This is a genomic window from Bacillus sp. 5mfcol3.1 (genome assembly GCF_900114335.1).
GTDB classification, from domain to species: domain Bacteria; phylum Bacillota; class Bacilli; order Bacillales; family Bacillaceae_G; genus Bacillus_A; species Bacillus_A thuringiensis_S.
In genome coordinates this window covers 114,527-1,037,272 of record NZ_FOST01000001.1, presented here as the reverse complement: position 1 = coordinate 1,037,272, position 922,746 = coordinate 114,527, and the positions used below count along the sequence as shown (strand labels likewise).

Genomic DNA, 922,746 nt, shown 5'->3' with positions numbered 1-922,746 from the left:
TACCTTTTACTTACTTTTTCAATCTTTCCTTCGTGCTGTTCACTTTTCCCTAAATACTTTAATGTTTCTAAACCTTTTAACGTATCTACAAAATGGTTCGAAAGTACACGATATATCTCGTACTGACTATCTGCCATTTTTTGCGCTGCTAATCCGAGAAGAATCATAAATATGATCACGATAGGAATCGTTACAACTAAAATGATTCCAGACTCAATATCTAGCGTAAAAACGTATAGTGCAATTAGACCTGGAACGATGCTACTTCTAATCATTTTAGGAATCGTTAATTCAATATATGTTTTAAATTTCTCAATCCCTTCAATTGATAAGGTAACCAGATGACCAGTTCCAACAGTTTGAACATACCTTGGACCTAATGTGAAATATGCCTCTATTAGTTGTTTTCTTAGTAACGACCCTGTTTTTTCAGCAAAACGTTCCACTAATATTTGTGATGTTCGAACTACTATGTGACGCGCTGCAAACGCGATACCAAAATAAACAATTTCACTTAATATTGTTTGTACTGTCTCTCCATGAAATAAAAACGTAATAGCTCGTGCTAAAAAGATTGTTTGCGCAATAATACTAAAAGCTTCTAAAATACTAATAATCGTTAACGCTACATATAAAATACGGCTACCGGGATAAGACGGAAGTCCTCTTTTTCTTTTCATTAGTACTCCAAATCGTTGTCTGACTTAACAGGTTGTCTAAATACATAATAACTCCATATTTGACTTCCGATAACGAAAGGCAAAATAGCAATCGCAAAGTAAGTCATAAGTTTTAATGCATAAGCTCCTGATGCTGCGTTGTAAATTGTCAAATCATTCATTGCTCCTAAAGAGCTAATCATAACACGTGGGAACATACCGATAAATACACTCGCACTTAGTAAAATGATTGTTAAACTCGTCATAAAGAAAGCCCAACCATCTCTTCTTCTTTTATTTAATAAAGTGGACACTAATAGTGCTACAAAAGCTCCGATTGGCACCATAATCCATTCTGTTCCATGAGCAGTGAAAATGTCGGTTTTCCATAACCCCACACCAGCAAAAACAAGAAGTGTAATTAATGAAAATGGTGCAATTTTTATTGCAGCAATTCGTGCACGTTCTCTCAATTTACCAGTTGTACGTATCGTAAGAAATTGTAATCCGTGAACAATACATAGCAGGAGAAACATTACTCCTCCAAGTAACGCAAATGGATGAAGTAATTGCAAGAATCCACCTACAACATTTTTACTCTCATCAATAGGTACACCTACCATAAAGTTTGCAATCGCAACTCCCCAAAGGATAGGAGGTAACATACTTCCAATAAACATCCCCCAATCCCATGCACTCTTCCATTTATGATTATCTATTTTCGCGCGAAATTTAAAAGAAACACCTCTTAAAATTAAAGCAAGAAGCATAAATACAAATGGAATATAAAAACCACTAAATAAAGTTGCATACCAGTGCGGAAATGCTGCAAACATCGCTCCGCCAGCACAAACAAGCCATACTTCATTCGCGTGCCAGAACGGTCCTATTGTATTTAAGTAAACTCGTTTTTCAAAATCATTCTTTCCTAAAAACCTCGAAACCATTCCTACCCCAAAGTCGAAACCTTCCAGTACAAAGAATCCAACAAATAAGATTGCAATAACTAAAAACCATAACTCATTAAGAGATAACATACTCTTCCTCCTTATCAAATGGATCATGGCTTTGATAATCCTTTTTCGTTTTCTTATTCTTGTGGCCCTTAATGGTACGAACAAATAAGTACACACAAATTCCACCCATAATTAAATACATTGATGTGAATGAAATAAGTGAGAATAATACTTCACCGAATGTTACATTTGGTGATACAGCATCTTCTGTTTTCATTACACCAAATACAACCCAAGGTTGACGACCCATTTCAGTCATAATCCACCCTACTGTATTACCGATGAATGGAAGAGAAATTGCATACACCATTAATTTTAAATACCACGTTTTTTCCGCTAAACGATCTTTTCTTGATAAGAACCATCCGTAAGCTCCTAGAAGAAGCATGAATGTTCCACTCATTACCATCGCTCTAAAACTCCAAAACATTGTATGCACTGGAGGAATATAATCTCCAGGTCCATATTTTTCCTCATATTGTTTTTGAATTTGATTCATCCCTTCAACTTGACCGCTAAACTTATCATACGATAATAGACTTAGCATATAAGGGATTTGAATTTCAAACGAATTTTCTTTCTTCTCTGTATCAATTTTCGAAAATACTGTAAATGGTGCTGGATCCTCACTTGTATTCCATAGCGCTTCGGCTGCCGCCATCTTCATTGGATGTGTCTTAATTAATTGTTGCGCTTGTGCATGACCGAAGAATAATACAAGCGCCGTTGTAATTGTTCCAACAATGATAGAAATTCGGAAAGATTTTTTAAATACTACAGTTTCTTGTCCTTTTGTAATTTTCCATGCACTTACACCAGCAATAAAGAATGCACCTGTTGCAATTGCCGCTGTAATTGTATGCGGGAATTGTACCCATAGTTGTGGATTTTGAATAATGGCTAAGAAATCATTCATTTGCGCACGACCATCAGCTGCCATTTCATACCCGACAGGTGACTGCATAAATGCACTTGCAGTTAAAATCCAGAATGCTGATAACATCGTTCCAATTGAAAGGAGCCAAATACACATTAAGTGAATTCGCTTCGGTAATTTATCCTCACCGAATACCCATAAACCCAGGAATGTAGACTCAATGAAAAATGCCAGTAATCCTTCAATCGCAAGTGATGGACCAAATACATCACCTACAAAACGTGAATACGTTGACCAGTTCATACCAAACTGGAATTCTTGTAAAATACCTGTTACTACACCTACTGCAAAGTTAATAAGGAATAATTGCGTCCAAAACTTTGCCATCTTCTTATATACTTCTTGCCCTTTTACCACATACAACGTTTGCATGATCGCAATAATAAAAGCTAAACCAATTGACAGCGGAACAAAAAAGTAATGGAAAATCGTTGTTGATGCGAACTGTATTCGTGCCAATTCGAGCGTTTCCATACTAAAATCACTTCCTTCATAGTTTTTATAATAAAAGTTAATTGAGCAATCTTATCAAACTCAATTATTAAGAAATACGAAAAGACAAAAACATTTTGTATGTATTGTCGAAAAATATGAAGTTTCAGTTTTTCAAACTATTGTAATGCTATTTTTTACCTTTTCACTATTTCTGTAGTGTTTTATTCGTTAATCGAATTGTATAATATACCTGCATAGTAAATTCAGGTTATTTTTGACGTATTATTGACATCATTTTGTCTGAAATATGTCTTTTGTCATTTTTTTGAATCAGATTTTTCTCATTAGAAAAATGTGTTTTTTCAATATACTTCTTACTTTTATATCTATAAAACAATCGTTTTTCTCTTCATATACTTGACTTTCACCCGAAAAAATGTCCTCGAAACTACCCTCGATAAATGCTTGTTTTTTGTCAAGAGAAAAATGTATTTTCAAAATTCAAACTCGAAATAATGTTATTCAAAAATAGAAAATAACTTCCCTCTTCCTCGACTAAAAGTTCATTTTTTTGTCATTTTTCCAAAATAAATAAAAAAAACTGAAAGTCGATTAGACTCTCAGTTTTTTATTTATTTTGCTGTATGTTTTCTAACGGCTGGTAAAATTTCAGTAGCAATTAATTCAATATTTTTCTCAATTTTATCAAATGGTACACCGCCAAAATCAATTTGTGCCATAAAGCGTTGTTGGCCAAATAATTCATATTGGTAAAGCATTTTCTCAATGATTTGTTGTGGGCTACCAACCATTAAAGCATCACGGTAATCTATTGCATTTGTAAATTGCTGTTTCGGATACCCACCACCGCGCAGTGTAAGCATACCAGCATTAATGTGAGGGTAATATTCACTAAGTGCATCTTGTGAATTTTTTGCCGTATAAAATAAACTCGTTGTCGCAACTGGTAAACTAGCTGGATCAAATCCACTTTGCTGAGCAGCCTCGCGGTAAGCATCTACTGACACTTTAAAGTTAATTGCTGGACCACCAAGTGTTGTTATCATCATTGGCACACCTGCACGTCCTGCTTTAATTGCACTAGCTGGCGGTCCACCAACCGCACGCCAAATTGGTAGGTTATTATTTTTAGCTCTAGGGATAACTGAAGCATGCTCAAGTGGTGCTCTGAACTGCCCATTCCATGTTACATGTTCCTCTTTATTAATTTTTAATAAAAGATCCATCTTCTCTTCAAATAACTCTTCATAATCATTCACATCATAACCAAGTAAACTATATCCTCCAATACGAGATCCACGACCAGCTACGATTTCAGCACGACCATTAGAAATCAAGTCAATGGTAGCGAAATCCTCATATACACGAACTGGGTCAGATGTACTTAATATCGTTGCGGAACTTGCAATTTTTATATTTTTCGTAGCTTGCGCGACCGCACCTAAAATAACTGTATGAGCTTGCGTTGTAAAATGCGTTTGATGACTTTCGCCTACAGCAAACACATCAAGCCCTGCCTCATCTGCTAACTTAGCTGTTTCAATTAGTTCGTGAATTCTTTTTTCTGGCGTAATTTTCTCCCCATTATGTGGATTTAAAACATGATCGCCAATTGAATATAACCCAAACTCAATTCCTTTTCTTGTATCTATACGGTATTTTTCCATAGTTACTCTCCCCTTTAATAATGTAGTATTAGTTTTTCTTCTAAAAACGTTGGTAAGTCAAGTATATCTCCGTATTACCTACCTCATCACTTGATTAGTCAATTGATAAGGTAAAAAAAATTACTCTTGCGGTAATTCTTTTTTTTCGCTATGCTTATGAACTTTCGTCATCAGCTCGTATAATATTTTCTGCTCTTCTTCATTTAATACATCATCAAAAAACGAAGATTGAAATGCAAGTTGCTCTGGCAATGCTCTCTCTAAAGCAGCTTCTCCTTGCTCTGTAAGACTAATTGTTTTCGTTTTCCAATCTTGTTTTCGTACAATATATCCTTCTTTTTCAAGACGAGTTAACATTCGAGAAATGCCACCTTGTGTAACAGTTACCTTTTCAGCTAACTCCATTTGTGTGAGTGGTTGATACGTACGTATTTGCAAAAGCACATCAAATTGAGCTGTCGTTAAATCAAAACGTTTTAAAAACTCATTTGACATTTGATTACTTTGGTTCGTAAATCGTATTAAACGTAACCATATTAATGATCCTATCGTATTATCACGCATGTTTTATCACTTCCTAGCGTTCATCTTACTATCACTTTACTACGCAAGTGATAAAAAAGCAAGATAAAATGTAATAAATATAGCGATAGAGTATTGCATAAATAATGATAAGTAAGAATTCATATAAACATGAATTCTTACTTATCATTATTCTTAACTTTTCATTTCATTCATTACTATATTTAAAGCTGCCATAGCTTTTGGCCAACCAACGTAAAAAGCCATATGTGTTATTAATGCAACCAATTCATTCTCCATAACCCCATTTTGTTTAGCTAGCTTCAGATGAAATTGTAATTGTTCTGTATTACCGAGACTGATTAGTGCTGACACAGTACACAAACTTCTTTCTCTTAATGTTAAAGTGGCATCCCGCCACACTTCCTCAAATAATATCTTTTCACTATAATGAGCAAATGCAGGTGACATTTCTCTCATTTTCTTTTTAATATGTACTTCAATAAGTTCATTTTTCATTTTTTTCTCCCTTTATTTTCACCATTTGTGCTATCCCTTGACCAAATGACCAGTTTTCAGCAGCTGTCTCATTTAGTGTAATAAAAATATCCGAAGTTTTAACGTCGGAATGTTCCGTAATTTTTAGGGAAACCGATTGATACAAATCTTTTTTCTGTTGCACCGTTCTTCCCGGTCCACATGTAATAGAAACATAAATCATATTCTCTGTTCTCTTTTCTCCTCTTTCCAACAAATAATATGGATTATATAAAAATTTGTTTTGTTGGTAAGGTAAGAACATTTGAAAATAATCATTTTCAGGGATGTTAAAATGTTCAATTAATGAAAGATGGATACATTCACCCATTTTTTCCAACTCTTCTTCATTTAATATGTTTTCAGAATAATAAATCTTCACAAAAGGCATAGACTTTCATTCCTTTTCTTATTTTTAATATACAACAAAATTTCATCGTGAAATGTGTAAAATCTCATATACTGTAACACCCTTATTCACTACAATATCAGGCTTCTCTTCATAAAACTCAAACCTACTATATCCCCATTTATCCGGATTATAAACGATTACATTCCCTAAACACTTTTCGTTGTTTTGTACATCTTCATTCATAGTGCTTAATTGAGTCCCAATCAGTGTTTTACTTTGAGAAATACTTCCTGCATATTCAACAACATATCTACTTTTCTTAAATCCATCACTTAGATTAACCACTAATGGAACACCTATATGTATTTGTTGCCATCCAAAAGATTGTAAAATGTTATCGTAATACCCTTCAAAGATAAATTTATTCATCCCTTCATGACCATTCCAAATATATAAAGGTGCATAGCAGTTATAAAAATTCCCGTCTTTCTCCGTTTCCGTAATTAAATAAGCTTTAAAATTTAGTTCTTGGAAACCATCAGTTTTATAGCCATTATCCTTTACCCTTTTCTTAATAATTTCCATGTCATAATCCTTTGGAAGAATGACCTTATATTGCATTCCAATCATGTTTATCACTCGCTTTCAATCTTATATACATTATGATAACTCGATAAGTAGCTAACGTAAAATAGGTATAAATTATGTTTGGTATCATTTATAATGATAGTGCATAAGGGGCTGAGATATATGGAAATAAATGATCTTATTATATTCAAAACTGTAGCCAGTGAGGGTTCTATTAGTAAAGCTGCTAAAGAGTTAGGTTATGTTCAACCGAACGTAACTGAAAGAATCAAAAAATTAGAACAAGAATTAGAAACACCCTTACTACATAGAGATAACAAAGGCGTTTCCTTATTACCTTCTGGTGACATTTTATTAGATTACACGAATCAAATATTAACTCTATTAGAAGAAGCGAAAGATAAAATTAAAACAAGTGGGTCTTCTTATATAATCGCGACGTCACAATCGATTTTGACTAATTATTTAAGTAAGCGTATTAAAGAAAATTTCATAAATTATCAAATATATGTAGAAAATAGTAGTCATTTGCCAAAATTACTGCAGCAACAAAAAGTTGATATGGTCATCACTTATGAGGATGATTCTGGTACAGGTTTTAAAAAAGTATTTACTACTTCAATTTCTATAGGCTTACTAAAAGATCAAGAAAAATGTATCATTGACTATTCAAAGGAACTCTTCTTCGTTAGTAATGACAAAAAGTGCCCTTTTAGAAATAAGACGATACAATTTCTAAAAGAAAATAATTTATCTCAGCGTCAACTTCAACAATTAGATTCTTATTCGCTTATGGAAGAGTTTATTCAGGACGGAAAAGGGATAGCCTTTTTGCCGATTAAAAATGATAAATTGGTACCAATTGAAGATTTTCCAGTTGAGAAATTAGCTGTTCATTTCTTTACAAATCAAAACTCTTTCAAACAAATCCCTGATGAACTATTTGGTTAATAAAAAATCCCTCCTTTATGAATCTAAAAGAGGGATTTTCATATTCTATACAATTGATTTTTCACACATTTTGCTCCACTTCTGCACTTTTCTCCTTCTTATTCCGTTTCATATTCTTCAGTCCCTTAACCGTGCCAACTAATCCTTTCGGGAAAACTAGCAATACGATAATGTACAATAAACCAAGAATAATCGTCCATCGTTCAAAGATTGGATACTCTGTAGCTAGTTCTGATAAATAATATTTTAGAGATTCAATAATTCCAGCTCCTGCAATTGCTCCAATTAACGTTCCAACCCCACCAATCATCGTCATCAATAATGCATTTAATGTCATTTCAATTGAAAATACAGTCGTATTAACAAAACGCAATGTGATAACAAATAAACCACCGCTAATCGCAGCTACTACTCCTGCAACAATGCTAGCAATAATTTTATAATGAAGCACTTTATATCCTAGTGCTTCAACACGTTGCTCATTTTGGGAAATTGCCTTTAATACTTTTCCAATAGAAGATTTGGTGAAAAGACGTAACAGAACAAAAATGATAAGTAAACATATAAGTGTTACATAATAAAACGTAAAACGATCACGGAATACGTCTGGTACACCAAATGTAAAACCATCTCCTCCGTGAGTAAGCCCACGCCATTTTTCAGCAAGTACAAAAAATAACTGTGAAATAGCAAGTGTTAACATTGCATAAAAATGACTTTTCAATCGTAAAGAAAGCAAACCAATTATATAACTAACGATTGCTGAAACGATAATTGCAGCTACTATTCCAATTAAAAAGTTCGTTATTGATACGCCTTGTCGATCAAATAAAAGCGCTACCCCATATGCTCCTATCCCAAAGAACATACAATGACCGAACGATACAATTCCTGTATACCCAAGCAATACATCAAAACTCATTGCAAAAATAGCAAAGATGAAGATTTGAGTGAACAAAATTAACAGGCTCCGTGAATCATTTACGAACGGAAATACACTTAAACAAATGAGCATACATACTCCGAAGTATACTTTAATTCGTTCCGATGTGTTGTTCACCATTTCACCCCTTTTCACCAACAAGTCCAGTTGGCTTCACTATTAAGAAAAATAGTAACATTAACATATTAATTGCAAGTGATAAATCTGGTATAAAATACGCTGTAAAAGCACCAGCTAATCCGACAATTAAAGAAGCAATAGCTGAACCTTGAACACTTCCTAATCCACCGATAATTACTACTATAAAAGCTAAAATTGCATACTGCATGCCCATCTCGGCGAAAATAACGCCCGAATACGGCGCTAATAAGAATCCTCCCAAAGCTGCCATCCCTGCCCCTAATAAAAAGACGAAAGAAAATATCGCTTTTACATTAATACCAAGCGCTTGAACCATTTCTTTATCCATTACACCTGCACGGATCATAAGACCTATCTTCGTCTTTTGGAGTAATAGTAGTAGTGCAATGTAAATAATTATCCCAATCAAAATAACAAATAGACGATATTTAATTAATATAATACCTCCGAATGTAAAACTTCCTTGTAACCATAACGGTAATTTTGCACTAATAGGGTTTGGCCCCCAAAATATTTTAATACACTCACTAAGAACGAGCATTCCTCCAAGCGTAACGAGCAGCTGTCGAACATGATTTCCATATACCGGCCTAATAAGAAACCTTTCTAAAATAAATCCTAGGAACATTCCCATGGCTACTGCTCCAACTAAAGCTAATATATAACTTCCTGTCATATTAAATAACCAAACACCTGTAAATGCTCCCCATGCAAATAAACCACCGTGTGCAAAGTTTAAAACGCTCATTAAACCAAAAATAAGTGAAAGACCTGATGCTAACAAAAAAATGAGCATCCCTGTTGAAATCCCATTTACAAATAAATTGATTAACACATCCATCCTTTTCACCTCGGATTCATGTTAAGAGATTCCTAAATATTTATGACACATTTCCTTATCCTTTTTTAATTCATTCATAAAACCGTTATGAACAATTCGTCCGTTATCCATAATGTAAAAATAATCGCCAATTTGACTAGCCATCATAAAATTTTGCTCAACAAGTAAAACTGTTGTTTTCTCTTTCATCTTCAAAATAGCTACCATTAATTTCTCCACCATTATCGGGGATAGCCCTTTGCTCGGTTCATCAATAAGTAATAATCCATCACTATTAATAAACGCTCTTGAAATAGCCAACATTTGCTTTTGCCCTCCGCTCAAGAGCCCACTTTTCTTATTCCAAAACTGCTTTAAATCCGGAAATAGTTCCAGCATCCACTCTATTTTCCCTTCTACTTCCTCACCTTTTCCCCTAGCAAGAGCGAAAGTTTCTTCTACTGTCAAATCATGAAAAATACCTTGATTTTCTGGTACATACCCTATTCCTTTCCTTGAAATTAAATGTGTAGGTAATCCACTCACTTTTGCACTATCATAATAAATTTCACCATCTGCAATGCGGTGAAACCCCATCACTGAACGTAATGTCGTTGTTTTCCCTGCCCCATTTCTACCAAACAGTACAGTAATCGTCCCTTTCTCAACAGCAAGAGATACTCCTTGCAAAATATGAAACTGATCTAAATACGTTTCTATATTATTCACTTGTAATAGTGCCACTATATAATCCCCCTAAATAAGCACTTTGTACACGCTCATCTTTCATAATTTCTTCTGGCAATCCTTCAGCCAATAACTCTCCATGAAATAAAACGATAAGATGATCTGACAAACCTAGTATCATATCCATTTTGTGTTCGATAAGTACAATTGTGCTCTCTGGATGTTTCTTAATATTTTCAATCACTTGTAATATAGCAGGGACTTCCTCAACCGAAATACCTGCCGTCGGCTCATCAAGTAATAACACATCCGTTTTTAAAGCTAATAACATCGCAAGTTCTAGCTTCCTTTTCTCTCCATGTGCCAAATCTTTCGCTAATACGTTCTCTTTTTCATGAAGTAATACTGTTTTTAAGAAACGTCTCGCCTCTCCAACTTGTTGCTTTAATTTTGCTGAACTCGGGAAAAAACTATAGTAATCTTGTACGAATGATTGAACACTTAAACGGACATTTTCAAGTACCGTTAATTCTGGGAATATGTTTGTAAGCTGAAAAGAGCGACCGATTCCTAAGCGTGTTCGATCTGAAATCGATAGTTTTGTAATATCTTGCCCTTTAAAATACACTTCACCTGTTGTGGGTGAAATCTGTCCACTTAGTAAATTAAATAACGTTGTCTTACCCGCACCATTTGGCCCAATAATAGAAATGAGTTTTCCTTTTTGGACAGTTAAATTTACATCTTTAATAACTTGATGTTCACCAAAAGATACGCTAAGATTTTTCGTCTCTAGCAAATGTGTCACGAAATCCCTCCCTTTAAAGCCGTGAGTATGAAAGAAATATGTATAAAGAGGGTCCCCCCTCTTTATACAAAAACAACAGAAAATTCAGTCTATTTATTTTGAACTGGTGGTTCTGTTTCTTTCATCGTTAATTCTCGCTCTAACACTGGCACCGGATAATCAATACCGTCTTGCTTTTTCAATGTGATAGAATACAGTGTCTGCATCGCTTGGTGGTCCTTCTCTCTAAACTTCATCTTTCCTTTCGGTGTATCAAATTCCATTCCTTCCATTTTCTTAATCAAGGTATCTACATCTGTATCACCTTTTGTTTTCTTTAAGGCTTCTACAATAGAAATTGCTGCTGACATTCCTCCTGCTGTAAACAAATCTGGCACTGCACCATTAAAACGTTTTTTATGCTCTTCAACTAGCCAATCATTCACTTTATTTTTTGGAAGTGTGTGATAATATACAGAAAAACCTTGCATACCTACTAATGCATCCATTGTTTTTAATGCTGGTATATCTGGCGCACCTGTAGAAATTTTAATACCTTGCGCTTCCACATTCATATCTTTCAACTGTTTCCAAGGTGAATTTGCCCCTGCCCAAACGATAAATAAATAATCTGGTTTTGAACTAATGATATTTTGAATATTCGCTGTAAAATCTGTTGAATTTGTATCCGCGTATTGCTCATTCACAATGTTCGCACCTAATTTTTTCGCACCCGCTTTAAATGCAGCAATCCCTTCACGACCAAAAGCGTTATCTGGGGCAAATGTCGCAATCTTTACATCTTTTTTCGCAATTGCTGCTGCTCCTGCAATCGCATCTTGTGAGGAACTTCTTCCAGTTCTAAAAATATATTTATTCCAGTTCTTCCCGGTAATACTATCCGCAACTGCCGGTTCTACAACCATAATCTTTTCATATTCTTCAGCCAGTGGTAAAACCGCTAACGTATCACTTGAACTAGACGATCCAACTAAAAAATCAACTTTCTCTTCTTCTAATAACTTCGTAGCTTTTTTAACTGCTACATCCGCTTTCGTTTCTGTATCTTCTACAACAAACTTAATCTTTTTCCCATCTACTTTCCCAGTTCCACCAGTTGCATAATCTAACCCTAATTCAAATCCGTTCACTGTTTGTTTTCCATACGATTCTAGCGGTCCTGTTAAAGAAGCAAGGACTCCTACCTTAATCGTTTTTTCATCCTCTGTACTTGTTTTCTTTCCTGAACAAGCTGCCGTTATTAATAACGAACCTAAAACACAACCAGTAAACATTGTCTTTAGCCACTTACGTTTTTTCATCGACATTGTGATCCTCCCCATACTTTACTTTCTGATAGAATCAAACACGCCAAAATCCCCTGTCCGTAATCATGACTAACTAATTCGATAGATAATGGAAAACTCTTGTAGTACCCTCTACATTCGGCACAAATATATAATCACCTTCCTATGTAATGGAAACGGACATACAATCAATATATATTCTGCAATCCAATTGAAAATACTGTTTCATTTCAGCAATGACCATACAAAAAGACTAACTTATTTTTAAGTTAGTCTTTTCCCCTTAATTAGAGTTAAGTTCTACTTTCTCTAACCCTTCAGCCAATTGTTTCTTATCTAGTCCTTCTCCTATTACTACTAAGTTTGTCGGGAAACCGAAGTCTTGTTCTAATAAAGTTGGTACTCCGAACGAATATTGGAATAGGTGAGGGTATTTATCTCCACGGAATTTCACAAAACCTTTCACTCGATAAATACTATCTGGTAAATTCGAAAGCCATTCATATAATTTGTCTTGATCAATCGGTTTCGTAAATTGATATGTCATCGTTTGTATATGTAAATGCTGTTTGACATGTAGTGTCTCATGTTCCTCATCATTTGGAAATTCTGCTTCTTCTATATCTTTTAAAGATATATTACAATACTTTGTCTCATACATTTTCGCATGATCATTTATTGCCTTTACTTCTTCAAATACTGTGTTCTTATCTTCATCTGTTAGTAAATCTGCTTTATTAACAAGAATGTGACTACCAAATTTAAGTTGCTCATGCAATAGCTGTTGTACATTTGCACTTAATATACTTCGGTTTAACCACCTTACTGCATCTAAAACGACTACAATTGATTTCACTTCCAGAAAAGGAGCTAAAATTGGCGAGACACACGCGTCTAACACTTCAATTGGATGCGCAACACCTGTCGTTTCTATATAAATTACATCTGGTCTTTCTTGTTGGTATAACGAATGTAATTGTATTTCAAGCTCTTCTTTTAACGTACAACAAATACATCCTTTAAGAAGTTCTCTTAAAACATTCTCTTTTCCAATAATATCTGTATCTACCGAGTATTCACCAATTTCATTCATTAATACTGCAACTTTTCTATTCTTCTTTTTCTCTGCTAACAATAAATTTTGTAATAATGTTGATTTACCACTACCTAAAAAACCACCTAATATATGAATCTCCACTTTATTCATTCAACCGACCATCCATTTCTTTACTTCAAATGTATTCAAAGCGTAATAATTACGATTTATATTTATCATTTTATTAAAAGAATGACCATTTGTAAATATAAGAGATTCACTGTTCATTTACTTCATATGCAACTCTAACTCCAGACTCAATTGCCCCTTGCATCCACCCATGTGTTAATGTCGTATGCTCTCCTGCAAAGTGTACTTTTCCAGATGGTGGTGTAATATACGGAAATAACTCGAGCTCTTGGCCTGGTTCGAAAGCTGTAAATGCACCGCAAGAATACGGATTTTTACTCCAGCTAAAAGATGTTCCAGTGACAAACTCACTATAGACGATGTCACCGTATATTTCCGCTAAATTTTTTAATGCGTAACGAATACGATCTCTTTGCGGGAGACTATCCCATGTTAACGCCTCATCTGCCCACGTATAACTTGCTATAACGATAGCTGGTCCTGGAGTATGAATGCCATAACTCGGATAGTATGTAAACCGTATCGGTAAATCAGTAATAGATTTACCTCCACACTGTCCCGCTTTCTCCCAAAATCTACTTTTAAACTCTATTGCAATTTTAGTTGCAGCAATATAATTTAATTCACGAATTGCTCTTTTTTTAAAATAAGAGAATAAATAGTATGGCTGAACTTCTACAAATCTTAACGCTGAAAATGGAATTGTAATAATAGCAAAATCACTTGTTATTGTAAATTGCTCTAACGTTTGTTCATGATTTCCTTGTAACATTACTTTATTATCTTCTTGTATAATTTTATCAACCTTATACTGCATTAAAATATGTTCCCTTAATTGTGGTAAGAATGCATTCGATAACTTATCCATTCCACCAGTTATTTCATAATATTTCGTTGTTGAAGTAAAGAAAATCATTTCACGTAATACTTCAATTAAGGACATTCCCATATAAGCTTCCATATCAAGAAGTACCCCAATCATATCTATTGCACCATCTGAATAATACTCCATTAAAAATGAACCAAGCGAATACGTTTTATACTTTTTTTCAACGATAAGCCAGTTTTTATCAGGATCCTTCTTAATATAATTTAGTATTGGTTCTAATACTTCGATCATTAGCTCTTCTGCCGTTTTTCCTTTTTCTTTATCCAAAACCGGATATTCAAGTACACTTGGATCATTTTCAAACACATTCAATCTCGTTTGAATGTTATTCGTATAAATGATATCTGCAAAAGTTTTATTTATAAAAAGGTTTAAAGGTAGTTTAAATTTATGAATATACGCTAAGGTTAACTTATGGGTGTCAGGGATTCTCATCGGTCCCGCATTAAAATATAAACCCACACTAAATGGTTCCCGAATCGTATACACTCTGCCACCTATTCTGTTATTTGCTTCTATAATCGTTACTTCGTGCCCAGCCTCTTTTAATAAAGAACCTGCAACTAATCCAGAAATCCCTGCACCTGCAATCGTAATCCGTTTTGGGTTATTCTTTTTAACAAGCCCTGCATGAATAATATGAAGCATTTCTTCCATTGTTAATGGGTTCCCCATACCATTTCCCCTTTTACAAAGGATTTTACTGAATTATATTCGGTTCACTGAATTCCTATGTTTTGTTCGCAGATTTGCACGGATACATTTTCAAATACTTGAATATCTTTTATAAAATGTAATAAACTAGATATGACTCTATAGAAGTAAGACGTATTATCTTACATAACAAAACCAATGAAATTGCGAGGAATTTTGAAATGAAAAAAGGTATTAACCGTGTTGTATTAGTAGGAACAGGAGCAGTTGGATGTAGTTATGCTTACTGCATGATTAACCAAGCCGTAGCTGAAGAATTTGTTTTAGTCGATGTAAATGAAGCAAAAGCTGAAGGGGAAGCAATGGATTTAAGTCATGCTGTTCCATTCGCCCCAGCTCCAACTAGAGTATGGAAAGGCAGCTACGAAGATTGTAAAGATGCTGACCTTGTAGTTATTACAGCTGGATTACCACAAAAGCCAGGCGAAACACGTTTAGATTTAGTTGAGAAAAACGCCAAAATCTTTAAACAAATCGTTCGCAGTATTATGGATAGCGGATTTGATGGCATCTTCTTAATCGCAACAAACCCTGTAGATATTTTAACTTATGTAACTTGGAAAGAATCTGGTTTACCGAAAGAACGTGTAATCGGTTCTGGTACAACGCTTGATTCTGCTCGTTTCCGCTATATGTTAGGTGAGTACTTCGATATTGGTCCACACAACATTCACGCTTATATTATCGGAGAACACGGCGATACTGAACTTCCAGTTTGGAGCCATGTTTCCGTTGGTATCCAAAAACTACAAACACTGCTTGAAAAAGACAACACGTATAATCAAGAAGATTTAGACAAAATTTTCATAAACGTCCGTGATGCAGCTTACCATATTATTGAGCGTAAAGGCGCAACTTATTATGGTATCGGTATGTCACTTCTACGTGTTACAAAAGCAATTTTAAACGACGAAAATAGTGTATTAACTGTATCAGCTTACTTAGAAGGTCAATACGGTCAAAAAGATGTTTATATCGGGGTACCTGCTGTTTTAAATCGCGGCGGTGTTCGTGAAATTTTAGAGGTTGAATTAAGTGAAGATGAAGAATTAAAATTCGACCACTCTGTTCAAGTATTGAAAGAAACAATGGCTCCGGTTCTTTAATTAAGATAAAAAGCAATCCAATTTATTTTGGATTGCTTTTTATTTTCATTATCTCCTATGACTTTTTAGTGATTTTCTATCATTTCTTATTTTTTAGTCGCATCCTCATTATTTATATCAAGTACATCTAATAAAAAGATAAAGATTGGTATCCCGATAATAAGCCCCCATATTCCGAGGAAATGCTCTGAGAAGATAAGAATCATAAATGTGTAGAATATTGGTAAATTTGTTTTTGCAGACATAAACTTCGGATTTAAAAAATAACTTTCAAGAGCATGGATTACTGTTATGAATACGAGTATGTATACTACGTACATAACTCCGCCTACGTTGTAAGCAATGATACAAAGTGGAAACAAAGAAATAATCACACCTGCAACAGGAATCAACCCTAGTAAGAAAATCATAACAGCTAATACAAGTAGCTGTGGAAATCCTAAAACGATTAATGCAATGACAGTAAGAATACAATTTACAACGGCAATTAAAAACTGAGCCTCAATTACTTTGCCGAACGATCTTGCAAATCTTTCACCAAAATATGCAATTTCCTCATAAAAGATTTTTAACTTACTATCTTTAAACTTAGATGTAAATGTAATAATACGCTCTTTTTCTAATAAGAAAAATAAGCTTAAAATTAGAGATAATAATATTTGTAAACTTACCTTCCCTATATTTGCTATCGATTGATAGATGACATCCACACCTTGTTCTATATATTTTGATACTTCCATCCCATTAATTGTCGAAAGTGCATATTTAACGATTTCATTATCAGGTGGATTTTGAAAAAATAGTTTAAACTGATAAATTAATTGTGAAATTTGTATCGTCAGCACAGGTAAATATTTATATAACGTTGTGCCTATAAAGGAAACTAATATTATATATAAACATGCAATAACAATTTTCCGGTTTACTTTGAATTTTCTTGAAATAAAACGTTGAAATCGATCCATTAAAAACGTCAGTATAAACGTAATTAATATTAAATTAATCATACTTTTTAATGCGTATAATACAAGCGCTACTATTATTAAAACGAGAAACCGTTGAAACCCTCTACTTCGAAAAAAACTCTTTACTTCATTCATTAAGAATTAACCTCCCCCTTCAATGGATGGAAATTGAATATATTACATTTTATGAACTCCTATAGACAATCTTTCTTACTAATTGAGAAGAATCCTTTTTTTCTTTTCATATTGTTAGATTCCAGTTATTTTTCATATAATCTTTTATAAACTAGGTAATTTTCTATTTTTAGACTGCTGTTCATACGCATATCCAATATTGAAAAGCTCTTTTTCACCAAACTGTTTCCCTACAAACACTACACCGATTGGTTCTCCATTTTTATCATATCCAGCAGGAACCGCTAATTCCGGATAACCAGCTACAGCTGATAGAAGAACTTCATCGTTATTAATCATAACTAGAGCATCCAAACCTTTTTCTACTAAATACCTATCTAGCTCTTTTCTTGCATTTTCTTGACTCGTTTGCACTACGTTTTCAAACTCTTCTTTCGTTATAACAGATTTTTCAGACCCTTCAATTAATGTTTGTCCGTATTTTATTCGTCTTTTACTATCCTTTTTATTAAACGCTATAATCTCTTCTAACGATTTTACCGGTACATTCTTTTGCCGTGAAAGATAGTCGTTTACATTATGCTTGAACTCATATTCTAAAGTTTGCAAATTATCTACACCCCCATTGTTTAACTGAATATAATCAGTCAATATTGCACCTGCATCTTGAAGGTCTTTTTTTATTTTTTCTGCTACTGTTTTTCTATTTTCATCTTGTTGGTCTACAGAAAAAAGAAGCCCTATCTTTTTCCCTTTTAATCCATCTATTGATAAATCCTTTGTATAATTAATTCTTTCTTTATCTTTCATTTTTTCTGTCATAACATCTTTTTCGTCATAACCTATCATTGCATTAAATAACGTTGCTGCATCTTTTACTGTTCTTGCCATAGGTCCTGCTGTATCAAGAGTTTCAGCTAATGGAATAATTCCTGTTCTACTTACCATACCTAAAGATGGACGTAACCCAACTACTGATTGCTGCGCCGCTGGTGCAACAATTGATCCCGTCGTTTCTGTTCCAATTGCAAGCGGCGCAAAATCTGCCGCAACTACTGTAGCAGATCCTGAACTTGATCCTGAAGTATCGAATGTAATCGGACCGTACGGGTTTAAATTTTGTCCTTTCTTCCCGCTATACCCGCTTGGCATTGTAAAAGATAAATAGTTCGCCCACTCAGACATATTCGCTTTTCCTAAAACAAATGCTCCTTCTTCTTTCAACTGCTTCACAATTGTTGCGTCTTGATCTGCAATCCAATCTTTTAATACATAAGTTCCTGCACTAGTCGGCATCACTTTTTCCGTCTGTACATTATCTTTTACAACGACAGGAATACCATATAAATTCGAATTTTTGTTTCTACCCCGCTCTTGATCTAACTTTCTTGCTTCTTCCATCGCATTAGGATTTATCTCTGTAACAGAATTTAATGTTATTCCATTTTGATCATGTTCTTGTATTCTAAAGAGATAAATGCTCGTTAATTCTTCATATGACAACTTTCCGTCATCAATCATTTTTTGCAGCTCATCTACAGTCGCATTTACGACTTCTTTTTCTTTTATCTTTACATTTTCTATATTGATTCCTTTAAGCTGATTATGTATCGGTTGTAGCACTCTTTCTTTATCATATACAATACGCTCAGGTTCCTTTGGAAAATAATTTTTATACACGTAATATCCGCCGACACACGCTAATAAGACAATGCCTCCAGTGATAGACAGCGTTACCTTTACCCATTTCTTCATGTTGCTTCCTCCACTCTATAAGATGCTTAGCTATACAAAAAAGAGAGTTACCTTTTACTTAACTCTCTCCAATCAAAATGCTAAATGAAAAAATGAAAGATTTCAATCTAATTACTTCTTTTTTTGCATTTGCTTTGCTAACATTTCTTTCACTTGATTATACGTTAATCCTGAATTTTTATTTAAACGCTTTACTTCCTCAACATCAGTACCTACCACTGTATATTTTTTCTCATCATTCATTTTTCTAATTCCCTTCTCACCGTATTATTTCTTATATTTCTTCCCTAAATGCGCATAAATTAACACCACTACAAAAAGGAAGCTGTTTTTAAGCACAGCTTCCTTCTCGTTACATATTGTATTTCTTAATAAAATTTCACTACATCTTCAGTAGGCAAGAACGTTCTTTCTGCTGGTTGTTCGTTTGGTTCACCAAATGGCATTTGACCTACTAAGCTCCACTCTGCTGGAATGTTCCAAGTTTCTTTCACTTCAGCATCTACGATTGGGTTGTAATGTTGTAATGATGCACCAATTCCTTCAGCCGATAATAGCATCCACACAGTATGTTGTAACATCGCATTTCCTTGATGAGACCAGAATGGGAACTGATCTTTGTATAATGGGGCATTTTCTTGCATTTTTTCTACAGTTGCTTGATCTTCAAAAAATAGAACTGTTCCTACACCTGCATGGAAGCCTTTTAGTCTTTCTACAGTCGCTTCAAAGTTTTCTGCTGGTACGCGTGCTCTTAGTGTTTCTTTAACGATATCCCAAAACTTTTCATGCTCTCCATCCATTAATACAACCATACGACCACTTTGCATATTGAAAGATGTTGGTGCGTGTAAAGCTGTTTTTAACACTTCTTCAATTCTTTCTTTCGTAATTGCATCGTTTTTTGCTACTTTACGAATTGAACGGCGGTTCACGATTGCTTCTTTTAAGTTTGTTGTAGTTGCTGACATTTTAATTCCTCCAAAAGTTTGTTTTATAATTTATTTTGTTATTTCATAACAAGCGAATTAGCAATATCCATCGGTATTACATTGCATACCTTCAAATGAATTTGTTTTATCCTTTTCAATTTCTTTATCAATGACCCTTTCTAGTGTTTCTTTACTAGCAAGCCCTTGAATGACTTCATCTCCAATCATGACAGTTGGAACAGCCATAATATTCGCTTCATCATATGCGTGTTGAATTGCTTCTTGATGCTTTTCTTTATATTTACGAGTTACTAAAGCATCTTTAAATTCCGCCTCAGGAAGTCCTACTTCTACCGCTAATTTTGTTAACACATCAATATCTTCAATGTTTTGCTCTTCTTGGAAAAATGCTGTGAATACGCGGTGATGATACTCATTACCTAGTCCACGTTCTTTCGCAAATTGACATCCTTCGAAAGCTAAATGTGTATATGGATGTGGTGAAACACGTGGCAAGCGCATATCGATTCCTAACTTCTTCGCTGTCGGAAGAATGAAAGCATCCCATGAACCTAATTTTTCTGGTTCATTCCATGGATCTATTTTTGAATATGGACTTGGACGTAATTCAAATGGCATCCATTCAATCTCTACATCTTTCTCTTTCGCTACCTCATCTAATGGACCTTTTGCTAAAAAACAAAACGGACATATAAAATCTGAGTATACTTTCATTTTTACAGTCATAACTTTTACACCTTACCTTTATTGTTGTAATCAAATTAGTTACATTAATGACAAAAAAATATAAATAGGATTTAAGCATTCATTTTTTCTTGCAAAGTTTCAAACAACTGCCCCATTGTAATATTTCTCAAAACTTCTTCCATCGCGGATTGTGCTTGAATTAAAATAATTTCTAACACCGCTTGAATATTCGCCCCAATTGGACAATCTGGATTCGGTTGCTCGTGAATATGAAATAGCTTGTCTTCTTCGACTACGTTCACTGCATGATACACATCTAACAATGTGATTTCATATAAATCCTTTAGTAATCCCGCGCCACCCGGTCCACGATTTACGTAAACAAAGCCAGCTTGTTTCAAGTACGACATGATTTTACGAATGACTACTGGATTTGTATTGACACTCTCAGCCATATAGTCTGAAGTACAAAGTGAAGATGGATTGTTTTTCAAAATAGATAAAATATGAACAGCTATGGAAAAGCGGCTACTAATTTTCATCGTAATCACCACCTCGATGTAATCATTATAGTTACAACTAAAAAATAAGTCAATCCTTTTCATAGATTTTTTATAAGTAAATTAAAAAGTGTCCCATTATGATATATGAGACACCTCTTTTTATTCTGCAAATAGCGCTTGAAATTCTTCAATAAATAGCTGCACAGCGATTGAAGAATCCTTTAATGAAGGAACAGCTAAAGCAATTTCTCTCCATACTTGTGGTTCCAATTCTCTCGTTTGCACATTTTTTGGTAAATTCGTTAAAGATAATTCAGCTAATATTGCAATGCCCAATCCTTCTTGAATCATATTTAAAGCTGTAGTAACTGTCGAAATTACATATTCAGCCCGAAGTGGTACGTTTGCTTGTTTAAACATATCAATAATGGGTGGTTCGTATCCGCCCTTACATAATATGATCGGTTCATTCTCTAAATCACAAATTGTAAGAGCGTCCTTCTTACAGAGAGGATGATCCTCTCTTAAGATAGCAACCATTTTCCCCTTCGTTAATGGAACAATCTCCATATCTTTATTAGGCAAAATAACAATTCCTATATCAATAACCCTCGATACTAACCAATCTTCAACTTCTTTAATCGTTCCTTCACAAAGAACGACTTCTAAGTTCGGATACTTCTCCTTAAAAAGGTTTATCATTTTGGGTAAGAAATGTGCAGAAGCGCTCGGAAAACTCCCAATTCGAATCGTCCCAACTTCGTGCCCTTTCTCCATCGCAACTTCTTGTTCAATCTTCTCTACACCGTTCAAAATCTCTCTAATATGTACAAGAATTCTGTTTCCTACATCCGTAACAATTAATCCTTTTCGTTTATCACGTATAAGAATCGTAACTCCTATCTCTGACTCAATACTTGAAATCGCATGACTAACAGCTGGCTGCGTCATATTTAACACCCGAGCTGCCTTCGTAAAACTACCTAACTCAACGGTTTTTATTAATACTTGCAGTTGTGTAATGGTCATAACTAATCACTTATACTCCCCATAAAAAAGATTCATTTTATTTATTACAGTCGATATCATATCATAGTGAAATGAATAACAACAAGGAGGTCTTACCGTGACACAGCTTTCTCGAACTAAGACGGCCATAATCCTTACCTTTCTCGTTTTCATGTGGGGAATCAATTGGCCTTTATCTAAGTTTGCCCTGCATTATACACCACCCGTTTTATTTGCAGGCGTTCGAACTTTAATTGGAGGATTCATTTTACTCCTTTTCGCATTACCGAAATACAAAGAGTTACACTTAAAAGAAACTTGGCATTTATACGTTATTTCTTCTTTACTTAACATCATTATATTTTACGGATTACAAACTGTCGGCCTTCAATATATGCCAGCTGGGTTATTTTCCGCCATTGTATTTCTACAACCTGTTTTACTCGGCATTTTCTCATGGATTTGGCTTGAAGAATCTATGTACGGCTTAAAAATTTTTGGGCTTGTTCTTGGATTTATTGGCGTGGGTGTCATTAGCTCTAGTAGTTTAACTGGACATATCTCTATTATCGGAATCCTTCTCGCGATAGGATGCGCTATTGGCTGGGCACTTGGAACAGTATTTATTAAGAAGACTGGGCACCGCGTTAATTCCATTTGGATGGTAACACTTCAGCTTATTATTGGTGGCCTTTGCTTAATTGGATTTGGTTCAGAGTTTGAAAGCTGGTCTAGTATCGCTTGGAGTATGCCATTTGTTAGCGTACTTCTCTTTATTTCATTCTTTGTTATTGCAATGGGGTGGCTTGCATACTTCACACTTGTTGGAGCTGGTGAAGCAAGTAAAGTTGGGGCTTATACCTTCCTCATTCCACTAATAGCTATTATTGTAAGTTCAATTTTCTTACATGAGGCTATTACCATTAGCTTATTCATCGGACTATTATTTATTGTTGTGAGTATTTGTTTTGTAAATATGAAACCGAAAACACTTGCTGTAAGGCAGCAAGTTGAAATGAAATAAACGTAAGAAAGAGCCTACTGTTTGTAGGCTCTTTCTTACGTCTTACTTTTTACGACGTACTACAAGAACACACGCACTTACCGACGATACTATCGCCAAAATAGATAAGACAATTGCTATCAATTGCATATTACTAGTACCTTCATTCTTTTCTACACTAGACACTTCACCATGTTCTCCTGTTAATGACGTACCTTTTGCAATTGTAGTAAGTGAATGCGGTTTTTCAGCTTTTTCATCACCTGTCCATTCAACAATTTCTCCGTCTTTATATTGTTGATATGCGTCCCAAGCTATTTTTTGCTCTTTATCCGGATTTTTAGCGACGAAAGTAAATCGCTGGAACTGGCCGGTTAAAATCCCTTCTCCTGTCGCTTCCCATACTACAGTTTTAACTTTTCCGGCTGTATCTTTTTGCTCCTCAACTTTCCATCCTGGGACTGGTTCATACTGTTGGAACTCTACTCCAGACGGTATTTTCAGTGTAACTTTCGTCGTTGCTTCATTTTTTTCAACTGGTACTTTTATCGTATAAGTCTCCCAAGAACCAATATCAGAAGTTGCTGGTTTTACAGTGACGTGCGCACTAACAGGTAACGAAAAAATTCCCATTGCAATAATTGTTGCGATCATTGTTGTTCCTAATTTTTTTATACGTTTCATTTTCTATTAGCTCCTTTTCATACATAGCTTCTTTTTATCTGCCACCGACAATAAATTTAAAATCTGTATCGAAACTATCAAGAGATTTTGTTAATCCATGAACATGTATATTCCAGTTTCCTGTCATGTTAATATACATACCTTCTGCTTCATATTCTCCCGGTGAAACTACTGAAACTTTAAATGAACCGTTTCCCATGTTCATATCTAATGATTGAGTCGTCAATATCATTTGTTCCATATCAGTAATAGGCTGTCCCTTTTCATCCTTTAGTGTAATATGGAATTTATTTTGACCTACCTTATTCGGACTTACATTTAGCGTAAGTTCATATCCATTATCTAATTGCTTACTCTCTGTAAATGGTCCAGTAGGAGGCATCGGTGGTGTTTGTACGTTTGTCATAAAAGCTACGATTACGAAAATGATAATTCCAATGACAAACTCTACTTTCACCGTAGCCCCTAATCCTTGCTGTGCTCGCATTCTCCCTTTCACATAATGAATAATTCCCAATATCCCCATGAAAATGAATAAAAGTATCTTTGTTAATAAAGCCAATCCATACTTCGTATCAAATAACGAGTGGATTGTTGGAATAAAAAATGTACTGTTAAAAAGGCCTGTTATTAAAATCACGATGACAGCACCTGTTGCCCACGGTGAAAAACGCTTAATCATATCCCAATACATATGCCACTTGTTATCCTCATTACGTAAAAGAAGAATAATAGATGATAAACCACCAGCCCATAATGAAGCTGCGAATAAATGTAGAAAATCCATAACGACAGCAATGTCTTTAAACTTTAAACCGTATGCGTGACTATTAAAGGCCTTCATAACAAGTAACCCTATAAACAATAGTATTGGAATACTCCATACTTTAAACGACGAAAACTTCTCATGCTTCACCGCAAAATACGTAACAATTATAAGCGTACTAATGAGAACCATTTGAGTAATCCATACATAACCAAAAACAGAAAGCTGTAATGTTTCTTTTAATAGTAAAGGGTTGAATGCTTCTAGCCACGAAACATCGGCATTTATTTTCGCTTGCAATGGTAGGTTGAATAACAAGCTAATAAATATCCCAAATAAGGAGATCCATATTATGTTCTTACTCCTTGATCGAACCGAGGTTGCATTCCCTTTATACATAATAAGATTAAAGAAGAGAACTCCTAAAAATAGCGAGAAACTTGTATATAAAATTCCACGTTCCATAATCATATCGATTTGCGGGACATACCCCATCTCTTCCACTTGTACATCGTCTGTTCCCGCTTCCGCTAATCCAATACGGAATGGAATAACCCCTTGAATTGGATGCCCATCAGCTGAAATAGCTTTCCACTGAATAGAGTAGAGACCATTTTTGAGATTTTCTTTTAATCCGGCTTCTAATAGTTTTTTATTTTTTTTATCAATATGAGCATCTTTTAAATCGACTCTTTTACCTGATGTATCTCTCACATACAATGTATTAAAACGTGAAACTTGTATGTCCTCATCGAATTCAATTTTCACAACAGATGGTGCTCTCTTCAACGTTTCATTTTCCGTAGGGTTTGATTTCACAACATACGCATGAGCATATGCACTTTTCGGTATCAATATGATAAGCACACACGCAAGTAATAACCATGTCCCTAATCTTCTCATTACTTTCACACTCATTTCACTTCTTTCTTCCTCATCGCTCTATTTTCATTACTTTAACTTCCGAAGTTTGATTCTCCGGCGAAATATTAACCTGATTAAATATAAACTTCTAGAAAGTATAACTCTTTATTTCTCTTCCACCTTTAAACTTCCAATATGATAGTAACTATCACGATAGATACAACTTACATTTTTAAAGTCGATTGTTATTATATCATAAAATATATTTATGTAAGTTATCAAAGAAGAAAAGTTATCGTGAATCATTTGTGAAGAAAATGTGAAATACATAAATAAAAAGGTATTACGTTATTACGTAACACCTTTTTAAAAATATCCCTCTTCTATTTCTCTTCCGGATAATCACAATACTCGATAATCGTTCCTTCAGTATCCGCTGGGTTAAGATAAATTAATCTTCTGCCGTGTTTATTAATTCGAAGTGTATGCTCTAACGTTCGAATGCCTTGCTCCTTTAACTCTTCTAAAGCTACATCTAAATCATCTACTCGATATGCAACATGATGTACACCTTTACCTTTTTGTTTGATGAATCTGGCAATTGGCGACGTCGTATTATTCGTCGGTGCAAGTAATTCAATTCTATCTCCATCCACTTCAAGAATGGCTACTTCGCTTTCCACACCAGGAGCTTCACTTACGTAACGATCTATTAAAGTTCCTAGTAACACATTTTCATAAAAACGTATCGTACTATCTATATCTCGAACTGCGATGCCGATATGATCAATTGTTTTTTTCATTTTATTTCCCCTACTACTTTATTTTTTCTATCCTTATCAATAGTAACAAAAAAAGTTATAGAAACAAGTTCTATAACTTTTTTATTTAACCTATTTTCTTATCCGCTCTAGTTGCTGGTTGAACTTGGTTTTTCACTTTTAAAATGCTAATGCCATATCCGATAAATCCACCGATAATCGCTGGGAAGATCCAGCCTAATCCTACTTCCTGCATCGGAAGGAATTTAGTGAACACTTGGCTTACTACTTCAATGTTAACTCCAGCTGCACTTAATCCATCAAATAAGCTGATGATAAATGTTACGATTAAGCTTACTTGATAAACTTCAGCTCTTCCTTTAAATAATGAATGGAAGAATGTTAAGAAAATCAATACGATTGCTAGTGGATAAATTGCTGTTAATACTGGAACAGAAACTGCGATCAATTGTGTTAATCCTACGTTTGCAACAATTGCACTAAATACACATAGCGTAATTGCAATTGCTTTGTAAGGAACATTTGGGAATAACTTATGGAAGAATGAAGAACATGCTGATACAAGTCCCACACTAGTTGTTAAACAAGCTACTGTAATCATTAATCCTAATAATACTCCGCCATATGATCCGAAATAGTAGTTAGAAACTTTCGCTAATACTTCTCCGCCGTTCTCTAAATGTCCAAGCTTTGCAACACTTGAAGCACCCATATAAGAAAGTGCTGTATAGATAATTGCTAAAATAGATGCTGCAATAATTGTCGCTTTTGCACAAACGACCATAATTTGTGTTTTCGTTTTCGCACCTTTTTCTTTAATAGCATTGATAATGATAATCCCGAATACAAATGATGCTAGCGTATCCATCGTTAAGTATCCTTCTTGGAATCCTTTAAAGAATGCATGTGATGTATAAGCTTCCACTGGTGCTTGCATATCTCCAATCGGATGTATAAAAGCAACGATTACTAAAATACCGATGAAAGTCAACTTAATTGGCGTTAAGATTTTTCCAACAATATCGACAATTTTCGCGGGATTTAGCGAAAAAAAACAAGTGATACTAAAGAATATAATTGTGAAAAGAATTAAAGGTGTAGAACCTACTCCTTCTGGCATAAACGGCTTAAGACCAATTTCATAAGAAACATTTCCTGTTCTTGGTATTGCAAATAACGGACCAATCGCTAAGTATAAAACTGTTGTAAACACAATCCCAAACACTGGGTGAGCACGACTAGCTAACGACTGCAAATCATCTTTACCTGAAAAACCAAATGCTAGTACACCTAGTAATGGTAATCCAACACCAGTTACTAAAAATCCAGCGTTAGCAATCCATACATTCTCTCCAGCTGATTGACCAAGCATCGCTGGAAAAATTAAATTTCCCGCTCCAAAAAATAGTGCAAATAACATTAATCCAATAACTACTATGAACGAAAACGGTACTTTATTCGCCATAATATAACCCCCATTCAAGTTTCCTTATCTCATTTTCCAATTTTAACTAATTGAATTTTCTGAATATTTAACTTAAGTATCAACTATTCTTGAATTCATTATAGTTTGCTATATAATATTTTGCAATACTATTTTCGAACTTTTCTTTTATTTTATAAATATACATTTTTTAACATGAAAAATAGACTAAAAAACCAACACGGTCATCCATGTTGGTTTTTCCATTTACTATCATAAATTAAAATTTCGCTGCTACTTTTTTAACGTTTTCTAGACCTTCTTCAACAATTTGTTGTGAACGATCTGGATATTGATTGTGCCCTTCAATTACAACTGTCTCTGGATTTGTAATTCCCCAGAATCCAAGTACAGTTGTTACGTAATTAACTGCCATTTCCATAGGAGCCATTTGCTCTGAAGAGTAATCTGAACCACGAGCACCTAACACAACTACTTTTTTACCACCAACTAAACCTTCTGGGCCATTTGCTGTATATTTAAACGTTTTTCCAGCTTGAGATAAGTATGAAATATATGTGATTAATGGTGCTGGTACTGTAAAGTTCCATAATGGGAATGCAAATACAACCTTATCAGCTTCTAAAAACTGATTTAAATATTGATCTACTATAGCAACTGCCTTCTCTTCTTCAGCTGTTAACTCCATGCCTTGGCTACGTTTATATCCACCTGAAATCGCGATATTTCCGTAATAAGGAAGATCTAATGCAAATAAATCTAATTCCGTAATTTCTGTATTTGGATTTGCTTCTTTATAAGTACTTACAAATGTTTCATACATTTTTGAACTAACTGCTTGCTCCGCTGGACGATCGTTTGCTTTTACAAATAATACTTTTGACATTTTTTTATTCCCCTCTACATTCGTATTTTCTTCTTTTTTACCAAATAATGAGCTAAATAGTCCCATTTTCTTCACCTAATCTTTCTTTTCATATTCATTATTCATCATCATAAAAATTCTTATTCTAAGAAAAAGTTCCAATAGATACCTTAAGTTAAGCCGCCGAAACTTTTTGTTATTTAATTACCTTATGTAAGTGATTGTAATATAGTCGCTTACTTTAGTCAAGTAACTTTTAATAAAAAATAAAATCTCAATTTAAAAATATTAACTAAAATACAATTGAACACCAAATACATCTTTATTACTTGTATAATAAACTTAGAGAGGAAAATTCATATATAGAAAGGATTTATTCATGAGCACTATAGAAAAGATTCAAACTTTTATTATTCTTTTTGCTGTTACATGCGGCATCGTACTCGGACAATTTAATATGATACATACGTATTCAGACAAATTTATTGTCCCCTTCTTATTTTTCATGCTATATGGATTATTCCTCAGCATCCCATTAAAAGAAATAAAAAAAGGATTTCGCAATTTAAAATTTGCTGGAACAAGTCTTACTATTAACTTCTTATGGACACCTTTACTCGCTTGGGGGTTAGGGGCACTATTTCTTTCCGATCATCCAGCACTTTGGGTTGGATTTATAATGTTAATGGTTACTCCATGTACAGATTGGTACTTAATCTTTACTGAAATAGCGAAAGGTAATGTAGCACTTTCTACTGCAATTTTACCTGTAAATTTAATTTTGCAAGATCTACTCCTTCCCATTTATTTATTTTTATTTGCTGGTGTCATGAAAACTGTAGCGGTTTCTGTTTTAGTAGAAAGTATTGTTATCGTAATCGTCTTACCATTTATACTTGCACACGCTACAAAATTCATTATGAATAAAATAAAAAAAGCTGAAACTCTCGAGAATAAACTCATTCCGTTTTTTAGCTCTGCTCAAATTGTATTTTTAAGTTTAGCAATAGTAGCGATGTTTGCATCACAAGGTAAATATTTACTACAAAATATGAATGTTGTTTTATTATTACTCGTCCCTGTTCTATTGTTCTTCATCATTAATTTTTTACTAGGACAATTTATCGGGCGCATGATGCATTTATCTTACAAAGATACAGTAAGTCTAAGCTTAACAACGTTAGCAAGAAACTCACCTGTTGCACTCGCTATCGCTGTGACCGCTTTTCCAGATGAGCCTCTTATCGCACTTGCACTCGTTATTGGACCATTGATTGAGTTACCAGTACTAGCTTGTGTGTCACAAGTTTTGTTGCTTATTAAGAAAAAACGGCAATACGCATAATAAAAAACGTCCCATTTTGGGACGTTTTTTATTATGGAAAGATTACATACAACACTTATTTCTTATTTATCATTACAAATGAAATTACCAAAACTACAAACATAATAATACCAATTATAATAAAGTGAAACTTTAATCATTGGGAGTTTTGTTCATCCCCCAATGATTATTAGCCCTCACCACTCCCGCATTAACAGATCCTTTCTAATTAAAAATGATAGGAAACGTAAATATAACGAAAGCTGCCCAAAGTCCGTATATTGGCAAATACTTCGTAACGGCATCTTGGATAGCTTTTGGTCCTGATTTGTTTTGCAAGAAACGCATATAGGAAAACATAATCCAAATGAGATTTGCCCAAATCAGTACATTTACTCCTAAAACAGCAAGTCTATTAGGCGTAATCCCGTAAGAAGAAAGTCTGAATACTATGGCTGACAATGCGACAGTGTCAATAATAAGTGCCAGAACAATTAAGGAAAAATTTATATAATCTGAAATGTTCTTTTTCTCGTCCGAGTCACTCTCAACGATAGAAAATATAGTAACAGCCAATACACCAAGCAGTATTCCGTTGAATGCCATTAGGAAATTACGATCCAAGAACGGGTTTTTCCCGACCAAAATTATCGTTATAAGATAAATAAACAATGTGACCAGGACAAGCGGACTAAAGATTTTAGATATGTATGGTGTAATATTTTTAGCAAGCTTAAGATTCATTGATACTAAGTATGCAGCCACAATAGCGAGAGCCGCTGCTCCAAATAAAACAACATTACTAAAATAGAATTCTCCTATATCTAAGTCAACAAAGCTAAACAAACGCATGGTGAATATTGCTAGTATCATTCCGCTCACTGCCATGCTCCCGTAGAGAAGACAATATTCTAAATTAAATTTTATATAGGCTAATCTTGTACTGCCTTTTGAATATTCATTTCCTGTAAACGCAAGCCCTACTAAGACCCATAAAAATATAGGAAGATGTAAATAAGCAAGAATGGTACTGTCTTTATAATTTAATGGCAACGTATTAAGATACATCCCGGAAATAAGGAACAACGCTGCAAGGGAATAAATAATACTTTTTTTGGGAGTATTATTGTAAACAAAATAAGCAGCAATAAAGGGAATTACACCAAAAGCCAAGTTAATTGGAGCAATTGCTTCCTGCTCAACAAAGTGGAAAATGATCCTGGTGCTTATGCCGGCCAGAATAGCTAAAAGGCCCATGAATAAGAAACCTTTTTGAAACAAAGATGTTTTTTCTTTATTTACTTTCTCCTTGAAATGCAACCTTTCATACCAAGCACCTAGAACCTGGGAATCAGGGTTTTGGTCCCATGCTTGTGAGAATGCTTTTTTAAAAGCTTTCGGATCTTTTCTATACATCTTCTCCAACTCATGGGGGTTATCCATATTTTTAACAATCAAATTGTTAATGTTCATAGTTATACCTCCTCTAATTTTAAAAATAAGGTTGTTACCTTTTAACAAAAGCACCTCACTCATTTATTATGATTTTGATTTTAATACAAAATTTATCGTTTTACAATAAAAAATTATTATTTAAAGGATTTTTTTTATCGTTAAATTTTAAATAAAAGAAAAACAAAAGAGCATGACAGTTTTATGTCATGCTCTTTTAACAAATTAATTCTCAAATACAAAATTAATCTTATTATCTTTCCACTCTAATTTCGCATCAAACGTTTTCTCGCCCTTTTTAAAACCTTTAATTAAATCAGTCTTTTCACCTTTTAAGAGCTTTGTCATATTCTTTTGCGAAATTGTTTTACTTAATATCTTCTTTGAAATGGTGAAATCACATTGCGTTGTATTATAGTTAGAACAACCGTAAAACGTTGACTTATCAATTACATCGCCATCACATTTTTTACAGCTACCAACCTTTTTACCCGTTGTAAATTTCGATCCTTTTCGTTCAATCGATTCAACATGTAGTCCAGTGAAATCCCACTTCTCAGACATTTCCACTGCATCTTCAATAATTTTAGCTGATAGCTTTTTCGTTTGTTCCATAAAAGTTGCTGGTGATGCTGTACCTTCACCAATTTCCGCAAGACGTTGTTCCCATTTCGCAGTCATTTCCGGTGAAGCTAGTATTTTGTCACCAATTGCGGTAATTAATACTTTTCCTTTATCAGTCGCATACACTTGGTTTTTCTTTACATCTATATATTTACGGTCTTTCAACATCGTAATAATACCCGCGCGGGTCGCTTCCGTACCTAAACCTTCTGTTTTCTTCAATACCTTCTCTAGCTCTTCATTCTCTAAATACTTACCGGCTGTTTTCATTAACGTAATAAGTTGTCCTTCTGTATAACGCTTCGGTGGCTGTGTTTTTCCTTCTTTCACTTTCACCTTTACAACTTTTCCTTCTTCACCTTCAGCTACAATTGGAAGAATGGTTTCGTCATCTTTATCGTCTTGGAAAATAACTTTACGCCAACCTTCTTGAATTTGCTGTTTTCCTTTTGAAATGAATTCAGCACGTTCATCTACAAGCGTTACAATCGTTGTATAGTCAAAGATTGCAACTTCATAATGAGCTGCAATAAGCCTTCTTACGATCATATCGTATATTTTCTTTTCATCACCTGATAGTCTGCTTGGGTTTGTAACTTGCTCTGTCGGAATAATTGCGTAGTGTTCTTGAAATCAAGAGTATTTTTATAAAACTCCTTAAATATAAGGCTTTAAATCTTAAAATACATGTCTTAGAAGATAATTTTAAACTATCTTGTTATTTGTACAAGCATTGACCGTAGTACCATCCGTTTTTAAAATAAATAAAACTCCGTTAATTATTTACGTAGACCTAATATGTCAATAGTTAACTTTGACAAAGGTTTGTTCAACAAATCTTTGTCATTTCCCATAATACCAAATAAAAAAAGATTAAATTCTTCTTCTGAAAGCTTTGTTTCTAATAATTGTTCAGTCATCTTTTTATAAGCAGAAGAATATGCTTTTCTTTTATATAAGAGTTCTTGTACAAAATCTTTATGCGATTGGTATACTTCTTCTAGCCTAAACATCTCTATATGCCCTTGAATCTCATCATTATTTGCATAAGCATCATCTACCTCCAAGACTAAATCAAAATCACTAGTATCCCCAATTAGAGAATTGATATTATATGTAGCGGTTGGTTTAACTTTAAAAGTAACACGACCTTCAAACCCCTTTTCATATAGATATACAATTTTAAGTTTTCTAGCTCTTTTAAATCTACTATTACATATAGAACAAGCTGGAATAAAGTTAAATAATGTTAATGAATAAAGCTGAAACGCTACTTTCGGATAAAAATGATCAAGATCACTCGTAGAACGAAGATTTTTATCATTTTTATTATAGGTAGTAATATATTGCCTATTACAATATGGACAAACCCTAATTTCTGATGAGCATAAAATTTCATGCCTTACATTCTCTTTCATAAAACTATAATCTATTAATTTTTTAATTGATTTATTAAATCGCTCCAATTTGCATGTAATATGAGTAATGAACTTTTCATATTCTATCCAAGTTCTTTTATAATCTCTATACTCAGGATTAATTATATCTGACTCAATCCATGGATTTTTTAAGTGTAGAACATACTCTTCTCTTACTTGTGGCAGCCCGCTTCTTAGAATTCCATTTTTCTTTTGATGCCACCTTAAAAATTCAGCATCATAGAACGTTAATGCAGCCGTTTTAAAATAATAATCTAATTTAGGATATGCTTGTTTTGCCCTTTGAGAAAAAGGATCAATTAAAATTGTTTTTACAAACTCTTTATCTAACTCACCGTTAGTATCCTCAAATAAAGTTACAACGGGCTCATTAGTAAAAGGATTAATATCATTTGTCGCTTTTAAAATTGTGTACTTTTCTTCAATTATTGGCATCATTTCCTGAACGTATTTTTCTGAAAGATCTATATTTTTTTGCGGATTAACCTTTATCATTTTTTTCTCTCCTTAAGGCGAGATAACTCTTCTTCTAATTCTCTGATACGTGCACTTTTTTCATCTTCCGACATGATTTCTCTTATCCTTTGCTTAAGAATAGCATCTAATTTGTTTTGAATGAATTTATCATCAATTATATTTATGAATGACTGTATCTTTTTAATGGTCTGCTCATTATATTTAGATAATTTATTTATTTTTCGCAAAATTTTATTAATCTCTTTTGTTGCAAATTCACCTATTGAAGAATCTAAAAAAAAGTCATTTTTTATAATATCATATAAATTACTCCCAAAACCAAAATTCGCTTTTTCGGTAATACGAGAGTATACCCCATCGTTTTCAAGGAGTTTAATACATGTAATATTATTTCCCGGAATATCTGATACAATGAATGGAGAATGTGTACTAATAATAACTTGATATTTGATGACCTTCTCCTTTTTCACCCCATTTAGAAATTTTGTCAAATAATAGATATATTTCCTCGCCCACTCAGGATGAAAAGAACCCTCTGGTTCATCAAGACATAAAATTACATTTTTAACATTTTGATTAAGAGATAATGCTAATGCTTGATATAAAGAAGAAAAATGATTAACAAATATCATTTCACCTTTACTCATATTTGAATAATGAACATCAATTACCATTTGCAAATCATTCTTTTTCTCTTCGTCTCTTGGAAAATACGAATCATAAACGGTTAATACTCGTTCTACTTCTTTATCTAAAGAACCATCAACAGGTATTTTTATTGTGTTATATGAAATAAAATATTCATCTTTAATAAATTGTATACATTTTATAAAGTCTATTAATGCTTGTGCATAATATGTTTTTTCACCATCAAGATACTTTTTCGAAAGTGCCTCACATATTTGATGTAATACCAAAGATAAATATTTTAATAGATGTTCAAATGACTTTTCTTCTGGCAATCCATTAAACTCTATAGAAGTTATTAATTCTTTTACATCATTAACTTCTTTCTGATCTACAACATCTTTATTAATTCCATTAATCCAAGCATTCATAATATAACTTTCTAATAAAGTAATGATGAAGTTTTCTTTCTTAGTAAAAGGAACATACTCTTCTTTAATACCTAATAACTGAAAAACATTGTTAGATAACTTTTCGGTTATTGAGGTTTCTCCTTGATAAAGTAATCTTATTTGATCCAAACTTTTTCTAGGTATATCCACGTTCTTATAAAAGCTTTCTTTATCTATTATGCAAAAAACGTTTTGAGCAGTAAATTTCTCCTTTTCTAACATTTCATATTCCTTACTTAAAAAATGATATACATTACTAGTATTAGCTGTTGGAATTCTAGTTCTTTGAAACCCAACATAATTATCAGAGATATACTCCCGTTCTTTATTTTTCATCCAAGATAATTGCTTCAAATCATCGCCATACATAAACACCACAGTTTTATCCAGAGTTTTACCGTAGCTCTTTGTAACTTCTATCATTTCTCCCTGAATATATCTATCAAATTTTAATTCTCTCTTAGCAAAATCATATTTACAAATAAAAGAATATTCATGTGATGTAGTCATTCTTCTTTGAAATAATAAATTAGGCTCTCCTCCTTCTACAACAAATATATCCTTTTCAACATGATAAATAGCAAACCATTCAGAAAATTTATTTTCAAGAAAACCTTTCATCCCTTCACCGTACTTATTAAACAAATGCCTTCGATTCATTTTTGTTTCAGCAATTAAATCTAGGGCTGTTGATTTTCCAGCTCCATTTTTCCCCACAATTAAATCAATGCTATTAATTCTATTCCCCCATAATTTAAAATTCTTAGCCTCTTTTTTTTCTATATGTATATTACGAGTATCCAAATCATACCTTACTATAAAATCATCTGTAAAATTAAAATCAACATTATGAAAGCCTCGGTTTATGTCTTTTATGTACAAGTAAATAAGTTTTGTGTTCATCCAATTCATTTCCCTTCTTTTACCTAACTATAAGCAGCTGTATCCTTTCGCGATGATTTTTAATAGAAATTTACTTTAAGACTTCATTTATCCCTTTCTATATTACAATATCTACACTTGATTGAAAATTCTATTTCCCTTCAATATAAACTAGATACACTTAATTATATCGATAGCAAAGAAAATTTATTAGAGGAACAATGCCCACTTTTAATATTCCCCCTTATGGAACAGGAACCTTTGCTGCTACAAATTCAATTACAAGTATGAAAGAGAATTTTAAAGCATTATTAAGAGATCCCGTACTACAGATAATCAAAATGTAACAACCAGAAAAAAGACATTCCAAAGCTAAATACAATTATAGAATATCTTGCTATATAAACCTATTTAACGTTTCATATCAATAAATAATAATTCATCCATAAAAAACTAGATTTTTCTCTATAAATAACAGCAAAAAAAAACACTTTAAGCTCAAGTTTCTAGTTTGAGTTTAAAGTGTTTACTATCACAAATATATATTTTTTTAATATCTAATTCTTTAGTCTTATTCTATAGGAACGACAGACAACAATTATGAAAGAAGTAGTATAAAGAAACAATTAGTTATTTATCAAACTCCATCTTCCAACTAAAATATTCATTATCTGCATTCTTCTCATACCTTAAATTAGCATCGAACTTATTCCCTTTTTTACTAGTTAAACCTTTTACAGGCGCAATACCATTCTTCAATAATGCCTTTACCATAGTCTTAGTAGGCTTCTTTTTCATGGTCGCTAAAAATTTATCATTTTTCCAAATAACAAACTTGCACCCATTCTTCCAATCTGAACACCCAAAACCTTTTTGTCCTTCCACAATGGCGTTAGAACAAATTGGACACTTCCCTAAAACCTCTATCTCTTTCGGTTCTCTCGTAACATGGTGTAAGATAACATCTTGGTCATTTTTAATCATTTCTACTGATTTTCTTGTAAAATCATAGATAAAGTTTAAAAAGACACTTCGACTCACTTTCTTTTTTTCCATGTCCGACAAAGCTTTTTCTAATTTACCCGTAAACTCCAAGTCAAACAACTCTTTCACTGGAAATGTTTCTACAATTTTCCGACCTAACTCACTACACAATAAACTTTTATCTTTTGAAAAAATATAACCTATATCCTTCAGTTTCTTAATAGTTTCCGCCCTAGTAGCTGGAGTCCCTATACTAAAACCACTTAACACAGCTTCTTCTTCATCATAGTTTTTTCCACAAGTCTCCATTACACGTAATAAGGTTTTCTCAGTATGATGCTTTGGCGGCTTTGTGACATGGGAAGTAACATCTGCATTTGTAATTTCCAGATTCTCTTTAAATTCCACAAATGGTAACATCTTGTCTTTAGATTCAATTTTCTCTACTTTACGCCAGCCTTCAACAATTTGAACACGACCTTTTGCAATAAACATACCTTTTATTGAGGAATCGCTAATTTTAATTTGAATACGTGTTTCTTCATGCTCTGCTACAGGCATAAATTGCATGATAAAACGATTCCTAACTGCTGTATATACAATTTGCTCGTCACTAGTTAATGATTTAGGAAGCACATACGTAGGCATAATAGCACTATGACTTTCAACTTTTGCATTATTGAATACTCGTTTTGTTTTAACAAAAGAGATTTCATCTTCGTATGGTAATCCTTTTTTTACTGCTTCTAAAACTTTGGCTGCTCGTCCAACTAAGCTTTCCTCTAAAGCTGTACTTCCTGTACGGGGATAAGTAATATATTTTTTCTCGTATAAAGACTGGGCTACTTTTAATACTTTATCTGATGTCCATCCTTTATACTTACTTGTAACATATCCTTGTAAATTAGATAAATTAAATAGAAAAGGAGGATATTCTCTTTTCCGTTCAACCTGTTTATCTATAACTTCTCCTGAAGAACGTTGCAATATATTATATATTTCATCTAAGGTAGCCTTATTTTTAAACTTCTCCTCTTGCTCCTCCATATAAGTTGCTTCAAATTCTTCTTCCCTTTGTGTTTTAAATGTAGCGACTAATTTGTAATAGTTCTCTGGTACAAACGTTTCGATTTCTTTATCTCGATCATAAATGATTTTCAAGGTAGGCAATAAAACGCGTCCAATATTTAACGCTTGCCCTTTTCCTTTTTGATACTTAAGTGTCGCAACAGAAGTTAAATTTATTCCAATCGCCCAATCTGCCCATTGTCTACTTACGCCTGCATCTTGCAATGGACGTAAATCCGAATTTGGTCTAATTTGTTTCAACCCTGCGTTTACCTCATCTGGTGTCCACTCATTTAATAATAGACGATACACTTGTTTAGGTGCTTTTATATTATAAATAACACTATCACCAATTACTTGCCCTTCACGATCATAATCACATGCTGAAATAATAGCTTCAACATCTTCTCTAAAAAGTAAAGAACGGATTATATTTAGCTGTTTTTTCGCACCACTATCAGCCTTATCTCTATCTTTCGGACTGCTTTTTACTTTATATTGAAACTTCTCTGGAATAAAAGGAAAGTTATCCATTTGCCATTTAGCCATTTTTTCATCATAGTCTTTTGCATCATATAATTGAAGCAAATGACCAAATGCCCAAGTGACAATATAATTATCTCCCTCGTAATACCCATCATTTCTTTTTCTAATCTTTAATGCATCAGCAATGTTCTTAGCGACGGAAGGTTTCTCTGCTATAATTACTGCCTTCAAAATGAATCCCTCCTAAATAATATAAGTAATTAAATTTAAAAGATTGGCATTGCTTCTACAGCATCTGTCAATTCATCAAAAGAATTTTTTAAATATCTGGTTGTAGTGGAAATATGACTATGCCCTGCTAAACGACGAACTTTCTCTATATCGTTATTGGTTGCCTTTAACATCCATTTACAAAAAGTATGCCTAAACATATGTGGTGTTAATTTTTTACCCGATGTACTGTAATTTTCAATCATAGCCTGAATTCCACGAATTGAAAATTTTTCAGATCGTTGACTATAAAAAACATATGGTGATTGGTCAACTATCTCTTTGTCCTTTGCTATCTTATTTCTGAATTGAAGCCAGTCTAATACTTCATTATAAAGAAAGTTTGACATTGGTATGGTTCTTACCTTAGTCCCCTTTCCAATTACCCTAATCTTTTTTAAATCTAAATCTATATCTGTAATCTTTAAACTTGATAACTCTTCCACACGTAATCCTGCATAAGTGAGAATATAAATAATAGCTCTATCTCTCCGATACTTTTCTTCAGGATTTACTCCTCTAGTCTTTACAGGATACTTCCTCATTCGCTCCAATAAGGCTTCAAACTCTTTCTCTGTCAGCCACATGATCTTTTCATATTCTTCATCTGCTACTTTTAAATCTTTAATATCTGTCATAGGATTTACTTTAATATACTGTTCTCTTTCAGCCCAACTAAAATAACTCCTGAGAGTATTTAAACGACGATTTATCGTACTTACGGACAATGCTTTACCTTCTCGAGGATTTAACATATCTCTTATCCATTTTTTAATATCATTACTTATTACATAACTATCTGGATTTAATCTCATTTCTTGAAAGAAAATTTGCAAATCGTTGATATAGGATAGTAATGTATTCTGAGATTTTCCTTTATCAATTAAATACTTACGATATTTATGTAGCATCTTCCCACCTTCTTATATTATATGCTGAGTTATAAGTAAACAAATTCATAAAAAATAAGCACTTTCCTATACATTATACGACGAGTTTAAATGCAATATCAATAGAAGCACAACGCATAATGTATATTACATGACGAGTCTAATTGATATTCTTCTGTTACAAAATAATTATTTGCTCTTTCTTCATAGTTATCTAATATCTTATATCCAACAGAACATCACTGTTACGAGTATGCCTCTAGGAGAAATCCATTCAAAACTTCTAAGCTCCCTAATTTTCAATAAACTCATTTGCATTCTTTTTTATCTCAATATCCCTTATTAATCAAGTCTTTATAATCTCTAAGAATGATTTTTACATTATTTATTCGTAAAATCTTGCAACATCACTATTTCTCTATCACTTTTCTCATAATTTTTATTACTTTTTTAATAATATTAAATTCTTTTCAATTCCCCATTTGTCAACTAATTTGATTACATTTAAATATTAATCTGATTTATCAAATTAATATTCCCCTGAGGTATTTCAAAAATATACATTAAACAATTCTTCAATCGCTGTACAATCTCTTATCTGTTTACTAAATTCATCCTTTGTATAAGCATAATATCTTAACCCTTTCTTTTCATAGATTCTATTATTAATAAAATCTAAATTCTTCTTTGTTCTTTCTGATTTATAACCATCATAATAATGAATAATTAAAAAAATTATGTTTTCTTTTTTATCTAGTAGCTCATTTAAAAGAACATATTGTCCCACCAATAATTTTGCATAATTACCAGAATCAATCTCTATTAAAATAGTTTTGTCCCCATAGTTTATGGAAGCATCCACTGAAATATTAACATTACTATTTTTAAAAGTTTTTCCTTTACTCAGTGAACCCTCTCCAAATTTTTCTTCAAAAACATCTTTGAAGTCCTTCTCATTTTTACACGCTACCATTAGATATCTTCCTTTCATTTCTTAAAATATATTTTCAAATCCAAACACCTCTTAATTATTAGACTCACTGCAAAAATCATTATCTATTTGATAAGACAATGATTAAAATTACAAGCATAATTTTAAAAATACACATTTAACTTTTCAATCAAATTTCCAATTTAAATATCTAATCTTCAAAAACATCTATTAACAAATTTTTAAAGTTTATTTTCTCTTTTACAAAGCTAATACATATAACTAACATACTTCAAAACACATATATTAAATAATCAAAATGGCTCCATTTTATATAAAATAATGAAAAAGAGCAACCTTTAAACAGCTGCTCAAAATCAATAAAGACATTAATATGTCAACACTATTTCAATATAAAATTCCATATCAAGATTCAAGTCTTTCATACTCAGAACATGAGATATTCACTCCATATTTATCATATGAAATAAATGAAATTTCAGAGATTCTTTCTAAATCAATACCAATTTTTGCACTAACAAGTTTAGAAAAATCAGGATTATGCGTACTAATAAATACTTGTTTCTGTTCATGTATTATAATCTGCGTTAGCACATCTACAAATGAATAAATATTTACATCATCTAAGTTTTGAAATGGATCATCAATGCCTATAAGTTTTAATTTAGACCACTCTTCAGAGATATTAACAGATAAAAATATACATAATGCTAGTATCGTAGATTGTGCAGAGCTGAATGTTAAACTAGCATTGATCTCTCTCTTCATTTCTTCTTTAGAAGGTGTAAAATAATTATCTCCTTGCGTAGATGCTTGTAAAGCTCCTACTTCGTCTAATAAAATAAACAAGCCATTCTCATGTGTTTTTAAATGAACATGTTTATATATTGCATGTGGTGATATTTGTCTGAAAAATCTATCAATATTAGTGCTATGCTTTAATAAATATTCCCCTAATAAATTGCTTTGCATATTTTGTTGAATATTACTAAGTTGCTCAATTCTTCGAATCATTATGCTATATTTTTGAAGAAGTTCTTCTTTCTTAAGTACATTTTGTGAAATACTACTTTGCTCACTCACTAAATTCACATAATTATCTCTTTCAATAAAAGAATTTAAATTCTCTAACAAGTCGTTAATTTCTTTATTATATTCATTCATTGAAAAAATCAAATGATTTATTTTCTTTAACTCTTCATTTAATTCTGCATTCATTTCGAAGTCAGGAATAAATTTCTTAATCTCAGAAATTTCTGTTTGTATTTCACTATACTTATTTTGGAAATCGACTAATTCTTTTAGTTTAAATTGAATTTCCTGTTCTAGAAAATCTTTATTAATAGCAGCAGCACTTATGTAATTTTCTAATAAAGTAATTTTATTTTTAAGACGTATTGGTTCACCCTGTAAGTATACACTGTGTTTTCCTGAATTTAACATCAAATCTTTCAAATTTTTAGTGCACACCTTAATAGTTTCTTCGTAACTTTCTACTAACTGATCTATTTTATATTTTTGCTGTATAAGTTGGTAAACTTCTTGATTCGTTTTAATAAAATCTTCAACAATATTTTTTAGAGAATCAAGTTCTTTTTTATTTTTTAATAGCAATTGGCGGTCCTTTATTACTAATAGCAGTTCTTCTTTCTCTTGATAAAATTTAACTTTTTCCTCAGCATTCTTTTGAATTAATTTATTATTTTCCCCAAAAGATTTATTTAACTCTCGATACTTACTTTGTAACTCACCATAAGATGCCTCATGTTTAACTTTTTCTAAATTAATCTCATCTAACTCTATTAATGCTTTAGCACGTTGCTCTTCTATCGATGTTATTAATTCCTTATGTGAATCAAAAGGATTACCACATACTACACAACTTGTTTTAGATTCATTATCTATTAAACTTTTTTGTATTCTTAAAATTATACTTTCCAGTTCATCTTTAGTTGTTGAATTCACCTTTTGATATACACTTTTTAATTTAGCATCTATATCACTTAATTGTTTCTTTAAATGCTCTAATTCTAAATTATACTGCTTTTCTTTCACGTTTAATTCTCTTTCAGTATTATCTAATTGTTCAATGTACAATGTTTTCTCATGCACTTTAAAACATTTTAAAATATCTTGCAATTGTTCCTGCTTAAGTAAATATACTTTATGAAACTGATCAATTGTGGAATATTCTTGTTGGATTCTTTTTATACGTGCATCTTTATAAAAGTTTTCTTCATATATAGATATGTCCTCAATATTTTTTACAGCCTTATTTATATCATCGGTCCACTCTGTGTATAGCTTTTTTTTATCTTGAATAATTTTCAATTTATATACTTTATCGTTGCCTACCTTAATACCATTAATACGCTTCTTCTTTTTTGATTTCAAAGATTCAATTTCTTGTTTCTTTCCATCTTCTATTCTATTGAATTGTAAAAATCTCTTTATGTCATGCTCTTTTAATTTAAAAATACGTTTTTTTATATACTCATTATTTTTAATACTATCACTAAGTTGTTGCTTTAATCCCAATAAAGTTCCTCGAACTTTACGATCTAAAACATCAATTTCTACAATTGAATAATTTGGATTATAAAGTTCTTTATACTTATTAAAAAGCACATTAATATTTGTCTGTAATTTTTCTTCCGTTATCAAACCCAAATTTTTATAGCTATTGCTCTTTTCATTAATTTCTGTGTTCACAATTTCTAATCTATGCTCTAATACTTTTTTGTCCCTTTTCTCAGATTCTATTTTATGTTGTACTAAACTCCTTGTAGTATCTAGATATTTTTTGAAATTCTCCCCATATTTTTTTAAACCTAGTATTTTCTCTAATTTCTTAAAACGTTCATTTGGTTTATCACTTCTTACAAAATCATTTAAAGTGTCTTGTGAAAGGATTTGTGTAAATGAAAATAAAGTATTTAGATCAACATTTACTTCTGAACCATCTTCAGTCTCTTCCTCTTCTAAAGACAATTTAGTTAACAATTTCGCAATTTCTCCGTTCCCAGCTTGTACACCAAATTCAAGTCCATTTATAAATACTTTTTCCGATTTGTTATGGCATACTCTTCTTTCTATGGAGGTTATATTTTCCTCATCTTGCAATTCAATCTTTACCCTTGTATTATAAATACCACTATTATATTCTTGTATATTAACAATATAATTGAATTTATTCTTTTCATTACTCCCTAAATATCGAGTCAATTTTCCAGTCGTACACCAACTGATAGCATCAAATAACGTGCTTTTTCCATTTCCATTAGGACCACTTATTAATACTAATTGCTTCTCAGAAAAATCAAATCTATGTTTACCCCTAAAAATCCTAAAATTTTCAATCATGATGCTTTTAATTTTCATCTTCTTCACCTAAATTCATTATCTTAGAAATTTTCTCCTCTACATCTTCACCGTCATCTAATTCATCTAAATAATAATCTATTAGTTCAAGTATATTCCCATTGATTTCATCACCAAATTCAATTTCTTCCATACTTCTTTCTTTCTCTTGATTTTTAAACATATTAAGAATTCTTTGTGAAAATTCCTTTTTATAATTAAATGCAACATCATTAAGTTTTTTAGCAGATATAAAAGGTATTTTCTCTAAATCATCTTTTGAGTGAATAACATATTTCCTACAAACTTTATTATTCTTTTCTGCTTTATTCACCTCATTTATAATCCACTCATCAGTCGATATGGTAAAATTTAGTATTAAAAGGAAGTATAAGTTATTTTTATATTTAGAAGAAATATTATTATATAGTGTTGCTATTTTAGATTGATCTTCTAGTAACCAATTAGCAAAAGAAATATCTGATTTATACTCCTTTAAAACTAACATTCTATCTGAGTTCTCCCAGATTTCCATTCCATTATTATAAAAATCAATATTATATTTATCATCATTTACTATTTCAAACTTTGTCTCAGATCGTAATATTTGATATATTTCTTCTCTCTTCATATTATTCACCTTTACTATTTTTTTATATAGCTCCCCCATAAATTTAATAACCTAGCTTCTTTAAAAGATTTTGGTTTACTTTTCTTGTTTGTATTAAAGAAACGTTCAATTCTTTTAGGATCTAAAAACAGTACATTCTGAGGAGGATCTATTATATTAATGGCTTCCGTATCTGTTTCTATAATGTTTGTTGATGCCATTAATTCCATTAATTCTTCATCAATCTCTTCCTCATTACTGTTTATAACGATACAAAAATACTCATCCTTTATTTTAGAACTAATTTCACATTCACTTATTGCAATGATAACTTTATTTTTTACATCTGTAGTATTTTCTTTATCTCGAGCGTTGTAGATAGAGAATAACATTTTATATCCTCCATTGTGTTTCCCTTCATTAAAAAAGAACCTTGCATCCTTATGTGCTAAATATTTATCATTATAAAAAACTAAACATTTTATAATTTGGTCTAAGGAATTCTTTAAAAACATCTTGTCTTCATTTCTTTCCAAAGTATGTACACTATGCCAATTTTGCATATAAAAGAGCTTATGTAAAAAATTAGATAAAAATCTATGATCTAATTGCCATTGTTTATCAATTTGCTCCTTTAACCACAATGTCGTCTCTACAAGCTCATTTTGCAATCTATCATTCCATTGTTCTTTATAATTCAACTGTAATTCTTCTAGAATATTTATAAAATCTTCCATGACAGAATCATCTTTCAATTGAATATGCATTAGTTCCTTTGCCTCTTGCTCCCATTCAGATAACCATTCTTCTACCTCCTTTTTAGCAAAAACTAAATTCATCCTATCCATTCCAACATTATCTTTATGAGTGCGATTAACAATCTTTGACAACAGTCGTTCAAAAATATGTGAAGCAATTGAGAGTTTTAACTTTTCATGTTTTGTTTTTAACATAGCCTGAATTATGCATAATATATCTTTTTCTAACGAATCAAAACTACCTAATTTGTTAATATAAAGCCGTTCTAGACACCATTCAACACTTTCAGGAAGTAGTTCTTCAATGTTCCTTTTATATTCTATTTGAGTTTCTTTCGATTTTATAACTACATCTTTTTTCAATTTTCCATACAAAGTATCTTCTTTTAAATCTATTTTTAATCCTTCTCCGAATTTACAATTATCAGAATAACAAACTAGTCCTGGTAAGCTTTGAGCATTTGAATTAGTCCCAAGCTCAAACTGAATTTCAAATGAATCACGAGAAAATCCCCCCCCAAGAATCGCTTCTAAACTTTCACTATAGTTCGCTAAATTTAAAAATAATTTATCTAACCAACTGTTAAAATTTGAATTAAGTACGTCATTTATTTCTTCATCAGCTTTACCCGTTTTTTTACTTCTAGAATATAGATCATTAGGCTGTAAATGTTTCTTTGAATCCTCTCGTACAGTTTTGACCTGAATAAATCTAATACCATGTTTACTATGGAACAATGTAACATCATCAAAAAATTCGTAAATTACATGATCCCACCACGTCTGACTATGCGGATTAATCATGTCAAGTATATAATACATAGCTACATAATATTGATAAACAAATCCTCTAATTGCTGTTAATCCGCCTAAATCTCTAAATTTCCCTTCGACCAACATTTTTACAACTTCTTCTTTTTTCTCTTTATCAATACTTATTTTTGCTTCCTTGCAATAGGAATCTAATTTTTCTTCATAACATCCTGTATCCAGTTCTATAACCTTATTCATTATTTTTCTCCCTTTAATATATAATAATGTAAAAAAATATCTCCATAACAAATTTTTTCACATTACATCGCACTAGATTTTCAAAAGTGAATTAACTTCTTTATTCAATTAAACCGTAAACCATTTGAACATCATCTAATACTTTTAATTTATAGGACTTTAAATAATAGGCTGGGTATATTGTTCCATTTATAGATTTTGATTCGAAATACTCTATTAATTCTTTTGCTAAATTCCAATTATCTTGAAGTGTTGATTTTAAACATAAGACTACTTTTTCATCCTTAACTTCTCTTGTTGTATTATTCTCATCTAAAACCACATTATCTGCATAAACAAATAATAATTTCGATTTTAATTCATCTGAAAGCTTAAAATTCAAATTAATAGTCTCATGAATCTTTTCATAAGAAAACGTGTATGGAAACACTACTTTATATGTAGGGTACTTAATGTTTAAGTAATAATCATTACTTTCATTTTTTTCTTCTATATAAATAAAGGCAGGAAAACGATTTTTCACTTTATTAATAGGAAGATAGTTACCTTCTTTAAAAAACTCATAGCATTCTTTCGCTCTTATTTCTAAAGTTTGTAAATTATGAATTGTTAGCATATTATTAAAATCTGCAGAAGTAACTATATCAGGAATTGAATTTCGTATAACCGCTGATTTAGAAGCATTTGTTTTCTTAGCTATCCCATCCAATATTTTTAATTCCTCCTCACTTATACGTAGTTTCATAGTTTTTTCTTTTTTCATATCCATCCCCCCAAAAACGCACCTACAATAATATTTTGTGGACACACTTCCCACTAACCATATAATACCTAATATAGTTTTTTATAGCAACGAAAACCTCTCTTTAGTTTTTATTATAAACCTATGACTAACTTACTTCTTAACACCACAAATGTATTATTTTAATAGCAATATAATGGGTAGTAACATCCTCTGGCTGGGCACTTATACAGCGAATTTACACTTAAGTATTTTCATAAAAATAAAATGTTGTTAATACCCGCCATTCATGAACAGCTTCCATTTTTCAAACTGCATCTATGCACGATCTTTTTTCCAGTCGCTTCATAACATTTAGGGCAACCATTTCCTTTTAATCTGATTTTAACCTTAGCACCCCATTCATGGCCACATTTACCTAACCACCATACCCTTTTATTAGAACTATGAGAGATTTTATTTGGCGTTAATTTATTATTTTTAGTAGGATGCCATTCTTTTGCTAACTTGGGACTCATATAAGCCAAAGACTTCTCTTTTTCAGAGATTCTAGCTCCTTTATCATTTCATTATATAAGAGCCACATTCCTATTCCCCCTAATATGCACTCTCTGCTCACTAATTATTTTATATAATACAACCTTCGTAGATTATAATCTGGAGGAGAAAGAAGCAAACTTTTAAAAAATATGGTTTTAGAGTTTAAGAAGTGTAGTTTATTTTAAATCGAACAAGAATTTAGAATAGTTATAAAAAAAGATTGTCTAGAAAGTGTAATGAGCAAAGAAGAACTAGATAGAACACATTTATTAGTCTATTAGAAAGGGGGAAAAGGAGACCAACTATAGTTACTCTATTCTCAATTTCTAAAGCACTCTAATTCCAACCTCATATTATAATAATCGATATATATTATTAACTAACAAACAAAAAATATATATTAATATTTAACTTTACAGATTTCAATAAGAATCACAAAGCCCTCCTGCATAGCGCAGGGGGCTTGTTTTAAATATATAAATAATTTGTTACTAAAAACCACGAATTAAAACAATCCCAGTTGCTAAAAACGCAATATGGATAACAATAAGAAAACCAAACACACCATTAAAGAGCCTTACGATATTTTTTCGAGCTGGAATAGATTCACACACAGCTTTAAAAATATTTGCTAATTGTTGAACTAAATCTGTTTTTCCCTTAGTGCCAATTGCGTCTCCTTTATCTATAGAATTCGCAAGTTCTCTTATATCATTAGCCAGGTTTTTTAAATCCTCTAGCTCTTCGTCTAACGATAATGTTCTTAATGTATCAGCAAGTTCTTTCAATCTATCTGATGTGTTCTCTATCGCAATCACTGAACTATCGGCTAATTGGTGAATGGTGTTTAAAATATCAGTAATCTGTTTTTCAACTTCATCAATCATTTTGTCAATCTCAATTGCAGCTTCTTCAAATTCTCTTGCTTGATTGGCTAATGCTGCTGCTTGTTTCTTAAGTTTCTTAACCTGATTGGGTAGTCTTTTTTTATTATCTGCTAATTCCAATATTTTACTGGCGGTAACTTTTAGTTTGTCACCAGCTTCTTGTAACTTGTCTCGAATGTCAAAATTAAATGTAGCTCCTCTTACAGTATCAATCAGCTCGTCGGCTCGATCACGAACATCTTTGAAACCCTTTACTAGATTTTGTCCATTAAACAGCTCAATATCAGAAGGCGGTAAAGCGGTATCAAGCCATTCTCCAGCATCAACATCAATAATATTAACGTCCGAGGATGGGACCCGAATAACCGGAAGACTACCACGTAAATCTTTATAGAATAAAGACCCAGCAGGTATACCAACCTTTATATCCCAAGGAGGGAGCTTTATACTACCAATTTTTCCTTTCTCTATCTTTAGATTTCCCCCTAAGCCCCCCAAGACAGTTAAGAACGTATCACATGTAGATCGAACACCAAAAGCGAAAGGAACTAAAGGCCCCGCTATAATTCCTGTTAACACAAGTAAAGCACTTACTGGCTCTTGCATTTTAATCACGGATTCCGCAACGGCTGGCAGAGATTCACTTCCAATATGATGGATAGCAACACGAGCCTCTTCAATGGTTGCTACCAAACCTTCGTCATATTCTGGATTTTTACCACGAAAAACTATCTTACCTGCATACTGGTTTATTTCATCCTTATCTAATAATTTTTCTAAATTCTCTCGAAAAATGATTTCCGTTTCATACGGCCTTTCTAGCATTGAATTTAACTTAACAATAACCTCATTGGGGACATTATCGTCTTGTTCTAAGAGAACTAAGGCCTCAACGGTTAACCAAAATAAAGGTTGGTCTAAATCTCTACTTAATTCCCTTAAGGTTTTACTAGTATTTGGAATTGTTTTTTTAGTGATATAATCGATAAATTTAGTTACTGTAACAATTGAATTTTTTAAGGTAGAGGATGCTTTAGTGACAAAATCTTTAATTTCTTGTGGGAGCTTACTGAGGGTTTTTAAAACCCCATCTAGTGTTTCCACCACTTTCTGTAATGCAGATGGAATATCTTGTTCAAGATGTTCTGCTAGATCGTTAATATGGTCAGCGCCGTTTCGTGAAGCTCTTGCTCCTTCACTCAACTTAGGAATAATAGCCTTACCTTCTTTAATTACATTCTTGAATTTCTCTACCTGAGTATCCCAAAATTTAATCGCGTCCTTCCTCAATATAACCAAAATAGCAATTGAAATTACAGAATAGACGATTAAAAGAGCTCCTATTATTTTTAACATATATTCACTACTCCTTTTTCTAGCAATTCATTACGTGCTCTATTCCGATATTGATTAAAATCACGGCCTAATAGGGCTTTTAGTGAGAAATTTCAAATAATGGTTTGATGTTTGAATCTGCAGCAATATGCTCTGGAAAAATAAACCCACCTGAATCACGCAAAAATTCTATTCCTAATTGCTTAAAACATTCGGCAACGAATTCTGAACATATATACTCATAATCATCTTGATGCCTTCCAATACCTAGCCCTATACGTGACGCAATTTTAGCTATCTCATCTTTGTCATAATTTCTATTAAGCAAATCCACCACTTTTTCAAACATTCTCTTTATTTGCACTTTATCAAAGTTAGGATTATCAATGACTTGATGTCGGCCTACGTATATTTCTCCCTTATACTTTTCCCCACTGTTTTCATAATTGTAAAGGTAATGAGAGAGAGGTACAGCACGAACACCGTCGTCTTCTACACTTTCTAATATAAATACATATTCATTCCAATAAAATAACAAGGCCACATGACTAAATATAGAGTCCGAAACTTTTTTAATGAGTTCACTAAATAAATATTGACCATTACACAAAAGAATATCTCCAGTCTTTATTTCTCCTTTCGCTTTATCATAAGAAATTTTTTTTATCCCGTTAAATTTATTGCAACCCATATATACCACCTCCTATAACTACTAATATCTACTACAGAAAAAGATAGTATACTCGTTAAATCAAAAAAAAGGATTATCAAATTTAAAATAAGTATTCCAATGAGCTAGTAAGATTCAATGCAAATTTCTTGCACCATTTGATAAAAATTTGAAACCTCATATAAGTGGTTTAAGAGATGACTATGTTTAATGAATTAGTTTTAAAGAGAGGATAAAGAATTAGATAAGGCTGAGGAAAAAATAAAAGCAAAAAATTATTAGAGGGTTTTACGTAATCATTAAAATATTAAATGTACAATTTCAGCAAATGAATGCTTAAGTTGAAGTTATATTGAAAAAAACTTTACTTCTAATCTACAGGAATGTTTTTTCATAATATTCTTATCCCAACCATAATAGGAAAGAGAAAGCATTTATTTTCTGCTTTTCTCTTTCTCTATGTTAAATTTAACCTTCAAGAGCATCTTTTAAGAGATAGTAATTTCCTAGAATATACTTAACTTGTTGTTCAACGTTAGAATAAACTACTCCAGCAAAACAAATACCATCTATATTTTCATCTTTAAGTCTCATTTTTAAGCTAGAAGGGAAAGGATATTGTTTACTAAAACATATGAGTTCTTCACTCAAAACTATAAATTTTTATAAAACTCACTATACTTTACCGCTAAGGATTCCTTTAATTCTTTATTTTCTTTCTCTAAGCGCTCAATCTTAAATTTTAAAGATTCAATTATTACGTCTTTAGATTTTTCTGAAGTGTTAGGTTTATGATTTGCTACCTTTTTTAAAGTTACTTGTTCATTTCTAAGCATATCAATTTTCTTTCTAATACTTTCGTTATTATATAAGAATGATTTAGAAACTTCTCCCTCTTGTGAAACAGTATTATAATTAATTACCCTTTTATTCTTTAACATACTTTTTATAATTGAGAAAACCCTCTTCTCTGTATCTAAAGATTTTTTTTAGCTAATTCAACTATTTTAGATGTGTTAGGACTTTTATTCGACACTCTTCCCTCTCTCCTCTCCTACATACTCACGCCGTTCTTTTTTCATACCACTTATGCTCCCCCCCATTACTAATCTCATTCAAAATTTTTTTGTAATTCTGTATTTTTTTATTTGCAAATTCTAAGGACCTTAAGTGGTTGTTTCTTTCATAAATTCGAATATCATTTTCTAAGGCAGTAATTTGAGATTTATAATAATCAATGAATGAACTATCGACATGAAAACTCCTACAATTATTTGCTATGCATGGTGGCTCAATTACTTTCTCAGCATAATCGCATTTCATTTTAGTACTTTTAATACACATACCATGATCCATTCGAATTGAATCATAATTATGTCTAATCCACTCTAATTCTAAATCATTTTCAATAGCTTGTTCATCTATATCTACCTTAACTAATACACCCTCAATATCAAATTTAACCCCACCTTTACTTTTAGCTTTAAAATAAGCTTCTTTTAAGGTTTGATCATGAATTTTAGCATATGCTAAAGTCATCTCAGGAGAAGCATGAGCCATTAACTTTTGAACATGAACAATATTCATTCCATTGTTAATAAGAGTTACACCGTATCTATGCCTGAATGCATGATTTTTAAATCGATAAATCTCCCCATTAACATCTCTAATATTTGCTTTTTCTGCAAACTCATTTAAAACTCTTGAAAGATTTGAAGTAGTCTGTGGTTTACCTTTTCGCGGTCCACGATAAGACACAAATAAAAGGCTTTCCGGATTGTTCCCCGTTGTTGAATTCTGTTTACATATTTCTTGTTGGGACATAATGACTTTAGCTAATTGTTCTGATATAGGGACTTTATGATCTTTATAATTTATTTTCCTTTGATCTCCAATTAGCCAATAGTCGCCTTTATTGTCTTTTTCTAAACAATTTATTTTTAAACCTAGTACATCTGAACCTCTAAATCCTGAACCCTCCATAACTAAAATGATTGGTACGTATCTATCTCCAATTAAATGGATATTTTCAACAACTTGATCCCAAATATAATCTGGAATATACTTAGGACTGTTAAAGCTCTGACTTTTTGTTCGGCGTGGATTATCACTTGGGAGGAAGAGAGATTCTACATGTTGAAATGGTGCTTCATCCCACTCCATAATTTTCAAATCCCCAAGGAATTTTCTCACTATGGTAATATTACTACTTATATACGTATTTGTAGCTTTGATCTTTTTACGAGTTTTAATATCTAGTATCATTTTATTATTTATAACATCTAAATAAGCAACTATATGGCTACGCTTAATATCCTTTATTAATAATTCTGGGTAATTTTCATGTAAAAAGTTTAAGAATATAGAAAGTTCATGTAGATATCTAATTCCAATAGAAAAAGTTAAGTTTTTCAATTCTACTACTCTTGTATATATATATCTTTTTAACAATCCCTTATACTTTTGATTTATTTTAGTAAACTTCATTCTTTTTGTAGATGTATTAGTGTAATTAATCTCTACAGGCAATTTACTCCCATCCCAAATATCTTTTTCATACTCAGGTGTTTGATCAAACGCATCATAAATATAATTATAAAAAGTACTCATTAAAGACACTGCTGGGGTAACAGCAGTGGTATGATTTCTCGTTATTGACTTAACTTTGATTCCATTTTCAACTAAATAGTTCGTATATTTAAGCATTAATTCCTTTTTTGAAATTTCTAAGATAGTTTTGATATTCAGATATTTTTCATCTAAAAACTTTAACATTCTTTTTAAATGATGAGCTTTACCTTCAAATACTGTTATGACAGAATACAAACTATCCTGCAAATTTTTCCCAAAATAATACTTTATTTCATCCTTTATATTGCTATTCTTGCAAGAAGAAAAATCTATTCTATTCCGATAAGGGTTAATTCTTCTAGATGATTCTTTAGCTACTTCCATTTTGTCCCCGTACCAAATGTCAGATTTATAGCAAGGATGTTGTATAAAAAACTCCGTAACAACACTTTCTTGGTTATTCAGATTTTTTAAGTTCATTTTCTGTTCCTTTCTCTATTTATCGCTACTTTATTATATTCTTCTCTAACTGATTTCTCTGAAGGGTGAATATACATATTCATAGTAGTTTGAACATCTTTATGACCTAACAAGGTTTTTATTATAGATATTTCTAAACCAGTCTCGTGTAATTCTGTAGCTAACGTATGTCGAAACATATGAGGAGTAATACTAAATCCTAACTTAGTTGATAAGCTTTTAAAAAATGCCATTATAGTTTCATATTCACAAACTTCTCCTCTTGAAGGACCCATTAATTTTAAAAATAGATAATCATTATCAAAATTATTTTTTTCATGTACTTCATATATATAATCTTGTAATAAGTTTACTGTTTCAGACGATATATAAACTAATCTATTTTCTCCTGAAGGAGTTTTGGATTTGGAAATCAATATCTTTTTATCTGAAATATCAATGTCCTCAAGTTTTATTTCTAAAGCCTCTGAGATTCTTATACCAGTTTCATACAAGATGCTTACCAATAGCTTATTTCTTATATTTAATCTAGTTTGAAATATCTTTTTTAGTTGCCCTTCATTTAGCCTTTTATAAGGCTTTTTTGTCTCCCTAAGTTTTAAGGCACTCAATTTGTATTTAACATTCGATTTTGTATGCTCTAAAAATGACTTATAAGAATAATTTTTTTTAGCCGATTCGGAATAGAAGTCCAACTCAGTATCAATAATTCTTGGATAAAACCTTGCTAGATAATTATAGAAACCAAATACTGCCATTAGATTGTAATTTATTGTCTTAGGCTCCCTTTGTTTTAAAGTAATATTAGATTTCCCTTGGAGCCACCCTATATATTTGACTAGATCATTCATGAGGACCCTCCTAAAGTCTATTTGATTTAATTCAATAAAATCCCAATATAACTTTAATCTATAAGCGTACGATTTAATAGTATTTATTGATCTATTCATAGTTCCTAGAAACTTTAGATATTTGTTTACATATAAAAAAGGAATCCCTTCATTAGAAGTTAAGATATAAATCACTTTTTCTTGTACAATCTTTACTTTAATTACTTTAGACATACTCCACCTCTTATCATTAAAAACTTTAAATATCCTATACAGATATTTAGTATTCTATGTAAAAAAAATAAGCATCTAGTTTCTTAAGATACTTTAATTACATAGCTATATTATACTCTAGATAAATCTGTTACTTTCTTTTCATTCACATAACGCTTATTGTTCATAATGGATTCAATTGGTGCCGGTAATAAGCCTTTATATTCATCAAATTGACTTAACTTCTGTAAAATATCAGGGAACGTCGCTGCTTCTCCTTGTGTAACATAGTTAGAATCTGAACGTGGATAAGAAACAATCCCTTTTTGATAGAGTGCTTGCGTTATATCAAGCGTCTTTTTCGGTGAAAACTTAAAGGCTTTATTTGCCGTTGCTTGCAGTGATGATAAGTTGAATAAAAGCGGCGGCTGAAACTCTTTACGCTCCGTTTTCATTTCCTTCACAACAGCCGGTTTCCCTTGGCAAAATGCCGCAATTTTATTCGCCATATCAGGGTCTTTTAAGCGGGATTCATTATCCTTTTCCCATTTTCCGTCATATTTCTTTCCTTCTATATTAAAGGTTGCAAACACTTCCCAGAAAGGCTCTGACTTAAAGTTTTCAATTTCTTTCTCACGCTTTACAATCAATGCTAACGTTGGTGTTTGGACACGACCAGCAGAAAATACATCATTCATTCCTTTTTTCTTTAGCAAAATACTAAAGACACGTGATGCATTCATACCAACAACCCAGTCAGCGCAAGATCTTGTGTATGCTTCGTAATACGTATTAATTGTATCTGATTCGTCAAGTAAATTTTTAAACCCTTGATAAATAGCTTGCTTCGTTAAAGACGAAATCCATAGACGCTTCATCGGCTTTTGCACGTTACAAAGATTAATAATATTTCGTACGATTAGTTCCCCTTCACGCCCAGCATCGCCTGCGTGAATAATTTCTGTTACCTGTGGATTATGTAACAGCTGTTTCACAACGTTAAATTGCTTATACTTTGACTTTGTTACTTCAAATTGAAAACGCTCTGGAATCATCGGTAATGTATTAAGTGACCATTTTTTCCACTCTGCGTGATAATGCTCTGGATTACATAACTGCGTTAAATGACCAATTGCCCATGTACAGTACGCTCCATTTGGAAATAACTCATTTGCTTCTACTTCTAAATATCCATCTTTCCGGCGATATTTAAACTGTGAAACAAGAGCCAACCCTTGATCTGGTTTCTCGGCAATAATTAATTTCATTTTATAACTCCCTATCTGTATTCCAGTGTTACTTTCATTGTCTATATGTTTAGAAGCGATGATAAAACAACAATCTTATTTATCATTCGCGGTTTGTCTCGCAAATGTGAGACCTATAATATTATACGCTTATTCTTTATGGCTTCACAATAGAAACTCATAATATAACAATTTCTTTCACATGCTTACAATTAAAAAAGACGCCCTAAAAAATCAAGCGTTCCTTTGCTTACATCTATGAAATTGTGCAGATAATATGCAGATATAAATTATCATAAGTACACATATGATGAAATGAACGATAGGACAAGGAGGTATCATAATGTTTGCTTATACGTTAACTACCTTAACACTTTGCTGTACCTCAATTCTTATTGCATCCAATATTTCTAAACGTAAGGGTACCCTAATGGAGTATATGGTATTTATTATGTCTTTTAGTATGAGTATCGGTTTAAGTATTGGTTTTTATTTAGGCATTCTCTTTAAGGGGGAATTACTATATTCTACTTTACTTGCTATTTTAATTAGTGGTTTTATCGGTTTTTTAGTGGGTCTACGTTTTCACCTATATACTGCTTTAGAAGGACTGTTCTCTGGATTAATGGCAAGTATGATGGGAGCAATGATTACAGAAATGTTAAACGCTCAACAAGCTCATAGTATATTGTTCATTAGCCTTTTACTTACTATAACGATTACTATGTCCTGTGTGATTCAATTGTTATCGGAGAACTTTTCTACTTTTATCCAACAGCGTTTTTTGTTATTACTTTCAATTAGTGTAGTAATTATAGTTGCCGTATTCGCGACATTCCCACATCATACTCCTGCACCTTCACCTGGGCATAATCAACATATAAATTAGTACTTGCAACAAAAATGAATAAGCAGCTATCCATAGGATAACTGCTTCCTATTATTCTGGCTTATTAGGAATGTTTTGGTTTGGAACATAGTCAGATTTATAATCTGTATAGTTCACTTCCGTTACCATCCCTGCTGAAGCATGATGTAGGTCGTGACAGTGGAACATCCACTCACCGGGATTGTCTGCTACAAAGGCTACTTCATATTCTTCTCCTGGTTTTAAGTTCAATGTATCTTTTACAATTGGAGAACCTTCTATCGGTTTTCCATCTTTACTCAACACCTGGAAGAAGTGACCATGTAAATGCATTGGGTGATCATCCATTTTAGAACGATTTACCAATTTCACTTTTACTAAATCACCCTTTTTTACTTGAATTGGGTCAATATCCGGAAATACCTTTCCGTTAATTGTATATACCATTTCATTTTCATTCATTTGCGTATTTAAGTCCATATTATATGTGGCAGTATACTCTTGATTTAACGTGAAACTACCTAATTTTTTAGCACCATATTTCGTCATATCTAATTTCGCTAATTTTCCCTTTTCATCTGCTTTATCTTTCATCTCTTTGCTGCCATCATACTCAATAACAGCTTTCATTCCTTTTGCACCTTTATTTTTTGAATGGTCCTCAACATACCACTTCCCAGGATTATTAGCAGTAAATTCAATATCATAACGTTCACCCGGTGCGATTGAAATTACTTTATCCTTTATAACTTTTGGATTGTTTATTGGTTGACCATCTGTCGCAATTACTTTTATATCATGACCGTGAACATGTATATCATGTGATAGATAACCAGCATTAACAAGTCGAAGACGAACTTTATCTCCCTTATTCACTTTCAATGGCACTACTAAATCACCGCTTTTTCCATTGATTGTGAATAAATCATACATACTCATATCATGACCTTCCATCTTCATATTTCCATGGTCCATTCCTGTCATATTGCCAGAGTCTTTTTGATCACTGCCCATGTCCATACCGGAATGATCCATGCCGTTCTTATCGTCATTCTTTTTCGTATTTTCATCACCTTTAGATTTATTACCTATTTGCCCTTTTGTCATTTCTTTTAACTGCTTTTTAATTTCTTCTTTATCTGTAACCCATTCATCCAACATTAATGTGTAATCTTTATCATATTTTTCCTTTGTATCTTCTACAATGAGCGCTCCATACAAACCTCTATCTAATTGATTTACAGAATCTTGATGCGAGTGATACCAGTACGTTCCTGGTACGTTCGCTTCAAATTCGTAAGTGAAACTTTTTCCTGGTTCAACTGCATCTTGTGTCACGCCTGGAATTCCATCCATGTTATTTGGGACAGGATATCCATGCCAATGAATGGATACTGGTACAGATAATTCATTTTTTAATGTCACTTTCACCTTTTCACCTTTTTTCACCCGAATTTCTGGACCAGGAGATGAGCCATTAAATGTCCAGACTGGAACAATAACACCGTTACTTAATTTTTGCTTTTCTTCTTTCGCTATTAAAGTAACTTCTGGTCCTTTTTCAACCTTCAATGGTGTTGTAGCTGTTTCAGTCTGTAGTGTTTTTTTATCATTCATATTTTTATGATCATTTGTTGTATTTGTCGTCACAGAACAGGCAGCAATTAAAAATATTACAGAGACTGTAATGGCTGCTAATACAAATCGCTTCATGGAAAATCCCTCCTTTTTCTTTTTCAAAATCATTATAGAAGTTGATTTTCAAGAAAATAAGGAGATGTAATTAGATCTTACGTAAGCTAATTGGAAGATTACTAAAAGCGGAGACATTACAAGAGGCGAATATTTTAGAAATACAAAATGCTTTCCTTGTAGCGACTATATTAGCCGTTCTCGTATTTGTTTTGACGTTATTTCTTAAGAAACAATAACACTGCTATTATTAAATAAGAAAAATGTAGCTAAAATGCTCTTCACAAAAGAACTTAGATTTTTGTATAATAAGAACTAATGTTCTTTACAGACAATGGACTCAAATTACACAAATATATCAAATAGAAGAGGATTGATATACGATGAAAATTGATAGACCAAAAATTTCACCAGAGTTATCTTCAAAGAATTTTCAAGATATTTTTTATGAAGAAGATCCAACATTAGAAGTGTGTGAAATTATAGACTCCACTTTCGAAAATGAATCTGTAGATAGAGTGCGATTGTATGATGCAGTGATAAAGAATTGTAAATTCACTAATACAGACTTTAGCAATATTGATATTACAGATGTTTGTTTTGAAAACTGCGATTTATCAAATGTTAATTTAAGCAATTCTTCTGTTCATAGAGTCGAATTTAAAAACAGTAAATTAATCGGGGTTAATTTTGCAGAATCTAGCTTAGGAAATGTTAAATTTGAGAATTCAATTTTGAATTTAGCAGCATTTGGGAATTCTAAACTAGAAAAAATTATATTTAATGAAACTTCATTAAATAATGCAGATTTTTTTGACTGTAAACTTAAAAAAGTTGAATTCCAATTATGTAGTCTTGATGAAGCTAATTTTGATCAGACATCACTGAAGGGGATAGATATTAGTTCTTCTACCTTTGATACACTTACAGTTTCAGTGAACGATTTAAGAGGATGTAAAGTATCAACATATCAAGCTGTTCAGTTTGCTACTTTATTAGGATTAATAATTAAAGATTAGTATTTCGAAGAAAAGAACCCTATCCCGAATCATGGATTTTTTAATTGTCCACGATTCGAGATAAAGTTCAAATAAATTAGTGATGACTCTTTTATTATTTAACTACAGCTTGGTTTCCTTTTACATGTTCATTATTTACACTCATAAATTCTTCAATTTCTTCAACTTCTCTAATGATATCTTTTGACAAGTTTTCATACCCGTCTTTCGTTACAAGAATGTCATCTTCAATACGAATTCCAATTGATTCTTCTTCAATATAAAGACCAGGTTCAATTGTTATAACCATACCTTCTTCTAACATTCTATCTTTATATGTTCCTACATCATGTGTATCTAAACCAAGGAAATGGCTGACACCATGATAATAGTATTTTGATAACTCTTCATCTTCTTGAATTAAACCAATTGCTTTACACTCTTCTGCCAGTACCTTTTTTGTATGCTCATTTAATGCAGCGAACTTTAATCCCGGCTTAATAATCTCTGTTGTTTCTTTTAATGCTTTTAATACAATATTATAAATTTGTTTTTGACGACTAGAGAATATTCCATTTGCCGGGAATGTATAACTAATATCAGCGTTATAGTAGTCTTTTTGAGCACCTAAATCTAGCAATACTAAATCACCATTTTGAATTTGTGCATCATTATCTTCATAATGAAGAACTGTAGCATTTTTACCACTTGCCAAAATTGTATTGAACGCATGATGCTTAATGCCAGATGATTTCAGTGTAAAATCAAATTGAGCTTCTAATTCATACTCCATCATGTCTACTTTTGCATGCTTAAGTACGTTGTAAATACCGTCTTTCGTTATAGCAATCGCTTCTTTAATAATTTCAATTTCTTCCTCAGTTTTAAAAACTCGTAATTCACAAATGTTCGGATATACATTACCAATTGTTACGTGTGGATATTTTTCTCTTACATGTTTAGCAAATGCTAATGTTTTTGTCTCCGTACCATTCCACTCGCGACGTTCTATATCTAAATATAGATGCTTCGCATTTTCTGTAAAGAGTATATTTGATACTGCTTTTTCAAAGCTATCTAAATATAAAACTTTCTTTATACCTGAAATTCCCTCTGCTTCTTCGCTAGAAACTGTCTTCCCAACCCATTTTTCCATTACTGGATCTGATTTTTCAATGAAAAGTGTCTCTTCTACACTATTCCCAAACTTTTTCAGCATAAAAATAACATTTGGTTCATCGATTCCCGTTAAGTAGTAAAAATTACGATTCGGTACAAATTTATAATGTGCATCAGCTGACATATGCGGTGCTTGTCCCGCAAATAAAATCGTAACGGATTCATCAGGTAATGTTTTCGTTAGTCTTTCTCTATTTTGAGCAAAAAATGTTGATTTCATAATAATCCCCCTAGTATTCTATGTATGCTTGTGAAACTAATCATCAATACAATTCATTCTATTATTGTTATAATTTTTCGTCAATTAATTATACTCATAGCAAAAGGAGAATTTTCATTACTAGGGCCCCTTCCACGCTAAATTATGCATATCACTCCACAATTTCTTGATATTTATTCCATATACTTAAAATCTCATGTATAGGAAAGGGGTCTACAAATTTGAAACATTATGTAGCAACAGGTTTAGCAATTACTTCTTTATTAATAATTTCTGGATGTTCTAGCAACTTCGAAACAGCACCAGTGAAGAACGAAACGGCGCAATCTCAACCAAAAAATACAGAAACAGCAAATACGAGTCCGCAAGACTTCTATAAAGAAATTACATCTGGAAAAATCGAGCACATTCACGGAATTGGTTATGCAGGAAATATGTCTGGGATTTCTATCGCCACTCATAGCGGGATAAAAGTTTATCAAAATGGAAAATGGTTTAAAACTAAGACTGAGCTACATGATTATATGGGATTTCAGGCAACGAAGAACGGATTCTTTGCCAGTGGTCACCCTGAACCAGGTGCAAATTTAAAAAATCCTTTAGGATTATTGAAAAGTTCTGATGGCGGTAATACCCTTGAAAAGCTAGCGTTTTATGGAGAATCCGATTTTCATAACCTTGCTGTCGGATATAATACGGAAGCAATTTATTTATACAACGAACGCCCTAATTCTAAATTACAACAAGGTTTTTATTTCAGTACGAACAACGGACAAGAATGGAAAAATAGTAAGTTAAAAGGTCTTTCAAGTACGATTCATTCCTTTTCAGTACATCCGAATCAATCTAGTGTAGTCGCGGTAAGTGCTAAAGACGGTGTTTACTTATCTACAGATTACGGAAATACATTTGAACTATTCGCTAAATCACTTGAATCGACCGCAATTACATTAAGTAATGAAGATGTTATTTACGCCCCTATTAATAAGCAAATCGTAACGAAGAAATCAATTGCTACAAATGAAGAAACAAACATACAAATTCCACCTTTAGATTCTAAAGATGCAATTATGTATATTTCACAAAACCCTCAAAATTCAGCCGAAATCGTATTTGCTACAATGAAATCAAATGTATTCCTCTCTACAGATGAGGGTAATACGTGGAAGCAGATTGCTAATGAAGGAACATTCCAATTTAAGTAGAAGGGTGAATATAACGTGTTTTCAACAATAAGTGAATGGAGCTATCAACTCATGTCTCCTTTAATGGATGCCGCGAATGCTACGAAATCTGTACCTCTTTTATTTTCGTTTTTATTAGGCATAGTAGGTACCCTTGCTCCTTGCCAATTAACAGGAAACATTAGTGCTATTACACTTTATAGCAACCAATCTTTACAAAAGGGACATGTATGGAAACATATACTTTTATTCATTTTAGGAAAAATAATGGCTTTTACGACGCTTGGACTATTAGTATGGTTTTTAGGAAAAGAGATTCAGCAAATATTGACTTTGTATTTTCCATGGTTACGAAAAATGATGGGACCCCTATTAATTTTAATGGGGCTACTGTTGTCAGGTATTATAAAAAGAAGATATTTCTTCTCGATTAAATTTATACGAAATCAAAATGAAGTTGGTTCATTTTTACTCGGATTCTTCTTTTCCTTAGCTTTTTGTCCGACTATGTTCGTTCTATTTTTTGGAACGTTAATCCCTTTATCTTTATCATTTAATTACGGGTACTTGTTTCCAACGTTCTTTTCGATAGGAACTGCGCTTCCTATCGTCGTATTAATGTCCTTCATCTCCTATCTGGGATTAAACGGGGCATTACTAAAGAAGAGTAGGAAAATAGGAAATAGCATTCAGCGTATAGCTGGTTTTCTCCTTATTTTAATCGGATTTTATGATACTGCTCTTTATTGGTAATACATACAAAAGATAAGCTCTAGTGAAATGAGCTTATCTTTTGTAATATTATATTCATTTTTTTCTTTTGCTGTAGTTGAGCTAATAAATTCTTAACAAACGCGAGAAACAGCGGGTCATTCTCTTTTTTAGGTGACCATTGCATAATAAGTTGTCGTGGAATTGTAATTTCTATCGGCTGTACAATGAAGTCATGAATAATTTGCTTATGTAGTCCTGATAACGGAACGATTGTTATACCATTAACTTGTATAGTAAGTGCTAATGCTGAACTAATTGATTCTGACTCCATCACTTTATTAACTGTTATTTCATTTTTCATCAAATACGGTTCGAGCACTTCTTTGCAACCAGAAAGTGGCATAATAAAAGGATCATTTTTTATATCATTAATAGTAAGGTTAGGCAGAACTTTTTTTGAAGAAACCATAACATACGGATCTTCACCAATGACATCATAATGAAATCCTTGTATTAAATTTTCTTTTATAGAAATAGAAAAATCTGCACTACCTGATGATAGCCAATCTAACACTTCTTGATAGCTTCCTTCTCGAACTGCAAGTACATATTGACTATGATCAATATTCCCTAGTTGAATACACTCCGCCAAACAATATACAGTAACGGAAGGATACGTAGCTAGTACAATTTTATACAAGCTTTTATTCTTCAACTGGAAAGCTGTTTCCTCAAGTTTTTCATACTCCATTAGAAGTCGATTCACACCAACTAAAAATTCTTTGCCATTTTCAGTTAGAATCGTTCCTTGTCTAGAGCGATCAAATAACGTTATAGCATATCGTTTCTCTAATTTGTTAATAATATGGGTTATTGCTGGCTGTGTCATATGTAATTCCTTTGCTGCCAGACTAATACTATTTAAACGAGCCACATATGTAAAGACTTTAAAATCAAAAACATTCATTCTGTTCTCCTTATATAAAATATATTTATATCATCTATAAATAACCTTCATTATATTTATGAAACCACTTCATTTACACTGAGTATACATCATCAATATTACAAATAGATGAAACTTATATACCCTAGAGGAGTGTTGATTAAATGAGTACTTACATTTTAGTACATGGAGCATGGCAAGGTGAATGGGCATGGGAATTAGTAAAACCTCAACTAGAGGCTTTAGGTCACACTGTTATTACACTAGACTTACCTGGAAGTGGGAAAGATACAACTCCTTCACAAAATATAACGTTAGATTCCTATGTTGATGCAGTAACAGCTAATATAAATCAACAAAATGAAAAGGTTATTCTTGTTGGACATAGTATGGGTGGAATCGTTATTACTCAAACTGCTGAACTTATACCAAATAAAATCGATAAATTAGTATATCTTTGTGCTTTCTTACCACGAAATGGAGAAAGTCTTGGTAGTAAATTAGACGGAGAAGATGGCCCGCAATTCACTATAAATGAAAATGACTTGACTGCTGAACTTATACCTAATCTAATTGAACAAACATTTTTAAATGCTACAGAAGACGGTTCTATTAAAGAAGCATCTTTTAATCAAATGCGTCCTCAACCATTAGGACCCTTCCAACAAGAGCTGAAAATATCTGAAGAAAACTTTGGAGCCATAGATCGCATTTATATTGAAACGACTCTAGATAGAGCGATTCCAATTGATTTTCAGCGCCGAATGAATACAGAAACACCTTGCAAGAAAATTATTACTTTAGAAGCTGATCATTCTCCATTTTTCTCTAAAGCATCGGAACTTGTTCATTACTTAAATGAATTAAACTAAATTTTTCATAAAATAAATAGACACTCACAGGTGTCTATTTATTTTACTAATTAAAAGCTATCTTTACTCTATCTACATTGCCATGCCCTTTTGCTTCATCTCCCACTTTTTATACAGTAGTACTGCACCAAATAAAAATACTCCCGCAACAAATGAAGCTACTGGTAACATCTTTATCATTCCATCTGGAAATACGAGCGGCAATAATGGAAATGCATACACTGCTGGAATACGTACACCAGCAATTTTTAATAAAATAAGCATTAATATCATATTTAATAAAGTGACTACAATCCATGAATCAATCGCAAAGTACAATATTGTTCCAACAGTTGCAGATGTAGTTAATACTACTATTTGTTTAAAAGCCATTTTTTCATTGTACATCGGCTTTTGAAGTGATTCATATACAACAACTAATATTGGTGGAATAACTGCTAATTGTTCATAACCAGTTATCCAACATAAACTAATCCATACGAAATTTAGTATGAGAAATACAGTCATATATTTATACTGTATTTGCACTTTTCGCTTAATACCGTTATTCAATTTAAATATAAGAACACCAACCATTAAAATAAATGTTAAAGCGAATACCGCGATAACAAATGACCATTCCGTCGCATTTGTTACTAATGGTAATAAACCTGTCGCAATAGATGGTGCTAAATTGGATTGAATTACACGTAAAAAAAGCATCATGAATACAAGCGTTAAACTTACTTTCCCTAAATAAGCAATATCCATTTGATTCACCATAAAACCAATCACAGCTGTTATTGAAGGTGCAATGAAGATTTTTTCTGGTTGACTTAACCATCCTGGCTCACGATACGCCCATAAAGCAATTGCCATCGCTGCTATTTCCGGCAGAATAACTTCCGGATCATTTAATAACACACCCGCTGTTACCATGGCTAAAATAAATAAAATAGCAATCGTATATGAGATGATTGTTTCTTTCTTTGAAATTACTGCATTCATTATTACATACTCCTTTGTGCTCATTTCTTTCATAATGTAAAACAACTAATTTTATACCCTACTACGGTATTGTATATTAACATCTTTTCTATTTCAAGTATCATTAAGTTATTCACATCCTTTTTCACTCCATGCTCTTACAAAAAAGAAATTTTTATAGACGTTGACACTTAATGAAAGATAGGTTAAAATAACTATACATTAGTAAGTAACTAATGTAATTAATTCTAACTAGAGGTGAAAACAAATGCAAAACATTTTATTCCGTATTAATGAATTATCAAAAAAAGAAAGAACATCTGGATTAACAGTTGATGAAAAACAAGAACAACAAATGTTACGTCAAAACTATACAGAAACATTTCGTGGAAGCCTAGATTCCATTTTATTAAATACAAAAATTGTTGATTCGAATGGTCTTAACGTTACACCAGTTGCATTACAAGATGCTCAAATACGTTTAAAATTAAGCAAATGAGTTCCGCGCTAAAGAATTTCAATAAAACATAAACAGAGCTGGATTTCCTATATAGAAATTCCAGCTCTGTTTATTGTCTTTTCTAATTTAGTAAACGAGCGATACATCGCAATTCTCCACGACACAATCATCGCAAATGCTAGTAAGAAAAACATGCCGCTTAACTCTGCCAAATCAATTGATTGGCTTAAATATGACTTTAATGCCACGCGTACAGCTAATAAGCCTACTAAAATGAATATGAATGCTTTTGACGGTTTCATAAATATATGTTCGCCTTTTATTTCGAACTTAGTTGTTTTAATAAGAAAAATAGAGAAAATAATCCCTATACTAATTGCCTCGACTATTTCTAACGATGTTAATCGAAAATCTGGTAAAAAGTACATCATCGCGCCTGTACTCATAAAAATTGGTGGTAATATAATTTTCTTTTTCGTTACCGGCTTTTTCGCTGCTTTAAAACGTAGAAACATTACCCCAACAGCCATACAAACCGCTATGACACTTGATAAAAGTGCTATCATACTTTCCACTCCTATCTATTTAAATGACTTTTTTAGCAAAATCATAAACCAATAAGTAACTACATGCCGCATTATAGAATTTCTTCATTATATTCCTCCTGCTGTAAACTTTCCATATTCGCTGCAATCATTTTACGCAAAGTTTATGAACGGAATATGAACAAAAAAGCCATTCTGCAATTAATAATTGCAAAATGGCTTTTTAACTTATTTTAAATCGTCAATTGTGAAAGCACCTGGAAGTAATTGCTCAACAGTCACTTCTTTTTCATCACCTTTTACATTCGTTAGTAATACAGGCATTTTCGGATCACAGAATTCAGCAATTACTTGTCTACACGCACCACATGGTGAAATCGGTCCATCAGTTTCTCCTGTAATAACTAAGTAACTAAAATCGCGCTCCCCTTCTGATACCGCTTTAAATATTGCTGTTCTTTCTGCACAGTTACATAAACCATAAGAAGCATTTTCTATATTACAACCAGTATAGATTTTCCCTTCTTTCGTAACTAACGCTGCGCCAACAGGAAATTTAGAATACGGAATATACGCTTTCGATAACATCTTGTTTGCTTCTTCAATATATTTTTTCTTATCCATATTATTTCCCCCTCAAAGTAAATGAAATGATCATTAGTCAGTAATAACTGTATGAACTAATTTAGGAGCCACTGCTGTTTCAGCGATAGAGATGTTCTCATAAATTTTTGCTTTTACATCTTCTACATTTTCACGATTTGCGTAGATTGTTACGAACGGCTCGCCTTCTTTTACTGCATCGCCAACTTTTTTACGTAACATTAATCCTACTGCTAAATCGATTTCATCTTCCTTCGTTGCACGACCTGCACCAAGTAACATAGCTGCAATACCAATCTCATCTGCAACAATGTTAGAAATAACACCTGAAGTTTTTGCAGGTACATCAATTACATACTTCGCTTGTGGCATTTTTTCTGGATTGTCTACAATTGAGCTATCTCCGCCTTGATTGCTTAAGAACTCTTTAAATTTCGCAGTTGCTTTTCCGTTTTTCATCACTTCAATTAGCATTTCACGAGCTTCTTCTAACGTATTTGCTTTTTTCGCAAGTACGACCATTTGACTTCCTAATACAAGTACTAATTCTGTTAAATCTTCTGGACCTTCACCTTTTAACGTATCAATCGCTTCTTTCACTTCTAGAGCATTACCAATCGCAAATCCAAGAGGTTGTGACATATCTGAAATAACTGCCATTGTTTGACGTCCTACGTTATTTCCGATACGTACCATTGCATGTGCTAATTCTTTTGCATCTTCTTCTGTTTTCATAAATGCACCAGCACCTGTTTTTACATCAAGTACGATTGCGTCAGCACCAGCTGCAATTTTTTTACTCATAATTGAACTTGCGATTAAAGGAATTGAGTTAACAGTTCCTGTTACGTCACGTAATGCATAAATCTTTTTATCTGCAGGCGTTAAGTTTCCTGTTTGTCCAATAACAGCTACTTTGTCACGGTTTACAATATCGATGAACTGCTCTTTCGTAATTTCAACGTGGAATCCTTCTACCGCCTCTAATTTATCAATTGTTCCGCCAGTATGTCCTAAACCACGACCAGACATTTTTGCTACTGGTACGTCTAAAGCAGCAACTAATGGTCCTAATACTAAAGTTGTTGTATCACCAACACCGCCAGTTGAATGTTTGTCTACTTTAATTCCTTCAATTGCCGATAAGTCGATCGTTTCTCCAGACTCAACCATCGCCATCGTTAAATCTGCACGTTCGCGATCTGTCATATCTTTAAAGAAGATTGCCATTGCAAGTGCACTCACTTGATAATCAGGAATACTTCCGTCTGTATATCCATTAATAAAGAATTTGATTTCTTCAGTCGTTAATTCTTTGCCGTCACGTTTTTTTGCGATAATATCTACCATTCTCATTACAATCACCATTCCTTTTTATATTATATGAATCTATTAAAATAATAAGCCAACGATTGTTGCTGATAAGAAACTTACTAACGTTGCACCGAATAGTAATTTCAAACCAAATCTTGCGACTACATTCCCTTGCTTTTCATTTAAGCTCTTAACTGCCCCTGCAATAATTCCAATTGAAGAGAAGTTTGCAAATGAAACTAAGAATACAGATATAATCGCTGTCGTTCTATCTGAGAAATTAAAGTTTCCTTGTGCTAAATCTGTCATAGCGACAAATTCATTTGATACTAATTTTGTTGCCATAATATTTCCGGCATTAACTGCTTCATGCCAAGGTACACCCATAATAAATGCAAATGGTGCAAATGCATAACCAAGAATTTCTTGGAATGAGATACCAATTACACCTTTAAATACTGCATTAATGAATGCGATAAGAGCAACGAAACCGACTAACATAGCTGCTACTGTGATCGCAACTTTAAATCCGTCTATAATGTATTCACCTAATACTTCAAAGAAAGTCTTTTTCTCTTCTTCTTGCACTTCTAACATATCTTCTTCTTCAGTAACTTCATACGGGTTAATGATAGAAGCGATAATAAAACCACCGAATAAGTTAAGAACTAAAGCGGTTACAACATATTGCGGTTTTAATAACACCATATATGATCCAACGATAGACATTGAAACGGTAGACATTGCAGATGCACATAATGTATACATTCGTTTCTCTGGCAATAATCCTAGTTGTTTCTTAACTGAAATAAACACTTCAGATTGTCCTAAAATCGCAGAAGCAACAGCATTATATGATTCTAGTTTCCCCATTCCATTTACTTTACTTAATGCTAGACCGATAGATTTCACAATAATAGGTAATACTTTAATGTGTTGCAATATACCTATTAGTGCTGAGATAAATACGATTGGCATTAATACACTTAAAAAGAACGAAAACTCTTTTTGATTTACTAATCCACCAAATACAAAATTCACACCGTCAGCAGCATATTTTAATAACTCTCCAAAACCATCTGCTATTCCGCTAATTAATATATTCCCTACACTTGTATTTAATAATAAAAACCCCAAAATGAATTGTAAAATAACCATCGTTATGATTGGGCGATATTTGACTTTCTTTCTATTATTACTAGCAAGCCAAGCGATACCTAAAATCAATACGAGGCCAAAAATACCAATTAAGTATTTCATAAGCCTTCCCCTCCCATTCGTATCCGCTTACATCTTTTTCAATTGTTAAAGCAATAGATACACTTTACTTTGTGTATCTATTGCTCTTCACTTCATTAATGATTAGTAGTTATCTGTAGCACCTTTTGCATCATTTAATACGATTGCAACACTAGCACTTGCTCCAACGCGAGAAGCTCCAGCAGCTACCATTTTGTCTGCATCTTCACGTGTACGAACGCCACCAGATGCTTTTACACCAACGTTTGGTCCTACTGTTTTACGCATTAATGCGATGTCTTCAGCAGTTGCTCCGCCAGTTGAGAATCCAGTTGAAGTTTTTACGAAGTCAGCACCAGCTTTTACTGATAATTCACAAGCGCGTACTTTCTCTTCATCTGTTAATAGGCAAGTTTCAATGATTACTTTTACAAGAGCTTTTCCTTTTGCTGCTTGTACTACTTCATAAATGTCTTTTTCAACGAACTCGTTATCGCCGTCTTTTAAAGCGCCTACGTTGATTACCATATCAACTTCAGTTGCACCTTTTGCGATCGCATCTTTTGTTTCAAATGCTTTTGTTTCAGTCGTGCTTGCTCCTAATGGGAAACCGATTACAGTACAAACATCTACATCATGTCCAGCTAATTCTTCAGCAGCTAGCTTCACCCATGTAGGATTAATACAAACAGAAGCGAATTTATATTCCTTTGCTTCTTCGATTACTTTCATAACATCTTCTTTAGTAGTATTAGCTTTTAAAATTGTATGGTCAATTAACTTTGCAATGTTCATTATCTTCACTCCTCATATCTTTTAACAACTTCATTCTAACTCTTAGTTGAACAAATGTAAATACACTTTTGAAATTTTGTTCATTCTTTTTTAAAAGGCATTTTCTTGTAGTAAATAAAGCGCATTCTAACAAAGAACACTTCATATATAATCAAATTTTCTATGTTAACAATGGTAGTATGTATCTCCATATCCATAATTATTTTTAAAAAGGCAATTTGTGTTCAAAAAAGACTCCTATCATTCATACATAACAAAATAAAAGGAGTTCTCAAAATTAACATTTTGAGAACTCCTTTTATTTCTAACCTTTTTGATAATGTAACAGTTCTTTTGCTGTATGCTGATCGATAATTAATACATTTGCATACCCGCCACGTAACGCACCATCAATTGCTTTTATTTTTCTATTACCACCTGCAACTAAAATAGAGCGTTTCTTTAATTTCAGTTCCTCTAACTCAATTCCAATTGTACGCTGATTAATCTCTTCGCTACTAATATTTCCGTCTCCATCAAAGAAACGTGAACAAATGTCACCGACTGATTGTTTTTTGAGTAAACTTGTTTCATCCTTATCGAAATAACCTAATCGGAATAACAGCGCTTCGTCTCGCACTGTTCCTACAGTGAAAACTGCAATATTCGCTTGTTTCCCCATTTCGATAATGTGATGAATATGTCGATCCTGCTCTACTAATTCTTTTGTCACTGCATTATCAAATATAACTGGAAGAGGTAGATTTCTTGGCGTCGTTTGAAAAGCATCTGCAAATAAAGCTATCGTCTCATTCGCATATGTATTTACACTCGAATGACTAATGCCACCTTTTAGCTGGACAACCTCTACCCCTTTTACATGTTGCGGTACGATTTTTCTAGCAATTTCATACATCGTCATTCCCCAGCTTACACCAACAATATCACCGTTTTTAACCGTCTTTTCCATATACTCAGCAGCATATTTACTTATATACTCTGTAATCGTTGCATATTCCGGTACTGGAGAAAACACAACATGTGCCTCTAACAAGTTGTACTTTTCTTTCAGTAAATTCCCAACGTTATCTAAATCCGCAAATGGATCGGCGATGCTAATTTGAACAAACCCTTTTTCTTTCGCGTACTTTAACAATCTAGAAATCGTCGGTCTTGAAATATTTAATTTGTTAGCAATTTCTTGCTGACTATAATCTGATTGATAATATAATCTTGCAACTTCAACGCTTAATTGTTGTTTATCTTTTTCCATAGTAACTCATTACAAATCCCTTCCTGTATTTCCCTTTCGTTACAAGCATTATACAGCTTTATGCAAAAAAATTCGACTACCGAATTTTATCTAACTGAACTTTTATTCCACTTATTATATACAATGAAACCGTTCAATAAGAAACATAAACCATCGTCTAAAAACTATTCAAACACCCCTCATAAACAGAAGATACTGTTTATGAGGGGTGTTTATTCAATTTAAGTCTATAAAAGTTAAATGAAAGCAATGCAAGTTCTCACTTATTTAGAATAGGAGAAAAGATGATGTTTTATTTGTTCAATAAAATAATGATGGTGTATATTATCGTTAGATACTCGACTTGCCATAATAGCCCCCTCCATTGAAGATGCAAGAAAGGAAGCGAGTGATATAATGTCTACATCTTCTTTAAATTCTTGTTTCTCTATTCCTTCTTTTATGAGAGAAGCCATTAACATTACTGTATCATCATAACCTTTTGCTGCTGCTTTTTGTAATTCTGGAAATACTCCAGTACTTTCAATGGCACTATTAAGTAATGGACAGCCTCCAGCAATAGGAGGATTATTAGCTGCATCTTGATATACAAGGAAAATTGCAAGGATTTTATCAATTGCTGTCTTTTTATTTTCCATTGCTTTATGAAAATGACTCCACATAATCTCACCACTTTTGTCGTAGGCAGCAAGGACAATTTCTTCTTTACTTTTGAATCTACGATAAATAGATCCTTTAGGTAGTTCAGTAGCTGTCATTATATCCTGGATGGATGTGCGAGTTATCCCATTAGTATTAAATAAATATAAAGATGTTTCAATAATTTTTTCTTTAACCTTATCAACTTTAGTCATGCTTTGTAATCCTCCTAATGAAAACGATCCTAATATTCTAGGTAATGTTTACCCTCTATTTTCTTAATTTTTTTGTAAGTATAAATAAGTTTGGAACAGAAATATCTTATCAATTCCTATCTTATGGAAACCTCAAACAATACAGTTTGAAAAGAAGTTAATCAAATTGTATTACCTATATAACTTAAGTGAATTTTCTGTCAAAATAACATGACCAATTGTTTAATTCAGTCATATTATACAACTAATTTTATCTAAAATCGTAGAGTTGTAAAAATATATAGTTAATTTTAACGTATAGACATATGATTATTATATATAATTTTTATTAATATGTTTAGCTAAATTGTTTGAACTACCCCCACTTTCACTTCATTCTATAAAAGATTAACCATTAATGATTACTGGAATTAAATTGTAACAAAGCAACTGAAATATAAATATATTTGCTTTTTTCCATTTTGATTTTGTTAATACTTTATAAAAAGGGTTTAAAAAACTAGAAACTTGTAGTATCATTAGATTTCGATTCAGACCGAACCGTCCGGTTTAGAATCTTATATAAATATATTTAGAAGGAGAGCGTTATGCAGAAAGAAAAATCAAAAATTATAGGTAATTTAATTATGGGGGCAATACAGTGAACTTTATAAAAATGAATAAAAAAGAAATCATTATGCTAATAATCTTTACACTGTTTGTACCATTTCAAATTGGCTTGTACATACTATTTGGCATATCACTTTTAGCTAATGTCAATTTAGTTGAATCAGAATTTGTTCTTAGTGCCATCGGTTTTACTGTACCTGCTATTGTAGGAATCATTTGCTTTAGGAAAGAAATTATTGAAAGTTTTACTTATTTTAAAGAGAAGACAATTTTGAAAATAGTAAGTATTCCTATGGTAGTTTTATTTACGTTAATTGTGGAACAGTGTGTTATGTATTTTCTAGCAACTGGTCAACCAGAGAACCAAGAGCAGCTCCTTGAAACTGGTGCAGAGGTACCTCTTGTATTTACATTGCTTGTATTTGGTATTCTGGGTCCAATACTTGAAGAAATTGTGTTTCGCCACATATTAATAAATCGTTTTTCTTACCATATTGGTACTGCTATTGCATCTATCATTTCGATTATGATTTTTACACTTCTTCATACGAACCAACTTTCGGATATTGCTATTTATTTACCTGGATCGTTGATACTTACTGCGGCTTATCTTATTTCTAAAAGATCCATTGCATATGTTATAGCGATACACATGTTAAACAATTGCCTTGGTTTCATTCTGTAAGAAACTAGACTTGTTTCTAGTGCCAAAAATACTTTTTCTATGGCATAAGAAAGCTAATCAAAAATTATAATATATTAGGAGAGTGTCAGTCATGATTGTAACAACAACTTCTGGAATTCAAGGTAAAGAGATTATTGAGTATATTGATATTGTAAATGGTGAAGCTATTATGGGTGCAAATATTGTCCGCGATGTATTCGCTTCCGTTCGTGATGTTGTCGGTGGCCGTGTTGGTGCTTATGAAAGTAAGCTAAAAGACGCTCGTGATATTGCAATGGGCGAAATGAAAGAACTTGCAAAAGAAAAAGGTGCGAACGCTATCGTTGGTATTGACGTAGATTACGAAGTTGTTCGTGATGGAATGTTAATGGTTGCTGTCAGTGGTACAGCTGTACGTATATAAGTAAATAAAAAAACGGTTCCCCTTCGAATTTATACTTTGAGGGGGAATCCTGGTTCTGTTGCAGATTTTAAAGAATAAAGAGATGTTGATAAATCATTGTACGTCGAAAAACACAGTTTGAGTGTAAACTGTGTTTTTTTATATAGAGGCCCCATCACTATCAAGCTAAAAATCTTGTGTTAACTTGTGCAAAAAGTCCATTTTTTCGATTTGGGGTAATTTTGAATCCTTAAGTTTATGGGCATGTGGCGTTACCCTAATACTGTACAACTTTTTTATAAACGGTTGTAAGGTTCTACGTTTTTGACCATTCTGTACAACGATAACTTTGGTTTATTGATTTCACCTGTAATCTGGTAGCCTATCCTCTGATACAATTTAATTGCAAGTTGGTTCTCTTTCTTTACTGTCAGAGAGCATTTGGAAAAGCCTTGCAGCGAAGCTTGTTCCTCGGCAAACTCAAGTAGTCTGGTACCTATCCCTAGCCCTCGACTTTCGGGCAGTAAGGCAATTGTTCCGATGTGAAACTCGTCATCTTCTCCCTCCTTCAAGGTAAACATGGAATAAAGCATTTTGATATTCAGAATGTTATAAACAACAAACCCCAGCTTTCGGAACGAAAGCAGTTGTTTAAAAGTGGGCCAGGCAAGACGATTTAAGACGGGTATGGGATAGCAAGTAATCATCCCTAAAGTTTTCCCGTCCATTTGAGCTTCATAGGCGTATTGATGACTAAAACGGTTGTTCCCCTGCCGCCATAACCTACAAAATATCCCTTCGACTGTGTTCTTCTCCTCAGATCCTGCAAGCGGAAACGCCATGTATTCCAATGCCATTACATTTAGCTGGGCGCCGACCATGGACTGATGAACAGCCTTTACAATAGAGATTTGATTCATTTTCTATTGCTCCTTTTCACTTTCTATATTATTGATATTAATTATCATAGATTTAAATCAGTTCACTCTCCTCTCAACTCATCCTTAGCTTTGAAACCATAATAAAATGTATTTAAAACAAGCTCTGCGGCAGATTTTTTAGCCACATTTCCTTCATGTACCTGTTCCCAGGTATGGAAAAGCAGAGCATAAAGCGTATTTAAAATCCATTCGCTACTAACCGTTTGCTGAAAGTAACCTCTTTGTTGTAACAGTTCAATAACGCGTCGTAAGGGTTCCCTCAGCTTCTCTTCTGCTTCACCTAATTCTTTGTTGTTAAATACAGATGCATCATGACCTAGAAAATAGATTTTGTCACCTAAAGGGATTAACGCTTCAATGAGTTCCGGGATATAGTTTTCACTTCTTTCCTCATCCAGTGGAATCTGGTTTACAGTATCACTTACCAGTTGGATAGCCCGATGGCCCAAGAACAGCATCAATTTCTCCCTGCTTTCGACGTAGCGATGGAGTGTAGCAATTCCAATTCCCGCATATTCCGCAATTTCATTCATCGAAGCAGTAGGATTTTCAACAAGCAATATAGTAGCCGAATCAAGAATTGCATTAAATCTCGCTTCCTTCAACGCTGACAAGTCTTTCTTCATCGTCAATCTCTCCTTTTTCTGTATAAAGTCATCATTTTTGATAGATAAATATATCATTTGATATTATAATAAACAATTTAAAATAAAGTGTCCAGCTGCTGAATGTAGCTTTTCAAAAAGAATTATATTACTGAAACTGATAGTACTTTGAATGTTTCATTTTTAGCATTTCATTATTTAGATAACGATGAAGAAATTAAATTCTTTAATGTAATAAATACAAAAGCCAAAGGAAATGGTACGAATCGCTTTCTTAGTAGAGAAAATGATTACCTTATCTGGATTTTTCATGGCGAATTAATAATTACAGTAATTTTTCTACTTTTATTAAATCCGTTTGCACTTCATTTAATTACTGAATATTTTATAATGAAGTTACTTTCTGCATAAAGTTATCGGTTTTCCTTAAAATTCACTTCCGGGTATTTGGTCATCAGCCTTTTAAGGGTGGAGCCGTCATCCTTCTGTTTTACATACTGGTCAAAAAATGCCAGACTGAATTCGTTGATAATACGATGAACTTCCTTTGGATTTTCACCTGGGCTCTGCAACACAGGGGAGAACAAATGTAAATCAGTGAAGCTTGTATGATCCGTATGAGGAATGAGCATTGACATACCACCACCAGCTAACCCACGTCCGTATCGCTCCCTCACTTCATAGGGATCTGCTTCATCAGGCTCTTCTGCACTCATGAGCAGAAACGGTTTTCCAATTCCACTTTCAGGAAAAATTTCTCCATACAATGTACCATCCATATTGATAGCTGCTTTGACACGAGAATCTTTTGCAAGTATTTGTGTTGCGGTAGCTCCACCGTAAGAGTGGCCAAACATTCCAATTCGCGATGTATCCAGTCTTCCTGTAAAGAAGCCGGTCTCATCATTTTGGTTAAGTTTTTCTATCTGATTAAGGACAAAGCTGACATCTTCCTCCCATAATTTTATGTGACTATCCCCTTCATCAGTTAAATTGATGGGCTGTACGTAAGCAGTTCGACCATCTGGAAAGACGGTAGCTGCAGCATCAAAGGTATGATCGATACTTAGAACAATGTACCCTTGACTAGCCAACTCCTCAACTTGAAACGTGTTTTGATTACGAAAACCATTAAAACCATGAGAGAAAAGTAATATGGGATAGTGATTCTCTGAGTCTGAGAGTTGTAAATCCATAAACGAATGAGACTTTACCAATTCCATGTGGCTGAATGCAAATGCAGGAATGGACAATGTTTTTTCCAATCCCTTGGAGAGCTCATTTATGTTACGAATATAAGGTTCTGGATCCCCCTTGCTTTTTTCAGCTGCAGGATACCAAATTTGCACCATCAGTTCGCGCCGATCGGTTGGATTTTTCGAATATGGTTCATTTCTCTGATGATCAATCCAATGATATACCTTCGTACCGACCCTATGTGGGCCAGTTGGTTCTTCAAATGAAAATACTGGCATAAGTAAGGGTAGCGCAACTGCTACAGACAAATAGATACATAGCAACGAAGCCTTAACTATGAATATACCCCAACTTCTAAAGCCCTTTTTCCGCACCGTTAATAAATAGCATAAAATTAAGATAACTGGGGATACATATGCCGGAATCATCTGCCATCTAAAACCTTCTGCCAATAGCTGAACTGTAACCATTACAACGGCAACCAAAGTAGCTAATTTAGACCACTTTTTCGTTTCTCTTCCTACTAACAGTATCCAACTTAATAGACTAAAATTCAAAACTATCAAAACAACTTCCCAGAAATTCATTGGCATATCTCCTTTGCATGCATTTTACTTCTAATTAAAGAGGTAGTTTTCAGTTTGAGCAAAAGCAGATGAAACACCTATATAGTTGCACCGATTATGCTAATCGTTTCATCCACTCTACTCCTTTATTCAAATTAAAAACTTAAAATGCCCAGCTACCTTTACGGAAAATTGGTTCTACAGTTCCATCTGATAGAATACCGTCGATGTCCATCTCTCTGCTACCAATCATAAAGTCCTCATGTGTTACTGAAATATTTGCACCTAACGTTTCAAGCTGATCGTTTTCTAAATCTCTTCCACCCTCTAAGCAAGTTGGATAAGCTTTACCAATCGCTAAATGATTCGATGCATTTTCATCAAACAATGTATTAAAATATAAAATTCCCGATGCTGAAATTGGTGATTCATGTGGTACAAGTGCTACTTCACCTAAATAGCAAGAGCCTTCATCCACATTAATAAGCTCTTGTAATAAATCATGTCCTACCTGTGCTTCAGCTTTAACAATTTTTCCTTCTTCAAATGTCAGTTTAAAGCCATCGATAATATTCCCTTGATAAACTAATGGTTTTGTATTGCTTACATAGCCATTTACACCTTGTTTCATCGGTAACGTATAAACCTCTTCTGTCGGCATATTAGCCATAAAGATAGTATCATCAGGAGTTTTACCACCTCCAGTAACCCATTTATGCTGTGGTGCTAATGCAATTGTTAAATCAGTACCTGGCGCTGTATAGTGAAGCTTCATATATTTTTTATCGTTCAGTAGGACCGCACGAGATTCTAAATTTGTTACATGTTCACGCCATTTTTCAATAGCACTGCCGTCACCAATACGAACAGCTTTAAAAATAGCCTCCCATAATGCTGGTACTTGATCCTCAGTTGCTAAACCTGGGAACACCTTCGATGCCCACTTTGGTGAAGGAACTGCTACCATCGACCAAGCTATTGAATCCTTCATTACGGCGTTGCGATTGTTTCTCAGAGCAGCTCCTGCTACCTTTTGATAGGTAGCTAGACGATCAGATGAAATACCTGTAAATTTATCAGGATCTGTAGCATCTATCATTAATAGTGCTCCTTTACGTTCGATCAGCTCATCATTCATTTTGACTATCCACTCTGGGAAGCGATTAAATTCTTCATCTGAGGCATAATCAAAGTAAGCACGTTCCATTTCTTCATCCGAAAAATTAACATGAACACGCCCTGCCCCAGCCTTATAAGCCTCTTTGACAACTATACGGGCGAAATCCAATGTATCTACTGATGTATTGACTAATAAGTATTGCCCTGGTTGAATATTGACACCGATTTTCACCGTAAGTTCTGCATATGCTTGTAATTTTTCTTCAAAAGTCATATTATTTACCTCGCTTTTATCAAATTGGTTTTGAATTCCCCTCACTAACCTGCTTTCATACCATACTTTCTGAACAGGTTTTCTCAGAATTTCTCTTTCCTATTTTTTACATTTTTCATCAAGACATGATAACAACTAATGGATTTTTTCTACTACTCATATATTTACTTTCTAAACTTTGATTCAAATAATATTGGTTTTTTTTCAAAAAATCTAATCGAAGGTATCAAACACTACAACAAATTATAGAGTTCTTTATTGTGAAAGCTCACTCATTTCTTCCCAATCTTTTCAATGTTGCTGCACCTAAAGGCTTTCCATCAATGTGGCGTTTAACATTCTCAATCACTCCTTTCTCTTTATAAAGTTATTTTTGATAGATAAACATATCATTCGATATAAGATTAAATCATTTCAAACGAATTATCAAGTCGTAAAATTTAATTTTTAAAAAATTGGGTAAAAAAAACTATATGAACATGGATTCTATCAAAGGGAGCGATAACGAAAAGATTTTTACGCACACATGGATACGAAATTACTGCTCAAAAATACCCCCTACATTTATCTGCAAGAGGGCTATCTTTTTATTCATTTTGCCAATAAACAAACATGTTTCCACTTTACCAATCTTTTTTCATGTTTATATTATCCTATCTAGATGAAGATATCTCCTAGAGGTAACACCACATGCCCATCAAGTTAAGAGTTTAATTGTTGCCACAAAACGAGAAAACTGAACCGGATTTTTATGAGTAATTATGAAGAGATAGAATTTTAGTTTTGGGGATATTTCAAAAGTTTAGCTTGATGGGTATGTGAATCTCCTCTCTATAACAAATATTTTTTAGTAAATGTTAAAAATTTTGCGAGAGTGTAAATTTTTAACATTTTAATTTTTCTCAATTGTATAACTTTATTTTTGAATTATACTTAATTCGTAATCCCAAAATTAGGAAAGGAGCTTTGAGATAGGACATTTATCTTAAATGTTTACTTGGAGGAGTGATTAAAAAAATCAATGAAGGTAATGTGTTTCTAAATTAATCAGGAAGAGAACTTGAAATGTTACTATGCTTTTTTTACTCATCTAAAAATATCATCAAAATTTTTTAATAAGTGCAAATTTAAAAAATCCACTTTCGGCATTAATGAAAAAGCTGATATTTCGTATATAAGTAATTAATGAATTTGAACGAAAGGACTGATCTATATGGACAGCAGAAAGAATTGTAGATTACAAAAAACTATAAAGGTGTTTGCAACATCCGCTATTTTAGCAACCACGTTATTTGCACCTATTATGTCAAACAATTTAGATGTGCATGCAGAAACTGCACAAACTGCAACTCAATTTGAACAAAGAGAGTTTGACCTTCCAGGTACAGGAAGTTTTTGGGATGAAGCAAAAAGAGAAAAAAGAAGTGAGCAAAAAAATTATATGCCAACAGGCATATATGTGAAACCTAATGAACAGGTTACAATTACAGTATCAGGAACGCAAAAGATTAGAGCCATTATTGGGACACATCAATATGATAAAGAATGGGGAAAAGAAATTGATCTTTCTCCAGGCTCTAATACTATCTCTTCACCAAACGGCGGCGTATTAGGGTTAGATAATTTTCAAAGCACAGGAACAGTTAAGGTGCAAGTAACGCAAGGCGGTAGTCCTATTCCTTTCTTTGTATTAGGGAAACACACAAAAGCTGACTGGATTGCCATGATGAACAACTATCCAAATGCACATGCAGTACAATTGAAATCAGAACGAGCCGTACTAACTGTAACTCGTGATAGTGCCAATAAATATATTGTAAATCAAGATCCTGTGCCCCTATTAAATAAATATGATGATATGATTCGAGCGCAAGACAAGTTAGCAGGGCTATCTGAAACGGATCCTAATCCTTTACATCGTTCAACTCGTCGTATTTGGGCCTTTGTAGAAAATCCTAACGCACAAAGTTGGGGCATGTATGCAAGTTGGGATGGAGCCGTCTTTACGACTGCTGGTGAAGCTATCAAAAGTACTTTAAATGTAAATGAGTTTGGATGGGGACAAATGCATGAAGCGGGACATGCACGACAACAATATCCATGGACGTGGAATGATTTAAGAGGTATGGGTGAAGTAACGAATAATCTATATTCATTAGCTGCATTCAAAAAAATATACCCAAATATACCAACACGTTTAGATACAGAGGGAGATTATAATAGAGCTTTTGCGTATTTAAACCAAACAAATAAAGAATATAAAAATATTGACGACCTGTTTGTAAAACTTGTTATGCTTTGGCAACTTCATTTGGCATATGGGGATGATTTTTATCCAAATCTCCACAAATTATATCGTGAGATACCTGAAGATCAACTTCCCAAAACAGACGAGGATAAAATACAGGCATTTATTTACAATACATCGAAAATAGCAAAACAAAATGTACTGCCATTCTTTGATAAATGGGGATTGAAAGCAACACAAGAAACGAGACAAAAAGTAGAAGCTTTAAACACCCCAACATTAATTGCACCTATATGGGAAGCGACGGATGCTAAACCTGTTAAACCACTTGCTGTATTGTCAAAAAAAATAATGAAGGCAAGTGCAAATAGTGAGGAATCAACGGGCTCAGCTAGTAAGGCGATAGATGGAAAAACAGATACATTTTGGCATAGTACTTGGACACCAAATCAATATCCTTACAATTTGACACTAGAACTTGGTGATACACGTACCATTTCACAATTGGCATATCTTCCAAGGCAAGATTGGTCAGAAAATGGCCGTATTTTAACTTACAATATTTATACGAGTGTAGATGGCATTACGTATGACAAAATATCATCAGGAACATGGGAAAATAATAGTGATAAGAAAACGGCAACATTTACCCCAGTTACTGCAAAGTATGTAAAAGTGGAAGTAACGAAAGGACAGAATGGATTTGCTTCAGCAGCTGAAGTAGATATTTTAGGGTATTAATTATTTTCACTTGTAAATGAGTATATGATCACAGGGTGGATTTTGAAATATTTTGAGGATCTGCCCTGTGATATTTTTTGCGTATTTCATGTTCTGTTTTCACTTTATAATTTCTGATAGGAAATTAAGTGAATAAGTTTCAGTTAATACTAATAAAGTAAAAGTCTATAATGATTCTTCAAAAATTTCTTCCTCAAAAAATCTTTTTTGTTTCAACATTTTTCTGACTACTTAGTTTTTCAAACACTGCTTCTGCTTCTTGACCATAATCTCTAAATGTACCTCCAGCAACAGAATCAATTTCTAAATATTTTTCCTTTGAAATCAGATTAGGAGTTAAGGAACCCTTATTCTCATCTCCTACTAAAGACATGTACATAAATATAAGTAGAAATATAACTAATAATCCTAATGTTATTTTCCCTATTTATTGTCTCCTGTTCTAAAAAAACAGTTTCTGTCTATCATACCAACAATAGGGAATGTCCTTTTAGAATTTATAAAAAATATAAAAATACATGACAAACTTATATATAATTGCAAGTTCAACTCTCACAAAAAACAGGATAAAAAAATAAACAGCAGAACTAGTCCACTGTTTACTTTGCCACACCTTCATGTAATTTTTCTGTATAATCCTTTACATCTTTCCAGCTATCTTTCGCTGTATGTAAATCTTCTTTTATAAACGTAAACTCTTCTGGAGAAATTCCTTTTACGTTTTGTAGTAAATTATTATATTTTGCACCTACTGTATACCATTGATTTGATATGTTTTGTAGTGCTGTAATTGCTGCATCAATTGTTTCTGTCATGTTTGTTGTTTTATTTTTTACATCAGTCAAAATTAAGACTTCTGCTTGCGCTCCTGAAATTCTATCTTTTAAATTAGCGATTTCTCTTTCTGCATTTGCGATATCTTTTTTCGCAACCGCAATCATTGGCCCGCCAGCAAGACATGTTATTAGCGCTACGCAAAGTACGCCACCAGCAATGACCATATCATTACTCTTTTTAATTGAATCGTTATATGTATTTATTTGTTGCTCTAAAGCTGGAATACCAGCATTCGTACTTGCCAATATCGCTGTTAACTGATTTGTATCCTCTTTGAAACTATTTGTATCTTTCGCCATTCTATCGCGAAAAGCTTTCAAATTCCCTAATAATCCATCTACCTCATTTTGATTCTTTACAATATCCGCATACAACTTTTCTAAATCCGCTTTTAATTTTCCGCTATCCTTTTGATCAATCGCTATTAACATGTCATTATAATACGATTGAAAAGTATTATTGTAATTTATAATATTTTGATCCGTTTTCATAATTTGAGGCTTCATATTATTTAACCAATATGCTGCATTAACTTTTGCATCTCTTTGATGCTGAATCATATTCCCTTTAAATTCACTATTAATCGAACTTATTTTACTTAAATCCGTCTCTTGTTGATTTTGAATTAATTTTGCATATGAATCCATTGCAAATATACTTGATGTCGTTTGTGCCATTACATCTTGGAATCCAGCTGGTCCAAGAGAATAGTTTTTCACATTTTCTTGTAGCACCTTTACATTTTGTTCTGCTGCAAAAGGATGTAAAGGAAATGCGTTACTTGTTGCCACCCCAGCAATCATTACCGCTAAAAGACATTTTTTATAAAAACTTTTCTGCATATTTTTCACCTATTCTCCTTATAAGGATATCAAAAGCTCCTGCTCACAACTGAACAGGAGCTTCAAATCATTCATCAACACTTAACGCTCTAACGATTCGTATTCAATTATGCTTTTTTCGTATCTACTACTTTAATATCTTCAGCATAAATCTTTTCTGCATAGTCTTTAATGTTTTTCCAGCTATCTTTCGCAATGTTTAAATCTTCTTTAATGAAAACTAGGTCGTTTGGACTAATAGAATCTACATTTTGAAGTAAAGAATTGTATTTTGATCCCATTGTGTACCATTGGTTTGAAATATTTTGTAACGCTGTAATTGCAGTATCAATTGTATTTGTTAAATACTCTGTTTGTGTTTTAATGTTCGTTAATCCTGCTACTTCTAATTGCGCAGTTGTAACTTGTCCTGTTATCTTTTGAATTTCTGCTTGTGCATTATCAAGCTCTTTCTTCGCTAATACGATTCCAGCTGTACCACCGCCTACAGCTGCTGCACCACCTGCAATTAATGCTACTCCTAGCGGTGTTCCTGCGCCCGTAGCAATAACTACTGCACCACCGATAATTGCAATTGGTCCTAGAGCTGTCGCAACAGATGAACCGATAATAATTGCATTATATTTACTAATTGCTTCATTGTACGTTGTAATTTGATTTTGCAGAAGCGGAATCCCTGCATCTTGACTAGCTAATATAGATGTAATTTGATTTGCATCACCCTTGAAGTTTTGCGTATCCGAAGTCATTTTATTTCGGAATTTCTTCAAGTCTTCTACTAACTGATCCACTTGTGCTTTATTTTCATTAATACTACTTGATAATCTAGTTAAGCCTTTCGTAAGAGTCGCTTTATCCTTTGCATCAACTGCAGCAACTAAAGTATCATAATAGTTTTGGAATTTCGTATTGTAGTTAATGATATTTTGATTTGTTGAAATAAGCTGTGGTTTTAATACATCTAACCATTGCTTCGCATTTCCTCTAGCTGTATCTTGGTGCTGAATTACTTTCCCTTTTAAAGCCGCATCAACAGACGATACATTTCCAAAGTTAACATTACCTTGTTTAATAATTGTTAAAGCGTACAGATCCATTACTAAAGCATTTGAACCTGTTCTTTCCATTGCATCTTTCAAGCCTTCTGGTCCTAATGAGTATTCTTCATAGTCATTATAAGCTTTTGCTACCGCATGAACTGGAGCTTGTTTCACTGTACTTTCAGCTGCATACGTATGAGCCGGCATAATATTTCCTGCTGCAAATACTGCCATAAGTGCTGATAGAGCCATTACTTTATAAGGTTTTTTTGTCATTTTTCTTCTCTCCCTATATCGCTAATTATTTTTCTGTTTAATGTACTTCAACGTTTGTAACGTAATCTTCAAATTGATTTGTTTGCTTATTCATTTCATCACTTACTTTTTTAATTTGATTGAAATGTTTTTGAAGTAAACTACTGTCTGTATACGTGCCTTCTTCAACATTTGTTTGAATTTGAATCATATTATTATTTAAAACTTTCCAATCCGTTAATAACGTTTCTAAAGTTGTAATTTGACGATCAATTAATTCTGTAAAGCTATTTACTTGATCTTCAACGAATGTAATTTGAGTCGCCTCTGCTTCAGTTTGTGATAACTTTTGAATAAGTGGTAATAACTCTTTTTGCTTTTGTTGAATGCGAAGAGCTGCTTCTCTCGTTTGACTATCTGCAGCATTTACAATTTCATTACTTAAAGTACCGATAGAAACAAAATCGATTGTTTTCGTTTGTGCAGTTTGATTTGTGATTGTAAATACTTGTTTACCGATATTAATAGAACCTTTAATGATTTCTTGAGGTCTATTCAAAATAGTAGTTAGTTCAGCTTGAATTTCCCCTTGAATTCTTTTAATATCTTCTCTTAATTTCACAATATCTCCACTTGATCCTTGCAGTGTTTTTATTGCTTCATCGGCTTTAATTGATAAGTTGTTACTATCTTTGTCTAATACTGTTTTAAATCTATTTAACTCTAATAAATCTTGCTCCATACTCTCTTGGATGCTTTGTACTTGCAATTGTAATTTTCCATATGCACTCATAAAATCTGCTTTTGCTTGCTGATCTTCATTTACGTTTCCTGCTAGTTCATAGAGCTTACTATAATAGCTATTAAATCTAGTGCTGTATCTCATCATTTCTTGATTTAAGTCAATTAGCTTCGGATTATATTCATCAATCCATTCTCTTACATTCGCCTTTGCAAACTTTTGATGATTCGTTAAGCTACTCATCGCATTTACCTTAATGTCTGGCTGTTGCAAGATAATTAATCCGTATGCTTGAATAAGCGGTGATTGTGATCCTAACATTCTAATTGAATTGGATAATGTATTTGGAGCAATTACATTTTGCGCATATACTGTTTTCACTTCTGTTTGCCCCTCCTTAGCGTAAGCGCTTACAGGAATGAAGCAACTCGTAGATACTGCTGTAACCAATAACCCTGTAATTAAAGTCTTTTTCACTTTAACTCCTCCTATGTATTAGCAACTATTACTATCGCATTTTATTATTCTATTTTCTTGCCCATAATTTGAGATGATTAAAATAGAGAACGTTCTCACCGTGATCCATGTATGAACCACCTCTCTCGTATTGCTACAGTACTTACTTATCGTCACAAAACATTTTATTATTTTTCATATGTGTTTAGTATGAATAACATTGTATAAGTTTTCTATTTCATCGAAATTCTCACATTCACATAGTGAATATATTACTTAAAAATATTATTCATTTTAAACTAAACAACATGCGTAAATATGAAATTTCGTTTTGTTTTCATATATGTTTTGTACTGTAAGGTCATTTAAACACAGCTGTTTATATAACGTAAAGAAGTATTTTCATTCCCTTTATTTTCAAGCTTTCATGTCCTTATTTCAAAATATAATCCGATTCACTTTATCGATTGAAATATCTATATATCACAACAGAAAACACTACTTGCAAATAACCGATAAAATTATATTAATATAATTTTTAAATCCATATGCAATTATGCATAGCATATACACAAAAAGGATAGCTTCATTTTCACGAAGCTATCCTTCAAAAATCTTCTTATTTTTTCAAATGATATGGAACTGTCGTAATAACAACATTTCTTTTATAAAGTAAATACGCACGTATGAGTAAACTGGATTGATTATGAAGAATGTTATGCCAACCTTTTTTCGGAATGAACTGTGGTATAACGACCGTAACGCGGTAATTCGATTCACTTGCCTTATATTGCACTGTATCAATGAACTTCGTTAGCGGCTGAATAATACTTCTATAATGAGAATGTAATGTAACAAGCCTTACTTCAGGTTGCCACACCTTCCATTTCTCTTCAAATTTCTTTTCCTCTTCTCTGTCAAAAGCAACATATACAGCGATAACTTGATCTGCCGAAAGAGATTTCGCATAGTTCAATGAATTTTCTACTACATGCGTCATACCTGCTACAGGAACGACAATTACATTCCCCTCAATTGGAATAAGAGGTTCACAAGTTTTTAAACTTAATTGATCACCCACTGCATCATAATGCTTCTTAATTCGATGAAACAAGAAGATAATAGCAGGTAAGAAAATAAGAATCGACCAAACTTGTGCAAATTTAGTTAAAAAGAACATGCTCATTACGATAAAACTAATAACTGCACCAATTAAATTAACCGTTAATTTTAAAACCCATCCTTCAGGTTTTTCGCGAAGCCACTTTAATACCATCCCTGTTTGAGAAAGTGTAAATGGAATAAATACCCCTACTGCATATAACGGAATTAAATGTTCTGTTTGTCCTTGGAAAGCTACAATTAAAATAATCGAAGCAACTCCAAGTATTATAATACCGTTTGAGTAACCTAGACGGTCTCCTCTAATCGTAAACATTCTCGGTATAAATTTATCTTTTGCGAGGTTAACCGCTAATAAAGGAAATGCAGAATAGCCTGTATTAGCTGCGAGAATTAATATTAAAGCTGTTGTACCTTGTATGAAATAGTACATGAAATTACGTCCAAATGTTTGTTCAGCAATTTGAGAAACAACTGTTACTTCTTTACTCGGCGTCACTCCGTAATAATAAGCTAAAAATACAATTCCTGAAAATAACACAGCAAGTAATGCACCCATTGCAAGCAATGTTTTTGCAGCATTGTTTGGCGCAGGATCTTTAAAGTTCGGAATTGCGTTTGAAATTGCTTCAACACCTGTTAAAGCAGAACTACCTGATGCAAATGCTCTTAACAGTAAAAACAAACTAATACCCGCAACCGGCGTTCCGATCGGCGTGTGTAAAGTTGGTGAAACGTGACCAGTCAAAATATTATATATGCCTACACCAATTAATATAAATAGGGCTAAAACAAATAAATAAACAGGATATGCTAAAACAGAAGCTGATTCCGTTACTCCTCTTAAATTTAAGATGGTAATAAATATAACAAATATAATCGCAATGATTACATTATGTGCATGTAAACTAGGAAAAGCAGATGTTAGCGCATCTGTACCTGCAGATACACTTACCGCAACAGTTAAAATATAGTCGACTAATAAAGATCCTCCAGCAATTAAGCCTGGATTCATCCCTAAATTTTCTTTTGATACAACATACGCTCCCCCGCCATGCGGATAAGCAAAAATAATTTGACGATAAGATAAAATAAGGGCTGTCAATAATACTAATACCCCAACAGCGATCGGAATGGAATACCAATAAGCGATCGCTCCCACACCTGCTAAAGCAATTAAAATTTGTTCTGGACCGTAAGCAACTGATGACAATGCGTCAGAAGATAAAATAGCTAAAGCTTTCGTTTTATTAAGCTTTTGTTCTCCAAGCTCTGTTGATTTTAACGGTCTTCCAATTAAAAATCTTTTAATAGATGAAACCAATGCTGTCCACTCTCCAATAATTTTGTACGAACTTTTCTGCTTGTTACAGCCAGTAAACTATTTCTTCAGAAAACAAAAAATGTCTACAAGCCATAGCGAAATAGACTTGTAGACATTATTTTTTTTGTCGCACAAGCTCCACCTTCCTTCTCAATATAACGCTTACGAGGTTAGCTGTCGGATTCGGGCCTATGAGTAGCCCTACCTTTTTCAAGGATTCACCCCATCGGATTATGTACTAATCCGTAAAAACGGGTCCCCCGTACCATGCGGTTTCAGCGATTTAGAAAATTGAAACTGTGGATTATAATACTCCTTTATTTTCAAAAAGTAAACAAAAATTTTTAATAAGAAAAAAATTAAAATGATTGCGCATAATCCGCTGAGAAATATACATAATGAATATTAAAAATCCGCAAAGGAGACCCATATGTCTAAAGAAAAGAAGCCTATTTTTTCCGATTCATATTTAGATGCAGTAGCAAATGAAATTAATCAGTTATATGGTAAACGTGAACAGGAAATAAATTTGACAGATAGAACGAAAAGAAATAAATAATTTGTCATACAAAAAAATAAAAAAGATAGCAATACACTTATATATTGCTATCTTTTTTATTTTTTCATACATCTAATTCTATTACAGATTTGTTAAAGGTCATCTCTTCATACACCTTTAAATTTTGATATATAGATTCTAATAATGGTGCCGCTATAGAAAATTTCTCTGCTACATCCAGTAAATATCCTTGCAAGTGCTTCCCTTCAATAAACGAACCCTTTTCCATATCACGTTGCATTGATGACTTCATATCATACGAAATTTTATCAATCGTTTTCATATGTTCCTGGGCAATATTAGCCTTTACTGGAGCTCCTAATACTCTCATGATTTGTACAGATTCCTCAAACACATTACGGATAAAATCACGGCCGCCTTCACTTTCACGGATTGGTCCAATTGGTGCACGCATTAACGTTGTCACACCTGACATTACAGTAATAAATAAATATTTATGCCACATATCTTGCGTAATATTTTCACTTAAAACAAAACTAGATTTCGTACCTGAAAATGCTTTAGAAATATGCTTTACTCTCTCTGAATTTTGAGACTTAATTTCTCCAAACACAAGTCTGTTGGCAGCGCTAGTTTGTACAATTTCTCCTTGATTGTTTAACGTCGTCTCGATAAAGCATAAACCGCCAATTACTTTTTCTTCGCCGAATTCTTTTTGTAATAGCGATAAATGAGCGATACCATTTAACAATGGAATGATTACAGTATTTTCGCCAACAAACGGCTTCAAATCTTGAATTGCCTCGTTTAAGTGATACGCTTTTGTTGAAAATAAAATGACATCAAATGGAGAAGTTCGCTCTTCTTTCGTTATTAATTTCGGTCGGAAGGAAAAATCCCCGTTAACACTTCGGATTACAAGTCCTCTTTCCTCTAATTGTTTTTTCCGTTTACTACGAACAAGAAACGTGACATCTTCTCCCTTCTCGACTAATCTGCCACCAAAAAATCCTCCGACTCCACCAGCGCCTAATACTAAAATCCGCATACAGCATCCCCCTTTTCAAAATACAATTTTATAACTTTTAGTATACATAACATTATACATGTTCCCTGCTAAATAAGCTGAATTTTCACTCTCAATTGAGTATAAAAGAGTGGTTATTTTCAAATAAATTTGGGCATGTTGTTTCTATAGCATATATGGAAAGGACACAATGTAGATGGAGGCAATACAATCAATTGAGGAAAAAGGTGTAGCAACAGCTATATTCCAATTTATATTCCCGTTTTCGTTTAAAGCTGGATATGAACAAAATATGTTCCCTTTCTTACAAAAAAACGATTTTCGTCCTTTTCGGCTCGATCATCTCGATGATGAAAATACATATTATGGGGAGTTTAAAGTTTCACATCAAAATATGGAAGCATACTATCTTTCATTTACAAATAAAATTCTCTTTCCTCATTCAGAGCATCAAAAGGGCTTGCAACGTTATTCAAAGGACCTTAACTTAACTGGACATTTAACAACAAACCTTATTTCAATTCCATTCAAGATACACTCTATTGATGTAACACTTTGTCCTTATGAACTTGGCTTCTTAACAATTCGAACAGAAGTAAACACTGCTCCAAACATGACTTTATCTGAAGCAATCGAATTCGCTGCTCGCTTCCGTGTACTTGAAACTAAAAATGATACAAATGAGACTATTTGTATTGAATGTAACGGAAAGAAGTATTCCCAAGTTGAAAAATTCATTTTTGGTTATTTATTTCATGGTGTAACTGATTTCTTTGAAAAGAAGAGATTAAGAAGTTCATACTTTCAAACCTTCCCTTTCTTTGAAGACCAAAGAATGTACGTTCAAACTTTATTGTCACTAAAAGAAGGTATGGAACTTAATGAAGTAGATGTTTATCGTACTTCTAGTCTTTCCGGATTAACAAGTGATGGTAAGCCCTATGTGAGTGCAAATAACCTTCCTTACATTCATGACTATTTAAAAAAACACGCTTACCAGAGATGGGCTCCAAATCGTTATTTCATAATGGAAGAACATATTTTTACATGTGTAACAAATGATGGAGAACGCGAAATCTCTAAACTTGCTAGTCAAATGTTCGGAGAATTTTATTACGCTTTATTATTAAACCTATTTCATAAAATTGTTTTATTAAAAATGGCAAACGCCTATGCTGAGCTAAACATTGAACAAGATACTAATGAAATAGAGAAATTAATTTATTCGATCAATTCGTTCACTGCTAATTATTTTTCTTTAGAATTAGTATCCCAATCACAAAGTGAAGATATTTTCTTTCGCTTAAGAAAACTTTTTAATATTGAGGTTCTATACTCGAATGCGAAACAAAATCTTGATAGTTTGTTTAAATATCAAGAAAATGTCGCCTCTAAAAAAGATAGCCTTTTATTATTAATTTTAACGCTCTACTCTGTAGTGGGCCAAATGTTAGGGTTTACTATGATCGACCTTTTAAGAAACACCGATTCAAACAAAATATCGTCACCTCTTGAATTTTTCGCTCTATTAATTGCGATTAGCGGCATTGTCATTTCACTTATTTTAGGAGCCCAAAGTTTATACCAATGGGGTCTACAGCATAAACAAAGAAAAGCTTGGGTAAAACAAACGGTACTGTCTGCTGTAAAAGAAAAAGAGGATAAAAACTAAAGAAGGTTATTTTCAAATTCTTGGTGTGCTACAGTAAGTGAAATTTTTATCAGCGATTTTTTAAATATATCGACTTACCGACAAAAAACGACAAATGACAGGACTGGATAATAAAAAAAGGGTACTCCAAAATAAAACTTGGAGTACCTTTTTATTATACGAATTCAGCTTACTTCCCTGCTTCGATTTTCTCTAATGCAGCAGCTACTTGTTCTTCAGTTAATTCATGTTGTATTACATAGCGGTTACGTGGACTTACACGACATTCATGAGAACATGCACGTAAATATTTCGCTTCGTTTTCTTCAGAACATAAAATTTTCTTATTACATTCTGGATTTGAACAGTTTACATAGCGCTCACATGGTTCACCTGTAAAGTGATCTTTACCAACGATAACATGTTCTTTTTGGTTTACTGGAACAGCGATACGTTCATCAAACACGTAACATTGCCCATCCCAAAGCTCACCTTGTACTTCTGGATCTTTTCCGTACGTTACAATTCCGCCGTGAAGCTGACTTACATCTTCATAACCTTCACGAACTAACCAACCAGAGAATTTCTCACAACGAATTCCACCTGTACAGTATGTTAAAATCTTTTTACCTTCAAGTGTTTCTTTGTTTTCTCTAATCCAATCTGGTAATTCACGGAATGATTCGATATCAGGTTTAATCGCGCCTTTGAAGTGTCCTAAATCAAACTCATAATCATTTCGTGCATCAATGATAACTGTATCTTCTTGTTTCATTGCCTCATAAAAATCTTTTGGCTCTAAATACTTCCCAGTTATTTCGTGTGGGTTAATGTCATCTTCTAGACGAAGTGTAACTAATTCTGGACGAGGACGTACGTGCATTTTCTTGAATGCATGCCCTTCTTCTTCATCTATTTTAAATACGATACCATCAAAACGTGGATCATTATTCATTGCTTCCATGTATTTCTCTGTTTGCTCTACAGTTCCAGAACAAGTTCCGTTAATACCTTCTTTTGCTACAAGAATTCTTCCTTTTAATTCAAGTGAATTACAAAATGCTAAATGCTCTGCAGCAAATTCTTCTGGGTTTTCAATTGTTGTGTACATGTAATATAGTAATACTCTGTATGGTTTTGTAGTTGCCAATGTATTTCTACCACCTATCTAATTTTTAAAATCATGTATAAGTTAACGTTCATATCAAAACATATATAATAAGAAAATGAATCCCATTTTCTTTTCTTTATACTATTTTCTATCAGTTAACAAAAATAAAAAACAAGATTACACATCATAACACTATGGTTATGTTGTAATCCCAATATATTATATATCATACAATTGCAATTCCATCAATTAATATGCTGTATTATCAGCTTTATGTTCACATAAATTTCAAAAACAGCCCTTTAATTCACTATGTTTCCCCATGTCATCACACCATAAACTCCCAATTCATTTTACATTATCACACCATCCATTGCATAAAGGCATATAATTTGCATTAAGGAAACTTTCGTGTTCAAATGAAATTATCACATAACATATTTAAATGTATTGAAATAATGAGTAAGAATAAATACAATAATTTCATCAAGTTAACATTTTAAAGGGGAAAACTACTATGAATAAAGATATAACAAAAGATAAACATCTCCCTTCTGAAAGTACAACTGTACAATCAGCTCACTTAGCTTTAAGTGGAGAAACAAAAGGCTGGAAAAGACTGTTACCATTTTTAGGACCCGCTTTTATCGCGTCCGTTGCTTATATTGATCCTGGCAACTTTGCTACAAATATCGCAGCTGGTTCACAATATGGATATTTACTATTATGGGTTATACTCGCTTCTAACTTAATGGCTGTATTAATCCAAACTTTATCGGCTAAATTAGGAATTGCTACAGGAAACAATTTACCCGAAATAGCTCGTGAAAACTTTCCAAAGCCTGTGTCTATCGGCTTATGGATACAAGGTGAACTAGTTATTATGGCTACAGATTTAGCGGAATTTATTGGAGCTGCTTTGGGGCTTTACTTACTATTTGGAATCCCGATGCTACCTGCCGCTTTAATTACAGCAGCCGGATCATTTATTATCCTTGAATTTCAACGTAGAGGATTTCGTCCACTAGAAGCTATTATTACAGGAATGATTTTCATTGTAGTAATTGCTTTTGGGATTCAAGTTTTTTATGCAAAACCAGAATTAAGTCCCCTTCTTTCAGGACTATTTATTCCAAAATTCCAAGGTGTAGACAGTATATTACTTGCAGCAGGGATTTTAGGTGCGACAGTTATGCCGCATGCAATATACTTGCATTCTGCATTAATACAACGCCGTGTGGTCGGAACAACTGACGAACAAAAGAAAAAGATTTTTCGTTTCGAATTTATCGATATTATTATTGCAATGGTTATCGCTGGAGCAATTAATGCGAGTATGTTAATTGTTGCAGCTGCACTATTTTTTAAAAATGGTATGCACGTTGAAGATTTAGATGTTGCTTACACTCAATTTACCAACTTAGTAGGTCCTATATCAGCTGCTTTGTTTGGAATTGGTCTGTTATCAGCCGGTTTATCAAGCTCTTCTGTCGGTACAATGTCAGGCGATATTATTATGCAAGGATTCATTCGCATGCATATTCCGTTATATTTACGCCGATTTATTACAATGATTCCACCACTAGTTATTATCGCTTTAGGTGTAAATCCAACTTACGCTCTAGTTATGAGTCAAGTTGTCTTATCATTCGGTATTGCATTTGCACTTGTACCACTTATTATGTTTACAAGTAATAAAAAGATTATGGGTGCACTCGTTAACCACCGTATAACAACATTTATCGCATGGATAATTGCTGCTCTCGTTATCGTTTTAAATATCTTCTTACTGTATCAAACATTTGTAGGGTAATGAAAAAAGGGTATTCCAATTTTTATTTGGAATACCCTTTTTCAATTCATTATTTGTATTAATCCTATAAACTCTTTTTAAGATAAATTATATAATCTATTTCCAGACAATAATTCCCTTACGCCTTGAATAATCTTTATTTTCAGATTAAATTATATAATAACAAATACATTCTATTTTCATGTGAAAAGGAGCGAAAATATGTTTCCTTTATTAAAAACTGAAAGACTCATTTTAAGAGAACTTACCGAAGAAGATGCACCGCGTATACTACAATGCTTTTCTAATACTAATGTACTGCGCTATTATGGCCAAAAACCGTTACAAGATGTTGATCAAGTGAAACAAATCATTCATAACTTTAAGTTGAGTTACAATGCAAGAAGCGGTATAAAATGGGGGATCGAATTAAAAGACAAGAAAGAACTTATCGGTACCATTGGTTTTCACGATTGGTCTTCTGAGCATAAACGAGCCAATATAAGTTATGCCTTTTTGCCTGAACACTGGGGAAAAGGATATGCGACTGAAGCTGTTTCTGAGGTTATATCATACGGTTTCCATACGATTCATTTAAAGCGGATTGGAGCAATTGTATTTCTTGAAAATGAAGCTTCCAATAAAGTACTATTAAAATTAGGCTTTGAAAAAGAAGGTGTTCTAAAAAATTATATGTATCAAGATGATATCCCATATGATACGAATTTTTACGCTTTATTAAAATCGATTTAATAGAATTCATGTGTAAAAAACTTGTTTTAGTACACTAGATATAGGTAGTGAATTTTTAATGAAGGATGCTAAGTACTATACATTATAAAACATTAAAAAAGGGCTATGAGTAAACTTTTACTCATGCCCCTTTTTATGTTCTTTTTCTGTTTTCGCAATGCTTTTGGAATATGTACGCAAAAGGCTCACTTTCCATTTAATCCCCCGTCATCGCATATGCTCTAGAACGAAATTCCCCACAAACATACCGAAACTCAAAAATACCACACTTCCTCTTATCCTTATCTGGATTACGAAGGTTTTGAAACACAGGGGAGTTTCGATAAATTTCAGCTAGCGATGTTGTTCTAATGTTCCCGGTTTTAATTACCAATACCTTATTTGGATATGTTTCTCAGTATAAAATTAAGAAATTAGGAATTTTTCATTACTCTAAAAACACGCTCTTTAACTGAAGATTATTAAATTAAGTTTTTTAAAATTATATTTTTAAAGGTTTTCAACATCATTGCCTCTTTTCTAAAACCATAAAGAAAGTACTATCTGGTAGCGCAACCGCATTCCCAGACTCATCTGTAAACTCGATTTTCTCGCTAAGATGGTTTGTATATCCATCCTGCAAATAGTTCATAGCTTGAACGATGTTTACTTTATCTCCAAAGATACTCTTTACAAAATCCTTATAATCGTTTGGCGTAAAGATTCCAAACTGCTCCTGCACTTCATGAACGAAGGAGTCCTCGCCCCAAGTATATGTATATAAGAACTCCATTGCATCGTTAACAGGCATTTTGACTGTATTTTCTGCAATTACTTCATACTGGATTGTACGCCCCTTAAATTCATGGGCATACTGCTCTAAGAACTTCATTCCATCTGCATCTTTAAAACGAATCAACCGCATTAACTTTTTATCTTCGGTCATGATGCCATCACGAATGATAATACGACCTCCTCGCTTTAACACCTTATAGGCACTCTGCAGCCCCTTTTTAATAACTTCATGATTGAATTTCTTACCTTCATACTCGATATAAGAGAACAGCTCATGAAGGATAGAAGAATATACAATCGTATCAACCGATTCTTGTTCAAACGAGCTGCTTAAGTTGATTGCATCTCCTTTAATGACGTCCCAAGAACGCCCTTCGTTCTGCTTCTTCTTTTTCAACGTATCAATCACGTTTTCAGAAATATCGATACCGTAGATTCGTTTATTCTCGGTCTCTTCTTCAATCATGTCTAGCATGACACCACCACCAGCTCCGACATCTACAATCGTATCTCCCTTTATATAATCAAGAATAATTCGTTTATCATCAGCCGAGCTATTCATATGCTCCAAATACACTTCTTCGTTATGGAATCTATCATATGCATCCTTTCGTAACCCGAAGAAATCAAACAGCAGCACATTTGCCCGAGCATGCATCATATCTATCTTTTCTGCCTCTACACAGAAGGTAATTAACGCCTCACCTACAGCAGAAAACTGAAACGACACATACGCAGTCTTCATATCTTCATCGACTTTAACCTTAAAAGAAACATGCGTTGTATTCGGTTTCTCGTTCTCACGGTACTCCCGTAGATACTTCTCAATAACCCGCTTACGATACACGTTGTCCTTTTTTTCGCCTTTAAAATCATAATGCAGCTGTTGCATCAATTTCTCGAAATGTATATGCTGAACTTTTCTAGTGCCTATCTCATTCTTTAACATAACAAAAACTGTCCAAATATCCTCAAAGCTAAGAGCATGCATAGACGGTTCTACATACCATAAATCCTTATCAAATAAGAATGTTTGAACGTCACTCTTCTCGCTCCCCATAATTATATCTTTTTCAAATGCTGACTCCTTATGTTTTGGCGTGAGTCTATGTATGCGAGAAGTAAATGGTTCCATATAACCATCAAACAAACCATCAATTGTAATCTTCACATCGTTCTTCACTTCACTCCACAAAGCTTTTGATACGCCCTCAATAATGCATTGGTTAAGATAGTATAGAATCTCCTTTAACCTAACGTCTCCGTATTCTTCTTTATATGTGTTAATTAAATCAATATGGGAGTCCAAACGAGCCTCTCCGCGGATATACTGCCCGATTAATCCATGTGTTCTAATTAAATCTCGAATAAACAAATATTCAATAGCGTTTAAGTTTGTCTCTACACGTTCAATAAACTGAATGTCACTAAAGATATCAGCAGAACCCTCATTATGTACCAATAGATTAATCCCTTTTTTCTTCCATTGCTCCCGCTGTTTTAAAGATCCTACCTTTGCAAGTTCACTATACGTTAGTACCTTTTCAATAATATGATACGCTTCTTCAGCTAAAGGCAATCCATCTAGCACTTGCAGCGTACGGTGTACATAGTACAACACTGCATCTGTTTTTAATGCACCAAGTGCTTGTACATTCTCATAGTTTTGATGTATCTCCTCTGCCTCAATTAGATGTTTTAACCACGTAGGGATTGCAACAGAAATCCCTTCAATGTATGTATTTAGAACTTCAATGCTTTTCAACTTATTTCCCTCCATATATAATCAATATCTGTAGTAAAGTCTGGGACACCTTCTCCAAAAAGAGCATCACCTTATGTCCCTCCCCCTAAATACTACTACTTGCTTTTTACCATCTACATCTCTTTCGAATAAAAATGCATCAAACCCAGTCTTTTTATCATGTAAAAGAGAGATATCAATTTCGTTACTAACATGCCAAGGTTGTAACATATTCTTTTGTTCATCTCTTATTTTAACTTCATTTGTTTTAACAGAATCAACTGAAAATGGAAAAGGCAAGCGGGTGCACTCCACTTGCCATTTTTTCATAGCTTAGTATGTATTTGAATTTCTTTTGCTTTCTCTTTTTCACCCTTCACGCGTACAATTAAATCATATGATCCGGATTTTGGAGCTTCAAAAGAAAGCAAACCTTCTTTTTGAGAAGTGATTTCTTCTTCATAAATAACCTTATCATCTTTTGTAACTTGTAATAAAATTGTACCTTCTTCAACAGCTGCTTCATAAGGGATTTCCACATTTCCTTTTTCAGCTTTAAGCGTTTGTACATCGTAATACCCTTGCAGAGAACCAATTTTCAAAGTCGTTTCGCCATTTTTTTGAACCTTTGTAACTTGTGTTGCTGTATTGCACGCACTTAACAATACAACAAGAGTGAGAATCATAAATAAACGTAATGATTTCATAGAAATTCCCCTTTTTTTATGTATATGAGAATTAAAATCCATTCTTTAACTATTTCAAAAACACCAACACCTAAAAAGAATCACTGCTTTTCTTCAATTTCTTTTTTAAATAATTTTTGAAACTCTAATTCTGTTTCATTAATAAAACCAAGATGTAACACACTAGAAATATCTTCATGATTCAAGAAGAAATTGTACTCTGAAGAAATATTACCATGAGGGAAATAACAACATACATAATCCCATGTTGTTTTTGTTTCAGAATCCATTTGTCTTCTTCCATAAACCATTAATGGATGTTCCCAATCTTTAAACATTACAACAGAACCTATTGGAAGTAATTCTAACTCTAAATTTTGTCCCATCTTATTTCCCACCTCTTAAAATAGCTTTTTTTACAATAAAATACATAATAGAGAATAGTAAACAAGCTCCAATTGTACCGAAAGTTGCAATTGAAATTTTCCCTGCTAATGATTCATTTGGATCTAATGCATTAGGTAAAACTGTCCCAAAAATTGCAATGCAAGCTAATATAACCATAAAATATTTTAAAATTTTCACTTTCTTATTCATACTAATTTTCCCCTTTATTCTTTAATAGCAAATTCTCCACCAAATCCCCATAAACCTACACCAGGACCAAATGGTACATGGAATTTCACTCCACTTTTTCCAGCTTCTAAAGATCCCCCGACTGTCCCAAGTGACGCCGATCCTCCAATTTGTAATTTTTTATCAGAAAATGGAAGTGGGATTTTTATAGCACTCTCATATTTTACCAGAGTAGCTTCAGCTCCTATATGTAAATTCCCATTTTCTACATGAGCACCTAACTCTGCAGTAGCAAGTGCTACTTTAGCTTCAGCTCCCACATTAGATCCTTTAATATTCTCTAGTTCTATTCCAGCTTGAGCTACCGTAAAACCAGCCATTGGTCCAAAAGTTTGTTCCCTCTTGTTTTTATCTTTCACATCAAATTTATCATAAGTACGAGAACTTACAAATGGCTCAGCTTCAACTGTAAGCCCCTTAATAAATAGACCACCAGTTCCCTTTTCATCTACAAGTGATTTTTCATATTTTTCACCATTAATTACATAACCAATTCCTTTTACAACTACTCCAGCTCCCGCTTCAACTGCTGACTTTGAATTCATCAAAAGTGAATGATTTTTAGAGTTTTTAGACGAGTATTCCATATCAGCTTTTTCAAATTTCTCTGCTATACGAAGTAATTCATCTTCTATTTGCTTTATAATATTAAGAAAAGATTCATGTGCTTTATTCATTCTAGGTAGATCATTATAAAAACTTAAACTGGAAGCACCAACCCATCTCATTTGAAGCTTTAATAATTCCCCTTGAATTTTAAAATGACGATCTGATTCTATATTACTAGCATATTTAAAATTCTTTGCAATTCTTCTCAATTCTTCCGGTCTAACTTGTATATTCCCCATGGATATCCCCCTATCCCAATAACGCATTCAAAAAATTTCATCACACAAATTTTTAATCCTAATCATTAAAAACCCTACTTTTTCTTACTTTAATTGTTTCTAAAATGTAGAAAAGAATCCCTAAACCAAATATCTTTTCAGCATTAGAAATATTATTACCTAATTTAATAATAGGTACATTTAATCCGAATCTTTCGCTCCATTCCAAAGGCATATATCCTCTTTTACAGTTTATTAATATCCGGTTATCCATTGTCCGAAAAGAAGTTTCGAAAAAATCAAATTCAACTTCTACTTCACAAATTTTCATCTCTTTTTCATTCATTAAAGAACCACGTACCATTCCAAATCCTTGTATCATATTTTCTTTAAACATCCCTACACAATTATAATTTGAGTCATAAATAGCCCAATCATAGTTTTCAACTTCACTATGAAAATATGCAAGAATTTCCCCATCCTTTGCTTCCAATCCAACAACTTGCTTGTTTTTTAAAAAAGGTAATTTTGAAGAAATTATATCAGTTGGAACTATAGTTGTTCCTACTATATAGGCGCCATCGGGAGTATATAAACCGTAATGTTTATTATTTTGAGGTAATTCTAGTAAAACATAAGTATCAATATCCCAAAACTTCAAATCATTTTTAGCTATATTCTCTTTTAATAAATTCCCTTTTCTTAATTGCCAAAATCCAATTCCCCCAAAAACAAACGAAGCTATAACCATAAATATTATTTCTCCCCAATTAACATCACTCCAACTATTATACAGACAATATAATCCAAAGAGAAAAATCCCTGTCCCAATTAAACACTTAAACCGTCCCCTTTTTTTATAATACTCAAATAATTCCACACAAACACCTCTATCAAATCATCTTAATACCCCAAATTACCTTTTAAGTATACCAAGGACAAAATATATAATCTAATATTTTTTTTATATAATTAAAAACAAACATAGTTACAGAAAAAGAATGTTTGTATGCTGATCTGTACTACATTTCCTTATTCCTTGTATGCTATATTTCTATTCTTCTTTTTACTTAAACAAACTGCTCAATCTTATTTGTTGCAACTTCTTATGAATGTGTACCTACAATTTTGCATTTATCTTCTTTATATGCAGGGAACACCACCAAAGGATTTCCCTGCCCCCTGTAAAAAAAACCTTACTTTTAAAAAGTAAGGTTTTTTGTATTTATTCATTAGCAATATAAGCATTCTTATAAGTATAAATACCACCAAATTGATGCTTTTCAATTCCTTTTACATAATCCTTTTGTACATATGCTGAGCCAATATGATAAAGCGGCGCCACCGCAGCATCTTCTAATAATACCTGCTCGGCTTCTCGCAACGCTTCCCATCGTTTTTCCGTATCTAGTACAAAATCCGTTTTCGCTTTCTTTATTAATTCATCGTAACGAACATTAGAATAATTCATTTTATTATTCGGATTCCCTGTCGTAAATAACTCTAAATAACTAATTGGGTCTTTATAGTCAGGTCCCCAATTTGCCATAGTTATATCGTAATCACCTATTTGTTCTAACTGTAATTTTTGCTTAAATGGCTGTTGTTTAATTTGTATCGTTAACCCTTGCAAATTCTTCTCTAAATCACCTTTTATATATTCTGCCATACGTATTGCGTTATCTTGTTCGAACGTTAAGAACTCTAGGTTTACTTGTTCTACCCCAAGCTCTTTTTTCGCTTCTTCCCAAAGTTTTTTCGCATTTTGCAAATCATATGAGGAAATATCTCCATTTTCTTTTCTAAAATCTTTACCAGTCACTTCATTTACATGACCAACTGGTACAAGTCCACTTGCAGGTTTTGCTCCGTTATTAATAAAGTGAGCAACGAAATCATCTTTATTTAACGCTAATGAAATAGATTGACGCACCTTTTTATTTGCTAACGCGTTATTTTTTTCATTAAAACGAAGCATAGCAATTCCAGGATCACTCGACATATGTAATTCCTTATTCCCTTTATACTTGTCTACAACTTGCGAATTAATAGGTACTCGATCTAAATCTCCGGCTTCATATAAATTTACAGCTGTCATTGTATCCTTTACGATATGAAAGTTTATTTCGTCTAATTTCACTTTCTTTCGATCCCAATATGTAGCATTCTTCTTTAATTGAAACTCTTGTTCATGCTTCCATTTTTCTAATACAAATGGACCGTTATATATGAGATTACTAGGTTCCAATGCATAATTGTTTCCTTGTTCTTTCAAAAATGATTCATGCTGTGGTAAGTATATAGGTAGTGCTAACAACTGTAAAAAATACGGAATTGACTGTTCGAGTTCAACTTCTAACGTATAATTATTTATCGCTTTAACCCCAAGTGCATCAAGAGGCATTGTTCCCTTATTGATCTCTTTCGCATTTTTTACATAAAAGAGCATGGACGCATATTGAGAGGCTGTTTCAGGGTTAATTGCACGTTTCCAAGCAAATATAAAATCATTTGCTGTTACATTATCCCCATTTGACCATTTTGCATCTTTACGCAAGTCAAATGTATATTTCTTACCATCTTCACTTCTTTTAAACGATTTTGCTATGGCTGGAGTAGGCTGATCTTGATCGTTTAATACATATAACCCTTCAAATATATTCTGCATAATGTGTGCTGATGTACCATCTGTTGTTTTCACAGTGTCCAGAGAAGGAATTTCTTCTGATACTGTTACATTTAACACTTGTTTTTTAACCTCTATGTCACTTTTATCCGCTTTATTATTACAAGCTGTTAATAATAAAGATGTAACAAGTGCCATTACCATTAAATGGCTCTTTTTTCGCTTCATGAGTTGTTCTCCTTAAATATAAAATATTATAAAGCGTAATATATTATAGCAGAAATACTAACAGAAAGATGCGACATTCTTTTGAATATTTATTCGTTCAAGAAAAAAACTATCCTTTTAAAAGGATATGGATTACCTTGGAATCTTTTCGATTTTTAACGAAAAAAACATATAAACTAATAGGAGCTTAACTTTTCCTCAATAAAATCGAATTTAATTGTCGCTTCAATACATACTTTCTATTTTATAGCATCTAAATACCACAATACCAAATTAACATTTACGGATATTTTACGAAACTTTCGGAAATTAAGACGAATATTCTGGACTTATCGTTCCGGAATATTTATACTAAGTTACATGAATGGAGGTGTTATAAATTGGGTAGAAGTATTAGTTTTAACAAAGAACACGCTTTAAATAAAGCTATGCATTTATTCTGGGAAAAAGGTTATGATGCTACATATATATCAGATCTTATTGAAACGATGGGTATAAGTCGATCTACTCTCTACGATAGCTTTGGAGATAAGGATGCACTATTTAAACTAGTTTTGGAACATTATAAAAATTATGGCTCTCAAAAGAGAAATTTACTTTTTAGTGGTATAAACACAAAAGCATCACTTAAATCCTTTTTTTATCAACATATTGAAAAATGTTATTCAGGTGAAATTCCAAAAGGTTGTATGATAACTAATTCTTCACTGCTTATTGGACAAATTGACCCTGCCATAGAAGAAATACTCATAAATGATTTTAATGAACTTGAAAAAGTATTTAAGCAAGTTATCGAAGAAGGAAAAAAGAAAGGAGAAATTTCACAAGAGGTTGATACTGAATTAGTTGCATATTCTTTATTAAGTTTAAATCATAGTTTGAATGTAATGTCTAAATATAAAAAAGAGAAAAATTCAGCCTATCATCTAGTAGATAAGACTATTGCAGACCTATAGTCTTTCTTTTTTAATGATTTCGGAATGAACGTTCCAAAAAGAAAGGAATGATAAAATTGACTAAAAAGACAAATTTTCTAATATTTATTTTAGCAATTAGTTGTGGTTCACTTGCTGCAAATATTTATTATGCACAACCAATTGTACAATTCATTGCAAAAGATCTGAACATTTCTTCTGATTTATCTGGATTGCTCACTACTTTGACACAAATTGGGTATGGATTGGGGTTATTTTTTATCGTACCGATGGCTGATTTATTGAAAAGTAAGAAAATAATAGGAATTCTTATCGGGTTAACTATTTTTTCATTAATTGGTACGCTAATTTCGACAAACGGAATTATTTTTTTACTATTAACAACTATAATTGGCATTGGGGCCTGTGCAGCTCAAATGTTAGTTCCACTAACAATGAGAATCGTGCCAATTGAAGAGGCAGGTAAATATGTGGGTAAAGTGATGAGTGGTTTATTGATTGGGATTATGATTGCTCGCCCATTATCTATCGGAATAACAGAGTGGTTTAGCTGGAGAATGGTATTTCTTTTTTCATTAATAACCCTAGTTACCGTATTACTGTTAATTCTAAAATTTTTACCCAACTATGAAGTTATCTCAACTAGTAACATGACATATCCAAATTTAATAACTTCTATGGTAAAGCTACTAATAAATACTTCTCCTTTACAACAAAGAGCTTTTTATCACGCATGTTTATTTGCTGCATTTAGCCTTTATTGGACAGCTATTCCAATTTTATTAAGATCAGAGCCATTACATTTTTCAAATAATGAAATTGCATTATTTGGCTTTGTTGCAATTGCTGGAGCTTTATTAACTCCTACTATTGGTAAAATAGCAGATAAAGGTTATATTTTTACAATGACTAATGTATCATTGGCACTCGTACTATTATCGATCGTACTATTATTCTTTGTTCAAGATCATTCACTATTTAGCATAATTTTAATTCTTATCTCAGGTATCTGCATTGATATTGGTGTAGCAGGAAATTTATTATTAGGTCAAAAAATTATCTTTGGTTTGAATCCCGAGATAAGAAACAGACTTAATGGATTATATATGACTATTTTCTTTTTGGGAGGAGCCTTTGGTTCATGGATTGGAAGTTATACTTACTATAAATTTAATAGTGAAGTAACTTTACTCATTGGAGCTGCTTTACCTTTAATCGCCTTAATAGTTCATTTAATACACAATAATACAATAAGTTTATTAAAAACCAAAAATAAATACATGTCCTAACTATCAATGTACTCTAAAACTAGCGTCAACATCTAATTTTTTGGGTAGTGTTAGCATTATCACTTCTGTTGCAAAGTTTTAAAAAATATAGTGAGGTTTACAAATTAGAAATAGGCTGTGGAGAAGATTCTCTCCACAGCCTAAAAAAGTTATCTTTGTAAACCTCGTTTATAACGACTTGCTTCAAATATAATACGCTCTTCATCTAACGTTTTACATTCACCATTCCAAACGACACGTTTTCCGTTAATAATTACATCGCTTATATCTTTACCACTCGCAGCATATACAAGGTGTGATAACACTTCATCTGCTGGTTGTAGATGCGGCTTGTTAGACGGGTCAATCGTAATAAAATCAGCACACTTACCAGCTTCTAGTGACCCTGTTTGTTTCATCCCGATTACTTCCGCAGCTCCTTTTGTCGCAAGAGAAAGAGCTGTTTCAACTGGTAATGCTGTTGCATCTTGGTGAATACCTTTTTGTAATAAAGTCGCTATGCGCATTTCTTCAAACATGTCTAAATTATTGTTAGATGCAACACTATCTGTTGCAATTCCTACTTTTATTCCTGCTTCTAGCATCGCTTTTACATTCGCTATACCAGAACCTAGTTTTAAATTACTATTCGGATTATGAGCTACTCGAACATCATGTTCTGCTAAAAATGCACGCTCATCATCATTTAATACTACACCGTGTGCAATAACTGTTGGGCGTTTAAACAATCCGCAGCTCGCTGCATATTCTACTGGACGTTTTCCGTACTGTGCTTCAATATCACGTACTTCACGCTCTGTTTCAGAAAGGTGGATATGAACCATTGTTTGATTCTCTACTGCAATACGAGCACACTCTTCTAACAATTCTGTACTACATGTATATGGACTATGTGGTGCAACCATCGTAGTTAACATGCCACTTTCTTTATAATAACGCTTCACATATTTCTCAGCTTCTTCAATCGCTTTCTTTTCATCGTCTTTCGTTCCGAAGCTAAATAAAGTCCTTGAAACAGCAGCTCGCATCCCGCTCCTTGATACCGTTTCCATAATTGCGTCTTGATCTACTCCAATTGGATTAAACATGTCAGAGAATGATGTTGTACCACTTTTCACCATCTCAAGTAATCCTAATTCCGTACTAGCGACCGCAAGCTCTGGAGTAAATTGACTTTCCAGTGGCCAAATTCTCGTCTCAAGCCATGGCTGTAATAACATATCATCTCCAATACCTCTTAGGAGACTCATTACAACGTGTGTATGTGTATTTACAAGCCCTGGTAAAACCCACTTTCCTTTCATGTCAATTACTTCATCTACTTCAAAATCATTTGCAAATTCTCCGCTCTTTACATCTATAATTTGATCATTTTCTACAATGATATATCCATTTTCTATCACTTCGTTTTGTTCATTCATCGTTACAATTGTAGCGTTTACATAAGTTGTTTTCAAAAGTATTTCCCCTTTCAACTCTATGAAGTTCCCTTTAATGAAGTTACCACCATTATAGTAACTTATTAAAGATTAAGAGTCAAAAGATAATTTTAATTCTTTCGTTATTTTTCCCTTCAAAATGCTATATTGTTTTTCATTTGTATCTGCAAATGCTTCTTCCCGATTTGACTTTTCATCCATATAATTCAATTTCCCATTGAATTGAGTCTCTGTAAAATCAAATCTCTGCCCATCTATAAAGTTATAAAAGTGCCATACCTCTCTTACTTTTGTCTTTTTAATTTCTCCTCCGTATATGTCTTGAACGACAAGAGCTGTAACACCACATTGTCCCTTTGCTGGGTTTTCAATTGTCCACTTTGAACTCGTTTCAATCGACCACGATTTTATTAGTGCTTCATATATTCTTTTTTCCTTTACATCATCCATTCTAATCTTCCCCTACTATTAATAGTTTTACACATCATATTTCAAAAGAGGCAGTACACGACCCTTAAAGACAGTTGATGGTGTCTCTCCTATTAACTGTGCTCCCATTTTCAAGTAATATCCTTTTGCATTCGGATCACTATCAATTGTAAAACTTTTTAATCCTAGTTCATTGGCTTTTTCTATTACATACTCCCAAAGTATTTTCCCGTAACCTTTTCCTTTGTAATGAGGATGAATGTACAAGAAATCGAGAGCTTTATCATTACGTAAAAATGAGAAAAAACCAATCTTCGCATTATCGTTTTCTAAAACATATACAAAATTATTTTTTATGTACTCCTCCGTAATTGTTAAATCTTCCTTACAAGCAAGTATGAATTCTTCACTATAATTCCACGTTGCTTTTGAATGTAGTGCGAGTTCACTTAATTCATTTGCTTCACTTAATAATGCTTCTCTTATCTTCATGATTCTTTTTCCTCACTTTCAATATGTACACTACTAAATTGATTCGGAAAGCACTTCAAAAAAACCTTTAATTTCCATAAATTAGAAATTAATTTTATAAATCTTTATTATAATCAGTACGATTTTCAACAATTTTTTTAAAGAAAAAGAACACCATCCCTAAAAGTTGGCGTTCTCTTTTTCTAAAATTTAATCTTCAAGCTCACTCATTCGTTTTACTATTTCGTACGATACAAACCTATACAGTTTCTACTACCGCTTCAAGCATTGTTCCATTTTTAGCATAGTTCGTATGCCAAGAAAAAGCTTTTTCTAAAATATGAGGAGTTTGTCCACCTCTTATTTTTGCTTCTTCGTAATAAGCTCGTAGCTGTTCACGATACATTGGATGTGCGCAATTCTCAATAATAAGTTCCACTCTTTCTCTTGGCGCAAGTCCCCTTAAGTCGGCATATCCCTGTTCAGTGACGATAACATCTACATCATGTTCAGTATGGTCTACATGAGAAACGAAAGGAACGATACTTGAAATGTTACCACCTTTCGCAATCGATTTAGTAACAAAGATAGCTAGGCGGGCATTTCTTGCAAAATCGCCAGACCCACCAATACCATTCATCATTTTTGTACCTAAAACGTGAGTAGAGTTAACATTTCCGTATATATCTAATTCTAATGCAGTATTAATTGAGATTAATCCAAGGCGACGAATAATTTCAGGATGATTGGAAATCTCTTGTGGACGCATCATTAATTTGTCACGATATTTTTCAAAGTTAGAAAATACTTGTTGCATTTTCTCTTCAGAAAGCGTGATAGAACAACAAGAAGCAAAATTGACTTTTCCAGCATCCATAAGATCAAAAACTGCATCTTGTAAAACCTCGGAATATACTTCTAAATCTTCAAATTCTGAATCTAATATTCCATGCAATACGGCGTTAGCCACTGAACCAATTCCTGATTGTAACGGCGCTAAACGATTTGTTAATCGGCCTACTTTGACTTCTTCTCGAAGGAATTCTATTAAATGCTGTGCCATAATAACAGTTTCTTCATCCGGAGGAACAATTGTCGATGGCGAATCCAATTGATTCGTAAACACAATTCCCTTTACTTTTTCAGGATCAATTGGAATACCGATTGTTCCAATTCGGTCATCTGTTTTCACAAGCGGAATTGGAAGCCTCTCCCCTTGTTTACCTGGTTCATATAGATCATGTAGCCCCTCTAATTGTGCGGATTGAGCCATATTCATTTCAATAATAATAGACTTAGCATTTAAGGAAAACGCTAAGGAATTTCCAATTGAAGTGGTTGGAATAATCATTCCGTCCTCTGTAATCGCAACCGCTTCCACAATGGCGAAATCTATATCCAGAACGTCAGCACGGAGTAACTCTGCTGTATGAGACAAGTGTTGATCCACAAATAAAAAGTCTCCGTTATTAATTCCTTTTCGCATAGTCGCGTCAGCTTGGAAAGGTAATCTTTTCCCTAAAATTCCTGCCTCAGCAAATAATTTGTCTACATCCGATCCTAAAGAAGCCCCAGTATAAACATTTACTTTAAAAGATTCATCATTCTTAACTCGGTTTACAAGCGCAAATGGGACTGCTTTTACATCACCTGCACGTGTAAACCCACTTAAGCCTAAAGTCATTCCACTTTGAATCCAGGAAGCTGCTTCTTCAGGTGTAACTACCCGATCTTTTAGACGTTGATCTCTGATTCTATCTAAATTGTTCTCCATATGTAATCCCTCTCTCATTGAATATTCATAATTATTTTACACATTAACACTATCAAAATAGGGATTTTAGTATGCAATGCCGAAAATTCAGACAGAACAGCAAATCTAGGTTCTAAAGCAGAAAAATTTAGAATCCTAGAAGTTTACGGAAATAACTAGCGTATGATTGACTAACTGGTACTCTCTCACCATTATCCATTGAAAGTACAAAAGTAGAATGGGTATCAGGATAAATCGCTTTAATATGATTAACATTTACAATAAACGAACGGTGACATCTAATAAATGAATCTTTCGGAAGCAAGTATTCGAATTCTTGCAGAGAGTATTTATGTGTTCCTGATAACTCTTCTGAATTCACATACGTCTTTTTATCTTTAGCCTCTAAATACATAACCTTTGAAAAAGGAACCGGAATCCAGCCGTCTGTTGTTTTTAAAGTAACAACTGACTTTCCATCCGTTAAAGCTGGATAAATTGCCGTTACGCACCCTTCAAGCTTTCCATTGTTTGAAAATGGTACAGCCATTCCATGATAAGGAATACCAAAAACATCCCGATTAATAAACTCAGAGGTTTTTTGATTCATCACCATCGCTTTATGAGCAATCGTTCCTTCTTTTATAGGATCCCCGACACTAATCTTTAAATCAATTCGTTTACTTGGCCGATAGTAAATATATTCTTTCGTATTCGAAACAGCAATTGAAATTTCATCTGAAAATAATTCCCCAACAACATCTAGTAATAAACCTAACGTTCTATCTTCCATTCTATTAACACCTCATTCACTATTATACTACTATTATGAACAGGCATCTGTTGCTTTATAAAAAGTTTGATTTTAAGTTACTTTTAAAATTAGTTTTATTCACTATTACTTCGTTACTACAAAAAACCTCACTTCAGAAAAGTGAGGTTTCCTCTCATACAATATTTCTTTATTTTTTGAACGACTATAGAATAAGATTTATTTTTTATTAAGTAAAGTGAATTTAAGAATTTATTGCCCCTATTTCTGTATAATAAATAATCCCAAACTACAAACAGTTTGGGATTATCTTTCTCATTTATTATGCGCATCTAACCACGAAATTAAATCTTTAAATACTTCATCCTTATTTACTTCATGAAACATTTCATGTCTACCATTTTCATATAAACGTAGTGTCACGTCTTTCACACCACATTTTTTATAGTTTTCATATACTTCTTTTACACCTTTCCCCATATCGCCAACAGGATCACGATCACCAGAGAATATATGTATTGGAAGATTCTTTGGCGTCTTCTTGTATTCTTCTAGTTTATTTACTTCTAATACTCCAGAAAATAATTCTCGGTAAAAACTCGTCGTACAAATGAAACCACATAACGGATCCGCAATATATTTATCAACTTGATTATTATCTGAAGATAACCAATCAAATTTTGTACGATTTGGCTTAAAGTTCGAATTGAAGTTTCCGAAAGATAAAAAGTTTAACATTGGACTTTTCGTTTTTGCCCCGCGCAATTTCATTTCGATTGTTGCTACTTTATGACCAATAGCTCCTAAAAGCCCTGGATTTCCACCTGTTCCTGAAATTAGAAATCCATCATATAGTTCACCCCTAAGTTGTACAGCACGTCTTGATAAAAAAGAACCCATACTATGTCCAAGTAAAAACAAAGGACTTGACTGTTCTTCTTTTATCCTTTCTGAAACAAAGATAACATCCGATACAACTTGATTCCACCCTATATTTGGTTCAAAATGACCATAATCTTCTTCTTTTTTTACTGTTTTCCCATGTCCTTTATGATCATGCGCATAAACACCATAACCTGCTTCCAATAAAGCATCTACAAATTCTGTATACACCCCTGCATGCTCTGTCATGCCATGTGCAATCTGAATAATTCCTCTCGGATCTCCTTCTGGTAACCATTTACGCAAATAAATTTCCGATCCATCCAATGCCGTAACGAAACTTTCCTGTACATTCATTTCGTCAGCCCCCAAATTTATTATGTATACCTTTAAGAAAAATGAATATCCATTCACTTTTCTTATTTTATATTATATGTAATTGCTTTCATTATGACAAATGATGTATTTTTCAGACTTGCTTTCAAACTAATCTCTTGACGAACCAAAAATAAAATTATATAGTTACTTACATAAAGTAATTATATAATTTTTAGGAGGTTTCTACTATTATGATGCCATCACTATTTTTAGCACATGGTTCGCCTATGCTCGCTATTCAAGATACAGACTATACACGATTTTTAAAAACACTTGGAGAAACATATAAACCGAAAGCAATTGTTATTTTCACTGCTCACTGGGAAACTGAAGTATTAACGATTTCCTCATCAGATAACGAATATGAAACAATTTATGATTTTGGAGGTTTCCCCCCTGAGTTATACGAAATCAAATATCGTGCGAAAGGCTCTTCTAGCATTGCATCTATGTTAGAAACAAAATTTAGAAACAAAGGTATTTCAGTCCATCATAATATGACCAGAGGTTTAGATCATGGTTCATGGACACTCCTGCACCGCATGTATCCAGAAGCAAATATTCCTGTCGTGCAAATATCAGTAAATCCATTCCTTTCTGCAAAAGAACAATTTGAAATTGGAGAAGCACTTAAAGGACTCGGACAAGAAGATATTTTAGTAATCGGTAGTGGCGTTACCGTTCATAATTTACGAGCACTGAAATGGAATCAAACTACACCTGAAAAATGGGCAATTGAATTTGATGATTGGATTATTAAACATATGCAGAATAACGATAAAGATGCATTGTTTAATTGGGAGAATAATGCTCCTCATGCACAATTAGCCGTACCAAGAGCAGAGCATTTTGTTCCTTTGTTTATTGCAATGGGAAGTGGCGAGAATAGCGGTGAAGTCATTCACCGTAGTTATGAGCTTGGTACATTAAGTTATCTCTGTCTTCGATTTTAAAGAAAAAGGATGAAGCACATGTTGCTTCATCCTTTTTCTTTTTCATTCACTTAGTTAACTAACTTCCAAACGTTGTTTCTCTGATACTTCTTCGTTCTTATTATGAAAATAAACCCAAATACACGCAATAAATAATAGTGATGATGTAGAGAGGAAAACATATTGGAAGCCTGCATGCGCTGCAATTTGTCCCCCGAGCACTGGCCCAATCATATTTCCTAAAAACTGAAACGACTGATTATATCCAAATATTCGTCCCGTAACATGGGTTGGTGTATGTTGTTTTAGTAGAGTTTGTACGGAAGGCAATAATCCTGCTTGTGCGATACCTAATAAAAATCGAAGAATTAATAGTTGCCAAGCTGAGGTTACAAATGCTTGCGGGATAAAAATAATTCCTGCTGCAAATAACGCTACAACTAACGTTTTTTGAGGACCGATATGATCTGATAATCTTCCTAGTCTTGGTGCTGCCAAAATAACTGCTAATCCTGTCGCTGACATAACTGCACCCGCAATTGTTTCAATATGTGCAGTATGAGGACCTACTAAATTTTTCACGTACAATGTAACAATTGGTTGAACTGACATATTAGCAAGTTGAATAATAAATGTTGTTACAAATAAACTAATAATTAAATGCTTCGCTGGGACCATCGTCCATACTTTTTTCGGCTGTGTTTTTTTTGCTTGAGCAGAGTGATTTTCTTCATGCAGAAAGAAAAAAACGATGAGAAAGGAAAGGAATAAAAAAGCTCCTGTAACAAGAAAGACATGACGCATTCCAATTAACTCAGACAAATAACCTCCAAGTAACGGGCCAAGTAACGAACCGCTCACACCACCAGTTGAAATTGTGGAAATCGCCCAACCTGAATGTTCTTTCGGAGTTTCTGCTGCAATAAATGTCATCGCTGTTGAAAGGAAACCAGATACTGCTCCCATTAAAAATCTTAGTGCGACTAGTTGATACACATCCGTTACAAATCCCATAAGCGTCATAATAATCGCCATACCAAGGCTAGCACGAATAAGCATCAATTTCCGTCCATGTATATCACCAAGCTTCCCCCATATTGGTGATACAATCGCACCCATTAAAAATGTTACACCAAATGCAAGTCCCGACCACTGTGCAATGCTTGAAGTGCCAGTTACTCCTAATTCCTCAATATAAAAAGATAAGAAAGGAATTACTAAACTCATACCGGCTGCAGTGGTAAAACAACCTAGCCAACAAATCATTAAATTCCGTTTCCAGCTGGCCATTTTCACACCTTCTTTCTTTAGATACCCATTCTACACCCTTTCTTGTAAAAAGTTTAGTAATTTGCTTTATATGTAAGATTTACTACAAAACCCGCTATTTTCTAGTGAAAATCACTACAATCCCACATTTTTTTCATAATAAAACCAACTCCCACTAAATGAAGTTGGTTAATAATCCATTAAACCGTAACCATAAATAATTGAAACAATTACACCCACTACCAATATACCTGGAAGTAAATTTGCCACCTTGATTTTAATAATACTAAGCAAGTTCAATCCAATAGCAGATATCATAATGCCGCCCGTAGCCGTCATCTCCACTATAAATTGGTTCATTAATTCTTTCGGGACAAAACTATTAATTTGTGTTGCAAAAACTGCAATACCACCTTCATATAAAACAACTGGAATCGCCGAAAATACTACGCCAATTCCTAGAGTTGTCGTTAATATAATAGAAATAAATCCATCGATAATCGCCTTTGTAAATAAAATATCATGATTTCCGCGAATCCCACTGTCAAGTGCACCAAGTATCCCCATCGCGCCAATTGCAAAAATTAAAGTAGCTGTTACAAAACCTTCTGATATGCTACCTTTCCCTTTCGATCCAACTTTATTTTCTAGCCAATCCCCTAAATGTTTTAACTTTTCTTCTAATTGTAACCATTCTCCAATTACCGTACCAATCACTAAACTCAGTATGACAACAAGAAAGTTTTCACTTTTTAATGCCATTTGAAGCCCAAGCACAGTAACCGCTAAACCGATTGCGTGCATTATCGTCCCTTTCATACTTTCTGGAATCCTACTAAATAATTTACCAAGTAAAGTACCAAATATAATACAAATCCCATTTACAACTGCTCCTAATATAACCATTTCTCATTCTTCACCCTTCGAATTCTTTATTTCTATATTTTGGTTTATACATTGATTTACAGGTTATCTATATGTTAACTTAATATTGAGAATATTAACAAATGTTTTCCACTACATAACCCGCTATTTTTTGTAACTTTAATTACCTTTAATAGATTCAGTGTTAATTTAATTGCGGGATAATATTAAAAGGGAAGGTATATATGAAAACTTTACTAAAACGATTTTTGTTAATAGCCTTTTTCATTACACCGATTGTTTTATTAATCAATTACTCTTTTATTTCAAAAGCAAAAGACAAACCCGATTTGCAAAACAAATCTAGTAAAACCGCTTCAAAAAGCGAAAAGAAAATAGAAGACCAAGAAATCACACTCACCTTCTCTGGTGATACAATGTTCGATTGGCAATTACGTCCTATAATCGAAAAGAATGGGGCTGATTACCCATTCCAACATGTAAAAGAAGAAATAAAAAAAGCTGATATTTCTTTTGTAAATTTAGAGTCGGCATTTACAACGAAAGAAAAGAAAGCACCTGGGCAACTGTTTTGGATTAAAAGTGATCCATCTACACTACAAGCTATTAAAAACACTGGATATGACATCGTAAATATTGGGAATAACCACACACTTGATTATGGGCAAGATGGATTATTAGATACGATTTCTCACGTAGAAAAATTAAAGTTCCCTTACATTGGAGCCGGAAAAAATGCGAAAGATGCATATACAGCACGAGAAATGACCGTAAAAGGGAAAAAGTTTAAATTTCTTTCCTTCGTTCGATTTATGCCTGATTCTAATTGGGTAGCTGGTGAGAATAAACCTGGCGTTGCGAATGGCTATGATTTAAATCTTGTAACAAAAACAATTAAAGAACAAAAACAAGATGCAGACTATTTAATCGTCTATATGCATTGGGGCGTTGAAAAATCAAATCGTCCGGTAGAATACCAAAAGCAATATGTACCTAAAATGGTTGAAGCAGGAGCTAACGCAATTGTCGGAAGCCATCCACATTGGTTACAAGGGTTTGAGTATTATAATAAAGTTCCTATCGCTTACTCATTAGGTAACTTTTTATTCCCGAGTTATGTGAATGGGAAAAGCGCTGAAACTGGCGTATTAACTTTAACTTTTAAAGGAAAGGATGTCCAAATGTCATTCAATCCTTATATCATTCGCAACAACCAAGTTTCCCCTGTAAATGAGGGAGAAAAGAAAAAAGCTCTTCAATATTTACAAACAATTTCAACTGATGTAGAAATTGATGATACAGGGAAAATAAAAAACAAACGAAACTAGACAGCTCAAGATCTATTTCTCTGTAATATACTTTACAGAATAGGTGATAAACATGCTGAAAGACTTATTAGAAAATGTAAGTTTGTTAGAGAACGTTTATGAAATGTCTATAGCAGTTCTACTTTTATGTTCCTTTTATTCTGTGAGACTATTTAAAAAAATAAAGCGAGAGAGAAATCTTACTCCTTTTGAATTTACAATGTATGTAATCATTCGTATTGCGATACTCTTTTGGTTAGCTAGCTTTATTCTTCTTGAATTTAATGAGTACCTAGTTTAACTATAAAAAAGATAGAACAAGCACTATATTCCCTCGCTTGTATCTATCTTTTTTATTTACATTCTAACTCTCTCCTTCTATTAAATAAGCAAATCAAACAAAACAGGGTTTTTATTAAGTTCCATAAATTGAATATTATTTTCTTTAAAGCGAGTAATTAATTGCTCATAATCTTCTTTATGTTTTAATTCTACGCCGACTAATGCTGGACCATTTTCTTTATTATGTTTCTTAATATACTCAAAGCGCGTAATGTCATCTTCTGGTCCTAATCCTTTATCAAGAAATTCTCTTAGCGCACCTGAACGCTGCGGAAATTCAATGATAAAGTAATGTTTCAGTCCTTCATAAATGAGCGAACGCTCTTTCATTTCTTGCATTCTATCAATATCATTATTTCCACCACTTAGCGTACATACAACTGTTTTACCTTTTATTTCATCTCTATATAAATCAAGCGCTGCAATAGAGAGTGCACCAGCCGGTTCAGCTACAATCGCATTTTTCTTATACAGTTCTAAAATCGTCGTACAAACTTTCCCCTCTGGTACTAAAATAATATCGTCAATTACATCTTTACAAGTTTCAAATGTTAACTTTCCTACTTTTTTAACAGCTGCCCCATCAACAAAGCTATCTATTTTCTCCAATGCTACATTTTCATTTTGAAGAAAAGCCTCTTTCATAGATGCAGCTCCCATTGGCTCTACACCAATAACCTTTGTAGTAGGACTAACACCTTTTACATATGTACCAACTCCTGATGCTAATCCACCACCACCGATTGCTGTAAAGATATAATCAACCGGTTTCTCCATATCATGCATAATTTCAACTGCCACTGTCCCTTGACCAGCAACTACATACGGATCATCAAACGGATGAACAAATGTCATTCTATTTTCTTCACAATAACACTGTGCTTCTTGGAAAGAGCTATCGAATGTATCACCAACTAATACAATCTCTGCGAAATCACCACCGAAAAATTGTACTTGTGATACTTTTTGTTTCGGTGTTGTTGTGGGCATAAATATTTTTGACGGAATATTCAATAAATTACACGTATAAGCAACTCCTTGCGCATGATTACCAGCACTTGCACAAACAACACCGTTTTGTAACTTTTCTTTCGGTAAACTTTGAATTAAATTGTACGCACCACGAATTTTGAAAGAGCGAATTAATTGTAAGTCTTCTCGTTTTACATAAACGTCACAATCATATTTCTCAGATAAAACTGTATCACGTTGTAACGGTGTTTTAATAACGATATCTTTCAGGCAATTATGCGCCATTAAGATATCTTCAATTTTCACTCTCTCCTTTACCTTTTGCACCATTATATATCATCCTTATCTCTTTTAAATTGGCTCAATCAAAATGTGGGATTTTCAGAACAGCCCCTGTATTCGCCGATGTTACCATTTGTGCATAACGTCCAAGCCAGCCAGTTTTTACTTTCGGTTCTGGTCGTTTCCATTCTTTTTTACGCTTTTCTAATTTTTCATCACTCACTCTTACTTCTAGTAAGCGTTCTTCAACATCAATACATACAATATCCCCTTGTTCAAGAAGTGCAATCGTTCCACCAGCTGCTGCTTCTGGTGAAATATGTCCTACTGAAATTCCACGTGAAGCTCCAGAGAAACGTCCATCCGTTAATAATGCAACCTCAGCACCTAATCCCATTCCAGCAATTGCTGATGTTGGGGCTAACATTTCTGGCATACCAGGGCCACCTCTTGGTCCTTCATAACGAATGACAACTACATCTCCTTTTTTCACTTTCCCAAGCATAATGCCAGCAAGTGCCTCATCTTGTGAATTAAAAATAACGCAAGGCCCTTCAAAACGCTTTACTTCTGTTGCACCGCTTTTAATAACCGCTCCATCTTTAGCAAGATTTCCTTTTAATATACGTAAGCCCCCCTCTTCACTATGAGGGTTTTCGAGAGAGTGAATAACCTCCTTATCTTTAATCTCTGCCTCAGCAATATTTTCTCTTAATGTTTGCCCAGTAGCAGTGATTCGATCAAGATGAAGTACTCCTTCTTTCCGGCTCATCTCTTTCAAAATTGCACTAATCCCGCCCGCACGATCAATATCTTCCATATGCCAATTTGAGGCTGGACTTACTTTACATAAATGAGGTACACGTCTTGAAACTGCATCAATACGGTTCATATCATAATCTAGTCCTGCCTCTTGTGCGAGTGCTAGCGTATGTAATACTGTATTCGTTGATCCGCCCATCGCCATATCAAGTGCAAAAGCATCGTCAATTGCTTCTTCTGTTACAATATCACGCGGCTTAATATCTCTTTCAATTAAAATTTTCAATTTCTCTGCTGCTTGTTTAATTAACTCTTCGCGTCTTGGATCAATTGCTAAAATACTCCCGTTACCAGGAAGAGCTAAACCTAACACTTCACATAAACAATTCATAGAGTTCGCGGTAAACATACCCGAACAAGAGCCACAAGATGGACAGCCATGATCTTCAATATCTTTTAATTCTTCTTCTGAAATTTTCCCAGATTGATAAGCTCCTACTCCTTCAAAAACGGAACTCAGATCAACAACTTCCCCTTTAGATGTTTTTCCTGCTGCCATCGGGCCGCCTGAAACAAACACAGTCGGAATATTAATACGTAGTGCAGCCATCATCATACCTGGTGTAATTTTGTCACAGTTTGGGATACAAATCATGCCGTCAAACCAGTGTGCATTTACAACCGTTTCTACTGAATCTGCAATAATTTCACGACTTGGAAGAGAATAACGCATACCGATATGTCCCATCGCAATACCATCGTCAACTCCAATTGTATTGAATTCGAATGGTACCATACCTGCCGCGCGAACTGCCTCTTTTACAAGTTTCCCAAACTCGTTCAAGTGTTTATGCCCTGGAATAATTTCAATAAAAGAATTACAAATCGCTATGAAAGGTTTATCAAAATCTTCATCTTTCAAACCAGTTGCTTTTAATAAACTACGGTGCGGTGCTTTATCAAAACCTTTTTTAATCATGTCACTTCTCATCTTGTCAAATCCCCTCTTACATATTTTTCATTTATACTCTCTTACTCTATTTCTTTACTAATTCTTTCGGTGCATGAATCCAGCTCATCATTTCACGAAGCTCTGCTCCCACTTTTTCTAATTGATGATTTTGTTCTGCTTTTTTCATTGCGTTATACGTCGGACGCCCTGCTTGATTTTCTAAAATCCATTTCTTCGCAAATTCACCTTGCTGAATTTCTGTCAGAACACGCTTCATTTCCTTCTTCGTTTCATCTGTAACAATTCTCGATCCTGTTACATAATCTCCAAACTCTGCCGTATCTGAAATAGAATGGCGCATAGTCGTTAATCCACCTTCGTACATTAAGTCAACAATTAGCTTTAATTCATGCAAACATTCAAAGTATGCAATTTCAGGACGATATCCACCTTCCGTTAACGTTTCGAACCCGGCCTTCACAAGTGCAGTTACCCCGCCGCAAAGTACAGCTTGCTCACCGAATAAATCCGTTTCGGTTTCTTCTTGGAATGTCGTTTCAATTACCCCCGCACGTGTACACCCTACACCTTTTGCATACGCCAGTGCTACATGTAGCGCTGTTCCCGTCGCATCTTGATGCACTGCGACTAATGCTGGAACACCATTTCCTTCTTGAAATACACGGCGAACGAGATGACCTGGACTTTTTGGCGCGACCATCGCTACATCTACGTAACTTGGCGGATTAATTTGTCCGAAGTGAATGTTAAATCCATGTGAGAAAAGTAACATTTGTCCTTCACGAAGATTCTCTTCTACCTCTGCTTTATACACATGAGCTTGCTGTTCATCTGGCAATAACATTTGTACAACTTGTGCGGTTCGAACCGCTTCTGAAACAGACATTACTTCAAATCCATCCGCTTTCGCTACTTCATACGACTTACCAGGACGAACACCAACTACAACCTCTACACCAGAATCACGTAAATTTTGTGCTTGCGCATGACCTTGTGATCCATAACCAACTACTGCAACAGTTTTTCCTTGTAATAACTCTACATTTGCATCTTTTTCATAATATGTTTTCATATTCCATACACTCCTTATAATTTATTTACTTGCAGAACATCAATTAATTTTTTCAACTGACTAACAAGTAATGTCGCTTCATTTTCAGTACAAACTGCTGTGAGTTTCATTTCAGAAACACCACTAGTATCTCTTTCTTTTAAATGTAAAGAAGAAATATAATAACCACGCCGAGCAAAAATCCCACTTATACGTAATAAGACGCTTGGCTCGTTATGAATAACGAGTGAAAAAGTATGACTCATTCTTCCCACCTCTTCATAATCATTTCGTTATTCCCTTTGTTTGGCGGAACCATCGGAAATACGTTTTCACCTTCTTCTACACAAAAATCAACTACGACAGGACCTTCGTGAGCAAATGCTTCTAACATCACTTGTTTTGCCTCGGTTGAATTTGTTGCTCTTAATCCCTTTACTCCATAAGCTTCTGCTACTTTCACAAAATCTGGTGATCCAATTTTTGATTCTGATAAACGATTTTCATAAAACATTTCTTGCCATTGCCTTACCATCCCTAAAAATTTGTTATTTATGATAAATACTTTTACAGGGATGTTATTTTCAGCAATTGTTTGTAGTTCTTGAATGTTCATTTGAAAAGAAGCGTCACCTGCAATACAAATGACAAGTTCTTCTTTTTTAGCTAGCTGAGCACCAATTGCTGCTGGAAAACCAAACCCCATTGTTCCTAATCCTCCAGAGGTAAGGAACGTCCGAGGTTTTCTTGCTTTATAGAAGTGAGCAGCCCACATTTGATGCTGACCTACTTCTGTTGTGACAATCGCTTCACCATTCGTTAATTCACTTACTAAGTTGATCACATGCTGTGGTTTTAACTCAGATTCTTTTTGCTTATAAGAAAGTGGATATTCTTCTTTCCATGTCTTTACTTTCTGAAGCCATTCGTCTGTTTGTGTATAAATAGACATATGTAACAGCATGTGTAACGCTTTTTTTACATCACCAACAATCGGATGTTCTACAGTTACATTTTTATGAAACTCAGAAGAATCAATATCAATATGTACTTTTTTCGAGTTTGGAGAAAAAAGTTCTAATTTTCCTGTTACACGATCATCGAAGCGAACACCTAATGCAAGTAGTAAATCACATTCTGTTACCGCCATATTAGCAGCGTATGTCCCATGCATACCAAGCATCCCTAGAAACAATGGATCATCCGGTGGATATGCACCAAGTCCCATTAAAGTTGAAACGACTGGAATACGGTTCTCCCTTGCGAATTCGAAGAGTTCATCGGATCCACCTGAATGAATGACACCTCCTCCAATATAAAGAAGTGGACGCTTAGATTTTGAAATTGCTTTAGCCACCTCTCTAAGTTTCATGCTGTCTGGTACAAGTTCTGGTTTGTACCCCGGAATATCAACTTCTTCATTAAAGAAACTGGTGACTTTTGCATTTTGAACATCTTTTGGAATATCAATTAATACTGGTCCCGGGCGCCCGCTTTTGGCGATATAAAAAGCTTCTTGCACAATTCGTGATACATGATTCACATCACGAACCTGGTAATTATGCTTCGTAACAGGTACTGTAATTCCGACAACATCCGCTTCTTGAAATCCATCTTTACCAATTAAAGGCGTTGCAACTTGCCCGGTAATGACAACTAAAGGAATCGAATCCATATAAGCGTCTGCTAAACCCGTAACTAAATTTGTCGCCCCTGGGCCAGAGGTAGCAAAGACTACCCCAACCTTTCCAGAAGCTCTCGCATATCCTTCAGCCGCATGAATGGCAGCTTGCTCATGACGAGTTAAAACATGTTTCAAACCACTTTCGTATAACGCATCGTATACTGGTAAAATCGCTCCGCCTGGATAGCCGAAAACGGTCGTTACACCCAATTTCTTCAAACATTGAATCACGTGCCCAGCGCCTGTCATTTCTTCATACTGTAACTTCTCATACGCTGTATACTGCTGCTTCATTTCCATTAACTCCTCTCCTTATTTATGCTAAGCTTTCCGTCAGCCCGGGAACACGTACTCCTCTTTCTCTCGTTAATTTTTTAAATTCTTCGGTCAATTGTTTCGTTACACTTCCTGGTTTCCCATCTCCAATTTCTCTGGAATCAACTTTTACAACTGGAATTAACTCCGCTGCTGTTCCTGTTAAAAATACTTCATCCGCTACATATACATCATGGCGAGTGAATGGTCTTTCCTCACACGGAATATTCAGTCGTTCACATAGCTCGATAACACTATTTCTCGTAATACCTTCTAATGCTCCTAAATAGGATGGCGGGGTTAGCACTTTTCCATCTTTCACAACGAAAACATTATCGCCAGAACCTTCACAAACATATCCTTGTTGATTTAACATAAGAGCCTCTAACACTCCTGCTTGTGCTGCTTCAATTTTTACAAGTACGTTATTTAAATAATTCATTGACTTAATACGTGGATCTAACGCATCTGGCGTATTACGTCTTGATGCAACAGATACAACGCTTAGCCCATTATTATAAAATTCTTGTGGGAATAACTTTAATTGTTCTGCAATGATAATTACGCTCGGCTTCACACAACTTCTCGGATCGAGCCCTAAGTCACCTTTTCCTCTTGAGACAATTAAGCGAATGTAAGCATCAGCGTATTCATTTTTTTGGAGTGTATGTAAAACTGCTTCTTCCATTTCTTCTACCGTCATTGGAATTGTTAGTAAAATAGATTTCGCTGATTCATATAATCGTTTCACATGTTCTTTTAAACAAAATACATTTCCTCCGTAACTACGAATCCCTTCAAATACACCGTCTCCGTATAAAAAACCATGATCATACACTGAAACAACTGCCTTTTCTTTTTCTACAAATTCCCCATTCATGTAAATATACTGGTTTCCCATCTCACATCGCTCCTCTTTTTTCTCTATTTTTTGCAATCTATTTCTACATCGATTGCTGAGATGAGTATTTTTAACAGAATATTCAGTATATAAACCTTAAAAATATACTCGTCTCAACAATCGATTACTTACATACTTGTAGCAATCCATTGCTGAGACGAGGGAATCGTGGTACCACTCAGCTTCCTTATACTTCTCACGAAATATAAGCTCTGCAAGTCCAATTAGACTTTTGTTTTTCTATCGGGAACAACCCCGCTACTTTTTACTAGTTTTCAAAAGTAGTGCTCCAAGGTGATTTTCAATGAGTGAATTGTTACCACCCTCACAGCCTCGGGGCAGCTCTCTGAAACAATCTTTATCATTTACTCTCCTCTTCTACGCATTCTCTTCTTCTATTTTTAAAAATAAAAACTCTCGCCTCAGCAATCAACTACTACAATTTAGTAGCTTTGATTGCTGAGGCGAGAGTTTCGCGTTACCACTCAGCTTCCTTATACTTCTCACGAAATATAAGCTTTGTAGGTCCAATCAGACCTCCGTCCTTTTACCGGAGACGATGCCGCCGCCCTCTACTCAGTTTCCCTTTCGCAAGCGATGCTCCGAGGTGATCTTCAATGATTCGATTGTTACTACCCTCACAGCCTTGGAGTAGCTCTCTGAAACGATCATAATCATCTACTTTCCTCTTCTTTGCATATACAACATATAAAGTTAGAAAATTCTTAATTAACTTTTATTTGTTACACGTATTATAGGACGTTGTTCTTTTCCTTGTCAACATGTTTTTTCAAAAAAATCAAAATTAATTCTATTTATTTTTTCTCAAATCAAAATTGGAATGCATTACTTACATACACTCATATATTACTTAAGTATGTTTGCATTACTACATAAAGAAAAACTTATAAAGTTTATGAGGAGATGAGGAAACTATGTTAAAAGGGAAAGTAGCGTTAGTTACAGGAGCAAGCCGAGGAATTGGACGAGCAATCGCTAAAAGTTTAGCAAATGACGGTGCATTGGTTGCTGTTCATTACGGTAATCGAAAAGATGACGCTGAAGAAACTGTTCATGAAATTCAATCAAATGGTGGCCAAGCTTTTTCTATCGGCGCAAATTTAGAATCCTTACACGGTGTAGAAAACCTTTATAAAGCTTTAGATACTGAATTACAAAAGCGCACTGGTGAAATACAATTTGATATTTTAATAAACAATGCTGGCATTGGTCCTGGTGCTTTTATTGAAGAAACGACTGAACAATTTTTTGATAGAATGGTTTCAGTAAATGCAAAAGCTCCATTCTTTATCATTCAACTAGCACTACCACGTTTACGTGACAATAGCCGAATTATTAATATTTCATCCGCTGCCACCCGCATTTCTTTACCTGATTTTGTTGCATATAGTATGACGAAAGGCGCTATTAATACAATGACTTTTACGCTAGCAAAACAGCTTGGAGCACGAGGAATAACGGTGAATGCAATACTTCCAGGATTTATCAAAACAGATATGAATGCAGAACTCTTGAGCGACCCAATGATGAAGCAGTACGCTACTACTATTTCCGCTTTCAATCGCTTAGGTGAAGTAGAAGACATTGCCGATACTGCTGCATTCCTTGCTTCTCCAGACAGCCGCTGGGTTACTGGACAATTAATTGATGTGAGCGGAGGATCTTGTTTATAAAAAACATATATTTTCAAATCTTTTTTATTGCGCAATAAAACAATTTATATAATACTATATAAAACATATACATTTAGGAGGATTACAGCAATGTCCGAAAAAACATACGAACTCGCAACCTTCGCAGGCGGTTGCTTTTGGTGCATGGTAAAACCATTTGATGAACTTCCTGGTATTCATAAAGTACTTTCTGGCTATGCAGGAGGTCATGTAGAAAACCCAACATATGAACAAGTAAAAGCTGGAACATCTGGACATTTAGAAGTTGTTCAAATTACATTCGATCCTTCTATTTTTCCTTATCAGAAATTACTAGACTTATATTGGCCACAAATCGACCCAACTGATGATGGCGGACAATTTTTTGACCGTGGTCCATCTTATCGTACCGCTATTTTTTATCATAACGAAACACAAAAAGGGCTTGCTGAAAAATCAAAACAAGCTCTTGCAGAAAGCGGTATGTTTAAAGATCCAATCGTGACTGAAATTCGTCCTGCTGCACCTTTTTACGAAGCAGAGGAATACCACCAACATTTCTATAAAAAGAATCCAGAGAAATATGCTACTGAGCAAAAGGAATCTGGTCGTGAAGACTTTATAAAAGAAAATTGGCAAAAAAAATAATAAAAACGCATCGTGCTTTTTGAGTACGATGCGTTTTTATTTTTGATAAAAGTACCATACAATTAATAGAACAATTGCTGTTAGTGACCAAAGTACTATCTCGTTTTTCACTCTATTCTTTTTCTTAGTCATTTCATTCCCTCCTAATAACTATTAAACATATTCAATTTTTTCTTTGTTTAATTGTCCATCTTATATACGTGAATACATCCTTACAAATTCTAATAGCAAGACCACCAATAATTCCGATTGCAATGGAAATTACTAGCATCTGTCCAAAACTAAAAGAATTTGTGTACATTATGTAGAGAACGATACATATAAGTAAAACATCCGGTAAAGAAAGTAAAAACCTTTTAAGCATTCCTTTATCTCCTCTATACTTTTTAATTTATATCTTCTACTGTAATTTTGAAATAAAATTTGTTCAAAAATTCCATTTACACCCTCATTTTATGAAAAATAATAAGAATCCCTTTTCAAAAGAGATTCTTATTCAGCAGATTTAAGTTTAATTATTTTCTACATATCCTATTCCATAATTACTCCTAAAATAGAATAATATTACTAATGATTTATTGTAAATTGACTATTTGCCAGGCAACCGAATGTCGCGCCAGCTGCCTACATCGCATTGGCCAAATTCATTATTACCTACCGCGACTACCGTGCCATCCTATTTAAGGCCAACAGTATGACAACGCCCCGCCGCTATCATATCTTTGGGCTATCGCTTCACTTTTTCTTTCGATAAAAGGTAATCCATGTTTTACCTCCTTGCATATAAGCAACTGTATCATAATAGATATTTTTATCAAATTTCATTATAAATCTACATTTACAAAGAAAGCTTATTTTACTTCTTCAAAAAATAAAAACCTCCAGTTTAAATACTAGAGGTTTTCTCGTTATTTCTTCAAGCGGTCAATAAAATCGTTCAATTTATCTAGCGATTTCATATTCTGATTGCAAGCTACACCATCTTTGCAAATGTAGTTTCCCTTTTTAACGAAAGTTCCTGGTACATCGCCTTTAATTTCAACTAAAAACATTCCTACTTCTTCATGCCCATGACATAATGAACAAATGCTTTTTTTATTTAAACTTTGGAACGTTCCTTGCAGACCAACAAATTTATTTTTATCATTTTTCGCTATAATAAATTTCCTGCTTGATCCCTTATCAATCCAACTTAAATAAGATATTTCTTTCATATCCATTTCTTCCATATCAGGAAGTTTTAACTTTTTCGCCTTAGGAAATAACTTTTTTAATGTTTGTGCTGTAACTTCTTGAAACGGAATTACATACGGATTTATTTTCATTAAAAATGACTCTGCATCTTCTCTATTTTGAACTGTTAATACCGTATCAATTAACTCTTTCTGTTCATCCGTTAAATTCTCAAATACATGTATTATCTTTTCAATCGCAAGCGATTTTAACGCTTGAATTACACCTCTATCATTTGCCGTTGCATGCCCGTTTGCTAAAATATAAGCTTGTGATTTTATAAAATTATATTGATCACTTCTAATAAACGCTTCCATCTTTATCACTCCATACAAATTGTTGATCTAGTTTTATTGTATACAATGATTACGTTTTTTGATATGTAAAAGATAACTTAGAAACAAACATTACATATATGACTTATTCTCTACCGCTGCATTTCCTGACAAAAGAAGCCATCATCTGTTTTCCATTCCGCATATAATACGTCTTCAAATTTAGTAATTCCTTTTTGCTTTATTTGTTTATAAAGCCATCCTTCATCAAATCCCGCTTCCCTCAAATTATCCTTAACTACTTTTCCATCACTAATTAATGAAATTGGTAAGTATACAGGCTTATGTTTTAAACTTAAATCATTTATAGTAGGAGATTCGTATTTACTTTTTTTCAGAACGCTTATGTTTCCGTTCGGTTCCAATATCATATATTCAACTTCTCGGATTGAAAATATATCTTTTTGTTGCCTAAGCATTTGTTGTAATTGGTTTATATCCAAATGATTTACGCTTAATTGTTCACGATCAATCTTTCCGTTACGAATAATAATTGAAGGATACCCTTCAAAAAACCTTCTTGTTCCTCTTACTTTTTGTGTTATCACTTCTATAGTATAAATTAAAATTACCCAAACAAATACTGAATATAAAATAGACCATACTTTAATTTTAGGATCATATATTGAATTTCCAACGAGCTCACCTAGGACGATTGCAGAAATAAAATCAAATGGCGTTAGCTGAGATATTTGTGTTTTCCCTAATATTTTTGTAGCAATTAATAGAACAAAAAAACCAACTAAAAGCTCTATCGTTATTTGTCCAATATGATTCATACATGTTCACCTTTCTACTTTTCAAGTGCTCTGTATACCATTTAATAAAAAAACGGCACATTTTTTCTATTATCATGCCCGTTCACACCTCATATATCCAATACACATAAAACAAAAAGAGTCTGATTCAAAGTAATATATGAATCAGACTCTTTTCCTCTTATTTAGAATACACAATCTTTTTAATCGTTTCCCCAGAAAGAAAATATTCTTCTGCAAGTTGATGAATAGCAATCCCACTTTTAAACGCTTCTTTAATTGCTTTATTTCTTTCATCTAGTTGTTTTCTTCCACCAGATCGTGTACCCCATTTATAATGTTTCGTTTCTTGTTTCGGAATGTAAATTGTTTCACCTTGTATATACTTTTGAATTTCAGTAATTAAACTCTCTGGTAAAACAGCATTAGCTTTTACGTATTTCATTTCTGCTCGCCCCTTATTTTTTATGCTTCATTTCAATAAGGTGCAAAGCCAAATATAAAAAATGATACGAGCTCATATAGGCGATTGTATATTACTTGTCTACCTCACGCAAAGTATCGCCATTTCCATACTTGGCTTTGCATGAGACGTTGCAGTGTCTGGCAATTGAATTATAATCGCCATATAAACACCTCCTAATATACCTTTTGCATTTTATTATATGATAAATTCCTTCTCCTTGCATCCACACCCTTCTTAAAGCACGAAATTACTTAGTTTGATATAATACTTTTTAACTGAATTAAAAATCATTGTGAGGTTACATTATGAAGAAAAAAATTATCATTACAATCGTTACACTATTCTTTATTATCACGGCATTATTCGGAACATACAAATTGATGAACGCAAGAAGCTTTCAATTATTTGGAGATTTAACACAACGCGTAGAAACAAATGAAAAAGTGATTGCTTTAACTTTTGATGATGGCCCTACTAACAATGTAAAACAAATATTACCGCTACTAGATAAATACAACGCTAAAGCTACTTTCTTTTTAATTGGAAATGAATTAGAGCAAAATTTATCGTTAGGAGAAGCTATCGCGCAATCTGGGCACCAACTTGGAAACCATACATATTCTCATAATAGAATGGTTTTCAAAACACCTTCTTTTATTAAAGATGAAATAGAAAAAACGAATTCATTAATCCGCCAAACAGGATTTACAGACGAAATTGATTTTAGGCCCCCTAACGGTAAGAAGTTAATAGGGCTGCCATATTATTTAAATAAAAACAATATCGAAACAATCACATGGGATCTTGAGCCCGATACTTTTTATAAATCTGCGGCTGATAAAATTAAATACGTTAATAAAAATGTAAAACCAGGTTCTATCATTTTACTGCACTCTATGTATGATGAGTCTAATGAAAATTTACAAACGATTGAAGGTATTTTAGATTCTTTATCTAAGAAGGGCTATCAGTTCGTAACAGTAAATGAATTGCAAAAAAGAGCAAAATAAAAAGGTAGCGTATCTTTGTATGATACGCTACCTTTCTTTTTATATAATGCCAAGTACATTTAAGAATACGATAATAATCGCAATTGGTGCGATATAACGAAGTAAGAATAACCATAATACGAATAGTTTATAACCTTTATTTTTACTTACACCTAGCTCTTTCATTAATACATCTTTCTTCATTTTTAAAGGAACAAAGATAGAAACTAATAATACACCAAGTGGCATTAATACGTTACTTACTGCATAGTCCGCTAAATCGAAGACTGTCTTCCCGAAAATCTTCAGATCACTTAATATACCGAATGATAATGCTGATGGTACCCCAACAACGAAGATTAATAACCCTACGATTAAGGCCATTTTTTCACGTTTCCCTTTACCTTTTGATGTTAACGATGCAACACTAATTTCTAACATCGAAATTGCTGATGTAATCGTAGCGAAGAAGAATAGTAATAAGAAAACAATGAAGAATAATTTTCCGAATGCCATTTTACTGAAAATAGCTGGCAACACGATAAATAATAGTCCCGGCCCTTGAGATGGTTCCATTCCAAATGCGAACACAACTGGGAAAATTGCAAGTCCTGCAAGTAATGTAATAACAAGAGTTAAGGCTACGATAGAAAATGCTGAACGTGGTAAGCTTTCTTCTTTCGGTAAGTATGAGCTATACGTTACCATAACGGCTACCCCGACAGATAATGAGAAGAACGATTGCCCCATTGCGTATAATATAACTTCTGATGTTACATGTGAGAAATCAGGTTGTAAGAAGAAACGAACGCCTTCTCCAGCACCATCTAATGTAAGTGCACGAACGATTAATACAAAGAATAAAACGAATAATGCTGGCATGAAATATTTATTTACTTTTTCAACACCATTTTGTACACCTTTACTTACGATGAAAATAGTAATAAGGATGAATAATAGCTGTGATCCAACTGCTAAATATGGATTGGAAATGATTTCACCAAACGTAGCTTCGTATGCTCCATTTCCTTCCCATAGTCTACCTGTAATTGCATTCCATAAATATAATAAAATCCAGCCTCCTACAACACTGTAGAAAGAAAGTAATATGAAACATGTTACAATTCCTAATTTACCTAACCAAGGCCATAACGTTTTAGGAGCAATCTCTCTATATGCATCGACAGCCTCTTTTTGTGTACTTCTTCCAATAACAAATTCAGCTAATAATAGCGGTAAACCAATTAATAATGTGAAACCGATGAAAATTAGGAAGAACGCTCCGCCTCCTCCAATGCCGGCCATATATGGGAATTTCCAAATCGCTCCAAGACCAATTGCCGAACCTGCTGCAGCTAATACGAAACCTAATTTCGATGTCCATTGCTGTGAATTCATTTGTTAATCTCCTCTCTATCTCTTTTTCTTTGTTACAATTCGGTATTTATATTGTTCTATCAATACTCTTTTCTAATACGTTCACTTCCTCCCTAATAAAAAAACGTCCCTACGTAAATACGTAGGGACGACAAAAATATCGCGGTACCACCCTAGTTGTGAAGAACACTAAGAAACCACCTAAATAAAAACGCCCCTACGCAAAAACGTAGGGACGATAAAATATCGCGGTACCACCCTAGTTATGAAGACACACCAAAGTTAGGACCTAAATAAAAAACGTCCCTACGTAAATACGTAGGGACGATAAATATCGCGGTACCACCCTAGTTGTGAAAAAATCTTCACCACTTTATTTGATAACGGTATAAACTACCGTCTTTCATTTCCTCATAATGCGAGATTTATGAAAGATGCTCCAGGACGAACTTCATGAATAATCTATATACTGATTCACACCAACCATCAGCTCTCTGAAATAGGGAGATATTCACTACTATACCCTTTCATTGCCCAAATATTATTTTCCGAATTGATTACTATCATTTTTATCACACATTAAAAATAGTGTCAACTTATATTTCGAATTTTTATGTATTACAATCTATTTCAAAATTCGAAATATAAGTTTTTAGTTTAGAAAACAAGTGGATTAGTACATAACGAATTCTAACAGGCAATAGAAAAAGAATTACGTATTATTGATACTTATTCAATAATACAAATCATCTAGAAACATAACCTGTCTCTCTGTATTAATTTTTTAAGAGTTTGATGGATACCAAGAAAATTTCGCATCACTATCCAGTGGTCTATTTTTCATTTCTTCTTTAATTACACGAAACCATTCATTTAGAATTTGAGTTTTGGGCAATTGAGCAGCAAGGTTATCTTCCCAAATTATATGTGAAAACCAGGCTTTCGTTTCCCATTCAAACTGCAATTGCGCAAACGAAATTATAGGGTGATCAGCTTCATGAAATTGCTCATTTACTGCATTTGAAACTTCTGGAGCTTGCGGTAACAACTCGTTCTGAATTCTATTTCTTATCGTCTCATTTTCTAGCTGATCCCAGAAATACAATTGCCCATTTATTTGATAGAAAATATCAAATGAAGCCTCACCTTTCTTCAAATTCAATAATACGAAGGCACGTTCTACATCATTGTCAGCCGCCTTTACAGCATTAACAATTATATTTTGTGCCATTGATACCCAGTAACTAGTCGCTTCCTCTATCGGTGATTCAACATACAATTCTTCACTTAATTCATGAAGAGTGGCTTCTTGCTCATTTACTTTTTCAACTTTTTTAAAAAACCTATTAAAAAAACCCATAACTTCCCCCTTATTACTGTTTTCTATTTCACAAAATAAAAAATAGATTTTTCTTGCTCATCCACATTTACTCCTGGCGCGTATGTATGAACTTGTTGCAACACTTCTTCTATTAGCAACTCTAACTCCTGCACACTATTTTCTGGACTCCCTATTAATGTGTCCGCCATACGTTCATATAAATTTTCAGGTTTAATAGTCATTCGTTCCACATTATTAGGCATCCATTTAAACGCTGGATGATGTACATACATTTTATTCAAACCAAATAAAACACCGAATACGTTCCTTTGTACTTCGCAAATAACATCATAAAGCATAAGCCAATCTTTCCGTTTTAAAAGCGCCTTTCGATTGTGCCAACGATTACTTAACCATAGATTTTCTGAAATCATTCGTTTTACTAGTTCATCTGGATATACCACTACTCTATCTTTTAATTCATTCACTTTCTCTTCTCCATACAAACTAACACCATCATGAACGGATGATACAATACATTGTTTTTCATAACTTATATCATATTGATCCACCACATCCGAAATCACTTTCTCTACTGTCTCTGTTAAAAAGTTACTAATCTCTAATTTAATTCCCTCTTTCGTTAAATACGTTTCCGACCATTCTTCTTCCTCATACGGATAATACGATAATATTGTCCCATCAATATGATGAATAGGGGCCCTACGATCCTCATCTTCTGGCGGTGTTGACCATAAAATATGTAATTCTATATCTGAATGTTCATCTTCAAGCTTTCTAGCTACTGAACCCGCTAAAATAATGGCTTCTACTTTCGGATTTTGCCTATAGATCTCTGACATCTCTATTGCTTTCTCTTTTAATCCCATTTCATTTCCCCCTAAAATTGCAGTAATCCCCTATATTTCATTTATCTATTTCGATATTACAGCTTGCATTACCTTTTCAAATTCCTACTACATCATATTTCTATCCAAAAGCGCTGAATAACTTCACCAGTACGAGAAGAAACTATTTCATTTTCTAACACACCGCCAACCTTTTGAATCGTTTTAGCAGAACCGATATTGGATTTATCACAAGTTATTAATACTTTCTGCAATCCTAATTTTTGCGCTTCAGCTAATGCAAGTTGTAGTTGTTTCGTAGCGTAACCGTGGCGACGTTTATTTGGATGGACACTATATCCAATATGACCGCTTTCCCGTAATAATTCTGGATTTAATCTATGTCTAATATTCACAAAACCTATAAGTTCCTCTTTTTCAAAACTTAAAAACTGACTAGATGGCACTCGATTAGCTAGTAAATTTTCTCCTATTTCTTGTTTACTCACTTTTTCAAACCATTCATCAAGAGAATCAAAGTTTTGTAAAGAACTACTTCCATGTGGTTGTTCCCCTGAGTGTAAAAACGCGTGTCTATACGCTGTAATATGCTCACTATATTCATGGGTTGGTTTTAATAGTTTCATTGTTCTTCTCCCCCTCTTCATTCCATAAAACAAACACCTTAATAGCAGCTATTCACTATTAAGGTGTTTCTATCCTTTTTATTCAAATAACCCCATGCTCAAATAACGTTCACCTGTATCAGGCGCAATACATAAAACTTTTTTACCAGCGCCTAGACGTTTCGCTATCATGATTGCAGCATAAACAGATGCTCCAGAAGACGGCCCAACTAATAATCCCTCTTGTCTAGCTAAGTTTCTCATTGTCGTTAAAGCCTCTTCGTCTGCAATTTGAATAATTTCGTTATACACTTCTGTATTTAAGTTTTTCGGGATAAACCCTGGGCTTGTTCCTACTAGTTTATGAGGACCTGGCACACCACCTGATAAAACGGGTGATCCTTTCGGTTCCACTACTGCAATATATAAGTTTGGTAATTTCTCTTTTAACGTTTCACCAGTCCCTGTAATCGTTCCGCCTGTTCCTGCCGTTGCAACAAAAGCGTCCAGCTCTCCATCCATTTGTTCGTAAATTTCAAGCGCAGTCGTATAACGGTGAATATTCGGATTAGCTGGGTTTTCAAATTGTTGCGGAATAAAACTATTCGGTATTTGCTTTTGCAATTCTAACGCCTTCGCAATTGCTCCTGGCATTCTTTGTTCTGCTGGTGTTAAAACTACTTCTGCTCCGTATGCTTTCAATAAATTAATACGCTCTTTTGACATATTATCTGGCATAATTAAAATCGCTTTATACCCTTTAGCTGCTGCATTCATCGCTAAACCAATCCCTGTATTCCCGCTTGTCGGTTCAATAATTGTATCTCCTGGTTTGATGAGACCATTTTCTTCTGCAACGTGAAGTAAATTATAAGCAGCACGGTCTTTCACACTGCGCGATGGATTAAACATTTCTAGTTTCACATACACATCTGCTGCGTCTTCCGGAATAAATTTAGATAATCGGACGACAGGTGTATCTCCTATTAATTCCGTAACGTTTTCACACAATTTCATAGCGCATCCCCTATTCTATCGTTTTCTTATCACTTGGCAGTAACCATGAAGTGAGTCCAATTAATGGTAGACAACTACATAATAGCATAATAAATTGCAGGCTATATATATCTGCTAATTTCCCAAGAACTACAGCACCTAATGCTCCAAGTCCAAACGCAAGACCTACGATTAATCCTGACACCATTCCCACTTTTCCAGGTACAAGCTCTTGTGCATATACAACAATTACACTAAAACTACTTGAACTAATAAAACCGATACATAAAAATAACGGTACGACCCACACAAGTGAGACATGTGGTAATAACAGTGCAAGTGGCGCTGAACCTAACATTGAAAATACGATGATATTTTTCTTACCAAATCGATCTGCTAACGGTCCTCCGAAGAAAGTTCCTAACACACCAGCAATCATAAATGCGAATACGAAATACTGGGCATTTTTTATAGATAAACCGTAATGCTCTATTAAGTAAAATTGATAGAAATTCCCGATACCAGCACCGTACCAAGAGCGTACAAAAGTAAGAAAAACAAGAAGTATAATAACGAATTTAATGTGTGTACTTACAATTGCATTTTCCGCCTCAAGTGCAGCCCTCTTCTTCCTTCTTACAGCACCCGTTGCTAATTCATTTTTGTACCAATTCGATACGAAAATTAATAATACAATTCCTACTGCTGCAAATGCTGTAAAACCTAATGAACCAATTTGACCGAGTGGAACGAAAATTAGCGCTGTAAAAATAGGAGCTAGAGAATTCCCCGTGTTTCCCCCAACTTGATAAATTGCTTGCGCTAACCCTCGTTTTGCACCTGCCGCCATATACGCAACACGAGCGCCTTCTGGATGAAAGACCGCGGAACCTAAACCAATAAATAAAACAGAAATAATAACAATAATAAAGTTTGGTGCAAACGCGAGTCCAATCATTCCAAGCATACTTGAAAACATGCCGAGTGGTAATAAAAATGGTGACGGCTTCTTATCTGAATACATACCAAACACCGGTTGCATAATCGATGACGTCATATTTAATGCAAACGCAATCCACCCTACTTGCATATAGGATAAATTCATCGTTTTTTCCAAAATAGGAAACAACGCCGGCACAACTGCTTGCATCGAATCATTTAAAAAATGCCCAAAGCTAATCGCAAATAAAATTCGATATATTGTCGGTGTTTCTACAGTTTTTTTGTGTGAAACTGCCTGCATATGTGAATCTCCCCTTTCTGTACAAAATATATATTTATTACAGTAGGTGTAATAAATTCTGACTTTTGAAACATTTCTATTCTATACTGCTTTCATTTCTTTTTCCAGAAATATAACTTAACTCCCGTCATTGGCTTGCATCCTTGTAACTTTCAGCGGTAAAACAGTACAAAAAAAAGACAACCCAATCACATACTGGGTTGCCTCTTACATTAAATTGCAAAATGCTTATACTTCTCATAATCACTCGTCTTACATTCTATTTGTAATTTGGTACCTTCGTTTTCGTAACTCGTAGATAAAACGTGTGCATGATTATTGAAATACGAAACTACCTGTCCTTGATCATATGGAATTAACATTTCACACTTCGTATATTCTTTATAGATGTGTGAGCCAATCATTTCTACAAGTTCTTCAATTCCAACATGTTTCTTCGCTGATAAATAAACGCGATCTTCTTGCACTTTCGGAATTTCAACATCTACCATATCTGATTTATTATAAGCATAGATCGTTGGAATATTTTCTACTCCAATTTTCTTTAACGTTTCATTTGTAATATCAATTAATTGTTCATAATTTGGATTTGCGTAATCTACAACGTGAATAAGTAGGTCTGCTTCCGCTACTTCTTCTAACGTTGAACGGAACGCCTTCACAAGATGATGTGGTAATTTACTTACAAATCCAACTGTATCTGTTAATAAAAATGATTTATTATCTGGCAAATCAATATTTCGTACAGATGTTTCTAACGTCGCAAATAACATATCTTTTTCAAATACTTGTTTTTCTTCTGTACCATTATAAATTTCAAGCATTGCATTCATCGTCGTTGACTTTCCTGCATTCGTATAACCTACTAATGCTACAACAGGTATTTCATTTTTCTTACGCTGCTTTCGCTGCGTTTGACGCTGGGCAACGAGCGCTTCTAAATCTTTATTCAAAACTGAAATTTGTTCTTCAATTTTACGACGGTCTAACTCTAACTTCTTTTCACCGACACCTTTATTTTTCGTACCAACGCCGCCGCTCTGTCTCCCTAACGATTCACGAAGACCGATTAAACGAGGCATCATATACTGAAGGTGTGCTACTTCTACTTGTAGCTGTGCTTCTTTCGTTTTCGCACGTTGCGCAAAAATATCTAAAATTAAAATGGTACGATCAATTACCTTACAATCTAAATCCTCTTCTAAATTTCGAATTTGTGAAGGAGATAATTCATCATTAAAGATAACCATATTCGCATCTATTTCTTGTACATACGCTGCAACTTCTTCAATCTTTCCTTTTCCGATATAATGCGATGGATTTACTCGTTGTAAATTTTGCATTACTTGCCCAATTACCTCTACATCACAAGCTTCCGCAAGATTTGTTAACTCTTCCATCGAATATGCAAAATCATCTTCATTACCTAAATTTACTCCAACTAAAACTGCTCTTTGTAATACTTCTTCCATATATTTATTCCTCCATTTCGATTACGTAAAATAAAAAACACAGGTCGCTGCCTGTGTTTTCGTAAACGGATAAGGGTTCACCAAAGAAATAGAAGAAAGCTATGCTTTCATCCTATTTTATAGTCAAAAAGTCCCAAGATTGTATACGTATCCACAGTAAGTGTTCACTTATACAATCCCATTCTATTTATAAAGGCAAAACAAAAAGAGGGCGTATTCGTCCCTCCCTCTTTTTCACATATAAGCTTAATAAAGGGTTCCTTTAAAATAGGCAGACCAATCCCGTTCACTCTGTACACAGACAGAGCCTTTGAGCGCTATTCAATTATTGGCACAAAGTATTGAGACGTAATCTGATTAAGATCAAAGGAAGCCCCTCCGTTCATTTTAAGTTACATAAAGTGTAGCATAAGTAATTCGCTTTCACAAGGTTTAACAACCTATATCACACTAAAGAAAATCTTTATATTTTTACTTTAATCGTCATTTTTTGCGAATTTTTCTCACAATAAAAATAACAAAAGCAATTATCAATTTTAGAAACTTCTCGTATATTATTTTTACAGCACTCGCCAAATTCCTTCATAGTAAGTTAAGTATTATCGTTTTAATACAACAAAAATCTTTATTGACATTTTTATAACCTAATATTAGTATCAGGTTATAAAGATAAAAGTTAGGAGATGTTCCTATGCATTCTAAATCTCGTATTACTGCAATTGGTACTTATGTTCCAGATCAAATATTGTCTAATAACGATTTAGAAAAGATGGTCCATACGAATGATGAATGGATTGTACAAAGAACAGGAATGAAGGAAAGAAGAATCGCTAGCGACGAAGAATACTCCTCAAACTTAGCCATTAAAGCAATTGAAAATTTATGTACAACATATAAGAAAAACTTAGAAGATGTCGACTGTATCATTGTCGCTACTACTACTGCTGATTACGTTTTCCCTAGTGTTGCTTGCCAAATACAACAATACTTCAACATACCTCATACACTAGCTTTTGATTTAAATGCAACTTGTGCTGGTTTTACATATGGACTACACATCGGTAATAGCTTAATCACTTCTGGATCACATGAAAAAGTACTTGTCGTAGCGACAGAGACATTATCTAAAGTTACTGATTATACCGATAGAACGACCTGTATTTTATTCGGTGATGGTGCTGGAGCTATTTTATTAGAAAGAGATGAAAACACCCAAAGCTTTATCGCTGCTCACATGGGAACAAACGGTGATGGCGGCATTCATCTATATAGAACAAACTTATCTACTACTATGAATGGCACACCACTGCAAACAAATGAAAAAATCGTTCAAAATGGAAGAGAAGTATATAAATGGGCAACACGCACAGTACCAAAAGGCATAAAAAATTTATTACATACCGTAAATATGCAAGTAGATGATATAGACTGGTTCATACCCCACAGCGCTAACTTACGAATGATCGAATCTATTTGCGAAAAATCTCAAATTCCAATACAAAAAACATTAACGAGCGTGGAATATATGGGGAATACCTCTTCAGTCACCATTCCACTCGCTTTAAATTTAGCTATAAAAGAAGGGAAATTAAATAACGGAGACACACTTTTACTATACGGATTTGGTGGCGGACTTACGCATTTAGGGCTTATTGTAGAGTGGAATTTAATTTAAGTGTATAAAAAGAGGCTCTAGTCAGTAACTAGAACCTCTTTTTCATTTAATTTCTTGCCCCTTTTCGAGACCATATCACAACAGGAATAAGTAATAACGCTAACACCCCTCCAGCCAATGACAATGCCGCATAACTTGAATTCGCTACTACCATACCTGACATTGCTCCACCAGAAGCTCCAGCTAGCGCAATAAAAACATCTATTTTCCCTTGTGTTTTAGCACGTGTAGACGGTGTTGTGGAATCAACGATTTGTGCTGTACCACTTATCAATCCGAGGTTCCATCCTAGCCCAAGTAAAGACAGAGCAACGATTAATAATAATAAAGAATCACTTGGCGCTGTCGCAGCTATGACACCCGCTGCAAGTAAAATCACTCCACCAGCTATGCTCATTGTAGTTCGGCCAATTTTATCAATTAACATTCCTGTAACGAGAGATGGAAGATACATTGCACCTACATGAAAACCTATCACAAGTCCTACTGCACTTAAACCGTGACCGTGGTGTCCCATATGAACTGGCGTCATCGTCATAATCGCAACCATCACTATTTGCGTAAGTATCATTACGATTGCTCCAACTGTAATACCTCGTTTATTTTCTTTCGCTTCTTCTGTTATTGGTTGTCCTTTATATGTATGTTCCTGTTTATATCTTTCTATTATGTTAGCAATAATCAAAGGATCTGGACGAAGCATAACAAAAAGAACTAGACCCGCCAGTATAAATGCTGCTGCCGATAGTATGAACGGACCTGCAAGTTTAGGAACTCCAATTGAATGAGCAAAACTTCCCATTACCCCTACTAAATTTGGTCCTGCAACTGCACCGAAAGTCGTCATTACCATCGTAATACTAACAGCCGTTGCTCTCTGCTTCTTATCTGCTAAATCTGTACCTGCATAACGAGCTTGTAGATTCGTGGCTGTACCGGCACCATATATAAGTAAAGAAATAAGTAAAAGAATAATACTATTTGTTAAAGCTGCCATTACAACACCAATTGCTCCAAATCCGCCTACTATAAACCCTGTTGCAAGACCTATCCGGCGTCCATATCGTTGCGAAAGCTTCCCTACTATGAAAGCTGCGAATGCCGATCCTAATGTAAACATAGCAGTTGGTAATCCTGCAAATGCATCTGTTCCAAGCATTTGCTGCGCAAGAAGTGCTCCCACTGTAATACCAGCAGCTAGTCCTGCACCGCCAAACATTTGTGAAATGCTGACGATTATTAACGTTCGTTTGTATAGTTTTTGTTGCTCTTCTTCTGTGTACACATGATTATCTATTAAAGCCCCTGCCTTATCTAGCAATTCCCCATCCTCCTTTTAAAATTAATCCCTCTTGTTAATGTACTATGTATAACGTTACATATTCAATGGCATTTTCCATTCCTTCCTTTCATTCTAAAAAACTTTCTAATCATACTCGACTTATCCCATGCTATATTAAAAATACTACTATTCACAATATGCAAGGAGAAAACAATGAAAAAAACAGGCTGCTATAGCCTGTTTTTCTTTACGCTTCTTCTACTAATCTTCCCCTTCTCTTTTTACTCAAAGCTTTCCCTTCCCAAAACAACAAACTTACGAAAGCACAAATTAAAATAATTGGCACACTTGCTTTATATAAATCTGTAAAACTCATAGCCATCTGATTCTTGGCATAATGATTCACATCATTTGAAAATGTGAGTACCTCTTTCTTTATACTTTCCTCTTGTTTTTCAACTTCTTTTGTCACTTGCCTCATAACTTCTTCTCTTTTTACATCTCTATATTCTACTGGAACTTTTCTTAATATTTCATCCGTCTTGTCGTGAATCAATTCTTCCTTTTTCTCTTTACTTAATCCCATTGTCATTGCATTTTGTTTCTTATTTATATTCGACTCTAAACTTTGATTCTCTATTTTCTCTTTAGTCATTTGTAAAATTTCAGTTTGCTCAGTACTATTCACATGAATAGTACGCACCTTTTCTTCTGCATAACGATATACTTTTTCTTTATTTACAGTTAAATTGTGAGTTAAGTTAGAGACAAATATTGCGACTGCCAATACAATTCCGACTTGTCGTAACATTGATACAACACTTTGAGAAGCAGTTAACAATTCTCCTTCAAACGAAGACGCACTTAAAACTGTAATTGGCCCCACTACTAAACCATATCCAACACCTAATATCATACATGGAATAATAATTTCTATATTTGTTGAATGCACATCAATCATTTGCAACCAATAGTAGGAAAGCCCCATAATAAGAAATCCTGACAAAATAATAGTTACTTTTCCGAGTTTTTTAATTAAAGTTGCTGCAACTGGTGAGACAAAAAATATCATTGCTGAAATAGGTGTCACTAAAAAAGCCGCTTCAATTTCCGTTCGACCTTGTAGTTTCGTCAAGAACGTTGGAAGCAATACAGTAACTCCAATTAAAAATAAATTACTTAATATAACAACGATAGACGCTCCGACAAACATTCGATCTTGAAATAACTTTAAATTCACCATTGGATTATGAATCTTTCGTTCTACTAAAACAAATAGAATAAGAGAAATAGTGCTAATTGCATAACAAGACAAAGCAATATTACTTTGCCATCCCCATGTATTACCTTTTACTAATATGAGAGTAAATGAAAAAATTGCTGTGCTACTTAATAGTAGTCCTATCCAATCTATTTTTGAGATAATACGTTCTTCATTTTTTATTTGTAGCATGATGCAACATAACACGATTCCTATTATACAAACCGGAACATTAACGAAGAACACCCATCTCCATCCTAAATTTTGCGTAATAATTCCACCTATTACTGGTCCCATAGCAGCTGACAATCCTTGTGTTACTCCTAAAATTGCAAGCGCAACATGCCTCTTAGCTAATGGCATAGCTGATACACCAATTACCATACTTGTTGGAAATAAAATCGCTGCCCCAATACTTTGTATAAAACGAGAAAAAATAAGAAAATCACCTGTATTAGCAAAAGCGCAAAGTACCGATCCACCACCAAAAATCACCAGACCAAGAATATACATCTTTGCTTTTCCAAAGATATCAGCTATCCGCCCTAACGGAATGGCAAGTACTGCAATCGTCATTGTATAAACATTTAATACCCAAGACATCTTTTCTAACGAAGTATTTACACTCGATTGTATTGCCGGTAAAGCTATATTCATAATTGTCGTATCAATCATACAAAGAAAGATACCTAGACACATTAAAAAGACAATCTTAATACCCTTTGATTGCTCCATCTTTATATACCCCTTTATTTATTGTGAACGCGTTTTTCATTCTTCTGTTTTATTGTTTTCTTTCGCCTCTAACTCTTCTAATTTTTTCTTCAAAGTCTCCACTTGTGCACTATACGATGCAATACCTACATCTAGTGAAATTTCTTCGACGAAAGTAATACCTACTCTCCACTTTTCATATTTCAATCGAAGATCTGCAATGTACGCTTCTTTTCTTTCAATTTCATCTTTAATCCATTTTTTTATTGTTACATCATCACTATAGTTACCAAAATACATTCTCATTAAAAAATCCGAACGTAAAACATCCTTCTCTACAGGTGTCTGCATGTATTGATAAAATTCTTCACGCCCCTCATCTGTAATAAAGTACATTTTCTTATTCGGTTTTCCCTCTTGCATGACAACCTCTTTTTTTATTTTCCCTTCATTCTCCAATTGTCGTAACGTTGGATAAATCATTCCAAAACTTCCATCAAAAAAATGAGTAAATACGTCTTCAAACACAATTTTAATATCGTAACCAGACAATTCCTTTTCCATTAATAAACCTAAAACAACATCTCTTCCCTTCAAAGTAAAACCCCCACATAGTATATAATCAATAATCATATTAACAATGTTAATATGATTATTGATTATATACCTTATTCTGTTAATTGTAAAATGTTTCTAAATAAAAAAGCCCCATAATTTGGTTTCACCAATTCACAGGACCATTTTCTTTTTTACTCTTTAACACCTACATCTTGCAAAACTTCAATATCCTCTTTCATTTCATAATAATAAGAAGGCAATTCTATACCATGTTCTAAGAAATAATCCTCAATGAATGAAATAATGATTTTTAACGTTTTCACACGGGCATACAATTTATCGTTACTTTCAATAATATGCCACTTCGCATTTGGCTTACTTGTTTTTTCAAACATGTCTTCCATTGCTTCAACATATTCATCCCATTTTTCACGATTACGCCAATCTTCGTCTGTAATTTTCCATCTTTTCAAAGGATTTTTCTCTCTATCTTTAAATCTCTTTAACTGTTCCTCTTTACTTATATGGTAGAAGAACTTCCCTATTATGTAATGGTCATCTGTTAGTAGTTTTTCAAAATCATTAATCTCATCATATGCTCTCATCCACTCTTCCTTTGTAGCAAATCCTTCAACACGCTCAACTAACACACGACCGTACCATGAGCGATCAAAAATGGTGATTTGCCCGTACTGTGGAATTTTGCGCCAGAAACGTTGCAAATAATGGTAACGTTTTTCATGAGGTGCAGGCGCTCCAATTGGATCTACTTGGAACCCACGTGGGTCAAGATGTTCCGTCACCCGCTTAATTGCCCCACCTTTACCAGCCGCATCCCATCCTTCCATAACAAGCATAACCGCGATTTTTTCTTCTTTCAAAATTTGTTGTAATGCTAATAAGCGCCTTTGATATTTTTCGAGTTTCTTGTTGTACTTAGATTTTGATTCAATTTTTTTCGTTAAATCTACTTTAGCAAGATGTACATTTTCCATAAAACAAAGCCCCCTTGTTGTATGACAATGTTATTTTAACATATTTTTGGTAATTTTTTCATATCCTAAATAGCTTTGTAGAAACATCTCTACACAGCTTCCCTCTCTAATTTCACATATACAAGCACATTTAACTACATTAAAATAAATAATTTATACGGAATTATTAGTATATTCTTTTTATTAAAACGTAAAAATAGCCCTTTTAAAAAGGGCAGTAATCTAAGTATAGAAAAAACAAATTTATTCTTTCTTACTTCATACGTAATTATGCTAGCTATAAGAGTAGTGAATAAGATATTGATTCACTACTCATAATAACCACTTTACATTATATGGTATATTAACTCGTAAAAAGAAGATAATAACAAGTAAATCCATTAAAGAATGGGAGCTCTAAAAAAAATGAACCGAAAAATATTAACTCTCTTTACACTTATATGTTTAGCACTACCAATGCAAGCTAGTGCTTACACATTTCAGTCACTGCCGATTGCGTCAAAGTCTAAACAATGGTATGTCGAAATTGATAAATCCCATAATCCAAACAAGCAAGCAATCCAGCCAAAACAAGGTGTATTTGATACGTATAGTTTACTCGTAAAAAACATCGGTCATGATGTATCAAATGTATCTGTGGAAATACTTGATAACAATCCTACCTCTAAAGCTACCTTTAAACCTACTACACCTAATGAAAATATTTCTAAAAGTCATACAAGCTTTGACTACATGGTATTCCCATTAGACTTTAATAGTCATAATTTTAAAGTTGTGATCACTTGGGAAGAAAAGAATTTCTCTTATAACGGCCATCCGGTAAATGAAGGTAAAAAAATGAAACAAACATTTGTATTTAATGAAGAATAAGTCCTAATTTCTTTAGGGCTTATTCTTTCTTATGGATACCAATCGATACAGCACTAAAGCTACCTATGCAAACTTAGTTTAAAGAAAGATTCCCATTATTTTTTGAAACAGGCACTTTTGAAATTCAACGTGTTTGGGATAATGAGCTAAATAAACAAATTTCTATGACAATTACCCATACATAAAAAAGCTTGGAAACCCATCCAAGCCTTTCTTACTTCTGTGCAATTTTTTCAATCTTATAATGAATATGTAAAAATTCAAGTCCAAATAGCCACATGCTATGATGAGCTGTTAACATTTTATCCTTACCCTCTGTAATGATGAAAGTCTCTGCTAACGGTAAACGGATTGTTAAGAACCGAGTATGTAAATAAATCCCCTCATCTCCCTGGCCATTTTCTCTTAACTTACTAGTAATGATTAAATCATGATTATCATTACATAGCCTCAAAATACCAGTAATATTCGAATAAGGTAAAGGCAAGGCGATATTCATATATGTCTCATCCTTATCTGTATGCTTTGAATAAAGAGCTACAAAAATAGATTCACCTGCTTCATTTTTCCTTAGCCAAGCCCTTACATTCTCTCTTCCATCTTCCTCATCCATTACACCAATGATAGAGCCATGCATCGTTTCCCACTTGTCGCCCATTCCTAAATGTATTTGTCCTACATGCTTGCTCATTTTCTCATAACAAAATGCAAATAGGCGGAACCAACGAGCCCATTTAATATTTGATTGCAACTCATACTCTGTTGTATTTTCATAAAAACGAATAATACTTAAAGGTACCTTCGTCACGTCAAATGACTCACTATGAAAATCAGTTATTTGATCAACTAAACCGTTGTATTCCTTACTGCCTACTAAATTGCCGCTATATAAAAAAGCCTCACCAATTGCCACACTTCCTCTTAATTTACTCATTGGTTTCCCATAGTATTTATAATTCGGAACACTCTTTTCGATCATCCAGCCGACAAATGCCGGTAACGCTACTCCAATTCCGTTGACAACACCGTGAATCCAAACCATTTGAGCAATTGTAATCGTCATTACATGCTTCAAATTCCCGTATGAGTATATAAGTGAGAACATAATTGTAACCATGAGTGTACTAGACGAAACGATTAAAAGAATCTTTGCACTGATAGCATTAAATTTTGCTCTCCAAACGTAAAATCCATATCCATAAATCGCACATAAATATAGGAGCACTGCAAAAAATTCAAATATTCTCGAGTATGTAATTCCTATTGCAACTGTCATAGGTGAAATCATGATGATAAACATAATAGCATCATATACTTTACTTCTCTTTTCTCTTTTTCTCCCTGTTAAACCAGCTGATAATGGCAATAGAAACGCCGAATAATGAAAATGCGCTGCTGTGAGTAAAACAATGTCAGAGCTAAAATGCATAATTGAAAGTTTTGCTACTGAAGCAAAAAACCAAAAACCACCTAAAAACAAATAAATATACGCACTATCTATGGCGTTCTCTTCTAGCGGCTTCCATCCTCTTTCTAGCAATCTACTTACACCAAATAACGCAACAATTCCTGTATATACAAACCAAACTAGCGCAAATACATAGTGATTTGTGACGAAAGCTAGCATTGCACAAATTGCTGCGATTGGATATAAAAACGATACGAATTTATAAAATAATAAATACGATCCATCTCTTTTTCTTTTATCAATAATACAAAGTGACATTGGTATAAATAATAAAACAGATAATAATATAATTGCTTCAACAGGATTTACATTCGACCACTCATATATTAGAAAAACAACATAACAAGCAAGCCCAAATATTATATTTTTCATATCGTTTATTTCCTTTCCAAAAATGTTCCCTTATATGAAAAAAGCGAGCCAATTAACGGGTTTCGTACTTGTACGTGAATTCGAAAACATTGTAGTTCATCATCATAACTTTCAACAATTTTTGCCTCACCATACAAAAATTTTGGTAACGGAATTTTTCTTCCAAACATATAAAACCATTGTTTCTTTGAAGAAATATGCATTGCCCCTAACTCATCGATATGAAAATGCAGTGTAGAAACGAGTAAATGTGGTTCGCCAAAATAATCTACAATTTCATTTTCGTTTCCATCCAATTGCATAACTGCATTAAAATATCTTTTCTTATTTCACCTATTGATTCCCCTTCTCCAGCTATTTCAAACCCAAATCCAATCTTTGTTTTATACAAAAACTTCTGTGGTTCTCCTTCTTTTTTCTCTAAATACGAAATTTCAGTAAAGCGAGCATCCCACTCTGTATGTATATCTGGTTCTTGCGTATATTCCCATAATTTTCCCATCGTCGTGTTCATTTTTGTCGCAACATAAATAGGCTGTTTCCTTTTCATTCTCCCACCTCCTATGCACTATAAGTTTAATGTACATGCAATGAATTTATTTTGCTACATTTTTCACAAACTTCCTCAGAAAAAAGAAAGAATTTTTAAAATATATATAAAACACTTGATTCCCCGAAAAATTTAAATTATTATAAAACAAATGTTACCAACAACTTCATAAATCAAACACTCTCGCCTAAAACGTGAGATAGAGGTTGCGATACTTATGAGTATTCTAATGGAGACACAGAGATGTCTATGAACTTAGATGAAAGGAAGTATTGCCGAAATTGATAAGTTTCTCTGCATTTATCAATTGGGGCTGTTTTCGAATAGAAACAGAACTGTCATATGTACAGACGTGTACGTATGAAGAGCTATCTACAAAAAAGAGATATCATTTTTTATGATATTCCTTTTTTGGCGGTTTTTTTATTAGCTCCGTTTTCTGTTTCCCTTTTCCTGTAACAGCACCATCCTCACTTATTTGAGATGGTGTTTTTTGTTTGTCTTTCTGGTAACTACAGGAGTATTGGGATTTATATATTTCCTAATCTATTCTTAAAAATAGACGAAAGAAGGAATTTGTAATGGAAACAATTGTTCAAAAATTTGGTGGCACTTCTGTCGGAAGCGTCGAGCGCATTCAACATGTAGCAAATTTAATTATTGAAGAATATGAACGAGGTCATAGCGTTGTCTCTGTCGTTTCAGCAATGGGAAAAAGCACGGATGAACTTGTCGCACTCGCTAACGTTATTACAGAAAATCCAAGTAAACGTGAAATGGATATGCTTCTATCTACAGGAGAGCAAGTAACTATTTCATTATTAACGATGGCACTACAAGCAAAAGGGTATAACGCGATTTCATTAACAGGATGGCAAGCTGGTATTACGACAGAATCTGTACATAGTAGTGCACGGATTACTGACATTCATACAGATCGTATTCAATCTTATCTTGCTGAAGGCACGATTGTTATTGTAGCTGGTTTCCAAGGAGTCAGTGAAGATTTTGAAATTACAACGCTTGGACGAGGCGGTTCTGATACAACTGCTGTCGCATTAGCTGCTGCACTAAACGCAAAAAAATGTGATATTTACACAGATGTGACCGGCGTATATACGACGGATCCACGAGTTGTAAAAGATGCTTATAAATTAGATGAAATTTCTTATGACGAAATGTTAGAACTTGCAAACCTCGGTGCTGGTGTATTACACCCGCGTGCTGTTGAGTTTGCTAAAAATCATAATGTCATTTTAGAAGTTCGCTCAAGTATGGAACAAGAAAACGGAACAATTGTAAAAGGAGAATGTAACATGGAACAACAATCAATCGTTAAAGGTATTGCATTTGAAGATAATATTACACGCATCACAGTGAAAGGATTAGAACAAGGTTCACTTTCAACTGTTTTCTCTACATTAGCAGCGGCACATATTAATGTAGATATCATCATTCAAAGTATTACAAATGAAGGAACTGTTCATCTCTCCTTCTCCATCCATTCTAATGATTTAAGAGAAACATTAGAAGTATTGGAACAAAATCAAGAGGCACTTCACTATGAAGCAGTAGAATATGAAAATCATTTAGCAAAAGTATCAATCGTAGGATCTGGCATGGTATCTAACCCTGGTGTTGCTGCAAATATGTTTACTACTTTAAAAGAAGAAGATATTCATATTAAAATGGTAAGTACATCAGAAATTAAAGTGTCTGTCGTTATTGACCGCCTTCATTTAGTAACAGGTGTTGAGGCACTGCATCAATCATTTATGGCGAAAATTGAGCCTTTAGTACAAATGAGCTAATTTGATATGCTCAGTAACACTTATAAAAAAATCATATTAATCTACTTCCTTCCTATTAAATAAAAGCTGTTCGTTAACAAGATGCTATATGACATATAAAAAAACACCTTGTCACATTTTCCTATACTACGACAAGGTGTTTTTGACTGAAAGGAATTTGTAACTACTTAGTAGTATAATTATGAGGATGATTAAATAATGAACTTTTATACATAAGGAGATAAGACTATGGCAAAAAACAAATTATTACGAATGGACAATGTCAGCATCGTTGTAAAATCTCTTGATAACGCAATCTCTTTCTTTGAGGAGATTGGCTTGAATCTCGAAGGTCGAGCCAATGTCGAAGGTGAATGGGCTGGTCGCGTAACTGGACTCGGTTCTCAGTGCGTAGAGATCGCTATGATGGTCACTCCAGATGGCCACAACCGAATTGAACTTTCGCGATTTCTCACCCCTCCTACTATAGCAGATCACCGAAAAGCTCCTGTAAACACCCTCGGTTATCTACGCGTCATGTTCACCGTTCAAGATATTGACGAAATGGTATCGAGACTCACTAAGCATGGTGCAGAGCTCGTTGGCGAAGTAGTTCAGTACGAGAACTCGTATCGTCTCTGCTACATTCGTGGAGTCGAAGGAATTTTAATCGGTTTAGCGGAAGAACTCGGTAATAAATAAGCAAGTGACGTTTTATAAAAAGGCACTATCATTGAATAAAACGTAGACTCTTAAGCGATTTTATTATTATATTTTGAACCCCGTCCTAGCTTTAGACCGGGGTTATGCTTGTTTGAGCTTTTAAAATTAAATAACTTTATTATCATTTTACATATAGATTTCAAGGATCTACCCAAATAGCTTTCATATTACCGATATCCTAAAATCATTATAATACAATAAAAATATTCGTTATACCCTTTCCTAGGAAATATAACTAACTCTTCTTACTTTTTATCACATATATCTTTTCGCTCTTTCTCTTGAAAAAACGATCTATATTCATTCAAAATAACTTTCTTCACATTCGAATAAAAAACCATCATGAATAGTGCAACTCCTAATACAAATACTTGTATTCCTTCATAATCAATGAATGCACTCATAATTAGCAATCCAAACCCAATATAAAAACCAAAATCATTCTCTTTCTCAAAATCCTCATCTTCTTCATCAATATGTATTTTTTCTTTAATATTCTGTTTCCCTTTTATTAACTCATCAAGCGTAACATTGTACATTTCGCTTAGTAAAATTAGATTATCAATATCAGGATAACTTTTATCATTTTCCCATTTGTACACTGCTTGCCTCGTCACACCAATCTTTTTAGCAACATCCTCTTGCGAAAACCCCTTTGATTCTCGTAGTTTTTTTAGCTGCTCTCCTATGCTCATAACGTCCCCTCCTTTAACAAATTATTACATAAAAAGAGATATAAATGAAAGAAACCATTAGTAAAACTCTCTGTAAACCATTCGTTTACACAATTTAAAAAGAGGGAATAGCTCTATATTTAAGCTATTCCCTCACTTCTATTAAAACAGATGAATGTTTTCTTTTTTACAAGCTGCACGTAAATCGTCAGGCCATACAGAAGATTGAACTTCACCGATATGTGCTTTACGTAAGAAGTACATGCACATTCTTGATTGTCCAATGCCACCGCCGATTGTTAATGGTAGTACGTCTTCTAATATACCTTTATGGAAATCATACTCACGTTTGAATTCTTCACCAGTTTTCGTTAACTGCTCATCAAGTGATTTACTATCAACACGAATTCCCATTGATGATAATTCAAATGAAGATTGTAGTACTGGGTGCCAGAATAAAATGTCACCGTTTAATTTCCAATCATCATAATCAGCTGCGCGTCCGTCGTGCTTTTCGCCTGAACGAAGTGCATCACCAATTCCGATAATGAAAACTGCACCATGTTCTTTCGCAATTGCATGTTCACGATCTTTCGGTGTTAATTCTGGATATTTATCTTCTAGTTCTTGAGAAGTAATGAAAACAATCTCTTCTGGTAAATACTTTCCAAGGAACGGATATTTTTCAAACAAGTGATCTTCTAAATCTTTGAATATTCCATAAATTGTTTGTACTGTTTTTTGTAAGTAATCGACAGTACGCCATTCTTTTTGAACGATTTTTTCCCAATCCCATTGGTCAACGTAAATGGAATGCGTTGCATCAAGTTCTTCATCACGACGGATTGCGTTCATGTTTGTATATAAACCTTCACCAGCTTCGTATCCGTATTCATGTAATGCAAATCGTTTCCATTTCGCTAGTGAATGAACAATTTCTAATTCTTCTCCTGAATGTAACATATCAAATTCAATTGGGCGTTCTACACCGTTTAGGTGATCGTTTAATCCTGATTTTTTCGTTACGAATAATGGTGCAGATACGCGAAATAGTTCAAGGCGTTTTGCTAATTGGTCCTCGAAGAATGTTTTAACTTCCTTAATTGCGATTTGAGTCTCTCTTACTGTCATTAATGATTGATACATGGTGGTTTCCTCCTAAAATGTTTGGATGTTGTGAAAAGAAGCCAACAAAAAAAGCCCTTCTTTCCCAAAAAACTGGGACGAAAGGCTTTGGTTCCGCGGTACCACCCAAATTAGCAACAGAGGTTGCTCACTTATACAATACGGAGATGAAATATCTCGATACTGTTCTTCTTGTAACGGCGAAGTTCCCGGCTAAGTCTACTTTCCTATAAAGGATTTCGGTTAGCAACTCCAGGAGGTTCTTCATAATAGGCTTCGTATCAGGCTCACACCACCCCTGACTCGCTTAAACTACGTCCTACTACTACTCGTCCTTTCATAGTCGTTTTGTTGTCACATCTCTGAAACATTTTATTAATGATTATTCTATACAAAAAATAAAGAAAGTCAACAAAAAGTTTTAAAATGTTTTTCAATTCTTTATTTTACGGCTTTATTGATTGTTGTTAATTTAACATCTTTACTTTTTCTGCCTCGTCAATCCAAAAAATGTTTCACTGACCGAAACTAACGTATACACAACAATTAATGTGATCGTTCGGAATATAGAATCTGCAGTATTTCTTATTATTTTCATTTTCTTTATAATTCCTTTCAGTTTACTTGCAAATTCATGTTATACTATAGCATTCAAGCAGTTTATTTTTACTTAAAGCAATCATAGTCATTTATAAAGAGTATTTTCTAAATCATTGACTATTATCAAATAAGATTTTTATATAACGGAGTGATCATATGAGTAAAACGAAAGCAAAACCGAAAAAAGGTGTAGGACAAGGTACAGGAAGTAAAGGATGGAACCGTTGGCAATCAAGTGCAAAGAAAAAGGCAGCTGCCAAACCATACAAAAGTAAAGGTACAAAGAAGTAATTTAAATAACATTTGATTTCTTTACTTTGTACAAAACAAAATATAATTATTACAACAAAAAAGCTATGCCCTCATAAATTTGAAGGCATAGCTTTTTTATATTAAATCATTAAAATATCTCGAATTTCTTCCTCTGTGATTGAGGACAATTTCTCTTCTCCCGGCTCAATCACTTCAGCGATTAAATTTTTCTTACTTTCTTGCAGTTCATGCATTTTCTCCTCAATTGTTCCCTGAGCTACTAGCTTTATAACTTGCACTGTATTTTTTTGTCCCATTCGATACGCCCTATCGGCCGCTTGTTGTTCAACAGCTGGATTCCACCATAAATCATATAATATTACTGTATCTGCACCAGTTAAATTAAGTCCGGTACCACCAGCTTTTAAAGAAATGAGAAATAGATCTCCTTCTCCTTCGTTAAACCGATCGCACAGCTCTACACGATCCTGCGCTGGTGTACTCCCGTCTAAATAAAAGTATGGAATTGCTTGTCGATTTAACTCACGACCAATAATGGAAAGCATCTTCGTAAATTGAGAAAAAATTAATATTCTCTTCCCTGTACTTCTACATTCCTCTAAAATCTCTAACAGTTGTTCAAATTTAGCTGAACTTCCTTTGTAATCATCAACAAATAAAGCGGGATGACAACAAATTTGTCGCAATCTCGTTAAACCAGCTAAAATTCTAATTTTATTTTTACGTAACGTGTCTTTGTCTAAATGCTTTAACGTTTCTTCCCTTAACTTCGCTAAATAAGCAGCATAGAGACTCTTTTGATCGGGTAATAACTCCGATGATTGTAAGTGCTCTATTTTCTCTGGCAACTCATTTAATACGTCCCCTTTTAATCGTCTTAATACGAATGGTTTCACTCGCTTCGCTATATCTTCACGCCTTAAATCACCGAACTCTTTTCTTCCTGGTAATAATTCCGGGAAGACGACATGGAAGATAGACCATAGCTCTTCTAATGAATTTTCTACAGGTGTACCAGTTAGTCCGAAACGGTATTCAGCTTGAATTGTTTTCACAGCTCTTGCCGTTTGCGTTGTAGGGTTTTTAAACGCCTGTGCTTCATCAAGAAATAGTGTATGAAATGGTCTTGCATATAATCTTATATCTCTTCTCAGTAATGGATATGACGTGATTACGACATCAAATTCCGTTATATCTTTCAAAATTTTCCGGCGCTCTGCTTGGTTTCCATCTGCAATAACTGCTCTAATATGCGGGGCGAATTTTTTCAATTCACTAAACCAATTATAAACAAGAGATGATGGTGAAACGACTAATATTGGCAGTTTCTTTTCTCGAATCTCAGTCAAAACAGAATCTATAAAAGCAATGCTTTGCAACGTTTTTCCAAGTCCCATATCATCTGCTAAAATACCGCCAAAACGGTAATGAGCAAGTGTTTTCATCCATTCGAACCCATATACTTGATACTTTCTCATTTCTGCATTTAAAGTATTTGGCACAGCAAACTTTAATTTTTTCGGGTTTTGAATGTTTTCTACTAACTCTTGAACTGAATCATCCAAACTTAAAACATTGCCTTCGTGAAGTCCGTTCATCCATTTTACACTCCGAATAAGCGGAACATTTACCTCTTCTCCATGTAAAAATTCTTTCCGAATACCTGATTCTTTTATAAACTGATTAATTTCATTAAACTCTTTACTCTCTAGCGACAAAAACGAACCGTTCGCCAATCGATAATATTTACGTTTCTCTTCAAGGGCCGCTAATACACCTTTAATTTCTGCTTCTGGTATTCCTTTTATATCAAAACGAAATGACAACCAATCAATTCTTTCTTTTCTTCTCACTCTAATAAGAGGAACTGCATCCCCTTTACTAATTCGCAATTTGATTGCTGTCGTCGCATAAATATCAACTAAACCTTTTAATGTTGGCACGACGTGATATAAAAAGTTATACTCAGCTTCTTCATTATGCATAAAGTAACCGCCTTCTGTTTTTGCAAAGGCACTTTCACTCATAATGTCTAAAATCTCTTTTTCTTTTTTCTCATCACGATTAAAAACAGACGGCTGTCCATCCTCTTCTAGCGGATTAATCATGACGTTCCCATAGTGAAATTCAAGACCTGCTAATAAGCGATTTTTCACGCGGTCTAAATACAATTTCGCTTTTAGCGAAGGTGTTTCAACACGATCCGATATTACTTCATCAATGTGTACCGTTCCGAGCTTCATTAATCCTGGTACAACTTTCGCGACGAAATGTTCCATCTTACTTTCTGGAATATAAAACTGATTACTATTTGAGCGACTCATCATCTTTTGTAATTCAATAAGTCGCATACAATCTTCAATGTGTAAGTGATATAATTTCCCACCATAAAGTGCATTGTTATACATATCCATAACTTGTACACGATTTAGACCATCTATATGAAGTGTAAATCCGCCATTATTTCCCTTCGTAAATTCAAAGTGTAACGGCAACAAACCTTTTGAAACTTGTAATCCCTGAAACAGTTGTTTATTTTGTTTCAGCTGTACATATTCAACTTTAGAAAGTGAAGAGAGCATATCTTTCCATGAAGCTGGTGGTATAAATATCATACTTTCATCTTGTTTCGCATGTACTTCTAGCGCATCCTCATACATTTTTTCGTTATGATACATTTTAATGAGCTGCTGAATAATTGCATCCGTTTCTTGTTTAAAACTATGTACATCTGGTGTATATGTAAATTCATTTGAACAATGAAAAGACTCTCTTTTCTCCACCTTAGAAAGAAACTCTCTAATATGATTTATGAAATACACCTTGGCAAGTTTCAATTGAATTCCAAGAAGAGCACCACCACTTCTCGTAGCTACTGGTGTACATATAAACTCAACATCTAATATTTCACGTGTATCAAAACGGTGTTGTTTACTTTTTGGCCTCAGTGGTTTGTCTGCAAACAGCTGAAACATACCACTTGTCAATTGATCATTTCTGTTACTAGTGGAGCTCATTCCACCTGTTTGTTGATTATAGTTTATTTGTATTAATACTGCTGCAACATGTTGACAGTACGTTTGAAAAGACGCTAATGAAGGACAACTACATTTTGCAACAACATCACCCTTTTTAGCTTTTTCTACTGTAACCTGGAAATCCTCGTTCCCTTTTACTGTCGCCTCGCAAATTTCTTTATTTTCATCATAATGATTTATTATCACTTTATTTGATTTATAATAGGCTTCACCTCTTTTATATGAGGTCTCTCCGCACACTTCTTTAATAATCGATTTATTCAATGTGAAACTCATCGCTTTGACACTTCCTTAATATAAAACCATTTTCTCTTACTTAACATTTTACATGCTCCACGAGAAAATATAAAATGTTGATTTAACAAAAAAGATGCTTATTTATAAGCATCTTCTTCACTCTATCTCCATCAACCTCTTCGCCTCAAAATACAACACTTGAATAAACTTCTTTGTATTAATTCGCGTATGACCAGAAGATGCAAGTTCATCTTTCGTCATTTCTGTCATCCGTTTTCTAACTACAGTGAAATCGAAAAATTTTGGAGCATAGCTTTCAAATTTTGGATTTGAAAAGTCTGTTAGTCCTAAAGAAGCCAAATGATTTAACGACTGATAAATAGCTCGACGTACTCTTTGTTCAGACGCTTTTTTCTCTTTATCAATATCCGCCTCTAAAGCTATATCCCCTAATTTCCTTATCGTAATATGATGAAAAATTTCTTTTAACGCAGGAAAGCCAAAGTCAAATGTCTGTGCCTTTTCTTGACCATATAAATATTCCAGCATACTAAGTAAATCTTTACTTCCATTCTCTCCCGCAATACCGAGTTCTGATAGTAAAAAGCGCCCTAAATCCCCTATCTTTTTTCCTTCTTGTACTGGTTCAGTACGCAATTGCGGTTTTTCCCACTGAAACACGTTATTCAATGATTTTTGAATATCATGTATAGAACGCTCCAATCTAATACGCTCTATCACTTTGCGTACAACAGATACAACTTCGATTTTGTTTAATGGTTTTGTAATATAATATTCTACACCAAGTGTATATGCCTCACCTATAAGCTGCTTCGATTCCACTTGAGAAATCATAATAATTTTCCCCGTGAAAGTTGACGCAATGTGACGAACTGTTTCAATTCCGTCCCTCATCGGCATCAACAAATCAATAAATAAAATATCTACTTTTTTAAAATTTAGTTGATCCGCTTCAATAAAAGCTCCGTCATCCGCCTCACCAATTACTTCTCCAAGATCTCCATCTTCAATAATTTGCGAAAGCATTGAACGAAAAACTTCATCATCGTCTACGATATAATAAAACAAATCTATTCCCCTTCCCGCTTTAAACTACCCTCCGGTAAACAAACGATAAACTTACATCCTCTTTTATTTTCTCGGTCTTCTAATCTGACTTCTCCGCCTAGCTCTGTTACCATTTCATTTATGTAAGAAAGCCCAATACCAGTTGACGGCGTTCCCGTTTGATCATACTTGGAAGTAAATCCTGGCTTAAATACTAATTTCTTATACTTTTGTGCAATACCAGGCCCATCGTCAATTACTTCAAAAAATATATGTTGATCTCTTTTATATAGCTTAATAATAACGACACCTTTATCTTCAATTGCTTCAACTGCATTCGAAACTAAATTATTAAAAATTGATAGAACTGTATACACGTGGTATGCAGCATGCTCACCTTCTATATGTTTAGAAAAACGTATATCCTTTGCTAGCATTTCAGCATACTTTTCATTTATTCTAACAATCATTTCTGCTAACTCATGTCCTTCTACATATTCAGCCACATTTTTATCTAATAACAGTTTAGATAATCCTGCAAATATCCTTTGATTATCCTTTTTTATTTCATGCACTTCCCCTGCTATTTTCAATGCTGTTTTACTACTTGAATCAGCGTTTACTTGTAAATTTCGATATAGTTGATATGCTTCTTGTGTAATTAACTCCGCATTTTGTAACGTCTTTTTCAAATGAACAGATTCCACATATAAATTAGAAAGATGCATTAACATATTTTCATTTTCTTTTCGAACTTGCGATTCTTTTAATTTCGTTTCATATAAATTCATCATATTTAAAAAACCAAGTGCAAAGAAACTACGAAAAATAGCAATAATAATAAGTTTATTTACTTCAGAAATCGTTATTGTTGTACCGAGTACTAACATGTGATAAAACGCAAGTTCTGACATACTTGCAACAATTTCAATTGAAATTCCAAGGCATCCAATAATGATTGGTTTCTGGTGGAACTTATTTACCCTGCAAAGCGAAAAAAGACTGCCATAAATAAAATAATAGAAGAACACAGGATAACGCAAATAAAATGATTCTGTCATATGAAATGAACCTTGCATGATCCAGTCAAGACATACTCGAAATAAGACTACAGATATACCAACAAGAATACCTGCAACTCCTGCTGGTACTCTTCTTAAAAATAATAATAAAAAGAAGAATAGCGGTGTACCGAAGCTAACTCGAAACGTATCATTAAAGGGATGAAAGTTCAGCTCCCCAGCAATCGGAACAACGACCATTAATATAATTAAAAGGGACATATCTTTCTTCCATAATTGATTCCAATTCAAAGGTGACACTTCCTATACTTTTTTCAGTAGTAAAAGCGAAAGCCCGCTTATTGTTATAAACGGGCTTTTTTTCTATATTCTAACCTTTTCTACCGCTTTTATTTGGCGATACTCTGGCTTCCACATTGCTTCTTGCACTGCCATCTTGATATCGTTATCACTTAAGTTCACTCTTGCAACACCTTCTGCAACTGCAACTTTCGCTACTTCAATTGCAACCATTTCTGAGATATTACGTAATTCTTCGACCTCTGGTAAAATAGGTGCTCCTGGCTGACTTGTATCTACCATACTTGCAACTGCTTCAGCAGCCGCTGCGAACATTCCATCCGTCATGACGCTTGCTCGTACTACAATTGTTCCAAGACCAAGCCCTGGGAAAATAAGTGCATTATTTGATTGTCCAATCACATACGTTACACCGTTATATGTAACTGGTTCAAATGGACTTCCTGTTGCAACTAACGCTCTTCCTTCTGTCCACTCGATTAAATCTGCTGGTTTTGCTTCAGCAAGTGGCGTCGGATTCGACATTGGTAAAATGATTGGTCTTTCTACGTGAGAAGCCATTTCTTTAATAATCTCTTCTTTAAATGCACCTGCAACAGTAGATGTACCAATTAAAATTGTCGGTTTTACATATTTCACAACTTCAGCAAGTCCGATCACATCATTTTCTTTCCACTCACTTACTTCTGCTTCTTTTCTTGCGTACGGAATTTGGAAATCAAGAAGATCTTCCATATTATCTGTAACTAACCCGTTACGATCAATACACCAGAAACGCTTATATGATTCTTCTTCAGATACACCTACGCGGACCATCGCATCTCTAACTTGATCTGCGATACCGATTCCAGCCGTACCAGCACCAAATACAACAACGCGGTGTTCACTTAGCGGTACACCAGAAGCTTTCACTGCCGATAATACTGCCGCAAGTGAAACTGCACCTGTACCTTGAATATCATCATTAAACGTACAAACGTCATGACGGTATTTATCTAAAATTTTTCGTGCGTTACGAGAGCTAAAGTCTTCCCAATGTAAAAGTGCTTTCGGGAATTGTTTATTTACCGCTTGTACAAACGTATCAATAAATTCATCGTAAGCTTCACCTGTTATACGAGGGTGACGATTTCCAATATAAAATGGATTGTTTAATAGTTCCTCACGGTTTGTACCTACATCTAAAATTACCGGTAATACGCGGCTAGGATCGATTCCAACTGCGGCAGTGTAAACAGCTAATTTTCCGATTGCGATATTAATACCGCCAACACCCCAATCACCAATTCCTAATATACCTTCCCCATCTGTTACAACGACTAAATCAATATTTTCAGCTGTTGCACCGATATTGGCAAACGCTTCTTCAATACCTGATGGGTCGTTAATTGATAAGTAAATACCACGTGGTTTACGATATTCATGACTATACCTTTGAATTGCTACACCGACAGTTGGTGTATATACAATCGGTAACATTTCACGTAAATGATCTGTTAATATACGATAAAATAATACTTCATTTCGATCATGTAACGCAGTTAAGTATACATTCTTTAATAAATCATCCGGCTGCGAACTAAATTGTTCGTATGCTCGGCGTGCCTGTTCTTCTAACGTTAAAACCGCTGGCGGTAATAACCCTTTTAAACCTAACTCTTCTCTTTCATTTTGTGTGAAGGCTACCCCTTTATTTAAAAGTGGTGTTGATAATACTTCTGCTCCTCTTAATGTTGTTTCTAATGCACCATTAGAAGCTACTGTAAACTTGCTCATAACATCCCTACCTCTATTCATATATAGCATTTCTATATTGTAAACAAAAAAGAGGGGCTTGTCCCCCCTCTTCTTTTAATTTTTCTTTAAAAGAGTTGCTCCTGCAATCCCTGGATGTGTCATTTCAAATGGATCTAGAATTAACTCTAAGTCTTCTTGTGACAGTACACCATTTTTCACACAAAGTTCTCGAACGGATTGCCCTGTCGCGATTGCTTCTTTCGCAACGCGAGCTGCAGCTTCATAACCGATATGAGGGTTCACGGCTGTAATAATTCCTACACTTTTCTCAACATACTCTTTTAAGCGATCTTCATTCGCTTCAATTCCTTTTAAGCAATTATCTGTAAAGGCACGGAAACCGTTATTCATAATGCTAATTGATTGCAGTAAGTTGAAAACAAGTACTGGTTCCATAACGTTTAATTCTAATTGTCCTGCTTCTGAAGCAAGGCAAATTGTATGGTCATTACCAATTACTTGGAACGCAATTTGGTTAATAACTTCTGGCATAACAGGGTTTACTTTCCCTGGCATAATAGATGAACCTGGCTGACGAGCTGGTAACATAATTTCTGCTAAACCAACACGTGGACCTGATGCCATTAAGCGAAGGTCATTCGCAATTTTAGACATATTCATCATACATACTTTAAGTGCTGCAGATACTTCAGTATAAGCATCCGTATTTTGTGTCGCATCCACTAAATCTTCTGCACCAACAAGCGGTAATTCACTGATTGCAGCTAAATGTTTTACAACTGCTTCAATATATTCTGGATCTGCATTTAAGCCTGTACCAACTGCAGTTGCTCCCATGTTCACTTCATATAAGTGTTGACGTGATTGCTGAATTCGTTTCATATCACGTTCAAGTACACGAGAGTATGCTTTAAACTCTTGTCCAAGACGAATTGGCACAGCATCTTGTAAATGTGTACGACCCATTTTAATCACATGATCGAACTGTTCTGCTTTTAATTCAAATACATCGTGCATATAACCCATCGTTTGTAATAAACCTTCTAATGCGTTTAATGTAGCGATATGAATCGCTGTTGGGAATGCATCGTTTGTTGATTGCGCCATGTTTACATGACTATTTGGACTAATATAGTGATAGTCTCCCTTTTCCATTCCTAATAATTCAAGAGCACGATTGGCAATGACTTCATTTGCATTCATGTTCATTGAAGTACCTGCTCCGCCCTGAATTGGATCTACGATGAAATGATCATGCCATTTTCCATCAAGAATTTCTTGAGCAGCTTCTGCGATCACGCCACCCTTGTTCAATTCCAATCTTCCTACATCTGTATTAGCAAGCGCTGCTGCTTTTTTTACAATTGCGAACGCTCTAATTAAGCCTTCATGGATTTTGTATCCTGTAATTGGGAAGTTTTCAACTGCACGCATCGTTTGTACGCCGTAGTATGCATAGTTTGGTACTTCTTTTTCACCTAAAAAATCTTTTTCAATTCGAACACCATTTTTAACTTCAGTTAATGTTGCCATGATTATTCACTCCTTAACGATTTCTTATGCTGCTTTTGTTTCTTTGACTGTTTCTACATATTGTTTTGCTTTCTCATTATCGAATTCGCCTTCCCACTTCGACATAACAATGGCCGCTAATGCATTTCCTAATACATTGACAGATGAGCGAATCATATCTAAAATGCGGTCAATTCCCGCAATTAACGCGATACCTTCTAGTGGTAGCCCCATTGAACCTAACGTTGCTAATACAACAACGAACGATGCACCTGGAACTCCCGCCATACCTTTGGATGTTAACATGAGAACGAATAATAACGTTATTTGCTCCGTTAGTGACATGTGCACACCGTACATTTGTGCAACAAACAATGCCGCTAACGCTTGATAAATAGCCGATCCAGTCAAGTTAAATGTATAACCTGTCGGAATTACGAAAGAGGCAACTGCCTTTGGACAACCGAACTCTTCCATTTTTCTCATTATATTAGGTAAAACAGCTTCTGAACTTGCTGTCGTAAACGAAAGAATCAGTTCTTCTTTTAAAATTTTTATTAATGTAAAAATGTTTACGCCAACCATTCTTGCATTAATACCTAATACAATCACAACGAATAGTATAACAGTTACGTATACAGCTAGCACTAGTTTTCCTAGCGGAAGTAATGTTGCTACACCAAATTTTGCAACTGTAACGGCAATTAATGCGAATACACCAAATGGTGCAAATTTCATAACTTGATTTGTAACCCAAAACATTGCTTCGAGTACGCCTTCAAAGAAGTTAAAAACAGGCTTTCCTTTTTCCCCAATTGCCGCAACTCCTAAGCCGAATAATACTGAGAAGAATATAATCGGTAATAGGTCACCTTGTGCAATCGATTCAAATACGTTTTTTGGTACAATGTGAACAATTGTCTCAGCAAAACCTTTCTTCTCCGTTGCATCTGCTGTTTGTTTATAAGAAGAAATATCACTTTGCTGTAAATTACTCATATCAACACCAGTACCTGGTTGGAATATATTCGCTGCAAGTAATCCCATTAAAATAGCAATCGTCGTAATAATTTCGAAATAAAGAATTGTCTTACCACCCAGTTTCCCAAGCTTCTTCATATCTCCTACACCAGCTACTGCAACAATTAATGCTGAAATAACAATTGGTACTACAATCATCTTAATTAAGTGAATAAATATATCCCCAATTGGTGTGATATAAGAAATCGCCGTTTTATTGCCATAAAAGACTGCCCCTACTACAATCCCTAAAACAAGCGCGACAAAAATTTGTGTTGCCAATCCGAATTTTTTCATTTATGTTCATCCCCTTCATGCGAACGCTTTCAATTTGAATTTATAAAAGCTACTCACACATCTTATAAGCGAACCTACAAAATCATACAAAAACCTACAAGTTCGTCACAAAAAATTCAAATATTTTTCTTCTTTTTTTCATTGACACCATTTTGTTAAAAAACGATAAAATAAACTTGATAAGTAATCAGATTGTTTCGTATAATCAAAAAGATATATACTTAAAACAAATCAAAATGAAAAGGAGTGGATGTTATGAAAAACTATACAAAGCAATTCGTCCTATCTTCTTCTTTTCTTTTTCATTTTCTTAAAAAGGAACAAAGGCATTCGCCTTTGTTCCTTTTTTATTGCGATCTATATAGGGGGAATTGTTATGAAGCCATATAAACGTGTCTTAATTAAATTAAGCGGCGGTGCACTTGCCGATCAAACTGGAAATAGCTTTAACTCCAAACGATTAGAACATATCGCAAACGAAATTTTATCCATTGTTGATTTAGGTATCGAAGTATCCATCGTCATCGGTGGCGGTAACATTTTTAGGGGGCATCTAGCTGAAGAATGGGGAATCGATCGCGTAGAAGCTGATAATATCGGTACGTTAGGTACAATTATTAACAGCTTAATGCTTCGCGGTGTTTTAACAAGTAAAACAAATAGAGAAGTACGCGTTATGACTTCCATTCCATTTAATGCAGTAGCTGAACCATACATTCGCTTGCGTGCAGTCCACCATTTAGATAACGGCTATATCGTTATCTTTGGAGGCGGAAACGGGCAACCGTTCGTGACGACAGATTATCCAAGCGTACAAAGAGCTATTGAAATGAATAGCGATGCCATATTAGTCGCAAAACAGGGTGTCGATGGCGTTTTTACAAGTGATCCGAAGCATAACAAATCAGCAAAAATGTACAGCAAACTAAACTATAATGATGTCGTTAGACAAAATATACAAGTCATGGATCAAGCGGCATTACTGCTTGCCCGGGACTACAATTTACCAACGCATGTCTTTAACTTTGATGAGCCTGGAGTCATGAAAAAAATATGTTTAGGTGAACATGTGGGGACGTTGATTAATGATGATGTTACGATGCTGGTGCATGAAAAATAATGATTTCCCACCAAAAAGGGTGCCTTTTGTAGGCACCCTTTCCTAATCCATCATCACAAATAGAACTCAACCAATCCCGCCACTTTCTCCTTACAACGCTCCCAAAAAGATAACTTCTCAAAAAACTCTTTCGTCATTTCTTTCGAATCATGAAAATCCTCTGTTAACGCCTTATTAACTTGTCCTACAATAGGACCGCCATAAATATAAAAATTCATTTCATCATTTATATTGAAGCTACGCGAAGTAAAGTTTGTTGTACCAATAACAGTTAATTCATTATCAATAAGCATTAATTTGCCATGGAACATTCCTTTTTTATACCCATATACAGTAATCCCATTATTAACAGCTTGACGTATGTATGGATACGCCGCTTCTTTTATAAGAGGTAGATCTGGTTTATATGACCAAAGTATTTTTACTGTAACACCACGCTTTTGTGCTGCGATTAAAGCATTCATGGATTCTTTATTTTTCGCTATAAAATACGGCGTTGCAATTACAATGGAGTGCTGAGCTTGTTTTATGAGCTCTATATATTTTTCAGCAACGTAATGCCCATTGTAACTAGTCATAGTATGTAATGTATTCCCTTTACTAGCTTTATTCGTACTCCTCTTTATCTCTTCTTTCGTATCTCGTTTCCAATCTAAAGCGAATTGCTGTTCTAAATCTTTTGCTCCTTCTCCTTTAAGCCGTACATGATAATCACGCCAATATCCAAATCGCTTATCTTTCCCTAAGTACTCATCTCCTATATTAAATCCGCCTGTATAGCCAATCTCCCCATCAATCGTCGTAATACGGCGATGATTACGATGGTGAAGTGAATAAAATCCGAATGGCAATGCAGGTTTTCTACTATATGTAAAATGCACACCACTTTCCCTCAATTCATTTATCATCTTTCTTTCAAATGATAAATCATTCATGCGATCAACTGATAAATAGACGTTTACTCCTTCTTTTGCCTTCTCTTTTAATAAGTTTAAAAAAGTATGACTACTTTTATCATCCGACAAAATGAAGAAATAAGTGTAGATGGAGCTTTTGGCTTCTCTTATATCAGTAAATAATTGTTTATAAAAAGGCTTCCCTTCTACATATAATTGAAAGTCACTATAATGAGGCGCATACTCTGTCGGCATGTTTTTCCCAGCTTCCATTTTCCTACCTAAGGTAACATCGATATGCATCCATATTAAAATAAAAACGAAAATAGCAATAGCAATAGAAGTAACTCGCAATATTTTTTTAATCATTTTGATTTCCTTCCGATCATTTTCTTTCCACCTTTCTATTTTGTCATTCAAGTTTAGATTTCATGCTTCATACAAAAAAGGATGTGACTTAACGTCACATCCTTTTCACATTAAACAAAATTCCTCGCATCATTATTTCTTCCAAACTTATAAATCGCAATTAAGAAGAATGCAATCGCGAAAGCGAATAAAATTAAAATGTTTAAATACAACTCAGAGAATGGAATTCCTTGCTGTAGTTTCGATACTGTGTCTAACAACCAGCGCTGTGGAAGAAAATTAGCTACTTTTTGTACTGCACTTGGCATAATATCATATGGGAAATAACATCCAGCAAGTAAGCATGTTGGTACAATGACCATGTTTTGCATCGCATTTGCCGATGCTGAGTTTTTCGAAAAAGCTACAAGAACTAATGATATTCCAATTGCGATTAATGCAAATAGCATTAGTACGCCCATCATCACTATAAAAGGCATATTGATATTCGTATGAAAAACATTCGTTAGGAATAGGATTGTAATCAAAATTTGTACTGTTAGTATTATCATATTTACCCCGACATTAGATAATATGAACTTCTTCCCATCTATCGGCGTTGATAATAGTCTAAAGTACGTTCTATTCTCTTTTTCTTTTAAAATATGACCTGATAAGTTAGCTGCTGAAAACAGCATAAACATAATAAGGTAACCCATCGTTTGATTTGTCATATCTTTATTTTTCGAAGTATCTTCTAGCGTCTCAGTTTTCATTTTAAATGAACCTTTTTGATACCCTGCGTACATATTGTCGAATGTACTTTGATCTGTTCCTGCTACTTTACTAATAGCTGCTATATTATCAATATAATTATATAAATATGATTTTATAAATCCTGTTACTTGATCACCTTTAATCGATGAAATTTCAATATGCTCTGGTTTCCCTTCTCGAACACTTTTTGAAAAACCAGAATCCAATGTAATAACTCCATCAAGTTTTTTGGAAGTGAGTTTATCTTCTACTTCAGACTCCTTAACCTTACTCACATTCACATGATTTAATCCTTCTAAAAACTTTATCGTATCATTTGTTATCGGCTCATTTTCTTTATTTACAATCCCGATATTTAACGTTCCTTGCCCTGCATTTCCATATATCGAGAAGGAAATGAGCGTCCCTATTATCGGCAAGCTAATTATAATGAGTAAACTTTTTTTATTTTTCAAAAGCACAGATAACGTTTTTTGTATGAGCCATAAAATATCCTTCATACTATAGCCCCTCCCGTCTACGTAATGCAATAATTGCAATTAATAAAAAGAGTGCTGAAATTCCAAGGTTTAAAGAAATGACTGATAATGCTGCCCCTACATCATTTGCATAAATAATTTTCATAACAGCTGTATTTGCCCAAGTTAATGGTGATAAATTCGTAACGAAATTTTCTTCTATTACGAAATATGCACCTCCAAAAATAGAAGCTAATTGCACAACAACCATAATAATTGCCCTAGACGCTTCAGCTGTTTTCGTAATATATCCGATTCCTAAACCGAAGCTAATTGCTAGAAAGACTTGTGTTAATAAAATAAGAAATATGATTCCAAGATGGTCGCCCCAATTCGCTTGAAAAACAAATTTACTAAATAACATGACGAGTAATATGCACAGGGCATTTGCTACTAGGCTACCAAGTACTTTTCCAATGAATATTTCAGCTTTACTTATAGGTGCAGCAATGAGACGATCTCCTGTTTTACGTATTCGTTCTCCTCGAATTAAAGAACTCGCTCCCATCGCAGCATATAGTGCAATCATCGTTGTCATTACAACCGCATAGTAATCCATAGAACCTGGTTTTTTCGCAGCTTGTAAGGATGTTTCTTTTATATAATCATTATGATTTCCGTTTGAAATAACTGTGCTCACCTTAGTAGGATCTACTTTTGCAACTTCGACCGCTACATTGTACTTATCAACAAATGTTGTAAGCATTCCTTCCACAATACTCCCCTCAATACTACTTTTGTCACTTCCGTAAAATTTTGCACCATCTTTATTTAACTCTACATAAGCAGCATATTTATTTTTCTTCACTTCTTCTTTCCCATCTATACCTTCGGAAGCTTTTTTAAAGTGAATACCTGATTTATCCACTTCTTTCGTAAATGCTTCAAATGATTGAGAAAACGTGCTACTCGCTTCATCTTTATATAGCACTTGTATATCTTTAATCGAATGACTATCACTATTAAATGCGTTGGTTAACGCTGTTCCTAACACAAGCATAAGCACAATCGGAAATGCTAACATAAAAACTAAAGTTCTTACGTCTCTGAAATCTCTTTTAATATGCATAATTGCAATATTGAAGATGTTCAATTGATGAACCTCCCTTTACCTTTTCTTCATTTACCTTTTATTTATCTCGTAAGTTTCTTCCGGTTAACGTAAGAAATACTGTTTCTAAGTTTGGAGCCTGCTCCTCTAACGAACGAATTTCAATGTCATGATTAATGAAATGCTGAATAATTTGATTTAAATTATTTAATCCTGCATCCGAGTTTACCTTGATTACGTTCTCTTCAATCTGAACAGCTTTCACACCGTTTATCTCTTTTAACTTTTCTACATCTAAATTTTCTACTGACTTCACTTCAATCCAAATATCTTTCGTATCTGTAATAATCGCTTTTAACTGTTCCTTCGTACCTTCTGCAATCACTTTACCGTGGTCGACAATTGCGATTTTCGTACAAATCTCTTCTACTTCTTCCATGTAGTGGCTCGTGTAAATAATAGTGCTTCCCATTTCATTTAACTTCCGGACAGACTGAAGAATATAGTTCCTTGACTGCGGATCAATTCCAACTGTCGGTTCATCCATAATAATTAACTTCGGTCTATGTGCAATTGCACAAGCAATATTTAATCTTCTTTTCATCCCACCAGAAAAGTTCTTCGGATAGCTTTTCTGTTTATCACTAAGTCCTACAAATTGAAGAGCTTCCTCTACCCTAGCTTTTAATTCAGCTCCTCGTAATCCGTACAATCCAGCAAAGAATTTCACATTTTCATAGGCAGTTAACTCTTCATAAATCGCAATATCTTGTGGAACAATACCGATATTCATCTTTGCAAATCGATTATGTTTCTTTATATTTTTTCCTAGTATGCTAATTTCACCTTCATTACTTCTTAACAAACCAGCAATCATATTTATCGTTGTACTCTTACCAGCACCATTTGATCCTAAAAAGCCAAATATTTCTCCTTCTTTAATAGATAAAGACATATTATCAACTGCGATGAAATCACCAAATTTTTTCGTTAAATTTTTAATTTCTAATGTATTCATCATTTTCACCCCTATTTCGGTTTCTCTGCTTTTAGTATAAACAAAAAGAATAAACCTGCTCAGTGCAGAAGTTCATTCTTTTCACATGAGAATATTCACTTTTTTCATATGAGATGATTCATCCTCGTACCATTCTCTTTATATTGGCAACAACATCGTTACTGAAAAACCACTTGTCCCATCTACAATAATTTTTCCGTTTACAGACGCCGTTCGCTCCTCCATCCCCATAATACCGAGACCTTTTTTAACAAGAGCTACCCCTTTTCCGTTATCCTTCACTTGCACCTTAACCATCTTGTTAAGCACATGAATATCTATAGAAATGACTGTCGCATCAGCATATTTCATTGCATTTGTTAGTGCTTCTGTAACATTCTCACCGATAATTTTCCACTGAATGGGAGAAATCATATCTAAGTTCCCTTTGTATACAAAAGGAATATTCACATCATTCTTACCGGCAAATTCCTCTATGAATAATTTCATACGATGAATGCCAATTTGCTCAGTTGGTGGCTTCATATTTTTTAATGTAATGCGAATACTTTCAATTCCATCTTTTGAAATGTGAATTGCATTTTGTAATAACTCCGCAGATTTTTCTTTATCTATCCCCATTAATCTCTTTGCTGCTTCCATTTGAATTAATGCACCCGTCATCGAGTGGCCAATTTTATCATGAATTTCTTGTGATAACCGATTTCTTTCTTCTAACTTAAACGTGTATTCTGATTGTCTTATGTACTCTTTATTTTCATGTAAGCTTTTCGTAAGTCGTTGCATATCTTTTCGCATCTTATCATTTTGCGATTCAAGCTTTACTACACGCGATATATATCGATCTGCAATAGTTAAAACGAGAAAAGAAAATGCGACAATTAATCCATAAGTCATTCGAATACTTTCATCTGCAATTGTAATTGGGAGCATCATAATGACAAAGCGTGGCCAATTCTTTTCTATGTAATAGAATGTAATTTCGTATAAATTCAAAGGTAAAAACAAAATAAAAAATGGATGAACCCTCCATGTAAATAACATAACTACGCCAATGGACATACAGATTAATATTTTTTTATACGTATCTTTTTTAAATATAGAAATCATTACGTTTACAGAGAGGTAAATAAGTAAAGTAAATATAACCCACGGTAAATTTGCTACATTTGCGTAAATATAACTAAACACAATATATAAAAAGACAATTAATTTACTTACAGTTAACCAAAATTCCATATCATTAATCTACTTTCCCTGTTAAGTAATAAATCGCAATTTGTGTGCGATGTTCAAGTCCAGTTTTCCCTAAAACTGACGTAATATAATTTGCAATTGTTCCCTCAGATATAAAAAGCTGTTTCGAAATTTCTTTATTTGAGAAACCTTTTGCAATTAATGCGATAATACTAAGCTCCCTTTCTGTGAAAAGACTCTTATCAATTTTACATTCTTCCTCTTTACTTTCCATTAAATTAGACTTAATTTTATCGAGGACAACATCTTGCATAACAGTTTGACCGTTATATACTCCTTTTATCGCATCACGAATCCGCTCCGGATCGTTATTTTTTAATAAATAACCTTTAGCTCCGTTTTTTACTGCATCCAAAATATATTCATCATCATCAAACGTCGTTAAAATAAGCGGTTTTGTTTTCGTCTCTTCACAAATGAATTTCGTCGCCTCTACCCCGTTCATATTTGGCATGCGAACATCTAATAGAGCGATATCAACGTCGTTCTTTTTGCAATACTCCACTGCTTCCTTCCCATCATTTACTGTATCTACTACTTCAAACTCTTCGTATGTATTTAAAATAATTTTCATGCCCTCTCTAATAAAAGAGTTATCATCTGCTATCAATATTGTAATTTTCATGTTTGTTAGTATGGACCTTCCTCCTACTAACATTCACATCCTTTCTACGTGTAACATTTCCCACTTGCTCATTATATACTTCTCTTTACCATTTTTTCACACCTTTTTTCATCTAGCTCTCCTACAAAAAATATATTATTCTTTTTTTATAAAATGTGTAGGGTGACTTATCATTCTTTACGTCTATATAATAGAATGCGTCAAAAAGGAGGGAGAGACCCATTGAGGAAAAACAATTAATTGAAAAAGCACAACAAGGAAGCGAACATGCTTTTCGTATCCTTGTGCAAACATATCGTCATTATATTTTCCAAGTTATCTTTTCTATTTTAAGACATGAAGAAGATGCGAAAGATGTTACACAAGAAGTATTCGTAAAAATTCACGCCTCTCTCCCTAATTATCAATTTCGCGGATTAAAAACGTGGATGGCGCGTATTGCCACCAATCACGCTATTGATTATAAGAGGAAGAAAGCTAGAGAAAACGAAGAACTCTCCTTATGTAAAGAAACTGAGGGAAATATAAAATCCTCTCATAATATTGAGGATTTATTATTGACGAAAGAGCAAAAATTACTCATCGCTCAAAAACTGAGAGAACTTCCGGAAAATTACCGTGACGTCGTTCTCGCACATTACTTAGAAGAAAAAAGCTATCAAGAAATTGCTTTACAGGAAAACATCGAAGTGAAAACAGTTGAAATGAAACTGTATCGGGCACGAAAATGGATTAAAAAACATTGGAAGGAGGAAGAGTTTCTATGATGCATTATTCAAAAGAAGATTGGCGCAATTATACATTAGATTTTATAGAAAGCAATGAACGTGAATCTATGGAAGAACATCTTTACGAATGTGATCATTGTTTAACACTTTATATGGAAAGTATTGATGAACAACATGAAAACCTTCCAATGATAAATGATGATTCATTTACGAACGAAGTTATGACGCAAATTAATTTTGAAACGCTACAACCTAATGAAAATATAAAAACAAACTCACTAAAACGCACAATTATTCACTACATAATTGCGACTGCGGCTACAATTATTTTTATGGTAAGTGGTTTATTCCAATATATTTTTACAGCGACATCAAATTTCGAGAAATCTTCAAAACATAACGAGTCTTCTATCTCACAACAAATTGTAAACAAATCGGTAGATACATCAAAAAAGGACGGAGGTTTAAAGCATGAATAAAAACCCCTTTTTAGCACTTGTATTAGGGCTAATTCCTGGGCTTGGACATTTATACTTAAAAAAGCTAGGACGGTTTATTTTATATAGCGGAGGATCTTTATTTCTATTCTCCTTTGCAGTATTCTGTACCATAGTAGTAAGAGAACGTGATATTGCTTTTCTTTCTCTATTTTTACTAGCTGTTCTATGGGTAATTAACTTACTAGATTTAGTTATCACCATTATAAAACAAACGAAAAAACAAGAAGCTGGAGAATTGATAAATTCCTCTAAAGAGAGCGAACGATTTTATATCATTCTCCTATCTATCATCCCTGGACTTGGCCATTTCCAATTAGGACTTATGCAACGTGGTCTTACGTTTTTAGTAGCTTGCACAGGAATCGGAAGTATGATTATTTTCGTTGCACTTTTAACATCGCAAGAAAGTTTTCTTATCTTCCTTATTACATTACCTGTTTTATGGATTTACAATTTCTTCGATGTTGTTCAGCAACTCCAGAAAAAAGAACGTGGCGAGCAACTAGATGATCGTACTATTTTCGAAGAGTTTGAAGAACATCGAGAGCAAGGAAAGAAAAGTAAAACATTTGCTTCTATTTTAGCGATGTTCCCTGGAGCAGGTCATATGTATTTAGGTTTACAACGCCGTGGTCTTCAGCTTATGGCAGCCTTTTTACTATCTATTTATTTACTCGACTTATTAAGACTTTCTGCGTTTTTATTTTTAGTACCAATCATTTGGTTCTATAGCTTTTTTGATGCGTTACAGCAAACAGCAAAATACGGAAAAGAACGAGTACAAGACGAACCCATTATCGATTATTTTATAAATCATCAAAGATGGATCGGTATCGGATTAATTACACTCGGTGGTTATTATTTATTAAATCAAACAGTCCTTCCTATTTTGAATGATTATTTTGTAACTATATTTAATATTCATCTTAGTGAACTATATTATCGCTATTTCCAAACATCTATCGTTGCGCTCCTTTTAATTGGTGGCGGCTTTAAATTGTTACTTGGAAATAAAGAAAACAAAGGTGGGACAAGCGAATGAGGACTTGGCGTGTTGGAACATTCTCAATGGGGCTTTCTATTATATCGTTAGGATGCTTTTTACTATTTTCAGTCATAAAAGGAATTCAAGTATTAGATACACTAACTGCATGGTGGCCAGTTTTACTTATCATACTTGGAGCTGAAGTTTTACTATACCTTCTATTTTCTAAGAAGGAACAATCATTTATTAAATATGATATTTTTAGTATTTTCTTTATCGGTGTTTTAGGAAGCGTCGGAATTGCTTTTTACTGTTTATTATCAACTGGATTACTAGAAGAAGTTCGTCACTCTATTAACACAACGAGGCAAACGAGTAATATTCCAGACGGACAATTTGATATACCTGAATCTATCAAAAAAATCGTAGTAGATGCAGGACATCAGCCTCTAACGATAGAGGGAAATAATACAAATCAAATTCATCTTTTGGGAACTTATGAAATGACAACGAAAGCAAATGAAAAACTCAATTTAAAACGAGATGATTTCCTTTCAGTTCAAACGGCTGGAGAAACGATGTATATCACTTTAAAATCTTTACCTGTTCAGCATACATTATTTAATTCAGCACCACAGGTGAAACCAACGCTTGTTCTTCCGCAAAATAAAAATGTGGAAATCCGTGCTTCAAATAACGAACTATCTCTTTATCCAGGTCAATTACAAAATAATTGGTTTGTACAGGAAAGCTCAAGAGTGTCTGTCCATCTTGCAAAAGAAAGTGATGTATCTTTAACAGCAGTAACGAATCAAAAAGAAACCCATGGAAGTACACCTTGGGAACAAGTAGAAGATTTAACGAAAAACGAAAATACTTCTTCAGAAGAACATCCAGAATTAAACAACCAAGAACATTGGTATAAAAATTCGATTAAAACTGGAAATGGGACGTACAAGTTAAATATTGAGAAAGCTTATAATTTGAATATGAGTGTTCTCGAAAAATAAAAAACCTTCCGCAATTGCGGAAGGTTTTTCTCATATAATCGCTTTAATTCCTTCTAACACTAATCCAATCATAAATCCGCAAACCGCCCCGTTCACTCGGATCCACTGTAAATCTTTACCGACGTTATTTTCAATCATTTCGATTAACGTCTTATCATCTAACTTATCAAGGTTTTCTTGTACAAGCTTACCAATTTTCGAATGGTTCTTCTCAACAAGACTTACAACTTGTTTTTGTAACCAATCTTCTATTTTTTGAACTGTCTGTTCATCTTCTTTTATTTTATTCATTTGTTTTTGTAAAAATGGAATAACATATTTATCAGCAAATTCTTCATTATTTACAAAAGCAACTGCTCTTTGTTGTACTTGCTCCAGCATCTCTTTTATTTTGTCAGTAGCATCCCAATTGGCAATCCATTTTTCTTTCCAATTTTCTAATTCTTGTAGTAACGCTTCATTTTCTTTTACATTTATAATTTCTTGACGAATTTTCGATAAAATAAGTTGTCTCGTACTATTATCTGCATCTTGTAAGCTGTTAATATTGCTAATAATAAATTTCTGCAAAATGCCGCCAATTTTATCTTCATCTACAATATTCATAAACGATTTCAATGTAAACTGTAAAAATCCATCTACTTTTATATTTTCCATCGCCTTCATACCTAAGCTTCCGAGCTGGTATCGAGCTTCATCTTGCGCTGTCCATTCTTTCACTTTTACTAGTATGTAATCAAGTGTCTTTTCATCATATTCTTGCACTACTAATTGATCAACAAGCACTTGTAAAATGTTACTTGTATTAATTGTATGTAAATACGTCTTTAATTCTTTTTCAATAATAACCGCTAATTTTTCCGTATCGATTGAAACAATCGCTTTCTCAGCAATCGTTACAATGCCTTTTTTCACAGCATCAGACTGCATTTCTCTCTCAGCAATTTGCAGTACCATTTGTGCTAACTGCATCTCTTTTACTTTATTCGTAATACTTTCTTTCGTCAGCCATTCATTTTCTAACGTATTGATGAGCCCTTTCGTTACCCGTTTACGGTTTTTAGGTAACAAAGCTGTATGCGGAATTGGTATTCCCATCGGATGACGGAATAAAGCAGTAACCGCGAACCAATCTGCAAGCCCGCCAACCAATCCAGCTTCAAATCCCCCTTGTATAATCTCTCCTGCTACCGTTCCTTGAAAAGGGATAGAAGCCGCAAAGCCGACACCCATAACCCCAAGCGAAATACCCGCTATATATTTAGTCTGTAATGACATCGTATACACATCCTCTTATTATGTAAAATAAAGCTTTTTTGTTGTATTTATTCAATATTAGTTATCCTTTATATATACTATAAAGAACTATTGTGAAAATAACAAAGATTTTTATGTACATGAAAAAATGAGGCTACAACTAGCCTCATTTTTCTTATATCGTTAATTCCAAACCTTTCCTATAGTATTCATTCATTACATCTTTAGGAACCATACTTCCACCCGTTCCCCACACAATATGAGTACCTTTTTTCAACTTCTCTGTTAACTGTTGCTTTTGTAAATACTCATCTTCTTTACATACTTTCACTGGCCCAATCATACCTGCTAGTGCAGAAGGCTCTAAATAAATATTCTCCGTGTCAGCTAGTTCTTTTAACAATCTATATAACTCTTCATCGCTTACTGTGTAATTCCCACTCAAAAATGGTTCCATCGTTTTACCGACAAATCCAGACGGTCTTCCTACCGCTAGTCCGTCCGCGTCTGTTACATTATCAATCCCGATATCTTGAACAGCAATTTTATCATGAAGTCCTGTAATTAAACCGAGTAACATGCATGGAGAGTGCGTAGGCTCCGCAAAGAAGCAGTGCACGTTGTCTTTATACAATAACTTTAAACCAAATGCGACGCCGCCAGGTCCGCCTCCTACTCCGCACGGAAGGTAAACGAATAAAGGATGCTCTTCATTTACTACAATCTCTAACTCTTCTAATTGCTTTTGTAATCGCGATGCTGCTACTGCGTATCCTAAAAATAAATCATGGGAATTTTCATCATCTACAAAATAACAGCTAGGATCGGCATCTGCTTGCTGACGCCCCTCTTCTACTGCTTTACTATAATCAGCTTCATACTCAATAACGTTTACACCTTTACTTCTTAATAAATCTTTTTTCCATTGTTTCGCATCTGCTGACATATGAACCGTTACGTTAAAACCTAGTTTCGCACTCATAATCCCAATGCTTAGCCCTAAATTTCCTGTTGAACCGACCGCAATTGAATATTTGGCAAAAAACTCTCTACATGTATCACTATCTAAAATGGAATAATCATCTTCTTCTGTTAACATACCATGCTGCAATGCTAGTTGTTCAGCATGTTTCAACACTTCATAAATGCCGCCCCTAGCTTTAATTGATCCTGATATCGGAAGATGACTATCACATTTTAATAATAATTCTCCTAAAATAGGTTGCTTGTAATTTGTCTCTAAAGCTTCTTTCATAGAAGGTATTTTCACTAAAGATGATTCGATTATGCCGTTCGTCCCTTTCGTTTCAGGAAAAACTTTCGCAATATATGGTGCAAAACGCTTTAATCTCTCTTCCGCATCTTTTACATTCTCTTCATTCAATGGTGTATCTTTTATTGCTGTTGCATACTTTTCTATGTTTGGATTTATCCAAAATACTTCTTCTGTTGCAATAAGTTTATTCACTAATGGGTATTCTGCTTGTAATGCCCCTATTTCTTTCATTTTGTTTCCTCCTTATATCCTTGTAGCTCACCATATAATAAATTATAATTAAATTAATTTTAATATAGTTTAACACAAATCGTTAACTTTAGTTAATTTTAATTTAATTTATTTAAATATAATTTAATAACCATTAAGGAGATTTTCATTATGGAAAATATAGATATTGGTAAAAAAATTGAAAAACAAAGAAAAGAAAAAGGTTTAACTAGTAAAGAACTAGCAAAGATGGCCGATATTACACCATCTATGTTAAGTCAAATTGAGCGTGGGTCCGCTAACCCTTCTATTCAAACATTAAAAGTGCTTGCTAAAGCTCTTGATGTGCCAACATTTAGCTTTTTACTTGAAGATACAAATACAGACGATTTAATTGTACGTTCCCATAAACGAAAGAAAATGATTATCGATAATTTATCATATGAAATGCTTTCACCTGATTTCACTGGAAATTTAGCAACAGCAATTATGACCGTCCCGCCTAATACAGCTTCATCAGAAAATGTGCTAGAACATAAAGGAGAAGAATTAGCATTTGTCTTAGATGGGAAAATCACATTATATTTAAACGAGGAAGAATACGTATTAGAAACTGGCGACAGTGTAAAGATACCTGCTTATTTGAAACATAAATGGGTGAATCATTTTGAGAAAAATGCGATAGTCTTATTTTCTGTTACTCCGCCGATTTTTTAATGTATAAATAAAAACAGGTTACTTCTTATGAACTACACCTCCAATTGTTAGACACAGTCTAACAATTGGAGGTGTAGTTTTTTTATAACTAAATTTACTTCAGAAAACAAAATGAATGCAGCAATACATTATCAAGATGGAAGTGAGAGTATAAAAGATATTGCGAAATCATTGAGAGCGAATCACGACGTGGTTCGAATATGTATAAAACAATTTGAATATCATGGAATCCGAGCATTTGAAAAAGGCTATACAACGTATTTTGTACAGTATAAACTAGGCTTACCAAATTATATGTTCGAAAATGGGACGTCTCCAAACGAAACGGCAGTTATTTTTAATATTTCTTCATCTGGACTTATTAGAAAATGGCGTATTCAGCTACGTCAAAAAGGAGTAGACGCCCTTAAATCTAAGAAAAAGGGGCGTCAGTCTATGACTAAGGACAATCAAAAATCAATTAAGAAAGAAACAAACACAAACAGAAGAGTCAGTAGAAGCATTACAAGCTGAATTGGAGCGTTTGCGTATGGAGAATGCTTATTTAAAAAAGTTCAACGAATTGTGAAAAAGTTAGGTTTAAAGAGCCTAGTTCGTATGAAAAAATATCGCTCTTATAAAGGGAAAGTAGGTAAGATTACGCCAAATATTTTAGAACGTAACTTTAAGGCTAAAAAGCCAAACGAAAAATGAGTTACAGACATAACAGAATTTAAATTATGCGGCGAGAAGCTCTACTTATCACCGATGCTAGATCTATTTAATTGAGAGATAATCGCTTATACAATTGATTCAAGACCAACCTATTCACTTGTATCAAAGATGTTACGATAATGCGATTATTGAAAGTTTCTTTGGTATTATGAAATCTGAATTTCTTTATCTAAAAGATTTTGAAAGCATAGAACATTTTAAATAAGAATTTGAAAAATATATCGATTATTATAATCACAAACGAATTAAGGCAAAATTAAAAGGCATGAGCCCGGTACAATATCGAACTCATGCCCTAAAAGCTGCCTAATGAAACGACTTGTCAAACTTTCTGGGGTCAGTTCAACTTTTAACGAACCCATACCACTAGTACTCAAAAATTCTTTTCTCTTAACTTTGATATCCCCTTATTTACCGGACATTTTACTTTCACTTCCCAGTGTCCATGTACTGTAACTCTCACCTGAGGATTAAACATTTTGATTTCATCTACACTAAAGATAATGCTTTTCTCCTCAAAATTTTTTTCCTTAGTGTTTACTTTCCCTATGACTTCATTCTGCCAAAACACTTCTAATGAAGCCTCACTTTTAGGATCTCCCAAGTATTTATATACAACTTCAACTTCCCCTGTACGTTCAATTAGTTGAAAAAAACACTTTTTCATATCTATGGGACTATTAAGAACAATATTAGTCCCACAGGTATACGGCTTAAATATTGAGCCATCAAGTTCTGTAAGACAATTGACTTTATGATACCAATTTCCTATATAATCATTCTTAATGACTATTTTATTTGGGTTATACCTGGGATCATAATAAAATATTATATCATGTGGACTATTAAAAACTACTCCATGCACGCGTGTATGAGTTTGTCCTATTGGTGTAGTAAGATCGTTAATCCAAAACACTTTAAATACAGAATCTACCCGCCTGCTTTGGTAGGTATTGATAATGATATAACCTGATTTATTTAAAGGTAATTCATGATAAATTTCTGGAACCGACGTATATAATCTTTCACCACATCCATAGGGTTTTGCAACAGTTCCATCTCCGTCATCAATAATGAATATACCCCCTTCTACCTCTAAATCCATTAAATCTGTCTCCATTGCACAAAAAAATGCACCATCTTCAAAAAAGAACATTACATGATAGAGTTTTTCTACTTCATAATGCCCTGTAAATCCTTTTACAAACTCTCCATCATATTTCAATTCCTTAGTAGGTGGATATATTATACCTTTTAGACCCTTATATGCCCCTTCTTTAACCAATGCTATTTTCCCAATATTAGGATCTCGGGGATCTAATTTTGGTCTAGGAGCATTAATAGTACTAATACTATTACGCGTATTTTCACTTATAACAAAATCAGACAATCTTTTATCCTCCCACAACATGTAGTTCTATTGATTCATCATTTAATACAGTACGGTCCACAGCAATAACCATCCCCTCACCAACTTCAATCATAATGGATTTTTCAGTGATGTCTTTTAAACCACCAATATATGCATTTTCTTTACATGTAAGCATAATAGCTTTTCCAATTTGATCTCCTAATTCACAAATCGGATGAGATTTCCAATTACTCTTCATATCATCACCTCTAAACTATTCAAGTTGTAATACCCGCTTTATAATCGCTCTTTATAATCAAACCCAAACTACGCAAGAATATAAACAATTAAAGCTTTCCATTATTAAAAAACTACGTGTTTATTGGATTTTATTTAATAGTATTATAGGTAAATTGGATTATTTTTTATCTGAATGTAGAATTATTTTTTATTTCCTTAAAATTCCCCCTCAACTTTTTCAGCATATAAAACGATACTTATAATAGAAAGAGGTGTTTTAATTGTATAAAACGATGCCAAATTCAAAAGAAAGAGAATTTATATACAATAGCTCATACAACAAAGGGCATATAAGCACTCCTAGCATGGTAGCTCACTGTATTGGCCTAAGTACTCACGCAAAATTGGTGTATTCTAACATTTTGAATTACATTTATAAAAAAGGAGAATTTGCATTCCCAAGTATTTATAGATTATCTATATCTTGTTCCTGCTCAATAAATACAATTATTCGTTATATTAATGAATTAGTTGAAAAAGGATTTATAAAAAAAGAGGTCCCAGGTCGCGGAAAAAGTAATCGATACTACATAATAGAATGTGATAAGATTCCACTCCTAAAAGTATCAGAAATGATATGGGAAATAATAGATACACTTGCAAAAAAATATGGTTGGAAGGATATTATGAAATGCAAGAATTCAATATTGTCTTTTCTTAATCAAAATAAATATTCATTACATCATATGGAGATTCAGCAAAATACAATAAATCACTTAAATGCTTTATTCCTTCATGTTTTAGAGAAAAAAGAATTAAATATTGAATTATTGACTAGTAATTTTATATTTAAAAATCAATCTATTATATAACAGTTTTGAAAGTACAAAATCATATAAATAATTTATAAGCATAATGGGTGGTGTGAATATTGAATGAACCTTATGTTACTTGTGCACAATGTGTCGTTAGAGATTGGTGCCAACGTAGAAATGGTACTACTCCCCTGCCACAGGATTATACGATAAATCCTGAGTGTGGCGGTTATATCTTACTTAATCAAGCTATAAAGCTTTCTCAGATTCCTTTAGAATATCAAAATGCAAATAAAAGAAATTTTATAATAGACACGGATAACAAAATGTACAAAGATTACATTATAGATACTTTTAATTCAATAGAGGAAATTGTTAAGAATGGAAATAATCTCGCTTTTATACATCCACAAAAAGGAACTGGTAAATCATATACTGCTATAGCCTTTGCAATGGAATATATATTTAAATCAGTAATGAATCCTTCTTTATTTAATTTTGAGTCTCCGCTTGTACTCTATATTAAGTATGGTTCATGGGCAAATGATCTACGGCAAATTTATCAATTAAATGATGAAGATTTCACACAAAAAGTTTTACAACAAGTAAAACTCATGAAGACGGTTCCCCTACTAATACTTGATGATATAGGAAATGGAAGATTTACAAATTATATTAAGGATTTTACTTATGATGTGATTGATTTTCGTAAAGAAAACAAAAAATCAACATTTTTCACTTCTAATCTTACACTCCAACTATTAGAACAAGAGAATTGTCTTGGGGATATTATTACATCTCGTATGCTATTTAATACTGTTGTATATCAATTAGGAGGTCGTGATAGAAGACAAGAAAAAAGTTATATTCTGAAGCCAATTATATAAAGATCTCGTCATGTAACGGGTTCTTTCTAGAATCCATTTAACAATAATATGATAAATATGTAAAAATAGTATTACAATTAATATATTTCCATAGTATACTAATTTACATGATTAAATTTTCAGCTTATGAATTGAGTAGAAATGCATTAAATCCTTATATATAAATACCCGTAAAACAAAAGAAGTTAATCAGAACTTAATAAAGCATCAATATCTGTTTTGGATAGTAAGATGCTTTATTCCATTAGGGATCTGATTTAATCTTCTATTCTTTTACGCCCCAAAAACGAACATAAGTTCTTTTATTTTTCGGTAAAAATAGAACATACGTTTTATTTCAAATCATAAAAGAACATACGTTTTATTTTTTCGCCCTAAAAACGAACATAAGTTCCGTGTTTTGTTATTAAAAAAATCGCAACTATTTCCATTATCACATCGATTATTATGTCGAGATTAGATGAAAAGGAGTCTATATTATGCCATCCATTGAAGAATTACAACTATTAAACCATATATTAGAAAACAAAGATTGGTCTTCAGTTGATAAAAATGGTCTTGATGAAGAACACTTTCCTATACATAAAGATATTTTTAATTACATTAAAAATTTTAAAAAATCACAAAAACAACTTCCAACAATAGAAACCGTAATGAATATATTTGAAGAATTTGAAATGGTCGAATTAGAAAAAACAGAATTTGTAGTAGATGCTCTTAAAGAAGATTGGTTACATAGAAAATTCAAGCCCTTTCTTCAAAAAGCAGCAAACCTTGTCGCTGAAAAGAAAACTGTAGAAGCTATTTTAGATATTAAATTAAATGCCACGAATATGTTAAAACTTGCGAATATTGACAACAAAGGATACTCATATACTGGAATGGCGGATACACGTAAGAGTAAATACTTATCAATTCATGGTAGAGATGAAAATGAAATTTTAGGAGCGACTACAGGCTTTAAAACATTAGATTTAGTGACTAATGGATTAGTAAGTGATGGGCAAGAAACTGATTATTTTCTTGTTTTCGCACCATCTAACATGGGAAAAACATTAATATCCTCATTTATGTTAATGTCCGCTTGGAATAGTAATATCGAGTGGGATTTCCCTGCATACTTTGCTTTAGAACAACGTGCCGAAGAAATTGCCCGAAATTGGGATCATGTCCTGGCTGGTGTATCAAATTTAGGCATACAACGTGGTACTATGTCAGCTGAACAAAAAGACCGTTATATCTTCTTTTTAGATCAACTAAAGAAAAAGCAAAAAGATATGGTCATCTATGATATTCAAAAAAATGGTGGTCGCCCCTATACAGTTACTGAAATACAACGCATCCTTGAGTCTGAAGGACATACTCGCTTTGTTTTAGATCAATTATCCAAAGTACGTTTAAATAGCTCCAATAATAATTTTGGGGATTTAAGACAAAGATTATTTGATATATCAGCAGCAGTACGTGAAATGATTTTAGGAACAGGAATTCCAGGTTATGTAGTAGCACAAGCTAACAGAGAGTCCGCTAAAAGAATAAAAAAAAGTCTAAATGATAGCACGATGACTGGTGAAGATATCGGGGAAACTTATGCAATTTTCCAAGATGCTAGCAAAGGTATATCTATTATCAAAATAAATGAAACTACCTTTAAAGTACAGGTTATAAAAAATCGTGGCAATGCTAGTGGTCAAAGTTTCATTGTGCGATATAACTTTGATACCGGACTGATTAGTACCATAAACAATCAGTATGAAAAACAGTTCTTCTAGTCTTAATAATGGAGATGAAAATACATGCAAAAAGCAAAAAATATAGAAATTCTCGAAAATACATCACTTGATATACCAAATCTAATAGATGATTTGCGTTTTAAGTATCAGTATTCCCTTAGATATCAAAGTAACCATGCAGCATTTTCAAAGAAAAATGATAACGGCAATTATATAATGTGTTGCTGTCCGAATCATACAGAAACAAGACCATCATTTGGTATTTCTAAAACCCCTCCCTATCACACACACTGTTTCTGTTGTGGATACTTAGGAACCATAGATTGTGTAATTGAAACCGCTTTTGTTTTAGAACAAGGCAACGGATTAAAAGCCCTATTATCGAATTACTATTTTGAAAACAATCGTAAACCTTTAGACATTTCAAAACTCTTAGCTACAAGAAAAAAATGTATAAAAGCAAATACGTTATCCGAAGAAACACTCAAAAAATTGGATGCGGAAAAATTTAAAAATCAAGGGATTTACAATGTAGCAATGTCCTATTTAATTAATCAGCGTGGAATAAACATGAAGACTTTAGATACTTACGAAATAAAAATAGATGTCAGAAATAAATGTATAGTATTTCCGCAGCGTACTCGAAAAGGGGATCTTCGCTTTTTACAAAAACGAAAAATTGGAAGCAATTATAAGGGTTCAAAATTTATCAACGAAGGATTACCAAACAAAAAAGATATTTTATTTGGACTTCATTTAATTAATCAATTACGTACATCAGCCAATCGAATTAAAAGAGTTCGTATCGTAGAATCTCCTATAGATGTAATGAGTAACTATCAAGTAGGTATTCCTGCTGTTGCAATTAATGGGAAATTATTATTTAAAAACCAAATACGCGAATTACATCTAGCAGGTATAGAGATTGTTGATCTATTTTTTGACAATGACAAAGCTGGAAAAGATGCAACACAAAAAGCAACAAAACAATTAATACAGGAAGGATTCACGGTCAATCATACGCTCTATCCACCCCAATTCACTGAAGATTCAAAAATCGACTCCAATGACTTACTTAAAATGGGATTACTAGATAAATTAAATACAAATTCAATTAGTTTACTAAGCAGTAAATTTTAATTCATTCAAATAAAGGGGATTTATATAATGAACACAGCAACTATAAACTTTCAAGATTTAATAATGGAAATACTAAACTCTGAATCTATAGCTAAAATTTTTAATTTCGAATTATTTAAAGTGAGAAATCAAGACAAAGAGGATGTGAAACAAGATTGTATCTTGCGCATAATGAAATCTCTTCAACAAACAACAGTTCCATCTGAAAAGCTACCTTCATTCTGTCAAACAATTATTAAAAGAACCGTGGTTGATTACTATCGTTATACAAATAGAATGGTAGAACAAAATTCGACTTCTGTATTTTATTGTGATGGATTTATTGAAGACGAATCTAGTGAAAACAATTGCCCTACATTTTGCCAAGAGTCTTACGAACAAGGATATGAATTCTCAATTGTTAAAGCAGATTATGAAATACATAGAAATAAATTTACTCCGACTGAACAACATGTTATCGAATACATGCTATATGACGGCTTAGGAGTCTGTATGAATTTAGCTGAAATCGCAAACGAACTTAAAATTAATAAATCGCACTCAACAAGAGCATTAAAGAAATTGCGTAGCATTTATTGTTGTTAATATACTTAGTTCCCTACTATCTCAAACAACAATCACCTAAAAATATTGTAAAATAATTAAGAACATTTTGTAAACAAAAGTAACTTTTATTTTTATTATAAATTCCGCAACTTTTTAATTAGTTATTACGATAACTATTAATTAGTCTAGTATATACAACTAGTATACAACATCGACAATAATTTTCAAAGGCGTTTTATCTGTTTCTTATTAGATTTCAGCCTTCTTTTATATATAACACTTCATTACATGAACTTTACTGGAAAATTATTAAGCTTAATTATTGATTTGTTACTATTAAATATTAGCTAGATTTATAACTTACAGTCTGCATTTAAAAAATTAATTTCTGTTTATTTATATAAATAGAATAAACAAAATTAATTTAAATAAACCTTTATACCGATATATAACAATTTAATAACATTATATATCCTGTCAATTTAAGGAGGAAATAAAGTATGACAACAATAAAAGGATTAGATGCAATTTTAAAAGTGGGAAATACCTTTCTTACGTTTAAAGATAAAAAACCACTTACACTTTTATTTATCGATTGGTATGAAAATCTGGTTGGTATTCGCGAGCATTATGAACCCACCTTAAAACCCAAATATATACGTTGTCCAGGGACAGGTGTGTGCCCCCTTTGTCACGTTAATCCGAGTAAATATCCGAATTTAAAGATTAAATTACGTGTATATGATCCATTAGATAATAAGATTAAGCTAGTCTCTTTAGCGAAAACTCACATTCAAAAATTACACACAGATTTTAATTTTTACATGATTGATCCTACAAAAGACTTTGTCACTATTTCTAGAAGTGGAACAGGTGCTAATGATACCACTTATTCAGCTAAACCATACCATTATACTTCAGTGGATGAAGAACCTATATTAAAGAAACCAGACTTTAATGAAATTGAAATGCTTGATATATCAACATATATAACTTCTCATAGTCCTGATGAAATCCAAGAATTTATGAATGCAGCATCAACAATATATAATTTACAGCAAGCACAGTTTCAATGTAGTTCCCCTACTCTTCCATTGGCTACTGAAGGTTTTGATGAAAAGGAACAATTGAGAACTACTAATCATAAATTACCATTTTAGAAAACAGTATGGAATTTTAATTTCTATTATTAAATATAGAAAGGGACGATTATTTCGTCCCTTTTTGAAGTAAGGAGTTGTAAATTTTGTTTTTTAAATCAAATGAATCCAATCAGGACATTTTTACACTATTAAATAGGCGCGAAGTAAAAGAAAGCACACAAAAAACTCGTATAAAAAAAAATGAGAAAAAAAAGATTACGATAAAACAAAATCAATATGTTCACGGAATTAATCATTCAGTAAAACTACCTTCAAATTACTATTTAATACATACACCTGAACAATTTGAAGAATTTATTACCAAGTATAAGGTGTATAAAACCTTACATTCGCAAGCTTATACATTTATTGATACGAAATCCACTGGTTTTAATCCTTTTAAAGACTCAATCATCTCAATTACGATTGGATTTATTGATAACAGTTTTTTTTATATACCTATTAAGCCTTTTAAACATGGATTATCACAGCATATCTCTACATTAAGTCTAGAATACACGATGAAAAAACTCTCACCACTATTAGAGAAAGATACCTTATTAATACTTAGTAACAGTAAGCAACACATTCATGCTCTATATAATTGGTGTGATTTTGACATTACATATAATATCTTTTGGGATACTGAGATAGCTGCAAGCCTATTAAATGAGAACCATCCAAAAGGTGTAAAAGAATGGTATAAAGAATATGTATTACCTCGTCTTATTTCAAATGGAACCATTTTAAATACCATTGATAGAAAAAAGTATATGATTGAAAAGACACTCTATGATCAGCTACAACATCATGTAGCTACCTACTTCGCTTGCTATGATATTTTTATGCTAAAGTCTGTATTCGAGTATCAGAAAAGAATTTTTGAAAACCCTAAATTTAATCTTGTTTCTATATATAAATTATTTAGGGAAATAGAGATGCCTTTAATAGCCGTACTTACTACCGCTGAAAGAAAAGGAATTAAAATTAGTGAAGAATTTCTAAGTAATGATGTAAAACAAATACTCCAAACGAAATTACAATCCGTAAAAAAAGAAATATTGAATTACCTAGGTTCCACTATCACATTAAATAATTGTATACACCCACCTAAGCAACAAAATAAATATAATGGCGTAAATAAATTAACAAGCACTTTGTTTAATATAAATTCTCCAGCCCATTTGGCCCAAAAACTTTATATTGATAATGCTATTCTAAAACCTATCATGGAATATGACAAAGGTTGCAAAAGTGTGATTTCCAAACTAAAAACAGATAGAAAAACGCTGATACATAATCTATCAAAGCATCCTGTAATTCCTCTAATTCTAGAATATCGTCGCTTAGTGAAATTAATAAGTTCTTTTTGTGACTCCCTACCCAAAGAACAACAAGGTACTATTGATAATAAAATCCATCCTATCTATAACTCTGTAGGAACTAAAACAGGCCGTATGAGTTGCTCGTCACCAAACCTAAAGTTGTGGGCTGCATAAAGGTGACTTTATGTGTAAGCAGATCGTTAATTCAGGGGAAACTAAGGGTAATTACCTATGTCAATCCTGAGCCAAGTCTAATAGGGATATTAGAAAGGTGCAGAGACTACTTAAATTAACCTAGAACAGGCGAAATAAGCACGAAAGCGATCCACCCTTCTACAACAGGGTGATGATATAGTCCGATACTCTTTGAAAAAAGAGAGCAAGGATAAAGAGCCTTGCATTACTACAATGACAACAAGTACCAAGTAAAGCTGATTTTATACGTATGGCCTTTAGAGCAGAAAGAGGTAGATTGTTCACCAGTATTGACTTCAGTTTACAAAACGTTGGCTGAAGTCGTTAATCTAAACCTACTCAAAACAGGGAACGCCCTCATGTAACGGTGGAGCGAATCCTGTGCTTCTAGTGACAAGAAGTGCAACGACTGCTTGTTAATTATCATCTCGATTCATAGTTAACAAAATAATGAGTCGTCTATCAACCAGAATTGATAAATCAATCGAACTCATTTATACGGTAGGCTATGGGCTTAGTAGTCACAAAATTCGCCCATTATTTGCAGGAATGCAACAGAAGGTATAGTCTAATCCGGCTCCTTTAAGGAGTGTTGAAATACCATGAAAATGGCGGTATACATACAACAAGAATTACGTTGGCTCGCAATAGTAACACAAGAACCGGTACTAATTGAAGCCTTTAAGAAAGGTTTAGATGTACATAGTCAAATCACTTGCCAAATTAAGGGATTTACTTATCACTTGTTTGAGGATATTCGAAATTATAAAAGAGAGACACTAAAAGAGACTCAGCATCATATAAAACAGCTTATAAATAAATGGTCAGATACTCCAGAATGTCTATATATCTTGAAGATATATAATATGAAGGAACTAAATAGTACTACCATTCCTACTCTAGCAAATGCTTTTGAATTGCTTAGAAAAGAAATGAAAAGCATTGTATTCGGTAAAGGGATTGCCGAATTAAAATCTCACTCAAAACAGGGAAACCTAAGTGTATAAGCATATGGTAATCCTGTGCCAAAGCGTTCATTTGAATGGCAGGTGCAGAGACTTATAGCGTTCCGCGGTTAATAAACAACCAATCTAACGAGTTCGCTTAATGTGAGAAGCAGCTTAAAATAGTTGCTAAGGTATAGTCCACTCCCTTAGGAAACTAAGGGGTTTAAGTGACCTTATATGGTATAACAGAAATCGGCTTATCTGATCAATTAAATATTACAAAAGTAGCAGCGACCTCGTTAATTAATCAATTTAAAAAACAATTACCCAACTTTTTAAGATGGGAAGCTGAAACACATAGAGAAGTTTTAACCAATGGTTATGTAAAAGATTTTTTTGGTAGAAAAAGACGTTTTAAAGAAACAATATTAAAAGCTACCAATTCTTCCACCTTTAAGAACAAAAATTCAGATTGGAGATTAGAGAAAATAAAACGGCAAAGTTGTAACTTTAAAATACAAGGAACGTCTGCGACACAAGTTAAAAAAGCCATGGTAAATTTATTTTATCCCACCCGGCCAGATGGTACAAAATGCTTAGATAGAGATGAATGGCTACAGGAGAATTTCAAATCTATACTTGAAGAGCATGATATACACATCGTATTACAGATACATGATGAATTAATCTTTGATGTACCACAAGATGTTTCCCAAGACGTTTTAAAAGAAATTTCAAACATCATGCTAAATGCCATTCCTTCTACCCATTTAGGAGTGACATTCCGTTCGGATATTCATACCTCTCCATATTGGGGTGGTACATTTTCAATCGAAGAAATTAAAGAGTTTTCTAATAGTGATGTAGATCTGAACAGATTATTTCATCAACAATTTAAACAGAAAATAAACAACTTCCTTAATTCAACGTTTTAGGTGAATTTAATAGAAAATAAATTAAACATTATAATTGCCACTTTGATCAAACGAGATAATAAAAAAACGTACACTTCTGTACGTTTTTTTATCTTTATAGTTCCTAATTATCTATACAAAAAATTGAAATACCATTTCAACTTCTGCCTCATTTGTATATTCAACCCTAGGCATGGTGCTCGGATTACCATCAATAGCTAACGATAACGGTGCAATACTAACCATTGGTGTAGGTGTTGTTAATAAAACCTTACATGCAGTTACCCATTCTACGCCATATTTCTGACGCGCCGAATCATTTAATTTCACATCAATTCTAGAAATATTTCCAAAGTTCGTTACTGACTCCCCTGTTTGCCTATTGAACCCTTTAACCGCAATACCATTACGTAACGAGTCATACGATACAATATACTTCTCTGATGCAATTGTAAGGATTTTATACGGCATTGCGCTCTTAACAAATTCAAATACATTTGGTCGTTTATCGGGCTTTCTAGTACTCATCTCAAACACTTTAATTAATTCAATATCTTTAAGTAATAATTGTCTCTTTTTACCTCCGCAATTGCTTGCTGTATCATATGGTGCAGGAGCTATATCATGAAATAATTCACCTGGAATGTCAATACAATTAAAGCATCTTTCAATAGATTCTATAATTGTAACAAAGTTTAATAATTCAAAATCTATATTTGTACGTTCTAATTCATATAATTTTTGTTCAAGCATCTCTAATTCTATTTCCAAACGACATTTTGTAATAGAGGAACAATCTGAACTAGCTATATCATCTCTCATACGCTGCATAGCATCTTCAATAGCTAAAATCTCCTCATACAAATCTCCAAATCTAATTGTCATTATCACTTCCTCCTCACTTTTTTTTCGGAGCCTTAGTAGGATCTAATGTCCAAGTGATCCAATCGCTTACATCTTTTAAAGTACTTACATGGAAGTACTCTCTACACTGTCTAAAGAAAGGAATGATAGGACTATTCCAATTCCCTGGCCCTATTTTCCCAGGTCCGTTTCTTCCAGGAAGAACTGTATATATAGTTTTCATAGGCACTAATGCATAACGATTAAATACTTTAAGGCTATTTAGCTTCCCATCAACCTGATCGTATGTAACTTCTTTATACAGGCGATGTGAAGGTTCGCTACTGCCCTCTAACTTTTGTCTATCATCTGATACAAGAATAAGAGAATTCTCTACAGGTTTACCATTTACTACACTTTTATCTATCACTTGATCAATTGAATGATAAATTGCAGACATACCAGATTCAGGGAAATCCGATCCTCGCTTAAATGTTAGCGTACCAATATCAGAAAATGCTTGTGCTAACCCTTGTACATCTACACTTTTATTCAGTAGAATTCTCCAAAAGTTCGGTCTATTATCTCCTGCTCTGTCTGTTGGATCAGCGTAGGCCACTAATGATACTTTACATGGGATTTTAGCAGCTTTAGCATAACGTTCGATTTCATTTGCTGTGGCAACCAATAAGTTTCTAACACGCCCTCCAGGTTCAAGGCCCCCTCCTTCAAACATGGATTCAGAAATATCCACAACGAAAATAATATTAACCCCTGTGACTGTAACAGGTGGTACCCACGGATCCGGTTTTGGATAAGGTAAAACTTGTGGTTTTCGTGCATAAGAAGGTCTCACGCACTCCCTTATACATTCCCTGATTTTATACATTAATGTATCCAAGTTTTCACCAGATTCAAGTCCTGATTCCATGATTACTTCACGTATAGCTTCTAATTCATCTACATATTGCCGTAAAGCATCTACTGAATATGGATGGCTATGTGCCATACCCTTACGCAAATCTTTAATCATTTTATCTATTTCTTTAACATATCTCATAATACTTTTAAGTTTAGGCATATCGATTGTAACCTCCTAACTAAATATAGTAAGCCCATTATAGGAAAAGGTGTGTCAAATGACACACCTTTGTGGTATTACCTTTTCATGTTTCTTCTCACTTTAAGCATCTTTTTCTAATACTTCCTCTTCAGCCTCCATTTGGCTTGCTAATTTACTAGCCTCAATAAACTCCTGAATTTCTTGCTTAGGAGTAAATCCCACTTTCTTTTCAATATTTTTACCATCTTTCATAAACAGAAGCGTTGGAATCGTAGTAACTTCACACAATTTAGTGATATCTAAAAATTGATCAGCGTTAACTTGAATAAATTTAATATCGTCAATTTCTTTTGACAATTCCTTAATATCCTGTGTAATCATTTTACAGGGGCCACACCAAGTAGTATAAAAATAAACTAAAACAAACCCTTCTACTATCTTTTCTTTAAATTCTTCAACTGTATTAATTTCAAACATGTTATTCCTACCTCCTGTAAAGTATTTATAAGGAAGAACGCCAATAAATTCTTTATACCGTATATTAATATAAAATAATTATATATTTGCATACATTTATGTCTACTTAATTTCCACCACAGCCGCATCCAACCTTACGAGCTACCGTATATGTATTACCGTCATTCCACTCTTGAGAAATATTTAATGCATTACGAGCAGAACTAGCCCAAACTTCTTTTTCTACATATTTTCCTTCTGCATCATGACCAGAAACCATATATTTTCGCTTGCCTAACAAATTAACCCTCTCCTTAATTACTTTTATAGAAATTACCTAAATGCTCAAAGCGAGGAACTTTTACTCCGCATACCTCAATATCCGCCATAAAAGTACTCTGAGGTTCAATCCAAGTATTTCCTTTAGCATCTTCATAAATTACCATTTCTTCATCCGTTCCTGTTTGTTTTCCCTTACCAGTAACGAGATAAATTCCACCCTTATAATATCTATAGATTTTAACTTTTTTATTATCCATATCTCCTCAACCTAAACATAATCCTCATATAAATTTATTTAATAATTTCCTTCATTTCTTTTAACCAATTTACTAACACCATTTCTATTTCCTGCAAACGTCTTATAGAAGTACTTTCAATCATTCTTTTAGATGCTTTATTGCAAATATAGAGACGTTCTTTTTCAGTATCAAATACCAAAGAAAGATGGTAATCTTGTAAACCAAGTGAAGTGGAATCATATCTTACCATTCGCTTAATGGAATGTTCGATATGTATCTCCTTTAACTTACTAGCGAGGTTTTCTCTATGCTTTTTCCACTGATCCGTTGTAAATGTATTTAATAGCATATTAAATTATCACCAACCTTAAAATCATACCCTCTAAATCTCATTTATTAACTACACTAAAATTGCTGAATCATAATCCCCTGATACAATATAATTAATCCCTGAATCATTATGAATTTTAATTATAATCACTTCGTTAATTTGATGATTTATAAATGATCCATAAGGTACCTCAATATCTTTCATTGCATCAATAACATTTTGAATCTCTTTATTCTTAACTTTCATTGCATTTTCTATTTTGTTGCTACTATTAGAAAAATGTAATGGATACTGTAAGTTTTGCTCCGTTACATTTTTTACATTTAGTTGTTTCACTAAATATTTCACATAATCTTCTGCTTTTTTAAGCCGATTCTCCATATTACGATAGCTCTTTTCCAGCTCCGCAATATAAAGATTTCTACTCATATCTGCCTCATTATTAGAAACTGATTCAGAAGCATTCTTAGCCTTTTTATTCAATTGACTTTTCCCCTCAATGTTATCTCTTACTTGCAAATGTTGTACCTCAAGCAAATCTACATGTTTCAAGGCATTATTTTCACCTTGTTCTAATTCTTTTTTTATTGCCTTTCGCAAGTAATTAAACCATTGGACCAGCCATGTGTTATCAATATGACCATTAATAATTTTGTTTTGTTCTTCCATAGAAAAATCCATGTCACAAATTTTAGCAAGTCCGGAATTAATGTCGATACTAATGGACAAATTTTCGCCACTTTGAATTAACTGTACTAATCGACTAATTTTCTTAGATAATTCCATATCGTTTACCTCTCCTATTTCATACTGGTATTATAGTAGTCGAAATATATATCAATTTAGTTGCGATTTTTTTCTATAGCAAATTTAAATATTAAACTTTCTATAATACGTACTTCCTTATGAAAAATACTGTACTATGTTTTTACATTCACATTAAAAAATCTTAAGTAGTCGGTAATTCATCTAATGGTTTATATTGAAATGCATTAGATTTTTCAGACTCTTTACCCTCTAAATTAATTGCCGTCATTTCAATTACAGATACTTTATCATTAAAAATGTTATGATCTAATTTAGCAGGTGAATGCTCAACACCTGTTAAAACTAATACACCATTTACAAAAATGTTATAAGTCTCACTATCAGGTGACGTACTATAATCAAATCTAACTTCTACTCCACTTTCCATATTATTCACAGAAGTAATAGCTGGTGGTTCAGGGGCTTCATTTCCTACGACTGTAATTGGTAAAAATACTTCATGCACCCCATTTGTAATGACTATATCTGTAGTTCCTCCACTAAGGCCTGTTACAATTCCTTCAGGGCTCACCTTTGCTATATATTTATCTTTGACAGAATAAGTAGTGCCTGTACTCGCCCAATATACATAAATTAACCAGTTATCACCAACTTCTTCTTTACCATCTGTTTGGAAAGTAATCCCTAAATAGTCACCATTTAAATTTACAATTCGATATTCATTTCGTTTATTCGTTGCTATAACTTGTAATCCTTGTGTTTCTCTATCATCACCCACACCAAAACCATTGGTAGTCTTTACTATTTCAACTGTTCGTTCTTCGTATTTATAATTACTAATGTCTACCGTTGTAATTAAACCTTTATTATTATATAAATTATCTATATCTTTAAATAACATGGCCGGACGAAGTTCAGCAGTAACATTCCTTGTAACCCCATCACTAGTTAAAGCTTCTACATTCAACTGAACTTGATCACCCGTGTTGAGATTTAAATTCTTGTGGGAAACCATTAGAAAAGCTGTTGATGATAAAGGCTCGAATTCTGTATTAAGAAAAGCATCAACTTTCTTCTGGTACTTCTTTAGAGAGTCCTCCAAAACTAACTTTGCTTCTCTATAGGAAGTCTCAATTAAAGCAGAACTTACCTCATCTCTCTTTTGCTCTAAAGTGCCTAACTTCGTTAAAATTTCTTTTGCCCTCATATTTCATCCTCCTCCCTCTTGTATCGCATTCATTATAAGGATTTACAAAATTTTTTATTTAATTTTTTGTAGAATAATTCTAGCTTTTTGTATAGTCATATTGTTTAACTTCCCAAAAGAAAAACTCTTTATTTTCAAATCTATAAAGTAATTTTTTAATGATGCTGCCCTGTTCATTATTATTTTTTAAATGCAGGATGTTCTTGAATACTTCTTGTTGCTTTAGAAACATCTTCATTCAACTCAGTTGTAGCTAGAGAGATATCTTTGGCTAAGCTAACTAACATGGTCATATATTCAACTTCTGCAAAGGATATGATAGAATTTTCACCTTTAGCATTTTTTCGAATAATAGTAGTACCATTTTCCTGCCATTCCTTAAACTTACTTTGAAAAAAAACATCTGCTTCCTCTAAGCTAAGACCTTCAGTTACTTCTTGTGTCTCACTCTTTAACTTTTTTATTAACTTATCCTCCAGCCAATCAACTTTCTTTGAATTACCACTTTTAAAATAAAAAACCGCAGAAACATTAAATTTATTTATTTTCATATTTAAATACCTCCTAGATTATAATCTTTCATCTACACCTGATCTTACTCTAAAGCTTCAATAAGTTAATTAGTTTGATATGGAATTTATCCTTACAGTTATATATTTATAGTCGTTTTACTTAACTAAAGTGTTGCGAACTTATTTCCTAATAATTAAAAATGAGCCAATATCATGGGAAGCATCTATAGGTATTGATATGATTCCTTTAAGATGAGAGGTACCTGATTTACGAATTGAAATACTTCCCTCTAAGCGCGATGCACTTGCAACATAAATAGAGCTTTTTATTTCGTCAAACATACTCTTTCTAATAATAGCTGTTCCAATAAGAGTATAGCTTGCATACTGTCTTGTTAATATTGTAGAAATTATTTGAGACATATCAGGATATACCACTAAAATATTGCTATGAATCTCCATAAATTTATAATAAGTACCATCTGCAAATGGTTCCGTATTTAATACTTTTCCAATTAACAAATTGTATGCTGAGCCGCCAATTAAATTAATATCATGATGTTTCTTTGTATCCATGTGCTCAAACACCAATACAGTACGATTATTAGAAAAATCATATATCCCACCTAATTTACAAAACAAAGGAATGTTATTATCTCGAAAAATAGTTGTAATCATTTCAGGAAGTTCACTTTCAAATTGCTCATGATAAGTTTTATATTCACCTGTCTTTAATATGACATTGTATACAATTCCATCGATCTTAATTTCTAGGTTTTCATCTAAAATAGAAATAACATCCTCCAATTTTTTATCGCAGTATATTCTATCACCATGTGGAGTCAATGCCACTTTCTTCACCTCCTAAGAAAAGCAAACTTTCAACAGCTTTGTTACTCTTTAAAGAATTTCTTTGCTTTGAATTTTGTTTAACTGAAATTTTGTTTGAATAAAACAGAATTATTACTCCTCCTTTTTCATAATAGCTATCGAAATATCCCTAAAAATAGTTGTAAGATTTTAAAAATCTAAAATGAAAATAGTTTTTTGCTAACCTTCAATTCGATACTTACAAGTGTCTTCCGTTTATCCACTCAATAAACCTATATTTTCTCCTGCCCTTTTTTAAATCCTTCTACTTTTTCCGTCGCAACCTATTAACTTCTCATAACGACAGTTAGTATGCAGATTCAACAAACAGGAGGATTTAGAAATGACAAAAGACAAATTAATAAAGCTATTATATTTCAATTTGGATAAGTTAAAGTTAAACTCATACTTTGATTCGTTACCACAATCTTACATCCTAAAATTAACCAAAAGTTTTTTCTTTGTTAATAGAGTTGGGGTGAATTAAAGTGCCTTCCCAAAGATATATTGATCTTAGAAATGATAATTTACCTGATTTGCATAACAATGTGTTATTGAAAGCATGCCAAGAGGATTCTGATTTACTCTCTGAACTTTTATATGAAAATAAAGAATTTCTCTTCTCAATAATTGCTCACTACAAAGGAAGCATTGAATCCCTAAAAAGCAAATTCAACGTTGATGAAGAGGAGTTACTTCAACACGCTTATATAGCTGTTATTACAGCTATTAGAGATTTTGATTTTAATAAAGGAATTAAGTTTACAACTTATATTTATCGGCCAATTATATGGGAAATTAATCAATTACTCTATAATGATTCTAGACTAGTACGATTAAGCCGAAGTGCAGTAGATCTACTCAAACAAATGGAGAAAGTTGAAAATGAACTAGGTTATTTCCCAAAAGCTGAAGAATTAGCAATATTACTTGATGTTACTGTAGAGCGCATTGAAAATGTTCTTCGATTCGCTTCAGAATTAACCTCTTTAAATTCACTTGAAAACTTTGAACCCGAGGATTACTCAATAGGTTATGAAAGTAAAGTAATGGATAAAATCTATGTAGAAAATCTACTTAAAAACTCCGATTTATCCGAATTTGAAACTCAAGTGATCAATCTTATTATGGATGGTAACAATAACTCACAGATAGCAAAAAAATTAAATGTCTATCCAATGACAGTTAATCGTGCTTTAAACCGCATAAAAAATAAATTAGATAACAATTTTGAGTCAAAACGTTTGTCCAAATATGAAAGTGAAATTGAACTAATTGCAGAAGAAATGTCAGAATTAAACTGTATAATGAATATAGAACAACTCAAAGATTTATTAGATGTATGTGGTTATAATATAAGCAAGTATAGCTCTCGGGTTTTATATTATATCCGCCAACAAGCTATAAGCCGCTTAGAACAGAACCTATCTGAATGCACTAACTGCTCACAATAAAAAAATTAAGAGAGTATATAATTTAAATTGATCGAAGATTAAAATTATTACTTACTATCAAATTCAATATAACTATATATAAAAATAAGCAGATTCTTTATTTGAAAGAATCTGCTTATCTATTAAAGCTCCTGAATCCACATACCGTAGCTAGGAAAAGCTGACTTTAGTTTATTAAATGTTTCATCCAGCCATGATTTAGAATTAAAATCTCCCACAACAATCCTATAGCTGTCATTACCTAAATTTTCCTCCCACAAACCATAACCAGGCAGGATTTCTTTTATTCTATTTACAGTAGCATTCTTCCATTCAGATGAATTAAAGTCACCAACGTAAATACGATAATGCTGTTTGTTCTCCTCTTCTCCCAAGAACCATTTAAGAGATTTATCGCCATTCAAACGGTTAACATCACAATTTCCAATTCCAGATACATACCCACCTGTTGTATTGTCTGCGTATTGCCATAAATCACAACTATATTTCGGCTTATTGCCATAGCGTGGAACCCATAAAAAATCAGCTTTTATATTACTTAACCCATATTTTTCATACATATGGTGGCTTACATATAAACCAACTTTCCACCCTGCCGCTTTACATGTATCAATAAATGCTTGAGATGCTGCAGCTAATTTACTTGGTCCACAACTTGCGAGTGTATCATCTTCTACATCTAACACTAAGAATCTAGCATTTGGACTAACTCGTGCCATAAAATCTTTTGCTTCCACAATTGCATCATTAACACTTACATAACACCCATATGCATATGCTGCATGCGGGACGCCATATGCTTCTAATTTTTGCACATGCTGATTATACAATTTATCACGTTTCAATGAACCATATTGCACACGACAAATAGCAAGATCTAAATTTTTCGCCGCCACAGCCCAATTAATATTATTATTCCATTTTGAAATATCAACAATATATCCCATACTTTAACCCCATCCTTCTTTAACGTAAAATATCAAATTTTTTCAAAAATCCATTCGCATAATTTGCTCCTCTACTTGCCAATAATCCTGCAGATATAATGGATATATATTTTCCATATCCATTCAAGTCAAAGAAGTTTAAATTAAAAGCAAATGCTAAAGAAATACCTACAAAAATAGATAACAGATACGTGAAACGATCTTGAATAGTTCTATTAGGTATCATGTTTTTTAGAATCTCTGTAAGAGATTCTGTTAGAATTGCTAAAATCACTAACAATGCTCCATTCTCTAGCATTGACTGTAAAAGGTCATTCATTTTCTATTCCTCCAATTTAAAATAGTGCATACCAAGTTTGCATACCAACTACACCATCAATAGATAAGAAACTAGAATTACGCTGATACTCTTTGATCTTTTCTTCTGTTTCCTTACCAAATATGCCATCAACACTCACTTTTAATGTTCTTTGAATCGCCTCTATATTCCGTCCCCTATCGCCTCGTTTTATAGGCTTTCCTGGATATGGTCGAACAGGAGGGCTTCTCATATACTCTTCTAGTTCTATGTTGATGTAATTCTTGCCTAATTGAGGTGAACCTGGCTCGATTAAAATACTTTGTCCTTCATACAATGCATGGATGTCCAGTTCTGGATTTAATTTTTTTAAACAATCTGCTTTTATACCAAATTGTGTGGTTAAAGACTGAAGCGTATCAGTTGCACGTATTGTATATAACTTTCCATTTTTGACCGATATCTGTTTAGCTATCATATTGGTTTCCTTTGTACAACTTTCAAACTCGTCTACTACATCCATAATGAATTGATTAAAGCTTTTACCTACAAATTCTAGTCCTTTAGTGGGATCACTTCTCAGCTTAGAATCTAGTACATCATGCCCTATAATATCTCGGCGAGGATTTAGTCCAAACTTATAACAAATATAAGCATGTAGCCAAACATAGCGCTTATACGAATCTACCTTATCAATTTTTTCACCGTAGCATAATTCCACTCCGATGGCAGAATTATTAGCACATGTATCATATAATGCATTACTAGTATTAACATCATAAATTACATGAAAGGCATATTCTGGTTCATGTATCACAGCAGGTATACACTCAATAATTTGTTTATCATCTACGAGAAAATGTACCGCAGTATTTGATTGATTCTGTGTACGTTGATAATAATCTACACTTTCTCTTGCTGTTAAGTTGGGATGCTCTACACCATGTGCCACAATAAATTGAACATAAATACGATTACCAGGACGCTTGGTTGATCCTTCATCCAGATAATCCGTTTCAATTTCAAATTTTTTCTTAAATCCCACATCAAGACCTCCTCATGCCTGAATAAAACGAAGAACATTAATCTCGTATTGCAATACTTGATTTGCATTATTATAAGAAGAATATTTAATGGTTTAACATTTACTAAGAATAATAAATATATTTAAAATAAAAACATATAGAGGTAGTCCTTGTTTTTAAAATAACTAATTATTCTGAATGGATTTCCAAGGAGTCACCTTATTCCGTAATACTATTGCGTCTCCTTTGTACCTCTTCTTTTAATTCTCTATTCGCAGTGGTTAATTCATGCACTTGCGTTTCCAGACTCTCATTACGAGCCGTTAATTGTCTTACTTGTACTTCTAATTGAAGGTTCGCTTTTGTTAATCTAGCAACCTCTAGAGTTAGTTCTTTCACCTGATTTTGATATGTTAACATCATATCTTTGAGTTCAATTCGAAACTGCCTTTCGTCATCAGATAAAGAATGACGGTTTGTACTTGTATCGATACTGGTGTTAGAAGTTGGTTTGTTCTTAGAAGTTAAGTAACCAAAACCTCCTGTAATAAACATGCCTAATACAGAAGCAATTGCAGAAATTAAACTATCTTTCATTAACCGTCACCTACTTTCATCAGCTTAAGATAGAGACCTGCGGCCATAAGTGCCAAAACAAAATAACTTGTACCTGTTGTAGCACTATCACTTAACCATAAGGAAACGGAAACAAATGTCCAAAATCCAATAGAAATTAACAATCCAATACTTCTAATAATCTTATTATCTGTAGCCACCCCATATAATAAGAAGAAAGATATAAATAAGCATTGCATGCCCCATAACTGTTCCGGCATAACTTGCTCCATAGTACTGTAAACAGAATTTTTAAATGTAGCAATGGGAGATAACAATAGAACTGCCCACCACAGTGCTATACTGATCAAACCAATTTCAACAAGATTGTATTTTCTCTGTTTAGGCATATATAATAGCCTCCTACTTTTAGAAATTCTCCCACCTTAGACATAACTTAATGTGAATTATTACAAGGTAAAGAGATGTTGCACATGAAATACACTCAAAATTTCCATCTCCATATATTGTCAGAGATAAAACGTATTCCTATTTCATTTATCCTTATAACTTTAGGCAGCTATCACTTTCTATCATTGAGGCTTATCTAGCTTCTTACGTAAACAAGTTAAAACAATTTCAAGTCAGTATACATAAAACTAACTTTCTACATTGGAAATATTTACGCTGTTAAAGAATTTGAGTAGAAAATGTATATATTCCCTCTAACATTACTCAAAAATAAAAAGGTTACACCTTTCTTAGAGAAACAATATCTACAATACAATACGTTAAGAAAAGGTACTTTAATTAAACCATTAAAAGTTCTTTAGACAATGAAAATTGGATCTTACAACAAAATCATAAGAATTTATATGATTCATATATTTATAAATTTATTATCTTATTCAATAGAAATTATAAGAATTTAATCATAAAAAATAGCCTACCCAGTGAAATGGTAGGCTACTTTTCTCTTTTACATTATATAGGCATATGGATATGCTGTTACGACCTCAATACTACTCTCTAAATTGCTAACGCGCTTAATTAAAGCTGTTACCGATATCTGTGATTCATCACTTTGTCTTACAAAGAAATTGTAAGCTTGTAAGTCACTTTTATCGGACTGTCTAACAGCTATTGTTCCAAGTTTATCATATGCAGCTGATCGTCTTACTGCAATTTTACTACTTAAATCTTCCTTATCACTCTGCCTTATAACAACCGTGGAATTTACACTGTAATGTTCAAATACTTCAACTAAACCAACAAGATTACTATTCGAAGACTGTCTAACGGTAGTTTCACCATTAAGTAAACCACCATCTGTTTGAGAATCACCCCATACTCGTACAGTAGCGTTCCCGAACAAATTAAAATGATCATAGCAAGCTATTTCACAAGCTAAATCTGCTAAGGCAATTTGTCTTGCGGCAATCTTGGAAGGTAAATCACTAACTTGTTTAGCTTGAATAAATCCATTTAATCCGATTTCAGCACTTCGTCTAATACTAATACTTGATTCTTGATTCTGGTTATCGCATATTCGAATAGCTATTGTTCCATCTAGTTGTCCGCCATCAAGCCAAGAGTCACCCCATACCCTTACTACAATAGAGTTTTCTAGTATCACTGCACCAGTTTGTCTTATTCTAATAGAAGAGGCTAAATCTCTATACCGTGGCTTACTAGCAGTAATGCTAGAGAACAAGTTAACCCAAGGCCTTACATACCCCTTAATCGGAAGCCTATCTTCAGTATTTTGTTTAACTCTTACATAACCTCTAAAATCTATATGACCTATAGCTCTTACAGTTAGTTCTGAATAGAAGTTACCTGAATTTATTTCAAATATACTGTCTAAATCTGAGCTTCTTCTTACTCGCGCATTTAACATGGAAACCAGATTTTTTTGCGCATTAATAGGAATCGTAATAAACGATTGTAAATTACCTGAGTTTACTGTTACAATACCTGGAACATCATACATCATGCGTAGATTAATTGAAGAAGGAATTTCCTCCCACCCACCTAGCGGAATATGAATAGTCGCAGGAAGATTGTTCTCATTATTTTGTCTTGCAATTACATGGCCATTTAATAAAGATTTCTCCCAAACATTAATGTACGTTTTTAAATTAGGATTTCCTATGTTACCATAACCTTCTAAATCTACTCTATACTTAACGTACATTTCAGAATGTTGATCGGTACATTCTTCAACCCTAATTCCAATTGTACTATCTAATTCAACTCGCTCTTTAACATCTAAACTACCAGGCAACTCAAAACTACGTGTGATTTCAAATTCCATGAGTAGATTATTTTGCAAGTCAGTATCATTAGACCTTACTCTTATATCAAAATTAGAAATGAGATCATCCCTATAAAGAACATAAACACTAGAGACTTTATTATTTTCAGTAATACTCATAGTAGAGGCTATTTGCCCACCATTAACTATAGGGTTCCCCCATACACGAGCGGTAATATTAGTGCTCAAATCATTTCTATAAAGAACATAAATACTCGAACGTTTTTCTATTTCATTGGCACGAATATAACCATCAAGGTCAGATGCACCTATTGTTTTAATAGCTATTTTTGCAGGAATTTCACTAAAATCTTTTTGTCTAGATACAATACTACCTATAATTTGTGGATGGTTAATCCAAATTCGGGATTCTAACTCCCTAGGTTGATGAACATGTAAACTAGATGCTAGATTACCAAATCCTTTATTATCTCTAACAAGAATGTTACCAATTAAATCTTTTACCTTATTCTGAATAATTGTGATTTCTGCTGAAACATACGCATGATCATCAGAATATATCTGCATGTCATAGTATGTAACTTCTAACTCTGGTCTTCGCTCGATTGCTTCTTTTGTATAAAATCCTCTAGATAAATTTTCGGACTCTTCTACTGCCCGCACTAAGAAACCAAGGTTAGGTTTTTCATATATATGCCACTGCTTAACTAAATGCGTTACATCAAACTCTACGTATCTAGCTGCTCCACCTATTACTCTAGTTACGGAAAATCCATCTATTGCAGCTTGAGGTTGATTAGCCCACGTTACACCTGTTTCATTCCATTGACTATTACTTTCAGTGACCTGGACAGACTGAGAACCTTGTCCTCTCCCATCATAATACAGTCGTAAAATAGCTTTACCTATTTCAGTATTTACTGTCGGTATTGTTGAAATATCAAATCCAACAAGAGAACGATATTTCTCAGGAAACGGTGATCCAGTCCTACCTATATACATCTGTGTTTCTGAACCATAGTTTAATTTCGGAAAAAATTCACGAACAACTGCATCCTTATTCGGATACAGTTTCATATTAAACTTCGGCCTTTCCATCATGCCATAACTAGCCCTTAATACGAATGGCTTAGAGACAAACAATTTACAGTGTAAATTTTCAGTTACTCTAATCGATAACTCAGATGATAACCACTCAAAATAAATAGGCGCTATTTCATAGGTAGCCATCATACTGTTTTTCAAATTAATGAACATGTCTCCATATAATTCATTCCACTCTTTAATCCCTAAATCCATAGGTAAATCTGCTATAAAGATTGGAGAAATTTCATAACTGGCAGACATTATTCCTTTTACAGCTACCGTTAAGGTACCATCGAGCTCTGAAAGACTAGTAATAGTAATTTTTGAAACCAAATCATCTATGATAATCCCAGACATACCATACTGTGCTCTCATGGATGAACGGGTCGTTACGTTAATAGTAGAGAGAAGTTCCTGTACAGCTCTTACAGTAAGATTTGCAGGGAAATCTCTAATGGTAATACCATCTACTCCATAGGTTGCTCTTATATATGAAGTAGTAGAGATGTGTAAACTTGATTCCAAGTTATTCGTACCCATTACAAAAATCTCGGAATAAAGATCACTATAATACGAAGGCTCAGTAAAGTATGTAGCCCTTACTAATCTATCTACATTTATATTAACTCCAATATTGGAAGGTAAATCTTTAAAATATGTTACAGAAATGGCACCTTTAAAATCATGATATGAAGCTTTGTCCGTTTCATACTTAGCAGACAAATGAATTTCTTTCATATTCACTATAATGTTTGATTTTAAATGTGCAGGATATGTCAATACATTTACTTCAGAGAGTAAACTTGAAATATATTGCTCATCAATCCCATAATGACCTACTAATTTGGCATAAGGGTTAATAGATATATTTGAAATTAGATTATTATGTGTACATACTCTAATTTCTGATTTAAAATCGCTAGATCCATAACCCTCCATATTATATTCAGAACGCATATAACTGATAGGATTGATATTCAATGTACATCTTAAATCTTTTTGGAAATGTGTGACACTAATTGTAGCAAATAAATCGTCTTCTCCAAATTTATCAATCTCATAGTTAGCGGCTATTCTAATACTTGGATTAATTATAATAGAACTTATCATATCTTCAGGTTTCATAATATCTATGAAGCCTTTTATATTTTGACTATCTACTTTGGCTGTCTCATATTTTGCTGTTGCTCGAGACATCATGCTTACATTTAAGGTAGCTTCTATCTCATCACGCCATAATACTAATCCCTTAGAAGATAGTTCACTTTTATTGTCGGTAATAAGAAAACCTGCATTGTAACTATTCGTTACCTCATCCCAACTAAGGGCCCTTTGATATATTCTAAAAGTTGCTATATTCCCTTCAAAATAACTATTATTTGCTGTTGATGATTTACCTAATACTAATGGGGCCTTTGTATTAATATATTCTCCTAATACAGGTAAACTAAAGCCCTGCGGAGCTGCATTGATCATCCCCCATAAGCGTTCCCCATCATACAGCAAAGTTACATGTTGCCAAGCCTTTATGTTAACTTCAGCAAAAACAAAAGACATTTTCTTTGTTTCTGTCGTTATTTGAACCCGAATTTCACGAGTATCTAAGTCAAAACAAAGTGAAAACCCTCGTTCACTCCCCGCACCATAAGATGCGATATAACCTGACTTAACTGGTTTGACCCAAGTTTCAAACGTAAAACCTGAGTCTGTTGGCAGTAATTCCAAATGATTAGGGATTACTACGTGATTGTTAAGGCCGTTAAAGTAAAGTGAATAAGGGTCAGTAAGTATATTCATACCTGTCCAAGTCTTATCTTGCGAAAAGTTAAAACTTATCAAACTTCCGTTATGCCCTTTTCTTGCTAAATCAAACCAAGAATTAACAGGGATTGTATTTACACCCTGTGAGTAACCTTGGTTAGCTAACGCAGAGTGTAAATGTAAGGTCAGTCCCTTTAACGGATATGCCATTCTAATCACATCCAATCCCATTGTATTGAGATGAAAAGCTCATTAAGCAGGACTTGCTTTTGCCTTCATATCAAATGTACCACCCTCTGTAACTGTAACTTCGGACAAGAACCTAATATAAAACTGTCTAGCGTCTCCAATAGGTATAGTCCCAGGGAAAGGTATTTCATCTACAGGTACAAAAGGATTGTTTGATAAACTTAGTTGGACTGTAATACCTGGTTTTACTGTAGGTGGATCAACCCAAACTTTCATATCCTTAACAGGGAAATCAGCATTATTCTGCAGCCATACAGGATAAGCCTCAGAGGTACTACCCGCTACCAAAGTTCCATATTCTAAATATCGTAAAATATTACCTGCTTCATCAGTATAGTACAGGCCTATTTCATTTCTAAAACCTAAAATCGGAAGTTTTGGTGGGATGTGTTTTATTAATACGGGATCCCCATCTCGATTCTTTTCATCAAATGCCCAAATATTCACGAAGTCGTAGGCACCGTAAGTGGAAGGATGTCGAATTTCTGGTGTATATTTGGCTTCGAGTGCATTATAAGATCCTGAGCTAGTATTATTTCTATTATAGAAGCTATTATCAATTGTCCAACCTGTAATAAAATATGTTACTTGGGGAGTTTCTCCTGTATAATTATAATCACACGTCGAGTTGTATAGAGCTGATGCTCTTGCATAACCTGTAATAATTACTCTAGAAATCTTTACATTCCAAACCCCATCTTGGCTATTTCTACTAGAATTATAATACTCGTGCTTTCTATAATGAACTCCGCCAACAACACCGGAAGAGCTAGATGCTTTACGCATATCGGCATGGACTACGCAATCCTGCACCATAATATCTTGACTACCTTTTGAAGAGTATACTATATAAGGTATATTACCAATAATCCCACCCATATAACCATTGACTTGGTCAAAAATACCTGATACAGTACATTTTGATATATTGGCTCTCTTACTTGTAGTACCTACAATACCTCCAAAATACCCACTTTGCTGTTGAATCGGGGCATCGAAGTGACAATTTTCTATAATAGCTCCGTCACCCATATTACCTACCAATCCTCCCGAACCATTTCCGTTTCCTGAACCAGCGAAAGCCTTATAATTAAATGAGTTAAACATTTTTACACTTACATTAATTAATTTAGAATAATCCCCCATTTTACCCACTACAATACCTGATTGATTACCAACTTCCATGTCAACATCAATAATAGTCAGATTTTTCACAATAGCGTAATTAGATAATTCGTAAAATAGCCCAACATTACTAGATGAACGTCTATACATATAAAGGTTACCTATAGCCTTACTATTCCCATCAAAATTACCTTCAAAAACATTAGCAAACCAGCCATTATTATAATTACTCATCCCCATTCCAATTGGCAGCCAACCATAACCCGACTTGGGATAGTTCAATATAATATCATTTTCCATACGAAAATGTTTATCCGCGAAATGACGGACCTGTTCTAAATCAAATTGATTATAAATTAGGAATGGATCATTTGAAGTACCTTTACCTTTTCTATACTTAATAAACTTCCTATTCTCAGGATATCCCTTATTAACTTTATAATCACCAACATACCAAAAATTCTGATAATCAAACGAATATGAAGAAGCTTTTTTCATGTCTGCTTCATTAATTGCATTGCCTCCACCCTTAGCTACTCCGCCTTGTTTTGTAAGATTGTAATAGCAAGAATATATGCTGCTTCCTGAACCTACAAACCCCCCATGATTCGAAGCATTTTTAGCAACTGTTAAATCAGTAACAGAACCTGTTGAGAAACATTGAGATACAGATCCACCATTAACAGTTCCTACAAAACCACCACAGTTATTACCTGAAGACATCACATCCGCATGACTGTAGCTTCTAATGATACTCCCTGCATTTTGGTAACCGACTAGACCACCTGTATGTTGAGCAGAGCTCCCCTCATTTTTAACTGTTCCCGAAATTACAGCACAATCTTCAACATCTCCATCAGACTTTCCTACTAAAGCACCTACCATTGATCCATTGGCCACGATATTTACATTAACTAATCGAACACGCTTAATAGTTCCACCGGTTTGTTCACCAAATAAGCCAATATTAGATTGGGAACGATTAATATATAAATCTTTAATATCATATCCCGCACCATCATAGTAACCTTTAAAGCTAGTAATTGGAGCAAAACCAGAACCAGTTTGATAACTAGTCATAATAATATCCTTTGTTTGCGTGTAGTAAGCGCCTAAGTTACTTCGGACATTATGTAAATCCTTTTCATCCTCAACTAAATAGGGACTAGATTGTGTTCCCCCTCCACCAGAGAAATGGTCAACATATATATATGTCTTACCTTTTTCTTTTACAAAGTATGGTCTTTCTTGATCTTTTTCTGTCTTTTGTTCAATAAAGACAATTAAAGGATTTCCATCTTTGTCCGGATCAGTAGCAATAAATACTTTGTCGTAGTCATCTTGAGGTAAAATAATAACGCCGCTTGTTTCAGATGCCCCGTCTACCCAAGTAAATTCCCGTGGCAAAACAATACCTGCTTCAGAAATTAAATTAGATAAATCGCGAACACGTTCACGACTTCGTACAGAAATACCTGTCGGATCATCTGTATCTAAAATAATTTCACTGTCCAGATGAACTTCTTGAAATGTTGAATATACTAGACTTAAATCTTCATCACTTACTACATTTTCAATATCACACCATTTATCTTCTACTAAAATTTGAACCGGTATATTAAATGTTTTTAAGTGAACTTTCTTATCTATAACTTCTATTGTGTAGTTTCGAATCTTTTCAGTATCTTTTACTACACTCCCATCCATGTTATAAGACGTACCATAAAGGATATTTAGAAGTTGATCTCTTGTTAACTTTACTGAATTATCCAATTCAATTCACCACCTATATTAGGTTCAAGAGGCGCTTTAGTTTCAAAAGCTACTCGTCCATTATTTACTATAATCACTTTGCCATCTAATTTCTGATCAGCTACCATTCGTAAATTAATCATGGCAGGTTGATTAAGTGGAAGTTTTACAATGGGTTTAAAATGAAAATTAATACTCTCTACATTAATATTCGTTTTATAACCCAAGCTGTAATGAGTAATACGGTTCGATAACACTCCGTTTCCCTGAAAACCAGCCACAAGTCCTGATGCTTCCGCATCTTTAAATGTGATAATATCGTTAATGTCATACTTAAAATCACCATTTAAAGGTATGGTTTTCCCATCAAATTCATAAAAGAATTGAATGCGATGACCTGCTATATTGAAAATACCATCACGCTCAAAATAAATTTTATTACCGTGACCAATTAATCCAAATCGGAAAAGCTTTTTTCTATCAATCTTATAAAAGCTATTCTCTTCTTTTGTATTAAAATCAAACTCTGGGAGATGAGTACCGTCAGGATACTCAGCCACCCAGATAAAATCCTGTGCCACAGGAGAATGTGTATATTTATCATTTTGTAAAATCAATTTGCTTCCCCCTACCTCATTGCATTGAAGTAACTATTTTTTATACGTACTGATATGCAACACGTGTTAAGAATGCTACGTTTCCTGCTGTCGCGTTACCTGGGACATTGGCACGAAGAATAACTTCTGCATAATTTCCTTTTGCATTCGTTTTATTACCATCATTTTTAACACCTAAAATTTCATTTGCATTTGGAGAAAACGTACCATCAGTATTCGTTGAATTTCCTCCCGCCTGGATTGGATGAGTAGAATTACCTCCAATAGGTGTACGGCCAGTTTCAGCTGCCGATGCAACAGTCACCTCAACCCATTTATTTGTTACTAACTCACCCGTATTACCACCTGCACTATCTTTTGTCGTAATAGTACAGTTTGTCATAGTAGATAAATCTGTTGTTCCCGCAAAGTTATTCCAAATTAATACTCCAAAATCAGAGGAAGGTGTTCCTGCATCAATGGTCCCAATATTCCAAGACGGTACAGCTCCTGAGTTGTCTTGTTTTCTCCAATTCACTTGTGGTGCTGGCATATAAATGACCTCCTAATTTTTATTTACACTTTAATTATCGCTACATCTCTTTATAAAGTTGTGATGAATTGTTTATTATTCTTCGAGAGCTAATTCAACTACCAACTCTACAGTAATATCTTTTACGCCCTTACCTACCTCTTTGATATTGATTCTAAAGTGATCATCACGATTAACAGCTAGTTGTGACGGTTTAAAAGAATATGGTGTAGAGGACGTACGATTAGATTTGCTCTTCCCATCAATAACAAGTTCATCAGCAAGAATGCTATGCCAAATAGGTGTTGTATCATATGAACTTTGACTGCATCTTTCAATGTCGATACACGTTTTTGATTCTCCCATTGTGCCGCACGTTACATACGCATCAATTAACTCTCCCTCATAAGGGAAACGTAATTCTGTACGAACAATACCTACTTGTACAATAGATGGCACAACAAATACCATCACTTTATCGTCAAGCTTCCGTATACGCCTGTTATTGAGATGTGCTCTATTGTAAGCAATAAAATCCATAAATTTATCCTCCTTATAAATCGAGGTATGCACTGTCATTATAAGAACTTTCCATTGGAAATTAACAAAGGGATAGACTTAGCTATCCCCTCGTACTGTTGTCTTTAATAGTCTTCTAGTTGCAGGATCATATGAAAATTCCCTTGTAACCTGTTGAGATAGACTTCCAAGACCATCTGTATAATATACAGTCTCTGTTTTCAATTCACCCTTGACCATAGGTGCCTCGTTCTCATAATACGTAAACTCTCGAATAATAGTATGATCTCCCGTGATAATTTCACGAATAATTTGACCTCTTTCATTATATTCATAGTCTATATCTACACTTGAATTTCCACCGTACACCAATTCTAACTGGCGTTGTATTTCATCTAAACGTGCATCTAACGAAATATGAGGTTTATCACTCTCTCTGAATTGCCGAGCATCATATATTTCCTTTTGTAAGTCATAAAATTGCGTTCCACTAATAGTAGCTTGCCCCCTACTACAATATTGGTTTTTATAGACTTCTATGTACACCTCATCACCAATTTGTAGCTGTATAGAACGCTCTTCATTTTTTGAACCTACACCTAAATGGATGTGATAATCATCCAGCTCAATATAATCAACTCCGCTTAGTAAACGCCGGCCATTATAATACACTTTTAATAGCCCTTTATTTGGTTCATAAGTATGACCAACTGGTAAAATAGGATTTGATGTACCATATGTTTTCACGAAATCCTGATCAACAACGTGTAATATTTCATCCCAATCTTTTGTGATAGGACTATATCTATGGAGCTTCATTCTTGTTCCCATTTAGCCACCCCTTATTCGTTTCTTATTTCCAAGAAGAAGTGTGAAGGTCTCATCTGTTGTTTTATTTTTTCAGGATCGGTTGTATCGACCCTAGCAATTCTCACCCAAAAATCCTTTGATTCTCCTTCATGTAACGTTCCGATACGTATTGTTGTATCTTCATATTGATTAGGAGTACCGTTGTTGTCTGTGGCAAGATCACACCATCCCCAGCCAAACTCTTTTTTATAAACAGCAATCTGAATTTCAATATTCTCTGCTACATTTCCCGAAGTATCGTTTAAGACAGTCAATTTTTGTTCAATTATGTCACTTTTCAGTGCACCTAAATGTGTAGCTTTTGTTTCACTTAACTCTTGGCCTTTCCATTTTACTTTTAAATTTGTACCTCTTAAAAACAGATCGCCGCCGTACATTTCAGCATATTCTTTTTGTTCATCTATTAAAACATACTCACCTGTCTCATTCTTATCGTAAACTCTAATTTTCCCCTTAAAAGGAATGGTAGGTAATTCGATGTCTATACCTGAATATCCATCTGGAACTATTTGAGTAGTTACAACATTTCTTTCATAATCAATTAACTCAACTTTATAAAAACTATTTAAATTACCAACACTAATATTTGTACCCTTACATAAGATAACCCTTTCTACAATAAGGGGTGTATACCCATCTCTTGGCGTCCCTTTTAATACAACTCCAGCCATAGCTGGATCGATACAAATTGTTGAGTCAAATAGCTCCCACGCATTTCCTCGCTCTGCAAAAAAGGTCCACAGATTTTGTTTTTTTACTGTTCTCCAAATATTATAGGTATTCTCATGAATGCTATCTTCACTTTCCAAAAACTCAACTTTCTCAAGAGCATTCTTCCAAATAACGAGACCACCTTCATCTCCCAAATATTTTGGTGTATAGTTCGAATGCACTTGTAGTAACAATTCATCTTCATTTTGAGGAAGAGAAAAAAGAGCATTTGTACTTCTATCAGTAGAGTTGTGTTTAAGTACTAATTGTTTATCAGAATCACTGTACGTATAAGAGTCAGTAGGGGATACGATCCAACGTGAATCAAGTGTTTCGAAATTATCATCAAAAATAAGTCCAGTCTGAACCCTATGAATGCTCAATAGTAACTTCCTCCTATCGCGTCTTCTTAATATTCCAACCATTCCATGCAGGGAATGGTTTACCCATAATGAGCCATACTTTATCCTTTTCTTTTTCATCCCATGGCTTATCTGGTTCAGGTAAGCCTATACCTGTATCATCTTCATCAATTACATTCATTTCATGCTTTCTTTCAATATTTAAATCCACTTCATTTTCTATAGAAATTATATTTGAATTCGAATGCATTCCCTCATCAATTCCATCAATAAATCCATAATTCCCTTTATTAATATTTAACAATTCCTCATCTTCTATAGACATTGTATTTGATATTAATTTTTTCGTTGTAGTTTCACTATCTATTGTGATATTTGAAGCAGAATTAATGTTTATCTGTTCTTCTTCATCCAGTATCATTATAGTTTCATTACTTGAACTTCCCTCTTCTTCTTGGAAAATCCTTATTTTCTTCTTATTTACCTGTTCTGTTTGCATTTCATCTTCTATTGTCATTTTTCTATTTTTACGTAATATTGTTTTATCAAATTGTTCTTCGATAACATCTAAGAATACATTACATTCTGCTAAGGTACTTTCTTCTACCTCTGTATCTACATGAATTCCCGAAATTGCCATTTCATTATTGTTTATAATTGAATCTGTTTCTTGACTATTACTCGCAAAATCATAGTGATTTATAGTAGTTTCGAAATTACTTTCTGAACCTGCAAACTCTATTTCTTCTAATGTTGTTTCTCTATCATTACCACTATTTACGAATTCAATTGTTGCAATATCCACTTCATTTGATGCATGGTGATCTGCTAAATTCGCATCTATAACTACAGTGTCTATAGTTGCACCCATTTCACCTTTAATAGTAGGATCAATAATTGACTCATAAGTATCTCCCAAACTCATAAGAGCCCCATCAGTAACTACAACTCCAATTTCATTTGTTTGATTACCTGAAACTGTATCTTCAATGGTAGCATCCTTTTCTTTCCCTATATTGGTTAGTACTTGATTGTTCATTTCAATATCAAATATGTTAAACAGATGAGCTAAATGTTTTCTTTCTACTGCAACGTGGATTTCACTTCCACTTAATGCGCTTTCTACATCTTGTATCATTGTTTCATATTCTTTATGAATAATTAATGGTTCTACCTCTTCTATTAACGTTTCATAAGTCTCTCCTACTATACCTTCTGATACATAATCCAATAGAATACCATTGTCTTTTTCAGCCATATTTGACATTGTATTTTCCTTATAGACAACACTATCAATTATCCCATCAGATTTTGCTGTACTTAGATTAATGAGGTAATTTTCCTCTTCACGAAGATTTTGAAATGCTCTATCGTCACTTTGCATATACACTTCTAGCGTTTCTTCCAGATTCATATCTAGTAATTTATCGACGTGTAATTCTTCTTCGCGTTCAATTTGGGCTGCTATCTCACCATTTTGCACATACGTTTCTAGTGTTTTTTCAAGATTCATGCTTAGCGGTTTATCGACATGCATTTCTAACGTTTCTTCCAGATTCATGCCTAACAATTTCTCTACTGTTGTTTCTTCTTCGCGTTCGATTTGTTCTGCTATCTCACCACTTTGCGCATACGTTTCTAGTATTTTCTCCAAATTCATACTTAGTGGTTTATCGACATGTATTTCTTCTTCACGTTGTAATTGATCCAATCTATCCATACTTTGCACATGCATTTCTAGCGTTTCTTCCAGATTCATGCCTAACAGTTTCTCTACAGCTGTTTCTTCTTCGTATTCAATTTGTTCTGCTATCTCACCAGTTTGCGCATACGTTTCTAACGTTTTTTCAAGATTAGTGCTTAATAGCTTCTCGACATGTAGTTCTTCTTCGTTCATTCGTTTTGCTTTATTACTATTTTGTACATACGTCTCAAGCGTTTCTTTTCTATTTTCATTTTGTTCTGCCATATTACCGCTTTGTACATACGTTTCTAATATTTTTTCATGTTTCGAACTCACTAACTTCTCAATATATACCTGTTCTTTATGATCAGTTTGATTCGCTCTATTACTATCTAATAAATACAAGTCTCTTGTATTATCTAGAACAGCATCAATTAGATATATTTCATTGGGCTCTTCTTCTCGTTCTGCAAGCGCTGCTGAATCGTTATTTTGAATATAGGTTTCAACTATATTTTCTAATTCCAATCCAATTAGATTATCAACATGAGCTTTTTCTTCTCTCTGTATATCATCTGCTATCATGCTGGTTGATACATCCGTATTCAATACCTTTTCACTTTTAGCATCTAAATATTTCACTAAATTTATTTCTTTTTCTTGTTTCAATTGATTTACTACATTACTATCTTGAATATAAGATTCAAATATCTTTTCAAGTTTTGAATTAATCAGTGTGTCTTGCTGAATTTCCATGTTCTTTTCGGGTTTATTTACTACACTTTGTTCTTCTACACAAAGTTCTAAATTCTTCTCTATCTCCCCAAAATCTCCATAGTCATTCGAAATATCAACTAAGATTTCTCTTTGATCACTTAAGATAGTTGTTGAAATAAATGTGTCAAATTCTTTATCTAGATGATACTTAATTTCATTTTCTATAGTTACCTCATAATCAGCTACACTATTTTTAACAGAAATATTTTGTTCAATTTCTGTTTCATTTGTTTTTTTCTTTTCACTCTTTTTTACTACATGTGTAACCACTACATCTTCACATTGTTCCAACACACTTGAAGAAAAACCATCTATTTTAGCGTCCTTTAATAAAGAGTGAGTTTGCATTGTATTTAACTCGTTAAGTTCAACATCTATCATATCCTCATTGCTAAAGGCCTGTTCTATAGCTATTAATTCCCCTTTAAAAGCATAACGATTAGCGCCATTCTCTAAATTATTCAAATGACCATTTTGAATCTGAAATGTTTCACCGGAATTTATAACAACCTTTTCACCAACTTGGTAATTTCTATCCCCACTAAGTAGATTTAACTTTTCTGCTTCACGAATAAATTCTGTGCTATCCAATAAAGTAGTAACATTCGCTTGATAATGACTACTAAAGTTACTATTTAATACTGAATCTTCAAATCCATACTTAAATGATTTGCTTTGTATTTTTTCCATATTCAGTGACTCAGAACCAGAATGGTAAACCTGACCTAATTCAAATCCTGATAAATTATTTTGAACATTTTTATACTTATCTGCAATGATAAATTTCTCACTATTCTTCGTATACTGATAAGATTTACTATCTTCCATTTTATGAATTAGCTGTTTTACAGACTTGAAAGAGGTACTACCAATGTACTGACTAAAATCGTTCAAAGTATAATTCACATTTGCCCTTGGCACTGTCATTGAATCTACTCTTACGTCTGAAATATTCTTACCTGCACCTAAACCCTGAATAATTACATCATGTACGTTTCTTGTTTCATCTAATGAAGCTTTCTGATTCATTAATCTATAGACTTCACTAGCTTCACTTAATGAAGCTATATGAGACACACCCTCGTAAATTTTAGGTTCAATATACGCCTCATATACATCAAATGGGACTAATCCATATAAATGATAATTCCCCCTACTATCCTGAGAAACGTTTCCTTCTAATGCAATTAAAGATCCTGTTTCAGTATTTGCAACCTTACTTGATAACAGCTTATTTCCATTACTCATTTCATGCTTTTCTAGAAAACCTAAAATTCCTTTATAGGATTCACCTATATCTCCTAAATTCAGAACGCCTTGAATTGGTGTATCTTTTCCTTTTAATATTCCTTCATCAGGATAACTTGTAAAAATAACTTTAAAATTCTCAATCTTATTGGGCTCTTTCCCAAATTCACTTAATTTGTTACCCTTATCCAATTGGCTATAGAGAGCATCCCAAACCACTTTTAAAAAATTAGCTTTTGCTATTTCTACAACTTTCTCGCCATATTGTAAGGTTAGTAACCTTTCTTCAGTATTGATTTGCCCACTTTTAAATAATACATCTGCTAATTCTTTTACTTGATTATGACCAAAACTCGGTAATAACTCGAGTAGTTCTAAACTAATATTTTCTCCAATTAACTCTTTCAAAAAGCCAAAATCATACGAATTCCTTTCACTATAAACCCTCTTATTACTACTTTTAAATTCAAATGGAGTTTCTGTATGAATCATCGACTTTTTACTAGATTTCAAGTCATATTTGTTTAGTTTCTTAACTAGATTTGTATTAATTTGACTAATAACCTCTCCAAAATAAGCGTAAAAATCCTTATTCTCTGTTATTTCTATTAAATTCCCTTGTCGTGCACTTTTATCCCCTCTAGTTAACGCTTCTCCTACCTCCGCTATATAAATAAGACTACCTTTTTCTAAATTTAAATTGGAGCCTTCAAATATAGTTTTGTAATCAGCTAATACAGAGTGCATCGCACCAGCCGCTCGTTTCACTTTTGTACCCATTTTCATATCATCTAAAGCTAACGCACTATACCTATTCCAAGGATCAAAAGCCAATGGGACAACATCTAGATTAGGTACATTTTGATGACGATTGAACCTGAATACATATCCCTTTTTATTATAAAAAAGGGTAGTGAAACTGAGTAAATAATGCTTACTGTTACTCATTTTCCACCACCCACCTTTCGACAAAGTAAGACTTGCACCGTAGTATTCGGTACAAGTCATGACTTAGTTGCGGTTATTATAAATTTTCTTTTAAGAAACCAAGTCCAATAGGAGCATATGGAGTCATGTTCGCTAAACGGAAAGGTGTTCTAGGTGTATCTGCTAAAGTGTAACGATATGTTTGGGCGTAATTATAAGAAACAATCACTTCTACGCGATCTTTTGGAGCATCACCCAAAATTAATCGTTTGGTAGAACCATCTACTGTAAATTTCCCAGCAGCTGGAGGTGTATCTGCTTTATATTCAACATAATTCGTTTTAGTTAACGTATTACATCCAGCTGAACTTACTAAGCGAACTTCAAATTCATCATCGATTGTAGGTCTATGGAATAAATGAAACTCTTTGATTGCTCCATCTCCTGTACCTACTTGCTCGTTTTCAGATCGTTCTTTTACTTCTAGTTCATCTAATTGTGAGATATTTTTTGGATGAATTGCATAAACTTCATCTAGTCTACCCACATAACCATCAGAAGGATGAACAATATACATTGGCGAAATGTGATATTTATTAGAATATACAGACGGATTAAAACGAGACTCATGGCTTGGATCTACGTCAGCATCATGAGTAATAAATGCTAAATAGTGTTTTTGATACATTGCCCCGCCAACAGTTCGTTGTACAAGTACAGAACTATTACCATTAGATGTATTTACACCATAGTCAACTACACTACGTCCTAATTTCATACCCGCCTTATATTGAATCTCATCATCAGAACGAGCTCCACCAATAATTACATTATTCATTCGAGGAGTCTTACCAATTGTCGATAGACGTCCAATATATAATGGTGCAAAGAACGTACTTTCAGGATCCGGCGCAGGATCTAAACGGAAGTAAGAAACGATACGATCCTTTGTAATATTTCCCCAATAATAAACTTGAGAATCTCGTCCCCATCCTAAACCGATATCATTTTGCGGAATAAACGATACGGCTGTTGGTAATGAAGGATAAACAAAGCGAACTGCATCATAAGCTGCCCCCATAAGTTCTGTTGGAACTTGCGGATTAAACTTATTTACTTCAATATCTCCATAATTACCGTTTGCATCTTTTACATATTCTAGTTCATAGTCAGCGAATAATGCTAACGGCTCAGTTCCTCCTGAAAACGTTACTGTACCGGCCTCATGGTCCACAGTATAATCAGCGGAATCAAGAGGTACTGTTCCAGTTAATTTATCATAGAACTTATATGAATTCTCGCGGATACGTTGGTTCCCTTTCTTCATTTTAAAGCTAAATACTCCACCTTTTTTGTCTTCTAACTCAGCCAAGTCAGGGCGTTCAGAACGTAAAATAAATCGAGTAGGGATAAATCCTTCAAACGTAAAGAACCATAAGCGTTTTACTAGATCAGGAGCATTATCTGTAAGCGAGTATGTAGAAAGAACCTTACCTACTTGACTATCATTGAATGTTACCGTCCCTTTCTCTCCATCTATTAAATACTTTGTTGTAGCTTGGTCAATCATTGAACCATCTTCACGATATAAAATTACACTAGAAGGAATAACGGGTTTAACCATAAATTCAAATACTGTCTTTGTTTTTTTGGCCCCACTAGGAGTTACATCCTTCATTTCACCTAAAAATGTATCTTTTGAAATTACAGGTTCCTCTCCAAGCTTTCTCACATTTCCACCATAACCTGTCGTGAATCCAAAGTAGCGATGTTGTTTATCACTACCTTTCGATTCAAATAGAAAAGTTTCAGCAAAAGTTTTTCGGTATGGATCCTTCTTTCCATTTGCATCTGTTAAAGGCGATACCGCACGGTATTTCCCTAAAGTACTCCATCCTCCCGCATTAAACAACTTCTCTAAATCTAAAGGTAGAAGTTGCACGGACAAATCTACATCGAAAAATCCATCTGTATTAATTAATGACATATTGGTCACCCCTTCTATATTTATTAAGAAACCTCTATAGGTGTTGCAGTAATACCTACAGATTCGTTACCGGCTGAATCCACCGTAGTAATTTTGATCTCAGGTTTAAATCCTGTGTTTAATCCCATTAATCTATAATAAGTTGTTCCAGTAATTCCAGTAGCATAGATCTTACCATCTAAGTAGATATTGACATGCTTTAAATCCTTATCTGTAGGAAGTTCAAATTCTACATCAATAGTCTGTGATATTGGACTTAATACTTTAGTAATCTTCACTTCTCCTGGAGGAGTTTTATCATTCTTAATGTCGTGAGGAACTTCATTTGGATTAAAGTCCTCAGAATAAATCCCCAAACCTACAGGACGGAAAGGTGTAACAGGTAGCTTCGTTAGAGGAGATACCGCACCTATACTATGTGGTTTATACATTTCATAAACTTTTTCCGGACAGTTTTGTTTTGCAACACGTAAGTTCGTTGCACTCATTCCTTGTGAGTTAAAACCAATTGCTTTATCTAAATACCCCCTCACACCCTCTTCAGGATGAACTACATAAATTCGAGAGGAGTGTACTTTATCTGAGTATCGGGAAGTATTAAATTGATATTTATAATTGTTAGTTTTTTCAACCGGATTATATGCTCTCGGATATTTCTTACCAATTTCATCTACTCTATTTGGTGGTAGCTGGTTCGAAGGTGCGTTCCATGAGAGATAGTGAGCCTGATAACGTGCACCAAATCTTGAACGGGAAACCATTACAGAATCTACACCATTTGAAGAATGATGTGGATACAATTTAAGTAAAGGATAAATTGTTTCGCCAACAGTTGCGCCAGGATCATCAAAATCAAATAAAGATACTACATCTTCATTCTTCACTCGTTTGCTAGCGTTGTTAGTCGATAGACGAGCAATTGTCGCACCTGTGTCCCAATAAGGTGCACGCATGAATGTTCCAAGTTGCGCACGTTCAACAGTTAAATAGTTACCTTTTTTCTCAATAAGTTTAACTACCTCTGTACCATTAATCGTTAACAACGCTGGTGCCTCAGGTAATTTCGTCGCATCATTTACATAAAGGATTGTATCTCCAGGCATAATTTTCCGCCAAGAAAATGTAGTTTCTTTTCTAGTTGAATCCACACGCTTTACAGGTGGAATCGTTCCTGAAAATAATGCATAGCCTTCATCTTTATCTCCATCTAAAGAATTTATTTTACCGAAATATAGCGGTATAGTCGGAACCAAATTCTTCTCCCAAACAGGGGCTGTATCAGCTTGAAGAACTAGGAAAAATGTTGTGCTATCAATATGACCTTTGACACGAACTTCTGAATCTGTCCACCAGTTCGTATGCCATAAAGGATCGTTTATATGCTCTAAAAATTCAGCGCGCAATGTAGTCTTAACAATTGGTGACTGCATTACACGAGGATCAGCTTTTTCAATTACCGCTTCTTGCATATCAGTATCCCAACGTGTTTCTAACACTTCAATATCTAGTGCTGAACGTATTACATGGAAAGGAGAAGCTGATAATAATTTTTCTTCATAAATTAAGTCTTCTGGATCGTAGTCTCTATCTTCTACATGGTAGTTTCCTTCAAAATACTCATACCACCACTTAGACCAGTCATCTCTATCCCTATCTCTGTCTTGCTCAAAGGATGTACCACCCATACCTGGCATAGTAACGATAGAAACAATACCATCTTCTTTAACAAGATTAGAGTTTGGTAACTTCTCTAACATATAGAAATACAAGTTTGTTCTTGTTGTATTATCTACATACTTTTGTTTAATCCATTCATCCCAAGTAGGTTTCATTTTAAAGTTAGGATCATTAGGATCGGTATCATCGTGAGGTCTACGAATAGGCTGTTTTTTCTCATACTTGTACTTAAGAGGGAATTGGCTAATTGTCGCAAAACCTAGCAATTTCCCATCTGCATTTCTAAAAATGGTATGTCTTGCAATTGCATAATTGACTTGATCCGTTCGGCGATTGTACGCCCTAGTATCTACCGCAGCTTTATAAAAGTTCCTCACTAACGTCCAACCGTTATCAATTAACATTTGTGCAAATACGTCCTGCAAGTTATCTTCTTCAAACTTAGAGGGATAATCCTGAGGAGTTGAATCAATATATGGCATCTCATCACCCACTTAATCATTTTATTTTAATAATAGGTTAATTAGTTTTATAAATAGCAATTCTTCTATGTCATGTATATTATAGGTAGGTACCTTTCTTTCATAACATGTAAGTTGCATTACTACATTACGTTCACAGATACTTCAATACCTGCAGATTCATTTCCTTTCATGTCTACAGAAACTAGTTTAATTTTTACACCATTTCCTTTTGTCACATTTTTAATAGTATATGATTCTACTTCAGTGACACCTGTTGCATACTTCATACCATTTACGAAGATGTTAACCGTTGAGAGCTCCATATCATTCGGATTTGTCCAAGTAAGTAATACAGTTCCTTCTTGTAGATTTGTAGCTTTTAGGTTAGAAACATTAACTAGAGTCTTATTCGCTGCTGGTTTCTTAGAAGTATTTAGTGCTTCTTTGTACAACCCTAATCCCATTGGTCGAAATTGTGTGGATGGTCGCTTCGTTAGTGGTGAAATTGCACTAACTGGGACACACTGATATACATCAAAAACCTTTTCTGGACAACTCTCTTGACGAATTCTTAATTCACTAGATCCCATATTAATTGAATTAAATCCTACAGAGTTCTTTAAATATCCTCTTACTCCTTCTTCTGGATGAATCAGATAAATAAATGAAGTTTGTACTTTATCCGAATAACGTGAAGGATTGAATTGATAATTATTAATTCGTTCCCATGCTCGTGGGTATTGTTTATTACCTACTTCAGATACACGCTTAGGAGGCATATCTTGTGCAGGTGCATTCCAAGACAAGTAATAACTTTGATAACGAGAACCTAATTTAGTACGACTCACCATTACAGAGTCAACACCATTAGATGGATTAGAAGGATATTTTTTCAGGACAGGCATAATTTGACGCCCACCTTTAATCTTAATATCATCAAAGTTATAAGCAGCAACGCCATTTGTATCAGTACCTTTTGGAACAGTTCCTGCGAATAATGCGATAGCAGGATCACCTTCATCTATTGCTTCAATATCGCCAAAGTAAATCGGTACAATAGGTACGACATTATTTTCCCACATTGGTGTATTATCCGTTTGGATAATTAAGAAAAGACTATTACTGTCAATATGTCCTTTAATATTAATTTCCGAATCAACCCACCAATTTGTATGCATATAAGGGTAATCAATATTTTCAAGTAATGGTGAACGTAGAGATGACTCTACAATAGGCGACTGCATCACAACAGGATTCGCTTGCTTTACAAATTCTGAACCAGCACTTGTAGATTTAAAATCAATTTGTGTAACTTCAATATCTAAAGCCATTTGAAGTCGTTTTTCATCTGCACTAGATCCCGTTCCCCATGGGGTAAATAATTTATCTCCCTCTTTTACATCTGGTAATTTTTCCAACATATAAAAATAAAGAGATGTATTTACTTTTCTTTTTTCAAATTCTTTGGCCATATAGTTAATAAGGGCCTCTTTTTCAGTAGCTGTTGATTTAAAAGCATTGTAATATGGAATCCCTTTATCATGAGCAGTAAACTCCTTCCAATCTGCAACTACAGCAAAACCAAACAAATCACCTCGTGCATTACGTAGAATAATATGATTGGCAACTGTAAATTTTTCATCATGCCTTCCTTCTAAAGGATGATCTGTAACATAATAAGACCCTGTTACAGCTTTTTTAAACTCTACTACTTTGGTCCAGCCGTGTTTAATCAGTAAATCCATAAAACCGTGTTGTAAGTTACCTTCACGAACCTTATAAGGGGAAAGTGCAGGTGTGCTATCAATATACGGCATTTCTACACCTCTCTTTCTATTAATTAAGGACGAGATTTTACCCGCCCTTATTCTGCAACTTAGTTATCGTTATGAGTAGGTAATAAGTTGCAACTAATTACTTAAATTCATTATAAGTAGTCTTTTTATTCTGTTAACAACACTCATGTCTAATTAATAATTTTAGCTTTTAGTTTTACATCCGAAGGTACACTACTTCCACAATAAAGGGTATAACTCCACCTGCTTCCTTTATCTTGACCATCATTCATTACTACTCTTAATTCCCCATCATCAGGTTTATAATAAAAACCAAACGGACTTCCTTCTTTTTCCATTTTACGTGAAGTATCATAAATTAATTCATTATTAACAAATACTCGCATCCTATCTGGTGCAGAGAAGAAATCATATTCAACATAGCAGATGCCATCTTCACTTACAGCATGAATATATTCCCCATATCCCATGCCACCCTGTGCCGTTTGTCCGCATTTTAGTACATTTTTACCTGGTTTCTCACCTTCGCCTTCTGGCTTTCCACCTTCACCTTCTGGTTTTCCGCCTTCGCCTTCTGGTTTTCCGCCTTCGCCTTCTGGTTTTCCACCTTCACCTTCTGGTTTTCCGCCTTCGCCTTCTGGTTTTCCGCCTTCGCCTTCTGGTTTTCCGCCTTCGCCTTCTGGTTTTCCGCCTTCGCCTTCTGGTTTTCCAGGGGGAATATTTTTTGATATAAATTCAATATTCACTATTTTTTCGCAAACTCCAAAACCATAATCAACGATAAATTTAATTGAATATACTCCTGGTGAACTACTAGTAAAAGTGTAATTTCCTGTCTGCATGACTTTAGGAGGGGTTTGAACAAGTACACCTATATTAGAAGCTGAACTATTTTGTCCATGATCTAAATGAAGAACAATTGAATCTCCTACATGTGATTTTAAAGAAGGACCAATAATGTTTAATTCACAAATAAATTCGCCAATAATAGTCCCCTCAGTTATACATTCTTGTCCATCGTTATACGTTACAATAAATGTAATTTTATATACGCCCTTATTAATAACTTTAAATGTTCCATTCCCAAGACTCTTTAAACCATTCTTATCATAGTTCGTATCAATGCGTAGAATACCAGATTTATTTGTGTGTACAAGCGAGAATGTAACAACCTCTCCTACTACCTTATTAAATCGTGATGTAATTAAATTTAAACCACAGCTACTAATTGGGATATCATTAATAATCTGTATTTTTGAAGGCCTTGAAATTGGTTCTAATACAGGAGTCTCTATTCTTTTAAAACAACCCGCATCTTTTAACATACCTATACCTGCCATTCTAAAATGGGTAGAAGGCCTTTTAGTAAAAGCTGAGTCCCCCTCTACAATCGTCACGTAATATTCATCATTATATTCTGATTTTTTGTTATCCTTGCCCGCATCATCAGAATCATGACCATCTTTTTCTGGAGGAACGCTAGGCACCAAGTTGTCCCATTGAAAAGGAACCCTTAAATGCATTTCTTTTCCTAACCCTGTAATTACTTTTATCCAGACTTCATAAATGCCTTCTTTAGACATATTCATAAAGTCGTACATAGGTGTACCATCACCTAGGTCTTTTTGCGTAAAAGCAATTCCTTTAACTCTCCTTAATTCATGGTTTACTTCATCATCCTCTAAAGCAATTACTGCCCCAGCTTCTCCAATTTTATAGGGTTCCTCTATTAAAAGCTGATCTTTTTCTCTTAAAAATCTGATATATGCTGTTACTTCAACGATATCAGTATCTTTTAGGAAATAAACATCAAGGTAAGATACACCATGCTTGTTAATATCTATGGTAAGTGGCCCATGAGAATGATATGTAATTACGTCATCTACGTCTTTAAAAATGTACCTGGATGGTAAATGCCTCCATCTAATTGAATGTATAATTGGTAGTGAATCAGTTCCTTTAAACCCTTTATTTTGCGGTACTGATAAATTAGGAACGGGAGTTAATGCCATATCAAAATCACCTCTACGCTTTTATAATTTCCACGGTAAAGCCTTGTAATTCTAAGTCTCTTTTAAAATATTCCATAAGATATAATTTATTAGATTTATTGATTGTTGGAGGATTTTTTCCGCTCTTTGTAATTAATTTATGTGGAATCCCCTTAATTTCTCCTCTAAACCTTATTCCAGTTTGAACATTCAAAATATTATCCAAAGATTTTACAAGAGATTCATTATTACCGCTTACTCTGACTTGATGTTGAATATCACCTTCATTATCAATAAAGGCAAAATCTTCTCCTCTTTTTATCTTAAGAATCATTATATTTTACCTCCTACAGTTTTGGATCAATACCCATTTCTTTTAATTTATTAACTATAAAATCGTGTTTATCTTTAAAATTTCTAGCTAAAAATTGTCTATTAATGATATACATCATAAAGGCCTCAGCAAAATCTTCGGCCGGGCTAAAACATCCATAATCTGATACCGGAGCAAGTTTTCCATTATCTAACGCTGTACCCGGCGAGCTTTTCGTTAGTTCATTAAATGAACCATCAATATTCTCGATCCACCCACTAATATTTAACCATTCTTGCATTTCATGTAGTTTTTCACCTAATATGTCATATCCATAATTAGATAATGCATGACCCATCTCATGTACAGCTACTTCTGCGGCAACATAAGGTATATAATTATCATCAGTCATATCCTGTAAATAATATGCTTTATATTCTCCATCAACAACATGACTGCCAAAACCTATGTTAGGTTTTATATAGTCATATGGGCGATGTGCCTTGGCAGCTGAAATATTATAAAGCAGCACCTGAGGTTCAAAGTTAACTAGAGAACGAAAAGAAGATAAAATATTTTCCTTTTTCCCATTACTATGCATGGCTGTAGCAAAACTATCCATTACCCAAGCTCCAACAAGACCTGTATCATCTTCGTTTTCAATAAATACGTTATTAAAGTCAATCCAATCATATATAGCACTTGGTACTTTCTTAATTAAAGGAAGCATTTTATCTAATATATCGCCCTTTAAAAACCCCTCTGAACCTGGGAAAAATAAGACAGGTTTATTGAGTTTAGCTGACATAAATACTGAGGCTTTTTGCAATTCATTTAAACAAGGTAAATTTGCCTTTCCCCACTCGTTAAAATCTAGCCATCTATCTTGTAAACTATAACCTTCATCTTTAATATCTTTTAAAGTTTTCCATAAAAATTTATGAAAATCTTCAATTTTTATTTTAGAGTTATCCAAATGATACTGACTTTGAGGCTCCTGTAAATAATCTAACCAATCATTTCGCCCCTCCCAGAACGATTTGCTTAATTCCTTTCCAATACCATCTGTGCTGTTAGCCAAATAATCTTGCGTAATAACAGAGGGATTCCAATAAGTATCATCTACTGCTTGTGCCCTTACTGCCCCATCGCAATAATAAGAAAATTTATTACCTTTATCAGAATTGGAATTAGAATTATTGGTTGAATCTCCTAAATGCACATGAAGATTATTCAGTTCGCTTGTACTCTTAGCAATTCCCCACTCTAATTTAGTAGATTCTTTAGGTACCTCAGGTTGATATTGAGATTCATTACATTCTTCACACCAATAAGGGAACACTAACTTCTCACCTTCGGAAACATTAATAACGGGCAGAAGTACGATATTAGGAATATACCCTAATACCCCATCTTCAGGATGCATGACTGTTGCACGAGATGTATGAATCTTATTACTATACCTAGATGCATGAAAATCGTATTGATAGTAACCATATCTTAAATAATTCCATGCCCTTGGGTACTTACGAGCATATTCTTCCTCCTTCTCGGTTCCTTGTGCATTTTTGACCATTCTTAATTCTTCACGAGTAGGTGGCATTAGATTAGGTGGCACGTTCCAACGTAAAAAATGTTCTTGATAACGTGCTCCATATTTTGTTTTTTTGATCATAACGGAATCTACTCCGTTTGATGGATGGTTTACATAATTTCTTGTGATAGGTTGTAAAATTTCAGTTTTAGTCTCTATACTATCAAAGTCAAAAAATTCTCCTACTTGCCTACCTCCAAGCATAGCGATTGGTGTTTCATTTTTCGAAGATGTATTTTTAGATACTAGATTTCCAAAGAAAAAGGGAATTAAAGTCACCATATTATTTTCCCAGCTAGGAGCCGAATCTACTTTTAATGTGAAAAATGCACTTGTCTCATCAAATACACCTTTTAACTGAATTAAAGAGTCCCCCCACCAATTCGTATTAGTTCGATAATTTAATTTCCCTATGGAGGCAACTAAATCACCTGTATCTCCTTTTAATTGCATGGTAATAATCGGTGATTGTTTCATACTTTCATAGTATTCATCCTCACCGTAGTACTCTATATCCATGCTATCCCTAAATATATCCAAACCATGATTTTCACTCATGATAGTAACTGGAGCAAGTTCACCACTAGGTGATACATAATGCGTATATCCAGCATATGTGTCTAGTGTGTATGAATAAACAGTTGTATAGTCTACAGATTTTCTATAAAAATTAGAAATCCATTCTAAGAAACCTTCTTTTTCTCTAGGAATATCTTTAGTGTTAATTTTTACAGCCCCTGTTGACTGTGCGAATGCTAAATACTCATTATCCCACCTACGCATAATCATATGCCGAGTGATGCATAACATACCTTCTCGAGATTCAAAAGGGGTTAGATATCCCTCTTCTCCTTTTACAAATAACCCTTTTTCAAAAGTAATTTTATATAGATCTACTTTTGGAACTTGATTGTTAAAATTCTGCCACCAGTAATTACCTGATTTATCTTTAAATCTTCTAAATACTTTATCAAACATATCATCTAAAAAATTATCGTGTCTTAATGTTTCCTCTACCCAAGGCATTTATATCCACCTCTCTTATTTGTTGGGATTATCCCTTAAACATTGAAAGTTTATCCAAACATATTTCGATTGCCCACCTTTATTATCAAAGCGGAATGTAATTGGGGTACCTGCTTTTACTGTTTTCACAGCCATTAAATAAGCACCTTCTGGTAAATCCTTCGTATATATTTCATCAAATATGTAGTTATTTTTATGATTATCTCCAATAAACAAACTCCAATTATCAAAGGAATGATATCTAGACGCTCCTACAGCTACGGAAACCAGCTCAATATCAAAATCAGGGATAAATTGAATATCAAAGTGCCCTAAAGTACCTAGTACCTCTAAAATTTTCCCCTTTATATAAGGAACTGTTTTTGTAGGCATAAATGGATAATCTAAACGTCCACCACCCAATCTACCTACTCTATCTATTTCCCCTCCAACTACTACATTTGCTCCAAAACTCATGTAGGACCTCCTCTCTAAATTTCATCTGTTACCTTTGGTCCGAGTTCCACATTCACATCTACAGGAGACGATGGATTGTATCCATCAGACCAACCATCTGGAGAGATTTCAATTTCTTCATTAGATGCATATCCTATTTCTGCATAGTCTACATAATCTTCTACTATCACTTCTTCATAATTACTATATTTACCGTTATAAAAATCAGATGGATTTTCATATTTAGACGGTATAGAATCTTCTTCGATTTCTTCCTCACTCGAGCCCCATTCCGAGTCAAAATACGTAAGTTTAACCTTTTTAAAATTACCGTAATCATTTTCCCTTGTAATCTTTGCAACAAATTCTTGGAATTTACCAAACCACTTTGTTCTTATAGAAACTTCTGTAATCATAATATTGTTGATGTACTCATAATCTTGAATTTCATCAGATACAGGTGGATTGAGCCCACGGACTAAAGAGATTTTATCTATTGCACCATTTCGATAAATAATTCTAATCTCATTAATTACATGATTAGCTATTGAATTTTCTGTTTCCCTTATGACTTCAAATGACTCTACTTGCCATTGAGAAGAATTCAATGTTGTTACACCATTGTCGTTATCATTATTGAATAGCGGACTAGTAAAATGGTGTCTTGTTCCCTTTCCTTGATTAACTTTTCTATTGATCATATCAAGTATTGGATATACATCATTTACGTTCATATGACTCTTTTGCGCCATTTTCCCACCTCGCTTTCCATAGCATTATAAGAAAAAACAAGGAGATTCCTAACGTTCTGTAGGAATCTCCTTGTTTTTTTAGCTATAATAATTCTCTTTGTCATGCCAAGTAAATTCTAGGAAATTTAACATCCCTTCCTTATTTCCAACAAGTCGGTTCCCTTTTATGACATAATACCCTGCATTAGAAGTATTACTATCATAAACATAACAACCATCTAATAACTCTATCATTGGATTTCCTTTAACAACGGCATTAAAAGTACGGGCTTGTCTTTTCATATCAAAAAATAATTTGTTCGAAATATCCTCTTTGGTTCCTCTTGCATTTGAACCAAATCGCTCATCAATCCAATCAGCAACAATCTTAGCCGTTCTCATATTACCCTTTGTAGATATAAGAAGATCTTTATCTACAAAATGCTCAATTTGCCCACCATTACCAACAATAATAAGATGATTACGTATACGAGAATGGTCAATAGAAGTGGAAAGAGAATATAAATTCTCACCATCTATAAATGACCATTTTGCCTCACTTGCATTAATTTTACGGATATTTTCCAATCTAAATGTTCCATAACGATCACAGTAGGAGCGATACATAATATCTCCAATCACTTCATGAACCGCATCAGATGCCCTTGTACCTTCTAAAAAATCTATCGCCTGTACATAAGGATTTTTATAACCTTGTGCATCTTGTACAGTTGCTATATCTTTTTCAACATATTGTTGACTTTTAGTATCCCAGACGATTGCCTTTTTCCCACCCCTATCAATATCAATATAATACGTTTCTTCAATGATTGCATCAGCATATCTCAAATCATCTTCATGGATTCTCCATCCAATCATTCCTGCCTCATTTACGATATTATGAATAATAGATGATTTAACCCACATGGTTACTGGTTGTTTTTCATCACCATGTATCTCATCTCTTCGAGGAAAAGTTAGGACCCTATCAAAAACATGTTCTTCTAACATATCGTACATATCTACACAATTAATAGTAATTGTTTTTTCATCAGAATTTTGCTCAATTTCTCCTCTTATACGTCCTGTAAAAACCCTTACTAGGTTTTCACCATAGCCTGCATAAATACGTACTGGGGTAGCTTCACTTAACACATGTCTGATTGCACCATTCTCATAATATGACATCTCTGCTTCTCTTAAATTTTCAGGGAAGATATTGGCTCGTTCATATGTAGGAGAATAAATACCATGTTTATTGTCTAAAGTAATTCTTGCAGTTGCGACTCTGGCGTCAAAATGGCTATTTATCTCCCACTGTAATACATCTTGGTCTACTGTAAAGGTTTTATCGTATACAAATGCCCCTGTATCAACCCATACATCACGTTTACGAGCCTTAATTCTTTCATCAACATATTGTGCGCCGTATTGAGTTTCAATTTCCACTACTTTAAAGCATTTTAGTCCAAATACAGCCTCACCACTTACATTATTTAAGGAGAAATCTAATATATGTGAATTGACTCCTTGTATATCACTTGCAACCCATTTTGCATAAACTGGAGGTTCATATGTAGGTTGTGTTGTATTGTTCTCTTTTGTATATCGTTTTACAATCATTCCGTCATATGTAACCGTTACAGAATCTCCTTCTTTAAGATCTGCATAGAAAGCATATTCATAAAATCCGTCTGAAGAGAAGTTATGTTTATATCCAAAATCTTCAACGGCTCCTTTGGCAATATTCTCATTAAAGCCTAAATACTTTTCACCTGTTGACCAAGCTGTAAAATGGGTTATGTTCTCTTGTCCGTGCCAATTTCCATCCAGATTTGCATCCCTATCAAAACACTTATTAAACTTAATATTTTGGGTAATGGTCATTTGGGGTGGTGGTTGACTAACACCACTTCCATTTCCTGTACTATTATCATCTCCACCACCTTCACCATTTCCGCCCGTGTTACCACCGCCATTATTATCTCCACCGCTTGGTGCTACTCCCAATTTTTGAGCACCTGTTAAAACAGGATATGGATCAATATGATTATTTCCACCATAAATCCATTCACCTTTCCAAATTTCAAAGTGTAAATGAGCACCATAAGATTGACCTGTATTCCCGGCTTTTCCTAAACGTGTTCCTGGATTAACTAAATCACCTTTTCGAACCTGTAAAGAATTATTTTGCATGTGGGCATAAACTGTCATATATCCATTACCATGTTGAATCATTACACAATTACCATAAGATGTACTTTTATAAGCTTTATGTACATATCCAGCCCAAGCCGCTACTACCCACATACCATTAATCTTACCTTGGGATGTATGTACAATATCAGTACCCTTATGCCCTGAACGTGCACCTCCGCCCTTATGTTTCATATGGTGTGAAGATACTTTCGCACCATTTCCAAATGAAATTCCTTCAACAGGAAAAGTAGCACCGGATAACGCATTAGAGCTTGCATTATGAACTTCTTTCCTTTGTTCCTCAATTGTATAAGTCTCAGCTTTCTCACAACCACAGTCTTCCTTCTTCGAAACATTTAGATTTGTAGAATGCTTTGGAAACAGATTTTTATTAATAATAGAACCAGATTCTTTACAATGCCATTTTTTTTGACTAGATTCACCAATAATTCTATCAAAATAGCTTTTCACAAGTTTTTTCCAATTAGGTCCATCTGCTGACCATTTCCATTTTTTATACCCTTTATCTCCACCTTCATGGAAATAATCAACATCACTAGCATCCATATATCCATTAGAAATTTTTCCGTATCTGCTCCTCATTGCCTCGGAAAAACGTTTTGCAGCATACTTCGCTTGGGTATCTATACCTTTATATGCAGGCTTGCATGAACCCGGGCAACCATATCCTACTATATAACTTCCATTTTCAGGTTTCCCTTGTCCCAATGTTCCAAATCCTGTTTCATGTTTCGCTACAGCTAATAGAAAGAAATAAGCAACATTGGGACACTTATAATGTTTTACCCATTTATTTAAGGCACATTTAATATACTCAAATCTATCCCCTGACTCTCCACCTTTTGTAACAGAACTTGGCTCAGCACCTGCTACTGGTGTTGTTAAAGTCGCCTCTGCTGCCTGATGCACAATAGATGCTTCTCGAATTCTGTCCCAAACTTCAAACTTATTTTTCATTCCTGGTACATAGGCCATTTTGTCAAATTCAATAATAACCCTAGGTTCATGACCTAAAGCATTAACTTTTCTCATTACGTCATTTAACAACTGAGGCGCAGGAGTTCTATGATCAAATACGTTCGGCATACCTTATTCCCCCCTATCTAAATCTTTCTAGTGCCCATTCTGTAAATCTATGTAAATATACAATTGCTTCAGCTCTAGTTACACATACCTCAGGTTGAAAGGAATCATCTGCGTAAAGTGGAAATACATAACAACCATCATTAAATTTTTCATCTAATATATTTAAGACTGATTCGGCATACCATTTTCCTACAATCTTATCTTTATCTTTAATGTATCTCTCTGTTTGCTTAATTGTGTTATTCACATATCCTCTATCTGTATATCGATTATAAATATTCATTCTAAAACGTTGTAACAAAGTAAAAAACTCTCCTCTATATATCGTTATATCAGGAAAGAATCTATCATTATAGAGTGCGCAACTTGACATAGGGACAACTTTTTCTCCCTGCCTATTTTTGATTTGAGCACCCTTTTGATAATTATAATTTACATAAATAGGAAATTGATTTAAATTATAAGATACATAAAGATATCCATTAATTATAGTAAAACAGTCTCGTTTAAATCCTAAGGTTCTTGTAAGCGCATCTTGTATGGATTCATCTTCATTTACATCTACATGTATTCTCTTTAACTTCTTGTTCATGCAAACTGCTATTTCATTTAAAGAGTAAGTGATATCAAATACGTAATTATTTGCTTTTTCTAACTTTTTTGCCGGATATGCTAATGAGCATCCGCTCATCAAAGGATAAATCTGACAGTTTTCAGGTGTATGATCTCCTTCATGCATTTCCACTACACCAGATAAAAGAATACTAACTTCTCTTCCATTGGTTAACGGGTAACCAATATGTATAAAATTATCCTCAAGTTTAGATGGAAGTGTAGGCACCCCATCAATATAAACAAACACCATTTCCCTAGAATCAGGTTTATATCCACTTACTTCAAACTTGGTTTGTCCCTCTGTGGAAGTAAAATTATGAACCTGACGTGACTTGCCACCAATAAATTGGTTATAGGTTTTTCCACTAAATAAGGTTTCTTCTTTTTTTGCATCAATAAACATATTATCTGTTTCTAATACTGCGCGATAAAACCAATCCTTTGGACCCACATCTAACCATCGCTTTGGCATTTTTAATACCCCCTCAATATCTTTTCGATGTATTTAAAAGTCCTTGTCATATAGGATGCCGTTTGAGCCCTTGTAATCCAAACTTCAGGTTGAAAATATTGTACAGGTGTTCCATCACTAGCATAAGTAGTGACAAGGCCCCTTTTTTGCATTTCATCTATATACGTTTGCGCCCAATGATTTTCAATATCTATAAAAGGATATTGATGACGATATTCGAAATCTTGTTTTCGAATTAACATAAGGTTTACAGTAATGATATATTTCGTCTCAAATTCTGCTGTTTTAATATCTAAATCACCATTAACAATCCCTAAATAAATTGTGCCTTTTTCATCATAGTATTTGTGTTCTGCACCAATAAACTGCAGCCAATCTGCAAATTCCTCTTTGCTCGCAAATAAAAATTGAATGGTAGTAGAATAATGAGAAGTCCCTTTCCCTACCAATCCTGCAGAAGATTGAATATTTTCGTTTATATGGGATTTTAATACTGGTGTTGGTGGCTTATAATCGCCAGTCATACGCCCCCTTACTTGTACAAAACGAATCCCGTTATCATAAAATAATTTACGTTTAAATACATCATCATTAGATTTACTTGGTTTTTGTTGTGCCATTTAATCACCCCTTAGTATTATAAGAAACCCCACCTAATAATTAGATGGGGTTTTGTAATTAGAATGTTGGATATCCCCAAGGGGCTGAATTTAACTGATTTCGTAGTGGTGTTGTTCTACCTTGTGCTAACCCTTTTCCTAAATTCATTCCAAGATTCGCTAACTGTTGACTAGAAGTTTGTCCAGTTACATTAGGTAAAGTAATATTGACATACATATCTCCTGATTGAACACTAAAGTTTGAATGTGTACCTTTACTTGTTAGATAATCATACTGAGACATAACCTGTACGCCTTCAGGAAGATTAAACGTTCCACCCATTTGTGCTCTTAACTCTTGGTGGATACCAATCTGTGCTTGTAAAGATTGCTTTGTCAATTCTCGAATATCTTTCATGATTTGTTCGTATTCAGATGAACCTTCTTCAAACTTACCACTATTTCGCTCTGCAATTCTTACCGCTAAGGTCTTATCTATAAGTGATTTACGATCTTGTAATTCTCTTACTCTTAGGTCACGTGCTAAGAAACTATCATCTCCTATACTTGGTCCAAAGTTCACACGTTCCTGCATGTACTTAATTTCCAAATCATCCATATTATTACCGAAATCATGTCTCCAAGCTGTAAGCCTTTGTATCCTTAAATTTTTAACTTCTAATTCAGCACTTGCGATTTGTTGACTCAATCCTTGAATAGTATCTTGTAACTGACCATCTGGATCTGCTAACTGTTGGGATTGCAGATTTGCCAGTTTACTTTTCATTTCTCCAATCATAGATTGGCTTGAAACAATTTGCGAATCAATATAAGTAGGGCTCTCTGTGTTCATACTAATAGCATTTAATGTATCCTTATACTGTTTCTTAGCCTGAGCTCTAGAAAACCCTTTCTGAGTGTCGTTAACATAAAATTCTGTTTTAATACGTTGTGCTTCAATTTGTTTTTTCTTATATTCTAGATCAAAATCAGCTTTTAATTTCTTTTCTTTGTCCTTACTTCTTTCAACAGATTCTTTAATTTTTTTATAATCATCCGTCTCTATTCTTTCTTTAGTTTCTGGATCCTCAGTATATCTTTTTCCATTTTTTTCTAAATATTCCAACTCAACTTCTCGCTGTTGAGTAAAATTATGAAGCTCGTCCATCTCTTTTTTGTAAGCTTCGCGCTCTTGTTGAATTACTTGTAATCTAAGTTTCATATACTCTTTTGAGTCAGCTTTCACACCATCTAAAAGGGCGGTAATTAAGTTAAGTTCTCCCTTATTATTAGCAACTTTCTGGCTCTCTTGAATACGAGATTTTAAATCATCATAAGAAAAGGAATCATATTGACCCTCACCTAACATTTTATTTTCCCGGGCTTTACGAGCTTTTTCTGCATCATCCCTTCGCATATTCTGCTCTGATTCAGAGATGGCTGCTTTCGTATATTGATCTATAAACTCTTCTTTTTCCAATTGCTGCTTCTTAGCATACATTCCAGATTGATTTAAATACGATTGTGTTAAATCTGTTAAAGATGCTTTTGAATAATTCCCATCTTGACCTTTAGATTTTGCATCATTTGCCCTTTTCTCATTCTCTTTTCCTAAAGCTTCATTCCAATCTGATGTTCCATATTCTTTCTTCATCCAATTTTTAAAGTTTCCTTCAAACCCCTCTACATCTGTAATATCTAATTCAGGATGTCCCGGCGATGCTAAATTTACTAATCCATTCCAAGCCAATCCTCCTTTTCGTAAAATATTTCCATACCAACTATTACCTTCTTCATTTTTAACATAAGCATCTGCGGCCCCTGTAGTTTTAATCTGGTAATCACGTATTTTTTCCTGGTTTGCCGTTAACCCTAGAGTTTCAGCACTATTTGATATAACGTCACCCACAGCCATGGCAACCGCTATTTGTTTTACAAAACGGCCCATGCTACGTGCTAATCCTACAATTGCACCACCAGCACCTTTTGCACGTTGAGGAATAGTGTCAAGAAAATCAAGAAATCCCTTCATTCTATTTTTAGATGCACCTTCAGCTTCATCAGCCACTTTTTTTACAGCACTCGATAAATCTCTATACGCAGTGGTACTTTGTCTTGTTTGTATAGTAACCTTACGGTTATTAGCCTCATATTCATCGAGTGCCTTATTAAGTCCATCCATATTATTTATTGATTTGCCTACACTTTGATAGTTTTGATCTAGATAGGTCTCAAATCCAATACGTTTTTGATCATCCATTTGAGCCAAACGACCAGCTGTTGATTTTTGATTCTCATTCATACTGTCAAAGTTAGTTCTATTTGATAAGGTATTGACTAAATGCTCTGAGAAATTTGTAGTAAAAACGTCTGTTAATAATTTACTTTGGGTAAGGTTGCGAGCATTATAGGCTGAACGAGTATGTAATTCATCAGCTGTTAATTCTTTCTTTTCACCTTTATAATAGCCTTTAGATTCATCCATGATGCTAAGAAAATCGGCCATATTTTCAGCTTTTCCACCATGATCTTTTACATATTCTTTTATCTCATTCTTTCTATCCTCTTTTAAATTTGCTAATTCTTCAAAATAACCTTTTAACGTATCATTTTTCATAGCCGCACGGTAGAATTTTTTGTTATTTACTTGATTACGTAAATTTTGGCTCTCTCCCAAAACATGATCATTTAAAAAACCTACCGCTCCGTCCTCTTTACGATTTGTTAGAGATGTACCACCAAAGAATTTATTTTCCATATTGGCTTTCTTGTAATACTCTTCATAATTACTCAATTGACCTAATCGTTTTACTCCATGAATAGCACCAAAACCTACCAAGGCATTACCTAAAATCGTAATTAACTGTGCAAATAGCCCTGCATGTTCCTTCATTCCCTGGGCTAAGTTTGTAATAATTTTTGCTAAAGTTTGTACCTCTGGATTTAGCGCATCTAATACTGACACTAATGCGTTATTAACAGATACCCCAGCTCGTTCCATTGTCACAGAAGGTGATTTCATTGTCACAGCCATCATTTCTTGAAGACGTGCAGGATCTTTTTTAAATTCATTAATTTCTTGCTTAATTTTCCAATACGATAAATCCTTACTGTTATTTATCCCTTCTTTATGCATGGTCTCTAAAAAGGACATCAGTTTTGGTGGCTGATTTGCCCCACCTTCTCCATACAGAATGGATTTTACTTTATCTTCTCCAATATATTTATTTTTGCTTGCTTTCGCGGTGTCTGATAGGATATCAATGAAATTCCGACGTACTTTCATACCACTCTCATTTTTTTCAAATACCTTTACACCATAATTTTCTAATTGTTTAGAAACAGATGGTAAAGTAATACGCTCTGCAATCGTTTTTATGGCTGCACCTGCATTCTCCCCTGTTTCTCCTGAAGTTTGAATAGCTAAAGCATTTAATGTCACAGCATCTTCTGCATTCACTCCCACTGAATGGAGTGCTGTACCCGATTTTGACATAGCCTTCATAACATCTTCACTGTTCGCTTTAGTTTGACTCGTAGCAACAGCAAAAGAGTTAACTACTCCATCCAACTCCCAGACAGATAATTTAAACTGTGCCATAATTGTCTGTAATCCTGGAGCAATTGTTTCAACTAAGTCTGATTTGTTATCTAAGCGATAAACCTTAGAAGCTTGATCAACAAATTGTCGTGCAGATTGTTTATCTCCTGTTACATTTGATGCTATACCAGCTACCTTAGACATTCTTTCATAATCAATACCGTAAAGAGTGGATAAATCACGTACATTATTCATTAGATTTCCAGTATCATTATCTAATTTTAACCAATCTGTATTTCCATTTTTGTTTTTATATTCTGGTTTCAAAGAGAAGTTTTGTGTAATCTTTAACTGTTCTAACTGAGCAATTTTAAAGGTTTCCATTGCCTTAGATATTGCAGCCATCGGATCTAGCATTGAGCCCGAAGCAAGGCTCCTAACTTGTTTGGTAACCGCTCCAGCCATTCCAAACCCGTCAAAAGGATTGTCTTGTTTTGTGGATTTACTTGTACTAGAATCGCTATTATTTTTATTTGTATTACTATGATTTGATCCACTTGAGTTATTTAAAGTATTAGCACTATTTCCTGCAATAAAGCTTAACTGTCTATTACTATTCGCCTTTTGAGGGTTAGTATTAATTTCTAGAATTTCATTTCTTATATGTGCAAACTGCTTATCAACGGACTCCTTGATTTTTTTAATAATTTGCTTATTCAGCTTGTTAATTTCACTAGTTAAATATTGCGTAATATTAGAATGAGGTTCAAAGTCCACAGCTCTTACTGATTGTTTCATTGACATCATTATTTTATTTGTTCCTGCAGTTAATTTTTTATTAATTGTATTTTCCATACCCTCAAACTGCCTTTTTAAAGCATATCCTCTTAGAGATCCTCTATCCACAGAATGAAAAGTATGAGCTAACTCGGCTGGAGAAACACCTAAATCATTTGCAATATACCTTTGAAGTTGTTTAGATATATTTTTCATAGGTACTTCTACAGATTTGAGATCAATCTTTTGCAGCCCTCCTCGTATGCCTTTTATATAATTTTCTATTAAACTATCAATACGCTTAGCTGTTTTTATAATCTCGCTATCAATGCTATTCTCTTCGCTAATAACACCCTCGAAATCAAATTTTATAGAATCTTTTATTTTCCCTCTTACTTTTTTCGTTAATTCAGATAAATCTTTCGATGAAATTGTGAATGTCTGTCCTTCAATAGCAACCTCAGGGTTCAGTAAAATAGGTTTTAATTGATTTTTAATACTTACTAAAATTTGCTTAACCGTTCCCTTAGAAATATCTAATTTAAGTCCACTCAAGTTATCTGCATTTACTAAATCCCCCCCATTTTCGCGAATGGAATTTACTAATTGTTTAATTTGATTACTAATTAACTTAGAAATTTCTTTATTAATTTTATTAAATTCATCTTTTCCAACTGGTACTACGCTATTATTCATAGCAGAATCCATATTAATGTTTATATTTTTGATCATCTTTACAATCGTTTTATTTAACTCTTTATCTACTTTAGACATCAATTGTTGAACGGTTTCTTGTTTAATACTTAAAGGTGCTGTCCCAACTGAAGATAAAGTAATACCATTTGCCTGGACGATATTATTTAATTCTTGCTCAAGTTTTGCTCTAAGGTTACTTCCCGCTGCCTTAGATGTCTGAGCCGATAACGAAGATAAAGAGCTTTTCATAGTATCTATACGTTTTTCTATACTACCAAAACGATGATCTAGCTGTTCCAACTGTACTCCAAACTCTTTCATATTTTTTATTGACTTATCAAACTCTAGTGCAATAGTAGCACCAATATTTTGATTATTGACTGTCACTTATTTCACCTTCCTTTTACATAATAAAATCCCGCCCTATCCTCAAATAAAAAGGAAGGGCAGGATTATTTATTAGAGAATACCTGCTAACCACTCCATGTCATCAGCATTTGCAACCTCATATCCGTCAATTACTTCTTTTCCATCACTATGTTTTAGATTATCCTGTTCGGTAGCTTGAGCTGAACCGCCCCCAAATAACCCAGTGAAGGACATTGAATGTACCTTAACTGTAAACTCTATATGCTTATGGCATTTCTTTAAGTAATAGTTTAACTGAGGTAATGTCAAATCCCATATATCCTGTTTTTTCATCCCCAGGTAGTGACCTAAGTTAAAGAAAATTTCTGCCCAATCAACGTAGGCATTTTCGTCATATTCTTTTTCTTCTTCCTCAGAGTCTATAAAGACTTTTTTAAGCCATTAAGTCCAATCATAATATCTATAATTTCTTTAGCTGTTACAATATCAATATAATCCCCTAAATACTGAGCTGAAATTTCTTTATAATACGGTTTAAAGCCCATCAATAGGACCTCTAATAGTTCATCATAACTATCATTACCTGTTTCATCTGCAATTAAATTAGCAATAATGACACCTGTATCAATTGTATTCAACTTTTTCATTAGGTTTTTAGCATCTTTTAATCCTAAAGGAGGGATAGCATAGGTTTTTCCATCACGTAATGTTACCTTTTCATCCTCTTCGAAGAATACTTTTTCAATAAACTCTGATTCCTGCTTAGTTAACTTTACTTCCTCTTGTTTATTAGGTTCTTGCTGTTCAACCTTTTTCTCTGCTTCCTCTACAAGAGTAGGTTCCTCAATAGCTTCTTCTCTACTTGGAATTGCTAAATTACGTTCACTCATTTAATCTCCCCCTATATTACTCTATTACCCCTTAATAAATTTATAGAGGACGCAAGGAAGGGGATCACCTAAACGACCTCGTAACTAATATAAGAATTTATGTGTTAAATGTAACAACCTTATGAAAAAAGGTTTAAGTGATAGATATTTTTTATAATCCATTCTCACCCTTATCTAAAGTTTTAAAAATGAATTAATAAAAAAAGAGGATACATTAGTATCCTCCTCTCTAATTAACAAACATCGCCATTTTTTTCAATTTGATAACGCTTAATAGAACCTAAACGACTGTCTGTACGTTCCCCATCAATAACTGTAAGTGTAATACTATGAGTCGCTGCTGTTTGTCGTGCTGTGTCTAATGTAAAATTAGATTTCACTCGGCAAGAATACAATTCAACTTGGAATCCTTGAATGCTACCATCCATTTGTTCAAAATGTCCATCATGAACAACAGATACTGTAAGAGGAAAATCACGAGAACCAATTGCCATTACATCTACAACTTCTGGTCGTTTGTAGTTCACATAAATTTGCTCTCCTTCAAGATAATCATTAAACTTAATCTCCCCTGTAGAAGGATCAATTGTATACTCACCTTTTGCAGGATTAGTTGTTACTTTCTTAAGTAATTTATTCTCTTTTACTAATCTTACAGATACATGCTCTGTCTTAGAAGAAGCTGAACCTAAAGATCCACCAAATAGAGGATTCTTAAGAGTTACTAGTCCACCTTTAACATCATGACGTTCTTCTAATACCCATACAAAACCATCAGGATCGATAGAAGATGACGCTACAGGATAATAAACTACTACAGTATCACCTTCAACCGCACCACCTTTTAGTGTTACTGCTGATCCATTTACTGTAATTGCTGATTCTGGTACAAATGAACCTGCAACTTGGTTGAAAATTTGTACTTTAGGTGCTCCGCTACCTGTTAATACTGGACTAGATAATTTAATAGAAACAGGTTCAGTATCACCAGCAATTGTTACTGTTTCATTTTTCAATTCATAGGCTAATCCGCTAACTCCTTCTCGAAGTTTTGCCCCTAACACAAGACGTACCATGTTTAAATCAAATTTTGCATCCTCTGCAGTAATATCAATTACCTTTTTACGTAGTAAAGTATCAATAGGTGCTGAAGAGTCTCCCCCTTCAATATCAACCATATCCAACTGCACATCAAGACGCATATTCGCCATGTGACCTAGTGTAATTAATTCATCACACCCTGGAATTTTAGCCATAAATTTACCTGCACCTTTAATAATCATTTTCTTATTTTTACTGTTAAACTTGTCAAATTGTGACATTAACTACACCCCTCAATTTCAAAAATAAATTCAAATCTAGTGAAATACTTATAAGAGTGTTCTATTTCACTTGCAACCTCTGCAAATCCTACATACTGACCCTTGAAAAATACTCCTTTAAATAACCGCAGAGATTGATTATCGAATAATTGATTTATTCTATCTGCAAGGTCTAATGCCAATTCCACACCATCATTTGTGTAAATATCGAAGTCAAATGTTACCACATGAATATTATTGTTCCGTTCCTTTTGAACAAATGAATTGTAAAATACAATTAAAGGAATTTGTTTATTTAGTGCCTCTTTAGGAGACATACGCTTTTGTATGTGCATATCATTTTCCATATCTACTGTAATATTATTAAGACCCATACATTTACGTATTACACTATCTTCTCTCAATGTCTTATATATGCAAGCATAAACATCAATGATACGTGGAAAGAACAACTCATCAAACCCTCTTGTAAGTATTTGCAGTAACAATATAAGAAAATCACAATGAAAATTTAACATCACTTAGAATAAATTTAGTCAAACTCTATCTCACCCCATAATTACTCTTAACGAAATTGATTTTTAAACTTAGATTCTATTAAACACTCACGTACATTCTTAACTATTGAATTGACGTGATCAAAGATTTTCTTATTTATTCTTCAATTAACAAATTAGCAATTCTATTAAAAGAAGTATTTGTCATTTAACATAAAACATGTAAACGATTTATTTCTCTGAATTTGTTTATAAATTACACTAAATAATTAAATCCACTTTGAAATTGATGGAATTCAATATAAAAATAATGGTTTTAAATATTTTTAGTTTCTAAAATGAGATAGCATTGAATCTATTTTTATATCAAATAATCATTATTAAATAATAGATAATAATTTATTAATAATATTATTTAGCTTTAATATGGTTGATTCAGCTTTTACCTTTAAATTAAATGCTGCAATTTATACTTTGTGATTCAGCAACAACCTTTAAACTAATAAGTCTCTTTAAAATTCACTTGCAACTATAGTTACTTAAATCTCGATAACTACAGTGAGGTGATATCTTGAATTTACATAAAGATAGAAATTTAAATGCTACTGATATAAAAAAATATTTTTCATTTTTATACAATGATAAACAGATAAGAGTCGTTCTTACTACAAGTAATCAATTCTTATTTGTTGGATACGATATAGGAAAAAATGCGATTGGAATAAAAAATCCTTATAGCTTAATCGAAAATATGGACAATCGATCTAAATACAGTGCTGTAATTACCTTTAATCAGGATATTAACCCTCAACGCTATATTTTAGTTGATTTAGAGGGACTCCATCATATGGTCTATAGAGCCAGAAAAGTTAAGGTTAATAGATTAGATTTTATTCATTGGGCCATATCTATAGAAAAAAATATACTTTAATTCATTTTATTAAATTGGCTTTTACTGAAGTAACTATCCTTCATATGATTTAATAAATATCCCGGCTAAATATTAATTATTTTGTAACCCTCAACTTTCTAACAACTTATTACGACTTTTAAATAGGAATTGGAGGTGAGAAAATGAATTTAGATATAAGTATAAGCCTGTTGCTATTTATATCCTTAGGGGTACGCGCATTTTTATTTGAAATAAAATTTCAGTACACACGTGAAAGATTACGCAGTATTCATGAATTGTTTGAAATTTTTTTAGACTGTTCTTTTTGTAATGGCTTTTGGACTGGATTTTTTGGTTATGTAATTGTAAATGGTATTGATATTATTCTAATACCATTTGCTATTTTAGTTGGTTCTTCCTCATACTATTTAACGTTATTTGTTAAAAGTCTTACACAAAAAAATTAAGAAGCACAGTTTATGTCGTTTATTTCCTAAATTATCCATTACACATCTTTATCTACTTAACCCTACTAAACTTTAGTAGGGTTTATTTAATATTCCTATTATTTCTATCTCTATACAAATTTCCAAACTAAGAAATTGCTCAAAATAGCAAAGTACATTTTGTACCTTACCTTGTTTACGCAACTAAAACAATAAATAAGACGACTATTAAAGTATCGATTACCTTTAGAAATGGAGTGAACAATATGATTTTCTTTTCAAGTAAGCACCGAATTAAAGATCTTTCTTTTCTAAATAAACTTTGGATGACACCCGTAGCTTATGGACTAAAATATCTTGCCGGAACTGTAATATACATTGCAGATAAATTTGATGAAAAGGTAAGATTTGAAATCCTAAAAAGACATATCTAAAATGGAGGAAATGAGAAAATATATTCTCTTTTTAAAACAAAACGGACACCAATTCATTAAAACGTTTTTTTATCGCTTTAATGAATTGGTGTCCTCTAATTTTTTGACCAAAATATATCTTATTTTAAAGAATATTTTCAGTTCCTTTTTTCTCACGTCTAGTAAAATTTTGTATTTTCTTTAAAATTCATATTAAGAATATTCTTCAAACCCTGAAAGTATAAGTTTGCGGTAAATTTATGCTTTCTATCACATTCCACACCAATTAAGATAGTTAACACTATTAAAATAGTGCTAACTATCTTAATTGAATATTAGTAATAGTGAATCTACATATTATCAATTCACTTTATATTACATATATGTAAAAATAATAACATGATAAGCTTTTTCAAATTATTCTCCTAATAAAAATTTGAAATTAGCATTTCAATACTCTCCTTACTGTTAATATGCCTAGAAAAAGAACCCTATAGGGTTCTTTTTCAGTTCATTCCCAAAAATCCCATAAAAAAAGAAGAGGGATATCTCCCCTCTTCACCAATAAAATCGAACATATTTACAATTAAGAAAGAGCATACATACATTCATTCATCAAGAAATGAAACGAACAATAATAGTTCATTTAGTGAATTATAATACAAATCCAATTCCACTAATAGATATTATTTACATTTTTGGAATAGTAATCAATCAACTGTAATACCCCCTCCATACAAAAATAAACTCAACGAAATATTCACTATAAAACCAACGTATGTAAAAAAAACAGCTACAAGTCCATTCATAGTTTTAAAAATTTGTCCTCCTCTTCTTCTAAGAATATTCAAAATCTCAAATAGATTATCTTATATCGCCACCTTATGTATGCAGAATTACATATCAAGCCATATCGAAAATCATTCTCATTGTAACTATAATGGTTTCAAGAAGTGGTATTTTTACTTCCTTTTCAAATCTCAAAATATATTAAAGGAGGCACTAACATTATGAAAAAAGCTATTTTAGCAGGGGCACTAGGAATTATAGTACTATCAGGTATGAATTTATCAGGAGTAGAGGCATCAAAAGCAAGTGCAGCAACTATAAATTTAGAAATTCAAGAAGTTACAAAATACTACTCTATGAGTTCCTATGAAGTTTCCCAAAAAGAATCATTTAATCTTAATAAAGGGGAAGAACTTACTGTCTTTGTACAAAATTCCGGGTTTCCAATTTCTTATACAGTCTTTGATGCAGATAATCAAGTAATTGGCACATACAATGCTAATTCACCATATGGTCGCGTATTCAAAGCACAAAAAGACGGTAATATTTCTGTTCAATTTCAAGCAGGAGTAAATTCTTCTTACATGAAGAAAATGAATTTCACAGCTCTATTCGCAGTTTCTAAACTTAACCAACAATAAAAAATTTAACGATCCTCTTTAAAAACAAATTAAAAAGGTATATCCCTTCAATAGGATATACCTTTAACTTTAGTGAAGTTTATATTGACCAGATAACCGCTCTTGCGCCATACGAACTAAACGTTTCGTAATCTCTCCACCTACTGAACCATTTGCTCGTGAAGTTGAATCTGGTCCAAGTGTAACGCCAAACTCCTGAGCAATTTCATACTTCATTTGCTCAATTGCACTTGCTGCCGCCGCTACCAAAATCTCGTTTGAATTATTATTTTCTCGAATTTGCATTTCTAACACACCTCCATTTAATTGGTAATATCATGCTCTATTTCCAATTAAATATGCAAAATTTATATTTATTTAAGTAAGCGTGTGATTTACATTAATACATTCCAATTAAAAAAGGTTTTTCAAATGAATCAATATAATCCTTATTGAATTTTAAACTCTCCAATTAATTCTTGTAACTCTTGTGATAGCCCACTTAATGATGTTGCTAGTTCTGCAATCTCTTGTACATATACTTCTTGTTCTTTCATACTAGTCTCTACATTACTACTGCTATCCACATATGTATTGGCAATATGTGATAATTCATTTACAATCTGAATTATAGTTTGACTATTTTTAAAAATATCACTTGAATTACTCGAAGTCGCTTTAATTTGATTTGTAACAGCTTGTGCAGATTTTGAAATTTTTTCGAAGAAAGCACCACTACTTTGAACAGGAGTTATTCCTGATTCGACTTCTTTTGAGCTCTTTTGCATTGAAACTACAGCCTCTTCTGCTTCAGCTTGTGTTTCACTAATTAATTTAGCTATACCCTTTGCAGATGCCTTCAAAAGTCGTGAGTTTAGTGTTTCACTTAACTCTTTGATGTTCGGATATTAACAATATATTGTTAATAATCACCATTTTATAGGTACACCTACATATAGGCCAAGTATGCAATTACAGAACGTTTGTTATAAAAAAACGTAAACATGTCAAACAAAAAAGACTCAATTACTATATCTCATCCCTTCTTTTAAATATAAATCTACTACCTCGTTCTTAAATTCTACATTGTTAGTGACTCTAATTTTCCCCATAGAAAAATCCGCTCTTAACTCTCAATTAATTTCTTAAATTTCTTTTCTAATTGATCTGGTGGTAATACACCTCGTACATGATCTACTATAATTCCATCTTTATTAACAAAAAATGTCGTCGGTAAAGAGAATACTTTATAATCTAGTCCAGCTACTCCGTCCATATCTAATAGAACAGGAAACTCAAACCCATAGCGATTAGCAAATGCGCTTGCTTCTTGTACTGGGTCACTAACAGTTGCATTCACCGCAAAAATTTCAACATCCTTTTTATATTTATCATACATATGAACTAAATCAGGTGCCTCCATTTCACACGGCCCACACCATGATGCCCAAAAATTAATAATATATGGTTTTCCCTTAGCATCATTTAACGACTGCAACTTTCCGTCTAATCCTTTTAATGTGATGCTAGGTGCTTTAAAACCGACTTGTGGTAATACTTCTTTCTCCTGTAACTCTGCTTGCTTTGCTTTTCTTTCCTTTTCTTCTTTCTTTGAATTATAAAAGTTAACCCCCGCCCAAACGAGAGCACCTACTAGTATAATAGCAATTAGTTTCTTCACTTTTCTTCCTCCTCATTTTTAAAAACCTGTAAATCCACCGAATAGTCGAATAAAGAATGCTGTAATTTTCGTCATTTGATTTGTATACAATAAAATACCCGTTACAATCATCATTCCACCGCCAATTTTCATCATGACATTGGCATATGTAACAATCCATTTTACCTTCCCAATAAAGAATGCCATCACGAAAAATGGAACCGCAAACCCAAGAGTATACGCTGTAATATAAAGAAGTGCCCCTTCAGGATTCGTCGCGCCAAGCATGAGTACAGCTAAAAATATCGGTCCAACACATGGCGTCCAACCCGCTGCATATGTCATACCGACTAAAATCGAGCGAATAAATCCAGTCGATTTACTTCTATACTGCACCTTTTTCTCTGCCATAAGCCACTTAGGCTGAAACAAGCCCGTCATAAATAGCCCCATTAAAACAATAAAAATCCCACCAATTTGTTGAATCAATTTTTGGTTAGATGAAAATGTTATTCCAATCCAACTTACCGATAAACCTAACGCGTAAAATATAACCGAAAATCCGATCATAAAAAATACTGTATGTATAATCGCTGATTTTTGCATAATCCCACGATTTTCTTTTAAATCTTGAATAGACACACCTGTAATATAAGATAAATAAGATGGATATAGCGGTAAAGAGCACGGTGATATAAATGACAATACTCCCGCCCCAGTCACAAGCCAAATTGTTAAATCTGCTGCATTCATTTTATTCCCCCTGAAACACTACAATGAGTAGTGTTTATCCTAAAAAAAAGAGGCTATATGCACTCTCCAACAATAAGTACAATCGACACACAGAATAACCCTATTGTTACATATACCGAGTTCGTATGTAACGGAATAGTAAGCTTAGCAACCTTTTCATTTAACACTTGCTCGATTCGTAAATTTATTGCTGTTTTTGCAAATGAAGCTGTAACACATCGATTCTCCATTGTCTTTATTTTAATTAATTTTAATAACGCGCTACCTAACTCAAATGAAGATTCCATTTTTTGCATCGCATATTTATCTGCTGCTAACTCTTGATACGTATGATATCGTTGTAACAATTCTTTTAATATCGGGATGTACATCATTCCTTCTGCTAATAACGTAAAACAAAATAATTTTAGCGGATCCCAATTATTTTGATGATATTCTTCATGGAAAATAATCGCATCAATCTCTTCATCTGAAAACGTCTGAAGCAAACCTTCCGACATGACAACTTTCGGACGGAATAATCCAATTGTAAACGCTGCAACTTCCGCAGTCGGCAGTATATATATTTGTTTTCCTTTTCTAATAAATGGGATAAGTACTTTTTGTACTTTTTTACTATAGAAAAATTGCCGCCAAATTCTTTTACACACAATCAATACAGTAATTAATAATAACCCCGCTACTATAATACGAACCATTGATAGTTCTTTCATATGTTTTTCTAACTGAAACAAGCAAAACTTTGAAAGGAAGAATGCCTTGTTTTGAAAGAGAAATGGATATGTAACATAATACAATAACAAGCTGAAAAAGAGGGTACTAACAATGAGCGCTAACAATACGATTTTACGCATTTGCCATTTCATTTCATCGATCCTCTTTTTTTAACTGATTCAATTTGTCTTCTAATTTTTTTATTAAATTCGGATCAGCCTGCTCTAGCTCATCTATCATATGAGTTACAACTAAATCTCCAAATTCCCCCACTAATTCCTGTGTCATTTTCTTCGTTTGATTGGATAAGAATTCTTCTTTTGTTTGTACAGCACGATATATGCCACTTCTTTTTACAGTCTGTTTTTCTAAGTGTAATTTCTCTACTAACCTGTTCATAACTGTCATAACAGTGTTAAAATTCACAGGTGATTCTTCACTTAATTTCTGCTGCACTTCTTTAATAGTAATACCTTCAGTAGACCAAATAATCTCCATAATTTTCGCTTCAAGCGGTCCAAAGAAATGATTTAATCCTTGCTCATTTAACCTATAGTTTTGCGTAAACATCGTATGACTCCTTTCACACTACGAATTGTAGTACAAATTAAATGAGAGGTCAAACGCGAGTAATATAAACTAAAATTCAGTACCTATAAATACGTACATCATTCTATTCATTATAAGCCTAACTTATCTCCAAATGTATCAAAGAGATACTGCTCTAATATTTGTACACTAAACTTCTCATTACGCCCAAGGGCAAATAATTCCCGATCTTTCGCTACGATAGTATCTAACGGAATAACTACATTATCCACTATTTTTACAATTTCGATTATATTACTTTTCACATTCACTTCTGTTTTAAATTCAACGTTTTCTAACACTATATGTGAACGTCTTCCTGATGCAAAAAAAGTAAAATTAGGATTTTTAACAACGCCAATTTCAGTCTCTAACGCATATAAATAGTGAAAAATTACATCTCTATGTCCATCTTTTATTATTTTTTCATCCTTCTCATCGTCTAAGTATTCTTTCAGCTTCGTTGTAAATTCAAATCGAAAATCCACTTTTTTCACGCTCCTTCTTTGTATTTCATATTAAATAAATATATTGAAATAATTTTACCATATTGTAATACAACTTCCTATTAAAAGTAAAAACTGTTTTAGAAAATCGCTATTATTTCCGATACCCTTTTAAAATATAAGTATGAATTCAATATGAATGAATGCGTCATTATATCTATTTAAACATATTTTTTCCATATTTTGAAACATTAGTATGAAATATTATATATCAATGAATGGTTTCTAATGCATTGGTATATATAGTCAGTGGTTTCTTTACTATTCCGATATACTTAAGCTATATTTTCTAATTATTGATTACATTACGGAAGGAATGTAACTCTCTTCTATCGAATTTTTATATAACAAAAATGATTAGGTGGTGCTTTACTATGAAATTAGCTGTCATTGGTGGCGGTGATTTACAAGATTCAAATCACTTGCCTATTAATGAACGCCTTATAGAATTAACAAATAAACAGTATCCAAAAGTATTGTTTATTCCAACGGCTAGTCATGATGATGAAAGCTATATAAAATTATTTTTAGACACGTTTGAAAAACAATTACATTGTGAAGTACAAATTTTACGCATTACAACAGATTCACCTTCTAAGTATGAAATAGAGGAGATGATTCATTCAGCCGATTTAATTTATCTAGGTGGCGGAAACTATATTCACATGCTTACGCAATGGAAAGAACATAGACTTGATGAAAAATTATTATTGGCTCTGCAACAAGGAACACTTATTGCTGGTTATAGCGCTGGTGCTATGTGTTGGTTCACGTCTAGTATCCGATCAGATTATGAAGGTTCTGGTTACATAGAGAGTAACGGATGGGGTATTGTTAATAAAAGATTTTGTCCACATTATAATCAATTAAACAGAATGAACGCCTTCCATTCCTTTTTACAAAATCATCAAGGGAATATAGAAGGAATTGCACTGGAGGATAATTGCGCTTTATATATTACAGAGGAATCCTTTGAGATTATCGGTGAACCGGAAAAAGCGTGGGAGTTTTATATGAGTGATAAAACACTCATTAGACAACATTTTGATATAACTTTAAAAAGCTATTTGTAAACCTGCACTTACGAAAAAATGTCCCTAAGTCTAATAACTTAGGGACATTTTTCTATTTAACTAACTAATCGTGTAATTCGTTTCTTTTGCCATGAAAGCTTATAATATGCATACTGCAATAGTAAGCTGACAATAAATGCTGCTGGATACCCGATCCAAATGCCTTCTATTCCAAGACTTGTATGGTAAGAAAGATAATATGCTACGGGTACTTCTACAAGCCAAATTGAAACAACTCCAATAACAGTTGGCCAAAGTACTGTACCGCTCGCTCGCATTGTCGCACTAATAATTTGTGCATGACCGAAAATTAAATAACTCCATAACGTAATCATAACTAAGCTATGAGCAATTTCAATTGTAGTTTGACTCGTTAAAAATAGTGATAAAATGTCTCTTGAGAATAAATAAATAAGAGATATTAACACACCACCGATGACGTAGTTCATAATAATTCCGGCCTTCACAACTTTCTGCAATCGATCAAATTGATTCGCCCCAATTGATTGTGCTGCAAAAATAGAAACTGTAATACCAAGGCTAACTGCTGGCATTTGTACATAACTTGCAACTTGATTCACAACGCCGTAAGCAGCTGTTGCATCCGAACCGTAACGATTTACAAATGCGATTACGGCAATCTCAGATAATGAAACTAATATCATATTTATACTTGCCGGTATACCGAGCCTTAGCAATAGCTTTAATAACTCCCCATCCATTCGAAGGTATTTTCTAACCGTTCCATCTAGTTGTAATGGGTGATTTTTCTTCTTTAAATACACAAGCATGACAATAAACGTAATAACTGTAGATATAACAGATGCATAGGCTGCTCCATACACATCTAATTTCGGAGCTCCTAACCATCCAAAAATAAGAACTGGTAATAAAATCATATTTAGTGCTGTACTTACAATTAAAAAGTAAAATGGCGTTTTAGAATCTCCTGTACCTCTCATAAATGTTGTATATGCGAAATATAAAAATAATACTGGCATCGATATAAATAAAATCCGTGCATAATGTACACTTATTTCAATAATATTTTCTGGCGTTCCCATTAGACGCATAATATCCATCGCAAAAATACTTCCTATTATCGCCAACACAACTCCAATAATAAAGGTAAATGTCAGCGTCGTACCAACGATAGCTTTTAAACGATCTTCGTTTTTAGCACCAAACGCCTGACCAATTAAAATAGAGCTTCCTGAACCGATACCAATTACAAATGAAACGAGCAAGAAAAATAATGGGAAGAATGCTGATATGGCCGCTAAATCATTAACTCCAAGCCATCTTCCTACTACTACCATACCAAATAATTGTCCAACTGATTGTAGTACATTACTTAATAATAACGGTACTAAAAACATCGACATCGATTTCCAAATTGGTTTACTCTCACTTTCCAACTTATGTGACTCCGCACCTTCTTTATTGTTATCTGCAGGTGGTTTCAAATTTCATTTCTCCTTTTCTTAAAAATCTATTTTCAATCTCTATCTCTTTGTATAGTTGTTATAATACTGTGCTTCTATTCATTTTCTTTTCATATGATTATAACTTCACCCAATATTGACTTCCATCGGCTGTTCGATCTAAAAATCCATATTCGATTAAATATCTTCTTAACGTTACGAAATCAGGGTATACATTTTCTATCACTGTATTTACTTCTTTTTCAGTATACTTTTTATTACTATCAAACTTCTTCACTAAATGACGCAATATAATTAATTTACGCTTTTGTTTCTTCGGAAATTTAGAGAGAGGTCCATCTAACCCTTCTGTAAAATGAGCTTTTAATACTTCATCATTTTCTTCTTCCGTAATATTGTATCGATCATCCACCATCGTTGCTGTTCTATGAATTGGCACAAATTTCGTTTGTACTTTTGATTTTTCTTCTGATAATTCCATTAGCGCTAAAAATACTTTTGCTTGTTTCATTTTCTCTCGCAGTGTAAATCGATGATTACGAATTGTTGATGTACTTCCGCCATCCATCTCTTTTACAATTTCTTTATCATTCAGTCCCATATAGAAAAACTGAACCATTTTCTTTTGTAAATCCGTTAATCCAGTAAATTTCTTATCCATATTTAGCAAATAATCAAACATAGACGTATGCTCATTTTGAATATGCAATTGGACGAACTTCTCTGCTTCATACAAAACTTGATTATCTTGATAAATAACACCTTTAATAAATGTTTCACCACAAGCTAAGCAAATGTACCCCTCTTTTTCTTCATCAAACACATACCCTTTCTTTAATTCCTCTATTGACGCATCCCAAAACTTCTCTGAAATATCGCTCATACTAAACACTCCTTCAAAATGTTTATTTAAAAACCAAACAAATCGCTATATCGTTTATTATTACTTCATCATCTTATCACAACACAAACAAACATTTCAACGTTTCGTTTACCCATTTTATAAACTTTTATAAAAACATCTATCGAAAGGATTTAATACAACGAAAAGCGAATATGTTTATACAAATTCATTTTATAGGATGTAAAATAGAACATGAATATTCTTCAAGACCCTTGGTTTACCGTTAAGTAAATTGCACAGAACGCATATGCGATTAGTGAATATGGAACTGGTATTCACTCATTACAAAACTTCAGTATTCAATTTTAACTACAAAAAAGATGTTTTCGTATAAGAAAACATCCTTTACTTTTTATATATTCTATTTACAGTCTCTACTAAAACCTTACTTGCTTGTACAAATGTATGCTTTCGATTTCTATCTTCAACAAATTTATTAGCACAACTACTCATAATCATCATACAACTAATTATGACTAACGCTATCTTTCTATTCTTGTAAGTCACTTTATGCCACTCCACTATTACAAAACTTCTTTTGAATTTATCCCATCAAGACATTTTACATGAATAATAAAACGTGTGAATATGCAATTCTGCATATTCACACGTTTTATCACAATGTTATGATTTAATTTAGTTAAAGAACAAGTATACCGAGGTGACTAACTTGAAATTTAAAGCGAAAAAAAATCCATTCCACGTCATTTTCATTACATTATTTATAATTATTTTTTTCGTTTCGTTATTCTTTCAAAATGAAAATTCTATTTTTTTCACTCTCATGATGCTGCTAAATATCGTGAATCTTTCTTCATTCTATTTCTCTCACTACAACGTAACGGAATCATCTCTTGTTGTAAAACACGGTTTCATACTTCGTACTGAAATCCCATTTAAAGACATTCGCCATATTAAGCACTCTGGCAAAAAACTTCGTTCAAAAAAATGGACTAGGCAACAATTAGAAATTAATTATAATTTATTTGACTCAGTGACCACTTTCGTACCACAAGAAGAAGAAAAATTCATTTCACTCTTAAAAGAGAACTGCCCACAGATGAAAGTAATGAATACGCCTGCTAACAAATAATATATTTTGAAGCTTGCATTATTGCAAGTAGATGAAACTTAAAAATGAACATCAAAAAAGCCAAGATTCTATACTAAGAATCTTGGCTTTTTCTATTACTCTTTTGGAGCAATCATTTTCTTTGGATCTACAATTTCATTAAATTGCTCTTCTGTTAGTAGTCCAGATTGCAACGCTGCTTCTTTTAAAGTTAATCCTTCTTTATGAGCATGCTTCGCAATTTTCGCTGCATTTTCATATCCGATATGTGGGTTTAGCGCTGTTACAAGCATTAGTGAACGATTCACATTTTCATTAATTACTTCTTCATCTGCTTCAATACCAACTGCACAATTGTCATTAAACGAAACAATTGCATCCGCTAATAAGTGAGCTGATTGTAAGAAGTTATAAGCAATAACAGGTTTAAATACATTTAACTCAAAGTTACCTTGGCTCGCAGCAAATCCGATTGTTGCATCATTCCCCATTACTTGCGCTACAACCATCGTTAACGCTTCACTTTGCGTTGGATTTACTTTACCTGGCATAATAGAGCTTCCCGGTTCATTTGCTGGAATAATAATTTCTCCAAGACCACTACGTGGACCACTTGCAAGCCAACGTACATCGTTAGCAATCTTCATTAGATCCGCAGCTAATGCTTTTAATGCACCGTGAGTATATACAACTTCATCATGGCTCGTTAATGCATGGAACTTATTTGGTGCAGAAACAAATTGTTTACCTGTAAATTGACTAATTTCCTCTGATACCATCTCACCAAATTTAGGATGAGCATTAATACCTGTTCCAACCGCAGTTCCACCAATTGCTAACTCTTTCATATATGTATTGCTCTCTGCAATCATACGCTCTGTTTTTTCAAGCATACGGTGCCATCCGCTAATTTCTTGCCCTAAAGTTAACGGCGTTGCATCTTGTAAATGTGTACGACCAATTTTTATAATATGTTCAAATGCAGTTACTTTTTCTGCTAAAGTTTCTTTTAATTTCGTAATTGCTGGTAATACGTGATTTTCTACTGCGATTACACAAGCTACATGAAGCGCCGTTGGAAATGTATCATTTGAACTTTGTGACATGTTCACATCATCATTCGGATGAATATGTACGTCAGATCCCTTCTCTTTCAAAATTTGATTCCCACGATTTGCAATTACTTCATTCACATTCATGTTTGACTGTGTACCACTACCTGTTTGCCATACGACAAGCGGAAAATGTTCATTCCATTTCCCTGCAATCACTTCATCCGCAGCTTCTACAATTGCTTCTGCTTTTTCTTCTGATAGCTTTCCTAATTTTTGATTGCTAAGCGCTGCACTCTTCTTTAAAATTGCAAATGCTTTTACAATTTCAAGCGGCATTTGCTCTGTTCCAATTGGAAAGTTTTCTTTACTACGTTGTGTTTGTGCTGCCCATAATTTATCAGCTGGAACTTTTATTTCTCCTAATGTATCTCTTTCAATTCTGTACTCCATGTTTTCATCCCCTTGAAAATATAATACCTACATCTCTTATAATAACAGACTTTCTCTTAAATGATAAGGATTCTCACTCTTATATATAGATATTCTATATTTATTTTAAAAAATTCCTCTTGACCTAAACTTAAGTTTAGGCTGTATCCTTTCCATTGTAACCTACTATAACACTACTGGAGGAATTCAATATGAAAAAATATGCTTTTATAACAGGTGCGAATAAAGGAATTGGATATGAACTTGTTCGTCAATTAGCAGAAAAAGATTACCACGTATTTTTAGGTGCTCGTAATGAACAACTTGGACAACAAGCCGTAGAATCTTTAAATGTTTCAAACGTTTCCTATATTCAAGTAGATATTTCAAATTCACAATCCATTCAAGAAGCAACAAAGAAAATTTACGAAACGACTGACCACTTACATTTATTAATTAATAACGCAGGCATAGCGCTAGACTTCAATACGCTACCTAGTGAATTAAATATTGAAACTTTACGCCAAGGATTTGAAGTTAACTTTTTTGGAACTTTCCAAATGATGCAAGCCTTTTTACCATTATTAAAGAAATCAAGCAACAGTAAAATCATAAATGTAACAACTGACATGGCCTCACTAACAATGTTTGCTAATGGTGAAACACATCCAATTAATACACTAGGATATAATTCTTCCAAAACAGCTATTAATGCTTTAACATTAGCTTTTAGTAAAGAATTTGCCACTAACGGTCCAGAAGTATTTGGAGTAACTCCTGGTTTTACAACTACGGATCTTAATGGAAATTCCCCCGGTGGCCATACAACCACTGAAAGTGCTAAAATTATTATTAAATATGCATTAAGTGAAACAAACTATAATGGTAAAATATTTAACAAAGATGGCATTATACCTTGGTAATAAAAGGATGAATGATATGTATTATACAATTGGGCAAGTCGCCAAAATGCAACACTTAACTATTTCTCAAATACGTTATTACGATAAACAAGGACTGTTTCCTTTTCTGCAAAGAAACGAAAAAGGAGATCGAGTTTTTGATGAAGAAGCACTGAAATATTTAGAGATGATTTTGTGTTTAAAAAACACTGGTATGCCAATTCAAAAAATAAAACAATTTATCGACTGGTCTATGGAAGGAGAATCTACCATCCTTCAAAGGTTAGAATTAATGAAACAACAGGAGACCAATGTCTTACAGCTCATTCAAGACACTGAAAAAAACTTAAAAAAGATACAACAAAAAATTGCTAAATATGAGAATGAAATAACTTCAGAAAATGCTATTAAAAAATAAAAAAATCACCTTCTACATATTGTAGAAGGTGATTTTTATTTTATGATGCTTGCTTTCCTTTATCTGCATCATCTACATACCAGATGAATTTGCCTGTATATCCGTAAATAACTGCTAAAATTAACGATACGAAGCTTAACCACATAAACGGAACGTATGAGAACGTTGCTACACCTAAAATACCAGCCATAAAAATACCATTATCAGACCATGGAACCATACCTGAAGTTAACGTTCCACCTACTTCTGAGTTACGTGCTAATACACGACGGTCTATTTTTAATTTATCATAGCTATCTTCCATAATTTTTGGTGTTAAAATTAGTGATACATACATCGCACAACCAAATATATTAGCTAAGAATGCCACGATTAATGTAGACAATGTTACATTACCTGCAGAATTTAATTTCTTCTCAAATTTTGATACGATTACTTTTAAAACACCTAGTTTTTCAAGTAATCCACCAAATCCTAAACCGAAAATAATAACGGCTACTGAGCCAAGCATGCCGTTAATTCCACCACGGTTTAATAACTTGTCAACAAACTCAACACCAGATTGAATTGAGAATCCGTTATAAGCTGTTCCAATCGCCTCTCCAAAGTTCATCCCTTGGAAAAGAGTTGCCCAAATTGCACCAATTAAAGCTCCCATTGCAATTGTTGGCATAGACGGTTTCTTCATCGCTAATAGAACGATAACAATGACCGCTGGAATAAGCATCCATATTTTAATATCAAATTGCTTTAATAAAGCTTCTTTTAAAAATTCTACTCGATTCAAATCTACATTATCGCCGCCATACATCCAACCAGCTACAGTAAACATAATACTAGTAATAATATAAGCCGGAACATCTAATACGAGCATAGCTCGAACGTGAGCAATAACATCTACTTTCGCCATAGAAGCTGCAAGAACTGTGCTATCAGAAAGTGGTGATAATTTGTCGCCGAAATAAGCTCCTGAAAGAACTGCACCAGCAACAAGCGGAAGTGGTAAACCAAGTCCTTCACCAATCGCCATCATAGCAATACCTGCTGTTCCCACTGTTCCCCAAGATGTTCCTGTTGCGATAGAAGTTATAGAACAAATAATTAATGTTGCTAATAGGAATATGCTAGGGTGAATAAATTCTAATCCATAATAGATTAATGTTGGTACTACCCCACCAGCAATCCATGTTCCAATTAAAGCACCTACTGCAACTAAAATCAGTATTGCTTCTAATCCGTTAGAAATCCCTTTCGTAATTGCATCTTGCAATTCTTGATAACGAAATCCTAATCTTAATCCAAGCGCAATTACTAAAAACCATGAAATAAATAGCGCTAATTGAATTGGGAGATCAAAAATCGTTTGGAAGGAAAAGACAACAGCAAGAAATAGTAATAAAAGAACTATGATTTCTAGCATCGATGGTAATCTTACACTTTTCATTTTTTTCTCTCCTTACAAGTCGATAACATGACGTATGTCGTCTTACATGTATGTAATATACAATTAGCGAAGACAAAACAAAATTTTCATATTATTTCGATTTATTTTTCCAGTATAATATATTCACAACCCTTTCTATTGTAAAAGTAGATTACGTTTTTCGCAATGAAAAATATAAAAAATGTTGTATTTTTATTTATCCCGATATTTTCAGCCAATAAGACCTCCGCCTTAAAATTCAGTAAGTGCAAAGCACTTAGGTAAGAAATTAACTACTGTAAAATTCCGAATTGATATGAACGTATTAAAGCTTCACTTTATTTACAAAGAAAAATCCCATACTAACTTTTTTAATATTTGCTGCAACAAAACTTTTTACAACTATCTTCACTTTTTAATTCACACCATAATTTCCCACACAAAAATAGGGCACACATCATTAAAATGATGCATGCCCTACCTTTATTTATACATATTTTGTATTTCTTCTTTATTTTTAAGTATTTCCTCAAACTTATCACTACAACCCTTCGGAAATAACACTCCCAGTCCATATGAATGCGCAAATTGAAAATGAGGGTACTTCGCTTTTACCTCATCCCAAAACTTATATACGCCGAAATCACTACTTCTAACTTCAATATCATGAAATAATACAATACCGTTTTTCGCGACTTTCGGTAGCCATGTATTATAATCGTGAGAAACAGCTTCATACGTATGATAGCCATCAATATGCAAAAGATTTATCGTTTCATCTTGAAACCGGTCTACAGCATCATCAAAAGTAGATCGAATTAAATTTCCTATATTAAGGTAGTTATCACTCACTACTTTTTCTACTATTTGAAAAACTCCTTCTCCATATGGACCTGTATGCCCATCTCCAGCCCAAGTATCTACTGCAAAGCATTTAGTCGATAACCCTCCATCTTTTACTCCCTGACAAAAACTGAAGAAAGAAGCACCTAGATGTGTACCTAACTCAACTAAAGTTTCTGGTTTTTCAAATCGCACTAAGTCATATGCAAAATCTAAATGTCCACTCCACGCAGATTGTGACCGAATAATAGGACTAAATGTTTCAAATTCAAATGATGGTTTATGAGTAACCCAGTTCATCGCATAACTCCTTCTGCACATATTTTTAACAAACCAAATTACTCTTATCTTTATTTTTTTATCGCCATGATTATGATTCTATTTCATGAAAATATGAAGAATTTATTCTTTTCTATTGAGGTAAAGCATCATATACATATGGTTCATTTGGCTTATTAATTTTCTTGATTTTGTTTACTTTTACAAGTGGAAAGACTGTTCCTTTATATGTCGTTTCACCTAATAATCCTGTTATTTCCACCCATGTTTCTTCTGGAATTTTTTCAACATTTTGCCCGGTAACAATCATCCCCCAGACTGATGCATCCGCAATACAACAAGTTATGCCATATCGAGCCACTACTGTTTTATTACCCGTCACATCTTTATCCTTATATATAAACCCTAAGAATGTAATTTCTTTCCCTTTAAACCAATTAACATTTTGACCAATTACATTCATTGTTTGAACATAGTCCTTATCCTTTACTTGTAGTTTACGCTGTCCTAACATACTTTTTACTACTTGCTCTTCCGTTTTATAAGTCGTTGATAAATTTGATGTTTCTTCTGGATCAACGGATACTTCTCGCCCATCAAAATTAACCTGTTCCCCCTCTTTTTCATTCCTTTCCAGACTTCTCGACTGTACACTTTGATTCATACCCCTTTTTCCTGCTAAACTTCCATCAATTGTTACACTTCCAAAGAGAAAAGCACTAACTATCGGAACGACAAATAAAACATATACAAAGAAACTTTTTATCCCTGATTTTGATGTTGTATGATGTTTACAACAATTACAATCATGCTGTTTCTCTCTTCCATCTCCCCAAACTTGTACAGTACCAAAAATTAAAATTACTACAAAAGCTATATACGTAAATTTGATCATTTTTGGAGCGATAAAATTATAAATATTACCTGTTACAAGTAGTTTAAATAAGAGCATTGCTAAACCAATTAAAATAATGCCACGTATATAGCGATGATACGCCTTCTGCTCCTCTTTCTCCATTCTTTCTCACCTCCTATAACATTATGATTTGCAGGATGGTATACACAGATGCAATGACAATTCCTATCAAAAAGAATACAAATCTCTTTTGAAAATATGCAAATAGCATTAACGTATTTTTCATATCAAGCATAGGCCCAAATACAAGAAATGCGAGAAGTGCCTTTACCGAGAAAACATGTCCAAAAGATGCCGCTATAAAAGCATCGGCTGCAGAGCAAATTGATAAAACATAACCAAATCCCATCATAATAAAGGGGGCAATTACTTCGTTATGTGCTACTGCATCCAGTACATTCCGATCAAAAAACGTTTGAAATACACTTGCTAAAAAAGCACCAATCAATAAATACTTACCAGTATCAAAAAACTCATCTACAATATGATTCATAACATCTTTCCAACTCTTTTTATTGCTTGTTTGAACTGAAACCTCTACGTCTTTTAAAACATTTCTTTCGCGATAGCAATAATACACAATTAGACCTATGAATAGAGCAACTAAAATTGTTATCCCAAAGCGTGCATATACTACGTAATCATTTTTTGGAAACGCATATACAGTAGATAAAAGAACAACTGGATTCATAATGGGTGCACTCAGTAAAATAACAATGCCTACATGAAGTGGTAACCCCTTTTGAATGAGCCTTCTTACAATTGGTATAATGACACATTCACACATTGGAAAAAGAACTCCCACAAATACTGCCGGAATCATTGCAACAATCGGAGATTTCGGCATTACTTTTTGAATCATATCTTCCGTCACAAACACTTGAATACATGAAGAAACAATTACCCCTAATAAAATAAAGGGTATTGCTTCAAAAATGATACTTAAAAATACTGTATTCACATTTAACCATTCCTGTGGCATATTTTTGTGCAAATTTGCTAGACTTGTAAAATCTACAAAAAATAATAAAAAGAGAAACATAGCGATAAGAGCTATGCCTACTAATTCTTTTGAAACTCTATTAAAGACCAAGCTTCTCGCCTCCATTTTATTTATATGTAAACATGTGCTTGTCCAAATGCTTCATACTACAGCACAAATTTTATAGTCTATTTCTATTCTTAAATCGTAATCATTATGATTTATTCTTGCTTTTTCTTTTCCCATCGTTTAACATAAAGCGTAATCATTACGATTTAAAGGAGAGATCATTTCATGAAAAAAGTACCTATCACTGTATTAAGTGGTTTTTTAGGATCTGGAAAAACTACCTTACTACATCACATTTTGACTAATAAGAATAACTTAAAAGTAGCTGTCATCGTTAATGATATGGGCGAAGTAAACATTGATGCATCTCTTATAAAAAAGGGTGGTTTTTCACGTACGGAGGAAAAACTAGTAGAAATTCAAAATGGCTGTATTTGTTGTACACTACGAGAAGATTTAATGATAGAAGTGAATCGTCTTGTTGAAAATGGTGATATTGACTATATTATTATTGAATCTTCTGGTATAAGTGAGCCTATTCCAGTTGCTCAAACGTTTACTTATACAGACGAAGTTCTTAACATTGATTTAACGAAAAATTGCCGCCTCGATACGATGGTTACAGTTGTAGATGCAAATAGATTTTGGGATGATTTTGCAGACGGAGAAAGTTTATTAGACCGAAAACAAGCAATCGATGAAAATGATACCCGGGAAGTTATTGATTTATTAATAGATCAAATTGAGTTTGCAAACGTAATTATTCTTAATAAGATAGATTTACTAGAAAAAGAAGATGTGATAGAGCTTCATCATTTACTAAAAAAATTAAATCCTAATGCAAAAATTCTTGAATCTTCGTTTAGCAAAGTACCATTACAAGAAATTTTAAACACAAATCTATTTAATTATGAAGAAGCTAGTCAATCGGCCGGCTGGATACAAGAATTAAATAGTGAACATCATACACCGGAAACGGAAGAATACAGTATCAATTCCTTTGTTTACCGTCGCAAATATCCTTTCCATCCCGAGCGCCTTATGAATTGGCTAGAAAAATGGCCTTTAGATGTTGTAAGAGCGAAAGGATTCTTCTGGCTCGCATCTCGTAATAATATGATAGGGCTTCTATCTCAAGCAGGTTCCTCTATTACAATTCAAGGAGCCGGTGAATGGATAGCCGCATTACCTGAAACTGAAAGAAATCAAATGATTGCAGAAGAACCAGAAGTATTAAAAAACTGGGACGAGCGATATGGAGATCGAATAACTGAGCTCGTATTTATCGGTATTGATATGAATCGTTCTGTGATTGAACAATCATTAGATGATTGTCTATTAACAGAAGAGGAAATGGGACAAAAGTGGAATACATTTATTGATCCTATTCCGGCTTTTACTTATACTTCATAATAATTAATAAAAGGCTTCAGTAGAATGAAGCCTTTTTATTTTATAGCACTCTTATTTAATAGGTTTGCTTTAATTATAAATACAACTGTACCTAAAACAATTAATATAGCATATATGATACTAACTACATCACCTATTTTTTCTAAGCTAAGCGGTAATATTATAGTAGCAACTCCGACTATATAAGAAAATGCTCCTGAAAGCTTCGCTAATTTATTTTTATCTCCAACAAACGTTTCTTCTTAATATCCTGCTAACAAAAACAACCTCTTTTTCACATGTATTTGATACACTAAAAAAATGATAAGTAACCCAACAAATAAACAAACTAAAAATCCAGCTAACATATACTCCCCCTCCTCTACAATATTTTACTATACATAAAAAACAAATTAGAAATTTCAGTTTATTAACGAGTCATTCTGTGATATATTGCATATTGTATTCAATTTATATTTTTAGAAAGGAGAATTTTAGATCATATGGATTCAAATCGATTAAAAGGAATTATAATGGTCATAATCGGTGCTTGTTTATGGGGCTTGTCTGGTACAGCTGCACAACAACTTTTTCAATATGACAATGTTTCAACCGAATGGTTAGTTACGATCCGTTTACTTATATCTGGAATTATTTTGCTCATTATTTCCTCATTCGGAACGAGAAAAAAAGAGATATTTGGCATTTGGAAACAAAAATCTAATGCTATTAAAATGATTTTGTTTGGTCTATTCGGTATGCTTGCTGTACAGTATACGTATTTCTCTTCAATTAAAGAAGGAAATGCTGCCGTGGCAACATTATTACAATATTTAGCTCCTATATTCATCACTGTATACTTACTTTTCAAATGGAACGTTCGTCCATCAAAAATTGATTTCATTTCAATTACCCTTTCATTAGTAGGCACTTTTCTCTTACTAACAAACGGGTCTGTTCATAACTTGGCTGTTTCTACACCAGCTATTATTTGGGGTGTTTTATCTGGATTATCTCTCGCTTTTTATAGTTTATATTCAAAGGAATTGTTAGAAAAATGGTCTTCCTCCGTTATCGTTGGATGGGGCATGATTATTGGGGGTATTGGTGTAACGATTGTACACTTTATTTCTACAAACGAATTCATTTTATTATCAACTATGAAATATGTAAAACTAAGTACCCTACCGCTCATCACATTTGTCGTCATTTTCGGGACACTTATTGCCTTTTATTTATACTTAGACAGCATACGATACCTGACTCCGAAAGAAACAACATTATTTGGTTGCACAGAACCACTCGCAGCTATTATTTCTTCTGTACTTATATTGCACGTGCCATTTCAATCTTTTCAGTTATTAGGCGCTTTTTGTGTCATTGTAATGGTGCTCATCTTAAGCCAAAAACCGGATGAAGGGAAACAAAAATTAAAGCTTGTTCATGCAAAAAAGGAAAATATACAATGAAAGGATTGAATTCACTATGCCTGTCCCTCAAAATTATAAAAAACCAGGAAGAATTTCAGCAAAATCACTCGTTTTAAATCAACTACAAAATTGGATTATTGAAGGTGTACTGAAGCCCAATGAAAAAATTAATGATGGGGAATTGGCTGAGGCACTAGGAGTAAGCAGAACACCTGTAAGAGAAGCACTTCAAATATTAGAGCTTTCTGGATTAGTGGAAATGGTACCAGGGCAAAAAACGAAAATTGCTCCTATTAAGTTAGACGACGTATCTATCATTTATGAAACGATGGCTGGTCTTCACTCTATTATAGGAAAGCAAGCTCTTCAAAACATTACAGACGCTGATATTCAACTACTTTCTGAAATAAATAATCATTTTCAGCACTCTATAGAGAAAAAAAACGCAAAACAAGCTTTAGAATTAGATATACAATTCCACAATACAATTTCTTCTATTGCTAAAAACCAATATATTGAACCCTTTCTAGAAAATATGCAACTTCACGTTTTACGTCTTGAATATTTGTTTTTCCAAAACTTTGTTCCGGCAAGTCAATCTATTGAAGAACATCACTCTATCATTCAAGCATTACAGAAGCAGGACGAAAAACAAATGGAACAAATAATGACCCAAAACTGGCTCCGTCCCATGAAAGAAATACAAAAAATAATTTCTACGAAATAAAAAGAGAGCTGGTTACACAAAATCGTAACCAGCTCTCCTTTTACTAATCTATATAGCTATGCCTGGATATTCGCATAATCTTCCATATCTTCGTACTCTTTTTCCAATTCCTCTAAAGACAGCTCGTATAATTGTCGGTCGCGAATCTTAAACACACCTGCTCCAATTAACTCATCAATTAAATGCCTCTTACGATTTTCAACAGCAAAACGGAGTTGACTACTCATCTTTTAAAAAACTCCTTTCTACGATCATTGAAAATGATAATCCTTATCAATTACCACTTTTGATTATAAAAGATGACTCTTTATAAGTAAAGTAATTTCATGAAATATTTACCTTGCAAAGTATTTGTGGCCACATTATATATATGTATGCCGTGCGAAAAATGTTATGACACTTTTTCTTATCCTTTTTCTTTCATACTTTGCAAGTTGTCTCATCATGATTAAATTCACCATCTATTTCTACTTGAATGGTGACATGTTCTACATGAAATTTCTCCTTTAATACATACGTAGCCTCTTTTAATATACTTTGCGTTTCATTCCCTTTAATAATAAGATGACATGTTAATACTTGAAAATCTGATGTGACAGACCATATGTGCAAATCATGAACTTCTTTGACAATCGGAATATTTAATAACGTACTTTTTACCTCTTCAACATTTATGTGCTGTGGTGCACCTTCCATTAATATATGAACCGTATCACGTGTTACACGCCATCCACTAATAATGACTAAAATAGACACAAGAATACTAGCAATCGCATCTGCAGCAGTCCATCCGAAAAATTTAATAAGTAACGCAGCAATGATCGCTCCGACGGAACCCAATAGATCGCCTAGTACGTGCAGGAAAGCACTTCTTAAATTCAAATTACCTTTCACATCTCCGCCTCTCATTAATATCCAAGCTGATAAAATATTAATAAGCAGACCAAGGACTGCAATAATGAGCATCCCATTACTAGCAATCTCAACTGGTTCTTTAAAACGACGGATTGCTTCAATAAAAATGTATACCGAAATGACAATAAGAACGACACCGTTACATAATGCTGCTAACATTTCGACTCGCTTATATCCATATGTTTTCACAGTTGTTGCTGTTTTTTCTCCGAGCTTAAACGCAAGTAAACTTAAAGCTAAAGATACTGCATCACTTAGCATATGCCCCGCGTCAGATAGTAGTGCTAAGCTATTTGTTACAAATCCACCAATAACTTCTGCAATCATAAAACTTGTTGTTAGTAGGAAGGCAATTAGTAACGCCTTTTTATTTTTTGAATGACCGTGATCATGCGAATGTCCCATACTTATACTCCTTTAAGTACAATATCTGTATGTTAGTATGAAACAAACTCCCCATCTTTATCCCGAATCGACTGATTGTAAACGCCCGCTTCCTCTGTATACACACTTCGCTATTTTTTAGACAATCCCTTTTTCTCAAATAAAACAAGACTACTTCTTTTTTATTTTCATATTGTTTACTAATGAAAGAATTTTAAGGAGGTTACTTAAATGAAACGTTTATTTCTCTGTATGGAACGTGAACTTGTTGTAGTGAAAGAACAATATGATAACTATGAAACGACTTACCACTTACAAAATATGCAACCTACCTGTATCGCTGTTGATCCGTTCCACCCAAACCGTGTATATTGCGGAACATTTGGACGAGGTCTATGGTTAAGTGACGATAGCGGGGATTCATGGAGACCAATTGGAGATTCTTATCGTTACTTTGATTTCCCTAAAGAAGATGGTATTTTACACTCCTCTATCACTTCCATAACAATAAGCTCAAATGAACAAGTGAACGGATATGGGGTCGTTTATGTCGGCACAGAACCGAGCGCTTTATTTCGCTCTGAAAATGGTGGTGAAACGTGGACTGAACTTAAAAATATGAAATCATTATTATCTTCTTATACGTGGGCTTTCCCGCCTAGACCTTTTACCCATCACGTACGCTGGATTACAGTTGATCCAAACAACCCTAATACAATACACGTTTCAATCGAAGCTGGTGCTGTTATTCAAAGTAATGATAAAGGGCATACATGGATTGATAAAAAATTCGGTGCTCCTATCGATGCTCATCAATTACTTATGCACCCTGAAGCACCAAATCGTCTTTATGCATCATGTGGTGACGGATTTATGGGCGGACCTGATCGTGCTTATCTTGAAAGTTATAACAATGGAAACAGCTGGATCTCATGTAGTGAAGGACTTGAACATCATTATTTATACAGCATGGCAATTGATCCAGCTGATTGCAATACGATTCTCGTTTCAGCTGCACCGAGTGCTGATCTGGCTCATCACCGTATCCCTTATGAATCTTATATTTATCGAAAAACGAAAGATACTCCGTTCCAGCAAGTACAACAAGGACTACCATCTGCAATCGGTACAGTCATTTCGATGTTTGCGACAAACAAGGCTGAACCACATACGTTTTACACGTTAAATAACAATGGCGTCTTTCAATCCAATGATAGCGGCGAATCGTGGGAACAACTAAATATTCCGTGGAAAGATGAATATAAAACGCAGCATCCGCATGCATTGCTCGTTACTAGTTCTTAACGAAAAAAAGACTGCCTAAATGGTTTTAGGCAGTCTCTCTTTTATTTCTTTAAATCAATGACAATATCATCTAACACAATATCTTTACTCTTCGCTTCTTTTTTCGGCACTTCTATTTTCTTCTCTTTCCCATTCACATACTCTACTCCACCATGATTTTCAGGTGTATGTACTCGCAAGTGCACGCGAGGTGTAACGATAAGCTTTGTTGCATTTTCGTTTAGTTTTTGGAAGGTGGCACTCCAATGGATATTGTAAGGATCGTTGCCACTTCCCCCATTTCCTTCACCCGAATAAATATTCCCTAAATCATCCTTAACCGTCAATTCAACATCTACACTATCCCATTCTTTCCTCGTGCCCTTAGAAACCTCTTGATTGTAATAAAGAATAAATGAAACTGGCGATATTGCGACCTTTTCCATATTTGCTTTTATACCTTCTTTTTCCGAACTCCCACCAATTGTTCTCTCTTTACTATCCACTGATTTTACAGTTAAGGCGAAATTCCAATTACCTTGTATTGATTTTTTCCTATCTGGCATCTCTATTCTCTCTATATTCCATCTAAAGTTTACTTTGTCCTTTTTATTGCTATCATGATGCGTCGTTGTTACCATACCTACATACTTTTTTTCATTAACTTTAGTCATTTTACCACTGCCTGAACTACCATGAGCGTCCATTATATCCAATCCACCTAATATGATAGGATCCTCCCCTAAGTCCTGCTCACTTTCCAGTGAATACGTTATAGATAATGTTCTGCCATCAGAAATTACATCATTAATTGTAACCTTAACTCCATTACTCTCTCTCGTCATATTCAACTCAGTCGAAAATTCTTTATAATTTTCATATAACCCTGTTCTACCATTATCTAAAAATCGGAATATGTCACCTACAATTGGCAATCCCCCAGCATATGTAGGAAATCCGATACCGAGTGTTGCAACTGATAATCCTACTAAAATAGATGCAGCAGCGACACCTTTTTTCCAACTTTTCATCTTTTTCTTCGTACGTATCGATTGTTTTACATTTCGTTTTACTTTTTCTTTTTCAATTTCAGAAGCCTCAATTTCTTCTAGTTCTTTTTCGTCTATATCAATATCATTTAATAGTTCATAAATGTCTTTCATATTGCACTACCTCCAAAACTAATATTCGTAGCATTTTGTTGTAGTTTCTTTTTCCCCCGGTACACTCGATTATCAATTGCTGCCCGAGTTAATCCTAACTTGTCACCTATTTCCTCTGTCTTCATACCAAGTAAATATTTCATAATGAACACCTTTTGATCTAGCGGTTCTAATTGATTAATGAGCTTCAATAATTCTTCCCTATCTTCCATAACGATTAATTCGTCTTCTGCTGATTTTTCTGTACTGATATGAAACTCATCTGAAATGATTTCTACTGTTTTAGTCGATTTCCGGTAATAATCAATTGCTTTAAACTTCGCAATCGCTGCAATCCACTTTTTAAAATCACTCGGCTCTCCATGAAATTTATTTGCGTTATTCCAAATGGAAAGAAATATATCGTTTATACATTCCTCTATGAGTCCATCATTTTGAATGGGAAGTAGAACTTTATGCGTGATCCCCTTTATGAGTGGTAAGTATGTATCGACAACAAATTCTAACGCGTCTTCTTTTTGCCGCTGTAATCTTTTTATAAAATTTTTCTCATTTGATTTCATGTAGCGATTCCCCTTATTGTTTTGTAAAAGCTTTTACACCCTATATAACGTCTGAGAAATTTTTTTCTCTCATCTTTTTTATTTTTTGTATGTAATGGAATACTTTCCCTTAGCCATTGTCTCACATAACTATGCGTTCAAAGAAAATTTTCTCAAGTCTGTAATTTAATTCATGTAGTACACTATTTATATAGTCATTTTTTAACTTGGTGTACATTTTATTTCATTAATCTACTATTTTAATTTAGGAGATGAGATGTGTATGTGTGGAATTACAGGTTGGGTAGATTGGAAAGAAGACCTTTCAAATCAACATGTTATTTTAAAAAAGATGGCAAATAGTATTCAGCATCGTGGTCCGGATGCTGAAGGATTTTGGTTTTCACCTCATGCGGCCTTTGCACACCGGCGTTTAATTGTAATTGATCCAGAAGGCGGGACACAGCCGAAGACATTCCGTGCTGGTGATTATACGTATGCTCTTACTTATAATGGAGAAATTTATAATTTCCGGGAACTTAAAGAGCAGCTTCAAAAATGTGGGCATGCATTTGAAACCCATTCAGATACAGAAGTATTACTGCATGCTTATTTAGAGTGGAAAGAAGACTGCGTACGACATTTAAACGGAATTTTCGCTTTTGCCTTATGGGATGATCAGAAGCAACAATTGTTTTTAGCACGAGATCATTTAGGTGTAAAACCACTCTTTTTTACAGAAAGAAATGGCAGTATTATTTTCGGCTCTGAAATTAAAGCATTATTAGCCCATCCATCTGTCCCTGCTGAAATTGATGCGGATGGAATAAATGAAATATTTGGATTAGGCTTATTTCGCACTCCAGGATGTGGCGTCTTTAAACATATTCAAGAAGTACGTGCTGGACATTCTATAACATTTACACGTCATAAAAAAGTAGTTACTAAGTATTGGAATTTAGAAAGTAAGTTCCATACAGACTCTATAGAAGATACAGCTTCGCATATTTTATCTATTTTACAAGATACAGTAAAAAGACAATTAATTGCCGATGTTCCTCTCGTTTGTATGTTATCAGGCGGATTAGACTCTAGCGGTATTACTGCACTTGCGGGTAAAGAATTTGCTGCTGAAAATAAAACACTTCATACGTATTCTGTTGACTTTGTAAATAGCGCAAAAGATTTCGAACTGACATTTGCTCGCACTGGTTTAGATGCACCTTGGGTAAAACGCGTTTCTGAACATGTCGGGACAGCGCATCATGATATTATTGTGAATGCTGAAGAATTAGCAAATCAATTATTCGTTCCCCTTCATGCAAAAGATTTACCGAGTGCTGGTGAAATGGAAACTTCACTATATTTACTATTTTGCGAAATGAAAAAAGATGCGACCGTAGCTTTATCCGGCGAATCGGCTGATGAAGTATTCGGTGGATATCCTTGGTTTCATCAAGAAGAACTACTATATGTAGATAAGTTTCCTTGGCTAACAAATTGGAAAAATACATCTCCTCTTCTACTAAATGAAGTAAGTAACCAATGTAATCTAGAAGACTATATTGATACACGATTCCAAGAAGCGATACTTGAAGTACCTACTCTTGAAGGCGAAAGTAAAAAATCCGCGAAACAACGTCAAATGTTTTATTTATTTTTAACAAGATTCCTTCCTTTCTTACTTGACCGTAAAGATCGCATGAGTATGGCTGTTGGATTTGAAGTTCGTGTACCGTTTTGCGATTATAGATTAGTTGAATATTTATGGAATGTTCCTTTCAACATAAAAAGTATTGATAATATTGAAAAAGGCATTTTACGTAGAGCACTACAACCAGCTTTACCTGACGATGTACGCAATAGAAGAAAAAGCGCTTATCCAACTTCACAAGATCCACTCTACTTACAAACAATCCGTAATTTAACACTTGATATGTGTAACAATAAAAACAATCCTATTTTCTCACTTATTAACCATTCCATCTTACTTTCAATTGCTGATCAAAGTAATAAAGAGATTAACAATTTTGAGGCAAGAAGTGCCATGGAGTATATGCTACAAGTAAATGAATGGTTGAAAACATATCACATCCATATTGCTTAACAAAAAGGAGTTCAAGGATAAAAACCTTGAACTCCTTTTATATTAATTAGCACATTGTTTATTATCAGTATCAATAGACCATCCAATAATCGTGGCACAGTCTCTACCTTTCCACTGCAGTACATTTGTTAATACGGGCTCAATCTGCAAGCTATTTCCGTCGTGTAATATTTCTACTAAAGATTGATCATCATCAAACCTTCGTTTGTCACACTCTAAAATACCGTCCGTTGCCATTACAATGTGATTCATTCCTTTTTCTAATCCTCTTACACCTGACGTAAAGCAAGGTGTATTTGCTGCAAAAATATTTTTCCTGCCAATATATTCGTAATTCTTCCGTTTATTTAATCGTCCTTTTCCATTTTTCGTTTTCTCTGAATGGAATAAATACGCGAAACAATCACCAACTGATAACCAATATAAAAATTCGCCTTTTCGTAAACAAATTAAGCAAGCGAGTTCCTCATCATCTTGATCACACTTTTTAATAAATAACTCATCTGTAAATAACGCTAATAGGTACATATGTGTATGATGGAAAGCTAAATGTATTGGATATGAGAATAACTCTTTTAGTTTTTCTTTTCTTTCCGAAATCGCTTCTATTATATAATCTATATTTTTTGTTTTGTGATGTGTATCAAAAATCATAACAAATTCAAATTGTAATTCAGGATCCCACCAAGCCAGCACCGCATCTCCTCGTTCATATGCATCACTCTCTTGATTTCCCCCATATACGCCGACTGAAAGAGGACCACATTTTTCAACATGTATTTCATCTACATACATCTGTTCATGACTAATCCATTTGAATGTATTCACAGCTATCATCCTCTCTCTTGCTAAATGTATACCTTTACACATAGATTACCTTATATTTCAATAAAAATAAACTTTTTCAACATTTTTTATCCAAATAAAAGGATTTTATTTCTAAAACAACGAATATATCTTACTATACGATATAAAAAAGGGGATTTATTATTATGAACAACATTAATCAACATTGGGAGAGCATTTATTATCACTTACGATACGAATACGAGGACAACCTTTCCCACCAAGCAATTCGTATTTTACAAATCGTTTCTCGTGAGAAAGATATAACAATTGGAAAAGTCGCTACTGAACTTAGTCTTTCTCATAACACAGCGTCTGAACATATAAAACGCCTTATTCAAAAGGGTTTCATCGTTAAAGAGAGAAATAAAAAAGATGAAAGAGTGGTAAACCTTACATTAACAATTGAAGGAATTGAAGGATTAGAAAAACATACTTTACTAGATAAAGAAAAGATAAAAATATTAGAATTACAGTTATCAAAAGAAGAACAACAATTAATTGAAAAAGCATTTTCGTTATTAGCGAAGGAGGCAAAATATGCATTTCCTCGTTAAAGTAATCGTTTCGGCACTTATTATCGGCATTATCACTGAAGTCGCTAAACATTACAGTACGATAGGTGGCTTTATTGCTGCCCTTCCTCTCGTGAGTTTACTTAGTTTATTTTGGATTTCATTCGAAGGCGGAAATAAACAAGAATTGAGTCAATTTGCTTTAGGGGTATTATATGGATTCCCCGCATCAGCACTACTATTATTTATTGTCTATATTGGTTTAAAAAATTCATTTACACTTAGTACATCTGTCCTACTTGGTATAGGTGTTTGGTGTATCGTTTTTGCTTGTCAAAAATTATTTCAAGCTTAGGAGGAATTAACATTCATAAATTTGTAGAAATAATGGGGCAAAATATAGAAGTACATATAAAAGGAGATGGTAAACAAACTGTAGTCATTCAAACTGGAATGACTTGCTCATTTTATGATTGGTTTCCTATTATAGAAAAGCTTTCAGAGCACTTTACAGTTGTTTCATACCATCGCCCAGGTTACGGAAAAAGTGATTTAGGCAATCAGCCGCGTACAATAAGGCAAGTTACAAAAGAGCTACATATGTTACTAAACAAACTAGCTATTCAAGAACCATTTATTCTAATCGGTCATTCCTATGGAGGATTATGTGCACAACATTTTGCGATGTTACATGAAGATAAGCTGCAAGCACTTATTTTAGTTGATTCTACTTCGATGAACTTACACCGTTTAGATGAACTTCATTTACCAATTTCTGATCAAACTGATTCTGATGATGTTTGGTTTCAAAAATATAATATATATTCCAAAATGGATGTAGACACACTTTATAATGAACTAAAACCTATTCTCACCGATCAATCAAAACAGCAAATTGAATTCTCTACCTCGCCTTCATTATATAAAGCGACAGCTTCTGAACTATCGGAGTGGAAAAACTGTGCTCTCTCACTAAAAGAGCTATGTAAAACATTAGAAATACCATTAATCGTTATCGGTAGAGATCCTCAATATTCTATTACTCAATTGACTAATGGCGGCATGCCAAAAGAGGAAGCAATACAACTTGAAGCAATGTGGCAAGAACTAATTCACGAACAATTACACCTCTCAACTAACAACCAATATATTCTTGCCGAACATGCTAGTCACGGTATAGAAAATGATCGACCAGATATTATTATTGAGGCGATTCATTTCTTACAAATAAAAAAAGGAAGCAACTAAAGCTGCTTCCTTACTTATCTATTCATAATCTTCTTCATCATCGATTTCTTCGTAATATGAACTTCCATTACTTACATATATAGGGCCATTCGCAACATCAATACGTAGTACCCACGCCCATGGCACAGCTAAACGTTTATGTATCGCTCGCCAAAAGCTCATTGATTTTCTTTCGTACTCCTGGAACTCCTGAAGTAACTCTTTGTAGGAGGAACCGTCTAACTGAATATTTGCTTCTAACAAACGAGAATGGGCATAGTACTGTAACTCTAGTTCAGCAGCAATTTCCATTTCTTCTTCCGTTGCCATACCAATAATTGTTCCATCTTCTGGTGCAATTTCATATACGTTTTGAACTTCAATAAGCCCTTCTTTCTCTTTCTCAAACATGTAAACAGCCTCCTTTAACATATATTTTTTATGTTACAAAGTCATACTTCTACAATAACTTCTCTCTTTCCTCTTTTTTTGATAAACTTTTACAAAATATTTAACCGATGACCTGTTTTCTCTATTCTTTCAGCAGAAATGAAACGATTTTTATCAAAATTTAATTTATACACATCAGGCATATGAAGTGTTTTCCAAAACTCAAAATCATATTTCGAATTAAAATAATTCATGAGTAATACCATAATATTTCCATGCGTACCTATTACAATATTCTTACCTTCATATTGTTTTAATATATTTTGCATACATATTACAGCGCGCCTTTGTGCGATATCATTCGATTCTCCGCCTTCGTATGCAAAACTCCAATCTTCCCACACATTCTGCATAGCATCATTAAAATTTGATACTGGCTCTGTGCTCAATAATCTTTCACGCAAATCTTCTTCTGTTTGTATTAATAATTTATATGTATTCGCAATTCCTTGTACAGTTTGGATTGCTCTTTTATACGGGCTAGAAATCACAACCTCAATATGTTTATCTTTTAATAAGCGTGTTACATTCTCTGCATCTAAGTACCCTTTTTCAGATAAAGGTCGCTCCCGTTCTTCTTTTGTATAGGTAGAATGGGCATGGCGAACGAAATAGATTGTTGTCATTTATTCATCTCCTTTTTCCGTTTCTACCCAAATTCAATACATTACCATCAAATCCCTTTACCTTTATAATAAGTGCTTTCAAATTTAAATGTTGATTTTCATATTAATAAAAGGGAAACACCCCATATGGTGTTTCCCTCATTTAAAATAGACTACATTCAATTAAATACTTTATCAATTTTATTTCTATCGTATTCTAATATCCAATCATTATATGTATTATAAATATCCCTAATTGTATCAGGAGAGGTAGCTAATACATCACAACCTCTATCATCATAAACGTGAAATATAGTATTCTTGTTAACATTTATAAAATACACCCTATGAAAAATACTCGGTTTTATTCCCATATCTTGATTACAAATTGCTTTTAGCATAGGAATGTATGTAAAGTCAGAGATTTTACATTTCAAAGTATATCTATGTGTTTTATATGCTCCATCTTCATCTTCTTCTGGAAAAACATAAGGGATTGTATTTTTCTGTAACTTAAACAAATCGGACTTCTCTTTGACATACTTAGAAAAGATATTCAATTTCTGTTTGAAAATTTCACCATTTGCATAGTCATTTACATCCACTACAATATAAATATCATCTTTTGTTGAATGTAAAGACTGAAATAAAGTAATCGTCCTTTTATAAACGCCTTCTAAATATAGACAATTTTCATAAATGTTATTACAATCATAGTCCACACCTAATCTAAAACGAATACCAATATCCCAATTATAAAATAGAGGTGGTCTAAGTTCTAAATTCGGAAACGTTTCAAGCATATACTCATTCAACCTCATCTCAATACCTACCTTTAATAGCATGTTGTTTACATAATAAAATTATTTTATTATAATTTATTTCTAAACTCTTCATCTGTTATAGCATCTTGAATAAAATAATTTATATTATTTCTCAGCTTTTGATATACAACTTGATCTTCTATATCGTTAAACATAATTACAACTTCTACTTTATTCCCTTTCTTATCTGTAGTATACAAGCTTTTTGTCAATAGGAATGCGGTAGAACCACCTTTTTGCCCCGCAAATTCTAACTTACTATTATTAACTGTTCCTTTGAAAATATTCTCGATTTCTTCTTGCATTAATTTAGGAAAATAATTTCTACTATTTATTTTTTCCATTATACTCATATAATCTTTAGCGTTTGCACTCACTAATCGATCTGACCAAATTCGCTGAAATTCCATATCTACCTTTAATGGAATTTCACGTTTTTTCCATTCTTCTTCATCTTTCATCCATTCATGAATTTGTAACACATGTTTATTATACTCATCCTTTGACATGTTACGTATCATTTCTAATGATTGATTTTCTGGCTTATGAAGCTCTTTTTCTACATACCCTCTCATATATAGTGAAGCTGTATACGAAGAGAACTTATCATGACTAGTAAGCTCTAACTCTTTTATACTTTCATTTACTCTTTCTATTCCAAGCTTATCTAACAAATATGTTGTATTTGCGTTAGAACTATAATGAATCATTCCTTTAGCGACTTCTTCTAAAGCGATTTGTCCATTTTTCACTAATTCTCTCGCTTTGGCATCTTCTAACCAGTTAGGATGTGCTCCACCATCAGTATCTTTAACGTAATATTTTTCTAGCTCGTGCAATGAAATTTGTTCATCACGACTTATTTTTCCTTCTGACACTTGCTTAGCAAATTCAACTGCTATTACGATTTTTGCCGTACTCGCTAATGGCAATTTTTTATTTTCATTTATAGATGTTAATATCTCACCATTTTTTCTAATCAGTAATGAACATGTCTCATCGTCTTTATGTTCTTTTATATAGGTTAATACGTAATCAGAATCTTTTTTTGACAAATAATACTTCATTATGACAAAGAAAGCTATAATTGCTACTATAATCACTCCTGCAACAATTCCTATAATCTTTAATATGTTCACAATATACCTCCTCTAACAAATTTCCTTCTATATCATAATTATACCGAACTAAATTACAAAATTATACAAAACAGAATAACTCTTCCTACACATAAAGAATTATTATTTTATTTCACACTGTATTGCACGAAAAAATCTCATGAATATGTCTAACATTCACATAACAAAAAAACATGCTTTCATGATGAGAGCATGTTTTGTGATATTCTTTACATTGTTTCGTTAAAAAATTATCTTTTTATTTACCATGATGTAACATTAAATCACTAAGTTCTTCTTCAATGTGATTTAATTTCGCAACGCCTTCTTTCCATTTATGAATATAACGTGAAACCCCAACGAAAAACAAAACAATAATTGTGGAAAGAATAATACCATATACGATTGCTACAGTACTCATAGTTACACTTCCTTATAATTAGTAATGTGGTTATTAGTTATATTTTTATTATAAACCTTTTTCTTTTAAAATACTTCGATTTCAACTTTTTGTAACAAAATTGATTTTTCTAACATTTCGTTCGTAAAAATGGCATATTTTTCACAAATTATACAAAACTTCACCATATGTACTATTACCATATGAGTTATATTATTAAATAGAATAAAGGGGATGATATACTATGACGACTTGGTTTATTGTGATGTTAGTTGTATTTGGAGCATTTAAAATTATCGTTTCTAGCCTTCCTAACACTGTTATTGAATCCATTATTAGCAAGTACGAAACACATCCACAACTTGACGAAGAGAATGTGACTATTACAATTCACGGAAATAACGTAGAAGGCGAAAAGAAATCAAAAATTATTCATGATTTTAACGAAGGTTTATTTTTAGATCGCTATTATGCACCACCCCATAATGAAGGCACTCCTTTAATTATCAATGCAAAACGTGGTAAAAAAGATTTCACATTTTATATTTACAGTCATGAAGAGCATGTTGATGTTGTAAAACAATATAAAAAGAAGGTAGTTGCTTATAGTTTACGCTCTAAAAATCTTCAAAACAGTGATATGTTCGTATCAGCTGATTTGTATAGTGATAATAAAGTTATTGAATTTTGACTAAAAAAGATAAGAGCCTTACTACATTCTATATGCAGCAAGGCTCTTTAAAGTTGTTTCAAATTATATCCATCTGCTTATGTAATGCTTAAAAAATGAATAATAAAGTTGTTTACTTCTTATTAAACTAACGCCCCCGTTAGTTTAAGTGTAACTCTTCACAATTATTTGATATTATATAGATAAATAGAAATATAAATCAGAATTTAGTTTATAGTTATAAAAATAAGTTATTTATACCCTTATAATTCTTCAGAAAGGAGAGTGTATGAAAAAGACTATTGTTTTTGTATTAACGATATTTATATTATTCTCAGGATTCGCAACACAAAGTTATGCGTTGTCAGATTCGAAATCTGTGGCAATACAAGCATTGCTAGATGATGCCTGTCGTACGTCAGGTGTGCCTGGAATGTCACTCTCAATACTTGCTGATGGTGAAGTGTTCTACTTTTCTTCTGGGTATGCAGATCTTGAAAAGGGACTGTCTGCAAGTGAAAATACACTCTATGAGTTGGCCTCGGTGAGTAAAGCTTTTACTGGTATGGGGATTTTGCTATTGGAAGAGCAAGGGCTGCTATCAATGACTGACCCTATCCAAAAATATTTACCTTGGTTTACGTTAAAGTATCAAGGTAAACCTGTTGATATGCAAAACCTTACACTAAATAACTTTCTTCACCATACCAGCGGCCTAACAAATATTAGACATCTTCAAAATATTCCACAAGGTAATACGCCTGATATGTTGCAAAAGACCGTGGAAACGCTGGTAGATGCAGAATTGGCGTTCTCTCCCGGTGAACAATATAACTATGGAACCGTTAATTATGACGTATTGGGTTTGGTTATTGAGATTGTATCACGACAAAGCTATGAAGACTTTATGAAGGAGCAGGTATTTATACCCTTAGGTCTTCACCAGACCTATGTTTATAAAGAAGATGCTCAAGCCACTGGACAGTTAGCACAGGGCTACCGTTCTTCCTTTTTTATAACAACTCCATTTAACGCTCCGGATTATGCTGGGAATAAACCTGCCGGCTATATCATTTCTAATACAAAAGATATGGCGCGTTGGATGGGCATACAGATGGGTATTGTGCAGGACATACCCGAAATATTTCACAGGGCTATCGAAAAATCACATAGGGGTGATATGTCTGTTTCGGCTGTCAATGATATGTATTATGCGGCAGGTTGGTCGGTAAACGCCGAACAAACGTTTATAGAACACACTGGGGGTAATCCAAATTTTAGTACCAAAGTAGCCATACTGCCAAATGAAAGAACAGCCATCTGCTTACTGAGCAACGGCGCAAATACCAATATAAACCTGGTACTAAAAGTTAAAAATATATTAAACGGCAATCTAACTCAGTCATATGAGATAAGCGGCACACAGCTTTTGGACATCATTTTGTCGTCTACCACAATTATTCTTTGCCTATTAGCCGTTCTGTTATTTTTCTTAGGATTAAGAAAAAGGAAAACGAATGAGCAGCAGCCAATGACAAAAAAGAGAACAATCGTAACAATTATTTTCCTAATCGCTACGATTGCCCAGTGTATAATGTTTTTTGCCCTCGATTGGTCAACGATACTTATTTGGCAAACATATAGTGTTCTTACAGCTTTAATTTCGTCAACATTATTAACAGCAAGCATTACTTGGTTTGTATTTACTCACCGATTAGATGCCTCGTTCCGAAAATAAGTATAATGTTAAGTAAATAAATCCTAATTTATCGATATTTTTAATTTAAAAAACAGAAGACACTTCTCCTAGTTAAACCCACTTGCTATTTCTTCCACTAACCTGCCTCGTTAGTAGAAGAAGGATTTTTAAACAACTATATTATTTTTTAAATGACTTTATTGTAAATTAAACAACTTTATTATCTCTGTACATGATTTAGCTTAATACTCATATATAAAAAGGAATCCACGAAATATGGATTCCTTTTTTCTCATTTACTGAAAAATAAGCTCTGTCTTCAAACTATCTTTCGGTAACAACCAGTCTTTTTTCTCTAAACTCCCCATTAATAATTCCCTTTGTTTTGTCGCAATACTTTCTTCATTTGTTTTAAATGACACTTCTATTACGAAGTCATCTTCTAATTTCCCAGTATTACTTAATGGCCAAATTTCAATATTTGCTTTTATGTTTTCAAACTCTCCTGTATATCGCTTCATTAATACAGGACCGTAAATACGGGAATTCTTTAACATCTCTTCTCCCCAATTTGTATACAACCATTTGTTCATTTTCCCTGGTAATTTTTCTATTAACATGTTTTGAGCAGCTTGTTCATTTGGTAAATCAAGTATCCCATATCCTTTAGCACTGTAACTTTTCTTATTTGAAATGCTTAATGTTTTCTTCTCAAATCCCCAATCTATTTCCGCCTCATAACTATCCGTATTACTATCGAATCCTTCTTTTTTAGCTACTTCTAGTGCATCTTGAATTACACCATTTTGAATAGGATATCTTTTTTTATATGTTAGTTCAAAATCTTTACTAAATTCTTTCTTTCGAATTCTAGCAAACCAACCTTCATCACTTAAACTTTTATTTGCAGTATCTAAAAATTGCACTTGTATTCTTTCATATTTTGTACCAGCCTGGAAATGTTCTAGCACCTCTTGCTTCATCTCTTTGTTATAACCTAATACTTGTTCTGGCTTTAATAATAACTTCACTTCAAAACTAGGTTTCATTGGACTAGCAGTAAACCCTTCCTTAACGTTATAAAGGAAACAACAAAAGAAAATGCTTACGAATACAAATACTTTTTTCATATACCTATCCCCTTTGTATTTTAAATGACTTCTATACGTTCCATTGCAAGTGAATATACATTTTCATATCCTGCTGTACTTAGCTTTTGTTGTAATCGATCTGTATCCTCTTTCAAAGCGTGTACTAGCACCGTATGTTCTGGTAATAATGTATTTAACATCTCTTTAACGTCTCTTATACTTTGGTGAACTTTATACGGAACTCGCTTCACCCTACATGTACTCCTTACAGGTTCTTTCATAACTCTTTCTGCAAAACTCCCTTTCGCAATGTGCCCAGTAAAAATAACGGCATTCCGCTTTTCATTCCGAAGCTGTTCATAGCATAACTGTGCTCGTTTCGTTTGCATATTCGCATCACTCATTACAACTATTCCGTAACTATTTTGCATACTAATATCATTATCCATCACTATTATGTTTCTTTTTAAACTCTCCATAATCCATTTAAATTCTTCATTATTTTTTATCCAATCTTTATATACGAACATCTCTTCAAATCCAGCCAAGATTTCTTTATCTACTATAAGCGGAAATTCTTTATATCGTTCATATAAATACAATACTATATCTTGCGCCCTACCAAGTTGTGGCAGCGGTAATAATGCTATTCCTTTATTTTGCATAACTCGTTCAATTTCTGCACATAGATCGTCTAATCTTTCATTTTGCGAAACATCATCTGTGTGATAAGCGGCATCCACAATTGCGACTTTTATATTATGGCCCAATTTCTCAGGTAAATTAGCTCGTAGTATATTAGACTCTGCTGAATAATCGCCTGAATAAAATACGTATGTATTACACATATCAACTAAAAACCAAACAGCTCCCAATACATGCCCACTATATCCCCATTGAAACCGCAATGTAGGAGTAATTTGTACCCATTCATTTGGATTACTAATCTCATCAATACATACATAATTTAAATCTTTTATGTGCTGGTCGCTATAAGGTAAATCCCACCCTTGCATCACATTATAGTTTCTCCATTTTTCATAATATAACGGCAGTTGCTCCTTCGTATAACGAGTCGTCCAAATTTTTTTCTTATAGCCATACTTCGCTAATAAAGGTAAACCCATCGTATGATCTTCATGGATATGTGATAAAAATACCGCATCTAAAAATGGAACAGCTTCTCTCTCTATTTTTGGATAACTATCCTCATAAGATCGATTAATACCACAATCAAATACTATTTTCACCTCTGTATTTTTTACAAAATAGCAGGAGCGACCGTACTCTCCTGCTCCTCCCCACACTTCCACTCTCATCATGCTACCCCTTTTCGCTTTTGCTCCATATGTTGCAGCAGTAATAAGCACATTGTTGTAAGTCCAACAGAAACAACGGCCATCGCCATGCCTATAGATACTTCACCCTGTTCAAATTGAGCAAAAATAAACGTTGCTGACGTTTCTACTGATGGAGGTAATACGAGAAGCGATGCTACTAACTCTCTTATCGAAATTGTAAATGTCATCGCCCATCCAGCAAGAATGCCTGGGATAATAAGAGGCATTATTATTTTTCTAAAAATATAAATATAATTTCCAGAAAAAACACTTCCTGCCTGCATGAGAGAATCATCAATTTGTCCGAGTGATGATTTTACATATTGCACCGTGTAAGGTAAAAACAGAACAACATACGTTACGATAACCATGATTGGTGTATTGTAAATTGACATAGGCATATATGGTGAATTCCAAAATAGAATAAGACCTACAACCATAACGATTCCTGGTACCATATTCGGTAACATACCGCACATATCAAGCCATTTTTCAGAGGTTTTTTTCCCCTTTCGAATCATAAGTGCCAAAAAGACTCCAATCATTACCGCGATAATCGCTGTTACGAGTGAAAAAAGAAAACTATTCCATAAAGCCTCTAATCCCGGAGATCCTATTGTAAACAATGCCTCATAATGGCTTGTTGTAAAGTTATTTACATGTAAACCGCCGCCTCTTAATTTTGACAAAGAAGCAATAAGTATAGAAAAGTATGGAATTCCAATTGATACTATTAATAAACCAATTACATACATCCATGCTACAACGCGCGTAAATATAGACAAAGTATATCTTTTAGATTTCACACCTTTTCCACTAACCATTGCATATGAATACTTTCGATTCAATACATTTTGCATATACCAAATAAGCATACAAGCACTAAGTAATAAAGAAGATAATGCTGTTGCACTACTAAAATCAATTGGCCAACTCGAAATAAATTTATGGATTTCTGATGTTAACACGTGGAATCCTATTCTACGTCCGAATGTAGCCGGTGTTCCAAATTCAGCAATCGTCTTTACGAAAATGAGTAAAGCACCCATTACATAACTTGATACTAATAACGGCAATATTATTTTTCTTAAACGATAGAAAAAACTTCCGCCATGAACTGCTGCAGCTTCTTCTTTACTACTCCCAATCTGAAGTAACGTGTTTTTCAGCATGAAATAAAGGAATGGGAATAAATGCAGACTCATAATTAAGACCATACCTCCTAAACTAAAAAACGATGATGAAACTGTCTTTAGCATCGGAAAAAATTGTTCAAAATAGCCGTTAGGTTGCATGAACAAAATCCAGCCCATTGATCCAATATACGGCGGTGTCATAAATGGAATCATAAAAACAATATCTAACTTACTATACTTTCCTACATCTGTTTTGCTCATAATAAACGCCAATGGAAATGCAAATATTGTAGCTCCTATTACAACGAGTACACCTAGAAGCAGCGAATTCAGAAAAATCCCAGCTAATCCACCACTCTGCATCACTTCAAAAGGCTTTAAAAAGTTCCAACTGCTATTTTCATATATACTAGAAAATAAAATAAGAAAAAGGGGTATGACGATTAACATCGCCACAAGCAATAACGCTACCGTCATTCCAACTTGTCTTACTGATACGAATCGATTTACCATGGAATCACCATCTTATTGAAATACTTTCTTAAATTGTTTTCCTATTTCATCTTGCTCTTTCTCAACTGTTTTCCAATCAATATTTAATACTGGAATCTCTTCTACATTTGGTCTATTTTCAGCTTTTATATCTGTTCTACCAGGCAATAAATACGCTTTAGAAACTTGTTTTTGTACATCATCGGATAATAAATAATCAATAAACTCTTTTGCGCCTTCTACATTTTTACTATCCTTCATAATCCCCGCTGCGCGTGGACTAATAACTGTTCCGCTTTTTGGATATACGATATCAACAGGTTCACCCTTTGCTTTTGCGCTGTACGTCATATAATCAACACCCGCAATTACCATATCTTTCGCACCTGTTACAACTGGGTCTAACGCTTCCTGATTTGCTCCTGCTACTGTAACTTCATTTTTCTTAAGTTGTTCAAATAAATTCCATCCATCTTTTCCATTCTTTTTCACATATCCAGTTACAAAGTCTAAAGCTGAACCTGAAAGTGCTGGATCTGGAAGATTCACTTTTCCTTTCCATTCCCCTTTCGTTATATCGCTCCAATCTTCAGGCGCTGTCTTCACATTTTTTGTATTGTACACAATCCCTAATGCTGAAGCACTATACCCGAAATAATGTCCTTTATCATCTGACCATTCAGAACGCAGCTTATCAGCTTGTTTCGCTTCTTTATAAGCTAACGTTTGACCCTCTTTCTTTAATCCTTCCATCGCTGGTAATGATGCAAGTACGACTACATCAACGACTGGATTTTTCTTTTCAGCTTCCATTCTCGCTAAAATTTTACCAGTTGTCCCTTGAAACATTTCCACCTTTATACCAGTTTTCTTTTCAAAGTCTTTTTGAATTTTTTCTGCTAACCCTTTTGGCCCTGCACTATATACAACAATTTTCTTTTCAGTCGTATTTTTACTTTTTGCATCTGCATTGCCTGTCTTTGAACTACACCCTGTTACTACAGCCGAAAATAATAAAGTACATACAAATAAAGACTTAAGCGAACTGAATTTCTTCATATGATTCTCCCCCTATATGATGAATACATTTTTTGGGCACATATAACGATACTGGTTTACCGATGCTTAATTTACTATTGTGATAAGCTGTCCATATTCCGAGTGCCCCCATGTTTACTTTTATTTCATACCGTTCTCCTACATATGTAACGTGCTTAATTTCACCTGTATACATTTCGCACACTTCATTTTTCGTCCAGCTCACATGCTCTGGACGAACCATTTTTTTACCCTCTACAAGCCAATTCGCCTTACCAACAAATTTGGCAACAAATTTATGAGACGGTTTCACATAAATATCTTCCGGTGTTCCTTTTTGTAATACTTCTCCTTGTTTCATGACAATAATTTGGTCTGACATTGACATTGCTTCTGTTTGGTCGTGAGTGACATACAGTGCAGTTAAATCAATGGAATGAACGATATCCATAAGCTCTATTCTCATTTCTTCTCGCAAAATTGCATCGAGTGCACTTAGCGGTTCATCAAACAAAATAAAATGAGGTTTTGTTACAATTGCTCTAGCGAATGCGACACGTTGTTGCTGTCCACCAGAAAGTTCGTGTGGATACCTTTTCTCCATACCTTGCAGGCGAACTCGCTTTATCGCATCTTCTACTTTTTCTCGCAATTGATTCGTTTGCTTTGTAGCTCTTAAACCAAATGCAACATTTTCAAAAACAGTCATGTGCGGCCATAAAGCAAAATCTTGAAATACCATACCGATATTCCGTTCATGAGGAGATGTCTTTATCTTTTTTGCAGCAGAATACATGCACTGGTCTCCAAAATATATTTCTCCCTTATCCGGTTCTTCAAGCCCTGCTATCATTCTAAGTAAAGTCGTTTTCCCACATCCCGAAGGTCCTAAAAGTGTAGTGAATTCCCCTTGTTTCATTACAATCTGCAACGGCTTTAACGCCTGTATTTTTCCAAATGTCTTTTCTAATCCACTAATTGTAATATCCATTGCTTCACCTCTCTCCCCTCATTCTTAACCTGCTTTCATTCTATATGGAAGATTTATACTGAATGTTAATGTACTGTAAAGATTAAATTAAAAAACTTCTAATAAACTATTTATTTCTATAGATTTTTTCTATAGTTAAAATAAAAAAGGCGGCAATTCATAATGAATCTCTTAAAATTAGAAATTATAGTACTTATTAAGAAATACAAAAAGCTTACAATCGTTGCAGAAAAACTTGGCGTTAAACAACCAACTATTACATTTCATATAAAAAGCTTAGAAGAAGAACTCGGTGTATCTCTATTCGAATTACGTTCTGGAAGGTATTTCTTAACAGAGGCTGGTGAGGCTTTGCACCATTATGCTTGTAAAATAGATGCACTTATGAAAGAAGCTAGACGTGTCACGCAAGAGTTTAAAGATTTTCATAAAGGTGCTATAACAATCGGCGCTAGTTATGTACCAGCGACTTATCTTTTGCCAGAAGTCGTTCATCAATTTCAATGTGAATTTCCCAATATAAAAATAACGCTACTAGTGAAAACAGCCCCTGAAATTCGAATGATGCTACAAAATCACGAAATCGATCTTGGGATAATTTCCGCTGCTCCATTTGATGAACCACTTTTAAAACAAACGAATATAATGCCCGATACACTTGTTCTTGCCTTTTCCAAAGAACATTATTTTTCAAAGAAAGACAATGTATCGTTACAAAATATCGAAAAGGAACGCATACTATTGCATCGTAATCCATCTACAACGAGAGATTTACTTACACAATGGACGTTGGCGCACAACATTACATTCCAATCTGAAATTGAATTAGACTCATTAGAAACGATGAAACAAATTTTAAAATATGGTAATGGAATTGCCTTTATTTCTAAACTTGCTATCGAGCAAGAAATACAACGAAATGAGCTATGCTATATACCAATCCCTGAATTTGAATTTCAGCGTAACATTTATACGATTCATCATGAGGACAGATGGAATTCTAAAATCATTTCTTTTTTACTACAGAGCATCACTTCATTTGCAACAAAAAATTAAAAGGCTGTCATTATGCACGACAGCCTTTCAAACTATAAATCTATTTATTTTTCTTTGCCTCAATTTTTGCTTGCGCCTCTTCAGCCTTATCTAATGCTTCTGATACTTTCTTCTCTTTTTCTTTCACTTCATCTATACTATCGACAGCTTTAATAATTTTATCGATTCCTTCTTCTTCTACCTTTCTACGCTTTGCCACTCTTTCATTTACTTTCTCTTCCACATCTTTTGCTTTTTGAAGCATATTCTCTGCATTTGATGTTACAGCTTTTTCAAGTTCATCATCTTTTTTCTTTTGTAACACTTCATTTGCAATGTCTTTCGCTTCTAAATACTTACCGTCTTTTAATGCTGTTGCTCCGTGATCCATTCTCTCAGCAACTTCTTTATATGATTTCGCTTCATTTCCTGCTTTCTCTTTTTCTGCTTTTTCGAACCACATTGTTGCATCACTATACTTTTCATCTTTCAATGATTGCATACCTGTTTCAATATATGTGTCATAATTGCTACATCCAGCCATTACGACTAATAGAAAAAGCATAACAAAACTTAATTTTTTCATGCTGTTGTCTCCTTTTCTTTGCAAGCTCACTTTACTTTAACATACATGAAAAAGAGTTTCAAAAACTAAAATACTAATTTAGTCATTTTTATAATGATAAGTCAAATTTTTATTATTTTCTTATTTTTAAGCGGACACATCTACTTGTTTTTTCGCCATATGTTGCTTTACTCCAACTAATACAACTAACAATAACCCTCCACCTATTGTCATCATAACAATGCTAGTTGGCAACATATCTAATAGTAGTCCATATACAATCATACCAAGCGGTGCGATTGCAGTCGCAATTGTTTCAAGTAGGCCAAACACACGCCCTAGGTAGCTGGGATCTGTCGTTTTTTGCATATGTACTTGCATTGGAATGTTTACAATCATAATTGCTATACCAGTTAACATCATAAAAGCAATATAGTAAATAAAACTTGCTACTTTTGGAATGACAACTAACAACGCAAAGACTGTACATAAACTTAAACCTGCAAACAAAAACAGTCCAGTATAAATAGAACGAAATGGATTATTCACTTCTTTACGCACTGATAAAGCAATCGCTCCCATTAGCATCCCGACTGCTAACATTCCCTCTACAGTACCGAGTTGCCTTGAAGATAAATGTAATGTATGGACGATAATGTACGGAAGTGCAACTGTTAGACCACACGCAAAAAAGTTTACCCACAATGCTATTTTCATTAAACCATATATTTCACGTTGTCTTTTTACATATAAAAAACCTTCTTTTATACTCGTCAAGAAATGCTCTGTACTTTCAGCCACTTCTTTTTTATATAAATCAAATACGATAAATAATTGCAAAATAACCGCTAAAAAGAACGTAATGCTATTTAATAGGAAAAACGATTTAATTGAAAAGAAACCATATACAACTCCGCCAATAATCGGTCCTAAAATATTTGATAAAGAAGCTGCCGTTTGATTTAAAGCACTCGCTTTTTGAATACGTCCTTCATCTACTAAACTCGGAATAGACGAAGTTAATGCAACAGAATAAAAACTTGCACAAATTGATAATAATGCTGCTGAAATATAAATAAAAAGGAGTGATGGCCCAAATATAGTAGCAAGAATAAACATACTAAGCATCGTTAAACTACTTAATAAATCAGTACCAATGACAAGCCATTTTCGATTCACACGGTCTGCTACAGCACCAGCAATTGGGCCACAGATCATCCTTGGAAGTGATCCGCAAACGAGCGTAATTGCAAACCCCATCCCTGAACCAGTAGTCTTTAATACATATTAACCCCATTGCGAACGTATAAATACCTGCGCCTAATAAAGACGTCATTTTTCCAATCATCATTAAAATGATATTTCTAGTTGCAATCTTCATTCTTGAATCATGTTGTCCTATACTTATATCTCCCATTTTTGACTCTCTCCCCTTAAAAGTTAAATTGTGTTAAACTTATTATATAATCAACTTTCCAATTTTCACAACAAAAAGTTAAATACAATTAAACTTTTTAAATATAAAGGAGCAATAATATGGCAACTCTCGGTGAAAAAATTAAAGCATTACGAAAAGATAAAAAGCTTACGCAAACAGCACTGGCAGGTTCGGAACTGACAAAAAGTATGCTTAGTCAAATTGAAAATGGAAAAGCTACACCTTCTATGAAAACATTACAATATATTGCGGAAAAACTTGAATGTGAAACTAGCTTTTTATTAGAAGAAGATGAAGAAGAAATTGTGGAACTCATTCAAAAAATGGAGCCATTAATAAAATCAAATAAATGCGATGAAGTATACAAGACTTTACTACCTATCGTTCAAAAAGAACTATCCCTTACTTTAAACACAGCACGTTTATATAAACAATTCATAACTGGAGCGGCCATTATGAACGATTATAATATTGAATATTACGTTGAAACAGCTGTTTCTATATTTGAAAAATATACTTTGTATCGTGAAAGTACCGAAACGAAATTACTGTTTTACTATATGCTCTACAAACGGAAAAAATATAAAGAATGTTTACAGTTGATTACCAAAATTCGCGATGAATATAAAACGAAGAATTTAGAAATGGATCTTATTACACATATACAATTATATTTAAAAGAAGCAATTATTTTACTCGCATATGGTAATTATGAAAAATGTGAAAAAATCATTTTAGATGCACTTGCATTTTCAAAAAAACATCAAGTGTATTATAAAACAGATGAATTTTACCGTATTTTATCTTATCAAAAAATCATTACAACCGATAAAGAACGATATTTATATTACATAAAAAAATCGGAGCAATTTGCCATTTTTACAGAAGATACTTTATCCGCTGCAAATATAGATATATTAAAAGCTTATTACTACAATACCGTTACAAATGAATATACAATTGCATTAGAACATTTAGAACAATTCCGAGAAAAACTAAAAGATGTACCGATTTTTCAAGAAGATGGATTGTATTATCTTGAAAAAGGAAAATCTCTGTATGGTTTAAAACGTTACGAGGAAGCTTTGGAAACATTAAAACGTGCTAATATTCCAGATTATATGAGTCATCCACTTGATCAGTCATGGTTATTAACAGCTGGCTCATATCGTGCCCTGTGTCATATAGAACTTCAAGATAAACCAGCTGCTCTGAAAGAAGCAAAAGAAGCAGTTCAAACGATAGATGGTTATCCTGATTCCATCTTTTCTTCATTTATTAAAGAAACATTACAAATAATACAAAAACTTTAAGAATGTCTCTAAATGGTATATTATTCCTCTTTTTTAGCAAAGATAATAATGATGGGAGGAATATAAATGAATATACAACGTGCAATAGAGCTTTCTGTGTCAGCGGAACAAGCCAATGTCAGTTTTCAAGGCATGCCTGTTATGATTCAACACGTCGATGAAAGCAATGAAACCGCCCGCATATATGAAGTAAAAAACCCAGAACGCGAATTAACTGTTCCAGTTAATAGCTTAGAGGAAATATAAGAAATGCCACTTCTCTTTTGAAGTGGCATTTTTCTTATGAATCAAAAATACAACTATTATTTCTTCTAATTTTTTAAGCTTATAATAAGAAAATGTAAAATTTATACTCTAAACCTATATTTTGTGATAATGTTTGACTTGGAAATAACTAAATCTTTATAGATGAATAATATAAAGTTTTTTCTATTTCCCACTCTATTCATAAAGGAGGAATTGTATGAGCCTTTCTATATACGAAGGTTTAGGTATTATTTTTTTCGTAATCATTATGACTTACGCCCTTGCACACAAATATTTATGGTCAAAAAAATTACTTATTATTCTATTTCTCATTTGTAATGCTATTTATCTTATTTGGCGAACTTTTTATTCGTTACCAACTATTAATCTCATAAGTATTATCGCTGGTATTATATTGTTAATTACAGAATGGGCTGGTTACTTACAATCTATCGTTTTCAGCATTGTTTCATGGAAGCCATATAAACGGAAAGAAGTACCATTATCCACTTTCGAAAAACTACCTACTGTCGACATATTTATTGCAACTTACAATGAACCGATCGATTTGTTAAAACGTACTATAGCTGGTTGTACGTTGATTACTTATCCGAAAGAGTTACTAAACATTTATATTTGTGACGACGGGCGCCGTGAAAGTGTAAAGCAACTTGCGGCAGAGTTTTCTGTTCATCACATAACTCGCACCGAAAATAAGCATGCAAAAGCTGGAAATTTAAATCATGCGATGCTTCATTCAAAAGGTGATATTATCGTAACAATGGATGCTGATATGATACCACGAGCTAACTTTTTAGAGCGAACGATTGGTTATTTTTCTAAAAATAATGTTGTATTCGTTCAAGCACCACAAGTTTTTTACAATGCTGATCCTTTCCAATATAATTTGTTTTTTGAAGATAACATCGCCAATGAACAAGATTTCTTTATGCGCCAGTTAGAAGAAGGAAAAGATCGCTTTAATGCTACGATGTATGTTGGTAGTAACGCTCTATTTCGCCGCACCGCTCTTGAAGAAATTGGAGGATTTGCGACTGGAGTTATTACTGAGGATATGGCAACTGGTATGCTACTACAAGCTAACAAATGGGAAACTATATTTGTCAATGAAACACTTGCTGTTGGATTATCCCCAGAAACATTTAGTGATTTATTAAAACAACGGGACCGCTGGTGTAGAGGGAATATTCAAGTCGTAAAAAAGTGGAATCCTTTCACTATAAAAGGATTATCTTTTATGCAGCGTCTTTTATATGCAGATGGAATTCATTATTGGTTTTTCGGTGTTTATAAAATGATATTTTTACTAGCACCGCTATTGTTTTTAATATTTGATATTTATAGTTTAGAAATTAATTTTGTGCACTTATTTATGTTCTGGGCACCTGCTTTTTTAACATCACAGCTTATTTTCAAAGCTGTTTCTAATAAAAAACGAACAACTACGTGGAGTCATGTGTATGAAGTTGCTATGGCTCCTTATATGGGATTTGCTATTTTATCAGAAACTTTCTTACGTAAAAAATTTCAATTTCATGTGACAAGAAAGGGAGTTCAAAATAATACAAGGCATTTTTTATGGATTGCAAGCGTCCCTCACCTCGTATTACTCATTTTAACAATTATTGCACTAATTCGGGCAACACTTATGCTCTTATATCCTGAGCAATATCATATTGAAAGAGAGAGCTTATATATTAATATTTTCTGGGTACTATACAACGGGATAGCTATTGTCACTTCACTATTTGTAGCATTTGAAAGACCGCGTTTTCGAAATTCAGAACGTTTCGTAGTAAATTTACCAGGTACTTTATATGCCGAAGATATGATCATTTCTTGCCATGTCCTTGATATTAGTGAAACGGGGGCACGTTTTGAATTAGATCCCTCCATTCCATTTGAAACTTTATCAAGTCTATCTTCCTATACGCTATCTTTTGGCGAGGTAGAAAAGATTCATAGTACAAAAAAATGGATTCGGAGACAAGAAAATTCTGTACAAGTTGGTGTATCATTTGATGATGTATCCCATGAGCAATATTGTAAACTCATTCTTCATCTATTTAGTAAACCGGTTAATGACCGGGTGGAAAAGGTGTACGATAAAGCATTTCTTACACTAGCAATTGCATCTTTCATAAAAAATACCAAAAAAGCACCAAGACAATTTCGCAGGCAACATATACGTGAGCAACTGATGTCTTCTGGAACATTGCATATGAATGGGATGCCGATTGAAGCGACCATTGTCGACTATAGTACAGGTGGGTGCCAAGTACAAACGAACATCCCTCTTGTGATTGACCAAATTATACAAGTAACAATGGAAGAACGTAATATTCAAAAGAGAAATGCACAAGTATGTTGGATTCAAAAAAAGGGTCGTAAAATATATGCTGGATTAAAATTCACAGCGTAAAAAAAGAAAAGAAGCGTACTGCTTCTTTTCTTTTTTACATGCTAAAATACTTATTAAAGGGGGAATTTATATGGAAAATGCTTCACAAAAGGCGAATCATTATTATGCGGTGATATTCACTTCTAATTTATCAAATGATACAACAGACTATAATACCGTTGCCGGAAAAATGGAGGAACTTGCAAAGCAACAACCTGGATTTTTAAGTGTAGAAAGTGCACGAGGTAATTCTGGACTCGGAATAACAATTTCTTATTGGGAATCACTTGATGCGATTGAAAATTGGAAAAAGAACGCCTTACATAAAGAAGCGAAAAAAAGAGGTCGTGAGCAATGGTATGAAAACTTCCACCTGCGTATCTGCCTTGTTGAGAAAGAATTTAAGTTTCAAAGAGGCACAATATAACTATGAAGAAAAAAGTAGCTCTCGTTATTGTTCATGAAATATATGGTGTGAACGACCATATGCATCACGTTACCAACCACTTTACTTCATCTCATATAGACGTATTCTGTCCTAACCTTCTACAATCGCAACATGCATTTCATTATAGTGATGAAGAAAAAGCATATGAACATTTTGTAAATCATATTGGATTTGATTATGGAAAAAAGCAAATTGAAGAATTCATTTCTCATCTTTCTAGTAGTTATACACATATTGGTCTTATCGGCTTTAGCGTTGGAGCTACCGTCTCATGGCTATGTAGTAGCAATCCGAAAATAGATTTTATTATCGGATGTTACGGTTCTCGTATACGCGACTATGTTCACATAAAGCCTACATGCGCTACACTACTTATATTTCCTGAAAAAGAAGCTAGTTTTTCAGTATCCTCTTTAATTCAAACATTGCAGCAACAAAATAATCCTTTATTAGAAATAAAACAACTACACGGTGAACATGGATTTCTAAATCCGTACACTGAAAAATATAACAGGCACTCTACAAAACAAGCATACAATTTAATAGATTCATTTCTTGTAAAGTGAAACTTCAATCAGTGGGGGGCATCCCCCACCTAATCTCTTTTCTTACGTTGAGTTTTAAGGTGTGGGTCTTACTGCCCATGCGTGATAAAAACAATCTTATAAAGGAGACTCGAATGACGCTGACATTACTCTTACTTGTTTTCATACTCATTGCCTTTATCTCAGCGCTAACTATCATTTTTAAAACCGTAAAAAAAGGACTATTTTTCAACCGCTCCTACTTACAATCTATTATCATTTGCATTTTATTTTTTACAAATTGGATTTTATATGTAACAACTTTTTATTCGTTACTCCCCGAGAAAGTTAGCGAGTTCATATTCCTGCCCATTTGGTTTTTCCTTTGTATTTTAGGATTTATCGCTTTTTGGCACGAATGAAGAAATAATCGTGTGTTCTCGATATGTATTGGTTTTCTTTCCTTTATTAGTTTTCTATTTTGGTTATTGTTGTTAGTTCTTTCGGGGATGTAATAGAAGAAGGAAGAAAAGCCAACTTTCAACTTTTCTTCCTTCTATGTTTACCTTTAGCTTTCACTGTCACTGATTCACAAGGTGTATAATATATTTGAGGCGTCGCCTTATCAACAAACATCATAAATGTAATAAAACCGAGAATAAAGAAAATAAACAACGTTAACAAAATTGCTCCTATCGTTAAAAGTATCATAACACCACCCCTATATTTTTCATGTTATTACACTTTTCGCTATTATATGAGCTAAATCCTTTTTAGAAAAAGAAACGTAACAAAATAATCACAACCACTCCCGTTAATACTGTACCTAATAAACTACGAGTATATATCGCTACAAGAAATGTTGGAATTGCTGCAATAAGATAATCCCACTGCATCGTCTCATGCATAAATAAAACTTGTGCTAAAAGCGCTGCTAATATCGCAATTGGTATGTAATTTAACCATTTTAAACCCCAGTCAGGAATTTGTAGTTTGCTAAATACGAGTAGAGGTAAAATACGTGGCACGAGTGTAACAGCTCCTGCTGCTAGTAAAAGTAATAATACATCTAATCTCATTTCCATTTTTCAATCACCACTCCAATCGTCGCAGCTAGTAATGTTGCGATAATAACCGCTATACTATCTGGCATAAATAGGTGTGAAACGTATGCGATAATAATCGATACAATTGCAACACTTAAATGAATTACTAGTTTTGGTTTACTACTTATGAGCTGAAGAACAAATAATCCGATAAACATCGCTGGTAATGCATAATCCATCCCGTATGTATGTGGATCTGGTATCCACTCACCAAATAGCCCACCAATAATGGTAGCAAGTATCCAATTTAAATACGCTGTTACGTTAAGCCCAATCATCCATCTTTCACCTAAATATCCTTTTTGCGCTGCATGCTGCACTGCAACGCCGAAAGTTTCATCTGTAATTTGCGAACCGATGATTACGTTTTTAAATAGAGGAATTTTCGTAAAGTACGGTGCAAGCGCTGCGCTCATTAATAAATGGCGTAAATTAACAAAAAATACAGTAAAAATAATTGCGGAAGCAGGAGCACCGGCTGCATACATACCAGCTAATATAAATTGGGCAGAACCTGCATAAATTAAAGTGGACATAAATGCAATTTCAATGATAGAAAAACCTGCTGTTTTTGCAATTACACCAGCTGCTATACCGATGCTCAAATAACCAAATACAGTTGGTAAACAATCTTTTACTCCTTGCTGAAATGTATCATCGCTCTGCAAAGCTACATGTGCCTCAGCTTTACTCATCCTTATCATCCTCCATTCCTTCTAAAGTTCGTTTTCCTGTTACGACATGAACTAAATCTATATTTTCACGCCATAACGTATCTAACTTATCAGCTCCAAATTCCTTTGTGATTTCTTCAACCATAATATCGTGCCGCACATACTCTGTCGCAACGAGAACTAGCGCTGGGTCATACGTTGTAACGGCCCATGAAGTGCTATCATTTGAGAAGTTCGCAATTAATACTTCCTCCCCATCACGAGCAATAACAGTTAAATGACCCCCCATTCTCTTTTCAACAACGTGGGGCGTCATATAATTATGATGAAACGTCGCTCCTATTTTTGTTTCTGGAGCTCCAAATAAGATTGAAAATATATGTACGCCTTCCTCTTTCTTTTGATGAATGTATGGCTCAATTTCATGCACTTGATCTTCCCATACAGAAATCCATAACTCTTCCTTTGCCCTATTAATTATATTGCATATTTCTTTTAAAACACGATCATTTGAGCGAATATGCGAAATTACATCTATTTGTCGCTCTTGTTCTAAACAATTTAGTTTCTCATCTAAAAATTCAAAGGATTTTTCAAAGTCTTTTCGCATTCGATTCATTAATTCGGTAGCTGGTACTGGTACATATTTAACTGGTTCAGAAGGTACAATATGCACCGCTCCTTTATCCATTAACTTACCGAGTACCTCGTAAATCATAGAACGAGGTACTCCTGTTTGTTTACTCACTTCATAGCCTGTTACTGGGGAGTGTTTTAACAATCCAATATACGCTTTACATTCATACTGGGAAAATCCTAACTTTTGTAATTCCTTTATAATTTCATCCATCGGTAACCCCTCACAATCTAAATCGCCCTTACTTCAAAACGACGATTTTGCTTCCCTTTACTTTTTACTTTATCAATAACAAGTGTTCCTATTTCACTCGTATTTTTCACATGTGTGCCTCCACAAGCTTGTTCGTCTAAATTTTCAATTGTAACAATGCGGATTTCTTGGATAGTAGTTGGCAGGAGATTTATTGCTGTTTTAATCATTCCTACAGCATTTTCTGCTTCTTCGCGGCTCATATAGCGAGTGGAAATTTCTTTATTTTGCTCAATAAGTTTATTCACTTCCTCAACAATTTCTTCTACTTCCACGCTCGATAACTCTTGTAACTCATTAAAATCGATACGGGCTTTATCAGGATAAATTTGGTTTCCGGTGCATAGAGCTCCATACTTTTCATAAACAACAGCTCCGATAAGATGCAGTAAAGAGTGATGACGCATTAAATTATGACGTCTTTCCCAATTCATCTCTAATTTAACTGGACCTAATTTTACTTGAGCTTCATCTTTTATATAGTGAACTATTTCTCCCTGCTCCTTCTTTACTTTTTCAACCTCAAATACAGACCCATCTTGTACAATAACACCCGTATCACATTCCTGCCCTCCACCAGTTGGATAAAAAACTGTTTCTTTTACAAATACTTTATTCCCTTCTACTTTTATCACTTCTGTTTCACAACTCGTTTTGTATGCATCTTCTAAATATAATGCCGTTGTCATACTCTCACCTCTTTAGTAGTTATAGTTATACCTACTAATATAAAAAATAACATTCATACAGTCAACTTATATTTCAGAATTTTTAATTTTAAATAAAAAAAGCCTTTTACAATAAGGCTTTTTTCTACATACTATTATTTATTTTAACTGTAAAGTATTTAATATGTTCCCCGCCAAATGCTCCCGTAAAGTACAACCTGTATACTCTTCCCTAAATACACCCGCCTTCACAAATAAAGGGATGACTTCACTAAAGAATAGATCTAGTGACTTTGGAGGTCCTCCTGGAATGGCAATAAATCCATCTAACGCCCCTGCCTCAAACCTATCCATAATTTGCTTCGCAACGTCTTTTGGTGTACCAACTGCAACCCAATGAGCCGATCCAACAACTTCTGGTCGTTCTAGTATTTGTTCAACTGTTGGTTCATTTTTAATAATGAAGTTCCGTAATAACTCGGCATGAGTTTTACTGCGAACAGTTTGATCCCGACTTGGCAGCATCTCTTCCGTAATTTTACTTTCTAGCGGAATCCCTCTCGCATCTAATCCGAGAACCATTTCAAGTAACGTATATCTCTTCTCTTTTGTGAGATGTTGATGAGCTTGCCTATGCATTTCTAACGCTTCTTCATATGTATCACCTATAAAGAAATATAATCCAGGTAATACACGTATAGCATCTTGCTTGCGGCCATGCTGTTCTGCTCTTCTTCTTAAATCTTGACGAAGTTCAATACCTGACTCTACATCTGGCGTTGCAGCAAAAATTGCATCAGCAACAGAAGCAGCAAAATTCCGACCAGACTCTGAAGCACCGGCTTGAAATAATGACATTTCTCCTGATATATGCTGCGGAATATTAAGTGGACCTTTTACCTTAAAGTACTCACCATTATGCTCAATAGGCTTTACCATCTCTCTAATAACATCAGTATTATCTACTTTCAATACTTCATTAGGGTGACTCCTCCAAAGTTTTCTTACTAACTCTGTACATTCTGCCGCTTTCGCGTATCGTTCCTCAGATGATGGCATCCCTTCCTCACCAAAGTTTTCAGCACCGTCAATGGATGTAACAATATTCCACCCTACTCGGCCGTTACTAATCCAGTGTAACGATTGTAATTGCCTTGCTAATATATATGGTGGATAAAACGAAGTTGAAGCAGTTGTAACGACTCCAATTTTTTCTGTCGCATAAGCAATAGCAGTAAACAGTAACGTCGGGTCTAAAATGACACTCCCTTTATTACGAGCAATTAAATCTGGGTGCGCCACTAAATAATCGGCTTTAAAAACAAAATCTAACTTAGCCTTTTCTGCCTGTAGTGCCAACTCTACTTGTTCATCAATTCCGGAATTAAACTCATTCAATTCTTCTTTCTTTCTAGAAATTAAACATAATCCAATGCAAAGTTGATTCTTTGTAGACATATATACACCATCCCCTTGTTTTTAATTCACTTAGTTAAACAAATGTTGCTGTCATTATGAAATTCTATTCTTATGAAAAAAGATATAATGATATTGATAATCATTATCATTATATGATGTAACTGTAATAAAAGCAATAACAAAAAAGACTCCCACTTTTGGAAGTCCTTTATCTCAATATTTCATTCGCTTCTTTTTCATAAATTTTATCAAATGACGTCATAACGCGCTGTGATGCTTGAATCATCTTTTGATCCGTCATAAGATCGGCCATCTCTTTCGTCATATCTACATTTGAATTTTCTAGCATATGATTTTTTACTATTCCTGTTCCGTTCGGTAAATTAGCAATGTTTCCTTCTGCTAGTGTAAAGCTTTTATTTTCACGTTGCACGAGTCGAGCATTCGTTTCTGCATCTACTGTTTTTGTTTGTAAACGAGCAATATTATTTTGTGTTACTTCATCATATAATGTACCGTCTGCTTGTACAGCAACCTTTGCTCCTTCCGGAATACGAATACGCTCATTATTCTCTCCCATTACGAAAGCACCTGAAGATGTTTGTAAATAACGATCACTATTTAATGTGAAACTACCATCTCTCGTTAAAAACGTTTCATCATTTTTAGAAGTAACGAAAAATGATGCTGTGCCGGCTGCGCCGTCATCTAAAAAGAAATCTGTAGCGCTATTTGTCATTTGTATATTTCCTTGTACTAAATTCACATGTGTTGCAGCTGGTACTACAGCATAATCGACCGAACCGATATTTGTTACCGCCCCATCTCCGCGGCGATATGTGTCTTGTACATCAAATACTTTAGACGTCATATTTTCTGCTTTAAATCCTGTCGTTTGAGCATTTGCAACGTTATTCGAATGAACATTAATTCGCTGCATGTAGTTCATCATACCCATAGAACCTATATAAAGACCGTTCATATTCGTTTGAATAAGGCAAGCGCCTTATTCTTCACCTCTTTTCTACGATGTTTGTAACATTTGTTTCGCTAAATGTTCAGCTGTAGCGATATGTATATTTTTCCTTATGTCTTGGCCGTCTGTCATTAATACAATAGGAGCTGATGATACTGCTGGAATTTTCAACAATTCACCACTACTTGCTGTTTCATCAAATTTTGTAAACACAATACCATCTATATGAATATCTTTAAAGTTTGTAATGATTTCAATCATATCTTTACTTTTCATCGAAGCTGATAACGTTAAACAAATATAATCTGGTTCTACTTGTCCCATCGTTTCAATCATTTCTTCCACTGTTTCTGTCGTACGATAATTTTTTCCGGCTGTATCAATTAAAATATAATCGACGCGTGCTTCTTCTTTAAAATACGTAAGCGCTCTTGTCATTGCAGCTTCATCACGCACAGCAATTACTTCAGATCCAATTGTTTTTACGTTATCTTGCAATTGCTGCACTGTCCCTATGCGCGAATGATCTGTCGTTATAAAACCAACTGTTTTGTTCTTACCGTGAAATTGCCATGCCATTTTCGCAAGCGTCGTCGTTTTACCAACACCAGTTGGACCGATTAATGCGATTGTTTGTACTTCTTTTTCAAAGACGTTTTCCGTATTGAAATGAGATTTCATATCTTCCAATATGTACCTGATAACTTCTTCTTCTGTAATCATCGTTGCATTTTCAAACTTTATTTTTAACTTTTCAGCATATGCATAAATGAAATATTGTTCTACATCGTTTTGTTCTAGCATCCGAATTACTTTTTGAATAATAAACGGTACAGATTCTTGATTTTCTTTCTTTGGAACTACTTCTTCTTTCTTTACCGGAACGACTTGTTTCACAACTTTTTTCTTTTTCGGTACTTCCGTTTCTTTCGTCTGTTTCACCACGACAATCCCTTTTTCAAACAGCTTTAATAGTTTTTCTTTTTTTCTTGCCCATTCTTCACTATTTCCTGTTTGCATTGCCGCGTATGACATAGAAGTCGTTACGTTTTCTAAATTGTGCAGTACTGATTGAATTCCATTCGCCTTCACAATTTGTTCTGAAGGATCATTCACGACATCCATTAACTGTTCATGAAATTGTGCTGTACCTTCATTCACTTCTTCCTGTTTTTCTTCTGGAAAAGCAACTAACATTTCATAATCCTTTTTCCAGAAAAACGGTATATTTCGTTTTACACTTTCATCGACAACGTAATAATAATCTGTACCATATTGGTCAAATAACTTTCGATACAATTCATTTTTCGAAGCTGCTTTTATTCGCATTAACGCTTCTTTCTTTTCTGTACTTTCCATTACTTCACCCCCTACTATTCAATATAGGCAATTTGATCCACAACAATTTCTGGTGCTAATTCGCTAATACAAAGTACTTGTGCTTCCACTTGATAACGTTCTAGCAGTCTTACAATCGCAAATCTAAAATCTTTTCTACGTGTTAATAACACTGGTTCTCTTCCCATTAAACGTGCTTGCTTAAAGACGCGTTGCACTTGCTCAACGACACGTGTTTCTAAATCTAAATCCCAGTTTAATAAGTAACCTTGATATGAATTATTCACAACATCCGCATCTAACTCAATTGAATCAGAGAAGAGCGCTGCATATATTTTTCCGTCCGGATTTTTCGCATTTTCACAAATAACTTTTGAAATACATTCACGAACAAATGATGTCACACCGTCAACGTGGTTTTGATACACTTCTTTTCCGTCAATAATACCTTCAATAATTGTTGGTAAATCACGAATAGAAATACCTTCTTTTAGAAGTTGTTTAATAACATTTTGAACGAGTGATAAATCAATTTCTTTCTTCTTAATCTCTTCTAATAGAACGCCATTATCATTTTCAAGCGAGTTAATTAAGTCTTTTACATGTTGACGCTGAATTAATTCATGAAGATTACGTCTAACGATAACATCTAAATGTGTAATTAATATGCTAAGTGGCTCTAACACTTGATAGCCTTTCATTTGTGCATCTTGCACCATATGCTCTAAAATCCAATATCCATCTTCACCGAAAATTGGATCTTTCGCTGGCTCTGCATCTAAATCAGCCATTACGTTCGGTGTTTTCAGTGCTAATAAATAACCTGATTTTAAAACACCTTCAGCCGCCTTCGCACCTTTAATACGAATAATGTAACGACCACGTGGTCTAAAACTCGTATTATCTTTAAAGTTAATTCCAGGAACGTTAATACCGAGGTCAGTAATAATCGACTTCCGCATAAGAACAACTTTATCACGAGCTGTTTCCCCGTTAATTTTCTGCTTTACAAGTGCTGCTAAATCTAAACCGAGTTCTACAATAATCGGATATTTATCCGTAAATACTCCGAATGAATCTTCCACTTGTTGCAGTTGCTCATCTTCACCTTGAATCATTTCTAATTCTTTTTGAAGCTCGTCTTCTTTTTCTTTCTTTATTCGATTTTTATTACGAATGCCTAAGAAGATAATCGTTCCACCAACGAGTGCGAATGGTAAAAACGGTAGCGGAGTAAAAATACCCATTGCAATAAATAAACCACCAAGTGCATATACAACGACTTCATGTGCTAATAGCTCTTTAAAGATACCTTCTGTTACTGTATCCGGTGAGCCGTCAAATACACGCGTTACGATAATACCTGTTGAAATTGCAAGCATTAACGAACCGATTTGGTTTACGATTCCGTCACCGACAGTTAACTGTGTATAATGAAGAGCTGCATCTGCAAAGCTCATTCCTTGCTGCATCATTCCGACAATTAAACCGAAAATAATGTTTACGAATAAAATGACAATCCCGAAAATAACGTCCCCTTTAATGAACTTTCCGGCACCATCCATCGCTCCGTAAAACTCTGTTTCCATATTTAATTTTTTACGTTTTGCCTGTGCATCTTTTTCTGAAATAATACGCTGGTTTAAATCAGCATCGATAGACATTTGTTTCCCTGGTAAAGAATCAAGTGTAAAACGAGCTGCTACTTCAGCTGTACGAGACGCACCGTTTGCAACGATAAACTGAAATATGATTAAAACTATAAAAATAACGATACCAATTAATAAGTTCCCGCCAATTACGAACTGGCCAAACTCTTCAATAACATGACCCGCATTTCCGTCTGTTAAAATCGCTCGCGTCGTCGAAACGTTAATCGATACGCGGAAAATCCCGATTAATAACAACATCGTCGGAAATGACTTTAACTCATCCCACTCGTTAATACTTGTCGCTCGCATATAAATAAGCACTGACATACTTAGTAGAAAAACGATAACGATATCAAGTATAAATGGTGGAAGTGGAATTAAGAGCGCCACAACGAATGACGCTGCTAAAAAGATAGAAAAATAGGTTCTTGCAGAATCCATCTTAAACAAAGAGATCCCCTCCAAACGCGCTATTATACTTCAAGTTCATTCGTTTGAATTAAATAGCGCATAACTTCAATTACAGCTACGTATAAATCTTCAGGAATTGTCTCATCTTCCTCGACTTGATAATATAAAGAACGAGCAAGCGGACGGTTTTCCACCATTGGTATTTCATGTTCACGGGCAAGCGTTCGTATATATAATGCGAGCTCATCTTCCCCTTTTGCAACGACAATAGGCGCCGCATCAACTTGTTTATTGTACCGAAGCACCACTGAAATATGCGTCGGGTTGTTTACAATAAACGTTGCACCATCCATCTTCTTCGCGATTGTCCCTTGCAAGATCGCATGCATAAAGTTTTTTCGTTTCCCCTTTACTTGCGGGTCCCCTTCATTATCTTTATGCTCTTGTTTCACTTCTTCTTTTTTCATCTTAATATCTTGTTCATACTCCCATTTTTGATAAATGAAATCGATAATAGAAAGAACGATTAAAATAATTAAAATTGCTAAGAAGATAAATTTAATTTGCCTAATAATTTCAGTAAGTGACGCAGTCCAGTTAAATCCAATCATACTGACGATTTTCTCTAAATTCTTTTTAAAAAGAACGTACGAAACGTAACCGATTAATCCCATATAAAACAGTGATTTCAAAATATCTACTAAACTTTTACGACTAAACAATCTCGTAAAATAGTTTTTCGGATTGATACGTGACGCTTTCGGTTTAATGACTTTAGAAGAAAATAGGAAGCCGACTTGAATCATATAATTGAATAAATGAAAAGCATATACGAGTATTAATATCGGAGCCGATACTTTCAGTAATAAAATCCCCATTAAATAAAAATACTCGGTTGAATCTGTATTTTTTCCAATTTGATCAAACAGCACCGCTACGGAATTTGCAATCTCATAACCTAGCCAATCTCCGAAGAAATAAACGACAACTGCTAATACGAGAATGGAAAATAAATTATTTAAATCTTTACTCCGGGCAATATTCCCTTCTTCACGCGATTTTTTACGCTTCTGCGGGGTGGCCTTTTCTGTTTTATTATCCTTTGCCATGCGCGTCCCCCTACTTCGTTAAGAAAAAGTTAAATAGTTTCGTATATTCTTCAAGTAATACATCCGTCATATTTTTAAACACATAACCGAGCATCGGTACACTCATCGCAATAAACAAAATACCACATGTAATTTTAATTACGTATGCATTCATAAAAACGTTTAATTGCGGAGCATTTTTTGCAATTAAAATTAGAACAAAGTTAATGATGAATAAACTTCCCATAAGCGGCAGAGCAATTTCAACCGCTGATGTGATCGCAAATAATAACGTTGCGAGTAGACTATCTAAAAAACTAGTCGTCAACAATTTTGAAATCGCCTCTGTATATTGAAACGACTTTAAAATCGTGGCAACGAAATAGTTAATGCCGCCAAGTGAAATAAAAATAATAAGAAAAAATATATCAAAAATGGTTGATAGTAAAGTAGACTGTGAGCCCGCATTTACATCAAACAAACTTGCTTGTGATAAACCGATATCAAAGTCTAAAATATGCCCTGCCATTTTCGGAATGTTCCACAGCATCTCTACAATTTTTGAAAGTGATAAACCAATTACAATTTGCGTTGCTGCATAAGCTGCAACGTCCCAAACTGTCTTGATGTGAGAGACATCCACTTGATCGGCCACTGTAATTGAAAGAGCAAGTCCAAATGTAACCTTTGCCATCGCCGGAATTGATCGACCTGAGAAAAACGGTAGAAAATATAAAAATGAAGTAATGCGACAAAACGCAAAAAACGTCGCCGCCCATAATTCCATATTCATTTCAGTTCACCTATCTTAGTACGAACGCAATAGCGATGGGATTTTATCAAATAAATCTAAAATAAGCATCGTTAACTCTTGGAACATCCACGGACCTAAAATGATAATAACGAGCACAATACTCGCCATTTTCGGTAAAAACGTCAGCGTTTGCTCTTGAATTTGCATCATTGCCATAATAACCGCGATAATAATAACGACAATCAGACTTACAACGGCAATCGGCATTAAAATCATAACCCCTTTATAAAAAAAGGTTTGGAAAATATCTATAATTGGTGACGTATTCATTTATATGACTCCTATCACATAGCATCAAGCGCTTCAGGCGACCGTCTTAAACATAATATCGACGATTTTTGTATATCCACCTAAATATACGAAAACGAGTATTTTAAACGGTAAACTTAAAATCATCGGCGGTACCATCATCATCCCGAGGTACATTAAAAGTGTACTAATAATCAAATCTATAAATACAAATGCTAAATAAATGAACATCCCTGTTAGTAAACCTTTTTGAATTTGCGTTAACGTAAAGGATGGTACGAGTGTAAATAAGGAAAGATCTTTCAAATCTTTCGGCAACTCTTCTCCGCGTACTTTCAGCATCATTTTCAAATCATGCTTATACGTATGCTTTGACATATATTCTTTCATAATAGGAGCTGTCGTTTCCGCAGCTTGGCTTACTGTTATTTTCTCTTTCGTCATCGGATCCCACACATCGCTCTTCAGTTGCCCGAGTACAGGCTGCATCGTAAAGAGTGATAAAAATAATGCAAGTCCAACAAGCACTTGGTTTGGTGGTAAATTCATTACCCCAAGTCCTTGACGTGTAATCCCAAGAACGATCATAAAATAAGTAAAATGTGTAAATAATAGAACGATAGAAGAAGATAATGATAAAAGGGTAACGAGCGCAAATAGTTGTACACTTGAATTACTCGTAAACTCTTTTCCATTTTCGAAATTAATAAAACCGTTCGGGGCCGCATACGCTGGATTTACAAAAATAATTGAAAAAACGATAGAAAATACGAAAATAACGGCTAATAATGATAACTGTTTCTTTATTCTCATGATGGATCCTCTACTTTTTTCGTTTCAGTCTTCACCGCGTCTTCTAGTGCTTGTTGAAACTGATTTCCTGTTCCGGTTAATTGCACAGACTGTACACCGTTATTACTAATAACAGTGAACACTTGCTTTCCGTCCACTTCAAATAAAAAGGCACTCGTTTGATGATTTAAATACACGCCGTCTTTTACTTGAATATGGCCATTTTCACCCTGCTTAAAAAACTGCTGTTTGCGCGTCTTTTTCGTCATATAATATGCACCGTAACCGAGCGCACCAAACAGTAAAACGACTTGAAATAAGGTCGTCATATACGACATATGACTCCTCCTCTACTCTTTATCTTGCATTTGACTTTGCGCTTTCATAAGCGCCGCTTGTTTCTTATCAGCTTCAATTTCAGAAATGATAATACCGAATTTCTCGTCCATTACAATTGCTTCACCGATGCCGACTTTCATATTACTTAAATACACATCTACTTTATGTCCTAAGTTTTTCTCTACTTCAAGAACATCGCCAACTTTTAACTGCTTTACATCACCGAGCGTAATAGATGACTTTCCAAGCTTTACACCAAGTTCAATCGAAATATCTGAAACAGTATCAATATGTGCTTTACCTGCTTCATTTCGCTTTCCTGCAAAATCTTCTAATCCCATTAATGACACAGGAGATACTTCATGCTTCATATGGATCCTCCTACTCTACAAAACTTTTAAATAGGAGCGCCTTACGCGTTCCATCTTTTCCAATAAAACAATTAAATTTATGCTTTCCATCTACATAACCAAGTAATTCATCCGAAACTTTCGTATGAAGCGGAATAATATCGCCTTCTTCAATTTGTTCAATCTCACTCATTGTCATTTTCTGCTCACCAATCGCAACGTGAACAGGTTTGTACACTTGATTTACTTTCACTTCCACTTCAGACGTATACTTCCTACGTTTGTCCGAAGAATGTTCGACAATATTTTCAGACGTTAACTTATCCATAATTTCTTCAACAGATAAGAACGGAATCCCGATACGCACCGTCGTATTCCAAAAATCTGTTTTCATATTTACGTTAAGTAATGAAATGATATCGCTCGCTGTCGTAATCTTTAATGCATTCGGATCTGTTTCCGTTGTTACAAATTTCGGTTCAATCGCAACAACACTTTCAAATGATTGCTCTAAATTTTTACAAAGAAGCAAGAATATATTATCAAGCGTTAAAAACTCAAATGCTGTTAACGGTCTGCGCATCGTAAAGTTACGCTTACTATCTCCGCCAAGCCAACATTCATGAATATAAATAACGAATGCTAAATCAATCTCAATAACAATTTCTCCAAGCTCTGGTAAACCGAGATCAATCACGCAATATAAATAATAATCTTTCGGCATTTTCTCCACATACTCACTCGTAAATGGAACTTGCTCAACCGTTGAAGGCTCTAGTTCAATTGGAATACGCATACGCGCTGATAACGTCTGTGACGTCTGTTTCCCAAACGTAGAAGCAATCGCTTGCAAACTACGTAAATGCTCAACACCGAACTTCTCTGGTCTATTAAAATCATACTCTTGAAATTTCTCTTGCTTTCCTGCTTCTTGTGCGAAAGCTGGCATTTCCTCGCCTTCATTTACCGCCTTCAGCAGGGCATCAATTTGCTCTTGGCTTAATTTTTCGCCACTCATGACAATCCCCTTCCCTACCTTTTCAATTCAACGATTTCAACGTACATCTTCCCATTCTTCGTCAAAATCTTTCCGGTTCCAATCTCTTCATTCTCAAGCATAAGACGCACCGTATTTTTCGTTGAATTTTCAAGACGATACAATGTACCTTTCGTAATATGAAGCAGATCTTCAATTTTCTTTTTCGTATTTCCGATTTCAAAATAAATTGTTAACGGAATATCATCTTGTAATTTCAAATCTAGCCAACTCCCATATCATGTTCACGAAAATTTCATGTTCTCTCTATATATGAAACTTCTTATTTTGAAACGTCGATATTTAATATTTTTTTAATATATCCTTGCGTTTCTTTAAATGGCGGTACGCCTCCGTACTTTCTCACATTACCAGGACCAGCATTGTAAGAAGCAAGTGCCAATACTAAGTCGCCGTTATTTTTCTTTAAATAACCGCTTAACTCTTTCACGCCACCTTCAATACTTTCAGCTGGTGAAAATGGATTCTTCACACCCATCTCTTTCACATTCGCTGGCATAAGTTGCATAAGACCCATCGCACCTGCATGTGACACCGTTTTCGGATTAAAATTAGACTCTACTTCAATCATTTTTTGAATTAACGTTTTCGGAATTCCGTATGTACGACTTACACGATCAATAATATCCTCATACTTCCCTTCATTGGAAGAACGTATTTTTTGAATATTATACTTCTTCGTTAATTCCCACGTATCAGCAGCCTCATTTTTCGTTTCTGGGAAACGTCGTTCAAACTCTTTTTGCGCAACTTGCACTTCATCTGCTTTCTTCTTTTCAACCTTTTCTTCAGGCTTACTCGCTTCCTCTACTTTATTAATAGTTTCTGCCGGTTTATTAACAACCGCTTCTATTTTCGTAGATTGTACCGGCTGACTCATATCCTCTACTTTTGCCGGCTGCGTAGTTTCTTTCGTCTCCTTCGCAGGTTCACTCTGCAACTTCTCTTGAAAACGACTACTCACAAATGCTTGTGGACTACTTAACTTTTGCTGAATTTGTCCTTTTTTATATGCAAGCACTTCTTTTACTATATTTCCAACTATCATAATATCACCTTTTCGGTAAACAAAGATAATCTAATATTAGAGTTTTTTTTTAAAGTTTGCAATAATCCTTTTAATAATTATGTAATAAAAAAATGAATATATTGTTAAACTGTTATTTTTTTATATTTATTAATTCGAATTTTTAGTTGACACCCGTTGTAGCAAGGATTACAATAAATCTCGAAATTGATTTTTTCGCATATTACCGTTTTTCAATTTGCAGAAAAGTCAATATAAAAAAATGGGGGTTTCTTAACATGAGAATTAATACAAACATTAACAGCATGCGTACTCAAGAGTACATGCGCCAAAACCAAGCTAAAATGAGCAACTCTATGGACCGTTTATCAAGCGGTAAACGTATCAACAACGCTTCTGACGATGCAGCAGGTCTTGCAATCGCAACTCGTATGCGTTCACGTGAAAGCGGATTAGGAGTAGCAGCTAACAACACACAAGACGGTATGTCTTTAATCCGTACAGCTGACTCAGCATTAGGTTCTGTATCTAACATCTTACTTCGTATGCGTGACCTTGCAAACCAATCTGCAAACGGAACAAATACAAATAAAAACCAAGTTGCACTACAAAAAGAATTTGCAGAATTACAGAAACAAATCGATTATATTTCAAGCAATACACAATTTAACGATAAAAACCTATTAGATGGTTCTAACAAAACAATTAACATCCAAACTCTTGACTCTGAAGATGGTTCAAGACAAATTGGCATTGAATTAGGAAGTGCGTCTACTAAAGCTTTAGGAATTGATACACTAAGCATTGGTTCTACGAAAGTTACTCAAGCTGCAGTTGATAATGCTACTGATACAATTGGTGCATTAGCAACAGGTTCGACTCCTGATGATGTTGCAAAAGCAAAAAAAGCATTTGATGAAATTAAAGATGCTTTAACTGATGCTGATTCTAGAGAGCTAGCTAAAGCATTCGATAATTACGATAACGCAGCAACTGCTAATAAAGGTACAGCTGCTGAGGCAATTGCAACAGCTTACGGTAAAATTACAGCACCTGTAACTGCTAAAGTTTCTAAAGAGGTCTACACTGAAGCTGCTAATGTAATTGAAGGACTTAAAGTAGGGTCATCTACTGCTGAGGTTAAAGCTGCTCAAGAACAATTCAATAAAATTAAGGATCACTTAACAAAAGGGCAAAGAAATGAAATCCAAAAATCTTTCGATGCTTATAATCCAGGTGCCACACCACCTGTAACAGCTGAAACTATTTCAGCTAAATTTAAAGCTCAAGTGACAGCACCTCCAGCTTTCGCTACTGCAGCTGATGAATCTGCTGCTAACCCATTACAAGCTATCAAAGCAATTGATGCAGCAATTAAAAATATTGCTGACAACCGTGCAACTTTAGGTGCTACATTAAACCGTCTAGACTTTAACGTAAACAACCTTAAGAGCCAAGCATCTAGTATGGCATCTGCTGCTTCTCAAGTAGAAGACGCTGACATGGCGAAAGAAATGTCTGAAATGACTAAGTTCAAAATCTTGAACGAAGCTGGAATCAGCATGCTTTCTCAAGCAAACCAAACTCCACAAATGGTTTCTAAATTATTACAATAAGCCATTTGAGTTAGTTTCCTGAATAAACCTCTCTGCTTGCGGAGAGGTTTATTTTTTTCTATATAGATAGATTATTTATAAAACCTTCTTTTTTATGTGGAAGAAAGCATCTGCGGTGCATAGAAGCGGTCAGTGCTTATCTTGATCCCCTCTTATGTTAAAACACAAATAGCAAATAAGCATAATCCTTTTATCTTTTCATGACCTTTTATTAGCTTTAGAACACTAACTATATCAATCTATAAGGAGTGTCTATTATGCGTATTGGTACGAATGTTTTAAGTATGAATGCTAGGCAGTCGTTGTATGAGAATGAGAAACGTATGAATGTTACGATTGAGCATTTGGCGACTGGTAAGAAGTTAAACCATGCTTCTGATAACCAATATTGCAATTATGACTCGGATGCATGCGAGAGCAAGTGGTATGCGCGTGGCGATTCGTAATAATGAGGATGCGATATCGATGCTTCGCACGGCGAAAGCTGCCCTTCAAACTGTGACGAATATTTTACAGCGTATGCGTGATTTAGCCGTTCAATCCTCAAACGGTACAAATTCAAATGCAAATCGTGATTCGCTGAATAAAGAGTTTCAGTCTTTAACAGAACAAATTGGCTATATTGGCGAGACGACTGAGTTTAATGATTTATCCGTATTTGGTGGTCAAAACCGCCCTGTTACATTAGACGATATCGGTCATACAATAAATATGACGAAACATATTCCCCCTTCCCCTGCACAACACGACATCAAGATTTCAACAGAGCAAGAAGCAAGAGCTGCAATTCGTAAAATTGAAGAGGCTTTACAAAATGTATCACTTCATCGTGCTGATCTCGGTGCTATGATGAATCGTTTACAGTTTAATATTGAAAATTTAAATAGCCAAAGTATGGCCCTAACAGATGCTGCATCTCGAATTGAAGATGCGGATATGGCGCAGGAAATGAGCGATTTTTTAAAGTTTAAATTGTTAACTGAAGTTGCACTTAGTATGGTTTCACAAGCTAATCAAATACCGCAAATGGTTTCTAAACTACTACAATCGTAAAAGTTCATCTTCCATCTTTGGAACGATTCCATACAAAATAAAAGGGAAATACATATAAACTATGTATCTCCCTTTTATTTTGTACCCAAATTTTATTACTGCGTTACCGTCATAACTTGTCCGCTACGGTCAACCATTATTTTCATTTTCCCGTCTTGTGCATTATATAGCCCTAGTTTATGTAATTCCATTTTACAATCTTGTACGAAAGTTGGTAATTTACGAATTTGATCGATATCAGAACTTGTAATGAAATGAATTAAAAGCTGCGTCATACCTTTAATATCTTGTACAAGCTCTTCTTTCTCTCGTTTTAACCTTTCATTTTCTAGTTGTAACGACTGCAATTCACCTTCTAGACTACGTGTATTCTTTGCTTCTCTAGAACGCCCTGCTGCCATGCTAGAAAGCTTATAAATACCTTCCATAAACTGATGTAGTTCGTCTTCTTTCCTTTCACTACACTGATTAATTGTTTCAAAGTTATCAACGATACCAGATATAACTGTTACAAGATTTTTTTCATCCTCTTTATGCTGGATTTCTTCTTTTAATTCGTACTCATTTTCTTGTTTTCTTGCAACGATTGTTTCTTTTACTGGTATATATTTTCGCTTTCGTCCTGGTTTTTGTTTTTCAATATTTTCAAACGGTATTTCACGTTTTTTCAATTTATAATACGTATTTTGCAATTGACTTTCTGTTTTTGGAAAAAGATTTAGTTCATTTTTACTTACGTATTTTGAAATATTTAAAATGTTTAAACCGTGACGCTGACAAAATTGATACACTTCATACAGTAGCTCTAGTTCAGATTTCAGCCATGTAATTGCTGATTTTTCGTACGCTCGCATCCCGCCATTTTTTTCTATATCTATTTGAAATAATACCATTCTATTATGTAAATCAACTAATTCTTCATACTTTACTTGGAATTCTTTTTCTATTTTTTTAAATTCCACCTCTAGTTGCATATCGTTCATTTTATTATTTGACATGTTTTGTAAAAGACCTAATACATTAATTGCTGTGTGGTGATACATAATCTGTGCCACTCCCCCTCATCCTTTCACAATTCTCATCTGACTCCCATGTCTTTTAAGAAAATAGCAATTTTTACATATCCATATTATAACAGTTCGAAATTATCTGTCAAATAATTAACATACAAAAATGTATAGAAAGTATAAAAATTTGGAAAATGTTTTTTTATTAATATGTAAAATTGCATATTAATTACATTTAATTATATTATATGGTATTTTGAATACTTTTTCACCGAAAAAATTTGCGTTACCACGAAATATTACTAAAATAACCCTCGAAAATACGTTTGCTTATATTTTCAAATCAAAAATCTTCATTTGAAGATTTTTTCATACATACAGTGGCAAACACCTTAGAAACCTTTCATTTTTCTGCCAGCTTAAAGTATAGAATACTAAAAAGGAACTAGCCAATGCTACATATGGCTAATTCCTTCCTCTCTCTAGCAGAATAGAGTTATAAACCCAGTCTTCAAATCCTCAATCGAAGTCTCACTTCTTCTTACCTAAAACTACTTCATACCTCTGAACTCACATCGCATGAGACTCTATTAATCACTAAAAACTTCCTTACATAAGTAGTTCCCCTATTCCTACTAAATAGAAAAATGTTATACGCCAGCTCTTCTACTTACCTATAACCACTCCATATGTCTGGTCTCAACATCGCATAGGGCTCTATTAAGCACTGACTGCTCAACACTTAGCTAGAGCTTCTATTCTGGCTAAATAGAAGCTTTTAAAGCACTAACTTATCAACTAAACCAATTAGCTCTTGAATATCTGGCTTACTTACTTGAGCATTTGCTCCTACAGCTTCACCTTTATGGAATAATTCATTTGTAATTAATGAAGAGAAAATAATGACTGGTAAACGATTCATTACTTCACTATCCTTAACCACTTTCGTTAAATGATGTCCATCCATTTTTGGCATTTCAATATCCGTAATTAGCAAGTGAATATGCTCAAACATTTTTTCGCCTTGCTCTTTCGCTAATTTTTCAATTTGCGCTAACGCTTCTGCACCATTGCTGAAGAAGTTCATTTTTGTATATCCAGCTGATGATAATGTTTCTTCTAATATTTGGCGAAGCATCGCTGAATCTTCTGCAATGTAAATTACTTTTTCAGCTCGATCTGTTTTTTGTTCTAATCCTGCAATTGACTTATTGTCATAACCAGTGCCGCTAATTTCACATACAATTTTTTCATAATCTAATAGTAAGATGATTTTTCCATCTAGTTTTACAATACCAGATGTCGTTTCTTCTAGTCCCATAGATAATGAAGCTGGTTCATCAATTTGTTCCCATGAAATACGTTGAATACGATGCACTTCATCAACGCGGAAAATAACTTTCATTTGGTTTAATTCTGAGATGATAAATTTCGTTTGATCAAGTGGCTTTGTTGACTTTAAATTAAGAGCCATTGCTAAGTTAATAACAGGTAAAATTTCACCACGTACTTGAACAACACCTTCAACTGCATGATGAGATTCTGGCACAGTTGTAACAGGGAATGGATTAATGATTTCACGTACTTTCATTACATTAATACTAAATAGGTTTTCACCAACAGTGTACGTAACAATCTCTAATTCATTTGTTCCGCTTTCTAATAAAATACTTTGTGCTTGTGACATAAAGGTGTCGCTCCCCTTCCATTAATTCCGTATATCTAATTATTAAGCTTTATAAAAGAGAAAAAGTCAACTACCTATATAAAAAATATAGATAGTCGATCGATTCATTTTATTAAAAAACAATTAATCTTGTATAAACGAAGCAAGTGCCTCTAATAACACTTCTTGTGCTCCTACAACTTCCGTCGGCATTGCTTCCCATTTTTTCGAAAGCTCGGTCTCTACTCTTATTCTCAGCTCAGAATTCATTTCTGCTAGCACATATTCTTTCGTTGCTATATCAACATCAAGTAGCGCGAGTGCATATAATTCCGGGTCATTTATTTTTTCGAATAATCGTTTTAATACTACTGGTGCTATATGTTTTAATTTTTCAATATGAATTTCCTTATCCGAAAATAGTAACTCATACTGAATAAACGTAACATTTTCTTTAATCACTTTAAAATAACAATTATTTTTTTTATCATTCACAAAATAACCGTTTGGATCTGCAATAATACTCTCTACTTTACGAATTAAATCTGGCAAACTATTCGCCGCCATTACAGTCCGCTGCTCAACCTCACTCGGCGAAATGAATGTAACGCGATACTTATTTTGCGCCATCCTCCTCACCTCTCCTTTTATAGAAATTCAGTCTAATTGTATACTACAACTATCTTAAATTAACTTAAAACTATTTTATATTACCACTTCTTACACTACCACACTACTCTAGTAACGCTACATATCTCTAGTCTTACACATCGGTCGGGACTCTATTAGGCACTAACCGCTCCAAAACATCGCCAGGTCCTCTCTCAAAACCTAAAAAGTGCTTTTAAGAACCTTTCAATAACTCTATGTTATTAAACCAAAACGCTATCTGCTGATCCGTAATATTTGGCAACATAACAAAAAACTCACGACACTTCATCTCATCCTTAAACAGTTGATACTTCCAAACGCTATCGCTACCAACACTTATGAAATAAAACTCATGGATGCGGCCAATGATTGCTTGTTTTTCGCCAAATGAATACGGAGGCACTTGCTTAATTTCAAATTGATCTGGTAAATATACATGCTCTTCTCGTTCTATTTTTAATACTTGCTCGGCAAGTTCACGTTTATTTTCGAAAAAAGGCAATTGTAAAATTCGCTCTTGTCTTGTCATACGAATAAAAAACCCTTTCTACTCCATTACATTTTTTCCTTATGATATATTATCGAATTAAGTTTACAACTTCATTTAATACTTCATCTGAAACTTTAATCACTTTCGCATTTCCTTGGAATCCGCGTTGGTATAACATTAAGTCAACGAATTCTACAGATAAATCTACGTTTGCACCTTCTTGTGCACCACCACGTACTTTACCTGCACCGTTTTGACCAGATGCACCAAGAGCTAAAATACCTGTTGTATTCGTCGCTGTATAGTTACCATTACCTGTTTTCATTAGTCCGCCTTCGTTCGGGAACATCGCAACAGCTAATTGACCTGCAGATTTCATACTTCCATCAGAATATTTTACCATCACATATCCACCGTCAGCAATGAAACAATCTTTAACCGTCGCTGCTGCTCTACCATCTACGTCTGTTACTGATAATGTTTTATCTGTTGGATGGTTTGTTAAATGACTTAAGTCTAATTTTATAGAGCCGCCATCAAATGGAATATTGGCCCCTTGCTCTTTCGGATTTGGATTTCCAACAGCATCAAATGTCATATTACCACCTGCACCTGGAACATCCTTAAACTCTGTTTCTTTTTTCGAGTCATTACGCATTTGTACTTTATATGTATAATTATGTTCGCTCGTTTGTTTAAACTCTACACGCATTGTCCATGTATTTCCCGCATTATCATATACAGGTAAATCTTGTGTAATTTGTTTTTCACCAGTTGGAATATTCCCTTTAATTGTCCCTTTCGATGTTCGAATACCACCAATTGCTGTTCCCATTGGAATTTGCAACGGTCCTGGAATTCCAGATAAATCAACTTCACCAGTTGCCTCATTCGCAGGGTATGCAAATACATATTGACCTTCAGTATTCGTAATATAGTAATCTGAAGATATCACAAACGTACCTTTACGAGTAAATTCCATATTTCCGCCTTTTGAATCACCTACAACGAAGAAACCATTACCTTCCATTGCGGCTTGTGTTTTGCCACCTGTTAACGTAATTGTACCATCACTATAATCCGTAACTGTACCACTCATTTTCACACCATTACCAATACTTTTCGGATTTGTTCCTGCGTATTTACCGTCACCTTTTGCACCAATCGAATTGTTATATAGTAAATCATCAAACATTGCTTTTTGTTTTTTATAACCTACTGTTTGTGCATTGGCAATATTATTTGAAGTTACACTTAATGCATTTTGTGTTGCATTCATCCCTGTAATACTTGTATATAACGCTTTAATCATAACGTATGGACACTCCTTATGAATTTGTAGTTTTTACTTCTTCAGTTACTTTTTGATCGTCTTTCTTTGCGTCTTCTGGGTTCGTTTCCCCAATCGGTTTATCAGACACTCTCTCAACGAAACGAAGAGATACAACCTTATTATTAATAACGAGCTGTACATCGTTATTTTCCGCAAGGCGAACTGTTTCTACTTGACCGGTTACTTTGTTTCCGTCACCGTCAACACCTCTTACGTATTTACCTAAAAACTTCATTCCACCATCAAGTGCTGTTGAATACATCGTTGATTGCAGCTTATCTACTGCTTTCGTCATATTCTGTACTTGTTCCATAAGAGATAACTGCGCTGTCTGATTCATCATTTGATTCATATCCATCGCATTAAATGGATCTTGATGTTGGAAACTTGATAAAAACAATTTTAGGAAATCATCTTTCCCCATTACCCCAGGAGTCTTTTGCGCTCCTGCCGAAACTCCATTACTTTGTTGCACTGGCGATTGTACACCATTAACAGGTACATTACTTTTTTGCGCTCCTGCTTGTAACGGAATATGATTTGTACTCGTTGTATTTAATCCAACTGTTGGCACGCTTTATTCCTCCAATAATCCCGCAAATTCTGTTGATTGTTGTTTTTCATGATTTGTATTTGCTAATTTCTGTTTTTGCCTTTGCTCTTGTTCTCGCTGTTCTTTACGATTTTCATCTTTATCTGAATAGCTAATTTGAATATTGATTTCTTTTTCTTTTAACTTTAATTTCAATTCATCAAAAATGATTTCAACACGTTTTTTCGCATCGTGTTTTTCCATTTCTACGTGAACATCAATTTGATCTCCGTGTTTTTTCATAAACACTGTTAATGTACCAAGTTTTTCTGGATTTAACTGAAATAAAACACGTTCTTGTTTCACTACAAATTTTTGCAGCGCTTCTACTTGTGCTTCCATTTTCTTTCCTAAGTCAGGTAATGAAACTTTCTCAGCACCACTATTTGATTTCCCTACTTGTTCGGTACTCGTCGTTTTATTTAATAACTCTGCACCTGCAGAGCTCGAATCATTTAATGCATCAACCTCTGGCAACTCTACCTTTGCATCATCGCTCTCAAGTTTCGGAAGATCTACGTCTTTAAACTCTTCTTGTTTCTTTGCAATATTACAAGTTTCTGTTTCTACAACTTTCAATGCTTGCATCGTTTGCTCTGGCATCTTCATTTTGTCTAATACCATTTGCATTGTATCTTCTAAACATATAGCATTTTTGATATTCATATTTGAAAGAAGTTCTTGTAATTGTTGTAATTCAGCTGCAGGTAATTCATTAAGTTTAATATTGCCATATTCTTTATATAGCTCTTGTATTTTTTGTATGTATTGATATAACAATTCCGGCTGCACATGTAATTGCTCAATTGCAACCATTTGCTCAGATACAGCTAATAACAACTGTTCTGTCTCTTTTTTTTCTTCTTTCTTTACAATAGGCTCTTCTTTCGTTACCGATTTTTTAGAAAGAATATAATCTTTTTTCTCTTCTGTTGGTGCTTCTTCTCGTTTCGTTTTCTCCGTTTGCGGCTGTTTTTTATTTTCCATTCTCATCGTACGATCGAATGAAGAATCTTCATTTTTTGATTGTACTTCTAGCCCTTTTTCTTTTTGCGGAGGTAAACTTTGTTGCACCGGTAATACAGACTGTATCACTACATTCACCTCATCCATTCATACACATTTTCAAATCCAGAAGCATTTTTTCTTCCAGCTTTTCTTGTGCTTTCGCAAGCTTTTTGCAATTTTCTTGATACATCTCATCAATGACACGTTCTTTTTCTTTTACTTGCTCTAAAAGGCTTTCATTTTTTTGAATAAAACCTTCCGTTTTTTTAATTTTTCGATTCCATTCTTCTATTCTTTCAGGTGAAAACGTATGTGAAGAAAGCATGCCAGCCATAATACGTTGCCCAGTTTGTACGACTTTACTACGCGATTTCACAACATATAAATCATATTCTTTTTTTTGTTCTATTTTTCTTTTTTCAGCTGTTAATTCATACACTTCTTTTAAAATATGTTCTTTTTCTTGATTTATTTGCAATTTTATTGTGTCGTACTGCTGTTTATCCACCTGTTTTCATAGCCCCTTCCTATTATAACGTTCTCTTTTTCTATTATATAGTTTTTTTCCAAAAAAATCTGTGAAATATTAAAAAACAAAAAAATAAGACCTCTTGGGCAGAGGCCTTATACTATATGGTGTATCGCTTCAACGATATCATCAAATTGGAAACTATCCGATCGACCTTGCTTTAAAAATGTATTTATACCTTCTACTTTATTTTTACATTCAAAAATATAAGCATTTTCTTCATTTTCTTGAATCGTTCCTAACTTAAAATACAATTCATTTTCTTTATAAATTGATAAAATTTTCCTCATTTCATTTGCAAGTTGCCAATGATGTGGCGACACGATTTCTTCCATAATCCTACTTACTGAATCTAATACTGAAATTGCAGGATAATGACTAAGCGTTGCAAGCTCACGCTTTAATACAATATGTCCATCTAAAATACCACGTGCTAAATCTGGTACAGGACCATTTAAATCATCCCCATCAACAAGCACCGTATAAATACCTGTTATAGATCCCTTTTGTGTTTTCCCAGACCGCTCTAACAACTTCTTCATATAACTTTCCATTAACAGTGTTTTACCACCAATCGGTAACTCTTTAACAGCAATATCAACACTTCTTCGTGCATCGGCGAAACGAGTAACAGAGTCCATCATAAGTAATACGTTATTGCCTTGATCACGGAAGTATTCAGCAATAGACGTTGCGAGTTTCGCGGCACGAAGTTGCATAAGGTGACTTTCATCTGACGTCGCTACAACAACGACGCTTTTTCGCATCCCTTCCTCGCCTAACTCTTTTCGAATAAAGTCTTTTACTTCCCGGCCACGTTCTCCTACTAAACTAATAACGTTTATATCAGCTTTTGCATTTTTTGCTATCATTCCAAGTAAAGTAGATTTACCAACACCTGACCCAGCAAAAATACCAATCTTTTGACCGATACCAATTGTTAGCATAGAATCAATTGATTTTATTCCTGTTTCAAATACATCAGTAATCTCTTCACGTTCAAATGCATGTATAGGCGGTGCATCTAGTTTTATTTTCTGTAATGGAATGTTTTCAGCTTCCTCATTTAATACTTCACCATTTGCACTTAACACTTTTCCGAGTAAGTGATTACCACGTGGTACAACAACATCTTCTGAAATTAAAGTCACTGAATCTCCATAACATACTTTTTCTGTCTGTTCAAATGGAAGTAGCATATTATTTTCTTTTTCAATGGCAATCACTTCACATAAGACGTTATGTTCTCCAACGAAGCAAACATCTCCGATCTTCGCTTTCGGCCCTTTTGCTACGAAAAACTGTTCTTGTACACTATGAACTTTGCCTACTTTCGTATACAGTGGTGTTTCAATGAACTTATTCCATTTTTCGTTCTCATTCATTAACAGACGGCTCATACATTTTGCTCCTCAAATAACTTCTCTTCTTCCCATTTCTGACGAAGTTTCGCAAATATAGGTGCAAATTTAAATTCAAAGAACTCTTTCTCTTCTTCCAGAACAAATTCACCAAACTGCAGGGAAAAATCATATTTCCATTCTACTAATTGTAGTAACCAATATTCTTTCGTATTTTCCTTCTCTTCTTGAATACGTTCAAACGTTTCTGGATGTACTGTAATGATTAATTTTTCAAACGAAGTTGGCAATGTTTGCACGATGCCAGTTAAAATAGGTAACACATCAAGCGATCGTGAATCTACCGCTTGATTCACGATTTTTTCTGCTAGATGAAAAGATTGATCCCATAATAACTCTGTCCATTCATATGCTGTTTCTTGTTGTTCTTTTTGAAACTGCACACGCGCTGCTTCCATCTGTTCCATTTGTTCATGAATATGCATTTGAAATTGTTCTTTATCTTGTAATAACTGCTGCCGCTCTCGTTCTAGCATTTGCTTCTCTTGCCTTAGCTGATTCATTTCCATATGTAATGACTCTTGCTGGGCGCGAAGCTCTGCATGATCAGCTTGTAATTCTTCCTCTTCTATTTGAACTGAAGCTGGTTTTGGAAATTGTAATTCATACGTTTCTTCAGAAAAAGAAACAGAATTCTTCGGAATTCTGTTTTTAAATAAGGACATCCTCTTCACCTCTTTGAACGATAATTCTTCCTTCTTTCTCTAGCTTTTTCACTGTACCAGTGATCGTTTGCTGTGCTTTTTCAGCATCCGTCATCTTAAGCGGTCCTAAGCCATCTAATTCTTCTAGAATCATCTCTTTACGGTTTGAAGACATACATGTAAATAGTTTCTCTTTAATTTCTTCTTTTGCAATTTTAAGTGCTTTCGCAAGAACACCGTTATCTGTAATTTCTTCTAATACACGGCGAAGCGCAAGATCTTCAAGACCAAGTAAGTCTTCAAAGACAAACATATTTTCTTTAATTTTCTCAGATAACTCATAATCGACTTCATCCAGCTTTTGAAAGACTGTTTTTTCAACACCACGTGAAACATTATTTAAAATGTTTACGATTGTTTTCAAGCCATCAGTTTTATTAATTGCACTGAATGCCATATTATTTAATTTCGATTTTAACAACTCACCAATTTGATTAATTAATTCGCCATCAACTTGTTCTAACTTCGCAATACCCATTACCGTCTCTACTCGTTTATGATCTGGCAATCTCTCAATTAATTGAGACGCAAGTTGCGGTTTAATATAAGAAGCGATAATTGCAATTGTTTGTGGTGACTCATCATTAAGCACTGTAAGAAGTGGTTCTAAATCTGTAAGTGAATTTAAGAATTCAAATGGATTATCTTTGTTATACCAAAGATCTTCCAATAATTTTTCCAGTTCGTCTTCTGGCATGTTTTTAAATATGCGACGAATGTATTCTTTATCTGGAGTGACTAAGTTCAATTCTTTTACATTTAGTTCATATAAGAACTCTCCTAGTACATTTTCTAACGTTTCTGGTTTGTATACACGAAACTTTGCGATTTCACGAAGTAATACTTCTTTTTCCTCAGCTGTCATATATTCAATGACTTTTGCTGCCACCCCTTCTTCTAATGTACGAATAAGGATGGCAGCTTTTTCTTTGGAGGAGATTTCATCTAACATCGTTGTTCCTCCCTTACTGTCCGTTTAACCATTTTTTAATTACTTTTGCAGTTCCTTCTACATGTTCTTTCGTAGCATCCTGCACTTGTTCATCTAACGTTGGTTCTTTCGGTTCTTCTGGTTCAGGTTTTGGCTCTGGCACTATTTTTTCTTCAGGAATTTCCAAGATACTTTCATTACTTGCAGCCACTTCCTCTTCTGCTAAGTATTCTTCATATTCCTCTTCTTCTTTCTTTCTCTTACGTCTTGCTAATAAGAACCATACTAGACCACCGATTGCTAATAAGCCAGCTGTAATTCCACCGAATAACCACCAGTTCATACCACTTTTTTCTGGCTCTTTCTCTTTTTCGGCTTTCGGCTGATCGAACTGAACAGTTACAACGTTAACTTGACCATTTATAAAGTTACCGTTCGGATCAGCTTGAAGTCCTGCCGCTGTTCCGATTGCTTCTTTAAAAGTTGTCATATCCATTCTACGTTTTACTAGCGTATCATTATCTACCCATACAACAACATTTGTTTTCGTTAATTCTGGGTGTTTCTTAATTGTTTCAACTGTTTTATCTATTTCATAGTTTTCGATTTTATTACCATTTTTATTATCATAGACAACTTTACCATTTTGATTATTGTTCGTACCGTAGTTTGGCACTTCACCGTTCGCTGTAATACCAGCACCTTGCTTCGTATCTGTCCCTTCTTGAGCAGTAGAACTTTCCTCTTGCTCTTGTTTACTACGAAGTACACCTTTATCACCATACTTTTCTGACTGACGTGTAACTTCATCGTAGTTTACAGATACTTTCGTATTCACTTTATATTCATTCGGTTTAAACATCGTCATTAACGTTGCATCAATATCTTGCTTTAATTTACCTTCAAGTTGATGCTGCATCTCTACTTCTTTCTCATAAGAAGAAGAACTACTAGAATGTGCTTCATCTGTCCCTTTTGAGATAACACCTTTTTTACTATCAATAACGCTTACTTCTTCTGCCTTTACACCAGGAACTGCTGCACTTATCATTTGCTGTATACCTGCAACTTGATCAGCTGTTAACAATTGGCCACGCTTCACTCCAACCGTAATCGCCGCTGTTCCTTTTGCTTTTTCTTCATCAAAAATTGTCTCTTTTTCAGGCAATGTAATTTGAACATTTGCCGTTTCAACTGTCGCAAAGTTTCTTACAATATCTTGCTCCAATTGCTTCTTCGTACCGACAATTTGCTTCATTTTTTTATCTTGCTCACTTGAACCGAGCGAGCTTTCTAATAAAATTTCCTCACCGCTTTTAGAATTAAACGGTAAGCCCATCCCATTCATTTCTTTTCGAACCCATGGAGCATCATTCTTTTGCACACGAATCGAACCATCGGCCGCTAATTGATAATCGACACCTAACTTCGATAATTCTGCTGTAATCTCTTGTTTATCTGTATCATTTAAATTTTGATATACAACAACATATTTATCTGGCAAGGTGAAGTATAAAAGTGCTCCTGTTACAATCGCTAAAAGCGCAGCACCAATTACTAGCTTATGCCACGTTTTTAACGATTGGATAACATTTTTCATCTTTTCCATTTAAACACACCCGTCCACTTTCCTAAATTTGCATATTAATTAGTGACTTATAATTTTCAATAAGATTATCACGTACGAGAGCAGCCGTTTTCATTTGAGACTCAGCTTTCTTTTGCTGAATTAAAACGTCATGTGTTTCTCCTACCCCTTTAGTTAGTAAATCATATACTGCTGTTTGCGCATTGTTTTGCGTTTGATCCATATCTTCCAATAAATCAATAAACTTTTTCCCCTCAACTACAGATGTTTGAGAAGTTTTCGATGCACCAATTGACTGAATTGCTCCAAATGGTTGTGTATTTAACATTGGTTGGATTTTCATATTACTATCTTCCCCCTTATCCTCGGCCGATTTCTAAATCTTTATCAAGCATTTTTTTATTTGCATTTAATACACTCGTATTTGCTTCATACATTTTTTGAGCAACCATAACATTCGTCATTTCAGCAGTTACATCAATATTTGGATAACGTACATATCCTTCTTCATTTGCGTGCGGATGCGTCGGATCATACACTAAATTTTCCGTTTTGTCTGCTTCAATACTTTTTATCTTCACTCCGTTAGTAGGAGCCCCATCTAGCATACTTGCAAAACTATTGTTTGATTCTAGCACCACACTACGACGCTCATATAAATCTGCCCCCGGAGCCGCCGTCGTATTTGCATTTACAATATTGTTAGAAGTAACTTCCATCCACTTTCTCGCTGTCGTTAGCCCTGAGCCACTTGCATTAATTGCCTGAAACATCCGTTGTCTCTCCTTCTACTTTTAACGTCCGCGTGCCGCTTGGTTAATTGCATATTGTGTATTAATTGCGTTAACTGAAATACCGTATAACTGATTTGTTTTCATTAAATCTAGCATTTCTGTCGTTACATCCACACTATTTCCGTCTTTATTCGTTTGCATTGATTTTGTTTGAATCTTTGCATATGTATTTTTCGTATTTACTGTCGGCAAGTGCATTTCATTCGTTTGATATAAATCTGGATTGCTCTTTAAATCAGCCGCATTGTTTTTATATAATGCACTACTTTTATTCATCTGCTCAGCAAATGTTACATCTTGTGCTTTATAGCCAGGTGTATTCGCATTTGCAATATTACTAGAAACAGTATTTCGTTTCGTCACTAAATAATTCATATAATGGCTTACATCACTCACTAAATCTGGCATATTCCACACCCTTCCTTTTCTAACGTAATGATCCACTGATAGAAGTTTCACTTCATTATTTATTTTCTTATATGCGTTTATTAAAATATTTACTATTATGTACCCTTACATATTTTATTCCATTTTTTCATTATTGTCTTTAGAAAAATACAAAAATATAAAAAAGAATGCAAAAAAACTGTATACACATAGTAATCTATAGAACATTTCAATATATAAACTACAAACTAAAGTCCATTTTTCTATTATTTAGATTACTATTATTTTTTCATCACAGTCATAAAATGAAACCTCAATCAGCGGATTTCTTTATGTAAACGAAGGAATAGATCCCCTTTTAAAAGGGGGATCTGCTTCCAGACGTTATTATTAATATTTACCGTAAAATGAATTAGCCTTCATTCGCCCATCATTTGTCATAATCATTTCTTCCAAAATCTTTTGCTTATCCCGAATATGCTGAGCGGCCTTAATAATGAACGGGCTTACTTCTGCCGCAACTTGCGCACGCGTTTCTTCATCCAATGTCATCATCCAGCGATTTAACATCTCACTCTTCTCAGCAAACTCTCTGTCTGACACTTGCAATTCACCGATTTCATTAAAACAGCTGACAAACGTCCGATAAATATCATTGTTCATTTTCAAGTGCTCCGCGGTAACCGTCTATTAAATCTTGTAACACTTTCACAATTGCATCAATATCTTTCGCTTCACGCGTTACTTTCATCGTTTGAATTTGAATGCTGATCCAATCATATAAACCATAGAGACTATCATATAAATCTTTCGTAATTTCAGGATTTAATTGAAGCTTTAGTTCTTCAAAAATACGTTCTAATTTTTCAAGAAGTGCGTCCCCTTCTTGTAGTTTAAAAGTATGTAAAAGTTCTTCTAAATTACGAAACTCTACAATACATCTTTCATAAATAAAAATTGTATTTTTAATCGGATTACTCGTCATAATATCATTTTGCATATAACGTTGCCATGCTTGCATACGATCACTTCCTCAACTTTCATTAATCATCACTTTTTTGTTTTGTCATTGCTTTAATTGTTTTTAATTGGCTATCAAGCGCTGCTAATGTACTCTCTAGCTTTTGATACTTCTTCACAATTTCATCTTGCTTTTGCAAGTTTTGCGTCTCAATATCTTTAATCTTTTTATCTAAATCACTTACACGTGAGTCAATATTTTTAACTCTCTCGCCGACTACACCTTTATCACCGAATAGTTTATCAAGTGGTTCTTCCATCATTTTTCCTAAACCGTTAGAACTAAAGAAAAATTGCTTCGCTGCATCGGGTTTTTCTTTTAATGCTTGTGTTAATTTTTCATCATTAACTTCCATCGTTCCATCTTGCTTTAATTGAATACCGAATGTGAATAAATAATTACCATCTTGAGAAAATGTTACGACATTGTTCATTGCCTGACGTACACTTTGCATAATAGCTTGACCTTGGAAAGCTCCACCTTTTCCGGCAAAGATATCTACTGTAGAAACAGCTTTATTATAATCAGCTACCATTTTTTTAATAACATTCGATGCATCTGTTACGTTTGAATCACTTACTGTAAATTTTAGATCTATACCTTTTGCTTTTGGATCTGTTGTACCAGCATCTGGCGCTCCTTCTACTTTCGGCTCAGTTACCTTTAACAATTCAATTTTCACACCAGGAAGAGCTTCAATTGTATTAGTAGAACCTTCCCCTTTGATACCATTAATAGTATACATAGCATTTTGCGCTTCATTGATTGTATTAAGCGCTACGCCATCCGCATTAGCTAAACCAATATCTTGAAATAGTGTAGATGTGTTCCCCTCAAACTTAATTACTCCATCTGTTCCTTCTTTTTTCGAGGTCATGAAAATTTTATTTCCAAGTGTATAAGCTGATACGCCATAATCTCCATCATTAATCTTATTAATTAAATCTTTATATGTCATATCAGTTGTTACTTTTAGTTCTTTACCACCTAGTTTTAATGTTTCATCTTTAGGAAGCTTCGCATTTATATCTTTAATGTCATTTGAAGCTATTTGATGACGCTGTGCAAGCTGTGTAATCGTCATATTAAAAGTTCCTGCAATCGCACCACCATCAGCTTTTACATTAATATAACCGTCTTGTGTTGTCGTTACTTTTTTCTCATTTCCTTTAAAAGCCGCTAAGTTTTTAAAAGTTTGTGTAAAAGAACTAAATTCTGATTTTAAACTTGTATATAGTAGTTTATCATTTGTAAGGTCATTCTTTTCTTTCGTATATGGTGTTTTTCTCATATCTAAAGCATTCATTTCTAATTCGACGAAGTTAGAAGTATCGATCATATTATTTCCGAGGTTCCAAATTTGTTGTCTACCACCAATACCTGTCATCGTTGTTCCTGCCATTTTTCTCACTCCTTATAGATTACATGTAGTCTAAAATACTCGTTTTACTCATCGTACTAACCGCTTTAAGCGTCGCTTCATACGTTGCATTTATATATGCCAAGTCAGAAATTGCGACCGCTAAATCAACATCCTCAATTTCTTTACGGTTTTCTTGAAGCGCTAAATTTTGCTCACTTAAAATTGTTTTAAACGTCTCCATTGTGTTCATTGTTGAACCAACTTCAGTTGTACGGTTAATGATGCCATCTAAGTTTTTCTTATTTTCTCCTAATAACGGTTGTAACGCTTTTTGGTCACCTTTTTGCATCGCTTCGCTCATCTGTTTTAACGTTTTTATAACCGGTGATAATAATGCTTCTCCGTTACGAAATGCCTTTAATTCATAACCATCATTTAATTGCCAGTTCACATCATTTTTTCCGCCCTGGTACGTACCATCTTCTGTAAATGGTGACTTTTCTGCACTATCACCACCGAAAATATAACGGCCTTGCTCTTTCGTATTCGCTAAATATACAACTTGTTTTAAAATTTGATCAATCTCTGCACCGATGGCTTTCAATTCTTTTTCACCATTTGGCTCATTTAATGCCTGTACCGTTAATTGATCTGCTCTCGTTAAAGATTTAAAAATACCTTGTAAAGTATTTTCAGTTTGTGTTAATACATTTTTTGAGTCAGCTAAATCTTTTTGCATTTGTTCAATATTCGCCAATGAATGTTGAATCGCAAATGATTTACTCGCTGCAAGTGGATCTTCACTCATAAGAAGGTTTTTCTTCCCTGAAGTTACTTGGTTTCTATGGTATTGTTGTTGCACATTCAAATCCATTAACTGATTCTTTGCCCAGTTTGCATTTTGAAATGTAGATACTCTCATTTCTATCTCCTCCTTATATATTTCCAATCAATTATTATCACTTATCGAATAATCGAAAATAGACTATCAAACACTTCATTCATCGTAGTAATAGCTTTAGAGTTTGCGACAAAATATTTTTGGAAGGCCATTAAATTTACCATTTCCTCTTCCATATTTACACCTTCAACGCTCATTTTTTCTTGTTGAATACCTTCTAGTAAGTCGCCATGAATTTTTTGATAACCATTTACTGCACTTTTATCAGATGCAACACGAACTATAAATTGATCTAATGCTTGTTTATAAGAAAGACCTTCTTTATAATCGTCTTCTGTAACTGCTGCTAGTTTATTTGCTGTTTCAGCAGATATTTTCATTTTCGAAATATCTTTTTGGAATTCTGGATTTAACTTCATATCTTTCGCATGATCTCCAACGAAGAAATCTTTTCCCATCACTGTATTCACTTGATTTTTCATCGAACTCATTAAGTCTTCAAGATTTTTTTTATAATCAACTATCTTCGCTTTCGTATCAATCGCTGATTTTATCGCCCCGCTATTTACGGAGATTTCTGAACCGTAAATCTCAACTGACATTGGGTCTTTCTCTTTATTTAATTGAAGTGGATATGTATCTTGTCCATTTACTGTTAAAATACCATTCATTCTAACACTCGCGATATTAGGATTCATAGATTCATAAGATACTTCGATGTTTGCATACTTAGACATCTCTGTAACGATGCGATCTCGTTCGTCTAAAAGTTGATTCGGCACTTGTGTACCCGCTTGTCCAATTTTATGATTCGCTTCTGCTAAACTAGCAGCAAGACGATTAAATTCATTAACATGCGCTTCAATATCTTCTGCTGTCTGTGCTTCCACTGTATCTAAGTTTTTCGCAAGACGATTCACTTGACTTGTGAACTTCCCAGTTTCAGAAATTAATGTATCGTAGTAGTTTGGTTGCTCTGGATTTTTTGCTACTTCACGAAAGGCATTAAAGAAACCGTCCATTAAACTAGATAATGAATTCTTTCCTGTCGTTCCAACCATAGACTCTACACGTGATAAAGTCGAATTCATGTAGTTATAGTAAGAGAGCTGAGATAATTGATCATTAAACTGCTTCGTTTTTACCTCATCAGTAATACGGTCAACACCTAGCGTTTGTACACCGTAACCAATTCTCTGTTCTGGCGTATGACCATTACTTGCTCCAACAGATCCGTAATTCACCATTTGACGCACATACCCCGGTGTATGAATGTTAGACAAGTTTTGTTTCGTTGTTTGTAACCCCATTTGAGCCGCTAACATACCCGATAGCGGTGTATTATAATCAGATAATCTCATAAAGCTTCACTTCTCCTTTACAATAGTTCGTTCATAAAGATTTGCGAATTATTGTTTCGCTCTAAGTTATATTCAGAAACAGAATCCACAATACTTTCTGTAGTTTTTAATAGTACGTTTAAGTAATATTGATTTTTCAAAAGAATCATTTTTACATTCTCTTCTAATTCAGTTACGTTTTTTTGTATTTCTTCCATTTTTTCAATTTCTTCTTGAGAAAAATACGAAAATAACGCACTTACACGAAACGATTCAACTCCTTGTTCTTTACAGAACTGAACAACCATTTCTTCAAATGAGCTTGATAACCCTTTTAAACCATCAATGTACTGCAATTGCTCTACTTGCAACTTTTGAACCGCATTTACATTTTTATTTTTTAAATTCTCATATATTTGCTCTCCAAGCGCTTGAATATTTTCATACGCTTTTTGAATAATAACGAGTTTTTCATATAATTGTATGTACATATAGCTTCCTTCCTTTTACAAGACTAAATTCACAATTAAACCATGGATTTCTCCAATTTGATTTAACATTTCTAAATGTCCTGTTTTCGTATTAATTAAATTCATCACATCTTCTAATTCATTCAATCCCATTTCTGCCTGTTTCACAATCGTCATTTTCTGTGAATATCCGTAACGTGGGTGACGAGACATGACATCTTTATACTGCAATACATTATCAACGTAAAAATTCAAAAATGATTTTACTGTATTTTTGTATTCCATTACATTATCAAGCGTTAATTCCATTTCAATTTTCTCTTTAATTTCTCCAATATTATCGACAAACGCTTCCATTTGTTCTAGTAATTTATCTTTTTTCGGATCTGCATGCAAATTATCCGAAAATGCAAGTCCTGTCCTGACATTTGCTTCTTTCGGCATTTGAGTAGCAGGCGGTATATGCGATAAAATTGGATTATGCGAGATAGAACGTAGCATATATATCACCTATTTATTTTTTTATTTCTTCCTAAACTTAATCGTAAAATCCAGTTATTTATAATTATACTCTGAACAGTAATATTTTGCAGTTATTTTTTATAAAAGATATGTTACAATTTAGCATGAGGTGGCACAATTCTATGAATATTTTCCTTTGTGGTTCAAATCAATTAACAGCATTAGATCAAGAAGAAATTAAAAAATTTTTAACTGACTATGCTCACAAACATAAAATTTACATATTATGTTATAAATCTATTGAAAATGAGGTTCTTCGTTTTTTTGTTGAGAATGAAAGACTCGCTCAAAATTTATGCCTTTACACGCTGCAACCATTGCAAGCAATAACAGATGAATTTCAAGAAGTCGTTGATTACTTAAAAAAACACGGAGCCGAATATGTTGCTTTTGATCATCCTTCTGACTCCATTTACCGATCAGATTATATGTTTTTTGTTAAACAAATTATTGAAGACACTGATTTAGTTCTCTGTTTTTATAATGGGGACAAACATACATCTGTCATCCCTGTCGATGTTGCAAAAGAAGCAGGTATTGATGCTGTCATTTATGATTTACCAGGATTACATGAAAAGCAAATGAAAAAAAGCTTTGAACAAAAAATTCGTATGATGTAAAGGGGGAGGCACAATATCATTATTGTGCCCATTGTAAATATGATAATTGAACAAGATTATGATCATTTTATCGCGAGTTTTAAACAACAATTCAATATGGATATCGCTTCTTATAAACAAGATAGAATGCGCCGTAGAATCGATGCTTTCATTTCGAGAAAAGGCTTCGAAAACTACACTAATTTTTTAAACAAATTACGCGCTGATCAAAATTTATTTTTAAATTTTATTGACTATATTACAATTAACGTTTCAGAGTTTTTTAGAAATAAAGAACGCTGGCAAACTTTAGAGTCGAAAGCACTACCAAAATTACTCGAACAAAATAGCGGAAAATTAAAGGTATGGAGTGCCGCTTGCGCTGCTGGTGAAGAACCGTACACACTCTCTTTAATTTTATCAAAGCATCTAGCTCCATTTCGTTTTGAAATTCAAGCAACAGATCTTGATTTTCATATTTTAGAAACCGCAAAACGCGGTCAATATACAGAACGTTCTCTGAAGGAATTACCTAATGATTTGAAAGAACGTCATTTCACAAAAGAGAATGATATATATTCATTGCATCAAAACATTAAACAAAACGTTACGTTCAAACAGCACGACCTTTTAATGCAGTCGTTCGATACAAATTATGATTTGATTATTTGTCGTAACGTAATGATTTATTTTACAGAAGAAGCAAGAGTAAAACTTTATGAAAAATTTAGTCGTTCTTTACGAAAAGGCGGTGTACTATTTGTTGGTAGTACGGAACAAATTTTAACACCCGAACGTTACAATCTTCAGCGATTTGATACATTCTTCTACGAAAAAATATAAAAAAGGTCGTCACAATGGAGTGACGACCTTTTTACATAACTCGAATTAAAATAATACCGACAATCCATATAAAGAGAAAAAGAAACGTCATAGACCATTTATGTTCTTGCACCGTATGTTTCAACGCCTGCGACAATTGTGTCATGTTCATTTCCGCAAGCGCTCTCCATACACTTACATCCCGATCTTTAGCAATGCGGTCTGTAACGCTAATTAAAATTGTTTCGTTAGACAGTTTCGTTATATAAGCAGTAATAACCGTTACCATCAAATTTATATTTCCTTCTGAAGAATCACCTTCCACTCTAGAGATAAGTGCACTCACATCTAGTAACGGAATATGTACTTTTCTACCAAATGATAGTTGTACTTCAGCGAAATCATATGTTCCATCTAACAAAGGAAGTTCTTTTATATGCGCCTGCTTAACAAGCCCTTGTAGGCTTCTAATTACTTGTTCAAATATTTTTTCTGTTTGCTTACCTTCTCCAGATAACGTATGTAACTTTTTAAAAAGTTGTAACACTGTATCCATCTCTTTAGAAAGAATTTCCTTCATAATCTTTCCATCACTTAAACTTGCAAGTAAAATACCTATTTCATTATTTTTCGAAATAATTTTAGACTGTCCAGTAAACACTAAATTGCTACGCTTTCGTTCTTTCTGGATTTCATGATCCGAAATAGCTACAGGCTGTTTTAATGGTTGTAACGCCTTATCTTCAATTGTCGTACGTTTAATCTCCATTTAAGCGCCTCCACTACTATGAAATAATTAGCCCCATTCTTTATTACTCTTTAAAACTAAAAACAGTACGAATAAACCTGACATGATAGTAAACACATCAGAAGCTTGCACTCCCTGTTCACCTTTTTCTTCTTTCTTGTCTTTCGGTTCTTCTTTTGGTTCTTTCTTTTTAGAGACAACTTGTTTGTTATTTTTCTCTTTTTGGTCCTTCGCCTTATGTACTTCCTTGTTGTCTTCGAACGGCTCTTTTATAACGTAAGTAAATTCCTCTTTCTCTTTCAACGGTTCTTTTATAAACTTATTTACTATCTCATCTTGCTTCGGAATTTGAACAACTGGCAATTTTTCTTCTGGAAGCGGGTTTTTGACTTTCAAATCTTCTTGCTTCTCATTTTCTTTCTTATCTTCTAATTCATTTTCTAGTTTATTATCTAATTTATCTTCTTTCTCTTTCTCTTCTATCTTTTTATCATCTTCGTTTTTTGGTGCCAAAACAGAAATGATATATTCACTTTTCTCAACAAGTTTATTACCTGCTGCATCTATTATCTCTACAAGTAATTCATATGGACCAGCCGGCAATGCTTCTGTTATTTCAAATACTTTTTGCCAATCCATATCATGCTTGTTGTAGTCTAATAAAAACGAAAGCTCTTTATTTTCTTTCCCTTTTAATGTAACGCGCACTTCTTTTACAACCGATTCTATATCTGACGCTTTTACTCGTATATGTATAGAATCTCCCTGTTTTCGTTCAACTAAGTTCTCTTTTACTTCATCAATAGTAACTTTCTGTAACTTTGGCAATTCTTTATCTATAGTTGGCGTTTCATTTTTAATACGAATGAGCGGGACTTTCACTTCATTTTTTATGAGCTCTTCTTTCTCATTCTCTTTGTAACTTTGAACGAGCTGAAGATTCCAATCACCTTGCAAATCAAAATCCCCTGCTTTATAGTTAGCAACCCAGCTCTTCGTTTCTTCATCATACTCAAAAGATAACATTCTTTCTTGCGCATATTGCTCGCCATTTTTTTGTAACTGCAATATACCTTTCATACTTTGAATGTTTTTCCCATTCGGTTCTACAGCAATTCGCACCTCTTCGCCAACTTTAAGCTCCAGCTTATTTACTGTAATAATTCCCTGTTCTGTTTCTATCTTTCTTTCACTCAATTGTTTATTTGCTACTTCTTGTTGTTCTGCTTCTTTTTGTTTCTCTTCATCTTGTTTCGTTTCCACTTGCTCTGGCGGTTCTTGAGATTCCTTATTTTCTTCTTGTACATTCACTTCACTTATTTTTTGATCTGGCTCAATTTGTTCCTCAGCCTGACTTTGCAAGGGGAAGAACAAGCACACATGTATGCATAGCCAACTCATTAGAAAAAACTTTACGTTTTTCATCTACTAGTTCAAACTCCTATTTCAATGCCTTATAGTGATTTCGTCACTTTTACTCCGAAAAATCCATCTACATTTACAAGTTCACCATACGCCACTAATACATCATTTACATAAATACGAATTGGTTCATCAATATCCTCATCTAGTACAACTGCTTCATTTTCTTGTAAACTTAATATATCTTGAATCGTTTTCACTGTACTTCCAAATACAAATTTCACGTTCATTTCTACATTTTGTAGAATGGACGTGTCCATATATACTGGTTCCATTTGTTTTACTTCTTTAAATTCAATAGGTTGCACAACTGGTTCTACAATTTTTTCTTCTTCAATTTCTTCTGTGGCAATCTCTTCTTCTTCCACCATTGGATACAGAAGTCGCCTTACCATTTCTTTCGCTTCAGAAATTGGCAAAATTTGATACATTTTCGATTGAAGCAGATCACCAATTTCAAGATTGAACGTAATTTGAACGAGTTCGTCCACTTCCATTGACTCTCCCAAATACTCCATTTCTTCTTTTAACGTTACAAATTTAACATTTGGCGGCGTCATGTCCATTTTTTCTTGGAACATTTCTGACATCGCCGTAGCAGCGTGACCCATCATTTGGTTCATAATTTCTTTAATACCGCTCAGTTCTAATTCAGTAAGCTCTTTTTCCGGATCAACTTCCCCTGTTCCCATCATCATTAAATCTACCATTGTTAAGGCGACATCTTTCGTAAATACGAATACATTCTCATTCTTTAGCCCTTCAACAAAATCAACATTTAAAATAACAAATGGCACTGGTACTCCATCATAATGACGAACATTGATTGCTTCCACATTTGGTGTACTAATTGTAACTGGCTGATTTAAAAGCGTTGACAATACTGTTGAAGCGGAACCAATTGAAATATTTGCAATTTCACCAAGCACATCTTTCTCTTCTTGTGTTAAATGCTCTTTTTCAACTTCTTCTACAATCTCAGTTTCCACTACTTCTGCTGGCTCGTCTTTTTCTTCTACTCCACCAGATAATTGCATTAATTTATTTACCATTTGTTTCGCATGCTCAACTGAAACAATTTGTACAAGTTTAGAGTTTACAAGATTATCTATCTTTAAATCAAACGACACTTTAACAATCGTATGATTCCCATCGATTTCAGAGATTTTCTCCATTTCTTCTGATAACTTTACAACATTAATCGTCGGCGGAGACATATCTACTGTATCTTGGAAGAATTCCGACATAGATGTAGCTGCGAATCCCATCATTTGATTCATCGCTTCTTGTACAGCACTTAGTTCTAATTCACCAAGTTCTTTTCCATCCTCCACTTCACCTGTTCCCATCATCATTAAATCAGCAATGGACAATGCAACATCTTGTTTAAGAACAAGAAGGTTTTCCATATCTAATCCTTTTGTAAAATGAATGTTTAATACAACATGTGGAACTTCGACATCTCTTGAATCATATAAATCTACCAACTCTATGCGAGGAGCAGTAATGCTTACTTGCCTATTTAAAATCGTTGATAATACAGTCGAAGCTGAACCAAATGATATATTTGCAATTTCGCCAAGAATATCGCATTCTTGAGGCGTTAAATGCTCATTTTCTTTTTCTAGCACAATCGTGCTCGTATCCCCTTTTGTGTGTTGCTCAGGCATTTTCCCTGCCTCCTCATTTCTGTTTTTCTATCAAATAATATAAACTCTCATTTGATTTTAGCAAACTTATTATATAAAACGTTAATATGTATGTATTCCCATTATTAGATTAGTAACGATTAGCCAAAAAGCTCCCCAATTGTATACAAGTGGGGAGCTTTCCTTCATTCCTATTATAAACCTTCTGGGTTTAAAATGAGGACCACTCGTCCATCACCGAGAATCGTCGCACCAGAGAAATAGTTAGAACTCTCTGCAAAGAAGTCACCTAATGACTTTAAGACTATTTCTCTTTGACCGATAATTGTGTTTACAATAAGTCCATAGCTGCGATGTGTATTACGAACAATTAACACAGGAACCATTTGACCATCATATGACGCAAACGCCTCATCTACTGTTTTTTCACCAAATACAGTACTTAAATGTTTCACTTCAATAATTTGATTACGATAATTTAACACATCTTTTCCTTGTAAGGATTGGATGTCTTCTCTCTTAATTCGAATTGCTTCAACGATATTTCCAAGAGGTAAAGCATAGCGCTTATCATTCGTTTGAACAAGCATAGATTGAATAATAGACAACGTTAACGGAAGTTCAATTCTAAATGTACTTCCCTTTCCTTCCTCAGAATCAATGATTAAATGTCCACCTAAACTATGAATCGTATGTTTTACAACATCTAATCCGACACCGCGTCCAGAAAGATCTGATACAACTTCAGCTGTACTAAATCCTGGTTGGAAAATAAGATCAAACACTTCACGATCTGTTAATCTATTTGCATCTGCTTCAGTTACAACGCCATTTTTAATCGCTTTTTCTAATACTTTCCCTTTATTAATACCGTTTCCATCATCCGTAATTTGAATAACGACATGATTTCCACTATGAAAGGCTTCTAATTTAATAGTACCTGTCTCATTTTTACCTGCATCACGTCGTTTTTCAACAGTTTCAACACCATGATCGATTGCATTTCGAATTAAATGAACGAGCGGATCACCGATTTCATCAATAACAATTTTATCTACTTCAGTATCTTCACCTGTAATTTGTAAATCGATTTTTTTCCCTAAATCTTTCGCTAACATACGTACCATACGTGGGAAACGATTGAACACAGTTTCAATCGGCACCATACGCATATTTAATAGTACGTTTTGAATATCTTTTGAAATATCGCCTAATCGATTTAAATGTTCAATTAACTCCTTGTTTTGAATCGTTTCAGCCAATTCATCAATGCGCCCACGTTCAATTACACTTTCTTCAAACATATTCATTAATCTTTCGATTTTCTCTAATTGAACACGAATTGAACGATTCTCCACTTTAGCATTTTTCGTTTTTGTAGTACTTTTAGCTGGCATAGCACTTGTAGGTTGATTCGTTGCCACTATCGGTGATTCTATCTGCGTAGCCACAGCTGGTTGTAGCATTTCTTCTCCTTGCACAACTTCTTGTGTAACAACTTTTTTAGAAGCTACTTCCCTCGATATAGGTTCTCCTTGCTTTACTTCCACTTTCTCAATTTCAGAAACATGAAGTACTACTTGTTTCAATTCTTCTATACTACAATCAGTATCCATAAATACTGTAAATTCAAATCCGAAAGCATCTGCTTCAATTTCTTCAATACTCGGAGCTGTTTTTTGTATATTCCCTACATTCTGCAATGCTTCAATACACATAATGGCACGTACTGCTTTTAAAATTGCTTGCTGTTCAACTGTTATATGCACTTCATGTGAAACTGCATCATCGTTGTCTATATGATTTTGCTCTACATGTTCCGTAGGAGTTTCTACATTTCCGTTCAATAATGCTTCTAATTTCTGTTTAGTTGAGACTACATCAATATTGCCCATTCCACCTTGTTGCACATCTGCAACCATCTTCTCCAAATTATCAATGCACTCAAAAATCACATCAATAATATCCGCATTTACAACTATATTTCCATGACGAATTTCATCTAACACATTTTCCATCTTATGCGTTAAATCAGCCATCTCTGTAAATTCCATACTCGCAGACATACCTTTGAATGTATGAGCGGAGCGGAATATTTCTCCTACAACATCCATATCAGCAGGATTTTGCTCTAACACTAGCACATTTTCATTTAGCGACTGTAAATGTTCTTCTGACTCTTCGAAAAATATATTTAATAGATCTGTTTGCATTTTTATCCCCTACCTGTCTAACAAACATTTCATTTATGTATAACAATTTAGTGTTTTATAATGAGAAAAAAGGGGGCCACACGTCGATCCGCTATCACTGTTTTGATTCCTTGTGGCACCCCTTCTATATTAACTATTTGCTACTTTTGTTAAAGCTTCAATTACACGATCCGCTTGGAATGGCTTTACAATAAAGTCTTTTGCCCCGCCCTTAATTGCATCTAATACCATACCTTGTTGTCCCATTGCAGAACAAATAACAACCTTTGCACTTGAATCAATTTTAATAATTTCTTTTAATGCTTCAAGCCCGTCCATTTCTGGCATAGTAATATCTAATGTTACAATATCAGGTTGAAGTTCTTTATATTTTTGAATTGCTTCTACCCCATTCTCTGCTTCGCCGATAACTTCAAATTCATCATTACTTTTTAATAAGTTTTTAATCATCGTTCGCATAAACATCGCATCGTCTACTACTAAAATTTTATGTGCCATTCTTTTTAATTCTCTCCTTCTATGTATAAATATATCTTAATATTTCACCTTATCATTCTCACTCATTATACAAAATAAAATGATAAAATTTAATATTTTTTTAAAAGAATTTTCGTATTTTTATTATTTTATTATTAAAATAATAATATACTACTCTTTTATATAAATAACAACGCGACGGTTTTTTTCCCAGTTTTGCGGTGAATCATTTGGTACAATTGGCTTTGTGTCTGCATATCCTACCGCAGCTAGCCTTTTATCATCCACATTATACACTTCAATTAAATGGTGAATCATATTTGCCGCTCGTGCTGAAGATAACTCCCAATTAGAAGGGAATTTCTCGTTATGAATAGGTCTACTATCTGTATGTCCCTCTACAACAATTGGGTTAGGTACGGATTGAAAAAATCCAACTAATTGACTTATTATCCCTTTCGCTTCAGGCTTAACGTTCGCATCGCCTGTATCAAATATTAAATTATCTACTATAACGACGCTTACCCCTGTATCCTCTCGATATACATTCACTTGACTAATACCGTTATTATCTACATACGCTTTCAACTTCTTATATAATTCATCCATTCTCTTTTTTGAGATCATTTTTTCATCATTTTTTTCATGTGAAATATCTGGTATTGTATTTTCCATTACTTTTGCATCTACTTGCCCCGTATCACTAAACTTTTCAAGCATCTTTGACAATTTTACTGCATCTTGCTTTGATGTAGCAACTAGTAATACAAAGAAAGTTAATAATAACATCGTTAAATCTGTAAAAGTCGTCATCCAACGAGGCGATCCCTTTTGCGGTCCTTTACTCATCATACCACTCCTTGAAATATTAGGCTGCTCCTTTTACCTTTTTTACCTTTGTTTCGTATACGTATGTATCCAGTTTCAACTTTAATTTAGAAGGGATTTGTCCGCGATACAATTCTGAAATTGCTTCTATTACAAACTTCTTCTCTGTATATAAATCTTCAATACCACGGTATACTTTTTCCGACAGAGGGATTGCAATCATATTCGCAAGTACAGACCCATATAATGTCGTTAACATCGCAACTGCCATCCCTGTACCAATTTGCGATGTATCTTGTAAGTTTTGGAGCATAATGATAAGACCGATTAACGTACCAATCATTCCCCAAGCTGGAGCAAAATCACCAATTTTATCTAATAATGCCGCTCCTTTTCTTAACTCATACACTTCCGTTTCAATATCTTTCAATAACACTTCTTTTAATTCATCTTCATCGTAACCGCTTAACATTAATCGAATTCCTTTTTGAATAAAAGGATTGTCTACTTGCTCTCCATCAACCTCTAAAGAAAGCAAGCCGTTCTTTTTAGACTTTTTTGAAAAATCAACAAACAAATCCGTTAACTGTTCTAAATCTTCTTCTCTTCTATGTAAAACAGTGAAAATACTTTTCGTATATTTTTTTATTTCTCCAAATCGATATGCCACAACAATTGTCGCTGTTGTTCCCCCTATGACAATTAAAATAGATGAAATATCTAAAAAGTTTTTGAAAGCTTTTATTCCACCGCCACCAAGCATAATCGCCGCTATCACTATGATGAAACCTACTATAATGCCCACTGGGCTAGAAATATCAAACTTCCTTTTTCTTCTTTGTGGTCTAGCTAATACTTGATTTTTTTCTCCCATATTTCTGCCCTTTCCTTTCCATTTTCATATAACATTTTTTTATTTTAATAATACGTTTTCATATATAACATGTATTATACGCTTATCATCTGTTTATCGCAATATACTCATGAAATTGACACATTTCATTTCTATATTAGAATTATGGTATAAAAACATGAGGAGGCTCACGATGGAACACAACATTTTACAAGTCATTGCATTAGCAGAAAAACTAAAATATGAAATGCGACATAGCTGGCTTTCCAACGGGCGTCAAGAAAGTGTTGCCGAACATACATGGCGTATGTCTCTAATGGCCATTTTAGTTGAACCTTATTTGGATCAAAAAGTAAATATTGAGAAATTACTTAAAATGGTTATTATTCACGACCTAGTCGAAGCCGAAGCTGGTGATATCCCTGCATTTGATACGATGAATAGTCACGAATTACAGCTACAAAAACAAAAAAATGAACTAGAAGCTATTTTAAATATTAAACAAACGTTAACAGGTTCTCTCGGTGAGGAATTATATGACTTATGGATGGAGTTTGAAGCAAAAGATACGTACGAAGCAAAAGTTGCTAATGCACTCGATAAACTTGAGGTGAAAATCCAGCATAACGAAGCTGATATTGATACGTGGCTACCAATTGAACATAAAATGACATTCCAAGTAGCAAAGCATACAAACTTTGATTCTTTCCTATCTAAATTACAAAAAATTATTGAACAAGATGGAGAAAAGAAGTTAATTGCTGCCGGCATTGATGTTGAAGCATGCAAGCAATAATGAAATAAGACACTCAACAAGAGTGTCTTATTTCATTATTGTTGATATAGCCTGCTTATAAATAAGCTGTTGTTTTCCATCCACTAAAATTAAAACTGTAAATTTATCTACTCCAACAACTTCTCCTACTATTCTAACGCCACTCTTTAAGAAAATTGTAACTGTACCTTTTTCTTCTTTTATTTGTTTATACAATTCTTCCTGTAAATGTTCCAATTACTATCCTCTCCTTCCTGTGAAACATCTTAATATAAAAAACTATAAATTTTTTATTTATGCACTTTGTCTTTTATATTCATAAACTTATTAATTAGTATATCTAAATCACGACTAAATAACAAAACTTTATCATGATCCAATCCGTGTCTCGCAACAAGTTGAATTAATTCTTTCTTTTTGTTTTCTATTTTATTTTGTAATTGTCCCATCTCCATCTCTATACTAAAACTCCCTTTTCCCATAATATTACTTGTAAAATTATAGTACATATTCTCTCATAAAAAAATAAAAAAATGGTTTTTTTTACAATTTTTTATTTTTCTATGCCTAAATTACAAATCATGTAAAGGTTTATTTACAAATCACTAACATACAATCCTAATGAATCTACAGGCATTTGTCTAATTATAAATGAGACTGGCTCGTTTTCTATACAAAAAACATACTGTATATAGTAGTCCATGAACCATATAGATTAACTTACTAAAAAGGAGGAAAACATATGAGTTATGGTGGAAGTTGCGCTGGTTTCGGCGGTGGATTTGCTTTGCTTATCGTACTATTCATCCTTCTAATCATCATTGGATGTAGCTGTTGGGGTGGCGGCGGATACGGATATTAATATATCCTATCCTTGACAAATGAACGAAAAACTATAGAAAAACAGCTCATATTTGAGCTGTTTTTTTCATACTTTCGTATGAATTTATATCCCTCTTATTTGCGATTTCAACTAGCAACATATTGTTTACTATGGAATAAGAAACATTTTTACTAAGGGGGATTACAATGATTAGAGGTCTTTACGAAGCACATTTACCTGTCCGCAACTTAAAAGTATCAATACCTTTTTATGAATCACTAGGGCTAAAATTATATAAACGAGGAGATAATATTGCTTTCTTTTGGATTAAAGAAAATGAGAGTTGGCTCGGCCTTTGGGAAGGCACAGAATACAAAGTGAATTATCACCCCTCTTTACGACATATCGCCTTTCAAGTAAGTTTACATGATTTAGAAAATGCGATTCATTGGCTAAATCAAAAAGGAATTTCAGCACGAAAAGACTTTGGAATGGAACCAATTGAACCGATTGTTTTTCCGGAATTAGCACATGCAGCCGTATACTTTAACGACCCTGATGGAAATAGTTTAGAATTGATTGCACAATTACCTGTTGGACTTCCTACAGCGGAAAAAGTGTATTTAAGTGAGTGGAAAGAACAAATTCAAACATCGTCATTACATAAGGAGTAATCTATTTATGTCGGTTTCTTATTCCACACTTCTTAAAACAAATAAAAACTTCAATAAACTATTTTATGGGCAAACATTAAGTGTACTTGGGGATTGGTTCCATACGGTAGCTTTATTAACATTTGTCTACAGCATAACGGAATCGCCGTTTATGATCGCACTTACTTTTATAAGTAAAGGTTTACCACAGCTTCTTCTTAGTCCATTCATAGGCTTAATTGTAGATCGTTTCTCTAAAAAGAATATTATGATTTTCACCGATATTACACGAGGAATTCTAGTCCTTACATACTTACTCGCAATCTATAAAATTGAAATCATTTTCATTGCCAATATATGTTTATCCGTACTTTCCTGTGTATTTGAGCCGGCTAAACAAGCAGCCCTAAAAAATATCGTACACCAACACCATTTCGTAACTGCTAACTCTCTTTCTAGTACAATTAATGGTTTTATGTCTATTATGGGGGCTTCTTTGGGCGGAGTAATTGCACAATCTTTACATATTGAGTTTGCTTTTTTAGTAAATAGCCTATCATACTTTCTTTCAGCCTATTTTATTTATAATATGAGTATTCCTGCTCATGATACTTGTAACAAGAAAAAAGCATTTTTCACTGATATAAAAGATGGTTATACATACATATTACAAACAAAAATCATTTTAACATTAATTCTTGTCGGCATTTCATGGGGCATTATTGGAGGCGCTTATCAACTACTTCTAACGATCTATGCCGAAAGAATTTTGCACACTAACATTGGAATTTTATATACAGTTCAAGGTACTGGGCTTATGATTGGAAGCCTCCTCGTTAATCTTTATATGTCTCATAATAAAGAAAAAATGAAAAAAGTATTCGGTTGGGCCTACTTATTACAAGGAATTTTCTTTCTCGGATTCATTCTATCCGATCAACTTATTATCGGTATCATTACTTTATTCTGTATGCGCATAGCAGGAGGAATCATCGTTCCACTTGATACGACATTACTTCAAACTTACACACACGAAAATATGATGGGTAAAGTTTTTTCATTCCATTACTCCATTTACGGATCTCTTATTCAGTTATCGATGTTTTTTACAGGAGGGCTGTTAGAAATTCTTTCTCCTCAAATGATTGGCAGTTTATTAGCTATATGTTGTATTTTTGTAAGTTTTATATGGCTGTTCTTGTTTTATCGTGGGGATCTCAGTGAATAATTTAATGATAATCAATAAATTTTGATCCCATTCATTATTTGTTTCCCCATAATAAAATTGTTTAAAAATGGCAGTCTGATTTTTTAGCTAACGATCCTTATATGGCAACACTATTTAAGAAAAAACTAGATATTTATGTTAAAATACAAGTAAATTTGTGAAATGTTGCACTTAAATAATAGACTTTAACTAGTTAAACTTGATTAAATAGGAGGGCTGTTTTGGGTATCACATTCATTTTCATATGTATTATATTAGTGGCTTCTATTCTGCAAGCAAGTACAGGTTTTGGCTTCTCCATAATGGCAACCCCTTTCTTACTTATGTTATTTCTGCCACAAGAAGCTATACAAATAAACATTATTTTATCTTTAATTATTTCCATTTCACTCATTTGGAAAATAAGAATGGATGTTGATTTTATTCTACTGAAAAGGTTTATTTTTGGAAGTATAGTTGGTGTTCCTTTTGGCATTTTAATTTTCATTTCCGTTAACATAAATACTTTTAAATTAGCAGTTAGCATCCTACTCTTACTATTAACATTGTTGCTAATATGCAACGTTAAGGTTAGATCAACACAATCTAGAGATTTCATAGTTGGCGGATTATCTGGTCTTTTAACGACAAGTATCGGCATGCCAGGTCCTCCCCTATTACTTTATCTTACAGGAACTGATACTGAAAAAGAGAAGTTAAGAGCAACTACATTAGCTTTTTATCTGTTTATATATTTCATTAGTCTAGTAACTCAAATACTCTTTACTGGCACAAACAAAACCATTTGGGAATCAAGTTTTTATGCCATTCCAATCGTATTTTTAGGTTTGTTTATAGGTCAAATGATTTTCAAATGGCTTAATCAACGGATTTTTAAAATATTTACGTACATTCTTTTAAGTTGCACGGGTATGTATCTTCTTATTGAAAGTTTGCATTTATTATAAGTAAGTTTTTCAAAATACAAAATCATAAATAAAATACTAACCAAACGATAAAAAGCGGCTATTATGCCGCTTTTTATTTTCACATTAAATATTTTAAAACTAGAAGCCCAGCTATCGCTATTACAAACACATTGAAAAAAATCATCCAACTTTTTTCGAAATCTTTATATCTCTCTTCTTTCACTCCACATTGTTTTAGCTTTCCAATTAAAACTGTTAATTCTTGATTATACTCTTTACTTCCTAATTGTATATAATTGTTATTTATTTTAATTCCATATACATTTTTCATTTTTTTATGTTGCGAAACTGCTTGAATTGAGTTTACTAATACACTGTATTTATTTAACTTTTTAAAATAACAATCTAACGCTATAATTTGTAACCTTGTATTAGTTAAAACAATGTAATAATAAAATGTAGCACCTGTGGTTAATATATTAGGTATAACTTTAGAATTTACAAGACTTCCTTCTTCCACTAATATTTCACATTGTATTTCCTCTCCTTCTTGCAACTCTTTCCGAACTGATTCTTCCAACATTTGCACCGTTAATTTCTTCAATAACTCCCCGTTTTTCACATAATACTTATCTATATTGATAGACTCATTTGCTTCTTTCTCTAAACGTGTAATTTCTTCCTCTGAATATTGGAGCTCATTTAACATCGATAATAATCTTTTATCCATATTACACACTCCCTTTCCACAGTTTTTGAAGTTTTTTCTTCCCACGAGAAATTCGATTGTATATATAATCTGCCGTTACTTTTAATTCTTTTGCAATATCGTCAATGGAATACCCATCAATATACCTCTTTAAAAAGATATATCGATCTTTCTTATTTAAATCTTGAACAATTTCCATAATCTCTTCTTCTTGTTCTATTTCATACCTATCATGGACACTTGTATCTATTTCTACGTCCTTATCGATTTTATTCTCTTTATATACTTTCTTTTTATATTCCAATGCCTTCAATTTAGTAATACCAATCATCCAAGATTTTAAGTTTCCCTTTTCTGTATCAAATTGGTCGATATTAAACCAAATAACAGTAAATACATCGTTATAACAATCATCCACATATTGTTTTTCAATAGGGGTACTTAATGATTTATGAATAATGTACAAAATTAATTTTCCATATTGATCAATCACTTCTTTCAAAGCATCTTGATCATGTTTTTTCATAGCTATAATTAAATCCTTTTCAGAATTGAAAATCATAAGCCTCTTCCTTCCTCAGTTCCCCTTTAGCAGCTGCTTTTACTTACTATTGGTATTTCATTCTCATTTTCTATCACTTTTGTAAAAAATTATTAATTTTTATTTCTATGTATATGATAACAAACAAAATACCTAAGATCAGAAAGAATAGACAACTTTCTGGCCTTAGGTATTTCTCCTTCAAAAAAAAGCAAACCCGCATCACAGGTTTGCCTCTTTACTCACTTCTTATTTAATCCTTTTTCACTTAAAAACTCTTTCATATGCATTCTTTTTTCTTTAGACATAAACGAACTCATTGATTCCGTCCATGTTACGCTTTTCTTGTTTGATGATCTTTCTTTGTAATACGAGTTCATCGTTTCATCATATTCATTTAATAATTCATCATATTTTTGTTCATCATATCCATTTTCATGAAGAACCGCTGCTACCGGTAAGCGTGGTTTAACTCCATGTTCTTCATCTGGTACACCGACTGTCATTCCGAATACAGGGTATACTTTATCCGGTAAATGAAGCAATTCGCTCACTTCTCTCGGATTATTACGAATTCCACCAATATAGCAAATTCCGTATCCTAATGACTCTGCTGCTAACGCTAAGTTTTGCGCAAAAAGTGAAGCATCTACCGTCGCAACGATAAAGTCTTCCACTCCTTCATGCTTTATTTCTGTACCATGTTTTTCACATGCCATTTCAAGTCGTTTTAAATCTGCACAACAAACAAAAAATGCTGCGCAGTCTTTCACATGGCGATTTCCGGATAGCTCTGCTAGTTTAGCCTTTAGGTCTTGATCTGTTACATATATAACAGAATACGCCTGTACAAAATGTGATGAAGCCGCATGTTGCGCAGCGTGCACCATCTTTTCTACTACATCTTTCGGAATTGCTTCTTCTTTATATTTACGAACTGAAACGTGTTGCTCCATCTTATGTATGATCTCATTCATGAAAATCACTCCTTTTTTCTCTTCATAATGAAAAATTAACATATCTTTTTTAATATTCACAACTTATAAGCACAAAAAGAGCAATTCTTTTTTGAATTGCTCTTTTTTTAAAACGTCTATGAATACGGTAAATGAAATTTTTTATTGTCTTATTACGCCGTTTTCAACACTTTAATACCTTTTACGATATTCCAAATGAAGTAGTAAATTCCTACAAGAATGAACACTGCATATGTGATAATCATTCCAATTCCAGCACCGTCAGATTGATTAAAACCTAAACCGTACATGCCTGATACTGCTAGTCCTCCAAATAAGATTGCGTATGGGAAAACATGTGACCAAAATGCTTTTTTCGCGTGATATTTCACTTCATCTTCTGCAACAAAGTACACGATAATTGGTAGTAAAAATGGTGCAAAAAAGATGCTAAAGTAACATAACGAAGATAAAATATTATTTCCTTTCATCCGATTCACCTCTAAATAGTTTTTGTTACCTTCATTATGTCAGGAAACCATTCTAGAAACTATCGCTTTACCTTTCACTAACGTGACATATTTGTAAGATTTTCCTCAAATTAAATCCCGTCTGAAGTTTCAGACGGGATCACTTTCACTATATTCGATTCATAAACCAATACTGTGTAATTGCTAAATATTCTCGTACATTCGATGGAATGATGATTGGTTTCGGTGTTTTTGCCGGAAGACCTTCTAATTGTAAACCTTGTTTGGCAGCTATTTTTTTCGCTCTAAACATATGAAAATCGTTTGTTACGATCATACCTTTTTTCATATCGGCTGGAATTAACGGTTTTGAGAATGTAATATTCTCATCTGTACTCTTAGATTTGTCCTCCATTATAATACGGTCTTCTGCGATGTTTTGTTTTATTAGTCCTTGTTTCATTGCTAATGCTTCTGAAATGTCTTCACCTTTTCCTTGTCCTCCAGATACGATAGCGATTGTTTTCTCATGTGATTTTAAATATTCAACTGCTTTATCAATACGATATTGCAATGAATAAGATGGTTTCGTTCCATTTACTTTCGATCCTAGTACAATTATGTACTCAGCATCGTCACTTGCATTCATATGTCCATGCTTATAAATGTGATATTGTAAAAACCCCGCATATACTGCGCAAATCATTATAACAACTAAAATGCACTTTATTATTTTCTTCTTTCTCATACTCATATACTCCTATTTTCTTTTACTTCCTTCATGATAATATCCATTTATTTGTTTGTATACAGACAAATTCCAATAAACCCTAAATCATCCTCTGAAAGGTAATATTTATATTACTTTCGGGAATAGTAAGTACAACTTTACACGAAGGAGTGTCTCTATTGCTTCTCTTTTTATGTAACGTGTCGTTCTTTTTCATCTTATTTTTACTATCGCTTAAGTTACTCGGTAAATCCGCGTTAGCACAACTAACTCCTCATGATTTTGGGGCTATAATCTTTTTATCTTATTTAGCTTTCCAGGCCATACCCGTCTCTGGTGCTTTACAAGCATTTCTCGGTATGGTTGTTATTACAGGTTTACATTTACTCCTTACAAAATTAAGCCTATTCAACAAACTAAATCGTTTTATTCTCGGACACCCTATCATTTTAATTAAACATGGTGATATTATTTTTGAGAACTTACAAAAAAGTAGATATCCCATTGCCGAACTACTTTCTAATCTTCGCGTTGCAGGATATCCGAGTGTTCATGAAATTGAATACGCCATTTTAGAAGCGAACGGAGCTATTAGTATTTTACCAAAAAGAGAACTTGTACCATTAACTCCAAAAGATTTAAACATAGATGTTAAGTATGCTGGATTACCAATTGCACTTATTGTCGATTCACAAATTCAATATGATAACTTAAAGTTGATACATAAAGATGAAAAATGGTTATATAAAGAATTAAAAGAAAAAGGAATTACACATATTAAAAACGTTGCCTTTGCTTCTGTTCAAGAAACGGATGGATCTTTTGCGATTAGTTTAAAGGAATAAAAAAATCCCCTTAATTGCTTAGGGGGATTTTCTTCATCATATCGCTTCTTTCTCTCCTGCCATATTTAATGGAACAGGATGTTTCATACGATTCATCGTAAATACGATAATCGCTGTCATTACTTCCGCAACTGGCATAACGAGCCAAATTCCGTTTATCCCAAATAATTTTGGCATAATCCATAACAATGGAATGATAAATAGTAACCCTCGGCTCATTATAATAAGTACTGATTTCTTCGTTTGTCGCACTGATTGGAAGTACTCTCCATACACAATGTTATAACCTAAAAATACGTATTGGATAAAGAATAAACTAATACCTGTTAAGGTTAACTCCAATAATTCTGGAGATTGAACATCAAATAAACCAATGATATATTTCCCGAAGAATAATCCGACAATTATCGCAACGCCTCCGAGGACAACTGCAATTTTCACAGCAAACTTCAATCCTTCACGAAGTCTCTCTGATAAATTTGCCCCGTAATGGAAACTAGCAATTGGTTGCAATGCTGCTCCAACACCGAAGAATAATAGTAATGTCATTGCATGAATACTATTCACCATCGCATAGGAAGCTACTCCTACTTCTCCTGCATATTGAACAAATGCGATATTAAAACCAATCGTTACGATTGCAACCGTACTTTCTGCTGTAAAACTTGGGAAACCAATCACCATAATTTGTTTGACAGTATCCCATTCAAAATGGAATTTCGTCCATTTTAAAATGCTACTTTTTCTAAAGAAATGAGTTAATAATACAAGGAAACCAATCGCTGCCGAAAGTATAGTCGCTGAAGCAGCACCTGTTACCCCCCATCCAAAGATAAAAATAAAGATATAGTCAAATACTATATTTAATACAGCCGTTACAACAAGACCTGCCATTGCTAAATTAGGATTTCCATCATTTCGTATAAATGTACTTAAAATATTTTCTAAAACGTATATCATTCCAAATGTTAATAATACGTGTAAATAGTCTAACGCATATGGTAAAATCACTTCATTTGCACCAAATAAGTACGCTAAATCTTCTATTCTCCATAAACAAATAGCCGCTAAAACACCTACGATAACAACTGCTACCGTCATGGATTGAGTAAAAATAGACCTTGCTCTTTCTCGTTTATTTTCACCTAATGCAATGGAATATAACGTTGCCCCGCCCATTCCGATCCATAATGAAATAGAGAAGAAAATCGAAAACGCTGGAATAGCCACGTTTACTCCTGCTAAACCGTTCGCCCCAACTCCTCTACTAATCATAACCGCGTCAATTACAATATTCACTGACATTAAAACCATTCCAAGAACGGCTGGTATTAAATAAGAAATAAATAAACTTTTAACTGGTTTTTCTCTTAATTTTTCTGTTGCTTCCATACTATTATGCTCCTTTTTCAACGCTCTGTTCACAGTTTAAACCTTCAAGTAACTTGAAGGTCAAGAGAGAATTAAAAAAATAGGCAATTTAATTATCGGAATTGATGCAGGCTTGTAATTAATAAAAGTCCTACACTCTATTTTTTCATTACTGGAATTTGAATTTCTGTTACTTGCTCCTCTGGATTTTCCGTTACAGACCAATCAATTAATCCAATCTCAATCGAATCTCCACTTATTTCATATCCTTCTTGATTAATGTATTCCATTAATTTCTTATATGTTTCACCTGTTTCTTCGTATGATCCATGATGATAAGCGCACGCAAACATACCAGCTTTAATTGAATCTGAACTATGTACTTGATAAGGCATATAATCCAAAAGAATAAATACGCTGCTATATGCTTGAAACTCCTTTTGCATGAATGCTTTTTTGGAAATTGTCACACCTATATCTCCTGAAAATAGACTATCATCCATTTGCTTCATATTTTTTTGAAGCGAATGGATATAATAATCAAACATATCATCTGTCGTATTTGGCGCCACTGCAATCGCTGTTATTTTTCTTTTTGGTATTTTTTTAATAAGTATTCGATCGGTTTCCGCTTTCGTCGCCTTCTTTATTAAATGAATTCTATGTTCCATTTTTGCTAAAGCATATTCAATTTCTCTTTGTTTCTTCAGCATCATTTCTTGTTGTTTTTCCAGTAAATTGAGTGCGTATGTTGGATTTCTTTCATCAATATATTTCTTAATTTCCTTTAACGGAATATTTAACTGGCGTAAAAATTTAATCGTATCTAACAGTGAAAATTGATCGATTGTATAATAACGATAATTCGTTTGAGGATCAACAATGGACGGATGAAAAATTCCTTTTTCATCATAATACCTCAATGTAGATTCTGCGATATTATGCATTTTTGCCATTTCTCCAATTGTAAAGCGTTTATTTAATAACATGTTTCCTTCTCCAATTCATTAAAAATATTGCCTTATTTCTTCTTATTATATAGCCATTCCCTTCATACCTAAATCAAATTCCATCATGAAAATCTGCTATTTTTTCATTGATTTTTAATAAATTTTATTATATATTAATTACAGGTTCAAATTACGAGTTCAAAAGAACTTGTAATCAGACCCTTTTGTTTAATGGGTTTTACATATTTTCATTAGGCAAATTCCGAGAAATCGTATGATAAAATTAAAAATGACGAGGAGAGGATCAGATGGAATTCGAATTTTTCTTTCAAATTGCACTTATTTTATTAAGTACAAAGCTTGCTGGTGATCTTAGTGTTAGATTAGGTCAACCTTCTGTACTAGGTAAATTAATTGTCGGTATCGTTATCGGTCCAGCTGTATTAGGTTGGATTGAAAATTCAGAGCTTCTAACTCAATTAAGTAATGTCGGGGTTATTCTTTTAATGTTTATGGCTGGACTTGAAACAGACTTAGAAGAATTAAACGCAAATCGTAATTCTTCTTTAGCAGTTGCACTCGGAGGTATCATTCTTCCATTCGTAGGTGGTTACGTTTCCGGTCTTGTGATGGGAATGGAACAAGGAAACGCTGTATTCTTAGGATTACTTCTATGTGCGACAAGTGTTAGTATTTCCGTACAAACACTTCGTGATTTAGGTAAAATGAAAACACGTGAAAGTACGACGATGCTTGGAGCCGCTGTATTTGATGACATTCTTGTTGTTATTTTATTAGCATTTGCAATGAGCTTCTTAGGCACAGATGATGTTAACTTAACAATGGTTATCTTGAAGAAAGTTGTATTCTTCGCTTCTATTATTTTAATCGGATGGAAAGGTGTTCCTGCGATTATGCGCTGGTTATCACCACTACGCGTATCTGAGTCTATCGTGAGCGCGGCTCTTATCATCTGTTTCTCATTCGCATATTTCGGCGAATTATTAGGAATTGCTGGTATTATCGGTGCTTTCGCTGCTGGTATTGCAATTTCTCAAACAAACTACAAACATGAAGTAGAAAAGAAAGTAGAACCAATTGCTTACGCTATGTTCGTTCCCGTATTCTTCGTTAGTATCGGTATGAATATTACATTTGACGGTATCGGCAATCAAATTTGGTTCATCTTAGCATTAACTGTTATCGCTGTATTAACGAAATTAATCGGCTGTGGATTCGGTGCACGAATGACTGGATTTGACGCTAAGTCTTCTGCAATTATCGGTGCTGGAATGGTTTCTCGTGGTGAAGTTGCACTTATCATCGCAGGAACAGGACTTTCTTCAGGTCTATTGGCACAAGATTACTTTACAGCAATCGTTATTGTCGTTATTTTAACTACAATGATTACACCACCAATGTTAAAATACACTTTTGGTGCAAAAGATAAAGCAATGAAAGCAAGTAAATAAATTTACTATAATAAAAGGAGATTGCTATTTTATAAGATAGCAATCTCCTTTTTGTTTTATCTTTAAACAATCCCGTTCTTTTTTAACCATTTTCAAAAATAATTCGTGCTTCATCATCATCAATATCATTCCCAAATGAATACACCATAATGCCATAATCATCTATATATTTACCTAGCTTCATTCCCTCCACTTTCTTATAAAAATCGTCTGCCTCATAGTGCGGAATATAAGCATCCCAAACTGGTTCATTTATTCTTTTGTACGCCGTCACTTCTAAATCATATCCGTCTTCATAATATCCGATGTGATAATGTTTGTTAGGATCATATTTCTCCATTAAAAGTCCCTCCTACTAAACAAAAGCGAGCCTTATATTACAGCTCGCTCCTCTCTCTTTTTATTAAATACGTTCCATCGCCGTCTTCAACGTTCCAACAACAAAGGCAATTTCTTCACTTGAAATAATAAGCGGCGGTGCTAATGTTAAGACGTTATTATATCCTGCTGTTGTCATACCGTTTCGTCCTATAATTAAACCCTTTTCTTTACAAGCATTTACAACACTTGCTATTTTATCATTATCAATTGGCTCTTTCGTCTCTTTATCATTTACTAATTCAATCCCAACTAATAGACCTTTTCCTCTAATATTCCCAACAAGTGGATGTTCCCCAATTTCATCTTTTAGTTGCTCTAATAAAAGGGAACCCATTTGTGCAGATCGCTCAATTAAATTTTCATTTTCCATAATCTCTAAATTTTTAAGTGCTAATGCACAAGCTGCTGGATTCCCACCAAATGTATTAATATGGCGGAAAAATTCATATTCTCCTTTACCTTTAAAAGCCTCATATATTTCTTTTTTCACAGCTGTTGCAGATAATGGTAAATATGCGCTCGTAATACCTTTTGCCATTGTAATAATATCTGGCTTCACATCATAATTCATAAATCCGAATGCTTTTCCTGTACGCCCAAAACCGCAAATCACTTCATCACTAATAAGCAAGGCACCGTGTTTTTGACACGTCTCATGAACAGCTTTCATATAGTCTTGTGGTGGCATTAATATGCCCCCGCCTGTAATAATAGGTTCCATAATAAACGCAGCAATTGTTTCACTTAATTCCCACGTCATAACACGATCGACTTCTTTCACACATTCTACATCATAAATATGCTGCCCTTCAATTTCAGGCATACGATAACAATCCGGTGGTGTTACATGTAAAAAACCTGAAGCAAACGGCTCATATTGATATCTACGCTGTGCTTGTCCCGTCGCTGCCATTGTCGCCATTGTATTCCCGTGATACCCACGATAACGTGACATAAATTTATAACGATGTGGTTCACCTTTTTGAGCATAGTATTGTCTTGCTATTTTAAAAGCTGTTTCGTTCGCTTCTGAACCACTATTTGAGAAGAAAATAACATACTCTCCCCCAAGCCACTCATTTAACTTTTCAGCAAGCTTTATAGCTGGCTCATGGGATTGTGACATTGGAAAGTATGATAATGTTTGTAATTGCTTATAAGCCGCTTCTGCGAGCTCTTTTCTTCCATATCCACTATTCACACACCAAAGGCCACTCATACCATCTAAATATCTTTTTCCTTGTATATCTTCAACCCAGCACCCTTCAGCTTTTGCCCCTACCATTGTACTATTTGGACTAAAGGGACGCATTCCATGCCAAACATATTGCTCATCTTTTGCTAATAATTCATCAGTTTGCTTCGTTTTCATCATTACTTCCACCTTCCATAACAACTTATTTTTCACAAAAGCTGCGCTGGTGCCATGATGACTTAAATTTCTCCCTGCTATTTTCATTCCACAAAATTAAGACAAATCCTACTTACAAATCAGTAATATTTACAAGAAAATGACAAAAGAAAAAAGAGCTTTTCTTATCTATCGAAAAGCTCCTCTTTTATTTAATGTGAAGACGCATCGCTAATGCCATGACCAGTATTAGATTTCACTAGAATTTCATCAAATTTCGCTGCATCTTCTTTCTTACTAGATAAAACCGTTCCTAAATATGCTGCAAGAAATCCGAGTGGAATTGAAATAATTCCTGGTGTCGTATATGGGAATAACGCTTCCCCAACAAAAATAGCTTTTCCAGCTACAGGGTTCCAAACATTCGGACTCAACGCTACAAGAACAATTGCTGATACAAGACCTACAATCATACCCGAAATAGCACCCGTTGTATTAAAACGCTTCCAATATATTGTAAATAAAATTACTGGTAGATTTGCACTCGCTGCAACTGCAAATGCTAATGATACTAAAAATGCTACGTTTAATGTTTGGGCAAATAATGCAAGTATGATAGATAGTATCGCTACTCCAATAGATGCATAACGAGCCATGGATACTTGCTCTTTTTCCGTTGATTTTCCTTTACGAATGATTTCATTATAAAAATCATGAGCGAATGCTGATGCTGCTGTTAATACAAGACCTGCCACTACAGCCAAAATCGTTGCAAAAGCAATTGCTGATACGAAAGCAAATAAGAAGTCTCCACCTAACGCTTTGGCTAATAAAGGTGCCGCCATATTACCAGCTGGGTTCGCTTTAATAATCGCTTCATTTCCTACAAACGCTGCCGCACCAAATCCTAAGAAAATCGTCATAATATAAAATGCACCAATTAACCACGTCGCATATACGACAGATTGACGTGCAGTTTTTGCATCACGTACTGTAAAAAAGCGGACTAGTATATGTGGTAATCCAGCTGTACCAAGTACTAGTCCTAAATTTAAAGAAAGTGTATCAAGACCATCCTTATACTTTACACCTGGATTTAAAAATGAATCTTTTAAAGGTGTAGCTGTTTTCATTTGGGCGAACATTTCAGTCACGCTGAAGTTGAATTTTGCGAAAACGATAACAGAAATAATAAACGTACCAGCCATAAGTAATACAGCCTTTACAATTTGTACCCAGCTCGTTGCTGTCATACCTCCAAAAATAACATACACCGTCATAAGTGTTCCAACGATTAATACAGATGTCGTATATTCAATCCCTAATAATAATTTAATAAGTGCACCCGCGCCAACTAATTGTGCAATCATATAAAAGATAGAAATCGTCATCGTATTAAGAGCTGCAACTCCGCGAACTTTTTTCGCATCAAAGCGTGCTGCAATCATATCCGCCAAAGTGTACTTTCCTAAATTTCTAAGCGGTTCTGCAACAAGATACAGTACAACTAAATAAGCAACTAAAAAACCGATACTATAAAAGAATCCATCAAACCCAGTTAATGCGATTGCTCCGGCTATACCAAGAAATGAAGCAGCAGACATGTAATCTCCAGCAATGGCTAGACCATTTTGCCAACCAGTTAATCCCCCTCCTGCCGTATAAAATTCACTCGCATTTTTCGTTTTTTTCGATGCAAAATAGGTTATGACTAGCGTACCAAGAACGATAATTAAAAATAGTGCAAACGCAGTAGTATTCAAGTTCAGCCCCTCCCTTTTTGCATGTTTTGCAGAATTTTTTGGGAGATTTCATCAAATGATTCTGCTTTTTTGCTATAAATCATACATAGTGCCCATGTCATGATAAATTGGGAAAAAGCAAATATCCACGCCCATGTAACGTCACCAAATGCAGGTGTATTAAGCACCTTTGAATACGACGTTAAAATAGGCAGTGCAATAAAAAAACTAAAAAAGAAAATACTCATTGGAACGATAAACTTCTTTTTCGTATTTAATAACAATTGAAATTCTTCCGACTGAACGACCTCTGTATAATTCACCTCATTTTGCAACTTACGTGCTGACGTATCATCTCGTTTCATTAACCGATCCCCTCTCTTACTTGAAATACACTTCCCCTTCGCATACCTAAAGACTAAATTTTATAAATATTCAGAAACTTATACTCATTTTAGACAATCCATACATTCATGCAAAGATTTTTCGATAGACATTTTTCGGCAAATTTCCCCAAATTTTTAATATACTTTTTCAAAATAAAGTGACACCTTACTTTTTTTCTTCATTAAGACAAAAGCAGTGCTTAACGCACTACTTTTGTCTTTTTTTCCTTTTCCAAATTACGAGCTGTTTCGCTTAACTCAACATCTTTTCCGTCTTTAAGTGTTCCAAATATAAAATCGAATACTGGATTTGAAACACCGAACCAAAACTTTTCGTTTTTATAATGGTGTAATATATGTTGTTTTTTTAGCCATCTTCCAAACTTAGTGACGGGACGAATCGGTCTATGGGCAATATAATGTTTCCATTCGTAAACGAGCAGCATGATAATCATTCCGATTCCAAATGAAAGTGTAATAGTAACACTTTTTGTAATACCATATGCTATAAGCAAATAAATAGTAAAACTAGGTATACTAAACCATACAGGTAAAAACAAAAGTTTTAAATCCTCTGGATATACGTGGTGATCATAATGTAATCTTCTTAACATTTTTAATAGAAATGTGTTTTTAGGTGGCTTTATATGGAATAAAAAACGATGTGTCATATATTCATTAAGTGTATAGAAAACAATCCCAAACATACATGCTAACATCCCAAACCACGTAAAAAATTGCATTTTTAAAATAATAATGAAAATAAATAGAATGCTATACATAATAACGATATCATGTTGTAAAAAGAACTCTTTCCCCACTTTCTTCATCCTGTTTCCCCCTTTTCCAAAAAAACAGCCGCAACATATCGTTACGACTATTTCTTTTCTATTCTTATTCTATTCACTTTACAAATTTGCCTGCTGTTCTATTGTCGAGAAAAAATTGTTCGATCCAAATATATTTTGCTTCGGAATAATATGTTCCACTGCAAATACTGTTACTTCTCCTCTTTGCACTTCTCCAATAATGAGCCCAAATATTTCATGATTTACTGCAAACGTCGGTTGCTTTGTTTGTAGCAATCTTGCAGCATTATGAAATACCGCCTCATATAGTGGATTTCTATCAGTAATTTCTTTTCGGATTTTTGGCGCTAACGTAATGATAATTTCTTTTCCGTCAATAGTGGTTCGATACATAAAAATCTCCCCTTCAATCTTATGTGAACAACTGTAAAGCTTTGTATGCAAAATGTATAGAATATCCTACTAAAATAATACCTGCTCCGGCTGTTATGTAGCCAAGCGCTTTTGGTTTTAATAAAGTTCTTCCAAAATGTACAGAAAAAGCAATATTTAAATTCCATAAAATAATACCAGCAATAATGCAAAGACTGTACAAAAAAGCTTCTTGTTTCGTTACCTTCGTAAGTAATGAGCTAAGTGTACTTCCGTATATACCAAACCAAAAAACAAGATTTAATGGATTGGATATCGCAATTAAAAATCCTGCCATAAACGATTGCTTAAGGCCACCTACCTCTTCTTTTTTATATTCCATATTCGAGTGGAAAATTCCTTGTTTTACACTTTGAAATCCTAAATAAAATAACAAGAAAAAACCCGTGCAATACATGAAGGCTTGTACATATGTATACATAAACACAGAAGATAAACCGAAATAAATGAGTAACATAAATAAAACATCTGCAGTCATTCCACCAATTCCAACAACCCAAGCATGCCAAAACCCACGTTCAATTCCTCGTTTTAACATTTCAATATTAATCGGCCCTACTGGTGCAGCTAATGAAATACCTAATACGATTTGCTGTATAATTGCTCCAAACATCACTCTATCCTTTCTACTCTCTTTATTACTAGTTAATGATATAATTTGAAAAAATAGACTAGCTTTCGTAATAAAATACCCTTTTTTATCCAAAATATACAAAAGAGCCATCTAGGTGATGGCTCTTACTTTTCTATCCTATGAAGAAAAGGACATTTCCCTTTTATTGGTTCTACATCGTCTCCTATGAAATATTGTTTCCATTCACGATGCTCTGGGTCACCATAATGACTAATGTTAGGGTGTTTCGGCAATTGATCCCACTTTTCAACTCGCTCACGGACCATTTGTCTTGAATATGCTCCTTTAGGACGATCTCCCTCTAATCCATCAAAAATAGTGCGTGGCTGAAACCCAATAACGAGAGAATTCCCTAAATGTCTAGTTTTTCGTTGTTTATAAGCTGGCGCATTTCCAAATGCAAATATTGGTTCACCACCAAATGAAAATTCCCATAAATGATGGTCTGGATCTTCAGGAATCTGCTTTGGCCATGCTTGCTCATCGTTTTCATGTAAATACTGTAACACTTTCCAAAAGGAATCACGGTAATATTCGAGTGATTGTTCTTCACATTCCGGTTCTATAAAAAGGAAAAAGCCCCTTCTTACAATCGGCCTCTCTTTCATTAACTCTAAAAAAGATAACATTGTATGCGGCAAATGACTCCAATCATTATGAGAAAGAAATGAATAACGAAGTTCATTCTTTTTCAAAGCTGTTAAACCGAAATAACATGGAAAAGTTGGTTCTAACACGACACTTAAAAAAATCTCAAATTCTTTTGCAACCCAATCCGGTATGTCGGTTCTCGTTCTTATTCCTTCATTATCTAATAAATAAGACTTATTCATTCTTTCACCTCATTATGTATAGCATTCAATTAAGAATATTACATACTCGGCCTGTCCTATACCTATTTAAAAATTCGACTGAAAAATTATTTAAAAATACAAAAAATAAAATCGCTTACTTGACTAAATTCTCCCAATTCGTGTATATTTAAATTAATCATTTAGCAGAATATTCAAGAATATAGCATTTTTAGTTTATATTATTTTTTAAATGAATTTCACTAAATGAAAATAGTAAACGCTTTTAGGAGGAATTATAACATGCAAGGAAAAGTAAAATGGTTTAACAACGAAAAAGGTTTTGGATTTATCGAAATGGAAGGCGCTGACGATGTATTCGTACATTTCTCTGCTATTCAAGGAGACGGCTATAAAGCTTTAGAAGAAGGTCAAGAAGTATCTTTCGACATTACTGAAGGTAACCGCGGACCTCAAGCTGCTAACGTAGTAAAACTTTAATCCAACATATAACAGGAGGTTACCTTACTTGGTAACCTCCTTTATTATTCCTTTGTATATTTCCGTTTTACAGAGCAAAAACTATGTGAAATGCGCAATATACAAAGGAGGCAGTAACAATGGGATCAGAAGTAAATGATTTTGAAGAAGTAAAATTCCGTGTAGAAACAGCACAAAAAATGGTAGGATCAGCAACAATTTCAATGGATCCAGATACATTAGAGCATGCTACTACTGCAGTAGAAGCAGCTCGCTCACAGCTTGAAATTATGAAATCTGTTGCAGTAGATTTAGATGAACCATTTTTAATGAACGAGGAAAAGAAACTAAGCAAATGCGAGCAGCAATTAAACGAAGCAAAGCACTAAAAAACATCCAGAGAATTTTCTCTGGATGTTTTTTTATGATAACTGTTCTCCATACTTTTTCAATGTTTCTCCAACTGTACATTGTCTTATACAAAATGAATGAGCATAATACTTACTATTTGTCTTTCGATTATGTTCTCGCAAAAAACATCCTTCACAATACGTTTCTAATAAGTCATTTACCTCTGTAATGAGTTGCTTTTTATCCACCTTTGCACCTCTCTATTCGGTTATTTCTTTATGACTATCAATAACTGTTCCTTCTAATGCTTGCGTTGCTAATTGATGTGCTTCTTTATTTTGTTTTCTAGATATCGGCTCACATAAAAGTTTTAATTTCATTTGCTTCGCCTTTTGTTCAATTTGATCTAAATAATGATTTAAATGTTCATCATAACAAGGCCATTCTCCGGCTAATTGCTGCAGTACCACTTGTGAGTCTCCGCGAAGTGTAACTGCTTCATACTTAATCCCTAGTTCCTCGAGTATATTCATACCGTATAATAATGATGCATATTCCGCTTCATTATTATCATATATACCTTCTATATATGCATTGCGGCGAATGCGGTAGTTTGTATTTCCTTTTTTATAATACACACATATACCAGCGCCAGCTTCTTTCGTTTGCACATCATACCCCCCATCAAAATAAACGAGTATTTCTTGGGGCTCTTCCTCTACTTGCTTACTTAACTTTTTCATCTCTTTTAATGACCATTCTGCGTCCATTTCATCGTAAAATAAAAGTTCCTTAGCTCTTCCTGTTTTCTCAAAATCCTCTGCAAATTGAAGTACTTCTTCTATGTTCATATACTCTGTTGTTAATTCCGTCTGCAATCCACGCTTCGTTTTATACAACCAATGAATTTTATATTTCATACTACATTCCCCTTATGTAAGACTTCTTATATATATCCGGCTAATTGAAGCCTCACTCTATTTTATTATATTTTATCTAGAGTCACAGCATTATATTCAATATGATTACATACAAAAAGAGCTATCCCTATAGGAATAGCTCTTTCATCTATTACATAAATCTTTCAAATTGTACTCGCTTATTAATCCAGTACATTACAGGCATACCGATCGCCATGACAACAAATTCACCAATTGCACAAGTTAACCAAGACAACATAAATGGTAAACCCAATGCAAGATGAAGTTCAATTGCAATCATAAACATTGTAATCGTAAAGATAACTGTATTAAAAATCATACGAGCCCAAACACCTTTAATAAATCGCATAGAAATAATCGTTGCAACTAACGCAAGAATAGATTGCCCTACTCCAAATACTAAATCGTAAGCGATCATAGGTGAGAAAAAGAGATTCGTTAAAAATACACCTAATACAATTCCGTAAATTGCTTTCTTGTTAAATACAACGAGATGATTAAACATCTCTGAAATACGAAATTGTACATTCGTAAAGCCAAATGGCTGAATAAGCATAGAAACAGCAATATATAATGCCGCTAAAATACCATTACCGACTAAAGTTCTAATATTCATGACAAAATCTCCTTAGTTTTTTTACGTGGGATGGTTTCGAACCACGTTATTCGTTTTTTAAGCAACAAGATTATATTTTACGTGGTAGCCCCTCTTTCGTCAATAGATTCCTATCATAAACTACCTTTTTCCTTTTAGACAACGTATAATGAAACATATGAAAGATTTAGGAGGTTTCACTTCATGACAGCAACAATTCAAAATGAAAAAGTGATCGTTTCCATTTCTGACAAAGGTGCAGAATTACAGAGCGTTCGCTTAAAAGAAGACAACACAGAATATTTATGGCAAGGTGATTCTACTTATTGGGGACGCCGTGCACCAATTTTGTTCCCAATTGTCGGCCGATTAGTAGATAATACATACTACGTAGACGGTAAACCATATTCATTAACACAACACGGTTTCGCTCGTGATCTTACTTTCTCTGTGAAAGAACAAAGCGAAACAAAAATCACTTATATCGTTACTAGTAATGAAGAAACATTAAAAAAATACCCATACGAATTCGAATTACTCGTTTCTTATGAGCTAAATGGACAAAGCGTTCATATAACATATGAAGTAAACAATCCTACTTCAAAAGAGATGTTCTTCTCAATCGGAGCACATCCTGGCTTCAACTTCCCTTTATTGGACGGTGAATCATTTACAGATTATCATTTATCGTTTAATGGTTCGGAACGCTTAGAAACAAGCGTATTAGAAGGACCTTATCTTTCAAACAAAAAGCAATTAATCGCTGAAAATACAACTGAATTGCCACTTACATATGATTTATTCAAAAATGATGCGCTTATTTTTGAAAATATGAATACGAATGAAATTTCGATTCGTTCTCATAAACATAATAAATTTGTAAAAGTAGAATTTGATGGCTTCCCATTTGTCGGCGTATGGACACCAGGGGATAACGCACCTTTCTTATGTATTGAACCTTGGTATGGAATCGCTGATGAAATAAATCCAGCAAAAGATTTCAAGGACAAAAAGGGAATTCAATCGTTACAAGCGAATGAAACATTTACATGTCGTTATAGCATCACAATCGGATAACTACTCTATCCCCTACTTCAAAAAGCATTTAAGTAGGGGATAATCTTATAATTTGGAGGTTTCTCATTTTGATTGAAGTATATATTGATGGTGCATCAAAAGGAAATCCTGGTCCTTCTGGTGCAGGAGTGTTTATTAAAGGCGTTCAGCCGCCTGTACAATTATCATTACCACTTGGAACAATGTCCAATCATGAAGCAGAATACCGCGCTTTACTTCTAGCATTAAAATATTGCATCGAGCATAATTATAGCACTGTCTCTTTTCGTACAGATTCCCAGCTTGTCGAACGGGCTGTTGAAAAGGAATACGCAAAAAATAAAATATTTGCACCTCTTTTAGATGAAGCGCTGCAGTACATAAAAAACTTCGATCTCTTTTTTATTAAGTGGATTCCAAGTAGTCAAAATAAAGTAGCTGATGAATTAGCTAGAAAAGCTATCTTACAAAATTAACGGGGGTATGAGTGTGAAAAAAGAGTGGATTGCTCCTCTTGCTTTATTATTTGTCTCTTTTATTTGGGGAGCTACGTTTGTTGTCGTTCAAAACGCTATGTCTTTCGTTGGTCCATTTACGTTTAATGGTATTCGCTTTTTATTCGCTGGAATTATTTTATTATTCGTTCAAATTATTTTCTCACAAAAAACTTCAAAACAAGATATAAAACATAGTAGCACGGCAGGGATAATCGTTGGTTTTTTCTTATTTGTCGGTTATTTATTGCAAACATTTGGCTTACTCTATACAACATCTTCAAAAGCAGGTTTCTTAACTGGGCTAAGCATTGTTATGGTCCCAATCTTATCATTTATCTTTTTAAAACAAAAAGCTACCATTTTCATCGTACTTGGTATTGCTGTAGCTACAACAGGTTTGTACTTATTAACAGCTGCTGATTCTTTCCAATTAAATATAGGAGATATACTTGTTCTCGGTTGTGCAGTCGCTTTCGCTGCCCATATTCTTATTAACGGCTTCTTTTCTAAAAAAATATCACCTTTATTATTAAGCACATCTCAAGTATTAGCTGTTGGTATATTTTCTTCTATTTGCGCTTTCTTGTTTGAAGATTGGGAAAAGTTATTTTCCGTATCACTATGGACGAATCAATCCTTTTTATTCGCACTCTTTCTAACTGCCCTGTTTGCAACATCTATTGCTTTTTTCATTCAAACATCGGCACAAAAACACACTTCTCCAACGAGAGTAGCAATTATTTTCGCAATGGAGCCCGTTTTTGCTGCCTTAACAGGCGTTCTCGTTGCAAATGAACAACTTTCTATTTCTGCTATTATCGGATGTCTATGTATTTTTCTAGGCATGATTTTTGTTGAATTACCTTCCAAAACAAAAAAAGAAGCGCAGGCTGCGTGAAGTTACGCTTGTAACTTCCGCATAAAAGCCTTAGCGCTTTTTTTATCTGTAATTTCTTCCTCTTTCAATCGTTCTAATAACGCAACGAAATAACTACCATCAAACTGTAATTGATGTTTAATTGTCGCTTCTATTGCTGCGTTCACAATCCCATCAGACGCACCAGTATATCCTTGTCCGAACATAATAAACCCTTGCGCTTCCTCTGATAATTTAAATCCTTTCGTATGTAAGAATGAAAGATAATCTTCTACTGTTTGCATGTTATTCCCACCTACTCAACAATTCTCCATCTCCTATGATACATGTTTTTACACGCTATGAGAATGAAATTTCTTTGACAACTTTGTAAATCAATCTTCTACTTCGCTTACAATGGAGGATTTTCTAACAATCTGAAGGAATATGTAAAGTGGAACTTATTTCATATTAAAGGGGAGACACGATGAAACAAGCACTATTAATTATCGACGCTCAACAAGAATTAATTGATGGAAATGAGCAAGAAAATGAAGTTTTTCGTAAAACCGAGCTATTATCTACACTAAATATAGCACTGCAGAAAGCAATAGATTCAAATGCTCTTATTGTTTTCGTAAGAGATATCGATGTTGCTTCTGGTAGTGGCGAAGGATTTGAAGTACATAATCAAATTCAAGTACCCCAGTCTGCAATCCTTATTAATAAAGCAGCAACCAATTCATTCTACGGCACTTCTTTACTTGAACTTTTAAAAGAAGAAAACATTAATCATATTGTTATAGGCGGATGTAAGACAGAACATTGTATCGACACTGCCGTTAGAACAGCAACTGTACAAGGATTTGACGTTACATTAATTAAAAACGGGCATTCAACAACTGATTCTAACGTATTGTCTGCAGAACAAATTATTGGTCATCACAATAAAACTTTACACGGTCATTATAACGTTGATCATTTTTCAGTTGTTAGAGATGTCGTGGAAGACCTCTTTCAACCTACTCATGACCAATATCGTGATTAGATTGGCTATAAAAAAGAATCCTTTTCACGAAAGGATTCTTTTTTCACCCAAAAACTTGTGCTGCAATGCTATACAGTTCATTACTCCTTTTTAATAATTTGTCGCTATTTTTCATCATAATTGGTGGTGTATTAACCTTTTGAAAACCAGTAATCTCTAATTCTTTCATGAAACCATTCTTTCCTTCTGGTACATCCATTCTTAATTTACCATGATGCCCTCTTGCTAAATCATGTACTATTCTCATTGCCATCGTATTATTTTTAGCAACGACTGGTCCAATTATTTTATTTTCTGGCGTTTGTACACTTATACCGTATCCTACTACATTTTCTTTCGTATCCTTTAAAACGACACATCGCTCACTTTGCATAATTCTTTGTTTTAAAAACTCGTTTCGGCTTGTCCCAAATGCGCCTTCATCTATTTTTATTATTCCTTCTAAATCACCCTCTTTATAAACCATCATACATTCTTCATTTTCTGCACATTTATGATTCGCATTGTACGAGTTACAAATATATTTAGAGACATAGCTTACTACCCTAAATCCTAATTTTTCATATAAGGGCTTCCCTTCATCCGTAGCAATAAGCATACTTGGAGTTTGAGCTGATACGCTACTCATGCATGAATTCGTTATCACCTTTCCAATTCCTCTTCCCTTATAATCTGGATGTACAATTACCATTCCGATAGATGCCAACGCCTCCCCGTATAATATTATTGCTGCGCTAGCAATAAGTTCCTTTCGCTCATTCCATACGCCGTATACAATACCTGAGTTAAAAACTGTATCAATTTCTTCTCTGTTATAATCCCAGCCAATATAAGAAGATAATGCTACAATATCGCCTATTTGTTCTTTACTAAGACGCTCCACCCTAATTTCCAATTCAATCATACTCCATCCCCTTATCTAGACATTTAAATCATTATTACTAAATCAACTTGTACATGTTTCCATTCATTTGTCACATACATATGTTATTTTGACCAAGACTATATTGTAAATGAGGTGACAACATGCCCATTACGAATCGATTTTCTACCACCACTAACGGCGCACTCGCTATTACTGGAAATACTTTAGGCTTAAGTAAAATTAGTAATCAAAACCGTGCTGGTACAATCGGGGCAATTGGTGCATTCGCAACTACGAATACTGCTTTACAAGTACCTACTTTTCCTGCTGGTACAACGTTAAACTATACACAAAATAGTTCTACCGCTATTTTAAATATCCCTGCTGGTAGTACTATTCTTTACGCAGAACTCGTTTGGGGTGGAAACTATTTATCTCGTGATCAAAACATTACGAGTGTATTAGGAAACCCAGTTTCTTTTACAACACCTGTTTCAACATACTCGATTACTCCTTCAGCTGTTACGGCTTCAAACCAAACATTCGTTTCAAACTCTATTACCTTTGGCTTTTACACTCGTTCAGCAGACGTAACAACCCTTATTCAAGCGGGAGGTTCTGGTTCCTATACTACAGGCGCGGTTCCTGGACTTGTAGATCCTATAGATGCTTCTAATGGAACAATTAATTCGGCTGGATGGACGCTTATCGTCGCTTATCAAAACGGGACATTGCCAGCAAGAAACTTAACCATTTATGTAGCGGGTAACCGTGTTTCTGCTGATACCGGTAGTGCCGATGTAGCTGTTTCTGGATTTTTAACACCTTCAGGAGGACCTGTAAGCGGGAGATTATTTTTAAGTTCTATTGAAGGAGATGCAGATTTAATAGGGGATCAAGCATTATTTGGACCAAATTTCAGTTCATTAAATGCTTTATCTGGGCCAAATAATGCTGTAAATAATTTCTTCGGTTCTCAAATTAATAATGCTGCAGGAAATTTAGATACAACTGGGACATTTGGAACGCGAAATCAAAGTGCTTCTACAGGTACAAACATCTCCGCTGGAAGACAGGGCTGGGATATTACTTCTATTGATATTTCTCCTTATTTAACAAACTCACAAGTATCCGCCGCAATCCGTTTAACTACTAACGGAGACGCATATATGTTGAATACAGTAGGCTTACAAATTAATATAAACTCACCAAATATACAAGCAACGAAAAGCGTAAATAAAAGTGTTGCTGCAATTGGAGATATTCTCACTTATACAGTTACTATCCCTAACACTGGACTTCTTCCTGCCAATAACGCTATTTTTATAGATAGTCTCCCTAACGGTACTTCTTTTATACCCGGCACTGTAACAGTAGATAACGTACCACAAACAAATGCAAATCCCGCGGCTGGTATATCACTTGGATCAATTAATAATGGTGCTTCTCGCACAGTAACTTTCCAAGCTACTGTCGTTTCTCTTCCAAGTCAAAATCCTATCTCTAACACTGCTAATATTACATTTCAATATACACCTATCGCTGGAGGAACAACCTTTAACGGTCTTGCAACAAGCAACTCTGCTGGAACACAAATTAACCTGGCAGATATTAATGGAACAAAATCAGTTAACAAACTTTTCACAGATATTGGTGAAACATTAACTTACAGTATTGCCCTAGCTAATATAGGAAATATTGCTGCAACAAATGTTATATATACGGATCCGATTCCTAGCGGGACTACTTTCATTCCAGGAAGTGTAACTGTGAACGGAGTTACTCAAGCTGGCGCAAATCCCGCTAATGGTATATCAATTGGATCAATTGCTGCAAATTCTACTACTACTATTTCATTTCAAGTATTTGTTCCTTCTATCCCCCAAACAAATCCAATATTAAATAGTGGTACAACAACATATCAATACATTCCTGTACCAAATCAACCTGCAGTAAGTGGGACTGATACGACCAATATCGTATCTACTCAAGTGAATAACGCTACTGTAACAATGGCAAAAGCAGTAGATAAAAATTTTGCAGATATTGGTGATACACTAACGTACACCGTTTCCTTTACAGGTACAGGTAATACAAATGCGAACAATGTTATTTTTACGGATGTCATTCCTACTGGAACAACTTTCGTTCTAAACAGTTTAACAATAGATGGCACGACACAAGTGGGCGCAAATCCCGCTAGCGGTGTGAACATTGGATCCATCCCAAGCGGCACAATAAAAACTGTTGCATTTCAAGTAGTAGTAAACACAATACCCGCGTCAAATGTCGTATCTAACGGATCAAGCGCTTCTTATCAATATACCGTCAACCCTAGCCAATCTCCCGTTACAAAAAACATTTCTTCTAATCTCGTTTCCACTCAAATTAACAATGCGAATTTAACATTAACAAAATCAACTAACAAACAATTTGCCACAATTGGCGAAACGATAAGTTATACAATCCTTATTACAAACAGTGGAAATGCAACCGCTAATAACGTTCAACTAACAGATCCACTTCCAAACGGAACGATATTGACTCTTGGTACTGTAACACTAAACGGAGTTTTGCAGAATGTAGATTCTCTCGTTGCTTTACCTATCGGCACAATTCCTGGTGGAGCTACTTTTACCTTATCCTTTCAAGTAACAGTCATTAACATTACTGCCCAAAACCCTATTATTAATAATGCTTTCGCCTCTTATATTTACACTGTAAATCCAAGTTTGCCACCGACTTCAAAAACAGCAAATTCTAATTCTGTTACATCAACAATTAGACTAGCAAATCTCCACGTTAATAAATCTGTAGATAAAACGTTTGCGGAAGTTGGCGATGTATTAACTTACACCTTTGCTCTTACTAACGATGGAAATGTTGCAGCGAACAATGTATTACTATCTGATTCAATTGCGAATGGAACCGCCTTTGTCCCAAACAGCGTTATAGTTAACAGTGTTACTCAGCCAGGCGTTACACCAGCTAGCATCAATATTGGTAGCATCAATGCTAATACTACAATTACAGCTTCATTCCAAGTAGTAATAACTAGCATTCCAAATCCAAACCCTATTTCAAATAGCGCTTCCATCTCCTATAACTTTATCGTTGATCCAAACACTTCACCTGTAAGTAAGAACACTACTTCAACCACTACATTTACTCAAGTAAACGATGCAAATGTCATTTCAGCCAAAACAGTGGATCGAGAGTTCGCTACCGTAGGGGATATATTAACTTATACTGTTACTTTGACGAATGCAGGAAGTGTTTCTGCTGATAGCCCTACTTTCGTAGATACGAATCCAGACGGTACTACCTTTATTCCAAACACTTTTCTTATTAATGGTGTACTTCAAAATAACGCAGATCCAAATATAGGTGTTCCGCTACCTTCCATTGCTGCTAACGGTTCACTTACCGTCTCTTATCAAGTAACCGTCACCTCTTTACCAACACAAAATCCAACATTAAATTCATCTAGTACACAGTATAGCTTTATTTTAAATCCGGGCGATCCACCAACTATAGAAACATCTGTAAGTAACACTGTAAGTACACAAATTAATTTAGCAAATGTCGTTATTGTCAAAGAAGTAGATTTAACTATCGCCGACGTCGGGCAACCAATCACATATACAATTTCTTTAGCTAATCTTGGCAATACTACAGCAAATAATGTTATTGTTACCGATATAATCCCTAATGGCACCACTATCGTTCCAAATAGTATTTTTATAGGTGGTGCTTTACAACTAGGTGCAGACCCTAGTGCCGGTCTTCAAGTGGGCTCCATTCCTTCGGGTGGTTTTACAACGATTGTGTTTCAAATAAGTGCAAATGGGCTACCTTCACCAAACCCAATTCAAAACAGCGCTGCACTTCAATATAGCTTTATCGCTGATCCAAACTTACCTGCTCTTGTTAGAAACACTGCTAGCAATATAGTAACTACACAAATTAATACTGCTAATATCGTTGCTACAAAACTAACGAGTACGAACTTCGCTGATGTCGGTGATGTCATACTATATGCGACTATTTTAACGAATAACGGGAATATCCCTGCTGCTAATGTAACATTTACAGATATCATTCCAGCGGGTACCCTCTTCATTCCTAATACTGTAACGATTAATAATGTCCCTATAGCTAATGCAAATCCTGCTAACGGCATTTCGATTGGTACGATAGGAGCGAATTCATCACGCACTGTTGCATTCCAAGTTTTTGTACCAACTATCCCTGCTGTAAACCCAATTACAAATCAATCAGGCACAACATTCCAATATACGTATGATCCATCCAAACCAGCTGTAATGCAGATGGTTGCTTCTAACACTGTACAGACAACTATTAATAACGCCTCAATTGCCGCTACTAAATCGGCAGATAAACAGTTTGCTAACGTAAATGATATTATTACGTACACAACTACTTTAACGAATAACGGGAACACACTTGCATCAAATGTAATATTTACAGATGTAATTCCAAACGGGACATCGTTCATTCCTAATAGTGTTACTGTAAACGGGAATACACTGCCTAATGTCAATCCAGCAAGCGGAATTGCAATCGACCCAATAAATCCGAATGCAAATACAATCATCTCATTCCAAGTACAAGTAAATTCTATCCCGAATCCAAATCCAATCCCGAACCAAAGCAATACAACGTACCAGTATGTCGTAGATCCTAACTTACCTCCAGCATCCGCCAATACGTTAAGTAACGTAATAACAACTCAAATTAATAACGCTACTATTGTCGCTACGAAGTCTGTGAATACACCGACAGCTGCAATTGGTGATATTGTTACCTATACGATTGCAGTAACAAATACAGGTAATATCCCTGCTAGTGCAACTGTTTTAACAGATGGGCTTGGCGCAGGAGCTTCATTTATCCAAAACTCCGTAACTATCAATAATGTTCCACAACCAGGATTAGATCCATCACTTGGTGTTCACTTGGCAGATATTTCGCCAGGAGATACTGTATTCATTACTTTTCAAGCACAAATTTTAGCGATACCACCTAGTGGCACATTAACAAATAATGCTCTTGTAAATTATGAATATACCGTGAACCCAAACCAATCTCCTGCTGTTGGTAGCACCGTAACAAATACAACAGTTACACCAATTATTGACGCTACTTTAGTAATAAATAAAAGCGCTAGTACAACTTTCGCTACAATTGGTGATACAATTACATTCAATTCATCTATTACAAACACCGGAAATACTATTGCGAACAACATTATTTTTACTGATACAATTCCAAACGGTACTACCTTTATCCCAAATAGCTTTAAGATAAATGGTGTAACCGTTCCGAATGCAAATCCACAAAACGGTATCAATATTGGTAACTTGAATTCAAATGCATCTGCTACACTCAGTTTTCAAGTAAACATTACAACACTTCCAAACCCGAATCCCATCCCGAACAAATCATCGCTTCAATATAGCTTTATTGTAGATATAAATGAACCGCCAGTTTCACGAACAGTTCAATCTAATAAAACTTTTACACAAGTAAATACTGCTTCTGTTATCGCAACAAAAACTGCAAGCAGTGCTTTTGCTGCTGTTGGAGATACAATTACGTATACAACTACCCTCACCAATAGCGGAAATACTACCGCAAACACACCTGTTTTTATCGATATATTACCACCTGAACTTTCATTCGTTCCTGATAGCGTACAAATTAATACCATCCCACAACTTGGATTTAGACCAGATAGCGGGATCTCTTTAGACTCAATTCCAGTTGGAGGAACGACAACAATTAGCTTTCAAGCTATCGTTGGCTCAATACCAGCTACCAATCCAACTTTGAACCAATCTAGCACAACATACTTGATCATTGTTGATCCTACCCAGCCGCCTGTGACAGAAACAGCTACAAGTAATCCAACTTTAGTTCAAATTAACGAAGCAATTATTCAAGCAACGAAAAGTGTGGATCGACTATTTTCTGACGTAGCACCTGGAAATTCATTTTTAACGTATACTGTTTTATTGGAGAATATAGGAAACGCAACTGCTACGAATATCATTTTTACAGATCCAATTCCAAATAATACAGTGTTTATAGAGGATAGCGTTCGAGTAGGCGGGGTTTTATTACCTGGGGTAAATCCCGCGAATGGGATACCAATTGGGGATATTATTGCAGGAGATTTTACAAACGTTACCTTCCGTGTGCAAGTAGTTAGCATTCCAAATCCAATTTTCACAATTGGACCTGGGGGGCCAAACTCACCAGTTGTAAACGGAGCTTCCATTGATTATCAATTTATGACAGGACCTAATTTACCACTCGTTTCAAGAAATACGACATCTAATCCCGTTTCGACACAAATAAATTCTGGGGAAATTGTGGCAATCAAATCTGTAGATAAAACTTTCGCAACAATTGGCGATACAATTTCTTATACGATTACATTAAATAACCCTGGAAATGTCACTTCACAAAATATAATTTTCACAGATATTTTACCTGACGGAACGACATTCATATCTGGCACTCTTACAAACGATTCTGGTACACAGCAAATCGGAAATCCAGCTAACGGGATTCAGATTGGAAATATAAACCCAAATGGAACGGCCGTTATTACTCTCAACGTACTTGTTACAAACATTCCAAGTATAAATCCAATTTCTAATTCTAGTTCTGTACAATTTTCACATGTGGTCGACCCTAGCCAACCTGCCGTATCACAAACGAATGTATCTAATACGGTTTCGACAACTATTAACAGTGCGATATTAACAACCCAAAAAAGTGTGGATAAATCTATTATTTCCGTCGGGGATACACTTACGTATACAACAACTATTACAAATACAGGAAATACACCAGCTACAAATATAACTTTTACAAGTGCAATTCCAGCTAGTACTACTTTTATACCAGATTCCGTCACAATAAATGGCATCCAACAGCTTGGTGCACAGCCAGCACTCGGAGTAAATATACCAAATATCGCGCCTGGTGAAACAGTAACTGTTACCTTCCAAGTAAATGTTATTTCTGTTCCTCCTTCAAGTTCAATTATGGGTAACGATACAATTTTATATTCTTATACTGTTGATCCAAACGGAACTCCTGCTACTACTTCTACTTCAACGAATATTGTCACAAACCCAGTATTAGATGCTATGATAACGATGATAAAATCGGTCGATCAAACGCTTGTAACACTAGGCGATACCATTACCTATACGACAATTTTAACGAATAACGGCAATACAAATGCAACGAATATTACTTTCACTGATCTTATACCAGATGGTACAACATTTATTACTGACAGCGTTACAATAAATGGAATCACACAAATTGGATTGAATCCTAATACAGGCATAACGATTGGATCAATTGCCCCTAACAGCTCAATATCTATAGCATTTCAAGTGACTGCTACTTCTACCCCTGTTCAAAATCCTATTGCCAATTCCGCTAGTGCTTCTTACACATTTATCGCTGATCCCAATGCACCTATTGTTTCAAGAAATGTTACTTCAAACACAACGTTTACTACAATTAATACTGCTACCATTCTTTCATCGAAACAAGTTGATAAAGCTTTTAGCCACATCGGAGATACACTCACTTATACTGTCACTTTAACAAACAATGGAAATTCCTCCGCACAAAATGTTATTTTCACAGATGCTATGTCGAGCGGAACGACATTTATTACAAATTCATTTTCTATTAATGGAATTCCTCAAAGTGGTGCAGATCCAACAAACGGTGTAAATATTGGGCCGATAACAGCTGGGGCTACAGTAACTGTTTCATTCCAAGTAAATGTGACCTCATTACCAACCCAAAACCCAATTGTAAATTTCTCATCAACATCGTACCAATTAGTCTCACCACCTGATGCAGAAACTTCAATTAGTAATCCTGTTTCAACACAAATTAAAGAAGCAATATTATCTATGACGAAAAATGAAAGTGTATCCTTTGCAGATATCGGGCAAACTGCTTTTTATACTACTTCTATTACCAATGTAGGCAATTCCGATGCAACTAATATTGTATTCACAGATGCATTACCAAGTGGACTCACATTTGTTCCTAACACATTAACTGTCGATGGCGTTTTACAACCTAACGCGGATCCAAATACAGGTGTATTACTTGCAACACTTCCACCAAATGAAATATATAGTATCGTCTTTCAAGTTACAGTAAACAATATTCCCCCTAGTAACCCAGCACCAAATACAGCAGCAACGACGTATGAGTTTACTGTTGATCCTGTTAATCCCCCCATTTCAAGTGCAGCTACTTCCAACACTACACTTCTTCAAATAAACAACGCAACTATTATTAGCACAAAAACAGCAGATCTTACTTTCGCGGATATTGGTAATACAATAACATTTACACTTAACCTCCCTAATACCGGGAATGTGACCGCAACTGATGTAACTATTATCGATATTCTTGATAGCAATTTAAGTTTCGTTCCAAATAGTTTCACAGCTAATGGGCAAACCATTCCAAACGCCGATTTATCAACTGGTGTAAATATTGGTTCCATTAATGGTGGTAATACGGCAATCGTTACATTTCAAGCAACTGTTATTACACTTCCAACACTTAATCCCATTTCTAACTCTGCTTCTACCACATATCATTATGTCGTTGATCCTAGCCAGCCACCTATTACAACTTCCAATCAATCTAATACAACGACAACACAAATTAATAGCGCTATCCTTACTGCACAAAAAAATTCAGATGTATCTACGGTAGATATCGGGCAGGATATTACCTACACCGTTACAATTACAAATAGCGGAAATGTGAGTGCAACGAATGTTATTTTTACCGACCTTATTCCAGACGGAACTTCCTTTGAACCGAATAGCTTTACACTAAACGGAACTAGCATCCCAAATGCAGATATCATTACAGGCGTTCCAATCGGTGATATCGCGCCAAACGAATCTGTCATCGTAGCATTTCACATTTTCGCCAATGGAATTCCGCCTATAAATCCAATTACTAATCAAGCTAGCGTTAGCTTTCAACATATCGTTAATCCAGCTAATCCTCCAGTTTCAAAAAATATTATTTCTAACAACGTTACAACAAAAATTGAAAGTGCTATTTTAAATACTATTAAAATAGGAGATAAAACTTTTGCAACGATTGGTGATACAATTACGTATACAACGACTATTACGAACACAGGCAATATTCCTGCTAACAACGCTATATTCTCAGACCCTTTACCATCGTGGACACAATTTGTTGCAGGATCAGTTATTGTTGATGGCACTCCATTACCATCGGCTTCTATCATTGACGGTGTTGGCATAAATACAATCAATCCAAATCAAACTGTTACAATCATATTCCAAGTACAAATCGTAAGTAATCCAACAACGTTCACACCTGAACTCCAAAACTTAGGATTTGTTAACTTCCAATATAACGTAGGCAATGCATTACTGGCTCAGCCTGGCAATGTGGAAACGAACGTCTTCGTTACCTCTATTAATTCAGCAATACTTTCAGCTGTAAAAACTGCTAATACAGCCTTTGCAAATATTGGAGATACGATCACTTATACAGTTTTGATTCAAAATAGCGGCAATACAAATGCAACGAATGTAAATTTCTCAGACATGGTTCCAGCAGGTACGACCTTTGTTGAAAATAGTTTTGCTGTAAATGGAAGTACCATTCCAGGCGCAAATCCAAATAATGGAGTTAATGTCGGAACAGTTAGCGCAGGTAGTTCCTTAACCGTTACTTTCCAAGTCATAGTTACATCAACTCCACCTTCAAATCCGATTACAAACGTAGCATCTATTCAATACGCATTCATCGTTGATCCGGCCTCTCCTCCTGTTACAGGCACAATAAATTCTAATAGCGCTTCAACACAAATTAATAACGCGACTGTTACAACTGTTTTACAAGCAAATCGTTCAATTGTATCTATCGGGGATATAATTACGTATACAGCAACATTAACGAATACTGGAAACTTCCCTGCAAACTCTGTATTACTCATTAACGGAGTTCCTGAAGGAGCATTATTTGTTCCAAATAGTGTTACGCTCAACGGGATTTCACTTCCAGATGCAAGTCCAACTCTCGGTATTCCAGTTGGTATTATCGCACCAGGTGATTCCGCTACTATTACGTTCCAATTTCTTGCAAGTTCTATTCCACCGCAAGGAGCGATTATAAATCAAGCACTTACAAGTTACACGTATATTGTCGATCCAAGTCAACCTCCTGTTACAGCAACATCCTCGTCTAATACGGTTAATACAGCTGTTGTTGATGCATCGTTATCCGTAATTAAAAGTACAGATTCTCTCGTACAATCTACTGACGGTACAATCACTTACACAGTAGTCGTTCAAAACAACGGAAATACTACTGCAAATACAGTTACTTTAACAGATTTGGTCCCAGAAGGAACTGCATTTATTCCGAATAGCGTAACTATTAATAGTATTTCCGTTCCAGGTGCCAATCCTAACGTAGGAATACCATTAAACTCCATCGCACCGTCAGAAAACGTCACTGTAACATTCCAAGTTATCGTTCAATCTATTCCAAGCGTGAACCCAATTTCTAATACAGCCCGTATTGACTATACTTTTATCGCCAATCCAACTGCCCCTATCATCTCTCGAACAATTACGTCTAATCCTGCTTTCACACAAATTTCGGATGCGACTATCCTTTCTTTAAAAGGAGTCAATTCACAACAAGCAACAACAGGTGATATTTTGACTTACACAATAACACTAGAAAATACCGGAAATATTCCAGCTACTAATCTCATATTTTCAGATACTATCTCCCCAAATACTACATTCGTAGAAAATAGTTTTACACTTAACGGAACAACTATACTTGGTGCTAATCCAAATGTAGGTGTTACTTTACCTACCCTAGCAGCAAACGCTACTCATCTTATTTCGTTCCAAATTCTTATTAACGATTCATTCTCGCAAGAATCGATTACAAATCAATCCAATACAACATATACAATCCAACCAGACCCAGGGCAACCGCCTATTACTGAAACATCTACTAGTAATATCGTCATTACAAATTTCGTGCAAGCACAATTGACAATTACTAAAACATCCAATCCAACAACTGTAGATATCGGTGGAACTATACTTTATATTTCTGAAGTGAAAAATATCGGTAATGTTGACGCAATAAATATTAATTTCACAGATTTTATTCCAGCTGGGACTACATTCGTTCCCGATAGTGTCACAATTAATGGTGTCCTTCAGCCAGGTGTAAATCCTGAAAACGGAATACCGATTGGAACAATTCCAGCAAACAGTTCCAAAACGATACTATTTCAAGTGCAAACAAATAATCCACCTACTGAAACCGAAATTGCAAATCAATCTTCAGCAACTTACCAATATGTAAGTATTCCTACAGCCCCACCAGTAAATCGCTCTGCAAATTCTAACATTGTTACAACATCACTTCAAAATGCAAATATTATTTCTGTTAAAAGCGCGGATGTAAATTTCATATCAATCGGGCAAATTATTACCTACACAAATACACTACAAAATATAGGAACCGTTCCGGCTAACAATACCGTGTTCATTGATAACATTCCAGAAGGTACTATATTCATTGAGGATAGCTTAGCAATAAATAATGTAACTCAGCCTGGCGCTAATCCTGAAAACGGAGTAACTCTCGGCACGATACAACCAAATGAAACAGTCACTATTTCATTCCAAGTACAACTTACAAATATACCAGAGGGCAATACAGTCATTAATATTTCAGACACTTCGTACGAATACCAAATTGACCCTAGTTCTCCAATTATTCAGCGTAGATCGTTATCAAATGCAGTAAATACTGAAGTGCGAACGGCAAATGTTAGTGCAATTAAATCCGCTAACAGATCCATTACACGTATCGGTCAAATCATCACATATACAGTCGCAGTTACAAACGCCGGTACAATACCTATTACAAATACTCTCCTACTTGACGCAATTGCTGCTGGCACCACATTCGTTCCAAATAGCATTCTTGTAGATGGCGTACCAAGACCTAACGAAAATCCAATTACCGGTATCAATCTTGATATAATTCTTCCAAATAATACGATTATTGTTACGTTCCAAGTAAGTGTAGTCTCTATACCGCCACAAAATAACATTAATAATATCGCCGTCATTCACTATGAGTATCGACCAGACCCAAGCGGACCACCAATTTCAGAAACAACCTCTTCCAATAGTACAAATATACAATTTATTGATGCTATTCTTATTGCTACAAAATCCGCTAATACTGTATTAGCTAACATTGATGAAACCATTGAATATACAGTATTCATTCAAAATAATGGATCGACTACAACTAACTCCATCTTTTTTACAGATACTATAGCGGATGGAACAGTATTTATTCCAGGAAGTGTAATAGTTAACAATACTGTACTTCCTGCAGCAGATCCGAATATCGGCTTTTCCATTCCTAATGTCGCAGCAGGTCAAATGGCTACAATAACATTCCAAGTTTCCGTTACGAATTTACCTGCTGTAAATCCAACACCTAATACTGCAAACATCGTCTACGACTTTATTTTCAATCCTGACTTTGCACCAATTCAAAAATCTACTACTTCCAATACTACTTTCGTTCAAATTAATGATGCTGATATCGTTTCACTTAAAACTGTTGATTTGACCTCTGTAACAATTGGTGACATTTTAACTTATACAACAACTTTAACGAATACAGGGAATACGGATGCCACTGCTGTTGTATTTACAGACAATATACCCGATGGAACAACCTTTATTGACGGTAGCGTTTTAGTAAATAACATTCCTCAGCTTAACGCCAATCCAGGTGCAGGTATACTTGTAGGAACGATTGCTCCTAATATTTCTATCCCAGTCACATTTTCTGTTACTGTCGTAGCTCTTCCTGCTAGCGGCCATGTTCAAAATCAATCAACTTCTCGTTATACAATAAACGTGGAAGAACAAATATCGACTAGCAATATTACCTCCACTGAAGTTATTTCTGCTAATGTAATTGCGACAAAAACAACGCCTATCCAATATGCTGACCTACAAACTATTATCCCTTATACCATTTCCATTACAAACAATGGGAATATACAAGTAGAAAACATTATTGCTACAGATATCATCCCAGTAAATACGAGCTTTATAGAGAATAGTGTTATCGTGAACGGCAACGCTCGGCCAAATGACAACCCTCTTAACGGTATACAAATTGATACCATTCCACCTAATACGACAGCAACTATTCTATTCCAAGTACGGGTTACTTCGATTCCACAAACAAATCCAATCTCTAACACGAGTACAATTAAATATGAATACACGGTACCAGATCGACCACCTATTACCGAAACTATTATTTCATCAGCTGCCGCAACAGAAATTAATCACGCAAATTTGAATAGTAATAAAGCTGTTGACCTTGCATTTGCAACGGTTGGTGATACGTTAACATATACGATTACACTAAATCAAACCGGTAATGTTGCAACAAATGATGTGATCATTCAAGATATTATTCCTCAAGGTACTACGTTTATAGAAAATAGCGTCATTGTAAACGGAGAAACTCTTCCAGGAGCGAATCCAGTAAGCGGCATACCACTTGGTACTATAACTATTGACGGAAATGCTATCGTTTCATTCCAAGTAACTGTGACTTCTATTCCAACACCAAATGAACTAAACAACAACGCAATTACTACTTTTAACTATATAGTCAACCCAAATAACGTACCTGTTACAAATACGACTACAACAAATACCGTCACAACTACTGTCCAAAATGATAATGTCATTGCCATAAAATCTGTTGATGTAACGAATGCCTTACCTGCTCAAACTTTGACGTATACAATTACGATTACGAATAGCGGTAATGTAACGATTGAAAACCTTCTTGCCATAGACACCGTACCAATAGATACGACTTTTGTTGCTGGTAGTGTTACGATTAACGGAATCAATCAGCCTAATGAGAATCCTGAAAATGGTATTACGTTAGGAAATCTTGCTCCTAATGACTCTGTCTTTATTACGTTCCAAGTGACAATATCTTCTTCTACTCTTCAACCTACAATTAATAACGATGCTTCTGTTTCCTATACCGTTATCATTGATCCAACAAAACCACCTATTACAATTACAAAGCAAACAAATACCGTTACAACGACAGTCATTGATCCGATGGTTCGTATTGAAAAAACAACTGACAAATCTATTGTCGTTATAGGAGATATCATTACATTCACATTAGCGGTATTTAATCACTCCCCAATTCCGACAATCAGCACTTCTGTTATAGACACAATTCCAGCTGGTACAACATTTATAGAAAACAGCGTAACAATTAACGGTACTCCCGTTCCAAATGTTCGTCCAGACACTGGTATTAATATCGGCTCTTTACCTGCAGATTCAGTAGCAACTATAACATTTCAAGTCCTCGTAACTTCTATTCCTTCAAACAGTACAATTATAAATTCTGCAACAGTTACCGCTGCCTTTCAATTGACACCACAGGATCCAATTATTACTTTCATTGTTAATTCAAATATCGTTCGTATACCAGTTCAATTTATAACTACAACAGTCACGAAAAATGCTTCCGTCAGCTCTGCTTATTTAAATCAATATTTTGATTACACGGTGCGCATTACGAATACTTCCAAAATTTCACTCTCAAATATTTCATTACAAGATACTATTCCAGCAGGTTTACAATTTATAAACGGCACTGTCTTTATTAACGGTGAACGCTCTCCACTAGCGAATCCGAATATCGGTTTCCTAGTCGCTACTAATTTGGAACCAAACGAAACAATTATCGTGTTATTCACAGTACAAGTAATAAGTCCACCTGTTAATAATGAATTTAAAAATACGGCCAATATTTCGTTACAACTTCAAGTCTCACCTACCGACCCACCAATTACAGTAACCGTTACAAGTAACGAAAACATCGTCACCTTTGTTCCAGAAAATCCAGATGAAACACTTCCAAATTTAAATTGCTTCTTTGACGGTGAGCGCTTCATTCGTATTACTCCTCGAAATGTACGAAATTACCTTTGGACTTGGATTTGGTGAAAGTAATTGAAACAAAAAAGAGATTGTAGTTTGGTTGAAACCAAATTACAATCTCTTTTTCATTACCTATATTCCACTACGTTGTAACTCGTCCAATGATATACGATTAAACACCATCTCAAGTTATTTTAGTCGTAATAAGTTGGCCAGCTTCATTAATAGTAACTTTCCATTTCACTCCACTAGCAGTCTTCATGATTATACCTTTACTTGCCTCTATTTCAATATCTCCAAACATTCTTCCTCCAGTTGTCGCTAACCAAGCACTCCCATTTTCCATAGAAGATCTTGCAAAAATACGATTAATTCGAAAACGCTTATGGTCTTGAGAATAACCACTTAATGTAATTCTAACTTTATATAACTGACTCGCCTTCATATTCGATATAATTGTATCGCCAACATTTAATGGAACATCCAACGCGATAACCCAGCTTCCAGTTGCACTTAATGCATATTCAATTTTAATTTTCTTTGGGCTCTCTCCCCACCCAAAATACATTCCAAAACAATTTAACATTTGTATTGGTTTTTTCGTAAAATCCAGTTCAATTACAACTGGATTACTATCTGGAACGTCAATATAGTTTACACTTTGTTCATCTATTAAATTAAAGCAATTTGCGAGATTCCCCCCGTAAGGTACTTTCCCACTTACTTGCTTAATCGTATACTTCTGCTGAGCATTTACTAAAATATCATCTTGATTCCCTATTAAATGTGGTTTATTTAACGTAATCGGTAACTGAATTCGAAGAGATTCTTCATAGGTAGACTTACAAACATTGTATTGTCCTTTATCTACAATAGTTGTAGAAAGTAAATTTGAAAAAAGGTAGTTACGATGCGAATTAGAAGAAAATTCAATGACAATCTGTTCACTACTCATCCGGTACGTATCCCAAATCATACAATCAAATGTATTATACGCACCTGAGCAACGAATTGCTTTTTTCGTTTGTTGTCTACATTGCACTTGAATATCATGAAACGTATTTCCTGAACTTTCATTTGGCAAATCACTATTTCCATCTACTTCAATCCCATACACACATCCATCAATAAATATTGATTGAAATACATTGGCGTTAATCCAGCAAGGTGTATTAATATCATCTATATACTCTGTTTTCAAATATATTGCAGTTTGAAAGTTTTTAATTTGAATAAATTTAACTTGAAAGAAACTAATATAATCCCATGCCTTTTGACAATAAAAATGTATAGCTTTTCCTTTATACGATGGAGTTGTATTTATTATATTTATATTTGATATAACAGATTGATTAGGTACTTCGATTTGTTGTGAACCAGAAACATAAATAACAGCAGATTGAAACAATGGATTTATAACTTGAATAGTACCACCAACTATCGAAGCGTTACTTTGTAGCTCAAATGCATTAAAATCTCCATCAATTTGCAGCGTTACGGTAGGATCTAACTCTAATCTTACGTTTGATTTAATAACAATCGGCTTTACAATTTTGTACGTATTTACTCCTGTAATTTTTACTGTCGAAATTCGGTTAGCTACACAATAATCAATAGCTTGTTGAATTGCTAATGAGCTATCATTTACCGAGTTTGGAACTGCGCCAAAACAATCAATGTGAACGCTACTTTCTGGCGCACAATCTTCTTGGGAAGAAATATATTCTGACAAAATAAATTCACTCCTCATATTACCTTTTTTCATATAATATGTGAGTTCTCTCTTAAAAGTTTCTATAATAAAAAAAACAAACGACCTACCCGGTCATTTGTTTAACTCATATATATTTTTCGTTTCTTCTATCATTTTAGTTAACGAGAAATACCTCACTGCTTTCTCTCGTGCTTTCAATCTAATATCATTTACCCTTTCTTCATTCCCTTGTAGTTCTTCAAGTGCACTTGCGAATTCAGATTCGCAATATTCAGATATCAAAACGCCTGACTCTCCATCTATTACCGCTTCATTTATTCCGCCAACATCTATTGAAACAATTGGTGTCCCTGTAGCCATCGCTTCAATTACTACCATTGGAAACACTTCACGAAAAGATAATAAAAGTAAGGCATCCATATTCCCTATAAACTCATGCGGCTCTGAAATATTCCCTATCATCTTCACCCTTTGCTGCAATCCATATTTTTCTATTTCTTTCATAATCGATTCTTTCTCTGGTCCATCACCAGCAATATAAAACATAAAATCATTTCTCTTTTTCAACACATTTGCAATTTTGACAAATAGTTGATGGTTTTTCTCTTTGGATAATCTAGCTAATATCCCTATTTTATATGTAGGTTCTTTCTTCTTCTGCTGGAATAAAAACTTTTCAATATCGACACCGTTATAAATTGTATTTATTTTTTCTTCTGCTACATGAATTGAAATTAAATTATTCTTTTCAAACTCACTTACTGTAATAATATTGTTTACATATTTATTCATGAAATAACGAAAAAGCGTTGGCATTTTCTTTTCTAATATCGTTACATTATGTTTCGTATAAACAATTTTCATCTTTTTTTTAATAAACTTTTGAATTAGAAAAGCATATAATACCATTCGCAAACTATTTGCATGAATAAGTTCTATCTTTCGTTTACAAATTTCGTTTCGTAAATAATAAATATTTCTCAAATGATTCCATCGACTAAGTAATATAAAATTTTCTTTTCTAGTAAGAGATTCATATAGTTCTCCATCACCTGCAGCTGTATAAATCTTAAAATCATCATAACGCAAATTACTTTCCAATTTACAGAAATAGCTCTCGGCTCCGCCAGTTATCAATTTATCTGTCATCAACAGTATATTCATAATTGCGTCTTCCCAACTACATTAATTTTATTTTTTTTATAAGCATGATAAGCATACTTACTAAAATAGTAAAAAATTTGCACCGAATTCAGTCGTTCTTGTTCCCTTAACAATTTCCAATACCGGAAAGCTGCTCTAATTTTATTTCTAGAAACAGAATTTGTAACAATTCTATATTTTGCTAACACTTGCTGTATCCCTTTTGCTTCATACCCTTCATGTAATAAGTTCAGCCATAACGCTGTATCCTCCGGCTGTATACTAGGCATTTCGACATACGGAATTTTTTCACGATCAATCATCACTGTTAAACACCCGATAATTGTATTTCCTACTAAATAATGATAGTCAACAGATTTTGGTACACTCACTTCACGATTTAATTCATTACCATTTTCATCAATTAAACTATACGACGCATATGAAAAAGCTATATTCATTTCTTCCATAAATAACAATTGTGTCTTCAATTTATGTGGCAACCATATATCATCACTATCTAAAAAGGCAATGTACCTTCCTCTTGCCTCTTGGATCGCTAAATTCCGAGCTTTAGCAGCACCAACATTTTCTTTTAATGATAATAACCTAATTCGTGAGTCTCCTTCTATCATCTCTTTAATTTTTGCGGCAGATTGGTCGGTTGAACCGTCATCAACGATAATCATTTCCCAGTTTTCATACGATTGATTCTGTACAGATGAAATTGTCTCACCTATAAATCGTATACTATTATAAGAAGGTGTTATTACAGAAACATAAGGCGGCTCGTTAGGCTCGTTATGTACTGATAGACATTTTACCATCTATCTTTCCCCTTCCTTCATATATTGAAATATACTTCACAACAACTGCTAAAAATAAAAAGAACGCTTCGTTAATAATGAGTGACAATGACATCATCTGAAATAAAAATGCAATCATAGTCAATAGAAGATATGGTTTTTCACGAAACAAAGTATGCTGCGCTAGCTTGAACATTAATATGAATAAAAACGCGCTATATAGAAGAAAACCAATTGTACCCGATTCAGACAAAATTTCTAAAAATGTATTGTGTACATATAATTTTTCATTAAATTGATACTCATAATAATTCGAAAAGTTAAAAGCGCCGATTCCAATATATGGATTGGATAAATAATATTTAAAAGCAGCTTCCCATAATGTAAATCTACCACTTCCATTATCATGGGAAAAATCAGAAATTCGTTTATTTAATATATCATCTAATTGGCCCCCCATTACACTATTCGATAAACTAAAAATAACTACACTAAACAATACTAAACTCATAATTATTTTTATTTTTTTGGCGAAACTAGACATACATATATATACAAAAACGACAAGTACAAGCGCTAATATACCGCCCCTTGAAAAGGTTAATAGACTTGTCGTAACACATAAAATCAATCCTAAGATGTTAGTAATATTTTGTAAATTCGTCATATAGTACATAAAAAATATTGTATTATAAAAAATAAAAATGTTAGGATCATCTAGCAATCCAATTAATCGTGGATATCCTCTATCCACTAATAACCCAGCAAAAATTTCTCTCTCTTCTCCACCGTATAAACTAAAGTATTGTAAACCAATTATATATAGTATTAGACTTACAACATTAAATACTACTCCTACATAAGCAATAGATGATTCAAGTACCACTATTTCAGTATTCCCCAATAAATTCCTCATTATAAAATAGCATCCTAAAACGAGTAGCACGCCAAAAATCATACGAATACTAGCATTTAAATACATAGAAAGAATTCCACTTAAACAATAAATGAAATAAAACAGTAAAAATACAACTTCATGAAAATATAACTTTTGAATATGAAAGTTTTTAATTGTTAAACAAAAATATATGACTAAAAAAATCATATATATCTTCAATGAAAATCCAATATATAAATTGTATTTACTTAACATAACAAATAATATTAGAAGAATAATCCATCCCATCGATACTTTCATATTATTTTCCATAGGCTATATCCCCTGTTTCGTAATATAATCCTTTTTGCGTATTTTTCTTATAAAAGAAAGAAGAAGTTTTTTCAGCTCATAATCATATAGGAATATGGCAACTACTACGATTAATATATTAAGAACAAGCGCAATTAAATGATATGTATGCAATATATATTGCACTCCAATAAAGGTTACACCAAAATAAATTGTATACGGTATTACAATTTGGAATACAATTTTTTTCTTCACTACACTTACCGCTATGTATCCCACTAAAGCGACGATTTCAAATAAAACCATAGCATATGCCGCTCCTATCACTCCACCAATACTACTAAAGCTATAAAGCATAACCCCACCTATCACCAATGCTACACACTGCACAACAGTTCTCTTATTTTGACATCCACTCGTCGTTAAACCGTCAGCAATAGCAATATTTAAACTTTGTAGCACAATAAGAAATGATAATATTTGGAGTGGCTCTACTGCATTGCTCCATTCTTCATGAAAAAATATAGAAATAAAGTATGGTGCTAAATGATATAAACCGATCGTCATACATATCCCTACAATCGCCATTGATTTAATTTGAAGCAAATTTAATTTCGTATGCTCTTCTATATTATTCTGGTTATAATGCTTAAAGAGCACTGGAAAAAATGCACCTGCAATTACCCCTGGTACTTGATATAAAGCTGCCGGCATCCGGTACGCCACTGCAAAAACACCTACCATACTTAATGGCAATGTATAGTTAAGCAAGATAGGTGCTAATTGTGGCGTACTCATTATTAAAAAACCGCTAATAATAAAGGGAGTTAATTGCCAAAATAACGCTTTATGAATTACGACTTTCATATTCATTTTCGTCTTTCTTCTCATGATATATATACTGAATAAACCACCAATCATATACCCAAAAGCATATAAGCGAGCCGTTACATACACCGGTAACTCTCCGAAAATACAAAAACATGTAATTATAATGACAACCGATGCTGATACAACTTTAATGAGCGCTATATACTTCATACGTTCCGTCAGTTGAAAATAGGCAATTCCTATGTTTTGCCAAGTTAATCCTATTAACATGAAAAACATTACGTTTATCATCATATAAATTAAATTTTTATCCGCATACATATAATGAATAACAATATAACCGATTATAGAAATAAGAATAAGTAGAATCATCCTTATTTTTATATACGATGATAAAATCTTCTCTAAATCTGCTCCATCCTTTGCCCCTTCTCGAAGAAACGTATTACTAAGTCCTAAGTCTGTAAAAAATAACATAACAAACGTCACTGCTATGGCAACACTAAACATCCCATAATGTTGTGCGTTAAAAAAGTTTGCTAAAACAATTAAACTGACGGCCTGAAGAAGGTTAGCTAAAATCGTACTATAAAATAGATGGATAATATTGTTTAGAATAGATCTACCCATACAAGTTCTCCTTTGCAAGTAACCTACTTACATATGTTGTTTGTTTACATATATATTTATCTTGCACCATTACCGTTCAATACAATTAAAACGGTTTTACATAAAATACGGATGTCCATCCGAAATGTTTTCATTTCAATATACTCCATGTCCAGCCTCAACTTTTCCTTTGGATCAAGATTATATCCTCCATTTATTTGTGCCCATCCTGTTAATCCTGGTTTTACCATTAAACGATCCTTAAATTCTGGAATAAACGTATCAAACTCATTATAAAAAAACTCTCTCTCTGGTCTAGGGCCTACAAAAGACATATCTCCTCTTAAAATATTTAAAAGTTGTGGTAATTCATCAATTCTCGTTTTTCTTATAAACAATCCAACTTTTGTAATTCTTGAATCATGTTCTTTTGCCCATTGTGGGCCATTTATTTCAGCATCCTTTACCATTGATCTTAATTTAAATACATTAAACTTCTTCCCGTTTATACCTAAACGTTCTTGAAAGTAAATTGGAGCCCCTGATGTTTCTAAAGTAATCATAATACAAAAGAACAACATAATTGGTATCGTTAATAGTAACAATATGATTGAAAATATAATATCAAACAAGCGTTTTACACTTCGATTCAATATGCTAGGCTTTTCTTGAGCCGGAATCGTATACAACTTGGCTTGATTTGTTTCACGAATCATGGATCGTTACCCCCACATTCAAGAATATAAAATTATACCTATTAATTCACATTCTTTCCTATTTATATCCGCTATTACTTTTTGCACTGTACGTAGTGAATCTTTTCGCTTTTTAACTGCTAAGACCACTCCATCGCATTTCTCTGCAATAATGTGCGTAGCAGGAAGATCAAATACTTCAGAAGAATAAAAGAAAATGTAATCAAAATCTTCTTTCCACTTAGCAATCGCATTATCAAATTCATCCATAGCAACTAAGGGCGTCCCTGTGTGTACTGTTTTTTTTGCAGGAATACAATATAAGTATTTAGACAAATTACTAGAAAAAGATTCATAATTACAGGGGAAAGAGCTTATTATATCGTTTACGGTTATCATGTGATCACTTTGTAATAATACATGTAATTTAGGGTCAGAAAAATTCACATCAATAAGTAACACCTTTTTCTTCATTTCTGCAAACACTAGACCCATATTTACTATAAGTGAGGCAACAACCCCTCTGTCCTTCGTTGAACTAACTGTGAATAGTTGTTTTCCAGATTTTTTCAGCTCGTGATACACCGTATAAAACTGCTCTTTCATCAGATCATCATGCAGATCGAATGGCAGCTGTTTCTTTGTCCTAAACATCGACATGTTCACCTCGATATATAGATGATTGTTTATCAATCTCTGTAGATTTCTGTTTTCTATTCGGTTTCACATTTATGTGACCAATAACAGAGACTGTTGTTATTTTCTCTAAATCTTGTTCCGTGTATATACGTTCATCAAAATAATCTCGAAATACAGCTAAACCTATCCCAACAAAAAAACTAACAATTAAAGAAATAGGAATGATCAGTTGAAATTTCGGAAACAATTTTTCAGCCTGTTCCTGTAACTCAGGATCCGTCAACACTTTCACACCTTGTACATTTGTGTACTGTTGAAAACTTTTTTGTGATTGCTCTGCCAATGTCTTTACAATGTCTTTCACGACTTTCGGATTGGAATCTTTTACTGTAACAGTTACAATTTGTGAGTTGTCCGTATTCACTACCGAGATTTTTTGTGCTAATTCATAACTTGATTGCTCTAATTTCAAAGTTTTTTTGACTGTTGAAATAATTAATGGGCTTTTTAAAATATCAACATACGATGTTACTAGTTGCTTATTTTCTTGTGTTTTATTTGTTGAATTTTCCTTATTAAACTCATCTAAATTCCCAACAAGAATTTGCGTTGAATATTGATATGACGGCTTTAAAACATACATAGAGATAAGAACTAAAGAAGCGGTTAAACAACACATCGTTAAAATAATCGTTACGAATCTTCTTTTCAATAATTGTTGAAAATCTTTTATACTCATTTCTTGCTTCAATTATTTCACCGCCCTTTTCTGAATAACATCCTGCGAGTCACTCTTTACAGATACCCCTCTCTTCTTTCTATCCACTTGTTTTGTTACATACTTTCCGACTCTGAATGCAAATTTTTCTACATATATATACGAAAGTATTGCAAATATAAACGAAAATATAAGTGAAAAAATTAAAATAATAGGCAACGGTAATATTTCATGGAGCATGTATATAAGGGAAAACAACGATATAATATGGTATAAATAAAGACTGTAAGAAATCTTACCCAAATATAACAAGTATTTATTGCGTAGCAAGGATGACAAAGTTGATATTGACAAACTTAATATGACAAATAGACTTGCACTTATCGCCACTACGTAGTCTCGAAATATAAAATTATTGAGTACTTTAATTTCTCCAATAAGTCCTTCATACATAAAAAGTAAAATCGCAAATAAAAACCATGCAATTTTCGTATTTTTAGTACAATTACTATAAAAAACTATTAAATTATTTTTATACTTCGCAACTAGTGCCCCCAATAAAAACAGCACCGTATAATGCAACGTTAATGCATAGCTTGTTAATGTTAAGCCCGAGCGAAACAAAAATAATATTACGACAGAACATATACTAAAACTAAACAATAATAGTAATGAACACCTTAACGTTTTTCGTAAACAAATCATCAAAATTAACGGAAAAATTATTGATATTCGCATTTCATGGACAAGTGACCAAATCACACCGTTATATGCATCTGTATTATATTTCCCAACCAATAAAATATGTTGCGCTATTAAGCTTGGAGAACTTTCAATCGTCCATGAGCGATTAAACCATTCACTTAAATAAGAAATACCATATTCACTAATTGTAGCTTGGCATATAATAGCTATAATTATTGCCACAATATAGGGAATATATATTCTGCATATACGTTTTAAAAGGTATGACCCATAGCTACTATAGTTTTTTTGAATAGATTCATACAAAACAAATCCGCTCAAAACAAAAAAGATAATAACAGATTCGTTACCACTACTAAAAATAAGACGAGCAGGCGTTTCTTTTAATAGATACACAACAAATGGTTTATTATCTTCATAGCTGTAATTTTGAAATGCTGAAAAAATCATTAAATGATGACCGATCATTACTATTAATGAAGAAATCCCTCTTATAGAATCCAATTCCTCGTATCTCTTCATCTTTTTACATCAACTCCTAATGAAATGATAATAATCATTTCAAAGCGACATCTTTATTCATATTCCTCTCCTTTCTTTTCATTCCAATTTTTCATATTAAAATGATTTTATAGTATAAATTTGAGTGTATTGTAACATTTTTTGTAATATTATGAATAGCGAATCTCAAAAATTGGTATATACCAATTTCAACCTCGAAAAATGAGTAATATTGATAGAAAAACACTATAAAAATTTCTTGCATATTTACAAAATTAAAGAGATGAATAGCGTTTTTTCAATATAAAATAAAAAAGATAGCCTACATAGGCTATCTTTTTTATTTTATTTAATTACTGGCATCACTATATGCTACATGTCGTTTCTCAATTCTCTCTTCAATTTCTTTCATATTTTCTTTATTATTTAATAGTGATTGTTTATTTTCAATTAATAATTGTTTAAAAGATTTTCTCACTTTTTTTCTCATTTTCATTGTCCTCCTTGGGGGATGGTTTATATAAAAGATAAAGAATTATCTGTGTGTCCTTATAATAATTGATTGTTGTGAATTCTATTTGAACTTCATATGAAAATTCCGTTTATTTTCTGACAACTTTGTGAACACGAAAAAAAGACTCTCTAAAACTATGTTAAAATTAATTCACTTCATTATAAAAATTACTATTTCCATCAACTTTTATCATTATATCTTGTCGAAACATTTATATATTTAAAATTGAGTTCGACATAATTTTATTTACTATAATACTGTTTACAAAAACAAAAAGAAGGTGTCACCAAGTCAAAGTTCGACTTATGCAACATCCCTCTTTCCAAACTATTTATAGCATATTTATTAATATTTCAGGTCTTCCCCAATTCATTTCTTCACAAACAAATCTAAGTTTTTCTTCATCCATTGTGTGTAATCCCTCTTCTAGTAAACATGAAATTGGAACTTCACAGTGAATTTGTGCTAATTGCAACGAAATATTTAAGTTCTCTAAATCACTTTCAATCTTCGTACGCTGCGCTTTTGTTAATGATTCTACATTTTCTAGTACAGCGGATACTGTTCCGTGCTCTTGAATAAGCTTATACGCTGTTTTTTCACCGATACCTTTTACACCTGGATAATTATCACTTGTATCTCCCATGAAAGCTTTTGCATGGACGATTTGCCACGGCTCTACACCTTTTTCTTCCATGATTTTCTCCGGTGTGTAATATTCGTAATTTCCAATTCCTTTACGCAGAAGCATAACTGTAACGTTCTTATCAACAAGTTGAAGTAAATCTGTATCACCAGTTAAAATATAAACTTCAGCTTCATTGCAGTATTGTTTTGCAAGCGTACCGATACAATCGTCCGCTTCGTAGCCTTTCATACCGATAACTGGAATGGATAATTTCGCAGTCATTTCTTGCACTAAATCAAATTGAGGAATTAATTCTTCTGGTGGCGCTGCACGATTTGCTTTATAATTCGAGAACGATTCTGTTCTAAATGTCGTACTTCCCATATCCCAGCATGTAACGATATGTGTTGGTTCGATCGCTTGCGTAGCTGTTAACAAGTGTTTCATATAACCATGAATCCCGTTCGTAGGGGTTCCATCTTGTCGTTTCATAAATTGTCCGTAGACACTTGTTGCGTAAAAAGCACGAAATAATAGTGCCATACCATCAACTAATAATACTTTTTTCATAATTCCTCTCCTATTAAAAAAATAATAACCTCACGTTATCACGTAAGGTTATATAAATAGATTACCATTCTACGTTTTTGCTCAACTTTGTCTATTATACATTGTTTTTGTATATTTAGCACCATTAACACATTAAGACGTTCTACTACAACAAGTATGCAATATGCCTGAATACGTATTTTTTCCAGTAGAAACAACGACAGCCTTTGCACTTCCACTAACGATATGTGAACCTTTAAAACATACATTTTCAAGCTCAAGTGGATTATAATCTTTCATCCGTTTTAATGGAATAAATCGTTTACGTTCAAGGTGATAGCAGCTTTCAAACTTCTCTATACTCGCTTCGTTTCCCGTTAACACAGACTCATTCACTAATAAATCATCTGCATAAATAATACGTACATCAGCTGGCACAGCATCTCCAGCCGAAAGAAAAATCATGTCTCCAGGTACAAGTTCTTGCACTGGTATCTCCATCATTTTCAGTTCACTATTTAGCCCTGTACTACTAGAACATTCTAATCTAGATACAGTAATCGTTTCACGTTGCAATTCATCACACACACGTTGTTTTGAAAAACCTGGAATCATGCCACCAAGCTTCATCATTACTTCTGCAAGAATTGCTCTTTTTGAAGTTAGTTCATTTCGGCCATATACTTGAATACGTTTTTGCGCCTCTTTCATTGATAGTCCGTCTCTTGTTGTTTTAAAGTATGCAAATACAGATTTTACATCTCTTGTTGCAATTTCAATTAATAAATCTTTATTTTTTTGGAGCATTGTTTGTTCTTTTATTGATTTTTTATTTAGTTTATATGACGTGTTACCCACAGTTTTGTTTGCATATAACATATTATCGTCTCCTCCTTTACAACATAGGAAGAAACGCTTTGTTTCTCAATTTATCCACTTTACTGTGAAAGAGTCTAGCGCTTTATAAACGCTACATTGTGATAAATATAGAGGGAGGAACAAATCGTTTCCTGCCTACATCATATATTTTTGATTTGAAGTATATGGGTAACGGAACCGAGTCAGAATTTGACATGCTCCTCACCTCCTCGTTTAATTTTATAGTTTATACTATGAAATTACTCATAGCTTGGTAACAAAAAAGACCCCTACCCTTAAGAGAGTAGTGGCCATTACATACACAAATAAACGATTTCTAATATAATTAGAAATCTACGGACCTCTCCCTCACCGAGTTTTAGCACTGTATAGCATAGGTACATTACCAGCTACGTTAAGAAAAACCTTAATTCGATCATTCCTGTTGACCCATTGGCGTCTCTCGACATTTTTGGGCAGTAGCATTTCTCTATACAGGAGCCTCACCTAACAGAGACTTATTTTCATTACATTGAAAATGTTACTCTTATTTAAAATAGATGTCAACAGTAGCCTACAATTTTTTCAAAAGGTATGGCAAACTAACGTATATAAAGTGAAACTTTAATCAGTGGGGGTTTTGTTCATCCCCCACTGATTATTAGCCCTCACCAATCGGGCTGCCCGGCAAATAGCGGGATAAAATAAAAAACTTTACTTTTAAACGTAAAGTTTTTAATAAGTTATACAACCAGCGATTACAATCCCAATTGAAAGCGATAAAAACATAAGAAAAAGACCGACTGCTTGATTATCTTCTTCGAGACTTTTGTTTATATTAAAGCGTGGTGTAAGCCACTCAGCTAAATAAAAGACGATAATTTGAGCCAAAATCCCAACTGCTCCCCACGAAATCATATCAAGAAGTGAAATTGAATTAGCTGCTGTCGAATATAAAACAACAGCTAACCCAAGTAATCGTCCTCCAAGCACATAGCTTACCGCCTTATTTCCTTGAGCCATTAACTTAAATTCCTTTACTTTCGTTGTCACTTCCATCAAGAACAGACCTATACATAAAAGGCCGAGTGTTACTGCTAAATATAATAAAAAATTAATCATTTTTCCCCCTCCTTTTTATACCTACCGGTAAATAGTACGATTCATTTCCTGTAATCTTTTCTCCCGCACGAATACCGATACTACTCGCTTTTCCAGCAATTAAAAACGAACCAAACACATATGACAGTTTCTCGATCCCTTTTTCTGTTTCCAAGGATACGACTGGCAGTTCGGTATACTTTTGAAATATCGGCAGTGACGCTTTATACGTTTCGTGTGCATTTTGAAGCATAATATTTTCGTCTTTATCGCGAATCGTAATTGTATCTCCTTCTCTCCCAAATGAAGGTTTTTGAACGAAAGAACCTTTTCCTAAAAATAAATCTGGTTCTAAATATGTAGGTAACATATATTCTTTAATCCACTGTTGTTCCTCATTTGTATAAAAGACCTCTTCTTCTGCTAACCCCCAAATAAGACACTGAATTGATTTTGGCTGAAGTAAAAATGCTGACAAAGGATTTATTATAAAAAGCTTTCCGGCTTTTACAAGTTGTAACAGTTCCACACCTACCAAATCTCCTGTTTCAGGAGCTTGATCCTCAATTAAATCTTCTATCGGATATGTTTGGCGATATAAAACATCAATCTTCGCCCCATCTTTATCGACTAGAGCATCCTTTGTAATTCTAAGTTCTGACATTGGCACTACTTTATTTTCAACATGGCATAGCTGACTTAAATACATAGTCGTATTCCAATCCTCGATATGTTCATGATGTGCTGTAAAAACAACATTTGGATTATCTAATCCCTTTGTCGCTTCCATTACTGCTTTCGTTACACCAGAAGATAGCAATCGTTCTTGATCCGAGTTTGGATCATCATAGCCTAGATTTTCACATACTTTCCCATTCATTTGAAAACATTCCACAATAAAAGTTGGTGTATCACTATTAAACTCAAGCATTTTGATTTTATTATCCTCTGTTACAGCAAAATCAAATCGCGAAATTACAGATTCAGGATAAAGCCCTTTCATTCTAATGAATGATAAACTCGCGGATGGAAAGCCAAGATCTAGAAGCTGTTCGTCACTTAAATTACGCAGCAGTCTAGCAGTCTTAAAAAATATTTTCCCCATTCGTTCAGTCGCTAAGTGTAATTGGTCCAAAGTCTGATTTGTTATAGAAAAAACATGAAACAAACTATACTCACATTCATATAAATCCGACCAAAAATTCGGATATTTTAAATAAAATTCTTTTCGATCCCTTATGTATTGCGACATATTTTAGCCCCCAAATCCTCCCTTTGAACCGCTTCCAATTCCACCTTTAAATTCAGCAGACGATTGATACGATTTAAACGCCGATGAATTTTTAAAAGTGGATTTATTTTGATAGTATCGCCCACCATAGAAATAATGCCCACGATAACCTGAACTACTATCATCACACTGCCATACCCCAAGTTCATCATCCCAATCCCAATCAGAACAACTATTATCATTCGGTTTTGGGGGAAGATCTTGTGCGCAGCCAAATAAAGTGCCAGTCATTAAAGACGTTACGACACCACCTACTAGCCATTTCGTTTTTGTCACCTTCGCACTCCCCTTTTTAAATTCTATTCCTATTATATAGGATGGCATGATAAAGTAGAAGAAAAAGGAAGAAGAGGGATTAAATGCGCTTAGAATATCGACTTAATGATGAAACGAAAGGGTATCCTGCTTTATGGAACTACGCCAATATTTCTAATTCTGAAATTATCGCACGCATGACTTGTGAATATTTTATTAAAGAGAAAAATACTTATGTTGTTACTGCAACTTCGGTTGATCCAGACGGAACAGCAGTTATTTATATTCAAAAAGAAGTTTTCGCCAATGACCCTTCAGACCCTACATACTCCCACATCGGTTTTGAAATTAGAGAACTAAGTGAAACGAGTTCAAGCTTAGTAGATAGTCAAGATGTATGGAACTACGAAGAAATTTTACCATCTCTTCATTCAGATATTATATATATTCAGCGAGACGGCATGTCTATGGAATTCTCCTTGGATTCAAGAGAGATTGATGAAGACAGAAAGTGCTACATTTATTACGGAAACTTCACAGGTGAATCAAGATAATATTGATATATCTATGCAACAAAAAAACCTTACGTATAAAACGTAAGGTTTTTATATAGCCCCACATATGCCGTTCTCTCTAGATGTCCATAAACCTGCTCTCACAGGTGGATGCTCTCACAAATGTTTGTAACTTCCTTCTTAAAAAGATGGCTTGTTAGCTACATTTAAATATTGAACTTCCATATTAAACTTATTGGTTTAAGACATGCATAAGCTACGTACACCGTAGGAATTTTATATAAGGTTAGTTGAAATAAGACCCCCGCACGTGCCGCTCCTCGTAAATGTCCAAAAACCCGCTACTCGCAGGTGGATGCCCTCACAGTTACCGTACATCTTCCTCCACAAGGAAGGCTTGATGATGGTCGCTAAATATTGAGCTTCCGTATAACTAACATCGGTTTTAGACATAAATAAGTTACGTACACCGCAGGATGTATTATTTACTTGTCGTTATATTATCACATTGTTTCCAATGTGTAAAATACAAAGTTTTTCGAGCAATCTCTTGCTTGTGACCTTATTTTAATACAAATTATTTTTGCATGCAAGTGATTAATCTTCTTCTTTTGCAATTTGATTTTCTGGATAAGAAATCCAATCACTCCAGCTACCTGCATACAATTTAACATTTTGGAATCCAGCCAATTTTAACGCAATGATATTTGGACATGCCGTAACACCAGAACCACAATATACAATGGTTTCCTTATCTTTCGACAGATTTTGGAATCGTTCTTGTTGCTCAGCTTCATTCTTAAATTGTCCTGATTGCAACATTCCATCCTTCCAAAAATAGTTTGTTGCTGTCGGAATATGTCCTGCTTTATGATCGACAAGTTCCTCTACACCAGCATAACGTTTTGGCTCTCTTGAATCAATTAACGTAACATCTGCACCTGCCTGGATATTCTCTCTTACTGTTTCCATCGATACAAGCATATGATCTTGTATGTTTGTTTTAAATGTTTTTCGTATAACAACAGGAATTTCCGTTGTTGTCGGTAGTCCATTCTCTTTCCAAACCGGGAAACCACCATCTAATATATATACTTTCTCATGTCCTACATAGTTACATAACCACCATAAACGAGCAGCATTTGCACCAGCTTGACTGTCATACGCAATTACTGTCGTATGTTCATCAATACCAACCTCCGAAAGCTTGTCCGCAAACTCTTCAATGCTTGGCAACGGATGGCGGCCACCATGTTCTGCTATAGGACTTGATAAATCTAAATTCAAATCAAAATATAACGCATGAGGAATATGTTCTTCTTCATACTTTTCTCTACCCCAATTAGGATTCGCTAAATCAAAACGACAATCGATTACACGGACGTTCTCATCTTCTATATGCTCACGTAACCATTCGACTGTAACTATCATCTTTAACGACCTTCTTTCTCTTGTAAACGACTTACATACTCCATAACCATTTCTTCTGTAACATATTTACGCTGCAAGGTAACACCATTTTTTGCAAGATCATTAATTTGCTTTGTTACAACATTAATGACATCAACCGAAAATTCTTTCCCATTTGACGCAAGAGATACGGCTGCTTCAATAGCTGCTTCACGCTGCGCATCTAATTGTAAACATGCTTTTACACTTTCATTTTGTTTACGAGAATGTGCTGTAATTGCTTTATGTACTTCCATCTTCTCTTCCCCCTAAATAAGTTATACGTTCTAATTCAATTCCATTGCAAGCCGAATCATATCACGGCATACAATGCCATTTTCAATAATCTCTTCTTCATAATGCTTCGAAAAGTAATCAAAATCAATAGAAAAAATACGAAATCCACATTTTTGATATAAAGCAAGTTGTGAAACACTAGAATTGCCTGTACCAATTTCAAGTTTTGACATACCATATCCTTTAGCAGTTTCTACGGCATGCCTTAATAGCTTCTTCCCAATCCCTTTTCCTTGCAAATGCTCTGCAACCGCAATATTCATGATTTCCATCGTCTTCGGCCTTGTTTCCAAAAGAACATACACACCGATGATGCTATCCCCTTGCTTTGCTACATATGTTAACCCTCTTTGTACATATATAGCTATTTGCCGTTCACTTGGATCAGCAAGTAGCAATAAAGACTTCGGTATAGCCTCTTTTAAAATACGTTCTATTACAAAAGACATAAAAAATCCCCCCATCTCTATTGTTCTAAACCCTCCTTGTCTACCATAAATAATAGAAAGGAGGGATTCACCATGGACAACAATGAGAAAAAATGCAACGTCATCTCTATTGATGGAAAGAAGAAGAAAAGCGACACGTATTCCTATCCAAAATTAGTAGTTGAAAATAAAACATACGAATTTTCTTCATTCGTCTTATGCGGTGAAACACCAGATGGCAGACGACTCGTTCTTACTCATATGATTTCTACCGATGAATTTGCTGGATTTGTCAAATCTTTAGATACTGTACTGCAAAAGAAAATTGAACGAATCTTTTTCTCATAACGACTATATAACATAAATTTCTTTTTCAATCTCTACTAACTGATTGTGCAATTGTTCTTTACTTTGTTCATATAGAGATACATCGATTGTTTCAGCCAATGCAAACAATATACTTTCATAATAGTTCATTACATCTTGTTGCATCACTTTTTGGAATAAGTTCCACTTCATATCCCATTCTTGCTTATAATGATGGACAAATAAATCTTTTTCATCGGCTACATAGTTTGATACAAGCGGTTCTAATACAAATTTAGCGTCTTCTTGCATAAAAGCTTTGTCATTCTTTTCAAAAAAGCTTTTCTCATTTTTAAAATGTGCCAGTGCTTTTTTGAAATCTTTTATTTCAACTGAAGGGAACGGTTCTTTATGTGTAATATCTTTATATTCATACTCAACTGTTCCATTCATAGAAATTGATTGATTTTCTACTTTACAGTTCACTACAATTTCGTCCTTTGCACGCTTCATCGCTTCGTCTATCCATTTTTCAAGACGTAATGATGTCGCACGCATTTCTTGTAATAAATCATGCTGAATAAATGCTACTAATTCCATAACACACTGTTGCAATTGTGTTTTCACATTTCCATCCGTTCGAAGTGACGCCGGATTAATAAATTCAGTAAACACATCGTTATAACGTAGGAATAGACGCTGTTGCACGTAATAAAGCAACTCTTTCACTTCATTTTGCATCGCCTGTTCTTCAGCAAGTACACTATATGATGAAATAATATGAAGTAGTTGATCACGCTCTGCTTCATATTTTTTCGTTTGCTTCTCTTTCTCTTCATTCCCCTGCTTTGCACCATTTATCATGTTTACTAAAAGCTGATTTGCCCCTTGCAACGCACCATATAGAGCATGCACAGAAACAAGCATTAAATCTCTCATCATAAAGGACGTAAATGATTCCTCAAACTTAGTAATTCCAGAGTTTTGTAAAATACCATACTTCTCTTTTTCAACATTCTTTCCTTGTTTCTCTTCAAGCGCACATAAACTTGAAATTGCAAATAAACGCGGATTTCTAATACCGTATTGCAGTAGCTGATCTGCGATATAACCTTTTACCATTTCAAGTTCTTCTTCAGACTCTGCTAAATCCGCCGCATTAATTAAGAAGAACATTTTATCAAGGGCAAAAGTATCCTTTACACGCCCAAGCTGAATTAAAAATTCACGATCAGCACGAGAGAATACATGGTTATAATATGTTACAAATAAAATAGCATCTGCATTTTTAATATACTGGAATGCAACATCCGTATGGCGAGCATTAATAGAATCCGCTCCAGGTGTGTCTACAAGCGCTACTCCCTGCCTTGTTAAAGCACAATCATAATAAAGCTCCATATACTCAACGAAGCATGATTTTTCTTCATTCGCTACATAATCAGAGAACTCTTCTAATGTGACTTGTACTTGTTCTCCTAAATAAGTAGAAACTGCATCATACCCTTTTTGTACCGCTCGTAAAAAGCTAAATGTTGTTTTTTGCTTCCCAGTCGGTGAAGGATATTTCATAACTTTATCAATTTGTGCTAACGCCTCATCTAACGTAGTAATCTCATAATGAAACAGCTTATAAACAGCTTTCATATCTTCTAATAGAGCTTGCTTTGATTTGAATTGAACCATTACTGTTCCGTGTGGTTTTTCCTCTGTAACCGGCAAAATTTGATTAATCGTTGCCGTCGTCGGATTTGGTGATACAGGAAGTACCTTCTCACCAAGTAAGGCATTGGCAAATGATGATTTCCCAGCACTAAAAGCTCCGAATAACGCTACTGTAAATTGTTTCGTTTCCACACGACGCCTTTTTTCTATCACCTCTTGCTGTACATGTTTCAGCGCTGGCAATGGCTCTAATATCATTTCAGCTTTCTTCACTTTCTCTAATATACGCTGAATATTTAAAGCTGCCGTTCCTTTTATCTCTTCTTCATGAGCCGCTACGTTATCATTTACCATTTCCTGCTCTTGTAGTGTGAATTTCTCACTAACAATTTGTTTTTCACGTTGCAATATCTCCTCTATTTGCAATCCTTCTGGTGTAGCAACACGCTCGTGCCAAACATTTTGTAAATAACTTTCATATGTCTCTAAATTGTTACTGTATTGTAATTCCGTCTCTTTTGCCGTTTGCAACATCGTATATTTTTCAATCTCTTCTTCCATACGAGCAACTGCTTCCTTCACTTTTTGCTTTAAAACAACTGCACTTTTATCAAAAATTTGCTGTGCTTTTGTAAAATAACGTTTCTTCAGTTCATTCGCTACATCCGCTGTATAAAGAAGTAAGTAATCACCTGTGAAACCTGCACCTTGTTTAATGACTTCAGCTAACATTTCTGGTCCAAAAGCGATTTCTAAAGCATATATGTCTTTCCCAATTTCCTCCGTGAACAATCCTTCTTCTTTTAAGAAGGCTACAATAAATTCTTTCACATGAAAATCAAGTTGCGTTTCAACAGTCTTTTGAAGGGCAGAATAAAACGCCTCTACACGTCTTTGTTTTTCTTGCTCCGTCTTTCCTTTCGCAAATAGCAAACCAACTTTAAACTTTGTTAATTTCGTTTCTAAATATGCATTTGCCAATTCTCTCATTTCAAATGGCATTAAATACGCGTTATCTAATATAGCTTGTAAACCTTTTATAAATTCGTTTCTCACATGAGATTCTTTACTAGCCTCGCGATGTTTAGTTTCCGTTAGCTCTTCTTTCTTTTCAACTATTTCTGAAATCAAAAGCGGTGATGCTAACTCTTCCTCATATGTCAAAAGAGCTTTTTCATTTTCAGAAACAATAAACGAGAAATGTTCTCCCATTAAATGTTCTGTTTCTCGCTCCATTCCCTCTCTTACATACTGCTCTTTTTCTTTCATAATAGAAGTAATTAATGTTTCTAAGCTTCCAATTTCATTATGTGGATGGTTCATCATTCGTAATGACGTATAATAAACTCCATCTACTTCAATATCCCAGTTAGAGAACGATTGTTTCACACTATCTTTATAATCCTCAAATGATAATTCATTTTCTTTATGTTTATCTATTTGATTTACAACGAGATAAACCGTTTTATTACGTTGTTTCAATTCTTTAACAAATTGCAAATTCACTTCCGATTGGACGTGATTATAATCCATCATATAAAAAATTACGTCTGCTAGATGTAGCGTTGATTCTGTTGCTAGTTGATGGGCATCATCTGTTGAGTCAATCCCTGGTGTATCAACTAACATAACACCCTCAGGAATTGGTGCATCATTCCGATAAATATGAACACCAATTACCTCATCGCCATCTTTACAAATTTGCTTTAATTCTTCTGCTGAATATGCACCGTCATATTCGTACTGTTCTCCAGATTTAATCGTTACAACAACACGATCAAATCCCTTTTCAATTTTAACGACGTTAGCGCTTGTCGGAATTGGACTTGTTGGTAACAACTGCGCTTTATATAGATGATTCATCATCGTTGATTTCCCTGCTGAGAAGTGACCGCAGAACGCTATCATAAGCTGCTCTCGTTTATATTTTTGAATTACTTCAAACAACTTTAAGCTATTCTCTGCATCGCCGTGTTTTTGCCACTCTTCATAAAAACAAACAAGTTTTTTCATACCGTTTGTCTGTACTATGTTTGTCATCCCCTTGTTCCCCTTTATCCAAGATGTATATACTTTTCCCCGCTAATTGCGAGCTCATAACCAGTGAGAGTTACACCTACCCATTGATTACAGTTTCACTTTACTATCATACTAAATTTTCAGCATATTCTCATTAAAAATAAAAAATCCCTTTCATTCTTTTTACAAATGAAAGGGATTTTATGTCATATCACTCATTTTGCTGTTCCTACTCCATTTAAAACATACTTTGCAATAACTGCATATACAGCAACTGTACCTGCTACTAATGCATATACCATACTCATGCACCAACCTTTTTTGATAATGATTATCACTTTTGAATACATTTTATCATTAAAGAGAATCATTATCAACACTTTTCATAAAGAAAGCTCCTTATAAGAAGGAGCTTTACTGCCTGTTTTGAAAAAGGTTAAAACTTGTTGTGCACTCTTATTATATCTCATCCTACATAACTTAACAGTTTAAAAAAATGGAAATATCCCCTATCCCCTCCATCTTACATTTTGTATACTAAAAGGGAATTACTTAACAAGGAGGAAAAAAATGACACAAAATCTCACACAAGGCGAGAGGATACACTCCATTGATATTATTAGAGGAATAGCTGTATTAGGTATTTTTCTTGTTAACTGGCCAATTATTGCCGGGGTTGACTCACGTGATATTACAGGAATTTACGAAGGGATAGACAGCTATATTCGCCTATTTTACGATATGTTTATTCAAACGAAATTTTATACAATTTTTTCGTTTTTATTCGGATTAGGTTTTTATATTTTTATGAATCGTGCTGAGGCGAAGACCGATCGTCCAAAAACTTTGTTTGTTCGCCGCTTACTTATCTTATTATTATTCGGGTTCTTACATTACGTTCTTTTATGGGACGGTGACATTTTACATACTTATGCAATTACCGGGTTTTTCTTATTTTTATTTTACAAAAGAAAGACACGTACTATTTTAATATGGTCAATTGTACTATTAAGTTTCATGCAATTGTTCACATTATTAGGTTCTCTTGTCATGTTATTAGTGCCGGTAGATGAACTAGGCCTTTCCATAGCCATTATGCCGTTAGAAAACTGGGGCTTACAAATTACAGACAGATTCTATTCATTCTATTCTGAAGCAATAAGTAACAGTCTTATTATGCTTCCTGAAACACTAGGATTGTTTTTACTCGGATTATATGCCGGTAAAAAAGACATTTTCCGCCGTGCTAAGGAATTAGATCCAAAACTTAAAAAATGGCAAATCATTATGTTCATTTTAACATTACCGATGTGGTTTATTATGGTTTACTTCTTTATGAACAATCAACCATACACACCATTTTCACTTATGGGCATTACGATGATAAGCGGAAAGACATTGTTCATCTTCTACATTGTCACGTTAATGCGTTTATTACAAAAAGAAAAATGGCAAACGTTATTACGTCCATTCCAATACGTTGGACGAATGGCATTAACAAATTACATCTCGCATACAATTGTTACATTACTTGTATTCGGGCTATTGTTTAAAAATGATTATCTGGCTCCACTATGGGTTGGACCACTATTCTGCATTAGTTTCTACACGTTACAAATCTTTATTAGCCGCTGGTGGCTTTCACATTACCAATACGGACCACTTGAGTACATTTGGCGTCTTGGTACTTACGGGAAAATGATGCCACTTAAAAAGAAAAGCAAGGTCTCATAACGAGACCTTGCTTTTTTACGCTTCTCTTACTGCACTTTGCATAGACACCGGCTCTTCTTTTACTTTCACTTTACGCTGTGGCACCATATTAAATACGATATTTAAAAGTACTGCTGACGCACTTCCAAGTACAATTCCGTTATCTGTTAAAATACGAATGTTTTCAGGAAGTTGTGAGAATAATGTAGGAACAACTGTAACCCCAAGCCCAATTCCGACAGAACATGCAACAATTAATAAGTTTTCTTGTTTGCCAAAATCAACGCTACTTAACATTTTAATACCATATGCCATTACCATACCGAACATTGCGAGCATAGCACCGCCAAGTACTGATTTCGGAATGATTGTTGTAATAGCTGCGATTTTAGGAATGAATCCAAGAACGATTAACATACCACCGCAAGTATAAATAATAACGCGATTTCTTACTCCAGTTAATTGAACAAGTCCTACGTTTTGAGAGTAAGTTGTATATGGGAACGCGTTGAAAATGCCACCTAACACCATCGCTAATCCTTCTGCTCGATAGCCCTTTGTTAATTCTTTTTCACCGATTTTTTTATTGCAAATATCAGATAATGCAAAGTATACACCCGTTGCTTCCACAATCCCTACACAAGCAACGAGAATCATCGTAATAACTGGTGTTAATTCAAATGTTGGTGTACCAAAGTAAAATGGTTGAATACCATGGAACCAATCAGCCTCTCCAACCGCTTGCAAGCTTACTTTCCCCATAAACGCTGCAACGATTGTACCGAACAATAGACCTAGTAAAATAGAGATTGAACGAATAAATCCATCAAAGAAACGATACATAATGATGATAAATAGTAACACACCAAATGCTAATGCTAAATTTTCAAGACTACCGAAATCCTTACTTCCTACTCCGCCAGCCATATCATTAATTGCTGCTGGAACAAGTGTAACTCCAATTACAGTAACAACAGATCCTGTTACAACAGGTGGAAATAGTTTTACAAGCTTTCCAAATAATTTCGCAAAAATAACAACGAATAACCCAGCAGCAATAATTGCTCCATAAATAGAAGACACACCGTATTGTTTTCCAATCGCAATCATCGGTCCAACGGCTGTAAATGTACAACCGAGTACAACGGGAAGTCCAATACCGAAAAAGCGATTTGATAATGCTTGTAAAATTGTTGCAACGCCGCACATTAATAAATCAATTGAGACTAAATATGTTAATTCTTTTTGATTTAAACCAAGTCCACCGCCCACAATAAGCGGAACGATAATTGCTCCAGCATACATTGCAAGCATATGTTGCATACCAAGCGATGCAATTTTAAATGGATGCTGCTTCATCGTTTATTTCACCTCCGCAGTTTCTTGCTGTACAAATGTAACTGTGCCGTTATCAAGTGATGCAATTTCTGCTAGTGATTCAACACGAACGCCTTGTTCACGAAGCTTCTTTCCTCCATCTTGAAATGCTTTTTCAATAACAATTCCAATTCCTGCAATACTTGCTCCTGCTTGCTCTACCAAACTCATTAAACCTAAAGCAGCCTGACCGTTTGCTAAAAAGTCATCGATGATTAGCACGCGATCATTTTCATCAATATGATTTCGAGATAATGAAATTTCATTTGTTTCTTGTTTTGTAAATGAATATACGTTTGCAACGTACATATTATCTTGTAACGTTAACGATTTACGTTTTCTTGCAAAGATTACTTTTACACCAAGCTCTAATGCAGCCATAACAGATGGTGCAATGCCTGAAGATTCAATCGTCACGATTTTTGTAATGTTCTCTTCTTTAAAACGTTTAGCAAATTCTTTTCCGATTTCTTGCATAAGTACTGGATCAATTTGGTGATTTAAAAATGCATCCACCTTTAATACATCACCAGATAAAACCTTTCCTTCATTCAAAATCTTTTCTTGTAATACTTTCATGTTTGTTCCCCCTCTTATGCAATAAAAAAACTCCAAAAGCCGCCACCACTCGTTACAAGTGAGAGACGCGCTTTTGGAGTTTCGCAAAAAAGAATGCCAAACAAGCAATTATATTCGTCCTCACTCATAGTCAAAGTATTTACGGTACTTCGGTAGAAACTTGCAGGCCATATCCCCGCGATTATATGAGTGTAGCTAACTATTTATTTTATAGAAGGATTATAACGCACTTTTTATACTTTGAAAAGCATTTATCGAAAAAACACGTACGAATTTTTAAAAACTACTATTTTCGTTCGAGTTTTGTAAACTCTTTCATTTCCAATTACAACTTCGTTAAAATGATTGGCCCATCTTTTGTAATCGCAAGTGTATGCTCATATTGAGCTGATAATTTCCCATCCATCGTTCGTGCAGTCCACCCATTTAAATCTACTTTCGAATATCGCATACCTACATTGACAATCGGCTCAATCGTAATCACCATCCCTTCTTGTAACTGAGGCCCTTGTCCTTGTTTCCCAAAATGAAAAATTGCTGGTTCTTCATGAATCTCTTTACCGATTCCATGTCCCGTAAAGTCTCTTGCGACAGAAAAACCTTCATTTGTTACATAACTTTCAATTGCATAGCCAATGTCTCCTACATGATTACCGATTACCGCCTGATCAACCCCTTTATATAAAGCATTCTCAGCTACTAGCAACAACTTTTCTGCTTCATCAGAAACTTTTCCAACTCTATACGTCCAAGCAGAATCTGAAAGACCCCCATTTAAGTTTACTACCATGTCAATTGTTACAATATCACCCTCAGTTAAAGGAACATCGGCCGGAAACGCATGACACATTTCATCGTTTACAGATGCACATATCGCATATGGATAACCATTGTAATCTTTCTGTTCAGATGTGGCACCATGCTTTTTTAAATACATTTCAACAAACGTATTAATCTCTTGCGTCGTTATACCTGGCTTTATCATTTTCGCAATTTCTTTATGACATGAAGCAAGTAATTTTCCAGATTCATGCATCAAATCTATTTCATTTTTCGTTTTAATTGTAATCATACTACCTCTACCTTTCCTTGCTAAACCTACTATTCGCTACTAAACTTCTATCATACACATCCTTTACCAAAATTTCAAAACCCTCAATTACAACAAGTAAAAAAATATGTATCATATATTTCTAAATCAAAATAAAAAAACAGAAGATCCCTCTGTTTTTTAATCACGTTTACATATGTAGTTCATTTTCAAAAACTCAAAACAACTACCATTTGTTTTCTGTATAAACGTTCCAACCACTTCAAATCCCGCCCTTTTATACACTTTTATCGCTCTCTCATTAAATGTCGCTACTGATAGTGTTATATATTTGCATCCGTATTTTTCTTTGCTAAAAGCTAGTCCAGCATTCACGAACTGTAAACCAAATCCATTGCCAGTTATATCAGGTCTCATTCCAAGTCCTATATCAACCGTTCCATCATTCATTTTACAAACAGTAAAAAAACCAATGAGAATGCCATTTTGCTTCACAGAAAATGTATGATCTCCTCTACTCTCACCATGTAAAAATTCAGCTAAATCTTCTTCATCTGCCTCTATATCATAAAAAGAATATTTCCCTTCATAATGCCAGTTATACGCAATTTCCTCCGCTTCTTCTTGCTTCATTACTGTATATGTATGACCCATTCTATCATCCCCTTTAATAAAAAGAGCTGCAATTAAGCAGCTCTTTTTTTACAACTCATAAATCGCTCTATATTTCGCTTCTAAATAATCGGCTAAGTAGTTTGCATTTAAGCCTTCACCTGTTACATCTTCTAAAATTTCAAGCGGCTTTTTCGTTTTACCATATTGGTGAATATGTTCTGTTAACCATTCACGAATCGGTGTTACGTTTCCTTCTTCTAATAATGCATCAAAGTTCGGAATGTCTTTTAACATTCTTTGCTTAAATTGCGCTGCATACATGTAACCAAGCGCATAAGATGGGAAGTATCCAAATGAGCCACCAGCCCAGTGAACATCTTGCAATACACCTTGCGCATCATTTTCCGGACGAATTCCTAAATATGCTTCCATCTTATCATTCCAAGCTGCTGGTAAGTCCTTCACTTGTAATGTACCATCAAATAATTCTTTCTCTAATTCATAACGCACCATAACATGAAGCGGGTATGTAAGCTCATCTGCTTCTATACGAATGAATGACGGCTTCGATTCGTTAATTGCATCATAAAACTCATCGACTGACATATCATCAAATTGACCATCGCTATACTCTTTTAATAAATCATAATTTTTCTTCCAGAATGATTTATTACGGCCGATAAAGTTCTCAAAGAATAATGATTGTGATTCGTGAATACCCATAGATGTACCACTGCAAAGTGGTGTACCTTCAAATTGTTCTGCAATGTTTTGTTCATATACTGCATGACCACATTCATGAATTGTTCCAAATACAGCCATACGGAAATCTTTTTCATCATAGCGTGTCGTAATACGAACATCCCCTCTATTTAATGTAATTTCGAAAGGATGTACTGTTTCATCAAGACGACCTGCTTCAAAGTCATAATTCAATTGCTTTAATAGTTCTAATGTAAAGTTCTTTTGTTTTTCTTTTGAAAACTGTTCCGATAAAGCACTTGTTTTTAATCCTTTTTTAGACTCAGAGATTTCTTTTACAAGCGGCACGATGCGCTCACGAAGTTGACCAAATACGTGATCTAAAACTTCTACTGTAATACCTGGCTCATACATGTCTAATAATGTATTGTATTTATATGTTTCATAACCCCAATATGTAATAAATTTCTTTTTAAATTCAACAATTTTTTCTAAGTACGGGCGGAACATTTCGAAATCAGATTTTTCGCGAGCTTCTTCCCACACACTCTCTGCTTTCGCTTCTAATTTCACATAAGCCTCATATTCAGCTTGTGGAATTTTTTTATTTCTATCATATTCTTTCCGACACTCTTCAACCATTTTCTTTGTCGTTTCAGAAAGTTTATCTTCACGTATTAAAGCTTCAAGTTCTGTTAAATAGTTTCCCATCTCATCTGAAGTCGACATAGCAAACACTTCTGACGAAAGCATACCAATTACTTCTGAACGCTGATCTACACCTTTTTTTGGTGCACCTGTTCTTAAATCCCAAAACATTAAACTTAATGCTTCTCCGTAATTCTGTATCTTCTTCACGTATGTTAAAAATTGTTTTTCTACCTCATATGTAGCAACTGTCATCGTATAAAAGCCTCCTTTTTCTACCTCAAACTTAATTCGACACGGAAACATAAATTCCTTTTATAATAGAAAAAAGCTTGGCAAGCGCCAAGCTTTCTCCTTATAATTCTTTACCTTCTACTGGCAGTACATTTTTCACAGCTGCAACTACTTTCTCATCTTCTGAATCAGATAAGAAGATTGATATAGCACCTTTATCTTCACTTGTACGAATTAAACGCCCAATTCCTTGACGAAGTCGTAAAATCATATATGGTACATCTACATCCCAGAATGGATCATTTACGTGCTTACGTTTCGCTTCAAACACAGGATCGTTTGGAGGGAATGGTAATGACCAAATAATAACGTGTGATAATGATGAACCAGGAATATCTAAACCTTCCCATAAATGAACCGCACAAAGTACAGTCTCTTCTTCATTTTGGAAACGAGAAACGAGCTGGCTAATTTCCTGATCTCCTTCATATAAGAACGGAACCGACATTTGCTCCTTACTTACATACTCTTTGAACGCTGCAAGCTCTTGCGTTGTACGGAATAATACAAGCGTACGTCCATTTGTTTTTTGTATATTTTCAAGTGTATATTGACACTTTCTTTCCCATTCATTTTCTTTCGTATGCGATAGTAAGTTTACTGCCATTTGCTCTTCGTAATCAAACGGTGAAGCAACTGAGAATGATAAGTAATCTTTTACCCCTAGGCTATTAGCTGTAAACGCGAATGAATCATTGTTCGATAATGTCGCAGAAGAGAAAATATACGGTATTTTCTTCGAGAACACTTTCTCTTGTAATACTTCTTCAACTGCACGCGGCATAATCACTAACGTGAAGGCACCATCACCTTCTTCACCCCAAGTAATTACATTTTTCTCGTGCATGAACAGACGAAGTGAATGTTCTAATACATCTAAATGCTCATCAACAATATTTAAATCATACGTGTTTACTGTATGCATTTCACTTTCGAATACTAATGCATCTCCAACTTCACCGATTTTTGCATAAAGTCGTTTCGCTTCAGCTGTTACTTTTTCTGTCACAGTAATTTCTAAACGATCAGAACCAGCAATTTCTTTTTTGTTTTCTTGTAACACATCAAAGAATCGCTCTGTTTGCCAAATTGTTTCTTCTACTAAATGTGCAAACTCCTCACGAATATCGTTTTGTAGCAATCTCGTTAAAAGTTGCTCCATCATCGTTTGCTTTAAACGGTATGTTAAAGCTTTTTGAGCTGCATATTCTACTAGATGTCCTTCATCGAATACAACGCAGCTACTTTCTGGTAATAACGGAATTTGCCCTTCACGCTTACGAGCATCGTACGTCCAAATATGATCCATATAGAAATCTTGAGAACAAATAATTAAATCTGCTGCTTTACGATAATGTTCACGAGAAAGAGTTTGTCCACAACGATGACGAGAATCACAAGTAAAGCAATCTTGGAAGTAATCCCAATTTACTTTTGACCATTCTTCGTCATTTAAAAGTGGAAATTCTTTCCTGTCACCATAGTGAGTAAAGTTTTGCATCGTACCATGATCGAATACAAACTGTGGTAACTCGTAATATACGTCTTCAATTACTTCTGGAGCTCGTCCACTCATAACATCTTCAAGTTTACGTAAGCATAAATAATTATCCATTGATTTTGCAAGCCTTACATCAACAGATAGCCCTAATGCTTCAGATAACTTAGCGATGTCCCCTTCTTCTTTCACAAGCTGCTCAATTAACGTTTCATCTGCACAAGCAATAATAGCTGGTTTCCCAGTATAACGCGCGTAACAAATTGCATATAGAAGATATACAATTGTTTTCCCTGTTCCTACACCAGCTTCTGCGAACATAACTTTCTTTTCTTGGAAAGCGCGTTCTAACTGAAACGCCATAAAAATTTGTTCATCACGCTCTTCAAAGCCTTTTTCCGGAAGGATGTCGTAAAACACATCTCCAATCCACTCATTCAACTTATCATAAAAATTATCTTGTTTTCCTACTTCAAATGGTAATCTCTTCTCAGTAAACATCCTTAGCCTCCAACCAAAAAGTTTTTCTATAAAAAGATAATAGCAACTGCTACGCATATGCATGCATTTGCTTTCCCCTGTTGCAATACATAGAAATTCACGAAAAAAAATTTTCCTTTCGAAAAAGGAAAATTTTCTTCTATATTAATGACTTTAAATACCGTTTATCAATCGCTGTTTCATGTGAAAGAGCTGACAAATATTCTTCTTGTGCTTTTTGTATTTCATCTACAATCGCACCTTGACTATCCACTTCTTTTCCGAGCTCATCATACGTACGGTGAATAGCTTTTTGAATCATTGATAATTGGAAATTATCCATATCACTTCCTCCTTTACGCATTACATAATAGCCAGTATATGCGCGCTGGAGGAGTTTTATACTATGAATTACGCGGTGGACGTTTTCCGAAGTATTGGTAGTAATCTGTACGGATAAATCCGTTAAACAGTTTACGCTTCTTCGACGCATCTTTTCCGTAACACTTCTCAAATGCTTCGTAGCTTGTTAATACATACGCTGACCATGTATCTAACGGGCGGAATACTTGTCCCATTTCTTTATACAGTTGTTCAACGAGTGCTTTTTCACTTAAACGTTCTCCGTATGGAGGATTCGTTACAACGTAGCCATAATCCTCTTTTGTTGTGAAATCTTTTACTTGCATTTGTTTAAATGTAATTAAATCGCCTAAGCCCACTTCTTCTGCGTTATCTTGAGCAACTCGAATCATACGATGATCAATATCTGATCCAATGATTTGTAATCGTTGATCATAGTTCGCTAAATCTTCAGCTTCTTGACGAGCTTCACGCCAGTTTTGTTTACCTACCCAGCCCCACTCGTCAGATGCGAAACCACGGTTAAATCCTGGTGCAATGTTTTGTCCAATTAATGCTGCTTCAATTGGAATTGTACCTGATCCACAGAATGGATCAACAAATGGACGATCTGGCTTCCAGTTTGTTAATTTAATTAAAGACGCAGCTAATGTTTCTTTTAACGGAGCTTCCCCTTGATCCATACGGTATCCACGTTTATGAAGTCCAACACCACTCGCATCAATTGTTAATGTTGCAATATCCTTGAGCATTGCAATCTCGATACGGAATAACGGACCATCTTCTTCAAACCAAGTTGTACGTTTATATGTTGTTTTTAATTTTTCAACGACAGCTTTTTTAACGATACGTTGGCAATCCGAAACACTGAATAATTCAGATTTTAAAGATTTACCGATAACAGGGAACTCGCCATTCTCTGGAATATAATCTCCCCAGTTTAATGCTTTCGTTTTTTCAAATAGCTCATCAAATGTTGTTGCTTTAAATTCGCCAACTTTAATTTTTACACGGTCCGCAGTGCGTAACCATAAATTCGTGCGACAAATCGCCTTTTCATCTGCTTCAAATGTTACTTTGCTGTTTTCTACTTGACATTCATAACCAAGATCGCGAACTTCTCGGGCAACTAACGCTTCAATACCCATTGCCGCTGTTGCAATTAAAGTAACTTTTCCCATTTGCATTCACCTCTTATGTATATTCAAACAATAATTAATAGCAATTGGTCCTATTAATCATTACATTTTACGAAAATTTTTCTCATTAACCATTTTAACTCATACTTTATAACTTCATACAAATAAAAAGCCCTCCTCTAACAAAGGAGAGCTGAGTTATTTCATAGTTGGTTCATAACGTTCTGTAAGCCATGTTCTGTTCCTTTGTACTACAAACGGCCCACGCCTCGTACTCCGGTGGCAATCATCTATCTACAGGTTATAAAACCTGTCCTTTCCCGTCGTTCATTTCCTTGGAAAAGATTCCCCTACCATTATTTGGGTTTCTCGCTCGTGGGGTTTACCTCGTTCCACTCCTATCATTTCTTCAAGGACTTCGTCACTGTGGCACTTTAAAGGTAGTCAAACCATATCCGAAAGGACTTAGGTTTTTTCCCTGCCGTTAAACCAGCCTTACAGCCAGAATACCCTAGCTTATGAATTGGCTAGGCACGAACACTACAGCCATCTCAGGCCGTGCGAGCATGGACTTTCCTCTACAACGTTGGCGTTGCAGCGATTACCCAAACGTTATGACATCCATTAGTATAGTGGAAACAAAAAGATTTTGCAACGTTTTTTTCTATGTAAAACGCTTAAACCTTTTCCCACCTTACATCATTCGTATAACTTACTTCCAAATACAGCTTTTTCTAAGTTAGATAAGCGTTTTAAAATATCCGTATTCGTGTTGTTATAAACCGGTTGTGCAACTGGTGTTTGTACAGGTTGTTGTGGAACTTGCGTTACTGCTAGTTTTTGTTCCTCTAATTCACGCTTTAAACGAGCATTTTGTTGCTTTAATTGCTCAAACTCTTTGTGGAAAGCTTCATAGTCTTTAATGATCATATCAAGAAACTTGTCTACTTCTTCTTGCTGATAACCTCTCATACCTGTTTTAAATTCTTTTTCTAAAATATCTTTCGCTGTTAATTTAATTTTATCCGAAATCATTTTCTTCACCTCAAATTTTTACCAAAACTTTCATTAACTAAATTTTTTCAGAAACAATGCTTTTTGTCAATCATATATACGAGTACTATATTACATATTACTCTGCATTATTCCACTGTTCCTCTTCTATTATATCTTGTAAATCAGAAAAAAGAATGAAATAACTGTGATAATTTTCTATTTCCCCTTTTTTCTTTGCTGCTTCTACAATATATTTGGGACTTCCTGGTTTTTCTTCATCATATACCGCTAAAAGCGCATCACTTTTTTCAATAAAAAATTGATTTTTTAATTTAAATTGTTCTGGGCTTTCATACTTCCGTTTCGTGATACTATCAACATGGTCTGCTTGAGAAAGAATAAATTCGTAATATTCACGATTATCTTCTTTCCAATTTTCTTCTTGTTCTAAAAACGGAGTAAATACCGCTAATTTTAAGTCTGGATATTCTACTTGAATTTCAAAAACAACTTCAGCAGCCCATAATTCTACACCTAACTGGCCGCTTATTATAACCCACTCTAAACCATCTTCTACAAAAGTGGTTAATTTGCGGTGTAATGCCTTTTTTATACACTCCACCCCTGGATGATCATTTTTAAATATTCCAAGTTCAAATGGCTTATATCCTGTTACTGCAATAACTTTCATATCAACACTCCAATTACAAAAAAAGAACTAGCATTTCGCTAGTTCTAACATATCATTTACTTTTTAAATATTCCACCAACGTTTGGTCCGATATTTGGACCTACTGGTGATACATTGTTTGGTAAAAACGGTGATACATTTGGTCCTGGTCCAAACGGTGATACATTCGGTCCTGGCCCAAATGGAGATATTTGATGCCCGTGGTGATGATGACCATGGCCACATGGTCCACATCCACCGCCGAATCCTGGGTCGATTGGGTCCACAACATTTACATTTGAATTTGTTTGTGGGAAGAAGTTTTGGTTTTTAATTTGTTGATGATGTACATGTGTTGTATGTGTTGGGAAAATGTGTGGCACCACCGTTGTTGAAAAAGAGTGTGTTACGCATTGTTTCGTCGGATGAACGACAGGAGCAGTTGTACAAATAGGTCCTACAGGCTTATGCCCTCCAAAACAAGGATGACAATGATGCATAGTTTTTTCTCTCCTCTCTCGTTAAAAAAATCTGATTACACTTTACAGTATGAGAAAAGAGAGAAAGCCGTTTGTTATATATACCCATTTATTACAAGGAAATTTGTCTAGTCCTTTATTTCATATACAATACTTTCATAGACAACCCTTCAACATTACTTACCAAAGAAGCCTCCAACTTGTTTTACAATACCTGTCACCTGATTCATCGCATTCATCATCTGGCCAGCTGTGTTCATCATTTTATTTACATCATAGTTACCATCTGATGTTTTAAATTGAGAAACAAAACTAGAAAACTGACTTGGCTGTTGTTGCTTTTGTTTACTCTGTGTCGGATACGGTTGTTTTGGTGGATAAAACATCCCTTGTTGATTAGCATAGGGCGCTTGTGGTGGCATATAATATTGTGAATTCATATAAGGCTGCTGCTGTTGTTGATTCATGTATGGTTGCTGAGCTTGTGATTGTTGAGCTTGATTCACATAAGGTTGCTGCTGTTGTGGTTGTTGAGCCTGATTTACATAAGGTTGCTGCTGTTGTGGTTGTTGAGCCTGATTTACATAAGGTTGCTGCTGTTGTTGAGCTTGATTCATAAATGACACTTCAAACGGTTGATAATAATTTTGATTTCCATAATAAGGCTCGAAAGGATACATATTATACCGTAAATATGTATCCGTATTATATTGGTACATATTTTGCTGTGCATATGGATACGTTTGCTGATATACGTTAGATTGTTGAAACATGCATTCTCTCCTCCTTTACATAAGTTTCTACATATATAATATGTACCTATAAAATAATATGTGTGATGGAGTATCTGTCTATTTTTGTCGGAAGTTTAAATTTTTAAAAAATTAAAAAAGAAAACCCTTCCATGCTATGATAATTAAGAAGAAGATTCTCATGGGGGAGGAATCAACATGGTATTAGGGGATTTAAAACAAGCGTTTTCTCAAAAAAAGGGGTATTGCACAGAGAATGCAAATGAATTATTAGACTTTGCGAGACATTGGTATCTCGAAGGAAAAATATGCATATCAGATTATCGAACATTAATAAAAGAATTAGAAATAAACGGCGCAACAAAACCTACAACAATGACAGAAGCATAAAAATAACAAGAGGGTTCTCCCTCTTGTTATTTACATTGCTCAACTATATTTTGCAAAGTATACGAAACGGCTTGGTGTGTTTCAAAGAATCGTTTACCTTTACCTTTATTTACAAAGCATTGTAACACATTCGTTTGTAAATTATCGTATACTTGATCAATTTGCTGTACATGTATATACTTTGGCTTTTCTTCTTTAATCCACGTATAAGCTAATTCTTTCCACTTCTCTAATTCCTCATCTACCATATCTACAAACGGTTTCATATCCTTATAAAAATCGTATTCAATCAGTTCTCTTTTTTTTACATTCGCTTCATTATTATACTGCATGAGTTTTTCTGAAGACTGTATTAATGCTTCATTCTTCATTTCTTTCCCACCTTATTATGCACTCACTACGACGTTTTGAAATGTCTTTACCCAATTCCCTTTTTCTTCGTGATGCACTAATTTATTTTCCATATGTTCAATATGCATTTCTGTTATTTCTATCTTATTGCATATTTTTTCACTCGCATCCTTTAATGCATGATTCATTCTAATCCCTATATTCATTTCCAGCAAATCGAGAGAACTTAACATTTGATCCATTTTTTTCATTACATCTTCCTTCTGAACCATCGCCATATACAAAACGCCTCCTTCTTTGCTTTTCCTTTGTCATGTAATTTCGCCGAATGATTCACCACTCCTGCCCACATGACAAAACTAGTTGTTATTCGTCAAAGAAATCATTTCGTATGTCATTTATAGAAATGGTAACAATACAAAAAGGAGGTGTATTACAATGGCAAAGAACAAAAATGAAAAAAAGAAAAACCAAAACAAACAACAAAATAAACCTGAGACTGGCAATCCAAAGCTAGATGGTCCAAACTTCCCTGCTACATAAAGCGAGACTTTATTACGAACAGGTAGATTTCAAATCATCCTTAATCTCCTACTAGCATTACGTTTTGAAATTAAAGTTGTAGCACGCATAGCAGGATTGTTTCAAATTAAGAAGTCCCGTCTTCAAAATGGAAGACGGGACTTCTTTTTTATTATATCATGAACTCATCCATCCTTTTAGCAAAACGATTTACGATAGATAGCCTATAGATTTGTTCTCTCTTTCTTCTATACCATTCTGTTATATTAACTTCCTCTTTAGGTTCTTCAAGTACAAATAGCACATTCATTTTCATATTTGCACAAAACCAATCTCTCATTTTTATTTCTTCATGTAAAATAACAGGATAAATATCTCTAAGTGTTGGCGTATAAGACTTTCGAGTTTCCTGTGCGTAAACTTCATAATCTTCTCTAGACCCAGTATGTGTAGTTTGCAATGCAAACTTATAAAACGAACCATTATAAATTGGATGAAACAATAACCATGCTAATCTTTTTCCTAGTTCTATACGCTGTTGTAACGTTTCAAATTGATAAACCGAAAATCCATACATCCTCCCTTCAATTGTTGGGAAGATAACTGCACTAATATGAAATCTTTCTTGTACTTTAAAAAGTGCAGTATGGAATACATGTTTTTTAAAATATGTGTTCTCAATGACTGGTTTTTGAATTTTATTTTGTTCATTTATAATAAGCGCCGTCATAAGCCTATTCATATCTCTTCTTTCCCAGAAAAGTAACCATTCTTTTTCCATAAAAATTGATACGCTGAAATATTGCAACAAATGAAAGAGAGGTGCCCGTCTCTTCTTACTTTCCTCATACAATAATAGCTGAGGAAATGCATCTAAGAAAATAATCCAATTAGCTTGTTCGTACAGAAGAAATAAATGTTTTTTTACCGTTTCAGGTAATACAGTGGCATAATATCTCCCTTCTAAATCAGTCATATTCCATCCCGCATTTCTCGAAACCATACTCGCTAAAAAGGCCCACCTGATTTCACTATTTCTTAAATAATATTCTTGATAAGATTGTGTCCGAGAAATATTGTCCACATTAGCTATTTCTGTTTTCTTTTTAATATTGCGAATGATCGCTTTTTCTTTCTCTGTACAAAAATTTTTTTCTCGATTTTGTTTAATTTTCATATAATCATTCCATGTAAACATAAATAAGTCATCATACCTTTCATCAAAAAGGTCACATCTTTTTTCATTTTTTGATATAATCACCTTTGTAAGTAATTCTTAGCAAGTTGGGAGTGGACACACTATGACCATTCGTTACCCAAATGGAAAAAGGTATAATCAAGCTTCACAACCTCAAAAAACACCTATAAAAACACATACTTATAGTAATAGAGGTATGTCCCTTGAAGAGGAATTGAATGAAACAAATCAATATTACTTAACCCATAATATTGCATGTGTACATAAAAAGCCTACACCTCTTCAAATTGTAAAAGTAGATTACCCCGCTCGAAGTGCTGCAGTGGTAAAAGAAGCGTATTTTAAACAACCTTCTACGACAGATTACAACGGTGTATACAAAGGGAAATACATCGATTTTGAAGCAAAGGAAACAAAAAATAAAACTAGTTTCCCACTTCAAAACTTCCACCTTCATCAAATAGAACATATGAAGCAAGTGGTTGCTCATAATGGAATTGCATTTGTCATTATTAAATTTACACTTTTTGATGAATTTTATTTATTAGATGCAAAACATATTATTGCATTTTGGAATCGTCAAAATACAGGTGGACGCAAGTCGATTACGAAAGAAGAAATAGAAGAGCATGGATCCTTATTATCATGCGGTTATCACCCTCGGATTGACTATATCCGTGTACTAGACACGGTTTATTTTTCGTGATAGAGTCATCACTAAGGCTCTTTTTTCGACTTTTGGGGGAGAGAATGAAAGGTAGGAGAAAGTATAATGTCAGATAATTATCGTTCTCGTACAGAACGAAATCATGTAAAAAATCAAGAGAAAAAAACAAATAAAGAAGAAAAACCAAAGAAAAAAGGCTCCTTTTTCAAGAAATTCCTTATAGGTTGTCTACTTCTTGGTATCGTTGGTCTTGTAGCCGGCGTTTCCGCTTTCTTTGTTATGGTAAAGGACGCTCCAAAATTAGATAAATCCAAACTTGTTAATCCTTTATCAACAAAGTTTCTTGATAAAAACGGAAATTTCTTCTATGAATACGGTGCTGAAAAACGAACGCATGTTACTTATGATCAAATTCCAAAAGTAGTTGAAAATGCATTCCTTGCAACTGAGGATTCGCGTTTCTATGATCATAATGGAATTGACTTTAAACGAACTACAAAAGCAGTTATGGAAAATGTCACTGGTGGTTTCGGTTCCCAAGGTGGTAGTACGATTACACAGCAAGTCGTTAAGAACTATTTTCTAACGATGGATAAAACCGCTAAGAGAAAAGTACAAGAATGGTACTTATCTTATAAATTAGAGCAACAATACTCTAAACATGAGATTTTAGAAATGTACTTAAATAAGATTAATTTAGGTAACCGTTCATATGGTATTGCGACAGCAGCGCAAAAATATTATGGTAAAGATTTAAAAGACTTGCAATTACATGAAGCTGCTATGCTCGCTGGTTTACCCCAAGGTCCAAACATTTATGATCCAACAAAAAAGGAAAATGTTGAACGAGCAACAAATCGTCGTAATGTCGTATTGTCATTAATGAATCGACATGGTTATATAACAAAAGAAGAAATGAATAACGCCGTTAAGATCCCAGTAACAGAGGGCCTTCAACCGTCTTCAGAAGTAACTGAGATGAAGTATCAAGCATTTTTAGATGCGGTTGTAACAGAAGTTGAAAAAGAATATCCTGATGTAAATATCGGTTCAGATGGTTTAACGATTCATACAACACTTGATCAAGATGCTCAAGATTACGCTGAAAAAATTATGGATGGAAATCTTATTAAGTATCCAAACGATCAATTCCAAGGATCATTCGTATTTATGGATACACAATCTGGAGAAGTTCGAGCAATTGGTGCTGGACGTAAAGAAAATAAGTCCACTTTCAAAGGTCATAATATGGCAACTAATTTAAAACGCCAAGTTGGTTCAACAATGAAACCTATTTTCGACTACGGTCCAGCGATTGAGAATCTTCAGTGGTCTACTTATCATCAATTAAATGACTCTGAATATACTTATTCTGATGGCACAAAGATTAAAAATGCTACAGGAAGTTTTAAAGGTGACGTTTCACTTCGTGAAGCATTGAAGAAGTCATTAAACATTCCGGCTTTAAAAACAGCTCAAACAGTTGGGCTTAATAAATCAAAAGAGTTTGCTGAAGGTTTAGGCATGACATTTGAAGATGGAGTACATGAATCTACTGCAATTGGTAGTAACGATAGTTCTCCATTAGCAGTAGCAGGTGCATATGCAACGTTTGGTAATAACGGCGTGTATAATAAACCTCATTTCGTAAAAGAAGTAATCTTCCCGGACGGGAAAAAGAAAAGCTTTAAACCGAAGGAACAACGTGCTATGCAAGACTACACAGCTTACATGGTAACTGACGTTCTTCGTGACGTAGTAAAACCTGGTTCTGGTGGTACAGGACCAACAGCATATGTTTCAGGTGTTGACGTAGCAGGTAAAACTGGAACGCAAAACTTTGATGCAAAAGATTTAAAGAAATACGGCATTCCAGCTGATGCAAACAGGGATAGCTGGTTCGCTGGCTATACACCACAATATACGATGGCTGTATGGACGGGTTACGTAAAGAACGGTCCAGACAACTACATTAGTGATCGTTATACTAAAATTGCACAGCAAATGTTCCAAGTAATGATGAGCAAATTCGCTACAGATAAATCACGCTTTGAACGTCCTTCTTCTGTTCAAGAAATAAACGGAGAACTATACGTAAAAGGTGCGAAAAAAGATGCAATTAAAGAAATTAAAGTAGATGCCCCTAGTGGTCTGAATGTCACTTTCGATGGCGCTAGCACAGTTACACTAAACTGGTCTGGACCAGCAGAAGTTGATGCATATGCAGCCAGCTATAAAGCAACTGACGGTTCAAGTGGTAGCCTATCAATAAGTGGTACGACAGCTACTCTTGGTGGTATTAAACCAGGTGTTACTTACAGCTTCTCTGTAGTAGCGAAAAAAGGCACTGGCACAAGCCCAGCAGTTGGTGCATCCTTCACTGCGCCTGGCGGAACTCCAGATGCGAAAAAAGCTGAAGAAGAGGCTAAGAAAAAGGCCGATGAAGAAGCTAAGAAAAAAGCTGATGAGGAAGCCCAGAAAAAGGCTAATGAAGATAAAGTAAAACAAGACGAAGCTAAGAAAAAAGCTGAAGAAGAGGCTAAGAAACAACAAGAACAGCAACAAGAACAACAACGTAAACAGCAAGAAGAAGCTCAAAAGAAAGCTGATGAGGAAGCTAGAAGAAAAGCTGAAGAAGAAGCTAAGAAAAAAGCTGAAGAAGAAGCTAAGAAGAAAGCTGAAGAAGAGGCCAAGAAAAAAGCTGAAGAAGAAGCTAAGAAACAACAAGAACAGCAACAGCAAAATACCGGAGGAGATACACCTCACGCAGACGGTACTGTTATTACAACAGAGTCCTAATAAACAAAAAAGAAGTCCGTTTCTCTTAACGAGAAGCGGACTTCTTTTTTGTTATCATTTTCTTTACATATAGCTTTTCTATTTCGATATACAACTGCGCTAATTGAATATAAGAATGATAATTACTCGGTTTCTTTATTATGAATGAATATCTTTCCATAAAATTAACAGGTTGCACTTTTAATTTATTCGTATTTATTTGCATTTCATTCAAACTATGAACAGGTTGCTCATTTAGCCAATAGACAACCGATAACAAGTGAGCTGCAAAAAGAATCATTGGCCCCTCAGCCTCTTGCTTATTTCTATTTCGAAACCGTATAGCAATGTCTTCATGCTTATTTTTCCATACATTCAACATCACTGGAATACTGTTTTCAATTTCCTTCCATGGCTCATACTGTCTTTCAATATCAAATATAAAGTAAGTATTTTGTATTATTTCTTCAAAAGACTCGTCTGTATGATACTCAATTGAATTTACGCTTTCTTTAAAAAATGGTAAGCAGTGAAATTCTTTCGGTATTTCTATAACTCGCTCCATCCCTTATTTCACCTTCATTCGCTTCTTTCCTTCACGACATACTTCTAACAGTCTGCACTCCTCACATTGCGGTCGTTGTGCTTTACAATGATAACGTCCAAAGAAAATCATACGATGATGCGTAACCCCCCACTCATCCATCGGTACTTTCTTCATTAACGTTTTTTCTACTTCTAACACAGAATCTTTCCATCTACAAATCGCTAATCGTTTACTCACTCGCTCCACATGTGTATCAACAGCAATTGCAGGAATCCCAAACGCTACGGAAACTACAACATTCGCTGTTTTCCTTCCTACACCGGGTAATTTCGTAAGTTCATCTCGATCGCTCGGTACCTCCCCATTATAGTCATCTAATAACATTCGGCATAATTTTTGAATGTTTTTTGCTTTATTTCTATACAATCCGATAGAGCGTATATCTTGTTGTAATTCTTCTAGAGAAACACTTAAATAATCTTCTGGTGTTTTATATTTTTGAAATAAATTTCTTGTCACTTTATTTACAAGTACATCTGTACATTGTGCAGATAACGCCACCGCGATTACAAGTTCAAATGGATTATCATGAACCAATTCACAATGCGCTTCTGGATACATATCCGCCATTGTGTCTAAACAATAACGGATTTGCGTTTTGTTAAGCATATTTCTCCTCCTATATTACTGCTCCAACCAATTATAAAAAGGCACTTTTCCAGTAAATTTCGTCTCTTGTTTTGTCATTTGTTGTGCTCTTTGTTGATTCGCTCTAAATTTTTGACCTTGATTTTGAGCCTGATCTACCGTTTTAATTCCATTCTTTTTCCACTCAAATAAAATACGATCAATATATCGGAAATTTAGTTTCCCACTCATTACAGCTTCTCTAAGAGCTGCTTGAATTAAATTTGGATGATGTTGATCTTGGTCCTCCCACATTCCTAACGTTTCACATTCGAACGGCGAAAGTGGTCTTCCAAATTCTTTTTCAAATACTGTATATAAATTTACTTGCAGCTGTTTTTTTTCTTTTTGCTCTTCCTCTATTGATTCATCCATTAAGAAATGTAATATTTTTTCCCATAACGGTTGTAAAGAATAACTTTCGCACATCATCGCTTCTGATCTTTGTCCACCTTCTAGTGATAAAAAACCTTTTTGAATCAACGCTTGAATTACTTCCATACATTTCATTTCCGTTATCGTCATCCGTTCAGAAATCTCTGAAGGAGTCGGAAACGAATTACCTGATTCTAAAAATGTGTGTACATGAAGTACAACCATAAATTCCGTCTCATTTAAACCTAATTTTTTATAATGCATCATAAGCAATTTTGGAATTGCAATGCTTCCCTGCTCAAACCACTGTAGCATCATTTTCTTTTTCATCACCAAACACCTCGCTCTCTAGTATAACACACCTTTAGCTATTTCTTTTTGCCACAATTCGTCAAAAAAACCTCCCCATCAATAGGGAGGTTTTTTATATTACATGAATGAAATATAAAATTAAGCTTGCACTTTACTTTTCATAAATGTATGGATACGTTCTAATGCTTTCTCTACTTGTTCAAGAGATGTCGCATATGATAAACGAACATTATTTGGAGCACCAAATCCTGTACCTGGTACAAGAGCCACTTTTTCCTCTTCTAATAGAGCCTTTGCCCAATCATCAACTGTTGCATATCCTGATAAAGCTACAGCTTCTTTTACGTTAGGGAATAAGTAAAATGCACCTTGCGGTTTAATACAAGTAAAGCCAGGGATTTGAATTAATTTATCATAAATGATGTTTAATCTCTCTTCAAAGGCTTGACGCATTGTTTCCACAGGTTCTTGTGAGCCTGCATATGCCGCAATTGCGCCGTATTGAGCGATTGAAGTAGGGTTTGACGTACTATGACTCGCTAAGTTCGTCATCGCTTTAATAAGCTGCTTATTTCCTGCTGCATATCCAATACGCCATCCTGTCATAGAATGAGATTTAGATACACCATTAATAATAAGTGTTTGTTCTTTTAATGCATTAGAAAGCTGGGCAATTGAAGTATATTCTACGCCACCATAAATTAATTTTTCATAAATTTCATCAGAAACGATTAAAATATCATGTTCTAAACATACTTCTCCAAGCTGTTGTAATTCTTCTTTGCTATAAATCATTCCTGTTGGATTGCTCGGTGAATTAATAATAACTGCTTTCGTTTTCTCTGTAATTGCCTCACGCAGCTGCTTTGCTGTAATTTTGTACTCATTGTCTTCTAAACCTTCTACATAAACCGGCTTACCGCCAGCAAGCTTTACTTGCTCTGGATAGCTTACCCAGTAAGGAGTTGGAATGATAACTTCATCTCCCTCATCAAGTAATACTTGGAATAATGTATATAATGCATGCTTTGCGCCATTACATACAATAATTTCAGATGGATCATACGCAATACCTTGATCGCGAGTAAATTTCTTCACAATTTCTTGTTTTAACGATTGTAATCCACCTGTTGGTGTATACTTCGTATGCCCTTCTAACATCGCTTTATGTGCAGCATCCATAATATGCTCTGGTGTATTAAAGTCAGGTTCCCCTGCCCCTAATCCAATTACATCATGACCCTCTGCTTTTAATGCTTGTGCCTTTGCTGTAATTTCTAAAGTTGAAGACGGTGTTAAAGCAGCTACTCGCTTTGCTAATTTCATTTGTAGTTCCCCCTACATCTATTTTTCAATGCTATATCGTCTTAAAAATTTTCCATCTTTAAATTCAAGATAGTAATAACTATAACGATTGTCATCATCAATATATGTAACTTCCCATAGTGGTACATCATTTTCAAAGCCTAATTTCACTTTCATAATCTCTTTCGGCTTACTTTTTGATTCCTTACTTTCATTGCCGACTTGTTCTAATGTTCTTTGTATAGCCTCTTTTTCAGAAATACCTTCGCTCTTTTTCCTTACTACAGTATCCCCTTTTTTCTCCGGCACCCAAACGATAAGTTGTTCTCCCTTTTCATCTGTACCTTGCACGACTATATATGCAGATTTTCCGTTGTAATAATCAACAGATTTCACCTTTGTAAGCTTTGCTTTTTCTTTAGCAATTTCTACAAATTTCGACTCTTTTGGAATTTTCTTCCCCATTGCTTTATTATAAACATACGCCCCATATATTCCGCTAGCAACGATAACAATAATGATTGCAAAGATCCACTTTTTCATTGTATCACTACGTTCTGTAAATCGTAAATACAGCTGTTTCTTTATCTTTTTCGTCTAATGCTAGTCCGAACATGAGGTCCTGCTCTTTTAACGTACGATTCAAACTATCAACAATTTTATACAAATCAGACGAATATTTAATACGCGTCGTTGATAGTACTTCGATTTTCTTCTCCATGAAAAAACTCCTCCGTTACACAAAAATTTCTAATTATAGAAGAACGCAATGCGGTTACAATAAGAGTACATTCTTTACAACCCCTGCTTCATCACCCATCTATTATAGCAGGACATGTACAGCAAAAAAAGGTTTCAAGTCGAAAACCAACACATTTTGTATACAAGAAGTAAGAAAAATAAAATTCCTCCTACCCACATTTTTTACGCCTGAAGTTTATAAGTACTTCAGGCGTATTTTTCTTCCATTTTTATTCATTTGATGGTTCTTCTAATTGTACTAATAATTCTTCTAATGGTCCTTCATAAAGAGGTACGTTAGGGATCGATTGTAGAAATCGTTTTCCATAGGAAGAACTCGTCAAACGACGATCTAACACTACTACCGTTCCTGTATCTGTATTCGTTCGAATTAAGCGGCCGAATCCTTGTTTGAAACGTAATATTGCTTGTGGCAGCGCTAATTTAGCGAATACATCCTCACCTTGATTTTTTAGCCACTCACCTTTCGCTTCCATCATCGGCTGATGAGGCGGCGTAAATGGTAGACGGACAATAACAAGACAACTTAAGGCATCTCCTGGAATATCTATCCCTTCCCAGAAACTGCTCGTCCCTAATAAAATTGATTTGTCGAACTCTTGAAACTTTCGAATTAAACGGCTTCGACTTCTATTATTCACACTTTGTGTGAGTAATAAATAACCCTCTAATTCATCATTATTTTTTAAATTCGCATACGCTTCTTTTAACATTTCATACGAAGTGAATAAAACAAGCATTCTGCCCTTTGTGGCTTTCGCTATCTTTGCAATATGTTCCGATACAGATTCAATATATCGCTCATTACTTACTTGCTTAATAAAAGGTACATCCGTTGAAACCATTAATTTCATTTGTTCATCATAACGAAATGGCGATGGAACCTTTAAAGTATTTGGAGCGAAATCATGTAAACCAAGTTCCTCTTTTATATAATCAAACGTATCGTTAACTGTTAGTGTTGCGGATGTAAAAATAACACTCTTTTTTTCTGTTAAAAATTCATCAGCAAATCTTTCACCAATATGAACAGGCTGTGCATATAGAACTGTTGAATGAATCGTCCCTTTCGTTTCAGTCTCCATCCAAGTTACATACGAATTCTTTTCTAATACGAGTAACTGTAATGATTCTGCCATCTTTCTCAGCAACTCAATTAAATGCATAAATTCACCTGTTACAACATGCATCTCCCATTCTAACTTACTTTGCAATATATCCACTTGCTTCTCAAGAGCAGTTACTACCCTTCTTAATTCATATATAAAACGATTTGTTAATTCAACGATACTATCCCACAACTTACCTTTTTCTAGTTCTGCGTTATACCTATAGATGAGCGGCATATTATTCGTTCCTTGTTCTTGCTTTGTTTGTTTAAATATAAAAGTACGTAACATTTGGAAGAGTTCATCCGCATCAAACTTAAGTTCCTTCAAACTATAACTTATCATACGGAAAGTTGAACGAGATGCTTGCTCTGATTTTTTCATCATTTTATATACTTTGGAGAGTACATCTTCTGTTTCTAGCGTCCCAAGACGAGATATAACCAATTGAAAATACATACAAGAGAACTGTTCACCCAATGTTCTACTCGCAGCTTCTTCAATATGGTGAGCTTCATCAAAAATAATATGTTCGCATGAAGCAAACAGCGGTTCTTCACTTGAAAAATCTTGAAATAATAACGCATGATTTGTGATAACGATATCTGCAAATAAAGCTTTATTCTTCGCTCGCTGATAAAAACAACGACTAAACCAATTACTTTGCATACCGCCTGGACTATACGCATCACTACAAATACGATTCCAAAGTAACTTTCCGCCCTCAGGAATATTTAATTCGTCTTGATCACCCGTTTCAGTTTGCAATAGCCAAACTAAAATCTTCGCCTTCGTAAGTGCCATATCATAATTTTTTTCTTCCTCTTGTAAAGCATACTCAAATTTGTGTAAGCAAAGATAATGCTTTCTTCCTTTAAGAAGAGCTACCTCAAATGAAAATGGCATTATTTTTTGTAATAACGGTATTTCTTTTTCTAATATTTGTTGTTGGAGTTGTACCGTTTGTGTACTTATAATGACAGGTTCTTCTTTTCTCTTTGCAAAATAAAGACTAGGAAGCAAATATGCAAGAGTCTTTCCTGTTCCTGTACCGGCTTCAATTAGTGAAAAACGAGAATCTCTTAACGCCGTATATATCTCTTTCATCATCAGTTGTTGACTTTCTCTTCTTTCAAACTTTGGCATATGTGATTCCAATTTATCCATCGTTTTATTCAAGAAAGCATCAAACTTTGATGAACACGTTTCTCCAAGGTTTAAGGAATAGTTCCGCTTTTTCAGCGCAATATTTCGATGTATTTCATACTCCGCTATATCTTCTTTACCATTCATTACTTTCTTTAAAATATTTTCAGAAAGCACATCAGCTATATCACTTTGGAACACATCGCTTAATTCATAAAGCGATTGCAACGTGACAAGTGGTAACTTTTCAATTTCATTTAAAAATTGTAAAAATAATTCCGCTGTTGCAAGAGCATCACTATCCGCACGATGTGGTTGATCATGTTCTAGTTCATGCTTCTTAGCTAAATCACGTAATTTATAACTATCAGCTGTCGGCAAAAGAATTTGAGCCAATTCAACCGTGTCGATTTTAGGACAATGTATTTCTGTATATCCAGCCTGTCTTAATTCTTCATTTAAAAAATTCCAATCAAAGTGAACATTATGCGCAACGAAAGCCGCACCTTGTAATAGCTCAACAATCATCGGGGCTACATCTTGAAATAACGGGGCTTGTTTTACAAGACTTTCATCAATCCCTGTTAATTCTGTAATAAATGGTGGGATCTCTCTCTTTGGGTTAACAAAAGACGAAAAAATCTCCAATATCTCTCCATCTTCTACTACAACAGCTGCAATTTGGGTAATTTTATCCTTCCCATCTTTCCAGGAGTTCCCTGTCGTCTCTAAATCAACAACGACATAACGCTTACTCATATATGTAACACCTCAATTTCTTACCTTTCAAACAACAATAATTTATATAATGTTACTATACCACGTTTTATCTCATCTTAATGAAAAGATGCACAAAAAAGCTATCTCCGCAATGGAGATAGCCTTTCTACTTATAATATCGTACCCGCTTTTTCAGCACCTAACATTTCAATAATTTGATTATTATCGTCTAGTACTGCAATTTTGGGTTCTTGTTTATGAACCTCTTCTTCCGTAACTAGCCCATAACAAATAATAATTACTTTGTCCCCTGGTTGTACAAGCCTTGCCGCAGCACCGTTTAAACAAACAACACCACTACCGCGTTCCCCTTTAATAACGTATGTCTCTAAACGAGCACCATTATTATTATTTACAATTTGGACTTTTTCGTTTTCTACAATATTTACTGCATCCATTAAATCTTCATCAATTGTAATACTACCTACATAATTTAAATTTGCCTCCGTTACAGTTGCACGATGTAACTTTGCTCTCATCATTGTGCGAAACATAGGTGCTCCCCCTTATTTAACCGTTAATGTTATATTGTCAATTAATCTTACATTTTCAAACTTAACTGCAATAGCTAAAATGATTCGTCCTTCGACTTTCTCTACCATTGTTAATGACGGATATGCATATAAATCCGCATAATCTACAGTGCCTTTCGTATGCGTCTCAATATACTCTTTCACAAGATTTGTAATGATTTCCGGATTACGTTCACCTACCTCAATTCTTTCTTTCGCTATACATAGGCTGCGGTATAAATGAAGAGCCTCTTCACGTTCATCTTGTGATAGGTACACGTTACGAGAACTTTTCGCTAATCCATCTTCTTCCCTTACAATATCAACTGGTACGATTGTAACCGGAATATTGAAATCAGTTACAAATCCTTCAATTACTGCAACTTGTTGAGCATCTTTCATACCGAAATAAGCACGCGTTGGCAGCGTAATATTAAATAGTTTCATTAGTACAGTTGCAACACCAGCAAAATGACCAGGTCTTTGTTGACCGCATAATACGTTCGTGCGCTTCACAACTTCTACTGTTGTTGTTTGTTCTGCTGGATACATTTCTTCTACACTCGGATAAAATAAATAATCTACACCGTTTTCTTTTGCTACATTTTCATCTCTATTAATATCACGAGGATATCGATCTAAATCTTCATTTGGGCCAAATTGCAGCGGGTTTACAAATACACTTAAAACTACAATTTCATTTTCTTCTCTTGCCTTACGTAATAAGGTAGCATGCCCTTCATGTAAATAACCCATCGTTGGAACAAAACCAATACTCTTTCCACTTGCACGAAGTTCGTTTGTAATTTGCTGCATCTCTTGCACTGTAGTTACGATTTTCATTATTGTTTTCCTCCGTATAACGCTAAGCATTCTTCCTCTTTCATTGTGAACGAATGTTTTTCTTCAGGAAATTGCCTTGTCTTTACTTCAGTAACATATTGTGAAATCCCACGCACAATCTCCTCTTGAACAGATGTATATTGCTTTACAAATTTCGGCACACGATTCACGCCGTATGAGATAAGATCATGATAAACAAGCACTTGCCCATCTACTTTTTGTCCTGCACCAATCCCAATTGTCGGTATTGTTAGTTGCTCTGAAATAAGTTCTGCTAACTGCATTGGTACACATTCTAACACAAGCGCTATTGCACCAGCTTCTTCACATTTCTTTGCATCTTCTATTAATTTCTTTGCACTCTCCGCATCTTTTCCTTGCACTTTATATCCACCCAACACTCCTACAGATTGAGGGGTTAAACCTAAATGCGCTACAACAGGAATTCCTGCGTTCGTCAAATATTGAATCGTTGATATAACTTCTCCAGCACCTTCTACCTTCAGTGCATGCGCCCCGCTCTCTTGAACGATGCGGCGTGCATTCACCATCGTTTCTTGTAATGATACGTGATACGACATAAATGGCATATCAGTTACAATAAACGTCTCTTTCGCTCCGCGGCGTACAGCTTTCGTATGATGAATCATATCCTCTACTGTTACAGGTACTGTTGAATCGTATCCGAGTACAACCATTCCAAGAGAATCTCCAACTAAAATCATATCAACTTCAGCTTCTTCTGCTAATTTAGCAGATGGATAATCATACGCCGTTAGCATTGTAATCGGCTCACCTTGCTCTTTCATCTTCAAAAAATCTGTTTTTGTTTTCAAAAACTACTCCTCCTTTATGCAGGAGAGAGGAGATGGCCGCAATCATATAAAAAACCCCTCTGGCCATAAAAGGGCAGAAGGGTTGTGTGTTAGTCGGCATTATTCATCCCTCTGTCCCAGTCCGTTATTGGATCAAGGCAGAATCCAAGTTATTATTTTTCGTATTACTTCGAATCATGGTGCAGTTCGCTCTGATACTGCCCACATTCGAACTAATTATAGCAAACTACAAAAGGGAATTACTACATTTTTTTGAAAAAATAATTTTTTATTCTTATTACGGTATATGAAATTTAATAAGAGAGTATATATGCTAGAAAGTGAAACTTTAATCAGCCCGATCCCCACCTAACTTCTTTGCTTCCGCTGAATTTTGAGGTGGAGGTCTTATTGCCCAGTAAATAGCGGGATAAAGTTTTTATAGATAATTCAATCCTGAAAAGATACATGTTTTTTCAACGCATGTTAAAAAATTCCAAGTTAATTTCTTCTGTAATCAATTTAACTGTATAGTATAACTCTTAAACTAATGATGCAGGTTAATTGAGGAAAAGTACTTAACAAAGGAGAATTGCAGATGTCTATGAACAGGTGGTTATTTCGATTCAGCAGTTTGCTTGTAATGATTGTATGGTGGATGTCTTTAGGATCCTTTCATGTATTTGCCTCAGTTAATGTCGTAACACAACCCACCGATGTAATGAACGTGATTGAGGTTGAACTAAATGATGATTACTTTAATCCAAATGTCATCACGATTCCGCTTGAAGGATCAACAACATTACTATTGAAAAATAAAGGTAAAAACGAGCACACCTTTACAGTGAAAAAACTCGGCATTGACGTCGTAGTTGAGTCAGGAAAAGAAAAGAATATTACCGTGAAACCTAAAAATACTGGTACATATGAATTAATTTGTCGATACCATCTCCTTAAAGGAATGGAAGGCAAAGTAATCGTCAAATAACACGCCAGGCCAACTAGACGGAAGATATCTTGAAATGAACTTTAAATATGAAAAGGATTTATTATCATGTTACAAATTTAACTCAAAAATATTGAAATAAAAAGAAGTTCCAAAAGAGGAACTTCTTTTACTTAATTTCGATATCTGCAGAATGAATATGATGTACTTTCCCCTCATGATCCTCCAGAAGTAATACACCATCCTCTGTGATTCCTTTTGCTAACCCCGTAATCGTCTCTCTCATCGTTCGAGCGGTAATTTCTTTCCCGATGCTCACAGCGTAACTTTCCCAAAGAATTTTAATGACAGAGAAACCATTTTGTAAATACTCTTCATATAATTTTTCTAGTTGTAAATAGATTTGTTGCATAAGTTCTGCACGAACAATCGGCTTACCTGATTCAATCGCTAATGAAGTAGCAATGTGCTGAATTTCTTCATCAAAATGTTCTTGCTTTTGATTCGCATTAATACCGATGCCCATAATGACAGCATTAATTTTATCAGGATCCGCTTGCATTTCTGTTAATATACCTACAGCCTTTTTACCTTGAATTAAAATGTCATTTGGCCATTTTATTCCCACGTCTACACCTGTACATTTTTCAATTGCCTGTGCAACACTAACAGCCGCTAACAAAGTAAGTTGCGGTGCATGATGAACTGGAATCGATGGGCGTAAAATAATACTCATCCAAATTCCTGTTCCTTTTGGTGAATGCCATTTTCTGCTTAAACGACCTCTTCCCGCTGTTTGTTCTTCTGCTACAACGATAGTTCCTTCTTCTGCACCTTCATAAGCAAGTTTTGCTGCAATGTGCTGCGTTGATTCAACAGTTTCTTCAAAATACACTGTTCTACCAATTCGCTTCGTTTGTAGCCCTAACTGAATTTCATTAGCAGTCACTTTGTCTGGCTTACTTGCAATTCGGTAACCTAATCGGCGCACAGCTTCAAGTTCATATCCCTCACTCCGGAGATCTTCCATATGTTTCCACACAGCAGTTCTTGAACAACCAAGTTTATCACTAATCGTTTGGCCGGATACAAACTCGCCATCCGCTTCAGAAAAAACTTGTAATAACTGCTTTCTTATAGTAGATTGCATCCTTGCAGCCACTCCCTTATACGCTCTTTCTCATTAACTACGTTTCCTTTTACAATTGCTTCCTCGATTTTCTGAAGCATGTCAGCAACCCACGGACCAGGCTTTTTGTTTGCCCAGTTTAATAAATCATTACCAGTCACATTCATTTCTTGACGACCCTGGATTGGCAATGCATGAAACATTGATTGTACTCGTTTAACAGATGTAGGATCATAGCTTTCAATCATCGCTTCATATACTCTCTCTGCCATTTCAGCGATATAAATTCCCGTTTTATAAAGAAGGACTGTATCCCAATCCTTCTCCTTTCTAGTACGGATTGCCAATAAAACTGCAACAATATCTTTTATTTTTTTATTCGAAAACTTCCATTGACGTAGAAAGACAGATGGATGTTCTTCTCCGATACAATATAAGAAAAATGCCCACGCCTCAATATCCGTTTCGAAAGAATCCCATTTATACTGCGTAGCTTTTAACAGTCTCTCTTCTGACATTTGTAAATATGGCAAATGAGAAAATAGCTTCGTCTCTACTAATTCTTTGAGACCTTTCACACAATATGTACCAGTTAACAATTTCTCAAACTCTACTGTAATGCGCTCAATTGCTATATGTTCTAGCAAATGTCCATACGTTTCAATCGCTTGCTTCGTTTTCGTTTCTAATGAAAAACCTAACGCGCTTACAAACCGTATACCACGCATCATTCGCAGGGCATCTTCTTGAAAACGATCCGCAGCATTTCCAACTGTCACAATTTCTCTCTGTTGAATGGCTTCCTGTCCAGCAAATAAATCAACCATTTCGCCTTCTTCTGTCATAGCAATTGCATTCATCGTGAAATCACGACGTTTTAAATCCTCTTCTAATGAACGAACAAATTGAACACTACTAGGTCTTCGAAAATCTTCATATTCGCTTTCTGTTCGAAAAGTAGTTACCTCATAAGGCTCACCATTTTCTAAAACAATTACAGTTCCATGCTCAAGACCAACAGGAACATTTCTTGGGAATATAGCCATCACTTCTTCTGGTAAAGCAGATGTCGCAATATCAATATCTCCAATCGGCCTATCGATAATAAGATCTCGTACGCTCCCACCAACAAAGTAAGCCTCATGTCCTTGTTGTTTTAATGTCTCAATAATAGAACTAGCTTTTTTAAATCTTTCCATTTTTGTCATCCCTTAGTACGTCATAGTAAATCGTTTCATATTGTGAAACAATTTTTTCTGAGCGAAATTGCTCATAAACACTTTCTCTTGCTCGTTCTCCCATATTACGGTGAAGTTCCTCGTCCTTTAATAGCTGAGTAGCTTGATTTGCCACTCCTGTTGTATCGCCAACTTCACATAAATATCCTGTTTCCCCGTGTTGAATAACCTCTGGAATACCTCCAACCCGTGTTCCGATACAAGGTACACCACACGCCATTGCTTCTAATAAAACAAGACCAAAACTTTCCTTCTCTGATAGAAGCAACATTAAATCACTCATCGCAAGTAGTTCTGCAACATTATCTTGCTTCCCTAGGAATAAAACACGATCTTCAATATGTAAATTCTTCACTATCTGTAAAATCGTACAGAATTCTGGTCCGTCTCCAACAAGAAGCAACTTCGCATCTACTTCTTTAACAATTTTAGCAAATGCCTCAACAACATCCTGCACACGTTTCACTTTACGGAAATTCGAAATATGAATAAGTACTTTTTCACTCTCACTTATACCGTATTCTTTCTTTAATTGAGACATATTACGTTTGAAATATACACGTTCGTCTATAAAGTTATATACCGTTTGAATTTCTTTACTTGGTTTTACAAGCTCATGCGTTTCGTTAATTAATGAATGCGAGACAGCAGTAACAACATCCGATTGCTCAATACCAAAACGAATTAAATTATTTAACGAAGGGTCGGAACCTAACACAGTAATATCTGTTCCATGCAAGGTTGTAACAATTTTAATACGCTCTCCGATCATTTGTTTTGCTAAATATGCACAAATTGCATGTGGTATTGCGTAATGCACATGTAAAATGTCTAAGTTTTCTCTTTGTGCAACCTCTGCCATTTTACTTGCTAACGCTAAATCGTATGGTGGATATTGAAATACAGAGTACTGGCTTACCGTCACTTCATGAAAATATATGTTTGGATATACTTTATTTAACCGGAATGGTAAACCCGATGTAATAAAGTGAATTTCATGCCCGCGTTCCGCCAATTGCTTTCCTAATTCTGTTCCAACAACTCCAGAACCACCTACAGAAGGATAACATGTAATACCTATTTTTAATTTCATTTACATCCCCCTAATAAATCAGCATGTAATAAAACCGGTTTCTTACTCATAAATCCCTCGGCATACAAGACTCCAACTTCTTTTCCAAACATCTTCTCACGAGCAATCACAGTTTCAACGTATCCTTCTGTTAACGGTGTCTTAACACCATCACTTCCTGTTGAAAATTGACTTTCATATGCTTCTAATGCTTCCACCTTTATAGAGAGGTACTCACTTATATCTATACAAAAATTCGGTTTATGAAAACCATTAATCATATAATTATAAAAAGACTCCACACGATGTGGTGAAAGTTCCGGCATATATTTACGGATTCCTGCTGAAAAAATAGCCTCTTCCACAAGCTTTGCACAATTTGCATGATCTGGATGACGATCTTCATAGTATGGCGCAAAAACTAGTTTTGGTTTATATGTACGGATCACCTTGACAATTTCACGTATATACTCTTCTTTCATATACAAACCACGGTCTGGCATCGCTAAATTCAGCCTCGTTTTTACTCCCATTATACGAGCTGCGACCTCTGCTTCTTCTTTTCTCAACTCTATCGTTCCATTGGAAGAAAGATCAGCTTCTGTTAAATCACAAATACCTACTTCATACCCTTGCTTTGTATATTTAGCGATGGTACCAGCCATGCCGATTTCAACATCATCGGCATGAGCACCAAACGCTAATATATGTAATCCACTCATAATTGTTCCCCTCATTTTCTTAACTTACGATAATCTAAATCTCCTCGCTCTAATGCGTGCATCAACATTTCAGCACTTGCCATATTCGTTGCAAGTGGAATCGCATATACATCACATAAACGAAGCAATGCATTCACATCCGGTTCATGCGGCTGTGCTGTTAATGGATCGCGGAAGAAAATCACCATATCTAAATCGTTTTTTGCAATCATTGCACCAATTTCTTGATCTCCACCAAGAGGGCCAGATTGATATCTTGTTACAACTAATCCAGTCGCTTCCATAATACGAAGCCCTGTCGTTCCTGTTGCAAATAATTCATGTTGCTCAAAAATTGGTTTATATGCGTATGCAAACGAAACCATATCATTTTTCTTTTTGTCATGTGCGATTAAGGCAATTTTCATCCGTTGTCTCCCCTTTAGTCGATAATATTTTCTAAACCGTACACAAGATGATCAAGGTTCATTACTGTCTCGATTGATAGTTTTACACCTGACATAAATGATGCGCGATTGAATGAATCATGACGAACTGTTAACATTTGTCCATCTCCACCAAACATTACTTCTTGGTGTGCAATAAGCCCTGGCAAACGTACACTATGAATGTGAATACCGTCTACATTTGCACCACGTGCACCTGCTAGTTGCTCTACTTCATTTGGATGACCTTGCTGCTTTGATTCACGATTTTGACGAATTAATTCTACCGTTTTTACAGCTGTACCAGATGGTGCGTCTAATTTTTGATCATGATGTAATTCAATTACCTCAACATCTTGGAAATATTTCGCTGCCATTTGTGAGAATTTCATCATAAGAACTGCACCAATTGCAAAGTTTGGAGCAATAATTGTTCCTACTGCTTTTTCTTTTGCATTCTCTGTTAAACGTGCCAATTCTTCTTCTGTAAATCCAGTTGTACCAATAACAGAACGAAGTCCACGCTCAACTGCAAGTGTAACGTGTTGTTTCCCAACTTCTGGTGTTGTTAAATCTAACAACACATCTGCTTCTACTTCATCTAAACAAGTATGTAAATCAGCGTAAATCGGTGCATGTAATGCTGGCATGCCAGGTAAATCAGAAATCTTCTCACCACCATGCTTATAATCCACTGCTGCTACTAAATTAAAATGTTCCGTTCTTTCCATAAGAAGGACTGCTTCATGTCCCATACGTCCTCTTGGTCCGGCGATAATTACTTTAATTTCTTTCATTATTCTTTCTCTCCCTCATCAATACGTGTCCAGCGATCTTTATCACGTGTATTAAATTTATTCATTACAATGTTATGTGCTGTCTCTAAATCAATATTTAAACTATTTGCCATACAAATCATAACAAATAATACATCTCCAAGCTCTTCTTCAATACTTCTTTCTTTTTCAGTTGTTTTCTTCGGTTTCTCACCATAATAATGATTTACCTCTCTCGCAAGCTCTCCCATTTCTTCCGTTAAACGAGCCATCATTGCAAGCGGACTGAAATAACCTTCTTTAAACTGACCAATATATGCATCTACTTCTTTCTGCATATCTTTCATCGTTTTCGCTTCCATACTATTCACCTCTAATCCTTCCTCTTTCATGTTAGCCAATTCATCGCGATTTGACAAATATTATTCCCCGCCAAACACCTATTTGCGACCCTTTTTTGGATAGACTATAATAAAGTGAAACTTTCTTTTGCGCTTTTTGCAAAAGATTAGTTGAACCAATCGGGTTCCTACGGCTGGTTCGCCTTTCTTCAGAGCTTTATCTCCTACCAGCCGTTGGAACGGGGTAAAGTGAAACTTTCTTTTGCGCTTTTTGCAAAAGATTAGCCGATACTAATCGAGTTCTTACTATTTTCACTAGCAACTAGAAATTACTTATTATTATGTTTTACCGTTTCAGCGGAGCAATGTAATCATTACATAATTAGGGGGATTTCTATATGACATCAAAATTGAAGATGCGAAATATTATTTTTATTTTAATCGGTTCCGCTATATTTTCTTTCGGTATTGTCAATATCAATATTGAAAACCACCTTGCAGAAGGTGGGTTTACTGGTATTACACTATTATTGTATTTTTTATTTAAGTTTGATCCTTCCTACTCAAACTTAATTTTAAATATCCCTATATTTTTTATTGGTTGGAGGTTACTTGGCAGAACGACATTTTTATATACATTAATCGGCACATTTAGCGTATCTTTATTTCTATGGATTTTCCAGCGTTACGAAGTGCTCAACTTACATTTAAACTTGCAAAATGATATGACACTCGCAGCTTTATTCGCCGGAGCATTTATCGGTATCGGCCTTGGGATAATATTTAAATATGGCGGGACTACTGGCGGTGTAGATATTATCGCACGACTAGCTCACAAATATGTTGGCTGGAGTATGGGTAAAACGATGTTTATGTTCGATGCTGTCGTTATCGTCGTCTCTATTCTTACCTATTTATCATACCGCGAGGGTATGTATACGTTAGTTGCTGTTTTTATCGGGGCTAAAGTCATTGATTTTATGCAAGAAGGAGCCTATGCCGCCAAAGGAGCGACTATTATCTCAGAGAAAAACGATGAAATTGCTGCTAAGATTTTATCTGAGATGGAGCGCGGAGCAACCTTTTTAAAAGCTGTTGGATCGTATACAAAAGTGGAACGGAACGTATTGTATTGCGTTGTTGCTAAAAATGAAATCGTGAAATTAAAAAATATTATTACTTCTGTAGATCCTCATGCATTTGTTGCAGTAAGTGACGTACATGATGTAGTTGGTGAAGGATTTACGTTAGATGAAAATAAAAACCCTTTACATAATTAAATGTAACTAGAAAAGCGCCTTAGCTTTTCTAGTTTTTTATTACAAGTCTTTTAAGCTTCTCCAAATCCTCATAAATAAGCTCCAATAAACTCCGATTATAAAAAATGGAAGCTGGATGAAAAGTTGGAAAAACATGATATTCATTCTCTGACCATGTAAACTCTGCACTTTGCATATCCTTTAATTTTTGAATGGGCTGTTTTAATAATTGCCCGTGTACATCTGTGATTTTTTTATTTTTTCCTGTTAAACGTTGAAGACCAATATTTCCAAGTGTGACGATAAGCCTCGGATCTATTTTCTCTAATTCATAATCTAACAAAGGCGCATGGGCAACTATTTCTCCTTGATTTGGCGTTCTATTATACTTTTTTTGTATGCTTTCACCATTTCGTTCTTTTTTCTCTCGCCATTTATAAGGTCTACTCCGAACAGCGCTCGTAATATATACTTCTTCCCTCGTAACGTGAATACGCTCTAAAAAACCCATTAATTGTTTTCCCGACCTCCCGCTAAACGGAATCCCATTATGAATTTCTGTTTCACCAGGCGCTTCTCCTAACAACATAAATTTGGGATTTTCAGGACCTTGTCCACTTAAAAAACCTTCTAGTTGATAAGGAGCACTACGCTCTTTCACTTGTTTTACTAAATGGTCTGGATATTTCATTTCCCCCACCGCCTTTCCGCATTACTTCTATTATTTCTATTTGTAATACATTATATAATTCAATCCACACAACAAAAAAAGACTATCAAAATTGATAGTCTTTAGTCGTCGCTACGCTGCATACCAGTATACATTAATACGAGACGTAATAATTCAAATACCGCTACAGCTGCAGCTGCTACATATGTTAATGCTGCTGCATTTAATACTTTACGAGCTTGGCCATATTCATCTGTTGATACGATACCTAACGCTTCAATTTGTTGCATTGCACGCTTTGAAGCATCGAACTCAACTGGTAATGTAACAAGTTGGAACACAACACCTGCAGCCATTAAAATAATTCCTAATAACAATAGTTTCGACATTGTCGCAAATATACCAATCATAATAAATACCCATGATATATTCGATCCAAAATTCGCCACAGGAACTAACGAATGACGAATACGCATAAAGTTATAATCTTGCGCATCTTGAATTGCGTGTCCTACTTCATGTGCTGCCACTGCTGTACCAGCAACTGAATGTCCATAATAGTTATCTGTTGATAATCGAACCGTCTTGGCCGTTGGATCATAATGGTCTGATAAATGACCTGGTGTTTCTTCCACAGCTACATTGTATAATCCATTTTCATCTAAAATTTTTCGAGCCACTTCCGCTCCTGTCATACCTGATGTTGAATAAACTTGTGAATACTTGCTATAGGCACTTCGTACTCTTGACTGTGCATACAACGGTATGATCATTATGATCGCGAAGTAAATTAAATAAAACATCATGAACCTCCATTGAAGTTTTAATTATAGTACTTCTCATTCTATTTTCTTCTGCCACTATTGTCAATGAATAAACCTTACAATCCATATCTTTACTTATTACATTATCTATTTTTAGAATGCACATTACTTTTTCTTTTTTCTCTCTCTCCTTTATACTTTCTCCATCCAACATAAGTTAATGTGAATAAAATAAGTCCCCCAGTAATTGTCATAAACCAAATGAGAGAAGGTGCAATTTCATCCTTTTTTACTGTGTGAAATATCTTTTGCAAATCCCCTTTAATAATCCCTAATTGCATTTGGCCACCTTTCGTTTTTAACATAACGTTACGAAATTCATCCAAATAAGATAAATGAACATTTACACGCTGTACCTCGTTTTCTGGCAAAGCAATCATTAAACTTGGATAAATAATATTGAATTCATTTAAAAATGTATTTAATGTTTGTTGAAACTGCCCAGCATCTTCTTTTTCCATCGCTTTTTCCATTTGAGAAAAGGCATCCATTACTTTCCTTTCTCTTTCCATCCAAAGTGGTTGATATTTCGATACTTGTGCATCAACAGCAAGTTGTAATGCCAACACATTATCCATTTTAGCTTGCTTACCTAAACCTTCTTCAGAGAGCGATTGCTGCGCCTTGTCGTAAGCTAAAGAAATAACTCTAACTTGATCTGGTGTTACTTCATGCTTCTTTTCATTCCCCTTCATTAAAAATTGCTCTGAGAAAAGTTGTAATACTTGTACCGCTTTTTCATCTTCATTACGCTTCACTAACTGTAACGAGTCGTCTAACAACCCTGTTAGCTCATTCCACTCTTCAGCATATATACGTAACGGAAACATTATAATTAGAAATGCTATCAATCCAATTAATGTTCTCTTCATCCCGGTCCCCCCTATAACTACTAGTACAAAATATGTTAATTGGGACAAGAATAGAACAGAACTAAACCGAAAAATATATTATCGTTTTACAAAGAAAAAATTCTCTTTAAGCAGAGAATTTTTTCTTTGACATCCTTTTCTTTTTTACGAAATATCTATATAAGCTATAACAAAGTATACTACCACCTAAAATGAATAATAAAATAGCACACGCAGCATGCATAAAGAACTCCTCTGGTAGCATTAATATAACTGGATCCGTTTCAATATCAAACATCCAATAATCATTACTGAATAAAAGCTTATGGAATAATACAAAGCTCTTTTCAAAATTAATAGCGATTGGTAACATAAGCGCTATCGGAAAAATGATTGTTAAAATCGATCCGTGCAGTAAAAACTTTTCATTTTTCTTTTTTAATAAATAAATTCCACCTATCACTGCAATCATAATTGTCGCATACATCACATATTGAATCTTTACTAAAATATTTTTAACATCTACAAAATGAATACGGCCATTTGTAGACATATCTAATGTTGGCAAATGTAATGCTCCGTCATAAAACGGGGATAAATATGTAATAAGCACATCGTAATTTCTTTTAATTTCATCCTTCGTCATATCCGCTAAATCAGGAATATTTAAAAAATCAATTTCAAAATAATACAGCCATTTTCCATACACAACTGCCGTTGTTGCGAGTGCAAAAATAGAAAATGCTATGCTATATGAAACAACTAAAGTAATCAATCGATCCAATATTTTTGTACCACTCTTATTTTTCTCCATGTTCTCCCCCTAAATGTTCTAACCATCATAAAGAAAATTGTTTCCTGTGCTCACGTAAGCAACAATAATATGTAATACATAGTACAGCAACGCTTAACCAAAACGTAAAATAACCAATTTCCTCTACAAACAAATGCATAATTCCATATCGTGGCATTTGCCAAAATAAATAATCAATTGCATCGTTATGCAACGTCCACACACCCGCTACTATAAAATGCCATTTTTTTATACGGTAAAATGGAGCATATAAAACACCTTGCACTGCCATCGCAAAGTGCGAAAGCATTAACATGTAGCCCATAAGGCCAATAGGACCTTTTACGTAAATCATAATCGCATTTACAACAACAGCCCAAATACCATATTTTATTAAAGTAACAATCGCTAGCGCTTCTATTAATCCCCAGTTTCTCTTTGTCAAAAAAGCAATTAAAACAAAGACAAAAAAGAGACTCGCCATAGGACTATCTGGTACAAACGGCCAAAATATAGGTGACGTTTCTTTCAGTTGATTTCCGTACCATATAAACCCGTAAATTGTACCTAATATGTTAACAACCAATAAAAATAATAATACCGAGCGTTGTCTTAACATTGCATACAAGTACACCAATCTGTATGTCCAACACCTTTCAAGCAAAGTAATTCATTCACTAAATCCTACTCTATTATAACAAACTTCATCCAACTAAATAGAAAAGCTGACTACAAATTTTGTAGTCAGCTTTTTATTATTTTTTATTATACTTTGCAACGAATTCCGAAAGCTTCTTCAGTTCCTCATCTGTACCTTTAAATACACCTTTAGGCATGGAACCTTTTCCATCTTTCGCAATTTTAGCAATTTCTTCTGGCTTTAAAGTTAAGTTTTGCAGTGCTGGTGCTGCCGCCCCGCCCTGTAAGTTGTCACCATGACATGTTAAACAAGTATTTTTTTGCATTAATTTATAGCCATCATCATTTTTATCAACTGGCGCGGTTTTTACAATTGCTCCTTGTTTCTTTGCAGCTTCCCAGTCGTGGTGTGCTACAGATTCCCAAGTTAAAAAGATAATCGATGCAATTGCTAAAAGCATAAATCCAGTTGCTACAGGACGCTTCAATGGACGTCTTTCTGGACCTCGATCAAGAAATGGAGCTAACAGTAATGCACCAAACGCAATCCCTGGCATAATAAACGCTCCAATTACAGTAAATGAACCGGAAGCATAAGAATACTTTAATAACTGATACAAGAATAAGAAATACCAATCTGGAAGTGGTATATATCCAGCATCTGTTGGATCCGCCATTCTCTCAAGCGGCGACGGATGCGCCACTGTTAAACATAAATAACCGATTAAAAAAACTGCACCAACCATCCATTCTTTTAACAAGAAGTTCGGCCAAAATGCTTCTGTTTTCCCTGGGTATTCAGAATAGTCTTTTGGAATATTTGGTTTCCGAGCTACCGGTACCCGAGAATCTCCTACAAACTTCATCCCTTTGCCGCGATGCATAATCTCCCTCCTTTAGTTCTTTCCCCTTTAATTTAGCAATCTCTTATAGTGGACCGGAAATACCTTGTTTGCGAATCATGATGAAGTGGAAGGCCATTAAACCTAGAAGTGCTGCTGGTAAGAAGAAGACGTGAATAGCAAAGAAGCGAGTTAATGTTTGAGCGCCAACAATTTCGGAATGACCAGCGAGTAATGTTTTAATATAAGGACCAATGAGCGGTGTTTGCTCTGCAATTTGAATCCCTACTTTTGTAGCAAATAAAGCTTTCATATCCCACGGTAATAAATATCCGGTAAAACCAAGACCTAACATAACAAAGAAAATAAGAACACCAACAATCCAGTTTAACTCACGGGGCTTTTTATACGCACCTTGGAAGAAAACTCTGAGTGTATGTAAAAACATCATTACAATTACGAGACTAGCACCCCAGTGGTGCATACCACGAACAATTTGCCCATAAGCAACTTCATTTTGTAAATAGTAAACTGATTCCCAAGCATTTTTAATATCAGGCACATAATACATCGTCAAAAACATTCCAGATAAAATTTGAATTACAGTAACGAAAAAGGTAAGTCCTCCAAAGCAATAGACGAATGCAGAAAAGTGATGTGCCGGGTTTACATGTTCAGGTACTTCATGATCAGCGATATCACGCCATATCGGTGTAATATCTAATCTTTCATCTACCCAATCATAAATTTTATTTAACATCTACTTTGCACCCCCTCTTGGCTTCGCTTTTCCTAGATACAGCGTTCCATCTTTCACTTTAGACTCGTACACATCCAGCGGAGCAAGGGGTGGCGTACCTTTAATGTTCATCCCATCTTTTGTATAACGACCCCCGTGACATGGACAAAAGAATTGATTCGGATGTGCTTTGTCCGAATTCCAGTTAACTGTACATCCTAAATGTTTACATACTGGAGAGAACGCAACAATGTCTCCGCTTTCATCTTTATGAACCCAAGCCGATTTTGGTTCTTCAGACTTGTACCAACCATCAACCTGTTTCACTTTAAAATCGAAACGCTTCGGCTCTGTTGTAATATCCTTTACTTGCGCAACAGCAACCATATCTGTTCCGGCTTCTTTTCTTAACACCGGATCAAGCGCAAATCGCGTCATCGGCATTAAAATACCGGCAGCCATAAAGCCTCCTACCCCTGTGAGTGTGTAATTTAAAAATTGTCTTCTTGACACGCGATGTTCTTTCTCGCTCACGAAAATTTCCCCCCTCTATCAGAAATTGTCCCCTCGTGATAAATTATATAAAAAATAAAAACTAGGACACTATCATGATATAATACGCTCATGCACAGGTCAATATCATACTACTCATAATAATAAGAACTTTCTGTTTATTGCGAGTTTCCCCACTTCTCTTCCAACATCACCATTATATTTTTTATATGTGCATGAATAACTTCTCTTTTTGCTTGATCACTAAATTGTTCTAATGCTAATGAAGGAAACCAAAATAAATCTCCCTGTAACTCTTGCATATCCTCTTTCCATGAAAAATCACTTGTAACATAAGCAATATGCTTAAAACCTTCGCTTCGTAAATGATTTGTCCATTCTTGCAAACGACCTTTTTCATTCTTTTGACTTTCTACCAAATACGTAAACGCAGGTAGTAAAAGCACTCTTCCTTTATACTCTCTTTCCAATTCCGTGCTCAACAATTCGATAAATTCACCTTGTTCTACAACCATTTTCATTTCTTGTGCTGCCGAAATTGATAAAAGCGGTATTACTCCTGTATCAACATACTCTCTTGCTTGTTCAAACTGTTCCACATCTTTTACACTCCACTTCAAATTCCTTCCCTCCTTCACTTGTAAATGACAGAACTTTCACTTTATATATATTAAACCATACTAAAAGAGGTAAAAAAAGAAAAACTACCCAATATAGGTAGTTTTTCTTGGTGAAAGTCTGAAATTTGTAAAAATTTATTAATCCAAATAAATTCTATAAAGTCTTTAACTCGGCCGTTAATCTATGAAACGCTTCCTTATCTTGCTTATCTAACGCTTCATCAATTTGTTTCAAAAGGCGTTCTCTCCTAAATGAAAATACACTTTCTTCCAAAAACCTTTCTGCAAGTAAACGATCTTTTTCATTTACTTCAATATGCTTTGGTAGATATGGGTTTTCTTCTAATACAGCTACATAATTCGCATTTTGAAACGATGATTTAAAGTTGAGTTGAATATAAATATCTTCATCTCGATTTAAACGAATATCATGAAACGATTTTTCAGCATCTGTTGTCATAACATTTTGTTTAAAAAAGTGAAACGGTGTGTCTTTCACACAATTCGCTGACATCACTAAGCCACGCGGACAATATTTTGCATGCTCTACGAAGTGGACTTTATGCATCAATTGGTCGTGACTCATTAAATAATTCAGAATCCATACACATTCACGCTGTTTCAGTTGGTAATTATTCAAAAACCATTTTACAAAATCCTTCTTCTCGTTTACAGAAACAGGGGTATTCATAGCAATTAAGTCCCTCCTCTGTCTTTCTCTTTTCTTTTTAGATTCAAGAAGCGGCATTCAGTTTCCTTCCAACTTATGAAAAATCCTCTAAATTATATAACAACTCTTCAATATGAATTTGTGTCGGGTCTAGTTGTAATAACTGGGTAAATACTTCTTTCGCCTCTTTTCGCTTTCCTTCTTCCAATAAGAAATAACCGTATTCTTCTAAGAAGTCTGGATGATTCTTAAAAGAAGTATATGCACTTTCATAGTGTTTTAATGCATCCGAATACATTTCTAATTGTTTTTTTGCATACGCAAGGTCCCAAAGTAGTTGTGTATCTGGTTCTCCACTATCAATAGCACGCTCTACAATTGCAATTAACTCTTCGTACTTTTCTTGTCCTTTTAAGATATACGCATATTTTAATGTTGCGCCTAAATGCCCCGGGTCTAACTCAAGTGCTTTTTGAAGAACTTCCTCTGCTTCTACTATTTTTCCTAATTTCGCCGCAATGTTCGCTAACTCTACATAAAACGGAACTGAAAGCTCATCTACTTTAATTCCTTCATGAAGCGTTTCATAGCTTTCTTGAAGCATTCCTTCTTTTTCATAGCTTTTCGCTAAATACATGTACAGTGATGCGTACTCAGGGTCTAATTCTTTTAGTTCTTGCCAAGCACCGATTGCTCTCTGATATTCTTCACCTTGGTATAATGTGAAGGCATATCCAAATAATGAGTGAATATCTTTTTGTTCCTCTAGGCCTGCTTCATAATAAGAAATCGCCTCTTCCCAGTTTCCAATCGCACTTAACGTTTCTGCAAGGCGAAGTGCGATCACAACACCACCCATTACTTTATGTTTAGCTAATAGCGATTCATAATAAGTAATTGCCTTTTGTTCTTCACCTTTACTACTATATAATTCTGCTAACCCAAACGTAATAACAGGTTCATCAGGCATCATTTCTTTCGCCTTTAATAGTTTTTGCTCTGCTACATCATCAAAACCTTGCATTTGGAATAAATCTGCAACAAGTAATAACGATTGAACATATAAATCGTCATTTTCTGGAATATCATGAAGTACTTCAATCGCTTCATCTTCTTTATCTAGATCAATATATAATTCTGCTAAAAATACAGTGAATTCACTTTCTTCCGGATACAGTAAACGTAAGTCTTCAGTAATCGCTAATGCCTCATCTGTAAATCCAAGTGTATGATAGTAACGAGCGATATCATACTTCTCTTCATCATTTGCAATTTTTAATTGTTCTTTTAATAATCGTAATCCTTTTTCCGCTTCACCATTTTCAATATATGAAACAGCTTGTTCAAACTTTTGCATAAACGTCTCCTTTAATTCTAAAAAATATTCTCTTCTGTTCATTTATCATAAGCAACTCACTGTTAGAACGCAACCTTTAGAATGAGCATGCTTCTTCTTATACTTCTTCTTACAGAGTAGGTAATTGTTCAAAAGGTTCGGATATGACACCGATACCTTATCATCATCTTCTATTGTACCGCTTTCTTTTATGACCGTGCAAATAACTTCTCTCACTAATTATCAAGCCATACAAACCGTGATTTACAGAACAACTTAATTACCAGTCTTCAACCTTTATTTTTAATACGATAAAAAAGGCTCCTATAATAGGAGCCTTCACAATCTCTTAAGAATATGTTTCTTCTTTCTGTACTTGCTCATTTACAAGCTCTTTCAGCAACTCTATAATTTCATCATTTTCTTCTTTCAAACCGACAGTAATACGAATACCATCATCGATACCAAATGCAGCACCAGAACGAACGATATATCCTTTTTTCATTAATCGTTCGAAAGCTTCATTACCTGGTATACCAAGTTTTAAGAAAATGAAATTTGTTTGAGATGGATAATAGAATACGTTATATTCTTTACAAAATGCATAATACTGATTTAGACCTTCAGCATTCTTTTTCACACAATCTTGTAAAAAGGCTTGATCTTCTAATGCAGCGAGTGCTACAGATTGCGCTACAGTTGATGTATTGAATGGTAACCTCGCTACTTCTAGCTGTCCGATTAACTTCGCATCCCCAATCGCATATCCGATACGAAAAGCAGCTAAACCATATGCTTTTGAAAACGTGCGTAAAACCATAAGATTTTCATACTTTTCAAGAAGTGGCAATGTTTGCGGATAGTCTTCTGCTTCCGCGTATTCATAATATGCTTCGTCCATAATAACGAGAGCCGACTTAGGAACTGATTCTAAAAATGAAAGTAATTTTTGTTTCTCAACATATGTACCTGTCGGATTATTCGGATTACAAATCCATACAATTTTCGTTTTATCATCTACTTGCTCTAGCATTGCATCTAAATCGTGAATACCGTCTTTAAGTGATACTTCACGAACTTCTGCTCCTTCAATAACAGCATGGTGATGATATTGTGAAAACGTAGGATTCGCCATTACAACGTTTGTTCCTTCATGTAGTAACGCTCGGCTAATCATTTGAATGACTTCATCTAATCCACTACCAAATAGTAGTTGTTCTGCTTTTACACCTAAATGTTCCGCTACTTTTGTCCGAAGTTCAAAGGCATATCCATCTGGATAAAGGGCATATTGGCTCGCTAAAGAAGTTAATGCTTCTGTCACACGCGCTGAGCAACCGAATGGATTTTCGTTCGATGCTAATTTCACAATTTTCGATAATCCATATTCCCTTTTTACTTCTTCAATGTTTTTCCCAGGCACATACGCTCTCAAAGTTAACAATTGCTCTTTCACTCTCATTTTTCTTCCCCCAGTCATTTCATTCAATTTGATTACAATACAGTTATAGCCCCTTACTGTAATCTTTTATCATAACCGTCACTATTACGAGAATACCTCTAAATGAGCACTTCACAACACTTCGCTATCATTTTAAACCATATCTTTTTGAAATGCCTCTAACGCAATATGAACAGTCTCATCTGAAATAGATACGACATTCACTACCCCATATTCCTGCATAAGCACCATATGAATTGCTCCTGCATTTGCTTTCTTATCTTGTTTCATCAATTGAACGAGGCGCTCTACATTCAAATCTCTTGGCATTTTTGGATAGCCGTATTTCAAGAACCACTGCTTCATATCTTCATAAGCAAGATCAACCTTGTACACTTGCTCACTTAAAAATATGGCGAATAACATTCCAACCGCTACGCCGTCACCGTGAGTAATATTCCCATACCCTAGCTCTTTTTCAAGAGCATGTCCTAACGTATGTCCAAAGTTCAAATGGGCACGTACACCCTTCTCTGTTTCATCTTGTGACACAACATTTGCCTTTACAGGAATCGCCTTCGTTAATATATGGATTAACTTCTCATCACGAAGATCCGCTAATGTTTGCACTTCTTCTTTTAACCAATGATATAGCTCCACATCACCAATAAGAGCATGCTTTATCACCTCTGCATAACCTGAACGCCACTCTTTTTCAGGAAGAGACTGTAAAAACGGTGTATGATATACAACCGCTTCTGGCTGATGGAATGCACCAATCATATTTTTACCTAACGGATGATTAATCGCGACTTTCCCACCTACTGCGCTATCGTGCGCTAATAAAGTCGTCGGAACCTGCACAAAGCGAATACCCCGCATAAAAGATGCGGCAACAAAACCAGCTAAATCTCCAATCATTCCGCCTCCAAGTGCAAGAATTAAAGAATTTCTATCTAATTTATTTTCAAGAGCTGACGTATGAGCCGCATAGAAATTTTCGAAAGACTTCTCTTTTTCGCCACTTGGTACAACAAACGAAAACACGTCCTGCTCCACTTGTAATGCATCGATAACTGTCTGTAAATGTAGTGATGCAACAGCTTCATCTGAAATGATCATTACGTTAGATACAGCTGGCTGCATATTTTGAACGATCATTGTTAAGTTTGACAACGCTTCTTTACCAACATGTACATCATATTCTTTTGATTTCGTTTGAATATGTATGTTTCCCATTAAAATCCCCTCGCATATTCATTATGTTTCTCAATATTTTCACGAATTAGTTCCATACGATCTAATCCGAATTGTTCTATTAAAGCTGTTGCTAATTCCCAAGCCACAACCGCTTCTACAACGACACTAGCTGCTGGCACTGCACAACTATCTGAACGTTCAATGCTCGCTGTAAAAGGCTCTTTCGTATCAATATCTACACTTTGAAGAGGTTTATAAAGTGTAGGTATCGGTTTCATCACACCGCGCACAACAATTGGCATTCCAGTCGTCATACCGCCTTCTAATCCACCTGCATTATTTGTTCTTCTTGTATATCCATGCTCCTCATTCCATAGAATTTCATCATGAACTTCACTTCCCGGTCTATGCGCTGCTTCAAAACCAATTCCAATCTCGACACCTTTAAAAGCATTAATACTCATAATTGCAGCTGCTAATTTCGCATCCAGTTTTCGATCATAATGCACGTAGCTACCTACTCCAATTGGCATTCCTTCCACAATTACTTCAACGATTCCACCAATTGAATCACCATTTGCTTTCGCATCATCAATCGCTTTCATCATTTGGTTACCAGCTTCGTCATCTAAGCAACGTACAGGAGATGCTTCTGTAATACTCTTTAATTCTTCAATTGAACTATACGTAACCTCCTTAGCTTGTACACCGCCAATTTCAATTACATGGCCCGCCAATTTAATACCAAGTTCTGCTAACACCTTTTTAGCAACCGCACCAGCAGCAACACGCACCGTCGTTTCGCGCGCTGACGAACGTTCCAGTACATTCCTCATATCTCTATGACCATATTTAATTGCACCATTTAAATCAGCATGCCCAGGCCTTGGTTTTGTCACTTTCCTTTTTATCTCTTTTTCTTCCTGCTCAGTTAAAGGCTCTGCCCCCATAATTTTTGTCCAATGGGCAAAATCACGATTTTCAACAACGAGTGCAATAGGGGAACCTAATGTTTCTCCATGTCTAACACCACTTAAAATTTGCACTTGATCCGTTTCAATTTGCATGCGTCTACCACGCCCATATCCCTTTTGCCTTCTAGCTAACTCTTCGTTTATATCATCCGCTACTAAAGACAATCCTGCTGGAACACCTTCTATAATCGTTGTAAGTTGCGGACCATGAGATTCACCAGCCGTAATATATCGCATACGTTATTCCTCTTTTCGTATATGTATTTATCTCACTATATTAACTTTTATCATTCTAAAAATATTAAAGAAATTATATCATAAATCGACCATTTTCTTATTCTATATTTCCGATAGGCCTAATTTAAATATCAATATATCATAACAGCTCAAACTTCGTAACTAATTGAAAATAAAAAAAGTGCAAGAAGAATACCCCTATTCTCCTTGCACTTTTTACTATTATCACAGTGATTAAAGCGTTTACAAATTATTTCAAAATAATTAGTAAATCCATTCATTCATTAATTTTGAGTAGTCAACTAATTCTTCTTCTTTAAAGAAAATAGCAATCTCGCGCTCTGCGCTTTCTAAAGAATCAGAACCATGAATAATATTTTTCGCAACAGTTACACCGAAATCTCCACGAATTGTTCCAGGAGCTGCTTCATGTGGTCTTGTTTTCCCCATCATGTTACGCGCTGTATCTACTACACCTTCACCTTGCCATACCATTGCGAATACAGGTCCAGATGTAATAAAGTCTACTAACTCACCAAAGAAAGGTTTTTCCTTATGCTCAGCGTAGTGTTGTCCAGCAATTTCCGGAGTGACTTGCATTAATTTTGCACCAACTAATTGAAATCCTTTTTTCTCAAAACGAGCTACAATTTCCCCAATGAAGGCACGTTGTACACCGTCTGGTTTTACCATTAGAAATGTTTTTTCCATAAAAAATCTCTCCACTTCTGAATTATGTATGTAATTGTATATCCCCACACACATATTATCACCCTTATCACAATTGTGCAATAGTTTTGAAATAGAGAGATTATTTTATTTTTTAGAATAAACATTAAAATTTTCGTTTTCCAATATACTTTGCAACATTTTGTAATGCATACTTTGCTTTTCCACGTGGGAGTGGTTTTATTATTTCTAAAGCTTTATGTAAATAACGTTCACTAAACGCAAATGCTTGATCAATTGCTGGACTATTTTTTACAGCATCAATAATTTCTTGCATTTCACTTGCTGTTGTATTTTCATGTACAGATGTGATTTTTTGACGAAGTACTGGATCTTCCATCGCATATAAAGCAGGGAGCGTTATGTTTCCTTGTAATAAATCTCCACCAGCAGGTTTTCCAAGTTTCTCTTCTGTGGAAACGAAGTCTAAAATGTCATCAATAATTTGATAAGACATTCCTACAAAATACCCATACCAAAATAGACGATTTACTGTATCACGATTAGCACCAGCAGCAATCGCTCCCAATTGACAACTCGCGGCAATTAATAATGCTGTTTTTCGCTTTATTCTTCTTAAATACGTTCTTAAATTTTGGTCATAATTGTATTTATCTTTAATTTGTTCAATTTCACCTTTACAGACTTCTAAAATAGTATGTGATAACGCTTGATGCGCCTCTGGGATTTCGATATTTGTTATACATTCAAGAGACTTAGCGAACAAATAGTCCCCTGTATACATCGCAATACGATCTCCCCATTTCGCATTCACAGTCGCACTGCCGCGTCGTAAAAATGCAGCATCAATAACATCATCGTGAACAAGAGAAGCCATATGAATAAGCTCTAACGCAACAGCAACATGCTTAATCGCATCTAACTTATAATCTCCAAATTTCCCTGCAAGCAACACAAATACAGGACGAATTCGCTTCCCACCAGCTTCAATAAGTTGTAATGCTGCCTCTTCTACTAATGGCTGTTCAGAAGCAACTGTCTTTTTTAATTCTTTTTCTATCACATTAATATCCGATCGTAAAAAAGAGTACATAAGTTGTAACTTCATATTGTTCACCTTAACCTAAAACTTCTTTTTTCTTTTTTCTATTTTGATTCTGGTTTAATACCTAAATGCATCGCTGCTACCCCAAAAGTAAATGGTTTCACTTGCACACGTTCAAGTCCAGCTTGCTCAAACATTTGGGCCAATTCTTTCATCCCTGGGAATGCACTAGCAGATTCTTGAAGCCATGAATATTCTTTATAACTTTTCGCAAACATCTTTCCAAATAACGGCATGATATATTTAAAGTATAAAATATACCCTTGTCGAAAACCAATCATTGTTGGTTGAGATGTTTCTAAACAGATTACTTTTCCACCTGGTTTTACTACACGCGTCATTTCTTTTAATACGTGCATATAATCCGGTACGTTACGTAAACCAAACCCAATTGTTACATAATCAAACGTATTATCTTCAAATGGAAGCTCCATTGCATTCCCATGTAGAAGTTCTACTTGTTTTAATTGTAACGCCTCTACCTTTTGCTTACCGACAGATAACATATTTTCACTGAAGTCTAAGCCAACAACCTTTCCTTGCTCACCTACCGCTCCAGCTAGCGCAATTGTCCAATCTGCGGTTCCGCAGCATACATCAAGCGCTTTACTGCCAGGTTGTACATCCATAATTCGCATCGTTTCTTTACGCCACGCTTTATGTCTTTGAAAACTAATTACAGAATTCATCACATCGTATTTATCAGAAATCTTTTCAAATACGTCATGTACTCTTTCTTCTTTTGATTGTTGCATGCTCGTACCTTCTTCCAATGTAAAATTGCTTATGTCTTCTATTTATCCCTTAACACAGAATTTATTTCATTTACGTCTGTGTGATTTTCTAAAAATTGTTTTTCTTTCTTTCTCAATTCCATCATCCAACCATTAATCACTACTTCTGCTTTATCCCCTAAAGCATCTTGCACCGCTTGAAAAACAGGTGAATGTTGTTTATCAGCATACAATTGAATTTCTTTTTGAAGGCGATTTCCACCTAATACGTATGTGATAAATGGCTTCCAATGTGATAAATGAAAATGATCACATGTTTTTTGAAGGAGCGCAGACTCAATCGTTACTACGCTTTTCATTATGTCATCCGTCGTTTCATGCGCTTTTTGGTATAACATAATTTTGTGTTCATTTATCTCTTTAATTCCTTCAGCAAGTGCACGAATTAAAACAATATCACGATTCATAGACAATAAATAATAATATAGTCCACTATAGTAATCGCCTGCAAGTACTGTTAATTGACGACATTTATGGAATTCAATCTCTTCCTCGCCTGCTTTATTTGATACCCTTTCATGCGTATCAAGCGCAATTTGTACAAGCATAATTGTTACTACGTAATGCTCAATTTGTTCTATATGTAAGTTTGCACTCTTTAAAGCACCATATAACAATGCTATCTTTTCTTCATCAATAAATGGTTCTTCAATATAGTTTATAAAATAAGGATGGCGTAATTTCTCCATCAATTTCTCTTTTATACCCGCATACCCTCCGTAGATGTCACACACAAAAAATCACCCTTGTTTTCTAATTCATAAAACTTATTATAACACATACACTCTATTTTCTATAACCAAAACTTGGCTACACCTACCATTCATGTAAGCAATCTTTCTAATCTCACTCTGTCTAGCTAAAACTATATCATTTATTTACTAAAAAAAAAAAGAAAAGCAGTTTCCCGCTTTTCTTTACTTCGCTTTAATAAACGATAAAATTTCACTGCGCGCTGCAGCATCATTTTCAAGCACACCACGCACTGCTGTCGTTACTGTTTTCGCACCTGGTTTTTTCACACCACGCATCGTCATACACATATGTTCTGCTTCTACTACTACCATTACACCATGAGGCTCTAGTACTTCCATAATAGAGTTCGCTACTGTTGATGTAATACGTTCTTGCAGTTGTGGACGACGTGCAATTGTATCTACAGTACGAGCTAATTTACTTAACCCTGTCACCTTTCCACCTTGCGGAATATATGCAACGTGAGCAACTCCATAGAATGGAACTAAATGATGCTCACACATCGAATAAAATGGGATATCTTTTACTAGTACAAGCTCTTCGTGATCTTCTCCGAATACTTTATGCAAATGCTCTTTCGGATCTTCATGCATACCTGAGAACACTTCTGCGTACATTTTTGCAACACGCTTTGGCGTATCAAGTACTCCCTCACGATTTGGATCATCCCCAATCGCCTCTAAAATAAGGCGTACTGCATGTTCAATTTGTTCTAAATTAACTTTTGCCATCCGCTAGCCCTCCCGAAAACCTAAAAGTGATACGAACACATTCTAGCATATTTATGTTTTTAAAAGCAAAAAGAAGAGTTCCCAAAAAGGAAACTCTTCTTCCCTGTTAATATGTAAGGATTATTTAACCGCATCTTTTAACGCTTTACCAGGTTTGAATGCAGGTACTTTACTTGCAGCGATTTCAATCTCCTCACCTGTTTGTGGGTTACGACCTTTACGAGCCGCACGCTCACGAACTTCGAAGTTACCGAATCCGATCAGTTGTACTTTATCACCTTGTTTTAAAGCTTCTAAGATAGAATCAAAAACAGCGTCTACTGCTTTTGTTGCGTCCTTTTTAGAAAGGGAACTTGCTTCTGCAACAGCATTGATTAAATCTGTCTTGTTCATGCCATTCACCTCCTCCCAAAGATAAGACTGTATAATGATCATAAAATGAGTCTTACTTTCATTTGTAGGCAATTTTTACAAATTCTATACTACAAAGATGTAGATAAATCATTATCAACGCCTATATTATACGATTCTCCTTTATAATTCAATATTTTTAAGGAAATTGTTACTCTGAAAATGTGAAAATCTGATGAAACTTGACAATTTACAACAATGTATTAGATAATGACTGTTTATTTTTCTATTTTATAATCGGAAAAACAAAAAATCCCTCTACAGTGAGAGGGATTTTTCTTATAGTATAATCGCAATTAATCCGCCAGATCCTTCATTAATAATTCTTTCTAGCGTTTCTTTTAATTTATATCTAGCATTTTCTGGCATTAAAGATAATTTCGCCTGAATTCCTTCTCGAACAATCGAGCTAAGCGAACGTCCAAATATATCAGAATTCCAAATTGATAACGGATCATCTTCAAAATCTTGCATTAAATAACGAACTAATTCTTCACTTTGCTTTTCAGTACCAATGATCGGCTCAAACGTTGACTCTACATCTACTTTAATCATATGAATAGATGGCGCTACCGCTTTTAACTTCACACCAAACCTTGAACCATGACGAATAATTTCTGGCTCATCTAAGCTCATATCCGCTAGCGCAGGGGCTGCTACACCATATCCTGTTTGCTTAACCATACGCAATGCATCTGCCACTTGGTCGTATTCTATTTTCGCATGAGATAAATCGAGCATAAGCTTCAATAAATGATCTTTCCCTCGAATTTCTACTCCTACTACTTCTTTTAAAATCTGATCATATAATTCATCTGGCGCATATAAATCAATCTCCGCCACACCTTGCCCCATATCAATGCCAGCTAGGCTCGCTCGATCAATAAATTCATATTGACTAAACTGCCAAACAACGCGATCCACATCACGAAGACGTTTTATATCCTTCACAGTTTCTTGAACTGCTTCTTGATAACTTTGACGCAACCAATGCCCTTCATTTAGCACCATTACCCAGCTCGGAAGGTTCACATTCACTTCTAATACAGGGAATTCAAATAGCGCTTCACGAAGTACATTATATACATCTGTTTCTCTTAAACTCTCCACACTCATTGCAATAACCGGGATATCATATTCTTCTGATAAACTTTGGCGTAATTGCTCTGTATCTGGATGATACGGCTGTACCGTATTAATTATCATAATGAAAGGTTTTCCTACTTCTTTCAACTCATTTACAACGCGTTCTTCTGCCTCTATATAATCTCTTCTTGGAATTTCACCAATTGTTCCATCTGTTGTAATTACAACACCAATTGTTGAATGTTCTTGAATTACTTTACGCGTGCCGATTTCTGCAGCTTCATGGAATGGAATAGGTTCTTCATACCAAGGGGTATTAATCATGCGTGGGCCATTCTCATCTTCATAGCCCTTCGCTCCTGGAACCGTATATCCAACACAATCTACTAATCGAATGTTCACTTCAAGTCCTTCATCTACTTCGATAGAAACCGCTTGGTTTGGAACAAACTTCGGTTCCGTCGTCATAATTGTACGACCAGCAGCACTTTGAGGCAATTCATCCTGCGCTCTTTGACGGTCAGACTCATTCTCAATATTTGGAATAACTACAAGTTCCATAAATTTTTTAATGAATGTTGATTTCCCTGTTCGAACAGCTCCTACAACTCCAAAATAAATATCACCGCCTGTTCGTTCTGCAATATCTTTAAAAATATCTACCTTTTCCAAGTGATTCCCTCCCTCAAAATTTTTGGGAATAATTCCGCGTTTATAGTCAACTAATACCTTCTCTAACGTTGCCTATAATATCTGATATAATATAATGGTATTCTAGAAGTTCGGACAATATATCATATAATTTTGTCCAATTTCATATGACTATTAAAAAATATCTTTTGTTTGCATCGTAAGTTGTATAACATAAAAAACCTTTCTTCTAGAACTTATTCACTAAAAGAAAGGTTCATGACTTATGATTTTAAAAAAATTGGTTCTCCGTTCTTTACTGTGTACGGTAAAGAATAAGCTGGTACAAACGGGGAACCTTTCGAAAGTATATTTCGAATATCTTCTCCCTCCGTAAACTGCCCTTCATTTTTTTTCAAAGCGTCATATAAGTCGATTCTATAATCAACAAAAACTTCTCCTTTTTCATTAATTACAAAAGGAAGCCCTTTACCAGAATATGGACTTGTCACTTGTGGCACATCTTTATATCCTAGTTTTTTGAAATCCAATTCATATACACCATCTGAAATTACTTTTTTAAAAGGTGGATATTGATGTTCATCACGATACATCCTAAGTTTTAAAGATAATTCCTGAATTTGTTCAGCCATCCTAACATCAATTAACTTTACTGTTGGATTTGTTTCAACGTCTATTAATACGTATTGATATACTCCTCCACTTTCATATGCATTCCCTGGCGCTTCTTGTATGTAACGCGGAGCAATCTGTTGAAAATCGATTGGATACTTTTGATAAATAGGTGTACTCATATCCCTCGTCTTAATTGGCAATATCCCATCATTTTGCTCCTTAAATGTGACAACAGCTTTTTGAACAACCTGTAGCTGATCTTCATAAGGAACCGCATTTTGCTTCATATTTTCTTTCGGATACAGACACCCCGTTAAAAGGCTCATACAACAAAATATTAAAATAATATGGACTTTTTTCACTAGCATCACCTTTTCATACTAATATAACTTGCTCCGTATGTAGTATTTTCGAGACCATTCCATTTACTGCTGTACAGGTCCACTAAATACAACAAGAAAAATAACAATTCCTGACACAACCATAAGGGTGTACGCTACTAACGCTGTAATCCCTTTCAAAAATTTATTCTTTATTTTATGTCTACTTAATAAAATAAAACTTACTGCAAAAAACATAAATCCAATTGCCCCTAAAGCCAACCACATTTTCATAAGCCCTTCTGACATATACACACCCCTTTTTATTAATCTATTTTTATACTATTTTAACAAATTAAAATCTTTAAACAAATACAAAAAGAACATTTTACTACAAATCGCAAATATGTAACTTTAATCAATAGGTTTTTCAGCATCTTCCACCAATCTAGATAAAAATAAAACCGAAGCGATTATATCTCTCGCTTCGGTTGACCAAATATGCCCAAAAACAGCTCTATTCCCATTCTTTCATGGCTATCATATGCAATCTACAAACTCTTTGTTTCTCATAATTTATTTTTTAAACATTTTGCTTAACGAGCCAAAATCCGCTGGCATATTATTATTAATAATCGCTTTTACAATTTGATCCTCTTGCTCTTTCGGCACTTCACGTCCCGCCATAAGAGCCACTTGATGAATCAATTGACGAAGTACAGTTTCATCACGTAAATTCGCATTTTGCACGGATGATGCTAATTTAAAAATATCCTCTTTATTTACTTTCGCTTCCTTCTCAATATTATTAAAAATGTTATTATCCATTCTTTTCACCCTCTCCTCAAGTTACTCTTCATCCTATGCAAAAATAAATAAATGGTGAAAAGACCCATAAAATAAAAAAAGCGACAGAAGTACAAATGTACTTCTGTCGCTTTTCTTTACAGTAAGTCAGGTATAGCTTCCACTTCATGTTTTCGAACACGTCCCATTAATGAGCCTACCGCATCTTTTACGTTATTCCCATTGAACAGCACGTCATATAAAGCAGCTGTAATCGGCATTTCAACTTCCATTTTCTCTGCCAATTCATGAGCAGCTTTCGTTGTTCTTACACCTTCCACAACCATACCCATGCTTTCTAACACTTCTTCTAAAGAATGTCCTTTTCCAAGCATATTTCCAGCGCGCCAATTTCGGCTATGAACACTTGTACAAGTTACAATTAAGTCTCCCATACCAGTTAGACCAGCAAACGTTAACGGATTCCCGCCCATTTTTCTTCCTAAACGAGCAATCTCTGTTAAACCACGTGTCATCAATGCCGCTTTTGCATTATCACCTAATCCAAGACCATCAGTTATACCAGCAGCTAATGCGATAATATTTTTTAACGCACCACCAAGTTCAACTCCAACAATATCTGGATTTGTGTATACACGGAAATAACTATTCATGAATAAATCTTGTACTTCCTCAGCCGCTTCCATACGCTTTGCTGCAGACGTAACTGTTGTCGCTTGTCGTAAACCAACTTCTTCAGCATGACTCGGTCCAGACAATACAACAACATCTTTAATTAAGTTCTCTGGAATTTCTTCCTCGATTACTTCCGAAATACGTTTTGACGTACCAGGTTCAATCCCTTTACTCGCATGAATCCAAGTAATCGGTTCTGTAACAATTTCTTTCATCTCTTGTAATACATCTCTGTACGCTTTCGTCGGTACTACTAGCAGTACTGTATTTACATCTACTAATGCTTCTTCTAAAGAAGAGTAGGCTACGATTGTGCTTGGCAATGTAATGCCTGGGAGATATCGACTATTCTCATGTTTCGTATTCATTTCATCCATAAGTTCTGAGCGATTTCCCCAAATACGTACATCATGTCCATTGTCAGCTAATACCATCGCTAACGCTGTTCCCCAGCTACCTGCTCCTACTACTGTGATTTTTGTCATAAAATCACATCCTCTCCATTAGTCTCTTGCTCGAGCAATAATGTGAATCGGCGTTCCTACAAAACCGAACGCTTCACGTAAACGATTCTTTAAGAAGCGCTCATATGAAAAGTGCATTAATTCTGTATCGTTTACAAACACAACAAATGTCGGTGGTTTTACCGCAACCTGTGTCGCATAGAAGATTTTCAGACGGCTACCATTATGAGTCGGTGTTGGATTCATCGCTACCGCATCCATAATTACATCGTTTAATACGTTTGTTTGTACACGGATACTATGGCTTTCATTTACCTCATTGATAACCGGTAATAACGTTTGTGTACGTTTTTTCGTTTTTGCAGATAAGAATACAATCGGTGCATAATCCAAGAATTGGAAATGAGCACGAATGTTTTCTTCAAATGCTTTCATTGTTTTTTCATCTTTTTTCACTGCATCCCATTTGTTTACAACGATAATAACAGCTCGTCCTGAATCATGAGCATATCCAGCGATTTTTTTATCTTGCTCAATAATTCCTTCTTCTCCGTCTAAAACAACTAAAACAACGTCAGAACGTTCAATCGCTCTAAGTGCACGAAGTGCACTATACTTTTCTGTACTTTCATATACTTTTCCTTTTTTACGCATACCAGCTGTATCGATGATTACATAATCTTGATCATCTTTACTATATGGTGTATCGACAGCATCACGCGTCGTTCCTGCGATATTACTTACAATTACACGTTCTTGACCAAGAAGTGCATTTACAAGCGATGATTTCCCTACGTTTGGACGTCCAATTAAAGAGAAACGGATTGTTTCATCGTCATACGCTTCTTCTTCAATCTTTGGAAAATGATTTGCAGCTTCATCTAACAAATCACCAAGTCCTAAACCGTGTGTACCTGAAATCGGGAATGGCTCGCCAAATCCTAATGAATAAAAATCATAAATATCACTACGCATTTCTGGATTATCAACTTTATTTACCGCAAGTACAATTGGTTTTTTAGAACGATACAAAATTTTAGCAACTTCTTCATCCGCTGCAGTTACACCATCGCGACCATTCGTCATAAAAATGATAACATCTGCTTCATCAATCGCAACTTCCGCCTGTTGACGAATTTGTGTCAAGAACGGCTCGTCTCCAATATCAATTCCACCTGTATCAATAATGTTAAACTCATGATTTAACCATTCTCCCGCACTATAAATACGGTCTCGAGTTATACCTGGGATATCTTCTACGATTGAAACTCTTTCTCCAACTATTCTATTGAAAATAGTAGATTTTCCTACGTTCGGGCGGCCTACTATTGCTATTACTGGTTTCGGCATATACTTTCATCCTTTCAACTTGCTTCTGTTTATTATGTAAAAAACCCTTCTTTGTGCAAGAAGGGATTTGCATTCCAGAATATTTCTCAACGTATCAAAACACCTCACATTATAACACACGTTCCTAATGTTTCACAATAATATATACATTCTCTTGTAAGCGATGCGCAATACCATCTAAAATTGCCTCTAAATTATTTGCAACAAATTCTAGTTCCTCCATCGACTCACAAACAAATAAAGGAGCACCACCTGCAAATTTTTCTGGCGCTGTTGTAATAACTGCCAGGATAACGCTTTCTAACATCATCTCTTATCTCCCCTTCCTTTCGGGGCTTCCGATGACATATGGACAGCACTTTCTAACGTTGGTACATTTCCTATGACACTTATCGCTTTCTCTGCATCTTGATCTTGCGGTAAGACAAAAATCCCAACCCTGCCATCCTCTAAATCACGCTTTGCTAACGGTACAAGCGCTGGTGTACCAGAATCTCTATAAATGCCTAACGCCACCGAAACATCGTGTAAAATAGCTTGCCGTTGCCCTAAATTTGAGATTGTCACCATCGCATCAATTGATTTCGGTTTTAATATAAACCCCATGCCATATTTCATAATCTCTTCTTGCCTCACTGGCAATCCAATATTCATAATATAAATATTATCGATATAAAGCCCTGCTCCTTCAAAACGCAGCGGAACATGCTCAATATCTACAAGGTCATGGAGTCTTCTACCAGACATTAATTTTTTCGCAATAAAAAATGCGATTATAGCCATAATTACTCCAGCAATCCATGAACGGAACCCTATATACGCAAACGTCGTTGCAAACGACGTTAACATCGCCAAATAGTTGCGACTTTCAAAAACCAATGCAATCCCTTCAATGTACGTATTTCCACGCGGTACGAGCTCATATCCATCTAATTGTTGAAGTGTATTTCTTTCCATATTACGTACATCACGAAATTGTGTCGCTGCTAACGTAAGAAATGTAATGGCAGAAAAATCTTTTTTCAAAATAGATGGGATTGCAATCGCTCCTAAAGCTGCTGCAATTAACCCCATTGCAATATGAATAATCTTTCCATGTAGCCTCGTCGGATATTGCCGTGTATCCGTCCGAAGCATTAACACCCTTGTAACTGTCCCCGCTATTACGCCGCATAAAATGGCTGGTGTATATTCAGTCATGTATTACCCTCGCCTTTCTTTTACGTGTTTTTCTCTTAAACTGTTCCATGTATACTGATGCTTTTGCAATCCAAAACAATACTGCCATGAATAATGTAGAAACGGCGACGATATCAAAAAATGCTAAACTACCGTAATCATATGGAAAATTCAATTTCCGAAAAATAAATGTCACTAGCAACTCTCCTTGTAACATCCCTACATATAGGGAACATAATCGTAATATGCGATCCCCATGCAATAACACCGATGCATACACAAGAGCACTACTTAGCAGAAACACTCTATCCACCACAATCCAAATCGGATCATATATCTCTAACAGATGAAAACTTGTATATAACATCGCAATAATAAGTGCCGAAAGTAAGCTATATAATTTTTTCCAAACAGAATACAGCGCGATCCCTATAAAAGAAATAATACAAAGTAAAAGAGCATTTACTGATACCATGAATGAGGCGATCGTTACATGTAACGGAGAGCAAATTATAAAAATCAATATACAAGCGCCTAACTTCCACCGAATATGGTCCTTTTTCATAAAAAAGGTTACGACAACCCACCCTATCCAAGCTATAAAATAAAAAGTACTTCCATCCATCTACTTCACCTCCTATGTTTTCCATTATGGGAATTTTTTATGAAAGTTAATCCACTTTATTTACGCATAGTTTTTTCTTATAACAGCAACACTTTTAACAAGGAGGTGTTATTCATTATGGGTAAAGATCGCCAAGAACGAAAACTACGAGAATCACGCCGCGTTGAATCTGATCGTGATCAATCACTACAATATCCAGGTGCAACTGGACTTGATACACCAGAGCAGGCTCGAAAACAAAACCAGCACTAATGAATACAAAAAGACGGTTTCGATATTGTACGAAACCGTCTTTTACATAATCATTTTAATGATTTTTATTTATATCGAAATAATATTTTGTGTACTATATCCTCCTATCACTTTTTTTACCTCCACCTATTTCCTTTAGAAAATCAAGCCCTCTCCAAAAATCTAGTAACTAATCATCTTCATTTTTTAACCTTTTTTCAATTACAATTTTTATAAAATACCAATTCCATTTTATATTACGAGAAAGAAAACAAAACAAAAAAATCAACCGAACGGTTGATTTTTTATCTCCTACTATAATGCGCAGTATCAATACCACGCTGCATTAACCAATGATATGTTTCACCTTTTACAACAAGAGGTACAGATTGCAACTCTTCTATCGTCTTCGCACCAAGAGCTGTCATAATAAATTTCAAATCTGTATGTAGAAGCTCAATTTCATCCACTAATTTCTCGATACCATCTTGCATTAAAATACGTAAAAAGTAACCAGCAAACGCAGTTGTATTCGCCCCTAATGCGATTGCTTTCGCTACGTCAAGCGCTGTCTGTATACCCCCTGATGCAATAAAAGAGAGGTTATTATTTGTAGAGGTTGCTTCAATAATCGAGGTTGCTGTTTGTATGCCCCAGTTATTAAAATAAGAAAGCATTCGCTGTCTTCTTTCATTTTCAACAGCAGCAAAATTCGTACCACCTTGCCCACCAATATCAATTGCCGTTACACCTACGTTCGCTAACTGTTGCATTGTTTCCTTGCTCATCCCAAATCCAACTTCTTTTACAATGACAGGAACTTTACTATTTAAAACAATTTTCTCTATGCGCTGAAGTACACCAGTAAAGTCACGGTCTCCTTCTGGCATCGTTAACTCTTGTATGACATTTAAATGAATTTGCAATGCATTCGCTTCAATCATATCAACGGCACGCTCTGCCTGCTCGATAGTTGCCTCACTACCTAAATTAGCAAAGAAAATACCATTCGGGTTTACCTTTCTAATCACCTTATAAGAAGCAGCCTCACTTTCATCTTTTAACGCCGCCATTTGCGACCCTACAGCCATAGCAAGGTTATGCTGTTTCGCTACATATGCTAATTGCTCATTAATATGTAACGTTTTCTCTCCTCCACCACCAGTCATCGCATTGATAAAAATCGGCGAACTTAGTGAAAGTTCGCCGATTTTTGTTTCACATGTTATTGTGTCATAATTTGAATTTGGCAAGCTTTGATGCACAAAATCAATATCATGAAAGCCATGCGTACGAGACTGACCAGTAGAAAGAGCGTATTCAATATGATCTAATTTACGTTTTGCCCTTACCACTTGTACCCCTCATTATTTCTTTAATTTTTTCAGTTGTTCACCAATAATATCACTTAATTGGAAAGTAGCAGAATCAGCATTTGGCTCATACTGACTATAATCTTCAATTACATTATTTTCCTCAAGCGCTTCTTTTATACTTAAAGAAATACGTTTCTCTGCTACGTGAACTTCAAGTACTTTCACTTTTACTTCTTGTCCCATTTCCAATACTTCATTCGGGTTTTTCACGTGACGATTTGCAATTTGAGATACGTGTACAAGTCCTTCAACGCCAGGTAAAATCTCAACGAATGCACCAAATGTAACAAGGCGTTTTACTACTCCCTCACGAATATCTCCAGCTTTTATTTCGCCAGCAACGTTTTCCCAAGGTCCTGGTTGAGCCGCTTTAATTGATAAAGAAATACGTTGTGTATCAGCATCAACAGATAACACCTTTACCTTAACCTTTTGACCTTGCTCTAATACTTCAGAAGGTTGCTCTACACGTTCGTGTGAAATTTGTGAAATGTGAACTAAACCGTCCACGCCACCAACGTTAACGAAAGCACCAAAGTCAGTTAATCGTTGCACTGTTCCTTCAACAACGTCACCTTCTTTTAATGAAGAAATTGCTTCTTTTTTCTTAGAATCTAGTTCTAATTCTACTACCGCTTTATGCGAAAGGATTACACGATTTTTTTCACGGTCTAATTCAACAATTTTCACCGCTAATGTTTTACCTTTATAGTCAGTAAAGTCTTCTACATAATGTACTTCTACAAGTGAAGCTGGAATAAAACCGCGAACACCAAGGTCCACAACTAATCCGCCATTCACAATATCTTTTACAGTAACATCAAATACATGACCAGAAGTAAATTTCTCTTGTAATTCTACCCATGCTTTTTCTGCATCAACAGCACGTTTAGATAAGACAAGATCATCTTCTTCTAATTTAATAATTTTCAACTCTAGTGTTTGATCTAATTCTACAACATCGCTTGCTTTTTCAATATGAACGTTAGCTAATTCACTAATTGGAATTACGCCATCTGTTTTGTATCCAACATTTACAAGCACTTGTTTCTCTTCAACTTTCGTTACAGAACCTGTAACAACGTCACCAACTTGTAATTCTTTTGAATCCATAACTTCTTCATTCATTTTCTCTACCATGGAAATACCTCCCTACAGAATTGACAAAGCATTTTTTTATGTATATACGAAATGAAAACAAAGTTTTCATTTGCATGTTTAAGAATTTCTCATCACATACTCTTTTTCAATACCATTCACAAGAAAATATATTAAACCTATATAAATAGTATACAGCAAAACCAGCTTGAAAAAAGTATGTTTTGAAATATAATAGCGAATATATTCTGACAGTTTTATTCCTCTTTAACTAACTTCTTACAAATCAGCTCATTTGTCAAGGAAAGAGACTCACAATTCACGTATCCTTTACATTTCTATTTCAACAAAAAAAGAAAGAGGATTATCCCCTTTCTTTATTTCGCAAACACTCCTGAAACAATACTCATAATTTTTTGGACAACTTCTTCAATTGATAAAGAAGTCGTATCTAATTCCAATGCATCATCAGCCTTTTTTAGTGGAGAAACTTCGCGTTCTGAATCTAATTTATCACGCTGAGCAATTTCTTCTTTTAGCTGCTCTAAATTAGAATCGAAACCTTTATTTAAATTTTCTAAATGCCTTCTTTCCGCTCTTTCTTCAACAGAAGCAAGCATAAAGATTTTCACTTCAGCATCCGGTAATACATGTGTACCAATATCACGGCCGTCCATTACAACGCCGCCTTTTTTCGCTAACTCTTGCTGACGACGTACCATTTCTTCACGAACAAGGCGATGCTTCGCTACAATAGATACTCGATTCGTCACATCAGGTGTACGGATTACTTCAGAAACATCTTGTCCATTCAAAAATACAAGCTGCGTATTTTCTCCTTGCTGAAATTCAATATTTACATTCTTTACAACTTCCATTAACTGTTCTTCATTCTCAATATCTACTTTTTGTTCAAGGGCTGCATATGTAAGTGTACGGTACATCGCGCCTGTATCAATATAAACGTAAGAAAGTTCCTTCGCAACAACTTTTGCCACTGTACTTTTCCCAGCAGCTGCTGGACCATCTATAGCAATTGAAATTCGTTTATCCATTGTAACACCTCATTTTTTCACTTATAAAACAAAACGAAAAGCAGGTGTTCACCCTGCTTCTTCTCATTTGCTTCACGTCATTAAATCCTCAATTATTGTAGCATAATCCTTCATAGAAGAAAATGAAAACTACCTATTCACCTGCAAGATTTCTGCTTTATTTTTTACCATGACACCTTCGTAATAAACAATTTTAGATAAATATTTCACTGATGACTTATGTATAAATAACAATTGTACAACAGAAAGACAAATGAATTGTATTATTAATATACGAATAAAAATTCTCTCCATCTTTTTCAACATAATTGCCCCCTCCTATACTATATTTGCACATTTCGTTTCGTGATTTTATACATCGTACATATAGCAGTTAATTTTATTGTCATTTTCGAGGCATACTTTTATACATTTCCATTGTCGAATTTACTCAAAACATGTTATGTTCTAAATGTATTTTTTTACTTGAAAGGGGTATAAGCATTGAAAAGAATCCTAGTTTTACACACAGGTGGAACAATTGCAATGGAGGAAGATAAAGAAACTGGGGTCGTACAACCAGGTGAAAAAAATCCTCTTTTAAAATTCATTCCTGATTTAGAAGGCGATGTTGATTTAATCGTTGAAGATGTGTTCCATCTACCATCTCCTCATATGACACCGAGCGAAATGTTACAATTACAAGTCATCATTGATGAAAGAGTAAAACAAGACAACATTCATGGCGTAGTCATTACGCATGGTACGGATACATTAGAAGAAACAGCTTATTTCTTAGATTTAACAGTACAAGCAACCATTCCGATTGTTGTGACAGGTGCAATGCGCTCTAGCAATGAGTTAGGTGCTGATGGTCTATATAACTTCTTATCAGCTGTAAAAGTTGCTAGTTGTGATGAAGCTGCAGAAAAAGGTGTTTTAGTCGTATTAAACGACGAAATTCATTGCGCTACAAATGTAACGAAAACACATACAAGTAATGTCGCAACATTCCAAAGCCCACAATATGGACCAATTGGAATGGTAACAAAACGCGGTGTTGTCTTCCATCACGCTTTAGTACATCACGAAACATATACGATAAACAAAGTATCTAAAAATGTAGTTGTTCTAAAAGCATATGCCGGCATGGATGATACATTATTAGCAGCAATCGAAAATCTTCCTGTAGACGGTATTGTTATCGAAGCGCTTGGACAAGGTAATCTACCTCCAAGAACACTTCCTAGTCTAGAACGATTATTAAATAAAGGTATTCCTGTCGTATTAGTTTCTCGCTGTTTCAACGGTATCGTTCAAGACGTATATTCGTATGAAGGTGGCGGTAAACACTTAAAAGATATGGGCATTGTATTCACATACGGCTTAAATGCACAAAAAGCACGCATTAAATTACTTGTCGCATTAGAGAATACAAATTCTCATGAATCCATTCAAAATATGTTTATGCACGAATAAAAAGGAGCTGTCGAGGTTTTCCCGACAGCTCCTTTTTATTTTTCTCTTGATGCAATAGTTTGTGCAATCGCATCTCCATGAAATCTACCGTTCTCGATAAATATTTCATTTGCATTATTTCCAGCAGCTATGACACCTGCAATGAAAATATTTTCAGCATTCGTTTCCATTCTATCCTCTGTATAAATTGGACGTCCTGTTTCTTCATCAATCTTAACACCCATCTTTGTTAAGAAGCTATGATCAGGATGATAACCAGTCATCGCAAATACAAAATCATTTTGGATTGTAAAATCTTCACCATCAACTGTAAACGTTAATGTATGCTCAGTAATTTCTTTCACATGAGCCCCGAAATGCATTTGAATTGTGTCGTTTCGTACTAACGCCTCAAATTCCGGCAAAATCCAAGGCTTTATGCTTGGTGAATACTCACTTCCACGATACAGTACCGTTACACGCGCACCAGCTTTAACAAGTTCTAACGCGGCATCTACACTCGAGTTTTTCCCACCTATAACTACTACATCTCGATCAAAATAAGGATGCCCCTCTTTAAAATAGTGAGCTACTTTCTTCAATTCCTCACCTGGAACATTCATATAATTTGGATTATCATAATATCCAGTTGCTACAACAATATATTTCGCTATATATATTTCTTTACTTCCGTCACGCTTTGTCGTCTCAACCTGAAAAACTTCTCCATCGTTTTGAACTTTCTCCACTCGCTCAAAAGCATTTACACGTACAGATTTACGTTTTACTACTTCACGATAATACGCAAGCGCTTGATTTCGAACTGGCTTACGATTTTCTGTAATAAAAGCTACATCACCAATTTCTAATTTTTCACTAGAAGAGAAAAATGTTTGATGAGTTGGATAATTATAAATGGCATTTACAATGTTTCCTTTTTCAATTACTAACGGATTTATCCCTACCTTTTGCAACGAAATCGCTGCCGCTAATCCGCACGGACCGCCTCCGATTATAATAACTGTTTCTTTCTGCATACTCGTCCACTCCTAGTCTTCTACCAATACACTATTTATAAAAACAAGAAAAAACCTACTTACAGCAGTAGGCACCTATCTTTATTGTATTCATTTTTCATATATTTGTCATCTAAACGAAACGTACATCCGATAGACATCTGCTAAAAACTGCTGAAATTTAATACCTTGTTTCCCTAATACATTCTCAGGATCAATCTTTCTAGCTGGATCAAGCGTTTTATGTGACACGATATCTTTTTTCGGATTTAAGCCAAAATTTTGGCATAAATACGCATGATACCATGTAAAACGATTATATGCTTCCCAAAAGTTAACATCACCGCCATAACAAAGTTCCACTCCAATGGCCGCCTTATTCGCGTCATAGCCGTATAAGTCATTATCCGTCGGCACACCATATCGAACATGATATGCAACTTCATTTATAGGAATAATCTCCAATATTGTTTTATCATCTATAAATGTATGCGCCGAAGCTTTCGGTTGTAATTCATTAAAGTAATCTCGATTTCCTATCGCATTGCTTCCAGGATTCCCCGTATCATGACTTACAATAAATCTCACTTTAGTTAGAGGAATCCCCGGTCGTGAACTTCCATATCCTATATAGTTGCGCTCTATAGGAAACATCGCCATTGCTACCAACTCCCGCTCTAGAAGATTACCTTACTTCCTTATATATGTATTCGGTAGCAATGTCCTTATCGCATATTTCTTACGCGAAGAGAAAATCGAAAATATTTGAAGTGAACACCATAAACAACAAGATACTTACAGCCACTCCATAAAAACCGTAAAACCAAACACAATCTTCTTTCGTATCTAAACCGAAAAATTTGTTTACCGATTGTAATAATGTGCCACGCTTGCTTTGTTTGTTTCGTAATACTTCCACTCGCTCTACAACATCTGCTGGCATCATAAATCTTTGGTCTACTGTCATTTTCATCATTTATCTCTCCTTAAAATCATTTCCGTTTTGTTTATCTAAGGAGAGTATAGCACGTTTGTTCGCATAGAACAAGCGTTCTTTTTGTTTTTAATTTTTATTTTTATTTTATTTTTCAGCAAGCCAAGTAAAAATTGAGATTACAACGGCAATAATCGGCCCTACTACAACCATACCAAATATCAAAAACAGTAGCCCTTCCCCGAATATCCGAACAGTACTTATTTTTCGAGCTTTCACCGTTCTTGCAAGTTCTCCCTCTAACCTCTTAACCTTTTCTTCTAATTGTTCTACTCGTTCCAGCATTTCATTCTCCATATACAACACCTCATTTAATACTTCAACAAAAAAACGTGATTCCCTCGAAAGGAAATCACGTTTTCTCAAGATATAATATTTTATACCCAACCTCTGAAGCGGCTTGCTTCAGCCATTTTACGAACACCAATCATGTACGCCGCTAAGCGCATGTTCACTTTACGAACTTGTGCTGTTTCATAAATAGAATCAAATGATTTTACCATTACTTTTTCTAAACGTTGTTCTACTTCTTCTTCAGTCCAGTAGTAACCTTGGTTATTTTGTACCCACTCAAAGTAAGATACCGTTACACCACCAGCACTTGCTAATACGTCTGGAACAAGTAAAATTCCGCGATCTGTTAAAATTTTAGTCGCTTCTAATGTTGTTGGACCATTTGCAGCTTCAACAACGATTTTCGCTTTAATATCATTAGCATTTTCTTCTGTAATTTGGTTCTCAATTGCAGCTGGAACTAAAATATCGCAATCAAGCTCTAACAATTCTTTGTTTGAAATTGTATTGTTAAATAGCTTTGTTACTGTACCGAAGCTATCACGACGGTCTAATAAATAATCAATATCTAATCCGTTTGGATCATGTAAAGCGCCGTAAGCATCTGAGATTGCAATAACTTTCGCACCTGCATCATGCATAAATTTAGCTAAGAAGCTACCAGCATTACCGAACCCTTGAACAACAACGCGTGCACCCTTAATATCAATGCCACGTTTTTTCGCAGCTTCGCGAATACAAATTGTTACACCTTTCGCAGTTGCTGTTTCACGTCCATGTGATCCACCTAATACAAGCGGTTTACCTGTAATAAATCCTGGTGAATTAAATTCATCAATACGGCTATACTCATCCATCATCCATGCCATAATTTGAGAGTTTGTGAATACATCTGGAGCTGGAATATCTTTCGTCGGACCTACGATTTGGCTAATTGCTCGTACATAACCGCGGCTTAATCTTTCTAACTCACGGAATGACATTTCACGTGGATCACAGATAATTCCACCCTTACCTCCACCATATGGTAAATCAACAATACCACATTTTAAACTCATCCAGATTGAAAGTGCTTTCACTTCATTTTCTGTTACATTCGGATGGAAGCGAATTCCACCTTTCGTTGGACCAACAGCATCATTATGTTGTGCACGATATCCTGTAAATATTTTAACAGTCCCGTCATCCATACGAACTGGTATTTTCACTGTCATCATACGAATTGGTTCTTTTAATAATTCATATACTTCGTTTGGATAACCCAATTTTTCTAACGCTTCACTAATAACAATTTGTGTTGAATTCAATAGTTCAAAATGTTGTTCCCTTTGTTGTTGTGTTTTTGTTTGAGTTCCCTTTTCGGCTACCATAGTAAGTAAACCCCCTGTAATTTCACTTGTTTAGTAAACCTTCATTGCCTAGTATACACCCTTAAATTTGGAATGCAATAGAAAACGCTAACAAATATATACAAACTATTTTCTGTTGCAAGCGTTTTCACTATTATTATAGTCCTTTTATTACTTTTAGAAAAGTAAAATACTTAAATATTTAAATATTTTTTATTTTCCTCAGCGACGCTCCCATAAAACTGCATATTTTATTTTCAAAAAGTATGTTCGCGTATTTACTATCATCCCTTCCCTTATCCAAATAAAAACAAAACCTCAGCTATGTTGTATTAGCTGAGGTTTTGTTTTTTCACAAAGTAATTGTGTATTTGTTCTATCGCGTTAAAATCCATTAATTCTTTACCGTACTCCATGATGCGATAAATAGTTGCTGTAGACGGATTGCCGTATTCCGCTAAAATAGCTATAAAATCCGCTTTTAACAATTGAATTTGTTCCTCTTCTTCCACCCAAAGATAGAAGCGCTCATCCCACGTATATAGCTTTCCGCCAGTTACACCAAGGTTATATAAGCGATTCGACAGGTTAATTATGTCATCTAGCGTAGCAAACTCATATAATATATGTTCACTTTCATCTAGAGTCACTTGCATTTCAATAAACTCGTCACGGAACTCATCATCCGTATCCATTTCTTGATTTTCTTTCGTTACAATTACAACCATCCCTTGTGCTTGTAGAGAAAACACTTCAACTGCAATCGGACCATCTGCTTCAAATCCTAATTCCTTATTTGCTTCTTGCATCATATCACGAAATAATTGCTGTACTTTCGGCGCATTTCTCCATAAATCTTCTTTCGTTAATCCTCGTTCAGATAAATCATCAAATGTTAGAAAAATTTTTATCTTATTGTAATTTAATCGTTCCAGCCTCATCTCATACCCTCCCTACGTAACCAATGCATCTAATTTTTATTATATGAAATAGAAAATAGATGGTTCTTTTCGAACAACTATTCCGACATTTTTAACCATTCATCCCATTCTTCTTTCGTATCACCAATTAAGATTGTTTCAATGTCCAACTGGTTTAGAACGCCTAGCTTTCCGATAAATCCAACAGAAAGAGATTCCCTTTTTTCTTGTAATACATTTATAAAGTTCATCGTCTTTTTCATTTCTAGTTCGTCAGCAAAAGATACAAATACATATTTCGGCTGTATTTCCTCTACCGCTGACAACATACCATCTTCAGCTAAGCTTGTCCTAATATATATCGCCTCATATCCTTTTAAGCGTAAATAAGTTGAAAAAATAAATCCTTTCAATGCATTCTTTTCTAACACAATAACTTTGTGTAAAGAAGAAAACATTGAGGCATTGTGATACACCATCCCTAGACGCGTTTGTAAAAATGATAGTGCATATTGAAATTGCACCATTGAAATCTCATTATTATTTTTTGACGTTAATAATTTGTCTGTCACTCGAAGAACGATACTGGCAACAACCTTTTCTGTTGAATATATACTAAAAGCTTCGTTTAATAATGCAGCAATTGTAATTTCATCAAATTTTAACAAAGCTTGTAGCAAATCGTCCACTAAAACAACTTCTTTATCGAAATGTATCTCTTTTTGAACTGTACTCTGCAAACGATTCTCTTCTAATAACTGAACTGCTTGTCCAATCATCATACCGGAAGAAACTTTTTCCATTAACCATTTTAAAATTTGAATATGCTCTTCTGTATATAAACGATGCCCAGCTTGATTCCGCTTTGGGGAAATAATTTGATATCGTCTTTCCCATGCGCGAAGCGTACTCGGCTGAACTCCAATTATATTTGAAACAGCTTTTATATTATATTTTCCACTAAGAGTTGGCATCATTTCCCTCCGCACAATGTAATAATATGTGTTTGAGCAGGAGCTCGGAAACGAAGTGGTATCAATGTTGTTCCGTACCCATTACTAACAAAAAGAATCGTATTCAAATGGTTATATACGCCACCTTTTAAATATTTTTTAGATGGGAATAATCGGATTTGTCCTCCATGCGTATGTCCACTTAATACAAGTGAAATCTGTTCATTTCCAGACATCTTTTTTATTATATCAGGGTTGTGACTAACTAAGATACGAAAACCATCTTCTTTACAATCCGCCAATGCCAAATCTAAACGATCACGGTGCAATCCAACATCATCTATACCGAGCAAACAAATTTTCTCGCCTAATTCAGACTCAAATACCACTCTTGTATTATCTAAAACTTTTACGTTATTTTCTAATAATAAAGCATCTAATTCATGATATTCTATCTCATAATCATTGTTTCCCCACACAAAATATACAGGAGCTATCTCTCTTAACTTTTGAATATTGGCAGAGATTTTTGATAAAGAGACTCCTTTCTCTGCTAAATCTCCTCCGATAATTACGAAATCTACTTTTCCTTTTACTTGTTCAATTAACAAATTCGAAATGACTCTTCTATGAATATCAGAAATAAAAAACACATTTACTTTTTGAAAACTTTTCGGAAATTCTTTAAATACTAAAGTATGTTCCAACACTGTATTACGCATCGCTTCTTTATACATCACAAGAAGTAATAAAATCCCCATTCCTATGAGAGTACTGAATAATATAATCCATATCATATTTTTTACTCCCCTCATCATAAAGATAACCCTAGGCTTTTATAACAAACTGCGTTCGCCTAATTCACTAGCTCTCTTGCTTTGTGGACTTATCTTTTATCGGAATTTTTAATTCTTGACCTGCACTCACTTCATCTTCTTGCAAGTTATTATACTTTTTAATTACTTCAACCCCATTTTCATCTAAAAAATATTGCTTCGCTATACTTTCTAAAGTTTCTCCCTCTTTCACAGTATGCGTTATCGCTTTTTCAGACTGTTTCTGCGACTCAGATTTAGCTGAATCAAAGAAGATTACTTCAAACGCACTTTTCCCGGCATTATTACTATCGCCCTTCACCTGAATATATTTATCCGTATACCACAAAATACTAATCGGCAGCAGAATGAATAGAAATGTTAAAACCCGGACGAAAATATGATTTATTTTAAACTTTTGTTTTTTCTCTTTATTTCTATGAATTTCACTACGCGGCGGTAAACTTTCTTTTTCTTCTACTCGCTCAACTTCTAATTCCTCTTCAAAATCAGGAATTCGTTTCCTCATGTTGTTCACCACCACCTTCCATTTATTTTCTTAATTGGAGTCCCATTATAAAATCAACAAGAAAGTGTGCAAAGATTGTTATAAACAAATTCCCTGTCCATTCAAATACATAACCAAAGACAAAACTAATGAAACAGACGAAACAAAACAAAAATGGCTTTGTTATATAACGAATATGTAACACTGCAAATACGAAACTCGCAATTACAATTCCAAAATGAGTCTGCACTACACCTCTAAATAAAAATTCTTCTGCAAAACCGATTACGAACGTAATAATGAGTAAATGCAGAACCGACATTCCTCGAAACATCTTATCGTTAATACCACCATCATCAAACCAAGACTCTGGAAACACTCGCATTGCAACATAATCTAATAACACAATACCAATCGCTAACAAACCACCTATAATAAGTATAGATACTGGTTCCCATCTCCATAAATTAAACACTTCTTTTACATCTTGAAATAATATATATGCTAGTAAACAGCCAATACCGATAATAATTAACTGTGTTATATATAGATTCAGCCTTATTTCCTGCGGACTCATATCTTCAACATTATGCCTTTGAATGTTCATCATTCCCCCATCTTTTCTAGGCCGAAAAGCTTTTGTAACTCTGTTTCCCAATTATAGTCGAAATCCGATTGTTGCGCTCGTCTTTTTTTATAATCTTCTTTTGTAATACCACAATAATCACAGCAATTATTTAACTCTTTCTCTTTCCTATAACCGAACTGTTGCAACACATATTCACGTCTACATCCTTTAACTCGTATCCATGACTTCATATTTTCTAGCTCACTATATTTATTACGCAACCTTATTTCTACTTCAGCTATTAATCGGTTCATAATTTCATCTGACAAACCCTCTAATAATAATCTTCGTTGTTGTATAATTCCAACCTGTTCGAGATGATAACGAACGAAACGCCAATATTGCTCATTAAATCTTGCTGCATTATAACAAATTTCTTCTACATCTTCTATTGGTAATTCTTTCGTTTGAAACATTCTTTCTTGTAGTAAAGAAAATAAAAATTGTATTTGCGACTTACTTGGCAATTCATCCTCAATGATTGAAATTGGTAAATCATGATCCAACGGACTACACAATAAAATAGCTATACTCGGTTCGCCATCTCTTCCAGCTCTTCCGATTTCTTGTAAGTAAGAAGCTATATTAGTTGGATAATGAAAATGAATAATATATTGCGTATTCGCCTTATTTACCCCCATACCAAATGCACTTGTACATATTACAAGCTGCAATTGATCGTTCATAAACTGTTGTTGAATTAACATACGCTCTTCATGTTCCATACCACCATGATAAAAAGCTACACCAGTAACACCTTTTCCTCTCAAGTATTCCGTTAACCTTTCTGTCCACGCTCTACTTGAACAATATACAATTCCCGGCCCTTGTAAATACATCACCTGCTCCAAAAGCGCCTCTTTCTTTTCTTCTATCGTCTCTACAAATTGCACCTCCATTGCAATATTAGGACGGTCAATAGAGTATACATGTTCCGCGGCACCCTTTAAATTTAAACTGTCTGCGATATCTTGTAGTACCCCTTTTGTCGCTGTGGCTGTCAATGCTAATACTGTAGGAGAACCAATATTTTCAATAACTACATTTAGTTTCTTATAGTCCGGTCTAAAATCATAACCCCATTGAGAAATACAATGAGCCTCATCAACAACAAATAATGAAATATGAATTTTCTTCAATTCCCTAATTAATAACTCCGACTGTAACATCTCTGGTGAAACAAAAATAAATTTATATGAAGATAATTTTTTCATCGCTTCTCTTTTTTCATTTAATGTCCGAAAACTATTAAATGCTATCACTCGGTTTTTCACAACATACTTTAATTGTGTCACTTGATCTTCCATTAAAGATAATAACGGTGATACAACAAGCACTGTTCCTTCTCGCATAAGCCCCGGAAACTGATAGCACATAGATTTCCCTCTTCCAGTCGGAAGCATTGCTATCACATCTTTTCCTTCTAATAAATCTGTAATAACTCCTTTTTGACCTGGACGAAATTCAGAATATCCAAACCACTTATATAAATATTCTTCAAGTTTCATTTACACCCTCCATCCGCGCTAATACAAGACGAACTTCAAAATAAGAGATATCTTCTCCAACAGCTTGTTTCAAAACACGTAACTTCCGCGTTTGTAATGCTTCAATTACTTTTATTACTTTGTCTATCTTTTCTTTTTCCATAAACATTTCAATAGAAAAATCTTTTTCTCGCAAAGCAATTTCAACAAAATGATCTTCTATCGTTGCAACCTTTAAATTCCGAATCGTCGCTATTTCTTCTAAAGAACGCCCTTGTCTCCAAAAATTATATGTTTTTTTCGTGGATAAACTAAATAATTCAGCTCTCTCATTTGGATAAGATATAATTTCAGCTAATAGTGGAAATTCATTTTCTTTATCACGAACTTCTTGTATAAAGAAATGCATTGTACCCCAAAATAAAAAATACACCCTGAATATATCTTGTTTTGTAATTTCTGCTAATTGTTGCAATGTACAACCAATACGTTCATAGCCCGTTAGTCGATATGTTACAATCGTCGCTTCTATCGCATTACTCTTTTCCAAAAGATTATGTACTTCCGTCCATAGTTTCCTCGCCAACTCACTTCTTTTATATGGCCTTCCTGTTAGAAAACGTTTTACCCACATCATTATTTCTGTATCTTGTTGAATTGGGATAAACTTCGTATTATTCTGTTGTAAATTTGATATGGTTTGAATAATCAATGATAATCTTTTCCAAAATGTTTCACCTAATTCACCATAATGTAAACCATGCAAATGTGCTGGAAAAGCATAAACTTCCTCCCATTTATGTAACTGCATTTTACCCGTAGGTGTTAACACATATGTATTTTCATGTATTTCTTGAATAAAATCCGCTTGCAACAACTTTACAACTTCACCATCATAGTCATTTCTATTTAATGATTTATATATTCCGAATAAAAAAGAAATCCGGAACATATTTCCATCTTGTAAAGTTTGCGAAGAACGTTTGCCCTTTAGTAAATAATAAATAGAAGAAACGGTTCTTTCACCATTCAATTGTTTTAAACAATGCAACAAAGTATATTGTATTTGCATGACCGCTTCCACCTTCCAATCTTAACTTCATTCTTTTCAGTACAATTACACTATCTACTGTCGCTCATTAAACTTATCATATAAGAACTATATACTTGTATATATTCTATTGTATCAAACGAAATCACATTTACGTATTTTGAAAATCTTATGACATAATTCAAAAATAAGTTGACACTCTAATTGATAAGCATTATCATTATAATTTTATGTTGAAAAGTTTCACAAACCGTTTTACAATAAGGTTATAATTTTTATGGCGAGCTTTTCACATACATATTATCAGGAGGGAAAAAAGATGGCAAAATATACAATCGTTGATAAAGATACTTGTATTGCATGTGGTGCTTGTGGCGCTGCTGCACCAGACATTTATGACTATGATGATGAAGGTATTGCATTTGTAACATTAGACGATAACCAAGGTATCGTTGAAATTCCAGATGTATTAATTGAAGATATGATGGATGCATTCGAAGGCTGTCCAACTGACTCAATTAAAGTTGCTGACGAATCATTCGACGGAGACGCTTTAAAATTCGAATAGTCTTTTATTAACTTCAAAAAACGCCCCTCATATTGATGAGGGGCGTTTTTTGTATCTAAATTTTATTTTCCTTAATAAAAAACCATTAGTAGTTCCACACTACTAATGGTTTTAATATATATTATGCATTTTTCATTTTTGCAAACACCCATACTTTCAGGCGTGAGAATAATGCTACAAATACAATTGTTACAACAATTCCTTTAATTAAATTAAATGGTAAGATTGCCGTTACAACCGTTGTTCTGATAGCTTCGCTAGACATAGCCGGTGAATTTAAAAACCAAGTGTAAGCCGGGAATATGATGATGTAGTTTAATACACTCATAATAAGTGCCATTGTAATTGTCCCTAGCATTAATCCTGTCGTTAAACTCTTCACAGTACGATACTTTCTAAATAAGAAAGCTGCTGGTCCAATAAATAAACATCCTGCAATAAAGTTTGCAATTTCTCCAACTGGTACTCCTGTTAAACTTCCTTGAATCCCGTAATGTAAAATGTTCTTTATCGCCTCTACAATCACTCCTGCTACTGGTCCAAAGATAATTGCTGCAATTAGAGCTGGTACATCACTAAAATCAATTTTCAAAAATGGCGGAAGCCCTGGGAACGGGAAATCCAACATCATTAGTAAATATGCAATACTACTTAGCATCGCTACACTCACCATCTGCACTACACTGTTTTTTTGTTTCATCTTTCTCTCTCCTTTTCCATCGATCATCTCATGGAAAGTGGAAAGGTTCTGCTATGCCTATTTTTTCATAGAACGAAAAAACCCTTTGTGTTTTACACAAAGGGAGAATTTAAGGCACATCAAACAGACGTTCAAATCCATATCTTTTTTGAACGCTTGAACCTCCATCTTCTCCCATCCAGACTATACTGTCGGCTTTGGAATCACACCAAATCCTGCCTTAACGGCTCGCGGGCTTAGAACAAAATCATAAATAGTTCATCACCGCCGGTCGGGATTTTCACCCTGCCCCGAAGATAGACCGATATTCTATTTTCCCCTTCATTATACAACAACCTTATAACATTGTGAACTAAAAAATTGTAACTTATTTAAAATTAGTTATTTATTTTTCGTAACAACAAATGAATTGCGAAATATTTTACAATACAATCCATATTTTTTATTATTCGGCATTTCTCTTTTGAATTACCTAGTCATATATAATTAAAAGTGATAAGATATTGAATTGTTAAGATAAGAACATTTTCTGAGTTATGGAGGAAATGTCATGAAAAAAGAAAAGAGACATTCTATTCGAGAAGCAATGAAAAAAAACTTAAGAAAAGAATACTTTTACTTAAAAAAAGAATTACTTTTCTACTGCCCAATTGATTTAGGCACATTCTCAAACGAGACATACTATGCTACTTTCGATGAAGATGGCATCAGTATTTATCAGTATGATAAGAAAACAGAAAGTAAATTAAAATTGTGTGAGCGTCATCCGTGGAAGAGTTGGAGTAAAGTGAAGATTGATCACTATTTGACAACTTCTCAATTTATTTTTCAGGGTGAGCGAAATTGGATCTTATCTCTTTTTCAAAAAGGAAAAGAAGCTCAAAAAATTATTGAAGAGCATACATCTTTACAAACAGAAGTTGTTTCCCGCTCTTTCTTAAAAAAACTTCCTGGCTTTCGTTCTAATACACCACTGAATAAATACATCGGTAGCATTTGTTACACTGCACTTATTGCATTTTTATTAAAATGGATGATTCCATTTCAAGCACCACAAATCGCCCTGTATTCTATTTCGATTGGTTGTATGCTTCTTGGCCTACTTTGTTTGACAATCGGTTTAATTGAACCGACTATCGTACTGTTTCGAACAAAAGAGAAAACAAGAACAAAAGTTTTTTACTTATATAGCTATTTAGCTATTTCTGGATTTATATGTGTCTTTATTTTTTGGTAAAAGAAACCGTCCCAAAATAAATTTTGGGACGGTTTTCTTTTAAATATAGATACTCTAATTCACTCAATACTTCTAGGAGAAGCGCCCATATAATTTCATTTACATTGAACCTTATTTAAGAATATTCAAAGTTTAATTTTTGAGACGTTGCCTTTACTTAACATATAATTGTTGATTAGGATAAATTAGCTCTTGCTGCAATCCATTTTTTTCTTTAATTTCCTTAAGTGTCATACTAAATTTCCGTGCAATACTAACTAAAGTATCCCCTTTTTGTACGACATATAATGATGAAGAAACAACTTCATTTCTTTGTTCACTTAAAACAAGCAATGGGTTCATCGCATTCTTTTTCGCCATCGTCCATCTTCCTTGATGAAGTTCTAGATGTAAGTGTGCACCTCGCGATTCTCCCGTGTTCCCTACTTCTCCAATTTTTTCTCCTTTTGAAATATAATCCCCTTGAACTACATATCTCTTATTTAAATGTGCATACACAGCCTCATATTCTCCATGTTTAATAAATATAACGTTTCCATAACTACTTGAATAATAAGACTTTGTTACCTTCCCTTCTTGAATAGCTGACACAGGCGTGCCGATCGGTGCCGCTATATCTATACCGTAGTGTTTTCCGTGTCTTGTCCCAAAATAATCACTTATCTGTCCTTCAACAGGCCATGCCCATTGATTTCCCTCTGCGTACACATGTAATTGAGATAAAAACAGTACTGTCAATAACATAATGCCGTATTTTAAAACTTTCATATACATCCTCCGTTTTCTAATTACCACCATACCTTCTCTATTTTGGTATATTACAGAAAAAAGTATACAAAAAAGAAAGTGAATCACTCCACTTCCTTCTCTTTCTTATCACGAAAAACGATTGCACTGCGATTATACTCTACATCTTTTACTTGTAATCGAGCGTTTATTACTCTAGCTACTGCAAATAAATAGTCAGATAATCTATTTACATACTTTAGAACAACTTCATTTATTTTTCCTTCTTTTTGTAAGGACACGATACATCGTTCTGCTCGCCTTACAACTGTACGTGCAATATGAATAGCAGCTGCCGACTCGCTTCCACCTGGTAAAATAAAGCGCTCTAGCGGCGGTGCTTCTTCTATATACGAATCAATCCTACTTTCTAAGTTTTCGACCATTTCAATTTTTACTTTATAAGGTATCTTCTCACCTACTATCGCCAAGTCTCCCCCGCAATCAAATAGTTCATGTTGAATCGTTTCAAGTTCATTGTAAATATCTCCGAAAGGCCCGCCTTGTAGTTTAGTCATTGCATATCCGATATGAGAATTCGCCTCGTCTATTGTTCCATACGCTTCCACACGGATATCATCTTTATCAACCCTACCACCTATTACACTTGTCGTTCCTTTATCTCCTGTTTTTGTATATAATTTCATTTCTTCACAGCACCTCTCTTGTTATTCTTTATTCGAGCAACATAGAAAAAAGTTCTACCATTCTTTATTTAATTGAGTTTACAAAAAAATAAAAAACAGCAGAACTTTATTCATTATCAACTTTAAAAACGTATATCTAAATTATACGATTCGGTAAATAGACAGAGAATGTAGTTCCTTCTCCAACAACACTTGATACAGAAATTTTACCATCATGGCCTTGAACAATATTTTTCGCAATCGCAAGCCCGAGTCCTGTTCCACCTTTTTTTCCACGTGTTCTTGCTTTATCAGCTTTATAGAAACGATCAAATAAAAATGGAATATCTTCTTCTGGAATACCAACGCCCGAATCTTGTACTTCAAAAATGAGACCATTATTTTTCGTATCAATTACAAGTGTTACATGTCCGCCTGCGTTCGTATGACGTATTGCGTTATCAATTAAATTCGTCAATACTTGTTCCATACGATCTGCATCAAACGGGTATTGTTCAATTGGATTTTTGAAATCAACTGTTAGTTCAACTTCTTTATCCTTTGCAATCCCTTGGAATTTACGACCAATTTTTTCAACAAACGGATGTATGTCCACTTCACCTATATGTAACTCTACATTACCACTTTCCATGCGTGCTAAATCTAATAATTCATTTACAAGTTTACCTAAACGAACGGATTCATCATAAATGATTTGAACAAACTCATTAATTTCTTCTTTCGTTTGCACAATATCATCTAAAATTGCTTCACTATACCCTTGCAGCATGACCATCGGTGTACGAAGTTCATGCGATACATTCGCAATAAAGTCTTGACGCATCTTTTCAAGACGACGTTCTTCCGTCATATCTCGCAGTACTGCTACAGCCCCGCGAATTTTCGTTTGATTGTAGAGCGGCGTCATAAGAACTACATAGTTCCCTTTTTGTAAATTAATTTCAACAACTTGTTGTTGTTCGCTTTCTACAACGAGATGGAATAGTTCAACAAGTTCAGAAGGCAGTTTTTTACTGAGCTCTATCTCTTTTTCTTCTTGCCAAACTTGTAAGAAATGTTCAGCCGGCGGATTGATTACTACAACTTCACCTTCTTGATTTAATGTAATAACCCCATCTGCCATACTACTCAAAATACTTGCTAACTGTTCTTTCTCTTGCTGCAGGGCATTCATATTAAACTTCAACTGTTTCCCCATTTGATTTAAGGCCGTTGCAAGCTCACCAATCTCGTCCTGAGATACCATAGGGGCTTTCGCATCAAACTTCCCACGCGACACTTCAAAAGCAACCTCACGCATTTTACGAAGTGGTGCTGTAATTCGAGTAGATAAGAAGAATGCAAAGAAAGTTGTTAATATAATCGCAATCCCTGCTGATAAGAATATAAAATCAGTCGTTCTTTCCATACCTTGTATCGGCACTTGTAAAGATTCGTATACAAACACTGCACTTTGATTTTTTGATTGCACTGGTTTTCCGACAATCATAATATCATTTTCAGTATTTTTATTTTTTCTACTATTAGAGGCTTTTCTAATGTTATTCTTAATTTCTTTTTTGTCTGTAAACACAGCCGCTAATTCTTTATCTTCTTTTAAGTCATCCATTGTAAGAGTGACTAAGCCTTCTTGTTTCGGTGAAGAAGAGATTTCTTTACCATCTTCTACAATAATAATCCTTGAAAGTGGATCAGAGAATTTGTAAGCGATATTCTCAATCGTTTTTACATCGGCACCTTCTTCAATTAACTCTGAAACACTTGTTGCGACTTTTTGAAGCCTAGCTTCACTCATATCAACATAATACGTTCTAAAAAACTGTGAAAGTAAAATCGCAACAAATCCAAGAACAAACGAAACGAGAAGTAATATGGTCATCCATAACTTCCCTACTACACTTCTCCAAAGCATCAGTCGTTCACAACCTCAAATTTGTAACCTACACCCCAAACAGTAACAATCATTTTCGCTGCATCTGGTGATTTTTTGCTTAACTTCTCACGTAAACGCTTTACATGTGTATCAACTGTACGTAAATCTCCGAAGAATTCATATTGCCATACTTCTTTTAACAGTTGCTCACGATCGAATACTTTATCAGGAGCTTTCGCTAAAAATAATAGTAACTCATATTCTTTCGGCGTTAAGTTTACTTCATTACCATCTGCAGTAACACGGTGTGCATCGTTGTCAATTGTTAAGTGCGGGAATACAGTAACATCTTTTGTCGTTGTATCTTGTGTAAAGAATGTTGTTGGTACAGCACGACGTAATACCGCTTTCACACGTAGCACGACCTCACGTGGACTAAATGGCTTTACAATATAATCATCTGTTCCAACTTCAAATCCTTGTACTCTATTTACTTCTTCACCTTTTGCTGTCAGCATAATAATTGGTGTCGCTTTCTTCTCACGAACCCCTTTACATACTTCAATGCCATCTTTACCAGGCATCATAAGATCTAATAAGATTAAATCGTAATCATTTTGTAACGCCATTTCTAAAGCTGTATCACCATTATCTGCTTCTTCAATTGTGTATTGTTCTCTTTCTAAGTACATTTTCAATAAACGACGAATACGATCCTCATCATCTACAATTAAAATTCTTGATTCATTTTCCATCTCTACCCGCTGCGTACTCTCACTTCAGCGGTTCACACCTACCCTTCTTTACTATTATGTTGCGCTATTCTCGTTTATTTAAGCAATCTTCTAAATGTTTCACTTCCCATATTATGCTTCACAAGAATAATAAATTTTGTTCAATTTTTTTCCAAAACTATGTATTTTTTTTGAACAGTATATAATGTCCTCGACATCATTTTACAAAATCAACCGCTACTTTGTCATGTTTTTCTCAAAAAAGAAGAAAAGTTGACAAAAATAAAATAGGAAAGTGACATGCACTCTCCTATTTTATTTCTCTATGCATATGAATGTAAACCGGCAATAATTAAGTTTACTACAATAAAGTTAAACATAATAATTGCAAAACCAATTACTGCAAGCCAAGCTGATTTCTCTCCATGCCACCCTTTAGATAATCGTAAATGTAGTACTGCAGCATAAAAGAGCCACGTTATAAGTGCCCAAACCTCTTTCGGATCCCAGCCCCAAAAACGCGTCCACGCTATTTGAGCCCAAATCATTGCAAAAATTAACGCTCCTAATGTGAAAACTGGGAATCCAATTGCAATAGATCGATATCCGATTTCATCTAGTAAATCACTATTCGTATTCTTTACTAACGGCTGAAGTGCTGCCGATACTCGCTTCCGTAAAACAAGTCTTAATACAATATAAAGTAATGTTCCAACTAACACTGACCAAATAACAGTATTTAATTTCTTCGCATTTACAATCGCTGGAACTTCAACTGCCGGTTCTAATTTATTTTCTGTCAGTAACTTCCCTTCATGCGGTCCAACTAAAGCCGGAAGATTGTACTTCATTTCCAGTTGCTGTTCATTTTTATCAACCCATTGAAACTTCGCTTCATATTTCATACTAGAAAATACCGTTGTTACTCCAATAAATCCAACTGTACAAACAAGTGTAAATACTACCGTCTCTAGCCAAAATGTCCGTTTACTTCTCGTTGATTGATCTACATTTTTTAATAAATACATAACGCCCGTAATAAAACTAATCGCTAAAATTGCTTGTCCTGCTGCTGCAGTCGTCACGTGAATATGTAACCAATTACTTTTTAAAGATGGAATAAGCGGAGATATTTCCCTCGGAAACATACTTGCATAGGCAATTAATAAAAGCGCAACTGGTAATGCAAATAGTCCAATTATACTTACACGGTACATAAAATACATTACAATAAATGCTCCTACAAGCATCATGCCGAAAAATGTACCGAATTCAAAAAAGTTACTAACTGGTGCATGCCCTGATGCGATCCACCTTGTAACAAAATATACTGTTTGTGCTATAAACCCTAAAATTGTAATTGTTATTCCTACATTTGCCCATTTATGACCCTTTTCTTTAATGGCTCCACCAAAAAATAGAGTCGCAATTAAATATAAAATAAATGCGGTAAAGAGAAAGTTACTACTTATTTGCACCATATCGTTTCCCCACCTTAACTAATTTTTTTATCGATTACTTTATCATTTGGCTGTGGAATTGCTGTACCTTCTATTACTCTTTCAATATCTTTCTTTAAACCGAACCAATTTTTATTCGTATGCCCTGCAATCCACCATTCATCATTAACACGTTGTATCCAAATACGGCGATGATTCCAATACATACCTTGAATGACACCAACCATAAATATAAACCCTCCAATACCGAGAATCCAAAGCGTTAAATCTTTTCTTACAGTAAGTGCTGTTGCATTTTGCATTTCAACACCTGCAAACGACATTTTATATTTGTTGTTTCCATCAGGTTCTATATTTTGCTGAATACCAACAAAACTCACTTCACCATCTGGTGTTTCAGGTGTAAACATTTTAAATACAAATGCAGGATTGTTCGGTAATTTCGTTTTTGTATTTGGTTTTCCATTCTCATCGAAATAAAAATCAGGAAAATAGCTTAATAGTTCTAGAGAATAACCATTTCCTAAATCATATTTTTCCTTAGGATTCGTTAAATCTACTTTAATCGGTCCCCATTTTTGATTATTTTCTTTATTTTGCAAGTTGAAGGACATACTTTTAAATTCACTTTCTTTATAATCCACTTGATACACTGCAAATTGATCAAATTTCAGTGGTTCATTTACTCGAATTTCCGCTTCTTTTACTTTTTCCAACTTTGGTTTTTGCCCTGCTATATTTTCGCCCACAGCTTTATATAATACAGCATTCGTTTGGAAGTTTTTCGCAATCATTTTATCGCCTACACGATCAATCGCTTCCTCAAAAACTTCCTTGTCCTTACTTTTATCATAAACTTCTTTTATAAATTTCTCGTTTTTTAAGTAGTATTGTCCATCCGTCCCTGGTATTTCTTTCGTTTCACCATCACGTAACCAAAGTGCTTCGTCTACGTACATACTCGGTAAAAAACGAAGCATCGCACCGAATAAAAAGATAATAAGACCGATATGATTTACATATGGACCCCAACGCGAGAAGCGTCCCTTTTCTGCTAAAACGTTTCCGTCTTCCACTTTCACGTTATAGTTTCTTTTCTTTAAATTCTTTTGCACTCTTTCCAGGTCACCATCTTTCGGTGTACCAGTCCCATATAATCTCTGTCTCTTTAAAAAGCTAGGATGTCTTTTTACGCCTTGCTTTTTTAAAGCTTTATAAAGTGGAATAACGCGGTCTAAACTACATATCACAAGTGAAATACCGATAGAAGCAATCAAAATCATATACCACCATGAACCGTATAAATTATTAAATCCTAATTGATAGTATAATTGCCCTAAAAATCCGTATTCTTGTTTATAATATTCAGCTGGTGCAATCCCTGGAGTTATGTACATTTCTTGCGGAAAAATAGTTCCTATCGCTGATGCAGCTAAAGTTATTACGATTAGCCATACACCCACTTTTACAGAAGAGAAAAAGCTCCAAATTTTATCGACTATCGTTTTTGTTTGCGTGAGAGATCTCCGTGCACTCCCCTCATAGCGCATATCCAATAGTTTTGCATTTTCATTGCTTTCAAATGGTTTCCCGCAAGCTTCACAAAAAACGGTTCCTATCGGATTAACATGTCCACATTCACATTTAATTTCTTTCAACACTCTCACCGCCCCTGTCTCTATATGTACTATTGTATATTCTAACCTCGAGTTACCGCAATACTCAGAATTTTTAAACCAGAGGCACTATAGACACGCACCTCTTATGTAAAGGCTTTCTTTATTACGGAGTAATTTTCTTTAAATACCCTTCTAACTGTTCTTTCGTTTGTTCACCTATAATTTGCTCCACTACTTTTCCATCTTTATCAATCAAAAAGCTTGTCGGTAATGGACCTACTCCATATGTTCCTATAATCTTTTGTCCTTTATCAATAGCAACTGGGAATTTCAAACCATATTGGTTCACAAAGTTCTTTACTGCAATATCCGTTTCATCCGCATCTAACGCTATGATTTCAACGCCTTTTTCTTTATACTTTGGATATAATTCATTCATATAAGGCATTTCTTTTTCACAAGGTTTACACCACGTACCCCAAAAGTTTAAAAATACACCTTTTCCCTTTAAATCTTTTAGTTCAATTTTCTTCCCTTCTAAATCCGTCACAACAAAGTTAGGTGCTTCTTTTCCGATTTGCATTTTCTCTTTATTAGCAAAGAATCCTTGATAAAGGGTAAATCCTACAGCACCACATAAAATGAGTAGAATAATAACGCGAAATAATAAGCGATTTTTCTTCATATTACCTCTCCTCTCCTCGGTAAATGTTATGTATTATCTTCTGTAAATGTTGTATTGAATAAATCACCAGCAGAGCACTCCACTGGTGAATTTTTAACTCTATAGCTTATCTTGGCTTTGTAGAAGCAAGCGCGCGTAATTGTTTCACCTCATGTGGTGTCAATTCTCTCGCATCACCAGGTCGCAGGCTTCCTACTTCTAAGAAAGCATAACGTTCACGTTTTAATTTCACTACTTTACAGTCTAACGCTTCAAACATACGACGTACTTGACGGTTACGTCCTTCATGAATTGTTAATTGTACAATAGCCATTTCTTTACGCTTGTCCCAAGAAATAATTTTCACATGTGCTGGTGCTGTTTTACCGTCTTCTAGTGCAACACCGCGTTCTAACATGCGAATTTTCTCACCTGTTAATGGGCCTTTTATTTTTGCAACATACGTTTTTTCAACTTTATATTTAGGATGCATTAATATATTTGCGAAGTCCCCGTCGTTTGTCATTAATAATACTCCTGACGTATCATAATCTAGACGTCCGATTGGGAATAAACGTTGTGTAATTTCAGGGAAAAAGTCTGTTACAACACTTCTACCTTTATCATCTGATACACTTGAAATTACACCAGTTGGTTTATATAGTAAAAAATAAACAGGTTCTTCTTTTTCAAGAGGGATGTTATTTACTTCTACTTTATCTTGAGGAGTTACTTTTGTTCCTAACTCTTTCACTATTTTTCCGTTAACTTTCACTTTTCCTTGCTGAATTAATTCCTCAGCCTTTCTTCTCGATGCAATACCTGCTTGCGCAATCACTTTTTGTAATCGTTCCATTTCTTTTTTTCACCTCGAATTTATCTTACCTTACATTAGAAAGACTTGGCAACCGCATACGCTTTACGGTTATTCGCTCCATCTCACTTAAACAACATAGCGATGATATTAAACATATAAAGGTCAAATCATGTTTTTATCCTTTATTATTGTCCATATTTTTCATATTTCTCACAATAAAAGTTCATCATTTTGTCAAAAATACCACATAAAAAAACCACTATTAAGCTACACCTTAATAGTGGTCGTATACGTATTATACGCGAAATAGCATAAAAAATGAATAGCTTTACTGAAACAATAGGGAAACAAAGACAATCGAGCAAATAATTCCGATTAAATCTGCAAAAAGACCTACTTTTAATGCATCTCCCATTTTTCTAATACCAACAGCTCCGAAGTATACTGTTAAAATATAAAAAGTCGTATCTGTACTCCCTTGCATCGTAGAAGCTAATCTCCCAATGAATGAGTCTGGCCCATATGTGGCAATTAAATCAGTCGTAATACTTAGACCAGCAGAACCTGAAATAGGGCGTATTAGTGCTAATGGAACGATTTCTGCTGGAACATGAATTAAATCTAGCATTGGCTTCATTACTGATATCATTGCATCTAGCGCACCTGAAGATCGGAATATAGAAATAGAAACAAGCATTCCAACCATAAACGGTAAAATGGAAATTGCAATTTGAATCCCTTCTTTTCCTCCCTCAACGAACGATTCATACGTCGGCACTTTCTTTATCGTGCCATATAAAAGGATAAAACCAATTACACAAGGGATTACCCATAAGGAAATTGTATTTACAATACTCATTTTTTCCGCCCCTTTCTACTCCTTCTTCGGTAAAAATAGCGGTCAATCCAAATCGCTCCAATCATAGAAAGTACTTGTGCAATAAATGTTACCCCAACAATTTCAGTAGGATTGGCTGATTCATACGTCATTCGAATTGAAATGACTGTCGTAGGAATTAATGTAATAGCTGATGTATTTAATGCTAGAAACGTCACCATAGAACGGCTCGCCGAATCCTTTCCTCCATTTAACTCTTTTAGTTGTTCCATCGCTTTAATACCAAGAGGGGTTGCTGCATTACCTAGACCAAAAAAGTTTGCCATCATATTTGATAGAATAAATCCCATGGACGGATGGTCCTTTGGTATTTCTGGAAACAACCTTTTTACTATCGGCATAAAAAGCGAAACTAATTTTTTTAACAATCCGGCTTCCTCTGCAATTTTCATTAAACCAAGCCAAAATACTAAAACACTAATAAGTCCTATACAAATCGTTACTGCATCTTTTGCTCCGTCAAATACAGCCTTATTCACTTCTTCCATCGTTCCATTTATCATGGCGTATACAATCCCAATGACAGCCATCGCTACCCATACGAGATTAACCATCGTTCCCAACACCTATCATGTAAGAAAAAATTTCTTTCACATTATTCCAGTAAAGTCCCGTTGTAGCTACTAACTTCCGTTTACTATAAAATAAATTCCGTTCTCCAACTTTCTCATTGCCAACATAAACATCTGTCTTTCCAACCTTTACTCCATCCTCAAGCGTTATACTTTTATCCAGTTCAACTTTTAATAACACGTTCTTTCTTTCCTCTTCAGTTAACGGCACGGAAAAACTATTTTTCGTATAAACATGGTTGGCATACTTCTTTTCATTTATTTCAGCAATTGCTCCTTGTCCTAAAACTTTCGTTTGCTTGAAACGTTCGAATCCTTTGTCAAATAGATTCATATGATCATCCCAATCACTAGAAGCACTCAAAGTTACGACAATTAAATCTAGTTCATCTTTTGATGCCGTTGTAACAAGCGTTCTTCCTGCTTTCTTCGTAAAGCCTGTTTTTCCTCCTGTTGCAAATTCATAATAAGACGTTACCAACTTATGTTTATTTTTCCACGGGTAATCCCAAGAATCGGATTTATACGTTTTTGTTCCAAAGATTTTTTTAAATGACTCGTTTCCCATTGCATACTTCGTTAATAACGCCATATCGTAAGCCGACGAATAATGTGATCCATCTCCATCTAAACCATGAGGGTTTGAGAAGTGAGTATCTTTCATTCCAATTTCTTTCGCCTTTTCATTCATTAAATATACGAATCCATCTATACTCCCACCCACACTTTCAGCAATTACTTGCGCTGCGTCATTACCAGATCTAAGCATGAGTCCGTATACTAAATCTTCTAACTTCACTTTTTGTCCAGGCTTTAAATAGATTGCTGATCCTTCCACCCTCACCGCTTCATTGCTAACTGACACCATTTCTTTCATCTTCCCTGATTCAGCAGCTAACAAGGCAGTCATAATTTTTGTTATACTAGCAATTTTTTGAGGTTCATGTTCTGCTTTTCCGTATAATACACGACCAGACTGTTGCTCCATTAATACAGCATTTCGAGCACTGACATTGCTGTTCATCTTTGCATATGTAGGAATTGGCATAACGCTTGCGTACATAATAAGAAGCGTAATGATTACACAAATTCGTCTCATATTTCCCCCCACGTCCTTTTGGCACTTTTTGTACAAGTGTATGCTTGGCCTTTTAAAATATGAACGAAATCTTCCTTCTGCTTTCATTAAAAAAGACGCAGAGAATTTGCGTCTAATATGGTGTCCATTCAATTTGTTTCGCAGTTTCAAACCTTTTTTCTACATCAGGCCAATTTACAACATTCCACCAGTTTTTAATATATTCATCTTTTCGATTTTGGTATTGTAAATAATACGCATGTTCCCAGACATCTAGTACAAGGAGTGGTATCGTATCCCATTGTGTAAATAATTGATGAAGTGTACTTTGCAAAATTTCTAACCTTCCAGACCGGGGCACCCAAACGAGAATTGCCCAGCCTGAACCTTCTACTTTAGAGGCCGCTTCTGTAAAATGTTTTTGGAAACGTAAAAAGCTCCCAAAATCTTGTTCGATTTGTTGTGAAAAAGCACCTCTTGGACTTCCACCACCGTCTTTTTTCATGTTATTCCAAAATATCGTGTGTAAGTAATGACCTGACCCATGAAAAGCCGCTTCTCTCTCCCAATGCTTAATTAAATCAAATTGATTTGTTTTTCTCGCTTCTTCCATCATCTTCTCTGCTTTATTTAACCCTTCCACGTAACTCCGATGATGTTTATCATGGTGTAACATCATAATTTCTTTAGAAATATACGGTTCTAACGCATTATACGGATAAGGTAATGGCGGGAGTGTATGTCCTCCAATTGGAACAGCTCGTTCGCTATCCCCTCTTTCATATAATTCATATTCCTCTTCTTCTTGCATAAATACTTCCTGCAAGTGATGCTGAATGTGTTCTACATCATCACTTATTTCATACATAAACTCTGCATCTGTTTCATACTCATGCTCTTTCATACGCTCTAACAACGTCTGAATTTTATAAGCAAGCATATGGACATCATACACTTCCATTGCGCGGCTATCTAATACGTGAAGAACACTTTCACACCAATTTTCTACTTCATGAAAGTAATCTGTAAATACACCTTGCTGATTCATGTTGCACCTCCCTAATGCTATCCACTTAACTATATTCAATGAAAATCCCTTATATAACTGTACAAAAGGAAAAGAAGCTAAGTCACCTTAGCTTCTTTTCCCCAATCAATATTTGTGTAACATCTTTGTCTGATAATCCGTCTCATAATATTCTAGTTCTTCACGCATCAATTGAAATTTACCTTCTAAACTCTTCATCACTTGCCCCAATGATGCAGGTGGTGTTTGTTGAAAAACGATAGAATTTTTTCCGGTATATGCAGACCGACTATTTTCATACCAATAATCACTCTTCGGTGAAAAAAACTCTGCAATTACTTGATGGTAAATCTTATATAAAATTTTTTCAGCTGCTGTTTTTCGAAATGGCTGACTATTCAACAAAACAAAACATGCATCATGTCCTTCTTCGCAAAAAACGAGAAGTCGTCTCATTGATGCTAATAACCCTTTATAATATTGCTCGTTCCCTGCCGGTGTCTCCTCTAATAAAGAAGGCAACGTATGATAATTTACATAATTGGTTATTAAATGAATAGCATCTTCTAAAAATATAGAAACTTGTTCTGTTTGATTTTCAACCATCAAATTAGACATTTTTCTCTCTCCTTTGCCATTTCACACTATTTCTACTCTTTTATTTTTATGTAATTCAGCCAATATTTCTTGTACTTTCAACACCGTTCCTTCATCAAAATATTGTTGAAATTCTTCCATATTATTTAAATACAAACGTTTTTGCGCACGAAGCTCCCTATCTTTCACTAAACAACATATCGCTACAATATCGCGTAAATATATGTTTTGTTCTTCTACTTTATACACTGGATTTCCTTCAAAAGGAGTAATTTCTTGTAAAACTTCTTCAAAATATCGAACGTATAAAACCGAAAAAGTTTTCTCTTTATCATTTAATATATATGTCACTTCAGATCTGTTAAAAAAATCCTCTGATGTATTAGGTTTCGCTTTTTCTAACTCATATCCTACATAACCTTTTATAATCATATACTCCCCTCTCCTCCTTTTTTTATCTTATTCTAACTTAATTTTCTGATAAACAAAATATTCTTTTAAATATACCTATATAAAAAATAGCTCCCCTATACAGGAATTTACCTTTTTATTTTTCTTGAAGTTTGTCATAATAATATTATTGTCTCAGTTTTCTTACACAAGGAGAGTTGTATTTATGTCGTTTTCATGGAAACGTTTCTTACAAATCGGGAAAATTATCTTCCCATTTGTTGTATTAACAATTGTATTCTTTCAAGCAAAAAAAGAATTAGCGGGCATTTCTTTTTTAGAAGCGATTGATACAATTAAAAACATTCCAACTGGAGGAGTCTTTTTAGCAATTACACTTGGTGCATTCGCTGTATCAACAATGTTCTTTTATGACTATGTTATGCTTCGTTACTTAAAAGCTGATATTCCTGTCCAAAAGATTTTCCGTATCTCGTGGATTGCTAATACTTTAAATGGATTTATCGGGTTTGGTGGTCTCGTTGGAGCCGGCGTACGCACAATGCTTTATCGTCCATACATAAAAGAAAATGGAAAACTTATTAAAAGTATCGCTTGGATGACAACTGCCTTTATTAATGGATTAGCCATTCTTTCATTTCTTGGTCTTATCGGAATATTAGACACGAGATTTATTTTGCATGAAAAACCATGGCTATGGCCTGTTCTTATCTTCTTTGCTCTTTTCGTTCCTATATATATCGGGTTTTCTAAATTAAAAAATAGAAAAGCGACGCAAACAGAGGGACAAGAAGAAGAGGAGAAGAACCCAACCGTTTTATACTCATTAGTTTCATTAGTCGAATGGGTATCTGCTGGTATTGTTATGTACGTCATATTATTATTATTTGGCATTGAAATCGAATTCCAAAAGTTTTTAGGCGTATATGTCATTGCTGCTTTAGCTGGTGTCGTTAGTCTTGTTCCTGGTGGCCTTGGATCATTTGACCTTGTCTTCTTAACTGGGCTTGGGCAATACGGCATCGATACAGGTGTTTTACTCCCTGCTATGTTATTATATCGTCTCGTCTATTACATCTTACCATTCTGCCTTGGTCTCATTTTTGCAGCTTTTGAAATGACAGGAGTAGCCATTAAAAAGTTTGAAGATAAACCTTTTATTGCGCCTGCATTAGAGACAACTGGTGTTATATGGACCTTGCAGCGTGACTTTCTAGGAAAGTTAGGTTCTTGGGCATCTGCTGCTTTAACAGTATTTGCTGGCTTAATGGTTATTTTATCAACCATTCTACCGACAAGTATAAATCGGGCACACGCCTTACATATTCTAGCTCCAAAACACCTTATTCAATTTTCTTTTAGCTTATCACTAACATTCGGTATTCTCCTACTCATTCTTTCACGGGGGATATATTACGGAACAAAACGTTCTTATTATATGACGATTGTTTCTTTAATTGGAGCGGCTATTTTTAATACACTAAAAGGAATTGATGTTGAAGAAACGTTTATTTTATTAATCGTACTCGCTGTATTGTATATGCTTCGTAAAAGGTTTGTACGTGAGAAAATGGAAGTCTCACTTTCCGATATCGTAAAAGTTTTTATATTCCTACTTGTAACGTTATATTTATATAAAAACTTAGGTATTTTATTTGCAGGTGCAAAGGAAGCTTTCAAACCTGATTTTGTCGTTCGTAATATTACACAAGTGAAACGAAGTGCATTAGCAGCTGCCTTTTTTGTTCCTACTTTTTTACTAATTGGTTCACTCATTGCAAATCGTTATCGAAATGAATTTCCCGGGCAACCAGCTAATGATAAAAGATTACAAAACTTCTTAGATGAACATGGTGGAAATGTACTTAGTCATTTAGGTTTTTTAGGAGATAAGCAGTTCTTTTTCAGTAGTGATGGAAAAGCACTCATTCTCTTCTCAATAACTGGAAAACGACTTATTGTACTAGGTGATCCAATTGGTGACCCTTCCTCCTATCGTACTGTATTGCAAGAGTTTTTAGCTGAGGCTGATCGATTTGGATACATTTGTGTATTCTACCAAATTGAAAGTAAATGGATGAGTTTATATCACGATTTTGGTTATAACTTCTTTAAGCTCGGTGAAGAAGCTGTTGTTGATTTAAATACCTTTACAATAACAGGAAAGAAACGTGCTGGCAAGCGAGCTACTTTCAACCGTTTTGAAAGAGAAGGCTATACATTCTCTATTCATGAGCCACCTTTCTCCGACGAATTATATGAAGAGTTAAGAAAAGTTTCAGATGCATGGCTTGGTGGAAAAAAAGAGAAAGGTTTTTCACTCGGATACTTCGATCGTGAATATATTAGTCGCGCTCCTATCGCAACATTATCTGATGCGGATGGAAAAATTATTGCATTCACAACATTCATGCCCGTATATCAAAACGGATCATTATCTGTCGATTTAATGCGATATTATCCAGATGCGCCTAGCGGCATTATGGACGCAATTTTCATCCACTTATTCCAATGGGCAAAAGAAAATGAGTACCACTCCTTTAATATTGGTATGGCACCACTTTCAAATGTTGGTTTATCCACACAGTCTTTCTGGTCTGAACGAGTGGCTGCTGCAATCTTTAATAACGTTCGTTATACGTATAGTTTCAGCGGATTACGACATTTTAAAGAAAAATATAAACCAGCATGGAGCGGTAAATATTTAGCATTTAGGAAGAATCATTCTTTACCAATTACAATGCTCTCTGTAACAAAATTAATAGGAAAAAGAAAAAACAGCTAAATTCTTAGCTGTTTTTTCTTTTTTGAACTTGTACAATAAATTCTTTTTCATACTTCTTACCATTTATATAGAAATTCCCCCACATTTTATACGTGCCCTCGGCAGGAAATGTAATCCGGTATTGTAATTGCTCATCCGTATCTACAGGCATAGCGTATAAAAAGTTCTCCTTCGTTTCATCCACGATATAGAGTGACTCTACTTCTCCTCTCTCTGAATGTAATTTCAATTTTTCACCCTTTTTCGCTTGAAACTGAAATGTTAACGTAACTGGTTCATTCGGATGTAATGCGCCAAATAAAAGAGAAACTTCATACTCTCCTATTTTTTTTGTAAGTACACTGTCGATTGGAAATTTCACTTTTTTCTTATTGTTCTCCTCTTTCGTTCTACCAAAATCTTTCCTAGCGAATGACTCTACGGACTTATTTTTATCTTCGTATAAAAATATTGTATATTCTTCGTCTTTCGCTATTTTGGAAGATAACTTATATGACCCGTTCCCTGCAAATGTAGGTTTAATTTGTTGTATGTGTTTTAACTGTCCATCTACAATCACTGCCCGAATTTGATCATTTACACCACGAATTTCATTATTCTTTTTGTTTAACAACTGAAATAAAATATCTACTTTCTCATTTCCCTTTCCATTTGACACATCCCACTTTACTTCCTGAACATCTCCTACAGTCTCTTCGTTTTCTTGATATTTTTTTATGTAAAATCCTCCTGCCACAATAAGTACTAACGCAATAAGTCCAATGACAAGATTTTTCAAAACATCACCTACCATTTTTATTGTCTCTGTTCATACAAAACTTCTTAAGGTATATATTCTAGATTATGATTTATGAAATCCTCCTATTTTGCACATATTACAAATAATAAAAAGATTTTAATTGAAAGGATTCGTAGTGTATAATGCAAATGATATTGATTTCTATCAATACATTATAAGGAGGACTTTTCATGAGTGTACATATCGAAGCAAAACAAGGCGAAATCGCTGAATCTATTCTATTACCTGGTGATCCATTACGTGCAAAATATATCGCTGAAACATTTCTAGAGGATGTTACTTGCTATAATAACGTACGTGGTATGTTAGGTTTCACTGGAACTTATAAAGGAAAACGTGTATCTGTTCAAGGTACAGGTATGGGTGTTCCTTCTATTTCTATTTATGTAAACGAATTAATCCAAAGCTACGGAGTTAAAAATTTAATTCGCGTTGGAACTTGCGGTGCAATTCAAAAAGATGTAAAAGTTCGTGATGTTATTATCGCAATGACGGCTTGTACTGATTCTAATATGAACCGTTTAACATTCCCAGGATTTGATTTTGCACCAGCTGCAAACTTTGATCTTTTAAAGAAAGCTTACGATGCTGGAACTGAAAAAGGATTACACGTTCGTGTCGGTAACGTTTTAACAGCAGATGTGTTTTATCGTGAAAGCATGGACATGGTTAAAAAACTTGGAGATTACGGTGTATTAGCAGTAGAAATGGAAACAACTGCTCTTTACACATTAGCAGCGAAATACGGTGTAAATGCATTATCTGTATTAACAGTTAGCGATCACATCTTCACTGGCGAAGAAACAACATCTGAAGAGCGTCAAACTACATTTAACGAAATGATTGAAATCGCTTTAGATGCAGCAATTCAACAATAATACACTAAAGAACTTGTCATACGTCTGGCGAGTTCTTTTTATGTGACTTTTTATAAATAACTATTTTATAAAGAGACAGATTTCTCCCCTCTACTTTCTTGTAACGTTTGTTATAATAAAGTGAAACTTTAATCAGTGGGGATTTTTCCCATTCCCCATTGATTATTAGTTGAACCAATCAGGATTTTACGGGCAGTTGATCTCCCGCCTAACTCCCTTGTATTTGCCGAATTTTGAAGTAGGAGTCTTATTACCTGTTAAGGCGGGATAAAGAAATCATTTACAGTATTTCTCATAAGAGGTGACGCAGTGAAAAACAGAAGTATCGTCTTTAAACTATTTTTATTAACATCCACTTTATTTACAATCATATTCCTACTTTTTTTCCTAGGACAATCTCTATTTTTAGAGAAATTTTATATTAATAAGAAAGTAAAAACAGTCCAAACTGCTTTTGAAAAATTCGTAGATAATTATGATAAAAGTGATAAAAGTTATGAGCAGGTTAGAAAACTAAAACAAGAATTTCATGATAAAACAAATGCAGATATGCAGTTTTTGGATTCTAACGGTATTATTAAAAGTGATAACAATTACTATATCGATGTATTTAATCCCAACAATAATAAACAGTATTCCATTCCACTCAATAATCTTTTAACACCAGAAGAATATAATAAATTCGAAAATTTAGGTTTAAAAAAAGATGTAATAATCAATGTTGATGGAGTCGTACAAGAGAATAATATAATCACACCACAAAAATTAGGAACGAATTATAATCAATGGCAGAACGAACATTTCTATTCGGATTTTCAGTCAATTAATGGTAACCCTTCTAAGAACAGACTTGCAAGCCGATACAAATCTACAACTCGAATCGTCTTTACAGGTGTTATAACTAAGTTACAGCTCCCATCCAAAGCTGAGGTTCGTCTTGCAAATGATATTGAAACATTACAAGCCGTTCAATATTTCGCAGATATGATTAGAGAGGGCACTTCTAACTCGAACCAATTAAGTACTTTTATATTAGATGGTGGAGAAAATATAAAAAATAGTATCTTTGTAAAACCGATTATAGAAAACGGAAAGATTACAGAATACGCTTTTGCGATAGCATCTTTGCAGCCTGTTAATGAAGCGATGCTCGTTTTAAAAGATTATTATGTTTATGCCTTAATTATCGTGTTTCTCGTTATTATTTTGTTATCCTTCTACTACTCAAAAATCATTGTTAAGCCATTAATTAAAATAAATCGTGTTACAAAAAAAATGGCTAATTTTGATTTCAGCGAAAAATTACCTGTTACAGCTGACGATGAAATTGGCGGGCTTTCTGGCAGTATCAATACATTATCTGTAAATTTAAAAGATCGAATCGATCGATTAAATGTCGCTAATACAAAGTTACAACAAGATATTGAACGTGAACGTCAATTGGAAAAAACAAGAAAAGAATTCATTTCTGGCGTGTCACACGAATTAAAAACACCACTGAGCGTAATTAGAAGTTTTGCAGAAGGAATTAAAGATGGTGTTAGTAAGGATACTTCGTATTATACTGATGTTATTTTAGAAGAAACAGAAAATATGAACAGGCTGATTGTTGAAATGTTAGAATTAGCAAAGTTGGAATCTGGTACTTACAAACTAGATATGACGACGTTCTCAATCGGTGAATTAACGCAACAAGTCTACACAAAATTATTATTTAGCATGGAAGAAAAACATTTACAAGTGAACATCGATGCAGACCCTTCTATACTTGTTAAAGCAAATCGTAGCCGTATTGAGCAAGTAGTTGTGAACTTACTAAGTAATGCAATCCGTTATACGCCAGATGGAGAAAAAATACAAGTCTCTATTATAGAGGCAGAAGATACCGTAAAAGTCGAAATCGAAAATACAGGAAACCCTATCCCTGAAGAAAGTCTTGAAAAAATTTGGGATCGCTTCTATCGTCTAGATGCATCACGTAGCCGTCACACTGGAGGTACTGGTCTCGGATTATCTATTGTAAAAAACATTTTAGACCTCCATCATGCCGAATACGGTGTGTATAATACGACTAACAGTGTTGTATTCTATTTCAATTTACAAAAAGTAAAAGAAGTCAAATAATTTGTCTTAATTTCACTAGGAGTTCACATGAAATTCACACTCTCCCTTTATAGTAAGAAACAAGTTAATCCTTTCCTTTACACATATAAAAGAGGAGAGTGCGTGAAATGAAACAAGCAGGACAACCTATTCAAAATGAAAAACAATTAGAAACTATCAAAAATATACTTTTACAATCTTCGAAACGTGATGGCTTATTATTCGTATTAGCTGTAAATTCTGGCTTAAAAGTAAGTGAAATCTTACAATTAAAAGTTAGTGATGTAATCGATGAAAATGAAAATGTTCGCCATTCCATTTTATTTTACAATGAAAAAGTGAAGAAACATAAATGGTTTGCTGTAAATGAAGACTTACAGCACGCAATCGAAGACTACATGAAAGAACGTAAAACTTGGAAACGTAATGAACCATTGCTAAAATCTCAAAAAGGAACAAAATCTATTACGAGACAACATGCATGGTACATTTTAAACAAAGCTGCAAAAGAAGTTGGATTAGAAGGGATTAGCTCACATACACTTCGAAAAACTTGGGGTTATTGTGCATACAAATCAGGTGTTGATATTGCATTTTTACAACACTTCTTTGATCACAGTACTCCATCAAAAACTTTAAAGTATATCGGTATTGCTTAATAACTCTTATACATAAAAAAGGTTACCATTTGAAAATTTGGTAACCTTTTTTATATTTCATATTCTCTTTTCTTGTCTCTCCTATACTGTAGTGGTACTCTAATACTAAGGGGGAGAAATTATGAACACACTTACAATTGAATTACCAAAAGAAACGGCTGAAAAACTTGATTTATTAAAACAAGCTTATGAAAAGAAAACAGGTGCTTCTATCTCTGAGAGCACTCTCGTTCAAACACTTATCTCAAAAGAATTTATCCAGGCGATAACTCCTTTCGATTTACAACAATTTGTCAACGGAAAAGAACAGCATTAATGCTGTTCTTTTTTTATCTCTATTTAAAATATACAAAGTTTTTTATATATTTTTAGAAAAACCATTGACAATGATAATGATAACCATTATCATTTATTACGAAGCCAACAATTGATGAATCAACCAAACGCTCAGTAACATTGTTACCCCTCTTTTTCATATAGAAAGGCACTGTACATTCCCCCTGTTTGTACAGTGCCTTTCTTGTTTATTATCATTCAAAAAAATTTAATTGCTCCGGCTTCGGCTCACCATATGTAATGTTCATCATTTTCATAAGCTGTTTCGCATTATCTGCTGCATCCCCACCTGAATTGTTGTTAAACAGTACGTATATATCCTTTGTTTTCTTTTTTAATTGCTCTAGTCGTTCAACCCATTCTTCCAGTTCTTTATTGTTGTAGCGATATAAACAGCGAACCGCTCTCCAATTTTCCCCTTTATCAAGCCAACCATGAACATTTCGACCGTGAAAACGTATTAATGCCATGTCTGAATTCGTAACCTCTAACACGAGTGGCACAGAACCTATCCCAGCCTGTGGTTCATCACAAATTGTATGAACCCATTTCTCCTGTTCTAGAAACTGTAACGTCTTATCTCTCATTTCTGGATAAAACCATGTTTGATTTCGAAATTCTATTGCACATGGTAAACCTTCCATTTTTTCTTTCGTATATCGAAGAAAATCTACATTTTTCTTTTTGCAATCAAACCATGGTGGATATTGAAATAAAATTGTTTTTAATTTATCAGCTTCTAATAAAGGAAGAATAGACTGTTTATACAAATCAAACATCTCATCGAACGTAGAAAAAGGAATTTCACCTTTCATATGTCCTGTCATTCCTTGATACGCTTTTACGACAAAAGAAAAATCTTTCGGCGTTTCCATTGCCCATTTTATATAATTTCGTGCAGGTTGCATCGCGTAAAATGAACTATCCACTTCCACAATAGGAAAATACTCGCTATATGTTCGTAATTTATTTCTATTTTCATAGGAATCTATGTATAAAGAATTATGATCTCCCCATCCTGTCACTCCAATGAACAGCACATATATCCCTCCCTTTTTAACTTCATCTTCTATTCACTTTCCAAACACTTTGCATTATGTAGCCTTTCCTTTAAGAGTATCCTTATAAAAATATGATATACTATATAGAAGAATTTTTAAAATGAGGGGTTATTTATTTATGCTTCCAAACGATGCTACTGTATCTCATGAAAAACGAATTGAAGAACTAGAAAATAAAGTGCGTTTTTATGAAGAACTTGTGAATCAATTACCACATCATTTCACATACAAAAATCCACATATTGGTTTACGAATAAAGAAAACCAGAACAACTCATTCCATTCAAGAAATACCAAAAGAAAATAAAGAAGCTAATTTTCAACTTACTTGTGATTCATTATTTTTATTTGAACAACTTGAAAAACACTTTGTTCATATTTTTGATGCCTTTTCACATCATGTAACCTTTGTCGATAGTAAAGGGAATATTACTTTATGTAATCAAGTTGCCGCAGATGATTTCGGTGTAATACGCAATGATATTATTGGAAAACCAATTCAACAATTACTAAACTTGCCGGAAGAAAAAATTAAAGCAATTGAAACATTAAGAACGGGAACAGAAATATATAATGAAGAAGTTTTAGACAAAAATTACGGTATTATAAATAACCGAATTATTCGTGATTATAACGGTGAGATTTTTAGAGTTATTAGTGTCTTTCATTATTTAAATACAGAACGTGATGCAGAGAAGTTTTCGTTAGCAGGGCGAATCGCAGCTGGAATTGCACACGAAGTACGAAATCCTCTTACAACAGTACGAGGATACTTACAATTTTTACAAGAAAGCGTTTCTACATCAAATCAAGAGTTATTTAAAAACTTGCTTATCCCTGAATTAGATCGTGCAAATAATATTATTACAAAATTTTTAGCTGTTTCAAAAACACGGGAATTTACAAGAGAACCGTTTCCGATCAATACATTTTTACGTGACTATATTCAACAGTTACTAGCTAGTGAAGTCTCCTTGCATAACATTTCAATTGATTATAACTTCTCTAATGAATTAGATGATATTTTAGTCAATATTGATCGACATGAACTTGTTCAAGTGTTTTTAAATCTATTTCAAAATGCCGTCGATGCTCAAGGCGACAAACCTCTTTCTATTCAAATCACTAGTTATCGCCTTGATAACTTCGTTCGGATTACTTTCACAGATAATGGAATTGGTATTCCTCCAGCTATTCAAGAATATATCTTTGATCCATTCTTCTCAACGAAGGATTCGGGAACAGGACTAGGCTTGTCAGTAACAAAAAAAATCATCCAAAATCATAACGGCACATTAAAAATGACTAGTAATGAAGATGGTACAACTTTCACTATTTCAATTCCAATCTTACCTAAAACAACCCTTGAAAAATTAAATCAATGTAAATAAAGGACTAATCCACGAACTACATGCCAATTGTTAAACACTCCCAACAATTAGCATGTAGTTTTTTATGTTGCACTTTTCTTCTTTACATTATATAAACCTTTCTCTATATCTTACTTATTTCTTTCTAGGTGGGCCAATTTCTTATTTTTTTAGAAATGGTAGTTTGTCCATCACGAATTTAGTATAAATTTCATTTTAATATATAGTAATGACTAATGATTCTATGAAAGAAAAGAATGAAAAGATGAACAATAAAAATAAAGGAAAAGTATTTTATGGTAATGATTGTTGAGAAGTAAGAGCATGTAGCCATATTAACATCCCTAAGTCAGAACTTACAGAATTTGTTAGACTTCTTCAAGCTCTTGGTCAAGCTATTCTAGTTCAATATGGATCTGGTTGCCTAGGTGGAGGAACTACGGGGACTACTGGTGCTCAAGGGCCTCAAGGCGCTCAAGGACCTGCGGGCGATACAACTGCGACACTATCTGTCTTCCGAATTTACTAACCACAATTTCCGAAAATATTTTGGGAGAACTAAGCACATTTATAAGTAATAGATGTGATTTTGATTGTCTATTAAATCTCTCTTTTAATAAAAAGGAGCACTTATTTGGGAGGATAAGTGCTCCTTCTTTACGTTTCTTTACCTCAAATTTACTCTATCTTAATCCTCATTTTGTATGATAAATAATGAAGTCAAAGATATGAAAGAGGGATGAAAAATGAGAGTTATGTCACTGATACGCATTTGGATTGCTCTTATGGTATGCATTATTTTATGTGTAGGATTTTTTTTAACTCTAAAATATTCCACTATTTCAAAAGCGGAGAGAAAAACAGTTCCATACAAACTTTTGTATACGAAACAAAACGACATCCCTTATTCCAATTCCACAAATAATGAAAAAAAAGTTATAAAAGGAATGCTTATTACGAAAGCTTCTAACTACGAAACTCTACTTCAAATTGCTGAAACGATTAAAGATCAGTATACAAATAAAGGAATTGATGAAATCACGCTGTCTATCCATAATGAAAATAATGGTAGTTATGAAGAAGAATTACCTTACGAACCGATTAGTAAAGGAACAATAATCGTCACATACGATTCTCAATCTTTTGGCATTACGAACATTACTCTTAATGAATAGTAGCATTTATCTCACTCATTATGAGCTCACTTTATTTTTCACATGAGAAAGAGGCGAATAATGAAATTCGCCTCTTTTTTCACCATAATGATGGAATCCACTCTTTCACTTTATCAAACCACTCTTGCTGTTCTTTTTTCCTTTGTTGTTCCTCTTCTTGCCTTCTCTTTTCTTCTTCTTTTCTTCTCTTTTCTTCTTCAATTGTTTGCAATTGTTTTTTATAGTCAGCCTCAGATATTAACGACAATTGGAACGCTTTTTGGGCTGGGTTTGCATTTGCTTTTTTCATGATGTCCCGGAACATCGTCGTCGTAATTTGACTACCACCTGGCACATAATGCTCGCTATCTGTTTTGTCATATCCCACCCAAATCGCACCTACTAAATCTGGTGTGTATCCTACAAACCACGAGTCCTTCGCTCCTACGCTCGGACCATTTACAAGTTGAGTCGTCCCTGTCTTTCCTGCTGTATCAACATTATTAACTTTCGCTTTTCCACCTGTTCCCTTTTCTACAACACCTTTTAATAAATACGTCATCTTTTGAGCGATTTTCTCACTCGTCACTCGTGTCTCTTTCTTATACCATTTCCCTATTATTTCCCCTTCAGCATTTTGAACTTCTCTAATTGCATGAGCCTCTACTTGAACCCCATCATTAGCGAATGTACTATATGCTTGGGCCATTACAAATGGAGATGTCCCTACATGCATCCCACCTAAAGCAATTGGATACGTACGGTCTTCTGGTACTAATGGAATACCAAATCGCTCTAAAGATTTCAATCCTTTATCTAATCCTATTTGTTCTAATAACCACACAGCAGAAACATTATACGACTTTGCTACCGCTTCGTACATTGTCACATTACCATGAAAAGCCTGATCACTATTTTTAGGTTCATATTCTTTAATATGAAATGGTTCATCCTTTAATATATCGTATACCTCATACCCTTGTTCTAAAGCGGGTACATATACAGCTAGAGGCTTTAATGTTGAACCTGGCTGTCTTTTTAATTGCGTAGCATGATTAAATTGTAAAAACTGATATGGTCCTCTCCCCCCAACTAAAGCTGGAACACCGCCTGTTTTGGGATTTATAAGGACTACACCCGTTTGCATAAGTTGATCTGAGCCACTATCTTTGAAATAACTATCATTATTCACAACATCTTCTACAGCTTGTTGTTTTTTCGGATCCAGCTCAGTATAAATACGATAACCACCTGCTAAAATTTCATTTTGTGTTAATTCATACTTATCCATCGCTTCTCTAACTATATAGTCTACATATTGGGAGTATTTACCTTTATATTTATCATCAACCCCACGTTTTAATACAAGGCCTGACTCTTTTTCTTTATTGTATTGCTCTTCAGAAATATATCCTTGTTCCTTCATTAAACTTAATACGACATTACGTCGTTCAATTGATTTATTAAAGTTTTTATAAGGCGAATACGCAGACGGCGCTTTAATTAAGCCCGCGATCGTTGCAGCTTCTGAAATTGATAAATCTTTTACCTCTTTATCAAAATAAGATTTAGCTGCCCTCTTTATCCCCCAAGCACCTTCCCCAAAATAAATTTGATTCATATACATTTCAATAATTTCATCTTTTGTATAAGTACGTTCTATTTTTTTCGTTAAAAAGTATTCCTTTATTTTACGAGAAAATGTACGATCTTGTGTCAGAAATACATTCTTCGCGAGCTGCTGTGTAATTGTACTTCCCCCTGCTACAACTTCTCCTGCTGTAATATTTTTAAAAACTGCACTTATAATTCCACTATAATAAATACCATGATGGTTAAAAAATCCCTTATCTTCTACTGCAACAATTGCCTGAACCATAATATCAGGAATATCTTTTCTTTTAACGCCTTCTGTTTTCGAAGAAGCTAATTTAGTTGCGACCTCATTATTTGCATCATAAATTAAAGTCGGTTGTGGAACAGCTTGTTTTAATTCAGATATGTCTTGAATGGAAATTATTATATTTACAGCAATAAATAGAGTAACGAGTACACTTCCCAATACAATTAATGAATTACGAAGTTTCTTCCTCTTATTGAACCACTCAAGCATTTTTTTAAAATGAGTGTTCTTCAATTTCATTCGTTCACTTCCTTCATTTATTTACACTCTTCTTTTTAAAAGGAAGAATATACCGCCTTTTAAATTTATTATAATAACGTAGTCATTCCTATAGTGTAAAGCTTTTCTTTTACATTCATACTTTTTGCAAGAAAAGGACATTCTACAAGTAAGATATTCACTATTGGATATTAATATTATTAATAGAACAACGAGAGTTATGTTAAGTTTTTGTAAACTTTTCGATAAAATGTTTTAAAAAACGACAGTTTTTTGTTAGAATTGATTAGCCAATATATTTTACATATATTACTTTTGTGGGGGTAACAATAATGGTCTTTAAATCAAAAAAAGATAAATTTTCTGAAATGTTAATGAATGTTTCCGAAAATTTAAAAGAAGGCGCGCAATTTTTCGTGGAGTATAAAATTAAAAATGCTAGCGATTTAAAAGAGTTTTCTATGCGCATGAAAGAGTATGAGTCAAAAGGTGACTCATTTATTCACGAAATCATTATGGAGCTAAACAAAGCGTTTATTACTCCGATTGAACGTGAGGACATCCTACAACTTGCAATGAGTATGGATGATGTATTAGACGGATTAGATCACAGTGCTGGTCTGTTCGAAATGTATTCTATTACAGAAGCTGATGAATACATGATTAAATTCGTAGAAGCAATTAATCAATGTGCAATTGAAATTGCAAATTCTGTTGAACTACTGTCTAAAAAGAAGTTAGTCGACATTCGTACGAACGCGATTAAGATTAAGGATTACGAATCACAATGCGATGATATTCGTCGTCATGCGATTAAGCACTTATTCTCTCGTGAGAAAGATCCGATTAAGATTATTCAATTTAAAGAGATTTACGAAGAGCTTGAAGAAGTAGCTGATAGCTGTCAAAGCGTTGCAAACGTATTAGAAACAATTATTATGAAGAATGCGTAAGGAGTTTGATCATGGATACACTCTTGATACTGACCGTTTTAGTAGTCATTTGCGCTTTAGCTTTTGACTTTATCAATGGATTTCACGATACAGCAAACGCTATTGCAACGGCTGTTTCAACGAAAGCTCTAAAGCCTAGACATGCAATTATTATGGCAGCTATTATGAACTTTTTAGGTGCAATGACATTTACAGGTGTAGCAAAAACGATTACAAAAGATATCGTTGACCCATTTGCTTTACAAAATGGTTCTCTTGTAATTTTAGCTGCTTTACTTGCGGCGATAGCATGGAACTTAATTACTTGGTACTACGGTATCCCAAGTAGTTCTTCGCATGCAATTATTGGCTCAATCGCAGGTGCAGCCATTGCTGCTGCTGGTATTAGCTCATTAAACCTTAAAGGATTCATTAAAATTCTTGAAGCTTTAATCATTTCACCAATTATCGCTTTCGTTATTGGTTATATCGTATACAGTATTTTTAAAGTGGTCTTTAAAAACTTTAACTTAACGAAAACGAACAAAAACTTCCGTATATTCCAGATTTTCACTGCAGCATTACAAGCCTATACACACGGTACGAATGATGCACAAAAAGCAATGGGAATCATTACGATGGCTCTTATGGCTAATAACTATCATACTTCTAGCGATATTCCGTTCTGGGTACAATTATCTTGTGCTATCGCAATGGGGCTTGGTACTTCTGTCGGTGGATGGAAAATTATTAAAACTGTCGGTGGACAAATTATGAAAATTCGTCCTGTAAATGGTGTAGCTGCCGATTTATCATCATCACTTGTTATTTTCGGTGCAACATTCATTCACTTACCGGTTAGTACGACGCACGTTATCTCTTCTTCTATTTTAGGGGTTGGTGCTTCTCACCGTGTGAAAGGGGTAAAATGGGGAACTGCAAAACGTATGTTAATTACATGGGTTATTACACTTCCTATTTCAGCTTCTTTAGCTGCTCTGTTTTACTATCTATTACATTTTGTTTTCTAATCAAAAGTCGTCTTCCTTATTTTTCTAGGAAGACGACTTTTTTGTGAACAAGCCTATTTCTCATTAAAAAGCGTGTATAATAATTGGTGGATAAGTTATTTAGAGGAGTTGGCAATTTTGGAATACATCATGTTACTTTTCATCGGACTAATCGCCGGGACAGTCGGCAGCCTAGTTGGGCTTGGAGGCGGAATTATTATTGTTCCGTTATTAATTGGATTACACAGTTTATCACCACAACTTGCAGTAGGGACTTCTATGGTAACAGTCGTTTTTACAGGGCTATCTTCCACCCTTACTTACATGAAGCATAAACGAGTAGATTATAAAAGTGGACTTATTTTATTTATCGGAAGCGGCCCTGGTGGTATTATCGGATCATGGGCAAATAAATTTTTAAACCAAGACACATTTTCTTTATACTTTGGGATTTTCCTTATATTCGTCTCAATTCTACTTATGCTTCGAGACAAATTAAAACCTCTTTCCCTCTCAAATACGTCTGTAATTAAGCGTTCTTTTACAGATAATGATGGAAATACTGTACACTATCAATTCCCACCGTTTCTTGCTATCTTTATTGCCTTTATAGTTGGGTTTATATCTGGGTTATTTGGAATTGGTGGCGGTGCCTTACTTGTTCCAGCAATGATGCTTCTTTTTGCATTCCCAGCACATATTGCAGTAGCAACTTCAATGTTCATCGTATTTCTATCAGCAATTGTAAGTTCTGCAACTCACATCTCACTTGGAAATGTCAGCTGGATTTATGCATTAATCCTTATTCCTGGTGCATGGATCGGCGGAAAAATCGGGGCTTATATTAATACAAAACTAAGTGGTAACGCCGTAATTAATTTATTACGTATTACGTTAATTATTCTTGGAACTAGATTAATCATTATTTCCCTTTTATAACGTATTCTTTTTAGAATGCGTTTTTCTTATACACATGAATATAAAAATCCTCCGAGGAGAACAAATAAAATTAAACAAACACATAATAACATATAATTTGAAATATGTACTTTCTTCAAGTTGACCACTCCTATAACTGCGACTGTTATCTTTATGATAGCGAAAAAATAGTTCACTTGCAGTTACAGAGTGCTAACAATGCAAAATCAATTATTACAAATTTTATCCTTATATTTCATTTCTTTGTATATTCTATCGATTTAATAAAAAAAGATGTCATATTGACATCTTTTTTAGTGAAGAAGTGACCATCCCATAAAGTCTTCATGTACTTGGCACGCCCTCTTATCATTTCGATCATATAATTCAGCATAACTATCTGTTTCTTCATCATAAGCCATCGTATAAATAATTTGGCCGTCTACTTCAACGGATAAAACGACTCCACCTTTCATCTCTTCTACATGAATGATAGCATTCGCCGGAATTCTCATATCCGTCATTCTCATCGCATCTAACAATATACTAAACCCCCTACAGCGTATTCATTGCTAGTACTATTACACACTAAATAGTATACTACTGTAATAGCATACATTTCGTCAATGAAATTGCTGTTGAAATAGCATATTGTCTATATACATATACGCTAAAATAGAAGAAATAGAAACATATTAATGGGGGGCTAACATTGATTCTACACAAAGGAGATGTACTATTCCGTCAAGGCGAGGACGGTCCTTTATACTTTATAAAAACAGGCTTATTAAAAGTAGTTCGGCTAGAGGAAGACGGAACACCATTTTTATTCAACATTATCGTTCCAGGTGAAACAATACCTCATCATTCTTTGATTTCACCGAAAGAATATCACGGTACAGCTATCGCTTTAATAAAAACAGAAGTTGAACCGATCACTAGTAGTGAATGGTATGAGAGACTTCAAGCAAATCCCGAATCATATGCCAACATCGCTATGCAATTGCAATCTAAATTAAGAATGATGCAACAACGAATTGATCAATTGACAACCGTCTCTCCGAAAGAACGTCTTCATCGTTTACAAGAATGGTTCACATTATATTTAGGTGACATTCCTATATATGAAATATTAACACAAACTGAAATTGGTCAACTGATAGGCATACGCCGTGAAACAGTTAACCGTTTATTACGAGAACAAATAAAAAACGAGGTAAAATAAATACCTCGTTTTTTTGTTTATTCTCATTCGTCTTATTGTAAGCTTGTTGCTGGGCCGAAAAATTCATAATGAATATGCTCTTGTTTCACACCTAAATCAGTTAGTGCAGCATTTATATGCTTCATAAATGCTACTGGACCACAAAAATAAAATTCTGCTTCAGTTGTCGGAATAATAGTTTTTAACCACTCGCTTTCAACGAAACCTTCTTTATCAAAGTTCTTCATTTCTAAATCTTTTTCAGTCGGTGCAGAATAACAAGTATATGCTTTAACTTTTTCATATTCATTTTCTACTGCCTTAACGTGTTCTTTCATTGCATGTGTATTACTATTTATTGCTGCATGAACAAAATATACATTACGTTTTGAATCTTGTTCAATTAACGTATTTAACATACTCATCATCGGTGTAATCCCTACTCCACCACTAATTAGTACAACTGGTAACGTTGAATCCATATTTAACACGAAATCTCCCGCTGGTGCACTTACTGGTAAAACATCTCCTTCTTTTACATGTTCATGTAAGTAATTAGATACTTTACCGTCTGGTGTATCTACACCTTTTTCTTTCTTTACACTAATACGATAATATTCTTTCCCAGGTGCATCGGATAAACTGTATTGACGATTATGTGTATATGTCTCACCTTCAATATTGATTTGAACCGTTACATATTGACCTGGGATGAATGAAGAAACTTTCCCTCCATCTTCAGGCTTCAAATAAAATGACGTAATAACATCGCTTTCCTTCACTTTTTTAACAATCACAAAGTTGCGGAAGTCTTTCCATCCACCTTCTTTATGTGCAGCTTCTTCATACATCTCTGCTTCAATGCTAATAAATGCATCAGCAATGACACCATATGCTTCTCCCCATGCATTTAAAACTTCATCAGGTGCACCTGCGACCTCTTTAATGGCACGTAGTAAACATGTACCTACAATCGGATAATGCTCAGCTTTAATACCTAAACTTCTATGCTTATGACCAATTTGTTTTACAACCGGAATAATTGCTTCTAAATTATCAATGTACGTTGCAGCTGCATAAACAGCATTCGCTAACGCTTGTTGTTGTCTTCCCTTTTTTTGATTCGTATGGTTAAAAATATTCAATAACTCCGGATGTTCTGAAAATAAAATTTGATAAAATCTCGTTGTAATTTCAACGCCTTTTTCTTGTAATAATGGTACTGTTGACTTTACGATTTCAATTGTTTTTGCACTTAACATTGTATCCCACTCCTCTATTTCCTTAACTGTTTTTAGTTTAACTGAATCTTATAATGCAGATTGTGATTTTAATCACTATTAACACGTTGTTTTTGTGAATAATATATGAACATTGCATTTACAAAAGAAAATAAGCTAACTAGAATTCTAGCTAGCTTATTATTTTGTTTGTATAGCTTGTTCAATTACCTTTCTATCTTTCCCATCGCCAAACTCCGTATACCCCCAGATATTCGTTTCACCTCTATATTTATTTACGATAATATCCAAGTCATGATATACACGGTGGGCATACACTACATACTCAATATTTTGAAGTTCCACACCTTTTTTTACAATTTCATAGCTTCTATTTACATCGCGTTTTATTTTTTCATTCTTTATTTCCGTATGTATATTTTTTAAAGATGGTTCTTGTTGTTGAAACCATTGCTTAAATTGCTTCCAATCCCCGTCTGTATAATTCTCTGCTTTACCGTAATTTAAGAAATTATTATAGCTTTCATGTGTCATTCGAATAAAATCTAGCACGTTTGTCTCTTCTTGCACATCTTCTACTTGAGCTATTGTATTTACCTCAGCAGGCTTATTCGCATAATGTAACAGCACTTTCATAAGACTATAACTCGCAATGATCATTACGATAATAATCCCGAATACACTTAACAATTTCTTCATATACAGAACTCCTTCTCTACTAAAGATATTACAATGTATGACTATACTTGTAACATTCTCTCGTAGAAATATAATTCCTGTATTAATTCTTCCTATCATTTCGACAATATATTTCTACACATTTCGTCTTGGCAAATGCTCCTGTAAAACAATATAACCTTCATAAGCTGTATAACCAAGTATAGCTATTAATCCGATATAACAAGCAAATACTGTCCATTTCGTTTTCGTATCCACTTTATAATAGTTTTCTTGTTGTTCCTTTTCTGTTTTCCATTCATTTAATTTTCTTTCTGACGCTTCAAATACTTCTCTTATGTGAATAGTATACTCATCTTTTTCATCTTCATATGGAACATAATCTAACGGTTCAAACTTCGGTAAAAGATACTCTAACACTTCCATTTTTTGAAGTTCACCTATTTGTAACTCTTTTTCCCGTTCTCTTTGTCTTAATGCATTCATCTCATGATGCATCATGTATATAGTCCGATGTACAGCTCCAGTTTCTTTTAATTCCTCTTCAAGCCTAGCAACATATTCTTTCATTCCATCAATTTTATGCCCTAATTCCTTAATCGGCTCATCTCTCTTTATCACTCTGTATAATTCCATACAACCGATAATAACAATAAATCCTCCCAAAATACTTTTAAAGTAAATTGAATAGCCAAGTAATAAAATAAGGCCTGCTCCCCAAATTTTAGTACTGACAACTGAAATAATTCGCCCACCATCTAGCGGCGAAACAGGAATTAAATTAAAGAAATTAATCATACTTCCAAGCAAAATAACAAGCGCCCAAAACGGCTCTTGCGTCATTATATAAAGTGGAATCGCGGGTAAAAATGAAAGAAGTCCGAAAAGCGGCCCCATATAGGCGATGTAAGCTTCATCTTTCGCATTTTTCGGCATCTCTTTCATTCCAATAAGGGCCCCCATAAACGGAATAAAGATTGCTGGCGATGTTGGGATCCCCTTTCTTTTCGCAGCCCATAAATGGCCCATTTCATGAACAAACAACAAATAAATGAGCGCCACTCCAAATTTCCAACCATATAGAACTGCGTATGCGCCAAGCGATAGAAACATACTAAATACCGTTGAAAACTTTGCTAATTTAAAAATTGCAAATACCCACTTTAACTTAGACAGTAAAAATAGACCTATCGCAACAATAATTCCCCATAATCCTTTTTTATTATTTTTCATATTCCTCTCCTTTATCTCTCATTAATGAATCCTATTCATTCATCAAAGCTTGTTCTTTTCTCTATTATGACATATTTTTTTCTATTGTTAGAAATAATGTTTATTTAATCCATTTTTAGCCAAAAATATAAATAAAGGAGGTATATACGAATGAATTTACAATCTCTCATAATAAGTGTTTTATCATTTTTAGCTTCAACTCTTATTTTTTATACAGTGAGCTATGTATTATTATTAGATTGGTTGCCAAATCACTTACTTATCACTCTTATCATTCTTTCCGCTCTTATGATTTCATTTCTTATTACACGAAAATCAATGAATGAGCCATCTGCAAAAGCAAAATAATAGAGAGGGTGTTCTTCTCCCCTCTCTATTATCATTTCCTAGGAAAGGCTATATAGAATTTCAATTCAGTTACAGCCAATAAGGATCTTATCTCAAAATTCAGTTGGAACAAAGAAGTTAAGCGGGAATCAACGCCGAATTGGCAAAGACTATTAATCAACGAAAAATGAGCATCCTCTGCCGATTAAAGTCTCACTTTATCTTTGAAAATTCATTTTTTCACCATACTCTTTAACGATTTGAATTATATTTTGAAACACGCCTATTTTTTCTTTTTCACTGTTTAATATTTTCAAATCATACTTTTCGTAATATGTTTCTAATGATTTTAATTGTGATTCTGAAGCACCTTTTATCGGAACAGTAGCCTTCAATTCATATTGCTTATACCCTTCCTTTACTTTTTCACCTAAAATCATTTCACTCTCTTTTGCTCCAATTAATTTTTGAACTTTTTCTGGGAAAGTGAGTTGCAAATAATACTCTCGTTCCTTCACTAACTTGTTGTATAGTGATTGTGAAATCGTATACCGTACCATATAATTCACGTTTTGATCGCCCGCTTTAATATGAAACGTAGTAATCTGCAAATCTTTTTTTGTTACTTCCGTTAAAGGACCTACCTGCATCTCATCTTCTTTTTGTTCTGAAACATTTGGAAATATAGCCAAAAGCTTTTCCGTATCTTTTTCATTCAACATATACATAGCTTTCTTATATTGCACCCATCCTCGTCTATCTTCTCCCCTTAACCATGCATAATAAGTTTCTTTTTTCCCATCTCTACTAATTTGTATTTCATATTCAGGTTCACCGAAGCTTCCGGTTATTTCTTGTTTCTCAGCTTTATCCAAAATGTCTATTACTAACTTCGCTTCTGATTCCTGCAACTTTTTCTCTTTATGTTTTTTTTGTATAACGGTTACCTCTATTGTTTCTTTCACTTCATTCACCGTCTCTTCTACTTTTTTTGTTTCTTTTTTTTGCTCAGCTTGACCACAAGCTGCTAATAACATAACAAATAACAACAATACATATTTCCCTTTCAAATTAATCCTCCTTTTACGATAAGAAATTCTTATAACCTTCATACATAAAACAAAAACGTGACATCCTATTAAATAAGTTATACTAATCATTGAAAGGAGGTCTTTATCATGTCCATTAATTTTCATGATCCAAATAATAAATACACATACGCAACAAGAAACGCTCATATTTCTTGGGCTGAAATGGTAAAAAACATTACAGACATACAAAACAAGCAAATAATTGATATTGGCTGCGGTGGCGGGATTTATACGAAAGAACTTGCTCTTATGGGAGCCAAAAATGTTGTGGGACTTGATTTTTCAAAAGAAATATTACAAGCTGCAAAAGAAAATTGCGGCAACATTCCAAATATTTCTTTCATCCACGGTGATGCACATAATATCCCATACCCTAATGAAACATTCGACATAGTTATTTCTCGTGCAGTTATTCATCATTTACAAGACATTCCTACATTTTTATGTGAAGCTTCTCGTATATTAAATAAAAACGGTGTACTTATTTTACAAGATCGAACGATTGAAGATTGTACAGTTCCAGGAAGTCCCGAACACATTCGTGGATATTTTTTCTCTATATTTCCAAAACTCATTGAAATAGAGTCAAAAAGACGCCCAAAAACCAACACGATACAGAAAGAATTACAAAAACATTCTCTTCACGTGCTTCCCACACAAACACAATGGGAAGTACGAAAAATACATGATTCTGTAGAAGCATTGCTACAAGATTTATCTCCTCGAACAGGTCGATCCATTCTATATGAGTTAACAGATGATGAACTTTCTCAACTTCTACAACATATACAGACCGCATTACAAAACGTCTCTCCTATTATTGAAAGAGATCGATGGACAATTTGGAGCGCCATGAAGTTGTAAGGAAGGAAGCCTCACAAAATAATGTGAGGCTTCCTTTCTTTCATAATCTAATTTTGCAACACTCTTGATATCCTCCACTTCTGGCCTGTGCACTTCCACACTTCGGACATACTAAATATCTAGACTGATTTGTCAACAAACTACCTTTTTGAAAGAGTAAAACTTCTGCTTGTTTAAACGAACGCGAATAATATAACCACATAAAACCAATTATAGCAATAATGCCAAATAATACTCCCATCGCAAGCATTTCAGTCACCTCTTTTGGTTTGTTCTTTCCAGCAAGTGGATTGTTGTAATATTCTCTGTAAATTCAAATAATCCCTTCTTTACTCCTATAAATATCAACTTTCTCTATAAATTTTACAATTCTCCACAAATTTTTACTCCCATTTTACAATTCATTATTCCTTTTGCAACAACGAATATTACTTTCGATATTTCCGTATATAAATATATCTTTCAAAAAAACATATTGACTTTCTAAAAAAAACATGCAACAATACTGTCAGAATACTTGAATAAAAATTCATTGACGAGAACGAGTACGTTATAGAACTGTTCCCCAGAGAGTTGGCGATTTGCTGAAAGCCAACGTTCAGTGCGTAACCGAAAATCATCTCCGAGAAGTAGAACCGAATGTTACAGTAAGTTCTTACCGGCCGTCCCCCGTTACAAGGAACACGTATCATGTTGTACGTTGCAAAGCCGTATACATATAGATTTATTTCTACATGTGTAAATTAGGGTGGTATCGCGGGTAAATATAACTCGTCCCTTTCTTTAGGGACGAGTTTTTTGTGTTCTTACAAATGAATTTAAAAAAGGAGGAAAAACAATGAACACTGTATCAAAAAAACATATTTTTTTCACGGGTCTTATGCTATTTTCTTTATTTTTTGGGGCAGGTAATTTAATTTTCCCTCCCATGCTTGGCCAAAATGCAGGTGAAAACTTTTGGCCAGCAATGATTGGATTTTTACTAACAGGAGTTGGCTTACCACTACTAACTGTTATCGCAATTTCTCTATCTGGAAATGGGATGCAGCAACTTGCAAGTCATGTTCATCCATTATTCGGAATTTTCTTTACAGTAATTGTATACATTGCTATCGGTCCATCTATGGGCATCCCACGTGTTGCAAATGTCGCTTATGAAATGGGTGTTAGTTCTTTCTTACCAGAAACAATCCGCTCTAGCAGCCTAGTGCTATTTGTATATACAATCATCTTCTTTACTATCGTATTTTGGCTGAGTTTGAATCCATCTAAACTTGTTGATCGTATTGGAAATGTATTAACACCTATTTTATTACTCTCTATTTTCTTATTGTTTGTTAAAAGTGTATTTACACCACTTGGGCAATCAGGACCAGCAATGCAAGAGTATCAAACTTCTCCAATCTTCAAAGGCTTTATGGAAGGCTACTTAACAATGGACACTATTTCAGCACTTGCATTCGGAATTATCGTTGTAAATGCAATTCGTTCTAAAGGTGTGAATGATCGTAAGTCCATTGCCATCGCCACAGCAAAAGCAGGGCTTATTGCCGCTACAGGACTCGTACTTGTATATGGTGCACTAGGCTGGCTTGGGGCAACTAGTGTCTCTCTCGGATATGCAAAAAATGGCGGACAGCTACTTACTGTTATCGTACAACAATTATTCGGTCCGTACGGTTTGCTCCTATTATCTCTTATCGTTACACTCGCTTGTTTAACGACATGCGTTGGACTCGTATCTGCGTGCAGCCAATATTTTTCAACATTATTGACTACATTTTCATACAAAACATTCGCGAGTATCATTTGCGCATTAGGATTATTAGTTGCCAACTTAGGTTTAACAAAAATTATCGCAATCTCTGTTCCAATTCTACTTGTTGTGTATCCAATTGCGATTGTACTCGTACTACTATCATTACTTCATAAATACTTCGGTGGATATCGCTCTGTTTATGTAGGTGCTTTAATCGGAGCAGCTGTAGTGAGCGTATTTGATGGATTAAAACAAGGTGGTATTTCAGTTTCATTCATCACACCATATTTTGAATTTATCCCTTTATATAATGAAGGAATCGGTTGGCTAATACCAGCATTAGCAGGAGCTCTTCTTGGCCTTACAATCGCTAAGTTAAGCGGTACGAAAAAAGTTCCATTACTAATCGAATCTAACGAAGTAAAAGCCTCCTAAAAAAACTCCCAAAAGGGAGTTTTTTTACATTTGATAAGCAGTATGATTAAAACTGCTTATTTTATAAGCTTTCGTATAATATTCAATATTTGTATCAACTGTTTCTACCTTGACAACATCATAGCGCTCTTCTTGCTTTACTAAAAATAAATAGTATTCCTCTGTTGCCTCAATAATCGCAATTTTATCTGTTTCAACATTATATTGTTCACAAAGTGCTTGTAATGCGTTCACATACTCCCCTAATTTTTTAGACTTATCCATTCCGAATATAGTTTGAACTAACATATACATTCTCCCCTTTATATGTACTGTTAACACCTTAATGATAACGCTTACATTGTTTATCGTCAATAAAAACATTCGATGGTTTTAACGCCAAATCTATATTGTAGCGAGCCAATAATCAGCGAGGAATTCCCCGCCAATTAAAGCTTCACTTTATCACTTCGTTAATTGATGCCTAAATGCATAAATAACTGCCTGAGTACGATCACTTACATTCAATTTATTTAATATGTTACTCACATGTGTCTTTACCGTTTTCAGTGCAATAAATAACTCGTCCGCAATCTCTTGATTACTTTTTCCCTCTGCAATTAATAACAAAATCTCAAACTCTCTTTCCGTTAAGTCATCATGCAAAGGTTGCTCTTTCTTTTGACGCATACGGGACATCATTTTCCCGGTAACTTTCGGCTCTAATACTGTTTCTCCATCATAAGTAGCTCGTACAGCATCAGCAATATCACTTGCTCTTGATGTTTTTAATAAGTAACTGGTCGCACCAGCCTCAATAACAGGGTACAATTTTTCGTCATCTAAAAAGCTTGTTACAACTACAATTTTTGCTTCTGGCCATTCTTGAATAATAGCACGTGTTGCTTCGACACCATCCATCTCATCCATAACAAGGTCCATTAAAATAATATCCGGTCTTAATTGCAATGCTAATTCTGATCCTTTTCGTCCATTCTCAGCTTCCCCTACTACTTCAATATCTGGCTGTGTAGATAAATATGCCGATACACCCATACGAACCATTTCATGATCATCGACAAGCAATACTTTTATCATACTTCTCCCCCTCTCTCAATCATAATCGGTACTTTTACTTCTATTTGTGTACCTTTGGCCGGGAAACTAAGCACCTTGAGTGTCCCACCAATTTCATGAACACGCTCTTGCATCGATCTTAGGCCATATGAACCTGCCTTATTAACGCCTACTTCAAACCCAACGCCGTCATCAATAATTTTTAAAATCGCATATTGATCAATTTTTCGAAGGCGCACTTCTGTTTTCTTTGCCTTTGCGTGTCGCAACGTATTTGATAGCGCTTCTTGCACAATACGGAATAAATGATCTTCTACACCTTTTTTTAATTCTATTGGCTCAATAAGCCATTCAATTTTCATATGTTGTTTTCGCGATAATTCCGTTAATAATTCCTCTATACCTTCTGTCAGTTTCTTACCTTCCAATTGTACAGGACGTAAATGAAGGAGCAATGCTCTCATTTCTGATTGAGCATTTACAACCATATTTTCAACAAGTTGTAATTGTTTTTTTGTCACATCTGGAAATTCAGTTATTTGTTCATTAATCGCTGACATCATCATCGACATTGCGAAAAGCTGCTGACTTACTGAATCATGCAACTCCCTTGCTAAACGATGCCTTTCTTGAGAAATCGCTTCTTGTCTCATCTCTTCATTCCAATGAGCTCGTTCATTCGTTACTTTTTGAAAGAGTCCAGCTTGCTCCTCTAATCGACGAGCCAAAACGATTACTTTTCGTTCCACTTCATGAAATTCATCATCTGCAGTAAACGAAACATCGCTCGGAAAATTCCCTCGCTCTACTTCAAATAGAAACGTATTTAATCCTTGTATACGCTGCTCTATATAGTAACCGATTGCATATCCTACAATTCCCCCGATAAGTAAACTTGTAGTCATAATAAACAAGCCAATTGGAACAGAAGCGATGGATTCCTTCCATAATAAATCATACACTTGTTGCTCGCTTTTCCATACATATACAATTGTACAAATGAGTGCGATACTAACTGAGGACAACATAGAATAACGAATATACATCCACGAAATATTTTTTTGTTTCTTCATTATACTTTCCTCACTTCCGTGTCGCCTACGACAAGCGAAGAAATAATTTTAATACGACGAGGAGCCTCTTTATACTGCTCTGTTCTAAATCTAACATTGCGGTTAAACCCTGTCTCTTCATGACCTGGCAAGAGCACACGTCCGACAATAACAGAATGATTTAAAGAAAGTTCAATATCATATGGCACATATAAACGAATATTACCAACGACACCCCGAATAACAATTATCGTTTCCCCTTCTGGAATCATAGCAGTAGTTAAATCTATTTCCACATCACAAGCACCGTATTGAACATTAATATCCTCAAGTTCATAAATATGATCCATCATTCGTACATTGCCTACAAACATATTTTTCAAATATGGTTCTGTACGATATATTTGCTTCTCTTCGTCTATAATCCCTTTTTCTTTAATTTCAACCTTCATTGCTTTTTGCTGATGCCCTTGTTGAATCAATTGATAACCAATTAAAGCTAAACAAGCAAATACGACAAGAACAAATGCTGCTGATGAAAATAAGAAGAATAAAAATACGATACCACCAACAAATAAAAATACATTTCCCCGTACATAACGATTCTTTTTACGATAATGCCTTCCAAACATAAGCATAATAAATGCAAAAATGAGACCACCTGGTTCAAAATGTCCAAGTATCATATCAAGAAAAAGACCGAATCCAAATATGATGAGGAGCATCCCCATTAATTGTGTCTTTGAAAAATGTTTCTTCATTTCAGCTCCCCCCTTCTTGTCACATATACATAGAAGAAAAGGCATTGCTTTCCAACACCTTTTCTCCTATCACTATATCATAAGCCTGTTTTATAATATACTACTATTATTTTGTTAACTCTTTTGTTAACGATACATCATTCTTTTCTTTCATTTCACGCTCAAGTTTTGCAATTTTCATATCAAATGTGTCACGCTCATGCTCTTCATTCATACGAGTTTCTAAGTCACGAATGTGATCTTCAATTTCTTCAAATCGTAAGAACGGATTATTTTCATCCATTTTATGCATCGCAGTATTCATACGACGATTTGCATGTGCCATATTTTCACGTGCCATTAGTTCCATACGCTTTGCGTGCATTTCTTTTAATTTATTTTTCATTTCAGAAAGACGACGCTCTAACTCATCAATTTGCTCTACAACACCTGCATACATTTCTTCTAATCGAGTTACTTGCCCTTCATAATAAGCTACCTCTTCTAACGCACGTTCGTGCAATTGTAATTCGCCTGCTTCTTGAGCAATGATAGCTTGCTTTGATCTTTTGTTAACGAAATAACGTGCTTGCTCAAGCTCACGAGCAAAGTTAGATTTTAATGTTTTATGACGTTCAATTAACTTCTCAATTTTTGTTATTTCACGCTCACTATCACGTAAATATTGGTTTAACATCGCAATTGGATTTTTTCTTTCCTTCTCATCTAACACGTTATGAAAATCAGCTAAAATTGCATCGCGTACACGTCCGAATAAAGATTGTTTCATTATAAATCTTCCTCTCTTCTACTTTATTTATAATTTGATTTATTGTTTTAGTTTTTCATTAATTTGTTCCACTCATCTTCAAAGTTGCTATATGGTTTAGAACTTTCTGGAGCAGATTCAACAACTACATCTTTTTCTTTTTTCCACTCACGGTATCCGTAGTATAAAACCACTAAAGCAGCGATACCGATTAATGCTGGTGAATGAGAAAGCGCAATGGATAAACCGATTAAACCAACAATACCCCAAGCTAACTTTCCAAAAAATGACTTAGCTCGCACAAATGATTTATAGCTCCAATATACAACTCCTGCTCCGATTGCGAATCCTACAATACCAGCAAGACTACCAAGAGCAATTAAAGCCAAAATACCGGCTGCGATAAACGCTAGAAATTGTTTCATCTTGTGCTTGCCTCCCTTCGATTTGATACTCTTATCTTAACTATTTTTTCATCTTTCCATAACGAGCTTAAGAACCGTTTTTAACTCAGACTTAAGACCGAGTCATATTCAGCCCTTTACGCAAAAAAACGTGCAGAGTTTATTCTCTGCACGTTTTTTTAATTACTAACATTCATATTAAATTAAGCTGTTTTATGATACTCTTTTTTCTCAGCTACTTTCGAAAATCTTGGAAATCCAATTAAAATAGAAACAATCCCACATACTCCAACTAAGATTGGATAAAATGCATATGGCAACAATTCAACCGGAGATAACGCTGCAAATCCTGCTGCCGTTAACATTTGGGCACCGTACGGAATTAATCCTTGTACACAACATGAGAAAAGATCTAATACACTCGCTGATTTACGAGGGTCTATTTCATATTGATCTGCAATATTTTTTGCAAGCGGGCCTGTAAAGATAATCGAAATCGTATTATTCGCTGTACACATATTCGTCATACTTACTAAACCAGCAATACCAAATTCCGCACCTTTTTTCGAACGAATATTACGTGTTAATACATTCATTAAATATTGAATACCACCATTATATTGGATTAATTCAACCATACCGCCAATTAATATAGCAAGTAATACTAACTCCATCATACCGCCCATTCCAGTCGTTACACTTTTAAAGAAACTTTCTAACGTGTAACTTCCATCTATAAGACCGATAAAACCAGATAATACAGTTCCACCAGTTAATACAATAAGTACATTCCAGCCAAGTAGCGCTGTAATAAGTACTCCTGCGTACGGTAAAATCTTTATCCAATCAAAGCTATGTGCTTTAATTTGCGTGTCACTTCCTGAAGTAACTATTACTAATAGTACAATTGTAATAATAGCCGCTGGTAACACAATTAAAAAATTCGTTTTAAACTTATCTTTCATTTCTGTTCCTTGTGAACGAACAGCTGCGATTGTTGTATCTGAAATAAATGATAAATTATCACCAAACATCGCTCCCCCAACAACAGTAGCCATTGCAAGCGCAATTGAGATATCAGTTTGACCACTAATACCTACAGCAATCGGCGCTAATGCTGCAATTGTTCCCATTGAAGTTCCCATTGCTAATGAAATAAATGCACCAATAACAAAGATTCCAGCTACGATAAATCCTGGCGGTAAAATAGTTAACGCTAAATTAACAGTTGAGTCTACTCCGCCCATTCCTTTAGCCGTTTCAGAAAATGCACCTGCAAGCACAAAAATTAATACCATAATCATAATATCCGGATTTCCTGCACCTTTAGCGAACCGCTCGACTTTCACATTAAAACTTTCTTTACGATTCATCACTAAAGCGATTCCTACAGCAATTGAAATTGCTACAAGTATCGGCAATTTATAGAAATCACCTGTAATAATTCCAGAACCAATGAATAGCGCCAAAAATATCCCAAGTGGTAATAAAGCTAAACCATTTCCTCTCGTTTCTTTCAAAGTACCATCTCTCCCTAGTTTCAACCTTTTTCTAATGAATAACAAAAGACCTCTTCCGATGAGAAGAGGTCTTATACATCTATAAGAAACGCTCTTCTCATCTTTCAAGCACATGCTTGCTGGATTTGGCACAGCACTCTGAAATCGAGTCCGCTGCCGAGGCATCGTAGGGCCAGTCCCTCCGCCTCTCTTTATAAGAAGGTTTCATATTTATTTTTTAATAATAATTTCTTCCCTAACTTTACTCGCTTACAAAACAAAAGTCAATTATTTTTTGTATAGATTTTTTTGGTAATTATACAAAAATTTGAATACAATAATCATTTTAACTTTTCGATTTCTTCTTCCAATATTGAAATCCAATAAAATTCACTATTTTTTATTGCTTCTAATATCCATTTCGTAGTGTACCAAGCTAACTCATACTCTTCCTTCGTGACATCGCCACTTTTATAAGCATCCTCTAGCTCCTCTTCATCTAATACATACACCTTACCGCTAGGTAATAATACTACATCTAAATATAAATCATCAAAATACGGTAAACCACGATCGTCTATTTCATATTCTTTCGTCACATCAATATAATATTGCACTAAATTGTGCCTATCATCTAACATAGCTGTAATCGCAAAGTTCTTTCCATTAATGAAATATTGAACCCACATATACCCATCACTTGCAATACAAATTTCTTTACCATCATATTCTTTACAACTAGGCTCTCTCACCTTTTTTATATCCAGTATTCCGAGCATTCCCTCTTCCACTTGCTTAAGCCTATAACTCTTTTCTATTAGTCTTTTCCACGAAGAACCGTCACCATATTTACGTTTCATTATGTATACTCCTCTTCTATATACAGAAAAGCTCCCACATATTATGTGAGAGCTTGTTCATATTATAATTAAGCAGCTTGACCCTTTTCAGAAATCTCTTTTAAATAAGCTTGTCCTTTTTCAGCGTCATATTGACCTTCCCACTTAGACATAACTACAGCTGCTAAAGAGTTTCCTACAACGTTAACTGCTGTACGAGCCATATCTAAAATACGGTCAATACCAGCAATGAACGCTAAACCTTCAGGTGGAATACCTACTGTACCAAGTGTCGCTAATAATACAACGAATGATACGCCCGGTACACCTGCGATACCTTTTGATGTAACCATTAATACAAGTAATAATGTAATTTGTTGTGTAATAGATAAATCAATACCGTACATTTGCGCCAAGAAAATAGCTGCAATTGCTTGATATAAAGTTGATCCATCTAAGTTAAATGAATAACCTGTCGGAATAACGAAAGATGTAATTGCTTTCGGACAACCGAATTTCTCCATTTTCTCCATGATTTTTGGTAAAACTGTTTCTGAGCTTGCTGTAGAATACGCTAAGATCAGCTCGTCTTTTAAAATCTTAAAGAATTGGAAAATGTTAATTCCAAATATTTTCGCTGTAAGTCCTAAGACAACTACGACGAAGAAGATCATTGCTCCATATACGACAATTAGTAATTTCCCTAATGGAATTAATGAAGCAAGACCAAATGTAGAAACTGTAACACCAATTAGTGCAAACACACCAAATGGTGCAAATTTCATAACTTGGTTTGTTACATAAAACATTGCATCAGCTACACCTTGGAAAAATTGAAGAACTGGTCTTCCTCTCTCACCAATTGCTGCTACACCTAAACCAAATAGTACAGAGAAGAAGATAATAGCAAGCATATCTCCGTCAGCCAATGACTTCATAATGTTCGTTGGAACAATATTTACAAACGTATCTGCAAATGAATGACTTTGTACTTGCTCTGTCGTATGTGTATATTTCGAAATATCTGTCTTTGTTAACTGCTCCATATTTACGCCTTTTCCTGGTTGGAAAATATTCGCTATTAATAGACCAACAATAATTGCAATTGTTGTAATAATTTCAAAGTAAAGAATTGTTTTTCCGCCTAGTCGACCTAGTTTTTTAACATCGCCAACACCAGCAACCCCAACAACAATACTTGCTACAACAATCGGTACAACGATCATTTTAATTAATCGGATGAAAATATCACCAATTGGTTGTAAGTACTTCACAACAGCTGGATTATCAAAGAAAATCGCCCCAACCGCAATACCAAGCGCAAGCCCTATTAATATTTGCCATGCAAGTCCTATTCTTTTCATATTTGTTGTAACCCCCTCTTCGATGTGTCACTCTATCTCTCATTCTATCTCTATAAAACTAAGAAATTAAGAGTATTACATATTATTCGACAATTCACTACATTTTGTCCCTGTTAAAAATCATAAATCAAAATTTAAAATCTGACAACAAAATAACTTTCCCCGAATGCAAATAATTTTCTTGACAAAAAATAAACCCATGTTAGAAAACCTCACATGAGAACGATTCCTTACTAGTGTTTTATTAGCTTTCTAAGTACTATTTCACCCCATAAAAACTATTACTTTCCTCCTGTATTTTACAGATAAATCCCAAAATATACCTTTATTACAGCCATAAATAAAATGTAAGTACTATGACAATTAAAGTTGAAAAATGATAAATTCCGACAAAACTTAGCAATTTTATAAAGTTTTCTTTACATTATGATTACAACGATAGACACTCTTCTTCTTATGATATATAACATTCATAGGGAAAGGAGTCAGACAACTATGAAAAAGAAATTTGCAGCGTTTAGTGTTTTAGCAGCAGGAACGATTTTTGCTTCCCCGTTACTTTCACCCGTATACGCTGAAACAAATCAAGATAAATTATCTAACATTCAATCTGAATTAGAAGGCAAACAAAGTGACTTACAAAATAAATCAGTCGAGAAAGAACAAATAGAAAAAGAAATTCAAGAATTACAGAAAAAAATCGATGAATTAACTACTTCTATTAATAAAAACGAGGCTGAATTAAACGATACAAAAAAAGAAATTAGCAAAACACAACAAGTAATTACTGACAAAAAGAAACATATAGAACAATTACAAACAAACATAGATACACGTCAGGAAGTTATTAAACAACGATTACAATCTATGCAAGAAAAACCGCGTACAAATATCATTACAGAAGTATTAACAAACTCTACAAACATTGCTGATCTTGTTGATAATATGTACTCCGTAAGTTTAATATTAAACAACGATACAGATATTGTAAAAAAACAAACATCTGATCAAAATGCTGTAACTACAGAAAAAGAAGCTGTTGAGAAAAAAGAACAACAACTGAAAGAATCTGAGCAAAAACTAGAACAAAAACAACAAGAATTACAAAATAACCAACAGCAGCAACAGACTCTTATTAACGATCTACATACGAAAGTAGCAAAAGTAGATTCAGAGATTGAAGGATTAGAAGAATCCAAAGGCATTTTAGAAAATCAACGTCAAGCTGTGCAAAAAGCAATTGAAGAAGAAAAACGGGCCGAAGAAGCTCGTAAAGCGGAAGAAGCTCGCCAGGCAGAAGAGGCTCGCAAACAACAAGCTACTAAATCTGCTCAAGCAACTCAAGCAGCTCCAACACCACATGATACAAACATCGGTGGCTTTATCAAACCAGCAGCTGGATCAAAAACTTCCGGATTTGGTGTACGTTCTTTAGATAACCATAAAGGAATTGACATCGCCGCTTCGGGAACGGTTCCAATTATCGCTGCTGCAGATGGCGTTGTTATTCGCTCAGAATTATCATCTAGTTACGGAAACGTAGTGTATTTATCTCACCGTATAAACGGAAAAACATATACGACAGTATATGCTCATATGAATAGCCGTTCTGTATCGAATGGACAAACTGTAAAACAAGGCGATCAGCTTGGATTTATGGGGAACACGGGCCAATCATACGGACAACATTTACACTTCGAACTTCATCTTGGAGAATGGAATGTCGGCAAGACAAACGCAGTCGACCCATCTCCTTATATCGGATTATAAAAAACCTCGGTACCTACCGAGGTTTTTTATTTACACTTCACACAATATAGGCATTCTACATAGACTATAACTAAATGCCTATAGTTTACGAGGTGATCAATATGAATACGCAATTACAACAAAAAATAGAAGAAGCTAGAGCGACATTTATCGGCCGGATATTTACATTTGGCGGATCAGTTTTATTTTTAATCGGTTCATTCCTCGCAGTCACCACAGCCTATAAAGCGTATAATCGTCTATTACATTCAACAACATAAAAAAAGACGGGAGATCCCCGCCTTTTTTTATGCAAACATTTTAAATACACCTATCACATTTAAAAATACAATTATTACAGTTATCGGAATGACATAACGAAGTAAGAAGAACCAAATGTTAAATAACGTTTTCCCCTTCGTTTCCGTCACTTCTAATTCTTTCATCAACAACTCTTTACTCATTTTATTTGGTACAAATAATGAAATAGCTAGTACTCCTAACGGCAGCAATACGTTACTTACCGAAAAGTCGACTAAATCAAAGAATGTTTTCCCAAATATTTTCACGTCACTCATAATCCCAAATGATAACGCTGATGGAATACCGACTGCAAAAATAAGAATACCAATTAATAATGATGCTGACGGACGCTTCTTCTCATTACCTTTCGCAACAGATGCTACTACAATTTCAAGCATTGAAATTGCTGATGTTAAAGTCGCAAAGAAGAATAAAATTAAAAACATAATAAAGAAAAATTGACCAAATGGTATTTTTGCAAATACTGCTGGAAGGACGATAAACAGTAATCCCGGTCCTTCAGTCGGTTTAACTCCTAATGCGAAAATCGCTGGGAAAATTGCTAATCCTGCAAGTACTGTAACAAAAACAGTTAAACTTACAATAGATGTTGCCGATTTCGCTAAATGTTCCTCTTTCTTTAAATACGAACTATACGTTACCATTACCGAGGCACCTACAGTTAGCGAGAAGAAAGATTGTCCCATCGCATATAAAATTGTATCTGCTGTAAGCTTTGAAAAATCTGGTTTTAAGAAGAACTCTACTCCAGCAAAAGCACCATCGAGTGTTAACGCACGAACAATAATCGCAATAAATAAAATAAATAATAGCGGCATCATGTACTTACTTGCCTTTTCTATACCTTTCTCTACACCTTTACTTACAACAAAAATCGTACAAAGCATAAAGATAAATTGCGCTCCAATCGCACTTAACGGATTTGAAATCGTTTCACCGAACAATTGTCCATAATCAGCTACTCCATTCCAGAAACTTCCTGTCACACTATAATATAAATAAAGTAAAATCCATCCACCTACAACACTATAAAAAGATAGTACACTAAAACAAGTAACAACTCCCATACGACCAATCCAAGGATATAATTTGCTATTTGGCACTAGTACTTTATAAGCTGTAACCGCCTCTTTTTGCGTGCTACGTCCAATAACAAACTCCGCTATTAGAAGAGGCATACCTATAAATAAAGTTAGCAGTAAAAATACAAGGAAGAATGCGCCTCCCCCGCCATTACCTGCAACATATGGAAATTTCCATATCGCACCAAGACCTACTGCGGCTCCGGCTGCTGCGAGTACAAAGCCTATTTTCGACGTCCATTGCTGTGTTTCTTTCATCATAAATTCTCCTTTTCTGAATATTTAAACTTTTGTTAATTATACACTTTCATTTCATACTCGCACACCTCCTTTAGAAAATAAAAAAGTCCCCTACACGCAAATATGCATGTAGAGGACGATATATGTAATGTAAATACCGTGGTACCACCTCAATTGGATTGATAAATCCCACTTGTTCAAGTACAGGAATAATTCCGATACTCTATCCTTTTAACGGCGGAACCCGGGTTGCCTACTACAATGTTCAACATACCTCTCGCAAGCCCATTCTGTATAATTTATCGTACCGGGCTCCCACCTAACCCCAGCTCTCTGAACGCATCAAATATACGTACTCTTCTTGCTCATCGATTTCATCTATTGAAGTTACTTGTGATTATAAATTATATTTTTATATTTGTAAAGCGCACTTTATCTTTTATTATTTTAAAATCTTTCCCTCTAATTCTCGCAAAAAACTTTCTCTTTCTCTCTCGTTTTGCACATATACTGATTTCAACACTTCTTGGAGTAATATATTTCGTTCTCTCTTTTCTAACTGTAAATCTTTTAACTTCACCCTTACTTCATATAAAAAATCTAAATACGATTCATATGTCTCATCATATTTATTTGCAATCTCATCTCGAATTTTTTTTGCGAGCTTTGGGCTCGCTCCCCCAGTAGAAACTGCTATATTAAGCAAACCACGATGAATCGCTGCTGGAAAGTGAACATTACCACTTTCCGGATTTGTAATAACATTTACTAATTGATTCTCTGCGGCATCTTCAGCAACTTGTTCATTTAATATTGAATCACTACTCGCTGCAACAACTAAAAAAGCATTTTTAATATCACTTTTTTCATATTCTCTTTGATACCAACGAATTTTCTTTTCTTCCACAAGTTTTACTAAATTCGCATCTAATTCTGGACTGATCACAACTATATCCGCACCTTGTTTGAGTAAAGGAATAATTTTAAATCCTGCAACTTTTCCCCCACCAATAACAACAACGCGTTTCTCATTAACTCGCACTGTAAGTGGATACATACTGATCTCCTTTCAATAACTCCGTCGTTTTCTGAATTAACATATCTTGTAACGCTTCATTCTTCCCTAAATATGGACTGATTTTTATCTCTTCCAATGCATATTGGCGCACTTCTTTCTCAATATGTTTCATAAGTAAACCTGTAAATAACAAATAAGGTAGCACAACGATGTTCTCCACTTCCCGTTCTACAACTTCCTTCAATTTCCTCTCAAATTTCGGCTCCGCAGCCGCTAAATAACAAACCTCAACTTTTTTAATTTTCTCCTCAGCTTGAAATAAAGAGGCGATCCATTTTATATCTTGTAATACTTCAGGATCACTACTTCCTCTTGCAACGAGCAGAAGGGTCACTTCAGCCTTCCCTTCCTTTTCAATACCACTTCCGTTATATACTGATTTGATCAGTGTTTCTGATACACCAAACGGATTACCATAAGTCACTTTAACATTCGGATATTGATTCTTGAGCTTTACCAATTCAAATGGAATATCTTTCTTCACATGACCTGCCGCTAATAAAAAAACAGGGATGGCAATAATCTCCGTGGCCCCACGCTTCACACATGTACGAAAACCATCTTCAATAGAAGGATTCGCTAACTCTAAAAAACAAACTTCTTGAATATTCGCTTCTATACGACTCATACACGATGTAATAAATTGAATCGCCTCTTCTTTCGCTGTCTTCAAACGACTTCCATGACATATATATAAGACGGCTTTCATTTTACAACACTCCACTTACTTGATAAGCATTTTCCGTTTGCTTCTCAAACCAATGGATTTTTTCTCTAAAACGGACAACTTCTCCAATTACAATCATGCTCGGATTTTGAATTTGCTCTTTTTTCGCAACATCTACAATTGTTCCTAATGTCCCAACAACTGTACGTTGCATAGACGTCGTCCCCTGCTCAATAATAGCAGCTGGCGTACTTTTATCTTTTCCATGCTTCATAAGTTGCTCACATATGTAGGGCAAATTACTAACCCCCATATATATCGCTAAAGTCTCTACACCTTTCGCTAAACTTTCCCATTTCACTTCTTCTTCAGCACCTTCTTTCCTATGCCCAGTCACAATAGCAAAACTTGCACTTGCATCACGGTGCGTCACTGGAATACCAGCATAAGCAGGTGCAGCTATTCCAGACGAAATACCTGGGACGATTTCAAATGGTACACCTTGCTTTGCTAATGCTTCCGCTTCTTCTCCCCCTCTACCAAATACAAATGGATCGCCGCCCTTAAGCCTCGTTACAACTTTCCCTTTTTTCGCATACTTAATAAGAAATGTATTAATTGTTTCTTGCTTCATCGTGTGATAATTCGGGAGTTTCCCGCAATAAATTAAATCCGCGTCAGGCTTTGCGTGTGAAAGCAGCTCTTTATTCACAAGGCGATCGTATAAAATAACATCTGCCTTCTCAATACATTTCAACCCTTTAACAGTAATTAAATCTGGATCGCCAGGACCCGCTCCAACAATATAAACCTTCCCCATCATCTCTCCTCATTTCTACTATTAAAATGAAACTTCCATTCGTATATAAGAATGGAAGTTTTTATTTTTTCGTATTACTAATCTCTACTCATGAATAACAAATGCTGCACCTTTTCGAATCTTCTTTTTTTCAAACAAAGAAATCTCTTTTACCTCTGGCAACGGTAAAAAATGTTTTTCAAGCTCAATCTCCGCAAGCTTAAATGCCTGTTCTTCACTTTGAGCAACAACAACAATCGGAACAATATCACTCACTAATACAGCTTCAAATCGATATAAATCCATATTGTCCCCCCTAAGACGCTATGACTTCTTCTAACACATTATTTAACGCTATTTGTAATGTGTCTACACCAACACGACCTACAAAATCATAAAATGTTTCGGCTGGTAATTTATTCTCTTTGAAATAACTTATAAATGATGCAAGTACATCAGGTAAATCCTCGCCATCTATTTTTCCTTTTAACTTTTGATTGTAGGCACCGCCATCTAACAACGTTCCACCTACATATATCTCAAATGCTTCAACAATTCCCTTTTCCTTCGTTTTCATTTTCACCCCTTGTAACCCAATGTCAGCAATTTGACGTTGACCACATGAATTCGGGCAGCCTACCATATGAATTCGAACTGGAACATCGAGTGCAATTTGTGTATCTAAGTATTCTGCAATTTTTCGTAATCTTTCTTTCGTTTCTACTAGTGCAAGATTACAATATTCAATACCGGTACATGAAACCGCATGACCAATAAATGATTTTGGGCTTGCAGATATCGCTTCAAACAACGGTTCACTAAGTAATCCTTTTACATTTTCCGGAGGAACGTTCGGAATAATGAAATTTTGTGAATTACATGTACGAATTTGTCCATTTCCATATTGCTTTGCGATTCTTGCAATCTCAAACATTTCTTCTGCATGTAAACGACCTACCGGTACATTAAAACCTACATATTTTAATCCCTCTTGTTTTTGGTCTTGAACACCATAAAAATAGCCTGCATTCCATCCTTTGAGTGCACTTTCCCCTTTACTTTGTAAAGGCCCTGTATACTCTATTAGTTTCTCTTTAAATTTCTCTGCTCCCCAGTCCGCAACAAGAAATTTCAAACGAGCTAAATGACGTTTCTCACGATATCCAAAATCACGGAATATAGTAGCAATCGCAATTGCCACTGCCTTCACTTCTTCTGGTAAAACGAACACATCTAATTCATCAGCTAAATATGGACGGGCTGATAATCCTCCGCCTACTTTTATATGAAAACCAACTTTTTTCTCACCATCTATTTCTTTCGTAGCAGGTGTAAATGCAACACAGTTAATCTCTGCGTTTGCTGAGTTATAAATATTAGAACTAATAGACATTTTAAATTTACGTGGCAAATTAGAAAACTCTTCATTATGTTGGAAATAGTCATATACCTCTTTCACAATATGTGTCGTATCAAATAGTTCATTTGCATCAATTCCAGCAAGCGGATTACCTGTAATATTCCGCGTTATATCACCACAAGCCCCCGCTGAAGATAATCCAACTCTTGCTAATCTTTTAAAAATATCTGGTATTTGCTGAATTTCTAACCAGTGAAACTGAATCGCCTGTCTCGTAGTAATATCTATTACATCACGTCCATAATCCTCAGCGATAGAAGCAAGTACTTCTGCCTGCGCATTTGTAATAATCCCTGACGGAATATTTACCCGCATCATAAAATAACCAGCTTCTTTTGGACGTTGTAAATACAATCCCGCCCATTTAAAAGCATCCCACTCTTCTTTCGGAATAGATTCAAATCCATTTTCCGCATAGTAAGGAATATCATTAAAAATTTCTAAGCCATCTTTTTCTAATTTATTTTTCTCCGTTTGATTTAGTTTTTCATTGTTAGCCCATACTTTTTCATAACTCATTTTTAAATCCCCCTATATAAAGTGAAACTTTAATCAGTAGAGTTTTGTTCATCCCACGCTGATTATTAGCCTTAACCAATCGGGTATTTACGGGCAGCCCGACCCCCACCTAACTTCCTTGCCCCAATCGAACTTTGAGGTAGGAATTTTACTTCCCGGCAAATAGCGGGATAAAACTACGCTCTTGTAAGTACTTCACGATTTGTTCTGCACATTCTTCAATAGAATATTTGTGCGTTTCTACAATTAATTCTGCTTGCTCTGGCTCTTCATAAGGCGAATCAATACCTGTGAAATCCTTAATATCACCTTTTCTTGCCTTTTTATAAAGCCCTTTCGGATCACGTTTCTCACACTCTTCAATCGGACACTTCACAAAAATTTCAATAAATTCATCTGCCGCTAATAAATCTCTTACTTGTTTGCGGTCTACTCGAAATGGTGAAATAAATGCTGTAAGGACAACCGTTCCTTGATCTACAAATAACTTTGCCACTTCGCCAATACGTCTTATATTTTCCATGCGATCACTTTCAGAAAATCCTAAGTCTTTATTTAAACCGTGGCGAATGTTATCCCCATCCAGCACATAATTTCCAATATTCTTTTCAAACAGTTTACGAGCGACCGCATTCGCTACTGTAGATTTACCCGAAGCTGATAAACCAGTAAACCAAATTACAAAACTGTGATGTCCATTCTTCACTCTTCTCTCATCTTTTGAAACCGAAGCTGTATGCCAAGTAATATTCGTATCCATCTCGTTCTCTCCCTATTCTGTTACTACTTCTTTTTTTAAACCTTTAATTAGCACTTCTACTACTTCTTTACGACTAAATGTACTTGGCGGAATCTCACCGTTTCTTAATAATTCTCTTACTTTCGTACCTGATAAAATAACATGATCTTCTTTTCCGTGCGGACATGTTTTCGTTGAAGCCATCGCTTCACATTTCGTGCAGTAAAAACTATGTTCAAAGAATAGTGGTGTAATGCCTAACTCTTCTATCGTAAAATTCGTGAAGATTTCTTGCGCTTCGTATGTTCCGTAATAATCTCCTACTCCGGCATGATCACGTCCTACAATAAAGTGGGTACATCCAAAATTCTTTCTTACTAACGCATGAAATATCGCTTCTCTTGGTCCTGCGTAACGCATTGCAGCAGGAAATACACTTAAAAAGACACGATTTTTCGGATAATAGTTTTGAAGGAGTACTTCATAGCTTTCCATTCTTACATCAGCAGGAATATCGTCCGATTTCGTTTCTCCAACGAGTGGATTTAAAAAGAGACCATCTACAATTTCAAGAGCAGATTTTTGAATATACTCATGGGCACGATGTACCGGGTTTCTCGTTTGAAATCCGACTACTGTTTTCCACCCACGTTTTTTAAATTCTTCTCTCGTTTCAATTGGGTCTAAATGATAAGAAGGAAATTGATTATTTTCAAAGCGTTTTGTTAGAATAATAGTTCCTCCAACGTAAACGTTTGGTCGTTCATATAACTTTTTCACTCCTGGATGAACCTCATCCGTTGTTTTATATACAAGTAACGCTTCTTTTTCTTTATCTGGTACGAAAATATCTTCTATTTGAATAGCACCATATATATTTCCATTGTTGACAAGCTTTACTTCCTCTCCGGTCTTCAGGCTTTCTGCGACTTCTTCTGTTACCGGTAATGTAATTGGTATACTCCACACACTACCATTTGCTAAACGAAGCGTCTCTATGACTGAATCATAATCTTCCTTCCCCAAAAAACCAGTAAGCGGGCTATATCCACCTGTCGCCAATAGTTCTAAATCACTTAAAGCAATGTTGTCTAATTTAATTTCTTTTTCAATTTGTGATACATCATATGTCTCATCTATACGGTTTACTAATTCGTTTACTGTGCTCATTTTCTATATCCCCTCTTAGCTTTATTTCAAGATTCATCTTATTGATAATGAAGACCACATTCGGTTTTCACTTTCCCAGCCCATCTACCATCTCTTGAATCGCCACCATCCCCTACAGGTAAAGTACATTTCTCACACCCAATACTTGGATAGCCAACATCATGCAACGGGTTATACGGCAAGCTATGTTTGTATACATATCGCCAAACTTCTTTCCACGTCCAATGAATGAGTGGACAAACTTTAATAGATTGAAAACGATGATCTTGATTTATAAACTTTGTATGCTTACGTGTTTCTGATTGTTCCCTTCTTAAGCCCGATATCCATGCTTTTTCCACGACTAATGATTTTTCTAAAGGTAAAATTTTTCTAATCTTACAACAAAGATTCGGATTGCTCTCCCACAGTTTTTCACCATGCAACTTCGCCTGTTCATCAAGTGTAAGTTCTGGCTGCTTTTCTATAATATTCAATGAAGGAAATCGTTCCCTCACTCTTTGAATTAATTCATATGTTTCTTGAAAATGAACATTTGTATCCAAAAATACAACTTTAGCAGATGGATTTACTTGGTTTATAAGGTGCAGCAATACCATACCTTCCACCCCAAAGCTACATGCGTAGACGATTTCATCTTTATACTCTTCATAAGCCCAATTTAATACTGATAACGCGCCTTTTGTTTCATCTTCTTCCGAAAACGAAACAACATTTTCTTCCCACGTTTCATACGTCAACATGTTTTTTCCCCCTGTAAAAGCAAAAAGACGGTTTTAACCTAATGAAAATAGGTTAAAACCGCCTCTAGTTTTTCTAGTCAGCGCTTTTCACTTTAAACGTACTTTTTCACTTTTCTCTAACTGAATTACTTTTCCATCTTGCACAACAATTGTAATTGAGCCATATTTCATATCAGCAAGCATCGCTTCAATCTTCTCGGATACTTCATCAAAATGTTCCCGTACACCCACGCGAACAGCCCCCCTTTTTATTCATAAAAAAAATCTTTCCCATTTCGAAAAGACTGTTCGGTAATATATTTTACCTTATCTTTCAAAATGGATTCCATTTTGCTGGATTTAGCACCTTGCTTTCTATAAGCAGGTTGCCGAGCTTCTTCGGGCCAGTTCCCTCCGCTTCTCTTGATAAGCTTTGTATTTGTATTTTATCACAATTCTGATTTTTTTCAATCCTAGTTTTCCGATATATTTTAATTATTTTATTTTACAAAAAAGGAATTGCCCATCCGAACAACTCCTTTTTCTATTTAAACAAGCTCTTTAATACGTATGCGATCGTTCCCAATAATATTTTCATATGTTTCGCGTTCCACAACTACTTGCGATGTTCCGCCTTTTGCAAAGACAACGGCTGGTCTTCGAATCCGATTGTAATTATTCGCCATCGAGTACCCGTAGGCTCCTGTACAGGAAACTGCTAGTAAATCAGCAGAAGCGACTTTCGGTAAATGAATATCCCAAATCAACATATCTCCGCTCTCACAACATTTCCCCGCAATCGAAACGAGTTCCTCATTCTCATCATTCCCTCGATTCGCTAACATTGCTTCATAACGCGCACTATATAAAGCAGGTCTTAAATTATCTGTCATTCCACCATCGACTGATACATATTTCCGAATACCAGGAATATCTTTCACAGACCCAACTGTATAAATTGTTGTCCCAGCATCACCTACAATGCTACGGCCTGGTTCAATCCATATTTCTGGCAATGGATATTCACATACAGTAAATTGTTCTCTCACTGCACTTGTTACAGCTCGCACATATGTCTCAAGAGTTAACGGTGTATCCGACTCTGTGTAGCGTATTCCAAATCCCCCACCTACATTTAACACTTTTACTACATAGTTTGTTTGCTCTCTCACTTCTTCTAAAAATTGGCGAAGAACTTCAATCGCTCGAACAAAGCCAGCTGTTTCAAATATTTGCGATCCGATATGTGAATGAATCCCTAGCACATTATAATTGGATTTTTGTAAAGCAAATCCAATTGCCTGCATCGCTTGACCGTTTGAAACGCCAAATCCAAATTTCGAATCATCTTGGCCTGTTGTAATATATTCATGTGTGTGCGCCTCTACTCCAGGCGTTACACGAATTAATATGTTCACAAACTTTCCATGTTGCATCGCTAAATCGTGTAAAACTTCTAATTCAAAGAAATTATCTACGACAAAACAACCGATATTCGCCTGAAGAGCCATCACTATCTCTTCTTCTGTTTTATTATTTCCATGAAAATGAATACGTGATGCTGGAAATCCTGCTTGGAGCGCAGTATATAATTCTCCTCCAGAAACAACGTCTAATGACATATTCTCTTCACGAGCTACTCGGCACATCTCCATGCACAAGAACGCCTTGCTTGCATATGCTACTTGATAAGAGAAACCACTTTCTTTAAAAGCACGATGAAATGCTCGGCATTTTCCTCGAATAGACTCTTCATCGTATACATAAAGTGGTGTTCCGTATTGCTTTGCTAGCTGCGTCGTATCGCACCCTCCAATTTCTAAGTGTCCTTGCCCATTAATTCGGCTTGTGCCGTGTAAATACATTTAAATTCCTCCCTTATTTCCTCTAAAACTCATAACCCCAATCTTCTATTCATTGCAGCACGCTTTTAGATAGACAAAAAACGCGCGGAACAATGTTCACACGCGTTTCTTATTAGGAAAAATATATATTGAAAAAATAAACGAGTTGTTATCTCCTCAAAATAAGAAACCGCATCAACATCTCCAAATAGCTCTCCATAAAATAAATCTTATGACAGTACTACATTTATTCAATGTAGTCCCAATATATGAATAAGATGGTTATTCTTATATTTCGGCAATAGTCCCTTTCAGCCTATGATCACAGATTCCATGAAATCTCCCATAGCTTACTCTTTCCTATCGCGGCCTCTACCTTTGAGAGTAGATGAGGTAAGTCTATTTAATTTTCAAACATCTAATTGTTGCTATTAACAATACCAAAGGACCATTTTATTTGTCAAACAATTTTTTATATTGTTTTTTTGCAGTTTAATTTTGTATCATTTGGTAAGCGCTTTACTGAAATCTTTGTCACTTCCCATTCGCCTTCTTCGTTATTAAATGTAATCGTTACCTTCTCAAATGGGGGAGCAATTTTCCCAGCAACACGTTCATACTTTGTCACTTCAATACTTGCTTGAAATAAATATGTACCGCTATACACTTTTTTTAAACTAATAATTTTAGGGCATTGATACGGTTTCAAACTTCCATATTGTTTTTCAATTGCTTTATTTATTTTTGGAAATAAAACAGAATAAAGTGCATCTTCCATAAGAGGTGCATCATATTGAGCTATTGACACACTCGGTGAGGTAAAAAGTATAACACTACTGCATGCTATAAAATATAATAATTTTCGCATTATAACCTCCGTATTATCACGCGATTCTTTCTGCGTACGATAATTATCATACATAGAAATTCTGTTTTATTGTCTCCCACCACTCTTTTTCTACTCGATTATTATAAAAAAGCCCACAACTCTCTTTTATTTTCGTATAATGATACTCATAGTATAATAATCATAATAACAAAGGACTGTTCGTATATATAAAATGAGTCGTTAAGCAAACTGACTCACAAGAACTGTCATGCTTTTTAGGAGAGGAGTATATTATGCTACAACATCTGTTTCCAAAACTGCGATTTGCACTCGTTGCAGTCGTTTTACTATGGATTAAAACATATATTGTGTACAAGCTAGCATTTGATATTAAAATTGATAATTTCTTTGAAGAATTCATGCTTTTTATTAATCCACTAGCTGCGTTACTTTTATTTTTCGGCTTAGCTTTACTTGCATCTAAGTACCGAAACCGAATTATAATTGGAATCAGTTTTATACTGTCATTTATTTTATTTGGAAACGCAATGTTTTATGGGTTCTATAACGATTTCGTTACTTTCCCGGTTTTATTCCAAACAAACAATATGGCTGATTTAGGGACAAGTATAAAAGAACTCTTTACGTACAAAACATTACTTTTATTTGCAGATGCAATTATTTTAATGTTTATTTCGCGTAAATTCCCATCATTTGGCGACAAAACACCACTTTCCCGCTCAGAGAAGCGAACTTTCTTTAGCGGTGTAACAGCTTTATTAGCACTACAAATTGTTGTATCAGTTATTTATAAACCACAAATGTTCTCGCGCTCATTTGACCGTCAAACTGTCGTAAAGAATTTAGGTTTATACACATATCATCTATTTGATATTACACTTCAATCCAAGTCTTCAGCTGAGCGTGTATTTGCAAGTGGGGATGGATTTTCTGAAATCAAAAACTATACAGACTCAAAAGACAAACAAGTTGATAAAAACTTATTTGGAGCTGCAAAAGGTAAAAATGTAATTTTAATTTCAATGGAATCTACACAAAGCTTTGTTATTAATAAAAAAATAAATGGAAAAGAAATTACCCCATTTTTAAATGAATTTATTAAGGATAGTTTCTATTTCGATAACTTCTATCATCAAACTGGACAAGGCAAAACTTCTGATGCTGAATTTATCGTTGAAAACTCACTTTATCCGCTAGATCGTGGTTCTGTATTCTTTACTCATGCAACAAACGAATACACAGCGACACCAGAACAATTAAAGAAATACGGATATTCTTCTGCCGTCTTCCATTCAAATGATAAAACGTTTTGGAATCGGGATGTAATGTATCCTGCGCTTGGATATGATCGTTACTTTAATTTAAATGATTACGCAGGAACGGAACAAATGTCTGTCGGTTGGGGATTAAAAGATAAACAGTTCTTTGAACAATCTATTCCAAAGTTAAAATCTTTACCGCAACCGTTCTATACAAAATTTATTACATTAACAAATCATTTTCCGTTTCTTCTAAATCCGGAAGACCAATATGTTGATGAATTCAACTCAGAAAGTGGTGTTGTAAACCGCTACTTCCCAACTGTTCGTTACACAGATGAAGCTCTTAAATTATTTATTAAACAATTAAAAGAAGAAGGACTGTATGATAATTCCGTTATTGTCATTTATGGTGATCATTATGGTATTTCCGAAAACCATAACGCAGCTATGGCACAGTTCCTAGGAAAAGATACTATTACACCATTCGATTCTATGCAATTACAACGAGTTCCTCTTATTATTCATGTGCCTGGTCAAGAAGGAAAAGTTGTTTCTAAAGTATCTGGTCAAATTGATATTAAACCAACGCTCCTTCATTTACTTGGTATTAAAACAAATAAATCCGTTGAATTTGGAACTGACTTATTTATTAAAGAAAAAGACCCGCTTATGGTAATGCGTGATGGTAGCTTTGTTTCTGAAGAGTATGTTTATACAAAAAATATGTGCTACAAAAGAAGTACGGGTGAAGAAGCTGATATGACGCTATGTCAGCCGTATATTGAAAAAGCAAAAACAGAATTAAAACTCTCCGATAAATTAATTTATGGAGATTTATTACGTTTCGATCCTAATAATCAATATAAAACTGGAACGATGACAACGAAATTTGAATAGTAAAGGAAGCAACTTTATACAAGTTGCTTCCTCTTTTTATTTTCACTTAATGTTTAAATCATCCTTCTATGAAATCTTTCACAAATTGGTAATTTCTTTCGTATGAGGAATAAATTTATGGTATGATAAAATAAGTAAACTTTCATACACTAATTAAGAATTTATTACAGAAAGCAAGGGATCAGATTTTGTATAGAGCAGCTATTCCAAACTTATTTACGCTCGGAAATTTATATAGCGGATTTTTATCAATCGGCTATGCATCTTTAGGATATTATAAATCAGCTGCTATTTTAGTACTTATCGGGATGATGTTAGATAGTCTTGATGGTCGTGTTGCTCGTTTATTACGTGTTGATTCACAAATGGGAAAAGAGCTCGACTCGCTTGCAGATGTCGTAACATTTGGTGCAGCACCTGCTGTTTTAATGTATTACACATCTTTCTCAAACTACGGAATCATCGGATTATACATAGCGGGATTATTCCCTCTTTTCGGAGCATATCGTTTAGCACGATTTAATGTAACACCATCTTCTACTTCAATGAAATATTTCACTGGAGTACCGATTACAGCAGCGGGAGGGCTTGTTGCTTTCTTAACATTATTTTCACATACCATTCCAAAAATCGTTCTTATTACCGTATTTGTAACGTTCGCATTTTTAATGGTGAGCCGCATTCGTATCCCAAGTTTAAAAGATGTACCAATTCCACGATATAGCATCATTATTACACTATTTTTAGTTGGAATCATTATTACAATGTATCAAACAGGATTTGGCAATTTTTCTGTTTTCTTATTCATTGCCATTCCACTATATATTTTGTACATGTTATCTCAATTCATTAGACAAAGACCGTCTAAAAAAGCGAATAAAGAAAAATAAGAAAACCTTCCGAGTCCGGAAGGTTTCTTTTTATTTTGTGACTAATACCTTTTGATTTACAGGTGTTACTGGCTCTTCGCCGTTTAATACAGCTAAAATATTTCTGACAGCCATTTCAGCCATCGCATCACGAGTTTCAAACGTTGCATTCCCTACGTGTGGAGCAAGTACTACATTCTTTAATTCTTTTAACTCTTCTGTAATTTTCGGTTCAAATTCAAACACATCAAGAGCTGCTCCTTCAATTTCATTCGTTTTTAATGCATGAGCAAGTGCTGCTTCATTCATAATTGGTCCACGTGAAGCATTTACAATATACGCTGTTTTCTTCATCATTTTAAACTGCTCTTCATCAATCATATGATGTAATTTTGGATTATAAGCACAGTTAATTGTAATAAAGTCTGCTGTTTGTAATAATTCTTCCAACATCACATACGTTGCCCCCAGCTCACTTTCAGCTTCAAGCTTACGATTTGGCCCTGTATATAAAACATCCATTCCAAATGCTTTCGCACGTTTTGCAACAGCCTTCCCGATTTCTCCAAGACCTATAATTCCGATTGTCTTACCATGAACTTCTCGTCCTAAGAAAAATAACGGTGCCCATCCGTTAAATCCAGTCGTACGACATAACGTATCCCCTTCAGGAATTCTGCGCGCCGCTGCTAAAAGAAGTGCAAATGTTAATTCTGCAGTCGCTTCCGTTGATACTTTCGGTGTATTCGTAACTGCAATTCCTTTTTCGCCCGCATACGTGTAATCAATATTGTCGTAACCAGCACCATAGTTTGCAACAATCTTTAAATGAGGCGCTGCATCAATAACTTCTTTTGGCACCTTTGTCGAAAGTAAACTTAACAATGCATCTTTATCTTTTACACGCTCTGTTAATTCATCTATAGAAATTAACTCCTCTTTATCGTACATTTCTACATCATGATCTTTTAATAGTTCTAATCCAATTTCCGGAATTTTTCCCGCTACTAATATTTTTGCCACTACTAACACCTCTTCTATAGAAAATAAGATATCTCTTATATTTCATTGTAAGAAATCCACATATAAAAACCAAGGAATTTGATTATAGTTTTAAAAATCGACACTTTTCCATGAAAAAAGAGGAGATGCAACTCTCCCCTTTTCTTACGCTTTTTCCTGCGATTCTTTTCCAAGCTTCACATCAATCGTTCCTTCTGCAACCGTATCGCTAATTTGCTCCTCAATAACCGATTGAGATTCAGCATTCGTTTCAGAAGTATAAGCTTGTTGCTGTGCACCTTGTACATTTTGTTTATTTTGTTGTTTCGCCATTTCTTACCCTCCTTTTCATTCTTTCTTATTTTGAACAAAAAGGACGGTTTTCATCAAAAAATTGCGTTTCATTTTGAATTTGTTACTTCTTCTTCAAGCGACCTCATTACTCTTGCTCGCTTCGTAAATGTTGCAACCTGAGTAACACCGTGAGCTAGTAATGTTTGTACATTTTCTTGTACATAATTCCCTAAATCATTTGGATAATGGGCATCCGAAGAAATCGTAATTGGAACACCATACTTAGCTAATACTTGTAAATATAGTGGACTTGGGCACATTTCACGAACAGGATAACGATAGTATAATCCTGCATTTATTTCTGTTGCCGAATTCGTTTCTACTAACGCACAGGCAATTTCCTCATAATAAGAAAGCTGTTCATTCTCATCCAATCGATAATTAAATACCTTTATATTATCAAGATGAGCGATAATATCAAATAACTCGGTACGAATCGCACTCTCAACTGTTTTAAAAAACATATCATATAATGCGCGTAGGTCATGCTTCTCAAAATATTCTTTCGTATCTGGATTATCAAATCCCCAGCCATTTAGAAAATGAACAGAACCAATTATATAATCAAAGTCTCCTAGCGCTAATAATTCTTTTAACTCTCCTTCACAACCAATAAAATAATCCGCTTCAATTCCAAGTTTAAGTGTGACACCTCTTTTACTCCATCGTTCTTTCGCCTCTTCAATGACCTTTGTAAAATCATACAGTGAAACTACCCTTACTTGATCTAACCATTCCTTCTGTATACGACCGAGCTTAGAATCACTAATATCTACATATTTTTCATAATATCCTTTCGCTTCATGAAAACGATATAAATGATCAACAATCCCAACTTCTGTTATACCTTTTCGCACAGCTTCTTCTAAATAGAGGTCCATCCATTCTGTTGTAAATGGCCCTTCCTTCACACGCTTTTGCAAACGCTCTTGTGTTTTCATAAGCCAATCAATAGAATGCCTTTCTTGAAGCGGTTCATAACGTTCCAGCGCTTCATTTATTTTAGCAAGCCATCCTATTGAATACGGTCCTTCTTCTAAGTGAAGATGATAATCTACTTTCATATACATTCCCCCTTATAATGTATCTATTTCCCTTCTATCCCCAACTCTCGAAAGCTTTCCATTTCGTTCTTTCACCTCTCGCATGACATCTTCCAATGCGATATTTTTTTCAGCTAATAAAACGAAACAGTGATAAAATACATCAACCATTTCTTTCACTACTTCTTCTTTATCATTATTTTTACATGCGATAATTACTTCAGCACACTCTTCACCAATTTTCTTTAAAATTTTATCTTCTCCTTTTGAAAATAAATAATTTGTATACGATTCAGGAAGTGGGCTTTCCTTTCGTTCTTCAATTGTTTTATACAGCAACTTAAAGGCATTTTCCATATGTATCCCCCTATATAATTTGATAGTGAAAACATGTCTTCTCCCCCGTATGACAAGCAGGTCCTACTTGTTTCACATTCACAACAATTGAATCTTGATCACAATCTAAGTATAGAGATTGCACATATTGAACATTCCCTGATGTTTCTCCCTTATTCCATAACGACTGCCTCGAACGAGAGTAAAACCATGTTCTTTTCGTCTCTAACGTTTTTTCATATGCTTCTTCATTCATATAAGCTAGCATTAAAACTTCTTTCGTACCTTCTTCGATGACAATTGCCGGTATTAATCCTTTTGAAAAATTAGGTTTCATAACCGCACCTCAACATTTGCATCTCTTAATTTTCGCTTTACACTCTGCACTGTCGCCTCACCATAATGAAAGATGGATGCCGCTAATGCTGCATCAACTGTTGTCTTTTGAAAAACTTCTATAATGTGATCCGTATGACCACAGCCTCCTGATGCGATGACTGGAATGGAAACACTTTTTGAAATTTCTTCTGTTAAACGAAGATCATATCCACTTTTCGTTCCATCTGCATCCATACTCGTTAACAAAATTTCACCCGCCCCGAGCTTAACAACACGCTTCGCCCATTCTATGGCATCCATTCCTGTGTCAACTCTTCCGCCGTTGACGTATACGTTCCATTTATCTTCTGCTACTTTTCTAGCGTCAATTGCCACGACAATACATTGTGATCCAAAGTGTTCTGCGCCCTCTTCGATTAGCTTCGGATTTCGCACTGCCGCTGAGTTTATTGAAACTTTGTCTGCTCCAGCTCTTAGTAAATTGTACATATCTTTCACACTTGAAATCCCCCCGCCAACCGTAAGAGGAATAAATACTTTAGCTGCTGTTTTTTCTACAACATCTATAATCGTTTTTCTTCCTTCATGAGTCGCTGTAATATCTAAAAATACGATTTCATCTGCCCCTGCCACGTTATATGCTTCAGCTATTTCAACCGGATCACCGACATCTTGTAATCCTATAAAATTTACACCCTTTACGACTCGCCCTTCTTTCACATCTAGACATGGAATAATTCGTTTCGCTAACATAACTTCGTTACCTGTAACACTTCTTCTAAATCAATCGTTTTCTCGTAAAGCGCCTTTCCAATTATGACACCATATATATTCATATCATTTAACTTTTTCACATCTTGAATAGATGCCACTCCTCCAGAGGCAATGAGACGAATGCCCACACTTTTTTGAAGTAACGCCAATTGTTCAAAATTTGGCCCTGCAAGCGTCCCGTCTTTCGAAATGTCTGTAAACACAATCGTTTGAACATCTAAACTTTCCATTTGTTTCGCTAAACTAATATAAGAAATTTCAGACAGATCAAGCCAACCTCTCGTTGCTACGAAGCCATTTTTCGCATCAATTCCAACAATGATTTTCTCTTTATATAGACGAACTGCTTCCTCTAAAAATGACTTATCATAAAGAGCTGCTGTTCCTAAAATCACTTTTTCTACACCTACTGACAATAACTTCTCCACCGCTACAAGTGAACGAATTCCTCCTCCCACTTGCACAGGAATACGTACCGCCTTACAGATTTTTTCAATGACGGGCAAATTTAACGACTCGCCAGCAATTGCACCGTCTAAATCAACAATGTGTAGTATTTCCGCTCCAAGCTTTTCAAATATGATTGCCTGCGCTACCGGATCTTCATTCATCACCGTTTCTTTACTAAACTCTCCTTGATAAAGTCTAACGCATCGTCCTTCTTTTAAATCGATAGCTGGGAAGATTTCCATGCTTCTACCACCCCTTGAAAATTTTTTAATATTTGCATGCCAATTTCACCACTTTTTTCTGGATGAAACTGTGCACCAAATACATTTCCTTTCGCTACAAACCCTGGTACTTGCATTCCATAATCACTTACTCCGCATACAATTTCATCTGGACAATCCGCGTAATATGAGTGAACATAATAAACGAAAGAACCATCCACTAATCCATTCCAAAGCGGAAATTCTCTTTCCTTCCTTAATTCATTCCATCCCATATGAGGAATTTTATACGAAACTTTTAACTTACGAATTTCCCCTGGTAGTAAACCTAACCCGCTACAATCTTTTAGTTCCTCACTTCGTTCAAATAAAAGCTGCATGCCCAAACATATACCGAGGAGAGGTTTTCCTATATCACAAACCTCTTTTAGTACACACACTAAATCTCTTTCTTCTAATACGTCCATCGCTTTCGGAAATGCACCTACTCCCGGTAAAATCACGCCATCGCTTCTCAATATCTCTTCTTTATCACTCGTTACAATGTACTCTGCCCCAATATATTTTAATGCTTGCTCTACACTGCGAATATTCCCCATTCCATAATCTATAATGGCAATCAATTACAACATCCCTTTCGTTGAATTTACACCAGTAATGTTGGCATTTTTTTCGACCGCTTCTCTAAGCGCTCTACCAAAAGCTTTAAATACTGCTTCAATTTTGTGATGCGTATTACTTCCGTATAGAACGCGCGCATGTAATGTAATATTGGCAGCATGTGCAACTGCTCTAAAAAATTCTTCCGTCAATTCTGTATCAAAATCCCCAAGCTTCGGATTTGTTAATTCCCCTTGAAATACACAATATGAGCGTCCACTTATATCAATTGCGACAAATCCTAAAGATTCATCCATCGGTACATACGCAGAACCGTAACGATTAATTCCCTCTTTGTTTTGCAATGCTTCTTTCAAGCAATTTCCGAGTACAATTCCAACATCTTCAACGGTGTGATGTGCATCGACAAATGCATCCCCTTCTGCTTCAACTTGCAATCCAAATCTTCCATGTCTAGCAAATAAAGTAAGCATATGATCGAAAAAACCAACCCCTGTTTGAATAGATACATTTGTACTTTCATCAAGCTGCAAATTTAATTTAATTTTTGTTTCTGTCGTCTCACGTACTTGACTGGACTGACGCATTATTTTTCCTCCTCAAACCTTATTTGGATTGCTCTCGCATGTGCATGTAACCCTTCTTTATTTGCAAGCTCTACAATGTGATGCTGTACATTTTTTAATGCTTCCTCCGTATAAGAAATAAAACTTGATTTTTTCACGAAATCATCGACTGATAACGGAGAAAAAAATCTTGCCGTTCCGCTCGTTGGTAATACATGATTCGGTCCCGCTAAATAATCCCCGAGCGGTTCAGGTGCATATGACCCAAGGAAAATAGAACCTGCATGTTTCACATAATCTAGAGCATTCATCGGTTCTTTTATATGTAACTCTAAATGTTCTGGAGCAATTTCATTTGATAACTTTAGTGCCTCCTCTAAAGAAGGAACGATAAAGATGGCTCCATTTCTATTTATTGATTCACGTGCAATTTCACTTCTTGGTAACATTTCTAACTGTCTTTCTATCTCTTTTTCTACTTCTTTAGCTAGTTCCATATTCGTTGTAATACAAATCGCCGTTGCTCTCTCATCATGCTCTGCTTGCGATAATAAATCCGCTGCGATATATTTTGCATTACCTGTTTCATCCGCGACAACTACAATTTCTGATGGACCAGCAATCATATCGATATTTACTATTCCGTATACTTCTCGCTTCGCTAGAGCGACATACAAATTTCCCGGTCCAACTATTTTATCCACTTTCGGAATCGATTCCGTCCCGTATGCTAAAGCAGCAATTGCTTGCGCGCCACCTATCGTATAAATTTCATCTACTCCCGCAAGATTTGCAGCAGCTAATATATGCGGATCAATTCCTCCTTTCCTCGGCGGTGTTACCATTACAATCTTTTTCACACCTGCGAGTTTCGCCGGCAATACATTCATTAATACTGAAGAAGGATATGAGGCTGTCCCACCCGGTACATATACACCTACATTTTCTAACGGCCGAATGAGTTGCCCTCTAATTATGCCTTTACTTTCACAATCGAATATTGAGTGCTTCTTTTGCTTTTCGTGATACGAAACAATGTTTTTCTCCGCCTCTTTTAAAGCTTCTAAAAATGAATTCTCTACAAACATACTCGCTTGCTGTATTTCTTCTTCACTTACACGAAAATCTTTCATCTCTACATCATCAAACTTTTTTGTATAGAAAGATAAAGCTTCGTCTTTCCCTTCCCTTACATTTCTAATGATTTCTCTTACACTTCTTTGAACAGTTTCTTCTATTATATTAGCGTTTTCTCTTAGCACTTTTACTTTAGATAATGCCTCCTTAAAGTCTTCATAAATGATTTTCATTTTAAGTCCTCCTATTTCCCTGATAAGATTTCTTGCTCCATCATATTTATAATACTGAATATTTCGTCTTTTTTAGTTTTTAAGGCTGCCTTATTTACAATCATCCGAGCCGATATAAAGTACATTTCCTCAAATACAATAAGTCCATTCTCTTGTAATGTTTTTCCTGTTTCAACAATATCTACAATCGCATCTGCCAATCCAAGAAGAGGAGCGATTTCTACAGAACCTTCTATTTTAATAATTTCTACATCCTCTCCCTTATCATGAAAATAAGTAGAAGTAATATGCGGGTATTTCGTAGCAATTCTTTTCTTCCGGTAACTCTTCGGATTATACGTAGGAATAGAAGCAACACAAAACTTACAAATCCCCACTCCTAAATCCAGCATTTCATAAATATCTTTCTCGTTTTCCATTAAAATATCTTTTCCAACGATGCCAATATCAGCTACCCCATGTTCTACATAAGTAGCAACATCAACCGCTTTTACTAAAATAAATGAAACATTTGTATTTTTACTTTGAAATACAAGCTTTCGACCTTTATTTTTGAGCTCGGAACAATCAATTCCAATCTGCTCAAAAAGTGGAATGACATGTTTTTCTAATCTTCCTTTCGTTAACGCAATTTGAATGTTACGCATGAAGCCTCTCCTTCTTTCTGGACTACCCATTTCTCATTCCATACATATTCCACTAAGTATTCATTCTTTGCCTCAACGACCGTTCCTATTTTATTTTTTCTTGCGAATTGAAAGGTATCGCTTAAATTAGAGAATAGAGATAACCAAGCATTTTTCCCATCCTTTCGAAGTAAATTTCGTAGCCTTTCTGCTTCCGCTAATCTATTTAACTCATAATGAATCACAATATCAATTTGATTTCGTTCATATGGTTCTTGCTGCTCTTGCAGCGCCTTCACAATTTGATTTACTTGTACCGCGAGTCCAACAGCTGGCAGCATTTCTCCAAAATTGCCAATTAGCTCATCGTATCTTCCGCCACTAACGATTTCTTCTCCAATTTCATATATATATCCTTTGAAAATAACACCCGTATAGTAATCTAAGTGTTGAATCATGCCCAAATCAATTGATATGTAAGAACCATATCCTAACGTTTCAATTGTTTCATACATTTCTTTTATTCTTGCAATTGCCATTTTCATTTCATTACTTGAAGCAAGCTTTTCTGCTTCCTCAATAACTTCTAAATTTCCAAATAGCCTTGGCAATTTCTCAAGTAACCTTACTGTCTCATCGCATCGATTTAATTTCTTTTCTCCGATAAAATTTGAGAGGGCTGCATAATTTTTACTTTCTATATACGTTCTAAGTACCCTTTCTTCTTCATCATGGATGGAGAGTTTTTTTACAATACATTTATATAACTGTACTTGCCCAATCTCAATTGTAAAAGATTGCACCTTCAACTTTTGAAGTGCTTGAATGACACTTATTACACATTCAATTTCAGCTCTTACATTATCAATCCCGATAACTTCAATACCACTTTGTACGATTTCATTATATTTTCCAGAATGGGATTCATTCGCTCGAAATACATTCCCGCTATACGTCACTTTAAGTGGCGTATCCCATCTCTGTGTTCCAATAACTCTCGCTAAAGGAATTGTCATATCTGGACGTAAAACGATAATCCTTCCCTTTTCATCAAAAAATTTATACATCTTCTCTTCATCTATCGGTCTATTTTGAAATGCAAAAACGTCATAAAATTCAATTGTAGGTGTTCTTATTTCTTCATAACCTCTCTCTAAAAAAGTAAGCCTTAATTTTTGTTCTACTTCTTCAATTAACGTACATTCTTCGAATAAATAATCTCTCGTTCCATTCGGATTTGCCCGTTTCCATTTTGTCATCTAAATTTTCACACCTTTCCCCTTCTAATGTATGCCTATTTCATTCCCCTAAGCCGAAAATAAAAAGAGCCTTGTAGACAAAATACCTACAAGGCTCTTCAGTAGAGTGTAGGTACAACGGGAATAACCCTTGTACCTACACGTTTTCACGCTAGGTTCAAGGGTTTCATGTATGATGATGTAGTTGTGTAAGCATTGTAATAGATTGCACGATATTCATAATACTTACTCCCTTTCTCCTCTGATTTTCACATAGTATATAACAGTTAATTTTGAATGTAAATACATTTTTAATATTCCGTCATTTTTTTAATGTAAAGCCACTTTTCTTTCATACTCTTTTATTTCTTGTTCATATTGCATTGTAATACTAATTTCATCTAAACCATTTAATAACTTCTCTTTCCACATTTTCTCGATTGTAAAATGGAATCTATGCGTATTCGTTGTCATTATTTCATTTTCTAAATCAACTATGATTTGTTCTCTCGCATCTGTTTTAGCAAGTTGTTCACGCATATCTTTATCCATTACAATCGGTAACATGCCATTTTTCATACAATTCATATAAAAGATATCGGCAAATCCTCCAGCGATAATAACGCGGAAACCATAATCAGCAAGTGCCCATGGAGCATGTTCTCTTGACGAGCCACATCCAAAATTATCGCCTGTGATTAATATACTGGCTCCTTTTCTTTCTTGTGCATTAAGCGGGAAATTAGGGTTTTCTTGGCGATTATTATCATATCGCCACTCATCAAATAAAAACTTCCCAAACCCAGTTCTTTCAATTCTCTTTAAATATTGCTTCGGAATAATTTGATCTGTATCAATGTTATCATTCATCAGTACTGCGGCAGTACCTTTATGAATACGAAATGGCTCCATCATAACTCTCCTTTCTAATATCAACAAAATGACCATATAACGCAGCCGCTGCCGCCATTGCAGGGCTAACTAAATGCGTTCGTGCTCCCTTTCCTTGTCTTCCTTCAAAATTGCGATTTGACGTAGAGGCACAATGTTCCCCTTCAGGCACTTGATCTGGATTCATACCTAGACACATTGAGCATCCGGGCTCTCTCCATTCAAATCCAGCTTCTTCAAATATGCGATGTAATCCTTTATGCATCGCTGCTTCTCTTACCCTTTGAGATCCAGGTACAACAAGTGCTCGCACACCTTCTTTTACTTTTTTACCTTTCACGACAGATGCAGCAATTTCTAAGTCAGAAAGCCTGGAATTTGTACAAGATCCAATGAAAACATGTTGAACTGGAATTTCATACGTACTTTGTCCGGGACTCAATCCCATATAAGAAAACGCTCTTTCGTCATTTACATCATGCTTTTCTGGCAATTTCTCATCGATCCGAACACCCATACTAGGATTTGTTCCCCACGTAACGTACGGTGCTAAATCCGTAACATCTACTAGAATATGTAAATCATAAACTGCATCTAAATCTGTATAAAGTTCTGACCATTTTTTCTTAATAGATTCATAGTCTTTCGGTGCATATTTACGCCCTTTTACGTAAGCAACCGTTTTTTCATCTGGTGCAATAATGCCAGCCTTTGCTCCCCCTTCAATTGCCATATTGCAAAGCGTCATCCTCTCTTCCATATCCATAGCATGAATGGCCTCTCCGTAAAATTCCATTACGTAACCTGTTCCAACTGCTACTCCGTACTTTGAAAGAAGGTGTAAAATAATATCTTTCGCATAAACACCTTGCGGTAACTTTCCTTTTAACTCAATGCCCATTGCTTTCGGCTTTCGTTGCCATAACGTTTGCGTCGCCAATACATGTTCCACTTCACTCGTACCAATACCAAACGCTAGTGCGCCAAAAGCACCGTGTGTTGCTGTATGACTATCACCACAAACAATCGTTTTTCCTGGCTGTGTGAGTCCAAGTTCTGGTCCTATTACATGAACGATCCCTTGCTCTTCATCTCCGATATCCGCTAATGGCACCTGAAATTGTTTACAGTTTTCCCGAAGTGTATCTAGTTGCTGCTTCGCAATGCGGTCGGTAATATTCCAAACATCTTTCGTTGGAATATTATGATCCATCGTTGCAAATGTTAAATCTGGTCTGCGGACTGTTCGATTTGTAAGCCGCAAGCCTTCAAAGGCTTGCGGTGACGTTACTTCATGAACAAGATGTAGATCGATATATAATAAATCCAATCCATTTTCATTAGTCGCAACTACATGTCTTTCCCAAAGCTTATCTAGTAACCTTTTCCCCATTATCTTCCTCTCCCTACTAACGCTTGCTCTTCCATTTCTTGAATAACTGCCTTTGTAAATGAAGTTGTCGTTTCAGTCCCCCCGATATCTGCTGTACATTTTCCTGATTTAAGGACTGCAGAAACTGCTTCTTCAATTGCATATCCTTCTCTCGTTAATCCGAACGATTGCCCAAGCATCATTGCAACAGAACGCATCATCGCAATTGGATTCGCCTTATTTTTCCCCGCAATATCCGGTGCTGATCCGTGAATAGGCTCGTATAATGAAGGCCCCTTTTCAGCGTGACTTGCTGATGGAAGCATTCCTAATGATCCAGCTAATACTGAAGCCTCATCACTTAAAATATCACCAAATAAATTTTCCGTTACAATAACGTCAAATCTTCCTGGATTCCGAATTAATTCCATAGCTGCTGCATCTACTAAAATGTGTTCTACTTCCACATTTGGGTAGCGAAGTGCTACTTCTTCTGTCACAGTTCTCCATAATTTACTAGACTCTAAAACATTCGCTTTATCAATAGATGTTACTTTTTTCTTCCGCTTATTCGCTAATTGAAAAGCATACGAAACGATACGTTCAATTTCATGGCGATGATACGTAAGTGTATCTGTCGCCACTTCTTCCGTTCGCTCTTTCGGATAAGAAAAATAAATTCCGCCTGTTAATTCACGAACGACAACGAAATCAATTTCATCAGCGTTTTTTAATGGTGATAAATGTGCAGTTGCACTTTCTACCGTTACAGGGCGAACATTCGCAAATACACCGAGTCCTTTTCTTAATGCTAATAATCCTTTCTCAGGCCTTTCTTTCGCACTATCCCACCTTGGTCCACCTACTGCTCCAAGTAAAACCGCATCACTCGCTAAACAGGCGGCAAGTGTTCGCTGTGGTAATGGTTGCCCAGTTAAATCGATAGCAACACCACCAAAGTACTCATCTTGCAAATGAAAATGATGTCCATATAGCCTTTTTACCATATGCAATACTTCCTTCGCACTTTCCATTACTTCTGGACCAACACCATCACCAGCTAAACAAACGATACGTTTTTCCATTTTTAACACTCCTTTTAACCGAATTTTCAGAACTTTAATTTGATAGGTGAGGAAAGCTTCTCTCACCTATCAAATATTTATTTCACAAGCGCTATAAGAGATTTTAATTTCCCTGCTGCATGGACATAAGCTCTCGCCGACGCTTCCAATACGTCTTGCGCAACTCCGAAACCTGATATTTGGTGACTACCTTCTTTTAATTCAACATGAACGTGAGCAAGTGCATCTTGACCTTGTGTAATAGATTGTATGCGATAATCTGCCAATTCACATTCTAATTCTAAAATTCTTTGAATCGCATTGTATATCGCTTCAATACTACCAGAACCAGTGGCTGCATCTTCATATACATTTCCTTCCTCATCCTTCAGCACAACTGTTGCGCATTGTGTACTATTTGATACGAAATGCACTTGTAATTGCGTAATGTTATATTGCTGAGCTGCAAATGCTGCTTCACCAAGCATAAGTGCGCGTAAATCTTCTTCAGTAATTTCCTTTTTACGATCAGCCAATTTTTTAAATGCTTCGAATGCCGCATCTCGCTCTTCATTTGTAAATTCATAACCAAGCTCTTTCATTTTTTCCGTAAACGCATGACGGCCAGAATGTTTCCCAAGTACAAAGAGATTTTGAGATTCTCCTATAAGCGCTGGTTCGATAATTTCATAAGTTGTTACTTCTTTTAGAACCCCATCTTGGTGGATGCCTGATTCATGAGCAAATGCATTCGCTCCAACGATTGCTTTATTTTTCGGTACAACCATACCCGTTAACCTGCTTACTAATGTACTCGTTGCCTTAATCTCTTTTAAAGTCATCGAAGGTTCTGCTTTATAAAAATCTTTTCTAATATGAAGAGCAACCGCAACTTCTTCTAACGCTGCATTCCCTGCTCTTTCTCCAATGCCATTAATCGTTCCTTCTACTTGCAATGCTCCGCCTTCAACCGCAGCTAACGAATTTGCTACTGCCATACCAAGATCGTCGTGACAATGACAAGAAAAAATCGCTTTTTCATATGATGGAACGGATTCTTGTAAGTATTTAAAAAGAGAATAATATTCTTCCGGATTCGTATATCCAACTGTATCCGGAATATTAATTACATTCGCTCCTGCGCGAATCGCAGTTTCTACTGCTTCAGCTAAAAATGCTCTCGATGTTCTTGTCGCATCTTCTGCAGAAAATTGTACTGTCGGAAATAATGATTTTCCAAGCGTAACCGAACGATGAATACTATTTAACACATCTTCTTTTGACATACAAAGTTTATATTTCATATGAATATCACTCGTAGCTAGAAATACGTGTAGACGAGGAGATACAGCACCTTTCACAGCTTCATATGCTCTTCGAATGTCACTTTCTTTCGCTCTAGCTAAACTCATAACCGTAGCATTTTGAATTGTATTCGCGATGCGTTTTACCGATTGGAAGTCACCTTCGGAAGCTGCCGCGAATCCAGCTTCCATTACATGAATACCAAGCCTCTCTAATTGCCTAGCAATTTGTAACTTCTCTTGTTCATTTAAATTTACTCCTGGTGATTGTTCGCCATCACGAAGCGTTGTATCCATGAACAAAATCTGCTTCATATTATTTAATCCCTACCTTTACTCGCGGCTGTACGAAAGGCATCATTTCACGTAATTTACGTCCTACTACTTCGATTTCATGTTCATTCTCTTTCTCATTTGTCGCGTGGAAATTTGGTCTTCCTGCTTTATGCTCTGCAATCCAGCCTCTTGCAAATGTACCATCTTGAATTTCTGCTAATACTGCCCCCATCGCTTTCTTCGTATCTTCAGTAACAACGCGTGGTCCTGATACGAAGTCTCCCCACTGCGCTGTATCTGAAACTGAATATCTCATATTTTCAAGTCCACCTTCATACATAAGGTCAACGATTAGCTTCAGTTCATGTAAACATTCAAAATATGCAAGTTCAGGCTGGTATCCCGCATCAACTAACGTTTCAAATCCTGCTTTTACAAGTGCAGTTACTCCGCCGCAGAGTACAGCTTGCTCTCCAAATAAATCTGTTTCTGTTTCTTCTTTAAACGTCGTTTCTAATACACCAGCTCTCGTTGCTCCAATTCCGTCAGCATAAGAAAGTGCTTTTTCAGTCGCAACTCCTGTTGCATCTTGATATACTGCAAATAATGCAGGAACAGCCCCTCCCTCGGCGAACGTACGGCGTACGAGATGCCCCGGTCCTTTTGGCGCTACTAGAAATACATCTACATTAGCTGGTGGTTTTACTTGATCAAAGTGAACATTAAATCCATGTGCGAACACGAGAGAGTTTCCAGCCTGTAAATTTGGTGCAATTTCAGCTTCATATACTTCTGGTTGTAATTCATCAGGTAATAGAATCATTACTACATCAGCTTTTTCCGCTGCTTCTGCTACTGTATATACAGAAAACCCATCTTCATTCGCTTTATCCCAAGACTTACCTTTTCTTAAACCTACTACTACATCAAATCCGTTATCACGTAAATTTTGCGCATGCGCATGACCTTGCGAGCCATATCCGATGATTGCTACTTTCTTTTCCTTTAATACATTTACTGTTACATCTTTCTCATAATAAACTTTTGCCATTTTCATTTCCCCCTATATTTAAATGATTATTGAATTAACATAACTTGCTTATCTTGTTTTTTCATACTACGTGTAAATGCTGTTACACCTGTTCTAGCAATTTCTTTTAAACCGTATGGACGAAGTAATTCAATTAACGCTTCTACTTTATCTTGCGTACCTGTTACTTGCACAACTATGGAATCCTTCCCAACATCTATTACAGCGGCTCGAAATGGTTCAATTAAACTATATAATTCTGCCCTCGCTACAGAAGTTGCTACTTTAATAAGAGCAAGCTCTCTAGCAATCATTGCTTCTTCTGTAATATCTGATACTTTCAGAACATCGATTTGCTTATGAAGTTGTTTAATTAACTGCTCAACTTGCTGTTCACTTTCAACGTGTACAACAATCGTCATTCGCGATATATCTGATGATTCTGTATGACCTACTGAAATACTTTCAATATTAAAATGTCTTCGTGTCATAACCCCTGTAATTCTGTTTAACACACCACTTTGATTTCGAACTGTCGCTGTAACAATTCTCTTCACCCTTTTTCCACTCCCTCCATTTGGTGAACACCTTTTCCTGGTGCAACCATCGGCATAACCTTCTCTGATTGAAGTACACGACAATCGATTACGACTGGCTCTTGTAATTCGATCGCATGCTGGATTTGCTTCTTTGCAAGAAGTGGATCGTCAATACGAACACCTTTTATACCATACGCATTCGCAAGAGCGACGAAATCTGGTTGGCATGGCAATAAAGAATGTGAATATCTTTGATTGTAAAATTCATCTTGCCATTGTCTTACCATTCCTAAAGCTTCATTATTTAAAATAAATACTTTAACGGGTAAAGCGTGTTCTTTTAATACACTTAATTCTTGCAGAGTCATTTGAAACCCAGCATCACCAACAATTGCAATAACTAATTCTTCAGGCTTTGCAATTTGCGCACCGATTGCTGCTGGAAATCCGAACCCCATCGTTCCTAATCCGCCAGAAGTTACCCATTTATCTGGATTTTTCAACGGATAGTATTGTGCTGCCCACATTTGATGTTGCCCAACGTCTGTTGTTACAATCGCTTCTCCTTTCGTGATTTCATATAGCATATCAATCGCGTATTGAGGTTTAATACTTTCAGAATTTCGTTTATAAAAGAATGGGTACTTTTCTTTTCTACTCTTTAATAAAGAGAGCCATTCATGATGATTTTCTTTCTTTCCTTCTGATTGAAGCAATACTTCTAACGCCCGCTTAGCACTTGCAACAATAGGAATCTCTGTTGGCACATTTTTCCCGATTTCTGCTGGATCAATATCGATATGTGCAACAGTCGCCCCTTTAGCAAAAAAAGCTAAATTCCCAGTAAGACGATCGTCAAATCTCGCACCTATATTAATGAGTAAGTCGCATTCATATAACGCCATATTGGCTGTGTAAGAACCGTGCATTCCCCCCATCCCTAGAAATAGCCCATCATCTGGCGGAAAACCACCAAGTCCAAGTAACGTATGCACAACAGGGATTTCATATTTACGGGCAAAACTTGTCAATTCTTTCGAAGCTTTCGCATGCAGTATACCTGCTCCAGCTAAAATTAACGGTTTTTTTGCGGTTTCAATTGCTTGTAGTAATTTGTTTATTTGAAGTAGATTCGGTTCATAATTAGGGTTATATCCTGGTAAATCCATTTGTACATTGCTACATCGCTCACCTTTCTCGACTACCATATCTTTCGGAAGGTCAATAACGACTGGTCCTGGTCTTCCTGTTTTAGCAATATGAAATGCTTCTTTAATAATTCGAGGTAAATCTGAGGCCTTTCGCACTTGATAGTTATGTTTTGTCACTGGCATCGTAAGTCCCATAATATCCGCCTCTTGAAAAGCATCGCTCCCAATTAACGTTGTTGCTACTTGGCCTGTAAATACAACAAGTGGCAATGAATCAATCATCGCATCCGCTAGACCCGTAATTACATTTGTAGCACCTGGTCCACTCGTTGCAATTACAACCCCTGGGTTCCCTGTAATTCTGGCATACCCTTCAGCAGCGTGAATTGCCCCTTGCTCATGCCTTGTTAAAATATGCGGAATTTCACAATCATACAGTGCATCATAGAGAGGTAAAACGGCACCACCCGGATAACCGAAAATCACTTTTACGCCTTCCTTTTCTAGCGCTTCTAACAATAGCTGTGCACCAGTTGCCAGTTTCTCTTCCGTTTTTGAAGACATTGTTCTTATAAGCCCCCTTTTTCAAACTTTTATACAATAAAAAAATCCTACGTCCACACTCCAGCTATGTGCTGAAGGGACGAAAGATTTCGCGGTACCACCCTTCTTTGCAAGAATACTCTTGCCTCAGTGATCCATAAATGGATCTAGCTAATAACGGAGCTACCGTCTAAGCCTAGACAAATGCTTTAGCTTAGCACTCAAGGGCGATGTTCGTCGACGTGAACCATCGGTTTTCAGCAACCACCGACTCTCTGTGAGGCTTCACAATCAACTACTCCTCCCTATCAACGCTTTCTTATGTTAAAAAAGTTGTTATCCAACTTTATTTTCTTCGTAAATTTTCTCTCCATCTTCTACAACTAACTTACGAAACTCTTCTAATAAACGGTTCGTATGTGGACCTGTTTGCCCTAAGCCAATCGTTCTACCATCTACTGTCGTAACAGCAATAACTTCAGCAGCTGTTCCTGTTAAAAACACTTCATCAGCTACATATACATCATGTCTTGTAAATAACTCTTCTCTTACGTCATATCCAAGTTTTTCGCCGATTTCTAAAATGGCGTTTCGTGTAATACCTTCTAACGCTCCAGCAGAACTTGGTGGTGTAATTAATTTATTTCCTTTAACAATAAACACGTTATCTCCTGAGCCTTCAGCTACATATCCTTGATCATTTAACATAAGTGCTTCTTGTACTCCAGCTAATTTCGCTTCAATACGAACTAAAATATTGTTTAAGTAATTTAAAGATTTTACTTGAGGGGATAAAACATCGGGACGATTTCGGCGCGTTGCAACTGTTACAACTGGAATCCCTTTCTCATAATATTCTTGTGGGAATAAAGATAATTGTTCTGCAATTACTACTACATTCGGCTTCTTACATGAATCGGGATCCAATCCAAGATTTCCTGCTCCTCTTGATACAACAAGGCGAATGTATCCATTAGATAATTTATTTTGTCGAATCGTCTCAACAACAATATTTGTTACTTCATCTAATGAATATGGAATTTCTAAAAGGATTGATTTTGCTGATTCATACAACCGGACAAGATGCTCTCTCAAACGGAAAACATTACCGCTATAAACTCTAATTCCTTCAAACACTCCATCGCCATATAAATAGCCATGATCATATACTGAAACTTTTGCCTCATCTTTTGGAACAAATTCTCCATTTAAGAAAATCCATTGCTCATTCACTAGAAGCGCCTCCTATGTTCTATGAATTTTTTATTGTTTCCTAGTTTACTCTCCTTTCTAAATAAATCAAGTGAATTTTTAGAAAATTTATAATTTTTAATCGTACGTACTTCTTTACTTATATTGATTTAACAACATTGTTAACGTTTACAAAAAGTCAAAAAATTTTTTTCGCCAATTTCCACTAAAAAAATATTTGTTTAAAAGAAGGATTTTCATCAATTGATACGAATCTATTGTATTCAATAAACGGACGTCCGATTTTATAAATCCGGGAATATATAACGACTTTTGCTGAAAAAGGGGGGAAATAACAAAAATAGCGCTGTCTAAAAATAACATTCATATTTTTCATTTCGTAATCATAATCCTATTTTTAAAAAACAATTTGTCAAAATGAAGGAGGAAATAAATATGGCGTGTGTACAAATTAAAGGAACGAGACAAGAGGTAGTAGAAATGCTGCAATTATTTGATCTAATGGATACGAAAGGTTTTTGTAAATTCGATAATTACGTAGAGGTAGAACCAAATACGCAAGAACATAATCATTTTATTGCTTCAATCGACATCCATTCAAATACTTCTTCTGCCCAAGATACATTAAACGATCAATTCGTTAGTCAAATGCTTACTGGCGTATATAACGACTAAACAAAGATTTACTTCCTACCGTCTTTTCATAAATGCAGTGAACTTGAGCATACTAGCAATTAGATGGTAGGAGGTGAGAATTATGGCTAGAATTGGCGTTGAAAACTCATTAACAGACGTTCAACAAGCTCTTCAGCAACAAGGTCATGAAGTTGTTACACTTAACTCAGAACAGGATGCACAAGGGTGTGATTGTTGCGTTGTAACTGGGCAAGATTCTAATGTGATGGGCATTGCAGATGCATCAATTAAAGGATCAGTCATTACAGCTCACGGTTTAACAACGGATGAAATTTGTCAACAAGTTGAAAGTCGCACTTAAAAAATGAAAGAGGACTCCTTTTAAAAGGAGTCCTCTTTTTTATATTCACCTAACGGGAAAGTAACATATACTGGATGAAAGCCCTACCTCTCTCTCATCATTACGGTTCCACTGACCGCTCCTTGATTCACTAGTATACATATATAGCTTACAAATACAATTTATAGGGTTTGTTCACAAAAGTTGTTGATAAAATTACCCGATCTTTCGCAAACTTTTCGTATTGCATTCATAAGAGATATTTACTTTACACTAGCTGTAACCGAGACACGAATTGAAATTATAACACCAATACAATAGCTTGTCAATATTTTTCCGCAAATTAAAAACAGACATTAACGGTTTGTCTGTTTTAGAATGGAGCTTTTTCTTTTATTACATATACAACAAAGCCGCTTACTAACATAAATAAGCCAACTACTAAGTTTTTGATATTAATCATAAATTCCTCTCCCTTATTCCACACATCATATATATTTACATTTCAATTATTCCGATCATCCTAAAGCGCACTTTTTCTAATATATCATAATTCCTAAAAAATGCAAGTTCACTTTTGACGACCATTCACAAATTTATCTACAGTGCTTGGTACAGTGTTTAAAGCCTTTTCAATTAAATGTGTACTGCTGTTGAGATGTAATACTTGCACCCCATTAGAACCAACTACTAAAAAAGCTACTGGACTAATAGAAACCCCAGCCCCGCTTCCTCCTCCAAATGGATGCCCTTGCTTGTTCTCTTTATGCTGATTTTGCCCACCGTTATGTTTTTCAGTAATGAAACCCCCTTTAAAATCACTTCCACCAGCTCCAAAACCAAAAGCCACTTGAGATACTGTTAATACAACATTTCCGTCAGCTGTTGAAACCGGGCTCCCAACAATTGTATTTACATCTACCATCTCTTTTAAATTTGTCATTGCCGTTTTCATTAAATTTTCAATTGGATGTTCCATTATGTATTGCACCCTTTCCTCATTATTCCTTTTTATAATTTCCAAAATAGAGGAAGTCATACTAACTTTTCCTATTTCAAGAAAACATTTTCCTCCTTTTAATAGATATTACTGCCCGTTAATGCGGGATAAAAAAGAAAAAGAGATACATACTACTATTGAACCTTGTTATGAAAGGAGCCATGACTTTGACTGAGAAATTTGATGATTATAAAAGAAGAGATAGAATAGATAGTGATTATAGTGACTATAAAGAAGAGTATGCCGCTGAGGTTGCACCACAACGCATTGATTATGATTACGATGATAAAGACGATAAAGATGTTGTAAAATCGTCCGCTGCTGGATCAACTGCTGGTTTTATCGCTCTTGCGCTATCTATCTTATCGCTATTTACATTCCCAACACTATTTGGTCTTGTTTCTGTTTTACTCGGTATTTACGCTTATAATCGCGGAGCTACTGTAACTGGCGGTATCGCTGCAGTTGTCGGTGGGATTGCTGCACTTATCGCAATTTTATTCCGAGTAGCACTTATTGGTTTATTGTTCTCCCTTTTCTAAAAAAGAAAAAGGTATCTCGCTTAACGCGGGATACCTTATCCTGTAAACACATCTTCCGATGGATATTTTATTTTTTGTTTTGCTGGTCGCGCTAAAGAGAACACAAGTGTTAATGGTCCAATTAATCCGCAGAACATAACAAACATAATAATACATTTTCCGAATGCCGATAGCTTTGCAGTAATTCCCATCGTTAATCCGACTGTACCAAACGCTGATATTGTCTCAAATAATAATTGAATAAAGCTGAAGTTTTCTGTAAGCATTAATATAAATACCGCTGCAAAAATAAGTATTTGACTGGCAACAGCAATCGCTAAGGCCCTCGTTACTGTCGACATTTTAATTGTACGCTGAAATAAAACAATTTCCTCCTTTTTTCTAAAGAAAGAAAGGACAGATGTAATTAAGATAACAAACGTTGTTAATTTAATTCCTCCACCTGTTGATACACTTCCTGCACCAATAAACATTAAAATCATCGTAAATAATATAGATGATTCTTCCATACCTCCATAGTCAACCGTATTAAATCCAGCTGTCCGCGGGGTAATACCTTGAAAGAAGGAAGCCCATAGTTTTTCATTTAAAGATAAATTCCCTAACGTCTTCACATTATTATATTCCAATACAAAAATTACAATCATTGCTATAACATTTAGCACTACTGTTCCAATAATCATTATTTTTGAGTGAAGTGATAATTTTCGAAAACTGCGACTATACCATATATCAATTAATACGGTAAAACCGAGTCCACCTATTACAATTAAAGAGCAAATCCCAATATTAATAATGGGATCTCCTACATATCTTGTTAAATTATCTGGCCATAAAGCAAAGCCTGCATTATTATAAGATGCAATTACATGAAAAATACTATAGTATAAACCTTTTCCAAAACCAAACTCTGGAATAAAGCGAAACGATAAAAAGATGACCCCAATAAGCTCAATACAAATCGAAAATATAAAGACACGCTTTACTAATTTTACAAGACCACCTATATTTGTTTGATTAAACGCTTCTCCAATTAATAAACGATGGCGTAATCCGATTTTTTTGCCTAATACCCAAACAATTAAAATGGCAATTGTCATAAGACCTAGACCACCTGTTTGAATTAAAAACATAATAACAATTTCGCCAAACATCGTAAATGTACTTGCTGTATCCACTACTCCCAAACCAGTTACGGTCGCTGCTGACGTTGCTGTAAAGAAAGCATCTACCCAACTAATTTGTGCTTTCGTTGCGAATGGTAACTTTAATAACAAACCGCCAACCACAATTAAGCAGAAAAAACCTAACGCTAATATTTGTGGTGGGTTTAATCGTATAAGACGATTATACAGCCCTTGTTTTTTTGTTACTTCCATATCACTAACTCCCTTATTAAAGTGAAGCTTTCCCCTCATAAATAAAAAGCTTTTTAAAAGCCCTTAAAGAATTGGGACAAACCTTATATTCTTATAATATAGTTGAGCATAATCCTTTTTTTCATAGATTACAACTTTTATTTATATTCAGACTTCTTTTTCTTTTATGCTGGAAAACTATATATCCTAACTCAATATTGCTAGCAATAACAATTTCATATGTACTATTTTTCAAATCCCCATATCTTTCACTCTATGTTCACATAGAGGTCACATTCACCTTTTATAGTATATGTATCGAAGCTGTTCCTCCCTAATCTATAAGACATTCCCCAGTGTCTTTGAATAGCTTCCATCCCTAATTAAATTGACATAAATTGTCCCCTTCCCTTGACCATCTTATATGTGATGGTCTTATTTTTTTGTCTTTCTATCTTTTATTTAAAACTTCCTCTCTCTTTCACTCGATGTTCACACAGAGGTCACATCCACCTTTTATAGTATATATATCGAAGCTGTTCCTCCCTAATTTATAAGACATTCCCCAGTGTCTTTGAATAGCTTCCATCCCTAATTAAATTGACATAAATTGTCCCCTTCCCTTGACCATCTTATGTGATGGTCTTATTTTTTTGTCTTTCTATCTTTTATTTAAAACTTCCTCTCTCTTTCACTCGATGTTCACACAGAGGTCACATCTACCTTTTATAGTATATGTATCGAAGTTGTTCCTCCCTAATTTATAAGACATTCCCCAGTGTCTTTGAACAGCTTCCATCCCTAATTAAATTGACATAAATTGTCCCCTTCCTTGACCATCTTATAAATGATGGTCTTATTTTTTTGTCTTTCTATCTTTTATTTAAAACTCCCTCTCTCTTTCACCCTATGTTCACATGAGAGTCACACCTATCTTTTATAGTATATGTATCGAAGTTGTTCCTCCCTAATTTATAAGACATTCCCCAGTGTCTTAAAGCAACTTCCATCCCTAATTAAATTGACATAAATTGTCCCCTTCCCTTGACCATCCTATGTGATGGTCTCTTTTATTTTCCAAACACAAAATCAATCTATCTGTACTTAAATAAAATCCTAAAAATTCAGAAAATATTGTCAAATTAGGTATTTTTTCGGTATAATTACTTTAGGAAGGAATTTCGCAAAAACAAAAGGGGGATTTTATTGAAACAAACAAAAGCAATCTTAATCGCATTATTTCTAGGTCTAGTTGTTGGACTCACTCTAAATTTAGCCGCTCCATCTATCTTTGAGCCACTAAATCAATATGTGTTCAACCCAATTGGTCAATTGTTTATTCGACTTATTAAAATGCTAGTTGTTCCTGTTGTATTCATTTCTATCGTACTTGGTGCTGCCGGCCTTGGAGATCCGAAACAACTTGGAAGAATCGGTTTAAAATCAATTTCATTCTTTCTCGTAACAACTGCGGTTGCCATCTCTATAGCGGTTACATTTGCACTTATTATAAAACCAGGAGCTGGCGGTAATTTTAAAACAGAAGGTCTTAAGTATGAAGGTGCAAAAACTGAAACATCTTTCGTCGACACATTGCTAAATATCGTACCAGATAACCCAGCAAAAGCGATGGCTGACGGAAACATGTTACAAATCATTGCCTTTGCCGTATTGATTGGACTCGGTATAGCTATTTTAGGAAAACGAGTTCAAGGTATCCATTCATTACTTGAACAGGGCAACGAATTAATGATGTATCTCGTTAATCTCGTTATGAAATTAGCCCCAATTGGAACATTCGGTTTGCTCGCTTCATCCGTTGGTAAAATGGGGCTTGCAGGCGTCGCTGCGATGTTCAAGTATATGATTGTCGTTATGTTAGTACTCATTATTCACGGGGTCTTTGTATATGGTGGCTTATTAAAGGTATTAGCAAAAGAAAGTATTGTTCGTTTCTTTAAACATTTCGGACCAGTAATGGCAATTGGATTTAGTACATCTAGCTCTAATGCATCGCTTCCATTTGCAATGAAAACAGCACAAGATAAGCTTGGCGTTCCAAAAGCGATAAGCTCATTTGTACAACCACTAGGGGCAACTATTAATATGGATGGTACTGCCATTATGCAAGGGGTGGCAACTGTATTTATCGCTCAAGTATACGGAGTTGAACTTACATTACCGCAATTAGCTATGGTCGTATTAACTGCTGTACTAGCTAGTATCGGTACTGCTGGTGTACCAGGTGTTGGACTTGTAATGCTTACAATGGTTTTAAATCAAGTAAATCTACCAGTAGAAGGTATCGCTTTAATTATCGGTATTGACCGTATTCTAGATATGTCTAGAACAGCTGTAAACATTTCTGGGGATGCAATTTGCGCAATGATTGTCGCAAAATCAGAAGAAAAATATAATACTGATCAATCGGCAGCATCGTAAATCAAAAAAGGAGTGAATATATTCACTCCTTTTTTGATTTACTCCCTTTTTTAGAACGATATTCTTTCCCTTTATTATCATTACCAGTTTCAAATTCAGTGCTAAATTCCTGATTAAACTGGCCAGACTTTGGTGATCCTTGATTACCGCTCCCTTTACTACCGTTACGATTCGTCATATTTCTCCCTCCCTTCCTTGTATTAGTAGTATGGCGCTCTATCTTTTTTCATACACATTTTATTTTTTAACATCTATTACACACGAAAGAAGACCTTCCATATATAAGGAAGATCTTCTCTTTCATCACGTAAGCGTTTTCTTGTTTATAATCACTTAAATAAGTTTTTTGGAAATCGAAATCATTACATTCATTTCATCTTCTGAAAGTGTAGAGAATCTTTCTTGTAAATATTGTTTTTTCGCATCTTCCATTTTCGCAACTAAATCTTTCCCTTGTTCTGTAATCTCTAAATACACAACTCGGCGATCTGATGTAGAACGTGAACGAGTTACAAAACCTTTATTAATTAATTTTTCTGTAACAGCTGTAATATGACTATTCGACACATTTAATTCATTTGCTACACGCGATACCATTTCTTTATTCGTACGATTTAATATTCTCAGAACGATGAATTCATTCCACGGTATGTAACCACCGAATATTTTTCCGATATCATTACGCAATGTGCGAAACATAGCAAACACATTTGTCGATAGTTCTTCCATTAATTGCTCTCGATTTTGAGACAACTTTGACAGCTCCTTTTATTTCATTTAGTTAAATAAAAACCTTATTAATAATTTTACATGAAATCTTACTTTTTGTCACCTTATTTTCCCATAATTCGTAGTTTTTTAATATGTATTTCATGATAAAATGAAGTTAACTTCCAGAAAAAGGGGGTATTTTAATGCATGAGGAGGAGAAATTCTCAAATCTCAGCCTAAAAGATAAAACGATTATCATTAGTATTATCGCTCTTTTTCTCATTATAATTTTTGCATTTATATTTTTTGTATATGTAGGAATCTTTCAAATTACAGGTATAGAGTATAGTTCACGTACTGCGTTACTTCTCTTTTTTTTATTAATCACTTTCTTAGACAGTATTACATTTTTCATCTTCAGTTTCTTCAAAACGCTGCTATATCCACTAACACAAAACATGCCAAATTGGATTTCTATTACTCTTTTCTCATTCATTGAAATTACACTAGATTGGTTCGTCATTCATACTGCTGATGATTGGATAGAAAGCGTACAAATGTCCAACATAGCTGAATTATGTGTCGTACTATTCTTTTTCCTCTTAAATAAATTATTAAGTGACGAGAAAGAGTAAGAATACAAGCTTTTCTATATAAAAATTGGTACAATGAAAGCAAATCTTACTAAAGAGGTGTTAATTATGAACTTACAACAATGGGCTGATAAAGGTATGTCCTTTGATACATATGTGAATGAAATGCAAGTAAACCAATACGAGCTACTACACATTTACAATAACTTTTTAATTCCAAATGAATTACTTCCTGTATTAGAAGAACGTCAAAATGACGGCTGGCGTGTTATCGTATTAACTGCTGATTGGTGTGGCGATGCTCTTTTATGCGTACCTGTTATGAAACGAATTTCTGAAGTTGCAAATATTGAAATGAGTTTATTAATTCGCGACGAAAACTTAGAATTAATGGATCAATATTTAACAAATGGAACAGCACGTGCGATTCCAATCTTTATTTTCATTGATAAAGATGGAAATGAACAAGCCGTCTTTGGACCACGCGCTCCAAAAGTACAAGAATTAGTAACTTCAATGCGCGCTACATTACCTGAAAAAGAAGATCCAACATTCGAAGAAAAACAAAAAGAAATGTATGCTAATTTCCGTGCTACATTAGCTGATGATACTTCTCTTTGGGAGCATGTAATGGAAAATATGGTGGAAAAAATAGTAAAATAAAAAACCTGCCGAGCTCGGCAGGTTTTTTTATTACATAATGAAGAAATAGAATACCGCAGCTAAAATGAAACGATAATAAGCGAACGGTGTTAGTTTCACACGAGATAATAATTTCAAGAATGAAACAATTGCAAGCATCGCAACAACGAATGCAGTTACAAATCCTGTTACAAATAGCGTTATATCTGCTGAGCTTAATACATCCCAGCTTTTAATTAAATCTAATCCACTTGCAGCTACCATCATCGGTACCGCTAAAATGAACGTATATTCAGCTGCCGCTGTATGCGACACGCGAGCTAATAAACCACCACTGATTGTAGAACCAGAACGAGAGAAACCTGGCCAAAGAGCTAAACATTGAAACATTCCAATTGTAAATGCCTGTTTATATGTGATTTCATCTAACGTTCTTGCTGTACTTGGTTTTGAAAACTTCTCAGCAACAATCATTAAAATACCACCGGCTACTAAGCTAATAACAACTGGTCCTGGACCAAATAAAACCTCTTTAATAGTGCTATGGAATAATACGCCAAGTATCCCGGCAGGAATCATCCCGATAATAATATGTAATAAATTTAACGATGGTCCGTCTGTTACTTTACCTATTCCAACTAACGACCATAGACGCTTCCAAAATATAACAACAACTGCTAAAATCGATCCCAATTGGATAACAACTTCAAAAACTTTCGCTCTCTCATCGTCAAATCCAATTAAATGTCCTGTTAAAATCATATGTCCTGTTGATGATACTGGTAGAAACTCTGTTAACCCTTCAACAGCACCCATGATTAAACCAATTAACCAATCAGCCACAAGTAGTGCCTCCTTAATAACAAATAATATGTAATTTTTTCACACCTTATCATAATACCTTATCCCTTTTCAAAGTGCATCCTTTTTTTATTGGTTTCATATGTTGTAGGCGCGTATTTCTTTTCTAATCTTTGATTAAATTGTATGATAGTAAGAGTTTGTTTTTTTATATGGAAAGGGGATTTTATGAAAGAAACTACTTCATTTTCACAAAAGTTAAAGCAATTTGTATTACTATTTTTTCCGATTTTCGTAACGCAAATGTCATTATTTGCGATGAGTTTTTTTGATACAACAATGTCAGGACATGCAAGTCCAACTGATTTAGCAGGTGTTGCAATTGGAACAAGTATATGGCTTCCAGTTAGTACGGGATTAACAGGAATTTTAATGGCTACTACTCCCATTGTTGCACAGCTCGTCGGATCCAAGAAAAAAAAGGACGTTCCCCACGTTGTCATACAAGCAGTTTATTTAGCAATTTGTGCTAGCTTCGTTGTTATCCTCATCGGTTTCTTCGTCGTTTCACCTATTTTAAACGGCATGCGCTTAGAAGAACCTGTGGAACGAATTGCAGCTCAATTTTTAAGTATTATCGCAATAGGAATTATACCTTTATTCACTTACACTGTTTTACGTGGATTTATTGATGCATTAGGAAAAACTCGCACAACGATGATTATTACATTACTATCATTACCAATTAACGTAATATTAAATTACCTATTAATTTTTGGTAACTTCGGTTTCCCAAAGCTTGGTGGTGTCGGAGCAGCAATTGCTTCCACTGCAACATATTGGTGCATTTTAATTATTACAGTCATTATTATTCAGACGAAAGAGCCTTTTGCCTCTTTCAACATTTTCAAACAATTATATCGCCCTTCTCTTTCGAGTTGGACAACATTCTTAAAGCTTGGCGTTCCTATCGGATTTGCTATCTTTTTTGAAACGAGTATTTTCGCTGCGGTAACGCTCATGATGAGTAATTTTAGTACGACAACTATTGCAGCTCACCAAGCAGCTATGAACTTTGCTTCCTTGTTATATATGACTCCGCTAAGTTTAGCAATGGCAATGACTATTGCAGTCGGATTCGAAGTTGGAGCAAAACGTTACGATAATGCAAAACAATACGGACTGATTGGAATTGGATTAGCCCTTGCCTTTGCTTTATTATATTCAATTCTTCTCTACTTCTTTGATAATCAAATTGCTTCTATTTATACGACAGATGCAAAAGTTCATCATTTAGCAAAAGAATTTCTTATCTTTGCGATTTTATTTCAAATTTCAGATGCAATTGCAACCCCTGTACAAGGAGCTCTGCGTGGGTATAAAGATGTAAATGTTGCTCTAATTATGACTTTAATTGCTTATTGGATAATAGGTCTACCACTAGGTTACATATTAGCAACATATACAGAATGGGCCGCAAAAGGTTATTGGATCGGTCTTATTATCGGTCTAGCATTTGGCGCTGCCTTCCTCCTTATCCGTCTCTTTCAAGTACAACGAAAATATACAACACAAAACAGCCGCTAATAATAAAGCGGCTGTTTTCTTTATGCATATTTTTTCTTGTAACGTATAATATAATGAAAAAGAAAGGTGGGTACATATGGACGACAAAGAAAAAAAGCAATCATTCGATGAAGAATTTGCCCCTGAAATTTCACCTGGATATCGGCAAGATGTACATAAGCCACCTAAATATAAAAACACTTCGTTTTTAATGGGCATTACCATTTTCGCCGCTGTATTACTCATACTTATCATTTTCGTTTATTTTTGATGAAAGGTGGCCTATTATATGAAGAAACAAAATTCCAATCGTTCCAAAAGAACTGTTAAAACACAAAAAGGATATGCAGGCGATTCTGTTCATACACTTAAACAAGTGGAGCAAGGAAATTTATATATTGCTCAAAAAGAACTTGGTCAACAAAATGAAAATCTTTAAAGGTCCTTGATTCCTTGAGGGCCTTTTTATTCCGCATTAAGTAGTACACCCCCAAATGATCTATTGAGCAATGAATTTCCTTTATTGTACGCGCTGCTTTTGTTCTAGCACCATAAATATATTATTAACCTTTACAATTTTCACTTCATAATTCAATTTCATTTCGCTTCTCTTACCATTTTCAGTACCCGCAACGTACGCTACAGCTTGATAGAGAAAACTCTCATCTGTCTCTTCACGTATCTCCTCGCTTGTAAATTTATACTCTAAATCTTGAAAACGATTGGGATAATAATTTTCTATTAATTGTTCATACCCTCTATTTAAAAATAGTTCTTCACCTTTTCGTTTCACATCTTCTTTATTATTAAACTCAAACACGGATAGTTGCTCGGTCACAAAATGCTCTCCTACCTTTTTCATTTCATTATGAGTTAAATTTTCTATACTTTTGTTCTTTAATTCCTTATTTAACTCGTACTGATCAATCGGTTTAAAGGTAGCAAAAACCTCCTCTTTATATGAACAAAACAATACAAAAGCGATACATAGAGAAATGATTAACAGTCTTTTTTTCGTAATACTCCCGCCCTTCTTCATAATGATAGCTATATTTTAACATATAGAAAGAAAATTCTGATATCATAAAGTAGAATAACTTAACTCAGAAACGAGGAACAATTATGGACTCTTACAAACATTATATAAAAGAAGCTTTGCCTAATCTTTCTATACATTCATATAAACAAAATGAAGAAGGTTGGGATAATGTAGCAATTATAGTAAATGATGAGCTACTGTTTCGTTTCCCGCGAAAACAGGAATATGCAATGCGAATTCCGTTAGAAAAAGAACTATGCACACTTCTCTCTTGTTCACTACATGAAATTAAAGTTCCAAAGTATCACCTATTCTATAAAAAGGAGACTGATGCTATTCCGCTTTGTAGTTACTATACTCTCATTCATGGTAAACCTTTAAAAACAGAAATAGTTACTACACTAGAAAAACAAGAACGAAAAGCACTTATTACACAATTAGCAACTTTCCTTGCTGCTCTACATAGTATTCCTCTAAAAAGTGTTACAGCGTTAGGATTCCCTATTGAAAAAACACTTACCTACTGGAAAGAGCTACAAACTAAATTAAATCAGTATGTTACTAACAATCTTACTTCGTTCCAGAAATCAGCCTTAAATCGTTTATTCGAGAATTTCTTTGCCTGTCTAGCTACATCTAATTTTCAAAATACAATCATTCACGCTGATTTTACACATCATCACATTTTATTTAACAAGCAGAACAAACGCATTTCAGGTGTTATCGATTTTGGTGATGCGCAAATTGGCGATCCTGCTTTTGATTTTGCAGGACTATATTATGATTTCGGACATGAGTTTACTACATCTGTATATGAACAGTACAGTACACTTATTTCTCATCATGATCCATTACTCATTCACCGCATTACTACCTTTTATCAATATAGTCCTTTACTACATAATATTATTTATAACTTTGAATCAGAGAATGAACTCGAATTCATTACAAGTACAGAACAACTAAAAACGATATTACAGGGATGAGATTACATTCTCTCCCTATATACTCTCTCCTCATACATCATTAACTTTTTATCCATTTCAACAATAACTTTATACAATTGAAATGCCTGTAAAATTTGCAGTTGAATTTCAAAAGGAGCATTTTGTTCTTTTAACCATTGAAATACTTTCGTTTCATCTTTCATTGATTATTCCTCCCTTTATCCCGCTATTTGCGGGTAGCCCGATTGACCCCCACTGATTAAAGTTTCACTTTATTAAAATCTGCTACAAATATACCGTAAATGATGAAAAGCTTTTCATGTCAATAACAAAAAAGGATGCAAAGTTGCATCCTTTAATGAACTATATTTTTCTTCTGTTTCGCTTCTTTCTTTACTTCTTCCCCTTGGCATTCACTATGAAACGCACAACTTATACACTCAGAACGAAAATGACGCTCTGTATAGTGCTCAGGTTGCTGTAACATTTCTTTCATTCTAGATAAATCAGCCATTCCAGTTATAATATCTTCCTGTTTCGGAATGTACTCATACTTAGTTCCTTCTATTAAATTAATAACTTCAATTTTTCCTGGAAGAACGCCGAAAGCTTTATAACTGAATACTGTCATTAGCTTCTGACAAAGAGCAAGCATTTCCTCATCCGCATCGACAACATACTTTTTAATTACAAACGACTCAGCATTCCACTCACCAACTTCAAATGTCAATGACATGTGGACACCTAACTCTTCCATATATGTTTGAAACTTCTCGTATAAAAACAATGGTGGTGTCTGACTATCATCCCTTTCAACAAACTGTAATAAGTGATCCGTTAGCTTCGCTAATACAATATAGTACTCCGTCTTCGAAGCAAACATATTAATCCTTACTTTTTTCCAATACTTTTCTATTAATATTAAAAGTACAATTTTCGTTTGTTGACCCGCAGGTAGCGTGTAATACTCGTTAATAATTTGATTCACAATCATTTGCGCTATTTGTTGCCATTCAAATGAAGAAGGTTCTCTTCTTTTTATATGACGAAAATAAAATTTATGCGGACACCGCATAAAATCATACAAATGATAATCTGTCATCGTTTTGATTGAGATTTTCTCATGCACTTGCTCTTCAGCTCCCTTCTGCCATTAAGAAAGGTGTTTTACAAATTCAGCTCCAAACTGTAAACATTTTTCTACATCTTCATCTTCTGGCGTTAATTCTACTTTTAGTCCTTCTAACACAACTGCTGCTCCGCGCTCTTGTAGCTTTTCTATTAAAATATCAACCGCCACTCCGTATTTCGGATAAGCCGAATCACATGATCCGAATACTGCCGCTTTTTTCCCAGTTAAATCAATAGAATCCATTGCATCATAAAAATCTAAGAAATCATCAGGAAGATCACCATCTCCCCATGTGTATGCACCTAAAATAATTCCATCATACTGTTCCAATATAGAAGCTTCTGGTGAATCCATAATATCAATAACTTCAATTTCATTTTCTGTTTCACGAATTACGCCGGCAATATGGTCAGCCATTTCCTCTGTATTTCCACTCATACTTGCAAAAATCATTACTAACTTACTCAACTGAACCTCTCCCTTTACTTTGTATCTCTTTTTCTGTTTGAATGCTCTTCTTCTCATCTACATATTCAGACCGAATTACATTTCGTTGCCATTCCATATGCTGATTAACATCTTTATTTTTATCTTTTAATCCCCTCCGTAGAAGGTGAAATTTTTTTCTCATTAACATGTCGCATCCATCCTATTGATAATAATTATCAATTTCAACTATATTTAGATTAATTGACATTGATTATCAATGTCAATAACTATTTTTAAAAAAATGATTAAAATGTACAAGCTTGTCCGTTAGCTATTCATATACTATAAATGAGCATAGTTCTTTCTCAGCCCTCTCTGACGGAAAGAAATAAAAGCAACTGCGATAGAGCGCAGTTGCCTTTTTTTGTTTTTCTATGATTTTAGTAATCTTATAGTAGTCTCTAAGAATAGCTCCACTCCACAAATTAATGCTGATTCATCCACGTCAAATTTCGGATGATGATGTGGATAACAAGTATATATATTTTCATTACCTGTTCCTAATTTAATGAAACAACCGGGTGCTTTTCTTAAATATGCTGAAAAATCTTCCCCACCCATAGAAGGTTCAAGCTTCACAACACGCTCATTCCCAAACAAATGTAGTGCACTTTCTTCTACTATTTTCGTAATATATTCATCATTAATAACCGGATCATATCCATATCGATACGTATATGTATACGATCCTCCATGTGCTTCTGTAATTCCTTTCACAATTTTTTCGATTTTCCCTTCTGCTTCCACCCTCAATGCTTGATTAAATGAACGAACAGTTCCCATTAAAGTTGCTGTACTAGGAATAATATTGTCAGCCACTCCCCCATGAAACTGAGTAACTGAAAGGACTCTTTGCATGAAAGCACTTGTATTTCTAGATACGATATGTTGTAGATTTGTAATAATCTGCGCTCCGATAGCGATAGGATCAATCGTTTCTTCTGGCCGCGCCGCATGCCCTCCTTTGCCTTGGATCTCAACTGTAAATACGTCTGGTGCTGCCATCATCGGTCCATATACAATTCCTACATTCCCACTTTCCAAGCCAGACATAACATGTAAACCTATTACATAATCAACACCGTCCATAACACCAGCCTCAACCATTTCTTGTCCACCACCAGGGTATACTTCTTCTGCATGCTGAAAGAATAGACGAATTTCTCCTACAAACTCTTCCTTCATATTATTAAGCACCTCTGCAGTGCTTAATAATATAGCTGCGTGAGCATCGTGCCCACATGCATGCATCATTCCTTTTTTCACAGATGTATAAGATTTACTTGTCTCCTCTTGAATTGGCAAAGCATCTATATCAGCTCGAATCGCAATTACTTTCCCTTGCTTCACACCCCTTTTAATTGCTAGTACACTATACTTCGTCGGTCTCGTTACTTCAAAAGAAGAAAATGAGCATAGTGTATCATATATAAATTGCGAAGTTTCTTTTTCATGAAATGATAATTCCGGATACTTATGAAAATGCCTTCTCCATTTCACGATATTTTCTTCCGAAATTAGACTCTTCCACACTCTATTCATGATAATTTCCTCCTTTTCAAAAGAACTAGAAATTTTAAATTTTACTCCGTCTTAAATGATTAATAAAAACAAATACTGCATTTTTACGTATTCTTATAGTCCACTTTTATGTATTCACACAATCCACTTTCTATTTACATGTCAAACCCATTACAAATTCATGCTGAATGTAATATAATTGCTAAGTTAGGGATTTTCTTTTTTAGTATTTAGTGCTAATATCAGAAAAGAGCCTTTTGACTTATTTTTACCTAAAATGTGGGATTTTGTTTTTTTCACAATAATGTAGGACATGATACCTACAAAGAGCTATTATTTCATTAAGAGAGGGAAAGACATGGAAAGATTAAAAGAGATATGGTCTCGACCACTCACACAATGGGTTGCAAAGACGGTTTATTACCTTGCAATTTTATTTGCATTACTTTGGTTGTATGGATTCCATGATACAAACACAAGTACATTTATTTACAATGAATTCTAGGGTGGGAACGTTATGAAGTTATTAGAACAAATTGAAAAGTGGGCTGCAGAAACGCCTGATCAAACCGCTTTTGTTTGGCGAGATGCGAAAATTACGTACAAACAATTAAAGGAAGATTCTGATGCGTTAGCACATTGGATTTCTTCTGAGTATCCAGACGATCGTTCACCAATTATGGTGTATGGCCATATGCAACCTGAAATGATTATTAACTTTTTAGGATGTGTAAAAGCTGGACATGCTTACATTCCTGTAGATTTATCTATCCCAGCTGATCGTGTACAACGTATCGCTGAAAATTCTGGTGCGAAATTGCTTTTATCGGCAGCAGAAGTAACTGTAACTGATTTGCCAGTTCGCATCGTAAGTGAAGACAACTTAAAAGATATTTTCTTTACTCATAAAGGGAACACTCCAAATCCTGAACATGCGGTAAAAGGTGATGAGAACTTCTACATTATTTACACATCAGGAAGCACAGGTAATCCGAAAGGGGTTCAGATTACTTATAACTGCCTTGTTAGCTTTACAAAATGGGCTGTAGAAGATTTCAACTTACAAACAGGGCAAGTATTCTTAAACCAAGCACCTTTCTCATTCGATTTATCTGTTATGGATATTTACCCATCATTAGTAACAGGTGGTACGCTTTGGGCAATCGATAAAGATATGATTGCGCGTCCAAAAGACTTGTTTGCTTCTTTAGAGCAATCGGATATACAAGTATGGACTTCCACACCTTCTTTCGCAGAGATGTGTTTAATGGAAGCATCTTTCTCTGAGAATATGCTACCAAACATGAAAACATTCTTATTCTGCGGTGAAGTGTTACCAAATGAAGTAGCTAGAAAATTAATTGAGCGTTTCCCAAATGCAACAATTATGAATACGTATGGTCCAACAGAAGCTACTGTCGCTGTAACAGGTATTCACGTGACAGAAGAAGTGCTTGATCAATACAAATCACTTCCAGTTGGCTACTGTAAATCAGACTGTCGCCTTCTTATTATGAAAGAAGATGGTACGATTGCACCTGATGGTGAAAAAGGCGAAATCGTAATTGTCGGTCCAAGCGTAAGCGTTGGATATTTAGGCAGCCCTGAATTAACAGAAAAAGCATTTACTATGATTGACGGTGAGCGCGCCTATAAAACAGGCGATGCTGGCTATGTTGAAAATGGTCTTCTATTCTATAATGGTCGTCTTGATTTCCAAATTAAGCTGCATGGTTATCGAATGGAATTAGAAGAAATTGAGCATCACCTTCGTGCGTGTTCTTACGTAGAAGGTGCAGTTATCGTTCCAATTAAAAAAGGTGAGAAATACGATTATTTATTAGCGGTTGTTGTTCCTGGAGAACATTCGTTTGAAAAAGAATTCAAATTAACATCTGCAATCAAAAAAGAACTCAATGAGCGATTACCAAACTACATGATTCCACGTAAATTCATGTATCAATCTTCTATTCCAATGACACCAAATGGAAAGGTAGATCGCAAAAAATTATTGAGTGAGGTTACAGCATGACCGCATATGGATCATTTTATTTTTTCGCTATAGTGGGCATTTTATTAATACCTACTATCATAGCTGGATTAAAAGGTAAAATGTTGCGTAAATATAATGCCGTTTTAACATTAGTCATGATTGCTATTATCTTCTCGGATAAACCGAAGCAAGCGATTATGTTAGCCGCATTTATTATTTGGCAATATGCCCTTATTAAAGGCTATTTAATTTTAAGAAAACAAAATAATAGTACATTCATGTTTTGTGTAGCTGTTATTTTATCGATTTTGCCACTTATTTTGGCAAAAGTCGCACCATTTGTACCTGAATTGCATTTTATTGTTTTCGCAGGTATGTCTTATGTAACATTTAGAGCTGTACAAATGGTCTTTGAAGTTCGTGATAATTTAATTAAAGAACTTTCCTTCTTTAATTTCTGGGAATTCGTTTTATTCTTCCCTGCGATTTCAAGTGGACCTATCGATCGTTACCGTAGATTCCAAAAAGATATTCAAAAGCCGCCTAGTGCTGAGGAATATCAAAAGTTACTATATACAGGGTTTAACCGTATTTTCCAAGGTTTCCTGTATAAATTTATAATCGCACACTTGATAACAACATATCTTGTAAAGGCTGTATTCGCCAATCAAGATACACTTTTATCTAATGTGATTTTTATGTACGCTACTAGCATGCAATTATTCTTTGACTTTGCAGGTTATAGTGCGTTCGTAATTGGTATCAGTTATATGATGGGAATTAAAACGCCAGAAAACTTTAATAAGCCATTCCTTAGTCGTAATATTAAAGACTTCTGGAACCGCTGGCACATGAGTTTATCATTCTGGTTCCGTGATTTTATTTACATGCGTTTCGTCTTTTTTGCAACGAAGAAAAAGTTAATTAAAAACCGTTACACAATTTCGTATATCGGTGCATTTTTAAACTTCTTCATTATGGGAATTTGGCACATCCAAGGAAGCGCTGTTGCGCAGTATGTTATTTATGGTCTATATCATGCCGCACTGTTTATTTTATTTGATATTTTCGAACGAAAAAACAAAAAGCATAAGTTTTGGCCAAACAATAAATTTACACACGTCCTTGCGATTGTAATTACGTTCCACGTTGTATGTTTCGGTTTCCTAATTTTCTCTGGACACCTTAACAGATACTTTTAATGCACCCTTCTTATTCCATTAAGAAGTTGCACATATAATATATTTCGGATATAAAGGAGATTTTAAAAATGGCAGAATTCAAAGAGCAAGTATTAGATATTTTAGAAGAAGTATGTGAAAACGATATTGTGAAAGAAAACTTAGATGTTCAATTATTTGAAGAAGGTACCCTTGATTCTTTCGCTGTAGTATCTTTATTAGTTGAATTCCAAGAGCGTTTAGATATTGAAGTTTCTATTTCTGATTTTGACCGTGACGAGTGGGCTACACCAAACATGGTTATTAAAAAGTTGGAAGAAATCCGATGAACAAAGCAAAATTTGGTCCGATGCTTTTAGCATTGGCCCTTTTTGCTGTATTCTTACTTATTCCAACGCGCTTCCTACTTCCACTTTTAAGTGATGAAAAAGTAGAACAAGCTGCTACTTCTTTAAAAGAAGAAAAAATTCAAAGTATGATTTTACAGCAAAAGATGTTAGCAAATCCAAAATATCTTCCGATGTACGGTTCATCGGAATTCGCACGTATGGATGCTTTCCATCCATCTAATTATTTTAAAGTAAAGCCTGAAGGGTTCACACCATTCCTTCTTGGACGCGGCGGAACACAAGACCTTGTACATGTGTTAAACTTCGCATCTACAATGGATCAATTGAAAGATAAGAAAATGGTATTCGTTCTTTCTCCGCAATGGTTTGTACCACAAGGTATTGATGAAACGCACTTTGCACCTAACTTTTCAAAGCAACAAGGTTACCATTTCATTTTCAACAATGATTTAAAACCTGAAATGAAAAAACAAATTGCAAAGCGTTTATTAAACTTTGAGATTGTAAAAAAAGAAACTTTATTAAAAATTTCGCTTGAAGGCATTGCTTATGATGATACGAAGTATAAAGTAAAAGCACTTGCTGCTAAACCTTTCGCTTATATTTATCGTAACATTTTAGATCGTAAAGATTTATTTACAGCTATGTTTAATATTAAACCGCACAAAGAAAAGCTTGATCCTTCATTAAAACAAATGAACTGGGAAGAGGCTCGTAAACATGCGGATCAAACAGGTGCAGTAGAATCTGGATCTAATGAATACGGTATTGAAGATGATTATTTCAATAGCAAAATTAAGAAAAAATTAAAGCAACGTGAAGGTTACTTAAAAAATGATGCTTATGACCAATCGCCAGAATATGAAGATTTACAAATTGTACTTGATTTATTAAAACAATCTGGTGCAAAACCGCTCTTCATTTCTGTTCCTGTCAAAGGTCCTTGGTACGACTACGCTGGCTTCCCGAAAGAACGCCGCGAAGCATACTATAAGAAAGTTCATGAGCAAATCGAAAAAGCTGGTTATCCAATTGCCGACTTCTCAAATCATGAATACGATAAATACTTCTTAAAAGATCATATGCACTTAGGTTGGAAAGGCTGGGTTTACATCGACGAAGCCATCCAACAATTTTATAAAGCAAACTAATGAAAAGACCGCTTGAATTACTCAAGTGGTCTTTTTGTATATATTTTGTAATTGCTCGATTGCATTCTCCGCTTCTTTCATAACTCGCTCCACTACATGCTGAGCTGATTCGATTCGTGCCAACGATGCTGCCTGTCCTGCCCAAAGTGACATATATTCTTCCTTATTTTGCTTCGCTGCCTCTTGGCGTATTTTAGAAGTTAATACGTTTTGCACTGGATACATCGGAAGCCCTTCTTCTTTTCCTTCATGTCTCTCTATAAAGTCATTCCGGATACCCCGTGCATATTTCCCGGAAAACGCACGAGTTACCGTTGTGCTCGTATCTGTACTATGTAAAACCGCTTCTTTATACACATCGTGCGTAATACTCTCTTCACTTGTTAAAAAGGCCGATCCCATTTGAACACCTTCTGCTCCTAGTGCCAATGCCGCAACAAGCCCTTGTCCGTTCATTACACCACCTGCTGCGACAATTGGGATATGCGGAACAGCTTCTACTAACTGAGGTACTAACGCAAAAGTACCAATCATAGCATCTCGTTCTTTCCCAATAAACGTTCCTCTATGCCCTCCTGCTTCGCTACCTTGTCCGATAATAATATCTACTCCTAGCTCGGCAAGTACTTTCGCTTCCTTCACATGGGTAGCTGTTCCGATAACTTTTATTCCACTTCTTTTTAAATCATTTATTTCTTCTTTTTCTAACGTTTGAAATGCAAAACTAACGACTGGTACTTTTTCATCTAATAGCACTTGTAATTGTTCCTTATAGCTTTTTGGAAGCTTTAACGTTCCTTCTACTTCTATACCTAATTCTCTATTCACTCCGCTTAGTAATACTTTCGCCTCATTTACCTTCTCTTCTTCTATTTGTATCTCTTTCGTTACAAGTAAATTAACACCGAAAGGCTTATCTGTTAGTTCTCTTATTCTATAAATCGCTTCACGAATTTGTTCTGGGCTCATATAGCCCGCTCCAAGCGTCCCTAATCCTCCGCTATTACTTACTGCTGCAACGAGTTCTGGCGTCGTAATCGCGCCTGCCATACCGGCTTGAACAACGGGATACTCAATTTTTAATATGTCTGTTACTCGACTTGTAAACATCATTTTCCCTCCTATTTCCCTTATATCTTCTTTATTTGATAAGCTTTCCCCTGCTTATGCAAGGGTTGGACCTCAAATGAAGCGAATATATTGAAAGAGAAGGAGGCTGAGCTTAATGATTTATCCAAATGCATTAAAGCAAGGTGATACAGTAATGATTATTGCACCATCTGGTCCACCTACAATCGAAAATGTATTAAAAGGTGTGAATGTATTACAAGAGATGGGGTTATCCGTAATAATCGGGAAGAGTGTTTACGAGAAATATGGATTTTTAGCCGGAAGTGATCAAGTTCGGCTTGACGATATACATGAAGCATTTACAAATAATGAAGTGAAGGCAATTTTTTGTGCACGAGGTGGTTATGGAAGTGCTCGTCTTCTTCCTCACATTCAATATGAAGTTATTAGGCAGAATCCAAAAATCTTCTGGGGATATAGCGATATTACAGCTTTACATACTGCTGTTTCACGTTATGCAAAGCTTATAACATTTCATGGTCCGATGATTGAAGAACTAGGAAAAGGTATTGATTCCCTATCTTTATCCTCTTTTAATCAGCTATTCCATCCGTATTCAACCATCTTATCTGCATCAGAATGTATCGTACCTAGCTCTCACAGTACAGTTACAAGTACGTTAGTTGGAGGAAATTTAGCTGTGTTAGCAAGTATAATTGGCTCGCCCTACGAGATAAATACGGACAATACACTTTTATTACTTGAAGACATTGGTGAAGAACCGTACCGCATTGACCGTATGTTAAATCAGCTACTTTTATCTGGAAAGTTTAATGAATGCAGGGGCGTTATTTTCACAAGTTGTCACGACTGCACTCCTTCAAAGCCATCTCAATCATTGCAAACAATATTATATGAATATTTCGCGCCATATCATATACCTGTTCTATTCGATTTACCAATTGGACATATAAGTCCAAACATCGGTATTCCACTTGGAGCTACAGCGACAATAAACACGAATAATAAAACAGTCTCTATTTCTTCTGGTATAGCCACTTCATATTCAAATTAAAAAGTAAAAGGAAAAGCGATTACGCTTTTCCTTTTACTTTTACTTATAATAATTAAAAATTCGTCCAGATGCGATATCTGCAATTTCTTCTGGAATAAATGTTTTACTTATATCAGTGCCAACATTTAATACAGCTGTAGCATCTTTCTCAATGCTACCAAATAACTCTTTCCCACGTATCGTAATAAGGGGCGTTCCTTCTGGCAACACATCTTTTACAAATTCCATTTGTGTAAAGAACGGAACGATCCATCTACCTTCTCCTTGGAAATGACGCAAACGAAGTATTCCTTCTGTTGCCCCGTCCTCTGCTTCTAGTGAACCAGCAACATAAAACTCAGTAGATAAGAGCAATTCATAAAATTCCTTTTGCTTCTGTTTATCATCCCCTGCTACAACAAGTACCTCTTCTAATTTCTTTACTGAAATTTGCTCCATATGATGCCACCCCTATTTTCAAAATGATTGTACTTAGATTATACGAAATATTCTTATTTTTTTCTACATAATTCGCAATTATTTTCTTAAAATAATTTTAACACTTCTTTTGTCGTCACAATCGTAGCAAACTCTTCATGTAAATTTACAAGTGTCATATTGTGAATATCCTCTGCACTATACTCCTTACCATCTAAACCTTTACGGTTAAAAGTAGCCGTTGCATCACTCACTAAATATGTTGTAAATCCTAAATTCCCTGCCATTCGTGTCGTAGTTTCCACGCAATGATTTGTCGTTAATCCTACAACCACTACTGCATTACATTTGTTCTTTCTTAATCGCTCTTCTAAATTTGTCCCAATGAACGCGCTGTTAACGAATTTCTGAATAACCACTTCACCAAGTAGTGGTTGCACTTCTTCTTTAAAGTTTACCGTTTCCGCTCTCTCATAAAACATTGACTGAGCATTTTCTTTATTTACATGTTGAATATGAAAAACTGGTCGTTTCCTTTTTCTCCATTCTTCTAACAAAATTCTCATGTTTTCTTCAGCAAAAATATTATTTCTCTCGCCCCAATCTGGTAATTGAAATGCCTTTTGTACATCGATTATGATAAGTGCTATTTGATTTGTCATCATTTCCCCCTTAATTTGGCTGTAATTGAAATAGAAAACCAAGTTGTTGTGACGCAGTAATAAAGCAAACATAGGCGCAAAGCTCTACAATTTCTTTTTCTGTCCAATATTGTTTTAATGCGTGAAACATAGTATCATCTATTGCTTTTCGGTCATGAACAAATGTATGCGCAAAAGTAACGGCTACACCAATCTCCTCTGCCTTTTGCACATCATCTGGTCTTCCCTTTGCCATACAGTACAGACATTCATTCCCATACGCTAATGTTCTTCTCACTTGCTCCTTCAACTCTGCTGAAAGAGTTCCTTTATTGTACAGTGTATCTTCTAACTTACTCCACGAGTGTAATATATCCGAATTATGCCCTAATAACTTTTGAAACTTTGTATCTCCTACATTTGATAATGAAATTCTCTCCATCATTTCCCCTCCTATTTCCTTCTGTTTTATTGTAAAATAAATAACGTTCACTTTACATTTCATATGAATCTTAATTTATATTTTCCCTTTACAAAAATCATTATTTTACTGGAGGTATATTTACAAATGCAATTAGACCGTGTTGATCGAAAAATTTTAAATGAATTATATAATGATAGTCGCCTTTCGATGCGTGAATTGGCTAAACGAGTAAACTTATCTGCTCCGTCTACTTCAGAACGTGTTCGTAAGCTCGAAAGCGAAGGTGTTATTCAAAAATACACAATTGATATTGATTATAAAAAGGCAGGACTAGTTTTAGATTGTATTTTAGAAATCACCTTAAAGAATGGTGATACAACACGTATGCAACAATTTATTCAGTCTTATCCATCTGCAAGTTTTTGTTACCGAGTAACAGGAAGCTTATGCTACATTGTAAAAATTTCTGTTCCTTCACTCGTTGAACTTGAAGAATTTATCAATGATGTTTCTTCATATGCAACGACAGTTTCTCATATCGTATTATCAGAAGTATCTCTTACTCCTGATATTGAACATATCTTCCCAGAAGATTAATTTATTTTTATTCATAAAATATAAAAAAACCCCTTACAATAAGAATAAAAATAATATATTATGTATTAAAATACATAAAGTTCGAGAAAGGGGCTTTACATTGAAAATCTGGTTTTATGAAAAAACGGCACAATTAGATGACTTGCTTGGTATTTGGGACAATGTTCCGACCATCCCGCGAATTGGTGAAAAAGTGGAGATTTTAAAGACAGTCCGCACTGTTACAGATATTAAATATGTAAAGAACGGTAATAATTTTCGTGTAGAAATTATTACAAATTAAAAAGTAGCTCCTAAGAGCTACTTTTTAATTATCTATTATGTGCTTTCTTTATAACGATTTTATCTTCTTCTACAGCTACTGTTACATAATCATTTTCTTCTAACCGAAGCTTATTTACAGCCTCATCTGGTAACTCTATGGCCATCAATCTATCGGTTACGATCACTTGACTATACACTTCATTTTCTTGTGATGAATTCACTACTTTTTGCTCATTTATAAAACGTACTGGTGGCACGCCAACTTCTTTTACTGTACGCCATTGTTTCCAAACATACGGAATTAACCATAGTAATCCAACAACTGTAAGACCGATACCAATCCATAAATTACTTTGCGCTTGTAATTCAGTAATTGAGATTGTACCACTTTCTTCTCCACCGAAAAATTGCATACTTGTTGCAATCAAATTATTTAGAGCGTGCACAGCTATATTCGTCCATATATTTTTTGTTTTTATGTATAAAAGACACATAACGACACCAAACATGAACGCACCAATAACATCAAAATGTCCTAGGCCAAAAATAATTGAAGATATAATTACAGCTTTTTTAATTCCCCATTTATGAGCCATCCGCTGTAAGAAAAATCCCCTAAAAATAACCTCTTCCATAATAGGTGCTAACACACATGCTGAAATGAAAGTAAATATCGTCATATATACGTTACTCGTATTAATAACATTTCCGTCTTCTAGCATAGTAACTAAGAAATTCGGTAACGTATGTGCTAATATGTAAAATTGAATCTGAGATATGCCAACTGAAAAAATCATCCCCATTATCGTTGCTAATACAATTAATCCCCAAGATAAACGTCCTGGCTTATCAAAAAAACTGTTAAATACAACATTATTTTTATTTGTTTTTACGTATAGCCAAAGTAACGGAAATACAAAAAATACAGTTATTTGTGAAATAACCTCCATCGTATTCTCAGAAACATTTGCTAGACCTAATGGTATCATTATAAGGAACACCCCTATAATCATCCATCCAAAAAAGCTACGTAGCCTTATACGTGAAAATGCATAGTGCATATAGAACACCCCCAAAGATAGTAAAAATAAAATAAAACTTTAATCAGTACTTTATAGGCAATCCTTTCCCTATAAATAGCAGGATAACTAAATTATAATATGAATATAGTTGAAATCCTTCCTATTTTTCTCAAATCATTTCAAACAGCATAGCTCTTAAAATACCATATCGCTGTTCTTCAAGTTGCAATCCAAGTGAAATTTATGTAATAAAAATCCCCGTTTTTACAAGCGGGGATTTCTTTTATTATAATACGTCACGTTTTTGGAATAATGCACTTGATGCTACAAGTAACACAACAAAGTATGCAGCTACAAGTAATAATGAAGTTGTAAACGTAAATTCTGTAAATGTTGGTTCCATTCCACCATTGATTAATTTATTACTATCGTAAGCTCTTAAATCCAAATGGTTGAATACTACAAACTTCGCTACACCTTTTGCAAACATTATTAATACCATGTTAATTGCACCTTGTAAGAAGAATAGGAACATCGTAATAATTAATGGTAATACAGACTTTCTAAAGACATTTGCTAGGAAAAATGCAAGTGTTGCAAAAAAGAATGGTGAAAGTAGTTGATATAAAGTGGACTTCATTACGATTCCTAACGTTAATTCTGTTTTACTACCATCCATTACAATACCGCCAATAATCATTGCAATTAACATACCAGCTAATACGATAAATAACATTGCTAATAACACTGTAATATATTTAGAAAATAAAACTGCAAGTCTTTTTCTTGGACGGATTAACAATTGTTTAATTGTACCTTTTTGGAACTCATCAGTAAGAGTACGGGCAGCAAGTGTAATCCCAAAAATCGTTGTAAATAAAACAATTAAGCCAATCTCTGAGTTTGCATAATCTAAATATGATCCCTTAAACTCATCACCTTTTCCCCACTTCAACATTGCTAAAGTACCTAAAATTTCGAGTGCCGCAATGACACCAATTAAAATATACATACCTTTTTTCGCATGCAACTTTAAAAATTCATTTTGAATTAATTTAAACATTACGCTTTCACTCCCCCAGTAATCGCTAAGAACTCATCCTCTAACGTTTTATTTTGAACAGTAACTCCGTATACAAGCACATCAGCATGAACAAGTTTTTTTACAAGTTGCGGAATGTTGTCTTTTGTTACAGATGCTACAATTACATTCCCTTTTGCTTTACCTTTAATGATTTCATTTGCTTTCTGAACTTCATCTACTTCAAACGCTACAACGACTGCCTCATCATGTTTCACTTTTTCATGTAAGTTGTACTCTTGTACAAACTCACCTTGTTTAATAATAACAACGCGATCACACATTAATTCAATTTCACTCAATAAGTGACTTGATACGATTACAGCAATATTCTCTTCTTTCGCTAAACGTTGTAAATAATCACGAATTTGGCGAATACCAGCTGGATCTAATCCATTTGTCGGCTCATCTAAAATTAAGATTTTCGGCTGATGAAGTAATGCTTGTGCAATTCCTAAACGTTGTTTCATACCAAGTGAATATGTTTTCACCTTTTTATGAATCGCATGCTCTAATTCAACAAGCTTTACAATCTCAGCAATGCGCTCTTTACTAATTGGAGTAATGGCCATGTTCGCAAAATGATTTAAGTTTTGCATTCCTGTCATATAATCATATAGTTCAGGATTTTCTACAATCGCTCCAATTTGCTCTAGTGCCTTTTCACGCTCCGAGCGAATACTATGTCCACAAATTGTAATATCGCCCTCTGTCATTGAAATAAGACCTGTCATCATACGGATCGTCGTCGTCTTACCGCTACCGTTCGGCCCAAGGAATCCGTATACTTCTCCTTCACGAACCTCAAATGATAAACCACGAATAATTTCCGTTCCACCAATCCTTTTTCGAACATTCTCTAACTTTACTACTACGTTTCCCAATGCTGATTCCTCCTTTAGACTTCTAGTTTTTTATCGATAATATAAGCAATTACATATATTATTAGAGCACTAACCATTACCATGAAACTTATATTAAAAATGTTAAATCCATTTTCTTGAAACATATTAATAAACAGACTCTTGCTTTCACTATGATATTCTACTCTTCGCAATACTTGGAAAGCTGGAGCTAATTTTCCTAGCAAGGTTGTCGCTAAAGTAATCGCTATATTTATTACTAGAAAAATAATAACGATTAGTATATTTTGCGCCTTTTTCTTTTTCGTAAGTAACTTAACTAGAGTAATTACTAATATGATTTGTAACACACTAAACAAAAACTCAAATAAATCGCTTATCGTATATATTAAATTATTAATTATGCCTACTTGCATAATCTCTTTTGCCTCTACATATACAGAAGTCGTAGGAAAAGCTAATATATAACTTACGTAGAAAAGAATTCCACATATCCCATACCATATAGCCATTGCGATAAATGAGAAAATAAGCATAGAAATTACATATTGTTTCCCAGATATCGCTGTAAGTCGTAACATCGGATTAGTTAGTAAGCGTGAATATGATTTCATTGTTTGTATAAACATATAAACAATATAAAAGAAAAATATAATCATAATGATTCCAAATATATCCTCTTGTCTACTGATAGCCGCATCACTTTTTCTTACAATCATTTGTGAAAATAACACAGCTTCAATTAGCACAAAGAATAAAAAAGTAACAATATATCTTTTCTTATTTACATTCCATAAATAGGAAAGTACTGACTTCACTTACTAAACACCTCCTTAAACAATTCATGAACTGCTTTTCCTCTCTGAAAACGAATTTCTTCTACATTTTCATATAGAACCATTTCTCCATCTTTTAAAAAGATCACTTCATCAAAAATATTTTCAATTTCATTTATTAAGTGAGTGGAAATTAATATCGTACAATCTTCTCTATAGAACTGTAGAATTAGATCCAATACATGTTCTCTAGAAAGAGGATCTATCCCGCCCAATGGCTCATCCAGTACGTATAGCTTCGCTTTTCGAGAAAATGTTAAAATGATTTGCAGCTTCTCTATCATACCTTTTGACAATGCTGTAATTTTTTCTTCTAACGGTATTTTAAATTCTGCAATCGTATCTACCGCTTTTTGAATATCGAAGTCTTTATAAAAATCCCGGTAGAAAAATAAAGCGTCTTTTACAGTCATCCAATCATCAAAGACTGGCTTATCGGACATAAATGAAACGATTTCTTTCGTCTGTAATCCTACCTTTTTACCGTCTATTGTGATACTGCCTTCAGAAGGGTGTTGCAAGCCTGCAATCATTTTCAATAACGTCGTTTTCCCGCTCCCGTTATCTCCAACAAGCCCAACGATTTTCCCTTCCGTAATCTCTATGTTTAATTCACGGATCACTGCTTTTAATCCGTATCTCTTCCATAAGTTTTCTATTTTTAATAGCTCTGTCATTGGCTCTCCTCCCTCTTATCATGTAATGAAGAACGAAGAATTGTAAGAATTTCTTCTTCTGAAAAACCTAAATTGTCCATTCCATCTATAAAAGAATGAAGTAATTCTTTCGCCATCTCTTTTCGCAGCTCCATAATTTTCTCCCCTTCATTCGTTACATACCGTCCCATTCCTCTACGTGTTACAACAACTCCATCCCGTTCTAGCTCTTGAAATGTACGCTGAATCGTATTTGGATTCACTTGTAATTCACTCGCTAATTCACGGACAGAGGGAATTTTATCACCAGGCAATAAATGTCCTGTTACGATCTCTTTTTTTATGTATTCCATTACCTGAATGTAAATTGGTGTATTTGGAGAAAACTCTATTTTCATTTCTTCCCTCCTTTTGTATCGGTGTACCAGTTAAATAATACACTGATACAAAAAGTTTGTAAATACCCATTTAATTACAAAAAGTTCTATCCGTTAACCGAATAGAACTTCCCAAACATAAATCGCTATATAGAAATAATAGTGTTATGTAAACAAAATTATAAAGAAAAGCTGTCTTATCAATGAATAAGACAGCTTTTCTTTATAATCCTATATTAAAAGTTAAACACGAAGTCATCGTCAGCTAACTTTTCAACGTTCGTTGCTTTTACGTAACCATTTCCTTTTACAGAGAAGAAATCATGGTTTTTCGTATCTGTACGTAAACCATTTAAAACGATTGGGTTAATTTCTTCTTCTTCAAACTTCGGCTCAAGTCCTAAGTTCATAAGCCCTTTATTCGCATTGTAACGAACGAAACGATTTACATCTTCTACAAGACCGATAGAAGTGTAAATTTCTTCTGTATAGGCCATTTCAATTTCATATAGTTCCATTAATAACTCTTGTGTTTCTTTTTGCACTTCTTGTTGCTCTTCTGCAGAAAGTTCTGCGAAGATTTGTTGTGCTAAAATACCGACGAATACGCCGTGAATTGACTCATCCTTTACCTTCACATAAGTTCGCTACTCCTATGCCGTTTATACAGCTTACAGTTTCCTGTAAGAAGAGACTATATCATCTACCTTCTCAGGTAGCCCTCCATTTCGATTTAAGGGATTCTCACCCACCGCTTGGCCCTACTCCTCTTGCGGAATTTCACCGCCATTGGGATAGTCGTTGAACGTTCCTTTATCTACGTATCGCACCCACCACTGTTTATACAGTTTTCGATGTCTGATACGGCTTCCTGTGCCGCTCGATAACCCATGTTTTCTTTCAATGGATGCATTAGATTCACCGGCTTGTAGCATCTGAACGATATCCAAAAACATTTCAAGAGTAACACGTCCCCTTGTTTTCAGTTGGTGTTCAGATTTAACCGGCAAATAATTTTGTACTTTTCCCCAAAGATATTTATAACGTTTCTTATGTCGAATTAAAGATACATAATTAGGATGAAGATTATACATATCAGCAATTTCTGGATTTGTCTTTCCGCACTTTAGTAGTTCTACAATCTCAAAAAATTGTGCATCTGTAATTTTTGATTGTGGATTTTTTTCACCTATAACACGTTGCCTTTTCTTCTCTAATTGTTCTTCAGTGAATTTAATTCCACCCAATCCTTCTCCGCCTAATGTCAAGTTATAGCCATTATTATAAGAATCATACAGCCAAATATACTGTTGCTCAATCTCACTCAATTCTTCCAATGAACATTCTATTTCCTCTAGAATTCCATATTCTAAAGTGGATTCATATTTACAATATACTGCTTGTAAATACCTATTATAATGTGTACCACTCTTTAACATCCACATATGTTCCCTAATTCGTTTTAAATTTGAAACGTTCACATCTTTACCAATATAATACTTCCCATTGATTTTTAAATAGTAAATTCCGTACATGTTATCGCTAGATAAAGGCTTCGCTGCTGATTGCCCTATCAGCTATTCTCCTTTCCATCTATTGATAGTTAGAGAATAACCTGAATGCATATATTCATCAATAATAATACAGATAAATTTACAATAGGGGGTCCCAGCAATTAAAAGGGTTTTTCAATTGGTATCTCTACCAAAAGCCGCCATAAGTTAACGGATAATAAGGTTAATAATTTCACCACTTGCCGTCAGTTTACCTTGACCAGCTAAGTAAAGTGGATAGAAGAATCCACTATAGAATAAGTAACTTTCTAAGAACACACTTGCTACCATTGCCATGTATAACTCTTTTTTCGTTACTTCAGGCTTTAATAAACGACGATAGTAACTAGTAATAATACCAGCTTTTTTCTCAAGTAACGGATGATTGTCTACCCAGTCAAAAATATCATCAATTTCTTCTTCTGTAGCTAATGTTGTGAAAATGTGACTATAACTTTTCGCATGTACTTCTTCCATAGCTCCCATGAAAGCTAATACACTTTTCGCCTGTAAATTTTCAAGATGAACAAGTACAAGTGGCATTCCTTCGCCACCTTGTTTCGTATCTAAAAGTGTTAAACCACCTAATACACGCTTATAAGCAATTTGCTCTTCTTTCGATAATTGCACCCAAGTATTTTTGTCAGACGAAACCGCGATTTCTTCTTCTGTCCAAAACTGAGCGATGTTTTGCTTCCAAAACATTAAACTGAAATCATCTTCCTTTTTATTCCAGTTAACAGCGCGCATTGAATCACCCCTATATCTATTATTGTTCTACTGAACGGTTAAATTTCCATCTAACAATGAAAAGCTAACCGTTTAGTAGAACAAACCAAGTATGAGCAGGGTTCATAACCCTGCTCATACTATTGGGTTATTCATTTAGTATGGCAATATGCCATTAAACGGTACACGCCACACACTCTTCCACGCTTAATTTACGTGTTCTCGTATAATACAGACTCTTTAAGCCTTTTTTATGTGCATAGATGTAGTAACGTGCTAATTCACGTGTTGAAATATCACTATTAACGTAAAGAATTGTACTAATTCCTTGGTCAATATGTTCTTGAATTTCTGCGATTAAATCAATTAATTTAAACTGATTCATATCGTAAGAAGATTTATAGTACCAGAACGTATCTTTTGATAAATACGGCATTGGATAATATGTTGTCGCGTTCGCATATGTTCTTGATTCGATTTGACTTACGATCGGCATTACGCTTGAAGTTGCATTTTGAACGTAACTGATTGATTGTGTTGGAGCAATGGCAAGACGATACGAGTTGTATAAACCATTCTTTTGCACTTGCTCTTTTAAACTTGTCCAATCTTCTTTTGTTGGAATATGAATTCCTTCAAATAGTTGCTGAACTTTTTCAGTTACTGGGCTGTAATCTGTCGTTTCATACTTTTCAAAGTATGTGCCATTCGCATAATCAGATTTATCGAAGTCTTTAAATGTCTCGCCTTTTTCTGTAGCGATTTCCATACTTTTCTCAATAGAGTAGTAATTTAACATCATAAAGAATGTACGAGCGAATTCTTTCGCTTCTGCACTTTCATAAGCGATTTTATTTTTTGCTAAATACCCGTGTAAATTCATTGCTCCAAGTCCAACTGAATGAAGCTCGTCATTTGCTTTTTTCACGGTTGGTGCATTCGGAATGATCGTCATATCAGAAACAGCTGTTAAAGCTTCCATTCCTGCATGAACCGCTTCACGAATTTCTTTATTTTCCATTACGTTTACGATATTTAACGATCCTAAGTTACAGTTAATATCACGACGGATAATGTCATCTGTACCGTAATCATTTATTTCTGAAGTTTCTTGAAGCTGGAAGATTTCTGTACATAAGTTCGACATCTTCACAGTTCCAATATCCTTCAATGGATGTTGATTATTTGCATTTGATTTAAACATTAAGTATGGGTAACCAGACTCAAGCTGAATCATAGCGATTTTAATAAGCATATCACGTGCACTAATATCTAGTGGCTTCTTCTTCACTTTCGGATTGCTCATTAATTCATCGTACATTTCATCAATATCAATATCATCTAAATGCTTGCCATATTCTTTATAAACCGTATAAGGTGCGAAAACATGGAAAGGCTCATTTTTCTCAGCAAGCTCAAAGAACTTACTTGGAACGATAATTCCGATTGATAGAGACTGAATACGGCTCTTCTCATCGGCATTTATTTTTTTTGTATCAAGGAATTCAATAATATCCCAATGGAAAATGTTTAAATATACTGCACCGGCACCTTTTCGTTGGCCAAGTTGATTCGCATATGAAAACGAATCTTCAAGCAATTTCATAACAGGTACTACACCACTTGCAGCATTGTCGATACCTTTAATTTGCTCACCACGTGCGCGTAGCTTAGATAAGTTTAAAGCTACTCCCCCGCCGATTTTCGATAATTGCATCGCAGTATTAATGTTAAAGCCGATCGAATTTAAGCTATCGTCCATCTCTAACAAGAAACAAGACACCATTTCTCCTCTTCTGCTTCTTCCCGCATTTAAAAAGGTTGGTGTCGCTGGTTGGTAGTTTTGTTTTACAATCATGCTTGCGAATTGTCTTGCCTTCGAAACATCACCGCGTCCTAAGTATAATGAAACAATTGCTACACGATCTTCATAGCTTTCTAAGTATTGTTTTTGATCATTCGTTTTTAACGCATAATCTTTGTAGAACTTAGATGCTGCCATATAAGATTGGAACTCGAAGTTTTCACCATAAGCGATGTTATATACTTCCTCTACTTCCTCCAAGCTATACTCGTCCAGAACGTTGTAATAGTAATCATGTTCTTTCATATACTCCATTCGCTCTGCCACGCTATTAAAAGGAACGGTATTCTCTCTAGCTTCTTCCATAAAGACTTCTAATGCCTCTTTATCTTTATGAAGCTGATAAAAACCGTCCTGCATTTGCGTGATTTCATTATTCAGTTCAATGTGTCGCAATCTCCCGCACCCTTTCCTTAAAATATTCTACATCGTTATTTGTTCCAGATAACTCAAATTTTGATACAATAGGCACTTCATATTTAGTAGAAATCTTGTCAGCACTTGCACCGAACATGTCTCCCCAGTTACGATTGCCGCTTGCAGATACGCCTTTTAATTTTTCATTATTGCGCTCTAAAAAGTCTAAAACACGTTCTGGTACATTGCCAAAACCTGTTGTATACGTAATAAGAATAAAGTCTTCATCTATTACTAGATCTTCATCAATTTGAACGGCCGGCATATTTAATTTGTGAATGAAACGCTTCACGTTTCCTGTCATAGAATCATATGCAACTAACATTTCCGACCCTCCCTCTCAAATCTATATTCTCTATATGTTGTTCTTGATTTCTCTATATATTGTATTACGTTTCAAAATAAGACACAAGATATATGTATAAATTCTTTCTTTTTTTAACTTTTACTTTTCGACATGATAGCCGTTTTTTTTCAATACAATGACTATGAAACAACATTCTAAAACTCATGTCAATAAAGTGCTTTTCAAAAAAGTTGTCAACGAATTTAACCTTATTTTTAAAAAAGTTAACAATATATTTTGTCATAAAACGGTAGATGCTGAAGAAATATATTTCTCTAGCATCACGCAAAAAAGAACAGATATGAAACGATAATCTGCTCTAAAAAACGATTACATTTATCAAATTTACCTTATTAAATATATTATACATATACTTTCGTCTCTCGTTACATACTAAAAGATAACTATTATAGAAAAAGATTATTATTATGGAACTTCAATTTATTTATGAAAAGTTTATTCAGAGTGCTCAATACGCAAAATATCTTTTACAAATATGTGATGTGGATTTTCATCTTTATCAAGCATTGTACATACAGGAGCCTCTTCATCAAAGTATACAATCATTCCTTCTACATACTGATATGTATGTTGAACTTGTACAGTTACTTTAATTTCTATCGCTTCTTCATATGCTCTTTTTATTTTCTGAAGCATTTTTGCTGAACATTTTCGTTTCTCTGGATACATAACCATTCCCATAAATCTATTGCCGGCTCTATCTTTCCACATATAATCCCAATGTGGTAAAATGCCTTGTTTAAAATCGCCCATAATTCCCCTCTCCTTTATCTTTTATTTATCCCGCATTAAACGTCCAGTTGGTGAAGGATGCCCTGCTGATCAAAATTCCCCTTTATGAACGTGGCGTTTCTGAATATGTATAAATCACTTGCCCGCCTCGCTGTGCGTTACCAATGAAATGCTTAAAGTCTTCTCTATTTACAACAACTTCTCTGAACGTATAAAATACATCTTTCGTAACAACATACTCCGTTATTTCACCATTTTTCAGCTGATCTAAAATTGTATTTGCTAATTCTTTATCCATGTATTTCACCTCTCTGCAATATTTTATTCTATCGTATATTCTATAGGTCAACAACTGTAAAATTATCCCGCTATTTGCGGGTAGTCCGATTGGTGTTGACTACTAATCAGTCGTGGAATGAACAAAAAATCTTACTGATTAACATTTCACTTTATCTTGTTGTTATGCCATGATTTTATTTTCGTTATTTCGCAAACAATATCGTTTTACTATATGTCCACTAAATATCATATACTAACATAGCTACTTCTCTATATCAAACATTTCGGCATTCAATTATGCAAAGTTCCATACCACTATGCTACAATATACAAATAGAACTAGGAGGGATACTATGATTCGGAAAGCAAAAAAGACAGATGCAATGGCAATAGCTCCTTTATTGTATAATGCTCTGCATGAAATTGCTGAAAAAATCACAGGTAGCACAGTTGAAGCAGAAGTATTACTAGGACTTGAGACATGGTTCTCAAAAGAAAATAACCGTCTGAGCTACGAAAACTGTTTTATTTATGAACAAGACGAGAGTGCAGTTGGAATTATTGTCGCTTATCACGGTAGTGAAGCAACACAGCTTGACGCACCAATTGTACATCACTTAAGAGAATTACATAAAGATGAATCAATTACGTTAGAAAAAGAAGCTGAGCTTGATGAGTATTACATTGATACATTATCAGTTTCAAGTGCACACGGTGGAAAAGGTATTGGTTCTAAATTAATTGAAGCTGCCGAAATCTATGCAACTGAAAAAGGGCATGAAAAAATCGCTTTACTTGTTAATTTAGAAAACACACGCGCCTATTCACTATACGAAAAGTTAGGTTATAAAAAAGATGAAATTGTTATGCTAGTAGGCGAACCTTATGCTCATCTCGTAAAACCATTAAACGTCAAAATTTCTATATCTTAAAAAGAAAGCACACGATTTATATAAATCGTGTGCTTTTATGTTAAATTCGTATTTAATATATTTCCATCCATCGCCTCGTGAAACGTATATGTTGTACATCCCCATGGCTTTCTATGCAAAATAGGAGAACCAGACCATCCCATTGCCCTCAGCTCCGTTCCAATCATCGAATTAAAATAATTATGACCTACAAGAGCAATACTTCCATGTACGAGAGCATAACGATGTAACAGGTAAGCCGCTTGCTTTGCCCTCTCTCTTACTTCCTTATAAGACTCAACATCTTTATGGTAGCCAAGTATCCATAATGTGCGCCCAATGAACATCCATACCTTAATTGTGCATTTCAACCACTTCGGAGCAAAAAAGTATGAAGGAACTTCAGCTTCTCTAAAAAGAGAGTTTTGCATAAAAGATAAAGAATCCGTTAATTCAGCTGCTGATTGTACAGCACGCCTTTGATCACTTGTTAAGACAAATTTCGCTGCTTCAATTGCCTCTATTGTTTCTATCGGCATTTTAGCTTTTTGTATCATTGACTCGGAATCATACTGTTTCATCCATTCGTGAAATGAATTAATTGTCATCGGTTCTCTTATACGACCTAAACAACCATGACGAATAAAAGAAATCTTCATTCTTTTCACTCTCCATTCATCACTTACGAACTCTATTATGCACTAGTTCTAAACATCATACCACGCAAGAAAAGAAAGTCATATACCTTTACATCTCCCCACCACTATCATGCGTTATCGAAGCATGGATACCATCCATCCCATCAAAATATGTACTCGTATCATATTGACGAATCTTTTTTAAATGCATATAAGAAAATAAAAATAAAATTAAAGCTATAACACTCCCCACAAATTCAAACATCATTTTACCGCCTCTAATTTCTCCCACTTCAGCAGGTTATTCTACTTTTTCATTATACCTCGATATAAAGATTCCCGCATTTTTGCTATTTTTTTCAAATAACATGGATTTTCTACATATTTTCTTACAAAAAGTGAATATTTTTCGAATTTTTACTTTGGAAACATTTACAAAGTAGGAAATATGGTTCAAAATAGGAGGAAATAAAAAAAACCCAAATTTATTCTTTTTTTGGGAAAACTGTAACAAGGAGAGTTGCTTATGCAGATCGCAGAAACTGGAGATATCATCGAATTTAAAGGTGGAATGCAAGGCCGTGTTCAAAAAGTAAATCAAAACTCTGTTATTGTTGATATAACAATTATGAAGAATTTTAGAGAACTAGATATGGAACCTCTTACAGTTGTAAGTCATAAAAACTATACTGTCATTAATCAAAATGCATAATATAATAGAAAGAAAGGGCCTGTATAGTATACAGGCCCTTTCTTTCTATTAACGATTATCAATTGTTTCCGGATATAGATCGTGGTTCATCATGCGGTAGTCAGCCATTTGTTCATACTTCGTCCCTGGGCGACCGTAGTTGCAGTATGGATCAATTGAAATGCCACCACGTGGTGTGAATTTCCCCCATACCTCAATATAACGTGGATCCATTAATTTAATTAAATCGTTCATAATAACGTTCATGCAATCTTCGTGGAAATCACCATGATTGCGGAAACTAAATAAATACAACTTTAAAGATTTACTCTCTACCATTTTTTGCTCTGGAATATAGCTAATATAAATTGTTGCAAAATCTGGTTGTCCTGTTTTCGGACATAAACTTGTAAATTCAGGACAATTGAATTTTACAAAATAATCACGGTTTGGATGATTATTATCAAATACCTCTAATATTTCTGGGCTATATTCAAATAAATATTTTGTATTTTGATTTCCTAATAATGTTACATCTTTTAAATCTTCATCTAATCTTCCAGTCATTTTAAACATCCCTTCTCGTTATACGCCGCGTTTATTTCCCCATACTAACGCATGAAGCTGAGGCAATACTTTTGCATCATTCATCTCTTTACAATTTACAGCTTTATCAATCAGCCACTCATACTTATCTAATAATTTTTTAATAAGCATCGCATCATCCACTGTTTTTGTATCATCGTTTCCTACTTGCAGGAAAAATGGTACACCTGGATAACGTTCGTGCATCTTAACTGCATATTCAAAATCATGATCATCGAATACTACTACTTTTAAACTAATATCTTTTCCTGCTAGTTTCTGAATAATAGCATCTAACTTCTGAAAATCTGTTTTCATCGTCGAACTTGGTGGTTTTGGAGAAATTGTTACCTCATCAATTTGAAGTAACCAATCTTGCCATTTACTCCCTTGCGTTTCAATTGCCGTTCGCATTCCATTTTCTTTTAATATTGAAAGAAGAAACTCAATATTTTTCAGTAATGCCGGATTTCCGCCTGAAATCGTAACATGAGAAAAATTTTCTCCTCCAATTGCAACAAGCTCATCCCAAATATCTTCTGGTGTCATCTGTCTAATTTGATCTTTAGCTGATCCATCCCACGTAAAAGCAGAATCACACCAAGCACAGCTATAATCACAACCAGCTGTACGGATAAACATTGTCTTTTGCCCTACAACCATTCCTTCACCTTGAATAGTCGGACCGAATATTTCTAAGACAGGGATTTTACTCATCAAGCATCCACTCCCGTCTTACTTCCGCATAACTAGTCGGCGTCTCAAAGAGACGAACAAATTCAACGCGAGCTCCTTTATATTCGTTCACTCGATTCTCTTTTGTTAGTGCTTCTGCCATCTTTTCATAAATCCAAACGACCATATTTTCAGCAGTCGTATTCATTGCAGGTAACGTTTCGTTTAAATAACGATGATCTAAATAAATTTCGATTTCATTCTTCCAAATTTCTTTTATATCTCCAAAGTCAATTGCAAGACCTATTTCATTTACATATCCACTAATTCCAAATACAACTTTATATGTGTGACCATGTAAGTTTTTACATTTCCCTTCATAACAGTGTAAATGGTGTGCTGCATCAAATGTAAATTCCTTGCTGACCATTACTCTTTTATTATGGTATTTGAGTTGTTTACGCTGAATATCCTTGTCCATTTTTTGCAAATTCTCTACGATGCGAAATCCAAAAAAGTTATCCATTAGTTGTTCGCTCCTTCGCGTTCTTGTAGGTACGTATCTAATCCTGCTTTACGAAGTTGACATGCTGGACATTCACCGCAACCATCACCAATGATTCCGTTATAACATGTTAATGTTTTTTCCCGAACAAACTCAAATGCTCCAAGTTCATCTGATAATTTCCATGTTTCAGCTTTATCAATCCACATAAGTGGCGTGTGAATGACAAACGGGTAATCCATAGATAAATTTAAAGTAACGTTTAACGATTTCACAAACACGTCACGGCAGTCTGGATAACCACTGAAATCAGTTTCACATACACCGGTTACAATATGACGTGCTCCAACTTGTTTTGCCAATACAGCAGCAAATGATAGGAAGAGTAAATTTCGTCCATCTACAAATGTCGACGGCAATTCACCTTCTTCATGTGTAATCTCCATATCCGTTCTCGTTAACGCATTTGGAGCAAGTTGATTTAATAGACTCATATCTAGTACCGTATGCTTTATTCCTAGCTCTTTTGCAATTTCCGCTGCACAATCAATTTCTAGCTTATGACGTTGATTGTAATTAAATGTTACAGCTTCTACCTCCGCAAACTGCTCTATTGCCCAAAATAAACATGTCGTACTATCTTGTCCTCCACTAAAAACAACAACTGCTTTTTCTTTTTTCATTTCACTCATTCTCCTTCTTTACTATAAATAAGAAGAAAGAACGTTCTTGAACTGTCACAATAAAAAAACAAAACAATACCTAAGGATATTGTTGTTTCCATAGTTTTTTATAGAGGGAGTTCGCGAACCTCTCCCGCGCGGTGCACGGAATTTCTTCTTTCATTGACACAGCTTATTGTAACATATTGTATACTAGCGTAAAAATTTCTGATTTTTCCGCTATTTATCATTTCATTTCTTTCATTTTATAGTATGATTAATTTAATATAAGAAGAGAGGAGGCATCCCACTGAAATCCTTTATTATTTATCTCTTTTTAAATATATTATTCATCCTGATTACAATGCTCGTATATCATTTATTTTGGAATCAAAAAGGGAAACGCTCTCCTAAATTAAATTCAGCTATATTCATTGTACTCTGTTGCCTCGCTACCGTACTCTGTATTACATTTGCAGCAAAAACAAATAATGGTTTTCAATTTGATATGCGCCATATTGTATTAATTGTCGGTACATTAACGGGAGGGCCTATTGCTGGTGGTTCTATCTTAGTTGTATTAAACATATATCGCTTATTATTAGGTGGGATCGGTGTTTTCCCATCTCTTATCGGTTCTGTTCTTCTATTTATTGTTCTACTATTAACATATAAATTTTTCAATCGAACTTCTAATCGTATAAAAATAACACTTGCTATTATCTACAGTCTCACATACGGATTTAGTTGGATACCCTTCTTCCTTTCAAAGGTTACAAATAAGACTGATTATATACCGCATATTATTGTGTATGAGTTATGTTCAATGCTTGGTACGATTCTAATTTTATATTTACTACACATATTACAAACTCAAGTTCGTCTCCAAAACGAACTTATAAATGCTGAAAAATTTCATTTAATTGGTGAAATGGCAGCGTCTATCTCTCATGAAATTCGCAATCCATTAACTTCAACAAAAGGGTTTTTACAACTGTTACAATCAGATACATGCACTGAGCAGGAACGAAAATTATATATCGACATTGCCATTAACGGCATTGAACAAGCAAATCATGTTCTTACAGATTATTTAACCTTTGCTAAACCAAGCATTGAAAAAGAACAAACATTACAGTTAGAAGAAGAATTACTACATGCATTGTCGTTAATTACACCGCTTGCTAATTTAACAAATGTACGTACTCATTATATAAAGCAAAGCACTTCTTTTTTTATCGCTGGAGAAAAGCAAAAACTAAATCAATGTTTATTAAATATTTTAAAAAATTGCATTGAGGCTATGCCAAAAGGCGGTGATCTTTATTTCACATTAGTTCCTGATCATAAGCATATTCAGTTATATATAAAAGATACAGGAGTCGGTATGGATTCAGAACAAGTAAAACGTCTTGGCTCGCCTTTCTATTCAACGAAAGAAAAAGGCACTGGACTTGGAATGATGGTCGTATTCAGTGTTGTTCAAGCTATGAATGGAAAAATTGATATTATAAGTGAAAAAGGAATCGGTACAACCTTTTTATTAACTTTTCCACTCATACAAAAAACGTGATGAAATAATCATCACGTTTTTTCTGTTCCTTCAACTAATTCAGCAAAAGCTTTCACTTTTCCGTGCGGTTGTTGATTTTCTTTACGCGCTTTCCAGGCGCGCTCTTCTTCTCGCTTCTTCTTAGACATATTTTTTCAACTCCTTCTTTTCTTTCTCCATGTAGTATTCCAAAATAAGAAAGAAAACTATGCACGTATCAAAAAAAGAAGTGGTTTCCCACTTCTTCCACTTTAGCGCTGCAAAATTGCATGTTTCGCCTCTTTTAATTGCGTAAGATGTCTTTGTTCATGCAAATCAAGAAATTGAACCCATTGATACAAATTCAGATCATTAAAAACAGGATGCTTTAATCCATTTTCAAATAGATCTTTTTCATCTATAACACTATGAAGCGCATGTAATAGTTCTTGTCGTGAATGTTCTAGTAATTGAATTCCTTGCTGTTTTTTCATTAAAGTTTCTGTTGGTTGCATTTGCTGAGGAGCTTCTCGTTTATGTGTGCGATCAAGCGTAAGTTGGAGGTCTTTAAATGGAGTCATGTTTCTTTCATTTTTTTGTAAAGCATATACAAGGGCAGACGTGACAGATTGTTCAACTAAATGCAAGTGGTGTAAAATTTGAATAATACTCCATTTATCACGGCGTGGCTTTACATTCACTTCTGTATCATTTAACATTTCAATTTCTGATAATAGCGTGCTTCGAGTAGACTGTAATGAGCTTACTAAACTTTCTAAACTCACATCCATATTAGATTGAAGCATACTTCTTTCCCCCCTTTTTGTTGGTGAAAAGAGGTGCTCCTTATTAGAAACACCTCTTTAGTATTCTGAATTTTCTTTTATTATCTCATCATTTTCCCATTATGTCGATGTTAAACATGTGAAAAAAAGCGCATGTTTTTTACAATTTTGTGTCGTCAATCGCATGTAACCATGCTTCAATTTCTGTAATAACACTTTTCACACAGCCTTCAGCAAATGGTGATGTTAAATTTGCAACTTCTACTAATTCTAAGAACGATTTACTTCCACCTTGTTGGCACAGATTCACATAATCTTCCCATGCCCCTTGTCTATTATCTCTTGCACGTTTCCAAAATTGTAGCGCACAAATTTGAGCAAGCGTGTAATCAATATAATAGAAAGGTGAGCTATAAATATGCCCTTGACGTTGCCAAAAACCACCGCGCTCTAAATAATCATTATCCTCATAATCACGATGCGGTAAATATTTCTTCTCTATGTTACGCCACGCTGTCTTACGCTCTTCAGGTGATGCTTCAGGATTTTCATATACATAATGTTGATATTCATCAACAGATACACCATAAGGTAAAAACAGAAGTGCTGAACTTAAGTGAGAGAAGTAATATTTATCTGCATCTTCTTCAAAGAATAGCTTCATCCATGGCCATGTAAAGAATTCCATACTCATAGAGTGGATTTCACATGCCTCATATGTTGGCCAATTATATTCTGGAATTTCAAATTTACGACTTTCATATACTTGGAAAGCATGACCTGCTTCATGTGTTAATACATCAATGTCACCAGATGTTCCATTGAAGTTTGAGAAAATAAACGGCGCTTTATAATTCTCAATATATGTACAATATCCGCCACCAGCTTTTCCTTTTTTCGCAACTAAATCTAATAAATCGTTATCTAGCATGAAATTGAAAAATTCATCTGTTTCAGCCGATAACTCTTTATACATCGTCTTTCCATGATCAACAATCCAATCCGCATCTCCTTTTGGAGTTGGGTTACCTGTAGCAAACTCAAAGTTTTCGTCGTAATAAGCTAACTTCTCTACACCGATACGTGCTTGTTGTCGCTTTCTTAATTCCGTTGTAACGGGAACGATATAATCCAGCACTTGCTGACGGTAATTAGCCACCATCTCCGCATTATAATCTGTACGGTACATTCTTGCATATCCAAGTTCAACAAAGGTTTTGAAACCTAAAGATTTTGCGATTTTCGTTCTCACTTTAACAAGCTCATCATAAATACGATCTAGTTCTTCCTCATTTCCAGCTAAAAATCCGTAGTATGCTTCACTTGCTGCTTTACGTTCGCTTCTTTCTTTTCCTTGCATAAACGGAATCAATTGCGATAACGTTCTTTCTTCTCCAGCAAAGTCAATTTTTGCAGATGCTAATAACTGTGTATATTGCGACGATAATTTATTTTCTAATTGTAAATCTTTCACGACTTCATCTGAATATGTTTTTAAATCACATTCTGCTAGAGCAAATAATTGTTTTCCATAATACGCCTCTAATTCTTCACGAAATGGAGAATTAATAAGTGCCTTATAATATTTTGTACCATATCCTTGTACAACTGGAGAGAATTCATCAAAGAAATCCTGCTCCTCCTTATAAAAAGTATCCGTCGTATCAACAGAATGGCGAATGTAACAAAGGTTTCCCATTGTACCAAAATCGTTGCGAATTTCATTAATTGAATGAATGACTTGTTTTTGTTCTTCTACAGTTTTTGCGTTATCAAACTTCTCTAAAGCAATAGTAAATTTCTCTTTTAACTCTTCAATATTTGGGCGTTTATATTCATAGTCTTTAAATGACATGAACGAGCCTCCTCTCCATTACATACCTTTATTATAATTCAATACGTATTCTCGAATTCCCTCTTAATTTTCAACAAAATTCGGCAGTGACTACTCTGAGTTCATTGCAAATAAAAAAGCCCTGGATTTATTTATCCAAAGCTCCTTTGGAACATATTATTATTTTTCATACTTCCCAATTTTTTTTAATAGATCAAGTAATTCATCTTTTTCATCTTTCGTTAACATTTCAAAAGACTGATGTATAACTTTCTCATGCCCCGGAAAAATAGAAGCAATAAAGCTCTCGCCAGACTCAGTTAATTGCGCGTAAATAACACGTCTGTCATTCGGACATGGGATTCTCTTTACTAATCCCTTTTTCTCCAGCTTATCTACAACATATGTAATGCTGCCACTGGCTATTAAAATGCGCTCACCAATTTGCTGGAGTGGTTGACCGCCTTTATGATATAGCAGTTCTAATACAGCAAATTCAGTTGGATTTAATCCGTTACTTTGTATAGATTTATTTGTAGTATCCATAACAGAACGATGTACACGAGATAATGCAATAAATACTTTTAAAGATTGAGAAATATCTTCTCGTTCATTATTTGATGTCATACAACTTTCAACCCTTCACTTAAATTCTCACCAATAAAAAGAAAATGCCACTTCATACTTCATGTGAATTCCGAATGAGCATTCACTCATCCATTTCCTCTCCCCTAATATATTAAGAATCATTCTTGAATAAAAACATGACAATTTTAACATAGTTTATATATAATGATAATAAAAAAAGAAGGAGTACCACATTTGAAAGTCAAATTCCAAAGCATAATTATATATATATTGCTTGTTATCCTACCGACAATAGGGATTGGTGCTACATTTTATTCGTATCATACATATAAAATGAAACAGGAAAACAAATTATCCGCTCATACAGTTCTCTTTTTATATAGAGATTATTTAGATCATCATCTTGGTGAAGCAATTTCTGCTTTAGACATGCTTGCAAAAGTTGTAGGCACCGAGACTGGTAATATAAACGGCATTAAACAAATTGTACATGATACAGATGGGAACGATGCACGCTTTTCTGGTTTATATTACGCTACACCAGAAGGGGTCATTACAATCGCATCTGAAGATGAATCAAAGCCTATAGATGTTTCAGACCGTAAATATATTCAAGACGTGCTACAAACTAAAAAAACCACTGTATCATCAGTCATTACTGATCGCGTTCTTGGACATAAAGCTATTATGATTGCTACCCCCATATTCAATAAACAGAAAGAGCTCTCAGGATTATTATTAGCTAGTTTACGCTTTGATTACATTTCATCTTCTTTAAATGCCATTAAACCACAATACCATTTTGAGGTAACTGATAAACATGATGTAGTTTTTCTAACCGATGATAATAACGACACAAGTGATACGCATTCTAATATGCTTACTATCCCACTCCAAAGATTAAATTGGAAGGTCTCTGTTTCTCCATTACCTATTCATCAGAAAACCTTATACCAGTGGGTTGCAATAGAGTGTATCGCTACTTTATTTTTAATATCTATTTTATTTTTACTTGCTCAATATATGTTGTTAAAACGTCAAACAAAACTTGAAAGACAACAAAACGAACTACAGAAAATTGAATTAGTTGGAACTTTTGCAGCAAGTACAGCACACGAAATCCGTAATCCTCTTACTGGAATTAAAGGACTCGTCGCTCTATTAAAAGAGAAATATAAAGATGAACAAGATCAGTTCTACTTTTCCGTAATTGAACAAGAAATAGAGCGAATCAATGAAATTGCAAGTGAATTTCTTATTCTCGGAAAGCCAACCGCCATCATCGAACAAACATATGATGTAAGAACAATTCTAAATGAGGTAGCATTAATTATTCAATCTGAGGCGAATTTACATAACATTGTATTCCATTTACATTTGCCAGACCATCCTGTTCATATCCGTTGTTCGAAAGACCATATGAAACAAGTGGTTTTAAACATTACAAAAAATGCAATTGAGGCTATGACTTCTAATGATACACTAACCATTGTAGTAAAAAACAATGAAACACATGCACAATTGCAGATTATAGATACTGGGAAAGGGATTCCACAACATATTCAAAAACACCTCTTTCATCCGTTCTTTACTAATAAAGATACTGGAACAGGTCTTGGACTTGTCATATGTAAACGAATTGTAGAGATGTATAATGGGCATATTTTTATTGACAGTACAGAAAACGAAGGAACGACAGTTCATATCGAAATTCCGTTACACATAGTATAATTATCCTTATCCTATAAGGGTAATTATACTTATTTCATAAAACCAGCGACAAGCATTCGCCAAAAATTATTTGATTTTCCTTCATACCCGATTTGGAAAATAGGTATTTTTATAATTGAAAACCATTTCGGTGTTTGTTTTTCTTTATAACACTGATATTGTAAAATAAGCTTGTCCAATTCTTGACTAACTTGAATTGTCTCCTTACTATTTAGCCCACTTGTTAATCCTAGTTGAATCATTTCTTCACGTTTCATATGAATATCACGTGAAAGCTTTTCTAATGTGTACTTCCTTTTTACAGTAAACATCCATATCCCCCTTATTATACTTCCATGCTCTCAAGTTCACTTCTCCATTGACTTTTTTAACTACTTAATCATATGCAAATTTGAAGAATCAGAAAATTTAACATTTTCTCCCTGTAATTTACAAATCTTTACCCTCACTTTGAGAATTATTACAAATTATTCTATCTTTGTAAATACATTCGCAATAATAGACATTTTTTTCATCTTCTTTTTTTACAAATTCTACGTAAACCGGGGATTCTTAATTTTCCACCTACTTTTCTTCGACATTTTTTGTTTAATTTATATAAAAAAGCAAAACATAATGATGATTGATAAAGTGAAACTTTCATCAGTGTTTTTTGTTCAGCCCCACTGATTATTAGCATTCACCAATCGAGCGTTTATTGACAGTGAATCTCCCACCTATCCAGCCCAATGTTGAGGTGGGAGTCTTACTACCCACAAATAGCGGGATAACAAGAGAAAGGAAATATTTATATGCGAAAATATACGATTGCATTATTCATCATTGTTTTGTTTTTACCGTCCTTCTTATTTCCTATTCAAGCAACTGCTCATACGAATAAAGTTGCTATTGTCATTGATGATTTCGGCAATAATATGAAGGGGACTAATCAAATGTTGTCACTTCCAATTCCACTAACTGTTGCTGTTATGCCTTTTCTTCCTTCCACAAAAGAAGATGCAATAGCTGCCCATAAAAAAGGTCATGAAGTTATTATACATATGCCAATGGAACCTATTAAAGGTAAAAAAGAATGGCTTGGACCAAAAGCCATTACAACCGATTTAAGCGATGAAGAAATAAACAACCGACTTGAACAAGCAATTCAAGAAGTTCCGCATGCAATTGGAATGAACAATCATATGGGGTCAAAAGTAACAGCAGATGAAAGAATTGTTCGCCTTATACTTGCTGCTTGTAAAAAACACGGTTTATTTTACTTAGATAGTAAAACGAATCCTAATAGTGTCGCCCCAAAAATAGGAAAAGAATTAGGAGTTCCTATTATTGAAAACCAACTATTTTTTGATGATGTGTATACAGCAGGACATATTTCAAAACAAGCCCAATTACTCATCAAAAAAATTCAAGAAAAGCCTATTATGGTAGCTATCGGGCATGTGGGCCCCCCAGGTGAAATTACATCACGCGTTATTGAAACTTCTATCCCTAAAATTCGTGAGCATGCAGACTTTATTTTTTTATCTGATCTAGTATTATCCCCGCCTCCTGTTTCAAAATAAAGTTCATTACTCACATATAACCAGCCCTCACCAATCGGGCTTTTACGGGAAGCCCCCCATTGCTTTCACTGAATTTTGAGGTGGGGATCTTACCGCCCACAAATAACGGGACAAAAAAGTACCTATCTGTATATAACAGATAGGTACTTTTCTTTTTAACTTAAATATAATCTACATGACTCACTCTGAATCCTTTTTTCTCTATTTTTCCGATTAATTGCTTTAATCTTGTTTCATCTAACTCATCTGATATATTTACAATAACCCGACGGATATATTGATCACCGTTATCGAGTGTAAACAAACCACCGATATTATATGCTTTTAACAATGTCCCAAGCTCTTTAATCGTCCCCTTACAATCTTGTGTTGCAATTGTTAATATATAACCACCTGTTCGCATACCAAATGAATCTTCAATAACATCAAATATATTCGAATGCGTTAACATACCGACAAATTCATTATAATCATTTAGCACGGCTAAAAACGGAAGCCGACGAATTACATAAAAGGCTCTGAAGAAGGAATCCTTTTCAAAAATAAATGCATCGGAATTGTCAAGCATATCTCCTGCACTTACATGATCTAATCCGCTATTGCATTTTTTTTCTAATAAATCTACTTTATAAATAATCCCCGTGAATTTCTTCTCATCTTCTGCTAATACCGGGATGGCTCGAAATCCCGTTTCGTTCATCATTTGCAGTGCCTCTTCACCAGAATCATTTATTTTGCAAAATGTTACTTGCTGCTTTGGCAGAAAATGATATTTAACTCGCAAAATATGTTCCTCCTTACATGTCAACATGTAATCTATATATAATAAGGAGACCTATATTTTATGAGTGAAATTATTTTTAAAACGCTTTCATTTATTTATTAACTTGTATCCATATCACATACATTTTTATATAACAGAGCTCCTTGCGCCCTTAATCATTAATAACTTTACATGATAGTTCATTAAATATTCTATACCCTCTAGCCATTTTTTCGATTCTTCTGGCGTTTTCCCCCACACAATCATGCCATAATTATGAACAAGAACTACTCCTCCACCTTCAATGAAATTCGGAACATTACTTTCTAATAAATCAGCGAATTTTTTTTCATCTTCTACAATTGGAATTGTCATTTCTGTTATACCTTCTTTTCCGAAAACACGCTCCACACTGCGTTTATCGAACGTTACTTCTCCTTCTTCTCCATATAACTCTGATATTAAATGACTATCTACAGTCTGCACTTGTAAAATACATCCTGCACTACTTTTTTTATAAATATCTGCATGCATAAATGACTCTGCAGCTGGTTTTTCTTCATTTTCAAATACTGACTCGCACATGCAATTTACGACAATAAAATCTTCTTCCGAAAATAGCCCTTTATCTCTTCCCTCAACATTTACTAAGAATGTTAACGGCTCTTTTGACGTACATAGCGATAAACTAATTTTGGTACCATAAAACCAATCACGAAGTGCTAATTCAGATTTCACATCTTTTAATTCATTCCATTTCTTCAGAAAAAATAACATTTCGTCACCCCCGGCATAATATTCATATAAGGTTCGAATCCTTTCTATGTAAAAGGAATATTTTTTGATTATTCTAAAAATTTAATTGAATTATCACATGAGAACGCTTTTTTGTCAATATAGTTTCGTGGTTCTTCTTTAAAATAGGCTATTCATATGTCTATACTCCTATCTATTTCATTTTGCACATAAAAAAATACGCTATTCTTTAATTAAAGAATAGCGTATTTTCCTCATTTTTTATCCCGCTATTTACCGGGACAGTAAGACCCCCACTGATTAAAGTTTCACTTTATTTCTTTATTGCATTATATAAAAACTGTGCGTATTGTTCACGTGTTACGAAATTATCTCCTAAAAAGTTCCCTTCCCCGTCACCTTTTGATATTTTATTATCTACTAAAGCTTTCACATATCCTTTCGCCCAATGGCCATTTGGTATATCTTTAAAGTTCTCTGCACTATTTTCATTTTCTTTTAACTGAAATACTCTTTGTAGTACTACTGACATTTCATATCGAGTTAATACTCCATCTGGACGGAATGTATCATTTCCATACCCTGTCATAATCCCAGCTTGAACTACTGCATCAATAGCCGTTTCATACATATTTCCTTTCGTATCTGTAAATGTCGTTTTTGGTTTTAGATTATTTTCTAATTTTAAGTACCTTTGTATTAGAAGTGCTACTTGTCCACGAGTAATGTTATCCCCAAATCCAAATTCACCATTTCCATAGCCTATAAATAACTTTTCTTTCGCTAAGTAATTAATTGCTTCTTCTGACCAATGTCCTTTTGGTACATCTTTAAATTCTATCACTTCTGTTTTCTCATCTTCTTTAGATGTATTACCGTCTTTACTTTCTACTACATTTTGAATAACAGATCCTGTAAAGAAGATTCCTGTATCCGCGAATGGATCTTTCACACCAAATTCATATACTTTCTCACCCGGTGTACTCCATTTCACTACACCATTACTATACGTACCGTTATCGCTCTTCAGACGGATTTTCGTAGAAACCTCACCATCTTTTTCATATATAGGTACTTTTACTTCTTTATTTACTTCTGTTTCCTCTAAAAATACTTTTTGATTTTGGACATTAATATAAGCCGTCTTACTTAGTTCTATAACTGGTCGGACATCACGGATTTCATTTGCAACAAAACTTAGAAATACTAATTTTTTCAAATTGCTCACTGGTGATAAGTCTGAAATATAATTCGCTTCTAAATCAAGCTTTTGTAAGTTTACTAGACTTGATAATGGCGTAATATCCTTTAACTCATTGTTAGGTAAGTGTAATTGTTTTAACTGTGTCATCTTACTTAGAGGAGTAACATCTTTTATTTCATTTTTCCCGATCCACAATTCTTCTAATTGCTTCATTTGCTCAATGCCGGATAAATCTTTAACTTTATTACGTGTTAATACTAAATCTGTTAAAGGTAATGAATATAACGCTTTAATATCTTCAATTTGATTACCTGCTAAAGTTAAGTATGTTACATTTTTCAAAGCGCTTAATGGAGCAACGTTCGTAATTTTATTATTTGCTAAATTCAAGTAATCTAGTTGTTCCATTTTCGCTAATGCTGTTACATCTTCTATTTGGTTGCCTGATAGATATAAACTTTTTACATTTTTCATTTCAGTTAGTGGTGTAACGTTTGTAATTTTATTATTACTTAAATCAAGAGATTCTAAATTATCCATCTTAACAAGTGGCGTTACATCTGCAAATTCATTACCACGCAAAGCTAAATGATTTAATTGCTTTAAGTTCGCAAAGAACGACGGGTCTTTTATCTTCGCATTCGCAACTGTTAAAGATTTTAAATTTGGCATATATTTTAATGCACTATAATCAAGTATCTCATTTGTATTTAAAAATAAATCCTTTACTTGTAATAACTCTTCTTTCGTAATTGGTGTATTTAAATCTTTTCTATTAAATACTTTTTTATTCACAAGTTCTCTTAATTTGTTATCTGTTATCATATTTTGATTATCAACTGGATTATCCGTTTCCGTATTGCCTGAATTAGAGTTATCATCTGGTTTCTCTGTTTCTTTGTTACCTACAGTTGGATCTTTAATTTCAAATTGAACTTGATATTTGTGATCATATCCAATAGCTGGAATAAGTATATGCATTTGCATATTGTGCTTCTTCTCAAACTCGCCAATTTCAAATTGGACTACTTTCGTTCCGTTCTTCCTCTTATCTTCTGACAAAACCTTCACATCATGAAATACACCAGGCTGGTTTCTATCTTCTATTCTAAGATATTGAAAATAATCGCTATCTTGCATTGTTACAGTGACAATTTTTTTACCAGCTGCAATCGTTACTTTAGGATCTTTTATATATTGAGAAACCATAGATGGCTCGTCTTTTTGGTCCTTATATATTTTAATTTCAGTATCATACGTGCGATCACTCGCTGCTGCTACCGATTGATTTGCTTCAACTTTTAATGCCGCTAATGCTGGAGTAGAATACGTAGCAAATGGAATTGCTAATGTTGTCGCTACTACTAGCGCCTTCATATAATTTTTTTTCAAAATAATATCCCCTATCATATACAATTTTTATAATTGATAACCCTTATCAATTACCTACAAATAAATGATAATGAATATCATTATCATTGTCAATGAGAATATTACATTAAATTTATATTTTTAAAGATAAAAATAAAAAGCCCTTTATTCAAAGGGCTTTTTTACCTATCGTATGAAGAATTTCACTTTTTTCCTTCTCATTGATGACACCAATTTTTTGCAAAATATTCGCGTACAATACAAGTTTATTATATATTCGTTCTGACATGTTCTCCCTTCTTTCCTTCGACCAACTTTTTTTGTATTGGTAAATTATATGAAAGAGATGAGAAAATGTGTCCACTTTTTGCATAAATGCAAATCTTTTATTTTACGATTTGCAGACAATAAAACTCCCTCCTAAAAATTAGGCGGGAGTTTAGGTACTTTCACTTTATTTAACAAACTGTCCACTGAATATTATGCTTCATAAGTTCTTCTTCAAAACTATATGGCATTTTTTTATCACAAATTACATGTTGAATACGTGAAAATGCTGCTATACGATAATTCCCTTTCACGCCTACCTTCGTATGATCACATAAAATATATGTTTTCTCAGCTAATTTCATCATCGCCTCTGACAATTTCGCTTTCTCTAATTCAAAGCTGGAAACTCCAAAGCTAGGTAATAACCCATCAATCGAAACGAACGCTTTATGAAAATGGAATTGCTGTATTACTTGCTGAGAAATAGACCCTGATACACGCGAATGCTTTGGAGATACTTTTCCACCTATAAATAAAACTTCACCGTGAAACATCTTTTTATTAATAGAAGAAATTAATTGTGTTGCGACTGGAAATGAACTTGTTACAATCGTTAAGTTTTTACGATGAACAAGGTATGGAACCATTTGAAGCGGTGTACTTCCATCATCAATTGCAATGACATCACCATCTTCTACAAATGTCGCTGCTTTATAACCAATTCTTTTCTTCTCTTCTATATGTAGCATTTCTCTTTCTAACATTGGCGCCTCTACCCCAGCGCCTGGAAGTTGAACAGCTCCACCATACACTTTTTTCAGCTTCTTTTCACGATCTAATTCTTCTAAATATCGACGAATCGTTTCTGTTGATACAGCAAATTCTCTCGCTAATTCTGAAACCTTTACTTTTCCTTTAAATTCTACCTTTTCAAGAATGGTTCGCTTTCTTTCTTCTCCTACTACAGACATAGATTCACCTCATTTATATCTCCCTCATAAGCTTCCTTGCTTATACAAAGTTATAATTTTCTTTGTAAGTAGAAACTTCTTCATGAATATGAATACCGCGCTTTGCTAGTTCATCAAAAATTAATTGTGGATTTTCAAAAGCTTCTTCAGGCGTAACAACACCCACCCTATTTACATTTCCAGTTGCAATTAACTCTGCAGCAATCCCAAATGGAATACCGACGTTTCTCGTATACGCCCTTAATTTTTCCCATCCTACAACAGAACCATCAGATAACGGATGTGTATGATATAACACATGTCTTTGCTTCTCATTATTTTTCATACCTATTACTTCTACATGAAGTGCATAACCATAAAGCTCTGTTTCTTGTCCTTCTTTCGATTGCAATAAATACTGCGAAATACAATCCATAATGCCTATTTCTTTCCCGTTTATTTCAATCTGATCATTACGCAATATGCCGTAATCATATAAAGCACGTACAAGTTGCATATTTTGCTTCGGCCAAGTCCCTCTCGTCTCTATCAGTTTGACACCTTTATTTTCTAGTGCCTTTGCTAACGTAATCGTTTCAGAATGCGGAATGATATACTGCGTTTCCTTACCATAAGGCGCTGGCAATTCTATTTCTCTCGGACGCGCAAACGGAAGTACTTGTTTAAATTCACCATCTTCATACACTGTACGCGATGGTAAATCTGGATCATATTCATATGTCGTTGTCTCTGTAATTGAAGCAGAAAAAGCAATCGGACGATACGAACCGTGACTTACGCGGACAGACTCTACAGTATCCAGTTGATTTGCTGCATGCATTGCCATCATTTGCGTTACACCTGGCGTCATGCCAAACCCAGGCAAACATGTTTTTTCATTTTGAACAAATATAGCATGCGATTCATTTTCTTCACCAAATCCATTTAGGTTCACACCGTGGCAGCCTGCTTCTGCAATACAGCGAGTCGACAATCCGTTTAGCTTTATCGTCGTACCGTCCATTACAATGTCGTAACCTTTCATTTTTGCAACCGTATCCTCGTGATTCGTTACATCTACTTTTACAAAATCAACACGAGGATCGTTGAGCCATTCTACTACTTTACAGCCCTCTTCCTCGTTAAAATCGGCTACAGTAATCGTCTCAAAAGATGAAAATTGAACTAAATCCAAAATAGCTTCACGACAAATTTTACCTGCTCCACCTAAACAAAATACTTTCACCCAATAACAGCTCCTTTAGCAATACTATCAACTAAGCGATTAATATCTTCTTCATGTACATCACCTATATTTCCAATCCGGAACGTATCTACTTTCGAAATTTTCCCAGGGTAAATAACAAATCCATAGCATTTTAATTCGTTATATAACTGTTGAAACTCGAACTCCCCTTTTGGATAAATGAAAGATGTAATAATAGGAGATTGATATTTCTCATCTACTAGTGGCTTAAATCCGATTTCTCCCATTCTATTCACTAGTAGTTTTTGATTGTTGTAATATCGATTGTAACGCGCTCTTACTCCACCCTCTTTTTCTAGTTCAAGTAGTGCTTGATAAAAAGCATGTACAACATGTGTAGGTGAAGTAAAACGCCATTTCCCATTTTGTTTTTCCATCGTTTCCCATTGATCATATAAATCAAGAGATAAAGAGCGTCCTTGCCCTTTACACTTCAATAATTCATCACGTTTTGCGATTACAAATCCGAATCCAGGAACCCCTTGAATACACTTATTCGCACTACTAATTAAAAAATCAATTTGTAAATCAGCAATGTCTATTTCAATCCCGCCGAAACTACTCATCGCATCAACAATTGTAACCTTTCCATACTGCTTTCCTAATTTACATACATCTACAATTGGATTTATAATGCCTGTCGTTGTTTCACAATGAACAACTGCAATATGCGTAATATCTTTATCTTCTTCCAATAACTTTTCTACTTCTACAATATTAGTAGGTTCCCACTCTTCTGTTTGGCTGACCACTACATCAATCTGTAACATCTCTGCCATTTGTACAATGCGCTTACCGTACGCACCATTTGTACAAACGAGAAGCTTCCCATTTGCCGGAATAACAGAACCAATTACTGCTTCAACTGAAAACGTACCGCTTCCTTGCATTAACACTGTTGTATATTTCTCTTCTTCCTTCGTCGCTAACGATACAAGTTTAGCTCTTACTTCTTGCACCATCGTATTATATTCAACATCCCACGTACACCAATCGTATAGCATAACTTCTTTTACTGATTTTGTTGTCGTTAATGGTCCTGGTGTTAATAATAAGTAGTGATTTTCATTCATGATCCCGTACCCCTTTTATGAAATAATAAGTTCTTGTTTCTCGATATGTTCCATTACGTTTTCGAGCTCCTGCATCGTTTCAATCGTAAAATGAGCCCCATTTTCAACAAACCGATTACGAACTATTTCTATTTTTTCACGAAGCTCTACCGAATCCATACTCTCCACTTCCTCTTCCGTTAAACCGAGCTCACTACTTCCAAGAATTACACCAACTGTCCACATTCCAGCATTTCTACCTTCTTTCATATCTGATACTGTGTCCCCTACTTTTATCATATGGTTCATCGGATACACACCAAGTTCCATTGCATTTTTATAGCACATCCATGGGTATGGGCGGCCTGCTGGAACATCATCTGGCGTAACAAGAAAATCAGGTTTATATCCTTGTAACGCTGCTTCCTTTGCTACAATATCCATCATTTCTCTCGTATAACCAGTTGTTGAACCGATTTTAATGCCTCTCTTACGTAAAGAAGCGATTACTTCTTTTACCCCATCAATCGGCTTAGCATAATTTGGCAAAATAGAAAAGAGAATTTCTTCAAACTCTTCATACATCTCATGAATGTCTGCTTCTGTTGGTAAGTGACCAAAGACACGCTTCCACTCATCCGCAATACGAGGCATTTCTGTTAGTGCCCTTACATGATCTATTTTTAATAATCCCATTGGCTTACGTGCTTCTTCTGCTGTAATTTCAACGCCGCGTTTATGAAAAATCTTCATGAATACTTCTAGTGGTGCAAAGCATCCGTAATCAACCGTCGTACCTGCCCAATCAAAAATAACTGCTTCAATTTTCATTCTGTCCATCACCCTTCTTACTTATCTTTTTTGCCATTGTGAAGTTCGGTTACGAAGTGCTTTCGTTCCCCATTCATATACAACTCTCACTACAATATTTGTAACAACAATAAGTACACTCATTGCAGCTGCTGGCGCTACATTTCCTGCATCATCCATATTTACGATTGATACGGCAGCTAGTTTAAAATCAGCTGCATATAGGAACACAACTGCCGATACAGTTACCATTGAATTTACGAAGTAGTACATTACCATTTCTAAAATTGCTGGTAAACACATTGGTACTGTTACTCGGAAGAATGTTTTATAAAACGGAATACCCATCGACTGCGAAACAAGCTCAAACTCTCGGTCTAATTTCTTTAAGGCAGTCGTTGCCGTGACAAATGTTACAGAATAAAAATGAATGATATTTACTAGTACTAATACAGCGATTGTTCCGTATAAAGAATGAAACGGATTCGTTACTGATAGTCCAAGAATTTGAATCGTTGGTTGACTAAAGAAAAAGACATATCCTAATCCGAGTACTAAACCTGGTATCGCTAACGGCACTATAGAGAAAAAGTAACCTGTTTTTCTAAAAAATTGTAGCTGGTCTATTTTCTCAATTGCATATGCGAATACAAATGTTAAGATCGCCCCAATAACTGCTGTAACTGCTGAAACAATTACGCTATTTTTAAATGCTTCAAGTCCATCTCCTGTTAAACTGGAAAAATTAAAATGCTCAAATGTAAAACTCATATTATATGGCCATACTTTCACACTTGCAGCAATACCAACTGCAACAAATAATAGAATGATCATAAGGGTAATCACACTACAATATATGAATGAGATTACATCTCTTTTCTTATTAGCTATTATTCTGTATGGTACTGCTTTTGAAGATAAGAAATTCGCCTGCTTTCTTTGCGTAATACGATCAACTACAAATGCGAATATAGCTGGGATTAATAAAATCATTCCGACAGTTGCACCCATCGGCATATTTTGCTGTCCAATTACTTGTTTGTATACGTCAGTAGCAAGCACATTATATTGCCCACCAACAATTTTTGGTGCCCCAAAATCAGTAAAACTAAGTGTAAACACAACAAACATTGCACTAATTAATCCGTACTTTACACTAGGTAAAGTAACCGTGAAAAATTGCTTTGTTTTACTGGCTCCTAACATATTAGAAGCTTCATATAAACGATAATCAGATCCTTGAAAGGCAATTAGCAATATGAGAAAGGCTTGCGGAAATGTATACATAACTTCAGCTATTACAATTCCTATTGGTCCATATAAAGGGATTTGTATACCTTCAAATAAACCAAACATTCCTTTCGTTACTAGCCCTTGATTACCAAATAAATATGTAAGTGCTATACCGTGCATCATCGTTGGTGCAAACAATGGTAATAACGCTACATACTGAAATACGCGCTTTCCAAAAACATTCGTACGGGCAATTGCATATGCGTAAACGAATGCGATTGCAACTGAAATCATTGTTGTTGCGCCCGAAATCCATACTGTATTTTGTAAAGACTGAACTAAAGTTGGTGTTGTGAAATATTTACTGAAATTCGCTAAACCAATGAAAACTCCATCTTTATTATAAAAAGCTTGTGGAAATAGTTGTAATAGCGGTAATACAAGTATGATAAGGAAGGAAAGAATCATACCGATAATTACGAGCCTTTGGATCCATTCCTCTTTCCCTATACTTCTCTTAATCTTTTTTTTCGTACTTTCTACCTTATAGTTTTCTAACATCTCCATCTATACAATGACCTTCTTTCCATATGACAACATATGATTTTCTGAGAAAGAGATTTGAATCGGCTTTCCTTTTCTAATAGCCGTTGCTTCTACTTCTGATGCTAATATATCCACTACAATTTTCTCATTATAAAGGTGTGTGTTTTCTTCTACGACTCGCACTTCCGTCCGATATACAGATCCGCGAAATTCCATACTTTCCACAACTGTTTTAATACCGTCCTTTTGTACAATTGTTACATGTTCAGGACGAATTGCATGTTCTTCGTTATTTTTCGAAAAGAAATTAATAGAACCAATAAAATCTGCCACAAACGGATTGGCTGGTCTTTGATAAATCTCCTCTGGTGTTCCAATCTGCATAATTTCCGCATGATTCATTACAACAATTTTATCAGCCATCGTTAATGCCTCTTCTTGATCATGCGTTACCATAATCGTCGTTATTCCTATTTTCTCTTGCAAATCACGCATTTCCCTACGTAATTTTTCACGCACTTTTGCATCTAAAGCTGATAACGGCTCATCGAGTAACAAAATATCTGGAGACAGAGCGAGCGCACGTGCAAGTGCTACTCGCTGCTGTTGTCCACCAGACATTTGAGCAGGATATTTATCTTTTACATTCAGCAAATCTACAAGTTTTAACGCATCTAGCGCTTTCTCTTTCACTTCTGCTTTCCCATATTTTTTTGTCTTTAAGCCGTATTCAATATTTTCAAGTGCTGTTAAATTCGGAAATAAAGCATACGATTGGAAAACCATTCCGAAGTTTCTCTTTCCAGGAGGCAATGCTGTAATATCTTTTCCATTCACAGCTATACTGCCAGTCGTTGGTTCCTCTAGTCCCGCTAAAATGCGAAGCAACGTCGTTTTCCCACAGCCACTCGGGCCTAATAAACAAACAAACTCATTTTTGTTCACAGTAAAAGAAATATCTTTTAACGCTGTAAATGCATCAAACTGTTTTTGAATGTGTTGAATTGATAAATATTCGCTCATTTTTCTCTCTCCCACTCACTTACTTTTTCGGTTCTGCTTTTTGGCCAAACTCTTTTTCCCATTTTTCTAAGATTTTGTCACGATTTTCTGCTGCCCATTTAAAGTCATTCTTTTTATATAATTTTTCAGTAACATCTTTCGGGAATCCCTCTGGAAGTTTATAATCATTTTTAATTGTCGCAAATCCATTTTTCTCAAAGTATAACTTCATTACATCATCAGTAATTGCCCAATCTAAAAATGCTTGTGCTAATTTATCATTTTTCGCATTATCTTTCTTAATAAGTGCGTTCGCTTCTACTTCCCACCCTAATCCTTCTTTCGGCAGTACAACTTCAACTGGTGCACCTTTTTGTTTCTCTTTTAAAGCACTATAAACCATTGATACACCGACTGGATATTCACCTGCTCCTGCTAATTTCGCTGGTTTTGATCCTGAATGCGTATAACTTGCCATATTATCATGAAGTTTCTTCATGTAATCCCAGCCTTTATCTTCACCCATGATTTGTAGCCATGCAGAAACTGTTAAAAATCCTGTTCCAGATGATGCTGGATGTGGCATAACAAGTGTTCCTTTATACTCTGGTTTCGTTAAATCTTCATATGATTCTGGCATCGGTAAATTTTTCTTCTTTAACTCTTCTTTATTTACAGCAATCCCCGTCATAAATGCAGTATTTCCTACCCATTTTTCAGGTTGCTTATCATCTTTAAATTGTGGAAGAACACGATCTGCTCCTTTTGGAGAGTATCCTTTTAACATATCTTTTTTATCTAAAGCTAATAGACTTGATGCCGCAGTTCCCCATACAACATCTGCTTGTGTATTTTTCCCTTCAGCTAGCAATTTCGCAGTAATAACTCCTGTTGAATCACGTACAATGTTCAATTTCACATCAGGATATTTCTTTTTAAAGGAATCAAGATAAATTGGTACAAGCTCTTCTTCAATTGCTGTGTAAACAGTTAATGATCCAGATAATTTGTCATCTTTCACTTTCGCTCCAGCACTTTCTTCCTTCTTTGCACCACACCCCATTAATAACGAAAATACCATTCCAGTCGCTACAGCTTTAAAGATTGTTTTTTTCACTGTTTCTCTCTCCTTTTACAAATCTTATGTACAACTCAAATATAAACAACTAGTGTAAAAGCAGTATTAAACCAACATTAATCTTTTGTTTGTTGTTTGTTTTTGTGTAATACGTTGCTACTTCTATGTTTTTTCGCATTTTTCTGCTAATAGAAAACACTAAATTTACAAATAATTAAAAAAACCTTTATAATCCCACAAAAAAATGAGGCGTTTGTAAAAAACGCCTCATTTTTGTTTCCCTTTTTTTGAATTACGATTAGCATACTTTGCGCTATTTTCTCCTTCATACTCTAATGCAAATTCTGCATCTGGTAAGCTTTCTTTCGGAGTTTTATTATTATTGATTGCCGCATTTTGTTTCACTTTTCTTTTTACCAATACATTCACCTGCTCTCAAGAAATCACTTTCTACTCTAGTTTGAAACAACTTAAAATAATTATTACTGGCAAGTGTTAACAAGTACATAAGGGGCGTTAGATGGAAATACTACATATGAAGAAATCATTATAAAAAGGAGCGATAATTTTGAAGAAAAAAGAAAAGATTCAATCACCAATTTTAGACGAAACGCTCCCGCATCAAATGAATTTTCCATCTTTTAAAGGAACAGGAAAAACGATGCAACAACCTTTTGTGAATCAATATAATGTTGTAATTGGAGACAGTAAATATAATTCCGAGAACAGTCCGCTTAACAATTGGAGTGATGAAGTAGATCCTGCCATTATGGCTGGCGATGAGTGGATCCATCCGACAAATGATATTGGGTGGATTTCAGAAGAAAATCAAGAGTTACTAAAAAACGAAGTGGATAATAAAAATGAAGCTTTTATGCATCCACAATTTGGTATTAACGACTAAAAAACCATTCTACCTAACGTAGGTAGAATGGTTTCATACTATCCAATAATAATCCGCTCTTTCGGGTATTTATAGCGAGGTGGTTGTTCCCTTCCACCACTAGCTAAAATAAATGTTAAAATACCAACGCGTCCGATAAACATAAGCACAATGAGTACAAGTTTCCCAACAGTTGTTAAATCAGGCGTAACACCTGTTGATAGTCCCGTCGTTCCGAAAGCAGAACAAACTTCAACAATTAAGCTCATAAGCGGTACATTTTCCGTAATAGATAAAATGAATAGCGCAGTAGCACATAACAAAATCCCCATCGTCATAACGACAGATGCTTTTAGTACATCCTCTTCATGTAGCTGACGTTTGAAGACTCTAACTGTTCTACCGCCCCTTGCAAAGGTGTATAGTGACAATATACTAACAGCAAATGTAGTTGTACGTATTCCGCCCCCAACCGAACTTGGAGATGCCCCTATAAACATTAATATACTCATAAATAAAAGCGTCGGTTGTGACAATTCACGTATATCCATCGTAGCAAGTCCACCACTTCGCGTCGTCACAGATTGGAATAATGTATAAAATACCGTTTCATGCCATGACTTTCCTACTAAAAAGTGATTTCTCTCCAGTAAAAAAATCATAATTGTACCAACAACAACGAGTGCAAAAAATGTTGTTGTCGTCAATTTTGTAAATAATGAAAAACGAAATAATTGTTGTCCTCTTTTACTAAGGAATTGCTTCACTTCCATTAGCACAGGGAAACCAATCGCCCCTAAAATAATTAGTAACATATGAATCATTTGAACAATATAATCTTTTTTATACGGAATTAACGATTGTCCTGTTAAATCAAATCCACCGTTCGTAGTCGCACTAACTGCTGCAAAGAAACCGTGAAAATAAGCTTCTTGCCAAGTCGGAAAGTAAAGTAAAAATCTTGTACCTAATAGGATTGCTCCAATAAGTTCTATCGAAATAATTACAATTAAAATAGAACGCATCAATTCTACAAGACCCGATAAATTTCCTTGATTATGGTCTGCCATAATTAATCTTCTTCTTTGCAAACCAATCTTTTTCCCCGTAATGATCCAAACAAATGTACCAAGCGCCATAATTCCTAAGCCGCCTAATTGTAAAATAAGGGCTAAAACAATAATTCCTGCTGTAGTAAACGTATCTGAAATCGTAATAACAGACAGCCCCGTAACACTTACCGCACTAACCGATGTAAAAAGGGCATCTATAAATGTCCATTTCACACCAGGTTTCGTAACAAACGGTAAACTAAGCAAGATTACCGATACAACTACTGCTAATAAATAAAATAAAACAATGAGTTGTACTGGACGTAATTTTTGTAAAAACTTTTTTATATCTCTCATTCCATCACTTCGCTACCTTTTTTCTATCGATTAAATAAAGAAAAATCTTCCCTTTCTTTATTTGTAAATAACTGTTCAAATAATTTGGCAAAGACCATTCCATATACAGTTCCATTACCTCCATACGGCAATGCGTAAAACAAATTATGTATCTTTTCGTCTTCTTTTAAAATGGGGAGACCATCATGAGTACCACCAAATGCGGCTGCCCAATAGTAGTCTGCCTGTATATTTTTATACTGCGGGAACATCTCTTTTACAATATTAATAAGGATATCACGCTTATGCAATAATTTCGTATCACCGATTGTTTGAATTTGCATCGCTTCATCTAATCCGCCTACAATAATGCGGTTTCGATACGTTCGAAAATATAAGTAAGGCCGTTCCGTTTCCCAAATTAACGATCGCTCATGCCAGCCTTCAAACTGATCTATTTCATTTGTTACAATTGCATAAGAAGTTTCTACTGTTGTATTTTTTTCTTTCTTTCCAAAAAGCGCTTCATAACCTGTCGCCATAATAATATTCTTTGCTACAATTTGATTTCCTGTTTTCGTGTAACAAATTAAATCATTTTGGCGTTTTTTTATATGTATTGCCTCTGTATGTTCATATATATTAGCTCCTATTTGGTTTGCTTTATGCAAAAAACTATGCGCTAATAAATACGGATTCACCTCAGCATCACCTTGCGTATATAACGCTGCTTGTTTTGCAAAAGAATAACGTTTCTTAATATCAGCTTCTGTAAAATATTCAACTGGAAATCCATAATTCTGTAACGTATTATATTCCTCTTGTAAAAATGAGACATCCTCACTTTTACTTGCATAATATAAACTATTTCGCGGAATAAAATGGGGATCAATATCAAGAGTCGGTATAACCTCTTCCATTGTTCTTAGCGCTTCATAACAAAGCTTATATGCTCGTACCCCTTTTTCTTTACCAAATGTATGGATAAGGGAGGTTAACGATTTATCATGAAGGAATTGTAGTAAACCTGTATTAGCAGCTGTGCTACCACACCCAATTGCTCTTTTTTCAATAAGCGTAACACTCATGCCAATTTTCGCTAACGAATGCGCTATATGAGCACCAGCTTCGCCGCTTCCGACTACGAGCACATCACATATCATATCATTTTCTAACAGTGGATAACAAGGTACAGAAACTCCTGTATTCCAAAACAACTTACCATTCATAAGTTTCATAATTATACTCCTAAAATATAAGTTTCTCCTTTCTATGTTTTGTTATTTTCCATAAAAAAATCCAACTAACATAGGCTAGTTGGATTTTTTATTTTTAATTAGAACGCTCTTCAAGCCAATTTCCAATCGTCGGATATGTTTGTTTTACAGCTGTTCCACCGTAAACGATAGACATATGCCCTGTCGGTAAACATACATATTGTTTATCTGTGCTAGAAATATGGTCTAGTAATGCTTCTACTTGACATGGCAAAGCAATATGATCACGTTTCCCGGAAATATTTAAGACATTCGCCTTAATATTTGCAAGGTCTACCTTTTGTCCGCGAATAACGAGTTCACCCTTAACCAGTTTATTATTTTGATAAAAATCACGAATCCACTGTCTGTATGATTCACCTGGGAACGGAATACCATCACCAACCCACTTTTGAACCAATCTCCAGCTTTCGACGAAGCGCTCATTCTCTGAACGATCTACTAAAGCAACATATGGACCGACAAAGTTCGTAATTGGTTTTAACATTTTGTTTCCGAAATCAATCATTTCTGGCGGAATATTTCCAAATGTATCAACCGCTTTATCTAAATTGAAGTATTTCTCATCTAACAAAGGACCATACAATCCTGTTTCAGAGAAATCAAAAGGACTTGTCATGAAAATTAAATTACGAATTGGCATGTGCGGATGAAGTGCTGCATAAATAGAAGTTAGCGTTCCACCCATGCAATAACCAAGTAAAGAAATCTCGTCCGATTTTGCAGTTCGCATTACTTTTTTTACTGCTTTTGCAATATAATCAAACACGAAATCATCAAATTTCAAATGACTATCTTCTAAACCAAATGTGCCCCAATCAAGCATATACACATCAAAACCACGATCCACTAGATATTCCACTAAACTATTTCCAGGAGTTAAATCCATAATATATGGTTTATTGATAAGAGCATATATTAATAGAATTGGAACTCTTTGTGTTTTTTCTTGTTTTGGAATGTAGCGATAAAGCTTCGTCTTATTCTTCGTCCAAATAACCTCTTTCGGCGTTAATCCTACTTGCGGCTCTGGTTCACGTAATAAAATTTCACTCGCCCTTTTCACTCGGCGGTATGCTTTTCGGTACTCTTCTGGGTATAGCTCTAATTGCTTTTCCCATTCTGTTGCGAATGTAGTCATTTTTTTATCTCCTTTTTGGTCGATTTCCTTCTTAAAAAAAGAAGTGCATTCCTGCTATGGATATGCACTTTTTTCTTACTTCATTACATATATAATCCGCCGTTAATGTTTAATTGCTGACCTGTGATATACGCACCGTCACGGCATAGGTATACTACACCTTTTGCAATTTCATCAGCTTGACCAAAACGTTTTTTCGGGATTTTTGCAACGATTTTTTGACGTACTTCTTCTGGCACTTCTGCTACCATTTCAGTATCAATAAATCCTGGGCAAATTGCATTTACAGTGACATTTGTTTTTGCAAGTTCTAACGCTAATGATTTTGTAAATCCTAACATACCCGCTTTTGCTGCTGAGTAGTTTGTTTGGCCAAATCCACCTGCTTGACCAATAATAGAAGAAATGCTAATAATTCTTCCTTCTTCCGCTTCCGTTATGTATGGAAGAACCGCGCTTGTCGTATTAAATACGCTACTTAAATTCACGTCAATTACGCGCTCCCAATCTTCACGATTTAACTTTTTGAATGTACGATCTCTTGTAATACCAGCATTATTAACAAGAATATCAACTTTACCAAAATGATTCACAGCTTCTTCTACAAGTCGGTTTGCATCTTCTACTTTAGAAACATCCGCTTGCACTGCATAAACGTCATGTCCGTCTTTTCCTAGTTCATTTACTAAGTTTTCAGCTGCTTCTTTACTGCTATTATAGTTAATAACAACTTTAGCGCCCTCTTGTGCTAACGCTACTGTAATTGCTTTTCCAATCCCTTTTGCTCCACCTGTTACGATTGCTACTTTTCCATTTAATTGAACCATTTCTTTTCCCCCTTAAATGAATTTGTGAACGATTGTTATGAATCATTTTGGTACTCATACTGTAGAGTCCCTATATAATTATGTTTCGCCGTTTACATGTGAAAAGAGATTCTCCCTCTCTCTTTTGCCTGTTATAAACAAGCGCTTTTATCATTTTTTATTTTCCGGCTTATTCGCAGGCTTTATCTCTTCTTTTACAGGTACTTGTAGTTTAGCTAGTACTGCATTTTGCTTTTCTAGCAATTCTAAAATTTGATCTACTTTTGTTTCAAGCGTACGAATATCTTGTTTCACTTTTGTCACATCACGCTTTAATGTAGGAGCTTGTCCTAAAGAATCTACTTTCTCCTCTAGAAACTCCTCAATGTTATCTACTTTATTTTCTAAGTTAATAACAAGCGTAGCCACTCTTGCGATATCCTCTTTCGTCGGCACATTTACTTGTTCTAAATAGTTTTTTGTCGTATCATTTAATGCTTTTTGATAAAACAAATTCAAATCTAGAACGCTGCCCATCCAAGCAGAATATTCTTCTGTTTTAATTGTTTCATTGAGCGCTTTTCCCCAAAATGTTTCGGTTTGTTCATAAGCATTTTTCCATGCTTGTAGTGGATCGAATTTTTGATCAATCACTTTACCTACACTCCCTTTTTCTTTTTTGAAACAATTCAACCTATTCACTATTTTCTAATATTCTGAATAAAACTTCAAGTCTATATTTTATTTTTTTCTATTTTCTAACAAATGTGTTGACTTTAAAAACAGATAGGTGTAAATTGCACTTATAAGCAAAAAATTCCATCTAACTGATTCATGAGGTGATGCACAATCATGCTACAAAATGAACCAGAACAACGCGAAAGTTTGGAGAACAACCAAGCGAAACAACCAAACTCCATGCCAAAAAACTTCTTAGTTCCCTTCTTACTTCTCTGTCTAAAAGACTGGAGTCTTCATGGTTACAAACTTATTCAAATGCTAATGGATATCGGCTTTTCTTCTGTTGACCAAGGTAATGTTTATAGAACACTACGCAAATTAGAAAAAGAAAACCTTATTTCTTCTACTTGGGATACAAGCGATGGAGGGCCGGCAAAAAGAATTTATTCTTTAACTGAATATGGAGAGCAATATTTAACAACATGTGCGACTTCTTTTGAACATTATCAAAATATGTTGCGGACGTTTTTCACGTTATACACCAATGCATTCTTTCCATTTTCTACTTCTCCAGAAAAGGATGAAAAGGATTCTTCATCTTCACCTGGTGGTACAGCAGAGTAATCTGCGTTCACAATATGTAAAAAAACATTTGGGGGTCAAACAATGGAAACTAAACCATACGAATTAGTCGATGCATTTTGGAAAAACTGGTCTCAATCACTTTCCCTTTTTTCTTCAGCTGGGAAACAATTAGAGCAACTTACTTTAGAAACATTAAAACAACAACAAGACGCTTTGCATAAATTAACATCAGGAGTAGATGAACTAGAAAAAGAACTACAACAAATCACTGCTCAGTTCAATAACCAATATACAGATTACGTGAAACAATTAACTGGTAACTCCTTAAATGATCAAATTAACGAGTGGCAAGACAAGTGGAAAGAACTTTCTGCTCATATGCAGCAGCTTACTGTTTCTCCTACAAAAACATCTTTGTCAATTCTTACACAAACAAGCGGTCAATTTGAAGAAACAACAAAACAATTTATTGAGCAACAACAATTACAACGTGAAGAGGCTCAAAAACAGTTAGAGGGTTTTTTGGAAGAGTTCAAGTCAAAACAGTTGGAACTCGCAAAAAAGTTCGAGGAAAACTCAAAAAATCTATTTACTTCCATCAAGTAAGAAAAATGTGGGAGCTAACTGCAGCACAAACAAAACTCTTTCTTCCTCCTACTACATCAAGATGGCTAACATTTTTCGATATGGAAAAGAAGGAGGACAAAATGAATCCATTTCAAGAAGCACAAACTGTTCCGGAGCTTCGTTATGATGAGATTCAAGTCGGTGATCAAGCATCCCTTACAAAAACAATTACAGATGAAGATGTTATCAATTTTGCAAAATTGACTGGAGATGTGAATCCTATTCACATTTTAGATTCTTTTGCAAAAACGACAATGTTTAAAGAACGTATTGCTCACGGTATGCTCGTTTCGAGTTTTATTTCTACCATCCTTGGAACGAAACTCCCAGGCAAAAATACGATTTATTTATCCCAAAATGTTTCATTCCGTGCCCCTGTCAAAATCGGTGATACACTTCGCGTTGTGGCAGAGGTTATTAAGAAACGTGACGATAAAAAAATCATTACGTTGCAAACAAACATATATAATCAATCAGATGATATTGTCGTGGAAGGAACAGCGACAATACTAAAAAAAGAGTAGCAAAGTTGCTACTCTTTTTTTCTATCCAAGAACTTCTAATCGCACCGATTACTTCCGCGTATGAGTATGTCATTTCCACATAAAATAACGTTACCAGTTTAGATAAGAACTTAGCTGAACTGGACTACTCATAAGGATGTGTATCAACATGGTAAAAACAAACAAATTATTAGTTCCAGGTGCAGAACAAGCGCTTGAACAATTTAAATATGAAATTGCACAAGAATTTGGTGTAAGCTTAGGTTCTAATACAGCATCTCGTTCTAACGGTTCAGTTGGCGGTGAAGTAACAAAACGTCTTGTTGCTTTAGCTCAACAACAATTACGTGGATAATTATATAACATATGGCTTAGAGGCAGATATTATCTGCCTCTTTCTATTTTCAACATACATAATAGTGCTTTTTCACATACTAATCAAAGCAAAACGAAAGGAGCAATATGTGACATGAAACGGATTAATATTAGCATGAGCCCTCCCCGCGTTCTTACTTTATCTTTTATTGTATTATCAGTTGTCGGCACATGCTTATTAAAACTGCCAATTGCTACGACAACGTCCATTTCATGGCTCGATGCCTTATTTACAACCGTTTCCGCTTGTACTGTTACTGGGCTTGGTGTTGTGGATACTGGAAAAGTGTTTACTTTATTTGGACAATGTGTCATTTTAACGCTTATACAAGTTGGCGGGCTTGGCATTATGAGCTTTGCGGTCTTAATTGCTATTATGCTCGGAAGAAAAATCGGTCTTCAAAACCGTATTTTATTACAACAAGCATTAAATCAAACGAATATCGGCGGCGTTATCCGTCTTGCCAAAGCATTATTTTTATTCTCTTTTACAGTCGAATGTATCGCTACTTTAATTCTTTCTTTTGAATGGGTACCCAAATATGGGGTTGCCAAAGGGATCTATTATAGTTTTTTCCATTCAATCTCAGCCTTTAACAATGCTGGTTTTTCTGTGTGGAGCGATAATTTAATGTCCCATTCTCATAGCATTCTTGTCAATTTCGTCATTTCCTCTCTCATCATTTTAGGTGGAATTGGTTTTACAGTAATTGTAGACATAAAAAGAAAGAAAAACTTTAAAAACCTTACACTACATTCAAAACTTATGCTCACTTCTACTCTAATCGTCAACATTATTGCTACCCTTTTTATTTTTATATTCGAGTTCCATAACTCCCTTTCTATGAGAGGTTTTACCCCATTTGAAGAAGGAATGGCCTCTTATTTTCAAGCAATTTCAACACGAACTGCCGGGTTTAATACTGTTGATATTTCTACATTGTCAAAACCTTCCCTCCTATTAATGATGCTCCTTATGTTTATTGGTGCTGGTAGTGCTTCAACGGGTGGTGGGATTAAGTTAACAACATTTTTAATCATATTTTTTGGCGTATTTAAATTTTTACAAGAACAAGAGGATATTGTCGTATTTAAAAAATCCATTAAAGATACTCTCATTGTCAAATCATTAACCATTACTATTATTTCCATTTCATTTATCTTTTTTGCTATTTTAATTTTGAGTATTACTGAGCGAGTTCCTCTATTGATGAGTGCTTTCGAAGTATTTTCAGCATTCGGGACTGTTGGCCTCAGTATGAACTTAACACCCCACTTAACTATAATCGGAAAAGCTATTATTATCTTTATGATGTTTTTTGGGAAAATGGGGCCTTTAACATTGGCTTTTTCATTTGCTCGTAAAAAGAACCGGAAAATAAAATATCCTAATGAAGATATTTTAACAGGTTGACAACCGTATCAATTATCCATATAATGAGAATACAATAACATATCTCCAAAGGGGAGTAGCGTCCAAGAATATTTCTTGGAAACAAAGTCGTCATTACGTAGAACTTAGTTCTTCCGGCTTTGTTGGCATTTTTATTACATATGTCTAGCAAGACCTTTGCCTATTAACGGCAGAGGTCTTTTTTGTATTCATTTCCAAATTCTTCCAAAGTTAATAGGCAGGAGTATGGGGAAACTAAATAGTGGGGAAATTCTTCACTTATTTAGAACTTATAGAGATGAGAGGAGAATGTACATGGATGTATCATTATTATTGGAGTATGGTTGGGTATTACTCATCCTAATTGCACTTGAAGGGATTTTAGCGGCTGATAACGCTCTTGTTCTTGCAATTATGGTAAAACATTTACCAGAAGAAAAACGAAAGAAAGCACTATTTTACGGATTAGCGGGGGCATTTGTTTTCCGATTTGGATCGTTATTTATGATTTCGTTCTTAGTCGATGTATGGCAAGTGCAAGCAATCGGTGCCATCTACCTTATGTTTATCGCTGGTAATCACTTATTTAAAACATATGTTAAAAAGAATACAGATGAAGAAACAGAAGAAAAAGAAGCAAAGAAAAAACAAGAGAACTTCTGGTGGACTGTATTTAAAGTTGAAGTTGCTGATATCGCCTTCGCAGTTGATTCAATTTTAGCTGCGGTTGCACTAGCAATGACTTTACCAAAAACAGGATTAGGTACAATTGGTAGTCTAGATACTGGGCAATTCGTTGTTATCTTTGTAGGTGGACTTATCGGATTAATCATTATGCGATTTGCAGCAACTGCATTCGTGCAAATCTTAAAACGTAAACCAGGACTTGAAACTGCAGCATTCTTAATTGTAGGTTGGGTTGGTGTGAAGCTAGCAGTTTATACATTAGCACACCCTGCATTAAATGTAATTCCACATTCATTCCCAGAATCCACTCCGTGGAAGCTTACATTCTGGATTGTATTAGTCGGAATCGCAGTTGGTGGTTGGTTCTTCTCAAAAGAAGTAGAAGTAAAAGTAGAAAAGAATTTAGACGAAAAAGCGCTGTAATTACAGCGCTTTTTCTTTTTCCTTTCTTCCTCTCAATGTCCAGAAAAAATTCCATTATACTACCTTTTGTAAACGTTTTCTTAACGTATGTATGTCCTTTTTGTGAAACATTGCACAAACTTATTGAAAGTGAGAACAATTCCATGTACTTTATTCATATAAGGAGTATTTATAGAAGATTTACTAAAGGAGCGTATTACTCATGCTAGAACAAGGACTAGATTATGTTGTCAAACTGGCTAAAAGCAAAAAGAAAATGCTAGATACAAACCCAATGCAATATTTTATTCGTGCTGCACTTGCGGGTATTTATATCGGTTTTATTATTGTACTATGTTTTAAATTAGGTAACTTTTTTCACATTGCAGATTCACCAGCAACTTATTTAGCTGCTTCTATGTTTTTCGGGATTGCTCTCGTACTTATTATATATGGCGGTGCTGAATTGTTTACTGGAAACACAATGTACTTTACTGTAGCAACTTTAAGAAAAGAAACAACGATTTCTGATACACTTCGTAACTGGGTTGCTTGTTATGCAGGTAACTTAGCCGGCGCGTTATTCTTTGCCTTACTATTTTACGCAACTGGAATTTTTGAAGCAATTGATCACGGTCACCTAATGAATAAAGTCGTTGAAGGAAAGATGAACACACCTACAATGCAGTTATTCTTTAAAGCCATTTTATGTAACTGGCTCGTATGTCTTGCTTGCTTCTTACCATCTCAGGTTAAAGGCGACACGGCAAAAATAATGGTCATGATGCTACTTGTTTTCACATTCTTCTTATCTGGTTACGAACATAGTATTGCAAACTTGTCACTCTTTGCTTTATCTTTAGTTTCACCACATCCTGAGACAATTTCTTTTTCAGGTGCTATTCATAACTTAATTCCTGTTACAATCGGTAACATTATTGGCGGATCAGTATTTGTCGGTATGGTATACCACTACTTAACAAAAAAAACACCTGAAGTTCAACAGGAAGAAACTGAAATCGCAGCAGCTCAACAAGAAGAGATTATTCCTTTACAAGCACATATGAAACATTAAAAACTCCAAAGTTTTACTTTGGAGTTTTTAGCTTCCCACGTATTTAACAACAAGGTGAGGATTAATTTCTCCTTCTTCCTTTCCCTTATCCATTCTCTGTTTCATCTTGTGCATACCGATGACATTATTCGTATGAAGGTGAATTTCATTTACATATAACCCCTCTGTACAAAAAGCTTCTACAAAATCCAGTCCATTTTTTGCTCCCCACCCCATATTAAAATCAAGGGAAAGAATATTCACATCATAATCCCGAACCATTTGCAAAGCACATTCTACTGTAGTTGCGGGCACATACCCGAACGGGCAACTTCTTTGATCATCCATATATACGTTCATTTTCTATTCCCTCTCTAATTTGAATATGCGGCCAATACATAACATATTGCCCCAAGACTAATAAAAGGACCAAATGGAATTGGTTTTCGTACTTCTATACGTTTTAATACGATACCCACCCCAAAGAAACAAAGACTGAAACAAGATGCTAAAAATAAAATGATAAAAACGCCTTTCACTCCTACTATAAACCCAAGTAACGAAAGTAGTTTTATATCACCTCCGCCAAGCCCTTCTGGATATATCTTTTGCATGCAATATAACAAAATGAATATAACACCACTACCAACTATACTATCTGTCCAAGTAACTAATTGTACAAAAACACTTTCAAGAATGAGTAAAATGGCAAACGAAATTAAAATACAATCAGGAATTAACATATATAAGTAATCTGTAACTGAAATAATAAGAAGTAGCGAAAAAAGGGATAAAATGATAATAAGCTCTCGTTCTATTCCAATCATATACACGGTAAGAAGAAATATACTTCCTGTTATACATTCAAATGCTACATACATAATTGGAATTTTCCTCTTACAATTCGTACAACAGCCTCTTTGTATATAAAATGAAATGATGGGGATTAGTTCTTTTGGCCTTAGCACATATTTGCAATAATAACAATGTGAACGCGGGGTAATAATAGACGCACCTAATGGAACCCTCATCGCAACTAGCATAAAAAAAGAACCAAACACCATCCCTGCTAACAGTGCATATAAATAAGTGAACATCCCTTCCTCTCCTTTCCCAAAAAACATAGCAAAAAAAGGAGAGAACTTCTACTTCATATTATCCTTTATTCTACTAAAAAGCAGGCCATTTTCTGGCCTGCTTTCCCCTCTTTTATACGATGAAATATACTGCTTTTAATGGTCCATGTACTCCGACAACAAGATTCATCTCAATGTCAGCCGAGTTACTTGGCCCTGTAATAAAGTTAATACAAGATGCCGCTGTCTCCCCATTTTCTACGCGTAAGTTCATATCCTGAACTGCTTGTGTAATACGAGGCACAAGTGTTTCACGTGGAATAATAGCAAAATATACAGTCGGTAAAAAGTGTAAAGAACGTCCTTGCCCTTTATGACTTTGTACAACAATTGTACCAGATTCAGCTAATGTATAATCACTAAATGCAATACCAATATTCGCTTTTTCAGCTAAACGCATATTTTCGTCTTTTCTCTCTGGATCCCATACGTTTACTTCAACGTCTCGCTTTGGAAGTTCTTCTTTAAATAAAGATGTTAAACCATATGCATCAAAACGCTCATCTGCTGATAATAAAATAGGTCCACCGCCGTTTTCCATGATTACTTTTTGAAGGTCTTCACCTAATCGGTCATTTGTCGTTTCTACTACAGTTGTATGAATGTTTGTACATTGCTTTTTAAACACTTCTAGTAATTCTTCTTGTGAACAATCTTTTAACGTTTCTATATTCACATTACTTTTCCATACTGGTCGCTCTACACCTTCTGTTTTACGCGCGCGCCCAAGTTCTTTTGCAATGTTATCTAGAAAGGCATCACGGTTTTGAATTAATCCTGTCATTATTTATCCCCGCCTTTCTTATGATCTTTATACCAATCACGGAATCGCTCTTTACTTGGAGCTGGGAATTCCCGAATATCCGTCCAGTTTTTAAGTGGTCCAACACCTTTTGATACACGATTACCAGATGTAAATGGACTCATTGCCGCTGGTGCCATTTTTGACCCCATTTTATATAAAGCAGCTGAAGAAGCACCCATACTAAACATTTTCATCGCTAGTTTTTCTGCAAGTGGTGCACGACCTTCTTGCTCAACAATAACTTGACGATGTTTTAATAATAAATCATGCAATGGAATTTTTACTGGACAAGCTTCTGTACATGCTCCGCATAAACTAGATGCATAAGGAAGCTCTTTGTAATCATCATATCCACCTAGAAGCGGTGTTAATACCGCACCGATTGGTCCTGAGTAAATCGATCCATATGAATGTCCACCAACGTGACGATATACAGGACATACATTAACACAAGCAGCGCAACGAATACATTGTAATACTGAACGGAATTCAGATCCCAGAATTTGAGAGCGACCATTATCAACAACAACTAAATGGAATTCTTCAGGTCCATCAACTTCCTCTTCTTGAATTGGTCCTGCTACCGTTACATAACTTGTTAATTTTTGACCTACTGCACTACGACATAGTAAACCAACTAAAACATCTAATTCTTCCATTGTCGGAACCATACGTTCCATACCCATTACCGCAATTTGTGTTTTCGGAATTGACATAACAAGATCTGCATTACCTTCATTCGTTACTAGACAAAGAGAGCCAGTATTTGCAACAGCAAAATTACAACCAGTTACACCAATTTCTGCATCCATAAATTTCTCACGAAGTTGTTTACGAACAAACTTTGTCATTTCATACGGGTCATCAGAATTTTCATAGCCTAGCTTTTCTTTAAATACATCGCGAATTTGCGTTCTATTTTTATGAAGTGCAGGTGCAATAATATGTGAAGGTGGATCGTTATCTACTTGCAAGATATACTCTCCTAAGTCACTCTCTAACACTTCACAGCCAATCTCTTCAAGCGCATGATTCATACTGATTTCTTCTGTTACCATCGACTTTGATTTTACTACTTTTTTCGCTTGTTTCTTTTTGGCAACGTCTTGAATATACTTTGCTGCTTCCTCTTTCGTCTTCGCAAAGTACACGTGTCCGCCTCTTTTTGATACATTTTCACTTAACTGCATTAAATAATAATCAAGATTTTCTAACGTATGTTGACGAATTTGTTCACCTAGTTCTCGCCACTCTTCCCAGTTTCCTAATTCATCTGCGGCTTTTAAGCGATTCGTATATAAACGCGTTTGTGCAGAAGAAACTGCTCCGCGCATAAACGAATCTTGAATTCCATCACCAACGCGATCATTAAATTTTTTCTCACTGATTTTCATAGACATAGCTTATGTTCCCCCTTCATGAGCGACTATTCAGTACCTCAGCAATATGCATTACTTTTACTTCTTTTCCTAAACGCTCAATACGTCCGCCAATGTTTAACAAACACCCACAATCTGCACCGATTAAATAATCTGCACCTGTTTCCATTACACTATCTACTTTTTCGTCTACCATTTGCTCAGAAATTGGAGTCATCTTAACTGAAAACGTTCCCCCAAACCCGCAACAATTTTGCACGTTTGGTAAATCTCTCACAGTTAATCCTTTTACATTTGATAATAAAATTCCTGGTGCTTCTTTTATTCCGAGCATACGTGTCATATGACATGATTTATGAATAGTAGCTATCCCTGGTAAACTTGCACCAACATCTGTAACTTTTAAAACATCTACAATAAACTGTGTAAATTCATAGGTTTTATCAGCAACTTTTTGTGCACGTTTAGCCCACTTTGGATCATCTTTGAAAACATGCGGATACTCATGAAACATTGTCGCACACGAACCAGATGGCGTAACGATATATTCTGCATCTTCGAAAGTTTCAATCATATGTTTCATCGCTTCTTTTGCTGCTTCTACATGGCCACTATTATAAGCAGGCTGGCCACAACAAACTTGTGCTTCTGGAAATTCAATTTCACAACCTAAACGCTCCAACACTTCAACTGTTGCTTTGCCGACATTTGTTTCGAACATATCGACTAAACAAGTAACAAATAAAGTAACTTTCATAACTATTACTCCCCCTTTTTACAACTTCACCAACAAACATATGGTCATCAGATGACCTAGTAGAGAAGAAATAGGCTCAACCATGGCCTATCCTCTCCCTCTCCTAAAGAAAACGCTTACTTAATCTTTCTCTATTTTATCAGAAAATTAAATTTTTAAAAGATTAAATTACGAATTTATATCGTTTTTACCTGTGACAATATGTTCTACATTTGTTAAATGATCTAGCATTGCTTGCTGCGCTAATTCTACATCTTGTTTTAACACCGCATCATATATAACTTGATGCTCTTCTATAAGTCGTTCTGATGTCGTTTGTTCACCATATAAAATAATGCGTCTTGATTCACCAATCGTTTCAGCAATCATCTCTGAAACATGATTCATGAGTTCAAGCAAAATGTTATTATGCGAAGACTCTGCAATTCCCATATGGAATTGAAAATCGGCTTTTTCGCCAGCCTTTTCATCTCCAATGCTCTTTGCCATTTCATCTAACCAATGTTTCATATTTTGTAAATTATCTTCCGTACGTTTTGCCGCCGCTACTCGAACTGCCCCCACTTCAAGCACCTTTCGTACTTCTAATAAATTCAAAATATCTTCTTTCTTCATTAATAATCTATTGTTTAATGATTTCGTTAATGAAGAAGAATCGAAGTTCTTCACATATGTACCTTCTCCTTGTTTCATCTCAATTAAGCCCATCGCTCTTAGCGCACTTAGCGCTTCACGAACAGCAGATCTACCAACTTGAAACTGCTCAGCTAATTGATGCACAGGGAGTAGTTTGTCACCAGGTTTTAACGTACCATTTTTAATCATTGTTAAAATAGCTTCAGATACTTCTTCGTAAATTTTTTTCGGTTTAATAGATTTGTACTCCAGTTAAATCACCTCAGTATCTTCCAAACAACAATTGAAACGATTTATAAGAACTTTGCATCATAACTATTTTAGACCGAATTGATAAGAAGTACAAATGTTTTGTTCATAAAATAGTCAAATTTTCGATATTTATTACATATTAATTTATATTTTTACGTATAAAGTGAAACTTTAATCAGTAGGGGTTTTGTTCATCCCCCACTGATTATTAGCCCTCACCAATCGGGCTTTTACGGACAGCAGGGCCTCCACCTAACTTCTTTGCTTCCGTTGAATTTTGAGGTGAGGGTCTTACTGTCCGGCAAATAGCGGGATAAATATTTTCTTCAATATAAAGAACATGTCCTAAAAATTAGAACATGCCCCCCTCATCCTGTACATTCAGTTTAATAATAACCGTTGTTCCCTTATCTTTTTCACTTTCAATTTTCCACTGTCCACCATGTATATGAACAATTTGTTTCACAATAGCAAGGCCTAAACCTGTTCCACCGTGTTGACGACTTCTCGCTTTATCAACTCGGTAAAAGCGTTCCCCAAGATTCTCCAAATGCTCTATATCAATGCCAATTCCTGTATCTTTTATTTTCAATTCACAGTAATCATCGATTTGCTCTAAAGTTATAACGATATTTCCGTTTTGATTTGTATACCGTATCGCATTATCTAACACATTATGAAGCACTTGTTGCATACGATCCTCATCAATCATGACAATGATCTCTGGATTTAAATTGGTTGAAATATGAAGTTCCTTTTCTATAAACTTAATCTCATACGTATCTAATACGTCTTCAATCAGCTGTGAAAAAACGATAGGTTGCTTCTTTAACGGAAAGTGCTCACCTTCTAATTGTGCTAAGTCTAACAAGTCATGAACGAGACGCTGCATACGACCTGCTTCTTTATGAATTAGCTGCGTTACTTTTTCCTGCTGCGGTCCCTTGGCAACGCCATCTAAAATAGCCTCGCTATACCCTTTTATATAACTAAGTGGTGTTCTAAGTTCATGCGAAACATTTGCTAAAAATTCCTTACGCTTTACATCTTCTGTTTCTAATGAATTGGCCATTTTATTAAATGCTTTTCCTAGTCGTCCAATCTCATCCTCTGAAGAAACTGTAATCCGCTCCGAGAAATCTCCCGTAGCCAAATGATTTGCAACCCGTTCCATTTGCGAAAGTGGCTTCGTAATTGCAATTATAATTTTTCTTCCAACCCATATAGTAATTAAAATCATAGCAATTGCTAACGGTGCTAAAATAAGACCCATATCATAGATTAAATCTTTTATACTTTTTAAAGGAATATACGAATAGACAATTCCGACTAATTTTTTATTTTCCAATACAGGGATGACAACCCCCATAATATTACGGTCAAAATGTTCTTCATATCCTATTTTTGTCACAGTTTTCCCATCTAATAGCGTTTGCCTATCTCCTTCACTTATAAGGGAATGATGATGCACATCAAAAGGTAAACATGCACTTAAATCACGCGGATTAGACACGAAAATAACGTCTGAACTAGATATTTGATCAAACGATCTTACTTTCTCTTCAAAAGTTGATATTCCTTCGTGCTTATCATATTGAGCAGCAAGATTTTTTCCTTCCATTACTAATGAACCTTTTAAATTATCAACGTATAGTTTTTCATACGAGTATAAAGATACGAAATAAAGAAAGGACACTGTTACACATACTGCACATACTACTGTAAGCCAAAGTTTTTGTACCATTGTAAACATACGTTACACCTCGAATTTATAGCCTACACCCCAAACAGTTTGAATGTAGTTTCCACTTTCTCCAAGCTTCAAGCGCATCGTTTTCACGTGCGTATCTACTGTTCTTGTACTTCCGGCATAATCATATCCCCATACCTTTTCAAGTAATTGCTCCCGGCTAAATACTTGTCCTGTATGCTGGCAAAGAAAATATAGTAAATCAAACTCTTTTACAGTAAGAGAAATCGACTCACCATCCGCCTCGATTCTTCTACTTTTTTCATTGATAAGAATTGGTCCAAATTGAATCTCTTCTTGCTGTTCTTGTTTTGTATATCTTCTTAACACAGCTTCCATACGGGCAACCAATTCACCAGGACTAAACGGTTTTACAATATAATCATCTGCTCCCATACGTAAACCGTTCACCCTATTCCACTCTTCACCTTTTGCGGTTAAAAATATAATCGGTACATCTGACGTTTTTCTAATTTCTTTACAAACTGAAAGTCCATCCATTTCTGGCATCATAATATCTAATACAACGAAATCATAATGATCCGTTTCTAGTTTTTTAAGAGCCTCTTTTCCATTCTCAGCTTCTCCCCACTCATATCCAAAGTTATCCAAATACATTCCAACAAGCTGCCTCATATCACTTTCATCATCTACAACTAGTACTCTATATTTATTCATTGTCCTTCCCTTCCCTCTCTATGAGTTGAAACGGTCCTTTTCCGACTTTAATTGTTTGTTTTATTTTCAAATTCTTCATATCCATAACACACACTTCATCACTATCATAACTGGCTACATATCCTTCTGCTCCGCTCTCCAAAAATGCAAATGGATTCGACCCTACTTCTACAGAAGCTATTTCTTTATATGTGCTAATATCAAACTTTCTAAGTGTATTCGATCCATGACTGAGTGCATATACGTACTTACTATCCTTCGTTATATTCACAGGCATAAATGGAGCGTGTAAAGAACGCACCATTTCTCCACTCTGTAAAGAATACACTAATACTTTCTCATTTACTTGATTTCCATCACCATGTCCGCCAATCCATATTTCTTTCCCATCAGGACTAATCGTCGCTCCTGTTGATGCTGGCGGAATCATAAAGGATTGAATAACTTCTTTTTTCTTCGTATCAATTGTCGTTAGTTTCGTATCATAAAAGTTTAGTACAGATAACCGATTCTGATACTCTACCATCGTTATAGGCCCTTTTCCTGTTGAAACATTTCCTGTCTCTTTCCCATTTATCGTAAAGAACCTTACCTTTTGAGCATTTTGATCAGCAGCAAATAATTGTTTTTTATCTGCTGATACGACCACATTTACAATGCCTTTTCCAGTTTTATATTTTTCCACTTGCCTTCCTTCCGTTAGTGAATATACATACATATATTCTAATTGCTTACCGTATACAAGTATTTCCTCACCATTTGGAAGCAGTGTGATTCCGGCCATTGGCTCATTTAGTTCCCATGTCGTGATTAACTTTTTATCTTTTTTATCAATAAAACTAATACTGCCTTCTTTTATATTCGTTGTTATAATAACATTTTTATCTTTAGCAATTGGTGTATACGAACTTCCTTGACACCCTACTAATAGAAATAAAAAACAGAGAAGAAAAACATACTTCCTCAAAAGATTCCCTCCATCTTCGGATGATTTCGTTATAATTGTAAAATAACAAATAAATGTGTGGAAAGTGTGAAATTTTCCTTTCTTACTCAATTTACATATATAATGTACAACAAATAGAATTTGAGGTGTGTCAATTATGCTATTTCCTGATTTAGCGAGTAAAATTGTACGAGAAGTACGCAGACTAATTACAGAAAATATTATTATCATTAATATAGAAGGCGTTATTATCGCAAGTACAGATACAGAAAGAATTGGTCAATTTCATGAAGGTGCACTCCGCTGCGCCAAACAAAAGAAAACCGTCATCATTACAAAAGAAGATGAAAGGCGATTGCAAGGTGTAAAGGCTGGGATGAATCTTCCTTTATTATTTCATGATGAAGTAATTGGTGTCATTGGAATTACAGGAGAACCTGAAAATATTTCACGCTACGGCGAAATATTGCGTAAGATGACCGAATTATTAATTCATGAAAACTACTTTTTAGAGCAACTAGAACTTGAGCACCGTTCTTATGAAGCTTTCGTCTTTGATTGGCTTCAAAATACAGAGTGGTCCCCGAGTTTTCTTGATCGCGCCAAAACACTTGGCATTGATTTATATAAGAAAAAACAACTTATTTTGTTTTCTATTGACAAAAATGACACGATGCTCCAGCGTAAAATATGGCAACACATACGTAATATTTTAACAAAAGAGCATCTATTTGTTCGTTGGGGAAATGATCGTTTTATTTTATTTACAGCAACGAGCTCCAAAGAGCAAACTTATCAATTTTTAAAACGTTTAAAACAAGACTGCGAAACTTTATTTTCTATTCCTTTATATATCGGGATTGGACAAACAGTTACCTCAAACAATATGAACATATGTTACGAACAAGCATTACGCGCTCTTTCTGTATCATTGGAAACGAAAAAAATTGTATTTAATGAAGATTTACGTTTAGAAATGTGTTTACAAGATATTTCTGCCGAAACGCGTGAACAATTTCTAGAGCGTACCATCGAAAACTTATTATCATTTCCTGAGCTTATGCATACTTTGCGCTTATTTATCGATTATAACCAATCTTATAAACAGACGGCTAAACAATTACATATACACATTAACACATTACATTACAGGCTAAAAAAGATTGAAGAACATACAGGACTTGATCCAAAACAATTCAAAGACTTAAACGTTTTATACTTCGCACTCCTCCTATTAGATGATCATACAAAAAAGAACGATAAAACAGATTAATCTTTAGATGATTATACATAGAAAGAATCCCTCGACTTTTTTATCATTATAATGAAAGCACTGTTACCACGTTGTTTATTATAACTAAACACGTTAACAGTTTGAGGGGGATTTCCAATGTTAGAAAAGCAAATTATTCATTCATTCGTATCTATTGTTGGCGAAGATAATGTAGATACATCCAATATGGGGCGTTTAACTTATAGTTATGATGCCACTCCAAACTTCCAAGCAATGCCTGATGCAGTCATTGCTCCTCGTAATACAAATGAAGTAGCTGAAGTGTTAAAAGTATGTAACACTCACAAAATTCCTGTGTATGTGCGCGGGTCTGGAACAAATCTTTGCGCAGGAACATGTCCACTTGAAGGCGGTATCGTCCTTATTTTCCGCTATATGAACAATATTTTAGAAATTGATGAAGAAAACTTAACAATTACTGTACAAGCTGGTGTCATTACACTTGATATTATTAAAGCGGTAGAAGAAAAAGGTTTATTTTATCCACCAGATCCAAGCTCGATGAAAATTTCTACAATCGGCGGTAATATTAATGAAAACTCAGGTGGATTACGCGGTTTGAAATACGGCGTAACACGTGATTATGTAATGGGGCTTGAACTTGTCTTACCAAATGGCGATATTATTCGCACTGGTGGTAAATTAGCAAAAGATGTAGCTGGTTACGATTTAACTCGGTTATTTATCGGTTCTGAAGGAACACTTGGCGTGGTAACAGAAGCTATATTAAAACTTGTTCCTATGCCTGAAACAAAGAAAACAATGCTTGCACTATATGAAGATATTAATGAAGCTGCACGTGCTGTTTCTTCTATTATTGCAAATAAAATCATTCCAGCAACACTGGAGTTCTTAGACCAACCGACAATTGAAGTAGTAGAAGAGTTTGCGCAAATCGGTTTACCAACTGACGTAAAAGCAATTTTATTAATCGAACAAGACGGCCCGCCCGAAGTAGTCAATCGAGATATTGAAAACATGGCTAACGTTTGCCGCTCTATGAATGCAGTTGATGTTCGCATTGCAAAAGATGAAACAGAAGCAGATGCGCTTCGTACTGCTCGCCGTAGTGCTCTATCAGCGCTCGCACGATTAAAACCTACTACAATATTAGAAGATGCGACTGTACCACGTTCACAAATCGCTCCAATGGTTGAAGCTATTAATGCCATTGCAAAAAAATATAATATTCCTATTTGTACGTTTGGACACGCTGGTGATGGTAACTTACATCCAACTTGTATGACAGATGCTCGTAATGCAGAAGAAATGCACCGAGCTGAACAAGCTTTTGCTGAAATATTTGCGAAAGCAATTGAACTTGGTGGCACAATTACTGGTGAACATGGTGTTGGTGCAATGAAAGCTCCATATTTAGAAATGAAATTAGGTAAAGAAGGTATTGCAGCTATGCAAGGAATAAAGCAAGCTTTCGATCCAAACAACATTATGAACCCTGGAAAAATGTTCGCGAAAGACACTCGAAAAAGAGTGGTGGTTGAGCGATGACCACATTAAATAAAGAAAATATTCAAAAAGAATTTAAAGAACGATTAAGTGAAGATGAGCTACTTAACTGTATGCGATGCGGTTTTTGTTTACCTACTTGTCCTACCTACATTCAATCCGGATATAAAGAGTCACATTCACCGCGCGGACGTATCGCATTAATGAAAGCAGTCGTTGATGGTTTAATCGAACCAGATGAAGATGTTGAAAATACATTAAACGTTTGTCTTGGTTGCCGTGCTTGTGAGCCTGTTTGTCCATCTGGTGTAAATTATGGACATTTATTAGAAGAGGCTCGAGATATTATTAATCAAAATAAAAAATTCTCAATGCCAGTGAAAGCTGTTCGAAAAGTCGTTTTTGAAGGATTATTCCCCCATCAAAATCGAATGCGAACATTAACCGGACTAATCGGATTTTATCAACGTTCTGGTTTACAAACGCTAACACATAAAACAGGTATTATGAAGTTATTCCCTGAAACACTTGCAACGATGGATCTCGTTTTACCAAAAGTCCCTAAAATGAAAGCCATGAAAGATCGTCCTTCATTTTTACCTGCAGAAAGTACAAAGAAAAAACAAGTTGCATTCTTCACAGGCTGCTTAATGGATACGATGTTTTTAGAAACAAATAACGCAACGATGAAACTTCTTCAATTAGCTGGTTGTGATATCGTTATTCCGAAAACACAAAGTTGCTGCGGTGCATTGCATGGACATGCTGGTGAAAAGAGTGGCGCAAAAGAATTAGCAAAGCGAAATATAAAAGCATTCGAAGATTTAAACATCGACTATATTATTACGAATGCAGGTGGTTGCGGGGCTTATCTCGTAGACTATGATTATCTTTTAAAGGATGATCCGGATTGGGCTGAACGTGCTAAGCAGTTTGTTTCTAAAATTAAAGATATTACTGCTATACTAGTAGAACTAGACTTCCATAAGCGAACTGACTTACGACTCACACCGCAAGTTATTACGTATCAAGACTCTTGTCATTTACGCAATGTTATGCGCACATCTTCTGAACCTCGTATGTTACTAGAGGCTATCCAAGGTGCAACATATCGAGAAATGAAAGATGCCGACCGCTGCTGTGGCTCTGCTGGTATTTACAATATTGTTCATTCAGAGTTATCAATGGAATTTCTAGATTACAAAATGGACCGTGTGCATGAAACAGACGCAGCAACCATTGTTACTGCAAATCCAGGTTGTTTATTACAAATGAAATTGGGCATTGAGCGAGAAGGGCTTTCTCATAAAATGAGAGGAATTCACATTGTGGATTTATTATTAGAAGCAATTGAAACTAACTCGTAATAACTCGTAACATACGTAATAATAGGAAAACGGCTATCTCCTTCGTCTATGTAAAGAGATAGCCGCTTTTTTGTCTGCTACAACATTAAAAATATGTTACTTTATTATAAAAAAGAACAACAGAAACATTACAGTTTTGTAAAAATCAATCCATTATATTCCTCAAAAAATCGCTCAAACCATTGATACAATAGGATTCTTCATTTTCTATTTAGGTAACTTTATCCAAAAACCCCCTCTTAAAACCAAGTATAAAAACACTATAAATTCCTTTTATACTCTATATTTCTCTTATTTTTGCTCCCTTCTTCTCTTAGGATAAATTAGGTAATTTTAAAGTCTATGAATTTTTTTCCATCTTTTTTCTCGCAAATTGTATGCTACGATGAATTTGTCAGTCAGACAGGCTGTCAAAAACAAATCGTGTGAAAACAAATTAAAACTTTATATAGGGGGACACACATCATGAAAAAGCGTGTTTTATTATCTGTAGCTGCTGCAACAGCTCTTACTTTAGGAGTATCTTCTCTAGATGCACAAGCTGCAACAGTACAACCATCTAACATAAAGGTTCAAAATATTCAGCATTCAAAAATGATGATGAAGCAAATGAGCCAACAAGAACTACAAGCATTCTTACAATCTATGGGAGTTGAATCATTAGCACAATGGCAACAAGGAAACTTCCAACCAAACTGCTTCATTCCTGGTCAACAACCTACTGAAAATGTTGTAACTGAGCAACCAACAGCTAAGCCAGAAACTCAAAAGCCTGCTGAGCAAAAACCTGCCGAGCAAAAGCCTGCTGAAGAAGTTCAAAAACCAGAAGCTCAAAAGCCTGCTGAAAACAACAATACGCAAAAACCTGCTGAACAAAAACCTGCTGAGCAAAAGCCTGCTGAAGAAGCAAAATCTTTAAGCGAGTTCGAACAACGTGTTGTTGAATTAACAAACGCTGAGCGTGCAAAACAAGGTTTACCAGCACTAAAAATCGATACTGAATTAAGCAAAGTAGCACGTATTAAGTCTGAAGACATGCAAAAAAACAACTACTTTGATCATAACAGCCCTACATACGGGTCTCCGTTTGACATGATGAAGAAATTTGGTATTTCTTATACATCTGCAGGTGAAAACATCGCTCAAGGCCAACGTACACCTGAAGAAGTGGTACAAGCTTGGATGAACAGCGCTGGACACCGTGCAAACATCTTAAATAACGGCTTCACTCACATCGGTGTTGGTTATGTAGAAAGCGGCAACTACTGGACACAACAATTTATTACAAAGTAAATAGATTAAAAGAGTCTTCTCATAATGAGAAGACTCTTTTTTAAGTTTCATAACTTTCTATTATGTATGAATAGAAAATATATAACATAAATAGCATAGATCCACAGCTTATTACACTAAGCAATACATAAAATCCCCACTCTAAGTTCAAAAACAATGAAAACAATATGCCACATGCCATCACTTGAAAAATCCGTCTACTTACTAAACGAATTTTTTGTAATTTAATTGGGTCTTTTTCTTTGCCTTTTATTTTCTTAAATTCTTTACTTAGCATAAAAAGAAACATACTAATCCCAATCGTTAATCCTGTTTGAAAGGATATCAAATCCTCAAAATTAATAAAGAGGATAAGCATATGAATAAACAACATAAATAACGTAATTTTCTTTATAAATCCGTCTATAATACCATGCTCTCTTTCATTAAACTTAAATATATTATGTGAAATAATATACAAAAATCCATATGAAAAAATAATAAAACAAGGAATAAATGCTACAACAACTTGTTTACTCATAAACTCGTTTGGCTCACCATTTACATTCCAATGTACTGCCATACGAGTTGGTAAATAGGGATAGAGACATAGAGTAACTAAAAGACAAGCGAAAAATATTCCAAGTACATACTTATATTTGATCAAGTGATTCTCACCTCTCTTTTCTCTTAACGGCTTCGCTCCTTTTAGAGAAATCCCTGCAAAAATCTACTTTTTTCAAATTAAAACTTATACTTTACGCATTTTCTTTTTGAAATTCTCTTATTTTATTATCTAACTTTGTAGGAAACGGCACATCAACTTCAATCGCTTCTTTCGTAATTGGATGCAAGAAATTTATCTTCATCGCATGCAATGCTTGACTGGACATATATTTTGTTTGTCCACCATATAATACATCCCCAACTAGTGGATTACCATTATGGCTCATATGAACACGAATTTGATGCGTTCTACCCGTTTCTAATTGTAACGTTACGAAAGTCGTGTTTTGCTTCTTAAAATACTTTTCTACTTTATAATATGTGATAGCTTGGTCACCTTTTGGAGAAATACGACGCCTTGTAGCATGATGGCGATCCCTTCCAATAGCAGCATCAATCGTTCCTTGTTTCTTCTTTACTTTCCCTTCAACGAGCGCTGCGTACGTCCTTTTAATTTTTCGTTCCATTAATAAACGATCCATAATTGCACCAGCAATTCTATGCTTAGCAAATACGACACCACCTGTCGTATCTTTATCTAAACGATGAATATGACGCACCTTCGCCTCTAAACCTTGCATTTGAAAATGAAAAGCAACAAGATTTGCAAGCGTCCCGGTTCCACCTTTTTCAGCAGGATGTGTGTCCATTTTCTCTGGTTTATTTACGATGAGTACGTGATCATCTTCGTATACTACATGCAATTCACCATATTCTGGATCCACACCGTACTCTTCCTCCGCAAACATATGAACTTGTAACTTATCGTTCTCTTTTAAAAGCTCATTCCATCTTCTTTGTTCTCCGTTAACCGTAACACCTTTTTCCATACGAAGCTGATGTAATAGCTTTTTCGGTATTTCCCATTCTACTTTTAATACCGATTCAATACTTATACCATTCCATTTAGCTGGAACGGTAATTTCACACCATTCGCCCTTTTTCTTTGTTTCCATACTGTTTATCACCTTATTTCTATTGATTCTCTCATTGTAACGGAAAACACACTTTGGTGCACCGTCAAAAATAGAGGACAGTCTTATAATAGACTGCCCCTCAAGCTCTAAGTCTTTTCATTTCTAACAATACTTCTTCAGCTTTTTGTTCATACGATAAATCTTTAAAGAAATCCGCCAACCTTTTATAGTCATTGTAAGCATCTAATAAATCGTCCATCCTTTCTATTTTCATCACTTGTTGTTTTTGTTTCATTTTTACTGGATAACGATAACCTGATACTTCTTGTATTTTGTAATACTCATCCTCTACTTGAACGACCTTTACAAGTTCTTCCTCCTCTGCATCCATCGTATACCCGTCAAATTCTCTAAGTAGTTCATAAATGATATGAGTCCATTCATCTTTTGGATAAAATCCCTTTTCTAACCGATAACCGACAATGCGATACATATGCCCATCGTTTTCTGCAAACTGTACTGTATCATTTAACTTAAACTTAAAATAACGAAACATTGCCTTCACCTACTTGTATGTAATGTTCTTATCACATACTATTTGCAAAATGTAGGTCTTGCTATTCATAAAAAAATGCTCATCAATATGATGAGCATTTTTTTACGATGATTTTTCTCGTTTTTTTCGAAATGGTAACCACCAATTCCAGTCTCCAAATAACTTCATTAAGCTTGGAACGAGCATAAGACGAATAATTGTTGCATCAAGAAATATTGCTAATGCCACGCCAAGCCCCATCTGCTTTACTGGTAAAATATCAGTAAATGCGAATGCACCCGTTACAACAATCATAATTAATGCAGCTGATGTAATGATTCTACTTGTTGAAACGAGCCCTTCTAACGTTGCTTGATCGTTATCTCCTGTTTCTTCATAGAGCTCGTGAATACGTGAAATAAGAAATACTTCATAATCCATACTAAGCCCAAATACGAGGCCAAAAATGAAGATTGGTAAGACAAACAGAACCGGACTCGCTTCTAAACCGAAATGACCACCTTCAAATAACCAAACAACAATTCCAATGGTTGCACTCAAACTAAGTATATTCATAATAATTGCCTTAATTGGAATGAGTATAGATCGGAATGCAAATAATAATATAACAAAGGTCGATCCAAATATAACAGACATACCAATTACAACTTTATCTTTAATTTCATCTTCTAATTCTTGTTGAAACGTCGTCATTCCGCCTAGATAATACGTAACATTCGTTTCTTTATAGTTCTTTTTAAAGTCACGCACCCACTGTTTTGCAGTCTCTGTACGTGGTTTTGTTTTCAAAAAAACTTCTATCGTCGTCTTATTCCCTTTTGTGTATGCTTCAAATACAGGAGTTAGTTTTGCTGCTTCTGGCGACTGCAATATTCCAGCAACTTGATCTGCTTTCATTCCAGTTAACCCGTCGTATAAACTTCTTACTTCATGTACTTTTTTATCATCTTTTAACTTTTGAACGACTTCTTCTATCTTTTGTAGACTTTCTTTTTCTTTCATATCTTTTTTCGTCTCTACAACTAACGTAACATCAGCGTGTGTTTTGACAGTTTTATTAAATGCTTCTTCATACTTTTCATATGCAATCCTTGTATCACTCTTTTCAGGTAAAGCTTCAACACTAGGGAACTGCAAATTAGCTGTACGTAACGGTAATAAGCAAATAACAATAAATGTTGTAACAACAACAATCATTGCAATTGGATGTTTCATCACAAATTGTGCAAATTTACGCCATGCTTTTGCCGGCGTATGTGCTACTTGATTCTTTTTTAATATTTTTTTACCGATTAACGATAATAACGCTGGAAGAAGTGTGAGTGAGAATAAAATGCTCATAATCACAACAATCATTCCGCTAATTGCGACAGATTGAATATAATCTATCTTAAAGAAAAACAAACCGGATAACCCAACAAATACGCATAATCCTGAAAATACAATTGCACGTCCTGCCGTCTGATATGTAATTGCTATCGCTTCTTTTACCGTTCGTTTAGCAACTTCCTCTCGAAAACGGTTCACAAATAATAGCGCAAAATCAATAGATAGTGCAAGTCCAATCATCGGTGCAACGTTTAACACGAAAATAGATAGTTCTTTATCCACACCGATGAAATACAATATACCCATCGTGCTAATAACACTAAGCGCTCCATTCAAAATCGGTAAAATTGATGCCAAAAGGCTACCAAACGAAAATAGTAATACAAGAAACGCAATTGGTAATCCAATCATTTCTGCTACTTTTAAATCATTTTGCGTTCTTTCATTAATCTCTTGATTAATTTTCGGAAATCCTGTAGGTGTTACTTTTAATACTACATTACTTTCTTTCTCAATCTCATTAGCAAATTGTAATGTCTTTTCCATTCTTTCTTTATTTGTTTTCCCGGAAAATAAAATTGTCGCATAACCGATGTCATCTTGTAGCATTTCTTTATTTTGGATTGGGTGATGGAAAGATTCATAGTTCTCTTTCTCTTGAACATTCTTTACAATTTCATCTATTCGCTTTTTAAATTCCTCATGCGAAGCATCTTGATTTTTCTCAAAAACGAGCAGAAGCGTATCTTGAGACTTCTTAAAATCTTTATCTAAAATTTCTTTTGTTTTTTGATAGTCTCCTTCCGTTTGGAAACCGTCACCACCTAATACTCCCGGTAGCTTTGGAGCAAAAATCCCAAGTGCGATTGCAAGCAACAGTAACGCTACAATTACTGTATAACGAAATTGATACAAAAAAGCTCCTAACTTCCCCCACTTATCAACTTTATGAACATTTGTCTTCACACATTTTCACCTACTTTAAATAATTCAATTGTCACTTATACTGTATCATATCTTTATACAAACAAAAAACGCCTAGGAACACTATAATGATAGTTTTTCCAGGCGTTTTTTCTATCTCTCTTTATTAAGGCTCAATCTCTCAGTAAGTAAACGATGATAGTAAATAGCGATAACTAACAAAATACCACCTACGCAGTAACCAGCTAAAATATCAGTTGGGTAATGTACATTTAAAATGACTCTACTTAATCCAATCGATAGGATTACTATACCCATCAAAATCGTTATGACACATTTCCCAGCTATGCTTTTCAAATTAGCAGCAATGATATAAGCAAGAAATCCAAATGTCATAATCGATAGCATTGCATGTCCACTAGGAAAACTATATCCAAGTGCATCTAACGCTTCATTTAATGACGGACGTTCTCTCTTTACAATCTCTTTTATCCCTTTATTCACAAGATGTGTTATTAAAATTCCCATTGGATACACAATCATCGCAGCATAATAACGCTTCTTCCAAAAAACAAGCAAACTTATAACGAGCGTAGCAGCTATCCCAATTGCTGACCCCAATTTTGTAAAGTACGAGAAAAATGTAAGGGAACTTTCCGTTTGTAGCCCTTTTACTAATCCGCGGACATATGTATCCATTACTGTAACGCCACCTGCATGTACGCGCCAAGCAACAATACTAAATACAGCAAATAATAAACCGATACATATTACCTCATACTGATGTAACTTCTTCTTCAAACGATTTCCTCCTACTATGAAAAAATGCGATTTCTACTTTAGAAACCGCATTTTCTTACTTATTTACCTTTTGTTTTTAGCTCTGTCCAGTAACGATCATAGTCTTTTAACTTATCGTCTACATCAACAAGCCATTCTGTACGATCTAACTCTTCTTTCGTTAAGAAAATCATGTGATTATCACGGTATTCTTTACTATGAAGAGGATGAGCTTTTTCATTTGGATTACTGTAACCAATTGACTCGTAGTTTTTCACACTTACTTTTTCATCAAGTAAGTAGTTCATAAACTTCTCAGCAAGCTCTTTATGTTTTGCACCTTTTGGAATTGCTAACGTATCAGCCCAAATTGTGCCGCCTTCTTTTGGTACAACGTATTCTACATCTTTATTATCTTTTGCGATAAATGCTGCATCTCCAGACCAAACTGTTCCGATCCAAGCATCTTCTGTAATGAATTTTTGTTTAATGTTATCTGTATCAAATGCTAATAAGTTTGGAAGCAGCTTCTTTAAATCATCTGCTGCTGTCTTTAACTCTGCATCTTCTTTCGTACTGTTTGAGAACCCGTGCTTCTTAAGACCCACTCCTAATACTTCACGAGAATCGTTTAATAACGTTACATGTCCTTTATATTTCTCATTCCATAAGTCAGCCCAGCTTGTAGGTGCTTCTTTCACATACTTTTTATTGTATGCAATCCCTGTTACACCCCAAGTGTACACTAAAGAATATTTATTCTCTGGATCAAACGCAGGTGTTTTGAAATTAGAAACCATGTTTTCGATATTTGGGATATTCTTTTTATCTAACGGCGCTAATAAATCCATTTTTGCCATTGTTTTAACCATGTAATCAGATGGTTGAATTAAATCATACTTTGCGCCACCAGCTTGTAATTTCGCAAGCATTTCTTCGTTACTTGCGTACTTATCATAGTTAATTTTCACATTATACTTCTTTTCAAAATCTCTTAGCACTTGCTCATCAAAATTGTCAGCCCAGCTATAAATATTTAATTCTTCTTTCTTTTCACCACAACCAGCAAGCACACCAGCAACAAGACTAAAGCTAATTGCTGCGCCAGCTATTCTTTTCATTAATTTCATCGGTTTATTACCCCCTCGTACTTTCTATATCGTTCGTATTATAAAGGAAGGTGTCCTCCAGAGTTTTCTTCACCATCTGCACCTTTGTTACGGAAGATTTCAGATAGAACCATTAATCCTACGATAGCAACAATTAAAATTGTAGAAAGAGCATTAATTTCTGGTGATACTCCGCGCTTAACCATACTGTAAATGTATAATGGCAATGTTGTTGATCCTGGTCCTGATACGAAGAAACTAATTACAAAATCATCAATTGATAATGTGAATGTTAATAATGCTGCTGAAATAACTCCCGGTGCAATTGCTGGGAACGTTACAAAACGAAACGTTTGCCAAGGCGTTGCTCCTAAATCATTTGCAGCTTCTTCTAAGTCACGTCCCATACTTGAAAGACGCGCAGCTAAAATAACAACAACAAACGAAATACTAAATGTAATATGTGCAATAATAATCGTTGTTTGTCCAAGTTCCATTCCTAGCTGACTGAAAAGAATTAGTAAAGATAATCCCATTAAAATATCAGGAATTAAAATTGGTAAATATACAAGGCCATTAATAGCCCCTTCGAAACGATATTTATAACGATGTAAAGCAATCGCAAAGAATACACCAAGTACCGTTGTCACAATCGTTGTTATAACTGCAATCGTAATACTATTTACAAATGCATCAATAACATCTTGTTTTTGAAATAAATCTGTATACCAATGGAATGTAAAACCTTCCCACTCCGCATTAATGCGAGAGTCGTTGAAAGAATAGACCATTAAAACCATCATTGGAAAATACAAGAATAACAAAATTAACCAAGAATAAGAAACTAAAAACTTCTTCATCTTTGCCTATTCCCCTCCGTTCTCATTATATTTATATACTTTCGTTGCACGATAATATAAGTAAATTAACAGAACAGAGAATAGAACAACGATAATCGATAACGCAGATCCAAACGGCCAGTCACGTGCACCTAAGAATTGGTTTTGAATAACGTTTCCGATTAATGCTACTTTCGATCCGCCCATCACGTCTGATACAACAAACATTCCGATAGAAGAAACGAATACTAAAATAGAACCAGTCGCAATTCCTGACATTGTCATCGGCACTGTTATATTCCAAAATGCCTTTATTGGTGTTGCTCCTAAATCATAAGCCGCTTCTAGCTTACGCTTATCCAGCTGCTCAATTGCTGCATACACTGGTAAAATCATAAATGGTAATAAAGAATAGACCATTCCGAGTATTACAGAAGGCGTATTATATAATAAATTTAACGGTTCACTAATAATGCCGAGTTTTAATAACAACGTATTCACAAGACCTTGTGAACGTAAAATAACAATCCATGCGTATGAACGAACAAGAAAGTTAATCCAAAACGGGATCGTTGCCAATAATAAAAGAATAGAACGATATTTGCGGTCAACAATTGTAATTGTATACGCAAATGGATAACCAATTAATAAACATATTACTGTAGTAATAACTGCAATCTTAACAGTTTCCCATAACGTTCCTAAGTACAATGGATCAAACACACGGGATATATTCTCCAGCGTAAATTGCATTTCTACTGTCCCGTAAGCTCCGCGCTGCATGAAGGCGAATCCTAATACGAATACGAGCGGGATTAGGAAGAAAATTAACAGCCACGCGACTGTAGGTAGTGCGAGTAATTTCCCTTTTTTCAATTTAAGGTCACCTCGTCCTCTTGCTCCCAGCCTACATATACATTATCTCCAATGCTCCACTGCGCTGCCTCTTCAGCAGTTTGATATGCCATTAGTAATTCTGATGTTTTCTCATCACGTACATAAAGCTTCTCCATATTTCCGACAAACTCAATATCTTCAATATGTCCAAGATGGTATTCTTTTAAAATTGGTTCTTCAACCGAACGTACTTTCACATTTTCAGGACGAATTGCTACATAGCCTTCCCCATTTTTCACAATATTATTTTCACCGATGAATGTCGCAACGAACAATGTTTTCGGCTTATTATAAATTTCTTTCGGCGTTCCAATTTGTTCGATATGGCCTTTATTCATAACGACGATACGATCGCTCATGCTCATTGCTTCTTCTTGATCGTGCGTTACGTATATAAACGTAATTCCTAAATTACGTTGTAAGTTTTTCAATTCACGTTGCAAGTCTTTTCGTAACTTAAAGTCAAGCGCTCCAAGTGGCTCATCTAATAGTAATACACGCGGATTATTTACAATCGCTCTTGCAATTGCAACACGCTGCTGTTGTCCACCAGAAAGCTTAGCAGGTTTACGATTACGGAACTCAAGTAACTGCGTTAAACGCATTGCCTCTTCAGCACGCTCTTTCTGCTCTGCTGCTGATACTTTCTGCATTTTCATACCAAAACAAATATTCTTCTCTACTGTCATATGCGGGAATAGTGCGTAATGTTGGAACACTAGGTTCATATGACGCTTATATGGCGGCAAATCGTTAATTCTTTCATCATCTAATAAAAGATTCCCTTTAGTTGGAGTTTCAAATCCTGCGATCATACGAAGTAAAGTCGTTTTCCCGCAGCCACTCGGCCCTAAAATTGTTAAAAACTCTCCCTCTTTAATATCTAAAGAAAGAGGTGGGATAATCACTTGATTTCCAAAATGTTTTTCAACTGCTTCAACTTTAATAATCTTTTTCATTTTCCCGTCCTATCTACCTTAAATTTTAAATTTTTATATTCATGAATAAATATTTATGTTCTATAGACTATTTTTTGTTTCGATCCAAACAAAAATGGTTATTTAGCAAGCGTTCGTTTCTATTCTTTATGTAGTATGTTTGATTCATTTTCGCATGATACATAACGTCGAACAGAAAAACCCCTTCCATCGCGAAGGGGCTATTATCATACGGCTACGCCTACTGATAAACACCATCATCATTTTAACAACTTTCGTATGAATTTTAAAGCACTTTTTGTAGAAGAGTAACGAATTTTCATGTCGAATGCTGTAGATTGGGCTAAAATGCTTTTATAATGTGAAAAAGTCCGAAAACTTTCTTTCCCATGATAACCCCCTAATCCACTACTTCCAACACCCCCAAAAGGTAAATATGGCGTGGCAAGATGGTAGACAACATCATTAATACAGCCTCCACCATATGAAATATTACTCGTCACTTTCTTTTGTACTTCTTTATCTTCCGAAAATACATATAACGCTAACGGCTTCGGATGTTGCTGGATTGTGCCAATTACATCTTCTATATTGTCGTACTCTATGATTGGTAAAATCGGACCAAAAATTTCATCTTCCATAACAGCATCTTGCCATGTAACATCCGCTAGCACTGTCGGTTCAATATGTAATGTATCTTTCTTATAGTTTCCACCAATTACGACTTGACCATCTTGTAAAAATCCACATAATCGTTCAAAATGACGCTCACTTACAATACGCACGTAATTTTCATTTTGCAAAGGTTCTTTACTATACTGCTCTGTGATTTCATGTCGCAGTGCCTCAACTAGCTGTTCTTTCACGGAAGAATGCACGTACATATAATCAGGCGCTACACATGTCTGCCCTGCATTTAAAAACTTACCCCAAACAATTCTTCTTGCTGTCATCTCTATCTTTGCATCTTTATGTACAATACAAGGACTTTTCCCGCCAAGTTCTAACGTAAGCGGCGTCAACTGTTTCGCTGCTGCTTCCATTACAACTTTTCCAACGCCAACACTACCAGTAAAGAAAATATAATCAATTGGTTCCCTCAGCAAAGATGTACTCTCTTCAACGCCACCTTCTACTACCGCTACAAGCTCTTCTGGGAATAATTCACCTAACATTCTCTTAAGCACTTTTGAAACGCTTGGCGTTAACTCTGACGGCTTTAAAACGATTGTATTTCCAGCTGCAAGTGCTCCTACAAGTGGTGCAATTGCTAATTGAAAAGGATAGTTCCACGGTGCAATAATAAGCGTCACACCATACGGCTCTGGCACTACTTTTCCTTTTGATCCAAAATGAGTGAGTGCTGTTCGAACTCGCTTCGGTTTACTCCACGATGACATATGTTTCAATTGAAAGGAAATTTCTTTTAATACATATCCAACTTCCGTTGTAAACGACTCGTGAACTGACTTATTTAAATCTAATTTCAATGCCTGAAATATTTCTTCTTCAAAACGCTGAATGCCTTCATAAAGCTTCTTCAAATTATTCTTTCTCATTTCGATGCTTCTCGTATGCCCTTTTAAAAAATATTCCTTTTGCCTACTTACAATAGAGGTAATACTCATTCACTCACCTTCTCCCACTATTTTTATCCAATTCTTTCATTATTTATATAGACTTCATATATAACAAATTTCTATTCTTAAAGTTACATTATATATGACTTTTTCAGCTATATAAAATTCATTGCTCACAAAAAAACTACCGAAAGAAAATCTCTCGGTAGTTTCACAGTATTAACGATATAAACGAACAGCACCTGCAGAATTATCATCAGCTTGTCCTACTACTTCAAACTTCAGACCAAGCTTCGGTAAAATACGTCCTGCATCTGGAATCTGTTGATTAATATACGTTTTCGAATCATCAAATTTCGGTACACCCGCTAAGCCATCATACGTATACGTTCCACGCGTTGGAGATACAACTTTCCAAGCTGGCGTTTTATCGAATGAGAATGCAGCATCAGCGATTTGGAATCGTGTACTACTTTCAATTGTCGGTTTACCATTTAAAGTCCCTACAATTGCTTCTGGATGAGAATCAACTACACCAAGGAAACCATGTCCTGGATGTAAACCAACCCAGTTATCTGCGTAAGCTGAGTCTGCATACCATACAACCATACCTGAGTTATATTCTGGACCGCGAGCAAATTTCAATGCGCTATCTGATCCAGTATGGTTTCTCCACTCTACGTAGTAATTATGTTTTTTCTTCTCTGTTCCGCTAGATACAACGAAACCATCTAATTTTAATTGTGGTGTACCTTCTGCATCATCAGAGAATACTACTTTACCATCCACTGTTAATGAAGCATTATCAAGTAGGAAACCATTTAATGCTAAACCACCATCCGTAATGTACTCAAACGTTAATTTTACTTTTTTACCTTTGAATTGACTTAAATCATATGATTTGTCAATCCATTTTCCATTTGTCGAATCTGCATTTCCATTATTTGCTTTCTCGCCAAGTCTTTCAATTAACGTTTTTTGACCATCTTCTGTTACAGCATGTACTTCAAGGAAATCATACTCTGCTTCGATTTCATATAACGATTTGAAATCAAATTTCGCATTCGTTGCATTCGTTAAATCGAACAGTGGTGTTTCTAACGTTGTATGAAGATTGTCACCTTTTGTACTGTAGTAATACTGTTTACCAAATGCTGGTGCAATTGTTTTTACATCTTTATCTGGTAAGTTAACACGAATCATACCTGGACGGTTAGATTTCGTAACACTTTGATCTAAATATGTTGCTAGACCGATACCTTTATTTAATTTCTCGTAATCTACTTCTACGATATTTGCCCAGTTACCACCGATTGTTTTTTGGAAAAACTCTTTATTTTGTGGTGAGAAACTCGTCGGTGTTGTTCCAGCGATTTTACCCGCCCAGCTGCCGCCACTCATAACAGACCAAGCTTGAATTGGCTCACCATGACCCGTATAGTCTGTATCATACTCATCTGGAAGACCTAAATCATGACCATATTCATGCGCGAATACACCAACTGCGCCATCTTCTGGTTCAATTGTGTAGTCGAATGCTGCCATCTTTCCGCCCCAATATGGAACTTTCGCTTGTGTACCTTCAATTGCGAATGGTTTTGGTCCAACTGTCCAGCGATGTGACCAAATTGCATCATCACCTAATTTACCACCGCCAGCTTCTTGTCCAACACCCGCATGAATAATCATTAAATGATCGATTAAACCGTCAGGTTGATTTTGATTTCCATCACCATTTACATCGTATTGATCGAACTGATCAAACTGTGATAAATCAAGACCGCTATCTACAGCTGCCTTTAATGCATCTTTTACTAGATCACGTGGTCCTTTTGGTCCTTTATTATCATGACCTGTAGCAGCATCTGCACCGTAATCAGCAGCTTTACCAGGAACTGTTAACCATTTTGTAACTGTTCCGTCTACTGTATAACTACCGCCAGATTGCTCTTCGTAATATTGTTTAAACGTTTCGATTTTGCTACCATCCTCTAATGCGAATGGCTCATTACCAAATAACATTTTTTCATAATGTTCTTTGTTAAAATCGTCAGTATACATATAACCAGGTTCTTTATCAATATTGTTATGTTTAAAGTCAGCGTACTCTACAAGTAAAACGAGTACTTTATCTTTACGAACTTCACCGTTATATTCTTTTCCCTTTGCTGGAGAAGTTGGTACTTTACCATTTAGACCACCCTTAACTGGGCCTGTCGCTGCAGGTGTCCCTGTTGCTGGCTGATTTAGTTTTTCTTTCGTGTCTGCTTTCGCATCTTTCACTTTCTTTAAAAAGTCAGATGCTTCTTTCGTAAGTTGATCCCCATTTGTTGCTTCTTTCCCAGGATTTTCACCCTTTTTGTTCTCTACATACTTTTCAACAGCTTTCTTTGTTTCTTTCTCTGAAGCTGAAGAATCAATTACCCCACGTTTTTTCAGTGCATCTGCTAAACGTTCTTCTGGAATTAAATGATCATCGACTGGGCTCGTAGCTGTCTTATTCACAGGTGTTTCAGCATATGCAGATTGAGTGCCAGCTCCGAATGAAAGGCCTAATACAGCTGTTAAAGCGATTGATGACAAAACTTTGAACGGTTTCTTGTTCATCCCATATTTCCTCCCCTAATAAATAATATGTATTACAAATTGAATTTTATTAAAAATTCAATATTTTTTCAATATTTAGTCATATTATGTAATGTTTTTAATATATTTGTAAAAATTTCATAGTTAGCATACGAATATATCACAATTCAACAATGTTTTCTGAAAATATTGAAAGTTTTTATCGAACAATTTATAATTTCCATAGAGGGAGTTTAATGGGGATTTTATCTTTGTTTCATCTACAAAATATTTGATAATTCACTATATAAAACACAAAATCCGATTGCATTATCATGTATTCTGTAGCAGCAATTATGACCGATAATTAGGGAGGAATTACATTTGTACAAAGATAAGACAGACGCACTGGATCAAGAATGGATTGATTTAATACTTGAAGCTCTAGATGCCGGTATCGCCATGCAAGACATTGAGCAATTTTTCCAACGTATGAAGCCATCCAGTCAGGCTCAATAGGTTTGTTCTTTTTAACGAAGTTTATGTTATAATAATGACATCATAAGACAACTACATATTGATAGAAAGGTGCGCAAATATGATTGGAGAACGTATAAAACGCCTTCGTTTACAAAAAGGTATTTCATTAACTGAACTTGCCGAAAAAGCTGGCGTTGCTAAATCTTACATTAGTTCTATAGAACGAAATTTACAAAAAAACCCTTCCATTCAGTTTCTTGAAAAAATCGCAGCAGTTCTACAAATTCCAGTTGATACTTTACTTCATGATGAAACAACAAAGGAAACTAACCTAGACTCCGAATGGACACAACTCGTTAAAGATGCAATGAACTCTGGTGTCTCCAAAGAACAATTTCGTGAATTTCTTGAATTTACAAAGTGGAAGCAAAATCAAAAATAATAATAGAAAGAAGTGCTTACAACCAGCACTTCTTTTTCTTTATAAAAAAAAGCGGGAATACCCGCTTTTTTATTATTTTTCTTCCCCAGCTTCTTGGTTAGCATTGAATGTCCATTCTAAATTCAATGTATCACCTTGGAAGATATTTTGGTCTTTTCCGTCATCTACAAATTCAAATTGCACCCATAGATAATCCTCTGTACCAGCTGCTAATCCACCCTTTTCTCCCCACTCAGGAGCAAAGATGTCTTTAGCTAAAAGATCTGGATCCACATTTTGTAAGTCTGCTAAAGTTGTTTCGTATACAGGCTCACTTTGTTTATCCCAGTTCCAAAGGAATTTTACTTTAACGTGCTTACCAAAGTCTTCACCAGCATTATCACCTTTTGCATCTTTAACAGTATACTTTGTTGCTAATTTAACGTCTTTAATAGTTAACGAACCGCTGTTTTGTAATAAGAACTCTTTCTTAACAGAATCCCCTGGTTTTAAATCTTTAATATCTACAAGCGTCTTAGGGTTTAATGTAAGGTCTAACGTCCCAGCTGCAAATGTATTGTTTGATACTTCTTTATCGCTAAAGAATGCAAATGTTCCTCCACCAATTAAAGCTAACCCCAATGCTGCTGATGCAACTCCCATACCTAATTTCTTTTTCAGACTCACAATCAATTCCCCCTAGCTTTTTTTTATATTTTTATCACTTATTTTTCAATAAGAGATGTAAAGAAAACTATATTAGCTTAGCTAATATGTGTTCTTTTTTAAAAACCTCATGTTCATTATAACGAACAAACCTATATAAACACAACACATATTTATTAATATTTTCAGTTATTTTTATTTCTCAATATTATTTAGACTTTTCAGAAAAAAGAATGATAATTTATTTATTTTTTCACACTCAAATCATTTAATACTATAAGAAAAAAGAAAAATAAAGAAGTGAGGGCTAACGTTCCCTCACACTCGTATAAATATTACTAGTCTTACTTATTCGTTCACTCTCTCTTACACCACATTCTTGTTTTCTGACTGTTTCACTAAAGCAGTTACTCCGCTTTCTTCTGCTCTTCTAGCTTTTTCTGTTCTTCCGCTTTCTTTTGCTCTTCTACTTTTTTCTGTTCTTCTACTTTCTTCTGTTCTTCGGCTTTCTTTTGTTCTTCTACTTTCTTCTGTTCTTCTACTTTCTTCTGTTCTTCGGCTTTCTTTTGTTCTTCTACTTTCTTCTGTTCTTCTACTTTCTTCTGTTCTTCTACTTTCTTTTGTTCTTCTACTTTCTTTTGTTCTTCGGCTTTCTTCTGTTCTTCTACTTTCTTTTGTTCTTCGGCTTTCTTTTGTCCTTCCGCTTCAATTGCAATGTTTAATTGTTGCTGAAGAGCCTGAATTTGCTCATCAATAGCTTTCAAGCTAATTTCTTTCTCAATATAGTCACGCTTCTCTTTGATACTGCGGAAGCCTTCATTTACATATATGGACACTTGCTGCATCGACTCATCTTTATTTACCTTTAATTCTTCTTGTATTTGATTGTAAGGAGCTTCTATTTCAGTATATACATTTTGCAGGGCTTCCTTCTCAGCAACAATTTTCTCACGCCCTTGTTGCCATACAGAAATCGCCTGTTTTATTTCTTCAATAGAAGTTGCTTTCGATTTTCCCTTCATCGTTCCATACTCACGCTCAATAAACTGTTTATGTTTCTCAGATTGCTCTTTTAACGTATTAACTGTTTTCGGAAATATAATTGCTGTAGAAAACGTCGCTTCTACTTTCGTTTCATGAATGAACGCCGCTTCTGTATGCGTCATAATTTGAGATCCTAAATAAAACGTAATAGAACACATACACGGCAATATAAGCATCTTTTTAAAATTACGCGGTCTTTTCAGCATCTTAATCTCTCCCATCGAACATTACGTTCTTTATACAGAACATTATCTATATTATAGTAAAGAACTATTAAAATTGATAGACAAATACTAGAAAAATAGAAAAAGGGCTATCCATGTGATAGCCCTTTTTGTTATTATCTTTCTTCACCTGCTGTTTGTTGTGCATCAAACGTCCAATTTAATTGTAACTTATCGCCTTGGAATTGATTTTGATCTTTTCCATTATCAACGAACTCAAATTTCACTTTGAATTTATCAGATTTACCTGCTGAAATACCTTTTTCATCCCAGAACCAAGCCGATAAATCATTATCTACAGCTGTAAGTGTGTCACCTTTTAATTTATCTAAAGTGGTTTGTTTCACAATTGTCTCATGCTTATCTACATTTTTTAAGAATGTTACTTTAATATGTTTACCAAAATCATCTTTATTATCTTTCTTTACATCTTCTACATTATAATCTGTTTTCAGTAAAACCTTTTTAATATCTAAAGAGCCTTTATTTTCTAGTTTAAATTCTTTTTCAATTGTATCCCCAGGTTTTAAATTCGATACGTTAACAACTGTTGATGGATTTAATGCTAAATCCAGTGTCCCAGCCGCAAATGTATTGTTTGACACTTCTTTATCACTGAAAAATGCAAATGTTCCTCCACCAACTAACGCTGCTCCTAGTACTGCTGATGTAATACCCATTCCTAATTTTTTCTTTAAAGTCATGTCCATATCCCCTTAATATATATATATTTGTTAACTTCCTAAACGGAAAGTATAACCAAACGAACTAGACGGATTGTTCTACTTTTTTATCTTTCTTTTCTCCGTCAATGCTACGAATAGCCCCAAAAATAGAAATCGCGGAATATCCAAGTAAAAAGACTCCTGGAATAATAAGAAGTAATGCTGCTCCCGCTTTTGAATTCGCATAATTCAGTAAATAACCAACGTACGGAACTGTAATATCTGCATACTTTCCAACTACATTTTCTGCAAGTACTGGCTCTAAATCTGGTCCGTTGTTGTTATCCCCTTTTGTTTCATACATTACTTTTCCATTTGTATCTTTCACACCGATAATACGGTGAGTGATAATTTTTTGATCTTTCTCTTTAAAGGTAATAACATCACCTTTTTGATATTTAGAACCATCTTTGTTTGGTTCTATTGCAATGATTGATCCTGTTAAAAACGTCGGCTCCATTGATCCTGAAAGAACGCTCTTAAATTGATATCCCATCACTGTCGGATCACCACCGCTCGCTTTTGAAGAAATAACTACAAAAGCTAAAAAAACCATCAATGCAAATAAAACAAATGAGATCGCGTTGCTAATTACCTTCCAAATTAATTTCATCGTCTCTCTCCCTCTCCGTTGTTTTATATTATTTGAAGTATGCAATATCCATTACGTTCTTTAACAAGAACACAAGTAAATGATATAACGAACTTTAAGTTATTGCAATAAGAAAATTTACAATTATTAGTTATTTAAAGTATAAAAAAAAGACTGTGCCAAAATTTCACACAATCTTTTTATTAGTAATTTATTTACCTTCTGATTTCATTCCTTTTGTATTTCGGCGCAACACTACATATAAAATTGCTCCAAATAATACAATCGCACCTATCCCAACACTTATTACTTTAACATTTGAGTCTTTTACTTCAGGCATAGTTGTATCTTTTTTAGGCATCGCAAAAGTGACATCTTCTGTTGAAAGAACATTTACCGTCGCAATTGTTTGATTATTTTTCGTAATATCAACTGCACCAACTACCTCACCACGATGTATTCCTTTATGATATAAAGATTCTTTATCTAATGAAGCCGCCCGGAAAATAGTTTTCACATTTTTTCCTTCATCTTTCTTAAGCATAAGCTCCGCACTTTGTTCCAACTCAGAATTAACATCTTTATTTAAATATGTTGTTTTTTGATGCCAATTATGTTTATCCAGCACCATTTGCTTCGTAAATTGACCGAAAGAATATTCCGCCATCTGCTTCAAATCTTCATAAATTTCAGGTCTTTGAGAAGCCATTACTACGCTTATAATACGGTTTCCATCTTTCTCATTTAATAAAACAAGCGTATTACGCGCTTCATTCGTAAACCCTGTCTTACCGCCAATGCTATATGGATTTTCAAAAAAATTAGATTTATTAAAAATAGACACCGTCTGCCTAGACGTCGTAACTGTCGTTCTTTTCGTATTCATCGCTTGTAAAATTTCAGGATACTTTTGCACACCCTTCGTAATCATAGCCATATCATACGGCGTCGTATAATGGTTCGGATCATGCAGTCCATTCGGTGTTACAAAGTGGCTATCTTTCGCCCCTAATTGCTTCGCTTTCTCATTCATCATATTAGCGAAATTCTCAACACTCCCGCCAATCCGCTCCGCAATCGCATACGACACATCATTCGCACTCAGCACCATTAAAATCATAAGCGCAGTATTTCTATTAATTGTCTCTCCAGGTTGAAACTCAATTTGATAATTACTCTTCTCTTGATCTAATGCTAATTGTGAAAATGTAAATTGATCCTCTGGCTTTGTATGCTCCATGAGTAAAATCGCTGTTAACACCTTCGTCGTACTAGCAGGATATGCTCGGTGATATGCGTTTTTGTCATACATAACATCTCCTGTTTTCGCATCAATTGTCGTTGCAAACTGACTAAAAACATTCGGTCCTTCTGCAGGTGGTGGTGCAACTTGTTCTGGATTTACTCCAATATTCGTCTCAGCACGCAATGTCATAGGTGTCAACAAAAACAAACAAATAACTGTAATAAAAACCAAAATTTTCTTAAAATTTACCATATGACTCTCCCTTTTCCATTTACTCCTCTAACAAAATAAGAAATCTACCAATCATATGTAATTTGTATTAAACTGGAAGAATTTTCACTATTTTTTACTATATCATATTTTTACGATAAAGAACATAAATATACAATAAAAATAAGAAGGAATTACTCTTTCTTATCCTTCTCATCTATCAACGAATCTATTAACTTTTGACTAGCTTCCTCGGGCGTAATCTCATCGGTTATCCCCATAAACGACCAACCTTTAGAATCAACCCACTCAACAAACTCTTGTAAAAATTCATCATGTGTAACATCCACATCAAGAATCGAGCCATTAATCGAAATCGTTCTATTTTTAGACACGCGCATCTTGAACGTTTTTCTTACCATTACAACTTTTCTCCCTCTACTTCTGAATATTTATAAAGTGAAACTTTCATCAACCCTCACCAATCGGACTTTTACGGCCATCCCGACCCCAACCTAACTTCTTTACTTTTGCTAAATTTCGAGGTAAGGGATCTTACTGCCCGCAAATAGCGAGATAAAATAATCATGTATCTCTGTTATACATGATTTTCAGTAAATTGTAAAAAGGATATATTGGCCAATTTAAATAGCAAAAATGAAAATCTCTTACCTACGTAAACGTAATACGACATACAATCGCTCATAAATTATTAAATAAATCCATAAAAATATACACTTTAAAACATAATTGAGTAAGCCATTCTAGTCTTTTGGAAGATATTATCTAAAATAGTATACTAAACGGATAAAGGATATTTGAATAAAGAAACTGAGGCTTTCTATTTAGCTGGACTCTTAAGTTGTAGACTTAGAGACTGATGCCGGAATTCATATTTAATTTCTATTTCTGTACATAATATCGTAAGAAAGAAGGTAGTACTGTGAAAACAACAGAAAATTTTACTGACAGGGCCGATATATATGCAAAATATCGCCCTAGTTATCCTAATGAATATATTGATTACTTGCTTTCAGCTAACCAACTGAAAGGAAATCGGATTGTGGCTGATATTGGTTCAGGTACGGGGATATTTAGCCACCAGCTGCTTGAAAGTGGTTTACATGTTATTGGAGTTGAGCCAAATGATGATATGAGAAAGATGGCTGAGCAATCGTTAAAACTATATTCTCGTTTTCAATCCATAAAAGCAACTGCTGAAAATACCACTTTAAAAGAAAATAGTGTAGATTTAGTAACTGTTGCCCAAGCATTTCATTGGTTTGATAAAGAGGCTTTCAAAATCGAATGCCAACGAATTTTAAAACAAAAAGCAAATGTTGCACTTGTTTGGAATAGTAGAGGTTTAACTAGTCCACTTATTAAAGAGAATGCAGAAATTTGCCAGAAAACCTGTCCAAACTTTAAAGGCTTTAACGGTGGAATAGATGAAACTCCAGAAGTATTTAACAACTTTTTTAAAGATGGAAAGTATGATTTTAAAGAATATCAAAATGATTTACTTTTTGATTATGAAGGGTTTTTGGGAAGGAATTTATCAGCATCTTATGCTCCGAAAGAAAATGACGAACAGTATAAAAATTTTATTTTCCTCCTATCAGAGCTATTCGAAAAATACAGTAAAAACGGAAAAATTATTCTCCCGAATTTAACACGAAGCTATCTAGGCAATGTATAAACAGCCTGATACAAAGAGACTTTGAACGGAATTAAAACAAGCCTAGCCCCTTCCTGAATGTAGAACGAGGTTAGGCTTGTTTTGCATTTTACCACATCAAATTCAAATGACTTTCGTACAATAAAGTAGAATATATTAGAAAACACCTTAAACTGAGGAGGAACTCAATGGCGCGTTGTACGTATTGTAAAACGAAATGGAAAGTAAAAGACGTATGGTCGATACTCTTGGCATTTGAAAAAGATTGTCCGTATTGTTTTGGGAGGCAATATCTATCAAAGAAAACAGTGAACGCTATGCCAGAACTTATAAGCTTACCTTTACACTTCTTTTTCCCTTTTCTTGTTGATTTGAGTGATGAAGGTCCTTTCGATTGGTATCGGAAATAATATAACCTCTACATCCAAAGACTACTTTCTACTAAATTCGCTTCTCATCATTATCCCTTCATACATTACTCTCATAATCGCTTATACTTTCCCTTTTAAAGATCCCATAGCTCAACAGGAAGAGCGTCCCCTGAACAAATTTTATCAATTATGACTAAAAAAAACAGTGATATATGTATACTGTTAAACATAAAAAATTAGCATTAGGTTCCAATTAAATATTAATTGAAACCCAACACTACTTGTATTCTGTAATTCAGAATACAAGTAGTGGTTTTTATTATGCATTTTTGCATACAGGATTATTTTCTCTTGTAAATAGATAATAATGGTATATAATAAAACCAATGTTTTACCAATAAAAGGTAATAAAAAGTGGTGGGATAAGCAATTAACCAAAACGTATTAACAGATTTGTTCTATGTAAATCATGATACATATATGGAATCAAAACTATGAAATTTTATGTAGAGATTAGATTACTACAAGATGAAAGATTCATAGCGAATGCACTCGAGGAAAAAAGTGTTCGATTAGATTAATGTTATAAAACTACTTAATGTGATATCTATCGAACGAATTGAAAATATACTTAGGGGGAATTTTAAGTGAAAGCATTTGGTAAAGTATTATTAACAGGAGCTTTAACTTTAGGCGGTTTAACAGCTATGAACATTGATACACCGAAGGCAAATGCTGACGGAGCAAGCGAGTTCTGTCGTTATATTTGTGGTCCTAGCGAAACGTTGAATGGTTTCACAATTCAATTACACGCTACAGAGTACAGCTACGGCCAAAATATGATTGCAAAAATCACAAATGATAGAGCTGAAGATGTGCGCTATCGTGTAACTATTGAAAAGAAATGGGCAAGTGGCTGGGGTTACTATGAAACTGACTTCAATTTCGGCTCCGAATTACCAGCTGGAACAAACGAAGAATTTTACAATACAACTGGTTGGGGTGGACAACTTCCAGAAAACGGGGAATATCGTTACAAAGTTAAAATTACAAATGCTGACGGTTCTGTAGATACAATTTATACAGCTTCAATGACACTTACAGGAAGATAGCTCATGAACGAGCTCCATTATTTATACTTGTATTTTTGATGATATCATTGATAATTGCAGTGATATTATTATTATTGAAATAAGCTCTTCGGGGCTTATTTTTTATATACAAATTGGAATGATAACATTCAGAAAATTACATCTTTACACTATTAAAGTTTGTTGCTATTATAGGAATACATCAAATGTTACAATATTCAATAAATTATACAAATCCTCCAATTACACGAATGAAATGAAAACACATTGCTGATGGTAACATTTATAGTTGGGATCCCGTAGCTCAGCAGGGAGAGCGCCACCTTGACAGGGTGGAGGTCGTGAGTTCGAGCCTCTCCGGGGTCATATGAAAACCCCCTTGATAGTCAAGGGGGTTTCTTTATGTAGCAAATAAATGATTATTATTAAAACTAAATTTTTCCCTACTTCTTTTCTCCATTTTGGAGAAAGACATAAATTATATTAATCATCGCTCTACGTTGTTCGCTAGAACTCGATTCTTTACTCTCTTTTGGGAGCTTTTTAAAATTCTCTTTGAAAAATAGCCTAATACGGCAATTTTTATATTTATTTATATAAATTTCCCAACAAAAAAGATCTACACAGTTTAACTATGCAGATCTTTGTAAATTTAAGTTTAAAAATGAATAGACGAATCCTATTTTTGCCCTAACTTGATTGCCTTTTTGATATTACTAAATGCACCTTTACCATATATTAATACGCCACCGCGGTAAACACGACTCGTTAAACCAATCATCATACATATTGTTGCAATTAGAATTGCTAATGCAAGCGCAATCTCCCATACTGGGATATTGAGGAATCCAATTCGTACAAGCATAACAATAGGAGTGAAGAAAGGTACATAACTAGTAATGGTAACAACCATGCTGCTTGGGTTTGACATTCCATAAATCGCTATATACAAAGCAGCAAGTAACATAAACATCAGCGGCATAACAGCTTGAGAAGATTCCTCTATACGCGTAATGATAGAGCCAAATAGACAAGATAATGAGCCATATAATAAGAATCCTAATGTGAAGAATAGAATCCCATAAAACACTAGAGTTGGAGCAACAGAATTTAAATCAATACTATTTAAAATATCATTTTTCGAATCATTAATTGCTGTTTTATATCCAACAGTTGCGACCAAGCCCCAAATTATGATTTGCGTAATACCAGCCAATAATGTCGAGAATAGCTTCGCATATAAATGTTTGGCAGGCGAAATACTTGAAACAACTAACTCCATAACACGAGAAGATTTCTCTGTTGCAACATCTGTTGCTAATTGTGCAGCATACATTAATATCATTACATAATTTAGCATGATAAAGACATTAATTAAAATCCCTACACCCTCAGTATGTTCTCCATCTTTAACCTTATCTGAAACCGTTTTGGTATGAATTTCTACTGGCGTTGTTAACACCTTTAATTCATCTTGCGATAGATTCAATTGCTGGGCGAAGTTAGAAGATTGTATTTGAGATAAAATCGTTTGAACCTTGCTAACATCTTGCTGATTTACATCCGTCTCAGTTATATACGTAGCCTTTAATTGTTTATTATTCAATTCCTCTACAACGATTGCATATGTATAATCACCATTTTTAACACCTGATTCTGCTTTTTGTTTATCCGTGCTACGTTTAACTTGTATCTTACTATCGACATTTTTAAACACTTGATGAATGGTTGAATATAATTCTTCTTTTTCTGTAACAACAACAACTTGATCGTCCTCGTTACCTGCAAACAAGTTATAAATCTTGTCAAAATTCATCAATCCTATAATTAACAGAGAAACTATTATTGTAATAGCAAAATATGATTTTGATTTCACTTTAGATTTATAGTTTTGTAAAAAAATTGTCCAGAAACTACTCATTTTGTGCACCTACTTTCGCAATAAAGATATCATTTAATGTAGGCTCTTCTACTGCAAACTTTTTAACATATCCTAATTTTGTTATCTCTTTAAATAAAACATGTGAAACTTCTTCATATGAAATTTTAAGAGTAACTGCATTTTTACGTTTCTTCATACTTTCTACACCTTTTATTTCTTTCAAATGGTCAAAGTCATGATCGCCAATGATTACAACGTTCTTTTTACCAAAATCACTTTTAATTTTGGCAATGTCACCCTGAACAACAGGTACACCTTTGTGCATAATACAAATGTGTTGGCATAACTCTTCCACATGTTCCATACGATGTGAACTAAAAAGAATTGACGACCCTTGTTTTTGCATATCAAGAACAGCGTCTTTTAACATTTCAACATTTACTGGGTCTAAACCACTAAATGGTTCATCTAAAATTAAGAGTTCAGGCTTATGTATAATCGCTGTTATCAGCTGGATTTTTTGCTGATTCCCTTTAGAAAGTTCTCCTACCTTTTTGTTCAGATGCTCAGTAATATTAAAACGCTCCAGCCAATAGTGAAGTTCTTTTTCTGCATCTTTACTTTTCATGTTCTTTAATTTTGCAAAAAAGTTAACTTGTTCTTTGACAGTCATTTTCGCATAAAGACCACGTTCTTCTGGTAAATACCCAATTTTATCTGTAACACCATAATTTATAGGTTTACCATTCCATGAAATGGTCCCACTTGATTTCGATAAAAGTCCAAGTATCATTCGAAATGTAGTCGTTTTACCTGCTCCATTCCCGCCCAAGAATCCAAATATTTCACCTTTTGGTATCTCGATATTCAAATTATCCACTGCAACATGCTCGTCAAATTTCTTTGTTAAATCTTTAATTAGTAAACTCATTATCCACACCCTTAATTCTCAAGATGATTTATTTATACAATTGTATATCCATAGTCAACTACAATATTTTGCCCTTTAATGGCGTCACTCTTATAAGACATTAAAAATAAGATGACATTTGTAGAATCTGAATTTTCAACAAATTCCCTATAGGAATCTTTTTTAATAACTTATTTCCTTCAATGGACTTCAAATAGCTTTCGTTATTATCGTTTATGCTATAGGACAGTGAATTGTATACCACTGTAATGATTCATTTTTTATCTTTCAAAAATGAATCATTACCAACAAATGTTATATTTCGCATTATAAGGTTAGCATAAGATTTTAAATATTTAATATGCAATTCTGCATATTTTAATACTCTCAATTATTTACATAGTGTTTGACCATCTTTATTTAAAGCAGCCCCCACATTTACAAAATTCACTTAAAACAAGAATTTGTTTATCCATACTTTTTCTATAATTTTTCATGGAAGAACTGAAATTAATTAGTACCCCTGTTAAACACCTAAATCTGATACTTAAACTAACTAATCTTCCTCTAATAAATTGTTGTCTTATTTAACTTCACAATTAATAGTATCCAGCAGGCATAGTCACAACATCTTCGTACACCTCCTCATTAAAGCTGAAGGAACACTAATTAAAATCTGGTCCAGAAATTTTACCTTTCTACGTTACAGGATCCGCATAAGAAAACATAGAATACAGTACCTCCTCTGTTACAACTAGCTTTATGTCTTGAATTCAAAAAACATAATATCTAATTTATATAATTAACTTCGTGCGTTCAAACCTCTCCAGGTTCATAAAAAAGAGACACCATATCAACCTTCTACGTGATATGGTGTCTCTTTTTATCTAATTCAATCACTTTCCACCAAACATCTTCTCCAACGACTTCGCATTAGCAAACAATACTTCTTTCAAGTTATCATCTGCAACGATTTTATAATCGCCATCTTTGTTTTTCTTTAAGTTCAAGGTAACTTCGCGAGTTGCCATTGCTGCATCTTTATCCGTTAAGTTTTTGATGATAGTTGAGGTCATTGTTTTTTCGATCGCTTTTTCAGATTGTTCTTTGTCTTCGCTAAATGCGCTAGCGAAAGCCATTGGCATAACTTCTCCCACTGCTTTTGTTACAGCAACGGATAGATCAGCAGATGTAATTTTCACTTTCACTTCTGCTTTGTCCTCCTTTTTCGATACTTCTTCTATCTTTTCAAATTTAAAGTTCTTTGTAATTGCACTTAGCATTGCTTTTGCCTCAGCATCATCTGTTTTTTCATTTAGTTTATTAAATTCCTTGTCACTCTCAACAAATGTACGAGCCTTTTCTACATCACCTTTTTGTATCGCTGTTAAAAATTCTTCTGTAGTATCTTTCGGATTTGCACACCCTGCTAAAACACCTGCTGTTAATCCTACTACCATCATTAATAGCAATAATTTCTTTATCTTTTGCACGTTCATTCTCCTCTTATCTTTTCTAGTAAGTCAGCATCATACAATATTATGAAACTGACATTACAAACATTTTTAGTATAGCATTTATATGATTCGTTTTCTATTAATTCCCAAAAGATAAAGGACCTTGCAGCATTCCTACAAGGTCCCTCTTCTATCAATCTGTATCCGTAGCACAAATGAACCACATTTTCTGTTCCCTACTATCTAACACCATCCAAGTAACATCCCACGCAACATCGTAAAACCAATCTGTCCAAGGGCGATAGCTTTCGAACACTTTAATATCTTCGTATCGATCTTGGAACATATATTGACATACATTGACTGCTAATTGTTTTGCGATAACTGGTCGTTCCTTAAACCCTTCATATGCTCCGCCCCACAAAATTTGCGCAGCAATGCTACCATCAAGCATAACTGCCAGCTGCTCTTTAAAACGAAACTTATATTTGTCTGATGTATGTATTTTTAACTCTTCTAAGTTATTAATTATATCTAAAGAGTTGAAGATTCTTCTAAAGAAGTGCTCATGTCCATCTTTCGAATGTGGTATTTCTTTAAAAAAATTTTCGTTATGCACTTTAAAACAGCTTATTATTGCTCCACCAATTAAGTTTTGTTCCTTAAACGTGTTTATAAGTTGCTCAACAGATGAGTCAATCGTGTCTATTTTTTCAAACGTTCCCTCTTTCCATCTCATAACGCCCACTACTCTCTATTAAAAATTTGTTTCTTCATTATAAATAGCAAAATAAAAACCAGCAACTTTAAGGTTGCTGGCTTAGCTCTTATTCATATTCGAAAAAACAATAACAACTGCTCCAAACAAATAATGCCCTACTACCATCCACATACTCCAATCAAAAATCATAAGCAATAACCAAAGTGATATATTCATAGCAGCAAATAATAAATATAAAATCTCTCTTTTGTATCGCTCCTCTATTCATCAAAATGTAAACAGCACCGATAGGAGGAAAAAGACAAATATTTTTCTTAACACCCACGGATACGAAATTACTGTCTGCATATGAATCTCCTTTTCATCATAATACTTGCTTCAACATCGGCCTCACTACCCTATATTTATCACTATAAGCTTCCTTTATGATTAAAGGCGGGTAATCACTTTTTTCTTCCTCAATCATTGTGAATACTTCTGTTTTCTCTTGTAATGTATTAGATTCTTTATTTTTAGTAGGTTTTTTACTTGTTTTAATTTTCTTTGTTACTTCGCCAAGTTTTTGCCCAACTTCTTCTACTTTGGCAGGTTCATTCGTAACATAGTATTCTTGTTCGTCCCATACTAATATAGGTGGCACTTGTTCTCGTTTGTTACATATTATAATAAGCAGTACTAGCTACAAGTAGTAGACAAGTTAATAAATAGAAGATAGTTTTTTTATTCATATACTACACTCCTTATCTATCATTTCATTGGATTATATAATATAAGTTATTTATAGTAAATGGATTTAGTGGTAATTTTTAGGTTTAACAATAAAAAAACCTTACCGCAGTAAGGTTCCGTTTTTACATTCTATAGTGACCGACTTATTAAAACAATCATTACAATAATCGCAATAAACATAACAACTAAACAGCCGATCATTTTATAAAAGCCTCTTTTCGTTAACGTCCCGCCTTGAACGTCTTTACGAATAAATAAGAATACTGCTAAAAATAATACAAGCCCAATGCCAAAAGCATACATCATTTGCATATGTTAATCTTCCTCTCTCTCTTCCATCTTAATATCTTTTTGCCAAAACAACAAATGAGATAAAAACGGTACTCATCGTAAGTGCCATAAGTATATTCAATAATTCAGTAGCAGATAGTGTAAGTATTTTTAAGTTTAAGCCGATAGAGAAAAGAAGATAATATGCTGTTAATGCAAAAAAGGTTACAAACATTCCTTTATAACGAATAAGTTTCATTCGCTCGTCTTTTTCTTTAAATTGCGGGTGCAAGTAGCTTAGACAGAAACTCATAATCATCATCCCAAGCAATGGATACGTTATAGCTGGCGGTGCAGAATGCGTCATTATACCTGTTAATATCATAAATCCACTCATAAATAGAAAAATAATCCCCATAATTACAAAGTACTTTTGTGAATAATTCATCCCTATTCCCCCTCTTCTTTTCCTTCATAAATAAATACATGTTCTATCGTTGTCTGAAATGTTTTCGCTATTTCAAATGCTAGCGGAAGTGATGGATCGTATTTCCCCTTTTCAATTGAAATGATGGTTTGTCTGGAAACTCCAAGTTTCTCAGCCAACTTTTCTTGAGATAGTCCAAATTTTTTTCGGTATTCGACCATTTTATTTTCCAAGGAAATTTCTCCCTCCTTCCATATATCGAGTATATATGTAAAGTAAACTTTACGTCAAGGTTCCTTTACATTTATTCCAATCATTTTTCACTCTATTTATATAGAAGAAACTTGTTCGATTTGAGCACGTCTATTTTGTAATAAAACATGGAACACTGTATGTAATCGTTACTATATTTCCTCCTCACCTTTTTTAAAATTTAATATCTTCATATTTGTTTTATCCTTTTAAAATATTTCATTCTCTTCTTTATTAGATGAAATGTGTTATTGGTTTTACGGTGTTTTTTGGCATATTTATAGAAACTAACGGGTTATGAACCATTTTTTATGTTTAGCAACTTTTTTTGTAGAAATCCTTCATTTTCCTTTCGATATTTAACACTATCGAAATAAAGTTTACGATAAATTCATAATTTTTTATTTTTTATACTATATTCCGTTATATTGTTGTATAATATCTATGAAAGCGCTTATTATTTCAATATACATAATTCAAACTAAATTTCATCAAAACATTCTAACTATTATACCTATATTTAAATGCAACAATTATAGCTATTAGTATAGGCATACCAAATATATCCACCCCATTTTTCTGTAAAATTACTTTATAAAGTGAAAGATTAACTTGGGTGATAAGTTATTGTGAATGTTTTTTTACAAAACAGATAAGTAATAGTGTTTGGTATTATGTAAATTATTGTAATAACATAAGAGTAAAGAAAACATTTACATTGATTATTGATTCATTACTTATTGAAAAAGAGCAAAATGCACCTTTGTATGGAAAAGGATTATATGCATTGGGAGGTTTAAACAAATGACGAGGAAGAATACAACGACAAACCCTTGGGCCAAGTTCCACGGTCCGAACCTTGGTTATGTTATTGAGCAGTATGATCTTTACGTAACTGGAGCAGGTTCTGTTGATCCGGAATTACAAGAGCTTTTTGAAATTTTTGGAGCTCCTTCGTTTCAAGATGATGTCGTAACAGGGGACAACACAGCAACACATTTTTCTCCTCAAAACACAGGTAACATTGAAAAAATTCTTAAAGTCGTTCAACTTGTTGAGCAAATTCGTTCTTTCGGGCACACGTTGGCTCACATTAACCCGATGGAAGATGCTGCAAATGGACAATCACTTCTTGAGAAAGCAATGAGTGAACTGAGCGATGCTGACTTGAAAGCGATTCCAGCGAAAACAGTATGGCAAGATGCACCAGAAGGTATTCACACTGCACTTGATGTGATTCATAGATTAAAAGACGTTTATACAAAATCTTTAGCTTATGAATTTTCTCATATACAAGATAGTGAAGAACGCGCGTGGTTGCATCAAATGGTGGAATCAAATTCATTGCGTCAACCACTATCAAATAAAAAACGAACTGCTCTTTTAAAACGTTTAACAGCTGTTGAAGGTTTCGAGCAATTCTTGCATAAAACATTCGTTGGGCAAAAACGTTTCTCTATCGAGGGCGTTGATATGCTTGTACCTGTTTTAGATGAAATTGTTCTAGAAGGTGCTAAGAACGGCGTAGAGGATGTCATGATTGGTATGGCTCACCGCGGTCGTCTAAGCGTACTTGCTCACGTATTAGAAAAACCATATAGTCACATGTTTGCTGAGTTCAAACATGCAAAAATAGAAGGCGCAGTAGCCAATTCTGGCTGGACTGGCGACGTAAAATACCACCTAGGTAGAGAACAAGTCGTTAGTAACGAAGAAGTTAGCACTCGCGTGACATTAGCAAATAACCCGAGTCATCTTGAGTTCGTGAATCCTGTAGTAGAAGGTTTCGCACGTGCTGCTCAAGAGAATCGTAAAAAATCTGGTCTTCCAGATCAAGATACTTCAAAATCATTCGTAATTTTAGTTCATGGTGATGCTGCATTCCCTGGTCAAGGTATTGTATCTGAGACACTCAACTTAAGCAGATTGAACGCGTATCAAACAGGCGGAACGATTCATGTTATCGCAAACAATGCAGTTGGTTTTACGACTGATAGTTATGATTCTCGTTCTACGAAATATTCAAGTGACCTTGCAAAAGGTTTCGATATTCCTATTGTTCACGTGAACGCTGATGATCCGGAAGCTTGTCTTGCTGCTGCTAACCTTGCGATTCAATATCGCATGTTGTTCAAAAAAGACTTCTTAATCGATTTAATCGGTTACCGCCGCTACGGTCATAACGAAATGGATGACCCAGCAGTTACGCAACCACAAGTGTACAAAAAAATTAAAAATCACCCAACTGTAAGAGCAATTTATGCAGATCAATTACAAGCTGCTGATGTTCTAAATGCAGATGAAGTTGAAACAATTACGCAGTTTATACAAGAGCAATTAAAATCCGACTATGCACAAGTACCACCAGCTGATACGGGTGATGCAACAATTCACGTTAAAGTGCCAGATGTTGTTGCAAAAGGTATTCAACCAATCGATACTGGTGTTGAGATTGACTCACTTCGTGCAATTAATGAAGGTCTACTATCTTGGCCAGAAGGATTTAACGTATATCCAAAAGTGAAGAAAATTCTTGAGCGCCGTAAAGATGCTCTTGAAGAGAACGGTAAAATTGAATGGGCACTTGCTGAGTCGTTAGCATTCGCTTCTATTTTACAAGAAGGTACGCCAATTCGTTTAACTGGTCAAGATTCACAGCGTGGTACATTCGCACACCGTCATATCGTATTACACGATACTGATACAAACGAAACATATTCACCATTACACCGTTTACCAAACATTAATGCTTCGTTCTCTGTTCATAACAGTCCGTTATCAGAGGCTGCTGTTGTTGGTTACGAATATGGTTATAACGTATTCGCTCCAGAAACTCTTGTTATGTGGGAAGCGCAATATGGTGACTTCTCAAATACTGCGCAAGCATTATTTGATCAATATGTTTCAGCTGGAAGAGCAAAATGGGGTCAAAAATCTGGTTTAGTTCTTCTATTACCACACGGTTATGAAGGTCAAGGACCAGAGCACTCTAGTGCACGTCCAGAGCGTTTCTTACAGTTAGCTGCTGAGAATAACTGGACAGTTGCAAACTTAACGAGCGCGGCACAATACTTCCATATCCTGCGTCGTCAAGCATCTATCTTAGGAACAGAAGCTGTTCGACCATTAGTACTGATGACGCCGAAGAGTTTATTACGTCACCCACTTACGCTTTCAACTGCTAGTCAGTTAAGCGAAGGACGATTCCAACCTGCTTTAGAACAAGAAAACCTTGGTATGAAACCAAATAAAGTAAAACGTCTTGTTTTAAGTACAGGTAAAATGGCGATTGACTTAGCAGCAGAAATCGAGTCTGGTAAACATGAGTACAACTTAGACGAAGTTCATGTCGTTCGTATTGAGCAATTGTACCCATTCCCTGCTGAGAAAGTTCAATCTATTATTAAACGCTTTAAAAACTTAGAAGAAATCATTTGGGTTCAAGAAGAACCTCGTAATATGGGCGCATGGCATTACATGGCTCCAATTCTGTTCGAACTTGCTGGAGATAAAGTGAAAACAGGTTACATTGGACGTCCTGATCGCTCTAGTCCATCTGGAGGCGATCCATTCGCTCACAAAGCTGAGCAAGAACTAATTGTTGCACATGCTTTAGATGTGAAGTATAACTTCCGTCAAGATAAACAAGAAATTGAAGTTTACAGCAACTAAAAAGTAACAATGAAGGTTTCTAGCTTGTTCCTTGGGCAGAATATCTGCCCAAGGCCAGGCTAACAAATGGAGATTACCGAAGACAAAAGAAGAAAAAACACACCGTTAGGCAAATAAGGGGAGGACATTTAAAATGATCGAAATTAAAGTACCTGAGCTTGCAGAATCTATTACCGAAGGAACTATTTCACAATGGCTTATCAACGTAGGCGACAAAGTTGAGAAAGGTGGCAGCGTTGTTGAGCTTGAAACTGATAAAGTCAATGTAGAAATCATTGCAGAAGATTCAGGTATTGTATCGAAGTTACTAGGCGAACCTGGGGATACAGTTGAAGTTGGCGCAACTATCGCAATTTTAGATGCTAATGGAGCACCAGTTGCAGTAAGTACACCTGCTCCAGCTGCTGAGCAACCAAAACAAGAAACAGCTGAAGCACCGAAAGCTGCGGCTCCAAATGCTGAACAAACTACGGGTCTACAAGGCTTACCAAATACGAACCGTCCTATCGCATCACCAGCTGCTAGAAAAATGGCTCGTGAATTAGGAATCGACTTAAACGACGTACGTAGCACAGATCCACTTGGACGCGTGAGACCACATGATGTACAAGCTCATGCTGCAGCACCAAAAGAAGCACCAGCTGCTCCAAAGAGCCCAGCTCCTGCTCCAGTTGCAAAAACTGAATTCGAAAAACCAGTTGAGCGCGTGAAAATGTCCCGCCGCCGTCAAACAATTGCAAAACGTCTTGTAGAAGTTCAACAAACATCTGCAATGTTAACAACATTTAACGAAGTTGATATGAGCGCGATCATGGAATTACGTAAAGAACGCAAAGATGCTTTCGAGAAAAAACATGATGTACGTCTTGGCTTCATGTCATTCTTCACAAAAGCAGTTGTTGCAGCATTAAAACAATTCCCATTATTAAATGCTGAAATTCAAGGTGACGAGCTTATCATCAAAAAATTCTATGATATCGGTATTGCAGTAGCAGCTCCAGATGGATTAGTTGTTCCAGTTGTACGCGATGCTAACCAATTAAACTTCGCTGAAATCGAAAGTGAAATTCGTAATTTAGGTATGAAAGCACGCGATAACAAACTTTCATTAAAAGAACTACAAGGTGGTACATTTACAATTACAAACGGTGGTGTATTCGGTTCTCTAATGTCAACACCAATCCTAAATAGCCCTCAAGTTGGTATTTTAGGAATGCATAAAATCCAAGTACGCCCAGTTGCAATTGATAACGAGCGTATGGAAAACCGCCCAATGATGTACATTGCTTTATCTTACGATCACCGTATTGTTGATGGTAAAGAAGCAGTTAGCTTCCTTGTTGCTGTTAAAGATATGCTTGAAGATCCAAAGTCATTATTATTAGAAGGTTGATAGATTAAAATCTATTAAAGGCTGTAGAATGAATCATTCTACAGCCTTTTTTTATTGTGTTCATACGGGACAAATTTCATGACATAAAGTAATAATGTATGCCTAAACGTAAGGAGGATTAAAATGAATAACCTTCCAATTCATGCAAAACTTAAAGTAAATAAGGACACTTTCTTCCTCCCCGATTCAAACGGGGGTGTCTATTTTCGAAATAACGCCAGTTCATTTCGCATGGACGGTGATGGAATTTATGACTGGATTGAAAAATTAATGCCCATGTTTAACGGTAATTATTCTTTAGCAGAAATAACTGATGGACTCCCTCTCCCCTATCAAAATCGTGTATTTGAAATTGGAGAGGTTTTATATGAAAATGGTTTCGTTCGTGATGCAAATCAAGATGCACCTCATGAATTAAACAGTACATTACTCGACAGATATGCTTCACAAATTGAATTTTTAGAAGCTGATTCTCATTCAGGTGCTTTAAAATTCGAAACGTACCGCGGGGCAAATGTACTTGTACTTGGTTCTGGGGATATGCTTACTTCTTTAGTTTCTTCTTTATTAGAATCTGGTTTACCTACATTTCATTACCTCGTTACAGATCGGGATGAAACAAACTATGACAGAATACATGAGCTAATAGAACGTGCATATGAAGTTGATAACAGTGTACTCCTTCAAGAAATCGATACTACAATTGACCGTCCCTTGCATGAAGTGTTCGAACCTTTTGATTGGATTTTATATGTTTCCCAAAATGGAGACATTGATGGTTTACAAACAGTTCACACTATTTGTAGAGAAACGAAAAAGAATTTCATACCAGCTATTTGTTTATCTACACTCGGTATAGCTGGGCCTGTCGTAACGGAAAATCGTGATGAATGCTGGGAATCCGCATGGCATCGACTACATGAAACGAATTTACAAAATGAAAATTCATCTGATTCCTTCTCACCAATTACATCTGCAATGTTAACAAATGTAATCGTTTTTGAATTATTTAAGCATGTCGCAGATGATTCACATCGGGAAAAAGAAGCACAATTCTTTTTATTAAACTATGAAACACTTGAAGGAACGTGGCATTCTTTTATAAAACATCCTCTTGCAACTGATGAAAGTTTTACAATTGATACGATAGAAAATCTTTCTGAAAAACTTGAGCATCGGTCGAACCAACATACTTCAACTGATGTATTCCGATTTTTTGACTCATTAACTTCTAAAGAAGCCGGTATATTCCATGTATGGGATGAACAAGATTCATATCAATTACCGTTATCACAGTGCTATATTCAAGTAGCCACTCCACTATCAGATGGCCCAGCTCACCTTCTGCCTCTTATGACTTGCAGTGGATTGACTCATAATGAAGCACGCCGAGAAGCCGGTTTAACAGGAATTGAAACATATGTAGCAGAAATCATTCACCGCCTTATTCCTGAACATAACGATATCGGTATCGGTGCTGGAGAAACGATGACAGAAGGATTTTACCGGGCACTACAGCAACATTTAAACAATAAATTGTATGAGCGGCAGTCACATATGCTAGAAGAACTTACAACGATTGATTTAACTGATATTCACGATAAACATTGTAGATTTTATTACGAAGCTCTCTCTACAATTCATGAAACACCTAAAATCGCAATGAGTGAAGAGATTCTCAGTTTTCCAGCCGTTTGGGTTGGTATAAATGATAGATGGTACGGTGCATCTAATATTAATATGACGTTAGCGTTACGAAACGCACTACAACTATCACTCTTTCACGTTCAAAATGAAGAAATTCCTTACAGAGCTAATATTTTGTATGACTCATCTATTATTTTATATGACACTGATTCTTTTAGGGTGGAAATACAAGCGGAAGAAGAAATTCCAAGCGTACAATCTTTGCAACTCGCCTTACAACATTTAGAAGAACATAATTTTTATCCATTCGTATTTGATTTAGCGATTGAACCATTTTTGAAAGAAAACTTAGACGGTGTGTACGGAGTATTAATTGCAAAGGAGGACGGTTTATGATTCAAAATATATTGCTTATAGGAGATGGCCTACTTGCAGACTATGTACATGATCAATTATGCGAACAATATTCCATCATTCGTCAACATACCCTTACAGAAGAACTCCCTGAAAATATTCATCTCGCTCTCGTATTACATGACGGATCTCCTTCTACTATTCATCATGATGCCGAACTTATTTTTCGCTCAAATCATATTCCGTGGCTTCGTGGTTTCACTTCATTTGGCGAAGGTATTATCGGTCCTTACATTCATCCTCTTACGCCCGGATGTTCCCATTGTTCTGATGGACGCCGTTTTATCGCTGGCTTTGATCAAAAAGAAATGTGGGAACTACAGCGGAAATATGCCTTTAAAGCCGAAAATGGAACGAGGCGTGATGTACGTGCCACCCAAAATGGAATGTTACAAATGTGCCATCTTATTTGCGCAGAAACAGAAAAAATATTAACTCATAACCATTCTTCTTTAGAAAATGAACTTATTTTACTAAACTTACAAACATTACAATGTACGCGGCATTCTTTTCTTCCAGATCCTCTCTGTCCTGTATGTAGCAATTTACCTGATGATACTGCGGATGCGGCGGAAGTTTCTTTACAACCGAGTTTAAAAGTAAGCACCGAAACGTATCGCTGCCGTTCCATTCATGAATTAAACACATTTTTAACGAAAGACTATTTAGATTATCGGATCGGTATGTTGAACGGCAAAATGCAGCATTCTTTATTGCCATTTGCTGACGTCATTATAAACATGCCATTAATGTTTGGAAATGAAGGTGTTGCAGGCCGAACTCATTCATTTGCAGTGAGTGAAGCAACTGCTATTTTAGAAGGTTTAGAACGATATTGCGGTATGTCGCCTCGCGGGAAAAAGACAAATGTGCATGGTAGTTTTCATGATTTAGAGGAACATGCACTAAATCCCCTCACACTCGGTGTACATACAAATGAACATTACAATCGTGATAATTTTCCATTTAAGCCGTTTGATCCTGATTATGAGCAAAACTGGGTATGGGGATATTCTTTATCACAAAACAGACCGCTTTTAGTTCCTGAATCAATTGCTTATTATAGCCTCGGTCATCGAGATGCTTTCGTGTATGAAACATCAAATGGATGTGCAATTGGCGGTAGTTTAGAAGAAGCGATTTTTCACGGCATTTTAGAAATTGTAGAGCGTGATGCCTTCTTACTCACTTGGTATGCCGAATTACCTCTTCCCCGCCTTGATCTGAGTTCAGCAAATGATACAGAATTACAATTAATGATTCAGCGGTTACGTACGATTACTGGATATGAATTACACGCTTTTAATGCGACGATGGAACACGGCATCCCGAGCTTATGGGTAATTGCAAAAAATACACGTGAAAATGGAATGAACGTTGTTTGTGCGGGAGGCGCTCATTTAGATCCTATTCGAGCTTTAAAAAGTGCCATTCAAGAAATAGCAGGCATGTTACTTATAACAGACGATGAGCTCGAGCACAAAAGAGAATACTATGAAAAATGCTTACAAGATCCTTATTTCGTTAATAAAATGGAAGACCATAGTATGCTGTATGGATTGAAAGAAACGGAAGAACGTCTTCACTTCCTTTTACGAGAAGATGCACCGGTGCAAACGTTCCAAGAAATGAATGTATCACAGTCATTTGATATGGATTTAACATCCGATCTCCACCAACTTTTAAATCGTTTGCATCAATCTAATCTTGAAATAATCGTTGTAGATCAAACCGTTCCCCTTATAGAAAAGAACGGACTACACTGTGTAAAAGTCATTATTCCAGGCATGTTACCGATGACATTCGGCCATCACCTTACTCGTGTTACAGGATTAGATAGAGTCTATACCGTACCGATGACACTTGGATATAGCACTGAACCGTTAACAAATGAACAATTAAATCCAAATCCGCACCCGTTTCCATAGTAAAGGAGGGATTTCATGCAGCTAGATACTTTTTTACATCATCTCCATTTCTCTATTGATGAAATTATGCCGAATCATGAGGTGGACTGGAAAGACGCACCGCTTCCTTATAAATTATATCGAAATGTACCTACCATCCCGCTCTCCTTAGAAATCCCGTTATCTTTATCGAACTCTTCTACTACACCTACTCTAAATGAGATTGGTCACTACCTTTGGTATTCATTTGGTGTAACACAATTATGTCAGCTAAATAGCGAGAGAAATGTATTACGCAGATCCATTCCTTCAGGCGGTGCTTTATATCCGAATGAATTGTATATCTATTTAAAGATTGACGATTATCCAGACGGCATTTACCATTATGACGCCGCGCATCACCGACTTATTTTACTTCGCGAAGGAAATTTCGATTCTTATTTAGCAGACGCACTCGGTAATCGCTGTAATATACATGATTGTTTCGGTGCCGCATTCGTATCCACTATGTTTTGGAAAAACTTCTTTAAATACAATAACTTTTCATATCGCCTTCAAGGATTAGATAGCGGGGTTCTCATTGGACAATTACTAGAATGTGCAAAACAGTTCGGTTATACGAACGGCGTATACTTTCAATTTCTAGACCGTGCACTGAACCATTTACTCGGATTGTCAGAAGGTGAAGAAAGTGTGTATGCCGTTATTCCTTTAAGTACAGAGCCAGAAACTAATTGGTTTCACAATGATTACCGTGAAAATAAAACAGTTACTTCTCATGAGTTGTTGCAACAAATTCCGCCACTCGCACATGAACATTTCGTTCGCTCAAAACATGTAAATGAACATCCGATGATAACAAAAATAAATGAAGCTTCTATGATTGAATCAACAGAACACTTCCAAACACTACATCATGAAGAGCACTATCAACATAATACGTACGCTGTACAGCTACCGAAAGTAGAACGGTTATCGTATGATTTCCTACAACTTTGTAAAAAACGATATTCTCCTGATGCGGACTTTATTTTAACGAAATGGGATGCAGCTGAGCTCGCTACTTTACTACAAGAAGCGAGCCTCTCCTTCCCCTATTACAGCGACCTTGATGGTAAGTATGTAAATGAAAATGCACGCGTCTCATTATATGGATGTTTCTATAACGTAAAAGATATAGAAAACGGTGCTTACACTTATAACAGGAAAACACATTCCATACAACCAATTCGGTATGGGGACCTTCGTTATCTCCTTCAATCTAGTATGACGATGGATAACGTAAACCTTTTTCAAGTACCACTTTGCTTACATGTAGTCGGAAAGAAAGATTACTATACAAATGCATTAGGCTATAGAGGATACCGTATTCACCAAATGGAAGCTGGTATCCTCGTTCATAAACTCGTTTTTGCTGCAACTGCTATGGGGATGGGCGGGCATCCTTTACTAAGTTTTGATACAAATTCATGTGATCAATTGTACGGAATTGATGCTGGGAATGAAACGTCTCTTATTCAAGTTCCAGTTGGGGCATATCGGGCGCGGAATTGGTTAAAAGGGGCTTTGCATAATTAGAAGCACGCCGGTAGACGGCGTGCTTTTTTTAAAGGACTTAATTTATAAAAAGCGAAATGAGTATATATTCTTACATAAAAGGAGAATGTAACTTGAACATTTTACAACGATTAATTCAGCAAGCAAAAAACCCTCGCGGGACAATTGGTTCTTCCATGCTTTGTATTATGAACGCTGCACATATGAGACTAACAAATTGGGGATTACAAAAAATACATATACGTAAAGATGCAATTACTTTAGATATTGGTTGTGGCGGCGGCAAAACAATACATACTCTTTCAAAACGAATTCCATTTGGGAAAATATATGGAATTGATTATTCAGATCAAGCTGTTGAAAACTCAAAGAAAGCCAATATACAGGACGTAAAAAAAGGAAAAGTAATCATTCATCAGGCAAGTGTCTCCTCTATTCCTTACAATACAAACTTCTTCGATCTCATAACCGCTTTTCAAACACACTACTTTTGGCCCGATGTGGAACAAGATATAAAAGAAATATTTCGCGTCTTACAACCGAATGGATCTTTTTTATTAGTAGCTGAAACTTTCAAAATTCAATATCATATGGAGAAATGGAAAACGAATGAAGAATTAATAAACCTATTTTATAAAACAGGATTTACAAGTGTGAAATGCTATGAAGAAAGAGGTTGCCTTTGTGTAATAGGAATTAAGTAAAAAGCAGACCCTTTGAGGTCTGCTTTTTACTAGATTAACTTAAAAATACTCTTAATTTGTCTAGCAAATAACCAATTTTTCGTACCGTAGTTATCATTTAAACTATCTAAATTAATAGATTGTCCGTTAGCAAACTTTAATTCTAACGTTGTATTTTTGTCATTTGTTTTTAAATTACTATTTGTAATGGCATCATACTTTAATTTTTCAATCTCAATATATTCGTCTTTTTCTTGTCCGATCACGACATGGTCTTGGAAGAAGAAAAATACTTCTACTTTTTTACCGAAACAAAATACATTTTTCGTATAAATTAATGTCGCGTTATCAAGTCCGACACATACTTCTTTCATTTCTTCCACAACGTGTCCAAAGTCTTCTTCATGTCTTGTATTTGATTCAACAATCCATTCTTCGATTGTTTTCATATTAATTGCCATACTGCGCCCCCTGGTTCGTTCATTGCTTCGTTAAAAAAATAAATACTATATGAAAATATAAGCGATTAGTAATATGTTTTCAAGGGGGAACGGTATATTCAAAATAAAGCGAAACTTTAATCAATAGGGGTCTTCATCCCCACTGATTATTAGTTGAACCAATCGGGCTTTTACGGGCAGTTGATCCCCCACCTAACTTCTTTGCTTTCGCTGGATTTTGAGGTGGGGGTCTTACTGTCCGCAAATAGCGGGATAAAGTTAAATTTCAAAGTAATATAAAAGGAAAACCAATTTCATTAAATTTTAAACGTTTGAACGAGACATTCTTCATCATCAATTAACTGCTCTCTCTCATCAAATTCAATGTTCAGTTTTTTATATACTTTCTTCCAAAACGACACTGCTGGTACATTTTTTACAAGTTCGATAACGAAATATTGTCCTCTTTTCTCTTCTAGTAAATTCTCAACAGCTTGTTTACCTATTCCTTTTCCTTTATATTGATTCAATATGAAAATATCATTAATACCAAAATCATTTTCCTTCTTCAAAAACGGACGTTCCAGTAGTAATAAGAATCCTACAATACTATGATCAACTTTTATAAAATACGGCGTGATTCCGTCATTTTTCCAAAATATATGCAAATCTTCGTATTCAAAAAATCCGTTCGCTCCGATAGTTATATTCATAGTGAACTTAGAAAGGTCATGAAGATATAAAGCGTACAAATTACGTAATATTTCTTTTTCTGATTCTTGAACTTTTTGAAGTGCTACAATCATAAAAAAACTCCCCTTCCTCATATGTAACTATTTCCCAATCCTCTTCATTCGACAAAAATGATAATTCCCCTTTAACAAAAAAATAGCACTTTAAAAAGTGCTATTCTGCTCTCCTTGCCGCTTGCTGAATTGGATCCCAAACGCTGTTATATGGTGGTGCATAACTTAAATCGACATCTTCTAAATCATGAATGCTCATTTTATTGAAAAGTGCCATCGCGATCACATCAATACGTTTATCTACGCCTTCTTCTCCAATTACTTGCCCGCCCAATAATTGTTTCGTATCGGAGCGATATAGTAATTTCAAGTAAAGTGGTTTTGCATTTGGATAATAGCCCGCCATATTTGTAGAATCTACTTTGACCGTTTTATACGGAATGTGTAGCCCTTTTGCTTCTTTTTCATTTAACCCTGTTCTTGCGAGTGTCAAATCCATAAATTTAATAATGCCTGTGCCTAACGTACCTTTAAAAGCTCTTCGTTTATCAAGCATATTCAGTCCAGCAAGTCGCCCTTGCTTATTGGCAGTCGTTCCGAGCGGGATATGATCATGAATTTCCTTTATAACGTGGTAATGTGTTGCGCAATCACCGGCTGCATATACGTCTTGCACATTTGTTTGCATATATGCATTTACTTCGATTGCTCCTTTATGATTCTTACGTATATTTGTCCCTTCAAGAAAATCAGTATTTGGCTTCACTCCAACCGACACTAAAACAAGATCTGCTTTATACGTACCTTTATCCGTTTCGATTGCTTCTACTCGTTCATTTCCTTTAAATGCTTTTACATTTTCATTCGTTAAAATTTCAATATGATGCTTATCTGCTTCTTTATGTATGTACTCTGCCATATCTGCATCATAAATCGTACCGATATGATCATTTCGCTCAATCATTCTTACTTTCTTACCAAGTTCGACGAATGTTTCTGCCATCTCAAGTCCAATGGCACCACCGCCAATAATCGTTACATCTTCAACTTTATTCGTTTCTAGCGTTTTTAATATGCGCTCAGCATCAGGAATTGTTTTTAAAAGATGAACGCCTTGTAATTCCCGTCCTTCCCATTCTGGCATAACAGGACGCACTCCAGTCGCAATTAATAATCGATCATATGGAAATTCAAAGACATCCTTCGTCTTCGTATGCTCTGCGTACACCATTTTCTTTTCCGTATCTACTTTCGTTACTTCATGACGCACTTTCGCATCAATTCCATATTTCTCACGAAACGTCTTTACGTTGCGCGCGATTAACTTTTCAGTTGAAGCGATAGCACCACTAATGACATACGGTAATCCACACTGAGCGTATGAATAAATTTCACCTTTTTCTAAAGTTACAACATTTGCATTTTCATCGTTTCTAACAATTTGCATAGCTGCACTCATACCAGCTGCATCTCCGCCAATAATGACATAGTTCACTTTACCACTCCTTCTTTTTTACATACTCTTTACGTTTTCCATATTTTATAGAAATAACACCTACTTCCATTGTAAAGAAAGAGAATTTCATCTTCAAATTTGGTGCACAAACTTATGTATGAATAGGTAACTGTCGTGTCTTATAAACAACATGTTTAATATGCTATAACAGTAACCAATTGAAAGTAGGTGAAATATACATGTGCGCTGGTCTTCTCGCTCAGTTTCCAGAGGAACCGAAAGAACCAAAACCCGCCTTGTCGCTTGATCAAGAATTTTCTATTAACGCAACCATTTATAGTGCTCGTGCTTGGTTATCTAATGATGAAACTTTTCCACAAACGATTTGGAAAGGCTCTCGCTTTGCTTCCGCATCACACGCTGGCAAGTCCATCTTACCAATCGGTACTGTAAAAATTTTAAACTTATCTGATGATACAATAACAGTTACTGCATCATCAGAATCAGATGATACTCTCAAAATAGTCGTACCCCCTCATTCTGAAGGTGTTTTAACATCTAACGCATTATCTGACGTGCAAGCAAGTACATCAGGAGGAGCAAGTAAAGTCACATTCCTCTTTCATATCTTTTTCTCAAGGGATCCTGGTTCAGATAAAAAACCATAAAAAAGGTACAGTTATGCACTGTACCTTTTTCACGCGCTCTATTCTCTTGATTTGATTAGTTCAATATTATAAGTTTCGATATCTGTTAACTTTCCTTTAAAATAAGGATTTTCTCTATACCAAGACTGTGTTGCAAAATACGCTTGCATATCTTTCGTTTGAAAAATATGTCCATGCCTTGCATATATTTCATTTCTAGCAATTTTCAACTGTTCTTTCGATAAATAGGTTAAATCTGTGCTCGTTAATTTTCGAATATCACTATCAGGAAAGATGAAACCATTATATACATACCCAGTCGTAGGTGGCGGGGTAACATTATAAACAACTGTTTTTTCTGCACTTTTCGTTTGGAATGGAAGATTATAAGACGAAAGTGCCGTTACCGTCTCTACTTTTGTCGTTTCCCGTCCATTTTCTCCATTTCGTTCTAAATAAATTTTCGCGCTTCCATCAGTCGCTACAGGCCCCCATGTAATTTCTTCTCCTGCGAGCGCTGTAACTGGTTTTTGATTTACGTACAATGTTGCACCAGGCGCGTTCGTTTGAACTGTAATATATTGACCTTGCAACGTTAAATCTATCGTTACGTTATTTTGGCTTTGTTTCATAAGTACAACCTTTTCCTCACGTGATAGTTTTACATAGTCATTTTTATATTCTGATTGAAACACTTGATTTCCCGGAAGAAATGGCCCATATTGCTTCTCAAACTTTTTGTCATCTGTCTTATCAATTTCTTTTCCGTTCATTTTTAACGATACGCCTTTTTCATTTGTAAGCAAAGTTGTATAGTACGTCTTCGCTTTCAATTTATACCGATCAAATATAAAGAAATACTTTCCGTCTTTCGTTAATGAAAAATCAGCTCTTTCTATTCCGTCCCGTTGTTTTTCACCTTGTCTCAAATATCCTTTTAATTCATTTACGTAAGATGGATTTTCTTTTATATATGAAAATAGAGGCGTTAAACTCTCTCTCGTTATCATAACCGACGGATCATCTGCCGTAACGATCTCAGCTAATTTCTCTCCGTCCCGCTCTTGTAAAATCGTAATCATCCGGTCTACTTGTGCCACCTGCGTATAATACGATGATCCGTACAAATACAATCCAATAATCGCTATAACAAATAGTGCTAACAGTGTAATGCCAACTTTTGTACCACTGCTCATGTTCTTCTTTACTACAGGACTTCCCCTCTTCATCCCGCAGTTTTGACAAAATTGTACACCATCTTCAAACTGAACTCCGCACTTTGTACATACATTCATTCAGTCAACCACCTTTTCATTAGAAGCCAGTTATTCCCTGTGTTAAGGCTTGAATTATCGTGCTAATGTAAGACCAAAGTACAATGAACGTTGCAATTCCAATTAAAACATTTGCAATAATAAGTGTGTAAACGAGATCTAATCCGCCATTGTCTAGTTTTAATACGGCTACAGTTATACTAATCCCTATATAAGTTGCAACTACCGATAATAATATCGGTAAGAAAAAGATTAATAAAAAACTAAAAAGAAAAGAAAGAACTAATATGACAATAGCCGGCGTCGCTATCGTTCCCCATATACCAAATACTTCAAGAAACGAAAAAGATGATTTCATCATCTTACCACTTACAAAAATAATAAATCCGACAAATAAAGTTAAAATTAATAAAAAGAAAAAGACCGTTATAGATTCTCCCAAAAACGTGGGAGTAGATATATCTGGTGCAAATGTTCTCGTAACTGCTGATGCTGCACTCATCATTCTATAAAAAATACATGCTCCTAAAAAACAAATAAGAACAAGACTTACAATTCCATTTCGCACTTCAATAGTGCCGCTTTTCATAATCGCTGTCGGTGCTTGTAATGCATGTTTAAAAAATTGAAAATAGCCGCTCGCAAACCGCTTCGCTTGTTCTACCGTTTCATTTGGACGCGTTTCCTTTTCTTGTGCCGCGCGCGCTTGTTCCTGCCCTTCTTCTTTGCCACTACTTGCCACTACTTCTTCCGTTAACGAATGTCCACAATTCCCGCAAAACTTTGCCTCTACTGCATGTTCTGTATGACATGACGGACATTTCATTCTCTTATCCCTCCTTAAGCATATACCTTATAGGGTGTTACAAGTTCAATATATGAATTTGTACATAAAACATGACTACAAGAAAAAGATTCTGAAATCCTTCTTCCGAAAGAAAATATATGTGCTAGCAATCTTGAAAAAAAATGCTATTATGAAACAGAATAAATAATATTTTTAACAGATTGGATGAAAGAAAATGGAATTGGTAAACTCAATTTTTCAAATACTCCTTACAAGCGTAATCCAATTATTATCTTTAATTGGCGTTATCATTGTAATTGGATTTCTATTAGGCTATTTAGAATCTCTCACACGCATGTATTGGTCGAGAGCTTTCGGAAGAAAAGGATTCCTTTTAACGGCTTGGATTGGTGTTCCGATTCACGAACTTGGACATGCCATTATGTGTGTGCTATTTCGTCATAAAATTGTAGGAACGCAGTTTTTCCCAACAGATACAAGTCAAGGTGCTTTAGGATACGTACAACATCAATACAATCAAAAAAGTGTATATCAACGAATTGGGAACTTCTTCATTGGAATTGGTCCTATTATTTCTGGTATTACTGCGTTAATCCTTTTAATGCGCTATTTCGTACCGAATTCATATTTCTTATTTAATACAACTCTCGAAAAAACAATCGCTTCTACTTCTATTAATATAGAAATGGTTCAAAACATGCTCTTGTCGACGTTTGTATTATTGAAAAGCTTATTTACAATAAGTAATTTATTGAATCCTTCCTTTTGGCTATTTTTATTTATCGCCATTTGTATTTCTGCACATATCGCTTTAAGTAAACCAGATATTAAAGGATCAATAGACGGTGTTGTCGTCATGTTTATCGTGTTATTTTTATTCAACATAATAGCAGGACTGTTTCAATACGACAGTAATCAACTAATTGGCAAAGTGATGAAATATAATATGTACCTCATTGCATTTTCTAGTGTGGCACTGCTGTTCTCTTGCCTTTCTACACTTGTTAGTTTTGGGTTTTATAAAATAAGAGGAGGGCGTTCGTTTTGAACGCCCTCTTCTTATTGATTTGAATCTATAATTATATCCTTTGTTTTTAAAATCATTAATTTTCTCTCAGTTGTTGATATATAATACGTATCATTTTGACTAGAAATAATATTCCCCTTTATACGTTTCAATTTTCCATCCCATATATACTCTATTGTCTGATAATTATTTGGTTGAAGAATTAAATACATATATTTTCCTCCTTGAACCAAAGAATATAGAGTTAAATTACTTATAATAAAAAACACCACTAACATATATAATATTACCGTGAACGGTTTCGTAATATATAGTGGCTTTGTAACTCCCCTACGCCCTTCATCTGCTAATATTTTTGTCGTCTTATCTTCTCCCCTCCGTACTCTTATATAAATCATAGTATTAATAATAAATACAGTGAAAATTGCTTTAGCCCATGCGTCTACATAAATATGTAACCCTAGCATTAAAAGTATCGGAATTATCACAATGGATTTCAATATTTTTTTCACTGTAAATAAAATCATTTGATTTTTTATCTGATTTATTAGAAATATCGTTGGTGCACCAATAATAAACATTAATATAAAAAATTCAAATCTGGATAATAAATCCCCTAGCGATGTTAAATTAAAGTATTTGGATATTATTATAAAACTAATATATGTAGTGTAACAATATACCTCATAACTTATAAAAGTATAAAAATCTTTAAAACAAAAATAAAAATTTGCACTTATAAGTACAAGAAGTAAAGGTAACACCCAAAGTAATAACGTCTGAATATATGCCATAAATGTTATTTCTGCTGCAAAAAAATATACAATCGCTATGTTTGTTAAACCTAATGCCAACGCTATTAAAAAAGCTGAGTCAAAACTATCTTTATTTTTTAATATAGCTACAAAAAACAAAACAATAATTCCAATTAAGATGATGTAAAAGAAGCCCACAGAAAAAGCTATCACACGATCAATAGGCACTAAATTAACTGCAACTGATAACAGTGATTGGTCCTTTTCACCTCCAAAATAGTATCCCCATAAAAACAGATATCCGGAAAAATATGCCACTGACGATGATATTAAAATGATTATAATTGAAATAATCCGCTTACCAAAGAATCCTACTTTTATAAAAGAGAAATTCTTTTGTAAAAATTCTTTTGTCCTTCGCAACATTTCTAAATATTCAGTTTTACCCAAGAAAAAATCTCCTCCTAGCATTTTTAAACAATACATATAACATTATATTAATATATACTGTTTAAAAATTCAAATCATCTCCCTATTATTTAGTATTGCAAATTAACAACAATTTTTTTAAAACAGAATGTACTCCAACTAGAAGAGCTAGTCCATTTCAGACTAGCTCTTCTCCTCACTTATTCCCCTTATAATCACAATGCTCAACCGGAACACGAGCATGCCCCTCTTCATCGGTACACCATGACTGTGATTGGAAGGCAAGAAAGATACCAATCCATTCTTCTTCCTTTTCAAAGTGAATGAGTATTCCTCCGTCTTGCCATATACCATTATCAGCTTTCCATTTCTCTACATTCCCTTGATTCATGTGAATATCATGTATACCGTTTCCTGGTTTGAAATGAAAATAGGAATCTGGTGTATTTTCTTCTGGTCCCCATCTTTCGCCAAACGCGTAAATAATTGCTTTTTCTTCCATCGCTCGCTTTATATAACGTTCTATTTTTTCGTTTAAATCATTATCTGCACCTGCTTTTTCGGGAGGCAAAGGAATCATTTGTTTTGAGTCAAATAGATTTCCTCTTACATAATCTAAAGCTACTTTCGGCTCATTATTTTTTACTTCCGTAAAACCAAATGGTAATGTCGGTAAAATATGAATCGCCTCTGACCTAATATTGTTACTCGCAAAATATAAAACTTCTGACGGATAACTTTGCGACTTTACGTTAATAGCAATACGATAATCTACTCCAGTCTCGCCCTGTAAATGAACTTGATAATGAGGTGTTTTCCCTTTTCCAATCTTTGATTGTATAACTGTACCTTTTAACACACCGTAGTTTTTTAGGGGCATACATTTCATCTCCTATTCATTTAGTAGAAGCTATTCATATTTAAATCATTATCCACTCATAAAAAAAATCCTCCTATGTTAGGAGGATTTTTAATTTCTCAACATATACCAAACGATAACTTCTACCATTACAAGCAAAACCGCACCAAAGATCATTAACGTCGTCTTCTTTAACAGTTCATTTTCACGGTAAGGGATATTACATAAGTAAGCACCTAGTGTAATCCGTGACGGGCAAGCGATTGTCGCTACTGATGATGCGGTGTTTTGCAGTGTTGTGACGTATTGCCACGGGAGTGCTACGTTTTGTGCGGTTTGCATTTGTAGTTTTATAAACATTGCATTTGATCCTGCGTTACTACCTGTTAAAAATCCACCAATAGCACCAATAAACGGAGCAACGAAAACGAAAAAGGTTCCAAATGTATCACCAGCTGTCTTTGCGAGTAATGAATGCATGCCTGATGCACCCATTAGTTCTGAAATGGCGATAAACATTGTCGTAGTAATAGCAAAAGGAATCCATTGTTTGATTGTTTGCGAGAGTGATTGTTTAATAATATTAGACGGGATGCGGAAGAAAATAATAGTAAATAAGCAAGTCATACCGAGCCAAAATCCTGGTGAATATAGTAACTCTAGTTTGTAAGAGTATGATTTCAAATCAAGAACCGCATATGATCTGAACAAATCATGTAATGCTGGAACGAGGCGAGAAAGTAAAATACAAACTGTTAGAAATATATAAGGGCTAATAATTTTTATAATGGATACTTCTTTCTCCGTTGCAGCCGCATGTTCTGTTATAAGATTTTGCCCACTTTTTCCTTTTAATTTAATGATAAGAAAGCCAAATGTAATCGTTACGATAGAACTTAATATCCCGGCTAGTTCAACACTTACGTACGCATTAGAAAGATAGATTCCGAGAGAAAATAATAGAAAGAATCCTACTCCTTCTTTCCACTTTTCTATAACCGCTTGCCAGCCGCCAACAACGTGTAAAGAAAGAATAACAAAGTAAGCAAACATCGGAATACTTAATAGCGCTGTATTTGTACCAAGTGTTGTAAGAGGCATATTTATTAGCTGCGAACCGATAATCGTACCAGTTGCCATTGCGCCCCATGAACTAGCTAGTAAGCCGATAAATGAGAGCAGTACAGCTTGAAATGGTTTATATCCTAGTGAAAGAAAAATAGGTGCTGCAACCATGAAGCCAATTCCGAATCCACTTACCGATTCAATTAGTGGGCAAATACCAAAGCACATAAGAAGCATTTGTAATAAACGATCTTGCGTCACTTCTTCTAAAAAACGCGCTACTTGGTCGATGTACCCCATTTTGTTCATGAGGTGAAATAAAAAAATACCGAAAAATAAAACGTACCCGACAATAAAACAAATTAACCATCCTTTAATCGTTGCGTGCACAGTTTCACTTATCCCTAATTGAAACATTGGCGAGAGTAAAACGATTCCAACAGACACAGCATAAGAAATTAACGAAGACCTTAATGACGTTTGTTTAAATAAAAATAAACAAATGAAAATCATCATAATTGGGATAAGTGCCAACAATATGGCCATGTTATCATCTCATTTCGTTTAAAATACAATTTTTAACTATTATATAACAGATGTTGTAATTTTCAATTGTTTTTAAGACAGATTTAAAAAAGGAGCCAAACGGCCCCTTTTCATTCACTCCCATTTTCTATTATCCTGAAAAACTGTCTGCTGTCCGATTATTTTTTTCAACACAACAAACACAATGTAAGTACATATTGCTTGCAATGCAATATTCCAAAATTTCATTAATGTAAATGAATGAATCCGTAGAAATAATTCGTTTAATAATACAATCGAAACGATACTAAATAATTCTATACTAATCGAAAATAGACATATTTCTAAAATAGACTGTTCTTGAATGCGATTTAAGTTGGAAAAGATAAATACATATCCTAAAAATAGAGCCATCAACTCTATTTTCGTCATGCTAATGAGCCAAGCGTATAGCGGTACAGTTAAAAGAAGATATAGTAGTTTACGTCTTAGCATGCCTTCTCACCCTCTAGATTATATGTATTTTCTGTATATTTTAACATTTATTACGCAAAACAAAAAGAAGAGACTACGCCTCTTCTTTTTGTTTTGTTGCCTGTATTAATTCAAATATTTCTTCTCGTTTTTCATTTTCTAATAACTCAATCACTTTACTTCCAACGACAACACCGTCACATATTGTAACCATTTCTTCTACATGTTCTTTTGTTGAAATGCCAAATCCAGCGACTACTGGTAAGTTGACGTGTAATTTTACTTTTTCTAAGTAACTATGAATCTCCTCTTTAAAGTTTTGACGTACTCCCGTTACGCCCGCTACTGTAACAGCATAAACGAACCCTTCTGATTCACTCGTGATTTTTCCAATTCTTTCAATAGGGCTCGTTACGGTAACGAGTGGAATAAGCGCAATGTTTGCCTCTCGAAGTAACGGCGCAATAATATTTTGTTCTTCATACGGTAAGTCTGGAACGATAATACCATCCACACCGGCCTCTAAGCACTTCTCTACAAATCGTTCTTTTCCGAATGCGAGTACTGGATTTAAATATGTCATGAGTACAAACGGAATTTGCACTTCTTTCCTTACCTCTATTAATGCTTGAAAAATACCTTTTACTGTTACACCGCTATCTAGCGCTCGTTTCCCTGCTCTTTGAATCGTTGGACCGTCTGCGACTGGATCCGAAAACGGAATGCCGATTTCAACGATGCTCGCTCCTGCTTCATCTAAAAAACGAATTCTTTCTTTTAATTTTTCAAAGCCACCATCTCCGCCCATTACGTACGGAATAAATGCTTTCTTACCATTTTCAAACGCTGCTTTAATTTTTTCTACTCCCATTTTTTACACCTCTTCCATATAACGTTTTATACTCTCTACATCTTTATCACCACGGCCAGATAAACAAATAACAAGTCCTTCATCTTCCTTCATTTTCGGAGCTAATTTTAATGCGTATGCGACAGCATGCGAGCTTTCTAACGCCGGGATAATGCCTTCTTTTTTCGTTAATAATTGAAATGCTTCTAATGCTTCTTCGTCTGTTATCGAATGATAAGAAACGCGGCCAATATCTTTTAGCAAGCTATGTTCTGGACCAACACCTGGATAATCAAGTCCTGCTGAAATAGAGTGTGCTTCTTGAATTTGTCCTTCTTCGTTTTGCAGAAGATACATCATTGATCCGTGGAGAACGCCAACGCTTCCTTTCGTTAAAGTTGCTGCATGCTTTTCTGTATGAACGCCTTTTCCAGCTGCTTCTACGCCGTAAAGAGCAACTTCTTCATCGTGTACGAACGGATAAAACATCCCCATCGCATTACTACCACCGCCAATACAAGCAACGACTGCTTCTGGTAACTTTCCTTCTAACGCCTCATATTGTTTTTTCGTTTCATTTCCAATTACACTTTGGAAATCACGGACAATTTGCGGGAATGGATGTGGTCCGAGAACAGATCCCATAATGTAGTGCGTATCATGCACATGTGAAACCCAGTAACGAAGCGCCTCGTTTACCGCATCTTTTAATGTACCGCTACCTGCCGCTACACTTTCTACTTTCGCTCCGAGTAATTCCATTCGGAACACATTTAATTTTTGACGTCTTACATCTTCTTCTCCCATAAAAATGACGCATTCTAATCCGAGAAGAGCACATACAGTAGCTGTTGCAACTCCGTGTTGTCCAGCTCCTGTTTCAGCGACAACTTTTTTCTTGCCCATTCGCACTGCAAGTAGTGCCTGACCGATTGTATTGTTAATTTTATGAGCTCCTGTATGATTCAAATCTTCACGTTTTAAATAAATCTTTGCACCACCGCAATACTTCGTCATATTTTCAGCATAATATAGCGGTGTTTCTCTTCCGACGTACGTTTTTAAATAATGATTCAATTCCTTTTGAAATGCTTCATCTTGCATCGCTTCTTTATATGCTTCTTCTAGTTCTAGTACAGATTGCATTAACGTTTCTGGAACGTATCGTCCTCCGTATATACCGTAATGTCCTTTTTCATCTGGATATGCGTAGTTCATTTGGAACACTCCTTCGCTTTTATAATAAATTGTTTTATTTTCTCTACATCTTTCTTTCCTTCTGTCTCTACTCCGCTGCTCACATCGACCATATATGGCCGAACAGTTCGAATTGCTTCTTCTATATTAAGAGCGTTTAATCCACCAGCTAATATCATTTTCTTTCGCAATTCTTTTGGCATATCTCTAAGTAGTTCCCATGAAAATGTCTTTCCATTTCCTCCATGAAACTTTTCTTTCGGGCTATCAAATAATATATAATCCGCTTCATACCCTTGGGCGTTTTTCATATCACTCTCTGAAGTTACTCCTAGTGACTTTATAGACGGAATATTCAATCTTCTAATTTGATAATTGTCTTCATCCCCATGTAGTTGTACATGTGTTAACCCGCACTCATCTGCAATTTTCTGGATCACTTCTACTGATTCATTTACGAAAACACCGATTTTTAACACGTTGGCTGGAAGCTCCTGAATGATTTCTTCCGCTCTCTTTGGAGTGATTTCCCGCTTACTTTCTGCAAAAACAAATCCGAGTGCATCTGCGCCATATTCGCACGCACTTTTCGCTGTTTCCACATCAGTGATGCCGCAAATTTTCACTTTCATATATTCACCTTACAATCTTCAAAAAAACTACTAATAGAAGATGATGTCATAAGCGCCTCTCCAACTAATACACCTTCGGCTCCAGCTCTTTTAACACGAATAATATCTTCTTTTGAATGAATGCCACTTTCACTAATCCAAAGTAGTTTCTCCTCATTCAATCTTTTTCCAAGCTTTTCAGTTTGGCTTAAATCTACTTCGAACGTTTTTAAATTACGATTATTAATGCCAATAACGTGCGGATTTAATACAATCGCAGTTTCTAATTCCTGTTCATCATGAACTTCAACAATCGCTTCTAATCCTTTTTCTAACACGTAGCTATACAGCTCTTTTAACTTCTCTTTCGTTAACGCTGCTACGATTAGTAAAATAATATCTGCTCCCGCTTCATACGCTCTATCGATTTGAATCTTATCGATTATGAAATCTTTACATAAAAGCGGAATGTTACTTTCTTCTCTTGCTGTTTGTAAATCGTGAAACGATCCTTTAAAAAATTGACCATCTGTTAAAACAGATACTGCTCCTGCACCACATTTCTCATATGTTCCCACTTGTTTTCGTACGTCAACGTGTAAATTGATATCTCCTTTTGATGGTGATGCTCGCTTTACTTCTGCAATGACAGTAAACTGCTGTAACGCTTCTACAAGTGAATGTGTCTTTCTTTTTGTTTTTACTGGTGTATATATTTCATATAACTCCGCAACTTCCTTTTTCTTCTGTTCTACAATTTCATCTAAAATCGTCCCCACTTTAGTTCACCCTTTCTAATTTTTCGTTGCTTGCTACAATTAATAAGTTTAATTTGGCTAATGCTTTTCCAGAGTCAATGCTATGTGCCGCGAGTTTAATTCCTTCTTCAATCGTTTCCGTTTTTCCATTTGCGAAAAGAGCTAGACCTGCATTTAATAAAACGGTATCGCGATAAACACTCTTTTCTCCGCTCAATACGCCGACTGTAATCTTTGCATTTTCTTTTGAATTCCCCCCTCTAATTTCTTCATTTTTCACTCTTGAAAAACCATACTTTTCTGGATCAATACTCATTTCCACTATTTCATTATCTTTTAAAAGGACTACGTGATTTTCCCCTTGTAATGATGCTTCATCTAAAAAACCACTTCCATTTACGACAAGTGCTTGTTTCCGGCCTAACTTTTGTAATACTTGCGCAACTGGTAATAACATATCTCGTTTATAAATACCGACAAATTGTGTTTCTAAATTCACTGGATTTGTTAAAGGGCCAATTAAATTAAAGATCGTCGGCACGTTTAACTCTTTTCTTATTTTCATAATGCGCCTTAGTGCTGGATGCATCGCTGGTGCAAATAAAAATGCAATGCCCACATGCTCTAGTAAATAATCAATTTCGCTTGGCGTACTGCTAATATTTACACCTAATTCTTCTAATAAGTCCGCACTTCCTGTTTTACTAGAAACAGCACGATTACCATGTTTTGCAACCTTTACACCTGCTCCTGCCAGTACGAATGCTGAAGTTGTGCTAATATTAAACGTTTGAGCACCGTCACCACCCGTCCCGCAATTGTCCATTGCTCCTTGTATATGGTTCGAAAACGGCAATGCCTTTTCGCGAAGAGCTCGAACAAGGCCGTATATTTCTTCTGCAGTTTCACCTTTCGCTTTCAGTAAGACTAAGAAAGCTGCAATTTCACTTTCTAATATGTTTTCACTTAATAAAAGTAGTCCTGCTTTATACATTTCCTCTTCTGTTAAATGTTGACCCTCCACTAATTTACGAAGATAGTTATTCATACTCTTTCCTCCTCTTTTACTTCTGTTAAAAAGGCACGTATTAACTTTCCGCCTTCTTCTGTTGCGATTGATTCCGGATGAAACTGTAATCCGAAGAGCGGATAATAATTGTGACGGACTGCCATTATTTCTCCATCGTCCATCGCTGTCGCTAATATGTCAAAACACTTTGGCAAGCTCGTGTGCTCTGCAACAAGGGAATGATAGCGCATCGCCGTTAGCGGCTGTGTAGCGTATGAAAAGATTGACGTTCCGTTATGTTTCACACGCGATGTTTTTCCGTGTTTAATACGTTCTGCTCTAACAATGTCTCCTCCAAATGCAGCTATGATCGCTTGGTGGCCTAGACAAATCCCTAATATGGGAACGTTCTTATAAAAATGGCGGATGACGTCGATACAAATGCCGGCATCCTCTGGTTTTCCTGGTCCTGGTGAAAGTACAATTCCTCTTGGATTCATCTCTTCTAACTGTTTTATCGTTATTTCATCATTTCTTACAACTACAATTTCTTCTTCATGTTCGCCTAACAGTTGGTACAAGTTATATGTGAACGAATCGTAATTATCGATAAGTACAATCATTTCATAACCTCCAAAAGCGCTCTCGCTTTATTTAATGTTTCTTCATATTCAGCTACTGGATCTGAATCGTAAACGACTCCTGCTCCTGCTTGAACGTATGCTTTTTCATCCTTTACGACCATCGTTCGAATGGCGAGCGCCATATCAAGATTTCCTGAAAAACTAACGTATCCAACTGCTCCGGCGTATACATTTCTTTTTTCATTCTCTAGCTCATTTATAATTTCCATCGCTCTAATTTTCGGAGCTCCCGACACTGTTCCTGCTGGTAGGCAATACGCTAATGCATCAAATCCGCTCATTTGTTTCCGCAATATTCCGTAAACTTCAGATACAATGTGCATAACGTGAGAGTATTTTTCTACTTTCATATATTTATCTATCGTAACCGAGCCGATTTCGCTCACTCTACCAATATCGTTTCGCCCAAGATCTACAAGCATCATATGCTCTGCTCGCTCTTTCTCATTGCCTAACAGTTCTTTTTCGATTTCCTCATCTTCCCTTTTCGTTTTCCCCCTCGGTCTTGTACCAGCAATTGGATTCGTCATCACTTTATTCTCTCTTACTGATAGCAAACTTTCCGGTGAAGAACCGAGTACAACATAATCTTGAAAATCAATATAGAACATATATGGTGATGGATTTGCAATTCGAAGTTTTCGGTATAACGCGAATGGATCACCAATACATTCACTTTGTAAACGCTGTGACAGTACGACTTGGAATATGTCTCCAGCTCTTATATGTTCTTTCGCCATTTCTACCATCCCACAAAACTCTTTTTCCGTTATAGAAGAAGTGAATGATAATGTGGATTGTATTGCATTTACTTCAGTTTCTTCTCCTTGTAGCACTTCCTCTTTGTATACTCGTAGCCTTTCGTATACTTCCTCATAATCTGCTGAATCATCTTCCCTGCATACATATACAAACGACAACCTTTGGCGTAAATGATCGTAAACGATAAACTCACGATATAGTAAGAGGTGTACTTCCGGAATATTTAATGGGTCGTGTAAATCCGCTCCAATGTTTTCATACTGCCGAATGACATCATATCCAATATAACCAACTGCTCCTCCGCAAAATGGAAATGGGCTGTCTACTTGTGATGGTGCGATTATTTCTTCTAACACTTGTAGTACGTTACCTTGTAACTTTTCTGCCCGGCCGAAAATCGTTCGTTCTACTTCCGTACCAACGCTTTTTACTTCTTCATAAGGATTACATCCTAAGTAAGAATAACGCCCTTTATCTTGATGAAGCTGTGAACTTTCTAATAAAAATTTCTTCTTTCCTTTCATACGTCTATATAAAGAAATTGGCGTAATGCTATCTCCTTCTTCTTCAGTAATTACTAAAAATGTCTTTCTCTCTCTTTTTTGTTTTATAAATTCTTCTTTCGTCATCATGTCCTTCACCTCACTCTGAAAAATAAAAAAGTCCCCTACATATCGAAAATATGTAGAGGACGATAAATATACCGCGGTACCACCTCGTGTTGGATGCAAAAGCATCCCGCTTTGTTCAGGTACAAATTTTATACCTTATCCTTGTAACGGCGGAACCCGGGTTGCCTACTAAAAATAATTGTTCAGCATACCTCTCGTAAGCCCATTCCGTATATGGCACCGTACCGGGCTCCCACCTATTCCCGGCTCTCTGTAACGTCTCCAATATACGTACTCTTCTTACTTAAACGATTTCATTTATTTAATTTTTTATACACAAAAAGGGAGTACTCATCCTATAGAAAGGACGGGTACTCCCGTGGTGCCACCTTAATTCGTTACAAATGTAACGCACTTTACCGTATCAAAAACAATACGTGTCTCTTGTATCGATGAGATCATGTCGCCAAAGCCTACTTCTTTCGTTTCGGTTTGGAAGCTCCGAAGCCCATTCCACATCAATTCCATACTGATTCGCACCAACCATCAGCTCTCTGACATGTTCATCATGTGTACTCTTCTTCATCAACGCTTGCATTTTTTTAAGTTGCACTCATTATAGACCTGACTTTTTTCACAAGTCAATACTTTTTTAAAAATTTTATTTTTCTTTCCTTTCAATATTATATTGACAAAACAACCTCTTTTTATGTAAATATAATAAATACTCTATTAAAAATAAGGTTTTTTGTATGAATATTATATATTAAAAAAGTAAAATAACATCAAAAAACGCCTACATTTCTGAAAATTCGTATTTCTATATGGATTTTTCAGAATAATCATGATAGATTATAAAGTGAAACTTTAATCAGTAGGGGTTTTGTTCATCCCCCACTTATTATTAGTTGAACTAATCGGGCATTTACGGGCAGTTGATCTCCCACCTAACTTCCTTGCCCATCCAATTTTAAGGTGGGAGTTTTACTGCCCGTTCATGCGGGATAAATATGCATAACGCATCAAAAGACATGACAAAAGAAAGGGGAACTACATGAGTACGCAGATGTTAATTTTAACTTCTATCTCTATTTACATGCTTGGGATGCTAATTATCGGCTATTTCGCTTATAAGCAAACATCCAACTTAACAGATTATATGCTTGGCGGGCGTACACTAGGCCCCGCAGTAACAGCATTAAGTGCTGGAGCAGCTGATATGAGTGGTTGGCTTTTAATGGGCTTACCCGGTGCAATGTTTAGCGTTGGATTAAGTAGTAGCTGGATTGCGATTGGCCTAACATTAGGCGCATATGCAAACTGGCTTTATGTCGCTCCTCGCTTACGTACCTACTCTGAAATTGCAAATAACTCTATTACTATCCCAGAATTTTTGGAACACCGTTTCCACGACAAATCCCATATGCTACGTTTAGTATCTGGATTTGTTATTATGATATTTTTCACGTTTTATGTAGCTTCAGGATTTGTCTCTGGTGCTGTATTATTCGAAAATTCATTTGGACTCAATTACCATGTTGGTCTTCTTATCGTTGGTGGAGTTGTCGTAGCTTACACATTATTTGGTGGATTTTTAGCTGTAAGTTGGACAGACTTCGTGCAAGGAATCATTATGGTAGTCGCTCTTATTCTTGTTCCAGTCGTAACAATTATGCACGTAAATGGACTTGGTCCAGCATTTGAAACAATTAAATCTATCGATCCGGCATTATTAGATATTTTTAAAGGTACTTCTGTATTAGGAATTATTTCATTATTCGCATGGGGCCTTGGTTATGTTGGACAACCACATATTATTGTACGCTTTATGGCGATTTCTTCTGTAAAAGAAATTAAAAGTGCACGACGTATTGGTATGAGCTGGATGATTTTCTCTGTTGCTGGAGCTATGTTTACTGGCCTTATCGGTATTGCATACTATTCAAAAGCAGGTTTAAAACTTTCTGATCCAGAAACGATTTTCGTTGAACTTGGCACTATTTTATTCCATCCACTTATTACTGGATTTTTATTAGCAGCTATTTTAGCAGCTATTATGAGTACAATTTCTTCTCAACTTCTCGTTACTTCGAGTGCAGTAACAGAAGACTTATATAGAACATTCTTTAAGCGTGATGCTTCTGATAAAGAACTTGTATTTGTCGGTCGTATGGCTGTTCTTGTTATCGCTTTAATTGGATGTGCATTAGCGCTTAAACAAAATGATACGATTTTAGCTCTTGTTGGATACGCTTGGGCTGGGTTCGGTTCTTCATTCGGACCTGCTATTTTATTAAGCTTATATTGGAAACGTATGACGAAATGGGGCGCGCTTGCTGGTATGATTTCTGGTGCCGCTACTGTTATTATATGGACTCAATTCAAATTCTTAAAAGATTTCTTATATGAAATGATTCCAGGTTTTGCTATTAGTTTACTAGCCATCGTAATTGTTAGTTTACTAACACAACCTTCAAAAGAAGTTGAAGAGCAATTTGAGGATTTCGAAAAACAACATCGTCATAATTTATAAAAAAATCTCTGCTGTTATCGTAACAGCAGAGATTTTTACAGTTCGACAATCTTCTTATCAAATTTAACAAATTCTTTATGTTTCGTTAAATTTAACATAACACTACTCCTTTATAGTATGAGTATCAGCACTTATACAGAAAGGGGACTCCAACATGTTAGCAGCTTTCCAGCAACAACAAACACGAAAATTTTCACCTATCACAAATACTTCTGCGTCTTGTTTAAACATGCAACCTAACCCGCCTAAAATTTCAATTGCTCCTTCTGTTATTTCAGTCATCGGTGTTCATATGGAAAAACATAAATTAAAAATAAAAACGGGACAAAACATTGTGTTATCAGCTTCCATTTTGCCAATACAAGCAACGAATAAAGAGCTTATTTGGTCAAATATGAATTCTGATATCATCACCATATATCCAAAAGGCGACACCGTTACAATTACTGGAAAAAGCGCAGGTAGAGCAGTCGTAATTGTCACAACTGCTGAAGGCAAATTCCGTGACCTATGTGTCATTCATGTACAACCTTATATGACAAATCCAAAGTAAAAGAGTGGCTTCGTAGCCACTCTTTTACTTGATTTCAATATTTGAGTTTTTACTTTTTACAAGATTAATAAATTGTTCTTTATTTCTTGGAGAAATACTTTCTGTTTTATGTGTATCGTAAACAATTTCAAGTCGGTCAAATGATAATGCATGGGCTGCTATTGGATTTTTCGTATTTGAAATTTGTTTTATATCTCGTATAAAAATACGTTTTGTAACGAGACCCGATCTAATCGTAATTATTTCTTCCCGGGCAATATATTTTGCCAAAAAACAACTCCAGCTAAACAACATTGCTAATGGAATTGTAAAAAGCAAAAGAAAATATTCTCTCCCTACAAAAATTGGTGCAAAACAAGCACCCAAAACAATAAAAAAATTGGATATAACCATGTATCTTTTTTTGATGGAAACTCCATTTCCCTTCCCCTTCTACGCCCGTATTTCTATAAAACAAAAAGAGAAGTATCACAACTTCTCTTTTCTCCCCTAACACTATAATTCCTGTGTGTACACCGGCTCGTTTACGACATTTTTTGCTGTTCGCTTTTGTTGCTGCAGTAAGAAAACAGATACACCAAACAATACGAGCATGCTACCGATAATTTGCATTGCATTTAATTTTTCTCCAAGTAAGAAGAACGCAAGTATAGATGCTCCAACAGGTTCTCCTAAAATACTCATTGAAATTGTCGTTGCATTTACATAATTTAATAGCCAGTTATTAATTACATGTGACACTGTCGGCACAACCGCAAGTAAAAGAAAAACGGTCCAATCCCACTTCGTATAACCTGTAAAGGGTACTTGCAATATGACATTATAAATCCCCATAAAAAGACCTGCGAATGCAAAGACTGTAAAGCTATAAATCCAGTGTGATACTTTCTTTACTGTCGTTTGCCCGATAAATAAATAACCGACAACTGCTATTACACTTAGAAAGGATAATATGTCTCCATAAATTGCTTGCTTACTTAAACCTAAATCTCCCCAACCAATGCACATTACGCCTAGAATAGCGATTCCCATCGTTGCAATGGCTGAATATGTTGTTCTTTCTTTAAACAGAAAAAAACCTCCAACTAAAGATACGATCGGTTGAAGTGCCAAAATAATTGTTGAACTAGCAACTGTTGTATGCTTTAAAGATTCAAACCATAAAAGAAAATGAAGTGCTAAAAAGAAACCAGATCCAATTAAAAAGCCCCAATCTTTCATTTGAATCCTATTAAATTCCTCTCTTTTTTTCCATACGATAGGCAGCATAATAAGTACGATAATCCATAAGCGGTACATACTTAATATCGAAGATGGTGCTGAGGACATCTTTACAAAAACTGCTGCAAAGGAAATAGCAATTATAGAAATAGCCAATGGTAGTGCGATTGATTTTTCTTGTTTCAAATCCTGTCTCCCCTCTCACCTGTCAAAAATCCCACTTCATTATATCCGTTTTCTTTCGTAACTTAAATACTAATTTTTTAGATTCTTCGTACCATTATGGTAAAATAGAAATTAAGGCACCAATTAGTGAATATTTATTTCCTTTTTCACTACAAGCGTCGCTCTTACAATCGGTTACAGTAAATTTTTATTTAGGGGGATCTACATGAGTCAAACAATAGGGAGAATTGAAGAAATTTCATTTTATAGCGCATCACTTCAAGAAGACGTTACGCTTCTCGTTTATTTGCCAGTAAATTACACACCACTGCACAAACATACAGTCGTAATTGCACAAGATGGTAGAGATTATTTTCAGCTTGGTAAAGCGCACCGTGTAATTGAGCGCCTTCGTGAAACTGAAGAAATTGACCGTACAATTATTGTCGGTATTCCATATAAAAATGTACAGGATCGTAAAGAAAAATATTTCCCAAGTGAAGTGAAAAATGCTGCATATATTCGTTTCCTTGCTCATGAACTTGCACCATATATTGATGAAAATTATCCAACGTACCAAATGGGAAAAGGTCGTGTTTTAATTGGTGATTCTCTTGGCGGAACAGTTTCCTTTATGACTGCACTTATGTATCCGCATACATTCGGTAAAGTCGTTATGCAATCACCATTTGTGGATGAGACAGTGATGAACTTAGCAAAAGACTTCAAAGATCCACAAGCATTAGAACTGTATCACGTCATTGGTACAGAAGAAACGGCTGTAAAGCGTACTGATGGACAAGTATCTGATTTCGTAGAACCAAACCGTGAGTTAAATACACTTCTCACAGATAGAAATTTCATTACGCATTACGAGGAGTTTGAAGGTAATCATACTTGGAAATATTGGCAAACTGATTTACCGAAAGCCTTCTCTCATATTCTATCAATGAAATAATAGAGAGCAGTATTCAGAATAATTTGATATAATAGATAAAGAGATTTATTTATCTCAAAATCTAACTAGACTTACAAAGGGAGGAATTGGAACATGAAATTAGGCATTGTAATTTTTCCATCTAAAATGATTCAAGATAAAGCGAACGGATTGCGTAAGCGTTATGACCCGCACTACGCATTAGTTCCGCCACATATTACATTGAAAACACCCTTTGAGACGCAAGATGAACAATTAGAATCGATTGTAAACGAGCTACATACAATCGCAGGTAAAACGAATCCTTTCACCCTTCATGTTGGGAAAGTTGGTTCATTCGCACCTGTTAATAACGTCCTTTATTTTAAAGTAGAAAAAACACCTGAACTTACTTTCTTAAATGAAGAAATGCATGGCGGGTTATTCACACAAGAACGCGAATATGCTTTCGTACCTCACTTAACAATCGGACAAGGCTTATCAGATGCAGAGCATGCTGATGTATTGGGTCGATTACGTATGAAAGATTTCTATTATGAACAACCAATTGATCGTTTCCATCTTCTATATCAATTAGAAAATGGAACATGGACTGTACACGAAACATTCCACCTTGGAAAGGGGAACAACTAATTTGCACGCACAGATTGTACAAACGGACGAACAACTAAGAGATGCATTCTCTGTACGTAAACAAGTGTTTGTAAATGAACAACGTGTCTCTGCTGAAGAAGAGTACGATGAGTTTGAAGAAACTTCAACACACGTTGTTATATATGACAATGATGTTCCAGTTGGTGCTGGACGTTTTCGCACCCTTGATGGTATAGGGAAAATGGAACGCATTTGCGTGCTAGGTTCCCATCGTAAAAAAGGTATCGGAAAAATTGTTATGGATGCGCTTGAAGCGTATGCAAAAGAAAATTCGCTACCAAAATTGAAACTTCATGCTCAAACACATGCTGAAGATTTCTATAAAAAACTTGGCTATGTAACGAGTTCTGATGTATTTATGGAAGCAAATATCCCGCACGTCGTAATGATAAAAGAATTATAATTTGAAAGCAGGAGGTGACCCCTCCTGTTTTTTACATTGCTATTTTCTTTTTCTTCCGCTAAAGTTAAATGTTGATGCTATAGTTTTGAAGGTGAACATATGACACAAGAAAAATTTTCACAAAAATCGTTAACACACGCCGATATTCCGCGTGCGACATATCATATTCCGAAAACATCTACCCATTTAATTATGGAAGAAGATGTAGATGCGGCTTATTTCCGCGCTCTCGAACAACAAAATGTTTTTTTAAACGAAAAACAATTAGAAGCCGTGCGCACAACAGAAGGTCCTGTTCTCACACTAGCTGGTGCTGGAAGCGGGAAAACATCTGTTTTAACAACTCGCGTTGGCTATTTAGTAAATGTAAAACAAGTTCATCCACGAAATATTTTATTACTTACATTTACACAAAAAGCAGCTGAAGAAATACGAAGTCGTGTTGCGAAGTTACCGGGTATGAATCATGCAGCAAGTAGCTATGTTGTTGCTGGTACATTCCACTCTGTTTTCTTAAAATTGCTTCGTAGTCAAGGGTATAATCAGCAAATTTTAGCAAATGAAAAACATAAACAAATTATGATAAAGAAAATCTTAAAAGAATTGCGTTTAAAAGACGATTATGATGCGGAAACGATACTCGCGATGATTTCACTTGAGAAAAACAAATTAAATCGTCCGAAAGATGTAAAAGCGAAAACACCAGTGGAACAAGAATTTAAAGAAGTATATGAACGTTTTGAAGAAGTAAAACAACGATACAATTATATTGATTTCGATGACATCTTATTGGAAACATATTATATGTTAGAAAATAATGCTCCTTTACTAACTCAATTACAACAACGTTTTCACTACATTGAAGTAGATGAGTTTCAAGATACATCGTATGCACAATATGAAATTGTAAAATTGTTAGCCACACCAAGAAATAATTTGTTCATCGCAGGTGATGATGATCAAGCTATCTATGGCTGGCGAGGGGCAAGTCACCAAATTATTTTATCTTTTCCAAAAGAATTTGATAACACAACAATCATTGCACTAAATACGAATTATCGATCCAATCCCTTTATCGTCGGGCTTGGAAATGAAGTTATAAAATTAAATCAAGAACGTTTTGATAAAGAGCTATACTCCGTTCGTGAGGAAGGTGTACAACCTTTTTATTCAAGACCTGCTACGACTCTTGATGAAGCAAATCAAATTTTACAGCTCATTCAAGAAAAAGTGGATAGCGGTGAACGAAACTATAAAGATTTTTGTTTACTGTATCGCACACATTCTGTAAGCCGTTCGTTACTTGATCAGCTTACCATTCATAAAATCCCGTTTATTAAACACGGGGCGAGCCAATCATTTTATGAACATTCTTTAATTAAGCCTGTATTAGATCATTTAAGACTCGTGATTGAGCCGTTTCGACTAGAATCACTTTCAAACATATTGCCGACGATGTATATCGGACGTGATGATTGTATTTCATTTATTGAGCGTGAACAATGGAAATATGGTGAAGGCCGTTTTCCTTCTCTTCTTCATTTCTTATTATTAAATCCGAGCTTAAAACCTTTTCAAGTGAAAAAAGTAAATGAGCGTATTGATTTTATTAAATTTATTAAAGAATTAGAACCGAAAAAAGCATTAAAAGAAATCATTCATGGTAAAGGAAAATATTTAGAGTACTTACAAAGTAACGATCGTTCTTCCTTTACGATGCATAAAGACATACAAGAAGAAATGTTGGAAGAATTAATGGAGTCTGCAACTCGTTTCACCGATATTCCAGCTTATTTACAATTTATTGACGAAGCAATTCAAGGTCAAAAAGAAATGGAAGCATTAAAAACAATGCCGCAAAAAGATGCCGTTTCACTTATGTCAATTCATAACGCAAAAGGCCTTGAATTTCCATGTGTCTTTTTACTTGGAGCGAGTGATGGGATCCTGCCGCATACTTCTTCTTTAAAAGATGCAAATGATCGTGTTACGGAAACTTCTGAAGCATTAGAAGAAGAACGCCGATTACTTTATGTCGCCATTACACGTGCGAAAGAAGAACTTTACATTTCTTCTCCGCAATTTTTCAGAGGAAAGAAATTAGATATATCTCGTTTTTTATATACTGTGCGAAAAGATTTACCTGAAAAGACATCCACTAAATAAGGATGTCTTTTTTTATAATGCGTTATGTACATCCCTCCTATATAAATTCCTTGTTTTTATCATAAGAATTAACGTAATATCAACCATATCCCACTCATATTGTAATAGTGTATGTCAGAACTCACGAGAAGGAGTGAACATAATGAGCTGCAATTGTAATGAAGATCATCAACATGAGTGTGATTTCAACTGTGTATCGAATGTTGTTCGTTTTATACATGAACTACAAGAATGTGCAACGACAACATGTGGATCTGGTTGCGAAGTTCCATTTTTAGGTGCACATAACAATGCATCAGTAGCTAATACACGTCCTTTTATTTTATACACAAAAACTGGAGAACCTTTTGAAGCATTCGCACCATCTTCAAGCCTTACTAGTTGCCGATCTCCTATTTTCCGCGTAGAAAGTATAGATGATGATGACTGTGCTGTATTGCGTGTATTAACTGTAGTTTTAGGTGATGGTACCGCTGTACCACCTGGTGACGACCCAATCTGTACGTTTTTAGCTGTACCAAATGCAAGACTAATATCAACCTCCACTTGCATTACTGTTGATTTAAGTTGCTTCTGCGCTATTCAATGCTTACGCGATGTTTCTATTTAAAACTAAATAATGAGTTAAGCATGGATTGGGTGGCAGATAATTCTGCCACCCAATCCATGCTTAAAGAGTATTCTTATGTAAATTTCTTAAAATTGGGAACTTGTCTAGAACATAGAACCTGTCCTTTTCATTAACTGAAAGTAGAAACAGATAAAGGAGTGAAAAACATGTTCTCTTCTGATTGCGAATTTACTAAAATCGATTGTGAGGCGAAGCCAGCTAGTACACTACCTGCCTTTGGTTTTGCTTTCAATGCTTCTGCACCTCAGTTTGCTTCACTATTTACACCACTATTATTACCTAGCGTAAGTCCAAATCCAAATATTACTGTTCCTGTAATCAACGATACAGTAAGTGTCGGAGATGGCATTCGAATTCTACGAGCTGGTATTTATCAAATCAGTTATACATTAACAATTAGTCTTGATAACTCACCTGTTGCACCAGAAGCTGGTCGTTTCTTCTTATCATTAAATACGCCAGCTAACATTATTCCTGGATCAGGTACAGCAGTTCGTTCTAACGTTATTGGTACTGGTGAAGTAGATGTATCCAGTGGTGTTATTCTTATTAACTTAAATCCTGGTGACTTAATTCAAATTGTGCCAGTTCAGTTAATTGGAACTGTAGACATCCGCGCAGCAGCATTAACAGTTGCACAAATTAGTTAGTAAAAAGCGGTATTTCTAATACAGAAATACCGCTTTTTATATAATAAAAAACACTCACAGTAGCATGAGTGTTTCATTCTTCATATTGTTTTATTGCGTTCTTCTTTTTCCCACAATTGCATCCCTTTTTCTTCACAAATCCTTGTTGTTGTAATTGTTCTTGATATGCCTGTTGTTGTGCTTGGTGTTGTTGCTGTATATGATACCACTGCTGCAGGTCATATGAATTTTGCCTTGGATTATTGCTCACAGCAAACATCTCCTCTACTGTCAATTCTGTCTATTTACTATATGAACAACTCTTTATTTCCGTTCCCTGATTCTTTTAAACTCCGCTTTTTCTCTTATTATGAAAAAATATTATTCTCCCATAAAATATCCTGTAACTGTTTCAATGATTGCTGCTGCACCTGCAATGGCTAATAATGCAAGTAACGGCTCCGCAATGATAGGAATCCAATTATATAAAACTAATAAAAAAGCACTAACCCATACACCTGTACACCAATAACAGCTTAACAATTCACCAATCCACTTTCTTAATCCTTTACCTTTTACTTTTGTAAATGTTGATACACTTCCATCCGGCTCCGTAATCTCTAATTCATCAATAAATGGTCTTCGCAAAAAGGCTGTTATTTTATCATATACAATTAAACGAGTGAGCCTAAAAGCAGCTAACGCAAAAATAAAAAATAAAAGCCAGCTTGTAAACAGCATAATTCCACCTTCCCTTATCCTCTTTCGCCTATTTAAAAAAAAAGGTCTTGAGATTGTGACCAAATCTCCTCGACTCCAATATCTTATTAATGTAAATACAAACAAGAAGATAAGGAGTGACATTAATGAGTTGTAACGAAAATAAACACCATGGCTCTTCTCATTGTGTAGTTGACGTTGTAAAATTCATCAATGAATTACAAGATTGTTCTACAACAACATGTGGATCTGGTTGTGAAATCCCATTCTTAGGTGCACACAATACTGCATCAGTAGCTAATACACGCCCTTTTATTTTATACACAAAAACTGGAGAACCTTTTGAAGCATTCGCACCATCTGCAAGCCTTACTAGCTGCCGATCTCCAATTTTCCGTGTGGAAAGTGTAGATGACGATAGCTGTGCTGTACTACGTGTATTAACTGTAGTTTTAGGTGACAGTTCTCCGGTACCACCTGGTGACGATCCAATTTGTACGTTTTTAGCTGTACCAAATGCAAGATTAATATCTACAACTACTTGTATTACTGTTGATTTAAGCTGTTTCTGTGCAATTCAATGCTTACGCGACGTTTCTATCGTTAAGTAAACTAAAAAACTATTGGGGTGGTAGAAGCTTTCTACCACCTTTACATATTTAAAAGCCAGCCATACTAATCGATTGGATATCATCTATAGACAACCTAATATCTCTCATACTATTTTGCGGCATAATAGATACAATGCCATTACGATACGATATGATCGATCCAACATAAGAAACTGTAGTTGTTTTTATTCTGCACCTTACTTTCGGAATATAATGAGGGCGGTTTAATAAAAAATGAATTTTTTCATCATTATTCATATCCTTAAATGATTTATTATACGGGACAGTTCTTACTGGTTCTTGTTGTTCTTGTTGTTCTTGCTCTTCTTGCTCTTCTTGTTCTTCTTGTTCTGCGTGTTCTTCTTTTTCTTCTTCTATTTTTTCTTCCCCTTGCTGCTCTTCTTGTTGTTCTTGTTGTTCTTGTTGTTCTTGTTCTGTTACCTCTTCCACAGCACCGCTTACAATATTTTCTTGTCTATCACTTTGCTCTTTTTGATCTTCATTTTCAAAGTTTGTCAGGATAATCCTTTTTATTTTCGGTGCAGCAAGTTCTAAACTTACTTGCGCAATATATAACAACGGTTTTCCAACTGTTGAACTTTTATTTTTATTCTTCACACTCGTCCCTCCCACTTCCATACGTAGCTGAATAAATCGTGTACTATTATAGTTATATTCATCACGTGGTAAGAACTTTCGTTAAAAATCGTTCTTTCTCAGAACAAATAAAAAGGACAATCTCAGCATTTAGAGATTGTCCTTTAAAAATTAATATTATATTTATCCTAGGATATGATACCCTGAATCAACGTGAATGTTTTCTCCTGTTACTCCACGTGCTAAATCACTGAATAGGAATACTGCTGTATCGCCAACTTCTTCTGGAGTTGTTGTACGACGAAGTGGTGCGCGCTCCTCAATTTCTCTTAAGATTGAGTTGAAATCGCCTACACCTTTTGCAGACAACGTACGAATTGGTCCTGCAGAAATAGCGTTGACACGAATACCATGTTGACCTAAATCGTTCGCTAAATATTTCACGCTCGCTTCTAATGAAGCTTTCGCAACACCCATAACGTTATAATTTTTCACAACGCGCTCGCCGCCAAGGTATGTTAACGTTAAAATATTTCCGCCTTCTGTCATTACTTTCTTCGCTTCTCTTGCTACAGCTGTTAAAGAGAATGCACTAATATTTTGTGCAAGTAAAAATCCATCGCGAGAAGTATCTACAAATTCACCTTTTAAGTCATCGCGATTTGCAAAAGCAATACAATGTGCTACACCGTGAATAGTACCTACTTCTTGTTTAATTGTTTCAAAGCAAGCTGTAAGTTCCTCATCATTCGTTACATCACAAGGTAATACAAGTGATTCTTGTCCTTCTAATGTGTCCGCTAATTCACGAACGTTTCTTTCTAAACGTTCTCCTGCATATGTGAATATTAATTTTGCACCTGCATTATGCAAAGAGCGAGCAATTCCCCATGCAATACTTCTTTGGTTCGCAACGCCCATAACAACAAATGTTTTCCCTTGTAATAGTTCCATGATATATCCTCCCAGAAATACTTATACTTGTTATTAGTACCTGATACTATAATTATAGTACCATAAAACCGCTTAAAGGCAAACAAAAAAGTCATTAACAGAAATTTGTTAATGACTTTTGGTTTCTATAAAAAACCGCTCTAATCCTTCTTCCCAAGAAGGCATTTGTGAAAAACCATTTAATCGTAGCATGTTGTGTTGAAAAATAGAATATTTGGGCCTCGCAGCTGCAGCCCCGAATTCTTCCGTTGAAACAGGTAATACATTCACTTTCATATTTGCATACGAAAATATCTTTTGTGCAAATTCAAACCAAGAGCATGAGCCTCTGTTTGATACGTGGTATGTACCGTATAAAGAAGTATGAATGAGCTTATTAATAACCATATTTAAATCCGCCACATACGTAGGCGAGCCAACTTGATCCGCTACAACAGATATTTCATCTCTTTCTTTTCCTAATCGCATCATCGTTTTCACGAAATTATTTCCATATTTACCATATAGCCACGATGTGCGAACGATAAAATATTTATTATGTAACTCTTTGACGAACTGCTCCCCCGCATACTTAGAGGCTCCATATATATTTATCGGCGCTGGACTATGAAATTCGTCGTATCCATCTGGTCTAGCGCCTTGAAATACATAATCAGTACTAATATAAACTAGCTTCGCCCCTACTAATTGTGAAGCAACCGCTACATTTCTAGCTCCGATTGCATTTATTCTATATGCAAGATCCTGTTCTTTCTCCGCATGATCTACTTTCGTATAGGCAGCACAATGAATAATTATATGTGGTTTTATTTCTTGTACCACTTGTTGTATTCGGGATATATTTGTCACATCTAATAACTTTTTATCAAATGGATATATATCATATTCTTCAGAGTTTAACTCTTCAAATAGTTGCTTTCCTAATTGACCGTTTGCTCCTGTTATGATAACCCTCTCTTTCATGTAACATGCCCCTTACTGGTCTTTTAGTGGTTTCCACCATTCCTTATTCTTTTCATACCATTTCACCGTCTCTTGTAATCCTTGTTCAAACGTATATTTCGGTTCCCAATCAAATTCATTCTTCATTTTCTCTGCATCAATCGCATAACGACGATCGTGCCCTAAACGATCTGTAACATATTCAATGTCTTTTTTTGTTTTTCCTAAAAGAGTAATAATTTGTTCCACAACTTCTACATTTGTTTTTTCATTATTTCCACCTATATTATATACTTCTCCTACACGTCCCTTATGCAAAACAACGTCAATCGCACTGCAATGATCCGTTACATGTAACCAATCTCTTACATTTAAACCATCACCATATAACGGTAGTTTTTTTCCTTCTAGTGCATTCGTAACCATTAATGGAATTAATTTTTCAGGATACTGGTACGGTCCATAATTGTTAGAACAACGCGTTACTATAACCGGTAATTGATATGTTTTATAGTAAGATAGAGCTATCATGTCCGCGCTCGCCTTACTTGAAGAATATGGACTATTTGGAGCTAACGGCGTTTTCTCTGTGAACTTCCCTGTTTTTCCTAAAGAGCCATACACTTCATCCGTTGATACTTGCACAAATTTTATATGCGAATATTTTTTAACTAGTTCTAATAAAGTGACCGTCCCAATTACATTTGTATCATAAAAAGGAATCGGATTTTCAATACTACGGTCCACATGTGATTCAGCTGCAAAATTTACAATCACTTGTACGTCCCGCTCTTTTATAACGTGTTCTAATAGCTCTCCATTTTGAATTTCTCCCTTTACAAAAAAGTAATTCGGGTGATTCTGAAGAGATTTTACATTATTTAAATTCCCGCTATATGTTAATGCATCGTAATTAATAATTTTATATGATTCATAACTTTGTAGCATGTAATGAACGAAATTACTTCCAATAAATCCAGCCCCACCTGTTACTAATATATTCATAAACAACGCTCCTACTTAAAAACTATCTTCATATTCCTCTAATAATGGTAATATCTGATCCTTATCGGACAATATAGGATCGGTTACTGGCCAAGGAATTGCTAGATCTTTATCTTCCCAAAGTAATCCAGAGTCATGCTCTGCGCTATAATATTCATCTACTTTATACATAACGATAGTATGCGGGACAAGCGTGCAAAATCCATGTGCAAACCCTCTTGGCACTAGTAATTGCCGATGGTTATCTGCACTTAAAATATACCCTTTCCATTGTTTAAATGTTGGTGATTTTTTTCGTAAATCAACGATAACATCATAAATTGCCCCTTGCATAACTTGAATGAGTTTCGTTTGTGCTTTCGGTTTTTTTTGAAAGTGTAGTCCTCGAATCGTTCCAGCCTTAGCCGAATAAGATACGTTATCCTGTACAAATGAATACGTAATCCCTAATGTTTCTAGCACCTGCTTATTATAACTCTCTGAAAAAAAACCACGCTCGTCTCCAAATAACCTCGGTTCTAACAATTTTGCATCGGTAAAATTTGTTTCTACAACTTTCATATTCTCACCTATTCTCCGTTAAACTGTTTCCCAAAATTAATACCCCGTGCTAACGTATTCGCCTTTTGAAGCGAAGCATGAGTTCCCGCATCAGTCCACCAGCCGCTCATTTCATTATAAGTAAGTACCCCTCGTTTTAAATACCAATTATTTATATCTGTAATTTCAAGTTCTCCCCGTGCAGAAGGTTTTAATTCTTTAATATAAGAAAAGACTTTCGAATCATACAAATAAATTCCCGTAACCGCATAAGAACTTTTCGGCTCTTTCGGCTTTTCTTCAATTTCAACTATTTTTCGGTTTTGAATATGTGCTACGCCAAATCTTTCGGGATCTTCTACAGATTGCAATAGCACTTTCGCACCTTCTTTTTGATTTGCAAACTCTTCAACATACGGAAGAATATCATCTGAAAAAATATTATCCCCTAATATAACTACCATACGATCATTCCCGACGAAATCTTCACAAAGCCCTAACGCCTGTGCAATACCGCCTGCTTTATCTTGCACACGATACGTAAAGGACACTCCAAATTCATGACCACTTCCTAAAAAGCTAACAACATCCCCCATATGCTCTTTACCTGTAATAATCATAATATCTGTAATATCACATTGTTTTAGCTTATATACCGCATGATAAATCATCGGATACCGACCAACAGGAAGTAAATGTTTATTCGTTACTTTCGTTATTGGATATAATCTCGATCCAGTACCACCTGCTAAAATAATTCCTTTCACTTTGCATCTCTCCTTTATGATGGAGATAATATATCTTTGTAATGTTCTACAAACACTTTCCGGTACTTCTCATATGTATCCGCATCAAACTCATCCCCGTTGTAATGAATACACCATAAATTTGCTTGATTTGGGATACCGATTAAATAACCAGCCCTTTGAAACTCTAAAGACTGTGATATATCATAAAAGTGAAACCCTTGAAACAAATCTTCTCGCCACGGAATATCATACTGCGTTGCCATGAATAAACCATCAATTGCCTGAACTGACAAAAATGGTTGATTACCATAAAAAACCTGATCTAAATTTAATAATTGATAATTCTGTCTTCTATACTCAATCACTTTCCCTACTAAATTTTTTCCTTCCCACCATATCCCGTTATTCGGTAAAAACTGAGCTCCAGCGACTCCTATTAAACCAAGCTTTTCATTTTCTTTAAAAAGAGATATAAGTGTAGAAAACATGTCTCGATTAATAAGATATGTATCTTGATGTATATACACTTTGTATTTCGCTGGATATGAAAGGGCTCGGTTGTATGCACTCGCCATACTTTGTGCATCTCGTATCGGAAAAATTTGTACGACATAACCAGGGGGAACAAAAATATTTCTTATTTGGCTCTCACATTGTTTGAAAAGCTCCTCATTATTTACACAAACAACGACTAATATTGTATGATCTTTCATTTTTGTCCCCCCTTTTATTCTTCCTTATTTACATCTGACATATAGTGTTCCACAAATATTTTTCGATACTTTTCATAGTTCGTCATATTCACATCAAAATGATAATGGATACACCAAGCATCGCGCTGTACAGGTACACCAACTGTATATCCTGCTTTTTTAAATTCAAACGATTGAGATACATCATAAAAATCAAATCCGTCAAATAAGTCTTCTCGCCACGGAACATCATATTGTGTCGCCATTAATAAACCATCAATACATTCTACAGGAATAAATGTTTTTGATTCATGATACGGTTGTTCTAAACTTGCCATATAAAACAAATCATTCATATAACCAATGACCTTCCCTACAATTCCACGCCCTTCGTTCCATACACCAGTCGGAGGAACATATTGCGCTCCAACCATCCCAATCATCCCAAGGTGTTCATGTTCCTCAAATAATTGAAGTAATCCGTATAAAAAAGCCCTATTTATAATAAAAACATCTTGATGTAAATAAACTTTATACTTCGCAGGATGCGAAATGGCTTGATTGTATCCACTCGTCATACTTTTCGCATTTCGAATCGGCATAAATTGGACAATATATCCTGGCGGTACTAACAATTGCAATATATGTCGCACGCAGTTTGCATACAATTTCCGATCATTTATACATGTAACAAATAATATTGTTTTGTCTGCAGCACTCATAATTGTGATTTTTCAGCTTCAATAATATACTGAAATACAACTGTCTCAGCCATGAAGCCACTTCCAAGACGATATTTTTTACAAATTCCATATAACTCCTCAATAAGTGGTTCATACATTTTATGATCAACATATACACGATCTACTTTACTAATTGAATATCCTGCTTTTAAAAACATTCTTAGCATTTCATTGAATGTAAAGAAACGAATATGTGTTTTATCTAATAAACCATATTCTGTATACGTCCAATTTCCAGCAAGTAAGGGAGCTAATACTGAAATATGAGCAACGTTTGGTATACTTGCTAAAATCACACCATTTTGCTTTATATATGGCTTTACTTTTTCTATTACAGCCCACGGATCAAATAAATGCTCTAATACATCCCCAAATATGACGCAATCAAATTGCCCCTCCTCATAAGGAAGATCTATTTTTTCTATATCCCCTAAAATAACATGATCTAGTCTTTCTTTCGCTTTTTCTGCCGCCTCTGGAAATGCCTCAATTCCTGATACACGTGTACCATTTTCTTTAATAGCCGCTCCCAATGCACCGCTCGAGCAACCAATATCAAGAACTTCTTTCCATTCCTTTTTTATATGCTTTAATAAATTCGGATTCGCTGCATTATAATAATGCTCGGATTTTTCTTCATATAAAGAACTTTTTTCGCGATTCATTTCACACACTCCTTATGCAAATTGAATTAGAAATATAAATCTCATATGAATTCTATAAAGTGCAGATTTTGTTCATCCTCCACTGATTATTAGCCCACAAATAGCAGTATAAAATCTTTTATCTATATTGGTTACGTTACCGATACTCTAATATATAACCAATCTATTAGAGTTAGAATAAAGATACATCATTTCTAAGAAACGAAACCTATTACACTTTATACGGTTTATCAAAAACCCCCCGAAAATATTTACGGTTATATTCAATTGCAGCATTATTCGGAACATAAGAAGCTGCTAATTCATTGTAATAATACGCTTTATCCTGCTCTCCTAACCTGCTATAACAAATACACATTTGTAAATAGGGTAGCCATGTGTAGCTAGCTGGACTATGGAAAGGACTTTCCGTTGCCATCGGTACTTCCGTTGCAAGTTTAAACCAAAATATCGCTTCATTATATTTTTCTTGTTCCATATATATATATCCTATTCTTGTACAATTCTCTCCTCTAGGGACGTCATACCGAAACGACTTCACACAAGATTCGATTGCCTTCTCCCACATTCCGAGCTTCGCATAGCAATCTCCTAGCTTACCACATGCATAAATTTTTTCTTCATACCATCCTTCGTCTTGATTAAGAAATGTTTCATATAGAAGAACTGCATCATCATATTTTTGGTTATCCGTAGATTCATTTGCGTAATAAAATAAATCTCTCGGACTCAATTCTTCACCTGCAGCTACAGTATTTTGAAAAATTTTCAAATTACGATCTGTTACTTTTTTTTCTTTTTTATGTGTAATAGCAACATTACTACTAAAAACCTCACCAGAAATAGCCAAATACTCATGAACCTTTCCAAACCATTGAAATTGTTTTTCACGCTTTACAAGTCGATTTCTTTTTGTACAATATAAAGGTTTCCCGTTAGAATCCATTGCAAGGTGATAAGGCATCGAAACAGCATCAATTTTAGGATCTAATTCTCTTTTTAAAAGTTTCAATGCTTCTTGAGCATCTTCTAATAATACGTCATCTGCATCTAGCCACAATATATACTCTTGCGTCGCTTTTGAAAAAGAAAAATTTCTTGCTGCTGCAAAATCATCAATCCACTGGAAATCATATATGTTAGAAGTGTATTTCTCTACGATTTCTTTCGTTCGATCGACGGAACCTGTATCAACTACTATAATTTCATCCACAATTTTTTCAACTGTTTCTAAACAACGGGCTATTGTCTCCTCCTCATCTCGAACAATCATACATAAACTAATTGTAATTCCTTGCTTGTTCAACATAATCACCCTCTTCCAAATCAATCATATGTTATACATATACTAAACTTTCCATTTTTTTAAATTGTTCAAGTAGTTTAAGATTTCTTTTCAATAATTCAAATGTCCGTGTCATTTTCTTTCGGTTTTGCATCTACTATATAATGAACGCTTTATGGAGGTGAATTTATGTCAAATAATAATTATTCAAATGGATTAAATCCCGATGAATCTTTATCAGCTAGTGCATTTGACCCTAATCTTGTAGGACCTACATTACCACCGATACCACCGTTTACCCTTCCGACTGGGCCAACCGGGCCGACTGGACCGACTGGACCTACGGGGCCTACTGGTGACACTGGGGCTACTGGACCTACGGGGCCTACTGGTGTCACTGGGACTACTGGACCTACGGGGCCTACTGGTGTCACTGGGTCTACTGGACCTACGGGGCCTACTGGTGTCACTGGGGCTACTGGACCTACGGGGCCTACTGGTGACACTGGAGCTACTGGACCTACGGGGCCTACTGGGGCTACTGGACCGACTGGACCGACTGGCCCATCCGGACTAGGACTTCCAGCAGGATTGTATGCATTTAACTCCGCTGGAATTTCTTTAGATCTTGGACTTAATGCTCCAGTACCATTTAATACTGTTGGATCTCAGTTTGGTACAGCAATTTCTCAATTAGATGCTGATACTTTCGTTATTGCTGAAACTGGATTCTATAAAATCACTGTTATCGTATATACTGCGGCAATAAGTGTATTAGGGGGGCTTACAATCCAAGTAAATGGGGTATCTGTACCAGGTACTGGGGCTACTTTAATCTCAGTTGGAGCACCTATCGTTGTTCAAGCAATTACGCAAATTACGACAACTCCATCATTAGTTGAAGTAATCGTTACAGGACTTGGGCTATCATTAGCTCTTGGTACAAATGCATCTATTATTATTGAAAAAGTTGCTTAATTTTTTACTTAGCAGTAAAACTGTTATCAGTTTTACTGCTTTTTCAATTTTAAATTCAATCATGAAACATTCGCTATCTACATAATCATATTGTTGTATGACATTTTGCAGGAGGCACAAATATGGAAAGTAAATCTGCGGTTCAGCTTTATCTCGAATTGCTAAAGAAGACAATTTTATTTGAAATATGGTTGGAATATGAGGCATACTTACCCGCATCTCTACATATTTCGAAAGAACTAGAATTCGAACCAGTTACAGTCCCCCTCCCTTTATTCATTAAGCAATATGCTGAAAACCATAACTTAAAAATTGTAAAACCAAATGTTTCAAAAAGTGAACGTCATGATGGAATGGATTGGCCAAGAGCAGCACATAGCATGATTGGTCGAGAACGTATGAACCAATTACAAGAGGCAATGGAAACCGTTGTTCGTGAAAATATAGAAGGAGATTTTATTGAAACAGGTGTATGGCGCGGAGGATCATGCATTTTTATGAATGGTTTTTTACAAGCAAACAACATTACGAATCGTAATGTGTGGGTCGCAGATTCATTTGAAGGTTTGCCAGCACCGAATCTAGAACAATATCCAAAAGATTACGGTGATTATTTACACACATTCGATTACTTACGCGTCTCTTTAGAACAAGTACAAGAGAATTTCAAAAAATATGATTTACTAAATGATCAAGTGAAATTTTTAAAAGGCTGGTTTAAAGATACTTTACCAACAGCACCAATTGAAAAAATAGCAATTGCACGGCTTGATGGTGATATGTACGAATCTACAATGGATGGTCTCGTGAACTTATATGATAAAGTTTCTAAAGGTGGCTATATAATTATCGATGACTACGGGCTACCGCCATGCGCTGAGGCTGTGACAGACTTTAGAAATCAACGGAATTTAAAAGCCCCTATTACTAAAATTGATGTATTTGGCGTTTATTGGAGAAAAGAATAAAAAAAGATTTAATCTATAGGAGATTCCATTTCTACTCATCCTTCTCTCACTTCTAATCCAATTAAGTATTCTTTTTCGGAATCTCCTTACATATAACAATGGTTTTCCTGTGTTCTCTCACTACAAATTGAAAATTTTATTAATAGATTTACTGCATCTTCTCATACAAGAAAGGGGTATACTCATGAGCGAACTTAACAAAGAAATGACTTTACTCCCCCCTCCTGAACTCGTCCAGTATGTAGGTGGCGACTTCAAAAAAGTTGGAAAAGAGTTCCTAAAGCATTTTATTCAAATTGGCGCTTTAAAATCAAATGAAAAAGTATTAGATGTAGGCTGCGGCGTCGGCCGAATGGCTGTACCATTATTGAATTACTTAAATGATGATGGAGCGTATTATGGATTTGATTTGTTTAAAGATGGAATTATTTGGTGTCAAAATAACATTTCAACTATGCGTAATAATTTTCACTTTGAACATGTTGACATATACAATCAATTCTATAATCCAGAAGGAACAGAAGATGCCTCTCAATATCGTTTTCCCTATGAAGATGGGACATTCGATTTTATCTTTTTAACTTCTGTATTTACACATCTTCTCCCAAAAGAATTAGAACATTACGTATCTGAAATTGTACGTGTATTAAAAAAAGACGGGAGATGTTTCATTACATTCTTTCTAATAAATCCTGAATCGTCCTATTATTTAAATGCAGGACAAAGTACATTAGGTTTTTATCATCGAATTGAAAATTGCTACGTTGTGAATAAAGATATTCCAAATTTTGCAGTTGCTTATCCTGAGACAGATATTTGCAATCTATTGAATAAGTACGGCCTAGAAATAATCAATAAGCCGCATTACGGTTTATGGTGCGGCAGACATGAATATACAAGTTACCAAGATATTGTTCTTACAAAAAAAAACTTCTGAAAGGAAGTTATGTATGATGAATGAAAAAAATCTACCTCTCGTTTCCATCCTTATTCCCACTTATAATCGGCCTCATTATTTTAAAATTGCTCTAGAAAGTGCATTGGCACAAACTTATTCAAATATTGAAATCATTATCGGAGATGATAGTACAAATGATGAAACAGCAACTTTAATACGCGAACAATACTTACCAAATTATAAAAATATAACATACATTCGAAATATCCCTACTCTAGGACAATTTCACAATGACCTTATGCTCATAGAAAAATCAAATGGTGAGTATATAAATTTTTTAATGGACGATGACGTGTTTTATAAGCATAAAATACAAAAAATGATGACCTATTTTGAGCAAGATCCCAATAAAAATCTTGCTCTTGTTACTTCTTATCGAGTACGTATTGATGATCATGGAAATCTAATAGGTGATTCCCATCCAACACAAAGGTTATATAGTGAAGACACTCCATTAAACGGGATATTTTTAGGTAATTGGATGTTAAAGGGCGGGCACAATATTATCGGTGAGCCTACAACTACTTTGTTCCGAAAAGAATTGCTCACTGATCCTTTTGGTACTCTTAAAGAGCGACAATATTCTTGTAGTGTTGATATGGCCTCATGGATTTCTTTACTTTCTAAAGGAAATGCAATATACATTTCTGAGCCTTTAAGTCAATTTCGCTACCATGCTGGACAACAAATACACAATAAGCTCCTTCAAGGTTGTGAAGATTTCACACACCTCGTTATAACAGCAAAAGAATATGGCTTTTTACAAAATACTACGGACTATAGAGCAGCTCTACTTAGTGCTTACCAATGGTGTAAAAGTTCCTTAAAATACTATCTTCATCAACTAGATATTTTTCCTGACGCACATGTACGTCTTTCCCATTGTTTGGATATAATTATTAAAGAGTTAAACAATTAAATTACTCTGCAAAATTAAAAGTGTATGGGCTATATGCGAATCATTCGTATAGTTCATACATTCTTTCTCATACTATAAAATCCATTACTATAAAGAGCATTAGAAAGGAATACCTACATTGAAAGATCCAAATTCTCAATATCAAATAGACTACGTATTACTATTTATTTTATTTGCCATTGGGATTGTTAGTTGTTGTGCTATTGCAAGTGCGCAAGCCTCTTTACCGCCATTTTTACAAAACGTCAATTTTGTACTAAAGCAAATCCAATGGTATTTCATTGGATTTATAGCCATTGGTGTTATTATGATTATCGATTTCGATCGTTATCAAAAAATTGCTTGGTATTTGTATAGCTTTGCAATGGTACTACTTATTGGACTAGAACTTCAAGTACCAGGTGCCGTTACAATTAAAGGCGCTACCGCTTGGTACAGGCTCCCAGGCATCGGGAATTTTCAGCCTTCTGAAATTATGAAATTGTTTTTAATTATCGTCATTGGAAGAATTATAGCAAATCATAATGAGAAATATTTTCCCCGAACAATGCGTGATGATTTTTTATTACTTGGAAAAATATTTGCGACAAGCTTGCCACCACTACTACTTATTGCAAAAGAACCAGATTTAGGAAACACAATGGTCATTTCAGCGATGCTTGCAGCAATGATACTAGTTTCTGGCATACGATGGCGTTTTATTTTCGGATTAGTTTCAGGTACTTTCGTTGCTGGATCTACATTAATATATATTTTTTTTACTCACACAGATTTCTTTAAAGCACACATTTTAAAAGAATATCAATTAAATCGCTTCTACGGATGGTTAGCACCTTACAAATATGATGCACAAGGCTATCAATTAAGACAAGCATTCTTAGCGACTGGATCCGGAGAAATGCAAGGAAAAGGGTGGGAAAATGGACAAGTATATTTTCCAGAACCACATACAGATTTTATTTTCACTAATGTCGCTGAACAATTTGGATTTCTAGGCGCAAGTGTCATTATTTCTCTTTTTTTCTTACTCATTTTTCGAATGATTCATATTGCTTTAGAAAGTAATGACCCCTTCGGTAGTTACATTTGCGCTGGTACAATCGGAATGTTTACTTTCCAAGTATTCCAAAATATCGGGATGACAATCGGATTACTTCCCATTACAGGGATAACATTACCTCTTATGAGTTACGGAGGAAGTTCACTGCTTACATACATGATTGCGATTGGATTCATTTTAAATGTTCGCTCAAGAACGAAAATCTTTATGTTTAAATGAACAACACAAAAACGCTATATTTTTATCTCTATCCTTTTTTAGATATACTAATGAAAAATACGATGGAGGTTTAAATATGAAATATGACATTATAGGAGATATTCATGGATGCTTCCAAGAGTTTCAAAATTTAACAGAGAAGCTAGGATATAACTGGAGTAGCGGTCTACCGGTTCACCCTGACCAACGTAAACTTGCATTCGTTGGCGATATTACAGACCGTGGTCCTCATTCATTACGTATGATTGAAATTGTATGGGAACTTGTCGTACATAGAAAAGAAGCTTATTACGCTCCTGGAAATCACTGTAATAAACTATATCGATTTTTCCTTGGGCGTAATGTAACAGTCGCTCACGGACTTGAAACAACTGTTGCTGAATATGAGGCACTTCCTTCTCATAAGCAAAACATTATAAAAGAAAAGTTTATCACTCTTTATGAACAATCACCGCTCTACCACATACTAGATGAAAAAAGAGTAATCGTATGTCACGCTGGGATTCGGCAAGATTACATAGGAAGACGAGATAAAAAAGTACAAACCTTTGTATTATATGGCGATATTACAGGAGAAAAGCATGCCGATGGCTCACCTGTCCGTCGCGATTGGGCGCAAGAGTACAAGGGGCAAGCTTGGATTGTATATGGACATACACCAGTAGCAGAACCTCGATTCGTCAATCAGACAGTCAATATTGATACTGGTGCTGTATTTGGTGGCAAATTAACCGGATTACGTTATCCTGAAATGGAGACTATCTCTGTCCCTTCTTCGTTACCTTTTGTCGCTGAGAAATTCCGTCCAATTTCATAACTACCTTACTTAGCATTATTTAGGCAGATTTCATATAAAACTAGGTAAAGTAATTAAAAAAAGATGCAATAAAGTGCATCTTTTTTTAATTACCCTACATATAATGTCGCAGGAGGTGACAGAATGAAGAAAAAATCTTCTAAACAAAAAAGAAAATTTCCCCCTTTATATCTGCCCATGTACGGAATTAACAACTGGTGTAGTATTCGGGCTGCAGCGATAGAAGAACTGGAAGAACAAGAGTCATCAAAAAAAAGCAAAGTAAAACCAACATATGTCTCTTTAGAAAATGCTGTGATGAGCCGCATAATCGATCGTAAAAAAATAAAGATGAAACAAAAAAATAAACAGCTCTCAAATCAAGATGAACAGGTACTACATTCTAACCAAACAGAAGAAAAGGCCGAAGAAAATATTTCTGTAGCAATAAATAAAAAAGTGGAACCAGAAATTCCAGCTGCTATTATAAACAAAGTAAAAAAAATAAAAGAGGCATTGGCTTCATCGAATGATATACAAACTGAAAAACCACTCATAATTGAGACACCTACACCTGAAAATACAAAAGTTAAAAGGGGCGGCCGATATGCATATGCGGAGGGGCTTCACTCTCATGCGGAGGGCATGGCAGCACATGCGGAAGGCTTATTAACACACGCAAAAGGTTCTTTCTCTCATGCAGAAGGATCAAACTCAAAAGCAACCGGACATAGTTCGCATAGTGAGGGAAGTGAAACGACAGCAAGCGGTGCTTATTCTCATGCGGAGGGTAAACAGACGATTGCTTTAGGCGAAGCAGCACACGCAGAAGGAACCGCAACTATCGCTAACGGATCCTCTTCTCATGCGGAAGGTCATCATACATCAACAGCTCATTTTGCAGGTAGCCATATTATGGGGCGCTTCGGCACTGCAGAAGAAGCTTATTCTTGGTTTATTGCAAATGGTGTAAACGACACCGACCATAATATCGGGGCTAAATGGCTCGCCCATAATGGAGAAATGTACATTGAGGGCGCGTCTTACAATGCAAGCGGAACGGATTTTGCACAAATGTTTGAAACAGAAGGTCATAAACCTATTGATGTCGGTTATTTCGTTGCATTTAGTAGCGAAGAAAAAATTCGGATAGCTACTTCACACGATTCTTTCATTTTAGGAATATCTAGTGCAACCCCTGCACTTATAGGAAATAGCGGGGCTTTAAGTTGGCAAAAACGCTATAAAACAGATAACTTTGGAAAACGCCAATATGTATGGACGGAAACAGAAGAAATACAACCTCTTTTAAATACAGAATGGGATCCAGCTTGCAAATATGTAGCAAGAAAAGATCGCGCCGAGTGGCTTCCTGTCGGATTAATTGGACAAATGTTAGTACGTGATGACGGCACTTGCGAAGCACATGGATATTGTCGTCCAAATGACAATGGCATTGCTACAAAAGCCGAAAGTGGATTTTTCGTTATAAAGCGTACGGGTGAAAACCAAATTTTAATATTATTCCGCTAAGAAAAAAGGGAACAAAATTCTTTATAATATAAGAATTTTGTTCCCTTTTTAAGTATGCCGCAACACTTCTTGCATATCGCTTGGAAGCTTTATAGTGAAAGACATCTCTTTCTCTAAAATAGGATGATAAAACGTCAAAGATTTACTATGAAGTGCTTGCCGTTTCATTTCATCCCTTCTCCCTCCATATAAGCTATCACCAAGTAATGGATGTCCTATATGAGCCATATGCACACGAATTTGATGCGTTCTTCCTGTCTCAAGCTCAAGCCCTACATGTGTCTTATCATATGTACTATCAATTACTTTAAAATGAGTAACTGCCCTTTGTCCATCTTCACAAACCGTTCGCTCAATAATGCTATCAGATTTTCGACCAATTGGTGCATCAATCATTCCTTCTCGTTCTACAATCTTTCCGTGAACAATTGCTTCATACGTTCGTTTCACAGCTTTTTGTTGATGCTGCTTCGATAAAAGATGATGCACGAAACGATTTTTTGCAATAAGCATAAGCCCTGAAGTATCACGATCTAACCGTGTTACAATGTGCACTGTACTTGCAAGATGCTGCTTATCATAATGAGATAAAATCGCATTGGCAACACTCCCTGTCGGATGTTCTCTAGACGGAATCGTTGACATGTTCGCCTCTTTATCAATGATAAGAACCGCATCATCTTCATATACAATGCATAAAGGGATATCTTCTGCCATCATCCCTTCACTTCTTTCCTCGACTGGAAAAAAGACACTTAATTCTTCACCAGCGCGCAACTGATGACGAACACTCGCATGTTGACTATTTACTTCAATTGCCCCGCCGTGAAACTTTATATCCGTTAAAGCGGCTTTAGAAATACCTTTCGTTTTCAAAAATTCCCTAACTAAAGTTCCCTCTTCAGCCAGCCCTATATCCCATTTCAATGTAAATCTGTTCAAATATATAACCCTTTCTATTTATCTGCAACAAACGAGTCACGAACTCGTTTCCAGAACGGGAACGGGCGGAAACGAACAAATCGTACTTTCTCGTTTGCGACGCGATACTGGATTGATTTCACATCTTGATGGACCATTGTTAAATGATCCACTGTAATTTGTAAGTTCATTCCTGCAGCCGGCTTTAACACACATGTATGATGCTTCGGCAATACGAGTGGCGATCCTACAGTACGAAACACACGATTGTTAATGGACGCCATTTCTGCAATTTGAATCGCTTCAATAGATGGGTGAATAATTGCTCCGCCAAGCGCTTTATTATACGCAGTACTTCCTGAAGGAGTAGAAATACAAAGACCGTCCCCGCGGAATGTTTCAAAATATTCTCCGCGTATTTCTACTTCTGTTACTAATGTACCTTCTGCACTTTTTACAGTCGCCTCATTCATCGCTAAATACTGTGACTCTTTACTTCCATTCACATAGCGAATAATAACTTCTAAAAGCGGATATTCCACCACTTGGAATGGTGTTTTTGCAATCGCAATTACTAATTTCTCTACTTCTGTCGGTAACCAATCTGCATAGAAACCTAAATGTCCTGTATGTACACCAACAAATGCTGTTTCATCCAATCGATTATAATAACGATGAAACGCATACAAAAGCGTTCCATCTCCCCCAACAGAAATTACAATATCGGGTTCCTTTTCATCCATTATAAATCCAAAATCTAGCAAGTACTCTTTCATCGTGCTTGCCAGTGTATCTGATGATTGATCTCCCTTTGACATAATTGTAAATTTCATCGCCCAACACCCTTTAGTTTATGATTCGGAATCTTTCGTTTCTTGCTTTCTTGAAAAAGCCTTTTGCGCTTCTTGAATTTCAAGACGAATAGAAGACATTTCTTCATCTAATAAAAACGCCGCTTCAGCTGCACGTTGCAAGCGTATTTTAATATCTTCAGGAAAACGTCCACTATATTTATAATTTAAAGAATGCTCAATTGTTGCCCAAAAGTTCATTGCTAGCGTGCGTATTTGGATTTCTACCAATACTTTTTGTTCACCCTGAATCGTTTGAACAGGATAACTAATGACAACATGATAAGAACGATAACCGCTATCTTTCTTTTGCGTGACATAATCACGTTCTTCCACGATTTCAAAGTCATTTCGTTTTCGAAGATATTCTACAACAGGCTTAATCTCATCAACAAATTGACACATCATTCTAAGCCCAGCAATATCCTGCATATCTTCTCTCAATCGGTCTAGCGGTACATTTCTCTTCTCCGCTTTATCAATAATACTTGCAACCGACTTTACCCTTCCTGTTACAAACTCAATTGGAGAATGCTCTGTTAACATTGCAAATTGAGTACGCATTCCTTTTAGTTTCACTTTCAGCTCTGCCACCGCTTGGTGGTAAGGTGCTAAAAATTCTTCCCAATTTCGATTCATTTCAACCACCACCAAAATCAATCCATTTGCTTATAGAAATACTTTTTCTACAGCAGTTACTAATTCTTCTCCGTAATTTGCATTACCTTCAATATTTTCAACTAAATATTCTACTTCTTCTTTTAATCCTTCTAATTCCATTTCAATGTCATTCACGCTAACGAACATAACCACATCGTTATTCATCGCTTCATGCATTGCTTCCCAGCATGTGTGCGGAATACTTACATAAATAAAAGATGATTCATTTTCTAAGATATATAAAAATGATAAATTGTCTGAGTCTACAAGTACGTGATTACGTGCACTTAACTCCTTTACCTCTATTTCACTATTTTCCGCACAAAAAATAAGAGCATTCTCTCTCTTTTCTACGCTCTTAACTTGGATTTTATTTTGCATGCTCTAACTCCTCCATCTCAACTTCCTGTCTTACTTAACAGTATTATTGTATCATAACATGGACGCAAACAAATAAAACATTGAACCAAATTTATGAAAAAGCGATAATGTGTAAAGAATTATTTTTCAAAAGGAGATTATACAATGACACAAGAAATTGAAATTGAATTCAAAAATATCGTTACAAAAGAAGAATTCGATACATTATGCAAATCGTTTTCTATTGAAGCATTTACGAAACAAGTGAATCACTACTTTGAAACACCTGACTTCTCGTTAAAAGAAGCTGGCTCTGCACTTCGTATTCGTCATAAAGGAGAAACTTATACGTTAACGTTGAAACAACCTGCAGAAATCGGTTTATTAGAAACGCATCAAATCGTAACAGAAGACGAAGCAAAAATGATGATGGAAACAAACACAATCATTCAAGGAGCAGTAGTAGATCAATTACACAAATTACAAATTCCTGTTTCTGCTTTAACATATATGGGTAGTTTAACAACAGAAAGAGCAGAAACATTATTTAAAGGCGGAACGCTTGTCTTTGATCATAGTTTCTATTACAATCACGATGATTATGAAATTGAATTTGAAGTGCAAGATGAAGAAACAGGAAAAGCTGCATTTATTCATTTATTAACGCAACATAACATACCTGTTCGTCATACAAATAACAAAGTAAAACGCTTTTTCCTTGCCAAACAAAACAAAGCACGCTAAAGTGAAAATTCCACTAGTGAATATGTTTCGCTAGTGGATATACCTCACTAAAAAAATTTACATCCGTAGAATAAGCAAAGAATCTTTGAGAAGGCTGTTTATTTGCCCTCTCGAACATTCCATTGCTACAATAGATATACATTTCATGGAAAAAGGAGTTTATAAAGGATGAGCAAGCAACCGATGACACCATTTGAAGCAATTGGCGGTGAACAATGCATTGCAATATTAGTAGATACATTTTATTCCTATGTCAGTAAACACCCTGACTTATCTCCCATCTTCCCGGAAGATTTAACAGAAACCGCTAGGAAGCAGAAGCAATTTTTAACACAATATTTAGGTGGTCCTAATTTGTACACTGAAGAACATGGTCATCCTATGTTAAGAGCACGCCATCTTCCGTTTGAGATTACTCCAAAACGAGCAGAGGCTTGGCTATCATGTATGGAGCAAGCAATGGATGATACTGGAGTGCATGGTCATATAAGAGAGTTTGTTTTTGAACGTTTAGCATTAACCGCTCAGCATATGGTTAATACTCCAAACGAAACAGGTGAAGTGTAATGGATAAGCAGGAAGCAAAGCATATAAATATGCCATCTCCTTCCGCATGCGAGCATAAGTCTGTAGAAGCATATTTATTTATTGATCCACTTTGTAAAGATTGCTGGGAAATTGAGCCTTTTATTATTAAACTATGGCTTGAATACGGGAAATACTTCTCTATTCGTCATATCGTAACAGGAAAAGTGGATGGAACGAACGCTTCCTCACACAAATGGAATAAACCTGCTAATATTCGATTTGTGTGGGAAAAGACAACAAGTTTACAAGGTTTTTCATGTGATGGAAAGGTACATATGCAAGAAGCATCGTCAACACCATATTTAGTTTCGATGGCGATTAAGGCAGCGGAGTTACAGGGCCGAAAAGCAGGTTCGAAGTTTTTGCGAAAACTCCAAGAATACATTTTCCTTGAAAATGTATCAACCCCTGACTGCGAACTATTACTTGCATGTGCGAAAGATAGCAATATTGATGTAGAAGAATTTAAAAAAGATCTACATTCTGCTAGTGCAAAAAAAGCTTTCCAATGTGACTTGAAATTCACGAATGAAATGCATATTACAGAAATACCCTCCCTCGTCTTTTTTCATGCGAACTCAGATGAAGAAGGTATTAAAATCGCTGGAAATTATTCCTACGATGTATACGTACAATTATTGAAAGAACTTGTAAAATGTGAAATTGAGCCAGAACCATTACCACCTTTAGAAGTGCTACTAGAAGCAACACAATTTATATCTTCAAAAGAAGTAGCATTTATTTATGACTGTCCGCAACAAGAAATTGAGCGCGAGCTTAAAAAATTACAACTGAAACGAAAAGTACAAATGATTGAAGTAAAATGCGAACGTTATTGGAAATGGATAGCAAAAGAAAAAGACCTGGTGTAAACACCAGGTCTTCTTCTTTACGGCTTATAAAAATATTAAAGGGGATGGGAGAAATTTTCACGTTCAAACAAAGGGGTATATGTTTGTATGTGAATTCGTTCACGCTTATTATATTACAAGATTCGACGTCAGATGACAACCCCTTTTGTCGAATTTCACACTTTTGTCACATTCTAAACGTTTTCATTTTTGAATAAGCTATAAAAAAGGTCATTTAGGGGGTTTATTTATGAAAAAATCTTATATTGCTCTTCTCTTTCTAGCTGTCATCGTTTCTTTTTTCTTGTACATCCTCTCTCTATTACAAGCTTTTCCTAAAATTATTGCCTTACCTCTTTTATTCGTAATCATTGTTATCACTCTCTCTTATTTCAATCATAAAAAACGATTCAAAGGGTTTTAATTTCAAAAATCAGCCGTAAAACTATCCTTTCAGTTAGAAAAAACAAAGAAATTCACCTTGTTTTTTCGACATATATCGACATTTAATCTATTCAAAAAAAGACGAGGATACAATCCCTCGTCTTTTTTCATTACTTTTCTTCAAATAATAATGCTTCTAATTCATTTAATTTCTCTTCAAATACTTGTAGTGCCTCTTTTACTGGTTCAGGAGATGCCATATCTACTCCTGCTTTTTTCAGCACTTCAATTGGATAATCAGAGCTTCCTGCTTTTAAGAACTCGTTAATATAACGTTCTACTGCTGGTTGTCCTTCTTCTAAAATCTGTTTAGATAGAGCAGTCGCTGCACTAAATCCTGTTGCGTATTGATATACGTAATAGTTGTAGTAGAAGTGTGGAATACGAGACCATTCTAAACCAATCTCTTCGTCGATTACTAAAGCGTCACCGAAATATTTCTTATTTAAATCATAGTAGATTTCCGTTAGCATATCTGGCGTAACAGCATGTCCTTCTTGTACTTTCTTATGAATAATATGTTCAAACTCTGCAAACATCGTTTGACGGAATACAGTACCACGGAACCCTTCTAAATAATGATTTAATAAATATAGACGCTCTTTCTTATCTTCTGTCGTTTTTAATAAATAATCATTTAGAAGCGCTTCATTACAAGTAGATGCCACTTCTGCTACAAAGATGGAATAATCACCATATACGTGCGGTTGTGTTTTTCTTGTATAGTAACTATGCACCGAATGACCAAACTCATGAGCAAGTGTAAATAAATTATTTACATTATCATGCCAGTTCATTAAAATATACGGATTTGTTCCATATGCACCAGATGAGTATGCCCCGCTTCGTTTTCCTTTATTCTCATACACATCTACCCAGCGATTTTCATATGCCTCTTTCAAAATATCAACATATTCATCACCAAGTACGTTTAAAGATTTTAATAAAAGGTCTTGCGCTTCTTCGTATTTCACATTCATTTTCACTTCTGGTACAAGTGGTGTATATAAATCATACATATGAAGCTCATCAAGTCCTAATGCACGCTTACGAATATCGATGTAACGGTGTAATAAATGTAAGTTGTCATTTACCGTTTCAACGAGTTGATCGTATACTGCTTCCGGAATATTATTATTGCTCAGTGCAGCTTGGCGAGCAGAATCATATTTACGAACACGCGCATTGAAATTATTACGTTTTACTGCTCCACTTAACGTACTTGCGAATGTATTTTTAAATTTCCCATACGTTTCATATACAGCTTTAAATGCATCTTTGCGAACACGAGGATCATCACTTTCTAAAAACTGAATGTAACGACCATGTGTAATTTCTATTTCTTCTCCGTCTTCACCTTTAATAGATGGGAATTTTAAATCTGCGTTATTCAACATACCGAATGTATTGCTTGATGAACTCATTACTTCAGATGCTTCCGCTAATAAAGCCTCCTCAGCTTCTGATAATACGTGCGGGCGTTGACGTGTAATTTCTTCTAATGCATGTTCATATACACTTAAATCTCTATTTTCCTTCAAGAATGTTTGCAGTGTATCTTCTGAAATTGATAAAATTTCAGGCACAATATACGCTGTGCTACTAGATACTTGTGAATATAAATTTGTTGCGCGATCATTTAATGCTTGATATACAGAGTTTGTTGTATCTTGATCGTAACGCATATGAGCATATGTATATAGCTTACCTAATCGCATTGAAATTTCATCTTCATATTGCAATGCCTCAAGTAAATTGTCCGCAGAGTCACCAAGTTTCCCTTTAAATTCAGTTAACTTCGGTAATAGCTCTTTAATAGCCTGGAATTCTTTTTCCCATTCTGCATCCGTTTGGAAAATATCTTCTAATCGCCACGTACTTGCTTCTTCAATCTCGTTACGATCTGGTAATGCTTTCGCTTTGTTTTGTTCAGACATTCTTTAAGCCCTCCTTTAAATATCTCTACTTAAGTACAATTCGTTTTTTCTTATGTAATTCCTTCACAATCATTCTTTATTATATCCCCTTTTCCTCCTCTCATGTTAAAATTTGCCTCAAATAAAGATAGCGCATGTATTAAGCAAATCTCATCATGTTTCATAATTTCCTCCTCTGTTTTTAACATCACTACATCCCTTATTTTTCGGTACGTATAACTTCCCGCTTTATGCAATACACCTATATAGCATAAAAATGTCATATATTCAGTAACTGCCACTTTCCATGTGTGCTGTGAAAAGTACGGAAGTATCCGCCTTTTCGTATACCTTTTTACATAACTACACACATATTGAAGAGAAATACACTCTCCTACTGCAAGCCCCCCTATACACTTCATATATAGAAAAGCTTGCCATATAAATGGGTTTGTTTGAAAAGCAAATCCAGAAGGGAGTGGAACACCAATTTCAGAAGGAAAGCTCGCTGGGGTACATTTAAATTGATATAAGAGGCGTAATAATGACTTATAGTTATAATTCCAAATAGGCAGAGCGTTTTGCCGAAAATAATCCTTTCGCTTCTTCCATTCTCGTTCTAATATTTCCTTTTTGAAAGGAATAGGAGAAAAAAGCATTTCAAAAGTAGTCGTTTCAATTGGTAAATATATAATATGTGAGAAAGAGACGCTTGTAGAAAATGAAGTGATAAATGCACATTTCATAAATGATTTTTCTTTCGAACAGAAGAAAATAAGAAATGGTTGAGGATAAGATTGTAAGGAGAAAGCCATAAGTGAGGAGAATTTCATCCAATATGCCGATTGCTTTTTCAATTGATTTCCACCAACGATCCAAATGACCTGTATACCAGCTCGCCAATATGAATAGGTTCTTTTGTACAGCTGCTCTATAGCAAGGTTTGCACATTGGTATTCAATTGCAATTTTTCTGCCCGCCCTCTCTACAAAAATATCTGGTCGTTGCTTAATTTCCGGAAGGTAGTACTCAATATCCACCTGAAAGTTTTGACGTTTGAACCATCTATATAACAATTCTTTACCGTGCATATGATACGTTGATTCCGCTTCATAAAAGGCAAGACATGAATCCACTTTTTTATGAGCAAAATGCCAACTTTTTTGTTTCCCTAATTTCATTTGCACTTCCTTTCCACAAGCTACACAAAAGAATCGTTCCTGTTGGCGCATACGGCGCAAAAGCTCTTCATTACAATTATAGAGTAAATGAATTTTTTCTCCGTTTTCTCTTTTAGCTATAAATATCGGAATCACACCCTTTCAGCTCCTTATATTCTACAATTTATTACAAATTCCTTTTAAAAAAGAGATGTCCCAATTTCGGACATCTCTTTTTATAATAATGGCGATAATAACCGGTACGTTGATTCAACAATTCGTCTATGCAGACGCCTTTTATGAAAACGATCGACGTGAATTTCACTGGATTCTTCTAAATCGTCTTTAAAGTCTTGAACAAGTCTTTTAATGCTATCTGTATCATATAAAAAGGCATTTACTTCAAAATTCAAATGAAAACTTCTCATATCCATATTAGCTGTCCCAATTGAAGCTAAATCAGAATCAACGATGACAATTTTACTATGAAGAAAACCTTTTTCGTATTCATATATCTTTACTCCTGCGTCTAAAAGCTCTGGGAAGTACGATCTCGATGCGTAAAAGACAGTGCGCTTATCAGGTTTACTCGGCATCAACAAACGGACATCAATACCAGCAAGTGCAGCAACCTTTAATGCGGATAAAATATCATCATCCGGAATAAAATACGGCGTTGCAATCCAAATAGATTTCCGAGCAGAAGCGATCATTGCGAAATATAAATGCTTAATCGTTTCCCACTTATTATCGGGGCCGCCTGCAACTAGCTGCACTCCTCCCCAATGATCACCCTCAACTGCTTTTGCTTGTAAATATTCAGGAGCTAGCACAGCCTCTCCAGTCATATAAAACCAATCTTGAAGGAAAATAAGCTGTAAACTTTGAACCGCTTCACCACGTAAATACAAATGAGTGTCTCGCCAAAAGCCAAAATATTTACTTTTTCCTAAATACTCATCACCAATATTTAATCCGCCCACAAACCCTTCGTTCCCATCAATCACAACAATTTTCCTATGATTTCGATAATTAATCTTATCGTTTAAAATCGGAAAGCGCACAGGAAAGAACGGAATCATTTCTACACCTGCATCGTTTAATTCTTCAATATACGATTTCGATAACTTAAAACTTCCAACCGCATCATATAAAAAGCGAACAACAACGCCCTCTTTTGATTTTTGTATTAAAATATCTTTAATTTCTGTTCCTAATTTATCATCACGCACAATGTAATATTCCATATGAATGTGATGTTTCGCTCGTTTTAACCCATTTAAAATGGCCTGAAACGTTTCATCTCCATTTGTTAATGTCCTCGTTTCAGTTTGAAATGAAATATTTAAAGCACCTAATCGATCCGCTAAACGAAATAACAGTTCTTGATGCTTATGATTGCGTAAAATTCGTTCTTCGTAATCTTCATGCCCTTTATATTGTAAAAACGCCTGTTCATCAAGTAACGCCTTCTTTTGAAACATTCTTTTTCTCCGAAAATTTTGTCCAAATAATAAATAAGCAAAGAAGCCAAACACAGGAAAAATCCCTAACACAATTAACCATGTAAGTGTTTTAGATGGGTGGCGATTTTCTAAGAAAATAACGCAACCAATTAAAAACGCAGATACTGTAAATAAAATACTAATAATACCTAAAATCGAAACATCTTTTATCCCAATCACATCTGAATAAAATGCTACATCAATAAACATACGTAACGAAACAAATAATGCGAACAATAGCAAGATAAAGAAAATCAGCTTTAACGTATTTTTCATCTCTTACCTCCTAACTAAGAAAGCTTTCCTATTCTTCATATAAAAAGCCGATTTCATACTACAGAAATCGGCCTACGTTTTAGCAGGAAAATTATTGCGAATCGTTTCAAGCGCATGCTCTTTCACAATTTGTTTTCCATACTCACTTACACGATGAATTGTTAAAGTTGATTCTTCCCCATATTCTAAAACAATACTTAAAATACGATCGATTTCTTCTTCATCATGTAGCACTTCATCGAATTCCACATATACATAATAGCGGTCCTCAAATGAATACAGCTCATCTTTTATATCTTCAAAGATAAGACGATGACTTAATGAAATGACATCTTCAAAATCATTAAATTTAATTAAAAAGCCAAACGTCCCATCTTCATTAAAGTTTGTTCCTGTTTGTTCTTCTACCTCTTCGACTAACTCTTGTTGGAATAATGATTCAATGCCTTCATCTAGAGGAATATCTATAATTTTGTCTACCCCTATCGGTAGTTCCAGCTTTTGCCCATCCTTTGAAAGCTCTGCTTTCGTGACAAGTACTTCAATCCCTTTATCGACTGCTTGCACTTGGATCCATAACGGCCCATCAATAAAGAAATCGTCATGATCACGAGCTTCGTCCATCATCTCCCAAAAGAGCTCTTCACTTCGTTCGCGATCATACCAAATTTCTTCACGATTAAATCCTCTATCCTCTATATCAATGTACGTAATAAAAAATTTCATCGTATGATCATTAATTCTTTCAATATCCAAAATACAACTCTCCCTTCCTGCTTAGAATTGTTATGAAGGGATTCCCCACTCATATGACAAATCAATAGATTCTTGTACTCTCATTTTATGATAAGATTCTCCAGAATGGAAATAAAATCGATTTATTTTACAAAAATAGTTATATGCCTATCTTTACTCGATCAACTACATAAATATATTATTATAACGATTTCTTACTTACAAAAAATTTGGACATACATTTCCACATTCCCCCGTACACTGTAATAAGGTGAAACTTCTATTAGAAGAGATTATTTAACAACAACTTTCTTCATCACATACATACAGTTCGCTTATTAAAACATCATAAATGGAGGCAGACGAATGGACTTAGAGTTTTTAACATCCGTACTAATGATTGTCGGTATCGATGTTGTATTAGGTGGTGACAATGCAATCGTCATCGCACTAGCTAGCCGAAATTTACCTGAATCGAAACGAAATAAAGCTATTTTGATCGGTACTCTTTTAGCAATCGTACTAAGAATTGTCCTTACTATACTAGCTGTCTATTTACTCGACATTCCATTTCTACAATTGATTGGCGGGGTTTTACTTACATTAATTGCAATCAATTTATTAACTGATGATAGCAATGACCTTTCTGCCATTCAAGGAAAAACAACTTTATTTCAAGCTGTGCGGACAATTGTTTTCGCGGATCTCGTTATGGGGTTTGATAATGTTATTGCCATTGCAGGTGCAGCTCACGGGAGATTTTTACTCGTCATAATCGGCTTACTCATTTCTATCCCTATTATTATTTGGGGCAGTAAACTTATTTTAATACTTATGGAACGATTTCCATTCCTCATTTATTGCGGTGCAGCAATTCTTGCCTATACTGCAGGGAAAATGGTTACACATGAAGACAGACTTGCAATCTTTTTTCATAACAACCCAAGTTTCACCGCAAGCATTCCTTATTTGTTCATTTTCACTATTTTATGCATCGGCTTTATCGTAAAACAAGTTCGATTACGCAATGTGAAACATTAAAAAAAACCTTCTACTATATAATAGGTAGAAGGTTTTCATATTATTATAATTAATTTACAAGACGTTGTGCTTCACGTAATTGGAACGTTCTTACTGTACGTGGTAAGAAACGACGAATTTCGTCTTCGTTGTAACCAACTTGAAGGCGTTTCTCGTCAATCATAATTGGACGACGTAAAATCCCTGGATAGTCACGAATCATCTTATATAAATCTTGAAGTGGTAAAGACTCTAAGTTTACATTCAATTCTTGGAAAACTTTCGAACGAGTAGAAATAATCTCATCCGTTCCGCTTTCTGTCATACGTAAAATCTCTTTAATTTCCTCAATCGTTAATGGATCTGAGAAGATATTACGTTCTGTATAGGGAATATGATTTTCCTCTAGCCATAATTTCGCCTTTCTACAAGACGTACAGCTTGGAGAACTATATAATGTTACCATACAAAGCTCACTCTCCTTAAAGAGTACAAATTCTGTACTAAATACAGTTTTAATTTCTAACTTCAGCAATTTTTCGCGATAACTTGTCTTATTGAAAAGTACAAAAATCGCATTTCATGTAAGCAACAACTTATAATAAACAACAATTACTTTTAATAAGTAACTTCTATAATCATTATACAATAGATTTTGCAAGAAATATACAGTAAATTTCCTGCTAGTTGAGAAAACTCTTCCGTGTATTCCACTGCTATGTAACATGATTACGCTCAATTTAGCTGTACTTGAACAATAACTTTCAATCCTTTTACTACTCACTTCTCATAGATTTTTCATATAATATATAGTTATTTATCTATAATCTTCCCTATGAAAAAGAGAACGTTTTCTTACTTTTTCCTGATAAATCAATTAAGAAATGTAAGACTATATAAATGAGAATAAAAGGGAACGTTTGTTCTCATTTTAACAAACATTCTCCCTCCTGTCTACACGATTTCTAAAGTAAATTAAATATTTTTCTGACATTTCTTTCTTTTTCATTTTTTATCTCATACAATAAACATACAGACAAGCAAAGGGGGAGTTTTCAAATGATTGCTTTTTTTATTGATTTTATTACGGTTGCTGCCCTCATCATCGGAATAACAGCATTGATTGGTGTCATTACAAATAGCATCGGCGAAAAGCTCTTTGGTGGAAAAGAAAAAATGAAGTTTGTTAACAAAAGTTTGGATGTACAATCTGGCTGGAACCAAGTTGGCGGAAAAGGCATTTATAAAAAACGCACGTATTAAAAAAAGCAGGTGGTTAGCCTGCTTTTTTTATTTTCCTACGGATGCCCACTTAAAGCTTAATTCACCGCCATATTTGTGGATATACACATCTTTAATCGTTTCTCTTTCTAATATAGATCTGCCGCGTTGGAATACTGGCGCAATTGCTGCATCCTCAAATAAAATTTTCTCTGCTTTTAACAGTTCATTCCAACGTCCTTTTACATCTGAGCCTTCTTGCTTTGCCTTTTTAATAATGTCATCATACTGAGCATTAGAATAAGCCATTTTATTTTGTGAACCATCTGTTATAAACATATCAAGGAATGTGATTGCATCAGGAAAATCAGGTCCCCATCCAGTAAATGAAATATCAAACTGTCCACTATCTTCAAGTTTTAATTTTTGCGCAAATGGTTGCATCTTAATTGTTACTGTTAGACCTGGTAAGTTCTTTTCTAATTCTCCCTTTACATACTCACCAATTTTCTTAGATTCTTCATTATCAAAGTTTAAAAATTCTAGTTCTATTTTATCCTTACCTAATTCTTTCTTGCCTGCTTCCCAGAATTTTTTAGCTTCCTTCACATCGACTTTCGAAAGCTTTCCATTTTCTTTTCTGAAATCTTGCTTATCTGGTCCCTTAACAAAATCAGATGGTACTAAACCATAAGCTCCCTTAGAACCGTTGTTTAAAATAACCTCTCCAATACCATCTCGATCGTATGCACTAGAAATAGCCTTACGAATATTTTTGTTAGCTAATGATGGATTTTTTTGGTTAAAACGCAAGAAGAATACAGTTGGATCATTAATTGTTTTAAAGTCTTTTTGTCCTTTATATTTATCAACTAACTCCGCTGATAAACCAACTCTGTCAATCGCATTCGTATTATACAAATTAACAGCTGCTCCTGTATCTTTTACAACATTAAAGTTAACTTCTTCTAACTTCACTTCTTTTTGATCCCAATAATTTGGATTTTTCTTTAATTTGAAACTTTGTTCATGTTTCCATTCATTTAATACAAATGGACCGTTATACAGAGTTGTATTTGCTTCCAAACCAAATTTTTCTCCCTGTTCTTTCATATATTTCTCATTTAATGGGAAAAATAGTGGATACACAGTTAAATCGAGAAAGTATGGAACTGGATTATCCAATTCAACTTCTAATGTATAATCATCTATTGCTTTAACACCTAATTGATCCGGTGATAGCTCTCTTTTATTAATTTTTTCTGCATTTTTTACATCTAACATAATATATCCTGATTTTGCTGCCGTATCAGGATTAACAGCTCTTTGCCATGCATAGACAAAATCTTTTGCTGTTACAGGGTCACCATTCGACCATTTAGCGTCTTCCCGCAATTTAAACGTATATTTTTTACCATCTTCTGATTTTGTATGAGATTTTGCCACACCTGGAACTAACTTATCGCCTTTTCCAAGTCGATACAGCCCTTCCATTGTATTATTCATAACTTTTGAAGAAGCAGCATCCGAGGCAAGTGTTGTATCCATTGTCGGAATTTCAGACACTTCTGTTAGATTAATAACTTGCTTCGCACCGCTTTTCCCGCTATCCCCTTTTGCGTTTGCTTGCGGTTCATCTTTTTGATAGCTACATGCCCCTAACATCATGCTCATCGCTACTGTTGATGCTACAAAAACTGGTATCTTTTTTTTCATACTTCCACCCTCCAAAAAAATGTTAGCCCTTTCATTTTCAAACAGAAAGAAATATATATATGTTCTAATAATTCATATTATACACACAAATATATTTTTTGTATATTTATATTTCTATTTCATTAAAATTTTATGTAAAAAAATATATCTTTGTAAACGTTTTATATTGCTGATTATCTTTACTAAAGTACCAAAAATAATTATTTTTATATTTTTCTAAATTATCAGAGAAAAATAAATTTTATATTTTATAATACTTTATGTATAATTATCCCAACCTTTTTAACATAAAATAGCAGTCCCTTCATATTAAAAATATGTAGGCTAAAATGAGTGCAAAGGATAAGAAAGTATGTTACGATACATTTTGCTAAAAATAGATATCGGTAAAGAGGGGACGGACATGACAGCAATTCAGGAAAAAAATGGGCCGACAGAGAAATTAAGTTTATTCTTATTAACATGGCCTATTTTTCTAGAAGTTTTTCTTTTTATGTTGATGGGGATCGCTGATACTTTCATGTTAAGTGCATTATCAGACGATGCTGTATCTGGGGTTGGTGCAGCGAATCAATACCTCCATATCGCTATTTTGGTATTAGAAGTCATCGGGAACGGCGCAGCTATCGTCGTATCTCAATACCTCGGTTCCAAACGCTTTATGGAAGCATCTAAAATATCAGCATTAGCCGTCACATTAAATTTAATAGTTGGGCTCGTTATAAGCGCTGGTTTTCTTTTATTTTCGAAACATATGATGCTCGCAATGAACTTACAAGGCGATGTACTAACGTATGCGCAAAACTACTTATCTATCGTCGGAGGAGCCATCTTCCTACAAGCTATTATTAACTCATTAGCCGCAATTATCCGTGTACACGGTTTCACAAAGCAAGCGATGTTTATTTCACTCGGAATGAATATTATTCATATCGCTGGAAACTACGTACTCATTTTCGGGAAATTTGGTTTCCCTGAGCTCGGTGTACAAGGGGCTGCAATTTCTTCCGCTATCAGTCGATTGATCGCACTTATTGTTTTCTTCTGGTTACTATACCGCGTTATGGAATATCGCGTGAAATTACAATATTACTTCACTTTATCCAAAGAATACATTGGGAAAATTTTAAAAATCGGTATTCCATCTGCATTTGAACAAGTGATGTATCAAGCTTGTCAAATCGTCTTCCTTTATTACGCAACGTACTTAGGAACGGAATCATTAGCTGCTAGACAATACGCTACTAACATTTCCATGTTCACTTATTTATTTGCAATTGCGATTGGTATGGGAACAGCCATTATTATTGGCCGCCTTGTTGGTGGTGGCGAAAAGGATGAAGCATACGAACGCTTATGGAAAAGTGTAAAATGGGCGATTGGTGTAACTCTATGTATGGTCGCTCTCGTTATTACATTCCGTACACAATTAATGGGACTGTTTACAGATAATCCGCACATTATCGGGTTAGGCGCAAGTGTTCTTTTACTAAGTGTACTACTTGAAACGGGACGTACGATGAATATCGTCATCATTAATTCGCTTCGTGCAGCTGGTGATGCAAAATATCCTGTTTTAATCGGTGCATTCTCTATGGTGTTAATGAGTTTACCACTAGGTTACTTTTTCGCCTTTCATTTAGATATGGGGCTCGTTGGTATTTGGCTAGCGATCGCCATCGACGAATGGACGCGTGCCATTATTATGTTCTTCCGCTGGAAAAGCAGGGCGTGGGAACGTTACGCACTTGTGAAACCAGAAGAGCAAGACGAGATTGGTTCTGTTCAGGCACAGTAGTACTTGTTTGATCATGATGTATTTATTAATAAATGCAATTTATATCGACTTACCGACAACTCATTTATATAGTATAGAAAAAAGCCATCCTTCCTTAATGGAAGAATGGCTTTTTTTATTATTGATAAATCTCTTTATATTTCTTATACTCTGCTTCAGAACATAGTACGAAATGTCCTGGGCGAATTTCACGCATTGTTGGCACTTCGCTACCGTAATCATGCTGCGATGGATCGTATACGATACGTTTACGATTGCGCTCATAATCTGGATCTGGTAGCGGAATTGCTGATAATAGTGATTTCGTATATGGATGAACTGGATTCGCATATAACTCTTCACTTGTTGTTAGCTCAACGATTTGACCACGGTACATTACACCGATGCGGTCACTAATGTATTTTACCATTGATAAATCATGGGCAATGAATAAGTATGTTAGACCTTTTTCTTTTTGTAGCTTTTTCAGTAAGTTTACAACTTGCGCCTGAATCGATACGTCAAGTGCTGAGATCGGCTCATCCGCAATGATAAATTCTGGTTCTACAGCAAGCGCTCGAGCGATACCGATACGCTGACGTTGTCCACCTGAGAATTCGTGCGGGAAACGGTTCGCGTGCTCTTTATTTAAACCAACTGTGTTTAATAGTTCATGAACACGGTCCATGCGCTCTTTTTTACTTTTCGCTAATCCGTGAATATCAATACCTTCTGCGATAATATCCCCTACTGTCATACGAGGATTTAATGATGCGTATGGATCTTGGAAAATCATTTGCATTTTACGGTTGAATTTCTTCAATTCTGCGCGTGATTTCTTACCATGTACGTTTTCACCATCGAACAATACTTCACCAGCAGTTGCATCATATAAACGAATAATCGTTCTTCCAGTAGTTGATTTACCACAACCTGATTCTCCTACAAGACCAAATGTTTCTCCGCGGTAAATATCAAATGAAATATCATTAACCGCTTTGACAACACCACCACTCACGTCGAAGTGCTGCTTTACATTTTTTACTTCAATTAATTTCTCACGTTGTTTAGTCATGTTGTTCACCTGCTTTCATTTGAAGAATACGTTTTTCAACGACTGCCGGCGGTTTTACCTCTGGAGCTTGCTCGTGAAGTAACCAAGTTGCCGCATAGTGTGTATCACTTACTTTAAATAAAGGTGGGTCCATTTCAAAATCAATTTTTAGTGCCTGTGGGTTACGTGGTGCAAAAGCATCACCCTTTGGCGGCTTTAATAAATCCGGAGGCGTTCCAGGAATTGCATATAACTCTTCCTCTGAGCCATCTAAACTTGGCATAGATGCGATTAAGCCCCAAGTATATGGATGTTTCGGATTATAGAAAATTTCATCTACAGTTCCAATTTCAACAACTTTACCAGCATACATAACTGCCACTCGGTCAGCAACGTTTGCTACTACACCTAAGTCATGCGTAATGAAAATAATTGCCGCTTCTGTTTTTTGCTGAATGTCTTTCATAAGTTCTAAAATTTGTGCCTGAATCGTAACGTCTAGCGCTGTTGTCGGCTCATCGGCAATTAATAATTTCGGGTTACAAGCTAACGCCATCGCAATAACTACACGCTGTCTCATACCACCTGAGAATTGGTGAGGATATTGTTTTAAACGAGCTTCTGGATTTGGAATACCTACAAGGTCGATTAATTCTAAAGCAACTTTACGTGCGTCTGCTTTACTCATCCCTTGGTGTTTAATAAGGCCTTCCATAATTTGATTTCCAATTGTCATCGTTGGGTTTAATGATGTCATTGGATCCTGGAAAATCATCGCGATATCTTTACCACGTACTTGCTGCATTTCTTTTTCTGTTAATTTCGTTAAGTCACGACCTTCAAATACGATCTCACCATTTTTAATGCGTCCAGGAGGATTCGGAATTAATCCCATTAACGCTTTAGAAGTAACTGATTTCCCTGAACCAGATTCTCCTACAATCGCCAATGTCTCTCCTTTTTTCAAATCAAAAGTAACGCCGCGTACAGCTTGTACTTCACCTGCATGTGTATCAAAGGAGACTTGTAAATCTTTTACCTCTAACAATGTTTTCATCTTTGCCTCTCCCCTCTTTTACTTACGCATTTTTGGATCTAACGCATCGCGTAATCCGTCTGCCATTAAGTTAAACGCTAAAATTAATATACTGATGACAACCGCAGGGATGAACATCATATGCGGATACGTTTGAATAGATTTATAACCGTCATTTACAAGAGAACCAAGTGACGCGAATGGTGGCTGAATACCTAAACCGATGAAGCTTAAGAACGCCTCACCAAACACCGCCGTTGGAATTGTAAACATTGTCATTACGATAATTGGTCCCATTACGTTCGGGATTAAGTGTTTTACAATTAATTGTGTATTTGTTGCACCTAATGTACGAGATGCTAACACATATTCTTGGTTTTTTAATTTCAGGATTTGTCCACGAACGATACGCGACATCCCTATCCAACCTGTAATTGCCATTGCGAGTGTAATTGACCATATACCAGATCCCATAATGATTACCATTAAGATAACGATGATTAAGTATGGAATACCGTTAATAATCTCCATAATACGTTGCATAATATTATCTACTCTGCCGCCATAAAACGCTGAAATACCTCCGTATGCAACCCCAATTACTAAGTCAATTGCTGCTGCTAAAAGAGCGATATATAATGATACTCGTGTACCTTCCCATGTTCTTGTCCATAAATCACGACCAAGATCATCTGTACCAAACCAGAAATACTCTTTAATATCACGTTTTTCATATTGGTCAACACCATATTGATCTGTACCGTCAAATGGTAACCAATGAACATTTTCAATAACAGGAATTTTCGGTGGCATTTTCGCACGACCTAAATCTTGCTCTTTATACGAGTGTTTACTTACCATCGGTCCAAAAATTGCTAGTAATATAATAAGGCTTAATAATACGAAACCAAACATCGCGCCTTTATGTTGGAACAAACGTCTTCTTACATCTTGCCAAAACGTTAAGCTTGGACGGGCAATGACTTCATTATCCACATTATTTTGATTGGCTTGTTGAAATAAATCTGGAGATAATTTTTGTACATCTTTCATCACTTTTTCCCTCCCGCTAAACGAATTCGAGGATCAATAATTCCGTATAAAATATCGACAATGAAAATAACTAAAATGAAGATTGCACTATAGAAAATTGTAGTTCCCATAATAACTGTATAGTCATTCACTGTAATAGATTTAACGAACTGTTCCCCTAGTCCTGGTACAGCATAAATTTGCTCAATAACTAATGTACCTGTGATTAAACCTGCAACCATTGGTCCTAAAATTGTTACTACTGGAATTAACGCGTTACGAAGTGCGTGTTTGATAATGATAACGCCTTGGCTAATCCCTTTCGCCTTTGCTGTTAAAATGTAATCGGCTTGCATAACTTCAATTAACTCGGCACGAGCGAAACGTGCGATTGTTGCAATAACTGCCATCGATAAAGCAATTGTAGGCATTACTGTAAACTCTGGTCCTTTCCAGAACGCTACTGGGAACCAACCAAGTTTTACCCCTACGAAATATTGTAGTAAAGCGGCGAATACGAATGATGGTACCGACATCCCGAGTACGGAAATAATTGTCGCTCCATAATCGACCCATGTATTGTTACGAAGTGCCGCAACGATTCCTAAAATTAAACCGATAAATGTTCCTAATATAATCGCTTGTAAACCAAGCTGTGCTGATGGTCCAATGCGATCCACAATCATATCTGTTACTGGACGGTTATCATATTGGAATGATACCCCTAAATCACCTTTTGCTAAGTTACCTAAGTAACGTGCATATTGAACTGGTACTGGATCATTTAAACCATATTTTTCAAGAATGATTTCTTTTTGTGCCGGTGATAGCTTCTCCTGATTTTTAAGCGGAGAACCCGGAAGTAATTTCATCAAAAAGAAAGTCAGCGTAGTAATTAAAAATAATGTCAAAGCCATGTACACGAAACGTTTTAATACATAACGTCCCATAGTCAAGCACCTCCCCGTTTTTCTCAAAAGCAATAAGATAGTTTAAAATATTCTTACTTTTATTTTTTTAAAATAAGAGCATATGCCCATCATAGGCATATACCCTTATTCATGATGGAAACCATTTTTAATTTTTGAGTTCAACCCACTTATAGCTAAATTCTCCGCCATATTTATGTTCTAATAGGCCAGTAATTGAGCCACGTTGTAAATATGCTTTTCCAGGTTGATATACTGGAGCAATCGCAGCATCTTCAAGCAGTTGTTTTTCCGCTTTTAATAGTGCATCCCAGCGAGCTTGTACATCAACTTCTGTTTTTGCTTTTTTAATTAAATCATCATACGCTGAATTTGCGTAATTTACTTTGTTTTGCGCATTACCTGTTGTATACATTTCAAGGAATGACATTGGATCCATATAATCTGGACTCCATCCTGCATACGACATCGCATAATCTCCACTTGCTTCAAGTTTTAATTTTTGTGCAAATGGCTGCATTTTTGTCGGAACTGTTAGACCTGGTAAGTTCTTTTCAAATTGGCCTTTTAAATACTCTCCGATTTTTTTAGCATCATCAGTATCAAAGTTTAATAGCTCTAACTCTACTTTCTCTACACCAAGTTCTTTTTTACCAGCTTCCCAATATTTTTGAGCTTCTTTAATATCCTCTTTTATAAGCTTTCCGTTCTCTTCACGGAAGTCTTTTCCATTCGGACCTTTTGCTAAGCCTTTCGGAACAAAACCATATATCCCCTCTGAACCATCGTTTAAGATAACTTTTCCGATATTTTCACGTTCAAAGGACATTGCAATTGCTTTTCGGATATTTTTATTTGCTAAAAATTTATTCTTTTCATTTAAGCGAATAAATTGTGTAGATGGCCTCTTAATCGTTTTGAAATCAGCATCTGATTTGTATTTATCTACAAACTCTGATGTTAACACTACACGATCAATTGCTTTCGTTTCATATAAATTTATAGCAGTTGAACGATCCTTAACAATATTGAAGTTTATTTCTTCAAGTTTTACTTCTTTATTTTCCCAATACGTTGGATTTTTCTTAAGTTGGAAGCTTTGTTCATGCTTCCATTCATTTAATACGAATGGACCATTATAAAGTGTCGTATTGGATTCTAATCCAAATTTTGCTCCTTGTTCTGTTACAAACTTCTCATTCAAAGGATACAATGTTGGATAGACTGTTAAACTTACAAAATAAGGAACAGGGTTATCTAATTCCACTTCAAGTGTATGATCATCAATTGCCTTTACACCAAGTTCTTCAATTGGTAATTCTTTTTTGTTAACTTTCTCCGCATTTTTAACATCAAATAGTATGTAAGCAAACTTGGCACCCGTATTTGAATCTACAGCTCTTCTCCAAGAATAAACGAAGTCTTTCGCTGTTACAGGTTCACCATTAGACCATTTCGCATCTTCACGTAATTTAAATACATACTTTTTGCCATCCTCTGATTTCTCATAAGATTTTGCGACACCTGGAACAAGTTTATCATCTTTCCCCAGACGATATAATCCCTCCATTGTATTATTCATGATGTTAGAAGATGTTGCATCTGTTGATAACGTCGTATCCATAGTTGGAATTTCAGCTGTTTCGGTTAAATTTAACACTTGTTTGTTTGAGGATTTTTCTTTTGCGCCTGCTTTATTGTCCTCTTTTTGGTAACTACAAGCCCCTAGCATACTGACTGTCAACGTCGATGCAACTAATAACGGTATCTTTTTCTTCATGTTGTGTTGCCTCCCCTACTTGCACTTCCTGTACCCTCACTTGTTAAAAAGTAGAATTGAAAGAATAATCTCCAAGTTTCTACAATTTTCATTATACATATAATATAACAATTGTGAATATAGTTTTTTGTTTTTTTGTTAAAATTTTTAATAAAATGTTTATATTTTTATTTTTTTGTAAAGGGATACGTTAACATTGATACCATCATCTTGAAATCAGACCTTTAATTGCGTATAATTTTCAAAAAATTAATTCTAGTACATATTATAGCTTTTATAGTATAATAATTCTAGTAATATTTTGACGGAGGGGAACATTTTGAATAAAGTTTTTTTTCATACTTGTATACTAATTTTCATAGCGATAATCGCTTCTAGTATTGGCGCATTCCTCATTTCATCGCAATTTTTGTTGAATTTTGTCAACATCTTGTTTTATATTGCACTGTTTTTTATTCTTATCGGCGGTTTTTTATACATATTTCAAAATGGTTTTTTCAATGTAACCATTTACGCATTCCAAAGAGTATTTGGTACGAATAAAAAGATTGACTCTTTAATTGAAGAAGTCGAGGAACCTACAGATAAGAAAGAACGTATTTATAAAACATATTCATTCAAATGGACATATCCAATTTGTATTACAGGTATCGTTCTTGGGTTGTTCTCGACCCTTATTAGCTTTACTATTTTGATGTAGTTTGCAAACACTATCCCATATGATATAATAATCAGCAAAACATTTTGTTATAAAACTTTAGTTCTTTCATATTAAAAGAGCTCAAGTAACAATAAATAAATTTATATGTATGCGATGATAAAGAAGAGTACATATTGAGGCAATTTCAGAGAGCTTGTGGTCGGTGTGAACAAGTAATTGTACAGTATGGAATGGGCTTTTGAGCACCAAACCGAACCGAAAGTAGTAGGCTTTGGCGTTATATCCAAACGTTATTATGGATTAGAGAGATTTCACAGTAGTGAAATAATTAGGGTGGTACCGCGGTCCATTCGTCCCTATAGTTTTTGGGATGAATGGGCTTTTTTGTTTGCCTTCTCTTCCCCCATCACGCATTCAATTTTAGGAGGAATTACTTATGTCAGTTATCTTTTCTGGTATTCAGCCAAGTGGAACGATTACACTTGGAAACTATTTAGGAGCCATGAAGCAGTTTACAGAGCTTCAAAATGAACACGACTGTTATTTCTGTATTGTAAACCAACATGCGATTACAGTACCTCAAGATCCCGTCGGGCTTCGTAAAAACATCCGCAGTCTTGCTGCACTTTATGTGGCATGTGGCATTGACCCTGAAAAAGCTACTTTATTTGTACAATCAGAAGTACCAGCACATGCTCAACTAGGTTGGATCATGCAATCTGTTGCTTACGTTGGAGAATTAGAGCGTATGACGCAATATAAAGATAAAGCTTCTGGTAGAGATTCAGTTCCAGCTGGATTACTTACGTATCCACCATTAATGGCTGCTGATATTTTACTTTACAATACTGAAATCGTGCCGGTTGGTGATGATCAAAAGCAACATATCGAATTAACACGTGACCTAGCAGAGCGTTTCAACAAACGTTACCGTGAAATCTTTACAATGCCTGAAATTCGTATTCCAAAAGTAGGAGCTCGCGTTATGTCATTAACAGAACCTACGAAAAAAATGAGCAAATCTGATCCGAATCCAAAATCAATGATTAGTATGCTTGATGAGCCAAAAACAATTGAAAAGAAAATTAAGAGTGCTGTTACTGACTCTGAAGGTATTGTGAAATTTGATAAAGAAAACAAACCTGGTATCTCTAACTTATTAACAATCTACTCTTCATTCTCTGGAAAAACAGTTGAAGAAATTGAAGCAATGTACGAAGGAAAAGGATACGGCGACTTCAAAGGCGACCTAGCGCAAGTAGTCGTAGAAGCAATTCGTCCAATCCAAGACAAATATAACGAACTAATCAACTCACCAGAACTAGACGAAATTCTAGACAAAGGTGCAGAAAAAGCAAACCGCGTTGCATTCAAACAACTACGCAAAGTAGAAAACGCAATGGGACTAAGCAGAAAACGTAGGTAACATATAAAGCGGAGGCGGCTAGTTTAGAATGTGAGGGGGATGAAGCTCCTGACGTAGAGGCGCTTTTTGCCTCGCAGGAAGGCGCGAAGCCACCGAACATTCTTGCCGCTGGAACTAGATTACTACAAAATTAAAAAACCGCCAATTGGCGGTTTTTTAATTTACCTTTTGCTCATTTTCCATTTCCCATAACTTTTCAAAAAATGGCTGTCCTTTTACGAGACGCTCGCATAATTGTTCATGTTTCTCAGACCAGCCAGCTTTCGCTTCATCATACAGTCTAGCCCAAATATCCTCGAACTCCATATGTTGAACCGTTCCATATGCTGATGGATCCCACTCTGTGTACCAATAGCGAATCTCTGCTGTATTTTTCGTTGTATGTAATTGATCTAACGCCATAAATAATAATTGTTTTAGCTGTCTTTCTTTACGAGTCAAGCCATTCATAATGAAAGGCGATGGTGATAAAATGTGATGTTCTTTTTCTGTTTCTTCTACTTGGAACTCATACTTTTCTGCTTGTACGTTTTCTACCATCTCATATACCATCTGCTCTTGGCGTGGTATAAGTCTGCTTTTGCGAATTGGTACATTGTAACCAATTGTGTCAATCGCAATAATTCCTTTTCCATCTGTAACAACAAAGCAATACTCTTGCTGCAAACGTTCATGATTTTTACGAATATAAGCCTTATGATGTACGTCTTCCAGCATTTTTTGCGGAAGCTCTAACAATTCGTTCTCGATGTAATGATATAATGTGGCATCTACTTTTAATAATGGCACTTGATCTAATAGCTCAATCGTATCATCTTTCCGCCATTCGTAAAAATGACAAACGTTATACCCATTCTCTTCACCTTCAAACCAATTTACCCATACATCATGTAGATATAACATTCACTACCCCTCACTTCACTACTGTTTGTACCAATCATTATGTTCATTTTTGCTTAACTTTATTCCACTTGAGGAAATATATTCTAATTATTATTTTTTCTTCTATTAATACTAAAAAAAACAGGAAATAGAGCCCCTGTTTTTTTATATATGAAATGTATTTGCTTTATTCAATATTTCTTTTGCATCTATAGATAATAAAGAAAGTGTATCTTCTCCTTCCAAAGTTACACAATCTTTGACAATATGAAATCCAAGCGCATAGCCAAGCATCTTCGGATAAGAGTGAAAGCCATTTAATAAGATGTCATGTTCCCTTGTTCCTCGTTTTATACTTATTCTTTCATGTACAACATTTTTCCAATAATAAATAGCCTCTTCTTTTGAAAGATACGCCGTCCACGGTGCATTGTTTTTTTCTGAATATCTTTCCGTCACTGCTTGCTCAGCTAGCCCTTCCATAATCATTGTATCAAGTAATGTATATTCTGTTTCTTTCGTCTCAATTTGATGTAACCTGCATATGTGATGGTATTCATGCGCCAATAACACTTTTAATTCTTCTACCGAATTCCGTCCACATACGAATAAGAAAATAACATGACGCATAGATAATCCAGCCCTACCGTTATACTCTTCTTGCACAGTTCGATTATAGGAATCTGATAATAAAATAAAGACAGGGACATCCGGACCTTTCAACCAATTTTTCAATTTATCATACTCCAGGCTCAACTCTTTCCAAATTTCCTTTTCCTCTAATTCTTTAATTTCCTTTTCCCCGCGCATGATCGGGCGATACATCCCTTTTGAAATTAAAAAGCGATACAACCTTTCTTTTGGCAACGGAATATACTTCGTAAATTTCTCACAAAGTTTCTCTGGCCGTCCATAATATAAATGTAGCCATTCAGCTGTTTCAACAATCCCCATCTTTATCCCTCCTTTTTCTTATGTATATGCTACAGGAGAAAAAGACGTAAAAATAAATAAGGAGTTTTTTCGCAATATAATGCGGAAAAACTCCTTATTTTATCTATTATTTATACGATTTAAATACTAACACTGCGTTATGACCACCGAATCCTAATGAGTTACTTAATACTGCATTTACTTCTTGGTGTCTCGCTTGATTCGGTACGTAATCTAAGTCACATTCTGGATCTGGTGTCTCATAGTTAATTGTTGGAGGAATTACTCCGTCTGTAATTGATTTAATAGAGAAAATCGCTTCAACAGCACCAGCTGCTCCTAATAAGTGACCTGTCATTGATTTCGTTGAGCTAATTGCTACTTTATACGCATGCTCACCGAAAGTTTCTTTAATTGCCATCGTTTCATATTTTTCATTCGCATCCGTACTTGTACCATGCGCATTAATGTAATCAATATCTTCTGGCTGTAGGCCTGCATCAGCTAAAGCTTGACGCATTGCACGCACTCCGCCTTCACCACCAGGAGCAGGCATTGTAATATGGAATGCATCACCAGTTGCACCGTAACCTGCGATTTCCGCGTAAATGTGAGCACCACGAGCTAATGCGTGCTCTAATTCTTCAAGAATTAAAATACCTGAACCTTCACCCATTACGAAACCGCTACGGTTTTTATCAAACGGACGGCAAGCCGTTGCTGGGTCTTCATTAAATGTTAATGCTTTCGCTGAGCTAAATCCTGCGAATGCCATACTTGTTAGCGGCGCTTCTGCTCCACCTGTAATCATTGCATCAGCATCACCACGCTGAATTGCTTTAAATGCATCACCAATTGAGTTTGCACCAGATGCACAAGCCGTTACAGAACAAGTGTTAATTCCTTTTGCTCCTGTTGCAATTGATACTTGGCCTGCTGCCATATCTGGAATCATCATCGGTACGAAGAATGGACTCACGCGGCGCGGGCCTTTCTCAGTAAAAATCTTAAATTGTTCTTCGTATGTTTCCATACCACCAATACCAGATCCAATCCATACACCAATTCGAGGTCCATTTTCTTCTGTAATTTCAAGCTTTGCATCTGCAACTGCCATTTTCGCTGCTGCTACTGCATATTGTGTAAAGCGGTCCATACGGCGCGCTTCTTTTTTATCAATATATTTCTCGACTTCAAAGTCGTTAATTTCCGCTGCTACTTTTGCTGGAAATAGTTCTGGATCAATTCTTGTAAGTCGCCCGATTCCAGATACACCCTTTTTAATGTTTTCCCATGCTGTTTCAACATCTGTTCCGACCGGTGTAACAGCTCCTAGTCCTGTAATTACGACCCTCTTTTTTTCCATACAAAATACACTCCTTTTTTTCTCTCAGTCCTTATTTACCCCAACGAAGAGCGACTGCTCCCCATGTTAATCCGCCGCCAAAACCAACAAGTATAATTAAATCACCATCTTGAATACGTCCATTTTGCAATTCCTCTACCATTGCAATCGGAATTGAAGAAGCTGATGTATTACCAAACTTTTCAATTGTCATACTCATTTTTTCTTGTGGTAAATTTAATCTCTCTCTTGCAGATTCCATAATACGAATATTCGCTTGATGCGGTACTAAGAAATCTACATCCTCTTTTGTAAGACCAGCCTTATCCAGCACGCGAAGACAAGATTCACCAAGTTGACGAACGGCAAATTTAAAGACTTCTCTGCCATTCATCATAACATACTCGTCTTGATATAGATGCTTACCGCCGCTTCCGTCTGCTCCTAATTCGAAAGATAGAACGCCTCTTCCTTCTGAAACTGCTCCCATTACGATAGCACCGGCTCCGTCTCCAAATAATACCGCTGTATTTCGATCATTCCAGTCTACAATTTTAGATAGCTTATCACTACCAACTACTAATACGTTTTTATAAGTCCCCGTTTGAATAAATTGCTGCGCTGTAATCATTCCGTACATAAAACCAGCGCATGCTGCACCTACATCCATTGCAGCTGCATGTTTCGCTCCAATCGCTTCTTGAATGACACAAGCTACTGCTGGAAACGCACGATCTGGTGTTACTGTCGCCACTAAAATAAGATCGATATCTTCTCCGCTAACCCCTGCATCTTCAAGTGCTTTTTTCGCAGCCTCTACGGCCATATATGAAGTATCTATTGTATCATCGGCAATGCGTCTTTCTGCAATTCCCGTTCTCGTACGAATCCATTCATCGGATGTATCCATTATTTTCTCTAAATCGTGATTTGTGACTACTTTTTCTGGCACATATCTTCCGATCCCTAAAATGCCCACGTTCACATCGCAGCCCTCCGTTTTATATCAATTATTATGACTTGGTACTAATTTTAAAACATAAATGTATTTTTGTCTAGAATATATTTCGCATAAAACAGAAAGCTAACGCATTATCCACTTTATTTTTCATTAAAAGAAACAGAATCATACCTTTTCGTGTTTCATTCCAAATAAAAAGGCCCGAACCGCTTCTACTCACGATTCGAGCCTCCCCTCCATCAAAAAAGAAGAATTTTATTCTTGATCTGCTTTTCTTCTAAACTAGAGAGTTCTCTTCACTACTTTTCCTTTATCCTATTCATATCTCTGATTTTCCCCCAGGCGAGAATAAAAAAGGCCCTGACCGCTTCTATCCACGGTTCGGGCCTCTCTTCCATCTTAAAAAGATGCTTTTTATTCTTTATCTGCTTTCCCAAGCTCATAAGCTTCGTTCATAACTTTCATTAACAACTCTAACACCGGCTGTGCCTTCTCCATATCAAGTGCAATTCCGTTATCATCTAAAATTGCCTTCGCTTCCGGTAAATGCTTCATTGCGATTTGTAAAAACTGCATGCTTTTTTCGTTCATATTATACTCTTCCTCTCCATTAAAACTTTCACATACAATAGTGTAACACGCGTGCTACTCTTCGTATAACTCTTTATATTTTTTCATGTGTGCCAGTTGCTTATTTAAACCGTATTCTAACGGAGTATTTCTTTTTATCGAAATGACTTCAATAGCCTCATCTCTTATTTCATTATTATTTTTATTTACTTTATCATCCGCGCGTAAAAGATTCATACCTTTTTCCCATAATGACTGTTTACCACTAAGTAAATTGTATATACCAAGATGCGCCCCGTTCGTTCCATTTTCCCATAAGTATTCACATACATCTTCAATGTAAAGCAAATCACTTCCTTTTTCCTCACTCGTACAACGGCACTCTTTCTCGTCTAATTCTGATAAAATGAGCTGATGATACATCATAAAGGACGGTTGCCACGGTCCATATAATGTAGGAACTCGAAATACACTATATTTTAAATTCCCTTTTTTCAATCCTTCTTCTACTTTCAAAAATAGGCGCTTATTTTCGGATTCACCTGTACTACTTACTTCAATAGAAGAAATTAAATTTAACTTCACTTTTTGTTCTTCACACATTCTTATAATTCGCTTTAAATATTGTAATATGACTCTTTCATTCCGAAATCCACATTGCTGATTTGGCTCATATAAGCAAAAGTAGACAGTATCGAATCTCTCTTCCTCTACCGATCTCCATCCATCTTCATCTCTTATCGAATAATACGTAAATAACGCATTTCGCCCAATTAACAATAACTTCTCTTCATTAATTTTGGTCATACTATCGAATTCATCAAAATCAAGACCATACACTTCTACTTCTTCTGCGATCATTTTATTCACAAGGTGATAACCTACAAACGTAAGTGCACCTATTATCAGCACGCGTTCCATACCACCAACCCTTTCCCTTTGAAACAAATAGCTCCTCATTTATGTATATGGGAGCTTCACAATTCTTCTTCATATTTTTTAAAGAAATCGGTCGTTTGCCTAACCATTTTATATTTCACATCTTGCAGATGGAATAAGACAGAAGTATCACATTGATTTAATTGCCTCATTTTCTCATATCTCCGCAACTGCTGTTTTCTTCCTCTTTTTTCTTGTGTTGATACGAAAATTTTAACAGGTACACAAGATGGAAGAAGCGTAAATGATTTCTTATTTATTTTTAAATCTAATTCTTCTTCTTTGGAATCATACGCCAAACTTAATTCCTTCACGAGTCTCTTGTAAAAAAACTTATGCTCTTTCTCAAAACCCACATATTCTGGTAAATCTAAACACGGATTTAACATAACAACAGAACGAATACATTCAGGATATTTGTTCATCATTTCAAGTGCCACAAGCGCTCCCATACCATCTGCCATAATGTGCATCTTCGCATTTAACGTCTCTTTTCTCAAAACAACATCATATAAACGTTTTGCCAGACGAACAGATTGATCGTTCCCCCAATGTCTTCCGTATAAATTAGAGGAAAAGACCGTGTAGCCTTGCTCAATAAGACCATGTAAAAAATAAGATTTACCCGCATGTTGTGTCCATAAACTTGTACCATTCTCAATAAAGTAGTTATAATCACCGAGGAGCATAACAGAAAATCCATTTGGCTTCTCCGGTAAATAAATGACACATGGTTCTTTTTCTAAGTAAAAAAAACGTTCCGTAATACTCATTTTTCCCCCGCCTTATTTTCTAAACATATAAAAGTACTCTTTTATAATGTATGAACGGAATGCAAATTTGCGTTGAAAAATCTACAAATATTTTTCTATATTCTTTTTTCAATTGTGTTACAATAAGGACAGATTGAACGAATAGAGGTGTAAAATATGCGTTTCATTTGGGCATTAATTTGGTCGTTCTTACTTGTACATATGATGAGCTATGTAATCGGCTCTATGACTGGCGGTACATACGACTTTAACCAAGCGTCTATTTTCTCAGTTGTTCTTGCTGTGTTAGTACTAGCAATTTCAGCTGCAATTCCAAACGAGCCAGTAGAACAACACTAAAAAAAGAGTCCGGATTTTATCCGAACTCTTTTTTATTTTTATTTCACATGAACGACTAATTCGTTATTTTCTACATCAACAACTACGTGACTATTGTCAGTAATTGTTCCTGCAATTAATTCTCGTGCTAATTTCGTTTCCACTTGACGCTGTACGTATCGTTTTAATGGACGAGCTCCGTACATTGGGTCGAAACCAGCTTCTACAACAAATTCTTTTGCTGCATCTGTTAATTCTACTGTAATGTGACGGTCAGCTAGACGACCTTGTAGTTCTTTTACAATTTTATCAACAATGCCTTTAATTTCATTCGTTGTAAGAGGTTTGAATAAAATAATTTCATCAACACGGTTTAAAAATTCAGGGCGGAAATGTCCTCTTAATTGTCCCATTACAAGATCTCTTGATTCCTCTTTAATCGAACCATCTTCTTCTAATCCATCTAGTAAATGAGCAGATCCAATATTTGAAGTCATAATAATAACTGTATTTTTAAAGTCCACTGTACGACCTTGCGAATCTGTAATGCGCCCATCATCTAACATTTGTAATAAAATGTTGAATACTTCTGGATGTGCTTTTTCAATTTCATCTAATAAAACAACGGAATATGGTTTACGTCTTACCGCTTCTGTTAATTGACCACCTTCCTCATATCCTACATATCCAGGAGGTGCACCAATTAAGCGTGACACTGCGTGTTTCTCCATATACTCAGACATGTCAATGCGAATCATTTGCTCTTCACTATCGAATAAAGACTGCGCTAACGTTTTTGCAAGTTCTGTTTTACCAACACCTGTTGGTCCTAAGAAGATGAAAGAACCAATCGGGCGGTTCGGATCTTTAATACCAGCGCGAGCACGAAGAACTGCGTCTGACACTAAGCTTACTGCTTCCTCTTGTCCGATGACACGCTCTGATAAGATTTGCTCTAAGCGTAATAATTTCTCGCGTTCACCTTCCACGAGTTTCGCAACAGGAATACCCGTCCAGCGTGAAACAATATCTGCAATTTCTTCTTCACTTACTTCCTCACGTAATAAACGATTTTCTTGTTTATTATGCGCGCCCATTTCTTCCGCTTCTTTTAACTCTTTTTCAATTGCTGGAATTTTCCCGTGACGAAGTTCGGCTGCTTTATTTAAATCGTAATTACCTTCTGCTTCTTCTAATTCACGACGCAGACGTTCTAAATGTTCACGTAAGTCACGAACTTTGTGAATGTCTTCTTTTTCTTTCTCCCACTTTGCTCTCATACCACTTGCAACTTCTTTTAAATCCGATAATTCACGTTGCAATGTTTTTAGACGCTCTTGGCTACCACGATCCGTTTCTTTTCCAAGAGCCGCTTCTTCAATTTCCAGCTGCATAATGCGGCGCGTTACTTCATCTAATTCTGTTGGCATAGAATCGATTTCTGTACGAATTGTTGCACACGCTTCATCAACAAGGTCAATTGCTTTATCAGGTAAGAATCGATCTGAAATATATCGATCTGATAAAACTGACGCTGCTACAATCGCACGGTCATGAATATTTACACCGTGATAAATTTCAAAGCGTTCTTTTAATCCACGTAAAATTGAAATTGTATCTTCAACAGTTGGTTCTTCTGCTAATACTTGTTGGAAACGTCTTTCTAGCGCTGGATCTTTCTCAATATATTTGCGATATTCATCGAGCGTCGTCGCCCCGATACAATGCAGTTCACCACGCGCAAGCATCGGTTTTAACATATTTCCTGCATCCATGGCTCCTTCTGTTTTACCAGCTCCAACTATTGTATGAAGTTCATCAATGAATAATAAAATGCGTCCTTCACTCTTTTTAATTTCATTTAATACAGCTTGCAGACGCTCTTCGAACTCACCACGGAATTTCGCACCAGCTACGAGTGCACTCATATCTAACGCAAAAATCGTTCTATCTTTCAATCCTTCAGGTACATCCTTTTTCACAATACGCTGGGCTAGCCCTTCAACGATTGCTGTTTTACCAACACCTGGCTCCCCAATTAAAACCGGATTGTTTTTCGTTTTACGTGAAAGAATACGGATTACACGTCGTATTTCACTATCACGGCCGATTACAGGATCGATTTTCCCTGCTCTCACTTCCGCCACTAAATCACGACCATATTTTTCTAACGCTTCATAAGTTGCTTCTGGATTTTGACTCGTCACTCTTTGATTCCCCCGAACTGTCATTAAAGACTGTAATAAGTTATCTTTCGTAATATGCAATCTTGTAAATAATTGATTTATATCGCCTTTTTCTTCAGAAAAAGCAAGCAACACATGTTCTACTGAAATGTAATCATCCTGCAGTTTTTCTGCTTCTTTCCCTGCTCTTACAAGCAGTTGTTGCAGAGCGCTCGTTACATACAATTTTCCAACTTCTGCACCGCTCCCCGTTACAGAAGGTTTCTTTTTAATTAAACTTTCAGCACCTTGCTTTAATGCTTCTATATCAACATTCATTTTTTGAAATATACGTACTGCTAATCCATCTTGCTCTTCTAATAATGCAAGTAATAGATGAACAGTATCCACCTCTTGGTGATGATGAGATACCGCTAAAGATTGGGCACTCATAATCGCCTCTTGTGTTTTTGTTGTCATTTGATTTAAGTCCATCTTTACAGCCCTCCAAAAGTTTGACTTTCTTTGACCTTTGATTTGATTATACGCCAACTGACTTTTTTATACAATAATTTTGCCTATGTATTTTCAAACTTATTATTGGAAAAAGAAAACAGGAACATTCATTACGCTGCTCAAAACAGTACGGTAAATGAAATTATAATGTGTCATGACAAAAAAGCCGCAATAAAGATTGCGGCTTCTGTTACGGTTTTCTTTTATATGTCCACTGACGGTTATGATTCGTATTATCTGGAAACTTTTCACCGGCAGTTAATTGTACCATTTGCGGATTTTTCACCATACTTCCCGTTTCACCAATTTCTACATAAACCCCATCATTTGGCGCTTTTTGTCCAGAACGAAACCTGCGATTTTGTCCCATTTTCATTCTCCTTCCATGACGTCTTTGCCTCATTAGTATATCCATTTTAAAAGAAAGCTTTTCTGTCATGTTTAGGAAACAGTACTACATCTCGTTCTTGTACATATATATGAATGACACAAGCGTAAGCAGGGATTTCTTTCCTACTTGTAGAAAAAAAAGAAACCAACCTACTCTAGGCTAGTTTCAAAGGAGAGTCAAACATATACGAGAAGATTACATGTTCATTATAAGTCTCATCACACGGGCAATGTAACCCTTTTCACAATTTGTACATAATGAAAGAAACATTGTTTGAACTTTCTAAAAAGATGTTGACTTTTCTTAATTTCCAACGAGAAATAGTAGACACCGCAGCACTTTGAGACGTAAGATGGATATATAGTGAAATTTTCATCTATGGTCATTTCACCAGGTCTAACCTCTTATTTCTGCATATTAAAAACGGAAATACAGATAGATACAAAAAAATTATTATAAGAGGTGAAATTATGAACAAACAACATTTAATCGCATTAGACTTAGACGGTACTTTATTAACAGACAACAAAATAATTTCCACTCGAACGAAACATACAATTGCAAAAGCAAAGGAACAGGGACATATTGTTGTTATTTCAACAGGACGTCCATTCCGTGCTAGTTATGATTACTATAAAGAACTTGCTCTTAACACACCTATCGTAAACTTTAACGGTGCTTACGTACATCATCCTCTTGATTCAAGCTGGGGAACACATCACTCTCCTCTTGAGCTAGCAACAGCGCAAGAAATTGTACGAGCTTGCTTTGATTTCGGCGTAAAAAATATATACGCGGAAGTAATGGACGATGTGTATGTTCGTGAAATTGATGAAGATAAAAAACATATTTTCGAATTCGGCTCTCCTAAGATTTTTACGGGAGACTTATTAAATATTTTAAACGATCATCCAACTTGCTTATTAATTGATGCACATGACGAGCATTCCACTGCAATTCGTCAACATTTAACGGATATGCACGCGGAAGTAATCGATCATAGAAAATGGGGCGCACCTTGGCCGATTATTGAGATTGTGAAAAGCGGATTAAATAAAGCGGTTGGATTACAAAAAATTTCTAGTCATTACAACATTCCACAAGAGCGAATTATCGCTTTCGGTGACGAAGATAATGATTTTGAAATGATTGAATTTGCTGGTCACGGCATCGCAATGGGGAATGCCATCCCTGAATTAAAATCACTCGCAAACCATACGACGTTAACGAACGAAGAAGATGGTATCGCTTTATATTTAGAAGAGGTTCTTGGGTTGTAATCTAAAAATTCCCTACTTATAGTTTCCTGCCAAATGTCCATACTATAAGTAGACGCAAGAGACATCGCGTCGATTGTTTTCAGCTAAATAAAGGGGGTTTTTCGAATGGGTAAAAAGAACAAATCAAAACGTTTTATCCAACAAGGAGCCGATGCTGTTATGAAGCATGATGCAAGATTCCCGTACAGAGGTACATTAGCTGAGGCAGAAAAAGCAAGAAGTAACTCTTCTTTTGGAGGGGTTTAAATGGGGAACTTACTATTCCAACAAGCTAGAGATGCTGTTGAAAATGCCGTATCTTGTTCAAGCGGTACTGAGCAACAAGATCTCGTGTATAGAGCAAAAAATGCTTTGCAATCCGCTTACGCAAACTCTTCAACTGCTGAAAAAGTTCAGCTCCGTGAAATGCAAGAGCAATTGCAAAACATTACGAATTTACATTAAAAAAGAGGACCAACTTTGGTCCTCTTTAATCTTTCCGAAACAATCCGAACACCCCAACTGTTTGCAATATATTTGTAAATGCACCTGGGTCCACTTGTCTAATAATCCTCTCTAATTCGTATAACTCGTAACGGGTAATAACCATCATTAACATTTCTTTATTTTCATTCGTATAAGCACCTGTTGCTGGTATCGTTGTAATCCCTCTTACTAATCGCGAGTGAATCGCCTTTCTTACGTCTGCCCCATTCTTCGTAACAATTAATGCTGTAATCTTTACATGACGAGTATGAATTGCATCAATAATTCTCGTTGATACATATAAAGTCACTAGCGTATACAACGCTTTTTCCCATCCATATACATAGCCAGCAGCGATAATGATAATTGCATTAAAAAAGAAAAAGTATGTACCGACAGGCTTATCTTTTATTTTTGATAAAATCATGGCGATAATATCTAATCCACCTGTAGAAGCACCCCACTTTAAAGCAATCCCTACTCCAATTGCCGAAATAATCCCGCCAAAAATCGCATTTAATATGATATCATTCGAAACCGCTCTAACAGGGATGATTTCTAGAAACAGAGTCATAAATATAACACAAAGAAAACTAAAAAAGGTGAAGGCCTTTCCAACCTTTTTCCACGCTAAAATAACGACAGGAATATTAAATAAGCTAAACAATACTCCCGTAGATATGTGAATCGATAAAAAATCACCTAATATTTGTGATAATAATTGAGACAATCCAGCAAAGCCGCTCGCATACACTTTTGCTGGCGTTAAAAATAAATTCATCCCAATCGCGTTTAATAAACCTGCGATGATTACAACGATTAACTTCTTTATAAGTTCAGTATAATTCAACTTCAAATCCATTTCGAATCCACCTTTACCCTTCATAAATGCACCGCTATACATAGTCTTTACGAAAAAGGAAATGATAAACGTACAACGTTTAGAAATGGAGTTGATACATATGCCACATACGAGTGATAACGACAAAAAAGCACGCGATAATAACGCAAAACGCACACAAAAAAATGAGCAAGAGCAAAAAAATATTCAGCAAGGTAAACGTGCATACTCTAAAAAGACCGATCACCTTTGATTCCATCGTACATCAACAATTATGTTGATGTACTTTTTTACATTTTAAAGGAAAAAAACATTAAAAATTCACTTCATGTTCACTTCTATATTCTACAATAGCGATAACATATTCGGATGAGGTGTTGGCATGAGAGGGAAACATATTTTCATTATTACTGCACTAATAAGTATATTGATGTTATCTGCTTGCGGACAAAAAAACGGCTCAGCTACAGTCGCTACAGCAACAGACTCGACCATTACAAAGGATAACTTCGAAAAACAATTGAAAGATCGTTACGGAAAAGACATGCTATACGAAATGATGGCACAAGACGTCATCACAAAAAAATATAAAGTATCTGATGAAGAGGTAAATAAAGAAGTAGAAAAAGTAAAAAAACAATATGGAGATCAATTCAAAAAAGTATTAGAAAATAATGGTTTAAAAGATGAAGAGGATTTCAAAAATCAAATTAAGTTCAAACTTGCTATGAATGAAGCGATTAAGAAAAGCATTACAGAGAAAGACGTAAAAGACCACTATAAGCCAGAAATTAAAGCGAGTCACATTTTAGTAAGTGACGAAAATGAAGCGAAAGAAATAAAGAGTAAACTAGATGCTGGTGCTTCATTTGAAGAATTAGCAAAACAAGAATCACAAGATCTACTATCAAAAGATAAAGGCGGAGACCTTGGATACTTCAATTCAGGTACAATGGCTCCTGAATTCGAAAGGGCTGCCTACAAACTAAATGTTGGACAAATTAGCAATCCCGTAAAATCATCAAACGGTTATCACGTTATTAAATTAACTGATAAAAAAGATTTAAAACCTTACGATGAGGTAAAAAACTCTATTCGCAAAAACTTAGAGGAAGAACGTACTGCTGATCCTGTATTCAGCAAAAAATTGTTACAAGAGGAATTAAAAAAGGCAAATATTAAAATAAATGATAGTGATTTGAAAGATACGTTTACTCTTGTTTCACCGCAAGGAAATTAAAAAAGCACAACCTTATCTTTTTACATAAGGTTGTGCTTTTTAATCTTTCATCAATATTTTTAACTGTTTCTTCAAGCTTTTATAATGCCAATTGATGTGATCTAATTCTATCTCCACTTCAATTAACGCATCTATTAAGTCTTCTTTAGACTGTTGTGAGTTCATAATATTTTCAAACAATTTTTCAAAACTTTTACTACTCTCATATATATCATTTAAATCCACCGCTAATATTTCACGTTCTTTTTCAGTGGATAATACGGAAAGTCGTTTTATTAATTTTTCTAGTACATTATCTTGCATTATCATAACTCCCTTTTCCTCATGGATTGCTTCTATTACCGTCATAGAAGAATAAGTAATTTTAAATAAAAAAGTGTATCCCAAAATCAAACTAACTGTTTAAATTTTGAGATACACTGAATCAACTTTACTTTATTTTTCTTTTTCAAAAATACTAGCTAAGAAGAAAATAATACCCAGAAAAATTACAATTAACGTGTTAATTGTGTAACCAAAGAACGACATATATGAAGTAAAACTTACTAGAATTGTATATATGAGACATACTACTAACACTATTACAGCTCGATAGTTTTTCCTTTTTAACATAAACACCGATGCAGCTATAATAAAAACAACATTATATATACCAATTATTATATGTGTCGTCTCCATTTTACTAATCTATCTCCTTCTTTTCTTAGAATTAGTTTTTTTCGGTCTATACTCCGTATACCCTTTTTTATATCCTTTATAATATCCATCTACATAAACTACCAAGTCCGGGATCAGCCCTATTCCCCCAACAGCTTTACTGGCAACAAAAAATGCTCCTTTAACCGCTGATTTCACTGTATTTTTTATGATTTGCTGTTTTGCAACACGCTGTCCAGGAGATAAGTTTGCAATTTTCTTTTTCGAGTTATTTTTAGATGTTTTCCATCCATAATTTGCCCCCACACCAAAAGTTAGCAACTTATTCATTACATTTCCAAACCCAACAAATCCTGCATAACTATCTCTTACCGCAATCAACCCAGACTTAACTCCCTTAACATGTGCATATGCTGTCCGATTATTATGATACGGCATCGGCGTCGTACCCCAAAAGCGATATGCCCAATGCCCATCCGGATCCACCATCATCACCGGATTATTATCACCATACGTATACCCATTCTGCGTCACTGGATCATCACTATCACCCGTATCTGGATCCACCGATAAGAACACACCATGGTCTGGGTTATAGTATCTCGCGATCAAGTAATACATACCAATCTCTTTATCATACATGTATCCCGCATATCCGAATGGGTTGTCTGCTGCGATTCCTTTTGCTTCGCTCTTTAAGACGTTACCCCATGCATCATATTCATAGCTTGCGACTATTTGTCCATCTTTGTCGGTCATTGCTATTACGTCACCGCGCGGGTTGTAGTGGTAGTATACCGATTGATCTTGGATTTTCATTGCTAGGCGGACGCCGTCTTTGTTGTAAACGTATTGACGGAGGACTTTTCCGTTCCCGTCTGTTTCGTATAGCGGGTTAATGCTGTCACCATCGTAGAAGTAACGGGTTACTTGTCCGTTTACATTTTTTTCAATACGACGGTTTTCGTTGTCGTTTTCTCCAAGTGATTCGCTTTATATTCATATGTTGTCGTTAACTTTAAATGCTCTGCATCTACAACTATTTTTGCTGGATTACCAGCTTGATTATAGCTATGCACCGTTTTACGAGCTTTAGCATCCTTCAACGTTACCTCTTTAGCTGCATCGTTATAAGATAATACAGATTCCTTTCCTAGCGGGTCTGTTACCTTTACTAATTTATTATTTTCATACGTATATGTCGTTTTATATGGTTTTGTTTCCGTATGTTTCGGATCAAACGTATAACGTAGTTTTCCATTCTCATAGCCATAACGATACTTCTTTCCTTCTGGTGTCGTGGATCCTACTAACTGATCATTTTCGTATTCGAACGTTACAGTGCTATTTTCTGGCCCTATAAATTGAGAAACAAATTTCCCTGTATACGTAATAGTAATAGTACGTCCTGATGCATCTGTAATCTTAATCGGCCTTTGATTTGTATCATATTCATACTTCACAACATTTCCAAAGCTATCTTTCTCTTGTTGTACTTTTCCTTGCTTTGAAAATGTTATAACGGATTGATCTTTATCTTTTAATTCAAATCCATCAGCTATTTTCTTTACTTCTAAATGAACACCATTAGGTGCTTGATATTGATTATCACCTGTTTTAGTAAATAGTAATGTGGATTTGTCTCTCGTTGTATATAAAATATTTCCAGAAGATTCTTCTTTCATCACTTCTTCTAATGAACTATGCCAGCCTTTCCCGAATAAACCAGTTCCGGTATCTTGACTATTATACGTTCGATCAATAGATACATTCGGGCCTTTTCCAGACAGATTAAAATCCGTCTCATCCATAACAAAATTCCCATTAATAGCAGTAACCTTTCCACCAATTACATTCACTGCTGCCCAATAATCTTTCGTGCCAAGCCAAGAAACGTCATTCGAAAAAGTTGGTGTAAACTCTTGTGAAATTTCACTTTCTGCATGACCCGCTTTACTATACGCTGTTACTCGGAACCAATAGTTTTTGGAACCACCATATATACCACCAGAATTGCGGTAGACTGGAGATGGATCTAGCGAAAGCTCATTTCCTTTTTGGTCATGATGAAGTTGATATTTCCCACTAGAAATTTCCGCTTCTGTCGGCCAAATATTTTGTCCTTGCGTTGTCCATGTTGTTGTATTACCAACATCAAATGCTTCATAGTCTTTCCCGTTATAAATCCATACTTTATAACCACTTGCCTCTGGAACAGGATCCCACTTTACTGATACATATCCTGTATTACTACCTGGCCCATTTGTATAAGCTGATCCAGCTGGCCTCTTTACTTGTTCTAGCGGAACATAGGAAACTGTTTCATCAGACAACGGACTATCACCGTATGGATATTCCGCTACGATTCGAATCCAGTACCCACGAGCTGAACTATAATCCCCATATGGGCTACCTGCCAAATAAGCATTTTTGTACATTGGGCCAGGGCTTACGGAAAAATCCGTCCCCTTTCCATCTTTATGAAACTCAAATTTCCCTGCATTTATTTCATCTTGTGTAGGGAAGATTTTCTTATCTTTCGTACTCCAACTTGTTACATTTCCGACAGGAATATATTCATAGTCATATCCATTAAAAATGGCAACTTTATATCCTTTTGCACCTTGAACTGCGTCCCATTGTATATTGAAATGCCCTGCTTCACTTCCAGTTCCATTCGAATACGCTTGTACCCTCGGTTTATTCAATTTTTCATATGAATAATTAACCGCTAAATATAGCGCATTCGAACCATTTTGAGCTGCGACAAACTTCTTCCAATGCGTCTGTCCATTTCCGTTAGCATGTAATTTGAAGCCGTAATTCGGTCTCGTTCCATCTACCCACGCTTTTACTGTATTTGTTACATTAAATTGCGCCCACTTCCCGCGACCTACATTTGCTTGAGCAATATTATTTGATCCTGGCTTATTACTCCAATTAATATTAGAAACATTCCAATTTCCCGTTACTTCATCAAGCCATACACCATTTGGGCTATCTCCGTAATAATGCCATATAGCATACGTATGAAATGTTGCACTTTGAATTGTTGCACCTTTTAAATTAGAAATATCAGATTTAATAAAAGCATCATTTGTGCCTGTTCCTGCATTAAAATAACCGACTTTTAACGTATATGCCTTTTGTCCTTCATCCCATAAACTACCGCCTGAATAATTAATATTAGGATCTGCACTTGATGCATACGCATTTTCAAATCCCCTTACCGTAACCGAAGGATCTATAAAAACAGGATACTTACGTTCGGCTGATTCTAACCATTTTGGATCTGCAGTAACTGTTAAATTGTATTTCTTCCCCCCAGCAGGAGTTATCTCATATTTCACATCTTGAGATGTAACAGCTTCTCCGGATTCTTGATTAATATTTGAGTCAGCCATATAAGGCTTTGGTAGTACAAATACATTCTCCTTTTTTTCATTTTGAAAAATAATAGAACCATCTTCTTTTAAACTCGGCTGTAAATCTGTCTGTAATTCGAATGAAAAAATGTGATGCCCTGTATATTGATGGAGTACAAAGTCTTCCTTTACATTTTCATTAAATGTTGTACTTTTTAAATCAATACTTGGAAAAATCCCTTTATACCATACTGTATTCTCTTCATGCGACGCTGTAACAGCTGTCGGTTTTAATTCACCCTTTTCACCACGTGCGCCTGTCAATTCATACTGAATCGTATGTCCATCCACTTCGAATTGAACATACTTTCCATCCTTTACTACTTTCTCAAACTTCGGCTTTAATGCTGTATTTTCTGTTACGATTTTTTTATCTGGTGATTCTACTAAATTAGTAGAAACCTCTTCTAATTTCCCATTCTTTTCTGCATGAATTGGTTCAGTATATATTTTTTTAGTAAACGTACCATCTTGATTATCAAAAACCTTTTCTGTCTCCGTCCGTTCTTCTACAACTTCAGTCGGCTTAGCTTTTGCATTGGCATTTTTTTGTTTTATCTGATCTGGATGTGGAGCTGGTAATTCCTTCTCGTCTTTCTGTTCTACTTGTGGACTTGGTTCTGAATTTGGCGACGGTGTAAACGGCGGTGCCGTTTCCGCCAGTCCATTCATCGGTATAGAAGTAACAATTAATGCAACTACCATAAGCTGTATGAAGTACCTATACCACTTTTTCTTAACTTGCTTCTTTTCCATACATTCACCCCTAATTCGCATCGGTTTTATTCTTACAATTAACAATTTAAAGAATTTTCCGAGGGGCTTCAACATAAAAACGACAATATTGTGACATTTTTCTAAAAATGTATATTTTACGACAATTTACCATTTTATATTCCTTTTTCCTTATAAATACAGTAAAATATTTGTAGATTAAACGTTTTATTACACTTTATTTACTTTTTATCTACTTTATAATAAAAAAGAACTATCTCTTCTCTTAAAAATTCAGAGAAAGAATAGTTCTTTTTTCATTTACTTTATTTCTTAAAGTAAGTCCAACCTTCTTCTTGGTAAACTTTTTCTTCTTTCATCAATTTACCAAGTGCGCGCTTAAATGCAGCTTTACTCATGTTAAAGCGTTCTTTAATATCTTCCGGATGGCTCTTATCCCAAAACGGCATTGCTCCGCCTCGTTCTTCCATATATGCATAAATTACTGCAGCATCGTCTTCCATTCCTTCTTCTTTACGAGGAAGAAGTGAAATGTTAATTGTACCGTCATCTTTTACGTCAATAATACGTCCTGTTACACGCTGACCGATGCGGACTTGTTCTTTTCTTTCTGTATGGTGTAAGAAAGCACGGAAATGCTCATCAGTTAGTACGAATGAACCAACTTGAAGCGAACGATATACACGTCCATTTACGTTTTTATTACGCATAGATGGTGTCGCATCTACAACGATTTCTTGCATATCACTATCTCTTGCTGGAAGAGCAATTAAACAATCACGATTCGTTAATTTTAACGTACAATATAATTCGTCTCCAACTTCTGGCCATACCGGCATATAAATTGGGAATTCATCAGCTGGAATTAGTATATCTTTTGATACACCAATATCAACAAACACACCTAAACTAGGAATGACTTCTACAACCTTTACCCAGTTCCAATCATAAGTTGTAATAATCGGTTCCTTCATTGTTGCTGAAATACGATTTTGGTGATCAAGGTATAAGAATACATCAATCGTATCACCTTCTTCAATTTCTCCAGCTACTTCGTTTTTATGTAGGAAAATTTCTTCTTCTTCATTCCCAACCATATATCCGATTTCCGTTTCGCGTAAAACAGTTACCTGTTCAATCGATCCTATTTGCAAATACATATTTTTTAATTCCCTTCTATATATATAAAATTATCTTTTTTATCATTCCAAACAAAAGTTAATTATAACATGATTTTTCCTGTATTTGTCCAACTGCCCAAAATTCACTATAATAAAATGAGGTTCCATGAATATAAGTACGAAAACACTTAAGTCTAGACTCGTTTTCAGCTATACTTTAGTATGTACAGTACATAACAAGATTAGAAATTTATTTGGAGGTGCTAACTATGGCAAAAGATAGTTCTTTTGACATCGTTTCGAAAGTAGAATTACCTGAAGTAACAAACGCAATTAATATCGCATTAAAAGAAATCCAAAACCGATATGACTTTAAAGGAAGTAAAAGTGATATTAAATTAGAAAAAGAAGTACTAGTTTTAACTTCTGACGACGAGTTCAAATTAGACCAAGTAAAAGACGTTTTAATTTCTAAACTTGTAAAACGTAACGTTCCAATTAAGAACTTAGATTACGGAAAAGTTGAAGCTGCAACTGGCAACACAGTTCGCCAACGCGCAACACTCCAACAAGGTATCGATAAAGATAACGCTAAAAAAATTAACAACATCATTAAAGAAATGAAATTAAAAGTAAAAACACAAGTACAAGACGATCAAGTACGTGTTACAGCGAAAAGCCGTGATGACTTACAAGCCGTAATCGCAGCTGTTCGTAGCGCTGATTTACCAATCGACGTACAGTTCATTAACTACCGCTAAAAAAACTCCTCTTAATTAGAGGAGTTTTCTTTTTAGCCCTGCAGAGACAATATTACAAGAACAAACCATAGAAAAAGGGTATGTGCGGTAAAAATCGCTAAGTAAATTGAAAATAAGGAAAAGACACCTTAAGACGTTTTCCCTTCGATTTGAATTACTTTTCTTAGTAATTACATCCTAGGCCAAAGTCATCTTAAAAATTGCTATAACTCATAATTCCTCTCCTCGCCAAAACGTAACAATTTATGAGTATAAGAATATTTTCCAACCTTTAATGTAATGTAAAATTAATAAGTATTTTAAAAAATGTTAATTAAAAAAGAGTTAGAAGTGGTTATTTGAAGAAATTAATATTATGGTTTTTATTGGCCACATTCTCCCTAAATACTGTAGGATGTTCTAATAATACGAATACACTAACGGATAAGTCTAACTGTATCAACAAAGCTTGGTACAAAAAAAATATGTCATGTAATCATTTAAAAAAACATTAAATAGTTAATGATAAAGGTCATAAAAAAAAGACACCTCAAAGTGCCTTCCTCCGACTTGAATCATCTCAATCTTAACAATATTTGGATGTAATTAAAAAGAAGCATAAATTGTTAATAAAGATGCAGACTTCAAAATAAAAAGTACACTAAGTAAACTCTTATTCAAAAATTTATATTAAACACTAATATTTTAGAAGCAAGTTTATAAGTGTAAAACCTACAGGGATTTCCCCTGTAGGTTTTATTATATTTCAAGTGATTTCCAAATGTATTATGAGTGGCTTTTTTCAGTTTGGTTTTCAAAATATTTTTCTTTAACCATTTTTATCAGATTTTCTTTTTCTGTTAGTTCAAATATAAATAATGCTTTTTTCATGTTATTGGCAATATCTTCTTCATTCTGTTGTTTAAATCTTAATAAATTCCATCCTTTTAAATAGTAAAGTTCACCTAATAAGTATAGAGTATTTAGATTAATAGCTAATTTGATGCCCTTATCAATGTATTTTACCGCTTCTTCATATTGATAGGTCATACCTAAACATTTCGCTAAATTAAAAATGATTTTTAATTTAATCGCTTTATCTCTCGGAAAATCTAACTTATTAAAATTAGTTAAACATCTTCCTAATATAGTAATACTTTTATCATATTCTTTATTTTCCGCATAAAATATAGACATTGTCTGCATAATATCTATTTCTCTTTCTGATAAAAAATCAACATTGGTTAAAGTTAGTTTTAATGCATTATTTAAAAGCTTTAAAGCAGTTTTTATGGATCTGTTCACCTCAAATACAGCAATTGCTTCATGCCATAGGAGAAATTGTTTATCTTCTTTTGCCTGGAAATTTTTTTCATCTTTCTCTTTTTTCACGATTTCATAAAGTTCTTTGTATTGTTTTTGCTTTAAGCAATCTTTTATTACGCATTTTACATTTTCTACATATTTTAGTTTTTTGTTTTGAGTTAATGCAAATATATTATTTGGGTCAATACCAAGTCTTTCTGATAATTGATATAACAATATACTAGATGGATAAATCACACCTTTTTCTATTTTGCTAATTTGACTTTGCGAACATATTCCATGACATAATTCGGATTGTGATATATTTTTTTTAATTCTAAGCTCTTTAATGGTAATACCCAAATCGTAAAACTCCATTTTCCCACCTACTATTTAGCACTGTATTAGTATAAGAGTATTCTCTAACTTTTAATGTAATGTAAAATTAATATAGTTGCAATTATTGATTTTTCAAAGATTCTTCCCTATCGGTGCTAACACAAAAAACAGGTTAGGAAGAAAATCCTCTTCCTAACCTGGCCCTCCTCTCACTAGGGACGTTTTCATTCTCACATCGTTTCTCTTAAGAAATTTCATACCAACAGAATAAACACTATCGCGCCACCGAACAAACTTACATATACAATAAGAAGACATGAACATAGAGCCAGCAACTTCTCATCTTATCTACGCTTCCTTTTAACTGCAATTAAAAACGCAATAAATAATACATTCACCCCAACGATTAAGGAGATAAATAACCAATTCACACCTGTTTCTCCGTTAACTTTATACACGTTTGATTCTTCACGCTTTAAAACGAGATAAAATTTCCCGTTTTCCTCTCTTATAATTTCATCCTGCAACAATCCTCTTAACTCTTGTTTTTCACCAATCGTACTTGCAGGTAAGGAGACTTTTTGTGTTTCTTTCGTATTATTAATTGCTACTAAAGTTACTTCATTTTTATATTTTCGTTTTAGTATGCTCATACCGCTCTTATCATACAGTAGCTCAAACGTACCGCGTCGTAAAGACGGTCTCACCTGTCTAAGTTCACCTAGTTTTGTTATGTGCTGCATAAATTTTTCGTCTGACTTAAAATCCATTAATCGTCTATTATCGGGTACACTTCCTCCATCTAATGCAATTTCAGTTCCGTAATAAAAATTCGGAATTCCAGGTGATGTTAACAAATAAGTAAGCGCCAGTTTTAAACGTGATGGCGGATAATACATATTTTCTTTTGCAATACGCGCATATCTTTTTGTTTCTTGATTATCTAAGAACGTAACAAATTCTCCTTCTTTTTTACTCACATCGTATAACGATTTCACCGATACATCTGCTTTAGAAAACGATTCTACTATTTTTTCGTTGTATTCGCTATCCTCCTTTGTCATAATACGAAAATCTTTCTTTATCACTTGCATATCTTTTTGCGCGTCATCCCAAAAGGAACGCGGCTTTTTTTCACTATGTATAACATAACTTCCGTCTAAATCAACTTCTTTTATCCACCATTTCATTGCGTCAATTACCTGTTGTTCGTTTTCTCCAAGCGGAAATTGAAATACAACTTTCATTCCTTTTGCATGAACTTCTTTTACAAGTTCTTTCACATCATTGTCTGTCCCGAAATGTTCATTTACCTTTTTAAAATTTCGCACGTCTAATCCATCGTACTTTCCACTTTCAAAAAGTGGCGAAAGCATAACGGTAGTAAAACCCATTTCTTTTATGTAATCCAACCTTTTTATAATTCCTCTTATATCCCCTCCTTGATACCCTTCTAATTTACCAACTTCTAACTGTTTGTCATTTTTCGGTTCTCCATTATTGAAGCGATCAATCATAATGGAGTATATAACTTCATCTCGCCACTCTCTTTTTTCGTCTGCAAAAGTATGTATTGGTACAAACAAAACAACAGCTAAGCAAAAACAAATGAATAGTTTCCTAGTCCGTATTTTTCCCACACGCATCCCCCAAGCTTTTTAATTGTAAGAATATTATACCAATTATCCGAATGAAACGCATATGTCGATTTTAATCCTCACAAAATAATTCATGTTAGCTTTTATGACATCATGCATATAATTTTCTGAATTTTTAGTTGATTTTTAGTTTAATTTCGAATATGATATGAAACATAACAAATAGATGTTATTTTTTCTAACATTACAGGAGGAGAGATCATGGATATGGGAGATACAGTTTTTATGTTTGTGACGACAGTAATGGTCATGTTGATGACACCAGGATTGGCACTTTTTTATGGAGGTATGGTTCGCAGCAAAAATGTACTCAGCACAACGATGCATAGTTATAGCGCAATGGCTATCGTTTCGATTCAATGGATTGTTATCGGCTATTCTTTATCATTCGGACCAGATTGGCACGGGCTTATCGGTACACTTGATTGGTTCGGTCTAAACGGAGTTACCTACGCACCAAATCCAGACTACTCATCTACTATTCCTCACAATTTATTCATGATGTTTCAACTCATGTTCGCCATTTTAACTCCAGCTTTAATTTCAGGTGCATTCGCTGAAAGAATGCGATTTTCTGCCTTTCTTATTTTTATCCTTCTATGGACAACGATCGTTTACAATCCTGTCGCTCATTGGGTATGGGGCGTCGGCGGGTGGCTAAGGGAACTTGGTGCACTAGACTTCGCTGGCGGAAACGTCGTTCACATCACTTCCGGAGTTGCTGGTCTTGTATTAGCTATTTTCCTTGGAAAACGAAAAAACATAAATGGTTCTTCTCCTCACCATTTGCCATTTACAATGTTAGGCGCAGGCTTATTATGGTTTGGCTGGTTCGGTTTTAACGTCGGCAGCGCATTATCCTTAAACGACGTAGCTTTAACTGCATTTATTAATACAAATATAGCCGCTGCTGCCTCCGCTCTAACTTGGATGCTTTCTGAATGGTTCTTCCAATCAAAACCGACTGCGATGGGAGCTGCTTGCGGAGTTGTTTCTGGTCTAGTCGCTATTACACCAGCTTGCGGGTTCGTTACACCTTTCTCCGCTCTTCTTATCGGAGCAATTGGTGGTATATTATGCTTTGGCGCCGTTTTCTTCTTAAAAACAAAATTCGGGTATGACGATACACTTGATGCCTTTGGATGCCACGGTATCGGAGGAACTTGGGGCGGTATTGCAACAGGACTATTTGCAACTACTACCGTAAACGGGGATGGTGCGAACGGATTATTTTACGGAAATGCCGCTTTACTGTTTAAACAACTGGTAGCAATTGGAGCAACATATGCATTCACAATAATAATGACTTATGCCATTATTAAAGTTATTAACTTCTTCCTCCCTGTTCGGGTAGATGAGCACGAGGAACATATGGGACTTGATATTTCGATGCATGGTGAGAAAGCTTATGAACATGCAGAGCGAGCAAACTAAAAAAGAGATGCAATCTATTAGTAATAGATTGCATCTATTTTTTGCGCACCGGGCAACATACCCCACCTAGTATAAATGTAAATATATCATCGGTTTTTTGGATATATCAACGATTTTTCAAATATATCGATTGTTTCTTTCAATATATCAACGGTTCGACACAACATATCGATTTACAAACAAATTCCGACATAATTTACAAGCAAAATACCCCACATAACGTTATAGAAAAAAGACGACCGAAACCCGGTCGTCTTTTCCTATTTATTTCGGAGCATTTCCTACATATTGCGTAATATCAACATTTAATGCCTGCGCTAAACGCATACCGTATTCTTGATCTGCACGGAAGAAGTTACAAACAGCTAATAATTTTGTGCGTTCATTTACGTCTTTTAGATCATTTGTTAAGTTTGCAATTAAGTTATCTTGCTCTTCTTTAGAGAATGAACGGTAACGCTCACCTGCTTGTTTGAAGTCATTTGGTTTCTCGATTTTTTCACGAGATACATAGCCTTCTACTTTCATAGTTGAATCGCGGTAAGCTTTGTCTTCAACCGGATTCTCTGCATGACGGCTCGGTTCGTAGTTGATTGTAGATGGGTTTTGATTTACTTGCATCGCACCATCACGTTGTTGATTATGAACAGCTGCGTATGGGCAGTTTACAGGAATTTGTAAGTAATTTGCACCAAGACGATAACGCTGTGTATCTGGGTAAGAGAATAAACGACCTTGTAATAATTTATCTTCCGATGGCTCAATACCATTTACAGTTGCACTTGGAGAGAACGCTACTTGTTCTACTTCTGCAAAGAAATTTTTCGGATTACGATTTAACGTCATCGTCCCTACTTCCATTAATGGGAAGCGATCTTCTGGCCATACTTTCGTTGGATCTAATGGATCAAAGTCTAAAGAGTCCATTTCATCTAATTGCATAACTTGTACGTGTAAATCCCATTTCGGATGATTTCCTTTTTCGATTGCGTCGAACAAGTCACGAGTTGCATGATTGAAGTCTTTCCCTTGTACTTCTTGCACTTCTTTCGCATTTAAGTTACGTACACCTTGCTGTGGTTTCCAGTGGTATTTAATATAAACAATTTTACCTTCTTCATTAATCCATTTAAATGAATGGACGCCGAAACCTTCCATTTCACGATAACTTGCTGGTGTACCGTAATCAGAAAATACCCATGTCATCATGTGTGTAGATTCTGGAGTTAACGTCATGAAATCCCAGTAACGATCTGGCGTTTGAATATTCGTATCAGGTGCTGGTTTTAAAGAATGTACCATATCAGGGAATTTAATTGCATCACGAATGAAGAAAACCGGTAAATGATTACCTACGATATCGTAGTTTCCTTCTTCTGTATAAAATTTAACAGCGAACCCACGTGGGTCACGTGCTGTTTCAGGAGAACCTTGACCATGAATAACCGTTGAAAAACGAACAAATACAGGCGTTTCAGTTCCTTCATTTTGTAAAAATGCCGCTTTCGTATATTGCTTCATACTATTTTTCGTTACGAATACACCGTGAGCACCTGCACCACGTGCATGCACAACACGCTCCGGAATACGTTCACGATCAAAGTGCGCAAGTTTTTCTACTAAATGATAGTCTTCTAATAATACTGGTCCACGACGACCAGCTGTACGAGAATTTTGGTTATCTCCAACTGGAGCACCTTGGTTTGTTGTTAAGCGATTATTTGGATTCATCTAGGGGGATCCTCCTCTTTCTTTCGTAGTAATTATTATTTATTTAAAATTATTATAAACTAATTATTATTCAAAACTAAACCTTTGTCAACTATTTCCTTCACTTTTTTTGAAACAATTTCAGCCAAACAGTCGATAAATGCAGATTGTGCATTCGGCATACTTGGTCTAAAATATTTGGCATTTAATTCATCAGTTACAACTTTACATTCATAATCGTTGTCATATAAAACTTCTAAATGCTCCGCTACAAAACCAACTGGGCAATATACGAAAGATTCGTACCCATGCTCTGCATATAAATCTTTCGTTAAATCTTGCACATCTGGACCAATCCATGAATCAGGAGTATTCCCAGCACTTTGCCAACCGATTGTATAGTTTTGAATATTTGCAGCTTCTGCAATTAAATCTGCCGTATACTTTAGTTGTTCTACATATGGGTCTCCTGCTGTAATAATCTTTTCTGGCAAACTATGCGCTGAGAAAATTACGACTGCTTTCTCTTTATCATCAATTTCTGTAAACGTTTCTTTTATTTTGTCTGCCCAATACGAAATAAATTTCGGTTCATCATACCATTGTTCAATTGGTTCAATAACAGGACCACCGATTTCTTTTGAAAGACGAATAGCACGATCATTATACGCTTTAATGCTAAATGTAGAATAGTGCGGTGCTAATACGATACTAATCGCCTGCTCAATTCCATCTCGCTTCATTTCCTCTACAGCATCTTCTATAAATGGCGCAGTATGTTTTAAACCTAAGTAACAAGTAAATTCATACTCTGTAAATATGTTATTCATTGAATCTGTTAATTTATGCGCCTGCTCTTTCGTAATTTTTGCAAGCGGCGAAATTCCACCAATCGCTTTATAGCGCTCAATTAAATCTTCAAGCGCTTCTTCTGACGGCTTACGCCCGTGACGGATATGTGTATAATATGCCTCTACATCGTCTAATGATTCTGGTGTTCCATACGCCATTACGAGTAAACCTATTTTTTTCTTTGTCATCTATATAACACCTCAATTTTATAAATGAGAATCCTTTTCAGAACGTTTGTTTCCAATTATAACAAGCAATAATAAGTACGTCAAAATAATAATTCTAATTAAGTATTATTTATAAGGTGATTTTGAATTTTATATGAAAATTTATTTAATAAAAAGCGACTTACATAATTGTAAGCCGCTTTTCCCTTATTCCTTAATATTTACCCCATATTCTTTAAACCAAACGTGAATTTGTGCTAAATGAGCTAAAAGCTGTGGCCCAGTCATCAATTGACCAAACCATGGTGTTTGAAATGCACTGCCACCAGACTGAATTAATCCGTTCAACTGCTCTTTATCAAACAATTCGTGTAAAATTGAACCTTTATCCGTTAATAGATTTTGAAGCCATACTGTTACTGCTTTTGTATAGTGTGGATTGTGCGTTTTCGGATAAGGACTCTTCTTTCTATATAAGATGTCATGTGGAAGTACATCTTCTAACGCTTTACGTAATAGACCTTTTTCGCGGTTTTTATACATTTTCATTTCCCAAGGAATATTCCACGCATATTCGACAAGGCGATGATCTGCAAATGGAACACGTACTTCTAAACTTGCCCCCATACTCATGCGGTCTTTTCTGTCTAATAATGTTGTCATAAACCATACCATATTTAAATAAAATAATTGGCGTCTTTTTGCTTCTAGCGGACTTTCTCCCTCTAAAATAGGAACTTCTTGAATCGACTCTTCATAGCGCCTTTGCACATATTGTTGTAAATTTAATTTATTTCTCCATTCTTTCTTTAGCAGTTGTTCACGTGCTTCTGTAGAGCGCATCCACGGAAAGGCACTCGATTGTAAATCATCTTCTCTATAAAACCACGGATATCCACCAAATATTTCATCTGCACATTCCCCAGATAAACCGACGACAAAATCTTGTTTAATTTCACGACAAAACCATAATAATGACGAATCGATATCTGCCATACCAGGCAAATCACGAACGAGTACTGCTTCAGTTAAATACTCTGCTAATTTTTCATTCGAAATGACGCAGCGATGATGGGTTGTTTGAAATGTCTCAGTCATTAAATTAATAAACGGAGCATCTGAATTTGGCTGGAACGCATTCGCTTTAAAGTATTTGTCATTATCTTCGTAATCAATAGAATACGTGTGTAATTGCCCTTTTCCTGATCTCTCGTATTCTTTCGCTGCGATAGCTGTAATAGCGCTCGAATCTACACCACCTGATAAAAAAGTACATAGTGGTACATCAGAAACAAGCTGTCTTGTAATGGCATCTTGTAATAAAAAGCGCGTTTTCTCTACGGTTTCTTCAAAAGAGTCTTCATGTTTTTTACTTTCTACATTCCAATATCTCCATATACATAAACCGTTCTTTGAAAATGTCATCGCATGACCTGGACGTAATTCTTTTATACCAGCATAAATACCATGGCCAGGCGTTCTTGACGGTCCGAGGCCGAATATTTCGGATAACCCTTCTAACGTTACTTCCGCCTTCACATCTGGATGAGCCAGTATCGCTTTTAACTCTGAACCAAATAGTAATCGCCCACTATCATATTTATAAAATAGCGGTTTTACACCTAGTCGATCTCGCGCAATAAATACTTGTTCTTTCTGTTCATCCCATACAGCAAACGCATATATACCGTTTAAATGATCGACACATTCTTCTTTCCATTCAATATAAGAAGCTAATAATACTTCTGTATCAGAATGACCTTTGAACGTATATCCTCTTCTTAATAATTCCTTTCGAATGTCTTCTGTGTTATAAAGTTCACCGTTATAGCAAATGGCGTAATTCGTTTCATCTTTTAAACAAGTCATCGGTTGTTTCCCGCCCTCAGGGTCCACAACGATTAAACGTTTATGCCCAAATGCGACATTGCCTTTAATCCAAACTTTATTATCATCCGGCCCACGTTTGGCTAACGTCTCAGCCATCTTCGTAACGACATCTCTTTCTCCTTCTAATGAGCGTTTATAATCCACCCATCCTGTAATCCCGCACATATAAATCATCCTTCCATCTTATTTCTTTTCTTGAACGTGCAGTAATCCCCACCCTAAGAGTGCGGATCAAAAAATGGAAAACTTGACGATAACCTACTATCCACATATGGAATAGCATTCTCACTCAGTAAAACGTGTTTTATTGTATGCCCACCTATGTCTAGATGTGTCTAGTTATAAAGAATGCACGAACTGTCTATAACAGGAATAACTACTTTTTATAAAGGAGAAATCATGTATGATACAACGTAACCATATTTTATATAACCAGCCCCGCGCTCATACAGTCGGTAATGTAGAATATATAAACAATGAATGGGTATTCTTTGATGATGAAAATGATGAAGCATTTTTATTAGAAGATATTGCCGAAGATGGTTTTGAGATTTTATATAACAACAACTGGCTACCAGCTCGTTTCTATGAACAAGATATATTACAAATCGCCAACGAACAGCACCACCTGCAAAACGGGGAAATGATACGTATTCGAAAAAAATTACTTCTTAGCTATAATGAATGGCTCGAGGAATTACCTGACTCTGTGTTCACATTATTAACCGAATCATTGCAATCACTTCACTACTCTTTATATGATTGCATGTATTGTCATAATTATTTATCTTTCTTACCGAAAGAGGAGTCACGCGAAGGAGTAAATATTCTTTTGTTTGATAACGAAGAGATGATCTGTACACTACAGCATCATTTCGTCCGTCACACTACATCCAATAAAAACATGTTCCGTTTTACGAAAGTAAATGGAGAAGAGTTACATATCGATGCGACATAAAAAGTAAAAACCACCTTAGCTCCCAAGTCTTTGAGATTATAAGGTGGTTTTATTTTCTTTATTAGAATACTTGCCAACCAATCGGTAATTTCAGTCCAAGGTAAAATACTGCTACTAATGCAACAATAAATAGCCCCCAAACTGCCCCTGTTGCTTTGTTCTTGCTCATTTTCACAAGAACCATTTCCATTCCACCGATAACTAAAATACCAGCTATCATTTTTAAACCATACCACATGTGCATGTTACTTGTTGCAGTCTTCATAATCCCCATGTACAACATGAAACCTGTCACAATAATGATAATGTACATAAGACGAAGCCCCATATGTACACCTTTACCTTTTCTTCCTGCTGAATAAAGTGAATACGCAACGAAGAATAAAATTAAACCTAACGCCCATGCTGTAATATGCATATGTACCATCGTATCCCTTACCTCCTCTTTTCACACTTTTTCACTCTATATGATAACATGTTCATTTATTTTCAGGAAATGTTTCGCTTTTTTACATTTAAATGCTATAATATTTAGAGTATTTACAAACTTCTTGTAATAACAAAAGGGGGAACAATCATGATTCAAACTAAGGATATTATCGAACTTACAGACACATATGGAGCAAATAACTATCACCCACTTCCAATCGTTATTTCTAAAGCAGAAGGTGTTTGGGTAGAAGATCCTGAAGGAAACCGCTATATGGACTTATTAAGTGCATATTCTGCAGTAAACCAAGGTCATCGTCACCCGAAAATTATTAACGCTTTAATTGACCAAGCTAATCGTGTTACGTTAACTTCTCGTGCTTTCCATAGCGATCAATTAGGTCCTTGGTACGAAAAAGTTGCGAAACTAACTAATAAAGAAATGGTACTTCCAATGAATACAGGTGCTGAAGCTGTTGAAACTGCAATTAAAACAGTTCGTCGCTGGGCTTATGATGTGAAGAAAGTAGAAGCAAACCGTGCTGAAATCATCGTTTGTGAAGATAACTTCCACGGACGTACAATGGGTTCTGTTTCTATGTCTTCAAATGAAGAGTACAAGCGTGGATTTGGTCCAATGCTTCCTGGCATCGTTGTAATTCCTTACGGTGATTTAGAAGCATTAAAAGCCGCAATTACACCAAACACAGCAGCATTCATTTTAGAGCCAATTCAAGGTGAAGCAGGAATTAACATCCCACCAGCTGGTTACTTAAAAGAAGCTCTTGAAGTATGTAAAAAAGAAAACGTTTTATTCGTAGCAGATGAAATCCAAACAGGCTTAGGCCGTACTGGTAAAGTATTCGCTTGTGACTGGGACGATGTAACTCCTGACATGTACATACTTGGTAAAGCCCTTGGTGGCGGTGTGTTCCCGATCTCTTGTGTTGCAGCAAACCGCGACATTTTAGGTGTATTTGAGCCAGGTTCTCATGGTTCTACATTTGGCGGTAACCCACTTGCATGTGCTGTTTCTATCGCAGCTCTTGAAGTTTTAGAAGAAGAAAAATTAACAGAGCGTTCTCTTCAATTAGGAGAAAAATTAGTTGGGCAATTAAAAGAAATTGATAACCCAATGATTACTGAAGTTCGCGGTAAAGGTTTATTCATCGGTATCGAATTAAACGAGCCAGCTCGTCCTTACTGTGAACAACTAAAAGCAGCTGGTCTACTATGTAAAGAAACACACGAAAACGTAATTCGTATCGCACCACCTCTAGTAATCTCTGAAGAAGATTTAGAGTGGGCATTCCAAAAAATTAAAGCTGTATTATCGTAATAATAGAGAGGTTGTCCAACATGTTGGGACAACCTCTTTCTTTTTATATTCAATTATATTAAGATAAAATTGTAATTTTCTGTATTTTAAATTCATAAAGGAGGTGCGATATGCTACTAAGATATGGTAAACATATTAACTATTTAGCTACAGCGTTTATTTTAGTTACATTCTTTAGTTTCCTACTTTCCACAACATGGCTTCATTACTCAACTCCTACTACACTCACACTACTGAAAGCATCATTTTGGACTGCTGTTATTCTTACTATTATTGGATTTGGACGAGAAAAAAGCGCACTTGCGGTTATATTATTTGGCATTTGTACACTTGCATTAATTGGTCTTTACACTTTTGCCGTTATAGATTATCTCTATAATCCGAGACCATAGAAAAGAGCTATCTTTATACAAGATAGCTCTTTTCTCATTTCACTACATTTCGCAAAGTACCAATTCTTTCCACTGTAATGACCACTTCATCACCAGCATGTAAAAACCTCGGTGGTGTAAAACCTTTTCCGACACCAGCCGGCGTTCCTGTTGCGATAATATCGCCTGGTTCTAAAGTCATTCCTTTGCTTATCGTTGAAATAATTTCTTCTATTGAAAAAATCATTTTATTTGTGTTGGAAGTTTGCCTTACTTCTCCATTTACTACCGTTTCAATGTGTAATGCATTCGGCGTTTCAACCACCGATTTATGAATTAAATACGGTCCCATCGGACAAAATGTATCGAAGCTTTTCCCAAGGAAAAACTGTTTATGTTTTCTTTGAATGTCTCGAGCTGTTACATCATTTATAATCGTATAACCAAAAACATGCTCAAGCGCTTTTTCTTTTTTAATTTGCTTCCCTCGCTTACCAATAATGATAGCTAGTTCTCCTTCGTAATCTAGTTCGTCCGTTGCGTGAGGGTGACCATTAATTTGCTCATTTATGCCAATAACTGTTGTTGGTGCTTTCGTAAAGATCATTATATTTTCTGGAATAGACTCTACTCCGCCCATTTCTACCGCATGCTCACGATAGTTTTTTCCAACGCACAAAATATTCTTTCTTGGCCTTGGAATCGGCGCTAATATTTTCACCTCTGTTAACGGATAATACGCCGCTTCCCCGTTCTCTTTTGCCCAATTTACAATTTCACATACTTTCTCAAAGCATTCAGTCCCTCTTTCAATACACTCTAACATTGTAATAGGGATTGTAACCTTTTCCCCTTTTTGTCTTTGCGCTTCTCTTAAGTGTAATACCTTTTCTTCTTCTTCATCCACAATACCTACAAATACCTTTTCTTCTTTCTTCGCCGTTACAAAACGCAATATTTCCACTCTCCATCCTAAAACTCATACCTTTTAATTGTATTCGCATCCGCAAGAAAAAAACCTTCTCATGCACGCTAATTTTTACAATATTCTTCTCGCACTTATTCGTTACTTATTCATTATTTAGCATAAAATGTAGAAATTTTACTTTTTTTAGCGAAGGTATTTCTTTTTTATGGAGTTTTTGTATAATATGTACTACATATATACTAAAAATTTCATTTAGAGATGGAGCCGATTTCAATGTTTGAGCAAGCTATTGAAAAAAAACGTGAAAAAATGATCTATTTTGCTGAACGCTATGGAATGACTTCTCAAAGAACAGTGGATTGTAGCCAAGAACTGGACAGGCTCTTAAATGTAATTTGTCATGTACATACGGATTTACACCCTACTCAAACGTTCAACACACACACGCAATAACGCGTGTGTTTCTTTTATTTCAAAAAAACACACATTTTATTGGAAACGCCCATACAATAGTAGAAAAGAAAATTTTAAAAACGAAGGGTGTTTTGTATGCCAGCTATGGTCGGACATATTCGTATCGTCAATATTGGATCAAGTGGTATTTTTCATATTGGAGATGTATTTGCGATTAGGCCTATTAGTTACTCACGTGCTTTCGCCGGGGCCGGCTCTTTCAACGTTGGAGATAATGTTTCTGTCTACAATTATCAAAGTGCAACGACTGTCAACGATTCAGATGTAATCGATCAAGCGATAATTGGCTCAACTTAAAGGAGGCAATTGCATTGAATTTTTATGTAAACCAAAGTATCATCATCAACAGTATTAAAATTGATAGTATTACAACCTCTTCTGTGTTCCAAATTGGTACTGCCGGAAGTATTAAAGCCCTATCTAAATTTTCAAATACGGGCGGATTTACGGAGCCGCTTCGCCCATTACAGGCAAAAGGACAAATTATTTCTATCAAACCATCAACTAGTTCTTCTTAAGACATCCTTGTCATAAATATATAGCAGGAATATTTTTACCCTCCCTATTGAAAAGGAGGTTTCACAAATGAATCAAGATATATATACTTACTTACACCAACTTCAACAAGCTCTTCAAACACAACAAGCAGCCATCCTAAATTTAGAAGAACAAGTGCGCCAACTCCAAGAAGAGCTTAACGAATTAAAAAATCGCCCCTCCTCTTCTGTAGGAAAAGTGGAATACAAATTCGATCAATTAAAAGTCGAAAATTTAAATGGTACTTTAAATATTGGTTTAAACCCATTTTCAGCAAAAGGACAACAAATTGAAGATTTTCAAGTGGATACAGAAACATTGAAGGTAAACCCTGAAACCGAAACAAACCCAGACTTTTATCAAGGTATCCTCCAAGAAATGCATCGATACTTAGATGAAGAAGCATATAATCGTATTCTCCATTTTGAACAAGAAGAGAGAACACCGCTTGATGAAATGTATCGACAAATGATGGTAGATGACATAAAAAAACAGATGGAGCATCGACTCCCTTATTATTTATCACAAGCGCAATCATATGAAGGTATTTCAACAGATCCAGATTATTTACGAGATATCATTATTCAGGCAATGAAACAAGATATTGACAAAGCCTTTCTCTCCTTTATTCAGCACATACCGGGAAATTTCCGAAAGGAGTAAGTATGTATGAACCTTAACGTTGTAAACCGTGAGTTAAAAGTCGGACAGATTAAAATGAACGGTGTATCGTCGTCCGCACTCTTTTTAATTGGAGATGCAAATCTCCTCATTCTATCTTCTATTCTCGATACACCATTTGAAACAGTTACAGAGGGTCCATTTGTACCATTAGTAACAGATGTCCCTCCTACTCCAGGTTAAGGAGACTGAGAAATTATGTTGCATCATGTGTCCATTGTCCAAAATGTTTCTATTATTTCTTTAGGAATTACTGCCGTATTGCAAGTTGGAGATGCAAACCAAATGGAATTAAAAAGTAGAGCTCTTGCCGTCCACCGTGAAATTCCTTGTTATATAAGGGGAGAAGGTCGTTTTGATGCTTTTGAAATCTTTACAGATGAACACATTACAATTCCAAAACGAACGACAGATGTAAATTTAAATATTGTAAATGAATGCCCTTTTATTGAAGTTAATAACGTTGAATTACGGACACTTTTAAATTCTGGTTGCTTTCAAATTGGAAATGTTGATTATGTTTTTAATAACTCTCGTATTATGCAAATCCGCCAATATATTACAGATGAACCTTCCGCACAATAATTCATATAGTAATTAAAAAGCTTAGTAAAGTAGGTGGATGGTATGCCTTCGGTTGTAGGAAATCTCGTCGTTCAAAACAGTAACGGCTCTTTCAACTTAGGAGATTTTTATAACGTATCTCCGAAAGAAAACACGAAAGCTTATAATGGATCCGGAGCTTCTAATGTTGGATTTGTCGTGAATACTTTTAACGGTGTTAGTGCAACAAATACGTTTGATTCTGATGTGGCGGATCAAGATCAGATTGGAACAGCGTAAAAAAAGTAGGAGATATTCTCCTACTTTTTTCTTTTATCTAATTCAAATTATTAAAATGAAATTTTAATCAGCAAGAGCTTTACTGTTCACAAATAGTGGTATAAACAAGTAAGTAGTGAAGAGGCACTATTTCATTTTATTTAAATGATAATCCGCTCTCCTCCAAAGCTTGTCTAAGCTTCGGCAAAGACGCAGGTCCCATACCATGCAGTTTTAAAATTTCTTTGTCACTATATTTTGAGAGTTCTTCTACAGTTTGAATTCCATGGTGTTCTAATGCCCTTCTTGCTGGCGCTGAAAGAAGAGAGAGAAAACCTTCTTTTGGTTTTCTCTCTTTCTCACAGGTTGGGCAAGTTGGACAATCGCTACTTTTATAGTACTCGTGTCCCTGTTCACAAGTTTTTAACGTTGTCATTTTTTATAGCCCCCTTCTGTTGTCTATCCTTCAATATTTACAACGTGATTCCCATCAAAGAAATATAAACATTTCTCTTTGACAGGATGTTGTAAGCTTTTCTCGAGTGCTTTTGCATATAACGAAAGTTGCACTTTATATCGATCTTCTAAAATTGGTTTTGCTTGTTGGAATCCGCCTGGGAATTTCCCTTCAATCGTATCTGTTTTGAAGTCGATTAACGTAATGCCATCTTCCTCTTCAATCATGCAGTCGATAACCCCTTGGACAAGAATCGTTTCTTCACTCTTCCCTTGCCAATCTTGATATGCTTCTTCTGCTGCAAGCATCATCGTAAATGGTACTTCACGCTCAACACTTTTCGCCGCTAATACCCTTTTACCTAAGTCACTGTCAAAGAATGAAATTACTTTTTCAATTGCTATTTCTTCCGCCTGCTCGAATGTTAATAATTCCTTATTTACCATTCCTGCGATTTGTTCTTGTAGCGTTTCGGCCGTAATCGGTTTCTTCAAATCTACATGCTGCATAACGGCATGGACTGCTGTTCCACGCTCTGCGTACGTTAACCCTTTTTTCTCCATAAAGCGCGGACGTGTTTTAATTGGTGCACGTAGTTTTTTAATAAAGGCGTTATCGCTACCTTCTTCAGATTGATAATTTCTCTTTATTTCTGTAACAGATTGCTTCGCACGATGAGATGTCGCATCCTCATATCCGTACTTCCACATTAATCTGTCGTACACTTCTTCTTTCCGTTTACTTTGCAGGGGAACAGCCTTTTTCTCACGAAGCGCTTCTAACAATTCTTGTTTCTCTTCTTGAACTGGCTCTGGTGCAAGTAGCGTGTTACCGTCCACAACTTCTACTTTCCAGCTAGTGTCATACCCGTAAATTTCATCCGGAATGCTTCCTTGTCCTAATTCAAGAAGCATTTCACTATCACGATGTCTATATAATGAAGGTGCAATCCAGTCTAAATAACAAGACGCTCCGGCACGTATGTGATCTGGTAATAACCATTCATTATGTTCCCTCGCATCAAGCCATTTTTCCATTTCCTTAGTTGCATCCTTAACTGTTCCGATTAAAATTAGCTTCTCTTTCGCACGCGTTAACGCTACGTATAATACGCGCATTTCTTCTGCAATTAATTCCATTTTCATTTTACGCTTAATCGCAAGCTGTGATAATGTCGTATATTTAATTCGTTTACGCGGATCGATAAATTGTGAACCGAAACCGAAATCTTTATGCAGTAAGAAACGCTTCATTAAGTCTTGTGTATTAAAACGACGACCGAGTCCAGCTACAAATACGACCGGGAACTCTAGCCCTTTACTTTTATGAATCGTCATAATGCGAACGACGTCTTCTTGTTCACCAAGAGCTCTTGCCGTACCCATATCATCACCGCGTTCTAAAATACGTTCAATAAAACGCAAGAAGCGGAATAACCCTCTAAATGATGTTGCTTCATATTGTCTTGCACGGTCATATAGCACGCGCAAGTTTGCCTGCCTTTGCTTTCCTGCTGGTAAACCGCCAACGAAGTCGTAATAACCTGTCTCACCGTACACTTTCCAAATTAAATCAGAAAGGGATTGTTGACGGGCAAATTCACGCCATCCTTGAAGTAAATTATAAAACCACTCTAATTTATCATGAAGTTCTTGCTCTTCTTCAAGCGGTGCTCCTTTTAAGAACGAGCTCATTACTTCATAAAATGACCCTTTCTTCCCATGAGCACGAAGCGTCGCAAGGTCTTCATCATTTAGTCCCACAATCGGTGAACGAAGTACAGCTGCAAGCGGAATATCTTGCATCGGATTATCAATAACGCGGAATACGTTCATCATAATATTTACTTCTGTCGCTTCAAAATAACCAGTCGCAAGGTCAGCATATACTGGAATTCCTTGCAATTTTAACTCTTCCATAATTTGCGGCGCCCACGGCATCGAGCGGAGTAAAATAACGAAATCACGGTATTGTACAGGGCGCATACTATCCGTTTTACGATCATACACTTCATAACCTGAATCAACCATCGCTTTAATACGCTGCGCCATAAGACGAGCTTCTAGCTGTGCTTTTTCGACTTCTGCACCTTCTTCTCCATCCATTACTTCTTCTTCCGTTTGCTGAATACATAGTAATTCTGCTGCTACATCTTCACCTTCTGGATAGGTAGCACCTAGCTTTAGTTCAGCGTCAGCATCGTAGTCAATTTCCCCAACTTCTTCGCCCATAATTTGTTTAAAAATAAAGTTCGTACCTGCTAGTACTTCATGACGACTACGGAAGTTTTTCGCTAAGTCAATCTTCATTCCGCCGCCCAATCCTTCTTGTGTGAAGCGTTTATATTTTCCTAGGAATAGTCCTGGCTCGGCTAGTCGGAAACGATAAATCGACTGCTTTACGTCACCAACCATGAACAAGTTTCCTTCACTCTCAGAATCTTTCGTTACGAATTTAATAATGGATTCCTGTACAAAGTTCGTGTCTTGATATTCATCGACTAATACTTCAGCAAATTTATTACGATATTGGAGCGCCACTGCTGACGGATTCATTTCACCATTTTCACTTTGTTCACTTAAAATTTGTAAACAGAAATGCTCTAAATCTGTAAAATCGACCATTCCTTTATCTCGCTTCATCGCTTGGAAACGCTCTGTAAATACTTTTACAAGTTGAACAAGCTTTTCTAATACTGGGTGCATATCTTGAAAATCTCGTAAGAAACTTTCCGGTTTGCGGCTAAATAACTCTTCCTGTAATTTCTTCACTTCATCTTTCGCTTTATTACGAAGAGAGTCTACTTGTTTTACAACATCTTCATTGTAATCACTTTTCTTAATACGCTTTAACGTTTGCCACGATACGTTTTGCATCGCTTCATACAATCTTGTCCACGACTCACGAGCAGCTGATGATAGCGTTCCAAGTAAAGCTACATCTGCTTGCAGGGTTTCAATGCGAGGCGCTGGACCGTCAGGAAGCATTGCGAGTTCAGTTGCCTTACGAATATGCTGTTCCGCTGTTTCAAGCTGGAATTTCACATCTTCTAATAAATAAGAAGCATATACTAAATCCTCAATTGTCTTTCCTTCTACGTCATATGCTTCTACTAATTTATCAAGCCATTTTTCCGGATTTGGATGCGCTCTTGATTCTGTATGAAGCGCTAAAATCATACGTTGTAAGTCATCATCACTACGGTCACTCGTATAACGATCAACGAGTTCAAAGAATATCGTATTATCTTCGATGCCATACTCTTCTTCTAATATGTCATCTAGCACTTCTTCTTTTAACAATTCATTTTCTGTTTGATTCGCAATACGGAAACGAGGATCAACATCAAGCATGTAGTAATATCCTCTAATTACTTGTAAACAGAATGAGTGAATTGTTGAAATGGAAGCTTTATTTAATAGGCTCAGCTGCTTTCTTACGTGTTGAGAGCCTGGTTCATCAATTAATACCTTTTCTAACGCTTCCCCGATTCGGTTTTTCATCTCTTGCGCTGCTGCATTCGTAAATGTTACAACGAGCAGGCGGTCGACATCGACTGGGTTCTCTTCATTAATAATCTTTTTAATAATACGTTCAACTAATACTGCTGTTTTACCTGATCCAGCTGCAGCCGCAACTAAAATATCACGTCCGTTCGCTACAACAGCTTTCCACTGGTCATCTGTCCATTGACTACCTTCTGGTTTTTTAGGCCAATTTTCTATCATTCTCCGCCAACCTCCTCTCTTATTTTCTCCATCGCTTCGCTATCTTTCATATCTTTTAACGATCGGAACTGATTATCTTCAAGTGACTCATCAAATTGACAAACAGATTTGAAGTTACAGAACGTACATGCTGCTTTATTTCCCATTTTATAAGGAGCAATATCGATAACACCTTCTGTAATATCTTTTCCAATATTTTCAAACGTATGGTGTACATATTTTTGCAGTACGTTAAACTCTTGCTCACTTGCAATACTTGAACGCGCACTAAAGCTACCGTCTTTTTTCAGGCCAGCAGAAATAATATCTGAGCTTCCTGTTGAAAGTTTGTTATCCATTAAACGAACAACGTCAGCATCTCCTAATACGAGTCCTTTCATTTTAAATTTCTTTAAAATTTCTTTTTCAATTTCAGCTTCAGATGCGTCACCTTTCATCTCAACGATTGGGTTATGAATATGGAAATACAATACACCAGCTGGTGATGCTGCGTGGCCTTTTTTCATCCACGTCTGTGCATTCGAAGTAACAACATCTAAATACGTTAACATTTGAAGTGCTAATCCGTAATACACTTCCGTTAAATCTAACGCTTTTGAACTTGATTTATAATCAATAATACGTAAGAACGTCCCGTTTTCATCTTCTGCCTTATCAACACGGTCAATACGACCGACTACTTCCATCTTTACACCATTTGGTAATGAGAATTCCATTGGCGGAAGTGACCCTGTACCACCCATACCGAACGGCACCTCTAAATCAACTGGTACGAATCCGCTCGACTTCGCATGTTCACGAAGAATGATTGACGTGCGGAAAATAATTTGTTGTAGTTTTTGTTTTAAATAGAAATGACGATTTGAACTTAATAAAATTTGTCGTTGTAATAACGGTGCAATTTCTTCTATTACTAAAACAGAAAGATGTTCACATTCTTTTATTGATAAATCCGCCCAAGTGCGGTTTTCACGCAATAACTTGTCCGCAATTTTCTTTAATGCCGCATGGAATAATTCGCCGATATCTGGCGCATCAAGTTTGAAAATATCACGCTCTCTAAGCGACAAACCATGCTGCGCGAAATGAGCGTATGCACAACGATTAAATAGTTCCATACGAGAGACGCTTCCTTTAATTGTATCTCCGTATAAATCTCTACTTACTGCTGTACTTAGTTTCTGCGCACGATTTCGGTAAAATAAACTTGATAGCACGCGACTACTTTTTTGTTTCCATTCATCTGACGTTACGTAGAAATTATATACATCCCACCAAAAATCTAAATTCCCTTCAAATCCGTATCGTTTCCACGTTTGTAGTTGCTGCATAACGTAAGATAACGTCACTTCTGGCGTTGCTACATATGAAATTTGTTCTGAGCGTGATAAGTCGTTTACATCATTCGTAATAAACGAATCTTTCACATTAGGGAACATTCTTTTTATTTTCTTAATAAAGCTAGACGCAAGTAACGTCTTTCCTTCTTCATCTGCAAGCGGGCATGAAATGTATAACTTCTCAGATGCTCTCGTTACCATTTGATACATAACGAACTGTTCTTCTAACAAAGTTTGTCTCGTCGTTGGCGCTAATTCAATCCCTGCTGCACCAAGAACTTCTCTTTCCTCATCAGAAAGCATACCTTCATCCATAGGTGCTGCTGGAATGACACCCTCATTTACACCTATAATAAACGTCGCTCTCACATCAGATAACCTGGAGTGATCAATATTAGCAATTAACACTTGGTCTAATGACGGCGGAATGTTAGCAAATTGAAGTGCCTCAAGACCTGTCGACATAACGTCAGTAAACATAGAAAGAGACATTTTCTCTTCCCCAAGAATCTCTACAAATGTATCAAGAAGGCTCATTACTTCTTCCCATACTTGTTCATGATCTGTCGCAAATAAGAAATCTCCACTTTCTTCTGCACGTATACGTAATTCTTCTAGTTTCTTCGGAACATCCAGTTCTTCTAAAAACAAGTAAACTGCTTCACACATTTGCATAACTGTTCCTGCACGCTTTAACCTTTTTTGCATGCGAATAACAGGTGTTCTTACAACGTCACGTAGCCTATTTATTTTCTCTTCCATTTCACGTTCACTGTCTGTAATCATCCCGTTCGTATCATCAAGAGAACGATAACGGCGATACATCCATGGATCTTCAGCAGTCCATCTCTTTCCTTGTACACCGTACGCTAAACAGTAATTTTCAAATTCATCCATTTCTTCACGCATCGCTTCTTTTCTTACGTCTAATGGATATAAAAGCTCTGTTTTCACGCAACGGAACACCGCATCATAACGCCAATTCCCACTAATAATCTCGAGTGCAGAACGAATACATTCTACCAATGGGTGGTGTGACATCGGGCGCTTTTCATCGATGAAGTGCGGGATATTGTAATCTGTAAATAACGTTCGCATCACATCGTAATAACTTTCCCCATTACGAAGAAGCACTGCAATATCTCGGTAACGATATTTTTCGTCCGCAACAAGTTTACGAATTTCACGAGCAACACCTTCTACCTCCGCTCGTAAATTCGCAGCTGTACTAATCGTTACACTCGCTTCACCGTTAAATTTTTCATTCGGACGCGCTTCATAATGAGCTTCTAAATGCGCTAATGCTGGAGAATGAAAACGCGGCTGTTCCATAAGTGGAATTGTTTTTTCAATTTCTATTTTCTCTTCACGCGCTACTTGTTTTATTTTTTCATACGTTAACGTCGTTTCATAAAATAAATCGAGTTCATTTACTGGCTGTGCTAACGTTTTTTCATCTATCGTTAACGTGATCGTAACTTTCGCTCCGCAAATCATAAGCTGTCTTACAATCTCTAACTCTTGCGGGGAGAATGAATGAAATCCATCTATATAAATTTCCGCACCATTTACATATTCAGACTGCGGAAGCTTTTCCACTAGCAATTGCAGGTAGTCTTCTGAATCTAAGTATTTTCCAATTAAAGCACGTTCAAAATCATCGTATAGTAACTGTAAATCATACACTTTATTCGCTAGTAACTTTTGTTCGGCACTGCTACTATGCGCATCTAATTGTTGCCACATTTCATATACGTTAGATGGCGTTACATTGTAACGTTTAAACTCCGCGATCATACTGCCAAGATGTTCAAAGAAACCGTTTTGCTCCGCTGCTTTTTGGAACACCGATAATCCATCTTTACGAGACTCTACAATTTTACGGAGTAACATATGTACACCAGCTTCATCAATATGAAGACGACTCGCTCCGCCAACTTCTTGCAGCACCTTCCACGCTAATCGTGAAAAACTAAAAACTTGTGCCCGAATAGAACCTCTTACATCCTCACTTCCAATTAACGCCTGCTGCGTCTGGAATGTCATCTGTTCTGGCACAAGATATAATATTGTTTTCCCTCTCGGGCGCTGTTTTAACTCTTCTTGCACTTCGCGTAAACAAAGTGTACTTTTTCCACTTCCCGCTCTACCAATCACAAATCGAAGTGACATGTAACCCCACCTTTCACTTACATAACGAACGTTAGTTTGCTACTATAATTGTATTATAGTACACGAAAAAAGACAAACTGAGTTGTTTGTCTTTTCTATACTTCTACTTCATTATATCAACCTTTTGAAAAATTCGTTTGCACCTCTTGAATTGGCCAATATCGCAAATCAACTTTACCGACGACTGTATCAGCTTTTACAAAGCCAAAGTGTCTACTATCCCAGCTCCCGAGCCGGTTATCACCTACTACAAAAATAAACCCGGGTGGCACCAGCTTTTCTTTCGTTAACTCTTCTAATGTAAAGTCGCCTGTTAGTTGCCTTCCATTTATCTCTTTCTTATACTTCTCTAGATACGGCTCATCAATAAATTGTCCATTTATATATAACTTATCATGCTTATATTCAATATGATCTCCAGGTAAACCGATAATTCGCTTTACATAGTCCTCTTTTTTATTCGCATGAAACACCACAACGTCAAATCTGTTCAAGTCCCCAACTTGATAACTCACCTTATTTACAACGAGCATATTGCCATCTTGCAATGTCGGCATCATTGACTTCCCCTCTACAACATACGTTGAAAAGAAAAACGTTCGAAAAAATACAGCTAATAATACACCAATTAAAATTGTTCGTATCCACTCTATGCCTTCTTTTTTCAAAGTTTTCTTCATCTGCTTCTCCCCTTATCCTTTAATACTGAAGCTTTCCTTTACAAAGAAGACTATTCTTAATGTAGTTCTAATTTTACTTCAATTTTCTTACCGACATACCATAGAATAAAAATACCAATCGCTACAATGACTGATTTCACCGGATTATGAATAAATGACATTAAATCATGACCGATATACGTTAAAATAAAAATCATCACAAGTTTTCCGAATGCTAACGCTAGTCCAAACTGTTTTACACTAATTCGGGATAAACCAGCGACAACATTTATTAGCGCTGACGGTGTAAACGGAAAACAAAATATAACAAAAATCGGTGCGAATCCTTTCCTTTCAATCCACCCCATTGCTTTTCGTACTCTCTCATGCTTATTTACAAACGAAAAGAAACGGCTGCGGCCAAAATGGCGGATGATGAAAAAGACAAGTAATGCACCCATTACTGATCCAATCCATGAATAAAGAAAACCGAGCCAAAAGCCAAATGCAACAGCATTCGCCAGTACAAATACAATAAGCGGTAATGCTGGAATCAACGCCTCTATCATCGGTAAACCAATACCAAGAAGTGGTCCGAACGCTTTATAACTCTCAACAATATGATCCATATTTTCTGGTGAAAAATACTCTTTGATTGTCTGAAAATCCATTCTACACTTTACCCCTTTACTCTAAATACTATCCCTACTGTATCATTGCTTATATGAAAGAGGAAATGGTAGATACGACATATGGAGATGTATTTATTAAAGTTTCCATATCTTTCATAAGAATTCCTTCATTATTTAGCTATGATAATCTATCAATATTTGACAATATATTACATATTAATAACACCCTATCCAACAATATCCTTATATCTCTTCAAAAATAGTATATTACAAATAATTTATTTAAATATAAAAAAATAGTATTTTTTACATTTTTTATTAAAATAACAACATAAATCTGTTATACTAAATATCGCAATATATTTATTTTATGTTTTTAGGAGGAAATACTTTGAAAGACACAGTAAAATTATTAAAATGGGTTACTGGTGCCTTAGAGGCTTTACTGGGAATACCTGTACTCGGAGGAACTATTGTTGTTTCTTTACTTTGGTTACCACTTCTTTTCATGCTAGTATTACATATCGTTACTTTAGTATTGGCTAAAAAAGTTAATATGAGTGCTAACGGTAATGTGCTAGGAATTGTAACTTCTTGCCTTGCATGGATTCCGTTTGTAGGAATGATTTTGCATATTTTATCAGCTATCTTCATTATGATGGATGCTGCCCGTAAGGAAGAAACTTATTAATATTTAAATAGCAAAAAAAGCTGTCCTAGAATGCCACTTAAGGCAACATTCTAGAGGCAGCTTTTTCTATATTACACTTCTTCTTCTCTAACAACATACACTTTCTCATAAGCTGGTCTTAATGTTGATTCTTCACTTTTATCAATTTCTTTAAAACACGGATTCCCTTGTTTTTTCCTACGATCTTCATATTCAGTACGTAATTTCGCTGTACGATTTTGTTGATTTTCAAAACTAGTTTTTGATATTTCTAATTTCACAGCAAAGCCATTTATAAATCTAATAATAAGATTTCCATCTTTTAATTCTTTATTACTTTCAATATAAAAATGAGACAACCAAGCGCACTCTTTTCTAGAGTAAGAATAGGTAGGGAAAAAATAAAGTTGATCTGTAGGACTAATCGCAATTGGTGCTTTATGTGTAATATGAGTTAACTCTTTCGTTCCTTCTTTTCTGCCTAAGAAACTCGAGCCATGCTTGCGGCAACTTCTTTCTATAATATCTAGAGGTTTTTGAAATACGAAAAAAGAATCATTCATTTCAACGACTCGAGTAACAATTTTCTTTTCACTTAGAATAACAGGAAGTAAGGCCATCGTATTTTTCGTTACAACATAATTTTCGACATAGCGTTCCACTTTACTTTCCATGCTCTATTATCTCCTTTTTTCCATTTATATTAGCAGCTGCATATATAATTTTAGCACCTATGAAAAGAAAACGGATTGCATATTCCACTATTTTACATAGATTTATTATTTATCAACCATTCTTTAAATTTAAAATTAACTATATAATAATAAAAAGATAATAATGTACACAAAAAACATTTATACTACTATAAATATTTGAAATCACTTCCTCATTTCACATCATTACAACAACTAACTTTGCTATAATTAAAATATAAATCCAATATATGGAGGGCCACTATGGAAGAAAAAGAAATCCAACCATCGATTCAAATGAAAAATAGCAGCGTCATTATCGTGAAAAACTCAGCTAGTATTATATTCGGTTTATTTTTCATTCTTCTATTCTTTTCCAAACCATTTCGTAAATCAAAATGTCCAGAATGTAAAAAACGTGAGAAGAAAAAATTAGAGAAAGAACAATAAAAGGCCTTCCTTTATGGAATGCCTTTTTACATTTGTAGTATCATTTTATTTATTCTTCTTCACCCTAAAAAACAACTATATTTTCTTCCAAGATTCTCTACATCTTTTTTGATTTGTATATGATCCTTATATAAAACATGAGAAATAGTATTTGTACTTGTTACTCGCTTTTAATTTTTATTAAACACTTCAAATTTGTACATCTTTATCCATCACTAACAATTCGTTAATTAGTTAACTTTATAATATAAGTTTTGTATATAATTTCATTCAAAAACACAATATATATAAGTGGTCATTTTATAATTACATTGCTTTTTATCGAATTCCAAAAAGGAGCTGTATACTATGGATAAAGAAAACCTATTAAGCCAGCAGGTTAATAGCATCCCCTCAGATGCTCTGAATACCCCTAGTAAGGAACAAGAACAACTGTTAGAAACATCATCTCAAAACGTACAAAATTCCAACAACAACGCTAACAAAAAAGATGTTACTCAAGGTCTATCTGGAAAAGATTTCCCCATTTCAACAGAGAATACAAATTTATAGTTATTTACTATCATACGCAGCAAATGCTCTTGCTGAACTAATTCTTCTACAGAAACTAATACGCATTCCAGATATTTTTTTACCAGTTGTAACATCCAAAAAGAGATTTAGATATAAAAACAGACTCTAAAAAACTTTCTCCACAACAAAAAAAGGATGGCATTAGCCATCCTTTTTTCCATCATCAACTATAAAATTATAGTTTGATTACGTTTTTAGCTTGAGGTCCACGGTTACCGTCTTCGATTTCGAAGCTAACTTTTTGACCTTCTTCTAAAGATTTGAAACCGTCAGTTTCGATTGCTGAGAAGTGTACGAATACGTCGTTTTCGCCTGGAACTTCGATGAAACCGAAGCCTTTTTCGTTGTTAAACCATTTTACTTGTCCTGTTACTGCCATAATTATTTCCTCCTAAGAAAATACAAATTTTAATTTTTTTAGTCTTCCTGTCTAAAAAAAGAATCCACACATTATCAAATACGAAACATAAACTAGTTCTCACATACTTTTTCTCGTTCGTTTCCAGCACTTGATAACATATGGATTGCTTAATTTAACTATTCAACTGACATCATCATAGCATACTTAAAATGAAATGTACAATCTTTTTTGAAAATGGAATTTCTAATTTTTAGTATTTCTTATAAAATATAATTATCTCTATTCTAAATAAGGAGGAATTTATGACCAATAAAATTCCTAGAAAAACATTAAAAAGAATCGAAGAGGATATTGAAAATAATAATCTTGGAAAAGCAAGAGACAGATTGCACGGCCTCATCTTTACATACCCAAATGAATTACATCTTCGAAAACAACTCGGAGATATTTATTATAAATTACAATATCCAGAAATGGCTGGACGTTACTGGTATCTAGAGGAGCATAAAACAGATATTATGCATGAATCATGTTTATTATTTGAAAAATCAAGGGGAAATAGTCCTCATCATATTGCACGTGCTTTAAAGTTTAAAGGCGATTCTAACCATATAAAAGGTTTGCATAAAGATCAACCTTTATCTTCAGTACAGAAGAAAGTAGCAGAGGAGTTAATTTATGAGTATAAAGAAACATGGCAAGATAAGCTAGTTCCTTTTGGCTGTCTAGCATTCCTTGCTTGCCTTCTCTTTTCTGCCATTATTGGTCTATTTACTATTTGGAATTGGATTTTTTAATCACAGGGGGAATTTTCACATGTCAAACTACGCTAAAGAAGAAAGGCTAACAGGGGGAAACGTCTCAAACGTATATCGTTCTGAAAATACTGTTCGGCGAGAGTTAAAGCCGGGCAGTGAAAAGATTCATAAGCTATTGCAACATTTAGAAAACAAAGGATTTCATTATGCTCCAAAGTTTTTAGGTGTAGATGAAAAAGATAGAGAGATTTTATCCTTTATTGAAGGAGAAGCTGGCAATTATCCTTTAAAAGAATATATGCGATCTAATGATGTATTAAAAGAAATCGCAAAGATGCTTCGCCTTTACCATGATGCTGTAAGTGATTTTCCATTATTAAATGATTGGAAACCGATGGATCACACTCCAAATAACATTGAGGTTTTATGTCACAATGATTTTGCCATATATAACATTATTTTTAATAATGAGAAGCCAGTAGGGATTATTGATTTCGATGTTGCTGCTCCTGGTCCAAGACTATGGGATATCGCTTATACACTCTATACTTGTGTGCCTTTAAGTAGAGTGTATTATACAGAATCCGGTGAAGCCGTTCATTATGACTCATCGCAACATGCAGATCGCATTAAAGAGAGAATGAATTTGTTCGTTCAGTCCTATGATAAAAATATGGATGAAGATTACTTAGGAATGGTGTTGCTTCGATTAGAAGGATTATGTACATATATGAAACGAAAAGCGCAAGAAGGCGACTTGAATTTCCAAAGAATGATTGATGAAGGACATCTAGAGCATTATGAGAAAGATATGAAGTTTATTCGTGATCATAGGGCTGAGTGGAGTTGATTTAGTAATAAAGAAAAGGAAGTATCGTTTTTTTTCCGACAACTCAATCTCTCTTTTCGAATCGTTTAGAAAATAACAAGGGGCACCCTTCAAAAAGGTGCCCCTTCCTTTTATTTCGTAAACTGTGCTTCTTCCGTAGATCCTTTTAACGCTGTCGTTGATGAAGTTCCGCCTGTAATCACTTGTGCAACTTCATCAAAGTAACCTGTTCCTACTTCGCGTTGATGACGTGTTGCAGAGTAGCCATGTTTTTCAGCTGCGAATTCTGCTTGTTGTAGTTCAGAGTATGCTGCCATGCCGCGCTCTTTATAGCCACGTGCTAGTTCAAACATACCGTAATTTAATGAATGGAATCCAGCAAGTGTTACGAATTGGAACTTGTAACCGTAAGATGCGATTTCCTTTTGGAAGCTTGCAATTGTTTTTTCATCTAGTTTTTGTTTCCAGTTGAATGAAGGTGAGCAGTTATATGCAAGTAGCTTCCCTGGATGCTCCTTATGAATTGCGTCCGCAAATCGTTTTGCATCTTCTAAATTTGGTTCTGACGTTTCACACCAAACGAGGTCTGCGTACGGTGCATACGCTAAACCGCGCGCAATTGCTTGATCAAGACCTGCATTCGTACGGTAAAATCCTTCTGGTGTTCTTTCTCCTGTAATAAATGCTTTATCAACAGGATCAATATCGCTCGTAATTAAATCAGCTGCATCCGCATCTGTTCTTGCAACGATAATTGTCGGCACTCCCATTACATCTGCTGCAAGGCGTGCAGAAATTAAATTGCGTACTGCTGTTTGCGTTGGTAGTAGTACTTTTCCGCCTAAATGGCCACATTTTTTCTCTGAAGATAATTGATCTTCAAAATGCACACCTGATGCACCTGCTTCAATCATACCTTTCATCAGTTCGAATACATTTAATTGCCCACCAAATCCAGCTTCAGCATCTGCTACAATCGGTACGAAATAGTCTGTATCATCGCTTCCTTCCATATGCTGAATTTGATCCGCACGTTGAAGCGTTTGATTAATTCGTTTTACTACAGCAGGTACGCTGTTCGCTGGATATAAACTTTGGTCTGGATACATATGCCCAGAAAGGTTTGCATCAGCTGCTACTTGCCAACCACTTAAGTAAATCGCTTTTAACCCAGCTTTTACTTGTTGCATCGCTTGGTTTCCTGTTAATGCGCCAAGTGCGTTAATATAGTCTTCTGTATGAAGCGATGTCCAAAGCTTCTCAGCACCACGACGCGCTAACGTATGTTCAATATCAATTGACCCGCGCAGGCGAATTACATCTTCTGCCGAATATGGACGTGTGATCCCTTTCCAACGCTCATCTAATTCCCAGCTTTCTTGTAACTTCTCGATTCTTTCGTTTTTCATTTGTTCCATCCCCTTTTCATTTTTTATAAAATTTCATAACCCGGTAATGTTAAAAATGGTACGAATTCATCATTTCGAACGAGATTTGTAAACAACGTTGTCGCCTCTTGGAATCTCCCTTTCTTAAAGGCTTCCTTACCAATCTCTCTTTCTATTTTTGCTAATTCTTCTTCTTTTAATTCTTCCATTAATTCAAGCGTAATATTACGACCATCATTTAGTTTTCCACCTTCATGACGAATCCATTGCCATACTTGTGCTCTTGAAATTTCAGCTGTTGCCGCATCTTCCATTAAGTTATAAATGGGTGCTGCTCCCCGTCCGCTTAACCAAGATGCAATATATTGAATACCTACGCTAATATTCATGCGAAGGCCCTCTTCTGTAATCGTTCCCACCGGTACCTCTAGTAAATCGTTTTCTGTTACACATATTTCTTCACGTTTTCTAAAAATTTGATTCGGTGTTTTCATAATGTGATTAAATACTTCCATTGCAACCGGTACAAGTCCAGGGTGGGCAACCCAAGTCCCGTCATGACCGTCTAAAGCTTCGCGCTCCTTATCAGCACGCACTTTTTCAAAAGCTGCTTCATTTGCTTCTGGATTATTTTTAATCGGAATTTGTGCCGCCATTCCTCCAATTGCTGGTGCATTACGGCGGTGACATGTTTGAATTACTTTCAAAGAATAGGAACGCATAAATGGTGCCGTCATCGTGACTTGTGCTCTATCTGGTAGTAAGAATTTATTATGATTACGGAAACTCTTTAAAAAGCTAAAAATATAATCCCATCTTCCGCAGTTTAAGCCAGCAGAATGATCTTTTAGCTCATACAAAATTTCATCCATTTCAAACGAAGCGTGAATCGTTTCCAGTAACACAGTTGCTTTAATCGTTCCATTTGGAATGCCGATATATTTTTGAGCAAATACGAATACATCATTCCATAATCTCGCTTCTAAATAACTTTCCATTTTCGGTAAGTAAAAGTATGGGCCGCTCCCTTTTGCTAAAAGAGCTTTCGCATTATGGAAAAAGTACAAGCCGAAGTCTACTAAGCTACCCGACATATTTTTCCCATCAACTTGCATATGCTTTTCCTCTAAATGCCATCCTCTTGGACGTACAATGAGTACAGCTGTTTTCTCATTTAATCTATATTCTTTCCCTTTATCATTTTCATGTGAAATCGTTCCCTTTACTGCATCTCGTAAATTGATTTGGCCTTCCACTGCATTTTCCCAAGTTGGTGAATTCGAATCTTCAAAATCCGCCATAAAAAGATGCGCTCCTGAATTTAAAGCGTTAATGACCATCTTTCTATCTACCGGTCCAGTAATCTCTACACGGCGATCCTCTAAGTCTTTTGGCAGCTTGGCAATTGTCCAATCCGCTTCACGTATGTGTTTTGTTTCTTCTAGAAACTTCGGAAACTCCCCTGCATCAATTCTCTTTTGTTTTTCTACACGTTTTTGTAAAAGTTCTATGCGGCGCTCATTAAAATTCTCATGTAGTTCCTTCAAAAAACTAAGCACCTCAGGTGTCAATATTTCGTTGTACGCTGGTAACATTTCTCCAACGAGTGTAACCCGTGAAGTTTGCGTCGACATATTAGCATCCCCTTCTTAAACTGTTTTATAACAGATTTGATTTTATGTTTTATATTATATAACAAATCTTCAGAAAAGGAAGTTTTTTTTGAAAATTCACTTCATTTTTTTTTCAAAACGCCATTCTTTCGCGCTTTATTTCATACAAAAAAAGGCCGCTGTTATACAACAATGACCTTTTTGTATTATTTTTAAATTTCACTTTGACTAGTTAAACTTTATTACTGCCCTTGTTCCATATCATGCAATATTGCTCTATGTAAAAACTGTGCGTATTGTTCTCTCGTTACCTTCATAGACGGACCGAATTTACCTTCTCCGATTCCCATTGTAATACCATTTGTTTGTATTGCACTAATTGCATTGGTTGCCCATGAATTTGCTGAAACATCATTAAAGTTATGAGATCCCTTCGCCTGTAAGTCAAAAGCATTCGTAAGAACTTGTGCCATTTCCGCACGCGTTAACGTCGCCTTCGGTCTAAAGTTTCCATTCTCGTCTCCCTGGAAAATTCCGATTTCCGTTAAAGCCAATATCTCCTCGATAAAGCTTGTTGAATTTTCATCGATATCTCCATATGGGTTTTCATATTCATCTTGTTCTTCCATATCAAACACGCGGTAAATTAAAGCTGCAACTTGCTCACGTGTTACATTATCCCCAAAACCAAATATTCCATCGCCATATCCCAAAATAATTTCTTGTTCCGCTAATTCATGAATTGCCTCATATGCCCAATGTCCTTTTGGTACATCTTTAAATACAATTGTATTTGTTTTTTGCAACGGTGCACTTTCCGCTTTTACATTGTTACTCTCTGCTGAGAATAACATCCCACCCATAATTGTTAATGCTGTAGCTGTTTTTAATAATTTTTTGCTCATTACATTTCCTCCCCAATATGTATATATTTTTTCCGACACATTTCGTGACGCTTTTGTGAATCATATTACACATCATGTCTTTTTTATGGGGTTGATTATAAAGCTTATGTATAACATTAAACATACAAAAAAACGAATAATAATTCTTTTTTAAACAAACAAAAAAGCACAAATATTTCTATTTGTGCTTTCATATTTCACTCTATTTCCAATCCTCTTTCAAATGATAATTAATAATCGCATTATTAATAAACTGAGCATATTGTTCTCTAGGTACAGGGCGATTTAATTCATACATGCCATTCCCAGTTCCTCTTACAACATTATTAGATTGTAGCGCACTAATTGCATCTTCTGCCCAGTGGCCTTTTGGAATATCTTTAAATGTATGTTTTTGTTTCGTTTCAAAAGTAAATGCTCGTTTTAAAATGACAGCCATTTCCGCTCTAGATACTGGTGCTTTTGGTCTAAATTTCCCTTGCCCATCCCCTGTAAAAACACCACGTTTTGTTAACGCCAAAATTTCCTTTTTAAAAGTTGTTGTACTATCAGAAACATCTTTATATGGATTCGCTACTAATCCTTCTTCTTTTATCTCAAGTGTTCTGTAAATAGTCCCAGCTACTTGTTCACGTGTTATAAGATCACCAACACCATACTTCCCGTTTCCATACCCTAATATAATTTTATGATATGCTAAATCCATAATAGCATCATATGCCCAAAATCCGTATGGAACATCTTCAAACACAATCATTTGTGGATACTCTTCCGCTTTTACAGGCGTCACATTCGTCCCTGCAAATATACCTCCTGCCATTGTCGCAATCATCATTACACCCAATATTTTTTTCTTCATTATCCTCTCTCCCTATTTCATTCAAATAAAATGAATTTCATTGTTTCAGGAGTACTCTTTTTGGTGAATGTAAGATAAAATGCAAATCTTCTAGAAGAAATATTTCCACTACCTTTCTGCTTTATGCCTCCTTCTTTCTTTTTCAAAAAGGAAGTTGTCACCTCTAAGGTGTTACGTACTAAAACATTCTACAATCTCTTTATAAACTCCTTTTCACTTTACAACTTCCCTTTATTGGCGCGAAAAGGAGATACCTAATGGCGATTACTATATTCATGATTTATATTTCAGAGGTAGCATTCCCCTTCAATGATAACTCGCCTTCTCTTCCCTTGCGAAAAGTTAGTGCCATCCCTACAAATATAAGGATAATCCCTATTACTTGCATCTAAATCCGGTCTAATAGTTTGACAACAGCAGACACTAATACAGAAATACTTCTCGTCGATAAACCTCTTAAACTGTCAAAAAATAAGTAATATACAAATCTAGTATGTCTAAATCATCGCCTTGAAAATGCCCGAAGTCTATGAATAGTAGCAATAAAAAAAGCATCCTTTTTTATTAAAAGAGGATGCTTTTTTTATATTTATTAACACTCAAATATGCTACTACTTTTGAAGAGTAAATTGGGCAACTATTTGTTTTAGTTTTCCTGCTGCGTTATGCATATGTTCAATTGAAACCGAAATCTCTTGAACAGATTTTTCCTGCTGTTGAATAGACTCTTTTACCCTATCAGTTCGGTCAGATGATCTTTGGGAAATTTGAGCCATGTCTTCTGCAGAAGCCGAGATTTCCTCACTACTCGCTGCAATTTCATCTGTAGACATAGATACCGTTTGAATTTGCTCAGATACTTGTTGTACTTTTTCTGTAATTGTTCCAAATACTTTTTCTGTGTGCATTACTACTTGTGTACCTGCCTGTACCTCATTATCTACTTTCCCCATCATATGTACCGTATGGTTCGTTGTTCCCATAACTTGAGTAATAAGATTCTCAATTTGTTTTGCAGAATCACTAGATTGTTCTGCTAATTTCCGCACTTCATCTGCCACAATTGCAAATCCTCTACCACTTTCACCAGCACGTGCAGCCTCAATTGCGGCGTTTAATGCTAATAAGTTAATCTGAGAGGTAATACCTTGCATTACATCAATGATTTTAACAATTTCTTCTGATTGTTCTTTCATAGTCTCTACTTGTTTCACACCGCTATGTACCGAATTTTGGATTGTATCCATCTGTTGAATCATTTGTTTCATTAATTTGTTACCACTCTCTGCATCTAATGCTGATTGAGCAGATAATTCATTTACAGAGGATGATGTATTGACTATACTCTGCATTCCTTGTGTCAACTCTTCCATCGCACCCGCAGTTTGTTCCATTGCTTGCATTTGACTCTCTGCGCCATTTGCGACTTCTTCAATATCCATAGTGATTTTTTTTGCTGCACTACTAGATACTTCTGACGCAGATGCTACTCCGTCTGTATATTGGAATAGAAGCTGAATATTATTCTCTACTTCTTGCATATTTGTTCTTAGCCCTGCAATCATCTCATTAAAATTACTTACTAATACACCTAATTCATCCTTAGCAGTATAATCACCATGTACAGTTAAATCTCCTTCTTTCGCTCTTTCCATCATACGACTAACCGTTTGTAAAGGAGCAACTATAAGCTTGCTAATAATATAACTTACTATACATATAATGATTGTAGTAACTACTACAAGAATGATAAAGGTAATAACGGAACGATCAATCATTTTTTGCGAATCTTTAAATACTTGGTCAGCTAAATTTGAAACATACGATTCTAGATCCACTGCATAACCAGCTAACTCTATTCCCTTCGGTTTTAATTCCTTCTGAAATTCATTTACCATTTGCGGCTCGTTTGTTGCCTTCGCCTTTTCAAATAATTTCTTATATGTATCTTTATAACTTGGTAAAGATTTCTTCATCTTCTGAAACAGTTCATCCTCTTGCTTACTTAAATTAAAACCATCATCATATTCTTTTAATAAAGAATCATATTTTTTAAGATCCTTTTCAATATTATTAATTATCCCCTCTTTATTTTCCACTTCATTTTGTGATGCCGTAATTAACTCCAATAAGTTATATTCTAGTGAATTTTGTGTGCGAAGCATTCCTTCTAATAAAATTGCAGAATATTGATAGTCATCTACTACAACCTCTGTATCGTGCTTAATCTTATTAATAGAATTAATTGCTACACTGCTTATAATTACCATACCTAAAACTGCTAATGAAATAAGCGCTAATAATTTATATTTCACTTTTAAATTTTGTAAAAAATACATTTTTTCACCTTTATCCCTTTATATATAGATTTTTAGAATTTTATAGCTTATTATTTACAAAATCGCAATAAAAAGCAATGATAAATATTCCCAATATAAAACTTATATTTCTATAAAAAAAAGTAGCATAATAGCTACTCCTTTTTTCTTTGTTTCTCATATTGTTCAAACGCATGAATTCTTTCAAAAATTGGTGGATGCGTGTATAAGAAAAACTTCACTAACGCAGGCGGATTTACTTGGCTTAAACTTGTTTTTGATAAATATTGAAAAGTTTTCACACCAGATTTTCCGTCCTTCGTCATATTTAAAGCATATTGATCTGCCGCTCTTTCTTCTATACGTGAAACATAGTTTGTTGCTGGTTGTGCTGCAAAAGAGAGTACAGAAGAAATTAAGAAAAATAAAGGTAAAATGGAGAAACATGCTACCTTTGAAATTTGCAATGTATCTCCCCATTTGCGAATACACATATTTATAATACGACTAATTAAAAACATACCTATAAACGATAGCAATACATAACTTGCAACGCCAAAATATATATGCTTCATAACATAATGCCCCATTTCATGAGCCATGATAAATAAAATCTCTTTATCTTTTAACTGCTTAAGCGTTGTATCCCACATTACAATACGGGCGTTAGGGCCAATTCCTGTTACGTAAGCATTTAATGCATTCGTTTTTTCTGACATATTTACTTCATATACGTGCTTAGCAGGAATGTCCGCTTTGTCTGCTATCGCTAAAATTTTCGTTTCTAATTCTTTATTTTTCAGCGTCGAAAAGTCGTTATACAGTGGGTCAATAACGACAGGCTGTATGAATGTTAAAAAGATTGTAAATGGAACAGAGAGCGCCCACCCTGCTAGCCACCATCTCTTCGGAAATTTACGGATAAGCCATAATAGAACGGTCACTACAATTAACATAGTCGCATAACTTTCCCAAAAACCGATAACATGATCTTTAATCCAGCTTTGTGTGCTTTGCGTTGAAATGCCGTAATCAACGGACACTTTCCGGCCAATCCATTGCATCGGTAAGGCAAGCACTGTTGTCAGTAATGATAAATAAAAGAAATAAATCGCAACTTGCAAGACACTTATTTTAGTCGTTTCCTTCGACCATTTCTCAAACTTTCTTGAAATACCTAGCACAAGTACAAACAATAAAATAATCCATTCAAGAGGCGTCGCTAAAAAGTATAGTAAATTTTTCACGCGCGAATAATCTTGGCTTAGCGTAAGCTCTCTCGCACTCATAAACGTTTCTGGATCTGCACTTGTTCCTTTATACATGTCCGGAATAAGTTCATGATTCCATCCAAATAAATACCAATATATAAGTAACGCAAATCCAACGTACAAAAAAAGCGACCAACCAATAACCTTCCTCACGCTATTCCCTCCTCTATGCTGCCTGTCTATTATTATTGTAAGTTCGTACACGCTAAATTAGAACAAGCTTATTATGTGAATTGCTCGAAATCCTTTTATTTACATAAAAAAACTCTTCTACATAAGAAGAGTTTTACCTATCTTTAAACACTTTCTTCGGTTCACAATCCGGAATAAGGATCGCACTTGCAAACCAACACGTACCCTACTTGCTTTTTAGATAACATAAAAAGCCTCTTTAAGGAAGTACATCTATTAATAAACTAAAATCTTGTAAAGAGAAAGAACTATATTTCATAATACCCTGTACAGCTAAAAGTAAAACAAGACCGATCACACACATATAGTTAACGCTTTCTTCATTCTTTTTTTCAGTAACGACTCCACCACTTATACATAAAATCCCCAACAAATGGAGCGCTAAATACATGAAAAAATAAGCTTCCTCCCAGCGCAAAATAACATTCACTGTCGTTATTAACACTAGACTAAGTAAAATCAAATAAAAAAACTTATTTGATGATATCGTTTCATTCATATAATTTTATACATCCCTTTCAAATTTCGAATTAATGATGTTTCAAAGCTATAAAGTAAATGATTGTTTTTATACCATAAAACAAAAGGAAAGCCACCATTACTTTCTCGAATACTTTATGAATCCACATATACTTCTCTTCATTCTTTCTGAAGATGCGCTTCATCATTTCTTCTACAATTAGACCAAATATTAGTAAAACCCCGAACACAATAAGAAGAGAAATAATATTTTCTTTTAAATGAGTACTAGAAAATAAGTAATACTCTGGAAACACAATCGTATCTACTACAGGTTGAAGCCAATGACAAACGCTTTTATCACACATATCTGTAATAGACGTAGCATCTATAATATCTTTTAATATTTTTTCAACCGTCTTCTTCATCTCATTTACTCCCCACTACATCTGAAAAGCTCTTTTCCTGCTCTGCATATATAACTGGCACTTCTTTACTCCAATATTTACGATTAACAAATAAAAAGATAAGTACTAAGTTTAATCCTGTTATAAAAATAATAAGTCCAGGAAAGAATGTCGTGTAATTTGAGAAATCGGCAAAACTCATAATTTTTTCTCTACTTATTAAAAAAGACGCACCCATTACAAATGCATTGTTTAACATATGTATTGCAATTGGCATGAGTAAACTTTTCGTACGAATATATACGATTGATAATACGATGCTGAATATGGCTGCACCGAGGAAATCAACATGTAACAACGCAAACAATATTGCTACAACGATGGTCGCTATGCTCGTTCCCCATTTTGTTGCAAAACGTTGAAGTAAAAATCCGCGAAAAACAAACTCCCCGATAATTGGTGCGATGAATACGACCCTAATGACTTGATATACATATCCCCCAGTACTATCTATAATCGGTTCATGCAGGGCATTCATAATAAAGTCCGGTGTAATCCATGCAAAACTATACATATACAAAATAAGATACCCGTAACTAAACATGCACAACATAACCGTAATGTATAAAACTTGCACCAAGTTAAATGTTTCATTTTTATTAACAAACAATGAAAATGAAATGCGATGCTTTCTATACTCATAAAAAATCCATACGATCGGAAGGATATAGAATATAAGGATATTTATAAAAGAAGAATTTTGTATATGAAATATACTTGTTAGCAAATCGCCACTACTTCTCGCTATTAAAATTAATAGTGCAAATACAATCAAAAAATATCTAGCTCGCATCACTTGAAACGGATTCACACTCATCTCCTCCCCTATGTTACTTTTATCATATCATTTGATTCTTAATTTTTTGCGAAAGAAAACCTTAAAATTTCCTTAAAAATTCCATAAGTTACAAAATGATGATATGATATTCGAGAAAATTAGGAGGGATTTTTATGTACCAAGCAAATATTTTACTTGTTGATGATGAAACAGCAATTTTACAATTACTAACTACCATTCTTGAAAAAGAAGGTTTTTCTCATATTACAACTGCAACATCAGCTGAAATGGCTTTATCTCTAACTAAGCAAAACAATTACGATTTAATTATTTTAGATGTAATGCTTCCTGGACAATCTGGTTTTGATATTTGTCCAATCATTCGCCAACAAACAGATTGTCCAATTTTCTTCCTATCAGCAAAAGCATCTGATTTAGATAAAATATCCGGATTTTCATACGGTGCAGATGATTATATTACGAAGCCCTTTAATCCATTAGAAGTAGTAGCACGCATGAAAGCACAGCTTCGGAGACATATGAAACAAACCGTACCACACGAACAAAAATCACACTCGATTTCATTTGGAAGATTTGAAATTGATCAGCACTCTGCAGAACTAACAGTAGATGGGCACATTGTCGAATGTTCCGCTCAACTCTTTCAACTACTACTCTTCTTTTGCGAGAATCCGAACTACGTATTTTCGAAAGAGGAAATATATGAAAAAGTTTGGGGAGCTCCTGCCTATAATGGCGATGACAACACTGTTATGGTCCACATTCGAAAACTACGTGAAAAAATTGAACAAGATCCAAGTAAACCAGAATATATAAAAACCGTTCGCGGGCTTGGTTATAAGTTCGTTACAAAGTAGGGTGACGATATGAATTTTAATAAACGACTTATTATTCAATTTATCATGCAACACGTTTTTGTTTTAGTTACATTACTTATCGCTGTAGTTGCTGCTTTTACTTATTTAATTTTTCTTCTTACTAGTACTTTATACGAACCTAATATTCCAGATTCTGATAGTTTTACAATTTCAAGATACATCTCTTCAGAAGATGGGCATATTTCGTTACAATCTGAAGTGCAAGATTTAATAAAGGAGAAAAATGATTGGCTCCAAGTTGTAGATGAAAACGGAAAAATCCTCTACCACTTTAATACACCAAATGATGTTCCGAATGCTTATACGAAGACATCTTTAGTCGCATATATACAACATCATATCGAAAGTAATTATAAATTTACATATTGGGAAATTGAATTAGAAGAAAAGAAAGTACTTGTTATTTATGGTGGTATGTTAAAAAGCAATGCGTTACTGACAGCAATTCAAAAGGATCACTCCTCTTTAACGATGGATTCGTTTACATTAACAGATCAAGAAAAACAGTTACTGTCTAAAGAAAAAGCAGCACTTCAAATATTTAATCAAAATGGCGAAGAGGTTTTTGCCTATCCAGCTGGAAAGAAAAAAACATTTTCAGCAATACAAATCGCCCTTAATGAAAAAGAACCGTGGAATCATAAAGAAAACACGTCTAGCTTTTACGATGCAAATAGTGGCAACCTTCTCGTTGTGACTGCGAAAAATGATCACTACTATCCAGATGACGAAATTGAAGATGTATTTACTAAGAAGTTTCTCATCGGATGCGGATTGATCCTTCTTATCGTATTTGTTTATTTAGTCATTCTTTCTATTTGGTACGGTAATAAATTCGGGAAACCGTTATTACATGCGATGCGCTGGCTTAAAAATATCGCTGGTGGAAAGTATGAAGAACCCATTAGTAAAAAAGGAAAACCTGTCAGGTTCCGGCGATCTGGTAAAGAAAAATGGTCATTCCGTTTGTTTAGAGATGTAACAAGTTCACTAGAACACCTTTCTATTACACTCAAAAAAAACGATGCGATGAGGCAAGTACTTCAGCAAACACGAGAAGAATGGATTACCGGTCTAACGCATGATTTAAAAACACCACTTAGCTCTATATATGGCTACGCATTATTACTCGAATCGAATCAATATAACTGGACTGATCGTGATATTCAGCAATTTGGTAGTGTTATGAAAGAGAAATCTCAATATATGACGACATTAATTGATGATTTAAGCTTAACGTATCAATTAAAAAATAACAGCCTTCCTGCCCAACACGTAAACGTTGAAATCAATCAGTTCGTTCAAAAAGTATTATTGCAATTTATTAACAATCCAACACTCCAAAATCAAAATATTGAATTCGTACCGAGCTCAAATAAAATTCAATATTTCATTGAAGAAAAATGGTTCCAGCGTATTATCGAAAACTTACTCGTAAATGCTGTAAAACATAATAACGAAACAACTACTGTCATCGTAAAATTATCACAAAACGCTAATTCCTTTACACTCTCCATTTCAGATGACGGAAAAGGAATGGATGAAAAAACGAAAGAACTTCTATTTGAACGATATTACCGCGGAACAAACACAGAAGAAAGCAACATCGGAACTGGACTTGGCCTAGCCATTACAAAACAGCTCGTTCATGCTCATAACGGGACAATTTCCGTTGATAGTGCACTCGGAAAAGGAACGACGATTATTCTTGTATTTCCGTTTCGTTCGTAGGAAAGACGCTATGTGGCGTCTTTTTTTCTTTTCTGGGAGAATTTTGCGGTAATTGAAATTATGTGAATCGTTTTTTCGAGACAAAGTAAAAATAAAACTATTAACAAATACATTTCTAAACTGTTATACTATAAATAGAAGTATAAACTAACTAAGTTTTGCATAAAATGAAGTAGACGAGGTGCTTCCAACACCCCGTCACTGCAACTAATTACCGCAAGGTGGAAGGTTGCAACTAAAGCTTATTTGCGCTTAGAAGACTTCCCACGCTTCGCAGGCAGACGGGTGGTCTTCTTTTTGCGCTTTTTTGCCGTTAATTTCTTAAATCCAAAAACTATACCTTCTCTAGCTATAGTTTTTGTAATTTCCAACAAAATTTGCAAAAGAAATTCCATACGATTACACCTCCTTTCTTCACAAAATGAAGAAAGGGCATAACCTTCCACCCGCAATATTTAATTGCTATTTTATTTTACCATTTTCATATGTATTACAGATAAAACAATACAAATTTAACAATCCACTTATAAAGTGAAACTTTAATCAGTGGAGGTTTTGTTCATCCCCCACTGATTATTAGCCCTCACCAATCGCGCTGCCCGGCAAATAGCGGGATAAAAATAACCCTTCATAACTCACTATGAAAGGTCACTCCATATTTCAGCTATTTCCCTACTAACACAAACACATTCTCATCAGGTGCTTCCATTACTGCAACATGTCCTGATTCTGTTGGAAATGGTTCGCGAATCCATTTTACATCTTTATTATCTTTTAAACTTTCATACGTTTGTTGTACATCTTCTACTAATACTTCGACTTCCGTAAAATTAATATCCGGATGATTGCTTATTACTAACTCTGAACTTTTCTCATCTGGAAACTTCAATCCTATTAACGTCCAAATAACCCCTTCTTCTAGTTCTCTTTCTATCATCCAGTTTTGCTTCATTCCCATTTCTTTATAGAAAGAAACTGATCTTTCTATATCTTTCGTATGTATAGATACACATTCTAGTTTTTTGAACATTTTCCCATTTCCCCCTTTATGAAAAAGCGAACCATCTCCCAACGATTCGCTCTTACCCTATTATTTTTTCTTCACCGGTATCCAAAGCTCTACTTGTGCAAACTCACTCTTATCTTCGTGGCAACGCTCATCGTACAGTTCAAACTCCGTAACACCGCAATGTTCATATCCTGAATGCGGGAACCATTCTGAGAATACTGCATTCCAAGTTTGGTGAATAGACGATACCATTTCTTCATGAGGAACTTTCGGCGTTGTAAATACTGCATATGTTGCTGCCGGGAAAGTACGCTTCGCAATTTCATTTGGTACATTTTCAAAGTCTGTAACTTCCATTCCGATAATGTAAGTGAAGTCTCCTGTTTCTAAATTAAAATCAGTACATAATCCAAGCTCTACCCATTGACTCGTATCTTTACGATTCGGAATCGTCGTTCCAAGATCTTTTTGTAAATATTCTTGCCAAAATACTGGAATGTCTTGATGGTTTTTCCCTTCTTTACTTGTCGTCTTCAATTCATAACCCGCCACTAAAAATTCTGGTTTATTTACAATACGATATTCCATTTGTATGCCCCCTAAATACGGATTTAATTTTCTTTGCTTTACATTCACTCTGTAATACATCGGTGTTTCGATTTCTTGTTTTCGATATTCACTCGGTGTCATTTGAAATAATTTTTTAAAGGCTCTCGTGAACGTTTCGTGAGATTGAAAGCCATGTTCAAACGCGATATCAATAACTTTTTCATCCGTATGAGAAAGTTGATAAGCTGCCCGGGCTAACCTCCGCTTTCGAACATACTCCATTACTGTATCACCTACTAATGCCTGAAATACACGATGAAAATGCGACTCAGAAAAACCTGCAATACGTGCTAAATTACGCAGCGTCTGTTTTTCCATTACATCTTCCTCAATATAATCAATTGACCTTTGAATTTGTGTTTCATAGCTTTCCATCTCTGTTCACCCGCCTTATATGTATTATGATAAAAGAGAACGCAATCCAATTCTTGACGTTTTTTACTATAATTCCATAAAAAATTGTAACTTTTTTATATGTATTTCGTTGTTATATATGAAGGGAGGGAAATGTAGTGAAACGCAAACAATCATTAGAAGAAATTTACTCAGAGCATATGCAAGATTTATTTCGCTATCTTCTCTCCCTAACCGGAGATTCCCACTATGCGGAAGATCTCATGCAAGAAACATTTTACCGAATGCTCGTCCATATTGACTATTATAAAGGAGAAGAAATTAGGCCGTGGTTATTTACAATTGCCTACAATGCCTTTATCGATTGGTATCGTAAAGAAAAGAAATATAAAACAACAGAAGTTGCAGAATTCCATTTACCAAACGTGCCAAGTACAGAACATGCATATTTCGTAAAACATGAGATTGCTAGTTGGTTAGACAGTTTATCTTCTCTTCCGCTCGAAAGACGAAATGCCCTGCTACTACGAGATTACTATGGATTCTCCTATAAGGAAATAGCAGAAATGACTGGTCTCTCATTAGCGAAAGTGAAAATTGAATTACACAGGGGACGAAAAGAAATGAAAAGCATAAAGGAGTGATACGGATGGGGTGTACAGAATTTAAAAAACTATGGAAGAAGTATGAAAATGGAACGCTCACGCATGATGAACAAGAACTGTTAGAAAGTCATATTGAGTCATGTGAAGAGTGTGAAGCTTACTTAGATGAGCTGTTAACAAAAACAGAACCAATTAAGAAAAAGTTACCTCCAAAAGATCTTAAAGTTCCTTTTTGGAGGATTAAGTGGAAACATCGTTTACAAACATTTGGTTTTATATTATCAATTTGCATCGTTATCTATATAATCGGCGGGGTATTATCAGCCTTTTATTTTCAAGCTAATAATGATAAAAGGCTAGAAGAAATTAGAGAGGTTCCTTCACTTGCACTTGAAGCAACGATCCCAAATAGCCGTGTTATGGGGGGCGGAACAAGTGTAGAAGCTTTTTTCCGTACGAATAGCCAATTTGATTTAGTACGAACCGTCGGTAAAAAAGAAATGCCCCTCGGTACAATAGAAACAAAAAGCTTCTTATCATCTGTAGATGTTACGAAGCGAACTTGGATGAATCCGTTCTATCAACCAAAACTCTTCTTTGTTCATCCAAAAACAGAGCAGGGTGATTATTTAAAGGATTCATCAAAAAAAGTATGGGATACACTTGCAAAAGTACATGATGGAACCGTTGCAGAAGTAGCAATTTCTTTTGATAAATCTTACACTTTAAAAGAATTAGAACCGCTTTTATATAGCATATTCGAGGCACAAGAACTCCCTCCAACTCCTTTATGGTACGCTTTAGATACAGGACAAGAAAGAAAAAATGTAGATGACTATATCCTACATGGCGGAGAAGCTATAGGGTTTCCAGAACATGTAAGATTCCTCGATAATGAAACTGACGGGCAGAAAACGCAAGAAGACAAAGTAACCGAAATGATGCGCGTCCTTTCTATCCATAAAAAAACGGTAAGCAAAATAGCAGCGCTTTCTGAGAAAGAATTAAACTTAGATAAACGTTATCAATATGTAAAGGATAACGGTGTAAAAGTATACGGAATTGTTATTACTGGCCCGTCGAAAGAGTTATTAAAATTACAAAACTCCCCGCACGTACGTTATGCGACTCTTGGAGATATTGAGATTTGGAATTGGTTTGATAATTAATAAAAAAGAAGTAGCGCTCTAAAAACGATGCGCTACTTCTTTTTTAATTCGAAATCACTTTCACATACATCCCTCTCACCGCTTTTTCATAAGCGATATCACTCATCTGTCTTATTTTTTCTGATACAACAGATGACTGAACAATTTTCCCTTCACGAAGTAACGGCGGATCAATAAGACGCATTTTATTTTTCTGATGTAAATCATAATCGTTTCTATCTTCTTTTCCTTTTATATTTGGATGAATTTTGCTTAATAAAGCTTCTACTTCGGGGTCATTACATTGCTGCAATTTCGAAATAAGCTCCTCATCTTCAAGAAGAAAATCATCTGCATGAATAATTCTTTTATGAAGAGCTACCTTTAACGTTTTCGCTAACATATCATTTCCGTAAATATTCATTGGTTCCATAAAGAAATCGATTACTTCTTTGTAATACGTTTCTGTAAACCATTCCGCTATTTCAATATTTTGAAGAACCATTTTCCCCTCTACTTCGATGACATCCTCTAAAAAACTATGAACTTCTTCTAAAGAAATATACCCATATGTATACATATCTCGTAACGTATAATCCACTCGATCTGCGCATAATTCGGGCGCTGACCTTTCCAGTAACGTCCACTTCGAATCATCTAATAAAATATCTTCATAGTTATAACCATGCCTCACAAGGATCGCTGGAATTTCTGAGTTTTTCACAACAGAACTAAATATCTCTTCATGATAACTTTCATCTTCATTATCAAAAACGTAATCAATCACGTGGGAAAAAGCAGTATGTGATACGTCATGTAGTAAACCAGCAATCTGTTCTTCTACTGAACCACCTAGTTTTTTCACCAATAACATAACACCCACTGAATGCTCAAAACGAGTTACATTCCATTTCTCGTTCATTAAGTAACTTGCGCCTGCTTGATGAATTCCCTTTAGTCTTTGCATAGGCTTACTTAAAATTAATTCTTCTAGCACTGCATCCACTTCAAATTCTCCGTATAGTACATCTGATATGATCACTTACAATCCCCCTTTTCAAGCAAAGTCTTTTTATATTATCTCTTTTTTGAAGAAGCGTAAATATACTATTCTGTAATTTGAATATAAACGTTCTGTTTTTATAAAAAACAGGTCCTCTTGTTCTTATCAAATTTAATCAAAAAAAGAAAATATTTCCACGACCCCTCTTTTTTTGTTTTAATAGATTTATAAATACATATTTACTAAAGAAAAAAGCAGCGAATGAAGTCAATTAGAAACTGACTTACAATTATAATATGAAAGGTCGGATAACTATGGACAGTTATTTTCCAAAAGCGGGGAAGTTAATTGGCGGTATCATTATGCTTATTATTTTGCTTTCATCTTTTTGGCTTATATGGATTGGAGAAACGAACATTCGTTACAGTGGAGATCATAAGGGCACGATGCCCTTTTGGTACAAGTGGCTCCCTGTTATTGTCGGTATACTCCTTGTCCGTTTCCTACCATTTCATCATAAAAACTATAATCCCCTTCAACAATTTGAACCAAGGCGCATCATAATTCAAACTGCTATCTTCTTCTTAAGTGGCTCCCTCTTCACGATTTGTCTTCTCACCACGAACTTTGAAGGAATGGCATTACAATTGTGGTTTATGATATTTAAAATTATTTTATTATTATTCACTCCATTAATGCTGCTTTTTTTTTATAAAAATAACCCCGAAAAAGAACGACCAAAGTCAGTAAAATTAACAGGGGATAATAGATGGTATCGGTTTACACCACTTATTGTCATTATAATCTGGGGTTACTTCAACTTCTTTTCTATATTCTCTACACCATTTGTTTCAATGAAAATGGAACCCACGATTTTAATCTCCATTTTACTTGTAGGGTTTCTTATAAATAGTGTACTTGAAGAGATTTTTTATAGAGTTTGGTTGCAAACACGTTTGGAATTATTACTAGGTACTTGGCCGGCTATTCTTCTTACATCATTGTTATGGGCAAGCTGGCATATCGCATTACATGGCTCTGGTCATTGGGATATTGATACAGCTACGGTCATTGTGAACCTTGGTATCGTAGGTCTATTCCTTGGATATTTGTGGGCGCGTTATCGTAAGGTATGGGTAATTATTATTGTTCATGGATTAATTAATGCACATCCACAACAACTAATTGAGATTATATTTAAGTAAAGAGCGCGATTGAGAAATAAAAAATAAAAGGGATTATACATGATTAATATGTATAATCCCTTTTATTTAACCTTATTCAAACGTAACTTCTACCTGCACAATCTCCGACCTACTACCAAGTCTAAGCGGTGGTCCCCAAAATCCAAATCCAGAAGAAACAATTGCGTGGAACGCGCCTTTTTGTGCGTATCCCCAGTCTAGCTCGTACATTCTTCTCGTTACAATATGATTGGGCGCCATTTGTCCGCGGTGCGTATGACCGGATAATAATAAGTCTACACCAGCATCCGCTGCCTGTTTCAACTCAAATGGCTGATGATCCATTGCGATAACTGGCATGGATTTATCCACTGTACTCATAAGTTTTTCAAAGCTTTGGCGATCTCGCTCTGTTTTATCTCTTCTTCCAACGAGATAAAAGTCATCTTCAATTGTAAGCACTTCATCTAAAAGAATACGAATATCAATCTTATCCATCTCTTGTAAAAACTCTGGAACCGCTCTGCCGTAGTATTCATGGTTTCCTAAAACACCATATACGCCTAATGGAGCTTTCATTTGTTTCATGATTGGTCCCATATTCTTTTGAATGAACACACCTGGATGATCATCGATAATATCACCTGGCAGTAAAATAATATCAGGTTCCATTTCATTTACATGACGAACAAGTCTTTTCAAATGCGAAACGCCAGACAGTTTACCGAAATGCATATCAGAAGCCATCGCAATACGTAAACTTTTACGCCCCTCTACCTTTTTCGGTATGTGCACTTCGTATTTTCTTACTACTGGACTATACGCATTAAATACTCCATACGCAAAGATAAAGATAAATGCAGCTATCACAGCCGTCCCTATCCAAATAATTGCCGCTTCTTTCTCTACTGAAAACTGTAAAAGAAAGACCATAATATCAGCTAATGGCAACAACATAAGCGCATATTGTATAACCGCAAACCAAATCGAACCTATCGTTCGCAGAAATGGCAGAGACTTAAACACTTGCACGAGAATGTACGCATATGAAATAAATGCGACTATGAAAGCATAATATCCCCAAGATTCCCAGCCAAATACCGCATGAAGCCAAACCCATCCGTTCCAGCCGATATAAAACATAAGTAGTGTGTATATAATTAATATGGTAAATATATTGAGATAACGAAGATTCTTCACAGCCAGCCTCCTTATTGATTTCTTTTATTATAACTTGTTATGCACTTATAACGTAAATATTAAGCGCTTCAATCTTCAGAATAAGAACATTGATAAACATATTGTCTTAAAATTTTTAAGAACGGCTGTAATGGACATTTTTGAGTCTTACGTGTTGGATAAAATTCTATTATCTTTATCCTTCAAAACTCATCTATGCAATTATGCATAACCATCTATTCCGTTTTATTTCCATGTTACGATATAAATGTAATACGACATATATCGACAAAAATAAAAGGAAGTGATTGTATGAAACGTTCTAAAACATATTTAAAATGTTTAGCATTATCCGCTGTTTTTGCTAGTAGCGCTGTAACTCTTTCAACACCTGCTGCTTACGCTCAAACGACGTCACAAGTTGTAACAGATATCGGGCAAAATGCAAAAACACATACGAGCTATAATACATTTAATAATGATCAAGCTGATAATATGACAATGTCTTTAAAGGTAACTTTTATCGATGACCCAAGCGCTGATAAACAGATTGCCGTTATTAATACAACTGGTAGTTTTCTAAAAGCAAATCCTACTATAAGTGATGCACCTATTGATAACTACCCAATCCCTGGCGCTAGTGCAACATTACGCTACCCTTCACAATATGATATTGCCTTTAATCTTCAAGATAACAGCGCCCGTTTCTTTAACGTAGCACCTACAAATGCTGTAGAAGAAACGACTGTAACATCTAGCGTATCTTATCAACTTGGTGGCTCTGTTAAAGCTTCTGTAACGCCTAATGGCCCTAGCGGTGAAGCTGGTGCAACTGGTCAAGTCACTTGGTCTGACTCTGTAAGCTATAAACAAACTAGTTATAAAACAAATTTAATTGACCAAACAAACAAAAACGTAAAGTGGAACGTATTCTTTAACGGATATAACAATCAAAACTGGGGTATTTACACACGTGACTCCTATCATTCTTTATATGGAAACCAACTGTTCATGTACTCTCGCACATACTTATATGAATCTGATGCAAAAGGTAATTTAATACCGATGGATCAACTTCCAGCACTAACAAATAGCGGTTTCTCTCCTGGTATGATTGCTGTTGTTATCTCTGAAAAAAATACAGATCAATCTAACTTACAAGTCGCTTATACAAAACACACCGACGACTACCAACTTCGTCCAGGCTTCACATTCGGAACTGCAAACTGGGTTGGAAACAACGTAAAAGACGTTGATCAAAAAACATTTAACAAATCGTTTACACTAGATTGGAAGAATAAAAAATTGGTAGAGAAAAAATAAAGAAAACCGAACCGCCACTTAGATGACGGTTCGGTTTTTATTTAAATTACAAAATCCTCCGGAATAAACACTTTCACTTCTTTCGGCTGTACGTATACGAAATCACCCGCTTGAATGTTCAGCTGTTTGAACTGTTCTTTCGTAATTTCTGCTTCTAAATATTCATCTGTTTCGTCTCGTTTTAATTCTACATATACGACAGGTCCGACTGCGTGAGAATAAGATACTTTTGCCGGGATTGCATCTACGCTTTGTTTCGTACGAGAGATTGATAAGTCATGCGGTCTTACGTAGGCTATTCCGTCTACGTTGGAAACGTGCTTATGCTCTGGTGCTTCTAGTTCGACCGATCCTACATTTAGCTTTCCTTTATGAACGCGGCCGTGAAATAAATTTACATTTCCTAAAAAGTCATATACAAACGGACTTGCTGGGTTTTCATATACTTCTTCCGGTGTTCCCATTTGTTCAATGCAGCCTTCATTCATTACAACGATGCGGTCTGCAACGTCTAACGCTTCTTCTTGATCATGCGTTACGAATACGCTCGTAATTTGAAATTCGTCATGTAATTTTCGGAGCCATCTTCGTAATTCTTTTCTCACCTTTGCATCGAGTGCACCGAACGGTTCATCAAGTAATAAAATTTTCGGTTCGACTGCAAGTGCCCGGGCTAGTGCAATACGTTGACGTTGTCCACCAGATAATTGCGCTGGATAACGTTTAGCAAAGCCATCCATTTTTACGAGCTTTAATAATTCTGTTACCTTTTCTTCTATCGCTTCTGCTGACGGTCTTAAGCTTTTCTTTCTTACTTTTAAACCGAAAGCGACATTCTCAAATACATTCATATGCTTAAAGAGCGCATAGTGCTGAAAGACGAAACCGACTTGCCTGTTTTTTACGTGAATGTCTGTTAAATCTTCCCCATCAAATGAAATAGAACCCCCATCCGCTTCTTCTAATCCTGCAATAATGCGTAATAACGTCGTTTTCCCAGAACCTGACGGGCCTAATAAGGCAACAAGTTCACCTTTTGGAATATCCAAATGAATGTCTGTTAGTGCTTGAAATGTACCATATTGCTTTGATACACCTTGAATTTGAATACTCACCGTAATCCCCCTCTTATTGTCGTTTTTCCATTCGCCATTCAATCCCGTTTTTTATAATGAGTGTAAACACTGCAATTAATGACATTAACGTCGCTACTGCAAATGCTGCTGAAAATTGATATTCATTGTACAAAATTTCAATATGAAGCGGCATCGTATTCGTAATACCACGCACGTGACCTGATACGACAGAAACGGCTCCGAACTCACCGATAGCACGGGCATTACATAGAATCATGCCGTATAAAAGACCCCATTTTATATTTGGAAGCGTAACGCGCCAAAACATTTTCCAGCCACTTGCGCCAAGTGATAAAGCTGCCTCTTCTTCACTTTTCCCTTGCGCCTGCATAATGGGAATTAATTCACGTGCAACGAACGGGAAGGTTACAAAGATTGTTGCGATAATAATGCCTGGTACAGAGAAAATGAGTTTCACTCCATGTTCAAGTAACCATTCGCCAAGAGCACCCCTCGGTGTGAAAAGTAAAACGAATACTAATCCTGCGATAACTGGTGACACAGCAAACGGCAGTTCAATAAGAGAGAGTAATACTTGTTTTCCTTTAAACTGAAACTTTGTAATAAGCCATGCGGCCGCTATCCCAAATATCGTATTAAGAGGCACAACGATTAACGCAACGAGAAGCGTTAATCTAATTGCTGAAAATGCTTCTTGATCTGTAATAGCGGCAATGTATACATCCATCCCTCTTTCAAAGGCTTTTAGAAAAATAGTTATGAGTGGCAGTAATAGAAAGAGAGATAAAAATAAAACTGTAATCGTAATTAATATGCCTGGTACAAGCTTAGATTCTTTTCTAGCTGATACGCTTTTTACTATTTTCTTTTCTAATACTGTTGGTTCCATTTTCTCTCCTCCTATTCACTTTTTAGTTCATGCCTTCTACTCCAGCTTTGAATCATATTAATAAGAAGAAGGAAAAGGAGAGAAATAATAAGCATCACGGTCGCTACAGCTGTTGCCCCCGCATAATCATATTGTTCTAGTTTCGTCATAATCATCAGTGGTGCAATTTCTGTTTTCATCGGCATATTACCTGCGATGAAAACGACAGATCCGTATTCTCCTAATGCTCTTGCAAATGCGAGTGAAAAACCTGCAAGAAGAGCGGGAAAGATCTCTGGTAAAATGATTTTCACAAATATTTGCAAGCGGGATGCACCTAAACTCGCAGCTGCCTCTTCTACTTCTTTATCAATATTTTGCAGCACTGGTTGCACCATTCGAACGACAAATGGTAAACCGATAAAAGTAAGCGCAACGATAATTCCGAGTGGTGTAAAAGCTACTTTTATGTGAAACAGACTAAATATTTTTCCAATCCATCCATTTTCCGCATAAAGCGTTGTAAGTGTAATACCAGCTACAGCTGTCGGAAGTGCAAACGGTAAATCAATGAGTCCGTCTAATAGTCGTTTCCCTGGAAATTTGTAGCGTACGAGCACCCAAGCTATTAATAAACCGAAAATGGCATTTACAATAGCAGCTGCAAATGAAGTTGTAAAACTAACTTGATAGGAATGCAACACACGCTCGTTCGTTATAACCCCAGCGAACTTCTTCCAACCTAACTGTGAAGTTTGAATAAATACGATAGAAAGTGGTATAAGTACGAATAAACTCATGTACAACATTGTAAATCCAAGCGATAATCCAAATCCTGGTAAAACACGCTTCTTCCTCATCCTCTTTCACCTCATCCCCCTTTAGCAGTGCATTATTTTTGATAAATTTTATCGAATACGCCGCCGTCATTAAAGTGTTTTTCTTGTGCTTTTTTCCAGCCACCAAATAGTTCATCTACTGTAAATAATTGAACTTTCGGAAATTGGGATGCATATTTTTCTGCTACTTTTTCATTACGCGGACGATAAAAGTTTTTCGCCGCAATTTCCTGTCCTTTTTCTGAGTACAAATATTCAAGATACCCTTCTGCTACTTTTTTCGTTCCTTTTTTATCAACGACTTTATCTACAACCGCTACTGGTGGTTCTGCAAGTACACTAATAGAGGGGGTTACAATTTCAAATTTATCTTTTCCAAGCTCTTTTTGAGATAATAACGCTTCATTTTCCCATGCGATTAATACGTCACCAATTCCTTTTTCAACAAATGTTGTCGTTGCTCCGCGCGCTCCTGAATCTAATACTTCTACGTTTTTATAAATTTGGCTAACAAACTCTTTCGCCTTATCTTCACTATTATTATATTTTTTCAATGCGTATCCCCACGCCGCTAAATAGTTCCAACGTGCTCCGCCTGATGTTTTTGGATTTGGTGTAATGACAGACACACCTTTTTTCGTTAAATCATCCCAGTCTTTAATTCCTTTCGGGTTTCCTTTTCGAACAAGAAATACAATTGTTGACGTGTATGGAGTGGAATTATTCGCAAGTCGCTTCTGCCAATCTTCTGCTAGTTGTTTTTTCTTACTAATCGCATCAATATCATAAGCAAGTGCTAGTGTAACAACGTCTGCTTCTAAGCCATCAATAACAGAGCGCGCTTGACTTCCAGATCCCCCGTGTGATTGTTTTACATTTACTGTTTGCCCATGCTTCTCTTTCCAATACTTCGCAAAATCTTTATTGAAATCTTGATATAACTCCCTCGTTGGATCATAAGAAACATTTAAAAGCTCAACTTTTTTTTTATCTCCACTTCCTTCAGAATTACTAGTGGATGTTGCCGAACCACACCCTGATAAAAGTACAACTGCTGATAATAAAACACCTGTACTTTTCATAAACGCTGTCTTACCCCACTTTTTCATCGTTAAGCCCCCTTAGTTTATACAATAGAAAAAGGCACACAATATATTCACAAATGTGAACATTGTGCGCCTTCAGTTTATCTGATTAGCTTCTAATGTATTGTATTCGATTTCTTTTCATTTTAATTCTGTAATTCATATGTGTCAACTTGGAATTTGAATTTTCTTACTAAACTAAAATATTGGCATACTTCGAGCCCAATGATTTTTCAAATCAGCAAATTCTTTTGGTAACTTACTATTTTCATTCCATTCTAATTTATATGCATTTACTAACACCGTAGCCATTGATTCACGGTTCATTACTCCATTTTGATTAAAATTACCGTTCTTATCATTTTCAGAGTTCATCCATAATTTCACAAATAAGATATTGCACTCGCCGTAAGCGTTAATCCCTTCTGTTCTATGTATATCTCCTCCTTGTTGGTCATATGAAGCTTTAAATATATGGCACCACAGCTTAATCAATGCACAAAAAAATGAGGCAACCACCTTCAAAGATGGTTGCCTCATTTTTACACTTGCATCGCTTTCTCTCTCAATGCTCTTCTTAACAACTTACCAGTCGTATTCTTCGGTAATTCTATTAAAAACTCAATGCTTTTCGGCACTTTATATTTCGCTAAATGTAACGTACAGTAATGCATTAGTTCTTCTTCTGTTACGTTCGTTTGTTTCAGAACGACGTAAGCTCGCACTGCTTCTCCTAAGTTTTCATCAGGAACACCGATTACAACAACTTCCGCTACTGATTCGTGCGTATATAATACTTCTTCTACTTCACGAGGGTATACGTTATAACCGCCAACTAAGACGATATCTTTTTTACGATCAACGATATAGAAGTAACCTTCTTCATCCATTTTCGCTAAGTCACCTGTATATAGCCAGCCGTCTTTCAATGTCGCAGCTGTATCTTCTGGTGCATTATAGTATCCTTTCATAACGTTAGGTCCGCGAACGATTAATTCGCCGACTGCGCCGACAGGTACTTCTTCCCCAAGTTCATTTACAATTTTATTTTCTACATGCCAAATATTTGTGCCAATTGATCCTGGTTTACGAGGACGATCTAGCGGGTTGAAACAAGTAACTGGTGATGCCTCTGATAAACCGTATCCTTCTGAAACAATAACGTTAAAACGTTTTTCAAAGTTTTGCAGAAGAGCAACAGGCATCGATGCACCACCGGAAATACAAAGACGAAGCGTCTTCACATCTTCTGCGCTTGCTTCTTCAAATAAATATAAATAATTGTACATCGTCGGTACGCCAGCAAAAATCGTTGGTTCGTACGTGCGACAAATACGGAATACTTCTTTCGGACTAAATTTCGGTAACATTAAAATTGTTGCCCCGTTCACAATCGGTGCATTTACCGCAACTGTTAAACAGAACACATGGAACATTGGCAGTGCCGCAACGACGCGATCGTCAGCAGTAAATTGTAAATAAGACGCAACATCATTCGCATTACTATATAAATTTTTATGTGTTAACATAGCGCCTTTTGGTTTTCCAGTTGTACCTGAAGTGTATAGGATAACCGCTACATCTTCTTCATCTAGTTCAGGGCCTTCGTATTGTAAGTCTCCAGCCCCCACAAAACTAGTAAACGTTTTCATTTTTTCGGTTTCTGTATGGTTAAAATCTGATGAGGTTTCGCATATGATGATGTTTTCTAATGAAGGAAGTCTTGTTGTAAGAGATTGTATAACAGGTAGAAGGACGTCGAGTACGATGATTGTTTTTACATCTCCATTTTGTAAAATGTAATGCATTTCGTCTGCTGTATAAATTGGATTAACTGGAATAACAGTTGCTCCAGCTTTCATTGTTCCGTATAAACCGACCAAAAAATGTGGTGAGTTCCCAACAACTAATGCGACATTGTCCCCTTTTCCAATGCCCATTTCTGCTAAATTGCTAGAAAACCTTGTGACCATTTTGTTTAATTGGTCATATGAGACCGACTGATCCATAAATATATAAGCCGGTTTATCCCCTTTCTTTTTTGCCGTTTCAGCCAAAGATTGAACGAGATTCACAAAAACCCCACCTTTATAAAATTTAGAATATTTAAAAATTCTAAATTAATTATATTAAAAGAAAATTAAAGTAGCAAGTGATATTCTATTAACTGCATATAGACAGATCACCTTCTCTTAGTTTACTTTGGAAAAATAAGGGGATTTTATTTGCAAGTAATTTATAACACTAGACCAAAAATCATTTTAGGATAATATGCACTCATCTTTTCTTTAAGCTTTTCAAGTTCCTCTTTATTTAAGTTCGTATACTCTCCATACAAATTCAAAACGTCCGCTCCATTTTCATGAAAATACACGGTAACATATAACGTCGGTAACCCTTTATTGTTTTCATCTATTGATAAGACGACATCTGGCGTTTTATTAACAGTGCTGAATGTTTCATTTCTTTTCCATTCCTTATTTTGAAACCTGTCCTGTATATCCTGTATCTTTCGTTTGTTATCTGTATGCGTAAAATATATAACATTATCCCGCGCTGGCTTTCCGATAGATAAAAGGGTACGACTTGAGGAAGTTTCACTGTTACACGCTGCAATCCCAATGACGAATCCGAGCAATATTACAATGTGTATGACCCTTTTCATATCGATCCGCCTCCTTTTCATATATATATTCCTTTATAAGAGGCAGATGTCCTGTAAGTATACATTTTGTGGTAAATGGAATTATATCGACAAAACTACAAAAAGAAAGAGGCTGCCTTTATGGCAGCCTCCCTCATTTTTAGAAGAATAAATGTAAGAAATCTTCTGTTGTAATGTTACCGAAGTAGCGTGCGATATCTACGCCTTCTAAAGCTGCAGTGAATGCATCTTTATCGAACTGAACGCCTGTTAGACGCTCTTCAATATCATGAACATCTAGTGAACCGAAGAAGTCGCCGTAAATTTTACATTCTGTTACTGTTCCTTTTTTCACTTCAAGACGAACATCAACTTGTCCAACTGGGAAGCGGTGTGAATGTTGTAAGTTGAACTTCGGTGATTTTCCATAGTTCCAATCCCAATTTTGGTAACGTTCTTCAGAAAGTTTATGGATCTCTTTCCAATCATTTTCTGTTAATTCGTACGTTGGGATTTCTGTTTCTCCTTCGAAAATTGTTTCTAGAAGAAGTTGTCTAAACTCTTCTGTCGTCATTTCTTCGTTTAGGAACTCTGTAATGTTCGCGACGCGGCTACGGATTGATTTAATACCTTTTGATTGAATCTTATCCATTTTTACTTTTAACGCTGATACGACGTGATCGATTTCAGAGTCAAATAGTAACGTACCGTGGCTGAACATACGACCTTTCGTTGAGAACTGCGCGTTACCTGAAATTTTTCTACCTTCAGCTAAAATGTCGTTACGACCACTTAGTTCTGCCTTTACACCTAATTTACTAAGCGCTTTCGTTACAGGCTCTGTGAATTTTTTGAAGTTGCTGAAACTGTCTCCATCATCTTTCGTAATAAAACTGAAGTTTAAGTTTCCTAAATCATGATATACTGCGCCTCCGCCTGATAGACGACGAACGACATGAATACCTTTTTCTTTTACGTAATCTGCATTAATTTCTTCTACTGTGTTTTGATTTTTACCAATGATAATCGAAGGCTCATTAATGTAGAACAGTAAATATGTTTCGTTAATATCTAAATTCTTCACACAATATTCTTCGATCGCTAAGTTTATTCTAGGATCTGTAATTCCTTTATTATCAATAAATAACATCGTATCACCTCATGAGTTCCATACGTAGCCACTATGCGCTAGCGTAATATGGCCACTGAAAATTTGTTTTGCTTCTGTTACTAAATCAGATGGGTTGCCTGTATGCGGTAAGTGCGTTAATAAAAGTTCTTTTACATTCGCATCTTTTGCAATACTTGCTACTTCTGTACTATTCATATGCCCTGCTTTTGCAGCCTCTTGATGTGCATACATATTACACTCACAAATGAAAAGATCAGCATCTTTTGTGAATGGAATGAATTCAGGAATATAACTTGAATCAGCGCTGTATACTACAGCATCATCTCCAGCTGTAATACGCATCGCAAAGCATGTAACAGGATGAACAGTTTTTAAGAACGAAATCGAGAACGGTCCAACTTGAAGTGTTTCTTCTGGATTGTACGCGATTCCTTTCGTATGTGGTTCATGTGTTAAAGAATGGAATCCATTCTCGTCAAACATATGACCGTATATTGGTAATTCCGGTAGTTGCCTTGTTGTCGCACTCGTAATTAATCTCGCATATTGCAATACCCCAATGTCCGCAACATGATCGTGATGATAGTGTGACAGTACAACTGCATCTATATCAAATGGTGTTATATATTTTTGAATCTGTGCTAGTACACCACTACCACAGTCTACAAGTAAACGAAAACCATCGTGTTCAAACAAATACCCCGACGTTGCTTCTCCCGCTTCTGGAAAGCCGCCCCAAAAGCCGACAACAGTCATTTTCATATGTATCCATCCTTTCTAAAACCGAGTAGGAATGCAGTTTTTCTCCGTACTTGAGAAAGTTTTTTACTTACATCCTACATTGTTAACTATAATCCATTTCCTAAACTTTTTCATTAATTTTCAATTTTGTTATAAAACAGTTGTTGACTTTTATTTTTTGTACTAATACAATGATAGTAAGAAATGGAAATGGAGGGATTGACATGATCGATCAACCAATGGAGTTTTTCAGAAATTTACCGACGAAAACTTGTGCGCACTGTGGGAAAGAAATTGATGAGCAACACGAAGCATACCATAACAAATGTGACGATTGCGTTCACGAAGAATAGTAGTTTGTGAACATAAAAAAACCTAGCAGACATAGTCTACTAGGCTAATAACATCTTATCCTTCATCGTTGAACCTTTCACCAAGAGCTCCAGTTCAAACTCATACAATTCTTTTTTTCGATAATTTTTCGTATGGATTTTATCCATCATCAGATCGACAACTTTTCGGGCCATTTCATCAATTGGCTGTTCAATTGTCGTAATACCTGGTTCTGTAATCTGCGATAATATTTGATTATCAAAACCGATAACAGCGAGATCCTCTGGAATGCTCCAGTTATGGTGCTTCGCCTCTGAGATAATTCCAGCTGCTACCTCATCGCCTCCTGCCAAAATCGCGGTAGGATTTTTTTTGTCCTTTAATACTTCATGGAATATTCGTTTTCCATCTTCCCAAGAGAAAGCGTTTTCAAGAAAGTCAATCGCTTCTACTTGGCGGCTCTTCTCAGTTATTGCACGTAAAAAGCCCATTTTTCGCTGCTGGCTAACTAATTTGGTTTCGTTACCACGGCAAAAAATAAGATTACGATATCCTTGATCTAACACATGCTTCGCAGCTATGTATGCTCCTTGCGCATGATCAAACTTCACTGTTGGAATATTTGCTTCCTCAATATATTCATTACACAACACGATTGGACCGTGCTGTAAGTATGGCTCTACATCTTCCCACGGATTTTCTAGTGAACATAGAATAATCCCATCTACTTGTTTCGTAGATAATAATTGTAAATACTCCATCTCTTTTTCCGGTAAATATCTTGTTTGACAAATAATCAGTTTATATTTATGTTCAGAAGCAGCAATCTCGATTGCTTCAATAAATCTACTGAAGAAAGGATTTGTAATCCTTGGAACTAGCACCGCAATTGTTTCCGTTTTTTGTTTACGAAGCCTTCTCGCCGCAGAATTAGGAACGAAGCCTAAATGCTTCATTGCTAATTGAACCCTTTTTTTCTTCTCATCTGAAACATATGGATGATTATTAATCACCCTAGAAACCGTTGTCCTTGATAACCCCGCTAATTTCGCCACGTCCTCTATAGTCGACACGAAATTCTCCCCCTTTGCATGAAAACGTTTTCTTAAATTGATTATATAGTATATTATTGGAAACTGCAATATCGGTTGTTATGATTTTACTATATTAATATTATACATAGGAAAAAGTCTGTTAATGCAGGGGCAATATACTACTTTTAGAAATTTACGTTATGTACATTCCTTTTCTTAATACCATATATCCTTTATTCAATATAAAACCCCATCAATACGTCATCTCCATATGATCCATCTTCATACTTTATTTGCTTTCGTTGTCTCCCTTCTTCTACAAAACCCATACGTTTGTACACTTTAATTGCCCGATCATTAACAGAAACTACACCTAAGCAAATTTTCTCTAAACCTTTCTGCCCTTTCGCCCAACTAATAAGAAATTCAATTAATTTCGTGCCGATGCCTTGATTACAATACGCCTCTTTAATCCCCATTCCCATTGTGCCTACGTGTTGTAACCGTTCTAGTTCATATCGGTTGAAAATTAAAAATCCAACTACCTTCCTATCTACTTCATACACGATATAAAGATTACCTTTCTCATTACTTTTCCGTATCTTTTCTCTTTCTGCATTACTATCATTCGGTAACTTCTTTGGGGATACTATGAAAAATTTTGTAGTAGTTTCCGATAATATAATTTCTTTTCTAATATTCATAATTGCTTCTGCATCAGTCTCTTTTACTAACCGTATCATTGAATCACCTCGTACTTTTTCTTTTTAAAAATAATATTAAAACTATAAAACGCCCAATATGCAATATTACATATTGAGAATCTTTTTACTCTTGATACAATATTCATACATCAAAATAAAAGGAATGTATGCAATGAATCCAATATTAACAGCTGCAAAACAACTATTACATAAAGAAGAAAAGATTTTATCTACTTTAAAATGTTCACTTACTGGCTATATGATTACGCATAAAGTCCCATATCGTGGCATGTTACTTGCTACTAATAGAAGACTTCTCTTTTTTAGCCAATATAAAAACACATTCATTGCCGAATTTGATTATGAAAAAATATTATCCGTAGAAACGAAGAGAAGAATCTTTGACAAAAAAATAATATTTTACTATGAAGATGAATATATAACACTTGGATACATTACAAGTTCGAATGTTGAAGCGTTCATAGACTTACTACAAAGAAACAGCAAGACTAGCACAGGCTTATAATCAGCGGGGATCCCCTCGCTGATTCATTATTTTAACTCCTCCCACTTCGTCCAAACTTCTCTCCCGTTTATACGGTACATATTATCCTCTCTATCCATAAACCTATGTACAATAAATTCACGTCTAATTGTACAAAAATCATCATGATATTGTTTTATGAATGTATTAATTTCTTTTTCTGTATATTGATTTTCAGCATTTAACTTGCTAACTAAATGCTCTAACAATACTAGTTTTTTCTTCTTTTGACCTGGAATCGATTTTAAACGATCCTCTTTATCGAAAAAGTTACGAATGGTCGTATCGCGGAATTTCATTTCACTTTCAGTCATTTTGTTGTCCTCCATCGATTTTCACGCCATAAAACTTTATTATTTGTCCTCACTATTCTTCTTCATTCTTTTACTTATAACATCCATAAAGTAATACCCGCTAATTAGCACATAGTAAACTAAAAGTATTCCTAGTGCATCTTTCATATTTATATATTTTTCTTTATGAAACAAGATAGGTGAAAGGGCGTAAACAAGAAAGATGATTAGCGGATTTAAGATAAAATAATAAGTAAGATTTCCTTTCATCATATCAACTCCTCTATTCTAGTTTTCTCTGTAAATTGTTGTAAATCCTTTTCTTTCGTTTAAACTGCACATGCGATATGGTGAAATTAAGGAGAAGGATGATTATAAATGATATTTCACTCTAAAATTGATAAATTTTTCTTATCCATTATCTTTTTTGCTATTTTTCACCATAGGTGCTTCAACACTGCTTCCTCCCTTATTCGATAATGAAGCTACTACGACAGACGTATATATTCTACTATCTATTTTCTTTGTATCTTCTGGTTTCCTATTATGGAATTCCTTTTCATTTTTACTCCTCTCACCCACACTTTCTTCAAACTGACTTACCACTTTTACATTTGCAACCCATTATTCAAATTAACAAATTAAAAATGGTAAATTATGTTACAATTAACTTATACATACTTTGGAGGGTACATAGTGAAAAAAGCTATTATAGTATTAAGCATTCTATATCTTATTTTAACCGTACATACAGGAGCTGTTCTTTTAGGAAAAGAAGATTATAGAAGTGCTATCAATACATTAAAAGAAACGAAAGAAGTCTCTTCATTTCAATCTGCAAAAGACGGTGTGATTTTATTAAAAGGAGCATTAACTACTGCGCAACCTATTACAGAGGAAAAACTTCAAAATAAAGAATTCGCACTCCTTGAAATTAATACGTATAAACGACGAAAAGCAAATTGGATAAACATTGATACAGAGCAACATATTGCAAAGCAGCTCTTACTAAATAATGAGGTTCTTCCTGCATTAAAAGAAATTCGTTTTTCGATGGAACCAATTACACTGTCAGGAAAAGATATTTCCATCGAAGATTACTCACTAAAAAAGAATGATACTCAATTAACAATTAAAAGTAAAGGATACCGATATACGGGAATAGAAAACAAATCAGACACTCTTATTTTTGGCATAAAAAAGGGGGATACCCTTGAAGGGTATAGTGGTTCTGAAATTCTAATAGGAAAAACAAAAGAGGAAATTGCTAGTAATATGAAACTATATACTTTTGCTGAAAAATATGGTCCATTTATTTGGATTGTAGCTACAATTATTCTTATAAGTATCGTTATATACTTGTTCCGTAAAAACAGAAAAACAAATGAACTTTCTCAACCAATGAAGTGAAACTTTAATCAGTGGGGGTTTCTTCATCCCCCACTGATTATTAGCCCTCACCAATGGGGCTTTAATGGGCAGTTGATCCCCACCTAACTTCTTTGCTTTCGCTGAATTTTGAGGTGGGGTCTTACTGCCCATCATTAAAGCGGGATAAAACAAAACTAATAAAAAAAGCACCAAAAAGGTGCTTTTATCTACGCTTCAACCGATTGGTTTTCAGCAACATTTTTAAATTGTCGTTTGTGCATCAAAGTTAAGGAAGCGATTGTTCCAAGTGATAATACAACGATAAAGATCATGAGCATCCCTATGTTTTGCCACATGAAGTCAAAGTCTCCACTCGATACGACTGCTTTCAATCCTGATACAGAGTATGTCATCGGTAACCAAGCATTGAATGGTTGTAAAAACTTCGGAATCAACTCTAACGGGAATGTTCCAGCACTTGTTGTAAGCTGCATAATTAATGTGATGATGGCGATAAAACGGCCCGCATCACCGAATGCTGTTACTAAACATTGAATTAATGCAATAAACGCTAAACTTGTAACGATGCTAAAGAGTATGAAGTACGGAATACTTTGTACTTCTACACCTAATCCGAACAGTAATATAACATCTGCTACTATCGCTTGAATAATACCGACGGATAGTAAAACACCGAACTTACTAATAAACCAGCTAAACCCTGATTTTGGAACACCGACTGTATCGCGTAATGGGTATACGATAGATAGTAGTAATGCCCCAACGAATAAACCAAGTGATAAAAAATATGGTGTAAATCCAGTTCCATAGTTTGGAACTTCCGCTATTTTTTCCGTCTTCACTTTTACAGGACTTGCAAACATATCATACGTTTTATCCGTCCCTTTTACTTCACCAGTTTTTTCTGCTCCTTCGCCAAGTTTCTCAGCAAGTTCACCTGAACCATCGTTTACTTTTACGAGACCATCCGTTACTTTTCCTGATCCGTCTGCTAGTTTATTTACACCGTCGATTAGCTGGGTTGAGCCAGTTGATAATGTACCTAAGCCTGTTGTTACTTGACCGGAGCCGTCTGCTAATTGATTTACTCCACCTGCCATTTGATTTGCTCCTACAGATAATGTTCCTAAACCACCTGTTACTTGGCTTGAACCATCTGCTAATTTGGATACCCCTGCTGATAATGTTCCTAAACCGCCTGTTACTTGACCGGAGCCATCTGCTAATTTGGACACCCCTACAGATAATGTTCCTAAACCGCCTGTTACTTGGCTTGAGCCATCCGCTAATTTCGTTACTCCTACAGATAATGTTCCTAAACCGCCTGTTACTTGGCTTGAGCCATCTGCTAATTGATTTACTCCACCTGCCATTTGGTTTGCTCCTGCAGACAATGTTCCTAAACCGTCTGTTACTTGACTTGAGCCATCTGCTAATTGATGTACACCACCTGCCATTTGATTTGCTCCTACAGATAATGCACCTAAACCACCTGTTACTTGACCAGAGCCATCTGCTAATTGATTTATCGCATCAATTAATTGACCGGATTCATTTTTAAATTTATTTGCGCCTTCTTTTGCTACATTTAAATTCTTACCAAACCCTTGGAAATTTTCAACAAATCCTTTTTGTGCACTGGCTAATTTCTCAATACCCTCTGTTAAAGAGTCCAATTTCGCTGTATTCGGTAGTTTGTTTTGTGCATCACTTGTTTTTTGATTTATTTCGCCTTTTAATTGTTTTACTTCTTCATTTAATTTATTTGTTCCACCTGCTACTCCGGTAGATTTTTGCTGAACTGTCGCTGTACTTTTTACAGCACTTGTTATGAATGGTTGTAACTGCTCTTGATATTCTTTCGGTAAACTTTCAATTTGCTTTTGTAAATTCGCTACCTCTTGTGCTGCATTTTTGGCATCTCCTGCTGTTGATTGCGTAAGTTCATTTAACTGATTTACATTCGCCCCAGCTCCATCTATTTTCTCATTTACTGTATTCAATATAGAAGGGCCTTTCGACTGTATTTCCTCTAAACCTGCAGCAGAATTTTTCACTTTACTATTTAAATCTTGCAAACCCTTTTCAATTTTTTGAGAAGCTACCTCTAATTGGTTTTGTCCCCCAACCAGTTGTTCCATACCATTTGATAAATCAGTTGTTCCTGTTTTTAATTCACCGGATTTACTTACTAATTTGTTCAAACCACCGGTCACTTTCTCAGATCCATTACGCAATTCGCCAATACCTTTTTGCATTTCACCCGTTTTGTTATTTAACGTATTTAAACCGTCTGTTACTTTTCCTGACCCATCTACTAATTTTCCGATACCTGTTTGCATCTCACTTGTTTTACTATTTAACGTATTTAAACCGTTCGTTACTTTTCCTGAGCCGTCTACTAATTTCCCGATACCCGCATTGCCATTTAGTGCATGTAAACCATCTGTTACTTTTCCTGATCCATCTACTAATTTCCCGATACCTGTATTGCTATTTAGTGCATGTAAACCATCTGTTACTTTTCCTGATCCATCTACTAATTTTCCGATACCTGCATTGCTATTTAATACATGTAAACCATCTGTTACTTTTCCTGATCCATCTACTAATTTTCCGATACCTATTTGCATCTCACCTGTTTTACTATTTAACGTATTTAAACCTGCTGTCACTTTCCCAGATCCATCAAATAGTTTCCCAACGCCATCCTTCATCTCCCCAGATTTCCCTTGCAGTGTATGAAGGCCATCCGTCACTTTACTTGAACCATCATGCAGCTCACTTGATCCGTCGTGTAGTTTATTTGCTCCTTCCGCCCCATCTGCTAATCCTTTTGAGACGTCTTGAATGGAATCAAACATTTTCTCTGCATATGTTTTCGTTAACGTGCTTGCTACTTCACCTTTAATTTTTTCAATGGCTGTTCCGCCAATTTGTGAAGATAAGAAGTTCAAACTTTCGTTTGGAATATATTCTAAGTTTAATGGCTTCGGATCGTCTTTTAGTAACGTTGTAGCGTTACTTGAGAAGTCATCTGGAATGCGCACTAACATGTAATACTTTCTACCTTCCATTCCTTTCTTCGCTTCTTTTTCACTTACGAACTCCCATTTAAAACTTTTATTATCTTTTAAATTATCAACGAGCCCTTTTCCGACCTCAATTGGTTTCCCATCAAATACTGCGCCTTTATCTAAATTGACTACTGCAACTGGTAAGTCATCTAACTGTTTATACGGATCCCAAAAAGCCCACAAAAACATCCCTGCATATAAAATTGGTACGAATAAGACCGCAATAATTGGAATTAATATTTTTTTACTTTTTATAATTTCCGTGAACTCTTTCCGAAGTAACTGATTCCCTTTCATAATTTCTCCCCCTTTTATAAAATGACCAAAATGTTCATATAGTCATTTTTACCCAAACAAAAAGGCTATACTTGTTCATACATATGCCTTATCCCTGAATTTATTACTATGCAACTTTTTCTTATTATGATTATAATTTTTCTATATCCCCCCTTAACTTAAATATATGACCGCATTGTTCATTTGGTCGTTTTTTTATAAAATTAAAAGGATTATCTTAGTTTGACAATCCTTTTAGTAAATAAAGTTCAAATAACTCTGCAATTTTTTCTTTTTCTAGCGGTTCGTGATTTTTTTCCCAATCAAAAATAAGCGATACATATAGACGAAGCATAATAAATGCTGTAATTTCTGGATCACATTTGCTAATTTCACCTTTTTCAATCGCAATTTTTAAATACGATTGAATAACAGAAACGATTTCCACATCAACTTGTTGCATCACTTCTTGTACTTCTTTCGTTCCCATATCGCGCTCTTCTTGAATTAATTTAATCATGAGCTGATGTTCTTTTCTAAATTCCAAGATGCTATATAATGCTCTATGTACATTTTCAAAAAATGAAACATCTGAACGAATTGCACTTTCTGCAACTTGCTTCATTTCTGTAATTAAATTAGAAATAATTTCACCAAATAGCTCTTCTTTATTTTTGAAAAAAGTATAAATCGTTCCTTTTCCTACATTCGCTAACTTCGCTACTTGATCCATCGTTGTTGCTTTATAACCGAACGCTGAAAAAGACTTTGTTGCAGCTTCAATAATAGAACGTTTTCGATCTATCGCCACATTGTCACCTCCAAAAATGACCAATTGGATAATATAGTCAATCAGTACATCTTTGATATTACCACACGCTTACATTCTATACAAGTTCTCTTTTTATTATTTCCAGTATAAAAGATTTCAGTCAAGTTATATCATACTGTCCATAGTGTATCAAAAAGTATACTTGTATGGAAAGCTAGAATATATTCATAATAATTGCTGGCTAGATCCCACTAGAAATTTAATAAAATAGACAGTGTTCTTAAAACTAAAAGTTTAAGAACACTGCCTTTTATTTTGACATAGAAAGTAATATTTTCTCCATTTCTTTCTTAGTTAGCTCATCATCGATTATCTCTTCGTATATCTTTGTATCTCTTGTAAAAATATCATTCACTATGACAATTTGATACTCACTATTCTTACCTTGTGCTGGTACAAACATTTTAAGGCCTCTTAACTTCCCCTCTCCATGAGAAGATTTATTATATACCATTCCTTTCCCATCTAAACTATAACTTTCTAGATTCTCTACTCCAGGCATCATATAGTGTAGCGGATCCTTACCACCATTAACATTACCATCCATATACATCCTTGACTGGTAAATTGTAAAACCATATTTTCCTTTTGTATATTCTGATTTAATAACTAATTCTACATCTCTTCCAAAATATGAGTCAGCCCATTCTCTCTTTAATTCATAACCTTCAGGTATATAAGTCGGCTGCTTAATTTGATACGGTACATGTTCTTTCGCTTCTTCTATAGTATATGTTAAAGACTTCTCCAGCTTATCTCCAAGCGGTTTTAATGTCTTCTCAATAGTAGCTAGTCTTTCTTGATCAGCTTTCTTCAAGCGTTCAGGTTTATATTCCTTTGTATCTCCATCATAATTCTCAGGCACATTTTTCTTAACCATTGCTTTTTTATGAATTTCTTGCGCTTCCTTAAATAATCGAACATACTGCTCAAATTCTTCTTTTGTAAAATTCTTTTCTGCCAAATACAAAAAATCTGTATTCTTTTTATATGACGTTATTGACATCCCCCATTCTCTACTTGCATTCTCCGGTGTACCTAATACTGTTTCTATCGCTTTTTCAAATGCCGCTTTAGATTGCTTTTTTTCTACAACTTTTTCTTTCTGTCTTTCATCTCCCTCAGTTATCCTTGCATTTAATAAAAATCCGCCCGCTATAGCTGCTATAGCAATCACTCCGAGTAAAGAAAGACGATACGATTTCTTTTGGAATTTTTTAATCATAACGATTCTCCTTTTTAGTGTTCGTTTATTTCTACTTAAATTTGCTAGGCTTGGTACTTGATAGGAATAGTGTTCTAGAAGGGTAATAATTGTATGTCCGTATGCAATTTGCTCCTCTTTATCTATGAAAGTAAGCGCATATGCATCACATGCCAATTCTTGATCTTCTCGCATACAAAAATAGGCGTACCAAAGAATTGGATTGAACCAATTTAATAGGATTAAGCTATACATAATCCAATTTACAGCTACATCATTTCTTTTAATATGAGCTAACTCATGATAAAAAACATATTGTAATTGTTGCTCATCTAATACTTTCAAATGTTTTTTTGATAGCAATACTTTTGGGCGGAAGAAACTAAACACAGTTGGACTCGCAATCTTTCCTGCTAGACGTAATGAAACTGCCTTCTTCATTTTCATAGACTGCTTACAGCGATTAAACACTGTAACGATCTGTTCATCCATAATATCCGGTTGTTTCTTTATGTAAGAATATAAACGTCTATTTGTAATAAACGTGATGGCTGCTAATACAATTACCCCAGCTAGCCACACATATAAAGCAAGTTTGTATAAAGAAAATGTAGTCTGTTTTTCCGAACTGACTTCTACTTCCGGTTCGCTAGTTTTTGTCACCATTTTAGGATTTGATTCCAATTCCACTGTACGATCGCTTTCTATGTTCACTCTACTCTCAGTAGACGGCATATTTTTTGGAATAACTTCTGATACGCTAGAACTATAAGAAAGTAATGAATAAATGCTATACGAGCTATCTGGCGACCATGGTAAAAGGAGTCTAATCATTAATACAATCCACAGCATATATTGCCATCGGGGGGGTAATTTATTTCTAAATAGAACTTTTATACATAAAATAAATCCAACTAATATGCTGGCCATAAGTGACGTTTCTATAAGCCAATCAAAAAAATGAGGAAGGTATACATTTATAAGCGTGTTTATCATTTTTATCGATCCTTCCTCTTATTCTCCTCTGTCTTCTCATCTAAAATGCGTTTCAGTTCATTAATATCTTCTGAAGACAATTTTTCCTCTTTTAAAAAATTAACAAGTAACGGTTTAAACGCTGCACCGCAAAAACGCTTTAGTAAAGATTTCGTTTCCACTTGCAAATAATTATCTTGTGATACTAACGGATAATAAGCATACATTCGCCCTTTATCTTGATGATAAGAAACGGCTTCTTTTTGTACTAATCGATTAATTAATGTGCGGATTGTTTTCGGTTTCCAGTCCATTGCATCTTCCAGTTCTTCTATAATTTCATTCGCTGTTTGCGGAGAACTCGACCAAAGTACTTTCATAATTTCTAATTCCGCTTCAGATATTTTAGGTAATTGATTTGTCATCGTATGTTTCACTCCTAAGTATTACATTTGTAATCTATAATTAAGATTACAAATGTAATACTTAATTGTCAACCATATTTTAGAAAAATCCCTTTCAGCTAAACCTTACTTCACAACAACAAAATTCCTCTTTTTCAAATAATCAAATAAAAAAACAAGAAAATCTTTACAATTAATAGTAATATAGAAAATAGACAAGTTTATCAAAATAGTGGAGGCTTTTTCAGTCATGATGCGTGCGCTTCGTTTAAATATAAAGCAAGCTTTTTGTAATCGTGTTTCTTTAATTATTATGTTTAGTGGACTAGCTCTTATTTTTATTTACCATTATTATTATGTAATTCGTTACATTGGGGATGGAACGGATGCCTTTGTAACAACAGCTGTTAAATGGATTGGATTTCGCGACAATGAAATGGATGTTTATTTATTATTAATGCCCGTTATTGCTAGTTTCCCCTTTAGTACAAGTTACAATTCGGATAAATCAGATGGTTTTAAACCGTTTGTAAGTAAAGGGATTTCTTTGTTCCCTTATTCAGTAACGAAATATATCGTTACATTCTTTTGTGGCGGATTTCTTTATACATTTCCATTCATCTTATCGTTATTATTTTGCAAATTAACCATTCCAGACGGAGAACCGACTGCTGGTTCAGGCATTATAAATGATAATGGGATGTTTGCAAACTTATATTACGAATCTCCCCTCACTTACATTGCTGTATATATCGGAATTAATTTTTTATTTGCAGGTTTAATGGCCCTTTTAGGACTTGCAGCATCTGCGTGGTCACAAAAGGACTATATGGCGATTCTTTTCCCATTTGCAGTTGCCTCCATTCCATACGTCCTGCTAAATACGATATTCCCTACAATAGGCGGAGCGCCTTTTCATTTATATGACCCAAAACAACCGTTGCATGGCATGTCTCCGTATATTTTAACGATGCAATGCACTTTCTTCCTCCTCGTTAGCTTAATCATGTATATACAAGGAGTAAAACGTGATAGAAAAAAATATAGAAGAAGGTTGCAAAAAAGAGAGCGGTGTAGAAAGGCGTTTCAAGTAATTTCAGACTAAATCATTGAACGAATAAGAGCGTAATTCCCTAAGTTAACATAGAGAATTACGCTCTTATTATCATTACATATAATCATCCTCCCCTTTACGGTGTACCTGCCAATCCCCATAAGATAACGAACACCGCAAAATAAATTGCTTTAATACCTACCACTGAACATAATAAAATAATTGCATATTTACTTAATTCTCTTCTTGCACCTATTAAAGTGAAAATAACCGCCAAACTAAATGTTATATAAGAAGCTGCTGTATGTATTAAGTTATACGTAATATCTAGATTGCTTGTAAGTCCTGTTATATCAGCTACAAACTGAAGCATGATGATCGTACTAAAAAAAATTGCAAACTGATTCATTACCTTTCCATTTATTTGTAACTGCATTGTTGTCCCCCTTATTAAAAACTAAATATTCAATCAATTTTATCATTAGATTACAAAAAAAGGAATAATCTCTTTATACTATTCTATAACGATGCAAAAAAAGAACGCTTAGTCACCTAAGCGTTCCCCACTTTAAGAAGCCTTCTTCAAATCAATTTGAGCAAGTACTGGGTCGTGGTCACTTACACGTCCGTGTTCTTTCATAATGTTTGAGTTTAAGTGTACTGGGTCTACAATTGTGTGTGGTGCGATATTGTTTGTTACTAAAATATGATCTAACACTTGTGCATTTCCTTCATGAATGTACGTGTAGCGGTTCTCTTTCGGCACTGTGTTTAACATATCTTTTAAGATTGTTCCCTCTAGTGTTTTTAGTGGTTTAGAGAATTCGAAATCGTTCATATCACCTAACACAACAACTGGTGCATTCGTATTCTTTTTCTGGATTCCTTGCACGAAATGATTTACTTCTTGTGCTAACTGAATTCGTTTGTCTTCACTCTTTAATACGAGCGGCTGCACTTTTCCAAATGGCGTTGCATCTCCTAGTTTTGAGTTTAAGTGATTTGCAACGACAACAATGTTTTGTCCTTGGAACGTAAATTCTGCCGCTAGCGGTTTACGTGTACTTTCAAACAATAGATTTTCGTCTCCAATACGAACAACATTTTTATCAAGTAACTTTGGTACCGTCGCTAATTTCACGCGTGATGGATTATAGAAGAAGCCGACGCGAATATTCGCTCCTGGTGCTCCTCCGTCTTGATTATTGTTTGGAGCGATTTCTACATACTCATACTTCGGTCCACGAATTTCTAGAACTGCATCAATGATACGTTTTGCGCTTAATGACGCATCTGTTGTACCGTCATTAATTGATCCGTTATTATCTTGCATTTCCTCTACACCGATAATATCTGGCATTTTTAAGTTGTATTTAATAGAATACGCTAACGCTTTTACCTTTTCATCTGTTGTTTCTTTTTTATTCGCTGAGAAGTTTTCAATGTTATATGTAGCAACCGTTAACTTATCAAGACGTGGCTGAATATTTGCGCCTACTTGCTTAAATCCACCATCCACTACAGCTGGCAGTTCTGTTATTGGCGAAATACGGAAAGAACCGTAATCATATCCTACTACCCCTGTTATATCTCCAGTGAAAGTATCTCCTACTTTTGCTACATAATCGCGAGGTACTTTTACAGAAAGACGCTCTGAGTTTAATTGATTTTCATCTAATAGAGGTGTCCCATATTGTGTTACTATTTTATCTCCACCATTTTTTACTGTTACATATAAATTCCCGTTTTTCTGAGGTGTAATAATTTTTGGTGTTGGCATCGTAACACGCATACCTTCTATACTTTCATAGAAGTCGATTGCATCTTCATTTGGATCAAATAAACCAAATGCATCATTATCAATAATCTGGTCCGGGATTTTCACACCGTTTTCTCCAAGTACAATCGGTGCCGGCAAAGATTGATCTTTTGCGATTACAGCAACGCGACTCGCCTTAATTTCTGTCGTCGTTAAGTCTGTTTCAAATCGCTCTGCATATCCTGCTCCTACATATTCTTCTACTACCCCATCAACTTGAATAAGATCTCCTACTGCTACATTCGCATCTTTTTTATATACGTACATACCTTCTGAAGTAGCTGGATCATTATCTGGCTGATTATCTTCTATATAAAAGCCGTTTTTATCAAGCGCTGTGACAACGCCTTCCACATTGTTTACTTTCTTCCCGTTGTAAGGAGACATATGTGATTTTCCTTGAATGTCATGAATACGAACCTGTTCATTATTTACGATAATAAATGAAAATGTCGAAATTGCTGAAGAAGTAAGTCCTTCTTTTTCTGCGATTGCTTTCACTACACTATTTTCATTCACTATAATTTGTCCATTATAACGAACGCTTTTATTAGTAGGATTAGAGCCATCTAACGTATAGTAGATTGTTGCGCCTTCTGTATTCGTCGTTAATGTTACCGCTGTTCCTTTAGCAACTTCTCCGCCGTTCGGCGAAGCTACTACATCGCTAACACGATTTTGTCCTTCACCTTGAAACTTATAAGCTGTTACTGATTTTAGACCTGGGTTACTAAAATATAATTCAAGAGTCCCAGTCAAACTAACTTTCTTCCCGATATTTTCAGGGTGATCTTTTACATTCACTGCCGTTCTCACATCACCTTTTGGCAACTGAACGGGCATGATTTTGTCTGGATTCGTTTCGTTTGGCGAATCTGCAATTGCTACGTTTGTATCATCAAACTTAGCTGGATCCTTCGTATATTTAGAAGAACTTTGCGTATATCCAACAATATATCCTTCCACAATCCCCTTCGTTTTCCCTTGCTGCTTAAATACTTGAATTGCTTTTTCTACTGACATAGAAGCAGTTTCTTCTGCTTGCGCTAAAGTTCCAGTAAATGAAAGCAATAGCAAGAATGATAAAAAGACGCTTAACAATTTCTTCACAGCCATTTTCCTCTCCCTATTTCATATTTTCTCAGCATTTCTATCATAACAAATGATTCGTTATATAGAACTATTTTTCGACAAATTTTACAAAAGATTTATTTAATTTACAAGCTTTCAAACTATAATACAAAATAATAATTTTACACCTTCTACAAATGCACTCTATAATGTTAGAGAGAGAAAACAGAAAATATCGATATTTGATTGGCATGTAAAATGGATTCATTTGAATAGGAGTGATTGGATGGAAGTGCAAACAGAAACATACCGCGCAGCTATGAATGGAACATTAGAACGTCATTTTTCAGATATGATTGCTGTTATACCAACTAGAATTACAATTGAGCAGTTAAAACACCGACTAGAAATTATCGCTACTAAAGTTGATGAGTTAAAAATTGTTTATAGTGATGAGACAAGCCTTATTGTTGAATTACATATGGGTGAAACAGTCATACCGTATGAACTGCATATTGATGAGGCGAACGACCCAGAAGAATATAAAATGTATAATAGACAAGATTCTACAATTGTAGATCGTAATTTTGAAGATGTGGCTTTCGGCACTGAAATTTTCACTCGTACGCTATTTGTAGGCGATGTACTGGACTGCTTTTTCCAGCAGTTACAGTTTTTATGGAATCTCGCCCCAGATTTGTTATTTGTAATAGATTCAAGTGCAGCAATGAAAGTGATATCTAGAAGCTATATTGAATATCACGTTGAAAATGAATTATTACCTGACATTCCTGACTTGTACGTTATTCATTCTGTTTATGAAGACGATAAAGATGATGAGCCTACGCAATATTGGTTTCATACACATGGTCTTTTAAGAGCAGGCGTAACTGAAATAGAGTTAATTATTCCAAATCGCATTTCTTCCTACTACGGCATTGGCGATCTCTTTCAAACATTTGCTAATAATGCCGTTGAGAATGGACAAGTCCCTATGAATGAGCCTATCGTTATCGCGCATAGTCAGCAAGGTTCTATACATACAGTCGCTGTTCCGTGGGAAAAAGGATTATCTTATATAGGGCATAAAACGAGTATGGACCAATTATCTTCAATCGAGGATGAAGAAGTGAAACTACAACCAATAGATGCACAAAATACATTCTTAGGCGGAATGGATGCCCGAGATGAATACCATCAATCTCCATCCGTTCTCTTATTCAAATTTAATACTTCAGAAGAATATATTGAAAGTTTTTTCAAAGAACACGAGGAAGCTACAGGGCTCATGTTCTATAAAACAAATAGTGAAACGGCTCGTATGGCTTACAATGCGAAAAATACTTTCGGGTATTTCAGCAACATTTTTCATATTGAACAATCAAATGAAGATTTTCGTTTCCTTGCTAAGTTTGGTGTCTCCTACGAAGAAGGAAAAAGTGAACATATGTGGTTTGAAATGCAAAACATTACGGAAGATTTCATTCAAGGAATACTCATTAATGAACCATATTTTATAAAAGATATGAGTGAAGGAAATAGTTATCATTTAGATTTTGATAACTTAACAGAGTGGATTATTTATGCAGGAGATGCCGTTATAAAGCCAAATAACTTATATATGTTTATTGGCGAATAAATATTTTATATAATAAACGAAACGCCTTCAATATGATTGAAGGCGTTTCTTATAGTTTATTGTGCGATTAATTCAGCATCTATTACTTTCTCCAAATGAGATAATACACGCTTTGCAGCTTCCTCACCTTGATTAATACAATCTGGAAGTCCAGCACCAGCATAGGAGCTACCTGCCAAATATATACCAGGTAACTCTTTCTCCATAAATGTTGTGAGCTTTTTCATTCGCTCGTTATGACCTACTGTATATTGAGGCATCGCTTCTTTCCAGCGACTTACGATTGTAAACTCTGGATCCTCTGTAATATCCATCGTCTTTCGTAAATCTTCTAGTACGAGCTGAACGAGTTCTTCTTCAGTTTGTTCTACAACCGCTTCATCACCAGCACGTCCAACGTAACAGCGAAGGAGTGTTTTTCCTTCTGGCGTTGTATGTGGCCATTTTTTATGCGTCCACGTACATGCTGTAATGGTGTAATCGCTATTTCGTGATACGACAAATCCTGTACCATTAATATCGCGCTGGATTGCGGACTTTTGGAAAGCAAGTGCGACATTCGCAACGGATGTGGATGGAATATTACGGAAGAAACGAAACTGCTTGTACTGAGCAAACATGGACGGCAATACTTTATGCGAAGTTGCCACTACGATGGCGTCCGCTTCTATTTCTTTTCCGTTACTAAGAGTAATCGTATAACCATCACCCTGTTTTGCAACTTTTTCAATGCGAGTTCCCTTTATTATCGTACCTTCATGCATCTTTGCTTCGAGAGATTTTACGATAGATTCTAAACCTGTTTTCACTGTTTGGAAGATTCCTTTTTTCGGTTCAGCTTTCTCTTCTTTCGGAGCGAGCGTACGCATACCGAGTGAAATACTGCGATGTTTCTGCTCAATTTGATACATTTGCGGGAATGTTGACATTAAGCTCATTTCATCAATATCCCCTGCATAAATACCTGATAGTAACGGTTCTATTAAGTTTTCAACCACTTCGTTTCCGAGGCGATGTCTGAAAAATTGTCCGAGTGATTGGTCAGATACTGGCTTTGACCTCGGCATTAATAGATCAAAACCAGCTCTTAATTTACCAATTGGGGAGAACAGCCCGGAAAATAGAAACGGCGTAATTTGCGTTGGAATTCCCATCATTGATCCGCTCGGCATTTTATGTAACCGATTGTTTACGAGGATAAATGATTGACCGGCTTGATTATTTACAAGTTCATCGCCAAGACCTAATTCTTTCACTAATCTAGCTGCACTTTCTTTTCGTGCTAAGAAAGAATCCGGTCCGCGTTCAATTGTAAATCCATCTTTTCGAACGGTTTGAATTTTTCCGCCAAGTTTACCCGATGCTTCTATAAGTAATGTATCAATCGGCAAGTTTTTTTCATGAATATTTTTTTGTAAATTATACATTGTTGTTAATCCAGTGATGCCTCCGCCGACGATCACAACTTTTTTCCTCAAGCAGGCTCCCCCTTTCTTCTTACAGTACAGATTCTTTTTTCTTTAATACAACATCTGTTAAGCAATCAATAAATGCGTCCGATGCATTTGGCATTTCTGGACGATAATATTTCGCGCCAATTTCATCCGTTACAACTTTACACTCAAAGTCGTTGTCATATAAAACTTCTAAATGTTCCGCAACAAATCCAACTGGTGCATATACGAATGAAGTATAACCGTGCTTTTCATTTAGTTCTCTCGTTAAATCTTGTACATCTGGACCAATCCAAGGATCTGGTGTGTTTCCTGCACTTTGCCAGCCTACCGCATAGTTTGCTACTTCAGCGCCACGCGCGATGTAATCAGCTGTTTCATTTAATTGATCTGGATATGGATCGCCCATTGCAATAATTTTCTCTGGTAAGCTATGTGCAGATACGATTAATACTGCTTTTTCACGCTCTGCATCTGACATACCGTTATATATAACTTTCACTGCATCAACCCAGTACTGGATGAATTTCGGCTCTTTATACCAGCTATCAATGCCGTGAATTGTTAAGTTTCCAAGTTTCTCAGCTTCTTCTTGTGCTCGTCCAACGTATGATTTCACGCTAAACGTAGAATAGTGAGGTGCAAGAACAAGTGCGATTGCATCTTGTATTCCGTCGTTATGCATATCTTTCACCGCATCTTCAATAAACGGTTCAATATGTTTTAAGCCAAGATACATATGGTACTCTACTTCATCTTGTACTTCATTTAAACGCTTCTCTAACTTCTTAGCTTGCTCTAATGTAATAGTAGCTAAAGGAGAAATACCACCAATTGCACGGTAACGCTCTGTTAAATCTTCCAGCATTTCAGGACTTGGCTTTCTTCCTCTGCGAATATGTGTATAGTAACGTTCAATATCTTCTTCTTTATATGGCGTTCCGTATGCCATTACAAGCAAACCAATTTTCTTTTTCATACAGCAATTCTCCTTTACTTCGCTAACTGCCCTTTAGAGTATTCATGAATAAATGTAGTTAAACGTTTTAATGTATCCGGATTTACTTCTGGGAATACACCGTGACCTAAGTTAAAGATATAACCCGGCTGTTTCATCCCTTGATCTAAAATACCTTTTACATGTTCTTCAATAACAGACCATGGTGCAAGTAAGAATGAAGGGTCCATATTACCTTGTACCGCCTTATGAACGCCACGTGCACGTGCTTCTTCAATCGGTAAGCGCCAGTCTAAGCCGACTACATCAAGCGGTAAGTCGTGCCACTCATTCACTAAGTGTGCAGCTCCTACGCCGTGCATAATCATCGGTACACCCATCTTACGAACTTCTGCAAAAATACGCTCCATTGCTGGTTTAATAAATACGCGATAATCTGCTACATTTACTGTTCCAACCCAAGAATCGAAAATTTGAACTGCTTTTGCTCCTGCGTTAATTTGCGCTTTTAAATATGTAATAACCATATCTGCTAGTTTATCCATTAAAGCGAACCAAGCTTTTGGCTCTGCATACATGAACGCTTTCGTATTATGGTAGTTACGAGATGGACCGCCTTCAATCATATAGCTCGCTAATGTAAATGGAGCTCCTGAAAAACCGATTAACGGTACGTCTAACATTTCTGTCGTTAATAAACGAATTGTATCTAGTATGTATGGTACGTCATCTTCTGGATTGATTTCCCCTAGTTTTTCTACGTCTTGTAAAGAACGGATTGGATTATCGATAACTGGGCCAATACCTGATTTAATTTCTACGTCCACACCAATTGCAGGTAGTGGTGACATAATATCTTTATAAAGAATTGCTGCGTCTACGTTATATTGATCAACCGGCAATTTTGTAACGTAAGCACATAACTCTGGATTATGTGTAATTTCAAATAAAGAATACTTTTCTTTAATCTTTCTATATTCCGGCTGTGAACGACCTGCTTGACGCATATACCATGCTGGTACATAATCGGTACGTTCCCCCCTACATGCTTTTAAAAATGTCTCATTTATAGTTCTTACCAAGACCGTTGCTCCCTTCCTTACCAATGCTTCGAATACGCTCGATATTTATCTTTTTTTACTATACAGCTTGTAAAAACAAAATGCATAATATTATGTACGTTGTTCATTAAATTGACACAAACATTCTTAAAAACGCTTACTATTTTCACAACATTCTTATTATAACACAGAGAAAAACTATGGTTTAGCTACTTTTGACTTTTCTCCTTCGCGATTCGTTTGTGTATTATATGGTACAACGTAAAAGCTCGGTTTTGAAAATATGTTAACGAACTTTTCCTCATATCCTCCAGCACCGTTTACAGTGCTAACATGCGTATGAATTCCATTCTCCACTCTATAGATTCGGTACATAATTCTGTTATCTGGAAGTGGCGTCCAGCTTAATTTTGCTTTAAATAAACCGAAAGGACTAAATGATAGTTTCATTTTTACATCTTCAATTCTTCGCAGCCGAATCGGAGCACCGATTGTTTCCACACCTTCAGGCTTCATAAACTTCTCTTTATGTTCTACATTAGCCTTCGTTAAAATTTTCTTAAATAATTTTGTCGCAGATGCACTTTCTCCTTGCAACTGATGCTCCTTATCCGTGCGGTCATAACCAATCCAAACAGCGCCTACTAAGTTCGGTGTATAGCCGACGAACCACATATCTCTTGCTCCCTTATCGTCATTTGGCAATGAAGTTGTACCTGTTTTCCCAGCTAACGCACCGTTATATACACCAACTCTCGCTGTTCCTTCCTTCACAACCCCTTCTAACATTTTCGTCATATACCATGCTGTCTGCTTCGAGAAGATTTTCGTCTCTACTTTTGGAGATTCCCCAATGACTGCACCGTGTCTATTTAATACTTTATCAATAACGTGTGGCTCGATAATATTTCCATTTGCTAAAAATGAACGATACATTTTTACAAGATCAAATGTTGAAACGCCATTTTTCAATCCGCCAAGCGCTGTACTTAAACCAGCATCTGCAATATGGACATTTCCTTTTTCTAAATACTGCTTTCCTTCTTCTACCCCTAACTCATTTAATAAAGAAACTGCTGGTACGTTTGCCGACTCTAAAATCGCATCATACATCGTCATTTCTTTTGAATACTCATGATTATAATTTCGAGGTTCATACCCTTCAAAAGAATTTCTTTCATTTGTTAATAAAGAATACGGATTATACTTTTTCGTTTCTAGTGCTGGTGCATAAACGATAAGTGGTTTTAAAACAGATCCGGGCTGCCTTTTGGCAAAAACACGATTAAATCCTCTCGGGACGTACTTTCTTCCCCCAATCGCCGCTTTAATCCCTCCCGTGCGATTATCCATTAATAAAAACGCACCTTGCGCCCCTTCTTCTTTCCCAGGAAAATTCCTTGCATCTTGAAACTGGTTATATGCTACCTTTTGAATTTTTTCATCCATAGGTACGACAAACGTATATCCTCCGCGAAGTACTTCTTGATGAGACAATCCGTATAAACGGGCGGCTTCATCTATGACCATATCAATATACGGCATATATGCAAGCTCATTCTCATCTAAATTTTTATATAGAGCAATTGTCTTCCCTTGATAACGAACGCTTTCTTCTGCAGTCAAATAGCCTTGTTTATGCATAAGTGACAACACTAGATCGCGGCGTTCCTTACTCTTCTCTGCAGAGTAGTACGGTGAATATCCGTTTGGTGACTTCGGAAGGCCTGCAAGCATTGCCCCTTCCTCTACTGTTAAATCCTCAACATTTTTATTAAAATACAACTTTGCTGCCGCTTGAATACCGTAAGCCCCATGACCAAAATAAATATGATTCATATACATTTCAAGAATTTGTTGCTTCGTATATTTTTGCTCTAATTGAAGAGAAATTGCGACTTCCTTCAATTTGCGCGTAAATGTTTTTTCACGAGTTAAAAAGACATTTTTAGCGAGTTGCTGCGTAATGGTACTACCGCCCTCTACCTTTTCTCCAGCTAACGTATCTTTATAAAGAGCCCGGAATATAGACGGATAATCAATTCCTTGATGCTCATAAAAACGGGAATCTTCCACCGCAACAAACGCTTGCTGCACATACTTCGGAATTTGCTCGACTGGTACGAGTTCCCTATTTTCTACGTATAATTTCGTAATTTCTTTTCCTTTCTGGTCAACAATACGTGATGAAGAGTGGAAAACGAGCTGCTTTTCATCCATCATATAGCCACCAGCTAACACGATAAGTTTATAGAGTACAATTGCTACTACAAACGTTGCGACGCCGCCTAATAAAGTCCACTTTACTTTCTTCATACATCGTCCTTCTTTCCAAATGATGGTACATTTATTATTTGAAAAAGAAGTATCTTTATGTATATAATCTTCGAAGTTTTTTAAGAGAGTTGATATAATAGAAACAAACTATTAAGGGGGCATTAAAATGAAGGCGATTATTTCATACGAAACACCTCTAGAACAATCACATTTCACTGCAAAAAATGATGAGAAAAATATGTTTTATAAAGAAGATACAGAAGAATCTGTAGAAGGCTCACTTCAGTATGACGTACTAGATGCTGTCGGTGAATTTAAAGGACAATCTGGCTATATCGTTTGTAACAACATTTCTGTCACAGACGAAGGTCGCCCAGTATTTGAAAACCGCTTTAAAAACCGCGCAGGCCTTATTGAAAACGAACCAGGATTCCAAGCGATCCGTGTTTTACGCCCATTAAGTAACGATACATATGTCATCTTAACGATGTGGGAAACAGAGCAAAACTTTAAAGACTGGACAGAATCACGTTCATTCGAAAATGCTCATAAAAAACGTCCCACGCAAGCAGAAGGACAAGCTCCAGCGCATCCACATGCCGAACAGCAAAAGAGTATTTTCTCTCGGCCTTCTTTTGTGACTACTTTTGATGTGTTAGTTTAATTAAAAAGTAATACAACACTAGCAGTACGTGAAATTATATTAACGATTTTTCGAATATATCTATCACATCTTGAAATATATCAACGATTTTTCGAATATATCTATCACATCTTGAAATATATCAACGATTCGACTAAAGATATCCATTTAATAACAAAAAGGAAACACCATTACACACCGGTGTTTCCTTTTTCTTTGTACCAATTATATATACGAAGTGAATCTTTTTTTCTCATATGCTTTACTTCATAACCCCGCCCAGCTACCGCTACAAGAGTTGTACATAATTCATCTTTTCTTTGAAAATACGATTGATTATAACCTACTGCTTGAACATGTCTTCTTCGCATTATTCCTGTATATTTCGAAAAATTACGATATACAACCGTTAGTTGATTTTCTCTTAATTCATAACCGCCACTTTTATATCTAGCATACGCAAGTAACGAAAACACGATAAATAACGGTAAAATAACAAACAACGCAATATATTGTTTAAAATATATACTCACGCTGGCAATTAGAACTGTGAGTATGATACTTATTAACCAGCCCATAATGAAATAACGACGCAACGCTGTTTTTGGTAAGTGAACGATCTCCGCTTCGATTTCATATGGTAACTCTAAATATGTGATCAGGTGCTGTACATCTTTTTTCTTCATAAATGGATGCAACATTACTTCGTTACTTGCTGCTCCAATACTTTGAATTGCTTCCACTTCAACAGCACAATAGCCAAACGGCTGGCGAAGCATACCTTCTTTTACAGTAATCGCTTGAATGCGGTGCAATTTTAAGACAAACTCTTTCTTTTCAAATAATCCTTGAACGATACGAATCTCTTCCCCTTTTCGCTCAATTTTAAAGTTTGCATATTTCAACACATATCCAGCCGTGGAAATAATCCACGAAATTGCCATTAAAATTAATGCAATTACAATTAGTTTATAAACACCGTTTCCCATCACATACGCTTCCACTTTACTTGTGAATCCTTCAGGAAGAACAAAATCAAACTTTGTGTAAAGAAGTACTAGTCCAGAGAACACTAGTCCGAACCGACCAGATGTAATCGCTGCAGCTAAAACCTCTTTCGCTGTTAACTGATAAACCGTCTTGCTTTCTTCCTCTTCTATTTCTTCTTTTACAGTAGTTTCTTTCTTATGTAATAAAGAAATTAATTGTTTTGCCTCGCCTTCTTTAATACCAGCCAACATCACTTCTGGTTCATTACCACCACCGGCTACTTCTATATTTAACTTCATAAGTCCGAGCATTTGATAAATGATGTTAGAAGACGTACTAATATTTTGTACACGCTCTTTATTTAAATAGCTTTCCTTCTTTACAAAAACACCGTGCTTTATATGTAAAATATTATTCTCAATCCAGTACACTTTAAAATACCATTTAATTGCTGAAAAAATAGCCATGATGAATAAAACAACCAGAAGAAAAAGATAAAATAAATACCAAGGTTCCACTTGTTCATCAGGTTTAAATAAAACAAGAATAATAAGTGGCACCAAACTCGCAACTCTAATACCTAACAATATCGTAATCGGATGTTGCCTCTTATACATCCTTATCACTCACTTTCGCAAGTTCTCCAATTTGTCTTTTCAGCTGTTCTGCTTCTTCTTTCGTTAAACCTGGAATACTATGAGACGTTGCGGCTGTTGAAATGTGTAATTCTGCTAAATTATACTTTCTCATAATCGGCCCTTGCTCAATCGTTACGTGCTGCACACGGATCATCGGAATAAGTACGCGTTTTACAACGAACATTCCCTTTTGAATCTCAATCTCTTCTTCATTTAATCTGTAACTATAATAGCGCTGACGTAAATTTGGAAACACAAAATAATCAAGTGGAATAAATATAATAGCTCCTGTTACTAATAGTCCAAACAACCAGCCCCACCAGTTAAAGTTAATCATAAAAAAGAAATACGCAATTACGACTGTTAGTATAACTGCCGCCCCAATTAAAGCGTGAATCCTCCACACTTTCAGCATATTAGAATGAATCTCCCTTTCTAACGGCTGCATCTCATCACTCCAATTCTAGGAATTTATTACTTATATATTATCAAAAAATAAGGTTTTATATACAATTTTGTAAATTTATAGTCAAATAAAAATAGTTGAATCAAAAGCATGTTAAAAAACATACCTCAGTTTTTAAAATTACATATTATAAATATGAATTATATTGAACCAAATAAACCCTGCATGATTCATGCAAGGTTTATCGTTTTATACACAATATATTTCATTATTGTTGAGATATACTAGCATCGCTTTCAATTCGCTTTTCTTTTTGGCTCAGTTTTTTATCTTTAGATTTTTTTAATGTTAAAGTCATGCCAATAAAAATAAAAAGAATTCCTGTTATTTGCATTAAAGTTGGACGGAATCCAGTAAGTACAGTATCTAATAATATTGCCACTGCCGGATCTAAAAAAACTAATATTGAGATTGTTTTTGTAGATAAATGGCGTAAACTATCAAAAAACAGATAATACACTATCCCTGTGTGAATAAAACCAGTAGCTATAATATATGTCCAATTACTTTGAGTGAGGCCACTAAAAGCATCTAAATCTATAAATGGTATTAAAAGAAATATCCCCAAGAATGTTTGTAAAAATGTCATTGCATACGCACTCATTTTGTTAATCCCTTTACCAAATAAAGTTGTAAATGCATAAAAGAGAGCTGCAAGAAATCCCCATATCATACCTGAAGATATTAATGAACCGAAAGAGAAGCTTCCATCGATACCAGCAATTAATAAAGCTCCCACAAAACACACAACTATTGAAATGATAGATATTAATGTTAATTTTTCTTTAAAGACGATACTTCCAATTAACAGTACAATTACTGGTGCAAGATGATAAACTGAGATAGCAATTGTAACTGACATATTTTCAAAGGCTTTAAATAAGAAAACCCAATTAAATACTAAGAAAAAACCACATATTAAAACTTGAATAACTTCTTTTCGTTCCCATTTATCTTGTTTATATTGCCCTGTAAGCAACCAGCATACACTTAAAAATATTGTCGCAAAAATACACCTTACAAACACTAATTCAAACGAAGGTAAGTTTGTTTGAACAGAAAAAAATCCAACTGATCCAAAGATAACCATTGATGCTATCATCTTTAAGGCCGGTACCGTTTTCTCTTGCTTAAAACTTTTTTGAAGCAAATTAATTCCCCTCCAATAAAAACTCGGTTTATAGTGAGAAAAACACCAGCCTAAAAAAGGACAGGTGCTTTTCCTCAAAAACACTCAATTACAAATTTTTCCCTGCAGTCCAACCACCATCAATTACAAAATTAGAACCAGTAATAAAGCGGGCCTGATCAGAAATCAAGTACTCAATACATGAAACAATATCCTGCGGCAATCCCCAAGTATCTAAAGATTGATTACTTTTTATCATAGACATCAAGGCTTTATTACTAAAGTATTCTTCTGTAAGTTCAGTTCTAATAACACCGGGAGAAATGCTATTTACTCTTATATTTTGCTTCCCAAATTCCATAGCCATCTGTTTAGTCAATCCGATTAAGGCATGCTTTGATGCCACATAAGCAGCTCGCTCTGGTTCAGCCATTAATCCAGAAACCGATGCTATATTCACAATACAACCTTTTATTTTCGATTCACACCATCGCTTAGCTACTTCCCTAGAAAGGATAAATGGGGCTACTAAATTTACATCAATTACTTTTTTAAACATATCATCGGATAAATGTAAAACAGGTGTTATCTCTCGAATACCAGCTGCATTTATTAATATATCAGGAGAAAGTTTTTCTAAATCTAATTGAGTAAAAAGATTATGAATCGCTTCGCTATTACTTAAATCAATTTGCACTACTTTCAAAGGCATATCTGTTTTCATATAATCTATTAAGTTATTATTATTAATATCAAGAGCTATTACATGAAATGATTTTTCTAAAAAGTATTTTATACAAGCATGACCTATACCGCTGTTGGCTCCAGAAATCATAATTATTTTATTCTCTCTCATTTTGTCTCCTTATAAGAAAATGTTACTAATAAAATATCACGAAAAGCCTCCGTACTACATTCTGTTCCAAGTGGCGTTACGGCATGGAAGACCTTTTGTCCAAATACTAAAGTTTCTAACGGCTCCTTCAAACTTATAAACTGATTAATTTCCCGAGGAGAATTAGCTATTAAATTATCTCCACCAATAGCTGTATTACTTAAATTCATAAGGTGTAAAAACACTACTGGTTCATCATCTTTATGTAACCAAATAGGTGAACTAAAAGATGGTCTTTCTTTAGTAGCTTTATATCTTACTTGATGTAAACCTATAATTAAGTCTTTACTTGTATCTATTATATTTGTTTTAAATGCAAATTCAGTATCGAAACGCACCATATTTTGAATTAAAGGATTATATAAAAAGCTATCATTTATGCTATTAAACTGTCTAACTTTCCCGCCATCATCATAGTTATATTCTTTAGATTGGAAGTAATCATTACTATTATCTAAAATATAATCTGGTGAATCAACATACTTTATATACCTTGAATAAGATCTAGCACGGCATTCACCGTACGCATCATCTTCCAAATTATAATAATCTAACTGTGCTTGTGTTAATAAGCGATGATTCTCTTCCTCTTGTAAAAAGATTTCATTTGAGATTTCAAGGAATCCTTTAGATTCGAATTCATGTACCTTTTCTTCTATGCTAAATCCACTCATTTTACTAAGAACAAACGTCATTATAAAAACCTCCACACTATTGTATTTTTCTATCTCACCCTATGTTAGAAATGCAATAAGTAACCGAGATTCTTGCTTAATAAAATTAAAAATTATGATATTCAATTAATACACCAAATGAAATATATGTAATCCATTAACACTATCTCTTAAGCAATATTATATATCCTTTTGGATATTTTCTCTAATTATCTGAAGATTTATCAACATTAGTCTTAATATTCAAAATTAAAGAAATGGATTTTTCAGAAAGATAAAACTGCGAGTATTGCAATTATTTATGTATATAACTTTTTTAAAAATTATATTTTAAATATAGCTAGTTTTTTATAAATTTTTTGATATAATTACATACGGGAAAAGGGAAGAATTTTGTCTTCCCTTGTGTTTTTATTTGCATCTAGTACTTTTGCTAGATGCTTTTTTTATGCTAAAAAAGGTATCCTCAAATACTTTGAGGATACCTTTTCCATCAATTTAGTGCAGTTCAATAATTGTACCATCTTCGAATACTTTGAATACTCCAGTAAATCCTGGTCCAGCTGCGCCTTCTATTTTATATGTCGTACGCACTCTAATTTGATAATATTTCTTTCCATTCTCTACTTGCGTATTCTCTAGCGTGTAATCATAGTCTTCTTTATATTCATTTTTAATATATTCTTTAGCTTTCTCAAAAGTAAATGCATTTTGTTTTTTTTCTGTCTCAGTTTTTTGATTTTTTTCTGCCTCTACCTTCTGATTCTTTTCTGTCTCAGTTTTTTGGTTCTTTTCAGTCGCTACCTTTTGATTTTTTTCTGTCTCTGCTTTTTGATTCTTTTCTGTTGCTACCTTTTGAGTCGTTACTGCAGTGGTTTTTTGTGCCTTCGCTGGTGCTTCACTTTTTGCATTTTTTTCTTCTTCATTAATTTTAGTAACTAATCCTACCGCTTTTTTATTATATTCTTCAAGTTTCTTGTTATCTTTTGTTTCTGCAACTAGCTTATTTAATATCTCTTTTGCTTCTGCATAATTTTTCTTACTTATTAACTCTTCACTTTTCGTCAGTTGCTCGCTATACTTCTTTTTTTGTTCTAAGATGGCTAGTAATGCTGTTCGTTCTTCCTTTGCTTGTTTTATAAGCGTAGTATTTCCATTCTTCATGTTCTCTACTTTTTCAAATGACTTGATTGATTCTTCTATCTTTGTTTCTTCTTTTAACTTTACAGCTTCAATCATTGCTTTCGTTTGTTCTACTAGAACTTTTGCATCTGAATCGTCTTTTTTCTCATCTAACGCTTTTTCAAATGATGATAAGGCATTTTTATATTCTTTATTCGTTAACGCGGTCTTTCCTTCATCCATTACTTTGTCAAAATTCCCATTACTACATCCAGCTAACATTAAAAATGTAAGTCCAATTACCATTAATAACTTTTTCATTTTTTCTCCTCCTATATATCCCTAAAACAATAACAGCATATGTATAAAAGTCTGTGTAGTAATTAGACTGAAAGTAAAGATGTACTGTGTGTGGGAAAGGAAGTACATTTCATTTACTATCATTACTTAAAACTCCTAAATAGTTGGTAGTTGGTTTTCTTCTTTTAAAGACAGAAAGGAATTTTAATAATGTGCGTAAAGCTCTCACCAGGCCCTTTACTACACACACTCTTATACACATAGAAAAACTATTTTTAGGTTGCTATTTTTTTAACTTTACATATTCTCGGTTGTTTTGCTACGAATCTCATTTCGTAACATACCGAAAAACAAAAGAAAACAAACCGTAATGTAAGTTACAGTTTGTAACTTTTCTGTAACACAAATGTAACATAAGATTTTTAAATATACAATAGTTTTTTTACATTATTTTCCCCTATCTACATTTTAAGGTGCTACTACAGTGCTAAAACGCTTTTCATCTCCCACCTGCTATTGGAATATCATCCTTTGAGTACTTTAGGAAATAGACTTCTTTCCTAAAGTACTCAAATTAATTACAAAGATAACTCTTTTTTCATCCAAACATTAAGAAGGCCTTTAATCTTTTACTTTCACATTAAATATATATAGCTAACTTTTTTGATATAGCCGCATTAAGAAAATAGGGCAAACTTTGTATTCCTTTTTGTTTTTATTTGTATCGAGTTCTTTTGCTAAATACCTTTTTTATGTCAAATAAAAAAGGTATCCTCAAATACTTTGAGGATACCTTTTCACCTTTATTATCTCCGCTGTTTTCTACCTAATACGAGTAACCCAAAACTCATCATTACAAGAAGTGCTCCCATATATGGTTCCACAGGCATTTTCTGCCCTGTCTTCGGTAATTCTTTTTCAGGATTTTCTGGATTCGGTATTCCAGGTTTTTCTGGATTTGGTGTTCCAGGCTTTTCTGGATCTGGTGTTCCAGGCTTTTCTGGATTTGGTGTTCCAGGATTTTCTGGATCTGGTGTTCCAGGCTTTTCTGGATTTGGTGTTCCAGGATTTTCTGGATCTGGTGTTCCAGGATTTTCTGGATTCGGTGTTCCAGGATTTTCTGGATCTGGTGTTCCAGGTTTTTCTGGATCTGGTGTTCCAGGTTTTTCTGGATCTGGTGTTTCTGGACCTGGTGGTGCTAAATGATTCAATTTGTTTAATACTTCTAATTGAACTGCATTTATCATTCCATTTGTAATTTCAAATGGAATTGGATTAGTTAATTTTTCATATCCTTTTGGTGCTTCTACTTCTACTAGTGTGTAGTTACCTACAGATAGATCTGCGATTTTTGCCTTTCCATCTTTATCTGTTGTTACTTTCACTACTACTTTTCCCTTGTCATCATGAACTTCAAACACAGCTCCTGATAAGACTTCCTTGCTTTCAGCGGCCATTTTTGTAATCTCCACTGAACCTTTGTCTAACTTTTCATTCTCTACTTTCAATGATAAGACTTTTGTCATACCTTTTTTAATTTCGAATGATACTGGTTCCGTTAACTTCTTGTAACCTGGTAAGCTCTTCGTCTCTACTAATTTGTATTTTCCTACTGATAGATCTGAAACGTTTGCTTTTCCTTCTTTATCTGTCGTTACTTCTGTTACTACTTTGCCTTGCTCATCTTGTACTTCGAAGACTACGCCTTCTAATACTTTTTGGCTATCTTTATCTACTTTTGTTACTTCTACATTTCCCTTGTCTAACATTTCATTTTCTACTGTTAAAGCAAGAGATTTTGTCATGCCTTTTTCAATTTGGAAAGTAATCGGATCTACCAATTGCTTATATCCTTTTGGTGCTTTTACTTCTACTAACTTGTATGTTCCAACTGATAAATTAGTAACTTGTGCTTGTCCTTTTTTATCTGTCGTTATTTTAGCGACTACTTGTCCTGCTTCATCTTGAATCTCAAATACAGCATCAGCTAAAGCATCTTTCGTTTCTTTGTCTACTTTTGTAATTTCTACATTTCCTACATCCACTAATTCATTTTCTACAGTCAATTGTAATGCTGTAACTCTACCTTTTTCAATTTCGAATGAAACTGGCTTTTCTAGTGGTTTGTATCCTGCCGGTGTTTCTACTTCTACTAACTCATACTTTCCAATAGATAAATCTGAAACGTTTGCTTTTCCTTCTTTATCCGTTGTTACTTTTGCAACTACTTTTCCTTTTGAATCACGTACTTCAAATACAACATTTTCTAATGGTGCTTTACTGTCTTTATCTATTTTTGTGATTTCTACATTCCCCGTATCTACCATTTCATTTTCTACAGTGAACGTTAAAGATTTTGTCATACCTTTTTTAATTTCAAATGGTACAGGCTTTTCTAATTTTTTGTAGCCTGGTAAACTCTCTACTTCTACTAACTTGTACTTTCCTACAGATAAATCTGAAACTGTTGCTTTTCCAGCTTTATCTGTCGTTACTTTCGTTACCACCTTGCCTTTGTCGTCTTGAACTTCAAAGACTACACCTGCTAACGGTGCCTTATTATCTTTATCTATTTTTGTAATTTCTACATTTCCCGTATCTACCATTTCATTTTCTATTTTTAATGATAGAACTTCTGTCATGCCTTTTTTGATTTCAAACGATACTGATTCTGTTAATTGTTTGTAACCTGGTAAGCTTTCTTTCTCTACTAATTTGTACTTTCCTACAGATAAGTCTGAGATTTTTGCTTTACCATTTTTATCTGTTTTTACTTCCGTTACTACTTTGCCTTGCTCATCTTGTACTTCGAAGACTACGCCTTCTAATACTTTTTGACTATCTTTATCTACTTTTGTGATTTCTACTGAACCTTTGTCTAACTGTTCATTCTCTACTTTCAATGATAAGACTTTCGTCATACCTTTTTTAATTTCGAATGATACTGGCTCTGTTAGATTTTTGTAGCCTGGTAAGCTTTCTACTTCTACTAGTTTGTAATTTCCTACAGATAGATCTGAAATTTTCGCTTTTCCTTCTTTATCTGTTTTTACTTTCGTTACTACTTTGCCTTTTTCATCTTGCACTTCGAATGTTACGCCTTCTAATGCCTTCTGGCTGTCTTTGTCCACTTTTGTAATTTCTACTGAACCTTTATCTAACTGTTCATTCTCTACTTTTAGTGATAAGACTTCTGTCATGCCTTTTTTAATTTCAAACGATACTGGTTTCGCTAGTTTTTTATATCCTGGTAAGCTCTCTACCTCTACTAGCTTATATTTTCCTACTGATAAATCTGAAATTGTTGCTTTTCCTTCTTTATCTGTCGTTACTTTTGTTACTACTTTATCTTTTTCATCTTGCACTTCGAATGTTACGCCCGCTAATACTGCGCCACTTTCTTTGTCCACTTTTGTAATCTCTACTGAACCTTTGTCTAACTTTTCGTTCTCTACTTTCAATGATAAGACTTTTGTCATACCTTTTTTGATTTCGAATGATACTGGTTCTGTTAACTTCTTGTAACCTGGTAAGCTCTTCGTCTCTACTAATTTGTATTTTCCTACTGATAGATCTGAAACGTTTGCTTTTCCTTCTTTATCTGTCGTTACTTCTGTTACTACTTTGCCTTTGTCGTCTTGAACTTCGAAGACTACGCCTTCTAATACTTTTTGACTATCTTTATCTACTTTTGTTACTTCCACATTTCCCTTGTCTAACATTTCGTTTTCTACTGTTAAAGCAAGAGATTTTGTCATGCCTTTTTCAATTTGGAAAGTAATCGGATCTACTAATTGTTTATACCCTTTTGGTGCCTTTACTTCTACTAACTTGTATGTGCCGACTGATAAATTAGTAACTTGTGCTTGTCCTTTTTTATCTGTCGTTATTTTAGCGACTACTTGTCCTGCTGCATCTTGAATCTCAAATACTGCATCAGCTAAAGCATCTTTATTTTCTTTATCTACTTTTGTAATTTCTACATTTCCTGTATCCACTAATTCATTTTCTACTGTTAGCTTTAGCGCTGTTACTCTACCCTTTTCAATTTCGAATGAAACTGGCTTTTCTAGTGGTTTGTATCCTGCCGGTGTTTCTACTTCCACCAACTCATACTTCCCAATAGGTAAATCTGAAACGTTTGCTTTTCCTTCTTTATCCGTCTTTACTTTCGCAACTACTTTTCCTTTTGAATCACGTACTTCAAATACAACATTTTCTAATGGAGCTTTACTATCTTTATCTATTTTTGTTATCTCTACATTCCCTGTATCCACCATTTCATTTTCTACTTTTAATGATAGAACCTCGGTCATGCCTTTTTTGATTTCAAATGATACTGGTTTTTCTAGCTTTTTATAACCAGGTAAACTTTCTACCTCTACTAATTCATACTTTCCTACAGGTAAATCTGAAACATTTGCTTTTCCATCTTTATCTGTCGTTACTTTTGTAACTTCATTACCCTTTTCATCTTGGACGATGAATGTTACTCCCGCTAACGGTGCTTTATTATCTTTATCTATCTTTGTTATCTCTACATTTCCCGTATCTACCATTTCATTTTCTATTTTTAATGATAGAACTTCAGTCATGCCTTTTTTGATTTCAAATAATACTGGATCTGTTAGTTTCTTATAGCCTGGTAAACTTTCTTTCTCTACTAATTTGTACTTTCCTACTGATAGATCTGAGATTTTTGCTTTACCATCTTTATCTGTTTTTACTTCCTTTACTACTGTTCCAGCTTCATCTTGCACTTCAAAGACTACGCCTTTTAATGCTTTTTTGTTGTCTTTATCGACTTTTGTAATTTCTACTGAACCTTTATCTAACTGTTCATTTTCTACTTTCAATGATAGGACTGTTGTCATACCTTTTGTAATTTCGAATGATACTGGTTCTGTTAGCTTTTTGTAGCCAGGTAAACTTTTCGTCTCTACTAATTTGTACTTTCCTACTGATAAATCTGAGATTTTTGCTTTACCATCTTTATCTGTTTTTACTTCTGTTACTACTTTTCCTTGCTCATCTTGCACTTCGAAGACTACGCCTTCTAATACTTTTTGACTATCTTTATCTATTTTTGTAATTTCTACTGAGCCTTTGTCTAACTGCTCATTTTCTACTTTTATTACTAAAGCTTTTGTCATACCTTTTGTAATTTCAAATAGTACTGGTTCTGCTAGATTTTTGTAACCTGGTAAGCTTTTCGTCTCTACTAATTTGTACTTTCCTACTGATAGATCTGAAACGTTTGCTTTTCCATCTTTATCTGTTACTACTTTTCTTACTACGTCATCTTTCTCATCTTGGACTTCAAATTCGACACCGGCTAATACTGCCCCGTTTTCTTTGTCCACTTTTGTAATTTCTATATTACCTTTGTCTACCATTGCATTTTCCACTTGTATTGGGAATATGCCGTCCCCTGTTACATTTACTTCGAACTCTGTTTCTTTTAATTGGTAGCCTTCAGGTGCTTTTGTTTCTTTTAAAATATATTTTCCTGGTGCTAACGGTTTAGAGATTGCCTTACCATCTTTATCTGTAACAATATGTTCGACTACTACACCGTCTTTTACTATATCAAACTCTGCATTTGCTAATGGTTTTTCACCATTTTCCGAATCAATTTTCTTTACTTCAATTTGACCCTTTTGCATAGTATTTTTAATTTCAATTGTTTTTGTTTCTCCAGCTTGAAGTGTAACCTCTACTGGGCTTGTTAATTTTTGATATCCTTCTGGTGCTACTGTTTCATAAACTTTATATGTCCCAGGAGCTAAAGTTTGAGGTACTGAAAAACCTTTTTCGTCCGTTTTCAGTTTTACAACAACTTCATTTGCACTATTTCGAACTTCAAATTCGGCACCTTTTAACCCTTTGTTCGGATTCTCAGAATCTATTTTATGAAGCGATACTGTACCATCTTTTGGAGCTTCAGGCGGCGTAATAGTTACTTCTTTTGATGTTAATGTTTTATCATCAAAATGTAATTCCGCTTTATTAGGAATCTTCTTATCTACGTAAGAAGATAAGTCTGCATTATTTTTAATTTTTGCCTTAATACTAAGGTTAATTATCTGGTCTTCATATGACTTATAGTCAAAACTCTCACCAAATGTAAATGTTACTTCACTTCTTTGTTTATCTATATTTAACGTTCCTTTAGAAGTAATATCTTGGCCATTTTGATCATACACCTTTGCCTCTAATACTTCTAAAACATCTTCTAAATCATCACTAATTACCATAGATGTGTATTTAGGAGGATCGTTCGGTATATGTGTACCAACTTGGTATTGAATAACTTGATCCATTTGTGTTAACTGCTCATTCTCTACAAGCTTGCCATTCTCATCAACTATATTTTTTTCAATGCTAGGTGGATTATCGTCACCTGAACCGGTTCCCCCTCCACCACTTACGAATACTTGTCCTACTTTTTCTTCAGTTTTAATATTTTTACCTTCTAATTTCACAGTATTTTTATGAGGCTTTGCAGCAGGATTAGTAATCTTTGTTTTATATCTTAAAATATAACCTTTTGAACTGTCTGGAAACTCAATTGTAAATCCAGTCTTCGTTGCATTTATTTTAATGTTAGATAAATCTGCTGGCTTAATATTTGTTGGTGCATAACCATCTTCAAATACAGCCTCTTCTAATACTACGCTGTCTGTAATTAACTCATGCCCAGGTCCTAATGTATCTGTTAATTTAAGATCTTGCATTTCTGTCCCAGTTGCATTTACATATACAAGCCAATCAGCAATCGAAGGATCTTCTTGATTATAAGAACCCCATTTCAATAGATTATCTGTATTGGGCTGTGGCTTCGGTCTCTCTGTCGTATTACTTACATTTACTTCTTTATTGACGATTTGACCATCAACGTTAAATTCTAATGGAATTTCTTTAACACCATCATATGCTTCTAGACCAAAGTAGAATTCTACGAATAAAGAACCTTTAATGTTATTCTTTCCTTCTACGTAATCACCCATAGTACATGTTAATAGACCCTTTTTCATCTCACATGTACCAACTGTTTTTCCTTCAGCATCTTTTAAAGGAAAACTCATATTCATAAGGTCTTTTCGAAACTCTTTTGGCATATCAATTGTGAATTGATCTCCACTTTTTATTTTTTCTTTAGCTGACCACTTCACTTCTACTTTCATACCATCTGAGGCTTGATACGGTTCAGATGTCGTGCCATCAGTACGGGAAATATTAATTTCGTCCACTGGACTTTTCATCACAGCAGCTTGAATAACTGGAGCCCACACATTCAGCACTGAAAATAATACTAGAAAAACTAATGAAACCATTGAAATATGCCTTTTAGTACTTTTCATTTGCATAGTTCCCTCCTATTTTTTATATTTATATAACAAAAAAAGACCGTCCGGTTGCATCAAAAATGTGCAACCAGACGATCTTAGTAACCAATATGTATTACCGTAGACTCTAAGCTTTGCGGCCTATCCTTTCGAATAGTGTGCTAAAAATATCTTTTATTCTTTTTTTGTTTCATTTTCCTCTTAAACCAAATATTACTATACCGTCTGGACGGTTATAATTCAATACTCTATAAAATTGTTCTATTTTTCTAATAAAAAAAACAATTCACCACTACATTAAATAAGTAATGGTGAATTGTTTTTGCATTATATAGTTCGTATATTCTATTTATATGAATTACTAATAAGAGCTTGAATCACTTTTTCTCTTAACTCGGGGCTTAGTTTGCCAACCCCTAAATATTCCGAATACCATAATCCATCTGCTGCTAATCTAATAATTGTTGCACAAACTGAATCTATCTCATCGTTTTCTATATTCTTTTGCAGTTGCTGAAATGATTGTTGTAATGGCTCAAGTAATTCAGGTTTTAACATGAATGCTGCCATCATACTACTAGACAACTCTTCTGTTCTTCTCTCATTACTTAATCTTTCCTCTACAAAAGAGCGAACCCATCTCCCTTTCCTCTCTGAGTCTTCCGCTACTTTATTGTAAATAGCGCCCTCATTATCCTCTATCCCTCTGACTATCATACCTTCTATTAAAGCTTCTTTATTTGCAAAGTGATACAATAATCCACCTTTACTTACACCCGCCTCTTTTGCCACTGCTTCTAAGGTTAATTTAGCAACCCCTTTACATTGCACAATTTGAGAAGCGGCCGCCAAAATCTTTTGCCGCGTTATGCTGATACTCATTCCTTTTTAAAACCCCATTTCTACTAAATTTATATAAATACGAATCTTATTTTTAATATTGTTGATTACTACTAAGTATTTTCTTTATACAACAAAAGCTGCATTACCTTTGAATTTTCAGTTACTTATTCCATTAAAAATTTCCATATCATTCAATATGATAACATCAAATACATAACATTGACTATACATCTATACTTTTATATTCATCGAAAATATATCCATAAACACGAAATGTATAAAAATTGATTATCCTGATACATCTAATCTATAATTTAAAGAGGTTTATATTTTCATAAAAATAAAGTGAAATTTTATAAGGATGATTCCATTGAAAAAATTTTCTATTAGTTATTTAATATGCTTATTGTTTTTTTCTATCATTGTGAATGTTTTACAGTATACAAGCGTTCCAAATTATGCGGATTCATGGGGGCCGATTTGGGTATCTATTATTATGCTTTCAATTCTTGGAAGTATTCCTGTTCTTATCGGTTGTTTAATAGGCGAATTTTGTTATAGAAAAATAAAAGGAAGTCACGAATTAAAAATTGGTATTCCTTTATTTATAGTGTTAGGTATTTCCTACAATCATTTCTTCTTTATGTTATTTAACGACCGATATTTTCTATCCTTTAATTTAGAAGCCTTTTTGGAAACAGGCCTACCTATTACGTTATCATCTTTATTATTTTACCTTATAAGACGCCGTTAATTCTTTCATCATTACATAAAAAAATGTTATTACTCTTGTTACATCGAGTAATAACATTTTTATTTAAATCTATTTAACTAATTTGCTTCCAACTAGTATTCTTCACATCTTCGCTAGTCGGCTTTCTAACTGATTTCACAAAACATTCCTCGCAAGCACCAAATGCAATGAAGTTTTTCTGTGCTTGTCTTAACGAGACTTCATTTGCCCCGCCTTCAAAGTCAGGATCGTTAAACTGTACCTCATCATCTTCCCAGTAACATATATTACAAATTTCATATGTACCTGGTGGTTCTTCTTCTATTGTTCTATACCCGCAGCACGGACATGTATATTTCATTCTGTCACTCCATTATTCATTTCTTTTTTCTCCCATATATTCCGGCCCATAAAGAATGTAACAGCGCAAATCATAGTTATTACCATGAAAGTAGTATTAGAATCCTCATATGTAGTTGGAATTCCAACCGTTACAGAAACAATACTAAAAGCTAAAAGTAAATATAATAATAAAGATAGAATATAGCTTAGTTTAAATCGTAAAATGATACCTCTAAACAATAGCTCACCAAGTAGACAGCCACCTAAAATGATAGGTACTCCGAAATATAATGTAAGGACTCCCATTTGCGCAGTAGATTGAATTATCTTACCGATTATGTTCGGCGAAACCAGCTCACTATTGTTTCCCATCCTATCATATAAATCAAGTGCCGTTACTGAAATAAAGAAACTTAATATAGAAAACGAATACGGTATTAAAAATTTGCTCACTCTCATTCACCTCACTTTTTTTGTTTCACATATATTATTCATTACTTTCACAAAAAAAATAGCCCTCTATGCTAAAACATAGAGGGCATAATTTTTATATAAAAACCTATACCTTATCCTGAAATCCCCCCTAAACAGAACATCTAAACTATCTGTGCCCTATATTCTTTAGGGGATAGGTGGTTATTAGAAAGTAGTGCCTTCTTTTTTATAATATTCTTTTGAAATCTCTTCATAAAATGCGGCTGATGTCGCGTAGAAATACGGTGCTAACCATAAGAAACCGATTCCTATAGTAAGAATACTTAATATGAACCAGCCTAAGAAACTTAAGCATAGTAAAAAGTAATCCATTTTATGTCCATTCATCATATGACGACTCTCAGTAATCGCTTGATTCGCTGTATATTCTGGATGATCATTCAAAATAAAATATGTCATAGAATAAGAAAATGATTTAATAATACCTGGAATAATAAGAAGTAATGTCCATAGAGTCAAGTATACATACATTAGTAAATATGTTAAAAACGACTTCATCAACTTACTTCCATCGCTAAACCATCTAAATATATGACCAATGCGAGCATCAGTCCCACGAATTGCATTTAAAACAAGATAATAGGCACCTATTGTTAATGGACCAATAACAAGCATTACTATAATACTTACTGTAAGTGAATCACTTGCCTCTTCCCAACCCCAAAATATCGAGAAAATACCTGTTGTTAGCATTTCAACAGCTCCAATAAGGATTCCAATTAATAAAGTTGCCCCTACCGCTAATCCCCATCTTCCTTTTAATGCATCAAGTGCTTCTCTTTTCAACTGACTTATCATATATAACCTCCTAATACTATTTATATTTTAGTATACCATTTATATCAAAAATTCCACAGATTCCCCTGAAATAGAAGCATACTCCTTTTTGCATACGTATTGATACATGTGTGCTGTAGTTGTACTAATATATGGATTAAACGACTCTTTTCCCTATAACAAAAAAGCTTGCCCTTCATAATAGGCAAGCTTTCTCAAGTTATTTCTCACTTAACTTCTTCTTATACCAATTCTGCATTCTCTCCGCATCTTCTACTCTCGTATGCTCTATTTTATAACTAGATGATGCACTCGAAAACTTATACGTACATAAATCCGCACGGCGCTGGAAATATGATTGTGTCTTCTCCATTGATTGGACATGTCTTCTTCTAATAAGTCCTGTATATTTTCCGACGCTACGATAGACAAGTGTAATTTGTTCTCCGTTAACCCTGTAACCATTTGTTTTAAATGTTGCGTATCCAAGTGTAAAGATGAGGATCGCGAGCGGAATTAATGCCCACATGATGAAGTGCTTTTCAGAGTATATACTTATTCCAATAAACGGGATTGCTAGCATTGCGAAGAAAATGAAACTATCAATGAGATAGCGGCGTAATGCTGCTTTTGGTAATGCAATAATGTTTGCATTCAGTTCGTATGGTAATTGTAAATGGGCGAGTAACTGTTGTACTCGATCTTTTCGAATGATTGGGTGCAGTGTAACCTTTTCTTTTTCGTCACTCATTCCTTTACTTTGAATGACTTCTACTTGCACAGCACAATAACCGAATGGTTGGCGTAAAATACTTTCTTTTATCGTAATACCTTGAATACGATGCAATTTTAGTACGAGCTCTTTTTTCTCAAGCAATCCTTGCGAAATGCGGACTTCGTCATTTCTTCGATTCACTGTGAAATCGCCATGTTTTAACGCGTAACCGATTGTAGATATAATCCAAGAAAGAACGAGTAACATGGCTACCATGAAAATCCAGCCATATATATCATGTTCCATTACATACGACTTTACGCCATTCTCTATCCATTTCGGAATGTACTCATCTACTTGGTGATAAACGAAAAAGATTAAAGAGAATAATAGTCCAAATTGACCAGATGTAACAGATGCTAATAAAATCTCTTTCCAAGTTAATTTATATTCTGTCGCTTGTTTTTCTTCTGTAACAATTTCTTTTTCTACTACATTTTCTGTTGCTTCGTCTAACGTTCCTTCTGCTTTCACTTCTGGAGTTGGCTCATTTAGCAAAGTAATAAGCTCCGCCGCTTCTTCTGCCGTAATACCAGCTAAGCTAACTTCTGCTTCATCGCCCCCACCAGCTGTTTCAATCTGAATTTTTTTTAAACCGAGCATTTGATATAGTACGTTAGAACTTGTATTAATCGTTTGAACACGTTCTTTATTTAAGTAGCTCTCCTTTTTCACGAAGAGACCTTTTTTCACATGTAATACGTTATTTTCAACCCAATATGTTGTGTAATACCATTTTTCAAATGCTGAAAAAACGGTGAGTAAACCAAATGCTGCGGGAATTAAATACCAAAACGGGAATTTTCCGTTTAAGCTAAACATGAAAATAATGAGTGGTATAAAATCTGTTATTTTTAATTCTAATAACATCGTGATTGGATGCTGCCTCTTATACATCCTCATCACTCACTTTCGCTAATTCTGCGATTTTCGTTTTCAACATTTCTGCTTCATACATCGTTAAGCCTGGGATGCTGTGAGAAGTTGCTGCCGTTGAAATGTGTAATTCTGCTAAGCCATATTTTCTCATAATTGGTCCTTGTTCAATCGTTACGTGCTGCACACGAATCATCGGTACTAATACGCGCTTTACGACAAAAAGACCATGCTGAATTTCAAGCTCTTCTTCATTTAGTTGGTAGCTGTAATAACGTTGACGTAGTTTCGGGAATAAGAAGTACGCAAATGGTGCGAACACAACTGTTAGCCCAATCATCACATACAAAATCCACGCCCACCAATCAAACTTTATCATGAGGAAAAGGTAAGCTAAAATAACGAGTATACCGATCCCTTCTTCAATTACAGCACGAACTTTCCACACCTTGACCATGTCAGGGTGAATTTCATTTTTCAATGGATCCATGTAACCACTCCAAATCTAGTAATCTAATATATGAATTCTCTCAATCTATATTTTACATAACTTTACAGAAAATTAAAATTTAATCTTCTTTCTTCTCCGGAATAAAATATCCGAACCAAAGTAACCAAATGAAACCGATTAACTTTAGCCAACTTCCATCCGCTTGAAAAGCTTCAATCATACCTGGTATTTTATAAATCCCAATAAATCCAAGAAAACCGAGCCACCAGTTTTTTTGCATTTTCATCTTTACTCCTCCTTCATGACGTTTTTCACATTTCGAATCCAAATTTCTTTATACTTTAACTGGAATCCCATGAGCATGTAATTACTCATATTATCGATTACGAGCGCTAACGTATGAGCATTTTCTTCCGTTGCCTGTTGTGACACAACGTCAAGTTCCACACCCTTCTTCAATAAATCGTAGAAACCATTTAAGAAATCTTCTTGTATTTCAAATAAGCGTTTCTGATACTTTTCATTTCGCGATGCAGTTACGATAAATTCATTTATAACACGTAATATTCCTTCTTGCCCTTCATATTCAGAGAGCATATGTAAACCATCTGAAATTAACTTTTCTGCAAAGTTTTCTTTCGTATAATGCTCTTTATCAAAATAATTCACGAAATGATACCCAGAAAAAATTTCTTCAAATAAAAAATCAACTAACGCTTCTTTAGAAGAAAAATGATAGTAAATAGCCGGTTTTGAAATACCTACCTCTTTCGCAATCATGGAAAGACTCATCTTCTCAATGCCGTGTTCTGCCATAAGTTTAAATGATGCCTCTACAATGTTCTGCGATGTTTGTAAATTCTTCGTCATACTGTACCTCACTTATTTTTACTTACCGGTCGGTAAGTTAATTATAAAACAAAACGAAATGATTTTCAATTTAGTTAGCACTACATAAGGTATTTATTGAAAAATACAGAAAGTTATAAAGTAAAAGCAATATATAACAATAAGGAGGATATCATATGGGACTTGGTGGTAATGGCGGCGGTGAAGCGGGACAAGCTGGTAAGAGCGGATTTTCATTAATCATTGTACTTTTTATCGTATTGATTATAGTTGGAGTTAGCTATATCGGACTTAGCTTCTAAGAAAAGGCGTCCTACATTACACATGTAGGACGCCTTCTTTTTAATCCCTATTCAGCAACCGCATACGATAACAATTCATCGTTACTTCCCCAAGTCTTTGCAGTAATTGATAGTTCGCATACGCGCCGACTGGGGCACCGATTATGGGTACGAGCTGAAGCATTTTTGCTAAATCGATATAGTCTCGGTACTCTGTTTGGAACTTTTCCCAGTCCATATGATTTTCTTCTTCTGTATCCCATGTTTCGATTGCTTTCCATATTTCTTTTCGGTGGTCGTCACTTGAAAAGGCAAGCTGGAAAACGTGAAGGATAAAAAGGCGCTCTTCTTTGTCGCTCGTATCAAATCCGTACAATGTTGCTGCATCGAATAAAAATTTAATTTTAATGCCGAGTAAAAGCGGAAAGTCAGCAAGGCCAAGGAGAATACCACCCGCTCCCGTCCCAGCCCCTTCTGCCGCTGCTATTTTTTTGTACTCATCCATTTTTTTACGAACTTCGTCGTCACGTCTTTGCAGTGACCATGTCGTCTCTTTTAGCTTCGGCTTTATAAAGTTTGACCCGGCGCTGATCGTTTGCACCATCATCCGGATCGTCTCTGTTAGCACTTTTTGTACTTTCCCCGGAATGAGCTGTTGCACTTTCGTCTGCACTTTTTTGGAGAACCGTGTCATCATAGAAGAATCTTTCATGAATGTAGCTTTCCACTGCTCCAATTCTTTTATAACTTTCTCTTCGTATGTAATCATAGGTTCATTCCTTTCAATTTAAACGCTCAATGCGCTTCGCCCCGTATTGGTAAACAAAACCGATACTAAATAATATGCTTACGATAAGTAAAATTCCTGTCATCATGAAATCTTTCGTTGCTAGTGCAAATATAACTGTAAAGATTACGCTCCCGATGATTAGAATCGCATTTAATAAAGTAAGAAAATCTTTCTTCTTTTCATCTACCTTTACTGGATACAAATCAAGCCAAATTTTCATGCGGTGATGTTTCCATAAAGTTAATAGCTGATAGCCGATTAAGTATAGGAAGATAAAACTTACGATAAATCGCCCATATAAAAATGGAATGAAGTAAAGAATAACTCCTCCAAGAGCGAGCAAACGCACATATAATCCAAAATAGTTACCTGATCTTAAAAACGTTCTCGTATATAAGTATAAATATGTACGCTTTTCGCCGATTATCGAAAGAATGAAATCAAGCCATTTTCTACGTGATACTCTTTCTTTTAATGCTGGTACATCAACGAACATATTCGCAATTCGGTACAGCAGCATCATCTTCTTACCTTCTTCAGAAATTAAATACTCCCAGTTTAGCGGCTTTCCTTTTACCATTTGATGCATGATAGCAAGATATAACACCATGAGCAGAACGATTCCGCTAATAACAAGAACTGAAGTACGTTCTACAAGGAAATATACAAATAAACCGTTTAAGATAAAACGAATAAACCAATCAGCCCTTTGTATATTTTGATCTGTTAAAAATGACTTTTCCCACGCGACGAATAAATTCCACGCTTTTACAATGACAAATGCGAGGACAATCCATATGTAGCCAGCACCTGTTTGCTTCATTTGTTGGAAGTATAACGGAGCAAGCGCAGCTGCTACGATTGCAATTATGTATAACTGAATCATAAATGTAAAAAGAAATGACTTGGTGAAGTAAGGTTTTAACTTTTCTTCAACTGGCAGTAAGTAAACGAGATCCGCTTCTTTTAATAACGTTTGAATGGATCCAGCTGTTAACACGAGTCCAAGCAACACTGCCATAACAAGCGCTGTCGGAAACGAAGGTGTTAACGTTTGTAACCATTGCTGGTAATAATACGCTCCTGCGCCGATGATAAATACAAAAATAAATTTCAAATGATCATTAAATACGTATTTACTATATGTACGAACTTCTTTTAGAAAGTGACGAAATCGTTCTTTCCATAATGCTGTGCTATTCATAATCTTCTTCCTTTGTTAGCGCGATGTAAATATCATCTAACGTTGCACCTGGCATATTAAACTGTGATTGCAGCTCAGATAACGTTCCCTTCGCTCTTACTTCACCTTGATGCAAAATAATGAACGAATCACAATAACGCTCTGCCGTCGCTAAAATATGTGTGCTCATTAAAATGCCGGCGCCACTCTTTTTCATTTGATCCATCATTTGAAGGAGTGATTGAATTGCTAACGGATCTAATCCAACGAAAGGTTCGTCTACTATGTAAAGAGATGGCTCAACTAAAAACGCGCTCATAATCATTACTTTTTGTTTCATCCCTTTTGAGAAATGAGATGGAAACCATTTTAAACGATTTTTCATGCGAAATTCATGTAATAGTTGTCCTACACGTTCTTCATATTGTTTTTCATCGACACCGTACGCCATCGCTGTTAGCTTCAAATGTTCTTCTAGCGTTAGCTCATCATATAATACAGGTGTTTCTGGGATGAACGAAAAACTAGAACGGTATGCTGTCATATCATCACGAATTGTTTTCCCATTAATTGTGACAGTTCCTTTTTTCGGTTCCATTAAACCGATAATATGTTTAATCGTCGTACTTTTACCAGCTCCATTTAAACCGATTAAGCCGACAAGTTCGCCTTTATTAACAGAGAACGAAACATCTTTTAATACAGGTCGTTTCGTATATCCTCCTGTAACATTTTCTACACGCAATAACTCGCTCATACGACACCACTTTCTTCATTAGTATTCATTCTATATTCATCTTACCAAAAATGGCGCTGTACTACATAGTATCGATGTCTTAAAAAAAAATTAAATTTGTTAGCATATATTTTTACGAAAGCGGACATCATAATTAGTGAAGAAGGAACACATTGAAAAAGCGACCACCAATTGATGAGTACAACAACATAGTGAAGTCATCATGAAATGGGGTGTCCATGTTGGACAATGAAATTTACACATAACCAGATTATTTGTTTCATTTTCGAAACGGGGTGTCTCTGAAAGAGCATATACTGTTTTAAAAAATAAACAATTTCATTTTAAAAAAGATTGCAATTCATTTCACTTGAAAATGGGGTGTCTACGGCAGAAACTTTAGCCGATTTACCGTGCATTTCTTAAATAAATGAGGTGTCTGCGAAACGTAAATTACGATAATGCTTTTTCAATCCCTCTTCAGAAAACAGGAAGCTGAGTCAGCTTCCTGTTTTTCGTGTTTGTTCTCTTATGTAATTATGGTAAAATACGGCTAAGGATATTTGAAAGGATGAGATCAATGAATCATACAGCAGACAATTGTATTTTTTGTAAAATCATTGACGGGCAAATCCCTTGCTCAAAAGTATACGAAGATGAACATGTGCTTGCATTTTTAGATATTAGTCAAGTAACAAAAGGACATACTCTTGTTATTCCGAAAGTTCATAAACAAGACATTTTTGCGTTAACGCCAGAAATCGCATCACACATTTTTTCTGTCGTTCCAAAAATCGCAAATGCGATTAAAGCAGAGTTTAATCCAGTTGGCTTTAACCTACTTAACAATAACGGTGAAAAAGCTGGACAAACTGTGTTCCACTTCCACCTTCATTTAATTCCACGCTACGGTGAAAAAGATGGTTTCGGTGCTGTTTGGAAATCACACCAAAATGAATACACTATGGAAAATTTACAAAACATCGCAAGTACAATTGCAAATAGTGTGAAATAATGACACTATAAGAAGGCGTAATACATAACAAGCCACTTCCCTGAAGTCATCAAATTCCGCATGGCTTGTTTCTTCACTTAAAATGCTCAGGGATGATTGTTTGTGCATAGCACATATAAGAAAGATATGCATATTTTTTCACATCATGAATACGAACAAAAAATAAGGAGGTCTCCTTTTATGTCAAAAGCTAAATCCTTTATTACAGGTGTTATTTGCGGGGGAGCAGTTGCTGGACTAGCCGTTCTTTTCTCAACTCCTTCTTCTGGTAAAGACATGCGCGGCAAGTTAAAAGAAAAAGGAAATGATATTAAAAAGACTTTAGCTGATATTACAGCTGATACGAAATTATTAAAGCGTCAAATTGTTGAAACGGCTTCAGAAGGTAAAGAAGTGTTTCAAGAACTAAAAGATGACATGCAAGACACGCTTTCTAACTGGAAACAAGATATTTCTCAAAACAAGCGCCATATTGAGAAAGAAATTTTGGACATCCAAAAGTCAATTGAGAAACTACAAGAAGCTGTTCCAGAAAAAGCGTAAACAAATTCCTGCTTAGTTTTTTGCATATAACAAATATTTTTTATATAAATTGACCTTGACACGGCATATCGTATAGATATGCCGTGTTTTTATGCATTTACAATATATGTTATCAATTAACATGTAAGGACAACGCATGTATTCACGACTCATAAAACGCTTCCATAGTTATGCATGATTTGTATAGAATGTCATTTTGTTAAAAAATTTTCACAATTCTTACAAAAAGACTTTATTAATTTTTATTTTACTGGCATAATAGATAGTAATGAAAAAGAATGTTAAAGTGGGTGAGTAAATGAAAAGTGGAGAAAAAGATTACTCGGTAAAAGAAGCGATGATTTTCAGCCAACGCATTGCTCAATTATCGAAAGCGTTATGGAAATGTGTAGAGAAAGATTGGCAGCAGTGGATTAAACCTTACGATTTAAATATTAATGAACATCATATTTTAACAATCGCTTATCATTTAAAAGGGGCTTCTATTTCTGAGATTGCTAAGTTTGGAGTTATGCACGTATCAACGGCGTTTAACTTCTCGAAAAAGCTGGAAGAACGCGGCTATCTTGTATTCTCAAAAAAGGAAGATGATAAACGAAATACGTACATTGAAATTACAGACAAAGGGGAAGAATTACTACTTCGCTTAATGGAGGAGTATGATCCTGAAAATAATTCAGTGTTTAATGGGGCTCTTGCACTTCGTAATTTTTATGGGAAGTTCCCAGAAAATATCGAACTGATTGCAATCCTGCGTAATATTTACGGACAAGACTTTATCGATATTTTTGAGAAATCATTAGAAGATATTGAAGAGAACTTTACAGAATCCGATCAAAAGTTAGTTAAGAAATAATCTATTTATTTTTTCGCAATCATGCTTAAGAATTCATTCATAAGCGGCTTAAATAAACCTTGTTTTGCTAGCGCTTCCGCAGTTTCGTGTACTTCGAGCTGATGTGGAAGCGCTTTTTCAAATTGATCTAACAGCGCATCGAACAAAAGAAGCCCTTCTGCTTTCTCCACTACATATTGCTCGTTCAGTTTTTCACAAAGATTTAGTATACGTTCAATATCTTTTTTACGAGCTTTTTTCTTTATGATCAAAGAATAAAATGGACACTTCTCTTCATCAATCATTTTAAATAGTAGGTCTACGTAGTATTCAGCTTGTTCTAATCTTCTAACAACGTCCATTTTCTCCCTCACTTTCTAACACAAAGTCTTCTATTTCTGAATTTTGTAACACGAACAAAATATCGTGTGATACAATATATGTATATGTATTTTAGCCAAAAGGAGGTCTCGCCTCATGACACTTATAACAGTTGTTTTTGTCGCATTCGCACTTCTTGTTATATTTTACACGAATTTCATGACACATACACTGTGTGAACGAAAACAAATAGCTGCGAGCCGCCAGCCCGGTGTCTTTCGGGTTATTAATGTATGTATAACAATTTTATTAATTTCTAGTTATATAGAAATTATATTTCATGGAAAGTGAGGAAGGAAAGCCCCTTCCTCACTTTTTTCCTCTATAAGCAAATTATACCTACAATAACCAATAAAATAAACAGTACAAGTAATAAAATAAGTTGAGAATTCATCCCCATCCCCTCCTCTATTCTGTATATGCGGCATACGCCCAATATGGCACACTTTCAAAATCTGACACGTACTGGTTAATTTTTCTTTATCAATATGAAAACGCGTCGAAATATGATATATTAAATTTTGTACATATTGCTTATACTATAGAACAAAACATTCATCAAAACTTTATCCTCAGCCACGGTAAGCCCTGTTAAGCGCGCTTTACCAATACAAAAAAGCAAAAGTATCAGTGAGACTTAATCGGGCTCTTATGAATTTAAAATTCATCGGTGTAGGATAAATTAAAAATACATAATAGTAGGAGTGTTTATCGAATGAAGAAAGCTATGCTTGCCTTAGCCGCAACAAGTGTAATCGCATTATCAGCATGTGGAACATCATCATCAGACAAAATCGTTACATCTAAAGCTGGTGACATTACAAAAGAAGAATTCTACGATCAAATGAAGACACAAGCTGGTAAACAAGTACTAAACAACATGGTTATGGAAAAAGTACTTATTAAAAACTACAAAGTTGAAGACAAAGATGTAGACAAAAAGTTCGATGAAATGAAAAAACAATACGGTGATCAATTCGATACACTAATGAAACAACAAGGTATTAAAGAAGAAACTATAAAAAATAGTGTACGTGCTCAATTAGCTCAAGAAAAAGCGGTTGAACAATCGATTACTGATAAAGATGTAAAAGCAAAATTCGAGGATTATAAAAAAGAAATTAAAGCAAGTCATATCCTTGTAAAAGATGAAGAAACTGCTAAAAAAGTGAAAGATGAACTTGCTCAAGGTAAATCTTTCGAAGAATTAGCAAAACAATACTCTGAAGATACAGGCTCAAAAGAAAAAGGTGGCGACTTAGGATTCTTCGGACCAGGGAAAATGGTAAAAGAATTTGAAGAAGCAGCTCAAAAGTTGAAAAAAGGTGAAGTAAGCGAACCTGTAAAAACACAATTCGGTTACCATATCATCAAAGTAACTGATAATCACGCAGATGCAAATTTCGATAAAGCAAAAGCTGATATTAAAAAATCACTAGCTCAAGAAAAAGTACAAGATGCACAATTCATGAACGATCTTATGATGAAAGAAATCAAAAAAGCTGACGTAAAAGTTGACGATAAAGATTTAAAAGATCTTTTCAAAGAGCCAAAAGCTGACGATAAAAAAGACGAAAAGAAATAATGAAAAGCTCGGGCTAAGCCCGAGCTTTTTTATATCCCCTCTTCCAGGGGGAAATTGTGTACAGATTGGGTAAATGAAATTACATGATTGACTCTTCGATTCTATAGAAAGGATAACGTCTTTTTCATTTTATGGATAGTGTACAATCTTAGCTAGTTTTACACTATCTTCGTTACCGAAAGTTTATTTTGTCATTCGTTTAACTAAAACCATCTTTTATGCATTTCACTTAAAAACATTTCTGTGATTCTAAATCCTGAACTTTCCCCTATAATAGAGTCAATCCCACAATGCGGACAAACTGCTGTGTTATCATCATCCCACCACTCTGTAATTTTGTCTGGATTGAAAATTTCCAAACAATAAAAACAACCACATACAACATCTTTTTCTAAGTGCTTTCTATTACGAGAACAAAAACGATGTGCTTCCTCGAAATATTTTTCCATCAGTATCCCCCTATTCCTGATTTTATTCTTTGGTTTACTTACATTCTCCTCAATAAAATTACAATTCTCCCTTAAAGAAAAACACAAAAAAACCTCGATCCACGCCACACGGAACCAAGGTTTATCTTATTATCATTGATTAAATGAAAAAACTATGTTAAATTAGTACAGAAACACGTTTTCAAAAACACAAAGAACGTATTTATCCGTATCTTAATTGTACACCAAAACACATCTTCAGTCAACCTCTATTTTTCACTTTTAAAGGAGTGCTTACGTATGAACAAAAAACTTGATTTAGAGCAAAAACGATTGGATACCGTAATTGAAACGATTACGGAGCAAATTGATAAACTGGAAAACGAAACTGGCAGACGCCGGGCAGAAGTAATCAATATTCGTAAACACTTTTGGGATGACGTGAAAGTGAATACTGATACTTTCGATGATTATCTTGAAACAGTTATCAACTTAAGACAACAAGCTCAGTCACTAGCTGTCACACAAATTACCCATAAGCACACCTTTAATCGACTTGCCGCATTAAGACGTATGCATAAAGCACCTTACTTTGGACGAATCGATTTCAAAGAAGAAGGAGAATCTGCTGCGGATCAAATTTATATCGGCGTCGCTACACTTACTGATGCAAGCGGCGAAAACTTTCTTATATATGACTGGCGCGCACCTATTTCGAGTGTGTACTACGATTATCCACCAGGACCTGCTGAATACAGTACACCAGGCGGCGTAATACACGGTAATGTGGAGAAAAAATTACAATACATTATTCAAAATGGCGAGATTGATTCTATGTTCGATACGAGCCTTACAATTGGCGATGAAATCTTGCAACAAGCGCTCGGAAAAGGTACGAACAAACATATGCAAAGCATCGTTGCTACGATTCAGCGCGAGCAAAATGAAATTATTCGTCACGATGAAGGCCGACTCCTTATCGTGCAAGGAGCTGCTGGTAGTGGGAAAACGTCAGCTGCCCTGCAACGAATCGCCTACTTACTATATAAATATCGCGAATGGTTAAAAGCGGATCAAATTATTCTCTTCTCCCCTAACTCTATGTTCAATAGCTACGTTTCTAACGTACTACCTGAACTCGGTGAAGAAAATATGCAGCAAGTGACATTCCAAGAATATTTAAACCATAGACTAAGCAAGTCATTTGATGTTGAAGATCCTTATGAACAATTAGAATATATGTTAACTGAAATGAATAGCCCTACCTATAAAACGAGAAATGCGAGCATTCGCTTTAAAGCATCTACTCAATTTTTCGAGATGATTCGAGCGTACAGACAATCTCTTGAATCTTCAGGCATGCTATTTAGAGGAATGAAATTTAGAGGAAAGTTAATTGTCTCTGCTAAAGAAATTACAGAGCAGTTTTACAATACTGATTCCTCCCTCCGCTTCCATAATCGAATTGAAAAGTTAACAGATTGGCTAAATAAACAAATAGATGAAATTGAAAAAGCAGAACTGAAAAAGCCTTGGGTAGAAGAAGAAATTGAATTACTGAGTAAAGATGAATACCAAAAGGCTTATAAATATTTACAGAAAAAAGGCGAGTTTGACGACAACTCCTTTCATGATTTTGAGAAAGAAACGAAAGTACTTGGACGTATGATTATCCGTAAAAAATTGAAGCCCCTTCGTAAAGGTGTTCAAACATTGCGTTTCATCAATTTCACAGGCATATATAAACAACTCTTCACAGATGCATCATGGGTTACTGGAGAAAAGCCGACAGAATGGGATGACATTTGCTCATTAACAGTAAACATGCTCGATGAAGGAAAGCTATATTACGAGGATGCGACGCCATTTTTACTTTTAAAAGAGTTAATTGAAGGCTTCCAAACGAATAGATCGATTAAACACGTACTCGTAGACGAAGCGCAAGATTATTCACCGTTTCAATTTGAGTTTTTAAAACGTCTCTTCCCTGCTGCAAGAATGACTGTACTCGGAGACTTTAACCAAGCGATATTTGCCCATGCGAGTGAAGCAGTGAATTTCAATACACTTACTAGCTTATACGGACCAGATGAAACGAACGGCATTAACTTAACTCGTAGCTATCGTTCAACAAAACCAATTATTGAATTTACACGTGCTCTCGTACCGGAAGGAGAAAACATTCACGCCTTTGAACGTGACGGCGAGAAACCTACAGTGACGAAAGTATCCAGTGACAGCGAACTGCACGAACATATTACTGCCAAAGTTGCTGCACTACAAAAAGAGCAGCACAATACAATCGCAATTATATGTAAATCTGCAGCTGAAAGCGCCGCTGCTTACGAAGCACTTCGTCATATCGAGAATATTAAACTCGTGAAAAGTAACTCAGCGGAGTATGAGCAAGGCATCGTTGTGATCCCTGCTTACTTAGCGAAAGGTATCGAATTTGATGCTGTTATTATTTACGATGCTTCTAAAGATGTATATAGCGACGAGAGTGTTCGTAGATTGTTCTACACTGCTTGCACGCGCGCAATGCATGAATTGCAACTTTATAGCGTTGGCGAGGTTAGTCCTTTTGTGCTTGGGGCTGATTCGGATAGTTTTGAGCTTATAACAAAAACACCTTGATGATTATCAAGGTGTTTTTCTCATTCTAAAAGGAATATTTTTACGTCGATATACACTTAACACAATTCCCATTATAAATGCATGAAACAGAGTTGGTATCAATCCGTAGCTAATAAAAGGTAATGATATAGAAACACGTGGTAATATCCCGAGGGTCATGCCAACGTTACAAATAAAATGGATTACAAAAAGAGTCACTCCGCCAACGAGAAGCAATTTACCATAACCATCATTTATTTTATAAGCTATGTTCATTATTCTTACTGCAAAAAGAGAAAGAATCACGACAAGAACTAGCGCAAGTACATATCCATAATAGTAAGTCAAACTTGCAAATACAAAATCAGTATGGGCAGCACGGATAGACTTTATATTTCCATATGTACCAAACCAACCTGCTGAAGACATTGCCTCTTGTAAACGTAAATCCCATTGATCATGCGCTGGATTTATAAATCCTAAAATTCTAGCTATCCGGTATTCTTTTACCGCAGACCAGGAAAATAGATCCCTAACAATAAAGGGTAAAATTGGTAAAATTGTAATGAGCCATGCCGTGTTCTTTCCTAACTTACTCCACCAAAGCATAACGAATACCATCGTAATGTAGATGAAAATTGGTAAAAGAATTGATGTAGTTGAAAATAGATATAAAGAAAATACGTATAATATGAGAAGATGCATAAACTTTAACCTACTATTATTGAAAAAAGAAGCCCAAGCTAGAAAGAAGAATGGCATCGTCATTAAACAGTCAATTTTGATGGGGCCAATTTTTATTATTGCTTCCCCAATCACGTAATCAGTCGGAAAACATTTTATCATTAACAAGATAAGTACGCCAATTGTATAAAACAGCCACCCAAGTTTCTCTAATCTCCGATAATCAAGTAGCATCATGCCCATAGCTGTTACAACACCGAGAATAACAAATATCACCTTATTCATGAATAAGTCAGCATGTCCAAAAGTTATAATCGGCAAAAACCCTAGCCCCATCGCAGCCACTAATAAACCAATTAAAAACCAATCAACCTTTGGCTTATACAGTTTGTTAAGTTCTTCGCCAAGTTTGACCGGACTTCCCATTTGTTCAACAGCCTTATCTTCAGCAACTTCCTCACTTAATCCTTTATCCATCCACATATTCTTCGCCTGTTTTAAGTGAAAGTCTAGTTCCATCGCCACCAAATCCTTCGCTTCTTTTGATTTAATATGGTTCGTAACTTCTTTTAAAAAACGCTCCCCTTTTTTGTTCAATTCCGCCTCACTCCTGTACTAATCCTTTTAATATAAATCGTGCCTTCGTAGCATTCTTCTCTGCCTTTCGCAGCATCTTGTTTCCTTTATCATTTAATTGATAATATTTAGCTCCCGCATGATCCCAGCTAGATTGGATAAAGCGATTTTGTTCTAGACGATGCAATAAAGTGTATAGAGATCCTTCATCACCTTCGAATTTTTGAATTCCTCTCCCCCGCAGTAACTGCATCAATTCATAACCTGTTTTTTCATTCATAAGAAGTTGCAACACCGCTAAAAGGATATCTTCTTCCTTTTCGGACGATTGATTGATTTTTTCACGTACCCGCTTTCGATGTTGATCAGAAAAACTCAAATGTTTAAACGTTGTATTCTCCATTGATTTTCGCAAGCCTTTTAATCGATCTTCCATTTGATTATCCCTCCAATCCTTTCTTCAATAGTTCCTTGGCTTTTTTCAGTCTCGTTTTTATCGTGTTTTCTTTCACGTCTATTACAATAGCAATCTCTTTAATTGATAATTCTTCATAATAAAATAGATAAATGACCTCTCGATATTTTATCGGTAAATTCATTACTGCAGAAGCGAGCTCACGGTCCTCCGCATTTTGAATGACAGTTTGTTCCACACTTTCTTTTTGACTCTCCATATACGTAAAGTCATCCTCTGTAACGATAATTTTTTTGTTATACCAACTTTTTAAATAGTCCTTACAATGATTAATAGCAATTCTCCATAACCATGTTTTTAAATTCGAATTTCCTTTATATGTATGAAGAGATTTATAGCATTTCACAAATATATCTTGCGTTAAATCCTCCGCAACCTCTTTATTATTCACATATGAATACACAAGCTGCAGGACTTCTTGTCCATACTTGTTCATTATTTCATCGATAAGGAGTTCCTTATCTTCTATTTCAAACGCTTCTACCGTTAATTCATCCACACCATTTCCTCCTTCCCATATATTAGACGACGCACTGTATGGAAAAGTTTTATAAATACATAAAAAAATACGGATGGTAATGTCCATACCGTTTTTTTATGAATATTTATTTACTTCTTGTCCCCTGACACTAATGCTCTGCTTAAAAACTAGGAATTTTCATCCATATATCTTGTTCCCTATTTTAAAACATAATACAATGAATACGTAACTTAATAAGCTATAACTAGTAGGTGTGGTAATCATCTCTTCCATTTTGAAAAAAGGGGGAGGTGATAATATGATCGCGATGTTTGTAATTAAATTAGTGTATGGTATCCTAACCGGAGCTGGCGTTGTCATCGGTAGAAGATACTTCGGTCCATGGCTAATTTCTGTATACAAAAAAGCGAGAACCACCCTGCTTCGTGGAAAAGGTAAGGGCGGTTCTCGGCTAAAACGTTAATGTAATTGTCTTATAACCGCACCTACTACCACCACAATAGCAAGTTAGGTTACAAAGGCAGAAGTTTCTCAGGCTTCTGTCTTTTTTATTTTATGCAAAATTCACACTAAATACTCTATCATCATTGTAACACATTTTATTTATTTTTAGTCAAGAGAAAAAACCACCTAAAGGCTCCCCTTCAGGTGGTTCTCTATTTTATGCTAACGCAGCTGCCTGTTCTTGTTGATCTACAGGAATTACAGCGTCTGTTAGTGCTTTTTCTAGTTCAGCTGTATATTTCATTTGTTCTTCTTTGCTCCAGCCTAGTTTCGCAGCCATGTAGTTGATTACTGCTTCTTTCCACTCATATACCCAGTGGATGTTGAAGAATACAGCGCCTCTGCGGCGTACGAAGAAGTCAACCGGTTTTGCTGTCATTTCGTAATCCATTGCGTATACAAGCGGGATTAGAACGTCTAGCGGCATGTTGTATTCTTTCGCTTCGTCTTTATGTTTTTTCGCTAAGTCGAATAGTACGTCAACGTTAGATCCATAGAATTTCGCGAATTCTTCTGCTTGTGCTGTCGTTAAACCGTATTTCGTACCTTCGCCTGCTTTTTTCGCAACGAATGCTGGGAATCCGTGTGAACCACTTACATGTCCACCAGAGATTGGCATATGTTTCGTGTCGCTCTTCGGATATGCACTATGACCTTCTTTTTGTAATAGATTCGTTACGTAGTCTACTACCATTTCAGCCATTTTACGGTATCCAGTTAATTTACCACCTGCGATTGTAATTAAACCAGATTCAGAAGTCCAAATTTCATCTTTACGAGAAATCTCAGATGCACTCTTACCTTCTTCATAAATTAACGGACGAACACCAGCCCAGCTTGATTCAATGTCTTTCTCTGTAATTTTCACGCTTGGGAACATGTAGTTAATCGCATTAATGATGTATGTGCGATCTTCTGTTGTCATTTGTGGTACAGCTGCGTCTTTATCATAGAACGTATCTGTTGTACCTACGTATGTTTTTCCTCCGCGAGGAATCGCGAACACCATACGTTTATCTGGTGTATCGAAGTAAATCGCTTGCCCGAGTGGGAAACGTTTTTGATCAATTACTAAGTGAACACCTTTTGATAACTGAAGTACTTTTCCTTTTTTCGAGTTATCTTTTTCACGAAGTGTATCTACCCAAGGACCAGCTGCGTTTACAATTTTCTTACCGTAAACTTCATATACTTCACCGTCTAGTAAATCGATTACACGTACACCGCATACTTTTCCATCTTTATATAAGAAACTGTCTACTTTTGCGTAGTTAACAGCTTTCGCGCCATGCTCAATTGCTTCTTTCATTACTTCAATTGTAAGACGCGCATCGTCTGTACGATATTCTACGTAGTAACCGCCGCCTTTTAATCCTTCTTTTTTCACAAGAGGCTCTTTGTTTAATGTTTCTTCACGGTTAAACATTTTTCTGCGCTCGCTTCGCTTTACACCTGCTAAGAAGTCGTATACACGAAGACCAATTGATGTACTAAATGATCCGAACGTACCGCCTGTATGGAACGGAAGTAACATCCACTCTGGTGTTGTTACATGGGGACCGTTCTCATATACGATCGCACGCTCTTTACCCACCTCTGCTACCATTTTCACTTCAAGTTGTTTTAAATAACGTAGACCACCGTGTACAAGCTTCGTTGAACGACTTGATGTACCTGCTGCAAAGTCCTGCATTTCAAACACAATTGTTGATAACCCGCGTGTTGCTCCATCTAATGCAATACCAGAACCAGTAATACCTCCACCAATTACGATCACATCTAACTCTTGTTTATTTACTCCGTTTAATACGTCTTTACGTTGTTTACTTGAAAATTTCATGGTAATTCCTCCCTTTGATAACGAAAAAAGAGACCACAAACTCCGCTATAGATTTCGCCTCTATAGCGCGTTGTGGTCTCTCCAAATCTCCTACCGAATTATTAACTTGTCACCATTATAACACTGTTTATGATTATTTGAAAGCTTTTGTTGCTTCAATTGCTTTTTTCCATCCAGCATATAGCTCTTCGCTTGTTTCCGCTTCCATCGTTGGTTCAAAGCGTTTGTCCATATGCCACTGTGATTTAATTTCATCTTGGTTTTTCCAATATCCAACCGCAAGACCAGCTAAGTATGCTGCACCTAAAGCTGTCGTTTCGTTGATCACTGGACGCTCTACAGGAACATCTAAAATATCACTTTGGAACTTCATTAAGAAGTTATTTTTAACCGCTCCGCCATCAACGCGTAATGTTTTCAGTTCAATACCTGAATCTGCTTCCATTGCGCATAATACATCTTTCGTTTGGTAAGCTAAAGATTCTAGCGTTGCACGAATGAAATGCTCTTTCGTCGTACCGCGTGTTACACCAAACATAGCGCCGCGTACTTCACTATCCCAATAAGGTGTTCCTAGTCCAACGAATGCTGGTACAACGTATACACCGTCAGTTGATTCAACGCGAGAGGCATATACTTCACTCTCACTTGCATCTTTAAACATGCGCATTCCGTCACGTAACCACTGAATCGCAGAACCTGCTACGAAAATACTTCCTTCTAATGCGTAGTTCACTTTACCATCTATTCCCCATGCAATTGTTGTTAATAGACCGTGCTCAGAAGCTACTGCTTTTTCACCTGTGTTCATTAACATAAAGCAACCAGTTCCGTAAGTGTTCTTCGCCATACCTTCACCGAAACAAGCTTGTCCAAATAAAGCTGCTTGTTGGTCACCAGCTACACCTGCAATCGGTACATTTTGACCGAAGAAGTGGTAATCAATTGTTTCTCCATATATTTCAGATGATGGACGTACTTCTGGAAGCATACTCTTTGGTACTGTTAACATGTCTAGAAGCTCATCATCCCACTGTAAGTCGTGAATGTTAAACATTAACGTACGTGATGCGTTTGAGTAATCTGTTACGTGTGCTTTACCACCAGATAGTTTCCATACAAGCCATGAATCAATTGTTCCGAATAATAGATCCCCGTTTTCTGCTTTCTCTCTTGCACCTTCAACGTTATCTAAAATCCACTTTACTTTCGTTCCAGAGAAGTATGCATCAATTAAAAGACCTGTTTTTTCGCGAACCATTTCGCTATAACCTTTTTCTTTTAACTCATCACAAATTTCAGCTGTTTGGCGAGATTGCCATACGATTGCGTTGTAAATTGGTTTACTAGTTGTTTTATCCCATACAACCGTTGTTTCACGTTGGTTCGTAATACCGATACCAGCGATTTGTTCTGGTTTTACATCTGCTTCGCTTAAGCAAGTTGCGATAACTGCTAAAATAGATCCCCAAATTTCTTGCGCATTATGCTCTACCCAGCCTGGCTTTGGAAAATGTTGTGTAAACTCTTTTTGAGCTGAATGAACAATTTCACCTTTTTTATTGAATAAAATTGCACGTGAGCTTGTTGTTCCTTGGTCTAATGAAAGAATATATTTTTTCATATCGGTTTCCCCCTTATGCTACTTTTCTACTATTTGTATTGCTTCCGCTTTTTTTACTTGTCATATAAGAGATTGCTAGTACAATCACAGTTGCGATAATCACATAAATAAGTGCTGAATTTTGTTTTCCTTCAAATACAACTTGATGGAATAAACCTGCAAGTGATCCACCTAAAATTGGACCTACTACTGGAATCCATGCATACTTCCAGTTTGAACCGCCTTTTCCTGCAATCGGAAGGAAGAAGTGTGCGATACGCGGACCTAAATCACGTGCTGGGTTAATTGCGTATCCTGTTGTCCCACCTAATGATAAACCAATACTTACAATTAAGAAACCTACGATAAATGGATTTAATCCATCTGCAAATTTATTTGCACCAATTGCTAATATACCAAATACTAAAACGAATGTTCCAATCATTTCACTTAAAAGGTTTGCAAATGTGTTCGGAATTGCTGGACCTGTTGCAAATACACCTAACTTTGTTCCTGGATCTTCTGTTTCTTTCCAGTGTGGTAAGTAATGTAAATATACGATAACTGCCCCGATAATTGCCCCAATCATTTGTGCTACGATATAACCTGGTACGTCACTCCATGGGAACGCTCCCTTAAATGCTAGTCCTATCGTTAAAGCTGGATTCAAATGTGCCCCACTAATTGATCCAACCGCATACGCTGCAACCGCTACCGCTAAGCCCCAGCCCATTGTAATAACAATCCAACCTGAATCTTTCGCAAACGATTTCTTTAAACTTACACCAGCACAAACGCCGCCACCAAGTACGATTAACAACGCAGTCCCTATTAACTCTCCTAAAAATGCTGACATAGTATCCCTCCACAATCAATTTAAACGCTTCCAAATGTGATAGAGGTAAAATGAATGGCCATTCGTTTTTGTCAAAAGAAAAAGACCCACAGCTTTGCACGCTTCTATATAAATTTATATAGAAACAATGAAATGTGGATCTCTTCTTTTCTCCGTCACGTTTATTAACTTGTCTATAATGTTAACCTCTTATGAAAGCGGTGTCAACAGAATTTTTTCACATTTTCGTCACTTTTTTTGGTAATGTTTCCATAGTTCGCGTTTTGACGTCGTAATCGCTGTCGCACCAGCGTTTAAAGCTCTTTCCACATCTTCTACAGTACGAATAAAACCACCTGCTAAAATCGGTACACCAGTACGCTCTTTCACTTCAGCGATAATATCCGTCATTGCTCCTGGAAGCACCTCAATATAATCCGGTTTTGTCTTATCTAAAAGATTGCAGCTCTTCTCCATCGCACTCGAATCGATTAAAAAGATGCGTTGTATTGCCACAACACCTTTTTGCTTCGCCTTCATAATAACGCTCGCCTTTGTCGAAAGTAACCCGTACGGTCTAAACTCCTGACATAAATATTCCGTCGCATGCCCATCACTCTGCAAGCCATGAATTAAATCCACATGTAAAAACACCTTTTTACAATATTGCTTCGCAAGTGATATAACACTCTTCAATTGGCCGACATGAATATCTAAAATAACGATATATTCATACGAACTATGTAATAGCTTTTCCAAATCTTTAATTTGCCTCACTGCCGGCAAAATTTTCTGTTCATGAAATTCCATTCTAAATGTCCCCTTCTTTATGTCATCCTATCCTTTATAGTACACAATTTAAGTGAAAAGAACAGCCAGTGTTGGGGATTTCTTTCAAATCTTTCCTCTATTTATATATTTTCTTCAACTTATCGGAACCTATACCACCTATAATCATGAATACAAGGGGCAAAAGATTCATTACATATGGCGCATCTGCTACAATTGTAATACTTGCTCCAGCAAACTTATTTAGCATCCATACAACGATTTTTGCAATAAACAAAAATACTCCTATCATAAATAGACTATCAAAAAACACCTTCCATTTTGGATACGCCAATTGCTTACTATCTTTAATTATTTTCTGCGTCAATTCTTCATCACTCCTTAGCAGTTCATCAATTGTAATACCGAACAGATCGCTTAAATGAATAATAATTTCAATGCTCGGATAGTTCTTTCCCGTCTCCCATTTCGAAACAGATTGCCTACTTACATGAATTTTTTCAGCCAAATCATTTTGCGACCAATTTCTTTTTTCCCTTTCTTCTTTTAAACGCTCACTAAAAATCATACTGTGTTTATCACCTCTCTATACCCATTATGTTCAAATAAATGATGAAGAGTAAAGCTAGTTATCGTTGCATTTCCTGCGCAACTTATGCGTTACAGCTTATAATGGCGCTCTTTTATATGTATCTCCCCTATACTATGCTCCAATAATAATTTCCCGAACAATAATACAAAGAACGGATACTAATAAAGACTAGATTAGGCATAAAAAATACGCCATCCCTTCTTATCAGTCTCCAGAAAGAATAACGCAAATTTTCATTTTTACTCATCATTTTTCGGACTATATGAAAACCCCGGATATTTCACAACAGGCCTCTTCTCCTTACGCAGGGAATCCATTACTTGCGGGCCAACATGTATATTACTCTCCACTATTTCTTTAGGAGTCAGTGCCATCCATTGATTTAACGATACATCTTCAAAACGATTACTTCTGAACATCTCTAAAAACCATAATGTTTCGGTACCTGTATTTTGAATATAATGCCCCGTCGCAAACGGTACATATCCGACATCGCCAGCTCTATAATCAAATGTACGAGCGGTACCATTTCCAAGAAACACAGTCATTCTCGCTTCCCCTGTCAAATAATATTGCCATTCATCATTATTCGGGTGCCAATGAAGTTCTCTCATTCCACCAGGCTCAACCTCAACGAGCGCTGCTGCGATTGTTTTGGAAATAGGGAAATTTGTAGAATCTACAATTCGAACGCTACCACCAGGTGTCTTAATCGGCTTTTGTTTTAACAATTCATGTTTAAATGTTAAAGGAACTTCTCCTTTCGGCGATTGAATTTCCTGACTTTCAAGCGAACCTGGCACCTCTCCTTGATAAATATAAACTTGATCTGAAGGGATAGAACGAAAAGCACTCTCAGGCACTCCGAAATTAGCCGACAACACTTCTTTTGGCGTATGCGCAAACCAATCGGAAATAGCTAAAGTAGATAAATCAGAAAAATGCCCATCATCGAAAACGAGTAGAAATTCACAATGTTCCAATCCTTGAATGGAATGCGGAATACCAGGCGGAAAATACCAAAGATCACCTGGTCCAACATCAGCAATAAAATTCCGTCCATTTTGATCAACAGCCGTTATGCGCGCCCGTCCTAAAAGCATATACGCCCATTCTGCCTCTTTATGCCAATGTAGTTCTCGTACTCCACCGGCCGTTAAACTCATATTTACTCCCGCAATCGTCGTCGAAACCGGTAGTTCCCGAGCAGTAATCTCCCGAGACCACCCGCCTTGTTTCAAAATCATAGAAGTGTCCGAGAATGAAAACTTCAAGTTAGGAACTAACCCTGCATCCGTTATAGGCGGAACAAGCATATTCGGATTTTGAATATCCCGCATAACATTACGAGGTCCAGAATCAATCGCACCTGCTCCGTCGCTGCGGATTGGTTGTGGCACATTCCCTCCCGCTTCATTAACAGTACGTTTCTTCATGATTACACTCCTTTTTCATCCGGTTATGAAGTAAAAAGCCTCCATCATAGTGTATGAATAGGGCTTTGGATGGTTACAGTTACATCATCTGCCTATCATTATCGTTTTGTTCATTTCTCAGCTTATAATAGTATGAACAGCGCCTGGAAAGATAATGAAGAAATTAAATTAAAACTATTAAAAAAACCTGTAAAATTTAGTGCAAACAAGTTAATATACTTAATTAGTAAATTTCCCTCGAATAATTTATTAAAATCTAACATCCGTATACTTCTTACATATTTATAATATTTCCACATGTACTGTTTTACAAATAATCACATATTCGATCAAAGGGATTTATGTAGTCTTTAAAAGGAAATTTACTAAACGAAAAGAAAATTTTAACAACAATGAAAAGAAGCTAACAATAAATTGTTAACTTCTCAACCGAAAGTAAAATACTATCTTTCCTTATCTTCTAATATCTAGGTTGTGATTGAATATTTGTAAGATGAACATCAAACATATCAATGATTTCAAGAAATCTATCAGCTTCACGGAAAACATGGTCTGCTAATAAGGGATGAATGATACTCTTTATTTTACATTGCTCAATTAAATCACGTGCTGTTTTCTTAAAATCCCGAAGAGATGCAACCGACACACGATTTTGATCTAAAAATTGATCTAAAAGAGGGGCTGTTTGGGATTGTGGTTTCATAGATTCTAAGTCAATTGCTTGATACATCAATTCATCAAAATCATTGCTAAAATTCCGCGCTGTATCTACAAGCTTTCTTTCCGATGGATCAAGAAGATGGCCAATAAATTTAGCATGGTCTGCCATAATCCGTAAAAAGAAAACATTTTCTTTAATAATAGCATCAGGAAGCGCATCTAATTTACCTTCATTTAATTGTATTAAACGTTTTCTAAAATAATCAGCTTCCCTACTTGTATGGTCAACTAAAAGTGGAAAGTTATTTTGTCCTGGCAATTTACATGTGAGAATTAATCCTAAAATTTTTCTTTTAAATCCCCAAATATTAGTTGCGGCTTGTTGTACTTCTGCATTAAATCTTTTTATTTGCTCAGGATCTGTTTCATTTGTATAGGAATGCGCTATTTGTTCAATATGTTCAAACAATCGATAAAATTGATTCGCCTCTTCGATTAGTTGAGTATCCTCGCACCTAAATCCTAAACGAAGAAAAAAAGAATGCTCCTTCATGATTCTAGACCAAAAACGAATTTCATTTAATGAACGCTCAACAAACATTACAGATGTAACACCTGTATCCGGATGTAATGAAGTTTCATCCCTATGCATTGTTAATCCCCCCCAGTAAAATCCCCACTAGTTCCATTCTTATGAGTAAAAAAATATATAAATACCATCAATAAAAGTTTATGATGACTCTCTTATACATGTAAAATTAAACTAATATAACCTTAGCTTGATGAACATATACTGCTCCCGCAGAAGAAAAAAAGCTACCACCGAGATGTAAAATCCTACTAGGTGGTAACCTTTCAAAATTTCTATTAAAGCAATACCGAATCTTTATCACTTTCCTGATTACGTTTCTCACGCTCTTCTTCTAAACGCTTCATATATACTTCGCCTTCTTTTTCAATAAACTCATTATCCATATCTTGCTCTTTTTTCGAAGTATATAAAACCATGTAGCCACTTAGTACAATCCCGACAATTACAAGATACACCCACCATGGTAAAGTTTCCAAATCACTTCATTCCTTTCCTTAGACAAGCCTTATTAGTTTCACTCTATGAGGAAAGAAGTGGATTTATACCTAAAATTTTATTGTGGATGCTTCGCGAAAAATGCTTGTACATATTCCATAAACTCAATTGGTTCCTGACGAAACGGTGCGTGGTATCCTTTTTCAATAATATGAAACGTACTATTTGCAAATAGCCCATGATACAGTTCACCATTTTTCCAAGAAACGCTCTTATCGTGTCGTCCCCATATAATTAAAGTCGGCACCTTAATCTTATCGGCTTCCATCGCGATGCGGCGCTCTCTCATTTTCGTAAGCTGATCATAATGCTCTTTATCATCACGACTATTTTTCACTTCATTTTTATTATACTTCGTAATCTCGGTTACAGTTTGTAAGTCCGTCGATAGCGGTGGTACTTCATAACTTTCTTTTTGCTGGAAAGACTCTATCCCTGTAGCATCCGCCAAGATGAGATGCGTTACTGCATCCGGATATAAATACGCTAAATTGAGGGACATCTCTCCGCCCATCGAATGGCCAAGCACCGCAAACTGATCGTATCCGAGCTTCTTCATTAACTTATAATATAAATTCACTTGCACAGGAAACGAATACTGAAAATCAACTGGCTTAGAAGAACGCCCAAACCCTAAAATATCAACCGCAATAATCGTATGGTCTCGCGCTAGTTCTGGATAAATATCACTAAACCCATCAGAAGAACCACCAAACCCGTGAAACATAAGTAACGGAGGTTTCCCCTCACCAATTTGTTTAAAATAAATCGTTTGCCCATCAATTTGCGCCATACTCTCTTTCGTATTCAGCTTCATCATAACAGTATCTTTCACTTCTCCAACCTTCGCAATCGGCTTCTCAACGAAGTTACAAACAATTAACAAAACGAGCACAATACCGCTAATCATATAAAACTTAAACCGTTTCAAAGTTCCCGTCTCCTTTCTCTTGTTTCTATTTAAAGTTTTTACATTTTTTGGTTGTTTTATGTTCTCTTTTTAATTGTAACTGAGACAGTTACAATTATACTAAAAAAATATAACTCATTTCTATTACTAATGGTTATTATGTAACTATTATAGTTACACATTTAAAGTAAGTCAATTCTTTTCTCTGCATGGCCTGAAAATAGAAAAAGGGACTTCATGTTGAAGTCCCTTTCTTTGTTATTATAGTTGGCTTACTCCGCCGTCGCCTCTATTATCTGCTGGTGCTCCGCCTGTGTCGCCAATGTTAATGTAGTCTGGTCTTGCTGGTGCTCCTCCTGTGTCACCAATATTAACGTAGTCTGGTCTTGCTGGTGCTCCTCCTGTGTCACCAATATTAACGTAGTCTGGTCTTGCTGGTGCCCCTCCTGTGTCACCAATATTTACAGCTTGATTTGTAAAAGAACTATTGAACCCAATTGATAATACCCCTACTAATGCAGTCCCAACAATAGCCAAACGAAATTTCTTCATTATTTTAACGCTCCCTTTTCCAATATATTTTTTTGAGCCTTATTATTCATATAAAAATATTTACTTGCCTTAACATGATCATCAAATTCATAAAATTTCAGTGCTAAAATTTCAGTGTATTCTTGAATACAATCCCATAATCTTTCTCTCTCAAAATAAGAAATTCCTTCTAAAATTACATCTTCAATAATTGATACTGAAGATTTTCCATTGAGTTCTTTCAAAATTTTAAACCGATGTTGAAATTCTTTTTCCCCTAAATCAACACAAATATTTAAACCTTTTTCAACAATTGGATTCGCTAAGTTATATTGTCCTAATTTGTAATGTTCATGTGCTTCTACAAACAAGGCTTTAAAGTGTTCTGGGTAATTTTTGGTCACCTCAGATATATGACGAATCGCTAATTCTGAAAGATTTTGACTAGCATAAAGCCAAGCTAAATTATGCCGAACCATTAGCATATATTTTTTTTGATCTGCTTTTTGCAATACTTCCATAGCAGAATTAAAGTTCTCTTCCGCTAATTCATAGTGATCTATGTCTACACAACATAGTCCAAAAGCATTTTCACATAATCCTACTTTTATTTCATAGCCTGGATATTGTAAAAATGCTGTTTTTGCCCTATTCAAGTAATCTATTGCATGAACTTGGTCATATTTTTGATAATAGAAATTCCCCATCCGATAATTAAACTCCGCATGTTCTATCGGATCTGCAATATATTTCAATAACTTCTCAGCTTGCTCATACTGTTCTTTCGCTTCGTTATAATTTGAAATTAATGTGCAATGAAACCCTTTAAAAAAGTGATAATAATAAGCTAAAAAGCCCTCTGTTGGAATTTCGAAAGATTCCACTTTATCAAAACTATCTTCTCTAACCCCAATCCAATCAACTAATGCATCATATCTAAAATTCAACAACGCATGATAAAGCAATACATCCTGATCCACGTCCAAACCACTAATCTTACTTTCAATCTCCTCTTTCATTTCCGTAGCTTTCTCTATATTTTGCTGCAACATTACACGATACCAATCATCTAAAGAATGTTTCATTTGCTCCCGCGTTACTACATCTGCTCCCATACACTCGCATCCCCTTTTCTCCAAAATTACAAAATTAGGATTTTTATACAATTATCAAAATTGTATATTACCACTCCTTTTCTATGTATTGAAAAATAATTATCAGAAAATTAAATATTTTAATTGATTATACCAAACTTTTCCTTTTTAATAACTTGAGAAACAATTGTCAGAAAATTTAACAGGACAAATAAAAAGCAAGCAGTTCCAGCACTCCGCTAAAACTACTTGCTCTCCTACTTATTATCTCTATTTTTACTCTTTAATAAATTCCTTCGTACTTCTCACTGTATCAATTGGACGAACTAATTTTTCAATTTCTTCACGTTTTGGCTCTAGGAATGGAGGTAAAGATAATTTTTCGCCAAGTGTTTCGTATGGCTCATCTCCCATAAACCCTGGGCCATCTGTTGCAAATTCAAATAAAATTTGTGGTGCAACTCTTGCGTATAATGATTCAAAGAAGTGACGGTTTACATATCCAGATGAAGGAAGTCCTACGCTACTGATTCTCTCAATCCATTCTTCTAATACAGCGCGATCTTCTACGCGGAATGCCGCATGGTGCACTGTACCAAAACCTTGTTGTGCTTCAGGAAGAACTGTATTATGTTCTACAATAACAGATGCACCGTTTCCGCCTTTGTTCACTTCAAATAAATAGAATTCCCCTTCTTGCGCAACCTCTTTAAATAATAGAACTTTTTCTAACACTTCTTTGAAGAAGCTAAAGTTTGCAATACGGATAAATACAGGTCCTAAACCAGTAATTGCGTATTCTAATGGTACTGGCCCGTTTTGCCATGGTGTACCTGATTCGATTCCTTTATCAAGTTCATCTGAGATTAATTGATAGTGTTGGTCATCAAAGTCAACGAAAGAAAGAGTTTTCTTACCAAATTGCTCTTTAATTCCTGTATGTTCTACTTCAAGACGGTCAAAGCGTTTCACCCAATACTCTAATGCTGCATCAGTCGGAACACGGAATGAAGTTTTTGAAATTTCATTTGTACCGTGTACTCCTTTCGGAACACCTGGGAAATCAAAGAATGTCATATCTGTTCCTGCACTACCTTTATCATCTGCAAAGAATAAATGATACGTTTGAATATCATCTTGGTTTACTGTTTTCTTAACTAAACGCATTCCTAAAACGTGAGTGAAAAACTCATAGTTCTTTTCTGCACTACTTGTAATCGCTGTAACGTGGTGAATTCCTTTTAATTGGTTCATTAGTATATTCCTCCAATGTTTTTTAATTTATATTTTCTCTCCTATTACTTCTCTTCAATAGGTGCTAAATTCGCTTCAATCTCTGCACGCTGATCTTCTAAGAACGGTGGTAAATCAAGTTTTTCTCCTAAATGTTCCACATCTCCATCAACTGTAAATCCTGGTCCATCTGTCGCAATTTCAAAAAGGATTCCGTTTGATTCACGGAAATATAAGCTTTTAAAGTAGAAACGGTCAATGATTCCTGAAGAATGGAAGCCTCTTTGTTTCACTTGTTCTTCCCAATAGGCAAGCTCTGCATCGTTTTTCACACGAATTGCTAAATGGTGAATACTCCCTCGGCCCGGCTTTTCAGTAGGTCCATCTAAATATTTCACAACGATTTCTCCAAAAGCCTCTCCTTTAATGGATTGAAAAATTGCTTCCTCTTCGCTACGGCTAACCTCTGTATAACCAAACATTTCTGTAAGTGTACTCGCCATTTTATCAAGTCTACGAACGGTCATTTCCACAGAACCCATTCCTTGAATTTGATGCGCTGCAGGAACTTCTGATTTCTCCCAAGTTTCCCAGTGCTCTACTTTTTCCCCGTTTGAAACGAGTAGTACTAAGCGAAGACCTTCAGCATCCTCAAATTGCAAAGCAGGACGATTTGCATATGTTGTCATTTCACTATGTTTCACATCAAATTTTTCAAAGCGTTCTTTCCAGTAATGCAAGCTATCCTCTGAAGGAACAAGTAATCCAATTCGAGTAATCGCATTCGTACCGCGATATGTTCTTCCTACTAATGGAATTTCAAAAAATGATAATTCCGTACCTGGACTTCCTGTTTTATCTCCATAAAATAAGTGGTACATTGACGGATCATCTTGGTTTACTGTCATTTTCACACGACGCAAGCCAAGCACGTTTTTATAAAAGTGATTATTTTCATTTGCATTTTTCGTAACCATTGAAATGTGATGATGCCCTTTAATTTTATACATTGGTTATTCCTCCGTTTCGTTTTACTAGTCAAGTGATAACTAAAAAAATAACATTTCCCACAACTAATATGGTTTTTAGCTTTTCAATTTATTCTTAATTATGTTTTTGTAAATTCATCTTAGTTTTTACTGTATAAGTTACTTTGTTTTTTAATCGAAAACAACTGAGTGTATGTTTTTCATATGACTCAATCGCTTTCGTTACTATCACTTTACACCTCAAGTGATTGAAAAGCAAGTGAAAAATCTCGAATTCAAGATTTTTTTGTTAAATAACATTTAGGGTGTAAAATCATTAATTTCTGGATAGCGTCACATCACTATCAAGCTAACAAGAATACACTACCCAAAAACGATAAAAATGAACTTCGTTGCTATAAAAGACAACTTTTTTTGTTCCGAGGGAATTATAGAATTTTATATCTTTACAATTATTTATGGGGAGTTAATTCATTTTTTTCAAGAATAAGTAATTTCTTAAATAGAAGTTCACGTACCTCTTCCTTATGATAATTAATTTTTGTTGATTGATAAGAAATTTAATGAATGATTATTCGAATATGCTTTCGTAAATGTTAAATGTAGTTTTGGGATAATGTTTGGTCAAGTTGATACTAATACCCTCGATAAACGAAAGAAAATTAAGAGTGTTCCGAGAAAAAGTAATTAAAAAACGCTCATTTACAGAAGAACATTATTCAAGTGAAGCCCTCTATAATTCAATTACAACTCCTTGAAAGTTTATGATACTATCCTGATCACACTTTTTATATTTAATGTTTTAAGGAAAAAAGCTATACTATAAGCGAAACTAAAAATCAGAAAGGAAATACCATAACATGGAAAATTATATGCTATTTATCCTTACAGCACTCCTTATTATAATGATGCCTGGTCCCGGTTTTGCTTTAGTTACAAAAAACACTATCTCTCATGGTAGAAATGGTGGGATAAAGACCGTCTTAGGAACGGTATCTGGAATGATGATCCATACAATAATGGCTACACTAGGACTCTCTGCTATCTTAATGAAATTTGCTATGCTATTTACATTAATAAAATATGCTGGGGCATTTTATTTAATTTATTTAGCTGTAAAGTCAATTAAAAGTGCCTTTTCTAAAAAAGAAGATATGTCAGGTTCAGTGGAAATAAACTCTAAGGATATTGGAACGGTTAAAAGTTTTAGACAAGGATTTACCACGGCAATCTTAAACCCAAAAACGGCTGTATTTTTCCTTAGTTTTCTACCCCAATTTATTGTGAGTAATCAAAGTCATTTCTTCCAATTTCTTTTGTTGGGATTCACATTTACGACTTTGACAGCAATATGGTATTTACTTTATATCTCTCTAATACGTCAATTAAGAACTTTTTTAAGAAAAGAAAAGGTGAACCGTACAATAGAGGGTATTACTGGCACAGTATTATTAGTATTTGGAGTTAGGCTATTTTTCCAAAAATAAATATGTAATAGAGAGAGTTTAAAACTTTCTGTTTTTCCAATAAATGAATCAATATAAAAAGTATGGCTTTCAAACAGTAAAAAAGTGAACAAACGAGTGTGTTTGTGGAATAAGCTTCAATAAAATAACCAAACTTTTTATAAAGAAGTGAATCGATTATATTAAAATTGATATAAAGGCGTTATCCTTTCCTATGATTTCTCAGAAAGAATAACGCCTTTCTCTTTTTAGAGGATATTTTGTCTAGTTAGCTTGATAGCGATGTGGTTCTATCCCTTATAAAGTGAAACTTTAATCAGTGGGGGTTTTGTTCATCCCCCACTGATTATTAGTTGAACCAATCGGGCTTTTACGGACAGTTGATCCCCCACCTAACTTCTTTGCTTCCGCTGAATTTTGAGGTGGGGGTCTTACTGCCCGTTAATGCGGGATAAATGTTACAAAAACATTTATAATATCTCTAACTTGCACAATGCTTCCCGTTAATATAATACGCTGATTCTGTGAAAACCGTAAATACAACCTCTACTTCTGGAAGTCCAAAATCCATTACATATGTAGTAATGGCCTTGGCAAATCGATCACGAATTTCCTGTCCACGCTCGAACCATTTCACTTCAATAAGAGGAAACGCTTCTATTTCTTCTCCATTGAATATAAACGTAGAACTTGGTAGTTCCAACGTAAAATTATCCGTACCACACTCACAAATCTCTGCGAGCTCTTCTACTAATGGCTTGCTTATGTGTTTTAATTGTTCAGTAGTAATTCCACGAAACACAATATGCGGCATGTAAATCCCTCCTTTAGATAGTTTTATATTTGCCCACATCATAGCACAATTCTCCCACCTTTTAACAAAAATAGATGCTAAACAAGTTTCAACTCTTATTTTTAGGCCTGTTATACAGGCTGAAGCGATTCTAAGTATCTGCCATATTAAAGTTGATATGCTCCCATTCTAGTGGTGAGATATGTTTTAATCGTTCTTCGTTAATCCCATGCGTACTTCTTAACTATTTCATTTAATTTTTAATAAAGAAAACAGCCTCACTAAGCTTTTAAAACTTAATGAGGCCACTTTATTCACACTTTTAATTATGGAACGTCGGTTTATAGAACGAACGATTATCAAGTGCAAAGACACGCTCTGTGTATTCACCTGGTTTTGTGCGTCCTAATGCGCGGTCCATCATGTTCATTTTTGCATCTAGGTTATCGATGTAGTGCAGAATTTCTGCTTCTTTTACTAATGGTGGTTTTGGGCTACCCCATTCTGCTTTTCCGTGGTGCGAAAGGACGATGTGTTGAAGAATTAATACTTCTTCTGCATCGATTTGCAATTCGTCTGCTGCTTTACCGATTTCGTTCACCATGATAGAAATGTGGCCTAGTAAGTTTCCTTCTAACGTATACGTTGTAGAAATTGGGCCAGATAGTTCAATTACTTTACCAAGGTCATGTAAAATAACGCCTGCATATAGTAAGTCTTTATCTAATGATGGGTATAGATTTGAAATAGCTTTCGCTAAATCTAGCATCGATACGACGTGATAAGCTAGTCCAGATACGAACTCGTGATGGTTCTTTGTCGCTGCTGGATATTCTAAAAATTCGTTTTGATGCTTATTTAACAAATGTCTTGTTAGACGTTGAATGTTCGGATTTCTCATTTCAAATATGTATTGTGTAATTTTCTCAACCATATCTTCTTTTTTCACTGGTGCTTTTTCTACGAAATCCGAGATGTCTGTTACTTCATTTTCATTCGCAACACGGATTTGTTTCACACGTAATTGAATACGTCCTTTGTAGTTTAAAATATCACCAGCTACTTTAACGATTGTTTCTGCTACATATTGTTTCTCAACTTCTGGTGATACGTCCCATAGCTTCGCTTCAATATCTCCACTTGGATCTTGTAAGATTACTGTTAAAAATGGCTTTCCATTACTTGCTAGACCTTTTGTCGCTGTTTTAATTAACAAGAAAACATCGACTTGTTCACCAACTTCATATTCTGCAATTTTCTTTTTCATTCGAATTCCTCCACCAAATCAGTTACTTTTAGTATAGCATATCACAACTCATTTTCTTTACGCTTATGTGTTAATTTTACAATCTGTTTTTCTGTAAAATACGCGAGTAAATGCGCATGACATGTAAAGAAGATGACTTGTCTATCTTTTGCGATTTCCTTTATTAGTTCAATCGTTCGATCCGTCCTTACCGCATCAAAGTGCACGAAACTATCATCAATAATAAATGGGTAATCATGTTCAAATGTTTTCGCAAGTGCAAATCTCAGCGCTAAATATAACTGCTCCGCTGTCGCTTGGCTTAGTTCATGACTGTAAAAACGTATACCGTCGTTACGTTCAACAATGAACGGCTCCGCCTCTGACGGTGAAAAGATTTTACTATAGCGTCCGCCCGTTAAATAGACGAAATACTCTTCTGATTTTTGTAAAATACGAGGCAGATGCACTTCATGATAATATTGCTTCGTTTTCGTTAACACCGTTTTTGCGGCCGCATAAGCAGCCCATTTCTTCACTTGTTCACGCAATTGCGCTTTTTTCATTTCACATTCATGCATTAAATCGCCGTACGTACTACCTTCTTCTAAATTCACAATTTCCATACGATGTTTCGCAATGCGCTCTGTCAGTTCTTTCTCTTGCGCCAGACAGTTTTGCACGACTGTAATTTCTCTCTTTAATTTCTCTTCATAACCGTCAGCTTCGTAATGTTCAGCTAATGATAAACTCTTTAAACGCTGTTCTAACAGATCAATTTGCGGTAATAAACGCACTACTTGTTTCTCAGCATCTTCACGTTTTCCCGCTAGTTTACCTGCTTCTAAAAACATCTCTTCATCTGTAGCATCTGCAATATGCCATAAACTGTCTCGTTCTACTAGCAATTGCTTTAATTGTTCTTTCATAAACTCATATTCTTCTTGCCATTCCGCCAGTTTCTCTTTCAGCTGCTTACAAGTTTGTCTCTTCTCTTTCTCATTTTGCATAAGCCTTTGCGCCTCATACAACTTACTATACTCCGCACTACCGATAACAGTTTCTAGTTTATGTTCAAATTGCGAAATCATTTCATATAATGAAGATTTTCGTGTGCCTTGCTTCTCTAATTCACGATATAATTGCTGCATTTTTTCCATACGCTCAAACGCCGGCAATATGTGCGCATACGTATAAAATTCTGGGAACATATAGCGCGTTTTATATGCATCTACTTGTTCTCCCGCCTGGAACGTTTCTCTCTCCCATTCCTCATACGATGAAACGACTTTATCATAAGCTCGCTCCATTTGCTGCAATTTATAAGACTCACGCTCAAATAGCTTACGAATTTCTTCATCCTTTTCTAACTGATAGCGCACAGACAGCGCTTCTTCACTTTGTCTCCCGCCAGCACTTTGCCGAAGAGTAAGAAGCTCTTCTTGTAATCCGCTTGATGGATCTTTATATAAAACAAGAGCAAGGACAATCCCTACAAAAACAATAACACTAATAAATAAGAGCGGGCGGTTATCAATAAATAAACTCGTGAATAAAACAAGCGTGTTAATAAGAAGTAACAGAAGACAAATTCTTTGCCACTGCTTTTTCTTTTGCATAGCCGCTCCTGCTTTTTCCTCATACTTGCGCTTCATTCTCTCTGCATCCATACCGATAAACGCCGCGTCTTGGAACGATTTCTCTTTCTCAACTAACGTATTTCGCTCTTCATCAACTAACATTTGTTTCTGAATCTGTCTTATATTTTCTTCTTGTTCTTCTAATTGCTCTTGCGCTACTTTAAAACGATCATCAAGCTGTGCTTTTTGCGTTTCTAATTCACGTGCCTTTTGCACGGTTTGCGTAATTAATTCTTTCGTTGCCAAACTCATGTCAAACGCAAGAACCGCTTCCTTTTCAAAAGTAGCACCAATTTGTTGTTCTAGTTCTGCAATTTCTTCTTTTATATTCGCAATACTTCCTGTCATATCACGCATTTCTTGGCGTGCATTTTCGTAAGATAAATGCTGCATACGAAGTTCTTCTACATAACTTTCTTTTCGTAAAAACTCTTCATCTATTTGAATCGAGACAATTTCCGATTGCACTGTCTCTATTTTTTTGTGGAGCGAATCAACTTGTAACTGAAGCGGCTCCATCTTCGCCTTAATCGCTTCATAGCGCGCCATTCCGTTTACAGGAAACTGCCCGCTCTCATTTTCTAACACTTTCTCATGCGCACGTTTTTCAATAACGAGTGGCTCTAGCGCTGCTAATATTTCATAATCTTGCTTTCGCTTTTCTGCACTCTCTTTCTCTCCGCGAACAGAAGCAAGTTTCTCTTCACTTTCTTTTAATTGCTCGACTTGTTTTTCATACGTGCCAATTTTCCCTTGCCACTCTTTCATCTTCTCTTCAAGCTTCTTCATCTCTTGCAGTGACACGTTAATTTCCGGTTTACGCCCACTCGGTTTAAAGCGTTGATCCATTTCTTTTTCTAGCTTTTTATCTAACTGTAATAGCGCGTCGCTTCCGACTGCACTTGCCGAAAATAAATAATTGCCAATATCCGCTTCGCCGAGCTGATGAATATTTTGAAGACCATGCATATCAAATGAAAAGACCGATTCAAATAAACTTTCATTCATCCCGCTTAATATATCGTTTAAAATTTCCTCGCCGCCCGTTTTCCCGTCTTCAAAATAAACGGTCACCTCGCCAGCTGCCGTCTTTGGCAATCGTTCAATTTTCAAACGGCCGTACTGCTCTGTTTGCACAGTCAGCGCACCGCCATACTTCCCGCCTTCTTTCGGCTCATAACGGCGCTGTCCTCTCGTCGGAAAACCGAACAAAATACTTTTCATAAACGAGCGAATTGTCGATTTCCCCGCTTCGTTTTCACCGTATAGTACCGTCAGCAAGGAAAGATCCATTTCCACATTTTCTAATTTTCCGTATCCATAAATATGGAGTTTTTCAATTCTCATTTTTTATCCCTCTCTTGCTGGAATAATTGTTCTAAAATAATATTTTCTGCTTCCTTTTGAATCTCTTTCTTCTCGTCTTCTGTAAAAGATTCAATACTATTACGCGCTACAGGAGATGTCCAAATGGTGCGCAACACGCCGTCCATATTTGTGAAAGCTTCTAGCTCCTTTAGCACACTACCGACGAAATGATTTTCCGCTTTCAAACGTTCGATTTCCGCAAAAGAAACCGTCTCATTTTTCCACTTCATTGCATATACGAAATCTTTTCGCTCTTCGCCAGATGCTAAAATATGAAAAATCTCTTCCACACGCTTTTCGTCACGCAAATAAGGAGAAAGTGGGCCCTGCCCTGTGAATACGACAGTTAAAAGCGTCCCTTCCTCTTCTCTTCGGTAATCATTCATCGCAGTTGACATGCTCGTCATAAGTTCATCAACAGTTTCAAGTCCATCAATACAAACCTCGATCTCATCCCATACAACATCTGCCGTATGGAAAAATGAACACTGCGTTCCTTGTTTCGTAAGTTCAATAAGGTACGCACCCTTCTCGCCTGCTTCCTTACGATGACGACCTTGTATGTTTCCTGGATAAATAATGTATGGCTCTTCTGATAAAATTTCACGTTTATGTATATGGCCAAGAGCCCAATAATCAAACTGTTTTTCTTTCAATTCACGAATTTGAAACGGTGCATAGCGATTATGCTCTGCATCTCCTTCCACACTTCCGTGAAGCATTCCAATATGAAAAGGCGCATCACCCATTTTCATATACTGCGCTGTCATATTATCCGTTACCGCTTGCTGCAAATAACTAAACCCATAAATAGAAGCTAATAGCTCACCATTTTTATAAAATGATTTCTCTTCTACGTAAGGCTCCGTAAACACATGAACATTTTCCGGAAACTCAATCGCTGCCCAGCTTCCTCCTAAATGATCATGGTTACCGTGAATAATAAAAACAGGGATATCGTACTGCGAAAGTCTCTTCATTTGCTCACGCACAAACACTTGCGCCCTCAAACTTCTCGTCTCCGCATCATACAAATCCCCAGCTAGTAATACGAAATCAACGCGCTCTTGAATCGCTTTATCAACAATACGCTCAAATGATTCAAACGTACTTTGCTTCATTCTCTCCCAAACAGACTGCGCAACATTCATCTCCATTCCTTTAAACGGACTATCCAAATGCAAATCAGCCGCATGTATAAACTTTACTTGTTTCACAAATAACGATCCTTTCTATCTTTCAAAAGTTTCATTTTATTAAAATTAACATCGCTGAAAACTAATAATCATCGAGAATGAAAATATTCTCGATGATTAAAGTTTCATTCTATTTTACCACGCAATGTCATATATTTCTTTGCATATTGTAGCGTTTTATGTCAAAATAATTATAAGATTCTGATTTTAATTATTGGAGGGAATTTTCATGGGAGTATACGTTCTAACAGTCTTTGAAAAAGATGGTTCAAAAGCATTAGACGAATCATTCGAGGCGGCAACTGAAAAAGAAGCAAAAGCAAAAGGTGAATCTATTTTACAAGAAAAGGGATTGCATGAAAAAACACATCGTTGTACATCTTCTGCAGGTAAGCTCGTTTTATTCCAGCGCTAAAAAAAGAAGCGTCATCCGCTTCTTTTTCACTCTACTATATCTTCGTCACACCACGTAAACACCACATCTAGAATGCGATTACCAATACGTACGCGTTTATTCCATTTACCTGTTTGGATCTGATGTTGCAATTCAGCTTTCATCTTTTCCGTCCAGTCGTGAATCGTTTCACTACCGTCGTACGGATATACGCCTGGAAACTCTTCCTGCAGTAGATGCAAGCTCTCTGCATCAAAATGAAAATGGAAGAAGTAGTTTGCTGTAAGCGATGGTTCTTGCAATCGTAAAAAATGATCATCAATTTGCTTTCTATTTCTATAGAAAGTAAAGATATTCACTTTACCGCTAGTAATTTGGTCAATTTGAATTTCGTGCTTCTCTATAATCACGTCTTGTCCACCTCGTTGTATACTATCTTTAGTATATATGTCTTTTGCAACAAAGTTAACCATTTTCGCGCGAAATTCATTTCCTTCATTATATTACCTGTACCTCCATATGCAATCAGAACAAATAAAAACAAAGTTGAAGGGGAGCGATCACATGTATTTCGGAAGCAAAGGTTGGTATGTAAAAGAACTTAAAAAATTAGGTATCCGTACTTATGAAGGTAAAAAACTAGAATCGTATCGTACGCATGTGTTATCTAGTTTACTTGAGAGAATGAAGAAAGCTTCGGCTTAATAGAAAAACACCTCCCGAATTCGCATACTAAGTATGCAAATTCAATGGAGGTGTTTTTATCAGTTTTCATAAAAGATTTTTTGCTTCCGCTGGAACGGATACGTTTTAATCTCAGCTGTATCTAAATCTTCATTGAATAAATGAATGGCTATAATTTGTCTACAATCGTAAGTATGGTAATAATATGTTCCAGACTCCATACACATTGCACTTGTATAGATCGTATTATCTAATATACCGTCTTCTGTTATTACTGCCCCCTTAGGAACCTCACAATTTGATAAGATATGAAAAATAGCCGATATCCCCTCTTCTTCGTTCTCTATACTTTGAATGTTTTGTTTGCCATATGCTGCCCGTACAAATCTTGATGGCGGGGTGAAATCTCCAGGAAGTCCCATCGTTCCTGAACCTTGGCCAAAAGCACTTAATGGTACATCTCCCCACTCAGTTGGCGCAAATGGCTGCGATTTAAGTCCAATATATTGTCTTAAATTTTGTAAATGCCAATTAAACTCGGGACTATTAGTCATTACTCCTATTGGATTGTCATACACTTTTATTCCATCAACTGTCGGCTCAAGTACAATACACGCTCCCGATTTATCTGCTAAAATCCAATGTAGCGGTGGCGTAATTCCTAAAACTGGTAATGGCACATCTATAAAGGCAATGTTATCAATATATTTTCTTAATTCTTCAACAGAATTGAACTGCGTGAGGCTCCAAGTCACAAAATCAAATGGCGCTACATTCGTTTTATTGCTATCTATATGATTACTATAAGTAGCAAATCCTGGGAAATAGAGAGTTGCACATGTCATACCAGTTTCATTTACTCCGTCCGCCATCATGACCCTTCCTCCAAAATTAATTCCCATTCCGACAACAGCCTTTTTCGCTCGGATCGTTTCACCAGTTATATTTTTCCACTGATAACGCCGAGGAATGATTATTACTTCTTGATTCATATCTAATGTGAAATCCATTGTTCTCCCAAAAAGATGTTGGAAATTTTTTGTTTGTAACGTCAAACTAGTACACATGAAGAAATCCCCCCATTTTATAGTTCTATAAACATTTTATAAAATTCCGATAAATACGTAAATTAAAAAACCTATTTATCACTAACAAAATAATCGCCCAAACCAAAAATGCTATAATAAACCCAATCAAACTAAGGGGGAACATTTATGTTGGACGGAACATGCATTCAATTTCATAAGTTTGGCAATCCAAAAGACGTATTACAAGTTGAATATAAAAATATAGAACCACTGAAAGATAATGAAGTTTTCGTTCGTATGCTAGTTAGACCTATTAATCCATCTGACTTAATTCCCATCACTGGAGCATACGCACATAGAATCCCTTTACCTAACATACCTGGTTATGAAGGTGTTGGTATTGTAGAAGATGTAGGAGCTTTTGTTTCTAGAGAGCTTATCGGTAAACGTGTGTTACCGTTACGCGGGGAAGGTACTTGGCAAGAATATGTGAAAACATCAGCTGACTTTGTAGTTCCTATTCCTGATTCCATCGATGATTTCACAGCGGCACAAATGTATATTAATCCTCTTACGGCGTGGGTTACATGTACAGAAACGCTAAACTTACAACGTAATGATGTTTTATTAGTGAATGCTTGTGGATCCGCAATTGGTCATCTTTTTGCGCAGTTATCACAAATTTTAAACTTCCGACTCATTGCCGTGACAAGAAATAATAAGCATACAGAGGAGTTACTGCGCCTAGGTGCTGCATATGTAATCGATACTTCCACTACCCCGCTTTATGAAACCGTTATGGAATTAACGAACGGGCTCGGCGCGGATGCTGCAATTGATTCTATCGGGGGACCGGATGGAAATGAATTAGCTTTCTCAGTACGTCCAAACGGGCACTTTTTAACGATCGGTCTTCTATCAGGTGTACAAGTTAACTGGGCAGAGATTGTCACGAAAGCAAAAGTGCACGCGAACATATTTCATTTACGACATTGGAATAAAGAAGTGTCACCATATAAATGGCAAGAGACGTTTCGTCATTTAATTCACTTAGTAGAAAATAAGCAATTACGTTTTATGAAAGTACATTCTACGTATGGATTAGCGGATGTGAAAGCGGCAGTTGATGTTGTACAGTCCGCTGAGAAAACGAAAGGGTAACTAACTGTTACGATTTATTTAACCAATTATAACGAAAGTTAATTAAATATATCAGTAAGCCCTGCTAGTCAAGTGATTGGCTAGTAGTGAGGGTTAACTGCGGGCAATCCCTAAAGCTGATTGAACTACAACGTGGCTAGAAATAGTGAGCGTGAATGTCGCGAAAGCAGAAAAAATCAATCAGATTGTGCAAGGTTAAATCCTAAACACTAGAACAATGGGTCTTCCGCCTCGAATCATCTAAGTCAAAAGTGATAAGATGAACGTTCAACGACTATCTCGTATAACTGACGAGAGTACATCACAAGCCTATGGTGGTGGAAAAATCCTCTATCTCTAAGTAGATAAACATATAGTCTGCGCTCATGTGAAAACATGAGAAGTTCATAAGAGAACTGGCTAAGGAATTGCGCCCTTAGTTGAACAAGATAAATTTTATTGAATCTATCAAACTTCATTGATTTTATCGAACGTACGTGCTACGTTTGGTTCGATGAGGTGAGAATAATAATGAAATTTTCACGAGTTAGTCAAGTATCGGAATTAACAGGTTTGCATCCGAGTAGTCTTACGAGAATGCTGGTGGAACACGCTACGATTCAGAAGAACAAATCTTTATTAAAGGAGTTACATTCTGATGATATTGGCGAAGAAAGTCAGACTAATTCCAACGCCTGAACAAGAACAAGTGCTAAAAAAACATGCCGGTGCTGCAAGATTCGCTTATAACTATTGTAAAAGAATGAGTGATAGATACTATAAGCTATTTGGAAAATCTGTTTCACAGTTAGCTTTACAGAAACGATTTACAAAGATCAAGAAGCGAAAGAGATATGAGTGGTTAAATGACATCAACGCACAAGTTCCCAAACAGGCTTCAAAAGATTTTGATACGGCGAGAAAACATTCGTTCAAAAAGTACAAAAATGGTTATCACACTTCTTATAAATCCAAAAAAGATTTAATCCAAGGATTTTATGCCAATTATGAAAGACTGGTTATAGGAAAGAAAGTAGTTCATATTCAGTCTATTGGAGAAGTGAAAACAAGCCAACAACTACCAAGAAATAAAAAAACATCCAACCCAAGAGTTACCTTTGACGGTCGTCACTGGTGGATTAGTGTAGGGTTCCAAGAAGACTTTGAATCACAAGAACTAACCGATGAGTCGATTGGTGTGGATGTTGGTTTAAAAGAGCTGTTTGTAGCTTCTAATGGTACGAAAGAACGAAATATAAACAAAGATGCCAAGGTTAAAAAACTTTTGAAAAGGAAAAAGTCAGCGCAAAGAGATATGTCTAGGAGATTTAAAAAAGGTGTGAAAATTCAATCTGCTGGATATGAAAAAGCGAAAGCTGAGCACCTGCGGTTATCTAGGAAAATTATGAATATCCGAAATAACCATATCCATCAAGCAACAGCTAAATTGGTGAAAACCAAACCAATGAGGATTGTTGTGGAAGACTTATCTATCTCAAACCTGTTAAAAAACAAAAAACTATCGAAAGCATTTTCATTTCAAAAATTAAACTTCTTCTTTCAATGTTTGTCATACAAGTGCGAGAAGTACGGCATTGCGTATGTAAAAGCTGATAAATGGTTCGCTTCAAGCAAGATTTGCTCATGTTGCGGCGTTAAATACGACCATTCAGTTCAACCAGAAGGACAGTGGAGTTTAAAGATTCGTGAGTGGCGTTGTGCTTCATGCAATAGCTATCACGATAGGGATGTAAATGCGTCGATAAATTTATCAAGATGGGTAAAATAAATGCTTGATAATATGAGGTAACGATACTGCCTCGTGTGGAGTGTTATACCCCTCGTCCCTTTGGGGCTGCGAGAACACTTTGAAGCACTAACTTGTGTAAATTTGATTGAATTGTATAGATTTAGTTAAGTTTATCGTATCGGAAAGTGTTTTTGACGAGTTATTAAATGCAAAAGAAGAAGTCTTTTGCATTTACCTTTTAAATAGACTAGATAGTACGTTTAGCAGTCTATAATTATAATTTTTTGGTACAATTATATTGAAAGGTAAAAGGAGCTTCTAACATGTGGTTCATTTCGGCAATTTGGCCTATTATACTAGTCGGGGGAATTGTAGTATTTGTAATAAAAAGATTGGAACATAAATATAAGCACGGCAAATTGGGTAAGAAAAAATCAAAAGAGACTCAACTGTTATTAGACAGTTTCATACCTATAGGAATGCTTGTCGGCTGTATAATTGGTTTGATTTTCGGCATGTTTTCCCCAGATTTCTCACTACTTTCAATTAGTTTAGGATCCGGAATAGGCTATTTATTTGGTTTTTTTGCCTATAAATTTTATAGCAAGACAGGAAACAACCTCTCATAATCCAAAAAGAATAAGCGGAACAGTACATAGTAGTCATATACAATATGTACTGTCCTTTATTTTTGCATCAATGTTATCAATTTTTCTTCCACATCCTATACACCTTTTTTATTGATGTTTCTCTCCTCTTTCTTTCGCATATCCGCTTTTTTGTTCTTCTCGGCTCTATAACCAAAGTAAAGTAGCGCACATGTAGTAATAGAACCTACAATGTATCCTAAAAAGCCTCCTAACCAAAACATAAAAATTGCCTCCAATCCATTATAAATTTTATGTAGTAGACATCTGTAAAACGCTCTCGGTACCTCCGTTTTTTATTACAGATTGGAAAATCCCCTTAACTATTCCATCCATGAACATTCTGTCTTCTCTATTTTGATTATTATCTATAAAATTATTTATACCACTAATTCTTCCATTATCTCAAATAACAACTTTATTATAAAGTTTGCACTCACATTACATATATGTAGCATCACTGTCTCTTTTTCATTTTACCCTTGTAACTGGAGTTTACTTCTACAACTTAAAAACAAAAAACCCCCTCAAAGCATAAACTTCAAGGGGTGAGCCTGTTTTTTATTTACTTATATACGTACAGCTGTACCACTTACAGCAACCATTAACATTCCATCACGAACAACTTCGTAATCTACGTCAATACCAACGATAGCGTTCGCACCTTTTTGTTTTGCAAGTTCTTTCATTTCATCCATTGCGATATCACGAGCTTCTTTTAGCTTGCTTTCATAAGAACCAGCACGACCACCGACAACATCACGAACTGAAGCGAATAAATCGCGGACAATATTTGCACCCATAATAGCTTCACCATTTACAATATCGATATACTCAATAATTTCTTTACCTTGAATTCCAGACGTTGTTGTTACAATCATGACTGACACTCTCCTAATAAGTTGTAGTTTTGATAAGCTTTCTTATGTCTTTATTATGACATGGAAAAAGTATCTAATCCATTGAATTACCTTACAGGAATGTGACAGTTTTGTAATAATAAAGCGCGCATTATGTTTAATTTTAATAAAGTGCTTTAATATTGGGATACATAAACGATTCTCTATTTTCTTTCCAATCCTTTTCTACTTCTTTAAAAGTTGGTCGCCCTAATTCTTTGTTATTTTCATGTTTACGAAACCATTTTTTCACATACTGGTCTCCATTTTTGTTTTGAACTGTACAAAGGAAACTATTACTGCTATCCTTTAATATTTTTACAATCACGAAAAGGCACCTCTTCCCTTTTAAATAACATGATAGAACTTGATCTTTTACTATAAGCCCTTCCTCTCTTATAGTCATACGACTCCTCGGCCGCGCCAAAGTTGTAAGATCAAAAAACGATATTCACTTTGTTTATATTTTATTTAAAGAAATCAGAGTTATAGGCATTATGCTTATCAAATATTTTATAGATTTCTAACTTATCATCTAATTTTGCATCTACTAAAATTAATATATTTCCATCGTAAATATACTCTTCATATTTCTTAGCATGGTCTTCAGGGATTCCTAAGCCGATAAATGCCCCTATTAAACTTCCAGCTCCACCGCCAATACCGGCTCCTCCAATAGCTGCTGCGATCGGTCCTGCTGCTACGATTGGACCCATTCCAGAAACGGCAAGTACACCAAGACCTGTTAATAAACCACCAAGCCCGCCTGCTACCCCTCCAGCTACAAGCCCTGTCGCTGAAAAGATATCTGCTTTATGTGCAGTTTCGCTATTCACTTTTTCACCCGATTTTTCTTCTAGATGTTCAATTTCCTTTTGATCTTTCGCAATAGCTGAAATGTTATCCGCTGAGTATCCTTTATCATTTAATTCATTAATAACGAGTGCCGCATCATCAATTGTTCTAAAAACACCTACTATTTTTCTATCTACATTCATAACTATTAACCTCCTAAAGTTTTATATAATGTATTTTTATTTTTCTTCATTTCTGTATACACTAATTTTCTTATTAACATAACCATTTACGAAGAAAGCGAATAGTAAAAGCACTACAAGTGAACTACTTAACAAGTAAATTAAATCAAATGTAATATTAATCATCATTTCATTCATGTATACCAGGCTCCTTTTTATTTAAAGTAAAAGTATATTTTGATAGACTAATCTACTAAACATAGACATCTTACAATTCATCTTCAATCAATCTCTTTGTAGTATATGTATACCCTTCCTAACCTTTTCTAAACGTAAAAAAACTATACTTATATTTTTTCTTATTTATATGTTTAACATTTTTTAAAACGGGTATGTTTATATTGTTATGCTTACTATATGGAAAGGAATATTACGATGAACGCCATTCACTCTACTACTATTTCTTATAATGAAACACCTACAATAACTCAGATTCATCATTTTTATGCTTTAATGACAACATTTCAAACGAATGTATTTATAGGTAAACACGGAGCACTTACTTCTATTAAAAACTTAAGCACTCTAGTATCCTTTTTCCTTACTGTAAAAAAGAAAGATCTTATATTATTTATTTTTGAAGGAATAGATGCAAAAAGAGCTTTAAGAACACTCTTCCCTTCTTAGAATGTTTGTTATCCTCTATTCCCTCGTTTACTACCTTTCATATATGTTTTTATATTTCAAAATGATTTCCTCTATAAAAAAAGAACCCCCTAATACAATAGGGGGATTTCTAGTTTGGCCTTATGAAAACTGATATAATATATATTACGTTTTTCATTCTTTAAAATAGAAAAGTTTTAATAACCTTGAAGGTAGGAATTTTTAATGAACTCGAAAGCAAAATTTAGTATTCGCTACAAAATTATGGCTGGTTATTTAGTTATCATTTTGTTCTTACTTGTTTCTTTCATTATGTTGAACAATGAGATTTCTAATTTACAAAAATCTCGTAATTTTATTATTGATCACGATTTTAAAGTTCTCAATTTAACAAATCAAGTGGAGAAAGATTTACTAACAATTGAAAATAAAGCGAAAGGGTTTATCATTTCTAATAATCCAAATTACGTACAATCTCTTAATTCTGCGGAAAAGGATTACGAAAAGCATTATCAAGATCTTTTCTCATTATTAGAGGATAACCCATCTCAGCAAGAAAAATTAAAACAGATTAACGAAAATATTATTAGTTGGATAAATAAAGAGATTCACCCGTTAATTGCAAATCATAATAGTAATAATGTACAAACAATCGACACGACTCAAATTCAGTCATTACAGTCACAGGTAACTAACTTCCGTAGCACTGAGGAGCAATTAACGAAAAAAAGAGCAGCACAATTAGATATTGAAAATAATAAATTAGAGATTTGGTTATATAGTTTATTGTTCTTACTTTCTTGTATTTCTATTATCATTTCACTCTATATTTCGAATTCCATTACAAAAACGATTAAAAATGTAATTCAAGCTATTAAATCCATTTCTTCTAAAGAAAAAATCACGGAAAGAATTCATGTAAACACACGTGATGAAATAAAAGATCTTGCTCATACAACGAACCACTTACTAGACGAAATATCGAAAAGAGAGTGGTTACAAACTGAGCTTGCAGAATTAATTTTAATGTATCAAGGTGTATCTTCTATTGAGATGTTAGGTAAAAAAATTCTTAGTGGAATTATACAAAAAACGCAAACTTCTTGCGGTGCATTTTATGTACGTGAAGAATATGAAGAAACTGTCTACTATGTGAAAAAAGCTTCTTTCGCCGATCAAGGTGCTGATATTGGAAAACAATCCATTAAAATGGGTGAAGGTTTCATTGGACAGTCTGCCTTAGAAAAGAAAAGTTTTATTCTCAGGGATATACCCGAAGAGTTTCGTTATGTCACTAGCGGAGTATTAGAAATACGTCCTAAAAATCTACTAGTCATCCCTATCTTATTTGAGGATGAGGTGATTGCAGTAATGGAGTTAGTAAGTGTAACTGAGATTTCAGACTTACATCAAGATTTAATTCAACAAACTATTGATAATCTAGGTTTAACAATCCATAGCATTATAGGACGTATGCGAATTCAAACTCTTTTACATGAATCACAAGCAATGACAGAAGAGTTACAAGTTCAATCAGAAGAATTACAAACGCAAGCGGAAGAACTACAAATGCAAGCGGAAGAATTACGAACAACGAATGAACAATTAGAGTCTAGAACTGAAGAAGCTGAACAAAAGACAGCTGACTTACAAATTACCAAATCAGAATTAGAAGAAAAAGCAAGCGAGTTGTTACGCAGCTCAAAATACAAATCTGAGTTCCTAGCAAATATGTCACATGAATTACGCACACCGTTAAATAGTATTTTACTATTATCTGAAATGTTAAGAGAAAATCATGATAATCATTTATCGGATGATGAAATTGAACTAGCAACTGTCATTCATTCATCAGGGAAAGACTTACTTACTTTAATTAATGACATACTAGATTTATCTAAAGTAGAAGCAGGCAAACTAGACATCATTTTTGAAGCAACGAACATAAGTGACATGGCAGCCAATATGCATCAAAACTTTTTACATATAGCTGCACAAAAAAATGTCGAATTTACTATTGAAGACAGTGATACGATTCCTGATCTGTTTTATACAGATGCAAAACGGATTGAGCAAATTATTAAAAACTTATTATCCAATGCATTTAAATTCACGGAAAAAGGATCCGTTTCTTTACATTTCGATTCAATAGAAACAACCAATTTAAGTCATGATATGCAGGCTATAAGTAAAGATTGGATTACAATTTCAGTAAAAGATACTGGTATTGGTATCGCTAAAGAACAGCATCAACTTATTTTCGAAGCCTTTCAACAGGCAGATGGAGCAACGATTCGAAAGTATGGTGGCACAGGACTAGGTTTATCTATTTGTAAAGAGTTTGCTAGATTGTTAGGTGGTTGGATTACGTTAGAGAGTAATGTAGGAGAAGGTAGTACTTTCACAGTATATATTCCTAACCTTCCAAATGGATTACATGATATACAGTTATCCAATTTAGAAGTCGCAGCAACGATAGAAGATGTTATTCCTGCTGAAGTTGTTGAAGAAACTATCGTTACTACCGAAACAAATAACGTCTTCCAAGAGAAAAACATTTTAATTGTCGATGATGATCATCGAAATATATTTGCGTTACAAAATGCATTAAAAAAACAAAATGCCAACATTATTACTGCCCAAAACGGCATAGAGTGTTTAGAAATACTAAAAAGCAATACAAATATTGACCTTATTTTAATGGATATTATGATGCCTAATATGGACGGTTATGAAACGATGGAAAATATCCGAATGAACTTAGGGTTACATGAAATACCTATTATCGCATTAACTGCTAAAGCAATGCCAAATGATAAGGAAAAATGTTTATCTGCTGGCGCTTCAGATTATATAAGTAAACCATTAAACCTACATCAACTCTATTCGGTAATGAGTGTATGGTTAATAAAATAAGTGAGGTTTAGTTGGAGTGGAAAATAAGTATTATAATTTTGATCCATCAGTAGATACGGATGAGCGCACGAACTTAGAAATTGAATTACTATTGGAAGCGGTATTTAAACTATCAGGATTTGATTTTCGCCAATATGCTCGCACATCTATTTATAGAAGGATTTGTAATCGAATGCAGCTCTCTAATATCCCAACCATTTCAAAATTAATTGAAAAAGTAATTCACGAGGAAGGGGTTTTAGAACAGTTATTAAATGATTTCTCGATTAATGTAACTGAGATGTTCCGTAACCCTGCCTTTTTTAAAGCGCTAAGAGAGCATGTTATTCCTGAATTGAAAAAGCAACCTGAAATTAGAATTTGGCATGCTGGATGCGCAACTGGTGAAGAAGTATTATCGATGTCCATCTTACTTCACGAAGAAGGATTAAGTGAAAAGTCGGTTATTTACGCAACAGATATGAATACAAATGTGTTAGAAAAAGCAAAACAAGCTATCCTCCCGTTAAATAAAATGCAAACTTATACGAAAAACTATTTACAAGCTGGCGGTACACAAGCATTTTCTAACTATTATTCAACAGATAATCGTTTTGCTTATTTTAATCCTTCACTGTTACAAAACATTATTTTTGCACAGCATAATTTAGTAACCGATCAATCTTTTAACGAGTTTCATATTATACTTTGTCGTAACGTTTTAATTTACTTTACAAGTAAACTTCAAAATCAAGTACAGCAACTATTTTATGAAAGCTTAAGTCACAATGGATTTCTATGTTTAGGAAATAAAGAAACTCTTCGTTTTTCAAATATAATGCCGCATTATACCCAATTTAATCCTAGTGAACAAATTTATCAAAAAATACAATAAAGTGAAACTTTAATCAGTGGGGGTATCCCCCACTGATTATTAGTTGAACCAATCGGGCATTTACGGGCAGTTGATCTCCCACCTACCTTCTTTGCTTCAGACTATTTTTTTTGGTAGGAGTCTTACTGCCCGTTAATGCGAAATAAAAAGCGTATGAAATCCTCTGTTTGGATTTCATACGCTTTTTATTTCGCATTCGTTTGTATCATAATTAGACACATATCATCTGATTGCGCTTTCTTTTGTTCTTCCTTGTAAAACCCTTCTATCTCGCCTTCTAAATCTCCCCATTTTCTTTCTGTAAAAGTACGTAATTTCTCTTCAGACTCAAATTCATCATTTGCAATTGCTTCAAGAACACCATCTGTAAACAATAATATTTGAGCGTTCTTCTCAAAAGGTATAACTGTCTTTTTAACTTTTATTTCATCAAAAAATCCTACAGCACAACTCC

General features: G+C 34.8%; 910 protein-coding genes, 1 tRNA gene, 3 other RNA genes, 22 pseudogenes, 12 riboswitches and 10 other annotated features (2 of these 958 only partly in view). Of the genes and pseudogenes, 250 read left to right on the top strand and 686 right to left on the bottom strand.

Translation table 11 applies throughout. The features are described 5' to 3' along the window. The 8 genes from cydD to BM089_RS05345 all read right to left on the bottom strand — a co-directional run. Window positions 1-680: the beginning of a thiol reductant ABC exporter subunit CydD gene (gene cydD, locus BM089_RS05380; RefSeq protein ID WP_090976224.1), read on the bottom strand. The gene continues 1,042 nt to the left of window position 1, outside the view; the window shows 680 of its 1,722 coding nt (coding positions 1-680); it begins with the start codon at window positions 678-680; the stop codon falls past the left edge of the window. Continuing rightward, window positions 680-1,696 (bottom strand): cytochrome d ubiquinol oxidase subunit II, encoded by a 1,017-nt coding sequence (cydB, locus tag BM089_RS05375; RefSeq protein ID WP_000950083.1) that lies wholly within the window; start codon window positions 1,694-1,696, stop codon window positions 680-682. Before cydB ends, cydD begins: the two co-directional genes overlap by 1 nt. Next, window positions 1,683-3,086 carry a cytochrome ubiquinol oxidase subunit I gene (gene cydA / locus BM089_RS05370; protein ID WP_000448869.1) on the bottom strand — a complete coding sequence of 468 codons (1,404 nt, stop codon included), beginning with the start codon at window positions 3,084-3,086 and terminating at the stop codon, window positions 1,683-1,685. The genes cydB and cydA overlap by 14 nt, the downstream gene beginning before the upstream one ends. Window positions 3,087-3,679: 593 nt before the next feature. Further along, complete coding sequence (locus tag BM089_RS05365) at window positions 3,680-4,735, bottom strand: LLM class flavin-dependent oxidoreductase (RefSeq protein WP_079519245.1); 1,056 nt, start codon at window positions 4,733-4,735, stop codon at window positions 3,680-3,682. A gap of 120 nt (window positions 4,736-4,855) precedes the next feature. Further along, entirely contained in the window at window positions 4,856-5,299 is a 444-nt protein-coding gene (locus tag BM089_RS05360) for a MarR family winged helix-turn-helix transcriptional regulator (protein ID WP_001205523.1), read from the bottom strand. Between the two features lie 153 nt (window positions 5,300-5,452). Next, complete coding sequence (locus tag BM089_RS05355; RefSeq protein WP_000787201.1) at window positions 5,453-5,776, bottom strand: carboxymuconolactone decarboxylase family protein; 324 nt, start codon at window positions 5,774-5,776, stop codon at window positions 5,453-5,455. Then, window positions 5,766-6,185 carry a tautomerase family protein gene (locus tag BM089_RS05350; RefSeq protein WP_090976222.1) on the bottom strand — a complete coding sequence of 140 codons (420 nt, stop codon included), beginning with the start codon at window positions 6,183-6,185 and terminating at the stop codon, window positions 5,766-5,768. Before BM089_RS05350 ends, BM089_RS05355 begins: the two co-directional genes overlap by 11 nt. Window positions 6,186-6,227: 42 nt before the next feature. After that, a complete protein-coding gene (locus BM089_RS05345; protein WP_000579908.1) occupies window positions 6,228-6,776 on the bottom strand; it encodes a DUF4865 family protein in 549 nt (182 codons plus the stop codon). Window positions 6,777-6,896: 120 nt separating this feature from the next. Between BM089_RS05345 and BM089_RS05340 the strand changes: the two genes are divergently transcribed. After that, a complete protein-coding gene (locus BM089_RS05340; protein ID WP_090976220.1) occupies window positions 6,897-7,685 on the top strand; it encodes a LysR family transcriptional regulator in 789 nt (262 codons plus the stop codon). Window positions 7,686-7,746: 61 nt separating this feature from the next. On the opposite strand, the gene BM089_RS05335 is transcribed toward BM089_RS05340, so the two are convergent. The 7 genes from BM089_RS05335 to BM089_RS05300 form a co-directional block, all read right to left on the bottom strand. Beyond that, the gene (locus tag BM089_RS05335; protein WP_002040965.1) at window positions 7,747-8,700 is read right to left on the bottom strand and encodes a branched-chain amino acid ABC transporter permease; all 954 of its coding nucleotides are present in this window, start codon (window positions 8,698-8,700) and stop codon (window positions 7,747-7,749) included. Window positions 8,701-8,749: 49 nt separating this feature from the next. Then, window positions 8,750-9,610: a branched-chain amino acid ABC transporter permease gene (locus tag BM089_RS05330; protein ID WP_090976216.1), complete on the bottom strand. Its 861-nt coding sequence runs from the start codon at window positions 9,608-9,610 to the stop codon at window positions 8,750-8,752. 21 nt (window positions 9,611-9,631) lie between these two features. Continuing rightward, the gene (locus tag BM089_RS05325; RefSeq protein ID WP_001196696.1) at window positions 9,632-10,333 is read right to left on the bottom strand and encodes an ABC transporter ATP-binding protein; all 702 of its coding nucleotides are present in this window, start codon (window positions 10,331-10,333) and stop codon (window positions 9,632-9,634) included. Then, window positions 10,311-11,084 carry an ABC transporter ATP-binding protein gene (locus BM089_RS05320; RefSeq protein WP_000149338.1) on the bottom strand — a complete coding sequence of 258 codons (774 nt, stop codon included), beginning with the start codon at window positions 11,082-11,084 and terminating at the stop codon, window positions 10,311-10,313. Before BM089_RS05320 ends, BM089_RS05325 begins: the two co-directional genes overlap by 23 nt. 89 nt (window positions 11,085-11,173) lie before the next feature. Then, window positions 11,174-12,391, bottom strand: coding sequence for a substrate-binding domain-containing protein (locus BM089_RS05315; protein ID WP_000061995.1), 1,218 nt, complete (start codon window positions 12,389-12,391; stop codon window positions 11,174-11,176). Window positions 12,392-12,653: 262 nt separating this feature from the next. Beyond that, entirely contained in the window at window positions 12,654-13,577 is a 924-nt protein-coding gene (locus tag BM089_RS05310) for a CobW family GTP-binding protein (protein ID WP_001044941.1), read from the bottom strand. Between the two features lie 106 nt (window positions 13,578-13,683). Next, window positions 13,684-15,120 (bottom strand): flavin monoamine oxidase family protein, encoded by a 1,437-nt coding sequence (locus BM089_RS05300; protein WP_000528024.1) that lies wholly within the window; start codon window positions 15,118-15,120, stop codon window positions 13,684-13,686. 200 nt (window positions 15,121-15,320) lie between these two features. Between BM089_RS05300 and BM089_RS05295 the strand changes: the two genes are divergently transcribed. Beyond that, window positions 15,321-16,265 carry an L-lactate dehydrogenase gene (locus BM089_RS05295; RefSeq protein WP_000715321.1) on the top strand — a complete coding sequence of 315 codons (945 nt, stop codon included), beginning with the start codon at window positions 15,321-15,323 and terminating at the stop codon, window positions 16,263-16,265. A gap of 86 nt (window positions 16,266-16,351) precedes the next feature. Here BM089_RS05295 and BM089_RS05290 read toward each other — a convergent pair whose 3' ends face one another. From BM089_RS05290 to BM089_RS05260, 7 genes are all read right to left on the bottom strand, one after another. Further along, on the bottom strand, window positions 16,352-17,365 hold the full coding sequence (locus tag BM089_RS05290; RefSeq protein WP_090976214.1) for an AI-2E family transporter: 1,014 nt from the start codon (window positions 17,363-17,365) through the stop codon (window positions 16,352-16,354). Window positions 17,366-17,509: 144 nt separating this feature from the next. Continuing rightward, the gene (locus BM089_RS05285; protein ID WP_090976210.1) at window positions 17,510-19,120 is read right to left on the bottom strand and encodes an amidase family protein; all 1,611 of its coding nucleotides are present in this window, start codon (window positions 19,118-19,120) and stop codon (window positions 17,510-17,512) included. Between the two features lie 111 nt (window positions 19,121-19,231). Further along, the gene (locus BM089_RS31750; RefSeq protein ID WP_000997344.1) at window positions 19,232-19,363 is read right to left on the bottom strand and encodes a hypothetical protein; all 132 of its coding nucleotides are present in this window, start codon (window positions 19,361-19,363) and stop codon (window positions 19,232-19,234) included. Window positions 19,364-19,488: 125 nt separating this feature from the next. Continuing rightward, window positions 19,489-20,091: a nitroreductase family protein gene (locus BM089_RS05275; RefSeq protein WP_001277011.1), complete on the bottom strand. Its 603-nt coding sequence runs from the start codon at window positions 20,089-20,091 to the stop codon at window positions 19,489-19,491. 57 nt (window positions 20,092-20,148) lie between these two features. Continuing rightward, window positions 20,149-20,799 (bottom strand): DsbA family oxidoreductase, encoded by a 651-nt coding sequence (locus BM089_RS05270; RefSeq protein WP_000216673.1) that lies wholly within the window; start codon window positions 20,797-20,799, stop codon window positions 20,149-20,151. Between the two features lie 71 nt (window positions 20,800-20,870). Further along, window positions 20,871-21,302, bottom strand: a complete 432-nt coding sequence (locus BM089_RS05265) for an Rrf2 family transcriptional regulator (protein ID WP_000704085.1) — start codon at window positions 21,300-21,302, stop codon at window positions 20,871-20,873. 120 nt (window positions 21,303-21,422) lie between these two features. Beyond that, window positions 21,423-22,292, bottom strand: a complete 870-nt coding sequence (locus BM089_RS05260; RefSeq protein ID WP_090976208.1) for a LysR family transcriptional regulator — start codon at window positions 22,290-22,292, stop codon at window positions 21,423-21,425. Window positions 22,293-22,389: 97 nt separating this feature from the next. Between BM089_RS05260 and BM089_RS05255 the strand changes: the two genes are divergently transcribed. Further along, window positions 22,390-23,295, top strand: a complete 906-nt coding sequence (locus BM089_RS05255) for a DMT family transporter (protein ID WP_065228653.1) — start codon at window positions 22,390-22,392, stop codon at window positions 23,293-23,295. A gap of 42 nt (window positions 23,296-23,337) precedes the next feature. Here the strand turns inward: BM089_RS05255 and BM089_RS05250 are convergent, their stop codons facing one another. From BM089_RS05250 to BM089_RS05230, 5 genes are all read right to left on the bottom strand, one after another. Next, window positions 23,338-23,958, bottom strand: coding sequence for a YcnI family copper-binding membrane protein (locus tag BM089_RS05250; protein WP_065228652.1), 621 nt, complete (start codon window positions 23,956-23,958; stop codon window positions 23,338-23,340). A 34-nt stretch (window positions 23,959-23,992) separates the two neighbouring features. Beyond that, window positions 23,993-25,642: a copper resistance CopC/CopD family protein gene (locus BM089_RS05245; RefSeq protein ID WP_139213211.1), complete on the bottom strand. Its 1,650-nt coding sequence runs from the start codon at window positions 25,640-25,642 to the stop codon at window positions 23,993-23,995. A gap of 329 nt (window positions 25,643-25,971) precedes the next feature. After that, the gene (locus tag BM089_RS05240) at window positions 25,972-26,391 is read right to left on the bottom strand and encodes a VOC family protein (protein ID WP_000750850.1); all 420 of its coding nucleotides are present in this window, start codon (window positions 26,389-26,391) and stop codon (window positions 25,972-25,974) included. Between the two features lie 85 nt (window positions 26,392-26,476). Next, a complete protein-coding gene (brnQ, locus tag BM089_RS05235; protein WP_001284783.1) occupies window positions 26,477-27,835 on the bottom strand; it encodes a branched-chain amino acid transport system II carrier protein in 1,359 nt (452 codons plus the stop codon). 238 nt (window positions 27,836-28,073) lie between these two features. After that, the gene (locus BM089_RS05230) at window positions 28,074-28,766 is read right to left on the bottom strand and encodes an FMN-dependent NADH-azoreductase (protein ID WP_090976206.1); all 693 of its coding nucleotides are present in this window, start codon (window positions 28,764-28,766) and stop codon (window positions 28,074-28,076) included. Between the two features lie 292 nt (window positions 28,767-29,058). On the opposite strand from BM089_RS05230, the gene BM089_RS05225 reads away from it, so the two are divergent. Next, window positions 29,059-30,024, top strand: a complete 966-nt coding sequence (locus BM089_RS05225) for an arsenic resistance protein (RefSeq protein ID WP_090976203.1) — start codon at window positions 29,059-29,061, stop codon at window positions 30,022-30,024. 204 nt (window positions 30,025-30,228) lie between these two features. On the opposite strand, the gene BM089_RS05220 is transcribed toward BM089_RS05225, so the two are convergent. The 18 genes and pseudogenes from BM089_RS05220 to topB (BM089_RS05135) all read right to left on the bottom strand — a co-directional run. Next, window positions 30,229-31,476, bottom strand: a complete 1,248-nt coding sequence (locus BM089_RS05220; protein ID WP_090976201.1) for a DUF4153 domain-containing protein — start codon at window positions 31,474-31,476, stop codon at window positions 30,229-30,231. Between the two features lie 204 nt (window positions 31,477-31,680). After that, a pseudogene (gene topB, locus BM089_RS05215) lies at window positions 31,681-32,706 on the bottom strand (DNA topoisomerase III); the annotation flags it as partial. A 152-nt stretch (window positions 32,707-32,858) separates the two neighbouring features. Continuing rightward, window positions 32,859-34,013, bottom strand: coding sequence for a hypothetical protein (locus tag BM089_RS05210; protein WP_090976199.1), 1,155 nt, complete (start codon window positions 34,011-34,013; stop codon window positions 32,859-32,861). Then, on the bottom strand, window positions 34,010-35,977 hold the full coding sequence (locus tag BM089_RS05205) for an AAA family ATPase (protein WP_090976197.1): 1,968 nt from the start codon (window positions 35,975-35,977) through the stop codon (window positions 34,010-34,012). The genes BM089_RS05210 and BM089_RS05205 overlap by 4 nt, the downstream gene beginning before the upstream one ends. Before the next feature lie 609 nt (window positions 35,978-36,586). Beyond that, window positions 36,587-38,725 (bottom strand): type IA DNA topoisomerase, encoded by a 2,139-nt coding sequence (locus tag BM089_RS05200; protein WP_090976195.1) that lies wholly within the window; start codon window positions 38,723-38,725, stop codon window positions 36,587-36,589. A gap of 35 nt (window positions 38,726-38,760) precedes the next feature. Continuing rightward, a complete protein-coding gene (locus tag BM089_RS05195; protein WP_090976193.1) occupies window positions 38,761-39,675 on the bottom strand; it encodes a tyrosine-type recombinase/integrase in 915 nt (304 codons plus the stop codon). Between the two features lie 529 nt (window positions 39,676-40,204). Next, window positions 40,205-40,627: a hypothetical protein gene (locus tag BM089_RS05190; protein ID WP_090976191.1), complete on the bottom strand. Its 423-nt coding sequence runs from the start codon at window positions 40,625-40,627 to the stop codon at window positions 40,205-40,207. A gap of 384 nt (window positions 40,628-41,011) precedes the next feature. After that, window positions 41,012-43,987, bottom strand: a complete 2,976-nt coding sequence (locus BM089_RS05185; protein ID WP_090976189.1) for an AAA family ATPase — start codon at window positions 43,985-43,987, stop codon at window positions 41,012-41,014. Next, window positions 43,977-44,597: an ABC-three component system middle component 1 gene (locus BM089_RS05180; protein ID WP_139213210.1), complete on the bottom strand. Its 621-nt coding sequence runs from the start codon at window positions 44,595-44,597 to the stop codon at window positions 43,977-43,979. The genes BM089_RS05185 and BM089_RS05180 overlap by 11 nt, the downstream gene beginning before the upstream one ends. Before the next feature lie 14 nt (window positions 44,598-44,611). Further along, window positions 44,612-46,345, bottom strand: coding sequence for a dsDNA nuclease domain-containing protein (locus BM089_RS05175; RefSeq protein WP_090976185.1), 1,734 nt, complete (start codon window positions 46,343-46,345; stop codon window positions 44,612-44,614). Between the two features lie 100 nt (window positions 46,346-46,445). Beyond that, the gene (locus tag BM089_RS05170; RefSeq protein ID WP_090976183.1) at window positions 46,446-47,108 is read right to left on the bottom strand and encodes a ribbon-helix-helix domain-containing protein; all 663 of its coding nucleotides are present in this window, start codon (window positions 47,106-47,108) and stop codon (window positions 46,446-46,448) included. A 266-nt stretch (window positions 47,109-47,374) separates the two neighbouring features. Beyond that, on the bottom strand, window positions 47,375-47,605 hold the full coding sequence (locus BM089_RS05165; protein WP_175495682.1) for a zinc-ribbon domain-containing protein: 231 nt from the start codon (window positions 47,603-47,605) through the stop codon (window positions 47,375-47,377). Window positions 47,606-48,118: 513 nt separating this feature from the next. Then, window positions 48,119-49,870 carry a hypothetical protein gene (locus tag BM089_RS05160; protein ID WP_090976179.1) on the bottom strand — a complete coding sequence of 584 codons (1,752 nt, stop codon included), beginning with the start codon at window positions 49,868-49,870 and terminating at the stop codon, window positions 48,119-48,121. Window positions 49,871-49,949: 79 nt separating this feature from the next. After that, complete coding sequence (locus BM089_RS05155; RefSeq protein WP_090976177.1) at window positions 49,950-50,540, bottom strand: YiiX/YebB-like N1pC/P60 family cysteine hydrolase; 591 nt, start codon at window positions 50,538-50,540, stop codon at window positions 49,950-49,952. Window positions 50,541-51,172: 632 nt separating this feature from the next. Further along, window positions 51,173-51,490 (bottom strand): annotated as a pseudogene (locus BM089_RS05150) (DUF6262 family protein); the annotation flags it as partial. A 91-nt stretch (window positions 51,491-51,581) separates the two neighbouring features. Next, a complete protein-coding gene (locus BM089_RS05145) occupies window positions 51,582-53,474 on the bottom strand; it encodes a tyrosine-type recombinase/integrase (RefSeq protein ID WP_180231319.1) in 1,893 nt (630 codons plus the stop codon). A 92-nt stretch (window positions 53,475-53,566) separates the two neighbouring features. Continuing rightward, the gene (locus tag BM089_RS05140) at window positions 53,567-54,634 is read right to left on the bottom strand and encodes a tyrosine-type recombinase/integrase (RefSeq protein WP_090976171.1); all 1,068 of its coding nucleotides are present in this window, start codon (window positions 54,632-54,634) and stop codon (window positions 53,567-53,569) included. Window positions 54,635-54,759: 125 nt separating this feature from the next. Next, a pseudogene (gene topB / locus BM089_RS05135) lies at window positions 54,760-55,881 on the bottom strand (DNA topoisomerase III); the annotation flags it as partial. Between the two features lie 322 nt (window positions 55,882-56,203). On the opposite strand from topB (BM089_RS05135), the gene BM089_RS05130 reads away from it, so the two are divergent. Next, window positions 56,204-56,749: a hypothetical protein gene (locus BM089_RS05130; protein ID WP_000458530.1), complete on the top strand. Its 546-nt coding sequence runs from the start codon at window positions 56,204-56,206 to the stop codon at window positions 56,747-56,749. Between the two features lie 51 nt (window positions 56,750-56,800). Here the strand turns inward: BM089_RS05130 and BM089_RS05125 are convergent, their stop codons facing one another. After that, window positions 56,801-58,441, bottom strand: a complete 1,641-nt coding sequence (locus BM089_RS05125) for a multicopper oxidase family protein (RefSeq protein ID WP_090976169.1) — start codon at window positions 58,439-58,441, stop codon at window positions 56,801-56,803. 362 nt (window positions 58,442-58,803) lie between these two features. Between BM089_RS05125 and BM089_RS05120 the strand changes: the two genes are divergently transcribed. Then, entirely contained in the window at window positions 58,804-59,439 is a 636-nt protein-coding gene (locus BM089_RS05120) for a pentapeptide repeat-containing protein (protein WP_000687268.1), read from the top strand. Window positions 59,440-59,533: 94 nt separating this feature from the next. Here the strand turns inward: BM089_RS05120 and BM089_RS05115 are convergent, their stop codons facing one another. Further along, window positions 59,534-60,817: an aminopeptidase P family protein gene (locus BM089_RS05115; protein WP_061660351.1), complete on the bottom strand. Its 1,284-nt coding sequence runs from the start codon at window positions 60,815-60,817 to the stop codon at window positions 59,534-59,536. A gap of 221 nt (window positions 60,818-61,038) precedes the next feature. Between BM089_RS05115 and BM089_RS05110 the strand changes: the two genes are divergently transcribed. Together BM089_RS05110 and BM089_RS05105 are read left to right on the top strand one after the other, a co-directional pair. Then, entirely contained in the window at window positions 61,039-62,022 is a 984-nt protein-coding gene (locus BM089_RS05110) for a F510_1955 family glycosylhydrolase (RefSeq protein ID WP_000683841.1), read from the top strand. Between the two features lie 15 nt (window positions 62,023-62,037). After that, window positions 62,038-62,754, top strand: a complete 717-nt coding sequence (locus tag BM089_RS05105; RefSeq protein ID WP_219993459.1) for an urease accessory protein UreH domain-containing protein — start codon at window positions 62,038-62,040, stop codon at window positions 62,752-62,754. Window positions 62,755-62,773: 19 nt separating this feature from the next. Here the strand turns inward: BM089_RS05105 and BM089_RS05100 are convergent, their stop codons facing one another. Next, a complete protein-coding gene (locus BM089_RS05100) occupies window positions 62,774-63,682 on the bottom strand; it encodes a LysR family transcriptional regulator (RefSeq protein WP_090976167.1) in 909 nt (302 codons plus the stop codon). A 143-nt stretch (window positions 63,683-63,825) separates the two neighbouring features. On the opposite strand from BM089_RS05100, the gene BM089_RS05095 reads away from it, so the two are divergent. Then, a complete protein-coding gene (locus BM089_RS05095; protein WP_000109165.1) occupies window positions 63,826-64,533 on the top strand; it encodes an alpha/beta fold hydrolase in 708 nt (235 codons plus the stop codon). A gap of 72 nt (window positions 64,534-64,605) precedes the next feature. Here BM089_RS05095 and BM089_RS05090 read toward each other — a convergent pair whose 3' ends face one another. Then, a complete protein-coding gene (locus tag BM089_RS05090) occupies window positions 64,606-65,520 on the bottom strand; it encodes a hypothetical protein (protein ID WP_139213208.1) in 915 nt (304 codons plus the stop codon). Window positions 65,521-65,767: 247 nt separating this feature from the next. Here BM089_RS05090 and BM089_RS05085 point away from each other — a divergent pair, with 247 nt between their 5' ends. After that, complete coding sequence (locus tag BM089_RS05085) at window positions 65,768-65,998, top strand: DUF896 domain-containing protein (protein WP_001179618.1); 231 nt, start codon at window positions 65,768-65,770, stop codon at window positions 65,996-65,998. A 47-nt stretch (window positions 65,999-66,045) separates the two neighbouring features. Here BM089_RS05085 and BM089_RS05080 read toward each other — a convergent pair whose 3' ends face one another. The 7 genes from BM089_RS05080 to BM089_RS05050 form a co-directional block, all read right to left on the bottom strand. Next, on the bottom strand, window positions 66,046-66,525 hold the full coding sequence (locus BM089_RS05080) for a CcdC family protein (RefSeq protein ID WP_000561069.1): 480 nt from the start codon (window positions 66,523-66,525) through the stop codon (window positions 66,046-66,048). Window positions 66,526-66,732: 207 nt separating this feature from the next. Beyond that, on the bottom strand, window positions 66,733-67,128 hold the full coding sequence (locus BM089_RS05075) for a cytidine deaminase (protein ID WP_000358533.1): 396 nt from the start codon (window positions 67,126-67,128) through the stop codon (window positions 66,733-66,735). 33 nt (window positions 67,129-67,161) lie between these two features. Then, window positions 67,162-68,463, bottom strand: coding sequence for a pyrimidine-nucleoside phosphorylase (locus BM089_RS05070; protein WP_002093946.1), 1,302 nt, complete (start codon window positions 68,461-68,463; stop codon window positions 67,162-67,164). Between the two features lie 36 nt (window positions 68,464-68,499). Beyond that, window positions 68,500-69,681: a NupC/NupG family nucleoside CNT transporter gene (locus tag BM089_RS05065; protein ID WP_000876171.1), complete on the bottom strand. Its 1,182-nt coding sequence runs from the start codon at window positions 69,679-69,681 to the stop codon at window positions 68,500-68,502. 102 nt (window positions 69,682-69,783) lie between these two features. Next, complete coding sequence (gene deoC / locus BM089_RS05060; RefSeq protein WP_001017444.1) at window positions 69,784-70,455, bottom strand: deoxyribose-phosphate aldolase; 672 nt, start codon at window positions 70,453-70,455, stop codon at window positions 69,784-69,786. 304 nt (window positions 70,456-70,759) lie between these two features. Further along, complete coding sequence (locus BM089_RS05055) at window positions 70,760-71,707, bottom strand: sugar-binding transcriptional regulator (RefSeq protein WP_000409787.1); 948 nt, start codon at window positions 71,705-71,707, stop codon at window positions 70,760-70,762. Window positions 71,708-71,970: 263 nt separating this feature from the next. After that, window positions 71,971-72,561 carry a TetR/AcrR family transcriptional regulator gene (locus BM089_RS05050; protein WP_000169649.1) on the bottom strand — a complete coding sequence of 197 codons (591 nt, stop codon included), beginning with the start codon at window positions 72,559-72,561 and terminating at the stop codon, window positions 71,971-71,973. A 640-nt stretch (window positions 72,562-73,201) separates the two neighbouring features. On the opposite strand from BM089_RS05050, the gene BM089_RS05045 reads away from it, so the two are divergent. Next, window positions 73,202-73,855, top strand: coding sequence for a CPBP family intramembrane glutamic endopeptidase (locus BM089_RS05045; protein ID WP_001009301.1), 654 nt, complete (start codon window positions 73,202-73,204; stop codon window positions 73,853-73,855). 91 nt (window positions 73,856-73,946) lie between these two features. Continuing rightward, complete coding sequence (locus BM089_RS05040; RefSeq protein WP_000637518.1) at window positions 73,947-74,258, top strand: heavy metal-binding domain-containing protein; 312 nt, start codon at window positions 73,947-73,949, stop codon at window positions 74,256-74,258. 275 nt (window positions 74,259-74,533) lie between these two features. Here the strand turns inward: BM089_RS05040 and BM089_RS05030 are convergent, their stop codons facing one another. From BM089_RS05030 to BM089_RS05015, 4 genes are all read right to left on the bottom strand, one after another. Then, window positions 74,534-75,157, bottom strand: coding sequence for a GNAT family N-acetyltransferase (locus tag BM089_RS05030; protein ID WP_001071936.1), 624 nt, complete (start codon window positions 75,155-75,157; stop codon window positions 74,534-74,536). 62 nt (window positions 75,158-75,219) lie between these two features. Further along, window positions 75,220-75,804 carry a TetR/AcrR family transcriptional regulator gene (locus BM089_RS05025; RefSeq protein WP_000710980.1) on the bottom strand — a complete coding sequence of 195 codons (585 nt, stop codon included), beginning with the start codon at window positions 75,802-75,804 and terminating at the stop codon, window positions 75,220-75,222. Between the two features lie 392 nt (window positions 75,805-76,196). Further along, window positions 76,197-77,567, bottom strand: a complete 1,371-nt coding sequence (locus BM089_RS05020; protein ID WP_001012290.1) for an alpha/beta hydrolase family protein — start codon at window positions 77,565-77,567, stop codon at window positions 76,197-76,199. A 142-nt stretch (window positions 77,568-77,709) separates the two neighbouring features. Further along, on the bottom strand, window positions 77,710-78,939 hold the full coding sequence (locus tag BM089_RS05015) for an aminopeptidase (protein WP_090976165.1): 1,230 nt from the start codon (window positions 78,937-78,939) through the stop codon (window positions 77,710-77,712). Between the two features lie 1,213 nt (window positions 78,940-80,152). Here BM089_RS05015 and BM089_RS05010 point away from each other — a divergent pair. Continuing rightward, window positions 80,153-81,928 carry a M60 family metallopeptidase gene (locus BM089_RS05010; protein WP_000378337.1) on the top strand — a complete coding sequence of 592 codons (1,776 nt, stop codon included), beginning with the start codon at window positions 80,153-80,155 and terminating at the stop codon, window positions 81,926-81,928. A gap of 193 nt (window positions 81,929-82,121) precedes the next feature. On the opposite strand, the gene BM089_RS05005 is transcribed toward BM089_RS05010, so the two are convergent. The 5 genes from BM089_RS05005 to BM089_RS04980 form a co-directional block, all read right to left on the bottom strand. Further along, window positions 82,122-82,301, bottom strand: a complete 180-nt coding sequence (locus tag BM089_RS05005; protein WP_000060529.1) for a hypothetical protein — start codon at window positions 82,299-82,301, stop codon at window positions 82,122-82,124. 226 nt (window positions 82,302-82,527) lie between these two features. Further along, entirely contained in the window at window positions 82,528-83,607 is a 1,080-nt protein-coding gene (nheC, locus tag BM089_RS05000) for a non-hemolytic enterotoxin NHE subunit C (RefSeq protein WP_063246126.1), read from the bottom strand. A 107-nt stretch (window positions 83,608-83,714) separates the two neighbouring features. Beyond that, window positions 83,715-84,923 carry a non-hemolytic enterotoxin NHE subunit B gene (gene nheB, locus BM089_RS04995; protein WP_000162968.1) on the bottom strand — a complete coding sequence of 403 codons (1,209 nt, stop codon included), beginning with the start codon at window positions 84,921-84,923 and terminating at the stop codon, window positions 83,715-83,717. Between the two features lie 37 nt (window positions 84,924-84,960). Next, complete coding sequence (gene nheA / locus BM089_RS04990) at window positions 84,961-86,121, bottom strand: non-hemolytic enterotoxin NHE subunit A (protein ID WP_000751828.1); 1,161 nt, start codon at window positions 86,119-86,121, stop codon at window positions 84,961-84,963. A gap of 598 nt (window positions 86,122-86,719) precedes the next feature. Next, entirely contained in the window at window positions 86,720-88,546 is a 1,827-nt protein-coding gene (locus BM089_RS04980) for an APC family permease (protein WP_000254901.1), read from the bottom strand. Between the two features lie 144 nt (window positions 88,547-88,690). After that, window positions 88,691-88,837: riboswitch (cyclic di-AMP (ydaO/yuaA leader) on the bottom strand. A gap of 139 nt (window positions 88,838-88,976) precedes the next feature. Between BM089_RS04980 and BM089_RS31745 the strand changes: the two genes are divergently transcribed. Continuing rightward, complete coding sequence (locus BM089_RS31745) at window positions 88,977-89,105, top strand: hypothetical protein (protein ID WP_000031873.1); 129 nt, start codon at window positions 88,977-88,979, stop codon at window positions 89,103-89,105. 64 nt (window positions 89,106-89,169) lie between these two features. Here the strand turns inward: BM089_RS31745 and panE are convergent, their stop codons facing one another. After that, the gene (gene panE / locus BM089_RS04975) at window positions 89,170-90,114 is read right to left on the bottom strand and encodes a 2-dehydropantoate 2-reductase (RefSeq protein WP_001221913.1); all 945 of its coding nucleotides are present in this window, start codon (window positions 90,112-90,114) and stop codon (window positions 89,170-89,172) included. A gap of 175 nt (window positions 90,115-90,289) precedes the next feature. Here panE and BM089_RS04970 point away from each other — a divergent pair, with 175 nt between their 5' ends. Beyond that, window positions 90,290-91,765: a hypothetical protein gene (locus BM089_RS04970; protein ID WP_000387439.1), complete on the top strand. Its 1,476-nt coding sequence runs from the start codon at window positions 90,290-90,292 to the stop codon at window positions 91,763-91,765. A gap of 169 nt (window positions 91,766-91,934) precedes the next feature. Here the strand turns inward: BM089_RS04970 and BM089_RS04965 are convergent, their stop codons facing one another. Further along, on the bottom strand, window positions 91,935-92,894 hold the full coding sequence (locus tag BM089_RS04965) for an oxygen-dependent tRNA uridine(34) hydroxylase TrhO (RefSeq protein WP_000246224.1): 960 nt from the start codon (window positions 92,892-92,894) through the stop codon (window positions 91,935-91,937). 478 nt (window positions 92,895-93,372) lie between these two features. Between BM089_RS04965 and BM089_RS04960 the strand changes: the two genes are divergently transcribed. Together BM089_RS04960 and BM089_RS04955 are read left to right on the top strand one after the other, a co-directional pair. After that, the gene (locus BM089_RS04960) at window positions 93,373-94,668 is read left to right on the top strand and encodes an Nramp family divalent metal transporter (RefSeq protein WP_090976163.1); all 1,296 of its coding nucleotides are present in this window, start codon (window positions 93,373-93,375) and stop codon (window positions 94,666-94,668) included. A gap of 201 nt (window positions 94,669-94,869) precedes the next feature. Continuing rightward, entirely contained in the window at window positions 94,870-95,400 is a 531-nt protein-coding gene (locus BM089_RS04955) for a GNAT family N-acetyltransferase (protein ID WP_090976161.1), read from the top strand. A gap of 92 nt (window positions 95,401-95,492) precedes the next feature. Here BM089_RS04955 and BM089_RS30540 read toward each other — a convergent pair. The 9 genes and pseudogenes from BM089_RS30540 to BM089_RS04915 form a co-directional block, all read right to left on the bottom strand. Then, window positions 95,493-95,794, bottom strand: a pseudogene (locus BM089_RS30540) (radical SAM/SPASM domain-containing protein); the annotation flags it as partial. A 111-nt stretch (window positions 95,795-95,905) separates the two neighbouring features. Further along, a complete protein-coding gene (locus BM089_RS04950) occupies window positions 95,906-97,954 on the bottom strand; it encodes a class I SAM-dependent methyltransferase (RefSeq protein ID WP_088020844.1) in 2,049 nt (682 codons plus the stop codon). A gap of 51 nt (window positions 97,955-98,005) precedes the next feature. After that, window positions 98,006-98,218, bottom strand: coding sequence for a hypothetical protein (locus BM089_RS04945; protein ID WP_139213206.1), 213 nt, complete (start codon window positions 98,216-98,218; stop codon window positions 98,006-98,008). A 26-nt stretch (window positions 98,219-98,244) separates the two neighbouring features. After that, window positions 98,245-98,625: a BA_1872 family lipoprotein gene (locus tag BM089_RS04940; protein ID WP_000838921.1), complete on the bottom strand. Its 381-nt coding sequence runs from the start codon at window positions 98,623-98,625 to the stop codon at window positions 98,245-98,247. 80 nt (window positions 98,626-98,705) lie between these two features. Continuing rightward, entirely contained in the window at window positions 98,706-98,990 is a 285-nt protein-coding gene (locus tag BM089_RS04935; RefSeq protein WP_000531359.1) for a DUF4176 domain-containing protein, read from the bottom strand. A 1-nt stretch (window position 98,991) separates the two neighbouring features. Beyond that, the gene (locus tag BM089_RS04930) at window positions 98,992-99,201 is read right to left on the bottom strand and encodes a hypothetical protein (RefSeq protein WP_001036914.1); all 210 of its coding nucleotides are present in this window, start codon (window positions 99,199-99,201) and stop codon (window positions 98,992-98,994) included. A 14-nt stretch (window positions 99,202-99,215) separates the two neighbouring features. Next, window positions 99,216-100,088 (bottom strand): WXG100 family type VII secretion target, encoded by an 873-nt coding sequence (locus BM089_RS04925; RefSeq protein ID WP_090976159.1) that lies wholly within the window; start codon window positions 100,086-100,088, stop codon window positions 99,216-99,218. Window positions 100,089-100,146: 58 nt separating this feature from the next. Next, window positions 100,147-100,947, bottom strand: coding sequence for an ABC transporter ATP-binding protein (locus BM089_RS04920; protein WP_139213205.1), 801 nt, complete (start codon window positions 100,945-100,947; stop codon window positions 100,147-100,149). Between the two features lie 345 nt (window positions 100,948-101,292). Beyond that, on the bottom strand, window positions 101,293-102,921 hold the full coding sequence (locus BM089_RS04915; protein ID WP_065228631.1) for a peptide ABC transporter substrate-binding protein: 1,629 nt from the start codon (window positions 102,919-102,921) through the stop codon (window positions 101,293-101,295). A 380-nt stretch (window positions 102,922-103,301) separates the two neighbouring features. On the opposite strand from BM089_RS04915, the gene BM089_RS04910 reads away from it, so the two are divergent. Beyond that, window positions 103,302-103,877 carry a TetR/AcrR family transcriptional regulator gene (locus BM089_RS04910; protein WP_000533752.1) on the top strand — a complete coding sequence of 192 codons (576 nt, stop codon included), beginning with the start codon at window positions 103,302-103,304 and terminating at the stop codon, window positions 103,875-103,877. A 47-nt stretch (window positions 103,878-103,924) separates the two neighbouring features. Beyond that, the gene (locus BM089_RS04905; protein ID WP_081367225.1) at window positions 103,925-105,145 is read left to right on the top strand and encodes an MFS transporter; all 1,221 of its coding nucleotides are present in this window, start codon (window positions 103,925-103,927) and stop codon (window positions 105,143-105,145) included. A 149-nt stretch (window positions 105,146-105,294) separates the two neighbouring features. Here the strand turns inward: BM089_RS04905 and BM089_RS04900 are convergent, their stop codons facing one another. The 6 genes from BM089_RS04900 to BM089_RS04875 all read right to left on the bottom strand — a co-directional run bounded on the left by BM089_RS04900 (window position 105,295) and on the right by BM089_RS04875 (window position 111,248). Beyond that, window positions 105,295-106,620, bottom strand: a complete 1,326-nt coding sequence (locus BM089_RS04900; RefSeq protein WP_002093942.1) for a bifunctional S-methyl-5'-thioadenosine deaminase/S-adenosylhomocysteine deaminase — start codon at window positions 106,618-106,620, stop codon at window positions 105,295-105,297. A 54-nt stretch (window positions 106,621-106,674) separates the two neighbouring features. Next, on the bottom strand, window positions 106,675-107,034 hold the full coding sequence (locus tag BM089_RS04895; RefSeq protein WP_000342909.1) for a YunG family protein: 360 nt from the start codon (window positions 107,032-107,034) through the stop codon (window positions 106,675-106,677). 27 nt (window positions 107,035-107,061) lie between these two features. After that, a complete protein-coding gene (locus BM089_RS04890) occupies window positions 107,062-107,505 on the bottom strand; it encodes a GNAT family N-acetyltransferase (protein ID WP_000701896.1) in 444 nt (147 codons plus the stop codon). Window positions 107,506-107,743: 238 nt separating this feature from the next. Next, on the bottom strand, window positions 107,744-109,258 hold the full coding sequence (locus tag BM089_RS04885; protein ID WP_071714441.1) for an acetyl-CoA hydrolase/transferase family protein: 1,515 nt from the start codon (window positions 109,256-109,258) through the stop codon (window positions 107,744-107,746). Between the two features lie 127 nt (window positions 109,259-109,385). Then, window positions 109,386-110,030, bottom strand: a complete 645-nt coding sequence (locus BM089_RS04880; protein WP_000390209.1) for a LytTR family DNA-binding domain-containing protein — start codon at window positions 110,028-110,030, stop codon at window positions 109,386-109,388. 294 nt (window positions 110,031-110,324) lie between these two features. Then, window positions 110,325-111,248, bottom strand: coding sequence for an alpha/beta hydrolase (locus tag BM089_RS04875; protein ID WP_001102583.1), 924 nt, complete (start codon window positions 111,246-111,248; stop codon window positions 110,325-110,327). 212 nt (window positions 111,249-111,460) lie between these two features. On the opposite strand from BM089_RS04875, the gene BM089_RS04870 reads away from it, so the two are divergent. Beyond that, a complete protein-coding gene (locus BM089_RS04870; RefSeq protein ID WP_071714442.1) occupies window positions 111,461-112,222 on the top strand; it encodes a DODA-type extradiol aromatic ring-opening family dioxygenase in 762 nt (253 codons plus the stop codon). Between the two features lie 54 nt (window positions 112,223-112,276). Here BM089_RS04870 and BM089_RS04865 read toward each other — a convergent pair whose 3' ends face one another. Both BM089_RS04865 and BM089_RS04860 read right to left on the bottom strand, forming a co-directional pair. Then, complete coding sequence (locus tag BM089_RS04865; protein ID WP_000179302.1) at window positions 112,277-113,491, bottom strand: multidrug efflux MFS transporter; 1,215 nt, start codon at window positions 113,489-113,491, stop codon at window positions 112,277-112,279. 168 nt (window positions 113,492-113,659) lie between these two features. Further along, the gene (locus tag BM089_RS04860) at window positions 113,660-114,376 is read right to left on the bottom strand and encodes a DUF554 domain-containing protein (protein WP_000236031.1); all 717 of its coding nucleotides are present in this window, start codon (window positions 114,374-114,376) and stop codon (window positions 113,660-113,662) included. A gap of 203 nt (window positions 114,377-114,579) precedes the next feature. On the opposite strand from BM089_RS04860, the gene BM089_RS04855 reads away from it, so the two are divergent. Both BM089_RS04855 and BM089_RS04850 read left to right on the top strand, forming a co-directional pair. Beyond that, entirely contained in the window at window positions 114,580-115,683 is a 1,104-nt protein-coding gene (locus BM089_RS04855) for a CapA family protein (protein ID WP_000854539.1), read from the top strand. A gap of 52 nt (window positions 115,684-115,735) precedes the next feature. After that, a complete protein-coding gene (locus BM089_RS04850; RefSeq protein ID WP_090976155.1) occupies window positions 115,736-115,963 on the top strand; it encodes a hypothetical protein in 228 nt (75 codons plus the stop codon). 80 nt (window positions 115,964-116,043) lie between these two features. On the opposite strand, the gene ilvA is transcribed toward BM089_RS04850, so the two are convergent. Genes ilvA through ilvE (BM089_RS04820) form a run of 6 tightly spaced genes read right to left on the bottom strand, consistent with a single transcriptional unit; the run spans window position 116,044 to window position 122,944 of the window. Further along, window positions 116,044-117,306, bottom strand: coding sequence for a threonine ammonia-lyase IlvA (gene ilvA / locus BM089_RS04845; protein ID WP_090976153.1), 1,263 nt, complete (start codon window positions 117,304-117,306; stop codon window positions 116,044-116,046). 31 nt (window positions 117,307-117,337) lie between these two features. Next, window positions 117,338-119,011, bottom strand: a complete 1,674-nt coding sequence (gene ilvD, locus BM089_RS04840; protein WP_090976151.1) for a dihydroxy-acid dehydratase — start codon at window positions 119,009-119,011, stop codon at window positions 117,338-117,340. Window positions 119,012-119,057: 46 nt separating this feature from the next. After that, on the bottom strand, window positions 119,058-120,065 hold the full coding sequence (ilvC, locus tag BM089_RS04835; protein WP_000861143.1) for a ketol-acid reductoisomerase: 1,008 nt from the start codon (window positions 120,063-120,065) through the stop codon (window positions 119,058-119,060). A 14-nt stretch (window positions 120,066-120,079) separates the two neighbouring features. Next, window positions 120,080-120,310, bottom strand: coding sequence for an ACT domain-containing protein (locus BM089_RS04830; RefSeq protein ID WP_000019909.1), 231 nt, complete (start codon window positions 120,308-120,310; stop codon window positions 120,080-120,082). Next, a complete protein-coding gene (gene ilvB / locus BM089_RS04825) occupies window positions 120,307-122,022 on the bottom strand; it encodes an acetolactate synthase large subunit (RefSeq protein WP_002153104.1) in 1,716 nt (571 codons plus the stop codon). The genes BM089_RS04830 and ilvB (BM089_RS04825) overlap by 4 nt, the downstream gene beginning before the upstream one ends. 22 nt (window positions 122,023-122,044) lie before the next feature. Next, a complete protein-coding gene (ilvE, locus tag BM089_RS04820) occupies window positions 122,045-122,944 on the bottom strand; it encodes a branched-chain-amino-acid transaminase (protein ID WP_090976149.1) in 900 nt (299 codons plus the stop codon). A 150-nt stretch (window positions 122,945-123,094) separates the two neighbouring features. Next, window positions 123,095-123,334: a binding site (T-box leader), on the bottom strand. Window positions 123,335-123,401: 67 nt separating this feature from the next. Beyond that, window positions 123,402-123,647: a binding site (T-box leader), on the bottom strand. 232 nt (window positions 123,648-123,879) lie between these two features. On the opposite strand from ilvE (BM089_RS04820), the gene BM089_RS04815 reads away from it, so the two are divergent. Then, on the top strand, window positions 123,880-124,638 hold the full coding sequence (locus BM089_RS04815) for an SDR family oxidoreductase (RefSeq protein ID WP_090976147.1): 759 nt from the start codon (window positions 123,880-123,882) through the stop codon (window positions 124,636-124,638). Window positions 124,639-124,728: 90 nt separating this feature from the next. Then, window positions 124,729-125,265, top strand: a complete 537-nt coding sequence (gene msrA / locus BM089_RS04810) for a peptide-methionine (S)-S-oxide reductase MsrA (RefSeq protein WP_001291883.1) — start codon at window positions 124,729-124,731, stop codon at window positions 125,263-125,265. Between the two features lie 163 nt (window positions 125,266-125,428). On the opposite strand, the gene BM089_RS04800 is transcribed toward msrA, so the two are convergent. The 5 genes and pseudogenes from BM089_RS04800 to BM089_RS04775 all read right to left on the bottom strand — a co-directional run bounded on the left by BM089_RS04800 (window position 125,429) and on the right by BM089_RS04775 (window position 128,036). Beyond that, window positions 125,429-125,629, bottom strand: coding sequence for a hypothetical protein (locus BM089_RS04800; protein ID WP_000919314.1), 201 nt, complete (start codon window positions 125,627-125,629; stop codon window positions 125,429-125,431). Window positions 125,630-125,872: 243 nt separating this feature from the next. Next, window positions 125,873-125,983 (bottom strand): annotated as a pseudogene (locus BM089_RS31430) (RCC1 domain-containing protein); the annotation flags it as partial. 190 nt (window positions 125,984-126,173) lie between these two features. Continuing rightward, window positions 126,174-126,815 (bottom strand): FusB/FusC family EF-G-binding protein, encoded by a 642-nt coding sequence (locus BM089_RS04790; RefSeq protein ID WP_000387073.1) that lies wholly within the window; start codon window positions 126,813-126,815, stop codon window positions 126,174-126,176. 110 nt (window positions 126,816-126,925) lie between these two features. Next, a complete protein-coding gene (locus BM089_RS04780; RefSeq protein ID WP_001015543.1) occupies window positions 126,926-127,612 on the bottom strand; it encodes a DUF421 domain-containing protein in 687 nt (228 codons plus the stop codon). A 160-nt stretch (window positions 127,613-127,772) separates the two neighbouring features. Next, window positions 127,773-128,036: a CD3324 family protein gene (locus BM089_RS04775; RefSeq protein WP_000878325.1), complete on the bottom strand. Its 264-nt coding sequence runs from the start codon at window positions 128,034-128,036 to the stop codon at window positions 127,773-127,775. A gap of 326 nt (window positions 128,037-128,362) precedes the next feature. Here BM089_RS04775 and BM089_RS04770 point away from each other — a divergent pair, with 326 nt between their 5' ends. Continuing rightward, a complete protein-coding gene (locus BM089_RS04770; protein WP_000726858.1) occupies window positions 128,363-129,067 on the top strand; it encodes a polysaccharide deacetylase family protein in 705 nt (234 codons plus the stop codon). Between the two features lie 39 nt (window positions 129,068-129,106). Here the strand turns inward: BM089_RS04770 and BM089_RS04765 are convergent, their stop codons facing one another. The 7 genes from BM089_RS04765 to hflX form a co-directional block, all read right to left on the bottom strand. Then, the gene (locus tag BM089_RS04765; protein WP_001088187.1) at window positions 129,107-130,444 is read right to left on the bottom strand and encodes a sodium-dependent transporter; all 1,338 of its coding nucleotides are present in this window, start codon (window positions 130,442-130,444) and stop codon (window positions 129,107-129,109) included. Window positions 130,445-130,740: 296 nt separating this feature from the next. Next, window positions 130,741-130,963, bottom strand: a binding site (T-box leader). Window positions 130,964-131,207: 244 nt separating this feature from the next. Continuing rightward, window positions 131,208-131,783: a hypothetical protein gene (locus BM089_RS04760; protein ID WP_090976145.1), complete on the bottom strand. Its 576-nt coding sequence runs from the start codon at window positions 131,781-131,783 to the stop codon at window positions 131,208-131,210. A gap of 23 nt (window positions 131,784-131,806) precedes the next feature. Then, a complete protein-coding gene (locus BM089_RS04755) occupies window positions 131,807-132,634 on the bottom strand; it encodes a DUF4037 domain-containing protein (protein WP_000523201.1) in 828 nt (275 codons plus the stop codon). Window positions 132,635-132,726: 92 nt separating this feature from the next. Further along, window positions 132,727-133,239, bottom strand: a complete 513-nt coding sequence (locus BM089_RS04750) for a GNAT family N-acetyltransferase (RefSeq protein WP_090976142.1) — start codon at window positions 133,237-133,239, stop codon at window positions 132,727-132,729. A 78-nt stretch (window positions 133,240-133,317) separates the two neighbouring features. Next, a complete protein-coding gene (gene cysK, locus BM089_RS04745) occupies window positions 133,318-134,235 on the bottom strand; it encodes a cysteine synthase A (RefSeq protein WP_000762271.1) in 918 nt (305 codons plus the stop codon). Window positions 134,236-134,245: 10 nt separating this feature from the next. After that, window positions 134,246-135,457 carry an MFS transporter gene (locus BM089_RS04740; protein ID WP_001149399.1) on the bottom strand — a complete coding sequence of 404 codons (1,212 nt, stop codon included), beginning with the start codon at window positions 135,455-135,457 and terminating at the stop codon, window positions 134,246-134,248. Between the two features lie 212 nt (window positions 135,458-135,669). Continuing rightward, window positions 135,670-136,929: a GTPase HflX gene (hflX, locus tag BM089_RS04735; RefSeq protein ID WP_000393275.1), complete on the bottom strand. Its 1,260-nt coding sequence runs from the start codon at window positions 136,927-136,929 to the stop codon at window positions 135,670-135,672. A gap of 691 nt (window positions 136,930-137,620) precedes the next feature. On the opposite strand from hflX, the gene BM089_RS04730 reads away from it, so the two are divergent. Beyond that, on the top strand, window positions 137,621-138,604 hold the full coding sequence (locus BM089_RS04730; RefSeq protein WP_090976140.1) for a ketoacyl-ACP synthase III: 984 nt from the start codon (window positions 137,621-137,623) through the stop codon (window positions 138,602-138,604). A gap of 46 nt (window positions 138,605-138,650) precedes the next feature. Here the strand turns inward: BM089_RS04730 and BM089_RS04725 are convergent, their stop codons facing one another. The 4 genes from BM089_RS04725 to BM089_RS04710 form a co-directional block, all read right to left on the bottom strand. After that, window positions 138,651-139,925, bottom strand: a complete 1,275-nt coding sequence (locus tag BM089_RS04725; RefSeq protein ID WP_000884503.1) for an MFS transporter — start codon at window positions 139,923-139,925, stop codon at window positions 138,651-138,653. A gap of 208 nt (window positions 139,926-140,133) precedes the next feature. Next, complete coding sequence (locus BM089_RS04720) at window positions 140,134-141,882, bottom strand: MDR family MFS transporter (RefSeq protein WP_090976138.1); 1,749 nt, start codon at window positions 141,880-141,882, stop codon at window positions 140,134-140,136. A gap of 36 nt (window positions 141,883-141,918) precedes the next feature. Then, window positions 141,919-142,458 (bottom strand): PadR family transcriptional regulator, encoded by a 540-nt coding sequence (locus tag BM089_RS04715; protein WP_000678333.1) that lies wholly within the window; start codon window positions 142,456-142,458, stop codon window positions 141,919-141,921. A 152-nt stretch (window positions 142,459-142,610) separates the two neighbouring features. After that, the gene (locus BM089_RS04710; RefSeq protein ID WP_090976136.1) at window positions 142,611-143,414 is read right to left on the bottom strand and encodes a polyphosphate kinase 2 family protein; all 804 of its coding nucleotides are present in this window, start codon (window positions 143,412-143,414) and stop codon (window positions 142,611-142,613) included. 405 nt (window positions 143,415-143,819) lie between these two features. Here BM089_RS04710 and BM089_RS04705 point away from each other — a divergent pair, with 405 nt between their 5' ends. Together BM089_RS04705 and BM089_RS04700 are read left to right on the top strand one after the other, a co-directional pair. Further along, window positions 143,820-144,284: a hypothetical protein gene (locus tag BM089_RS04705; protein WP_090976134.1), complete on the top strand. Its 465-nt coding sequence runs from the start codon at window positions 143,820-143,822 to the stop codon at window positions 144,282-144,284. Between the two features lie 29 nt (window positions 144,285-144,313). Then, window positions 144,314-144,469, top strand: a pseudogene (locus tag BM089_RS04700) (DNA mismatch repair protein MutT); the annotation flags it as partial. 29 nt (window positions 144,470-144,498) lie between these two features. Here the strand turns inward: BM089_RS04700 and BM089_RS04695 are convergent. The 3 genes and pseudogenes from BM089_RS04695 to BM089_RS04685 form a co-directional block, all read right to left on the bottom strand. Next, complete coding sequence (locus BM089_RS04695; protein ID WP_090976132.1) at window positions 144,499-146,124, bottom strand: YndJ family protein; 1,626 nt, start codon at window positions 146,122-146,124, stop codon at window positions 144,499-144,501. 5 nt (window positions 146,125-146,129) lie between these two features. Beyond that, window positions 146,130-146,453, bottom strand: a pseudogene (locus BM089_RS04690) (DUF4166 domain-containing protein); the annotation flags it as partial. Continuing rightward, a pseudogene (locus BM089_RS04685) lies at window positions 146,441-146,674 on the bottom strand (hypothetical protein); the annotation flags it as partial. The pseudogenes BM089_RS04685 and BM089_RS04690, both read right to left, overlap by 13 nt. 192 nt (window positions 146,675-146,866) lie before the next feature. Further along, window positions 146,867-147,053: riboswitch (Lysine riboswitch) on the top strand. A 202-nt stretch (window positions 147,054-147,255) separates the two neighbouring features. On the opposite strand from BM089_RS04685, the gene BM089_RS04675 reads away from it, so the two are divergent. Beyond that, window positions 147,256-148,485 (top strand): aspartate kinase, encoded by a 1,230-nt coding sequence (locus BM089_RS04675; RefSeq protein WP_090976128.1) that lies wholly within the window; start codon window positions 147,256-147,258, stop codon window positions 148,483-148,485. A 228-nt stretch (window positions 148,486-148,713) separates the two neighbouring features. After that, the gene (locus tag BM089_RS04670) at window positions 148,714-149,166 is read left to right on the top strand and encodes a VOC family protein (protein WP_090976126.1); all 453 of its coding nucleotides are present in this window, start codon (window positions 148,714-148,716) and stop codon (window positions 149,164-149,166) included. 266 nt (window positions 149,167-149,432) lie between these two features. Here BM089_RS04670 and BM089_RS04665 read toward each other — a convergent pair whose 3' ends face one another. After that, window positions 149,433-149,882 carry a helix-turn-helix domain-containing protein gene (locus BM089_RS04665; RefSeq protein WP_023521645.1) on the bottom strand — a complete coding sequence of 150 codons (450 nt, stop codon included), beginning with the start codon at window positions 149,880-149,882 and terminating at the stop codon, window positions 149,433-149,435. A gap of 141 nt (window positions 149,883-150,023) precedes the next feature. After that, complete coding sequence (asnA, locus tag BM089_RS04660) at window positions 150,024-151,007, bottom strand: aspartate--ammonia ligase (protein WP_090976124.1); 984 nt, start codon at window positions 151,005-151,007, stop codon at window positions 150,024-150,026. A 70-nt stretch (window positions 151,008-151,077) separates the two neighbouring features. Further along, window positions 151,078-151,336: a binding site (T-box leader), on the bottom strand. Between the two features lie 406 nt (window positions 151,337-151,742). Here asnA and BM089_RS04650 point away from each other — a divergent pair. Continuing rightward, window positions 151,743-151,877, top strand: coding sequence for a DUF3934 domain-containing protein (locus BM089_RS04650; RefSeq protein WP_000047588.1), 135 nt, complete (start codon window positions 151,743-151,745; stop codon window positions 151,875-151,877). 101 nt (window positions 151,878-151,978) lie between these two features. Here BM089_RS04650 and BM089_RS04645 read toward each other — a convergent pair whose 3' ends face one another. The 6 genes from BM089_RS04645 to BM089_RS04620 all read right to left on the bottom strand — a co-directional run bounded on the left by BM089_RS04645 (window position 151,979) and on the right by BM089_RS04620 (window position 162,111). Then, window positions 151,979-155,173: a DEAD/DEAH box helicase gene (locus BM089_RS04645; RefSeq protein WP_090976122.1), complete on the bottom strand. Its 3,195-nt coding sequence runs from the start codon at window positions 155,171-155,173 to the stop codon at window positions 151,979-151,981. 117 nt (window positions 155,174-155,290) lie between these two features. Continuing rightward, on the bottom strand, window positions 155,291-156,223 hold the full coding sequence (locus tag BM089_RS04640; RefSeq protein ID WP_000500299.1) for a response regulator: 933 nt from the start codon (window positions 156,221-156,223) through the stop codon (window positions 155,291-155,293). 2 nt (window positions 156,224-156,225) lie between these two features. Then, window positions 156,226-157,524, bottom strand: coding sequence for an ATP-binding protein (locus BM089_RS04635; RefSeq protein ID WP_080017571.1), 1,299 nt, complete (start codon window positions 157,522-157,524; stop codon window positions 156,226-156,228). Between the two features lie 63 nt (window positions 157,525-157,587). Next, window positions 157,588-159,300, bottom strand: a complete 1,713-nt coding sequence (malS, locus tag BM089_RS04630) for an oxaloacetate-decarboxylating malate dehydrogenase (RefSeq protein ID WP_139213204.1) — start codon at window positions 159,298-159,300, stop codon at window positions 157,588-157,590. A 75-nt stretch (window positions 159,301-159,375) separates the two neighbouring features. Further along, window positions 159,376-160,815 (bottom strand): aspartate ammonia-lyase, encoded by a 1,440-nt coding sequence (aspA, locus tag BM089_RS04625; RefSeq protein ID WP_000224200.1) that lies wholly within the window; start codon window positions 160,813-160,815, stop codon window positions 159,376-159,378. A 24-nt stretch (window positions 160,816-160,839) separates the two neighbouring features. Next, window positions 160,840-162,111: a cation:dicarboxylate symporter family transporter gene (locus BM089_RS04620; RefSeq protein WP_000713291.1), complete on the bottom strand. Its 1,272-nt coding sequence runs from the start codon at window positions 162,109-162,111 to the stop codon at window positions 160,840-160,842. A 376-nt stretch (window positions 162,112-162,487) separates the two neighbouring features. On the opposite strand from BM089_RS04620, the gene pyrH reads away from it, so the two are divergent. Then, the gene (gene pyrH / locus BM089_RS04615; protein ID WP_000806138.1) at window positions 162,488-163,231 is read left to right on the top strand and encodes a UMP kinase; all 744 of its coding nucleotides are present in this window, start codon (window positions 162,488-162,490) and stop codon (window positions 163,229-163,231) included. A 53-nt stretch (window positions 163,232-163,284) separates the two neighbouring features. Here the strand turns inward: pyrH and cls are convergent, their stop codons facing one another. The 6 genes from cls to BM089_RS04585 form a co-directional block, all read right to left on the bottom strand. Beyond that, the gene (gene cls / locus BM089_RS04610) at window positions 163,285-164,496 is read right to left on the bottom strand and encodes a cardiolipin synthase (protein ID WP_139213203.1); all 1,212 of its coding nucleotides are present in this window, start codon (window positions 164,494-164,496) and stop codon (window positions 163,285-163,287) included. Window positions 164,497-164,606: 110 nt separating this feature from the next. Further along, the gene (locus BM089_RS04605; RefSeq protein WP_090976120.1) at window positions 164,607-165,752 is read right to left on the bottom strand and encodes an ABC transporter permease; all 1,146 of its coding nucleotides are present in this window, start codon (window positions 165,750-165,752) and stop codon (window positions 164,607-164,609) included. A 1-nt stretch (window position 165,753) separates the two neighbouring features. Beyond that, window positions 165,754-166,863, bottom strand: coding sequence for an ABC transporter permease (locus tag BM089_RS04600; RefSeq protein WP_001020153.1), 1,110 nt, complete (start codon window positions 166,861-166,863; stop codon window positions 165,754-165,756). 37 nt (window positions 166,864-166,900) lie between these two features. After that, window positions 166,901-167,839 (bottom strand): ABC transporter ATP-binding protein, encoded by a 939-nt coding sequence (locus BM089_RS04595; protein WP_001093820.1) that lies wholly within the window; start codon window positions 167,837-167,839, stop codon window positions 166,901-166,903. Window positions 167,840-167,977: 138 nt separating this feature from the next. Next, window positions 167,978-169,078 (bottom strand): sensor histidine kinase, encoded by a 1,101-nt coding sequence (locus BM089_RS04590; protein WP_090976118.1) that lies wholly within the window; start codon window positions 169,076-169,078, stop codon window positions 167,978-167,980. 4 nt (window positions 169,079-169,082) lie between these two features. Then, the gene (locus tag BM089_RS04585) at window positions 169,083-169,721 is read right to left on the bottom strand and encodes a response regulator transcription factor (protein WP_000704780.1); all 639 of its coding nucleotides are present in this window, start codon (window positions 169,719-169,721) and stop codon (window positions 169,083-169,085) included. A 284-nt stretch (window positions 169,722-170,005) separates the two neighbouring features. Between BM089_RS04585 and BM089_RS04575 the strand changes: the two genes are divergently transcribed. From BM089_RS04575 to exsE, 4 genes are read left to right on the top strand one after another with little or no spacing between them, the layout of a single operon-like run. Further along, window positions 170,006-170,488, top strand: coding sequence for an RNA polymerase sigma factor (locus BM089_RS04575; RefSeq protein WP_232339738.1), 483 nt, complete (start codon window positions 170,006-170,008; stop codon window positions 170,486-170,488). Then, window positions 170,485-170,928, top strand: coding sequence for a hypothetical protein (locus BM089_RS04570; RefSeq protein WP_065228606.1), 444 nt, complete (start codon window positions 170,485-170,487; stop codon window positions 170,926-170,928). The genes BM089_RS04575 and BM089_RS04570 overlap by 4 nt, the downstream gene beginning before the upstream one ends. After that, window positions 170,921-171,991: a hypothetical protein gene (locus BM089_RS04565; protein WP_001039116.1), complete on the top strand. Its 1,071-nt coding sequence runs from the start codon at window positions 170,921-170,923 to the stop codon at window positions 171,989-171,991. Before BM089_RS04570 ends, BM089_RS04565 begins: the two co-directional genes overlap by 8 nt. Beyond that, complete coding sequence (gene exsE, locus BM089_RS04560; RefSeq protein ID WP_090976116.1) at window positions 171,988-172,944, top strand: exosporium protein ExsE; 957 nt, start codon at window positions 171,988-171,990, stop codon at window positions 172,942-172,944. Before BM089_RS04565 ends, exsE begins: the two co-directional genes overlap by 4 nt. A 30-nt stretch (window positions 172,945-172,974) precedes the next feature. On the opposite strand, the gene BM089_RS04555 is transcribed toward exsE, so the two are convergent. Together BM089_RS04555 and BM089_RS04550 are read right to left on the bottom strand one after the other, a co-directional pair. Beyond that, on the bottom strand, window positions 172,975-174,222 hold the full coding sequence (locus tag BM089_RS04555) for a DUF445 domain-containing protein (RefSeq protein WP_016109732.1): 1,248 nt from the start codon (window positions 174,220-174,222) through the stop codon (window positions 172,975-172,977). A gap of 154 nt (window positions 174,223-174,376) precedes the next feature. Next, a complete protein-coding gene (locus BM089_RS04550; protein WP_090976114.1) occupies window positions 174,377-175,708 on the bottom strand; it encodes a D-serine ammonia-lyase in 1,332 nt (443 codons plus the stop codon). Window positions 175,709-175,858: 150 nt separating this feature from the next. Here BM089_RS04550 and BM089_RS04545 point away from each other — a divergent pair, with 150 nt between their 5' ends. Both BM089_RS04545 and BM089_RS04540 read left to right on the top strand, forming a co-directional pair. Beyond that, window positions 175,859-176,404: a helix-turn-helix domain-containing protein gene (locus tag BM089_RS04545; RefSeq protein ID WP_000427637.1), complete on the top strand. Its 546-nt coding sequence runs from the start codon at window positions 175,859-175,861 to the stop codon at window positions 176,402-176,404. Window positions 176,405-176,488: 84 nt separating this feature from the next. Then, window positions 176,489-177,428, top strand: a pseudogene (locus BM089_RS04540) (IS3 family transposase). A gap of 63 nt (window positions 177,429-177,491) precedes the next feature. On the opposite strand, the gene BM089_RS04535 reads toward BM089_RS04540, so the two are convergent. Continuing rightward, window positions 177,492-178,508, bottom strand: a complete 1,017-nt coding sequence (locus BM089_RS04535) for a hypothetical protein (RefSeq protein ID WP_090976112.1) — start codon at window positions 178,506-178,508, stop codon at window positions 177,492-177,494. A gap of 4 nt (window positions 178,509-178,512) precedes the next feature. Continuing rightward, window positions 178,513-178,728 (bottom strand): hypothetical protein, encoded by a 216-nt coding sequence (locus BM089_RS04530; protein ID WP_046945431.1) that lies wholly within the window; start codon window positions 178,726-178,728, stop codon window positions 178,513-178,515. 262 nt (window positions 178,729-178,990) lie between these two features. On the opposite strand from BM089_RS04530, the gene BM089_RS04525 reads away from it, so the two are divergent. The 9 genes from BM089_RS04525 to BM089_RS04485 all read left to right on the top strand — a co-directional run bounded on the left by BM089_RS04525 (window position 178,991) and on the right by BM089_RS04485 (window position 188,374). Next, on the top strand, window positions 178,991-179,581 hold the full coding sequence (locus BM089_RS04525) for a helix-turn-helix domain-containing protein (protein WP_046945432.1): 591 nt from the start codon (window positions 178,991-178,993) through the stop codon (window positions 179,579-179,581). Window positions 179,582-179,640: 59 nt separating this feature from the next. After that, window positions 179,641-180,411: an ATP-binding protein gene (locus tag BM089_RS04520; protein WP_046945433.1), complete on the top strand. Its 771-nt coding sequence runs from the start codon at window positions 179,641-179,643 to the stop codon at window positions 180,409-180,411. A gap of 479 nt (window positions 180,412-180,890) precedes the next feature. Next, the gene (locus BM089_RS04515; RefSeq protein ID WP_090976110.1) at window positions 180,891-182,183 is read left to right on the top strand and encodes a DnaB-like helicase C-terminal domain-containing protein; all 1,293 of its coding nucleotides are present in this window, start codon (window positions 180,891-180,893) and stop codon (window positions 182,181-182,183) included. A 24-nt stretch (window positions 182,184-182,207) separates the two neighbouring features. Beyond that, entirely contained in the window at window positions 182,208-183,284 is a 1,077-nt protein-coding gene (locus tag BM089_RS04510) for a toprim domain-containing protein (RefSeq protein WP_090976108.1), read from the top strand. A gap of 27 nt (window positions 183,285-183,311) precedes the next feature. After that, entirely contained in the window at window positions 183,312-183,869 is a 558-nt protein-coding gene (locus BM089_RS04505; protein ID WP_046945436.1) for an RNA polymerase sigma factor, read from the top strand. Window positions 183,870-184,330: 461 nt separating this feature from the next. After that, window positions 184,331-184,990: a hypothetical protein gene (locus tag BM089_RS04500; protein ID WP_046945437.1), complete on the top strand. Its 660-nt coding sequence runs from the start codon at window positions 184,331-184,333 to the stop codon at window positions 184,988-184,990. 86 nt (window positions 184,991-185,076) lie between these two features. Beyond that, window positions 185,077-186,471, top strand: a complete 1,395-nt coding sequence (locus BM089_RS04495; protein ID WP_090976106.1) for a DNA polymerase — start codon at window positions 185,077-185,079, stop codon at window positions 186,469-186,471. A 623-nt stretch (window positions 186,472-187,094) separates the two neighbouring features. After that, window positions 187,095-187,499, top strand: a complete 405-nt coding sequence (locus BM089_RS04490) for a DNA polymerase I (RefSeq protein WP_090976104.1) — start codon at window positions 187,095-187,097, stop codon at window positions 187,497-187,499. 167 nt (window positions 187,500-187,666) lie between these two features. Then, a complete protein-coding gene (locus BM089_RS04485) occupies window positions 187,667-188,374 on the top strand; it encodes a DNA polymerase (RefSeq protein WP_090976102.1) in 708 nt (235 codons plus the stop codon). A gap of 111 nt (window positions 188,375-188,485) precedes the next feature. Here BM089_RS04485 and BM089_RS04480 read toward each other — a convergent pair whose 3' ends face one another. From BM089_RS04480 to BM089_RS04440, 10 genes are all read right to left on the bottom strand, one after another. Continuing rightward, complete coding sequence (locus BM089_RS04480) at window positions 188,486-189,238, bottom strand: hypothetical protein (RefSeq protein ID WP_090976100.1); 753 nt, start codon at window positions 189,236-189,238, stop codon at window positions 188,486-188,488. Between the two features lie 13 nt (window positions 189,239-189,251). Next, window positions 189,252-190,277, bottom strand: a complete 1,026-nt coding sequence (locus BM089_RS04475; RefSeq protein WP_090976098.1) for a vWA domain-containing protein — start codon at window positions 190,275-190,277, stop codon at window positions 189,252-189,254. Window positions 190,278-190,379: 102 nt separating this feature from the next. Continuing rightward, the gene (locus tag BM089_RS04470; RefSeq protein ID WP_046945443.1) at window positions 190,380-190,736 is read right to left on the bottom strand and encodes a thioredoxin family protein; all 357 of its coding nucleotides are present in this window, start codon (window positions 190,734-190,736) and stop codon (window positions 190,380-190,382) included. A 106-nt stretch (window positions 190,737-190,842) separates the two neighbouring features. After that, window positions 190,843-191,016 (bottom strand): hypothetical protein, encoded by a 174-nt coding sequence (locus BM089_RS30960; RefSeq protein WP_000900867.1) that lies wholly within the window; start codon window positions 191,014-191,016, stop codon window positions 190,843-190,845. A gap of 13 nt (window positions 191,017-191,029) precedes the next feature. Next, window positions 191,030-191,254 (bottom strand): DUF1653 domain-containing protein, encoded by a 225-nt coding sequence (locus BM089_RS04465; RefSeq protein ID WP_000369000.1) that lies wholly within the window; start codon window positions 191,252-191,254, stop codon window positions 191,030-191,032. 34 nt (window positions 191,255-191,288) lie between these two features. After that, window positions 191,289-191,585: a hypothetical protein gene (locus tag BM089_RS04460; protein ID WP_046945444.1), complete on the bottom strand. Its 297-nt coding sequence runs from the start codon at window positions 191,583-191,585 to the stop codon at window positions 191,289-191,291. A gap of 51 nt (window positions 191,586-191,636) precedes the next feature. Continuing rightward, a complete protein-coding gene (locus BM089_RS04455) occupies window positions 191,637-192,353 on the bottom strand; it encodes a hypothetical protein (RefSeq protein WP_090976095.1) in 717 nt (238 codons plus the stop codon). A 163-nt stretch (window positions 192,354-192,516) separates the two neighbouring features. Next, window positions 192,517-193,542, bottom strand: a complete 1,026-nt coding sequence (locus BM089_RS04450) for a hypothetical protein (protein WP_090976093.1) — start codon at window positions 193,540-193,542, stop codon at window positions 192,517-192,519. A gap of 179 nt (window positions 193,543-193,721) precedes the next feature. After that, on the bottom strand, window positions 193,722-194,093 hold the full coding sequence (locus BM089_RS04445; protein ID WP_090976091.1) for a hypothetical protein: 372 nt from the start codon (window positions 194,091-194,093) through the stop codon (window positions 193,722-193,724). Window positions 194,094-194,234: 141 nt separating this feature from the next. Next, on the bottom strand, window positions 194,235-194,906 hold the full coding sequence (locus BM089_RS04440) for a hypothetical protein (protein WP_090976089.1): 672 nt from the start codon (window positions 194,904-194,906) through the stop codon (window positions 194,235-194,237). 506 nt (window positions 194,907-195,412) lie between these two features. Here BM089_RS04440 and BM089_RS04435 point away from each other — a divergent pair. Continuing rightward, the gene (locus tag BM089_RS04435) at window positions 195,413-196,378 is read left to right on the top strand and encodes a sigma-70 family RNA polymerase sigma factor (protein WP_090976086.1); all 966 of its coding nucleotides are present in this window, start codon (window positions 195,413-195,415) and stop codon (window positions 196,376-196,378) included. Window positions 196,379-196,500: 122 nt separating this feature from the next. Here the strand turns inward: BM089_RS04435 and BM089_RS04430 are convergent, their stop codons facing one another. From BM089_RS04430 to BM089_RS04290, 29 genes are all read right to left on the bottom strand, one after another. After that, window positions 196,501-197,325 (bottom strand): GH25 family lysozyme, encoded by an 825-nt coding sequence (locus tag BM089_RS04430; RefSeq protein WP_090976084.1) that lies wholly within the window; start codon window positions 197,323-197,325, stop codon window positions 196,501-196,503. A 19-nt stretch (window positions 197,326-197,344) separates the two neighbouring features. Then, window positions 197,345-197,644 (bottom strand): hypothetical protein, encoded by a 300-nt coding sequence (locus tag BM089_RS04425; RefSeq protein WP_000998963.1) that lies wholly within the window; start codon window positions 197,642-197,644, stop codon window positions 197,345-197,347. Window positions 197,645-197,660: 16 nt separating this feature from the next. After that, on the bottom strand, window positions 197,661-198,668 hold the full coding sequence (locus BM089_RS04420) for an N-acetylmuramoyl-L-alanine amidase (protein WP_090976082.1): 1,008 nt from the start codon (window positions 198,666-198,668) through the stop codon (window positions 197,661-197,663). Between the two features lie 199 nt (window positions 198,669-198,867). Further along, window positions 198,868-199,245, bottom strand: a complete 378-nt coding sequence (locus tag BM089_RS04415) for a hypothetical protein (protein ID WP_000655296.1) — start codon at window positions 199,243-199,245, stop codon at window positions 198,868-198,870. Next, entirely contained in the window at window positions 199,245-199,613 is a 369-nt protein-coding gene (locus BM089_RS04410) for a hypothetical protein (protein WP_090976080.1), read from the bottom strand. The genes BM089_RS04415 and BM089_RS04410 overlap by 1 nt, the downstream gene beginning before the upstream one ends. A 569-nt stretch (window positions 199,614-200,182) precedes the next feature. Beyond that, window positions 200,183-204,538: a DNRLRE domain-containing protein gene (locus tag BM089_RS04405; RefSeq protein WP_090976078.1), complete on the bottom strand. Its 4,356-nt coding sequence runs from the start codon at window positions 204,536-204,538 to the stop codon at window positions 200,183-200,185. A 42-nt stretch (window positions 204,539-204,580) separates the two neighbouring features. Then, complete coding sequence (locus BM089_RS04400) at window positions 204,581-207,475, bottom strand: halomucin (protein WP_090976076.1); 2,895 nt, start codon at window positions 207,473-207,475, stop codon at window positions 204,581-204,583. Continuing rightward, window positions 207,460-208,071, bottom strand: a complete 612-nt coding sequence (locus BM089_RS04395) for a hypothetical protein (protein ID WP_090976074.1) — start codon at window positions 208,069-208,071, stop codon at window positions 207,460-207,462. The genes BM089_RS04400 and BM089_RS04395 overlap by 16 nt, the downstream gene beginning before the upstream one ends. 40 nt (window positions 208,072-208,111) lie before the next feature. After that, window positions 208,112-208,603 carry a hypothetical protein gene (locus BM089_RS04390; protein WP_001111326.1) on the bottom strand — a complete coding sequence of 164 codons (492 nt, stop codon included), beginning with the start codon at window positions 208,601-208,603 and terminating at the stop codon, window positions 208,112-208,114. Between the two features lie 75 nt (window positions 208,604-208,678). Continuing rightward, a complete protein-coding gene (locus BM089_RS04385; protein WP_006916875.1) occupies window positions 208,679-209,122 on the bottom strand; it encodes a hypothetical protein in 444 nt (147 codons plus the stop codon). A 78-nt stretch (window positions 209,123-209,200) separates the two neighbouring features. Further along, complete coding sequence (locus BM089_RS04380; protein ID WP_006916873.1) at window positions 209,201-209,932, bottom strand: hypothetical protein; 732 nt, start codon at window positions 209,930-209,932, stop codon at window positions 209,201-209,203. A gap of 11 nt (window positions 209,933-209,943) precedes the next feature. Continuing rightward, on the bottom strand, window positions 209,944-211,065 hold the full coding sequence (locus tag BM089_RS04375; protein WP_090976072.1) for a hypothetical protein: 1,122 nt from the start codon (window positions 211,063-211,065) through the stop codon (window positions 209,944-209,946). Window positions 211,066-211,078: 13 nt separating this feature from the next. Beyond that, window positions 211,079-215,701, bottom strand: coding sequence for a ring-infected erythrocyte surface antigen domain-containing protein (locus BM089_RS04370; protein WP_090976070.1), 4,623 nt, complete (start codon window positions 215,699-215,701; stop codon window positions 211,079-211,081). A 76-nt stretch (window positions 215,702-215,777) separates the two neighbouring features. After that, window positions 215,778-217,667 (bottom strand): hypothetical protein, encoded by a 1,890-nt coding sequence (locus BM089_RS04365; protein WP_084064840.1) that lies wholly within the window; start codon window positions 217,665-217,667, stop codon window positions 215,778-215,780. A 23-nt stretch (window positions 217,668-217,690) separates the two neighbouring features. Further along, a complete protein-coding gene (locus tag BM089_RS04360; RefSeq protein ID WP_084064844.1) occupies window positions 217,691-219,826 on the bottom strand; it encodes a hypothetical protein in 2,136 nt (711 codons plus the stop codon). 122 nt (window positions 219,827-219,948) lie between these two features. Beyond that, window positions 219,949-221,625 (bottom strand): hypothetical protein, encoded by a 1,677-nt coding sequence (locus tag BM089_RS04355; protein WP_090976069.1) that lies wholly within the window; start codon window positions 221,623-221,625, stop codon window positions 219,949-219,951. A 149-nt stretch (window positions 221,626-221,774) separates the two neighbouring features. Then, window positions 221,775-223,616 carry a hypothetical protein gene (locus tag BM089_RS04350; protein ID WP_090976067.1) on the bottom strand — a complete coding sequence of 614 codons (1,842 nt, stop codon included), beginning with the start codon at window positions 223,614-223,616 and terminating at the stop codon, window positions 221,775-221,777. 13 nt (window positions 223,617-223,629) lie between these two features. Further along, window positions 223,630-223,929 carry a hypothetical protein gene (locus tag BM089_RS04345; RefSeq protein WP_000601027.1) on the bottom strand — a complete coding sequence of 100 codons (300 nt, stop codon included), beginning with the start codon at window positions 223,927-223,929 and terminating at the stop codon, window positions 223,630-223,632. Window positions 223,930-223,942: 13 nt separating this feature from the next. Next, the gene (locus BM089_RS04340) at window positions 223,943-226,528 is read right to left on the bottom strand and encodes a hypothetical protein (RefSeq protein WP_090976065.1); all 2,586 of its coding nucleotides are present in this window, start codon (window positions 226,526-226,528) and stop codon (window positions 223,943-223,945) included. 15 nt (window positions 226,529-226,543) lie between these two features. Next, complete coding sequence (locus BM089_RS04335) at window positions 226,544-226,984, bottom strand: hypothetical protein (RefSeq protein WP_088047548.1); 441 nt, start codon at window positions 226,982-226,984, stop codon at window positions 226,544-226,546. Between the two features lie 14 nt (window positions 226,985-226,998). Further along, window positions 226,999-227,715 (bottom strand): hypothetical protein, encoded by a 717-nt coding sequence (locus BM089_RS04330; RefSeq protein WP_090976062.1) that lies wholly within the window; start codon window positions 227,713-227,715, stop codon window positions 226,999-227,001. A gap of 78 nt (window positions 227,716-227,793) precedes the next feature. Then, the gene (locus BM089_RS04325; protein WP_090976060.1) at window positions 227,794-231,000 is read right to left on the bottom strand and encodes a M23 family metallopeptidase; all 3,207 of its coding nucleotides are present in this window, start codon (window positions 230,998-231,000) and stop codon (window positions 227,794-227,796) included. A gap of 13 nt (window positions 231,001-231,013) precedes the next feature. After that, window positions 231,014-232,087 carry a hypothetical protein gene (locus BM089_RS04320; RefSeq protein ID WP_001126627.1) on the bottom strand — a complete coding sequence of 358 codons (1,074 nt, stop codon included), beginning with the start codon at window positions 232,085-232,087 and terminating at the stop codon, window positions 231,014-231,016. A 2-nt stretch (window positions 232,088-232,089) separates the two neighbouring features. Continuing rightward, on the bottom strand, window positions 232,090-232,707 hold the full coding sequence (locus tag BM089_RS04315) for an S-layer homology domain-containing protein (RefSeq protein ID WP_000068594.1): 618 nt from the start codon (window positions 232,705-232,707) through the stop codon (window positions 232,090-232,092). Window positions 232,708-232,765: 58 nt separating this feature from the next. Continuing rightward, complete coding sequence (locus tag BM089_RS04310) at window positions 232,766-238,087, bottom strand: phage tail tape measure protein (protein ID WP_090976058.1); 5,322 nt, start codon at window positions 238,085-238,087, stop codon at window positions 232,766-232,768. 72 nt (window positions 238,088-238,159) lie between these two features. Then, window positions 238,160-238,378: a hypothetical protein gene (locus BM089_RS04305; RefSeq protein ID WP_238143102.1), complete on the bottom strand. Its 219-nt coding sequence runs from the start codon at window positions 238,376-238,378 to the stop codon at window positions 238,160-238,162. A gap of 110 nt (window positions 238,379-238,488) precedes the next feature. Then, window positions 238,489-238,959, bottom strand: coding sequence for a DNA polymerase III subunit gamma/tau (locus tag BM089_RS04300; protein ID WP_090976056.1), 471 nt, complete (start codon window positions 238,957-238,959; stop codon window positions 238,489-238,491). 233 nt (window positions 238,960-239,192) lie between these two features. After that, window positions 239,193-240,281, bottom strand: coding sequence for a hypothetical protein (locus tag BM089_RS04295; protein WP_090976054.1), 1,089 nt, complete (start codon window positions 240,279-240,281; stop codon window positions 239,193-239,195). Then, window positions 240,281-240,733, bottom strand: a complete 453-nt coding sequence (locus BM089_RS04290; RefSeq protein ID WP_090976052.1) for a hypothetical protein — start codon at window positions 240,731-240,733, stop codon at window positions 240,281-240,283. Before BM089_RS04290 ends, BM089_RS04295 begins: the two co-directional genes overlap by 1 nt. Window positions 240,734-241,349: 616 nt before the next feature. Between BM089_RS04290 and BM089_RS04285 the strand changes: the two genes are divergently transcribed. The 3 genes from BM089_RS04285 to BM089_RS04275 all read left to right on the top strand — a co-directional run bounded on the left by BM089_RS04285 (window position 241,350) and on the right by BM089_RS04275 (window position 243,959). Next, window positions 241,350-241,709 carry a BRO-N domain-containing protein gene (locus tag BM089_RS04285; RefSeq protein ID WP_044584301.1) on the top strand — a complete coding sequence of 120 codons (360 nt, stop codon included), beginning with the start codon at window positions 241,350-241,352 and terminating at the stop codon, window positions 241,707-241,709. Between the two features lie 143 nt (window positions 241,710-241,852). Then, window positions 241,853-242,137, top strand: a complete 285-nt coding sequence (locus tag BM089_RS04280) for a hypothetical protein (RefSeq protein ID WP_044584300.1) — start codon at window positions 241,853-241,855, stop codon at window positions 242,135-242,137. A gap of 1,402 nt (window positions 242,138-243,539) precedes the next feature. Next, window positions 243,540-243,959 carry a hypothetical protein gene (locus BM089_RS04275; RefSeq protein ID WP_090976051.1) on the top strand — a complete coding sequence of 140 codons (420 nt, stop codon included), beginning with the start codon at window positions 243,540-243,542 and terminating at the stop codon, window positions 243,957-243,959. A gap of 69 nt (window positions 243,960-244,028) precedes the next feature. On the opposite strand, the gene BM089_RS04270 is transcribed toward BM089_RS04275, so the two are convergent. The 7 genes and pseudogenes from BM089_RS04270 to BM089_RS04240 all read right to left on the bottom strand — a co-directional run bounded on the left by BM089_RS04270 (window position 244,029) and on the right by BM089_RS04240 (window position 248,141). Beyond that, window positions 244,029-244,244 carry an alpha/beta-type small acid-soluble spore protein gene (locus tag BM089_RS04270; RefSeq protein ID WP_046945468.1) on the bottom strand — a complete coding sequence of 72 codons (216 nt, stop codon included), beginning with the start codon at window positions 244,242-244,244 and terminating at the stop codon, window positions 244,029-244,031. A 143-nt stretch (window positions 244,245-244,387) separates the two neighbouring features. After that, window positions 244,388-244,798 (bottom strand): annotated as a pseudogene (locus tag BM089_RS04265) (chemotaxis protein); the annotation flags it as partial. 266 nt (window positions 244,799-245,064) lie between these two features. Further along, on the bottom strand, window positions 245,065-245,619 hold the full coding sequence (locus BM089_RS04260) for a TlpA family protein disulfide reductase (RefSeq protein ID WP_000733188.1): 555 nt from the start codon (window positions 245,617-245,619) through the stop codon (window positions 245,065-245,067). An 18-nt stretch (window positions 245,620-245,637) separates the two neighbouring features. Further along, window positions 245,638-246,351: a cytochrome c-type biogenesis protein CcdA gene (gene ccdA / locus BM089_RS04255; protein WP_090976047.1), complete on the bottom strand. Its 714-nt coding sequence runs from the start codon at window positions 246,349-246,351 to the stop codon at window positions 245,638-245,640. A 53-nt stretch (window positions 246,352-246,404) separates the two neighbouring features. After that, entirely contained in the window at window positions 246,405-247,217 is an 813-nt protein-coding gene (locus BM089_RS04250) for a M56 family metallopeptidase (RefSeq protein WP_000871931.1), read from the bottom strand. A gap of 1 nt (window position 247,218) precedes the next feature. Then, window positions 247,219-247,635 (bottom strand): BlaI/MecI/CopY family transcriptional regulator, encoded by a 417-nt coding sequence (locus tag BM089_RS04245; protein WP_044584297.1) that lies wholly within the window; start codon window positions 247,633-247,635, stop codon window positions 247,219-247,221. A gap of 110 nt (window positions 247,636-247,745) precedes the next feature. Continuing rightward, window positions 247,746-248,141 carry a DUF3942 family protein gene (locus BM089_RS04240; protein WP_016109724.1) on the bottom strand — a complete coding sequence of 132 codons (396 nt, stop codon included), beginning with the start codon at window positions 248,139-248,141 and terminating at the stop codon, window positions 247,746-247,748. 392 nt (window positions 248,142-248,533) lie between these two features. Between BM089_RS04240 and BM089_RS04235 the strand changes: the two genes are divergently transcribed. Then, window positions 248,534-249,232: a peptidase E gene (locus BM089_RS04235; RefSeq protein WP_000762121.1), complete on the top strand. Its 699-nt coding sequence runs from the start codon at window positions 248,534-248,536 to the stop codon at window positions 249,230-249,232. 56 nt (window positions 249,233-249,288) lie between these two features. Here the strand turns inward: BM089_RS04235 and BM089_RS04230 are convergent, their stop codons facing one another. From BM089_RS04230 to BM089_RS30955, 3 genes are all read right to left on the bottom strand, one after another. Next, window positions 249,289-250,698: an MATE family efflux transporter gene (locus BM089_RS04230; protein ID WP_000804128.1), complete on the bottom strand. Its 1,410-nt coding sequence runs from the start codon at window positions 250,696-250,698 to the stop codon at window positions 249,289-249,291. Between the two features lie 97 nt (window positions 250,699-250,795). Continuing rightward, entirely contained in the window at window positions 250,796-251,560 is a 765-nt protein-coding gene (locus BM089_RS04225; protein WP_001280278.1) for a DUF2087 domain-containing protein, read from the bottom strand. 366 nt (window positions 251,561-251,926) lie between these two features. Further along, entirely contained in the window at window positions 251,927-252,088 is a 162-nt protein-coding gene (locus BM089_RS30955) for a hypothetical protein (RefSeq protein WP_000221432.1), read from the bottom strand. A 163-nt stretch (window positions 252,089-252,251) separates the two neighbouring features. On the opposite strand from BM089_RS30955, the gene BM089_RS04220 reads away from it, so the two are divergent. Next, the gene (locus BM089_RS04220) at window positions 252,252-252,674 is read left to right on the top strand and encodes a PH domain-containing protein (RefSeq protein ID WP_090976045.1); all 423 of its coding nucleotides are present in this window, start codon (window positions 252,252-252,254) and stop codon (window positions 252,672-252,674) included. A 95-nt stretch (window positions 252,675-252,769) separates the two neighbouring features. Here the strand turns inward: BM089_RS04220 and fumC are convergent, their stop codons facing one another. Further along, window positions 252,770-254,158, bottom strand: a complete 1,389-nt coding sequence (fumC, locus tag BM089_RS04215; protein WP_053564799.1) for a class II fumarate hydratase — start codon at window positions 254,156-254,158, stop codon at window positions 252,770-252,772. 191 nt (window positions 254,159-254,349) lie between these two features. On the opposite strand from fumC, the gene BM089_RS04210 reads away from it, so the two are divergent. Both BM089_RS04210 and BM089_RS04205 read left to right on the top strand, forming a co-directional pair. Continuing rightward, window positions 254,350-255,060: an SDR family NAD(P)-dependent oxidoreductase gene (locus BM089_RS04210; RefSeq protein WP_000759552.1), complete on the top strand. Its 711-nt coding sequence runs from the start codon at window positions 254,350-254,352 to the stop codon at window positions 255,058-255,060. A 16-nt stretch (window positions 255,061-255,076) separates the two neighbouring features. Beyond that, window positions 255,077-255,457 carry a MerR family transcriptional regulator gene (locus BM089_RS04205; protein ID WP_002153132.1) on the top strand — a complete coding sequence of 127 codons (381 nt, stop codon included), beginning with the start codon at window positions 255,077-255,079 and terminating at the stop codon, window positions 255,455-255,457. 40 nt (window positions 255,458-255,497) lie between these two features. Here BM089_RS04205 and nhaC read toward each other — a convergent pair whose 3' ends face one another. The 4 genes from nhaC to BM089_RS04185 form a co-directional block, all read right to left on the bottom strand. Continuing rightward, window positions 255,498-256,901: a Na+/H+ antiporter NhaC gene (gene nhaC / locus BM089_RS04200; RefSeq protein WP_000843986.1), complete on the bottom strand. Its 1,404-nt coding sequence runs from the start codon at window positions 256,899-256,901 to the stop codon at window positions 255,498-255,500. Between the two features lie 462 nt (window positions 256,902-257,363). Next, complete coding sequence (locus BM089_RS04195; RefSeq protein ID WP_001104673.1) at window positions 257,364-258,023, bottom strand: class I SAM-dependent methyltransferase; 660 nt, start codon at window positions 258,021-258,023, stop codon at window positions 257,364-257,366. A gap of 112 nt (window positions 258,024-258,135) precedes the next feature. After that, entirely contained in the window at window positions 258,136-259,020 is an 885-nt protein-coding gene (locus BM089_RS04190; RefSeq protein ID WP_086392043.1) for a TIGR03943 family putative permease subunit, read from the bottom strand. Window positions 259,021-259,033: 13 nt separating this feature from the next. After that, window positions 259,034-260,026, bottom strand: coding sequence for a permease (locus BM089_RS04185; protein ID WP_175495679.1), 993 nt, complete (start codon window positions 260,024-260,026; stop codon window positions 259,034-259,036). A gap of 168 nt (window positions 260,027-260,194) precedes the next feature. Here BM089_RS04185 and BM089_RS04180 point away from each other — a divergent pair, with 168 nt between their 5' ends. Beyond that, window positions 260,195-261,382: a GTP-binding protein gene (locus BM089_RS04180; RefSeq protein ID WP_090976039.1), complete on the top strand. Its 1,188-nt coding sequence runs from the start codon at window positions 260,195-260,197 to the stop codon at window positions 261,380-261,382. A gap of 35 nt (window positions 261,383-261,417) precedes the next feature. On the opposite strand, the pseudogene BM089_RS04175 reads toward BM089_RS04180, so the two are convergent. Next, window positions 261,418-261,729: pseudogene (locus tag BM089_RS04175) on the bottom strand (DUF3784 domain-containing protein). Between the two features lie 135 nt (window positions 261,730-261,864). Between BM089_RS04175 and BM089_RS04170 the strand changes: the two are divergent. After that, window positions 261,865-262,830 carry a DMT family transporter gene (locus BM089_RS04170; RefSeq protein ID WP_065228593.1) on the top strand — a complete coding sequence of 322 codons (966 nt, stop codon included), beginning with the start codon at window positions 261,865-261,867 and terminating at the stop codon, window positions 262,828-262,830. A gap of 16 nt (window positions 262,831-262,846) precedes the next feature. Continuing rightward, entirely contained in the window at window positions 262,847-263,518 is a 672-nt protein-coding gene (locus BM089_RS04165) for a GntR family transcriptional regulator (protein ID WP_061139456.1), read from the top strand. Window positions 263,519-263,574: 56 nt separating this feature from the next. On the opposite strand, the gene fbpA is transcribed toward BM089_RS04165, so the two are convergent. Together fbpA and BM089_RS04155 are read right to left on the bottom strand one after the other, a co-directional pair. After that, window positions 263,575-263,745 carry a Fur-regulated basic protein FbpA gene (fbpA, locus tag BM089_RS04160; protein WP_000098302.1) on the bottom strand — a complete coding sequence of 57 codons (171 nt, stop codon included), beginning with the start codon at window positions 263,743-263,745 and terminating at the stop codon, window positions 263,575-263,577. Window positions 263,746-263,938: 193 nt separating this feature from the next. Next, complete coding sequence (locus BM089_RS04155) at window positions 263,939-264,838, bottom strand: cation diffusion facilitator family transporter (protein WP_090976037.1); 900 nt, start codon at window positions 264,836-264,838, stop codon at window positions 263,939-263,941. A gap of 210 nt (window positions 264,839-265,048) precedes the next feature. Here BM089_RS04155 and BM089_RS04150 point away from each other — a divergent pair, with 210 nt between their 5' ends. After that, a complete protein-coding gene (locus BM089_RS04150) occupies window positions 265,049-266,122 on the top strand; it encodes a WD40/YVTN/BNR-like repeat-containing protein (RefSeq protein ID WP_000825318.1) in 1,074 nt (357 codons plus the stop codon). 41 nt (window positions 266,123-266,163) lie between these two features. Here the strand turns inward: BM089_RS04150 and BM089_RS04145 are convergent, their stop codons facing one another. Together BM089_RS04145 and BM089_RS04140 are read right to left on the bottom strand one after the other, a co-directional pair. Next, window positions 266,164-267,264 (bottom strand): DUF4179 domain-containing protein, encoded by a 1,101-nt coding sequence (locus tag BM089_RS04145; RefSeq protein WP_090976036.1) that lies wholly within the window; start codon window positions 267,262-267,264, stop codon window positions 266,164-266,166. Further along, the gene (locus BM089_RS04140; RefSeq protein ID WP_000840007.1) at window positions 267,261-267,827 is read right to left on the bottom strand and encodes a sigma-70 family RNA polymerase sigma factor; all 567 of its coding nucleotides are present in this window, start codon (window positions 267,825-267,827) and stop codon (window positions 267,261-267,263) included. The genes BM089_RS04145 and BM089_RS04140 overlap by 4 nt, the downstream gene beginning before the upstream one ends. 262 nt (window positions 267,828-268,089) lie before the next feature. On the opposite strand from BM089_RS04140, the gene asnB (BM089_RS04135) reads away from it, so the two are divergent. Next, window positions 268,090-269,913 carry an asparagine synthase (glutamine-hydrolyzing) gene (gene asnB / locus BM089_RS04135; protein WP_090976034.1) on the top strand — a complete coding sequence of 608 codons (1,824 nt, stop codon included), beginning with the start codon at window positions 268,090-268,092 and terminating at the stop codon, window positions 269,911-269,913. 42 nt (window positions 269,914-269,955) lie between these two features. Here asnB (BM089_RS04135) and BM089_RS04130 read toward each other — a convergent pair whose 3' ends face one another. Further along, entirely contained in the window at window positions 269,956-270,783 is an 828-nt protein-coding gene (locus BM089_RS04130; RefSeq protein WP_002040904.1) for a PP2C family serine/threonine-protein phosphatase, read from the bottom strand. A gap of 122 nt (window positions 270,784-270,905) precedes the next feature. On the opposite strand from BM089_RS04130, the gene BM089_RS04125 reads away from it, so the two are divergent. Genes BM089_RS04125 through BM089_RS04115 form a run of 3 tightly spaced genes read left to right on the top strand, consistent with a single transcriptional unit; the run spans window position 270,906 to window position 272,522 of the window. Then, window positions 270,906-271,316: a MarR family winged helix-turn-helix transcriptional regulator gene (locus BM089_RS04125; RefSeq protein ID WP_090976032.1), complete on the top strand. Its 411-nt coding sequence runs from the start codon at window positions 270,906-270,908 to the stop codon at window positions 271,314-271,316. Beyond that, on the top strand, window positions 271,300-271,629 hold the full coding sequence (locus tag BM089_RS04120; protein WP_000545616.1) for a DUF3147 family protein: 330 nt from the start codon (window positions 271,300-271,302) through the stop codon (window positions 271,627-271,629). Before BM089_RS04125 ends, BM089_RS04120 begins: the two co-directional genes overlap by 17 nt. Continuing rightward, the gene (locus BM089_RS04115; protein ID WP_065483061.1) at window positions 271,590-272,522 is read left to right on the top strand and encodes an alpha/beta fold hydrolase; all 933 of its coding nucleotides are present in this window, start codon (window positions 271,590-271,592) and stop codon (window positions 272,520-272,522) included. Before BM089_RS04120 ends, BM089_RS04115 begins: the two co-directional genes overlap by 40 nt. 18 nt (window positions 272,523-272,540) lie before the next feature. Here the strand turns inward: BM089_RS04115 and BM089_RS04110 are convergent, their stop codons facing one another. From BM089_RS04110 to BM089_RS04085, 6 genes are all read right to left on the bottom strand, one after another. Next, entirely contained in the window at window positions 272,541-272,912 is a 372-nt protein-coding gene (locus tag BM089_RS04110) for a hypothetical protein (RefSeq protein ID WP_000461779.1), read from the bottom strand. 89 nt (window positions 272,913-273,001) lie between these two features. Beyond that, entirely contained in the window at window positions 273,002-273,577 is a 576-nt protein-coding gene (locus tag BM089_RS04105) for a histidine phosphatase family protein (RefSeq protein ID WP_090976027.1), read from the bottom strand. 158 nt (window positions 273,578-273,735) lie between these two features. Then, window positions 273,736-274,359 (bottom strand): DUF3885 domain-containing protein, encoded by a 624-nt coding sequence (locus BM089_RS04100; protein ID WP_065486054.1) that lies wholly within the window; start codon window positions 274,357-274,359, stop codon window positions 273,736-273,738. A gap of 68 nt (window positions 274,360-274,427) precedes the next feature. Then, on the bottom strand, window positions 274,428-275,519 hold the full coding sequence (locus tag BM089_RS04095; RefSeq protein ID WP_090976025.1) for a serine hydrolase: 1,092 nt from the start codon (window positions 275,517-275,519) through the stop codon (window positions 274,428-274,430). A gap of 238 nt (window positions 275,520-275,757) precedes the next feature. Then, complete coding sequence (locus tag BM089_RS04090; protein ID WP_000108701.1) at window positions 275,758-275,919, bottom strand: hypothetical protein; 162 nt, start codon at window positions 275,917-275,919, stop codon at window positions 275,758-275,760. A 65-nt stretch (window positions 275,920-275,984) separates the two neighbouring features. Continuing rightward, window positions 275,985-276,101 (bottom strand): hypothetical protein, encoded by a 117-nt coding sequence (locus BM089_RS04085; RefSeq protein WP_001987133.1) that lies wholly within the window; start codon window positions 276,099-276,101, stop codon window positions 275,985-275,987. 41 nt (window positions 276,102-276,142) lie between these two features. On the opposite strand from BM089_RS04085, the gene BM089_RS04080 reads away from it, so the two are divergent. Together BM089_RS04080 and BM089_RS04075 are read left to right on the top strand one after the other, a co-directional pair. Next, window positions 276,143-276,589, top strand: a complete 447-nt coding sequence (locus BM089_RS04080; protein ID WP_029441929.1) for a YfmQ family protein — start codon at window positions 276,143-276,145, stop codon at window positions 276,587-276,589. 268 nt (window positions 276,590-276,857) lie between these two features. Next, entirely contained in the window at window positions 276,858-278,306 is a 1,449-nt protein-coding gene (locus BM089_RS04075; protein WP_090976023.1) for a serine hydrolase domain-containing protein, read from the top strand. Window positions 278,307-278,563: 257 nt separating this feature from the next. On the opposite strand, the gene BM089_RS04070 is transcribed toward BM089_RS04075, so the two are convergent. Genes BM089_RS04070 through BM089_RS04050 form a run of 5 tightly spaced genes read right to left on the bottom strand, consistent with a single transcriptional unit; the run spans window position 278,564 to window position 284,355 of the window. Next, window positions 278,564-279,397, bottom strand: a complete 834-nt coding sequence (locus tag BM089_RS04070) for a hypothetical protein (RefSeq protein WP_048565277.1) — start codon at window positions 279,395-279,397, stop codon at window positions 278,564-278,566. Window positions 279,398-279,417: 20 nt separating this feature from the next. Next, window positions 279,418-280,680 carry an MBL fold metallo-hydrolase gene (locus BM089_RS04065; protein WP_139213202.1) on the bottom strand — a complete coding sequence of 421 codons (1,263 nt, stop codon included), beginning with the start codon at window positions 280,678-280,680 and terminating at the stop codon, window positions 279,418-279,420. Further along, window positions 280,677-282,347: an ABC transporter permease gene (locus BM089_RS04060; RefSeq protein ID WP_000248146.1), complete on the bottom strand. Its 1,671-nt coding sequence runs from the start codon at window positions 282,345-282,347 to the stop codon at window positions 280,677-280,679. The genes BM089_RS04065 and BM089_RS04060 overlap by 4 nt, the downstream gene beginning before the upstream one ends. Before the next feature lie 12 nt (window positions 282,348-282,359). Continuing rightward, entirely contained in the window at window positions 282,360-283,385 is a 1,026-nt protein-coding gene (locus BM089_RS04055; protein WP_000714686.1) for an ABC transporter substrate-binding protein, read from the bottom strand. Further along, window positions 283,363-284,355 (bottom strand): ABC transporter ATP-binding protein, encoded by a 993-nt coding sequence (locus BM089_RS04050; protein WP_090976019.1) that lies wholly within the window; start codon window positions 284,353-284,355, stop codon window positions 283,363-283,365. Before BM089_RS04050 ends, BM089_RS04055 begins: the two co-directional genes overlap by 23 nt. 162 nt (window positions 284,356-284,517) lie before the next feature. Between BM089_RS04050 and BM089_RS04045 the strand changes: the two genes are divergently transcribed. After that, window positions 284,518-285,411: a LysR family transcriptional regulator gene (locus BM089_RS04045; protein ID WP_001050585.1), complete on the top strand. Its 894-nt coding sequence runs from the start codon at window positions 284,518-284,520 to the stop codon at window positions 285,409-285,411. Window positions 285,412-285,451: 40 nt separating this feature from the next. Here BM089_RS04045 and BM089_RS04040 read toward each other — a convergent pair whose 3' ends face one another. Together BM089_RS04040 and BM089_RS04035 are read right to left on the bottom strand one after the other, a co-directional pair. Beyond that, window positions 285,452-285,976, bottom strand: coding sequence for a COG3014 family protein (locus tag BM089_RS04040; RefSeq protein WP_000736425.1), 525 nt, complete (start codon window positions 285,974-285,976; stop codon window positions 285,452-285,454). Window positions 285,977-286,102: 126 nt separating this feature from the next. Further along, window positions 286,103-287,372, bottom strand: a pseudogene (locus BM089_RS04035) (MFS transporter). Between the two features lie 119 nt (window positions 287,373-287,491). Here BM089_RS04035 and BM089_RS04030 point away from each other — a divergent pair. The 6 genes and pseudogenes from BM089_RS04030 (at window position 287,492) to BM089_RS04005 (ending at window position 292,861) form a co-directional block, all read left to right on the top strand. After that, on the top strand, window positions 287,492-288,706 hold the full coding sequence (locus BM089_RS04030) for a helix-turn-helix domain-containing protein (RefSeq protein WP_000212337.1): 1,215 nt from the start codon (window positions 287,492-287,494) through the stop codon (window positions 288,704-288,706). 66 nt (window positions 288,707-288,772) lie between these two features. Continuing rightward, window positions 288,773-288,952: an H-type small acid-soluble spore protein gene (locus BM089_RS04025; protein ID WP_001025733.1), complete on the top strand. Its 180-nt coding sequence runs from the start codon at window positions 288,773-288,775 to the stop codon at window positions 288,950-288,952. Window positions 288,953-289,169: 217 nt separating this feature from the next. After that, the gene (locus BM089_RS04020; protein ID WP_090976017.1) at window positions 289,170-291,395 is read left to right on the top strand and encodes a glycosyltransferase; all 2,226 of its coding nucleotides are present in this window, start codon (window positions 289,170-289,172) and stop codon (window positions 291,393-291,395) included. A 70-nt stretch (window positions 291,396-291,465) separates the two neighbouring features. Then, complete coding sequence (locus tag BM089_RS04015; RefSeq protein WP_000426496.1) at window positions 291,466-291,801, top strand: antibiotic biosynthesis monooxygenase family protein; 336 nt, start codon at window positions 291,466-291,468, stop codon at window positions 291,799-291,801. A 2-nt stretch (window positions 291,802-291,803) separates the two neighbouring features. After that, complete coding sequence (locus tag BM089_RS04010; protein ID WP_090976015.1) at window positions 291,804-292,388, top strand: dienelactone hydrolase family protein; 585 nt, start codon at window positions 291,804-291,806, stop codon at window positions 292,386-292,388. A 113-nt stretch (window positions 292,389-292,501) separates the two neighbouring features. Beyond that, a pseudogene (locus tag BM089_RS04005) lies at window positions 292,502-292,861 on the top strand (hypothetical protein). Between the two features lie 25 nt (window positions 292,862-292,886). Here BM089_RS04005 and BM089_RS04000 read toward each other — a convergent pair. The 18 genes from BM089_RS04000 to BM089_RS03915 form a co-directional block, all read right to left on the bottom strand. Continuing rightward, window positions 292,887-293,057, bottom strand: coding sequence for a DUF3951 domain-containing protein (locus BM089_RS04000; protein ID WP_000602245.1), 171 nt, complete (start codon window positions 293,055-293,057; stop codon window positions 292,887-292,889). A gap of 62 nt (window positions 293,058-293,119) precedes the next feature. Then, entirely contained in the window at window positions 293,120-293,431 is a 312-nt protein-coding gene (locus tag BM089_RS03995; RefSeq protein ID WP_000425944.1) for an AzlD domain-containing protein, read from the bottom strand. After that, entirely contained in the window at window positions 293,422-294,147 is a 726-nt protein-coding gene (locus tag BM089_RS03990; protein WP_090976013.1) for an AzlC family ABC transporter permease, read from the bottom strand. Before BM089_RS03990 ends, BM089_RS03995 begins: the two co-directional genes overlap by 10 nt. Continuing rightward, complete coding sequence (locus BM089_RS03985) at window positions 294,140-294,976, bottom strand: TrmB family transcriptional regulator (protein ID WP_000343355.1); 837 nt, start codon at window positions 294,974-294,976, stop codon at window positions 294,140-294,142. Before BM089_RS03985 ends, BM089_RS03990 begins: the two co-directional genes overlap by 8 nt. A gap of 17 nt (window positions 294,977-294,993) precedes the next feature. Then, window positions 294,994-295,704 carry an alanyl-tRNA editing protein gene (locus BM089_RS03980; RefSeq protein WP_088114225.1) on the bottom strand — a complete coding sequence of 237 codons (711 nt, stop codon included), beginning with the start codon at window positions 295,702-295,704 and terminating at the stop codon, window positions 294,994-294,996. A gap of 138 nt (window positions 295,705-295,842) precedes the next feature. After that, on the bottom strand, window positions 295,843-297,141 hold the full coding sequence (locus tag BM089_RS03975; protein WP_090976011.1) for an NtaA/DmoA family FMN-dependent monooxygenase: 1,299 nt from the start codon (window positions 297,139-297,141) through the stop codon (window positions 295,843-295,845). A 169-nt stretch (window positions 297,142-297,310) separates the two neighbouring features. Then, window positions 297,311-298,084 (bottom strand): flagellar basal-body rod protein FlgG, encoded by a 774-nt coding sequence (locus tag BM089_RS03970; RefSeq protein ID WP_090976009.1) that lies wholly within the window; start codon window positions 298,082-298,084, stop codon window positions 297,311-297,313. A 42-nt stretch (window positions 298,085-298,126) separates the two neighbouring features. Next, a complete protein-coding gene (gene flhF / locus BM089_RS03965) occupies window positions 298,127-299,437 on the bottom strand; it encodes a flagellar biosynthesis GTPase FlhF (RefSeq protein ID WP_071730842.1) in 1,311 nt (436 codons plus the stop codon). A gap of 14 nt (window positions 299,438-299,451) precedes the next feature. Next, a complete protein-coding gene (gene flhA, locus BM089_RS03960; protein ID WP_016082170.1) occupies window positions 299,452-301,518 on the bottom strand; it encodes a flagellar biosynthesis protein FlhA in 2,067 nt (688 codons plus the stop codon). A 23-nt stretch (window positions 301,519-301,541) separates the two neighbouring features. Next, window positions 301,542-302,588: a flagellar type III secretion system protein FlhB gene (locus tag BM089_RS03955; protein WP_001040119.1), complete on the bottom strand. Its 1,047-nt coding sequence runs from the start codon at window positions 302,586-302,588 to the stop codon at window positions 301,542-301,544. Between the two features lie 10 nt (window positions 302,589-302,598). Next, entirely contained in the window at window positions 302,599-303,360 is a 762-nt protein-coding gene (locus BM089_RS03950) for a flagellar biosynthetic protein FliR (RefSeq protein ID WP_001055695.1), read from the bottom strand. 15 nt (window positions 303,361-303,375) lie between these two features. Continuing rightward, on the bottom strand, window positions 303,376-303,651 hold the full coding sequence (locus tag BM089_RS03945) for a flagellar biosynthetic protein FliQ (RefSeq protein WP_001098080.1): 276 nt from the start codon (window positions 303,649-303,651) through the stop codon (window positions 303,376-303,378). Window positions 303,652-303,684: 33 nt separating this feature from the next. After that, on the bottom strand, window positions 303,685-304,443 hold the full coding sequence (locus BM089_RS03940; protein WP_001220582.1) for a flagellar type III secretion system pore protein FliP: 759 nt from the start codon (window positions 304,441-304,443) through the stop codon (window positions 303,685-303,687). Further along, a complete protein-coding gene (locus BM089_RS03935; RefSeq protein ID WP_000121178.1) occupies window positions 304,440-304,760 on the bottom strand; it encodes a hypothetical protein in 321 nt (106 codons plus the stop codon). Before BM089_RS03935 ends, BM089_RS03940 begins: the two co-directional genes overlap by 4 nt. Window positions 304,761-304,772: 12 nt before the next feature. After that, on the bottom strand, window positions 304,773-305,132 hold the full coding sequence (gene fliN / locus BM089_RS03930) for a flagellar motor switch protein FliN (RefSeq protein ID WP_000680010.1): 360 nt from the start codon (window positions 305,130-305,132) through the stop codon (window positions 304,773-304,775). A 10-nt stretch (window positions 305,133-305,142) separates the two neighbouring features. Further along, window positions 305,143-306,129 carry a flagellar motor switch protein FliM gene (gene fliM, locus BM089_RS03925; protein WP_000012361.1) on the bottom strand — a complete coding sequence of 329 codons (987 nt, stop codon included), beginning with the start codon at window positions 306,127-306,129 and terminating at the stop codon, window positions 305,143-305,145. 14 nt (window positions 306,130-306,143) lie between these two features. Further along, on the bottom strand, window positions 306,144-306,368 hold the full coding sequence (locus BM089_RS03920) for a flagellar motor switch protein FliN (RefSeq protein WP_000775712.1): 225 nt from the start codon (window positions 306,366-306,368) through the stop codon (window positions 306,144-306,146). A 62-nt stretch (window positions 306,369-306,430) separates the two neighbouring features. Then, window positions 306,431-307,216 carry a lytic transglycosylase domain-containing protein gene (locus BM089_RS03915; protein WP_090976007.1) on the bottom strand — a complete coding sequence of 262 codons (786 nt, stop codon included), beginning with the start codon at window positions 307,214-307,216 and terminating at the stop codon, window positions 306,431-306,433. A 257-nt stretch (window positions 307,217-307,473) separates the two neighbouring features. Between BM089_RS03915 and BM089_RS03910 the strand changes: the two genes are divergently transcribed. Further along, window positions 307,474-308,811, top strand: coding sequence for a flagellin N-terminal helical domain-containing protein (locus BM089_RS03910; protein ID WP_090976005.1), 1,338 nt, complete (start codon window positions 307,474-307,476; stop codon window positions 308,809-308,811). A gap of 257 nt (window positions 308,812-309,068) precedes the next feature. Further along, window positions 309,069-309,864, top strand: a pseudogene (locus BM089_RS03905) (flagellin). Between the two features lie 95 nt (window positions 309,865-309,959). Here BM089_RS03905 and BM089_RS03900 read toward each other — a convergent pair. The 22 genes from BM089_RS03900 to BM089_RS03795 all read right to left on the bottom strand — a co-directional run bounded on the left by BM089_RS03900 (window position 309,960) and on the right by BM089_RS03795 (window position 328,561). Continuing rightward, a complete protein-coding gene (locus BM089_RS03900) occupies window positions 309,960-310,907 on the bottom strand; it encodes a DNA-binding domain-containing protein (RefSeq protein ID WP_000274682.1) in 948 nt (315 codons plus the stop codon). A 742-nt stretch (window positions 310,908-311,649) separates the two neighbouring features. Next, complete coding sequence (locus BM089_RS03895) at window positions 311,650-312,558, bottom strand: chemotaxis protein (protein ID WP_000075943.1); 909 nt, start codon at window positions 312,556-312,558, stop codon at window positions 311,650-311,652. A 123-nt stretch (window positions 312,559-312,681) separates the two neighbouring features. Then, on the bottom strand, window positions 312,682-313,167 hold the full coding sequence (locus tag BM089_RS03890) for a hypothetical protein (RefSeq protein WP_000068302.1): 486 nt from the start codon (window positions 313,165-313,167) through the stop codon (window positions 312,682-312,684). Window positions 313,168-313,381: 214 nt separating this feature from the next. Next, window positions 313,382-313,717, bottom strand: a complete 336-nt coding sequence (locus BM089_RS03885) for a DUF3964 family protein (protein ID WP_000198166.1) — start codon at window positions 313,715-313,717, stop codon at window positions 313,382-313,384. A gap of 49 nt (window positions 313,718-313,766) precedes the next feature. Further along, complete coding sequence (locus tag BM089_RS03880) at window positions 313,767-314,990, bottom strand: flagellar hook protein FlgE (RefSeq protein WP_090976003.1); 1,224 nt, start codon at window positions 314,988-314,990, stop codon at window positions 313,767-313,769. 16 nt (window positions 314,991-315,006) lie between these two features. Then, window positions 315,007-315,585 carry a flagellar hook assembly protein FlgD gene (locus BM089_RS03875; RefSeq protein ID WP_001143462.1) on the bottom strand — a complete coding sequence of 193 codons (579 nt, stop codon included), beginning with the start codon at window positions 315,583-315,585 and terminating at the stop codon, window positions 315,007-315,009. Between the two features lie 3 nt (window positions 315,586-315,588). Further along, a complete protein-coding gene (locus BM089_RS03870; RefSeq protein ID WP_000616457.1) occupies window positions 315,589-316,698 on the bottom strand; it encodes a flagellar hook-length control protein FliK in 1,110 nt (369 codons plus the stop codon). Between the two features lie 10 nt (window positions 316,699-316,708). Next, window positions 316,709-317,119, bottom strand: coding sequence for a hypothetical protein (locus BM089_RS03865; RefSeq protein ID WP_000360860.1), 411 nt, complete (start codon window positions 317,117-317,119; stop codon window positions 316,709-316,711). 116 nt (window positions 317,120-317,235) lie between these two features. Beyond that, entirely contained in the window at window positions 317,236-318,540 is a 1,305-nt protein-coding gene (gene fliI, locus BM089_RS03860; RefSeq protein WP_050843162.1) for a flagellar protein export ATPase FliI, read from the bottom strand. After that, window positions 318,537-319,226: a FliH/SctL family protein gene (locus BM089_RS03855; protein WP_016082179.1), complete on the bottom strand. Its 690-nt coding sequence runs from the start codon at window positions 319,224-319,226 to the stop codon at window positions 318,537-318,539. The genes fliI and BM089_RS03855 overlap by 4 nt, the downstream gene beginning before the upstream one ends. Then, window positions 319,213-320,217, bottom strand: coding sequence for a flagellar motor switch protein FliG (gene fliG / locus BM089_RS03850; protein WP_000883364.1), 1,005 nt, complete (start codon window positions 320,215-320,217; stop codon window positions 319,213-319,215). The genes BM089_RS03855 and fliG overlap by 14 nt, the downstream gene beginning before the upstream one ends. 13 nt (window positions 320,218-320,230) lie before the next feature. After that, window positions 320,231-321,805 (bottom strand): flagellar M-ring protein FliF C-terminal domain-containing protein, encoded by a 1,575-nt coding sequence (locus BM089_RS03845; protein WP_090976001.1) that lies wholly within the window; start codon window positions 321,803-321,805, stop codon window positions 320,231-320,233. A 22-nt stretch (window positions 321,806-321,827) separates the two neighbouring features. Further along, entirely contained in the window at window positions 321,828-322,127 is a 300-nt protein-coding gene (fliE, locus tag BM089_RS03840; protein ID WP_090975999.1) for a flagellar hook-basal body complex protein FliE, read from the bottom strand. Between the two features lie 16 nt (window positions 322,128-322,143). After that, window positions 322,144-322,557, bottom strand: coding sequence for a flagellar basal body rod protein FlgC (flgC, locus tag BM089_RS03835; RefSeq protein ID WP_000484680.1), 414 nt, complete (start codon window positions 322,555-322,557; stop codon window positions 322,144-322,146). Between the two features lie 21 nt (window positions 322,558-322,578). Beyond that, entirely contained in the window at window positions 322,579-322,986 is a 408-nt protein-coding gene (gene flgB / locus BM089_RS03830) for a flagellar basal body rod protein FlgB (protein ID WP_001113110.1), read from the bottom strand. A gap of 369 nt (window positions 322,987-323,355) precedes the next feature. After that, a complete protein-coding gene (locus BM089_RS03825; RefSeq protein ID WP_001058088.1) occupies window positions 323,356-323,628 on the bottom strand; it encodes a hypothetical protein in 273 nt (90 codons plus the stop codon). Continuing rightward, window positions 323,618-323,986 (bottom strand): flagellar export chaperone FliS, encoded by a 369-nt coding sequence (locus tag BM089_RS03820; protein ID WP_001149516.1) that lies wholly within the window; start codon window positions 323,984-323,986, stop codon window positions 323,618-323,620. The genes BM089_RS03825 and BM089_RS03820 overlap by 11 nt, the downstream gene beginning before the upstream one ends. 22 nt (window positions 323,987-324,008) lie before the next feature. Beyond that, window positions 324,009-325,388, bottom strand: coding sequence for a flagellar hook-associated protein 2 (locus BM089_RS03815; protein WP_000929290.1), 1,380 nt, complete (start codon window positions 325,386-325,388; stop codon window positions 324,009-324,011). A 19-nt stretch (window positions 325,389-325,407) separates the two neighbouring features. Next, window positions 325,408-326,271: a flagellar hook-associated protein 3 gene (locus tag BM089_RS03810; protein WP_001266403.1), complete on the bottom strand. Its 864-nt coding sequence runs from the start codon at window positions 326,269-326,271 to the stop codon at window positions 325,408-325,410. A gap of 41 nt (window positions 326,272-326,312) precedes the next feature. Beyond that, the gene (gene flgK / locus BM089_RS03805) at window positions 326,313-327,611 is read right to left on the bottom strand and encodes a flagellar hook-associated protein FlgK (protein WP_001239709.1); all 1,299 of its coding nucleotides are present in this window, start codon (window positions 327,609-327,611) and stop codon (window positions 326,313-326,315) included. Between the two features lie 17 nt (window positions 327,612-327,628). Beyond that, window positions 327,629-328,081 carry a hypothetical protein gene (locus tag BM089_RS03800; RefSeq protein WP_090975997.1) on the bottom strand — a complete coding sequence of 151 codons (453 nt, stop codon included), beginning with the start codon at window positions 328,079-328,081 and terminating at the stop codon, window positions 327,629-327,631. Between the two features lie 15 nt (window positions 328,082-328,096). Next, complete coding sequence (locus BM089_RS03795) at window positions 328,097-328,561, bottom strand: YaaR family protein (RefSeq protein ID WP_000946323.1); 465 nt, start codon at window positions 328,559-328,561, stop codon at window positions 328,097-328,099. 143 nt (window positions 328,562-328,704) lie between these two features. Here BM089_RS03795 and BM089_RS03790 point away from each other — a divergent pair, with 143 nt between their 5' ends. Together BM089_RS03790 and cheR are read left to right on the top strand one after the other, a co-directional pair. Next, the gene (locus tag BM089_RS03790; RefSeq protein ID WP_001020110.1) at window positions 328,705-329,202 is read left to right on the top strand and encodes a flagellar motor switch protein FliG; all 498 of its coding nucleotides are present in this window, start codon (window positions 328,705-328,707) and stop codon (window positions 329,200-329,202) included. A gap of 39 nt (window positions 329,203-329,241) precedes the next feature. Then, complete coding sequence (gene cheR, locus BM089_RS03785) at window positions 329,242-330,024, top strand: protein-glutamate O-methyltransferase CheR (protein WP_000582875.1); 783 nt, start codon at window positions 329,242-329,244, stop codon at window positions 330,022-330,024. Between the two features lie 31 nt (window positions 330,025-330,055). On the opposite strand, the gene BM089_RS03780 is transcribed toward cheR, so the two are convergent. The 7 genes from BM089_RS03780 to BM089_RS03750 all read right to left on the bottom strand — a co-directional run bounded on the left by BM089_RS03780 (window position 330,056) and on the right by BM089_RS03750 (window position 338,214). Further along, entirely contained in the window at window positions 330,056-330,772 is a 717-nt protein-coding gene (locus BM089_RS03780) for a hypothetical protein (protein WP_090975995.1), read from the bottom strand. A gap of 27 nt (window positions 330,773-330,799) precedes the next feature. Continuing rightward, complete coding sequence (locus BM089_RS03775; RefSeq protein ID WP_090975993.1) at window positions 330,800-332,176, bottom strand: transglycosylase; 1,377 nt, start codon at window positions 332,174-332,176, stop codon at window positions 330,800-330,802. 29 nt (window positions 332,177-332,205) lie between these two features. After that, the gene (locus tag BM089_RS03770) at window positions 332,206-333,843 is read right to left on the bottom strand and encodes a flagellar motor switch protein (RefSeq protein WP_001115016.1); all 1,638 of its coding nucleotides are present in this window, start codon (window positions 333,841-333,843) and stop codon (window positions 332,206-332,208) included. 173 nt (window positions 333,844-334,016) lie between these two features. After that, the gene (locus BM089_RS03765; RefSeq protein WP_090975990.1) at window positions 334,017-336,035 is read right to left on the bottom strand and encodes a chemotaxis protein CheA; all 2,019 of its coding nucleotides are present in this window, start codon (window positions 336,033-336,035) and stop codon (window positions 334,017-334,019) included. A gap of 129 nt (window positions 336,036-336,164) precedes the next feature. Then, on the bottom strand, window positions 336,165-336,533 hold the full coding sequence (locus tag BM089_RS03760; protein ID WP_000940569.1) for a response regulator: 369 nt from the start codon (window positions 336,531-336,533) through the stop codon (window positions 336,165-336,167). A 150-nt stretch (window positions 336,534-336,683) separates the two neighbouring features. Beyond that, window positions 336,684-337,361, bottom strand: a complete 678-nt coding sequence (locus BM089_RS03755; protein WP_000033627.1) for an OmpA family protein — start codon at window positions 337,359-337,361, stop codon at window positions 336,684-336,686. 19 nt (window positions 337,362-337,380) lie between these two features. Then, a complete protein-coding gene (locus BM089_RS03750; protein WP_000504186.1) occupies window positions 337,381-338,214 on the bottom strand; it encodes a flagellar motor protein MotP in 834 nt (277 codons plus the stop codon). A 172-nt stretch (window positions 338,215-338,386) separates the two neighbouring features. On the opposite strand from BM089_RS03750, the gene BM089_RS03745 reads away from it, so the two are divergent. Then, on the top strand, window positions 338,387-338,989 hold the full coding sequence (locus BM089_RS03745; RefSeq protein WP_090975988.1) for an HD domain-containing protein: 603 nt from the start codon (window positions 338,387-338,389) through the stop codon (window positions 338,987-338,989). 27 nt (window positions 338,990-339,016) lie between these two features. Here BM089_RS03745 and hfq read toward each other — a convergent pair whose 3' ends face one another. Then, window positions 339,017-339,205 (bottom strand): RNA chaperone Hfq, encoded by a 189-nt coding sequence (hfq, locus tag BM089_RS03740; protein WP_000400665.1) that lies wholly within the window; start codon window positions 339,203-339,205, stop codon window positions 339,017-339,019. A gap of 53 nt (window positions 339,206-339,258) precedes the next feature. After that, the gene (locus BM089_RS03735) at window positions 339,259-339,477 is read right to left on the bottom strand and encodes an aspartyl-phosphate phosphatase Spo0E family protein (RefSeq protein WP_000291691.1); all 219 of its coding nucleotides are present in this window, start codon (window positions 339,475-339,477) and stop codon (window positions 339,259-339,261) included. Window positions 339,478-339,710: 233 nt separating this feature from the next. On the opposite strand from BM089_RS03735, the gene BM089_RS03730 reads away from it, so the two are divergent. From BM089_RS03730 to BM089_RS03715, 4 genes are all read left to right on the top strand, one after another. Further along, complete coding sequence (locus BM089_RS03730) at window positions 339,711-339,830, top strand: YjcZ family sporulation protein (protein ID WP_000120179.1); 120 nt, start codon at window positions 339,711-339,713, stop codon at window positions 339,828-339,830. 167 nt (window positions 339,831-339,997) lie between these two features. Next, window positions 339,998-340,465 (top strand): VOC family protein, encoded by a 468-nt coding sequence (locus BM089_RS03725; protein WP_033696135.1) that lies wholly within the window; start codon window positions 339,998-340,000, stop codon window positions 340,463-340,465. A 7-nt stretch (window positions 340,466-340,472) separates the two neighbouring features. Continuing rightward, on the top strand, window positions 340,473-341,672 hold the full coding sequence (locus tag BM089_RS03720) for an MFS transporter (protein ID WP_090975986.1): 1,200 nt from the start codon (window positions 340,473-340,475) through the stop codon (window positions 341,670-341,672). Between the two features lie 221 nt (window positions 341,673-341,893). Continuing rightward, complete coding sequence (locus BM089_RS03715; protein WP_090975984.1) at window positions 341,894-342,619, top strand: sulfite exporter TauE/SafE family protein; 726 nt, start codon at window positions 341,894-341,896, stop codon at window positions 342,617-342,619. A gap of 79 nt (window positions 342,620-342,698) precedes the next feature. On the opposite strand, the gene BM089_RS03710 is transcribed toward BM089_RS03715, so the two are convergent. From BM089_RS03710 to BM089_RS03690, 5 genes are all read right to left on the bottom strand, one after another. Further along, the gene (locus BM089_RS03710; RefSeq protein ID WP_090975982.1) at window positions 342,699-343,310 is read right to left on the bottom strand and encodes a flagellar motor switch protein FliG; all 612 of its coding nucleotides are present in this window, start codon (window positions 343,308-343,310) and stop codon (window positions 342,699-342,701) included. A 1-nt stretch (window position 343,311) separates the two neighbouring features. After that, a complete protein-coding gene (locus tag BM089_RS03705) occupies window positions 343,312-343,851 on the bottom strand; it encodes a sigma-70 family RNA polymerase sigma factor (protein WP_090975980.1) in 540 nt (179 codons plus the stop codon). A gap of 221 nt (window positions 343,852-344,072) precedes the next feature. After that, the gene (gene nfsA, locus BM089_RS03700) at window positions 344,073-344,807 is read right to left on the bottom strand and encodes an oxygen-insensitive NADPH nitroreductase (RefSeq protein WP_090975978.1); all 735 of its coding nucleotides are present in this window, start codon (window positions 344,805-344,807) and stop codon (window positions 344,073-344,075) included. 152 nt (window positions 344,808-344,959) lie between these two features. Continuing rightward, window positions 344,960-345,277, bottom strand: a complete 318-nt coding sequence (locus BM089_RS03695; RefSeq protein WP_000678056.1) for a magnetosome magnetite crystal formation protein family — start codon at window positions 345,275-345,277, stop codon at window positions 344,960-344,962. Between the two features lie 148 nt (window positions 345,278-345,425). Then, window positions 345,426-346,004, bottom strand: a complete 579-nt coding sequence (locus BM089_RS03690) for a YdcF family protein (protein ID WP_090975976.1) — start codon at window positions 346,002-346,004, stop codon at window positions 345,426-345,428. Window positions 346,005-346,165: 161 nt separating this feature from the next. On the opposite strand from BM089_RS03690, the gene BM089_RS03685 reads away from it, so the two are divergent. Then, entirely contained in the window at window positions 346,166-346,831 is a 666-nt protein-coding gene (locus tag BM089_RS03685; RefSeq protein WP_090975974.1) for a DUF421 domain-containing protein, read from the top strand. Between the two features lie 36 nt (window positions 346,832-346,867). Here the strand turns inward: BM089_RS03685 and BM089_RS03680 are convergent, their stop codons facing one another. Continuing rightward, window positions 346,868-348,223, bottom strand: a complete 1,356-nt coding sequence (locus BM089_RS03680; RefSeq protein ID WP_000388405.1) for an MATE family efflux transporter — start codon at window positions 348,221-348,223, stop codon at window positions 346,868-346,870. A 137-nt stretch (window positions 348,224-348,360) separates the two neighbouring features. Then, on the bottom strand, window positions 348,361-349,191 hold the full coding sequence (locus BM089_RS03675) for a MerR family transcriptional regulator (RefSeq protein ID WP_000925941.1): 831 nt from the start codon (window positions 349,189-349,191) through the stop codon (window positions 348,361-348,363). A gap of 269 nt (window positions 349,192-349,460) precedes the next feature. Between BM089_RS03675 and BM089_RS03670 the strand changes: the two genes are divergently transcribed. Then, entirely contained in the window at window positions 349,461-350,624 is a 1,164-nt protein-coding gene (locus BM089_RS03670; RefSeq protein ID WP_000393901.1) for a cation:proton antiporter, read from the top strand. A gap of 62 nt (window positions 350,625-350,686) precedes the next feature. On the opposite strand, the pseudogene BM089_RS03665 reads toward BM089_RS03670, so the two are convergent. The 8 genes and pseudogenes from BM089_RS03665 to BM089_RS03630 form a co-directional block, all read right to left on the bottom strand. Continuing rightward, a pseudogene (locus BM089_RS03665) lies at window positions 350,687-350,964 on the bottom strand (DUF3986 family protein). A gap of 63 nt (window positions 350,965-351,027) precedes the next feature. Then, window positions 351,028-352,377 (bottom strand): aspartate aminotransferase family protein, encoded by a 1,350-nt coding sequence (locus BM089_RS03660; RefSeq protein WP_000850960.1) that lies wholly within the window; start codon window positions 352,375-352,377, stop codon window positions 351,028-351,030. A gap of 191 nt (window positions 352,378-352,568) precedes the next feature. Then, window positions 352,569-354,119, bottom strand: a complete 1,551-nt coding sequence (locus tag BM089_RS03655; protein ID WP_001098239.1) for a solute symporter family protein — start codon at window positions 354,117-354,119, stop codon at window positions 352,569-352,571. Between the two features lie 2 nt (window positions 354,120-354,121). Continuing rightward, window positions 354,122-354,463, bottom strand: coding sequence for a DUF485 domain-containing protein (locus tag BM089_RS03650; protein ID WP_090975972.1), 342 nt, complete (start codon window positions 354,461-354,463; stop codon window positions 354,122-354,124). Window positions 354,464-354,684: 221 nt separating this feature from the next. Beyond that, complete coding sequence (locus BM089_RS03645) at window positions 354,685-355,314, bottom strand: sterol desaturase family protein (protein ID WP_090975970.1); 630 nt, start codon at window positions 355,312-355,314, stop codon at window positions 354,685-354,687. Window positions 355,315-355,392: 78 nt separating this feature from the next. Further along, the gene (locus BM089_RS03640; protein WP_000286363.1) at window positions 355,393-355,686 is read right to left on the bottom strand and encodes a hypothetical protein; all 294 of its coding nucleotides are present in this window, start codon (window positions 355,684-355,686) and stop codon (window positions 355,393-355,395) included. A 19-nt stretch (window positions 355,687-355,705) separates the two neighbouring features. Then, window positions 355,706-356,449 (bottom strand): LysE family transporter, encoded by a 744-nt coding sequence (locus BM089_RS03635; RefSeq protein WP_001196847.1) that lies wholly within the window; start codon window positions 356,447-356,449, stop codon window positions 355,706-355,708. 14 nt (window positions 356,450-356,463) lie between these two features. Next, entirely contained in the window at window positions 356,464-357,192 is a 729-nt protein-coding gene (locus tag BM089_RS03630; RefSeq protein ID WP_090975968.1) for a YqcI/YcgG family protein, read from the bottom strand. A 261-nt stretch (window positions 357,193-357,453) separates the two neighbouring features. Here BM089_RS03630 and cspB point away from each other — a divergent pair, with 261 nt between their 5' ends. Continuing rightward, a complete protein-coding gene (gene cspB, locus BM089_RS03625; RefSeq protein WP_001161731.1) occupies window positions 357,454-357,651 on the top strand; it encodes a cold shock-like protein CspB in 198 nt (65 codons plus the stop codon). A gap of 119 nt (window positions 357,652-357,770) precedes the next feature. Continuing rightward, window positions 357,771-358,019 carry a DUF2564 family protein gene (locus BM089_RS03620; RefSeq protein WP_000534400.1) on the top strand — a complete coding sequence of 83 codons (249 nt, stop codon included), beginning with the start codon at window positions 357,771-357,773 and terminating at the stop codon, window positions 358,017-358,019. Window positions 358,020-358,052: 33 nt separating this feature from the next. On the opposite strand, the gene BM089_RS03615 is transcribed toward BM089_RS03620, so the two are convergent. From BM089_RS03615 to BM089_RS03605, 3 genes are all read right to left on the bottom strand, one after another. Continuing rightward, entirely contained in the window at window positions 358,053-358,229 is a 177-nt protein-coding gene (locus BM089_RS03615; RefSeq protein ID WP_000358801.1) for a zinc-finger domain-containing protein, read from the bottom strand. A 12-nt stretch (window positions 358,230-358,241) separates the two neighbouring features. After that, entirely contained in the window at window positions 358,242-358,901 is a 660-nt protein-coding gene (locus BM089_RS03610; RefSeq protein WP_065228561.1) for a ribonuclease H family protein, read from the bottom strand. A gap of 151 nt (window positions 358,902-359,052) precedes the next feature. Beyond that, the gene (locus BM089_RS03605) at window positions 359,053-359,538 is read right to left on the bottom strand and encodes a QueT transporter family protein (protein WP_001026474.1); all 486 of its coding nucleotides are present in this window, start codon (window positions 359,536-359,538) and stop codon (window positions 359,053-359,055) included. Window positions 359,539-359,544: 6 nt separating this feature from the next. Beyond that, a riboswitch (PreQ1 riboswitch) is annotated at window positions 359,545-359,589 on the bottom strand. Window positions 359,590-359,721: 132 nt separating this feature from the next. On the opposite strand from BM089_RS03605, the gene BM089_RS03600 reads away from it, so the two are divergent. The 3 genes from BM089_RS03600 (at window position 359,722) to BM089_RS03590 (ending at window position 361,968) form a co-directional block, all read left to right on the top strand. Then, a complete protein-coding gene (locus BM089_RS03600) occupies window positions 359,722-360,594 on the top strand; it encodes an aldose 1-epimerase family protein (RefSeq protein ID WP_023521584.1) in 873 nt (290 codons plus the stop codon). A 68-nt stretch (window positions 360,595-360,662) separates the two neighbouring features. Beyond that, window positions 360,663-361,049: a reverse transcriptase-like protein gene (locus BM089_RS03595; RefSeq protein WP_000573877.1), complete on the top strand. Its 387-nt coding sequence runs from the start codon at window positions 360,663-360,665 to the stop codon at window positions 361,047-361,049. 13 nt (window positions 361,050-361,062) lie between these two features. Then, on the top strand, window positions 361,063-361,968 hold the full coding sequence (locus BM089_RS03590) for a DMT family transporter (RefSeq protein ID WP_000712599.1): 906 nt from the start codon (window positions 361,063-361,065) through the stop codon (window positions 361,966-361,968). Window positions 361,969-361,970: 2 nt separating this feature from the next. On the opposite strand, the gene BM089_RS03585 is transcribed toward BM089_RS03590, so the two are convergent. After that, window positions 361,971-362,231 (bottom strand): DUF6123 family protein, encoded by a 261-nt coding sequence (locus tag BM089_RS03585; RefSeq protein WP_001195212.1) that lies wholly within the window; start codon window positions 362,229-362,231, stop codon window positions 361,971-361,973. A 182-nt stretch (window positions 362,232-362,413) separates the two neighbouring features. On the opposite strand from BM089_RS03585, the gene BM089_RS03580 reads away from it, so the two are divergent. Beyond that, on the top strand, window positions 362,414-362,974 hold the full coding sequence (locus BM089_RS03580) for a cysteine hydrolase family protein (RefSeq protein WP_090975966.1): 561 nt from the start codon (window positions 362,414-362,416) through the stop codon (window positions 362,972-362,974). A 43-nt stretch (window positions 362,975-363,017) separates the two neighbouring features. On the opposite strand, the gene BM089_RS03575 is transcribed toward BM089_RS03580, so the two are convergent. Beyond that, window positions 363,018-363,878, bottom strand: coding sequence for a GNAT family N-acetyltransferase (locus BM089_RS03575; protein ID WP_090975964.1), 861 nt, complete (start codon window positions 363,876-363,878; stop codon window positions 363,018-363,020). 122 nt (window positions 363,879-364,000) lie between these two features. Here BM089_RS03575 and BM089_RS03570 point away from each other — a divergent pair, with 122 nt between their 5' ends. After that, entirely contained in the window at window positions 364,001-379,027 is a 15,027-nt protein-coding gene (locus BM089_RS03570; protein WP_090975963.1) for a DUF7507 domain-containing protein, read from the top strand. A gap of 118 nt (window positions 379,028-379,145) precedes the next feature. Here the strand turns inward: BM089_RS03570 and BM089_RS03565 are convergent, their stop codons facing one another. The 15 genes from BM089_RS03565 to BM089_RS03495 form a co-directional block, all read right to left on the bottom strand. Further along, window positions 379,146-380,693 (bottom strand): glycoside hydrolase family protein, encoded by a 1,548-nt coding sequence (locus BM089_RS03565; protein ID WP_044584267.1) that lies wholly within the window; start codon window positions 380,691-380,693, stop codon window positions 379,146-379,148. Between the two features lie 93 nt (window positions 380,694-380,786). After that, the gene (locus BM089_RS03560; protein ID WP_001023700.1) at window positions 380,787-381,839 is read right to left on the bottom strand and encodes a glycosyltransferase family 4 protein; all 1,053 of its coding nucleotides are present in this window, start codon (window positions 381,837-381,839) and stop codon (window positions 380,787-380,789) included. After that, on the bottom strand, window positions 381,836-382,645 hold the full coding sequence (locus BM089_RS03555) for a glycosyltransferase family 2 protein (protein WP_075719738.1): 810 nt from the start codon (window positions 382,643-382,645) through the stop codon (window positions 381,836-381,838). The genes BM089_RS03560 and BM089_RS03555 overlap by 4 nt, the downstream gene beginning before the upstream one ends. Further along, complete coding sequence (locus tag BM089_RS03550) at window positions 382,620-383,834, bottom strand: O-antigen ligase family protein (protein WP_000429880.1); 1,215 nt, start codon at window positions 383,832-383,834, stop codon at window positions 382,620-382,622. The genes BM089_RS03555 and BM089_RS03550 overlap by 26 nt, the downstream gene beginning before the upstream one ends. A 3-nt stretch (window positions 383,835-383,837) precedes the next feature. Beyond that, on the bottom strand, window positions 383,838-385,274 hold the full coding sequence (locus BM089_RS03545; protein ID WP_139213201.1) for an oligosaccharide flippase family protein: 1,437 nt from the start codon (window positions 385,272-385,274) through the stop codon (window positions 383,838-383,840). Window positions 385,275-385,330: 56 nt separating this feature from the next. Further along, window positions 385,331-385,969 carry a sugar transferase gene (locus BM089_RS03540; protein WP_065228552.1) on the bottom strand — a complete coding sequence of 213 codons (639 nt, stop codon included), beginning with the start codon at window positions 385,967-385,969 and terminating at the stop codon, window positions 385,331-385,333. An 18-nt stretch (window positions 385,970-385,987) separates the two neighbouring features. After that, the gene (locus BM089_RS03535; RefSeq protein WP_139213200.1) at window positions 385,988-386,608 is read right to left on the bottom strand and encodes a CpsD/CapB family tyrosine-protein kinase; all 621 of its coding nucleotides are present in this window, start codon (window positions 386,606-386,608) and stop codon (window positions 385,988-385,990) included. Beyond that, window positions 386,595-387,338 carry a YveK family protein gene (locus BM089_RS03530; protein ID WP_065228550.1) on the bottom strand — a complete coding sequence of 248 codons (744 nt, stop codon included), beginning with the start codon at window positions 387,336-387,338 and terminating at the stop codon, window positions 386,595-386,597. Before BM089_RS03530 ends, BM089_RS03535 begins: the two co-directional genes overlap by 14 nt. Beyond that, entirely contained in the window at window positions 387,339-388,532 is a 1,194-nt protein-coding gene (locus BM089_RS03525) for an acyltransferase family protein (RefSeq protein ID WP_090975960.1), read from the bottom strand. It abuts the gene before it with no gap. Between the two features lie 328 nt (window positions 388,533-388,860). Next, complete coding sequence (locus BM089_RS03520; protein ID WP_090975958.1) at window positions 388,861-389,001, bottom strand: FbpB family small basic protein; 141 nt, start codon at window positions 388,999-389,001, stop codon at window positions 388,861-388,863. 355 nt (window positions 389,002-389,356) lie between these two features. After that, a complete protein-coding gene (locus BM089_RS03515) occupies window positions 389,357-390,223 on the bottom strand; it encodes a 5'-3' exonuclease (protein WP_000757069.1) in 867 nt (288 codons plus the stop codon). A gap of 132 nt (window positions 390,224-390,355) precedes the next feature. Further along, on the bottom strand, window positions 390,356-391,081 hold the full coding sequence (locus tag BM089_RS03510) for a P-type ATPase actuator domain-containing protein (protein ID WP_090975956.1): 726 nt from the start codon (window positions 391,079-391,081) through the stop codon (window positions 390,356-390,358). 337 nt (window positions 391,082-391,418) lie between these two features. Next, window positions 391,419-391,582: riboswitch (M-box (ykoK) riboswitch) on the bottom strand. Between the two features lie 213 nt (window positions 391,583-391,795). Then, window positions 391,796-392,182, bottom strand: coding sequence for a DUF350 domain-containing protein (locus BM089_RS03505; RefSeq protein ID WP_000606862.1), 387 nt, complete (start codon window positions 392,180-392,182; stop codon window positions 391,796-391,798). After that, complete coding sequence (locus tag BM089_RS03500) at window positions 392,175-393,413, bottom strand: glutathionylspermidine synthase family protein (RefSeq protein ID WP_090975954.1); 1,239 nt, start codon at window positions 393,411-393,413, stop codon at window positions 392,175-392,177. The genes BM089_RS03505 and BM089_RS03500 overlap by 8 nt, the downstream gene beginning before the upstream one ends. Window positions 393,414-393,416: 3 nt before the next feature. Then, window positions 393,417-393,728 (bottom strand): hypothetical protein, encoded by a 312-nt coding sequence (locus BM089_RS03495; protein WP_000169030.1) that lies wholly within the window; start codon window positions 393,726-393,728, stop codon window positions 393,417-393,419. 83 nt (window positions 393,729-393,811) lie between these two features. On the opposite strand from BM089_RS03495, the gene BM089_RS03490 reads away from it, so the two are divergent. Then, on the top strand, window positions 393,812-394,261 hold the full coding sequence (locus tag BM089_RS03490) for a hypothetical protein (RefSeq protein ID WP_001235522.1): 450 nt from the start codon (window positions 393,812-393,814) through the stop codon (window positions 394,259-394,261). A 54-nt stretch (window positions 394,262-394,315) separates the two neighbouring features. On the opposite strand, the gene ssrS (BM089_RS03485) is transcribed toward BM089_RS03490, so the two are convergent. The 5 genes from ssrS (BM089_RS03485) to BM089_RS03465 form a co-directional block, all read right to left on the bottom strand. Beyond that, window positions 394,316-394,499: non-coding RNA, 6S RNA (gene ssrS / locus BM089_RS03485), on the bottom strand. A gap of 21 nt (window positions 394,500-394,520) precedes the next feature. Continuing rightward, window positions 394,521-394,703: non-coding RNA, 6S RNA (gene ssrS, locus BM089_RS03480), on the bottom strand. A gap of 116 nt (window positions 394,704-394,819) precedes the next feature. Further along, the gene (locus BM089_RS03475) at window positions 394,820-395,653 is read right to left on the bottom strand and encodes a sulfurtransferase (protein WP_089170718.1); all 834 of its coding nucleotides are present in this window, start codon (window positions 395,651-395,653) and stop codon (window positions 394,820-394,822) included. Window positions 395,654-395,655: 2 nt separating this feature from the next. Next, window positions 395,656-395,928 (bottom strand): YpbS family protein, encoded by a 273-nt coding sequence (locus BM089_RS03470; RefSeq protein WP_000451820.1) that lies wholly within the window; start codon window positions 395,926-395,928, stop codon window positions 395,656-395,658. A gap of 30 nt (window positions 395,929-395,958) precedes the next feature. After that, window positions 395,959-396,417 (bottom strand): GNAT family N-acetyltransferase, encoded by a 459-nt coding sequence (locus BM089_RS03465; RefSeq protein WP_090975953.1) that lies wholly within the window; start codon window positions 396,415-396,417, stop codon window positions 395,959-395,961. A 72-nt stretch (window positions 396,418-396,489) separates the two neighbouring features. On the opposite strand from BM089_RS03465, the gene BM089_RS03460 reads away from it, so the two are divergent. Further along, window positions 396,490-396,744, top strand: a complete 255-nt coding sequence (locus BM089_RS03460) for a DUF3931 domain-containing protein (RefSeq protein ID WP_000369740.1) — start codon at window positions 396,490-396,492, stop codon at window positions 396,742-396,744. A gap of 3 nt (window positions 396,745-396,747) precedes the next feature. Here BM089_RS03460 and BM089_RS03455 read toward each other — a convergent pair whose 3' ends face one another. Next, window positions 396,748-400,407 carry a dynamin family protein gene (locus BM089_RS03455; protein ID WP_053564872.1) on the bottom strand — a complete coding sequence of 1,220 codons (3,660 nt, stop codon included), beginning with the start codon at window positions 400,405-400,407 and terminating at the stop codon, window positions 396,748-396,750. Between the two features lie 549 nt (window positions 400,408-400,956). Between BM089_RS03455 and BM089_RS03445 the strand changes: the two genes are divergently transcribed. Further along, complete coding sequence (locus tag BM089_RS03445; RefSeq protein ID WP_000193179.1) at window positions 400,957-402,120, top strand: DUF418 domain-containing protein; 1,164 nt, start codon at window positions 400,957-400,959, stop codon at window positions 402,118-402,120. Between the two features lie 15 nt (window positions 402,121-402,135). On the opposite strand, the gene pbuX is transcribed toward BM089_RS03445, so the two are convergent. The 13 genes from pbuX to BM089_RS03380 form a co-directional block, all read right to left on the bottom strand. Continuing rightward, window positions 402,136-403,458: a xanthine permease PbuX gene (gene pbuX / locus BM089_RS03440; RefSeq protein WP_000809230.1), complete on the bottom strand. Its 1,323-nt coding sequence runs from the start codon at window positions 403,456-403,458 to the stop codon at window positions 402,136-402,138. A gap of 3 nt (window positions 403,459-403,461) precedes the next feature. Beyond that, window positions 403,462-404,055, bottom strand: coding sequence for a xanthine phosphoribosyltransferase (locus BM089_RS03435; protein WP_000866496.1), 594 nt, complete (start codon window positions 404,053-404,055; stop codon window positions 403,462-403,464). 107 nt (window positions 404,056-404,162) lie between these two features. Next, window positions 404,163-404,264, bottom strand: a riboswitch (purine riboswitch). A 116-nt stretch (window positions 404,265-404,380) separates the two neighbouring features. After that, window positions 404,381-405,127, bottom strand: coding sequence for a type I methionyl aminopeptidase (locus BM089_RS03430; RefSeq protein WP_044307511.1), 747 nt, complete (start codon window positions 405,125-405,127; stop codon window positions 404,381-404,383). Window positions 405,128-405,286: 159 nt separating this feature from the next. Further along, entirely contained in the window at window positions 405,287-405,760 is a 474-nt protein-coding gene (locus BM089_RS03425) for a GNAT family N-acetyltransferase (RefSeq protein WP_072941250.1), read from the bottom strand. 48 nt (window positions 405,761-405,808) lie between these two features. Continuing rightward, window positions 405,809-407,326 carry a carboxypeptidase gene (gene ypwA, locus BM089_RS03420; RefSeq protein ID WP_023521517.1) on the bottom strand — a complete coding sequence of 506 codons (1,518 nt, stop codon included), beginning with the start codon at window positions 407,324-407,326 and terminating at the stop codon, window positions 405,809-405,811. A gap of 100 nt (window positions 407,327-407,426) precedes the next feature. After that, window positions 407,427-409,364, bottom strand: a complete 1,938-nt coding sequence (locus tag BM089_RS03415) for an ATP-dependent DNA helicase (RefSeq protein WP_000493700.1) — start codon at window positions 409,362-409,364, stop codon at window positions 407,427-407,429. Between the two features lie 139 nt (window positions 409,365-409,503). After that, a complete protein-coding gene (locus tag BM089_RS03410; protein WP_000368570.1) occupies window positions 409,504-409,686 on the bottom strand; it encodes a DUF3921 domain-containing protein in 183 nt (60 codons plus the stop codon). Between the two features lie 61 nt (window positions 409,687-409,747). After that, window positions 409,748-410,887: a THUMP domain-containing class I SAM-dependent RNA methyltransferase gene (locus tag BM089_RS03405; RefSeq protein ID WP_000521224.1), complete on the bottom strand. Its 1,140-nt coding sequence runs from the start codon at window positions 410,885-410,887 to the stop codon at window positions 409,748-409,750. Window positions 410,888-411,067: 180 nt separating this feature from the next. Further along, an RNA gene (gene rnpB / locus BM089_RS03400) (RNase P RNA component class B) lies at window positions 411,068-411,458 on the bottom strand. Window positions 411,459-411,544: 86 nt separating this feature from the next. Beyond that, a complete protein-coding gene (gene gpsB, locus BM089_RS03395; RefSeq protein WP_000622431.1) occupies window positions 411,545-411,880 on the bottom strand; it encodes a cell division regulator GpsB in 336 nt (111 codons plus the stop codon). Window positions 411,881-411,977: 97 nt separating this feature from the next. Beyond that, window positions 411,978-412,532 (bottom strand): SLOG family protein, encoded by a 555-nt coding sequence (locus BM089_RS03390; RefSeq protein WP_000862916.1) that lies wholly within the window; start codon window positions 412,530-412,532, stop codon window positions 411,978-411,980. A 56-nt stretch (window positions 412,533-412,588) separates the two neighbouring features. Continuing rightward, window positions 412,589-413,011 (bottom strand): CotD family spore coat protein, encoded by a 423-nt coding sequence (locus BM089_RS03385; protein WP_000546292.1) that lies wholly within the window; start codon window positions 413,009-413,011, stop codon window positions 412,589-412,591. 155 nt (window positions 413,012-413,166) lie between these two features. Further along, window positions 413,167-413,763 (bottom strand): YppG family protein, encoded by a 597-nt coding sequence (locus BM089_RS03380; protein WP_016513090.1) that lies wholly within the window; start codon window positions 413,761-413,763, stop codon window positions 413,167-413,169. Window positions 413,764-413,940: 177 nt separating this feature from the next. On the opposite strand from BM089_RS03380, the gene BM089_RS03375 reads away from it, so the two are divergent. Then, entirely contained in the window at window positions 413,941-414,132 is a 192-nt protein-coding gene (locus BM089_RS03375) for a YppF family protein (protein WP_000242652.1), read from the top strand. 26 nt (window positions 414,133-414,158) lie between these two features. On the opposite strand, the gene BM089_RS03370 is transcribed toward BM089_RS03375, so the two are convergent. Both BM089_RS03370 and BM089_RS03365 read right to left on the bottom strand, forming a co-directional pair. Continuing rightward, on the bottom strand, window positions 414,159-414,503 hold the full coding sequence (locus BM089_RS03370; protein ID WP_000786937.1) for a YppE family protein: 345 nt from the start codon (window positions 414,501-414,503) through the stop codon (window positions 414,159-414,161). Between the two features lie 15 nt (window positions 414,504-414,518). Then, complete coding sequence (locus tag BM089_RS03365) at window positions 414,519-414,761, bottom strand: hypothetical protein (protein WP_001252036.1); 243 nt, start codon at window positions 414,759-414,761, stop codon at window positions 414,519-414,521. An 85-nt stretch (window positions 414,762-414,846) separates the two neighbouring features. On the opposite strand from BM089_RS03365, the gene BM089_RS31860 reads away from it, so the two are divergent. Then, window positions 414,847-415,026 (top strand): hypothetical protein, encoded by a 180-nt coding sequence (locus tag BM089_RS31860; protein ID WP_001987054.1) that lies wholly within the window; start codon window positions 414,847-414,849, stop codon window positions 415,024-415,026. 151 nt (window positions 415,027-415,177) lie between these two features. Here the strand turns inward: BM089_RS31860 and BM089_RS03355 are convergent, their stop codons facing one another. After that, window positions 415,178-416,203 carry a DUF2515 domain-containing protein gene (locus BM089_RS03355; protein ID WP_088021956.1) on the bottom strand — a complete coding sequence of 342 codons (1,026 nt, stop codon included), beginning with the start codon at window positions 416,201-416,203 and terminating at the stop codon, window positions 415,178-415,180. Window positions 416,204-416,306: 103 nt separating this feature from the next. Between BM089_RS03355 and recU the strand changes: the two genes are divergently transcribed. Further along, window positions 416,307-416,909: a Holliday junction resolvase RecU gene (recU, locus tag BM089_RS03350; RefSeq protein ID WP_000155599.1), complete on the top strand. Its 603-nt coding sequence runs from the start codon at window positions 416,307-416,309 to the stop codon at window positions 416,907-416,909. A gap of 66 nt (window positions 416,910-416,975) precedes the next feature. Next, window positions 416,976-419,669, top strand: a complete 2,694-nt coding sequence (locus BM089_RS03345) for a PBP1A family penicillin-binding protein (protein ID WP_090975951.1) — start codon at window positions 416,976-416,978, stop codon at window positions 419,667-419,669. A gap of 25 nt (window positions 419,670-419,694) precedes the next feature. On the opposite strand, the gene BM089_RS03340 is transcribed toward BM089_RS03345, so the two are convergent. The 10 genes from BM089_RS03340 to panB all read right to left on the bottom strand — a co-directional run bounded on the left by BM089_RS03340 (window position 419,695) and on the right by panB (window position 428,862). Then, a complete protein-coding gene (locus BM089_RS03340; protein WP_090975949.1) occupies window positions 419,695-420,213 on the bottom strand; it encodes a YpoC family protein in 519 nt (172 codons plus the stop codon). 3 nt (window positions 420,214-420,216) lie between these two features. After that, complete coding sequence (gene nth / locus BM089_RS03335; RefSeq protein WP_000933035.1) at window positions 420,217-420,864, bottom strand: endonuclease III; 648 nt, start codon at window positions 420,862-420,864, stop codon at window positions 420,217-420,219. 15 nt (window positions 420,865-420,879) lie between these two features. Then, entirely contained in the window at window positions 420,880-421,587 is a 708-nt protein-coding gene (gene dnaD, locus BM089_RS03330; RefSeq protein ID WP_000728542.1) for a DNA replication protein DnaD, read from the bottom strand. 120 nt (window positions 421,588-421,707) lie between these two features. Continuing rightward, a complete protein-coding gene (aspB, locus tag BM089_RS03325) occupies window positions 421,708-422,895 on the bottom strand; it encodes an aspartate transaminase AspB (protein WP_000761571.1) in 1,188 nt (395 codons plus the stop codon). A gap of 18 nt (window positions 422,896-422,913) precedes the next feature. Continuing rightward, window positions 422,914-423,417 (bottom strand): cell wall elongation regulator TseB-like domain-containing protein, encoded by a 504-nt coding sequence (locus BM089_RS03320; protein WP_000758740.1) that lies wholly within the window; start codon window positions 423,415-423,417, stop codon window positions 422,914-422,916. A gap of 7 nt (window positions 423,418-423,424) precedes the next feature. Beyond that, on the bottom strand, window positions 423,425-423,595 hold the full coding sequence (locus BM089_RS03315; RefSeq protein WP_000412179.1) for a YpmA family protein: 171 nt from the start codon (window positions 423,593-423,595) through the stop codon (window positions 423,425-423,427). Window positions 423,596-423,845: 250 nt separating this feature from the next. After that, window positions 423,846-426,650 (bottom strand): ATP-dependent DNA helicase DinG, encoded by a 2,805-nt coding sequence (gene dinG, locus BM089_RS03310; RefSeq protein ID WP_000044967.1) that lies wholly within the window; start codon window positions 426,648-426,650, stop codon window positions 423,846-423,848. 131 nt (window positions 426,651-426,781) lie between these two features. Then, complete coding sequence (panD, locus tag BM089_RS03305) at window positions 426,782-427,165, bottom strand: aspartate 1-decarboxylase (protein WP_000490186.1); 384 nt, start codon at window positions 427,163-427,165, stop codon at window positions 426,782-426,784. Between the two features lie 12 nt (window positions 427,166-427,177). Next, a complete protein-coding gene (gene panC / locus BM089_RS03300; protein WP_075716821.1) occupies window positions 427,178-428,026 on the bottom strand; it encodes a pantoate--beta-alanine ligase in 849 nt (282 codons plus the stop codon). Then, window positions 428,026-428,862 (bottom strand): 3-methyl-2-oxobutanoate hydroxymethyltransferase, encoded by an 837-nt coding sequence (panB, locus tag BM089_RS03295; RefSeq protein ID WP_000851108.1) that lies wholly within the window; start codon window positions 428,860-428,862, stop codon window positions 428,026-428,028. The genes panC and panB overlap by 1 nt, the downstream gene beginning before the upstream one ends. Window positions 428,863-429,439: 577 nt before the next feature. Between panB and BM089_RS03285 the strand changes: the two genes are divergently transcribed. Further along, window positions 429,440-429,829, top strand: a complete 390-nt coding sequence (locus BM089_RS03285; RefSeq protein WP_075716822.1) for a cupredoxin domain-containing protein — start codon at window positions 429,440-429,442, stop codon at window positions 429,827-429,829. Window positions 429,830-429,956: 127 nt separating this feature from the next. Here the strand turns inward: BM089_RS03285 and BM089_RS03280 are convergent, their stop codons facing one another. The 7 genes from BM089_RS03280 to BM089_RS03250 are packed head-to-tail and all read right to left on the bottom strand — an operon-like array spanning window position 429,957 to window position 435,511. Next, on the bottom strand, window positions 429,957-430,937 hold the full coding sequence (locus tag BM089_RS03280) for a biotin--[acetyl-CoA-carboxylase] ligase (RefSeq protein WP_001192056.1): 981 nt from the start codon (window positions 430,935-430,937) through the stop codon (window positions 429,957-429,959). After that, a complete protein-coding gene (locus BM089_RS03275; protein ID WP_000439311.1) occupies window positions 430,922-432,115 on the bottom strand; it encodes a CCA tRNA nucleotidyltransferase in 1,194 nt (397 codons plus the stop codon). The genes BM089_RS03280 and BM089_RS03275 overlap by 16 nt, the downstream gene beginning before the upstream one ends. After that, window positions 432,102-433,247 (bottom strand): N-acetyl-alpha-D-glucosaminyl L-malate synthase BshA, encoded by a 1,146-nt coding sequence (gene bshA, locus BM089_RS03270; protein ID WP_000768317.1) that lies wholly within the window; start codon window positions 433,245-433,247, stop codon window positions 432,102-432,104. The genes BM089_RS03275 and bshA overlap by 14 nt, the downstream gene beginning before the upstream one ends. After that, on the bottom strand, window positions 433,244-433,948 hold the full coding sequence (bshB1, locus tag BM089_RS03265; protein WP_000015660.1) for a bacillithiol biosynthesis deacetylase BshB1: 705 nt from the start codon (window positions 433,946-433,948) through the stop codon (window positions 433,244-433,246). The genes bshA and bshB1 overlap by 4 nt, the downstream gene beginning before the upstream one ends. A gap of 11 nt (window positions 433,949-433,959) precedes the next feature. Next, the gene (gene mgsA / locus BM089_RS03260; RefSeq protein WP_000684765.1) at window positions 433,960-434,355 is read right to left on the bottom strand and encodes a methylglyoxal synthase; all 396 of its coding nucleotides are present in this window, start codon (window positions 434,353-434,355) and stop codon (window positions 433,960-433,962) included. A gap of 14 nt (window positions 434,356-434,369) precedes the next feature. Next, window positions 434,370-435,170, bottom strand: coding sequence for a dihydrodipicolinate reductase (dapB, locus tag BM089_RS03255; protein ID WP_000658810.1), 801 nt, complete (start codon window positions 435,168-435,170; stop codon window positions 434,370-434,372). Then, window positions 435,170-435,511, bottom strand: a complete 342-nt coding sequence (locus tag BM089_RS03250) for a nucleotide pyrophosphohydrolase (RefSeq protein WP_002108639.1) — start codon at window positions 435,509-435,511, stop codon at window positions 435,170-435,172. Before BM089_RS03250 ends, dapB begins: the two co-directional genes overlap by 1 nt. Before the next feature lie 377 nt (window positions 435,512-435,888). Here BM089_RS03250 and BM089_RS03240 point away from each other — a divergent pair, with 377 nt between their 5' ends. Beyond that, window positions 435,889-436,770: a YitT family protein gene (locus tag BM089_RS03240; protein WP_000202121.1), complete on the top strand. Its 882-nt coding sequence runs from the start codon at window positions 435,889-435,891 to the stop codon at window positions 436,768-436,770. A 28-nt stretch (window positions 436,771-436,798) separates the two neighbouring features. Here BM089_RS03240 and BM089_RS03235 read toward each other — a convergent pair whose 3' ends face one another. From BM089_RS03235 to BM089_RS03095, 29 genes are all read right to left on the bottom strand, one after another. Then, window positions 436,799-437,440: a uracil-DNA glycosylase gene (locus BM089_RS03235; protein ID WP_075716826.1), complete on the bottom strand. Its 642-nt coding sequence runs from the start codon at window positions 437,438-437,440 to the stop codon at window positions 436,799-436,801. A 101-nt stretch (window positions 437,441-437,541) separates the two neighbouring features. After that, entirely contained in the window at window positions 437,542-438,225 is a 684-nt protein-coding gene (locus BM089_RS03230) for a zinc metallopeptidase (RefSeq protein ID WP_011109966.1), read from the bottom strand. Between the two features lie 101 nt (window positions 438,226-438,326). After that, window positions 438,327-439,115 (bottom strand): sporulation protein YpjB, encoded by a 789-nt coding sequence (gene ypjB / locus BM089_RS03225; RefSeq protein WP_000831589.1) that lies wholly within the window; start codon window positions 439,113-439,115, stop codon window positions 438,327-438,329. 106 nt (window positions 439,116-439,221) lie between these two features. Beyond that, the gene (locus tag BM089_RS03220; protein ID WP_000414374.1) at window positions 439,222-439,908 is read right to left on the bottom strand and encodes a lipoprotein intramolecular transacylase Lit; all 687 of its coding nucleotides are present in this window, start codon (window positions 439,906-439,908) and stop codon (window positions 439,222-439,224) included. A 25-nt stretch (window positions 439,909-439,933) separates the two neighbouring features. Continuing rightward, window positions 439,934-440,524, bottom strand: coding sequence for a lipoprotein heptaprenylglyceryl N-acetyltransferase LhaT (locus BM089_RS03215; RefSeq protein WP_000262838.1), 591 nt, complete (start codon window positions 440,522-440,524; stop codon window positions 439,934-439,936). Window positions 440,525-440,642: 118 nt separating this feature from the next. Beyond that, window positions 440,643-441,410 carry a menaquinol-cytochrome c reductase cytochrome b/c subunit gene (gene qcrC / locus BM089_RS03210; RefSeq protein WP_000554601.1) on the bottom strand — a complete coding sequence of 256 codons (768 nt, stop codon included), beginning with the start codon at window positions 441,408-441,410 and terminating at the stop codon, window positions 440,643-440,645. Window positions 441,411-441,453: 43 nt separating this feature from the next. Further along, window positions 441,454-442,128, bottom strand: a complete 675-nt coding sequence (qcrB, locus tag BM089_RS03205; RefSeq protein ID WP_000932700.1) for a menaquinol-cytochrome c reductase cytochrome b subunit — start codon at window positions 442,126-442,128, stop codon at window positions 441,454-441,456. Next, a complete protein-coding gene (qcrA, locus tag BM089_RS03200; RefSeq protein ID WP_001290420.1) occupies window positions 442,129-442,641 on the bottom strand; it encodes a menaquinol-cytochrome c reductase iron-sulfur subunit in 513 nt (170 codons plus the stop codon). A 137-nt stretch (window positions 442,642-442,778) separates the two neighbouring features. Next, the gene (locus BM089_RS03195; protein WP_000872171.1) at window positions 442,779-443,240 is read right to left on the bottom strand and encodes a YpiF family protein; all 462 of its coding nucleotides are present in this window, start codon (window positions 443,238-443,240) and stop codon (window positions 442,779-442,781) included. 154 nt (window positions 443,241-443,394) lie between these two features. Further along, a complete protein-coding gene (locus BM089_RS03190; protein WP_001095925.1) occupies window positions 443,395-443,931 on the bottom strand; it encodes a ReoY family proteolytic degradation factor in 537 nt (178 codons plus the stop codon). A gap of 73 nt (window positions 443,932-444,004) precedes the next feature. Beyond that, a complete protein-coding gene (locus tag BM089_RS03185; protein ID WP_075716827.1) occupies window positions 444,005-445,267 on the bottom strand; it encodes a tetratricopeptide repeat protein in 1,263 nt (420 codons plus the stop codon). Window positions 445,268-445,595: 328 nt separating this feature from the next. After that, window positions 445,596-446,708 carry a histidinol-phosphate transaminase gene (gene hisC, locus BM089_RS03180; protein ID WP_001264022.1) on the bottom strand — a complete coding sequence of 371 codons (1,113 nt, stop codon included), beginning with the start codon at window positions 446,706-446,708 and terminating at the stop codon, window positions 445,596-445,598. A 132-nt stretch (window positions 446,709-446,840) separates the two neighbouring features. Further along, on the bottom strand, window positions 446,841-447,926 hold the full coding sequence (gene aroB / locus BM089_RS03175) for a 3-dehydroquinate synthase (protein WP_000526809.1): 1,086 nt from the start codon (window positions 447,924-447,926) through the stop codon (window positions 446,841-446,843). After that, window positions 447,926-449,098 carry a chorismate synthase gene (gene aroC, locus BM089_RS03170; protein WP_090975947.1) on the bottom strand — a complete coding sequence of 391 codons (1,173 nt, stop codon included), beginning with the start codon at window positions 449,096-449,098 and terminating at the stop codon, window positions 447,926-447,928. Before aroC ends, aroB begins: the two co-directional genes overlap by 1 nt. A 264-nt stretch (window positions 449,099-449,362) precedes the next feature. Further along, entirely contained in the window at window positions 449,363-449,809 is a 447-nt protein-coding gene (ndk, locus tag BM089_RS03165) for a nucleoside-diphosphate kinase (RefSeq protein WP_000415883.1), read from the bottom strand. A 124-nt stretch (window positions 449,810-449,933) separates the two neighbouring features. After that, window positions 449,934-450,896, bottom strand: coding sequence for a heptaprenyl diphosphate synthase component II (gene hepT, locus BM089_RS03160; protein ID WP_000776079.1), 963 nt, complete (start codon window positions 450,894-450,896; stop codon window positions 449,934-449,936). A gap of 38 nt (window positions 450,897-450,934) precedes the next feature. Then, window positions 450,935-451,648, bottom strand: coding sequence for a 2-heptaprenyl-1,4-naphthoquinone methyltransferase (gene menG, locus BM089_RS03155; protein WP_001187668.1), 714 nt, complete (start codon window positions 451,646-451,648; stop codon window positions 450,935-450,937). A 38-nt stretch (window positions 451,649-451,686) separates the two neighbouring features. Next, window positions 451,687-452,421: a heptaprenyl diphosphate synthase component 1 gene (locus tag BM089_RS03150; protein ID WP_053564889.1), complete on the bottom strand. Its 735-nt coding sequence runs from the start codon at window positions 452,419-452,421 to the stop codon at window positions 451,687-451,689. A gap of 183 nt (window positions 452,422-452,604) precedes the next feature. Continuing rightward, window positions 452,605-453,174 carry a GTP cyclohydrolase I FolE gene (gene folE / locus BM089_RS03145; RefSeq protein WP_001151481.1) on the bottom strand — a complete coding sequence of 190 codons (570 nt, stop codon included), beginning with the start codon at window positions 453,172-453,174 and terminating at the stop codon, window positions 452,605-452,607. Between the two features lie 120 nt (window positions 453,175-453,294). Then, the gene (locus BM089_RS03140; protein ID WP_001043860.1) at window positions 453,295-453,567 is read right to left on the bottom strand and encodes an HU family DNA-binding protein; all 273 of its coding nucleotides are present in this window, start codon (window positions 453,565-453,567) and stop codon (window positions 453,295-453,297) included. A 297-nt stretch (window positions 453,568-453,864) separates the two neighbouring features. Further along, window positions 453,865-455,343 (bottom strand): stage IV sporulation protein A, encoded by a 1,479-nt coding sequence (spoIVA, locus tag BM089_RS03135; RefSeq protein ID WP_000416519.1) that lies wholly within the window; start codon window positions 455,341-455,343, stop codon window positions 453,865-453,867. A gap of 242 nt (window positions 455,344-455,585) precedes the next feature. Continuing rightward, window positions 455,586-456,299 (bottom strand): hypothetical protein, encoded by a 714-nt coding sequence (locus tag BM089_RS03130; protein WP_000755480.1) that lies wholly within the window; start codon window positions 456,297-456,299, stop codon window positions 455,586-455,588. Between the two features lie 63 nt (window positions 456,300-456,362). Further along, window positions 456,363-456,566: a DUF2768 domain-containing protein gene (locus BM089_RS03125; RefSeq protein ID WP_001289005.1), complete on the bottom strand. Its 204-nt coding sequence runs from the start codon at window positions 456,564-456,566 to the stop codon at window positions 456,363-456,365. Window positions 456,567-456,833: 267 nt separating this feature from the next. After that, entirely contained in the window at window positions 456,834-457,085 is a 252-nt protein-coding gene (locus BM089_RS03120; protein WP_000369753.1) for a stage VI sporulation protein F, read from the bottom strand. A gap of 116 nt (window positions 457,086-457,201) precedes the next feature. After that, window positions 457,202-458,224, bottom strand: a complete 1,023-nt coding sequence (locus BM089_RS03115; RefSeq protein WP_000161783.1) for an NAD(P)H-dependent glycerol-3-phosphate dehydrogenase — start codon at window positions 458,222-458,224, stop codon at window positions 457,202-457,204. 18 nt (window positions 458,225-458,242) lie between these two features. Continuing rightward, complete coding sequence (engA, locus tag BM089_RS03110) at window positions 458,243-459,553, bottom strand: ribosome biogenesis GTPase Der (RefSeq protein WP_090975945.1); 1,311 nt, start codon at window positions 459,551-459,553, stop codon at window positions 458,243-458,245. A 124-nt stretch (window positions 459,554-459,677) separates the two neighbouring features. Beyond that, window positions 459,678-459,863 carry a capping complex subunit for YIEGIA gene (locus BM089_RS03105; protein ID WP_000979048.1) on the bottom strand — a complete coding sequence of 62 codons (186 nt, stop codon included), beginning with the start codon at window positions 459,861-459,863 and terminating at the stop codon, window positions 459,678-459,680. Next, window positions 459,860-460,753 carry a YIEGIA family protein gene (locus BM089_RS03100; RefSeq protein ID WP_000141599.1) on the bottom strand — a complete coding sequence of 298 codons (894 nt, stop codon included), beginning with the start codon at window positions 460,751-460,753 and terminating at the stop codon, window positions 459,860-459,862. The genes BM089_RS03105 and BM089_RS03100 overlap by 4 nt, the downstream gene beginning before the upstream one ends. Further along, on the bottom strand, window positions 460,746-461,357 hold the full coding sequence (locus BM089_RS03095; RefSeq protein WP_002093921.1) for a YphA family membrane protein: 612 nt from the start codon (window positions 461,355-461,357) through the stop codon (window positions 460,746-460,748). Before BM089_RS03095 ends, BM089_RS03100 begins: the two co-directional genes overlap by 8 nt. Window positions 461,358-461,474: 117 nt before the next feature. On the opposite strand from BM089_RS03095, the gene BM089_RS30530 reads away from it, so the two are divergent. After that, entirely contained in the window at window positions 461,475-461,609 is a 135-nt protein-coding gene (locus tag BM089_RS30530; protein ID WP_000513900.1) for a YpzI family protein, read from the top strand. A 284-nt stretch (window positions 461,610-461,893) separates the two neighbouring features. Here the strand turns inward: BM089_RS30530 and BM089_RS03085 are convergent, their stop codons facing one another. The 4 genes from BM089_RS03085 to BM089_RS30950 all read right to left on the bottom strand — a co-directional run bounded on the left by BM089_RS03085 (window position 461,894) and on the right by BM089_RS30950 (window position 465,420). Then, window positions 461,894-462,943 carry a type 2 isopentenyl-diphosphate Delta-isomerase gene (locus BM089_RS03085; RefSeq protein WP_000251041.1) on the bottom strand — a complete coding sequence of 350 codons (1,050 nt, stop codon included), beginning with the start codon at window positions 462,941-462,943 and terminating at the stop codon, window positions 461,894-461,896. A gap of 12 nt (window positions 462,944-462,955) precedes the next feature. Beyond that, window positions 462,956-464,104 (bottom strand): 30S ribosomal protein S1, encoded by a 1,149-nt coding sequence (rpsA, locus tag BM089_RS03080; RefSeq protein WP_000229558.1) that lies wholly within the window; start codon window positions 464,102-464,104, stop codon window positions 462,956-462,958. A 335-nt stretch (window positions 464,105-464,439) separates the two neighbouring features. Continuing rightward, a complete protein-coding gene (gene cmk / locus BM089_RS03075) occupies window positions 464,440-465,117 on the bottom strand; it encodes a (d)CMP kinase (protein ID WP_000361252.1) in 678 nt (225 codons plus the stop codon). 129 nt (window positions 465,118-465,246) lie between these two features. Next, window positions 465,247-465,420 carry a YpfB family protein gene (locus tag BM089_RS30950; RefSeq protein ID WP_023521499.1) on the bottom strand — a complete coding sequence of 58 codons (174 nt, stop codon included), beginning with the start codon at window positions 465,418-465,420 and terminating at the stop codon, window positions 465,247-465,249. Between the two features lie 180 nt (window positions 465,421-465,600). Between BM089_RS30950 and ansA the strand changes: the two genes are divergently transcribed. After that, complete coding sequence (gene ansA, locus BM089_RS03065; protein WP_000822009.1) at window positions 465,601-466,575, top strand: asparaginase; 975 nt, start codon at window positions 465,601-465,603, stop codon at window positions 466,573-466,575. Between the two features lie 35 nt (window positions 466,576-466,610). Here ansA and BM089_RS03060 read toward each other — a convergent pair whose 3' ends face one another. From BM089_RS03060 to BM089_RS03005, 12 genes are all read right to left on the bottom strand, one after another. Further along, window positions 466,611-467,591 carry a YpdA family putative bacillithiol disulfide reductase gene (locus tag BM089_RS03060; protein ID WP_001168518.1) on the bottom strand — a complete coding sequence of 327 codons (981 nt, stop codon included), beginning with the start codon at window positions 467,589-467,591 and terminating at the stop codon, window positions 466,611-466,613. 108 nt (window positions 467,592-467,699) lie between these two features. After that, window positions 467,700-468,230: a peptidoglycan recognition protein family protein gene (locus BM089_RS03055; protein ID WP_001240655.1), complete on the bottom strand. Its 531-nt coding sequence runs from the start codon at window positions 468,228-468,230 to the stop codon at window positions 467,700-467,702. Between the two features lie 79 nt (window positions 468,231-468,309). Then, window positions 468,310-468,546, bottom strand: coding sequence for a DUF3961 domain-containing protein (locus BM089_RS03050; RefSeq protein WP_001983018.1), 237 nt, complete (start codon window positions 468,544-468,546; stop codon window positions 468,310-468,312). 105 nt (window positions 468,547-468,651) lie between these two features. Then, on the bottom strand, window positions 468,652-468,861 hold the full coding sequence (locus tag BM089_RS03045) for a hypothetical protein (protein WP_000426766.1): 210 nt from the start codon (window positions 468,859-468,861) through the stop codon (window positions 468,652-468,654). A gap of 80 nt (window positions 468,862-468,941) precedes the next feature. Continuing rightward, window positions 468,942-470,228 carry an NAD-specific glutamate dehydrogenase gene (gene gudB, locus BM089_RS03040; RefSeq protein WP_000225172.1) on the bottom strand — a complete coding sequence of 429 codons (1,287 nt, stop codon included), beginning with the start codon at window positions 470,226-470,228 and terminating at the stop codon, window positions 468,942-468,944. A 311-nt stretch (window positions 470,229-470,539) separates the two neighbouring features. After that, window positions 470,540-471,148 carry a genetic competence negative regulator gene (locus BM089_RS03035; RefSeq protein ID WP_001235398.1) on the bottom strand — a complete coding sequence of 203 codons (609 nt, stop codon included), beginning with the start codon at window positions 471,146-471,148 and terminating at the stop codon, window positions 470,540-470,542. Between the two features lie 77 nt (window positions 471,149-471,225). Next, a complete protein-coding gene (locus tag BM089_RS03030; RefSeq protein ID WP_139213199.1) occupies window positions 471,226-472,101 on the bottom strand; it encodes a MerR family transcriptional regulator in 876 nt (291 codons plus the stop codon). Continuing rightward, on the bottom strand, window positions 472,101-472,877 hold the full coding sequence (locus BM089_RS03025; RefSeq protein ID WP_016513095.1) for a metallophosphoesterase: 777 nt from the start codon (window positions 472,875-472,877) through the stop codon (window positions 472,101-472,103). Before BM089_RS03025 ends, BM089_RS03030 begins: the two co-directional genes overlap by 1 nt. A 67-nt stretch (window positions 472,878-472,944) precedes the next feature. Beyond that, complete coding sequence (locus BM089_RS03020; protein WP_016513096.1) at window positions 472,945-473,424, bottom strand: LysM peptidoglycan-binding domain-containing protein; 480 nt, start codon at window positions 473,422-473,424, stop codon at window positions 472,945-472,947. Between the two features lie 22 nt (window positions 473,425-473,446). Beyond that, window positions 473,447-474,010 (bottom strand): CPBP family intramembrane glutamic endopeptidase, encoded by a 564-nt coding sequence (locus BM089_RS03015; protein ID WP_001025783.1) that lies wholly within the window; start codon window positions 474,008-474,010, stop codon window positions 473,447-473,449. Beyond that, window positions 474,010-475,539, bottom strand: a complete 1,530-nt coding sequence (recQ, locus tag BM089_RS03010) for an ATP-dependent DNA helicase RecQ (protein WP_016082279.1) — start codon at window positions 475,537-475,539, stop codon at window positions 474,010-474,012. Before recQ ends, BM089_RS03015 begins: the two co-directional genes overlap by 1 nt. Beyond that, a complete protein-coding gene (locus tag BM089_RS03005) occupies window positions 475,529-476,590 on the bottom strand; it encodes a YpbB family protein (protein WP_001167017.1) in 1,062 nt (353 codons plus the stop codon). Before BM089_RS03005 ends, recQ begins: the two co-directional genes overlap by 11 nt. Window positions 476,591-476,888: 298 nt before the next feature. On the opposite strand from BM089_RS03005, the gene BM089_RS03000 reads away from it, so the two are divergent. Beyond that, window positions 476,889-477,137, top strand: coding sequence for a ferredoxin (locus tag BM089_RS03000; RefSeq protein ID WP_001151993.1), 249 nt, complete (start codon window positions 476,889-476,891; stop codon window positions 477,135-477,137). Window positions 477,138-477,258: 121 nt separating this feature from the next. Here the strand turns inward: BM089_RS03000 and BM089_RS02995 are convergent, their stop codons facing one another. Beyond that, window positions 477,259-477,837: an ECF transporter S component gene (locus BM089_RS02995; protein WP_000810856.1), complete on the bottom strand. Its 579-nt coding sequence runs from the start codon at window positions 477,835-477,837 to the stop codon at window positions 477,259-477,261. A 162-nt stretch (window positions 477,838-477,999) separates the two neighbouring features. Beyond that, window positions 478,000-478,139: riboswitch (FMN riboswitch) on the bottom strand. Window positions 478,140-478,387: 248 nt separating this feature from the next. Between BM089_RS02995 and BM089_RS02990 the strand changes: the two genes are divergently transcribed. Continuing rightward, window positions 478,388-479,074, top strand: a complete 687-nt coding sequence (locus BM089_RS02990; protein ID WP_000711798.1) for a hypothetical protein — start codon at window positions 478,388-478,390, stop codon at window positions 479,072-479,074. 153 nt (window positions 479,075-479,227) lie between these two features. Here BM089_RS02990 and BM089_RS02985 read toward each other — a convergent pair whose 3' ends face one another. The 14 genes from BM089_RS02985 to BM089_RS02920 form a co-directional block, all read right to left on the bottom strand. Then, complete coding sequence (locus BM089_RS02985) at window positions 479,228-479,842, bottom strand: peptidoglycan DD-metalloendopeptidase family protein (protein WP_000866227.1); 615 nt, start codon at window positions 479,840-479,842, stop codon at window positions 479,228-479,230. An 83-nt stretch (window positions 479,843-479,925) separates the two neighbouring features. Next, window positions 479,926-480,507: a cob(I)yrinic acid a,c-diamide adenosyltransferase gene (locus BM089_RS02980; RefSeq protein WP_000781271.1), complete on the bottom strand. Its 582-nt coding sequence runs from the start codon at window positions 480,505-480,507 to the stop codon at window positions 479,926-479,928. Window positions 480,508-480,643: 136 nt separating this feature from the next. After that, entirely contained in the window at window positions 480,644-482,419 is a 1,776-nt protein-coding gene (resE, locus tag BM089_RS02975) for a sensor histidine kinase ResE (protein WP_000964683.1), read from the bottom strand. Next, the gene (gene resD, locus BM089_RS02970) at window positions 482,419-483,135 is read right to left on the bottom strand and encodes a DNA-binding response regulator ResD (RefSeq protein ID WP_000426861.1); all 717 of its coding nucleotides are present in this window, start codon (window positions 483,133-483,135) and stop codon (window positions 482,419-482,421) included. The genes resE and resD overlap by 1 nt, the downstream gene beginning before the upstream one ends. Before the next feature lie 302 nt (window positions 483,136-483,437). Beyond that, window positions 483,438-484,595, bottom strand: coding sequence for a cytochrome c biogenesis protein ResC (gene resC, locus BM089_RS02965; protein ID WP_000250087.1), 1,158 nt, complete (start codon window positions 484,593-484,595; stop codon window positions 483,438-483,440). 14 nt (window positions 484,596-484,609) lie between these two features. Continuing rightward, window positions 484,610-486,235 (bottom strand): cytochrome c biogenesis protein ResB, encoded by a 1,626-nt coding sequence (resB, locus tag BM089_RS02960; RefSeq protein ID WP_000910517.1) that lies wholly within the window; start codon window positions 486,233-486,235, stop codon window positions 484,610-484,612. Window positions 486,236-486,356: 121 nt separating this feature from the next. Beyond that, window positions 486,357-486,878 (bottom strand): thiol-disulfide oxidoreductase ResA, encoded by a 522-nt coding sequence (gene resA / locus BM089_RS02955; protein WP_000742194.1) that lies wholly within the window; start codon window positions 486,876-486,878, stop codon window positions 486,357-486,359. 106 nt (window positions 486,879-486,984) lie between these two features. Next, window positions 486,985-487,713: a 23S rRNA pseudouridine(2605) synthase RluB gene (rluB, locus tag BM089_RS02950; RefSeq protein ID WP_000440553.1), complete on the bottom strand. Its 729-nt coding sequence runs from the start codon at window positions 487,711-487,713 to the stop codon at window positions 486,985-486,987. A gap of 289 nt (window positions 487,714-488,002) precedes the next feature. Next, entirely contained in the window at window positions 488,003-488,533 is a 531-nt protein-coding gene (gene spmB / locus BM089_RS02945; protein WP_000029514.1) for a spore maturation protein SpmB, read from the bottom strand. Next, the gene (gene spmA, locus BM089_RS02940) at window positions 488,530-489,126 is read right to left on the bottom strand and encodes a spore maturation protein SpmA (protein ID WP_000247810.1); all 597 of its coding nucleotides are present in this window, start codon (window positions 489,124-489,126) and stop codon (window positions 488,530-488,532) included. Before spmA ends, spmB begins: the two co-directional genes overlap by 4 nt. After that, entirely contained in the window at window positions 489,119-490,243 is a 1,125-nt protein-coding gene (locus BM089_RS02935) for a D-alanyl-D-alanine carboxypeptidase family protein (RefSeq protein ID WP_090975941.1), read from the bottom strand. Before BM089_RS02935 ends, spmA begins: the two co-directional genes overlap by 8 nt. A 112-nt stretch (window positions 490,244-490,355) precedes the next feature. Continuing rightward, a complete protein-coding gene (locus tag BM089_RS02930) occupies window positions 490,356-491,270 on the bottom strand; it encodes a superoxide dismutase (RefSeq protein WP_001075742.1) in 915 nt (304 codons plus the stop codon). A 105-nt stretch (window positions 491,271-491,375) separates the two neighbouring features. Then, entirely contained in the window at window positions 491,376-491,867 is a 492-nt protein-coding gene (locus tag BM089_RS02925) for a YpuI family protein (protein WP_000067551.1), read from the bottom strand. 21 nt (window positions 491,868-491,888) lie between these two features. Then, the gene (locus tag BM089_RS02920) at window positions 491,889-492,278 is read right to left on the bottom strand and encodes a hypothetical protein (RefSeq protein ID WP_000584360.1); all 390 of its coding nucleotides are present in this window, start codon (window positions 492,276-492,278) and stop codon (window positions 491,889-491,891) included. A 184-nt stretch (window positions 492,279-492,462) separates the two neighbouring features. On the opposite strand from BM089_RS02920, the gene mprF reads away from it, so the two are divergent. Continuing rightward, window positions 492,463-495,042 carry a bifunctional lysylphosphatidylglycerol flippase/synthetase MprF gene (gene mprF / locus BM089_RS02915; protein WP_090975939.1) on the top strand — a complete coding sequence of 860 codons (2,580 nt, stop codon included), beginning with the start codon at window positions 492,463-492,465 and terminating at the stop codon, window positions 495,040-495,042. Between the two features lie 4 nt (window positions 495,043-495,046). Here the strand turns inward: mprF and BM089_RS02910 are convergent, their stop codons facing one another. Continuing rightward, window positions 495,047-495,835: a hypothetical protein gene (locus BM089_RS02910; RefSeq protein ID WP_000232599.1), complete on the bottom strand. Its 789-nt coding sequence runs from the start codon at window positions 495,833-495,835 to the stop codon at window positions 495,047-495,049. Between the two features lie 176 nt (window positions 495,836-496,011). Between BM089_RS02910 and deoD the strand changes: the two genes are divergently transcribed. From deoD to BM089_RS02890, 4 genes are all read left to right on the top strand, one after another. Next, window positions 496,012-496,719 carry a purine-nucleoside phosphorylase gene (deoD, locus tag BM089_RS02905; protein ID WP_000110707.1) on the top strand — a complete coding sequence of 236 codons (708 nt, stop codon included), beginning with the start codon at window positions 496,012-496,014 and terminating at the stop codon, window positions 496,717-496,719. 309 nt (window positions 496,720-497,028) lie between these two features. After that, window positions 497,029-498,843: a sensor histidine kinase gene (locus BM089_RS02900; RefSeq protein ID WP_090975937.1), complete on the top strand. Its 1,815-nt coding sequence runs from the start codon at window positions 497,029-497,031 to the stop codon at window positions 498,841-498,843. A 107-nt stretch (window positions 498,844-498,950) separates the two neighbouring features. Further along, on the top strand, window positions 498,951-499,481 hold the full coding sequence (locus tag BM089_RS02895) for a tyrosine-type recombinase/integrase (protein WP_000806236.1): 531 nt from the start codon (window positions 498,951-498,953) through the stop codon (window positions 499,479-499,481). Window positions 499,482-499,602: 121 nt separating this feature from the next. Continuing rightward, the gene (locus BM089_RS02890) at window positions 499,603-499,797 is read left to right on the top strand and encodes a DUF3924 domain-containing protein (RefSeq protein WP_001094860.1); all 195 of its coding nucleotides are present in this window, start codon (window positions 499,603-499,605) and stop codon (window positions 499,795-499,797) included. Window positions 499,798-500,011: 214 nt separating this feature from the next. On the opposite strand, the gene BM089_RS02885 is transcribed toward BM089_RS02890, so the two are convergent. Continuing rightward, window positions 500,012-500,857, bottom strand: coding sequence for a DUF72 domain-containing protein (locus BM089_RS02885; protein ID WP_000897363.1), 846 nt, complete (start codon window positions 500,855-500,857; stop codon window positions 500,012-500,014). 139 nt (window positions 500,858-500,996) lie between these two features. Here BM089_RS02885 and BM089_RS02880 point away from each other — a divergent pair, with 139 nt between their 5' ends. The 3 genes and pseudogenes from BM089_RS02880 (at window position 500,997) to BM089_RS02870 (ending at window position 503,422) form a co-directional block, all read left to right on the top strand. Further along, window positions 500,997-502,268, top strand: a complete 1,272-nt coding sequence (locus BM089_RS02880; protein WP_000937248.1) for an ATP-binding protein — start codon at window positions 500,997-500,999, stop codon at window positions 502,266-502,268. A gap of 223 nt (window positions 502,269-502,491) precedes the next feature. Further along, window positions 502,492-502,776 (top strand): annotated as a pseudogene (locus BM089_RS02875) (hypothetical protein). A gap of 217 nt (window positions 502,777-502,993) precedes the next feature. After that, complete coding sequence (locus BM089_RS02870; protein WP_065228522.1) at window positions 502,994-503,422, top strand: hypothetical protein; 429 nt, start codon at window positions 502,994-502,996, stop codon at window positions 503,420-503,422. 79 nt (window positions 503,423-503,501) lie between these two features. On the opposite strand, the gene BM089_RS02865 is transcribed toward BM089_RS02870, so the two are convergent. Beyond that, on the bottom strand, window positions 503,502-505,544 hold the full coding sequence (locus BM089_RS02865) for a transglycosylase domain-containing protein (RefSeq protein ID WP_000769253.1): 2,043 nt from the start codon (window positions 505,542-505,544) through the stop codon (window positions 503,502-503,504). A gap of 311 nt (window positions 505,545-505,855) precedes the next feature. Here BM089_RS02865 and BM089_RS02860 point away from each other — a divergent pair, with 311 nt between their 5' ends. The 3 genes from BM089_RS02860 (at window position 505,856) to BM089_RS02850 (ending at window position 508,404) form a co-directional block, all read left to right on the top strand. Then, a complete protein-coding gene (locus BM089_RS02860; RefSeq protein WP_000231445.1) occupies window positions 505,856-506,476 on the top strand; it encodes a DUF47 domain-containing protein in 621 nt (206 codons plus the stop codon). A gap of 11 nt (window positions 506,477-506,487) precedes the next feature. Next, entirely contained in the window at window positions 506,488-507,486 is a 999-nt protein-coding gene (locus BM089_RS02855; protein ID WP_000380276.1) for an inorganic phosphate transporter, read from the top strand. A 117-nt stretch (window positions 507,487-507,603) separates the two neighbouring features. Then, entirely contained in the window at window positions 507,604-508,404 is an 801-nt protein-coding gene (locus BM089_RS02850; protein WP_000455762.1) for a sulfite exporter TauE/SafE family protein, read from the top strand. 293 nt (window positions 508,405-508,697) lie between these two features. Here the strand turns inward: BM089_RS02850 and BM089_RS02840 are convergent, their stop codons facing one another. After that, window positions 508,698-508,925: a hypothetical protein gene (locus tag BM089_RS02840; RefSeq protein ID WP_000883009.1), complete on the bottom strand. Its 228-nt coding sequence runs from the start codon at window positions 508,923-508,925 to the stop codon at window positions 508,698-508,700. 170 nt (window positions 508,926-509,095) lie between these two features. Here BM089_RS02840 and BM089_RS02835 point away from each other — a divergent pair, with 170 nt between their 5' ends. Further along, complete coding sequence (locus tag BM089_RS02835; protein ID WP_000600585.1) at window positions 509,096-509,608, top strand: Crp/Fnr family transcriptional regulator; 513 nt, start codon at window positions 509,096-509,098, stop codon at window positions 509,606-509,608. A 32-nt stretch (window positions 509,609-509,640) separates the two neighbouring features. Here BM089_RS02835 and hmpA read toward each other — a convergent pair whose 3' ends face one another. The 3 genes from hmpA to BM089_RS02820 form a co-directional block, all read right to left on the bottom strand. Then, window positions 509,641-510,849, bottom strand: a complete 1,209-nt coding sequence (gene hmpA, locus BM089_RS02830) for an NO-inducible flavohemoprotein (RefSeq protein WP_065228520.1) — start codon at window positions 510,847-510,849, stop codon at window positions 509,641-509,643. Between the two features lie 159 nt (window positions 510,850-511,008). After that, window positions 511,009-511,527: a hypothetical protein gene (locus BM089_RS02825; RefSeq protein WP_000735528.1), complete on the bottom strand. Its 519-nt coding sequence runs from the start codon at window positions 511,525-511,527 to the stop codon at window positions 511,009-511,011. Window positions 511,528-511,641: 114 nt separating this feature from the next. Then, window positions 511,642-512,739 carry a site-2 protease family protein gene (locus BM089_RS02820; RefSeq protein ID WP_000794493.1) on the bottom strand — a complete coding sequence of 366 codons (1,098 nt, stop codon included), beginning with the start codon at window positions 512,737-512,739 and terminating at the stop codon, window positions 511,642-511,644. A gap of 150 nt (window positions 512,740-512,889) precedes the next feature. On the opposite strand from BM089_RS02820, the gene BM089_RS02815 reads away from it, so the two are divergent. Continuing rightward, a complete protein-coding gene (locus BM089_RS02815; RefSeq protein WP_001053359.1) occupies window positions 512,890-513,087 on the top strand; it encodes a hypothetical protein in 198 nt (65 codons plus the stop codon). Window positions 513,088-513,284: 197 nt separating this feature from the next. Here the strand turns inward: BM089_RS02815 and BM089_RS02810 are convergent, their stop codons facing one another. Then, on the bottom strand, window positions 513,285-514,136 hold the full coding sequence (locus tag BM089_RS02810) for a YhfM domain-containing protein (RefSeq protein WP_000677052.1): 852 nt from the start codon (window positions 514,134-514,136) through the stop codon (window positions 513,285-513,287). Window positions 514,137-514,244: 108 nt separating this feature from the next. Here BM089_RS02810 and BM089_RS02805 point away from each other — a divergent pair, with 108 nt between their 5' ends. Continuing rightward, window positions 514,245-515,021, top strand: a complete 777-nt coding sequence (locus BM089_RS02805) for a class I SAM-dependent methyltransferase (RefSeq protein ID WP_000026288.1) — start codon at window positions 514,245-514,247, stop codon at window positions 515,019-515,021. A gap of 40 nt (window positions 515,022-515,061) precedes the next feature. Here the strand turns inward: BM089_RS02805 and BM089_RS02800 are convergent, their stop codons facing one another. After that, window positions 515,062-515,271, bottom strand: a complete 210-nt coding sequence (locus BM089_RS02800; RefSeq protein WP_000880630.1) for a hypothetical protein — start codon at window positions 515,269-515,271, stop codon at window positions 515,062-515,064. Between the two features lie 273 nt (window positions 515,272-515,544). Beyond that, window positions 515,545-515,803: a binding site (T-box leader), on the top strand. 56 nt (window positions 515,804-515,859) lie between these two features. Between BM089_RS02800 and brnQ (BM089_RS02795) the strand changes: the two genes are divergently transcribed. After that, the gene (gene brnQ / locus BM089_RS02795) at window positions 515,860-517,215 is read left to right on the top strand and encodes a branched-chain amino acid transport system II carrier protein BrnQ3 (protein ID WP_001099141.1); all 1,356 of its coding nucleotides are present in this window, start codon (window positions 515,860-515,862) and stop codon (window positions 517,213-517,215) included. 24 nt (window positions 517,216-517,239) lie between these two features. Here brnQ (BM089_RS02795) and BM089_RS02790 read toward each other — a convergent pair whose 3' ends face one another. The 9 genes from BM089_RS02790 to gltP all read right to left on the bottom strand — a co-directional run bounded on the left by BM089_RS02790 (window position 517,240) and on the right by gltP (window position 524,938). Next, complete coding sequence (locus tag BM089_RS02790) at window positions 517,240-517,578, bottom strand: DUF3922 domain-containing protein (RefSeq protein ID WP_072939635.1); 339 nt, start codon at window positions 517,576-517,578, stop codon at window positions 517,240-517,242. A gap of 81 nt (window positions 517,579-517,659) precedes the next feature. Continuing rightward, window positions 517,660-518,292 carry a response regulator gene (locus BM089_RS02785; protein ID WP_000598707.1) on the bottom strand — a complete coding sequence of 211 codons (633 nt, stop codon included), beginning with the start codon at window positions 518,290-518,292 and terminating at the stop codon, window positions 517,660-517,662. Next, entirely contained in the window at window positions 518,289-519,344 is a 1,056-nt protein-coding gene (locus BM089_RS02780; RefSeq protein ID WP_000744326.1) for a sensor histidine kinase, read from the bottom strand. The genes BM089_RS02785 and BM089_RS02780 overlap by 4 nt, the downstream gene beginning before the upstream one ends. Next, window positions 519,344-520,084, bottom strand: coding sequence for a cell wall-active antibiotics response protein LiaF (gene liaF, locus BM089_RS02775; protein WP_016513098.1), 741 nt, complete (start codon window positions 520,082-520,084; stop codon window positions 519,344-519,346). The genes BM089_RS02780 and liaF overlap by 1 nt, the downstream gene beginning before the upstream one ends. 106 nt (window positions 520,085-520,190) lie before the next feature. Beyond that, window positions 520,191-520,853, bottom strand: a complete 663-nt coding sequence (locus BM089_RS02770) for a PspA/IM30 family protein (RefSeq protein ID WP_000814127.1) — start codon at window positions 520,851-520,853, stop codon at window positions 520,191-520,193. A 47-nt stretch (window positions 520,854-520,900) separates the two neighbouring features. Then, the gene (locus BM089_RS02765) at window positions 520,901-521,257 is read right to left on the bottom strand and encodes a lmo0954 family membrane protein (protein ID WP_000808640.1); all 357 of its coding nucleotides are present in this window, start codon (window positions 521,255-521,257) and stop codon (window positions 520,901-520,903) included. Between the two features lie 182 nt (window positions 521,258-521,439). Next, complete coding sequence (locus tag BM089_RS02760; protein ID WP_072939638.1) at window positions 521,440-522,756, bottom strand: Na+/H+ antiporter NhaC family protein; 1,317 nt, start codon at window positions 522,754-522,756, stop codon at window positions 521,440-521,442. A gap of 94 nt (window positions 522,757-522,850) precedes the next feature. Further along, window positions 522,851-522,956: riboswitch (SAM riboswitch) on the bottom strand. Between the two features lie 120 nt (window positions 522,957-523,076). Next, window positions 523,077-523,595, bottom strand: a complete 519-nt coding sequence (locus BM089_RS02755; RefSeq protein WP_000824653.1) for a ribonuclease FAU-1 family protein — start codon at window positions 523,593-523,595, stop codon at window positions 523,077-523,079. A 68-nt stretch (window positions 523,596-523,663) separates the two neighbouring features. After that, a complete protein-coding gene (gene gltP / locus BM089_RS02750; RefSeq protein WP_000821130.1) occupies window positions 523,664-524,938 on the bottom strand; it encodes a glutamate/aspartate:proton symporter GltP in 1,275 nt (424 codons plus the stop codon). A 495-nt stretch (window positions 524,939-525,433) separates the two neighbouring features. Here gltP and BM089_RS02745 point away from each other — a divergent pair, with 495 nt between their 5' ends. Continuing rightward, a complete protein-coding gene (locus BM089_RS02745) occupies window positions 525,434-526,708 on the top strand; it encodes a murein hydrolase activator EnvC family protein (RefSeq protein ID WP_000726083.1) in 1,275 nt (424 codons plus the stop codon). A gap of 101 nt (window positions 526,709-526,809) precedes the next feature. Further along, window positions 526,810-526,968, top strand: a complete 159-nt coding sequence (locus tag BM089_RS30945) for a hypothetical protein (protein WP_001095997.1) — start codon at window positions 526,810-526,812, stop codon at window positions 526,966-526,968. Window positions 526,969-526,995: 27 nt separating this feature from the next. On the opposite strand, the gene BM089_RS02740 is transcribed toward BM089_RS30945, so the two are convergent. From BM089_RS02740 to BM089_RS02680, 12 genes are all read right to left on the bottom strand, one after another. Next, a complete protein-coding gene (locus BM089_RS02740; RefSeq protein ID WP_000665433.1) occupies window positions 526,996-528,351 on the bottom strand; it encodes a sodium-dependent transporter in 1,356 nt (451 codons plus the stop codon). 111 nt (window positions 528,352-528,462) lie between these two features. Further along, window positions 528,463-528,711 (bottom strand) — a binding site (T-box leader). A gap of 64 nt (window positions 528,712-528,775) precedes the next feature. Continuing rightward, window positions 528,776-529,390 carry an NAD(P)-binding protein gene (locus BM089_RS02730; protein ID WP_071714670.1) on the bottom strand — a complete coding sequence of 205 codons (615 nt, stop codon included), beginning with the start codon at window positions 529,388-529,390 and terminating at the stop codon, window positions 528,776-528,778. After that, window positions 529,365-530,120, bottom strand: a complete 756-nt coding sequence (locus BM089_RS02725; RefSeq protein WP_000648881.1) for a sirohydrochlorin chelatase — start codon at window positions 530,118-530,120, stop codon at window positions 529,365-529,367. The genes BM089_RS02730 and BM089_RS02725 overlap by 26 nt, the downstream gene beginning before the upstream one ends. A gap of 1 nt (window position 530,121) precedes the next feature. Next, window positions 530,122-530,898: a uroporphyrinogen-III C-methyltransferase gene (cobA, locus tag BM089_RS02720; protein ID WP_000521256.1), complete on the bottom strand. Its 777-nt coding sequence runs from the start codon at window positions 530,896-530,898 to the stop codon at window positions 530,122-530,124. A gap of 84 nt (window positions 530,899-530,982) precedes the next feature. Then, on the bottom strand, window positions 530,983-531,183 hold the full coding sequence (locus tag BM089_RS02715) for a DUF3906 family protein (RefSeq protein ID WP_000366918.1): 201 nt from the start codon (window positions 531,181-531,183) through the stop codon (window positions 530,983-530,985). Between the two features lie 10 nt (window positions 531,184-531,193). Beyond that, window positions 531,194-532,816, bottom strand: coding sequence for a nitrite/sulfite reductase (locus tag BM089_RS02710; RefSeq protein WP_000119611.1), 1,623 nt, complete (start codon window positions 532,814-532,816; stop codon window positions 531,194-531,196). Window positions 532,817-532,964: 148 nt separating this feature from the next. Beyond that, on the bottom strand, window positions 532,965-533,576 hold the full coding sequence (gene cysC / locus BM089_RS02705) for an adenylyl-sulfate kinase (protein WP_029441817.1): 612 nt from the start codon (window positions 533,574-533,576) through the stop codon (window positions 532,965-532,967). 12 nt (window positions 533,577-533,588) lie between these two features. Next, window positions 533,589-534,725, bottom strand: a complete 1,137-nt coding sequence (gene sat / locus BM089_RS02700; protein ID WP_090975935.1) for a sulfate adenylyltransferase — start codon at window positions 534,723-534,725, stop codon at window positions 533,589-533,591. Between the two features lie 38 nt (window positions 534,726-534,763). After that, a complete protein-coding gene (locus tag BM089_RS02695; protein WP_000959018.1) occupies window positions 534,764-535,468 on the bottom strand; it encodes a phosphoadenylyl-sulfate reductase in 705 nt (234 codons plus the stop codon). An 87-nt stretch (window positions 535,469-535,555) separates the two neighbouring features. Continuing rightward, the gene (locus tag BM089_RS02690) at window positions 535,556-535,699 is read right to left on the bottom strand and encodes a YezD family protein (RefSeq protein ID WP_000538896.1); all 144 of its coding nucleotides are present in this window, start codon (window positions 535,697-535,699) and stop codon (window positions 535,556-535,558) included. A 72-nt stretch (window positions 535,700-535,771) separates the two neighbouring features. Further along, a riboswitch (SAM riboswitch) is annotated at window positions 535,772-535,880 on the bottom strand. Window positions 535,881-535,995: 115 nt separating this feature from the next. Continuing rightward, entirely contained in the window at window positions 535,996-537,312 is a 1,317-nt protein-coding gene (gene lysA, locus BM089_RS02685) for a diaminopimelate decarboxylase (protein ID WP_000280643.1), read from the bottom strand. Between the two features lie 180 nt (window positions 537,313-537,492). Further along, a riboswitch (Lysine riboswitch) is annotated at window positions 537,493-537,674 on the bottom strand. 89 nt (window positions 537,675-537,763) lie between these two features. Further along, window positions 537,764-538,159 carry a DUF3888 domain-containing protein gene (locus BM089_RS02680; protein WP_001228820.1) on the bottom strand — a complete coding sequence of 132 codons (396 nt, stop codon included), beginning with the start codon at window positions 538,157-538,159 and terminating at the stop codon, window positions 537,764-537,766. Between the two features lie 254 nt (window positions 538,160-538,413). On the opposite strand from BM089_RS02680, the gene BM089_RS02675 reads away from it, so the two are divergent. Together BM089_RS02675 and pssA are read left to right on the top strand one after the other, a co-directional pair. Next, on the top strand, window positions 538,414-540,300 hold the full coding sequence (locus BM089_RS02675; RefSeq protein ID WP_000939088.1) for an LTA synthase family protein: 1,887 nt from the start codon (window positions 538,414-538,416) through the stop codon (window positions 540,298-540,300). Window positions 540,301-540,488: 188 nt separating this feature from the next. Further along, complete coding sequence (gene pssA, locus BM089_RS02670; protein WP_000285417.1) at window positions 540,489-541,190, top strand: CDP-diacylglycerol--serine O-phosphatidyltransferase; 702 nt, start codon at window positions 540,489-540,491, stop codon at window positions 541,188-541,190. 30 nt (window positions 541,191-541,220) lie between these two features. Here the strand turns inward: pssA and BM089_RS02665 are convergent, their stop codons facing one another. The 20 genes from BM089_RS02665 to ilvE (BM089_RS02570) all read right to left on the bottom strand — a co-directional run bounded on the left by BM089_RS02665 (window position 541,221) and on the right by ilvE (BM089_RS02570) (window position 559,452). Continuing rightward, window positions 541,221-542,192, bottom strand: coding sequence for an NAD(P)-dependent oxidoreductase (locus BM089_RS02665; RefSeq protein ID WP_001062835.1), 972 nt, complete (start codon window positions 542,190-542,192; stop codon window positions 541,221-541,223). A gap of 144 nt (window positions 542,193-542,336) precedes the next feature. Beyond that, window positions 542,337-542,504 carry a YozQ family protein gene (locus BM089_RS02660; protein WP_001118880.1) on the bottom strand — a complete coding sequence of 56 codons (168 nt, stop codon included), beginning with the start codon at window positions 542,502-542,504 and terminating at the stop codon, window positions 542,337-542,339. Window positions 542,505-542,572: 68 nt separating this feature from the next. Further along, window positions 542,573-543,589 (bottom strand): histidinol phosphate phosphatase domain-containing protein, encoded by a 1,017-nt coding sequence (locus tag BM089_RS02655; RefSeq protein ID WP_090975933.1) that lies wholly within the window; start codon window positions 543,587-543,589, stop codon window positions 542,573-542,575. 12 nt (window positions 543,590-543,601) lie between these two features. Continuing rightward, entirely contained in the window at window positions 543,602-543,925 is a 324-nt protein-coding gene (gene hisE / locus BM089_RS02650; protein WP_000426355.1) for a phosphoribosyl-ATP diphosphatase, read from the bottom strand. 10 nt (window positions 543,926-543,935) lie between these two features. Then, the gene (gene hisI, locus BM089_RS02645) at window positions 543,936-544,241 is read right to left on the bottom strand and encodes a phosphoribosyl-AMP cyclohydrolase (RefSeq protein WP_000803964.1); all 306 of its coding nucleotides are present in this window, start codon (window positions 544,239-544,241) and stop codon (window positions 543,936-543,938) included. Then, complete coding sequence (gene hisF / locus BM089_RS02640; RefSeq protein WP_023521478.1) at window positions 544,238-544,996, bottom strand: imidazoleglycerol phosphate synthase cyclase subunit; 759 nt, start codon at window positions 544,994-544,996, stop codon at window positions 544,238-544,240. The genes hisI and hisF overlap by 4 nt, the downstream gene beginning before the upstream one ends. Beyond that, a complete protein-coding gene (gene hisA, locus BM089_RS02635; RefSeq protein WP_000402295.1) occupies window positions 544,990-545,709 on the bottom strand; it encodes a 1-(5-phosphoribosyl)-5-[(5-phosphoribosylamino)methylideneamino]imidazole-4-carboxamide isomerase in 720 nt (239 codons plus the stop codon). Before hisA ends, hisF begins: the two co-directional genes overlap by 7 nt. Continuing rightward, window positions 545,682-546,311 carry an imidazole glycerol phosphate synthase subunit HisH gene (gene hisH / locus BM089_RS02630; RefSeq protein ID WP_053564913.1) on the bottom strand — a complete coding sequence of 210 codons (630 nt, stop codon included), beginning with the start codon at window positions 546,309-546,311 and terminating at the stop codon, window positions 545,682-545,684. The genes hisA and hisH overlap by 28 nt, the downstream gene beginning before the upstream one ends. Then, window positions 546,312-546,896: an imidazoleglycerol-phosphate dehydratase HisB gene (hisB, locus tag BM089_RS02625; RefSeq protein ID WP_053564914.1), complete on the bottom strand. Its 585-nt coding sequence runs from the start codon at window positions 546,894-546,896 to the stop codon at window positions 546,312-546,314. Next, window positions 546,896-548,185, bottom strand: a complete 1,290-nt coding sequence (gene hisD / locus BM089_RS02620; RefSeq protein ID WP_090975931.1) for a histidinol dehydrogenase — start codon at window positions 548,183-548,185, stop codon at window positions 546,896-546,898. Before hisD ends, hisB begins: the two co-directional genes overlap by 1 nt. Before the next feature lie 11 nt (window positions 548,186-548,196). Continuing rightward, window positions 548,197-548,832, bottom strand: a complete 636-nt coding sequence (hisG, locus tag BM089_RS02615; RefSeq protein WP_001244493.1) for an ATP phosphoribosyltransferase — start codon at window positions 548,830-548,832, stop codon at window positions 548,197-548,199. Next, window positions 548,808-550,070 carry an ATP phosphoribosyltransferase regulatory subunit gene (locus BM089_RS02610; protein WP_000170293.1) on the bottom strand — a complete coding sequence of 421 codons (1,263 nt, stop codon included), beginning with the start codon at window positions 550,068-550,070 and terminating at the stop codon, window positions 548,808-548,810. The genes hisG and BM089_RS02610 overlap by 25 nt, the downstream gene beginning before the upstream one ends. A gap of 309 nt (window positions 550,071-550,379) precedes the next feature. Continuing rightward, window positions 550,380-550,961, bottom strand: a complete 582-nt coding sequence (gene leuD / locus BM089_RS02605; protein ID WP_000433186.1) for a 3-isopropylmalate dehydratase small subunit — start codon at window positions 550,959-550,961, stop codon at window positions 550,380-550,382. After that, on the bottom strand, window positions 550,939-552,333 hold the full coding sequence (leuC, locus tag BM089_RS02600) for a 3-isopropylmalate dehydratase large subunit (RefSeq protein ID WP_090975929.1): 1,395 nt from the start codon (window positions 552,331-552,333) through the stop codon (window positions 550,939-550,941). Before leuC ends, leuD begins: the two co-directional genes overlap by 23 nt. Continuing rightward, on the bottom strand, window positions 552,333-553,397 hold the full coding sequence (gene leuB / locus BM089_RS02595) for a 3-isopropylmalate dehydrogenase (protein WP_090975928.1): 1,065 nt from the start codon (window positions 553,395-553,397) through the stop codon (window positions 552,333-552,335). Before leuB ends, leuC begins: the two co-directional genes overlap by 1 nt. 77 nt (window positions 553,398-553,474) lie before the next feature. Continuing rightward, the gene (leuA, locus tag BM089_RS02590) at window positions 553,475-554,995 is read right to left on the bottom strand and encodes a 2-isopropylmalate synthase (protein ID WP_090975926.1); all 1,521 of its coding nucleotides are present in this window, start codon (window positions 554,993-554,995) and stop codon (window positions 553,475-553,477) included. Window position 554,996: 1 nt separating this feature from the next. Continuing rightward, window positions 554,997-556,007 (bottom strand): ketol-acid reductoisomerase, encoded by a 1,011-nt coding sequence (gene ilvC / locus BM089_RS02585; protein ID WP_001151740.1) that lies wholly within the window; start codon window positions 556,005-556,007, stop codon window positions 554,997-554,999. Window positions 556,008-556,033: 26 nt separating this feature from the next. After that, the gene (gene ilvN, locus BM089_RS02580; RefSeq protein ID WP_000822952.1) at window positions 556,034-556,543 is read right to left on the bottom strand and encodes an acetolactate synthase small subunit; all 510 of its coding nucleotides are present in this window, start codon (window positions 556,541-556,543) and stop codon (window positions 556,034-556,036) included. Continuing rightward, window positions 556,540-558,240: an acetolactate synthase large subunit gene (gene ilvB / locus BM089_RS02575; protein ID WP_090975924.1), complete on the bottom strand. Its 1,701-nt coding sequence runs from the start codon at window positions 558,238-558,240 to the stop codon at window positions 556,540-556,542. Before ilvB (BM089_RS02575) ends, ilvN begins: the two co-directional genes overlap by 4 nt. A gap of 72 nt (window positions 558,241-558,312) precedes the next feature. Further along, window positions 558,313-558,540: a binding site (T-box leader), on the bottom strand. 15 nt (window positions 558,541-558,555) lie between these two features. Further along, entirely contained in the window at window positions 558,556-559,452 is an 897-nt protein-coding gene (ilvE, locus tag BM089_RS02570; protein WP_001005486.1) for a branched-chain-amino-acid transaminase, read from the bottom strand. A 414-nt stretch (window positions 559,453-559,866) separates the two neighbouring features. Between ilvE (BM089_RS02570) and BM089_RS02560 the strand changes: the two genes are divergently transcribed. After that, window positions 559,867-560,106 (top strand): DUF3911 family protein, encoded by a 240-nt coding sequence (locus BM089_RS02560; RefSeq protein WP_000752514.1) that lies wholly within the window; start codon window positions 559,867-559,869, stop codon window positions 560,104-560,106. Window positions 560,107-560,188: 82 nt separating this feature from the next. After that, a complete protein-coding gene (locus BM089_RS02555; RefSeq protein ID WP_000101021.1) occupies window positions 560,189-560,428 on the top strand; it encodes a YkuS family protein in 240 nt (79 codons plus the stop codon). A 352-nt stretch (window positions 560,429-560,780) separates the two neighbouring features. Here BM089_RS02555 and BM089_RS02545 read toward each other — a convergent pair whose 3' ends face one another. Next, a complete protein-coding gene (locus BM089_RS02545) occupies window positions 560,781-560,870 on the bottom strand; it encodes a hypothetical protein (protein ID WP_000608227.1) in 90 nt (29 codons plus the stop codon). A gap of 108 nt (window positions 560,871-560,978) precedes the next feature. Beyond that, entirely contained in the window at window positions 560,979-561,446 is a 468-nt protein-coding gene (ytfJ, locus tag BM089_RS02540; RefSeq protein WP_090975920.1) for a GerW family sporulation protein, read from the bottom strand. Between the two features lie 128 nt (window positions 561,447-561,574). Here ytfJ and BM089_RS02535 point away from each other — a divergent pair, with 128 nt between their 5' ends. Further along, on the top strand, window positions 561,575-561,949 hold the full coding sequence (locus BM089_RS02535; protein WP_000136546.1) for a hypothetical protein: 375 nt from the start codon (window positions 561,575-561,577) through the stop codon (window positions 561,947-561,949). Window positions 561,950-561,984: 35 nt separating this feature from the next. On the opposite strand, the gene BM089_RS02530 is transcribed toward BM089_RS02535, so the two are convergent. Beyond that, window positions 561,985-563,328 carry a TrkH family potassium uptake protein gene (locus tag BM089_RS02530; protein ID WP_090975918.1) on the bottom strand — a complete coding sequence of 448 codons (1,344 nt, stop codon included), beginning with the start codon at window positions 563,326-563,328 and terminating at the stop codon, window positions 561,985-561,987. A 1,185-nt stretch (window positions 563,329-564,513) separates the two neighbouring features. Between BM089_RS02530 and BM089_RS02525 the strand changes: the two genes are divergently transcribed. Continuing rightward, window positions 564,514-565,749, top strand: a complete 1,236-nt coding sequence (locus BM089_RS02525; protein WP_000814809.1) for a dicarboxylate/amino acid:cation symporter — start codon at window positions 564,514-564,516, stop codon at window positions 565,747-565,749. A gap of 22 nt (window positions 565,750-565,771) precedes the next feature. Here the strand turns inward: BM089_RS02525 and BM089_RS02520 are convergent, their stop codons facing one another. Then, window positions 565,772-565,927, bottom strand: a complete 156-nt coding sequence (locus tag BM089_RS02520) for a hypothetical protein (RefSeq protein WP_000184928.1) — start codon at window positions 565,925-565,927, stop codon at window positions 565,772-565,774. A 155-nt stretch (window positions 565,928-566,082) separates the two neighbouring features. Then, complete coding sequence (locus BM089_RS02515) at window positions 566,083-566,502, bottom strand: MarR family winged helix-turn-helix transcriptional regulator (RefSeq protein WP_000081434.1); 420 nt, start codon at window positions 566,500-566,502, stop codon at window positions 566,083-566,085. Between the two features lie 161 nt (window positions 566,503-566,663). Between BM089_RS02515 and BM089_RS02510 the strand changes: the two genes are divergently transcribed. Continuing rightward, window positions 566,664-567,095 carry a YrvL family regulatory protein gene (locus BM089_RS02510; RefSeq protein ID WP_090975917.1) on the top strand — a complete coding sequence of 144 codons (432 nt, stop codon included), beginning with the start codon at window positions 566,664-566,666 and terminating at the stop codon, window positions 567,093-567,095. A gap of 33 nt (window positions 567,096-567,128) precedes the next feature. Further along, window positions 567,129-567,716 carry a thioredoxin family protein gene (locus BM089_RS02505; protein WP_002040836.1) on the top strand — a complete coding sequence of 196 codons (588 nt, stop codon included), beginning with the start codon at window positions 567,129-567,131 and terminating at the stop codon, window positions 567,714-567,716. Window positions 567,717-567,746: 30 nt separating this feature from the next. Here BM089_RS02505 and uppP read toward each other — a convergent pair whose 3' ends face one another. Further along, window positions 567,747-568,538, bottom strand: a complete 792-nt coding sequence (uppP, locus tag BM089_RS02500; protein WP_000796253.1) for a bacitracin resistance undecaprenyl-diphosphatase — start codon at window positions 568,536-568,538, stop codon at window positions 567,747-567,749. A gap of 186 nt (window positions 568,539-568,724) precedes the next feature. On the opposite strand from uppP, the gene BM089_RS02495 reads away from it, so the two are divergent. From BM089_RS02495 to BM089_RS30940, 3 genes are all read left to right on the top strand, one after another. Next, the gene (locus BM089_RS02495) at window positions 568,725-570,083 is read left to right on the top strand and encodes an MATE family efflux transporter (protein WP_029441800.1); all 1,359 of its coding nucleotides are present in this window, start codon (window positions 568,725-568,727) and stop codon (window positions 570,081-570,083) included. A 76-nt stretch (window positions 570,084-570,159) separates the two neighbouring features. After that, entirely contained in the window at window positions 570,160-570,333 is a 174-nt protein-coding gene (locus tag BM089_RS02485) for a hypothetical protein (RefSeq protein ID WP_000341062.1), read from the top strand. A gap of 18 nt (window positions 570,334-570,351) precedes the next feature. Continuing rightward, entirely contained in the window at window positions 570,352-570,501 is a 150-nt protein-coding gene (locus BM089_RS30940; protein WP_000744623.1) for a hypothetical protein, read from the top strand. Window positions 570,502-570,582: 81 nt separating this feature from the next. On the opposite strand, the gene BM089_RS02475 is transcribed toward BM089_RS30940, so the two are convergent. Then, window positions 570,583-571,101, bottom strand: coding sequence for a biotin transporter BioY (locus BM089_RS02475; protein WP_090975915.1), 519 nt, complete (start codon window positions 571,099-571,101; stop codon window positions 570,583-570,585). A gap of 83 nt (window positions 571,102-571,184) precedes the next feature. Between BM089_RS02475 and BM089_RS02470 the strand changes: the two genes are divergently transcribed. After that, window positions 571,185-572,087 carry an aminoglycoside phosphotransferase family protein gene (locus BM089_RS02470; protein WP_090975913.1) on the top strand — a complete coding sequence of 301 codons (903 nt, stop codon included), beginning with the start codon at window positions 571,185-571,187 and terminating at the stop codon, window positions 572,085-572,087. A 2-nt stretch (window positions 572,088-572,089) separates the two neighbouring features. Here BM089_RS02470 and BM089_RS30935 read toward each other — a convergent pair whose 3' ends face one another. The 5 genes from BM089_RS30935 to BM089_RS02445 form a co-directional block, all read right to left on the bottom strand. After that, a complete protein-coding gene (locus tag BM089_RS30935; RefSeq protein WP_000651086.1) occupies window positions 572,090-572,251 on the bottom strand; it encodes a hypothetical protein in 162 nt (53 codons plus the stop codon). A 152-nt stretch (window positions 572,252-572,403) separates the two neighbouring features. Continuing rightward, window positions 572,404-573,177, bottom strand: coding sequence for a hypothetical protein (locus tag BM089_RS02460; RefSeq protein WP_090975911.1), 774 nt, complete (start codon window positions 573,175-573,177; stop codon window positions 572,404-572,406). Window positions 573,178-573,201: 24 nt separating this feature from the next. Continuing rightward, window positions 573,202-573,648 carry a flavodoxin gene (locus BM089_RS02455; RefSeq protein WP_000041153.1) on the bottom strand — a complete coding sequence of 149 codons (447 nt, stop codon included), beginning with the start codon at window positions 573,646-573,648 and terminating at the stop codon, window positions 573,202-573,204. Further along, window positions 573,641-573,817: a hypothetical protein gene (locus BM089_RS31340; RefSeq protein ID WP_090975909.1), complete on the bottom strand. Its 177-nt coding sequence runs from the start codon at window positions 573,815-573,817 to the stop codon at window positions 573,641-573,643. The genes BM089_RS02455 and BM089_RS31340 overlap by 8 nt, the downstream gene beginning before the upstream one ends. Window positions 573,818-574,041: 224 nt before the next feature. Continuing rightward, window positions 574,042-575,211: an amidohydrolase gene (locus BM089_RS02445; protein WP_090975907.1), complete on the bottom strand. Its 1,170-nt coding sequence runs from the start codon at window positions 575,209-575,211 to the stop codon at window positions 574,042-574,044. 337 nt (window positions 575,212-575,548) lie between these two features. Here BM089_RS02445 and BM089_RS02440 point away from each other — a divergent pair, with 337 nt between their 5' ends. The 5 genes from BM089_RS02440 to dltD all read left to right on the top strand — a co-directional run bounded on the left by BM089_RS02440 (window position 575,549) and on the right by dltD (window position 579,865). Then, the gene (locus tag BM089_RS02440; RefSeq protein WP_000440293.1) at window positions 575,549-575,695 is read left to right on the top strand and encodes a teichoic acid D-Ala incorporation-associated protein DltX; all 147 of its coding nucleotides are present in this window, start codon (window positions 575,549-575,551) and stop codon (window positions 575,693-575,695) included. 12 nt (window positions 575,696-575,707) lie between these two features. Beyond that, window positions 575,708-577,222 carry a D-alanine--poly(phosphoribitol) ligase subunit DltA gene (gene dltA, locus BM089_RS02435; RefSeq protein ID WP_090975904.1) on the top strand — a complete coding sequence of 505 codons (1,515 nt, stop codon included), beginning with the start codon at window positions 575,708-575,710 and terminating at the stop codon, window positions 577,220-577,222. Further along, window positions 577,219-578,385, top strand: coding sequence for a D-alanyl-lipoteichoic acid biosynthesis protein DltB (dltB, locus tag BM089_RS02430; RefSeq protein ID WP_053564929.1), 1,167 nt, complete (start codon window positions 577,219-577,221; stop codon window positions 578,383-578,385). Before dltA ends, dltB begins: the two co-directional genes overlap by 4 nt. 68 nt (window positions 578,386-578,453) lie before the next feature. After that, window positions 578,454-578,693: a D-alanine--poly(phosphoribitol) ligase subunit DltC gene (gene dltC, locus BM089_RS02425; RefSeq protein WP_090975902.1), complete on the top strand. Its 240-nt coding sequence runs from the start codon at window positions 578,454-578,456 to the stop codon at window positions 578,691-578,693. Continuing rightward, window positions 578,690-579,865 (top strand): D-alanyl-lipoteichoic acid biosynthesis protein DltD, encoded by a 1,176-nt coding sequence (gene dltD, locus BM089_RS02420; RefSeq protein ID WP_001030287.1) that lies wholly within the window; start codon window positions 578,690-578,692, stop codon window positions 579,863-579,865. Before dltC ends, dltD begins: the two co-directional genes overlap by 4 nt. A gap of 21 nt (window positions 579,866-579,886) precedes the next feature. Here dltD and BM089_RS02415 read toward each other — a convergent pair whose 3' ends face one another. After that, the gene (locus tag BM089_RS02415) at window positions 579,887-580,975 is read right to left on the bottom strand and encodes an NAD(P)H-dependent flavin oxidoreductase (RefSeq protein WP_090975900.1); all 1,089 of its coding nucleotides are present in this window, start codon (window positions 580,973-580,975) and stop codon (window positions 579,887-579,889) included. A gap of 115 nt (window positions 580,976-581,090) precedes the next feature. Here BM089_RS02415 and BM089_RS02410 point away from each other — a divergent pair, with 115 nt between their 5' ends. Then, on the top strand, window positions 581,091-582,011 hold the full coding sequence (locus tag BM089_RS02410) for a S66 peptidase family protein (protein WP_000640064.1): 921 nt from the start codon (window positions 581,091-581,093) through the stop codon (window positions 582,009-582,011). 39 nt (window positions 582,012-582,050) lie between these two features. Here the strand turns inward: BM089_RS02410 and BM089_RS02405 are convergent, their stop codons facing one another. The 3 genes from BM089_RS02405 to BM089_RS02395 form a co-directional block, all read right to left on the bottom strand. Then, window positions 582,051-582,449 carry an SseB family protein gene (locus tag BM089_RS02405; RefSeq protein WP_000435265.1) on the bottom strand — a complete coding sequence of 133 codons (399 nt, stop codon included), beginning with the start codon at window positions 582,447-582,449 and terminating at the stop codon, window positions 582,051-582,053. A gap of 86 nt (window positions 582,450-582,535) precedes the next feature. Continuing rightward, the gene (locus BM089_RS02400) at window positions 582,536-583,090 is read right to left on the bottom strand and encodes a cysteine hydrolase family protein (RefSeq protein ID WP_000184438.1); all 555 of its coding nucleotides are present in this window, start codon (window positions 583,088-583,090) and stop codon (window positions 582,536-582,538) included. 10 nt (window positions 583,091-583,100) lie between these two features. Beyond that, complete coding sequence (locus tag BM089_RS02395; protein ID WP_072939645.1) at window positions 583,101-583,514, bottom strand: carboxymuconolactone decarboxylase family protein; 414 nt, start codon at window positions 583,512-583,514, stop codon at window positions 583,101-583,103. Between the two features lie 123 nt (window positions 583,515-583,637). Between BM089_RS02395 and BM089_RS02390 the strand changes: the two genes are divergently transcribed. Further along, window positions 583,638-584,090: an Lrp/AsnC family transcriptional regulator gene (locus BM089_RS02390; RefSeq protein WP_001175505.1), complete on the top strand. Its 453-nt coding sequence runs from the start codon at window positions 583,638-583,640 to the stop codon at window positions 584,088-584,090. A gap of 100 nt (window positions 584,091-584,190) precedes the next feature. Beyond that, window positions 584,191-584,373: a DUF3913 family protein gene (locus tag BM089_RS02385; protein WP_000707107.1), complete on the top strand. Its 183-nt coding sequence runs from the start codon at window positions 584,191-584,193 to the stop codon at window positions 584,371-584,373. A gap of 28 nt (window positions 584,374-584,401) precedes the next feature. On the opposite strand, the gene BM089_RS02380 is transcribed toward BM089_RS02385, so the two are convergent. The 13 genes and pseudogenes from BM089_RS02380 to BM089_RS02315 form a co-directional block, all read right to left on the bottom strand. After that, entirely contained in the window at window positions 584,402-585,415 is a 1,014-nt protein-coding gene (locus tag BM089_RS02380; protein ID WP_000558812.1) for a CPBP family intramembrane glutamic endopeptidase, read from the bottom strand. Between the two features lie 247 nt (window positions 585,416-585,662). Beyond that, complete coding sequence (locus BM089_RS02375) at window positions 585,663-586,439, bottom strand: ABC transporter permease (RefSeq protein ID WP_000475427.1); 777 nt, start codon at window positions 586,437-586,439, stop codon at window positions 585,663-585,665. Continuing rightward, window positions 586,439-587,341: an ABC transporter ATP-binding protein gene (locus BM089_RS02370; protein WP_090975898.1), complete on the bottom strand. Its 903-nt coding sequence runs from the start codon at window positions 587,339-587,341 to the stop codon at window positions 586,439-586,441. The genes BM089_RS02375 and BM089_RS02370 overlap by 1 nt, the downstream gene beginning before the upstream one ends. Window positions 587,342-587,355: 14 nt before the next feature. Further along, window positions 587,356-588,138 (bottom strand): ABC transporter permease, encoded by a 783-nt coding sequence (locus BM089_RS02365; protein ID WP_090975896.1) that lies wholly within the window; start codon window positions 588,136-588,138, stop codon window positions 587,356-587,358. After that, window positions 588,135-588,833, bottom strand: coding sequence for an ABC transporter ATP-binding protein (locus tag BM089_RS02360; RefSeq protein ID WP_000137747.1), 699 nt, complete (start codon window positions 588,831-588,833; stop codon window positions 588,135-588,137). The genes BM089_RS02365 and BM089_RS02360 overlap by 4 nt, the downstream gene beginning before the upstream one ends. After that, complete coding sequence (locus BM089_RS02355; RefSeq protein WP_000687512.1) at window positions 588,830-589,210, bottom strand: GntR family transcriptional regulator; 381 nt, start codon at window positions 589,208-589,210, stop codon at window positions 588,830-588,832. The genes BM089_RS02360 and BM089_RS02355 overlap by 4 nt, the downstream gene beginning before the upstream one ends. A gap of 215 nt (window positions 589,211-589,425) precedes the next feature. Then, window positions 589,426-589,821: pseudogene (locus tag BM089_RS02350) on the bottom strand (ribonucleotide-diphosphate reductase subunit beta); the annotation flags it as partial. Window positions 589,822-589,950: 129 nt separating this feature from the next. Then, window positions 589,951-590,724, bottom strand: coding sequence for a GIY-YIG nuclease family protein (locus BM089_RS02345; RefSeq protein WP_065228499.1), 774 nt, complete (start codon window positions 590,722-590,724; stop codon window positions 589,951-589,953). 192 nt (window positions 590,725-590,916) lie between these two features. Beyond that, window positions 590,917-591,492 (bottom strand): annotated as a pseudogene (locus tag BM089_RS02340) (ribonucleotide-diphosphate reductase subunit beta); the annotation flags it as partial. A gap of 154 nt (window positions 591,493-591,646) precedes the next feature. Further along, on the bottom strand, window positions 591,647-593,731 hold the full coding sequence (gene nrdE / locus BM089_RS02335) for a class 1b ribonucleoside-diphosphate reductase subunit alpha (RefSeq protein ID WP_001215839.1): 2,085 nt from the start codon (window positions 593,729-593,731) through the stop codon (window positions 591,647-591,649). Then, on the bottom strand, window positions 593,718-594,077 hold the full coding sequence (nrdI, locus tag BM089_RS02330; protein ID WP_000959447.1) for a class Ib ribonucleoside-diphosphate reductase assembly flavoprotein NrdI: 360 nt from the start codon (window positions 594,075-594,077) through the stop codon (window positions 593,718-593,720). The genes nrdE and nrdI overlap by 14 nt, the downstream gene beginning before the upstream one ends. 477 nt (window positions 594,078-594,554) lie before the next feature. Then, a complete protein-coding gene (locus BM089_RS02320) occupies window positions 594,555-594,872 on the bottom strand; it encodes a hypothetical protein (protein WP_000502199.1) in 318 nt (105 codons plus the stop codon). 82 nt (window positions 594,873-594,954) lie between these two features. After that, window positions 594,955-595,149, bottom strand: a complete 195-nt coding sequence (locus tag BM089_RS02315; protein WP_000356686.1) for a hypothetical protein — start codon at window positions 595,147-595,149, stop codon at window positions 594,955-594,957. A gap of 334 nt (window positions 595,150-595,483) precedes the next feature. On the opposite strand from BM089_RS02315, the gene BM089_RS02310 reads away from it, so the two are divergent. Next, a complete protein-coding gene (locus tag BM089_RS02310) occupies window positions 595,484-596,062 on the top strand; it encodes a GNAT family N-acetyltransferase (RefSeq protein ID WP_000619547.1) in 579 nt (192 codons plus the stop codon). A 35-nt stretch (window positions 596,063-596,097) separates the two neighbouring features. On the opposite strand, the gene BM089_RS02305 is transcribed toward BM089_RS02310, so the two are convergent. Together BM089_RS02305 and BM089_RS31335 are read right to left on the bottom strand one after the other, a co-directional pair. Continuing rightward, on the bottom strand, window positions 596,098-596,700 hold the full coding sequence (locus tag BM089_RS02305; protein ID WP_075720137.1) for a histidine phosphatase family protein: 603 nt from the start codon (window positions 596,698-596,700) through the stop codon (window positions 596,098-596,100). Between the two features lie 88 nt (window positions 596,701-596,788). After that, window positions 596,789-596,944: a hypothetical protein gene (locus BM089_RS31335; protein WP_000461432.1), complete on the bottom strand. Its 156-nt coding sequence runs from the start codon at window positions 596,942-596,944 to the stop codon at window positions 596,789-596,791. Between the two features lie 261 nt (window positions 596,945-597,205). Here BM089_RS31335 and BM089_RS02295 point away from each other — a divergent pair, with 261 nt between their 5' ends. Next, the gene (locus BM089_RS02295; protein ID WP_001165082.1) at window positions 597,206-597,391 is read left to right on the top strand and encodes a YkvS family protein; all 186 of its coding nucleotides are present in this window, start codon (window positions 597,206-597,208) and stop codon (window positions 597,389-597,391) included. Between the two features lie 48 nt (window positions 597,392-597,439). Here BM089_RS02295 and queF read toward each other — a convergent pair whose 3' ends face one another. From queF to queC, 4 genes are read right to left on the bottom strand one after another with little or no spacing between them, the layout of a single operon-like run. Continuing rightward, window positions 597,440-597,937 carry a preQ(1) synthase gene (gene queF / locus BM089_RS02290; RefSeq protein ID WP_001986050.1) on the bottom strand — a complete coding sequence of 166 codons (498 nt, stop codon included), beginning with the start codon at window positions 597,935-597,937 and terminating at the stop codon, window positions 597,440-597,442. 18 nt (window positions 597,938-597,955) lie between these two features. Next, the gene (gene queE, locus BM089_RS02285) at window positions 597,956-598,672 is read right to left on the bottom strand and encodes a 7-carboxy-7-deazaguanine synthase QueE (RefSeq protein WP_000036299.1); all 717 of its coding nucleotides are present in this window, start codon (window positions 598,670-598,672) and stop codon (window positions 597,956-597,958) included. Next, complete coding sequence (gene queD, locus BM089_RS02280; protein ID WP_000368414.1) at window positions 598,665-599,156, bottom strand: 6-carboxytetrahydropterin synthase QueD; 492 nt, start codon at window positions 599,154-599,156, stop codon at window positions 598,665-598,667. Before queD ends, queE begins: the two co-directional genes overlap by 8 nt. Continuing rightward, window positions 599,156-599,818: a 7-cyano-7-deazaguanine synthase QueC gene (gene queC / locus BM089_RS02275; RefSeq protein ID WP_000711595.1), complete on the bottom strand. Its 663-nt coding sequence runs from the start codon at window positions 599,816-599,818 to the stop codon at window positions 599,156-599,158. Before queC ends, queD begins: the two co-directional genes overlap by 1 nt. Before the next feature lie 93 nt (window positions 599,819-599,911). Further along, window positions 599,912-599,955: riboswitch (PreQ1 riboswitch) on the bottom strand. A gap of 206 nt (window positions 599,956-600,161) precedes the next feature. Between queC and kinB the strand changes: the two genes are divergently transcribed. After that, on the top strand, window positions 600,162-601,370 hold the full coding sequence (kinB, locus tag BM089_RS02270) for a sporulation sensor histidine kinase KinB (RefSeq protein WP_000964151.1): 1,209 nt from the start codon (window positions 600,162-600,164) through the stop codon (window positions 601,368-601,370). Window positions 601,371-601,381: 11 nt separating this feature from the next. Here the strand turns inward: kinB and BM089_RS31425 are convergent, their stop codons facing one another. The 4 genes from BM089_RS31425 to BM089_RS02250 form a co-directional block, all read right to left on the bottom strand. After that, window positions 601,382-601,498, bottom strand: coding sequence for a DUF6254 family protein (locus tag BM089_RS31425; protein WP_000038355.1), 117 nt, complete (start codon window positions 601,496-601,498; stop codon window positions 601,382-601,384). A 102-nt stretch (window positions 601,499-601,600) separates the two neighbouring features. Next, entirely contained in the window at window positions 601,601-602,134 is a 534-nt protein-coding gene (locus BM089_RS02260; protein ID WP_000941977.1) for a DinB family protein, read from the bottom strand. A 139-nt stretch (window positions 602,135-602,273) separates the two neighbouring features. Then, complete coding sequence (locus BM089_RS02255; RefSeq protein ID WP_090975892.1) at window positions 602,274-603,968, bottom strand: M3 family oligoendopeptidase; 1,695 nt, start codon at window positions 603,966-603,968, stop codon at window positions 602,274-602,276. 159 nt (window positions 603,969-604,127) lie between these two features. Then, window positions 604,128-604,574 carry a MarR family winged helix-turn-helix transcriptional regulator gene (locus tag BM089_RS02250; RefSeq protein WP_090975890.1) on the bottom strand — a complete coding sequence of 149 codons (447 nt, stop codon included), beginning with the start codon at window positions 604,572-604,574 and terminating at the stop codon, window positions 604,128-604,130. A 195-nt stretch (window positions 604,575-604,769) separates the two neighbouring features. On the opposite strand from BM089_RS02250, the gene BM089_RS02245 reads away from it, so the two are divergent. After that, window positions 604,770-606,266, top strand: coding sequence for a DUF3149 domain-containing protein (locus tag BM089_RS02245; protein WP_090975888.1), 1,497 nt, complete (start codon window positions 604,770-604,772; stop codon window positions 606,264-606,266). Window positions 606,267-606,295: 29 nt separating this feature from the next. Here the strand turns inward: BM089_RS02245 and BM089_RS02240 are convergent, their stop codons facing one another. Beyond that, on the bottom strand, window positions 606,296-606,577 hold the full coding sequence (locus BM089_RS02240) for an aspartyl-phosphate phosphatase Spo0E family protein (protein WP_000495527.1): 282 nt from the start codon (window positions 606,575-606,577) through the stop codon (window positions 606,296-606,298). Between the two features lie 480 nt (window positions 606,578-607,057). On the opposite strand from BM089_RS02240, the gene BM089_RS02235 reads away from it, so the two are divergent. Beyond that, window positions 607,058-607,828 carry a divergent polysaccharide deacetylase family protein gene (locus tag BM089_RS02235; RefSeq protein WP_090975886.1) on the top strand — a complete coding sequence of 257 codons (771 nt, stop codon included), beginning with the start codon at window positions 607,058-607,060 and terminating at the stop codon, window positions 607,826-607,828. A gap of 160 nt (window positions 607,829-607,988) precedes the next feature. Here the strand turns inward: BM089_RS02235 and cbpA are convergent, their stop codons facing one another. From cbpA to BM089_RS30930, 11 genes are all read right to left on the bottom strand, one after another. Further along, window positions 607,989-608,612 carry a cyclic di-AMP binding protein CbpA gene (gene cbpA / locus BM089_RS02230; RefSeq protein ID WP_001264204.1) on the bottom strand — a complete coding sequence of 208 codons (624 nt, stop codon included), beginning with the start codon at window positions 608,610-608,612 and terminating at the stop codon, window positions 607,989-607,991. A 126-nt stretch (window positions 608,613-608,738) separates the two neighbouring features. Then, window positions 608,739-609,368 (bottom strand): class II aldolase/adducin family protein, encoded by a 630-nt coding sequence (locus BM089_RS02225; RefSeq protein WP_053564937.1) that lies wholly within the window; start codon window positions 609,366-609,368, stop codon window positions 608,739-608,741. A gap of 292 nt (window positions 609,369-609,660) precedes the next feature. After that, window positions 609,661-611,961, bottom strand: a complete 2,301-nt coding sequence (locus BM089_RS02220; protein WP_090975884.1) for an NEAT domain-containing leucine-rich repeat protein — start codon at window positions 611,959-611,961, stop codon at window positions 609,661-609,663. A 419-nt stretch (window positions 611,962-612,380) separates the two neighbouring features. Further along, window positions 612,381-613,163 (bottom strand): DeoR/GlpR family DNA-binding transcription regulator, encoded by a 783-nt coding sequence (locus BM089_RS02210; protein ID WP_000117666.1) that lies wholly within the window; start codon window positions 613,161-613,163, stop codon window positions 612,381-612,383. A gap of 40 nt (window positions 613,164-613,203) precedes the next feature. Next, the gene (locus tag BM089_RS02205) at window positions 613,204-614,388 is read right to left on the bottom strand and encodes a saccharopine dehydrogenase family protein (protein ID WP_025118330.1); all 1,185 of its coding nucleotides are present in this window, start codon (window positions 614,386-614,388) and stop codon (window positions 613,204-613,206) included. Then, window positions 614,385-615,482: a 2-aminoethylphosphonate--pyruvate transaminase gene (gene phnW, locus BM089_RS02200; protein ID WP_090975882.1), complete on the bottom strand. Its 1,098-nt coding sequence runs from the start codon at window positions 615,480-615,482 to the stop codon at window positions 614,385-614,387. Before phnW ends, BM089_RS02205 begins: the two co-directional genes overlap by 4 nt. Window positions 615,483-615,497: 15 nt before the next feature. Further along, the gene (gene phnX, locus BM089_RS02195; RefSeq protein WP_000687381.1) at window positions 615,498-616,292 is read right to left on the bottom strand and encodes a phosphonoacetaldehyde hydrolase; all 795 of its coding nucleotides are present in this window, start codon (window positions 616,290-616,292) and stop codon (window positions 615,498-615,500) included. A gap of 21 nt (window positions 616,293-616,313) precedes the next feature. After that, window positions 616,314-618,071: a putative 2-aminoethylphosphonate ABC transporter permease subunit gene (locus BM089_RS02190; RefSeq protein WP_139213198.1), complete on the bottom strand. Its 1,758-nt coding sequence runs from the start codon at window positions 618,069-618,071 to the stop codon at window positions 616,314-616,316. Continuing rightward, window positions 618,072-619,073 (bottom strand): putative 2-aminoethylphosphonate ABC transporter ATP-binding protein, encoded by a 1,002-nt coding sequence (locus tag BM089_RS02185; protein WP_000006196.1) that lies wholly within the window; start codon window positions 619,071-619,073, stop codon window positions 618,072-618,074. A 19-nt stretch (window positions 619,074-619,092) separates the two neighbouring features. Beyond that, window positions 619,093-620,169 (bottom strand): putative 2-aminoethylphosphonate ABC transporter substrate-binding protein, encoded by a 1,077-nt coding sequence (locus BM089_RS02180; RefSeq protein WP_000750893.1) that lies wholly within the window; start codon window positions 620,167-620,169, stop codon window positions 619,093-619,095. A gap of 228 nt (window positions 620,170-620,397) precedes the next feature. Beyond that, window positions 620,398-620,550, bottom strand: a complete 153-nt coding sequence (locus BM089_RS30930) for a hypothetical protein (protein ID WP_000240799.1) — start codon at window positions 620,548-620,550, stop codon at window positions 620,398-620,400. 148 nt (window positions 620,551-620,698) lie between these two features. On the opposite strand from BM089_RS30930, the gene BM089_RS02165 reads away from it, so the two are divergent. After that, window positions 620,699-621,034, top strand: a complete 336-nt coding sequence (locus BM089_RS02165) for a DUF3905 domain-containing protein (RefSeq protein ID WP_000726028.1) — start codon at window positions 620,699-620,701, stop codon at window positions 621,032-621,034. 38 nt (window positions 621,035-621,072) lie between these two features. Here the strand turns inward: BM089_RS02165 and BM089_RS02160 are convergent, their stop codons facing one another. The 5 genes from BM089_RS02160 to phaR form a co-directional block, all read right to left on the bottom strand. After that, window positions 621,073-622,422, bottom strand: a complete 1,350-nt coding sequence (locus BM089_RS02160; protein ID WP_001204706.1) for a TrkH family potassium uptake protein — start codon at window positions 622,420-622,422, stop codon at window positions 621,073-621,075. Window positions 622,423-622,445: 23 nt separating this feature from the next. After that, a complete protein-coding gene (locus BM089_RS02155; protein ID WP_000772526.1) occupies window positions 622,446-623,639 on the bottom strand; it encodes an NAD(P)/FAD-dependent oxidoreductase in 1,194 nt (397 codons plus the stop codon). Window positions 623,640-623,733: 94 nt separating this feature from the next. After that, window positions 623,734-624,819 carry a class III poly(R)-hydroxyalkanoic acid synthase subunit PhaC gene (gene phaC, locus BM089_RS02150; RefSeq protein WP_000206336.1) on the bottom strand — a complete coding sequence of 362 codons (1,086 nt, stop codon included), beginning with the start codon at window positions 624,817-624,819 and terminating at the stop codon, window positions 623,734-623,736. A gap of 83 nt (window positions 624,820-624,902) precedes the next feature. Beyond that, entirely contained in the window at window positions 624,903-625,646 is a 744-nt protein-coding gene (locus tag BM089_RS02145) for an acetoacetyl-CoA reductase (protein ID WP_000250407.1), read from the bottom strand. Window positions 625,647-625,796: 150 nt separating this feature from the next. Further along, window positions 625,797-626,279, bottom strand: a complete 483-nt coding sequence (gene phaR, locus BM089_RS02140) for a polyhydroxyalkanoic acid synthase subunit PhaR (RefSeq protein WP_000566941.1) — start codon at window positions 626,277-626,279, stop codon at window positions 625,797-625,799. 198 nt (window positions 626,280-626,477) lie between these two features. Here phaR and phaQ point away from each other — a divergent pair, with 198 nt between their 5' ends. The 7 genes from phaQ to BM089_RS02105 all read left to right on the top strand — a co-directional run bounded on the left by phaQ (window position 626,478) and on the right by BM089_RS02105 (window position 631,953). Then, window positions 626,478-626,930 (top strand): poly-beta-hydroxybutyrate-responsive repressor, encoded by a 453-nt coding sequence (gene phaQ / locus BM089_RS02135; protein ID WP_000939954.1) that lies wholly within the window; start codon window positions 626,478-626,480, stop codon window positions 626,928-626,930. 42 nt (window positions 626,931-626,972) lie between these two features. Then, window positions 626,973-627,497 (top strand): polyhydroxyalkanoic acid inclusion protein PhaP, encoded by a 525-nt coding sequence (phaP, locus tag BM089_RS02130; protein WP_000448592.1) that lies wholly within the window; start codon window positions 626,973-626,975, stop codon window positions 627,495-627,497. Between the two features lie 101 nt (window positions 627,498-627,598). Next, window positions 627,599-628,042 carry a MaoC family dehydratase gene (locus tag BM089_RS02125; RefSeq protein WP_001067916.1) on the top strand — a complete coding sequence of 148 codons (444 nt, stop codon included), beginning with the start codon at window positions 627,599-627,601 and terminating at the stop codon, window positions 628,040-628,042. Between the two features lie 148 nt (window positions 628,043-628,190). Further along, on the top strand, window positions 628,191-628,376 hold the full coding sequence (locus tag BM089_RS02120) for an alpha/beta-type small acid-soluble spore protein (protein ID WP_000241212.1): 186 nt from the start codon (window positions 628,191-628,193) through the stop codon (window positions 628,374-628,376). A gap of 114 nt (window positions 628,377-628,490) precedes the next feature. Beyond that, the gene (locus BM089_RS02115) at window positions 628,491-629,810 is read left to right on the top strand and encodes a TrkH family potassium uptake protein (protein WP_000822356.1); all 1,320 of its coding nucleotides are present in this window, start codon (window positions 628,491-628,493) and stop codon (window positions 629,808-629,810) included. A gap of 38 nt (window positions 629,811-629,848) precedes the next feature. Further along, window positions 629,849-630,013, top strand: a riboswitch (yybP-ykoY riboswitch). Between the two features lie 91 nt (window positions 630,014-630,104). Continuing rightward, on the top strand, window positions 630,105-630,899 hold the full coding sequence (locus BM089_RS02110) for a TerC family protein (RefSeq protein WP_000383326.1): 795 nt from the start codon (window positions 630,105-630,107) through the stop codon (window positions 630,897-630,899). Window positions 630,900-631,101: 202 nt separating this feature from the next. Then, the gene (locus BM089_RS02105; protein ID WP_000893034.1) at window positions 631,102-631,953 is read left to right on the top strand and encodes a formate/nitrite transporter family protein; all 852 of its coding nucleotides are present in this window, start codon (window positions 631,102-631,104) and stop codon (window positions 631,951-631,953) included. A 27-nt stretch (window positions 631,954-631,980) separates the two neighbouring features. On the opposite strand, the gene BM089_RS02100 is transcribed toward BM089_RS02105, so the two are convergent. From BM089_RS02100 to BM089_RS02060, 9 genes are all read right to left on the bottom strand, one after another. Continuing rightward, complete coding sequence (locus BM089_RS02100; RefSeq protein ID WP_090975880.1) at window positions 631,981-632,292, bottom strand: cyclic-phosphate processing receiver domain-containing protein; 312 nt, start codon at window positions 632,290-632,292, stop codon at window positions 631,981-631,983. Window positions 632,293-632,306: 14 nt separating this feature from the next. After that, window positions 632,307-633,029 carry a prepilin peptidase gene (locus tag BM089_RS02095; protein ID WP_090975878.1) on the bottom strand — a complete coding sequence of 241 codons (723 nt, stop codon included), beginning with the start codon at window positions 633,027-633,029 and terminating at the stop codon, window positions 632,307-632,309. A gap of 112 nt (window positions 633,030-633,141) precedes the next feature. Next, window positions 633,142-633,852 (bottom strand): LutC/YkgG family protein, encoded by a 711-nt coding sequence (locus BM089_RS02090; RefSeq protein WP_000147182.1) that lies wholly within the window; start codon window positions 633,850-633,852, stop codon window positions 633,142-633,144. After that, entirely contained in the window at window positions 633,852-635,273 is a 1,422-nt protein-coding gene (locus BM089_RS02085) for a LutB/LldF family L-lactate oxidation iron-sulfur protein (protein ID WP_000061930.1), read from the bottom strand. Before BM089_RS02085 ends, BM089_RS02090 begins: the two co-directional genes overlap by 1 nt. A 16-nt stretch (window positions 635,274-635,289) precedes the next feature. Next, window positions 635,290-636,009, bottom strand: coding sequence for a (Fe-S)-binding protein (locus BM089_RS02080; protein WP_000869147.1), 720 nt, complete (start codon window positions 636,007-636,009; stop codon window positions 635,290-635,292). A 168-nt stretch (window positions 636,010-636,177) separates the two neighbouring features. Then, window positions 636,178-636,867 (bottom strand): FadR/GntR family transcriptional regulator, encoded by a 690-nt coding sequence (locus tag BM089_RS02075; RefSeq protein WP_254904515.1) that lies wholly within the window; start codon window positions 636,865-636,867, stop codon window positions 636,178-636,180. Between the two features lie 382 nt (window positions 636,868-637,249). After that, the gene (locus tag BM089_RS02070; protein WP_053564942.1) at window positions 637,250-638,650 is read right to left on the bottom strand and encodes a sensor histidine kinase; all 1,401 of its coding nucleotides are present in this window, start codon (window positions 638,648-638,650) and stop codon (window positions 637,250-637,252) included. A gap of 3 nt (window positions 638,651-638,653) precedes the next feature. After that, window positions 638,654-639,325 carry a response regulator transcription factor gene (locus BM089_RS02065; protein ID WP_001046397.1) on the bottom strand — a complete coding sequence of 224 codons (672 nt, stop codon included), beginning with the start codon at window positions 639,323-639,325 and terminating at the stop codon, window positions 638,654-638,656. Beyond that, window positions 639,318-640,292, bottom strand: coding sequence for a YncE family protein (locus BM089_RS02060; protein WP_090975876.1), 975 nt, complete (start codon window positions 640,290-640,292; stop codon window positions 639,318-639,320). Before BM089_RS02060 ends, BM089_RS02065 begins: the two co-directional genes overlap by 8 nt. A 127-nt stretch (window positions 640,293-640,419) precedes the next feature. On the opposite strand from BM089_RS02060, the gene BM089_RS02055 reads away from it, so the two are divergent. From BM089_RS02055 to BM089_RS02040, 4 genes are all read left to right on the top strand, one after another. Continuing rightward, on the top strand, window positions 640,420-641,544 hold the full coding sequence (locus BM089_RS02055; RefSeq protein WP_139213197.1) for a PucR family transcriptional regulator: 1,125 nt from the start codon (window positions 640,420-640,422) through the stop codon (window positions 641,542-641,544). Between the two features lie 117 nt (window positions 641,545-641,661). Further along, complete coding sequence (gene glcD, locus BM089_RS02050) at window positions 641,662-643,074, top strand: glycolate oxidase subunit GlcD (RefSeq protein WP_090975871.1); 1,413 nt, start codon at window positions 641,662-641,664, stop codon at window positions 643,072-643,074. Continuing rightward, window positions 643,071-644,399: a (Fe-S)-binding protein gene (locus BM089_RS02045; protein ID WP_043936070.1), complete on the top strand. Its 1,329-nt coding sequence runs from the start codon at window positions 643,071-643,073 to the stop codon at window positions 644,397-644,399. Before glcD ends, BM089_RS02045 begins: the two co-directional genes overlap by 4 nt. Window positions 644,400-644,864: 465 nt before the next feature. Next, entirely contained in the window at window positions 644,865-645,692 is an 828-nt protein-coding gene (locus BM089_RS02040) for a CAP domain-containing protein (protein ID WP_053564947.1), read from the top strand. Between the two features lie 40 nt (window positions 645,693-645,732). Here the strand turns inward: BM089_RS02040 and BM089_RS02035 are convergent, their stop codons facing one another. From BM089_RS02035 to inhA1, 11 genes are all read right to left on the bottom strand, one after another. Further along, a complete protein-coding gene (locus BM089_RS02035) occupies window positions 645,733-646,338 on the bottom strand; it encodes a DUF1648 domain-containing protein (RefSeq protein WP_000599010.1) in 606 nt (201 codons plus the stop codon). A 91-nt stretch (window positions 646,339-646,429) separates the two neighbouring features. After that, window positions 646,430-647,353, bottom strand: coding sequence for an RluA family pseudouridine synthase (locus tag BM089_RS02030; RefSeq protein WP_000448347.1), 924 nt, complete (start codon window positions 647,351-647,353; stop codon window positions 646,430-646,432). Between the two features lie 100 nt (window positions 647,354-647,453). Next, complete coding sequence (locus tag BM089_RS02025; RefSeq protein WP_000490302.1) at window positions 647,454-647,870, bottom strand: hypothetical protein; 417 nt, start codon at window positions 647,868-647,870, stop codon at window positions 647,454-647,456. A 102-nt stretch (window positions 647,871-647,972) separates the two neighbouring features. After that, complete coding sequence (locus tag BM089_RS02020) at window positions 647,973-650,165, bottom strand: MMPL family transporter (protein ID WP_090975869.1); 2,193 nt, start codon at window positions 650,163-650,165, stop codon at window positions 647,973-647,975. Between the two features lie 111 nt (window positions 650,166-650,276). Then, the gene (locus BM089_RS02015) at window positions 650,277-650,924 is read right to left on the bottom strand and encodes a phosphatase PAP2 family protein (protein ID WP_139213196.1); all 648 of its coding nucleotides are present in this window, start codon (window positions 650,922-650,924) and stop codon (window positions 650,277-650,279) included. A 59-nt stretch (window positions 650,925-650,983) separates the two neighbouring features. Further along, window positions 650,984-652,033 (bottom strand): spermidine/putrescine ABC transporter substrate-binding protein PotD, encoded by a 1,050-nt coding sequence (potD, locus tag BM089_RS02010; RefSeq protein WP_000772490.1) that lies wholly within the window; start codon window positions 652,031-652,033, stop codon window positions 650,984-650,986. A gap of 38 nt (window positions 652,034-652,071) precedes the next feature. Next, window positions 652,072-652,872, bottom strand: coding sequence for a spermidine/putrescine ABC transporter permease PotC (potC, locus tag BM089_RS02005; RefSeq protein WP_000714190.1), 801 nt, complete (start codon window positions 652,870-652,872; stop codon window positions 652,072-652,074). 6 nt (window positions 652,873-652,878) lie between these two features. Next, a complete protein-coding gene (gene potB / locus BM089_RS02000) occupies window positions 652,879-653,727 on the bottom strand; it encodes a spermidine/putrescine ABC transporter permease PotB (protein WP_000715500.1) in 849 nt (282 codons plus the stop codon). Further along, window positions 653,724-654,707 (bottom strand): spermidine/putrescine ABC transporter ATP-binding protein PotA, encoded by a 984-nt coding sequence (gene potA, locus BM089_RS01995; RefSeq protein WP_000720333.1) that lies wholly within the window; start codon window positions 654,705-654,707, stop codon window positions 653,724-653,726. The genes potB and potA overlap by 4 nt, the downstream gene beginning before the upstream one ends. A 239-nt stretch (window positions 654,708-654,946) precedes the next feature. Next, on the bottom strand, window positions 654,947-656,314 hold the full coding sequence (locus BM089_RS01990) for an aldehyde dehydrogenase (RefSeq protein ID WP_090975866.1): 1,368 nt from the start codon (window positions 656,312-656,314) through the stop codon (window positions 654,947-654,949). 171 nt (window positions 656,315-656,485) lie between these two features. Beyond that, window positions 656,486-658,873: a M6 family metalloprotease immune inhibitor InhA1 gene (gene inhA1 / locus BM089_RS01985; RefSeq protein ID WP_061660516.1), complete on the bottom strand. Its 2,388-nt coding sequence runs from the start codon at window positions 658,871-658,873 to the stop codon at window positions 656,486-656,488. A 342-nt stretch (window positions 658,874-659,215) separates the two neighbouring features. Between inhA1 and BM089_RS01980 the strand changes: the two genes are divergently transcribed. Both BM089_RS01980 and BM089_RS01975 read left to right on the top strand, forming a co-directional pair. After that, a complete protein-coding gene (locus BM089_RS01980) occupies window positions 659,216-659,350 on the top strand; it encodes an anti-repressor SinI family protein (protein ID WP_000276219.1) in 135 nt (44 codons plus the stop codon). Between the two features lie 79 nt (window positions 659,351-659,429). Further along, window positions 659,430-659,753 carry a helix-turn-helix domain-containing protein gene (locus tag BM089_RS01975; protein ID WP_000578885.1) on the top strand — a complete coding sequence of 108 codons (324 nt, stop codon included), beginning with the start codon at window positions 659,430-659,432 and terminating at the stop codon, window positions 659,751-659,753. Window positions 659,754-659,825: 72 nt separating this feature from the next. Here BM089_RS01975 and calY read toward each other — a convergent pair whose 3' ends face one another. The 6 genes from calY to BM089_RS01945 all read right to left on the bottom strand — a co-directional run bounded on the left by calY (window position 659,826) and on the right by BM089_RS01945 (window position 664,861). Beyond that, window positions 659,826-660,419 (bottom strand): biofilm matrix protein CalY, encoded by a 594-nt coding sequence (calY, locus tag BM089_RS01970; protein ID WP_000053715.1) that lies wholly within the window; start codon window positions 660,417-660,419, stop codon window positions 659,826-659,828. Window positions 660,420-660,805: 386 nt separating this feature from the next. Continuing rightward, on the bottom strand, window positions 660,806-661,648 hold the full coding sequence (locus BM089_RS01965; protein WP_139213195.1) for a DUF4047 domain-containing protein: 843 nt from the start codon (window positions 661,646-661,648) through the stop codon (window positions 660,806-660,808). Between the two features lie 134 nt (window positions 661,649-661,782). Then, complete coding sequence (locus BM089_RS01960; RefSeq protein ID WP_000172852.1) at window positions 661,783-662,370, bottom strand: CalY family protein; 588 nt, start codon at window positions 662,368-662,370, stop codon at window positions 661,783-661,785. A gap of 64 nt (window positions 662,371-662,434) precedes the next feature. Then, window positions 662,435-663,004, bottom strand: coding sequence for a signal peptidase I SipW (locus BM089_RS01955; RefSeq protein WP_000767802.1), 570 nt, complete (start codon window positions 663,002-663,004; stop codon window positions 662,435-662,437). Between the two features lie 190 nt (window positions 663,005-663,194). Then, window positions 663,195-664,481 (bottom strand): D-alanyl-D-alanine carboxypeptidase family protein, encoded by a 1,287-nt coding sequence (locus tag BM089_RS01950; protein WP_016513126.1) that lies wholly within the window; start codon window positions 664,479-664,481, stop codon window positions 663,195-663,197. 152 nt (window positions 664,482-664,633) lie between these two features. Continuing rightward, window positions 664,634-664,861, bottom strand: a complete 228-nt coding sequence (locus tag BM089_RS01945; RefSeq protein WP_000251856.1) for a hypothetical protein — start codon at window positions 664,859-664,861, stop codon at window positions 664,634-664,636. Between the two features lie 521 nt (window positions 664,862-665,382). Here BM089_RS01945 and BM089_RS01940 point away from each other — a divergent pair. The 4 genes from BM089_RS01940 (at window position 665,383) to BM089_RS01925 (ending at window position 667,945) form a co-directional block, all read left to right on the top strand. Then, window positions 665,383-666,138, top strand: coding sequence for a class I SAM-dependent methyltransferase (locus BM089_RS01940; RefSeq protein WP_090975864.1), 756 nt, complete (start codon window positions 665,383-665,385; stop codon window positions 666,136-666,138). A 167-nt stretch (window positions 666,139-666,305) separates the two neighbouring features. Then, window positions 666,306-666,527 (top strand): hypothetical protein, encoded by a 222-nt coding sequence (locus BM089_RS01935; protein ID WP_090975862.1) that lies wholly within the window; start codon window positions 666,306-666,308, stop codon window positions 666,525-666,527. 608 nt (window positions 666,528-667,135) lie between these two features. Next, entirely contained in the window at window positions 667,136-667,600 is a 465-nt protein-coding gene (locus tag BM089_RS01930) for a hypothetical protein (RefSeq protein ID WP_090975860.1), read from the top strand. Between the two features lie 272 nt (window positions 667,601-667,872). Beyond that, window positions 667,873-667,945 (top strand) — tRNA-Val (locus tag BM089_RS01925). A gap of 313 nt (window positions 667,946-668,258) precedes the next feature. Here BM089_RS01925 and BM089_RS01920 read toward each other — a convergent pair. The 9 genes and pseudogenes from BM089_RS01920 to BM089_RS01880 form a co-directional block, all read right to left on the bottom strand. Next, window positions 668,259-669,500 (bottom strand): ABC transporter permease, encoded by a 1,242-nt coding sequence (locus tag BM089_RS01920; protein WP_090975858.1) that lies wholly within the window; start codon window positions 669,498-669,500, stop codon window positions 668,259-668,261. Next, window positions 669,493-670,392: an ABC transporter ATP-binding protein gene (locus BM089_RS01915; protein ID WP_090975856.1), complete on the bottom strand. Its 900-nt coding sequence runs from the start codon at window positions 670,390-670,392 to the stop codon at window positions 669,493-669,495. Before BM089_RS01915 ends, BM089_RS01920 begins: the two co-directional genes overlap by 8 nt. A gap of 875 nt (window positions 670,393-671,267) precedes the next feature. Further along, window positions 671,268-671,864, bottom strand: a complete 597-nt coding sequence (locus tag BM089_RS01905) for a DUF4878 domain-containing protein (RefSeq protein WP_139213194.1) — start codon at window positions 671,862-671,864, stop codon at window positions 671,268-671,270. A gap of 157 nt (window positions 671,865-672,021) precedes the next feature. Then, a complete protein-coding gene (locus BM089_RS01900) occupies window positions 672,022-672,567 on the bottom strand; it encodes a hypothetical protein (protein WP_139213193.1) in 546 nt (181 codons plus the stop codon). Window positions 672,568-672,648: 81 nt separating this feature from the next. Then, window positions 672,649-672,897, bottom strand: a pseudogene (locus tag BM089_RS31420) (hypothetical protein). Between the two features lie 16 nt (window positions 672,898-672,913). After that, window positions 672,914-673,277 (bottom strand): annotated as a pseudogene (locus BM089_RS01895) (hypothetical protein). A 130-nt stretch (window positions 673,278-673,407) separates the two neighbouring features. Beyond that, window positions 673,408-673,590, bottom strand: coding sequence for a DUF3976 domain-containing protein (locus BM089_RS01890; RefSeq protein WP_001178303.1), 183 nt, complete (start codon window positions 673,588-673,590; stop codon window positions 673,408-673,410). 28 nt (window positions 673,591-673,618) lie between these two features. Continuing rightward, window positions 673,619-673,996: a hypothetical protein gene (locus tag BM089_RS01885; RefSeq protein WP_001109901.1), complete on the bottom strand. Its 378-nt coding sequence runs from the start codon at window positions 673,994-673,996 to the stop codon at window positions 673,619-673,621. 2 nt (window positions 673,997-673,998) lie between these two features. Beyond that, window positions 673,999-674,208 (bottom strand): helix-turn-helix transcriptional regulator, encoded by a 210-nt coding sequence (locus BM089_RS01880; protein WP_000428506.1) that lies wholly within the window; start codon window positions 674,206-674,208, stop codon window positions 673,999-674,001. A gap of 823 nt (window positions 674,209-675,031) precedes the next feature. Here BM089_RS01880 and odhA point away from each other — a divergent pair. The 6 genes from odhA to BM089_RS01850 all read left to right on the top strand — a co-directional run bounded on the left by odhA (window position 675,032) and on the right by BM089_RS01850 (window position 685,521). Next, entirely contained in the window at window positions 675,032-677,899 is a 2,868-nt protein-coding gene (odhA, locus tag BM089_RS01875) for a 2-oxoglutarate dehydrogenase E1 component (protein ID WP_090975847.1), read from the top strand. A gap of 133 nt (window positions 677,900-678,032) precedes the next feature. Next, complete coding sequence (gene odhB / locus BM089_RS01870; protein ID WP_000569893.1) at window positions 678,033-679,292, top strand: 2-oxoglutarate dehydrogenase complex dihydrolipoyllysine-residue succinyltransferase; 1,260 nt, start codon at window positions 678,033-678,035, stop codon at window positions 679,290-679,292. A 123-nt stretch (window positions 679,293-679,415) separates the two neighbouring features. Continuing rightward, window positions 679,416-681,335 carry a putative thiazole-containing bacteriocin maturation protein gene (locus tag BM089_RS01865; RefSeq protein WP_089170637.1) on the top strand — a complete coding sequence of 640 codons (1,920 nt, stop codon included), beginning with the start codon at window positions 679,416-679,418 and terminating at the stop codon, window positions 681,333-681,335. After that, on the top strand, window positions 681,332-683,281 hold the full coding sequence (locus tag BM089_RS01860; RefSeq protein WP_090975845.1) for a TOMM precursor leader peptide-binding protein: 1,950 nt from the start codon (window positions 681,332-681,334) through the stop codon (window positions 683,279-683,281). The genes BM089_RS01865 and BM089_RS01860 overlap by 4 nt, the downstream gene beginning before the upstream one ends. A 15-nt stretch (window positions 683,282-683,296) precedes the next feature. After that, on the top strand, window positions 683,297-684,838 hold the full coding sequence (locus BM089_RS01855; protein ID WP_090975843.1) for a SagB family peptide dehydrogenase: 1,542 nt from the start codon (window positions 683,297-683,299) through the stop codon (window positions 684,836-684,838). Window positions 684,839-684,930: 92 nt separating this feature from the next. Further along, window positions 684,931-685,521 carry a class I SAM-dependent methyltransferase gene (locus BM089_RS01850; RefSeq protein ID WP_063546875.1) on the top strand — a complete coding sequence of 197 codons (591 nt, stop codon included), beginning with the start codon at window positions 684,931-684,933 and terminating at the stop codon, window positions 685,519-685,521. A gap of 29 nt (window positions 685,522-685,550) precedes the next feature. Here BM089_RS01850 and BM089_RS01845 read toward each other — a convergent pair whose 3' ends face one another. The 3 genes from BM089_RS01845 to BM089_RS01835 all read right to left on the bottom strand — a co-directional run bounded on the left by BM089_RS01845 (window position 685,551) and on the right by BM089_RS01835 (window position 688,181). Next, window positions 685,551-685,961, bottom strand: a complete 411-nt coding sequence (locus tag BM089_RS01845) for a DUF3908 family protein (protein WP_000996806.1) — start codon at window positions 685,959-685,961, stop codon at window positions 685,551-685,553. 296 nt (window positions 685,962-686,257) lie between these two features. After that, window positions 686,258-686,746, bottom strand: a complete 489-nt coding sequence (locus BM089_RS01840) for a GNAT family N-acetyltransferase (protein ID WP_075718285.1) — start codon at window positions 686,744-686,746, stop codon at window positions 686,258-686,260. Between the two features lie 100 nt (window positions 686,747-686,846). Continuing rightward, window positions 686,847-688,181 carry a CoA-disulfide reductase gene (locus tag BM089_RS01835; RefSeq protein ID WP_001110229.1) on the bottom strand — a complete coding sequence of 445 codons (1,335 nt, stop codon included), beginning with the start codon at window positions 688,179-688,181 and terminating at the stop codon, window positions 686,847-686,849. A gap of 200 nt (window positions 688,182-688,381) precedes the next feature. Between BM089_RS01835 and BM089_RS01825 the strand changes: the two genes are divergently transcribed. Next, the gene (locus BM089_RS01825; RefSeq protein ID WP_065482744.1) at window positions 688,382-688,810 is read left to right on the top strand and encodes a hypothetical protein; all 429 of its coding nucleotides are present in this window, start codon (window positions 688,382-688,384) and stop codon (window positions 688,808-688,810) included. 38 nt (window positions 688,811-688,848) lie between these two features. Here BM089_RS01825 and BM089_RS01820 read toward each other — a convergent pair whose 3' ends face one another. Together BM089_RS01820 and BM089_RS01815 are read right to left on the bottom strand one after the other, a co-directional pair. Beyond that, complete coding sequence (locus BM089_RS01820) at window positions 688,849-690,084, bottom strand: TcaA 3rd/4th domain-containing protein (RefSeq protein ID WP_090975841.1); 1,236 nt, start codon at window positions 690,082-690,084, stop codon at window positions 688,849-688,851. Window positions 690,085-690,103: 19 nt separating this feature from the next. Next, window positions 690,104-690,889, bottom strand: a complete 786-nt coding sequence (locus BM089_RS01815; RefSeq protein WP_090975839.1) for a zinc ribbon domain-containing protein — start codon at window positions 690,887-690,889, stop codon at window positions 690,104-690,106. A 196-nt stretch (window positions 690,890-691,085) separates the two neighbouring features. Here BM089_RS01815 and BM089_RS01810 point away from each other — a divergent pair, with 196 nt between their 5' ends. After that, entirely contained in the window at window positions 691,086-691,919 is an 834-nt protein-coding gene (locus tag BM089_RS01810; protein ID WP_090975838.1) for a hypothetical protein, read from the top strand. A gap of 11 nt (window positions 691,920-691,930) precedes the next feature. On the opposite strand, the gene BM089_RS01805 is transcribed toward BM089_RS01810, so the two are convergent. The 11 genes from BM089_RS01805 to trpE all read right to left on the bottom strand — a co-directional run bounded on the left by BM089_RS01805 (window position 691,931) and on the right by trpE (window position 702,468). Next, window positions 691,931-693,103, bottom strand: a complete 1,173-nt coding sequence (locus tag BM089_RS01805; protein ID WP_000520587.1) for a hypothetical protein — start codon at window positions 693,101-693,103, stop codon at window positions 691,931-691,933. A 175-nt stretch (window positions 693,104-693,278) separates the two neighbouring features. Further along, complete coding sequence (locus BM089_RS01800; RefSeq protein WP_090975836.1) at window positions 693,279-693,962, bottom strand: DUF2278 family protein; 684 nt, start codon at window positions 693,960-693,962, stop codon at window positions 693,279-693,281. Window positions 693,963-694,052: 90 nt separating this feature from the next. Beyond that, window positions 694,053-695,552, bottom strand: a complete 1,500-nt coding sequence (locus BM089_RS01795; protein WP_090975834.1) for an L-lactate permease — start codon at window positions 695,550-695,552, stop codon at window positions 694,053-694,055. A 114-nt stretch (window positions 695,553-695,666) separates the two neighbouring features. Continuing rightward, on the bottom strand, window positions 695,667-696,026 hold the full coding sequence (locus BM089_RS01790) for a DUF4029 domain-containing protein (protein ID WP_000946150.1): 360 nt from the start codon (window positions 696,024-696,026) through the stop codon (window positions 695,667-695,669). Between the two features lie 73 nt (window positions 696,027-696,099). Then, entirely contained in the window at window positions 696,100-696,876 is a 777-nt protein-coding gene (trpA, locus tag BM089_RS01785; protein ID WP_090975832.1) for a tryptophan synthase subunit alpha, read from the bottom strand. A gap of 3 nt (window positions 696,877-696,879) precedes the next feature. After that, window positions 696,880-698,073 (bottom strand): tryptophan synthase subunit beta, encoded by a 1,194-nt coding sequence (gene trpB / locus BM089_RS01780; RefSeq protein ID WP_001105035.1) that lies wholly within the window; start codon window positions 698,071-698,073, stop codon window positions 696,880-696,882. After that, window positions 698,070-698,684, bottom strand: coding sequence for a phosphoribosylanthranilate isomerase (locus BM089_RS01775; RefSeq protein ID WP_000865141.1), 615 nt, complete (start codon window positions 698,682-698,684; stop codon window positions 698,070-698,072). Before BM089_RS01775 ends, trpB begins: the two co-directional genes overlap by 4 nt. Further along, complete coding sequence (gene trpC / locus BM089_RS01770) at window positions 698,681-699,442, bottom strand: indole-3-glycerol phosphate synthase TrpC (protein ID WP_090975831.1); 762 nt, start codon at window positions 699,440-699,442, stop codon at window positions 698,681-698,683. Before trpC ends, BM089_RS01775 begins: the two co-directional genes overlap by 4 nt. A 1-nt stretch (window position 699,443) precedes the next feature. Beyond that, window positions 699,444-700,469 carry an anthranilate phosphoribosyltransferase gene (gene trpD / locus BM089_RS01765; protein WP_001067370.1) on the bottom strand — a complete coding sequence of 342 codons (1,026 nt, stop codon included), beginning with the start codon at window positions 700,467-700,469 and terminating at the stop codon, window positions 699,444-699,446. Further along, window positions 700,466-701,053, bottom strand: a complete 588-nt coding sequence (locus BM089_RS01760; RefSeq protein WP_090975830.1) for an aminodeoxychorismate/anthranilate synthase component II — start codon at window positions 701,051-701,053, stop codon at window positions 700,466-700,468. The genes trpD and BM089_RS01760 overlap by 4 nt, the downstream gene beginning before the upstream one ends. Beyond that, window positions 701,050-702,468 carry an anthranilate synthase component I gene (gene trpE / locus BM089_RS01755; RefSeq protein WP_002093911.1) on the bottom strand — a complete coding sequence of 473 codons (1,419 nt, stop codon included), beginning with the start codon at window positions 702,466-702,468 and terminating at the stop codon, window positions 701,050-701,052. The genes BM089_RS01760 and trpE overlap by 4 nt, the downstream gene beginning before the upstream one ends. A 52-nt stretch (window positions 702,469-702,520) precedes the next feature. Further along, window positions 702,521-702,765 (bottom strand) — a binding site (T-box leader). Window positions 702,766-702,807: 42 nt separating this feature from the next. After that, window positions 702,808-703,045: a binding site (T-box leader), on the bottom strand. 456 nt (window positions 703,046-703,501) lie between these two features. Between trpE and putP the strand changes: the two genes are divergently transcribed. Continuing rightward, window positions 703,502-704,980: a sodium/proline symporter PutP gene (putP, locus tag BM089_RS01745; RefSeq protein ID WP_090975828.1), complete on the top strand. Its 1,479-nt coding sequence runs from the start codon at window positions 703,502-703,504 to the stop codon at window positions 704,978-704,980. A gap of 154 nt (window positions 704,981-705,134) precedes the next feature. After that, the gene (locus tag BM089_RS01740) at window positions 705,135-705,533 is read left to right on the top strand and encodes an Ig-like domain-containing protein (RefSeq protein WP_000878735.1); all 399 of its coding nucleotides are present in this window, start codon (window positions 705,135-705,137) and stop codon (window positions 705,531-705,533) included. A 24-nt stretch (window positions 705,534-705,557) separates the two neighbouring features. On the opposite strand, the pseudogene BM089_RS01735 reads toward BM089_RS01740, so the two are convergent. Together BM089_RS01735 and BM089_RS01730 are read right to left on the bottom strand one after the other, a co-directional pair. Further along, window positions 705,558-705,952, bottom strand: a pseudogene (locus BM089_RS01735) (PH domain-containing protein). Window positions 705,953-706,028: 76 nt separating this feature from the next. Continuing rightward, the gene (locus BM089_RS01730) at window positions 706,029-706,940 is read right to left on the bottom strand and encodes a DMT family transporter (RefSeq protein WP_000806939.1); all 912 of its coding nucleotides are present in this window, start codon (window positions 706,938-706,940) and stop codon (window positions 706,029-706,031) included. 205 nt (window positions 706,941-707,145) lie between these two features. Between BM089_RS01730 and BM089_RS01725 the strand changes: the two genes are divergently transcribed. From BM089_RS01725 to exsF, 6 genes are all read left to right on the top strand, one after another. Continuing rightward, complete coding sequence (locus tag BM089_RS01725) at window positions 707,146-707,877, top strand: alpha/beta hydrolase (RefSeq protein ID WP_000084015.1); 732 nt, start codon at window positions 707,146-707,148, stop codon at window positions 707,875-707,877. Between the two features lie 93 nt (window positions 707,878-707,970). Further along, on the top strand, window positions 707,971-708,489 hold the full coding sequence (locus BM089_RS01720) for a YjcG family protein (protein WP_000765871.1): 519 nt from the start codon (window positions 707,971-707,973) through the stop codon (window positions 708,487-708,489). 1 nt (window position 708,490) lies between these two features. Then, the gene (locus BM089_RS01715; RefSeq protein ID WP_000543305.1) at window positions 708,491-708,913 is read left to right on the top strand and encodes a GNAT family N-acetyltransferase; all 423 of its coding nucleotides are present in this window, start codon (window positions 708,491-708,493) and stop codon (window positions 708,911-708,913) included. A 99-nt stretch (window positions 708,914-709,012) separates the two neighbouring features. Beyond that, entirely contained in the window at window positions 709,013-711,079 is a 2,067-nt protein-coding gene (locus BM089_RS01710) for an ATP-dependent helicase (protein ID WP_072939702.1), read from the top strand. 142 nt (window positions 711,080-711,221) lie between these two features. Next, window positions 711,222-711,689, top strand: coding sequence for a spore coat protein CotY (gene cotY, locus BM089_RS01705; protein ID WP_001277719.1), 468 nt, complete (start codon window positions 711,222-711,224; stop codon window positions 711,687-711,689). 167 nt (window positions 711,690-711,856) lie between these two features. Then, window positions 711,857-712,360, top strand: coding sequence for an exosporium protein ExsF (gene exsF / locus BM089_RS01700; RefSeq protein ID WP_000492939.1), 504 nt, complete (start codon window positions 711,857-711,859; stop codon window positions 712,358-712,360). Window positions 712,361-712,433: 73 nt separating this feature from the next. On the opposite strand, the gene BM089_RS01695 is transcribed toward exsF, so the two are convergent. Beyond that, entirely contained in the window at window positions 712,434-712,619 is a 186-nt protein-coding gene (locus BM089_RS01695) for a hypothetical protein (RefSeq protein WP_023521433.1), read from the bottom strand. Between the two features lie 101 nt (window positions 712,620-712,720). Next, window positions 712,721-713,080 (bottom strand): DUF1360 domain-containing protein, encoded by a 360-nt coding sequence (locus tag BM089_RS01690; protein ID WP_000899660.1) that lies wholly within the window; start codon window positions 713,078-713,080, stop codon window positions 712,721-712,723. A gap of 125 nt (window positions 713,081-713,205) precedes the next feature. Here BM089_RS01690 and exsY point away from each other — a divergent pair, with 125 nt between their 5' ends. Beyond that, window positions 713,206-713,670 carry an exosporium assembly protein ExsY gene (gene exsY, locus BM089_RS01685; protein WP_001277740.1) on the top strand — a complete coding sequence of 155 codons (465 nt, stop codon included), beginning with the start codon at window positions 713,206-713,208 and terminating at the stop codon, window positions 713,668-713,670. A gap of 48 nt (window positions 713,671-713,718) precedes the next feature. Here the strand turns inward: exsY and BM089_RS01680 are convergent, their stop codons facing one another. From BM089_RS01680 to BM089_RS01635, 10 genes are all read right to left on the bottom strand, one after another. After that, window positions 713,719-714,309: a spore coat CotO family protein gene (locus BM089_RS01680; protein ID WP_090975826.1), complete on the bottom strand. Its 591-nt coding sequence runs from the start codon at window positions 714,307-714,309 to the stop codon at window positions 713,719-713,721. Between the two features lie 141 nt (window positions 714,310-714,450). Next, complete coding sequence (fabI, locus tag BM089_RS01675) at window positions 714,451-715,221, bottom strand: enoyl-ACP reductase FabI (RefSeq protein ID WP_000421885.1); 771 nt, start codon at window positions 715,219-715,221, stop codon at window positions 714,451-714,453. Window positions 715,222-715,329: 108 nt separating this feature from the next. Beyond that, window positions 715,330-716,184: a dTDP-4-dehydrorhamnose reductase gene (gene rfbD / locus BM089_RS01670; protein ID WP_000664659.1), complete on the bottom strand. Its 855-nt coding sequence runs from the start codon at window positions 716,182-716,184 to the stop codon at window positions 715,330-715,332. 12 nt (window positions 716,185-716,196) lie between these two features. Continuing rightward, window positions 716,197-717,168 carry a dTDP-glucose 4,6-dehydratase gene (gene rfbB / locus BM089_RS01665; RefSeq protein ID WP_090975824.1) on the bottom strand — a complete coding sequence of 324 codons (972 nt, stop codon included), beginning with the start codon at window positions 717,166-717,168 and terminating at the stop codon, window positions 716,197-716,199. 15 nt (window positions 717,169-717,183) lie between these two features. Further along, window positions 717,184-717,729, bottom strand: coding sequence for a dTDP-4-dehydrorhamnose 3,5-epimerase (gene rfbC / locus BM089_RS01660; RefSeq protein ID WP_090975822.1), 546 nt, complete (start codon window positions 717,727-717,729; stop codon window positions 717,184-717,186). Between the two features lie 8 nt (window positions 717,730-717,737). Beyond that, on the bottom strand, window positions 717,738-718,475 hold the full coding sequence (locus BM089_RS01655) for a sugar phosphate nucleotidyltransferase (RefSeq protein ID WP_053565006.1): 738 nt from the start codon (window positions 718,473-718,475) through the stop codon (window positions 717,738-717,740). A 14-nt stretch (window positions 718,476-718,489) separates the two neighbouring features. Further along, complete coding sequence (locus BM089_RS01650) at window positions 718,490-719,170, bottom strand: glycosyltransferase family protein (protein WP_000651522.1); 681 nt, start codon at window positions 719,168-719,170, stop codon at window positions 718,490-718,492. A gap of 14 nt (window positions 719,171-719,184) precedes the next feature. Further along, the gene (locus BM089_RS01645; RefSeq protein ID WP_001271183.1) at window positions 719,185-719,871 is read right to left on the bottom strand and encodes a glycosyltransferase family protein; all 687 of its coding nucleotides are present in this window, start codon (window positions 719,869-719,871) and stop codon (window positions 719,185-719,187) included. Beyond that, the gene (locus BM089_RS01640) at window positions 719,868-720,557 is read right to left on the bottom strand and encodes a class I SAM-dependent methyltransferase (protein WP_001078430.1); all 690 of its coding nucleotides are present in this window, start codon (window positions 720,555-720,557) and stop codon (window positions 719,868-719,870) included. Before BM089_RS01640 ends, BM089_RS01645 begins: the two co-directional genes overlap by 4 nt. A gap of 211 nt (window positions 720,558-720,768) precedes the next feature. After that, the gene (locus BM089_RS01635) at window positions 720,769-721,866 is read right to left on the bottom strand and encodes a glycosyltransferase (RefSeq protein WP_090975820.1); all 1,098 of its coding nucleotides are present in this window, start codon (window positions 721,864-721,866) and stop codon (window positions 720,769-720,771) included. 165 nt (window positions 721,867-722,031) lie between these two features. On the opposite strand from BM089_RS01635, the gene BM089_RS01630 reads away from it, so the two are divergent. From BM089_RS01630 to BM089_RS01600, 7 genes are all read left to right on the top strand, one after another. Further along, on the top strand, window positions 722,032-722,820 hold the full coding sequence (locus tag BM089_RS01630; protein ID WP_090975818.1) for a BclA C-terminal domain-containing protein: 789 nt from the start codon (window positions 722,032-722,034) through the stop codon (window positions 722,818-722,820). 122 nt (window positions 722,821-722,942) lie between these two features. Then, window positions 722,943-723,788, top strand: coding sequence for a TylF/MycF family methyltransferase (locus tag BM089_RS01625; RefSeq protein WP_000444386.1), 846 nt, complete (start codon window positions 722,943-722,945; stop codon window positions 723,786-723,788). Window positions 723,789-723,972: 184 nt separating this feature from the next. After that, window positions 723,973-724,725, top strand: a complete 753-nt coding sequence (locus BM089_RS01620) for a class I SAM-dependent methyltransferase (protein WP_065228468.1) — start codon at window positions 723,973-723,975, stop codon at window positions 724,723-724,725. 13 nt (window positions 724,726-724,738) lie between these two features. After that, window positions 724,739-725,665: a glycosyltransferase family 2 protein gene (locus tag BM089_RS01615; protein WP_065228475.1), complete on the top strand. Its 927-nt coding sequence runs from the start codon at window positions 724,739-724,741 to the stop codon at window positions 725,663-725,665. Window positions 725,666-725,783: 118 nt separating this feature from the next. Beyond that, window positions 725,784-726,944 (top strand): FtsW/RodA/SpoVE family cell cycle protein, encoded by a 1,161-nt coding sequence (locus BM089_RS01610; protein WP_000654698.1) that lies wholly within the window; start codon window positions 725,784-725,786, stop codon window positions 726,942-726,944. Window positions 726,945-727,020: 76 nt separating this feature from the next. Next, on the top strand, window positions 727,021-727,761 hold the full coding sequence (prpE, locus tag BM089_RS01605) for a bis(5'-nucleosyl)-tetraphosphatase PrpE (protein WP_090975817.1): 741 nt from the start codon (window positions 727,021-727,023) through the stop codon (window positions 727,759-727,761). 123 nt (window positions 727,762-727,884) lie between these two features. Beyond that, window positions 727,885-729,273, top strand: a complete 1,389-nt coding sequence (locus tag BM089_RS01600) for a peptidase G2 autoproteolytic cleavage domain-containing protein (protein ID WP_090975815.1) — start codon at window positions 727,885-727,887, stop codon at window positions 729,271-729,273. A gap of 48 nt (window positions 729,274-729,321) precedes the next feature. Here the strand turns inward: BM089_RS01600 and BM089_RS01595 are convergent, their stop codons facing one another. Genes BM089_RS01595 through BM089_RS01580 form a run of 4 tightly spaced genes read right to left on the bottom strand, consistent with a single transcriptional unit; the run spans window position 729,322 to window position 732,086 of the window. Next, on the bottom strand, window positions 729,322-730,215 hold the full coding sequence (locus tag BM089_RS01595; RefSeq protein WP_065228464.1) for an RluA family pseudouridine synthase: 894 nt from the start codon (window positions 730,213-730,215) through the stop codon (window positions 729,322-729,324). Window positions 730,216-730,229: 14 nt separating this feature from the next. Beyond that, window positions 730,230-731,027, bottom strand: coding sequence for an NAD kinase (locus BM089_RS01590; protein WP_000673190.1), 798 nt, complete (start codon window positions 731,025-731,027; stop codon window positions 730,230-730,232). Between the two features lie 18 nt (window positions 731,028-731,045). Then, window positions 731,046-731,684: a GTP diphosphokinase gene (locus BM089_RS01585; protein WP_001081482.1), complete on the bottom strand. Its 639-nt coding sequence runs from the start codon at window positions 731,682-731,684 to the stop codon at window positions 731,046-731,048. 30 nt (window positions 731,685-731,714) lie between these two features. Beyond that, window positions 731,715-732,086 (bottom strand): UPF0738 family protein, encoded by a 372-nt coding sequence (locus BM089_RS01580; RefSeq protein ID WP_001180005.1) that lies wholly within the window; start codon window positions 732,084-732,086, stop codon window positions 731,715-731,717. Window positions 732,087-732,230: 144 nt separating this feature from the next. Between BM089_RS01580 and BM089_RS01575 the strand changes: the two genes are divergently transcribed. The 4 genes from BM089_RS01575 (at window position 732,231) to BM089_RS30925 (ending at window position 734,672) form a co-directional block, all read left to right on the top strand. Continuing rightward, on the top strand, window positions 732,231-732,809 hold the full coding sequence (locus tag BM089_RS01575) for a CYTH domain-containing protein (protein WP_065228463.1): 579 nt from the start codon (window positions 732,231-732,233) through the stop codon (window positions 732,807-732,809). Between the two features lie 168 nt (window positions 732,810-732,977). Beyond that, a complete protein-coding gene (locus BM089_RS01570; RefSeq protein WP_000043386.1) occupies window positions 732,978-733,376 on the top strand; it encodes a globin domain-containing protein in 399 nt (132 codons plus the stop codon). Continuing rightward, the gene (locus BM089_RS01565; protein ID WP_000360660.1) at window positions 733,376-734,269 is read left to right on the top strand and encodes a ClpXP adapter SpxH family protein; all 894 of its coding nucleotides are present in this window, start codon (window positions 733,376-733,378) and stop codon (window positions 734,267-734,269) included. The genes BM089_RS01570 and BM089_RS01565 overlap by 1 nt, the downstream gene beginning before the upstream one ends. A 229-nt stretch (window positions 734,270-734,498) precedes the next feature. Then, window positions 734,499-734,672, top strand: coding sequence for a hypothetical protein (locus BM089_RS30925; RefSeq protein WP_081366397.1), 174 nt, complete (start codon window positions 734,499-734,501; stop codon window positions 734,670-734,672). A gap of 130 nt (window positions 734,673-734,802) precedes the next feature. Here the strand turns inward: BM089_RS30925 and pepF are convergent, their stop codons facing one another. From pepF to mecA, 4 genes are all read right to left on the bottom strand, one after another. Next, window positions 734,803-736,629, bottom strand: a complete 1,827-nt coding sequence (gene pepF, locus BM089_RS01555; protein ID WP_000003348.1) for an oligoendopeptidase F — start codon at window positions 736,627-736,629, stop codon at window positions 734,803-734,805. A gap of 50 nt (window positions 736,630-736,679) precedes the next feature. Continuing rightward, complete coding sequence (locus tag BM089_RS01550; protein WP_090975813.1) at window positions 736,680-737,924, bottom strand: competence protein CoiA; 1,245 nt, start codon at window positions 737,922-737,924, stop codon at window positions 736,680-736,682. A gap of 80 nt (window positions 737,925-738,004) precedes the next feature. Then, a complete protein-coding gene (locus tag BM089_RS01545) occupies window positions 738,005-739,549 on the bottom strand; it encodes a cardiolipin synthase (RefSeq protein WP_000799191.1) in 1,545 nt (514 codons plus the stop codon). A gap of 72 nt (window positions 739,550-739,621) precedes the next feature. After that, window positions 739,622-740,305, bottom strand: coding sequence for an adaptor protein MecA (gene mecA / locus BM089_RS01540; protein WP_000350715.1), 684 nt, complete (start codon window positions 740,303-740,305; stop codon window positions 739,622-739,624). 345 nt (window positions 740,306-740,650) lie between these two features. On the opposite strand from mecA, the gene BM089_RS01535 reads away from it, so the two are divergent. Next, window positions 740,651-741,325: a TerC family protein gene (locus tag BM089_RS01535; RefSeq protein ID WP_053565018.1), complete on the top strand. Its 675-nt coding sequence runs from the start codon at window positions 740,651-740,653 to the stop codon at window positions 741,323-741,325. Window positions 741,326-741,374: 49 nt separating this feature from the next. Here the strand turns inward: BM089_RS01535 and spx are convergent, their stop codons facing one another. Further along, on the bottom strand, window positions 741,375-741,770 hold the full coding sequence (gene spx / locus BM089_RS01530; protein ID WP_000258267.1) for a transcriptional regulator Spx: 396 nt from the start codon (window positions 741,768-741,770) through the stop codon (window positions 741,375-741,377). Between the two features lie 593 nt (window positions 741,771-742,363). Here spx and BM089_RS01520 point away from each other — a divergent pair. Next, window positions 742,364-742,567 carry a hypothetical protein gene (locus tag BM089_RS01520; protein WP_000559971.1) on the top strand — a complete coding sequence of 68 codons (204 nt, stop codon included), beginning with the start codon at window positions 742,364-742,366 and terminating at the stop codon, window positions 742,565-742,567. Window positions 742,568-742,594: 27 nt separating this feature from the next. Here BM089_RS01520 and BM089_RS01515 read toward each other — a convergent pair whose 3' ends face one another. Continuing rightward, window positions 742,595-744,241 (bottom strand): peptide ABC transporter substrate-binding protein, encoded by a 1,647-nt coding sequence (locus BM089_RS01515; protein ID WP_071731611.1) that lies wholly within the window; start codon window positions 744,239-744,241, stop codon window positions 742,595-742,597. Between the two features lie 352 nt (window positions 744,242-744,593). Here BM089_RS01515 and BM089_RS01510 point away from each other — a divergent pair, with 352 nt between their 5' ends. Continuing rightward, complete coding sequence (locus tag BM089_RS01510; protein WP_053565021.1) at window positions 744,594-746,039, top strand: MATE family efflux transporter; 1,446 nt, start codon at window positions 744,594-744,596, stop codon at window positions 746,037-746,039. A 118-nt stretch (window positions 746,040-746,157) separates the two neighbouring features. Here BM089_RS01510 and BM089_RS01505 read toward each other — a convergent pair whose 3' ends face one another. From BM089_RS01505 to BM089_RS01485, 5 genes are all read right to left on the bottom strand, one after another. Further along, window positions 746,158-747,093, bottom strand: a complete 936-nt coding sequence (locus tag BM089_RS01505; RefSeq protein ID WP_016082471.1) for an ABC transporter ATP-binding protein — start codon at window positions 747,091-747,093, stop codon at window positions 746,158-746,160. Continuing rightward, on the bottom strand, window positions 747,086-748,129 hold the full coding sequence (locus tag BM089_RS01500; RefSeq protein ID WP_000854346.1) for an ABC transporter ATP-binding protein: 1,044 nt from the start codon (window positions 748,127-748,129) through the stop codon (window positions 747,086-747,088). The genes BM089_RS01505 and BM089_RS01500 overlap by 8 nt, the downstream gene beginning before the upstream one ends. 18 nt (window positions 748,130-748,147) lie before the next feature. Then, window positions 748,148-749,164: an oligopeptide ABC transporter permease gene (gene opp3C, locus BM089_RS01495; protein ID WP_000974098.1), complete on the bottom strand. Its 1,017-nt coding sequence runs from the start codon at window positions 749,162-749,164 to the stop codon at window positions 748,148-748,150. Then, complete coding sequence (gene opp3b / locus BM089_RS01490) at window positions 749,161-750,090, bottom strand: oligopeptide ABC transporter permease (protein WP_000534165.1); 930 nt, start codon at window positions 750,088-750,090, stop codon at window positions 749,161-749,163. Before opp3b ends, opp3C begins: the two co-directional genes overlap by 4 nt. A gap of 127 nt (window positions 750,091-750,217) precedes the next feature. After that, window positions 750,218-751,849 carry a peptide ABC transporter substrate-binding protein gene (locus BM089_RS01485; RefSeq protein ID WP_053565022.1) on the bottom strand — a complete coding sequence of 544 codons (1,632 nt, stop codon included), beginning with the start codon at window positions 751,847-751,849 and terminating at the stop codon, window positions 750,218-750,220. 319 nt (window positions 751,850-752,168) lie between these two features. Here BM089_RS01485 and BM089_RS01475 point away from each other — a divergent pair, with 319 nt between their 5' ends. Both BM089_RS01475 and trpS read left to right on the top strand, forming a co-directional pair. Then, window positions 752,169-752,549: a DUF3899 domain-containing protein gene (locus tag BM089_RS01475; RefSeq protein WP_001044985.1), complete on the top strand. Its 381-nt coding sequence runs from the start codon at window positions 752,169-752,171 to the stop codon at window positions 752,547-752,549. 105 nt (window positions 752,550-752,654) lie between these two features. After that, window positions 752,655-752,871: a binding site (T-box leader), on the top strand. 75 nt (window positions 752,872-752,946) lie between these two features. Next, on the top strand, window positions 752,947-753,936 hold the full coding sequence (gene trpS / locus BM089_RS01470; RefSeq protein ID WP_000110982.1) for a tryptophan--tRNA ligase: 990 nt from the start codon (window positions 752,947-752,949) through the stop codon (window positions 753,934-753,936). Window positions 753,937-754,092: 156 nt separating this feature from the next. Here trpS and BM089_RS01465 read toward each other — a convergent pair whose 3' ends face one another. The 7 genes from BM089_RS01465 to BM089_RS01435 all read right to left on the bottom strand — a co-directional run bounded on the left by BM089_RS01465 (window position 754,093) and on the right by BM089_RS01435 (window position 760,339). After that, window positions 754,093-754,839 carry a YjbA family protein gene (locus BM089_RS01465; RefSeq protein ID WP_000966129.1) on the bottom strand — a complete coding sequence of 249 codons (747 nt, stop codon included), beginning with the start codon at window positions 754,837-754,839 and terminating at the stop codon, window positions 754,093-754,095. Between the two features lie 144 nt (window positions 754,840-754,983). After that, the gene (locus BM089_RS01460) at window positions 754,984-755,772 is read right to left on the bottom strand and encodes a DUF2268 domain-containing putative Zn-dependent protease (RefSeq protein ID WP_053565023.1); all 789 of its coding nucleotides are present in this window, start codon (window positions 755,770-755,772) and stop codon (window positions 754,984-754,986) included. 106 nt (window positions 755,773-755,878) lie between these two features. Then, window positions 755,879-757,117 (bottom strand): beta-ketoacyl-ACP synthase II, encoded by a 1,239-nt coding sequence (gene fabF, locus BM089_RS01455; RefSeq protein ID WP_000412656.1) that lies wholly within the window; start codon window positions 757,115-757,117, stop codon window positions 755,879-755,881. Between the two features lie 31 nt (window positions 757,118-757,148). Next, a complete protein-coding gene (gene fabH / locus BM089_RS01450) occupies window positions 757,149-758,081 on the bottom strand; it encodes a beta-ketoacyl-ACP synthase III (RefSeq protein WP_001100533.1) in 933 nt (310 codons plus the stop codon). A 390-nt stretch (window positions 758,082-758,471) separates the two neighbouring features. After that, on the bottom strand, window positions 758,472-758,648 hold the full coding sequence (locus BM089_RS01445) for a ComZ family protein (RefSeq protein ID WP_001986215.1): 177 nt from the start codon (window positions 758,646-758,648) through the stop codon (window positions 758,472-758,474). Window positions 758,649-758,702: 54 nt separating this feature from the next. Next, window positions 758,703-759,575 (bottom strand): NAD-dependent epimerase/dehydratase family protein, encoded by an 873-nt coding sequence (locus BM089_RS01440; RefSeq protein WP_000487723.1) that lies wholly within the window; start codon window positions 759,573-759,575, stop codon window positions 758,703-758,705. A 29-nt stretch (window positions 759,576-759,604) separates the two neighbouring features. Continuing rightward, window positions 759,605-760,339, bottom strand: a complete 735-nt coding sequence (locus tag BM089_RS01435) for a lipase family protein (protein ID WP_000028690.1) — start codon at window positions 760,337-760,339, stop codon at window positions 759,605-759,607. A 156-nt stretch (window positions 760,340-760,495) separates the two neighbouring features. Here BM089_RS01435 and BM089_RS01430 point away from each other — a divergent pair, with 156 nt between their 5' ends. Next, complete coding sequence (locus tag BM089_RS01430; RefSeq protein WP_001211116.1) at window positions 760,496-760,678, top strand: YjzD family protein; 183 nt, start codon at window positions 760,496-760,498, stop codon at window positions 760,676-760,678. Between the two features lie 38 nt (window positions 760,679-760,716). On the opposite strand, the gene clpB is transcribed toward BM089_RS01430, so the two are convergent. Together clpB and BM089_RS01420 are read right to left on the bottom strand one after the other, a co-directional pair. Then, window positions 760,717-763,317 carry an ATP-dependent chaperone ClpB gene (gene clpB / locus BM089_RS01425; RefSeq protein WP_000365401.1) on the bottom strand — a complete coding sequence of 867 codons (2,601 nt, stop codon included), beginning with the start codon at window positions 763,315-763,317 and terminating at the stop codon, window positions 760,717-760,719. A 211-nt stretch (window positions 763,318-763,528) separates the two neighbouring features. Continuing rightward, window positions 763,529-763,708, bottom strand: a complete 180-nt coding sequence (locus BM089_RS01420) for a YjzC family protein (RefSeq protein WP_016082481.1) — start codon at window positions 763,706-763,708, stop codon at window positions 763,529-763,531. A gap of 491 nt (window positions 763,709-764,199) precedes the next feature. Between BM089_RS01420 and BM089_RS01410 the strand changes: the two genes are divergently transcribed. The 3 genes from BM089_RS01410 (at window position 764,200) to BM089_RS01400 (ending at window position 765,453) form a co-directional block, all read left to right on the top strand. Then, window positions 764,200-765,009 (top strand): Cof-type HAD-IIB family hydrolase, encoded by an 810-nt coding sequence (locus BM089_RS01410; RefSeq protein ID WP_001041231.1) that lies wholly within the window; start codon window positions 764,200-764,202, stop codon window positions 765,007-765,009. Window positions 765,010-765,114: 105 nt separating this feature from the next. Continuing rightward, a complete protein-coding gene (locus tag BM089_RS01405; protein WP_000516816.1) occupies window positions 765,115-765,255 on the top strand; it encodes a hypothetical protein in 141 nt (46 codons plus the stop codon). After that, window positions 765,256-765,453, top strand: coding sequence for a DUF3813 domain-containing protein (locus BM089_RS01400; protein WP_000527407.1), 198 nt, complete (start codon window positions 765,256-765,258; stop codon window positions 765,451-765,453). 25 nt (window positions 765,454-765,478) lie between these two features. Here BM089_RS01400 and BM089_RS01395 read toward each other — a convergent pair whose 3' ends face one another. Beyond that, on the bottom strand, window positions 765,479-766,336 hold the full coding sequence (locus BM089_RS01395) for a YitT family protein (protein WP_000364432.1): 858 nt from the start codon (window positions 766,334-766,336) through the stop codon (window positions 765,479-765,481). A 100-nt stretch (window positions 766,337-766,436) separates the two neighbouring features. Here BM089_RS01395 and BM089_RS01390 point away from each other — a divergent pair, with 100 nt between their 5' ends. After that, complete coding sequence (locus BM089_RS01390; protein WP_001120851.1) at window positions 766,437-766,568, top strand: DUF3941 domain-containing protein; 132 nt, start codon at window positions 766,437-766,439, stop codon at window positions 766,566-766,568. Window positions 766,569-766,697: 129 nt separating this feature from the next. Continuing rightward, a complete protein-coding gene (gene prsA / locus BM089_RS01385; RefSeq protein ID WP_001214215.1) occupies window positions 766,698-767,555 on the top strand; it encodes a peptidylprolyl isomerase PrsA in 858 nt (285 codons plus the stop codon). Between the two features lie 39 nt (window positions 767,556-767,594). On the opposite strand, the gene BM089_RS01380 is transcribed toward prsA (BM089_RS01385), so the two are convergent. From BM089_RS01380 to BM089_RS01360, 5 genes are all read right to left on the bottom strand, one after another. Next, complete coding sequence (locus BM089_RS01380; protein ID WP_139213239.1) at window positions 767,595-767,858, bottom strand: hypothetical protein; 264 nt, start codon at window positions 767,856-767,858, stop codon at window positions 767,595-767,597. 132 nt (window positions 767,859-767,990) lie between these two features. Continuing rightward, entirely contained in the window at window positions 767,991-768,233 is a 243-nt protein-coding gene (locus BM089_RS01375) for a hypothetical protein (RefSeq protein ID WP_000450402.1), read from the bottom strand. A 9-nt stretch (window positions 768,234-768,242) separates the two neighbouring features. Further along, window positions 768,243-769,031 (bottom strand): RHS repeat-associated core domain-containing protein, encoded by a 789-nt coding sequence (locus BM089_RS01370; protein WP_254791351.1) that lies wholly within the window; start codon window positions 769,029-769,031, stop codon window positions 768,243-768,245. 119 nt (window positions 769,032-769,150) lie between these two features. After that, a complete protein-coding gene (locus tag BM089_RS01365; RefSeq protein ID WP_139213192.1) occupies window positions 769,151-772,393 on the bottom strand; it encodes a DNRLRE domain-containing protein in 3,243 nt (1,080 codons plus the stop codon). A gap of 284 nt (window positions 772,394-772,677) precedes the next feature. After that, window positions 772,678-773,532, bottom strand: a complete 855-nt coding sequence (locus BM089_RS01360; protein ID WP_090975809.1) for a CvfB family protein — start codon at window positions 773,530-773,532, stop codon at window positions 772,678-772,680. 230 nt (window positions 773,533-773,762) lie between these two features. On the opposite strand from BM089_RS01360, the gene BM089_RS01355 reads away from it, so the two are divergent. After that, window positions 773,763-774,254: a YajQ family cyclic di-GMP-binding protein gene (locus BM089_RS01355; protein WP_001040146.1), complete on the top strand. Its 492-nt coding sequence runs from the start codon at window positions 773,763-773,765 to the stop codon at window positions 774,252-774,254. 765 nt (window positions 774,255-775,019) lie between these two features. On the opposite strand, the gene BM089_RS01345 is transcribed toward BM089_RS01355, so the two are convergent. Further along, the gene (locus tag BM089_RS01345) at window positions 775,020-775,916 is read right to left on the bottom strand and encodes a helix-turn-helix domain-containing protein (RefSeq protein ID WP_090975807.1); all 897 of its coding nucleotides are present in this window, start codon (window positions 775,914-775,916) and stop codon (window positions 775,020-775,022) included. 305 nt (window positions 775,917-776,221) lie between these two features. After that, the gene (locus tag BM089_RS01340; protein ID WP_090976702.1) at window positions 776,222-777,523 is read right to left on the bottom strand and encodes an alpha-amylase family glycosyl hydrolase; all 1,302 of its coding nucleotides are present in this window, start codon (window positions 777,521-777,523) and stop codon (window positions 776,222-776,224) included. A 213-nt stretch (window positions 777,524-777,736) separates the two neighbouring features. Between BM089_RS01340 and BM089_RS01330 the strand changes: the two genes are divergently transcribed. Then, on the top strand, window positions 777,737-778,969 hold the full coding sequence (locus BM089_RS01330) for an ammonium transporter (RefSeq protein ID WP_090975804.1): 1,233 nt from the start codon (window positions 777,737-777,739) through the stop codon (window positions 778,967-778,969). 264 nt (window positions 778,970-779,233) lie between these two features. Here BM089_RS01330 and katB read toward each other — a convergent pair whose 3' ends face one another. From katB to asnB (BM089_RS01315), 3 genes are all read right to left on the bottom strand, one after another. Further along, window positions 779,234-780,700 (bottom strand): catalase KatB, encoded by a 1,467-nt coding sequence (gene katB / locus BM089_RS01325; protein ID WP_001069184.1) that lies wholly within the window; start codon window positions 780,698-780,700, stop codon window positions 779,234-779,236. A gap of 59 nt (window positions 780,701-780,759) precedes the next feature. Then, the gene (gene hemH, locus BM089_RS01320) at window positions 780,760-781,719 is read right to left on the bottom strand and encodes a ferrochelatase (RefSeq protein ID WP_016513141.1); all 960 of its coding nucleotides are present in this window, start codon (window positions 781,717-781,719) and stop codon (window positions 780,760-780,762) included. A 186-nt stretch (window positions 781,720-781,905) separates the two neighbouring features. Further along, window positions 781,906-783,753, bottom strand: coding sequence for an asparagine synthase (glutamine-hydrolyzing) (asnB, locus tag BM089_RS01315; protein ID WP_000333991.1), 1,848 nt, complete (start codon window positions 783,751-783,753; stop codon window positions 781,906-781,908). A gap of 238 nt (window positions 783,754-783,991) precedes the next feature. Between asnB (BM089_RS01315) and BM089_RS01310 the strand changes: the two genes are divergently transcribed. Further along, window positions 783,992-784,546 carry a DUF2777 domain-containing protein gene (locus tag BM089_RS01310; protein WP_000616066.1) on the top strand — a complete coding sequence of 185 codons (555 nt, stop codon included), beginning with the start codon at window positions 783,992-783,994 and terminating at the stop codon, window positions 784,544-784,546. Between the two features lie 61 nt (window positions 784,547-784,607). Here BM089_RS01310 and BM089_RS01305 read toward each other — a convergent pair whose 3' ends face one another. Next, on the bottom strand, window positions 784,608-784,973 hold the full coding sequence (locus BM089_RS01305) for a YisL family protein (protein WP_000233490.1): 366 nt from the start codon (window positions 784,971-784,973) through the stop codon (window positions 784,608-784,610). Window positions 784,974-785,123: 150 nt separating this feature from the next. On the opposite strand from BM089_RS01305, the gene rocD reads away from it, so the two are divergent. After that, on the top strand, window positions 785,124-786,314 hold the full coding sequence (gene rocD / locus BM089_RS01300; protein WP_000616660.1) for an ornithine aminotransferase: 1,191 nt from the start codon (window positions 785,124-785,126) through the stop codon (window positions 786,312-786,314). Between the two features lie 110 nt (window positions 786,315-786,424). Further along, window positions 786,425-786,706, top strand: a complete 282-nt coding sequence (locus BM089_RS01295) for a hypothetical protein (protein ID WP_000926859.1) — start codon at window positions 786,425-786,427, stop codon at window positions 786,704-786,706. Between the two features lie 34 nt (window positions 786,707-786,740). Here BM089_RS01295 and BM089_RS01290 read toward each other — a convergent pair whose 3' ends face one another. Further along, window positions 786,741-787,640, bottom strand: a complete 900-nt coding sequence (locus BM089_RS01290) for a fumarylacetoacetate hydrolase family protein (RefSeq protein WP_064532885.1) — start codon at window positions 787,638-787,640, stop codon at window positions 786,741-786,743. A 246-nt stretch (window positions 787,641-787,886) separates the two neighbouring features. Between BM089_RS01290 and BM089_RS01285 the strand changes: the two genes are divergently transcribed. The 7 genes from BM089_RS01285 (at window position 787,887) to gerPF (ending at window position 790,148) form a co-directional block, all read left to right on the top strand. Next, a complete protein-coding gene (locus BM089_RS01285) occupies window positions 787,887-788,066 on the top strand; it encodes an aspartyl-phosphate phosphatase Spo0E family protein (RefSeq protein WP_000462857.1) in 180 nt (59 codons plus the stop codon). Window positions 788,067-788,162: 96 nt separating this feature from the next. Continuing rightward, complete coding sequence (gene gerPA / locus BM089_RS01280; RefSeq protein WP_001111187.1) at window positions 788,163-788,384, top strand: spore germination protein GerPA; 222 nt, start codon at window positions 788,163-788,165, stop codon at window positions 788,382-788,384. 14 nt (window positions 788,385-788,398) lie between these two features. Next, window positions 788,399-788,605 carry a spore germination protein GerPB gene (gene gerPB, locus BM089_RS01275; RefSeq protein ID WP_001012508.1) on the top strand — a complete coding sequence of 69 codons (207 nt, stop codon included), beginning with the start codon at window positions 788,399-788,401 and terminating at the stop codon, window positions 788,603-788,605. 67 nt (window positions 788,606-788,672) lie between these two features. Beyond that, entirely contained in the window at window positions 788,673-789,287 is a 615-nt protein-coding gene (gene gerPC / locus BM089_RS01270) for a spore germination protein GerPC (RefSeq protein ID WP_001070763.1), read from the top strand. A 6-nt stretch (window positions 789,288-789,293) separates the two neighbouring features. Further along, window positions 789,294-789,488 carry a spore germination protein GerPD gene (gerPD, locus tag BM089_RS01265; RefSeq protein WP_001052807.1) on the top strand — a complete coding sequence of 65 codons (195 nt, stop codon included), beginning with the start codon at window positions 789,294-789,296 and terminating at the stop codon, window positions 789,486-789,488. 15 nt (window positions 789,489-789,503) lie between these two features. Then, window positions 789,504-789,890 carry a spore germination protein GerPE gene (locus BM089_RS01260; RefSeq protein WP_090975802.1) on the top strand — a complete coding sequence of 129 codons (387 nt, stop codon included), beginning with the start codon at window positions 789,504-789,506 and terminating at the stop codon, window positions 789,888-789,890. 42 nt (window positions 789,891-789,932) lie between these two features. Further along, window positions 789,933-790,148, top strand: a complete 216-nt coding sequence (gene gerPF, locus BM089_RS01255; RefSeq protein WP_001141566.1) for a spore germination protein GerPF — start codon at window positions 789,933-789,935, stop codon at window positions 790,146-790,148. Between the two features lie 136 nt (window positions 790,149-790,284). On the opposite strand, the gene BM089_RS01250 is transcribed toward gerPF, so the two are convergent. The 5 genes from BM089_RS01250 to BM089_RS01230 form a co-directional block, all read right to left on the bottom strand. Next, window positions 790,285-790,563 carry an RNA polymerase alpha subunit C-terminal domain-containing protein gene (locus tag BM089_RS01250; RefSeq protein WP_090975801.1) on the bottom strand — a complete coding sequence of 93 codons (279 nt, stop codon included), beginning with the start codon at window positions 790,561-790,563 and terminating at the stop codon, window positions 790,285-790,287. 23 nt (window positions 790,564-790,586) lie between these two features. After that, window positions 790,587-794,312 (bottom strand): helicase-exonuclease AddAB subunit AddA, encoded by a 3,726-nt coding sequence (addA, locus tag BM089_RS01245; RefSeq protein WP_090975799.1) that lies wholly within the window; start codon window positions 794,310-794,312, stop codon window positions 790,587-790,589. Further along, the gene (gene addB, locus BM089_RS01240; RefSeq protein WP_090975797.1) at window positions 794,309-797,824 is read right to left on the bottom strand and encodes a helicase-exonuclease AddAB subunit AddB; all 3,516 of its coding nucleotides are present in this window, start codon (window positions 797,822-797,824) and stop codon (window positions 794,309-794,311) included. Before addB ends, addA begins: the two co-directional genes overlap by 4 nt. Window positions 797,825-797,940: 116 nt before the next feature. Beyond that, complete coding sequence (gene lepB, locus BM089_RS01235) at window positions 797,941-798,504, bottom strand: signal peptidase I (protein ID WP_000751897.1); 564 nt, start codon at window positions 798,502-798,504, stop codon at window positions 797,941-797,943. A gap of 56 nt (window positions 798,505-798,560) precedes the next feature. After that, the gene (locus tag BM089_RS01230) at window positions 798,561-799,154 is read right to left on the bottom strand and encodes a TVP38/TMEM64 family protein (RefSeq protein WP_071714132.1); all 594 of its coding nucleotides are present in this window, start codon (window positions 799,152-799,154) and stop codon (window positions 798,561-798,563) included. A gap of 352 nt (window positions 799,155-799,506) precedes the next feature. Here BM089_RS01230 and BM089_RS01225 point away from each other — a divergent pair, with 352 nt between their 5' ends. Continuing rightward, window positions 799,507-799,806 (top strand): hypothetical protein, encoded by a 300-nt coding sequence (locus tag BM089_RS01225; protein ID WP_080476084.1) that lies wholly within the window; start codon window positions 799,507-799,509, stop codon window positions 799,804-799,806. A 71-nt stretch (window positions 799,807-799,877) separates the two neighbouring features. Here BM089_RS01225 and BM089_RS01220 read toward each other — a convergent pair whose 3' ends face one another. Next, complete coding sequence (locus tag BM089_RS01220; protein ID WP_071714131.1) at window positions 799,878-800,459, bottom strand: competence protein ComK; 582 nt, start codon at window positions 800,457-800,459, stop codon at window positions 799,878-799,880. Between the two features lie 282 nt (window positions 800,460-800,741). Here BM089_RS01220 and BM089_RS01215 point away from each other — a divergent pair, with 282 nt between their 5' ends. Then, window positions 800,742-800,927: a hypothetical protein gene (locus BM089_RS01215; protein WP_090975795.1), complete on the top strand. Its 186-nt coding sequence runs from the start codon at window positions 800,742-800,744 to the stop codon at window positions 800,925-800,927. Window positions 800,928-801,275: 348 nt separating this feature from the next. Then, complete coding sequence (locus tag BM089_RS01210) at window positions 801,276-801,479, top strand: hypothetical protein (protein WP_090975793.1); 204 nt, start codon at window positions 801,276-801,278, stop codon at window positions 801,477-801,479. Window positions 801,480-801,675: 196 nt separating this feature from the next. Here BM089_RS01210 and cspA read toward each other — a convergent pair whose 3' ends face one another. Beyond that, the gene (gene cspA, locus BM089_RS01205; RefSeq protein WP_000301518.1) at window positions 801,676-801,879 is read right to left on the bottom strand and encodes an RNA chaperone/antiterminator CspA; all 204 of its coding nucleotides are present in this window, start codon (window positions 801,877-801,879) and stop codon (window positions 801,676-801,678) included. 284 nt (window positions 801,880-802,163) lie between these two features. Here cspA and BM089_RS01200 point away from each other — a divergent pair, with 284 nt between their 5' ends. Together BM089_RS01200 and BM089_RS01195 are read left to right on the top strand one after the other, a co-directional pair. Next, the gene (locus tag BM089_RS01200; RefSeq protein ID WP_000182394.1) at window positions 802,164-802,658 is read left to right on the top strand and encodes a DUF6584 family protein; all 495 of its coding nucleotides are present in this window, start codon (window positions 802,164-802,166) and stop codon (window positions 802,656-802,658) included. A 19-nt stretch (window positions 802,659-802,677) separates the two neighbouring features. Continuing rightward, the gene (locus BM089_RS01195; RefSeq protein WP_000073785.1) at window positions 802,678-803,469 is read left to right on the top strand and encodes a phosphotransferase; all 792 of its coding nucleotides are present in this window, start codon (window positions 802,678-802,680) and stop codon (window positions 803,467-803,469) included. A gap of 110 nt (window positions 803,470-803,579) precedes the next feature. Here the strand turns inward: BM089_RS01195 and aceA are convergent, their stop codons facing one another. The 10 genes and pseudogenes from aceA to BM089_RS01145 all read right to left on the bottom strand — a co-directional run bounded on the left by aceA (window position 803,580) and on the right by BM089_RS01145 (window position 813,731). Further along, on the bottom strand, window positions 803,580-804,857 hold the full coding sequence (gene aceA / locus BM089_RS01190) for an isocitrate lyase (protein WP_000787346.1): 1,278 nt from the start codon (window positions 804,855-804,857) through the stop codon (window positions 803,580-803,582). A gap of 23 nt (window positions 804,858-804,880) precedes the next feature. Then, on the bottom strand, window positions 804,881-806,470 hold the full coding sequence (aceB, locus tag BM089_RS01185) for a malate synthase A (RefSeq protein WP_000107345.1): 1,590 nt from the start codon (window positions 806,468-806,470) through the stop codon (window positions 804,881-804,883). A 221-nt stretch (window positions 806,471-806,691) separates the two neighbouring features. Continuing rightward, on the bottom strand, window positions 806,692-807,354 hold the full coding sequence (locus BM089_RS01180; RefSeq protein ID WP_090975791.1) for an S-layer homology domain-containing protein: 663 nt from the start codon (window positions 807,352-807,354) through the stop codon (window positions 806,692-806,694). A 202-nt stretch (window positions 807,355-807,556) separates the two neighbouring features. Next, a complete protein-coding gene (locus tag BM089_RS01175; protein WP_016513145.1) occupies window positions 807,557-808,213 on the bottom strand; it encodes an S-layer homology domain-containing protein in 657 nt (218 codons plus the stop codon). Between the two features lie 280 nt (window positions 808,214-808,493). Next, window positions 808,494-808,762: pseudogene (locus BM089_RS31415) on the bottom strand (EamA family transporter); the annotation flags it as partial. Window positions 808,763-808,824: 62 nt separating this feature from the next. After that, entirely contained in the window at window positions 808,825-810,552 is a 1,728-nt protein-coding gene (locus BM089_RS01165; RefSeq protein ID WP_090975789.1) for a methyl-accepting chemotaxis protein, read from the bottom strand. A gap of 134 nt (window positions 810,553-810,686) precedes the next feature. Continuing rightward, the gene (locus BM089_RS01160) at window positions 810,687-811,955 is read right to left on the bottom strand and encodes a M48 family metallopeptidase (protein ID WP_043936613.1); all 1,269 of its coding nucleotides are present in this window, start codon (window positions 811,953-811,955) and stop codon (window positions 810,687-810,689) included. A gap of 238 nt (window positions 811,956-812,193) precedes the next feature. Beyond that, the gene (locus BM089_RS01155; protein WP_001006050.1) at window positions 812,194-812,493 is read right to left on the bottom strand and encodes a DUF2101 family protein; all 300 of its coding nucleotides are present in this window, start codon (window positions 812,491-812,493) and stop codon (window positions 812,194-812,196) included. 31 nt (window positions 812,494-812,524) lie between these two features. Next, window positions 812,525-812,881, bottom strand: a complete 357-nt coding sequence (locus BM089_RS01150; RefSeq protein WP_023521404.1) for a hypothetical protein — start codon at window positions 812,879-812,881, stop codon at window positions 812,525-812,527. 1 nt (window position 812,882) lies between these two features. Beyond that, complete coding sequence (locus BM089_RS01145; RefSeq protein ID WP_139213191.1) at window positions 812,883-813,731, bottom strand: CPBP family intramembrane glutamic endopeptidase; 849 nt, start codon at window positions 813,729-813,731, stop codon at window positions 812,883-812,885. Window positions 813,732-813,871: 140 nt separating this feature from the next. Between BM089_RS01145 and BM089_RS01140 the strand changes: the two genes are divergently transcribed. Next, entirely contained in the window at window positions 813,872-814,576 is a 705-nt protein-coding gene (locus BM089_RS01140) for a response regulator transcription factor (RefSeq protein ID WP_069355191.1), read from the top strand. A 9-nt stretch (window positions 814,577-814,585) separates the two neighbouring features. Continuing rightward, window positions 814,586-816,328 carry a sensor histidine kinase gene (locus tag BM089_RS01135; protein WP_001010445.1) on the top strand — a complete coding sequence of 581 codons (1,743 nt, stop codon included), beginning with the start codon at window positions 814,586-814,588 and terminating at the stop codon, window positions 816,326-816,328. A gap of 242 nt (window positions 816,329-816,570) precedes the next feature. Here BM089_RS01135 and BM089_RS30920 read toward each other — a convergent pair whose 3' ends face one another. From BM089_RS30920 to BM089_RS01120, 3 genes are all read right to left on the bottom strand, one after another. Beyond that, window positions 816,571-816,723 (bottom strand): hypothetical protein, encoded by a 153-nt coding sequence (locus BM089_RS30920; protein WP_000394943.1) that lies wholly within the window; start codon window positions 816,721-816,723, stop codon window positions 816,571-816,573. 269 nt (window positions 816,724-816,992) lie between these two features. Next, on the bottom strand, window positions 816,993-817,358 hold the full coding sequence (locus tag BM089_RS01125) for a VOC family protein (RefSeq protein ID WP_000473644.1): 366 nt from the start codon (window positions 817,356-817,358) through the stop codon (window positions 816,993-816,995). A gap of 60 nt (window positions 817,359-817,418) precedes the next feature. After that, on the bottom strand, window positions 817,419-818,321 hold the full coding sequence (locus BM089_RS01120) for an AraC family transcriptional regulator (RefSeq protein ID WP_000446842.1): 903 nt from the start codon (window positions 818,319-818,321) through the stop codon (window positions 817,419-817,421). 137 nt (window positions 818,322-818,458) lie between these two features. Here BM089_RS01120 and BM089_RS01115 point away from each other — a divergent pair, with 137 nt between their 5' ends. Then, on the top strand, window positions 818,459-818,944 hold the full coding sequence (locus BM089_RS01115; RefSeq protein ID WP_000824004.1) for an RNA polymerase sigma factor: 486 nt from the start codon (window positions 818,459-818,461) through the stop codon (window positions 818,942-818,944). 5 nt (window positions 818,945-818,949) lie between these two features. Beyond that, the gene (locus BM089_RS01110) at window positions 818,950-820,074 is read left to right on the top strand and encodes an anti-sigma factor (protein WP_000501938.1); all 1,125 of its coding nucleotides are present in this window, start codon (window positions 818,950-818,952) and stop codon (window positions 820,072-820,074) included. 43 nt (window positions 820,075-820,117) lie between these two features. On the opposite strand, the gene BM089_RS01105 is transcribed toward BM089_RS01110, so the two are convergent. Continuing rightward, window positions 820,118-821,095 carry an HD domain-containing protein gene (locus tag BM089_RS01105; protein ID WP_000587038.1) on the bottom strand — a complete coding sequence of 326 codons (978 nt, stop codon included), beginning with the start codon at window positions 821,093-821,095 and terminating at the stop codon, window positions 820,118-820,120. Window positions 821,096-821,370: 275 nt separating this feature from the next. On the opposite strand from BM089_RS01105, the gene BM089_RS01100 reads away from it, so the two are divergent. Continuing rightward, complete coding sequence (locus BM089_RS01100) at window positions 821,371-822,261, top strand: CPBP family intramembrane glutamic endopeptidase (protein ID WP_000378922.1); 891 nt, start codon at window positions 821,371-821,373, stop codon at window positions 822,259-822,261. 72 nt (window positions 822,262-822,333) lie between these two features. On the opposite strand, the gene BM089_RS01095 is transcribed toward BM089_RS01100, so the two are convergent. Beyond that, window positions 822,334-823,440 (bottom strand): metallophosphoesterase, encoded by a 1,107-nt coding sequence (locus BM089_RS01095; RefSeq protein WP_090975785.1) that lies wholly within the window; start codon window positions 823,438-823,440, stop codon window positions 822,334-822,336. Window positions 823,441-823,474: 34 nt separating this feature from the next. Here BM089_RS01095 and BM089_RS31855 point away from each other — a divergent pair, with 34 nt between their 5' ends. Both BM089_RS31855 and cytK2 read left to right on the top strand, forming a co-directional pair. Next, a complete protein-coding gene (locus tag BM089_RS31855) occupies window positions 823,475-823,651 on the top strand; it encodes a TetR family transcriptional regulator (protein WP_071714124.1) in 177 nt (58 codons plus the stop codon). 80 nt (window positions 823,652-823,731) lie between these two features. Continuing rightward, window positions 823,732-824,742, top strand: a complete 1,011-nt coding sequence (cytK2, locus tag BM089_RS01085; RefSeq protein WP_090975783.1) for a beta-channel forming cytolysin CytK2 — start codon at window positions 823,732-823,734, stop codon at window positions 824,740-824,742. A gap of 41 nt (window positions 824,743-824,783) precedes the next feature. Here the strand turns inward: cytK2 and BM089_RS01080 are convergent, their stop codons facing one another. The 9 genes from BM089_RS01080 to BM089_RS01040 all read right to left on the bottom strand — a co-directional run bounded on the left by BM089_RS01080 (window position 824,784) and on the right by BM089_RS01040 (window position 833,169). Beyond that, the gene (locus tag BM089_RS01080; RefSeq protein WP_016513149.1) at window positions 824,784-825,857 is read right to left on the bottom strand and encodes a sulfate/molybdate ABC transporter ATP-binding protein; all 1,074 of its coding nucleotides are present in this window, start codon (window positions 825,855-825,857) and stop codon (window positions 824,784-824,786) included. Window positions 825,858-825,870: 13 nt separating this feature from the next. Further along, window positions 825,871-826,728 (bottom strand): sulfate ABC transporter permease subunit CysW, encoded by an 858-nt coding sequence (gene cysW, locus BM089_RS01075; RefSeq protein WP_090975781.1) that lies wholly within the window; start codon window positions 826,726-826,728, stop codon window positions 825,871-825,873. An 11-nt stretch (window positions 826,729-826,739) separates the two neighbouring features. After that, window positions 826,740-827,567: a sulfate ABC transporter permease subunit CysT gene (gene cysT / locus BM089_RS01070; protein WP_090975779.1), complete on the bottom strand. Its 828-nt coding sequence runs from the start codon at window positions 827,565-827,567 to the stop codon at window positions 826,740-826,742. 32 nt (window positions 827,568-827,599) lie between these two features. Beyond that, window positions 827,600-828,655, bottom strand: coding sequence for a sulfate ABC transporter substrate-binding protein (locus tag BM089_RS01065; RefSeq protein WP_090975777.1), 1,056 nt, complete (start codon window positions 828,653-828,655; stop codon window positions 827,600-827,602). 174 nt (window positions 828,656-828,829) lie between these two features. Next, window positions 828,830-829,006: a hypothetical protein gene (locus BM089_RS31850; RefSeq protein WP_001986183.1), complete on the bottom strand. Its 177-nt coding sequence runs from the start codon at window positions 829,004-829,006 to the stop codon at window positions 828,830-828,832. A gap of 167 nt (window positions 829,007-829,173) precedes the next feature. Then, complete coding sequence (locus BM089_RS01055) at window positions 829,174-830,706, bottom strand: fatty acid--CoA ligase family protein (RefSeq protein ID WP_053565058.1); 1,533 nt, start codon at window positions 830,704-830,706, stop codon at window positions 829,174-829,176. 161 nt (window positions 830,707-830,867) lie between these two features. Continuing rightward, the gene (locus BM089_RS01050) at window positions 830,868-831,296 is read right to left on the bottom strand and encodes a hypothetical protein (protein ID WP_000832165.1); all 429 of its coding nucleotides are present in this window, start codon (window positions 831,294-831,296) and stop codon (window positions 830,868-830,870) included. A 139-nt stretch (window positions 831,297-831,435) separates the two neighbouring features. Continuing rightward, window positions 831,436-832,425: a lipoate--protein ligase gene (locus BM089_RS01045; RefSeq protein WP_000897273.1), complete on the bottom strand. Its 990-nt coding sequence runs from the start codon at window positions 832,423-832,425 to the stop codon at window positions 831,436-831,438. 9 nt (window positions 832,426-832,434) lie between these two features. Then, window positions 832,435-833,169, bottom strand: a complete 735-nt coding sequence (locus tag BM089_RS01040) for an MBL fold metallo-hydrolase (protein ID WP_090975774.1) — start codon at window positions 833,167-833,169, stop codon at window positions 832,435-832,437. A 203-nt stretch (window positions 833,170-833,372) separates the two neighbouring features. Here BM089_RS01040 and yhfH point away from each other — a divergent pair, with 203 nt between their 5' ends. Continuing rightward, on the top strand, window positions 833,373-833,501 hold the full coding sequence (gene yhfH / locus BM089_RS01035) for a protein YhfH (protein ID WP_000567010.1): 129 nt from the start codon (window positions 833,373-833,375) through the stop codon (window positions 833,499-833,501). Window positions 833,502-833,540: 39 nt separating this feature from the next. Here the strand turns inward: yhfH and BM089_RS01030 are convergent, their stop codons facing one another. After that, window positions 833,541-834,554, bottom strand: coding sequence for a LacI family DNA-binding transcriptional regulator (locus tag BM089_RS01030; RefSeq protein ID WP_000103711.1), 1,014 nt, complete (start codon window positions 834,552-834,554; stop codon window positions 833,541-833,543). A gap of 194 nt (window positions 834,555-834,748) precedes the next feature. Beyond that, window positions 834,749-835,258: a GNAT family N-acetyltransferase gene (locus tag BM089_RS01025; protein ID WP_090975772.1), complete on the bottom strand. Its 510-nt coding sequence runs from the start codon at window positions 835,256-835,258 to the stop codon at window positions 834,749-834,751. 133 nt (window positions 835,259-835,391) lie between these two features. On the opposite strand from BM089_RS01025, the gene BM089_RS01020 reads away from it, so the two are divergent. Further along, window positions 835,392-835,745, top strand: coding sequence for a PH domain-containing protein (locus BM089_RS01020; protein ID WP_001068222.1), 354 nt, complete (start codon window positions 835,392-835,394; stop codon window positions 835,743-835,745). Window positions 835,746-835,771: 26 nt separating this feature from the next. Here the strand turns inward: BM089_RS01020 and BM089_RS01015 are convergent, their stop codons facing one another. The 3 genes from BM089_RS01015 to BM089_RS30915 form a co-directional block, all read right to left on the bottom strand. Beyond that, window positions 835,772-836,077, bottom strand: coding sequence for a DUF2087 domain-containing protein (locus BM089_RS01015; RefSeq protein ID WP_000140298.1), 306 nt, complete (start codon window positions 836,075-836,077; stop codon window positions 835,772-835,774). Window positions 836,078-836,116: 39 nt separating this feature from the next. Beyond that, the gene (locus tag BM089_RS01010) at window positions 836,117-836,329 is read right to left on the bottom strand and encodes a hypothetical protein (protein ID WP_002093902.1); all 213 of its coding nucleotides are present in this window, start codon (window positions 836,327-836,329) and stop codon (window positions 836,117-836,119) included. 138 nt (window positions 836,330-836,467) lie between these two features. Beyond that, window positions 836,468-836,662 carry a hypothetical protein gene (locus BM089_RS30915; RefSeq protein WP_000254585.1) on the bottom strand — a complete coding sequence of 65 codons (195 nt, stop codon included), beginning with the start codon at window positions 836,660-836,662 and terminating at the stop codon, window positions 836,468-836,470. Window positions 836,663-836,713: 51 nt separating this feature from the next. On the opposite strand from BM089_RS30915, the gene BM089_RS01000 reads away from it, so the two are divergent. Continuing rightward, window positions 836,714-837,466, top strand: a complete 753-nt coding sequence (locus tag BM089_RS01000) for a hypothetical protein (RefSeq protein WP_033667384.1) — start codon at window positions 836,714-836,716, stop codon at window positions 837,464-837,466. Between the two features lie 188 nt (window positions 837,467-837,654). Here the strand turns inward: BM089_RS01000 and BM089_RS00995 are convergent, their stop codons facing one another. The 4 genes from BM089_RS00995 to BM089_RS00980 all read right to left on the bottom strand — a co-directional run bounded on the left by BM089_RS00995 (window position 837,655) and on the right by BM089_RS00980 (window position 844,237). Next, window positions 837,655-840,822 (bottom strand): YhgE/Pip family protein, encoded by a 3,168-nt coding sequence (locus tag BM089_RS00995; protein WP_090975770.1) that lies wholly within the window; start codon window positions 840,820-840,822, stop codon window positions 837,655-837,657. 217 nt (window positions 840,823-841,039) lie between these two features. Beyond that, window positions 841,040-841,612 carry a TetR/AcrR family transcriptional regulator gene (locus BM089_RS00990; RefSeq protein WP_000963381.1) on the bottom strand — a complete coding sequence of 191 codons (573 nt, stop codon included), beginning with the start codon at window positions 841,610-841,612 and terminating at the stop codon, window positions 841,040-841,042. A gap of 271 nt (window positions 841,613-841,883) precedes the next feature. After that, window positions 841,884-843,833 carry a M56 family metallopeptidase gene (locus BM089_RS00985; RefSeq protein WP_090975768.1) on the bottom strand — a complete coding sequence of 650 codons (1,950 nt, stop codon included), beginning with the start codon at window positions 843,831-843,833 and terminating at the stop codon, window positions 841,884-841,886. 2 nt (window positions 843,834-843,835) lie between these two features. Continuing rightward, window positions 843,836-844,237, bottom strand: coding sequence for a BlaI/MecI/CopY family transcriptional regulator (locus tag BM089_RS00980; protein WP_000184509.1), 402 nt, complete (start codon window positions 844,235-844,237; stop codon window positions 843,836-843,838). Window positions 844,238-844,466: 229 nt separating this feature from the next. On the opposite strand from BM089_RS00980, the gene BM089_RS00975 reads away from it, so the two are divergent. Beyond that, window positions 844,467-845,321, top strand: coding sequence for a hypothetical protein (locus BM089_RS00975; RefSeq protein ID WP_000984164.1), 855 nt, complete (start codon window positions 844,467-844,469; stop codon window positions 845,319-845,321). Window positions 845,322-845,406: 85 nt separating this feature from the next. Here the strand turns inward: BM089_RS00975 and BM089_RS00970 are convergent, their stop codons facing one another. Together BM089_RS00970 and BM089_RS00965 are read right to left on the bottom strand one after the other, a co-directional pair. Continuing rightward, a complete protein-coding gene (locus tag BM089_RS00970) occupies window positions 845,407-845,706 on the bottom strand; it encodes a hypothetical protein (protein WP_001176842.1) in 300 nt (99 codons plus the stop codon). 132 nt (window positions 845,707-845,838) lie between these two features. Further along, entirely contained in the window at window positions 845,839-848,205 is a 2,367-nt protein-coding gene (locus BM089_RS00965) for a DUF6359 domain-containing protein (protein ID WP_090975766.1), read from the bottom strand. Window positions 848,206-848,446: 241 nt separating this feature from the next. On the opposite strand from BM089_RS00965, the gene BM089_RS00960 reads away from it, so the two are divergent. Then, the gene (locus BM089_RS00960; RefSeq protein WP_000453695.1) at window positions 848,447-849,799 is read left to right on the top strand and encodes a DUF4026 domain-containing protein; all 1,353 of its coding nucleotides are present in this window, start codon (window positions 848,447-848,449) and stop codon (window positions 849,797-849,799) included. 56 nt (window positions 849,800-849,855) lie between these two features. Here the strand turns inward: BM089_RS00960 and hemY are convergent, their stop codons facing one another. The 4 genes from hemY to BM089_RS00940 form a co-directional block, all read right to left on the bottom strand. Beyond that, on the bottom strand, window positions 849,856-851,277 hold the full coding sequence (hemY, locus tag BM089_RS00955) for a protoporphyrinogen oxidase (protein ID WP_001228115.1): 1,422 nt from the start codon (window positions 851,275-851,277) through the stop codon (window positions 849,856-849,858). A gap of 19 nt (window positions 851,278-851,296) precedes the next feature. After that, on the bottom strand, window positions 851,297-852,232 hold the full coding sequence (hemH, locus tag BM089_RS00950; RefSeq protein WP_071714114.1) for a ferrochelatase: 936 nt from the start codon (window positions 852,230-852,232) through the stop codon (window positions 851,297-851,299). A 14-nt stretch (window positions 852,233-852,246) separates the two neighbouring features. Continuing rightward, on the bottom strand, window positions 852,247-853,293 hold the full coding sequence (gene hemE / locus BM089_RS00945; RefSeq protein WP_000252605.1) for a uroporphyrinogen decarboxylase: 1,047 nt from the start codon (window positions 853,291-853,293) through the stop codon (window positions 852,247-852,249). Between the two features lie 177 nt (window positions 853,294-853,470). Continuing rightward, window positions 853,471-855,588: a transglycosylase domain-containing protein gene (locus BM089_RS00940; RefSeq protein WP_090975764.1), complete on the bottom strand. Its 2,118-nt coding sequence runs from the start codon at window positions 855,586-855,588 to the stop codon at window positions 853,471-853,473. Window positions 855,589-855,715: 127 nt separating this feature from the next. On the opposite strand from BM089_RS00940, the gene hmoB reads away from it, so the two are divergent. Next, entirely contained in the window at window positions 855,716-856,213 is a 498-nt protein-coding gene (gene hmoB, locus BM089_RS00935) for a heme-degrading monooxygenase HmoB (RefSeq protein ID WP_090975762.1), read from the top strand. A 170-nt stretch (window positions 856,214-856,383) separates the two neighbouring features. On the opposite strand, the gene BM089_RS00930 is transcribed toward hmoB, so the two are convergent. The 8 genes from BM089_RS00930 to BM089_RS00895 all read right to left on the bottom strand — a co-directional run bounded on the left by BM089_RS00930 (window position 856,384) and on the right by BM089_RS00895 (window position 870,637). Continuing rightward, complete coding sequence (locus BM089_RS00930; RefSeq protein ID WP_090975760.1) at window positions 856,384-857,799, bottom strand: PH domain-containing protein; 1,416 nt, start codon at window positions 857,797-857,799, stop codon at window positions 856,384-856,386. Continuing rightward, window positions 857,792-858,268, bottom strand: coding sequence for a PH domain-containing protein (locus BM089_RS00925; protein WP_090975758.1), 477 nt, complete (start codon window positions 858,266-858,268; stop codon window positions 857,792-857,794). Before BM089_RS00925 ends, BM089_RS00930 begins: the two co-directional genes overlap by 8 nt. 226 nt (window positions 858,269-858,494) lie before the next feature. Further along, window positions 858,495-859,436, bottom strand: coding sequence for a DMT family transporter (locus BM089_RS00920; RefSeq protein WP_090975756.1), 942 nt, complete (start codon window positions 859,434-859,436; stop codon window positions 858,495-858,497). Between the two features lie 88 nt (window positions 859,437-859,524). Continuing rightward, complete coding sequence (locus BM089_RS00915) at window positions 859,525-860,271, bottom strand: SDR family NAD(P)-dependent oxidoreductase (protein WP_001208940.1); 747 nt, start codon at window positions 860,269-860,271, stop codon at window positions 859,525-859,527. Then, window positions 860,268-861,005 carry a 2OG-Fe dioxygenase family protein gene (locus tag BM089_RS00910; RefSeq protein ID WP_053565070.1) on the bottom strand — a complete coding sequence of 246 codons (738 nt, stop codon included), beginning with the start codon at window positions 861,003-861,005 and terminating at the stop codon, window positions 860,268-860,270. Before BM089_RS00910 ends, BM089_RS00915 begins: the two co-directional genes overlap by 4 nt. Before the next feature lie 477 nt (window positions 861,006-861,482). Then, window positions 861,483-862,427 (bottom strand): hypothetical protein, encoded by a 945-nt coding sequence (locus BM089_RS00905; protein ID WP_090975754.1) that lies wholly within the window; start codon window positions 862,425-862,427, stop codon window positions 861,483-861,485. A gap of 785 nt (window positions 862,428-863,212) precedes the next feature. Next, window positions 863,213-869,776, bottom strand: coding sequence for a SpaA isopeptide-forming pilin-related protein (locus BM089_RS00900; RefSeq protein WP_090975752.1), 6,564 nt, complete (start codon window positions 869,774-869,776; stop codon window positions 863,213-863,215). Window positions 869,777-869,835: 59 nt separating this feature from the next. Beyond that, window positions 869,836-869,928: riboswitch (cyclic di-GMP riboswitch) on the bottom strand. A gap of 172 nt (window positions 869,929-870,100) precedes the next feature. Next, a complete protein-coding gene (locus BM089_RS00895; RefSeq protein WP_090975749.1) occupies window positions 870,101-870,637 on the bottom strand; it encodes a TetR/AcrR family transcriptional regulator in 537 nt (178 codons plus the stop codon). A gap of 331 nt (window positions 870,638-870,968) precedes the next feature. Between BM089_RS00895 and BM089_RS00890 the strand changes: the two genes are divergently transcribed. Continuing rightward, window positions 870,969-871,352, top strand: coding sequence for a hypothetical protein (locus tag BM089_RS00890; RefSeq protein ID WP_000714567.1), 384 nt, complete (start codon window positions 870,969-870,971; stop codon window positions 871,350-871,352). A 73-nt stretch (window positions 871,353-871,425) separates the two neighbouring features. On the opposite strand, the gene BM089_RS00885 is transcribed toward BM089_RS00890, so the two are convergent. The 7 genes from BM089_RS00885 to BM089_RS00855 form a co-directional block, all read right to left on the bottom strand. Next, window positions 871,426-871,692 (bottom strand): CPCC family cysteine-rich protein, encoded by a 267-nt coding sequence (locus BM089_RS00885; protein WP_000877838.1) that lies wholly within the window; start codon window positions 871,690-871,692, stop codon window positions 871,426-871,428. Next, window positions 871,689-872,132: a hypothetical protein gene (locus BM089_RS00880; protein WP_071713728.1), complete on the bottom strand. Its 444-nt coding sequence runs from the start codon at window positions 872,130-872,132 to the stop codon at window positions 871,689-871,691. The genes BM089_RS00885 and BM089_RS00880 overlap by 4 nt, the downstream gene beginning before the upstream one ends. A gap of 180 nt (window positions 872,133-872,312) precedes the next feature. Beyond that, a complete protein-coding gene (locus BM089_RS00875; protein WP_000625399.1) occupies window positions 872,313-872,966 on the bottom strand; it encodes a DUF975 family protein in 654 nt (217 codons plus the stop codon). A gap of 199 nt (window positions 872,967-873,165) precedes the next feature. After that, window positions 873,166-874,617 carry a PH domain-containing protein gene (locus tag BM089_RS00870; protein WP_090975747.1) on the bottom strand — a complete coding sequence of 484 codons (1,452 nt, stop codon included), beginning with the start codon at window positions 874,615-874,617 and terminating at the stop codon, window positions 873,166-873,168. Further along, window positions 874,610-875,086, bottom strand: coding sequence for a PH domain-containing protein (locus BM089_RS00865; RefSeq protein WP_000371357.1), 477 nt, complete (start codon window positions 875,084-875,086; stop codon window positions 874,610-874,612). Before BM089_RS00865 ends, BM089_RS00870 begins: the two co-directional genes overlap by 8 nt. Window positions 875,087-875,165: 79 nt before the next feature. Beyond that, the gene (locus BM089_RS30910; RefSeq protein WP_000783806.1) at window positions 875,166-875,333 is read right to left on the bottom strand and encodes a hypothetical protein; all 168 of its coding nucleotides are present in this window, start codon (window positions 875,331-875,333) and stop codon (window positions 875,166-875,168) included. A gap of 2 nt (window positions 875,334-875,335) precedes the next feature. Beyond that, window positions 875,336-875,917, bottom strand: a complete 582-nt coding sequence (locus tag BM089_RS00855) for a TetR/AcrR family transcriptional regulator (protein ID WP_000164846.1) — start codon at window positions 875,915-875,917, stop codon at window positions 875,336-875,338. Window positions 875,918-876,072: 155 nt separating this feature from the next. On the opposite strand from BM089_RS00855, the gene BM089_RS00850 reads away from it, so the two are divergent. Continuing rightward, a complete protein-coding gene (locus BM089_RS00850) occupies window positions 876,073-876,198 on the top strand; it encodes a YjcZ family sporulation protein (RefSeq protein WP_000522756.1) in 126 nt (41 codons plus the stop codon). A gap of 40 nt (window positions 876,199-876,238) precedes the next feature. On the opposite strand, the gene ecsC is transcribed toward BM089_RS00850, so the two are convergent. Genes ecsC through ecsA form a run of 3 tightly spaced genes read right to left on the bottom strand, consistent with a single transcriptional unit; the run spans window position 876,239 to window position 878,907 of the window. Continuing rightward, a complete protein-coding gene (gene ecsC / locus BM089_RS00845; protein ID WP_065228424.1) occupies window positions 876,239-876,946 on the bottom strand; it encodes an ecs operon protein EcsC in 708 nt (235 codons plus the stop codon). Between the two features lie 13 nt (window positions 876,947-876,959). Beyond that, the gene (ecsB, locus tag BM089_RS00840; RefSeq protein WP_090975745.1) at window positions 876,960-878,171 is read right to left on the bottom strand and encodes an ABC transporter permease EcsB; all 1,212 of its coding nucleotides are present in this window, start codon (window positions 878,169-878,171) and stop codon (window positions 876,960-876,962) included. After that, a complete protein-coding gene (gene ecsA / locus BM089_RS00835; protein WP_001292598.1) occupies window positions 878,164-878,907 on the bottom strand; it encodes an ABC transporter ATP-binding protein EcsA in 744 nt (247 codons plus the stop codon). The genes ecsB and ecsA overlap by 8 nt, the downstream gene beginning before the upstream one ends. Before the next feature lie 559 nt (window positions 878,908-879,466). On the opposite strand from ecsA, the gene BM089_RS00825 reads away from it, so the two are divergent. The 3 genes from BM089_RS00825 (at window position 879,467) to BM089_RS00815 (ending at window position 881,300) form a co-directional block, all read left to right on the top strand. Then, entirely contained in the window at window positions 879,467-879,901 is a 435-nt protein-coding gene (locus BM089_RS00825) for an HIT family protein (RefSeq protein ID WP_001016835.1), read from the top strand. Between the two features lie 180 nt (window positions 879,902-880,081). After that, entirely contained in the window at window positions 880,082-880,444 is a 363-nt protein-coding gene (locus BM089_RS00820) for a YtxH domain-containing protein (RefSeq protein ID WP_000030302.1), read from the top strand. Window positions 880,445-880,742: 298 nt separating this feature from the next. Then, complete coding sequence (locus BM089_RS00815) at window positions 880,743-881,300, top strand: HTH-type transcriptional regulator Hpr (protein WP_000834924.1); 558 nt, start codon at window positions 880,743-880,745, stop codon at window positions 881,298-881,300. A gap of 5 nt (window positions 881,301-881,305) precedes the next feature. On the opposite strand, the gene BM089_RS00810 is transcribed toward BM089_RS00815, so the two are convergent. After that, the gene (locus tag BM089_RS00810) at window positions 881,306-881,641 is read right to left on the bottom strand and encodes a DUF1878 family protein (RefSeq protein WP_000383655.1); all 336 of its coding nucleotides are present in this window, start codon (window positions 881,639-881,641) and stop codon (window positions 881,306-881,308) included. Window positions 881,642-881,756: 115 nt separating this feature from the next. Between BM089_RS00810 and BM089_RS00805 the strand changes: the two genes are divergently transcribed. Further along, window positions 881,757-881,951 (top strand): hypothetical protein, encoded by a 195-nt coding sequence (locus tag BM089_RS00805; RefSeq protein WP_000172690.1) that lies wholly within the window; start codon window positions 881,757-881,759, stop codon window positions 881,949-881,951. A gap of 31 nt (window positions 881,952-881,982) precedes the next feature. Here BM089_RS00805 and BM089_RS31845 read toward each other — a convergent pair whose 3' ends face one another. Further along, a complete protein-coding gene (locus BM089_RS31845) occupies window positions 881,983-882,096 on the bottom strand; it encodes a hypothetical protein (protein WP_002023459.1) in 114 nt (37 codons plus the stop codon). A gap of 279 nt (window positions 882,097-882,375) precedes the next feature. Between BM089_RS31845 and prsA (BM089_RS00795) the strand changes: the two genes are divergently transcribed. Next, on the top strand, window positions 882,376-883,245 hold the full coding sequence (gene prsA / locus BM089_RS00795; RefSeq protein WP_090975743.1) for a peptidylprolyl isomerase PrsA: 870 nt from the start codon (window positions 882,376-882,378) through the stop codon (window positions 883,243-883,245). A gap of 203 nt (window positions 883,246-883,448) precedes the next feature. Here prsA (BM089_RS00795) and BM089_RS00790 read toward each other — a convergent pair whose 3' ends face one another. Further along, window positions 883,449-883,694: a cytoplasmic protein gene (locus BM089_RS00790; protein WP_090975741.1), complete on the bottom strand. Its 246-nt coding sequence runs from the start codon at window positions 883,692-883,694 to the stop codon at window positions 883,449-883,451. 279 nt (window positions 883,695-883,973) lie between these two features. Between BM089_RS00790 and helD the strand changes: the two genes are divergently transcribed. Further along, on the top strand, window positions 883,974-886,310 hold the full coding sequence (gene helD / locus BM089_RS00785) for an RNA polymerase recycling motor HelD (protein ID WP_090975739.1): 2,337 nt from the start codon (window positions 883,974-883,976) through the stop codon (window positions 886,308-886,310). Between the two features lie 6 nt (window positions 886,311-886,316). On the opposite strand, the gene BM089_RS00780 is transcribed toward helD, so the two are convergent. Genes BM089_RS00780 through BM089_RS00770 form a run of 3 tightly spaced genes read right to left on the bottom strand, consistent with a single transcriptional unit; the run spans window position 886,317 to window position 888,523 of the window. Further along, entirely contained in the window at window positions 886,317-887,570 is a 1,254-nt protein-coding gene (locus BM089_RS00780; RefSeq protein ID WP_090975737.1) for an FtsW/RodA/SpoVE family cell cycle protein, read from the bottom strand. 7 nt (window positions 887,571-887,577) lie between these two features. Then, on the bottom strand, window positions 887,578-887,985 hold the full coding sequence (locus BM089_RS00775; protein ID WP_002159014.1) for a PadR family transcriptional regulator: 408 nt from the start codon (window positions 887,983-887,985) through the stop codon (window positions 887,578-887,580). A gap of 4 nt (window positions 887,986-887,989) precedes the next feature. Continuing rightward, window positions 887,990-888,523: a sigma-70 family RNA polymerase sigma factor gene (locus BM089_RS00770; protein ID WP_090975735.1), complete on the bottom strand. Its 534-nt coding sequence runs from the start codon at window positions 888,521-888,523 to the stop codon at window positions 887,990-887,992. A gap of 280 nt (window positions 888,524-888,803) precedes the next feature. Between BM089_RS00770 and BM089_RS30905 the strand changes: the two genes are divergently transcribed. Further along, window positions 888,804-888,968 carry a hypothetical protein gene (locus BM089_RS30905; protein WP_000561150.1) on the top strand — a complete coding sequence of 55 codons (165 nt, stop codon included), beginning with the start codon at window positions 888,804-888,806 and terminating at the stop codon, window positions 888,966-888,968. Between the two features lie 198 nt (window positions 888,969-889,166). Here BM089_RS30905 and glpD read toward each other — a convergent pair whose 3' ends face one another. The 13 genes from glpD to BM089_RS00700 all read right to left on the bottom strand — a co-directional run bounded on the left by glpD (window position 889,167) and on the right by BM089_RS00700 (window position 902,629). Then, window positions 889,167-890,849: an aerobic glycerol-3-phosphate dehydrogenase gene (glpD, locus tag BM089_RS00760; protein WP_090975733.1), complete on the bottom strand. Its 1,683-nt coding sequence runs from the start codon at window positions 890,847-890,849 to the stop codon at window positions 889,167-889,169. 133 nt (window positions 890,850-890,982) lie between these two features. Then, entirely contained in the window at window positions 890,983-892,473 is a 1,491-nt protein-coding gene (glpK, locus tag BM089_RS00755; RefSeq protein ID WP_000760007.1) for a glycerol kinase GlpK, read from the bottom strand. A 13-nt stretch (window positions 892,474-892,486) separates the two neighbouring features. Further along, window positions 892,487-893,308, bottom strand: coding sequence for a glycerol uptake facilitator protein GlpF (glpF, locus tag BM089_RS00750; protein ID WP_001272200.1), 822 nt, complete (start codon window positions 893,306-893,308; stop codon window positions 892,487-892,489). A gap of 228 nt (window positions 893,309-893,536) precedes the next feature. After that, a complete protein-coding gene (glpP, locus tag BM089_RS00745; protein ID WP_000394286.1) occupies window positions 893,537-894,097 on the bottom strand; it encodes a glycerol uptake operon antiterminator GlpP in 561 nt (186 codons plus the stop codon). A 97-nt stretch (window positions 894,098-894,194) separates the two neighbouring features. Further along, window positions 894,195-894,644: a helix-turn-helix domain-containing protein gene (locus tag BM089_RS00740; RefSeq protein ID WP_069355155.1), complete on the bottom strand. Its 450-nt coding sequence runs from the start codon at window positions 894,642-894,644 to the stop codon at window positions 894,195-894,197. Between the two features lie 263 nt (window positions 894,645-894,907). After that, a complete protein-coding gene (locus BM089_RS00735; protein WP_000747514.1) occupies window positions 894,908-896,104 on the bottom strand; it encodes an oxalate decarboxylase family bicupin in 1,197 nt (398 codons plus the stop codon). Between the two features lie 460 nt (window positions 896,105-896,564). Continuing rightward, window positions 896,565-897,416: a DUF2935 domain-containing protein gene (locus tag BM089_RS00730; protein WP_000554478.1), complete on the bottom strand. Its 852-nt coding sequence runs from the start codon at window positions 897,414-897,416 to the stop codon at window positions 896,565-896,567. Between the two features lie 215 nt (window positions 897,417-897,631). Further along, a complete protein-coding gene (locus BM089_RS00725; protein ID WP_000449225.1) occupies window positions 897,632-897,832 on the bottom strand; it encodes a sporulation YhaL family protein in 201 nt (66 codons plus the stop codon). Window positions 897,833-897,909: 77 nt separating this feature from the next. Further along, window positions 897,910-898,782: an alpha/beta fold hydrolase gene (locus tag BM089_RS00720; RefSeq protein WP_139213190.1), complete on the bottom strand. Its 873-nt coding sequence runs from the start codon at window positions 898,780-898,782 to the stop codon at window positions 897,910-897,912. A 240-nt stretch (window positions 898,783-899,022) separates the two neighbouring features. After that, window positions 899,023-899,313 carry a Phr family secreted Rap phosphatase inhibitor gene (locus BM089_RS00715; RefSeq protein ID WP_090975729.1) on the bottom strand — a complete coding sequence of 97 codons (291 nt, stop codon included), beginning with the start codon at window positions 899,311-899,313 and terminating at the stop codon, window positions 899,023-899,025. Beyond that, a complete protein-coding gene (locus tag BM089_RS00710; RefSeq protein WP_090975727.1) occupies window positions 899,313-900,407 on the bottom strand; it encodes a response regulator aspartate phosphatase in 1,095 nt (364 codons plus the stop codon). Before BM089_RS00710 ends, BM089_RS00715 begins: the two co-directional genes overlap by 1 nt. A gap of 255 nt (window positions 900,408-900,662) precedes the next feature. Further along, entirely contained in the window at window positions 900,663-901,640 is a 978-nt protein-coding gene (locus BM089_RS00705) for a ring-cleaving dioxygenase (RefSeq protein WP_001072577.1), read from the bottom strand. Window positions 901,641-901,684: 44 nt separating this feature from the next. Then, window positions 901,685-902,629, bottom strand: a complete 945-nt coding sequence (locus tag BM089_RS00700) for a ring-cleaving dioxygenase (protein WP_090975725.1) — start codon at window positions 902,627-902,629, stop codon at window positions 901,685-901,687. Window positions 902,630-903,468: 839 nt separating this feature from the next. On the opposite strand from BM089_RS00700, the gene BM089_RS00695 reads away from it, so the two are divergent. Continuing rightward, window positions 903,469-904,095: a LysE family translocator gene (locus BM089_RS00695; protein WP_000433006.1), complete on the top strand. Its 627-nt coding sequence runs from the start codon at window positions 903,469-903,471 to the stop codon at window positions 904,093-904,095. A 460-nt stretch (window positions 904,096-904,555) separates the two neighbouring features. Here BM089_RS00695 and BM089_RS00685 read toward each other — a convergent pair whose 3' ends face one another. The 4 genes from BM089_RS00685 to BM089_RS00670 all read right to left on the bottom strand — a co-directional run bounded on the left by BM089_RS00685 (window position 904,556) and on the right by BM089_RS00670 (window position 910,338). Further along, window positions 904,556-904,888: a DUF1904 family protein gene (locus BM089_RS00685; protein ID WP_023521344.1), complete on the bottom strand. Its 333-nt coding sequence runs from the start codon at window positions 904,886-904,888 to the stop codon at window positions 904,556-904,558. A gap of 301 nt (window positions 904,889-905,189) precedes the next feature. Further along, window positions 905,190-906,134 carry a 3'-5' exoribonuclease YhaM gene (gene yhaM / locus BM089_RS00680; RefSeq protein ID WP_000726652.1) on the bottom strand — a complete coding sequence of 315 codons (945 nt, stop codon included), beginning with the start codon at window positions 906,132-906,134 and terminating at the stop codon, window positions 905,190-905,192. Window positions 906,135-906,175: 41 nt separating this feature from the next. After that, on the bottom strand, window positions 906,176-909,100 hold the full coding sequence (locus tag BM089_RS00675) for an ATP-binding protein (RefSeq protein ID WP_090975723.1): 2,925 nt from the start codon (window positions 909,098-909,100) through the stop codon (window positions 906,176-906,178). Then, window positions 909,097-910,338, bottom strand: coding sequence for a metallophosphoesterase family protein (locus BM089_RS00670; RefSeq protein ID WP_090975720.1), 1,242 nt, complete (start codon window positions 910,336-910,338; stop codon window positions 909,097-909,099). Before BM089_RS00670 ends, BM089_RS00675 begins: the two co-directional genes overlap by 4 nt. 208 nt (window positions 910,339-910,546) lie before the next feature. Between BM089_RS00670 and BM089_RS00665 the strand changes: the two genes are divergently transcribed. Further along, on the top strand, window positions 910,547-910,732 hold the full coding sequence (locus BM089_RS00665) for a YhzD family protein (protein WP_000539550.1): 186 nt from the start codon (window positions 910,547-910,549) through the stop codon (window positions 910,730-910,732). A gap of 26 nt (window positions 910,733-910,758) precedes the next feature. Here the strand turns inward: BM089_RS00665 and BM089_RS00660 are convergent, their stop codons facing one another. Next, window positions 910,759-911,121: a hypothetical protein gene (locus tag BM089_RS00660; RefSeq protein WP_000582776.1), complete on the bottom strand. Its 363-nt coding sequence runs from the start codon at window positions 911,119-911,121 to the stop codon at window positions 910,759-910,761. Between the two features lie 154 nt (window positions 911,122-911,275). On the opposite strand from BM089_RS00660, the gene BM089_RS00655 reads away from it, so the two are divergent. Then, the gene (locus BM089_RS00655) at window positions 911,276-911,416 is read left to right on the top strand and encodes a YflJ family protein (RefSeq protein WP_000273536.1); all 141 of its coding nucleotides are present in this window, start codon (window positions 911,276-911,278) and stop codon (window positions 911,414-911,416) included. A 59-nt stretch (window positions 911,417-911,475) separates the two neighbouring features. Here BM089_RS00655 and bsh read toward each other — a convergent pair whose 3' ends face one another. Continuing rightward, the gene (gene bsh, locus BM089_RS00650; protein WP_090975718.1) at window positions 911,476-912,462 is read right to left on the bottom strand and encodes a choloylglycine hydrolase; all 987 of its coding nucleotides are present in this window, start codon (window positions 912,460-912,462) and stop codon (window positions 911,476-911,478) included. A gap of 147 nt (window positions 912,463-912,609) precedes the next feature. Between bsh and BM089_RS00645 the strand changes: the two genes are divergently transcribed. The 3 genes from BM089_RS00645 to BM089_RS00635 all read left to right on the top strand — a co-directional run bounded on the left by BM089_RS00645 (window position 912,610) and on the right by BM089_RS00635 (window position 915,942). Continuing rightward, window positions 912,610-913,584 (top strand): zinc-dependent alcohol dehydrogenase family protein, encoded by a 975-nt coding sequence (locus tag BM089_RS00645; protein WP_090975716.1) that lies wholly within the window; start codon window positions 912,610-912,612, stop codon window positions 913,582-913,584. Window positions 913,585-914,221: 637 nt separating this feature from the next. Next, window positions 914,222-915,352, top strand: coding sequence for an RNA-guided endonuclease InsQ/TnpB family protein (locus tag BM089_RS00640; RefSeq protein ID WP_090975714.1), 1,131 nt, complete (start codon window positions 914,222-914,224; stop codon window positions 915,350-915,352). A gap of 284 nt (window positions 915,353-915,636) precedes the next feature. After that, entirely contained in the window at window positions 915,637-915,942 is a 306-nt protein-coding gene (locus BM089_RS00635) for a hypothetical protein (protein ID WP_071731868.1), read from the top strand. A 95-nt stretch (window positions 915,943-916,037) separates the two neighbouring features. On the opposite strand, the gene BM089_RS30900 is transcribed toward BM089_RS00635, so the two are convergent. From BM089_RS30900 to BM089_RS30895, 5 genes are all read right to left on the bottom strand, one after another. Further along, window positions 916,038-916,184: a hypothetical protein gene (locus tag BM089_RS30900; protein ID WP_000498642.1), complete on the bottom strand. Its 147-nt coding sequence runs from the start codon at window positions 916,182-916,184 to the stop codon at window positions 916,038-916,040. 345 nt (window positions 916,185-916,529) lie between these two features. Next, the gene (locus tag BM089_RS00630; protein ID WP_000637510.1) at window positions 916,530-916,841 is read right to left on the bottom strand and encodes a YbjQ family protein; all 312 of its coding nucleotides are present in this window, start codon (window positions 916,839-916,841) and stop codon (window positions 916,530-916,532) included. 142 nt (window positions 916,842-916,983) lie between these two features. Continuing rightward, a complete protein-coding gene (locus tag BM089_RS00625; RefSeq protein ID WP_139213189.1) occupies window positions 916,984-917,187 on the bottom strand; it encodes a DUF4028 family protein in 204 nt (67 codons plus the stop codon). A 139-nt stretch (window positions 917,188-917,326) separates the two neighbouring features. Next, complete coding sequence (locus BM089_RS00620; RefSeq protein ID WP_065228404.1) at window positions 917,327-917,857, bottom strand: general stress protein; 531 nt, start codon at window positions 917,855-917,857, stop codon at window positions 917,327-917,329. Between the two features lie 36 nt (window positions 917,858-917,893). Further along, complete coding sequence (locus BM089_RS30895; RefSeq protein WP_001004571.1) at window positions 917,894-918,034, bottom strand: hypothetical protein; 141 nt, start codon at window positions 918,032-918,034, stop codon at window positions 917,894-917,896. A 237-nt stretch (window positions 918,035-918,271) separates the two neighbouring features. On the opposite strand from BM089_RS30895, the gene BM089_RS00610 reads away from it, so the two are divergent. The 3 genes from BM089_RS00610 to BM089_RS00600 all read left to right on the top strand — a co-directional run bounded on the left by BM089_RS00610 (window position 918,272) and on the right by BM089_RS00600 (window position 922,292). Beyond that, a complete protein-coding gene (locus BM089_RS00610) occupies window positions 918,272-918,523 on the top strand; it encodes a hypothetical protein (RefSeq protein WP_053565099.1) in 252 nt (83 codons plus the stop codon). Between the two features lie 204 nt (window positions 918,524-918,727). Beyond that, entirely contained in the window at window positions 918,728-921,418 is a 2,691-nt protein-coding gene (locus BM089_RS00605; protein WP_090975710.1) for an ATP-binding protein, read from the top strand. A gap of 16 nt (window positions 921,419-921,434) precedes the next feature. Next, window positions 921,435-922,292 carry a CheR family methyltransferase gene (locus tag BM089_RS00600; protein ID WP_000429043.1) on the top strand — a complete coding sequence of 286 codons (858 nt, stop codon included), beginning with the start codon at window positions 921,435-921,437 and terminating at the stop codon, window positions 922,290-922,292. A 185-nt stretch (window positions 922,293-922,477) separates the two neighbouring features. Here the strand turns inward: BM089_RS00600 and BM089_RS00595 are convergent, their stop codons facing one another. Continuing rightward, on the bottom strand, window positions 922,478-922,746 hold the final stretch of the coding sequence (locus BM089_RS00595; RefSeq protein ID WP_029442048.1) for a fused response regulator/phosphatase. It continues 874 nt past the right edge of the window; the window shows 269 of its 1,143 coding nt (coding positions 875-1,143); the start codon falls outside the window, past its right edge; the stop codon is at window positions 922,478-922,480.

Coding starts and splice junctions, on each gene's coding strand:
- cydB (WP_000950083.1), bottom strand. CDS start 1,696: ATGTTATCTCTTAATGAGTTATGGTTTTTAGTTATTGCAATCTTATTT.
- cydA (WP_000448869.1), bottom strand. CDS start 3,086: ATGGAAACGCTCGAATTGGCACGAATACAGTTCGCATCAACAACGATT.
- BM089_RS05365 (WP_079519245.1), bottom strand. CDS start 4,735: ATGGAAAAATACCGTATAGATACAAGAAAAGGAATTGAGTTTGGGTTA.
- BM089_RS05360 (WP_001205523.1), bottom strand. CDS start 5,299: ATGCGTGATAATACGATAGGATCATTAATATGGTTACGTTTAATACGA.
- BM089_RS05355 (WP_000787201.1), bottom strand. CDS start 5,776: ATGAAAAATGAACTTATTGAAGTACATATTAAAAAGAAAATGAGAGAA.
- BM089_RS05350 (WP_090976222.1), bottom strand. CDS start 6,185: ATGCCTTTTGTGAAGATTTATTATTCTGAAAACATATTAAATGAAGAA.
- BM089_RS05345 (WP_000579908.1), bottom strand. CDS start 6,776: ATGATTGGAATGCAATATAAGGTCATTCTTCCAAAGGATTATGACATG.
- BM089_RS05340 (WP_090976220.1), top strand. CDS start 6,897: ATGGAAATAAATGATCTTATTATATTCAAAACTGTAGCCAGTGAGGGT.
- BM089_RS05335 (WP_002040965.1), bottom strand. CDS start 8,700: ATGCTCATTTGTTTAAGTGTATTTCCGTTCGTAAATGATTCACGGAGC.
- BM089_RS05330 (WP_090976216.1), bottom strand. CDS start 9,610: ATGGATGTGTTAATCAATTTATTTGTAAATGGGATTTCAACAGGGATG.
- BM089_RS05315 (WP_000061995.1), bottom strand. CDS start 12,391: ATGTCGATGAAAAAACGTAAGTGGCTAAAGACAATGTTTACTGGTTGT.
- BM089_RS05310 (WP_001044941.1), bottom strand. CDS start 13,577: ATGAATAAAGTGGAGATTCATATATTAGGTGGTTTTTTAGGTAGTGGT.
- BM089_RS05300 (WP_000528024.1), bottom strand. CDS start 15,120: ATGGGGAACCCATTAACAATGGAAGAAATGCTTCATATTATTCATGCA.
- BM089_RS05295 (WP_000715321.1), top strand. CDS start 15,321: ATGAAAAAAGGTATTAACCGTGTTGTATTAGTAGGAACAGGAGCAGTT.
- BM089_RS05290 (WP_090976214.1), bottom strand. CDS start 17,365: ATGAATGAAGTAAAGAGTTTTTTTCGAAGTAGAGGGTTTCAACGGTTT.
- BM089_RS05285 (WP_090976210.1), bottom strand. CDS start 19,120: ATGAAGAAATGGGTAAAGGTAACGCTGTCTATCACTGGAGGCATTGTC.
- BM089_RS31750 (WP_000997344.1), bottom strand. CDS start 19,363: ATGAATGATGAGAAAAAATATACAGTGGTAGGTACTGATGTTGAGGAA.
- BM089_RS05275 (WP_001277011.1), bottom strand. CDS start 20,091: ATGTCAGCAACTACAACAAACTTAAAAGAAGCAATCGTGAACCGCCGT.
- BM089_RS05270 (WP_000216673.1), bottom strand. CDS start 20,799: ATGACTGTAAAAATGAAAGTATACTCAGATTTTATATGTCCGTTTTGT.
- BM089_RS05265 (WP_000704085.1), bottom strand. CDS start 21,302: ATGAAAATTAGTAGCCGCTTTTCCATAGCTGTTCATATTTTATCTATT.
- BM089_RS05260 (WP_090976208.1), bottom strand. CDS start 22,292: ATGACCATTACACAACTGCAAGTATTAATAAAAACCGTTGAGTTAGGT.
- BM089_RS05250 (WP_065228652.1), bottom strand. CDS start 23,958: ATGAAACGTATAAAAAAATTAGGAACAACAATGATCGCAACAATTATT.
- BM089_RS05245 (WP_139213211.1), bottom strand. CDS start 25,642: ATGAGTGTGAAAGTAATGAGAAGATTAGGGACATGGTTATTACTTGCG.
- BM089_RS05240 (WP_000750850.1), bottom strand. CDS start 26,391: ATGAAAAAAACAATTGATCATATCGGCATCGCAGTTCGAGATATAGAT.
- brnQ (WP_001284783.1), bottom strand. CDS start 27,835: ATGGCGAATAAAGTACCGTTTTCGTTCATAGTAGTTATTGGATTAATG.
- BM089_RS05230 (WP_090976206.1), bottom strand. CDS start 28,766: ATGGGACTATTTAGCTCATTATTTGGTAAAAAAGAAGAAAATACGAAT.
- BM089_RS05225 (WP_090976203.1), top strand. CDS start 29,059: ATGAGCACTATAGAAAAGATTCAAACTTTTATTATTCTTTTTGCTGTT.
- BM089_RS05220 (WP_090976201.1), bottom strand. CDS start 31,476: ATGAACATTAACAATTTGATTGTTAAAAATATGGATAACCCCCATGAG.
- BM089_RS05210 (WP_090976199.1), bottom strand. CDS start 34,013: ATGATAAAGGTTAATCCGCAAAAAAATATAGATCTTTCAGAAAAATAC.
- BM089_RS05205 (WP_090976197.1), bottom strand. CDS start 35,977: ATGAACACAAAACTTATTTACTTGTACATAAAAGACATAAACCGAGGC.
- BM089_RS05195 (WP_090976193.1), bottom strand. CDS start 39,675: ATGCTACATAAATATCGTAAGTATTTAATTGATAAAGGAAAATCTCAG.
- BM089_RS05190 (WP_090976191.1), bottom strand. CDS start 40,627: ATGGTAGCGTGTAAAAATGAGAAGGACTTCAAAGATGTTTTTGAAGAA.
- BM089_RS05185 (WP_090976189.1), bottom strand. CDS start 43,987: ATGAAAATTAAAAGCATCATGATTGAAAATTTTAGGATTTTTAGGGGT.
- BM089_RS05180 (WP_139213210.1), bottom strand. CDS start 44,597: ATGAAGAGAGAAGAAATATATCAAATATTACGATCTGAGACAAAGTTT.
- BM089_RS05175 (WP_090976185.1), bottom strand. CDS start 46,345: ATGAATAAGGTTATAGAACTGGATACAGGATGTTATGAAGAAAAATTA.
- BM089_RS05170 (WP_090976183.1), bottom strand. CDS start 47,108: ATGAAAAAAGAAAAAACTATGAAACTACGTATAAGTGAGGAGGAATTA.
- BM089_RS05165 (WP_175495682.1), bottom strand. CDS start 47,605: ATGAGTCCCAAGTTAGCAAAAGAATGGCATCCTACTAAAAATAATAAA.
- BM089_RS05160 (WP_090976179.1), bottom strand. CDS start 49,870: ATGTTAAAAATAATAGGAGCTCTTTTAATCGTCTATTCTGTAATTTCA.
- BM089_RS05155 (WP_090976177.1), bottom strand. CDS start 50,540: ATGGGTTGCAATAAATTTAACGGGATAAAAAAAATTTCTTATGATAAA.
- BM089_RS05145 (WP_180231319.1), bottom strand. CDS start 53,474: ATGGAAGTAGCTAAAGAATCATCTAGAAGAATTAACCCTTATCGGAAT.
- BM089_RS05140 (WP_090976171.1), bottom strand. CDS start 54,634: ATGTCTAAAGTAATTAAAGTAAAGATTGTACAAGAAAAAGTGATTTAT.
- BM089_RS05130 (WP_000458530.1), top strand. CDS start 56,204: ATGTTTGCTTATACGTTAACTACCTTAACACTTTGCTGTACCTCAATT.
- BM089_RS05125 (WP_090976169.1), bottom strand. CDS start 58,441: ATGAAGCGATTTGTATTAGCAGCCATTACAGTCTCTGTAATATTTTTA.
- BM089_RS05120 (WP_000687268.1), top strand. CDS start 58,804: ATGAAAATTGATAGACCAAAAATTTCACCAGAGTTATCTTCAAAGAAT.
- BM089_RS05115 (WP_061660351.1), bottom strand. CDS start 60,817: ATGAAATCAACATTTTTTGCTCAAAATAGAGAAAGACTAACGAAAACA.
- BM089_RS05100 (WP_090976167.1), bottom strand. CDS start 63,682: ATGAATGTTTTTGATTTTAAAGTCTTTACATATGTGGCTCGTTTAAAT.
- BM089_RS05095 (WP_000109165.1), top strand. CDS start 63,826: ATGAGTACTTACATTTTAGTACATGGAGCATGGCAAGGTGAATGGGCA.
- BM089_RS05090 (WP_139213208.1), bottom strand. CDS start 65,520: ATGAATGCAGTAATTTCAAAGAAAGAAACAATCATCTCATATACGATT.
- BM089_RS05085 (WP_001179618.1), top strand. CDS start 65,768: ATGCAAAACATTTTATTCCGTATTAATGAATTATCAAAAAAAGAAAGA.
- BM089_RS05080 (WP_000561069.1), bottom strand. CDS start 66,525: ATGATAGCACTTTTATCAAGTGTCATAGCGGTTTGTATGGCTGTTGGG.
- BM089_RS05075 (WP_000358533.1), bottom strand. CDS start 67,128: ATGGATAAGAAAAAATATATTGAAGAAGCAAACAAGATGTTATCGAAA.
- BM089_RS05070 (WP_002093946.1), bottom strand. CDS start 68,463: ATGAGAATGGTAGATATTATCGCAAAAAAACGTGACGGCAAAGAATTA.
- BM089_RS05065 (WP_000876171.1), bottom strand. CDS start 69,681: ATGAAATACTTAATTGGTATTTTTGGCCTCGTATTGATTTTAGGTATC.
- deoC (WP_001017444.1), bottom strand. CDS start 70,455: ATGAACATTGCAAAGTTAATTGACCATACAATTTTAAAAGCTAATACT.
- BM089_RS05055 (WP_000409787.1), bottom strand. CDS start 71,707: ATGGAAAAAGATAAACAACAATTAAGCGTTGAAGTTGCAAGATTATAT.
- BM089_RS05050 (WP_000169649.1), bottom strand. CDS start 72,561: ATGACTAAAGTTGATAAGGTTAAAGAAAAAATTATTGAAACATCTTTA.
- BM089_RS05040 (WP_000637518.1), top strand. CDS start 73,947: ATGATTGTAACAACAACTTCTGGAATTCAAGGTAAAGAGATTATTGAG.
- BM089_RS05030 (WP_001071936.1), bottom strand. CDS start 75,157: ATGAATCAAATCTCTATTGTAAAGGCTGTTCATCAGTCCATGGTCGGC.
- BM089_RS05025 (WP_000710980.1), bottom strand. CDS start 75,804: ATGAAGAAAGACTTGTCAGCGTTGAAGGAAGCGAGATTTAATGCAATT.
- BM089_RS05020 (WP_001012290.1), bottom strand. CDS start 77,567: ATGAATTTCTGGGAAGTTGTTTTGATAGTTTTGAATTTTAGTCTATTA.
- BM089_RS05015 (WP_090976165.1), bottom strand. CDS start 78,939: ATGACTTTTGAAGAAAAATTACAAGCATATGCAGAACTTACGGTGAAA.
- BM089_RS05010 (WP_000378337.1), top strand. CDS start 80,153: ATGGACAGCAGAAAGAATTGTAGATTACAAAAAACTATAAAGGTGTTT.
- BM089_RS05005 (WP_000060529.1), bottom strand. CDS start 82,301: ATGTCTTTAGTAGGAGATGAGAATAAGGGTTCCTTAACTCCTAATCTG.
- nheC (WP_063246126.1), bottom strand. CDS start 83,607: ATGCAGAAAAGTTTTTATAAAAAATGTCTTTTAGCGGTAATGATTGCT.
- nheB (WP_000162968.1), bottom strand. CDS start 84,923: ATGACAAAAAAACCTTATAAAGTAATGGCTCTATCAGCACTTATGGCA.
- BM089_RS31745 (WP_000031873.1), top strand. CDS start 88,977: ATGTCTAAAGAAAAGAAGCCTATTTTTTCCGATTCATATTTAGATGCA.
- panE (WP_001221913.1), bottom strand. CDS start 90,114: ATGCGGATTTTAGTATTAGGCGCTGGTGGAGTCGGAGGATTTTTTGGT.
- BM089_RS04970 (WP_000387439.1), top strand. CDS start 90,290: ATGGAGGCAATACAATCAATTGAGGAAAAAGGTGTAGCAACAGCTATA.
- BM089_RS04960 (WP_090976163.1), top strand. CDS start 93,373: ATGAATAAAGATATAACAAAAGATAAACATCTCCCTTCTGAAAGTACA.
- BM089_RS04955 (WP_090976161.1), top strand. CDS start 94,870: ATGTTTCCTTTATTAAAAACTGAAAGACTCATTTTAAGAGAACTTACC.
- BM089_RS04950 (WP_088020844.1), bottom strand. CDS start 97,954: ATGGAGGGAAATAAGTTGAAAAGCATTGAAGTTCTAAATACATACATT.
- BM089_RS04940 (WP_000838921.1), bottom strand. CDS start 98,625: ATGAAATCATTACGTTTATTTATGATTCTCACTCTTGTTGTATTGTTA.
- BM089_RS04935 (WP_000531359.1), bottom strand. CDS start 98,990: ATGGGACAAAATTTAGAGTTAGAATTACTTCCAATAGGTTCTGTTGTA.
- BM089_RS04930 (WP_001036914.1), bottom strand. CDS start 99,201: ATGAATAAGAAAGTGAAAATTTTAAAATATTTTATGGTTATATTAGCT.
- BM089_RS04925 (WP_090976159.1), bottom strand. CDS start 100,088: ATGGGGAATATACAAGTTAGACCGGAAGAATTGAGAAGAATTGCAAAG.
- BM089_RS04915 (WP_065228631.1), bottom strand. CDS start 102,921: ATGAAGCGAAAAAAGAGCCATTTAATGGTAATGGCACTTGTTACATCT.
- BM089_RS04905 (WP_081367225.1), top strand. CDS start 103,925: ATGATAAAATTGACTAAAAAGACAAATTTTCTAATATTTATTTTAGCA.
- BM089_RS04895 (WP_000342909.1), bottom strand. CDS start 107,034: ATGGATGATGTAAAGGAAAAAAGAATATATGAAGCACTAATAAAATCG.
- BM089_RS04890 (WP_000701896.1), bottom strand. CDS start 107,505: ATGAAGATAAGAGAAGCATTATTAAGTGAAGCAAATGAATTAAGTGAA.
- BM089_RS04885 (WP_071714441.1), bottom strand. CDS start 109,258: ATGGAGAACAATTTAGATAGAATCAGAGATCAACGTCTAAAAGATCGG.
- BM089_RS04880 (WP_000390209.1), bottom strand. CDS start 110,030: ATGGAAGATAGAACGTTAGGTTTATTACTAGATGTTGTTGGGGAATTA.
- BM089_RS04875 (WP_001102583.1), bottom strand. CDS start 111,248: ATGAATGTACAGGAAAGTTTCGTTACGGCATTGGATGGATCGGAAATT.
- BM089_RS04870 (WP_071714442.1), top strand. CDS start 111,461: ATGATGCCATCACTATTTTTAGCACATGGTTCGCCTATGCTCGCTATT.
- BM089_RS04865 (WP_000179302.1), bottom strand. CDS start 113,491: ATGGCCAGCTGGAAACGGAATTTAATGATTTGTTGGCTAGGTTGTTTT.
- BM089_RS04860 (WP_000236031.1), bottom strand. CDS start 114,376: ATGGTTATATTAGGAGCAGTTGTAAATGGGATTTGTATTATATTTGGT.
- BM089_RS04855 (WP_000854539.1), top strand. CDS start 114,580: ATGAAAACTTTACTAAAACGATTTTTGTTAATAGCCTTTTTCATTACA.
- BM089_RS04850 (WP_090976155.1), top strand. CDS start 115,736: ATGCTGAAAGACTTATTAGAAAATGTAAGTTTGTTAGAGAACGTTTAT.
- ilvA (WP_090976153.1), bottom strand. CDS start 117,306: ATGGTGCAAAAGGTAAAGGAGAGAGTGAAAATTGAAGATATCTTAATG.
- ilvD (WP_090976151.1), bottom strand. CDS start 119,011: ATGAGAAGTGACATGATTAAAAAAGGTTTTGATAAAGCACCGCACCGT.
- ilvC (WP_000861143.1), bottom strand. CDS start 120,065: ATGAAAACATATTATGAAAAAGATGCAAATGTAGAGTTATTACAAGGA.
- BM089_RS04830 (WP_000019909.1), bottom strand. CDS start 120,310: ATGAGTCATACTTTTTCACTCGTTATTCATAACGAGCCAAGCGTCTTA.
- ilvB (WP_002153104.1), bottom strand. CDS start 122,022: ATGAAGCAGCAGTATACAGCGTATGAGAAGTTACAGTATGAAGAAATG.
- ilvE (WP_090976149.1), bottom strand. CDS start 122,944: ATGGGAAACCAGTATATTTACATGAATGGGGAATTTGTAGAAAAAGAA.
- BM089_RS04815 (WP_090976147.1), top strand. CDS start 123,880: ATGTTAAAAGGGAAAGTAGCGTTAGTTACAGGAGCAAGCCGAGGAATT.
- msrA (WP_001291883.1), top strand. CDS start 124,729: ATGTCCGAAAAAACATACGAACTCGCAACCTTCGCAGGCGGTTGCTTT.
- BM089_RS04800 (WP_000919314.1), bottom strand. CDS start 125,629: ATGCTTAAAAGGTTTTTACTTTCTTTACCGGATGTTTTACTTATATGT.
- BM089_RS04790 (WP_000387073.1), bottom strand. CDS start 126,815: ATGGAAGCGTTTATTAGAAGTGATCAATATAATTTTATAAAATCACAA.
- BM089_RS04780 (WP_001015543.1), bottom strand. CDS start 127,612: ATGAATCATATTGGACAAATAACGATAGAGCTTTTAGTTGGTTTTTTT.
- BM089_RS04775 (WP_000878325.1), bottom strand. CDS start 128,036: ATGAAATACGTAAAAGCTAATGCTGTTTTACCAGAGAGTTTAATTACT.
- BM089_RS04770 (WP_000726858.1), top strand. CDS start 128,363: ATGAAGAAAAAAATTATCATTACAATCGTTACACTATTCTTTATTATC.
- BM089_RS04765 (WP_001088187.1), bottom strand. CDS start 130,444: ATGAATTCACAGCAATGGACATCGAAATTAGGTTTCGTATTAGCTGCA.
- BM089_RS04760 (WP_090976145.1), bottom strand. CDS start 131,783: ATGGGTTTTTTTAATAGGTTTTTTAAAAAAGTTGAAAAAGTAAATGAG.
- BM089_RS04755 (WP_000523201.1), bottom strand. CDS start 132,634: ATGGGATTAAAAGAGAAAGCAATAGAGATGTCAGAGATCTATAGGCAA.
- BM089_RS04750 (WP_090976142.1), bottom strand. CDS start 133,239: ATGAAACTATTAAAACCAACCCATGAATATAGTGAGCATATTACAGCG.
- cysK (WP_000762271.1), bottom strand. CDS start 134,235: ATGAAATTGTGTGAAAACGTTACGGAATTAATAGGAGATACACCTGTC.
- BM089_RS04740 (WP_001149399.1), bottom strand. CDS start 135,457: ATGCAGGCAGTTTCACACAAAAAAACTGTAGAAACACCGACAATATAT.
- hflX (WP_000393275.1), bottom strand. CDS start 136,929: ATGGAAGAAGTATTACAAAGAGCAGTTTTAGTTGGAGTAAATTTAGGT.
- BM089_RS04730 (WP_090976140.1), top strand. CDS start 137,621: ATGCATTCTAAATCTCGTATTACTGCAATTGGTACTTATGTTCCAGAT.
- BM089_RS04720 (WP_090976138.1), bottom strand. CDS start 141,882: ATGGAGCAATCAAAGGGTATTAAGATTGTCTTTTTAATGTGTCTAGGT.
- BM089_RS04710 (WP_090976136.1), bottom strand. CDS start 143,414: ATGGAAAATGTACATCTTGCTAAAGTAGATTTAACGAAAAAAATTGAA.
- BM089_RS04705 (WP_090976134.1), top strand. CDS start 143,820: ATGAACCGAAAAATATTAACTCTCTTTACACTTATATGTTTAGCACTA.
- BM089_RS04695 (WP_090976132.1), bottom strand. CDS start 146,124: ATGAAAAATATAATATTTGGGCTTGCTTGTTATGTTGTTTTTCTAATA.
- BM089_RS04675 (WP_090976128.1), top strand. CDS start 147,256: ATGGAAACAATTGTTCAAAAATTTGGTGGCACTTCTGTCGGAAGCGTC.
- BM089_RS04670 (WP_090976126.1), top strand. CDS start 148,714: ATGGCAAAAAACAAATTATTACGAATGGACAATGTCAGCATCGTTGTA.
- BM089_RS04665 (WP_023521645.1), bottom strand. CDS start 149,882: ATGAGCATAGGAGAGCAGCTAAAAAAACTACGAGAATCAAAGGGGTTT.
- asnA (WP_090976124.1), bottom strand. CDS start 151,007: ATGTATCAATCATTAATGACAGTAAGAGAGACTCAAATCGCAATTAAG.
- BM089_RS04650 (WP_000047588.1), top strand. CDS start 151,743: ATGAGTAAAACGAAAGCAAAACCGAAAAAAGGTGTAGGACAAGGTACA.
- BM089_RS04645 (WP_090976122.1), bottom strand. CDS start 155,173: ATGAGTTTCACATTGAATAAATCGATTATTAAAGAAGTGTGCGGAGAG.
- malS (WP_139213204.1), bottom strand. CDS start 159,300: ATGAGCAAGTTTACAGTAGCTTCTAATGGTGCATTAGAAACAACATTA.
- aspA (WP_000224200.1), bottom strand. CDS start 160,815: ATGGCAACATTAACTGAAGTTAAAAATGGTGTTCGAATTGAAAAAGAT.
- BM089_RS04620 (WP_000713291.1), bottom strand. CDS start 162,111: ATGAAAAAATTCGGATTGGCAACACAAATTTTTGTCGCGCTTGTTTTA.
- pyrH (WP_000806138.1), top strand. CDS start 162,488: ATGAAGCCATATAAACGTGTCTTAATTAAATTAAGCGGCGGTGCACTT.
- cls (WP_139213203.1), bottom strand. CDS start 164,496: ATGATTAAAAAAATATTGCGAGTTACTTCTATTGCTATTGCTATTTTC.
- BM089_RS04605 (WP_090976120.1), bottom strand. CDS start 165,752: ATGAAGGATATTTTATGGCTCATACAAAAAACGTTATCTGTGCTTTTG.
- BM089_RS04595 (WP_001093820.1), bottom strand. CDS start 167,839: ATGAATACATTAGAAATTAAAAATTTAACGAAAAAATTTGGTGATTTC.
- BM089_RS04590 (WP_090976118.1), bottom strand. CDS start 169,078: ATGGAATTTTGGTTAACTGTAAGTAAATTAATTGTCTTTTTATATATT.
- BM089_RS04585 (WP_000704780.1), bottom strand. CDS start 169,721: ATGAAAATTACAATATTGATAGCAGATGATAACTCTTTTATTAGAGAG.
- BM089_RS04570 (WP_065228606.1), top strand. CDS start 170,485: ATGATGCATTATTCAAAAGAAGATTGGCGCAATTATACATTAGATTTT.
- BM089_RS04565 (WP_001039116.1), top strand. CDS start 170,921: ATGAATAAAAACCCCTTTTTAGCACTTGTATTAGGGCTAATTCCTGGG.
- exsE (WP_090976116.1), top strand. CDS start 171,988: ATGAGGACTTGGCGTGTTGGAACATTCTCAATGGGGCTTTCTATTATA.
- BM089_RS04555 (WP_016109732.1), bottom strand. CDS start 174,222: ATGTCATTACAGACTAAATATATAGCGGGTATTTCGCTTGGGGTTATG.
- BM089_RS04550 (WP_090976114.1), bottom strand. CDS start 175,708: ATGAAAGAAATAGGGGCATTACAAGCAGAATACCCATTAGTGAATAAA.
- BM089_RS04545 (WP_000427637.1), top strand. CDS start 175,859: ATGGAAAATATAGATATTGGTAAAAAAATTGAAAAACAAAGAAAAGAA.
- BM089_RS04530 (WP_046945431.1), bottom strand. CDS start 178,728: ATGAAGAGTAATTGGAAATCTCATCCGATTTGTGAATTAGGAGATCAA.
- BM089_RS04515 (WP_090976110.1), top strand. CDS start 180,891: ATGCCATCCATTGAAGAATTACAACTATTAAACCATATATTAGAAAAC.
- BM089_RS04510 (WP_090976108.1), top strand. CDS start 182,208: ATGCAAAAAGCAAAAAATATAGAAATTCTCGAAAATACATCACTTGAT.
- BM089_RS04505 (WP_046945436.1), top strand. CDS start 183,312: ATGAACACAGCAACTATAAACTTTCAAGATTTAATAATGGAAATACTA.
- BM089_RS04500 (WP_046945437.1), top strand. CDS start 184,331: ATGACAACAATAAAAGGATTAGATGCAATTTTAAAAGTGGGAAATACC.
- BM089_RS04490 (WP_090976104.1), top strand. CDS start 187,095: ATGAAAATGGCGGTATACATACAACAAGAATTACGTTGGCTCGCAATA.
- BM089_RS04480 (WP_090976100.1), bottom strand. CDS start 189,238: ATGACAATTAGATTTGGAGATTTGTATGAGGAGATTTTAGCTATTGAA.
- BM089_RS04475 (WP_090976098.1), bottom strand. CDS start 190,277: ATGCCTAAACTTAAAAGTATTATGAGATATGTTAAAGAAATAGATAAA.
- BM089_RS04470 (WP_046945443.1), bottom strand. CDS start 190,736: ATGTTTGAAATTAATACAGTTGAAGAATTTAAAGAAAAGATAGTAGAA.
- BM089_RS04465 (WP_000369000.1), bottom strand. CDS start 191,254: ATGGATAATAAAAAAGTTAAAATCTATAGATATTATAAGGGTGGAATT.
- BM089_RS04460 (WP_046945444.1), bottom strand. CDS start 191,585: ATGCTATTAAATACATTTACAACGGATCAGTGGAAAAAGCATAGAGAA.
- BM089_RS04455 (WP_090976095.1), bottom strand. CDS start 192,353: ATGGAATTATCTAAGAAAATTAGTCGATTAGTACAGTTAATTCAAAGT.
- BM089_RS04450 (WP_090976093.1), bottom strand. CDS start 193,542: ATGAGGGCAAAAGAAATTTTAACGAAGTTAGGCACTTTAGAGCAAAAG.
- BM089_RS04445 (WP_090976091.1), bottom strand. CDS start 194,093: ATGAAAATAAATAAATTTAATGTTTCTGCGGTTTTTTATTTTAAAAGT.
- BM089_RS04430 (WP_090976084.1), bottom strand. CDS start 197,325: ATGGGATATATTGTTGATATTTCAAAATGGAATAATAATATTAATTGG.
- BM089_RS04425 (WP_000998963.1), bottom strand. CDS start 197,644: ATGAATGACCTTTTACAGTCAATGCTAGAGAATGGAGCATTGTTAGTG.
- BM089_RS04415 (WP_000655296.1), bottom strand. CDS start 199,245: ATGAAAGATAGTTTAATTTCTGCAATTGCTTCTGTATTAGGCATGTTT.
- BM089_RS04410 (WP_090976080.1), bottom strand. CDS start 199,613: ATGCCTAAACAGAGAAAATACAATCTTGTTGAAATTGGTTTGATCAGT.
- BM089_RS04405 (WP_090976078.1), bottom strand. CDS start 204,538: ATGGCATATCCGTTAAAGGGACTGACCTTACATTTACACTCTGCGTTA.
- BM089_RS04390 (WP_001111326.1), bottom strand. CDS start 208,603: ATGCCAGCACCACAAGTGAATTGGAGAAAACAAGACAACTCAGGAGCT.
- BM089_RS04385 (WP_006916875.1), bottom strand. CDS start 209,122: ATGGATTTTATTGCTTACAATAGAGCACATCTCAATAACAGGCGTATA.
- BM089_RS04380 (WP_006916873.1), bottom strand. CDS start 209,932: ATGGGAACAAGAATGAAGCTCCATAGATATAGTCCTATCACAAAAGAT.
- BM089_RS04370 (WP_090976070.1), bottom strand. CDS start 215,701: ATGAGTAACAGTAAGCATTATTTACTCAGTTTCACTACCCTTTTTTAT.
- BM089_RS04365 (WP_084064840.1), bottom strand. CDS start 217,667: ATGTCATTAATTAATACAGATGGATTTTTCGATGTAGATTTGTCCGTG.
- BM089_RS04360 (WP_084064844.1), bottom strand. CDS start 219,826: ATGCCATATATTGATTCAACTCCTCAGGATTATCCCTCTAAGTTTGAA.
- BM089_RS04355 (WP_090976069.1), bottom strand. CDS start 221,625: ATGCCGTATATTGATAGCACACCTGCACTTTCCCCTTATAAGGTTCGT.
- BM089_RS04350 (WP_090976067.1), bottom strand. CDS start 223,616: ATGGCATTAACTCCCGTTCCTAATTTATCAGTACCGCAAAATAAAGGG.
- BM089_RS04345 (WP_000601027.1), bottom strand. CDS start 223,929: ATGATTCTTAAGATAAAAAGAGGAGAAGATTTTGCCTTTATTGATAAT.
- BM089_RS04340 (WP_090976065.1), bottom strand. CDS start 226,528: ATGCCTTGGGTAGAGGAAACATTAAGACACGATAATTTTTTAGATGAT.
- BM089_RS04335 (WP_088047548.1), bottom strand. CDS start 226,984: ATGAGTTTTGGAGCAAATGTAGTAGTTGGAGGGGAAATAGATAGAGTA.
- BM089_RS04330 (WP_090976062.1), bottom strand. CDS start 227,715: ATGGCGCAAAAGAGTCATATGAACGTAAATGATGTATATCCAATACTT.
- BM089_RS04325 (WP_090976060.1), bottom strand. CDS start 231,000: ATGCCGAACGTATTTGATCATAGAACTCCTGCGCCTCAGTTGTTAAAT.
- BM089_RS04320 (WP_001126627.1), bottom strand. CDS start 232,087: ATGCCAAAGCGATGGTTAGATGTGGGTCCAAAGGATTGGTTTTATCGC.
- BM089_RS04315 (WP_000068594.1), bottom strand. CDS start 232,707: ATGGCACAACAAAAACCAAGTAAATCTAATGATGATGTATTTAAACGT.
- BM089_RS04300 (WP_090976056.1), bottom strand. CDS start 238,959: ATGAGTGAACGTAATTTAGCAATTCCAAGTAGAGAAGAAGCTATTGAG.
- BM089_RS04295 (WP_090976054.1), bottom strand. CDS start 240,281: ATGTCACAATTTGACAAGTTTAACAGTAAAAATAAGAAAATGATTATT.
- BM089_RS04280 (WP_044584300.1), top strand. CDS start 241,853: ATGAATTTAGATATAAGTATAAGCCTGTTGCTATTTATATCCTTAGGG.
- BM089_RS04275 (WP_090976051.1), top strand. CDS start 243,540: ATGAAAAAAGCTATTTTAGCAGGGGCACTAGGAATTATAGTACTATCA.
- BM089_RS04270 (WP_046945468.1), bottom strand. CDS start 244,244: ATGCAAATTCGAGAAAATAATAATTCAAACGAGATTTTGGTAGCGGCG.
- ccdA (WP_090976047.1), bottom strand. CDS start 246,351: ATGAATGCAGCAGATTTAACAATTTGGCTTGTGACTGGGGCGGGAGTA.
- BM089_RS04250 (WP_000871931.1), bottom strand. CDS start 247,217: ATGAAATGGCAAATGCGTAAAATCGTATTGTTAGCGCTCATTGTTAGT.
- BM089_RS04245 (WP_044584297.1), bottom strand. CDS start 247,635: ATGTTTACGCAAAACTATAGGTTAAATGAGCAAGGATTAAATCATTTC.
- BM089_RS04235 (WP_000762121.1), top strand. CDS start 248,534: ATGAAATTAGCTGTCATTGGTGGCGGTGATTTACAAGATTCAAATCAC.
- BM089_RS04225 (WP_001280278.1), bottom strand. CDS start 251,560: ATGAGCGATATTTCAGAGAAGTTTTGGGATGCGTCAATAGAGGAATTA.
- fumC (WP_053564799.1), bottom strand. CDS start 254,158: ATGGAGTACAGAATTGAAAGAGATACATTAGGAGAAATAAAAGTTCCA.
- BM089_RS04210 (WP_000759552.1), top strand. CDS start 254,350: ATGAAAAAATATGCTTTTATAACAGGTGCGAATAAAGGAATTGGATAT.
- BM089_RS04205 (WP_002153132.1), top strand. CDS start 255,077: ATGTATTATACAATTGGGCAAGTCGCCAAAATGCAACACTTAACTATT.
- nhaC (WP_000843986.1), bottom strand. CDS start 256,901: ATGAAAAGTGTAAGATTACCATCGATGCTAGAAATCATAGTTCTTTTA.
- BM089_RS04195 (WP_001104673.1), bottom strand. CDS start 258,023: ATGAACTGGGTTACTCATAAACCATCATTTGAATTTGAAACATTTAGT.
- BM089_RS04190 (WP_086392043.1), bottom strand. CDS start 259,020: ATGGAGAAAGAGGAGCAGAAGGCGTATCATCGCTATATACGTGGCATT.
- BM089_RS04185 (WP_175495679.1), bottom strand. CDS start 260,026: ATGGAGGCGAGAAGCTTGGTCTTTAATAGAGTTTCAAAAGAATTAGTA.
- BM089_RS04180 (WP_090976039.1), top strand. CDS start 260,195: ATGAAAAAAGTACCTATCACTGTATTAAGTGGTTTTTTAGGATCTGGA.
- BM089_RS04170 (WP_065228593.1), top strand. CDS start 261,865: ATGGATTCAAATCGATTAAAAGGAATTATAATGGTCATAATCGGTGCT.
- BM089_RS04165 (WP_061139456.1), top strand. CDS start 262,847: ATGCCTGTCCCTCAAAATTATAAAAAACCAGGAAGAATTTCAGCAAAA.
- fbpA (WP_000098302.1), bottom strand. CDS start 263,745: ATGAGTAGTCAACTCCGTTTTGCTGTTGAAAATCGTAAGAGGCATTTA.
- BM089_RS04155 (WP_090976037.1), bottom strand. CDS start 264,838: ATGGGACATTCGCATGATCACGGTCATTCAAAAAATAAAAAGGCGTTA.
- BM089_RS04150 (WP_000825318.1), top strand. CDS start 265,049: ATGAAACGTTTATTTCTCTGTATGGAACGTGAACTTGTTGTAGTGAAA.
- BM089_RS04145 (WP_090976036.1), bottom strand. CDS start 267,264: ATGAAAGACATTTATGAACTATTAAATGATATTGATATAGACGAAAAA.
- BM089_RS04140 (WP_000840007.1), bottom strand. CDS start 267,827: ATGAAATCAAATGAGAAAAATTTTATAAAAAGATTACAGCGGCAAAAA.
- asnB (WP_090976034.1), top strand. CDS start 268,090: ATGTGTGGAATTACAGGTTGGGTAGATTGGAAAGAAGACCTTTCAAAT.
- BM089_RS04130 (WP_002040904.1), bottom strand. CDS start 270,783: ATGTGTAAAGGTATACATTTAGCAAGAGAGAGGATGATAGCTGTGAAT.
- BM089_RS04125 (WP_090976032.1), top strand. CDS start 270,906: ATGAACAACATTAATCAACATTGGGAGAGCATTTATTATCACTTACGA.
- BM089_RS04120 (WP_000545616.1), top strand. CDS start 271,300: ATGCATTTCCTCGTTAAAGTAATCGTTTCGGCACTTATTATCGGCATT.
- BM089_RS04110 (WP_000461779.1), bottom strand. CDS start 272,912: ATGTTTGAGAAAGAGAAAGAAGGGCTTATTGAAGTTCAAAACGTATAT.
- BM089_RS04105 (WP_090976027.1), bottom strand. CDS start 273,577: ATGACAACAATCTATTTCGTTCGCCATGCCCATTCTACCTATACAAAA.
- BM089_RS04100 (WP_065486054.1), bottom strand. CDS start 274,359: ATGCTTGAAACGTTTCCGAATTTAGAACTTAGACCACCTCTATTTTAT.
- BM089_RS04090 (WP_000108701.1), bottom strand. CDS start 275,919: ATGAGTACTGTAGCAATCGTATATGGTATTATTCTTTCCACAATTATT.
- BM089_RS04085 (WP_001987133.1), bottom strand. CDS start 276,101: ATGGTAATAGTACATATGGTGAAGTTTTGTATAATTTGTGAAAAATAT.
- BM089_RS04080 (WP_029441929.1), top strand. CDS start 276,143: ATGACGACTTGGTTTATTGTGATGTTAGTTGTATTTGGAGCATTTAAA.
- BM089_RS04075 (WP_090976023.1), top strand. CDS start 276,858: ATGAAAAAGACTATTGTTTTTGTATTAACGATATTTATATTATTCTCA.
- BM089_RS04070 (WP_048565277.1), bottom strand. CDS start 279,397: ATGAAAAAAGTATTTGTATTCGTAAGCATTTTCTTTTGTTGTTTCCTT.
- BM089_RS04065 (WP_139213202.1), bottom strand. CDS start 280,680: ATGATGAGAGTGGAAGTGTGGGGAGGAGCAGGAGAGTACGGTCGCTCC.
- BM089_RS04060 (WP_000248146.1), bottom strand. CDS start 282,347: ATGGTAAATCGATTCGTATCAGTAAGACAAGTTGGAATGACGGTAGCG.
- BM089_RS04055 (WP_000714686.1), bottom strand. CDS start 283,385: ATGAAGAAATTCAGTTCGCTTAAGTCTTTATTTGTATGTACTTTATTA.
- BM089_RS04050 (WP_090976019.1), bottom strand. CDS start 284,355: ATGGATATTACAATTAGTGGATTAGAAAAGACATTTGGAAAAATACAG.
- BM089_RS04045 (WP_001050585.1), top strand. CDS start 284,518: ATGAATCTCTTAAAATTAGAAATTATAGTACTTATTAAGAAATACAAA.
- BM089_RS04040 (WP_000736425.1), bottom strand. CDS start 285,976: ATGAAAAAATTAAGTTTTGTTATGCTTTTTCTATTAGTCGTAATGGCT.
- BM089_RS04030 (WP_000212337.1), top strand. CDS start 287,492: ATGGCAACTCTCGGTGAAAAAATTAAAGCATTACGAAAAGATAAAAAG.
- BM089_RS04025 (WP_001025733.1), top strand. CDS start 288,773: ATGAATATACAACGTGCAATAGAGCTTTCTGTGTCAGCGGAACAAGCC.
- BM089_RS04020 (WP_090976017.1), top strand. CDS start 289,170: ATGAGCCTTTCTATATACGAAGGTTTAGGTATTATTTTTTTCGTAATC.
- BM089_RS04015 (WP_000426496.1), top strand. CDS start 291,466: ATGGAAAATGCTTCACAAAAGGCGAATCATTATTATGCGGTGATATTC.
- BM089_RS04010 (WP_090976015.1), top strand. CDS start 291,804: ATGAAGAAAAAAGTAGCTCTCGTTATTGTTCATGAAATATATGGTGTG.
- BM089_RS04000 (WP_000602245.1), bottom strand. CDS start 293,057: ATGATACTTTTAACGATAGGAGCAATTTTGTTAACGTTGTTTATTTTC.
- BM089_RS03995 (WP_000425944.1), bottom strand. CDS start 293,431: ATGGAAATGAGATTAGATGTATTATTACTTTTACTAGCAGCAGGAGCT.
- BM089_RS03990 (WP_090976013.1), bottom strand. CDS start 294,147: ATGAGTAAAGCTGAGGCACATGTAGCTTTGCAGAGCGATGATACATTT.
- BM089_RS03985 (WP_000343355.1), bottom strand. CDS start 294,976: ATGGATGAAATTATAAAGGAATTACAAAAGTTAGGATTTTCCCAGTAT.
- BM089_RS03980 (WP_088114225.1), bottom strand. CDS start 295,704: ATGACAACGGCATTATATTTAGAAGATGCATACAAAACGAGTTGTGAA.
- BM089_RS03975 (WP_090976011.1), bottom strand. CDS start 297,141: ATGTCTACAAAGAATCAACTTTGCATTGGATTATGTTTAATTTCTAGA.
- BM089_RS03970 (WP_090976009.1), bottom strand. CDS start 298,084: ATGAACGGTCTTTATATAGGTTCTATGGGTATGATGAACTACATGCAG.
- flhF (WP_071730842.1), bottom strand. CDS start 299,437: ATGGAAAGTACAGAAAAGAAAGAAGCGTTAATGCGAATAAAAGCAGCT.
- BM089_RS03955 (WP_001040119.1), bottom strand. CDS start 302,588: ATGGCAAAGGATAATAAAACAGAAAAGGCCACCCCGCAGAAGCGTAAA.
- BM089_RS03950 (WP_001055695.1), bottom strand. CDS start 303,360: ATGAATATGGAATTATGGGCGGCGACGTTTTTTGCGTTTTGTCGCATT.
- BM089_RS03945 (WP_001098080.1), bottom strand. CDS start 303,651: ATGAATACGTCACCAATTATAGATATTTTCCAAACCTTTTTTTATAAA.
- BM089_RS03940 (WP_001220582.1), bottom strand. CDS start 304,443: ATGAGAATAAAGAAACAGTTATCATTATTAGCCGTTATTTTCGTATTT.
- BM089_RS03935 (WP_000121178.1), bottom strand. CDS start 304,760: ATGTCGTATATGACGACCTTATTTCAAGTCGTTTTACTGTTTGGTGCG.
- fliN (WP_000680010.1), bottom strand. CDS start 305,132: ATGAAGCATGAAGTATCTCCTGTGTCATTAATGGGATTAGAAGATTTT.
- fliM (WP_000012361.1), bottom strand. CDS start 306,129: ATGAGTGGCGAAAAATTAAGCCAAGAGCAAATTGATGCCCTGCTGAAG.
- BM089_RS03915 (WP_090976007.1), bottom strand. CDS start 307,216: ATGATAGTTGGAAATATAGTAAAAGAAGTGCTTGCATATAAAAAAGGA.
- BM089_RS03910 (WP_090976005.1), top strand. CDS start 307,474: ATGAGAATTAATACAAACATTAACAGCATGCGTACTCAAGAGTACATG.
- BM089_RS03900 (WP_000274682.1), bottom strand. CDS start 310,907: ATGTATCACCACACAGCAATTAATGTATTAGGTCTTTTACAAAACATG.
- BM089_RS03895 (WP_000075943.1), bottom strand. CDS start 312,558: ATGTCACAAGCACAAAGTATTTTATTAGAAAGCGGAACAAATGAATTA.
- BM089_RS03890 (WP_000068302.1), bottom strand. CDS start 313,167: ATGGCGCAAAATAAGTATCGCGTTACATTCATTTCGCCGAGTGAGGTT.
- BM089_RS03885 (WP_000198166.1), bottom strand. CDS start 313,717: ATGACAAGACAAGAGCGAATTTTACAATTGCCTTTTTTCGAAAATAAA.
- BM089_RS03880 (WP_090976003.1), bottom strand. CDS start 314,990: ATGATTAAAGCGTTATATACAAGTATTACAGGGATGAATGCAACACAA.
- fliI (WP_050843162.1), bottom strand. CDS start 318,540: ATGAGCCGTCTGTTAATGAATGAGAACGAAAAATGGAATAAGTTCATT.
- BM089_RS03855 (WP_016082179.1), bottom strand. CDS start 319,226: ATGTCCTTATTTAAAAACAGAATTCCGAAGAATTCTGTTTCTTTTTCT.
- fliG (WP_000883364.1), bottom strand. CDS start 320,217: ATGTTAGATGAAATCTCCTCCAAAGAAAAAGCTGCCATCCTTATTCGT.
- BM089_RS03845 (WP_090976001.1), bottom strand. CDS start 321,805: ATGGAAAAGATGAAAAATGTTATCCAATCGTTAAAAACGTGGCATAAG.
- fliE (WP_090975999.1), bottom strand. CDS start 322,127: ATGAAAATCCAACCAATGTTAAATACACAACCATTTGGAGCAATTCAG.
- flgC (WP_000484680.1), bottom strand. CDS start 322,557: ATGTTTCAGGCAATTAATGCAAGTGGCTCAGGGCTAACGACAGCGAGA.
- flgB (WP_001113110.1), bottom strand. CDS start 322,986: ATGCCAGATTTAGTGAGTGATGTAAGCCATTATATGAATTATTTAGTG.
- BM089_RS03825 (WP_001058088.1), bottom strand. CDS start 323,628: ATGAACAATGATATTTATCGGACGTTTGTCAGCTGTTTTAATGAAATC.
- BM089_RS03820 (WP_001149516.1), bottom strand. CDS start 323,986: ATGCAAGCATGGCAACGTTATATGCAAAATGATATTATGACGAGTAAT.
- BM089_RS03815 (WP_000929290.1), bottom strand. CDS start 325,388: ATGGCAGGAACAACGATGACAGGTATTGGTGGTAGACAACAAATTTGG.
- BM089_RS03810 (WP_001266403.1), bottom strand. CDS start 326,271: ATGAGAGTATCTACATTTCAAAATGCAAACTGGGCAAAGAATCAGTTA.
- flgK (WP_001239709.1), bottom strand. CDS start 327,611: ATGAGATTATCTGATTATAATACACCGCTATCGGGTATGTTAGCGGCT.
- BM089_RS03800 (WP_090975997.1), bottom strand. CDS start 328,081: ATGTACATACAATTATATGAAAAACTCGTTATTATTCAAAAAGCGTAT.
- BM089_RS03795 (WP_000946323.1), bottom strand. CDS start 328,561: ATGCTACGTTCTATCTCGCATAATCCAATTTTATCGCATATACCGCCT.
- BM089_RS03790 (WP_001020110.1), top strand. CDS start 328,705: ATGAATATTTTCCTTTGTGGTTCAAATCAATTAACAGCATTAGATCAA.
- cheR (WP_000582875.1), top strand. CDS start 329,242: ATGATAATTGAACAAGATTATGATCATTTTATCGCGAGTTTTAAACAA.
- BM089_RS03780 (WP_090975995.1), bottom strand. CDS start 330,772: ATGGAGATTAAACGTACGACAATTGAAGATAAGGCGTTACAACCATTA.
- BM089_RS03775 (WP_090975993.1), bottom strand. CDS start 332,176: ATGAAAAACGTAAAGTTTTTTCTAATGAGTTGGCTATGCATACATGTG.
- BM089_RS03770 (WP_001115016.1), bottom strand. CDS start 333,843: ATGCCTGAGCAACACACAAAAGGGGATACGAGCACGATTGTGCTAGAA.
- BM089_RS03765 (WP_090975990.1), bottom strand. CDS start 336,035: ATGCAAACAGATCTATTAAATATATTTTTCGAAGAGTCAGAAGAACAT.
- BM089_RS03760 (WP_000940569.1), bottom strand. CDS start 336,533: ATGGCACATAAAATTTTAGTAGTAGACGATGCGATGTTTATGCGAACG.
- BM089_RS03755 (WP_000033627.1), bottom strand. CDS start 337,361: ATGAGTAAAGGACCGCAAAAGGGATCGCCTCGTTGGATGACGACTTTT.
- BM089_RS03750 (WP_000504186.1), bottom strand. CDS start 338,214: ATGGGAGAAAAAAATCAAGTATTAGCTAGACCACAAAGAAGAAAAAGG.
- BM089_RS03745 (WP_090975988.1), top strand. CDS start 338,387: ATGGAACACAACATTTTACAAGTCATTGCATTAGCAGAAAAACTAAAA.
- BM089_RS03735 (WP_000291691.1), bottom strand. CDS start 339,477: ATGTACTATAATTTTACAAGTAATATTATGGGAAAAGGGAGTTTTAGT.
- BM089_RS03730 (WP_000120179.1), top strand. CDS start 339,711: ATGAGTTATGGTGGAAGTTGCGCTGGTTTCGGCGGTGGATTTGCTTTG.
- BM089_RS03725 (WP_033696135.1), top strand. CDS start 339,998: ATGATTAGAGGTCTTTACGAAGCACATTTACCTGTCCGCAACTTAAAA.
- BM089_RS03720 (WP_090975986.1), top strand. CDS start 340,473: ATGTCGGTTTCTTATTCCACACTTCTTAAAACAAATAAAAACTTCAAT.
- BM089_RS03710 (WP_090975982.1), bottom strand. CDS start 343,310: ATGGATAAAAGATTATTATCGATGTTAAATGAGCTCCAATATTCAGAG.
- BM089_RS03705 (WP_090975980.1), bottom strand. CDS start 343,851: ATGATTTTCAATTCTGAAAAGGATTTAATTATAGCTATGAAAAAACAT.
- nfsA (WP_090975978.1), bottom strand. CDS start 344,807: ATGAATGAGATCATACATAAGATGGAGCAACACGTTTCAGTTCGTAAA.
- BM089_RS03695 (WP_000678056.1), bottom strand. CDS start 345,277: ATGAAAGGAAATAATATTTTATCTTCGTTATGTTACTTTAGCATCTTT.
- BM089_RS03690 (WP_090975976.1), bottom strand. CDS start 346,004: ATGAGAAAGAAGAAAATAATAAAGTGCATTTTAGTTGTTATAATGATT.
- BM089_RS03680 (WP_000388405.1), bottom strand. CDS start 348,223: ATGGAAGCAACAGAAAAATTAAGAGAAAAACCAGTTAAAAGTTTATTT.
- BM089_RS03675 (WP_000925941.1), bottom strand. CDS start 349,191: ATGTTATTAAATAAACGCTTTACAATTGGAGAAATGGCAAAAATGCAT.
- BM089_RS03670 (WP_000393901.1), top strand. CDS start 349,461: ATGGAATTCGAATTTTTCTTTCAAATTGCACTTATTTTATTAAGTACA.
- BM089_RS03660 (WP_000850960.1), bottom strand. CDS start 352,377: ATGAAAACGAAGCAAACTGATGAATTATTAGCAAAAGATGAGCAATAT.
- BM089_RS03650 (WP_090975972.1), bottom strand. CDS start 354,463: ATGAAACGAGATGATACGTCAGCACGTAAGTTGCAAAATGAGGTGAAT.
- BM089_RS03645 (WP_090975970.1), bottom strand. CDS start 355,314: ATGAAGAAAGTGGGGAAAGAGTTCTTTTTACAACATGATATCGTTATT.
- BM089_RS03640 (WP_000286363.1), bottom strand. CDS start 355,686: ATGTATCGAACCACTATTGACGGAAAAGAAATTATCATTACGTTAGCG.
- BM089_RS03635 (WP_001196847.1), bottom strand. CDS start 356,449: ATGGCTCTTTTGTATATTTTGGATAAAAAAGGGTATTTTATTACGAAA.
- BM089_RS03630 (WP_090975968.1), bottom strand. CDS start 357,192: ATGAATAAGTCTTATTTATTAGATAATGAAGGAATAAGAACGAGAACC.
- cspB (WP_001161731.1), top strand. CDS start 357,454: ATGCAAGGAAAAGTAAAATGGTTTAACAACGAAAAAGGTTTTGGATTT.
- BM089_RS03620 (WP_000534400.1), top strand. CDS start 357,771: ATGGGATCAGAAGTAAATGATTTTGAAGAAGTAAAATTCCGTGTAGAA.
- BM089_RS03610 (WP_065228561.1), bottom strand. CDS start 358,901: ATGAAATATAAAATTCATTGGTTGTATAAAACGAAGCGTGGATTGCAG.
- BM089_RS03605 (WP_001026474.1), bottom strand. CDS start 359,538: ATGAATATTAGAACTTTAGTCGGTAATGGTATTTTAGCGGCATTATAT.
- BM089_RS03600 (WP_023521584.1), top strand. CDS start 359,722: ATGACAGCAACAATTCAAAATGAAAAAGTGATCGTTTCCATTTCTGAC.
- BM089_RS03585 (WP_001195212.1), bottom strand. CDS start 362,231: ATGCAAACAGTAGAAGATTATCTTTCATTCTTACATACGAAAGGATTT.
- BM089_RS03580 (WP_090975966.1), top strand. CDS start 362,414: ATGAAACAAGCACTATTAATTATCGACGCTCAACAAGAATTAATTGAT.
- BM089_RS03575 (WP_090975964.1), bottom strand. CDS start 363,878: ATGATTGAATTGGAAATTAGGGTGGAGCGTCTTAGTAAAGAACAAATA.
- BM089_RS03570 (WP_090975963.1), top strand. CDS start 364,001: ATGCCCATTACGAATCGATTTTCTACCACCACTAACGGCGCACTCGCT.
- BM089_RS03560 (WP_001023700.1), bottom strand. CDS start 381,839: ATGAATATACTGTTGATGACAGATAAATTGATAACTGGCGGAGCCGAG.
- BM089_RS03555 (WP_075719738.1), bottom strand. CDS start 382,645: ATGGTAAAATGTCTATCAGTACATAACGAGCCTAACGAGCCGCCTTAT.
- BM089_RS03550 (WP_000429880.1), bottom strand. CDS start 383,834: ATGGAAAATAATATGAAAGTATCGATGGGATGGATTATTCTTCTAATA.
- BM089_RS03545 (WP_139213201.1), bottom strand. CDS start 385,274: ATGGGTAGATCTATTCTAAACAATATTATCCATCTATTTTATAGTACG.
- BM089_RS03540 (WP_065228552.1), bottom strand. CDS start 385,969: ATGATTCGTGAAACAAATCAAGCCAAGTTGTATACGATTCCGGCTCAA.
- BM089_RS03535 (WP_139213200.1), bottom strand. CDS start 386,608: ATGTCGATGTTTAGGACAAAGAAACAGCTGCCATTCGATCTGCATGAT.
- BM089_RS03525 (WP_090975960.1), bottom strand. CDS start 388,532: ATGAAGAGATACGAGGAATTGGATTCTATAAGAGGGATTTCTTCATTA.
- BM089_RS03520 (WP_090975958.1), bottom strand. CDS start 389,001: ATGAGAAAAAAAGTGAGAAAATCTTTTAAACAATTATTAATTGAAAAT.
- BM089_RS03515 (WP_000757069.1), bottom strand. CDS start 390,223: ATGAAAAAAGTATTATTAGTTGATGGTATGGCACTATTATTTCGTGCT.
- BM089_RS03510 (WP_090975956.1), bottom strand. CDS start 391,081: ATGTTATATGCAAACAAAACTGTGGGTAACACGTCATATAAACTAAAT.
- BM089_RS03505 (WP_000606862.1), bottom strand. CDS start 392,182: ATGATTAATTTTTTATTATATTTAGCAGTAACACTCGGCCTTTTATGT.
- BM089_RS03500 (WP_090975954.1), bottom strand. CDS start 393,413: ATGTCGCAATACATAAGGGATCGAAAAGAATTTTATTTAAAATATCCG.
- BM089_RS03490 (WP_001235522.1), top strand. CDS start 393,812: ATGCGCTTAGAATATCGACTTAATGATGAAACGAAAGGGTATCCTGCT.
- BM089_RS03475 (WP_089170718.1), bottom strand. CDS start 395,653: ATGATAGTTACAGTCGAATGGTTACGTGAGCATATAGAAGATGAGAAC.
- BM089_RS03470 (WP_000451820.1), bottom strand. CDS start 395,928: ATGGAAGTACATAAAGCAATTACAGCACATTCTCGTAAACAAAATGAA.
- BM089_RS03465 (WP_090975953.1), bottom strand. CDS start 396,417: ATGTCTTTTGTAATAGAACGTATTTTAAAAGAGGCTATACCGAAGTCT.
- BM089_RS03460 (WP_000369740.1), top strand. CDS start 396,490: ATGGACAACAATGAGAAAAAATGCAACGTCATCTCTATTGATGGAAAG.
- BM089_RS03455 (WP_053564872.1), bottom strand. CDS start 400,407: ATGACAAACATAGTACAGACAAACGGTATGAAAAAACTTGTTTGTTTT.
- BM089_RS03445 (WP_000193179.1), top strand. CDS start 400,957: ATGACACAAAATCTCACACAAGGCGAGAGGATACACTCCATTGATATT.
- pbuX (WP_000809230.1), bottom strand. CDS start 403,458: ATGAAGCAGCATCCATTTAAAATTGCATCGCTTGGTATGCAACATATG.
- BM089_RS03435 (WP_000866496.1), bottom strand. CDS start 404,055: ATGAAAGTATTACAAGAAAAGATTTTGAATGAAGGAAAGGTTTTATCT.
- BM089_RS03430 (WP_044307511.1), bottom strand. CDS start 405,127: ATGATTACAATTAAAACGAAAAATGAAATAGATTTGATGCATGAATCT.
- BM089_RS03425 (WP_072941250.1), bottom strand. CDS start 405,760: ATGGGTCATACATATACAGTAATGAAGCAAGAAGAAGCGGAGGAAATT.
- ypwA (WP_023521517.1), bottom strand. CDS start 407,326: ATGACAGTTGCTACATATGAGGTAGAAAAACAATTTTTAACATACGTG.
- BM089_RS03415 (WP_000493700.1), bottom strand. CDS start 409,364: ATGTTTACTGAGAAGAGATTACCATTTGAAGTAGGAAAACAAGATAAT.
- BM089_RS03410 (WP_000368570.1), bottom strand. CDS start 409,686: ATGGATAATTTCCAATTATCAATGATTCAAAAAGCTATTCACCGTACG.
- BM089_RS03405 (WP_000521224.1), bottom strand. CDS start 410,887: ATGGGAAAAGTTACTTTAATTGCAACAGCGGCAATGGGTATTGAAGCG.
- gpsB (WP_000622431.1), bottom strand. CDS start 411,880: ATGATTTCGGATAAAATTAAATTAACAGCGAAAGATATTTTAGAAAAA.
- BM089_RS03390 (WP_000862916.1), bottom strand. CDS start 412,532: ATGAAAGTTATTGCAGTAACAGGATATAAGCCATTTGAACTTGGAATA.
- BM089_RS03385 (WP_000546292.1), bottom strand. CDS start 413,011: ATGCATCATTGTCATCCTTGTTTTGGAGGGCATAAGCCTGTAGGACCT.
- BM089_RS03380 (WP_016513090.1), bottom strand. CDS start 413,763: ATGTTTCAACAATCTAACGTATATCAGCAAACGTATCCATATGCACAG.
- BM089_RS03375 (WP_000242652.1), top strand. CDS start 413,941: ATGGTATTAGGGGATTTAAAACAAGCGTTTTCTCAAAAAAAGGGGTAT.
- BM089_RS03370 (WP_000786937.1), bottom strand. CDS start 414,503: ATGAAGAATGAAGCATTAATACAGTCTTCAGAAAAACTCATGCAGTAT.
- BM089_RS03365 (WP_001252036.1), bottom strand. CDS start 414,761: ATGGCGATGGTTCAGAAGGAAGATGTAATGAAAAAAATGGATCAAATG.
- BM089_RS03355 (WP_088021956.1), bottom strand. CDS start 416,203: ATGTTTACATGGAATGATTATATGAAAATTAAACAAAATCGAGAAAAA.
- recU (WP_000155599.1), top strand. CDS start 416,307: ATGACCATTCGTTACCCAAATGGAAAAAGGTATAATCAAGCTTCACAA.
- BM089_RS03345 (WP_090975951.1), top strand. CDS start 416,976: ATGTCAGATAATTATCGTTCTCGTACAGAACGAAATCATGTAAAAAAT.
- BM089_RS03340 (WP_090975949.1), bottom strand. CDS start 420,213: ATGGAGCGAGTTATAGAAATACCGAAAGAATTTCACTGCTTACCATTT.
- nth (WP_000933035.1), bottom strand. CDS start 420,864: ATGCTTAACAAAACGCAAATCCGTTATTGTTTAGACACAATGGCGGAT.
- dnaD (WP_000728542.1), bottom strand. CDS start 421,587: ATGAAAAAGAAAATGATGCTACAGTGGTTTGAGCAGGGAAGCATTGCA.
- aspB (WP_000761571.1), bottom strand. CDS start 422,895: ATGAAATTAGCAAAGCGAGTAGCTGCTTTAACACCGTCTTCAACTTTA.
- BM089_RS03320 (WP_000758740.1), bottom strand. CDS start 423,417: ATGAAAAAGTGGATCTTTGCAATCATTATTGTTATCGTTGCTAGCGGA.
- BM089_RS03315 (WP_000412179.1), bottom strand. CDS start 423,595: ATGGAGAAGAAAATCGAAGTACTATCAACGACGCGTATTAAATATTCG.
- dinG (WP_000044967.1), bottom strand. CDS start 426,650: ATGAGTAAGCGTTATGTCGTTGTTGATTTAGAGACGACAGGGAACTCC.
- panD (WP_000490186.1), bottom strand. CDS start 427,165: ATGTTTCGCACAATGATGAGAGCAAAGTTACATCGTGCAACTGTAACG.
- panC (WP_075716821.1), bottom strand. CDS start 428,026: ATGAAAATCGTAACTACAGTGCAAGAGATGCAGCAAATTACAAACGAA.
- BM089_RS03285 (WP_075716822.1), top strand. CDS start 429,440: ATGTCTATGAACAGGTGGTTATTTCGATTCAGCAGTTTGCTTGTAATG.
- BM089_RS03280 (WP_001192056.1), bottom strand. CDS start 430,937: ATGCAATCTACTATAAGAAAGCAGTTATTACAAGTTTTTTCTGAAGCG.
- BM089_RS03275 (WP_000439311.1), bottom strand. CDS start 432,115: ATGGAAAGATTTAAAAAAGCTAGTTCTATTATTGAGACATTAAAACAA.
- bshA (WP_000768317.1), bottom strand. CDS start 433,247: ATGAAATTAAAAATAGGTATTACATGTTATCCTTCTGTAGGTGGTTCT.
- bshB1 (WP_000015660.1), bottom strand. CDS start 433,948: ATGAGTGGATTACATATATTAGCGTTTGGTGCTCATGCCGATGATGTT.
- mgsA (WP_000684765.1), bottom strand. CDS start 434,355: ATGAAAATTGCCTTAATCGCACATGACAAAAAGAAAAATGATATGGTT.
- dapB (WP_000658810.1), bottom strand. CDS start 435,170: ATGAAAGAAATTAAAGTAATTATCGCCGGACCAAGAGGACGTATGGGA.
- BM089_RS03250 (WP_002108639.1), bottom strand. CDS start 435,511: ATGGAAGCGAAAACGATGAAAGATATGCAGAAAGAAGTAGATGCATAT.
- BM089_RS03240 (WP_000202121.1), top strand. CDS start 435,889: ATGACATCAAAATTGAAGATGCGAAATATTATTTTTATTTTAATCGGT.
- BM089_RS03235 (WP_075716826.1), bottom strand. CDS start 437,440: ATGAAATATCCAGACCATTTAGTAAAACAAGTGAAAGAGCGTAGTGCT.
- BM089_RS03230 (WP_011109966.1), bottom strand. CDS start 438,225: ATGATGTTTTATTTAATTTACTTCGCGATCATAATGATCATACCGTTG.
- ypjB (WP_000831589.1), bottom strand. CDS start 439,115: ATGAAGAGAACATTAATTGGATTGATAGCATTTCTAATTATAATGTTT.
- BM089_RS03220 (WP_000414374.1), bottom strand. CDS start 439,908: ATGGAGAAAAATAAGAGTGGTACAAAAATATTGGATCGATTGATTACT.
- qcrC (WP_000554601.1), bottom strand. CDS start 441,410: ATGCATCGCGGCAAAGGGATGAAGTTTGTAGGAGATTCTCGGGTACCG.
- qcrB (WP_000932700.1), bottom strand. CDS start 442,128: ATGTTAAATAAAATTTATGATTGGGTAGATGAAAGATTAGATATTACA.
- BM089_RS03190 (WP_001095925.1), bottom strand. CDS start 443,931: ATGAATACCCCTGTTTCTGTAAACGAGAAGAAGGATTTTGTAAAATGG.
- BM089_RS03185 (WP_075716827.1), bottom strand. CDS start 445,267: ATGCAAAAGTTTGAACAAGCTGTTTCATATATTGAAAATGGTGAAGCG.
- hisC (WP_001264022.1), bottom strand. CDS start 446,708: ATGAGAGTGAAAGAGCAATTGTTAACTTTGAGAGCGTATGTGCCTGGG.
- aroB (WP_000526809.1), bottom strand. CDS start 447,926: ATGGGAAACATACATATTCAAACGAAATCAAAAGAATATGATGTACAT.
- aroC (WP_090975947.1), bottom strand. CDS start 449,098: ATGCGATATATTACGGCTGGTGAATCTCATGGTCCGCAACTTACAACG.
- ndk (WP_000415883.1), bottom strand. CDS start 449,809: ATGGAAAAAACATTTCTAATGGTAAAACCAGACGGTGTACAACGTGCC.
- hepT (WP_000776079.1), bottom strand. CDS start 450,896: ATGAAGTTACAACTTATGTACTCTTTTTTACGATCGGATATTAATGTG.
- menG (WP_001187668.1), bottom strand. CDS start 451,648: ATGCAACAATCAAAAGAAGAAAGAGTACATGACGTATTTGAAAAGATT.
- folE (WP_001151481.1), bottom strand. CDS start 453,174: ATGGCAAAAGTTAATTTAGAACAAATTGAACATGCAGTACGCCTTATT.
- BM089_RS03140 (WP_001043860.1), bottom strand. CDS start 453,567: ATGAACAAGACAGATTTAATCAATGCTGTTGCAGAAGCAAGTTCCCTT.
- BM089_RS03125 (WP_001289005.1), bottom strand. CDS start 456,566: ATGTCAGAAGGGCTTATGAAAATGTGGTTGGCTTTAGGGGCAATTGGA.
- BM089_RS03120 (WP_000369753.1), bottom strand. CDS start 457,085: ATGGATAATAACATTTTTAATAATATTGAGAAGGAAGCGAAAGTAAAT.
- BM089_RS03115 (WP_000161783.1), bottom strand. CDS start 458,224: ATGACAAAAATCACAGTAGTAGGAGCAGGTAGCTGGGGAACAGCGTTA.
- engA (WP_090975945.1), bottom strand. CDS start 459,553: ATGCCGAAACCAGTAATAGCAATAGTAGGCCGCCCGAACGTAGGAAAA.
- BM089_RS03105 (WP_000979048.1), bottom strand. CDS start 459,863: ATGATGTTAGAAAGCGTTATCCTGGCAGTTATTACAACAGCGCCAGAA.
- BM089_RS03100 (WP_000141599.1), bottom strand. CDS start 460,753: ATGACTGAATATACACCAGCCATTTTATGCGGCGTAATAGCGGGGACA.
- BM089_RS03095 (WP_002093921.1), bottom strand. CDS start 461,357: ATGGATGGAAGTACTTTTTATTTTATAGCTTGGATAGGGTGGGTTGTC.
- BM089_RS30530 (WP_000513900.1), top strand. CDS start 461,475: ATGGGTAAAGATCGCCAAGAACGAAAACTACGAGAATCACGCCGCGTT.
- rpsA (WP_000229558.1), bottom strand. CDS start 464,104: ATGGTAGAGAAAATGAATGAAGAAGTTATGGATTCAAAAGAATTACAA.
- cmk (WP_000361252.1), bottom strand. CDS start 465,117: ATGGATAAACGAATTTCAATTGCTATAGATGGTCCAGCAGCTGCTGGG.
- BM089_RS03060 (WP_001168518.1), bottom strand. CDS start 467,591: ATGCAGAAAGAAACAGTTATTATAATCGGAGGCGGTCCGTGCGGATTA.
- BM089_RS03055 (WP_001240655.1), bottom strand. CDS start 468,230: ATGGCGATGTTTCCTATAGAGCGCAACTATATAGGATATGGAAGTTCA.
- BM089_RS03050 (WP_001983018.1), bottom strand. CDS start 468,546: ATGATGAAAATGACAGTAGACCAAAGATTTATGATGCCAGCAGATGTT.
- BM089_RS03045 (WP_000426766.1), bottom strand. CDS start 468,861: ATGGAGAATGAAATGCTGGAACGAGTAGAACAATTAGAAGAAAAGGTT.
- gudB (WP_000225172.1), bottom strand. CDS start 470,228: ATGGTAGCCGAAAAGGGAACTCAAACAAAAACACAACAACAAAGGGAA.
- BM089_RS03035 (WP_001235398.1), bottom strand. CDS start 471,148: ATGAGGCTGGAACGATTAAATTACAATAAGATAAAAATTTTTCTAACA.
- BM089_RS03030 (WP_139213199.1), bottom strand. CDS start 472,101: ATGCCAACTCTTAGTGGAAAATATAATATAAAAGCTGTTTCAAATATA.
- BM089_RS03025 (WP_016513095.1), bottom strand. CDS start 472,877: ATGATATGGATTATATTATTCAGTACTCTCATAGGAATGGGGATTTTA.
- BM089_RS03020 (WP_016513096.1), bottom strand. CDS start 473,424: ATGAGGAAACGAATTCCTGATTTTGAAGAGGAATTAGAAGTTGAGCGA.
- BM089_RS03015 (WP_001025783.1), bottom strand. CDS start 474,010: ATGAACATTCAAAGGCATAATGTTGAAGATATGAGTCCGCAGGAAATA.
- recQ (WP_016082279.1), bottom strand. CDS start 475,539: ATGAAACTTGAAGAATATTTATATAAGTGGTTTGGATATTCTGAATTT.
- BM089_RS03005 (WP_001167017.1), bottom strand. CDS start 476,590: ATGCAAATACAATATACTTTGTTGCATTGTTTAAAACAATTGAATGGT.
- BM089_RS03000 (WP_001151993.1), top strand. CDS start 476,889: ATGGCAAAATATACAATCGTTGATAAAGATACTTGTATTGCATGTGGT.
- BM089_RS02995 (WP_000810856.1), bottom strand. CDS start 477,837: ATGAAACAAAAAAACAGTGTAGTGCAGATGGTGAGTGTAGCGATGCTA.
- BM089_RS02990 (WP_000711798.1), top strand. CDS start 478,388: ATGAAAAAAGAAAAGAGACATTCTATTCGAGAAGCAATGAAAAAAAAC.
- BM089_RS02985 (WP_000866227.1), bottom strand. CDS start 479,842: ATGAAAGTTTTAAAATACGGCATTATGTTATTGACAGTACTGTTTTTA.
- BM089_RS02980 (WP_000781271.1), bottom strand. CDS start 480,507: ATGAAATTATATACAAAAACAGGAGATAAAGGAACGACAAGTGTAATA.
- resE (WP_000964683.1), bottom strand. CDS start 482,419: ATGCTTTGGAGAAGTGTAGTAGGGAAGTTATGGATGACCATATTACTT.
- resD (WP_000426861.1), bottom strand. CDS start 483,135: ATGGAAAATGAATCAAGAATTTTAATTGTAGATGATGAGGATCGTATT.
- resC (WP_000250087.1), bottom strand. CDS start 484,595: ATGGTGCAAATAAGTAGTAACTTTCTCTTTACCGCATTTATTTTATAT.
- resA (WP_000742194.1), bottom strand. CDS start 486,878: ATGAAGAAAAATCGCTTATTATTTCGCGTTATTATTCTACTCATTTTA.
- rluB (WP_000440553.1), bottom strand. CDS start 487,713: ATGGAACGATTACAAAAAGTGATTGCGCAAGCAGGTATTGCATCGAGA.
- spmB (WP_000029514.1), bottom strand. CDS start 488,533: ATGAGTATTGTAAATACAATTTCCTTATGGGTAATCCCTTGTGTAATT.
- spmA (WP_000247810.1), bottom strand. CDS start 489,126: ATGGTTAATCTCGTATGGGTAGCGATGGCTGTCATTGGGATTGTATAC.
- BM089_RS02935 (WP_090975941.1), bottom strand. CDS start 490,243: ATGAGACGAATTTGTGTAATCATTACGCTTCTTATTATGTACGCAAGC.
- BM089_RS02930 (WP_001075742.1), bottom strand. CDS start 491,270: ATGAATCAGCAAGGTGTATTTACAGATTACTTTCATGAAGTAGAAAAT.
- BM089_RS02925 (WP_000067551.1), bottom strand. CDS start 491,867: ATGTCTAATTTGATGGTTGAAAATCAAACAGAACAAGTTTCTATATTT.
- BM089_RS02920 (WP_000584360.1), bottom strand. CDS start 492,278: ATGATTATAAAAGGTTATGTAGGATATGAGTTAGAAAAAGCGAAACCT.
- mprF (WP_090975939.1), top strand. CDS start 492,463: ATGTCGTTTTCATGGAAACGTTTCTTACAAATCGGGAAAATTATCTTC.
- BM089_RS02910 (WP_000232599.1), bottom strand. CDS start 495,835: ATGGTAGGTGATGTTTTGAAAAATCTTGTCATTGGACTTATTGCGTTA.
- deoD (WP_000110707.1), top strand. CDS start 496,012: ATGAGTGTACATATCGAAGCAAAACAAGGCGAAATCGCTGAATCTATT.
- BM089_RS02895 (WP_000806236.1), top strand. CDS start 498,951: ATGAAACAAGCAGGACAACCTATTCAAAATGAAAAACAATTAGAAACT.
- BM089_RS02890 (WP_001094860.1), top strand. CDS start 499,603: ATGAACACACTTACAATTGAATTACCAAAAGAAACGGCTGAAAAACTT.
- BM089_RS02880 (WP_000937248.1), top strand. CDS start 500,997: ATGCTTCCAAACGATGCTACTGTATCTCATGAAAAACGAATTGAAGAA.
- BM089_RS02870 (WP_065228522.1), top strand. CDS start 502,994: ATGAGAGTTATGTCACTGATACGCATTTGGATTGCTCTTATGGTATGC.
- BM089_RS02865 (WP_000769253.1), bottom strand. CDS start 505,544: ATGAAATTGAAGAACACTCATTTTAAAAAAATGCTTGAGTGGTTCAAT.
- BM089_RS02860 (WP_000231445.1), top strand. CDS start 505,856: ATGGTCTTTAAATCAAAAAAAGATAAATTTTCTGAAATGTTAATGAAT.
- BM089_RS02855 (WP_000380276.1), top strand. CDS start 506,488: ATGGATACACTCTTGATACTGACCGTTTTAGTAGTCATTTGCGCTTTA.
- hmpA (WP_065228520.1), bottom strand. CDS start 510,849: ATGTTAAGTGCAAAAACAATTGAAATCGTAAAGTCAACAGTACCATTA.
- BM089_RS02825 (WP_000735528.1), bottom strand. CDS start 511,527: ATGAAGAAATTGTTAAGTGTATTCGGGATTATTATCGTAATGATCATT.
- BM089_RS02820 (WP_000794493.1), bottom strand. CDS start 512,739: ATGAAAAATAATAAAAAAGGATTATGGGGAATTATTGTTGCGATAGGT.
- BM089_RS02815 (WP_001053359.1), top strand. CDS start 512,890: ATGAATTTACAATCTCTCATAATAAGTGTTTTATCATTTTTAGCTTCA.
- BM089_RS02805 (WP_000026288.1), top strand. CDS start 514,245: ATGTCCATTAATTTTCATGATCCAAATAATAAATACACATACGCAACA.
- BM089_RS02800 (WP_000880630.1), bottom strand. CDS start 515,271: ATGCTTGCGATGGGAGTATTATTTGGCATTATTGCTATAATTGGTTTT.
- brnQ (WP_001099141.1), top strand. CDS start 515,860: ATGAACACTGTATCAAAAAAACATATTTTTTTCACGGGTCTTATGCTA.
- BM089_RS02790 (WP_072939635.1), bottom strand. CDS start 517,578: ATGTTTTTATTGACGATAAACAATGTAAGCGTTATCATTAAGGTGTTA.
- BM089_RS02785 (WP_000598707.1), bottom strand. CDS start 518,292: ATGATAAAAGTATTGCTTGTCGATGATCATGAAATGGTTCGTATGGGT.
- BM089_RS02780 (WP_000744326.1), bottom strand. CDS start 519,344: ATGAAGAAACAAAAAAATATTTCGTGGATGTATATTCGTTATTCTATG.
- liaF (WP_016513098.1), bottom strand. CDS start 520,084: ATGAAGAAACATTTTTCAAAGACACAATTAATGGGGATGCTCCTCATC.
- BM089_RS02770 (WP_000814127.1), bottom strand. CDS start 520,853: ATGAAACAATCTTTATTCGGACGTGTACGCGATGCAATTTTAGCTGAT.
- BM089_RS02765 (WP_000808640.1), bottom strand. CDS start 521,257: ATGAAACAATTTCTAGCGTTTATCGCAGCCGGTATTTTGGCTTTAATT.
- BM089_RS02755 (WP_000824653.1), bottom strand. CDS start 523,595: ATGAAACGTAAATATGGTGACGGTTCTTCGTGGAAAAGACTAATAGAA.
- gltP (WP_000821130.1), bottom strand. CDS start 524,938: ATGAAAAGAATAGGACTTGCATGGCAAATATTAATAGGGCTTGCGCTT.
- BM089_RS02745 (WP_000726083.1), top strand. CDS start 525,434: ATGAAAAAGAAATTTGCAGCGTTTAGTGTTTTAGCAGCAGGAACGATT.
- BM089_RS30945 (WP_001095997.1), top strand. CDS start 526,810: ATGAATACGCAATTACAACAAAAAATAGAAGAAGCTAGAGCGACATTT.
- BM089_RS02740 (WP_000665433.1), bottom strand. CDS start 528,351: ATGAAAGAAACACAGCAATGGACGTCGAAAATAGGCTTTGTACTCGCA.
- BM089_RS02730 (WP_071714670.1), bottom strand. CDS start 529,390: ATGTATCCACTTACAGTGCGAGTTAATGAGAAACGCGTTGTTGTTATT.
- BM089_RS02725 (WP_000648881.1), bottom strand. CDS start 530,120: ATGAAAGCCGTCTTATATATATGTCATGGAAGTCGTTTGAAGACAGCG.
- cobA (WP_000521256.1), bottom strand. CDS start 530,898: ATGGGGAAGGTTTATATTGTTGGAGCGGGTCCTGGCGATCCAGATTTA.
- BM089_RS02715 (WP_000366918.1), bottom strand. CDS start 531,183: ATGGATTTATATCGATTTGAAGCTGTATTAGTGAGTGATATTGTTCCG.
- BM089_RS02710 (WP_000119611.1), bottom strand. CDS start 532,816: ATGAGTTATGAAAAAGTATGGGCTAACAATGAAAAACTAAATCAAACG.
- cysC (WP_029441817.1), bottom strand. CDS start 533,576: ATGGATACGAATATTACTTGGCATACAGCTTCGGTTTCAAAAGATGAG.
- sat (WP_090975935.1), bottom strand. CDS start 534,725: ATGAGCACAGTAAACGAATTAGTAAACCGTATAGATGAGACATATGAT.
- BM089_RS02695 (WP_000959018.1), bottom strand. CDS start 535,468: ATGTTGACGTATGAAACGTGGGAAGAAAATGTTGTTTCGTTTTCGGAA.
- lysA (WP_000280643.1), bottom strand. CDS start 537,312: ATGTATTTACACGGCACAAGCCGAATTAATGGGCAAGGACACTTAGAA.
- BM089_RS02680 (WP_001228820.1), bottom strand. CDS start 538,159: ATGCGAAAATTATTATATTTTATAGCATGCAGTAGTGTTATACTTTTT.
- BM089_RS02675 (WP_000939088.1), top strand. CDS start 538,414: ATGCTACAACATCTGTTTCCAAAACTGCGATTTGCACTCGTTGCAGTC.
- BM089_RS02660 (WP_001118880.1), bottom strand. CDS start 542,504: ATGGCGAAACAACAAAATAAACAAAATGTACAAGGTGCACAGCAACAA.
- BM089_RS02655 (WP_090975933.1), bottom strand. CDS start 543,589: ATGAAAGTAGATTATCATCTTCACTTAGAAGAAGGACCGTATTCAATA.
- hisE (WP_000426355.1), bottom strand. CDS start 543,925: ATGGAAAATGCCTTTAAGTTGCTGTATAAAACAATTGAAGAACGAAAG.
- hisI (WP_000803964.1), bottom strand. CDS start 544,241: ATGAAACCTAATTTTTCAAAAGGATTAATACCGGCAATTGTCATCGAA.
- hisF (WP_023521478.1), bottom strand. CDS start 544,996: ATGTTAGCGAAACGAATTATTCCATGTCTAGATGTGAAAGAAGGGCGA.
- hisA (WP_000402295.1), bottom strand. CDS start 545,709: ATGGAAATCTTCCCAGCTATCGATTTAAAAGAAGGACGATGCGTTAGA.
- hisB (WP_053564914.1), bottom strand. CDS start 546,896: ATGCGTCAGTCCAGTCAAGTACGTGAGACGACAGAAACAAAAATTAAA.
- hisD (WP_090975931.1), bottom strand. CDS start 548,185: ATGAAAATCATTTATGAAGACTTTAAGGAGGCATTATCTAAAGTAAAA.
- hisG (WP_001244493.1), bottom strand. CDS start 548,832: ATGCGTAACATTCAAATTGCGTTAACGAAAGGAAGATTAGAAAAACAT.
- BM089_RS02610 (WP_000170293.1), bottom strand. CDS start 550,070: ATGACAAAATGGAAACGGGCAAATCCGAATGGAACGAGAGATTATTTA.
- leuD (WP_000433186.1), bottom strand. CDS start 550,961: ATGGAGCCATTTCGTATTCATAAAGGTACTGCCGCAGTACTGATGAAT.
- leuC (WP_090975929.1), bottom strand. CDS start 552,333: ATGGGGAAAAGGTTACTAGATAAGCTTTGGGAAAGACATGTAGTTGCG.
- leuB (WP_090975928.1), bottom strand. CDS start 553,397: ATGGAAAAACGTATCGTTTGTTTAGCTGGTGATGGTGTTGGTCCAGAA.
- leuA (WP_090975926.1), bottom strand. CDS start 554,995: ATGAAGCAGATTTTGTTCATGGATACAACGCTTCGTGATGGCGAACAA.
- ilvC (WP_001151740.1), bottom strand. CDS start 556,007: ATGGCAAAAGTTTATTATGAGAAAGATGTAACAGTAAATGTATTAAAG.
- ilvB (WP_090975924.1), bottom strand. CDS start 558,240: ATGTCTTCAAAAACGGAAGAGAAACTGGCAACTGGTGCACAGCTATTG.
- BM089_RS02560 (WP_000752514.1), top strand. CDS start 559,867: ATGGCGTGTGTACAAATTAAAGGAACGAGACAAGAGGTAGTAGAAATG.
- BM089_RS02555 (WP_000101021.1), top strand. CDS start 560,189: ATGGCTAGAATTGGCGTTGAAAACTCATTAACAGACGTTCAACAAGCT.
- BM089_RS02545 (WP_000608227.1), bottom strand. CDS start 560,870: ATGATTAATATCAAAAACTTAGTAGTTGGCTTATTTATGTTAGTAAGC.
- ytfJ (WP_090975920.1), bottom strand. CDS start 561,446: ATGACTTCCTCTATTTTGGAAATTATAAAAAGGAATAATGAGGAAAGG.
- BM089_RS02530 (WP_090975918.1), bottom strand. CDS start 563,328: ATGGAAGTAACAAAAAAACAAGGGCTGTATAATCGTCTTATACGATTA.
- BM089_RS02520 (WP_000184928.1), bottom strand. CDS start 565,927: ATGACGAATCGTAACGGTAGTAAAGGGAGCGGTAATCAAGGATCACCA.
- BM089_RS02510 (WP_090975917.1), top strand. CDS start 566,664: ATGCATGAGGAGGAGAAATTCTCAAATCTCAGCCTAAAAGATAAAACG.
- BM089_RS02505 (WP_002040836.1), top strand. CDS start 567,129: ATGAAAGCAAATCTTACTAAAGAGGTGTTAATTATGAACTTACAACAA.
- BM089_RS02495 (WP_029441800.1), top strand. CDS start 568,725: ATGAAAGAAACTACTTCATTTTCACAAAAGTTAAAGCAATTTGTATTA.
- BM089_RS02485 (WP_000341062.1), top strand. CDS start 570,160: ATGGACGACAAAGAAAAAAAGCAATCATTCGATGAAGAATTTGCCCCT.
- BM089_RS30940 (WP_000744623.1), top strand. CDS start 570,352: ATGAAGAAACAAAATTCCAATCGTTCCAAAAGAACTGTTAAAACACAA.
- BM089_RS02475 (WP_090975915.1), bottom strand. CDS start 571,101: ATGAAGAAGGGCGGGAGTATTACGAAAAAAAGACTGTTAATCATTTCT.
- BM089_RS02470 (WP_090975913.1), top strand. CDS start 571,185: ATGGACTCTTACAAACATTATATAAAAGAAGCTTTGCCTAATCTTTCT.
- BM089_RS30935 (WP_000651086.1), bottom strand. CDS start 572,251: ATGAAAGATGAAACGAAAGTATTTCAATGGTTAAAAGAACAAAATGCT.
- BM089_RS31340 (WP_090975909.1), bottom strand. CDS start 573,817: ATGTTAATGAGAAAAAAATTTCACCTTCTACGGAGGGGATTAAAAGAT.
- BM089_RS02445 (WP_090975907.1), bottom strand. CDS start 575,211: ATGAATAGAGTGTGGAAGAGTCTAATTTCGGAAGAAAATATCGTGAAA.
- BM089_RS02440 (WP_000440293.1), top strand. CDS start 575,549: ATGGAAAGATTAAAAGAGATATGGTCTCGACCACTCACACAATGGGTT.
- dltA (WP_090975904.1), top strand. CDS start 575,708: ATGAAGTTATTAGAACAAATTGAAAAGTGGGCTGCAGAAACGCCTGAT.
- dltB (WP_053564929.1), top strand. CDS start 577,219: ATGACCGCATATGGATCATTTTATTTTTTCGCTATAGTGGGCATTTTA.
- dltC (WP_090975902.1), top strand. CDS start 578,454: ATGGCAGAATTCAAAGAGCAAGTATTAGATATTTTAGAAGAAGTATGT.
- dltD (WP_001030287.1), top strand. CDS start 578,690: ATGAACAAAGCAAAATTTGGTCCGATGCTTTTAGCATTGGCCCTTTTT.
- BM089_RS02415 (WP_090975900.1), bottom strand. CDS start 580,975: ATGTTTACAAGTCGAGTAACAGACATATTAAAAATTGAGTATCCCGTT.
- BM089_RS02410 (WP_000640064.1), top strand. CDS start 581,091: ATGATTTATCCAAATGCATTAAAGCAAGGTGATACAGTAATGATTATT.
- BM089_RS02405 (WP_000435265.1), bottom strand. CDS start 582,449: ATGGAGCAAATTTCAGTAAAGAAATTAGAAGAGGTACTTGTTGTAGCA.
- BM089_RS02400 (WP_000184438.1), bottom strand. CDS start 583,090: ATGACAAATCAAATAGCACTTATCATAATCGATGTACAAAAGGCATTT.
- BM089_RS02395 (WP_072939645.1), bottom strand. CDS start 583,514: ATGATGGAGAGAATTTCATTATCAAATGTAGGAGATACAAAGTTTCAA.
- BM089_RS02390 (WP_001175505.1), top strand. CDS start 583,638: ATGCAATTAGACCGTGTTGATCGAAAAATTTTAAATGAATTATATAAT.
- BM089_RS02380 (WP_000558812.1), bottom strand. CDS start 585,415: ATGCACTATGCATTTTCACGTATAAGGCTACGTAGCTTTTTTGGATGG.
- BM089_RS02375 (WP_000475427.1), bottom strand. CDS start 586,439: ATGTTTAAATTAATTCAAAATGAATTTTTAAAGTTGCATGCGAAAAAA.
- BM089_RS02360 (WP_000137747.1), bottom strand. CDS start 588,833: ATGACAGAGCTATTAAAAATAGAAAACTTATGGAAGAGATACGGATTA.
- BM089_RS02355 (WP_000687512.1), bottom strand. CDS start 589,210: ATGAAAATAGAGTTTTCTCCAAATACACCAATTTACATTCAGGTAATG.
- BM089_RS02345 (WP_065228499.1), bottom strand. CDS start 590,724: ATGTACGGAATTTACTATTTAAAAATCAATGGGAAGTATTATATTGGT.
- nrdI (WP_000959447.1), bottom strand. CDS start 594,077: ATGTTAGTTGCATATGATTCTATGACAGGAAACGTGAAGCGTTTCATT.
- BM089_RS02320 (WP_000502199.1), bottom strand. CDS start 594,872: ATGGGCGATTTTAAACAAGGCATTTTACCACATTGGGATTATATGTGG.
- BM089_RS02315 (WP_000356686.1), bottom strand. CDS start 595,149: ATGGATAAAGAATTAGCAAATACAATTTTAGATCAGCTGAAAAATGGT.
- BM089_RS02310 (WP_000619547.1), top strand. CDS start 595,484: ATGATTCGGAAAGCAAAAAAGACAGATGCAATGGCAATAGCTCCTTTA.
- BM089_RS02305 (WP_075720137.1), bottom strand. CDS start 596,700: ATGAAGATTTCTTTTATTCGTCATGGTTGTTTAGGTCGTATAAGAGAA.
- BM089_RS31335 (WP_000461432.1), bottom strand. CDS start 596,944: ATGTTTGAATTTGTGGGGAGTGTTATAGCTTTAATTTTATTTTTATTT.
- BM089_RS02295 (WP_001165082.1), top strand. CDS start 597,206: ATGCAGATCGCAGAAACTGGAGATATCATCGAATTTAAAGGTGGAATG.
- queF (WP_001986050.1), bottom strand. CDS start 597,937: ATGACTGGAAGATTAGATGAAGATTTAAAAGATGTAACATTATTAGGA.
- queE (WP_000036299.1), bottom strand. CDS start 598,672: ATGAGTAAAATCCCTGTCTTAGAAATATTCGGTCCGACTATTCAAGGT.
- queD (WP_000368414.1), bottom strand. CDS start 599,156: ATGGATAACTTTTTTGGATTTCGCATCGTAGAGAATTTGCAAAAAATG.
- queC (WP_000711595.1), bottom strand. CDS start 599,818: ATGAAAAAAGAAAAAGCAGTTGTTGTTTTTAGTGGAGGACAAGATAGT.
- kinB (WP_000964151.1), top strand. CDS start 600,162: ATGCTCGTATATCATTTATTTTGGAATCAAAAAGGGAAACGCTCTCCT.
- BM089_RS31425 (WP_000038355.1), bottom strand. CDS start 601,498: ATGTCTAAGAAGAAGCGAGAAGAAGAGCGCGCCTGGAAAGCGCGTAAA.
- BM089_RS02260 (WP_000941977.1), bottom strand. CDS start 602,134: ATGCTTCAATCTAATATGGATGTGAGTTTAGAAAGTTTAGTAAGCTCA.
- BM089_RS02255 (WP_090975892.1), bottom strand. CDS start 603,968: ATGTCATTTAAAGACTATGAATATAAACGCCCAAATATTGAAGAGTTA.
- BM089_RS02250 (WP_090975890.1), bottom strand. CDS start 604,574: ATGACATCAAATAATGAACGAGAAGATATTTCTCAATCTTTAAAAGTA.
- BM089_RS02240 (WP_000495527.1), bottom strand. CDS start 606,577: ATGTTTACTGTAAAAAGGAAGTACACATTAGAAAAGCTTTCACGTGAT.
- BM089_RS02235 (WP_090975886.1), top strand. CDS start 607,058: ATGCGAAAATATACGATTGCATTATTCATCATTGTTTTGTTTTTACCG.
- BM089_RS02225 (WP_053564937.1), bottom strand. CDS start 609,368: ATGTTATTTTTTCTGAAGAAATGGAATGAATTAAAAGATGTGAAATCT.
- BM089_RS02220 (WP_090975884.1), bottom strand. CDS start 611,961: ATGATAGGGGATATTATTTTGAAAAAAAATTATATGAAGGCGCTAGTA.
- BM089_RS02210 (WP_000117666.1), bottom strand. CDS start 613,163: ATGTCTGTAGTAGGAGAAGAAAGAAAGCGAACCATTCTTGAAAAGGTA.
- phnW (WP_090975882.1), bottom strand. CDS start 615,482: ATGAATGAAAATCACTACTTATTATTAACACCAGGACCATTAACGACA.
- phnX (WP_000687381.1), bottom strand. CDS start 616,292: ATGAAAATTGAAGCAGTTATTTTTGATTGGGCAGGTACGACGGTTGAT.
- BM089_RS02190 (WP_139213198.1), bottom strand. CDS start 618,071: ATGGAGATGTTAGAAAACTATAAGGTAGAAAGTACGAAAAAAAAGATT.
- BM089_RS02185 (WP_000006196.1), bottom strand. CDS start 619,073: ATGAGCGAATATTTATCAATTCAACACATTCAAAAACAGTTTGATGCA.
- BM089_RS02160 (WP_001204706.1), bottom strand. CDS start 622,422: ATGAGAGATATAAAAAAGTTTTTACAAAAATTACGTCCAGTACAACTC.
- BM089_RS02155 (WP_000772526.1), bottom strand. CDS start 623,639: ATGAAACTTATGAATGGTAAGTTGTTTTGGAATACAGGAGTTTCTGTA.
- phaC (WP_000206336.1), bottom strand. CDS start 624,819: ATGACTACATTCGCAACAGAATGGGAAAAGCAATTAGAGCTATACCCA.
- BM089_RS02145 (WP_000250407.1), bottom strand. CDS start 625,646: ATGGTTCAATTAAATGGAAAAGTAGCAATCGTAACAGGTGGAGCAAAA.
- phaQ (WP_000939954.1), top strand. CDS start 626,478: ATGCTACAAAATGAACCAGAACAACGCGAAAGTTTGGAGAACAACCAA.
- phaP (WP_000448592.1), top strand. CDS start 626,973: ATGGAAACTAAACCATACGAATTAGTCGATGCATTTTGGAAAAACTGG.
- BM089_RS02125 (WP_001067916.1), top strand. CDS start 627,599: ATGAATCCATTTCAAGAAGCACAAACTGTTCCGGAGCTTCGTTATGAT.
- BM089_RS02120 (WP_000241212.1), top strand. CDS start 628,191: ATGGTAAAAACAAACAAATTATTAGTTCCAGGTGCAGAACAAGCGCTT.
- BM089_RS02115 (WP_000822356.1), top strand. CDS start 628,491: ATGAAACGGATTAATATTAGCATGAGCCCTCCCCGCGTTCTTACTTTA.
- BM089_RS02110 (WP_000383326.1), top strand. CDS start 630,105: ATGGATGTATCATTATTATTGGAGTATGGTTGGGTATTACTCATCCTA.
- BM089_RS02105 (WP_000893034.1), top strand. CDS start 631,102: ATGCTAGAACAAGGACTAGATTATGTTGTCAAACTGGCTAAAAGCAAA.
- BM089_RS02100 (WP_090975880.1), bottom strand. CDS start 632,292: ATGAACGTATATATGGATGATCAAAGAAGTTGCCCGTTCGGGTATGTG.
- BM089_RS02095 (WP_090975878.1), bottom strand. CDS start 633,029: ATGTTCACTTATTTATATGCACTGTTAGCAGGGATGGTGTTTGGTTCT.
- BM089_RS02090 (WP_000147182.1), bottom strand. CDS start 633,852: ATGACAGGATTAATTCAAAACCGTGATGCCTTTCTAGATAACATTGCA.
- BM089_RS02085 (WP_000061930.1), bottom strand. CDS start 635,273: ATGTCTATGAAAATCAGTGAGAAAAAATTTAATGATCGCGTTGGTGAT.
- BM089_RS02080 (WP_000869147.1), bottom strand. CDS start 636,009: ATGAAAGTTACTTTATTTGTTACTTGTTTAGTCGATATGTTCGAAACA.
- BM089_RS02070 (WP_053564942.1), bottom strand. CDS start 638,650: ATGTTTACAATGGTACAAAAACTTTGGCTTACAGTAGTATGTGCAGTA.
- BM089_RS02065 (WP_001046397.1), bottom strand. CDS start 639,325: ATGAATAAATATAGAGTACTAGTTGTAGATGATGAAAGTGATATGAGG.
- glcD (WP_090975871.1), top strand. CDS start 641,662: ATGTTAGAAAAGCAAATTATTCATTCATTCGTATCTATTGTTGGCGAA.
- BM089_RS02045 (WP_043936070.1), top strand. CDS start 643,071: ATGACCACATTAAATAAAGAAAATATTCAAAAAGAATTTAAAGAACGA.
- BM089_RS02040 (WP_053564947.1), top strand. CDS start 644,865: ATGAAAAAGCGTGTTTTATTATCTGTAGCTGCTGCAACAGCTCTTACT.
- BM089_RS02030 (WP_000448347.1), bottom strand. CDS start 647,353: ATGGAAACAAAGAAAAAGGGCGAATGGTGTGAAATTACCGTTCCAGCT.
- BM089_RS02025 (WP_000490302.1), bottom strand. CDS start 647,870: ATGTTTCGTTATTTTAAGTTTAAGTTAAATGATACAGTACAGTTTGCA.
- potD (WP_000772490.1), bottom strand. CDS start 652,033: ATGAAATTAATGAAAAGAATAGCTGGCGCAGCAATTAGCTTTAGTCTT.
- potC (WP_000714190.1), bottom strand. CDS start 652,872: ATGAAGAAGTTTTTAGTTTCTTATTCTTGGTTAATTTTGTTATTCTTG.
- potA (WP_000720333.1), bottom strand. CDS start 654,707: ATGAAAAAGATTATTAAAGTTGAAGCAGTTGAAAAACATTTTGGAAAT.
- BM089_RS01990 (WP_090975866.1), bottom strand. CDS start 656,314: ATGAGTATTACCTCTATTGTAAGTAGGCAAAAGGAATATTTTTTAAAA.
- inhA1 (WP_061660516.1), bottom strand. CDS start 658,873: ATGAACAAGAAACCGTTCAAAGTTTTGTCATCAATCGCTTTAACAGCT.
- BM089_RS01975 (WP_000578885.1), top strand. CDS start 659,430: ATGATTGGAGAACGTATAAAACGCCTTCGTTTACAAAAAGGTATTTCA.
- BM089_RS01965 (WP_139213195.1), bottom strand. CDS start 661,648: ATGCTGAAAAGACCGCGTAATTTTAAAAAGATGCTTATATTGCCGTGT.
- BM089_RS01960 (WP_000172852.1), bottom strand. CDS start 662,370: ATGACTTTAAAGAAAAAATTAGGAATGGGTATTACATCAGCAGTACTA.
- BM089_RS01955 (WP_000767802.1), bottom strand. CDS start 663,004: ATGAAATTAATTTGGAAGGTAATTAGCAACGCGATCTCATTTGTTTTA.
- BM089_RS01950 (WP_016513126.1), bottom strand. CDS start 664,481: ATGGTAAATTTTAAGAAAATTTTGGTTTTTATTACAGTTATTTGTTTG.
- BM089_RS01945 (WP_000251856.1), bottom strand. CDS start 664,861: ATGGTAAGAAAAACGTTCAAGATGCGCGTGTCTAAAAATAGAACGATT.
- BM089_RS01935 (WP_090975862.1), top strand. CDS start 666,306: ATGGCGCGTTGTACGTATTGTAAAACGAAATGGAAAGTAAAAGACGTA.
- BM089_RS01920 (WP_090975858.1), bottom strand. CDS start 669,500: ATGAGTAGTTTCTGGACAATTTTTTTACAAAACTATAAATCTAAAGTG.
- BM089_RS01915 (WP_090975856.1), bottom strand. CDS start 670,392: ATGAGTTTACTAATTAAAGATTTAACAAAGAAATTTGACGAGCATGTT.
- BM089_RS01900 (WP_139213193.1), bottom strand. CDS start 672,567: ATGAGATGGAAAGAGGGAACGTTTGAAAAAATAGACACGATTGACTCA.
- BM089_RS01890 (WP_001178303.1), bottom strand. CDS start 673,590: ATGCAAATGATGTATGCTTTTGGCATTGGGCTTGTATTATTTTTAGCA.
- BM089_RS01885 (WP_001109901.1), bottom strand. CDS start 673,996: ATGAATTATTCACAAAAGTACTTTGTAATTATGGGGATTATTTTTCTA.
- odhA (WP_090975847.1), top strand. CDS start 675,032: ATGACGAGGAAGAATACAACGACAAACCCTTGGGCCAAGTTCCACGGT.
- odhB (WP_000569893.1), top strand. CDS start 678,033: ATGATCGAAATTAAAGTACCTGAGCTTGCAGAATCTATTACCGAAGGA.
- BM089_RS01865 (WP_089170637.1), top strand. CDS start 679,416: ATGAATAACCTTCCAATTCATGCAAAACTTAAAGTAAATAAGGACACT.
- BM089_RS01860 (WP_090975845.1), top strand. CDS start 681,332: ATGATTCAAAATATATTGCTTATAGGAGATGGCCTACTTGCAGACTAT.
- BM089_RS01855 (WP_090975843.1), top strand. CDS start 683,297: ATGCAGCTAGATACTTTTTTACATCATCTCCATTTCTCTATTGATGAA.
- BM089_RS01845 (WP_000996806.1), bottom strand. CDS start 685,961: ATGGCAATTAATATGAAAACAATCGAAGAATGGATTGTTGAATCAAAT.
- BM089_RS01840 (WP_075718285.1), bottom strand. CDS start 686,746: ATGATTGTAGCACTTCAAAAAGTTCAAGAATCAGAAAAAGAAATATTA.
- BM089_RS01825 (WP_065482744.1), top strand. CDS start 688,382: ATGTGCGCTGGTCTTCTCGCTCAGTTTCCAGAGGAACCGAAAGAACCA.
- BM089_RS01820 (WP_090975841.1), bottom strand. CDS start 690,084: ATGAATGTATGTACAAAGTGCGGAGTTCAGTTTGAAGATGGTGTACAA.
- BM089_RS01815 (WP_090975839.1), bottom strand. CDS start 690,889: ATGAAATGTCCGTCATGTCATACAGAACATGCAGTAGAGGCAAAGTTT.
- BM089_RS01810 (WP_090975838.1), top strand. CDS start 691,086: ATGGAATTGGTAAACTCAATTTTTCAAATACTCCTTACAAGCGTAATC.
- BM089_RS01800 (WP_090975836.1), bottom strand. CDS start 693,962: ATGCCCCTAAAAAACTACGGTGTGTTAAAAGGTACAGTTATACAATCA.
- BM089_RS01795 (WP_090975834.1), bottom strand. CDS start 695,552: ATGGCCATATTGTTGGCACTTATCCCAATTATGATGATTTTCATTTGT.
- BM089_RS01790 (WP_000946150.1), bottom strand. CDS start 696,026: ATGCTAAGACGTAAACTACTATATCTTCTTTTAACTGTACCGCTATAC.
- trpA (WP_090975832.1), bottom strand. CDS start 696,876: ATGGGAGTAGAAAAAATTAAAGCAGCGTTTGAAAATGGTAAGAAAGCA.
- trpB (WP_001105035.1), bottom strand. CDS start 698,073: ATGAACTACGCATATCCAGATGAAAAAGGACATTACGGTATATACGGA.
- BM089_RS01775 (WP_000865141.1), bottom strand. CDS start 698,684: ATGAAAGTGAAAATTTGCGGCATCACTGATGTGGAAACAGCGAAAAGT.
- trpD (WP_001067370.1), bottom strand. CDS start 700,469: ATGAATAACTATCTTCGTAAATTAGTGGAGGGTCAACATTTAACAGAA.
- BM089_RS01760 (WP_090975830.1), bottom strand. CDS start 701,053: ATGATTGTACTTATCGATAATTACGATTCGTTCACATATAACTTGTAC.
- trpE (WP_002093911.1), bottom strand. CDS start 702,468: ATGATGACGAAAGAAGAATTTATAAAACAAAAAAGAGAGAGAAAGACA.
- putP (WP_090975828.1), top strand. CDS start 703,502: ATGAGTACGCAGATGTTAATTTTAACTTCTATCTCTATTTACATGCTT.
- BM089_RS01740 (WP_000878735.1), top strand. CDS start 705,135: ATGTTAGCAGCTTTCCAGCAACAACAAACACGAAAATTTTCACCTATC.
- BM089_RS01725 (WP_000084015.1), top strand. CDS start 707,146: ATGAGTCAAACAATAGGGAGAATTGAAGAAATTTCATTTTATAGCGCA.
- BM089_RS01720 (WP_000765871.1), top strand. CDS start 707,971: ATGAAATTAGGCATTGTAATTTTTCCATCTAAAATGATTCAAGATAAA.
- BM089_RS01710 (WP_072939702.1), top strand. CDS start 709,013: ATGACACAAGAAAAATTTTCACAAAAATCGTTAACACACGCCGATATT.
- cotY (WP_001277719.1), top strand. CDS start 711,222: ATGAGCTGCAATTGTAATGAAGATCATCAACATGAGTGTGATTTCAAC.
- exsF (WP_000492939.1), top strand. CDS start 711,857: ATGTTCTCTTCTGATTGCGAATTTACTAAAATCGATTGTGAGGCGAAG.
- BM089_RS01695 (WP_023521433.1), bottom strand. CDS start 712,619: ATGTTTGCTGTGAGCAATAATCCAAGGCAAAATTCATATGACCTGCAG.
- BM089_RS01690 (WP_000899660.1), bottom strand. CDS start 713,080: ATGCTGTTTACAAGCTGGCTTTTATTTTTTATTTTTGCGTTAGCTGCT.
- exsY (WP_001277740.1), top strand. CDS start 713,206: ATGAGTTGTAACGAAAATAAACACCATGGCTCTTCTCATTGTGTAGTT.
- BM089_RS01680 (WP_090975826.1), bottom strand. CDS start 714,309: ATGGAAGTGGGAGGGACGAGTGTGAAGAATAAAAATAAAAGTTCAACA.
- fabI (WP_000421885.1), bottom strand. CDS start 715,221: ATGGAACTATTACAAGGGAAAACATTTGTTGTTATGGGCGTTGCGAAC.
- rfbD (WP_000664659.1), bottom strand. CDS start 716,184: ATGAAAGAGAGGGTTATCATAACAGGAGCAAACGGTCAATTAGGAAAG.
- rfbB (WP_090975824.1), bottom strand. CDS start 717,168: ATGAATATATTAGTAACAGGTGGGGCTGGATTTATTGGAAGTAATTTC.
- rfbC (WP_090975822.1), bottom strand. CDS start 717,729: ATGAAAGTTGTAGAAACAAATTTTACCGATGCAAAATTGTTAGAACCG.
- BM089_RS01650 (WP_000651522.1), bottom strand. CDS start 719,170: ATGAAAGATCATACAATATTAGTCGTTGTTTGTGTAAATAATGAGGAG.
- BM089_RS01645 (WP_001271183.1), bottom strand. CDS start 719,871: ATGAGTGCTGCAGACAAAACAATATTATTTGTTACATGTATAAATGAT.
- BM089_RS01640 (WP_001078430.1), bottom strand. CDS start 720,557: ATGAATCGCGAAAAAAGTTCTTTATATGAAGAAAAATCCGAGCATTAT.
- BM089_RS01635 (WP_090975820.1), bottom strand. CDS start 721,866: ATGTTGAACAAGCAAGGAATTACAATTAGTTTATGTATGATTGTTCGA.
- BM089_RS01630 (WP_090975818.1), top strand. CDS start 722,032: ATGTCAAATAATAATTATTCAAATGGATTAAATCCCGATGAATCTTTA.
- BM089_RS01625 (WP_000444386.1), top strand. CDS start 722,943: ATGGAAAGTAAATCTGCGGTTCAGCTTTATCTCGAATTGCTAAAGAAG.
- BM089_RS01620 (WP_065228468.1), top strand. CDS start 723,973: ATGAGCGAACTTAACAAAGAAATGACTTTACTCCCCCCTCCTGAACTC.
- BM089_RS01615 (WP_065228475.1), top strand. CDS start 724,739: ATGATGAATGAAAAAAATCTACCTCTCGTTTCCATCCTTATTCCCACT.
- prpE (WP_090975817.1), top strand. CDS start 727,021: ATGAAATATGACATTATAGGAGATATTCATGGATGCTTCCAAGAGTTT.
- BM089_RS01600 (WP_090975815.1), top strand. CDS start 727,885: ATGAAGAAAAAATCTTCTAAACAAAAAAGAAAATTTCCCCCTTTATAT.
- BM089_RS01590 (WP_000673190.1), bottom strand. CDS start 731,027: ATGAAATTTACAATTATGTCAAAGGGAGATCAATCATCAGATACACTG.
- BM089_RS01585 (WP_001081482.1), bottom strand. CDS start 731,684: ATGAATCGAAATTGGGAAGAATTTTTAGCACCTTACCACCAAGCGGTG.
- BM089_RS01580 (WP_001180005.1), bottom strand. CDS start 732,086: ATGCAAAATAAAATCCAAGTTAAGAGCGTAGAAAAGAGAGAGAATGCT.
- BM089_RS01575 (WP_065228463.1), top strand. CDS start 732,231: ATGACACAAGAAATTGAAATTGAATTCAAAAATATCGTTACAAAAGAA.
- BM089_RS01570 (WP_000043386.1), top strand. CDS start 732,978: ATGAGCAAGCAACCGATGACACCATTTGAAGCAATTGGCGGTGAACAA.
- BM089_RS01565 (WP_000360660.1), top strand. CDS start 733,376: ATGGATAAGCAGGAAGCAAAGCATATAAATATGCCATCTCCTTCCGCA.
- BM089_RS30925 (WP_081366397.1), top strand. CDS start 734,499: ATGAAAAAATCTTATATTGCTCTTCTCTTTCTAGCTGTCATCGTTTCT.
- pepF (WP_000003348.1), bottom strand. CDS start 736,629: ATGTCTGAACAAAACAAAGCGAAAGCATTACCAGATCGTAACGAGATT.
- BM089_RS01545 (WP_000799191.1), bottom strand. CDS start 739,549: ATGAAAAATACGTTAAAGCTGATTTTCTTTATCTTGCTATTGTTCGCA.
- BM089_RS01535 (WP_053565018.1), top strand. CDS start 740,651: ATGGACTTAGAGTTTTTAACATCCGTACTAATGATTGTCGGTATCGAT.
- spx (WP_000258267.1), bottom strand. CDS start 741,770: ATGGTAACATTATATAGTTCTCCAAGCTGTACGTCTTGTAGAAAGGCG.
- BM089_RS01520 (WP_000559971.1), top strand. CDS start 742,364: ATGATTGCTTTTTTTATTGATTTTATTACGGTTGCTGCCCTCATCATC.
- BM089_RS01515 (WP_071731611.1), bottom strand. CDS start 744,241: ATGAAAAAAAAGATACCAGTTTTTGTAGCATCAACAGTAGCGATGAGC.
- BM089_RS01510 (WP_053565021.1), top strand. CDS start 744,594: ATGTTACGATACATTTTGCTAAAAATAGATATCGGTAAAGAGGGGACG.
- BM089_RS01505 (WP_016082471.1), bottom strand. CDS start 747,093: ATGACTAAACAACGTGAGAAATTAATTGAAGTAAAAAATGTAAAGCAG.
- BM089_RS01500 (WP_000854346.1), bottom strand. CDS start 748,129: ATGAAAACATTGTTAGAGGTAAAAGATTTACAAGTCTCCTTTGATACA.
- opp3b (WP_000534165.1), bottom strand. CDS start 750,090: ATGGGACGTTATGTATTAAAACGTTTCGTGTACATGGCTTTGACATTA.
- BM089_RS01485 (WP_053565022.1), bottom strand. CDS start 751,849: ATGAAGAAAAAGATACCGTTATTAGTTGCATCGACGTTGACAGTCAGT.
- trpS (WP_000110982.1), top strand. CDS start 752,947: ATGTCAGTTATCTTTTCTGGTATTCAGCCAAGTGGAACGATTACACTT.
- BM089_RS01465 (WP_000966129.1), bottom strand. CDS start 754,839: ATGTTATATCTACATGATGTATGGGTAAATTGGTTTGAAGGTGAAGAG.
- BM089_RS01460 (WP_053565023.1), bottom strand. CDS start 755,772: ATGGGGATTGTTGAAACAGCTGAATGGCTACATTTATATTATGGACGG.
- fabF (WP_000412656.1), bottom strand. CDS start 757,117: ATGGAAAAAAAGAGGGTCGTAATTACAGGACTAGGAGCTGTTACACCG.
- BM089_RS01445 (WP_001986215.1), bottom strand. CDS start 758,648: ATGAACGAAAAAAGCATGCAGTTTTTACAAATCGCAATGAAGCATTTA.
- BM089_RS01435 (WP_000028690.1), bottom strand. CDS start 760,339: ATGAGTATTACGGAACGTTTTTTTTACTTAGAAAAAGAACCATGTGTC.
- BM089_RS01430 (WP_001211116.1), top strand. CDS start 760,496: ATGCGTTTCATTTGGGCATTAATTTGGTCGTTCTTACTTGTACATATG.
- clpB (WP_000365401.1), bottom strand. CDS start 763,317: ATGGACTTAAATCAAATGACAACAAAAACACAAGAGGCGATTATGAGT.
- BM089_RS01420 (WP_016082481.1), bottom strand. CDS start 763,708: ATGGGACAAAATCGCAGGTTTCGTTCTGGACAAAAAGCGCCAAATGAT.
- BM089_RS01410 (WP_001041231.1), top strand. CDS start 764,200: ATGAACAAACAACATTTAATCGCATTAGACTTAGACGGTACTTTATTA.
- BM089_RS01405 (WP_000516816.1), top strand. CDS start 765,115: ATGGGTAAAAAGAACAAATCAAAACGTTTTATCCAACAAGGAGCCGAT.
- BM089_RS01400 (WP_000527407.1), top strand. CDS start 765,256: ATGGGGAACTTACTATTCCAACAAGCTAGAGATGCTGTTGAAAATGCC.
- BM089_RS01395 (WP_000364432.1), bottom strand. CDS start 766,336: ATGGATTTGAAGTTGAATTATACTGAACTTATAAAGAAGTTAATCGTT.
- BM089_RS01390 (WP_001120851.1), top strand. CDS start 766,437: ATGCCACATACGAGTGATAACGACAAAAAAGCACGCGATAATAACGCA.
- prsA (WP_001214215.1), top strand. CDS start 766,698: ATGAGAGGGAAACATATTTTCATTATTACTGCACTAATAAGTATATTG.
- BM089_RS01380 (WP_139213239.1), bottom strand. CDS start 767,858: ATGCAAGATAATGTACTAGAAAAATTAATAAAACGACTTTCCGTATTA.
- BM089_RS01375 (WP_000450402.1), bottom strand. CDS start 768,233: ATGGAGACGACACATATAATAATTGGTATATATAATGTTGTTTTTATT.
- BM089_RS01370 (WP_254791351.1), bottom strand. CDS start 769,031: ATGAAAATCCAAGATCAATCGGTATACTACCACTACAACCCGCGCGGT.
- BM089_RS01365 (WP_139213192.1), bottom strand. CDS start 772,393: ATGGAAAAGAAGCAAGTTAAGAAAAAGTGGTATAGGTACTTCATACAG.
- BM089_RS01360 (WP_090975809.1), bottom strand. CDS start 773,532: ATGTATTTGCAAATAGGATCGATTGAACAGGTAACTGTTTTACGCGAA.
- BM089_RS01355 (WP_001040146.1), top strand. CDS start 773,763: ATGGCAAAAGATAGTTCTTTTGACATCGTTTCGAAAGTAGAATTACCT.
- BM089_RS01345 (WP_090975807.1), bottom strand. CDS start 775,916: ATGGAGTTTTACGATTTGGGTATTACCATTAAAGAGCTTAGAATTAAA.
- BM089_RS01340 (WP_090976702.1), bottom strand. CDS start 777,523: ATGCGTGTGGGAAAAATACGGACTAGGAAACTATTCATTTGTTTTTGC.
- BM089_RS01330 (WP_090975804.1), top strand. CDS start 777,737: ATGGATATGGGAGATACAGTTTTTATGTTTGTGACGACAGTAATGGTC.
- katB (WP_001069184.1), bottom strand. CDS start 780,700: ATGAATCCAAATAATCGCTTAACAACAAACCAAGGTGCTCCAGTTGGA.
- hemH (WP_016513141.1), bottom strand. CDS start 781,719: ATGACAAAGAAAAAAATAGGTTTACTCGTAATGGCGTATGGAACACCA.
- asnB (WP_000333991.1), bottom strand. CDS start 783,753: ATGTGCGGGATTACAGGATGGGTGGATTATAAACGCTCATTAGAAGGA.
- BM089_RS01310 (WP_000616066.1), top strand. CDS start 783,992: ATGATACAACGTAACCATATTTTATATAACCAGCCCCGCGCTCATACA.
- BM089_RS01305 (WP_000233490.1), bottom strand. CDS start 784,973: ATGGTACATATGCATATTACAGCATGGGCGTTAGGTTTAATTTTATTC.
- rocD (WP_000616660.1), top strand. CDS start 785,124: ATGATTCAAACTAAGGATATTATCGAACTTACAGACACATATGGAGCA.
- BM089_RS01295 (WP_000926859.1), top strand. CDS start 786,425: ATGCTACTAAGATATGGTAAACATATTAACTATTTAGCTACAGCGTTT.
- BM089_RS01285 (WP_000462857.1), top strand. CDS start 787,887: ATGTTTGAGCAAGCTATTGAAAAAAAACGTGAAAAAATGATCTATTTT.
- gerPA (WP_001111187.1), top strand. CDS start 788,163: ATGCCAGCTATGGTCGGACATATTCGTATCGTCAATATTGGATCAAGT.
- gerPC (WP_001070763.1), top strand. CDS start 788,673: ATGAATCAAGATATATATACTTACTTACACCAACTTCAACAAGCTCTT.
- gerPD (WP_001052807.1), top strand. CDS start 789,294: ATGAACCTTAACGTTGTAAACCGTGAGTTAAAAGTCGGACAGATTAAA.
- BM089_RS01260 (WP_090975802.1), top strand. CDS start 789,504: ATGTTGCATCATGTGTCCATTGTCCAAAATGTTTCTATTATTTCTTTA.
- gerPF (WP_001141566.1), top strand. CDS start 789,933: ATGCCTTCGGTTGTAGGAAATCTCGTCGTTCAAAACAGTAACGGCTCT.
- BM089_RS01250 (WP_090975801.1), bottom strand. CDS start 790,563: ATGACAACGTTAAAAACTTGTGAACAGGGACACGAGTACTATAAAAGT.
- addA (WP_090975799.1), bottom strand. CDS start 794,312: ATGATAGAAAATTGGCCTAAAAAACCAGAAGGTAGTCAATGGACAGAT.
- addB (WP_090975797.1), bottom strand. CDS start 797,824: ATGTCACTTCGATTTGTGATTGGTAGAGCGGGAAGTGGAAAAAGTACA.
- lepB (WP_000751897.1), bottom strand. CDS start 798,504: ATGAAGAAAACTTTGAAAAAAGAAGGCATAGAGTGGATACGAACAATT.
- BM089_RS01230 (WP_071714132.1), bottom strand. CDS start 799,154: ATGGATTTTCAGACAATCAAAGAGTATTTTTCACCAGAAAATATGGAT.
- BM089_RS01220 (WP_071714131.1), bottom strand. CDS start 800,459: ATGGAAAGTAAAGTGGAACGCTATGTCGAAAATTATGTTGTAACGAAA.
- BM089_RS01215 (WP_090975795.1), top strand. CDS start 800,742: ATGGAAGAAAAAGAAATCCAACCATCGATTCAAATGAAAAATAGCAGC.
- BM089_RS01210 (WP_090975793.1), top strand. CDS start 801,276: ATGGATAAAGAAAACCTATTAAGCCAGCAGGTTAATAGCATCCCCTCA.
- cspA (WP_000301518.1), bottom strand. CDS start 801,879: ATGGCAGTAACAGGACAAGTAAAATGGTTTAACAACGAAAAAGGCTTC.
- BM089_RS01200 (WP_000182394.1), top strand. CDS start 802,164: ATGACCAATAAAATTCCTAGAAAAACATTAAAAAGAATCGAAGAGGAT.
- BM089_RS01195 (WP_000073785.1), top strand. CDS start 802,678: ATGTCAAACTACGCTAAAGAAGAAAGGCTAACAGGGGGAAACGTCTCA.
- aceA (WP_000787346.1), bottom strand. CDS start 804,857: ATGAAAAACGAAAGAATCGAGAAGTTACAAGAAAGCTGGGAATTAGAT.
- aceB (WP_000107345.1), bottom strand. CDS start 806,470: ATGTCGACGCAAACTTCACGGGTTACACTCGTTGGAGAAATGTTACCA.
- BM089_RS01180 (WP_090975791.1), bottom strand. CDS start 807,354: ATGAGCAAAAAATTATTAAAAACAGCTACAGCATTAACAATTATGGGT.
- BM089_RS01175 (WP_016513145.1), bottom strand. CDS start 808,213: ATGAAGAAAAAAATATTGGGTGTAATGATGATTGCGACAATGGCAGGA.
- BM089_RS01165 (WP_090975789.1), bottom strand. CDS start 810,552: ATGTATTTTTTACAAAATTTAAAAGTGAAATATAAATTATTAGCGCTT.
- BM089_RS01155 (WP_001006050.1), bottom strand. CDS start 812,493: ATGAATGAAACGATATCATCAAATAAGTTTTTTTATTTGATTTTACTT.
- BM089_RS01150 (WP_023521404.1), bottom strand. CDS start 812,881: ATGAAGAAGACGGTTGAAAAAATATTAAAAGATATTATAGATGCTACG.
- BM089_RS01140 (WP_069355191.1), top strand. CDS start 813,872: ATGTACCAAGCAAATATTTTACTTGTTGATGATGAAACAGCAATTTTA.
- BM089_RS01135 (WP_001010445.1), top strand. CDS start 814,586: ATGAATTTTAATAAACGACTTATTATTCAATTTATCATGCAACACGTT.
- BM089_RS30920 (WP_000394943.1), bottom strand. CDS start 816,723: ATGGAATTTCTTTTGCAAATTTTGTTGGAAATTACAAAAACTATAGCT.
- BM089_RS01125 (WP_000473644.1), bottom strand. CDS start 817,358: ATGTTCAAAAAACTAGAATGTGTATCTATACATACGAAAGATATAGAA.
- BM089_RS01120 (WP_000446842.1), bottom strand. CDS start 818,321: ATGGAAAGCTATGAAACACAAATTCAAAGGTCAATTGATTATATTGAG.
- BM089_RS01110 (WP_000501938.1), top strand. CDS start 818,950: ATGGGGTGTACAGAATTTAAAAAACTATGGAAGAAGTATGAAAATGGA.
- BM089_RS01100 (WP_000378922.1), top strand. CDS start 821,371: ATGGACAGTTATTTTCCAAAAGCGGGGAAGTTAATTGGCGGTATCATT.
- cytK2 (WP_090975783.1), top strand. CDS start 823,732: ATGAAACGTTCTAAAACATATTTAAAATGTTTAGCATTATCCGCTGTT.
- cysW (WP_090975781.1), bottom strand. CDS start 826,728: ATGGAACCAACAGTATTAGAAAAGAAAATAGTAAAAAGCGTATCAGCT.
- cysT (WP_090975779.1), bottom strand. CDS start 827,567: ATGAGGAAGAAGCGTGTTTTACCAGGATTTGGATTATCGCTTGGATTT.
- BM089_RS01065 (WP_090975777.1), bottom strand. CDS start 828,655: ATGAAAAAGTGGGGTAAGACAGCGTTTATGAAAAGTACAGGTGTTTTA.
- BM089_RS31850 (WP_001986183.1), bottom strand. CDS start 829,006: ATGAACTCTGAAAATGATAAGAACGGTAATTTTAATCAAAATGGAGTA.
- BM089_RS01050 (WP_000832165.1), bottom strand. CDS start 831,296: ATGAAAAGGGTCATACACATTGTAATATTGCTCGGATTCGTCATTGGG.
- BM089_RS01045 (WP_000897273.1), bottom strand. CDS start 832,425: ATGTTATTTATTGATAATAAAGGAATTACAGATCCTAGAATAAACTTA.
- BM089_RS01040 (WP_090975774.1), bottom strand. CDS start 833,169: ATGAAAATGACTGTTGTCGGCTTTTGGGGCGGCTTTCCAGAAGCGGGA.
- yhfH (WP_000567010.1), top strand. CDS start 833,373: ATGATCGATCAACCAATGGAGTTTTTCAGAAATTTACCGACGAAAACT.
- BM089_RS01025 (WP_090975772.1), bottom strand. CDS start 835,258: ATGATACGGTTAGTAAAAGAGACTGATGCAGAAGCAATTATGAATATT.
- BM089_RS01020 (WP_001068222.1), top strand. CDS start 835,392: ATGAATCCAATATTAACAGCTGCAAAACAACTATTACATAAAGAAGAA.
- BM089_RS01015 (WP_000140298.1), bottom strand. CDS start 836,077: ATGACTGAAAGTGAAATGAAATTCCGCGATACGACCATTCGTAACTTT.
- BM089_RS01010 (WP_002093902.1), bottom strand. CDS start 836,329: ATGATGAAAGGAAATCTTACTTATTATTTTATCTTAAATCCGCTAATC.
- BM089_RS01000 (WP_033667384.1), top strand. CDS start 836,714: ATGTTACAATTAACTTATACATACTTTGGAGGGTACATAGTGAAAAAA.
- BM089_RS00995 (WP_090975770.1), bottom strand. CDS start 840,822: ATGAAAGGGAATCAGTTACTTCGGAAAGAGTTCACGGAAATTATAAAA.
- BM089_RS00985 (WP_090975768.1), bottom strand. CDS start 843,833: ATGATAAACACGCTTATAAATGTATACCTTCCTCATTTTTTTGATTGG.
- BM089_RS00980 (WP_000184509.1), bottom strand. CDS start 844,237: ATGACAAATCAATTACCTAAAATATCTGAAGCGGAATTAGAAATTATG.
- BM089_RS00975 (WP_000984164.1), top strand. CDS start 844,467: ATGATGCGTGCGCTTCGTTTAAATATAAAGCAAGCTTTTTGTAATCGT.
- BM089_RS00970 (WP_001176842.1), bottom strand. CDS start 845,706: ATGCAGTTACAAATAAATGGAAAGGTAATGAATCAGTTTGCAATTTTT.
- BM089_RS00965 (WP_090975766.1), bottom strand. CDS start 848,205: ATGGCTGTGAAGAAATTGTTAAGCGTCTTTTTATCATTCTTGCTATTG.
- BM089_RS00960 (WP_000453695.1), top strand. CDS start 848,447: ATGGAAGTGCAAACAGAAACATACCGCGCAGCTATGAATGGAACATTA.
- hemH (WP_071714114.1), bottom strand. CDS start 852,232: ATGAAAAAGAAAATTGGTTTGCTTGTAATGGCATACGGAACGCCATAT.
- BM089_RS00940 (WP_090975764.1), bottom strand. CDS start 855,588: ATGAAGAAAGTAAAGTGGACTTTATTAGGCGGCGTCGCAACGTTTGTA.
- hmoB (WP_090975762.1), top strand. CDS start 855,716: ATGAAGGCGATTATTTCATACGAAACACCTCTAGAACAATCACATTTC.
- BM089_RS00930 (WP_090975760.1), bottom strand. CDS start 857,799: ATGTATAAGAGGCAACATCCGATTACGATATTGTTAGGTATTAGAGTT.
- BM089_RS00925 (WP_090975758.1), bottom strand. CDS start 858,268: ATGCAGCCGTTAGAAAGGGAGATTCATTCTAATATGCTGAAAGTGTGG.
- BM089_RS00915 (WP_001208940.1), bottom strand. CDS start 860,271: ATGAGAGAGAATAAAATAATTATGATTTCTGGAGCCAACAGCGGTATA.
- BM089_RS00910 (WP_053565070.1), bottom strand. CDS start 861,005: ATGACGTTTGTTCTTAGTAAAATGAGTGGATTTAGCATAGAAGAAAAG.
- BM089_RS00905 (WP_090975754.1), bottom strand. CDS start 862,427: ATGAAAAAGTTATTAATGGTAATTGGACTTACATTTTTAATGTTAGCT.
- BM089_RS00900 (WP_090975752.1), bottom strand. CDS start 869,776: ATGCAAATGAAAAGTACTAAAAGGCATATTTCAATGGTTTCATTAGTT.
- BM089_RS00895 (WP_090975749.1), bottom strand. CDS start 870,637: ATGAGTATCAGCATAACGCGGCAAAAGATTTTGGCGGCCGCTTCTCAA.
- BM089_RS00885 (WP_000877838.1), bottom strand. CDS start 871,692: ATGAAATATACATGTCCGTGCTGCGGGTATAGAACAATAGAAGAAGAA.
- BM089_RS00880 (WP_071713728.1), bottom strand. CDS start 872,132: ATGAGAGTGAGCAAATTTTTAATACCGTATTCGTTTTCTATATTAAGT.
- BM089_RS00875 (WP_000625399.1), bottom strand. CDS start 872,966: ATGATAAGTCAGTTGAAAAGAGAAGCACTTGATGCATTAAAAGGAAGA.
- BM089_RS00870 (WP_090975747.1), bottom strand. CDS start 874,617: ATGTATAAGAGGCAGCATCCAATCACGATGTTATTAGAATTAAAAATA.
- BM089_RS00865 (WP_000371357.1), bottom strand. CDS start 875,086: ATGGATCCATTGAAAAATGAAATTCACCCTGACATGGTCAAGGTGTGG.
- BM089_RS30910 (WP_000783806.1), bottom strand. CDS start 875,333: ATGAAAATGCAAAAAAACTGGTGGCTCGGTTTTCTTGGATTTATTGGG.
- BM089_RS00855 (WP_000164846.1), bottom strand. CDS start 875,917: ATGACGAAGAATTTACAAACATCGCAGAACATTGTAGAGGCATCATTT.
- BM089_RS00850 (WP_000522756.1), top strand. CDS start 876,073: ATGGGACTTGGTGGTAATGGCGGCGGTGAAGCGGGACAAGCTGGTAAG.
- ecsC (WP_065228424.1), bottom strand. CDS start 876,946: ATGATTACATACGAAGAGAAAGTTATAAAAGAATTGGAGCAGTGGAAA.
- ecsB (WP_090975745.1), bottom strand. CDS start 878,171: ATGAATAGCACAGCATTATGGAAAGAACGATTTCGTCACTTTCTAAAA.
- ecsA (WP_001292598.1), bottom strand. CDS start 878,907: ATGAGCGAGTTATTGCGTGTAGAAAATGTTACAGGAGGATATACGAAA.
- BM089_RS00825 (WP_001016835.1), top strand. CDS start 879,467: ATGAATCATACAGCAGACAATTGTATTTTTTGTAAAATCATTGACGGG.
- BM089_RS00820 (WP_000030302.1), top strand. CDS start 880,082: ATGTCAAAAGCTAAATCCTTTATTACAGGTGTTATTTGCGGGGGAGCA.
- BM089_RS00815 (WP_000834924.1), top strand. CDS start 880,743: ATGAAAAGTGGAGAAAAAGATTACTCGGTAAAAGAAGCGATGATTTTC.
- BM089_RS00810 (WP_000383655.1), bottom strand. CDS start 881,641: ATGGACGTTGTTAGAAGATTAGAACAAGCTGAATACTACGTAGACCTA.
- BM089_RS00805 (WP_000172690.1), top strand. CDS start 881,757: ATGACACTTATAACAGTTGTTTTTGTCGCATTCGCACTTCTTGTTATA.
- prsA (WP_090975743.1), top strand. CDS start 882,376: ATGAAGAAAGCTATGCTTGCCTTAGCCGCAACAAGTGTAATCGCATTA.
- BM089_RS00790 (WP_090975741.1), bottom strand. CDS start 883,694: ATGGAAAAATATTTCGAGGAAGCACATCGTTTTTGTTCTCGTAATAGA.
- helD (WP_090975739.1), top strand. CDS start 883,974: ATGAACAAAAAACTTGATTTAGAGCAAAAACGATTGGATACCGTAATT.
- BM089_RS00775 (WP_002159014.1), bottom strand. CDS start 887,985: ATGGAAGATCGATTAAAAGGCTTGCGAAAATCAATGGAGAATACAACG.
- BM089_RS30905 (WP_000561150.1), top strand. CDS start 888,804: ATGATCGCGATGTTTGTAATTAAATTAGTGTATGGTATCCTAACCGGA.
- glpD (WP_090975733.1), bottom strand. CDS start 890,849: ATGAAATTTTCAAGTAAACAACGTAAAGACGTATTAAACGGAGTAAAT.
- glpK (WP_000760007.1), bottom strand. CDS start 892,473: ATGAAAAAATATATTCTTTCATTAGACCAAGGAACAACAAGCTCACGT.
- glpF (WP_001272200.1), bottom strand. CDS start 893,308: ATGTCAGCATTTTTAGGAGAGTTAATAGGGACTGCGTTGTTAATCGTA.
- glpP (WP_000394286.1), bottom strand. CDS start 894,097: ATGGAATTTCATGAACAGAAAATTTTGCCGGCAGTGAGGCAAATTAAA.
- BM089_RS00740 (WP_069355155.1), bottom strand. CDS start 894,644: ATGATTTTTAGTGAGCGTTTAAAAGAAGAAAGGGAAAAAAGAAATTGG.
- BM089_RS00735 (WP_000747514.1), bottom strand. CDS start 896,104: ATGAAGAAACGTACTGTTAATGAAGCGGGAGGGAATGTGCCACAACCA.
- BM089_RS00730 (WP_000554478.1), bottom strand. CDS start 897,416: ATGCATAGGGATGAAACTTCATTACATCCGGATACAGGTGTTACATCT.
- BM089_RS00715 (WP_090975729.1), bottom strand. CDS start 899,313: ATGAAGAAATTTCGTTTGGCTATTGTTGGGACTGCATTAGTAGGGGTA.
- BM089_RS00710 (WP_090975727.1), bottom strand. CDS start 900,407: ATGGGAGCAGATGTAGTAACGCGGGAGCAAATGAAACATTCTTTAGAT.
- BM089_RS00705 (WP_001072577.1), bottom strand. CDS start 901,640: ATGAACCAATTAAAAGGAATTCACCACGTTACAGCGATTACAAGTAGT.
- BM089_RS00700 (WP_090975725.1), bottom strand. CDS start 902,629: ATGTATAAAATTAAAGGGCATCATCACATTTCAATGGTTACGAAAAAT.
- BM089_RS00695 (WP_000433006.1), top strand. CDS start 903,469: ATGGAAAATTATATGCTATTTATCCTTACAGCACTCCTTATTATAATG.
- BM089_RS00685 (WP_023521344.1), bottom strand. CDS start 904,888: ATGCCGCATATTGTGTTTCGTGGAATTACTACTGAACAATTAAAACAC.
- yhaM (WP_000726652.1), bottom strand. CDS start 906,134: ATGAAAAAGAAAATTGCAGAATATGAAGTTGGTGAACAAGTCGATGTT.
- BM089_RS00675 (WP_090975723.1), bottom strand. CDS start 909,100: ATGAGAATTGAAAAACTCCATATTTATGGATACGGAAAATTAGAAAAT.
- BM089_RS00665 (WP_000539550.1), top strand. CDS start 910,547: ATGGGAGTATACGTTCTAACAGTCTTTGAAAAAGATGGTTCAAAAGCA.
- BM089_RS00655 (WP_000273536.1), top strand. CDS start 911,276: ATGTATTTCGGAAGCAAAGGTTGGTATGTAAAAGAACTTAAAAAATTA.
- bsh (WP_090975718.1), bottom strand. CDS start 912,462: ATGTGTACTAGTTTGACGTTACAAACAAAAAATTTCCAACATCTTTTT.
- BM089_RS00645 (WP_090975716.1), top strand. CDS start 912,610: ATGTTGGACGGAACATGCATTCAATTTCATAAGTTTGGCAATCCAAAA.
- BM089_RS00640 (WP_090975714.1), top strand. CDS start 914,222: ATGATATTGGCGAAGAAAGTCAGACTAATTCCAACGCCTGAACAAGAA.
- BM089_RS00635 (WP_071731868.1), top strand. CDS start 915,637: ATGTGGTTCATTTCGGCAATTTGGCCTATTATACTAGTCGGGGGAATT.
- BM089_RS30900 (WP_000498642.1), bottom strand. CDS start 916,184: ATGTTTTGGTTAGGAGGCTTTTTAGGATACATTGTAGGTTCTATTACT.
- BM089_RS00630 (WP_000637510.1), bottom strand. CDS start 916,841: ATGATTGTAACAACAACGTCTGGAATTCAAGGTAAAGAAATTATTGAG.
- BM089_RS00620 (WP_065228404.1), bottom strand. CDS start 917,857: ATGAATGTAGATAGAAAAATAGTAGGTGTTTTTAGAACAATTGATGAT.
- BM089_RS30895 (WP_001004571.1), bottom strand. CDS start 918,034: ATGAATGAAATGATGATTAATATTACATTTGATTTAATTTACTTGTTA.
- BM089_RS00610 (WP_053565099.1), top strand. CDS start 918,272: ATGAACGCCATTCACTCTACTACTATTTCTTATAATGAAACACCTACA.
- BM089_RS00605 (WP_090975710.1), top strand. CDS start 918,728: ATGAACTCGAAAGCAAAATTTAGTATTCGCTACAAAATTATGGCTGGT.